Raw genomic sequence first — 908593 nt, 5'->3', positions numbered from 1 at the left:
GTTGGTCTTCTCCATGGCGAGCTGCCAGCATTCGGCGGTCTCGACCGTATCCGCGGGGCGGAACACGCGCATGTTCGGCATCGCGCGCATCGCCGCCAGATGCTCCACCGGCTGATGGGTCGGGCCGTCTTCGCCGAGGCCGATCGAGTCGTGGGTCATGATGTAGATGACCGGGATCTGCGCCAGCGCCGAGATGCGCATCGCCGGGCGTGCATAGTCGGTGAAGCACATGAAGGTCGCGCCCGCCGGGATGAATCCGCCATGCAGCGCGATGCCGTTCATGGCGGCGGCCATACCCATTTCGCGGATGCCGTAGTGAATGTAGCGACCGGCGAAATCGCCAGGCTTCACCTCGATGGCGTGCTTGGTGCGGGTATTGTTCGACGGCGTGAGATCGGCGGAGCCGATCACCATCTCCGGTACGACCTGCACCAGCGCTTCCAGTGCGAGTTCGCTCGCCTTGCGGGTCGCGACGGTCTGCGGTTCGTCGACCAGCTTCTTCTTGAGCTGACGGATCGCATCTTCCATGGCGGCCGGCCGAACGTGATCGTTACGGCGAGTGAATTCGGCGCGTTTGTCGTCCGGCAGCGCCTCGAAACGCTTGGTCCAGTCAGCATGCGCCGATGCGCCCTGCTTGCCGACATTGCGCCATGCGGTCAGCACGTCATCCGGCACTTCGAACGGGCCGTAATCCCATCCCAGCGCCTTCTTGGCGCCAGCGAGTTCTTCCGCGCCAAGCGGTTCGCCATGCGCCTTCGAGGTGCCGGCCTTCTTCGGCGCGCCGAAGCCGATAGTGGTCTTGCAGGCGATCATCGATGGACGGTCGGAGGCTTGCGCACGCTTGATGGCTGCAGCGATGGCACTCTGATCGTGGCCATCGACATGCTCGGAATTCCAGCCATGGGCCTTGAAGCGCGCAACCTGGTCGACACTATCGGCGAGCGTCAGCGGACCGTCGATCGAAATGCCGTTGTCGTCATAGAGGAAGATCAGCTTCGACAGCTTGAGATGACCGGCAAGTGCCATCGCTTCATGGCTGACGCCTTCCATCAGGTCGCCATCGGAGCACAGCACGTAAGTGTAGTGATCGACCACGTCGCCATATTCGGCGGCCAGCATGCGCTCGGCGAGCGCGAAGCCGACCGACGTGGCGATGCCCTGTCCGAGCGGACCAGTGGTGGTCTCGACACCTGAAGTATGGAAATTCTCAGGGTGCCCGGGGGTCTTCGAATGCAGCTGGCGGAAGTTCTTCAGCTGATCGAGGGTCATCTCCTTGTTGCCCGTCAGATAGAGCAGGGCATAGAGCAGCATCGAGCCGTGGCCGGCCGAGAGGATGAAGCGATCGCGATCCGGCCACTTCGGATCGGCTGCATCAAATTTGAGGAACTGCGTAAACAGCACGGTGGCGACGTCGGCGGCGCCCATAGGCAGCCCAGGGTGACCGGATTTGGCCTTTTCCACGCCGTCCATGGCGAGGGCACGAATCGCGTTGGCCATTTTCGAGTGATCAACCTGCGCCATGTCGGTTTCCGTCTAACTTGAAGGGAATGGAATATTTTGCGTCCGCGAGTAGGGGCGGTCTGCAGCGAGATGTTGGGATCGCTTAGGAGAAACTGGTGGATAGCATCTGGGTTCCTGGGAGTCCAAGGTCTCCCGGACAGTTCTGGTCTGTGGATATCTACCGGCGGTTTTTGTCGGCTTTGCGGTGCATAGCTTTTAAGCGGCGTTGCGTCCGGCTCGCTTGCAACCTAAGTTTCAGGGCCTAAAGGCTTGCGGAGCCGTGGTTTTTGAGCTCCGGTCGCATCACACCCAAGGTCCCGCGTAACCCAGTATGATCGAACGCCCCGCCCATCTCGCAGCCTCCGATCCCGCCAATGGTGGTGCGGCCGAGATCGACGCTGCCACGCGGCGGTTGATGGCGGCGCTGGATGCTCTGGAAAGTGCGGTCGAGCGCCGCCGTGAGGCGGATCGCGACGAGGATGAGCTGGCCACCCGTATTCAGGCGCTCGGCGCCGACCGGTCCCGGCTGGCGGATGAGCTCGATGGCACGCTGGTGAAATCGCGCCGGCTGGAGCGCGCCAACCGCGACATCGCCGACAAGCTCGATACCGCCATCGGCACCATTCGCGCGGTGCTGGCGACTGACAACGCGCATGAGTAAAGCGAGATGAGCCACGTTAACGTCACCATCAATGGCCGGCAATACCGCATGGCCTGTGAGGAGGGGCAGGAAACCCGCCTGCTGCGGCTGGCGGAAAGTCTTGAATCCCGCGTCGAAAACCTGCGTGGCAAATTCGGTGAGATCGGGGATGCGCGGTTGACGGTGATGGCGGCGCTGACCATTGCCGACGAACTGGTCGATGCCAATCAGCAGATCCGTGCCCTGCAGGAAGAACTCGCCGCATTGCGCGATGTGCGCGTGGTCGCCGCGGACCGCGCGCGGGCGACGCAGACGGCGGTTGCCGCGGCCCTGAATGCTGCGGCAGAGCGGATCGAGAAGACCACGCAGGTGCTCAACCGCACCATCGGCGGCGGCGTTGCTATTGGATAACGCAGGCTTTGATGCCAAGCGGGCACTGGCGCATCCGTCTCATAACCCCTACATTGCTCAGGCGAGGCTGCGTCGCGCGTCAGGAGCCATATATCCCCGGGGCCTTATCGATCCTTCAGGGAACTGTCCCTGACCAGGTCCGTGGACCTGGTCACATGGTGCCCACCTACTTTCGTAGGTGCTCCGGGATCGAGTGCTTCAACGGCCATCGTGGCTTCGCACTTTTACTTTTCTGATGGCTCCGGCCGTTTGCGGGCTTTCGCCGTGCATCTTAACCTCACGCGACAAAGATGAGGGTGAAGGGCGTCCCGTGCTTTCATAGGCCCGGCGGGCAGAATATCGTGCGGCATGTCCGACACGCCGCCCACTCCGACAAAGATTGAGCTCCGCATCGCCGCGCTGGCACGCCGCACGGCGCTGAGCGAGGCCGAACGGTCGGCAGCCGCACAAGCCATCGCAGCGCGTGGGCTGCCTTTCCCGGTCAGGGCCGGCGACATCGTCGCCGGCTATTCTCCCATCCGCAGCGAAATCGATCCGATCCCGTTGATGCAGCATCTCGCCGCCCAGGGTGCGCGACTGGCGCTGCCGGTGATCATCGCCCGTGATGAGCCCCTGATGTTCCGGCTCTGGAGCCCGAACGACGCGCTGGTACGCGGTTCACTAGGCATTCCGGAACCAGCACCGGAAGCGCCGCCACTGATCCCCGATATCCTGCTGGTACCACTCGCGGCCTTCGACCGCGCCGGCCACCGCATTGGCTATGGCGCGGGGCATTACGACCGCACTTTCTCGCAACTGCACGCCATCAAGCCCTTTATCTCCATAGGCGTGGCCTTCGACACCCAGGAAATCGGGGCCATTCCCATGCAGCCACACGACGTGGCGCTGGATTATGTGCTAACCGAAACCCGGACGATCGATTTTCGGAGCATCTGACTTGCGTATTCTCTTCATCGGCGACGTGGTCGGCAAAACCGGCCGCGTGGTGATCCTCGAAAAACTGCCCGGCCTGATCCGCGACTGGAAGCTCGATCTTGTCATCATCAATGGCGAGAACGCCGCCGGCGGCTTCGGTATCACCGAGACGATCTATAATGATCTTGTCGACGCCGGCGCCGATGCGGTGACGCTCGGCAATCACGCCTGGAATCAGAAAGAGGCGCTGGTGTTCATCGAACGCGCGCCGCGTCTGATCCGTCCGTTGAACTTCCCGCGCCACACCCCGGGCCGCGGTGCTGCGCTGATCGACGCCAAGAATGGTGCGCGTGCGCTCGTGATCAACGCCATGGGGCGTGTCTTCATGGAGCCACTCAACGATCCGTTCAGCGCTGTCGGCAAGGAGATCGATGCCTGTCCGCTGGTGGAAGCCGCGGACGCCATCGTGGTGGATTTCCATGGCGAAGCCTCGAGCGAGAAGCAGGGCATGGGTTACTTCTGCGATGGCCGCGTGAGCCTCGTCGTCGGCACGCATACGCATGTGCCGACCGCCGATCATCAAATCCTGTCCGGCGGCACAGCTTACATGACCGATGCAGGCATGACCGGCGACTATGATTCCGTGATCGGTATGCAGAAGGAAGAGCCTGTCAGGCGCTTCACGACCGGCATTCCCTCCGGCCGCTTCGAGCCCGCCTTCGGCCCGGCGACCTTGTCGGGCGTTGCAGTCGAAACCGACGACAAGACAGGGCTTGCATTGCGCGTTGCGCCGGTGCGGCTCGGTGGGCGTCTGTCGCAGGCCGTGCCCGAGTTCTGGCTGAACTAGTTCGGCCTACTGCTCCGTCTGCTTGCGCAAATCCGCGACGTCGCTTGCCGTGATCTGCGATCCCTTGCTGCCGAAGCGCGCGGTCACGTAATTCGCGACAGCCGCGATCTCCGTATCTGAATGGCTCTTGCCAAAAGCTGGCATCGAGAGTGCGCCTTGCGGCGTATGCCGCTTGGTGCCGGAGATCACGATCTGCGCCACGTTCGTCGCGCCGGGATCGTTAACGGCCCACGCGCCAGTCAGCGTGGCCATGGGCGAGAGTGCGCTCTCGCCTGTCCAGCCATGGCAGCTCACGCAGGCGCCCTGGAAGACCGTCTTGCCAAGCGCATTCGCTGTCATGCCGTCTCTGTGCGAGGGCGGTGCGGGTGGCGCGAGTTTCGCGGGCAGATCAGGCGAGGGCAGCGCCGGCACTGTGCGCAGGAATGCGACCATCGCCTTGATATCCGTCGGCGCCATCTTGCTGAAGCTGTGGTCCACCGCTTCGCCCATCGGCCCTGAAGCGGTGCCATGACCTTTGGCATGTCCGATCGACAGATAGGAAACGACATCGTCGTCGCTCCAGCCGCCAAGGCCTGTCGTCTTGTCCGAGGTGATATTGAAGGCCCGCCATCCGGCGGTTAGGGCGCCAGCGAATTTCTTGCGGTTGTCGAGCGCGAAGCCGAGATTGCGCGGCGTGTGGCATTCGCCGCAATGCGCCAGCGCCTCGACGAGATAGGCGCCCCTGTTCCATTCCGGGCTTTGCGACGTATCGGGTTCGAAGCGCGTATCGGGATTGAACAATGCCGACCAGAACGTCATTGCCCAGCGCTGATTGAACGGAAAGGCAAGCGTATTCTCAGGCGGCGCTGCGCGCACCGGTGCGAGGCTGAACAGATAGGCCTTGACCGCGAGCGTGTCCGCATCGGTCATGTAGGTGTAGGACGTATAGGGCATTGCCGGATAGAGGCGGGCGCCGTCGTGGCGCTTGCCGCTTCGAACGGCGTCGAGAAACTGCTGATCGGTGTAGTTGCCGATGCCTGTCTCTTTGTCCGGCGTGATATTGGTCGAATACAGCGTGCCGAACGGCAGTTTGAATGCGAAGCCCCCGGCATATTCCTTTCCGCCGGGCGCAGTGTGGCAGACCATGCAATCCGCCGCACGTGCGAGATATTCGCCGCGCTCGATCGGGCTGGCGTTGGTCATGTTGGCGGGAGCGCCGGTCGGATTAGCGCCCTTGTAGTCCGCCAGCGCCACTTTCGGCCCACCAGAGAAGGCCATCGGTCCGGGACCGCGCACATAGAGCGCGGCGCCGGCTGCAGCCACGACACCGATCACAATGACGCTGCCGAGAATGCGACGTGCGGCGGGCGTCATGACTTCTTCCTCTCGGCGATCGCATCGCGGTCGATCGGCATCCTCCGCAACGCAACGCCAGTCGCGGCATAAATCGCATTACGCAGTGCCGGCGGTCCGCCGATCACGCCGCACTCGCCTATGCCGCCGGGCGCTTCGCCACTCTTGATGAGGTGGACATTGATTTTCGGCATCTGGTCGATCCGAAGCATGCGGTAGTCGTGGAAATTGGACTGCTGCACGCGTCCCTTCTCGATGGTGATATCGCCATAAAGTGCGGCTGTGAGGCCGAACACGATGCCGCCTTCGATCTGCGCCACGATGGTGTCAGGATTGACAGCGATGCCGGTATCGACCGCCACGTTGACCTGACGCAGACGAATTTCACCCTGCGAATCGATCTCCGCTTCGACCACAGTCGCGATCGAGGTATCGAAGGTGGGCTGGATGCTCACGCCGCGTCCGACACGCGGTGGCAGCGGCTGACCCCAGTTGGCCTTCTCTGCCGCGAGATTGAGGGCCGCCAGCATCCGCGGCGCCTTGCCGAGCAATTCACGCCGGAACACGACGGGATCCTTGCCGGCCTTGCGAGCGAGCTCATCCATGAAGCTCTCGATCGCGAACACATTGTTGTTCGGGCCGACGCCGCGCCAGAAGCCGGTCGGCACCGCCGGCGGTTCGACACGGACATATTCGCACTGGAAATGCGGGAAGTCGTACGGCTGGTCCGCAGCACTATCGATGGCGTCGATGTCGATGCCCTTCTGGAACGCAGGCGGCAGCCAACGCGCGATCACGGCCGAGCCGGCGATCTTGTACTTGAAGCCGACCACTTTGCCGTTCGACAGGGTCGCCGAGATGTTGTCGCGATAGACGGGGCGATAAATGTCGTGCTGGATGTCCTCTTCGCGGGTCCACACCACTTTGACCGGTCCATTGACCTGTTTGGCGATGCGCACCGCCGTCACCACCATGTCAGGCTCAAGCCTGCGGCCGAAGCCACCACCGATCATGTGCTGGTTGACCGTCACCTTGTCGACCGGCAGGCCCGCGGCCTTGGCGGCTTCGGATTGCACCCGCGACATGATCTGCGTGCCCGTCCAGACCTCGCAGGAATCTCCCTTGAAGTGCACCGTGCAATTCAAGGGCTCCATGGTCGCGTGCGCAAGGAACGGCATCTCGTAGGACGCGTCGATCCGTTCGCCGGTCGCGAGACCCTTAGCGATGTCGCCGACGGATTTGGCGATCACGCCGTCCGTCTCGCTGGCCGTGCGCAAATGCGCCCAGATGTCCTTCGAACTGATCTTCGCGTTGGGCCCTTCGTCCCAGGTGATGTCGAGTGCTTCGAGCCCAGACTTGGCGGCCCACATGTGGTCGCCGACCACGGCCACGAGGTCGTCGAGCACCACGATCTGCCGCACGCCCGGAATCCTCTTCGCCGCGCGGTCATCGACCTTGGCGAGTTTGCCGCCGAACACCGGGCACTGTGCCAGCGTCGCGAATGTCATGCCCGGCACCATCGCGTCGATACCGTAGATCGTCTTGCCGTTGACCTTGTCCGGTGTGTCGAAGCGCTTCAGCGGCTTGCCGATCACCGAGAAGTCTTTCGGGTCCTTGAGCGCGACGTCCTTCGGCGGTGTGAGTTTGCCGGCGGCGTCGCACAACTCGCCATAGGACAGTTTGCGCCCGCTGGCCGTATGCATCACTTGCCCATTCGACGCCGTGCAGCTCGCAGGTTCGACCTGCCACTGTTCGGCTGCGGCTTGCACCAGCATCGCACGCGCGGTTGCACCGGCATTGCGCAGCGGTTTCCAGAATGCGCGCACCGAAGTCGATCCGCCGGTCGCCTGGATGATGAAAATTGGATTGCCGTAGAGCTTGTCGCTGGGCGGCGCATGTTGCAGCGTGATCTGCGCATAGTCGGCGTCGAGCTCTTCGGCGAGGATCATAGCGATGGCGGTATAGATGCCTTGCCCCATCTCGACTTGCGGCATCACCAGTGTCGTCTTGCCGGTAGTGTCGATGCGGATGAACGCGTTGGGGGCGAATTTGCCCTCCGTCGTATCGGGAGGTTGCGTCGGCTCATTGGCCGCGCGGACCGGAAGCTGGAAGGCGAACATAAAGCCGCCGGCAAAGGCGCCAGCGAGCAAATTGCGCCGTGACAGGCCAGAAGGCTTGTTTGCAGGACTGGCCGCAACAAGCATGTTGTCTGCAAGTTTCATGGCCGACTCCTAGGTTTGCCGTTCGGAGGCAGCATGCTTGATGGCTTCACGCACCCGGACATAGGTGCCGCAGCGACAGATATTTCCGGCCATGGCGGCATCGATGTCAGAATCGTCGGGGGTCGGCGTAGAAGCGAGGAGCGCCGCCGCTGACATGATCTGTCCGGATTGGCAGTAGCCGCATTGAATGACTTCGAGATCGAGCCAGGCTTTCTGCACCTTGGCGCCGACCGGTGTGGCGCCGACACCTTCGATTGTGGTGATGGCGCGTCCGCTCACCGCACTGACCGGCAGCAGACAGGAGCGCACGGCCCTGCCGTCGACATGCACGGTGCATGCTCCGCATAGCGCAACGCCGCAGCCGAATTTTGTGCCGGTCATGCCGAGAATATCGCGCAGCACCCAGAGCAGAGGCATGTCGTCTGGTGCGTCGAAGGACTTCTGCTCGCCGTTGATATTGAGATTTGCCACAGTGAGACCCCCGTTTGCTCGACTCGATGATGCAATGGCGAATGGTTCGTCATCGACCAACGACGGTACTATAGGCGTACGGTCATCATTTCAAAAGCAGCAATAAGATGCAGCAGGACTATACATTGGTTTGTATGTCGCGCGAGCGTGTCTGTCGGATAAATCGCGGTAAAATCTGCGCGACGTCATCCGACGCCCTCTGTCGTGGGCGTCGGATGACTTTTATTCAAAAGAATATTGCGGTTGCGTTAGGCTCGGCCTGCCCGAAAAACGGCACGCGATCTGCCGACTGTGGGGCTAGTACCGCTCCGGCACATACATTTCGGCTGGCACCGGCGTGCGGTGATAGTCGGGATTGCGCACGCGTGCAGGCAGAACCACAGGCGGATGCTCGACCTCCTGATAGGGAAGCTGTTCGAGCAGATGCGCGATGCAGTTCAGGCGGGCCTTCTTCTTGTCGACGGCCTGCACCACATGCCACGGGGCTTCCGGAATATGCGTATGCTCGAGCATCGCTTCCTTTGCCTTGGTGTATTGCTCCCAGCGGGTGCGCGCCTCGACATCCATCGGGCTGAGCTTCCACTGCTTGAGCGGATCGGCGATACGCATCGAGAAGCGCAGGTGCTGCGCTTCATCGGTGATCGAGAACCAGTATTTGACCAGGATGATGCCCGAGCGCACCAGCATGCGTTCGAATTCCGGCACCGAGCGGAAGAATTCCTCCACGTCATCTTCGGTGCAGAAACCCATCACGCGCTCGACGCCGGCGCGGTTGTACCAGCTACGATCGAACAGCACGATCTCGCCGCCGGCGGGAAGGTGCGAGACGTAACGCTGGAAGTACCATTGGGTGCGTTCGCGCTCATTCGGCGCGGGGAGTGCGGCAACGCGGCAGACGCGCGGATTGAGCCGCTGGGTGATCCGCTTGATGACGCCACCCTTGCCAGCGGAATCGCGACCCTCGAAGATCACCACGACCTTGAGCTTGTTCTGCTGCACCCAGCTCTGCAACTTCACCAACTCGCCCTGCAGGCGGAACAGTTCCTTGAAATAGAGGCGTCGCTCGATGGTCTCCGCCGGGCTGTGGTCGGACATTTCGTTGGTCAGGGCGTCGAGACGATCGTCATCGATCTCGAGCTCGAGTTCTTCGTCGAAGCCGTCCAGCATCTCTGCACGAATGCGGTCGTGGATTGCTTGCGCGTCGTCGAGGGAATGTTCGGTCATGGTAGCTCCGCTTGTATCGAATGGGTCCACGGTTATGGACCGATGCAAATGTCAGCGGTGTGACACGGCCCCCCATGCCCGGAGCGAATGGGCAAATGGCTCCAATGGGTCTCGCCGCCGCTGTCCATGCAGGACGGGGTACCGCAAGCCGAAATTCAACTACGCGTGATTGGCGCTACCTTGAGAGCCAAGCGTGCGCATCTGAGGTCGCGGGGCTCGTTGACCAAGGAAAAATGTGATGAATAAATTCATTCTGTTGGGCGCCGCTTTACTGATCGCCGGCACTTCGAGCTCGACCGCGCAGGCCAAAGACGGGCATAGCGCTGCCAGCAAGCATCGACGGATCATGTCCTCTCACGCGCGGTATGAGGGAAGCGCCCCCGTAACGGTCTATCGCGGATTTGGTGCCGGCCCCGGTTCATATGGATACAGCGCGCCATATGGATATGGCGGCGGTTCATACGGCGGAGATGACAATGCGGAGGGCCGAACGAGCGGCGGCTAGGACGCCTTGGCAGTTTCGGCTGCTAGCCCACTCGCAGACGGAATAGGCGGCGCTGCGCCAGGTCTCAGGTGGCAGCGCAGCGCCGTCTACAAACCCAAATCATAATTTGTACGCCGTGCGGAAGCCGCCCCAATGGCGTCCCTGTATGCGCACAGGCACGTCTATCTCGCGCATCATCACGGTCTGACCGTTGCCCATGTCGCGGGCATAACTCTGGATCAGGTAGGAACGTGTATTGCGACCGGCGGCCAATCCAGCCGGATCGTTGAAGATGCGGCGGTTGCGGCAGTTGGCCGTATTCCAGGCGACATCACCCGGGCGCTGCGGCTTGGAATAGATGCTGTTATGTACCGGTAGATAGCCGTTGCGGTCGATCATGGCGCAGAACGCCATGCGGCTGTCCTTGGCGAGAAATGCATCCTGGAATTCGGGGAGTGCGCGGTCGGCCCAGCCGAGAATCTTTGTCCGGTACTGCACCGGACTGGAGCCAGGGATTTCGACGTAGTTGTCGTCGAACATGTCGTCGATGCTGATAGCGCCGGATGCAATACCGTCGGCAAAGATCTTGTTGAGCGCGGCGCCGGCATCAATGGCGCGGGTGACGAATTCGGTGTTTTCGTCATGAATAGCCCATAGCCGGTCTTCGATCCGGCTGATGAGATGGTTGTCGGGCGCGACGAACAGTGCCTGTGCGCCGGCGGGGGAATGTTCGGCAATGCGCAGGCGGCAGGGGCCGACCTCGCTGAGTTCAGCAGCAACGATGTCGTGCAACGGAAGCCGGTTCGCGTCTGGTCCGCCGATGAGGATCCCGTCCATCGAGATTTCATAGACCGGTGCGCGGATCTGGCCGCCGCGCGCCTGAAGATCGACATTGAGGTGACATGGCAGCTTTTCGCGTCGGCGCTCGTCTTCGCGCTCGCTCTGTTTCAGCAGTACCGCGCAGCGGGACTTCAGCCGTGAGGCAAACATCGTCACGGCCTGGCCGGCCTGCGCGACATGCTCGCCATGGGCAGCCGCTTCCTTCGCAGCGCTATCGATTTCCGCGGCGCTGTCGCCGACCGAGACGATGAACTGCGAGGCGGTGGTGGCATTGTGCGACATCTCGCTGGTCGTCGCGTTCTGCTCGGCGACTGCGCCATTCACATTGGCAAACACCGGGCGGATCGCGTCGATGGCGGTGGAGATGCGATGCACCGCATCGACCGAACTCGCAGCGTCGCGCTGCAGGGTGTCGATCTTCTTCCTGATCTCTTCGGTGGCGTTCTGGGTTTGCACCGCCAGCGCCTTGACCTCGGTGGCGACGACCGAGAAGCCGCGGCCTGCAGCGCCTGCGCGTGCCGCCTCGATGGTCGCGTTCAGCGCCAGCATCGTTGTCTGCCGGGCGATCTGCGCGATCAGCTCCAACACATTGCTGATTGCAGCGGAGGAGTCGCGCAGCCGGTCCACGTTGGCGCTGGCTTCATGGGCGGCGGCGCCGGCCTCGTCCGCAAGCCGGCTGGCATCGCGCACCTGGGCGCCGATACCTTCGGCCGAGTGGGTGAATTTATCGGCCGCCTGCGCGAAGGTCGTGGCGGTGGATTGCGCGGCACTGCTGCGGTCGGCCAGCACATCGGTGCGGGCGCGGATGGCGGAGAGGGTGGTGGCGGTCGATTCGGCGCCGCCGGCGACGGAGGTCGCGGCACGCTCAAGCTGGCGGATAAGCGCGCCCAGCTCGAGTTCCAGCAACTCCAGGATGTCCCCAGCGGTATCTGGTTCAGGGTGCCGCGGTGCTACAGAAGGCGCTGTGTTTTCAGCAATCATCACCACTTCAGCCGCTTCCGGCTGCCGCTTGCGGAACAGTCCAAACGCCATCGGTGACCCCAATGAATACAATCTATGCGGGTAACCTTGCACCTCGGCGTGAAGTGATGGTTAAGGTCGGTTGCGGTATTGCGAAGATTGGCCGGATTCGGCTGCAAATTTTTGATTTTGCCGATTTCGCGGCCTATAACCCCGCGCCGCAGCCCTAAATACCCTGACGCTTCAAGAGAGACCGCATGGCCGGACATTCCCAATTCAAGAACATCATGCACCGCAAGGGCCGGCAGGATGCCCAGAAGTCCAAGCTGTTCAGCAAGCTGGCGCGCGAAATCACCGTCGCTGCCAAGATGGGGACGCCCGACCCATCGATGAATGCCCGGTTGCGCTCCGCCGTGATCGCCGCCCGGCAAGAAAACATGCCGCGCGACAATATCGAGCGCGCCATCAAGAAGGCGATCGGCAGCGACGGCGAGAACTACGATGAAATCCGCTACGAGGGCTACGGCCCCGGTGGCGTCGCCGTCATCGTCGAGGCGCTGACCGACAACCGCAATCGCGCCGCTTCCGACATCCGTTCTTACTTCACCAAATCCGGCGGCAATTTGGGCGAAACCGGCTCAGTTTCCTTCATGTTCGACCATGTCGGCGTGATCGAATATGACGCCGACAAGGCCTCTGCTGACGACATGCTCGAAGCTGCCATCGAGGCCGGCGCGGATGACGTGGTGTCGGGCGAGGGCGGCCACGAGGTCTACGCGTCGCAGGAGACGTTCCGCGAGGTTGCCAAGGGACTGGAAGGCAAGTTCGGCGAAGCCCGCAAGGCCGCGGTGATCTGGAAGCCGCAGAACACGCTCTCGGTCGATGACGAGACCGGCGAGAAGCTGATCAAGCTGATGGACCTGTTGAACGAGCATGACGACGTGCAGAACGTCTATGCCAACTTCGAGGTGTCGGACGCGCTGATGGCCAAGATGGGCGGCTGAGCAGGGGCTCAGCTTCCCACTCTATTCTCTTGGGATGGTGGCGCGTTTCTATTTCGTTCCGGTCCGACCGGCGTTATCCCTGTGGGATGACACACCCTGCGATTCGCCCTCCTGTCCGCATCATCGGCATCGATCCGGGCCTGCGCCGCACCGGTTGGGGCGTGATCGAAATCGACGGCAACCGGCTGACCTATATCGGCTGCGGTTCGGTGGAACCGCCGGACAATATGCCGCTGGCGAGCCGGCTGCTCGGCATTCATGAAGGGCTCGCCAAGGTGCTCGGCGACTTCCAGCCGGCCGAAGCTGCGGTCGAACAGACCTTCGTCAACAAGGACGGCGTCGCCACGCTGAAGCTCGGCCAGGCGCGCGGTATCGCCATGATGACGCCGGCGATGTTCGGCATTGCCGTCGCCGAATACGCGCCCAATCAGGTGAAGAAGACCGTGGTCGGCGCGGGCCATGCCGACAAGAACCAGATCCAGGTGATGCTGAAGATTCTGCTGCCGAAGGCCGAGCCGAAATCCGCCGATGCAGCCGATGCACTGGCGATCGCCATCACCCATGCGCATCACCGTCAGAGCACGGCACTGCGCCTCAAGGTCGTCGGCGCGTGATTGGCAAGCTCAAAGGCCTGATCGACAGCTACGGCGAGGACTATGTGATCCTCGACGTACAGGGCGTCGGTTATCAGGTGCATTGTTCTGCACGCACGCTGCAGGCACTGCCGCAGGCGGGCGAAGCTGCGGTGCTCGCCATCGAAACCTATGTCCGCGAAGACCAGATCAAGCTGTTCGGATTCCGCAGCGATATGGAGCGCGAATGGTTTCGCCTGCTGCAGACCGTGCAGGGCGTCGGCGCCAAGGTCGCGCTCGCCGTGCTTAGCACGCTGCCGCCGGCCGACCTCGCCAATGCCATCGCGCTGCGCGACAAGACGGCCGTGGCGCGCACGCCGGGCGTCGGTCCTAAAGTGGCCGAGCGCATCGTCAGCGAATTGAAGGACAAGGCGCCGGCCTTTGCGTCCGTCGATCCGGTCGTCGCGCAACTCGCCGGCGCGATGGACGACAACCGCGCACCAGGCGCCGTCAGGGATGCGATCTCGGCGCTGGTCAATCTCGGCTATGGCCAGCCGCAGGCGGCGGCCGCCGTCGCAGCCGCGTCGCGCAGCGCAGGCGAGGGTGCGGAAACGGCGCAACTCATCAAGCTCGGGCTGAAGGAATTGGCGAAGTGAGCCTTGCCAGAATTGCCCGTGTGATCGGCATTGTCGCAATCTTCGGTATTGTCGGTTCGCTATCCGTGGCTGCACTCGTGTCGTTGCTTGTGGCTGGTCTGGGTGCGTCGATCCTGCAATTGATCTTCTCTGTCGCCGATCTCGATGGTTTCAGATCGCTTGTCTCGATTGCACTGTGGCTGCTGGCATTCGTCGCTGCATTGGCGGCGCTGCTGCCGTCGCTCGGTGCCGGCGTCGTCTTCGCGCTGTCGGCCGTCTATGCCGGGCAAAACGCGATCTGGATGGCGTGGCTCGCTGCGGCCGTCGGCATTGCCGGCTTCATCGGTTTTGGGATGTTCGTTCAGCCCTCTGAATCGTCAGCAGTGATTTTGCCCGGCGTTCGATCGCTCACGCAGGCGCTGTCGCTGTCCGTATTGCTCGCGGGCATTGCCGTGATTCCAGCCAGCCTGTGCTGGTGGTTCGCGCGGCCGTTGCACCGTGGTAACGTCGCATCATGAATACGCCACCCGATCGCATGGTTACACCTGAGCGCCGCTCTGACGATGTCGGCGACACCACGCTGCGCCCGCAGTCGCTGTCCGATTTCGTCGGCCAGGCACAGGCGCGCGCGAATCTGCAGATCTTCATCGATGCAGCTCGTAAGCGCGGTGAGGCACTGGATCACACATTGTTTGTGGGCCCGCCCGGCCTCGGCAAGACCACGCTGGCGCAGATCGTGGCGCGCGAACTCGGCGTCGGATTTCGTGCGACATCCGGTCCCGTCATCGCCAAGGCCGGCGATCTCGCGGCATTGCTGACCAATCTCGAAGAGCGCGATGTGCTGTTCATCGACGAGATCCACCGACTCAGCCCTGCAGTAGAGGAAGTGCTCTATCCGGCGATGGAGGATTTCCAGCTCGATCTCATCATCGGCGAAGGCCCTGCCGCACGCTCGGTGAAGATCGAGCTGTCGAAATTCACGCTGGTCGGCGCGACCACCCGTGCGGGTCTCCTGACCAATCCGCTGCGTGATCGTTTCGGCATTCCGCTGCGGCTGAATTTTTACACGATCGACGAGCTCGAAAAGATCGTCACCCGCGGTGCCCGCGTGCTGGACATCGGCATGACCCCTGAAGGCTCTAACGAGATTGCGCGCCGCGCGCGCGGCACGCCGCGCATCGCCGGGCGTCTGTTGCGCCGTGTGCGTGACTTTGCCTCCGCTGCGGATGCGTCAGCGATCGATCGCAAAATCGCCGACCACGCGCTGTCCGCATTGGAAGTTGACAGTGCGGGTCTCGATGCGATGGATCGCCGTTATCTCACCACCATCGCCATGAACTATGCCGGTGGCCCCGTTGGTGTCGAGACCATGGCGGCCGCGCTGTCGGAGCCGCGTGATGCCATCGAGGACATCATCGAGCCCTATCTGATCCAGTGCGGCTATCTGCAGCGCACCCCGCGTGGGCGTCTGCTCACTTCGCATGCGTTCAAGCATCTGGGACTGAATGAGCCGAAACGGGATGAGAGCCAGATCGGATTGTTCGGAGCGAGCGACGAGGAGTAATCCGCGATGACCGAAAAGATCATCGGCGTGGTCGCCGCGCTGATCCGTGACGATAGAGGGCGCATGCTGGTGGTGCGCAAGCGCGGCACCGAGGCCTTCATGCAGCCGGGCGGCAAACGCGATGCTGGTGAGGACGATCTGACCGCGCTGGGGCGCGAGATCGGCGAAGAGTTGGGATGTCGAATGGTGCCGGGTTCTGCGCAAGCGCTCGGACAGTTCGATAGCGTCGCCGCGAATGAGCCGGGATGGCGGGTGCGGGCCAGCGTCTATGCGGTCGAGGTGGATGGCGCGATCGCGCCCCAGGCCGAGATCGCCGAAGCGATTTGGATCAATCCAACTGCGCCTGAGGCTATTGTCCTGGCGCCATTGACGCGTGATCACGTGCTGCCACTCGCAGCTCACGGTTTTTCGTTATGACGCGTTCTACGACCTTCCATCTCGACGGCGCCATCGCCGACGGCCTGCGTCGCATGCAGGTGCGGGTTTATTGCGAGGATGCCGATTTGGCGGGAAGCTTGTAATTGCCTTTCGGGGAACAGACTAACGCGCCCGATTCTAAAGACCGGACTATTGCAAATCTTTCGCTTGGGTTCGGTAATCCTCAGATAGCAGGCTTGCCCAACATTGGCGGCCGCTAGGCCTGAACCGTCGATGCGGCGATCTCGTCCAGTACTTCGGTCAATCGGTCTACGGCCCAATCCACCTGTGACTCGTCGATAATCAAGGGGGGCGCAAAGCGTATCGTGTTCCGGTGAGTATCTTTGGTCAGCACTCCCGCCTGAAGCAAGCGGCTGATCACCGTACCGGCACTAGCCATGTTGCGGTGTAACTCGACCCCCGCAAACAAACCGCGACCGCGCACCTCGCGGATGATCGGATTTTTGATCGCAGAGAGCCGATCGAGGAGATGCGCGCCGACAGTCGCGGCACGTTCAATCAATCGCTCGTCGATCAGTGTGTCGAGGGCGGCTAATCCAACCGCCGATGCAATCGGGTTGCCACCGAACGTGCTGCCGTGGTCACCCGGAGTGAAAACCTGCATGACCTCGCGACGGGCGAGGAAAAGCGAAACCGGCAACATCCCGCCGCCGAGCGCCTTGCCGAGCATCAGACCGTCGGGTGTTACCCCTTCATGCTGACACGCGAGCAGGCGTCCAGTACGTCCCAGACCGCTCTGGATCTCGTCGCAGAGCAGCAGCACGTTGTTCGCCTTGCAAATGCGCGCGACCTCAGCGAGATATCCAGGGGGCGGCACATTGATCCCGCCTTCGCCTTGAATTGGTTCGACCAGAAAGGCCGCGGTGTCAGGGGTAATGGCCGCGGCGAGCGCCGACGCATCGCCGAACGGCGTGCGCGTGAAGCCGGGCGGGAACGGCCCGAAGCCGTCGCGATATTGGGCTTGCGAAGAAAAGCCGACGATCGAGATGGTACGGCCGTGGAAATTTCCCTCCGCGACGATGATTTCAGCCCGGTCGGTCGGCACACCCTTGACCTTGTAGGCCCATTTACGTGCCGCCTTGAGCGCCGTCTCGACGGCTTCCGCGCCGCTGTTCATCGGCAACGCGGCATCCATACCGGTAAGTGCACAAGCCTTTGCGAGAAAAGGCCCCAACCGATCGCTGAAATAAGCGCGCGAGATCGTATCCAGGCGCTGTGCCTGTTCTGTCAGCGCTTTGACGAGGCGCGGATGGCAATGGCCGAAGCTTGCCGCCGAATATGCGCCCATCATGTCGATGTAGCGTCTGCCAGCTTCGTCCCACACGTAGACTCCAGCCCCGCGGACGATCGTGACCGGCAACGGTGCATAGTTTCCTGCGCCAAAACGGGCTTCGAGACCGGCGAAATCAGTCATGACAAGCGCTCCTGCCGCGTTCCTCCCTCGCGTCGGTTCGGCATGCCATCCCGACCGTTGGTGAGGGCGCACAAGCACAACTACATCGTGAGATCACCGCTCATGGCGCGCGCTCTCCCGATTGGGCGCGCGTAAGGCGATGCGCACCTCAGTTCTGATGTAGGAAGGCCGACGCAGAAAAAACAGGTGCGAGCGCTCAAGACAGGCACCGCCACCTCTCTCCTTCTGCTATAATCCGTTCATGACGATCGGGATTACCGGGCCCGAACGGAAGACGCCAGGGCGAAACGCCGTGGTCGGGGTGATTGTGACTGCCATCTTCTCCGGAATTTGCCTGATCCTTTTCGCGATTGTCGGCGAGTTCCTGGTCGACTGGATGTGGTTCTCCGCGGTCGGCTATTCGCAGGTTTTTTGGACATCGATCGGCGCGAAAGCCGCAGTCTTTTCCGTCGTCTTTGCGGCAACTGCCGTCATCATGTGGGCGAACGCCCGGCTGGCACTTTTTCTTGCCCGACGGCGGCGAGGCCGGCTTCCCGTCGGCTTCGACTGGAAACTCGCGGCCACTGCGGTGCCGCCCGATCCGTTCGAGTTCATACGCGATCGGTTGCCATGGCGCCTCGCCATCGCTGGCGGCGCCGGACTCCTCGCTCTGCTTGTCGCATGGGGGGAGGTCGGCAACTGGAACATCATTCTGCAGTTCCTCTATCACGTGCCATATGGCGCGAACGATCCGCTGTATGACAAGGATATTGGTTTCTATCTGTTTTCTCTGCCCGCCTATATCGCCATCAGGAATTGGGCATTGCTAACGCTGTTCATGAGCGCGCTTTTCGCCGCAGTGATCTATTGGATGCATGGTCAGATCGAATACCACGTCCAGCGGTGGTCGATATCACCGATAGCGGTTGCTCACGGCTCGGCGCTGCTCGGCTTGCTCTTTGCGGTGAAGGCATGGTCCTACGGGCTCGACCGCTATTTGCTGCTCTACGGAGACAATGGCGTAGTGGTTGGCGCGAGCTACACCGATATCCAGGTGCAACTGCCCGTTCTCCGGTTGCTGATCGGGCTTTCGATCGTCGCGGCATGCGCCGCGTGGGCGAACCTGTGGGCGCGGACCTACCGACTCCCCACTGCCGCGATGTTACTCGTCTTCGGCGGCGCTTTCCTGCTGTCCGGCGTGATCCCGACATTATTTCAGCGCTTCTACGTGAAACCGAACGAACTGGAACTGGAACGGCCCTACATCGAACGCAGCATCCGCCTGACCAGGGAAGCCTATAATCTCGACCGGATCGCCGCCAAGCCCTTTCCTGCCGAACAGGACCTTACCTTCGCGACACTCGAAGCCAACAAGGCGACCATCGAGAACATCAGATTGTGGGACGGGCAGCCGCTGGCGGATACCTACGCCCAGCTACAGGAGATACGCACCTACTACAAATTAAGCGACCTGGATGTCGACCGCTACTGGCTTCGCGGCACCTACCAGAGCGTGATGCTGTCGGCGCGCGAGCTCAGATCCTCACTGCTGCCGCCGAACGCCCAGACGTGGGTCAACCTCCACCTGCTGTTCACCCACGGCAATGGAGCGGTGATGAGCCCGGTAATGCACAAGAGCGCTGAAGGGCTTCCACTGCTTTACCTGCGGGATATTCCTCCCGTTGCGGATGGCGGCCCCGAAATCCGCGAACCGCGCATTTATTATGGACAAGAGGAGAGCAACTACGTTGTCGTCAGGACGACCACGCCGGAATTCGACTATCCGAAGGGGAGTGAAAACGTATACGCGGCCTACGACGGTGCCGGTGGCATACCGCTGACGGGGATGTTGCGAAAAATCATCTTCGCTCACCACTTCAACGATATGAACCTGCTGCTCTCCAGCTACATCACCGACGACAGCCGGATTATGATCCGGCGCAATATCGGGGAACGGCTACGCATGATCGCCCCGTTCCTCAGCCTCGACCACGATCCCTACCTGGTCGTCAGCGAGGGGCGGATGTTCTGGATCCAGGACGCCTATACAACCAGCGACTATTTCCCCTCAGCTCAGCCTGCGCCCGGCCGCAATCTGAACTACATCCGCAATTCCGTGAAGGCCGTCGTCGACGCCTATAACGGCAGTGTCGACTTTTATCTGATGGATCAGGCGGACCCGATCGTGGCCACCTACCAGCGAGATCTTTCCGGGGCTATTCAAGCCGTTTGCGGCAATGCCGTCCGATCTGCAAAAGCACATTCGCTATCCCGAGGACCTCTTCCTAATTCAGGCGCAGCTTTACCAGACCTATCACATGGCATCTGCCGACGTTTTCTATAACCGAGAGGATCTTTGGCAGTTTCCGCGCCAGCCGGCCGGCGACGGCGTCGCGCCGATGGTCCCTTACTACATTGTGATGCGGCTGCCCGGAGAAACCCAAGCCGAGTTCTTTATCATGATCCCCATGGTGCCAAGCCGACGCGACAATATGATCGCATGGCTGGCAGCGCGCTGCGACGCTCCAGACTATGGAAAATTGATCGTCTACGAATTTCCCAAGGAGAAGCTCGTCTACGGACCGTTCCAGATCGAGGCGCGCATTCATCAGAACACGGAGATCTCCCAGCAAATATCGTTGTGGAACCAGATGGGTTCACGGGTGATCCGCGGAAACCTGCTGGTGATCCCGATCGAGAATTCGATCCTGTACGTGTCGCCGCTGTACCTGCGCGCGGTCCACGGACACTTGCCGGAGCTCAAGCGCGTGATCGCCGCCTACGGCGAGCATGTCGTCATGAAAGAGACGCTTGCCGAGGCCTTGTCCGCGCTTTTCATCGAAACTAACGCGTCGCCGACATCGCTGAGTGCTGCGACGGAAATGCCACGTGCGAGCCCTGCGGAAAACAGGGCGCAAGAGGCGCTTGATCGCTATAACGAGGCAATGAAGCTGTTGAGGTCTGGGGATTGGGCAGGCTTCGGTCTGCAGATCGACGCGATGCGCGGTCTTTTGGAGAAAATGAGCCGGGAATCGGCCGGACACTGACCAACGCCGGCTAATTGTCATTCGACAAAGAGATGCGCGTCCCGCAACCAAGATTCCAGGTGCATCCCAAGCAAGGTTCAAGCCCAAAGCGATTGGCACTTGCTGGGGAGGGTGCCTCTGTGCAAGACGGTTACTCTCCGAAGTGTGATTGATAAGAGGAATCTCCCTGTGACAGCCTCTCTTGATGGCGAAATTCGCGACGGTCGTCATCATATGCGGGTTCGCGTTTATTTCGAAGATACTGACTCCGGCCAGATTGTTTATCACGCGAATTTTTTGCGCTTCATGGAACGCGGCAGAACGAACTACTTGCGTTTGCTCGGAACGAGTCAACAAGAGCTGCTGAAAGAAGCGCGAGAGGATGCGCCCGGCTTTGCCTTCGTTGTTCGTTCGATGAAGATTGATTTTCTAAAACCGGCAGTCCTGGACGATCTGCTTGACGTCGTCACGGTTCCACAGGAGGTGAGGGGCGCCTCGATCATGCTGGGTCAGGAAGTGCGCCGCGGCGATGAGTTGCTGCTTGAGGCCAAGGTCAAGGTGGCCTTCGTGTCTGGCGGCCGCGCCAAGCCGATCCCGAAAGCGCTGCGGATCGCCATGAAGGCCGATCAGATTTAGCAATCGCCCAATAGGCGGAATGGCATCGACTCCGCATGCGGCAGGGCTACAATCCCGGCATATCGCAAAGCCGAGGGTCCCATGTCGCGTCCACCGTTTCCGCCCTTCACCCGAGAAACCGCCGCCCAGAAGGCCCGCATGGCCGAGGACGCCTGGAATTCACGCGATCCGGTGAAAGTGTCGCTCGCCTATACCGAGGACTCGACCTGGCGCAATCGCGGCGAGTTCTTTCAGGGGCGCCCGGCGATCGTCGAATTCCTCACCCGTAAATGGGCGAAGGAGCACGAGTATCGGCTGATCAAGGATCTGTGGGCGTTCGACGGCAATCACATTGCCGTGCGCTTTCAATATGAATGGCACGACGACGCCGGCAACTGGCATCGCTCCTACGGTAACGAGCAGTGGGAGTTTGACGAGGCCGGTCTCATGCGCCGCCGTGAGGCGAGCATCAACGATGTGGCCATTGCCGAGAAGGACCGCCGTTTCCTGTGGCCGGCGCCAGGGCCGCGCCCGGCCGATGTGCCGGGTCTCGGCACCGACCCGTTCTAACTAAAGCGAACCGCTATCGACCACGAATTCGACGCGCTCGGCGACGAAACGTGAATGCGTGGCGCTCAGCGGCGTGCCGTCGGCATCCACATCGATGGAATCGACAATCAAAATCGGACGCCCGAGCGCGACACCAAGCCGTGTCGCATCGGTCGCGTCGATGATCCCCGCGGTCACCTTCGTCGAGGCGCGGCGATAGTCCTTGAAACCGTAATGCGCCAGCGCCTTGGTCATCGAGCGCACGCGCTCATAGACTTTGCCGAAATCGGGAAACCGTTCGGCCGAAAGCCAGTTGGTGCCGACGCAGATCGGTGTCTTGTCAGCGAGGCGCAGCGCCTCGATGCGGATCAGCGGAGCGCCGGCTTTGAGGCCAAGCTGCCTGGCGAGATCGCGCGTTGCCACATCGTCCCAGGCTCCAATCAATTGCGCCTGCGGCTCGCGTCCGCCGGCACCGGCAATTTCCGAGAAGCGCGTGCGTGACCGCAGGGGATATGCAAGCTTTGGCGATTCCACATAGGTGCCGCTGCCGCGCTCGGCGCGTACCAAGCCGCGTTCGGCCAGGGTTGCGAGGGCACGGCGCACGGTATGGCGATTGACGCGGTAGATGTCAGCCAGTTCGGTCTCGCCGGGCAGCTTTTCGCCAGCGCCATAGCGACCATCGGCAATGCCGCGCTCGATGCCGTCGGCGACGTGCCGCCACAATGCAACGCCTGTTGGCTTGTCCTGAATGGTCACAAAATCGGTCCCGGAATGATGTCGACCACGCATTAGCGAAAAATCGTGCCGCTGTCACGAAACGGTCATTGCCTCCGTCTATAAAGTTGTCTAGTAAATCATACAACTTGTTGAGCGGCGGTGACATGACTTCATCCTCCCCGAACCACCAGCAGGCCCGGCGCCGTGAGGCGATGGGGGTGCTTGGGCACTCCGCGACGGCGGATATCGCCGGATATCTCGATGCTGTGGCTGTTCCCGCCCATGAGCATCTGCGTCAGCCGGAAAACGGCCTGGTGATGCTGCGTGGCCGGATCGGCGGCGATGGCGCGCCATTCAATCTGGGCGAGGCGACCGTGTCGCGTGCCGCTGTACGGTTGGCATCAGGCGAGGTTGGCTTCGGTTACACACTCGGCCGTGACGGCGCGAAGGCGCAGCTAATCGCGCTCTGCGACGCACTCATTCAGACCGTTGAATTTTCAGATGCTGTCGAAGCCCAGGTGCTGACGCCGCTGCGCGCGCGTGTCGTTGCCGATATCAGGCGGAAGGCCGCAGAGACGGCGGCGACCAAAGTGGATTTCTACACGCTCGTGCGCGGGGAGGGCTGATCATGACGACAGTTGCGGAAATGCCGGCCGGTTTCGCGGACAAGGTGCTTGCAGCGCAATCGACCTTCCGTTCGGTGATGGACGCGATGGCGCGTCCCGGCACCGTGCAGCGGATTCAGGCTGTTTCGGGCGTACCTGCGCCGATGATGCGCGGCGCGGCCGCTATCGCGCTCACGCTGTTCGATCAGGACACGCCGGTGTGGCTCGATAGCAAGTTGGCGGCGACGATGGATGTTGCCAAGTGGATCAAGTTTCACACCAGCGCGCCGGTCATCGCCGATCCCGCCGTGTGTGCCTTCGCCGTGGTGGCTGATGCTGCCGCGCTGCCGTCCTTCGAGCACTTCGCCTTCGGCACCGGCGAATATCCGGATCGCTCCACCACGATCATTCTGCAGGTGGCGAGCCTGACTGAAGGCCCTGCCTATGAGCTGCGCGGCCCCGGTATCGATGGTGCCACAATCCTGCGTGCTGCGATCGGCGTGCCGGATCTGCTAGATCGCCTTGCGCTGAATGCCTCGCTGTTTCCCCGCGGCATCGACCTCGTGCTGGTGTCCGGCGAATCCATTGTCGCGCTACCGCGTACCACGCGTCTTGTCGCGAAGGAGGGCTGAGCATGTATGTCGCCGTCAAGGGTGGCGAACGCGCCATCGAGAATGCGCATCGTCTGCTGGCTCATGAACGCCGCGGCGATCGCGACGTGCCGGAAATATCGCTGGCGCAGATCTCCAATCAGCTCGGTCTCGCCGTCGATCGCGTGATGACCGAAGGCTCGCTCTATGACCGCGAGCTCGCGGCGCTGGCCATCAAGCAGGCACGCGGTGACATGATCGAGGCGATCTTCCTGCTGCGCGCCTTCCGCGCGACGCTGCCGCGGTTCGGTTCGAGTGAGCCCGTCGATACGTCGCAGATGCAGGTGCGTCGCCGCGTCTCCTCGACCTTCAAGGACATGCCGGGCGGCCAGGTGCTTGGCCCGACCTTCGACTATACGCATCGTTTGCTCGATCCGGTGCTGACCGGCGAATCCTCGCCCGATCAGCCCGTCATGACCGATGCAGAGCCGGGCGTGATGCCGCGCGTCACCGATATTCTTGGCCGCGACGGCCTGATCGAAGCCTCGCCCGCAGAAGATCCCGAAAAGCCTGTCGGCGATCTCACGCGCGACGCGCTGAGCTTCCCGGCAGACCGTGATCTGCGCTTGCAGAATCTCGCGCGGGCCGATGAAGGCTTTCTTCTGTCGCTCGGCTATTCATCGCAGCGCGGCTATGGCCGCAACCATCCTTTCGCAGGTGAAATCCGCCTCGGCGAGGTCGAGGTTGAATTCATGGCCGAGGATGTTGGCTTCGCGGTGCCGCTGGGATCGATCACGCTGACCGAATGCCAGATGGTCAATCAGTTCAAGGGCTCGGATACCGAGGCGCCGTGTTTCACGCGCGGCTATGGCCTCGCTTTCGGCCAGAGCGAACGCAAGGTGATGTCGATGGCACTGGTCGACCGCACGCTGCGCGCGCGCGAGCTTGGCGAGGACATCAAGGCGCCAGCACAGGACGAGGAATTCGTCATGTCGCATTCCGACAATGTGCAGGCGACCGGCTTCGTCGAGCATCTGAAGCTGCCGCATTACGTCGACTTCCAGTCCGAGCTCGGCCTACTCCGCAAGCTGCGCAAGGAATTCGCCGACGCCAACGAGACGCCAGTTGCTCTTCAGGAGGCTGCGGAATGAACGCGCCGACATATAATTTCGCTTATCTCGACGAGCAGACCAAGCGGATGATCCGCCGCGCCATTCTCAAGGCCATTGCGATCCCCGGCTATCAGGTGCCGTTCGCCAGCCGGGAAATGCCGATGCCTTACGGTTGGGGCACCGGCGGCGTGCAGGTCACGGCGGCGATCCTCGGCCCCATCGACAAGCTCAAGGTGATCGATCAGGGCTCCGACGATACGACCAATGCGATCTCGATCCGCAAGTTCTTCGAGAAAACTGCCGGCGTTGCGGTGACCACGAGCACGGGCGATGCGACGGTGATCCAGACCCGGCACCGCATTCCCGAAGCGACGCTGCAGGCGCATCAGGTGCTGGTCTATCAGGTGCCGATCCCGGAGCCGCTGCGTTATCTCGAGCCGCGCGAGACCGAAACACGGCGCATGCATGCGCTCGCCGAATACGGCTTGATGCATGTGAAGCTCTATGAGGACATCGCGCGCTTCGGCCATATCGCGACGTCCTATGCCTATCCGGTGAAGGTCAATGCGCGCTATGTGATGGATCCGTCGCCGACGCCGAAATTCGACAATCCGAAGATGGACAATTGCGCGGCACTGCAGCTGTTCGGCGCCGGCCGCGAGAAGCGGATCTATGCGATCCCGCCTTACACATCGGTGGTGTCGCTGGATTTCGAGGATCATCCATTCGAGCCCTACAAGCACAATGCCTGCTGCGCGCTGTGCAACGCCGAGGATAGCTATCTCGACGAGATCGTTACCGACGACAAGGGCAGCCGGATGTTCGTCTGCTCCGACACCGATTATTGCGAAACGCGGCAATCACAGGGGCATCGCGGCAGCGAAAATGCTGCGCCCTATGCGGAGAGCGCAAATGCTTGATGTGACAGCGAATTCAACTCAACGCGCTGCGCCGGTGCCGGCCAGCGACGAGCCATTGCTAGTTGCGGCAAACCTGGGAAAATCTTATGGCCGTCTTGCGGCATGTCGCGACGTGTCGTTCGAACTCTATTCCGGCGAAGTGCTGGCCATCGTCGGCGAGTCCGGGTCCGGCAAATCGACACTGCTGCAGATTCTCTCCGCCCAGTTAGCGCCGACCACCGGCAGCGTCTCCTACCGGATGCGCGACGGCGTGACCCGCGATCTTGCGGCGATGGGCGAAGCCGAGCGCCGTTTCCTGTTTCGCACCGACTGGGGCTTTGTGCATCAGGACCCGGCGATGGGGCTGCGCATGGCAGTCTCGGCCGGCGCCAATGTCGGCGAGCGGTTGATGGCTGTGGGCCAGAACCACTACGGCAAGATTCGTGACACGGCGATCTCGTGGCTCGAGCGTGTGGAAATTTCGGCTGAGCGGATCGACGATGCGCCGCGGACCTATTCGGGCGGCATGCGGCAGCGGTTGCAGATCGCGCGCAATCTCGTCACCGAACCCCGTCTCATCTTCATGGACGAGCCGACTGGTGGCTTGGACGTATCGGTGCAGGCGCGTTTGCTGGACATGATGCGCACGCTGGTCAGCGAGCTTGGTCTGTCGGCTATCGTCGTGACGCACGATCTCGCGGTGGCGCGGTTGCTGTCGCATCGCGTGATGGTGATGCAGGGCGGTCGCGTGATCGAAACGGGGCTCACCGATCAGGTGCTCGACGATCCCAGAGAGCCCTATACGCAACTGCTCGTTTCCTCGATCCTGCCGGCGTGAGGTCAACATGATTCCGATGATCGATATCCGCAACGCCGAAAAGACCTTCGTGATGCATCTGCAGGACGGCATCCGCCTGCCTGTGGTACGCAACGTCTCGTTCCATGTCGCGCCCGGCGAATGCGTGGTGCTGTCCGGTCCCTCGGGTGCCGGCAAGTCGTCGATCCTGAAGATGATCTTCGGCAACTATCGCTGCGACGGCGGCACCATCGGCGTGCGCCACAACGGTGATGTCATCGATATCGCCACCGCCGAGCCGCGCGAGATCCTGGGTGTGCGCCGCGACACCATCGGCTATGTCAGCCAGTTCCTGCGCGCGGTGCCGCGTGTCGCCGCCATCGATGTCGTGGCCGAGCCGCTGCTCGCTGCCGGCGTAACGCGCGAGGAGGCGCGTGTGCGTGCGGGGGCGTTACTTAAACGTCTCAACATTCCCGAGCGGCTGTGGAAGCTGCCGCCCTCGACCTTCTCCGGCGGTGAGCAGCAGCGCGTCAATATCGCGCGCGGCTTTATCTCCGATCTGCCGATCCTGTTGCTGGACGAACCGACCGCGTCGCTCGATGCCGCCAACCGAGCCGTGGTCGTTGAACTGGTCGCCGAGAAAAAACGTGCCGGCGTCGCCATGGTTGCCATTGTGCATGACGACGAAGTGCGGCACTTGATCGCCGACCGGCTGGTGGATGTCACGTCATTTGCCGCTGCTGCTGCCTGAGAAAGAGAACCATGACCGCATCACTGACCGAAACCGTCATCGGCAACGCCCGGATCGTTCTCGCTGACCGCGTGATCGACAAGGGCTGGATCGCCTTCGCTGGTGGACGCATCGCCGAATTCGGCGAGGGTGATGCGCCACGCGGTAGCGACGATGCGCGCGGCGACCTGATCATGCCGGGTCTTGTCGAACTGCATACCGATCATCTCGAAGCGCATTTCATGCCGCGGCCGAAGGTGTTCTGGGATCCCATCGCTGCCGTCGTCTCCTATGACGGTCAACTTGCCACGTCCGGCATCACCACAGTGCTGGACTCGGTACGGGTCGGCTGCGAGGACTCAAGCCAGGGCATCGACAGCTATGCCGGCGTGCTGGTGGATTCCATTGCCTCTGCTGGCGAAGCCAGTCTCCTGCGGGTCGATCACTTCCTGCATCTGCGCTGTGAGATTCCGATGCCGACCGTGGTCGAGGAAGCGAAGGCGCTATTGGCGAAGCCGAACGTTCGGCTGATGTCGCTGATGGACCACACGCCGGGGCAGCGCCAGTTCCGCGACGAGGAGAAGCTGCGTACCTATTATCGCGGCAAGGGCGGCAAGTCCGATGCCGAGCTCGATGTGATGTTCGCGCAGCGCCTGGCCTGCCAGCAGCAATATGCGGCCGGCAATATGCGGGCGATCGTGGCGCTGGCTCATGGGCGCAATATTCCGCTGGCGAGCCATGACGACACGACGGAAGACAACGTGACCGAAGCTGTTGGAGATAAGGTCTCGGTGGCCGAATTCCCGACGACGCTGGAGGCGGCTCAAGGCCTGCACAAGGCTGGCATCGGCATCCTGATGGGCGCGCCGAATGTCGTCCGCAACGGTTCGCATTCCGGCAATATCGCGGCGATCGATCTCGCCCGCGAAGGCATGCTGGATATCCTGTCGTCGGACTATGTGCCGTCGAGCCTTCTGATGGGCGCGTTGCAGCTTTCGACCAAGGTGCCATCCATCGATCTGGCGAGCGCGATCCGCACGGTGACCAAGCGGCCGGCGGAAGCCGTCGGCCTCATGGACCGCGGTGAGATCGCAGTCGGCAAGCGTGCCGACGTGATCCGCGTCCATGTCGCCCATGACGTGCCGGTGGTGCGCAGTGTCTGGCGCGAAGGACATCGCGTGGCATGACCGACACCGCGGCCATATCCGAAGCGCAGGCAGGCCGGATCGGACCCGGCCGATTGGTGCTGGTGGTCGGCCCTTCGGGTGCCGGCAAGGATACGCTCATCGGTCTGGCGCAGGCTGCCTGTGCGGATGACGACAATGTGGTGTTCACGCGCCGCGTGGTGACGCGCGAGGCGTCGGAATTCGAGAATAATGCGCAGGTTACGCCGGAGGCGTTCCGTCAGGCACAGGCCAGCGGCGCCTTCGCCGTTCACTGGGAGGCGCATGGTCTTTGTTATGCGCTTCCGCGCTCGATCGATGATGCGCTTCGCGCCGGCCGCAATGTCGTTGCCAATATCTCACGGACGGTTATCCCCACGCTACGTGCCGCTTATGAAGATGTCGTCGTCGTGTCGATCACGGCGCCGCCGGAAGTGCTTGCGGCGCGACTTGCGGCACGGGGACGCTCAACCGATGGGCCGATCGGCGATCGGCTCAAGCGCAGCGTCGAGACATCAGGTGCCGACGTCACGATCAACAATATTGGTGTCGCGGAAGATCATGCGGATGACCTGATACGGGTTATCAGGGGTCAATAGATACGGCGGAGGGGAGTGCGGCCATGTCGGTGATCGAAACCATCGAGCAGCTCGAAGAGATCTACGGCCGTCTCGATAACATCGGCGAAGCATCCACCGCCAAGGTGGCGGACTGCGTAACGGCGCAGTACCGGCGGCTGATCGAGGTCTCGCCCTTCGCCGCTCTGGCGACCACCGGCCCGGAGGGGCTGGATTGCTCACCGCGCGGCGACAAACCGGGCTTCGTCCGGATCCATGACGAGCGCACTTTGATGATGCCGGACCGCCGCGGCAACAATCGCGTGGACTCCCTGCGCAACATCGTGCGCGATCCCAACATCGCGCTACTGTTCCTGATCCCCGGTGCCGGCACCACGCTCCGCATCAACGGGACGGCGCATCTCTCAACGGACCCGGATCTGCTGGCGTCGTTCGCCGTGGAGGAGAAGGCGCCACGTACGGTGATCGTGATGACGGTCGGGGAGATTTATTTCCAGTGCGCCCGCGCCATCGTGCGGTCCGATCTCTGGAACCCTGACAAACGCGTCGATCCGAGGACCCTGCCGACGCCCGGCGAGATCCTGGCAGAGATGAGCGAGCGCCGGGTCGGCGGTCCGGAATATGACCGGCAATGGCCGGAGAGGGCGCGCCAGACCATGTGGTGAGGGGGCGAATCTGCGGGTGATTTTTGCGGTGCGTTTCCGTCACCTTCGGCGAATCCGTAGGCCCTTTGTTTCAAGTATTTTGCGCTTGCGAGGGTCCCGAAACCCTGCCGTACAAGTCGAATCGGGGTTTGGTGGTCAAAAAACACCATTTTTCCCGGCAAAATCTGTGAAAATTTCATTGAGCACGGGTTTTTTCCCGTAATTCCTCATAGTGTCTGTCTCACCGAATCACGGCAAACCAAAAGGTGCAAAATGGCAGACCAAATGACGAAGTCGCAGCTCATCGAGAAAATCGCTGAGACCACTGAGCTCTCGAAGAAGGACGTCAAGGGCGTCATCGAGACCATGGCGACCCTGGGCTACAAAGAGCTGAAGAAGAGCGGCGTGTTCCTCGTTCCCGGCTTCGCCAAGTTCGTCGTCATCAAGAAGCCCGCCACCAAGGCACGCAAGGGCACCAACCCCTTCACCGGCGAAGCTATGACCTTCAAGGCCAAGCCGGCCCGCAAGATCGTGCGCGCCCGCCCGGTCAAGGCTGCGAAGGACGCGGTCTAAGCGGACCTCCGGCGCGGTCGCCATAAGGTGACCGCAGCGACCTGAATTGAGAACGGCGCGGCACTCCCGAGGGAATGCCGCGCCGTTTTCGTTTGGGGGAGTGCCTGACCTCTCCCGCTTGCGGGGAGAGGTCGACTGTAATGCGCGAAGCGCGTGGAAGTCGGGTGAGGGGGCTCTCCATTCGCTCTGCGCCTGCGGAGGCTCTCCCCTCATCCGTCGTCGCTTCGCGACGCCACCTTCTCCCCGCAGGCGGGGAGAAGGCAGTCAGCGCAGCTCTACTCGTTCAGCCGCTTCTTGTAGGCGACGGGGTCCATGTCCCGGATATCGACGCTGAGGCTCTTGGTCTGCGGCAGCAGCCTGGCCATCGCGGCACGCAGTGCTTCGCTCACCGCCACTTTCTGCTCGGGCGTGCGGCCTTCCAGCATGGACACCGTGACGTGACAGAAGCCGTCGCGTTCCCTGGCAAGCAGATAGTCCACATAGGCCATCGCGCGGACCTTGATGTCCCACGCCTGCATCATGCCGGTGGCGGCTGCTGCATCATGCAGGGCCTGCATCAGGCTGGTGGCGTCGAACAGGCCGCCATGGCCGTCGGTGGAGTGTTCGATGACGATATGCGGCATGGGCTGTCCAGTTGGATCAAAGTAGCAGCGGCTTTACCGAGTCGGCAGCGTCGCGCAGCAGCGGCAGGAAGCGGTCGATCATTTCGCCGGTGGAGACGCGGTCGACATGGGCGCCCATATTGATGGCGGCGACGATCGCGCCATCGTAGCGCCGCACCGGCACGGAGATCGAGCGGAAGCCCGGTTCGGCCTCGCGGTCGACCAGCGAGTAGCCTTTCTCGCGGTCGGTGATGATGGTGGCCTTCAGCAGCTCCTTGTCGATGACCGTGAACGGCGTCATCGCCACGAGGTCCATGGCATTCAGCGTTGCGGTGAGGTCGTCGTTGGAATACTTGCCCAACATGGCGCGGCCCACCGACGAGCAGAACGCGGGCAGCCGGTAGCCGAGATCGATGCCGGCCGAGAACACGCGCGCCGGGCTGGCGCGGGCGACGAAGATCACCTCATGGCCCTCAAGCACCGCGAGCGACGAGATTTCCTGTGCGTCGCTGGAGATGCTGTCGAGCACCGGCTGCAGGATGGTCACGACCTGATTGGACGTCATATAGGAGCCAGCCAGCGCCAGCACGCGGGGCGAGAGCGCGAACAGCTTGCCGTCGCTGGTCACATAGCCTTTGCGTTCCAGCGTAAACAGGATGCGACGCGCAGTGGCACGTGGCAGATCGGCGGCCTTGGCGACGTCGCTCAGCGTCATCGGGCGCGAATGCGCGCCGAACAGTTCGAACACCCTCAAGCCCCGATCGAGGCTCTCGATGAAGTCGGTATTGCCGCGTTCGTCGTCGGGGCGCTTGATCTTGGGCATGAGCCGCTGGTCCGCCCTATTTGCCTGCTTCGAATTTTTTCAGATCGAATGACAGATCGGCGGCCTGTTCGGGCGTCGGCGACAGCGCTGCAGTGATCAGGCGACGCGCGATCATCTGGTCGCCGGGCCGGTTGATACTGTCGACGGCGGTGAGCTTGCCGTCGCGATAGTAAAACACCGAGAACTTGCCATCATCCATCGACCCGCGGATCACCGCGCTGTCGGTCGGCGCGGAGAGGCCGACGATCTGCAGCTTGGCGTCATATTGATCCGACCAGAAACGCGGCACCGCGTCATAGGCTTCCGGCTTGCCGGCGATCATCGCGCCCACAGCCTTGCCCTGATCGGTGGCGTTCTGCACGGCTTCCAGCCTGACGCGGCGGCCGGCGAAGCCGTTGTGGTGATTGCTGACGTCGCCGGCGGCATAGATGTTCGGCGCGCTGGTCAGGCCATGTTCATCGACATCGATGCCATTGGTGCAGGTGATATCGGCCTGCGCGGCCAACTCGTCATTGGCGATGCCGCCAATGCCGGCGACGATCAGGTCGACGCGCACGCGCACGCCGCTGGAGCAGACGACCTCATGCACGGCGCTGCTACCTTCGATGGCGACGACGGATTCGTTGAAGCGGATGTCGAGACCATGGGAACGATGGCTATCCAGAAGGAATTGCGAGATCAGCGGCGATACCGCGCGCTCCAGCAGGCGCGACTGCGCCTCGATCAGCGTTACCTTCTTGCCGGCCTTGGCTGCAGTCGATGCCACTTCGAGGCCGATGAAGCCGCCTCCGACGATGGCGACGTCGTTGGCTGCTTCGAGCCGCGGCTTGAGATGCAGCGCGTCATCGAGGGTGCGCAGATAGACGATGCCGTCGCGCTCATGGCCGGGCACGCTGAGGCGCCGCGCGCGCGAGCCGGTGGCGATGACAAGCTGATCGAAAGGCAGGCTGTCGCCGCCGTCCAGTGCGATCCGGCCGGCCGCGCGATCGAGTCCGATGGCGCGATGGCCCAGCACAAGCTCGATGCCCTGGGTCTTGAAATAGTCCTCGCCGCGGAGGAAAAGGCTGTTGTGCGCCACATCGCCGGACAGGAACGCCTTCGACAATGGTGGGCGCTGATACGGCAGATGGATTTCATCGGCGACGATGCGGATCGGCGCCTGATAGCCCTTCTCGCGCGCGCTGATGCCGGCCTGGACGCCCGCGTAAGAGGCGCCGATGATTACGAGGCCGCTCACGAGTGTGCTCCCTGGGTCCGATCCGTACGCGAATTCAAAGTCTTCGACATCATCAGCTCCTGAATTGCGTCCGTATATTGAACAAGTGTTCGCTCTGCGCAAGGTGATGCTTTGGGCGCGAATTGCTGCATTTGCTCACTAACGCATCAATTCAAGCTGCAAAATTTCGCTTGCTTAGAATTAGTCCAACGCTAATATTCGCACGTTCGTTCGTCTATTGAACATTTTGGCGGGGCGGCGGGATGCACCTGGTTGCGAAATTCATCATTGCGGGGGCAATCGTCGTTGGTGCCCCGGTCTTGCCGGCTGTGGCGCAGCAATCTGACCAGGACGCCCCTCAGGTCGTCCTGACGGGCGGCAAGATCCTCACCCTCGACGGCCAATCGACGATCGCGCAAGCGCTTGCCATCCGCGACGGCAAGATCCTCGCGGTCGGCAGCGACGCTGCCATCAAGCCGCTCGCGGGTCCGCAGACCCGGGTCATCGACCTCGCCGGCAAGTCGGTGGTCCCCGGCCTAATCGACACCCACGCCCATTTCAAAGCGGCCGGGCTCGGTGACTATGTGGTCAATCTCGGCGGCGCCAAAGATGTGGCCGGCGCGCTTGAGCTCATCAAAGCGTTCGTTGCGAAGAAACAGCCCGGCGCATGGATTACGACCGGCGGCTGGCATCCGCCGTCGCAGCTCGCGGAAAAGCGCTACCTGACCCGCCAGGAGCTCGACACCGTTTCCCCGAACAATCCGGTCTATCTGCGGACCGTCGGTCACTTTGCGATGGCCAATTCGCTGGCGTTGCAGAAGGCGGGCATCGGCAAGAGCACGCCCGATCCAGCCGGCGGCTCTTTCGAGCGCGACGCAAGCGGCGACATCAATGGCGTGCTGGTCGAGACGGCGATCCCGCTGGTCGAGAACATCGTGCCGCCCTACACCGAAGACGAGGAGTTGCGGCAATATCGTCTCGCCGAGGCCGCGCTCAACCGCCTCGGTATCACCAGCGTCGTCGAGGGGGCGACAAGCGCGCGCGACACGCAGATCCTGCAAAAGCTCGCTCTGGCAGGCGATGCGACAGTGCGGGTCGGAACGATGTTTCGACCGGAGCCGCCCGCGGACTCCGCCGGTTGGGACGCCATCATGAGCGGCAACGGCGCCACGTCGGGCTTCGGCGACGATTGGCTGAAGCTCGGCGGCATCAAGATTTTCTATGACGGCGGCATGACCCTGAAGACGGCCATGATGCGCGAGGCCTATCCGGACTCGCATGACGATTATCATGGGATCGCGCAGGTCACGCCCGAGCGGCTGAAGCAGCTGGTGTCGATCGCCAATAATCGCGGCTGGCGGGTCGGCGTTCATGTCGTCGGCGACCTCGGCGTCGATCAGGTGCTGGATGCGTTCGAAGCCGCCGACAAGGAAAAGTCGATCAAGGATCGCCGCTTCGTTTTGATCCATGCCAGCCTGATCCGCCCTGAACAGATGGAGCGGGCGCGCCGCGTCGGGGCGCGGATCGATTTCCAGAACGCCTTCATGTGGGACAAGGCGGCGACGGTCGCGCGTTTCCTAGGCAGGCCGACAGCGGATCGTGCGGTCCCGACGCGCACCCTGATCGAGAAAATGGGACTGGACAATCTCGGCGCCGGCACCGATTTCCCGGTCAATCCGCTGAACCCGTTCCTCACGATGTATATCATGGTGACGCGGAAGGACCCTGCCGGCCAGGTCTACGGCGCGTCCGAAGCGATCGGGCGCGAGCAGGCGCTTCGTCTCTATACCAGCGCGGCATCGCGCTACATGTTTGAGGAAACGCGGAAGGGGACGCTGGAGGCCGGCAAGCTGGCCGATCTCGTGGTGCTCTCCGCCGACTTCATGACGGTGCCGGACGACCAGATCAAGGACATCACTGCCGATATGACGATGGTCGGCGGCAAGATCGTATTTCAGCGTTAAAAGGCGCATCGCCAGAGTTAAAAAGGAAATCTTGCCATGATGAGCCAAGAGCAGAACGACCTGATCACCCGCATCGGGCCCAAAGCGCCCGCGGGCAAGCTGATGCGCCAGTACTGGCAGCCGGCGGCGCTGGTCGATGAGCTCGAAGGGGATCGTCCGATCCGTCCGGTCAAATTGCTCGGCGAAGATTTTGTCCTCTTCCGCGACGAGCAGGGCCGCTACGGCCTGCTGGATCGTGATTGTCCGCATCGCGGCGCCGATCTGGCTTTCGGCCGGCTCGAAGGCGGCGGCGTGCGCTGTGCGTTTCATGGCTGGCTGTTCGACGTCGAGGGCAAGTGCCTGGAGACGCCGGCCGAACCGAAGACTTCGAAGCTCTGCGCCGGCATCAAGCAGCGCGCTTATCCCGTGGTCGAGAAGGGCGGCATTCTCTGGGCTTATCTGGGCGAGGGCGAGCCGCCGGCATTCCCGGAAATCGACTGCTTCGCCGCACCCGGCCAATACACCTTCGCCTTCAAGGGCCTGTTCGAATGCAACTGGCTGCAGGCGCTGGAAGTCGGCATCGATCCCGCCCATGCGTCGTTCCTGCATCGCTTCTTTGAGGACGAGGACGTCAAAGCGTCCTACGGCAAGCAGTTCCGCGGCGCATCCGCCGGCACCGAACTGCCGATGACCAAGATCCTACGCGAGTATGATCGTCCGATCATCAACGTCGAATCGACCGAATACGGTCTGCGTTTGATCGCGCTGCGCGAGCTCGACGACGAGCGCACCCATGTGCGCGTCACCAACCAGCTATTCCCGCATGGCTTCGTCATCCCCATGAGCACCGAGATGACGATCACCCAGTGGCACGTGCCGGTCGATGACGAGAACTGCTACTGGTATGCGATCTTCACCAGTTATACGACACCGGTCGACAAGAAGAAGATGACCGACCAGCGGCTCGAACTTTACGAGCTGCCGAACTACACCTCGCGCAAGAACAAGACCAACGACTACGGCTTCAATCCGCACGAGCAGAAGCACGAGACATATACCGGCATGGGCGCTGACATCAATGTTCATGATCAGTGGGCGGTGGAGTCGATGGGCAAGATCCAGGACCGAACCCGCGAGCATCTCGGCTCCAGCGACAAGGCGATCATCGCCTATCGCAAGCTGCTGCGTGCGGAGATCGAGAAGGTTGCCGGCGGCCAGAAGCCGATGATGTCGCTCGATGCGGACACCGCGCGCAGCATTCAGGGCCCGGGCACCATGGACGGCATCGGGCCGACCAAGGGCTGGGAAACCTATTGGATGGAAGTCGACGTCGCCCGTCGTCGCGGTGCGCCATGGATGGCGGCGGCTCCGGCTGACCAGACCGAGCCGGGGTCCAATGTCATCCACCTGCCGGCGGCAGAGTGAAGATCGATCAGAACAGCGGCGGGAGAGTGCGTTGAGTTTCGTTGAACGTCACGGTTTGTGGTCCGCGGAGCAGAAAGAAGCAGCCGTCCGGCTGCGCAGCATGGTCGAAGAGCATAAGCTCGAAGTGATCCGGCTGTCGTTTCCGGATCAGCACGGTATCCTGCGCGGCAAGACGCTGATCGCCAGCGAGGCATTGCGCTGTCTCGAAAGCGGCTGCTCGATCACCACGACCATGTTCGCCAAGGACACGTCGCACAAGACGGTGTTTCCGGTGTTCACTGCGGGCGGCGGCTTCGGCATTCCGGAAATGCAGGGCGCGGCCGACGTGCTGATGATTCCCGATCCCAGCACGTTTCGTATTCTGCCTTGGGCGCCTGAGACCGGGTGGGTTCTGTGCGACGTGCATTTCGCCGATGGCCGCCCGGTGCCGTTCGCGACGCGCAACCTCTACAAGAAGGTGCTCGGCGATCTCGGCGCACGTGGCTACGATTTCGTCGCCGGTCTTGAAGTCGAGTTTCATATCTTCAACGTCGAGAATAACCGCATGAAGCCGGAGGATGCCGGCCAGCCCGGCAATCCGCCGGAGGTCAGTCTGCTCTCGCACGGCTACAACTATCTCACCGAGCAGCGCTACGACCAGATGGAGCCGGTGCTCGAAATCATCCGGCGCGACGTGATCGCGCTTGGCCTTCCGCTACGTTCGGTGGAAGTCGAATACGGCCCGAGCCAGTGCGAATTCACTTTCGCGCCGACGGTGGGCCTGACGCCGGCCGACAGCATGGTGCTGTTCCGTAGCGCGGTGAAGCAGATCGCCCATCGCCACGGCTATCACGCCACCTTCATGTGCCGGCCGAAGATTCCGAACGTCGTGTCGTCTGGCTGGCATTTGCATCAGTCGATCGTATCGCGTGCAACCGGCGCAAACGCGTTCATGCCGACCGAGGGCACGCAGCCGCTGTCATCGTTCGGGCAGGGCTATCTCGCGGGGCTTCTTACGCATGCGCGCGCGGCAACCGTATTCACGACGCCGACCATCAACGGCTACAAGCGCTATCGCTCCTATTCGCTGGCGCCGGATCGTGCGATCTGGGGCCGCGATAATCGCGGCGCAATGCTCCGTGTGCTCGGCGGTGTCGGCGATTCCGCGACGCGTATCGAAAACCGTGTCGGCGAGCCCGCCGCCAATCCCTATCTCTATATGTCGTCGCAGATCCTGTCGGGTCTCGACGGCGTCGATCGCAAGCTTGATCCGGGGCCATCAGCCGATACGCCTTACGAGACCAATGCCGATCTGCTGCCGAAGTCGCTGCGCGAGGCGACCTTTGCGCTCAAGGAAGATCCGTTCTTCCGCGAGAAGATGGGGGCGACGATGGTCGACTATTATACCCACATCAAGAATGCCGAGATCGATCGCTTCCAGGCGGAAGTCTCCGACTGGGAGCAGCGCGAATATTTCGAGATGTTCTGACGCGTCATTTCGGCGCGCCGATCTCGGCACGTTTATTGAATACAGGTTTGCCGAATAGCTTTCTTAACTTTCCAACGGGGACAATCACAATGAACAGACGCAGCCAATCGATTCTTGCACTGGCCGTTCTCGGCCTGATGACCGGCACGGCCTCCGCCGACACCATCAAGGTCGGCGTGATCGGCACCATGTCGGGCCCTTACGCGCTGTTTGGCAAGAACTTCAAGATGGGCATCGACGCCTGGGTCGCCGAGCATGGCACCAAAGCAGGCAAGCATGACGTCGAATTCATCTATCGCGATGAAGAGAGTCCGAATCCCGCCAAGTCGAAGGCACTGGCGCAGGAATTGCTGGTCAAGGACAAGGTGCAATATCTCGCTGGCGTCTATTTCACGCCGAACGCGATGGCCATCGCGCCGCTGCTGGAAGAATCCAAGACTCCGCTGATCGTGATGAATGCGGCGACCTCGTCGATCGTCGAGAAGAGCCCCTATATCGTCCGCACCTCCTTCACCATGTGGCAGAACACTGTGCCTGCCGCGAAAATTGCGTTGAAGAACGGCGCCAAGAAGGTGGCCATCGCGGTCAGCGATTACGGTCCGGGTGTCGATGCTGAAGCGGCATTCAAGAAGACGTTCGAAGGTGAGGGCGGCGCGGTGGTCGAAGCGGTTCGCATTCCGCTCGCCACCACCGACTTCAGCCCGATCATGCAGCGCATCAAGGATTCCGGCGCGGACACCATCTTCACCTTCCTGCCATCCGGCCCGCCGACGCTGGGCTTCGTCAAGGCCTATATCGACAACGGGTTGAAGGCCGGCGGTGTCAAGCTGATGTCGACCGGTGACGTCGTCACCGAGCCGGATCTGCCGAATATCGGCGATGCCGGCATCGGTATCCTCTCGACCTATCACTATTCGGTGTCGCACGACTCCAAGGAAAACGCGGCCTTCCTTGCCACCATCAAGAAGGGCGGCGGCAACCTCGACGAAGTCACCATGACGTCGGTCGCGGCCTATGACGGCGCGCGCCTGATCTATAAGATGATCGAGGCCACCGATGGCAAGCGCGATGCCGCCAAGGCGGTCGACGCCGTCAAGGACATGAAGTGGGTCAGCCCGCGCGGTCCGGTGTCGATCGATCCCACCACGCGTCACATTCGCCAGAACGTCTATCTACGCAGTGTGGAGAAGGTGGACGGCAAGCTGATCAACAAGGAGAGCCAGACCTTCGCCGATCAGCCGGACTGGGCGCTGAGCACGAAGTAGGCAATGCCGGGGATTCCGCCTCGTTGCGGAATCCCCCTCTTTCTGCGACATCGTCGCGCGACATGAGATTTCCTTCGACATGACCAGCCGCGCGCGCTCGCTTCGACTGATCAATGCCCGCATCTATCGTTCTGCCTGGGATGAATTCCCCGCGGACAGCATCGTCGTCAGCGATGGCAAGGTGGTCTGGATTGGTGCAGCGGATGTTGCGCCATCCGCCGACGAGACGATCGATCTCGCGGGCGCCGCCGTCATTCCCGGCCTCACCGACGCGCATATTCATCTGTTCGCCATCGCCCATGCGCGACTCCAGGTGCCGGTGACGCCGCGCGATGCGCCCACGATATCCGATGTGCTTGATTTGCTGGTTGCGCGTGCGCGCGCCATTCCATGTGATAAATGGGTTTACGGTGCGGGCCTCGATGAGAACGGAGTGGTGGAGCATCGGCTGCCGACACGGGCGGAAATCGACGGCGTCATTCCCGATCATCCGGTGCTGATCCGCCGCTTCTGCGGTCATGTCGCCGTCGTCAACAGTGCCGCGCTGCGACTGCTGGGCATCGATGATGCCACCGCCGATCCGGAAGGCGGCACGTTCGGGCGCTCCGAGGATGGCCGACTGGACGGCAGCGCCAAAGAAAGCGCAGCCGAACTGATTTTCCGTGCTGCGCCGCCGATGGATCGCAATGAGCTCACCACGGCTCTGCGCGCGACCATTGCCGATAGCGCTAGGTTCGGTCTTGTTGCTGCCGTAGAAGCCGCGGTCGGGTTCACCGTCGGCTTCGATGATGAATTCGCCATCTGGAACGAGATCCGCGCGAATGGCGATGTGCTGCCAATGCGGCTCGGCTTCATGAACCAGCTCGACCCGGCTGAAGCGGCGGCGCGTGGGTTGGTGCCGACGCGAGACGCCGACTGGCAGTCCATGACGCTGAAATATTTCGCCGATGGCATCGTCGGAGCGCGGACTTCGGCGGTGAGCGAGGATTTCTTCGATACGCCATCCCGCGGCATGTTCATGCGCGATGAAGCCGAACTGCAGTGCGTGATCGTGGAGGCCCATGCGGACGGTTGGCAGGTTGCCGTTCATTGTACCGGCGATCGCGGTATCGACTGCATCATCGAAGCCTATGAGAAGGCGCAGGCGGCACATCCCCGCGCCGATGTCCGGCATCGCATCGAACATTACTTCGTGCCGCCCGCCGGTGGACTGGCACGGATGAAGGCATTGGGCGCACTCGTCGTCACCCAGCCGAGTTTTCTCACCCGGATGCGGCGCTCGATTGCCGGTGCTTTCGGTCCGCGCGCGGATCGTTGCTATCCCGGCCGCTCGGTAATCGACGCGGGTGTCACTTACATCGCCAGCTCTGATGCGCCGACCGGGTCGTGGTCTCCGTGGGATGGCATCGCCGATGCCGTGAACCGCGCCTCGGACAGCGGTGCGCCGATCGGGCAGGGTGAAGCTGTCAGCGTCCGCGAAGCCATTCACAGCTACACGGTCGGTGGCGCCATTGCGATGAAGCAGGACGACTGGCGCGGCACGCTGATGCCGGGCATGGCGGCCGATCTGATCGCCCTCGATCGCGATCCCTTCGCCGCCGAGTGCCTCCCTCTGAAAGAGACGAAGGTGCTGCTCACCATGGTGCGTGGCGCCGTCGTCCATGACGCCTTGCCGCTGTCGCCGGAATGGCGTTCGGTCGCTGCTTCGGTATAGGATCAATCATGCGTACCATCTTCAGCATCATGACCGACGCCGTCGCCTATGGGATGGTGCTGTTCATCATTTCCATCGGCCTGTCCATCATGATGGGGCTGATGCGCGTGGTGAACCTCGCACATGGCGCTTTCGCCATGATTGGCGGCTATCTGGCCTCCTATGCGATCCGCGACCTGCATGTGCATTATAGCGTCGCGATCCTGATGGCAGTGATCGGTACCATCATCGTTTCGATCCCGTTCGAGATTCTGCTGTATCGTCGAATCTACCGGAAGTCCGATCCGCTTATTCAGGTGCTGATGACCATCGGCATCACGTTCTTCATCATCGGCATCGTCAATTTCATTTTCGGCCCGTCGCTGAAATCGATTCCGCTGCCACAGACCCTCAGTGGTCCACTCGATATCGGTTTCCGCATGCTGCCGACTCATCGCATCTTTGTCATCGCCTGCGGCGTGGTTACGGCGCTGGCGCTGTGGCTGCTGATCGAGAAGACGGAGTTCGGCATCAAGCTACGCGCCTCGGTCGATCATAGTGGTATGGCGGACGCCTTGGGCATCCGCACCGAAATCATCTATGCAGTGACCTTCGCGCTGGCGATCGGGCTCGGCGCATTCGGTGGCGTTGTCGGCGCGGAGATCCTGCCGATCGAACCGTTCTATGCACTGCGCTATATGGTGACGTTCCTCGTCGTCGTCTCTGTCGGCGGCGCAGGCTCGATCCTTGGTGCTCTGTCGGCGTCACTCCTGCTCGGCCTCGCCGACACCACCGGCAAATATCTCGCGCCGGAGTTCGGCGACTTCTTCTTCTATCTGTCGGTGATCGTCGTCGTGTTCCTGTTTCCGCATGGCCTATTTGGCAGGTCGCACGCATGAGCGAGATCGTCGCGACCCACGTTCCGCACAAGCGCAGCATTCCCTTCGGTCAGGAGGCGGCAGGTGCGCTGAGTATCATCGCGCTTGGTGCCATCGGCTACTTTCTGTATCCGGACGATCTGGCGTTCCTGACGCGGCTGATCGGCATCGCATTCCTGGTGCTGTCGCTCGATCTGGTCACCGGTTATTGCGGCGTCGCCACCCTCGGCCATGCTGCGCAATTCGGCGTCGGTGCCTATGCCGCCGGCATTGCTTGCGTGCGTGGCATCACCGATCCCATCGCGTTGCTGGCGATCGGTGTATTCGCGGGAACGGTCATGGGGCTGATCTCCGGTGCGCTGATCACGCGGTTTCGCGGGCTCCCACAACTGGTGCTGTCGATTGCGGTGGGGCAATTGGTCGCCGCACTTGCCAACAAGCTGTCGTGGCTGACCGGCGGCAGTGACGGCCTGTCAGGCATCACACCGGGCAAGGTGTTCGGCATCTTCAATTTCGACATGTACAGCCGCACGGCATTTTTGTTCTCGCTGGGCGTGCTGGTCATTGTCTTCGTGCTGCTGCAGCGTTTCGTGCGCTCGCCGTTTGGTCTGATGTGCCGTGGCATCAAGGACGACGATCTGCGCGCCAGGATGATCGGCGTCTCGATCTATCCGCGCCTTGTCGCGATGTATGGCGTCGCTGGTGCCGTTGCCGGGATCGGTGGAGCGTTGACGGCGATCAGCACCGGCGTCGTCGGTCTCGACAGCGTCAGCTTCGAACGATCAGCCGAAGTTCTGGTGATGCTGGTGCTTGGCGGTGCAGGGCATCTATGGGGCGCGCTGGCGGGGACGATCATCTTCATGATCTTCGAGCATATCGTGGCCGCGGCCAATCCGTTCCACTGGATGACGCTGGTCGGCCTGCTGCTGATCCTGATCGTGGTGTTCGCGCCGCGCGGGCTGATCGAACCGGTGCTGTCGCTGGCCTCCCGCTTCAAGCGCAAGGGAGAGGCGGCATGAGCGATCTCCTCGAAGCCCGCGGCGTGTCGTGCTCGTTCGGCGGTCTACATGTGACGCGCGACGTCAATTTCAAATTGACTGCCGGCGACCGCGTCGCGCTGATCGGCCCGAACGGCGCCGGCAAGACCACGCTGGTCAATCTGATCACCGGCGACATCGCGCCGAGCGAAGGGCAGTTCTTCATGGGCGGTGACGAGATCACCGGCCTCAGCATTCCCGATCGCGTGCGTCGCGGCCTGGTGCGCACCTTCCAGACCACGCGGCTGTTCGCCAATCTCACCGTCGCCGACAATGTCGCCCTGGCGATCATGCAGCGCAAGCGCATCTCGCGGCGGTTTTTCTCATCCTCGACGGAGCTGCCGGAGGTACGCGCCGAGTGGAGCGAGATTCTTAGCCATCTAGGTCTCGACAGGCTGGCCTATCGCAAGGTGGTCGAGCTCGCTTACGGCCAGCAGCGCCTGATCGAGCTCGCCATCGGCCTTGCGCTGCATCCCAAGGTGCTCCTGCTCGACGAGCCTGCCGCCGGTGTACCGCATGATGAAGCACCCAAAATCCTCGAGGCGATCAATCGTCTGCCTGATGATATCGCCGTGCTGATGATCGAGCACGACATGGATCTGGTGTTCAAGTTTGCCAAGCGCGTGCTGGTGCTGGCTGCCGGGCGGTTGATCTTCGAGGGATCGCCTGATCAGGTCACCGCCGATCACGAAGTGCGCCGCGCATATTTGGGGAGCTATGCCGATGCCCGCCGCGCCACTTGATATCCAGAATCTGAGCGCGGGCTATGGCGCGACGCGGATCATCGAGGGCATTTCGTTCTCGGTGAAGGCAGGCGATCGCTTGGCCGTGCTCGGCCGTAACGGTATGGGCAAGACCACACTGCTGGCGACGTTGATGGGCCTGACGACGCGCCATGGCGGTGAGATCAGGATTGGCGACCAGGACGTCACGGCCAAGCGCACCTCGGCGCGCGCCGATCTCGGTATCGGCTATGTGCCGCAGACCCGCGACATCTTCGCCTCGCTGACGGTGGAGGAGAATCTGCGCACCGGGCTGAAGGGCCGGCCGGCGTCGGCGCTCGATGAAGCCTATGCGATGTTCCCGCGGCTACGCGAACGCCGCGGCAATTACGGCAAGCAGCTGTCAGGCGGCGAGCAGCAGATGCTGTCGATGGCCCGGACACTGCTGGGCAAACCCTCGATCCTGTTGCTCGATGAGCCTCTGGAAGGTCTGGCGCCCGTGATCTGCGACGAGTTGATGGCACTGCTGGCGAAGCTGGCCGCCACTAGTGAAGTCACCATCATTCTGGTCGAGCAGCAGATCGAACGCGCGCTGGATTTCGCGAGCAGCGTCATGGTGATGGAGCGGGGCCGTACCAGCTGGAGCGGCACGCCGGATGTGCTGACTGCCGACCGCGCCCTGGTCGATCGGCTGGTCGGTGTCGGCATTCACTAGATTCCGGAATTGACGCGCCGCCCGGCGCGTCAGGCCCGAAAGATCGTGATCCCCAATACCAGCAGAACGATGCAGATCACGAGGAAGATATAAAAAAGCACGCGCGCGACATCCGCCGTGGCGGCGGAGATGCCGGTGAAGCCGAACAGGCCGGCAGCGACGGAAATCAGAAAGAAGATCAGCGCCCATTTCAGAAGGCTCATCGGGGAACTCCGGTTGCAGCAATTCCGGAACGCCCCGCTGCGAGATTTGGTTCCGGCTCCCAACCAAAGCTGCCGTACCTACCTAAGCTCGCTAATGTGGCACCGGTCCGGGGAGATGCGTAACAGCTTACTAATTGGGCAGCGCAAAGGTATTGGTTGGCATTTTAAACCCGCCCTTAACCAAAACATCCCTAATGAATGGATAGTAGACCTGCTCCCCGCAGTGGATTTGTGGTTCGGGGGACAAAGGGTTCAGTATGCGTGTCGCGGTCGGTCATGGGTGGTTGCGCAGGGTGAGCACCGTTGCGGCGCGGGGATGTGCGGTGCCAGCGCCCCGTAGTAAAGTCTGACGCGCATGTTCACCAAACGCGCCATCGTTACGAATACGGAAGCCGCCGATGGCGCGGCGGGCGAGAGCCCGCTGCTCAGGGTTTGGCGCAATCGTAGCCTGTTCGGCGCTGTGTTTCTCGGCGTGATGATCCTGACGGTCATTGCGCTGGTCGTGCTGCCGGTGCGCTATCTCGCCACAGGTTCGGTGATCGTCGCCGAACAGGAACCCAGCAACAGCAACGCATCGGCCGCATGGGCGCAAAAAATCGGTGACCCCGCCGACGTCGAAAGCCAGCTGCTGATCGCGCGCTCGCCGCGGGTGATGCGGCTCGCCATGCAGCAGCCGGGCGTCACGGATGCCGCGATTGAAGAGTGTCAGAGCAGAAGCAGCAGCTCCACCTGCGAAAAGATGCGGACCGATACGGCGGCGCTGATCGACTACGTATCTGGGAATTTCGCGATTGGTGCTGTTGGACGTTCGCGCGTCATCAATATCTCCTACACTTCGTCGATCCCCGAAGTCGCGCAGAAGATGGCGAATGCGCTGACCAATGCGTTTCTCGACGAGCAGCGGACATCGGGTGCCAGCAGCCGCGAGGTTGCCGCGTCCTATCTCTGGAAGGAAGCCAAGCAGCTGGATGCAGAGTTGCGCGATGCCGATACCAAGATCCAGGCATTTCGCCGCAACAAGGGCTTGATGCGCGGATCGCTGGCGCCGATCAGCTCGGAGCGGCTGAGCAGCATCAGCCAGCAATTGTCCACTGCCGAAACCGCGCGTGCCGATGCGCTCGCCCGCTTGCAGGAGATCAAGGCCAATCAGGCGCGCGCTGTCGATTCCCCTTCAGTGCTGTCAAACCGCTCGATCGCCGATCTCAAGCAGCAGCTCACGGTCGTCACCGCGCAGCTCGCCAGCCAGGCCAATGTGCTCGGGCCGCGGCACCCGTCGCTGCGTGCGCTGGAGCAGGAGCAGTCCGCGATCAAGGAGCGCATGGCCACGGAAGTGGCGAGCATCGCCGCCAGCGCGCAGAAGGCGTTCGACGCCAATGATTCCCTCGTGAACGCGCTCAGAAAGCAGATGGATGCCGTGAAGTCTGAAGTCGGCTCGGCGACATCGGACGAGGCCTCGATCGAGAGCATGGTGCGCAGCACCGAGATCAAGCGCCAGCAATATGCCGATCTCTACAAACGCGCCAGCGAACTCGAAACCGAGCGCCGCGTGCTGATCGGCAATACACGGCTGGTCAGCCTTGCCGAACTGCCGACCAAGCCGTTTTTCCCGAAGAAAATTCCGTTCCTGGCCGCTGGCGGCACGCTGGGCCTGCTGCTCGCATTCGTCGCTGCCTTCTTCGGCGATCGCGTCAATCTTGCGGGTCTGTCCCGGCTGCGGACTGCAACTATTCGCCCGGTGCGTGCAGCCGCGCCTGCCGCCGTAGCTGCACCTGTCGCAGTCGCCGCACCGGTCGCTCCGGCCCCTGTTCAGGCGACTGCCCCCGTGACGCCGCGTCCTGGACCGCCACTGCCGACGTCGTCATCGGAATTGGCCGTCGTCACCGGCGCGCCCGTTTTGGCACGATTGCCGACCGTCAAGCGCGATCCATCGGAATCGCCTATCGGTGCGATCCTCATAGCGCAGTCAGGCGCCTCGCTGGCGCGTGCGCTGCCGCTCGCGCTGCAGGATCGCCACTATCAGGATGCACTCCGCGATCTGGCGACGGGCCTGCTCGTGTCGAACGACGCCAGGACACGCCGCAAGATTCTGGTCGCGTCGCCGACGACGGCCGAGGGCAAAACGTTTCTGACCCTGACGCTGGCGCAATATCTCGCAACGGCTGGCCGCAGCGTGCTCGTGATCGAATGCGATTTCGGCGCGCCGAAGTTCGAAACAGCCCTGGGCTTGCGCAGCAGCATGGGGCTGCAGGGAATTCTGCGCGGCGACATCACGCCGCGCGAAGCGGTGGTCCGCACCGCGACCTCTAATCTCGACGTCATTCCTGCTGGGCCGTTCTCGGCATCCGCCGAGTTGCTGATGCGTAAACCGCTCGGTGATCTCCTGCTCTGGAGCCAGATCTACGACGTTGTCCTGATCGACGCGCCATCGCCGGGCATCCAGACCGATCTGGGCGTGCTGGCCAGGCAGGTCGATGGCGTGCTGCTCTGCATGCGTTCCGGCCGCTCGTCGATCGGGCAGGCAGTGGCGACATCCAGCGCGATCCGTGTCGCGGGCGGCAGCGTCTTCGGCATTGCCGTCACCATGATGCCGGACGCCAATACGCCGAGCGGCACAGACCGGGTTTCGAATAATGCTTATGCCGGAGCGACGTGATGCCCGCTCCCAGCGTTCTGTTTGTCTGCCATACGGGCTCGATCTCCGGCGCTGAGCTCGTTCTGATTGATATTGTTCAGCCATGGGCGGGCGAGGCGGCCTTCCTGTTCGAGGATGGCCCGCTGCATCAGGCGCTTGCAGCCAAGGGCCTGAAGGTGCGTGTGTCGCGCTGGGGCGAGGGGCTCTCGGATGTCAGGCGCGACAGCTCGATCCTGAAAGCCTTTCCGCTGATTGGTCGGCTCGGGGCCATCATTGCCGAATTGACGCGCGAAGCGCGCCGTCATGACGTCATCTATGCGAATTCGCAGAAGGCCTTTGTGTTGTCGGCTGTCGCCGCCACGCTGGCGCGGCGTCCGCTGATCTGGCACCTGCACGATATCATCAGCAGTGAGCATTTCGGCGCCACGCAGCGCCGCGTGCAGGTGGCGCTGGCGAATTATTGTACGGCAAAGGTGGTCGTTCCTTCGCAAGCTGCTGCAGATGCCTTCATTGCGCAAGGCGGCCGCAAGGAGCTGGTCGCGATCGTGCCCAACGGCCTTGATGTGCCACCGGACGCCAGCACGCCGCTCGAGATCAGGCGCGAGTTGAAATTGCCCGAAGGACCGCTCGTCGGCGTCTTCAGTCGCCTCGCGGCCTGGAAGGGGCAGCATATCGTGTTGCAGGCTCTCGCAAAGACGCCGGGCGTCAGCTGTATTATTGCGGGGGCTGCGCTGTTTGGCGAAGAGTCTTATGCCGAGAAGCTCAACCGGATGGTGGCGGATCTCGGTCTTGGCGATCGCGTGCATTTCCTCGGCCAGCGCGGCGACGTGCCGAGGCTGATGCGCGCCGTCGATGCGATGATCCATCCTTCGATTGATCCTGAACCCTTCGGTCGCACACTCGTCGAAGCCATGCTCGCGGGTGTGCCTGTGATTGCGACGGATGCCGGTGCGGCGTCCGATATTCTCGAGGTCGGCAAGGCGGGAACGCTGGTGCCGCCAGGGGATGCCGATGCGCTGGCCGCCGCTATCACCAAGGTCATGTCGCGCCCGCCTGAACTGGCGGGCCAGTTGCAATATGCCGAAGCGCGAGCGCGCTCGCATTACAGCGTCGATCAGATGCTGCAGACGGTTTCCAACTTGATCGGGCGAGCGGCCGCGGGAGCGCCCGTGTGACCGCGCATGACTGCTCAGTTTGCAATTTGAGTTCTCGGACGGCCCCTGATCGGGCCGTAGCGGCGCGCTCATGAGCGGCGCCCGGCACTCGACGCGGAAGTTTACAGCCATTCTCATCAGCGGTGCGCTGACCAGCAAACTGCTGGGCTTCGGTCGCGAGATTCTGATGGCGCAAGTGCTTGGCGCTTCGCTGGTCGCGGACGGTTTTCGTGGCGCGATCACGGCGGTGATGCTGCCGCTAGCCTTCCTGCAGAACGAAACTGTACCCGCCGTGATGATCCCGATGCACCGGGATGCGCTGAAGGATGGCAACGGACCTCAGCGGCTGGGCGCCATGACGGTGGCGATCACCGGCATCGCTATGATCCTGATGATCGGGCTACAGGCGCTCGGCGAGCGGGCTGTGGACGCGCTGGTCGGCGGCTTTTCGGCGGAGGGGCGTAGCCTCACTCTCGACTTCATTCGCATCATGGCGCTGGGCATGCCGGCCTCGGCGATGATCAACGTACTGGCCGCGGGGGAAATCGCACTCGGCCGGACGCGCCTGACGAATATCCGCGCCAGCATCCTGAACATCGCCGTGCTCATGGGTATTGCGCTGGTCGCTGTGTCCGGCAACTTCCATACACTGGCCTGGTCGTTCTCGATTGCCTTCAACGCACTCGGCGCCTGGGGCCTCTACACGATGTGGCGCGAAGGGGTGCTCAGCTTCAAGGGCCTGTCGCTGTCATCGGTGCTGGCATCGGGCCGCGAATTCTTCCGTCGGCTGCGACCGCTGCTCGCGCTACCGGTCGCCGAACAGGCCAATGTCTGGATCGAACGCCTGCTGGCATCGCGGGTCGGGACCGGTGCGGTGGCCTCGCTGGATTATGCGCGGACATTGACCGAAAGCGCGCTGCTGCTGATCAGTCAGCCAGTCGGGCTCGCGGTACTGTCCAGTCATCCGCCAAAGGATGTCGGCGCGCAGATCGAAGGGATCGCGCGGCCTATTCTCGCACTCGCAGTGCCAGCGTCAGTCTTTCTCGCGATGTTTGCGCCGGAGATCGTGCGACTGGTGTTTCTGCGCGGCGCCTTCAACGAGCAGGCGCTGTTCCTGACCAGTCAGGCTTTGCGCGGCATCGCACTTGGCCTATGGGCTGCGACGCTTGGCTGGATCCTGATCCGCATTCTCAATGGTGCAGGCCGGAACTTTGCGGCCGCTGCCATCATCGTCAGTGCCTATCTGGTTAATATCGTAGTTAACCTTCTCACCTCATACCTGCCCACGGCGCATGAATGGGGCACCTTGTTGCTTGGACTGGGTGAAGCCGCCCGTGGTATCGTTCTTCTGGCTGGCGTCATGATCGTCCTGGGGTCCCGGCGCAAGCTGCTCTACCTGATGTTTCTCGCGTGTTTCCCGGCAGCGCTGATGGCACTCTTCAGCTGGCAAATTCATGAGGTTCTGACGGGCCCGTGGCAGCGGCTTTTCGCCGGTGGTTTTGCCTATCTGGTCTGCCTTGCGCTGTCTGTCGCGATGCTGATGCCGGGCGTCTACATTGCGGCATTTGCGCGCGTCCGGGGGCGCTTGTGATTTTGATATGCGTTTTTGTATTAGAGAGTGCCTTGATCGTCTGAGGACTTTTCGATGAAGCACCTGTTATCCAGCGCCGCCCGACGCATGGCGTCTTCCGAAGCGCTGGTTCGCCCGATCAGCATGGCTGCCGATATGTTCATGGGCACGCGTGGCTGCCTGATGACCTTTCATCGCGGCGCCTCCGCTCGGGCCTGGGAGAAGCTGCCGAACCGCGACTTCTATCTCGATACGAATTTTCTCGATCAGTTCCTGTCGCATCTGAAGCGGCGCGGCTGGGATGTCGTGACGATGGAAGAAGCGATCCAGCGCTCGAAGGCTGGAAAGTCCAACGATCGCTTCGTCAACTTCTCCGTCGACGATTGCTATCGCGATACGTATGAGGAAATTGTCCCGCTGTTTCGCCGTCACAATGTGCCGGTGACGCTGTTTGTCACGACGGGCATTCCTGACGGTACGCTTCCGCTATGGGCCGCAGGTCTGGAAGATACCTTGCTCAACAACGACCAGGTCATCCTTGAGGACGGTGCGATCGACGTGCCGACGTCTGATGCCAAGCGTGCGGCGTTCTATCGTATTGCAGACCGTTGGGATGGTCCGCAAGCTGCGGCTTCTTACAAGAAATTTTGCGAACTCAATGGTGTCGACATCGACGCGATGCACTGGAAGCACGCGATCACCTGGGAGATGCTTGAAGAGTTACGCAACGATCCGTTGGTGGAGATCGGCGGCCACACTGTGACGCATGCCCGCATTTCGTCGCTGTCGCCCGATGGCGCACGCTTCGAACTCAAGGGCGGTCGCGACCGATTGGTCGAGCGCCTTGGCATCCCCGCCAGGCATTTCGCATTTCCCTATGGACGTTCGGGCGATTGCGGTCCGCGCGATTTCGCGATCGCGCGTGATGCCGGTTATGCGAGTGCAGCGACGACCCGCAAGGGCCTCGTGCGCAATGGCCAGGATGCCTACAACCTGCCACGCTGCACGATCAATGGTTCGGATCGTAGTCTCGCGACCATGGAGCTCCATCTGTCTGGCCTGACGGGTGTGGCCGCGAGGATGACGGGGCGTGTCTAGCAGTCGTCGTCTCAAGGTCCTCTCGATTGCACATTCCGCCGTCAGCCGCGATGCGGGGCGTCTGCGATACTACCCACTCGTCGGACGCGATGACGTCGATATGCATCTCGTCGTCCCGGCTACCTGGTATCAGTTCGGCCGTACGATTATTGCAGATCCGTCCGATGATCCCGGCATGACCGTGCATGTCATGCCGATCCGCCTGCCGCGTGCGGGCCCGATGAGCTGGTACCTGCATTTTTATCCGGGCTTGCGGCGTCTCATCCGTGAGGTCGATCCGGATGTGATCCATCTCTGGGAAGAGCCGTGGAGCGTCGTCGCGATGCAGGCGCGCATCCTCAAGGGCCGCGCCGCGATGGTCCTGGAAGTCGATCAGAACATCCTCAAGCGCTTGCCTCCGCCATTCGAGTTTATCCGCAAGGACGTGCTGCGGAATACCGACCATATTCTCTCGCGCAGTCCGGAGGCGACAGCAGTCGTCCGTGCGCGCGGTTATGCGGGGCCAGTGTCGCCGATTGGCTATGGTGTCGATCTCGCGACCTTCAATCAGACCGGCGAGCGCCAGGCGCCGATTGCGTCCGGGCGGGGACTGCGTATCGGCTATGTCGGACGTCTCGTCGAAGAGAAGGGTCTTGACGATGCTCTCGATGCCATGAAGCGCGCCACGGCACATGTGACATTGGCAATCATGGGCGAAGGTCCGCATGAGGCGGCGCTGAAGCAGCGCGCAGCCGAACTGGGTCTGACGGATCGTGTGACGTTTCAGGGCTGGGGCAAGCCGGCAGATGTCGCGGCGTTTCTGCGGAGCCTCGATGCGATGATCTTGCTGACACGCACTACCAGCGCCGTGCGCGAGCAGTTCGGCCGGGTGATCGTCGAGTCGCAGGCTTGCGGCGTGCCGGTGATCGGTTCGACCGGCGGCGCTATTCCCGACGTTGTCGGCAAGGGCGGCTGGATCATTCCCGAGCGCGATCCGGACGCGCTGGCGACACTGCTGGATCGGCTTGTTGGCGACCCGCAGCAGTTGCTGGGCCGCGGCGCAGCTGCGCGCGACAACGTGCTGACGCGTTTCACTTACGAGGTTGTGGCGAATGCGCTGGTGTCGGCCTGCCAACAGGCCGTCGATGCAAAGCGCGGGGCTGACCGGCCGCGCCCTTAAGCAGGCGCTTGCGATCAGGCGCCGACCGCCATGGCGCCCGGCGCAAATTCGTTCTTCGACGCCTGCACCTGCTCCAGCAGCTCGATGTAGCGCGAACCGACATAGTCCCAACCGTAATTCAGTGCTGTGGCATGCGCGCCTTCGCACAGCCGAGCCAGTGTCGCCGGATCGGAGAATGCCATCGCGATCTTCTCGGCGATGTCTGCGCCGTCCATCTTGATCTGATAACCGTTCACGCCGTCGACAAGGTAATCCTCGATCCCACCGACCGGTGTCGCAAACACCGGCGTCGAGCAGGCCATGGCTTCCATGCAGACCAGCGAGAAAGTTTCATAGGCAGTCGGCAGTACAAAGGCGTCGGCCGCAGCGTAGAGGGCCGGCATATCGGTGCGGGATCCCGCGAAGACCAGCCGATCGGCGGAGGTTGTCGCCAGTTTGCGATAGGGCGCGGGATTATCCGAACCCACCACAAGCATCCAGACATCGGAGCCGAGGCGCTCGAGCGCGCCGATGGCATGCGCCAGACCCTTGCGGCGAAATTCATGGCCGGCGAACAGCAGAAGCCTGGCGTTTGCGGGGATGCCGAATTCCTCACGAATCCTGAGACCGGCCGCGGTGTCGCGGGCGAAGCGATTGAGGTCGATGCCGTTGGGGATTACGCGGATGCGCGACGCTGGTACCTTGTAGATCTCTTGCAGTTCGGTTGCGACGCGCGGCGAGACCGCGACATACATGCGATAGCGAAGGCCGCCGATCATCCAGCGATCACGCAGGGCCACCCACAGATGCATGGGATTCAGCAGCCATGACCAGGAGCCGGCGTTGCGCTTTTCGGCGAGGCTCTGCGCATTGACGGCGTGTACGACAAGCACGTCGCCCGTCAGGCTGTCGCCGTGGCTGATGATGACGGCTTTGGGATGATGATAGGCGGCGCGCGTCGCCAGCAATGTGAAGGTGGGAACAACAAAAGCGCGACCAAGATAGCGCAGGATGCCGCGCGTCTTGATGTGCGAAAGCCAAGCGCCGACCCGCTCGATGCGCGTACCTGGCGTTGCCTTTTCGCCGACGGCGCTGGCAAGAACTGTGTTGGCGATCTTGGCGCGGCTGAATGCGCATGCGAGTTCGCTGGCCACGCTCTCAACGCCGCCGACTGAACTCAACTCCTGGACGATCTGGACGATCTCGATGGTCATGGGCCGACACTATGAAAACGGGTGAACGCCAATACCGTAGGTGCGCTGATAAGTCGCAATTTCATCAATATCCTGCTTTCGCAGGCTTTTGTCACCAGCACAACGTCTAAGATTTTCACCTTCGCGATAAGGCATATCGGCGGAAACACTCGGACACAGTCGAGCAAATGCAGCCCTGCCGCGCCAAGTAGTATTCCGCTCCACCTGGAGTCGGTAATTGGCGCCGTCGCATGCGTCTTATGGGTGCGATCCTACGTCGATGACGATCTCGTAGGCACCTTTCACCCCGCTTTGGGCCGAATAGTGAACGGCGTCATGAAGTGACATCTGAAACAGAGCGCGGAAATGGATGTTGTGACCCCGATTCAATATCGAGTCATGCTTAACGCGCGCTGTTCCAAATTGATCACGCAGGTTTCAAAGAGACACAGCACTGATCGACGGTGGGACAGTCACGGCCATGCCGCATAGGACGGACCGTGCTGACCTGGATCGAGCCGCACGCGGCGCCGATAGGCGCCTGGCGAGGCGTTTTGATACTTGCGAAAGAAGCGATTGAAATAGCCGGGATCGCGAAAGCCGAGACCATAGCCGATCTGCTCGACTGGCAGATCGAGCTGCCGCAACCGCATACAGGCTTCGTGGATCAGGCGCTGATGCACGATGGCGCGCGGGCTGTAGCCCTTCTCGCGCTTGCAATGTGCGTGCAGCTTGTCGTCAGTGACGCCGAGTGCAGCCGCATAGCGTGCGATAGGCCAGCCGTCGCGATAATGCAGTTCGACCATCTGCAGGAAATTGCCAACGAGGCGAGGACCGTCGCCGCGCTGTGCGGCATCGTCGGGGGCTTCCTCCGAAATCACCGAGCGCCAGAGGTGGAGGCACAGCAACAACACATGCGTCGATGTCATCGTCGCGCTGCCGCGGCCCGGCGTATTCAATTCACGCACCAGCGTGCTGCAGGATTCCGTGACGGCCGCAAAAGTCGTCGCGAGTTGCGCGCCTTCGCGCAGCACCAGCCGGTCGATGGTTCGCCGCAGGTGCAGCGCCTCGGCACTGCCGGCGACGGTGCGGGTGAGGACATCGTCCGACACTGAAATCAGATAGCCTTGTGCGCCGGCTTCGACTTCCAACGTGCCTTCGTGATCGCCGGGAAGCCACAACAGGCCGGGGGACTGAATGGCAACCGTGGTGCCGCGCATCGTGGCGGTGCCGCGCCGGGTTTCGATCACCAGCAGGTGCGAGCGCCTGGCTACCGACTGCCGGATGATCCAGCTGCGCGGCGCCAGTCCGGGTGCGAATCTTTCCGCATGCAATGCCGGAAGCGGCTTCTCCGCGAAGCCGGTGGGACCTGAAACGATGTGCGCGGTCTCGAGCACTGGGACAATCCGTCGCGTGAAATAGCTCGCCTACACGGATCAATACAATCTTTCCCCGGATGCGTCCAATTCCCAGCCCCAAACGCTGGACTAGTCTCCGGCCATCGAACGCCACAAGGCGTCGGTGAAAAGAATTCGGGGAGGATAACATGGTGTCAGCAGTCAAGCGCCTTGCGGCAGGACTACTCGCAGTGGTCGGTGCGGCGGCCGTCGGATGGGGCGGCGCAGCCGAGGCCCAGACGTCGGTCAAGATCGGTTATGCGATCTCGCGCACGGGCCCCGCCGCCGGCGGCGCCGCGGTAACGACGATTCCCAACTACGAGCTGTGGGTGAAGGAAGTGAACGCCGCCGGCGGGCTCAAACTCGGCGACAAGCGCGTCCCAATCGAGGTCGTCCAGTATGACGACCGGTCGAGCGCCGAGGAAGCCGCCAAGGCGCTGGAGCGGCTGATCACCCAGGACAAGGTCGATTTCATCCTGCCGCCCTGGGGCACCGGCCTGAATCTCGCGGTTGGCCCGATCCTGAACAAGGCCGGCTATCCGCACATCGCCTCGACGGCGGTGACCGACCGTGCGCCCGAACTGGCGAAGCGCTGGCCCAACAGTTTCTGGCTGCTCGGCACCAGCGCCGATGCCGCCAAGACGCTGGTTGAGCTGCTGGTGAAGCTGCGCACCGAAGGCAAGATCGGCGACACCGTGGCAATGGCCAGCATCGCCGACGGCTTCGGTATCGATCTCTCTGGTGCCGCCAGGCCAGCTCTTACAGCCGCCAAGTTCAAGCTCGCCTATGACAAGACCTATCCGGTCGGCACGCAGGATCTCAGCCCGATCATCAACGAGGTGAAGGCGCTGAACCCCGACGTGTTCATCGCCTTCAGCTATCCGCCGGACACGATCGCGATCACGGAACAGTCACGCATCTCCGGTTTCAATCCGAAGATCTTCTACACCGGTGTCGGCACGGCATTCCCGCTGTTCAAGCAGAAATTCGGCGCCAATGCCGAAGGCGTCATGGGCATCGGCGGCTGGAATGGCGACAGCCCGGCCATCAAGGACTATCTGGCGCGGCACAAGGCGTCGGCCGCGAATGGTGCCGAGCCGGATCGCTGGGCCAGTGCGGTCACCTATGCCGGCCTGCAGATGCTGCAGCAGGCGATCGAGCGGGTTGGCAAGGTCGATCGCGCTGCGGTCATCAAGGATCTGCAGAGCGGCAGTTTCGACACCGTGATCGGCAAGGTGAAGCTCGAGAACAACATGCCGACCAAGTACTGGTGGGTCGGGCAGTGGCAGGACGGCGAGTTCTATGGCGTCGGCCCGTCGGGTAACGAAGGCGCGCGTGCGCCCGTCGTGCCGAAGCCGGTATGGAAGGCGCAGTGATCGCGTCCCTCCTGCATCTGGTCTGACAGAATGACAAACGCGGTTCTCACCGGCCTAGTGCTGGGCGGCATGTACGCGCTCATCGCCATGGGGTTGACCCTGCAATATGGCGTGGCGCGGATCATGAACCTGTCCTATGGCGAGTTCCTGATCGGTGCGGCCTTTGCGTCCTACTGGCTGTTCACCGGCTGGGCGCTCAATCCGCTCGCAGGACTGGCGTTTGTCATTCCGGTCAGTTTCGGCATCAGCTATCTCTTGTATCGCGTGCTGCTCACGCCGCTGGTGCGCCGCGCGCGCACCCGCGACGCCCTTGAGGTCGATAGTATTCTGGCGACCTTCGGCATGATGTTCATCGTGCAGGGCATCATGCTGACCATGTTCGGTGGCGCTTACTTCAGCTATTCGTTCCTTGCCATTCCTGTGAAGATCGTCGGCGAAGTGTTGGCGCTCAACCGCCTGATTGCTTTTGGCCTCGCGGTCGTCGTTGGTCTGGCGCTGTATCTCACACTGACCCGCACGCGGATCGGCACCTCGATCCGCGCCGTAGCTGTTGATCCCATCGCTGCGCAGCTGGTCGCCATCGATGTGACCAGAACATCGGCGCTGGCCTTTGCGCTCGGCGGCGCGCTGGTGGCATCTGCCGGCGTGCTGATCAGCATGTTCCTGACCTTCAGCGCCACCTCCGGCGTGGTGTTCACCATGAAGGCGCTGATCGTGGTCGTGATGGGCGGCGTCGGCAATTTGCTGGGCTGTCTCGTCGCCGGGCTGGCGCTGGGACTGAGCGAAGCGCTGGTGGCGACCTTCATCGATCCCGGCCTGACGCTTGCGGTGAATTTCGCGCTGTTCCTCGGTGTGCTGCTGGTGAAGCCGGCCGGTATTTTCGGTAGGGCGCAGCGATGAGCCGTACCCAAATGATGACCGGCGCGATCTGTCTCGCAGCCGTGGTTGCGCTCGCATTCGTCCCGATGATTGTCGATGCCTATCACCTCGCGCTCGCGATCAGTCTCCTGCAATTCACGGTGCTGGCGACGGCTTGGGGCATGTTCTCCGGCCCGACGCGCTATGTGTCGCTGGCGACCACAGCCTTCTTCGGTGTCGGCGCATACACCGTCGCCGTTCTGGGCGAGCAATTGCCGTGGTCGCTGGTGCTGCTGATCGCGGCCGTGATCGGCGCGGTCATGGCCGTCATCGTCGGCCTGTCGACGCTGCGGCTGAGCGGCGTGCATTTCGTTATCTTCACCTTCGGTCTCGCCGAACTCGTGCGCCAGATCGTGGTCTGGTACGAGGTCAACAAGACCCGCGTGCTCGGGCGTTACGTCTTTGTCGATATCACCCAGAACGACATTTACTGGCAGCTGCTGGCGCTTGCCGTCATCGTGTTCGGTACTGGCTGGCTGATCGCCCGCTCGCGCTTCGGCTTCGCACTGCGCATCATCGGCGAGGACGAGACTGTGGCGCGGCATTGCGGCATCAACGTCACCATCGCCAAGGTCGCGCTGTTCACCATCACCGCCACCTTCATGACGCTGGTTGGTGCGATCATGGCGCCGCGTTTCACCTATATAGAGCCATCGATCGCCTTCAACGCGACCATTTCCTTCGAAGTGGTGATCATGGCGCTGCTCGGTGGCGCCCATCGCCTGTGGGGTCCAGCGCTCGGCGCCATTCCGCTGACGCTGCTGTTCGACTTTCTGTCCGCGCGCTTTCCCAGCACATCGACCTTGATCATGGGCGTGGTGTTCCTGCTGATCGTCTATGCGCTGCCATCAGGCGTGGTCGGCCTCTGGGAGAGGTTGAAAACCTGGCGACCCACGGCGTCGAAGATGCGGGGAGCGCAGGCATGACCCCCAGCGCAACGCCAGTGCTTCGCATCGAAGGCCTGACCCGCGCCTTTGGCGGTCTCATCGCCGTCAACGGCATCGACCTGACGGTGCATGCCGGCGAGATCGTTGGGCTGCTCGGTCCCAACGGCTCCGGCAAGACCACGGCGCTCAACCTGATCTCCGGCGTGCTGTCGCCGAATGCGGGCGTGATTGCCTTCGCCGGCCACGATATCGCGGGCTGGCCGACCCATCGCATCGCGCGACTCGGTCTCGCGCGCACGTTCCAGCTGGTGCGCGTGCTCGACGGCATGACCTGCGGCGAGAATGTTGAGGCCGGGCTGGCCTTTCATCATGCGCCGCTTGCACGCGACGCGATGGCGGCAGCTGCGGCCGGCCTGCTCGCGCGGGTCGGTCTCGCCGGCTTTGCCGGACGGCCCGCATCGGAACTCACTTATATCGACCGCAAGCGGCTCGAACTGGCACGCGCGCTGGCGCTGCAGCCGCGCCTGCTGCTGCTCGACGAATGGCTCGCCGGTCTGAACCCGTCCGAATTGCTGATCGGCATCGAGCTGATCCGATCGCTCAAACAGGAGGGGCTGTCGATTCTGCTGGTCGAGCACGTGATGGATGCGATCCGTTCGCTCTGCGATCGCTGTGTGGTCATGAGCAGTGGCCGCAAGATTGCAGAAGGGCCTGTAGCTGCTGTGCTGAGCGACCCTGCGGTGATCGAAGCCTATCTGGGAGTGCCGGCGGATGCTTGAGGTCTCCAATATCAGCGTCACCTATGGCCAGCATCACGCGTTGAGCGATGCGGCGCTCCATGTCGAGCGCGGCGAGATCATTGTCATTCTCGGCGCCAATGGCGCCGGCAAGTCATCGTTGCTCAAGGCCATCGCCGGCTTGCTCCCGTCACCAGCCAAGATCGTCAAACTCGCCGGTCGTGATCTGTCCCGTCTGCCGCCTCATGAGATCGTGGAAGCTGGGCTTGCGCTGGTACCGGAAGGGCGTGGTGTATTCGGCGAGTTGACCGTGGCCGAAAACCTGCTGCTCGGCGCCAATCCGAAGCGTGCGCGGGCTGTCGAGGCAGCGCAGCGTGCCAAGGTGATGACGCTGTTCCCGCGGCTCGGCGAACGCTTGGCGCAGACGGTGCGTACCATGAGCGGCGGCGAGCAGCAGATGGTCGCTATCGGTCGCGCGCTGATGTCGAACCCCGACATCCTTCTGCTCGACGAACCGTCCCTTGGCCTCTCGCCACTGCTGGTCCGCGAATTGTTCGCCGCTTTGCGCAAGGTGCGTGAGACCGGTGTCGGCCTGCTGCTGGTGGAGCAGAACGCCCGCGAAAGTCTCGCTATCGCCGATCGCGGCTACCTGATCGAGAACGGCAGGATCACCGGCAGCGGCACCGCTGCAGCCCTTCAATCCGACGACGCCGTGCGCCGCGCCTATCTCGGCGGTCTCGCCAGCGGCGCGGCCTGAGCATTTCAAAAACATCCAACGGAGGACATCGCCATGAACCAGATCAATCTGCTGCTCGAGAACCAGGATGTGCAGGCCATCGACGGCGCGACATTCGATCGCCTCAATCCGATGACCGGCGATATCGCCTCGCGCGCCGCGGCAGCCCAAATCGCCGATGCCAAGCGTGCCGCTGATGCCGCTGCCGCTGCTTTCCCTGTATGGTCGGCGACGGGGCCGGGAGCACGGCGCGCCATTCTGTTGAAGGCGGCCGATATCCTTGCCAGCAAGGCGCCTGACTTCATCGCACTGATGGCATCAGAAACTGGGGCCACCGCCGGCTGGGCCGGCTTCAATGTTCATCTCGCCTCCAACATGCTGCGCGAGGCGGCGGCGATGACGACGCAGATTTCCGGCGAGGTGATCCCGTCCGACAAGCCCGGCTGCATCTCGATGGCGATCCGCCAGCCCGCGGGCGTTGTGCTCAGCATCGCGCCGTGGAATGCGCCGGTCATCCTCGGCGTACGTGCGGTCGCGCTACCGCTGGCCTGCGGCAACACTGTCATTCTCAAGGCATCGGAAATCTGCCCGGGCACACATCGGTTGATCGGCGAGTGCCTGCGCGAAGCCGGTCTGCCGCCGGGCGTACTTAATGTGATCACCAACGCGCCGGAAGATGCGCCCGCGCTGATCGATGCGCTGATCTCGCATCCCGCCGTGCGCCGGATCAACTTTACCGGTTCGACCCGCGTCGGGCGCATCATCGCGCAGACTGCCGCGACATATCTCAAGCCGGTGCTGCTCGAACTCGGCGGCAAGGCGCCGCTGGTGGTGCTCGACGATGCGGATCTTGATGCAGCAGTGGCGGCCGCGGCCTTTGGAGCATTCATGAATCAGGGGCAGATCTGCATGTCTACCGAGCGCCTTGTGGTTGATCAGAGGGTCGCTGATGCTTTCGTGGCCAAGCTCGCCGCCAAGGCCGGTCATCTTGTCGCTGGCGATCCCCGCAAGGGCGATACACCGCTCGGTTCACTGATCGGCAAGGATGCTGCGGATCGCATGCAGGCGCTGATCAAGGACGCCGTGGGCAAGGGCGCCCGCGTTGTGGCAGGCGGCAGCGTCGATGGCACGCTGATGTCGGCTACAGTACTCGATCACGTCACCTCGGCGATGCGCATCTACAGCGAGGAATCCTTCGGCCCGATTGTCAGCGTGGTGCGCGTCGATGGTGTCGAGGAAGCCGTGCGTGTGGCCAACGATACCGAATACGGACTATCGGCAGCGGTGTTCGGCCGCGATATCGCCCGTGCACTGGATGTCGCGAAGCGGATCGAGTCTGGAATCTGCCACATTAACGGCGCGACCGTGCATGACGAGGCGCAGATGCCGTTCGGCGGGGTGAAGGCGTCGGGCTACGGTCGGTTCGGCGGCAAGGCCGGCATTGCTGAGTTCACTGAACTGCGCTGGATTACCATCGAGACTGGCCCGCAGCACTATCCGATCTGATCGTTTCCGTTACACGCGGCCGTCAGAGGCTGACGGCTGCGTAAGCCCTGCTGATATCCGTGGCCGCATGCTGCAGATGTTCGCGCAGCCTGATCTGGCTGGCTTTGGGCGTGCGGAATGCTGGCGTGACGAACGAGACCGCGGCGATCACACCGCTGGAATCGCGGACGGGAACGGAGACGGCATAGACATGCGGCGTGATCTCCGCACGCGACTCCGACCATCCCTGCTCGCGGATCACGGCGAGCTCGCGCACCAGCAGCCTGCGATGTGGTGCGAAGCCGGGATCGCGCCGAACGGCGTCATCGAGGATTGTCTCGCATTCAGCTTCAGGCATATGCGCGAGCAGCATCTTCGGTCCGGCGCCACGGTGCAGCGGCAAGGCCGTTCCGACCTCGAAGGTCAGGCGAATGCGTGACGACGATTCGGCGCGCTCGATACATACGGCGCGATCGGCCGATCGGCGTAGCAGGATGATGGTTTCTCCGACCTCCTGAGAGACGCGCTTCATGAAGGGGCGTGCAATGGAGGCGAGATCGGTGCCGGCTCGGGCCGCCTGAGCCAGGCCGATGACGCGCGGCGCGAGCACGAACGAGCCGCGGCCGTCTTCGTCGATGAGGTCGGCTTCGCGCAAGATGCCAATATACCGATAAGTCGACGACAGTGGCACGCCGATCTGTTCAGACAGGCTTTCTGCGGAATGCCGCGGACGATCGGTGGAGAAGGCCAGCAGGGCGCGAAGTATCTTTCGCGAACTGCCATCCGCAGCAGGAGGACGGTCCGTCTGGTCGACGCGTTTCGACGCAGTTGCGGCTCTCTTGATGGCCAACGGAACCTCCATTCGGTAATGCTTGCCAATGGAAACGGCAGCATGTGGATATCATTTGCGCACCAACAAACATTGCCGTGCGCGTACCTTCTTATAAGATAAGATAGTGTTCTCAGCAATTGAGAAGTAGCAAATCAGCCCATGAAGCTTCCGCCGCTGGACTATATTTGCCCTGCTACGCTGACCGAGGCGATTGCCGCGCTCGCGGCGCATGGTGGCAATGCCAAGGTGATCGCGGGTGGGCAGAGCCTGATGCCGATGCTTGCTTTCCGGCTGGCGGCACCAAGCGTGCTGGTCGATATCGGACGGCTGCCAGATCTCAAAAGTATCAGTATTTCCGCTGAGGGCATCGACTTTGGCGCCCTCGTGACCTGGCGGGATATCGAGCGTGATGCGCGGCTCGCACAGGCGCATCCGCTACTGGCGGCGGCCATCGCCCATGTCGCGCATTACCAGGTTCGTAACCGCGGCACCGTCGGCGGGAGCATGGCCCATGCCGATCCGGCCGCCGAGATGCCGGGCATTGCGGTGACCTGCGATGCGATGCTGACGATCGTCGGATCGACCGGGACCCGCATCTTGAGCGCAAACGAGTTCATCACCGGCGGTCTCAGCACGGTTCTGGAGGCCAACGAAATCTTGACCAGCATACGTCTCCCGCTTTGGAAGAAGGCGCGGCGCTGGGCCTTCGAGGAATTTGCGCGCCGCCGCGGAGATTTTGCGCTGGCGGGTGTTGCCGCATTTTACGACATCGACGCGCAGGGCCTGGCGTATAACGCGCATATCGGGGTCATCGGCGTTGCGGATCGCCCCATGCGACTGCCCGGTGTCGAGGCCATCCTCGATGGCCGCCGGATCGATGCCGACGTGATTTTACAGGCCGGGGCTGCCGCGCGGGACGCGGTCGATCCTGCCGATGATATCCACGCGGAGGCTGCCTATCGCCGCGATCTTCTCGGTGTGTTGCTGGAGCGGGCGCTGGCGCGTGCGGCCGACATCACTTTGCCGGAGGCAGCATGATATCGGCGCGCCCTGTCCGTTTAACCGTCAACGGCACGCAAACGACCGTCACGGTCGAACCACGCGCCACGCTGGCGGATGCGCTGCGCGACGAATTGCACCTGACCGGCACACACCTGGGCTGCGAGCACGGGGTCTGCGGTGCCTGCACGGTCATCGTCGATGGTGCCGCCGTCCGCGGCTGCCTGATGCTGGCGGCGCAGGCAGAAGGACGCGAGATAACCACCGTCGAGGGTCTTGGCAGCGCAGCGCATCTCAGTGCGTTGCAGCTTGCGTTCCGCAAACATCACGCTTTGCAATGCGGCTTCTGTACGGCCGGCATTCTCGCGACGGCGCATGCATTGCTGACCCACGAGCCACATGCAGATGAGGATCGCATCCGAGAAGTGATTTCCGGAAATCTATGTCGCTGCACCGGTTATCTGCCGATCATCGCGGCGATCATGGAAGCCCGCATTGCCTATAGCGACGTGCAATGCGAGGCGGCGCAATGAGCGATATCGCCAAACTCCTGGTCGGCAGCGCGGTCGAGCGCATGGAGGATGCGCGCTTCCTGTCGGGATCCGGCAAATTTGCAGATGACCTTGCCGTCGAGGGGATGCTGCATGCCGCGATCCTGCGCAGCCCCATCGCCCATGCGCGGATCGCGTCCATCGACGCATCGGCTGCGCTGGCGATGCCGGGTATTCACGCCGTGCTTACGGCGCAAGATATCGGCGGCACCATCCCCATCATCCCGCTTCGCCTGGCGCCGCTGCCCGAATTCGAGCCATTCCGTCAGCCTGTCATCGCAAGCGACAAGGTGCGTTATGTCGGTGAGCCCATCGCTATCGTCGTCGCCGACAGCCGCGCCTTGGCCGAGGATGCGCTGGAGACGATCAGCATCGAATTTGAAGCGCTGTCCGCAGTCACTGAGCGCGGCGCAAGTGAAACTCCGCTGTTCGACTTCGCCGAAGATAACGTTGCGCTGCGCTACGATGCCGGGTTTGGCGATGCCGATGCGGCCTTCGCGTCGGCGGACTATGTGCGCACCGAGCGCTTCAGCGTGCAGCGCCACACGGCGCTGCCCATGGAGACGCGGGGCCTTCTCGCAGAATGGAATTCATCGGCCGGTCGGCTCGTCGTCACAGGCGCGACAAAGGTTACGTTCTATAACCGCCGCGCGCTGGCGCAGATGCTGGGCCTTCGCGAGGATGACATCGATCTGATCGAGATCGATGTCGGCGGCGGCTTCGGTGTGCGCGGCGAATTCTATCCCGAGGATTTCCTGATCCCCTTCGCTGCCCGCAAACTGGCACGCCCGGTCAAATGGATCGAGGATCGCCGCGAGCATCTGATGGCGATCAATCACTCACGCGATATCGCCTGCGAATTGTCGCTCGCCTGCCGCAGCGACGGAATGATGCTGGGTTTGTGCGGCCGGGTATTCGCCGATATGGGCGCCTATATCCGCACCAATGGCGGCGTGGTGCCGGCCAAGGCAGCGCAGTTTCTGCCCGGCCCTTATCGCATCCCCAATGTCAGCGTCTCCGTCGAAGCCTTCATGACCAACAAGACGCCGGTCGGCACCTATCGCGGGCCGGGCCGCTTCGAGGCGAATTTCTTTCGCGAGCGGCTGATCGACATGGCCGCCATGGATCTCGGCATCGACATCGCCGAATTCCGGCGCAAAAACCTGATCACCGAACAGGAATTGCCATATCCGATCGATGGGCTCGTGCCCTATGAGGGGCCGACATCCTACGACACCGGCGACTATGTCGAGGTGTTCGAGCGCGCCTTGAAAGAGATAGGCTGGTTCGAGAAACGTCATCTGCAAGGCAAATTGATAGATGGCGTACGTCATGGCATCGGGCTCGGCTGTTTCGTCGAAAGCGGCGGCGCCGGCCCGAAGGAGAACGCCGCGCTTACCCTCGAAAAGGACGGCTCGCTGACGGTGGCCGTCGGCTCATCCGTGCTAGGGCAGGGTCTGGAGACGGTGCTCGGCCAGATCGCATCGGATACGCTGTCGATCCCGTTCGATCGCATCCGTGTGCTGCATGGCTCGACCACGCTGCTCGATGAGGGCTTTGGCACCTATCATTCGCGTGCGGTGGTGATGGGCGGTTCGGCCGTGCTCGACGCCGCCACCCGGCTCCGCGAGAAGATCCTGCAGCAGGCGTCCAATCATCTGGGCAGGCCCAACAGCGAATTGAAGATCGTGAACGCGAACGTCATCGCCGATAACGGCGCATCCGTGTCGCTCGTGTCGCTCGCCGCCGATAGTGAATTACAAGCTGACGGCACATTCTCCAACGATGTGCGCACCTATAGCTACGGCACCCATGCGGCACATGTCACCGTCGATCCACGTACGGGCGCGGTGAAAGTTCTCGATTACATCGCAGTCGAAGATGTCGGGCGTGCTATCAATCCGGCCATCGTGCACGGGCAGGCGATCGGTGCCATCGTGCAGGGACTGGGTGGCGTTTTCCTCGATCATCTGATCTATGACGATCAGGGACAGCTCTTGAACGCCTCTCTGGCCGATTATCTGGTGCCGACCGCGAGCGACTTTCCAGTCCTGCGCGCGGTGACGCTGGAGCTGCGGCCGTCGCCGAGCAATCCGCTGGGTGCCAAGGGCGCGGGCGAGGGCGGGATCGTTGCTGTGGCTGCAGCGACGGCCAATGCGGTGGCGGCAGCACTGGCGCCGCTCGATGTCGAGATTCATCACTTGCCGCTGACGCCGCCGCGTCTGTGGCGCCTCATCAAGGATGCGCGCGAGCGCACGACCAATGCCGCATAGGGACTGATTGTGCCGATCGATATCCATGCCCATTACGTGCCGCCGCAGTTGCTGTCCGCGATCGATGGCCGCGGCGCCTATTGCGGTGTGAGGCTGCTGCCATCAGGGAATGGCAAGCCGCCGGCCCTCGGCTTCGACTATGGTTTCAGGGTTCGGCCGTTCTTCCCGCAACTGGTCGAGCCGGTTGAACAACGCCGTGCCAGCCTCGACCGCCAGGGTCTCGACCGGCAACTGGTCGCCACATGGCCGGACATCTATGGCTATGGCCTTCAGAAAGATGCCTGCGCGCATTGGCATCGTATGCTCAACGATACGCTGGGCGAGTGGTGCCATACTAACAATGACCGCTTTTCCTTTGTCGCCTCGGTGCCGCTGGTCGACGCTGCCGATGCTGCGGCCGAACTCGACCGCGTTGTGGGTCTCGGCGCCGTCGCGGTCATGGTCCCGGCCAATGTTGAAGGCGTCAATATCGGCGAGAAGCCGCTCGATCTGTTCTGGGCCAAGGCGGAAGCCTTGGGGCTGCCGGTCATCCTGCATCCCGTTTTGGTGGATGCTGCGCCGCGTGCCGCGAAATTCGCGCTGACGCAGATCGCCCAATACACGTTCGATACCACACTCGGAATTGGCTCGATCATCTTCTCAGGTGTGCTCGATCGCTTCCCGTCGCTCTCGATCGTCCTCAGCCATGGCGGCGGCACATTTCCTTATCTGCTGGGTCGCTTCGACGTGATGCATGCGCGGATGGATCGCGCGGGGCAGGGCGATGTCGCGCAATGCGATCCATCGGTCTACGCCTCGCGCATCGGCTATGACAGCATCGTGCATGCGCCGAAAGCGTTGCGTTTCCTCGCCGATACCGTAGGCATCGAACGCGTCGCGCTCGGTACTGACGAGTCCTTCCCGCCGGCGGATCGCGATCCCCTTGCCAGCGTCAAGGCTGCGGGCTTTTCCGCTGCCGATATCGAACTGATTGCTGAAACCAATCCGAGGCGTCTGTTTCCACGCTTGCCCTGAGCTGCAGCGCGTTCTGCTGTATCACTTTCATGCGAAATAAAGAGGGACCGATCATGCTGAAACGTCTGCTTGTTGCCGCCGGTGTTGCGATGTCGATGCTGGGTCTTGCGAACGCCCAGGAGATGAAGACGGTCAAGGTGGGGACGACCAATCTGTCATCGGATATCGGTCTGTTCCTCGCGGAGAAGCGCGGTTACTTTAAGGAAGAGGGCGTCAAGGTTGAACTGATCCCGTTCGATTCCGGTGCCAAGATGGTGGCCCCGCTCGGCGCTGGCGATCTCGACGCATCGGCAGGCGCGGCTTCCGCCGGGCTCTATAATGCCGTCAATCGTGGCCTCAAGCTGAAGATGGTGGCCGACAAGGGCACCAATATCGCCGGTTACAGCTACAAGGCGCTGATGGTGCGCAAGGATCTGATCGAGTCTGGCGCGTTCAAGTCGCTCACGGATCTCAAAGGGAAGAAGGTCGCGATCATCGCCAATGGCGCGGCCGATGAGTCCGTCATCAACCAGGCGCTGAAAAAGGCCGGGCTAAAGGACGAGGATATCGAAAAGGTCTTCCTGCCATTCCCGCAGCATCTCACCGCCTTCGCCAACAAGGCGATCGACGCGGCGATCTCGGCGGAGCCGGGTGTGACGGCAATGGTGCGCAACAATGTCGCTGTGCGCTTCGTCGGCCTCGATGATTTCTATCCGGTGCAACAGACCGCCATGCTGCTGATCAATGGCAAGTTCGCCGAGGACCGCAAGACCGTCACGGCCTTCCTCAAGGCCTATCTGCGCGGCGTGCGCGCCTATGCGGCGACGCTGAAGGACGGCAAGATCGCGGGGCCCGGCGCCGAGGACATGATCAAGGACATCGCCGAAATGACGGGGATCAAGGATATGGCACTGCTGCATCAGATCGTGCCGGTGTTCATCGATCCCGACGGTCAGATCAATCTGCCCAGCGTCGAAACCGATCTCGCTTACTTCAAGTCGCGCGGGCTGGTCACCAGCGACATCGAGGCAGCCAAGGTCGTCGACATGTCCTATGTCGATGGACTGAAGCCAGTCCTGGGGCCGTTCGCGCGGCCCAAGTAAAACGGCGTAGAGAAACGTAACGATGGCAGTGCAGATGTCGACAGCAGGAATCGGGGATAGCGGGCCAGTGCCCGCGGCGAAGATCAGTCTGCGCGACGTCACCAAGCGGCATGATACGCAGTTGGCGCTGGACCGGATCACGCTCGATATCCCGGCCAGCACCTTCTTCGTGGTGGTCGGTCCAAGCGGCTGCGGCAAGACGACCTTGCTGCGCATGCTTGCCGGACTGGATGCGCCATCGGAAGGCCGGATCGATATCGCCAATCCGCAGCCCGGCCATCCGCAAAATTCCATGGTGTTCCAGGGGGACTCGTTGTTTCCCTGGATGACCGTGTGGGACAACGCCGCCTACGGTCTGACGATGCGCAATGTTCCGAAGGCGCGCGTCGATGACGTGGTTGGGCACTATCTGAACAAGACCGGCATGTATGGTGCGCGCGTGCTTTATCCGCATCAGCTCTCCGGCGGTATGCGCCAGCGCGTCTCCATCGCGCGGGCCTTCGCCAATGATCCCGATATCCTGCTGATGGACGAGCCGTTCTCGGCGCTCGACGAGCAGAACAAGACATTGCTGCACGAAGAACTGCTGCGGATCTGGGAAGAGACCCGCAAGACCGTGGTCTTCATCACCCACAGCGTCGACGAAGCCGTGACGCTCGGTGATCGCATCATGGTCATGACAGCGGGGCCGGGGCGCATCAAGACCATCGTGCCGGTGGACCTGCCGCGGCCACGCAACGTCGTCGAACTCCGGCACACGCCGGCTTACGGCGAACTGGTCTATGACATCTGGGCGCAACTGCGCGAAGAGGTCGATCGCGCGCGCAGCCGCGAGCCGGGGAGCAAGGCATGAGTTCGGTCCGCGCCCGCTCGCTGTGGGGCGATCGCACCATCAGCATCCTGTCGCCGCTGGTGCTGCTGGGCCTGTGGGAAATCTGCGCCCGCACTGGCATCGTTGATGTCAGGTTTTTCCCGGCGCCCTCGAACATCATTGGGCATCTGTTCGAGCTCGCTTCCTCCGGCGCGCTGTGGCGTCATGTGGGAGCCAGCCTGTATCGCCTCGCTGCCGGTTTTATCGTTGGCTGTGTGCCGGCCATCGTGATCGGCCTTGCTATTGGGCTCTATCGGCCGATACGTGCGGCCTTCGATCCCCTGATCTCCGCGACTTACCCAATTCCGAAGAGCTCCCTGCTGCCGCTGATCCTGCTGATCTTCGGCCTCGGCGAAAGTTCGAAGATCGCAATGGTCGCGATCGGCGTGTTCTATCCGGTGGTGATCAATACCGCGGCCGGCGTGCGACAGATCGCGCCGATCTTCCTCGACGTCGGCCGCAATTTCGGCGCCAGCCGCTTCAACATGTTTCGTACCGTAGCGCTGCCCGGCGCATTGCCGCTGATCATGACCGGCATCAAGCTCGGCGCCGGCATGGGCCTGGTGCTGATCGCCATCGCCGAGATGGTCGGCGCCAAGCAGGGGCTCGGCTACATGATCTGGAATGCGTGGGAGCTGTTCGACGTCCAGACCATGTATGTCGGCCTGTTCGTCATCGCGATCATTGGCTTCGTGATGAACGCCAGCTTCGACGCGCTGGAGCGCGCCATCGTGCCGTGGCGGAAGGGCTAGAGCGTCTTCAACTGCTCGCTCACGGCCAGCAACTGCCGCCGAATGTTGGACGCCGCAGTCACTTCCCAGAACGCGCCGCGCGTCGCCGGGCCGATGGCATAGAAGCCGGGCTGAACATGACCGGCGCTGTCACGCAGCTCACAGGTTGGGGCGACATCGAGGCCGAGGCCGTTGAAGCCAGTGCGGACGTAGCCGGTTGCGAGCAGGGATTTGATGAGCGGATCACCCAGGCGATCATAACGCTCTTCCGGGCCGGTACAGTTGAGAATCCAGTTGGTGGCGAGGTTGATCATCTCGCCGTGTCCACGCTTGCGGATAGTGACGTCATGTCCCGACGGTGTCGCAATCGCGCTGGCGATGCGACCAGCGACCACGTCGAGGAGGTTGTCCCGCTGTAACTCTTCCAGGAGTTCGGCGACGTCGGGCGCCAGCCGATGACGATGCACCATCCAGATCGCACGCAGGTGTCGCGCAAAACGGGCACGTTCGGTCTCGGAGGCATTCCTGTAGAGTTCACCGATCGACAATCGAAACGTGTCGACCATCGTCTGCCATGGAATTCCTGAGGCAACCTTGCGGCGGGTGTCCCTGAGCAACGCCGCCAGAAGGCCGCGCGCAGTGGGCACCGGGAATGACGTCATCGGATCAGGATCGGTCTGCGCCGGCACGTCGATCAGCGGCAGCAACCCGCGCCGCGAGACCATCGTGATGGGCGCGCGCATGCCGCGATGGACGAGATCGATCACCATATCGACCGCGGTGGCGCCGGTGCCGATGACCAGCACGCGATCGTCCTTTCCGATCGGATCGAGCGCGCCCGGCGTCCAGACATTGGTGATCGAGCGCGGCGATGCCTCGATGCCGGGAAATGGCGATGGTGGCTGGTTGCCAAGACAGAGGAACACCAGATCGGCGTCGATGATCGCGCCCGATGCCGTCGCAACGCGATAGCCATCGCTCTGCCGCGCCACACTCAGAGCCACATCCTGCCACGGCGTCACACGCCCGGTGCCGGTCAGTTCGTTGAACTTCGTCGAGATGTAGTCGCCATAGACCCGGCGGGGCACGAAGGATGTCGAGTAATCCGGCCAGTCAGTTTGGCCAGTCTCCGTCAGCCATTCGACGAAGCCATCATCGTCGGCGCCGAGGCCGCCCATCTTGTAAGCGGGGACGTTGATGCGGTGCCACTGGGCTTTCGCGGAATAGGCGAGCCCACGTCCGAAGGCGCCGTCGCGATCCAGCACGGTGATCGTCCCGATCTGCGGCAGCTTGGACAGAATGAGCGCGGCAAAAGCGCCAGCCACGCCGCCGCCGATAACGGCAACGCGCAGAGAATGGGGAGAGGCTGATGTCATGCTGCCAGACGATGCGAGGGAGGGGGTCGAGAGATCAAGTCGGCGGCGCGTAGGCGGCCGGATCGACCGATGTCGGGCGGCCATCGAGCGCAAGCCGGCCGATCCGCGCGGGCGTTTCGGCGATCACCTTGCCGCGGCGCACGACCGCGAGCCGCGTTGCCTTCAGGCGGATCGCTTCGATGGGATCGTGCGCCTGCAGCAGCACGAGGTCGCCGTTGCAGCCGACATCGAGGCCGTAGCCATCGAGGCCCATGATCTTTGCCGGATTGGTGGTGACCGAATCGAAGCAGAAACGCATCGCATCGCGGCTGGTCATCTGTCCGACATGCAGGCCCATATGCGCGACTTCGAGCATGTCTGCCGAGCCCAGCGAGTACCACGGGTCCATGCAGCAGTCCTGGCCGAATGCCACATTTATTCCGTGAGATCGCATCTCCGGAACGCGGGTCTGGCCGCGGCGCTTGGGGTAACTGTCGTGGCGGCCCTGCAGCACGATGTTGATCAGCGGATTGGCAATGGCCGCGACGCCGGCTTCGGCGATCAGGGGCAGCAGTTTCGAGACATAGTAGTTGTCCATCGAATGCATCGAGGTCAGGTGCGAGCCGGCAACGCGGCCCTGCAATCCCAACCGCTGGGTTTCATAGGCCAGCGTCTCGATATGGCGTGAGAGCGGATCGTCGCTTTCGTCGCAATGCATGTCGACGCGCAGGCCGCGCGCAGCAGCGATCTCGCAGAGTACCTTCACCGATGCGGCACCATCCGCCATGGTGCGCTCGAAATGCGGAATGCCGCCGACGATGCTAACGCCCTTGTCGAGGGCACGGGCGAGATTTTGCGCAGCCGTCGGAGAGCGGAAATAGCCGTCCTGCGGGAACGCCACCAATTCGAGATCGAGATAGGGAGCGACCTGCTTCTTGACGTCGAGTAGCGCATCGACAGCCAGCAGCCGGTCGTCGCAGATATCTACATGGGTACGCACCGCCAGCAGCCCCTGTGCCACCGCGAGATCGCAATAGCGCAGCGCGCGTTCGACCAGTGCCTCATAGGTGAGGTGTGGCTTCAACTCGCCCCACAGCGCGATGCCCTCGAGCAGGGTGCCGGACACATTCAGCCGCGGCAGGCCGAGCGACAGCGTCGCGTCCATATGGAAGTGGATGTCGACGAAGGGCGGCGAGACCAGATGCCCGGCGGCATCGATCACACGTCCGGCCTCTCCCGCCAGATTGGGCTGCACCGCGACGATGCGGCCCCCTTTAATGGCGATATCCTGGCCCGTGCGGCCGTCGGGAAGCGTGGCGTTGCGAATGAGGAGGTCGAACGGCATGAAACCCTTGCTGCGGCAGGTGTGATCGCCGAATTATCGACGTTGCGCTGCAGCAATGCAAGACGGTTCCACGCGGGCGGCATCCGCCGGTCCGCGCGGACCGATTTGACCTGTATCAGTGAAACGATTGTTGTGCGGCGCGGAGCAGATCGATCGGGCTCCATGGCTTGGCCATGAACAGTGTGCCGTCGGGCAGGCGGCGCACGCGAGGTGCACCTGAGGTCACGATCACATGCATATCGGGGTAGCGTTGCTTGGCGAGATAAGCGAGCTCTATGCCGTCCATCATGCCCGCGAGTTCCACGTCGGTAAAGACCATTGCAACATTGTCGCCGGATTCCTCCAGCACCAGTACGGCCGCCTCCGCGCTTTCGCATTCGATGACGTTCATCTCGCTCTCTTCGAGCAGCAGGCTGACCAGTGTGCGTTGTGCTTCGTCGTTCTCGACGACCAGCGCTGTTGACCTGTGTGCATGACCCATGGGGAAATCTCCGTGGTTTGTTGCGACAGGAAGGCAATGCATCAGTTGATCGGGAGTTCAGATAAAAGCGAGTTCCCGTGAGCAACAATGTTACTCGTGCACATGCATGCTTGAACATGATGATGCGCTCTGCAGAGCTGCAGTCAAGCCGTTACGGATGTTGAGTTTGCAATCTGTTGCATCATCTGCGGTAGCAAATAGGGCGCACCATCGTCGGTGCGTGCAACCACGACGTCGATATCGAACACGCGGCGGATCACATCGCTGGTGATCGTTTCCGCCGGCGTTCCTTCCGCTGCAACGGCGCCGTTGCGCATCACGATGATGCGATCTGCAAACCGAACTGCGAGATTGAGATCGTGCAGCACCGCGATCACAGCGGTGCCGTTGCGCGCACGCTGCCGCGAAATTTCGACCAGTTCGATCTGGTGACGCAGATCGAGCGATGATGTGGGCTCGTCGAGCAGCAGGATTCCAGGACCATGCGCAGCTTCGCCGCAGGCGAGCTGCACGAGGATGCGCGCGAAATGCGCCCGCTGCTGCTCGCCGCCGGAGAGCGTCGTCAATTCGCGGTGGCGGAAGTCGCCAAGTCCCACTTCATCGATGGCGGCATTGACGAGCGATTGCGCAGAAGCCAGCGGCTGGTTGCCCCGACCCATCTGCACGACTTCCTCGACCGTGAATGGAAAGCTCACACTAACATGTTGCGACAGCATCGCGCGCCGCATCGCCAGTTCGGCGGGCGACCAGGCGTGGAGGTCGCGGCCTTTCAGCGTGATGGCGCCGCGCGACGCACGCAGATCGGCCGAGAGCAGGCGCAGCAGCGTCGACTTCCCGGCGCCGTTGGGGCCGACAATGGCGACCATCTCGCCGCTTGTGATGGCGAGATCGACATGATTGAGCAGCGTGGCCTGGCCGATGATCAGCGAGATGCCGGATGCTGTGAGGACGGGTGTGTCGGCCATTGACGTCACAGCCCCACCAGCCCGCGCTGACGCAGCAGGATCAGCAGGAAGATCGGCGCGCCCACGGCGGCAGTCAGGATGCCGATGGGCATCTCGGCCGGCGCCACGATGGTGCGGGCGAGCGTATCGGCTCCGACCAGCAGGCTGGCGCCGAGACCGACGGATGCCGGCAGTAACAGCCGATGACCCGGTCCAATCATCAGCCGTAGCAGGTGTGGCACGACGATGCCGACGAAGCCGATCACGCCGCAGACCGATACCGCCGCGCCGGTCATGACCGACACCAGCACGATGCAGATGCGCTTGAGGCGCTCGACATGGACGCCGGAATGGAAGGCCTCGGATTCGCCGAGGATCAGCACGTCGAGGCCGCGGCTGGTGAAGAGCATCCCGATCAGCCCCAGCGCCAGCATGGGCGCAATCGTCGCCGCCTTGCTCCAGGTCGCGCCGCTGAGCGAGCCGAGCAGCCAGAACGTGATGTCGCGCAATTGCCGGTCGTCGGCGATGAACACCAGAAGGCCGATGCCCGCATTAGCGATCGCGGCGATAGCAATGCCGGCGAGCAGGAACAGCGCGATGGAGGTGCGTCCGCTGCGGCTGGAAATTCGATAAAGAATGATGGTGGTGAGCAGCGAGCCGATGAAGGCCGCAAGCGGCAGCAGGAACGGCTGCAGAAAAGCAACGTAATGCGCAAAGCGGCTGTCGCTGATGACGATGGCGCCCGCTGCAGCAAATGCCCCGCCGCTGGAGACGCCGACCAGCGCCGGATCGGCGAGGGGGTTGCGAAACAGGCCCTGCATGATCGCGCCGGCGGCGCCCAGCATGCCGCCGATCATGGCGGCGATGGCAATGCGCGGAATCCGTATCGACCACAGGATCAGTTGATCGCGCGCAGCAAATGGATTGGCGGGATCGGCAGCCGCGAGGCCGAGTGCTGCGGGCAGGCGGGACAGTGGGATGCCGGCGGCGCCAAGCGTGGCGGCAAGCAGCACCGTCAGCAGGAGTGCTGCGAACAGGCCGCACAGGACAACGATGGTTGCAGGGCGGCGCACCCGGCCCCTCGTTCTGACAAACGCAGTCAGCTTGGCGTCGGCAGCAGTCATCTTATTGACGACAGTTGACGGCGAGCGAGGCGGGCTTGAACGAGGCTGCGTCAGCGGTCAGTGCCGGATCGAGCTTCACGGCAAGGTCGCGCGCGGCAGCTGCCGTGCGTGGGCCGAAGCCGAGCAGATAGAGGCCGTCCATGGCGACCAGATTCTTGGTCTTCGCGGCGGGTGTCAGTGCGAATGCCGGGCTGGCAAACACGGTGTCGGCCTGTAGCGTATCCTTGCCGCGCTCCATCGAGAGCACGGTATCCGGCTTGGCTGCGGCGATGGCTTCATCGCTCATGATCTTGTAGCCGTCGAAACTGTCCGCGACATTCAAACCGCCGGCCAGCTTGATGATTTCGTTGGCTGCCGTCTTCTGGCCTGCGACCATGGCGCGGCCATCGAGGAAGGACATCACGAACATCACCCGTGGCGGGGCTTTCACCTTGGCGCGCAATTCACGCAGTGCGGCAAGATCGCTGGCCACGGCGTTGGCGAGACATTCGCCGCGTGCCTCGACGCCTGCGACCTTGGCGACCAGCCTGATCTTCTCCACCATGCCGGCTTCGGTAAACGTATCCGGCACCATGATCAGCGGTATCTTGGCGGCGTCGATGACGTCGATGGTTTCTTTCGGGCCGGAGCCCGCGATGGCCAGCACAAGCTGCGGATTGAGCCCGAGTACGCCTTCCGCCGAAAGCTGGCGCATGTAACCGACATTGGGTTTGTCGGCCATGGCCTTCGGCGGATACAGGCTGGTCGTATCGACGGCGACGATGCGGTCGTCAGCGCCGAGAGCATAAAGAATTTCGGTTACCGCGCCGCCGATTGAGACGATGCGGGTCGGATGGCCGATGGTGACGTCGCGTCCACGTGCGTCGCGCACAACGGCGTCTTCCGCTGAGGCCGCGGCAGAGAATGCCAGCGTGCCGGCAAGCGCTACACATTGCAGCGCATGCGCGATGCGATGACGTCGAACAGGGAGGCCGGTGGTCATTTGGTGAGGATCAGCTTGTTCTGGAACGTCAGGCGCAGGCGATAAGTCTCGTCGCCATGCGTAATCAGCAACTCACGCTGATCCGCGAACAGCTCCTTGCTGTCCATCCGGTCGCCATTTACGACCACATTGCGCCCGGCTGAGGATTTGGCGTGAGCGGCAGCGCTGCCGTCGTGAGAACCCGTATCCATAGCGCCGATCTATCCCATCCGTGAAAGTCTCTGTCATCGTTATAGGTTTTGTCGCACCTCATCGCCAAGCACTGCAGTCTATAATCAGTATAAACAGGGCGGGGATTGCTTGACCCCCCCGTTAATGAACCGTAATCGAAAATGGCAACTTGGTGGCAGGGGTCCCCGAGTCGCATTCGAAAGCCAGCAAGCTCCCTGCCTCGCGCAGCGCCAGCCAGCCACGATCCGTTGAAATTTGTGTTTGGGGATTAGGCTATGGCTCTTGGGGGCATAACTACGCGCGCCTTGTTGTTGGGTGTGTCGATCGTATCGTTGGGGGCGTTGGTCTCCGAGACCGCCTTGGCACAGGCCGCCGCGCAGGCAGGCGACGTGCAGCCGCAGAAGCCGAAACCAGCCAAGAAGAAGCGCGCAGCCGCCAAGCCGGCAGCCGTGCCGGCGCAGGTAGCTAACGCCAATGCGCAGGCCAGCCGCAGCGGCCAGTCCCTCGATGAAATCACGGTGACGGCTTCGAAGACCCAGGAGCGCGCCATCGATGCGCTGGCCCCGGTCAGCGTCGTGACGCAGGAGCAGATCCAGCTGCAGCAGCCGAGCCGGCTGAGCCAGCTTTTCTACAATGTTCCTGGTGTCTGGATGCAGGATCGTGGCGATGATCCGTCCACGGCCATCAATATCCGCGGTTTGCAGGACTTCGGCCGTGTCGCAGTTGTGGTCGATGGTGCGCGCCAGAACTATCAGCGCTCCGGTCATAATGCGAATGGCTCGTTCTTTCTGGACCCCGAACTGATTGGCGGCATCGATATCACCCGCGGTCCGACCGCCAATATCTACGGCTCCGGCGCTATCGGCGGCGTGGCCTCGTTCCGCACCAAGGATATCAATGACGTCCTGCGGCCCGGTGAGCGCTGGGGCGTGGATATGAGCGGCTCCTACGGCTCCAACAACAATCGCGGTCTCGGCTCCGTGTTCGGCGGCGTGCGCGTCGACCCGACGGTCGATGTGTTCGGCGGTGCAGTCTACCGGACCCAGGGCAACTACAAGGATGGTGCCGGTACCGAGATCGGCAATACAGGTAACGATATCGCTGCGGGCCTGATGAAAGTTACGGTTCGCCCCGCCGACGGCCATGAGGTGAAGTTCGGCGGCCTGTTCCAAGACTACAGCTACACGATTGGTCAGTTGAATCGTGGTCCAACTACAACGCCGGCCCTGGTCGCTCTGAATCAAGGTTCGTCCGTCTACGCCTCCAATGCAAAGAACTATACCGGTACGGTGACGTGGAAATACGCGCGTCCAGAGGACATGCTGTTCGATTTCAACGTCTCGCTTTACGGCAATCGCGTCGACAACGATCAGACCAAGACCTATCACTATTCGACAGCCGGCGCCGCGCTTTGCGGCCCTGGTAGCGCCGGTAACAATATTTCTGGTTGCGTTGGCGATCAGCGCGGCTACTTGCTGGATACATTCGGCGTCGACGTCAACAACACCTCGCGTTTCGATGTCGGCGGATGGCGCAATGCTGTGACCTATGGCTTCGACGTCTTCAACGACAAGGTAAAAACTTTCGACTCGCGTGGAAACTCCAACATCACCACGCCGAGCGGCGATCGTACGGTCTCCGGTGGCTTCGTCCAGCTCAAGTCTAACTATTCGAGTTGGCTCGAAGTCATAGGCGCGCTGCGCTATGACCACTATGAGCTCAATTCAAGCGGAACAGCCGTGGGTGTTAACAATGTTTCATCCAGCGGTGAGCGCCTGTCGCCCAAGATCACACTCGGCGTGACGCCGGTAGCGGGCTTTACGCCCTATGTGAGCTATGCGGAGGGTTATCGTGCACCATCCATTAGTGAAACGCTCATCGCAGGTGGCCACGCTTCCGGCGGCGGACCGACTTTCGTCACCTGTGCTGATGGTACCGCTGGCCTGTTCTGCTTCTTGCCGAACCCGAACCTCCGGGCAGAAGTCGGCAAGAACAAGGAAGTCGGCATCAATCTGAAATACAACGACGTCTTTACGTCGGGCGACAGTTTCCGCGCCAAGTTTAACTTCTTCCGCAACGACGTTGACGACTACATCGACCTCGTCGCCTCTACGCCAGTTCTCGTCAACTATGTCTTCATGGGGCGCCCGGGCAGCATCCTCAATAGCAACTTCTATCAGTACCAAAACATCGCCAATGCCAAGATCGAGGGCTTCGAAGCCGAGACGGCCTATGACGCCGGCCTGTGGTTCCTGGGCGTCGGCGCGACAGTTCAAAGCGGAAAAAACACGCAGACCAATGTCGGCCTTGCGACGATTCAGCCGCGCAAGATCACGACCACCGGTGGCGTCCGCCTGCTCGATCGCAAGCTGACAATCTCGGCTCAGTGGGCTTCGGTCGCGGCCAATACCGATATCCCGGCCGGGTATGTGCCATCGACCTCCTACGACCTCGTCAATCTCTACGTCGCCTATCAGCCGACGCAGGACATCACGTTGAATTTCGGGGTCGACAACATCCTGAACCAGTATTACCGCCCCTATGCCATTCCCGGGTCGACCAGCGATGGCACAACGCAGAACGACGCGTTGTGGACCGCCCCTGGTCCGGGCATCGTTTACAAGGGTGGCATCAAGGTGCATTTCGGCGGCGCATAATCGCCATCTGCATCCACCAGCCTCCAAGGAATCGCGCTCATGTCCGGGCGCGATTTCGGTTATGATAGGTTCTCGACGTCACGAAAGGAAAGACATCCATGTTCATCGCCATGAACCGCTTTCAGGTCAAAACCGGATCCGAAGCCGCTTTCGAGAATATCTGGGCGACCCGCGAATCCTATCTCTCGGAATTGCCGGGCTTCATCGAGTTCAGCCTGCTGAAGGGTCCGGTGGCCGAGGATCACACGCTGTATTCGTCGCATACGGTCTGGGCCAGCAAGGCGGACTTCGAGGGCTGGACCAAGTCCGAGCAGTTCCGCAAGGCGCATGCCCGCGCGGACAACAAGTCGGAAGGCGCCAGCCTCTATCTCGGTCACCCCAAGTTCGAGGGTTTCGAAGTGATCCAGTCCGAGCGCCGCAAGAGCGCTGCGGCCTGATCGCAGGCACTGCGTCTCACATCAATGATCGATCACGGAGCCATCTCATGCTGAATACGGATCTCGCCGCGCTGAAGACCTATATGGCGGAGAATCCCGGCGCCGTGATCGAGACCGTTGCGCGGGAGCGCAACGTCACGGCGCGTGCCGTGTTGGAAGCGCTGCCTTCGGAAATGGTGACCATCGGCGGTGGCGCCGATGCGTTCGTCACGGCGATGACGGATATCGCCGAGTGGGGCGAGGTGACGCTGATCGTTCACACCGAGGATGGCATCTTCGAAACCACGGCGCCGCTGTCGCCGGGCGCCATCGGCCACGGCTACTACAATCTGACGCAGCCCAAGGGGCTGCACGGCCATCTGCGTCATGAGCGCTGCGGCGGCGTGGCGTTTGTCGAACGCCCATTCATGGGCAAGTCGTCGGCCTTCGTCGCCTTTCTCAATGTCGATGGTGGCGTCATGTTCAAGGTCTTCGTGGGCCGCGACGAGACCCGTGCGCTGAAGCAGGACCAGCTCGAACGGTTCCGCGCGCTGGCCGGAAAGCTCGCTGCTTAAGGCGTCTATCCTTCCTCGTTGTCCTTCATCTGCGCCACCAACATTTCGGCAACCAGTCGCGTTGAGGGCGATGCCATGCGCGCGGCCGATTGCACCAGAGTCACCTGGGTTGACTCCAGTCTGCGGTCGCGCGGCGGTATGGCGACCAGTGTGCCGGCATTGATGGCCGCCGTCGCCGAGACCATCGGCAGGAAGGTCGCAAGGTCGGTGCGGGCAGCCACGGTCTGGGTGAAGGCCAGCGAGTTGGTCTCGCTGCACATTTCCAGCCGCACATTGGCCTGTGCGCAGGACTTGTCGAGTTCCTGACGAATGCCGAACGATGGGTCCGGAAGGATCACGCGCAACCCTGCGAGATCCTTCATCGCGTATGAGTTTTGGCCGGCGAGCGGATGCGTGGGCGCGACGATCAGGCAGACCGGTTGTCGCATGCGTCCGAGTTCGATCAGGTCGCGTCGCGGCGCGCGGCCGAAGATCAGGCCGAGATCGACCTCGTTCTGGCTGACCATCTCGACCACATCGCGAGCGCCCACGGCGGTGACAGATAGTGTGATCCCCGGATATTGCTGCGACAGGTCGACGAAGGAGTTGGGCAGGAAGCTCGACAGCATGCCTTCGACGGTGGCGATCTTCACCTGGCCGCGGCGCAGCGATGCGAATTCCTCGACCTGGCTGCGCAGTCCGTCGAGCTGGCTGCGGTTCTCGACTGCATAGCGATAGAGCACATGGCCGGCATCGGTCAGGTTCATGCCGCGCGCGCCGCGCTCGAACAGCTTGACCGCTAGCTCCTCCTCCAGCCCCTGAACTTGTCGGCTGATGGCGGAGGGGGCGATGCGGAGCGCGGCGGCGGCCTGTTTGATCGATCCGGACTCGGTAACAACGCGAAAATAGCGAATGGCGGTGGATTCGATCATCGTTGGTCCCTCGCGACTGGCTGCCCAGCGCGATGGCAGGACCTGACTAGCGTTCTGATTTTCAGACCTCTCACATCGAAATTCAATGCTTTTATTCGAAATCTAAATTTGACAGAGTTTTGATCAGGTCACGGTCCCGTCATCGATGGAGAATTTGGATGTTTCATCCCCGGCTTGCTGTCTCGGCTTTTTCCGCATCCCTCCTGCTGGCTGCGGCTGGCCTGGGAGCGACATCCTCGGTGGCCTCGGCCCAAGATGTCATCCGCTTCGGCGCACCGTTGCCGATCACCGGGCCGCTGGCGCCGGAAGCCGTGAAGCAGCAGCAGGGCTATGACCTCTGGGCCGAACAGGCCAACAAGGCCGGCGGCATCGATGTCGGCGGCAAGAAGTACAAGGTCGAGATCGTCTATTCGGACTATCAATCCAACACGCCGCGCTCGGTGCAGACCACCGAACAGATGATCACCCAGGACAAGGTGAATTTCATGTTCGGCCCGTTCGGCTCGGGCGCCGCCAAGGCCGCCAGCACGATCGCCGAGAAATACAAGGTGCCGATGCTGGCCGCGACCGCGTCGTCGTCCCAGGTCTACGACCAGAACTACAAGTATTTGTTCGGCACCTTCACGCCGAATGACACGCTGACGACGCCGCTGACGCAGCTCGTCAAGGCCAAGGCTGCCGACGTCAAGAAGGTCGCGATCCTTGCACGTAACGATCTGTTCCCGCTGGCCATTGCGCAGGAGATGGAAAAGTCCGCCAAGGCCAACGGTCTCGAAGTCGTTTACTTCGAGAAATATGCCATCAACACGCTCGATCACTCCGCGACCCTGTCGCAGATCAAATCGCTGAATCCGCAATGGGTGTTCGTCACCGGCTACACCAACGATCTCCTGCTGATCCGCAAGCAGATGGTCGATCAGCAGATGAAGGCCAATGTCGTCACCATGATCGCCGGTCCGGCCTATCAGGAATTCATCGAATCCGCCGGCCAGAGCGCCGAGAACATCTCCAGCGCCTCGTGGTGGCATCCGGCCGAACAGTACAACGGCAAGGACATTTTCGGCACCACGGCCAATTTCGTGAAGCTGTTCAAGGACAAATACAAGCTCGAGCCCGATTACGCTCACGCTTCGGCTGCCGTCTGCGGCGCGCTGTTTCAGATGGCCATCGAAAAGGCCGGCTCGCTGGACCGTGACAAGGTGCGTGATGAACTCGCCAAGATGGACGTCGTGACCTTCTGGGGGCCGGTCAAGTTCGGCGCCAATGGCCAGATCAACTCGCTCGAACCGCCGGTCTTCCAGATCCAGGCCGGCAAGCCCGTGGTGCTGTTCCCGGATGCGATCAAGCAGGGCGACTTCAAGCTCGGCGTGAACTGAGCATGATCCCGAAAAGTGGATGCCGGTTTTCGGACAAGATCATGCTCAAGCAAGTCTGCTGAGACCGGCGGGGAAACGATATGCTGGCCATCCAGGTCCTGATCAATGCACTCGTGCTTGGGTGTCTCTATGCCTGTATCGCGATCGGTTTCTCGCTGGTCTGGGGCGTGCTCAACGTCATCAACCTGATCCACGGCTCGTTCATCGTGCTCGGCGCGTATCTCGCCTGGGGCGCCTATAATTCGCTCGGGCTGTCGCCTTGGTATGCGCTGCTGATCGCCGCGCCGGCCTTCTTCGTGTTCGGCTATCTGCTGCAGCGGCTGCTGCTCAACCGCGTCATCACCGCGCCGGTGCTGGTGACGCTGACGCTGACCTTCGGGCTCGATCTGATCCTGAACAATGCGATGATCTATTACTTCAAGGCGGACTACCGGAAGCTGATCCTCAATCCGCCCACGGGTTCGATCTCGATCTTCGATGTGGTGGTACCGGTCGATCGCCTGATCGCCACGGCCTCTGCACTGGCGCTGACATTCCTGCTCTATCTGCTGCTGCGTCGCTCGAAAGTCGGCCGCGCCATCGTGGCGGTCCGGCTCGACCGCGATGCCGCGGTGCTGATGGGGGTGGACGTCAAATCGATCTATGCCACTGCCTTCGGTCTTGGTGCTGCGCTCGCCGGCTGCGCCGGTGTGCTGATGGCGCTGATCTTCCCGATCTCGCCGCTGACCTCATCAGCCTATCTCGGCAAGGCTTTCGTGGTCTGCGTGCTCGGCGGACTCGGCAGCGTGTCAGGTGCACTGGCCGGTGGTCTGTTGCTGGCGCTCGTTGAAGGCGTTGGCTCGGTCTATCTCGGCCCGGCCCATGCGGTGACGCTGTCCTTCGTCCTGCTCATCATTTTCCTTGTCGTCAGGCCGCAGGGCTTGCTCGGCCGAAAGGGTTTTGAATGACCCGGACCAATATCGCGCTTCTTGTCCTGATTGCCTTCGTGGCCGCACTGCCGCTGTTCGGCGACGCCTATGCGCTGCGTTTGGGCACCATGGCCTGCATGTATGCGATCTTCGCGCTGTCGTGGAACATCGTCGGCGGCTTCGCCGGCTATCCGTCCTTCGCGACGGCGGCCTTCTTCGGGCTAGGTGCCTACACCACCGGCATTCTCATGAACAAGGGCGTGCCGCTGACACTGTCGCTGCTGGGGTCGCTGGTGCTCTGTCTTGTGTTGGCCGCGGCGCTCGGTGCGGTGCTGCTTCGCCTCCGCGGCCATTACTTCGCCATCGCCAGCCTCTCGCTGGTCGAAGTGTTCCGCGAACTCGTCAACAACGCCACCGACCTCACAGGCGGCGGCATGGGCCTGAACATTCCGCTGGTGTCCGGCTCCAGTGTGCTGTCCGACGCGACGTTCTTCTTTTACGCGATGTGGGGATTGCTGCTGATCACCGCGCTCGTTGTCATCGCGGTGTCGATGTCGAAGCTCGGCTTCGGCCTCAACTGCATCCGGCAGAACGAGACGGCTTCGAACATGGTCGGGCTCAACTCGACGCTCTACAAGGCCGTGGCTTTCGGCCTTTCCGCCTGTTTCGTCGGCGCTGCCGGCGGTCTCTATGCGGCCTGGGTGCATTACATCGATCCGTCCGACGTGTTCGATATCCTCTATTCGGTGAAGCCGATCGTGATGGCGCTGATGGGCGGCCTTGGCTCACCGCTTGGCGTGGTCTGTGGCGCCTTTGTCTATCTCGGCCTCGAGGAAGTGGTTTGGCGCAATTACATCCAGATCCATTCCGGCGTGCTCGGCGTCCTCATCATCCTGCTGCTGCTGTTCCTGCCGCACGGGTTGATATCGCTGCATGCCGGCAAGGTCTGGCGCGGGCTGTTCGGACGAAAGGCAAAGCATGTCTGAGATCCGTCACGAAATCCTGCATCTGAGCAACGTCTCGCGAAACTTCAGCGGGCTGAAGGCGCTGAGCGATGTCTCGCTCTCGGTTAGCAAGGGTGAGGTGGTCGGCCTGATCGGCCCGAACGGCGCCGGCAAGACCACGCTGGTCAACACCATCTGCGGTGTCACGCCGGCATCGTCCGGTGTCGTCACCTTCGATGGCCGCGACATCACGCGGATCAAGACCTATCAGTCGGCGCGGCTCGGTCTGTCGCGCACCTTTCAGATCGTGCAGCCCTTTGCAGAGTTTTCGGCGCTCGACAATGTCGCTGCTGCCGCCTTGTTCTCGCAGCCGGGCGAGAGCCTGAAGTCCGCTCGCGAGGCCGCCCGCGCGCATCTCGCATTCGTTGGCCTCGACGCACAGGCCGACCAGTCCGCGGCGACGCTGACGCTGGCCATGCGCAAGCGGCTCGAACTGGCCAAGGCGCTGGCGATGAAGCCGAAGCTGCTGTTCCTCGACGAAGTCAATGCCGGCCTCAACAGCGCCGAGGTCGAGCGCGCCACCAAACTGATCCACCAACTCGCCGCCGATGGCATCACCATCGTGATGATCGAACATCTGATGAAGGTCGTGCTCAATGTCTGCACCCGCATCGCGGTGCTGCATAACGGACGGCTGATTGCCGATGGCGCGCCGCGCGACATCATCAAGGATCCTGCCGTCGTCGATGCCTATCTGGGCCAGCAATATGCACAACGGAACGCCGCCCGTGGCTGATCATCCGATGCTCGAACTGAATGGGATCTGCGCCGGTTATGGCGAAATCCAGGTGCTGTGGGGCATCGACATGGTGGTGCGCTCCGGCGAAATCACCGCGCTGATCGGCTCCAACGGCGCCGGCAAGACCACGCTGATGCGTGCGCTGTCCAGGCTGATCCCGCTGACCTCAGGCAAATATGTCTCGGAAGGCGTCGACCTGTCGAAGGCGACTGCGGCGCAGATGCTGGCTCATGGCATCGTCCATGTGCCGGAAGGGCGCCGTCTGTTCGGTGCCATGAGCATCGAGGACAATCTCCTGATGGGCGCCTATTCGCGCAGCGTCAGCCGCTCCGAGCTCAATCGCGATCTCGATCGCGTCTACACGACCTTCCCGAAACTGCGCGAGCGCCGCAATCAGGCAGCAGCTACGCTGTCCGGCGGCGAGCAGCAGATGTGCGCCATCGGCCGCGGTTTGATGAGCGCGCCGCGCTTGCTGATGATCGATGAGCTTTCGCTCGGTCTGTCGCCGCTGCTGGTGGAGCAACTGGTTGCGGCGCTGCGCCAGTTGAACTCCGAAGGCATGTCGATCCTGCTGGTGGAGCAGGACGTCACCACGGCGCTCGACCTCTGTCATCACGCCTACATCATGGATATGGGCCGCATCGTGCGCACGGGGCAGGGCGCCGAATTGCTGGCCGATCCCATCATTCGCGACGCCTATCTCGGCGTCCTCGAAGACTGACTTTGATTTCATCGCAAGAGGCAAACATGATTGAGACCGTCGAAGCCCCCAATAGCGGCTACCGTTACATGCCGGGCGTGTTCCAGTATTCCTGCGGCGTTGGCGCGCTGCCCGGCTTCGCGCTGGAGCGCGTGCGTTTCTCCAAAGTCGTTCCGCTGAAGGAAGGCTTCGCCAGGGTTGCCGAGATCATCAAGGCCGCCGGCCGGCCGCTGACCGCCTTTGCGGCCTGCGAACTGCGCTCGCCGGCACCTTTCACGGAGCAGGGTTTCATCGACTTCAACGAGATCTACATCAAGACCCTCGAAGAGTGGCGCATCATGAAGGATCGCGTGAATCCGATCGCGCGCAGTAATGTGTGTCCGAAGATCGATCCGCCGTCGGAGCCTGGCTTCCATGCCTTCTCGTTCACGACCGTCGCGCCGAATGCGCCGACCTCCTTCGTCATCGCCGGCAGCGGCGAAGCGGCTGAGGGCAAAGGTGACTATCGCGACAACACGGTACGCCTCGGCGATATCAGCCCGTCGGGTATGCTGGAAAAAGCCAAGTTCGTGCTCGACGAGATGGAGCGCCGCATGAGCGCATTCTCCGGCACCTGGGAGCAGACAACCGGCGCGCAGCTCTACACCGTGCGGGACGTCTATGCTCTGCTGGAGAGCGAGCTTGGTCGCCGCGGCGTGTTCCGCAACGGCCTGACCTGGCACTTCAACCGCCCGCCGGTCGTCGATCTCGAATATGAGATGGATTGCCGCCGCGTGCATGTCGAGCGCGTGGTCGAGGTTTAATCGCCTCAGTGATGACTGACGCGCAGATCCTGCGAGGTCTGCCGCAGTCGTCGGGTGAGTTCGCGCGCCAGGTTGCCCAGCAGCCTGGTGGCGAGCACCGGATTTTTCCTCAGGATCAGGTCGAAGCCGTCGCGCGGGAATTCGTAACAGACCACCTCGTCATCAGCGACGATGGTCGCCGAGCGTGGCACCGATTTCACCAGCGCCATTTCTCCGACCGTCGTGCCGCGGCCAAGTCCGGCGATGCGGCGTCGCTCGTGATGCCCGTCGGTACGCAGCAGCACGCTGACGCTGCCTTTCAGGATCAGCCACATCCGGTCGCCGGCGTCACCCTCGCGGCAGATCGTATCGCCGCATGCGAATTCACGCTTGGTCATCACTGCGGTCAGTTCGGCCATCTCGTTGGTGGAGACGCCATCGAGAAAGTCGATCTGCTCGAGCGTGAGTTCATCCGCTTGCCCCTGCCTCGTAGCTGAGCGGTCGAGCATGGTCTGCTCCATCCACTCCAGTGCGGAGTCGAGATCCTGCGTCATAGGCGGTGATGCCGCGTCGTGCCCGATCCCGTTGCCGATGATGGCGGCATGAACCGGTCGGACATTGCAGTAGATCAGTCGCCGTTTCTTTTCAGTCGCCTTCTGGCGCAGGGTTCGTAATGCGTTGATGCCGGACACGTCGAGGTCGGAGATGGCACCCATGTCGAGCAGGATCATATCCGTACTGTTGAACAAGTCCTTGACGCGGAGCGAGAGGTCGTCGGCATTGCCGAAGAACAGCGCGCCTTCGAGCTGCAGGATGGCGCGCTGCTGCCCGGTCTGCTGCAGGATCGCGAGATCGTCGGCCGAGCGAATGCGCTTGGAGAACAGTGTGTCGCCGAGATGGGCGCGGCGCACCAGTGGCCGGCTCATATTGATGACGAAGATGATGCAGGACAGGATGATGCCGACGATCACTCCGGAAACGACGGAGCTGAACACGGTCACGGCCATCACCGCGAGGACGACGATCAGATTATAGACGGCGTGCCTGCGAACCTGCGGCTCGCTTTTGTGTCTGACATCGGCCAGCAGTTGCAGATTCCAGCGATCGAACAGCACGATGCCGATCACCAGAAGCAGGCCGGCGAACACCGCGCGCGGCACCTGTGCGAGCACCGACGACAGCGCGAATGTGATGGCCAAGAGGCTGAGAGCTACGAAAATGCCGGTCCAGCGCGTGCGGCCGCCCATGCGATAGCCGAGCAGAATAACGGAAGGGATCGCCGATCCGCCGATGCCGCCGCCGAGGGCTGCTGCCGCATTGGCGATGCCTTGTGCGGCGAGGTCGCGTACCGGGTGGATATGCGTATCGTCGAGCTGCTGCGCCACGCGAAACGCCAGCATGGTTTCGACCGTGCCGATGATCGCCAGCACCAGCGACACCAGCACAACATGCGGAAGCACGGCGGTCAGTTCCGGCGTGATCGAGCCGTCGAACACTGCGCCGAGCGGCATTGCCGGCGGGAAGCTGACATGGATCTCACCGATGGTCGGCCCGAGGTCGAGACCGGTCGGGATGCTGATCAGATAGTAGAGCGCGGTGCCGGCGATGAAGCCTGCAAGCGATCCCGGTATCTTCCGCAGCCAGTCCGGCAGCCGCAGCCAGGCTGCTATGGCCGGATAGTTCAGAACAAAGAGCGCCAGGGCCACGACGTAAACCAGCATCGCGGGCTTGTTCGGCCACAGCGTCTGCGCGGCAAAGAACGGCTTGAACTGGGAAGTCACGATCAGCATGCCAACGCCATTGAGCAGGCCGGTCAGCACCGGGTGCGGCGCGAATTTGATGGCGCGCGTCAGGCCGAGCAGTCCGAACAGGACCTGCCACAGCCCGGCCAGGAACAAACACAGCATGATCGCGGTCACGATCATCGCGGGCTGGCTCGCAAGCGTCGCGTCATTGACCAGCGTCGTGGTCAGGCCAGCCTGCACCAGGGCCATGCTGACGCGGCTCGTCGTCACGATATAGGACGAGGTGGCGACCACGGCCGCGACGAGGCCGACGATGGCGCCGCCATACAGGCCAGCTGCAGCGCCGGCCGCGACATAGTCGGGGCCGAGCGGCGCAAACACCAGCAGTCCGCAAGCAAGGCAGAGCGGCAGGCAGACGAGGCTGGAGATCAGACCAGCGCTGATTTCCGATCGCCAGTCGACGAGCGGCTCGGCGGGAGGCGAAGCTTTGAGCACGGGCTGGCCTTCATCACAGGGGGTACCGGCCACGTCTTCATGGATGATGGTTGTTGCCAGCTTTCGCCATTATTGTGAAACGGAACTGATCCGCAAGCCAAGATCGGGGGGGCGCCTCCCGATTTCCCGCGCTACACTCCGGCGACGATCGTCTTGCGATACAGCGCGCTGTAGCTGGCAGCAGAAATATTCCAGCTGAACGACTTCGACATGGCGCTGCGGCGCATCGAGTTCAGGCGCTCCTTCGAGCCATAGGTCGCGAAGGCCCGCAGGATGCCGCCCAAAAATGACTCGGTAGAGGGTTGGGTGAACAGGAAACCGGTCTCGCCATCGACGATGGTTTCGGCGAGGCCGCCGGTCTGGTGGCCGATCGGCAGCGAGCCGAAGCGTTGCGCATACATCTGGCTCAGGCCGCACGGTTCGAAGCGCGACGGCATCAGCGTGAAGTCGCTGCCGGCGAAAATGCGCCGTGCCTCGCGGTCGTTGAAGCCGATGGCGACGCCGATCGCGTCGGGGCGACGGCGATGCGCGTCCATCAGCGCATTTTCGAGCTCGGTCTCGCCGCGTCCGGTGACAACGATCTGTCCGCCGGCGGACACGATGGCGTCGGCTGCCGACAATACGAGGTCGACACCCTTCTGATGCACGAGGCGGGCGACCAAACCGAAAATGGGCCCGCGGGAGAGCGCGAGCCCAAATTGTTGACGTACCCCGTCGGCATTGGCGCGTTTGGCTTCCCAGTCGCCCGCGCCGAACGGTCTCATGAGCTCCGCGCAGACGCGCGGATCCCAGCTTTCATCGATGCCGTTGAGAATGCCGGTCAGACGCGACTCGTTGGAGCGTTTGGTCAGCAGGCCTTCCAGCCCGCAACCGAGTTCCGGCGTGGTGATCTCGCGCGCGTAAGTCTCGCTCACTGTGGTGAGGTGCGACGAATAGATCAGGCCGCCCTTGAGGAAGGAGAGCTTGTCGTAGAATTCGAGCCCGTCGATGTGGAACGACTCCGCGGGTGCACCGATCCGGCGCAGCGAAGACTTCGGAAACAGGCCCTGATAAGCGAGATTGTGGATCGTCAGGATGGTCGGGATCTTCGCCCCGCTCCAGGCGAGATAGGCCGGCACCAGGGCCGCCTGCCAGTCATTGGCGTGGACCAGATCGGCCGACCAGTTCTTGTCGAGCTTGCCGGAGGCGAGCAGTGCCGCGGCTGAGGCGAAGCGCGCGAAGCGAATGTCGTTGTCCGGCCAGTCCCGGCCGCAGGCATCGCCATAGGGATTGCCTGGACGATCGTAGAGCTGCGGGCACAGCAGAATGTAGATCGGCAGTCCATCCTTGGTCGCGGCGAGGCCAACCGAGCAGGCGGGCATTTCCGCCAGTGCCGGGCATTCGCCGACGATCTCGATGTCAGGAAACTGCGTGACGACGTCGCGGTAGCCGGGAAGGATGATGCGAACGTCGCTCCAGATACGCAAGGCTCTAGGGAGGGCGGCGGAGACGGCTGCAAGGCCACCCACCCGGATGAAGTCGTCAATCTCTGGAGTGACGAACAGTACCCTCAAGAAATGCCCTCGTGCCCGCCGCGACTACAAGGATACAAGACTGGTCCAGCGTCTTTGGGTACTTACGGAACCGAAGGGCAATGGAACTCAGTTTTGTTACTTGCGCTGCAAAATATCTGTCTCTGCACTGCAGTATATCACATCACTTAATACGGCATTGCAAAAGAGAAATGTGAGTTCGCAAAATTATCTCTGAAATCAGTGACTGGGTGACGACGGGACGATCAGCCGCAGGAAGCTCATGACGCAGCCGAGCGCGGCAAAGCCGGCGCCGAGCGCCAGCGCCCAAGTCGCGCCGCCATGGCCGAACAGGCCGAAGCAGAAGGCGGCGAGCGCCGCGCCCATGCTCTGGCCGGTCAGCCGGGCGGTGGCAACGATACCGCTGGCGCCGCCGCTGCGGCCGGCGGGAGCGCTCGACATGATCGCCTTCATGTTCGGGGCCTGGAAGAAGCCGAAGCCGGCGCCGCAGATCACCATCCGCCAGACGATATTGGCGACGCTCGGGTCGGGCGGCAGGGTGGCCAGCAGCACCATGCCGGCGCCCAGCAAGGCCATGCCGATACCGCCAAGAAGCCCGGCGGGATAGTGGTCCGACAACCGGCCGGCGATCGGCGCCATGATGCCGACGACCAGCGGCCAGGGCGTCAGGAAGAAGCCGGTCTCGACTGCCGAACGATGCAGAACTTCTTCGAAATAGAACGGCAGCGACACGAAGGCGAGGCCCTGGACGGAGAAGGAGCAAACCGCCGTGGCCGCCGACAGCGCGAACAATGGGCGGCGAAACAGGTCGATCGGCAGCATGGGCGCAGGGTGATCGGCCTGCCGGCGGAGCAGCAGCCAGCCGAACAACAGGCCGGCAACCAGTTCGGCGACGACAATGGACGGCGCCGTGTGATGGGCGGCGCTGTCGATGCCGAGGATCAGCAGGCCGAGGCAGAGCGAGGTCAGCAGGGCACCGAGAAAATCGAAACGATGGGTGGCGCGTGTGGTCTTCGGCAGCGTCTTCAGGCTGATGACAATGGCGGCGAGGCCGAAGGGGAGGTTGATCGCGAACAGCCAGGGCCAGGTTGCAACCGACAGGATGCCCGAGGCGATGGTGGGGCCGAGGGTGAAGGCCGTCGCAACGACGAGGGCGTTATGACCGAGCCCGCGGCCGAAATGGCTTGGGGGATAAACCACGCGGACCAGCGCAGCATTGACGCTCATGGCGCCAGCGGCGCCGAGGCCCTGCAGCACCCGCGCGAACAGTAAAGTGTCCAGCGACCACGCGAATGCGCAGGCGACCGACGCGATCGTGAACAGGATCAGCCCGCCGAGATAGATGCGCTGATGGCCGACGATCTCGCCCAGCGCGCCGAGCGGCAACAGCGTGGCGACCATGGCAATCTGGTAGACATTGACCACCCAGATCACATCCGCTGGCGTGGCATGCAGGTCGGCGGCGATGGAGGGCAGCGCGATATTCGCAATGGCGGTATCGAGCGAGGCCATGGCAAGGGCGGTAAAGATGGCAAGCCGCGCCCAACGCTGCTGGCTCGGCGTCAGCCCTTCCGTCGGCTGGGGAGCCTGTGCCGCGATACCGTCTGCCATAGCTGGGGATTCCTGGGTGCGGCCGAACTGGCCGCCGATCCGCGCTATCTAGGATAGTTCGCTTTGCCCCTACAGGCGTGTAACTGCATGAGGCATATGCACATCTTTATTCCCAGCGGAAAATCCGCTTTCGGCTGATCACATCGCTGTTAGGCGATTACATGGCTGTCAGGTGATTACATCGCCGTCAGACCGGATTGGTCTTGAACCAGGTCCCGGACGCCACCGCCGTGACGATGATAGTGCCGTAGACGACCAGCGCGAAGGTCAGGCAGGCGAACAGCCAGGTCAGAGATCCCGTCAGCCGCAGCGCCAGCCAGCCGCCGCCGATGGAGATCAGGAGGCGCAGCACGCCGGCCAGCAGCGGATAGAGCATTTTGCCGGCGCCCTGCGAGGCGAAATACAGCGACAGGCCGAGACCGAAGAAGCCATATGCCGGACCGACGATGCGCAGATAGGCGCTGCCGGTCTCGATCATCTGTGGATCCGACCCGAACAGGCCGAGCCAGGCGGCCGGCCAGATCGCGGCCGCAAGGCCGACGGTTTCGGTGATTACGAACACCATGCCGCCGCCGATCAGCGCCGCCCGCAGGGCGCGCTGCTCCTGTCCCGCGCCGATATTGGTGCCGACCAGGGCGACCAGCGGTCCGCCAAATCCAAACGCCAATGGCACCATCAGATATTCCAGCCGCACGCCCGTGCCGAACCCGGCAACAGCATCGCCGCCAGCGAAGCCTCCGACCAGTGCGGTGGTCAGCAGCACCGTGAAACTCGTCTGCAGGGAGATCACCGCGGCGATGGCGCCGACGCGCAGGATGTCGGCTGACAGATCCCAGCGCAGCCGCGCCAGCTTGAAATGCACGATGCAGCGGCCGGAGAGGATGTAGCCTGCGAGCACCGCGCCGACGGTGAAGGTCGACAGCACCACGGCCCAGCCGCCGCCGGCGATGCCGAGTGCGGGGATCGGACCCCAGCCGAAGATCAGCAGCGGCGACAGCGGGATCAGTAGCACCACGCCGATACAGATCGACAGCGACGGCACGAGCATGTTGCCGGTGCCACGGATGATGCTGGCAAAGCCGTTCATCAGCCAGACCAGCACGCTGCCGCCGAATACCACGTTGGAATACTGCATGGCCGCGTCCAGTGCGCCGCCGCTGACGCCCATCGCCGTGTAAATCGCACGGCCCCAGATCAGGAAGATCGCCGAGCCGATGAGGCCGAGCAGGATATTGATAAGGGTCGCGTGCATCACCAGCGCCTCGGCATCGTCGGTGCGCCTTGCACCGAGCGCGCGGGCGATCGCTGAGGAAATACCGCCGCCCATGGCACCAGCCGACAGCATCTGCATCATCATGAAGCCGGGAAATACCACGGCCATGCCGGTCAGCGCATCAGAGCCCAGATGCGACACCCACCAGGTCTCGATCAGGCCGGTGGAGGCCTGCGCCAGCATCACCAGCAGATTGGGCCAGGCCAGCTTGACCAGCGTGGAAGCGATCGGCGCCTGCAGCAGCATGCGCGTCCGCGGGTTCATCTCGTGGACGGGCGCGGCGGTGGCGGCGACGATGGCCTGCGGCGGTTCCAGTTTCATGGTGATCCGTCCTTCTGCGGGCGCGGTTTGCTGAGCCGCCGTTGCACGCGTGCGCTGGCGGCAGGACCGGGGGCGTTGGCGTGGGTGGCTTCGGTGATTGGTTTGCCGGTACGGCGGTCAACCAGGATGGGATCGGCGGTCTCGCCGGTCTCCTTGTCGATCAGAACAACGCTTTCACCCTCAGGCGCGAAGTGCCGGTTGCCCCAGCTTTGCAGCGACCACAGCACGGAACGGAAATCCCGGCCGCGCGGGGTCACGATATATTCGTAACGCGGCGGCTTTTCGCAATATAGCCGCTTCTCCAGCAGGCCGGCCTCGACAAGGACTGCCAGCCGGCGGGTCAGCATGTTCGGCGCGATGTTGAGGTTCTTCTGGAACTGGTCGAACCGCGTCATGCCGTAGATGGCATCGCGCATGATTAGAATGCTCCACCACTCGCCGACGCGCTCAAGGCTGCGGGCAACCGGGCATTCCAGTTTCTCGAAACTCTTGCGCTCCATAGTGGGAAGATAGGGGAGTAACTATCATCATGCAAGTCACTTGGTGGTGTCTTCCCATCGTCATTCCGGGTTCACCCCGATCGCTGCGCGCTCGGTCTGCCCCGGAATGACGGGCCTGGCGGTGCGGAGAGATCTGGCCCCTTACCCCACCATCCGCTCGCGCCCGACCCAGAAGCTTGCGCGCAGCGCCTTCTTGTCGATCTTGCCAACGCCGGTCATCGGCAATTCGGTCACGAACTTGATGTGCTTCGGCGCATGGGCCGAACCCTTGCGGGTCTTCACCAGATTGATCAGCTCATCCGCATTCGGCTTCGCGCCGCCGCGGGCGACCACGATGGCGGTGACGGCTTCGCCCCATTTGTCGTCGGGCACGCCGACCACGGCGCACATCGCCACATCCGCGTGGGTGGTGAGCACATCCTCGATCTCGCGCGGGAAGATGTTGAAGCCGCCGGAGACGATCATGTCCTTCTTGCGGTCGAGGATGAACATGTAGCCGCGCTCGTCGGCGCGGGCGATGTCGCCAGTATGCAGCCAGCCATTCTTCAGCGTCTCTGCGGTCTGCTCCGGCCGCTTCCAGTATTCCTTCATCACGTGCGGCGCGCGGACGCAGATCTCGCCGGCCTCGCCGGGCGAGACTTCCTGGTCGTCATCGTCGAGGATGCGGACGTCGCAGACTGCGATGGGGAAGCCGCAGGACAAGAACAGCTCGGGCTTCCTCGGATCATGATCCGTCTTGCGCAGCACCGACACCGGATAGCATTCGGTCTGCCCGTAAAGCTGCGAGAACACCGGCCCGATCCGCTCGATGCCTTCGACCAGCCGGCTTGGTGACATCGGCGAGGCGCCGTAAAGCACGAGATCGAGCGAGGAGAGGTCGGTTTTCGACAGCGCGGGATTGTCGAGCAGCACATAGATCATGGTCGGTACGAACAGCGTGAAATTGATCCGCTCGCGCTCGATCGTCTTGAGCACGGCCTCGGGATCGAACCCTTTCAGCATATGTACAGTGCCTCCGCGCATCAGCGTCGGTAGCACCTTGGTGCCGGCGACATGACTGATCGGCGCCACCGTGAGATAGCTCGGCCGATCCGGAATCTCGAAATCCGCGAGAATAGCGCTGGCAAAGCCCGATACTTCGCGGTGCCGGCGCAAGGCGCCCTTCGATTTGCCGGTGGTGCCGCCGGTGTAGTTCAGCACCGCGATGTCATCGATAACAGCGAAGTCCCGCGCGGTGGCGCTGCCGCCATTACCGACGACTTTCAGGAGATCGATGCCGTAGTCTGCACGGCCGAGCGTGAACACATGCTGCAGGCCCTGGGCGCGCGTCGCCAGTTCGCCGCCGCGCTGCAGGAAATTGTCGGCGTCGATAATCAGGATGGTCGAGCCGGCATCCTCGATCTGGTCGACCTGGTCCTGCATCGAGCCCAGCGGATGCAGCCAGGAGATTGCGAAACGCGACAGTTGTGCGGCGACACCGGCGCACCAGGTGTCGGCGCGATTGGCTGTCAGCAACGCCACTTTGGTGCCGGGCTGTGCGCCGAGGTTCATGAACACATTCTGCAGTCGCGCGATCAGGTCCGTGGTGCCGCGATAGGTGATGGTGCCGCCGGGCCAGCTGAAAGCGATGCGATCCGGATAGCGCGCCAGCGCCCGCAAGGTCTGCGCCCCGACCGTCGGAAACGCGTTGAGCACGTCCGTCATGGAAACCTCCCCAAATGTCCTCGGCTTCTGTGGGCCGATGGTTGCGGCAAGGCTAACAATGAATGCCGGGCATGCAAACATAAACCCGTATGGGCATTGCAGCATTCGCGATGAACTTGTGGCGGCTTTCGTCGTTTGCCTGTGCTAGAAGCGGTCGAGCCATTTGAGCCGCGTCACAGGAGAATTTCATGCGCAAGTTTTTGACCGTGCTGGCAGCACTGGCGACCCTCAGCCTGACCAATTGCGGTTACAACGCGATCCAGACCAATGATGAGCAGGTCAAGTCGGCCTGGTCGGAAGTGGTCAACCAGTATCAGCGCCGCGCGGACCTCGTGCCGAATCTCGTGAATTCCGTGAAGGGCTTCGCGCAGCAGGAGAAAGACGTTCTTCTGGGCGTCACAAATGCACGCGCCAAGGTCGGCTCGGTGCAGGCGACGCCTGATGTGGTCAACGATCCCGCCGCGCTGCAGAAATTCCAGGCCGCGCAAGGCGAACTCTCCAGCGCGCTGTCGCGCTTGCTCGTGGTCACCGAGAACTATCCACAGCTCAAGTCAGACGCGCTGTTCAAGGATCTGATGTCGCAGCTCGAAGGCACCGAGAACCGCATCACCGTGGCGCGCAACCGCTACATCAAGTCGGTGCAGGATTATAATGTCGGCGTGCGCACCTTCCCGAACAATCTCACCGCCATGATGTTCGGCTACAAGGAGAAGGCGAATTTCTCGGTCGCTAATGAGAGCGAGATTTCGACCGCACCGAAGGTCGACTTCAACCCGACGCCGGCGCCCGCGAAATAGACCGGTGCCGATCAGGCCGATCCGATGAAGGCGATCAAAGCCTGTCTGCTTACCTTGCTGCTGTGCTGGAGCGCCGTCGCTCTGGCCGATGTGGCCGTGCCGGCTCTGACGGGGCGCGTGGTCGATCAGACCATGACGTTGAGCGAGTCCGACCGGGCGTCGCTCGACAGCACGCTGCGTGATTTCGAGTCGCGCAAGGGCAGCCAGATCGTGGTGCTGATCGTGCCCACCACGGCGCCAGAAGCCATCGCGCAATACTCCATCCGCGTTGCCGAAGCCTGGAAGATTGGCCGCAAGAAAGTCGATGACGGCGCGATCCTGCTGGTCGCCAAGGACGATCGCAAGCTCCGCATCGAAGTCGGCTACGGCCTCGAAGGCGCGCTGACCGACGTCACGACAAAACGGATCATGGACGAGATCATCACGCCGCGCTTCAAGACCGGCGATTTCGCGGGTGGCATCACGGCCGGCGTCAATCAGATCATCAAGGTGATCGATGGCGAGCCGCTGCCGGCGCCGGATGAATGGAAGGGCAATTCGAATGCCCTCGATCAGATCATGGAATATGCGCCGTTCCTGCTGTTCGGCGTTCTGATCTTCGGCAGTATCCTGCGTAATATCTTCGGCCGGCTGTTCGGCTCATTGGCCACCGGCGGGCTCGTCACCGCGGTGGTCTGGTTGGTCGCCGGCAGCCTGTTGTTCGGCGGCATTCTCGGCGCGGTCGCGTTTTTCTTTACGCTGATCAGCGAGGCCCTCATGTCGGGCGGCGGAGGCGGTGGACGTCGCGGCGGTGGCTATATCGGGGGCGGCGGCGGTTCCTGGTCATCAGGGAGTTCATCGAGCAGCGGCGGCTTCAGTGGAGGCGGCGGCAGTTTCGGTGGCGGCGGCGCTTCGGGGAGTTGGTGATGAGCCTCAAACGCATCGGCAACCATCTGCTCGGCAATCGCTCGCGGGTCCGCAAGGCGTTCCCGCCGCAATCGCTCGCAAGGATCGAACAGGCCATCAAGGCCTCCGAGGCCAGCCATGCCGGCCAGATCCGCTTCGTGGTCGAAGGCGCGCTGGACGGTGCCCCACTGTTCCGCAATCAATCCGCCCGCGAACGCGCCATCGACGTGTTCGCGCAATTGCGTGTCTGGGACACCGCGCATAACAACGGCGTGCTGATCTATCTGCTGCTCGCCGATCGCGATGTCGAGATCGTGGTCGACCGCGGCATCGATGCCCGCGTCGGCAAAGCCGGCTGGGAAGCCATCTGCCAGATGATGGAAGCGGAGTTTCGCGCCGGGCATTTCGAGCGCGGTGTGATCAAGGGGATCGATGCGGTGACGCGGCATCTGGCGGCGCATTTTCCGCGCGATGCCGGCTCGGTGAACGAACTGCCGGATGCGCCGGTGGTGCTGTAGCCGTTACGCCCTCTCAGCCGTCATGCGCGGGCTTGTCCCGCGTATCCACGCCTTGGCAACAAAACGAATAAAGACGTGGATGGCCGGGACAGGCCCGGCCATGACGGAGTTTTGTGTCAGAGCGCCAGTTACGCCTTCACACTCTCCCGCGCACCGACCCGCTCGAACCACGCTGCGATCCTCGCATTGCCCCGGTCCCAAGGCTGCTTCACCTTGTCGGCGAAATCGAGCCAGCAAAACAGCACGATGTCGGCCATGGTGAACCGCTCGCCGCAGATGAAGGTCTTGCCGCCCATCTGTCCGTCGAGCCAGCGCAGCCGGTCGATGGCGATTGTTTTCAGGCCCGGCGCGCCTTCGGGCACGCAGACGATACGTGTCTCGAAGCGCTTCAATCCCTCCGAAAAGCGATAGCCGTTGGCGATGTGCTGGCAGATGTTGAGATCGACGCGCTGCCGCCACATCCGCGCCTCGGCGCGCTGCTCGGGCGTGGTGCCGATCAGCGGCGGCGTCGGATGCATCTCCTCGACATATTCGCAGATCGCGACCGTTTCGGACACATAGGCGCCATCGTCCAGTTCGAGCGTCGGCATCTGCCCATGCGGATTGCGCGCCAGATGCGCGGGCTCGCGGTTCTCGCCACCCGCAAGATCGACGGTCTGGACGGGGAGGCTGATGCCTTTCTCGGCCATGAACATGCGCACCACGCGCGGATTCGGTCCGATGGAATCGTAGAGCTTCATGACGTTTCCCCGATTGTTCTGTTTGCAGGTGTTGTGCGGGCGGGGCGGGTGCGCGTCAAGCAACGGTTCCTGCCGCCGGACAAGAGGTGAAATTTTCGTAAGCACGGCAACCGGTAAGGATTTGGCAAGCAATGAAAGTTACCAAAGTGTTCATCTATTCCGGAGAATTTGATCGTGAGCGAGCACAAGGCCGATTCCACCCCAGACGTCAGCGGCGATCACGTCGACACCGGCGCCGCGGCGGCGGCCGGTTCCCACGATGCTGACATCCATGTGGATTCGCCGAAGCTCGCACCGGAGCAGGGCGACGAGCGCAGCGGTGCTGACCGCCCCGCCCAGATGCCAAAGAGGGAAGCGCCGAAGCTTGGAGCGCCCGGCCGGATCACCATCATGGCTCCCTCCCGCGAGAGCGGCCCGCATGATGGCGCATCCCGCGAGAGTGCATCGCGCGAGCACTCCTGGGAAGATTTCGTCAATTCAGAGCCGAAGATTGAGTCGGCAGAGAAGGCTGGCCGCAGCCGGATGCTGGCCATCGCCGCGATGATCGCGCTGGGTATCACCGTCGGCGCGGTTGGTGGTTCGGTCGCCATGTCGGGCCTCGGCAAGCTGTTTGCCGCCGACGATACCAAGTCGACCAATCAGGCACTGGAAGACCATATCGCTCGCCTGGACGGCGAACTCTCGGCGCTCAAGGCCGAGGTCGACCGCAACGCCAAGCAGTCCATTGCGGCGCGCGCGAAGTCTGCCGATCGTCTCGACAAGCTTGAGAAGGCGCAGGCCGAACCGGCCGCGAAACTCGCCAAGCTGAGCGAGACCGTCGAAAAGCTGCGCACCACGCCGCCTCCTGCAGCTGCGCCCGCGCCGGCCCCTGCACCGGTTGCCTCCGCACCGGCCAAGGAAGTCACGGGTTCGATCAACGCCCCGGTACCGACCCCCGCACCCAAGCCTGAAGTTGCACGCCTGCCCATGGTCGAAGGCTGGCGCATCATCGACATCGCCGGCGGCGGCGCCACCATCGAGGGCCGTGCCGGAATCTTCGAAGTCTATGCCGGTGATCCGGTTCCCGGTCTTGGTCGTATAGATGCGATCCGCAAGCAGGACGGCCGCTGGACGGTGGTCACCTCCAAGGGCCTGATCGTCGCCCGCTGATCCACCCTTCTAGCGACGAATGCGTTCAGGCCGCTGCTGGTGCAGCGGCCTTTGTTTTGCGCTAGCTTCTCGACGTGACGTCTGGGATAGCGCCGTGCGACTTCGCTTGAGCTTCATCGCCGTGCTGCTCTGCCTCGTGGCTCCCGTCGCGCGGGCCGACGAGGGTAATGGTCTCGCCGTCACCGATCCCGGAGCGCTCCGGGCACTCGAGACACGCGGCTTCGGCCTCGCGCAACTGCTCGATCCCGCGCGGACAACGCCGATCCCCAACGACGCGCTGTTTGCTCTGCCTGCGATGACACAAATCCGCGCGGCGCTGGACGATGCCTTTGCGCGCTATCTCGCCGATCATCAGAAGCACCAGCCGCGCGTGGGCGTCGGCCCCGGCCACGACGTGCAACTGTTCGACCAGGCGATGCTGACATCGCCCGACGCGCGGTTCGTGCTTGCCGGCGTCGTCAATCGCATGGACCGGGCCTATGTCGCGCCGGATACCTGCGGTGAGATCAGGCTGATCTATCGCCTCACGCGCACGGCCGCCGGCACAACGCCGCCACGCCTGCCGATGACGCTCAATCTCGTGCTTCGTGCGAAGGACCCGAACGATATGTCTGTGACATGCGCGGATCTCGCCAGGCGCTGGCTCGACTCTGCGTCGTTCACCGCGACTGGCGCCGCACGTGCGGATCGCTTGCTGAAACCGGATGGCCCGCTTGCGACAATCACAGCCGCGCATATCGATCGCATCGAGACCAATCTGCAGATCGCGCATCGACCGAAATCCGATACGCAGGAATTCCGCACCGACTATTTGCAGAACGTGTTTCGCTTCGATGCCAGTGCGAAGCAGTTTCGCGCAGCACCTATGGAGAACCAGATCGACCGCGACCGGTTGCTGGCTGATACGGCGCTCGGCCGCGCGTTTCGCGACTGGCTGCTCTCGCCCGATAATCTGCACAGCTTCGATCGCGGTACGGCTTTGATCCCCGAAAAATTCCTCGCGACATCGTCGTTGGCGTCAACACCGGTTGGCTTTGCACTGTCGGCCCTGCAGCCCGAGTTCGGGTTGATGGATGGCAAGGGGAAGGGTGTGTTCAGCGACCGCGACGTCGTGAGCGCGCTGGAACGAGCCGCATCGCAGGGCAGCGCCTTGGAGAATATCCGCTCGCCGGCCGGCTTTGCGCGGCGGCTGAACGACATCACATGCGGCGGCTGCCACCAGATCCGCGGCATCGGTGGCTTCCATTTTCCAGGCGCGGATACGCTGGCAGACCAATCGCAGGGAACGGTTCCGGCATCGCCGCATTTCATCGGTGACCAGCCCCGCCGTCGCGATATCGTCATGGCGATGCGCGATGGAAAGGCGGCGGACTTTTCACGCGGTTTCTCCGACCGGCCGCAGATGCGTGGTACCAATGAACTTGCGGGATCGCCTCTCCTCGATGGCTGGGGTGCGACATGCTATCGATCGAAGCAGAAGGGCGTCGCGGATAAGAGCTTCGCATCCTGGACCTGTGCCGAAGGTCTCGCCTGTCAGCAGATTGGCGCGGATGCGTCGTCTGCGATCGGCATGTGTTTCGTGCAATGAAATGAGGACGCGATGAACGAGACCGACAAAGAGATCAAGGAACGCGACATCGCGATCGCCGAGAACGAGAGCAAGCAGCAGACGACGAGCAGCATCCGCGTCAGCGTCTGGGCGATCGGTGTGGCCGTCCTGCTCGGGCTCGGCTTCTTCGGCTGGCTGCTGGCGCGGTAGTCAAAAAAGCACCTCTCCCCGCAGACAGGGAGAGGCGAAGTAGGCCAATTCAGAATGCTCTCTGGAACGGTTAGCCCGGCATCAGCACAGTATTCACCACGTGGATCACGCCGTTCGACTGATTGACGTTCGGGATCGTCACGGTCGAGGTACCGCCCTTGGCGTCGACGATCATGACCTTGCCGCCCGAACGCTTCACGGTGAGCTGCTCTCCTTCGACGGTGGTCAGCTTCTTGCCATCGGTGAGATCGGCAGCCGCAAGCTTACCCGGCACCACATGATAGGTGAGGATCTTGGTGAGCGTTGCCTTGTTCTCCGGCTGCACCAGTGTGCCGACAGTGCCCTTTGGCAGCTTGCCGAATGCCGCATTGGTCGGCGCGAACACGGTGAACGGACCGGGGCTGGCCAGCGTATCGACGAGGCCGGCGGCCTTCACGGCGGCGACCAGCGTGGTGTGATCCTTCGAATTGACCGCGTTCTCGACGATGTTCTTCGATGGATACATCGCGGCGCCGCCTACCATGACGGTGTTCTCGCCCTTCATCATCTTGGCAGCAGCGGGCTCGAGGAAACTCGCCGAAATCATCAGCGTGCTGAAGGCGGCGAATGACAGCAGTGCAATGCGCTTCTTGGACATGGTCGTCTCCCGGTTGACAGTGGCGTCGCCGGCGGGGAATCCGCAGGCGTGGTGATCTCGTTGCCGCGCGACATGGCGAGTGCCTGTTGCGCTAACGAGACCAGCTACGCGTTTTAGGGGAGGCGGTTTCAGGTCGGCCTGTGACCACTTCGTGATCACAGGCCGCATCGCAATTTGAAACTCTTTCGCGCGGGCTTCGTAGTCCGCGGCTTGCGCGACTATGCTACCGCGCCGGAAGCACGCAACCACGCGATATCGGCATCATTGAAGCCCGCATTGCGCAGGATCTCGTCGCTGTGTTGGCCGATGGATGGCGGCAGATGCGGCTTGCGCTTGGTCTCGCCACAGATCCAGATCGGGCTGTTGATGGTGAGGATGTCGGTTCCCTCGAACGGGATCAGCACATCGTTGTCCTTCATCTGCTGATCGTTCGGGATGTCGTCGAGAATACCGACGAAGCCGAACACGAGGCCGTTGCCGTCAAGCCGCTCGCGCCAGTCGGCGAGGTCGCGGGTCGCGAACACCTCGTCGAGGATCTCGATCAGTTCGACCGAGCGCGCATGGCGATCAGGTTTGGTTGCGAAGCGCGGATCGTCGCGCAGGTCGTCGCGGCCGAGGCATTTGGTGAAAGCCGGCCATTGCCGCTCCTCGGCAAGCAGCGACAGCATGATCCAGCGACCGTCGCGGCACCTGTAGTGATTGGTGACGGCATTGAGCGCTTCCTCGCGCGAGCGGCGCTTCTCGAATTTGGCGCCGACCAGCTTGGCCTGCGCCAGCACGCTCGACGACCACACGCCATTGGCCATCAGGTTGGATTTCACCTGGCAACCCTTGCCGGTCTTCTCGCGCTTGTAGAGCGCGGTGACGATGGCGCCATACAGCGCCATGGCGCAGGGATGATCGCCCATGCCGGCGATCGAACGCGCGGGTGTCGTGTCCTCGTCCGCCCGCACCAGATCCATCATGCCGGAGCGCGCCCACCACGCCGTCGAGTCGAAGCCGGGCTTGTCGGCTTCCGCGCCCTTGTCGCCATAGCCGGTGAAGCAGGCATAGATCAGCCGCTCGTTCAGCGGTGCGATATCCTCATAGGCAATCTTCAGGCGCTTGCGCACTGGCGGCGGGAAATTGGTGATGAACACGTCCGTCTCGGCGATGAGCTTGTAGAGCACCGCTTGGCCTTCCGGCTTGGCAAGGTCGAGCGCGAGGCTCTTCTTGTTGCGGCTCTCCATCATCCACGCATAGTTGTGCTCGCTCTTGGGATAACCGGGCAGGTTGGGCAGATTGCGATAGGGGTCGCCGGCACCGGGCGGTTCGATCTTGATGACGTCGGCGCCGAAGTCGGACAGCACTGTGGCTGCGGCCGGGGCGGCGATGAAACTCGCGCAGTCCAGCACCTTCAGCCCCTTGAACAGACCGTCTTCCATACGTCACTCCCATCGCTCTTGTTCTGCGTGTTGTTCTTGCCGTCTGCCGGAATTTAATTCCATCTGGAATCCGGTAGCGCATTTGACCCATCTTCGATGGGTGATGCAACGCTCTTCCCCTCTCCCCCAGCGCAGCGCTGCTGCGCGCCGCGGGAGAGGGTGGATCGAGCGCGTGGAGCGCGATCGAGACGGGAGAGGGCGCTACTCTTCACCCGTCATCAATACTGCATTGCCACCCGCGGCGGCGGTGTTGATCGTCACCGTCTGTTCGGTGGCGAAGCGCGCGAGGTAATGCGGGCCGCCGGCTTTCGGCCCGGTGCCGGACAGGCCGAAGCCGCCGAAGGGTTGCACGCCGACCACGGCGCCGATCATGTTGCGGTTCACATAAACATTGCCGACCGGCAGGCGCGCGATCACGCGCTCAACCATATCGTCGATCCGCGAATGCACGCCAAGCGTGAGCCCGAAGCCGCTGTCCGCAATGTCCTGCAACACGCGATCGAACTCCGACGCACGGTAACGCACCACATGCAGGATCGGTCCAAACACTTCCTTGGTCAGTTGCCGCGCGCTCTTCAGTTCGAAGATATGCGGCGCGACGAAATTGCCTGCAGGTGCCGTGCCCGCAAGGTGCACGCGTGCGTCAGTCGTCATGCGCGCAATATGCGCATCGAGTTTCTGCTTGGCCTCGGCATCGATCACCGGACCGATATGGGTGGCGGCATCACCGGGATCGCCCAGCTTGAGTTCCCGGGCCGTCCCTACGATCATCTCGATCATGCGGTCGGCGACATCGTCCTGCACGAGCAGCAGCCGCAACGCTGAGCAGCGCTGCCCGGCCGACCGGAATGCGGACATCACCACATCGTCGGCGACCTGCTCCGGAAGGGCCGTTGCATCGACGATCATCGCATTGATGCCGCCGGTCTCCGCGATGAGTGGTATGATCGGGCCATCTTTGGCGGCGAGGGCGCGGTTGATGGATCGTGCCACCTCGGTCGAGCCGGTGAACACCACGCCCGCAATGGCGGGATGCTCCACCAGCGTGGCGCCGATGCGGCCGTCACCCTGGATCAGATGCAGTGCTGACGTTGGCGCACCGGCTTCGTGAAGCAGGCTTACGGCTTGCGCCGCGATGCGTGGCGTTTGCTCGGCCGGCTTGGCGACGACCGTATTGCCCGCCATCAGCGCGGCGCTCACCTGGCCGAGAAAGATCGCCAGCGGAAAATTCCACGGCGAGATGGCGACGAAGACGCCGCGGCCACGCATGCTCAGCACGTTGCTCTCGCCGGTTGGTCCGGGCATCGTCTGGCCAGTGCCGAATTGCCTGCGTCCTTGCGCGGCGTAATAGCGGCAGAAGTCGATGGCCTCGCGGACTTCCGACAGCGCGTCATCGAGCGTCTTGTCGCCTTCCTGTTGCAGCAATGCGATGAAGGACGCACGGCGCTGTTCCAGAAGATCGGCAGCGTGGTCGAGGATTGCCGCGCGGTCTTCAGCCGGCGTGCGGCTCCATGATGCAAAGCCTGTGCGCGCTACCGTCACCGCAGCATTTGCCTGCTCGGCATTGGCATCGGCGACCTTGTCCACGTCTGGCTTGCTGGCCGCAATCTCGGCCAGCAATTTGTTCAACGCCGCGCGTTCGCCGAATTCGATGCCGCGTGAATTGGTGCGTTCCGGTCGGTAGAGATCGGCTGGCAGCGGGATCTTCGCGTGTCGTGCAGCGTCGAGCGCGCCGATGATCGCGGCCGGTCGCTGCAGCAGCGTCGTGACCGGCACAGCGTCATCGGCCGCGATCGCCACGAAAGATGAGTTCGCGCCATTCTCCAGCAGCCGCCGCACCAGATAGGCCAGCAGATCGCGATGACTGCCGACCGGCGCATAGGTGCGCCAGCGGATAGCGGGATGGTCCTTGCCGAGTTGATCGTAAAGCGCGTCGCCCATGCCATGCAGGCGCTGGAATTCGTAGCCGCCGCCGGTGCCAGCCAGTTCGAGGATGGTCGCGACCGTCAGCGCATTATGCGTGGCGAATTGCGGAAAGATGCGCGGGCGCAAGGCCAGCAGTTTTCGCGCGCAGGCGATGTAGTTGAGGTCGGTCATCGCCTTGCGCGTGAACACCGGATAGCCAATAAGCCCGCGTTCCTGCGCACGCTTGATCTCGGTGTCCCAATAGGCGCCCTTGACGAGCCGCACCATCATCTTGCGGTTATGTCGGCGCGCCAGCGCGTCGATGTGGTCGATCACATCGGCGCAGCGCTTCTGATAGGCCTGGATCGCAAGCCCGAAGCCGTCCCATCCCGCCAGCGACGGATCGGCAAAAGCCGCATCGATCACGTCGAGCGACAATTCGAGTCGGTCGGCTTCTTCGGCATCGACGGTGAAATTGAGGTCATAGCTCTTTGCTTGCTGCGCCAGCGCGATCAGGCGCGGCACGAGTTCGCGCATCACGCGCTGATGGCTCACCGCCTCATAGCGCGGATGCAATGCCGAGAGTTTGACCGAGATACCCGGCCGGTCGGGCAGAGGCCTGTTGCCCGCGGCGTGACCGATGGCCGAGATGGCCGAGGCGTAGGAGTCGAAATAGCGCTGCGCGTCGTTGGCAGTGCGGGCGCCTTCGCCGAGCATGTCGAAAGAGTAGCGTGCCGGGCGCTCGGACGGTGCGCGGGCGCGGGCCAGCGCCGCATCGATGGTTTCCCCGAGCACGAAATGGCTGCCCATCAGCCGCATCGCCTGCCGCGTCGCGGTGCGCACCGCAGGCAGGCCGATCCGCTTCGCCAGCCGGCCCAGCGTGCCCGTCGGCGTCTCGCCGGGCTGGATCGCGCGCTGCGAGATGCCGAGCGCCCACGCCGACGCGTTGACCAGGAAGGCGCTCGATTTCGTCTCGTGATGGATGAAATCGCCCTGGCCGAGCTTGTCCTCGATGAAGGCATCGGCGGTGCGCGCGTCCGGCACCCGCAGCAGCGCCTCGGCCAGCACCATTAGCGCCAGGCCCTCCTTGGTGGAGAGCGCATATTCCCGCAGCATGTCCTCGACACCGCCGAAGCGGTCGTCCTTGGCGCGGATCGCGTCGATCAGGCGCGTGGCCGTTGCGTCGATCCGCGCGTCCTGGGCGGGCGTCATGGCTGCGCCGGCCAGAAGCCCGGCGGCGATGGCTCCATCATCCGGTGCATAGGGAGTGCTGAAGGGAGGTATGAAATCGGGCGGCATGGGCATTTCCTCGGACATTCTGCAAGCTTAATCCCGGTCTGTCCGTAGTTCGATAGGAGATGTTGCAATTTTACCTTAGATAATCCGGAAATTGTCGTGCTATACACCCGATATGAGTGACATCGACAAGATTGACCGGAAAATCCTCGCCGTCCTGCAGGCTGACGGCCGAATCGCCAATGTAGAGCTGGCTGAGAAGGTCGGCCTGTCTGCGACCTCGATCGGCGAGCGGTTGAAGCGACTGCAGCGCGACGGCTATATCGAAGGCTATGGCGCGCGGCTGAATCCGCAGATGCTTGGCCTTGGCCTGCTGGTGTTCGTCGAGGTGCTGCTCGACAAGACCACGCCGGATGTGTTCGAACGCTTCGCCCGCGCGGTGCGGCTCGCGCCGGAAGTGCTGGAGTGCCACATGGTGGCCGGCGGTTTCGATTATCTGGTGAAGGCGCGCGTCGCCGACATGAGCGCCTATCGTCGCTTTCTCGGCGAAAGCCTGCTGGCGCTGCCCGGCGTGCGCGAGAGCCGCACTTACGCCGTCATGGAAGAAGTGAAGCGCGACGCACCGCTGCCGGTGGGATAGCGAGCCGGGATAACGCCGCCGTTGCCTTGCCGTTGTCTTGGCAGCGTGGAGACCCTGCGTTAGGTTTCCGCGCGTTTCTCTCGGAGCAAATCATGCGGGCAGGCTACTTCAATCTTCGTGTCGCCGATTTTCGTATTCTGATGGCGGCAGCTGTCATCGCAGTGACCGGCCTGTTCTCGATGTCGCATGCCCGCGCGATCGAGATGTCCCGCGAGGTCAGCGATCTCTACACGTCGGTGTCGATCTACCCGCCATCTGCCGGTTCCATGACCATCTGCTACGGCTTCGTCTGCCGGCGTCGCCACGCCTTCGATTTCACGCCGGCCGACAGGGCTGCGCTCACCAAGCTTCTCGCCGCAGGCAAGGCGTCGCCCGCAGCGGAGCGCGCTGCCGTGCAGAAGGCAGTGGTGTGGTGGGATCGCCGCGTCGGCCCGGTGCTTGGTACCGACAAGCGGATCGCCAATGCGGATTTCCGCTATTTCGACGACAAGCACAATTTCGATTGCTGGGACACGACGCGCAACGTCACCAGCCTGCTGCTGATCATCCAGGACTGGGGTTTGCTGAAGCATCACACGGTGGGCAATCCGCGCTATCGCGGCAATGCGCTGGTGCTGCAGACGCCGCACAATACCGCCGTGCTGCTGGACCGCGCGACGGGCACCGAATGGGTGGTCGACATGTGGACGCGCGGCTATGCACAGCTGCCGGACGTCAAGCCGGCCGATCAGTGGGTCAAGGAAAACTGAAGCAGGGAATGGAACGCCGTCGCGTCGCTGAGGCCTGCGTCACGTCAACTGGCGGCTCTAAGGAGCGGACCTCGAAAGATCTCAGCTCGGACTTTTGGAGTTAGGCTAGAGCGCACACCGCGGATCGAATTAGCGCAATCCTGCGTGAAACTGATTGCGTTGCAGGAGAGGTGCCCCTTTGGAGGAAACCGCTCGTGCCGAATGCGCTCTACATTGTTGAGGCGTGATCTGGAAAACTTCGGGGAAGCAGCCGGATCACACTGGTATCAAACCAGATGCATCAGACCTTGAGGTTCTCGGCCGAGGTCTTGCCGCGGTTGGCAACTTCCTCGAATTCAACGGTCTGTCCTTCGTTCAGTGTCGAAAGGCCAGCCTTCTCAACTGCCGAAATATGAACGAACACGTCCTTGCCGCCATTCGCCGGCTGGATGAATCCATAACCCTTCGTCGGGTTGAACCACTTCACAGTGCCTTTAGTCATCACGTCGTCTCCGCGGGATCAAAATCGATAACGAACTGCCGGTCCCCGCAAACCGGCATATCCGACATGCGCACGTTACCCGCGGATTGCCAAGCTTGATAGCTCAAACGGCGTGCAGAAATCGTCCAAACCGACCGTTCTCTGTCCAATTTGCCGGGATTCGTCGCTCTTCAGGATGTTTCCGACGCGGCGGAAGGTCGCAAAAGCAGAGTGCCAGGCTCAGCCGCGATACGACCATGCGTTGTTATCTGCACGCGAGTGATATCGCTGCAATGCAAAACCCCGGCCGAGACGGCCGGGGTTCGCAGCCCTCATGCGAGGATTAGTAGCAGACGTTAACCGTGCGCCAGCGCAGGCCGTAGGGCGTCATCACGCGGCGGCTCACATAGCATCCACCGCCGCCACCGACATAGCCAATGCCGAAAGTGGGGCCGTAGAAGCCGCCGCCATGGAAGTGGTGGTGATGGCCATGCCAGCCCCAGCCATGGGCCGATGCGGTGGACGGCGTCAGCGCCATCGCGCCGAGGGAAGCTGCTGCAACGAATGCAAGTGCGAGTTTGCGAAACATGGTCATTCTCCTTCAGTGATGCGCGAAGCGCTGGTTGCGGGATCTGTCTGTTCGATCCATCGCAAATTCGTCGCATCGATTTCGGAGCGGGTTCGAAGAAATTCTGTAGGAATTTTCTGAATGCTTGTTCAGGCAGGCAAAGCAGGTGCGCCCTGCAGGAACAGCGTTAAAGCGCGGAAACCATGTCGCTGGTCACGAGAGATGAAAGTACCTTGGCGTCTGTGATCGTGCGCACATTCATCGGCGCGGCGCGACCGCGGATCGCGACGTCCTGTTGTGGCAGCGCGTCACCCGCCAGGCCTGCAGTGGTGCTTACTTCCTCGGAGATGATGACTTCGCAAGCGAGACTCTTGGTCATGTCCTGCAGGCGCGCAGCGACATTGACCGCATCGCCGAGTGCGGTGAACACCATGTGGTCGCGATAGCCGATATCGCCGACGATGACTTCGCCGCCGTGAATGCCGATGCCGAAACGCAGCGGCTGCGGCAGGTCATGGGCGAGGGCGCGATTGAGTTCGTCGATATTTTCGGCGATGAGCCGTGCTGCCTGCAGCGCCTGTCTGCACGCGGTCTGCGGATCGCAGGCGAGGCCGAACAGCGCCAGCTCGCCGTCGCCGATGAACTGGTTGGGCTTGCCGCCGCTTGCGATCACAGCTCGCGAGACGGCGTCGAGAAAACGGTTGACGATGAACACCGTGTCGTAAGGCAGCCGCTTCTCGGCGAGCATGGTCGAGCCGCGCATGTCGACGAACATGCAGACGAGATAACGCTCCTGGCCGATCCGCGCCGGCTGCGATGCGTGAGCATTCGCGCTGGTCACCTGCGGCGCGAACAGTTGAACGAAGGTGAGGTCGGCTGTCGGTCGCAACTGGCAGGCCAGCCGGACCGCGGGGTCTGCAGCGCCGCCGATCCTGCTCAGCACGAAGGCTTCGCGCGCGGATGGTGCCGGCAATGTCTCGACACCGCTGGTGACGCGAATGCGGCAGGTCGAACAGCGCGCGCGTCCGCCGCAGACGCTGGCATGCGGCACGCGATGACGCAGGCTCGCTTCCAGCACGCTGAAGCCGAGAGGGACGCGCAGCTTGCGACCGTCGCTATAGGACAGATTGATCATCCCGGCGCGGCGTTCGACGACCATGCGGATAGCGCGGGCCGCGAGCACGATACCGAGCAGCGCGAGGTAGCCGATCAGGAGATCGTCGGTGATGTCGCCCAGTGTCTGCTGCTGTGGAACGGTGCCCATCCGGTCCGGGCCGAAATTCTCGGCCTGCCATTGCGGCGATGCCAGCTTGGCCTCGACCTCACGCTTGCCCTGAAAGATGCCGAGCAGTGCCAGTGTCGGGATCAGCACGGCAGCCGACAGAAGATAGGGCGCGAGGCTCTTGAAGTGGGCTTTCAGCCGCAGCCAGAAATACAGCCCGATGCAGCCGTGCAGCCAGGCGACGACCACCACGAGATACATCGACCACGTCTTCGCGGGCGAGGTGATCCAGCCATAGAACACCTGAGGATAGCTGCGATTGATGTCGTACAGGTTTTCTCCCAGGCGGACGGCGACCACATGGCCGACGATGAGTGCGGGAATGCTGAGCCCGAGTGCCAGTTGCAGCGGCTCGACGGCTCGCCAGCGGAACTGCCGGCGTTCGAACAGCGCCCAGATGCCGAGCACGCCATGGATCGTGACCGCCGAGTAGAAGGTCACCGCGACCGGAAAAAACTGCCAGAAGCCGGCATGAATGACGACGCCGGTCTGCAACGCGTCGAGCGAGATATTGCCAAGCGCGTGATTCAGGAAATGGCTGAGCAGATAGGTGAATAGTACTAGTCCGCAGACCAGCCGGACCTGGCGCAGCCCGATGCCGCGCCACCACGCGGTGGCGGGGGCCGTCCGGGGCAGGTTGCTGGCGGGATTGAGCGAGGCGTCCATGGCGAAACCCTACGGCGAGACGCGCTCCGATGCCATCCGGAGCGGCCTCCGGACAGACCTTATCCAGCAGTAAAGTCAACAAGTTGACAGCATGGCGAAGTCCGCCGAAAAGCTCGGCGATGACGTCTTTTCCCGACCCTTACCTCGATCGGAATGTATCCCGCCGCGCCTTTTGGGTGATCGGCGCATCGCTTGTCGCGCTGACCGCGATGCGGCTGGTCTATGCCGGGCTATTCGATCTGCGCACCGATGAGGCCTATTACTGGACCTGGTCGAAGGAGAGCGTGCTGTCGTTCCTCGATCATCCGCCAATGATCTCATGGTTTATCCGTGCGGGCACACTGATCTTCGGCGACACGAATTTCGGCGCGCGTTTCGCTGGTATCGTGGCGATGGCGGTGACGCAATTGCTGCTCGCCGACATTGTTCGCCGCGTTACGCAGGATCTGCGTGCGGTGCTGCTGGCGGTGCTGATGTCGGAAGCGGCGCTGTATTACGGATTGTTGATGGCCAAGGTCGCGCCGGATGTGGCGTTGATTCCGTTCGCCATGGCGATGCTCTGGTCGCTGGTGCGGCTGGCCGAAAGCCATGACGGGCGCTGGTGGCTCGCTGCCGGCGCCTTTGGCGGCTTCGCATTGCTGTCCAAACTCACGGTGGTGATGTTCGTGCCCGGGATTCTCGCATTCATGCTGGTGCCGGAATGGCGCGGGCGCTGGCTGCGCAGCCCGTATCCATGGCTGGCCGTGCTGATCGCACTGGCGATCTCGTCGCCGGTCCTGATCTGGAATGCCGGCCACGACTGGGCGTCGTTCAGGTTCCAGTTCATCCGCGCCACCACGAACAACGAGGTGTCGCTGCGCACGCTCGGCGATTTTCTCGGCCTGCAGTTCGGTCAGGTCGGCTTCATCCTGATGCCGGTCATTCTCTCCGCGGTTGTCGTCACGGCATGGCGTGGCTATCGCCGCCGCGAACCGGTCGCGATCCTGCTCGCCACCTGCGTATTGGTGCCGTTTTTTTCTTTGCATGGAAGTCGCTGACCCTGCGTGTCGGCGATACCTGGCCGATGTTCCTGTGGCCCGCCGGCATCGCTGCAGCGGCGATCAACCTGACGAAACTGCCGGTCGACGGCTGGTCGCCGCGCATGGTGCGTGCCTCCTATGGCTGGAGCATCGCTGCCATCGTCACCGGGATTCCGCTGGTAGTCCTGGTGTTCCTCTATAGCGTGGCCGCGCCGTGGAATCTGATCGGCAAGAACGATCCGCTCGGCGGCGAGGGCGGCTATCAGGTGCTGGCCGACCGCGCATTGGCGGAGATGAAGACCACCGGCGCCACGTGGATCGCGACGACCGACTACCGCACCTATGCAATGCTGCGCTGGCATCTGAAAGACAAGGTGCCGGTGGTGCAGGTCAACGAGCGCGCCAGATTTATCGGTTTCCGCGATCCCGGCATGGACAGAATTAAGGGGCACACCGGACTCTACATCGCGCAGACCGCGGACAATCAGCGCCCGCTGCTGGCGACGACGAGTGCAGTGCTCACGCCTGTTGTCGAAGTCGATACCATCTGGCGCGGCACGGCCATGAAGCACTATGCGATCGACAAGCTCACGGGCTGGACGCCGGACCTGACGCCGAAGCCTGATACGCCGTTCTATCGCTGGCCGGCGCTGGCGGAGATGTCTGTGCCGTCACGCATTCAGCTGGCAGCGCGCTGAGGACTCTCTCCCGGCTGACGAGGCGAAAGCAGGTCGCGACTGGCGCCTGCGACGTCCAGATCGATGCCAAATATGTCTTTCAGTTCGATCTTGCCGGCATCTGTTACTCTAAAGGCGCGGGTCGCACCCGTTCGCGCAACCCATCCGAGTTCCAGAAACCGCCGTTGCAGCTCGGCGCCGACCAATCCACCCACATGATAGCGCCGCTCGCTCCAGTCGAGACAGGCCCGGCAGAAGATGCGCTTGCTGCGACGGTCGGTTTCAAGCTTGGCTCCGAAGTCGCAGAGGAAGCGGTGGCCTGCGTCGGTCAGGGCTCCGCCGTCTGCACTCAGATGCATGTAGTCTCGTGCGATCAACGCGTCCGCGACTGCAACGCCCAGCCGTCCGGCCATGTGATCGTAGCAACTGCGCGCAAGGCACAGTGCTTCATCGCGGGCGGAGCGCGGTCGATGCCTCGGTGGCATTTCCAGGGCTGCGACGGCGATCATGCTTTCCAGCATCTGGGCCACGAGCGGTGATGTGATCCGATAGTAACGAAACCGCCCGCTCGGTGTTACCGATATCAATCGCGCGTTGAGCAGCTGAGCCAAATGTTCGCTCGCGGTGGGGCGGGATATCCGGGCCTGAAACGCCAGCTCGGTTGCCGTAAGCGCCTGACCTCCCATAAGTGCCGCAAGCATGGTCGCGCGCGCCGTGTCGCCGACCAGCGCTGCGACTTCGACCATGTTTGCGGAGGCGACCATATCCCAGCGTAGCGGCTCGCCGGATAATCCGCCACTCCCGTCGGTTCGGCCGGCGCCGAACCAATTGGCCCGGCGCCGGCCGCGGCCCGTGCGATGATGCGATCAATAATGGCAGCCGGGAGCGGAAACATGCAGGCACAGTTCATTCGCGTCGAACCGTTCTCATCCTATTTCGAAGCACGGAAGGTTCCTGTCGCGCCGGCCGTGCGCTACGGCGATCTCGTCTATGTTTCGCAACTGCCGCCCTATGATCCTGAGACCGGGGAGATCAGGCGCTTTCCGCTGGAGCGGCAGATCGAGATCGTCCTCGATCAGATGGCGCTGTGTCTCACGGCTGCGGGTTCATCGATCGACAGGGTGATCAAGTGCAATGTCTATTGCACCGGGGCCGATCAGTTCGAAACCATCAATCGGGTTTATGCGCGTTACTTCTCGGCGGATCCGCCGGCGCGCGGCTTTTTCATCGTTGCGGGATGGCATGGCCCGTTCGACGTTGAGGTCGACTGCGTGGCCGCAGTCTAGAAGTAGTGCGGATTACGCGTTCTCTTCCCCATCCCGCTTCCGCAACAGATCCTTCGCGAGATCGCCAAGCTGCGGGCGTGGCAGCGCCGTGAATGGCAACGGCCGCGTCACATCGATGGCGGCGAGACCCAGGCGGGCCGTGAGCAGGCCATTGAGCACGCCTTCGCCGAGCCGCTGCGAGAGTTTCGCGGCGATGCCGTGACCGAGCACCTGCTGGATCATGCTGTCGCTGGCGGCCATGCCGCCGGTGATGGCGAGATGGCTGATGGCATGACGCATCAGCGTGATCATCCCGAGCGTCCCCGGCCGGCCGCCATAGAGTTTTGCGAGCTGCCGGACCAGCCGGATCGCCGCGGCGGCGACGAACAGCACATCGACCACGGCGCGCGGGCTGACAGCGGTCACCACCGAGACGCGCTGCGCGGCGACCGAGACGAGGCGGCGCGCTTCGATGTCGAGCGGGCTCATCAATTCACGTTCGGCCACGCGAATGAGATCGGCGCCGTCGATGATATCGTCGGCATGGCCCTGCAGGGCCGTGCGGGCGCGGGCGAGGCGCGGATTGGTGTGGGCGAGTTTCAGCAGGTCGGCGAGCACGGCGCGGCTCTCGGCGCGGTCATCGCTGGCGATCACGGCGAGCGCGCGGGCATGCAGCTTCTCGATGGTGGCGAGGCGCATCAGGCTCAGCGCCTCGCGGGTGATGATGGCGATCAGCGCGATGCTGACCAGCGCAGCGAAGCCGAGGCCGAGAAAGCCGAGGCCGTCATTGATGGCGAACAGGTCGCGGACCAGTTGCGTGACGCCGAGACCCGTGCCAAGCAGCACGAGGCCGCCGAGCCCGGTCCAGAACAGCGTGCCCCAGCGGAAGCCGGTCCGTACCGGCCGCAGCGGCTCGTCGATGACGACGGGCATCGCCATCGGATCGGCTTCGGGTGTGATGCGGATGGTGCCGCGGGCGAGGCGGCCGGCATCTTCGTCGGCGTCCATCACGGTGACGTGGGGATCGTCGAGCCGGAACGTGGCCGGGCGGCGCGTACGGTCGGTCATTGCAGCCTGTCTCCGATCAGGAACTGGAGCGCGCGGTCGAGGCGGATGTGAGGCAGCGCCGGCTCCTCGCCGCCGTCGCGGGTGAGCAGCGGCGGGCGGAAGCGCAGGAAGCGATAGTCGGCCTTGTCGGCGGCATCTGTCGAGAGGCCCTTGAAAGAACCGCCGGTGAACAAACCATCGAGATCGGTCGGCAGATCGCCGGGGAAGGTCGCGACTTCGGTCTCGCCGTCGAAGGTCTCGCCATTGGCGACCTCGCCGGCGGCGGGCGTGCCCAGGATCGACGGTAGCTTGTCGCGGCCGCGTTGCACCAGCGCTTCCTTGGTGGCGCGCACGGCGGCGATGGCGACGACATCGACGGATGCACCAGCGAGCTCCGAGCGCGCAACGGCTTTGGTTACGGTACGCCTGAGCACATCCTCCAGCCGGTCGTGGCTGAGGTGATGCAGATGATCGGCCTTGGTCGCCGCAAACAGGATGCGATCGACGCGCGGGCGGAACAGCGTGCTGAGGATCGTGCTCCGGCCGATGCGGAAACAATCGAGAATGCCGGCGAGCGCCGCTTCGAGATCGTGCAGCGCTTCGGGTCCCGCATTGAAGGCAGAGAGCGCATCGACGAGTACGATTTGCCGATCCAGCCTGGAGAAGTGATCGCGGAAGAAAGGGCGGACGACGACGTCCTTGTAGGCCTCGTAGCGTCGCTTCATCATCGCCCACAGCGAACCATCCGGTGCGCTGCCATCGCTGGCGACGTCGAGCGGCGCAAAGGTGAGTGCCGGCGAGCCTGCAAGATTGCCCGGCATCAGGAACCGGCCCGGCGGCAGCAGGCTCATGGCGAAGCGTTCGTCGCGGCAGGCGCGCAGATAGTCGGTGAAGAGTTTTGCTGCGATCAGTGTAGCCTGCTCGTTTTCCGGCGCATTGGGATCGAGCGTGGCAAGATGCGCGTGAAACGCCGCAGCCAGCGCCGCGCGCGGACCCTGCCGCGACAGCGCAAGGCTCTCCGCCGACCATTCCTCATAGCTCTTGTTGAGCAAGGGCAGATCCAGCAGCCATTCGCCGGGATAGTCGACGATGTCGAGCGTGAGCTTGCGGTCGGCGCCGCTCGTGCGCTGATAGTCGATGACCAGACGCAGCTCGCTGATATCCGTTGTCGAGTTCGGCCAGCGGCGCTCATCGATCAGCGTGCGTAGATGTTCCTCATAGGCAAAACGCGGGACGGCATCGTCGGGCTGCGGCGCAAGACGCGCTTGCGCGATGCGCCCGGTGGCCAGCGACTCGAACACCGGAAAGCGTCCGCCGCGCGTCAGGCCATGCACGAGTGCAGTAATGAAGACCGTCTTGCCGGCGCGCGACAGGCCTGTGACCCCAAGCCGCACCGTGGGATTGAACAGACCATCGCCATAATCGAGCAATGCGCGCGCAGACAGCCGCGCTTCTTCGACGAGTTCGGACAGGCTGGGCATCGTGCGGGAAAGCTCATCATGGTGAATGGTGCGCGGGTGTTGATCTGCCTTTAAAAATGGCGATTGTCTGGCTGAAATCAAGTTCGTCACGAAAGCGTCGTCACTTCGTCGTTTGGCTTTCGTTGACGATCTCCAGCCTATGATCTATCGCTGATTTCAGGGGAAGTCACAGGCGGGCTTACGGGGCAAGCTCACCGCATAGCACCGGCCGGGTTGACGCCACCATGACCGTTTTTCGCATCAAAGAACTGACCAGCAATTCCGCTCACATGGTGGCCGGCGCGATCCGCTGGAATTACGACCGTGCCGAGCTGATCGCCGACGGCATCGTTCACGGGCTCGGCGTGTTCTCCGGCCTGATCGCCGCCACGGTTCTCATCGTCCTCGCTGCCGTGTTTGCGACGGCGTATGAAGTCGTGACCGTCTCGGTCTATTCCGTCGGCCTGCTGGCCATGCTGGTGCTGTCGGCCATCTACAATATGTGGCCGGTGTCGCCGCGAAAGTGGTTCCTGCGTCGCTTCGATCACTCCGCGATCTATCTTCTCATCGCCGCGACCTACACGCCGTTCTTTGCGCAGATCGCCAATACACGGCTCGCGATCTCGCTGCTCGCCGGCGTGTGGAGCGTCGCCATCACCGGCATCGTCATCAAGCTCGTTTATCCCGGCCGTTTCGATCGCCTTGCGGTCGTGCTCTATCTCGCCATGGGCTGGAGCGGCTTGATGGCCTATGACGCCGTGTTCACGCCGCTGCCGCCGCTGACCATGTGGTTCGTCGCCGCCGGCGGCACGCTGTATACGCTGGGCGTCGTATTCCACGCCTGGCAGCGGCTGCGTTTCCAGAACGCCATCTGGCACGCATTTGTCCTGCTCGGCGCCGCGTGCCACTATACGGCCGTGCTCGACATGGTGCTGAGCACCTAGGGCATGATCCCGGAAAGTGGATACCGGTTTTCGGATCGGATCATGCTCTAACAAGAAACAAAAACATCAAGGGGAGTGCGGCATGCAGGTGACCGGTAAGGTCGTCGTCGTGACCGGTGGCGCCAATGGCATCGGCCAGGCGTTATGCGAGACATTTCATAAAGCGGGTGCAGCGAAAGTTGTCGTCGTCGATCTCGACGGTGAGCGTGCGACCGCCGTTGCAGAGTCCATCGGCGGCGCCGCGTTCCGATGCGATGTCGGCAAGGAAAAAGACATCCAGCATGTGATCGAACTGACCGAACGGCATTACGGGCCGATCGCGCTGTTCTGCTCCAATGCCGGCATCGGCGGCGGTTTCGATCCCATGAGCCCGAATGCCGGTGGCACGTCGGATGAACCATGGGCGCGGAGCTGGGCGATCCATGTGATGGCCCATGTCTATGCCGCGCGGCATCTGATCCCGCTCTACAAGGCGCGTGGCGGCGGTTATTTCCTCAATACGATCTCGGCCGCGGGGCTCCTCTCGCAAGTCGGCAGCCCTGCCTATTCGACCACCAAACATGCCGCGGTTGGCTTCGCCGAAAATCTCGCGATCTCGCACCGGGCGGATAACATCAAGGTCTCGATCCTCTGCCCGCAGGGCGTCGATACCAACATGCTGAAAAACATCCCGAAAGGCCCGCAATCCAATGACGGCAACCTGTCGCCGGAGCAGGTCGCGCAGGATGCGCTGGCGGGGATCGAAGCGGAGACCTTCCTGATCCTGCCGCACAAGCAGGTGATTGATTACATGCGCAAGAAGACCGAGAACTACGACCGCTGGATCGGCGGCATGGCGAAGATCCAGGCGAAGATGCGGGAGACGTTTGGGAAGGCTTGAGGTTTGTGGGGAAACCCCAGCCTCTCACCACGTCATGGCCGGGCTTGTCCCGGCCATCCACGCCTTTCTTTGCTGCAAAGACGTGGATGCCCGGGACGAACCCGGGCATGACGGAGTTTCTGTTTTAGGCGATGGCGTCGTTGTCTGGCGTCGCAACTACTCCGCCGCTTCGAGCTTCGGCGGGCGCGGCCAGATCACCGGGACCGGCGGATCATAGGCCTGGATCGGCGGCAGGTTTCCGGTGAATTTCTCGACATTCACCACCGTGAGCTGACCCGTGCAGCCCTGCGCGAGGCGCGAGGTGCCGGTGTCCCTTGTCAGCACGTTCGGATTGCCGTGCACGCAGAGCGGCTTCTCCTCGTTCGGATCTTCCGGATCGTAATAGGCGCCGGTCGGCAGCTGGATCACGCCGGCCATCACGTCCTCGGTGACGACGACGGATGCGAGACACGAACCGCGCTGATTGAACAGCTTGATGATGTCACCGTCCTTGATGCCGCGCGCGTCCGCATCGACCGGATGCATGCGCGCGACTTCGCGGCCGCGGCGCTTCTCGGCGGAGCTGTGCCCGCCGAAGTCGAGCTGGCTGTGCAGTCGCGAGGCCGGCTGGTTGGCGACGAGCTGCAGCGGGTTGGTCGCATCGACCACGTCTTCGGGCGCGAGCCAGACCGGATGGCCGGGGCAGTCGTCGTAATTGAAGCTGGCGATGGTGTCCGACGTGATCTCGATCTTGCCGCTGGTGGTCGGCAGCGGCGTGCCCTCGGGATCGTCGCGGAACGCGCGCAGGGTGCCGCCGTCCAACGGTAGCTGTGGCAGCATTACTTCGCCGGCCGCCCAGAAGGCATCGAAATCAGGCGCATCCAAGCCCTTGGCTTTGAGCCCGTCGTAAGTAGGTTGATAGAGATGCTTCAACCATTCACGCGGCGTGCGGCCTTCGGTGAAAGCATCGGCGGCGCCGAGACGCTCCGACAGGCCTGTGAAGATCGCGTAGTCGTCGCGCGCGTCGCCAAACGGCTCCGCCATCTGATGCATCGCGACCATCATCGGATCGGTTTGCGAGCTGCCGATGTCCTCGCGCTCCAGCGACATGGTGCAGGGGAGCACGAAGTCGGCATGGCGCGCCGATGCGGTCCAGGCGAGGTCGTGCACCACCAGCGTGTCGACACGCGCGAAGGCCTTGCGCAGGCGGTTGAGGTCCTGATGGTGATGGAACGGATTGCCGCCGGCCCAATAGACCAGCTTGATATCCGGATAGGTCATGTGTGCGCCGTTATATTCGAACGGTGCGCCGGGATTGAGCAGCATGTCGCTGACGCGCGCCACCGGGATGAATTCGCTCACGCCGTTCTTGCCCTGCGGCAGGCCGGCGATCGGCACGGCGTTCTGGCGGCGTCCGTAATTGGCGATGGCGCCGAGCGCATAGCCGAAGCCGCCACCGGGCAGGCCCGATTGTCCGAACATCGCCGACAGCACCGAGGCCATCCACACCGGCTGTTCGCCATGCTTCGCGCGCTGCAGTGAATGCGCAACAACAAAGAGCGCGCGCTTGCCGGGCAGGCGACGCGCAAGCGTGAGTATGGCGTCGGCCTTGAGGCCAGTGATCGCAGCAGCCCAGGCAGCGTCTTTCGGCTGGCCGTCGCTGCGGCCCATCAGATAGTCTTCGAAAGTATCCCAGCCGTGCGTATGGCTGTCGAGGAAGGCGCGGTCATGCGTGCGGTCCATGACAGCGGTATGCGCGATGCCGAGCATCAGTGCCACGTCGGTGCCGGGACGCGCGGCGACCCAGTCCTGGTTCACTTCATCTGGCAGGTCGCTCTTCAGCGGCGAGATCAGCACGAGTTCGCCACCACGCTTGCTGAGCGCGACCATGTCGCGGTGTTCGGTGTGCTTGCTGATGCCGCCGCCGGCAACGCGCGAGTTCTTGGTGTTCATGCCGCCGAAGGCGAGAATGATATCGGTGTGCTCGACGATTTCGTCCCAGCCGATATTGCGGCGGGTCATGTCTTCGTAATTGCCGAGGATGTGCGGAATGAGAACCGTCGATGCGCCGGCCGAGTAACTGTTGACGGAGCGCACATAGCCGCCGAGCGCGACATTCAGAAACCGATGGATCTGACTCTGTGCGTGATGGAAGCGTCCGGCACTCGACCAGCCATAGGAGCCGCCATAGATCGCCTTGGCACTGTGCGTGTCCTTGACGCGCTTGAGTTCGCCGGCGAGCAGGTCGAGCACCTCGTCCCATTCCATCTCGACGAATGCATCGCGGCCACGCCGATCGTCCGGGCCGGGGCCGTTCTCGAGCCAGCCACGACGCACCATCGGCTTGGCGATGCGCGCCTTGTGGCGGAGCGCGTCGGGAAAATTCTGGATGATCGGATTCGGATCGGGATCGATCGGATGCGGTGTGATGACGAGCTTGCCGTCGACCCATTGTCCGGAAAAGGCACCCCAGTGGGAGCTGTGCGTTTTCTTCGAGGAGTCGCCTGCCTGCTTCGTCATGCCTGAGCTTCCGTTATGATCCCGTCATATCAGTGCTTCTGTCCATAAAGCACGGGAACGGCCGAGTCGACGATGACTTCGACAAGGCTGACGCCCGGATGTTGCAGAGACTGCGCGAAAGCACCCGCAAGTTCCGATGATTTGTCGACGCGGACGGCATGCGCGCCCATACCTTCGGCCAGTTTGACGAAATCCAGACCGGGCAGATCCAGCCCGGGAACATTACGCACCTGCATCACCTGGCTGAACGAGCGCATCGCGCCGTAACCGGAATTGTTGATAACCACTATAGTCAAAGGCAATTTGCGCTGCGCGGCGGTCCACAGCGCCTGGATTGAATACATCGCCGAGCCGTCGCCGATCAGGCAGACGGTGCGACGATCCGGATAGCCCAGCGCCATGCCGACAGATGCCGGCAGCGAGTGGCCGAGACCGCCTGAGGTCATGGTGTAGAAACTGTTGGCGCCGCGCATCGGAAGATACTTCTGCATCGCCGGGCGATGCGAGGGCGCTTCTTCCACCAGCATCGCATCCGATGGCATGGCCCGCGACAGCGTGTGCAGCAGATAATCTATCGGGATCGGGTCAGCGCCCGCGGGGGCGGCGGCAGGATGCGGCCCTTGGCGACGTTTCGTTGTGTGTCTGGTAGCAGATCGAGCAGCAGCGTCAGCGCCGGCTTCATGGTCGCGATGATGCTGGTGCCGATCGGCGCGACGGCGGCGGAGTCCACATCATCCGTGATCTGGAAGATCGTGGTATCGCCGTCGAAGATCGCCGCATGGCCTTCGACGTGGAAGGTGAAGACCGGCGCGCCGATGACGACGACGAGGTCGTAGTCTTTCAATGCGTCGGAGAGTTGCGCCGGCGAGGCATGCAGGAAGCCGCAAAATTGCGGATGGCGTTCCGGGAAACTGCAGCGTGCCGAGAACGGGCTGACCCAGACGGCGGCTTTGGTCTTCTCCGCGACTGATACCATCAGATCGACGGCCTCCGCGCGGTCGATGCCGGGGCCGACGATCAGCGCAGGGTTCCTGCTGTTGCCGAGTGCGGCGATCAGTTCCTGCATCGCCTTCGGATCTGGCCCGAGCTCGCGGCTCACATGACGCGCCTCAAGAGGTTGGGCCTGATGCGTCCAGTCGTCGATCGGCACTGATACGAAGGTCGGTCCGCAGGGCGGCTGCATCGCCACGTAATAGGCGCGCGCGATCGCGGCGGGCACGTCCTCGGCGCGTGCGGGCTCGACGCTGTATTTCACATAGGGCCGCGGAAATTCCGAGGCGCGTTCGGCATAGAGAAACGCCTGCAGCGGCAGAATGCTGCGCGCCTGCTGGCCTGCGGTGATGACCATCGGCGTCTGGTTGCGATGCGCGGTGTAGATATTACCGAGCGCATGGCCGACGCCGGCCGCGGAATGCAGATTGACGAAAGCGGCATTGCGCGTCGCCTGCGCATAACCGTCGGCCATGCCGATCACGGAGGCTTCCTGCAGGCCGAGCACGTAGTCGATATCGTCCGGCCAGTCGGACAGGAACGGCAGTTCCGTCGAGCCGGGATTGCCGAACACTTTTTTGATGCCGAAGCCGCGCAGCAGGTTCAGCGTGGCATCCTTGACGGTCACGGGAGTACGGGCGGCGGTTGTCTTGCTGTCGCGGGCCAAGGTCGTTTCCTCACGGGATCGGGCAGTGGTCTGCCGTGTGTTGTTGACTCATCAACAGCAGGAGGGGGCCGGGAGTCAATCCGGGAGGTGGGGTGAAACCGCGCTGACGGAGCGGAGGCGCGCCGTCGCTCCCTCTCCCCGCATCCCCGCGAAGCGAAGCTTCGCTAGGCGGGGAGAGGGGTGGGGTGAGGGGCGGGGCACATCGCCCGCGAAAGGCTGGGGAGATTGCGGATCGAAAAGTCGAGATCCGATAGGTGAGGCCACTGGGTCTTTATGGCGCGCTTCCCCTCACCCGCCGCGAAGGCGCGGCAACCTCTCCCCGCGCAGAGCGGGGAGAGGTAAGATCAGCGCGTCGTTGTGGTTTACCAGCTCGCCGTCGCCTTCATGGTCGGCGCGCCCTGGTCGTTGGCGGTCCAGACCTCGAAACCATCCGCCGTCTCGTTGGCATTCACCGAAAAATCCGCGCCGTCGAACAGCGGTGACATGCCGCGATAGCTGAACTTGGCCGGTGCCTTGCCACCCTTGAGCTTGGCGGCGAATTCGACCAGCAACGCAGCCTGCAGCGGGCCGTGGAACACCAGGCCCGGATAGAACTCGACCTTGGTGACATAATCGCGGTCGTAATGGATGCGGTGGCCGTTGAAGGTCAGTGCACTGTAGCGAAACAGCAGCACGGGATCGGCGTAATGCGTTTCCTGATGCTTGGCCGCAGGCACGTCCTTCGGCGCGGGCGCCGGCGGCGCCATGCTGGTCGGCATGTCCCGATAGACGATGTCCTGCCGCTCACGGATGGCGAGGCCGCGCTTGGTGGTGATCAGGTGCTCGACATTGACGAAGCACAGCGCGCCGGTGGAGCCGGTCTTGAGATTGACGTCGAGGATCTTCGAGGACCGCGTGACTTCGTCGCCGACAAGCAAAGGCTCGATGAACTGCACTTCGCCGCCCGCCCACATGCGGCGCGGCAGCGGTACCGGCGGCAGGAAGCCGCCGCGCGCGGGATGGCCGTCCGGTCCGAGCTTGTCCATCGCAGCGACCGGCTGCGCCAGGCACCACTGCGTGGTGAACGGCGCGGCATCGCCTTGCTTCGGCGTGCCGATGTCCAGAAACAGCGTCGCGCGCAGGCCCTTCACGAGCTGCGCAGTCACGACGTCGGAGGCCTCGTCGGTGCGACCGATCCACTGCTTGAGATGATCGATGTCGAGTGTGTCGGTCATGACGACCTCCGTGTGATCTTGAAGTTTACTTCTGCACTTCGCCGATGCCGGGCACGGCGCCGTAACTGCGCGGCGCATCGACCCAGATCGCCGCCGGCGCCGGATACGAAACTTCGCCATTCGGCGTGTTGACGGTGATGCGGCGCAGATGCGGATGGGTGGTGAGGTCCGCCATCGTGTTCACTTCGGCAAAGGCGATATCGGCGGCGGTCAGGCGCTTCAGGAGTTCGTCGCGGCTGAGCGATCCGAAGATGTCGCTGACGGTCTGGTCGGTGAAGGCGCGGTTGCGCACGCGCTCGACGCCGTTGACCAGGCGTGGATCACTGGCCAGCGCAGCATCGCCGAGCACCTTGGCGCAGAGGATCTTCCATTCGCGCTCGCTCTGGATCGAGATCAGGATGTCCTTGCCATCCCTGGAGCGAAACACGCCGTAAGGCGCGATGGAGGGATGCGCGAGGCCCATGCGCTTCGGCTCGTTGCCGGCCTCGGCATTGAGCAGCGGCACGGTGAGCCAGTCGGCCATCACGTCGAACATCGAGATGCGGATATCGGCGCCTTCGCCCGACACCGAGCGGCCGATCAGCGCTTCCAGGATCGCCGCATGCGCGGCAGCGCCGGTGGCGACATCGACGATGGAAACGCCGACGCGCGACGGGCCTTCGGGGCCGCCGGTAATCGACGCCAATCCGCTCTCGGCCTGGATCAGCAGGTCATAGGCCTTGCGATGGGCGTAGGGGCCGGTGTCGCCATAGCCGGTGATGGTGCAGCAGATCAGCCGCGGATAATCCTTGCGCAGCCGCTCGCGCGTGAAGCCGAGCTTGTCCATCGAGCCCGGCTTGAGGTTCTGCAGCAGCACGTCGGCATTGGCGATCAGCTCTTCCATCGCCTTGCGGCCCTCGGGCGTCGCAAGATCGACCACCACGGAATCCTTGCCGCGGTTGAGCCAGACGAAATAGCTGCTCTGGCCCTTGGCCGCGGCATCGTAGCCGCGGGCAAAATCGCCTTCCGGACGCTCGATCTTGATCACATGCGCGCCGGCATCCGCGAGACGCGAACTGCAGAATGGTGCAGCCACCGCCTGTTCAACAGCGATGACGGTCAGTCCCTTGAGCGGCAGCATGTGTCTATCTCAATACGAGCGCGGCATGCCGAGCACATGCTCGGCCACGAAGGACAGGATCAGGTTCGTCGAGATCGGCGCCACCTGATACAGACGCGTCTCGCGGAATTTGCGCTCGACGTCGTATTCCTCGGCGAAACCGAAACCGCCATGGGTCTGGATACAGGCATTGGCCGCCTCGAAGGACGCATCGGCCGCGAGCATCTTGGCCATGTTGGCCTCGGCGCCGCATTCCATGCCGGCTTCGTATTTGCGCAGCGCTTCCTTCACCATCAGCTCGGCCGCGCGCATATTCGCATAGGCCTTGGCGATCGGGAACTGGATGCCCTGGTTCTGGCCGATGGGTCGGCCGAACACCTGACGCTCCTTGGCGTAAGCGCTCGCCTTGGCGATGAACCACTTGGCATCGCCGACGCATTCGCTGGCGATCAGGATGCGCTCGGCATTCATGCCCGAGAGAATGTAGCGGAAGCCCTTGCCCTCTTCGCCGATCAGGTTTTCCGCCGGCACCTTCATGTCCGTGAAGAACACTTCGGTGGTGGCATGATTCATCATGGTGCGGATCGGACGGATCTCGAGGCCGTTCTTTTTGGCCTCCTTCATGTCCACCAGAAACACCGACAGACCGTCGGTGCGCTTCGCTGCCTGCTCCTTCGGCGTGGTGCGCGCGAGCAGCACCATGAGGTCGGAATATTCGGCGCGGCTGGTCCAGATCTTCTGCCCGTTGACGATGTAGTCGCCGTTGTCGTCCTTCTTCGCCACCGTCTTCAGCGACGATGTGTCGGTGCCCGAGGTCGGCTCGGTGACGCCGAAGGCCTGCAGGCGAACTTCGCCACTGGCGATCTTCGGCAGCCACTTGGCCTTCTGCTCGTCATTGCCATGACGCAGCACCGTGCCCATCGTATACATCTGCGCGTGGCAACCGCCGCCATTGCAACCGGCGCGCTGGATCTCTTCGAGGATCGCCGCTGCAGCGGACAGCTTGAGGCCGGAGCCGCCATATTCCTCGGGGATCAGCACCGACAGGTAGCCGGCTTCCGTCAGTGCATCGACGAAAGCCTTCGGATAGGCCATCTCGCGGTCGAGCTTGCGCCAGTATTCACCGGGGAACTGTGCGCACAGTTTGGCAACGGCATCGCGGATATCGTGGAATTCGTCCTGTTCCGCGGGATGGTGTTTCGTCAAGGAATTGAGCTTCTCTTCTTGAGGGGAAAATTATGAATCCTGACCGGCATTACGAAATCCTCCGGTCTTACGTAATTTTAACCGGGAGGGTCTCGTAGCCTTTAACGAAGCTCGAATACACGCGCTTGGGTTCCCCCACAACTTCGATGTTCTCGAACCGTTTCAGTATCTCCTCCCAAACGATCCTCAATTGCAACTCCGCCAGGCGCATGCCCACGCAACGGTGTATGCCAAAACCGAATGACAGGTGAATCTTCGGCCGCGCGCGGTCGATGATGAACTCGTTGGGGCGCTCGATCACCTCCTCGTCGCGGTTGCCCGAGACGTACCACATCACCACCCGGTCGCCCTTTTTGATAGTCTTGCCGCCGAGTTCTGTATCCTGCATGGCGGTACGGCGCATATGCGCCAGCGGCGTCTGCCAGCGGATCACTTCGGGGACCATGGTCTCGATGAGCGACGGATTGTCGCGCAACTTCTGATACTGGTCGGGGTTCTCGTTCAGCGCCAGCACCGATCCGGTCATGGTGTTGCGGGTGGTGTCGTTACCGCCGACGATCAACAGGATGATATTGCCCATCAGTGTGTCGGGATCCATAAAGCGCGTCGCGTCGCTATGCGCCATCATGGAAATCAGGTCATTCCGCGGGTCGGAATTCACGCGTTCGTTCCAGAGTTTCTGGAAATAGGCGGCGCATTCATCCATCTCGCGGCGGCGTTCCTCTTCCGACGACACGATTCCACTTTTTGGCAGCGCGGTGGACACGTCCGACCAGCGCGTCAGCTTGCGGCGCTCCTCCCACGGGAAGTCGAACAGGGTCGCCAGCATCTGTGTGGTGAGTTCGACCGAGACGCGTTCAACCCAGTCGAAGGTCTCGCCGCGCGGCAATCCGTCGAGCACCTTGCAGACGCGACCACGGATCAGCACTGCCATCTCGTCGAGATGCGCTGGTGTGAACATCGGCGTCACGGTCTTGCGCTGTGCGCTGTGCTTCGGCTCATCCATGGCGATGAAGCTCGGCCAGTCATAGCCTTCCGGCACGTCGCGGATCGCGATGCCGCCATGCTTCACGTCGGACGAGAAGATGCCGTGATTGGTGTCGACCTTCATGATGTCGTTGTACTTGGTCACCGACCAATAGGGCTCGATCGGTGCATTGGTGCAGTAGTGCACCGGTTCTTCCTTGCGCAGTCGTTCGAAGAACGGCCACAGCGTATCGGTCGCGAACAATTTCGGCGCGCCGGGATGGAAGTCCTTCAGCGGCGTCGAATAGGCGATCTCGCGCGCGACGCGCTGGATCTCGGCTTTGTCAGGATTGATCCTGGCTTGGATATTCATGACGTCTGCTCTCCAAAAAATCGATCCTGAGCCGTTGCGGTCGCTGGTTCAGCCAGCGATCCGCACAGGCAGTGTTTCATAACCCTTCACGAAGCTCGAAAAGACGCGGCGCGGCTCGCCGACGACTTCGATCCTGTCGAAGCGCTTGATGATCTCTTCCCACACAATCTTCAATTGAAGTTCGGCAAGTCTGAGGCCGACGCAGCGGTGGATGCCGAAGCCGAATGACAGATGGCGGTTCGGGCGTACGCGATCGATGATGAATTCGTTGGGGTTTTCGATGACCTCGTCATCGCGGTTGCCCGAGACGTACCACATCACGACCTTGTCACCCTTCCTGATCTGCTTGCCGCCGAGCTCGGTGTCCTGCACCGCCGTGCGCCGCATATGTGCGAGCGGCGTCTGCCAGCGGATGATCTCCGGCACCATGCTCTCGATCAGCGCGGGATTGGCGCGCAGCTTGTCATATTCGCCGGGGAACTGATTGAGTGCGTAGACGCCGCCGGACATCGAATTGCGCGTGGTGTCGTTGCCGCCGACGATCAGCAGAATGATGTTGCCGAGAAAACTCTCCGGATCGAGATGCCGCGTGGCCTCGCTATGCGCCATCATCGATATCAGGTCGCTCTTCGGCGGCGCATTGAGTCGCTCCTGAAACAGTCGCCCGAAATACTCGCCGCATTCGCGCAGTTCTCTCTGCCGCTCCAGCTCGGCCTCCGGCGTGGGCGGCAACATTGTGGCGACATCCGACCAGTGGGTAAGCTTGCGGCGCTCCTCCCAGGGGAAGTCGAACAGCGTCGCCAGCATCTGCGTCGTGAGTTCGATCGAGACGCGATCGACCCAGTCGAAAGTCTCGTTGCGGGGCAGGGAGTCCAGCACCTCGGCAGTGCGACTGCGGATCAGGCTGGAGAGTTCGTCCATGTGGTGAGGCGCGAACATCGGCGCCACCGTCTTGCGCTGGGCGCTGTGATGCGGCGGATCTGTGGCAATGAACATCGGCCGGCGAAACTGCACACCGGCGTCGCGGATGGTGATGCCGCCGAATGCCGCGGCGGAGGAGTAGGTGGCGTGATTGGTCTCGACCTGCATGATGTCGTTGTATTTGGTCACCGACCAATACGGTCCGAACATGCTGTCCTTGCAGTAATGGACGGGATCCTCGTGGCGCAGCCGTTCGAAATAGGGCCAGAACGTATCGGTGCGGAACAGCTCGGGATTGCCGGGATCGAACTCATCGAGCGGCATTCCGTAAGCCTGGGCGTGAGCGGCGGCTTGGGCGGATTTGCTGCTGTCGGAATCCTGGACGCGATCGAGCATCGGTTCTCTCCCCTGGCATGCCTTCCGTGGTTGGTCCCGGAGGGCTTATTTGGATGAATTACAACCCGTTGCGGGGCCAAGAGCAAGGACCACTTTATGCCTCTTCTCAGCCCGTTCGGCCCGTGACATGGTGATTTCAATCAACAAAACCGGTGCGCTTGCGCGCCGTTCTGACCGGAGGCGACCCTGTGATTTCGAACGCTCAACGGATGTTCAATTTTGATCTCGGCGAGACCGCGGATGCGATTCGCGAGACCGTGCGTGATTTCTCCCAGAACGAGATCGCGCCGCGCGCCGAAGCCATCGACAAGACCAACCAGTTTCCGCTCGATCTCTGGCCCAAGATTGGCGCGCTAGGCCTGCACGGTATCACGGTGGAGGAAGAGTTCGGCGGCGCCGGGCTCGGCTATCTCGAACACGTCATTGCGGTAGAGGAGATTTCGCGCGCCTCGGCGTCGGTGGGGCTGTCCTATGGCGCGCATTCGAACCTTTGCGTCAATCAGTTGCGTCGCAATGGCAACGAGGCGCAGAAGCGCAAATATCTGCCGAAGCTGATCTCGGGTGAACATGTCGGATCCCTCGCGATGTCCGAGCCAGGTTCGGGTTCGGACGTGGTGTCGATGAAGACCCGCGCCGACAAGAAGGGCGACCGCTACGTTCTCAACGGCAACAAGATGTGGATCACCAACGGCCCGGTGGCGCAGACGCTGGTGGTCTATGCCAAGACCGATCCGGCTGCCGGACCGCGCGGTATCACCGCCTTCATCATCGAAAAGGGGATGAAGGGTTTTTCGACGGCGCAGAAGCTCGACAAGCTGGGTATGCGCGGCTCGGATACCTGCGAACTCGTGTTCGAGGATTGCGAGGTGCCCGAGGAGAACGTGCTCGCCGAGGTCGGTCGCGGCGTCAATGTCCTGATGTCCGGCCTCGATTACGAGCGCGCGGTGCTCGCGGCAGGCCCGCTCGGCATCATGCAGGCCTGTCTCGACGTCGCGCAGCCTTATGTGCACGAGCGCAAACAGTTCGGCGAGCCGATCGGCAATTTCCAGTTGGTGCAGGGCAAGATCGCTGACATGTATGTCGCGCTGAGTTCGGCGCGCGCTTACGTCTATGCGGTGGCGAAAGCATGCGATCGCGGCGAGACCACCCGCGAGGATGCCGCCGGCGCCATCCTCTACGCGTCGGAGCGCGCCACACAATGCGCGCTCGACGCGATCCAGCTGCTCGGCGGCAATGGCTATATCAACGACTATCCCACCGGCCGCCTGCTGCGTGACGCCAAACTCTATGAGATCGGCGCCGGCACCAGCGAGATCAGGCGGATGCTGATCGGGCGGGAGCTGTTCGCGAAGAACGGGTGAAGGGGAGATCCCCTGTATCTGGAGCGCTGACCTCTCCATTGTCATTTCGGGGCGTCCGCCTGGGTTCGTCATTCCGGGGCGCACGAAAGCGGCGAAGCCGCTGAAGTGCGAACCCGGAATCCCAGAGTGTTTGGCGCTGACTAGAGACTCCCATGCTGGGATTCCGGGTTCGCGTGCGCGAAGGCGCGCCCGCGCCCCGGAATGACAGTTCGGGGCCCCCAAACATTTTTTCCTATCCTTCATTGACAACATCCCTTCAAGGTTTATATTCTCCTCTGTCCTGCCCACCGAGAGGGGCGATCGCGATCGTCACGTTCGCGGGGCAGGATGCGGTGGACGCCGGAGATGCGGCGTTACGCGGTTCATGGGTGACGTCTGTCTTCGGGCAGGACGGATCTGCGCCAGCACTGCCACTGGCAAGGAGACGACCGGCCTTGGGATGGAAAGACCCTCTGGACAGTGTGACGGACGACCAAGTCAAAACGCGTCCGGCTTACTCGCTTGAGGCTCCCTGTCCCTCCGCCGTGGGACCATCATTTTGGTGATCGGACCGTTCGCCAAGGCAAAGTGCAAGCAGGCTGAAAAAACACCGTATGCGGAACGTCGGGCACTTTGCTCGGCGCCTCCGAAAGTCCTGATGCACTCACAATTGCGGAAGACCGCATTTGGCATCAGGCCCAAGGGTGCAACGGGCACCCGGCGTTCCGCACGCCCTCTCAACAGAGGGTGGGAATGCGAGACACGACGGCGCCCCCGCGCCGCAAATAATGGGGGTGATGACGCATGTCTGCAGAGCCGTGGCTGTTTGACAAATTGAATCAAGAGCGATGCAGAAGCGCGGCTGTGTGCGCCATCTTCAGAGAGATTCAAAAGACATCGCCACTTGATCCACCTCAATCCGGTCACGGCAAAATGCGCAGATGATTGGCTCATGGCGTCGATCGACGCACCATCGCAAGCAGGAGCAGGATCATGCCGAAAATGAAGGCTGCGATATTCGTGGAGCCGGGTCGTATCGTTCTGGAGGATAAGCCGATCCCCGCTGTCGGTCCGCTCGATGCGCTGATGCGCATCACGACCACCACGATCTGCGGTACCGATGTGCATATCCTCAAGGGTGAATATCCGGTCGAGAAAGGGTTGACCGTCGGACACGAGCCGGTTGGTATCATCGAGAAGCTCGGCAGTGCCGTCACCGGCTATCGCGAGGGCCAGCGCGTCATTGCCGGCGCCATCACGCCGAGCGGCCACAGTTATGCATGTCTCTGCGGCTGCTCATCGCAGGATGGCGCTGGAACGAAGCATGGCTTCAAGGCCAGCGGCGGCTGGCGGTTCGGCAATACGATCGACGGAGCGCAGGCCGAGTATGTGCTGGTCCCCGATGCCATGGTCAATCTCAGTCCGGTGCCCGACGCGTTGACCGATGAGCAGGTACTGATGTGTCCGGACATCATGTCAACGGGATTTGCGGGCGCCGAGCGCGGCGGCACCAGGATCGGCGACACGGTGGTGGTGTTCGCGCTGGGGCCGATCGGACTCTGCGCTATCGCCGGTGCCAAGCTGATGGGCGCGACCACGATCATCGGTGTCGATACGGTGCCCGCGCGCATCGAGGTCGCCAAACGGCTCGGGGCCGATATCGTGGTCGACTTCAAGAAGGGGGATCCGGTCAAGCAGATCATGGACCTGACTGACGGCCGCGGCGTCGATGTGGCCATCGAAGCGCTCGGCACGCAAGGCACCTTCGAATCGGCACTGCGCGCGCTGCGGCCGGGCGGCACGCTGAGCAGCCTTGGCGTCTATTCGACGGATCTACAGATTCCCCTGAGTGCCTTTTCGGCGGGGCTCGGCGATAACACGATTGTCACCAGCCTGTGCCCCGGCGGCAAGGAGCGGATGCGACGGCTGATGAACGTCGTCGCCTCCGGCCGTGTCGACCTGACGTCGCTGGTCACGCATCACTACAGGCTGGACGATATCGAAAAAGCCTACGATCTGTTCTCGCACCAGCGCGATGGCGTGCTGAAGGTCGCAATTACGCCGTGAGACTAAAGGCTGCCAGCGCGAAGGGCTGCGCTGGCTGCCTTTGACACGCTCACATGGCCAGGAACGAGCGATTCCAGGTCGGGCTGATCAACACCTCATTGATACAGACATGCGGCGGCATGCTGGCAATGAAGGCGATGGTCTTGCCGAGATCGTCCGGCTGCAGCATCCGCGCCATCACCTCGTCGCTCGGCGGCACCGGACGGTTCTTCATGATGTCAGTGGCGACCTCACCGGGGGAGAGACAGCAGGCGCGCAAGCCGTTGACGCATTCGTCCATGTTGAAGGAATGGGTCAGCGCCAGAACCGCATGTTTGGTGGCCGTATAGGCCGGCCCCGTCATTTTCGATACGATGCGCCCGGCCCACGAGGCGACATTGATGATGCAACCGTCCTTCTGTGCCCGCATCGCAGGCAGCACTGCGCGCATGCAATACATCACGCCATTGAGATTGATGTCGACGATCTGGTCCCAGCCATCCTGCGTGACGTCTTCCCAGCTCCGCTTCGGCAGGTTGACGCCGGCGCTGTTCACCAGAAGATCGATACGGCCATGTTTGGCGAGAATGGCCTGAGCGACTTTGTTGACGTCGTCGGCATTGCTGACGTCCAGCGCCATTACCTCGACCGGCTTGCCGCCGGCGCCGAGTTCATCGGCGACGCCCTTCAGGACATCGGCGCGGCGGCCGGAAATGACCACCGTCCAGCTATCAGCCAACAGCGCCTCTGCGCCCGCTCTGCCGATTCCGGTGCCGCCGCCGGTCACCCATGCGATCCTGGTCTTGCTGCTCACGATTTTCTCCCTGATCGTTTCTTGCTTCACGATGTCCATCGTCTTGCTTCACGAAGGCCAAAGTGTTCAACAATAATCGTGCCGGCGCCAGTGCCGCCAACTCATGAGCCTCATGCCGATCATGCCGACCGAGACAAAACCGCCCATCGATCAGAACCGCCTCTGGGACGACCATATGGCGCTGGCCGCCATCACTGATCCCGACAAACCGTGGACGCGGCGATCGTTCTCGCAGCGCTTTCTCGAGGGACGCGCCTGGCTGCGCGAGCAATTCATCGCTGCGGGCATGACGGTGCGCATGGATGCCGGCGCCAACATGATCGCCCGGCTTGAGGGCAGCGTTCCGGGCCTGCCGCCGATCATGCTCGGGTCGCACTCCGACACGGTGCCTTCCGGCGGCCGCTTTGATGGCATTTCGGGCATCCTCACGGCGCTGGAAGCGGTGCGTGCGCTGCAGGCGTCCGGCTACAAATCGCGACATCCGATCGAGATCGTGGATTTCCTCGCCGAGGAGCCCAGCGAATATGGTCTGTCCTGCGTCGGCAGCCGCGCGATGGTCGGCGAACTCGATGCGAAAATGCTGACCTACACCAATGCGGCCGGTGAGACGCTGGCCGATGCCATCAAGCGCGTCGGCGGCGACCCCGCGGCCATTGCCGCGATGCCGAAGCCGGAATTCGTCGGCTACCTCGAATTGCATATCGAGCAGGGCGTCGTCCTGGAAAGCAAGAAGCTCGATCTCGGTCTCGTCACCGGGATCGCCGGCATCACCCGCGTCGAGATCGTGCTGCAGGGTGCCGCCGATCACGCGGGCTCGACGTTGATGGAATATCGCAGGGATGCGAGCCTGCCCGCTGCCGAACTCGTGCTGCTGGTCGCCCAGCAGGCCAGCGCCTTTGCCGCGCGCAAACAGGGCCATTTCGTCGCCACCACGGGGATCCTCGAGATCAGCCCGAACGCTGCCAATGTCGTGCCCGGCGGCGCGCGCATGATCCTCGATATCCGCGCCGAGAAAGCTGCGCTGGTCGATGAATTCGTGGCGCTGCTCGATCGCGAGAGCCTCGCCATTGCAGGGCGAGCCAAGGTCGAGCGCGAACACTTCGCACTGATCTCGCAAAATCCTCCCGCGCCTTGCGACGATCATCTGCTCGACGTTCTCGGGCGTAGCGCTGCCAAGCTCGGCTACTCCACGACGCGGCTGGCGTCGGGGGCCGGTCACGATGCCGCTTTCATGTCGCATGTCGGCCGCAGCGCGATGCTGTTCATTCCGTCAAAGGACGGCAAGAGCCATTGCCCGGAGGAATGGTCGGAGCCGGAGCAACTGGCCGTCGGGGCGGCAACGCTGTTCGAGGCGGTGCGGCTGCTCGACGGACAGAACGACTAGCCGGCGGTGCGTTCGGCCAGCATGCTGCGTTGAGCGGAGGCGAGGTAATCCCCAACCTGCTCGATGCTCATGGGCTTGGCGAAGAAATAGCCCTGCATGAGACGGCAGTTCTCCTTTTGCAGGAAGTCGACCTGTTCGCTGTTCTCGACACCTTCGACGATGCAGTCATGGCCGAGGCCGGCGCAGAGGCCTAGCATGGTGCGCAGGATCAAGCGCGAGGCATCGTCGGTTTCGATATTGCTGATGAAGCTGCGGTCGATCTTGACCTTGTCGAGTGGCAATTCGCGAATACAGCTCAGGCTCGAATAGCCGGTTCCGAAATCGTCCAGCGAGATGCGGGCTCCCAGAGTCTTCAGGGCATTCAGCGCTTCAGTCGCTTGCGCGAGATTGCCCATCACGGCCGTCTCGGTAATCTCGAAGTCGATGCGGCTGGCCTTCACCCTGCTTTGCTGGACAACAGCAATGATCTTGAGGATCGACAGGGGAGAGGCGACGTCAACCGCAGAGAGGTTGAACGAAATCCGGACGTGCTCCGGCCATGTGGCTGCGCCTTCCAGAGCCTTGCGAAGCAGCAACGGGGTCAACTGGCCGATCATGCCGGAACGCTCGGCGGCAACAATGAAGCTCATTGGCGGAACATTGCCGAGCTCCGGGCTCTTCCAGCGCGCCAGGGCTTCGAAGCTCGCAGGCTGTTGTGTTTCTGCGTCGATAATCGGCTGGTAGGCGATCCACAATTCCTGTTCGAGGTCGGCACTAGCCAGGGCCCGACTCACAGAGGAGGCCTCGCGGATATCGGCTTCGTGTTCTGCAGAAAACCGGACGGCCTTCCCACGCTTGTGCTGCTTGGCAAAGAACAGCGCGTAATCGGCGCGCTCGAACAAATCCTGCGCGGTCTTGGCTGTGTCCGGAAATTCCGCATATCCGATCGAGCAGCTGATGCTTACTGTAATGTCATCAATCTCGAACGGGATGTCGAATAGGTTCTCGATGCTCTCTTCCGCCTCAACAATTGCATCCGGGTCGAGCAATTGGTCGCTGAACATGACGAATTCGTCGCCGCCCAGTCTGCCCAGAAACACGTGAGGGGCGAGATGTGCGCGCAGTCTGTCTGCGACTTCGACGAGCAAGCGATCACCCGTGTGGTGCCCATGGATGTCGTTGATAGGCTTGAAGCCGTCAAGATCCAGGATACCGAGCAGCAGGCCGCCGCTACTGTGCTCAGTGTTGACAATGCCGCGCTCGAGCTCGGCAAAGAAGTTCCGGCGATTGGGGAGACCGGTGAGGCTGTCGATATTTGAATTCCGGAAATTCTTGTCGCTCAGCACCTGCAGTTCAGCCTGCTTGATACGCAGCGCCTTCTCCGAATTCACCCGCTTCTCGAAGTCGGAGTAATTGCCGAGCAGCATGAAGAGAACGGCCCCGATAACCACGACGAAGTTGAAGGCGATGGAGACGAAGACCACATTGTCGCTGGAGCCGAAAAAGAACGCGAAGGGCACGACAACCAGCGCCATCACGATCAGCGCTGCCGCGCGCAGATGCATGAGGCAGAAGCCGCAGCCGATCGATGTCACGGCCATAAAGAACGCAACGTGGCTTTTGCTATAGGCGTCGCCATAGGGAAACAGGCTGAGGCTCCAGGCAGTGAACGCGACGCCGAGAATGCCTGCAAAGATGATGGAGCCGGTGAGCTTTTCTACGGCCTTGTTGAGTGACAGCGTGGTGTGCCGCGCTCTCAGCCAGCTCAGTATCCGGATCACACAAATTGCATCGAATGCAGCGGGGAGATAGACGGTAAGCAGATGTGGCGCCGTACCATAAAAGGTGATCGCAAGTGCCGTCGTGTTGACGACCACCAGTGCATACATCATCGGCACCTGACGGGTGAAGGCAGCGAGTTTTGCTTCCACCAGTTCGGGGTTTTCGCGCGGCACCCGGAAGATCGTTCCGATTTGTGATGCCGCCATTTCGAAGTAGTTCAGCATCGTACCGTCCTGGACTCTGCACTCGTGAGTTAGATACCTATCGCAACTTCTTTAAGATTGGCCTGCCTCGGCTGCTGAAAGTTCGAGATAGTAACCGATTGTTCCGATTGGTGTATTTTCCTCGGATTGCGATGGTGCAAGTGCGAAAAGGTCGGGGGTGGTATTATGAAACCGACCTTGCATCATCGACATCGCAGCGGCATGAGGTTGAAGATGGTCCATTCGCCGTGGGTGAGAGGAAGGACATGACAACAGCGAGCAGGGTGTTCGAATGATCTATGTGAGCTCGCTCGGGGGCCTTGCTGCTGTGGCAGATTTGCTGCCGTCCTTCGATCTGCTGACCCTTCTGTCGCCCACAACGAGCGAGCGCGACTGGAGCGGGTTGGCGCGTGAGCGTCATGTGGAGCTGACCTTTCACGATATCGTTGAAGTGACGCCGGACCTGATCGCGCCCGATGCCGACGTCGTGGATGCCATTCTTCAATTTGGCCGCGGCAGCATCGCTGATCGCCCGATGCTCATTCATTGCTGGGCCGGCATCAGCCGTTCCAGCGCTGCGGCTTACGCCATCGCCTGCGATCGCAATCCTGGCTATGAGGCGGCAATTGCAGATGAACTACGCAAACGTTCGCCCTATGTGACTCCGAACAAATTGATGGTGCAATTGGCCGACGAACAGCTTGGCCGCAAAGGCCGCATGGTCGAAGCCATCGCGTGCATCGGCCGCGGCGCTGACGCCTTCGAAGGTGAGCCCTATCGATTGCCGTTGAGCTGGCCTATTTGATCAGGGCTGCGACGCCAAGCAGAAAGCCGATCTCGAATAGTTGCTCGACGGCACCGAGCACGTCGCCGGTGTAGCCACCGATTAGACGGCGCGACCAGAGTGCGAGCAACGCGGCGAGCGCTGCGCCGAGCAGAAGACCCGCAGCGAGTGAGGCGAGCGAGACGAGCGCCAGCGGGATCGCCGCAAGCACGATCACAACAAGTGCAAACAACGATTCCTCAAACCGCACGGGCGCTTCGGCGTAAGTGACCTTCATCGCACTGGTATCGCCGCCGTAGGGCAGGCGGTTCATCACAAGGGCCGGCATGGCGCGGGCTGCGGCGTGGACGGCGATCAGCGCTGTCGCACCTGCCCACATCGGCAATATGGCGAGCGCCGCAATGCGCAGCGCCGTGCCGAGGCCGAGTGCCAGAGCGCCGTAAGTACCGATGCGGCTGTCCTTCATGATCGCAAGACGCTTCTCGATGGTCCAGCCGCCGCCGAAACTGTCGGCCGTGTCGGCCAGGCCATCTTCGTGCAGGGCGCTGGTGATGACGATGCTTGTTGTAATCGCCAGCAAAGCCGCGATCAGCGGTGACCAGAATTCGCTGGCAACGAGAAACACGATTGCGGATGCGGCGCCAATGCCGGCACCGACGATCGGAAAATACTTCATTGCACGCGCAAGCCAGTCAGCCTCTTGCGCGTCGCCAGTTGCCGGTACCGGCAGCACCGTCAGGAAACGGATCGCATTCAAGAGATGCGGATCCAGTCTCATCTAGATCTTTCCGGCCAGCACGTCGTCGAGGCTCGCAACGTCGGTCAGCATGCGCGCGGCGGCACGGACCAGCGGCACCGCAAGCAGCGCGCCGGTGCCTTCACCGAGCCGCAAGCCGAGATCGAGTAGCGGCGTCGCATCGAGTGCGTTCAGCACGATGTCATGGCCGCGTTCGGCCGAGCGGTGTGCGAAGACGCAGTAGTCGCGTGCAGCCGGGGACAGGCGAACGGCAAGTAATGCCGCGGCGCTGGAGATGAAGCCGTCGATGATCACCGGCCGCCGTTGCGAGGCCGCGCCGAGGATCGCTCCGGCCATGCCTGCGATTTCCAGTCCGCCGAATTCGGCAAGCACATCCAGCGGCGCAGTTGCGTTGCTGCGTGCAGCCGCCTTCGTGATCGCCTCGCGCTTGCGCGCCATACCCGCGTCGTCCTGCCCGGCACCAATGCCGATACAATCATCCAGGGGGGCCGGCGCGAGCCGATGAACCACCAATGCCGAGGACGCCGTATTGCCAATTCCCATCTCGCCGAGCGCGATGATGTCGACGCCGGCCTTGATCTCACCGACGGCGATCCGGTAGCCGCGCGATAGTGCATCCGCCGCTTGCTCTGCTGTCATCGCAGGTTCGCGCGCCGCGTTGGCGGTGCCCATGCGGACCTTGGCGTCGATTAACTTCGGATGGACAGGCAGTTCCGCAGCGACGCCGATGTCGATCACGCGGACGTCGATATTGTTGGCCGTGGCAAATGCATTGGCCGTGGCGCGGCCGGCCAGATAGGTCATCACCATCGCAACCGTGACCGCCGACGGATATTGCGACACGCCTTCGGCCACGAGTCCGTGATCCCCCGCAAATACCAGCAGCACGGCATTGTCGCCGCGCGGTTCGCCGGGATGCCGGATCATGCCGAGCTGCAGCGCCAGGTCCTCGATTCTCCCCAGCGATCCCGGCGGCTTGGCCTTGCCGTCGATGACGGCACGGATGCCTGCCGCGATCTGCGGGTCAACAGGCGTAATGGCGGGCGGCTGCCACAAGGGCTGGGAATGGGCGGACATGAGGTTCCTTTTCGCGGCCTAACTGACGCAAGACGACCTGCAAGGTCAACAGGTCCGGGCGACAGTCCGTCGGCGCGGTTGACCCCGGCGCACCCGGCAGATAGCGTCTTTTGCGATGGTCCTTCCGCGTGGAAGGTGAATAGGGAAGCCGGTTTGAGGCCGGCGCTGCCCCCGCAACTGTAAGCGACGAGCCCGCGCCGGTGCCACTGGGAATTCTTCAGAATTCTTGGGAAGGCGGCAACAGGCTTTGACTCGCAAGCCAGGAGACCTGCCATCACGAACTGTGCTTTGGAGGCGTCGTCGGGGCGGGGTGCACCGGACGGGAGCGAACCGACGGCAATGCTGTCGGCGCGATCCAACAAAGCTCGTAAGCCCGTGAGGGCGTGAACTGAGCATGTAATGGATCACGACAGCGCCGATATCTCTGGCGAACAAATTTCGGTCGAACCGCCGCGCCCCGTGCCGGCTGGTCCCGTGGTCGTGAGCGTTTGCATCAGCTGCAAGGCCGCCGAAACCGGCACGATCGTCGGGCCGGACATGTTCGATGCCGTGAAGGCCGCGCTCGGCGATGGCGATGCCGCCGTGATGGTGCGTCCGGTGCAATGCCTCAGCGTCTGCAAGCGACCGGCGACGGTCGCGGTGACAAGCCCCGACGGCTACACATTCCTGTTCGGTGATCTGCAGACCGACAGCGGCAGCGCGGCGCTGGTGTCCTTCGTGGAGTCTTATCAGAAATCCGACTACGGTCTGGTGCCTTGGCGGGAACGCGCCGAGGTGCTGCGCAAGGGCATGGTGGCGCGCGTGCCGCCGTTGCGTTGGTCGCCTGAAGACGGGCGTGCGCCAAAATGACCGCGGCCTCCACCACGTTGGTGCTGGGTGGTGCGCGCTCGGGCAAGTCGTCCTTCGCCGAAAAGCTGGTCGATGGCATCGGCCTGACGAAAATCTATCTGGCCACTGCGACGGCCGGCGATAAAGAGATGCACGCCCGCATCGCGCAGCATCGCAGGCAGCGCGGTGAAGGCTGGATCACCGTGGAAGAGCCGCTCGCGCTGGTCGATGCCCTGACGCGTGAGGCCACGGTCGGGCGCGTTGTGCTGGTGGATTGCCTGACACTGTGGCTGTCGAATCTGATGTTGGCCGAGCGCGATCCAGAGATTGAAGCCAAGCGCCTTGTGCGTTTTCTCGATGTCTCGCGCTATCCGATCGTGTTCGTGTCCAACGAAGTCGGCCTCGGCCTCGTGCCGGAGATGCCGCTCGGCCGTGCCTTTCGCGATGCGCAAGGCCGGCTCAACCAGATCATCGCGGCCGCCGTGCCGAATGTTGCTTTCATTGCAGCCGGGCTTCCGCTCTGGCTCAAGCGCTCCCAGGAGAATTGAATGTCCCGCGTTCCCGTCACCGTCCTCACCGGATTTCTCGGCGCCGGCAAGACCACGCTGCTGCGCTCGCTGCTGACCCAGGCCGATGGCCGCCGCATCGCCGTGATCGTCAATGAATTCGGCGATGCCGGCTTCGATGGCGGTCTTGTCGAGGAATGCGCGGCAAAGGCCTGCGCGCCCGGCGATATCGTCGAGCTCACCAATGGCTGCATCTGCTGCACGGTCGCTGACGATTTCGTGCCGACCATGGACAAGCTGCTGTCTCGTGAACGTCCGCTCGACGCCATCGTCATCGAGACGTCCGGTTTGGCGCTGCCGCAGCCGCTGCTGAAGGCCTTCGCATGGCCCGCGGTAAAGACCCGCGCCACTGTCGATGGTGTCGTCACCATTGTCGATGCGCTGGCTTTGTCCGAGGGGCGCGTGACGCTGGACGAAGATGCCGTTGCCGAGCAACGCGCCAAGGACGAGGGTATCGAGCACGACGATCCGATCGAGGAAGTGTTCGAGGACCAGCTCGCTTGTGCCGACCTTGTGGTGCTGTCGAAAAGCGATCTCGTCGCTCCAGAGAAGCTCGCCGAGATCGAAGCCAAGCTGAAAGCCGTGCTGCGGCCGGGTGTCAGCATTGTGCGCTCCAAGGGTGATCTCGCACCGTCGGTGCTGATCGGGCTCAACGCCGCCGCCGAGGACGACATGGCCGCCCGCGTCGGTCATCACGGTGAAGAGGAAGAACACGACCATGACGATTTCGACAGCATCGTCGTCAAACCGACCGCTGCGGCTAGCATCGACGCGATGCGTGCGCGCATCAGCGACGCGCTTGGCCTCGACGGTGTGCTCCGCGTGAAGGGCCATGCCCGCATTACGGACAAGTCCGCGCCGATCGTCGTGCAGGCCGTCGGCGCCCGCGTTGAACTCGCCTTCGCCCGGCCGGACGTGATGCAGGCCGAGCATCTGGTAGTCATCGGCCTCAAGGGATTCGACGGCGACGCGGTACGAAAGGCACTCGCCGGGTAACGCAGGTTCACCCGCATGCATCTGAAGCTCGACACCTCCGGCAGTATTGACGACGGCGACGTCGCCCGCGATCTCGGGCAGGACACTGCCGATATCGTCGTGCTGTCGGCGGCTGACAGCGATCTGGCGGCGTTCAATGCGGCGCATGCGACACTGCCGGGCGATTTCCCCAGCGTGCGGTTCACCAACATGCTGGCGCTCGGCCATCCTGCGTCGGTCGATCTCTATGTCGAGCGCACGCTGGCCAAGGCAAAGATCGTGGTGCTGCGCATGCTCGGCGGTATCAGCTATTGGCCCCATGGCGTCGAGAGCCTGCGCAGCGACGCGCTGAGTCGCGGCAGCAAGTTTGCCTGCCTGCCCGGCGAGATGGACTGGAATGCCGAACTAGCCGCCCGCGGCACGGTCGGCAGCGACGAAACCCATGCGTTGTGGCGCTATTGCAGCGAGGGTGGCGTCGACAACGCACAGCTGGCACTGCGCTATGCTGCGCATCTAATCGGCCATGGCGAGCAACCTCCGGCCGCGCGGCCGATGCCCTCAGCCGGGTTCTGGCCGAGCGAGCCCGCGACGAGCGATCTGCCAAATGCCATCGTGATCTTCTACCGCGCGCTGGTCGCCGGTGGCGACACCGCTGCGATCGATGCGTTACGCCTGTCGTTGAGTGCGCGCGGTCTCAATGCGGTTTGCCTCTATGTTACCAGCCTGAAGGATGAGCGCTCCGCCGCCTTTCTTCGTGCTGCGCTGGCAGCCTATCCGCCCGATATCATCATCAATGCCACGGCCTTCGCTACCGCGACCGCGCATGACGATGCCGGCGTGCTGTCGGCGTCTGGTTGTCCGATTCTGCAGGTCGCACAGGCCGGCATCTCGCGTGCCAGCTGGGAAGCGTCGACCCGGGGTCTCACGCCGCGCGATCTGGCGATGCATGTAGTGCTGCCGGAAGTCGATGGGCGCATCTTCGCCAATGCCATCGCCTTCAAGGAGCGCGGCACCAGCGACGGCGGGTTTGCGCCGACCACGCTGCAGCCAGTTCAGGATCGCATCGATGCGACCGCTGATCTGGCGCGTGCCTGGGTGCGCTTGCGTCGTTCGTCAGCGAACGAACGTCGCGTCGCGCTGATCCTGGCCAATTATCCCAATCGCGATGGACGCCTTGCCAATGGCGTCGGCCTCGATACGCCGCAGAGCCTGATTGATGTGATCGCCGCTATGGCTGAGGTCGGATACGTCGCGGGTGACGCGCCGGACACGGTCGCGGCCATGATGCAGTTGTTGCAGCAGGGGCCAACCAATGCGCTTGCCGGTCGTGCGGAGCGAAGCAGTGGCGTGACTTGGCCGCTGGCTGAGTATCATGCGGCCTTTGCGACGCTGCCGACCAATGTGCAGGCCGCTATTGAAGCTCGCTGGGGCAAAGCTGCGAGCGATCCGCATGTCGTCGATGGCGCCTTCCGCCTTGGCCTGCATCGTTTCGGCAATATCACCGTCGGCGTGCAGCCGGCACGCGGTTACAATATCGATCCCAAGAGCACCTATCACGATCCCGATCTGGTGCCCCCGCATCACTATCTCGCCTTTTATCTCTGGCTGCGCCGCGACTTTGATACCCATGCGGTGGTGCATCTCGGCAAGCACGGCAATCTCGAATGGCTGCCGGGAAAAAGCGCAGGCCTGTCGGCCGATTGTCTGCCCGATGCCGTACTCGGTCCGCTGCCGCATCTCTATCCGTTCATCGTCAACGATCCCGGCGAGGGCATTCAGGCAAAGCGCCGCACCTCCGCCGTGATTATCGATCACCTGACACCGCCGATGACGCGGGCCGAATTGCACGACGATCTGGCGCGGCTGGAGAACCTGGTCGACGAATATGCCATGGCGACCGATCTCGATCCCAAGCGCGCCGCGGTGATCGCCGAGGACATTCTGTCGCTCGCCCGCGCGCAGCAGATCGATGCCGATGTCAATGTCACCCGCGACACACCGACGAGCGACGCGCTGCGCGCGCTCGACGCCCATCTCTGCGATCTCAAGGAAATGCAGATCCGTGACGGACTGCACATCTTCGGCCGCGTGCCCGAGGACGCGCAGCGCAATGATCTCCTTGTGTCCATCGCGCGCCTGCCGCGCTCGGATATCAAACCGCAGGATGCGTCTTTGCATCGCGCGCTGGCGGCCGATCTCGGGCTTGGTGCGTTCGATCCTCTGACCCGTGATATGGCCGATGACTATCTCGGCCCGCGCCCCGGCGTTCTTACCGATATCAGAGATGCTGTGTGGCGCACTACAGGTGATACCGTCGAACGAATCGAAGGGCTGGCGCTGCAACTCGTGTCAGGTAGGCTATCGTGCGATCGCGCTTGGACGCGCACCGCCGAGGTGCTCGATTGGATCGCCGCGAAATTGCGGCCAGCTATTGATGCCTGCGGCGACGCAGAGATGGCCGCGTTCCTTAAAGGCCTCGACGGTCAGTTCGTGCGGCCTGGCCCGTCCGGCGCGCCAACGCGTGGGCGCCCCGATGTGCTGCCGACCGGGCGCAATTTTTTCGCGGTCGATGTCCGTGCCGTGCCAACGCCATCCGCCTGGCGCATCGGGCAGCTCGCCGCCGAACGTCTCGTGGAATCCTACTGGCAGGAAGCCGGCGAATGGCCGCGCGCGATCGCGCTGTCGGCCTGGGGCACCGCGAATATGCGCACCGGCGGTGACGACGTCGCGCAGGCGCTGGCATTGATCGGCGTGCGTCCGCTATGGGAGGAAACTTCGGGCCGTGTCACCGGCTTTGCGATCACGCCATTGTCGGAACTGAAGCGCCCACGCGTAGATGTGACCTTCCGCGTCTCCGGCCTGTTCCGCGATGCGTTTCCGACCCAGATGGACATTATAGGCTCCGCCGTGAGCGCCGTGGCCGAACTCGACGAACCCGATGACGCCAACCCCATCGCAGCCAATGTCCGCGCGCGTGCCCGCACGCTCGAAGCCGGCGGCATGACCTGCGAGATTGCACGGCGACAGGCGACGCGTCGTGTGTTTGGCTCGAAGCCCGGCGCTTATGGTGCAGGACTGCAGGCGCTGATGGATGAAGGCGGCTGGAGCAATCGTGACGACATTTCCGACGTCTATCTTGCTTGGGGCGGCTACGCCTATGGCAGCGGTATCGATGGCGAGGATGCGCGCGGGGAATTCGCCGAGCGGCTGAAGGGCGTCGATCTCGTCGCGCAGGCGCAGGACAATCGTGAACACGACATTCTGGATTCCGACGACTACTACCAGTTCATCGGAGGGCTCGCAGCGACGGTGCAGACATTGCGTGGCTCGGCACCGCGCATCGCCCATATCGATACGTCGCGACCGGAAGCGCCGATTGCCCGGCCGCTTGCGCATGAGATCTCGCGCGTGGTGCGCGGCCGCGGCGCCAATCCGAAATGGATCGCCGGCGTGATGCGCCACGGCTATAAAGGTGCGTTCGAGATCGCGGCCACGGTTGATTATCTGTTCGGTTTCGCAGCCTCCACCAATGCGGTTGCCAATCACCATTTCGACCAGCTGTTCGCCTCCTATCTGGAAAATGACGAGGTTCGCAGCTTCATGGCATCTGCCAATCCCGCGGCGTTGCGCGAGACGGCTGCGCGTTTTGCTGAAGCCATCCGCCGGGATCTGTGGACGCCGCGTTCCAATCGCGCGGCCGATCTGATCGCCGAACTTCTGCCGCAGGCGCACAAAGAGATCGCAAAGGAAATCGCATGACCGAACTCGCCCACGACGATGAAGAAAATGCCCGCCACAAGATCAAGGCGGCCAAGCACAAGGCCGCCAAGGACAAAATCATGGCGACCAAGGTCGGCGAGAAGGGCCTCTTGATCGTTCACACCGGTACCGGCAAGGGCAAGACCTCGGCTGCGCTGGGCATGGTGTTCCGCCATATCGGTCACGGCTATCCGGTCGGCATCGTGCAATTCACCAAGTCGCCGGAATGGGACACCGGCGAAGCGCGTCTGCTGACGACCTTCCCGGATCTCGTCACGCTGCACATCATGGGCGAGGGCTTCACCTGGATCACCCAGGACCGCGAGCGCGACATTGCTGCCGCGACCGCGGGATGGGAGCGCGCCAAGGAAATGATCCGCGATGACCGCCATCGCCTGGTGCTGCTCGATGAGCTCAATATCGTGCTGCGTTACGACTATCTCGATCTCAACGAGGTTCTGACTTTCCTGCGCGACGAGAAGCCCGCGGACAAGCACGTGGTCATCACTGGCCGCAACGCCAAGCCCGAGCTGATCGAGATGGCCGATCTGGTCACCGAGATGACACTGATCAAGCACCCGTTCCGCGCCGGCATCAAGGGCCAGAAGGGTATCGAATTCTGATGAACCTCACCACGCCCGCGCTGATGATCCAGGCAACCGGCTCCAATGCCGGCAAGTCGACGATTGTCGCTGGCCTCGCGCGGGCACTGGTGCGGCGTGGCTTGAAGGTGGCACCGTTCAAGCCGCAGAACATGTCGAACAATGCGGCTGTCGCGGTCGATGGCGGCGAGATCGGGCGCGCGCAGGCGGTACAGGCGCGGGCGGCGAAGCTGCCCCCGAGTGTTCACATGAACCCGGTGCTATTGAAGCCGGAGACCGATACCGGCGCCCAAGTGATTGTGCAGGGCAAGCGCTGGGGCACGCTGCGGGCGAAGAACTATCTGGAGAAGAAGGCCGCATTGCTGCCCGCTGTGTTGGAAAGCTTCTCGCTGCTTGCCGCCGAGGCTGACATTGTTCTCGTCGAAGGCGCGGGCAGTCCGGCGGAGATCAATCTGCGCGCCGGCGATATCGCCAATATGGGTTTTGCTGCCGCGGCCAATATTCCCGTCGTGCTCGCCGGCGATATTGATCGCGGCGGCGTCATTGCGAGCCTGGCCGGCACGCATCTGGTACTGGAGCCGGAAGAACGTGCGCGCATCCACGGCTTCATCGTCAACAAGTTTCGCGGTGATCCCAGCCTGTTCGAGAATGGCCTCACGGCGATCACGCGGCTGACAGGCTGGCCGTCCATCGGCGTGTTGCCATGGTTGCCGCAGGCTGCCTTCCTGCCGGCCGAAGATGCCGTCGATCTCGATCGCACCCATGCCTCGTCATCGACGCGGATCATCGCGGTGCCGGTGCTGGCACGCATCGCCAATTTCGACGATCTCGATCCGCTAGGCATGGAGCCGGGCGTGAAGCTTGTCTTCATCAGGCCGGGCGAAGCCATTCCGGGCAACGCCGATGTCATCATCATTCCCGGCAGCAAGTCCACCATCGGCGATCTGGCCTTCCTGCGTGCGCAGGGCTGGGACGTCGACATCAAGGCGCATGTGCGCCGCGGCGGCCACGTGCTCGGTCTGTGCGGAGGCTACCAGATGCTGGGTAAGACGATTGCCGACCCCGAAGGTGTCGATGGTTCGCCCGGGTCGGTCGATGGCCTCGGCCTGCTCGATATCGTGACGCTGATGAGCGCGGATAAATCCACGACGCTGGTCACCGGTACGCATTGCGCGACGGGGGCGGCGATCGAAGGTTACGAGATCCATCTCGGCCGCAGCGAAGGGGACGACTGTGCGCGGCCGCTACTGATGATCGATGGACGACCTGATGGTGCCGCTTCTGTCGATGGGCGCGTGCAGGGGACCTACGTCCACGGATTGTTCACCGGCGACGCATTCCGCAAGGCCTGGCTGGCCAATCTCGGCATTGCCTCGTCGCTGGCCTATGATGCGCAGATCGAAGTTGCACTCGATGCGCTGGCCGATCATTGCGAGAAACACTTAGATATCGATCGGCTGATCGAGATCGCCCGCAGCCGTCAGAGCAGCAGCGCCAGCGCCGCATAGATCGCCGCCTGCAAGACGCAGGCTGCGACGAATACGCGAAGTGCCCGGCCGATGTCGTCAGGCGCTGCGGTTCGTCCTTCCGCATTGAGATAGGGATCGTTGACCGCGCCCTCGGCATAAACGCGCGGTCCCGCTATTGCGATCCCGAGCGCGCCAGCCATGGCGCTTTCCGGCCAGCCAGCATTGGGCGAGCGATGCTTTCCGGCGTCGTGCATCATGATCTTCAATGACGAGATGATTGATCCGCCTGCGGCCGGCGCAGCGAGCGCGACCAATATTCCCGCTAGCCGTGCTGGGATCAGATTGACGAGATCGTCGAGACGCGCGGCCGCCCAGCCGAAATCCTGATATCGCACGCTGCGATGACCGATCATGGAGTCGGCCGTGTTGATAGCCTTATAGGCAATTAAGCCGGGCAATCCGAGCAATGCCAGCCAGAACACCGGCGCGACGATGCCATCGGAAAAATTTTCCGCGGTGGACTCGATCGTCGCGCGCGCCACACCGGCTTCGTCGAGTTGTTCAGGATCGCGCCCAACGATCATCGCAACGGCCTGTCGCGCCGCCGGCAATCCAGCCTCAGTGAAAGCGCGACGCACGCGGGCCACATGCTGATACAGGCTGCGCTGAGCGATCAGCAATGAGGCGATCAAAGCCTCGATCGCAAAGCCGATCCAGTTGTCGTTGAGGAGATCGGTAAGCAGTCCGCCGACAAGTATTGCGACACTGACCAGCACGATGACGGTGATCACACCGGCCAGCTTGCGCTGCCGTCCCGGCCGGCTTTCTCGATTGAGCCGGCGTTCCAGCCAGCCGATGCCGTTGCCGATCCAGACCACGGGATGCGGTGCGCGTCGCCACAGCCAGTCGGGATCGCCGATCACGGCGTCGAGCAGCAGCGCGGCGACCACCAGCAGGAGCGCGTCGCCATGCGCCAGCATCCCATGCGGCAGCATCAGGGCGCCACGCGGCTGATTTCGGCAGCCAGGCGGTCGAGTGCTTCCACCATGGTCGGACCGCCGCAGGCGGTGAGGCGCTCGGGCAGCACCAGTCGCTTCGACGCCGGATAGAATTTCTCCAGCGCGGGATGCAGCAGGAAAGCGCGGCCTTCGTCTTCGGCGAAGTCGGTATTGTCGGTGACCAGCAGCAGATCGGGCCTCAGCGTGACAATCGTCTCCAAGGAGGCGAAGCCGCCAGCCTTGAGGCCGAGTTCGCCGCCGGCATTGCGCAGGCCGACGGCCGAGAGCAGCGACGTCGTGAGATTCTCGCCGCCGGACACCCAGCCGCGCCGCGACACCGCCAGTACCCGCAACGGCTTGCGCTGTACGGCGGCATGGGCCTGCGCGATAGCACTATCGAGTTTCGCTATTTCGGCTTCAGCGCGCTCCGGATGCTTGACCAGCGCGCCCATCTGGCGGAGCTGTTTCTTGACGTCGTCGAGCGAGCGGGCGGGATCGAATTCGGTGACCTTCAGCCCCTTGTCCTTCAGGAGTTCGCGGGTCGCGCGCTTGGTGAAGCGGCCGGCGACAACGACATCCGGCTTCAGCGCCAGCACGTCCTCGGCCTCGCCGGACAGCAGCTGGAACGCCTTCGCCTTGTCATTATCCCATGAGCGGAACGGATCGCGCGCATAGGGGCTGAGGCCCAAAATCTGCTCGGGATCGGCGAGGGTGACGAGCAGTTGATCGGTGCAGAGATTGATCGAGGCGATACGCGGCAGATCGGCTGCACTGGCCTGCAGCGGCGCGTATGCGAGCAGCGCGAGTGCCGTAGCCGCGAGTGGCCAAAGCCTCTCGCGCTTTGCCCGATATGATGGCATGACACAGGCATGAAACATGGTGGCGATCTCACCCAGGCGATGGCTGAATTCGGCGGCGCGCCGGACCAATGGCTCGATCTCTCGACCGGGATCAATCCATGGCCGTGGCCGATTCCTGCCACCCTGCCGAGCCATCTTTGGGAACGCCTGCCGACGCGCGCTGACGAACAGTCGCTGCTGTCCGCCGCGCGTAGCGCTTATCACGTGCCTGGTGGCGTGGATGCCGTTGCTGCTGCCGGTACGCAGGCGCTGATCCAGTGGTTGCCGCATCTCGCCGAGCCTGGCGCTGTTGCCATCGTCGGGCCGACCTATAACGAGCATGTCGCGGCTTGGCGTGCCGGCGGACATGAGGTTGGCGTGATCGGCAGCCTCAGCGCGCTGCCGGATCATGCCAAGCATGTGGTGATCGTCAATCCCAACAATCCCGACGGGCGTGTCGCCACGCGCGATGAACTCGCCGATGTTGCGGCGATCCTGCAGCGACGCGGCGGCTGGCTGGTGATTGACGAGGCCTTCGCCGATGTCGATCCCGCGATCAGCGCGGCTGGCCTGTGTGCGACACTGCCGGTGGCGATCCTGCGCTCGTTCGGAAAATTCTACGGCCTGGCCGGCCTGCGTCTCGGCTTCGCGCTCGCGGCGCCGCTGATCGCGCAGCGTATCGCGACCGCCATCGGCCCATGGGCCTGTTCCGGACCGGCGCAAGTCATCGGCGCGGCCGCCTTGCGTGACGAGCGCTGGGCCACACAGACCCGCGTCGCGCTGGTCGCCCAGGGTATCAAGCTCGACACCGTGTTGGCCGATGCCGGTTTCGAGATTGTCGGCGGCACGTCGCTGTACAGGCTGGCGCGACATGTCGACGCCTTGAAATGGCATGCCGCATTGGCCCGGCAGCAGATCTGGTGTCGCCACTTCGACTGGAGCCATGAGCTGCTGCGGTTCGGTCTGCCGCCCCATGCGGCTGCTCTGAGCCGGCTTGCTGCTGCGCTGGCGAAATAGCCGCCACATCGCTCAGACTCCCGCCCAGGGCAGGATAATCGTTTCGTTCCGGTGTTCGGCGCGATAGGCGCTGATGCGAAAGACATTGGCCACGATGTCATCGGACAGCGCCTGTTGGGGCGCGCCCTGTGCTGCGAGACGTCCGTCGGACATCACCAGCACCGTATCGGCAAAGCGCGCCGCGAGGCCGAGATCGTGCGTCACCACGATCACCAGCACGCCGCTGTCGGCGACATCGCGGAGGTTTTTCATGACATCGATCTGGTAGCGGGGATCAAGCGATGCGGTCGGCTCATCCGCCAGCACGATCGGTGCCTCGACAGCGAGGACGCGTGCGAGCGCTACGCGGCTGCGTTCGCCGCCGGAGAGCTCGGTCACACGCCGATCGGCAAAGGCAACGATGTCCGTTGCCAGCATTGCGCGCTCGACCGCAGCCTTGTCCGACGATGTCAGCCGTGCCGGATCGGTCGCGCCATGCGGATAGCGGCCAAGGGCGACGACGTCCTTTACGTCGAGCGGCCAGTGCACGACATGGCCTTGCGGCAGATAGCCGAAGCGCTTGGCGCGTTCGCGTAGCGACAAGGACGCCAATGCATCGCCGGCGACATGGATCAAGCCGGTGGACGATTGCAATCCTGCCAATGCGCGCAGCAGCGTTGTCTTGCCGGCGCCGTTCGGGCCAACCAGGGCGACGAGGTGCTGTCGGTGCAGCGAGAGGGAGACATCGTGCAGGACCGGGCGCCCGGAGAGCGTGACGCTCAGATTGCTCGCGGTCAGCAGCGCCTGATCGCTCATGCGACGCCTCCGCCCAGAGCGCGACGCTCGCGCATGATGAGATAGAGGAAGAACGGCACGCCGATGATCGAGGTCAGCACGCCGACCTTGATGTCGGTGGTCGACGGAATAAGGCGCACGGCGATATCGGCGGCGAGCAGCAGCGCCGAGCCGGTGAGCGCGCTCGGGATCAGCAGCCGGGCGGGATCATGGCCGATGATCGGGCGCATCAGATGCGGTGCGATGAGACCGATGAAGCCGATCGTGCCGGTGACAGCGACAGCGCCGCCAACGCCGAGTGCGACACCAAGAATCACCAGCAGGCGCAGCCGGCTCACATGGACGCCGAGGCTTTGCGCAGTCTCTTCGCCGAGGCTGAGTGCGCGGAAGGCCGAGCGCTGGCTCATCAAAATGATTGTGCCGGCGACAATGAACGGCAGCGCCAGCGTGACGTGACGGAAGCTGCGATCTTCCAGCGAGCCGAGCAGCCAGAACGCGATCTCGAGTGCGGCGAAAGGATTGGGCGACAGGTTCATCACCAGCGCCGTTGCGGCCCCGGCGAGACTGGAGATCGCGAGACCGGCGAGGATCAGCAGCAGCAGACCGGCATTGCGGCCGGCGATGCCGAGCAGCACGAAGACCGACAAAAACGCCATCGTGATGCCGGCGACAGGCAGCGCCCATGAGCGGACATCGGCCAAACCGAGCGAGATCATCAGCACCGCACCGAAGGCTGCCGATTGCGGCGCGCCGAACAGCGAAGGCGAGGCGAGGGGATTGCGCAGCAGGCCCTGCAGTGCGGCACCGGACAGGCCGAGAATCGCGCCGATGGCCAGCGCGAGGATCGCGCGTGGCAGGCGGATTTCGCGCACGATGATCTGCTGCACGTCGCTGCCGCCGCCGAACAATGCATCGAGCACCGTCAGCGGCGAGAGTTTGACAGGTCCCGTGCCGAGCGAGCCCAGTGCCAGCAGCGTCACGAGACCGACGAGCGCGATGGTCGCGATCGTCCGGCGTCGTGCTGCTGGCGCTATGCTCACCATGTGGCGTTGAAGCCTGCGTAAGCCGCAGGTCCCGTCGTGCCGAAGTTCAGCACTTCCTGGTAATGCTCATTCAGGATGTTCTCGCCGCGGGCGAAGACCTTCCAGTTAGCGTCGATCTTGTACTCGGTATAGAGATCGACGCGGGTATAAGCATCGACCTGACCGACTTGATTGGCGCTGCTGAAGCGCTTCGACACGGTCGTGACGCGCGGCTCGATCATCCACTTGTCGGTGGGCGTGATCGTGAGTGCGAAGCGGGCGAAGTTCTTGGGACGACGTGCCAGCACTGTATAATTGCCGAGATCTTGCGCGTGCAGATAGGTGTAGGCCGCGTTGAACTTCATCAGGCCCGGAATGACATCGACATTACCGCCGACTTCGAGACCGCTGGTCTCGGCGCGGGCGACGTTGACGTAATAGCCGAGCGGACGGGACGCATCGGAGACAAAGTTGATCAGATTGCTGTAGTCCGTGGAAAAGCCTGTGACCGATAGTACGACGCGGCCGTTGAAGAGGCTCTGGTCAATGCCGGCGTCATAGCCGAAATTGGTTTCCGGCGTGAGGTTTCTGCTGCCATAGGTCGAGTCGTAAAGCTGAAACAGCGTCGGCGCTTTCGCGCCGGTGCCGGCGCTGGCACGGAACTTGGTGCCGGTTTCTGTAATGTTGTAGGCAGCGGTAGCGCGCCATGTCTCGAAACGGGCAACGTCGACGACGTCATCGACCCGGCCACCGAGCGTGACGTTGAGCCGTTCGCCGATCGGCACAGACCACAAAGCGAAGATCGAGTTGGTGTCCTGCTGTTTGGCTAGCAGCGGCGTCAACGGGCCAGCCGCAGGCGAGATGTTCGTGCTGTAAGTCTGTGCGGTCTCTGTCTGTGTCTTGGCACCATAGACGAGGGAGCCGAATGCGCCGAGCTTCAGGGTCGCCTGATATTCGGCACCGAGACTGTTGCCGACATAATCCGAGATCTTCGAAGTGGTGTTCTGCGGCAGCATGTTGGTCTTGTACGTCACCTCATTGAACATTCGCTCGGTATGGGTGTTCGAGATTGTGACGTTATGCGTGAGAATACCACCAAATGAATCGATACCCACGCGGCCATAAACAGTTTGGAGGAGTCGCGTGGCCGCGGAAGGTGTATCGGGGAAGGCGCCTGTTGCGTAATCGTAGGCCGAACGCGTGAACGAGTGGACGATGCCTGACTCAAGCCGAATGCCTTCGCCCGCATCGTAGCCGATGCGCGCGGAGCCGCCGACGCGATCGAAACTGTCGTTTTCGAGATTCGGAAACTTCGCTTCGAGGGCAGGGATGCGGTAGCCGTAACGCGAGAAGCCGTTGCTGTGCTGGCCGCCACCGGTGAAGGCATAGGACCATGGGCCGTTGGAGCCGGTCAGCGATCCCTGCGTGACGACGGTGCCATAGCTGCCGGCTTCCGTGCGCACATTGACCTGCGCGGGGCCGGAGCCCTTCTTGGTGATGATGTTGACCACACCGCTCATGGCATCGGATCCATAAAGCGCGCTCTGCGGTCCCTTCAGGACTTCAATGCGCTCGATGGCGGAGGGCGTGAACATGGCGAATTCGAAGTCGCCTGATGCGGCCGTGGGATCGTTGACGCGGATGCCGTCGATCATCACCAGCGTCTGGCCGGTATTGCCGCCGCGCAAGCGCACATTCGCGGTGCCGCCGGGGCCGCCGTTTTCCGTGATGTCGAGACCAGGCACGGTGCGCAGCGCATCGACCAGCGAGCCGGGATTGCTGGTCGCTATGGTCTCGCCTGACACCACGCTGATCGAACTGCCAGTGCGATTGAGTTGCTCGGGCGCTCTGTCCGCCGTCACCACGATTTCGGAGAGTTGCTCGGCACTAGACTGCGCATGCGCAGCACTGTGAGAGCAGGACAGAACAACAACGGCCGCAGTGCCTGCGGCCAAATTCCGGATAGTCATATAACCCCTTCCGTCGACCCACCGTCGAACGAGTGTGAAACTCGTTACCGGCCGGTCTCCTGGCTCGCGGTCGTCTCCCGGTCCGCCTTCCCGAATCTGCGATGCAAATTCAGTGGCTTTGTGGACCCGGAATGGCCGCTTACAGTTGCGGGGGCAGCCGCGGCATAGGGGATATTTCCCCGCACCGCATTCCCGTTTCACCTCCTTGCGGAGGCACCGATAACGACAGACAGGAAGCACAGCACGCCGCGCGGTGCAACAGCCATCGCCGCGTTGTGGACTCTATTGCTCGTGCTGTAGCGCGGCGAGCACGTCGTCGGGGCGTTCGACCATCATCATGTGGCCGGTGCCGGGCAGAATCACCGTGCGGGCGTTTTTCAATGCGGCAGCCAGGGTCTTGCCGGCCTTGGCAGGAGTCATCATGTCCCGTTCGCCGAGGATGAGCGTGACAGGGATATCGAGCTGGCCCGCAGCAGTCAGCGCATTCTGGTATGTATTGCAGGCGTTGAGATCGGCGAACAGCACGCCCGGCTTTGTGGCTTCGAGCACGCGCTGCGCGCCGCTATGCATCCACAGCCCCGGCGCGAGGCTGCCGCCGAGTTCGGCGCGAAAGCCGAGCCCCCAGATCGATACCATGTCGATGGCGGAATGCTGATTGGCTTCGGCATCCTTCAACAGATCCGGGCCGACGGTCATCGTTCCTGCCGTGCCCATCAGATCGAGGCGCGTGACTTTACCGGGATGCCGTGCGGCGGCCTCCAGCGCGATCAGCGAGCCCATGGAATGGCCGATCAGCCGCGCGGTCTTTGCGCCCGCTGCCTCGATCAATGCTGCGGTCCAGTCGGCGAGATCGGCGATGGTCGTGAGCGCTTCACCCTCTGAGCGTCCGTGGCCGGGCAGATCCGGCGCGAGCACCGCGAAGCCGTGATGCGCGAACCAGCGCGTATGCAGCGCCCAGGTCGAGTGATCGAAGCCGGCGCCGTGGATCATCACGACGACCGGGAGCGATGCATCAAATGTGCGGCCGCCATTCGCGATATAGGTCTCGTGACCGTTGACGGTGAGTTGCATCGCTCAGCCCTTCTGCGAGATGCGCAGCGCCTGCGCGAGGTCATCGATGATGTCATCGGCAGCTTCGATGCCGATGGAGAGGCGGATCAGCTCCTCGCCGATACCGGCGGCCTTGAGTTGCTCGGCGTCCATCTGCTGGTGCGTGGTGCTTCCGGGATGAATGACCAGTGTCTTGGCGTCGCCGACATTGGCAAGATGGCTGGTCAGCTTCAGCGCCTCGATGAATTTGCGACCGGCATTGCGGCCGCCCTTGATGCCGAAGGAGACGATGGAGCCGGCGCCGCGCGGCAGCAGGCGTTTCGCCAGCGCATAGTCCGGATGAGTCTCCAGCGACGGATGCAGCACCCAGTCGACCGCCTTGTTTGCCGTGAGCGCCGCCAGCACTGCATGGGTATTGGCCATGTGGCGCTCCATGCGAATGCCCAGCGTCTCGACGCCTTGGAGGAGCTGGAATGCATTGGTCGGCGAGAGACAGGCGCCGAAATCGCGCAGGCCTTCGGTGCGCGCACGCATGATGAAAGCGGCAGTGCCGAACTGCTCGTCGAAGACGATGCCGTGATAGCCGGCATAGGGCTCGGTGAGTTGCGGGAACTTGCCGGAGGCGTGCCAGTCGAAGCGGCCGCCATCGACGATGACGCCGCCGATAGCGATGCCGTGGCCGCCGATCCATTTGGTGGCGGAATTCATCACGATGTCGGCGCCGAGCTCGATCGGTCGCGACAGGAATGGCGTCGCGAAGGTGTTGTCGATCAGCAGCGGAATCTTCGCGGCATGGGCGATGTCGGCGACGGCGGGAATGTCGAGCACTTCGAGGCCGGGATTGCCGATGGTTTCGCCGATCACCAGTTTCGTGTTCGGCTTGATCGCTGACTTGAAGGCGTCAAGGTCGCGCGGCTTGACGAAGGTCGTGGTGATGCCGAAACGCGGCAGCGTGTGCGCCAGAAGATTGATGGTGCCGCCATAGAGCGAGGACGACGCCACGATGTGATCGCCGGCATTGAGCAGTGTGGCAATGGCGAGATGCAGCGCAGCCATGCCTGATGCGGTGCACACCGCGCCGACGCCGTTCTCAAGTGCGGCGAGTCGCTCTTCCAGCACCGCCGTCGTCGGATTGGAGATGCGCGTATAGATGTGGCCAGCGCGTTCGAGATTGAACAGCGCAGCAGCGTGGTCTGAGTCCTGGAACACATAGGACGTGGTCTGATAGATCGGCACGGCCCGCGCGCCGGTGATCGCGTCCGGATGCTGGCCGGCATGCAGACTCAACGTTTCGAAAGCAGGCGGTTTGGGTGCTGGCATGGTCGTTTTGTCCCTGGGCACGATTTTCGACATCTATGGCACGAATCGGATGCGAGTGTGAGTCGGCGATATTTCAACGCGCGGAACGAAATGCGCAGTTGCGACTTATACGAGGTCGATCACGCGGGAGAGTTATGATGAAGAAATTGCTGCTGTGCACTGCGATTGCGGGTCTCGCGTTTTCATCGGTTGCGGCCGAGGCGAAAGGCTGTATCAAGGGCGCGATCATTGGCGGAATCGCTGGCCACTATGCAGGACATGGCAAGGTCGGCGTCGTTGCGGGGTGCGTGATCGGACGCCACGAGGCTAACAAGGCCGATGCGGAACGGGCGCAGAAGGCACAGCATCCACAGCCGCCGAACGAGAATGGTCGCATCTAGATCGGCGTTGTTCTCAACGCTGGACGATGTTGCTAAAATTTGATGGACTAGACCGGTTCAGTAGAGCCTCACCCTCATCGGGTTGGGGTTCTTTTCGTCTCTGTACGATACCGGACGAGATTGGGCGTAGACGTGGTGCTGCATCGGGATGTTTTTTGGCTCGGCAAACAATGGGCCGTCACCGGCTACGGAATTCAGGCTGTCAGCCAGAAACACAATATGAAGTTCGATATCGAAGTGTCCCAGATCTGGAACGGGGATCTGGATGCGTTGATGCGCGATGAACCGTGGTTCGATGCGCAGGATTTTGCACAGGCCGTTGATCGCGCGAGGCAGCGTGCGATGGAAGCACCGCTGACGTTCAAGCCAACGCTGAGCGATGAACGATAGCGGCAGCGCATCATTGCAGGATTCAAATATCAAACAGCCACTGCTCTGAACACAAGCGTTCGCGATCTCGCGGCGCTTGCGCGTCCGAGCTATGAGCATTCCTTCGACCCTCTCCGAAAAGAGGGCGTGCGGAACGCCGGGTGCCCGATGCACCCTTGGGCCTGATGCCGATGCGGTCGTCCGCAAGGGGTAATGCATCAGGACTTTCGGAAGCACGAGCGATTACCCAGCGTTCCGCCTGCGGTGTTTTTTCGGTTGCTTGCACTTTGCCTCAGCGAACGATCCGATCACCGAATTAAAGTCCCAAGGCGATGGGAAGGGAGCCTCAAGCGAATAGGCCGGACACGTTTTGACTGTGGTCGTTCGTCACACTGTCCAGGGGTCTTTCGATCTCAAGGTCGGCCGTCTCCTTGCCAGTGGCAGTGCTGGCGCAGATCCGTCCTGCCCGAAGACAGACGTCACCCATGAACCGCGTAACGCCGCATCTCCGGCGTCCACCGCATCCAGCCCCGCGAACGTGACGATCGCGCTCGCCCCTCTCATCGGGGCCGGACAGAGGGGAATATAAACCTGATAGGGATGTTGTCAATCGATAGTAGGAAAAAATATTTAATGACGTTTCCTCGCCCCACTGTCATTTCGGGGCGGGACCGGCGCCGAAGGCGACGGGACTGAACCCGGAATCTCAACGTCGGAGTCTCCGTAGAGCCAAACACTCCGGGATTCCGGGTTCGCGCCGGCCCGCTTCGCGGCCCTTTGCGCCCCGGAATGACGAGCAAGGACAAGGGCCCTGGAATGACGGTGTTGGACCGCCAAAAACTGCGGCTTGCTTCTTTCGCCCTCTGCTGCAATCTGGATAGATCGTTTTTTCAGTCACCCCAATTACGAGATTCCACGGATGAGCCAGCTCAAAGTCCATGTCGGCGACTTCACCTTCGACGCGAAGTTCGAGGAGAAGGATGCCCCCAAGACCGTCGCCGCCTTCAAGAAGGCGATGCCGTTTGTCAGCCAGGCGATCCATGTGCGCTGGAGCGGCGAGGGCGTCTGGATGCCGCTTGGCGATCTCGATTTCGGCGTGCCCTATGAGAACCACACCAGCTTTCCGGCGCCGGGCCACATCATCCTGTATCCGGGTGGCATCAGCGAGACCGAGATCCTGCTGGCCTATAGCGGCGTGCATTTCGCCAGCAAGATGGGCCAGCTCGCCGGCAACCATTTCATTACGCTGACCTCGAACCTCGAAAATCTGAAAGAGATGGGCAAGACCGTGCTCTGGAAAGGTGCGCAACCCGTTCGTTTCGAGATGGTCTGATGACATCAGGCGATTATCCCCGCGATCTCCGCGGCTACGGCCGCAATCCGCCCGATCCGAAATGGCCGGATGGCGCGCGCGTGGCGGTGCAGTTCGTCGTCAATTTCGAAGAAGGCGGCGAGAACAACATTCTGCATGGTGACCGCGCCTCGGAAGCGTTCCTCTCGGACGTACTGGGTGCGCAGCCCTGGCCGGGCCAGCGCCATGCCAATATCGAATCCATGTTCGAATATGGCTCGCGCGCCGGTTTCTGGCGGCTGTGGCGGATGTTCACCGAACGCAACATGCCGACCACGGTGTTCGGCGTGGCCACAGCCCTGCAGCGCAATCCCGAAATCGTCGCAGCGATGCAGGAGGCGAAGTGGGATATCGCCAGCCACAGTCTGAAGTGGATCGAGCACAAGGATATGTCGGAGCCCGAGGAGCGCTTCGAGATCAATGAGGCGATCCGCGTGCATACCGAGGCCACCGGCGCGCGCCCGACCGGCTGGTACACCGGCCGCAGTTCCATCAACACCATTCGCCTGCTGATGGAAGCCGGCGGCTTCAAGTATCTGTGCGATAGCTATGCCGACGATCTGCCTTACTGGATCAAGGGGCCGGCGGAGCCGTAGCTCATCATTCCCTATACGCTCGACGCCAATGACATGCGTTTCGTCAACCCGCAGGGCTTTGGCGGCGGCGACGAGTTCTTCACTTACCTGAAGGATTCGTTCGACGTGCTCTACGCCGAAGGCGCGACGTCGCCGAAGATGATGACCGTGGGCCTGCATTGCCGCGTCGTCGGGCGGCCCGGACGTGCGGCGTCGTTGATGCGGTTTCTCGACTATATCGGCAGCTTCGAGCGCGTCTGGGTGCCGACGCGCCTTGATATCGCCGAGCACTGGCACGCCAATCTGAAACATCTCGCCGCCGACGCCCGTGCCATCGGATAGACCAGGATTGGGATAGACCCTGTCATGACAGAGAAGACGCTCGACGAACTCAACGCCTGCAGCAAAGCGGATTTCGTCGCAGCGCTGGCGAATATCTTCGAATATTCGCCGTGGATCGCGGAGAAGGCGGCGGACAGCCGGCCCTTCGCGGGCGTCAAGCAGTTGTTCGCCGCGATGCGCAAGGTAGTCGAGGAGGCAGCATCGGGCCAGCGGCTGGCGCTGATCAAGGCGCATCCGGATCTCGCCGATAAAACGCAGCGCGGTGATCTGCTGACGGCGGAATCCAATGCCGAGCAGAACAGCGTCGGGCTCGACCGGCTGTCGGAGGCCGAATATGCCGCCTTCGATCGCGTCAACAATGCCTATCGTGCCAAGTTCGGCTTCCCCTATATCGTCTGTGTCCGTCGTCACACCAAGGATTCCATCCTCACGGATTTTGAGAAGCGGTTGCCCAACGACCCGGCCGCCGAGGTCACCGCATCGGTCGCCGAAATCTGCAAGATCGCGGCACTGCGGACCGATCTTTTGGTCGACGGGCCGGAACGCCTGCAGGTCCATGGCCGGCTCTCGACCCATGTGCTGGATACCCATAGCGGCAGACCTGCAGCCGGGATTTCAGTCGAGCTTGTCGAACTATCGAAGCTCGGCGTCAGCCGCGTGATTGCGCGTACGCAGACCAATCACGACGGCCGCACCGATGTGCCGCTGATCGGCGGTCGCCCGGTGCCGATCGGACGCTATGAACTGAGTTTCAAGGTCGGCAGCTACTTTGCCGAACGGAATGTGCCGATGTCCGATCCGCCGTTCCTCGACGAGATCCCGTTGCGCTTTTCGGTCTATGAACCCGAAGGCCATCTCCACGTGCCGCTGCTGGTGACGCCGTGGAGTTATGGGACGTATCGCGGGAGCTGAGCGGGGCGCGATGCCTCATGGTGAGGAGCGCGCCACTTGGCGCGCGTCTCGAACCATGAAGAGTATTACGGACATCCTTCGAGACGCGCGTGAAGAACGCGCTCCTCAGGATGAGGACGGAGTTCAGGCGTGGATGGCCGGGTCAAGCCCGGCCATGACGTGGAGAGGTCAATGATGATAGCATCCCGCCAGTAATCCAAATCAGTCGTTCGACAACAATACAAAATCAGGGAGAACGTCATGCGTGGCATTAACCGCCTGCTGCTGGTCGCGGCATTCACGTCCATCGCCACGGCCAGCGCCTTCGCCTCCGAAGTCCATGTGATGATCTCCGGCGGTTTTACGGCGGCCTACAAGGAACTGGTGCCGCAATTCGAGAAGGCGACGGGCAACACTGTCGTCACGGTCTATGGGCCGTCGATGGGCGAGACGCCGCAGGCGATCCCGATGCGGCTGGCGCGGGGTGAGCCGGCCGATGTGCTGATCATGGTGGGCTATGCGCTGGGCGATCTGGTGAGCAAGGGCAAGGTCGTTGCCGACAGCCGCGTCGATCTTGCAGATTCGCCCATTGGCGTTGCCGTGAAGGAGGGCGCTCCGAAGCCGGACCTGTCCTCGGCGGATACGCTGAAGGTGGCGCTGCTCAAGACCAGAACCGTGGCCTATTCGGACAGCGCCAGCGGTGTGTATGTCAGCAAGGAGATGTTCGAGAAGCTCGGCATTGCCGACGCCATGAAGGACAAGGCGCGCAAGATCCCGGCGACGCCGGTGGGCGAGATCGTCGCCAAAGGCGAGGCGGAAATCGGCTTCCAGCAGATCAGCGAATTGAAGCCGGTCAAGGGTATCGAGATCGTCGGCCCGCTGCCAGCGGAGTTGCAGAAGATCACCGTGTTCTCTGCGGGGCTCGCGAGCAATGCGCCGCAGCCTGATGCGGGCAAGGCGCTGATCGCGTTTCTATCCTCGAAACAGGCAGCGCCGGTGATCGTGGCCAGCGGGCTCGAGCCCAAGGTGAAGTAGGGCAGGTAAACGGCTTACTTAACCTCTCCCCGCTCTGCGCGGGGAGAGGTCGCCGCGTCTTCGCGGCGGGTGAGGGACGAGGCCCTCGCTACCACGGCGATGGACCTTGCGGCTCGCAAGCGCCCCTCACCCCAGCCCTCTCCCCGCAACTGCGGGGCGAGGGAGCGAGAGGCCGGCGTGTCGTAACTAATGCGTCGCAGCCGCAGCCACGCCCGCCGCTTCGGCCTTCGCGGTCTCGGCACTGCTGACACCATTGAAGAACGCGTTGAGGATCACGGCCACCAGCGCGCAGAGCAGGATGCCCGATTCCAGCAGCGGGTGCAGGTTGTGCGGCAGGTTCTTGAAGAAGTTCGGTGACACCAGCGGGATCATGCCGAAGCCGACCGAGATGGCGACCACGAACAGGTTGCGCTGATTGGTCTTGAAGTCGACCGCGGTGAGAATGCGCGCGCCGGTCGCGGCGACCATGCCGAACATCACGAGGCCGGCGCCGCCGAGCACCACCTGCGGCACCGACTCCACCAAGGCTGCCATCTTCGGCAGCAGGCCGAGCACCAGCATGATGCCGCCGCCGGCAATGGTCACCCAGCGCGAACGCACGCCGGTGACGCCGACGAGGCCGACATTCTGCGAGAACGAGGTGTAGGGGAAGGTGTTGAAGATGCCGCCGAGGAACGTGCCGACGCCGTCAGCGCGCAGGCCCTTGGTCAGTGCGTCCCTGTCGACTTTCCTGTCGGTCATCTCGCCGAGCGCCAGGAACATGCCGAGTGACTCGATCATCACCACGATCATCACGATGCACATGGTGACGATGGGGACGAGGTGGAATTGCGGCATGCCGAAATGGAATGGCAGCACGATGTCGACCCAGCCGGCGGTGCCGACCTTGTCGAAATGCATCACGCCCAGCACGCTGGCAAGGACGGCGCCGGCGATGATCCCGAGCAGCACCGAGACATTGGACAGAAAGCCGGTGCCCCATTTGATCAAAGCGAGGATCACGACCAGCACGAACAGCGCGATGCCGAGGCCCTGCAGCTGGCCATAACCCGGATTGGGGAAGGTGTGCGGAACGCCGTCGATCATCTTGGTGAAGGTGGGTATTCCGCCGCCCGCCCAGTTGATACCGACGCGCATCAGCGAGATGCCGATCACCATGATGATGGTGCCGGTGACCACGGGCGGAAACAGCGGCAGCAGCCGGCTGATGAAAGGCGCGACAATGATGCCGAAGATTCCGGCAGCGATGACCGATCCATAGATGCCGAGCAGGCCGATTTCGGGGGCGGTGGCCATCGACAGCATCGGGCCGACCGACGCGAAGGTGACGCCCATCATGACCGGCAGGCGGATGCCGACGCCGGGAAAGCCGATACACTGGACCAGGGTCGCAAGACCGCAGGCGAACAGGTCGGCGGAGATCAGGAAGGCGACGTCCTGCGGCGACAGCTTCAGGGCGCGGCCAATGATGAGCGGCACCGCCACGGCGCCGGCATACATCACCAGCACATGCTGCAGACCCAGCGCGAGGAGGCGCGGGGTCGGGAGGACTTCGTCGACGGGATGGACGCTCACTGTCATTGATCTAGCCCCTTGCTTAGGTGATGAAATATCGTGGCAATATGATCGTCAGATACAAACCTCGTGCCAGACGCCGCTGAAAGCCATTTCGCCCCGCTGGTGTGGTGACCGGTGGCACGAAGGTTGCTCGAAAGTGAGCATTGCTCAATATATTGCCCGGCGACCGGGGATTCCTGGTCGCCACCACAGACTGGAGGTCGCGCGTGCCGCTCATCAAGAACAGATATGGAAAAGGCCGTGTCCGCATCATGCGGATCCATCGCGACGGCGACAAGCAGGATGTCAGCCAGCTCAGCATCAAGGCGATGCTGGAAGGCGATTTCGGCCGTGCCTATACCGACGCCGACAACTCCACCTCGACCTCCACGGATACGATCAAGAACATCGTCAATGTGGTGGCGCGCGAGAATACCGCGCTGTCGACCGAGGAGCTCTGCCAGGTACTAGCGAAGCGCTATCTCGACCTGTATCCGCAGGCGAGTTCCGTCAGCATCACCGCGCATGAGACCAAATGGGCGCGCCTCGCCGTCGATGGCGAGTTGCATCCGCATGCGTTCCTGCTCGACAGCAACGGCAAGCCCACTGTCGAGATTGTCGCGACGCGCGACGGCATGACCATGAGCTCGGGCCTCGACAACTTCACCTTCATGAAGTCGACCCAGTCCGGCTGGGAGAACTACTACACCGACAAGTATTCGACGATCCAGCCGACCAATGACCGCATCTGCGCGACATCGATGGTCGCTTCGTGGAAGTGGTCGGGTAAGCCCGCCAGCTATCCCGCGACCAACAAGAAGATTCTGGACACGCTGCTGAAGGAGTTCGCGACCACCTATAGCCCCAGCGTGCAGAACAGTCTCTATCGCATGGGCGAGAAGTTGCTGGCGGCGGTGCCGGAAATTTCCGAGATCAGCATGGCCTGCCCGAACATCCACTACATCCTGATGAATCTCTCGACGTTTGGTCTCGACAACAACAACGACGTGTTCCTGCCGACCGACGAGCCGCATGGGCAGATCGAATGCACGGTGGGGCGGGGCTGAGTGGATTGAGCGCCGCGCTTTCCTAACCTCTCCCCGCCCTTTGCGGGGAGAGGTCGCCGCGCCTTCGCGGCGGGTGAGGGGCCGTGGACGGAGCTAACCGCATCGATATCCTATCGGGTCGTTCAATTGCGGATGATACCAATCCGACAGCGTGAGTTTGTTGCTGGCGTCGTGCCATGCCCCTCACCCGACCGGCTAAGGGCGGGGAGAGGTTAGGAGTGGCGCGCCGTTACTACGACTTCCCAAACTTCTTCTGCAATTCCGGAAAAATCCGATCCGGCTTGAACGGCACCTGCGTGAAGCGGATGCCGGTGGCGTCGAACAGCGCGTTGCCCATGGCGGCCGCAACGGGATTGTAGGGGCTTTCGCTCATCGACTTCGCACCCAATGGCCCGATCGCATCATAGGTGTCGGCGAAATACACGTCGGTGCGCGGCACGTCCGCGAAGGACGGCAAATGATAGTCGCGGAATTTCGGATTGACGACGCGGCCGCGGTCGTCGATCACCATTTCCTCATAGAGCGTCGCCCCCAGCGATTGCGCGACGCCGCCTTCGATCTGGCCGCGGAGCTGCATCGGGTTGGCGACGGCGCCAGCATCCGCGGCCTGCACGCTCTTGAGAACCTTGATCGCACCGGTCCCCTTGTTCACCGCCACGCGAAATCCCTGGACGTTGAAGGCGACCGAACGCGGGGTGCCGCCTGAAGTTCCGGTGGCGCTGCGTGCGTTGCCGTCCGCCTGCATCGCCTCCACCAGCTTCTGCGCGGCGTCATGGGTGGCTTTGCCGGCGACGAATGTGCCGGCGCTGCCATAGGCGCCGGTGTCGTGGCCGCCGTTCCGCGTATCGGACTGGCGTAGATGAATCTGCTCAACGCTGCAGCCAAGTGTCGTGGCCGCGATCTGCCGATGCACGGTCGCGGTGCCATTGCCGAATTCGGCGGTGCCGACCGTGAGATCGTAACCGCCGTCGTCACGTTTGGCGATGACGACTTCGGCGATATGGCCCAGCGGCGGCACGGTGTCGATCATGGTGAGCGCGATGCCGTCGCCGATCAGCCAGTCGTCGTCGAGATCATGTTTGGTCTTCGCCTGCATCGCCTGCTCGACCAGATCGAGACACTGGTCGAGGCCGTAGCTGCCGATTGTCACGTCGTCATAATGCGTGCCGGCGGGCGATAGCATGGCGTCGCCGGGCTTGATGACGTTGTGCCGGCGGAAATCATACGGGCTGATGCCGAGCTGCGTGGCGAGATCGTCGATGGCGGCTTCCACCGCGAACAGCGTCTGCGGCAGGCCGTAGCCGCGAAACGCACCTGCCGGCACCGTGTTGGTATAAGCGACCACGGCATCGACCTTCTTGTTAGCGCAGTTATAGACGCCGAGCGATTCACCGCAGGCGTGAAACAGCACCGGGCCCGCATGATTGCCATAGGCGCCGGTGTTGGAGAGCACGTCGAGCTGCAGCGCGGTGAGCTTGCCGTCTTTGTCGGCGCCGGCCTTGACCGTGACGCGCATCGGATGCCGCGTCGATGTGGCGATGAATTGCTCCTCGCGGGTCAGTTCCCATCTCACCGGGCGGCCGGTCTTGAGCGCGGCCAGCGCGAGAATGTCCTCAACGAACATCTCCTGCTTGCCGCCGAAGCCGCCGCCGACGCGTTCGCAGAACACGCGGACCTTGTCGGAGGGAAGGTCATACAATTGAGCCAGCGCACGGCGGGTCAGGAATGGCGTCTGCGTGCTCGAGCGAATATTGAGGATGCCGTCTGCATCGAGCCAGGCCATGCCGCCATGGGTCTCGAGATGGCCGTGCTGCACGCGTTGCGTGGTGAATGTGCCCTCATAGGTGACGGCCGACGCTGCCAGCGCCGCTGCGACATCGCCGAATTCGCCGTGCGTTTCAGCGACAATGTTGCGGATAGCATTGCTGACGCGATGCGCCGGCGTCTTGTCGGGGTGAATGACCGGCGCACCGGGCGCGATGGCGGGGGCGGGATCGAATACCGCGGGCAGGATGTCGTAGACGACATCGATGCGGCGACAGGCTTCCTCCGCGATGGCTTCGCTGTCCGCGACCACGGCCGCGACCTTCTGGCCGATGAAGCGCACGGTGTCGTCGAGGATCCGTGTGTCCTCGGGATCCATCGCATCGATCTCGTGGCGCGCGGTCGAGAACAAAGTGGCCGGTGCATCCGCATGCGTCAGCACCGCATGCACGCCCGGCATGGCGCGTGCCGCCGATGAATCAATCGACACGATGCGGGCATGGGGATGCAGCGCGCGCAGCATCTTGATATGCAACAGGTCGTCCATGGCGACGTCGAATGTGTAGCGCGCCTTGCCCGTTACGACGTGGGGTCCAGCGGGAGCGGGCAGGCTGCGGCCGAAGGCGGTGCCGGGCTCGGCGTCTTCCACATTGGACTTGCCGTCGAGCGCGTCCTCGATCGTGCGATAGCCTGTGCAGCGACACAGATTGCCCTTCAACGACGCTCCGAGATCGGCGCGCTGTGCCTGATTGAGCGATGCGCAGGTCACGATCATGCCGGATGTGCAGAAGCCGCACTGGAATCCCTGCGCGTCGAGGAACGCCTGCTGCATCGGATGGATGCCGCCGTCGGACGCGAGACCTTCGATGGTGGTGACGGCATGACCTTCGGCGCGGAATGCCGGGATGATGCAGCTATGCACCGGCTCGCCGTCGAGCAACACGGTGCAGGCGCCGCAGTCGCCGGCATCGCAGCCCTTCTTGACGCCGAAATGGCCGAGCTCGCGCAAGAAGGTGCGCAGGCACTGGCCGGCTTGTGGCTGCTGCGAAAAGCTGTGGCCGTTGATCTCGAAGCTCATGGCCTGAAGCCCTGCAGCTCGGAACGGATTTCTTCCGCGAGCCGCAATGTCATCTGCTTGCGCCATGCTGGCTTACCGTGGACGTCGTCGTGATAGAGATTGTCAGGGATCCGGTCGAGGATTGCTTCTTCGAGCGTATCGGCATCGGGAAGTGTCGGAAGCGCTATACGGACAGGACGCTTCGTCGATGCCGTGATCGTCAGCCGCAAGCCATCCTCATCAAGGCTTCCTACCAGCAGCGCAGCAGATCGCCCGACCGGCGTCAGCGAGATCTGCCGGAACGCCGAGCGGCGCTTGAACGCCGCGAGAGGAATGGCAATGCTGCGCAGGAGATCGCCCGATATCAGTACGTTACGTTGATCGCCGGTGACGAAGTCCGCCACGTCGATCGTGTCTACGCTGCCATCGGCCTTCCAGATCGTGCAGACACCATCGAGCGCGGCGGTGAGAGCGATCATCGGACCAGCCGGCAGCGACATGCAGAGATTGCCGCCGACGGTTGCGGTCTTCCAAATCTTGAAAGAAGCGAGGAAGGCGCGACAACATTGATTGATCAGGGGCGATGCGATCCAGTCGGAAGGGCATGGCAGCGCGTCGAGCTGCGCCACTGTGCAGGTCGCGGCGATCTGTAATTCGTTGTCGGTGACGGTGAGGGCCGGCCATTTGAGATCGGTGAGGTCGATCAGCCGCGTCAGGTGGGTCTGTGGTTCGGAGAAAAGCCAGGTGCCCCCGGCGAGCCATGCATCCCCGGCACTCCATGTCGGTAGCTGTTCCCGCGTCGTGGGCCGGGCAACGGACGTGACCGTATTCAAATCCATAGGGCGGTTATGCTTTCACTCGGCAATGACCCCTTGAAGTATCATTGTGAACCTTGCAAGACCGACGCCAAGTCGCGGACAATTGCAAAACAAATTGAAGTATTCGTGGCTGGTCCCTGAATTGCAAGGTCGGGTCCATGACCGAAGGAGATGAGCCATGACAGAAACGCAGGCCACCTGGATCAGGGACCCCCTCGGCATTTTCGCCGAGGGTGCCGAGCGCGGCATTGTCGTCAAGGACGGTCGGATTGTCGAACTGGTGCCGGCCGGCGGCCAGCCGGCCACGGCGGATATCGCGACCTATGATGCCAGCGCCCATGTGGTGCTGCCGGGATTGATCAATACGCATCACCATTTCTATCAGACGCTCACGCGCGCCTTGCCGGCGGCGCTGGATCGCGAGCTGTTTCCCTGGCTGCAGGCGCTGTATCCGGTCTGGGCGCGGCTGACGCCCGAGAATCTCCATCTCGGCGTCAGCGTGGCGATGGCGGAATTGCTGCTGTCGGGCTGCACGACGACCACCGATCACCACTATGTGTTTCCGGCCGGCCTCGAGCAGTCCGTCGATATCGAAGTGGCAGTGGCGCAGCGACTCGGCATGCGCGTGCTGCTGACGCGGGGATCGATGAACCGTTCGGTGAAGGACGGCGGATTGCCGCCGGACAGCGTGGTGCAGGACGAGGATACGATCCTCGCCGATAGCGAACGTGTAGTGGCGAAATTCCATCAGCGCGGCGAGGACGCCATGGTGCAAATCGCGCTGGCGCCGTGCTCGCCGTTTTCGGTGACGACCTCCCTGATGGCGTCGACCGCGGCACTGGCCGACAAGCTCGACGTCCGCCTGCATACGCATCTTGGCGAGACCGAGGACGAGAACCGCTACTGCGAAGAAATCTATGGCTGCCGTCCGCTGGATTATCTGGAGCAGACCGGCTGGCTGAACAAGCGCACCTGGCTGGCGCATGGCATCCATTTCAATGGGGCGGAGATGCTGCGGCTCGGCAAGGCCGGGACCACCATCAGTCATTGCTCCTGCAGCAACCAGTTGCTGGCCTCCGGCTGCTGTCCGGTCTGCGAAATGGAGGATGCGGGCGTCGGCATCGGCCTCGGTGTCGATGGTTCGGCATCGAATGACGGATCGAATTTGATGCAGGAAGTGCGCGCTGCATTTCTGCTGCAGCGGGCGCGTTACGGCGTCGGGCGTGTCAGTCACAAGGACGCACTGCGCTGGGCGACGAAGGGTTCAGCAGCGTGCGTTGGGCGGCCGGAACTCGGCGAGATCGCGGTCGGCAAAATGGCCGATCTCGCATTGTTCAAGCTGGACGAGCTGCGCTTCTCCGGCCATGGCGATCCACTCGCGGCACTCGTGCTGTGCGGCGCGCATCGCGCAGACCGGGTGATGGTCGGCGGCGCGTGGCGCGTGATCGACGGCGCGATCCCGGGGCTGGATGTTGGTGACCTGATCCGGCGGCATAGCGCTGCGGCGAAGGCGATGCAGGCGCATCAATAAAATTTAGATGTCAAGGGAGGGTGTGAACAAAAAGTGCGCTTTAAAGTCGCAGGCTGTGCTGATAATTGAGAAAGATATTGCGAATTTTTCTCAATTCCTATCGGCACATTCATGTCGGCACCGATCGAGTTCGTTTTTCGAGAAGCTATTGCGTCGTTGCAGTCCGGCCGGCTCGAGGCTGCGGAGCGAGGACTAAGGAAAGTCCTCCGGCAGCAGCCCAGACACATTGCCACGCTCAACCTCCTGAGCGTCGTTCTCAGCCAGTTGAAACGCCATGCCGAGGCGGAGCCATTTATCAGGACGGCCCTCCAGCTCGACGCGTCATCGGACGCGTCCTTCTATAATTATGGTCTCGTTCTGAAGGCGTTGCAGCGTCCGGCAGAGGCCCTGCAGCGTTTTGACGGAGCGCTGGCGATCAATCCTGCCATTGCCGATAGCTGGAATGGCCGAGGGACCGTTCTCAACGATCTCAAGCGATACGCCGAAGCCATCGTTGCTTTCGACAGGGCCATCGCCCTACGTCCGAATTATGCGGAGGCCATCGTCAACAAGGCAAATGCCTTGCTCGAGCTTCGACAATACGGTGATGCGCGCGCGACTTACGATCAGGCACTCGCAATCAATGCGCGTCTTGCCGAAGCATGGGTCGGTCGTGGACGAGCGTTCATCGAACTGGCACGTGAACGGGACGCCCAGGAGGCCTATCGTCATGCGTTGGCGCTGAAGCCGGACTGGCCGGAGGCCCTGTGCGCCCTGGCAAGGCTGTTGCTGCAGAACGGAGATATCGCACAGGCGCTGCGGCTGTCGTGCCGGGCGCTGGCCGTACAGGAGACGTTTGAGACGAAAGCAACGGTGGCTGCTTGCCTGCAGTCGCCGCTGCTCCAGCCCGATGCCGGCGATATCAGATCGATCCTGGAGCGCGCGATCTCCGAGGCCTGGGTGAGGCCGTCCACCCTTGCGCCTGCCTGCGCGAGTTTTCTCGTGCTCAATGATGCATTGAGATCGGGCATGGCGCGGCTTGCCGATCCGGATGTTCGATCGCAGCCGGCAGAGACGATACTGGCTTCGTCGGGAATCGAGGCGTTTGCCGGGGATTCGTTGCTGCGCGCCGTGCTGCAAGCGACACCCGTGTCGAGCCCGTCGCTGGAAAAATTCGCGATGGAACTTCGCTTCGTTCTGCTGAGTGTCGCGCACGGCGCATCCTGTGCCGCAGTGCCGTCCGCTGTGCTGACGCTGTTCTCTGCCGTCGCGCGGCAGTGCTTCATCAACAGCTATGTCTTTGCGCTATCCGCAACGGAGGCAGAGCACGTGGAGTCGTTGCGGAGCGATGTCGCTGCCAGACTGGCGTCGGGCGCGGCCGTGTCAGCTTTGTCGCTCCTCGCGATTGCCAGCTACATGCCGCTCCATGCTCTCGCCAATCCGGAGCGCCTTCTCGATCGCCGTTGGCCGGGTAGTGTGAGTGCCGTGCTGGATCAGCAGATCCGCGCCTGGCAAGAGGAACGGCGGCTCAGCTCCCTCATGCCGGCCTTGACGCCTGTCGAGGACGACGTGTCGTTGCAGGTCCGCAGCCACTATGAGGAGCATCCCTATCCGCAGTGGCTCGCTGCGGAGCCGGTTGGTCCATCAACGACGCTGGATGCGTTTCTCTCCGAACAATTTCCTGACTCGTCCTTCATGCCTGGTGGCAAGGAGGGGGCGATCGACATCCTGGTGGCTGGTTGCGGCACGGGCCGCTCGGCCATCCACGCGGCACAGAGATTCCGTGACGCGCAGGTCCTCGCCATCGATCTCAGTTTGAAATCGCTGAGTTATGCGCAGCGGCAGGCGCGTGCGCTCGGCATCCGCAATCTGCGCCATGCCCATGCCGACATTATGAAATTGTCGTCGATCGGCCACACGTTCGAGATGATCGAATCGAGCGGTGTGCTGCACCATCTCGCCGATCCATTCGCTGCATGGTGCATATTGGTGTCGCTGTTGAAGCCCGGCGGGGTGATGCAGATCGCGCTGTATAGCGAGATGGCCAGACGGGATATCGTCGCCGCGCGCGCATTCATCGCGGAGCGTGGCTATCGGCCCGTACCAGCAGACATTCGTTCCTGCCGGCAGGAATTGCTCGCCTGCGAGAACGGCACGCCGCTCAAGAACGTGACATTGACATCGGATTTCTACAGCCTGAGCGATTGCCGCGACCTGCTGTTTCACGGGCAGGAACATCGACTGACACTGCTGCAGATTGAACGGTTCCTGAGTGACAACGGTCTGCGGTTTCTCGGCTTCGATATCGACGCCGCGACGAAGCGAAAATATCGTCAGCGATGTCCTGCAGACATTGCCATGACCGATCTTGGGTCGTGGCATGTATTCGAAACCGAGAACCCCTATACATTCATTTCGATGTATCAGTTCTGGGTTCAGAAGATGTGATGCGTCGGAGCGGGTCTCCGACGGTCATCAACGAGATATCCGGACGCTGTCGTCCGGATATCTCGCGAGAGGTCCGGCGCCGGTTACTTCCCCGGGATCTTGTCGTCGATGCCCTTCACATAGAAGTTCATGCCGAGCACCTGGCCGGGGTCCAGCGCGTCGCCGCCTTTGCATTCCACTTCCTTGCCGTCCTGTCCCATGATCGGGCATTTGAACGGCTTCAGCGTGCCGGCGATGATGGCGGCTTCGGTGTCCATGGCCATCTTCTTCACGTCATCCGGCATGTTGGTATAGGGCGCCATGACGACCATCTTCTCTTTCAGGCCGGCCCAGGTGTCTTCCGACTTCCACGTGCCGTCGAGCGCAGCCTTGACGCGTTCCACGTAATACGGACCCCAGTTGTTGGTGACGGCCGTGAGCTGCGTCTTGGGGCCGAACTTGATCATGTCGGAGTCCTGGCCGAAGGCGAGCGCGCCGCGTTCGGAGGCGACCTGCATGGCGGCCGGCGAGTCCGTGTGCTGCATGATCACGTCGGCGCCCTGATCGAGCAGCGCCTTGGCGGCATCGGCTTCCTTGCCGGGATCGAACCAGGTGTTGACCCAGATGATCTTGATCTTGATATCCGGATTGATCTTCTGCGCGGCGAGCATCGTCGCATTGATGCCGGAGATCACTTCCGGGATCGGGAACGAGCCGATGTAGCCGAGCACGCCCTTCTTCGACATCTTGGCGGCAATCTGGCCCTGGATGTAGCGGCCTTCGAAGAAGCGACCGGAATAGCTCGACATGTTCTTGTCGCGCTTGAAGCCGGTGGCGTGTTCGAACATCACCTTGGGATGGCGTTTCGCGACCTTCAGCGTTGGGTCCATGTAGCCGAACGATGTGGTGAAGATGAGCTGGTTGCCGGCGCGGGCGAGCTGTTCGATGGAGCGCTCGGTGTCAGGGCCTTCGCTGACATTTTCGAGATAGGTGGTCTCGATCTTGTCGCCGAATTCCTTGAGGAGCATCTGGCGGCCGACTTCATGCTGATAGGTCCAGCCGAAATCTCCGACCGGGCCGATATAGACGAAGCCGACTTTCAGCTTGTCGGCAGCGACGGCTGCACCCAATCCGAGGCCGGTGGCCAGCAGCATGGCGGCCGCTGCAAGTGCTTTCCTGTTCATACGCGTCTCCTGTCTGTCGAAAGATGTTCTGTCGTGCGTCGTCGAAATTGTTAGCGGTCGGGTACGAACACGGTGCCGAGTGCGGCCGGCGCCGTGGAGCCGCCGCTGCGGGTGCGCGAGATCAGCACCAGCACGACGACCGTGGCGAGATAGGGCAGGGCGGACATCAGTTGCGAGGGCACGCCGACGCCCCAGCCCTGCGCATGCAGTTGCAAGATCGATACCGCGCCGAACAGATAAGCGCCGATCACCAGCCGGCCCGGCAGCCATGAGGCGAAAACCACCAGCGCCAGCGCGATCCAGCCGCGGCCGGCGGTCATGCCGGGCACGAAGAACGGCGTATAGGCCAGCGGCAGATAGGCGCCGGCCAGACCCGCGCAGCCGCCGCCGAACATCACGGCAAGGGTCCGTATCTTCAGCACGGGATAGCCGAGCGCATGCGCCGACACGTGATTGTCACCGATGGCGCGCAGGACCAGTCCGGCGCGGGTACGGTAGAGGAAATAGGAGATGGCAAGGATCAGGGCGATCGAGACATAGACGAAGCCGTCTTCGCCGAACAGGATCTTGCCAACGAAGGGCAACGTGGTCAGGCCGGGAATATACAGTCGCGGCGCTGTGCTGATGCGTTCGCCGACGAAGCCGGCACCGATCAGGCCAGACACGCCGACGCCGAGGATCGTAAGCGCGAGACCCGTGGCGACCTGATTGACGGCGAGGCCAAGCGTCATCAGTGCAAAGACCAATGAGAGCGCGACGCCCGCGAGAATTCCGCACAGCGCACCGATGAGCGTCGAGCCGGTGGCCCAGGCGCCGGCGAAGCCGCAGGCGGCGCCGACGATCATCATGCCTTCGACGCCGAGATTAAGCACGCCGGCACGTTCCACCAGCAGCTCGCCGGAGGCGGCGAGCAGCAGCGGCGTCGATGCCGCGAGGACGGCGAGGATGATGGCTTCAAGCAGCTCCATCGGCGGCCTTTCGCTGCGGCATGATGAGCCTGATCCTGTACAGAATGAGACTGTCACAGGCGAGCACATAGAACAGCAGGATGCCCTGAAACACCTTGGTGATATCGAGTGGGATCTTCATGGCGATCTGTGCTTGCTCCCCGCCGATAAATGTCAGCGCCAGGAAAAGCCCTGCAATTAGTATTCCAACCGGGTTGAGTCGTCCGAGAAATGCAACGATGATCGCGGTGAAGCCATAGCCGGGCGAGATGCCGGGCTGCAGATGACCGACGGGGCCGGCGACCTCGATGATCCCCGCGAGACCCGCCAGCGCACCCGAGATTGCGAAAGTCAGCAGCACGAGTTGGTTCGACGAGAAGCCGCCGAAGCGCGCTGCGCGCGGTGCCGCGCCGACCACGCGGATTTCAAAGCCCTTGATGGTGCGGCCGAGCAGGATGGCTGCGCCGATCACGATGACGAGCGCGATGAGCGCGCCGAGATGCAGTCGCCCGCCCTCGAATAGCAGGGGGACGGTGGCGACCGGATCGAATTCAGCCGTGGTCGGGAAGTTGAAGCCGGCGGGATCGCGCCATGGGCCGCGGACGAGATAGTCCAGCAGCAGGTCAGCCACATAGACCAGCATCAGGCTGACCAGAATTTCGCTGGCGCCGAAGCGCACCTTGCAGAAGGCCGGGATCAACGCATAGAGCGCGCCTGCAAGGGCGCCCAAAAGCATCATCGCGGGCAGGACCCAGGCGCCGGCATCGGTGCCGTGGGTCTTCACCGCGAGCCAGCTTCCGGCGACGGCACCGACGAGGAACTGTCCCTCTGCGCCGATGTTCCAGACATTGGCGAGATAACAGAGCGAGAGGCCGATGGCGATCATCACCAGCGGAGCGGCTTTCACCGCGAGCTCCTGCAGCGAATAGGCGTCGGTGAGCGGCGTGATGAAATAGACGTTGAGCGCGGCGATCGGATTCTTGCCGATGATCATGAACAGGATGCTCATGGTCACGATGGTGAGCCCGATGGCGATCAGCGGCGATATGAGTGCGATGACGGTCGATCGCTCCGCGCGCTTCTCAAGCACCAACTGCATCGGGCACGTCCTTTGGCGTGAGTGCGCTGCCGCCCATCAGCAAGCCCAGCGTTTCCCTGTCGGCATCTGCCGTCATCAATGGCTCGGACAGATGGCCGTGGAATATCACGGCGATGCGGTCGGCGATCTCGACGAGTTCGTCAAGATCCTGGCTGGTGACGAGAATGGCGGCGCCGGCAGCGGCGAGATCGAGCAGCGCCTGGCGAATGACAGCGGCGGCGCCGGCATCGACGCCCCATGTCGGCTGGCTGACCACGAGCATGATGGGATTGCGCAGGATCTCGCGGCCGACGATGAATTTCTGCAGGTTGCCACCGGAAAGGCTGGCGGCTTCCGGATCGCGCTTGGCCTTGCGCACGTCGAAACTCTCGGTGGCGCGATCGACGGTCGCGAGCGTCGCCGCCGTATTGATGAAACCGTTGTGGACCATGCCCGACGCGGCGTGGCCGGTGAGCAGCGCGTTCTCTGATAGTCGCATGCGCGGCGCCGTGCCGTGGCCGAGGCGTTCTTCGGGCACGAAGGCCGCGCCGAGCTTGCGGCGCGCGGTAATCGACAGATGTCCGGCGGCGTGGCCGTCGATGACAATGGTGCCGGGATCCCTGGATAGTCGCTCGCCAGAGAGCGCTGCGAAGAATTCATCCTGGCCATTGCCGGCGACGCCTGCAATGCCGAGAATCTCGCCGCCCTTCAGCTCCAGCGAAATGTTCTTCAGATGCACGCCATGTGGTTCGTCGGGCGCGAGGTTGAGATCGTTGACCACGAGCCGCGGCACCGTGGTTTGCCTATGAGCAGCGGCTTTGACCTGCTTGATCTCGGTGCCGACCATCATGCGCGCCAATGATGCGGCAGTCTCCTCGCGCGGCAGACAGGTCGAGATCTTCTTGCCGCCGCGCAGGATAGTTGCGGTGTCGCAGAGCCGCTTCACTTCGTCGAGCTTGTGGCTGATGTAAAGGATCGAGCGGCCTTCCGACTTCAGGCGTTCCAGCACAATAAAGAGCTGATCGGCTTCCTGCGGCGTCAGTACGGCGGTGGGCTCGTCGAGGATCAGGAATTTCGGATTCTGCATCAGCACGCGCACGATCTCGATGCGCTGGCGTTCGCCGACGGAGAGCTGCCAGACCTCGCGCTTGGGATCGAGCGGCAAGCCATATTGCTGCGACACCTGTTCGAGCCGCGCCGACATCGCCTTGAAGGATTCCTTGCCGTCGAGACCGAGCGCGACGTTCTCGGCGACGGTCAGATTGTCGAATAGCGAGAAGTGTTGGAACACCATGCCGATGCCGCGGGCGCGTGCATCGTGCGGGCCGGCGAGCACCATCTTCTCGCCCTGCCAGAGCATGTCGCCTTCGCTCGGCTGGATCAGGCCGTAGATGGTTTTGACGAGTGTGGATTTGCCGGCGCCGTTCTCGCCGAGCAGCGCGTGAATTTCCTGCGGACGGATCGCGATGTCGATGGCGTCATTGGCGAGGAAACTGCCATAGCGCTTGGTCAGACCAATGGTCTGCAGAAGCACCGTCCCCGAACGCGCGTGTCCCGATCCCGAATCCAGCATTCGCTACTCACGCGTGAAAAGGAGGTTTGCGGCAAGTGTGTGCCGGATTGGAATGCAGCGTAAATCTCGAATAAGCGCCAGCACATGCCTTATTTTTGGACTGGATCGCTTTCTTGGGCGATTCCTGCCGGCGTAATCGCGTGAGGCTCGGGCTTTTCATTGATTGAATGAAGTTTATTCGACTTTCGCATTGTATACTTGGCCTGAAGTGTTGCAGTTCTGGCACAGGTGCAACGAATTCGGGATGCGGATTTTCTCGTGTGTTGAGAAGTTGGGCAGTGATTTTCTTGCGCTGCAAACACCAAATCACGGCGTGAATTCGCCATCGGAGCTTGGCTCGGAAACCTGCGACAGAACGTCGCGAAACGCCAATCTTTACAGCCTCTAAGCGCGCGTCTCGCATGAGCCGGCATGGTGTCATTTCACCGCTCTGAAAACACGATGCTTCAAGCATAAAATACTGATTTCGCTAGGCAACCCTGATGAAATCGATGGCAACTATTGGAAAAAGTTGAGGCTTCTCCCCCGGACTGATTGCAACAACTCTCGCGCGAGACGCACGCAATCATTGTCAACAGGTGGGGGTCATTCCAATGTTCAATCGTTTCCGAGCAATCGCAGCCGCGACGTTGCTGTCGCTAACAGCCATGGTGCCGACAGGCTCGGCAGGCGCCGCCGACATGGCGGCCATGCCGGTCAAGGCAAAGCCAATCCCGGACCTGCCGTTCTTCCTGCTGATCGATAACCGCTTCACCTATGCCTATCAGTGGGGGGCGGTCGATCCCGGCGTCACCGCCAAGACCACCAAGCAGGTCTTTGCGTTCACGCATTTCGACGTGTGGACCTACGGTACCAACTTCTTCAACATCGGCCTCGAGAAGGCGGGCAAGAGCAGCCCGGCCAATCCCTGCGGCGATCCGCTGCGTCCGATTACCGGTTGCGAAGGCGCGACGGAAATTTACGGCCTGATCCGCAGCACCATCGGCTTCAACGAGGTCTTCAACACCAAGGCCTTCTCGATGGGGCCGCTGCGCAACGTGTCGTTCGTCATCGGCGCGGACGGCAGCACAGAAAACCGGTTCTTCTCCGCATCCAAGCGCGACGTCGTGACCGGTCTGCAGTTCGCTTTCGACCTGCCCTACAAGGGCTTCTTCAACGTCAACCCGCTGCTCTATTACGAATTCGCCAATCGCAGCACGTTCACGCAGTGCGGCTATGCCGGTGCGCCCGGCCAGATCCCCGGCGTGTCCTGTAACATCGATGGCAACCGCCAGTTCAACCCGACCTGGGCCGTTGAACTCAACTACTACATGGATCTCGGCTTCCTGCCGCCGAGCATGGACTATTTCGCGATCAGCGGCCGCGCCGGCTTCTACGGGCCGAAAGGTTCGGAGAACGGCCAGATCATCGGCACGGCAACCAAGATGGAGATCAACGCCGAACCGATCCGTCTGACCTTCGACGCCAGCAAGGCCATCTGGGGACCGAAATACACTCACAATGTCGACGTGTGGGTGGCCTATCGGCTCTGGCGGAACAAGTTCGGCCTGGATGAGAATGCCAGCCTGCCGTGCACCACGTTTGCGCCCGGATCGTGCCGCGAGGACTCGCTGTATTCCGGCGTCACCGTCAAGTTCTGATCTGAGCTGACTTTCGGACTAGTCGTCCAAGCAAGTCTCCAGGGCTGATCTCCGGGCTGCTGGCGTCGCGATGTCCTCGCGGCGCCATCATCTTTTCGCAGGATCCTGCGCGCGTGCCACTAGCGCGGCTGCGCCCAGAAGTTTTCGTGCTGCGCGGCTGCCTCGTCTTCCAGCAGTGGTCCGACGACCTCGATGTTCTTCTGCCCTGCCGCAAACACGTTGCGGCAAGGCAGATCCAGCGTGGGATTTTCCGGATGGTCGCCGGTGATCGCCTTGAGCCTGGCTTCGCCGAGCCCATAAACCAGCCGTCCAATGCCGACCCAATAAATCGCGCCAGCGCACATGGCGCAGGGTTCGGCCGACGAATAGAGCGTGAAGGTCTTCAGCTCGGTCTCGGCATAGGCAATCGAGGCCTCCGTACACAGCAGCCGCTCCGCATGGGCGGTGCCGTCATGGGAGGGCATGAACGCGTTACCGGCTTCCATCAGGACCTTGCCGTTTGCATCGACCAGGATCGCGCCGAACGGATGGTTGCCGCGCTCCATGGCTTTGCGCGCAGCGTCGAAAGAAAGCCTGAGAAAGGCCTCATCTCTAGGCGACGAGTCTTGCTTGGCCATCGGGGGCTCCTGTCGTCCGGGTGTCGAAATCTGCTAGCCTCCCGCGAGGCTAGGTGCGGATTCGCTTTGGGCCGCCGGCCGCACTAGTATTTGTGAGCTGGATCATTCAAGTCCCGGCCGGGCCTACGGTCTGAACAAAGAAGCATGATTGCGATGGAAGAGAAAGTCGTCGGAGCTTCCGGCCAATCGCTCGGCGGCGAGATCGTCGAACGCATCAACGCGCTGGCTGCTATTTCGGAAGCGCCGGACAACATCACGCGAATATTCCTTACACCGGAACACCGTGCGGCCGCCGAACTGATCATCGGCTGGATGCAGGCAGCTGGCATGCGGGCGCGTATCGACGCGATCGGCAATGTCTGCGGACGCTATGAAGGTGACCGGCCCGGTCTGCCGTGCCTGATGCTGGGCTCACATTACGACACCGTGCGTGATGCCGGCCGTTGGGACGGGCCGCTCGGGGTCATCACGGCGATTTTCTGCGTCGGCGATCTCAATCGCCGTGGCGTGCGTCTGCCATTCGCCATCGAGATCGCGGCCTTTGCTGACGAGGAGGGCGTGCGCTTTGCCTCGACGCTGCTCGGCAGCCGCGCGGTAGCCGGGACTTTTGTCGAGAGTGTGCTCGGCGGCCGCGACAAAGCGGGCATCTCGATGCGCGAGGCGATGATCACCTTCGGCCTCGATCCCGATCATGTTGGCGCCGCAGCGCGCGCGCCCGGCGAATTGCTGGCCTATCTCGAACTGCATATCGAGCAGGGGCCCGTGCTTGAAGCACAGAAGCTTCCGGTGGGTGTCGTGACGGCTATTTCGGGTGCCACGCGGCTTGCTGTCGAGTTGCACGGCATGGCCGGTCATGCCGGCACGGTGCCGATGGCGATGCGGCGCGATGCATTGGTGGGCGCTGCCGAATGTATCGTTGCGATCGAGGAGTTCTGCCAATCGGACCGCGGCGGTCTTGTCGGCACCGTCGGTTATATCAATGCGATGCCGGGCGCGACCAATGTCATTCCCGGGCTGGTATCGTTCACCATGGATATCCGATCACCGAAGGATTCCTATCGCAAGCTCGCCATCACCGACATGGTGCGTGAGATCGAGTCGATCGCCAAACAGCGCAAGCTCGATCTGCAGATCAATATCACCCATGAGAATCGCACGGTGCCTTGTGCGCTTTGGCTGCAGAAGCAGCTCGCCGATGCAATTACTGCCGAGGGTTATCGCGCGTTCGAGCTGCCGAGCGGGGCCGGCCATGACGGCATGGCGATGACCGACATTACCGATGTGGCGATGCTGTTCGTGCGCTGTCGCGGCGGCATCAGCCACAATCCTGCCGAGCATGTGGACGATGCGGACGTCGAGGCCGGCGCGCGCGTATTGTTGCGCGTGATCGAAAATTTCAAGCCGAAGGCTTGATGCGATGGCAGATTTTCACGGCGTGTTTCCCTATCTCGTCTCGCCGGCCGACGACGAGGGGCGTATCCGCACCGATGTGCTGGGCCGCCTGTGCGGCGATCTCATCGGCGCGGGCGTGCATGGCCTGACGCCGCTCGGCTCGACCGGCGAATTCGCCTATCTCAATCGCGAGCAGCGCAGGACGGTGGTGCAGACCACGATCGATGCGGCAGGCGGGCGCGTGCCGGTGGTGGCAGGCGTGGCCTCGACCTCGACGGTGGATGCGGTGGCGCAGGCGAAGTCGTATCAGAAGCTCGGCGCCAACGGCATCCTGGCCATTCTCGAAGCGTACTTTCCGCTCAAGGATGCGCAGATCGAATCCTATTTCCGCGCCATCGCGGATGCCGTCGATATTCCCGTGGTGATCTACACCAATCCGCAATTCCAGCGTTCGGATCTGACGCTCGATGTTGTGGCGCGGCTCGCCGAGCATCCGCGCATCCAATATATAAAGGATGCCTCCACCAATACCGGCCGGCTGTTGTCGATCATCAACCGCTGCGGCGACAAACTGAAAGTGTTTGCGGCGTCGGCGCATATTCCGTCAGCCGTCATGCTGATCGGTGGCGTCGGTTGGATGGCGGGTCCGGCCTGTGTCGTGCCGAAGCAGAGCGTCGAACTCTACAATCTCTGCAAGGCGCACCGCTGGGACGAGGCCATGGTCCTGCAACGGCGGATGTGGCGGCTCAACGAGGCCTTTGCGCGCTATAATCTGGCGGCCTGCATCAAGACCGGCCTTGCGATCCAGGGCTACGAGGTCGGCGACCCCGTGGCGCCGCAGCCGGCTCTGACCGCGGACGAGCGCAAGGTGATCGAGGCCGTTTTGCGGGATGTCGGCTGATCGATTTATCGGCAACAGGATGTGCAAAAAGGGCAGTCCCCGCATGCGCATCCGGAGTTCGGCCCTATGCGGCGGGCCTGTTGGCTCACGCGGTATTTCTGGGTTAGAACAGCTCCAGCCAGTTTGCACTTGAAGGACGTCTGATGAACATTCTGCCCGGCAATATGCGCTTCGGCGCGGGTCTTTCTCCCAAGCGTCTCGAAGATCAAAGACTTCTCACCGGGCAGGGTAAATTCATCGACGACAAGCCAGAAGACGGCGCGCTGTGGCTGCATCTGCTGCGCTCGCCCCATGCCCATGCGAAGATCACCGCGATTGACGTGGCCGCCGCCAAGGCGATGCCCGGTGTCGAGGCGATCTACACCGGCGCGGATCTCGTGGCCGACGATGTCGGCACGCTGCCGACGCTGCCGATCTTCAAGCGTCCTGACGGCTCCGCGGCGACCTTTCCGCCGCGCCGGCTGCTGGCGCATGAGGTCGTGCGGTTCGCTGGCGAAGCAGTGGCAGCGATCGTCGCCACGTCGCGCGCCGCTGCCCAGCTCGCGGCCGAAGCGATCGACATCAGCTATGATGTCCTGCCTGCGGTGGTCGATCCCGTCGAGGCGATGAAGCCCGGTGCGGCGGTGGTCTGGCCGGATGCACCAGACAATATTGTCGCAGCCACCAGCTATGGCGATCCTGCCAAGGTGGAGGCTGCTTTTGCCGCTGCCAAGCATACGGTGTCGCTGGACATCGTGAGCCAGCGCCTCGTGCCATCGGCCATGGAGCCGCGCTCGACCATCGCTGAAGTCGACAAGAAGTCCGGCAAGCTGACCCTGTACGTGCAGTCGCAGACCCCGGCATCGACCCGCGATATCCTTGCCGACGCGGTGCTCAAGCGTCCGAAGGAATCGATCCGCGTGGTGGTGGGCGATATCGGCGGCGGTTTCGGCCAGAAGACGAGCCTGTATCCCGAAGACGGCGTCGTCGCCTATGTGGCCGTGAAGCTGAACAAGACGATCCGCTGGCGCGGTGATCGCACTGATGAATTCGTCGGCGGGACTCATGGTCGCGATCTGACGTCGACGGCAGAACTCGCGCTCGATGCCAAGGGGCGGGTTTTGGCCTATCGCGTGCGTTCGATCGGCGGCACCGGTGCCTATATGTCGGCGACCGCTGTTATCATTCCGCTGGTGCTGGGGCCGTTCGTGCAGACCGGCGTTTACGACCTGCAGAACGTGCATTACGACATCAAGGCCGTCATCACGCATACGGCGCCGGTGGGCGCCTATCGCGGCGCCGGCAGGCCGGAAGCCGTTTTCATCATCGAGCGCTTGATGGACGCCGCCGCACGGCAGATGGGCATGGATCCGCGGGCGATCCGCAAGGTGAATTACATCAAGCCGACGCAGTTCCCCTACAAGAACGCCGTCGGCCAGACCTATGACAGCGGCGCCTTCGCGCACATGCTCGACCGCGCCACTGAATTGTCGGACTGGGACGGCTTCGCCGCGCGCAAGAAAGCGGCGAAGAAGAAAGGTCTTCTCTACGGCCGCGGGCTGACCAGCTACATCGAATGGACCGGTGGCCCGGGCACCACCGAGAAGGTCAGTCTGCGCGCGACGGCCAATGGTCGCGTCATCCTGCATTCCGGCACCATGGCGATGGGGCAGGGCCTGCAGACCGCCTATTCGCAGCTCGTCTCTGAAGCGCTCGGCATTGGCATCGACAAAATCGATGTGATCCAGGGCGATACCGATGTGATCGTCGGCATGGGCAGTGTCGGTTCACGTTCGTTGTTCGTGGGCGGCACTGCTGCGGTGGTGTCGGCGGCCGACATGATCGCCAAGGCGCGCGAGAAGGCGGCCAACATGCTCGAAGCCTCGGTGGAGGACATCGAGTATTCCGCGGGCTTCCTCACCGTCGTCGGCACCGACAAGCGCGTCGGCCTGTTCGAAATCGCGAAGGCCGAAGACGGCGAACAGCTCAGCGTCGAGTCCACCGGCGTGGCGGATGGCCCGACCTGGCCGAACGGCACGCATATCTGCGAGGTTGAGATCGATCCGGAGACCGGCATCACCAATGTCGTTCGCTACACCACGGTCGACGATGTCGGCGTGGCGGTGAATCCGATGCTGGTGACCGGCCAGATCCACGGCGGCGTGGCGCAAGGCATCGGCCAGGCGCTGTTCGAGAACGTTCATTACGACGAGGATGGCCAGCTCATCACCGCGAGCTATCAGGACTATTGCATTCCGCGCGCCGGTGACCTGCCACCCCTGTCAGTGACATTGGACGGCTCGGCACCCTGCGTCACCAATCCGATAGGCTCGAAAGGCTGCGGCGAATCCGGCGCGATCGGTGGTCCGCCCTGCATCGTCAATGGCGTGCTGGATGCGCTGCAACCACTGGGCATCACGCAGCTCAATACGCCGCTGTCGCCCATCAAGGTGTGGGAAGCGATCAGGAGCGCAAGCGCAACGCATGGCTGAGACCCTGTAGGATGGGTAGAGCGTCGTCGCGAAACCCATCATGATCGGGTTCTATGCGATGGGGTTCGCGGAGTTTATCATCGGGCGCGCTTCGCGCGACCCGTTGGCTCGACCCATCCTGCGGATAACAAGAAACTTCAACCGGGAGAGAAAACACAATGAAGAGCTTCAAGGTTCTCGAATTCAACGAACCGCTCGGCGAGGTCGACGAGCAGACCCCGCAGCCGACCGGCACGCAGGTGCTGATCCGCGTGAAGGCTGCTGGCGTCTGCCATAGCGACCTGCACATCTGGGAAGGCGGCTATGAACTCGGCCACGGCCGCAAGAAGCTGTCGCTGAAGGACCGCGGCATCACGTTGCCGCGCACTATGGGCCATGAGACCGTCGGCGAAGTCATCGCCTTCGGTCCGGATGCGCAGCAGGAAGCCGGCAGCGTCAAGATTGGCGATATCGCGCTGGCCTATCCGTGGATCGGCTGCGGCAAATGTGCGGTCTGCCTTGCTGGTGACGAGAATCTCTGCCTCGCGCCGCGCTGCCTCGGCGTACATTGCGACGGAGGTTACTCCGATCACCTCATGGTGCCGCATCCGCGCTACCTGATCGACCTCAAGGGCATGGATCCGGTCATCGCCGCGCCTTACGCCTGCTCGGGCGTCACCACCTATAGCGCGCTGAAGAAGATCGAGAGCGATCTCGGCAATCCGATCGTGATCTTCGGCGCTGGCGGACTCGGCCTGATGGCGCTTGAATTGTTGAAGGCGATGGGCGGCAAGGGCGCCATCGTTGTCGATATCGATGCGCGAAAGCGCGAAGCGGCGATCAAGGCCGGCGCTCTGGCGGCCGTGGATGGCAATGCGCCCGACGCGCTTGAGCAGCTTGCCAAGGCCGCCGGTCAGCCGATCCTGTCGGTGATCGATCTGGTCGGCACTCCGTCGACGACGCAGCTCGGCTTCGATGTGCTGTCGAAGGGCGGCAAGCTGATCATGGTAGGCCTGTTCGGTGGCGGCGCCACCTGGGCGCTGCCGCTGATCGCCATGAAGGCGCTCACCATCCAGGGCAGCTATGTCGGCAATCTCCGCGAGACCAAGGAATTGCTGGAGCTGGTGCGCACCAAGAAGGTTCAGCCAATCCCGACGAGCCCGATGCCGCTCGCAAAGGCCAATGCGGCGCTGAACGACCTGAAAGACGGCAAGCTGGTCGGCCGTGCGATCCTTACGCCGGCGTAAGGTTGAAGCATTCGTTCTGATATCGAGAAGCGGCCTTCGGGCCGCTTCTCTTTGTCCCGAAGGCAATTAGCCGGCCGTTACATCCACGAGCTCTTCGCCATCCAACACACGCTTCGCCTTGGCATGGTCGAGGTCGCCTTCCCATGCACCGACCACGACGGTGGCAACGCAGTTGCCGATCAGGTTACCGAGCGCGCGGGCCATGCCGATGAACCAGTCTACCGACAGCACCAGCACGAGGCCGATGGCGGGAATGCTCGGCACGGCATTCAGCGTCGCGGCAAGGATCACGATCGCTGAGCCCGGTACGCCATGGGCGCCTTTCGATGTGACGAGTGAGACGCCGAGCACCAGCATGAGGTCGCCGAAGGACAGCGGTGTATTCGTGGCCTGCGCGATGAACACGACGGCCAGCGTCAGATAGATCGAGAAGGCGTCAAGATTGAACGAGTATCCGGTCGGGATCACGAGGCCGACCACGTTGTCCTTGACGCCAAGCCGTTCGAGTTTGCGCATGACCTGGGGCAGCACCGCATCCGATGAGGCGGTGGCGAGCACAATGGTGAGCTCCTCGCGCAGATAGTTTAGGAATTTGATGATGTTCAGCCCGGCCAGCGCCATCACGCCGCCGAGCACGCCGAAGACGAAGATCGCGACCGAGACATAGAACAGCACCACCAGCGAGACGAGTTGCTTCAGCGATCCGACGCCGTAGCGTCCGACCGTATAGGCGACAGCGCCGAGCACACCGATCGGGGCGAGGCGAACGATCAATCCCATGGCGCGAAACAGAACGGTCGATACGGCTTCGATGAAACTGGAGATGCGCTCGCCTTTCTCGCCGCCGACCAGCGCCAGGCTGGTGCCGAACAGGATCGCGAAAAAGAGCACTTGAAGCACGTCATTGCGCGCCAGCGCGTCGAACGAGGTGGTCGGAATGATGTTGAGCAGGAAGCTGCCGATGCCACCGCCCTGCAGCTTGTGAGCGTTGTCTGCGACCGTCGTGAGTGCCTTGCCGTCGAGCGAGGCCGGATTGATGTTCATGCCGTGGCCCGGACCGAACAGATAGGCCAGCACCAGGCCGACAACGAGCGCCAGCGTCGTCATGACCTCGAAATAGATCAGCGCCTTGACGCCAACCCTGCCGACCTTCTTGAGGTCGCCGGCACCCGCAATCCCATGCACCACCACACAGAACACGATGGGGGCCACAATCATGGAGATGAGTTTGAGGAACGCGTCGCTGAAGACCTTCAGGCCGACGGCGAAGTCCGGCACGGCGATGCCAAGGACGATGCCGAGCAGCAGGGCGACGAGCACCTGCACGAAGAGCGAGTGATAGAGAGGCTTGCGGACTGGTTCGATGGCGGTAATCGTAGCTGTAGACATGGTTCGCTCCCCCTGAGGTTCACGAATATTCCAGCAACAACTGTGCCACCGCTAGGTGCAGACCTGCAAAAATCTCGCCGCGGTTACGGCGAGTTCTTTTCGTGTCGAGGGGGATTGAAATCGAGCCGATCAGCGGCCGGGTCGCTCCGGCGGCCATGCGACGATTACTTCTCTTCGTCGGCGATCGCTTCCATCAGGACGACCATCTGGCGCTGGACCGTCTGGCTCTTGATGCGGCTGTAAGCACGAAGCAAGCGGAGGCTGAAAGCGCTATCGAGGAACAGCAAGCTTTCCACTTCGCGGCTCTTGCCATCGCCATCGTAGAAGAAGGTGACCGGCACATCGAGCGCCGTCGCAATCTGCTGAAGACGCGCAGCGCCAACGCGATTGACACCTTTCTCGTACTTCTGAACCTGCTGGAAGCTGACGCCCAGCTTTTCGCCTAAATCCGCCTGCGAAATTTTCTGCTCAACACGACGCAGACGGATCCTCTTGCCCATCTCAATGTCGGGTTTGCCGGCGCTACGTTGCTTCATTCGTCACCATTCAGCTTGTTTGAATAAGAAAGTTTGGTTTTATTTTCTTGGTTAGAGCTTCTTAGCCCGAGAGCCCTTAAAGCTAACTTTCAAAGGCATCTCTGTTATACACATCGTCATCACGATTGGGATGGCTGAAATCGTCGCGATACTCGAATTGATCGATACCTAATCGCGAGGGTCATCCTATCGTACGCAAAAATCTTGCGGTATTCCGTTGCTACTTCGCATCGCTTGCAAAACTTCAAACGCAAACCGCAACTCAATTTCTATCGACACGGGCCTAGCAGCGGAAGCGAAAGTACAAGTTGGTCATCATGCTATACACACGTGACTCGCCTGACGCACGCAAGATAACTGAGAGTCGTTCGCATTCGTAAGCTGCAAATCTCTGGCATGCAGCATTCCATGCGATTTGCAGCGGCAATTTCGCATTTTACGATCTCCTGTGTAGCGCTGATGTAATATCACAATTCCGTGGGTGGTTGTTGCTACGTCCCATGCGCACCGGAAGTTTCATTCCAAATTCTCACTGGGAGAGAATTTCATTTGATCTCGTGCTGAACGCGACCGGTGTCCAGTGGCGCGCACCGACTGAGCAATATTGATCATACCGTTCGTTACTAAACATTGCTGTCGGTAATCGCGGAGTAGATCATGGTACGCAGCTCGCGCCGAACCGGATAGGCGCTCGATGGCAACAACTGCGTCATGAAGATTGCGATCAGCTGTTCGGCCGGGTCTATCCAGAACACCGTGCTCGCCGCGCCACCCCATCCATACTCACCGGCGCTGCCGGGGATCATGGTCTTGACCGGATTCATCATCACCGAAAATCCAAGTCCGAAGCCGACGCCGGCATAGCTCGCTTCGCTGAACATCGACGTCGACATGTCGGCGACGTAGGCGCCGCCGGGCAAATGATTGCTGGTCATCAGCGCAATCGTCTTCGGAGCGAGCAGGCGCACGTCGCCGAGCGCGCCGCCATTGAGGAGGGCGCGGCAGAAGGTGAGATAGTCCGCGGCGGTGGAGCATAGACCGCCGCCGCCGGAAATCATCGAGGGCGGAGACAGGAACGAACTCGTCGCGGGATCGTCCTGAAGAACGAAGCCGCCCTTGCCGTCGGCGGCGTAGCAAGCCGCGAGACGATGCGCCTTGTCGGGGGGCACAAAGAAGCCGGTATCCGTCATGCCGAGCGGATCGAAGATACGTTCCTGCAGAAATTGTTCGAATGGCTGTCCACTGATCTTCTCGACGAGATAGCCGATCACGTCGGTCGAGACCGAATAATTCCATGCATCCCCCGGGGAGAATTCCAGGGGGACCTTCGCGAGATCCGAAATCATCGATGTCATCGTGCCGGATTTTTCGATCTCGCCTATCTTGAGTGCACGATAGGCGGCGTCGACATTGGTGCGCTGCTGGAAGCCGTAAGTGAGTCCCGACGTGTGACGCAGCAGGTCGATGATCTGCATCGGACGGGCCTGTGGCTTCGTCAGGAATGGTGCCATCACGCCGGCCTGAAACACGCCGAGATTTGCCCATTCCGGAATATATTTGTGCACGGGTTCATCGAGCGTGACACGCCCTTCCTCCACCAGCATCATGAAGGCGACCGACGTGATCGGCTTGGTCATCGAATAGATGCGGAAAATCGTATCGTCCTTGACGGCGATCTTTCGCTCGAGATCGGCAAAGCCCTGCGTCGCGCTGTGCACGATCTCGCCGCGGCGATAGACCAGAAGCTGTGTGCCGGAAAAACGGCCGGCATCGACGTAGCGCTGCTTGAGATGCGCTTCGACGCGGGCCAGTGCGGCGGTCGACATGCCGACCTGTTCGGGTGATGCAGAGGAAGGGCTCAGGCTTTGGGACGATGGCATTGCAACATCACTCCGATGTGTGGACGCGGCTCGTTTCTATGGATGAAAATCAGCGGTTGTCCATATGGGTTTGTAGCGCGGCGAGCTTACGTGAAGCTCTGTTTGGTGTATTCTTAAAGATGCAATAGCGTCGCGTTGCTCAGGATGAATTATGACCCAATTCAATGACACTGAACTCACTGCGGCCGTCATCCAGAGCTTCGACAAGACGTCCGATCCGCGCACGAAATTCCTGCTGCAAGAACTCGTGAAGTCATTGCACGACTATGTGCGCAAGACCGATCTCACCTTCGGTGAATGGGAAGTGGCGATCGACTTCCTGACCCGCACGGGCCAGAAATGCACACCGATCCGGCAGGAATTCATTTTGCTCTCTGACGTGCTGGGCGTCTCGATGCTGGTCGACGCCGTCAACCACAGGGAGCGTGAGGGGGCCACACAGACGACGGTGCTCGGACCGTTCTATGTCGGCGAGCATCCCGTGATGGCGCATGGCGCCGATATCTCGCCGGGCCTCACGGGTGAGCGCATGTTCGTGCAGAGCCGCGTCACCGATCTCGATGGCAACGCGCTGGCGGGCGTGCCGGTCGATATCTGGCATGCCGATGATGACGGTTTCTACGACTCGCAGAAGGCTAGCTATGCCACGCAGGGTCCGTCGTCGCGCGCGCGCTTCATCACCGACAGCGATGGTCGGCTGTTCTTCCGCACCATTTTGCCCTGCAGCTATCCAATCCCGACCGATGGTCCGGCCGGAGGTCTGGTGTTGAAGACGGGACGTCATCCGATGCGTCCGGCGCATGTGCACTTTCTCGTCGCGGCGCCCGGCTATGAGCCGCTGATTACCCACGTCTTCATTGAAGGCGACGAATATCTCGACTCCGATGTGGTGTTCGGCGTGAAGGACGATCTGATCGCCACAGTCGAGAAGCGCAGCGATGCCTTCATGCCGGATGGTCAGCCTGCCACCGGGCCGTGGCATCTGATGACCTATAATTTCCGGATGAAGCCGGGCGACGGCGCGGTTCCGCAGCCGATGATGCCGGAAACGGCTGGAGCGTAAGCGATCCCAGCGATCTGCGGTCAGGTCGCGCTCCAGTCGCGTTGCGAGAGTTCCTGCAGCGACTCCAGGAAGAATTGATCGAACAGGAACGGGGCGTCGCTGTGTGCTGCCGATGGCGCGATGAGGGTGACCATGCCTAATAGCGCGCGGCCGAGTGCGCCGATGCGCTCGGCAAAAGCCTCAAGCCCGCTGCGATCAGAACTCTCGACGACTGCGTGGAGTGCGCCTTTGGTTTGTGCGATCTGGTGATCGACATCGTCGATGACACGATCGAGAGCATCGATATCGACATCCACAGTGAGAGCGTTGTCTTTGGTCGGTATCAGCGCGTCCTCAAGGACAGCTTTTCGGAACATATGAAGTTGCCGTGAGACGTCCTCGAAATGACCGAACGCTGCCGCCGCATTCGCTTCGAGGTCGCTTTTGCCCTGAGACAGGATCGCCGCCGCGGACACCACGGTCGCCGCCTTCAGGGTGCTGATTACCTTCCGAAGCGACGAGAGGGCGGGTTCGGTGATCACCGGAATGGTCAGCATGAAGCGGTCCGTTTGCTAGAAATTGGACCTGGTTGATAGCACCGATCCACGGGCCGGCACGCCGACGAAGTCGGCAAAATAGTACCTTGCAATTCACTGCCTATTCTGCGTGCGTCGCACAATAAATAAGCGACCCGCAAATTTTCGATGCGCGTGGCTCTTCGCGCTGGTCCTGCTGCCTCGGGGCAAGTGGCTGAAATTTATCGAAATTTCCATCAGGCGGCGATTGGCACGAACTTTGAATAGTTCTTAGCGACGCCATTGTAGCCGTCACAATCAATCACCAGCCAGCATTGCCATCATGGGGCTTCCCCCAGACGCGCCGCTATGTCCGTACGCCTTCGACCGAGGTGCGCTGTGACGAGGGGCCAATGACGGTGCAGGCGATCCGAGGCGCGAAAGGACGACATCAGAACATGACGAAGTCAGAGACCAACAAGCCGGGCTGCAAAATCAGCCGCCGCCAGCTTCTGAAAGCCGGCGCGGGAACCGCTGCCTTGCTCGCGGCCGCCCGACTGAACTTCCCCGGCGGCGCTTTCGCGCAGGATGCCGGGCCCGAAGTGAAAGGCGCCAAGCTCGGCTTCATCGCATTAAGCGATGCCGGCCCGCTATTCGTTGCCAAGGACAAGGGCATGTTCGCCAAATACGGCATGCCTGATGTGGAAGTGTCGAAGCAGGCCTCGTGGGGCACGCTGCGCGACAACATGGTGCTCGGCTCAGAAGGCAACGGCATCGATGGCGCGCATATCCTGACGCCGATGCCGTATCTGATCTCGTCGGGCAAGGTCACCCAGAACAATCAGCCGACGCCGATGTACATCCTCGCGCGTCTTAATCTCGATGCGCAGTGCATTTCGGTCGGCAGCGAATATCTCGATCTGAAAGTCGGCCTCGACGTTGCACCGCTGAAGGCCGCGTTCGAGAAGAAGAAGGCCGCAGGCAAGTCCGTGAAGGTGGCGATGACCTTCCCGGGCGGGACGCATGATCTCTGGATCCGCTATTGGCTCGCCGCCGGCGGCATCGATCCCGACAAGGATGTCGAGACCATCACCGTGCCGCCGCCGCAGATGGTGGCGAATATGAAGGTCGGCACGATGGACGCGTTTTGCGTCGGCGAACCGTGGCCCGGCCAGACCGTCAACCAGAAGATCGGCTACACCGCGCTGAACACCGGCGAGCTCTGGAACAAGCATCCGGAGAAGTCGCTCGGCATGCGAGCGGCCTGGGTCGACAAGAACCCGAAGGCGGCGAAGGCCATCACCATGGCCATCATGGAAGCCCAGCAGTGGGCCGACAAGATGGAGAACAAGGAAGAGCTCGCCACCATCATGGGCAAGCGGCAGTGGATCAACTGCCCGGTCGAGGACATCCTCGATCGTGCCCGTGGCAAGTTCGACTACGGCACCGGCAAGGTGGTCGAGAACTCGCCGCATATCATGAAGTACTGGAAGGACTTTGCGTCCTATCCGTTTCAGAGCCACGACCTCTGGTTCATGACCGAAGACATCCGCTGGGGCAAATACGAGCCCGGCTTCGACAGCAAGGCGCTGATCGCCAAAGTCAACCGCGAGGATATCTGGCGTGACGCGGCGAAGACCATGGGCGTCGCTGCCGCCGAAATCCCGACTTCGACCTCGCGCGGCAAGGAGACCTTCTTCGACGGCAAGGTCTTCGATCCCGAAAATCCGGCAGCCTACCTCAAGTCGCTCGCCATCAAGCGCGTCGAAGCCTGAGACACACGTTTAGGACCGATGCGGACTAGCTGAAATGACGGAGACAGTGCGATGAACATGCAAGCTATCAAGACGGAGCCGGCAACGGCACTGGCGAAGCCGCCGGTGGCGAGCGTCGCACTGTCTCCCAAGCAGCCGGTAAGTTTTGAAAGATACGCCAAGATGGCGAAAGAGACAGCGGCGCGGGTCATCCCGCCGCTGATCGTCGTCCTCCTGCTTGGTGTGATGTGGGAGCTCTTGTGTCGGCGCACCGGCTCAACGCTCCCGCCGCCCTCTAAGGTCTACAAGGACACCAAGGAACTGATCTTCGATCCGTTCTTCGACAATGGCGGTCTGGATAAGGGTCTGTTCTGGCATATCTCGGCCAGTCTCCTGCGTGTGGCCTATGGCTACTCGCTCGCTGCCGTCGTCGGCATCGCGCTTGGCACGCTGGTTGGCCAGTCGGTCTGGGCGATGCGTGGCCTCGATCCGATCTTCCAGGTGTTGCGCACCATTCCGCCGCTGGCCTGGCTGCCGCTGGCGCTTGCGGCCTTCCGTGACGGTCAGCCTTCGGCAATCTTCGTGATTTTCATCACCTCGATCTGGCCAATCATTATCAACACGGCTGTCGGTATCCGGAATATTCCGCAGGACTATCGCAACGTCGCCGCCGTGGTGCAGCTCAATCCGGTGGAATTTTTCTGGAAAGTCATGCTGCCGGCGGCTGCGCCCTATATTTTCACCGGTCTGCGCATTGGTATCGGCCTGTCATGGCTCGCCATCATCGCGGCTGAAATGCTGATCGGCGGCGTGGGCATCGGCTTCTTCATCTGGGACGCCTGGAATTCCTCGCATATGAGCGAGATCATCCTGGCGCTGTTCTATGTCGGCATTGTCGGCTTCGTGCTCGACCGCTTGATCGCGGGTCTGGGCAAGCTCGTCACCCACGGCACTTCAGTCAGCTAACATTTCGGTCAGCTAAGGAGAGATATCATGAAGGCATATCTGAAGCTCGACCACGTCGACAAGGTGTTCACCCGCGGCAAGGTCTCGTCCGAGGTGTTGAAGGATATCAACCTCAACCTCGGCAAGGGTGAATACGTCTCCATTATCGGCCATTCCGGTTGCGGCAAGTCGACGATGCTCAACATTATCGCCGGCCTGACACGTGCAACGGTCGGCGGGGTCCTCCTTGAGGATCGCGAAGTCAATTCGCCCGGCCCTGATCGCGCCGTCGTGTTCCAGAACCACAGTCTGCTGCCGTGGCTGACGGTTTATCAGAACGTCCGTCTTGGCGTGGACAAGGTGTTTGCCAAGACCAAGTCCCGCGCCGAGCGCGACGAATGGACGATGCACAATCTCAATCTTGTCCAAATGACGCATGCCAAGGACAAGCGCCCCTCGGAAATCTCCGGCGGCATGAAGCAGCGCGTCGGCATTGCCCGTGCGCTCGCGATGGAGCCCAAGGTGTTGCTGCTGGACGAACCGTTCGGTGCGCTCGACGCACTGACCCGCGCTCATTTGCAGGACTCGGTCATGGCGCTGCATCAGAAACTCGGCAACACCATCGTCATGATCACCCATGACGTGGACGAAGCCGTGCTGCTGTCGGATCGCATCGTCATGATGACCAACGGGCCATCAGCAACCATCGGCGAAGTGCTCGATGTACCACTGGAGCGTCCGCGCAAGCGACTCGAACTAGCGAGTAACCCGGTCTATCTCGACTGCCGCAAGCGCGTGCTCGAATTCCTGTATGAGCGCCACAAGTTCGTCGAAGCCGCGTAAGCATCTTGTTACCTCTTGACTTCCGAGGATAAACCGAATGAATGCGGCTCAGACTTTCCGGATAGCTGCAAATCATGAGTCGTTCGATAGGCCTGACGCGCGAAGAAATCATGCGCGTACAATCGTCATTCGATCAGATGTGGCCGAACTCCTCGGTCATGGTGGATCTGTTTTATGCGCGGCTGTTCGAGACATTGCCGGAAACGCGCCCGCTGTTTCGCGGCGACATGGCGCAGCTGAAGCACAAGTTCATCGCAACGCTGGCGGTGATCGTCGGCAGTCTCGACAATATCACAGGCCTGCTGTCAGTGATCGGCAAGCTCGCGAAAGACCATGTGCATTATGGCGTGGAAGCCGCGCACTACGAGTCTGTCGGCGAGGCACTGTTCTGGAGTCTGGGGCAGGGGCTTGGCGAGCGCTGGACGCCCGAGGTCGAAGCCTCGTGGTACAAGGTTTACAATTTCCTGGCGGCGCGCATGATTTCTGCGGCCTATCACTAGAACCACATCGCATTTTATCGCGCGCTGAACATTTGCTCACGCGGCGCGACACACAAACTCACCTTCCACTGCAAGGAGAGTTAGCATGAATGCGTCCGACGTCGCTCTGGTTCAGGATAGTTTCAAGAAAGTCGCGCCGATTTCCGATGTGGCAGCGGAATTGTTCTACGGCCGTCTCTTCGAGGTTGCTCCGCAAGTGAAGCCGATGTTTCGCGGCGACATGAAGGAGCAGGGTCGCAAATTGATGGCGACGCTTGGTGTCGTCGTCACCGGCCTGACGCGGCTCGAAACTGTACTGCCTGCAGCGAGCGCGCTCGCCAAGCAGCACGTGGCCTATGGCGTGAAGGCCGAGCACTATCCAATCGTCGGCGGTGCGCTGCTGTGGACCCTGGAGAAGGGCCTCGGCGACGCATGGACGCCCGAACTCGCAGCAGCATGGACCGCGGCCTATGGCACGCTGTCCGGCTACATGATTTCTGAAGCCTACGGCACAGCGCAGGCGGCCGAGTAAGGATATGACGTGAGCGAGCCGCTGGTCATCATTGGTAACGGCATGGCAGCGGCTCGGCTCGTGGACGAGCTGGCGAAATGCGCGCTCGGTCGATACGCCATCGCCGTCATCGGAGACGAACCGCGGCTCGCCTACAATCGCGTCTTGCTGTCGTCGGTATTGGCCGGTGAGGCGACATCGCAAGAGATTGAGCTGAAGCCCGCTGCCTGGTGGCGCGACCGCGGCGTCACACTGAAATACGGCGCAACGGCGACCGCCATCGATATGGCCGCGCGTGAGGTCACGACATCGACCGGCAAACATGTGCCGTTCTCAAAGCTGGTTATCGCCACCGGTTCATCCGCACTGCGGCTGCCGGTGCCCGGTGGTGATCTCAAGGGCGTGCATGTGTTCCGCGACAGCCGCGACGTGGACCTGCTGCTCGAACTTGCCGCGCAGAAGAAGCGTGTCGTCGTGGTCGGCGGCGGCCTGCTTGGTCTCGAAGCTGCCTATGGTCTCGCCAAGGCGGGCGCTGACGTCACACTGATCCATCTGATGGACCGGCTAATGGAACGTCAGCTCGATGCACCTGCAGCGAACCTCCTGAAAACGCTGGTCGAGCGCAAAGGCGTCAGGATTTTGCTCAATGCCAATACGGCGCGTATTCATGGCAGCGATTGTGTCGAGAGCGTTGAGCTGGCCGATGGCCGCACGCTCGACGCCGATGCGGTGATCTTTGCGGCCGGTATCCGGCCCAACACATCGCTTGCCAAGGAAGCGGAAATCCCGGTCAATCGTGGCATTGTCGTCAACGACCAGATGGCGACTGGCACCGACGACGTCTTCGCACTCGGCGAATGCGCCGAGCATCGCGGCACCTGCTATGGCCTCGTCGAGCCCGCTTACGAACAGGCCAGGGTGTTGGCGCGCCATCTCGCGGGCAAGGCTGCTGCCTATACGGGCAGCGTGCTCTCTACCAATCTCAAGGTCTCCGGTGTCAGCGTGTTCTCCGCCGGAGATTTCATGGCGGGCGAAGGCAGCGAGACGCTGCTGCTCAATGATGTCCGCCGCGGCACCTACAAGAAGCTGGTGATCGCAGATGGCGCGCTCACTGGCGCCGTGCTGGTCGGCGATACCCAGGATGCGCTGTGGTATCTCGAACTGATCCGAAGCGCCGCTGATATTTCCGATATCCGCGCCGAGATGATGTTCGGCCGCGCACTCGCCGTCCGCGCGGAGGCGGCGTGATGAACGCGGTCGATCCGCATCTGCACGCCACGCGCACCACATGCCCTTACTGCGGCGTCGGTTGCGGCGTGCTGGCGACGCCGGACGGCAACGGTGGCGCAGCGATTACGGGCGATCCCGCGCATCCCGCCAATCTCGGCCGACTCTGCTCGAAAGGATCGGCGCTCGGCGAAACGCTGAGCCTCGACGAGCGCCTGCTGCATCCGATGATGCGGGGCGACGATGGCGAGATGGTGCAGGTCGCCTGGGGCGATGCGCTGGATCATGTCGCCGAGGGATTTCGGAAGGTCGTCGCCGAACATGGCCCGAGTGCCGTGGCATTTTATCTCTCCGGCCAGTTGCTGACTGAGGATTACTACGTCGCCAACAAGCTGATGAAGGGCTTTCTCGGCAGCGCCAATGTCGATACCAATTCGCGGCTCTGCATGGCGTCATCAGTCGCTGGCCATAAGCGTGCGTTTGGCGCCGATACGGTGCCGGGGTGCTACGAGGATCTCGACCAGGCGGATTTGCTGGTGCTGGTCGGCTCCAATGCCGCCTGGTGCCATCCGGTGCTGTATCAGCGCATGCTGGCCAACAAGCAGACGCGAGGCGCACGGATCGTCGTGATCGATCCACGCCGCACCGACACGGTTGGCGATGACGATCTGTTTCTCGGCCTGAAGCCCGGCACTGATACCGCGTTGTTCAGCGGGCTGTTTGCCTATCTCGCCGATAACGGGGCGCTCGATCGCAGCTATATCGATGAGCATACGTCAGGCTTTGACGACGCGCTGGCGCGGGCCAGAACCATCGCCGGTAGTGTGGCGGCGACAGCAAAGGCGACGGGACTCGACGAGATCGATGTCGCGACCTTCTTCCAGATGTTCAAGGCGACACCGCGTGTGGTCACGCTGTATTCGCAGGGCATCAACCAGTCGGCGCAGGGCACCGACAAGGTCAATGCGATCCTCAACTGCCATCTGGCCACCGGCCGCATCGGTAAGCCCGGCGCGTCGCCGTTCTCGCTCACCGGCCAGCCCAATGCCATGGGCGGCCGCGAGGTCGGCGGCCTCGCCAACCAGCTCGCAGCCCATATGGGCTTCACGCCTGTCGATATCGACCGTGTGCGCCGGTTCTGGAAGGCGCCGCATATCGCCACCCATGAAGGCCTCAAGGCCGTGCAGATGTTCGAAGCCATCGGCCGTGGCGAGATCAAGGCGTTGTGGGTGATGGGTACCAATCCCGCGGTGTCGCTCCCGGATGCCGATGCCGTGCGGGCGGCGCTGAGCAAGCTCGATCTGTTCGTGGTGTCAGAGAATGTGCGGTCCAACGACACCGTGAATGCCGGTGCGCATGTGTTGCTGCCAGCACTGGCCTGGGGCGAGAAGTCCGGCACGGTCACCAATTCCGAACGCCGCGTGTCGCGGCAGCGGTCGTTTCTGCGGGCGCCTGGCGAGGCGCGGCCGGACTGGTGGGCGCTGAGCGAAGTCGCCAGGCGCCTGGGTTACGGCGCGTCATTTGCCTACACATCGGCCGCCGAGATTTTTCGCGAGCACGCCGCCCTTTCGGCCTTCGAGAACAACGGCCATCGCGATTTCGATATAGGCGGATTGATGAAGGTCTCGGATGAGGCCTTCGACACCATGGCCCCGGTGCAATGGCCGGTGCGCGAGGGGACCACGAAGCCGCAGGCGCGGTTCTTCGCCGATGGCCAATTCTACGCCAATGACCGGCGCGCGCGTTTCATCGCGCCGGAGGCGCCGGAGCTGCGCACGCAGGTGTCCGTCGAGCGGCCGCTGCGTTTGAACACTGGCCGCGTTCGCGATCAGTGGCACACGATGACGCGCACGGGTCTCAGCCCGCGGCTCGGCCAGCATATTCCGGAGCCGTTCGTCGAGATCCATCCTGACGATGCTGCGCAGTTCGCCATCGTCGATGGCGGCCATGCGCGGTTGACGACCGACTATGGCGAATGCGTGCTGAAAGTCATTGTCAGCGAACGGCAGCAGCGCGGCATGCTGTTCGCGCCGATCCACTGGAACGACGAGACCGCGGGTTTCGCGCGTGTCGGCGGACTTGTCGCGCCGATCACCGACCCGTTCTCCGGTCAGCCCGAGAACAAGGCAACGCCGGTGGCGATCGCACCTGCGGTGTTTGCACAGCGTGGCTTCGTGCTGTCGCGTAGTCCGCTGGAGATGCCGTTCGGCGTGCAATGGACGCGCGTCGCGGTCACGGGCGGCGTCGGTTATCTGCTCTCGGACAATACCGATGTTGAGACCTGGCAGAGCTGGTTGAAGCCGTTGCTGGGCGATGATGCCGCTGAATACGAAGACGCCGGCCAAGGTGTGTATCGCGCGGTGTCGTTCAAGGATGACGGGATCGAGACCTGTCTGTTCATCGGCCCGACGGAGGGCGCGCTCTCCTGGGATGCCGTGAAGGAATTGTTCGCGGCCGAGACCGTGAGCGACGACCAGCGCCGTACGCTGCTCTCTGGAAAGTCCGCAGATGGTGCTGCGAGTGCAGGGCCCATCGTCTGCGCCTGCTTCGGCGTTGGTCGCAACACCATCTGTGACGCAATAGCCGCTGGGGCTGGCACCGCGGCCGAGATCGGAACCAGGCTCAAGGCCGGCACCAATTGCGGCTCGTGCATACCGGAGCTCAAGCGCCTGATAGCCGCGAGCGAAACGGCGCCGGATGAGCAGCCCAAGGTGGCGGCGGCGAATTGAGCGTCGGCCTTTCAGTCGTCATTGCGAGGAGCGAAGCGACGCGGCAATCCAGAGGGCCGCAAGCGAAGACTGGATTGCTTCGTCGCAAGGGCTCTTCGCAATGACGTGGAGGGGCCTTTGCGTCACTTCACCGCGCCCGCGGTCAGTCCCGCCACAATCTGCCTTTGCGCAAACATTGTCAGCAACAGCACCGGCAGTGTTACGATCAGGGCGGCCGCCGCTAGCGGCCCCCAGCTCAACTGATCGAACGAGATCATGTTGTAGACCGCGACCGGCAATGTCCGCGTTTCCCGCCCCGCCAGCACGATGCCGAAGACGAAATTGTTCCAGGAGAAAATCACCGAGAGAATGAAGGCAACGGCGATGCCGGAGCGAGCAATCGGCAGCGCGACGTGGCGGAACACCTGCCAGCGGGTGGCGCCGTCGATGATGGCGGATTCCTCAAGCTCCATCGGCGTCGTCTCGAAATAGCCGATCATAATCCAGATCACGATCGGTACCGTCACCACGAGATGGATGATGATCTGTGGCCACAATGTGCCGAGCAGGCCGAGCCACTGGAACAGCAGGAATAGCGGGATCAGGTAGGACAGGCCGGGCGTGATGCGCGCAATCAGGATCACGATGGCCGATTTGCGCGCACGCATACGCGCGATGCCGTAACCGGCAGGCACGCCGATAACGAGAGCGAACAAGGTCGCCGAGCCGGTGACGATCAGCGTGTTGAAGAAATAGGTCATGAACCGTTTGGATTCGATGACGGCAGCGTAATTGCCCCAATTGATACGCTCCGGAATGAAGACCGGTGGATAGGAGGCGTTGTCGATCTCGAATTTCAGCGACAGTGACAGCATCCAGAGGAAGAACAGCACCGCCGGCGAAACGATGACGATGAAGGCGAAGGTCAGACCGAGTTTGTTGAGAAAGTCGCGCATGGTCAGGCACTGCCTCCGGCTTCGTTCCAGTGGGTGCGCTGGCGCAGATGCAAGAGCGCGCCGGCGAGAGCGACGATGAGCGCGAAGAACACCACCACGATCGCGGAGGCATAGCCGACGTCGTAATAGACGAAAGCGACGCTGTAGAGATAGAGATTGATGGTTTCCGAGGCGCTGCCGGGGCCGCCTTGCGTGATCGCGAAGATGATATCGAAACTCTTCACGGCGTCGATCATGCGGATCATCGCCGCGATGAACAGGAACGGCATGATCATCGGCAGCGAGATGTAGCGGAAGGTCTGCCAGGGTGTCGCACCGTCGATCTGGGCGCTTTCATAGGGCTCGGTCGGAATGGCGCTGAGGCCGCCGAGCACGATCAGCATGACCAGCGGCGTCCATTGCCACGTCTCCACCAGCACCAGCGACGGGATCGCGGTGGCGGGATGGAATACCCACAGCGATGGCGGCAGGCCGAACAGCGACAGCAGATAGTTCAAAACGCCGAGCTGCGGGTGGAACATCATCGTCCACACCAGTGCGATGGCGACCGGCGTCGCCATCATCGGCAATATGAAGAGCCCGCGGAAGAAGCCGCGCAGCGGAAACTTGTTGTTGAAAATCACCGCCGCCAGTGTGCCGAGGATCAGCGGCAGCGCGACCGACAGCGCCGTATAGACCAGGGTGTGCCCCACGGATTCCACGAAACGCGCATCGCTCGGCAGCCTGAGATAATTGGCGAAGCCGACGAAGGTCGGCGCTTGGCCGACCTTCCATTCGTGCAGGCTCATCCAGATCGTATAGACCCACGGGAAGATAATGACCGCCATGACGACGATCATCGCTGGAATCACGAACGGCCAATAGGAAATTGGCCGCCACTCGTTCTTTTGCGCAGTCGCCGCTTCGGCCGCGACCGTTGCGGTCGTTTTGGCGACTGCCTTTCCCGCTGTCAGTTCACTCACGATTTTTCGCTGCGCTCCAGAATCGGCCGGAACTGTTCGTGGGCTTTCTTTAGCTCGGTAGCCGGATCCGCGCCTGCCAGTGTGGCAGTGACGGCGGCACCGACGAGGTCGCGGAATTCGGCGACGGGAACGATGACCGGCAGGCCGAGCTTGCTGATCTTGGCCGAGGCGATCACTGAATCCAGCCATTCCTGGTTCTTCACGCCCTTGCGCACCGTCTCGTCATTGAGGATCGAGTTGCGGAACGGCACGCCGCCGCCGCTCTGCAACAGCCGGGCACCCATGGTCTTCGACACCGCCCATTGGCAATAGAGATAGGCGGCTTCCTTCTTGGTCGAGGTCTTGGCGATGCCGATGCCGTCGCCATAGGCGGCGGAGAATTGCCCCTTCGGTCCGGCGGGCACGACGGTGTAGCCGATCTTGCCGACCACGCGCGATGCATTGGGATCCTCGATGGGCGGTGCCCAGCCGACGCCGTCGATCCACATGGCCGCGCGGCCCTGTGTCAGCGAGGCCATCGACTCCATCCAGTTGAAGCCCGCGACGCCGGGAGGCGCCGTCTTGGTGAGAAGGCGCTGATACATCTTGGTCGCTTCGATCGCCTCGGGCCCATCGGTCAGGATATTGCCCTTGGCATCGAGGAATTCGCCGCCATAGTTCAGGAAGAAGTTGGTCCACAGCGTCATGTTGGCGTTGCGGAGGCCACGCCCGGTGAAGCCGTAGATGCCGTTGGCGGGATCGTTGAGCTTCTCGGCGGCGGCTGCCATCTCATCCATGGTCTTCGGAACCGCGACGCCCTTCTTCGCGAACATCTCTTTGTTGTAATACAGGATGAAATAGTCGACCGACCACGGCAGCGAGTGCATCTCGCCCTTGTCGTTCTGCGCAAATTGCAGACCGCCGGCGGAGAAGTCGTCGACGCGCAAATCCGGCGCGGTCAGGTTCGGATCCTTCATGAAGCCGGTGAGATCGGCGAGCCAGCCGGCCTTTTCGAACTGACGCTTCTGGACGTGGTAGCTGACATGCACGACGTCGAAGCTGGGCTTGCCGGAGGTGAGCTCGATCACGGCCTTCTGGCGCTGCTGCTGCTCGGGGATCACTTCGGATTCGACCTTGATGCCGGTCAATTCCGTGAATTCGGAGGCGTATTTCTGCAGCAGCTCGCCGCGCGGGCCCTTGATCAGATTGGCTTCAATCGTGGTGCCTGCGTACTTCTTCCAGGCGGGATCGGCGAAAGCTGGAATGCCGGTGAGGCCAAGTGCGCTGGTGGCGAGCGCCCCCTGCACAAAGGCACGACGTGTCGGGCCGTAAAGAGCCATGTGTCATCCTCCCTCGAGCCGCCTTGACCGGCGGTGATTTTATGGTCGCTCCCCGTGGACCGGAGATGCGCCTAAGGGATCGTAACACGATGGACTGGGGCGACAAGGCCACGCGTCGGGTTGTCAGACAACTTTGCACGCTGCACGCATCTTACGCAGATTGCTGCGCTGCTCAGTCCTTGACGTCGCGGCCGAGCCGACGCGAGATCACATTGGTGCAATCGAGCAGGGCCTTAGCGATCGGGCTGTTCCAGTTGACGTCGAATGTGCCCACCGCGCCCATGGCAGTCACCGCTAGGACCACCGCGCCGCTATGGTCGAACACCGGCGCTGAAAATGCGTTGACGCCGCGCAGGGGCTCGCCGACGGCGCGGGCCAGCCCGCGTGTGCGGATGTCGGCGAGGATCTTGTCGATGGCCGGGCCTTTTATCTCGCGGTTCGGATCGTAGCCGATCGAGAGCCGATCGAGATCCTCGGTGAGCGCGGCATTGATGGTCGCAGGTGGCATGAATGCCGCGAATATCCGCCCTGTCGCTGTCTCGAGCAGCGACACCGTGGAGCCCACGCGCATGGCGATGTGCACAGGGTGGCTGGGCTCCTCCATGCGCACCACGGTCGGTCCATGGGTGCCCCAGATCGCCAGCGAGACGGCATGGTCGATGGTGCCGGCAAGCGCCATGATGGCCGGCGTTGCAACGCGGACGGCCGACAGGCGACGCAGCGTGACGATGCCGAGCTCGAGGGCGAGTGCACCAAATTCATAGCGGCCGGTGGATGGGTCCTGCTCAATCAGGCCGATGCGGGAGAAACTGGCGAGATAGGGATGCGCCTTGGCCGGTGACATTCCTGCCTCGCGGGCCAGATCCCGCAGCATCATCGGTTCCCCATTGCGCACCAGCGCCTGCAGCAATTCACCCCCGACCTCGATCGACTGAATACCGCGACTCTCTTTAGCCATGCTTGCCCCAAACCAGTGCCGCGGACACTACACGGCCAGGAAGCCTCCATCCACTGGCAAGGTTGTGCCGGTGACATAGGACGCCATGGGTGAAGCGAGGAAGACCACGGGGCCGATCAGCTCATCGGGTTGGCCAACGCGCCCCATTGGCGTGCGGCCGAGGAAGCCGGCCAATCGCGCGGGATCGTTGCGTGTCGCTTCGGTCATGGCCGTCTCGATCACGCCCGGCGCAATGGCGTTGACGCGCACGCCGTCTTTGGCCACTTCGCGCGCCAACGCTTGCGTCAGAAGCTTCACGCCGCCCTTGGAAGGCGAATAGCCAAGCGTATCGGCGACCCCAACGAAAGAGGCGATGGAGCCAAGATTGATCACGTTGCCGCGCCGCGCGCGCAAGGCGGGCAGGAAGGCGTGGGTCACGTTGAAGACGCCATTGAGATTGACGTCGAGCACGCGCCGCCAGTTCTCCACCGCGCGTTCGGAATCGATGCCTTCGCGAATGATGATACCGGCATTGTTGATCAGGATCGAGATGTCGCCGGCACTCGCTTTGACGGTCTGTGCGATCTGTCGGCAGGTATCGACATCCGTGACATCGAGATGATGATGCCATGACTGCCGTCCAACTGCTCCGATCTCGCTGGCCGTCTGCGCAGCGCCATCGCGGTCGATGTCGGTCACGATGACGTCGGCCCCATGTGCAGCCAGACCCAGCGCAATCGCACGACCGTTGCCAGCGGCAGCACCCGTTACAAGCGCCAATTGACCCTTCAGCAGATCGGGGGCGAAGCTGGCCATCATGCCGCCTTTACCGGTGTGCCGGCGAGGTGGCGGCCGGCGATATAGCCGAAGGTGAGCGCGGGGCCAAGCGTGATACCCGCGCCGGGATAATTGCCGCCCATGATGCTCGCCATGTCGTTGCCGGCCGCATAGAGGCCGTTGATGACCTGACCGCCGGCATCGAGTGCGCGTGCCTGCGCATCGGTCCTGATGCCGGCATAGGTGCCGAGATCGCCGATCACCATCTTGATGGCATAGAACGGCCCTTGTTCGATGGGTGCAACGCAGGGGTTCGGACCATGGTTGGCATCGCCCTGATAGCGGTTATAGGCGCGGGAGCCCTTGCCATAGGCGGGATCGCGGCCTTCGGCGGCGGTGTTGTTGAATTGCGCGATGGTGGTGACGAAGCCGCCGGCGTCGATGCCGGCCTTGCCCGCGAGCTCCTCGAGCGTATTACCTTTGATGAGATAACCGGAATTCAGATACTGGCCGATCGGCATCGGAAACGGCGGTACGGCGCCGAGCCCGTATTGGCGCAGCGCGCGGTGATCGCAAACGAGCCACGCCGCGATCTCCTCGCCGGGCTTCGCCGCTTTCATCATCTGCTGGACGAAAGCATGGTAGGAATTGCCTTCATTGGCGAAACGAGCGCCATCGCGCATCACGGCGATTACGCCGGGTTTGGCGCGATCGATGAAGTGCGGCATCACGCCCTTGCTGCCGTCCTTGCGATGGGTGACCGAGACCGGCACCCAGGCAGCGGCATTAGGCAGTGAATCTTCGACGCGCCCGCCGGCGGACTCGGCGAGGCGAAGACCGTCGCCGGTATTGCCGGTTGGACCGGGCGAATAGTGCTCTCGGCCGGTCGGCGCATGCGGAAACATCGCCTTGCGCCGTTCGATGTCATGCGGGAAGCCGCCGCATGCGAGCACCACGCCGCGGCGTGCGAAGATGCGGACGCGCTTGCCGCTGCGCTCGACGATGGCACCGCGGACCGCGCCGTTCTCGATGATCAGTTCACGCACCGGGGACGACAGCCAGAGCGGGATCTTGAGGTCGAAGGCGGATTTGGCGAGCCGGCCGGCGAGGGCGTTGCCGTTGGTCAGTGTCATGCCACGACCATAGCGCAGGACGTTCAGGAAATGCTTAGACAGTCGCTTGGCCACATAGACGGCCGAGGTCAGCGACTTCGTCGCGCGCATGAAATGGATGATGTCCTTGCCGGAGCCGAGCATGATGCCGAACACCGTCAGTTCGGGCAGCGGCGCGCCGATATCCTTGATGTGGTCGCCGAGCTCACGCCCGTCGAACGGCCGCGCGACCATGGAACGGCCGCCCTGCTTGCCGCCGGGCGCCTCCGCATCGTAATCGGGAAAGGTCAGCGGCATGTCGAAGCGTACCGCCGTCTTGGAGGTGAAGAAATCGATTGCCTCCGGCCCTGCGGCGAGAAACGCATCGACGCGTGCGGCGTCAAAGCTGTTGCCGGCTTCATGGCGCAGATAGGTGCGCGCCTCGTCAGGTCCTTCATTGATGCCCCAGGCGCGCGCCAGTGATGTGCCGGGGATCCACAGCCAGCCGCCGGAGCGCGCGGTCGTGCCACCGAACCGCGGCTCCTTTTCGACGATCAGGACATCGAGCCCGCTATGTTTTGCGGTGATCGCCGCCGACATGCCGGAGCAGCCGGAGCCGGCGACCAGTACGTCGCATTCGTAAAGCTCGATATTCGCTTTGGGATCAGCAGCCATGAGACCTTACTTCTTCAGCAATGGGCATTTAGATTCAGAGATGGGCCGGAACGCGTCATCGCCCTTCACGGTCTTGACGATGTCGAGATAGTCCCAAGGCTCTTTGGATTCCGACGGCTTCTTCACGCGGGCCAGATACATGTCGCGGATGACGCGGCCGTCTTCGCGCAGTTTGCCGCCATGCACGAAGGTGTCCTCGATGGGCAGTTCGCGCATCTTGGCCATTACCTTGGCCGGATCGTCGGTGCCGGCAGCCTTGATGGCCTGGAGATAGTGCAGCACCGAGCCATAAACGCCGGTCTGGATCATGGTCGGCATCACCTTGGTGCGTTCGAAGAACTTCTTCGACCAGGCCCGCGTCTTGTCATCCATGTTCCAGTAGGACGCGGTGGTGAGGTAGGTGCCTTGGGCTGCGTCCAGTCCGATGGCATGCACGTCCGTGTCGAACATCAGCAGGCCGACCAGTTTCTGGCCGCCTTTGACCAAGCCGAATTCGCCCGACTGTTTGATCGAATTGTCGGTGTCCTGGCCGGCATTAGCGAAGGCGACGACTTCAGCCTTCGAGTTCTGCGCCTGCAGCGCAAAGGACGAGAAGTCGGCGGTGTTGGTCGGATGGCGCACGCCGCCCAGCACGGTGCCGCCGCTCGCCTTGATGAAGCGCGTCGCGTCCTGTTCAAGCTGATTGCCGAAGGCGTAGTCGGCCGTGATGAAGAACCATGACTTTCCACCGCCGGCGACCACCGCAGAGGCCGTCACCTTCGCAAGCGCGTAGGTGTCGTAGGTGAAGTGGACCGTGTTGGGGCTGCACAGCTCATCCGTGAGCGTGCTTGCGCCGGGGCCGGATAGCAGTGCGATCTTGTTGCGGTCCTTCGCCAGATTATGAACCGCGATGGCGATGGCGGAGTTCGGGATATCGACAACGGCGTCGACCTTGCCGGCGTCGAACCAGTTGCGCGCGATCTGGATGCCGACGTCAGACTTCATCTGGTGATCGGCGCTGATGATTTCGATCGGCTTGCCGAGCACCGTCGGGCCGAATTCTTCGAGCGCCATCTTCGCGGCTTCGACCGAACCGGGGCCGCTATTGTCGCGCCCCCAGCTCGAGAGATCGGTGAGAACACCGATGCGAACGACGTCGTCGGAGACCTGAGCGGAGACGGTGGATGTCCAAAGCGTGAGCGCGGCTGCGCACACCAGGAACTGGCGTGTCATCTGTTTCTCTCCCCAATGCGGCCTCGTGTCGGGCCAGTCATTCCCTGTTTTTCGACAAATTAGATATTGGCGAAAAGGTTTGTCAATAGCGAACTAGCGCGTAGAAAGGTGTGAGCACGCGCCGCGATGCCGCGCTTGCGGTGCAGTATCAGACTGATTGGAGCAGCGGTCGAACTACGCGACGATCACGTCGTGGCTATTGCCGTCTGTGGCTCGCATTCACCGCAATTGCCGCAGCCGCGGTACGGTTCTCGACGCCAAGTTTGGCGTAGATCTGCTCGAGATGCTTGTCGACGGTGCGCGGACTGAGGCCAAGGATCTGCGCGATATCGCGGTTGCTCTTGCCCTTGCTGAGCCAGGACAGCACTTCGCCCTCGCGGCCGGTGAGGCCCAGCTCCTTGCTGAACTCGGCGGGGGCGGTTGGCGCGGTTTCCTTGGCGAGCCGGAGCAGGAATTCGTCGGAGCCGACTTTCCCCATATATTGCAGACGCAGCAGTTCGTTGCTCGGAAAGCCCGATGACGGTGCCGGCTTGGCGCCCGGCCGCTGCATCTGCTCGAGCCACTGCATCATGACTGGTGGCAGCAGCAATTCATCATTGGGCGCGGCGATCAGGTGATCGCCGAGTAATTTCTGCGCCTGCGGTGTGGCCCACAGGATATTGCCCTTGTTGCTCACGGCAAGGAGGAAGCGCCCGGAGACATCGAGCGCGGTGCGCGCGCTTTGCGTGAGCCGCGCATTGGCGAGGTGCACGCGGATGCGCGCCAGCATTTCCTCGATGATGATCGGCTTGGTGACGTAATCGACGCCGCCGGCCTCAAGGCCGCGCACGATGTGTTCGGTCTCGGAGAGCCCGGTCATGAAGATTACGGGCACGTCGCCGAGGCCCGCGTCGCGCTTCAGCCGGCGACAGGTTTCGAAGCCGTCGATCCCCGGCATGACGGCATCCAGCAGGATGATGTCCGGCGTGATCTGTTCGACAATGCGCATTGCGGCGGCGCCGTCCATGGCCACCATCACGGTCATGCCGGCGCCGTCCAAGGCATCAGTTAGCAGCCGCAATGTTTCCGGCGAGTCATCTACCACCAGCGCGACGTCGCGTTTTTTATTGTCAGTGGTCATAGGTGTACAGCGTCTTCAAGGTGGCCATGTATTGATCGAGGTCGAAGCGATCGATCAGCGAGCGCATCAGCGCGACAAAGTCGGCATGTTCGGGGTGATCGTTGCCGATCTCGTCGAGCTTCAACTGGATGGCGCGAATGTGCCCCATCTGCCCGAGGCTAATGAGTTCCTCTACATGATGCACGGGCGGCCGTGTGCCGCTATTCGGTGTCCATTGCGGCAGAGGTGCCACTTCGTCGCGTTCGTATTGCCATTCGATCTTCAGGAGTTGTCCGATCTGTTCCAGCAGCCGCGGCAGTTCGATCGGCTTCATGAGGTAGCCATCATGGAAGGGCTGGGCGAGCGGCGCGCCATGGGCTTCCAGCGCGCTGGCCGAAACCATCAGGATGCGGGCCTGATGGTGGCCGGATGCACGCAGTTTTTCGGCGACGGTCCAGCCGTCCATGCCAGCCATGGAAATATCCAGCAGGAACAGATCGGGCCGGCAATGCTGGGCGAGGCTGAGGCAGGCCTGTCCATCGGGGGCGCTGAGCAGAATGAAGCCGAGCGGTGTGAGCACCTGGCGCAACAGGTCGCGCTGCGTCGGATCGTCGTCAGTAATGAGGATGGTCTTGCGCGCGCCGTGATAGCCATAGATCGGCGCGTCCACCGGCGCGATGCGCGTGGGGTTCGTCACCTCGGAGAGCAGCATCTTGACGCGGAAGGTGCTGCCGTTGCCGACCTCGCTGGAGACGCGGATATCGCCGCCCATCACGCCGGCCAACAGCTTGGAGATGGTGAGGCCCAGACCGGTGCCCGTATGCGGCTGTGCTGCGCCAAGCGCGCCGCGCTCGAACGGCGCGAAGATCAGCTCGAGATCATCGGGCCGGATGCCCGGTCCGGTATCGATGATCTCGAATTCGGCCACGGGGCTGCGATAATGGATCACGAACTGCACGCTGCCTTGTTGGGTGAACTTGATCGCATTGGAGAGCAGGTTGATCAGGATCTGTCGCAACCGCTTCTCGTCGGCATAGACCACGGTGGGCAGGATGTTCGGCCGTCGGAACACGAAGTCGATGCCCTTGGCGGCGGCCTGCAGGCGGAACATGCCGACGAGCTGATCGAGGAAGTCGGTGAGGCGCACTTCGTCACGCGAGAGATACAGGCGCCCCGCCTCGATCTTTGAAATATCCAGAATGCCGTCGATCAGGCCGGAGAGATGATCGGCGCTTCGTTTCACCACGCGGACCTGATCGCGCGGGCGGGTCTGCAGACTGTCATCCTGCTCCAGGAGCTGCGCATAGCCTGATATCGCATTGAGCGGCGAGCGCAGCTCGTGGCTCAGGCCGACCACATAGCGGCTCTTGGCGAGATTGGCAGATTCGGCGACTTCCTTGGCGCGCTGCAGTTCTGCATCGGTGCGCTTGTGCGCGTCGATTTCCTGCATCAGCAGCGTGGTCTGCCGCTTGGTTTCGGCTTCCGCCGCGCGACGGCTTTGCTTGGCCAGCACGAATAGCCATGCCACCACGCCGATAATGATCGCCAGCGCGAAGAACACTTTCCACAGCACTTCCGAGACCTGCGCACTGTCTCCCGGCGATGCGGCGGAGGTCTGCAGATAGATCAGTCCCAGCGTCAGGCCGACAAGGCCGGCAGCGATCATGAACACGCCAAGATAATGGCCGAGCTGCGAATTGAGCCGGGCCAGGATCGGCTCCGGCAGCAATTTGCCGAACGTCGCCGACATCTGGGCGTCGATCCGCGCATGCGGCTTGCAGAGATCGTGGCAACGCGCATCGAGCGAGCAGCACAGTGAGCAGATCGGGCCGGCATAGGCCGGGCAATGCGCCATGTCCTCGGGCTCGAACGAATGTTCGCAGATACAGCACTGGATCGCCGCCATGTTCTGCCAAGCGCGCTTCGGCTTGCGGGCGATGTAGTATTTTCCACCGGTGGCGAAGGCGATGATTGGCGCAGTGACAAGCGCAGTCAGCAAAGCGACGAAAGGCGACAGCGCCTTGGCCGTCGGGCCGAACAGGCCATAGAAGGCGCTGACCGACATCACGGTTGCTGCCAGCATCGCGCCGACGCCAACCGGGTTGATGTCGTAGAGATGCGCGCGCTTGAACTCCATCTGCTGGGGGCGCAGCCCGAGCGGCTTGTTGATGACGAGATCGGCGACCAGCGCGCCGACCCAGGCAATCGCAACATTGGAATACAGCGCCAGCGTCTGCTCCAGCGCCTTATAGACGCCGATTTCCATCAGCAGCAGCGCGACCAGCACGTTGAACACCAGCCAGACGACGCGGCCGGGATGGCTGTGGGTGAGACGCGAGAAGAAGTTCGACCAGGCGATCGAGCCCGCATAGGCATTGGTGACGTTGATCTTGAGCTGCGACAGGATCACGAAGGTGCCGGTCAGTGCCAGCGCCAGATCAGGCTGGGACAGCACGTAGCGAAACGCTTCGAGATACATATGCGCGGGTTCGGCGGCGTGCTCGGCCGAAACGCCGTGGGTCAGTGCGAAATAGGCGAGGAACGAGCCGGCCAGCAGCTTGATCGCGCCGACAATGATCCAGCCCGGGCCCGCGCACAGCAGCGCTACCCACCAGCTCGCACGTGAGCTGCGGCGGTCGCGCGGCAGGAAGCGCAGGAAGTCGACCTGTTCGCCGATCTGCGCGACCAGCGAGAATACGACTGAAGCGGCCGTGCCAAACAGCAGGAGATCGAGATGGCCGGCGGCGCTGCCGTGGTCGCCCGGAAATTTGGTCCAGGCCACGAAGGAGTCGCGGCTGGCATAGGCGATGGCCGCGAAAGGCAGCAGGTTGAGCACCAGCCAGATCGGCTGGGTCCAGAGCTGAAAACGGCTGATCAGCGTGATGCCATGGGTCACCAGCGGGATGATGACCACGGCCGATATCAGGTAGCCGATGGGGCGCGGAATATCGAAACACATCTCCAGCGCCGAGGCGAGAATGACCGCCTCGATGGCGAAGAAGATGAAGGTGAAAGACGCATAAATCAGCGAGGTAACAGTCGAGCCGATATAGCCGAAACCGGCACCGCGGGTGAGGAGATCGATATCAATGCCGCATTTTGCGGCATAATACGCGATCGGCAATCCGCAGCAGAAGATGATGACGCTGACCACCAGGATCGCTGCCGTGGCGTTGGTCATGCCGTAATTGATGGTGATGGTGCCGCCGATGGCCTCAAGGGCGAGAAACGAAATGGCGCCCAATGCCGTATTGGCGACCCGCGCGGCGGACCAGCGCCTGGCGCTCTTCGCCGTAAAGCGGAGTGCGTAATCCTCCAGGGTCTGGTTGGCGACCCATTGATTGTACTGGCGTCTCACGCGGTCGATACGCTGCCGCCCTGCCACTACTTTGCTCCTGACCCCACCCGACTACGCATGTTTGCGTGATGCAAAAACCTACGTCGGCATTTTGCGGTGCAGTATACGCGATCTCGCGTATCCGTGCACCGCACAAGTTCAGCAATGCTTGCCTCACCAATAGGCGTACTCGAACCAGTGGGGTTGAAATGTCAGACGAGAAGAAACCGGGCTTGCACTCGCCATTGCGGCGTAAACTGCTGATGGGCATGGCGGCTTTGCCGGCAATGTCGCTGCTTCCGCGCACATCTTTTGCGCAGGCGCCGGCCACCTCGGCCATCAACACCACCGGTCTTGCGGTCACCGATACGGAAGTCACCGTCGGTATCCTGCACTCGGTCACCGGTACCATGGCCATCTCGGAAACCGGCTCGGTTCAGGCTGAAAAGCTCGCCATCGATCAGATCAACGCCATGGGCGGCGTGCTCGGCCGCAAGATCAAGTTCATCCAGGAAGACGGTGCCTCGGACTGGCCGACCTTCGCCGAAAAGGCCAAGAAGTTGCTGGTCAATGACAAGGTCGCTGCCATCATGGGCTGCTGGACCTCGGCCTCCCGCAAGGCGGTGCTGCCGGTCATGGAACAATATAACGGCATGCTCTACTACCCGACCTTCTATGAAGGTCTCGAGCAGTCGAAGAACGTGATCTATACCGGTCAGGAAGCGACCCAGCAGATCCTCGCCGGCCTCGACTGGGTCTCCAAGACCAAGAACGGCAAGAGCTTCTATCTGATCGGCTCGGACTATATCTGGCCGCGCACGTCGATGAAGATCGCCCGCAAGCACATCGAGGGCAAGCTCGGCGGCAAGGTGTCGGGCGAAGAATACTTCCCGCTCGGCCACACCCAGTTCAACTCGGTGATCAACAAGATCAAGCTGACCAAGCCCGACGTGATCTATGCCGCGGTGGTCGGCGGCTCCAACGTCGCCTTCTACAAGCAGCTCAAGGCGGCCGGCATCGACCTGTCGAAGCAGACCATGCTGACCATCTCGGTCACCGAGGACGAAATCGACGGCATCGGTGGTGAAAACATCGCGGGCGCCTATGCCTGTATGAAGTACTTCCAGTCGCTCGATAATCCGAACAACAAGGAATTCGTCGCCGCCTTCAAGAAGATGTGGGGCGAGAAGACCGTGATCGGCGACGTGACGCAGGCTGCCTATCTCGGCCCGTGGCTCTGGAAAATGACGGTCGAAAAGGCCGGCTCGTTCGATGTCGACAAGATCGCCGCGGCCTCTGCTGGCATCGAGTTCACCAAGGCGCCGGAAGGCTACGTCAAGATCCATCCGAACCACCATCTGTGGTCCAAGGCCCGCGTCGGCCAGGCGCAGCTCGATGGCCAGTTCAAGGTGGTGTTCGAGACGCCCGAACTGATCGAGCCGGATCCGTTCCCGAAGGGCTACCAGTAAGCCATTCTCCCCGCGCGGCGTGATCGCCGCGCTCCACCTCTCCCTGGCGCGGACGACCTATCCGCGCACGACAACCCCGCGTCGCGTGTTCACGCGCGGCGCGGGACCCTTCCCTGACGGAGGACGGATCGATGTTCGGCGACTATTCGATTGGTGACCTTGGCGCCATCTTCGCAATGCAGGGCTTTGCCGGCCTGATCCTGTTTTCGGTCTATGTGCTGATGGCACTCGGCCTCGCCATCATCTTCGGCCAGATGGGCGTCATCAACATGGCGCATGGTGAATTCATGATCCTCGGCGCCTACGTTACTTGGCTGACGTCGAGCTTCTTCCAGTCGCATCTGCCGTCACTGTTCTCCGGCTACTTCTTCGTCGCCATGATCCTCGCCTTCATCGCCTCCGGTGCGCTGGGGATGTTGGTCGAATGGGGGCTGATACGGCATCTCTACAAGCGTCCGCTCGATACGCTGCTGGCGACCTGGGGCCTCAGCCTGATCCTGCAGCAGGCCTATCGCTCGGTGTTCGGTGCGCGTGAAGTCGGTGTCGAACTGCCGCAATGGATGATGGGCTCCAAGCAGGTCACCGACACGATCGAAGTGCCGATCAACGGCATCTTCGTGATGGTGCTGACGCTGGGGATCACCATGGTGGTGGCCTACATCATGTACAAGTCGCGTTGGGGTCGTCAGGTTCGCGCCGTGGTGCAGAACCGTGTGATGGCGGGCGCTGTCGGCATCAATACCGAGAAGGTCGACCGCTACACCTTCGGCCTCGGCTGCGGCATCGCCGGGATCGCCGGCTCAGCCTTCACCATGATCGGATCGACTGGGCCGACTTCCGGCCAGCTCTACATCGTCGACACGTTCCTCGTCGTGGTGTTCGGCGGCGCGGCCAGCCTGTTCGGCACCATCGCCTCGGCCTTCACCATCTCCCAGGCGCAGTCGACCATGGAGTTCTTCATGTCCGGCTCGATGGCCAAAGTGCTGACGCTGCTCACCATCGTCGCGATCCTGATGATCCGGCCGCAGGGCCTGTTCGCCCTCAAGGTCCGCAAGTAAGCGCGTGCAGTACAGACAGAGCAGGGCAATCATCACATGATCAATTCACGCTTCTTCAACCGCTCGGAGCTGATCGGTTTCCTGTCGCTGCTGCTGCTGCTCGCGGTGATCCTGCCGCTGTTTCTCGATGTGTTTCGTCTCAACCTCGTCGCCAAATATCTGACCTATGCTTTCGTCGCCTTGGGCCTTGTGATGTGCTGGGGTTATGGCGGCATCCTCAGCCTCGGGCAGGGCGTGTTCTTCGGCCTCGGCGGCTACTGCATGGCCATGTTCCTGAAGCTGGAAGCCTCCAGCGTCGCCAACACGAAGATTCAGTCGACGCCCGGCATTCCGGATTTCATGGACTGGAACCAGATCACGGCGCTGCCGATGTTCTGGAAGCCGTTTCACTCGCTGACGCTGACCATCATCGCCATCCTCGTGGTGCCGACGCTGCTGGCCTTCATCATCGGTGCCGCGATGTTCAAACGTCGTGTCGGCGGCGTCTATTTCGCCATCATCACCCAGGCCATCGCCGCGATCGCCACCATCCTGATCATCGGCCAGCAGGGTTATACCGGCGGCATCAACGGCATGACCGACCTGCGGACGCTGAACGGATGGGACATCCGCACCGACCACGCCAAGGTCATCCTCTACTTCTTTGAAGTGTTCGTGCTGTTTGCCTGCATTATCGCGGCGCAATTCGTCCGGCTGACCAAGCTCGGCCGCATCCTGGTGGCGATGCGCGAACAGGAAGATCGCGTCCGCTTCTCCGGCTACAGCGTCGCCAATTTCAAGATCTTCGCCTTCTGTGCCGCGGCGATGTTCGCGGCGATCGGCGGCGCCATGTTCACGCTGCAGATCGGTTTCATGTCGCCGTCCTTTGTCGGCATCGTGCCGTCCATCGAGATGGTGATCTACACGGCCGTGGGTGGCCGCATGTCCATCTTCGGTGCGGTCTACGGCACGCTGCTGGTGAACTACGCAAAGACCATGCTGTCGGAATCCTTCCCCGAGCTCTGGCTGTTCGGCCTCGGCGGCTTGTTCATTGCCGTGGTGCTGTTCTTCCCCAATGGCCTGTCCGGCATCTGGCGCGACCACGTGCAGCGTCACGTCGATCGCCTGATCGCACTACGCACGTCGAAGACGCGAAAAGCCTGGGCCATCAAATCCGCCGCTGACGGCGCACCGGCCGAGTAAGGGGACATCATGCTCATCGGACATCAGCCCAAGGAATTTCTGCTCGCGGTCGAGGGGCTCACTGTTTCCTTCGACGGCTTCAAGGCGGTCAACGATCTCTCCTTCTATGTGGAGGAGAACGAGATCCGCGTCATCATCGGGCCCAACGGCGCCGGCAAGACCACCGTCCTCGATCTGATCTGCGGCAAGACCAAAGCGACGTCAGGCTCCGTGCAGTTTCGTGGCACGGAACTGACCAAGCTGAAGGAAAACCAGATTGTGCAGGCGGGTGTCGGCCGCAAATTCCAGACGCCGTCGGTTTATGACGATCTCACGGTGTTCGAGAATCTGGAGATCTCCTATCCGCGCGGGCGCTCGGTGTTCGGCTCGCTGATGTTCAAGCGCGATGCCGCGGTGCGCGAGCGCGTCGAGGAGGTCGCCGAGATGATCTTCCTGAAGGATCGTCTCAACATGTATGCCGATGTGCTTTCGCACGGCCAGAAGCAGTGGCTCGAGATCGGCATGCTGCTGATTCAGGATCCAGACCTGCTGATGCTCGACGAGCCTGTCGCCGGCATGAGCGTGAGCGAGCGCGTCAAGACGGCGGAGCTGCTCAATACGATCATCAAGAACCGCTCGGTGCTGGTGATCGAGCACGACATGAAATTCGTCGAGGACATCGCCCACAAGGTGACCGTGCTGCATCAGGGACAGATCCTGTCCGAAGGCACCATGGAGAAGGTTCAGAACGATCCCAAGGTCATCGAAGTCTATCTGGGTCATTGAGGATGATGATGGAACGCCACAGCCCGCAGCCGTCATTGCGAGGAGCGAAGCGACGAAGCAATCCAGCCTTCGCTCGGTGCTGTCTGGATTGCTTCGCTGCGCTCGCAATGACGACCGAGAGAGAATAGCCATGCTCGCGATCAACGATCTCCACGTCGCTTACGGCCAGAGCGAAGTCCTGCACGGCCTGAATGTCTCGGTGCAGCCCAACGAAATCGTGGCCATCATGGGCCGCAACGGCATGGGCAAGACTACACTGATGAAATCGCTGATGGGAATCGTGCCAACCAAGTCCGGCTCGGTGACCATGGAAGGCAAGGAGCTCGGCGCGCTCAAGAGTTATGAGCGCGTCGCGCGGGGCCTCGCTTATGTCCCGCAGGGCCGCATGATCTTCTCGCATATGACGGTGAAGGAGAATATCGAGACCGGCCTCGTCGCCTCCGGCGAGAAGGAAGTGCCCGGCGATCTCTACGAGCTGTTTCCGGTGCTGCTGGAAATGAAAGGCCGCCGCGGCGGCAATCTCTCCGGCGGCCAACAGCAGCAGCTTGCCATCGCGCGGGCGCTCGCCACCAAGCCGAAGGTGCTGCTGCTCGATGAGCCGACCGAAGGCATCCAGCCGTCGATCATCAAGGACATGGCGCGGACGCTGAAGCACATCCGCGACACCAAGGGCCTGTCGATCATCGTCTCCGAACAGGTCTTGAGCTTCGCGCTCGATGTCGCCGACCGGGTGCTGGTGATCGAGAACGGCGAGATTGTTCGCGACGAAGCCCGTGAGGGTATCGATGCGGCACAGATCGCAAAGTACCTGTCCGTCTAACCAGCCTTACGTTCAACCACCAAGACCAGTAACCGAAGGGGAGCATTGAATGCCAGATACACTGATCAAGGTCGACCTTACGCAATCGGCCTACGACAACGACATGATTCACAACCGCTGGCATTCGGACATTCCCATGGTCGCATGGGTCAATCCCGGCGATGACTTCATCGTCGAGACCTATGACTGGACCGGCGGCTTCATCAAGAACAATGACAGCGCTGACGACGTGCGCGATATCGATCTGTCGATCGTGCATTTCCTGTCCGGCCCGATCGGCGTCAAGGGCGCCGAGCCCGGCGATCTGCTCGTGGTCGATCTGCTCGATGTCGGCCCGATGAAGGACTCGCTCTGGGGCTTCAACGGTTTCTTCTCCAAGCAGAACGGCGGCGGTTTCCTGACTGATCACTTCCCGGAAGCGCAGAAGTCGATCTGGGACTTCAAGGGCATGTACACCTCGTCGCGCCACATCCCGGGCGTGAATTTCGCTGGTCTGATCCATCCCGGCCTGATCGGCTGTCTGCCCGATCCAAAACTGCTCGCTACGTGGAACGAGCGTGAGACCGCGCTGATCGCGACCAATCCGGAGCGTGTGCCCGGCCTAGCCAATCCACCGTTCGGCCCGACTGCCCATATGGGTCGGCTGAAGGGTGAGGCGAAGGAGAAGGCTGCGGCCGAAGGCGCGCGCACGGTGCCGCCGCGCGAGCATGGCGGCAATTGCGACATCAAGGATCTGTCGCGCGGCTCGAAAGTCTATTTCCCGGTCTATGTCCCTGGCGGCGGTCTCTCCATGGGCGACCTGCACTTTTCGCAGGGCGACGGCGAAATCACCTTCTGCGGCGCCATCGAAATGGCCGGCTGGCTGCACATCAAGGTCGATGTCATCAAGGACGGCGTGTCGAAATACGGTATCAAGAACCCGGTGTTCAAGCCGTCGCCGATGACGCCGAACTACAACGACTTCCTGATCTTCGAAGGCATCTCTGTCGACGAGCAAGGCAAGCAGCATTATCTCGACGTGCATATCGCCTATCGCCAGGCCTGTCTGAATGCCATCGAATATCTGAAGAAGTTCGGCTATTCCGGCGCGCAGGCCTATTCGATCCTCGGCACCGCGCCGGTGCAGGGCCATATCTCCGGCGTCGTCGACGTGCCCAATGCCTGCGCCACGCTGTGGCTGCCGACGCAGATCTTCGACTTCGACATCAATCCGTCGTCGGCGGGCCCGATCAAGCACATCAAGGGCGACATCGAGATGCCGCTCTCGCCGGACAAGTAACGCGGTCAACTCGGCTGCGGGGTTGGCGTCACGACCCCGCAGCCCCTTTTTCTGATGTGCGAACGAGAGTGAAGTGCCATGCCGGTCTATGAATATCTCTGCGACGATTGCGGTCCCTTCACCGACATGCGGCCGATGGCCGAATGCGATGACCCGCAGGACTGTCCGCATTGCGCGACGCAGGCGCCGCGCGTGATCCTGACTGCGCCCGCCTTCTTCTGCATGCCCTCCGACAAGCGCAAGGCCCACGCCACCAATGAGCGCAGCCGCAATGCGCCGAAGACATCGGCGGAGTACAAGGCGTCGCATGGGGCCGGTTGCGGCTGCTGTTCCGGAAAGAAGCCATCGCGGCTGGTGAAGCAGACCCGCTCGGGCGCCAAGAGCTTCCCGACAGCGCGGCCGTGGATGATCAGCCACTGACTCCTCTGAATTGATGCGCTAGAGTCCACTCCCGTGTGCCTCATTGCCACGGGAGGCGGAGGCGCGAGCATGCGACACAATCCATTCGGCCACACCACGCGCGACGTCTCGGTAATTGGGCAAGGCACCTGGTATATCGACCACAGTGACCGCGCTGCGGCGGTCAGGGCGCTGCAGGCCGGCCTCGATGCCGGCATGAGCCATATCGACACGGCCGAAATGTATGGTGACGCCGAGCTCGTGATTGCAGAGGCCATCGCCGGCCGTCGCGACGAGGTGTTCCTGGTCTCCAAGGTACTGCCCAGCAACGCGTCGCGGAAGGGCACCATTGCCGCCTGCGAGCGCTCGCTGAAGCGGCTGGGGACTGATCGGCTCGATTGCTATCTGTTGCACTGGCGCGGTCAGGTTCCGCTTACCGAGACCGTTGCTGCCTTCGGAGAGTTGAAGGCCGCCGGCAAGATTGCCTCCTGGGGTGTCAGCAATTTCGATGTCGACGATCTCAACGAGCTGTCGAAACTCGCAGGCAAGGGCGCCATCGCCTGCAATCAGGTGCTCTATCATTTGCAGGAGCGCGCCATCGAACACCGCGTGATCCCGTGGTGCGAGAGCCATGGCGTCGCCGTCGTGGCCTATTCGCCGTTCGGTCATAATGATTTCCCGTCGCCGCGCTCGCCGGGTGGCAAAATCCTGCAGCAGATCGCCGATGCGCATCTGGCCACGCCGCGGCAGGTGGCGCTGGCTTTCCTGATCCGCCAGCCAACGGTCTTCGCAATTCCGAAGGCGTCTTCGGCCGCTCATGCCGCGGACAACGCGGCGGCGAGCGGATTGACGCTCAGTACGGCCGAACTGGCCGATATTGGAAAGGTATTCCCGCTCGGCCGGGAGCCTTCCAGTCTGCCGATGCTGTAGGGGATGCGGTAAAATCGATGCTGCGCTGCACGCTGACCGCTGATGCGTCGGCCGGCATAGGCTTTTTTGCCTTCTTGCATATCCGTGTCCTGATATCGGCAGTTGTCCCGGCCTTGTGATCGTCGTTTTGTGAGCCCTATTCGATTCGGCTCGCATGCACCGACGAGCCCGCATATTGGTCCCCGCTCGTGACAAGCCATGTTCCGCCGCCGAAGACTGCTGCCCGTGTATCGGCTCATCGCCATACCGACCGGCCGCTGCACGGCATTCTTATGATCATTTGCTCGACGGCGTTTCTGGCGTCATCGGACGCGATGGCGAAATATCTGTCGCGCACGGGCATGCCATCGGTGGAGATCGCCTGGATCCGCTTTCTGGTGTTCGTCGTGATCCTGCTGCCGATCGTGTTGGCGCCGGCCTCGGGCAATCCGATGCGCTCGACGCGGCCGCTGCTGCAGGTCTTTCGCGGGCTGGGCCTGTTGTGTTCGTCGATCTTCTTCATCATGGCGCTCGGTTATCTGCCGATCGCGGAAGCGACTGCGACCGGCTTCATCTCGCCGCTATTCGTCACCGGGCTATCGGTTCTCTTCCTCGGCGAAAAGGTCGGTCTGCGCCGCTGGACCGCCACCATTGCCGGGCTTCTGGGCGTATTGATCATCGTGCGGCCGGGCACCGCGGCGTTTCAGCCCGGCACGATCTTTCCCATCATTTCGGCGCTGGGCTGGGCGACCGCGCTGGTGCTGACGCGCAAAATCAGCGGAGCCGACCGCGCCATCACCACGATGGCGTTCTCGGCGATCACCGGCTTTCTCCTGCTCAGTGTCATCGTGCCGTTCTACTGGATCGTGCCGAGCTGGACGCAGATCGCGCTCGGTGTTGGTATTGGCGTCGCCGCTACTGTCGGCCACTGGATTGTCGTATTGGCCTTCCGCTATGCGGATGCATCGGTACTGGCGCCGTTCTCCTATGTGCAGCTGGTGTGGGTGACGCTGATCGGCTTCTTCCTGTTTGGCGAAGTGCCCGATGCTGTCGCTTTCGCCGGTGCTGCAATCATCATCGCCAGCGGTGTCTACACCGCACATCGCGAACGCGTGCGCCGTGCGCAGGTCACCGCACCGGCGGAACCTTATCCGAGCGCTTAATGATGAGCTGTTGATCGAAACAGGTCGTCCCCATTGCTCGATTTCCCCTGAGCCATGGCGCTTGCGGTGGGTACATCCGAATGTGTTGCATATCTTTCCGCAAACATGGACGATGATACCCTGGCATATTTCGGGCTTTATCGCGGCTTAAGAATAACAGCTCTTCCGTGCAGTTTTTTCGCGAGTTTTAAACATTCCGAACGTTGCACGCGCTATGCTTCGATATCTCGTCAGATGTTGGTATCTTTATGCTACGAGTCTGGAATTGCATCGAATTGCAGCATGACTGGCGGCAGATCCTGCTGGCGGCAGCGGTGTGTTTTCTCTCCAGCCTTGCTGCCGTCAACCTGTTCACGCGGGCGCGCACCGCATTGCCCGACACGCGCCTTGCGTGGTTGATTACCGCGGGCGCGGTCACCGGCTTCGGCACATGGGCGACGCATTTCATCGCGATGCTCGCATACACGCCTGGTTTCGAACTCCACTACGACCTCATCATCACCGCCTGTTCGCTCGTCGCCTCTGCAGTGATGACCACGGCCGGCTTCGCGATCGCGCTGTTCAATCGAACCAAACGAAACGCGCTGGCCGGCGGCGCGGTGATCGGCCTCGGCATCGCCTGCATGCACTATATGGGCATGGCGTCGCTGCGCATCCCCGCCATCATCCAGTGGATGCCGGACCTTGTGACGGTGTCGGTCGTCGGCGGCATGGTGATTGCCGCCTTGGCAATCCTGGTCGCCCAGACCGCCGACCGGTCGGGCAAGCTACTCGTTGCCGCACTGCTTCTGACGCTCGCGATCTGCGTACATCACTTTGTTGCCATGGGCGCGATCGATCTGACCTACAATGCCGCAGCCGCTGAGAACCAAAGTCTGCTGTCGCCGATCGAACTGTCGCTGGCCATTGCGGCCTTCACCGCTGCCGTGGTGATCGCCGGCCTCGTCGTTGCCGTAACAGATCAGCGCACCCGCCGCAGTATGAGCAAGCGCAATCTGCAGCTCGATGCGGCGCTCAACAATATGGAGCAGGGCCTATGCATGTATGGCGCCGATGGCCTGCTCGAATTGTGGAACGAAAGCTACTTGCGCATGTACAATATCCCGCCGGCGAAAATGTTGGCCGGCGCGACTGAGGATCAGGTGCTGGCAATTCGCGCGGCAGCTGGCACGCTGTTTGTCGACATGGATAGTTATGAGATGAAGATGCGGACGGCCCTCGCGGATCGCGTGCCGAGCAGCCAGACCGCCGAGCTGCCGGATGGACGCGCCATCAATGTGCGCTACCGGCCGATGAAGAATGGCGGCTGGGTCGCGACCCACGCCGACATCACCGACCGCAAACTCAGCGAAGCGCGGATCGTGCATCTCGCGCGGCACGATCCGATCACCGATCTGCCCAATCGTGTTGCCTTCAACGAACATCTGGCCCGCGTCTTCAAAGAGGCCTCGGCGGGACACGGCTCGTTTGCGATCGCGCGGATCGATATCGACCGCTTCAGAGAGACAAATGATGTATACGGCCAGGCCACCGGCGACGCCGTACTGGCCGAGCTGGCGAAGCGGCTGGCGCAAGCCTGCAACGGTGCATTTCTGGCACGGCCGAGTGGCGATATCTTCTCGATCGTGTCTCATCTCGGCGCGGAGCCGCAAACAGCGGAAGATCTCTGCGCGCGGTTGTCGAGCATTCTCGATAATACGTTTCAGATCGACGGCCAGCACGTCAATGTTCGCTGTAGTATCGGCATCTCCGTCTATCCGCAGGACGGCCAGGATATCGAAGCTCTCATTGCGCATGCGGATCTGGCGCTCGATCGCGCCAAGGCCGAGGAACGCGGCACCATCCGCTTCTTCGAGGCTGCGATGGATCAGCACATCCGCGAGAAACGACTGCTGCAACGTGATCTCGTGGTGGCGGTCGAGAACAAGCAATTCCAACTCTATTTTCAGCCGCAGGCGACCACGGAGGGCGCTGTCGTCGCCTTCGAGGTTCTGCTGCGCTGGCGGCATCCCGAGCGCGGCATCATCTCGCCGACGGTGTTCATTCCGCTGGCGGAGGAGAGCGGTCTGATAGGCGCCATCGACGAATGGGTGGCGCGCGAGGCCTGTCGCGAGGCGGCAACCTGGGTCAATCCGCTGTCGATCGCCATCAATCTGTCGCCGGTCAATTTTCAGCGCGGCGATGTGCCCGGGATGCTCGCCGCCGTTCTGGCGGAAACCGGTCTCTGCCCAAAGCGTGTCGAGATCGAGATCACCGAAGGCGTGCTGATTGACGATTTTGCTGGTGCCATCGCAATCCTGCACGCCGTCAAGGAATTGGGCGTTCGCGTCGCCATGGATGATTTCGGCACGGGTTATTCGAGCCTGAGCTATCTGCAGGCTTTCCCCTTCGACAAGATCAAGATCGACCAGACCTTCGTGGCCAAGCTCGAGGACAATCCGCAGTCCGCGGCTATTGTTCACGCTATCATCGGGCTCGGCCGCTCGTTGAAGCTCCCGGTGATCGCCGAGGGCGTCGAGACCGTCGCCCAAATGTCGTTTCTTGCCGCCGAGGGCTGTGCGGAGATCCAGGGCTTCCTGATCGGCCGCCCACAGCCGATTGCGCATTATCAAAGCGTCGTCAGCGCCCTGGGTGGTACCGCCGCCACGGTGAAGCGAGCCAGCTAGCTCTGGGCCCTTACACCGGCAGTGCGATCGAATACTTCACCTGGCTGAGGGCGAAGCTGGATTCGATCGAGGCGATGCCGTCGAGCCGCGTCAGCTTGTTCTTCAGGAATGCCTCATAGGACGACAGATCCGCCGCGACGACGCGCAAGAGATAGTCGCGGTTGCCGGTCATCAGATAGCATTCCAGTACTTCCTCCCATTTCGAGATCGCTTTCGCAAAACGGTTGAGGTCTTCCTCCTTCTGCCTGACAAGCTGGATGGAGATGAAGACGCTGACTGGCAGCCCGATTGCCTTCTGATCGACCAGCGCCATGTAGCGGGTGATGACGCCGCGCTCTTCCAGCAATTTCACCCTGCGATGGCACGGCGAGATCGAGAGCCCGACCCTCTCGGCCAGCTCCTGCATGGTGATGCGGCTGTCGATCTGCAGCGCGGCGAGAATCTTGCGGTCGATTGCGTCGAGGGCTGACATTGGGAAAATTCCATGAAATGGGATCCGGAACAATTCGTTTATCCCAATATGGTCATGGTTGTCGCGATGAATTGAGAAAATCCCTTTGGCGCGCCTGCTAGAATGGCGACCTCATTACGAACCAGCTCAGCTGGCCGACGCGGGAGTCCATCATGCCGATCGATCACAATCGCCTGCAGACCCTGACCGCGTTGGCGCGCAAGGTGCTCTGGCTCTCATCATGGACCATCCATAACGCCAACCACATCCGCCCCAATACCGATGGTCTCAAGGTCGGCGGTCATCAGGCTTCGTCGGCGTCGCTCGCGACGATCATGTCAGCGCTCTATTTTTCTGTGCTGAAGCCGGAGGATCGCGTTGCGGTGAAGCCGCATGCGAGCCCGGTGTTCCACGCCATCCAGTATCTGTTCGGCAACCAGACGCGCGAGAAGCTGGAAAACTTCCGTGGCTTCAAGGGCGCGCAGAGCTATCCGTCGCGCACCAAGGATATCGACGATGTCGATTTCTCTACCGGCTCGGTTGGCCTCGGCGTCGCGCAGACGCTGTTCTCATCGCTGGTGCAGGACTACGTCTCGGCTCACGGCTGGATGAAGGACCGCCGCGAGGGCCGCATGATCGCGCTGGTCGGCGATGCCGAGATGGACGAGGGCAACATTTTTGAAGCGCTGCTCGAAGGCTGGAAGCATGGACTGCGCAATACCTGGTGGGTCGTCGACTACAACCGCCAGAGCCTCGACGCCGTCGTGCGCGAAGGGCTGTGGGAGAAGTTCGAATCCATGTTCCGCAACTTTGGCTGGGACGTGGTGATCGTGAAGTATGGCCGGCTGATGGGCGCCGCCTTTGCCGAGCCTGGCGGTGCCGCGCTGAAGACCTGGATCGACAACTGTCCGAACCAGATCTATTCGGCTTTGTGTTTCCAGGGCGGCGCGGCGTTCCGCAAGCGGCTCAATGACGAAATCGGCGACCAAGGCCCGGTGTCGCGTCTGATCGAGGCGCGCAGCGACGACGAATTGCTGGCGCTGATGTCCAATCTTGGCGGTCATGACATGGCCAGCATGGTTGAGGCCTTCGAGGCGATCGATCACGATCGTCCGGTCTGCTTCATCGCCTATACGATCAAGGGCATCGGCCTGCCGTTCCAGGGCCACAAGGACAATCATGCCGGCCTGATGACGCCGACGCAGATGGAGACTTGGCGCGCGGCACAGAACATCCGTCCCGGCCATGAGTGGGACAGATATGAAGGCCTGACGCAGGATGCGGCGAAGCTGGATGCCTTCCTGAAGAATGTGCCCTTCGTGCAGCAGGGCACGCGGCGCTTGTCAGCGCCTGCCATTGACGTTCCCGCGCATCTGTCGTTCAAGCCGTCGCCGGAGATGTCGACACAACAGGGCTTTGGCCTGGTGCTCAATGAGTTGGCGCGGGGCGATACCGAACTGGCGTCGCGCATCGTGACCGCGTCGCCCGATGTCACCGTGTCGACGAACCTCGGCGCCTGGGTCAATCGCCGCGGGCTGTTCGCGCGCGCCGAGAAGGCCGATCACTTTCGCAGCGAGAAGATTCCCTCGACCTTCAATTGGGATTTCTCGCCGAAGGGCCAGCACATCGAACTCGGCATTGCCGAGGCGAACCTGTTCATCCTGATGTCGGCCTTGGGCCTGTCGAGCAGCATCAACGGCGTCCGCCTGCTGCCGGTCGCGACGCTGTACGATCCCTTCATCGAGCGTGGTCTCGATCAGCTTAACTATGCCTGTTATCAGGATGCGCGTTTCATGGTGGCGGCGACGCCGTCGGGCATCACGCTGGCGCCGGAAGGCGGCGCGCATCAGTCGATCGCGACGCCGCTGATCGGCATGGCGCAGGATGGTCTCGCATCGTTCGAGCCGGCTTTCGTCGATGAGCTCGCCGTGATCATGGGCTGGGGCTTCCAGCACATGCAGCGTGACGCTGGCACCGATGATGCCGGCCAACGCACGGGCGGCTCGGTCTATCTGAGGCTGTCCACGCGCACGATCGAACAGCCGCAGCGCATGATGACGCCGGAGCTGCGGGAGGGCATCACCGATGGCGCCTACTGGCTGCGCAAGCCGGGCGCCAATTGCGATCTGGTGATCGCCTATGCCGGCACGCTGGCACCGGAGGCGATCGAGGCAACGGGACTGCTCGGCGACAGCCATCGCGACATCGGCCTCTTGGCGATCACCTCAGCCGACCGTCTCCACGCGGGTTGGACGTCGGCGCGGAAAATCCGCCGCGACAGGCGTAACCCGCAGCATCTGAGCCGTATCGAGAAGCTGCTGCAGCCGCTGCCGCGCGATTGCGGCATCGTCATCGTGCTCGATGGCCATCCGGCGACTTTGGGCTGGATCGGCAGCGTGTGCGGTCATCGCATGGAAGCGCTGGGTGTCGAGCAATTCGGCCAGACGGGCACAATTGTCGATCTCTATCGCCACCACGGCATCGACGCGAATGCGATCGTCGACGCGGCGGAGGAGCTGAGCGGCGTGCCCGTGCTGCATCGGAAGATGGCGGTGTGAATGCTGGAGAGGCGATGGTCTCTCAGATGTCATCCCCGCGAAGGCGGGGATCCATAACCACGGTCAGAGCAAGAGAAGCGGCAGAGCCATGATTTCAGTGCTTTGCCTCAATCTCTAGCGTGTATGGGTCCCCGCCTTCGCGGGGACGACACGAGAGTTTGGGGCAGCTCCGCCTCAAAACGCCTTGAACGTGATGATCGTGTGGGTGTCCTGGATGCCCGGGATGGTTTGCACCTTCTCGTTCACGAAATGGCCGATGTCGGTGGCGTTATCGACGTAGAACTTCACCAGCAGATCGTAATGCCCGGCTGTGGAATAGATCTCCGAGGCGATTTCGGCTTCGGCCAGCGCGTTGGCGACGGCATAGGACTGGCCAAGCTTGCACTTGAACTGGACAAAGAAGGGGACCATCGGGATTCTCCGGAAGCGGGCGATTTTAGAGATCATCAAGCCCAAAACAGGGTGCGGCGCAAGCCGCCAGCATGTCGCCGGGTTGCTGGTTCACGACTGGCAGGGTAGGACTGGTATGGCTGCTTATCCCTTGATCTCGTGCGAGTTTTTCCGATGCCCACACCCATTGCGCTGACCATTGCCGGTTCGGATTCCTCGGGCGGCGCCGGGATCCAGGCCGACCTCAAGACCTTCGCGGCGCTGGGCGTCTATGGCGCGTCGGTGATCGCAGCACTGACCGCGCAGAACACCAAGGGCGTCACCGGCATCCATCAGGTGCCCGCTGAGTTCGTCAGCGAGCAGATCAACGCCGTGTTCGTCGATCTCGCCGTCGGCGCGGTGAAGATCGGCATGGTCGCGCAGCGCGATGTGATCGAGGCCATCGCCGCGGGCCTCGCGACATGGCAGCCGAAGCATGTGGTGCTCGATCCGGTGATGGTCGCGACCTCAGGCGATCGCCTGCTGGCGCCGGAGGCCATCGCCGCGCTGCGCAGCACGCTCATTCCGCTGGCGCAGATTATCACGCCGAACCTGCCAGAGGCCGCCGCACTGCTCGACGAGCCGATGGCAGAGGGCGATGCTGCGATCGAGGCGCAGGGCAAGCGGCTGCTCGCGCTCGGCTGCAAGGCTGTGCTGATCAAGGGCGGTCACGGCCACGGCCCGGAGAGCACCGACTATTTTATCACCGCCGATCGCGCCATCGCATTGCCGGCCGCGCGTGTCGCGACGAAGAACACGCATGGTACGGGCTGCACGCTATCGTCAGCGATCGCCGCAGGGCTTGCCAAAGGCGAGACGCTGGAAGCCGCGGTGCGTGCGGCGAAAGCCTATGTCACAGCGGCGATCGGTGCCGCGGATCGTTTTACAGTCGGGCATGGCCATGGGCCCGTGCATCATTTCCACGCATTCTATTAGGCGTATCAAGGTTGGCTCAAACCAACCTCGGCGCGCTCCAATCACCTGAGCATCGGTCCGCGCATGAGCCTGTTGCATCTCATGGCATATGACGAAAGAACGTCGCGTGCCGCTTACGAACCGTCGCGGCAGACGCTCACCATGTAGATTGTGAGTTCATTTGTGCCGATGAGGTTGTAGGGATCCTCGGCACCCTGTTCGCGTAGCCATTTCATCTGAAGGTCATAGGCTTGGCGTTCGTGGGCTGCCACACATGGAGCTTCGACGTTGTTGGCTCGTTGCACGTGATGCACGAGCTCGTGCAGCAGCGCGCTCTTCTGCCGCAAATTGACTGGTTGCCACTCGTGGGGCAGGTAGATCGCGCCTTGTTCGCGGCTGTAGAGGGCCTGAAATTCGAGCCCGCTATTTTCCGGCGCACCACTTAGCACAGCCATTTCTGCTGACGTCGCGAAATGGATTGGCGGGTGAGCCGGAGGGACGAAGCCGGTTTGGGCAATGATCCATGCGATATAGGTGGCGATCAGAGCGTTCACGTAGTGACCTCATGCGGATATGGTCTGCGGGGAATTGAGCGCTTCGGTTTGCGTAATCGTGGCGAGGATCAGAAAAGGCCCGAGCTCAAATCCAGGCCGTAAGTGAGCGAGAGCACGAACACCAGAATTCCGGCTCCGCAGAAAAACAGAAAATGCTTGAGCACATCGGCTCCGGTGATCGAACGAATCGCGCGGGACATCGCGCTCGCGATTGCAGTCATGTCAGCCTCACGATTGTTGCCGTCCATTGATGATTGATGCCTCTTCGCCTGCCGCGATCAGTCGCCCCAGGCCGCTATATTCACAGGGCGACTGTGCTCGGGCGCCGCCCGTGCGAGCAGGACGCCACCAATCACGTGCACAATGCCGAAGCCGATAAGGATCAGGATGATCAGGTGTGTTTCGCTCAGTCGCCTCACGTTTCTTTTCCTTTCACTGTTCTGTATCTGACGAACGCGCGTGTCCGGCGATGGAATAGGCTTGCCAAGATTGGTTTCGACGCGGTCGGAGATGAGATGCTGGTAGCGATGAACGATGTTGATTGCCTGCCGGCGACGTGATTCATGAAGTGCGCTGACGATCATCGAAGCCCCTACAGGTGCTGGAGATGGCGCCGGAAAGTCGGTCTTCATCACTCTTTTCCTGATACTTCACGGGATGATGCAGGTGAGCTTGCTGACCGCTGGGCCCGCCTGACACCCTTGAAATTTGCGTTAGAAACTTCGCCGCGCTTGCTGGCATTGGCAGCGATGCTACTGCGGCGTTGGCTTTGTTCGCCTACGGTAGCGGCGGGCTCGACATGTGGTATGTGACGAAATCATTGGAAGCGAGGTCAGGCTGATCGGCTTGGGGCCTTTGGCTCGTTGCAGCCAAAGCAATCAACAAAATCGAGCCATAGAACGCGATCACTCCAATTCTCCATCTCGCGACGACTCGTCGTTCGTCTTCGGTTGAGAGAAAGGCATACGATAGCGCTCGCAGTTGCGCGGTATTGGTCAATGCGACCTCCTGCTTGATAGCGACTTCGAAATCGAACTGAGATCAGTCGCCTCCGAAAAGGAGAGGTGAGACGGGAGGCGTGGCGTGCGAAGCCGCTCTGGCTTTCGGAGCGGCGAGGGAAGTCCGCGCCACATCAACTCCGGCGAGGATCACGGTCAGGGTAGCGATGACCGCAATGATGTGACGCGTGCGCATGAAGGCTTCCGGGTGAAGTTGCTCTGCGCCGAATGCCGCTCGCATCTCGTCGCATTTTGATTTGAACCCGCTGCCGTCTCATCCGGCGTTAGTCAGCCGTCATCGCTGCGTTAATATTGCTCGCAAAGTTGCCAATCCAGGTAGAATGTATATTGAGAGCGCGCGTCTGTTCAAAAATTGGAAGTAATTGGCATTGTGCCCAAAATTTAATCTTTCGCTTTTGGGACGCTTCGTGCTCACCGGGCCGAACGGCGCCGTCGGCTTGCCAAACAAGAAGCTCTCGGGATTGCTTGCTTATCTGGCTTGCACGGCACCGGAGCCTCAGCCGCGCGAAAAACTGTCGAGCCTGTTCTGGGGGTCTTATTTCGACGCGCAAGCCAGGCAGAACCTCCGTCAGTCATTGTTCAAGCTACGTCAAATTCTGGGTCGGGATGCTCTCAAGAGCGATGGCGAGTTCGTATCGCTGAATACGACGGTGATCCTGTGCGATGTCAGCCGGTTCGAGGTCCTGGTGCGGGAAGGCGGCCGCGATGCGCTGGGTGAGGCAGCGGATCTCTATCGAGGGCGCTTCGTCGATGACATCGGTGTTACCGAAGAAGGCTGGAGCGATTGGCTGGCTGGCGAACGCCAGCGATTTCAGGAGCTGGCTCTAAGTGCGATGGTCGGGCTCGGCGAAAAAGAGCTGGCCGCCGGTCGTGCCGATCACGCATTGAAGGCCGGGCATCGCGCGAGCGCGCTGAACAACATGCGTGAGGATGCGCACCGGTTGATCATGCAGGCTCTGTCTGCAACAGGGCGTAAAGCTGAAGCGCTCAAATACTATCAAGAGGTCGTTACGCTTCTGAAGCGAGAGCTCAACACGGAGCCGGACGAGGCAACCCGAGCACTCGTCGCTGAACTACGCAGGGCCCAGACACTGGCTGAATCGGTGGTTGTCAGCGAGGTCGAGATATCGGTTCCACCCGCGCCTGCTCTGATGATGGCCGTGGATCAACCATCCATCGTGGTTCTGCCGTTTCGGAACATGAGCGACGACCCGGAGCAGGAATACTTCGCTGACGGTGTCACCGAGGACATCATCACCGCTTTGTCGCGCTTTCGCGAATTCGTGGTCATCGCACGCGGATCGAGCTTTGCCTTCAAGGATAGAAGGCTGACCAGCCGGCAAATCGCACAACAACTGGGTGTTCAATACGTCCTGAGCGGCAACATCCGCAAAGCGGGCAACCGCATCCGTGTCTCGGCCGAACTGACCCATGCCCGCGATGAGGTCCAAGTGTGGTCGGATCGCTACGATCGCGCCATCGTCGATGTTTTCGATCTGCAGGATGACATCAGCGCGAGTGTCGCTGCGGTGATTGATCCGGCGGTGCGGAGCGCCGAGGTCGAACGCGCACGGCGTAAGCCGCTCTCGGATCTTTCAGCTTACGACATCTACCTGCGAGCGCTTCCCTATCTATGGAGCGGAACCCGTGACGGGATCACGAGGGCGATCGTATTGTTGCGACAGTCTCTCACCCTCGATCAGCTGCGCCCAGCCACGCTGGCGTCCCTTGCCTGGGCACTTGTCATGGCGTCGCCTCTGGGGGCGGCGGCTTTGCCGGAAACGTTGGTCGAAGCCCTCGCCTTGGCACGCCGCGCCGTCGAGGAAGATGGCACAGATGCTTTTGCCCATGCGGTCTATGGCTTCACATTGTTTGGTCCGGTCGGCAACAACGATCAGGGGCGCGTCCACTGCAAGGAGGCTGTGCGCCTCAATCCAAGCTCCGCCTTCGCCTGGGGCATCCTTGGAATGATCGACAGCATGGGTGGTGACTATGAGCATGCTGTCACATGCCTTCACCGGTCGATCGCCCTTAGCCCCTACGACAATATGCTCCATTTTTGGATGACGGGCCTGGCTGCATCATGCTTTGCGCTCGGGCGCCCCGAGGATGGTATCTTGTGGGCGCGCAACTCGATCCAGCAGAATCCGGCCAACGGTACGGGTCATCGCATGCTGGTAGCCAATCTTGTAGCCGCCAGGCGATTGGAAGAGGCGCGTGACGTGACGCGCCAGCGCGATGCCGTGCAAAAGACGACTATCACAGAGCTTCGTGCTATGCGCTTTTTCAAGCAGGACGCTGCTCTCGAACGTTACCTGTCGGCTCAGCACGAAGCCGGCGTTACGGATTGAGCCTCACGCGCTGACTGCAGATATCAACGTCCGGACGGTCATGAAGACCAGGATGAGCGAGCCCACAGTCCAAAAGGTCGCGCGGATCTCATGAATCTGTCCGGTGAGATAGGCGATAAAGTGAAGCAGACGTGAGGCGACGTAGCCGTATAGCAGCCATTGCGCGAGCAGCAGGGATGGTTGCGTGAGAATGTAGAGCAAACCCGCGACCAGGAAGTAGGGCAGGCTCTCAAGATCGTTCATTTGGATCCGGCGAATCCGCTCGACGCGCTCGTTGGGCAAGAGTTGCGCCGGGGAGGGCGCGGGGTTCATCGGCGTCTTCTTGATATCCTCCGGCGAACGGTAGCCGCCTTTGACGTCGACCATACGGACTACAGTCAGCCACGACATCGCCACAGCCTTGAGGATCGTCAGACTCGCAGCAATGACGTAGGTAGCGAATAGCGGATCGTTCAGAGTGAGCTTGTCCAATGCGCCGTCCCCCACAGGTCATAGATCGTATCTATGATCCAGCGCGTTTCCCAGTGAAATACAATGTCTGTTTGCACGATCGTCCGATTAACCGCCGTTGAAAAGGACGAATGTCGTGTCATGGAAATGCTCCACCCGAAGATTCTTGATCTTCTGGTGAGTCTCGGAGACATCGATACTCACGCTCCTGGTCGAGCGCAGGTCCGCCGCAACAATTGGATTATGATTTTGGGTTAGCGGCGCTTCAGTAGCCAAGGCTCCCAGAAAAACCGTGACGCTTCGGCATGCGCTTCGTACAGGCCGATGCCGATATCGCAGAGAAAATCGGGCCTGTCTCTGATATCCGCGCGCAACTCTGCCCTGAAGCGGGCTCGCTGCCGCCACGTGGCAGGCAGGCTGAAGATCGCACCAAGACGCAGATGATCGTCGCCTGATACAAACTGTGCGTAGGCGCGCATGGTGGTGCTCCGATTTTTGCGACCGGGATATCCCGGTACATCGCTGTGTGACAGCCATTGAAGCCTGTCGACGTCGTCGCCGACGTCAGTCAGGCGTCAGAGCAGCGTTATTTTCGCTTAAGGCGCCGCGAAAAGGCGGCCAGGCGTTTCGGAACGCGTTCAGGAAGGGCTTCGTCTTGCAAATTCCGCGCGCGTTAGCGCCGGATTCACGAGCCACGCGCTGCAGCCGCTCTGCGGGTACATATCGGTTACGGTAGTCCCTTTGGCGGTCCTCTGGCGTATCCAGCGGTACCTCTCATGCGACACTCTGTCGTCGATCTGTCATCCCGGCTTGATATCAGCCGAACAGCAAATGGGTTGTCCGATTCTTCCGGACACGCTGGACGGAACCTTCGATGACGACGCTGGATCTCGAAAAATCCATTGTTGAAACGGCCTATGCGCGCTGGGCTCCGATCTATGATGCGGTGTGCGGTCCGGTGATGCTGAAGGGCCGGCGCGCGGCTGCGGAAGCGGCGCGTGCTGTGGGCGGCAAGGTGCTTGAAGTCGGCGTCGGCACGGGCCTGTCATTCGATGACTATGATGCGACAACCGAGATCACCGGTATCGATCTGAGCGCGCCCATGCTTGCCAAGGCGCGCGCCAAGATGGCGACCGGCCGCTATCCATGGGTCAAGGACATCAGGGAGATGGATGCCCATGCGATGAGCTTTGCAGACGCGACCTTCGACTGTGTCGTCGCGCAGTTTGTGATTACGCTGGTCGAGAATCCCGAGCAGGTGTTGTCCGAGTGCCACCGGGTGGTGAAGCCGGGCGGACGCATCATTCTCGTCAATCATCTGTATTCGGAGACTGGTCTGGCAGCCGCCGTTGAGCGCTGGGCCGCCGTGAAGACCCGTTCCTTCGGTTTGCGCCCGGAATTCCCGTTCGCGCGGCTGCAGGCGTGGTCGCAAGCGAATGCTGAATCGATCCTCATCGAACGCCGCAAGGTGGCGCCGTTCGGCATCTACACATTGGTTACTTTTGAGCGAACCGCGGCGGCGCTGGCGGCGTAAATCGTCATCGCCGTGTCATGCAAATCAGTTAGCTGCTCGACATGGAAAGAGACGTGATGAGTGAAGGCAACGAAAAGCGCTTTCGCACCTTGTTTATCTCCGACGTCCACCTTGGCGCCCGCGGATCGCAGGCTGACCGGCTGCTGGACTTCCTCCGTACCCATGATGCCGATACCATCTATCTCGTTGGCGACATCGTCGATGGCTGGGCGCTGAAATCCGGCTGGCACTGGCCGCAGTCTCATAACGACTTCGTCCAGAAGATGCTGCGCAAGGTGCGCAAGGGCGCCAAGGTCGTTTACATTCCCGGCAATCACGACGAATTCCTGCGCAGCTATTACGGCACGCATTTCGGCGGTATCGAGGTTGTCGAGACCGCGACGCATGAAGGCGCGGACGGCAAGAAATATCTCGTCATCCATGGCGATATTTTCGACCTAGTGGTGCAGAACGCGCGCTGGCTCGCCCATCTCGGCGACAAGGCCTATGACTTCGCGATCCAGATGAATCGCCTGGTCAATGCGCTGCGCAAATTGTTCGGCTTCCCTTACTGGTCGCTGTCGAAATGGGCCAAGATGAAGGTGAAGAACGCCGTCAACTATATCGGCGCGTTCGAAGAGACGCTGGCCGGTGAGGCGCGGCGCCACGGCGCTGATGGCGTGATCTGCGGCCACATCCACTACGCGACGATCCGCGACGAGCATGGCATCCGCTACATGAATTGCGGTGATTGGGTCGAAAGCTGTACGGCGCTGGTCGAACACGAGGATGGCCGCTTCGAGATCATTACCTGGACCGATCCGGTCCGCCGCGGCATGCCCGTGCCGGCGCTTGCACCGGCCAAGGCGGCTTGAAGGATGGCGGATTGATGCGCATTCTCGTCGCTACCGATGCCTGGCATCCCCAAGTCAACGGTGTCGTGCGGACGCTGACGATGATGGCGGAGGCGGCGAAGGGCTTTGGCGTCGATGTGAGTTTTCTCACGCCGGAATCGTTTCGTACGGTCGGGCTACCGAGTTACGCTGATTTGCGCGTCGCGATTCCGAGCCGCCGCAAGATCGCGCAACTGATCGACGAGGCGAAGCCCGACAACATCCACATCGCCACTGAAGGCCCGATCGGATTTTCTGCGCGCGCTTATTGCCGCCGTCGCAACATTCCCTTCACCACCAGTTTTCACACGCGCTTTCCCGAATATATCTCGGCGCGTTTTCCGATTCCGGAATCCTGGGTCTGGGCCGGCCTGCGCCGCTTCCATGGCGCCAGCTCTGCCGTGATGGCGGCTACGCCGGCGCTGGCGAGCGAGCTACGTGACCGCGGCTTCCGTAGTGTCGTGCTGTGGCCGCGCGGCGTCGACGCCAATCTGTTTCATCCGCGCCAGGTCGATCTCGGCAAGCCGAAGCCGATTTTCCTCTCAGTCGGCCGCGTCGCCGTCGAGAAGAACCTCGAAGCTTTCCTCGATCTCGACCTGCCGGGTACGAAGGTCGTGGTCGGCGATGGTCCGGCGCGTGCCGCGCTCGAAGCGAAATATCCCGAGGCACTGTTCACGGGCGCGCTGCAGGGCGAGGCTCTGGCCGTTGCCTATGCTTCAGCCGATGTCTTCGTGTTTCCGAGCAAGACCGACACCTATGGTCTCGTGCTGCTCGAGGCGCTGGCGAGCGGCGTGCCCGTGGCTGCCTTCCCGGTAACGGGTCCGAAGGACGTGATCGGCGCGTCGCCAGTCGGTGTGTTGTCGGATGACTTGCGGCAGGCCTGTCTCAAGGCGCTCGAGATTTCGCCGCAGGATTGTCTCAGCTTTGCTGCCGGTCACACCTGGGAAGCGTCGGCACGCGCTTTCGTTAACAATATCAGCCATGTGCGGGCCGAAATCGCCGCCCGTGCACCGTCCGCAGCGAAGCATCCGCGTTTCGCTGCCTGATCTGCGATTGGTATAGCTTGCCCGCTGGTTGTGCCGCGCGATAAAATGCGCGCATGACAAACACCTCGATGCCGATCACATCCGCCGATATCGATGCCGCCGCGCGCGTCATCGCCCCCTATGCGGCGCGCACGCCATTGCTCCGCTCGCCTGCGCTCGATGCGCAGACCGGCGCGAAAGTGTTCCTGAAGCCTGAAGTGCTGCAGCGAACCGGGTCGTTCAAGTTTCGCGGTGCCTTCAACAAGATTTCCTCGATCCCCGAGGGTGAGCGCGGCAGGGGCGTCGTCGCATTCTCCTCCGGCAATCATGCGCAGGGCGTTGCCGCCGCGGCGCAGATCCTTGGCATGAAGGCGACCATCGTGATGCCGTCCGATGCGCCGGTGTCGAAGGTCGAGCGCACCAGAGGCTATGGCGCCGAAGTCGTGCTCTATGACCGCGACAAGGAAGACCGCGAAGCCATCGCGCGCGATATCGCCGGCAAGAGCGGCGCCACGGTCGTGCCGCCCTATGACGATCCGTTCGTGATGGCCGGGCAGGGCACCGTCGGCCGCGAGATCGCCGAGGATATGGCCGCTTTGGGCATCGCGCCGGACATCGTGTCTGCGCAAGCGTCCGGTGGCGGCCTGATCGGTGGCATCGCGACCGCTGTGAAGGCGCGTTTCCCGGAGACTTCGATCATCGTCGCTGAACCCGCGGGGTTTGACGATCACGGCCTCTCATTACGCGCTGGCAAGCGCGTCGCGCACAGCAATACGGGCCGAACGATCTGCGATGCGCTGATGGCCCTGACGCCCGGCGAAATCACCTTCGCCGTCAACCAGCATCTGCTGGCGGGTGCCGTCACCGCTACTGACGACGAAGTCGGCAAGGCGATGGCCTTTGCGTTTCGCGATTTGAAGCTGGTGGTCGAGCCTGGCGGCGCCGTGGCGCTGGCTGCGCTGATGCACGGGCGTTTCGACGCGCGCGGCAAGACGGTGGTGATCGTTTTGTCCGGCGGCAATGTCGATGCGGATCTCTACGCCAGGATCATCAACGCCTGATCCGGCCAGAGGCGCTTACGAGAAGAACGCGATCTTCTCGGCTTGCGTCATCTTGCGGATCGGCGCCAGCGGGTCCGATGCCGGCGCGTTCGGATCCGCGATCACGCCGCCAGCAATCAGCGCTGCCCCAAGCGACGGCGCGGCGGCTTCCACCTGAGGCACTAGGTCCGGTTGCGGCGGCTCGGGTGCCAGTGCAACCTCGGCGATCTGCGCCAGCGTCATCAGATCGGGATTGAGGGCTTCGGGCTCGGCTGGCTGAACAGCGACAGCTTCAACCTGCATCACCTCAGGCTCGACGTATTGAGGCTCGGCAAGTTGAGGCTCAATAACGTCCGGCTCGCTCAGATCGAGCGCGCCCATCTCTGCGGCGACCATATCGAGCACGGCGAGGTCATGTTCGTCCTCCGCAATCCCTGTCGTTTCAGGCGCCTGCAGGTCCGCAGCGATAGCCAGGGAGGTCTCCGCCATCGTGGCGGCAATCTCCGCGGTGGCTTCTGCGACAGGCGCGGCCGTTTCGGCGACGACCGTCTCTACAAGGGCCGGCTGTACAGCGGGGCGCGGCGGTTCGACGCTTGAGATCGTGACCGTTTCAGCAAGCACTTCGCTCGCCTGGGACTTGAACAGCGGTGTCACGGATGCTTCGCGCGCTTCTGCGACAACCTGCTCAGCCTTTTCGGCAACCGGAGTCGGTTCGGCCTGCGCAACCGTCGCCGCGCTGCCATCGACCATCTGCTCGATGCGCTGCATCAGCAAGTCGTAGCTCGCCAACACGTCCTCGCGGCCATTGCCGTTGGGCGCCTGCTGGCCGGCCTCGATGGCCTTCACCTGTGTGTCCAGGAGATCGCAGATGCGCGTGTCGGCGCCGCATTCGCGCAGCGTCCAGGCGATCTCGCGGATGATGCGGGTGCCGTTGCGGGCACCGGTCAAAACCTCGTCGGTGTCGACGCGCGGCAACGCCTCGATGGCGGTTGCCTTGGCCTGACGGACGGCAGAACGGATCGCGCCGAGGGCGGCGATCAGGCTGAGCGCTGGCGCCTGCTTCTGGGCGGCGAGATTGGCTTCCAGGCGCGTGACGGCTTCGAGAACCAGGCTGGTATCGGCGGTGCGGTTCCGCTTGGCATATTCGGCAAGAAACCAGCGGCCGCGCGCGGTCTCCATGAAGGCTTCGCGGATCGCGTCATAGTCTGCCTCGCCCGGCAGTGTGGGGCGGGCGGAGATCGGCGACAGGGCAAATGCTTCTTCGGCCATCATGATAACTCGTGGCGCGCACAGGGATGCGCGGTATGTAACCATCACCACGATCCCGTGGCGAATCGCAGTTCACCTCATGATAGCCGAATCTGCCACCCATAGCGCCCCGCAAATCCGCCGCAAATTCGCGCAGCGGCTGGCGATGTTCTACGGCACGGTGTTCGGCTCCAGCGGCTTCTATCTGCCGTTCTTCCCCGTCTGGCTGAAGGCGATCGGCATCGATCCGACCTGGATCGGCGCCATCCTGGCTGTGCCGTCGATGACGCGTTTCACCACGCTGCCCTTCATCACCGCTTTCGCGGAGCGCCGTCATGCCCTGCGCCAGACGATGATTGTCTGTGCCTTTCTCACCATGATCGGCTTTGCGACAGTGGGCACGCTCCGCGAACCGCTCGCCGTGCTCCTGGTCTTCGCGCTGACGGCAGTGGTCTGGACGCCGCTCACGGCGCTGACCGATGGTTATGCGCTGAAAGGCGTCGTGCGCTTCGGCTTCGATTACGGGCCACTGCGACTGTGGGGCTCGGCCGCTTTCGTGGTTGGTGCGCTTGCCTGCGGTCTGGTGGTCAATTGGCTCGACGGTGAGCATCTGATCTGGGTGATTGTCGCGGCGATGGTGCTGTCGGCTGTCGTCAGCCTTGGTCTGCAGCCATTGGGCGCGTCGACAGGCGACGGCACGGTGCTGTCGAAGGCGAGCGCTTTGCTGCGCGATCCCGGCTTTCTCGCCATCGCGATCTCCGCGGCGCTCATCCAGGGCAGCCATGCCGGCTACTACACCTTCGCGTCGATCACCTGGCAGGCGGCTGGGCTCGACGGCCTCACCATCGCGGGTCTGTGGACGCTGGGCGTGCTGGCCGAGATCGTCCTGTTCGCAGTGTCGCCGCGCCTGACATTGGCACCCGCGACCATGGTCATCCTTGGTGGCCTTGGCGCATTGCTGCGCTGGACGCTGACCGCGCAAACGCTTCCGCTCCCAATTCTCGTGGTCGTGCAATTGCTGCACGGCGCGACCTACGGTCTGACGCAACTCGGCACAATGGGCCTGCTGCTGCATCACGTGCCGCCGCACGTCATGGCGCGGGCGCAGGGCTATGTCACCGCCTGCACCGGCCTTGTGATGAGCAGCATGGCGGTTCTGTCAGGCGCGATCTATGCGCGTTACGGCGAGGGCGTTTACTACGTGATGGCTGTGCTTGGCTTTGCCGGTGCGACCGTCATATGGTTCGGCCGGTATCGCGCCGGGCAGCCGCCGGGCGTTGCGGGCGATCAGCCCCAGAGCGCCGCGTCGGGCGGATAGACCGTGCTTTCGTCATAGCGCAGACCGCCGTCGCGATCCCCTGCGAGCAATAGCGGGCCATCAAGATCGACGAAGCGTGCATATTGCGCAATCAGCATCGCGGGCGCCATCGCCAGCGACGTCGCCACCATGCAGCCGACCATAATGTCGAGATTCATGGCACGCGCGGCATCGGCCATCGCCAGCGCTTCGGTCAGGCCGCCGGCTTTGTCGAGCTTGATGTTGATCGCATCGTAACGCCCGCGTAACGCCTCGAGCGAAGCCAGGCCATGCACGCTCTCGTCGGCGCAAACCATGATCGGCCGATGCACATGCATCAGCGCATCATCCTTGCCTGCCGGCAGCGGCTGCTCGATCAGCGTGACGCCGGCATTATGGCAGGCATCGAGATTGGCTTTCAGGTTGTCCGGCGTCCACGCCTCATTGGCATCGACGATCAACTCGGATTCCGGTGCGGCCTGGCGCACGGCCGTGATGCGGCTGATGTCGTCGTCACTGCCGAGCTTGATCTTCAGCAGTGGCCGGTAGGCCGCCTTTGCGGTGGCGGAGGCCATCGCCTCGGGCGTACCTAGCGAGATCGTATAGGCGGTGGTGCAGGCGCGCGGTGCCGGCCGCTGCAGCATATCCCAGACGCGCTGGCCCCGGCTCTTGGCTTCGAGGTCGAGCAGGGCGCAATCCACGGCGTTACGGGCGGCACCGGCAGGCATGGCCGATTGCAGGGCGTTTCGGTCGAGGCCCGCGGCAAATCGGTCCTGCATCGCCAGGATGGCCGCCAGCGTGGCCTCCGGGGTCTCGCCATAGCGCGCATAGGGGACGCATTCGCCACGGCCGGTCAAACCGCCACGGTGAATCTCGGCGACCACGACGACGGCCTCAGTCTTGGCGCCACGGCTGATGGTGAAGGCGCCAGCGATCGGCCATTGCTCGATCCGGGCGGTCATTAGGGCAGGGGCAGCGTCGGAGGCGGACAATGCGGCGTCTTTCGGGCTGTGGCCGGCAACGGCGGGTAATGGCGTGTCTATAAGTTTACGTGATCGCCGTGAACTTGTTTGCGACGCAATGCCGGTGTCTGACAGTCCCGTCAGGGCGAATTAAGGCCATATTAACCATAGCAACGTGTTGGCTTCACTTGGCTTCTCAGAAACGTATTTGGGCGTGTTAATACTTTGTTCATGCACAGACTGAACGCCCGCGGGAGCCTGTTTTGAGCGGCCCGACCTTGGAACAGATCGCGAAAGGCGACGGCTTGGCGCTGTGCGCGGCTGGGTCGTGGACGGCGCGCTTTGCCCCCGCGCTCGAAAAACTCGTCGGCGAGGCCGAGAAGCTGACCGGTAGCCGCCCCAACATCTTCATCGACGTGTCGCAGGTGTCCAAGCTGGATACATTCGGCGCCTGGCTGATCGAGCGGTTGCGTCGGGCGCTGACCAATGGGGGCCACGAGGCGCAGATCGCGGGCCTTTCGGCGAATTACGCGACCCTGGTCGACGAGGTCCGCCGCGTGAAGCCTGCGGTCCCGTTACCGGCAAGCGGTAGCGCCCTGACTGCCGTGCTCGATGGCATCGGCCGCAATATCTATGGCATCGGGGAAACCCTCGTCGCGCTGGTTGATATGATTGGTGCCGTGATCGCGGCCTGGTTCCGCGTCTGGCGGCATCCGTCGAAATTCCGGCTCACCTCGGTGGTGCATCACCTGGAGCAGGTGTGCTGGAACGCAGTACCGATCGTAGTCCTGATCACCTTCCTGATCGGCTGTATCGTAGCCCAGCAGGGTCTGTTCCATTTTCGCCGCTTCGGCGCCGACGTCTTCGTGGTCGATATGCTCGGCGTGCTGGTGCTGCGTGAGCTCGGCGTGCTGCTGGTGGCGATCATGGTCGCCGGCCGGTCCGGCAGCGCCTACACCGCCGAACTCGGCTCCATGAAGATGCGCGAGGAGATCGATGCGCTCCGCACTATGGGTTTCGATGCCATCGAAGTTCTGATCCTGCCGCGCATGGTGGCGCTGGTGCTGGCGCTGCCCATTCTCGCATTTCTAGGCGCGATGGCTGCGCTCTATGGTGGCGGTCTGGTCGCCTGGCTCTATGGCGGAGTCGATCCATCGTCGTTCCTGTCGCGTCTGCGCGAGGCGATTTCGATCAACCACTTCATCGTCGGCATGGTGAAAGCGCCAGTGATGGCCATGGTGATCGGCATCGTGGCCTGCGTCGAAGGCCTTGCCGTGCAGGGCAGCGCGGAGTCGCTGGGGCAGCACACAACATCGTCCGTGGTGAAGGGAATATTCTTTGTGATCGTGATGGATGGCGTGTTCGCGATCTTCTTCGCAACGATCGGGATCTGACGGCCATGACCTCGACGACTGCGACGCCCATTACTGAGACGCCGACGGGTGCTGCCTCCATCTCTGCCGATGCGATCATCAGCGTGCGCGATCTTACCGTGGCATTCGGCAGCCGCCGTGTACTCGATGGTCTCAATCTCGATGTCACCCGCGGCGAAATCCTCGGCTTCGTCGGTGCGTCCGGCGCCGGCAAGTCCGTGCTGATGCGCACGATCATTGGCCTCGTGCCGAAAGTCTCCGGCACGATCGAGGTGTTCGGAACTGATCTCGATGGCGGCGACAAGGAACGCCGCGATGTCGAGCGGCGCTGGGGCATCCTGTTTCAGCACGGGGCGTTGTTCTCGTCACTCAACGTGCGGCAGAACATCCAGTTTCCGGTGCGCGAATATCTCAAGGTCTCGGAGCGTCTGCTCGATGAGATCACCATGGCCAAGCTTACCATGGTCGGGCTCAAGCCGGAGGTCGCGGATCGCTATCCGTCGGAACTTTCGGGCGGCATGATCAAGCGCGTTGCGCTGGCGCGGGCGCTCGCGCTCGATCCGGAGATTGTGTTCCTGGACGAGCCGACATCGGGTCTCGATCCGATCGGCGCCGGCGATTTCGACGAACTGGTGCGCACGCTGCAGCGAACTTTGGGGCTGACCGTTTTCATGGTAACTCATGATCTCGACAGCCTGCATACAGCCTGCGACCGGATCGCCGTTCTCGGCAATGGCAAGATCATCGCGCAGGGAACGATGGCCGACATGCTGGCCTCGCAACATCCCTGGCTACGGGAATATTTCCACGGCAAGCGCGCACGCGCTGTTATCGGCTAGTTGTACTGGAGTTGGTTTGATGGAAACGCGGGCGAACTTCGTCCTGATCGGAATTTTCACGCTGGCGGTGATTGCCGCAGCGTTCGGCTTCGTGTTGTGGTTCCAGAATCTGCATTCGACCACGCAGCGCACGCCGCTGCGCATCATCTTCGAAGGCGCGGCGTCGGGCCTGCGCAACGGCGGCAATGTCAACTTCAATGGTATCCGGGTCGGTGAGGTCGTCTCCGTGAAGCTCGACAATCCCAAGCGCGTCGTTGCGCTGGCGATGGTCGAGAATATCGCGCCTATTCGCAAGGACACGCAGGTCGGCCTGGAATTTCAGGGGCTCACGGGTGTAGCGGCGATCGCGCTGAAGGGCGGCGATGAAGCTGCGCCCGCGGTCCCGTTGGACACCGACGGCGTGCCGGTGCTGACGGCCGATCCGGAACTGCTGCGGGATATATCGGAATCGATCCGGGCGACGCTCAACAACGTCAATCGTCTGGTCGCCGACAATCAGGATACTCTCAAGGGCGCCATGAAGAATGTCGAAACCTTCACGGCGACGCTGGCGAAAAATTCGGAAGTGATCGACGGCATCATGCTGAAGATCGACAGCGTGATGGGCAAGGCCGATGGTGTCATGGGCAAGGCCGACAGCGTCGTCGCGCGGACCGACAATATTCTGCTCGGCCTTGATGCGCTCGCGGGCGGCAAGGACGGCGGCGAACTCACGGCGGCCGTGAAGTCGTTTCATGAGCTGACAGAGAATCTCGACAAGCGTTCCGGTGCATTGATGCTCGATGGCCGCCGTACCCTCGCCGATATCAGCCGTGCGGTGAACAATCTTGACCGCAACCCGACGCGTCTGTTGTTTGGCGCCAGCAGCGGCACACCCGCGGCTGCACCTGCTCCGGCCGCGCCGCCGGCACCCGCTGCTCCGCCGCGTCGTCGCCAGCAGGCTCAATAGACACCAGTCTCAATATACATGGAGAGCGCTGATGGAGACCCAAGATAGCTTCACCATCAGCAATGGCCGCGTCACGGCGACGATCAAGGCCGATGGCGCCGAACTCTGCTCATTGAAAGATGCGCATGGGCATGAGGTGCTCTGGCAGGCCGGCGAGGAATGGCCTCGCCACGCGCCGCTGCTGTTTCCGATTGTCGGGAAGCTGAAGGACGATGTGCTGCGCCATCGCGGCCAGGTCTATGCGATGACCCAACACGGTTTTGCGCGCGACCAGCGCTTCAGCTGGACCGGGCAGGAATCTGCATCCTGCGCGCTGTCGCTGGCGGACAATGACGCGAGCCGGGCGAAATATCCGTTCGCGTTTCGGCTTGACGTCACCTATGTGATCGAGGGCGATGAACTGGTGATCGGTTATGCCGTCACCAACACTGGCGACGAGATGCTGCCGGCCTCGATTGGTGCGCATCCGGCCTTTCACTGGCCGCTGACGGATAGCGCCGACAAGCGCGCACATACGATCATTTTCTCCGATGCTGAACCGGCGCCGATCAGACGGCTTGAGAGTGGGTTGCTGCTGAAGGAGCCGGAATCGTCGCCGGTGCAGGGCGGCGCACTGGCGCTGTCGGAATCGCTGTTCGCGAAGGATGCGATGATCTTCGATCATCTCGCCAGCAGGTCGCTGAGTTATAGCGCGCCTGGCGGACCGACGATCACCTTCGCCTGGGAAGGCTTCCGCGAACTTGGTATCTGGTCGAAACCATCCGGGGCTGCATTCCTCTGCATCGAGCCGTGGTACGGCTATGCCAGCCCGGTGGATTTTGACGGTGAGTTCGCCGACAAGCCGGGCGTGATGCACATCGCGGTGGGCGAGACGCGCAGCTTCACCCAACGCATCGGGTTCGCATAAGGTAACTGTCGCGGCCCGTGATCCAGCAGACCGCTGCATCGAGGAGGTCCGTCATGTCGAGAACTGCTTCCTGTTCGTGCGGTCAGCTGTCCATCGTGCTCGAAGGCGAGCCGAAGGGCGTCGGTATATGCCACTGTTTCGCCTGCCAGCGCCGGACCGGCAGCGTCTTCGCGGCGCTCGCGGGCTTCGGGCCAAGTTACAATGTGAGCGGTATCGCGACCGAGTATGTCCGCACAGGGGATCAGGGGGCGCGCTTCCGATTCCGGTTCTGCCCCGTCTGCGGCACCAATCTCTTCCACACCGAAGAAGGATATGAAGCGCGTTCCGTAGCCGTGGCGGTCGGCTGCTTTGCCGATCCGGATTTTCCGCCTCCGGAGATCTCCGTCTATCATTGCCGCCGGCATGCCTGGGTGTCCTTGCCGTTCGGCGTCAACATTCACGACAAGGATCCCGCATGATGACGGCACCGGCCTGGCCCCGCGTATAGCGCTCCGGCACAACAGCAGGCCCAATAAAAAAGCGGAGGCATCGCTGCCTCCGCTTTTCGTGTTTGGATGTGGTCTTGCTTAGCCCAGCCGACCTGCTGCATGCGCGAGCAGGATGTAGACCAGACCTGTTTCCGAGGTCAGATGGCTGCGCAGCTGCCGGGCCGCGTCTCGCCTGAAAGCGACGCCGTCGGCGGCGCCAATACGCGATCGGCGATCTGTCAGTGACCTCCAAAGATGCTGACCGAGTCCTTGGCGTCGATTTTGTTGAGCCCCTCGGCGCCAGCAGCAACTACTTCTTTGCCAAGGCGGCTTCCTGAGCCCGCTGATAGTTTTCGATGATCGCGGCATAATTGGGCGATACGAGCCCATAGAGTTTGGCAAGTTCGGCGGCCTCAGGGCGAGCCTAGGTGCGGTGCAGTTCCGACAGCAGCGCGTTGGTCGAGGTCGGCTTTACGTCGCCCTGAACGAAGCGGGCGAGCGATGTGCGCGATGCCAGTTCGCTTGGATCTCCCGACGCATCGATGACCGCATAGACATCGTAGCCGGCAACGCGTGCATCGAGCGCCGGAAACATCACGCAGACGCTGGTCCACACACCGGCCATCACCAGGGTCTTGCGGCCCGTGGATTCAACCTGAGCCACGAAATCCGCATTGTCCCAGGCGTTCCACCTCGCCCTTGCGGACGACGTAGACGGCATGCGGAGTATGTTGATGGATTTCCGGCATCAGCGGCCCATTGGAGCCGGCCGGTGGGAGGCGGTCGTAATCACCGGGATGTTCAGCAGAGCACATAGCCTGGCGATCATCTCGACATTCCGCCTGAGATCGGCGACCGGTATGTCCTTGACCGTCTGGAACAGCCCGGACTGATGATCGAGCAGCAGCACGAGTGTGTCGGACGGGTTTATCAGCGCTGCGCCGCCGCGCGTTGCAAGGACGCTTGATTTGGCGGACGACGATGTCATGCGTGTAATCCTGTAAAGCTGTTGTTGCGGATCGGGGCGTTTCGCTCAGCGCGTCAGCCTGTCGTTCAGGTCTGCAAGGCCCAGTCCGCCACCTGCCAGCGCAATTGTCCGCGATCCGAGACGATGCGACCGAGGCCGGGGAAGGGCATATGCGTCGCCGCGATCAGCGCGCCTTCGGAAGCTGCGCGCGCAAAGAACTTGTCGCGCATCGCCTGTGCCGCCGGGCGGTCCTGTTCAAACAGGAACCCCACATCGGTCGCGCTCGGATGGATCACGGGGAAGACCATGTCGGATACCATGATGAGGCTCTGACCGGCATCGGCGATCCGCACGCCGATATGGCCTGGCGTATGACCCGTCAGATCCACGATGGAAATGCCGCGCACGATCTCGCGCTCGCCATCGATCTTCTGCAGCTTGGGATACAGACGCACGACTTCGTTCGCCATTTTGAAGCTGGGCTGCAGATAGTCGGGCGCACCGGCTTGCTTTGCCGGATCGGTCCAATGCACGACGTCGCGACGGTCGACATAGAGCTCGGCCTTGGGAAAATTCTTCTTCCCGCCAACGATCAGGCCACCCATGTGGTCCTGATGCATATGCGTCACGATCACCGCATCGATTTGATCGCGGCTGATGCCGAATGCGGCGAGCGCCTTCGGGAGTGCACCTGTCTGGCCGATGGAGCCTGCCGGCCCGGTATCGATCAGAATCCGGCGCTGGTCGTCCTCGATCAGATACTGATTGAACACGAAACGCACGCCGCTCGGCCGCGCCGTGAACTGGGCCTTTGCAGCCTGTTCCACCTGTTCGGCCGTGCGACCGGGGAAATAGGTGTAAGGCATGTCGGCATAGCCGTCGGTCAGCGCGGTCACGGTGAAGCGGCCGATCTGGATCTGCGCCAAAGGCGTCACACCCTTTGCCGGAGCCGCTGCGTTTTTGGCTGCGGCAATCCCGGGGAGAAAGCCACTGCCCACGATGCCGACACCGAGTCCGCCTATGAGCGCGCGACGAGAGAAATTGGTCATGGTTGGCGCCTTCCTGATCCTTGACGCCGCCTTAGCGCGCGTCCGCTATCTGGGGCACGCATCCCGCGAGGCCCTCAGCGTCGCGAAAACTAGAGTCGCCAATGGTAAAACGGTATCCTAAGACTGCAGGAGGGTTCCTCCCAAAGTTCGGAAGGTATGATGGACCGGTTCGAGGCCATGTCGGTGCTGCTGGCAGTTGTCGAGGCTGGCAGCCTGTCCGCCGGTGCGCGCCAGATGCGCGCACCGCTCGCCACCGTCAGCCGCAAGGTCGCTGAACTCGAGCAGCATCTCGGCACCCGGTTGGTTATTCGCACTAGCCGCAAGCTCACGCTCACCGATGCCGGCCGCGCTTATGTCGCCGCCTCACGTCGGATACTCGAACAGTTGGAGGAGGCAGAGCGAGAGGCGGGCGGTGAATACAATGCGCCACGTGGCGTGCTCCATGTCACGGCCCCCGTCGCATTCGGGGAGCGCCATCTGTTGCCCATCGCACTGAGCTTTCTGGCGGAGCAGCCCGATATCTCGCTGCGGCTCACGCTGGCCGACAAGCAGATCGATCTCGTGAGCGAGCATGTCGATCTTGCTTTGCGTATCGGGCATCTGGAGGACAATGCACTGATAGCGACGCGCGTCGGCGTCGTTCACCGTGTCATCTGTGCCAGCCCTGCTTATCTGGCTCGGAATGGCATCCCGCGCGTGCCGGAAGATCTGGCACAGCATGACGGAATTGCTTTCAATGGCTTCGCGACATCGCCCGAATGGCGCTATCGGCGAGACACCGCTGCCTTCGCCGTGGAGCCGCGCTCGAAGCTGGCCGTGAATACAACGGACGCGGCCATACAGGCCGCCCTTGCCGGCATAGGGATCATCCGGGTGCTCTGCTATCAGGTGGCGGATGAGTTAAAATCTGGTCGGCTACAGATTCTCTTACCGGATTTCGCGCCGGAGCCACTACCGGTCAGCCTGGTCTATCCGGATGCCGGACTGCAGCCGTTGAAGGTCCGGTGTTTTTTGGACTGGGCCTTGCCGCGTCTGCGGGCCGATATGGCGCAGCTCCAGGCGGATTGGCTTCTCAGGCAAACGGCGTCAAGCGCCGGAGTTTCATGATCGTTCGATGCGCAGATCGATGATGATCGGAGATCTTGCCGCGGCTTTCACAGTTCGCACGGGCTGTCCGGTTTCGGGTAGGCGTCCAATGTCCGCAGATGGCGCGGATCGGCAGGAATCAAGCGTGTCGCCGAAGTTGCGTTCAATCTCCATCTCGGGCGTTTCCTCTTTATGGGGGCACGAACTAGTCTAACAAAAAAACGGAGGCATCGCTGCCTCCGCTTTTCGCGTTTGGATGTGGTCTTGCTTAGCCCAGCCGACCTGCTGCATGCGCGAGCAGGGTGTAGACCAGACCTGTTTCCGAGGTCAGATGGCTGCGCAGCGCTGCCGGGCCGCGTTCATCGCGGGCGACTTCGTCGAGCAGGCGTTCGAACTCGGTGATGTAGCGATCCACCGTGCCCTTGAAGTTGCGGTCCGACCGATACTTGCGGGCGACTTCATCGAAAGCCTTCTGGCCGGCGGGCGTATAGAGCCGCTTGCTGAAGGCCTTGCTCTCGCCGCGCTGATAGCGATCCCACATTTCTGCAGCCAGCGTCCGATCCATCAGGCGGCCGATGTCGAGCGACAGCGACTCCAGCGGATTGGCCGAGGCTGCAGGCTGCTGCGGAGCCGGTGCGCGGCGCGGCGGCGTGCGATCTTCCTCGACGTGATCGGCGCGGCCGAGCAGATCCGACAACCAGCCGTCACGGCCCTGGTCGGAATTGGCCGGAGCGACCGACGGCGCTTCGGTGCGACGCGGCGCAGGGCCACCGATATCGGGCATCGGCAAGTTCGTTGCGCTACGGGCAGGCGGCTCCTCGCGGCGCAGGGCCGGACGCGGAGCCTCGTGGCGCGCTTCACTACGGCTGCTGGCGATCGCCATCGCCGGCTCCTCGTCACGCTGCACGCTGGTGGTGCGGCTGGTCGAGACCACGTCGAGGCCGCGGCCGTGGCGTGCGACGATGCGGTTCAGCTCGGCGAGCGCCTCGATCTGGTCGACGATCACCTTGCGCATCTGCGCTGTGCTCTCGGCGGCTTCCTGCGGCATGTCGAGAACGCCGCGGCGCAGTTCGGTGCGGGTGCTCTCGAGCTCGTTGTGCATTTCGGCAGCCATCTGCTTCATGCTGGCGACCATCGATGAGAACTTGTCGGCCGACTGCTTGAACATGGCATCGGCTTCCTGCGTGCCCTGCTGGTAGATTTCGCTCATGGCTTGCGTTGTCGCGCGGCGTTCTTCTTCCGCTGCAGTGCGGACGGCTTCGAACTGCCGGCTGATCGCTGCCGAGCCCTGACCTGCTGTCTCCGCGACGACGCGAGCGATGTCGCGGGCACGTTCTTCGGCGGCTGCCAGCGATTCATCGAGCAGGCCGGTGAAGCGGGTGAGGCGCTGATCGAGATCGGTGGTGCGCAGATCGATGGTGGTGACCAGCGATTCCAGCGCCGCCTTGCGTTCGCCGACCGACGACATCGTGGTGCGGTTGCTCTGTTCGACCAGAGCCGCGGCATCCACGAGGGCATGGCCATGGGTTTCGAACTGGCCCGAGAGTGAGCCGAGATCCTCCAAGGCCTTCGAGGTCTTGGAGGTGAACACGGTGAGCTGTTCTTCCAGCGTCTGGGTGGCCAGGCCGTTGCGCGACGTTACGTCGTTCATGGTGGACACGAAATCCGCCACGCGGGTGACCAGGGCGCGCTCCAGCGAGTTGAGGTTGTCGTGGGCGCCGGTGAGGACTTCCTGCAGCAGGATGTTGCCTTCACGCAGGCGTTCGAACAGCGCCACGGTATCGGTGCGCAGGATCTTGCTGGTTTCCTGCATCTCCGTGACCGCAGTGATCGAGACCTGACGCGACTGCTCGATGGCGGTGCGCGAGCTCTGCTCGAGATCCTTCAGCGACTTGTTGACCGCACCGGTAGCGAGTTCGCCAGCCGTGGTGATGGCGCGAGCCACGTCCGTGCTGTTGGTGACCATGGTCTGCGAGAAGGTCTGGCCGCGGCTCTCGATCGCCTTGAGCGCGTCGGCGGTGACGCGATCGATGTCGACCGTGAGCTGATTGGCCTTGGCGCCCAGGGCATCGACCAGCGAACCGCGCTTGGCGTCGACCATCTGCGACAGACGGTCGGTCTGCTGCTGCACATAGGTGACAATTTCGTCGGTCTTGCCGGTCATCGTGGTGCCGAAGCTGCCCGATGCGGCGAACACCGATCGCTCGATCTCCGACGAGGTGGTCTTGATCTTGGTGGTGATTTCGTTCGAGGCGGCGACCAGTGAGTTGTGCGCATTCTGCGCACTGGTCTGGATGTTGTCGGTCGTGTTGGCGGTGACGTTCGAGAGCGAACGCTCGATGTCGGCGGAGATCACCTTGATCTGGTTCGCGGCATCGGCCGACGAGGTCGCCAGCGAGGTCTGCACTTCGCGGGCGCTCGAGAGTATCGCAGCGGCCGTATCGGCGCCGACGGCGGTGAGCGTGCGCTGCACGTCGATGGCGAGCGACTTCACATGGCTTGATGCCTCGGAAGACGCCGTGACCAGCGTGCTCTGGGCTTCGCGGGCGCCGGCGACGATCGACTCAGCAGTTGCGGTGCCGGCGGTGGTCAGGCTGCGCTCCATGTCAGCCGCGAGGTTGCGGACATGGTTCGACGCTTCGGTCGAGGCGTCGATCAGCGAGGACTGGACGCTGCGTGTGCTGGCCAGGATCGAGTCCGCGCTGGCAGTGCCGGCGGCGATCAGCGTGCGCTCCACATCGGCCGCAAGGGTGCGGACCTGCTGCGAGGCGTCGGTCGATGCGGCGACCAGCGTGCTCTGCGCGGCGCGGGCGCCGGACAGCACCGAGTCGGCCGTCGCCGTGCCGGCGGCAGTGAGCGTGCGTTCGATATCGGCCGAGAGCGATTGGATCTGGCTGGCGACTTCCGAAGAGGTGGCGACCAGGGTCGACTGGGCGTCGCGGGCACCCGACAGCATCGAGGCTGCGGTGGCGGAGCCGGCCGCAGTGAGGGTGCGTTCGACATCGGCCGACAGTGACTTCACCTGCAGCGAGGCTTCCGAAGACGCATTGACCAGCGTGGCCTGCGCATCGCGGGCACTGTTGACGATGGCCGTGGCGGCAGTGGTGCCGACAGCGGTCAGCGAGCTCTCGATATCGGACGCCGTCAGCTTCAGCTGCGCGCCGACATCGGTCGAGACCGACACGAGGGATTCCTGCGCTGCGCGAGCGCCGGCCTGAATGGTCTCGCTGGTATTGACCATGAGATGCGTGAGCGAACGTTCGGCGTCCTCGACATTGGTCTTGATGCCGATCGAGAGTTCTTCGGCGCGGGCCATGAGCGAGTCGCTGGCCGTGCGGCCGGAGGTTTCGATACGACCGGCAACGGCTTCGATGCGCGAGCCGAGCAGTTCCTCGAACTGTTCGACGCGGGTTTCGATCCCGCCGGCAACAATGCCGATACGACCTTCCATGCCTTCGTGGATCGTCTGGAAGCGTGCAGTGATGGTATCCGCGAACTGTGTGCTGCGGCTGTCGATGGCATCGGTAACGTTGTTGATGCGGCTGTCGATGGCCGTGATCGCCTGTGTCGTGCCTTCGGTGAGCGAGCTCGTGAAGTAGGAAAGGCGGTCGTCGATCGAGTGGATCGCCTGCACGGCGCCGTCCGTGAGTGCGGTGGTCAGGTGGGTCAAGCGGTCGTCGACCGAGCTGACTGCGAGGTTCGCGCCTTCGGTCAGGGCGGTGGTCAGATGCGTCAGGCGCGAATCGACTGACTGGACGGCTTGATTGGCACCTTCCGAGAGCGTCGATGCGAGGTTTTCAAGGCGCGTATCGATGGTCGCTGTGACCGACTGCGCCCGAGCGTCAAACGTTTCTTCAAGGCTCTTGAGACGTCCATCGACGGTCTCGTCGAACGACTTGATCCTGCTGTCGAGCGACGCATCGAGATTGACGACGCGGCCTTCGAATTTGGTCTCGAATTCTGCGAGGCGGGTGTCGAGCGACGACGTGATGCCGCCGACATTGGACGCGACGCGGGTGTCGAAATTATCGACATAAGTCTTCAGCGTTTCCGAGATGTCCTGCGTGCGCTGACCCAGGCGATCGACAACTTCGCCGCCGAAGGTCTTCACGGTGCGGTCGAATTCCGAGATGTGCTTGGTGATCAGTGCGCCCAGCGTGCCGCTGTCGCGCGAGAAGCGCTCGGCCAGCTCAGAGCCCTGTTCCTTCACCAGTTCGTCGAAGGCGTTCATCTGCAGGCTGAGGGTGTCGTGCGCGGTTTCGGTCTGGCTCGCGACCTTGGCCACCAGCGCGTTGACGGTGGCGTCGAGGGACTCGCCCGCCTTGTCGCCTGACGTGAGGATCTGGTTGGCCAGGCGGTTGCCGGCATCGTCGATCTTGCTGACGAGGTCGCCGCTGCGCAGCTCGAGTTCGAGCAGCAGGCTATCGCTGGAATTCTTAAGCGAGTCATGGACCTGCTCGGTGCGATCCGACACGCGATCGACAATCGTGGACGAGCGCTGTTCGAATTCGCTGGTGATGCGGTCGATACGCTCGTTGAGCATTTCGTGGACGCGGTCGGCGAGATCGACGAACTCGTCGTGCACGTGGCCGGTCTTGAAGTTGAGGCTGGTCGTCAGACGCTCGCTGGCGTCGAGCACCGCGCGGGTGGTCTCGGCACTGGCCTCTTCGAGGCGGTCGAGCAAGTCGCCGCCACGCTCACCGAGCGCGAGGATCATATTGTCGCCGGCATTGCCGAGCGCACGAGTGATGTGTTCGCCGCGCTCTTCGAGGGCGCCGGTGATGCTCTTGGCGACTTCGTCGACGCGCGATGCGATGGCGTCCGAAATCAGCGCGATGTCGTGGCGAAGATCGATCTGCACGCCCGAAATGGCGGAGCGAACCTGCTCGGCCTGACCGACCAGGTTGTCGCGTTGATGCGCGATGTCCTGCAGCAGCGCGCGGATGCGGACTTCGTTGTCAGAGTAAGCGCGTTCGAGCGCGGAAACTTCGTTGGCGACGAGGGTTTCGAGTTCGCCGGCACGCGCAATCGCGCGCTCGACGCCGTCGCCCATCGCAGCGACTTCGCGGCGGATCGCTTGGCCCACCGTGACCATCGAGTCGCTGGCCGTGCTTTCGGGCTCGGAGAAGCGGATCGCAACCTGTGCCATCGACTGGGCGATCAGGCGCATTTCCTGGCCGCGCCAGGCGAGGCTGGCGAGGAAGTAAAACAGCAGGATCGGGGCGAACAGCAGCGCGGCGAGACCAGCCAGCGCCAGCGTGCCGCCGGAGCCCTGACCGATCAGAGCCTGCAGAGACGGCAGGAACGCAACGGTCAACAGGCCTGCGCCGACGATCCACAAGCCGGCGAACAGGGTGGCGAGCGTATAGACGTTGCGGGCGGGGCGGTTCTTCTGCAGCGCCTGCAGGATCTGGCCGATGGTTTCGCGGTCATCGTTCGCAGGACGGCGCGCAAAGCGCTGATCGTCCTGCGGCTCGAAGCCCGGGCGATCATTGGCGATGCGTGCGTCGAAGGCGTTGTCGTCGAGGTCGACGGGGGAAGATGGATTGGTGGGAGTATTGTCGGCACGGATCGCGGGTTGATCGCGATCGACATGCGCGGGATCACTGATGTTGAGAGCTTCCTGGATGGCAGAGAGCGCGACTTCGGTCGGATCCTTGGCCTTTTTGGTGTTGTTTGCCATGCTCGTTCCACGCCCCCTGATTACGCAACTGACACAGAAGTCCCCACGATTCGTTCCCGCCTGCAGCATGGCGACTGGCCATGTGCACCCCGCGGGACGAATTTCGGACTGCCGGTCGCTCGGCTTGTCCGCTACTTCCGCAAACATCCTATTGGCTTGGTCGCGCGAATGAAATGGTTCTGGTTAAGACATTCTTAATGATAGTTAACGGCTTCCCCCGGTAACTTCTTGTGGCGCCTCAAATAAACGGAATGGCCCCTCAATCGTGGCGAGTTTGCGTCAAAACTGCGTCAACCCGGCGGATTGTACCTAGAACGTTCCGTTAACCAATTCCGTGTTTGGCTGCAAAAAATCGCAGCCGGATCGTTCGGTTGGCGGGAATTTGGGCCATCATCAATGCCGCTTCACCTCGAACGGGTTCAATGGATGCCGTCACCGCCGCTGGTTCCCGATGACGGACCGATCGATTTCCCCCACCTTCAACGTATGACTATGGGCGATAGCAGCCTGGAGCGTGAAGTTCTGGCGATGTTCGCGGCCCAGTCGAGCGAGTTGATCGAGAAGATCGTCAAAATGCCGGCGGATGCGGCTGCGCTCACGCACAAGCTGAAGGGCTCCGCGCAGGCAGTCGGCGCGTTCCGCATCACGGAAGCCGCCGAGTGGCTGGAAAGTGCGCTGCGCGACAACATCGATACCGCTGAGGCCCTGATGACGCTCACTGACGCCGTTCTCGAGGCGCGGGCGGAGATCGACGTCCTTCTGAAGCGGTCCTGATCCCCAAGGGATCGTTTTTGATCCCCCAAGGGGTCATGCTTGATCCTGCTTTTCCAGATGACGGTTTTGCTGCGGAGTGCTGGCGCGATCCGGATCGACCCGTTATAGGACAGCCCGTATCTTCCTTTCGGCAGCGCGAGCATCATGGCCAAGATAAACTTTGTCGATCACTCCGGTGAGACCCGCAGCATTGACGCCGAGATCGGCTCCACGGTGATGGAGGCGGCCATCCGCAATGCCATCCCGGGTATCGAAGCCGAATGTGGCGGCGCCTGCGCCTGTGCCACCTGCCACGTCTATGTCGACGAAGCCTGGCAGGAGCGCGTCGGTGCGCCGACGCCGATGGAAGAGGACATGCTGGACTTCGGTTACGACATCAAGCCGAACTCCCGGCTGTCGTGCCAGATCAAGATCACCGATGCGCTCGATGGGCTTGTTGTGATCACGCCGGAACGCCAGGCCTGAGCTTTCCGAGATCTCTTATTTACTGCGCGTTCAAGCCGCGCAGCATCCAGGGCTGGAAGCGCTCGACCACATCCGGTGGGATCGGTGTCGGCGCGCGGCTGGTGAGGCCAACCATCACGGTCGTTGCGATCGCCGAGGCCATGCACTTGCCTTCCGAAAACACCACCTGCGAATAGGTCACCGAGGTCCGGCCGATCTTGGTGACGCCGAGCCCTAGTTCGATCTTGCCGGGCCAGTGCAATTCGGCGCGAAAGTGAATATCGAGCCGCGCGAGCACCCAGCTTTGCCCAGGCGCGATCAGCCCGCATGCCGGGTCCCGCATCAGCAACACGCGGCTGGTCTCGAAATAGCTGGAATACACCGCGTTGTTGACGTGGTTGTTCGGATCGAGATCCGCAAAGCGCACATTGTCCGACAGGCGATAGGGATAGTCGTCGAGGACGGGCGCCGGGGCGCGGGCAGGGGCGTTCACGAAGTTGATCTCCAGCAATGCTCGGCAGGTTTGCGTCTGTTACAGCGCAGTTGCACAGCCCAGGCAAGGGCGGGGCGCGTGCTGATTTCAGGCCGAGCCGCTGTGGCTTTCCCTGTGCGGCGCCGCTAGGCTGGACGCAATTGCCGGATGGCGCCGGGCTCTGCGATCTCGCAGGGCTGGTTCAACCGAGAAAAAACACTATGGGCGAAACGATCAAGACGGACGTGCTGATCATCGGCGCCGGCCCCTGCGGACTGTTCGCCGTTTTTGAACTTGGTCTGCTCGATATGAAGGTCCACCTCGTCGATATCTTGGACAAGATCGGTGGCCAGTGCGCCGAGCTCTATCCAGAAAAACCGATCTACGACATTCCTGCGATTCCGCTGGTCACCGGTCAGGGGCTGACCGAAGCACTGCTGGAGCAGATCAAGCCGTTCCATCCGACCTTTCATTTGAATGAAATGATCGAGACCATCGAGAAGATCGGCGATCCCTTGTTTCGTGTCACGACGGATGCCGGCCAGGTGTTCGAAACCAAGGTGGTGGTCATCTCCGCCGGCGGTGGCTCGTTCCAGCCGAAGCGTCCGCCGGTGCCGGGCATCGAAGCCTATGAGGGCACGTCGGTGTTCTACGCGGTGCGGAAGATGGAGCAATTCCGCGACAAGGATCTGCTGATTGTCGGCGGCGGCGATAGTGCGCTGGACTGGACGCTCAACCTGCATCCGGTCGCGCGGCGCGTCACGCTGCTGCATCGGCGCGATGATTTTCGTGCTGCGCCTCACAGTGTCGAGCAGATGCGCAAGCTCGTGGCAGCGGGTCAGATGGACCTGCAGATCGGTCAGGTCACAGCGCTCGAAGGCGAGGGAGGCCATCTCACCGGGGCCGTCATCAAGGGCAATGACAACGAAAGTGTCCGGATCGACTGCAATACGATCCTGCCGTTCTTCGGCCTGACCATGAAGCTCGGTCCGGTCGCCAACTGGGGCGTCACGCTGGAGAACAACCTGATCCCGGTGGAGACGGCGTCGTTCGAGACCAATGTCCCCGGCATCTTCGCCATTGGAGATATCAATACATATCCCGGCAAGCTGAAGCTCATCCTGTCTGGCTTCCACGAGGGCGCGCTGATGGCACAGAAGGCGTATCACTACGTCTATCCGGACAAGCGGCTGGTGTTTCAATACACGACGTCCTCCTCAAGCCTGCAGAAGAAGCTTGGCGTTAACTAACTTCGGCTAGTTGTTGGAATCATCTTGTATGACGGAGATGCAAAGGCGGTTCGGATCGCCGGTAACCGCGTCGGGTTCGGTGGGGCAGCTTGTGGCAAAGCTGTGGCCGCTGACACAATCGGACATCCGGCGCGCGATCGGCAATCTTGCAAAAGCCATCAACCGCAGTCACTCTCTCGTCGCGGAAGATTGATAGTCTATGCAATCGGATCGAGTGCGGATGCTCGGCGGGTGCATGGACGACGAACTGCACGGGGAAGACGATGGCACAATTCCGATCCCGACGTCTGGCGCTCACAGTCGCTTCAGGTCTGGCCGCGTGCGCGATGTTCGCCGGCCCTCTCCACGCAGCTGAGCCGACTGCTGCCGGGCTCTGGCAGAAGGTTGAGAATAACAAGCCTGTCGTCTGGGTTCTGGTGGTTGACCATGGCGGCGGCGTATTCGAAGGTGCGATCGCCAAGACGTTTCCGAGCCCCGATGACAAGCCGGGCGACGACTTCTGCGGCAAGTGCGTCGATGATCGGAAGGGCCAGCCAGTGCTGGGCATCTCCTTCATCCGCAACATGCAGCAGCAGGGACTGAAATACGAGAACGGCAACATTCTCGATCCGCGCGATGGCAAGGTCTACAAGGCCAAGATGAGCGTCAGCGCCGATGGTCGGGCGCTCACCGTGCGCGGCTATTGGGGCATTGCGCTGCTCGGCAAGGACGAGACCTGGTACCGTCTGCCCGATACCGAAATGGCCTCGCTTGATCCGACGGTGATCGCGAAATATGTGCCGACGCTGGCTGCAGCCGCCGTCAAGCCGCCAACTGTCGGTAATGCCGCCGCGAAGGCCCCCGTCGCACCGATGAAGAAGGCCAGCAACGTGACCCCGGGCAGCAACGTCGCGCGCTGATCGCCGCCAACTTGCTTGTGGCTCCTCCCACAAGCGAAGACTGTCCAACACCCACATTCTGGAAGCCGACGCCATGACGCGTCGGCCATTTCGTTGCCAATTCAATCGTGGCGCGCCAGCTTCCAACGTTGCTTATCGGCTCTCTCCGGACGTCATTCATTTGAATACCGGATCATAGAAATATGATTCCACGTCTGTTCTTCGCGGCCCGTCGATCGATATCGTGCATCGATTTAATGACAATGGCTGCTGAAGGAGCCCATCACGATGATCGTTGCGCATTACGAGCATCGCTTGCCCGCCGACTATGATCTCGGCGTGATCCGCTCACGCGCACAGGAGCGTGGGCCGCTCTGGGATGCAAAGCCGGAGCTTTATTTCAAGGGATTTCTCTTGCGAGAGAGCGGGCGCTTCGATGCAACGACGTCTAGCTATTCCTCGCTTTATCTGTGGCGACACGACGAGGCGTTTCGCGATTTTCTCGTGAGCGGCGGTTACAAGATCGTCGTCGATATGTTCGGTCGGGCGCGGATCGAAACACGCGTTGCCCTCGATGCCCGGAAGGGGCGTGGCCGGAAAGCTCGCTTCGCCTATCGGCAAGACATCGCCATTCCGCCCGATGCCGATCTTGAAACAACGCTAAGAGGCGAGATCGAGCGCAACGCGGATCTCTCGGCGCGCGCCGGAATTGTTGCAGCCGTGATCGGATTGGATGCTGAAAAGTGGATATTCACCCGCGTCCTGCTCTCGGAGAATGAACGTACCGATGCTGGCGCTTGCTACCAGATCCTGCATCTGGCGCAGCCGCTGCTGGATCGCCTTCCATATGCTAGCTAGCTTGCGTGCGCGCGGTGTTCGCGGAACGCAGCCGCGAGGGTTCGCAGCGCTTGGCGAGACTGCATATCCGACAGTGTCGAGAGAAGTACGATTTCCGATGACGCCAGCGGCGGCAGGCCAAACTTCTGGCTGACTTCGATGGTGCCGGGTGGCGCAAGCCGGCAGGAGAAGACCGCGGTGGCAAGGCCCGCTGAGACTGCGTCCGACACGACTGAAGAGCCGCCACCGAGAAACACCTCCGTCCATGCGATGCCAGCCGCGTCCAGCGCACGAATGGCAACGTCGTGCACGCCACATAGTGGCGTCAGCGCGGCCAGTCGCAATGCCTCGCCCGGCCGGTGCACGAAACCTGGTGCTGCGAACCAGCCGAAATGCTCCGGCGCAAGCACTTCGCCGTCGCGTCGGTCATCCTCGCGGCGGACGATGGCCGCATCGATTTCGCCGCGATCAAAGGCGTCCAGCAGGTTGCGTGAATTATCGAGGCGAACTTCGATCGTGAGCGTGGGGTCATGCGCATTCAGGCGAGCAAGCAGTGTCGGAACCTCCGGCCCGGCCACATGGGCCGCAATGCCGAGTGCGAAACGGCGACGGGTCGCAGACAAAGCTGCGATAGCGCGATCATGCGCGGCCAGGAAGTCGCGCGCTGCATCGACGAATAATGCGCCTTGCGCCGACAGGCGCACCAGTCGTGGCGTGCGCTCGATCAGCCTGTGGCCGAGACGGTCTTCCAGCCGCTTCAGTTTCACGCTGATGGCGCCCTGGGTCGTGCCGAGCGCTTCCGCCGCACGCGTGAAGCTTTGAAGATTGGCGATGGTCACGAATGCCTGCACCGCATCGACGTCCAGGGGCTCATGCCAATTATCCAGATTTGTTATCTCTGAAATATTCAATCATCCAATTCTGAAATGGTCAACCTCTGCCTATGTTGCGTTCATCGCAACGCAGACCGGGTGGACCTCGTCCTCCGTCGTCGGGCTTCACTGTGGCGCGTTATTATCCCGAAAGGCTCCCATGCTCTCCGAATCGACACGACAAAGCACATTGGCTTTGGCGGCTGCCTGTCTCACCTCCCTGATGTTCGGTCTGGAGATTTCCAGCATTCCCGCGGTCCTGCCGACACTGGAGCAGGTGCTTCATGCCGATTTCAAACAGCTCCAATGGGTCATGAATGCGTATACGATCGCGGTGACGACGGTGCTGATGGCAACCGGCACGCTCGCGGATCGCTATGGGCGCAAGCGCGTCTATCTGATTTCGATCGTCGCGTTTGCCGCTGCATCGCTGCTTTGCGGCCTGACCGAAAATATAATGGTGCTGATCGTTGCCAGATTTCTCCAGGGCATCAGTGGCGGCGCAATGTTGATCTGCCAGGTCGCGGTGCTGTCCCATCAATTTCCGGAAGGGCGGCAGCGCGCCATTGCGTTCGGCTGGTGGGGGATCATCTTCGGCATCGGTCTGGGCTTCGGCCCGATCATCGGTGGTGCGATCGTGGCTTTGTCGAGCTGGGAATGGGCCTTCCTCATTCATGTCCCGCTTGCCGTGATCGCCCTGATCCTCGCCGGGAGCGGCGTTCGCGAGTCGCGCGATCCGGAGGCTAGCAGCCTCGATCTTGCGGGGATCATCACGCTCTCGCTCGCGGTCTTCTGCCTCGCATTCTTCATTACGCAAGGCCCCGATATCGGATTCGACAGCTGGACGGCGTTTGCGGTCGTCGGCGTGTTCGTTGCAAGCTTTATCGGCTTTGTCTTCGCTGAGCGTCTCAGCCCGAGGCCGATGTTCGACTTCACCGTCTTCCGGATCCGTAATTTTTCCGGCGCGCTGATCGGCTCGATGGCCATGAACTTCAGTTTCTGGCCGTTCATGATCTATCTGCCGATCTATTTCCAGGCAGGGCTGGGCTATGGCAGCGTCGGCGCCGGACTGTCGCTTCTGGCCTATACGTTGCCGACGCTGGTCGTGCCGCCGGTGGCCGAACGCCTCGTGCTACGTTTCCAACCGGGTCTGGTCATCCCGCTCGGCCTGTTCACGATCGGAGCGGGGTTCTTCGCCATGAAGATCGGCAGCTCGGTCGCGCATGCGAGCTGGCTGACGATGCTGCCGGGATGCGTTCTTGCCGGCATCGGATTGGGTCTGACCAACACGCCCGTGACCAACACGACGACCGGATCGGTGCCGCAGGAACGCGCTGGCATGGCGTCAGGTATAGACATGAGTGCTCGTATGATTGCGCTTGCCATCAACATCGCGCTCATGGGCCTCATTCTCGTCGAGGGAGTTCGTGCGTCTTTGAAGGCCGCGCTGCCGAGCGGTACCAGTGTCGAGCTATTACGCTCGCTGGCAGAAAGCGTCGCGGCCGGCACGGCGCTCGCGTCTGAATACAATTCCGGCGGAGCCGTCATTCAAGACGCGCTGACCCAAGGGTTCGGCTGGGTCCTGCTCTATGGCGGAATGAGCGTGTGGATTCTCGCGGGCATCAGCCTTGTTGTCTTCGGCCATGGACTGCCGAGACGCGCGCCCCACGGCCAAAGCTGTGTCGAAGGCGACGGTCGGGCGTAGTCCGGACCGACGAGGTCCTCGCTTCTACCGGGACCTCGATGGATAGCTGAGCTGATCGTCCTATCGCGCTGCTGGCTGCAGCACCATCGGTGCCAGCGGCTCCTGCGTGACATCAGCTTCCGCGCCCAGCCGCAATACGCTCGCCGCTGCCGGCACGACGGCATCGGCCATCGCTGCATGACCTTCGCCGGTGGGATGGATCGCACCGCCATAGACGGCGGAGAGAATGCCCCAGGTCGCGTCATGGATATCGGCCGGCTGGATCGCCGCCGAATAGCCCTGCGGATAGGTCATCGCCGCGAAGTAGCTGTCATTGGCGTCGCGGATCCAGCGGCCACGCGGCAAATAGGGGCGGAATTCGCTGGCGCCGCGACCGCACACCATCGGCTGCGCCGCGGCTTCGACGAGACTGCTCTCGAAGCTGTCGCCCTTGGGCGAGAAGCAGGCGCGATCGAATTCGGGATCGGATGCGGAGCGTGCGCAGAAGCCGTGATTGGCGAAACTCGCCTGATGTTGATCGACGAAGGTCATGCGGTCGGCTTCGGGATTGCGACACAGTACGCCGCCCTGGCACAGCGCGATGGACTTCAGTTGCGGCAGGAATTCGGACTCGACGAAATTCGCGACATTGGCCAGCCGCTGCGGATCGGCTGAGAATGACGGATGCACGTCGAAGCCGGCCGGGCCGCCGGGGCAGGGCGCGCCATTGGCGAAAGTCGGGTTGGCATAAGCGGCAAACACCACGCGCGAAAGGTCTCCGCCGAGCAGCGGCTTCAGGGCTTCCCGCACCTTGCCAAAGCTGGAGGGCAGTTCGCGCACCAGCGCGCTGCGGGAGTCCTCGACCGAGCCGAGAATGCCGCCGCGTTTGAACAGCGCACGTTCGGTGGCGTTCTCGACGATGACGTCGGCAACGAGCCCGGAGAAGTTGATGTCGTTGGCGCCGATCGACAGCAGCACGAGGTCGAGCCGGCGTGCCGGCTGACGGCGCTTGGCGGCGGTGATAGCTTCGCGCAGTTCGGCGATCTGCGCGTTGACGCTGCCCGCGCAGGTGCTCGCATTCTTCGTGGTGAGGCACTCACGCGCGCGCTGTCCACCCAGCAATCCGTCGGCGATGGTCGCGCCCGAACAGGCCAGCGGCAGATAGGTGACGGCGATGTGCGGATACTGCACGGCGAGCGCCAGCGCGGCGCGGGTCTGGTAGCTATAGAGCGAGCGGTGGCACGCGGCATTGAACCACTGCGCGCCCGCACGCTGCCAGGCCTGCAGCGATTCATAGGAGTCGCAGGAGCGGCCGCCTTTGAAGCCGGCGCGGCTTGGCCGGTAGAACTGCCCGCTGGGGCCGCCGAGATAAGAGCGGAAGCAGAAGCCGTCATCGGACAGCGCGACCGGACGATCCGGATTGCCTTCGCCCGATGCAATGGAATCGCCGAGGCCCGCAATCAGGATGTCGCGCACGGCGATGTCGGCGCTGACCCGCACAGGCGCTTCGGCGCCGCTGGTGACCTCCACAGTCGCCACCGTGCGGCGACCATAGATGGCGCGGAAATTGATCGGCTCGGCGCAATCGAGGGTGGATTGACGCGGGCCTTCGCCGTCCTCGAAGGTCCAGGCGCAGATCGCGCCGACCGGCACTTCACCGGTGAGGCGGACGGTGACCGGATGTTCGGTCGGTGTCAGGTAGCTTTCCTTGACGGTATCACGGGTGCAGGGCTCGCTGACCTTTCCGGCCAGATCGATGCACAGCCGGTTGACGGTGTTGCGCGCCCAGCCGCGGCCATCGCTCTGCACGCCCAAAGCCTGTTCGGCGGCAAGCACGCTTCGGTTGCGCATGGCGTCGACCTGGAGCTGAAAGTCACGCTCTTCGCGGAACAGCCGGAAGCGGTTGCGCACTTCCCAGGAAATCTGGATCGAGCTGTTGGCCACGCCTTGGGCTGCGGCAGGTGCGACCGGCAGTGCGCCCAGCATGCCGAGCAGCACGGCGAGCTTGATCAACGAACGTCTGAAATAAATGGGGGCCATGGCGGTGTTGAACGTCACGTATGGGGCGGAAGTAAGAAATCGATTGGCCGGATGCGCGATGTGCCGCGTCCGTGACTGATTCAACCCTGTGACTGACGCTTCAATGGCTGCTCATGCACCACGACCGGAGCGGGCTCGGTCTCGCGACGTTCATTGCGGTCATCCAGACGGCGCCTGTGCCACGGCTGGATGACACTGAGCCAGATTTCGCGGCTGCCCATGATACAGATCGAGATGGCGAACGGGATCATGAAATACAGGATCCGGAACATCACCACTGTGGCGACCAGCTCCTCCTGGCGGAACTGCGGTAGCGCCACCAGCAAAGCGGCGTCGAACACGCCAAGGCTGCCCGGGGCATGGCTGGCGAAGCCCAGCAGGGTGGCGAGGATGAACACCACGGCCAACGAGACGAAATCGATAGTGGGCTGATCTGGCATCAGCAGATACATGGCCAGCGCGCAGAAACCGAGATCGACAACGCCGATGGCGATCTGCAGCAGCGTCAACTGGGCGGAGGGCAGGACGACCTTCCAGCCGTTCTGACCGAGCTCGCGGCGTTGCTTGCCGACCGACAGCCAGACCAGATAGCCGAGGATGCCGGCCAGACAGCCGAACCCGATCAGCCGATTGATGGCATTGGGAAGGAGATCGATGGCCGAGGCGGCCTGCGGATGCCAGACCATGCCGATGCCCAGCACGAACAGATTGCCGAGCCAGAAGGTCAGTCCGGAGATGAAGCAGATCTTCGCGACGTCAATGGCATTCAATCCGTAGTCCGAATAGATACGGAAGCGGATGGCGCCGCCAGTGAACACGGTGGCCCCGATATTGTGGCCGATGGTGTAGCTGGTGAAGCCCGACAGCGCCGCGATCCGATACGGCACATGTTTCTTGCCGATCGTTCTGAGCGCGAAGTAATCGTAGAAGGTGAGGGTGCAGAAGGCGCCGATCACGCACAGCGTCGCCATGGCGATTTGCATCGTCGATTTTGCGGCCATCGCCGCCAAGATCTTGGCGGTATCGAGGCCCTTCAGCGTATGCACCAGATGGGAGATGGCGAGGGCGATGACGATCAGGCTTGCAACAACACCCAGCCGTTTCCAGCCGACGTGTTGCTTGAAGCCGCGCCCGAGCGCGGTCAGCAATCGTTGCATTCGTCCTCCCGGCGGAGCGCGAACAGGTGGAAAGCCGATCGGGGTAACAGGCGGCAAGCGGCGACCAATTCACTCATACGCGAAGTTCACTCATCAAGCCCAAACCCTTACGGCAAAAACGTTCCGTTGTGCAGTCCTTGACAGCGCCAGCGTTAATGCCGCGCCGCAAGGTCGCCACATACCCGCGCCGGCTGCAAAACCCTGACCCTGCACGACAATCATACAGCCAATTCCGAGCCATTCGTCCCGCATTTCATATAGGCGGGCAAGTCGAATGTTCCATGCGGCAAATCAAGACGTTCCCGGAACACGTCCCAATATCGATGGTTACCGGCCTATCGCAACCGAGCGGGACAATGCGCCGCAGCGGCCACCCCGTTCCAGAACACCGGGATTGAAACGATGGGATTGTTCACCAAGGACATAAAGACGATGGATGACCTGTTTGTGCACCAGCTACAGGACATTTATTACGCGGAGAAGCAGCTTCTCAAGGCGCTGCCGAAGATGGCTGACAAGGCAACCGAACCGCTGTTGAAACAGGGCTTCATGACGCATTTGCAAGAAACTGAGGTGCATGTGCAGCGGCTTGAGCAAGTCTTCGCCATGCACGGCGCCGAGGTGAAGGCGGTTACCTGCCCGGCGATCGACGGTATCATCATGGAAGCCGACGAGACCGCCGGGGAAGTCGAGGACAAGAAGGTACTCGACGCCGCTCTGATCAATGCGGCTCAGGCAGCGGAGCACTACGAGATCGTTCGTTACGGCAGCCTGATCGCCTGGGCGCGCCAGCTTGGCCGCAACGATTGCGCGGCCGTGCTGCAGAAGACGCTCGACGAGGAAAAGACCACCGACAAGAAGCTGACCTCGCTGGCCGAAGGCAAGGTCAATATGCGCGCCGCAAGCTGATCGCGGTACTAGCGATCACACGGCATAGAAATGTCGCGCGGGCGAAAGCCTGCGCGATTTTCTTTGGAGCTTGGCCTAAGCCTTTCGCAGCGCGAAATGGGCGCCGCAGAACGCCATGACGCCGCCGAGGCCGAGGGCGGCAAGACTGGCCAGAACACCTGATGCCGTCGGTATTGCGTTGGGCGCCGAGGCCGCCTGACCGGCGCCGGCCAGAAACAGCACGCCAATGGTAATCAAAAACTGCCGCATGCGCTGCGGGATGCGGCCGGATGCTGCGCTGTGCAGCAGGTTCGCGGTCACATAACCGCCGACAAACGCCATCGCCGCAATCAGCCACCAGGCGAAGGCCGATCCGATTGGCATGAAATTGTCGGGATCGTTGCGCCAGAGACCACCGAGGTCGAGGCCGAAACGCTGGCCGAGCATGTGTACGGCCAGCGCCAGCAGCAATCCTGAAATCATCGCGCCGGCCAGAATCAGGCGGCGCGGAAAAGTGGTCGTCTCGGCCATGGCAAGCTTGTAAGGGACATGCAGGCGATCGCGCAAGCAAGCGAGGTCGAACAGCGCAGGGACATTCTGTTTGCTCAAGACCCTCTTCAGGCGCAGGGACGCGTCGTCTGCCGCGGAAGCGGCAGGGCCGGGGCACACCTATGCCTACAAGGCCTCCCTGATCGGCGCCGCGCATCGCTATGAATTGACCGATGATGGTCTATTATGGCGCACCGGTCGTCGTTCCGGCGTCTGGGCCTATGCGGATATCGCGGCGATCCGGCTGTCCTATCGGCCGATGGGCATGCAGCACCGGCGCTTTCGCGCTGATATCGATCATGCTGACGGTCGTCACATCACGATCTTCTCGACGTCGAAACAAACCGTCGCGCTGATGGAGCCGCAGTCAGGCTACAGCGCGTTTATCCTGGAGCTACACCGGCGTCTCGCCGCCGCTGGAAGTACCACGAAGTTGAGCGCTGGCCTGCGCCCGGGCATCTACACCATGATCGTCGTGGCGCTGTCTTTCGTCGGTCTCGCAATGACCGCGCTGCTCCTGCGTGCACTGCTCACCGGCGAATTTGCCGGCGTGGTCTTCATCATTGGCTTCGCAGTATTCTTCGGCTGGCACATCAGCGGCTTCATCCGCCGCAACAAGCCGCGCAACTACACATTCAGCAGTGTGCCGGCCAAGCTGTTGCCGTAGTCACGGCCGCACAACCAGCACCGAGCATTTCGCATAGCGCACCACATGGCCGGCATTGGAACCTAGAAAGTAAGTGCGCATCGCTGGGCGGTGCGAGGTCATCACAATGAGATCGGCCTTGATCGCCGAGGCCTCTTCGAGAATTTCGTGATAGATGCCGCCCTGTCGCACCACGCTGGAGACGCGGGTACTGTCGATGCCGGAATCGCGGGCCACCGCCGCAAGAGCGGCCTGCGACGATTCCAGTTGCTGAGTATCGAAATCCGCCGGGACATATTCGGCCAGCATCACCGGCGTCATCGGCATTATGTTGAGCAGCCGGACGGTGGCACCGAAGGTTTGCGACAGCGTCGCGGCCTGGGCGATCGCGGGTTTCGCCACATCGGTTTCGGCCAGATCGATCGGGACCAGAATGGATTTGTACATGCGCACCTCCATCGTCGTCTGGAGGAGGATAGCACAAACCGGTTCTGAAGGGCGCGGCTTATTGGCCCGCGGCGCCCTTCAGCAGTTTAGGACTGACGAATTGCACGAGTTGTCCATCGCGGAAGGCAACGTCGTTCCAGTCCTCGATGGGAAAGTCGATCACCACGATGCTGCCGGTCGGCAGGTTGTCGGCGACGGCTTTCCTGCCTGCAGCATCGCCGCCGCCAATCAGGCTGAGCGCCATTTCATGCAGGCCGGGATTGTGGCCGACCAGCATCAGCTGCTCCGGGTCTTGCACGGCGGCGCCGCGGATCACCGCCAGCAATTCGGAGAGGCCGGCGCCATAGAGTTCATCAAGGCTGGCGACTGTTGGTTTCGCCGCCGGCATCGCCGCGGCCACGAGGCTCCAGGTCTGCTGCGCGCGTACCGCCGTGGAGACGCAGACCAGGTCGGGCAGGGGCGGATTTCTGCTGAGCCAGGCGCCCATGAGAGCCGCATCCAGCCGGCCGCGGTCATCCAGCCTGCGATCGAAATCCTTGCCGCTCGGCGCGTCCGTTTCAGTCTTGGCGTGACGCAGCAGCAGTAAACGGCGCATGGCGCGATCTCGATTCGGCAAGAGGTAGTAGCAAGGCGGGCGGCGCGGTCGCGCCAGACGTCAGGTCTGCGGATTAATGGACATGAACCGTGAGGACAAGGTGACAAGCGCTCCACCTGTCCGTAAGAAAACGTCATGACCGCCCCTTCCGCAAGCGTGACATTTGGACCAGAGGTCGCCGACGCCGACCGCGCGCGGCTGACCTTCAGCCTCGATGTCGATGTCTGCGTGGTCGGGGCCGGGCTCGCCGGGCTCAGCATTGCGCTGGAAGCGGCACGTCTGGGTGCAAGCGTCGCTGTGCTCGAAGGGCGTCATGTCGGCTGGAACGCGTCCGGCAACCAGTTGGGAACCGTGATGCCGGGCTTTGGCCTGCCGCTCACCGATCTGATTGCGCGTGTTGGCCTGGAGGACGCTCGTGAGTTGTGGGCGCTGTCGAAGCAGGGCGCAGAGTATGTCCGGACCCAGGCATCAGACGACCTGATCCCCGGTCTCGGCCTGTCCGAGGGTGCGCTGGAAGTCTCCAATGTCGATGTCGGCGATCGCCTGATCGCACGCCTGCAGATGCTCGGCGAAGATTTCGATACTGAAGTGGACGGCTGGCAGATCGACCGCGTCCGCGACGTGCTGAAAACCAAACGCTACTTTCACGGCGTGCATTATCCGAAGGCGTTCCAGATCGATGGCCGCAAATATCTGCTGGGTCTCGCAGCGCTGGCAAAACAGGCTGGTGTGCGGATCTTCGAGGACACGCCGGTGGTCAGCATCGATGCCGGCGGCATCCGCAAACGCATCGTAACGCCGTCGGCGCGGATGCGTGCCACGCACATCGTGCTAGCCGGCAACATCCATCTCGGTGCGCCTGCCCAAAAGCTGTCGGACACGCTGTTGCCGGTGTGGCGCTATGCCGGCATCACCGAACCGCTCGGTGAGCGTCTCGCCGAGGCGGTGACGTTTCAGGGCTCGGTGAGTGATAGCGACGGCGTCGACCATTTCCGTATTGTCGATGGTGATCGGCTGATGTGGTCGAGCCCGGAAACGACATGGGCCGGGCAGCCGGAGCGCTATGCCGGCGCCATCGCGCGCCGCATCCGCACCGTATTTCCAGCGCTGGGCAAGGTTGCCATGGCCGAGACCTTCGGCGGCGCGCTCGGCCAGACCGTCCATGGCATGCCGCAGATCGGGCAACTCCGTCAGGGATTGTGGGTCGCCAGCGGCTTCAGTCATCGGGGCCTGAACACGACGGCCATGGCCGGGCAACTGATCGCCCGTGGCATGTATGCCTATGACGATCGCTTCAAGCTGTTCGCGCCGTTTGAACTGGTCTGGGCTGGTGGCACGACCGGGCGGGCCGTCGGCTACGCGGTCGGGCTATGGGAGCGGCAGGGCTCGGCGCTGGCCGGCACGCTGGCGCGGTATCGCGAACGGGCCCGGGCGCGGGAGCGGATCCGCGAGGCCCGGCTGGCCGAGGCCAATCTGCGCGCGGGAACGCGGGGCCCGCGGCCGGGCTAGGCCGATCCACCCGGTTTGGGCGCGCAACAAAACGTGAGTAATATTTCGGAACCGGCGTGTAACTTCCGGCTCGTCCGCCCGTATTTCAAGCGAACGAGATGATTGTCTCGATTGTCAGGGAGACCAACCATGATCGACCGCCGCTTTCTGTTGACGACCGCTGCTGGCCTGGGAGGATTGCTGTCGCTGAAATGGCTGACGGCGTCGCCGGCGCGGGCTGCCTCGGACGAGAAGTTCGAAGTCATGAAGACCGATGAGGAATGGCGCAAACAGCTGACGCCGCAGCAATACGAGATCCTGCGCAAGGAAGGCACCGAGCGGCCGTTTTCGAGCCCGCTGAACAAGGAAAAGCGCAAGGGCACCTTCGCCTGCGCCGGTTGCGACAATCCGCTGTTCTCGTCGGAGACCAAGTTCGATAGTGGCACCGGCTGGCCGAGCTTCTGGCAGCCACTGCAGAATGCCGTGGGTGAGCGCAAAGATTCGACGCTCGGCATGGTCCGCACTGAGATCCATTGCCGTCGCTGCGGCGGCCATCTTGGTCACGTCTTCGATGACGGCCCGAAGCCGACCGGCCTGCGCTACTGCATGGACGGTTTCGCGATGATATTCAAACCGGCCGCGCCGTCGGCGACCTGAGCGGTTACGCAGAACCCGGCGAAATCAGGCGCCGATCCGGCAAATATTTCCCCGCTAGGCAATTGTGCCCCGGTCCATGGACCGGGGTTCTTTGTTTAGTGCGTTGAATTCGTTGAATTATCCCCTTGGCACGGGGCTTGCGACATCTCCTCCGACAGCGGCTGCGAATTTGGCACCGTCCGGCGGGCCGCCCGGATCGAAGTTGGAGACGATGTAATGGGTATCTTCGGCGCTCTCACCACGTCCGTTGCGGGCCTGCGGGCGAACTCCTATGCGCTGGAAAACATTTCCGGCAACATCGCGAACTCGCAAACCACCGCCTTCAAGCGGATCGATACCAGCTTCCTCGACCTCATTCCCGATGCCGGAACATCCGCACAGGTGGCCGGCAGCGTGACGGCGCAATCGCGCAGCACCAACACCATCGCGGGTTCGGTGCAGTCGTCTTCGGTCGCGACTTACATGGCGATCAATGGCGACGGTTTCTTTGCGGTGCAGAAGCCGGGCAACGTCTCCGACAGCACGCCGGTGTTTGACGGCGTCAACAAATACACCCGTCGCGGCGACTTCTCGCTCGACAAGAACGGCTATCTCGTCAACGGCGCCGGCTACTATCTTCAGGGCGTCAAGATTGATCCCACGACCGGCAACCCGGCCGGCAGCTCGCCGGAAGTGCTGCGCTTCCAGAATGACTTCCTGCCGTCGCAGGCTACCACCAAGATCGACTACCGCGCCAACCTCGCCAGCTATCCGCTGACCACCAAGCATCAGACGTCGGTGCCCGGTTCCGAATTGCTGCGATCGGCCGACTTCGTATCAAACCCGCGCGTGTTGGGCACTGCGGCAACGCCCTTCGGGAATACTGCTGTTCCCGGAAACGCGCGAAACAATTTCGCGACGACGCCGGCGCCGATCTCGGCGAATACCAAACTTGCGCCCGTGTCCGGCAGCGATACGCTGCCGGTCGGCTTCGCAAACGGCGATACGCTCGTGCTGAAGACCACCAGCGCCGGCGTCACCACAACCAAGACGCTTTCGTTCTACACGGGTGCCGTTGCTCCCGCGGCCGTACCGGGCACGACCTTCATCCCTATCGATACGGCCAATGTCGGCGACGTGCTCACCGCCATCGACGCTGCGACCGGCAACACCTCGCCGCTATCGAGCGTCTCCGCCACCGGCGTGATCACGTTGAACTCCGGTACGGCGAACGACTTTACGCTGGCGGCAGGTTCGACGACCACGGCGGTCGCCGCCTTCCAGGCCCTGGGTTTCACCGGCACCGTCACCGGCCTTCGTTCGGGCGGTGGCACGGCAGGCACCGGCATCGTGATCGGCAGTGACGCTCAGACCTTCCTCGATGAATCGATCAGCGGCGGCGCCAAGACCGTCTATGACGGCAACGGTGCACCGGTCAGCCTGCAATTCAGGTGGGCGAAGGTCGAGTCCGCCACGCAGGGCGGAACGGATACCTGGAACCTGTTCTACCAGACCGACCCCGCGGCCACGGGCGCGACCGCTGCCTGGCAGAATGTCGGCACCGACTTCAAGTTCGGGCCGAACGGCCAGATGCAGCCGGTCGTCGGTCAGATCACGCTGACCGGCCTGACCGTCTCGGGCAAGGCACTCGGCAACGTGACCATGGCGTTCGGCACCGGTGGCCTGACCCAGTTCGCCGACACCAACGGCAACGTTCAGGTCAATCAGCTCGAGCAGGACGGCTATGCTGCGGGTCAGCTGCAGAGCGTATCGGTCAGCAATGAAGGACGTGTGGTCGGCAGCTACTCCAACGGCCGTAACATCGACCTTGCTGAAGTCAGTATCGCCACCTTCAACGGTGCCAACTTCCTCAAGCGCATCGATGGCGGCGCGTTCGAGACCACCAACGAATCCGGTGAGGCGCTGTACGGCAAGGGTGGCAGCATTTCCGGCTCGTCGCTGGAGTCGTCGAACACCGACATCGCCGACGAATTCACCAAGCTCATCGTCACCCAGCAGGCCTATTCGGCCAATACCAAGGTGATCACGACCGCCAACACCATGGTTCAGGATCTGCTGAACGTGATGCGTTAATCGGAAGGCCGCATCCGCGGCCTTCTTCCCGCGTGAACCTTGAGAGCGACAGTTAGTTATGAGTCTGAACGACGCACTCTCCATCGCCATGTCCGGCCTGCGCGCCAATCAGGCCGCGATGTCGCTGGTTTCCTCGAATGTGGCCAATGCGGAAACGCCTGGCTACATTCGCAAGTCGACGGATCAGGTCGCAGTCAATTCCGGTAACGGCAGTAGCGTCCGCACCGTTGGCGTCAATCGCGAACTCGATCAGTATATCCAGGCGCAGCTCCGCACCGAAACGTCGGGCGCGGGCTATGCCTCGCTCCGTTCGAGCTTCCTGCAGCAGATGCAGAGTCTCTATGGCGATCCTGGTTCAGTCGGCTCGCTCGAATATTCCTTCAATGCCCTGACGACAGCAGTGCAGGCGCTGTCCACGAGCGCGGACAGTCAGTCGGCACGGATAGGCGTGCTCAACGCCGCACAAACACTCGCGCAACAATTGAATTCGATGACGCAGGGCATTCAGAGCCTGCGCAGCGCGGCGGAAAGCGGCATCAAGGATTCGGTGACGACCGCCAACACTCTGATGAAGCAGATTGCCAAGATCAACAATCAGTTGACGGCCAATCCGCAAGGCGGAACATCGACGGATTCCAACACTGCTGCGCTGCTCGATCAGCGCGATCAATACGTCACGCAGTTATCGCAGCTGATGGATATCCGCGTCACCACCAATGGCGCCAATCAGGTCACCATCTTCACCGGTTCCGGTGTGCAGCTGGTGGGCAATGAAGCGGCGACGCTGGCGTTCAATGCCCAAGGCACAGTATCGGCCGGCACGACGTGGAGCGCGGATCCCAGCAAGAGCAATCTCGGCTCGGTGGTGATCGAATTTCCGAACGGCGGATCGATCGACCTGACTGCTGCCGGCGCTATCAAGTCGGGCACGATCGCCGCATATACCGAACTTCGCGACAAGACGCTTGTCGAGGCGCAGAACCAGCTCGATCAGTTCGCAGCGTCGATCTCGAGCGCGCTCTCGGACAAGACCACAGCTGGAAGCGTCTTTCCCGTGCCGACGGTGCCGCCGACGGCGCTGCCGGCAGGGACGCCGACCGGCTTCACGCTCGATGTGTCGCAGATGAAGCCGGGCAATGTCATTCACTTCACGTATACGGATACGGCGACCAACACGCAGCGCGAAATTTCGTTCATGCGGGTCGATGATCCCAGCGTGCTGCCGCTGCCGAATACGGCAACGACCAATCCGAATGATACCGTCATCGGCCTCGATTTTTCTTCAGGCTTCGGCTCGGTTCTGAATCAGTTGAACGCGGCGCTTGGCGGCCAGGCCACGTTCTCCGGCACGGCTGGCGCGCTCACTGTCGTCAATAATCCCGCATTCGCCAACATCAACGCGGCGTCGGTGACAGTCACGCAAGGTCCCACCGATCTGAGCAACGGCAGCCCGGAGCTGGCGCTGTTCACTGACAACGGCGCCAGCTATAGCGGTGGCATCAGCAAGAACGGTTCGCAGATGACCGGTCTCGCCGGCCGGCTGACGATCAACAATGCGATCGTCGCCGACCCCTCCAAGCTGGTGGTTTATAGCGCGTCGACGGCAGCGGGCGACACGACGCGGTCGGCCCTCCTGCTCAATCAGTTGAACAATGCCAGTTTCACTTATTCGCCCGCGACGGGAACGGGCAGCGATACGGCACCGTTCAAGGGGACGCTGTCGAGCTATATGCGCCAGTTCGTCGGGCAACAGGGCGCTGCGGCGGATTCCGCCAAGCAACTCGCGGATGGCCAGAACGTCGTTCTCAACACACTCGACAAGAAGATGGCAGACGCGTCCGGCGTGAATATGGATGACGAGATGGCGCATCTGCTGTCGTTGCAGAACGCCTATTCGGCCAATGCGCGCGTGATGTCGACGGTCAACGAATTGTACAAAACCCTGATGCAGGCATTCTGAGGTAATCATGACGATCAGCGGTGTCGGCTCACGCACATCCTATATCGGATCCGGAATTACCAATCTGCGCGATCAGCTCGACGCGCTGACGCAGCAGCTGTCGAGCGGCAAGATCTCCAACACCTATGCAGGGCAGGGCAGCGGTCGCAGTCTCGCGATCGCGCTGCGCGCGCAGATCAGCAATGTTGCGGCCTATGCCGATACTGCCGTCAATCTGAACACGCGCATCGGCGTCGCAAATCTGTCGCTGCAGCGGCTGGTGGCGATCGGATCGGATGTGAAAGGCGCCGCCGTCAGCGCTGGCAGCAATTTCGATAATACCGGTCAGACGCCAGGGCAGAAGACGGCTTCGCTCGGCTTCTTCGATTCCGTCGATATGCTGAATGCGCGGTCGGGCGACCGCTACCTGTTCTCCGGCCGTGCCACCGATACGGCGCCAGTCGCACCAGCCGACCAGATCATGAATGGCAATGGCGCGCTCGTCGCCGGCCTCAAGCAGGTGATTGCCGAGCGCAAGACGGCCGACCTCGGCGTCAACGCAAACGGGCGTGTCGGCAGTGCGGTCGGAACCCCGGTGACATCGGTGGTGATCTCCGAAGAGGACGCGACACCGGCACCGCCGCTGGAAGCCCAGCCCTTCGGTATGAAGGTCGCCGGCGTGTCGACCACGATCGCCGGTGCGACGGTCACTCAGCCGGTCGATCTGCCCGCAACCGTTCCGCCTACACCGCCGGCAACGCCCGTGCAGAAATCGATGTCGATCGACCTTGGAGCGACCAACCCGAATGTCGGCGATCAGGTCAAGTTCACCTTCACGATGCCGGATGGCACGAAGGAAGACATCGTCCTGACCGCATCGGATAAGACACCCCTGCCAGCCAATTCGTTCTTGATCGATCCCGGTCAGCCGAACGCCGTTCCGCCGGTGGCGCCGTCATCGACGGCAACCGCAGCGAACCTCAATACCGCGCTCGGCACAGCCATGAAGGATCTCGCCAACGGGCCGATGGTGGCGGCCTCTGCGATCGAAGCTGGCGACAATTTCTTCGACCAGCCGCCGCTGCGCGTCGGGTCGACGCCGCTCGGCTCTGCAACCACGCTCGTTGCCGGCACGGCCGACAATACCGTGATCTGGTATCAGGGCGAGCAGGACACGGCCGCCAACGGCTCGGCCCGCGGATCGGCAGTCTCCCAGGTCGATACATCGATCACGGTGCAATATGGCGCACGCGCCGATGAGCAGGCCCTGCGCTCGCAATTGCAGACAGTCGCTGTGTTCGCGGCGGTGGCGGTCGATCCGGCACAACTCGGCAATGCGACCTATGCCAAGAACGCCAGTGCGCAGATCGCGGCGCTGAACCAGCGCGTGGCGCAGAACCTGGCGGATATCCCCGGCCAGCAGACGATTCAGGACATCCAGGCCGACTTCGCCGGCGCGCAGGCATCGATCAAATCGACTACGGATCGGCAGGTGCAGACCAAGGCCATGGCCCAGACGATGCTCGACTCCATCGAGGGCATCAACGACGACGAGGTCGCGACGAAGATCCTGGCGCTGCAGACCGCTTTGCAGGCTTCGTATCAGACAACGTCAAATCTTTATCAGATGAGCCTGGTTAAGTTTCTTTAACGAGTTGCTTCGCGTTTACAACTTCGCCGGGTTTTGGCTACCGCGCCAAAGTCCGTGAAACCAACCGCCCAACTACACAAAAGCACTGATAACAAACGACAAAGCCCGACTTTTACGAGTCGGGCTTTGTCGTTTTGGGGGACGGGTGCGGGTTGTTAAATGCACGCACAGGGAGCGCTAAATTCGCACAATTCCCTTTACGCAATTTTAGAACCTCAGCGTCATCTTCCCCCATGTCGACCAAGAAGGTCGCTCGTTGTGTCTACCAGGAAGGTAACCAAACATGTCCGGCATTACACTCTCGTCCTCCGTCCGTCAGAACCTGCTCTCACTGCAGTCGACCGCGGACCTCCTCTCCACCACCCAGAACCGCCTCTCGACCGGTAACAAGGTCAACTCGGCGCTCGACAATCCCACCAACTTCTTCACCGCGCAGGGCCTGAACAACCGCGCCAGCGACATCAACAACCTGCTTGATGGCATCGGCAACGGCGTTCAGATCATCCAGGCTGCCAACACTGGCATCACCTCACTGCAGAAGCTCGTCGACTCCGCGAAGTCGATCGCCAACCAGGCGCTGCAGACCACGGGCGGCTACTCCACCAAGTCGAACGTCTCCACCACGATCACCGGCGCGACCGCTGACAACCTGCTCGGCACCACGACCTATGCCACCGCCAGCGCAACCGGCAGCGTCGTGTTCTCCGGCGCTGCAGGCGGTGCCACCGCAGCGGTTTCGACCTCGACCCTCGGCGGCACGGCCGGCACGCTGGTTGCCTCCGCTGCTGTTACCGGCAACGGTACGGGCACCCCGAACATCGATACTTCCACCCTCCTGTTCTCGGCGGGCGGCGCTACCGGCAACGGTCTGAGCACTCAAGCCAACTCGAAGTTCACCGATGGCTCGACACTGAGCGTCAACGGCAAGACCATTACGTTCAAGGCTGCTGCGGTGCCGACCGCGGCGAATCTTGCAGCTGGTTCCTCGACGCTTGCTGCGTCTGGCGCCGGTGCGAACGTTGTTACCGACGCGTCGGGCAACTCGACCATCTACATGGGCACCACCGCAGAATCGGCTGCGACTGTCGGCGACTTGATGGCTGCCGTCGACGTCGCCAGCGGCACCCAATACGTGTCGGCCGTGGCATCGGGCGTCGGCACGCTCTCGGGTACGGCCAGCACCATTACGGCTGGTGTCGTTTCGCTGAAGAGCTCGACGGGTGCTGATCTGTCGGTCACCGGCTCCGCCGATATGCTCAAGACGCTGAACCTTACGGCCTCAACGGGCACCGCCCTGACCACCGTGGGCGCAGCTCGCGCAACGGCGACCGGTTCCACCGGCTCGCTGATCCAGGATGGCTCGACGCTGAACGTCAACGGCAAGACCATCACGTTCAAGAATGCGAACGCTGCCGATGTGAATGCCATTCCGACCGGTTATGGTAAGCCATCTGGCTCGAACCTGATCACCGACGGTAAGGGTAACTCGACGGTGTTCCTGCAGGGCGGTACCGTTGCAGATATCACTGCAGCAATCGACCTCGCCACCGGCGTCAGCTCGGCGACGATTGCGACCAACGTTGCGACCGTCACCACCACGGGCACGGCTTCGTCGATCTCCAGCGGTGCGCTGAAGATCTCGACCGGCACTGCGGCCGACCTGTCGATCACCGGCACGGGCAATGCCCTGGCGGCGCTCGGCTTGAAGGGCTCGACCGGAACCGACATGTCGTTCAACGCCTCGCGCGCTGCCGGCACCGGTGGTGTCTCGGGCAAGACCTTGAGCTTCACCTCCTTCAACGGCGGTACGGCGGTTGACGTCACCTTCGGTGACGGCACCAACGGCACTGTGAAGTCGCTGAACCAGCTCAATGACAAGCTGTCGGCGAACAACATGACCGCTACGGTCGACGCTAGCGGCTTGCTGAAGATCTCGGCCTCGAACGACTTCGCGTCGTCGACGCTTGGTTCGGCGACGTCCGGCGGCACCCTTGGCGGCACGCTCAAGGACTCGCTGACCTTCACGACGCCGAAGGATCCGGTGGAAGACGCGACGGCTCAGGCCACCCGCGCCAACCTCGTCAACCAGTTCAACGGCATCTTGACGCAGATCAACACCACCGCGCAGGACGCGTCGTTCAACGGCGTCAACCTGCTCGGCGGCGATACTCTGAAGCTGACGTTCAACGAAACCGGCAAGTCCACGCTGAACATCACCGGCGTCGACTTCGGTTCGGCCGGCCTCGGCCTGTCGAGCCTGACCTCGGGAACGGACTTCCTGGACAACTCCGCGACCAACAAGGTGCTCTCCACCCTGAACGTCGCGTCGTCCTCGCTGCGTGCCCAGGCTTCGGCCTTCGGTTCGAACCTCTCGATCGTGCAGACCCGTCAGGACTTCTCGAAGAACCTGATCAACGTGCTGCAGACCGGTGCGTCGAACCTGACCCTGGCCGACACGAACGAGGAAGCGGCAAACAGCCAAGCGCTGTCGACCCGCCAGTCGATCGCCGTCTCCGCGCTGTCGCTGGCCAACCAGTCGCAGCAGGGCGTTCTCCAGCTGCTCCGTTAATCACGGCGCACTGATCATACGAAAACCAGGCGGCGGGGCAGAAAGCCCCGCCGTTTTTCGTTGTCATAATCACTGCTCAAAGGCCCGAAAAGCTTACGCTTTTCGGGCCTTTGCCATTTTGGGACAGTTTTACGAAAGCCTTAATCCGCTGTTAACCATATCTTAAATGGTCGTCGGTCATATTCGGCCCGTGTAGGAAGCAGGTAGGTCGAGAATCGACCGCGTTTAATCCGGGATCGCCGTCAGGCGGGCCGAGATTCCTCTTCCAGAAGGGCGTCAAACTTCACCGGCAGCGTCGCGGCGAGACCGAGTCTCGTCCCAGACGTACCATGCGCAATGCGACCCGAAGGTCGGCATGCGCGGGGAACAGGAAGGTTACAACATGTCAGTCGTTCTCTCGGCGTCAGTTCGTCAGAATCTGCTTTCGCTGCAATCCACCGCTGATCTGTTGTCGACCACCCAGAACCGGTTGGCGAGCGGCAAGAAGGTCAACACGGCCCTCGACAACCCGACCAACTTCTTCACGGCTGCAGGCCTCGATAGCCGCGCCAGTGACATCAATAATCTTCTCGACGGCATCGGCAACGGCGTGCAGATCCTGCAGGCGGCCAATACCGGCATCACCTCGCTGCAGAAGCTCGTGGATACCGCGAAGTCGCTCGCGAATCAGGCGCTGCAGACCCCGGTGGGCTATTCGACCAAGTCGAACGTCTCCACCACCATCGCCGGCGCAACCCCGGACGATCTGCGCGGCACACAGACTTTCGCCAGCGCGACGGCTACCAGCAACGCGGTGTACAACGGCACGGCCGGCGGTACGACGCCGGTCACCGGAACCACCACGCTGGGCGGTGTGGCGGCATCGCTGGTCGGTACTGCCGCGCCTGACGGCGCCGGTACTGCGGCGTCGCTGTCCGGCACTTTGAAACTGATCGGTACGCCTGCCGGCGCGGCGACCATCGGCGCCACGGCACAGCCGAACGACGGCGACACCATGATGGTGAACGGCAAGACGATCACCTTCCGAACCGGGCCGGCACCCACCGCGGCCACCGCTCCCGTGGGGCTTGGCGTCGATAGCGTCAATACCAACGTGGTTACCGACGGCAACGGCAACTCTACGGTCTATCTCGGTACGGCGGGCGCCCCGACCGGTAGCGTGGCCGACCTGACCAAGGCCATTGATCTCGCCAGCGGTGTGCAGAAAGCCGTCATTTCCAACGGCGTCGCGACGGCTTCAGCGTCGTCCGGCACCGTCGCATCGATTGCCGCCGGCGTCCTCACGCTGTCGACGTCCACGGGGTCGGATCTCAACATCAGTGGAAAGGCGGACTTGCTGAAGCAGCTCGGCCTGACGACATCGGTCGGCGCCGGAACGGTTTCCGTCTCGCAATCGCGCACGACGGCTCCGGGCACCATCGGAAATCTGATCCAGAGCGGCTCGACACTTTACGTCAATGGCAAGACCATCACGTTCAAGGATGCGTCCGTTCCGGCAGCGGCCAACATCCCGGCCGGCTCCGGCTCGCCGGTCGGCTCCAACCTCGTGACGGACGGTAGTGGCAACACGACGGTCTATCTCCAGGGCGGCAAGATCTCCGACGTTCTCACGGCCATAGATCTCGCCACCGGCGTGCAGACTGCGGTCAATAACGCCGCGACTGGTGTGGCCGCTCTGACCACCACGCAGGGTTCTACCGCATCGACCGTTGCCGCCAACGGTACGTTCAAGATCAGCACCGGCACGATCCAGGATCTGTCGATCAGCGGCAGCGGCAATGCTCTCTCGGCACTCGGCCTCGCCGGCAACACCGGCACGTCGACCGTGTTTACTGCTGCACGCGCCGCGGGTCCGGGTGGCATCAGCGGCACGACGCTGACCTTTTCGTCGTTCAAGGGCGGCACGCCGGTTAATATTACATTCGGCGACGGCTCCAACGGCACCGTCAAGACGCTGGCGCAGCTGAACGTCGCACTGGCCGCCAACAATCTGGCAGCCACGGTCGATGCGACCGGCAAGCTGGTGATCGCGGCGGGCAACGACTACGCGTCGTCGACCATGGGCTCGGTGCTCGACGGCGGCACCATGGGCGGCACCGTGACGTCGGCGCTGAGCTTCACCAGCGCTGCGCCGCCGCTTGTCGATCTGCCATCACAGTCGACCCGCGCGAACCTGGTTGCGCAGTACAATAACCTCATCACCCAGATCACCACGACGTCGCAGGATGCATCCTTCAACGGCGTCAACCTGCTGGCCGGCGATACGCTGAAGCTGGTATTCAACGAAACTGGCAAGTCCACGCTGAACATCACCGGCTCGGAGTTGACGCCCGCCGGTCTGGGCTTGCCGACGCTGATCTCAGGCAGCGACTTCATCGACAACGCGTCGACGAACCAGACACTGAGCCAGCTCAATATGGCCAGCACGCAGCTGCGCTCGCTGGCTTCGGCGCTCGGCTCGAATCTCTCGATCGTGCAGATCCGTCAGGACTTCGCGAAGAACCTGATCAACGTGTTGCAGACCGGCTCGTCGAACCTGACTTTGGCCGACACCAACGAAGAAGCGGCCAACAGCCAGGCGCTGTCGACGCGGCAGTCGATCGCCGTCTCCGCGCTGGCGCTGGCCAACCAGTCGCAGCAGAGCGTGCTCAAGCTGCTCCAGTAAGTCTGGCGGCCGCACCAAGATTACCGAACGGCGGGAGAAATCCCGCCGTTTTCCGTTGATCGCGGGGTGGTCAGAGGCGCGTCGCCGGGTATCCTGGCTTTCCCCAGACTGAAGATGCGGCGGCTGAACGCTGGTATTATTCGAATCGCAGGCGTATTTTCGGGGTTTCTGGATACTGCATGCCCGCCCGAAACGTGGCACCAGATACCATTGGCTTTGCATGTGGCCTCACGGCCGCTGCGGGGAAGGAGAGCTGAATGCCTTTGCGAGTCGAACTGAAGCCGGGTGAGCGAATCATCATCGGTCAGAGCGTGATCACCAATTCCGATACGCGCACGGCGTTCCTGATTGATGGCGATGCACCGATCATGCGTGAGAAGGATATTCTCACGGCGGAGACTGCAACGACGCCGGTCAAACGCGTCTATCTCTGCGTGCAGATGATGTATCTGGAAAACGATATCCCGGCCTATCAGGAGCTATATCTCGGCTTCATCAAGGAATTGATTGAAGCGGTTCCGAGTTTTCGCGAGACGATTGAGGAAGTTAGTAAGCTTATTTTAAGCGGCGCGCTTTACAAAGCACTCAAGGAATTGCGTCCGCTGATCAAGCGGGAAGAAGAGTTTTTGAGGTAGCGAATGTCGATCGGTGCTCAAGCCTACGCGCGTACTGCCCAGACCACGGCGACACCGAGAGACATAGAAGCCCAAGCTCTTCTGAAAGCAGCACGCAAGCTTCAGGACGTCGTGGCAAACTGGGATCATACCGATGCTGGTCTCGACGAAGCTCTTCTGTTCAATCGCAAGCTCTGGTCGATCTTCGTTGGCGACGCCATCAATGACCAGAATCCGGAATCGATCGAGATCCGCCAGAATATCGCCAATATCGGCATCTTCGTGCTGACTCAGTGCACCGCCTTGCAGCACGTTCGCCAGGTCGAACATCTGCAGTCGCTAATCGATATCAATCGCAATATCGCCGCAGGTCTGTCCGGGCGTCCGTGAGCCTCCCTGAAATCCGTAACGATAGCTTAATGATCGGCGATGCCTAATAGCGCCGGATCAGCGGGCGATTCGAAATCGCGCGCGACGGGGCTGAGATGGCAGACGTTCTGAGCATTCTTTCGACGGCTTACAAGACCACCGTGCCGGTCACGGCAGGGAAGTATGTGGCGGTGGATCCCGAAACCTATAAGGGTAGCTGGGAAGGCAAATATGCCAACGGCAAAAAGTTTGAAATAGCCATCTCGCAGATCGACGGCTTCCGTGCCCAGGTGAAGTACAAGAGCGAGGGAACCGTCAAGTATCAGCAGGTGCTGATCAAGGACAATGCATTCCGGGTGGGTGATACCAAGTTCCAGCTCAACGGCGACAACAAGGCAATCATCAAGACCGTCGTGACCGACGCCGCGACGGGCAGCACCTATCTTGATACGGCCTACGCTACGCGCGATACGTGATCAGCGCAGTTAGACGCTGCGATCCGTTTCCATACGTCGATCAAGCAACTTTGCGTCCTGCTTCAGCGTATCCATGGCGCGCAGATAGGCGCGAGAGCGCAGTCGCGATTCCTCGGGATATTGGTCGATCACCTGGTTGGACTTCTTGTCCACAGACACGAAGACGATCTCGCCTGCGCCCTTGTCGATGATGACTTCCTTCGAAATCCGATCGCTGTCGACCTGCTGATAGTTCGCCGCAGAAATGTTCGGCTGCAGCACGCGGGGCGCTGCTGACACGGTCTTGTCGGGGGGAGTTGCGTAGGCACGGCTTCGCGCACCGCTTCTGGTGCGGGTCGTGTCACCAGCGTGGCAACCGGTGCCCCCACCGGTTTGATATTGAAGTCGGCACCCATGGCAGCCCTCCTGGCTCCATTCGATAAATCCCGACCCGTTCCCAAACAACATTATGCACCGGACGGCTGAATCCGGTGCTTACTTGCGCGCTGTAATTTAAGTCAAAAGATAGTAATGCCGCGGCGCATCAAACGGGCCCAGCGGTTGCATGACCAATTATACGATCAAAGTGACCGGCTGACGACGATGGGCGTCATGTTGACCCGGCCCGGCTGAGCCTGCCGACCGGCCGCCGTATAGGTCTGCGGGATATTACGCTTCTGAACCTCGGCATTGACGCCGCGGACAATGCCTTCCGAAACCGCATGCGCGGTGGCGAGCACGGTCAGATTGACCTGCAGCATCGCGCGGAACACGTCATGGTGCTTGCGCAAGGCAGAGAGCAGGTCGGGCGTCGTCTGCGCGAGATATGTCTGGCTGATCTTGAGCAGCGAGATCATCGCAATGTAGCGACGCGAAATATCCGCCTTCGGAGCTTCGAGCTTGATGGCCTCGCGGATGCTGCCATTGCGGACCAGCGCCGTTTCCTGTTCGATGATGGCGAGCAACTCGTTCATCACCTTCATGAGTTCGTCGGCGAGCTGACGGGCTTCCATCAGCGTTGCGACCGAACGCGGTGCGGCGATCGGGGCGGCTTGCTGGCGTTGCGCATTGTTCATGGCGGTGTCCTCTGCGATCAGCTGGCGCGATTGGCTTGCTGGATGATGAGTGAACGAAAGACTTCGTTGGAGATGCCGACGCCGCCGGCCTTGGCGAAGGACTTCGAATATTCGTCTGTCAGCATCGAGCGCCAGGCACCGGTGCCGGTGGTGTCGCCGAACGGGCCTTCGCCCTTGATGCCCGATGTCATCTGCGAAAACATCGTGTTGATGAACATGGCCTCGAAATCTTCGGACTGCTTGCGCGTCTTGGCCTGAGCTTGCGGCGACACTTTCTGCAGCGCATCGATCAGGTTCTGATCGGGGCGGCCGTTGATCGTCGGGTGCTTGGCCTGATAGGCGGCGACGGCGGTGTTGACGTTCATCACATCACCTCGATGTCGGCCTGGATGGCGCCTGCGGCCTTGATGGCCTGGAGGATGCCGATCAGGTCGCGCGGGCCGATGCCGAGGCCGTTGAGGCCGTCGACGAGCTGCTGCAGCGAAACGCCGTCCTTCACCAGAGCGAATTTCTTGCCGTCCTCGGTGACGCCAACTCGCGTGCTTGGCGTGACGACAGTGCGGCCGTTGGAGAATGCATTGGGCTGGCTGACATTGGCGCTCTCTGAAATCGTCACGGTGAGATTGCCTTGCGCCACAGCGACGGTGGCGACGCGCACGTCGCGGCCCATCACGATAATGCCGGAGCGTTCGTCGATGATGATCTTGGCGGCCAGATCCGGTTCGACCTGCAGCTGCTCGATCTCGGTGAGCAGCGCGACGACGTTGCCCTTGAACTCCGGCGGGATCGACAGCTGCACGGTGGAGGGATCGATCGGCTCGGCGGTCTTGGATCCCAGGAAGTCGTTGACGGCGGCGGCAATGCGCTTGGCCGTGGTGAAGTCGGGGTTGCGCAAAGCGAGGCGTACATTGGGCAGGCGGTTCAGCGCGAATTCGATCTCGCGCTCGATGATGGCGCCATTGGCGATGCGGCCAACGGTCGGCACGCCGCGGGTGATGCTGGCGGCAGCGCCTTCGGCGGCAAAACCGTTGATGGCGAGGGAGCCTGGGCGACGGCGTAGACGTTGCCGTCAGCGCCGAGCAGGGGGGTGACCAGCAGGGTACCGCCGGTCAGGTTCTTGGCATCGCCGAGCGCCGAGACGGTGACGTCCATGCGGGTGCCCTGGGTGCCGAAGGCGGGCAGGTTGCCGGTGACCATGACGGCGGCCACGTTGCCGGTGCGCAGCGTCTGGCCGCGGATATTGACGCCCATGCGTTCCAGCATCGCCTGCAGCGACTGCCGGGTGAACGGGATGTTGTTGAGGGTGTCGCCGGTACCGTTGAGGCCGACCACGAGGCCGTAGCCGATCAGCTGGTTCTGCCGGACGCCTTCGATATTGGCGAGATCCTTGATCCGCGACGTCGCATGTGCCGACACCGCCTGCACGAGCAGCACGAGCAGCACCGCACAGGCCGTCTGACAGAATCGGATCGAAGGTAGGCTCGGCATCCTCTGCTCCCCGCTGAGGTCTTCACTGGACCGCTCATCACTCCCATGACGACGATCCGGCATTAACTATGCGAGCGCCATGCCAGCCAATTCTATTCTCATAAGCTTTTGATATATAATGAGAATGATAAAAAGCGGTCAGCTAGGTGAGCGGCCCGCGCCCCGGCGAAAGTGCCGCCTGCGGCAGATTTTGCCGGGCCGTTTACGATTGATTAACCATAAAAGACGACCTTTCCGGTTGGAGGTCCGTTTACGCTCGCGATGGTACTGAGCGAACGGCAAGCCGCCGTGGGCCGGGATTGGCCATCACCCTCGCTGGACACGCTGATGCGCATTTACGGACCGAACGGCACTACATTCGGAGCCCCGTCGTCAGGAGCGAAGAGAACCAGTTCGACCGGGTTTTCGTTGCCTGATGCGACACCGACCTCTGAGAGCAAACCGACCGTAGCGCCTCGGGCGGCCAACAGCATCGATGCGCTTCTGGCCATGCAGAGCGTCGAAGATCCCATGGAGCGTCGCAAGCGCTCGGTGAAGCGCGGCCGCGGCGCGCTCGATGTCCTCGATGAACTCAAGATCGGCCTGCTCACGGGCTCGATCAATCCGGCCATGGTGGCGCGGCTGCGCAGCGCGGCGGCCAACCTCAAGGAATCATCCGGCGAGCCCGGTCTGGACGCCGTGCTCTCCGAGATCGAGCTCCGGGTCGAAGTCGAACTGGCCAAGGCTGGCCAGGTCTGATCCTCTCGGAGCGGCCCAAGTCCGGCTCGAGCCGCACCAAGTACCGTCTAGCCCTTCACACAGCCCTTTGACCAAAGACCGGGCCGAGAGGGGGCCACGTGCTGCAGCAGCACGGTTCCGGCCCTGAAACCCGGCGGTGGATGGCGGTTCTGGAGGTATCCTGACGTTATTGTCTGTCACATGACCTAGCTATATAAGCTGCGGCGCGGCCGGTCATTTCCGGCGCCTTGCACGCATAGATGGATTGGCCTTGGACAAGTTGAAAAGCTATCGCCCCTCCGAAAAAGAGCCTTTCATGAACGACCGGCAGCGCGACTATTTCCGCGCGAAATTGCTGGCCTGGAAGGAAGAAATCCTCCGTGAATCGAAACTCACCCTGCAGGCTTTGCAGGAGGAGAACGTCAATCACCCCGACCTTGCCGACCGTGCGTCGTCGGAAACTGACCGCGCCATCGAACTGCGGGCGCGCGACCGGCAGCGCAAGCTGATCTCCAAGATCGACGCCGCGCTGCTGCGCATCGAGGATAATACCTACGGCTATTGCGAGGAGACCGGCGAGCCGATCTCGCTCAAGCGGCTTGAAGCCCGCCCGATCGCAACACTCTCCGTGGAAGCCCAGGAGCGCCACGAGAAGCGCGAAAAGGTCTATCGCGACGAATAGTCTTTCCGATACCAAACGGCCGCCCATCGGGCGGCCGTTTTTCATTTCGGAGTTCCGGAAGGCAATCACACGCATGCTGTGCGATGCAGTGATTTGCGACGGCTGCACTGCAGCACGGCGACATTCTTAAACACGGGAATATGAACGTCATCATTCGCCGATAGGACGTAGGCTTGCTCCAGAAAAAACGGGAGGATGAACAATGGCTGCGCCTGCCTCTTATGATCCCGATACGATCGCGCTGATGCGGAATGTTCTTCAAAAGGTCGTCGCAAGGGTGCCCGAGCAGCACCGCACCTCCTGCAATCAGGCCGCGATCGCCTCGCGCATCCTTGCGACTGCTGCGCAGGGCCGGCGTTCTGAAGATGTCCTGACGACGGAGGCTCTGGCCGAGGTGAAGGAAATCTTCACCGGGCCTGCGGGGATGCGTCGGCTTCATGAAGACCTGACCAGGGTCTTCGGCTGAACTCCAGAATCGAGGAGTTGCAGTGGCGCGAGCGTCGGTTCGCGCCAGCAACGCTGCGCACCGTTGCCAAGCAGGATGGTGGTCGCTACCCGTTAGTCATATGTCGGCATGAGCCGTGTGACGAGCGAAGGGACCGCCGATGGAAAAGTATCTCGCGATCGCCGAAATCCTGGCTTACGTCCGCCATAACCGCACGCCGCTCACCGTGTTGCCGCCAGACGCGGTCCCGCATGACGAGGCTGATGGCTATCGCGTGCAGGACGCGCTTCACAATTTGCTGTCGCCCGATTTTGGCTTGCAGGTCGGTTACAAGATCGGCTGCACAAGCGCGGTGATGCAGCAATATCTCGGTATTTCGCATCCTTGCGCCGGCGGACTCTATATGAGCGGTATTCATGCCGCCGGAACGTCGCTGCGCTACAACGATTATGTACATGTCGGCGTGGAGTGTGAAATTGCGGTCCAGCTCGCGAGCGATCTGATGCCGTCGGGCGAGCCGTTCACGGCTGATGATGTCGCAACAGCGATCGATGCCTACCATCCGGCCATCGAAATCGTCGATGATCGTTATGCGGACTGGCGCAGTATGGATGCGCCGACACTGATCGCAGATGATTTCTTTGCGGCGGGATGTGTTTTGGGTGCGCCTGTTGCTCGTGGCAAGGCGCCTGACCTTCTCTCGGTGATTGGACGTGCCGTCGTCAACGGCACGGAAGTGGGGCGCGGAAATGGCGCCGATGTTCTTGGTCATCCACATCATGCACTGGCCTGGCTTGCCAACCATCTTGCTGCCCGGGACAAGATATTGCGCGCCGGAGACTTCGTACTGACGGGCAGTCTCGTGCAGACGGCGTGGCTCAATGCCGGAGATCACGTCCGAATGGAATTGCTCGGACTGGGCAGCGTCGAGGTGGATTTCAAGAGCTGACGTTCAGCGCTTCGCCTGGCCGCGTTTGGAGTCTGTCCAGAACGACGACGGCCTTCCGCCAGGGGAGCTGACGGAAGGCCGTGCGTGAACACCTCATCGCGTGGGAGCACGATGAGATGTGGGAGCTCGTAACGTTAGAAGGGCAGCAGCACGTCCATGACCTGCTGGCCGTAGCGCGGCTGCTGGACGTCCGAGATCTGGCCGCGGCCGCCATAGGCGATGCGGGCCTGCGCGATCTTGGCGCTGTCGATGGTGTTGTCGCTCTGAATGTCTTCCGGGCGCACGATGCCGGCGACGATCAGCTCGCGGATTTCGTAGTTGACGCGGATCTCCTGCTTGCCCTCAACCACGAGGTTGCCGTTCGGCAGCAATTGCGTGACCACTGCGGCGACGCTGGTCTGCAACGCTTCCTGCCGTGCGACCGATCCCTTGCCGTCGCTGGAGGACGAACCGTCAGCCGTCAGCAGACGGCCGGGCAGCACCTGAGCGGCCGAGCCTGTCAGCAGTTTGCTGCCCGCAAAGTCGGTGATCCCCGAGTTTTCCGTATTGGTGCGGCTGCGCTGGGTCTCGTTGGCGATATTGGCCTTGTCGGTGAAGTTCACGGTGACCGTCAGAATGTCGCCGATCTGGCGTGCGCGCTGATCCTTGAAGAACGCACGCGATCCGCTGCGCCATAGCGAGTTGGCGTTGTAGGACGCGACCTCCGGCTTCGGCATCGGCATCTGCACCGGCTTGTAGCCTGGCTGTGTCGTGGGATTCTCAATCGCCGTGAGCGCCGGTTTCTCGCCGATGGAGGCGAGGCGGTCGATCGACGAACAGCCGCTGGCAGCAACGCCGACCGCCAGAAGTGCAGCACCGGTAACGAAGGGACGATTGAACTGGAACATCAACTTTACTCAGCTTTTCGAGAAACAGGCACGTGGTCGTTGGCAGCAAGCGCGACGGGAGAGGTGGCAGCGGGAGAGTTGGGCAGGGGAGGTCTGGCCTGGGAGATTTTCTCGGACGGGAGAGACTCGCGGGTTGGGGCAGGAGTTGGCGCGGGAGTTTCGACTTGCGCGGGGAGACGCGGAGACGGAGCGGAGACGGCGACCTGGCCGCGACCGACCACGACGCCGGAGACGGTGCGCTTGGACTGCAGATTGATGACGTTGACCACGTCGCCTTCAGTGCCACCTTCGATGGCCTTGCCGCGGAGCGTGAGATAAAGCCCGGCGGTTTCGTAGATCAGCGTCACCGCCTGATCGCGGGTGACGAGATCTGGCTTGGCGAGGTCGGCATTGCGGATCGCCTGACCGGCGCGCAGCTGGCGGCGGCTCTGCATGCCCACGGCGCGGTCGCGCGTTACGCCATCGTTGCCGACTTCGGCTTTCGGGCGGCGCTCGACGACGACGTCAGAGGACTTCAGCACCTCGTTGCGTTCGACGCCGCGGACCAGCACCGCCGCCTCCACCGTCTCAACGGCACTGCCGGTGAAGCGCAGCTTGGTGGCAGACACGTTGGAGTCGTTGCCGATCGCAAAGGTGACGTCGAAACGGCCGCTGCGCGCGTCGAAACGGACCGCGACGGGCTGCAGCGCGCCGGTATTGCTGGCGTCAAGCTGCAGGCCCTGGACTTCGCGATCGAATGTCAGGCTCAGATTGGCGGCGGCACCAAGGCCGTGGCGGTTCTCCAGCGCCTGCGCGACCTGATTCTCGATATCCTTGCTCTCGATGCTGCGCGACAGCCGTGTCACGGTAATGGACTTGAGCTCGCGCGTATCGACGCCAATCACCTGGTGCTGCCGCAACACCGCGATGACCTGCGCGGTCGACAGCGTGCCGACGGTCCCGAGATCGGGCGCCCGATAGATTGCGATCTGCGCGGTGGGGCCGGCATTGTCGATGACATCGCCAATCCGCACCACGTCGCTGGACACCGTGACGTTGGCGCGCAGCGTTGGCGATGCGATGACCTCGTCGCGCTGCGCCTGGCCGAGCGCAGCGGTGGCCGCTGCAGCGAGCAGGGCGGTGGCGAGGAGAAGCGAACGCATGGCTGATGTCATGATCATTCTCCTCAGCGGAACATGCCGGCGGTGGATTGCAGCATCTGGTCCGCGGCGCTGATGACCTTGGCGTTCATCTCATAGGCGCGCTGCGCGGCGATCAGGTCCGAGATTTCGGTGACGACTTCGACATTGGCCATTTCGAGGTTGCGCTGCTGCATGTCGCCGAAGCCGTCGGCATTGGCGACACCGTCCTGCGGTGGGCCGGAGGCAGGTGTTTCGGTGAACAGGTTGTCACCGATCGAATTGAGACCGGCCTTGTTGATGAAGCGGGTGAGGCTGATCTGGCCGAGCACGGTCGGGGTCGTCGAGCCCGGTACGATGACCGAGACCTGGCCCTGCGCATTGATCGAGAGTTGCGACGACGCCTGGGGAATCGAGATCGTTGGCTGCAGCAGGTTGCCCTGCGGGTTGACGATGCGGCCCTGCTGGTCAGTGGAAAACGTACCATCGCGGGTATAGGCGAAGGTGCCATCGGTGAGCTGGATCTTGAAGAAGCCTTCACCGCGGACCGCGATATCCAGATCGCCGCCGGTCGCCGACAGCGTGCCCTGGGTCATCATGCGCGGGGTACCGACGGTCTTCACGCCGCCGCCGATATCGACGCCGACCGGAATGACCGTGCCCTGATCCGATGCTTGCGCACCGACGCGGCGAACGTGATCGTAGATGAGGTCCTGGAATGCGGCACGCTGCTTCTTGAAGCCGGTCGTGCGCATGTTGGCGATATTGTTCGAGATGACCTGGACGTTGAGTTCCTGGGCCGCCATCCCGGTCGCGGCAGTGTAAAGAGCGCGCATGGGTCAGATTCCTTAAGCCGGAACGTCGGCAAGTTTTTCGATGGCGGAGCGCCGCGCGTCGCCTTGCGACTGCAGCATGTTGGACAGCTCGGTATAGGCGCGGGTGACGTCGATCATCCGGGTCATTTCGACGACCGAGCTGACGTTCGACTTTTCGATGAAGCCCTGATTGAGCTTCGACGTGGTGGACGGCTGCGGATTGGCGCCGGGGCCGGCCGAGAACAGGTTGGAGCCTTCCTTCACCAGCCGCTGGGGCTGCGCGAAGTTGACCATGCGAATCTTGCCGCGCACGGAGTCGATGCGGTTGATGCCTTCGAGCACCGTGACCGTGCCGTCCTGCGAGATGTTGATGTCGTGGTCGGTCTGCTGGAACACGATCGGGCCATTGGCGCCGAGCACCGGTGCGCCCGACGCTGTCACGAGCTGGCCCTGCGAATTGATCTGCATGCCGCCGTCGCGGGTGTAGCGCTCGCCGTTCGGGGTCTGCACCGCGAGGAAGGCGTTGCCGTCGATGGCGACATCCAGCGGATTCTTGGTCTGCTCGGTCGCGCCGCCGGTGAAATCATGCATCGTGGCGCGGTCCTGCACGAAGGACACGCGGCGGTCGCGGCCGACGAAGTTGTCTTCGCGGGCGGCCGGGCTCAGATATTCCTCGAAAATCGTCCGCTCGGCCTTGAAGCCGCTCGTGTTGATATTCGCAATGTTGTTCGCCACGACGTCCATCTGACGCCGAAGCGTCATCTGCCGCGACAGTCCGACGAGAAGCATATTCTCCATCGGTGGTTCTCCCCTAAGTTCGCGCGGGTTGCTCTCCCAAGCTCGCCGCGGATCCCGTAAACCGCACAGCTCTCCCAAGCCGCGGTTCGCAGACTACGTAGCGAAAGCCGTGCCAAGTCAAAAAGCTGATATTTTTCAATTTGTTGGTAGTTTTGGAGGCGCGAAAACGGGCGGCAGAAAGGTCTTATTGACCATATTTGCCGGCAGAATTTTCCTAGTTGAGCGTTAAAAGAAAGATTCCGTTAACCATTGCGACCTAGCGTCACGATCACACAGGGCCTTGGGCGCTGGCAGCATTTTGTATCGCGTCTTTATTGCCTGCTTTGCAGCATCGAGCTCATCCCAACCCCGGACGGGCAGGCGATGGCGGATACGGAAACTTCAGAAAGCACCCCGACCGGGGACGAGGCGGCAGCTCCCAAGAGCAAATTCAAGCTGATCGCAATCGTCGCGGGCGTGCTGGTGCTTGCAGCGGGCGGTGGCGGCTGGTTCTTCCTGAAGGGGCACCCCAAGGAAGAGAAGAAAGAGGCGGCGCCGGCTGCGAAGCCGCTCGCCTTCATCGATGTGCCGGAGATTTTGGTGAACCTTGCCGGTCAGCCCGGCGAGCGTGTGCAATATCTCAAGGCCAAGATCGTGCTCGAGGTGAAGGAAGCGCCGCTGGTGGCGCAGATCACGCCGTCGATGCCGCGTATCACCGACATGTTCCAGGTTTACCTGCGCGAACTGCGCACCACCGATCTGAACGGCTCCGTTGGCATGTTCCGGTTGAAGGAAGAGCTGACGCGGCGCGTCAATGCCGCGATCTCTCCTCATCACGTGAACGCTGTGCTGTTCAAGGAAATCCTCATTCAGTGAGGAATTGGATTTTGGGCTGATGTCTACCGAACAGGTCGATCAGGACGCAATTGCCGCTGAATGGGAAGCTTCTCTGGATTCAGAGGATCCCGTTGAGGCGGCGAAAGCGGCTGCCGAAAACGAACTCACCGGCACCATGGCGGAGCAATGGGCCGCCATGGTCGAGGACGGCGGTCGCGATATCGGCGGCGGCAAGAACGGCGGCGAGCGCGTTCTCTCGCAGGAGGAAATCGACAACCTCCTCGGCTTCAGCGTCAACGAGGTCCATCTCGACGAAAATTCCGGCATTCGCGCCATCATCGATTCCTCGATGGTGTCGTATGAGCGTCTGCCGATGCTCGAAATCGTGTTCGACCGTCTGGTGCGGTTGATGACCACGAGCCTGCGCAATTTCACCTCCGACAACGTCGAAGTCTCGCTCGATCGCATCACTTCGGTGCGTTTCGGCGACTATATGAACTCGATTCCGCTGCCTGCCGTGCTGTGTGTGTTCAAGGCAGAGGAGTGGGAGAATTTTGGCCTCGCCACCGTCGATTCCAGCCTGATCTATTCGATGATCGACGTGCTGCTCGGCGGCCGTCGTGGTCAGGCCTCGCTGCGCATCGAGGGCCGTCCCTATACCACCATCGAAACCAATCTGGTGAAGCGTCTGATCGAAGTCGTGCTGGCGGATGCCGAGCAGGCGTTCCGGCCACTGTCGCCCGTGGCCTTCACCATCGACCGGCTTGAGACCAATCCGCGCTTCGCCGCCATCAGCCGTCCAGCCAATGCTGCCATCCTGGTGCGCCTGCACATCGACATGGAAGACCGCGGCGGCAATATCGAATTGCTGCTGCCCTATGCGACGATCGAACCGATCCGCGCCGTGCTCATGCAGATGTTCATGGGCGAAAAATTCGGCCGTGATCCGATCTGGGAAAGCCATCTCGCCACTGAAATTGCTCAGGCCGAGATCGCCGTGGACGCGGTGCTGTATGAGGCAGAGATCCCGTTGAAGCAGCTGATGCTTCTCAAAGTGGGCGATACGCTGCCGCTGGAAATGCGGGCGGATGCTCTTGTCGCCGTGCGTTGCGGAGCTGTGACCTTGACTGAAGGTCGCATGGGCCGTGTCGGCGACCGCGTTGCCATTAGAGTCACGAAACAATTGCGCAAGCCTAACACAACCTTCGCCATGTTTGAGAAGGCTGATGAGCAAACTAAATTGATGGAGGCACAATGAGTCATTCATTAGGAATTGTGATCGAGAGCCTGGTTGCAGTGCTTCTGATCCTGACCATCGCCTATTGCATGTTGCTCAATAAGCGCCTGAAGCGCCTCAAGGCGGACGAGCAATCGTTGAAGGCCACGATCGGCGAGCTCATCACCGTGACCGAGATCGCCGAGCGTGCGATCGGCGGACTCAAGCTTACCGTGCGCGACGTCAATGAGAATCTCGGCAGCCAGATTTCGGCGGCAACAGCGCTGGCCGATCAACTGAAAGCCCAGCTCGCCGAGAGCGACGCTGTCGTGCGCCGGCTGTCGAAGATCGCGGTGGCGGCACGGCCGCTCACCGAAACCGACCCTGATGCGCCGCGGGTGTCCGCAGCGCGGGCCAATGCCGCGGCAGCGCAGGCGTTTGCCGAGCGGAGGAGGCCTGACGGCATCGCTGCATGAAAGCTTTTCGGGACGTTCGTATTCTTCCTGTCGTCTTGGTGGCGGTTTTCGGGCTGGCGATTCTCAAGATCGCCGGCCTGGTGATCGATGGCGGCTACGTGTTCAACTACGATCCGCAGCCGCAGCCTACGAAAGGATCGTGGGCGCAGGAGATGTTCAACTTCCCGGGCGGCAAGCCAACGGACGGCGACATTACCGGTTCGGTGTCAGCCAAGAAGGAAGAGCCGAAGCCCGCGGTGGCTGCGCCTGCAGCGATTGAACCGACCAGCAATCCGCCTGTCGAACTGTCTCCTCAAATCTCGCCTGCTGAACGCGCGATCCTCGAACGGCTGCAAGCGCGCCGTCAGGAGCTGGAAGCGCGTGCCCGCGAGATCGACATCCGCGAGAGCCTGCTGAAGGCCGCCGAGAAGCGCATCGAAACCCGCGTCGATGAATTGAAGGGCGTCGAAGCCGGTATCAAGACGGCGAACGACCAGAAGAGCGAAGTCGATGCCGCCCGCTTCAAGGGCATCGTCACCATGTATGAAAGCATGAAGCCGAAGGACGCCGCGAAGATCTTCGACCGGCTGGAAATGCCGGTGCTGTTCGAGATCGCCTCGCAGATCGCGCCTCGGAAGATGTCCGACATTCTCGGTCTGATGCAGCCGGAGGCCGCTGAACGCCTCACCGTTGAACTGGCGCGTCGCGCCTCGGGCGGCGAACGATCTGCCGCGGCGGTCGAACTGCCCAAGATCGAAGGCAGGCCGATCCAGCAGGGCCGGAATTAAAGAAATTAATTAACAAATCCTTAGAGCGCGGAATCTGAGATTCGACACAGGGCGAACGACTGGTCGTCCTTCGAGCATCGGGCTGAGAGACATTTCTGAATGGCACGGACGGCTGCCGTTGCATGTTGGACGCAAGCTCGCGCATGGACGCGGGCCGTTCGACGTTGTGTCGTCGTCGCGGGCATTGTCTGTCTTGCGCTGTCGTTCCCGGATGCCGCATCTGCGCAAGCGGTGAGGGGCACCGCCAGCATGGGCACGTCGGGCGGCTATGGTCGCATCGTGCTGAAGCTTGCTGAGGACGTGGAGTCCGAGGTGACGCAAGCCGGCACCATTCTCGTCATTCGCTTCAAGCGGCCGGTCGATATTCCTGTCGAGATTCTCGGTGACGCCGCCCCGGACTATATCGGCTCGGCACGCCGCGATCCCGATGGCACGGCGATCCGTCTCGCTTTGTCACGCAGGGTGACCGTCAATTCGATGACGGCGGGCGAGCGCATCTTCATCGATCTGTTGCCCGACACCTGGAAGGGCATGCCGCCTGGTTTGCCGCAGGATGTGGTCAAGGAATTGTCGGAGCGCGCGCGCGCGGCAGAGCGCGCCTTGCGCCAGCAACGCGCTGCCGCGGAAAGCCAGAAGAAGCCGCCGATCCGTGTGCGGGCATCCGTACAGCCGACCTTCGTGCGTTTCGTGTTCGAGACCGGCGGCGTCGGTGTGTCGTCGGTGCTGAACGAGAAGACGCTGACGCTGACCTTCAATGCCGGTCTGGTGTTCGATCTCGCCGATGCCAAACTGTCCGCGCCCGCCAATGTCGCATCGATCGGTCAGGCGATGGACGGCAACCGGACCGCCGTCGAGATCGGCTTGATCGGCGACGTCGATGTGAAGTCGTTCCGCGAGGACAAGAGCTACGTCGTCGACATCGGCTTCCAGCAGAACGAAAAGCCGTCGCCGCTGGCCAAGCTGCCGGTGGCCGCTCCTGTGGACGAGAAACCGCCGGTTGCGGCGAAGCCTCCTGAGGTCGAAAAGCCCGCCAGTGTCCCGGCACAGCGCTCCGGCGAGATCGTGCCGCCGACCTCCGAAGTGATCGCGAAAGAGATCGTTCCGGAGAAGAAAGTCGAGGTTGCGACGGCTGCACCGGCAGCGCCCGTCGCGGCAGCGAAGCCGGAAGAGCCAAAGCCCGAGGCGGCCAAGGTCGCTGAATCAGCCAAGCCTGCGCCGGTAGCTGAGCCTGTTGTCGTCGTTCCTGCGAAAGAAACACCGCCGCCTGCGCCTGTCGTTGCGGCGGCCCCTGTTGCTGCACCCGTTGCTGCTGCGCCGACCGAACCGGCGGGCATGCCGGTTGAGGTCAAGCGCAGCAGCGACGGCGTGCGCATAGCCTTTGCCTTTCCATCGCCAACGCCGGTTGCCCTGTTTCGCCGCGGCGATATCCTGTGGCTGGTGGCAGATTCGACGCGGCCCATCGACACCGCGCCGATCCGCCGCGATAGCGGATCGATCATTGCCGATGTCAGCACGATCCCGCTGGAGAAGGGGCAGGCGATCCGCATCCGCCTCAATCGCCCGCAATTGGCCTCTCTCACGACCGACGATCCCGCCGGCGCAGGACAGGCCTGGTCGCTGATGCTCGCCGACACCCGGCAGACGCCGTCGCAGCCGTTGTCCGCCGTGCGCAATATTGCCGATCCCTCGCGCGCCAGCGTGCAGGTGCCATTGGCCAAGCCCGGTCTCAAGCATCGCCTAGTCGATCCGGATGCCGGCGATACGCTCAACATCATCACCGCGTTGCCGCCGTCGCGCGGTTTTATCCGCCGCCAGGACTTTGTCGAATTCTCGTTGCTGGAATCGATTCACGGCGTGGTGGTTCAGGTGAACTCCGACGACGTGTCCGTTGAAGCCAGTATCGACAAGGTGATGCTCACCAAGCCCGGCGGCCTGACGCTGTCGGCAGCCGATGCAGCGCCGCAGCGCGCCTCGACGGTCGCCCGGCCGATCTTCGATGTCGGCCAGTGGCGCAAGGATCAGGAAGGCCCATTCAACGCACGCTTCGACGAGTTGATCGACGCGATGTCATCAGCCGAAGCCAGCTCGCTGCCGCAGGCACGAATGGATCTGGCCAAATTCTACATGGCGCGCGGCATGTATCACGAGGCCAAGGGCGTCGCCGATCTCGCGATCGCGGACACCAAGGTCGGCGAGGAAAGCCCTGTCGCGCTGATCGTTCATGCGGTGGCCAGCGCGATGATGGGGCGTCCCGAACAAACCCTGAAGGATATCGCCAATCCGGTGCTCGGGCCGGGTTACGATGGTGAATTGTGGAAGGCGCTCGCCTACGCCAAGCAGGAAAAATGGGTCGAGGCGCGCGAGCGTTTCAAAAATGCCGAGTTCACGCTCGCCGCGCTGCCGACCGATCTGCAGCGCGCGGCCTTGATGCTGGCGCTGCGGGCCTCGCTCGAGGTCAAGGACTATGCCGGCGCGTCGTCGCGCGGCAGTGAGCTCGAAACGGTCGGCATCTCGCCGGAGATCAAGCCCGCGGCCATGCTGCTCAGCGGCTGGCTCGATGAGGCGCTCGGCCGGGAGAGGGACGCGCTGTCGAAGTATCAGGACGTCACCGGTTCGGTGGATCGTCAATCCGCAGCGGAAGCCAAGCTGCGTGAAGTCAATTTGCGCCAGAAGCGCAACGAGATCAGCAACGAGGACGCGCTGCATGATCTAGAAGTGCTGGCGGTGACATGGCGCGGCGACGGCACGGAAGTGCAGGTGCTGCAGATCCTGTCGCGCATGTATGCCGAACTCGGCCGCTACAATGACTCGCTGCTGGCCGCCCGTACGGCCACCGAACGTCAGGCCAACAGCGAAGCCGCGCGCCAGGTCCAGGATGAGGCGCAGGCGCTGTTCTCGCAAATCTATCTGTCGCCAAAGGGCGACAGCCTGCCGCCGGTCGATGCGCTGGCGATGTTCTACGAGTTTCGCGAGCTGACCCCGATCGGCCGCCGCGGTGACGAGATGATCCGCCGTCTCGCAGATCGTCTCGTGGCCGTCGATCTGCTCGATCAGGCCGCCGAGCTTCTGCAGTATCAGGTCGATCACCGTCTCGAAGGCGCTGCACGCTCGCAGGTCGCTGCGCGTCTGGCGATGGTCTATCTGATGAGCCGCAAGCCCGACCGCGCTATCGCCGCGCTGCGGACCACGCGGATCGCCGATCTCAATGGCGAGCTGCGTCAACAGCGGTTGCTGCTCGAGGCGCGGGCGCAGAGTGACATCGGCCGCCGTGAGCTGGCGCTCGACATCATCTCTCATGTCAGCGGACGCGAAGCGATCCGGCTCCGCTCGGATATCTACTGGTCGTCGCGGCGCTGGCGCGAAGCCTCCGAACAGATCGAACTCTATTATGGCGACCGCTGGCGGGATTTCTCGCCGCTGACGCCAAGCGAAAAGAGCGACATCATCCGTGCTGTCGTGGGTTATGCGCTGGCGGAAGACGCCCTTGGTCTCGCGCGCTTCCGCGAAAAGTATGCGCCGCTGATGAATGTCGGTGCCGACAAGATCGCCTTCGACACCGCGAGCAAGCCGACCTCGACCAACTCTTCGGAATTCGCCGCCATTGCCAAGATGGCCGCATCCGTCGATACGCTCGACGGCTTCCTGCGCGAGATGAAGACGCGCTTCCCCGAAAGCAGCGCCAAGGCGATCCTGCCGGGTGCCAGTGCCGATCCGATGCCGACCGGCTCGCTGAAGCCGCAGCCGGTGGTCAATGTCCGCAAGATCGAGATGACGCGGTAGGCGAGAGCCTCGCTACTGCCCGTAACTTTGCACCAGACTGCCCGCGACCAGCGACCAGCCATCCACCAGCACGAAGAAGATCAGCTTGAACGGCAGTGACACCACCGCCGGTGGCAGCATCATCATGCCCATCGCCATCAAGACCGAGGCGACAACGAGGTCGATGATCAGGAATGGCAGGAACAGCAGGAAGCCGATTTCGAAGGCACGCTTCAGCTCCGAGATCATGAAGGCCGGCACGAGTATCCGCAGCGACATGTCCTCGGGTGTTGCCGGCACCGGTTCACCCGACAGATCCATGAACAGCTTGAGATCCTTCTCGCGTACGTTCTTCTGCATGAAGCCGCGCAGCGGAATGGATGCACGCACCAGGGCTTGTTCGACGGTGATGTCGTTGGAGATCAGCGGCTTGATACCGTCGTCATAGGAACGTTGCAGCACCGGCCCCATCACGAAAGCCGTAAGGAACATCGCCAGCGCGATGATCACCGAGTTCGGCGGAGCCGTCGCGGTACCCAATGCGGTTCGCAACAGCGACAGCACAACCACGATGCGTGTGAATGACGTCATCATGATCAGGATCGACGGTGCGATCGACAGCACCGTCAACAACGCAATCATCTGCACGGCACGTTCGGTGACGCCGCCGCCACCGCCGCCGAGATTGATGCTGATGTCCTGCGCCATCGCGGGACCTGTGAGGGTCCCGGCGGCGATCAGAACTGAAAGGAAAAATACTCTACGCGGGAGGTTCGCCGAACTCACGAACTGGACTTCGGCCGTCCCAGCAGGGAGGCCATCTCGTCTTCGAGATTTTCAAAACCCGATTTGACCGGCGGGACGACTGGCGGCGCCTCCGCACGGGCAGGGCTGGCGATCGAGACTTCCGGCGACCGCGAAGCGGGACGGATCGATGGTGCCTCAGGCGCCACCGACGGAGCGCCGACCCGGGGCTCAGGCGCATCCTGGCGGGTTTCGCCGGCAGGGCGACGCAAGGCTGCTTCGAGGCGCTGCGCCATATCGGCAAGGTTCTGATCGGCAGACGACACGGCGACTGCCGGAGCGGGAGCAGGGACCGGTGCGGGTGGCGCGACGACCGGGGCGGGCGCCGGGGCAGCAACAACCGGAGCGGGCGGTGTCGGTGCTGCTGCGACGGGACGGTCCGGCGTGCGGGGCTGCGGCGTGGTGCGGATCGGCGGATCGGCACGCATCGGGCGCGGCATCATCGGCTCGCTACGTGGCATCTCGGCACGTGGCATTTCACTTCGCGGAATCGGCCGCTGCGGGAAAAGATCGTTGCGTGGCGCCGGTTCGGGGCGCGGCGCAGGCTCCGGCGCGAGGCTGGCGACCGGATCGGGACGACGCTCCGGCAAAGGCGCGGCCGGGCGGCGTGGCTCTTCGATAAAGGAGGGGCGCGCGGGACGCGGCGCCGGCTCCGGCACATGCGGTTCGGAATCGAAGCCGGACTCGTTGCTCTCTGCCCAGCTCGGGGCTTCAGGCAGCGACGGGCCGCGGCTTGCCACATCGGCGGCGAGGCCGCCGCGCTGCGGGGCCTGCTCGCGGCCGGGCATGGCGCGGACGATATTGGGCTCGACGACGATGTCCGACGGGCCGCCGATCATCAGCAAATGTTCGACATTGTCGCGGCGGACCAGCACCAGGCGGCGGCGGCCATCCACGGCGGCGGCGTCGATCACCGCGAGCCGCGGCAAGCGCCCGCGGCTGGTGTTGTTGCCCAGCCGGTTGCCGGCGAATCGGCGCACCAGCCAGGCGGTAAGCCCGATCAGCGCCAGCACGACAACGAAGGCCAAGATAAATTGCACCGATGATTGCATCATAAAGTCCCCAGCCAGACAGGGTGGCTGCAACGTCCACGTCCAGAGCCGGAGGTGTCATACCCCCGCACGCCCCGCACGCAGCGTGAATCACGCCCCATCTGTTAACGCCCCACGGCAGAACCTGCCGTTGGTTAATAATAAACTATGAATCGCTGCAGCCAAAACGACTTCTGCCGCCCCGTCGTATGGCCGATGGGGATGGTTAATCGGCCAATTCAGGCGAAAAAGCGTTGGCAGTTGCGAAAAACGTCAATTTTGCAGCATTCATTTACGGTTCGGTAACAACTACCACCGGAAATTAACTTCGTATTAACCATGCAGGCGGCAAATTCTGCCTAGCTCAGGACACTCCGTCCGGGCAGGGCGGAGAAGGCCGATGGCGATCAGCGACATGCCGATGTTGTCGGCGCTGCGCACCAAGATGCAGTGGCATCAGGAGCGCCAGCGTGTGCTGGCCGAAAATATCTCCAATTCGGACACTCCGAACTTCCGCCCCCGCGATCTCGTGGAACCGAAATTCGACAAGGCCGGGAACACGTCCGTCGCGGCGGGCGGCATGGGCTCGCTGCCGATGATGCGCGCCGCCGGCACCAATATCCTGCCGACCGGAGGCTCGGCCTCTTTCAACCAGAACAGCCGGGTCGGCTACGAGACCCGCCCCGCCGGCAATGCCGTCAATCTGGAAGACGAGATGCTCAAGGTCTCGGCCAACCAGATGGACTATGCCGCGGCAACCTCGCTCTACACCCGCAGCCTCGGTCTGTTGAAGACCGCTATCGGCAAGCGCTGACGCCGCCGCGCGCATAAAGGGAGCTCATCATGGCAGACGATATCAGCGACTTCTCGCGCTCCATGGGCATCGCGACCTCCGGTCTGCGCGCCCAGGCGGGTCGCATGCGGGTGATTTCGGAAAACATCGCCAATGCGCAGTCTACATCACAGAACGCCGGCGGAGACCCCTATCGCCGCAAGGTGCCGACCTTCAAATCCGAGCTGGACCGCTCGCTGGATGCCCGCATCGTCGGCCTCGGCCGCATCAGGCCCGACCAGTCTGCGTTTCCCACGCGCTACGAGCCCGGCAATCCCGCGGCGGATGCCGCCGGCAACGTCAAATACCCCAACGTGAATTCGCTGGTGGAAATGACGGACATGAAGGAAGCGCAGCGCTCCTACGAAGCCAATCTCAACATCATCAGCGCCACGCGCCGGATGATCCAACGCACGCTCGACATCCTCAAGGCCTGAACAGGACAGCTGAACCATGGCAACTCCCTCTGTCGCCGCCAACGCTTACTCGGCTCTCTCGCGCATCATGGACGCCGGTGGTGGCGTCGGTGGCGGTCTCAACAAGGCGGCGGACGCCGGTGGTGGTCAGTCGTTCGGCGCGGTCCTCAAGGACGCGCTGGGCAGCGTGCTCGATTCCGGCCGTAAGTCGGATGCGCAGACCATCGCAATGGCCAACGGCAAGGCCAATGTGATGGACGTGGTCACGGCAGTTGCGGAAACCGACGTCGCCGTTTCGACGCTGGTCTCGGTGCGCGATCGCGTCATCCAGTCCTACGAAGACATCATGAAGATGCCGATCTGATCCTCCTCACCACAAACACCGCGTAACACAAGGATTACTGCAATGACCGGCCCCGAAACTCTCGACGTTGCCCGTGATGCGATCTGGACGATTGTGATCGTGTCCGGTCCGCTGATGGTCGTGGGCCTCTTGGTCGGCGTCGTGGTGTCGCTGGTGCAGGCGCTGACCCAGATCCAGGAACAGTCGCTGGTCTTCGTACCGAAGATTCTCGCGGTCTTTGCCACCATGATGCTGACGCTCCCGTTCATGGGGGACGCATTGTCGAGCTACATGTTGCGGATATCGTCGCGAATCATCGGGGGGTGATGCACAATCCCGTATGCGCATCGATGTCTCGCTTCTGCCCGCTCTCGCCGCTGCCTTCATGCTGGCCTTCGCCCGCATCGGTACGATGGTGATGTTGATGCCGGGCTTTGGCGAAACCAACATTCCCGCACGGGCCAAGCTATCGATCGCATTGGGACTGACCCTTCTCATGCTGCCGGCGCATCGCGGCGCCTATAACGTCGATATGGGATCAATCGTGCCGATGCTGGTTCTGCTGGTGCATGAGATCATCATCGGCGTCGTGCTCGGCGCCACAGCGCGCGTCACGCTGTCGGCGCTGCAGGTCGCCGGATCGATCATCGCACAGCAACTCGGTCTCGGCTTCGTCACCTCGGTGGATCCGACACAGGGTCAGCAGGGCGTGCTGATCGGCAATTTTCTCACGATGCTCGGCATCACGATGCTGTTCGCCACCGATACGCATCACCTTGTGATCGCCGCCATTAATGACAGCTACAAGATTTTCGCGCCCGGCGAGATCATGTCGACGGGCGATGTGGCGAAGCTCGCGACCAATGCCTTCGCGGCGGCGTTCAAGATCGGCACGCAGCTTGCTGCGCCTTTCCTGGTGTTCGGCCTCGTCTTCAACATGGGGCTTGGCGTGCTGGCACGGCTGATGCCGCAGATGCAGGTCTATTTCGTCGGTGTACCGCTTTCGATCATGATCGGATTCCTGATCTTTGCCGTCGTGCTCGCGACCATGATGGGGACCTACCTCGAATACGTCACCGGCGTCATGCAACAAATGATGCCGCGGATATAGGGGCGCGCGGATGGCCGACGACGATTCCGAGAAGACACATGACCCCACGCAAAAAAAGCTCGACGATGCTCACGAACGCGGTGACGTAGCCAAAAGCCAGGAGGTCAATACCTGGTTCCTGCTGGCGGGCGCGACGCTGGTCTTGTCGACCTTCAACGGCTCGGTCGGCGGCGGGCTGCAAACGCCGCTTAAAAACCTTCTGCAAAATTCCTGGATGATACGGACCGACGGGCCCGGACTATTGCTGCTGGCCAAGAGTCTCTGCATGTCCATCTTGTCCACCATGGGCATGCCGATCCTGTTTCTCGTGATCGCCGCGCTTGCCGGCAATCTGATCCAGCACCGGCTGGTGTTCTCCACCGAAGGTCTGGTGCCCAAGTTCAGCAAGCTGTCGCCGATGGAAGGCGCCAAGCGTGTCTTCGGCAAGCAGGCGCTGGCTAATTTCCTTAAGGGGCTGTTCAAGCTTGTGCTGCTCGGCGCCGTGATGTGCGCGGTGCTGTGGCCCGAGCGTTTTCGTCTGGATGCGCTGATCCATATCGATCCGTCGGCGATCCTCGGCATCACCACATCGCTGACACTGCAGCTCATGGGTTCGGTGGTGGCGATGCTCGCCTTCGTCGCCATTGCCGACTTCTTCTTCCAGTACCGCACCTGGTACGAGAAGCTGAAGATGTCGCTGCAGGAAGTGAAGGAAGAATACAAGCAGTCCGAGGGTGACCCCCACATCAAGGGCAAGATCAAGCAGCTGCGTCAGCAAAACATGAAGAAGCGCATGATGGCAGCGGTGCCGAAGGCGTCGGTGATCATCACCAACCCGACGCACTACGCCGTGGCGCTGTCCTATGAGCGCGGCATGACCGCGCCGATCTGCGTGGCCAAAGGCGTCGACAACATCGCGCTGAAGATCAGGGAAGTTGCCGGCAAGCACGACATTCCGATCGTCGAGAACGTGCCGCTGGCGCGCGCGCTTTACGCCACCGTCGAGATCGACGAGGAAATTCCGGGCGAACACTACCATGCGGTGGCCGAAGTCATTGGCTACGTCATGGGCCTGAAGCGCGGCCTGTCCGGGCGCACGCCATGATTCGGGAAAGCGCCTGGCAAAGGGCCGGGCGAGGGGCCGGGAACGTGTTGCAGAATCGGCGGATTGGAAGCGAATAGGCCGACGCGGCGCTTGCGTAAGGCCAGCCGATTGATGCACTCAGGAGGCGCGCAAACCCGCGCTGCCGCAACTGCCAACAGGCGACGAACCGTCCGATGACCGCCGAGACCGACCACGATCGCCAATCGATGACGGCGCAGAATCCGGTTCTGCACGAGCCGGCCCGGCGCAGCGGCAGCATCGTGCTGGTGCTGCTGATTGCCGCCGCGATCATCGCCTGCGCGGTGGCATTCATGACTCTCGGCCGGGCTCAGGCGCAGCCTTATATTCTGGGCCTGCTGGCGCTGCTGGCGATGGTCGGCCTGTTCGTGTTGTTCGCCTTTGCCGCCGGTATTGTCCGCTTTGCCGATCGCACCTCCGACGATCCGATCATGCGCACCGTGGCCGATCACGCCTTTGACGGTATCGCGGTCACCGATGCGCGGGGCCATGTGGTCTATGCCAATGCTGCCTATCTCACATTGACCGGCGCGGCCTCCGCACAGGATGCGCGACCGGTCGAGCGCGTCTTCATCGGTAATCCGGATGTCTCCGAAGCCGTCTTCCGCCTGCTCAAGGCTGCCCGTGAGGGCAAGCGCCAGCAGGAGGAAGTCCGTGTCGCAGCGCCCGACGGCAGCCACGGCCGCTGGCTGCGCATGCGCGTGCGTCCACTGGGTGAGGGCAAGCGCGAGGCCAAATCCACGGTGTGGTCGGTGGCCGATATTTCCCGCGATCGGCAACGCCAGGAAGACGTATTCCAGGAATTGCAGCACGCCATCGAATATCTCGATCACGCGCCTTGCGGCTTCTTCTCGGTCAATCCAAAGGGCGAGCTGGTTTACGTCAACGCCACGTTGGCGAACTGGCTCGATCACGATCTTGCCGAGATCGGCTCCGGCGGTCTGAAGTTGACCGACATCGTCTCTGGTGACGGCGCCTCGTTGCTGACATCCATTGTGCCGATGCCCGGCGAGGTCAAAACCGAAGTCTTCGACATTGACCTGCGCATGCGTAACGGCAAGACCATGCCGGTGCGGCTCTATCACAAGCTCGCTTTCGGCGCCGACGGCGTGCCGGGTGCGTCGCGCACCCTTGTCATCAGCCGCGCCCGCGACGAGCGCTCGGATCCGCAACGCGCCGCCGAAGTGCGCTTCATGCGCTTCTTCGACCATACGCCGATGGCCATTGCGACGGTGGATCGCGACGGCACCGTGGTGCGCGGCAATGCCCGTTTCGCCAAGCTGGCGCAGAGCCTCAACACATCCGGCGCGGTCAACAAGTCGATCCTCGCCGCCGTCAGCGACCGCGACCGCAACCAGCTCGTCGCGGCCATCGGCCACGCCGCCCAGGGGCAGGGCGATATCCCGCCGGTGGAAGCGCTGCTGGAAGGTGCCAAGGAGCGCTGGGGACAGTTCTTTGTCACCGCTGTGGAGGAGAACGAGCGCGAGACCGAAGCGGCCATCGTCTACATGCTGGAGACCACCGAGCGCCGCACGCTCGAGAACCAGGTCAACCAGGCCCAGAAGATGGACACCATCGGCCAGTTGGCCGGCGGCATCGCGCATGACTTCAACAACGTGCTCTCCGCCATCATGATGGCCAACGACTTCCTGCTGAACGCGCACAAGCCGACCGATCCGTCGTTCCAGGACATCATGCAGATCAAGCAGAACGCGACGCGCGCGGCGACACTGGTGCGCCAGTTGCTCGCATTCTCGCGCCGCCAGACGCTGCGCCCGACGGTGCTCAATCTTGGCGATGCGCTGTCCGATATCGATCTGCTGCTGAAGCGCCTGATCGGCGAGAAGGTCAAACTCGAAGTCGTGCACGGCCGCGATCTGTGGCCGGTGAAGGTCGACATCTCGCAATTCGAGCAGGTGATCGTGAATCTCGCGGTCAATGCGCGCGACGCGATGCCGGACGGCGGCGCGTTGACTGTGCGCACCGTCAACGTCTCGGCCGAGGAAGCCGGGCGACTGTCCTATAAGGGCATGCCGCCATCGGACTATGTGCGTATCGATGTCAGCGATACCGGCACTGGCATTCCCGCCGATATCGTCGAGAAGATCTTCGAGCCGTTCTTCTCCACCAAGGATGTCGGCAAGGGCACCGGCCTCGGCCTCTCCACGGTCTACGGCATCGTCAAGCAGACCGGCGGTTTCGTTTATGTCGACTCCGAGCCGGGCAAAGGCACCACGTTCCGCATCTTCCTGCCGCGCCATCATCAGGAAAAAGAAGTTGCTCCCGACCCGGCGATCGCGGCCGCCGTCGCCGCCAAGGAAGCCGCTGCCGACGCCAAGCCGCGCGCGGACCTGACCGGCCAGGGCACCATCCTGCTGGTCGAAGATGAAGAAGGCCTGCGTGCGCTGAACGCCCGCGGTCTGCGCTCGCGCGGTTATACGGTGGTCGAAGCCGGCAACGGTGTCGAAGCGATGGAGCTGTTCGACGAGCAGAACGGCGCCATCGATCTCGTGGTCTCCGACGTGGTGATGCCGGAGATGGATGGACCGACGCTGCTGAAGGAGATGCGCGCCCGCAATGCGGATATTCGCATTATCTTCGTGTCAGGTTACGCCGAAGAAGCCTTCGAAAAGAGCCTGCCTGAAAACCAGCAATTCGCCTTCCTGGCCAAGCCGTTCGCCCTGAGCGCGCTGATCGCCAAGGTCAAGGAAACCATGGCACCGTCGTGAACCGCATTGGGTGAAAGTGTAGGATGGGTAGAGCGAAGGCGCGCAAGCGCCGAAGCGAAACCCATCGATCTGGCGGTTAAAATGATGGGTTTCGCTCCGCTCTACCCATCCTACGGCCAGTCGCCAAAACGCCTTGGTTCGACCATGCACCAAACTTCGCAATGCAGCATAAGTATTTGAATGCAAGGTGACTTCTACGCCAAAGGTTCAATGGCGAGCCGCGACCGAGGGCCGCAGCGTTTACCCTCGAACGGTGCTTCCCTTTTAGGCTGGGGTAGCCATGTTAGGGGTGTTTTCCCCCTGCCGGGGATTGAGGGAATGACCATGACTTTCACGTTCAGCATGCGCGGCGTCGTCAAGACGATGGCCGTCGTCCTTTCGCTGGCGATGCCGCTCACCATTGCAATCTCCTCTGCCGACGCCCGCGTTGGCGGTGGCAGCAGCTCGGGCTCGCGCGGCAACCGCACGTTCTCGGCCCCGCCGAGCACATCGACGGCGCCTAACGCGGCTCAGCCGTTCAACCGCACCATGCAACAGCCAGGTTCGCCGGGCATGAACAGCGCGACCACGGGCGCAGCCAGCAAGGGCGGTTTCTTCAACCGTCCGGGCATGGGCATGCTCGGCGGCCTTGCTGCCGGCTTCCTCGGCGCAGGCCTGCTCGGCATGCTGTTCGGCGGTGGTCTGTTCAGCGGCCTCGGCGGTATCTCGTCGATCATCGGCCTGCTGCTGCAGGTCGGCCTGATCATCATCGTTGTCCGCCTCGCGATGTCCTGGTGGCAGCGTCGTAACCAGACGGCGTCCGCCTATGCCGGTCCGGCCAGCTCGACCTATACGGGTCCGGGCAATGGTCCCGACCAGAACCAGGCGCACATGAACCAGGCGCAGCAGGGTTATGGCGCACAGCCGACCCAGCGCAGTGGTCTCGGTGGCTTTGGTTTCGGCGGCGGCTCCAATGACAAGCCGATCGAGATCGCGCCGCAGGATTATGAAGCTTTCGAGAAGCTGCTCAGCGACGTGCAGGCCGCCTGGTCGAACGAGGATGTCGAGAAGCTCGGCAAACTGTCGACGCCTGAGATGGTGTCGTACTTCGCCAAGGACCTCGCCGAGAACAAGGCCCGCAACGACATCAACAAGGTGTCGGATGTGAAGCTGCTGCAGGGTGACCTCGCGGAAGCTTGGCGCGAAGGTGACACCGACTATGCGAGCGTCGCGATGCGCTTCTCGCTGGTCGACAAGACGCTGGAGCGTGGCACCAACCGTCTGGTAGCTGGCAGCGAAACGCCGATCGAAGCGACCGAGATCTGGACATTCGTGCGTCCGCGCGGCGCCGATTGGGAACTGTCGGCGATCCAGCAGGCGTAAGCCTTGGCGTCATCGAAATCTACCGAGCGCCGCGGATCATTCCGCGGCGCTTTTTTGTTGGCCCTATGCATGTGCATTGCCAGGTGATGATCTCAATATGAGAGCGGGAATAATCCGCCGGATGACGTGTTGGTCAGTTGCGTCCCATCGCGACTGGCGTTGCGTGGTTACAAAAACAAATTGGAGGAATCGATGCCCACTATTCTCTCGACCATGACCCGTCTCGGCCTATGCGCCGGTGCTGCTGCCGTCTGGCTCGCAGCAGCGTCGCCATCGTTCGCGCAGGGCGCGGATACCAGCTTCTTCGTCACCAGCAATGGCATCGGCAATGGCGGCAATCTCGGTGGCCTCGCCGGCGCCGACAATCATTGCCAGACGCTGGCGCAGGCTGCAGGCGCGGGCGCCAAGACCTGGCGCGCTTATCTCTCGACGCAGGCGGCCGACGGCAAGCCCGCGATCAATGCCAAGGACCGGATCGGCAACGGCCCATGGAAGAATGCCAAGGGCGTCGTCGTTGCCAAGGATGTTGCCGACTTGCATGGCGCCAGCAACAACCTCTCCAAGCAGACCTCGCTCAGCGAGAAGGGCGAGGTCATCAACGGCCGCGGCGATACGCCGAATCGCCATGACGTGCTGACCGGCTCGCAGGCCGACGGCACAGCCTTTGCCGCTGGTGAGGATCGCACCTGCAAGAACTGGACGAGCAGCACCCAGGGGGCCGCCATGGTCGGCCATATCGATCGTACGGGGTTGAACGAAGAGCCGCCGTCCAAGTCATGGAACACCTCGCATCCGTCGCGCGGCCCCGACGGCGGTTGCTCGCAGAACGACCTGAAGAGCACCGGCGGCGACGGGCTGCTGTACTGCTTCGCGTCGAATTGAGTTCTGTTGCGGTAGACGAGCAGCAATACACTCCGCCATGGCCGGGCCTGTCCCGGCCATGGCGCGTTTTGTGGCGATAGTTGGACGACGGTGCGGAGTTCTCGCCGGACCAGCGCGGCGAACGAATTCCGCGGTGAGCAGTTACCCTGGCACTCCTGACGCGACATTTGGCGAGGTTCTGCATGCGATATGAGCTGTACTACTGGCCGACGATTCAGGGCCGCGGCGAATTCGTGCGCCTGGCGCTCGAAGATGCCGGCGCGGATTACCGTGACATGGCGCGCGGCAAGGGCGGCATGGCCGCAATGACCAGGATGCTCGACAGTAAGAAGGGCATTCCGCCATTTGCACCGCCATTCCTCAAGGCGGGCACTATGGTGATCGGCCAGACAGCAAACATCCTGTTCTATCTCGGCCCACGTCACGGTCTGGCGCCGAAGTCGGAAGCGGCGCGCCTGCAACTGCACGAGCTGCAGCTCACGATCACCGATTTCGTGGCCGAGGTGCACGATACCCATCACCCGATCGGCGTGTCGCTCTATTACGAGGATCAGAAAGGCCCGGCCAAAAAGCGCAGTGCTGAATTCCTGAAAGAGCGTGTGCCGAAATATCTCGGCTATTTCGAGCGGATATTGAAGGCCAGCGACGGCGCCTATGTCACCGGCCGCAAGGCGACCTATGTCGATCTGTCCCTGTTCCAGATCGTTGAAGGACTGCGCTACGCATTTCCGAAACGCATGACAAAATTCGAGCGGGAGATTCCACGCCTGATCGATTTGCATGACCGCGTGGCGGCTCGCCCGAACATCAAGGCCTATCTCGACAGCGACCGCCGCATTGCCTTCAACAAGGACGGCATCTTCCGGCACTACAAGGCGCTGGACAAGTAGCGCTGCGCAGCTCGTGTGGCGGGGTTACCAAAGCCCCGGACACAGACGATAGCGGACGCGCGTCGTATAGTTGGTGTAGCCGGGGAGACCGTCCCGCAAGGTACGCTCTTCGGCCGCCGTACGCCATGCGAGCAGCACGGCCAGGATCAGCGTCAGCGCGGCACTCCACCACGAGCCAAGCCAGAGGGATGTGCCGAGAAAAAACAGGATGGCGCCGCTATACATGGGGTGACGCACGAGATGATAGGGGCCGGTATCGACGACGCGCTGGCCGCGGTCGCGTTGAAGCTTGATGACCGGTGCGGCGAAACTGTTTTCGCGCAGTACCCAGAATGAGATTGCCATTCCCGTGAGCGCGAGTGCCGTGCCCGCGACCTGGACGCCAACGGTCATTTGCGATAGGCTGAAGCGTTGATCCAGTCCTGCAACGATCAGCCAGACCAGTGCCACGGTAAAGAACGCCACCATGAAGACGCGGTCCGCAGTGGGCTGCCCCTGCTGTACGATGGGGCGCATGCGTTCTTCAAATAGTGCGGGATCGATCTGGATCAGCCACAGGCCGCCGCCAAGGCCAAGCAGGATCATGAAGAGCAGAAATGACCACGCCGCCGGCCATTGCCAGGTCCCGGCGGCGGTGAACAACACGGCGCCAATCACGCCGAACCAGACCAGCGTACGTATCACGAGGCGAACGATCATCTCGGGCCTCCTTCGGCCCGCATCCGATACCAGATTCGCGGCAGTGATGGGGCAGGCCTCGCGTCAACGCGACCGGCGGCTGGTCTCTGTCCGACGGTGCCGCGTTATGCGAGCTGATCGATCCGGGTGCCCTGGCCGGGCGGCAGCGCTGCGCGCGGTGGGGGCGGCGCGGTGCGGCTGTCGTTGTCGTCGTTCTTCTTCGGCTCCGGCGGTTTTGCCTCGATCGGCTTCACCTCAGCGACCGGTGGTGCGCTGCTGACGCTTGAAACGCTCATTACAAATTCCCTGTTTCCAACTCTTGCAGTCGGACAATGGGGTGTGCGCCAACAAGGAGTTGGTAAATCAGGCGCTGCAATTTGCGGCAATCGGTGTGGATCGGAAACGGTGGTAAACGGCCGCTCTAGGATTTCACAACAATTGAAGCGAAATCCTCACTCGTCCTTGCCGCGCGAGATCGTGATATTCGCGGAGGTCTTGCTGCGGGTGCAGCGCAGATCGAGCCGACGATAGCGGAGCTTCACGTCATCGCCGCGGAAAATCCCCATGCGGCCGAGACATCGCGTGGTGCCCTTCACCGTATCCGGCTTGGGGATCGTGAAGATGACGGCGGCTGCACTCGCGACGAGATCGGTGAAGGCCGGCGCCGGTTTGCGGGCCGCGGACGCCGCATAGAGCTCGTTGCTGAAATTGCGGCTGGCGCAGCCAAGCCGCAATTGCTTCGCCGCCGGATGCGACAGGTAGATCACATTGGCAGCGGTGCGTCCGACGCTGAGCCCGTCGATCTGGCTTTTGAGCTGACGCGCGAGATCGTCGCAGCGGTCGGCGCGGGCAGGTGAGGCGACAAGGGTCACGGTGGCGAGCAGTGCCACAGCCGAAAAAATGCCGCGCAGGCGGTCGATGGACATTCCAGAATTCTCCTCAATCCCCGGCCGCACTGAAACGCGGGACGCCACTTTATGCAAGGCGCGGCGGGCGCAGCCGGTTACTGTTGGATCAAGGGGATTATCCCCGCGATTGCGGGCCTGCCCCCCTGTTTTGAACCCTTCAAAACTGTCTGGAAACCGCCTACAAGGGCCTCAAATTCCCCCCTTTTTGAGGCCCCACCCATGAACGCTCCCACCGCTTTCCCTGATCCGAAGCCCGTCCCGCGCTACAAGCACACCCCGCTGTTTCCGCTGGGCGCGGACACCACGCCCTACAAGAAGGTCACCACCGAGGGTGTGCGGGTCGAGAAGGTGCTGGGCAGGGACATGCTGGTGGTGTCGCGGGATGCGCTGAAGGCGCTCTCGGAGGCGGCGTTCGGCGACATCAACCACTATCTGCGCCCCGGCCATCTGCAGCAGCTGCGCAATATCCTGGACGACAGCGAAGCCAGCCCGAATGACAAGTTCGTGGCCTTCGACTTCCTGAAGAACGCCAATATCGCTGCCGGCGGCGTGCTGCCGATGTGCCAGGACACCGGTACGGCGATCATCATGGGCAAGAAGGGCTGCAACGTCATCACCGATGGCGACGATGAGGCTGCTTTGAGCGAAGGCGCCCGCGATGCCTATCTGCGCCGCAACCTGCGCTATTCGCAGGTCGCGCCGCTGACCATGTATGAAGAGAAGAACACGGCCAACAACATGCCGGCGCAGTGCGAGATCTATGCCGAGGGCGATGACGCCTACAAGTTCATGTTCATGGCCAAGGGCGGTGGCTCCGCCAACAAGAGCTTCCTGTTCCAGGCCACGCCGTCCGTTCTGACCAAGGACCGTCTGCTGGCGTTCCTGAAGGAAAAGATCATGACGTTGGGCACCGCCGCGTGTCCTCCGTATCACCTCGCCATTGTCATCGGCGGTACCTCGGCCGAGCTGTGCATGAAGACGGTGAAGCTCGCTTCCGCGCGTTATCTCGACGCGCTCCCCACGCAAGGCTCGCCGGACGGCAACGCCTTCCGCGATCTCGAGATGGAGCAGGAAATCCTCAAGATGACGCAGTCGTCCGGCGTCGGCGCGCAGTTCGGCGGCAAGTATTTCTGCCACGATGTTCGCGTCATCCGCCTGCCGCGCCACGGCGCGTCGCTGCCGATCGGCCTCGGCGTGTCGTGTTCGGCGGATCGTCAGGTGCTCGGCAAGATCACCAGGGACGGCGTCTATCTCGAAGAGCTCGAGCATAACCCGGCGCAGTATCTGCCGCAGGTGGAGCAGGCGCTCGGCGGCGAGGTCGTGAAGATCGACCTGAATCAGCCGATGAAAGACATTCTGGCGACGCTGTCGAACTACCCAACCAAGACGCGCCTGTCGCTGACCGGCACCATGATCGTCGCGCGCGACTCGGCGCATGCCAAGCTGCGCGATCGCCTCGAGAAGGGCGAGCCGCTGCCGGATTACTTCAAGAACCACCCGGTCTATTACGCGGGCCCCGCCAAGACCCCGGAAGGCTATGCCTCCGGCGCGTTCGGCCCGACCACGGCCGGCCGGATGGATTCCTTCGTCGATCAGTTCCAGGCCGCCGGTGGCTCCATGGTGATGGTTGCCAAGGGCAACCGTGCGGTCGCCGTGCGCGAAGCATGCAAGAAGCATGGCGGCTTCTATCTCGGCTCGATCGGCGGCTCGGCAGCGAACCTCGCCGAACACTGCATCAAGAAAGTCGAGGTGGTCGAATATCCCGAACTCGGCATGGAAGCGATCTGGCGCATCGACGTCGTGGATTTCCCGGCCTTCATCATTATCGATGACAAGGGCAACGACTTCTTCAAGGAATTGAACCTCGGCTAAGACTGAGCGCGCCCGATGATCGCTATCGGGCTCGATGGCTTCAGCAAAGGCTGGGTAGCCGTCACACTCGACGGCGACCACCGCTCCATCGATTTTATCAGCGACATTTCCTGGCTCACGACGCAGCACTTTACCCGCGCTGCGATCGATATTCCCATCGGTCTCGGCGACGATGGCGTGCGTGCCTGCGATCAGCTCGCCCGCAAGAAACTCAGCCCGCATGGCTCACGTGTCTTTTCCGGTGGGCGGCGCTGGCTGTGGCAGGACTTCAGCGATCCCGATCTTGCCAATGCTGAAGCCGACAAACGTGGGCAGAAGAAGGTCTCGCGCCAGCTTTGGCATCTCGGGTCGAAGATCATGGAGGTCGATGGCTTCGTGCGGGAGCACCGTGACCGCGACATTCGCGAAGCGCATCCCGAACTCGTCTTTCTCCGCCTGAACGACAATCAACCGCTGCCGTCCAAACACACTGAGGAGGGGCTCGTGCTGCGTCGTCATCTGCTGATGGCGAATGGTTTCAGCGATCTCGACGACTGGTTGACCGTCAGGCGAGCGCGCACCGGCGCAAAGCGGGATGATGTGCTCGATGCCTGCGCGGTGGCGCTGGCCGCACGCGATTGCGCGGGCTGTCTGCCGGAAGGTAATGCACCGCGCGATGCGCTGGGCGTGCCACAGCAAATCTGGTTCTAACTCAACTGCAATTCGTAACCTGGCTTGAACACAGCCGTCGCCACCAGCCGCGCACGCCGTCGTGGCTCTCCACCAGTGCCCAGAAGCCGCTGCAGGCGAGAACGCGCTTAGGGCCGCCGTCGGCGCTGATCTCGCTGCCACCTTCGCCTTTGGCCGGTGTCCATTGCGCGTCCACATACGGCGCCTGAAACAGCCCGCCCATCCGTGTGTCGCCATTGGCATATTGCGCGCCGACCTTGCTGGCCGCGACCCAGCCGCGGCCGCCATAGGGCTTTGGATGATTGTGCGGATAGCTGCTCTCGTCTTCGTATTCCTTGCCGGGCGGCTTTGCGCCTTCGATCAGGAACCAGCCATCCTTGAAGCCGATGATGGAAAATTCCGTCAGCCAGCCTCCGTCAGGCACGTTCTCGCCTTTGCTCTTGAATTTGTAGGGCGGCGGCAGCGTGCCAAGCACCCTGGCCTTCGCCGATGGCCCGGCGCGTACGTTCAATCCGTTCGGATCCCGGTCTTTCGACCAGCCACGGATATCGCAGGGAATTGCGCCATCCGGCAGCGTGCCGCGCGCCTTCAGCAATTCAACGTGGAGTTCGCGATATTCCGCATCGTCATGCGCGGCGCTCAGTACACGCGGGATGTTGCTGTTCAGTGTGACGTCACGCGGGCGCAGCTCGGCTGACAGGGTGGTCAGCTTGCCGTCGCTGCGCGCGAGTTTTGCGACCAGCATCTCACCGGCATCGAATGCGCTTGCCGCCGTCTTCGGATCGTTGGCACCGGCTGGATAGGTCGCGATATATCCGACCGGCGCCTGCGGATCGGACATGTCGACATGAAACGCCTGACCGGCCACGCGGTCCGGCGGCACGAAGGCACGGGCGCTTGTAAACCATGCCGGTGTCTCCGGCGGCGGCGTCACGGGTTGCGCAAAGGCGGTGCCGGCGGTGAAGAGGCCGGCGATCAGGATGGCGATTCGGGTCATGGTTCTGTGTCGCGGCACCGGCGATTTGGTTCGACAAAACGCGACTCAGGCTTGCAGCAACCACGCTGAATTTCGGTCTGTGAGCGGGACTCGATTCTCCGGGGACTCGCAAGGATGTGGACGAAAAAGAAAAGCGGTGACGACTCAGGCGGCGCTGTTCCAATAGCGATCAGACTGCAGACGAATTCGAGGCCGCGCCATGTTGGATGCTCTGAAGCTGAATGTGACGGTGGTGACGTTGTTGGCCGCGGCCAGTGCCGTCAACGGGATCATGTTTTATCAGTATCTGTGACGAATTGTTCACATCGGCATGCGGCGTCTCCGCGGCCTGCTTTTGTGTTGAACCTTTTCGCCGGCCAGGCGCCTCACCCCAGGGGCGGCTAACCGGAGCGTAACAGGTGAACAAATTTCATCTGGTCGTTGTTACTGCATGTGTGCTTGCAAGTCCGACCGCAGTCCGCGCCCAATCCATCATCCACTCCGAACAGACCCGCACCACGTTGGCATCATCCATCGATGCGACCGGCCGCACGACACTCACGGCCTCCGTGACGAGCGAAGGCGGCGGCGGTGTCCCCGGCGGCATTGTCCGCTTTGTCGATGAGACGACGCTCACTGTGCTTGGCTGGGTCGATGTGGCCCATCCCTCGCTGGTGGTCCAGCGACTGCCGCCGGGTCCGCATCGCTTCCGCGCGGACTATATGGGTACGTCGAATTATCTGCCTGTCGTAGTGCAGCCGAGCCGGTCGGCGGTGGTGGTCGAGATCATACGGGGCACGCCGGCCGTGGCGGTGTCGTCGTCCGAGAATCCTTGTCCGTCTGGAGCGGTGGTCACGTTGACAGCCGCGATTGCCAGCCGTGACGGCGTTCCGAAAGGTGCCGTGACGTTTCGTGATGGTGAGCAGATTCTCGCAGCCCATGTCGGCCTCGACCGCGCCGGCATGGCGTCATTCACCACCTCGGCGCTGGCGGATGGCGCGCGCTGGATCACGGCCGAGTATGAAGGGGACGCCGTGCACGCTCCCGCGGCCTCGGCGCGGCTGACGGTAGATGTCGGTGTGCAGCATCTACGAAGTTCGCTGCTGCGAGCCGGCGACTAGGCGCCCATCTGCGGCGCCGTCGCTGCAGCTGCGCGCAGCTTGCGGCTGACGATCACCCGCAACACGACATACTGGATCGCGAAGGCCAGCACCTTGGCGCCAATGGCTACGACCGACACATAGAACGCCCACAGTTTCATATCGCCGGTCATGGCCACAGCGATGACGCCGGCGCCAAGCGCGAACATCAGCGCGGCCCAGGCATAACCCGCAGCGGTCACATATTCAGGGATCGTCTCGCTGACGATGGGTGGCAGGTAGCGCAGCATCCAGCCCTTGCGCAGCATGATCGCGCCGATGGCGAAATGTCCAATGCTGGGTTTGGCCAGCACGAAGCGTGGATCCTTGGTCAGCAACGTCGCGCCGCCGAGCACGACCACCAGCGCGAGACTGGCGTAGGTCATGATGTCAAGCTTCTGACCCTTGACGCGGGCGTAGACGAACTGTGCGATGGCACCGGCAATCGCCACGCAGGTTGCCAGCAGGACGTCGCCGGTGACGAGGTAGAGTACCAGGAAGACGATGGTGGAGAAGAAATCCTGGCCAAGTTTGGCGAATACGTCCTTCATCGCAGTGCTCCCGGTCGAGATGGTCAGGCGTAGATTTGCAGGCGAAGTGGATCAGGGCTTCAGCGGCTCTGCCGGCTTCGCAGCGCCGTATTTTGCGCGGCGATATTGCGGATACCATTTGGTGAAGGCAACGGCGGAATTGCGCGCGGCAAAGGCGATCGCGAAGCCGATCCACAGCGGCAGCGAGGGCATGTAGATCATCAGCATGTCCGCGATCAGCATCAGCACGAAGGCGCCGGTCCAGGCCCAGGTGATGATGTAATTTGCCTTCATGAAGCCCGGCAGCTTCGAGGTCTCGACATCCACATGCTCACGGGCATATTGCAGCGTGAAGGGAAAACGGAACGTCAGCGACAGCAGCGCGATGGCAAGCACGCCGCCATCGACGGCGAGGCGTACAGCGATCGGGCTCCAGTTGCCATCGACCAGTGTGATGTAGCAGCCCAGCGCGCTGAAGATCAGCACCGAGCCTGCCGCCAGCATCTTCAGCGAGCCGCCGCGGATCACGTCCCAGGCGACGATGCCGAGCGACAGTGCCGCTGCGGCGAACAGGCTGATCGCAATCGACGTCACCATCATCAGCATGGCGAAAGCACCGAACGGGGCAATGATGAGAAAGGACGCCATGGCGTTTCCAGCTCGGGTTTATGTCGTTTGGGCTTCGTTCGTTAGGTCGTCGCGTCGCTGCTCATCATCCTGCGATCATATGTCTTGCTGTGAGAGCGGGCAGACATTGCCGACCGGCATGAAAACGTCATGAGAGGCCGAGGCGGCCGCGCCGGATGGTTCGATGCCGACGAGCGTGGTCCCGGTCACAACTAGCACGAGGGCCAGGCTGCCCCAGCTTGCTGCCCGGGTCATCATGTCCGGCCTGCGATATGCGGTTCGTGCGAGAACGAACTGTGTCGCAGCGCCTGCGATGGCGACGGCAGTTGCGATCAGCACGTCTCCCGCGATCGCGAAGGTCGTGAAGAAGGTGATGGTGGACAGGAAGCCGATGGCCAGCTTGGCGAGGACGTTGATCATGGCGTGGTTCCGCGCACTTGTTGTCGAGTGAGACTTTTATCGTTGTGCTTCAGGAGGCGGTGGCAGCTGCGCCGATCATGAGAAAGGATGCTAGGCTGCTTCCCCGCCGTTCCATCTTTACGATGTCAAGATTTCTTTTAAGTCCTGCCAGCGGGCTCGTCAACAGAAATCTTTACACTGTCAAAATTATGTGAATCGTGATCTTTAATTGTCATTGGATCAATGGTTTAGAAGGAATCAACCCAGTTGCCATGAAAGCCCGCCGGTACCCGGTGACAGAGCTGAACGAGAGCAATCGGCCCCGCGGCGACATCGGTGGCATTGAACACTGCCAGATCGCTGCGGTTCTGCCGGGCTCGCCACACCACCGCGAGCAGCCAGCCATCGCCTTCGGCTGCATCCTTGCCGCGCGCGACGAAGACCGGCTCGGAGATGCTGTCGCCGAGTGGCAGCATATATTGGCCGAGCCTGACGCCGTCACGCCAGACATGTGTGATCCCGGAAAAGGCCTTGCTGGCGCCCGGTGCCGGATTATCGCAGGCGTACCAGCCTTGCGTACTGACGAGGCCGGAGCGGCGCTCGTCGATGCGCGGGAATTCGCCGGTGACGTCGTCGAGATAGGTGCGGGTGAAGCGATCGGTATTGGCCGATAGATCGAAGATCCAGCGACACAGTCGCGCATTGGATTTCGCAGGATCTGTCGGCGAGCCGTCGGGATGCGTGAACAGCGGCGCCTCTTCGGACTGCATCACATCCGCGATGATGCGGTCGCCGTCCTCCCACGCATTCATCACATGGAAGACGTAGCAGGCCTCGGCGCGAAACCACTTGATATCATCCGCGCTGCCGCCGCGCTTCATCACGCCGACGTAAGAACCCTTGTCCGGCTCCCAGGCATAGGGCGGGCGGCCCGACCGCGCACGATCCATGCTGCCGGTGATGGGCAGGATAGGAAACAACAGGTAATTCTCGGTGACGATGAAGTCATGCACCATGCTGGCATAGGGCGCATCGAAACGTTCGAAACGCGTCACGATACCCGATGAATCGATCGCGCCGAACGAGATCGTGGGACTGAAGATTCCCCGTGCATTATAGCCGAAGAAATTCATCTCTCCGGTAACGGGATCGATCTTCGGATGCGCGGTGAACGGCCCGCCGATACGTCCGCTATAGTTCTGATAGCCGAGCGTCTTCAGCGTGCCCGGTTCGATCTCGGTTGGTGCATGGCCTTCCTCCAGCGCGAGCAGGCGGCCGGCATGAAAGACGATGTTGGTATTAGCTGCACCTGAGTCATTGCCAAGTGAAGCCGGGGCATCCGGCATTTTCTGGCCGAAGCCGCGATAGAGCGCGCGGCCGGCATCGTGCTCGGCGAGAAATTTCGGCGTGTGGATCCAGCGATTGCGATAGCTCGCGCGGCCGTTCTCGATGTGAAAGGCATGCAACATGCCGTCGCCGACAAACCAGTGCGAGCCTTTCGTCTCGAATTGAGGATTGGGGCCGTTGCGGTAGAGCGTGCCGTTGAGCTCACGCGGCAATTCGCCGACGACTGTCAGGAACGGCGCGTCGCACTCCATCGGGATCGGCGCAAGATTGTCATGAGCAGCCTCGACCGGGTCCAGCAGCGCCATCGTCGTCTCCCATGCTGTTATCTTTACGTTGTCTAGATTGCTAGATGTGAGCGGCCGGCCCGTCAAGCAAAATCTTTACAGTGTAAAAATGACGACCTATAACATGACCATGACGAAGCAGACCAAGACCGCGAAACCGCGCGCCGTGCCGCAAGACCGCCGCAAGAAGGTCGCAGGAAATTCGCAAGCCAAGGGCGCGGCCAAAAAAACCGCCGGCGCCGAATCTCCCTATCATCACGGGGACTTGCACGGCGCGCTGCTGAAAGCTGCGGAGATCGTGCTGGAGCGCGATGGACTATCTGGCCTGACGCTGCGCGCCGTCGCCCGCGAAGCCGGCGTCTCGCACGCCGCTCCGACGCATCACTTCGGTGATCTCACTGGCCTCGTCAGCGAACTCGCTGCCATCGGCTTTCGCAACTTCAACGCCACAATGACTGCGGCTGGTGCGAGTGGCACGACGCCGCTCGAAAGCGCGCTCGCCCGCGCGAAGGCCTATCTCGCTTATGCCCGTGCGCAGCCCGGCATGTATCAACTGATGTTCCGCACCGAGCGGCTCGACATGACCCGGCCGAATCTGCGTGAAGCAGCCAATGCATCCTTCGCCGGTCTTGCCAGCGTGGTCGGCGCACATCATCCGGGCAATGTCGCCACCGATGCGCTGACCATCGAGCAGGCCGCGCAGATCGCGCGGACGTGGTCGCTGGTGCATGGTTTCACCATGCTGACCCTCGACGGCCGTCTCACTGACATCCTGCGCCGCTTGCCTGATGGCACCGACGCAGAGAAGCTGTTCGTCGAGATGCTGAAGATCACCGTCGCCAGGGTGATGGAGGCGCCGAAGTAGCGAAACTTTTCGCGTGGCTTTGTTTGCGGTCGCTATCGCTGTCCGTCATGCACCGAGATATCGGATGCTGCCAGCCCGCCAATACGTGCATGCGGCCTTCCGCCGGTGGCCATCACCAGGCCGAAGGCGATCTCGTCGCGGCGCGGGCCGTCCCAGATGGTCATTTCAGCAGTACTGAAATGACTGCGGACATAGGCCGCTTCGATATGGCCCAGCGGGATCATCAGTCGTGTGCCGATCCCGCCTATGGTCTTCGCGGCCGGCACGATGGCTTTGGGCTGGCCGAGAATCTCGCGCATCGCCCAGCCGCCGGCTTCATGCCACACCGCCGCGTGCTCAAGCTCGCCGTCGTCGCCCACGATCATGCCCTTGCCGTAAGCTTCGATGCGTTCTTTGCCGCCGAGGGCCTGAACGAGTTCGGCCGCAAGTGTGCGTCCAAGTTCACGTAGTTCAGCCTGGAAGGCCATCAAGTCGGGCTCGTAGCGACCAGCAAAAGGATTGCGGATAATCGCCAGTGCAGTGCCGACGCGAAGCGGTTGTGCCAGGCGCGGCCCGCGTTCGTGCCAGATCGTCTCGACGGAAATCTGGGTCTTGCGAATGTCATAGGATGTCATGGCTGACCAGTCCGTGTTTTGCGAGCGTTGCGAGGGAGCCGTCCGCTGACTATTCGTCGATGACGGGATTGCTGAGGATGCCGAGTTTCTCGATCTCGACTTCGACGATGTCGCCAGCCTTCAGGAAGATCGGAGGCTTGCGCGTAAAGCCGACGCCGGCAGGCGTTCCCGTTGCAATGACGTCACCCGGGACGAGGTCGAAGATTTCCGATGCGTAGTTGATCAGCCGGGGAATCGAGAAGATCAAAAAGGATGTGTCCGAGGATTGGACGACGTCACCATTCACGCGGGTTTCGAGCTTGAGCTTGGTGGGGTCCGGCAATTCATCGGTGGTCACCAGCCACGGGCCGAACGGTCCGGTGCCGACGAAATTCTTGCCGGCCGCGATCTGCTGCGCGTGTCGCTGATAATCGCGGACGCTGACGTCGTTGTAGATCGAATAGCCCGCGACGTGGTTCATCGCCTCGCTTTCGGGAATATGGCGGCCGCCTTTGCCGATCACGACGGCGAGCTCACCTTCCCAGTCCAGATGCGTGGAGACTTTCGGCCGGATCACCGGCTGGTTGTGGCCAACCTGCGAGCGCCAGACCCGCAGAAAGATCGGTGGGAATTCGGTGATCTGGCGGTCCATGCCATGAGCCACCGCTTCCTTGTGGTGGTCGAGATAGTTGCGCACCGCGCAGACGATCTTTTCGGGGCGGGGGATCACGGGCAGGTAGCTGATGTCCGAGAGCTTCAGGTCCGGCTTGTGTCCGTCAACGATCTGGTCGCGTTTGGCGAAGTCGGGGCTGGCGATGAAATCGGCGAGCGTCGGATAGTGCGGGAGCGCCTTGCCGAGATCGACGATCGCGTCGTTGACGACGGCTCCCCAGCTCTCGCGCTGCTGATGGCTGAAAGACAAGAGCTTCATGATGAGGCCTTTCTGTTTAATCCCGGATATCGAAATTTCGTAAGTTTATTATATTTTCGAAAATAAAGCCTGACAAGAGGGTTGACGGCGCCTGCGGAGACTTTCCAGGCGGGATGTTGGGGACGCCGTCTGTTTTTTCGCCGGAAAGGCGGCGATCCCGTCTCAGGATTCGGTCAGCAGATGAGACGCGTATTTCACGACATTGTCGGAGGTGCTGCGGATGTGCTGGTCTATCAAGGACGTCGCGAGATTTGTATCGCGGGCAATCGCGGCCTGCATGATGGCGCGATGTTCACCGACCTTGTCGCGTGGTTGCGGGCGAAACATGGCGGACAGGTTTCGATAGCGTTCGGCGCGCTCGAACAACGAAGCCCGAATGCCGAACAAGGTCGGGGAGCGCCCGCACGACACCAGTGCCTCGTGAAACTGGCGGTGAGCGATCTGCCATTCCGGGTTCTCGACGTGATTACCGGGAAGCCTTTCCTCAATGCGTCCCAGCCTGTGCAGGGTCGACATAACCGCTATTTCCCAGTCATCTCCGCCATTTGTGATGGAGCGGCTGAGTAGTTCGATCTCGATCAGGATCCGGGTCTGGGTGATGTCGATCAGGTCGTCGCTCGTAACGGGCGCCACGCGAAAGCCACGCTGCTCCTCGGCAACGACCAAGCCGTCCGCCGTCAGCGAGGTCAGCGCCTCGCGCAGGGTCGTGAAGCTTGCGCCGAAAGCGAGCTTCAAGGCATCGAATTTTAGCGGTTCGCCAGGTTTGAGCCGGCAGGCGACGATATCCTGACGCAGTCGGTGCGTGATATCGACAGCGAGTGTTTTGCCGAATTCTTTGCGCGATTTGACGGCCGAAGCAGTCATGTAATGGACCTCGGATTCCGCCGGCTGATGGCGCCGGCTGGTTGCAGAATGCCGGCGCATGACCGCTATTGCAATAATTTTCGTAATAGGACATATTTTCGAAAATAACTTCTGCAGGGTGGATTCATGAAGGCTGTGCTGGTTCATCGTCCCGGTGGTCCCGACTCGCTCGATTATGTCGATGTCGCCATTCCGGCTCCGGGCCCGAAAGAGGTGCAGATCAAGGCTGAGGCTTTTGGCGTCGGCCAGCCGGACGCCTTGATCCGGCGCGGCGTTTACAAGTGGATGCCGCCACTGCCGGCCAATCCGGGGAATGATGTCGCCGGGCGCATCTCCGCAGTCGGTCACGGTGTTGTCGGCATCTCGGTCGGGCAGAAGGTTTTGCTGAGCGCCCGGGATCTGTCACAGCGCGGCGGCTGTTACGCCGAATATGTGGTGGCGCCGGCCGATGCCATCCATCTGTTGCCTGATGCCGTCGATCTTCAGGACGCCGTCTGTCTCGCCAACTATCAGGTGGCCTGGGCGCTGCTGCATGAATGCGGTGGGCACAATCCCGCAGGCAGTGTGCTTGTGATCGGTGCTGCTGGCGGCGTCGGCACGTCGATCGTGCAATTGGCGAAGCTGGCAGGCATGACGGTGATCGGTACGGTCAGCACCGCCGAAAAAGCCCGGTTCGCCAAATCCAACGGCGTCGACCACGTGATCTTCTATCGTGACGAGGACGTCGTCGCGCGGACGCGCGAATTGACCGGGGCGAGCGGCGTCGGCCTTGTGCTCGACCATGTTTGCGGTCCCGAATTCGTCTCCTATCTCGGCGTGCTCGGCAAATGGGGGACGCTGGTCTCCTACAACGCCTTCGCCGGCCTTCCCGAAGAAAACCTGATGGGAGAGATGCGGAAGTATCTCGACGTCTGTCCGGCCGTGCGCTGCTTCTCCTTTCACATCTACGACCATGACCGCGATGCGCGCCGCGCCATCATGGGGAAGTTGATCTCGCTGCTTGGGCGCGGGGAGATCAAGCCCGCTATCTCCGCGCGGCTGAAATTATCCGAGGTCCGGCAGGCGCACACGTTGCTGGAGTCCGGGGGCGCGCTCGGCAAGATCATCATGACCCCGTAGGCGAACGGCTATCGGTCTGGAACGAGATACGGAGGACCACATGATCAAGGTAAAACGCATCAGGCATGTGACGTTCGTTACGCCTGATATCGACAGGCAGATCGACTACTATCAAACGGTGGTCGGACTCGGTGTGGTGACGCGTGACGCCGGTCGCGCATTGCTGGCCACCGACTCGGACGAACTCGCCGTCGTCCTGCAGCGTGGCGATCAGGCGACTTGTCGGCGATTGACCTTTGAAGTGGCGCCCGATCTGGATTTCGCTGACCTGGTGGCAACGCTGTCGCGGGCTGGAATTGCGGCCGAGATCCAGTCCGATCCGCTTCCTGGCGTGTCCCGTTCGGTGCTGTTCCGCGACTTCGAGGAAATGGAGATCGAACTGCTTGCGGGGCCGACATTCGCTGTCGCGGAACAGCCTGTCGGCGGCATTGCAGCCGACCGCCTAGGCCATATCGCGCTTTACACGCAAGACCCGCTGAAGGCGTCAAAATTTTATGGCGACGTGCTGAATTTCCGCGTGTCGGACTGGATCGAGGACGCCTTCGTCTTCATGCGGTGTGGTTTCGACCATCACTCCGTCAATTTCGCGTGCGGCCCGGGTCGGCGATTGCATCACGCGGCCTTCGAGCTCCGTGATGCCTCGCACATGCATCGCGCCTGCGACCTGCTCGGGCGCAAGAAGATGCAGATCCTGTGGGGGCCGGTGCGTCATGGCCCGGGCCACAATGTTGCGATCTATCATCGCGATCCGGATGGTCATCTCATCGAACTGTTCTTCGATCTCGATCAGATGATCGATGAAGAGCTTGGCTATTTCGAGCCACGCCCATGGCACCGCGATCGTCCGCAGCGCCCCAAGGTCTGGGTAGGTCTCCCCCGAGATATCTGGGGGCCGGCTCCATCGCCGGAGCTCGTGGAGTTCAAACGCAAGGCGACATGACATCGCTGCCGACAAAGTCGCCGCCATGAAGCGACAGATCGGCACCTCGGCGATCAGTGCTGAAGAAATAAAACGGGAGGAAATAATGAGCCAGCTGTCGAAATCTATTCGGGGCAGAGTTCTCGCATGCGTCGCGGTTTCTATATTTATAGTCTCGTCGATCGACGTGCCTGGCGCCTCGGCGCAAGCCTACCCAAATCGTGTCATTCGGATCGTGCACGGTTTCGCATCGGGTGGGGCGGCGGACACGCTCTCCCGCGTTGTTGCCGACGGGCTGGCGAAACAGCTCAATGAGACCGTCATCGTCGAAGCGAAGCCTGGTGCAGGCGGCAATCTCGCATCGGACGCGGTCGCCAAGGCTGCGCCTGACGGATACACGCTCGGCCTTGTGACCGGGGGCCACGCGATTTCGGCGGGGCTTTACAAATCGCTATCCTATCAACCCATCGATAGTTTCGAGATGATCTCCACGATCGTCTATTACGCGCTCGTCGTCGCTACCCGCAGCGACTATGAAGCAAAAACGCTGGGAGAGCTCATCGCGCTCGCAAAGGCCAAGCCGGGATCACTGAGTTTCGGATCGGTCGGCTTCGGCAGTACGCATCACCTTGCTGGCGAATTGTTGAAAGCGGCAGCCGGCATCGACGTGCTGCACGTGCCCTATCGCGGCGACTCTCAGGCGATCACCGCGTTACTCGCGGGCGATGTGCCGATGATCGTTGGCACCAGCGTGCTTGTTGCGCCGCAGATCGAGAGTGGTGCGGTGCGTGGCCTCGCCGTTACATCATCGACCCGGAGTGCTTTGCTGCCGAATGTTCCATCGGCCAACGAGGTAGGTCTGAAGGGGTTCGATGTCAGGACGTGGGCTGGGCTGCTGGCGCCGAAGGGCACTCCGCCGGGGATCATCGCCCAACTCAACGCAGCCGTTCTGAAGTCTCTGGCCGACCCGGGGATCAGGGCGCGGCTGGAAGCGGCGATCGGTGGCGAGGTGCGGGGAAGCACGCCGCCGGAAATGCGTGAATTGGTCACGTCGGAAATCGCGCGATGGACGGCGGTGATCGACGCGGCGAAAATACCGAAGCTTTGACCACGCGATCGATTTGAACCCTACCGAGCCAGGCCCGGGATATTGCGCGATGCCATCGCCAGTGCCGTGGCGCGGCCGCCGATGCCGATCACGCTAATCTTGTTCTTGCTGCAATCGAAGCCGCGGGCGAGTTCGTCGGCGGCCTTGCGGGCTATCTCATTGGCATCCGGATTGGCTGTCACGTCGATATAGGCGACGTGACACACCGCGCCCGGCGGCAGGCGCGTAACCACCAGCATCTGCTTGGATTTTGGCCGGCCATTTTTCTCCGGATCGTCGTTATCGGCGATGTGCCAGCGCTGGATCATTGCGAATGGCTTGCCGCCAATGACGCGCCATTCGATCGTGTTGGTAGTGGAGTTGAACGGTCCGAAGCCCTGCGACGCTGCGGGCTCCTTGTCAGCCGCGCTGGCGCTGCGTCCGACCGTGATGGTCTCGCGCAGGTCGTCCTCATTCTTCACCACGACGAGACCGGCCAGGCCGCGGCAGGTCCGTTCCGCGGCGTAATCATCGCCATCCAGTTTGAGGTTGGACACCTTGCGGCAGTCCTTGTCGGCCACCGACGTGTAGACGCTGCCGATAGTGTCGGCCGCGGCAACTGAAACGGCGCCGAACAGGATCGTCAGGGCGACAGCGAGAGCGGGTACGCGGGGCATTCAAGGGCATCCTGCACGGGAAAGGTGCAGGTTTGACGTTCACAAGCTGGGGAAGGTTCAACGGAAGCGGCTGACAGGGCTGGCTGAATCGCGCTAGACAGCTTGGTCAGCCTTCATTTTGTCTCCAGCAGCGTCAGTTCCTCATCCCATGCCCGCCTCGACTTCCGCCAAGCCATATCGCATCGGCCGTTCCAAAACAGGTCTCGGTCTTTTCGCCACCCAGCCGATCAAGAAGGGCGTCAAGATCGTCCAATACTTCGGGCCCCTGCTGGATTCGAAGAACGAGAAGCACGACGCGATCGAGAACAAGTATCTGTTCCAGATCAGCAAGCGCTGGACCGTCGATGGTTCGATCCGCAAGAACATCGCGCGCTATATCAACCACGCCTGCAAGCCGAACGCCGAGTCCGACGTCAATGCGGCGAAGAAGAAGATCATCATCCGCTCGATCAAGAAGATCGAGCTGGGCGAAGAGATCAACTACGATTACGGCACGGAGTATTTCAAGGAATACCTGAAGCCGATCGGCTGCAAATGCGATTCCTGCGAGAAGAAGCGCAAGAAGAAGCGCGCCGAGGCACGTGCCGAGAAGCTCAAGGCCAAGGAGAAGGCCGAGCGTAAGGCGCTGAAGAAGGAAGAAAAGGCGAAGGCCAAGAGGGCCAAAGATAAGGCCAAGAAGGCCAAGTCTTCGGGCAAAGCGGCTTCGGGCAAAGCCAAAACGACCAAGGCCGCCGCGAAGAAGACCTCCGCAGCTACCAAGGCCAAGTCAACTAAATCCAGGTCGGCCAAGGCCGGCACCGCCAAGAGCAAGGCGGCTTAAGCCGCCTGTGCCGCTGCGCTTCGGCGCAGCCCGATATATTGCAGCTCCGCGAACACGCCGACTGCGATCGCTTGCGCGGCCACGAAGATCTGGCCGAGCAGGTTCGGCGTCACCGCGCCGGAGAACAGCAGGCCGATGCTGCCCAGCGTCCACAGCGCATTGCCGATGATGATCACCAGCACCAGCAGCTTCGGCATGGTCGCGCGGGTGCCGAGCCAGCCGACCAGCGCCGCATAGGCGATCAGAAACAGACCGGATTCCAGCAGCAGCGCTTCAGGCAGATGCAGCAGCGGCGCCAGCAGGCCCGCGGCAAAGGTCAGCAGCAGCGCCATGGCGCCGCTGACGACAGCGTCGATCTGGATGGCGCGGCGGAGCAGGAGAGAGGGATTGATCATGGTCGTTGTCCTTCGGTTGGTCGTTGTGGATGTCCCGAAGATGCCGGCGCCGCGGAGCCAAATCGATTACCTGTGAGGTCATGGAAGCTGCGAAATTCGCATGCTAGCTTTTTGCCATGAGCACACAGCTAGCAGGGTCCTCCGCAACATCCCGGCCCGCCGGGATCGGTCATCATCTGCGCGAATGGCGGCAGCGCCGCCGCCTGAGCCAGCTCGATCTGGCCGGCGATGCCGAGATTTCCACGCGTCATTTGAGTTTCCTCGAGACCGGCCGCGCCTCGCCCTCGCGCGAGATGGTGTTGCGGCTGGCCGAGCGGCTCGACGTGCCACTGCGCGAGCGCAATGTCTTGCTGGTGGCTGCTGGCTTCGCGCCGGCCTTTCCGCAGCGTGCGCTGGACGATCCCGCGCTGAATTCAGCGCGACAGGCCATCGACCTCGTGCTGAAGGCCCATGAGCCCAATCCGGCGCTGGCGGTCGATCGGCACTGGAATCTGGTCGCGGCCAACCGAATGGTGATGCCGCTGCTGTCAGGCATCGCGCCTGAATTGCTGGCGCCGCCTTTGAATGTCTTGCGACTGAGCTTTCATCCGCAGGGACTGGCATCGCGCACGGTCAATCTCGGCGAATGGTGTGCGCATCTGCTGGAGCGCCTGCATCGGCAATGCGAGGCGACCGCCGATCCTGACTTGCTCAAACTGTATCAGGAATTGAAGACCTATCCGGTGCCGGCGCGGTCGGCGCCGATCGCGGCTGACAGCGTCGTGGTGCCGTTCCGCATGAAGCTGGGCGACGATGTGCTGAGCTTTATGTCGACCACCATGACCTTCGGTACGCCGCTGGATATCACGTTGTCGGAAATCGCCATCGAGACGTTCTTTCCGGCAGATGAGGTCACGGCGAACAGGCTTCGCGAGATCGCTTCAAACGGGACCTGACGGCCTTGTCCGCGATGTCCATGACGCCTATTTGTGGGCGGAACAAATACAGGGAGCCCGCCTATGAGCACCGTCAAGCCGCTTCAGATCGATATCGTCTCCGACGTCGTGTGCCCGTGGTGCTATATCGGCAAGCGCCGGATCGAGAATGCGTTGGCGCTGGTCCCCGACGTGCCAGTGCATGTCAATTGGCGGCCGTTCTTCCTCAATCCATGGATCCCGCGCGAGGGCATCGATCGCTCGACCTATCTGGAGACCAAGTTCGGTTCGGTCGAAGCCTATAAAGGCATTGCCGGCCGTGTTGTGGACGCGGCCGAGCAGGAAGGGCTGACCTATCGCCCGGACAGCGTGAAGCGCCAGCCCAACACCATCGATTGCCACCGGCTGATCCATTGGGCCGAAGCCTCCGGCAAGTCGGCGGAGGTCAAGCAGCGGCTGATGGAATTGTATTTCCGCGATGGCGGCGATCTCACGCAGAGCGAGACGCTGGTGCAGGCGGCGGCCGATGTCGGTCTCGATGCGGACGACATCCGCAAGCGCCTCGCCACTGATGAGGACGTCGAGCTGATTTCCGGCAACGCCAAGGAAGCCGCCGACAAGGGAATTTCCGGCGTACCGACTTTCGTCTTTGCCGGCAAATATGCCGTGTCCGGTGCGCAGGATGCGGAGAAGCTTGCGCGCGCGATCCGTCAGGTCTCGGCGGAAGTGAACGCGGAGGCGGCCGAGTAAGGGCGCGCGCTTACGCGCCCTTCAGATAGTAGTTCGCCTTCTTGCCGAGCGCGATGCGCCGCAGCACTTTACGCATTGCCAGCGAACTACGCATCGGTTTGATCGCCGTAGTGACCGTCCGGTAGAAAGCCAGCTTCAGCGTATCGAGTACCGGTTGCTGTCCCGGCGGCTTCTGCGGGAAGCCGATGCCGCGCAGCATCGAGTTGAAGAAGTGCAGGTCGTTGACGCGGCGCACCTCACGCGTCTTCCAGGTGATTGCCATCGAGATCGAGAACGATCCGGCCGTGCGCACCCAATGCGGCCACTGATAGGGCACATAGCAGCCGTCGCCATCGAACATGTGAAACTCGACCGCGCGCGGCGCGAAACTCTCGTCGAATTTGAGATTGCGGTGCTTGGTCATCGAGCGCTCGATCTCGTCGTCGGAGACGATGGCGCGGTCCTTGTTGTCGTAGATCGTGAAGAACTTCTCGCCGTGGATCTGGACGAAGAAATTGTCCTCGCTGTCGAGATGGAACGGCGTGGTCGAATTCGGCGACGAGACGAACAGAAAACCTTCGAGCTGTTCGAAACCGGCATCGAGCAAGCTGTTGAAGCCGCGGGCGCGCGCCACCGATAGCAGCGTGTCTTCGAGCAGCTGGCGATAGTCCGGCGAGTTCTCGATCCGCTTCAGCACCATCCAGGCGCCGGCGGTCTCGATCCGATTGACCACCTCGACCGGGTCCAGATCCACCGACGGGATCGCGTCGGGGTCCTGGCTGATCGCGACCTTTCCCGAATTGTATTCGATGAGATCGCGTGGCAGTTCGGATGCGAGCTGCGCGATACGCTGCAGTGTCAGCAGCGGATGTCCGGCGAGCTTGTGCCTGATGGCAAACGGCTTCAACGGAAAGTCATTCTTGAGCGATTGATTGGCGGCCGAGATCACCGGCGCGACGTCAGTTGCAGCGTTCATGGTTGAACCCCTGGATATCTATCGGAGGCGGTTGCGGAGGGAGCGGGCGACGCGCCGCAGCGGCTCGCGGATCGAGCGACGCAGAGTCAGCGCGCCGTGGATGAGCGCGACGAGCGGGTCGTGTTTGCGCAGCGGAATCAGCACGTCGCCGATGGCGAGGCGGCCGCGCCAGATCGGATCGATCATGGGATGACCTGCATTGGCCGTGGAGTCGGCGCTTGCAATCACGGGATCGGCGCAGAGATGCCGCGTCACGTCGAGTGTGAGCTGCACACCAGGGGACAGTTTGGCGAAGCGCTCGTCGACGCCGAGCTTGAAGTAGAACGCGCGATCGAGATGCCTGAGCAGCACACCGGAGGCGACGGGCGTGTCGCCCGCGCGCAGCGTGACGATCTCGCATTGGCCGCGTTCGGCGAGTGCCGTCGTGGCTTGGCGGATGAAAGCGTTGTCGCCGGCATCCTGCATCAGGGCGGTGCCGCGCTTGCCCTTCCATCCGCTCGCTTCCAGCATCAGGAATGTGTCGATGGTCGCAGCGATCTCGGCCGGTGTGCGTGCGATTTCGAATGTTACATCGCCGTTTTCGGCGAGACGATTGCGCTGGCGGCGCAGTTCTTTCAGCTTCTTCGCGCCGAGCGCATCGCGCAGCAGGTCATCGGCATCGCGCGTGGCATCGAGACAGGCGCGGGCGTGCGATTGCAGGATACGCGGCGCCATGTCCTGCATGGCGAGCGATTTGCGGATCGCCTGCATCGCCGCGCCATCGAGCGAGACGTTCTCGAGGATCAGCGCATGCGCGCCGGCCTTGCGGGCCTGTTCCAGCAGGCGGGTGACAGCATCAGGCGCTATGTCGCGATCGAGCAGCGGCGTCGAGAGCGTGCCATAGGGATCGGCGCTGACCAGTGCCGGGAGAGGAATGCGATAGGCGCGCCGCGCGGTGATCACCGGCAGCAGTCCGATCAAGCGGGGCGTTCCGGCGTCGTTCATCCAGGCGCTGAGCGCGGCGACATCGGTGCGGCCGCGCGCGGATGCATTTACGGCCAGTTCCCAGTCGGCGAGGTAATAGCCGTTCGGCTCGACGGCCTGCTCGGCAAGCGCACGCCATGGCTCGGGCGCGATTGCCGCGAGCGGCGCAAGCGTATTGGGCGCAGGTGCTGGGCGGTTCGCCGCGGTCATCCCGGCGCCCGTCGCTCTGCTGCCATGCATGCCGGCTGGGTTTGCAATGTCGACCACGTCCCCGATCCCCGTCGCAAGGAAGGCGGCGCAGGCCGCTTCTCCATTGCTGTCTGCGGAGACTAGGAGAAACATTCCAAGATCCGGTTTTTCCGGACGCGAAATTTGACGGGAATGTGCAACCGGTCGTTCACCAAACGGTCGCTGAAAAGCCTGTGTTTTCAGCGGATATGGGCCGGCCGGGGTGGCGGGTGCCGGACTATTCGCGCGTTTCCGGGGACGGGCGGACCTGCGGTCGATGGTCGCGGCCTTGCCATGTTGGGGCTGGAAAATGGCCTGCACGTCGGGCTATCAAGGCGCCGGAGGGACCCATGATGAGAGCATTGGTATTGGCGATCGCGGCAGTGGCGCTTCTGGCTGCGCCGGCGAACGCACAGATGGGCGGCGGCAAGCGCGGCGGCAGCGATCATGCGCCCGCGCCCGAAAAGCCGAAGATCGACGAGAAGGCCTACAAGGCCGCCTTGGAACGCGTTCCGACTCCCAAGGAAAAATATGATCCATGGGGCGGCGTCGCGCCAGCTCCCGCGCCTACAACGGCTGCGAAGAAAAAGTAATCGTCGGGCAGCACATGTCGCACGCGGTTCCCGTGAACCGCGCTTACGTTGACAGCGACCAAATTGGGCAGCGGCAGGCCGTCGCATTGTTGGCGTGCGGCCATCCTGATTTCAGTTGAATCAGGCGGGGAATTATCCGTCGCGCGAGCTGGCTTGGCCGGGGAGACTGTTCGATGGTTCGTCCTGTCATTCGCAGCGCGATCGTTGCAGCCACGGTGATGCTCGGCTCAACAGCCGCTTTGGCCGAGAGCCGCCTGGCGCTGGTGATTGGGCAGTCCTCCTATCGGTCCATCGCGCCGCTCCCCAATCCGGTCAATGACGCCAAGGCCATGGCGCAGATGCTCGGCGATGCCGGCTTCGAGGTGCAGTCGGCCACGGACCTGTCGCAGAGCGATCTGCGCGCCAGGATCGCCGGCTTCGCCGCCAATGTGTCCGCCAAGGGGCCCGACACGGTGGCTCTGGTGTTCTATGCCGGTCACGGTCTGCAGATCGACGGCGAGAACTATCTGGTGCCGGTCGATATCGATCCGAAGCGCGAAGCCGATATTCCGCTGCAGGCGGTGCGCCTTAACGACATCCTGAACACGCTGACATCCGTGCCGAGCAAGAGCCGCATCATTCTGCTCGATGCCTGCCGCAACAATCCGTTTCCGGCCATCAGCAAGACCACCGGCCGCGGGCTCGCCCAGGTCGATGTGAAATTCGGCACGCCCGGCACCTTGCTGTCATTCTCCACATCGCCCGGCGCCGAGGCCGAAGACGGCAAGGACGGCAACAGCCCCTATACGACGGCACTGCTGAAGGCCGGCCGCGAGCCGGGCCTGCCGATCGAGGATGCGTTCAAGCGCGTGCGGCTATCGGTCAATCAGGCCACCGAAGGCCGGCAAACGCCGTGGGAGAGTTCGTCGCTGGTCAATGACTTCCGTTTCTTTGGCACTGATGCCGGCGCCAAGCCGGCCGTGACAAAGAAGACCGTCGATCAATGGCGCAAGGAGCTGCAGGGCAAGCCGGTGCAGGACGCCAACAACCTGATCGTCTCGGATGGGTCGGTGGAAGCCTATGAGGCCTTTGTCGGCCTCTATGCCGAGCCGCCGCTCGGCCCGCAGGCGAAAGAATGGCTCGACCGTCACTACAAGATGGTGGCGTGGAATAACGCCGTCATCACCAACACCGCGCCGTCCTATCGCGACTTTCTGGCGAAATATCCCGATAGCGATCTGACGTCGACCGCGCAGAAGCTCGAGGAGCGCACGCGCAACAAGCCGGTACCGGATGCGACGGCGACCGCACCGACCAATGTCGCGTTGGCCGGACCCGGCCCGACATGTCCGTGCGGCGCGCCGCCCGCGGCAGCGCCTGCGTCGAAGAAGGCCGAGAAAGCCACCGAGCCTGCGAAGAAGCGCGCCGACAAGCCATCGCCACCACCGCGGCGCGGCCGCGAGATCGTCGAGGAAGAGGTCATCGTCCGCCGTGCGCCGCCGGTCTATTACGAGCCGGTGCCGCGCATCTATTACGGCGGCGGAGGCTATGGCGGTTACGGTGGCGGCAACTATGGCGGCCGCGGGCGCTACTGACGGACGCCTACTCGAACGCTACGCCGAGCTGGCGGTCGTTATTCCAGACCGGCCGGCAGCGGCGGATGAAGTGATCCGCCTCGATCACCAGCACGAAATTCTGCGGCAGGCCGAGCGGGCTTGCGATATCAACCCGCGCGCCGGAGGCCGATAGGTTGCGGACGGTGCAATCGATACCGCCGCCGCCGAAGGCCAGCGTGCCGCGCTTCAGAACCCGGTGTCGAGGAGCCGCTCGTTTCTCGATCATGGTCGTCGTCCGCATCGTCTGCATGCGCCACGTCTAGCACCGCGATCTTGCCGGCCGATAAAGCCGATTCTGGAAATCCGGACCCGTCTGTTCATCCTTCGTGAAGTTCTGAAGGATCAGAAGATTTCATAAAAATATCAAATCAAGGAAATGGGCTCCATGATACCGTCGGGCCGTTGGACGCTCAGCCAGCCATCGGCCGGCGTCATTTTTCGGGGAAGGGGACCATGATGAAATTCGCCTGCGCCTTATTGACTGCCGCTGCCATGTTCTCTGCCGCGCCGGCCCAGGCTGTCGTGCTCGATCTGTCCACCATGTCCTGCAAGCAATTCGTCGAGTCCGGCCCCGACGAGATCAAGATGGTGCTGACCTGGATGGACGGCTGGTACAAGGGCGACTCGGACGATGCGATCATCGATACCGAGGTGTTCGTCGAGAACGCCAAGAAGTTCGGCACCTATTGCGCGGCGCACCCGACCATCAGCATCGTGACGGCCGCGGAGAAAGTGCTGGGCGACTAGGCCCAGTCCGGGCCAGCGCCCGGGTTTCCCGGTTTCCGAAGGTTTCAACCTGCGTGAGGCACGACGGGGTGCCTTGCGTCAGGCGCTTGGCGTGCCCGAATGGCCGGTGGTATAACGCCTCCGAAATTCACGGAGCTTTGGTGCCATGAAACGATCCAGCAAACTATTCAGCGTCGTCGCAGCGCTCGCGCTTCTGACCGGACCGGCCGCCGCGCAGATGATGAACCTGATGCCGGAGGTGAAGACCAAATCGGCGGAAGAGAAAGAGCAGGACGCGATCACCGAGAAGGCGTATCGCGAGTCGCTGCGCAAGATTCCCGACACCAAGGCTGCGGCCGATCCATGGGGCAATGTGCGCAGCGATGCGCCGAAGGCGGCTGCGCCCGCGAAGCAGCCACGCACCAAGACCGGCAGCGCTGCGAATTGATCAGGCGATGACGTGGCATCGGCGGCTCGTGCCGCCGGGCGCGCAAATTGACGGAAGCCTGCGCGCAGCCATTGAAATATGCGCTTGTGTCAGTTGCTCCAGGACAGCGGCACTTCGAACAATCCGCCGCTGTCTTCGTTCTCGACGACGATCGCGCCCTTTATCGTGCCGAGGCTGCGCACCATCTCCAGTGCGAGCTGTCGTGCGTGCAGCATCGCTTCCTGATCGTCCTTGAAGCTCGTCCCTTCATCGTCGAGGAACGTGTTTTCGGCGATAATATGAAAGAAAAATCGAGGCACGGGAAACGACCACAGCTGGCGCGCGCGTAAATCGTCTGCAGCACCTGAGGTTGCTGTAAGACGATGATACCGCTAAACCAACTTGTTCCGCGCGTCGATAGAAATGTGCAAAATTTGCGGCAAATAAACGGTTTTTTTGCGCGGCTCGTCGCGTGCAGGGATCCGTTTTCGGAGCCGTGATGCATCTCTGGGTTGTCATCGAAGGCCGCCATGGTATGGGGCGCCATGATCGTTGCGGTATGATGGGATGAGATGCGGGCGTCATCCGGCCGCGATTTCACATAGGGGCAATCATGTCGTCGGCCGATATCGTATTTGCATGTGCTCTGGTCGTGATGATCGGGTGCAACCTCTATGGCGAGCCGCGAATTGCAGGTGAGCGCATCGCGATGCAATGGGGCTTCGACGGCAAACCGACTTGGGATGCGCCGAAGCGGATTGCACTGTGGGGCATGGTCATCTTCATGCTGACGGTGCGCCTGATCATCTGGACGGCGACGACCTTCGCACCGGAGAAGGTTCACGGCGCCAATCTCGGACTCATGCTGGCGTCGGTGATCATCGCTGCGTCGCACATTTTCATTGTGCTGAAAGCAATCAAGCGGACCTGAGTTGCGGCATGAGGTCTCCCTGCGGCGGCTGGCTTCGCTGCGCAAGAGAGGCTAGGGAGCATCAGGGCGGAGATCGAAGCCGCCATCATAGGCGAGGGGCATATGTCGCGCGACCGGTTCTGGTTCTTCCACCCGTTTCGGGTGCGCTATTCCGAGATCGATGGCCAGGGCGTCGTGTTCAACGCGCACTATCTCACTTACTTCGATACGACCATTACCGAATATTTTCGTGCGCTCGGCTATGACCAGTTTGCCGATGCGAAAGTGAGCGGCGTCGACTTTCACGTCGTCAAATCGGTGATCGAATACAAGGCGCCGATCCTGTTCGATCAGGAGCTGGATGTCGCCGCGCGCGTGGCGCGGATCGGCAATTCCAGTCTGGTGTTCGAACTCGGCATCTTCGCGCGCGCAGCCGAGCGATCTGTTTGCGACGGGCGAGATCGTCTGGGTCAATACCGATCAAAAGACCCATCGTCCGGTGCCGATCGCGCAACCGATCCGCGACCTGATCGCCACACGCGAGATGCATCTCGCCGGATAAGGCACAGGTGCCATGGGCCCGGTGCGCGGCACCGGGCGACTCTAGGCCGGCTCGTCCAGATCGTAGAAATGGGCGAGGCCCCGGCAGATCTCCATCAACCGGTCGCGAAAGGGGGTCTGGGCCGGATCCGAGTAGCTGACGATGACGCGCCAGCTGTCATCGAGCGAATAGATGATCACGCTCATGTTCTTGGGCCATGGCCCGGCGATTGCGGCGGCTTCTCGAATGATCTTCTGAAGTTCGGCGGCGGTTTTCTTTGGCTTGGGCATCCACGCTCCCTGGCTAGAAGCGTTCTAAAGTGGTGACAGGGAACTGTCCAGAGTGTGCGGGCCCGCCGCCTGCGGTGACCGGACTTGCCTGCCTTGGGGTGACCCCGGCGTCCGGCCCGTTCAAGCCGCCGCAATGACCAAAAGAGGCCGTGTCCCGAGGCGGTCTTACCTTGGTAACGTCCCCAGATCGCCCGATGAAGGCCTGCCCAGGGCAACGAATGCAGCGACCGCCAGAAGGCAGATGGGCGCAATCAGACCGAGCAGATATCCGGCAAGACCGTGCCGAATATAGATGCCCCAATAGTTGACGAGGCCGGGGAAATGGGGATCGGTGTTCGTATAGAAGACGACAAATTTTGCGGCGTTGGAAATGTGCCCGTGTGACCAGACGAGAAATGTAAATGCCAGCACGGTTGCGATCACGCAGAGTGCTGTTACCACGACCATGCGCTGATTTCTGTTCATCGGATTTCACTCGCTGGCTTCACCCCCTGTTGTGCGGGAAAGCTGCACAAAGGTTCAAAGAAGGGGACTTGCCTCATGCACCGCTATGGGGTGCTTCGCTGGGCTTCAGGACCCAGCCTGGGATCTGCAGCGTGATCCATGATCCGAGCACCGTGAGGATCGCCATGCCCGCGAGCGAGATATAGAGCAGAGGATGTTGCGAGGACGCGAGCGACCCGTTGAGGTGCAGGTGCGGGCCTATCATGTCCATGACCACGCCGACCAGGCTCGCCGCCACGAAGCCGCCGATGACCGAAGCGACAATGCTCGCGATCCATCCAAGCGGGCCGCGCTTCTTTGTCCAGGCCTCGTGAATTCCCACCGCCAGCATGGCGATAAACATGATCAGCATGATGGTCAGCGGGCCACCCACGCTCGACCTGGGCATCGCGCCGCTGAGTTCGACGAGCAATAGGGCAGCGGCGGAGAGCAGTGCGATCGTCTTCACGGCGTGTGACCTTCCCATGTCGGATTGAACGCATGAGCGATGCGGACATCCTGTTGTGCGGGAAGCGCGCAGAAGGTTCAAAGGTGGCTCGATAGTTCCAATCGGGCGGCTGCCGTTTTCGAACCGGGCCACTGAGGCTAGCGAAGGATTTGCATGACCATTTGAGGGGAAGCCGCAGCAAGCGTGCCGAAACAGAATCCAACGAAGCCAAGGGCGATGGCACCAATCCACCCATGATGCTCCCACCCGTACAGAGCGCCTATTGTCGTACCCAACGTAACTGCAGAGATTGCCCAGATGAAGTGAATGATGGTCGTGAGTTTCTTCATCAATCCGGCACTCGATGCAAAAGGGGCCACTTCAGGTGATGACTACCTGACCAGATTCCGCCCGCTCGGGATGCAGCGATAGTCCGGCCCGTGCTGTTGTTGGCAAGAGGTGCGCGCATCGACGACGAAAAAGGCGGCCGTCAGGACGACAATAACCAAACATGCCATGGCTATTCTAGGGTTTGTCATCGCCACTCGCAGGTTCAAAGGAGGCCGGTACCCAAATTCTGGTACTGGCCGAAATTAGGCCACTCTGAAAATCAAAATGGGCGACTAAGTCGGATCCCACGTAGCGGCATATGTGACGATCATTTGCCCTCTGCATCCTGCGCAAAGGTAGATGCTATCGCGACCAACTTTTCTTCCGTCCGGCTGGAAAAAAGCCTTTTGACCTTTCGCGAAGCAGTTAGGACAGAGCCAATGCGGTGTTTCGGTGCCCCGTGCATCTGGCTTCAACATGTAAGCCACCGCCCCATGCCCGACAGTCTTAAGTTCATAGCGCTGCTTCTCAGCGTCCCATGTTTTAAGATTCGCCACTTCTGCTTCAAGCGATCGTATGCGATCAGCCTGCGTGGAATAAGTCTCGCGGGCTTCTATGGCCTTCTCGAAAGCGTCCAAGACAACAGCTTGAAGCTCAATGGACTTGGCGCGAAAAGCCTCAGCGTCGCGCAAACCTACCATTGCCTTAGTGATATCAAGCGCCGCGCGGATGCCAGTAACGGCAGCGGCGATTTCTCCTGCGGCCATGGCAAAGCCTCCCCCTAGTTGCAGGGAGAGGCTACGGCAATTGCATTGGGGACGCTATTGTTTGCCGCCTTGAATTACCAAGAACTTTCGGCGCCAGTCCGGCGGCGTCTCTTTTTGCATCGAGGGCGCTACAGCGAGTGTGATATCCGCTAACTGCGCAATGCTCCAAGCCTGATCTGCGACACTGAGGGCCTATGCCGCCGGAAAGCAAAAAATGAAAGAGGCCGCCCACTAAGGCGACCTTACCACCAATAACGAGACGTTGTTTTGCGGGAATAGCCCCGACTCTTAAAGCTCATATAAGCTTGGCTGCGCCACAGAGCATTTAGCGTGACCTCTGCGCTGATACCGTCCAAAATCCAATGCTCTATAAACGGGCCCCAGTCGGGATCGGCTTCGGCTTCCTCGCGCAACTGCCTCGCAGCTTTATTTTCGCGCGTGTCCCGGTTTACTTGGTTGGGAGATCGATCGGCGCGGATGCCGCCTAGGCCAGATTTTCGAGCCTGATGGTAGCCGAACCCCATACGAAGACTTGTCGGGTTGTCGTTGGTCATGATCAATCACCGATCGCGCCAGCCGCCTATCAACAGGTTGTTCGGGCACCAATGAACGATGCCATCGCAATCATAACCTCGCGCAGCAATTGCAGCGCGAGTGCCTATACCCATCCAGATACCGTGTTTGAATGCGTGGAAAACTGGAGTGTCGTTGTTCAATGCAACCTCCTCTGGTTGCGTTAACGGAACTTTATAATTGCGGCGAAATCAAATCAGGCCACTGCTCAAATCAAACCTGGCCACTGCGGTCGAAAACAGGCCGGTACCCAAAATTCCAAAAGAACATATTGCGAACATAGAACAGATGGGGTACATTGTTTTTAACCCGAACAGCGCCGCCATCCTTTGGCGCTTGCCGTTTGTCCTGTCGCGAATCCCTTCATAAGGAGCTAGATCAATGGCTACCACTCCGACTGCCCTGCGTATCGTTGAAGGATCCTCCATGGACAAGACCAAGGCCCTGTCGGCCGCGCTCTCCCAGATCGAGCGCCAGTTCGGCAAGGGCTCGGTGATGAAGCTCGGCAAGAACGACCGGTCGATGGACATCGAGGTGATTTCGTCGGGCTCGCTCGGCCTCGATATCGCGCTCGGCGTCGGCGGGCTGCCGAAGGGCCGCGTGATCGAGATCTACGGACCGGAATCCTCGGGCAAGACCACTTTGGCGCTGCATTGCGCCGCGGAAGCCCAGAAGAAGGGCGGCATCTGCGCCTTCATCGACGCCGAACACGCGCTCGACCCGGTCTATGCCCGCAAGCTGGGCGTCAATGTCGATGAACTCCTGATCTCGCAGCCGGATCACGGCGAACAGGCGCTGGAAATCGCCGACACGCTGGTGCGCTCCGGCGCGGTGGACGTGCTGATCATCGACTCCGTGGCAGCGCTGGTGCCGCGCGCCGAACTCGAAGGCGAAATGGGCGACGCGCTGCCCGGACTTCAAGCGCGGTTGATGAGCCAGGCGCTGCGCAAGCTGACCGCTTCGATCAACAAATCCAATACGATGGTGATCTTCATCAACCAGATCCGCATGAAGATCGGTGTGATGTATGGTTCGCCGGAAACCACCACCGGCGGCAATGCGCTGAAATTCTACGCTTCGGTCCGTCTCGACATCCGCCGCATCGGCGCGATCAAGGAGCGCGACGAAGTGGTCGGCAATTCGACCCGCGTCAAGGTCGTGAAGAACAAGCTGGCGCCGCCTTTCAAGCAGGTCGAATTCGACATCATGTATGGCGAAGGCGTCTCCAAGATGGGCGAAATCCTCGATCTCGGCGTGAAAGCTGGCATCGTCGAGAAGTCCGGCGCCTGGTTCTCCTATGACAGCCAGCGTCTCGGCCAGGGCCGCGAGAACTCCAAGGCGTTTCTCAAGGCCAATCCGGACATGACCGCCAAGATCGAAGCCTCGATCCGGCAGAATTCCGGCCTGATCGCCGAGCAGATTCTCGCCGGTCCCATTGAGCGCGACGAAGACGGCGGTGACGGCGAGGAGCCGGCAGAAGATTGATCGGATAGGGTCCGGAGACGCACTGACGTTCATGCGCAGTGATCTTGCCGGACCGGTCTTGCAGCCGACAGTGTCGGCTGAATGATTTCGCGGTGGGTGCTGTGGGGGTCTGTTGCCGATACCCTGCGGTGCCTGCCGCGTTGTCGTTTCAGGGCGCCCTGATCTGAGTGCACGCTGATCGCAATTATCGCCGCCCGGCGGGGACAGCCTCGCTTGGTGGCGCGATGAGTTTGTTGACCGCATGACAGGCGACGCCGTCGATCAGATCCGGCACGACTTTACGACAGAGATCGAACACTTCCGGGCAGCGCGGATGAAACGTGCAGCCGGAGGGCGGATCGATCGGATTCGGAATCTCGCCGGAGACCGCGATGCGTGCGCGGCCTGACATGGCCAGATCCGGCACGGCGCCGAGCAGCATGCGCGTATAGGGCATGCGCGGCGCGCGGAAAAGTTCGCGCCCTTCCGCAATCTCCACGATTCGGCCGAGATACATCACGCCGATCCGGTCGGCCATGTGCCTGACCACGGCAAGGTTGTGGCTGATGAACAGATAGGTCAGGCCGAATTTATCTTGCAGCTCGCGCATCAGGTTGAGAATCTGCGCCTGCACCGACACATCCAGCGCCGAGGTCGGCTCGTCGCAGACGATGAATTCGGCCTCGGAGGCGAGCGCGCGGGCAATGGCGATACGCTGGCGCTGGCCGCCGGAGAACTGATGCGGATATTTCTGCCCGTCGTCGGGATGCAGGCCCACCAAAGTCAGCAATTCGCCGACCCGCGCGCGGATGTCGCGCTCGCCCTGAATGAGATCGAAGGCGCGGATCGGCTCGGCGATGATGGCATCGACGCGCAGCCGCGGATTGAGGCTGGCATAGGGATCCTGAAAGATCATCTGGATGCGCTTGCGCAGCAGCTTGCGCGCGCCGGCCTGTGCGGGATCGCTCATCGAGACGCCGTCGATGATCACGTCGCCGGATGTCGGCGGCAGCAGCCCGACCACCATCCGCGCCACCGTGCTCTTGCCCGAGCCGGATTCGCCGACCAGCGCAAAGGTCTCGCCGCGCTTGATCTCGAAGGAGACCCCGTCGACGGCTTTCAGAAACTCCATCGGGCTGCGCTCGATCACCCGGTTGAGCCATGGCTTCGAGACATCGAAGGCGCGTTTGAGATTGCGTGCCTGCACCAGCGCCGTCATGCCGCGCTCTCCGCAGGAGCATGATCATGGAGATGATCGGGATCATAGAGATGACAGGCGACCTGCTGGGCGCCGACAGCGATTGGCTCCGGCCGCTCGATACGACAGCGGTCGAACGCAAAACTGCAGCGCGGATTGAACGCACAGCCCTGCGGAATGGCCGACAGCCGCGGCATGCTTCCCGGAATCTGCACCAGCCGCTGCGACGCGTCGCCGGTCAGCGTCGGGATCGCGCCCATCAGCCCCTTGGCATAGGGATGCAGCGGGTTCTGCACCACGTCGCGCACCGGGCCGATCTCGGCGATACGCCCGGAATACATCACGGCCACGCGGTCGGAGGTTTCTGCAATCACGCCCATATCGTGGGTGACCAGCATCACCGCCGTGCCGTGGTCGCGGCCGAGCCGCTTGATCAGCGCAATGATCTGCGCCTGCACGGAGACATCGAGCGCGGTGGTCGGCTCGTCGGCGATGATCAGTTCGGGCTCGGCCGCGATCGCCAGCGCGATCACCACGCGCTGCCGCATGCCGCCGGAAAATTCATGCGGATAGGCATCGACGCGCTTGTCCGGCGCGGGAATGCCGACCTCGGCGAGCAGATCCACCGCGCGCTTGCGTGCCTGCGTCTCGTTCATGTTGAGATGCGTGCGGATGGTCTCCACCAGCTGGTCGCCAATTTTATAAAGCGGATTAAGGCTGGTCAGCGGATCCTGAAAGATCATGGCGATGCGCTTGCCGCGAATCCGGCGCATCGCCTCCGGCGGCAGGTTGTCGATGCGCAGGCCCGACAGCAGGATCTCGCCGCCTGCGATCCGTCCGGGTGGATCGATCAGGCCGATGGCCGCAAGTCCCGTCACCGATTTCCCGGCGCCGGATTCGCCGACCACGCCCAGCACCTCGCCCTTGGCGATGTCGAAGGACACGCCGTCGATGGCACGCAGTGCGCCGCGGCGGCTGGCGAATTCGACGCGCAGGTTGCGCACGGAGAGGACGGGCACGCTCATATCGGGCACTGCTTGAGGTGAGGCATCATTGCAGCTTCGGATTCAGCGCATCGCGCAGCCAGTCGCCGAGCAGGTTGATCGACAGGATCAGCGAGGCCAGCGCGAGGCCGGGAAAGGCGATGACCCACCATTCGCCGGAGAACAGATAGTTGTTGCCGATGCGGATCAGCGTGCCCAGCGACGGCATCGTGTCCGGCATGCCGGAGCCGAGAAACGACAGCGTCGCCTCGGTGATGATCGCGAGCGCCAGATTGATGGTGGCGATCACCAGGATCGGCCCCATGGTGTTGGGCAACACGTGGCGGATCATGATCACCCGCGCAGGCAGGCCGATCAGCTGCGCAGCCGCGACATAGTCCTTGTTCTTCTCCACCATCACCGAGCCGCGCACGGTCCGGGCATATTGCACCCAGAAACTCAGCCCGATGGCCACCACCAGCACGATCAGCGTGGTCGAGGCATCGAGATGATTGCCGAGCGCGGACTTCACGACGCCGTCGATGAGCAGCGCGATCAGGATGGCCGGAAAGGTGAGCTGCACATCGGCGATGCGCATGATCAGGCTGTCGACGGCGCCGCCGACATAGCCGGCGATCAGACCGAGCCCGATACCGAGGACGGCCGCGAAACTCACGCCGAGCACGCCGACCACCAGCGAGATGCGCATGCCGTAGAGGATCGCCGAATAGATATCGCGGCCCTGTTCGTCGGTGCCGAGCAGGAACGGCCTCTGGCCCTCCGCCGTCCACAGCGGCGAGATGCGGGAGTTGATCAGTTCAAGCTGCGCCGGATCGAACGGGTTCTGCACCACCAGCACAGGCGCGAACAGCGCCATCATCAGCAGCACGAACACGACCCCAGCTGCGACCATGGTGAGCCTGGAGCGGCGGAACGAATAGAAGATATCGCTGTCCATCGCGCGGGCGAGGAGGGACGGTGTGCGGGGGACGGGCGCGTCGGTCATGTCACACCCTCATGCCGGCCGGTTGATCGTCGCGCGCAGGCGCGGATCGACGATGGTGTAGAGGATGTCCACGATCAGGTTGATGGTGACGAAGATCAGCGACACCACCAGGAGATAGGCCGCCATGATCGGGATATCGACATTCTGCACGGCCTGCACGAACAGCAGTCCCATGCCCGGCCACTGAAACACCGTCTCGGTGATGATCGCAAATGCGATGACTGAGCCGAATTGCAGCCCGGCCACGGTGATGACCGGCACCAGCGTGTTCTTGAGCGCATGACCGAAATGGATCGCCCGAGTGGTGAGTCCCCGTGCGCGCGCGAAGCGGATATAGTCGGTGCGCAGCACTTCCAGCATCTCGGCCCGGACGAGGCGCATGATCAGCGTCATCTGGAACAGGCCGAGCGTGACTGACGGCATGATCAGCGCCTTCAGGCCTGAGATCGTCAGCAGACCGGTGGTCCACCAGCCGAACTTGACGACATCGCCGCGCCCGAAAGAGGGCAGCCAGCCGAGCGTGACAGCGAACAGATAGATCAGGAGAATGCCGATCAGGAAGGTCGGCAGCGAGATGCCGATCAGCGACACCGCCTGCAGCACCTTGGCGAAGAACGAATCCTTCCGCAGCGCCGAATAGATGCCCATCAGGATGCCGAACACCATGGCGATCACCGTGGCGCAGGTGGCGAGCTCCAGGGTTGCCGGCATGCGCTCCTTCAGCAGCGCCGAGACCGGCTGGCGAAACTGGTAGGAGACGCCGAACTTGAACTGTACGGCATTGATGAAGTAGCGCGCGAATTGCACCGGCACGGGGTCGTCGAGGCCGAGCGATGCGCGCACCTCGGCGCGCTGCGCCGGCGTGGTGTCGATGGCCACCATCTGGTTCACGGGATCGCCGGCGAAGCGGAACATGGTGAAGGCGATGATGCCGACGGCAATCATCACACCAATGGACTGCAGGGCGCGACGCAGGATGAAAGCGAGCATGCGTGACCTTCGCTTTCCGCTTGGGTGCCGCCTAGTCCTGCTTCACCGCCCAGTATGGCAGCACCTGGTTGTCCGGGCGCTGCACGATCTTCACCTTCTTGGAGACGCCCCAGGCCAGCGCCTGCTGGTGCAGCGGGATATAGGCCCAGTCCTTGGCGGCGATCTCATAGGCCTGTTTGATGAGCTGGTCGCGCTTGGTGGTGTCGGTCTCCTGCAGCACCTGATCCGTCAACGCGTCGAACTGCTTGTTGCAATAGCCGCCGAGATTGGTGGCGCCGCGCGGGCTGTTCGGATCATCCCGGCAGCCCATGATGTCATGCATCACATTGTGCGAATCCTGCGTGCCCGGTGTCCAGCCGAGCAGATAGAATGAGGTGTTGAAGCCGCCGGTCTTGAAGACCTTGGCAAAATACAGCGCCTTCGGCTGCGCGTTCAGGATTACCTTCACCCCGATGCGTGCGAGCATGCCGACCACGGCCTGACAGATCGCAGCGTCATTGACATAGCGATCATTCGGGCAATCCATGCCGACTTCGAATCCGTCGGGATAACCGGCATCGGCCAGCAGTTTCTTGGCACCGTCGGCGTCGTATTTCGGCCGCGTGAAGTCGCCGGAGAGCTTGAACAGCGGCGGCGCGATCATCAAAGCGGATGGTGTCGACAAGCCGCGCATGACGCGGCTCTTGATCAGCTCGATATCGATGGCCTTGTAGAAGGCCTCGCGGACGCGGATATCCTTGAACGGATTCTTGCCCTTGATGTTCGAGAACAGCAGCTCGTCGCGGATCTGGTCCATGCCGAGGAAGATGGTGCGCAGCTCCGGCCCGGCCATCACGGCGGCATTGGCTGATCCATTGACGCGGGCGATGTCCTGCACCGGCACCGGCTCGATGATATCGACTTCGCCGGACAGCAGCGCCGCCACGCGGGTAGCGTCGGAGGCGATCGGCGTGAAGATGATCTCCTTGAGATTATGCTCGGGCTTGCCCCACCAGTTCGGATTGACCTTGAAGACGGTCTTCACGCCCGGCTGATGGCTTTCGATGGTGAAAGGGCCGGTGCCATTCGCATTCAACGACGCGAAGCTTGGCGAGGTCGCCGCGGCCGGCGTTGGCGCGTTGGCATTATTCGCCTCCGCCCATTTCTTGTCCATGATGTACCAGACGTCCCATTGCGACGTCAGGATGGGATTGGGCTTGGTCAGCACGAAATCGACGGTGTAGTCGTCGATCTTGAGCACCTTGGCATCGGCCGGAATGACGGTCGTGAAGTCGGAGCCCTTGGCGCGCACGCGGTCGGCGGAGAACACGACATCATCGGCGGTGAAGGGATCGCCATTATGGAATTTGACACCCTTGCGCAGATGGAAGCGCCAGCGCGTCGGCTCCGGTGTTTCCCAGCTTTCGGCGAGCGCCGGGATGATCTGCAGATCCTTGCCGCGCCCGACGAGGCCTTCATAGACCTGGCCGTGATGGGCGATCGTCGTGGTCTCGCGCAGCGTATAGGGATCGAGCGATTTCAGGTCGCCCTGATTGGCATAGCGCAGCGTTTGTGCGGAGGCGGGCAGTATGGAGGCAGAAACTGTGGCGAAGGCAATCAGCGATGCAGCGGCGGCAATGAACGTCTGGCGGATCGACATACTGAGCTTCTCCATTGCATAACCGCGATTGCATCACGACGCGGCCGCCCGACAGTTGAGCGAGTGTCACATTGTTGGCGGAGATTGCACGCTGCGCAAGCGGCATTTGTCAGCTATGCGCTGCACAATGAAGTGGCTGGCGTAATCCTTGCTAGGATTGGGTATAAGCAATTCTACGCATTGCGCGCGTGCATCATTCGGTCACGACACAGCGCTAACAGGACCGCCAGAACGGCAAGATTTCGGAGCAGGAATGGCGGAACTCAAGGCTGATGTGCTTGTGCTTGGCGCAGGTATGGTCGGTGTCTCGGCAGCGCTACATCTGCAGGCACGCGGCCGCAATGTGGTGCTGGTCGACCGGCATGAGAAGGCCGGCGAGGAAACCAGCTATGGCAATGCCGGGCTGATCCAGTGCTGTTCGGTTTTCCCTTATATGCTGCCGCGCGACCTCACCAAGCTGTTCAAATATGCGCTGAACCGCGCGCCGGAGGTGCACTATCATCTCAACGCGCTGCCCGGCATGCTGCCGTGGATCGTCAGATATTTCCTGAACTCGTCGCCCGAGGGAGCGCTCCGCAGTGCGATGGCGGCGCTGCCGCTGATCCAGCGCAGCCTGATCGAGCACGAGGCCCTGATCGCGGAGGCCGGCGTGCCGGAGTTGCTGCGCCGGATGGGATGGATCAACGCGTTTCGCTCCGAGGCTACACTGGCGAAAGGCATCGCGGATCTCGAACGCCATCGCGCCTATGGCGTACCGGGCGACGTTCTGGACGCCGCCGCCATTGCGGAGCAGGAGCCGAACCTGTCCAACGATTTTGCCGGTGCCATCCATTGGACGTCGCCGGGCTTCGTGCCCGATCCCGGCGGCCTTGCGAAAGCCTATGCCGCACTGTTCATCCGCAAGGGCGGTCGCTTCATTGCCGCCGACGCCCGGACGCTGGAGCAGAGCGACGGCAAATGGCGCGTGGCCGGGCCGAACGGGGCGCTGGTCGCGCGCGATGTCGTGGTTGCGCTCGGGCCATGGTCGGATCAGGTGTTTCGGCCGCTCGGCTACAATATCCCGCTCAAGAGCAAGCGCGGCTATCACATCCATCTGGCGCCATCCGGCAATGCGGTGCTGCGCCATCCGGTTCTCGATGCCGATCGCGGCTATCTGCTGGCGCCGATGAATCGCGGCATCCGGCTGACCACCGGCGCCGAATTCGCGCTCCGCGATGCGCCGCCGACGCCGGCGCAGATCGAACGGGCGCTGCCGATCGCACGGCAGACCTTTCCGCTCGGCAATCCCGTCGAGGCGAAGCCCTGGATGGGCGCGCGACCATGCCTGCCGGACATGCTACCAGTGATCGGCAAGGCGCCGCGCCACAAGGGCCTGTGGTTCGATTTCGGCCATCAGCACCATGGCTTCACGCTGGGGCCGGTGACCGGCCGCCTAATTGCGGACATGGTGACGGGCGTCACGCCGTTCACCGATCCCAAAGCCTTCGCGGCTGAGCGTTTCGGCTAACATCTCGCAACTGCAATGTAGATGTCACATCGCTTGCATCGGGCGGGCGTCAGCGGCGATACTGCCGCTGCGTCGCCATGTTCGCGTGAGCGGCCGGTTTGCCTCAGGAGCTGATAATGAAAGTGATCGTCACCGTGGACTGTACGCCGCTTGAGGCGCGCGAATTCCTGGGGCTGCCTGATGTGCAGCCGATGCAGTCGGCGATGATGGATCAGATGCAGAAGAAGATGATGGACAACATCGACAAGTTCTCGCCGGAGTCCATCATGCAGAGCTGGTTCTCGTTCGATCCGAAGATGGGCGAGCGCTTCCAGGAGATGTTCGCCAACATGGCGGGCCTTGGTGTGAAGCCGAAGGACAAGAAGTAGACGCGCGCTCAGCCCGCGCGGCGCGTGTTGGCCTGCAGCGGCTGCTGCAGCTTCGCGCCATGCGCATGCCGCGAGATGGCGTCGATCACCAGGGACCACATCGAGATGGGCAGGGCGTGGCCCATCCGGTCGACCATCATCAGTTTTGCGCCGGGAATCGACGCCGCCGTATCGCGGCCGGCGGCCGGATGCACCAGAGGATCGATCTTGCCGTGGATCACCAGCGTCGGCGCGGTGACCGTGGCGAGACGCTCTTTACGGCTGCCCGACGCGAGGATGGCGCGGAGTTGGCGGCCGACGCCCGCGGGGCTCAGGCCGCGCGCATAGGTCCGTTCGGCGCGGTCGAGATCCCTGGCTTCGTCATCCGGGAAGCTGCCGACGCGCAGGAACAGCCAGGTCTGCTTGAAGCGTTCGAGGAATGCCTCGTAACCGGTCGGCTGCGGCTTCAGCAGCAATAGCGACACCGCGCGGCTCGGCTGCGGCAGGCGCGGATTGCCGGTGGTCGACATGATCGAGGTCAGCGAGCGCAGGCGCTCCGGATAGGTGATCGCCATTTCTTGCGCGATCATGCCGCCCATGGAGGCGCCAACCACATGCGTGGAGCGGATGCGCAGCACGTCGAGCAGGGCCACCACATCGGTCGCCATGTCGCTCAGCTTGTAGGGAGCGGAGACGGGCGTACCGAGGAAGCGCAGCTTCGCCAGCTCGAACAGAGTGAACGGCTTGCCGCCGGCCATCTTGGAGGACAGGCCGATGTCGCGGTTGTCGAAACGGATCACGCGAAAGCCATTGCTGGCCAGTTCGCGGCAGAAGTCGTCGTCCCAGTGAATCATCTGAGCGCCGAGGCCCATGATCATCACCATCGGTTCCGCGTCCGAATAGCCGAAGATATCGTAACAGATATCGATCCCGTTCGCGCGCGCCAGCTGTGGCGGCTCGTACGGGACATCAATCGGTTCGGGGGATCGGGCGGAACGTGGGCTCATGTCAAACATATGACACGGAAAGCCCCTGCGAAAAAGTGACAACCGCGTCATGCGCCAAACAAATCGTCGCAGCGATTAATGAGAGATTGCGCGTATGGCAATTATGACAGTGCGCGCGGGCTTTTGTGACAGCGATTGTGACAATGGAACTGGTATCAGCCTCTCGCTAACTCCCGGCCCAGACGTCGAGCACGTAGCGATTGCGTGTGCCGAGGTCGTCGATCCAGGTCAGCGCCGCAGTCTCATCGCCGCCGTTGCGCTCGCGCTGGATCGCCATCAGCGCCGCTTTCACGTCCGGCTCCATCTTGCCGCCGTCCCCGCAGACATAAGTAATGGCGCCCTGCTGGATCAGATCCCAGACGCGGTCCTTCTGCTGGGTGATGAGGTGCTGCACATAGGTTTTCGGCGCATCGCCGCGCGAGAAGGCGGTGTGTAGTTCACAGATACCATCGGCAGCGAAACCCTTCAGCTCCTCGGCATAGAGAAAGTCCTGATCGGGATGGCGGCAGCCGAAGAACAGCAGCGCGGGGCCAAGCGTCGCACCTTGCGCCTTGAGTGCGGCGCGTTCCTGCAGGAAGCCGCGGAACGGCGCGAGACCTGTTCCGGGTCCGATCATAATCAGCGGCACCAGGGGATCGGCGGGCAGGCGGAAGCCGGCCTTGGTTTCGCGCACGATCGCATGCACGGTATCGCCGGCGCGGCGGCCGCTGAGATAGTTGGAGCAGACGCCTCGATAGATCCCGCGGCCCGAATGCGCCGGGCCTTGAACGACGGCTGTGGTGACGCTGCAGCGTGACGTCTCACCATGCGGCGACGACGAGATCGAATAATAGCGCGGCGCCAGCTGCGACAGCATTTCCAGATAGGTGTGGAACGGCAATTCGCAGGCTGGATGTTCTTCGAGGAGGTCGAACACCGATTTGCGTTTGGCGAGGATGTCACTGCGATAGCGCTCGCTTGCCGCGGGATCGTCGCCGACATAACCGAGCAATTTCGGTCTGGTCATCGGGCAGCGCGTGTTCTCCGCCATGATCTGGATCTGCTTGCGGGTGGCGACCTGCTGCAGCTCGACGAACTCCGTCAGCAATCGGCCGACAGAGACGACATCACCGACCGGCAGTTGCGCGCGGCGGCCCGTCGCGACCTGCAGCCGGATCTGATCGTCCGGCAGGAAGCCGAAGCGGCGCGCGACCGCATCAACAAGCGCGGGATCGTTGCGCGGCACCACGCTGAGGTGGTCGCCGACGCGGTAGCTGGTCCCGGCAGGCAGCTCGATCTCGATATGACGTGTCGAGCGATCCGACGCACCGTTCTGCAACTCGCGATTGGTCAGCACCTTCATCGGGACCACGCCGCCGAGCGCAACGACGGTGTTCACCGCGCTCGGTGCTACAGGTTCGATCTGATAGAGCGGCGCATCGTCGGCGCTGCGCTCGAAGCCGGTGTCGAGGCCGAATTCCTTCACCGCGAGCGGACGCAGTTTCGCGAACCAGGCTTCGAACTGACCGTCGAGATCGTCGCGCGCATCGCCTTCGCCGCGGACATAGGCGTTGGTCGCGCCATGTTCGCGGAGCTTGTCGTCGATATATCTAGGGATCGACTGATAGGTCGCGAGCCAGTCGCTGTTGCCGCAGCCGAACACGGCATAGCGCACCTTGGCAAAGGCGTCCTTGGGCAGGTCGGTGCCCAGCCAGTTGACGAATTGCGTGGCGTTGTCGGGCGCCGCGCCATTGTAGGACGCGCAAAAAATGAGGACGCCGCCCTCGGTCGGCAGCTTGCCGACAAAGTCATCCAGCGGCGCGAGTTTCGTCGCAAAGCCGTTGACCTCTGCGAGATCGGCGACGCGCGTCGCCAGTTCCTCGGCGGTGCCGAGATTGGAGCCGTACAGCACCAGCAGCGGTGTGTTATGGCTCGGCCGCGCACGGCCGGTGGCGACGGGTGCGATCGGCGCGGCCGCAGTCGCTGCGCCAGTGCGGCCCGCATAGGCGCCGCGCTCGTGATCGTGGCGCGGTCGCACCTTGATCTTGAAACCATCGGGCTTGATGGTCAGCGTTTCCTTCAGCACCATCTGGTAGCGCTTGTGGTCGGTCATCTTGAACCGCTGCAGGATCATGCCGAGCGCCAGGGCCGCTTCATGCATGGCGAAGCCGCGGCCGATACAGGCGCGCTGGCCGTTTCCGAACGGCTTCCAGGCGTTGATCGGTCGTGCGGCTTCGGCTTCCTTCGAGAAGTTTTCCGGATCGAACGCATCGGGATTAGGTCCCCAGACCGAGGGATCGCGATGTAGCGCCAGCACCAGGATGGTGACGAAGGTGCCCTTGCGCAGCTTGTACTTGCCGCCGCCGATGGTCTCGTCCTGCACCGGCGCGATGCCATAGGCCGGTGCCGGCGGCCACAGCCGCAGCGACTCCTTGAGGATCTGCGTGATGTAATGAAGCTGCGTGACCTGCTGATAGGTCGGCTTGGCATTCACATCGGGGCCGAAGACGCGGTCGACTTCCTCATAGGCCTTCTTCAGCACCTCCGGGTGTTTCAGCATCGCGTAGATCGCACATGACAGCAGACCCGATGTGGTCTCGTGGCCGGCGATCAGGAAGGTGTTGATCTGGTAGCGGATGTTGACGTCGTCGAGTTGTTCGCCGGTGGCGCGGTCGACGCCGGTCATCATCGCCGCCAGCATGTCCTTCTTGCCGTCCGCCGCCTCAGCGGCCTTGCGGCGTTCGGCAATGATCTCGTCCACCATGGAATTCATGAAGGCGACGTCGCCGGCGAGATCGCGGCGGCGCTTCTGCATCCACAGACTTTCCAGCGGCAGGCCGCGGGTCATCATGATGGTCTCGAGCGAGCGCACCAGCGATTCCACGAAGGGGTGGTAATCGCTCCGGTAGAACGAGTTGAAGCGATAGTCGAAACCGCACAGGCCGATGGTGTCCAGCGTCAGCGCGGTCATGTCATGGACGACGTCGATCTCCTCATCGGTGTTGAGGCGTTCCCATTTCTTCACCAGCTGCTCGGCGATATCCACCATACTGGGGTGATAGGACTGCATCGCGCGGTTGCCGAAGGGCTGCAGCAGGATGTTGTGGGCCTTGGTCCAGTTCGGCTCTTTGGTATCCGCCGTGAACAGGCCGTCGCCGCCGACGGCACGCACCCGGCGCAGCGCCCCGCGCACCGCCTTGTCGAAGCGCTTCTCGTCGCTGAGCTCGTCCACCAGATCGTGGCCACCAACGATCACGATGGGCGAGCCCATCATGTCCAGCCAGAAGATCGGTCCAAGCTCCTTGGCCAGCCGCGCCAGATCCTGCACCGGCGCATTGGCGTCCAGCGACAGCATGTTGCCCACCACCGGCTTCTTCGGCGGATGCGGGATCGGAGCGAGTTTGTTGGTGGACGTCATTTCAAAAGTCTTTCCTGCCCGTATGCGCTTAACCGAACCGCCGGCGCCGCCAGTCGATCAGCACCTGGCTGACCTCGTCGGGCTTCTCCTGCTGGGTCCAGTGACCGCTGTCCTTCACCAGATATTTCTCCAGATCGGGAATGATGTTTTCCATGCCGTCAGCGGAGGAGGGCGGTAGCACCGCGTCGTTCTCCGCCATGATCATCAGCGATGGCACGCGCACGGTGTGATCGAGCCCTTTGGCGCGCTCCCAGTTGGCGCTCATGTTGCGATACCAGTTGATGCCGCCGGTGAAGCCGGATTCCTTGAAGGCATCGACAAAGACCTTCTTCTCCTCGTCGGAAAGAATCTTCTGGCGCGGATCCTTCGCGGGATCGTAACCAGCCACCATTTGCGGAAACGCCAGATTGGTCTTCGACGACGCGCCGATTCCGCCGACCGGCGCCTCGCCAACATTGGGTTGTTTGCGCGGCATCGGCTTGCGCATGAAGAAGTCGAACGCCTTGTCGACATTCTCGCCGAAGATGCGATCCGGCTCGCGTGCGGGATCCTGGAACTGGACGATATACATCGTCTCGCCGAAGCGCTTCTTGTAGATCTGCAACGGATCGACCGGCGCGCGATCGGTGTGCGGCGTATTCACGCCGACCACACCGGCGACACGGTCGCGATGCCGCAGCGGCATCTGCCAGACAATGAAGCCGCCCCAGTCATGGCCGACGAAAATCGCCTTGTCGATCTTGAGATGATCGAGCAGGGCGACGAGATCGCCGGTGAGATGTTCGATGCTGTAGTCCTCGACGGCGTCGGGCCGCGACGTCGCGCCATAGCCGCGCTGGTCCGGCGCGATGACACGGATGCCGGCTGCAGCGAGCGCCTTGATCTGATGCCGCCAGGAGAACGCCATTTCGGGCCAGCCATGGCACAACACTATCGGCGGTGTGTCGCTCATGGGGCCGGCATCGTAATATCCCATGCGAATGCCATTCAGCTTGGCGAACTGCAACGGGGGCATTTCAATCATGGTTGTTCCCTAGCTGGCGGTCTTGAGAACGTCGGGCGGCGCAAACGCCGCCTGCAGCAGCGCGAATTCGTCCGGCATCATGTCGGCGAGCACCTGTACATGCGGGATGATGTTGGCGCCGGCGATGAAGCCGAAATCGAGCTGGTCGCGATAGCTCTGGACGGTGATGTTCAGCGCCAGCCCATGGGTGGCGATGGACACCGGGAAGATGTGCAGCAGTTCGGCCCCGGCCGCGTAGAGCGTTTGCCGCGGGCCGGGCACGTTGGACACGGTAATGTTCGCCGCTGGCGGCAGCACGTCGGAGAGGTTGGTGCGGCTGTAGAGCAGTGCCAGGATCTGCACCATGATCGGTGCGCCCAGCATGGAGATGTTGGAGACCTGCGGCATCAATGCGCGCAGCGGATGCGACATCTCCTTGGACTTGGTCGATTGCGCGATGATCGCTTCCAGTCGCTCCTTCGGGTCCTCGATATTGCTGGCGATCGAGCAGATCATGCCAAACACCTGATTGTTGGAATCCGTGTTGCCTTCCTCGCGCAGCGAGATCGGCACTGCGGCAGTCAGGGACTTGGCGGGCAGGGCGCCTTTTTCCTTGAGGTAGCGCCGGACAACGCCTGACGAGAGCGCTAGCACAACGTCGTTGAGCTTGCCGCCTGCCTGCTTGGCAACGGCCTTCGCGGCCGAGAGCGGCACTGAGACGCCGGCAAAGCTGCGCTCGGACGAGATCGTCTTGTTGAGCAGCGTCGGCGGCGACAGCATGCTGTTGAGACTGTCGCGCGATTTGGGATCGGCGATTTTGGCCATCACGTCGGAGGCACTCTTCACCATGGTCGGGATCGAGCCGGCGAATTTCACCGCACTCTCGATCTGGAACATGGCGTTGTCGAACAGGATTGAGCCGATATCGCTCTTGCCGGAGCGCGGCAGTTCGATGCCTTTTCCGGAATTCTCCAGCGGCTGACGCCAGAGCTGCTGGTAGGAGTCGATGAAGCTCGCTGCGATATCGCGCGGCTCCTGACGCTGCTTCGCGCGCACTTCCGGCTTCTCGATCTCGCGCGGGATCGGCGTCACGTCATAGATCATGCTGGTGAGGGCTGCGCCGGCGCCGCCATCGATGCAGGCATGGTGCATCTTCGAATACAGGCCGATCTCGTTGTCCTTCATGCCCTCGAAAACGTAGAACTCCCACAGCGGCCGGGCGCGGTTCAGCAGCTTGGCATGCATCCAGCCGACGATGCGCTCCAGCGTGGGACGGTCGTGGGGCGCGGGCAGGCTGCCGCGGAAGATGTGACGGTCGATGTCGAACTGGTCGTCCTCGACCCAGGAGGGGTGGTCGATATCCAGCGGGGCCTTTTCCAGCCGGGCCTTGAGGATCGGCGCCACATGCAGGCGCGAGGCGATCATCGCCTTGAAGTCCTCGAAGAAGTCGCCCTTGTAGTCCTCGGGCAGGCGAAAGATCGCCATGCTGCCAACATGCATCGGCATCTCCGGCGTTTCCAGATACAGAAACGACGCGTCCATTGAGGACAGCTTCCTGCTGGCTTCCGCCATGATACGTCCCTCCCTCGCATGGTCACCGACGCCTTTGCGGCGCTCTACCGATGAGTGTGCCTGCGCGCGGGGCGAATATGCAATGGCAAAGGCGAGGCTGGAGACCGGCCAGGCCCACGACTTAAGGCTGGGGTCGCCGAGGCGTTGTGGGGCGGTTTGCCGACTTAAAGGGCAGGCGCCGTTTGCCTTGCCCAGTTGGATATCCGGAGAATCTGCGGCTCGAAATACTAAATTATAAAGCTAAATCAACACGTCAGTTGGTCTTCCGCTTCTGAGCTTTGGCGGTAGCCCGTTAATGCATCAGGCGCCGCCTGATTACCGGGCATATCACGGGTTTGTGATGTTGCGATGCACCATCGATGTTGCAGTGCATTATTTACTATGTCATAGAAGTTGCACCCCGGGCCCACAACGGCGGGACGGGGTGAGCCGAGCCTTATTTCAAGGATGGCTGAAACCCGAGGATGGAGACGAACATGACGATCGAAACCGAAACCAATTCCGTGCTGAACAACGTCAAGCAGGCTTTCGCGCCCGTCACCGAGGCGTTCACCAAGCTGCAGAACCTTGAAGTGCCCGAAGCGACCCGTGACTTCGTCAAGCGCGCTGCCGGCACTGCCCAGGAAAAGGCCGCTGACTTCCAGGCCAATTCCGAGAAGGTGACCTCCGCCATCGAGACCGCCGTGTCGAACTCGGTGAGCGAAGCCACCAAGATCAGCCGCAACGTTCAGGACGCGTTCTATGCCGACGTCCAGTCGTTCTTCGCTGGCATCGACAAGCTCGCTTCGGCGAAATCGCTGACCGAAGCCTTCCAGGTGCAAACCGATCTCGTGCGTGCCCATGGCGAAGTTTTGAGCTCGCGCGCCAAGGCCTCGACCGAATATCTCGGCAAGCTCGTGTCGGAAGGCGCCAAGAGCGCGCAGGACAACTTCTCGAAGGCGACGTCGTTCGCCAAGAGCGCCTGATATAGCGAGCGCCTGATCCACACGCGATCAAGCGACATGAATTCGAAAGGCCCGCGCAAGCGGGCCTTTTTTTCGTCGTTCCGGCAGAGCACGCCGCGCGTCCCGGCGTCGGAAGCATGCTCACTTGATTGTCACGGTGATCTTGTTCGAGACGATGGGCGGGTTGAAGGGATAATGAGCGCCGTCTCCCAGCACGAGCTGGAGCGTATGTTTGCCGGGGGGCAATTCGATGCGTGCTTCGGTTTGGCCGGCTCCGAAATGGAGATGCGATTTGTCCTGCGGGATCGGTTCCTTGGGATCGAGCGGGTCATTCACATCGATTAGCAAATGATGATGGCCGCTGTTCTGGAAATTATCGCCTGCATGAGTCACACCCATGTTGCGCAAACCGAAGCGACACCAGAACCCGCCCTTGATCACCGCTTTGTCCTGCGGCCACACGAAATAGAGAACCGCGTCTTTCGGAGCGGACTTTCCTTGCGCATGGACTGCAAGGGGCGCCGTTGACAGCATGGCGGACAACATGATGAGCCCGGTGATCCTCATGACGCAGCCTTTCCTTCGGGGGCGGTCTCAGGACGAAATGGCAATCCGGAAGCCGTGGGTCGGATATCGCACATTGGTGTCGTAGCCATCGCGGCTTGCGGGTCGGACGTAACGCGCATCGTTTTTCCAGGAGCCTGATCGAATGACGTGCGAGACGCAGTCGTTCTCGACCCATGGCGAACCATTCTGCGGGGCACCCTGATAGTTCTTGTGCCAGCAATCCTCTGTCCATTGATTGACGCCGCCACCCATATCGTAGAGTCCGAATGGATTTGGCTTCAGGGTGCCCAGCTTGAGCGGCTGTTCGGCGGTGGCATCCGTGCAGTTCTTGCAATTGGCCATGCCGGGCTGCAGCTGATCGCCCCACCAGTATTTCGTTTGCGTGCCGCCACGGGCGGCATATTCCCATTCAGCTTCACTCGGGAGCCGGAAGGCTTTTTGCGTTTCCTTCGCAAGCCACGCGACAAACTGCTTGGCATCGGTCCAACTCACATCGGTGACCGGAATGTCGTCCCGCCCTGTCACCAGAAACGCGCATGCATTCGCGGCAGCGCATGCGTTCCACTCCCGAACCGAGACTGGATACTTGCTGATGGCGAAGGGCTTGATCGTGACCTGGTGGACCGGTTTTTCCGATATGTCGTCATTGCTGCCCATCGCGAAGGTCCCGCCAGGGAGTGGGACCATGACGGGCTCTATGACCGGCTTTGGTGGTGCTGGCGGCGGGGGCGGGGCAGGCGTTACCGCCGGAGCAGGTTCAGGCCGGGCTTGCTTGGCGGCGGGCGCGGGCGCTGATCGGGTGCTTGTATTCCCTGTCTCTTGCGGAGGCGCCGCGGGCGCTGACGCCTGATTGCCGATTTCACCGCGCGGGTAAGCCCTCATGTACCAGGCGCCGGCGCCTGCGAGAGCCAGCAGGATGGCGCAAAACGAAACGATCAGAACATGTTCACGCCGCTTCCGCGCCTTGTTGAAGGCCGCCGGATCAGGAAGCACCCGGTAAACGCGCACCGGGTCGGTAATGTTCTTGATCTTGCGATCTCCAAGCGACTCGTAGCCGCAGACGAGCTTGTGCTTGATCTGCTCGTAGATGCCACCCGAGATGTACACTTGGCCGGGGTCGGCGATCCCCTCGAGGCGCGCAGCGATATTGACGCCATCTCCGAAGACGTCATTGGGCTCGATGATCACGTCTCCCAGATTGACGCCAATGCGATATTCGATCCAGGAGCTCTTCGGCAGCGCAGCGTTGCGCCCGATCATGCTTTGCTGGATGACGATTCCGCACCGAACGGCTTCGACCGGACTGTCGAATATCGCAATGAACCCATCGCCGGTCCTTTTGACGAGTTTGCCGTCGTGCTCGGTAATGCTCGGCTCGATGAGGTCACGCTCGATGCGCTTGACGCGCGCATGCGTTTCTTCCTCGTCGAGTTCCATGAGGCGGCTATATCCGCAGATGTCCCCCACAACGATCGCCGCAAGGCGACGCGGCGTTCCGACGCGCGGGGTGGCGGGGTCCTTGCCCCTGCCTGAACTGATGTCACGAATCTCGCCGCGCATGACTTCGCGCCTCTACAACGGACACACGAGGTTCACTAGCCGTTCGGTCGACCGTCATGACGCTACGCCCAACGTCTCGGTCAGACAATTGGCTGAAAACGCTACTTGGCGAATCCCCGAGGAGCCGCGCGGTAGCGAGATGACGAAGTTCCTCGCATTCGCTGTATCGATATACCCGGCGCCGATAGAATACGGCGGCAGCGAAACAGGTTCTCAGTTCACCTGCCGCTCTTTCCCGACCCAATACGGATCGCGCAACTGTCGTCGCAGGATCTTACCCGACGCATTGCGTGGCAATGCTGCGATGAAGTCGATCGTCTTCGGCGCCTTGAATCCCGCGATGCGCTCGCGCGTGAACTTCATCAGGTCGGTTGGGCTGAGCTCCTTGCCGGACTTCAGCACCACCACGGCCTTCACAGCTTCGCCCCATGTATCGTCGGGAATACCGATGACGGCGACCTCCGCCACATCGGGGTGATCGCAGATCGCGCTTTCGACTTCGGCTGGATAGATGTTCTCGCCGCCGGAGATGATCATGTCCTTGATGCGGTCGTGGATGTAGAGGAAGCCGTCCTTGTCGAGATAGCCAGCGTCGCCGGTGCGCAGCCAATTGTCGCGACCCAGCGTGCGCGCGGTGGCGTCCGGCAGATTCCAGTAGCCGACCATATTGGACGCCGAGCGCGTCGCGATCTCGCCGACTTCACCTGTTGGTAGCGGCTTGCCGTCGACATCGAGAATGGCGATCTCGATCCCCGGTAGCGCCTTGCCGGCGGAACGCATGCAGTCGCGGCCCTCGACGTGGTCTTCGGGCGCTAGCACCACGATGGTACCGGTGGTCTCGGTCATCCCGTACATCTGCACGAAGCCGCAGCCGAACACGCTGATGCATTCCTTTAGCAGCGCCGCCGGGATCGGCGATGCGCCGTAGAGAATGTAGCGCAGCTTGCTGAAATCCATCTCACGCGCCCGCGGTTGCCGCACGATGAACTGCATGGCCGCCGGTACCAGGAACAGTTTGCTGATACCGTAGTCGTGGAAGAAATCGAGCACCTTGTTCGGGTCGAACTCTCGCGCGATTACGCCCTTGGCGCCGTGATAGAGCCCGAACACTGCCCAGCCGACGCCCCCGATATGGAACACCGGCATTGCCACCAGCGATACGTCGGTGTCGGTCCAGACGTTCCAGTCCGGGTTCTCATCGGTGCTGCCGATGCGCAGCAGTGACAGGAAATTGTTGTGCGACAGCATCGCGCCTTTCGGCTTGCCCGTGGTGCCCGACGTGTAGAGCTGGATCGCGACATCGTCCTTGGTCATTGTGAGGTTCGGGTCGCGCTCGCTCTGCGCGTCGCGCCAGGCCGTAAAGTCCTGCCACTCGGTTGCGCCGCCTTCCATGGTCATGACGATACGCACGCCCGGCATTTGTGGCTTGAGGCTGCGGACGAGATCGACGAATTCCGGTCCGACGAACAGCACCTGTGCCTTCGCGTCATCGACGATAAAGGCGATCTCCGGTCCGGCGAGCCGCCAGTTCACCGGCGCCGTCACCACCTTGGCCTTCACGGCGCCAATCAGCAGTTCGATGAAGAGGTCGCTGTTCTTGCCGAGATAGGCGATGCGCTCATTGGGCTTGACGCCGAGCGCCATCAGCCCGTTGGCGACGCGATTGGCATTGCGACCGAGTGATCTGTAGCTGGTCTCGCGGCCCTCGAACACCAGCGCAATTGAATCGCCGCGCGTCTGTGCTTGCACGCGAATGACATCGGCCAGCGTGGCCGCTTGCGCAACGGACATGTGTCTCCCTCCCGCAGTTTATTAGTTGCGGCGAGTGTGAGGGCGTCCGGTTGTGCTGACAAGACGGGAAAAGTGCTGCGGTGCGGTGAGACAGATGCCGGGAGGTCGTTCAGCCGACGTTGTGCGTCGTCCTACGCTGTTTTGCAAAATAACGCGCCGGCGGCTCGCCGAAGGCGCGACGAAACATTGCGATGAAGTTGCTGGACGTGGCATAGCCGAGCGCTTCGGCCACATCTGCGACGGGTTCATTAGCGGCCAGCCGTTCCAGCGCTAGCGTGAGACGCGCCTGCTGCCGCCACTGCGTGAAGCCCATGCCGGTCTCCGTCATGAAGATGCGACGTGCCGTTCGTTCCGACAGGCCAGCCCATTCGCCAAGCTCATGCAGCGTGCGCGCGTCATGCGGCCGCCGGATCAGCGCATTGGCGATACGCAAGGCGCGGGTATCCGTCGGCATCGGCAGATGCAGCGGCTCCTGCGGCGCACCGCGGATTTCGTCGAGCAGCACGGCCACGACGCGCGTCTGCGCCGGCGTGAGCCGATCCGCATTCGTCCAACCCGCAGCGCGCCTGACGAGCGCGCACAGCAGATCGCTGACGCCCATGACGCAGGGCTGCGACGGCAATGTCCGGCTCGCGGCCGGCGTCAGGAGCACGCCCCATCCGCTCAGTACACCGCTCAGGGTCACCTTGTGATGGAGCCCGGGCGGCAGCCAGCCGATGCGCTGCGGCGGCAGTAGCCACGAGCCCTGTTTCGTGTGCAGGCGGATCAATCCGCTTTCGATACAGAACAACTGGCCGCGGCGGTGATGATGCCAGTCGAGTTCGCGGGTGCCGAGCCGAAATGCATCACCGGGCTCATCGCTGCCCCAGATAGCGATTGCGGATGGTCCGTCGAGGCGCTCGGTGAGCGAGGTCATGACACCATGCCTTTTCAGAACCGCTCCAGCCTGGCCGGTTCTCATTATTTTGCGTCCGAATGTCGTTAACGGGTTTGAGCGACCGGGTCTATCTCCGCATGCAGATCAACGAACAGTCAGGAGACGACGATGAGCCTCGATAACGGTGCCTTTCTCATTCACGATGTTGCGGCGTTCCCGATCGTGTGGGTCCGGCATGATGAGATCCAGCCGGGAAGTGCGGCGCAGTGGGAGGTCGAGATGGACGATCTCATCGGCCGCAAGCAGCCTTTCGTCGTGATCATGGGCAGTCATCATCACCATGAGGAGGCGCATGAAGATCGCAAAGCGAGGGGGCTTTGGCTCAAGCGCAACAAAGCGACGCTCGCGCTGCTTTGCCGTGCCATTATTGCCGTTGAGCCGAATGCCGTCACACGCGTCCTCGTGGAAGCCCAGTCCGCACTTGTGACGAAGGCGTTCGGCATCAACTCCGCGGTTGTTGCGTCCGAGGACGAGGCCATGAGGGTTGCGCGCGAGCGGTTACAGGCAGCGCGTTGATCAAAAAACAAAGCGAGGCCTCCCGCATGGGAAAGCCTCGCTGCCAGTCGAATTATTTTGCGGCTCTTACCCCCGCTGCGCCTTGTCCTTTTCGTTCTGCGCCTTGATGCTGTCGCGTGCCTGGATCCATTCGGCATCGGACCAGTCGCGCAGCTGATAGAAGTTGCCGCCCATGGCGAGCGCCTGTGCGCCGTCCATGGCGATGGTTTCGCCTGATATCCAGTCGCAGCCGCCGGAGATCAGGAACACCGCGAGGTTCTGCAACTCTTCCATCTTGCCGACGCGGCCCATCGGGTTCTGCGCGCGGGTGCGTGCGCCGGCCTCGTCGCCGGGCTTGATACGCTTGCTCATGCCTTCGGTGGGGATTTCACCGGGCGCGATGGTGTTGAGGCGGATGCCGTAGCGGCCCCATTCGGTGGCCAGCGACATGGTCATGGCATGGATCGCCGATTTGCTCATGGCGGAGGGCACCACATAGGGGCTGCCGTTGCGCACCCAGGTCACCGTGATCGAGACCACATTGCCCGGCACCTTGTCGGCGATCCAGCGCCGGCCGACCGCGTGAGTCATGTAGAACGTGCCGTGCATCACCGTGTTGGCGACCGCGTCGAAGCCGCGCGCCGACAGGTCCTGTGTCCGCGAGATGAAATTTCCGGCGGCATTGTTGATCAGGTCGGTGAGGGGCCCGTCGGCCCAGATGCCTTCGATCATCGCATCGACCGCCGCGGCATCGCGGATGTCGACGCCGTGGCTGGTGACCTTGCCGCCAAATTCCGCCATCAGCTCGGTTGCAGTCTCGTCGCATACAGCCTTGCGGCGACCGCAAATATGCACTTCGGCGCCGAGCTCGAGAAATTTCGCCGCCATCGACTTGCCAAGGCCAGTGCCGCCGCCTGTGACGAGGATTTTCCGGCCTGCGAGAAGCTGCTGATTGAACATGGGAGCCACCTGATTTAAGAGGATGCGGACGGATTAATTAGTTGATTGACTAAATCCCGACAACGCTTTCCTGTAAAGCGACGATAAGAACAAGTCTAGGAAGGAAACCTCCCATGGAAGACCGCATCTCTGTGTCCATGACGGACGGCGTTGCCGATGTTCGGCTGGTCCGCGCGGACAAGATGAATGCGCTGGATGCGGCGATGTTCGCGGCATTGGTCGATACCGCCGAGCGCCTGAGCCGTGAGAAGGGCCTACGCGCGGTGGTGCTGTCGGGCGAGGGTCGGGCGTTTTGCGCCGGTCTCGACATGGGACGATTCGCCGCGATGAACGATAATGGCGGCGACGGTATCGGCGGCGGTCAGAAGCGCGACCTCGCGCTGCGCACGCACGGTCTTTGCAATCACTCCCAGCAGGCGGTGTGGGGCTGGCGTCAATTGCCGGTCCCGGTCATCGCCGCGGTTCATGGCGTCGCCTTCGGCGGCGGCTTCCAGGTCGCACTCGGTGCCGACATGCGGTTTCTCGCGCCCGACACGCGGATGTCGGTCATGGAAATCAAATGGGGCCTCGTGCCCGACATGGCCGGCACGCCGATCCTCGCCAGCCTCGTGCGTGACGACATCCTGCGCGACCTCACTTACACCGGCCGCATCTTCTCGGCACAGGAAGCACTGAGCTACGGCCTCGCCACGCGCGTCTGCGATGACCCGCGTGCCGCGGCACTCGAGACGGCGCGCGAGATCGCCGGCAAGAGCCCCGACGCGATCCGTGCCGCCAAGCGCATGCTCAACAATCTGACGGTCGATCCCGGCCCGGCGCTGCTCGCCGAATCCGTCGAGCAGATGAGGCTGATGGGCGGGCCGAACCAGACCGAAGCCGTGCGCGCGAATATCGAGAAGCGCGCGCCGAGATTTGTGGATTGAAAAACTCCGTCCCCATCCCGAGAGTCTGACCGAAAATGCGGTTCGCAGAGTCAGCCACACAGTACATCGTCATGCCCGGCGAATGCCGGGTATCCACGTCTTGGCCAAGTTCTAAGACGTGGATGGCCGGGACAAGCCCGGCCATGACGGAGCTTTGAATTGCTTCGTCGCAAGAGCTCCTCGCAATGACGGCGTTGAAGTCTCGCTAAAACAAAAAACAACAAAAATCCGGAAACGTATCCATGTCGACAAATTCCCTGTTTCAAGGTGTCATCTCAGGCGATCGCCGTCGCGACTTTGCCGAACTGACCGAACGCGCGAGCCGCATCGCCGGCGGGTTGTCGCGGCTCGGCGTCAAGCAGGGCGACAGCGTCAGCATCCTGATGCGCAACGACATCGCGTTTCTCGAAGCGGCCTATGCGGTGGCGCAGCTCGGCGCCTACGGCGTGCCGGTGAACTGGCACTTCAAGCCGGAGGAGATCACCTATGTGATCAAGGATTCCGGCAGCAACATCCTGATCGCCCATGCCGATATGCTGCATCAGTTGCGCGAGGCGATCCCGAAAGGCATTGTGTCGCTGAGCGTGCCGACGCCGCCGGAGATCTTCGCCAATTACAAGGTCGATCCCGCGCGTCTCGGTACGCCGGGCGGCGCCATCGATCTGGAGAGCTGGCTGACCGAACAGGCGCCCTATGACGGCCCCGCGCTGCCGCAGCCGCACAACATGATCTACACATCGGGCACGACAGGCCATCCGAAGGGCGTGCGCCGTTTCGCGCCGACACCGGAGCAGGCGGCCTCCGCCGATCAGATGCGTGCACGCGTCTATGGTCTCAAGCCTGGCGCACGCGCCTTGCTGCCCGGACCGCTCTATCACTCGGCCCCCAATGCCTTCGCGCTACGCGCCGGTCGCCTCGGCGGCGCGCTGGTGCTGATGCCGCGCTTCGATCCCGAAGAATTCCTGCGCGTGGTACAGGACGAGAAGATCGACACCATCTTCATGGTGCCGACCATGTTCATCCGCCTGATGAAGCTGCCGGAGGATATCCGTAAGAAATACGACATGTCGTCGCTACGCCACATCATCCACGCCGCCGCGCCGTGCCCGGCCGACGTCAAGACAGCGATGATCGATTGGTGGGGCCCGGTGATCTACGAATTCTACGGCTCCACCGAATCCGGCGCGGTGACCTTCGCCAATTCCGAAGATGCGCTGAAGAAGCCCGGCACCGTCGGCAAGATCGCGCCCGGCGCGGAATTGCGTTTCCTCGGCGATGATGGCGAGATCCTGCCGCAAGGCGAGATCGGCGAAATCTATTCGCGCATCGCAGGCAATCCGGATTTCACCTATCACAACAAGCCGGAAAAGCGCGCCGAGATTGACCGCGACGGCTTCATCACCTCAGGCGATGTCGGCTATCTCGATGCCGACGGCTATGTCTTCATCTGCGATCGCAAGCGCGACATGGTGATCTCCGGCGGCGTCAATATCTATCCCGCAGAAATCGAATCCGCGCTACATGCGCTTCCCGGCGTGCATGACTGCGCCGTGTTCGGCATTCCCGACGAGGAATTCGGCGAGTCCCTCATGGCGGTGATCGAGCCGCAGCCGGGCGTCGTGCTCGATCTTGCGACGGTGCGCGCGGACCTCAAGAAGGCGCTGGCAGACTACAAGGTGCCGAAGCAGATGGAGATCCAGAGCAATCTACCGCGCGAAGACTCCGGCAAGATCTTCAAGCGCCGGCTGCGCGATCCCTATTGGGCCAAGGCTGGGCGGACGATCTAGGAGGTCGATGATGCGCGTGGCAATGATTGGAAACAAACTTGCCGCGCAGATCGCGGCGGTCGCTCTCTTGATGATGGCGTTTGCTAGCCCTGCAGTTGCCGTCGATCTTGAGCCTAAGCAGATCCTCGCCCCAAGCGGGAAGCTGCGTGTCGGACTCTATCCGGGAACACCGACGTCTATTCTCGTATCGCAAACCGAAGGCCCGCGTGGTGTCGGCTACGATCTTGGCAAGGAGCTCGCGCGGCAATTGGGCGTGCCTTATGAACCGGTGGTGTTCTCCAGGAATGCCGAGGTTCTCGAAGCGGTGAAGACAGGCGCCGTCGATGCCGCCTTCACCAATGCGTCGGCCGTGCGTGCGAACGACATGGATTTCGGCCCGTCTTATCTGGAAAGCGACCTCGGCTATCTCGTCGCGAAGGATTCCAAGGTTGCGGGGGCTGATGATGTCGATGTCAAAGGCGTCCATGTCGGCGTCACCGCCGGAAGTTCATCCGATGCGGTGCTGTCGCGCGATTTGAAGAATGCCGAGGTTGTTCGCGTGCCGGCCATCAGGCTTGCGCCCGGCCTGCTAATGGCCGGCAGCATCGATGTGTTTGCCACCAACAAGGCGACGCTGTTCGAACTCGCAGAACAGGCCCCGGGGGCGAAGGTGCTGGACGGTCGCTGGGGCGTCGAGCGGCATGCCATCGCGATCCCCAGGGGGCGCGATGAGGGGATGGCATTTGTCCGCAAATTCACCGAGGATGTGAAGGCGCAGGGACTGGTCGATGCGGCCATCGCACGGTCCGGGCTGCGCGCTGCGACCACGGCCAAGTAGCACATCAAGTAGCAACGACACGAGATTGTTGCGCAATATTACAAGAGGGACGACGATCCATGCCTGCGCCTATGAAATTGGCCATCGCCACGGCGGCTGCGCTGCTGTCCTTCACCAGCCCGTCGCTGCACGCCCAGACGTTTCCGAGCAAGCAGGTGACGATCCTTGTGCCCTACGCGGCTGGCGGTGCGGTCGATGTGCTGGCGCGGACCTTCGCCCAGTCGCTGTCAAAGACCTGGGGCCAGCAGCCGGTGGTGGACAACCGTCCGGGTGCCGGCGGCATCATCGCCTCGCAGGCGCTCGCGAAGTCGCCGCCCGATGGCTACACGCTGATCCTTGTCGCATCGGGCCATCCGCTCAATCAGTTTTTCTATCCGAAGCTGCCCTACGACACGTTCAAGGATTTCACCGCGATCAGCGAAGTCGCCTATTCGCCGCTGGCCATCGTGGTGTCGAAGGACAATCCGGCAAAGAACCTGCAGGAATTGCTGGCGCAGGCGAAAGCCAAGCCGGACTCGCTGTCCTACGGCATGTCGGGCAATGGCACCTCGGCGCATCTCGCCGGCGAATTGCTGAACCATATGGCCGGCACCAAGATCGTCTCGATCCCCTACAAGGGCGGTGCGCCGGCGCTCACCGCGGTGATTGCCGGCGACATTCCCATGAGCATCAATCCGCTGCCCGAGATCGTCGGCCAGCTCGAAGGCGGCGCGGTGCGTGCCGTGGCGGTGACGACGGCGACGCGCTCTGCGGCACTGCCCAATGTACCGACGGTCGCCGAATCCGGCGTCGCCGGCTATGATACGGCAGTGTGGTGGGGCTTTCTCGGACCTGCCGGCATGCCGGCCGATGTCGTGGCGAAGATCCATGCGGATCTGGTGACGGCGCTGAAGGATCCGGTGGTGCTGGCGGCGCTGAAGAAGATCGATGCCACGCCGGTCGGTTCCTCGCCCGCAGACTTCGACAAGTTCATGCATGCCGAAGCGGACAAATGGGGGCCGGTGCTGAAGGCGGCAAACATCAAGGTCCAGTAAGAAGCATGACTGAACGTTCGAACCAGTGGCACGTCGGCCTGATCGGCTATGGCGAAGTTGGGCGCATTCTCGCCGAAGACCTGCGCAAGCAGGATATGTCAGTCAGCGCCTATGATCTCAAACTCGACGGCGCAGATGCCGGGCCGTTGCGCGATCATGCCGAGACCCATGGCGTCACGCTCGCATCCTCGCATGCCGATCTCGCCTCACGCGCCGACTTCATCGTCTGTGCGGTGACCGCGAGCCAGACCGTGCCGGCGGCGCAGGCTTGCGTGCCGGGTCTGAAGCCGCAGGCGTGGTTTCTCGATTTCAACTCGGCATCGCCCGGCGCCAAGCAGCGTGCGGCTGCACTGATCGACGGTGGCGGTGGCCGCTATGTCGAGGGCGCGGTCATGACCTCGATCCCGCCATACCGCATCAAGGTGCCGCTGCTGCTCGGCGGCGCCGGCGCGCGTGATCTCGCGCCGCTGCTCAATGCCATCGGCTTCGATGCGCAAGTCGCCAGCGACAAGCTCGGCGTCGCCTCGGCCACCAAGATGTGCCGCAGCATCATGATCAAGGGCCTCGAGGCCATGGTGATCGAGAGCTTCACCACCGCACGCGCCTATGGCGTCGAGGACGCCGTGATCGCGTCGCTGGTCGAGACGTTTCCATCCATCGACTGGGAGAAGCAGGGCGCCTATTTCTTCCAGCGTGTCATCGAGCACGGCCGCCGCCGCAGCGAGGAAGTCCGCGAGGTCGCCGAGACCGTACGTGAGATCGGGCTCACGCCATGGTCGGCGGAGGGGACGGCCGAGCGGCAGGGCTGGGTCGCCGATCTTGCCGATGACGGGCTATTCGGCACCCAGGGCGAGGCGGGTTTTGCGCGCAGCGCGGACTGGCGCACCGAGGCGGATCGCATTCTGGCGAAGGTGAAGCCGAAGGGGTGAGTTCCGTAAACGCGGTTGTCGTCCCCGCGAAGGCGGGGACCCATACACACCGAGGCTATAGTTGCAGCGGGATCGCCGCGGCTCCGCCGTCTATGTTTCTTTGTCGGAGGTTATGGGTCCCCGCCTTCGCGGGGACGACAACTGAGGGGCCGGTCGATCGTCACGCCCACACAACTTCGTCTTGCGTCGCAGCATGACTTGCGACCAAATGGGGCGCCGGCAACTTCCTGGAGCGTCCTTGTGTCCCTGACCCTGTCCACCGAAGAACCCGCATCCCAGCGCGGTGACGATCCTGCTCACCAGGAGGCCGACGCCCGGCTGCGCGAGGACATCCGGCTGCTTGGCCGCATCCTTGGCGATACCGTTCGGGATCAGGAAGGCGAGGCGGTATTCGCCCTCGTCGAAAACATCCGGCAGACCTCGGTCCGTTTTCACCGCGACGAGGACAAGCTGGCGCGCCGTGAGCTCGAAGCCATTCTCGACGGCATGTCGATCGCCGAGACCGTGCGCATCGTTCGCGCCTACAGCTACTTTTCGCATCTCGCCAATATCGCCGAGGACCAGAACAACATCCGCCGGATGCGGGCGCAGCGCGCGAATGCGGCTAACGCATCGGGCACGCTGGCCCATGCGGTGAAGCGCGCGCGCGAGGCCGGCATCGACGCGGCGCTGCTCAGCAAGTTTTTCGGACAGGCGCTGATCTCGCCGGTGCTGACCGCACATCCCACGGAAGTGCGCCGTAAGAGCACCATCGACCGCGAAATGGAAATCGCGGCATTGCTGGATCGGCGCGAGCGCATGCAGCTCACTGCCGAGGAGATTGAGGCGTCCGAGGAACAATTGCGCCGCGCCGTTGTGACGCTGTGGCAGACCAATCTGCTGCGCCGGAGCAAGCTGACGGTGCTCGACGAGGTCGCCAACGGATTGTCGTTCTACGATTATACGTTTTTGCGTGAAGTGCCGCGGCTGCATTGCGCGCTGGAGGACAGCCTGCGCGCGCAGGGCGGCGCTGCCGAACTCGGCTCATTCCTGCGCATGGGCAGCTGGATCGGCGGCGACCGCGACGGCAATCCGTTCGTCACGGCAGATGTGATGCGCGGCACCATGATGCTGCAGAGCAGGCGCGCCTTCAGCTTCTATCTCGACGAACTCCACACGCTGGGCGCGGAACTGTCGATGGCGGCGCATCTCGCCGATGTCTCCGATGAACTGCGCGCATTGGCCGAACGCTCTCCCGATCCATCGCCGCATCGCGCTGGTGAGCCCTATCGTCTGGCGATCTCCGGCGTCTATGCCCGCATGGCGGCGACGGCCCATGCGCTCGAATTGCCGAACCGCCGTGCGGCGGTGGGCGATGCGCCGGCTTACGCATCGGCGGCGGAGTTCAAGGCCGATCTCGACGTGCTCGATCGTTCGCTGATCGCTGATAATTCCGCTGTCATCGCCCGCGGCCGGCTGCGTCAACTCCGCCGCGCGGTGGATTGTTTCGGCTTCTATCTCGCCAGCCTCGACATCCGGCAGAATTCCGCGGTGCATGAGCGCACCGTCGCCGAACTGATCGACGCGGCGATGCCCGGCACGTCCTATCTCGCGCTCGGCGAGGAAGCGCGCATCGCGCTGCTGACGAATGAATTGAAGAACGCGCGGCCGCTCGGTTCGCTGTTCGTCAAATACAGCGATGAGACGCTAGGCGAACTCGCACTGTTCCGTATGGCGGCGCAGGTTCATGTTAAATTCGGCGCAGCCGCGATTCCCCAATGCATCATCTCCATGTGCAAGGGCGTCTCCGACATGCTCGAAGTCGCGGTGCTGCTGAAGGAAGTCGGGCTGGTGGATTGCTCCGGCCGCAGCGCCATCAATATCGTGCCGCTGTTTGAAACCATCGAGGATTTGCAGGCCTCTGCAGCCATCATGGACCGCATGTTCTCGCTGCACGACTATCGCAAGCTGGTCGACAGCCGCGGCGCGGTGCAGGAAGTCATGCTCGGCTATTCCGACAGCAACAAGGATGGCGGCTTCGTCACGTCCGGCTGGGAGCTGTACAAGGCCGAGATCGAGCTTATCGAAGTGTTCGAGCGGCATCACATCCGGCTCAGGTTGTTCCATGGCCGCGGCGGCTCTGTGGGCCGCGGCGGTGGCCCGAGCCACGATGCGATTCTGGCGCAGCCCGGCGGCGCGGTGGACGGCCAGATCCGCATCACCGAGCAGGGCGAGATCATCTCCAGCAAATATTCCAACGCCGAGGTCGGTCGCAACAATCTGGAGATCCTCGCGGCTGCAACGCTGGAAGCCAGCCTGCTGGCGCCGAAGCACAGCGCCCCGCGCCGCGAATATCTCGAAGCCATGGAGGAGATTTCCGAACTGGCCTTCAAGGCCTATCGCGGCCTCGTCTATGAGACCGAAGGCTTCGTCGATTACTTCTGGGAATCCACCGTCATCAACGAGATCTCGACGCTGAATATCGGCAGCCGCCCGGCCTCGCGCAAGAAGACCCGTGCCATCGAGGATTTGCGCGCGATCCCGTGGGTGTTCTCCTGGGCGCAGTGCCGCCTGATGCTGCCCGGCTGGTATGGTTTCGGTAGCGCCATCGAGGCATGGCTCGCCAATCATCCCGACAAGGGCATGGCCTTCCTGCAGGAGATGCACCGCGAATGGCCGTTCTTCCGCACGCTGTTGTCCAACATGGACATGGTGCTGGCCAAGAGCTCCATCGCCATCGCCTCGCGCTATGCCGAGCTTGTCGCCGACCAGAAGCTGCGCGAGACCATCTTCGGCCGCATCCGCGGCGAGTGGCATCTGTGCATCGAGACGCTGCTGGATATCATGGAGCAGGAGCGCCTGCTGCAAAACAACCCGCTGCTCGACCGCTCGATCCGCAATCGCTTTCCGTATCTCGATCCGCTCAACCATGTGCAGGTCGAGTTGCTCAAGGAGCATCGCGCGAACAATCCGGACGAGCAGGTGCTGCGCGGGATTCAGCTGACGATCAATGGCATCTCGGCGGGACTGCGGAATAGCGGGTAGTTCTTTCCCTCCCTCCAGCACAGCGAAGCTGTGCGCAGTGGGGAGGGTGGCCGGCCGTAAGGCCGGACGGGTGGGGCGACACAAGCGCTGTCGCCCGTGGTACCCCCACCCGTCTCGAACGCTGCGCGTTCGATCCACCCTCCCCGCAAGGGGGAGGGATAAGGAAGCGCCCCTCAACAAAAATGCGCGCCCTGCGTTTCCACATAGACCGCATAGAGTGACTGGCTCGCCGTCATGAACAGCCGGTTGCGCTTCTTGCCGCCGAAACACACGTTCGCGCAGGTTTCCGGCAGCTTGATCTGGCCGATCCGCTGGCCGTCCGGCGCGAAGATCTGCACTCCGTCATAGCCGTCACCGACCCAGCCAGCGCCGACCCAGATATTGCCTTCGGTATCGACGCGCAGTCCGTCAGGGAAGCCGGACTTGCCATCCAGCGTCATGTCGATCAGCGGCTTCGCATTGCTGAGCTTGCCGCCGTCCACGTCGTATTGCCACACCACGTTCTTGGCATTGGGATAATGCGTGATGCCGGTGTCGCAGACATAGAGCTTCTTGTAGTCCGGGCTGAACGCCAAACCGTTCGGCTTGAACGGATCGTCCGCGACCTTGGCGATCTGGCCGTTCGTGGGGTCGATGCGATACACCGCTTCCTTCTGGTGCGGCTGCGTGACGCCCGGCGCCGCGCGTTGCCCTTCATAGAGATTGATGGCGCCGTAGCCGGGATCGGTGAACCAGATCGCCTTGTCGATCGGATTGACCACCATGTCGTTCGGCCCGTTCAGCGGCTTGCCGTTTGCCTGTTCAGCAAGCGTCGTCACGCTGCCATTGTGCTCGAAGCGGACGAGGCGCGTGCGCTGCGCGGAGAGCTGGCGGCCCTCGGTGTCGAACGAATTGCCGTTGCTCTCCTCGGATGGATAGCGGAAGCGCTCGGAGATGTGGCCGTCATCGTCGAGATAGCGTAACTGGCGATTGGCGGGGATGTCGCTCCAGATCAGATACTGCCCCTGCGCATTCCACGCCGGTCCCTCCGCCCACAGGCAACCCGTATAGAGCCGCTTGATGACGGTGTTGCCGACTTTCGCCTTGAAGCGATTGGCGTCGATGACGACGATATCGGGATCGGGATAGCGCTGTGGTTCCGCGCCGCGACCAAAGTTGCGCGCGAGTGCATCAGGTGCGATCAGCGTCGTCGCTGCCAGTGCAGCGCCGCCGCTCAGGATTTTTCTGCGACTGAGTGAGTTGGATATTGCGGCGGGTTGAGCTGCGTCGTTCGCGTCGAGCTGAGTTGGCATCATCGTCCTCCCGGCTTTTCTGGTTTGCTCCAGTTATTGCCAGCAGTCTAAATACCGTTGCGACGTCGATGCTACACAATTCGATGCTGCCGCGCGATCATGGCGGTGCACAAGCGCGCATCGCAGCGCAGTGAACGTTTTGATAGTTCCACGAGACTAATGGCCAAATCCCTCATGCTGATGTGTGGTTCCCATGCCGTCGTTTCGCTGTCACATGCGCTTTGCAGCCGCTTCCGTGGCGTTGCTGTTCGTGACGTCATTCTCAGCGCAGGCGGATAATGGATGTCGCCCGCCGATGGATCAGCGGATGATCGCAGGCTGCAGCGATATCATCGATCGTCCTGGCGCAACGGATTCCGAGCGCGACGAAGCGCTTCGCCTTCGTGCCGTCGGGAACTTCGAACTCGGCCATATGGAGGCGTCGCTCGCCGACTTCACGGCTTTCATCTCATTGAAGCCGGACTACGCTTATGCCTATGGGGCACGCGCTTTGGTCTATGACCGTCTGAATGATTTCGATTCGACCATCGCCGATGCCAGCAAGGCGATTGCGCTTGATCCACGCTATGCCTTCGCCTATGCCACGCGCGCGAGCGCCTATGAATCCAAGGGTGACGTTACCCATGCGCGCGCGGATTACGACGAAGCCATTCGTCTCAAACCGGACATGCCGCACTACTATCGCGGGCGCGGATTGCTGCGCAAAGGCTTGTCCGATGTCGACGGTGCCATCGCGGATTTCTCGGCAGCGATTCGCCTCGATCCCGGAGACTTCCTGGCGCTGGGATTTCGCGGCGGCGCCTATTTCATGAAGAAGGAATTCGACAAGGCCATGGCCGACTTCAACGCGGCGGTACAGCTCAAGCCCGGAGATAGATTTCTTCATCTCAGCCGCGCCGAACTCCGGCTGGATCGCGGCGATAATGACGGCGCGATTGCGGATCTCGGCCAGGCCATTGCGGCCAATCCGAACGACCCGCATTCCTACGTCGATCGCGGCATCGCTTTCTCGCGCAAGGGCGATTTTGCCAGCGCGATCCCGGACTATGACGCTGCGCTGAAGCTGAGGCCGAATGATCCGACCATCCGCAACCGGCGCGCCCACGCTCATTTCATCACCGGGCATTTCGCAGAAGCCGGAGCGGACTTCGGCGATGTGGTGGCAAAGACGCCGGAATACGATCTGGCCAAGCTGCTGCGCTATATCGCGCGGGCACGCAGCGGCGACTACGACATGGGCGAGTTGAAGCGCAATACCGATACGCTCGATCGCGAGGGCTGGCCATGGCCGATGGTGGCGGTCTATCTCGGCCAGATGACCCGCGACGAGATGCTCGCCAAAATGAAGGACATGCGGCTCGCCGACGACTTCGGGGCTTGCGGCGTGTCGTTCTATCTTGGCCAGTATCTGATGGTGAAGCGCAAGCCGCAGGAGGCGCTGCCCTATCTGAAACAGGCCGCCGAGATGTGCCGGGGCGATGGCGAATTCGAGCGCGACGCGGCGCGGAATGAACTCAAACGGCAGCAGGCGTCGAACTGACAAACAAAAAGGGGCAGCGCCAGCGCTGCCCCTTTTTGATCGTTATGCGAGCGCGCTCAAACCTCGTGCTTGTCTGACACGAAGATAGCGATGAGCGTGATCACCGCGGCGGCCAGCACGTAATAGCCGATGTAAGCGAGACCGTAATTTGCCTGCAGCCAGGTGGCGATATAAGGCGCCAGCGAGGCGCCGAAGATGCTCGCGAGGTTGAACGTCATCGACGCGCCGGTGTAACGCACCGTGGTCGGGAACGGTGCCGCGAGTGCGGCGCCGATCAGGCCGTAATTGATGCCGAAGATCGCCAGACCGATCAGCGCGAAGGCATAGATGCCCGCCACGCCGCCTGACAGCAGCGGTGCCAGGAAGAACGAGAACACGATCACCATCAGGCAATTGGCGATCAGCAGCGTGCGGCGACCGATCCTGTCGGCAAGCAGGCCGGCCAGGATGTTAGTGGTGCCGAAGGCGACGGCGCCGGCGATCTGCACCTTGAGCGCGTCGAGCAGCGACATCTTCGCGATACCGACATTGTAGGACAGCAGATAGGCCGTGCAGACATAGAAGAACACGAAGGTCATCAGACCGACCAGCGTGCCGAGCACGAGGCTGCGCTTGTGCTTGCGCAGCAGCTCCATGCTGGGAACAGCAACGCGCTCGGCCTTCTCGATGGCCTTCTGGAATTCCGGCGTCTCGGTGATCGACAGGCGCACCCACAATCCGATGGCGATCAACACGATGGAGGCGAGGAACGGCACGCGCCACGCCCAGCTCAGGAACGTTTCCGGCGAGACGAAGTGCAACAGGATGAAGAACGTGCCGGACGACAGGAACAGGCCGAGCGGCGCGCCGAGTTGCGGGAACATGGCGTACCAGTTGCGCTTGCCTTCCGGCGCGTTCTCGGTGGCGAGCAGCACCGCGCCGCCCCATTCACCACCGAGGCCGAAGCCCTGGCCGAAACGGCACAGCACCAGCAGAAGCGGCGCTGCAAGGCCGATCTGCGCATGCGTCGGCAGCAAACCGATCAGGACGGTGGAGATGCCCATGGTCAGCAATGCTGCGACCAGCGTGGTCTTGCGGCCGACGCGATCGCCGAAATGGCCGAACACGACGGCGCCGAACGGACGCGCAAAGAACGCGATCGAGAACACCGCGAAGGACGCGAGCAGCGCCGCGGTGTCATTGCCGGCCGGGAAGAACAGTTTTGGAAACACCAGCACCGCGGCGGTGGCATAAACGTAGAAGTCGAAGAATTCGATGGTGGTGCCGATCAGGCTCGCCAGCAGAACGCGGGCGGGGGAATTCAGCGGCTTGGAATGCGGCATGGCCGCGGAGGGCATCGCGCCCGCGTGATCTGTCATGATGTTCGTCCAGCAAATGCGGTTTCGTCCGCAGATGCGTGACGTCAAACCCGTTGTTTACGGGTGCATAGCCGGTCTTGGGCGGCGTTTGAATTCTTTATGACGAAATTAGCGCGATATCAGGTCAGATAAGACCGATATGCATGGCTATTTGAGCAATATTGTTTCGTTTTAAATTCAGGGGCGTGAAGATGGTCGCTGTGTCGGCGGCAAGAGGGCGCCAACCTCTCCACGTCATGCCCGGGCTTGTCCCGGGCATCCACGCCTTTTGTCTGGTCGCCAAGACGTGGATGGCCGGGACAAGCCCGGCCATGACGGAGAGTGTGGTTAGACCGGATCCCAGCTGAAAATGTCAGCCGAACGGTCGAGCTTGTAGAACGACGACTTCAGCGCCGGCATGCCGTGTTCGGCGAGGCTCTGCGGGGTCCAGCCTTCGGCGCGGTGGATGGAGCGCAGCGGGCGCGACTGGCCCATCAGGAAGATCTCGTTCATGCGGGCGGCAAAGATCTGTCCGGAGATTTCCTTGGCGTCGTCGGAGAGGAGATGCGCCACCAGCGGCGCGATCTTTTCCGGACCCATGCGCTGCATGCGCTCGACGCGGGCCTTCTCGGCTTCGGTCTCGGTCGGGATGCTGCCGATCATGCGGCTCCAGGCGAAAGGCGAGACGCAGTTCGAATTGACGCCGAAACGGCCCATGTCGAGCGCGATCGACTTCGACAGGCCGACGATGCCGAGCTTGGCGGCCGAATAGTTGGCCTGGCCGAAATTGCCGATCAGGCCCGAGGTCGAGGTGAAGTGCACGAACGAGCCGGAGTTCTGCTCGCGGAAGTAACGCGCGGCAGCATGCGAGGTGTAGAATGAGCCCATCAGATGGACCTTGATCACCATCTCGAAAGCGTCGATCGACATCTTGTGGAAGATCGCGTCGCGCAGGATGCCGGCATTGTTCACCACGCCGTCGATCTTGCCGTAGGTGTCCACGGCCTGCTTGATGATCTTGCTGGCCGGGATCGCTTCGGCGACCGACTCGAAGTTGGCAACGGCGGTGCCGCCGGCCTTGATGATTTCCTCGACGACCTGTTCGGCCGGAGCCGCGCCATCGCCGCCCGAACCGTCGGTGCCGACGCCGGGATCGTTGACGACGACCTTGGCGCCTTCAGCCGCGCAGAGCAGCGCAATGCCGCGGCCAATGCCGCGACCCGCGCCGGTGACGACAATGACCTTGCCGTCGAGTGATTTGGTAGATGCCATGTGGTGGTTCCTCTTGGTGGTGTGATTGATGTTTTCTAACCTCTCCCCGCTTGCGGGGAGAGGTCGTCCCGGCGAAGCCGGGGCGGGTGAGGGGGACTATCCGCTTGCTCCGCGCTTGCGGATAGTCCCCCTCATCCGTCTCGAACGCGCTTCGCGCATTCGAGCCACCTTCTCCCCGCAAGCGGGGAGAAGGCACCGCGTTTACTTCTCGTTCGTAAAAATGACCGTGCCCGACGCAGCGAACATGCCGCCGACGCCGTGACAGACGGAGATCTTCGCGCCCGGCACCTGCGCCGGCGCGATGCCGCGCATTTGTCGCACGCTTTCCTGCAGCGCATACATGCCGTACATGCCGGAATGCATATAGCTGAGGCCGCCGCCATTGGTGTTCATCGGCAGCTTGCCGCCGGGGCGGGTGTTGCCGTCGGCGATGAATTGGCCGGTTTCCTCATGCGGCATGAAGCCGAGATCGCCGAGACCATACAGCGGCAGATGCGCGAAGGCATCGTAGATCATCAGGTGATCGACGTCCTTATGCGCAATCCCTGCCTCGCGGAATGCGGTCGGTCCGGCCACGGTGAAGGCGCGCGATGAATCGAAGGTCTTCATCTGGCTGACCATCGGCGTTTCCACGCTCTCGCCGGTGCCGAGAATATAGACCGGCTTGTTCGGGAAATCCTTGGCGCGATCGGCCGAGGTCAGGATCAGCGCGCCGCCGCCATCGGTGACGAGGCAGCATTGCAGGATGCGGAACGGATAGGCGATCATCTTCGAGTTCAGCACGTCCTCGACGGTGATCGGCGCCTTCATCATCGCGCGCGGATTCTTCGCCGCCCATTCGCGCTGGAACACGGCGACGGACGCGATCTGCTCATGGGTGATGCCATGGGTCTTCATGTAGCGCAGCACCGGGATCGGGAACATGCTCGGCGGACCGTAGACGCCGTAAGGCGCCTCGAACTGGCCTTGCAAACTGTCCGCCGGAATCGAGCGCGGCAATTTGCCGATCATCGACTTGCCGGACTCGGCATGTGTGATCAGCACGGTCTTGCACAGACCGGCCTCGATCGCGGCGGCCGCGTGGCGAACATGCAGCATGAAGGAGCAACCGCCGACGGATGTACCGTCGACCCAGGTCGGGGTGATGCCGAGATAATGCGCGATCTGCTGCGGTGTCTCGACCGCGGTGGCGATGCCGTCGATGTCGGACAGCTTCAGTCCGGCATCCTTGATAGCGTTGAGCGCCGCATCCGCGTGAAGCTGGATCTGCGACATGTTGGGGATGACGCCGAGCTCGGTGGTCTCGGCTGCGCCGACAACGGCGACTGCGTTTCTGCGCATGGTCTCAACCCCCAGCCGGACGGAACACAGGGAGGGTGATGGCTTCGTCGAGCTTCTCGAAGGCGACCTCTAACTTCATGTCGAGTTCGAGCGCTTCGGGCGTCTGCGGACAATCGATGATGTTGCTCATCAGCCGCGGACCTTCCTCAAGCTCGACCACGGCAATCGCGTAAGGCGGCGTGAAGCCCGGTGCAGCAGGGCGATGATTGATGACGTAACTGTAGAGGAACCCCTTGCCCGAGGCCTTGAACACCGACACCTTGCGCGAGGCGCAGCCGGGGCAGAACGGGCGCGGCGGAAAATACACATTGCTGCAGTCGTCGCAGCGCTGCAGGCGCAATTCGCCGGCTTTGGCGCCGTCCCAATAATGCTGGGTTTCCGGTGTCGGTTTCGGCCGCGCGCGGGCTGGTTCAGCCATGTCTCGTGTTCTCTCCCTTGGACGGGGATTTGGCCCCGTTCGTTGTCCTCTGGATGGACATTCCACATTCCACCGGGGGCGGTCCAGCGCGCGGGCTGCATGGCCGTATCTGCTCACTGCGGGACGACGTGGAATTCCGGTTGAAATACGTGCGAGGCTTGTCCCGCTGCAACCAGGCAGGGTAGGTTGGTACGGATGGTTGAGGGAGCATGACGTGAAGCTGCGCGAGATCGCCCATTCCCGCACAGGTGACAAAGGCAACATTTCCAACATCTCGGTAATTGCCTTTGACGCAAAGCTATATCCGTTGATAGTATCCCAAGTGACCGCCGCGCGCGTGAAGGCCCTGTTTGCGGGCATCGTCGCGGGCGAGGTGGTCCGCTATGAACTGCCCAATCTGGCGGCGTTGAACTTCGTGATGGATCAGGCGCTTGGCGGCGGGGTGACGCGATCGCTGGCGCTCGACGCGCATGGCAAATCGCTCAGCTCCGCGCTGCTCGATCTGGAAATCGAGGACACTTTCGGCGATACCGACCGGGCGCCGTGACCACCTGCGGGTCCGGCAAGACACACAGGATGCCGCGACCATGAGCAACGACTTCCACCAGACCGCACCGACCCTCGCCAGCCTGGCCGCCGATCTCGCCGCCGGCCGCACCACCTCCCGCAAACTGGTCGAAGCCTGTCTGGCCAAAATCGCCGATCGGAACGGCGAGGGCGCGCGCACCTTCATCCATGTCGACAAGGATGCGGCACTGGCCGCGGCCGATGCCATGGATGCGCTGCGCAAGGTCAATGCCGCGCCATCGCGCTATGCCGGCATTCCGATTTCCATCAAGGACCTGTTCGACATCAAGGGCCAGGTGACCCGCGCCGGTTCGCGCGCGCTGGACGATTCCGCGCCCGCCGATGCCGATGCTCCGACCGTCGCACGTCTGCGCCGCGCCGGCTTTGTGGTGATAGGGCGCACCAACATGGTCGAATTCGCCTATTCGGGTATCGGCACCAATCCGCATTACGGTACGCCCAAAGGCGCGTGGAAGCGCGAGGTTGGCCATGTGCCGGGCGGCTCGTCCTCCGGTGCCGCCGTCTCTGTGCTCGATGGCATGGCGCATGCGGCACTCGGCACCGACACCGGCGGTTCCTGCCGCATTCCGGCGGCCTTCAACGGCATCGTCGGCTACAAGCCGACGCAGCGCCGTGTGCCGCTCGATGGCGCGGTGCCGCTGTCCTTCACGCTCGACAGCATCGGTCCTCTCGCGCGCTCGGTCGCCTGCTGCGCGGCGATGGACGCGGTACTTGCCGGCGAGCCGGAATTCGAGCTCACCCCGCGCCCGATCAAGGGCATGCGCCTTGCAGTGCCGACCACGCTGGCGATGGACGATCTCGATCCTGTCGTCGCAGCCGCCTTCGAGCGCGCGCTGAAGAAGCTCGCCGACAAGGGCGCGATCATTGAGCGCATCGAAGTGCCTGAGTTCAACGACATCGGACCGATGAGCACCAAGGGCGGTTTCACCGCGGCGGAAAGCTATGCCTGGCATCGCTACCTCCTCGCCAGCAAGGGCGACGTCTATGATCCGCGCGTCGCGCTGCGCATCCAGCGCGGCGAGACCCAGAACGCCGCCGACTATCTCGACCTGCTGCCGATGCGCCGTTCGCTGATCGCGCGCACCGAAAAGCGCATCGCGCCCTTTGACGCGCTGGTGCTGCCGACCTGCGCGATCACGCCGCCGTCGATTGCCGACATGGAAGACGACAAGGTGTTCTCGAAGCAGAACCTGATGGCGCTGCGCAACTGCACGCTGATCAATATGATCGACGGTTGCGCCATCTCGCTGCCGATCCACGCAAAGGACGAAGCGCCTGTCGGCCTGATGCTGGCCGCTGCTGGCGGCTCCGACCGCCGCATCTTCGAACTCGCCGCGGGCATTGAAACCACCGTTCGCGGTTAATCTCTAAAACCTGAGGATACACGCATGACCACCGAGATCGCGTTCACGCTGGACGCAAAAGGCACCAAGACGCCGCTGACGCTCAAGATCACCCAGGGCGTCATCGCCGGCTGGACCGGCCGCGATCCCGTCGCGCGCGATCATCACATCAAGGAACTCGAAGCGCTCGGCATCGCGCCGCCGGCATCGACGCCGATCTACTACCGCTGCTCGGCGCGCCGCTTCACCACCGATGGCATGATCGAATGCACCGACGAGAATTCATCGGGCGAAGTCGAATTCTGCCTGTTTGCGTCAGGCGGCAAGACCTATGTCGGTGTCGGCTCCGACCATACCGACCGCAAGGTCGAGACCTACAACATCACCGTGTCGAAGCAGATGTGCGACAAGCCGATTGCGCCGGTGGTGTGGGAACTGTCCGAAGCGCTTCCGCATTGGGACCAGATCATCCTGCGCTCCTGGGCCACCATCAAGGGCGAAAAGGTGCTGTATCAGGAGGGCCTGCTGAGCGGCATGCTGCCGGTGGCCGAACTGGTCAAGAAAGGTTTCGACAGCGACAAGCTGCCAGACGGCACCGCCATGTTCGGCGGCACCTTCGCCGCCAAGGGCGGCATCCGTCCTGCCGAGCGTTTCGATTACGAGATCGAAGACCCGGTGCTGAAGCGCAAGATCAGCCATGGCTATGATGTGAAGACATTGCCGGTGGTGGGCTGAGGTTCTTAACCTCTCCCCGCTTTTGCGGGGAGAGGTCGATCCGGCGAAGCGCAGCGCAGCCGGAGCGGGTGAGGGGCGGTTACCGCCGTCACCGCACGCGCGCGCTCTCGGGTACCCGTTCTTCGATCCGGTGGGGTTCCGCGCGTGCCTTTTCTCTCCTGCCATGCCCCTCACCCGCCGCGAAGACGCGGCGACCTCTCCCCGCAAGGCGGGGAGAGGTTAGAGGGCCAGAAATCGGGTGGCTTCACCCGCCCATCTCCCCAAAATGGCCAACAGGCCATGACACCCTGATCGCGGCCGGATGACGGAGGCGATGACATGGTTTCACTCGCGAAGAAGCGCCCAGAAAACAATGACGCGCCGCAGGCCCGCGTCGAGGCCATCGACTGGCAGCGCATCGGCGCCGATCTCGACGCCCAGGGCTGTGCGGTATTCGAAAAACTGCTCACCGCCGATGAGTGCCGTTACCTCGCATCGCTCTATCCCGACGACGCCCAGTTCCGCAGCCGCATCGTCATGGGCCGCCACGGCTTTGGCCGCGGCGAATACAAGTATTTCAATTATCCGCTGCCCGATCCGATCGCCGGCCTGCGTCCGGCGCTCTACGGACCATTGAGTACGATCGCCAATCGCTGGAACGAGGCGATGGGAATCGACGTCCGCTTTCCCGCCGATCACGCCGCATTCCTCAAGCGCTGCCATGATGCCGGACAGACCCGACCAACGCCGCTGCTGCTGCAATATGAAGCCGGTGACTACAATTGCCTGCATCAGGATCTCTATGGCGAGCATGTGTTTCCGCTGCAGGTCGCGATCCTGCTGTCGGAACCCAGTGAGGATTTCACCGGCGGAGAATTCGTGTTGACGGAGCAGCGGCCGCGGATGCAGTCGCGCGCCGAAGTGGTAGGCTTGCGGCAGGGCGATGCCGTGGTGTTCGCCGTGCATCACCGGCCGGTTGCCGGCACGCGCGGCAGTTATCGCGTCAATCTGCGCCACGGCGTCAGCCGGGTGAAATCCGGGCGGCGCCATACGCTCGGGGTGATCTTTCACGATGCGAAGTGACGGGACGACTGAACAACCGCGATGACCGACCTGTTCGCCGATATCAGGGATGACCAGCCTGCGCGCGAGGAACTCGCCGAGGGAGCCGTTCTGCTGCGTAACTTCTTTGCTGCCGAACAGCTGGATGTGATCGCAGCGCTGCGCGTCATCGTGAAGGCGGCGCCGTTCCGCCATCTGGTCACGCCGGGCGGTCACACCATGTCGGTCGCCATGACCAATTGCGGCCGGGTCGGATGGGTGTCTGACGCACGCGGCTATCGCTACGACCCCTTCGATCCCGACAGTGGAAAGCCATGGCCCGAGATGCCGGCGCCGTTTCGCGATCTCGCCGCACGTGCGGCGGTTCAGGCCGGCTTCGAGGCCTTCGTGCCGGATGCCTGCCTGATCAATCGCTACAAGCCCGGCGCCAAACTCTCGCTGCACCAGGACAAGGACGAGCTGGATCTGCACGCGCCCATCGTTTCGGTCTCGCTTGGCCTGCCGGCGACATTTCTGTTTGGTGGTCTCACCCGCAGCGCGCCGCAGAAGCGCTATCGTCTGACCCATGGTGATGTCGTGGTCTGGGGCGGTCCGTCGCGGCTGGCCTATCACGGCGTTGCGCCGCTGCCGGACGGCGAACATCCGGTCATGGGCGGTCAGCGCATCAATCTGACCTTCCGCAAGACCTGTTGAACGAGACCTGTTGAACGCCGCGCGTTGAACGCTTTCCTTGGCTGCCGCGACCATTCTATGGTCGGGCGGGGTGAGGGGAAAATGAGCGAGCAGGAACGAACCGGCACACAAGCCGCCGCCAGCAATGCTGCGGGCATCTATCTCGCCGTGTTGCAACTGGTCTTCACGCTGGGCTGGGTCACCTATGTGATCTATCTGCCAAAGCTCGCTGCCGATGTCGGCATTGCGCCGACCGTCGTCATCTTCATCCTCATGCTCGATCAGGCGATCTTCACTGTCGCCGATACGGCGATGGGTCTGGTCGCCGACAGGATTGCGCGCGTAGTCGGGCGGCTCGGCCTCATTGTCGGCATCCTGACCGCGGTGTCCTGTGCGGCCTTTGTCGCGCTGCCTTTCGTTGCCGGGCAGGGACCGAGGGCGCAAGTCGCGCTGATCGCATTGATCGTGATCTGGTCGGCGACATCCTCGGCCTTGCGCGCGCCGCCGCTGACATTGCTCGGCAAATATGCCGCGCGCCCGTCGCGGCCGTTTCTCGCCGCGCTGGCCATGCTCGGCTATGGCGTCGCCGGTGCGCTGGCGCCCTATCTCGGCGTGACATTGCGCGGCGTCGATCCGCGGCTGCCTTTCGTTCTTGCCGGCGTGGTTTTGCTGGTTGTGACGCTGGCGTTGTCGCGCGTCGAGCGTGGCCTCGTGCAGGTCAGCGCCCGTGAGGCAAAGGCTTCGCCGGCGCAGGGCAAGGCGCTCGGCCGTGTGCCCATGCTGTTCATCGCTGCGATGGTCATCCTTGCGCTGGGCTTCCAGCTTCACTTCAGCATCAACAGCGCGCCGATGTTCCTGCGCTTCGCCAGGCCGGCCGATCTGGAATGGTTGATGCCGATATTCTGGATTGGCTTCAACATCGCGATGTTTCCGGCCAGCGCGGTGGTGAAGCGCCAGGGCGGAATTTTCGTCATTGGCGTAGCCGGATTGCTCGGCGCGTGTGCGGTGATCGGCGCGGAGTTCGCTGCCAATCTCAACATGCTGATCGCGGCGCAATTCATCGCTGGCGCGGCATGGGGCTGCATGATGATGAGCGCCGTGTCGGCGGCGATGGCGATCGGCGAGACCGGCGCGGAGGGCAAGGTCATCGGTCTCGTCTTCTCGGCGCTCGCGCTCGCAACTTTCGCACGCATGGCTGCGGTCGCCGGCGGATTGCAGAAGCTGCCGGACTATGCGCCGCTGCTGCACTGGGCGCCCATCGCGTGCTGGGCTGTGGCCGGTGCTGGACTACTGGCACTTGCTGCGGTTCGGTGGCAGCGGCGGAGCGCAGCGACGCCAGTCGTCTGATGCTTTCCGCGCGTCGGAATTCGATTTAATCGATCGATTAAATTTTGCTGGCCAAGGCATTCGGCCGCCATTACGCTTTCCTCAATAAAAACCAGAACGAGGAAACGACAATGACCCGAATGGGCATATTGGCTGCCATTGCTGTTGCTTGCCTGAACGGTTCGGCGCTTGCCGAACCCATCACCAAACCTCTCACCATCGCGGTGCTGAACGACAAGAGTTCGGTGTTCTCCGATGCCGGCGGCACCGGCAGTGTGGTCGCGGCGCAGCTCGCGATCGACGATGTCGGCGGCAAGGTACGCGGCCTGCCGGTGAAAATGCTCGGCCCGGATCATCAGAACAAGACCGATATCGGCGTATCGCTGGCGCGCGATCTCTACGATCAGCAGGGCGTCGACGCGATCTTCGACATCGGCAATTCGGCGATCTCGCTGGCGGTGCAGAACATGGCGCGCGAGCGCGGCAAGGTGCTGGTGCATGTCGGCTCGGCCACCGCCGACGTGTTCGGCAAGCAATGCGCGCCGACCGCCGCGATGTGGCTCTACGACACCTATTCGCTGGCGCAGGGCATCGCCAAGGCCGTGGTCAAGCAGGGCGGCGACACCTGGTATTTCATCACGGCGGATTACGCCTTCGGCATCGCCATGCAGGCGGAAGTCTCGAAAGTGGTGGAAGCTGCCGGCGGCAAGGTCCTCGGCGCGGTGAAGCATCCGGTCGGCACGATGGATTTCTCGTCCTTCCTGCTGCAGGCGCAATCCTCCGGCGCCAAGGTGATCGCGCTCGCCAATGCTTCGGGCGACACCGTCACCAATATCAAGCAGGCACGCGAATTCCAGATCGGCGAGGGCAAGCAGAAATTGGCCGTGCTGATCTTCTATCTCACCTCGGTGAAGGCGCTCGGCTCCGAAGCCACGCAGGGCGTGCAGTATCTCGAGGGCTATTACTGGGACAATGACGATGCGAGCCGTGCATTCGGCAAGCGCTTCCTCGCCAAGCACGGCAAGATGCCAACCCATGCGCAGGCCGGCGTCTATAGCGCCGTGAAGCACTATCTGCGCGCCGCGGAAGCCGCCAACGAGAATGACGGCTTGAAGGTGATGCGTCAGATGAAGGCGATGCCGGTGGATGATTTCTTCGCGCCGGGCGCCCGCGTGCGCGAGGACGGCCGGCTGATGAACGACATGCTGCTGGCGGAAGTGAAGAAGCCCTCGGAAGTCAAGGGCGAGTGGGACCTGCTCACCATCAAGGGCAAGGTGAAGGCGGAAGACATCATGCGGCCGATCGCAGATGGCGGTTGCACGCTGCTGGATCCGCCGGTGAAGCAGTAGCAACACATTCTCACCCCGCACCGTCATGCCCGGGCTCGTCCCGGGCATCCACGCCTTCTTCGCTCAGACCAAGACGTGGATGGCCGGAACAAGTCCGGCCATGACGATCGAGAGAGTGGAGGTCCTTACGGCTTCTTCGGATGAATGAACGCCCACGGACTGACTTCCGAGTCCCTGACCACGTCGATCGCGATCAGATACGGCCCGCCGTCGGCCAGCGCCTTCTCCAGCGCCGGCTTGAACTCCTCCGGTGACGTCACCCGTGCAGCACCAACACCGAACGACTCCGCGAGCTTGACGAAATCCGGATTGACCAGATCGGCAGCCACCACGCGGCCGTCGAACACCTGCAACTGGTCGCGCCGCACATTGCCATAGGCATTGTTGTTGAACACCAGCGTCACCACGCCGATCTTGAACTGCACGGCCGTCGCCAGTTCCTGCACCGCGAACATGAAGCCGCCATCGCCGGTGATGGCGACAACGGGCCGGTCCGGCTGCGCGACCTTGGCGCCGAGTGCAGTGGGAAAGCCGGAGCCGAGCGTGCCCTGATAGCCCGAGGTGATGAAGGTGCGCGGCTGATAGACCGGAAAGCCGAACCATGAGGTGAAGCCGACCTGCGACAGCTCATCGGTGACGATGGCGTTGTCGGGCAGCACGTCGCGCAAGATGTCGAGATAGGCCATCTGCGGCTGGATCGCCTGGATGTCTTTCTGCGCTTTCGCCGAGGCTGTGCGGATCGTCTCACGACGCCCGGCCGTCTTCGTGTATCCGACCTTGCTCACGGCGGCGACCAGCGCGCGCGTTCCTTCTGTCGCATCGGCAACGATCGGCGCATCAACCGTGAGACGCCTGAATTCGACGGGATCGATATCGATGCGGATGGACTTCAAGCCGTCTGGCCGGAACGGCCAGCGGAACGTGGTCGGCAATTCCATCCGCGAGCCGATGCCGATCATGAGATCGGTCTGCGGCCACAGATTATAGGCGGCGGCCATGGTGAGGCCGAGCTCATGGGCATTGCTGACGATGCCGCGCCCCGAGCGGAACGCGACCACGGGTGCGTCGATCATCTCGGCGAGTGCGAGGATGTCGTCGCCTGCGTCCATCGCGCCTGCACCGACGAAGATCATCGGTGCCTTGGCGGTCTTGATCAGCGCGGCTGCGACCTTGATCTGGTCAGGATCGGGCGAGGGCGCGGCGAATGGTTCAAGCGTCGTCGCTGCGGCGGTTTCCGCGCGCTGCGTGAACACGTCCCATGGCATTTCCAGCGCCACGGGGCCGCGGCGGCCGGACATCATCTCCTGGAAGCCGCGCGCTACTTTTGTCGGCGCGTCCCCGGGATAGTCGATGCGCTCCGCCCATTTTACAAAGCTGCGCAGTGTCGCGAGCTGGTCGGGCATCTCATGCAGATGGCCGCGGCCCTTGCCAAGGTAATCACTCGGCACCTGACCGGTGAGGCACATCACCGGCTCGTTGCAGCCGAAGGCGGTCAGCATCGCTGCGCTGGCATTGAGAATGCCGGGGCCGGGCACGACGCTGAACACGCCAGGCTTGCCGGAGGCGCGGGCATAGCCGAAGGCCATATAGCCGCAGGCCTGTTCGTGACGCGCGCCGATGACATTGAGATTCGCCTGATGAAAGGCATCGAACAGACCATAGACCTGCGCGCCGGGCAGGCCGAAGACTGTGTCGACGCCATGCGCCTTGAGCCCGCTGACGATGGCTTCGCCACCGGTGAGAACAGTCATGCGTATTCCAATCCGTTAGTGTTCGTCGACGACGCCGTTGCGCAGCGTGCCGATGCCGTCCGCCTTGATCTCGATCACATCGCCCGGGACGAGATAGCGCGGCGGATCGAAGCGCGCACCAGCACCGGTCGGCGTGCCGGTGACGATCACGTCGCCGGGCACGAGAGTCGTGAAGGTCGAGATATAGCTCAGGAGATAGCGGAAGCCGAACATCAGCCGCGAGGTGCGATCGTCCTGCCGCAGCTCGCCATTGACATGGGTGGTGAGGCGGATATCGGCGATCTGGCTTTCGTCGGTATAGGGCACGATCCATGGCCCGAGGCTGCCGGTGGATTCGAAATTCTTGCCTTGCGTGACGTTGAACTTGGCGTGCCGCACCCAGTCGCGGATGGTGCCTTCGTTACAGAGCGTGATTGCGGCGATGTGATCCAGCGCATCGCCCTCGGCGATGTGTCGCCCGGCCTTGCCGATCACCAGCACCACTTCGCCTTCATAGTCGAGCTGCCTGGATACGCGCGGCCGCACCAGCGGTGCCTCATGTCCGACGAAGGAGCGCGGCGTGCGCATGAACATCGAAGGATATTTCGGCGCGTCCTGACCGTCCTTGTATTCGGCATTGCGGTCCGGATAGTTGACGCCGATGCAGATGATCTTTTCCGGGGCCGGGATCGGTGGCTGCCAGGTGATTCTGTCAATCGCAAAATCCGCAGGCTGATTGGCCGCGGCATCCGCGAGCCGGTGCAGGGCGCCATGCGCGATGGCCTCACGCAAAGTCGGATAATCCCCGCCGTAGCGCGCGGACAGATCGACGATCCCGTCGTCAGTGACGGCGCCGTATTTCAGGGCTCCGTTGACGGTGAAGGTGGCGAGGCGGGGATGGGTCATCAGTTAAACTCCATCGCTGCAGAAGCGCTCCGTCCATCCCTCCCCCTTGCGGGGAGGGTGGCCGGCCGAAGGCCGGTCGGGTGGGGGTGCCCCACGTGACGTCGGAGCGTGGGGCACCCCACCCCGGCCTCCACGTCAGCGATGCTTCGCATCGCTTCGTTCGGCCGACCCTCCCCGCAAGGGGGAGGGATTCCACGTCGCCGGCGTGCATCATCTTGCTGACCATCTCACACTCAATCCGCAATCGTCACATCCGCCACGAAGGCCGGCTCACGCACGGCCTGCCCATTGAACAGCGAGCCTTGTTCAAACCAAGAGCGCGGCGCAGGGGCGCCCCACAGGGTCTGCCGGCGCGGGTCCTTCAGCGACCAGCGCAGCGGTTCGTGGTCGGTGTCCATGGTCTGGTAGTCTGACGTGTAGAGTTCGAGGCGATGGCCGTCGGGATCGCGCACATAGAGGAAGAACGCATTGGAGATGCCGTGGCGGCCGGGGCCACGCTCCAGGTTCTTCAGATAGCCGGATGACGCCATCACGTCGCAGAGATGCAGGATGTTCATCGCGGTCGGCACCCAATAGGCGAAGTGATGCAGCCGCGGTCCCTTGCCATTGGTGATGGCGAAGTCGTGGACATTGCCCTTGCGATGCATCCAGGCAGCGGCGATGCGGCCATTGTCGCCGTCCTCCTCGCCATATTCGGTCAGCCGGAAGCCGAGCCGTGCATAGAAGTCGACGGTGTCCTGCACCTCGGCGGCGAAGACGTTGAAATGATCGAGCCGCTGGGGGTGGCAGCCCTTGTAGAGATCGAAGCGGCGCAGCAGATGCGGGCGCTTCTCCATCGTCGCATAGAGTTCGATCTGGAAGCCGAACGGATCGGTGACATGCATCGTACGACCCTGGAACGGGCGCTCGACAAAGGAATAGACGATGCCGTTGGCGGCGAACCAGGCGGCGGCCTTGTCGAGATCGTTCTCGCTGGCGACGCGGAAGCCGACCCGATGGCACGCCGATGTTGCCGCCTTGCGCAGTACCAGCGAGTGATGCTGGTGCTCCTCCACGGCGCGCAGATACACCGTCTCGCTGTCGGCGTCCTCGACATGCAGACCGACGGCGTTCTCATAAAAGGCACGGCTGGCCTTGAGATCAGTGACGTCCAGCACGACGTGGCTGGAGCGCAGGATATTGAAGGGTGGATCGAACACGTGGGTCGGCACGGGCATGGGCGTTTCCTGCGTTTTATCTCGTCATTCCGGGGCGCGTGCGCGGCAGCGCACGTGAACCCGGAATCCCGATATGTTCATTACTTCTCGATGTCGTGCGGTTCAGAGGGTGATGAACCGCACGAGATTCCGGGTTCACGTGCGTAAGGACGCACGCGCCCCGGAATGACGAGCTAGACTCCTAAACGTTGTATCTTATGCGTCCCGCGCGCGAGCGAGACGTGTTTCGTCTCCATATAAAACTCGAACGAATAGTCGCCGCCGTCGCGGCCGATGCCGGAGGCTTTCATGCCGCCGAATGGCGTCGGCAGGTGGCGGACATTTTCCGAATTAAGCCAGATCATGCCGGCCTCCAGCGCGTCGGCCACGCGCAGCGCACGGCCCACATCATTGGTCCAGACATAGCCGGTGAGGCCGTATTGCACGGCATTGGCGATTTCGATCGCGTCCGCTTCGTTGCCGAACGGGATCACCGTGAGGAACGGGCCGAACACTTCCTCCTGTGCCACGCGCATGTCCTTGTGTGCGCCGGTCACCAGCGTCGGCTGCACGTAATGACCGCCGCCGGGACCGTCATAAGGCTTGCCGCCGACGGCGATGGTCGCGCCGTCCTGCCGCGCGATGTCGAAATAGCTGCACACCTTGGCATGATGCCGCTCATGGATCAGCGGGCCGACTTCGGTTCTGGGATCGAGCGGATGCCCGACCTTCAGCGCCTGCACGCGGGCCGTGAGTTTCTCGATGAATGTATCGGCAATGCTCGCCTGCACCAGCAACCGGCTGGACGAGGTACAGCGCTCGCCATTCAACGAATAGATCATGAACACCACGGCATCGAGCGCGCGGTCGAGGTCCGCATCGTCGAACACGATCACCGGATTCTTGCCGCCGAGTTCGAAATGCACGCGCTTCAAGGTCGGCGCGCCCTGCGCCATGATGGCGGAGCCGGTGGCGCTTTCGCCGACAAAGGCGATGGCCTTGATGGCGGGGTGTTCGGTCAGCGCCTTGCCGGACTCTTCGCCGAAGCCGTGCACGGTGTTCAGCACGCCATCGGGTAGGCCGGCCTGTTTCGCGAGCTTCGCGAGAAGATCCGCCGTGACCGGCGACCATTCGGCCGGCTTGTGCACCACCGTGCAGCCGGCAGCGAGCGCTGGCGCGATCTTCCAGGTGGAGAGCATGAACGGCGTGTTCCACGGCGTGATGACGCCGACCGGGCCGATCGGCACGCGGGTCGAGACATTCCAGTGTTCGTCAGCCGGCATGTTCAGGCCGTCGCGTGCCTCCAGGCATTTGTCGGCATAGAAGCGGAAATTCTCGGCGCCGCGGATCGCGGCCTTGGCCATGAAGCGATGCGCCTGGCCGGTATCGATACATTCCAGCACAGCGATATCGTCGGCATTGTCCTCGATGGCATCGGCGACGCAGTGCAGCAGCTTCTTGCGCGCAGTCGGCGCCATGTCGCGCCATTCCCTGAAGGCGCGCTGCGCGGCCTTGGCGGCCTGATCGATATCCGCGGCTGTGCCGCGCGCGACCTGTGCCAGCACGGTGCCATCGATCGGCGATGTCGTCTCGAACACCTCGCCCGACGATGACGGTACGATCTGGCCATCGATAATATTGCCGATGCCGTCGGCCGTGAGTTTTTTCAGCAGCGGCGCGGCGCGTTCCTGATTGGCCGCGAAGACGGCAGCGGGATCGGCGGGGGACTTAGCCATTGTTGGCCTCGGCTTTCAGCAGGTCGTGAATGGGATTGCGCTTCCAGCTCGTCGCGCTGTCGTTGATCTGCATGTCAAAGGACAGCGCAAAGCGGCCGCCGGCGAAAACATTGTCGAGATGCTGCGAGACGGTCTGGAAAATCTGCTCGCCGGCCTTCTGGCGAACCTCAAGCGAGCGGCCTTCGCCGATCCGCAGCAGGATATCGAGAAAGCTGAGCCCGGCGCGGCCATCGGCGATGGCGTAGTGCTCGCAGCGGATCGCGCGGACGCGGATGCCGCCGAGCGGGAAGATGCCGGTCTGCACCGCGGCGTTGCGCACCACTTCGCACAGCGCACTGATATCCACGGCGCCGTCGAGATTGGCCGAATATTCGATGGTGAAATGCGGCATGGTGCGTGATCCCTGTTCAGCCGAAGTAGCAGCTCACGGTGCCCCATGGGCCATAGTCCGCCTGGATCGTGTCGCCTTTGCGGGTCTCGATGGGGCGAATGAACGAGCCGGCGAGAACGACCTGGCCGGGTTCCAGCGCAAGCCCATGCGGCGCGATCTTGTTGGCAAGCCAGGCGACGCTGGTGGCGGGGTGATTGAGCACGCCGGCGGCGAGGCCGGTTTCTTCGAGCTGGCCGTTGCGATGACACATAGCGCCGACCCAGCGCAGATCAGTCTCCAGCGGGCGCATCGGCCGGCCGCCGAGCACGATGCCGGCATTCGCCGCATTGTCTGCGATGGTGTCGAAGATCTTTCGCGTGGCTTTGGTTGCCGCATCGACGCGCTCGACGCGGGTATCGAGAATTTCCAGCGCCGGCACCACGAAATCGGTGGCGTTCAGCACGTCGAACATCGTGCAGTCCGGCCCGGACAGGCGTGTCTTCATCACGAAAGCCAGTTCGGCCTCGACGCGGGTTGCGATGAAACGATCGGTGGGAACGATGCCGCCATCGGCGAAAAACATGTCATCGAGCAGCACGCCGGAATCCGGTTCGTCGATATTCAGCGCGCTCTGCATCGCCTTGGAAGTGAGGCCGATCTTGTGGCCGCGCACGATGCGGCCTTCACCGACTTTGATTGCAATCCAGGCTTTCTGGATCGCGTAGGAATCGTCGATGGTGATGCCGGGATGATCCAGCGACAGTTGCCGGATCTGCGTCCGCGTCTTCTCGGCGTGATGCAGGCGCTCCGCCGCGCTTGATATGTCTGAAGAGGTGAGTGCCATCGCGTCGTCATCCCGCGCAGAAAAGCCGCGCGGAAAAGTGATTAACATGTTAAGTTGTTGCGATCAAACCCTGGACGCGACAATTCGATTGTGCGTTGCACACAGCGGTGCGCCAGAATCATCCTATAGAGGCGATCATGACGACAGCATCAAAGCCACGGACCGCCGCTAAAATCCCGATGCGCGACTTCTCGCAGTCACTGCCGATGTCGCTGCTGCGCACGCGGGAATCGGTGATGCGACATTTTCGCCCGTCGCTGCGGGCGCATGATCTCACCGAACAGCAATGGCGCATCCTGCGCGCGCTCGCGGCGTCGGGCGAGATCGAGGTAACGGAACTCGCGCGCGTCGCCTTCCTGCTCGGGCCGAGCCTGTCGCGCATCCTGCGTGATCTCGAAGGGCGCAAGCTGATCGAGCGGCGCTTGCTGAAGGCCGATTTGCGCCGCAGCATTGTCTCGATCACGTCAAAGGGATTGAAATTGATCGAAGCTGTCGCGCCCACATCGGAGGCAATCTATGCCGAGATGACGAAGCGCTTCGGCGCGCGCAAATTGTCGGACCTACAGGCCCTGTTGCATGAGCTGGAAGCCGCGCTGCTGGCCATGCCTGCTGCCGACGGCGCGGAAGACGATCTCCTCGATCGATAATGCGTCTGCATATTTTTGCGGCAAGGCTATCGCACGCCACGCGAGCGTTAATTCGTCGTACGAATTTCGCTGGGCTGTAGACAGGACAGGAATTTTTCGCTCAACTCCCGCCCATCAAAAGAAGGCTGGCGCCCAAGTCCGGCCTCTTAGGGAGAGAACGATGACGCTCACGAGACGTGGATTCACGGCAGGATTGGCCGCTGGTCTGACCGCCCCCTACATCATTGGCAGCGCGCGCGCCAGGGCGGCGGAACGATCAAGATCGGCATGTGCGCGCCGATTACGGGGCCGGCGGCGGAAGCGGGCAAATATGCGACCGGCGGCGCCAAGCTCGCGGTCGAGGCCATCAACAAGGCCGGCGGCATTCTTGGCAAGCAGATTGAACTGATCATCGAGGACGACCAGACCACCAATCCCGGCATTGTGCTGGCTTTTTCCAAGCTTGCTGCCAATCCCGAAATCGTCGGTTTCCTCGGCTCGATCCGCTCGACTCAGGTGCATGCGATGGCGCCTGACGTGCTCAAGCTCGGCAAGCCCGTGATGTTCGGCGGTACCGATCCGAACCTCACCAAGCTCGGCAATCCCTGGCTGTTCCGTTTCCGCCCGAATGACAGCTATTCCGGCCGCGTCATCGCCGAATATGGCGTCAAGAATCTCGACAAGAAGAAGTGGGCCGTGCTGCATTCGACCGATGCCTTCGGCACGGCAGGCGGCAAGGCACTGACCGAAGCGCTCGGGCCGCTGGGTGCAACCGTCGCGCTCGATCAGGGCTATGCCAACCAGAGCCAGGATTTCACCCCGGTTGTGCTCGCGATCAAGCAGTCCGGCGCCGATATCCTCGGCTCCTATTTCACCTTCGAAAACGATCTCGGCATCTTTGCCCGTCAGCTCCGCCAGCTCGGCGTCAACATTCCGTGGGTCGGTTCGCCCTCGATCGTCAACGTCACCGCATTGAAGCTCGCCGGTCCCGCGCTGTACGGCACCTACGGTGTCGCCGACTATGCGGAAGATTCGTCCGAGGCGTCGAAGGCCTTCGGCAAGGTTTACCGCGATGCTTTCAAGGTTGCGCCGGATAACCAGAGCTCATGGACCTATGACGCCATCAACGTCCTGTCGCTTGGTATCAAGAATGCCGGCTCCACCGATCCGCAGAAGATCCGCGAGGCCATCCTTGCCATCAAGAAATATCCGGGCGCCGAGGGCGAATACAACTTCGACAAGAATGGCGACGGCCTGCACGGCTACAACATCGTGAAGAACGAGAAGGGCAATATCGTCTTCGACAAGCACATCGAATTCGATAACTAGCCAAGCACTGTCGTTCCGGGGCGCATGGGTGCCTCACGCTGTCATTCCGGGGCACGCGCCCTTCGCGCGTGAACCCGGAATCCCAGACTGTTCAGCGCCTGTTGCCACGCACACCATGTCAAGGTTCCGGGTCTGCGCCTGAGGCGCATCCCGGAACGACGAGTTTGTCTCCATAAGCATTCACCTCCCACCGAGCACGCCTGATGGATCTGGTACTGCAGTTACTGTTTACGGGAATCGGCATCGGAGCCGTCTATGCGCTGGTCGCGCTGGGCTTCGTGCTGATCTTCCGCGCCACCAATGTCGTCAATTTCGCGCAAGGCGAATTCTCGATGGTCGCCGCCTATCTCATGGTGGTGTGCGCGGTCGATCTGGAACTGCCCTACTGGCTGTCCTTCATCATTGCGCTCGCCGGCATGGCGGTGATCGGCGTCATCTTCAATCTCGGCGTCTATTATCCGCTGCGCCACCGCACCTATCTGCCTGTGATCATCGCCACCATCGGCGCCTCGATCCTGATGGCCAATGGCGTGCTGGCGCTGTACGGGCCGCAGCCGCAGGTGCTGCCGGGCTGGTTTGATACGCCCGGCATCCAGCTCGGGCCGGTCTATCTCGATAGCCAGTACCTTTTGATCATCGGCGTCACCATCGCGCTGGTGATCTTCAATTACTGGTTCTTCGAACACACCATGATCGGCAAGAAGCTGCAGGCGACCTCGCAGGACAAGGAAATGGCCTCGCTGCTCGGCATTTCCGTCTCGACGATGATCATGGTCACCTTCATCTATTCGGCCGTGCTCGGCGGTCTCGCCGGGCTTCTGGTTGCGCCGATCCTGTTCGTGTCGATCCAGATGGGCTCCACCATCGCGCTGAAGGCGTTTGCGGCCACCATCATCGGCGGCTTCGGCGATGTCACTGGCGCCATCATCGGCGGTCTCGCGCTCGGTATTATCGAGACATTTGGCGCGGCCTATGTCTCCGTGCCGTATAAAGATGGCTTTGCTTTCCTCGTGCTGGTGCTGTTCCTGGTGTTTCGTCCGCAGGGCATCTTCGGCGAACGTGTCGCGGAGAAAGCATGAGCACCTCCAGCGACAACATCCCGGCAGTGGTCATCACGCGTCCGAAACCGCTGCTGCTGCGTCACGCGCCGTATTTCATCGGCGCCGCCATTTTGGTCTTTCTGGCGTCGTCGATGCAGTTCGACGGCTACATCCTCAACATCCTGATGCAGGCCACCACCTTCGCCATCGCGGTGTTCGGCCTGTCGGTGGTGCTCGGCCTGTGCGGGCAGATCAATCTGGCGCAGGCGGCATTCTTCGGCTTCGGCGCCTATGCGGTGGGTATCGGCACCACGGACTATCAGCTCAGCTACTGGCTGTGTCTGGTGGCGGGCTGCGTGATGGCACTGGTCGCCGGCGCGGTCCTCGGCCTGTCGACGCTGCGGCTCGGCGGGCATTATCTCGCGATGGTGACGATCTCGTTCCAGCAGATCGTCACGCTGGTGATGATCAATGCGATCTGGCTCACCAAGGGACCGGACGGCGTGTCGAAGATCGGCCGCCCGTCGTTGTTCCTGTCGTCACAGTCCTATCTTGCCTTCTGCGTCGCGATGCTCGCTTTGGTCGGCTACATCGTCTGGCATCTGCCGGACACGCGGCTCGGCCGCGCCATGCGCGCGGTACGCGACAACGAGCTCGCAGCCGGCGTCAACGGCATCGATGTGTTCCGCACCAAGGTCTATGCCTTCGCCATATCTGCCGTACTCGGCGGTCTGGGCGGTGGACTGTTCGCGGGCGGCTTCGCCTATATCAGTCCGGACCAGTTCTCCTTTGCCGAATCCATCGTGTTCCTGACGATGTCGCTGCTCGGCGGCGTCGCGTCGCCGATCGGTTCGGCCATCGGCACGGGCCTGCTGATCCTCATTCCGGAATGGCTGCGTTTCCTCAAGAGCGTGCCGGGCCTGTATCTCGCCATCTACGGCCTGTCGGTGATCCTGATCATCCGCTTCATGCCCGACGGCATCTGGGGTTTCGTCACTGCGGCCTATGATCGCATGCGCAGCAGCAAGAAGGTGGCAGTCACAAGCGCGCCGCTGCAGCTCAAGCCGGCGGCGACCGGCGGCGACATGGTGCTCGAAGTCACCGGCCTGTCGAAGCATTTCGGCGGCTTGAAAGCCGTCGATCAGGTCGACATATCCGTGCGCCGCGGCGGCGTGCACGCGCTCATCGGGCCCAACGGCTCCGGCAAGACCACGACGCTGAACGTGCTGTCGGGTCTCTACAACGCGACCTCAGGCAAGGTGGTGCTGGATGGCACCGACGTCACCACGATGCCGCCGCATCTGCGCGCAGCGGCAGGACTCGGGCGCACCTTCCAGAACATCCGCCTGTTCCGCTCGATGACCGCACTGGAAAACGTCATCATCGGCGCCGAGCGGCCGGGCAATACGCTGACCGGCAAGGGCGATGAAGCCGCGCTGACAGAGCGGGCGCTTGCGGCACTCACTTTCGTTGGCCTCGGCCCGCGCGCCATGGAGCTGATCTCCAGCTTCTCCTACGGCCATCAGCGGCTGATCGAGATCGCGCGCGCCTTGGCGGCGAATCCGACGCTGCTGCTGCTCGATGAGCCCGCTGCCGGTCTCAATTCGACCGAGAAGCTCGAACTGCACGAACTGCTCAAGCGCATCGCGGCACAGGGCCTGACCATCCTGATCATCGATCACGACATGACGCTGGTGTCGGAAGCAGCGCAGCACATCACCGTGCTGAATTTCGGACGGCGTATTGCCGATGGCGAGTCGATGGCGGTGCTGCGCCATCCCGATGTCGTCTCGGCCTATCTCGGAACAGACTGATGCCGCTGCTTGAAATCAACGATCTCAATGTCCGCTACGGCGAAATCGTCGCGCTCCGCGGTGTGTCGTTCAATGTCGAGGAAGGGCAGGTGGTCACGCTGCTCGGTGCCAACGGTGCCGGCAAGTCGACCACGCTGCGCGCGATCTCGGGTCTCGCCAAGCCGGCTTCGGGCGATATCCTGTTCGACGGCAAGTCGATCGCAGGCCTTGGCCCGGAAGCCATCGTGCGGATGGGCATCAGCCACGTGCCGGAGGGCAGGCGGGTATTTCCCGGCCTGACGGTGAAAGAGAACATCATGCTCGGGGGCTCCAACCGCAAAGCGAACAAGGCTGAGTTGTCGCGCGAAGCCGACGCGATGTTCGACCTGTTTCCCGATATACGGAAATTCTCTGGTGCGCTCGGCTGGACGTTGTCGGGCGGCCAGTTGCAGATGGTCGCGGTCGCGCGCGGCCTGATGGCCAAGCCGCGGTTGCTGCTCCTGGACGAGCCGTCGCTCGGCCTCGCGCCGGTCATCGTGCAAGCGGTGTTCCGCATCATCACGGAAATCCGCCTGAGCACCACGGTCTTGCTTGTGGAGCAAAATGCGCGCATGGGACTATCGGTCGCCGATCAGGGTTACGTGCTGGAAACCGGCCGTATCGTGCTTGGCGGCAAGCCGGAGGATCTCTGGGCCAACGAGGCCATCGCGGCCGCCTATCTCGGCGGTCATGGTAAACCTGCAGCAGGTCTTGCGGCCCATTGAGGGCTTGCACTGACGGCCTCGCTGCCCATCAACAAGGACGAATGTCCCGCCATGGTTACAGTTCAAGTCAACAAGCTCATCGATTTCGTCGCCGACGTGTTCGCCCATGCCGACTCTTCTCCGGAAGAAGCCCGGCGCATCGCGACCTATCTCACCACCGCGAACCTGACCGGCCATGACAGCCACGGCGTCATCCGCGTTCCGGTCTATATCCGCTGGCGCAATAACGGGATGATCACCCCGAACCAGACCATCGAGATCCCCGTCGATACGCCGTCGCTCGCCGTCGTCGATGGCCGTTTCGGCTATGGCCAGACGGTCGGACCGCTGGCGGTGAAGCTCGGCATCGAGAAGTGCAAGGCGGCCGGTCTCTCCGCCATCGCCACCAAGAATTCCGGTCACATCGGCCGCATCGGCGACTGGGCCGAGATGGCCGCGGCCGAAGGCCTCGTCTCGATCCATTTCGTCACCGCGGCAGGCTCCGTGCTGGTCGCGCCCTATGGCGGCGTCGAGCGCCGTTTGTCCACCGCGCCGTATTGCGTTGGTATTCCGCGTCCCGGACAGATGCCGGTGGTGCTCGATTTCGCAACCTCGGTGGTCGCCGAAGGCAAGGTGCTGGTCGCCTCGCGCGGCGGCAAGCAATTGCCGAAGGGCGCGCTGATTGCGCCCGATGGGTCGCTGAGCGAAGACCCGGCGCTGCTTTACGGCCCGCATGAGATGCAAGGTCCGCGCGATCACTCCAAGGGCACCGGCGCGATCCGTGCCTTCGGCGATCACAAGGGCTCGGGCCTCGCATTGATCTGCGAATTGCTCGGCGGTGCGCTCACCGGCAACGGTGCCACCAAGTATGATCGGCCTTTCGCCAATGGCATGTTCTCGATCTATATCGATCCGAAGGTGATCGACCCCGCGAACTTCTTCGACGGCGAAGTCGCGCGTTATGTCGACTTCTTCAAGAGCGCCAAGCCGGCCGCTGGCGTCGATGCGGTTCTGATCCCCGGCGACAACGAAGCCAAGACCCGCGCCGAGCGCACCGCGAATGGCGTGCCATTGCCGGATGAGACCTGGGCTGCCATCGTGCAGACCGCCCGCGACGTCGGCGTCAGCGAAGACGCCGTGAAGAAGGCGACGTCGTAGTTTCTCGAACTCACCTCTCTGCACTCAAGTCATCACTACCAACCAAAAGAAGGACCATCGACGATGGCAAACAAAGTCAAGGAAATCTGGAAGGCGGGCAAGGTCGCCGTCAACGGCTGGCTGGCGATTCCGTCGGGCTTCTCTGCCGAAGTGATGGCGCAGTGCGGCTTCGACAGTGTCACCGTCGATATCCAGCACGGCGTGCAGGACTACATGTCGATGGTGGAGTGCTTCCAGGCGATGGGTGCCCATCCGGTGACGCCGATGGTCCGCGTGCCATGGAACGAGCCGGGCATCATCGGCAAGGTGCTCGATGGCGGCGCCTATGGCGTGATCTGCCCGATGGTCAACACCAAGGAAGAAGCCGAAAACTTCGTCCAGTATTGCAAGTATCCGCCGCGCGGCACCCGCAGCAACGGCCCGATCCGCTCGGGCATGTATGGCGGCGCCGGCGATTACCAGAAGACGGCGAATGCCGACATCATCTGCCTGCCGATGCTGGAAACCAAGACCGCGGTCGACAACATGGAAGCCATTCTCGATGTCGAAGGCATCGATGGTGTTTATGTCGGACCAAGCGACCTCGGCTTCTCCTATGGTCTGGTGCCGAAGCTCGACCGCGAAGAGCCGGAGATCCTCAAGATCTATGACAAGCTGATCAAGGAATGCGACAAGCGCGGCCTCAATCCGGGCATCCACTGCTCGGGTCCCGCCGGCGCCGCCAAGAACATCGGCATGGGCTTCAAGCTGGTGACACTGCTCAACGACAGCGGCATTCTCGCCACGGGCGCAAAGAGCTGGGTCAACGACACCCGCAAGGGCTCGGGCGGCAAGGCTTAAGCGGAAGGCGCTCGCCACCACACTCTCGTCGTTCCGGGGCGCGCGCAATGCGCGCGAACCCGGAACCTCGACATGAGAGCCACCTCTTTCCGCGCGTGGTGTAAGAGGTGATGAACACTCTGAGATTCCCCGCCACTCCAATTGGAGTGGCTGAGGCTCCGCCCCGCCGCCTACGGCGTCGGTCCGTCCCCGGAATGACTGTGTTAAAGGCGGAAGATCACTCCCCAACCGACCCGGCGTCCGTTTTCGCCTCGCTCTGCCGGCCGTCGATCACGTCGGCGAAGCGCGTGAGTTCGTGCATCAGCAACTGTTGTCCTTCGAGTCCGAGCGGTGCCAACAACTCGCGCTGCACGTCGAACACCCGCGGGATCGCTTCGTTGATGACTGTCTCGCCCGCCGACGTGAGCTGGACACGCAGCGTGCGGCGATCGTTCGGCTCCGGCAGCCGCGCCAGGTAGTTCTGCGCTTCCAGCTTGTTGAGCCGGCTGGTCAGGCCCGCGCCTGACAGCAGCAGCGATTGCGCGATCTGCTTCGGCGACAGGCTGTAGGGGGCGCCGGCGCGGCGCAGCGCCGTCAGCACGTCATAGGTGCCGCGCGTCAGTTCGAAGGGCGCGAGCGCCTCGTCGATCAGGGCCGTGCATTGCATCTGAATCCGGCCGATCAGGCCGTAGATGTGCACCGGGCTGGGGTCGATATCCGGCCGCTCCGTCTGCCACTGCGAGAAAATGGCATCGACCTGTTCGCGCATCGCCGCGCGCGCGCGTCGGGCGACGCGAAGGCGGTTTCGATCCAGATGTCTCGTCAGTCATGGTGTCAGGGCGTCCAGTCGATCACACGTCGTTCGATAAACTCGATGCCGTGAAACAGCGCAATACTCAACACGGTGAGCAGCGCGATGGCGGCGAAAGCGAGTGGCGTCTGCGACTGCGCGGTGGAGGTCAGGATCAGATAGCCGAGCCCGTCCTGCGCGGCGACGAATTCGCTGATCACGGCGCCGATCACGGCGAAAGTCACCGCCACCTTGCAGCCGGTGAAGAAGTGCGGCAGCGCCACGGGAACGCGCAGCCGGCGGAACACCATATGCGGCGAGGCGCCGAGCGAGCGCATCAGGTCGAGCATGGTCTTCGGCGCAGCCTCGAAGCCGGCGACCATGTTGACGAGAATCGGGAAGAAGCAGACCAGCACCACGACCAGGATCTTCGGCCATTCGGAGAGGCCGAACCACAGGATGATCAGCGGCGCCACGGCGACCTTCGGCACCGACTGCAGGCCGAGCAGGATCGGATAGATGATCCGGCGCGCCAGTGGATTGAGGCTGATGATGATCGCCAGCGGCAGCGACAGCGCGATCGCCAGCACGAAGCCGAGCACCGTTTCACGCAGCGTTACTAGCGTATTGGAGGCAAGCTCCGGCGCCCACTTCACGGCTGAATGATAGATCTCCAAAGGCGCCGGCAGGATCCATGTCGGAATCTTCAGGACGTCGGTGATAAGCTCCCAGCCGATCAAGAGTGCCAGATAGATCAGCGGTGTGGCGGCGCGGTCGATGAAGCGCGAGATCATGTCAGCCACCCGTCCGTTTGAAGATGATGTCGCGGATCTGGTTCTTGATTTCCTGGAAGCGCGGCAGCTTAACGGTGTCGGCATCGCGCGGACGCGGCAGGTCGATGGTGATGTCGGCACGGATGGTGCCGGGGCGTTCCGACATGATCAGCACACGATCACCGAGCAGGATCGCCTCCTCGATGTCATGGGTGATGAGCAGCGCGGCGCGGCCCAGCTCCTGCCAGAGGCGCGAGAGTTCGAGCGACAATTCCTCGCGGGTGAGCGCGTCGAGCGCACCGAAGGGTTCGTCGAGGAGGAGCAGGCGCGGATCGGAGATCATGGCGCGGCAGAAGGCGGCGCGCTGCTTCATGCCGCCGGACAGTGCCTGTGGGCGCTGATGGGCGAAATCCTTCAGGCCGGTGAGTTCGAGCAGCTTCAGCGCACGCTCGCGCGCGGCGGCTTTCGGCAGCGACAGCACGTCGGCGGGAAGCAATACGTTGTCGAGCACGCTGGTCCATGGAAACAGCACGTGTTCCTGAAACACGATGCCCACTTCGTGCGATGGGCCGTTGAGCGGCGTGCCATAGCGCTGCATGGTGCCGGTGTCCGGCATTTCCAGCCCGGCAACGAGGCGCAGCAGCGTGGACTTGCCGCAGCCTGATGGGCCGACCACCGAGACGAAACTGCCGGGATCGATGCGCAGATCGACCGGGCCGAGCGCATGCGTGGCTTTGCCGTCGCGCCCGGGATAGGTCTTGGTGACGCCCTTGAGATCGATCGCAGGAACCACCGCCGCGGCAGTCCGCGACGGCGCATCATTGTGTGCGGAAATCGCCGTCATCAGTCGATGAAGCCCGGCGCGAACAGGTCTTCCGGCTTCACGGGATTCTTCAGCGTGAGGTTGGCCGACATCACATCGACGGTGCTGGCGATGCTCTTCGGGTCGATATGGCCGAGCGATCCCTTCACTTCTGCGAGCTCCTTCACCAGCCTGGTCTCGCCTTCGATCACCGCCGGCTGCAGTTCCTTCTGATACTTCGCCATGATGGTGGCGGCTTCCGCCGGATTGGCGAAGGCGTCCTTCATGCCCTTGATGGTGGCGCGGACGAAGGCCTTCACCTGATCCGGGCTCTTTGCGATCATCTCCTCGGAGGCGATCAGGCCGTTGCCGTAGTAATCGAGATTGGAGTCGGCGTAGTTGATGCGGGTGACTTCCTTCGGCGCCACGGCTGCTGCAATCAGCGGCTCGCCGACCGAGAACTGGCAGATCGCATCCGCGCGGCCATTGGCGAGCAGCGACGGCAGCGCCGAGCCTTCGGCGACCACCCACTTCACCTTGCTGGCATCGATACCGGCGGCCTTGGCGAAAGCCGGGAACAGCAGGCGCACCGAGCTGGATGCGGTGTCGGCGACGGTCTTGCCTTCGAGATCCTTCGGCGAGTTGATGCCGCTGCCCTTGATGGCGAAGATCGCCTGCGGCGGCTTCGCATAGACCACCGAGACCAACTTCACCGGCACGCCGTCATTGCCGCGCGCCAGCACCAGCGAACCGGCATCGGCGAAGCCGAAGGTGGCGACGCCGGCAGCAACCTTCTTGATGGCGTCGGCCGAGCCCTGGCCGCGCACGAAGGTCACGTCGAAGCCCTCGGCCTTGTAGTAGCCCTTCTCGCGGGCGACGTAGAAATAAGCGTGGCGGCCGTTGAAGCCGAAATCGGTGATGAAATTGATCTCGGCAGCCTGCGCGCTGGAGACGCCGGCCGTAGCCAGGGTCGCGAGCAGGGCGGCGGTGAGGCGAGCGCGGAATTTCATGATCTGACCTTCAGTGACAGGTGAGGAGGAAGCCGGCTTTCGGTGCGCAAGCGGCGCACCCAAATTCGTTCGCAATCGAATAAATGCTAAGGGCGGCTTTGAGGAAGATCAACGGCGGTGTTGCCCAAAAACTCATCGAGATAAACGAATTTCCGCGCAAAATGCGCGCATTTGGCTCGTTTCTGAGGCGGCTCACGCCGTTGCTTGACAGCCCCGATCAGCCCGTTCTATGCGAAATCATTAGCTATCGAATGATCTGCTGCCCGGACGCTGTGGCGCCGCTGGAACGAGGTGAGAGATGGATCGCGGAACACGGATCGCCGTTCTCGGCGCGGGTCTCGCCGGATTGACGGTGGCGGGGCTGCTGCAGCGCGCCGGCTTCCCGGTCGCGGTCTATGAGCAGTCGCCGAGTTTTTCGCGCATCGGGGCCGGCATCATTCTCGGCGCCAACGTTTCGAAGGTGCTGCGCCGGCTCGATCTCGAAGACGCCTTCGCCGCCACCGGCATTCGCCCCGATGCGTTTCTCAGCCGCGCATGGGATACAGGCGAACAGCTCTACAAGCTCGATTTCGATGCGGAATGCGAAGCGCGTTTTGGCGGCCCCTTTGTCAACATCCACCGCGCCGATCTGCATCAGTTGCTGCAGCGACCGCTCGCGCCCGGCACCATCCGTTTCGGCCACAAGCTCACCGGCATCGAGGAGCGCGGCGACGCGCTCACTTTGCGCTTCGAGAACGGCGCAAGCGCGGAAGCCGATATCGCCATCGGCGCTGACGGCATTCGCTCCATCACCCGCGAACTCATCCTGGGCAGCGAGGAGCCACGCTTCATCGGGCGTTCTGCACCGCGGGCGGTGTTTCCCGCCGGCCGCATCAAGGGTGACCCCATCGATGACTGCACCAAGTGGTGGGCGCCGGACCGGCATACGCTCGCTTACTATATGACGCCCGACCGCAACGAGGTCTATGTCATGGCGGCGCTGCCGATGGCGCGCTGGGACGGCGACGGTTCACCGGTGAAGGGCGACCGCGACGAATTCATTGCTGCTTTCGAAAGCGCTCATTCCGATCTCAGGCGCGCGGCGGAAGCGGCGGAAGATGTCACCGTGTGGCCGATCTTCGACCGACCGCGTAACGACACCTGGCACAAGGGCCGCGTGGTACTGATGGGCGATGCCTGCCATGCGGTGCGTCCGTTCATGGCGGCTGGCGGCTCGGCGGCCATCGAGGACGCCGCGATCCTCGGCCGCTGCATCGCCGAATTCGGCGATCCCGCCACGGCGTTTGCGCACTACACGATGATCCGCATCCCGCGTGTCGCCGACATCCAGCAGATTTCCATCGCCAATTCATGGATGCATGGCCCGACCGAGACCGACTGGTTCTTCGGTTATGATGCCTGCACCGTGCCGCTCGACCGAGCCATTCCGGAGGCCCTATGTCCGAATTTGCAGCGATGAAGCCCGGCGACATCCGACCGGAGCCGATGATCGAACGCGATCTCGTCGGTTACGGCGCCACGTCACCCGATCCGCGCTGGCCGAACGGCGCAAAGATCGCGGTCAGCATCAGCCTGAATATCGAAGGTGGCGGCGAGTCCACGCTGGTGAATGGCGATGCAGTCTCCGAAGGCATGCTGAATGACATCGGCGTGCCGACGAAAGAGGGCGTTCGCGTTCCGCTGGTGGAGTCCGTGTTCGAATATGGTAGCCGTCGCGGCGCCTGGCGCGTGCTCGATGTGCTCGATCGCTTCAAGGTGCCTGTCAGCATTCTCGGCGTCGCGCGGGCGATGGAGCAGAATCCCGAATTGGCAAAAGCCTGCGTGGCACGTGGTCACGAGATGGTTAGCCACGGCTATCGCTGGATCGACTATTGCGATGTGGACGAAGCGATCGAGCGCTCGCATATTCGTAAGGCGATCGAGATACTTACAGACCTAACCGGTAGCCGCCCGCTCGGCTGGATGACCGGCCGCCCCGGGCCGAATACGCGGCGCCTGCTCGCGGAAGAGGGCGGCTTTCTCTATGACCGCGACTCGCTCGCCGACGAGCTGCCCTATTGGGTGAAGACCGAGCACGGCCCGTTTCTCGTCGTGCCGTATTCCTATGAAGCCAACGACAATCGCTTCAACGAGAATTCCGGCTTCGCGACCGGTGAGCAGTTCTTCACTTACATGCGCGATGCCTTCGACGTGCTCTACGCGGAAGGCACCGCCGGCGCGCCAAAACTGCTGTCCATTGGTTTGCATGACCGTTTGATCGGCCGTCCTGGCCGTGTTGGCGGGCTCATCAAGATGCTCGAACACATGAGCGCGCATGATGGCGTATGGTTCTGCCGCGGCATCGATGTCGCGCAGCATTGGCGCACGCATTTTCCACCGAAGCCATGACGCGCCGCTGACGGCCGGGCAATATTCCGGCTGATGGCATGAACGCCAGAGGCGGCGTTGCCGCATGTGTTGTCCGAACGCCTGTGCGTGTCACTGCTGCTTTGCCTTCGCGGGCGAAGCCGGTCATACTCGATACACTTATCCGCAGAGATAAGATCAAATCGGGAGAACGATCGTGCGAAACAACTTGCGTCGGCTCAATCGACGCCAATTCGTCACCGCGGGCGCAGGCGCTGCTGCATTGTTGAGTGCGCCGTCGCTCGTCCGCGCCAACAACTGGCCAACCAAGCCGATCAAGATTCTCGCGGGCTCCGCGGCCGGCGGCCAGACCGATCAATTCTCGCGCGTCTATGGCGAGTATCTGTCGCGTGAACTCGGACAGACCGTGGTGGTCGAGAACAAGGCCGGTGCCGGTGGCGCCGTCGCAGCGATGGAGCTGAAACGCTCCGATCCCGACGGCCACACGCTGATGATCTGCAACACCACCGCCTATATGCTCAATCCTGTTCTCATCAAGGACATCAAGTACAGTGTCCCGCAGGACTTCGCCTGGGTCGCGGTGATGCCGGGCGGAAGCCTGCCGCTGATGGTGAGCGAAAAGGTCGGCGCGAAGACGCTGAAGGATTTCATCGACTATGCGCGCAAGACCGAGAAGGTGAATGTCGGCACATATGCGTCCGGCTCCTTCGCGCATATGGTCATCGTCGAACTCAACAAGCAGTACGGGCTGAAGATGGAAGCCGTGCATTATCGCGGCGAGGCGCCCATGTGGCAGGATCTCGCCGGCGGGTCGATTGATGCGGGCATCGGCAGCTATGCGGCGGCATTGCCGGTGCTGCAAACCGGGAAAGCGCGCGCCGTCGCGGTGTCACGCCGCCGGATCAAGGATCTTCCCGACGTCGGCACATTCCTCGAACAGGGCGCAACGTCGCGCGCGCATAGCCTTTTGACCTTTCAGGGATGTGTGGCTCCCGCGAAGACGCCGCCGGAGGTCGTCGCAAAACTGTCCGCGCTGTTCGTTGGCGCCGGCAAGAGCGATCGCGTGCGTGAACTGCTCAAGAGCCAGGGTATCGATGAGGGCCCGATGACGCTGGAGGCGAGCCAGGCGCTCTACAAGGAAGAGGCGCCGGTCTGGGCCGAACTCGCCGCGAGCCTGGGACCGCAGCCGCAGTAGCTAGGTCTCAAGGCATTCTGGGCAGTCCGGCCCGCCACACACTGTCATTCCGGGGCGCACGAAGCGGCACGGCCGCGTAGTGCGAACCCGGAATCTCGAAGTGTTTTGCTGAACATGTTGGGATTCCGGGTTCGCGTGCGCGAAGGCGCGCCCGCGCCCCGGAATGACGAGCTGGGGCGGCAAGACCGCGCCAAACATTTTTTCCTATCTCTCATTGACAACATCCCTGCATGGACTATATTCCCCTCTGTCCTGCCCCACCGAGAGGGGCGATCGCGATCGTCACGTTCGCGGGGCAGGATGCGGTGGACGCCGGAGATGCGGCGTCACGCGGTTCATGGGTGACGTCTGTCTTCGGGCAGGACGGATCTGCGCCAGCACTGCCACTGGCAAGGAGACGGCCGACCTTCGGATGGAAAGACTCCTGGACAGTGTGACGGACGACCAAGTCAAAACGCGTTCGGCTTACTCGCTTGAGGCTCCCTTCCCATCGCCTTGGGACTTTAATTCGGTGATCGGATCGTTCGCTGAGGCAAAGTGCAAGCAACCGAAAAAACACCGCAGGCGGAACGCTGGGCACTTGCTCGGCGAATCCGAAAGTCCTGGTGCATTATCCATGCGGAAGACCGCATTCGCATCAGGCCCAAGGGTGCAACGGGCACCTGGCGTTCCGCACGCCCTCTCACAGGGGGCGGGAATGCAAGACACGACGGCGCCCCCGCGCCGCAAACAATGGGGGTGATGACGCATGTCTGATCGGCGTCATCATGGGCCAAAGCAGGGCTGACGCCGCCTGCTTCTTTCAGCTAGAGTCATTCCAAACAAGAGGTCTGCCAGACCACAAAACGCGCGCGAGGAAATTCCAATGGCTCCATCTCCCGTCATTCGTCTACATGACAACGACGCCGTATTGATCGCGCGTACCACGCTGCTGCCCGGTATCGAGGTGACGACAGGCGTCGTGACGTCGGAGCGCATCCCCGCGGGCCACAAGGTCGCGATCCGGCCCATCGCCACCGGCGAGGAGATCCGCCGCTACGGCCAGATCATCGGCTTTGCCACCCAGCCGATCGCGCCGGGCCAGCATGTCCATACGCAGAACATGGGCATGGGCGATTTCGATCGCGACTATGCCTATGGCGTGGACGTCAAGCCGACGCCGAATTTCGATCTGCCCGCGACCTTCATGGGCCTCAGGCGCAGCGACGGCCGCGTCGCCACGCGCAACTATATCGGCATCCTCACTTCGGTGAATTGCAGTGCCCATGTCGCCAGCATGGTCGCCGACGTGTTCAAGAAGAATCCCTTCACCGGGCACAATCCGCTCGCCGACTATCCCAATGTGGATGGCGTCGTCGCGCTCACCCACAAGACGGGCTGCGGCATGACGCAGGACGAACCGCTCACCTTGCTTCGGCGGACGCTCGGCGGTTATGCGCGGCACGTGAACTTCTCCCATGTGGTTGTGCTCGGCCTCGGCTGCGAGATCAACCAGATTGGGGGCTTGATGCAGGAGCAGAAGCTCGCCGGGCGCTTGCGCGAAATGCAGATCCAGGAGATCGGCGGCACGCGCAAGACCACCGAGGCCGGCGTTGCCTTCGTCAATGAAGTGCTGGCCGATGCCAACAACGTCACGCGCGAGGAAGTCTCTGCCAGCGAGTTGACGGTGGCCCTGCAATGCGGCGGCTCCGATGGCTATTCCGGCATCTCGGCCAATCCGGCGCTCGGGGCGGCGAGCGATCTGCTGGTGCGCCATGGCGGCACCGTGGTGCTGTCGGAAACGCCGGAGACCTATGGCGCCGAACATCTGTTGACGCGCCGCGCGGTGTCGCGCGAGGTCGGCGAGAAGCTGGTCGGGCTGATGCGCTGGTGGGACGCCTATTGCGAACGCGAGGGCGCCGAGATGAATGCCAATCCGAGCCCCGGCAACAAGGCCGGCGGCCTCACCACGATTCTGGAAAAGTCGCTCGGCGCCATGGCCAAGGCCGGCTCGACCAATCTTGTCGACGTGCTGAACTATGCCGAGACGATCACCAAGAAGGGTTTTGTGTTCATGGACACGCCCGGCTACGACCCCGTCGCTGCGACGGGGCAGGTCGCCGGCGGCGCCAATCTCGTCTGCTTCACCACCGGCCGCGGCAGCGTGTTCGGCTGCAAGCCGGCACCGTCCATCAAGCTCGCCACCAACACGCCGATGTTCAAGCGCATGGAAGAGGACATGGACATCAATTGCGGAACCATCCTCGATGGCGACGAGACGGTGCAGGAATGCGGCCAGCGCATCTTCGAGCTGATGCTCAAGACCGCGTCCGGCGCGCCGACCAAGAGCGAGAGCTTCGATTTCGGCGGCGCGGAATTCGCGCCGTGGGTCTTGGGCGCGACGATGTGAGGGAAGCAAGCGAGGCTGCTCAGACCCCTCCACCGTCATTGCGAGGAGCGAAGCGACGCGGCAATCCAGTCTTTTCATCCTCAAGAAGAAGACTGGATTGCTTCGTCGCAAGGGCTCCTCGCAATGACGACTGAGAGGTTTGCGTCCGGCCGCATCCAATCGAGGCACATCGTGCCCGTTGTTAGAGCTTGATCCCTGGCACCTCCGGTGTTCTGCTTAAAAAAGCTGCTGGAGTTGCGCCACTGTGTCGATCTTCGTCGCACTGAACCACGTCACCCATTACAAATATGATCGGCCGATCACGCTGGGGCCGCAGACCATCCGGCTGCGACCGGCGCCGCATGCGCGCACGCCGATCCTGAGTTATTCGCTGAAGGTCACGCCGACCAATCACTTCGTGAACTGGCAGCAGGATCCGCAGGGCAACTGGCTGGCGCGCTTCGTTTTCCCGGAACCGGCCAACGAACTGAAAATCGAGGTCGACTTCACCGCCGAGATGACGGTGATCAATCCGTTCGACTTCTTCGTCGAGCCCTATGCCGAGACATTTCCCTTCGCCTATACCGACGACCTGAAGAGCGAACTCGCGCCCTATATGGCGACGACGGAGCCGGGGCCGCGCTTCACGGCCTATATGGCGGAGATCGCGAAGGAAGCGCCGAACACGGTCAACTTCCTCGTCGAGCTCAATGCGCGCCTGCGCGAGAAGGTCAACTACATCATCCGCATGGAGCCCGGCGTACAGACGCCGGAAGAGACGCTGCTGTCCGGCGCGGGCTCATGCCGCGACTCTGCGTGGCTCCTGATCGAGACGCTGCGCCATCTCGGTCTCGCCGCGCGTTTTGTCTCCGGCTATCTGATCCAGTTGCGCCCGGACATCGATCCGATCGAAGGGCCGCCCGAAGTCGAGGCTGATTTCACGGACCTGCACGCCTGGGCCGAAGTCTATATTCCCGGCGCCGGCTGGGTCGGCTTCGATGCGACCTCGGGCATGTTGACGGGCGAGGGGCACGTCCCAGTCGCGGCCACACCGCATTTCCGGTCGGCGGCGCCGATCTCCGGCATGGCCGGCTTCGCCGAAGTCGAGTTCGCGTTCGCGATGGGCGTCAAACGTATTCGCGAGGCGCCGCGGATCACAAAGCCGTTCTCGGATGAATCCTGGGCCAGGCTCGATGCGCTCGGCGAGAAGGTCGACGCCGATCTCAAAGCTCATGACGTGCGTCTCACCATGGGCGGCGAGCCGACCTTCGTCTCCGTCGACGATATGGAATCTCCGGAGTGGAATACGGCCGCCGTCGGTCCGACCAAGCGCGGCCTCGGCGACGATCTGATCCGCCGGCTGCGGACGCGCTTCGCACCGGGTGGCCTGATGCATTACGGGCAGGGCAAATGGTATCCCGGCGAAAGTCTGCCGCGCTGGGCGTTCGGCCTGTATTGGCGCAAGGATGGCGTGCCGATCTGGAAGAACGATGCGCTGATCTCACGGATCGAAGGCCCGCGTAGCGCCGATATCGGCGGTGCCGAGCGTTTTGCCGAAGGCACGGCGCGGCGGCTTGGCCTGCCGAAGGACTATGTCATCCCGGCCTTCGAGGATCCCGTCTATTGGGAGCAGAAGGAATCGAACCTGCCGAACAATGTCGTGCCCGGCGACTCCAAATTGCCCGATCCGGAGGAACGTGCGCGCATGGCGCGGGTCTTCGAACATGGACTCGACAGGCCGAAAGGGTTTGTGCTGCCGATCCAGCGCTGGAATACGGAGGCGGCCGCGGACAGACGCTGGCGGTCCGAGCGGTGGAAGCTCCGCCGCGGCAACCTGTTCCTGACACCTGGCGATTCACCGATGGGCCTGCGCCTGCCGTTGTCGTCGCTGCCGCACCTCACCGAAGAGGAATATCCGTTCATCGTCGAGCAGGATCCGCTGGAGCCGCGCGGCGACATGCCGGTGTTCGACGAAATCGCGTCCGCGGAAAACCAGCCTGCCGCGCAATACGTCCAGGAGCAGCAGATTCGTTCCGGCGGCGTGCGTACCGCGATGTCGATTGAAATTCGCGACGGCATTCTCTGTGCCTTCATGCCGCCGGTCGAGAAGTTTGAAGATTATCTCGAACTGGTGACGGCGCTGGAGGCGACGGCCGAAGAACTGCAGATGCAGGTGCACGTCGAAGGCTATCCGCCGCCGTTCGATCCGCGCGTCGAAGTGATCAAGGTGACGCCCGATCCCGGCGTGCTGGAGATCAACATTCATCCCGCTTCGAGCTGGCGCGAAGCCGTCGATACCACGACATTTCTCTATGAAGAGGCCGCGAAGACGCGGCTCGGCGCCAACAAGTTTCTGCTGGATGGTCGTCACACCGGCACCGGTGGTGGCAATCACGTGGTGGTCGGCGGCAGCTCGCCGGCGGATTCGCCGTTCCTGCGTCGGCCGGATCTCCTGAAGAGTCTCGTGCTGTATTGGCAGCGTCATCCGTCGCTGTCCTATCTGTTCTCCGGCATGTTCATCGGCCCGACAAGTCAGGCACCGCGCATCGACGAGGCGCGGCATGACGGTCTCTACGAATTGGAGATCGCGCTGGCACAGGTGCCGCCCCCAGGCGAGAAGGCGCCGCTGTGGCTGGTGGATCGGCTGTTCCGGCACATCCTCGTCGATATCACCGGCAATACCCATCGCGCCGAGATCTGTATCGACAAACTCTATTCGCCCGATGGCACGACAGGTCGTCTCGGCCTCGTCGAATTCCGTGCGCTCGAAATGCCGCCCGATCCGCGCATGTCGCTGGCGCAACAGCTGTTGATCCGCGCGCTGATCGCGAAGATGTGGCGTGCGCCGCAGGACGGCAAATTCGTGCGCTGGGGCACCGCGCTGCATGATCGTTTCATGCTGCCGCATTTCCTCTGGGAGGATTTCCAGGACGTACTCACCGAACTCGGCCGCTCCGGCTACGAATTCTCCAGGGAATGGTTCGAAGCCCAACTCGAATTCCGCTTCCCCGTGTTCGGTCACGTCACCTATGGCGGCGTGACGCTTGAAGTCCGACAGGCACTGGAGCCTTGGCATGTGCTGGGCGAGGAGGGCTCGGCCGGCGGCACCGTCCGTTATGTGGATTCTTCGGTGGAGCGGTTGCAGCTCAAGGCCAACGGTTTCACGCCGGGCCGGCACATCATTACCTGCAACGGCCGGGCGCTGCCGATGACTGACACCGGCCGGGCCGGCGAGGTGGTCGCGGGCGTCCGTTTCAAGGCCTGGCAGCCGGCCTCCGGCCTGCACCCGACGATTCCGGTCCATGCGCCGCTGGTGTTCGATATTTATGACAGCTGGAATCGGCGGTCGCTTGCCGGTTGCGTCTATCATGTGGCGCATCCCGGCGGCCGCAATTACGAGACAAAACCGGTCAATGCCTACGAGGCGGAAGCTCGCCGGCTGGCCCGTTTCGAGGAGATTGGCCACACGCCCGGCGAAATTGCTCCGCCAAGGGCAGAACGCACACTTGAATTCCCATTGACCCTCGACTTGCGAACGCCTCTCCTGCATTGAGAATGCAGGCAGTTTGGGCTGGAGAGTCGGAATGACGGGACAGGCCGGTCAGGGGAAAAAGCCCCGTCCGGGACATCGTAAAGTCGCGCAATGGACCCGCGACTACGAGCGGCTGCCCGGGATTCCCGACGAATTCATCGCCCAGGACGGCACGCCCCGCGAGGTCTGGACGCGGTTCTTCGAGGCCTTCGGCGCCATGGCGCCTGTCGAGATCGAGCGCCGCTTCGGTTCCGCCGACCGTCATCTCCGGGAAGCCGGCGTCACCTACCGCGCGCCCGGCGAAATCGCCGACCGGATCTGGCCACTCAGCCATGTGCCACTCCTGATCGACGAATCCGAATGGCTGCAGATTTCAGCGGCAATGACGCAGCGCGCCGAGTTGCTGGAGAAGATCCTCGGCGATCTCTATGGCGATGCCAGCCTTGTCGCGTCCGGCGCGATCCCGGCGGCGGCGATTGCCGGCAGTTCGGAATATCTGCGGGCGATGCGCGGTGTGAAACCGCCCGGTGGCCGCTATCTCAACGTCTATGCCGCCGATCTCGGCCGCGGTCCCGATGGCCGCTGGTGGGTGCTCGGCGATCGCACGCAAGCGCCGTCCGGCATGGGCTATGCGCTGGAAAACCGACTGGTGCTGTCGCGCGCCTTCACCGACCTCTACAAGTCGATGAATGTCGAGCGCGTCGCGCCGTTCTTCGAAGCGTTTCGCGACAGCCTGCGCGCCTCTGCCGACCGCGATGAGCCGCGCGTCGGCCTGTTGTCACCGGGGCCGTTCAGCGAGACCTATTTCGAACACGCGACGCTGGCGCGCTATCTCGGTTTCCTGCTGGTGGAAGGCGATGACCTCGCAGTCTCAGGCGACCGTGTGCACATCCGCACTGTGGCCGGCTTGAAGCGCCTTGATGTGCTGCTGCGCCGTGTGGATGCCAATTCGCTCGACCCGCTGGAGCTTGATGCCTCGTCGCAACTCGGTGTGCCCGGGCTGATCGACGTCGTCAGAAAGAATGGCGTCGTCGTCGCAAACATGCCCGGCTCCGGCGTGATGGAAGCGCGCGCACTGCTGGGCTTCCTGCCAAGCTTGAGCCGGAAGCTGCTCGGCGAACCACTCAAGATGCCGCATATCGCCACCTGGTGGTGCGGCCAGAAATCGGCGCGCGAGGAAGTGCTGGCGCGGCTCGACGATTTCGCGATCGAAGGCGCCTATGGCGGAGCGGTGCCCGGTTTCCCTGGCTACTCGCCTGTGCTGCCGTCGCAGCTCTCGCCGGATGAACGCGAGCGCCTGAAGGCAGCGATCTCCAATCGCGGCGTCGATTATGTCGGGCAGGAGCTGGTGCAGCTGTCGACTACGCCGGTCTGGGACAATGGCCGGCTCGCGCCGCGCCCCTTCGTGCTGCGCGTCTTCGCGGCGGCGACGCCGGACGGTTGGACCATCATGCCCGGTGGTTTCTGCCGGATCGCCGACCAGCCCGATGCCCGCGCCGTGTCCATGGGCGCGGGCGCACGCGCCGCCGACGTCTGGGTGGTGGCCGACAAGGCCGTTGCTGCATCGACGCTACTGCCGGCCGTGGACAATGTGCGTATCCGCCGCATCGCCGGCTGGGTGCCAAGCCGCGCCGCCGACAATCTGTTCTGGCTCGGGCGCTATCTCGAGCGCGCCGAATCCACACTGCGTCTGATCCGTGCACTCAGCGTGCCGCAGCGCGATCCCGGCAAGGGCGGCGCCACTGGACAGCAGTCGATCGAGCGCATCCAGCGCATGCTGATGACTTGGGGCGCGACATCGCTGACATCACGTTCGCAGCCGGCGAAGGTCGCCGCGCAAGCCTTGCAGAGCGAGGAGCAGTTTGGCTCGGCGCTATCGCTGGTGCGCTCCGCATTGCGGACCGCAACCTCGCTGCGCGAACGGCTGTCGCCGGATGCCTGGCAGGTCATCACCGAAATGGCCGAGCGGCTTGCGCATGAGGTCGAAGATGACGATGACGTCGTCAGTGCGGCCGAGCTGACCTTGCAGGAACTGGCGAGCTTCGCCGGTCTCGCGCAGGAAAACATGAACCGCGCCGCCGGCTGGCGTTTCCTCGAAATGGGGCGCCGTGCCGAACGCGCGATCAACACCACGCGCTTTGCGCGGCAATTCGCGTCCGACGAGGCGACGAGCGACGATCTCGACATCCTGCTGACGCTGGTGGATTGCCAGATCACCTATCGCTCGCGTTATCTGGTTGGCCCGCTACTCGCGCCGGTGCGCGATCTCGTGGTGCTCGATCCCTATAACCCGCGCTCGGTGGCGTTCCAGGTCTCGGCACTGAACGATCACATCGCCAGCTTGCCGACGCTGAAGGAAAACGGCCTGATGGAACGGCCGCAGCGGCTGGCCGTGGCGCTGCGCTCGTCGCTGGTTACCGGCGAGGCATCCGAGATTCATACCAAGTCACTGTTCGCGCTGGAGCAGGATCTGCTGACGCTGGCGGATTCGATCGGCCTGCATTACTTCCCGCACGGCGCCAGCGCATCGCGTCCTGAAAAGCTCACGGGGCTGGCGTGATCTACGAAATCCGCCATGTCACGACCTATAGCTATGAAAGCCCGGTGAGCTATGCGCGCTGCTCGCTGCGTCTGCAGCCCAATAGCAGCGCCGGTCAGCAATTGGTCTCGCACAGCGTCGATATCAAACCGCTGCCGGCGGCCCGCGCCATGCGGACGGATTTCTTCGGCACGCCGACGGAAAGCGTACTGATCGAAACCCCGCACAAGATGCTGCGGATCGATAGCCGGTCGCGGGTCTATGTCGAGCGCTTCGCGCCGGGGCGCGGCGACGACAGTCCTTCCTGGGAGAGCGTCCGCGAAGCGTCGTTCGATTCCAGCGACCTCAGCGGTGCCTCGCCGATCGGCTACGTCTTCGCCAGTCCGCTGGTGCCGATCATCGATGCCGTCACGGACTATGCGGCGGTGAGCTTTACCGAAGGCCGCGGGATTCTCGCGGGCGCCGTCGACTTGATGCATCGCATCCGCACCGAGTTCAAATACGATCCGAAGGCCACGGTGATTTCGACGCCGTTGCAGGAGGTGCTGGATAAGCGCCACGGCGTCTGTCAGGATTTTGCGCATATCATGATTGCGGGCATGCGCGGCCTCGGTCTGCCTGCGGCCTATGTCAGCGGATATCTGCGCACCATTCCCCCGCCGGGCAAGGAACGCCTGCAGGGCGCCGACGCGACCCATGCCTGGGTGTCCGTCTGGTGCGGCGAGGAACTCGGCTGGATCGGCTTCGATCCGACCAACGACATTTTGGTCGAGAACGATCATATCGTGCTGGCGATCGGCCGCGATTTCTCGGACGTGTCGCCGGTCGATGGCGTGATCGTCGGCGCGCGCAAGCAGAAGCTCGCTGTCGCCGTCGACGTGCTGCTGCTGGAATGACCATCGTCCGTCGCGCGCATAACACGGCCGACATCGTCATTCTCGGTGCTGGTGCGGCCGGCCTGATGTGCGCCGGCATTGCGGGGCAGCGCGGTCGCTCGGTGATGCTGCTTGAGCAGGCGAGGGCGCCGGGCGAGAAGATCCGCATCTCCGGTGGTGGGCGCTGCAATTTCACCAACCTGCATACGACGCCGGCGAATTTCCTGTCGCAAAATCCGCAATTCTGCAAATCCGCACTGAAGGGGTTTACCCAGCAGGATTTCATCGCACTGGTCGAGAAATATCGCATCGCCTATCACGAGAAGACGCGCGGGCAACTCTTCTGCGACGGCTCGTCCCAGCAGATCATCGACATGCTGCTGGATGAAAACCGCCGCAGCGAGGTGCAGATGCGGCTTGGCGTCGGCATTCTCGGCGTGACGAAGAACGAGAGCGGCTTCGTTGTCGCCACGGATCAGGGCGAATATCGCAGTCAGTCGCTGGTCGTCGCGACCGGCGGGCCCTCGATCCCGAAAATGGGCGCCAGTGCCTTTGGTTACAAACTGGCGCAACAATTCGGGCTGAAGATGATCGCGCCGCGGGCCGCACTGGTGCCCCTGACCTTCGACGTTGCGGCGCTTGCGCAATTCAAGGATCTGGCGGGCGTTGCCGTCGATGCCGTGGTCAGTGTCGGCAAGACCAAATTCGACGAGGCGCTGCTGTTTACCCATCGCGGTCTTAGCGGTCCGGCAGTCCTGCAGATTTCGTCCTATTGGCGCGACGGGCTCGATGTCGTCATCGACATGGCGCCGACGCGCGATGTGCTCGCCGCCTTGAAGGAGGCACGCCGCGAACGTCCGCGGCAGGAACTGGCGACCGTGCTCGGCGATCTCCTGCCCAAGCGACTGGCCCAGATGATCGCCGACAAGATCGCCGGCCCGCCGCGGCTGGCGGATTTTTCGGACAAGCTTCTGGCGTCGGTAGCCGCGGCGGTGAAGGAATGGCGCGTGCGGCCGAACGGCACCGAGGGTTATCGCACGGCCGAGGTAACCCTTGGCGGCGTGGACACCACAGAACTGTCATCGAAAACGTTTGAGGCCACATCGGTGCCGGGGCTATATTTCATCGGTGAGGTCGTCGATGTCACCGGCCATCTCGGCGGCTTCAATTTCCAATGGGCGTGGTCCTCCGGCGTTGCCGCGGGGCGGCACGTCTAGACAGACTCCGGCGAATATCCAACAATCCGTCCATGATCTATCGCCACGCCATCGGTGACCATACGCATGTCTTCGCGGATCTGCGCGACCTCATGGCCAAGGCAACGCCGCCGCGATCCGGTGATCGGTTGGCCGGGATTGCAGCCGAGACCGCCGAGCAGATGATCGCGGCGCGGATGGCGCTGGCGGATGTGCCGCTCAGGCAATTCCTGCAGGAAATGGTCGTGGCTTACGAAAACGACGAGGTCACGCGTCTCATCGTTGATACGCATGATGCCGCCGCATTTTCCGTGATCTCGTCACTGACCGTCGGCGGCTTTCGCGACTGGCTGCTGTCAGACGAGGCCGCGCCGCAAGTCCTTCAGACCGTCGCCGGTGGCATCACCCCGGAAATGGCCGCCGCTGTCTCTAAGCTGATGCGCAATCAGGACCTGATCCTGGTGGCCAAGAAGTGCGAGGTGATCACGCGCTTTCGCAACACCATCGGGTTGCGCGGGCGCATGAGCGTGCGGTTGCAGCCGAACCACCCGTTCGACGATATCAGGGGCATCACGGCATCCATTCTCGACGGGCTGGTGCTGGGCTCCGGTGATGCCTGTATCGGCATCAATCCGGCGAGCGACGATCCGGCGGTGCTGAGCGGGTTGGTGCGGCTGCTCGACGATGTCATCACCAAGCTGGATATTCCGACCCAGAGTTGCGTGCTCACCCATGTCACGACCAGTCTTGATCTCATCAACCAAGGCGCCCCGGTCGATCTGGTGTTTCAGTCCATCGCCGGGACAGAAGCCGCCAACAAGAGCTTCGGCATCGATCTGGCGATCCTGAAGGAGGCGCATAATGCCGGCCTCTCCCTGAAGCGCGGCACGCTCGGTCAGAACGTCATGTATTTCGAGACAGGGCAGGGCTCGGCACTGTCGGCCAACGCCCATCACGGCGTCGATCAGCAGACTTTGGAGGCACGGGCCTATGCAGTTGCGCGGGCGTTCGATCCACTCCTGGTGAACAGCGTCGTCGGCTTCATCGGCCCCGAATATCTCTATGACGGCAAGGAGATCATCCGCGCCGGGCTGGAGGATCATTTCTGCGGCAAGCTGCTCGGCCTGCCGCTGGGTGTCGATGTCTGTTACACCAACCATGCCGAAGCCGATCAGGACGACATGGACAATCTGCTGACGCTGCTGGCCGCGGCCGGTGTGACCTTCGTGATGGGCGTCCCCGGCGCCGACGACGTGATGCTGAATTACCAGTCGACGTCATTTCACGACGCGCTCTATATCCGCGACCTCTTTGGGCTCAAACGCGCACCGGAATTCGACGACTGGCTGCAACGGGTCGGGCTCTCCGGAGCGGATCTTCGCATTCGCGATCGGGACGGCCTGCTGCCCGATCTGGCCGCGCGTCTGATCGCCTGACGTCAATAAACCGTCATAAGGCGTGGCGCTTGGCGCGCACTTGCGCGGAGCTGGTCACGACCTTGTCACCGCCCGCCACAATCTTGAAGAAATTCTGGCCCAGATTCGGACGTCGTGATTAGATCGCACAAAGTATTCGGCAGGAGTGGAACGGTTTTATCTCGGCAATGTTATTGAAGGTTCAGCGCTTATGGGGACCGCTGATGCAATCACAGAGGAATTTTGATGAGAGCTGAGGGCAGGCAGACGGTCCGGCGCATTCTGTGCGTCTTTCCGCGATACACGTCTTCATTTGGCACGTTTGAATATTCATATCCTCTGACCGACGGCGTTCAGGCCTTTATGCCTCCCCAGGGCTTGCTGCTGATTGCCGCCTACATGCCCGAGAACTGGGAAGTCCGTTTCATCGACGAGAACATCCGTGCCGCCACGCCCAATGATTTCCTGTGGGCCGAAGCTGTGCTGGTGTCAGGCATGCACATCCAGCGTACGCAGATGAACGACATCTGCTACCGCGCGCATTCCTACGATCTTCCGGTGGCGATCGGAGGGCCGTCGGTCTCGTCATGCCCCGATTACTACCCGGCTTTCGACTATCTCCATATCGGCGAACTCGGTGATGCCACCGACCAACTGATCGATATCCTGGAAAAGGATACGTCGCGGCCAGACCAGCAGGTCGTGCTGAAGACCACTGATCGCCTGGACATGACGAGGTTTCCGATTCCGGCCTATGAACTGGCTGATATTCCGCGCTACTTCCTCGGCAGCATCCAGTATTCTTCGGGCTGTCCGTATCAGTGCGAGTTCTGCGATATTCCCGGCCTCTACGGGCGCAATCCGCGCCTGAAATCGCCGGAGCAGATCACCGCCGAACTCGACAAGCTGCTCGAATGCGGCATCATGGGCTCGGTCTATTTCGTCGATGACAACTTCATCGGCAACCGCAAGGCGGCGCTCGATCTGCTGCCGCATCTCGTCGAGTGGCAGAAGAGGACCGGTTTTGTCTTGCGCCTGTCCTGTGAGGCGACGCTGAACATCGCCAAGCGGCCGGAAATCCTTTCGCTGATGCGCGAAGCCTGGTTCGGCACGATCTTCTGCGGCATCGAGACGCCCGATCCCGTCGCCCTCAAGGCGATGAAGAAGGATCACAACATGATGGTCCCCATCATGGAGGCGATCGAGACGCTGAACAGCTTCGGCATGGAAGTCGTGTCCGGCATCATCCTCGGCCTCGATACCGACAAGCCCGAGACCGGCCAGCATTTGCTCGAATTCGTGGAAACCTCACAGATTCCGCTTCTGACCATCAACCTTCTGCAGGCGCTACCGCAAACGCCGCTTTGGGACCGGTTGAAGAAGGAAGGCCGCCTGAACGAGGACGAGGGGCGCGATTCCAACGTCGACTTCTTGTTGCCCTATGAAGACGTCGTGAAAAGCTGGCGGCGCGCCATGGGCAGCGCCTATGTGCCGGAGAAGCTGCTCGAGCGCTTCGAGTACCAGATCCGCCATACCTATCCGAACCGCATCAAGCCGCCGATCGGCGCCATGCTGACCTGGAAGAGCATCCGGCTCGGGCTGGTGATGCTGCGCAATATCTTCTGGAAGGTCGGTGTGCTCGGCGACTACAAGCGAGCGTTCTGGAAATTCGCATTCCGACGGCTGGCCCGCGGCGAGATCGAATATCTCATCAGCGGGATCATGGTCGCGCATCATCTGATCAATTTCGCGCGCGATGCGTCCGGTGGTCAGACCAACGCGTCCTATTATTCGTTGAAACTGCAGGACGCTGCCGTTCCGGCCGAATGAGCGATAGGCTGGCGTCATGACAGATCGGAATGACGTGACGCCGCCTTCGCCGCAGCGCTCCCTCGCGGAGCTGCGGGCACTGACCCCGGCGCGTGTGGGGCTCGGTCGGGCCGGAGCCAGTCTGACCACGCAGGCCCTGCTCGATTTCACGCTTGACCATGCCCGCGCACGTGACGCGGTCCATGCGCCCTTCGAGGCCGAAGCCATCGCGGCTGCGCTGGCCGGGCTGGGGACGAGCGCGCTGGTGGTGACGAGCCAGGTCGCGGATCGTGCCGACTATCTCAAGCGCCCCGATCTTGGCCGCCGACTGTCTCGCGAGTCACGGGAGTTGCTTGAAGGGAGCGACAGCGCCGCGTCCGATCTGGTGATCGTGATTGCGGACGGCCTGTCTCCGGCTGCGGTCAATGCGCATGCGCTTGGCCTGCTGGATGCGTTAATGCCCAAATTGGCGGGGGTCGGGATCGGCGCTGTTGTCGTTGCCGGCGGCGCCAGGGTCGCGCTCGGCGACGAGATCGGTGCGTTATTGCGGGCCCGGATGACGATCATGCTGATCGGCGAACGTCCTGGTCTGTCGGCGCCGCAGAGTCTCGGCGCCTACCTGACCTTCGCCCCGCAGCCGGGTCTGACGGACGCTGCGCGCAACTGCGTGTCGAACATCCAGGTGGCCGGCCTGTCCTTCGAGGAGGCAGCGAGCAAGATTGCCTGGCTGGCGCGCGAAGGGCTGAATCGCAACATGACCGGTGTGGCTCTGAAAGACGAAAGCGGCCTGCAAATGGTAGCGCCGCTCGCTGCGCCAGTATAAAACAACAGCCTCTGCGCTCCATTTTGTGACCTGAAACGCAACCTCCGCGCGCTCCCCGCCTTGCGATGTGTCATACAGACCTGCTACATCTGCCCGCGGCAAATTTACCGCATGTTTTCAAGGGCTAGCGCTGTTCGGTCTCGCCGATTCCAGCCTTACTACTGCCCGCGACGCTTGCTAGGCAGACGCCGCTGACGACAGGACTGGACAGGGTATGCACGATACGGTTCCCCCCACGACGCGGATATGAATAAATTGCGCAAGGGGCCGATCAGCATCGCCTTCGGGCTCGAGCGCATCGGTCTGATCGCGGTGAAGGCGCCGATTCTGTCCTGCGTGATCCTGCTCGCGCTGGTGATCGGCGCGATCTTTGGCATCCAGCGCATCAAGATCGACGATTCACTGAGCCAGCTATTTCGTTCTGACAGCAAGGAATACAAGCAATACGAGGAAGTGACGAAGCGCTTCCCGTCCACCGAGTTCGACGTGCTTGTCGTGCTCGAAGGCAAGACACTGCTTGCACGCGACAATCTTGGAAAGATGCGCGACCTCGTCACCGACCTGCAATTGGTCGATGGCGTGCGCGGGCTGATCTCGATCTTCTCGGCGCGCCAGACGCCGGCCCCCGGCAAGTTGCCGGCAGCGCTGTTTCCCAACGATCTTCCTGAAGGCGCCGACTACGACAAGTTCATCGAGACGGTGAAGCAGAACGAGCTGATCCGCGGCAAGCTTTTGTCCGACGATGGAACTCTGGCGCTGGTGGTGCTGTCGCTCGACCCGGTCGTGGTCAGCAACAGCAAGCTCAGCACCGTCGTCGCCGATATCCGCAAGACCATGAATGAGGACCTGGCCAATAGCGGTCTGACCAAGGAATTGTCGGGCGTGCCGGTGATGCAGCTCGAAATCCGCAACGCGGTCGAGCGCGACGGCCTGATCTATAACATCGCCGGCATTCTCGCTGGCTGCGTCATTGCGATCATCTTTTTCCGCAAGATCTCGTTCATGATCATCGCGGCGTTTCCGCCGCTGCTGGCGATCCTGTTGTCGCTCGGCGCACTCGGCTGGGCCGGCTTCAGCCTCAACATGTTCCTCAATGTGATGACGCCGCTGATCATGGTGATCAGTTTTGCGGACTCGATGCAGCTCACTTTCGCGGCGCGTGACCGGTTGATCGCGGGCGAGGACAAGTATTCGGCATTTACGAATGCGGTTCGTGTCGTGGGTCCGGCCTGCGTCCTCACCCATGGCACCGCCGGCATTTCGTTCCTGGCGTTGCAGTTCTCCAACTCGGACCTGATCCGCGCCTTCGGCGAGGCCGGTCTCACGGCGACCATCATCGCGCTGGTCGCGGTGCTGTCGCTGGTGCCGGTGTTCGGCGTGCTGCTGGTGCGTAACGAGAAGATTTTCGCCGCCAAGTTCCAGACCGCCGATGCCGGCGTGCAGGCGCTGCGCGCCTTCTGTTACTGGATCGCGGTGCGCATGGTCGGCCGTCCTGGTCTGTTCAGTCTGATCTCGCTCGTCGTCGTCGTTGGTCTCGGGATCGTTTATGCCAATCTCGAGCCGCGCTATCGGCTGGCCGATCAGGTGCCGGACAAGGAGCAGGCGGTTGCGGCCAGCGGGCGCCTCGACGCCAAGCTGACCGGCGCCAATCCGATCGACGTGCTGATCGAGTTTCCGAAGGGCGCGGATCTCTATTCGCCGGACACGTTGGCGACCATCGCCGAAGTCCACGCCATGGTCGAGAAGCAGGCCGGTGTGGGTAACGTCTGGTCGCTGGAAACGCTGCGGCGTTGGCTGGCGGAAAAGGCCGGCTCGTCGGATGTCGCGACGCTGAAGGAATATGTCAGCGTGATACCCGAACATCTGGTGCGCCGCTTCATCTCGGCGGACCAGACGGCGGTGGTGGTGTCCGGCCGTGTGCCCGACAGCGATTCGAGCAAGATCCTGCCGGTGGTCGACAAGCTCGACAATGCGCTGAATGCCGTTCGCACCAAGCACCCGGGCTATGAGATTGCGGTGACCGGCCTCTCGGCGATCGCGGCGCGTAACAGCGCCGGGATGATCGAGAAGCTCAATCACGGCCTGACCATCGAATTCGGATTGGTCGCCGTCTTCATCGGCCTCGCGTTCCGCTCGTGGGTGGTGATGCTGGCCTGTATCCTGCCGGGCATCTTCCCGGTGGTGCTGGCCGGCTTCGTATTGTGGCTGCTCGGGGAGGGGCTGCAATTCGCCAGTGTGGTGGCACTGACAGTGTCCTTCGGTCTCGGCCTTAGCGCCACGATCCACTTCCTCAACCGTTTGCGTCTGGAAGACACGCCGGGCACCGATCCCGCGATCGCCGTCGAGCGTGCGACTGTGCTCGTTGGTCCCGCGCTGATCCTGACGACGGTGGTGCTGGCCTGCGGCCTCGTGGTGACGGTGTTCTCGGACCTGCCATCGCTGCGGCTGTTCGGCTGGCTCAGCGCCTTCTCGATGGTCGCGGCACTGGTGGCCGATCTGTTCATCCTGCGCCCGACCGCGATGTGGCTGATCAATCTGCAGCAGCGCCTTACGGGTAGTTCGGTTCTTGCGAAGCAAGAGAAGTAATCAACCGCGCATAGCAAGGACGATCAAATAAAAAAGCCCTCGGATCTCCCCGGGGGCTTTTTTGTGAGTGACGTTGGAGCTGGCTCAGCTCTTGACCATGTTGATCGAGACGCCGCGAATTTCACCCTTGGAGCTGATCGACACCGACTGCTTGTTGCCGCGGGTCGTCAGCGTGATGTTGGCGGCAAAGCCCGCGGCCTCGACGAAGACGTCGATCTGGCCGCCGCCCGCCTTGCCGACCAGATTGCCGTAGACGTTGCGGCTGGCTTCGCTCCAGCTGCCGGACACGTTGTTGCCCTGGCTGGTGACATTGCTGGAGAGGTCGAACTTGTAGCTGTCGCTGGCGCAGCGCAGCGTCTGAGCCAGTGCGCTGCCGCCGCCATCCACCTTGTAGGTCGCCCGGCAGCGAATGCGCTCCGACGACCCGTCCGACATGGAGACCGTTCCGGTACCGCTCCAGGCCCCGTCGAAGCCGGCAAACGGTCCGGACTGGGCATGGCCTGCGGACACAGACAGCAGCAGGACCGCGCCAGCGCCAGCGGCCTTGAGGGCGTGCCCGAACCGCTTTGTAGAATGGAATGTCATGTAAGTTTTCCCAAAATAGCGCTGTGTAACCGAGTTATGCCGCGCCTCATCGAAGCTTAAGTGTCGCTGCACATCTTTAGGTTCAATAGAGCGATCATAATTGGACGATTGTAAAAGTAACATGTCACCGCCCACAAGCGCGAAGGTTCCCGGAGCGGAACGGGTGGAGGTGATGCGCGTCTGAACAATTGTCCTAAAACCTTATCTTGTCCTGCGGGGTTGGCATCGGCCGGCCCTGCAGCCAGTGCGGCCATGTGCGCAAGCTTTCGCCGCATTTATTCGTGTCTGTGGCGGCGGGAATGTTCTGTGTCCTGATTGCATCCATCGCCGCGAATTCGCCGATGTGCCTGAAGATAAAGCCTTCCCGGCGATGCGAATGTTTCAGTTTATGCTATGCACCACACGGGCTGTGATCTCGTCACCATATTGAAGGAAGACAATGCGTAAATTTCTCCTGGTACTGTCCGTGCTTTCCGCATCTGCCTCGACCGGTGCATTGGCCCAGCAAAACCAGCCCCGCAGCGGCACCGACGCGGAGCAGAAGGCTTGCACCCGCGACGTGCAGAAGCTCTGCCGCAACGTGATGGATCAGGGCGACCTCGTGGTTCTGTCCTGCCTCAAGGAAAACCGCCCCAAGATCAGCAAGGCCTGCAACGATGTGCTGGTCAGCCACGGCCAATAAGCCCGCCGATGTGAGATTCCGGGCTCGTGGCGCCGTTTTGGTCTCGCCGCGAGCCCGCTAAGACGTGATCCGGCCCGGCACTGGCTGCGGCCGAAAGTGGCATATTGGCATTGGTCTCACGGGCCAATTTGCCCTATATGGGGGCTCGCGGCCGACCCCGCCTGCCGGTATTACCGGACCTTGGCGGCCCCCGAGCCATCCCGTTTAAATCCAACGTAGCCAGTTCTGGATGACCCCTGCGAGCGAACTGCGATCCGGCAAGACCGATCGTGACGAGAATTTTCCTGTCGCGTCGTGGATTATCCATCCGCGCCACCGGGCGCTGATTCTTGCCTTCTATAATTTCGTCCGGACCGCAGACGACATTGCCGATCACGCGCTGCTCGATGCGCCTGCAAAACTGGCTCTGCTCGACGAGCTGGAGGCCGACCTGCTCGGTCAGGGTGACGGCCAGGCCGAAGCGGTGATCCTGCGCGAGGCGCTGCAGACGCGGGGTATGGCCCCGCGTCATGCGCTCGACGTCCTGACGGCCTTCCGGATGGACGTGACCAAGCTGCGTTACGCCGACTGGGATGAGCTCATTCATTATTGCTCGTTCTCGGCGATGCCGGTCGGACGTTTCATGCTCGACGTGCACGGCGAAAGCAAAGCCACCTGGCCGGCGTCGGATGCGCTGTGCGCGGCGTTGCAGATCAACAATCACCTGCAGGATTGCGGCAACGACTATCGCGATCTCGATCGGGTCTACATTCCGCAGGACACGCTGGACCGGCACGGCGCCTCGGTGGAAGATCTCAAGCAGGCGAAGGCGTCGCCGGCGCTGCTGGCCTGTATTCGCGAGCTGGTCGCCAAGACCGAGACCCTGATGCACGAGAGCGAGACGCTGACGGTTCATATCGCGGACGTCCGGCTGGGCTGCGATGTCGCCGTCATCGAGACTTTTGCCTGGCAGATACTGAAGATGCTGAAGATGCGCGATCCGCTGAGCGAGAAGGTCCATCTCTCTAAGGCCAGCATGGCTGGCTACGCGCTGGCCGGCATTGCCGGCGGGCTGTGGCGCCGCGCCACCACGAGCGCCCCGATGCCTCGTTCGACGACGCCGGGCGCATGAACCAGATGACGAGCCAGGTGAACAATAGCGAATCTCAGAGCGAGGTTCAGGGCGTTGCTGCCGGCAGCTCGTTCTATGCCGCGATGCGCATTCTGCCGCGTGCCCAGCGCGATGCGATGTTCCAGATCTACAGCTTCTGCCGTCAGGTCGACGATATCGCGGATTCCGATGGTCCGCGCGACGTCAGGCTCGCTGACATGCAGCAGTGGCGCGCAGATATCGATGCGCTCTATGCAGGCAATCCGCCAGCGCGTGTGCGCGACTATGCCGGGCCAATCAAGCAATTCGGCATGCGCAAAGAGGATTTCATCGCCGTCATCGACGGCATGGAGATGGATATCCCTGCGGATATCCGTGCGCCTGACGATGCGACGCTCGATCTGTATTGCGATCGTGTTGCCAGTGCCGTCGGCCGCTTGTCGGTGAAGGTGTTCGGCATGCCGGACGAAGACGGCATTCTGCTGGCGTATCATCTCGGCCGTGCGCTGCAGATCACCAATATCCTGCGCGATATCGACGAAGACGCCGACATCGGCCGTCTCTATCTGCCGCGTGAGCTGCTCTATCACGCCGGCATCACGTCGAGCGATCCGGACGTGGTGCGCGCCAGCCCGGCATTGCCGAAGGTCTGTGTGCCGCTGGTGAAGCGGGCGCAGGCGCATTTCGAAAAGTCCGACGAGATCATGGCGCGTAACAAGCGCCGCGTGGTGCGCGCACCGCGGATCATGTCGAAATATTATCACGCCATCCTGGAATTGCTGGTGACGCGTGGCTTTGCTTTGCCGCGCGACCCCGTTCGTCTCGGCAAGGCCTCCAAGATAGCGATCCTGCTGCGATACGCGATTATCTGATGCAAAAGACCGCTCATATCATTGGTGCCGGCGTTTCCGGCCTGTCGGCCGCCGTGCGTCTCGTCAATGCCGGCTTCAAGGTCCACGTCCATGAGGCGACGCAGCAGGCCGGTGGCCGCTGCCGGTCGTATTTCGACGCGCAGACACAGCTCCAGATCGACAACGGCAACCATCTGGTTCTGTCGGGCAACAGCCACGTCGTGGCCTATGCGAAGTCGATTGGCACCGAGGCCGGGCTCGTTGGTCCGAAGCGGGCGCAATTCGCATTTGCTGATGCCAAGACTGGCAAGCGCTGGCAGCTCGATCTCGGCGATGGCAAGATCCCGACATGGTTGTTCGACAAGACGCGCCGCGTCCCTGACACATCAGTCGGCGATTATCTCGCTCTGTCGCCGCTGATCTGGTCGTCGAATAGTCGTCTCGTCGGCGATGCCATTCGCTGTGAAGGCGTCCTCTACGATCGTCTGGTGCAGCCACTATTGCTGGCCGCGCTCAATGTCGATCCGCCGGAAGGCTCGGCTGGCCTCGCCGGCGCCATCGTGCGCGAAACGCTGCTGGCAGGCGGGCAGGCGTGCCGTCCGCTGATCGCCCGCGCGGGTCTTAGCGATGTTCTGGTCGAGCCTGCGATCGAATTGCTGCGCGCCAAGGGCGCCGGCGTTCATTTTGGCCATGAGCTGCGCGGTTACACCATGAGTGGTGATCGCGTCACCGAGCTGAAGTTTGGCGCTGAAGACGTCATCACGCTTGGCGCGGACGACGTCGTGGTGATGGCTGTTCCGCCATGGGCCGCAAAATCGCTATTGCCTGGCGTGAAGACACCTACCGAATTCCGCGCGATCGTGAACGCGCATTTCAACTACGTTCCGCCAGCAGGCCACGCGCCGCTGGTCGGCGTTGTCGGCGGTGTGGTGGAATGGTTGTTTGCTTTCCACAATCGCCTGTCGATCACGATCAGCAATGGCGACCGTTTCGTGAACACACCGCGCGAACAGTTTGCGCAACAGATCTGGGACGAGATCTGCAAGATTTCGAATATCCAGGCGCCGCTGCCCGCCTGGCAGATCGTGCGCGAGCGCCGTGCTACTTTTGCGGCTACGCCTGCCCAGGATGCCCTGCGTCCGGGCACACGCACCGATTTCAAGAATCTTTTTCTCGCGGGCGATTGGACCGATACCGGTCTGCCGGCGACTATTGAGGGATCGGTGCGGTCGGGTGACCGCGCGGCCGATCTCGTTCTGGCGATGCGCTGACTGTCGCGCAACCAGACGATCATTCACGACGAGTACGGAGATATGGCGAGCGAGATGCATTCGGTCAGTCCAGAGATCACAATTCAGAACGCGGCGCTCGAGACGAGCATCGCTTCGGCGAAGCAGGGCCTGCTGAAGTTCCGGCAGCCTGACGGCCATTGGGTATTTGAGCTCGAAGCCGACGGCACGATCCCGTCAGAATACGTGTTGTTGCGGCACTACCTCGGCGAGCCCGTCGATGCCGAGCTTGAAGGTAAGATCGCCAACTATCTGCGCCGCACCCAGGGCAAGCATGGCGGCTGGGCGCTGGTGCAGGACGGCGACTTCGATATGAGCGCCAGCGTGAAAGTGTATTTCGCGCTGAAGATGATCGGTGATTCGACCGACGCGCCGCATATGGTTCGCGCCCGCGAAGCGATCCGCTCGCGCGGCGGCGCCGTCAACGTCAACGTCTTCACGCGCTTCCTGCTCGCGATGTTCGGCATCCTCTCCTGGCGCGCCACTCCGGTGCTGCCGGTCGAGATTATGCTGCTGCCGATGTGGTTTCCGTTCCACCTCAACAAGATGTCCTACTGGGCGCGCACCACCATCGTGCCGCTCATGGTGCTCGCAGCGCTGAAGCCGCGCGCGCAGAACAAGAAGGGCGTCGGCATCGACGAACTGTTCCTGGAAGATCCATCCAGGATCGGTGGCATTAAACGCGCACCGCATCAGAGTCGCGCGATGTTCGCCTTCTTCACCGGTATCGATATTCTGCTCCGCGCCGCCGAACCGTATTTTCCCAAGAAGCTGCGCGCCCATTCGATCGCGAAAGCCGTCGAGTTCTGCGAGGAGCGCCTGAACGGCGAGGATGGTCTCGGTGCGATCTATCCGCCGATGGCCAATATGGTCATGATGTATGAAGTGCTCGGCTTCCCCGCCGACTATCCGCCCCGCGCCATCCAGCGGCGCGGTATCGACAAGCTTCTGATTGTCGGTGAGGTCGAAGCCTATTGCCAGCCTTGCGTATCGCCGGTGTGGGACACCGCGCTGACCGCGCATGCGATGCTGGAGACCGGCGGCGATGAAGCGTTCGGTCCGGCGAAAGAAGGTCTCGACTGGCTGGCTACCAAGCAGGTGCTCGACGTGAAGGGCGACTGGGCGGTGAAGCGGCCGGACCTGCGTCCGGGCGGCTGGGCGTTCCAGTACAACAACGCCTATTACCCGGATCTCGACGACACGGCCGTGGTGATGATGGCGATGGACCGCGCACGCCGTCAGACCGGCGGCAAGGAATACGACGTTGCGCTCGATCGCGGCCGGGAGTGGATCCTCGGCATGCAGAGCAGCGACGGCGGCTTCGCGGCGTTCGAGGTCGATAACCTCGAATATTACCTCAACAACATTCCGTTCTCGGACCATGGCGCGTTGCTCGATCCGCCGACAGAGGATGTCACCGCGCGTTGTGTCTCGATGCTGGCGCAGCTTGGCGACACCGTCGAGACCTCGAAGCCGCTGGCAGACGGTGTGGAATATCTGCGCCGTACCCAGCTCGCAGAGGGCTCCTGGTATGGCCGCTGGGGCCTGAACTACATCTACGGCACCTGGTCGGTGCTGTGCGCTCTCAATGCCGTTGGCATTGATCACCGGGATCCAGCGTTTCGCAAGGCGGTGGACTGGCTGCTGTCGATCCAGAACGAGGACGGCGGCTGGGGCGAAGATGCGGTCAGCTATCGACTCGACTACAAGGGATTCGAGGCGGCCCCGAGCACGTCGTCGCAAACGGCATGGGCCTTGCTTGCGCTTATGGCGGCAGGCGAGGTCGATAATCCGGCTGTCGCCCGTGGAACGCGGTACCTGATGGACACACAGACGGAAAAAGGACTCTGGGACGAGGCCCGTTACACGGCTACCGGCTTCCCCCGTGTGTTTTATCTGCGTTATCATGGCTACTCGAAATTCTTCCCGCTCTGGGCGTTGGCGCGGTTCCGGAATTTGAAGAGCACCAACAGCAAGACCGTAGGGGTTGGGATGTGATTTTGGGCGATGGGGGCATTTCGACCGCGGGCGATACAACCGACCCGCGGCCGGTATTGATCGTCACGGGGCTGGTGCAGGAAGCGAAGATCGCTGCCGGGCCGGGAATGACCGTCATTTGCAGTTCAAGCGACCCCGTCCAGCTCCGCAGCCTGCTGGCTGACTTCGACCCCGCCAGCATCCGCGGCGTCATCAGCTTCGGCGTCGCCGGCGGCCTCGATCCCGATCTCAAATCAGGCGCTGTCGTTGTGGCCACGGAAGTGGTGGCCGGCAACAGCCGTTGGTCAGCGTCTGAAGTCCTTAGCGATGAACTGATCGCCGGTGCCGGCGTCGGCCGCCAGAAGGTGTTTCGCGGTGGTCTGGTTGGTGTCGAGAAGGTCGTGACGGGGCAGGCCGGCAAGGCCGCATTGCGCTCGGAATTCGGTGCCGCTGCTGTCGATATGGAAAGCCACATCGCCGCCGAGTTCGCCGCCATGGCCGGACTGCCCTTTGCCGCTTTGCGCGTGGTCAGCGATCCCGCCCATCGCGCCCTGCCGGAAATCGCCACCACTGCGATCAAACCCAATGGTGATGTCGATCTGCGCAAGGTGCTGCGCGGCATCGCCCGCAATCCTCTGGTGATTCGGGCGCTGGTTTCGACCGGGCGCGACTTCAATCGCGCTTTGCGCAGCCTGCGCGACTGCCGCAGCTATCTGCTGGGTCACACCAACCTGGTTTCCGCGGACGTCTGAGCAAGGCTCTGATAGGCCTTACTGGCCGCTCTCCACTAACATCGCTACAAAGAAAAAGGGCGCGATTTGCATCGCGCCCTTTTTGATATCCGATCTGAAATCGCTCAGGCAGCGGTCGAAGCCTTCTGCGCCTTTTCCTCTGCCTTGGCGGCAGCGGCGACAGCTTCTTCCTTGCGGATGTCCGACAGGCGCTTCTGAACTTCCGACGAGAACACGTACTGCGCCGGGCGCTGCTTGGTGAGGTCGATTTCCGGCGCCATCGGGCCCGAGGTCTTGATGCCGCGCATCGCCACCCACATGGCCTTGAAGGGGTTGCTGATCGCCGCGTCCGCAGCGGTCGGCTCGTAGCCGCAATGGGCCATACAGTCGGCGCACTTCTCGTACTTGCCGGTGCCGTAGGTGTCCCAATCGGTGGTGTCCATCAGTTCCTTGAACGTCTTGGTGTAGCCTTCACCAAGCAGGTAGCAGGGCTTCTGCCAGCCGAAGATGTTGCGCGCGGGCATGCCCCACGGCTTGCACTCGTATTCCTGGTTGCCGGCGAGGAAGTCCAGGAATAGGCCGGAATGCATGATGTTCCACTTCTTGCCCTTGCCGAGCGCAAAGACGTCGCGGAACAGCTTCTTGGTCTTGGTGCGGTTCAGGAAGTGCTCCTGATCCGGCGCACGCTCATAAGCGTAGCCCGGCGACATCGAGACGCCGACACCGAGCTCCACGGTGAAGTCGAGGAACTTGGCAATGTCCTCGGCCGCGTGGCCGTCGAAGATGGTCGCGTTGACGTTGACCGCGAAGCCCTTGGCCTTGGCGGCCTTGATCGCGGACACGGCCTTGTCGAACACGCCTTCCTGCGACACGGCCTTGTCGTGATGATCCTTGAGGCCATCGAGATGCACCGAGAAGAACAGGTAGGGCGACGGCGTGAACAGGTCGAGCTTCTTCTCAAGCAGCAGCGCGTTGGTGCAGAGCGAGACGAACTTCTTGCGCTCGACCAGGCCGCGCACAATCTCGCCGATTTCCTTGTGGATCAGCGGCTCGCCGCCCGGGATCGCAACCATCGGCGCGCCGCACTCGTCCGCAGCATCCCAGCATTCCTGCGCCGACATGCGGCGATTCAGGATGGCGTTCGGATAGTCGATCTTGCCACAGCCGACACAGGCCAGGTTGCAGCGGAAGAGGGGTTCCAGCATCAGCACCAGCGGATAGCGCTTCTGGCCAGTCAGCTTCTTCTTCAAGAGATAGGAGCCGATCTTCATTTCTTTAAAAAACGGAATGGCCATTTCGAATTTTCTCTCTGCGCATCACATCGTGACGAAGGTGGATCAAACCGCGGTCAGTTCGGCGGGTAGCTTGAATTCGATATTCTCTTCACGTCCGGGCAACACCGACACCGCAACCGGTCCGATCCGCCGTAAGGTCTCGATCACGTCATCTACAAGCACTTCTGGCGCGGATGCGCCAGCCGTGATGCCTACGGCACGCGCATCCTTCAACCAGGCGGGGTTGAGTTCGCTGCCATCGGCAATGAGGTAACTTGCGACACCGACTTCGGTGCCGATTTCGCGCAACCGGTTCGAGTTGGAACTGTTGGTCGCCCCGACGACCAGGATGACGTCCACAAGTTTGCTGAGGTCTCTTACCGCAGATTGGCGGTTTTGTGTTGCATAGCAGATATCGCGGGTATCGGGGCCCTCAATGTCACTGAAACGCTGTTCCAGGGCCAAAATGATGTCCTTGGTGTCATCCACGCTGAGGGTCGTTTGGGTGATATAGGCGACCGGTTCCTGCGGTGGCAGCGTCAGTGCCTTAACGTCCGCAACGCTCTGAACAAGGTAAACCGGGCCGGGCACCTGTCCCATGGTACCGTCAACCTCCGGATGGCCTGCGTGGCCGATCAGAATGACCTTGCGGCCCTTGGACATGTACCGCTTGCCCTGGTTGTGGACCTTGGTGACAAGCGGACAAGTTGCATCCAAAACAGGCAGGCCACGGGTAGCCGCTTCTTCCTCGACGCTGCGGGCGACGCCATGGGCGCTGAAGACGGTCATCGCATTCGGAGGCACTTCCGAGAGTTCCTCGACGAAAATGGCGCCCTTGGCCTTCAGGCTCTCGACCACATATTTGTTATGGACGATCTCATGGCGGACATAGACCGGCGCGCCGTAGCGCTCAAGAGCACGCTCGACGATCTCGATGGCACGCACGACGCCCGCGCAGAAGCCGCGCGGCTGAGCCAGAAAGATTTCAAGGGGACGACGATCAAGCACGGGGTACAAAGTCCATAATCGATTCCGGTATAATCCTTAATTCTGTACCACAATCAGGCACATATCCAGCCCAGCTGGATATTTGAGCCGTTCTGTGTGACAAAAATCACTCAGTATGCAATCACGAACCGAAAACGTGGTTTGCGACGACTGGCCGGGTTGCGGTAATATCTTGCGGTTGCGCCACAAGAACCTGAAAACTCTCACTTGTTCGTCACTTTACGGCGCGACGAGGCGTCGCTAACACGGCCGTTGCTACGGTGATCAGCACGTTTTATGCCATCCCATCACATTGCTGAAAGCAAAGCGCATCCAATGCGAAAGTAATGGTTTGCGGAACCCTCCCTCGTGAACCGCATTCTTTGCGAGCCTCGTCCAAATAGAAAGAAAAAGCGTGCTGACAAGAGTTGTCGTCTCGATCGTGAACTTCTGCACCCGGTTTGCACTGCCGGTGGTGCTCGTTTGTGTGCTTCTTTCGATTGGCGCGAGCTATTACACGGCGAAGAATTTCTCGATCAATACAGACATCAACAAGCTGATCTCGCCCAATCTCGATTGGCGTCAGCGCGACATTGCCTTCGACAAGGCCTTCGATCAGGAGCGCCTGATTATCGCGGTGGTTGAGGCGCCCACGCCTGAATTCGCCAATGCCGCAGCCAATGCGATGGAAGCGAAGCTGGTCACCAACAAGACGGATTTCGACTCGGTTCGTCGATTGGATGGCGGAGCGTTCTTCGAGAAAAACGGCTTGCTGTTCCTGCCGACCAAGGAAGTTGCGCAACTGACGGGCCAGTTCCAGCAAGCTGCTCCCCTGATTGAAATCATGGCCGGCGATCCCAGTCTGCGCGGTCTCACCGGCGCGCTGGAGACCGGCCTTACCGGCATTCGCCGTGGGCAGCTTCAGCTTGACGCTGCAGCGCCGACCTTCAACGCCGTCTCGCAGACCATCGAGGACGTGCTGAAAAACGGCAAGGGCACCTTCTCATGGCGCGGGCTGGTTAGCGACAAGCCTCTGACGGATGGCGACAAGCGTGGCTTCATCGAGATCAAGCCCATCCTCGACTTCAACGCGCTTGAGCCCGGCAAGACCGCGACAGATGCGATCCGGCAGGCCGCCATCGACCTGAACATCGCTGGCGAATACGGCGCACGCGTGCGGTTGACCGGCCCGGTCCCCATCGCAAACGAGGAATTCTCCACCGTGCAGGATGGAGCCATCGTCAACGGGATCGGTACGGTTTTGATCGTGCTGGTCATCCTCTGGATGGCGCTGCACTCGGCCAAGATCATCGGCGCCGTCTTCGCAACGCTGTTCGTTGGGCTCGTCACAACGACCGCCGTCGGTCTTATGATGGTGGGCTCGCTGAACCTGCTGTCGATTGCATTTGCCGTGTTGTTCGTCGGCCTCGGCGTCGACTTCGGCATTCAGTTCAGCGTGCGTTACCGCTCCGAGCGCTACAAGAACGACAATCTGCCGCTCGCTTTGACGAAGGCTGCCGAATATTGCGCAGTACCGCTGTCGCTCGCCGCTTTCGCAACGGCTGCCGGTTTTCTGTCGTTCCTTCCGACCGATTACAAAGGCGTGTCCGAACTCGGCAAGATCGCCGGCGCCGGCATGATGATCGCGTTCCTGACCAGCATCACCGTTCTGCCGGCATTGCTCGACCTCTTGAATCCCGCGGGCGAAAAGGAGCCCGTCGGTTATGCGTTCCTGGCGCCTGTTGACCGTTTCCTGGAAGAGAAGCGTTTCTGGATTATTGGCATCACACTGGCGCTCACGATCGCCGGTCTGCCGTTGCTCTACTTCCTGAAGTTCGACTTCAATCCGATCAACCTGCGTAATCCGAATGTCGAGTCGATCGCGACCTTCCTCGATCTGCGCAAGGATCCGAACACCGGCGCCAATGCCGTCAATATCATGGCGCCAAACGAGGCCGCTGCGAACCAGGTCGAAGAACGTCTCTCCAAGGTCCCGGAAGTGGCTCGTACGATTTCGCTCGGCAGCTTCGTTCCTGAGGATCAGCCCGCCAAGCTGAAGGCGATTCAGGAAGGCGCGAAGATTCTCCGAGCCGGCTTTGAACCCTGAGTCGATCGACAAGGCGCCGACTGATGCGGAAAACGTCACTTCTCTGAAGGACTCGGCGGCGAGCCTGCGCAAACTTGCGGGAACGCAGACCAGTCCTGGCGCCGTCGCCGCCAAGCGTCTGGCGGATGCATTGGCCAAGACCGCTGATGCCAGCCAGCCTGTGCGCGATCAGGTGCAGGCGACCTTTGTGGTGCCGCTCAAGCTCGCGCTGGGGCAGTTGCGTAATCTTATGCAGGCGAGCCCGATCAGTTTGCAGACCTTGCCAGCCGAACTGGTGAATTCGTGGAAGACCAAGGATGGCCAGATCCGCGTCGAGGCGCAGCCCAACGGCGATCCGAACGATAACGACACGCTGCGCAAGTTCGCTGACGCCGTGCTGAAGTCCGAGCCGCTTGCCGTCGGGGGTCCGATCTCGATCCTGAAGTCGGGCGACACTATTGTCACCGCCTTCATTCACGCGGGCATCTGGGCGCTGCTTTCGATCTCGTTGTTGCTGTGGCTGGCTTTACGGCGCATCAGCGACGTGTTGCTGACTATCGTTCCCCTGCTGGTGGCGGGAACGGTCACGCTGGAGATCTGTGTGTTGATCAGCTTGCCGCTGAACTTCGCCAACATCATCGCGCTGCCGCTGCTGCTTGGCGTCGGCGTGGCGTTCAAGATCTACTATGTGACGGCCTGGCGGGCAGGCTACAAGAACCTGCTGCAGTCATCGCTGACACGCGCGATTTTCTTTAGCGCGCTGACGACTGCTACGGCGTTCGGCAGCCTGTGGCTGTCGAACCATCCGGGCACCGCGAGCATGGGTAAACTGCTCGCGATGTCCTTTGTCGTGACGCTGGCGGCCGTGCTTCTATTCCAGCCGGCTCTCATGGGTAAGCCGCGCGAGACTAGTGAGTGACCTTGTTGATCTCGGGCAGCAGGCAGATATCGCCGATATCGGCCGGCTGTCCCGGCACCGTTGCTGCAGCGGTTTTCTGACCGGCAGGAGCGGCGGCCTTGGGGGCGCCGGCAGCGGGAGCCGGTGTAGCCTTGGGTGCGGCAGCAGAAGCCGTCGGAGTAGCCGCTGGGGCCATCTTGCCGCCGGTGGCGGCGCCCGCCTTGGGCAGGGCGCCCTTGGCGGTGAGGTTCGAGGGGCTCGACGGAATCGACGGACCTACGCGCGTCCAGGTCTGGCCGCCGCACAGGAAACCAAGGACGCATCCTTCGATTTCAAGTTCGTCAGCCGTATCACCGAGCTTGATCGTCGATTTATAGAATTTTCCGTCCTTGGCATTGTAAACCTGACCCGCCCACTTGTCGTTTGCGGCATTCTTTTTCATGTCCAGCAATGTTACGATGCCCAAAGTGGGGCGCGCTTTCTTGGTGGCATCGGGATTGTTCTTGTCGATCCCGCCGGGGGTCTTTTCCCAGGCTACGGCCCCCCACATGCTGCCGCCGCATTCGGCAACACGAATATGCGCGACGCCGTCCTCGACCTTCCAATCGCCGGTTGGGTCTGCTGCAAATGCGGGAGCCAGCCCTGCCGAAAACAAGCCTGCCGAAAAAAGGATTCCGCAATATGTAAGAGTACGCGTAGTAATGCGTGGGCGCTGCAACATGTTTAGACCTATGCTTAAGTAGCGGTTCTCGGCGAAGTCAAATCGCCGCATTTACGGTTTTCAGTTGACGAAGCGACCATCAACCGACGTATGTAACTCATGGTATATCCGAATCTAGACGTTTCCGAGATGTTTGTTGAACGGGAGGCGCAGCGTAGCTCGATGCATACGCGCCATCTTAATGAACAGCTCGTTCGAGTCCTCAAGACCATCGGATATGACGTTGGCTTTCAGCGAGGCACCGGCCAGTATTTGTTCGACCGAGACGGCGCCCGTTATCTCGATCTACTGAGCGGATTTGGCGTTTTTGCGATTGGCCGGAACCATCCGGTGATGCGGAATGCGCTCAAAAGCGTGCTCGACGCCGACATGCCCAATTTGGTGCAAATGGATGTTTCCACACTCGCAGGTATCCTCTCCGAGAAGCTGCTGGAAAACGTCCCCTATATGGACAAGGTGTTTTTCGCGAACTCGGGCGCAGAAACCGTCGAGGCCGCGATCAAATTCGCCCGCAATGCGACCGGCCGCGACGGGATCGTATATTGCGATCACGCCTATCACGGACTGACCTATGGCGCGCTGTCACTGACCGACGACACCAATTTCCGCACCGGCTTCGGTCCACTGCTCTCGGGTTGCACCACGGTGCCGTTCAACGACCTCGAAGCGCTGGAGAAGGCGCTGTCGTCGAAACAGGTCGCCGGCTTCATCGTCGAGCCGATCCAGGGCAAGGGCGTCAACCTGCCCACCGATGAATTCCTGTCGGGCGCCGCTGCGCTGTGCCGCAAATACGGCACGCTGTTCATCGCCGATGAAATCCAGACCGGCCTCGGACGTACCGGAAAGTTTCTGGCGATCGAGCACTGGAACGTCGAACCCGACATGATCCTTCTCGCAAAGGCCTTGTCTGGAGGTCATGTTCCTGTTGGCGCACTGCTGACGCGAAAAAGCATCTTCGACAAGATCTTCAACCGTATGGATCGCTCGCTGGTCCATGGTTCGACCTTCGGCAAGAACGATCTGGCGATGGCCGCGGGTATTGCCACGCTGGAGATCATGAAGCACGAGAAGCTGGTCGAGAACGCGGCCAAGCGCGGTGCTGAATTGCGGCTCGCTCTGCAGAACATGATTCCCGAATTCGAGCTTCTGAAGGAAGTGCGCGGCAAAGGTCTCATGATCGGTGTCGAATTCGGCCCGCCGAAGTCGCTGCGCCTCAAAGCATCGTGGAATATCCTGGAGTCGGCCAGCAAAGGCCTGTTCTGCCAGTTGATCACCGTACCGCTGTTCAAGGAGCAGAAGATCCTGACCCAGGTCTCCGGTCACGGCAGTCACACCATCAAGCTACTGCCGCCGCTGGTTGTCACCGAGGAAGACGGCAAGTGGATCGAAAACTCGTTCCGTACCGTTATCGCCGATAGCCACAAGGTTCCTGGCGCGATCTGGTCGCTCGGCAAGACGCTGGTCGACAACGCCGTGCGGAAGTCAGCCTAGGTTTCAGCTCGCTCCCGTTGCAAGTTCGACCTTGCTGCCGAAATCAGTAAGTTCATCGGCGTTCAAATCGCTGACTGCCCAGTAGGTCAGGCCGCGCTCGCTCCAGTGGCGAATGTTGAAGCCCTGAACGGTCTCGATCCTGGCCACGCGTGATTCTGCATTTGTCGTCTGTGCAACGAACAGATTGATCACATGGGTGCGCCGCCGATAGACGATGGCGCCAATCGTTCGGCCGTTGACATAATCAAGCCGTCCGCCGATCAGCGTGAAACCCTGCGCGGTGAGATCGACAACCGGCGGCGCTACGTCAAGCCGACCATTGAACCAGGGCTTCACCGTGTGCTGATCGGTGGAGAGCACGTCGGTGAGATGTCCGGCCTGCAACGCGCGCAGATGCGCCGACACGACCTCCGAAAGAATACGCTGCTCGTCTTCGTGGCGAAGCACGACGACGACGAGGCCGGTCGCAGCCACGGCGGACAACACCGACCCCATCGCGAAGCCTTTCAGCACGGCGCGACGATTTGGCGCGTGAGCCTTGGGGAGCGCTGCTTCGATGCGCCGGCGTAGCTGGGGAGGCGCCGTAAAATGCAGATCGATGGCGGCCATTGCGGATCGCATGTCGCGATAGGCGTTCAATTGAGCAGCGCAGCGCTGGCACGTGGCAATGTGTGCTTCGACCTCGCGGACATGCCCGGCGTCGAGCTCGTCATCGAGTAATGCGTGAAGAAGGATCTCGGCCTCGTCGCAGGTCATTGGTGCTGCTCCTCTTCAGCCATCCATGCGATCCGGAGCATCGCGCGTGCACGGGCGAGACGCGACATCACGGTGCCGATGGGCGCGCCGACGATGTCGGAAATCTCGCGGTAAGACAGGTTTTGCATTTCTCGCAGGACGAGGATTTCCCTGAACGGTTCGGCAAGCGTGCTCACGAGACGCTGGATCGTCGTGGCGTCGCGACGTCGGAGCAGTTCCGCTTCCGGCGAAGCCTGTGCCTCATGCCAGAGCGGCGCAGCTTCCTGCGACTCTGCCTCGGCGATTTCGGCGATCGCGGTTGGTGAGCTCATGCGACGGGCGAACTCCGCATGGCAGATATTGCGCAGGATGGCGAACAGCCATGGTTTGATTGCAGGGCCACGATAGCTGTCGAAATGTTTCAGCGCGCGGAGATAGCACTCCTGTACGGCGTCCTCCGCGGCGTCAGCGTCGCGCAGCAGATAGCGGGCCAGCGTATAGACGTCGTCGAGGCATGGCAGCGCGACCTCGCGAAAACGGCGCGTCCTTTCGCCAACGTCGTCAGCTCTGTGCGCTGGCATCGACTTGTCCTTGCCGGCCGATGTCCGGCTGCTGGGTTTCCAGAGGCCGGGCATCGTTGTGATGCCTTGGTTTTGGCCGCTACTCAACCTTGATTATCCCCGTCATATGCGGATGCAGCGAGCAAAAATACGTGTAGTCACCTGGTGACGTGAACGTGAAGGAATAGCTGTCGTCAGTATCGAGTGTTTTCGACCTGAATTTTCCGGCTGAGACCACGGCGTGCGGGATGTCGTCTCGGTTCTTCCAGGTGACGGTCGTGCCGACCTTGATGGCGAGCTGCGCCGGCTCGAAGGTGAAGTTGTCGATCATCACCGCGAGGTCTTCGCAGCGCGCCGCTGTCATGCAAGAGGTTATGACGGCAAAAATGGCGACACGGATGCAGATGTTGCGTAAGGTGACGGATATCATGTTGCGATGCCCTCAGCCTTGCAACGGGGTATCGATGATGGCGAGGCGTTCATCGCCGGGTTTGAAGATGATGCTGGCGATGCCCAGCAGGCCGCGTAATTTGTCGTCGGCCACCTTCATGGGGCCAGGTGAGGGCGCTGTCCCCGGTGCCGGTTGTGGAAACGCAGTTGAGCGTGCGGTGTGGAACGTGACGTTGCCTTCCACTTTCTGCATCACCTGATGGATATGGCCGTTCAGCACCGTGACCGAGCCGAAGCCCTTGAGGTAGTCCAGCGCGCGTGCTCCGTCTTCGGTACCCCATCCCCAGGTCGGATAGACCGTCCAGAGCGGGATGTGCGCAAACACCACGATAGGTGTCGATTTCGATCGGCCGCGAAGATCGTCTTCCAGCCACGCCAGTTGTTCGGCGCCGAGGTTTCCAAGTCCGCCGGCTTTGAGATCGACGACGTTTACGAGCCCGATGAAGTGCACGCCGCTCGCGTCGAAGGAATACCAGCCGGAGCCCTTGGTCCCGCGTCCGTAGCGCTCGCGGTAGAGCTTGACCTCTTCGTCGATGAAATCATGCTCCCCTGGAACGTAATGCACATCGAGCCGCGCTTGCGAGATGATGCGGTCGGCATCGTCGAATTCGGAGGCCTTGGAGAGATGGCTGATATCGCCGGTATGGATCATGAACGATGGCTTCACCGGCATGGCTTTGATCCGGCCGATGGCTTCCTCGAGCGTACCGATGGCGTTGGGATTGGCTGGCTTGTCGAAGCCGATATGGCTGTCGCTGATCTGCAGAAAGGTCAGGCCGGTGGGCTCTGCCGCTTGTGCCGAATCAATCAGCCCAAGGGCGTGCGGAACGCCGCCGGCGATGCTCCAGAGCACGCCGGTGCCAGCCCATGTCATGCATTCCAATACCTTTCGGCGGCTCAGCCTCGGGTCGCCGTGGGCGTGATCGTGATCAAATGCACTCATCGCCAATCTCCATCGCCCTGCATTGGGCTATGGGGACTGGATCGACGAAGACGGAAATTTATTCCCGCCGAACGAGGTTATCGCGAATCCGTGATGATCATCGACGCGCCTTTTTCCGCGATCATCGCGGTCGGCGTGTTGGTATTGCCCGACGTGATCGTCGGCATCACCGAGGCGTCCACGACCCGTAATCCGGTGATCCCGTAAAAGCGCAGCCGCTCGTCCACCACGGCCGTCGGGTCCGAGGCCGCGCCCATCTTCGCGGTCCCGACAGGATGGAAGATGGTGGTGCCGATATCGCCGGCGGCCTTTGCCAAGGACTCTGCGTCGTCGCCAACCGATGGCCCCGGCAGATATTCTTCGGGATGATAGGCGGCGAGCGCCTTTTGCTTCATTAGCCTACGCGTGACACGGATCGCATCGGCAGCAACCTGACGGTCGTCGTCTGTCGAGAGATAGTGCGGAGCAATTGCCGGTGCGTCATCGGGCTTCGCCGAGCGCAGTCTGATCTCGCCGCGCGATGTCGGTTGCAGATTGCAGGCAGCAATGGTGATCGCCGGAAAGCGATGCAGTGGATCGCCGAACTTATCGAGCGACAGGGGCTGCACGTGAAACTGGATGTTGGCGCGTTCGCGATGGGCATCGGAGCGCGTGAAGATGCCAAGCTGCGATGGTGCCATGGTGAGCGGCCCGCGGCGGCGAAGCGCGTAATCGACGCCCATCCAGCCTCGGCGGAACAGATTGTAGTAGGTCTCGTTCAGCGTGCGCACGCCGGAGACCTTGTAAATCGCACGCTGCTGCAGGTGGTCCTGCAGGTTGCGACCGACGCCCCGACGGTCGAGCGTTACGTCGACGCCAGCGGCCGACAGCCACTCCGCGGGTCCGATACCGGAGCGCTGCAACAGATGCGGTGAGCCGACCGCGCCAGCACACAGGATGACTTCGCCCCTGGCGCGTGCCTCCATCTCCTGGCCGTTCTGGGTGAAGCGTACGCCGACCGCGCGACCGTTTTCGACGATCAGGCGATCGACCATCACTTTGGTTTCGAGGCGCAGGTTCGGGCGGTTCAGTGCCGGTTTGAGAAAGCCACGGGCCGACGACCAGCGGCGACCGCGCTTCTGGTTGACGTGGAAGTAACCGATGCCTTCATTGTCGCCGGTGTTGAAATCGGCGGTCTTGCGAATGCCCATTTCGGCCGCTGCATCGCCGACGGCGTCGAGTACTGTCCAGGACAGCCGCGGCTCTTCGATGCGCCAGCCGCCACCCGCGCCGTGATGTTCACTAGCGCCGAGGAAATGATCTTCCAATTTCTTGAACGCCGGGAGTACGTCGTCATAGCCCCAGCCATTGAGGCCGAGCTGTCGCCAGTGATCGTAGTCGGCCGCCTGGCCGCGCATCGAGATCATGGCATTGATCGCGGAGGAGCCACCGATCACCTTGCCGCGCGGATAGGCCAGCGCGCGGCCATTGAGGCCGGGCTCCGGCTCGGTGCGGAACATCCAGTCGGAGCGGGGGTTGCCGATGGCGAAAAGGTAGCCAACCGGAATATGAAACCAGATCCAGTTGTCGTTGCCGCCGGCCTCGAGAATGAGGACGCGCTTGCCGGGATCTGCCGAAAGGCGATTGGCGACGATGCAACCGGCGGTACCTGCACCAACCACGATATAATCGAAATCACCCTCGAGCCGTGTCGTCATCGTTTCCCTGCCGCATCCGTTTCACGGTCTCACCTGCCGTGCCGAAAGGGATTAACGAGGCGGCGGGCGTCTGTACAGCATGTGATGGGACCGGTGGGGTGGGCCGTTGGCACGCGACATGCTAGACAAGCATATCGCCGTTCCACCGCATCGAGACCCTGACCCATGCCCATCATCAATCGTGTCGCCGATCTGCAACCGGAAATCATGGCCTGGCGCCGTGACCTGCATGCCCATCCCGAGCTGATGTATGACGTGCACCGGACCGCGGGTTTCGTGGCGGAACGGCTGAAGGAGTTCGGTTGCGACGAAGTCGTGACGGGCCTGGGACGAACCGGTGTCGTTGGCGTCATCAAGGGCCGCAAGCCGGCCTCCGGCGAGCACAAGGTGATCGGGCTGCGCGCCGACATGGATGCGCTGCCGATCGAGGAAGAGACCAATCTGCCTTACGCCTCGAAGACCCCCGGCAAGATGCATGCCTGCGGTCACGATGGTCACACGTCCATGCTCTTGGGCGCTGCGCAATATCTCGCCGAAACACGTAATTTCGCCGGCAATGCCGTCGTGATCTTCCAGCCGGCCGAAGAGGGCGGTGCGGGCGCTGCGGCGATGATCAAGGACGGCCTGATGGACCGTTTCAAGATCGATCAGGTCTATGGCATGCACAACAATCCTGGCATGCCGGTAGGCTCCTTCGCGCTGCGCCCGGGTCCGATCATGGCGGCGATGGACCGCATCTCGATCCAGATCGAGGGCAAGGGCGGCCATGCCGCCTATCCGCACAAGACCATCGATTCCGTGCTGGTCGGCTCGCAGCTCGTGATGGCGCTGCAGACGATCGTTTCCCGTACCGTCAATCCCCTGGAATCCGCTGTGCTCTCGATCTGCGAATTCCACGCCGGCCATGCCAGCAACGTGATCCCGGCCACCGCTGAACTGCGCGGCACCGTACGAACGTTGAACTCCGAAGTGCGCGATCTCATGGAGAAGCGCATGAACGAGGTCGTCAACGGCGTCGCGCTGCAGACCGGAGCGAAGATTGTGCTCGATTATGACCGCGGCTATCCCGTGGTGGTCAACCATCGCGCAGAGACCGACATGGCGGTGCGCGTCGCCAGTGAAATATCGGGCGCCGAGAAGGTCAATGTCGACATGCCGCCGGTGATGGGCGCGGAAGACTTCGCCTATATGCTGGAAGCGCGCCCCGGCGCCTTCATCTTCTGCGGCAACGGCGACAGCGCCGGGCTGCACCACCCCGCCTATAATTTCAACGATGATGCCATCGTCTACGGCACGTCCTATTGGGTGAAGCTGGTCGAGACCACTCTGGCGGCCTGACAGCGAGCGTGACGTAACGATTTTTGATCGTTGCGTCACGACCTCAGGAACAAGAGACATCAGGTGACGTTGAGCCGCGGGAAACGATCCCTGGCTCAACGGAGTGCATGCGTCATGGCGACCAAAGACAAAGACCTCAACGACCTCTTTCTCGATACGCTCAAGGATATCTACTTCGCGGAAAAGCAGATCCTGAAAGCCCTGCCGAAGATGGCCAAGGCCGCAACCTCGGACAAATTGCGCGCCGCTTTCGAAAAGCATCACGACGAAACCGAAGGCCAGGTCGAGCGCCTGGAACAGATCTTCGAGCTGCTCGACAAGCCCGCCCGCGGCAAGACCTGCGACGCCATTATGGGTATCCTCGACGAAGGCAAGGAGATCATGGACGAGTACAAGGGCACGAGTTCGCTCGATGCCGGCCTGCTTGCTGCGGCGCAAGCTGTCGAACACTATGAGATCTCGCGCTATGGCACCTTGAAGGCCTGGGCCACGGAACTCGGCATGAAGGACGCGGTCCGGCTGCTCGACGAGACGCTCAATCAGGAAAAGAAGACCGATGAGTCACTGTCGGTGCTGGCGAAATCAGCGGTCAATCTAGCTGCGGCGGCGTAATTGAAAAGCGCCACCCGCACATTGCGGGTGGCGCTTTTATTTTACTCTGCGGCCTGCGCGTAGTCTTCCATCGGCGGGCACGAGCATACCAGATTGCGATCGCCATAAACGTTATCGACGCGGCCGACCGGGCACCAGTATTTGTCGGTGCGCGAGGTCCCAGCCGGGAAGCAGCCTTCGGCGCGTGTATAAGCGCGTTTCCAGTCGTCATCCGCGATATCGTGCACTGTATGCGGCGCATGACGCAGCGGCGACGCCTCGACGGTCAAGCGGCCACTCTCGATATCCGTGATCTCATTGCGGATCGCGATCATCGCCTCACAGAACCGATCGAGTTCGAGTTTCGATTCCGATTCCGTCGGCTCGATCATCAGCGTCCCCACGACAGGAAAGCTCATGGTCGGTGCGTGGAAACCGTAGTCGATCAGGCGCTTGGCGATATCGTCGACGGTGACGCCGGCAGACGTCTTGAATGCGCGTGGATCGATGATGCATTCATGCGCCACGCGTCCCTTTTCGTTGCGATACAGCACCGGGAAGTGCGGATGCAGCCGTGTGGCAATGTAGTTCGCATTGAGGATCGCAAGCTCGGTGGCCGAGGTGAGACCCGCGCCGCCCATCATCAGGATGTAGATGTAGGAGATGGTCAGGATCGACGCCGAACCGTAGGGTGCGGCCGACACCGGACCCACCGGTACATCGCCGTTGGCCGAGGGATGACCGGGCAAATAGGGCGCCAGATGCGCCTTGACGCCGATCGGGCCCATGCCGGGGCCGCCGCCGCCGTGCGGAATGCAGAACGTCTTGTGCAAGTTGAGATGACTGACGTCCGCGCCGTAATCACCCGGACGCGACAGGCCGACCTGCGCATTCATATTGGCGCCGTCGAGATAGACCTGACCGCCATTGGCGTGGACGATCTCGCAGATCTCGCGGATATGCTCCTCGAACACGCCGTGGGTCGACGGATAGGTGATCATGATTGCCGCGAGATTGGCAGCGTGTTTCTCGGCCTTGATGCGCAGGTCGTTGACGTCCACGTCACCGCGCTTGTCGCAGGCGACGACAACCACATCCATATTGACCATGCTGGCCGAGGCAGGATTGGTGCCGTGCGCCGATGACGGGATCAGGCAGATATTGCGATGGCTGTCGCCGCGCGCCGCGTGATAGGCGCGGATCGCGAGCAGCCCGGCATATTCGCCTTGCGCGCCGGAATTCGGCTGCAGCGATACGGCGTCGTAGCCGGTGATGTCGCACAGCCATTTTTCCAGTGTTGCGAAAAGCTGGTGATAGCCGGCGGCCTGTTCGCGGGGCACGAATGGATGCAGCGAGCCCCAGGCGGGCCAAGTCAACGGCATCATCTCGGTGGTGGCGTTCAGCTTCATGGTGCAGGAGCCGAGCGGGATCATCGCGCGGTCGAGCGCCAGGTCGCGGTCCGAGAGCTTCCGCATATAGCGGAGGAGTTCGGTCTCGGAGCGATGGCTGTGGAAGACGGGATGCGTGAGGAAGGCCGAGCTCCGCTTCAGCGAGGCGGGCAGGGCGTCGCTGACGCCATGCTCGACGTCTGAATAGCCAAGCTTGCCACCGAAGGCGCGCCAGATCGCTTCGATGGTTTCCGGCGTCGTGGTCTCGTCGAGCGCGATGCCGATCGTGCCGTCACCGACGCGCAGGTTGATCTTCTCGGCCTGGGCTGCGGCAATGATGCCGTCGCGCTTGTCGCCGACGGTCACCGTCAGAGTATCGAAGAAGGCTTCGCTCTCCGACGCGAAGCCGAGCTTCTTGAGGCCAGCGGCCAGCACCAGTGTGCGGCGATGGACCGTGCGAGCGATGTGTTTGAGGCCTTCGGGGCCATGATAGACCGCATACATCGAGGCGATGACGGCGAGCAGCACCTGCGCGGTGCAGATGTTCGACGTCGCCTTTTCGCGGCGGATATGCTGTTCGCGGGTCTGCAGCGCCAGGCGATAGGCGGGCTCGCCGCGGGAATCGATGGAGAGGCCGACGAGGCGGCCCGGGATCGAGCGCTTGATCGCGTCGCGCACCGACATGTAGCCGGCATGCGGACCGCCGTATCCCATCGGCACGCCGAAGCGCTGCGCCGAGCCGATCGCGATGTCTGCGCCGAGTTCGCCCGGCGAGGCCAGCAGCGTCAGCGCCAGTAGGTCGGCGGCGACGACGGCGAGCGCGCCCTTCGCTTTGAGCGCCGCAATGGCCGGCTTGAAATCGCGCACGGTGCCGGTCGTGCCGGGATATTGCAGGATCGCGCCGAACACATCGGCCTTGTCGAGGTCAGTGAGCGGATTGCCGATCTGAAGCTTCCAGCCGAGCGGCTCGGCGCGGGTGCGCAGCACCGCCAGCGTCTGCGGATGAACTTCATGATCGACGAAGAAGGTTTTGGTTTGAATGTTTGAGGCGCGCTCGGCCAGCGCCATGGCTTCCGCAGCAGCGGTCGCTTCATCGAGCAGCGACGCATTGGCGACATCGAGACCGGTGAGGTCACAGATCATGGTCTGGAAGTTGAACAGCGCCTCGAGTCGGCCCTGGCTGATCTCCGGCTGATACGGCGTATAGGCCGTGTACCAGGCCGGGTTCTCCAGGATGTTGCGCTGGATCACCGTCGGCAGAACCGTGCCGGAATAGCCTTGGCCGATCAGCGATGTGAACACCGCGTTCTTGGCCGCCATCTCGGTCATATGCGCCAGCGCCTCCGTTTCGCTGAGCGCGGGGCCAAGATCGAGCGGCGTCTTCTGGCGAATTGAGGCAGGGAGCGTCTCGCCCATCAGTGCGGACAGGCTTTTCGCGCCGACCGTTTCAAGCATCACACGAATATCGGCTTGCGAAGGGCCGATATGGCGGCGGACGAAATCGGTGGCGACGTCGCCGGAAGATTTGTTCAGGGTCATCTGTTGTTCCTCGAACGAATTTCAGAAGTCGTCATGCCCGGCATTCGCCGGGCATGACGACTAGGCGGTGTGGGCTTTGTAGGCGTCGGCATCCATCAGGCCTTCGAGCTCGCTCTTGTCGGCGATCTTCAGCTTGAAGAACCACGCCTTACTGTCGGCATCGGAATTCACCAGCGCGGGCTCGGCTGCGAGTGCGTCATTGATCTCCACGACCTCGCCGGTGATCGGCGCATAGACGTCGGAGGCGGCCTTGACCGATTCGACCACGGCGGCGGCTTCGGCCTTCTTCAGCGCGCGGCCCACTTTGGGCAGCTCGACGAACACGACGTCGCCGAGCTGTGACTGTGCGTAGTCGGTGATGCCGACGGTGACGACGTCGCCGTCGATCGCGAGCCATTCGTGGTCTTCGGTGTACAGGGTGGTCATGGGCAGTTCCTCAACGCTTGTAGCTGTGGGGGACGAAGGGCATGGGTGACACTTTCATCGGCATCCGCTGGCCGCGAAGCTCGGCATAGACGGTGGTGCCGTCGGCTGCCTGCGCGCTGGGCAGATAGCCCATTGCAATTGGCGCGCCGAGACTGGGGCCGAAGCCGCCCGAGGTGACGCTGCCGATCGATTCGGTGGAGGTCGCGTCCGCAAAGAGCAGCACACCTTCGCGCACTGGCGCGCGGCCTTCCGGCAGCAGGCCGATACGCTTGCGCGGTGCACCGCCATCGAGCTGGCCCAGTATCCTGTCGCTGCCGAGAAAACCGCCGGCGCGGGCGCCGCCGGTCCGGCGGCTCTTCTGGATCGACCAGTTCAATCCGCCTTCGACAGGCGTCGTCGTCGTGTCGATGTCGTGGCCGTAGAGGCACAGCCCGGCTTCGAGACGCAGGCTGTCGCGGGCGCCGAGACCGATCGGCAGGACGTCGGGATCATCGAGCAAGGCGGAGGTAAGGGCCTCGGCCTGATCGTTTGGGATCGAGATCTCGTAGCCGTCTTCGCCCGTATAGCCGGAGCGTGAGACGAAACAGGCAATGCCGTTCACCTGATGCGGGCCCGCATCCATGAACTTCATTGCCGGTGCCTCAGGGCAGAACTTGGCCAGCACGTCCGCCGCCTTCGGACCCTGCAGCGCGATCAGCGCACGGTCGGGCAGGGTCTCGATGATGCATGTGTCGGTGAGATGCGCGCGCAGATGCGCCTCGTCTTCATCCTTGCAGGCAGCGTTGACCACCAGAAACAGGTGATCGCCGAAATTCGCCACCATCAGGTCGTCGAGAATGCCGCCGGCCTCATTGGTGAACTGGGCATAACGCTGGCGCCCCGGTGCCAGCGCGAGAATGTCCATCGGCACAAGCTTTTCGAGCGCCAAAGCGGCGTCTTCGACCTTGCCGGACTTCGCCCGCAAGGTGAGCTGGCCCATATGGGAGACGTCGAATACGCCGGCAGCAGCACGGGTGTGGAGGTGCTCCTTCAGTACGCCGGTGGCGTATTGCACCGGCATGTCATAACCGGCGAAGGGCACCATCTTGCCGCCACGGGCGACGTGGAGGGCGTGCAGCGGCGTTTGTTTTAAAGTTGAGGGTTTATCGGTCGCTAGCATGGTGACGGGTCCTCGCGGTTCCCCGGGACCATTCCCGGAGTGCCTGTACGAGCCCCATCTGTCGCTGTGCCTGAGAGTATTATCCCGTCGGCGGACGCCATCGGCCCATTTGGGCTCAAAGGCATCTCTTTCCAGATGCTAACCAGTCACGCGGTCCTTTTGCCTGAGAGTTTCCGGGGCGGTTGCTCCTTCGGCGCCGGCCCAAATGGGGGCCGGTCTCTCCCGACGTGACGTCTTTCAACGCCGGCACAAGAGCATGCGTTCCCTGAATCTGTCAACGCGGTTGCGACACCTATCAACGGCCCTGTGCTGCTGCGGCAAGCCCCTGATCCGCTTGAATGATCCCTTGTAATCCCCTTGCACAGTTTCTGGACAGGCCTAGTGCCGCCGGTCTAAAAGCAACCGGTTGTGGCATTGGCCGACGGCAGGGCCGTGGGCGATTTTTAGGCGCCAAGTCTTGAACGTAACAAGTCTTGGGCGCAATGGGACTGATATGAGCGGCGTTAACGAGATCAGGTCGGCATTTCTGAATTACTTCGCGGCGAATGGTCACGACATCGTGTCGTCGTCGCCGCTGGTGCCGCGCAACGACCCCACGCTGATGTTCACCAATGCCGGCATGGTGCAGTTCAAAAACGTTTTTACCGGCGTCGAGAAGCGGCCTTATCAGCGCGCGACGACGTCGCAGAAATGCGTCCGTGCGGGCGGCAAGCATAACGATCTCGACAATGTCGGCTATACCGCGCGCCACCACACCTTCTTCGAGATGCTCGGCAACTTCTCGTTTGGCGACTATTTCAAGGAACGCGCGATCGAGCTCGCCTGGAACCTGATCACCAAGGAATATGGTCTCGCGAAAGACCGCCTGCTGGTCACCGTCTATTCCGAGGACGATGAAGCCTTCGCGCTGTGGAAGAAGATCGGCCTGCCGGATTCCAAGATCATCCGCATCCCGACCTCGGACAATTTCTGGCAGATGGGCGATACCGGCCCGTGCGGTCCGTGTTCGGAAATCTTCTTCGACCATGGCGACAAGATTCCAGGTGGCCCTCCCGGCTCGCCCGACGAAGACGGCGACCGCTTCATAGAGATCTGGAATCTGGTGTTCATGCAGTTCGACCAGCTTGCGCCGGGCAACCGCATCTCGCTGCCGAAGCCGTCAATCGACACTGGCATGGGCCTCGAACGCATCGCTGCGGTGCTGCAGGGCAAGCACGACAATTACGACATCGATCTGTTCGTCGCGCTGATCCGTGCCATCGCCGATCTCACCGGTGCCGATCCGCAGGGGCCGATGAAGGCCTCGCTGCGCGTCATCGCCGACCATCTGCGCGCCTCGTCGTTCCTGATCGCCGACGGCGTGCTGCCGTCGAATGAAGGCCGCGGCTATGTGTTGCGCCGGATCATGCGCCGCGCCATGCGTCACGGTCAGTTGCTCGGCGCCAAGGAGCCATTGATGTGGCGCCTGGTTTGGGCGCTGGTGCGCGAGATGGGCCAGGCCTATCCGGAGCTGGTGCGCGCCGAGAGCCTGATCGAGGAAACGCTGCGCCTCGAAGAGACGCGCTTCCGCAAGACGCTGGATCGTGGTCTCGGCATTCTCGACGACAAGAGCGCGTCGCTGAAGAAGGGCGATATGTTCGACGGCGAGACCGCGTTCACGCTGTATGACACTTATGGTTTCCCGCTTGACCTGACCCAGGATGCGCTGCGCAACCGTGGCATCTCGGTCGATATCGCGTCCTTCACCGATGCGATGAAGAAGCAGAAGCAGAAGGCACGTGCGTCGCGCTTTTCCTCCGGCGAGACCGCGACCGAAGCGATCTGGTTCGAGCTACGTGAAAAACTCGGCGCGACGGAATTTCTCGGCTACGAGACCGAGTCTGCAGAAGGTGCGGTTACGGCACTGGTGAAGGATGGCAAGGAAGTCGAGAGCCTCAAGGCAGGCGACACCGGCGCCATCGTGCTCAACCAGACGCCGTTCTATGCAGAGTCCGGTGGCCAGGTCGGCGACACTGGTGTGATCACCGGCGAGGGCGTGACCTTCCGTGTCACAGAAACCCAGAAGCGCGCAGGCGATCTGTTCGTGCATGTCGGCACGCTCGAGCAGGGCACGCTGAAAGTCGGCGCTGCACTGGCGCTCGACGTCGATCACACCCGTCGCTCATCGATTCGCGCCAATCACTCGGCAACGCATCTGCTGCATGAAGCGCTGCGTCAGGTGCTCGGCGATCATATCGCCCAGCGTGGCTCGCTGGTGGCGCCGGATCGCCTGCGTTTCGACTTCGTGCATCAGAAGCCAATCACGGCCGACGAACTGCGCCGCGTCGAGGACATCGCCAACAATGTCGTGCTGGAAAATGATGCGGTCACCACGCGCCTGATGGCGGTGGACGATGCGCGCGAGGCCGGCGCACGCGCACTGTTCGGCGAGAAATACGGTGATGAAGTTCGAGTCGTCTCGATGGGCAAGATGCCGCGCGATAGCGGCAGCAATGCGCTCGGCTGGTCAGTCGAACTCTGCGGCGGCACCCATGTGAAGCGCACCGGCGACATCGGCATGATCTCGGTCACGGCCGAGAGCGCGGTGGCGTCCGGCGTGCGCCGCATCGAGGCGCTGACCGGCAATCATGCACGTCATCACGCCAACGAGACGATGCAGCTCGCGAAGACCGCTGCGAACGAACTCCGCACGACGCTCGACGACATGCCGGCCCGCATCTCCGCGTTGATGGACGAGCGCAAGAAGCTGGAGCGTGAACTGTCCGAGGCGAAGAAGACCATCGCCATGGGCGGCGGCGCTGCGGCCGGTGCATCCGCCGCTGGCGGCGGCGCATCCGCAGACGTCAAGACGGTCGGCGACGTCAAGCTGATGGCCAAGAGCGTGTCGGGCATCGAGATGAAGGATCTCAAGAGCCTTGCGGATGCCGGCAAGAAGCAGCTCGGCTCAGGTGTTGTCGCGATCATCAATGTCGGTGAAGACGGCAAGGCCGGTGTCGTGGTCGGCGTCACCGAGGACCTGACCAAGCGCTTCAGCGCCGTGGATCTCGTGAAGATCGCCTCCGAAGCTCTCGGCGGCAAGGGTGGCGGCGGACGGCCGGACATGGCGCAGGCCGGTGGTCCGGATGGCGCGAAGGCCGATGCGGCGCTGGCGGCGATCGAAGCGGCGATGGGCAACTAATCTCGTTATTCCGGTGTCGCGAACGCCGCCAGGCGGGCGCGAACCCGGAATCCCGCAGTGTTTTACTATGTCGAGATTCCCCGCCATTCCAACTGAAATGGCTGAGGTTCACCCTCTCAGCTTCGCTGAGATCGCGCCCCGGAATGGCAGTGTGGGTCACACAACCCCATCTCGCGATGACGTGACCGCTCGCGCCTGCGACCATGAGTAGCCCTCGTTAAGGGTGGCATCCCACGCGCCCATGCGGCAAAAAGCGGCATGGAGCATAACACCCCGCTGATTTCCACCGTCGTCGTTGGCCTCGTACTGGCATTCATCCTCGGCCTGATCGCACAGCGCATTCGCGTGTCGCCGCTGGTCGGCTATCTGCTCGCCGGCGTCTTCATGGGCCCATTCACGCCCGGCTATGTGGCGGACCAGAATATCGCCAATGAACTCGCGGAGATCGGCATTATCTTGCTGATGTTTGGCGTCGGCCTGCATTTCTCGCTGAAGGATCTGCTCTCGGTCAAGAATATTGCGATCCCCGGCGCCATCGTGCAAATCGCCGTGGCGACACTGCTCGGCATCGGTCTCGGCGAGGCACTAGGCTGGTCGTTCGGTGGCGGCCTTGTGTTCGGCCTCGCGCTCTCCGTCGCATCGACGGTCGTGCTGCTTCGCGCATTGCAGGAACGACGGCTGGTGGACAGCGAGCGCGGCCGCATCGCCATCGGCTGGCTCATCGTCGAGGATCTCGCAATGGTGCTGACGCTGGTGCTGCTGCCGGCGATCGCTGGTCTGCTGAAAGGCGAGGGCAACGGTGCCAGCATGTCAGCACTTGCGATGCCGGTGCTGATCACGCTCGGCAAGGTCGCGGGCTTCGTGATCTTCATGCTCGTGGTCGGCCGCCGCGTCATCCCGATGCTGCTGCACTACGTAGCGCATACCGGATCGCGCGAGCTGTTTCGTCTTGCGGTGTTCGCCATCTCACTCGGGGTTGCCTTCGGCGCAGCCCTCGTATTCGACGTGTCGTTCGCGCTGGGCGCCTTCTTCGCTGGCATGATCCTCAGCGAGTCCGAACTCAGCCAACGCGCCGCCAATGAAACGCTGCCGCTACGTGATGCGTTCGCGGTGCTATTCTTCGTTTCGGTCGGTATGCTCGTCGATCCGGCGATCATCCTGCGCGAACCGCTGCCGCTGCTCGCAACCGTGTTCATCATCTTGTTCGGCAAATCGGCGGCTGCCTTCGGCATCGTCCGGCTGTTCGGGTATCCGACCTCGACGGCGCTGACGATTTCGGCTTCGCTGGCGCAGATCGGCGAATTCTCCTTCATTCTCGTCGGTCTCGGCGTGGGTCTCGGCCTGCTGCCGGATCGCGGTCGCGATCTCGTGCTCGCCGGCGCGATCATCTCGATCATGCTCAATCCGCTATTCTTCGCATTGCTCGATCGCTTACTGGCCGACAAGGACGCGAAAGCAGCGGCAGCGAGTGAAGCTGCTGCGGCGGACAGCAAGGAGAAAGCGGTGCCACGCGTCCCGTTGCCGGAGACGCAGCTCAAGGATCACGTCGTGCTGGTTGGTCACGGCCGCGTTGGTAGCGTGGTCAGCAAGGCGCTGCGCCTGAACAATACGCCATTGCTGGTGATCGAGGACACGCCGGGTGTCGTCGAGCGTCTGCAAAGCCTCGGTGTCGAAGTGATCACCGGCAATGCAGCGGCGCCTGATATGCTGCAGGCTGCGAATGTGATGGGCGCCAGGGGCTTGCTGGTGGCAATCCCCGACGCTTTCGAAGGCGGCCAGATCGTCGCCAAGGCGCGTGCCCTCAGCCCCACACTGCCGATCATTGCCCGCGCCCATTCCGAAGAAGAGATCGCGCATCTCAAGCATCACGGCGCCAATGTCGTGATCATGGGCGAACAGGAAATCGCCAAGGCGATGCTGCTGCAGATCGGCGCGACGGCAGCCGTTTAGTCGCGCCGTTGCGATCAGGTCGTTACACTGATCGCGTCATACCGCCGTCGACGCGGATATTCTGGCCGGTGATGTAGCCGGCGCCATCGGACGCGAGGAATGCGACGGTGGCCGCGATCTCCTCACTTTTGCCGTAGCGTTGCATCGGTACGCTCGTGCGGCGCTCCTCGGTGGCGGGCAGGCTGTCGATCCAGCCGGGTAGCACATTGTTCATCCGCACATTGTCGACGGCGAAGCTGTCCGCGAACAGTTTGGTGTAGGAGGCGAGCCCGGCGCGGAACACGGCTGATGTCGGAAACATCGCCGAGGGTTCGAATGCCCATGCAGTCGAGATATTGATGATCACGCCGGACCTCTGTTTCTGCATGATCGGTGTCACCAGTCGCGTCGGCCGGATCACATTCATCAGATAGACATCCATGCCGGTGTGCCATTGCTCGTCGGTGATATCGAGTAGCGGTGCGCGCGGGCCATGACCGGCGCTGTTTACCAACGCGTCGATCCGGCCCCATTTCTCCAGCGTGCCATCCACCAGTCGCTTCACATCGTCGCTCGACTGGTTGGAGCCGGTGACGCCAATGCCGCCGAGCTCCCGTGCGAGTGCCTCGCCTTTGCCGGACGACGACAGGATCGCGACCTTGAACCCATCGGCTGCAAGGCGGCGTGCGGATGCAGCGCCCATGCCGCTTCCACCGGCCGTGATGATGGCGACTTTGTCGGATGACATGAGGCGGTCTCCCTGAATGTTTTTCTGGTCGTATTGCTCTAGCGGCAAATCGTTCGGCGTAGAAACGCAAAACCCAGCGCCTGGCTCTGCGCCTGCTTGGTATTGTCCACCGCGCCAGAGTGTCCACCGGCGACAGTTTCGTTGAACCAGACGGGATAGCCAAGCTCTTCGAGCTTCGCCGCCATCTTGCGGGCGTGGCCGGGATGGACGCGGTCGTCGGTGCGGTTGGTGGTGATGAAGATCGGAGGATAGATCTTGCCGGGCGCGATCAGATGATAGGGCGAAAATTTCTGGATGAATGCCCACTCGTCAGAAATTTCCGGATCGCCATATTCGGCGATCCAGCTTTGACCGGCCAGCAGCTTGGTGTAGCGCGCCATGTCGAGCAGCGGCACGCTGCACCAGATCGCGCCGAACAGTTCGGGATAGCGTGTCAGCATGTTGCCAACGAGTAGTCCGCCATTGCTGCCGCCGTGGCAGGCGAGTTTTGCTGCCGTCGTGACACCGGACACAGCAAGATCGCGCGCGACACTTGCGAAGTCGTCATGCGCCACATGTTTCGTCGCCTTGCGCGAGGCGAGATGCCAGCCTGGTCCGAACTCGCCGCCGCCCCGGATATTGGCGAGCGCATAGAGGTTGCCTTGTTCGAGCCAGAGCTTGCCGGTGATGCCCATGTATGACGGTGTCAGCGAGACTTCGAAACCGCCATAGCCATAGAGGATCGTGGGCCGTGGTGCATCTGATGAGGCGAGGTTCTTGCCGATCAGGAAGTAGGGGATCTTGGTGCCGTCAGCGGCCACGGCGTAGCACTGCTTCACCTCGATGCCAGTTGAATCGAATGAGCGTGGCGAGGATTTCAGTGGTTCGAGGTCGCCGGCACCGTGCCACAAGGCGGTGGTGGTCGGCCGGTCGAAACCGGTGACGGTGAGCAGCATATCCTTGCCGAGGTCAGGATCGTCCTCGCCGCCGAAAGCTGCGACGCTGATCGAGGCGTTGTCGGGCAGACCCGGGACGGGAGTCTCGATCCAGCCGTCGCCGTCGCGCTTTGTGAGCATGATGCGCGCGCGGACATTGTCGAGGATCTGCAATACGACGCCGTGGCGCGTTTCAAGCCAGGATTCCAGCGCGCGGGTGGGCGTCGGTGTGAAGATGATTTCGAAGTCGCGTGCGCCTTCGAGGAAGCGATCGAGGTTGATTACTGCCAGCGCACCGCTTGGGATGACCATGCCGCCTACGGTCCAGTCCTGCTTCGGGCTGACGAGCAGATCGTCGGCATCGCCGGAGATCGATACTTCTTCGGGCAGGTCGAGTCGTACACGCTGTCCGGCATGGGGGCCGTTCTTTTGTTCGACTGATATATGCGAGCGCGTGAAATCCAGCGCGCGCCAATACGTCACGCGCTCATGGGTCGGGCGGCGGTCGACGCCAAACCAGGCGGCGACGTCCTGCTTCTCGACCTCGAACACGCTCTCGGCCGATGCCAGCGGCGTGCCGCGCTTCCATTTTCTGACAACGCGGGCGTAGCCGGCTTCTGTGGTGTCGCCAGGATTCTGCGCGCTGCCGAACAACAGCGTATCCTGATCGAGCCAGCTCACCTGGGTCTTGGCTTTCGGGATGAAGAAACCGTCCGCCACGAAGCTCTTGCTCGGGATATCGAACTCGCGAACCTCAATGGCATCGGTTCCATTGAACGACAGGCTGATCAGCGCGCGGGTCTTGTCCGGTGATCGTGCGGCGCCGGAGAAAGCCCAGGAGATTCCCTCAGCCTTGTTGAGTGCATCGATGTCGAGCAGGACGTCCCATTCGGGCTTATCTAGCTTGTAGCTCTCCAGCACCGTCCGGCGCCAAAGCCCACGCGGATGAGCGGCGTCCTTCCAGAAATTATAGAGATAGTCGCCGGACTTGCCGACGAAGGGAATGCGATCGTCGGCATTGAGGATCATCAGCACCGCTTCGTAGTCGTGCTTGTAAGCGTCGTCGCAGAGGAAGCCATCGGTGCGCGCGTTCTGTGCCTCGACCCAGGCCACGGCCTTGTCGCCCTCGATCTCTTCGAGCCAGAGCAGGGGATCATTATGGCCGTCGGCGGGATTTGGCGCAGTCATCAGTCACCTCGAAAACGGAACGTCTCAAAAGAAAGTCCGGGGTGCTAAGGCAACCCGGACTTTCGGATGGTGCAGTCAGGAGCGGGCGGAAATCAGGCCGCCAGCGCCTTGGTCAGGTTTTCCGCGACCTTGTCGAGGAAGCCCGTGGTCGAGAGCCAGCGCTGATCGGCGCCGACGAGCAGTGCCAGATCCTTGGTCATGTAGCCGGCCTCGACGGTGTCGACGCAGACCTTTTCGAGGGTCTTGGCGAACTTCGCCAGCTCGGCATTGTTGTCGAGCTTGGCGCGGTGGGCGAGGCCCTGGGTCCAGGCGAAGATCGACGCGATCGAGTTGGTCGAGGTTTCCTTGCCCTTCTGGTGCTCGCGGTAGTGACGGGTCACGGTGCCGTGGGCGGCTTCGGCTTCCACCACCGAACCGTCCGGCGTCAGCAGCACCGAGGTCATCAGGCCGAGCGAGCCGTAGCCCTGGGCCACGGTGTCGGACTGCACGTCGCCGTCATAATTCTTACAGGCCCAGACGTAACCACCGGACCACTTCATGGCGGCAGCCACCATGTCGTCGATCAGGCGATGCTCATAGGTGATCTTGGCGGCGTCGAACTTGGTCTTGAATTCGGCGTCGAAGATTTCCTGGAAGATGTCCTTGAAGCGACCGTCATAGACCTTGAGGATGGTGTTCTTGGTCGACAGGTAGACCGGAACGCCGCGCGACAGGCCATAGTTCAGCGATGCGCGGGCGAAGTCGCGGATCGAGTCGTCGAGGTTGTACATGGCCAGCGCGACGCCGGCGCCGGGGGACTGGAACACTTCGCGCTCGATCACGGCGCCGTCTTCGCCGACGAACTTCATCGTCAGGGTGCCCTTGCCGGGGAACTTGAAGTCGGTGGCGCGGTACTGATCGCCGAAAGCGTGACGGCCGATGATGATCGGCTTGGTCCAGCCGGGGACCAGGCGCGGCACGTTGCTGCAGATGATCGGTTCGCGGAAGATCACGCCGCCGAGGATGTTGCGGATGGTGCCGTTCGGCGACTTCCACATCTGCTTGAGGCCGAATTCCTTCACGCGCGCTTCATCGGGGGTGATGGTGGCGCACTTCACGCCGACGCCGTATTTCTTGATCGCGTGGGCGGCGTCGATGGTGACCTGATCGTCGGTCTTGTCGCGGTATTCCATCCCGAGGTCGAAATACATCAGGTTGACGTCAAGGAAGGGGTTGATCAGCTTGTCCTTGATGTACTGCCAGATGATCCGGGTCATCTCGTCGCCGTCGAGTTCGACGACGGGGTTGGTTACCTTGATTTTTGCCATGGGAGATCGGGCCTTTAGCGCGTTGCGGGAGCGGTGATTTGTAGGGGGGCTATAGCACCGCGCAGGACCCGGCGAAAGCCGGGGCGTTATGCAGTTTCGGCGCAATTTCGCGCCCAAAACGCAGGCTGTTTTTGCTCAAAATGCAGCCTGCGGCGCGGTGCCCGCCGCCACGTACCAGGTCACCGGCAGGCTGCGCCGTGCCTTTACGTCGCGTCGCGCCGGTACAGGCCGCCCGTGGTCACCAGGAAGTCGATCCGCCCGTCGAGCAGCGCCCGCAGCGCTTCGTCCGGGCTGTTGACGATGGGCTCCTCATGCACGTTGAAGCTGGTATTGACCAGCACCGGCAATCCGCTGGCCTCTGCAAACCCCTCGACAATGTCATAATAGAGCGGGTTGTCCGGACGCGCGATCACCTGAGGCCGCGCGGATCCATCGACATGGACCACCGCGGGGATACGGCCCCGCCATTCCGGCCTCACGTCGCAGGCGATGGTCATGTAGCGGCAGGCGCGCGCATTGACGGGATTGACGTCGAACACCTCCGCAGCCCGTTCGGCGGTGATCACGGGGGCGAACGGCATGAATTCGGAACGGCTCAGCCGTTCGTTCAAGAGGTCGTGGGTGCCGCGCCGGGCCGGATTGGCGAGGATGGTCCGGGCGCCCAATGCGCGGGGGCCATATTCCATCCGGCCATTGAAGATCGCGCCGATCTCGCCCGCCACCAGCCGCGTCACCGCGCCGTCGACCGGCGCCTCGTCGGTGCGGTGAATCCCCGGCGTGGTTGCGATGCCGTCGTCGAGCCCGGCCTGAAAATCGCGGCCGAGATAGACATTGCCGAGATCGCGGCGGCGGCCCAGCCATGGCACAAGGCCGTCGCGTTGCATCAGGTAGGACAGCGCACCGCCGATCGGCAGGCCGTCGTCGCCCATCGCCGGGAAAATGAAGAGTTCATCGATCGGCAATTGCTCCGCGAGCAGGCGGTTGAGCTTGACGTTGGCGAACACGCCGCCGGACAGGCCGACATGTCGCGCCGGATGCCGCTGCAAAAGGCGCTGCAGCGACAGCAGCATGGTGTCTTCCAGCACCTTCTGGATCGACGCCGCAAAATCCTCCCGGCCGGCCTGTTTGGCCAGCTGGCGCATCAGCGCGTTCATCTGGTGATAGCTGCGAAAGCTGGACTGGATACGTCCGTCCGGGGCGACCGAAAAATACCCGGCGATCGTCTCGGCCACTGTCGGTTTCCCCATGGCCGCGAGCCCGGTGAGCTTGCCCTCGTGCCGGTTGGGCCGAAATCCAAGCGACTTGGTCGCCGCGCTATAGGCACGGCCGAGGCTGTCGACGGGATTTGGCAGGAACAGACAGGCGTCGTCGCCGTAGAGCGTCGTCAGGCGGCCCTCAGTGAAGTGCCGGTAGCTGTAATTGACATTGTCGCCGCCGCCATCGGCCGTCACCAGCAGGGCATCCGGCCACGGGCTGTAGAACAGAGTGGGCAGCGCATGCGCTTCGTGGTGGTTGTAGAAATGGACTTCGGCGTCGTCGCGGAAACCGCCGTCGTGCCGCCAGGCCGCGGCATCGAACACGTCCTCGGCCCGCGGCGCGCGGTAGCGATGCTGCTCGGCGCCGAGCAGCAAGCGGTCCTTGCCGACCCGGCTGCGATACTGCTCGCGCAGCCAGCGGAGGCCGCCGAGGCGGGGGAAGTAGGCCTTGGGAAACATCGCGCGGCTGGTGGCGACGACGTCGATATCGCGCCGGGTGGCACCGGCGATCGACAGCACCTCGTCGATGGCCGCATCGGGATGAACACTGCCGTCGCTCTTGCGCCGGGTCAGTCGCTCCAGCGCAATGGCAGCCTTCAGGTCGTAATCTTCGAAAATGGCGACGGCGGCGTCATGGACGCCGGAGTGAACACTGAGGATAAGCTGAGGCATGAAGGCTGCTAGGTCATTCCCGGGAGCGGCACATTACCCGCCCCCTGTTACGACCCGCAAATCACGAGCGCTTGGCCGGGAACCCGCCTTCATCCGGATCATGAGGCGGCAGGCAGGCCACGTCTGGCATCCGCCGGCAATTCGTCGTAGGGCTGCATCGTGAATCGCCCCGCAGAGCGGGTTATTCGCATCCAGATGCCCGGCTAAGTCCTTTGTATCGCTCAACAATGTGGCGATCGCCAGGGGGCCCGGATGAGGTGTTGAATCAAAACCTTCACGGGTTGATTCAAGACCTTCAGAGATTGAATCAGAAAGTGAAGTGCGATGTCCGGTTCAGGCACCGACTCTACCAAGGCGCATACCGACCTGGTCGGTCCCGTTGTCATCCTCGTCGAACCGCAGCTCGGCGAGAATATCGGAATGTGCGCGCGGGCCATGGGCAATTTCGGCCTGACCCGGCTGCGCCTCGTCAATCCCCGTGATGGCTGGCCGAACGTCCATGCCCGCCGGGCGGCCTCCGGCGCCGATCACATCCTCGACAAGGTCGAGCTGTTCGACACCGTCGAGCAGGCGGTCGCCGATTGCACGCTGCTATTTGCCACCACCGCCCGGGCGCATGATCAGGCCAAGCCGGTGGTCGCGCCCGAGGCCGCGGCCGCCGAGACCATCGCCCATGTCGCCACTGGGGCGACCGCCGGCATCCTGTTCGGCCGCGAGCGCTACGGACTGCAGAACGAGGAAGTCGCGCTCGCCAACCGGATCATCACCTTCCCGGTCAACCCGGCTTTCGCCTCGCTCAACCTCGCCCAGGCGGTTCTCCTCTGCGGCTATGAATGGTTCAAGCAGGCCACGTCCAACGCGCTGCCCTATGCGATGCCGGAGCGGTCGGAGCCGGCGGCCCAGCACCAGATGACGGCCTTTTTCGACAACCTTGTCGGCGAACTCGACAAGGTCGAGTTCCTGCGCCCGCCGGAAAAGCGCGACACCATGCTGGTCAACCTGCGCAACATCTTCACCCGGATGGAGCCGACCAAGCAGGACATGCACACCTTGCACGGCGTGGTGATGGCCATAGCCGAGGGCCGCAAGGGCCCGGCCAAGGGCGGCGTGCTCGACGGCGAACAGGCCACCCGGCTGCGGGCGCTGCTGGCCGAACACGGCAAGGGTCAACAGCCGCATGAGAGCGGCACGGTGCGCGGCCTCGCGCGCATGCTCCGCCGCAACCCGACCGATGCCGAGCGCCTCATGTGGGACCAGCTCCGCGCCGATCGCCGCTTCGCCGGCCAGTTCAAGCGCCAGACCCCGGTCGGCCGCCACATCCCGGATTTCGTCTCATTCCCGGAGCGGATCGCCATCGAGCTGGTCAATCCCGGCGAGACCGAGGTGATTGTCAGCGACCGCGCCGCCCGGAAGGCCTGGCTGGAAGAACGCGGTTATCGCGTGATCGCGATGACAGCCGAGGACGTGACGCGGGACATCGCGCCGGAGCTGGACCGGTTGGAAGCGCTTCTGGCCAGCGGGATGCCGGGGCAGGGCTGACCAACTGTCATTTCGGGGCGCGTGCCGCTTCGCACGCGAACCCGGAATCCCGGAATGGCTTGGCTCACCGGAGACTCCCATGTTGGGATTCCGGGTTCGCGCCAAGAGGCGCGCCCTCAGGCACACCAATTGGTGTGCCGGGGAATGACGGCGTGATCAATGACGCATCCCGGGCTACGATGGCGGTGACCAGCCGCGATCAACGCGGCACTAAGACCGGGAGGCCCCATGACCATCTCCACCGCCGAGAAGCGCGCCAATTTCCGCAAGCTCCATGAGTCCGGCTGTTTCGTCCTCCCCAATCCCTGGGATGTCGGCTCGGCGCGCTATCTCGCCCACCTCGGCTTCAAGGCGCTGGCCTCGACCTCTGCCGGCTATGCCTGGTCCACCGGCCGCCCCGACAACAAGGTCACGGCCGACGACGTTATCGAGCACCTCGCGCTGCTCTCCGCCGCCACCGATCTGCCCGTGAATGCCGATTTCGAGAACGGCTTTGCCGATGACCCCGCAGGCGTCGCCGCCAATGTCGCCCGCGCCGTGGCGAGCGGCATCTCGGGCCTATCCATCGAGAATTCCACCGGCCGCGCCGACCAGCCGCTCTATGACGACGTGCTGGCAGTGGAGCGCATCAAGGCCGCCCGCGCCGCCATCGATGGGGTCGATCCCGCCGTCATGCTGGTGGCGCGCTGCGAAGGCTTTCTGCATGGCGAGCGCGACCTAACAAAGACCACCGCGCGGCTGGTCGCCTTTGCGGAGGCCGGCGCCGATTGCCTTTATGCGCCGGGTGTCGCCTCCGACGCGGAGATCACCACGCTGGTGCAGGCGCTGGGCGGCAAGCCGCTCAATGTCCTCACCGTGCAGCCGACCATGACCGTGCAGCATCTGGCCTCGCTCGGCGTCCGCCGCATCAGCGTCGGCGGCTCACTGGCCCGCATGGCCTGGGCCGGCTTTATGCAGGCCTCGCAGGAGATCGCCGGGCAGGGGACGTTTACGGCCTTTGCCAATGGGGCGAGGGGCGGGGAGTTGAATAAGTTGTTTGGCGAAAAGTTCTGACGATTGAGAATAAGTCCCGCTCAAGCCGCCCAACGCGCCGATAGCGCTTCAGCCTGCCGCAGAACCGTTTGCACGGCTGCGTCTTGAAGATCGGGTGGATAGCCGTGCTTGCGCAGAATTCGCTTAACAAGCACGCGCATCCGCGCCCGGGCACTTTCGCGGTGTGACCAATCGACCGATACGCTGCTCTTAAGGCTGACCAGCAATTCGTGCGCGATGATCTTGAGAGAGTCGTTGCCTAAAGCTTCGATAGCGCTCTCGTTCTCGGCCAAGGCGTCATAAAACGCGATTTCCTCTGGCGACAGCCCTTCGTCTTCACCGCGTTGTCGTGCAGCTCGCACTTCTTTCGCGAGGTTGATCAGTTCTTGCAGCACCTCTACCGTTGAGATCGCGTTGGAATGATAGCGAGCAATCGCAGCGTCGAGTCGCTCGGAGAAACGCTTGGTTTCGACGACATTGGTGCTGCTGCGCGACCGGATTTCGTCATTCAACAATTTGCGTAAAGCTTCGAGCGCCAGATTCTTTTTGTCGAGTTGCTGTACTTCCGCAAGGAATTCGTCCGACAGAATAGAAATATCCGGCGTTGCAATTCCGGCAGCAGCAAGGATATCGACAATCTCTGTCGAGACGACGGCCCGATCTAGGATTTGTTGGATCGCAAACTCGCGTTGGGTGTTGCTCAGCCCCGCACTTTCCGCTGATTTCACCAGGGCGATGCGCACCGTCTGGAAAAAGCCGACCTCATCTCTGATCTCACGGGCCTCATCGCTAGCTGAGGCCAAGGAAAATGCGACGGATAGGGCGCGCACAGCGTCCTGATAGCGGCGGTTCTCCAGGCGCTTCTTATCTTCGCTTGTTTCGCGCGCCGCGGCCTCGTGCTGCCGGGCCAAAATCCACTCGATAGCCTCAGCGAGCACCACGAGACGCTGATGCGGGGTGCCGGCCAAGCCATGTGCATAGTCGAATCCGTGAAACATGGCTTTTACGACTTCGAACTTCTCAAGCAGGACCGCGACGGCCTGGGCTTCGTCGATGCCTGCCTGACGCTGGTCCGCGCCGGAATACTGACCGAGCGCGTTCTTAAGATTCTGAGCGATGCCGATGTAATCGACAATCAATCCGGCAGGCTTATCGCGGAATACGCGGTTGACGCGAGCAATGGCTTGCATCAATCCGTGACCCTTCATCGGCTTGTCGACATACATGGTGTGCATCGAAGGCGCATCGAAGCCGGTCAGCCACATATCGCGCACCAGCACGAGCTTGAGCGGATCCTTCGGGTCCTTTGCGCGCTTGGCCAGCAGGTCCCGGCGCGATTTGGGTCCGACATGCCGCTGCCATGCCTCGGGGTCGGCGGCCGAGCCGGTCATCACCACCTTGATCGCCCCTGTGGCATCGTCGTCGCTGTGCCAGTCGGGGCGAAGCGCGATAATGTGGTCATAGAGTGCGACGCAGATGCGGCGGCTCATGCACACTACCATGGCCTTGCCGTCCAGGGCGGCGACACGGTCCTCAAAATGCCGGACCAGATCGGCGGCCACCATCGCAAGCCGTTTCTTCGAACCGACGAGGGCTTCGACCGTCGCCCATTTGCGCTTGATGCGCTCCTGTTCGGTGGTTGCTTCGTCTTCGGTCAGATCGTCGATCTCGGCGTCGATCGTCGGCTTGTCCTCGGCCCGAAGTTCAATGCGGGCGAGGCGGCTTTCATAGTAGATCGGCACCGTGGCGCCGTCCTCCACGGCACGGCTGATGTCGTAGACGTCGATATAGTCGCCAAACACCATCGGCGTGTTGACGTCATCTTTTTCGATTGGCGTCCCGGTGAAGCCAATGAAGGACGCATTCGGCAATGCATCGCGTAGATATTTGGCGAAACCGTAAGCGATCACGCCGGTCTTTTGCGCGACTTTTGCGCCGAAACCATATTGACTGCGATGGGCTTCGTCGGCGATCACCACGATGTTGCGCCGATCGGACAGCATCGGATAGATCGTCTCGCCGGTGGCGGGCGCAAATTTCTGGATAGTGGTGAAAATGACTCCGCCAGAGGCGCGGCTCAGTGCCGACTGCAGATCATCGCGGCTGTCGGCCTGAACAGGCGTCTGCCGGATCAGGTCGCGGCACATTGCGAAGGTGCCGAACAGCTGGTCGTCGAGATCGTTGCGGTCGGTGATCACCAGGATGGTCGGGTTTTCCATCTGCGGATGGCGCACCAGTTGGCCGGCATAGAATGCCATCAGAAGGCTCTTGCCGGAGCCCTGCGTGTGCCAGATCACGCCGATCCGCTTGTCGCCTTTTGGATAGCTCTCGACCCCTGGCAGTCCATAGGTGGCGGGATCCTCGCGCATGCCCTGGAAGTCAGGAGATGCGACAGGCTTCCCGACATTGAGCGCCAAAGCGCGGACCGTCGAATCCACAGCACGCTTCACTGCATGAAACTGATGATAGCCGGCGATGATCTTGGCCAACTCCTTGCCGGTCTCGCCGAAGACAGTAAAGTCGCGCAGTAGATCGAGCAGCCGGCGGCGCTCAAAGATACCATCGATCAGCACGCTCAGTTCCGGCAGGCCCTTGGCGGCGATCACCTCGCCGTCGGTGGTGCGCCACGGCATGAAGCGTTCGAGATCCGCGGTGAGCGAGCCGACACGCGCGGTGATACCATCAGAAGTGACAAGCACCGCGTTGGTGCGGAACAGCGCCGGGATCTGGCTCTTATAGGTCTGCAGTTGGTTGTACGCGCCTGCCAGTGTGGCATTGGCCCCGCCGGGAGCTTTGAGTTCGATCACGCCGAGCGGCAGGCCGTTGATGAACACCACTACGTCCGGCCGGCGATTAACGGGGCCGGCGATCACAGTAAACTGGCCGGTGGCCAGCCAGTCATTGGCGGCGAGATCGTCGAAATCGATCAGGCGTACCTTGTCACCACGGATGCTCCCGTCGTCGCTCGCGAATTCGACATCGATACCCTCTACCAGCAGTCGGTGCAGGCGGCGATTCTCTTCGATTAGCGATGGCTTCTCGGTAGCGAGCACTTTTCGCAACGCGTCGCCGCGGGCGTCTGCCGGAATGGCCGGATTCAGTCTGGCGATCGCCGCCGTCAGCCGCCCGACCAACACCACGTCGGCATACGCCTCACGCTCGGGCGCTTTACCGTCCGGGCCGATCTCGGCGTCGGGCGCCACCGCATAGCCAAGCCTGAGAAGATGATCGAGCACCATCTCCTCGACAGCGGCTTCAGACAAGTAGGCCACGGCGATCTCCGTTCAGCTAATGATGAGGACGCTCATGATGAGCTTCGCGTGTCCGCTAGGATGGCATCGAGGTTGTAAAGCTTTGTGGCATAGCGCTTGCTGTCTGCCGCAGTTGTCAAGGATTCCTTGACAACTACCCCCTCAGTCAGTTCCGCTTCGGCAAAGATGGTCTTGAAGTGCAGGTTGACATTCCGCTTGGTGGTGTCGAACAGCAAGCCGATATCGGCCTGAGTCAGCCAGACGCTGCCGTCCACAGAACTCATGCGGCTTCCCCGGCGATTTTTTCGGCGTCCTTGATGTGGATTTCGCCAGACATCAGTTTGGGGAGCAGGAGATCACGGGTGGCGGCGAGGGCTTTTGACTCAGTATCGTTGGCGGCAATGCGTTCAAACATAGGATCGATCGCGGTGCCTAACATTGCCCATAACTTATTACTTGTAGGACGCGTCACTAGATACGCAGATACAGCAGCGTTAGTCGCTCTCTGTCGCCCCGATGTGCCGGTCATGCTCCGAATGGCATTTGCGCGAAAATCTGGATCGCGCGCTATCAAATAAGCAAGTGGCTTTGGGACGGGGAGGCGCGAGCGGAGCACAATGAATTCCGTCGAGCCCCATCCAATTATCCCTTTAGGAAGGCACTGAACGAAAGCGGTCTTGCCGTTTTCCAGACAGGGCGTAATTCGGGCGAAAAGAGCATCGCCATTGCGAAAGCGCATGCCTGATCCAAAATCCCGAAGGACATAGTCCTCGGTATTAGGGCCGACGGTCGGAAGGGCGCCCATGTCGAGATAAGGAGCAGTTTTTCCGCGCGCCAAGGGCTCAGATGGGTTCACTTCAACCAGATCGCTTAGCGGAACGTTGGCCCAACTGGTTGGCTTACCCTCTTTATCGAGAGTATCTGGAAACAAAGCCCACACATCCGCCGCCAGATACGGCGCACGGCCTTCCACCTTGGCGCGGGTTGGGCCGAAATCGACGAACCAGTCCTTGAAGATCGCCCGCGCCATCGCTTCCAGCGTCTCGTTCATCCGCCGGTTCAACTCGATCTTGTCGTCGAGGGCACCAAGGACTTCGACAATCGAGTCTTGTGCTTCCCGATTAGGCATACAGATGTGGAAAGCTTTTGCCTCCGGGAAGTATATCGTTTGGTGAACGCTTCCTACTGCGAACTTTAAAAGAGCTTCTCGCTCAGCCAGCAGGACATACTTTAGAAAATGAGGATTTAGCGCGTCCGAGCAAATCCAATTTACAAAGTCTTGGCTGGTCGACATTGGGCGCCCCATAACCACGACGTATCCAACAGATGCAGTCCTCGATAAGCAAACAGTGTTTTGGGGGAGGACGCGCGCTGAGGAATTGGTAATCCCCAACTCGTTAGTACACTCTATGGTCTCATGAATGACGCGGCCGTGGTTCCCGGTGGCGTCACGAATGCCGATCCAAGGAATTGAGCCACCCCAATATTCGGGGTGTCGCCTGCTGGGTGTATGTCCAGACTCAAGCCGCGCAACTGACGATAAGGCTGTCCAAGTCCACCCATTCGGTGCTGGAAGGTTTGGGGACCCAACGGAGAGCGCGTATCGCCCTGGAATTACTGCGGCGGTCGCATCGCGTCCGCCTGTAATAGTTTGGCTTCGAGCCATCAACTCACCACGTTTTGTAGATTTGTTACGATCCGCGCTGACAGCGCATCTGCATCTGCAAATTGGCCGCGAAGCTGTTTGGCGAGCTCTGCAAATCGATCTCTGAACGCCCCGTCAATCTCCGCAACTTCAGCGCTCCCAACATATCGTCCCGGCGTCAATACGTGAGCTTGCTGTTGGACTTCCGCGAGAGTGGCTGCCTTGCAAAATCCAGGCTCGTCCACATAAGTACCTGCAGCGCTTTCACCGCGCCAAGCATGATAGGCGCGAGTGATCTTGTCGATGTCGGCGTCGGAGAATTCCTTACGCGTCCGGTCGACCATGTGGCCAAGCTTGCGAGCATCGATGAACAGGATCTCGTTGCGTCGATCACGAAGCTTCGCGTCCATGGCGATGCCGTTCGATTTGTCCCGGGCAAGAAACCAGAGGCAGACGGGAATCTGTGTCGAATAAAATAGCTGGCCGGGCAGGGCGATCATGCAATCAACGACGCCGGGCTTGCCGTCCACACCCTCGATCAGCGCGCGGCGGATGGTGTCCTCGCCGCTTTGCGTCGATGACATCGAGCCGTTGGCCAACACCACGCCGGCTGTGCCGGATGGCGCCAGGTGGTGCACGATGTGCTGCAGCCAGCCGTAATTCGCGTTCCCGACCGGCGGCGCGCCATATTTCCAGCGCACGTCTTCGCGCAGCCGGTCGCCGCCCCAGTCAGAAATATTGAACGGCGGGTTGGCGAGCACGTAGTCCGCCTTGAGGTCGCGCAACTCGTCCTTGTGGAAGCTACCCTCGCTGTTCCACTTAATGTCGCAGTCGATGCCGCGAACCGCAAGGTTCATCTTGCACAGCCGCCACGTCGTATAGTTCGACTCTTGGCCATAGATCGCCATATCGCCGATGCGACCCTCGTGCTCCAGCGCGAATTTCTCGGACTGCACGAACATGCCGCCGGAACCGCAGCAGGGATCATAGACGCGGCCCTTAAACGGCTCGATCATCTCGACCATCACCCGCACCACCGAGCGCGGCGTATAGAACTCGCCGCCGCGCTTGCCTTCGGAACCGGCGAACTGGCCCAGAAAATATTCATAGACACGGCCGAGCACGTCGCGCGCTTCGCCCTTGTCCTGGCCGAGCGCGATGCCGGAGATCAGATCGATCAGTTCGCCGAGCATCACCGCGTTGAGCGCGGGGCGGGCATATTCCTTTGGCAGCACGCCTTTGAGCGTTTCATTTCGCTTCTCGATGGCGATCATGGCCTCGTCAATCATCTTGCCGATCGACGGCTGCTTGGCATTGGCCTGCAAATGCGACCAGCGCGCCTCCTTAGGCACCCAGAATACGTTGTCGGCTGCATATTCGTCGGGATCTTCGGCGCCGTCCGGATAGTCGGCCAGCAGCTCGGCGCGCTTGGCCTCGAAACTGTCGGAGATGTGCTTGAGAAAGATCAGACCCAGCGCCACGTGCTTGTAATCTGACGGCTCCATATTGCCGCGCAACTTGTCGGCCGCCTTGAACAACTCAGTTTCAAAGCCGAGATCGCCGCCTTTGGTCTTTCCCTTGTCATTGACCGAGGCAGGTTTGGCGGGAGCATCGACCTTCGCTGGTTTCTTGGCTTCAACCACGATGGGGGCAGCCAGCGCGACCGAACCGCCGCGACCACGGCCGGGCGTCACGACGCCCTCGGCGACCAGATCTTCCTTCACCGCGTTGTAGGTTGTTTCTTGCCACTGCAGCGCCTCGCGCAAGCGACTGTTGCCGGCGGAGCCGCCAAGTTCGGTCAATACTGCCAGGAATTTGTCTTTTCGCGCCTGATTAGCCATTCCGCCCCAAGTTAATTCTTCCATCGGGCTCAAGCGCACGCGCGCCTCGGCCCGTTGAAATGCTTTCAGCCGCTTGTGTTCGCCAAGGCGACGCGGTTGAGAATTTACATCACGACGTTTGTGGCAAAAACCGCCCAAACTTCAAGTTGTTATTTCGGATGGGCGTGTCTTGATGATGCCGCTGCCGGCTTGCTGACACGCTATTCCACCGTCGGTCTTGCCCGCGTCGCCAGAACCATCAGCGCATCGGGGCTGAAGTTGACGATCTCGTCCGCGCAGCAGGTTGGTCATCCGCAGCGCCTACGGTCTCCGCCGTGGGCCCCGCAGCCGCGGCGGATCGGGCGGCGTATGTGCCTCCTCCAGCAGGGCCATCGCTTCATCGGGGACGCGGTCGATGTTGACGCCGCCGCGGCGCATCTCCTTCAGCGCGGCGCGGATCGCGGTGTCGCAGTCGATCCAGTCCTGGCCGGTGCGCGCCGGTGCATCGGGGTGGCGGCGCGGGCGCCGGTTGCCCATGGCTTCCAGCCGCGCCATCTTCACCACCTGCATGGCCTGGATCAGCCGGTCGAGATCGACCGTGGGGCTGTTCCACAGCTCAGTGACGCAGCGCTCGGCCAGCGCCTGCAGCTTCTCGCGCAGCACGCGCAACTTCAGCCGGCGGCCGGCGCGGGCGCCCCGCAATGTATCGCTGGCCACAGGCGCAAACGGGTGCCGCTGCCAGCCGCCCTCGCGGGCCCAGCGCCCGACGGTGCTGTGGGTCGCGCCGGTCCTCGCCGCGATCTGCTTGTAGGTCAGCGTGGTCTCCTCGATCAGGCGGCGCACCGCGGCCACCGTGGCATTGGTGTGCAGCCGCTTGCAGCCCTGGGGCGGCCGCCTGGCATCGGCGGCGGTCCGTTGTCCACATCCTCGGTCACCCGAAGGCGCGTCACCGGGTCCGCGGAGGAGTCGATGACGCGGATGTTGGAGGGAAAGAGGGGATAGGCAGGATAGCGCATGCTGACTCCCTTTAGAGCGCGGTCAATCGGATATGGAATATATGCCTATTGCGGGAGAGCGCAAGCGGGCGCCTGACTCCACTTAACCTCTCCCCGCCTTTTGCGGGGAGAGGTCGCCGCGTCTTCGCGGCGGGTGAGGGGCGGTCGCGGGTGCTGCGGCATGCGCGGGTTCTCGGGTCGGAAAGTATCGACGGGATGGTGCGATCCGAGAATGTTTCCTTGTTGCATCGCTCTTGCCATGCCCCTCATCCCACCCTTCTCCCCGCGCAGTGCGGGGAGAAGGAGCGCGCCGCCGGCGCGCCGTCTCGGCTGAGCGTTAGCCAGCCCGTCCGCGCGTCCCTTCAATCCCCAGCACCTTCATCCGCGACGCCAGTGTCGTCGGCCTGATGTCCAGCAGCTCCGCCGCGCCCCCCGGTCCGAACACCTTGCCGGATGTCGCGGCAAGCGCCGCGAGGATGTTGCTGCGCTCGTGATCGCGCAGTTCGGCTGACGTCATCACCGCCGGCCGGGCGTCGGACTTCACGCGATGCGCGCCTGTCGCGTGATGCGGGCCCGGCATATCCGGCAAGTCGATCCGCAAGCGCCCATTCTGCGACAGGATCACCGCGCGCTCGATGACGTTCTGCAGCTCGCGCACATTGCCCGGCCAGTCGTAGCGCGACAGCCGCCGGGCATCGCCCTCGGACAGGCGCAGATCCGATTTCAGTTTCTCGCTGAGCAGGAAGTGCTGCGCCAGCAGGGGAATGTCCTCGCGGCGGTCGCGCAGCGGCACCGACTCCACGGGAAACACGTTGAGCCGGAAATACAGGTCCTCGCGAAACCGTCCGCGCGCCACTTCCTGTTTCAGATTGCGGTTGGTGGCGGCGATGACGCGGACGTCGACGGAGCGGGTGCGTTCCTCGCCGACGCGTTCGAAATTGCCTTCCTGCAGCACGCGCAGCAGCTTGCCCTGCAGCTCTAGCGGGATCTCGCCGACCTCGTCGAGAAACAGCGTGCCGCCATCGGCGAGCTGGAAGCGGCCGATGCGGTCGCGCACCGCGCCGGTGAAGGCGCCGCGCACATGGCCGAAGAATTCGCTCTCGAACAATTCGCGCGGGATCGCCGCGCAATTGACGCGGATCAGCGGCCGGTCGCGGCGCCCCGAGGCTTCGTGGATCGCGCGCGCGATCAATTCCTTGCCGGTGCCGGACTCGCCGGTGATCATCACCGCCGCCGTAGTCGGTGCCACCAGCTTGACCTGCCGCAGCGTCTTCTGGATCGCCTCGCTCTGGCCGATGATGCCGCGCGGATTGGTCTCGATGCGGATTTCCTCTTGCAGATAGGCGTTTTCGAGTTCGAGACGCTCGCGCAGGCGATCGACTTCGGCCAGCGCCGCATGGAGTTTTTCATCGGCCTCGCGGCGCTGGCTGACATCGCGAAACACGATCACGGCGCCGACCACCATGTGGCGGTCGCGGATCGGGGTCGACGTGTATTCGACCCAGACCGGCGAGCCGTCCTTGCGCCAGAACACCTCGTTGTCGACATTGTGCACGGCGCCGTCGCGAAAGGCAGCATAGATCGGGCAGTCGTGATCGGGATAGTGGCTGCCGTCGTGATGGCTGTGATGCACGATCGGGTGGATTTCACGGCCGACGAGTTCGTCGGCGGTCCAGCCCAGCATGCGCTCGGCGGCGGGATTGACGAAGGTGGTCTTGCCATCGGCATTGACGCCGTAAATGCCTTCGCCCGCGGCGCGCAGGATCAACTGGTTCTCGCGCTCGATGTCCTGAAACACGCGCTCGACCCGCTGCCAGGCGGCAATGCCGCCGCGCATGTGATCCTCGGCGGCGGCGTCCACATGTCGGCGGCGGCGCTGTTCGAGATCGCTCATGGTCAGCAGCAGCAAGGTGCGCTCGCCTTGCGGCACCAGCGAGCCCGCATATTCGAGCTGCAGCGCTTCGCCGGTGGCGTGGCGCGGCGTCAGCGTGTTGGTCCAGTAGGAGCCCTTGGCGAGCACCGCCTGCGTGAACACGATCAGCGCCGGCAATTGGCCCGCATGCAGCGCGCTGATCTTGATCTGGCGCAGCAGCGCGCGGTCATAGCCGAGCAGGGTGCAGGCGGCCGGATTGGCGTCGATGATCTGGTCGGCATGGGGATCGAGCAGCAGCGTCGGCTCGACCGAATAATCGAAGGCGATGGTGCGCAAATCATGCGGCTGGGCTGTTGCCAAATCCATCGGCGAAACTCCGAAAAATCGTAATCAGGCTACGATTTTTCGTGTAGCACGAATTTTCGTAATCGCCAATGATGGACCGAAATGCCTGCGGCGATTGGACATTCCGGCGCGCGCGGGGCTGGCACACTCCTTGCGTAAATGACCGGAGCGTCACCGAGGAGGTCACATGTCCACATTCGACAATCCGTTCGATCCCGCCCGCCGTTTGCGCAATGGCGCCTGCAGCTGCGGTCAGCACGCCAGCCAGTCCGAGCATGAGGCCACGCTGCAACTCAGCTGCGACATTCCTGCGACCGAGGACAAGCGCTATGAGGGCGTCGTCGCCTCGGCTGTGATGCGCGCGGTGTTCCCGAAAGAGATCGCGCGCCGCGCATTCCTGAAGTCGGTCGGTGCGTCCAGCGCGCTGGCAGCGCTGTCGCAGTTCTTCCCGATCAAGACGGCGACTGAAGTGTTCGCGCAGGGCGCGGGCAAGCTCGAGAAGACCGATCTCAAGGTCGGCTTCATCCCGATCACCTGCGCGACGCCGATCATCATGGCCGATCCGCTCGGCTTCTATAAGAAGCAGGGGCTCAATGTCGACGTGGTGAAGACCGCCGGCTGGGCCGTCATTCGCGACAAGACCATCAACAAGGAATACGACGCCGCGCACATGCTGGCGCCGATGCCGATCGCGATCTCGCTGGGCCTCGGCTCGCAGCCGATCCCCTACACCGTGCCGGCGATCGAGAACATCAACGGCCAGGGCATCACGCTGGCCATGAAGCACAAGGACAAGCGCGACCCCAGGGATTGGAAGGGCTTCAAGCTCGCCATTCCGTTCGACTATTCGATGCACAATTATCTCTTGCGCTACTATCTCGCCGAACACGGCATCGATCCCGATACCGACGTGCAGCTGCGCTCGGTGCCGCCGCCGGAAATGGTCGCCAACCTGCGCGCCGACAATATCGACGGCTTCCTGGCGCCCGACAATATCTGCCAGCGCGCGATCTATGACGGCGTCGGCTTCATGCATATCCTGTCCAAGGAAATCTGGGACGGGCACCCGTGCTGTTCGTTCGCGGCATCGAAAGAGTTCATCACCACCTCGCCAAACTCCTTTGCCGCGCTGACGCGTGCCATCGTCGATGCGACGGCCTATGCGTCGAAGGCGGAGAACCGCAAGTCGATTGCGGAGGCCATCGCGCCGGCAGCCTATCTCAACGCGCCGCCGGTGGTGCTGGAGCAGGTGCTGACTGGCACCTATGCCGACGGTCTCGGCGGCATCAAGACCGATGCGAAGCGCGTCGATTTCGATCCGTTCCCGTGGCAGTCCTTTGCGGTGTGGATGATGACCCAGATGCAGCGCTGGGGTCAGATCAAGGGCGATGTCGACTACAAGGGCGTCGCCGAACAGATCTATCTCGCCACCGATACGGCGAAGGTGATGAAGGAGATGGGATTGAGCCCGCCGGCGACGAGCTACAAGTCGTTCGCGGTGATGGGCAAGAGTTTCGATCCGGAGAAGCCGAAGGAGTATCTGGCGAGTTTCAAGATCAGGAAGGCGACGTGAGGTTGCTGTGACGCGCCGGCCTCTCCGCTGTCGTCCCCGCGAAGGCGGGGACCCATACCCGCCGTGTTTGTATGGGGGCACGTCAGTGAGGGCTGCGCTCAAACCACGGGCTCGGTGTCTATGGATCCCCGCCTTCGCGGGGATGACAGGCTGAGTTTGGGGCGACGTTGAGAGACATAACGAGATAACCAGATAACGAAATGACCTTTTCCCTTCGCTTCCGCGCCGCCGTCGTCTCCATCGCGATCTTCCTCGCCTTCATCGGCGTGTGGCACCTCGCCACGCGGCAAACGGCGTCGGTCGGCACCATGTCGCCGGAATACGCAAAGCTGATGGGTCTCACCGCGACATCGGGCAAATCCGCGATGCCCGGGCCGCTCGATGTCGGTGCTAAACTCTGGGAGCACCTGAAGCGACCGTTCTATGACAACGGGCCGAACGACAAGGGACTCGGCATTCAGCTGGCCTATTCGATCGGCCGCGTCGGGCTCGGCTATCTCATCGCGGTCATCGTCGCGATTCCGCTTGGCTTCCTGATCGGCATGTCGCCGCTGATGAACAAGGCGCTCGATCCCTTCATCCAGGTGCTGAAGCCGATCTCGCCGCTCGCCTGGATGCCGCTCGCGCTCTACACCATCAAGGACTCCTCGCTGTCGGCGATCTTCGTGATCTTCATCTGCTCGGTCTGGCCGATGCTGCTCAACACCGCCTTCGGTGTCGCCGCCGTGCGCAAGGAATGGATCAATGTCGCGCGCACGCTGGAGGTCGGCACCTTCCGCCGCGCCTTCACCGTCATTCTTCCTGCGGCCGCGCCAACGATCCTCACCGGCATGCGCATTTCCATCGGCATCGCGTGGCTGGTCATCGTCGCCGCTGAAATGTTGGTCGGCGGAACGGGGATTGGTTACTTCGTCTGGAACGAATGGAATAATTTATCGATCACAAATGTGATTATTGCGATCCTGATGATCGGGATCGTCGGCATGTTGCTGGATCAGATATTGGCACGCTTCACCCGCATGGTCACGTTTCCGGAGTGAATGCGATGGGATTTGTAATCTTGATGAATGCCGCTCCTTCCTTACCTCGCCCCGCACAGCGAAGCGAAGCTTCGCCAGGCGGGGAGAGGTCGACTGTAACGCGCGCAGCGCGTGGAAGTCGGGTGAGGGGGACTCTCGGCAGCACGACGTCGCTGCGACTCCCCTCATCCCGACCTTCTCCCCGCAAGCGGGGAGAAGGAGTGGCGCGTCGCTGAAAGTATCGTCATGACCACCAAATTCATCTCCATCGAAGGCATCGCCAAGCGCTATCCGCAGGCGGCGGGCGGCGCGACCACGATCTTCGAGGATCTCTGGCTGTCGATGCCACCGGGCGAGTTCGGCTGCATCATCGGCCATTCCGGCTGCGGCAAGACCACGGTGCTGAACATTCTCGCCGGGCTCGACGATCCCAGCGAAGGCACCGTCATCGTCGACGGCCAGGCGATCTCGGGCACCAGTCTCGACCGCGCGGTGATCTTCCAGAGCCACGCGCTGCTGCCGTGGCTGACTGTCATGGGCAACATCGCCTATGCGGTGTCGTCGAAATGGCGCAAGTGGGACAAGGCCAAAGTCCGCGCCCATGCGCAGACCTATATCGACAAGGTCGGTCTCACGGGCTCCGAGCACAAGCGGCCGTCGGAGCTGTCCGGCGGCATGAAGCAGCGCGTCGGCATTGCGCGCGCGCTGTCGATCACGCCGAAGATCATGCTGATGGACGAGCCGTTCTCGGCGCTCGATGCGCTCACCCGCGGCACACTGCAGGACGAGGTGCGCCGCGTCACGCTGGAGACCGGCCAGACCACCTTCATGATCACCCATGACGTCGACGAGGCGATGTATCTCGCCGACAAGATCTTCCTGATGACCAACGGCCCCGGCGCCGTGCTGGCGGAGATCGTCGAGAACCCGCTGCCGCGGGATCGCTCGCGCATCGATCTGCACAAGCACCCGCATTATTACGCGCTGCGCAACCACATCATCGATTTCCTGGTGACGCGCAGCAAGAGTTTCACCGCCACCACGCCGAACCATGATCCGCGCCACGTGCCGGTGGTGCGGCCCGCATTCACCGAGGCGCCAACGATGCCGTCTCTCACCAGCGCTGTGCGCTAACAAACTGCACGAAGCCTAAGGAGAACCATCATGCTGCGATCCGACCTCACCGAAAAGCTGCTCGACATCAAGCGCGAGAAGGAATGGACCTGGAAATATATCTGCGAGCAGATCGGCGGCTATTCCGAAGTGCTGATCGTCGGCGCCATTCTCGGCAACATGAAGCTGACCAAGCCGCAGGCGGCCAATGCCGGCGAGCTGTTCGGCCTCTCGAAGAGCGAGACTGCGATGCTCAACGAGATCCCGATGCGCGCCGAAAATGTGCAGATGCCGCCGCAGGATCCGCTGATCTATCGCTTCTACGAGATGGTGATGGTGAACGGCCCGGCGTGGAAGGCGCTGATCGAGGAGGAATTCGGCGACGGCATCATGTCGGCGATCGATTTCGACATGGTGATGCAGCGCATCAGTAATCCCAAGGGCGACCGCGTCCAGATCACGATGTCCGGCAAGTTCCTGCCGTACAAGTATTACGGCGCGACGGGCAATGTGCCGGAATATGGGTTCAAGGAGGGGTAGGGGCCCCTCGCACGCCGAATGTCGCATGCGGTGCGCGGTATGTGAAATAACCGCGAGACCTGCTATCACTAACTCTTAGCAGAAATGCGATTTATAACAGATGATTAGCCCGCTCTGCGCGGGCTTTTTCATGCGTCGTGATTGGCCCACAGCTTGGCGTGCAGAAGACTGTGTACCTCCGTCCTATTAACTTGTGTCAGCAATTCTTTCTATCTAGCGTAGCGCTATTAAGTTCAAGCGCCGAAATTGCTAAGTCTGTTTGCTTGAATGATCAAAGTAAAAAACGTCCATCACAGTTCGGCGGAAACGCATTCATTTACTGGCCAGTATGGAACAGAGCGAATTTACTGCAATCTTCTCTGAGCGTTCGCAGAACTTTGCATGGTTCCTCGGGGCTGGCGCTTCGCGCTCTGCGGGCGTTCCAACCGCGAACGACATCCTTTGGGATATGAAACGTCGCTTCTACTGCCAACAGGAAAACCAGGAGATTTTGCGTCAAGACCTTCAAAGCATAGCCGTTAAAGATCGCATTCAATCGTATCTGGAATCTCGCGGCTTTCCCGCCTTATGGGAAGATGGGGAGTACGAGCGTTGCTTTGAGCAGATTTTTGGATCGGACAAAGAACGGCAGCGTCGGTACATCCACGCGATTCTGGGCGAAGAAAATGTGAGCCTTAGTATCGGAAATCGCGTTCTCGGCGCTCTGATTGGTAGTGGCGCAAGCCGTGCCGTTTTTACAACGAACTTCGATAACGTTGTCGAACGCTCTGTATCGGAGGTAAGCGGTAAGGCCATCGCAGCGTTTCATCTCGAAGGCAGCCACAATGCACAGAGTGCTCTCAATAATGAAGAATTCCCTATTTACTGTAAGCTACATGGAGATTTTCGATACGATAGTCTCCGCAATCTCCCAGCCGAACTAAAGAAGCAAGACGCTGATCTTGCATCTTGCTTTACAGCAGCAGGAAACCGATTCGGTTTGATCGTTTGCGGCTATAGTGGTCGCGATCAGAGTGTTATTGATCTTATCAACTCAGTACTAGAAACGCACAATCCCTTTCCGCACGGGTTGTATTGGTCGGTGCTTAAAGGCTCAGAACCGATCCCGGCGGTTCAAAAATTATTAGATCGAGCACGTGCAAGAGGTGTGAACGCGGACGTAATATTTATAGAAACTTACGATGCATTCATGTTGCGGCTTTGGCGGAATCTACCGACCAAGTCTCAAGAGATGGACCTAAAGGTTCGTAGAGTTGCATCAGCCTCAGTCAGCATCCCTCTTCCAAAAGTAGGCAATAGAAGCCCACTCGTTCGGCTGAATGCCCTTCCAATTTTTGAAATTCCAGATAGGTGCCATGTCTTAAACATCAGCGGTTTTGTTTCTTGGGAGTCCTTGCGCTCTGCGCGAGACAGGAGTCTTGGTCGAATTATCCTAACGAAAACTGATAGGGTGCTGTGCTGGGGAGCAGAAAAGGATGCCAAAGCAGCGTTCGGTGCTAAGCTAATCGGTTTGTCGCCCAAGGAAATATCTGCTGAGTTGAATGCGCCCGAAAACCTCGTGATCAAAGGATTTGTTGCCGAGGCTCTTTGCGTCGCTCTTACAAGAGGCAAGCCTCTTCTAGCGCGGACTGTTAGATCGGGAAGCTTTGCAGTCGCGGACGCTCAAATGGATAGTCCAGCGGTTTTCGAACCTCTTTTTCGTGTCATTGGAAAAACGTCGGGGATCATTTCTGGTTTGATGGCCCCCGTCGACGATGATCATCCCGCTGCTGAGACAGTATCCTGGGCCGAGGCGGCTCGCATTTCTATTGAGATTAAAGATGGTCGTCCTTGGTTGGTTGTCGAGCCCGATGTTTGGATTTGGCCAACGAGGGCAAGAAAGCTTGCCGTGAAATTTTTGGATGAGCGACGAGGTGATCGCTACAACAATAAGTTCAATTCGCTCCTTGATGCGTGGGTTCAAGTTCTGTTAGGAACGAGAGAACGAAATCAGACCGTTGCGATACAGGCCTTTGCTGAAGGCGAAAACGCAGAGAATCCTAGGTTCGTCATTGGAACGCGCACTGCCTTTACGAGGCGGGCTAGCGCATGACGGCAGCTATTTCATCCGAGTTGCCCGGCTACAGCACGATTTCCGAGCCAAACCTCATTTTTGCCGGCGACCATCTGCATGTCCATCCTCTGCTAGGCTTGCTGAAATTTGGTCCGTACGGACTTCGGTTTGGAGCTCCTTCTTCCGTGCGGATTGCGGCTTTGGCTCCCAAAGCAGATATGCCGAAGTTGAGAGGATTAATTTCTGAACTTGAGAGAAGTGCGATTCCTCGTGAGGCAAAGAATTACTATCCGGAGTACACTGGCTTTACAGCAGTGTTTAAGGCGCCCGTTGTGCAGCCAACAGAAGCACTCACGATAAATTTTCCCGATGAGCTTGATGCTTACGCAAAGGCAAAGGCAAAAGTTGAACTGGCGAAAGGATTGTTTCAGTGCATTGCTCGCCTACGAGCCGTGCGTTCGAACTTCGACGTCGCGTTAATTTACCTTCCTCAATCGTGGGCCGATTGTTTCGAGGGCGAGAACTTTGATTTTCATGACTATCTGAAAGCTTACTGCGCTCCGTCGAACATTCCGATTCAACTCGTTCGGCAGTCGAGTTTTGACCGAAGATGCCGCGCCAATGTCATGTGGGGCCTTAGCGTAGCTCTCTACGCTAAGGCGGGAGGCGTGCCGTGGAAGCTTGTGAGCCTCAACAATGACGAAGCGTTTGTTGGGATAAGTTATGCGATGAAGTCGGATCGGAGGGGGAATACTTACAGCACTTGCTGTAGTCAGGTGTTTGATCCCGATGGGACCGGATTTCAATTCGTCGCTTACGATGCGCGAGAATTTACACAGGACGTTCAGAAAAACCCTTATCTGTCGTACTTTGAGATGCAGTCGGTCTTGTCGCGTAGCTTGGAGATTTATCAAACGGGTCATTCAGGGCGCACACCCAAAAAAGTGACCGTGCATAAAAACACGGAATTCAAGGAAGAAGAGATATTGGGGGCTTTAGATAGCTTTCGTGCTGGTACCGAAGTTGAGCTTGTTCAGATTGTGAAGGGGGTTTCTTGGCGTGGAATTCGCTTCGATACGAAAGAAAGGCCGCAGCCCTACAATTATCCGGTAGAGCGCGGAATGTATCTTCCACTTCAGAATAATGAGGCGTTGCTTTGGACGCAGGGGAGCGTCCAGGGCGTTCATGTGGATAATCCAAAATTCAATGTTTACAAGGAAGGCTCGCTCAAACCGACGCCGTCTCCTGTCCTTCTTCGTCGTTACACGGGAACGGGAGGATGGCATGAGACGTGCGCGGGTATTCTTGGCCTCACAAAAATGGATTGGAACAACAATACGCTCTATAAGAAGCTCCCCGTGACCCTCGTCTATTCGAAGGCGTTTGCAGATATCATCCAGCAGAATCCTGAGATGGTCGACAGCGTCTATGATTTCCGTAATTTCATGTAGGTTGCATTGGTTCGCGCGCAGTGTTTGGTTTCAGTGATCTCGCCGTCGACTAAGGCGCCGTATTCGAATTTGAGAGTTTGTTGATGCCAGATAGCGACGCTCCTCTGGAGGGGAAGTATGAGCTTCAATTTAAGAAGCATTTTGAAGAGATCGATGAGCTGGCACTGACTGTACTCAAGAGCCATCTTATTATGGAGAGCGCGATCGACAATATTATTCGGCTCGTATTCTTTCATCCCAATCTGGTGCTAGACGCGCGAGTGAGCTTCTTCATGAAAGTGCAGATGGTCAGGGCGTATGCGCTTCACGAAAATGAGATGACCATTTGGAAGTTGATCTTAGCGATCAGCGAACTTCGCAATGAGATCGCTCACAGTCTTGAAGGTGCTAAGCGGGAGACAAGAGTTGCATCGTTGCGAAAACTATATTTGTCAGAGGCGCCCGATCTTGCGGATAGGCACAAAGACTATCCGGATCATTTGATAGTTGTTTTTGCCAGTAGCCTTTGCACTGGCTTTCTCGGTGAAATGGAACAGGATCTCACCTTTCTTCGTAAGCATATCGATAGTATCGCCGTGCGAAGTGTCCCTAAAAACAAAGATGGCACACCGAAAAAGAAGAAGTAGGTCAATGTAGCTGACGCAACTATAGGTAGCTTTGCTGGCAGTGAAGTGCTATTGATTTTGGGCTCATAGAGCCGTCGAGTTGGCGCAGACGATAAAGGCCCGCCCGCAGTGGCGTTAAACCTGGGTGAGTTCGGCAATGACAAAGGCCAACTCCGGCCCGCCCCCGAAATAAGGCTTGGCCATAATGGCAGGTTGGCAACTGCACGAACCGGCTCGCTAGCAGCTAAAGGACAATCGCCCGACGGGGCTACTAAACTGAAAGGACGGACACCAACGATAAAGGTGAACGTGACCGTGGACATTGGCCAGCTTGCGCTAGCGGCTGCCATACTCCTTAGTTCCTGATAGGAAGGGAAGCGCCCGGCGAGAAATCGCCGGGTTCTTTTTTCAGGGTGGGATTCCGACCGTTAAGGTGCTTGTTGCGATTGTCTCAGTCTAGTTTGCATCGTGCTGATATTTGGGCAACGGGTCCCCACAGCAAGACCGATCAAGACACCCCCATTCGCCCATGCGATACCCGCCGCATGAGCCAGCCCGTCCCGCACCGCACGCCTGACCTCGTCGCCGTCCTCGCCTGGATCGAACAGCATCTCGACGAGCCCCTGAGCGTCGAGACGATCGCCACCCACGCCAAGCTCTCGCCCTATCATTTCTCTCGGCTGTTCTCGGCCGCGATGGGGCGGGGCGTGATGGCGCATGTGCGCGGGCGCAGGCTGGTGCGCGCGGCGCAGCGGCTGACCGCCGATCCCGATCTGCGCCTGGTCGATCTCGCATTCGAGTGCGGCTTCGACTCGCAGGAGGCGTTCACCCGAGCGTTTGCCCGCCTGTTCGGCGTGTCGCCCGGGCGGTTTCGGCGCGGCTTCAGTGTCACTCCCATCGAAGGACAATATCCGATGACCATGCCCGATGACGTCGCTGTCGCTGTCACCCGTTTGCCGGACCTGGTGGCGCTGGACGCCTTCACCGTCGCAGGTCCTTCGGCGCGGTTCGAGGAGACCAACAAGGCCGAGATTCCGCAACTGTGGTCGAAGCTGATGGGCGCATTGCCGTTCAAGGGGCAGGCGCCGAGCTGGACCACCTATGGCGTGGTCTGGAATGTCGACCGCGCCGAAGGCAGCTTCGATTACATGGCCGGCGTCGGCGCGGACGAAGGCGCGGCGCTGCCGGCGGGATTTGCGGCGAAGCGCATCGAAGCGTCGAGTTATGCGGTGTTTCGCATCGTGCTGAATGGCGGCGCGGTGCATCCGCAGATCAAGCGCGCGATGGCGACCATCTGGGGCGAGCTGGTGCCGGCATCAGGGCTCACGGTCGCCGACCGGCCAGATTTCGAGCGCTATGACAGCGAGTTCGCGCCGACCAAAAAGGGCGCGGTGATCGATTTCTATCTGCCGGTGGAGGTGTGAGGCTGCGTCCTCCCCACGTCATGGCCGGGCTTGACCCGGCCATCCACGTCTTGGCCGCAAGATGAGAAAGGCGTGGATCCCCGGGTCATCCAGCGAAGCCGCGCTTCGCGCTTTGCCCGAGGATGACGGAGTGGGTGGGGCTAACGGCGAGCTTCACGCAGGCCGGGTGTGTGCCTGTCGCGGAGCATTCTATCTTCGCCGGCTCCCCCGCGGCCGCAGCGCCGGGTGATCCCGCTCGGGCGGCGTATACGCGGCTTCCAGCAGTGCCATCGCGTCGTCCGGAATCTGTGTCACATCGACGCCGCCGCGGCGCATCTCCTTCAGCGCGGTGCGGATCGCAGCGTCGCGCTCCATCATCTCGCGGCCGGTGCGCGCGGGCATGTCGACCTGGCGGCGCGGGCGCCGGCGGCCCATGGCCTCCAGCCGCGCCATCTTCAGCACCTGCAGCGCCTGCATCAGGCGATCGATATCGACCTCGGGCTGCGCTTCCAGTTCGCGCACGGCGCGCTCCGCCAGCGCGTGGAGCCGCTCGGCGAGTTTGCGCAGCTTGAGTTTCTGCGAGGCGCGGGCGGAAGGCACCGTGTCGGTGGCGCGGGGGGCAAAGAGCGGGCGCTGCCAGCCGCCGTCGCGGGTCCAGCGGCAGATCGAGGCGCGGCCGACGCCGGTCTGCTTCGCGATCTCGCCATAGGTCAGCACCGTCGTCTCGATCAGGCGGCGCACCTGCGCGCATTTGGCATCCGCATGCGGCCGCCTGGAGCCGCGCACCCGTGGGCCGCCCACAAAGGCATCCGGCGCCTCGGGTTCATCGGGCGTGACGCGGAGGCGAATGATGGGGCCGAAGAAGGGATGGGTCATGCAAAAGAATATATACCTAAGATCGGAATTGCGCAAGCCGGGCGTGCGGCGTGCGCTGCATCGCCGTCCGTCGCCGCCGATATCGTGGGAGGCGCGCATCCGGTCACTTGGCTGCACCTGTGATTGCGCGATAGGCTGGCACACGTCGATCGTGCCTGGCTCACAAAGAGGGGGCGGCGCGATGCGGAGGAAACCCGGCGGGAACGGCAGTGGGATTTCATGGCAGGTGTCGATTATCTGATCACCGCGCGCGGCATCTCGGGCGCTGCCTTCAACGAGAATGTCGGCACCATCCGCTATTTGCGGGTGCCGACCAATGTGGCGATCCCGACGCCGGCGATGGCGACGTCGAGCAAGACCGATCTCGCCAAATGGGTGACGGAGGTGCGCGATATCGCCGACGGCGATCCCAACCAGAATTCGATCAGCGTGGCCGGTGACATCCTCGTCTTCATCCACGGCTACAACAACGATCTCGATATCATCATGAAGCGCCAGCGCCAGCTGGCGAAGGATCTCAAGGCCGAGGGCTGGAAGGGTCTCGTCATCGGCTTCGACTGGCCGAGCGACAACGAGACGCTGGCCTATTGGCAGGATCGCTCCAGGGGCGCCGAAGTGGCGGTGAAGCTGGTCAGCGATTGCATCACCGTGCTGGCGCAGGGGCAGGAGAAGGACTGCGTCACCAATGTCCATCTGCTCGGCCATTCCACCGGCGCCTATGTGGCCATGGAAGCCTTCGTGCAGGCGGAGAAGGACGGCGCGCTGTTCAAGAGCAACTGGCGCGTCAGCCAGGTCGCCTTCATCGCCGGCGACGTGGCGTCGTCGAGCCTGTCGGCGAATGATTCCTGGTCGGGGCCGATGTTCAAGCGCATCCTGCGGCTGACCAACTACTCAAACCCCTATGACAGCGTGCTGGCGGCCTCCAATGCCAAGCGGCTCGGCGTCGCGCCGCGCGCGGGCCGCGTCGGCCTGCCGGCGGATGCGCATGCCAAGGCCACCAATGTCAATTGCGGGGACTATTTCGCCACGCTCGATCCGAACAAGAGCACGTTCTTCGGCGACTTCACTCATTCCTGGCACATCGGCAACCGCGTCTTCGCGCGCGACCTCGCCATGACCCTCGAAGGCGCCATCGACCGCGACGCGATCCCGACGCGTGCACTGGTCGGCGGCGCGCTGGTGCTGCAGGACAGACCGCGGCCGAAATTCATGGCCGACTGGGGCATCAAGGCCGCCACGACCCGCGGCGGCGCGCCGCGCGACGGCACGGGCGTGCTGAGCTAGCGCGGGGAGCAGGGCCCCGGCGCGGTGTCGTGCTCAACGTTTCGACTTGGCTTTTGATTTCTTGGTTTTGGCTTTCTTGGTCTTCGCCTTCGCGACCTTCTTGGATTTGGCGGTCTTGGCCTTCTTGGCCGACGCGGCCTTCTTCGCCGTCTTCTTCGTTGTTTTCTTCTTGGCTGTCTTCGTCTTCGCCTTCTTCGCTACAGCCTTCGCTGCCTTCTTCTTTTTCGGCGGACGCACCGGTTCATCATCGCTATGGGTTGCGGCATTGACGGTCCAGTTGGACGCCGGGATCGTGAAAAACATCTCGCGCCGCCGCGATTTGAATCCGCCGGGCTTGAAGTAGCTCTCCGTCCATCTATCGTCCGGATCAAGGAACACCTTTTCCGGCTTCTCGCCTTTCTTGCGCTTGCTGGCCACGTCATTGGCGACATCGCGGAAATAGAAATGGCGAAACAGACGGTCGAACTCGGTCATGTAGATGTCGGCCACGCGGGTCGAGCCGCGGATCAGGATCATGTTTTCGTCATTGGTGGTCAGCGATCCCTCCGAGAAATTCGCCGAGCCGGTGCAGATGAGGGGATCGTCGCTCAGGGGATCGATCAGCAGATATTTCGTGTGGACGAAGAAGATATTGCCTTCGTCGCGGGTGAGCTCCTCCTTGAGAAACCAGCGGTCCAGCGGAAATTCCTTCACCTTGCGCTTGGCGACCAGCTTGCCGTCGACCACCTTGAACTCGGCGCCCAGCACGGCGCCGAACGAAATCTGCAGGTCGCGGTCGCCCTTGAGCGCCTTGCGCTCGTCGGCGGTGGGCGGCTTCTCCTTGAGCACGAAGCGCAGGAAGTCGCGGTCGCGCGCCAGTGGCTCGATGAAATCGGCGGCGACGTTGAACGCGGCCGTGAACATGATCGACGACGTGGCGTCGCTCATCCGGTCGGCATACCAGTTCAGCATCGACGCCGTCTGGCGCGGCGAGAAGATGCAGGTCTGCGATCCCGGCTTCACCAGGGCGGGCGGGTAGGGCGAAATCTCCGCGACGCCTTCCTTCGCCGGCTTGCCGGTCGGGTTGTCGCTCAGGATCGTCCAGTATTTCAGGTATTGTTCAGCGACGTCGCTGTCATGGACGAGGTGGCCGACATTCGACTGGCCGAGGAAGCCGGACGGCGTGATGTTGGTCGAGCCGGTCCACACTTCTTGCGGCGCGTCGCCGTCGAGCTTGATGATGAACTTGTTGTGCGGGATCGGCGGCCGCGTGCGCCAGATCACGACGGGCTCGCCGTTGTGCTTCGCCTTGACGTCGAGGCCGGCCGCCTTCATCGCCTTGCGGTTCTTGCCCTTCTTGTCGTCATGCACGATCAGCCGGACGTCGAAGCCGTCATCGATCTTCGCCTTCAACGCCTCGATGATGGGCGCATAGGTGAATTCGTAGATGCAGGCGCGCAGCGCCTCGCTCTTCTTCGTCGTGTCGATATAATCCAGGCAGGCCTCAAGTAGGCCGCGCGAGAGCCAGACCGTGTGCTCGTCCTTCGGATTGTCCATCTCCGCGTCGGTCGGCTTGTGGTTCTTGAACTTGCGCGCATAGGCTTGGCTGGCGATTGCGCCGCGGTTGAACCAGATGCCGTGTTGACCATCGTCCTCCTTCTCCGTCGTGACGGTGAAGGCGAGCTTCTCGGCGTCGCGCAGTTCGGGCGCGGTCGGGTCGCCAAATACGGGGATGACCTCGAAGTGATAGGTCGTGCCGGGCTCCGCGGTGTAGTCGCTCCAGAGGAAACTCTGGATCGGAAATTTGTCGGTGAAATACTCTCCGTGCTCGGTGTCGGGCTCTGGCTCGACGGCTTCGAAGACTTTCAAGGATCGGAGGAATTCCGGCTTGCCGGCTCCCTTGGCGCGGTGGAACGCAAATCCCAGCAGCCCCTTGCACGCGGCCTCGTCGCAATTGAGGGCGATCATGATTGCGCGCGTGCCTGCGATCGCGCTCGCTTCGAAAGCTCCGGCAGACGTCGTGACGCGCATGGCCCTGTCCCCCCGTTTTTCGATGTTGCGCCGATGCTCGCCCAACGCCGTGTTTTGGTCAACCTATAGAAGATTTGTGACAGGATGCACGCTTAAGGAGTGCGGGCGAGGGGCTGTGTGACGTCGTGCCGGGGTGCGCGAAAGTGGACACGGATCTGCAGTCCACGAACGTGATCGCCTCATTGGAAACGATGCGTTTCCATCGTTTCCCTTTTCTCTTTCCAATTCGGCCCTAGATAGAGGCTCAGAAAACCCGCCCCGTGAGCACCCATTCCCATGAAAAACATCGGCTTTCTCTCCTTCGGTCACTGGACCCCGTCCGCCTCGTCGCAGACGCGCTCGGCGGGCGACGCGCTGCTGCAATCCATCGATCTCGCCGTCGCTGCCGAGGAGCTCGGCGCTGACGGCGCCTATTTCCGGGTGCATCATTTCGCGCGCCAGCTCGCCGCACCGTTTCCGCTGCTCGCGGCCGTCGGCGCGCGCACCAAGAAGATCGAGATCGGCACCGCCGTGATCGACATGCGCTACGAGAACCCGCTCTACATGGCGGAGGACGCCGGCAGCGCGGATCTCATCGCAAGCGGGCGGTTGCAGCTCGGCATCTCCCGCGGCTCGCCGGAGCAGGTGATCGACGGCTATCGTTACTTTGGCTATGCGCCCCCTGACGGCCAGACCGATGCCGACATGGCGCGGCGGCACACCGAGGTGTTTCTCGACGTCCTGCAGGGCAAGGGCTTTGCGCAGCCCAATCCCAATCCGATGTTTCCGAACCCGCCCGGCCTGCTGCGGCTCGAGCCGCATAGTGAAGGCTTGCGCGAGCGCATCTGGTGGGGCGCCTCCACCAATGCGACGGCGGAATGGGCGGCCAAGCAGGGCATGAACCTGCAGTCGTCGACGCTGAAGATCGATGAGAGCGGCAAGCCGTTTCATGTGCAGCAGGCCGAACAGATCCGGCTGTATCGCGACGCCTGGAAGGCGGCAGGGCACACACGTGACCCGCGCGTGTCAGTGAGCCGCAGCATCTTCGCGCTGGTGGACGACCGCGACCGCGCCTATTTCGGCCGGGGCAACGAGGGCGAGGACAAGGTCGGCTACCTGCACGGCACCGAGCGCGCCATCTTCGGCCGCAGCTTTGCGGCGGAGCCGGATGCACTGATCAAGCAGCTCAAGGGCGACGAGGCGATTGCCGAGGCGGATACGCTGCTGCTGACGGTGCCCAACCAGTTGGGCGTCGATTACAACGCGCATGTGATCGAGGCTATCCTGACACACGTGGCGCCGGGCATGGGCTGGCGTTAGCTGATACACACTCGTCATTCCGGGGCGCGTGCGCCTTCGCGCGCGAACCCGGAATCTCGATGTGTTCATCGCTCTCGCAGTTCGTGCGGCGGCGAGGTGGCCTCCATTCCGGGATTCCGGGTTCACGACCGCCAAGTGGCGGTCGCGCCCCGGAATGACGAGCCTAGGTGCTCATGCGCGCCTATTTTTCGAAACCAACCTTTTTGATCAACGCAATCGCCGCCTTCTGGCTGGCAGCAATCGCGTCGATATCAAGCGCATCGTTCGGAAACACTCCCATCGCGGCGACCAGCGGCGCGCTCTCGGCGCCTGCCGTCACCGGATATTCCAGCTCGGCAGCTGCGTAGATTTTCTGCGCGGCGGGCGTCACCAGGAACTCCAGAAACTTCAGCGCAGCCGCGCGATGCGGCGCATGTTTCGCCAGCGCCGCGCCGGTGAGGTTCACATGCGCGCCTGATGTGTCGAATGTCGTCGGTACGGTCTTCACGCTATTCGCCCAGGCCGTCCACTCCGCGCCTTCGCGGCCGTCGCGGAGCTGCGCCAGCGCCACCGTATTGGCGATGCCGATGCTGCAGCGGCCTTCCGCAAGCTGGCGAATGATATCGTTGTCCTTGCCTTCGGGCGCATGCGCCAGATTGGCCTTGATGCCGCGCAGCCAGGCCTCGGTGGCGTCCGCACCGTGATGCACGAGATAGGCCGATATCAGCGCGACATTGTTCTGATGCAAGGGCGAGCGGATGCAGAGCTGGCCGCGAAAGCGGGGATCGGCGAGATCCTCATAGCGGATCGTGCCTTGCGGTGAGTCATTCCGCACCATCACCACGCGCGGGCGCACCGACAGGCTGATCCATTCCTTGCCGCGGAGTCGCGGCGGGATCACTCTGTCGAGTAGCGGGGAGGCTGTGGGTTGGGACAGATCATTCGCCGCGAATTGCGAGGTCTTGTCGAGGCCGATGGTCATCAGCACGTCGGCGGGGGAAGCGTCGCCCTCGGCCTTCATGCGCGTGACGAGATTGTCCTCGATATAAGTGAGCTTGACCGTGATCCCGGTCGCCGCCGTGAAGGATGCGATGACCGGTTCCACGAGCTGTGGTTCGCGGGTCGAATAGAGATTGATCTCCTCGGCGTAACCGGTGGCTACGCCGAAGGAGAGCCACGTCGCGGCGAGCGCAATCAGTATCGCGCTGGCGCGACGTGGCGTGGTCATGATCAGAACTTTACCGTGGCTTCCAGCGAGAACCGGCGCACATCGCCGATCGCCACGTTCAGATTGTTGACGGCCGACGGGTAGTAGGTTTGGTCGAACAGGTTCTTCACGTTGAACTGATAGATCACCGGGAATCCCATCTGTTTGACCTCATAGCTCGCGAATGTATCGGCGACCACGTAGGATGGCAGGTAGAAACTATTGTTGGCATCGCCTGGACGATCGCTGACATAGCGCGCACCGCCGCCGATCCGCAGGCGGCCGGGCAGCATGGTGCCGAAGTCATAGACCATGAACAGTGAGGCTGTATTGAGCGCGACGTTCTGCAGCGCCTTGCCGATCAATGTGGGATCGTCGGTGACGCGGGCATCGGTATAGCCATAGCTGCCGATCATGCTGATATTGTCGGTCAGGCGCCCGGTGATATCGACCTCGAAGCCGCGTGAGCGCACCTTGCCGGCCGCGCGCACCTGACTCACGCCGCCGCTGATAGGAATCGACACGAGCACATTCTTCTTGTCGATGTCGTAGAATGCGACATTGCCCGACAGCCGCTTGTTGATGTCGAACTTGATGCCGGTTTCCCACTGCACGCCTTCCTCAGGCTGGATGTTGGAATCGACTATGAAACCGACGGGAGCACCGGTGAACAAGTTGATTGTTGCAGTCGGCTTCAGCGACTCCGTGTAACTGAGATACCAGGAGACCTCGTCGGTGAACTTGTAGATCACGCCGCCGATCGGCAGCACCTTGTCGCCGGCGAGGTTGGTGTTGGTAATGAATGGGTTTCGCCCACGGCCGGCCAACTGCTCGTATTCCATCCAGCGCACGCCGCCAACCAGCAGGAGCTGGTTGGTCAGATAGAACGTATCCTGGAGGAAGAGTGCGCGCGTCGACAGCGCGTCGGTCTGGTCGCTGTCGGTCGCGAGCACCGTCGTGCCGGGCGACAGCAGGCCATAAACCGGATTATACATGTTGAAGACGTTCGGCGTGGCCTGCCGGATCAAGTCCTGTCGCCAGATGGTCCGATATTGGGCGTCGCCGCCGAACACCACGTCGTTGCGGAAGCCGCCGGTCCAGACGGTGCCCTGCATGTAAGACGTGCCGGCGCTGACATTGCTGAACGAATTGCGTGTGCCGTCATTGCTGCGGGTGACGAGACCGGACACCGGATTCACGGCCGTGATACGGAGCTGGTTCGCGCTGAAGGTTTCGGTGTTGAAGCTGTAGGCGGCGAAGATCTTCCAGTTCTCGTTGATGCGATGATCGACCGAGGCCTGCATCAGATCCGTGGTGCCCCACATGTTGTTATAGGCTTCGTCGAGACGGCGTTCGCGCGGGATCGCGAGCGGCGTGTTGGTGCGGAGGTCGAGGGAGGTACCGCGATCGAACGGATAGGAGAAGTCGCGGTGCTCGTAGTTCAGATGCACCGTGGTGTCGTCACCATACCAGGACAGCGATGGCGCAATCAGCGTGTCCTTGCGGGTGCCGAAATTGCGCCAGTAATCCTCGCTGGTGCCGGAGGCAATGAACCGGTAGGCGAGGCCATCGGTGCCAATCGGTCCGGTGATGTCGAAGATGCCGTCGACGCCGTTCTTGCCGCCGCCGAAGGTCGAGCCGAGCAGAGTGGCCGAGCCGTGCTGATAGAGGTCGGGCCGCTTGCTGATCGTGTTGACGATGCCGCCGGGGTCCACAATGCCATAGAGCAGCGAGGCCGGTCCTTTCAGCACTTCGACGCTTTCGACCGCGGGATTGAAGCTGCGGCCCTGCACCAGCGGCAGGCCGTTGCGCATGATCGAGCCGTCACGGTTGTCGCCGAAGCCGCGGCGAATGACGGCGTCGAGCGTACCGGCCAGCGTATTGGTCTGGGTGACGCCGCTGATATTGGAGAGCGCGTCGTCGATGTTGCGCGGCAACTGATCCTTGATCACCTGCTCGGGAACAACATTGACGGTCTGAGCCGTGTTGAGCGGCGGCTGGCCTGACCGCAGCGTGGTCCCACTCGGCATCGCGCGATAGCCGAGGATCTGTTCGTATTTTGCTGCCGCAGCAGCGATGGCGCGCTCGGTCGGTGTCGGCGGGGCGGGCGGTGGATTGGCATTGCGGCGTGCGGCGACAGCCCGCGCCCGGCTCGGCGTGGCGCTCGCAGCACGTGCGGGCCGGCGCGCCTGTGTCGGCGATTCGACGGTGACCGGCGGCAGTGTCGTATTCGTCTGTGCATTGGCGATCGAGGCCCCGGTCACATAATCGCCGATCAGGAACGTCGCGCCGATCAACCAATACGCGCGGCGCACCCTGAAGATGCTGCGTGCGTTGCTGTCGAGATTGCAATGGTTGTCCGTCGTCACTTTGTGTCGCTTTCACGTTCGAGAAATGTGGTGAAAGCGATCTAGCAGTGGCTTGGGATGAAAACTTCGAATCCGGGTTTGAATAGCTCTAAAGCAAAGCTATTGGCAGCGTGGTGTGTCTTCGATGATGCAGTCAAAGATCGGATGTTGTCACAATTGAACAATCGACGTGCACTTTGAGCAATTTGTAGCGCGCGCGCATGCGAGCCGTCATCGGCACGCTGTGCGACTCCGTTTCAGAATTTGCAGATCGCAATTCGGAATCTTCAGCGAGACTCTGCGAGTCTGGAACGTTTCAAAAGACAAGAGCCGCGCCATCATACGATGTGCGGCTCTCTATAAAACGTCGTGAGTTGCAGCGAGAATTGCAACTCGAAGCTGTGGATCTCAGGTTCCGGCCTTTACCTGCGCGACGGCCTCAGCGGTCAACTGATCCATCTTCACGCGGAGCTGCGGCTCGGTGATCGCGACGCCCTTGGCGGTGAGATCGGCGAGCACCTTGCGCACCACGTCGCCGTCGCCGGCTTCCTCGAAATCGGCTGCGACGACTTCCTTGGCATAGGCGGCGGCCTCGTCGCCGGACTTGCCGAGCTGTTCGGCGACCCACAGGCCCAGCAGCTTGTTGCGGCGGGCCTCGGCCTTGAACTTCTGGCTTTCATCGAGCGCATACTTGTTCTCGAAGGCTTCGCCGCGCTTGTCGAATGATGACATGGTTAAAGTTCCCGTCGGGGTTGTTGGGCGGTCAGGACGACGTTGTAAACGCCGGTTCGGAGCTTAAATAAGGTCGAGATACCGTTGGAACAATCGGCCGCAAGGTCGCAGGCAAGACGGTATCGGGCGAGGCTTATCGGACCAGGCTTGCGCGAGGTTGGGGTAAACCCCCACTCGGCGGGCCGGGTCGATTGTACTGGCAGGGCCGATCGGGTAGGTTGCCAACAGGCCCGGTTCTCGTTCTGTTTCTTCCCGTTCCTGGCCTTCACGGCAGCTCCGTCGTGGGTCGATCCCGTTATTCGGAGCACACCACATCCATGGATTTCAACAACACCCGGTACATCCCCATGAGCCGTCGACGTCGCATTTATGAAGGCAAGGGCAAGGTCCTGTATGAAGGCCCGGAGCCCGGTACCCTGATTCAGCACTTCAAGGACGACGCGACCGCGTTCAATGCCAAGAAACACCAGGTGATCGAGGGCAAGGGTGTCCTCAACAACCGGATTTCGGAATACCTGTTCCAGCATCTGAACGACATCGGCGTGCCGACTCATTTCATCCGCCGGCTCAACATGCGCGAGCAGCTGATTCGCGAAGTCGAGATCGTGCCGCTGGAAGTCGTGGTCCGTAACGTGGCGGCGGGCTCGCTGTCGCAGCGCCTCGGCATCGAGGAAGGCACTCAGTTGCCCCGCTCGATCATCGAGTTCTATTACAAGAACGACCAGCTCAACGACCCGATGGTCTCGGAAGAGCACATCACGGCGTTCGGCTGGGCCACCCCGCAGGAAATCGATGACATCATGGCGCTCGCCATCCGCGTCAACGACTTCCTCACCGGTCTTTTCCTCGGCATCGGCATCCGCCTCGTCGATTTCAAGATGGAATGCGGCCGCCTGTTCGAAAACGACATGATGCGCATCATCGTCGCCGACGAGATCTCGCCCGACTCATGCCGGCTGTGGGATATCAAGTCGAACGAGAAGCTGGACAAGGATCGTTTCCGTCGGGATCTCGGCGGCGTGCTGGAGGCCTATACCGAGGTCGCCAAGCGTCTCGGCATTCTCTCCGAAAACGAACGCCCGATGGGCACCGGCCCGGTACTGGTCAAGAGCTGAGGATTACGACGTGAAAGCCCGCGTAACTGTTACCCTGAAAAACGGCATCCTTGACCCGCAGGGCAAGGCCATCGAAGGCGCGCTGAAATCGCTCGGCGTCGATGGCATTGCCTCTGTGCGGCAGGGCAAGGTGTTCGACATCGAACTGAACGGCGCCGACAAGGCGAAAGCCGAAGAGGCGCTGAAGGCCGCAGCCGACAAGCTGCTGGCGAATACGGTGATCGAAAACTACCGCGTCGAAGTGCTCTGAGCCAGGTTATCGCTATGAAATCCGCCGTTCTCGTCTTCCCCGGAATCAACCGCGAACGCGACATGGCGCGGGCGCTCAAGCTGGCATCGGGGCAGGAGTCCACGATGGTCTGGCACGCCGAGACCTCGCTGCCCAAGGGCACCGATCTCGTCGTCGTCCCCGGCGGTTTCTCGTACGGTGACTATCTGCGCTGCGGCGCCATCGCGGCGCGTTCGCCGGTGATGGATGCGGTCCGCAAGTTTGCGGCCGATGGTGGCCTCGTGATGGGCGTCTGCAATGGCTTCCAGATCCTGTGCGAGTCAGGTCTTTTGCCGGGCATCCTGATGCGCAATGCCAAGCTGAAATTCCTCTGCCACGACGTGCATCTGCGCGTCGAACGGTCCGACACGGCGTTTACACGTGGCTACAATGCCGGTCAGGTGATCCGCGTGCCGATCGCCCACGGCGAGGGTAACTACACCGCCGATGTCGATACGCTGAAGCGCCTCGAAGGCGATGGCCGCGTGCTCTATCGCTATTGTTCGCCGACCGGCGAGGTTGGCGACATGCACAACATCAATGGCGCAGCCGCATCGATTGCCGGCATCGTCAGCGAGAAGGGCAACGTGCTCGGCATGATGCCGCATCCGGAAAATCACGTCGAAGACATCATGGGCTGCACGGATGGCCGCGGGTTGTTTGCTGGTCTTGTCGAGCATCTGGAGCGCGCTGCGTGATCGCCGCTGTGGCGCGGCTGTCGAAGCTCGCCGCAACGCTTGCGCTCGTGCTGGGCACGAGCGTCTCGGCATCCGCCGATGATTATCCCAAGCGCCCCATCACCATGATCGTGCCTTTCGCGGCCGGCGGCACGTCGGACGTGATTGCGCGCGCGGTGGCCGAACAGATGGCGGTGCCGCTCGGCCAGACCATCATCATCGAAAACGTGGTCGGCGCCGGTGGCTCCACCGCGCTGGCCCGCGCGGCGCGGTCTGCGCCCGATGGCTACACCATTGCCATCGGCAATGCCGGCACCAGTGCGGCGACCTACACGATCTATCCAAAACTGTCCTTTACGCCGGACTCCTTTGCCTCGATCGGCATGGTGGCCAAGACCTTCGGCGTCGTGGCGCTGCGCAAGGATTTTCCGGCGAGTGATCTCAAGGGCTTCATCGCCTACGCCAAGGCCAATCCCGGCAAGGTCAATCTCGGCCATGCCGGCATCGGCTCGTCGAATTATCTGATCTGCAAGAGCTTCGTGCAGGCCGCCGGCATCGACGTCACCCTGGTTGGTTATCGCGGCGCTGCGCCCGCGCTCACGGATGCAATCGGCGGCCAGATCGACGGCGTCTGCGATTCCGCGGCCTCCGTTTCGCAGGCCATCGACGACAAGCTCGTGAAGGGCATCGTGGTCGGCTCCACCGTGCGGCTGGCGACGTTACCCGATCTGCCGACCTCGGCGGAAGCAGGCCTGCCCGACTTCGAGGCGCAGGGCTGGAATGGCCTGTTCGCGCCGAAGGGCACGCCGCCGGAGATCATCGCGAAGCTGAACGCCGCTGCTCGTGCGTCGGTTGAAAGCGATCTCGTGAAAAAGCGTTTCCACGATTTGTCGACTGTGGCGCCCGACGCCGATGAGCATGCACCGGAGGTGCTGCAGCAATTGGTGACGCGTGATGTGGCGAAGTACAACAAGCTCCTGACGCCGTAGTCGTCCAATGTCCGAAGGCGCTTCATTGTCGCGCCTCCACCATTTCAGCACCGCCCATTGTCTCATTACGGGGCGATGGCCTGATATTTTCCCCTGATATTTACTAAAGTCCCTCTGCAGGTCGCTGCGTGCAATTGTCGGATCCAGCGCGATGTTTCCGGCCAGGCCCCGGCCGGTTGCTTTTGGAGCGAGGTGGGCATCAAATAGCACGCAGAGGTCGTAAGGCTCGGTCGAAAGCGACCTGAAGCGGACTTTCCAAGTCTATTATGGCCACGTCTATTGCGGTGCGTGGTTTCTGAAGTGCTCGACGGTTGGCTACCAGCGTGTCTCGGCAGTTGGAGAAGCTGCATGATGAACCGAAGTCAGGTGCTCGTGGATTTGGCGCTCCAGGGCGGAGGCTCGCATGGCGCATTCACGTGGGGTGTCCTCGATCGGCTGCTTGAGGAGCCGTGGTTGCAAATTGCCGGCATATCCGGAACGTCGGCAGGAGCGATGAATGCTGCCGTTCTAGCGGATGGTTGGACTGCCGGCGGTGCCGACGGAGCACGCGAGGCTCTGGACAAATACTGGCGACGCGTCTCGCGTGCCGCGGCCTTCAGTCCGTTTCAACGTTCCCCCCTCGACCGCCTCATGGGACGCTGGTCGCTCGACACTTCTCCGGCCTATCTCTTCGCCGATCTGATGTCGCGAGTCCTGTCGCCTTATGATCTCAATCCGCTCGGTTACAACCCGTTGCGCGAGATACTGGCCGAAAGCATTGATTTCGAGCGTCTCGCCGGTGCGCCGATCAAACTCTTCGTAACGGCCACGCGGGTACGGACAGGTCGCGGGCGAATTTTCCGTAACGTCGAGATCACCGCAGATGTCCTGCTTGCGTCGGCGTGCCTGCCGACGATGTTCCGTGCGATCGAGATTGAAGGCGAAGCCTATTGGGACGGGGGCTACGCAGGCAACCCCACGATCACGCCGCTTGTGCGCGAGACGGATGCGCGGGACACCATCGTCGTGCAGATCAATCCGACCGAGCGACCGGAGGAGCCGCGCACGGCTGCTGACATTCTCAACCGTCTCAATGAAATTTCATTCAACTCGCCGCTGGCAAAGGAGCTGCGGATGATTGCGCTGCTTCGTCAGGTGGCGGATCCCGGCACCGGGGAAGGCGCCCGTTGGGCTCAAATGAAGACGCACCGGATCAAGAGCGACATGCTCGCGACTTTCGCCGCGTCATCCAAGCTCAACGCCGAATGGGCCTTCGTATCCAAGCTGCGCGACGAGGGCCGGCGAGCGGCAGGGGACTTTCTTGATTTGCACGGCGACGATCTTGGCGAGCGTTCGACGGCCGATCTCGACATCCTGTTGGCGGAGTGCTGACGACATGGGTCTTCTCGGCATTCTCGTCGGGCTTGGTCTTCTCATCTGGCTGGCTTTCCGGGGCTGGAGTGTTCTGCTGCTTGCTCCGCTCTCCGCACTGATTGCGGCGGCTTTCGGCAGAGAGCCATTGCTTGCCAATTGGACGCAGACCTTCATGGGCAGCGCAGCCCAGTTTCTTGCTCAGTTCTTTCCCATCTTTCTGCTCGGCGCCGTATTCGGGAAGCTGATGGACGACAGCGGCGCGGTCACTGCGGTCGCGAACTTCATCACCCGCCGCCTTGGCGAGCGCCGGGTCATCCTCGCCGTGGTGCTCTCGGGGGCATTGGTCACCTATGGCGGCGTCAGCCTTTTCGTCGCATTTTTTGTGATCGTTCCGATGGCCCAGTCGCTGTTTCGCGCGGCGGGGATTCCGCACCGCCTCGTGCCAGCGACAGTAGTTCTCGGAACATCGACTTTCACCATGTCAGCCTTGCCGGGCACGCCATCGATTCAGAATGCGATACCCATGCCCTTCTTTGGCACCACGCCCTTCGCGGCGCCGGGCCTCGGCATGATCGCGTCATTGATCATGCTGGGTATCGGACTGTGGTGGTTGCTTCGCGCCGAGAAGGCGGCACGACAAGCGAATGAAGGTTATGGCGAAGAATTGTCGATCGCGACCAGCGCCGCTGCCGATGACGAGCGCTTGCGCGGGCGTGCCACGACGGCGCGCGAATTCGATCCGGCCGAAATATCCCACGGGCATCGCAGCGAAGCGGAAGTGCCTATAGTCAATGCCGTTCTTCCCCTGGTTGTCGTTGTCGTCGTCAATCTCGTGATGTCGCTCGTTGTCTTGCCCCGGCTTGATGTCTCCTTCCTGGCCGAGCAGCGCTGGGGCAGCACGTCTCTATCTGCCGTTGCCGGCGTGTGGTCCGTTGTCGTCGCGCTCGCAGGCGCGACCGCGACAGTCGTCATCTGCAACTGGACGCGGTTGCCTGCGCTGCGACAGACGATGGATGCCGGGGCCAATGCATCCGTGCTGCCAGCGCTGACCGTCGCGAGCCTCGTTGGCTTCGGCGCAGTCATTGCAGGGCTGCCCGCATTTGACATGGTGCGGGACTGGGCGCTGGACGTTAAAGGGGGGCCGCTGGTGTCGTTGGCCGTTTCCACGAACCTGCTCGCCGCGTTGACAGGTTCGGCATCCGGCGGACTGACAATCGCACTTGATGCACTCGGTCAGACTTATATGGACGTTGCTACGCGGGAAGGGATCGACCCCGGATTGCTACACCGCGTGGCTGTGATCGGTTCCGGCACCCTGGACATTCTCCCTCACAATGGTGCGGTCGTCAGCCTGCTCGCGATCTGCGGCCTGACGCATCGCCAAAGTTATCTCGACATTGTGATGGTCGGCATCGTGAGCTCGGTTGTCGCTCTTGCTGCCGTGATTGCCATGGGTTCCGCATTGGGCTCATTTTGAACTCAGGCCCCAACCGCTGTTTTGTCCAGATTTCGTAGTGGACCACGTGCCGGGTGTGGCAGTGAGCCACCTTTGTCCGGCGCCGTTTCTCGGCTACGAATGAACTTTCGCCGCGCTCGCCGCGTCAACGAGACGTCGGGCAAGCGAAGCGGCGGCGAATTGATACAATCGCAATCAAACGCCTGTACGATTCGCGATCGGAAGGCATTTGACCGGGGCACTGAATGGCAAATCGATTGGCGACGGCGCAACCCAACGTCGGGATGCGGCACTGGATATCTCCCGTCGTGGTGTTGGCAGCAATGATTGCGTTGGCCGCTCCGGCGGCCGGAGCCGCCGCAAAGCAGGCGCGTCCCGCCCGCGTCGTCGAGGCGACCGCCCCGCGTGAAGCAGGCGAGCCGATGATGGCGATCGTGTCGATCAAGAGCCAGCAGGTCACGTTCTACGATGCCGATGGCTGGATCACGCGCGCGCCGGTCTCGACCGGGGTGTCTGGCCGCGAGACGCCGGCAGGCGTCTTTGCCGTTCTCGAGAAGAACAAGGACCATCGCTCCAACATGTATGACGATGCTGCCATGCCGAACATGCAGCGGATCACATGGAACGGCGTCGCACTGCATGGCGGGCCGCTGCCCGGCTATGCCGCATCGCATGGCTGCGTGCGGATGCCCTACGGCTTCGCGGACAGGTTGTTCGACAAGACGCGGATCGGGATGCGGGTGATCATCTCGCCGAATGACGCGGCGCCCGTCGAGTTCTCCCATCCGGCGCTTCTGATGCCAAAGGCGGAAGCCATCGCCGCTGCTCCGGGCCGTCTCGAGGTGGTCGCCCGCGAGGCTGCGGAGGCCGCTGCGGCCGCCGACGTGGCGAAGAAGCTCGCAGCGACCTCGACACGCGAAGCGAAGCCGCGGCCGGCGGCCCTGCGCAAGCTGCAATCGCTGAAGGCGCGCGCCGATGTCGAGCTTGCATCCGCCGACAAGGCCGTCGTTGCGGCAAAGACCGATGAGGCCAAGGCGCGGGCTGAGGACGCGAAGCAGAAGGCTGCCGCCAAGGCCGCGGAGCTCGGGGCGCAATTCGAAACCGCAAAGGCCGATACGGCGTCGAAGCTCGATGCTGCCGCCGCCGCAAAGGACGCTGCCAAGGCGGCCGAGACCAAAAAGGTCGCTACCGCCAAGGCAGCGAGCGATGCGAAACTCGCGCTTGAGCCGGTCTCGATCTATATCAGCCGCGAGACGCAGATGCTTTACGTTCGGCGCAATACGCACAAGCCGGCGCCGGACGGCGGCGGCGAGGTGTTCGATTCAAGCATCGAAGTTCCCATCACCATCCGCGATCCCGGCAGGCCGATCGGCACGCATGTGTTCACGGCGATGGCGCGGAACGACGCAGGCCTGCGCTGGAGCGCCGTCTCGATCGACGAAGGCGATAGTGCGAAGGCCGCCCTCGACCGCATCACTATTCCGCAGGAAGTGCTCGACCGGATCGCCGCGACTGCGCTGCCGCGGTCGTCGATCGTTATTTCCGACGAGCCGCTGAGCAGCGAAACCAACTATCGCACCGAATTCGTCGTGGTGCTCAGCAATCAGCCGCAAGGTGGCTTCATCACGCGCAAGCCGACGCCGCCTGCCGATCTCATGGCGAGCAGCGACGATGCGGATGGCGATGGCTTTGGCTCGTTCTTCCAGCGCTGGAATGCGGATCCCGCGCCCGTGCAGGCTCGCCGCAGGGTCGCGCCGTATCAGCGCCAGCCGCAAACTGGCTGGTGGTAGGTCGCGGCAGGCCATTGCCAGCGCCCCTCTGGTAATGCCGATGCCCACGATTGTTCGCTACAGCGCGCGCGTGGTCTGTGCGCTTTTGGTCGTCTTGCGGGCGATCGCCATGAAAGCGCGCGCGGCCGCGGTCTGGTAGCGATGGGCATCCCACAGCAAGGCTCCAGAACGGCGTATCCACGGAGGCCCGATCGGAATGATCGCGAGGTCCTTTCGGGCGTTCAGGCTTCGGTCGGCGAGTACAGTTGGCAGCCCTCCCGATTTCGCGAGTTCGATCAAGGCCTCGACCGAGTTCATCTCGACGCGCACGTCGAGCTGAATATCGGGCGGCAGTGACTGGTCGAGAATGCGGCGGGTCGCAAAGGCGGGGGTCAAAAGTGCCAACGGGCGGCGGGCGAGCGCCTGCAGCGTGATCGATTGTTGCCGTGACTGATTTTGCGACTTCGCAAGCACCAGGACGAGCCGCTCCTCGAACAACAGGTCGACCCCCAACTCCGCGTGCTGGGGCGGGGCGAAAGCAATCGCGAGATCGAGATCCCCGGACAGGATGCGTTGTTCGACGCCGTTTGCTGAGCCGACCTCCACGCTGAGCCGAACGTCAGGATATTTCTCGCCGAAGCTGCCGATGATCTTCGGCAGGAAGGTCGTGCTGTAGGTGTAGATGACGCCGACACGCAGCGTGCCGGCCATGCCGCCCTCCAACTCGGCTATCGCGGTGCGCGCCGCTTCGGTCTGAACCATCAGACGTTGTGCGTGTTCGCGCAGTGCATGTCCTGTCTCGGTCAGCTGCATGCCCTGGGGCGTCCGGTTGAACAGAACGGTGCCGAGATCCTGTTCGAGGGCGCGTATCTGCTGCGACAGCGTTGGCTGGGCGACGCCGAGGGCTTCCGCGGCTTTCGCCATGCGCTTGTGGGTCGCGATTGCCAGAAAATAGCCGAGACGTCTGGGATCCATATTCGATTACAATCTTCTATCGCATCTATAGTTTTGACTGTGTTGGCCTATAACGCGTCCCGTGCCAGTGTTTGTCAATATCGGACCTGGCCGACACGCTTTTGTGCGGCCGTCGAAACATAAGAACCGACTGGGAGGCTCTTTCATGCTGTCACGACGCACCTTACTTGCCCGGGCGACCCACGCTGCGGTGGCGGCTTGCTGTATCGCCTTGGGCGCAAACCGTGCGACGGCGCAGGAATATCCGACCAAGCCGGTCCAGTTGATCGTTCCCTTCGCTGCTGGCGGTGCCGCCGACATCATCGGCCGCACGATTGCGGAAAAGCTCAGCCAGACCTGGGGGCAGCAGGTCGTCGTCGAGAACAGGGGCGGGGCCGGATCGAATATCGGCATCAACGCGGCCGCCAAGAGTGCCCCCGATGGCTATACGCTGGTGCTCGCGTCGATCGCCGTGGCCGTCAATCCATGGCTTTTCAAGTCGATGCCCTACGATCCCGTGAAGGATCTGACACCGCTGACGCTGGCGCTCGAGACGCCGAACGTGGTGCTTGTGCCGCCCTCGTCGCCGATCAAGAACGTCAGGGATCTGATCGCCTTTGCGAAAGAAAAAGCGGCATCGGGTGGCGCCACCTATGGCTCTGCCGGCGTTGGTTCTTCTCTGCATCTGGCGGCGGAAGTGTTCCGGCAAAAGGCCAATGTCGAGATGACCCACGTTCCCTATCGCGGATCATCGCCGGCGCTGACGGATCTGATGGCCGGCCGGATCGACCTGATGTTCGACAACGCCTCGACGGCGCTTCCGCAGGTGCAGGGCGGCAGCCTCCGCGCCATTGCCGTCACCACCAAGGAGCGCATCGCCGCACTGCCTGACGTGCCAACGATCAGCGAATCCGGTCTGCCGGGCTTCGAGCTCGCCAACTGGTGGGCCATTTTTGGTCCGGGCCAGATGCCGCCGGCGCTGGTGGAGCGCATCAGCGGCGATATCCGGAAGGTTCTGGCAGATCCGGATGTGCAGAAGCGTTTCGCCGATGTCAGCGGGCGCGTCATCGCGTCGTCGCCCCAGGAACTTGCCGCGCATCTGGCGCAGGAAAGCGCCAAATGGAAGCAGATCGTCGAGACGGCAGGCATCCGCGGCAGCCAGTGACGACGGACGTCTGACACACACCGCGATCGATCACTAACGAATATCAAGCGATAGACGAGCGCTCTTGCTGAGGGCGCTCATGGAGAATGATGTGAAGAAGTTACTCTCAGGTCTGACGGCATCCGTCATGCTCGTCACCACTTCGGCTGCCATGGCACAGAGCACCGGGCCGCTGAAGCTCGGCGCCGTCCTCGATATGTCCGGCCTGTTTGCCGACATTACCGGGCCGGGCAGCGAGACCGCAGCCAAGATGGCCGTTGAGGATTTCGGCGGCGAGGTTCTTGGGCGCAAGGTCCAGATCGTGGTTGCCGACCATCTCAACAAATCCGATCTCGCCGCTAATTTCACCCGTGAGATGATCGACAACCAGAACGTTGAGGCCATCGTCGATGTGGCTGGCTCTGCCACGGCGCTGGCTGCAGCGGAAATGGCCAGGACGCGCGGCAAGATCATCATGTTCAATGGTCCCGGCGCGGTCAGGCTGACCAACGAGGCGTGCGGTCCCTACATCGTCCACTATACCTACGACACTTACGCGCTGGCCAGCGTCACCGGCCTCGCCACGGTGAAGCGCGGCCTCAATAGCTGGTTCTTCCTCACGGCCGACTACGCATTCGGCCAGGAACTGGAGCGCGACACCTCAAGCGTCGTGACCAAGGCGGGCGGAAAGGTTGTCGGCAATGTGAAGCACCCGATCAACACCTCGGATTTTTCGTCGTTCCTGCTCCAGGCGCAGAGCACCAAGGCAAGCGTGATCGGCCTCGCCAATGCGGGTGGCGACACCATCAATGCGATCAAACAGGCCGCCGAGTTCGGCCTGACCCAGTCCGGACAGAAGCTGTCGCCTTTGCTGGCTTTTATTTCCGACATCGACAGCGTCGGTCTTGAAACTGCGCAGGGCCTGTTGCTGGCCGAAGCGTTCTATTGGGATCTCAACGACGAAACGCGCGCATTCGCGAAGCGCTTCATGGAGCGTACCAAGCGCGCGCCGACGTCGGCGCAGGCGGGCGTCTATTCGTCCGTCACGACCTACCTGAATGCAGTGAAGAAGGCAGGCACCACCGATTCAGCGGCCGTGATGAAGGCCATGAAGGACACGCCGATCAACGACATGTTCGCGAAGAACGGCCGGATCCGCGAGGACGGCCGCATGGTGCACGACATGTACCTGTTCGAAGTGAAGAAGCCGTCGGAATCGAAGGCGCGCTGGGACGATTACAAGCTGCTGGCGACCGTCTCCGGCGATGACGCGTTCCAGCCGCTATCGGCCTCACGCTGCCCGCTCGTCAAGAAGTAACGCTGCGGCAGACGGCAATGCGACGGATCGCCGGATAGATATCGGCGATCCGTTCAAGGCCCTATAGACAACAGGAAAACGCTTTTCATGAGCACCAGCGTGGCAGTCCGCGTCGACGAGGTCGAGACCATCCTGGTCGATGTGCCGACGATCCGACCCCATAAGTTGTCGATGCATACGATGAACAGCCAGACCCTGGTTCTGGTCATCATCCGTTGCTCCGATGGAACGGTCGGCATCGGCGAGGGCACGACCATCGGTGGCCTCAGCTACGGCGAGGAGAGCCCCGAGGGCATCAAGCTGACCGTCGACACCTACATCGCTCCGGCCATCATCGGCATGGATGCATCACGCGTTGCCGCGCTCATGGCCGATGTGAAGCGACGGGTCAAAGGCAACCGCTTTGCCAAATGCGCGGTGGAAACAGCGCTGCTGGACGCGCTCGGCAAGCGCCTGGGCCTGCCGGTGTCGGAGCTGCTTGGCGGGCGCCAGCACGACACCTTGCCGGTCGCCTGGACCTTGGCCAGTGGCGATACCAGGCGCGATATCGAGGAAGCCGAGCGGATGCTCGACGCGCGCCGCCACAATATTTTCAAGCTGAAGATCGGCCTGCGGTCCGTGGACGATGACGTGGCGCATGTGGCGGCCATCAAGCGCGCCCTCGGAGATCGTGCCAGCGTGCGGGTCGACGTCAACCAGGCCTGGAGTGAGCCCGAGGCACGGCGCGGCATTCCCGCCTTGGAGGCGGCCGGCGTGGACCTCATCGAGCAGCCGCTGTCGCGCGACAATCGCGGTGCACAGGCCCGCCTCAGCGGTCGCTTTGCCGTGCCCATCATGGCCGACGAGGCGCTGCACGGCACGACGGATGCCTTCGACATCGCGGCGCGCGGCGCCGCCGATGTGTTCGCTCTGAAGATCAATCAGGCTGGCGGTCTGTACGATGCGGTGAAGATGGCTGCGATCGGCGATGCCGCGGGTCTCGGCCTCTATGGCGGCACGATGCTGGAAGGCGGTGTCGGCACCGCGGCGTCGGCCCAGGTTTTCTCCGTGCTGCCGAAACTGGCATGGGGTACCGAATTGTTCGGCCCGCTGCTTCTGACCGAGGAGATTCTCGCGACGCCGTTGCAGTATGGTGACTTCGTGTTGCAGGTGCCGACGGCGCCCGGCATCGGCGTCGAACTGGACATGGACCGCGTCGCATTCTTCCGCCGCGATGGTTACGCGCCGCGCATTCAACCGGCCGGCGCAACAACAGGAGTTTGATCGATGCTGTTTCAGGTCGAAATGGACGTACAGATCCCGCCCGGCATTGCGCCGGATGTGGTCGAGCAACTGAAAAAAACCGAGCGTGAACGCGCGCAGGAGCTGCAGAAGACAGGCGAGTGGCGCCATCTCTGGCGGGTCGCCGGACGTTACGCCAATGTCAGCATCTTCGATGTGGCGAGCAATGAAGCGCTGCACGACATTCTGTCGACATTGCCGCTCTTCCCCTTCATGCGCGTCAGCGTGACACCTTTGTGCCGGCATCCTTCGTCCGTGCGCTCGGACGACAGCTAGGCGCGGGGCAGGCCTCCGTCGGCGGCAACGGGCAGGGGCTTCATGAGCATAATCTCGCCAGCGCATCGAACAGTGCGAGGTTGAGGCGCTTCAGATTGTTGTCCACCGGCTCCGGCTGCGACGAGAATTTTGCCACGACCATTTCGGCGCGCGGGTTCACATAGAGATATTGCCCGTGAATGCCGAGCGCGAAGAACGCGCCGCTCGCATCGCCCGTTTGATACCATTTGTTGCGATAGCGGCCTTCTGGCAGCCATTCGACGAATTTGCCCGCGCGCCAAGCTTCGTCGGAGCCGTTCGTGATCGTATCCGATACCCAATCCTGCGAGACGATCCGGCGGCCGTTGGCCATGCCGCCCAGTCGCATCATTTCGCCGATGCGTGCGAAGTCGCGCGGGGTCATGCAGAAGCCGCCGCCGGTTCGCGGGGTGCCGGCTGCATCGACCGTAATATAAGCATCCTGCCGCGCCCCGAGCGGCTGCCACAAACGCGCGGCGGCAAAGTCGGCGAAACGCTGGCCCGAGGCGCGTTCGATCACCAGACCCAGCACATCCGAATTCGGCGAGCAGTAGTGAAAGGGACCCCCATGATCGCCGGCACCCTTTTGCAAGGAAGCCAGGAAGGTGATGAGAGAGTCCGGGGTATCTCCGGGCTTGGAGGGTTCAAGCAGCCCGGCGCGACGATATCTGGCGAAGTCGCCGCGCGGATCCTGATAGGTTTCCTCGAAATCCAGGCTCACCCGCATGTCAAGAACATCGCGGATCCGTGCATCCGCAAAAGCGGAGGATTTCAGCTCCGGCACGTAATGCGAGACGGTCTCGTCGAAATCGATCAGGCCGTCGCTGTATAGAATTCCCGCGACGATCGATGTCACCGACTTGCTCGCGGAGAACAGAATGTGCCGCGATTGCGCCGTGAAATTCGGCGCATGGTAATCTGCAACGACGCGGCCGGATTTCATCACGACGAGCGCGTCGGTCGACGTTCTGCGTAGAACATCCAAGACACCACCTGTTTCCCCACCGACAGCGAATGTCTGCTTGAGCAAGTCTCCGGGATCGACAGGTGGATCCTCGATCAGTCCCGGCGTCGCTGCGATGCGTGCTGTCGGAATGAGTTCGGACACGTGGCGGAATGCCCAGACATTCCAGGGCGCCCGACGCCAGTTGTCGAGACGAACGTCGCTTCGCGCAAAGCCATAGTCGGCTTCGAAAGCCGAGAGCTGTCCTTTGCTCGTCATGACGCAATCCTCTCGCAGTCGGTTGGCTGAACGGCACCGCCGAGCCAGCAGCCGTTGAGATCGCCGTCGTCGAAGCTGAACCGCACCTTGATCGCGGAGGGGCGATTCATGGCGCGTCCCTGGCGAATGGTGATCTGGCGCTCCGACGCATCCACCATCCCGTTCGCGAGGAGGCCGAAGGACAGGGCAGAAGCCGCAATGCCCGTCGCGGCATCTTCCGGATATCCCGACGAACTCGGAAACTGGCGGGCGTCGACGATCTGATTGTCCCGGTCGGACACGGCGTAGGGATAGAGACCGGTGGAGTCGATGCCATTGCACAGGCGCTCCATCCTTGAGAAGTCAGGCTTCAGGCCATCGAGGATGGACACGCTCTTCAACGGAATGAGGGTTTTGGTCCGGCTCGTTCGCGCATTCTGGATCGGGAACGGCGCGAGGCAGTCGGAGCCGATCCCGAGGACGTCGAGAATGTCATCGACGCTTCGGGGCGTATCGGGGAGCGGCTCGACGATCCCTGCAGGCTGCGAGACCTCGACCGAGATATCCCGTTCGTCTGATTGGCTGATCCGGGCATGGACGCGGCCGCTCTTCGTCAGGATCGTGATCCGATCGCGCTGCAGCCGGCCGAGCCGTTGAAGCAGCCATGTCGCGCCGACGGTGGCGTGGCCGCACATGGACATCTCATGATTGGGCACCCAGAAGCGAAACTCGAAATCGCAGTCGGAGCCTGGCGGAGGCGGCAACACAAACCCGCTCTCGTGCCCGTAGGCGCGTGCGACCTGCTGCATCTCCGCATCACTCATGCCGGCAGCATCGACGACGATCGGTGCGGGATTGCCGCCCTGCGGGCCTGCCGCAAAGACACTGACAAATCGAACCTGCGGTTCGGCGGACGTCGTGGCCATGTGATGCACCTTCCAACCGCTTCGCGTGTTTGCAATACGCGTCAGCCAACGCTGCACGGAATTCACCGGCATCAAGCTACGGAGGATGTTGCTGCGGCGCGCGTTCCGGCGGGCCCTAGATTTTGATCGGCCGGGCCATGCGCTTGCGGACTTCGCTTGGCGATTGGCCGTCCGCCCGGCGCATCGCATGGGCCAGCGCTGCACCGCTGTCGAAGCCGACACGGAGCGCGATCTCGCCGATCGGGAGATCGGTTGTCTTCAACAGCTCGCTTGCATTGTCGAGGCGGATCCGTTGCTGAAATTCGCCGATCGACGCGCCGGTCCCCGCGCGAAACAGCCGGGTGATATGACGTCGCGAAACGCCGAACCGTTCTTCCAGGGCATCGAGCGGAACATCCCGGTCGGCATGAAGGGTGAGATAGTCCCTCAGCTCCGTGACCAGCGTCATGCCGTGTTCGCGATGCGAGGCACTGGATACGGCATCGCCGGTCAGAGCCTCGGCGATGCACTGAACGAGTAGCGTAGACGACAGTCCATGCCGGACATGCGCATTACCATAGGCATGCCTGCCATCCCCGACCAGCAGCGCCTGCAGGGCGCGCAGTCTGTCTGATCGGCGAAACAGCCGGGTCGTTGATGTCCTGCGGCGGAATTCGCTCAGCGAGCCGTTCTCTCTTTCGAGGCGCTTCAGGACCGAGCCAGTTGCGTAGATCGCGACGTGGCTGTGCGCACCGATACCCGCGCGCGTCTCATGCGCCTGGTTCGGCGGAACGATCGCGAACCGGTCCTGCGACAGCCAAGTGCCTTCACGTCCGGCTTCGTGCTTCAGCTCGATCGTCCCGCGGCTCGGCAGGATGAACATCAGGCAGTCATGCCAGTGCCACGGCATGGCGTAATCGCCGCGGCCGGCGACAGCCGCGTGCTCGTCGTCCGCCGCGATCAGGAGATCCGCGTTTGCCGGATGACGCAGCCGTTCGAATGAACTCAGCATGTTCGGGCCCACATGTGTCGTCGACGAACCTAGCAGGGTGCGCCAATGCCCGCCAATCGACGCCCGGTTACTCTGCCGCGATGGCCGCCGGCTTCGGGCGCTTCTTCACGCGCTTGATGGTGCCCGAGAAGGTCAGCAGCGAACGCTCGCCGGCTTTCAGGATTCCGCGCAGGAAGATCAATGAGCCGCCGATCCGGGTCATTTCGCCGTGGCATTCGACCAGCTCGCCTTCGCGGGCGGCATCGAGGAATTCGCAGCCGAACGAGACGGTGATGCCGGGTCCTTGCAGCTCGCGGGAGGCCAGCGCAAACAGGCAGTAATCGGCAAAGGTCATGAAGCAGCCGCCATGGACGTTTTTCATGCCGTTGAGGTGCTTTTTCTCGACCCGGAAGGCGCAGCGGACGGAGCCGTCGGCCTCGACCTTGTGCCAGAACGGGCCGGAGACCGATTCGAAGGAATCCCGCTTCCAGGTGGTCCAGCCCGCAAATTCCCCCTCCGTCGCGGTATAGGCGTCGGCGTGGAACGGGATGGTGGCATCGGCGGGCACATTCACGGTCTGAACTCCTTGGATTGGCTGCGAAAAGTGTTAAATCCGATCCATCCGGCGGGCGCAATCCGGCGCCGGCGCAGGGCCTTATGCAGGCTCTTTTTCGAGCAATGCGGGCGTTGCCCGGGCAAAGCTTGGGACATGCGGGGAACGGGCCGGAATAGGCCTTTTCCGCATGCTCCGATCTCCCTATGAAGAAGCCTTACAGAGCCAAGAGACCCCATGACCGAGCCAAAGATCACTCCCGAACTCGTCGCTTCCCACGGCCTCAAGCCCGACGAGTATGAGCGCATTCTCAAGCTGATCGGGCGGGAGCCGACTTTCACCGAGCTCGGCATCTTCTCGGCCATGTGGAACGAGCATTGCTCGTACAAATCCTCGCGCATCCATCTGAAGGGGCTGCCGACCAAGGCGCCGTGGGTGCTGCAGGGGCCGGGCGAGAATGCCGGCGTGATCGATATCGGCGACAATCAGGCCATCGTCTTCAAGATGGAGAGCCACAACCATCCGAGCTATATCGAGCCCTATCAGGGCGCGACCACGGGTGTCGGCGGCATCCTGCGCGACGTCTTCACCATGGGCGCGCGCCCGATCGCCTGTTTGAACGCGCTGTCGTTCGGCGCGCCGGAGCATCCCAAGACCCGCCACCTCGTGTCGGGCGTCGTCGCCGGCGTCGGCGGCTACGGCAATTCGTTCGGCGTGCCCACCGTGGGTGGCCAGACGCGTTTCCACACCCGCTATGACGGCAACAATCTTGTGAACGCGATGGCCGTCGGCCTCGCCGATGCAGACAAGATCTTCCTCGCCGCGGCGTCTGGCGTGAACATGCCGATCGTCTACTTAGGGTCCAAGACCGGCCGCGACGGCATTCACGGCGCGTCGATGGCTTCGGCCGAATTCGACGAGGATTCCGAGGAGAAGCGCCCGACCGTGCAGGTCGGTGATCCCTTTGCCGAGAAGCTGCTGCTGGAAGCCTGCCTCGAAATCATGGCCGCCGATTGCGTGATCGCGATCCAGGACATGGGCGCGGCGGGTCTCACATGCTCGGCCGTCGAAATGGGCGCCAAGGGCGACCTCGGCGTCGAACTCAATCTCGATGCAGTGCCTACCCGCGAAGAAGGCATGACCGCCTACGAGATGATGCTCTCGGAGAGCCAGGAGCGCATGCTCATGGTGCTGAAGCCGGAGAAGGAAAAGCAGGCCGAGGATATTTTCCGGAAGTGGGGCCTCGACTTCGCGATTGTCGGTTACACCACGCCGACGCTGCGCTTCGTTGTGAAGCATGGCGGCAAGGTGATGGCCGATCTGCCGATCAAGGAACTTGGCGACGAGGCGCCGCTCTACGATCGTCCGCATGTGCCGTCGCCGGTACTGCCTGTCGTGCATGCGCGCGACATCGCCGCGCCGTCGTCGATCCCGGATGCGCTGGAGAAGCTGATCGGCACGCCGGAACTGTGCTCGAAGCGCTGGGTGTGGGAGCAGTATGACCACGTCATTCTCGGCAACACCGTGCAGCGCCCCGGCGGCGACGCCGCGGTGGTGCGCATCGAGGACGGCCCTAAGGGTCTTGCGATGTCCGTCGATGTCACACCGCGCTATTGCGAGGCCGATCCGGTCGAGGGCGGCAAGCAGGCCGTCGCCGAAGCCTGGCGCAACATCACCGCGGTCGGCGGCAAGCCGCTGGCAGTCACCGACAATCTCAACTTCGGCAATCCGGAGCGGCCCGAGATCATGGGCCAGCTCGTCGGTTGCCTGAAGGGCATCGCGGAAGCCTGCATCACGCTCGACTTCCCGATCGTGTCCGGCAATGTCTCGCTCTACAACGAGACTAACGGCCGCGGCATCCTGCCGACCCCGTCGATTGGCGGCGTCGGCGTGCTCGATGATTTCACCAAGTCGGCCACGCTCGCATTCAAGGCGCCGGGCGAAGCGATCCTGCTGATCGGCGAAACCAAGGGCTGGCTCGGCCAGTCGGTCTATCTGCGCGACATCTGCGGCAAGGAAGAGGGCGCTCCGCCGCCGGTCGACCTCACCGCTGAGAAGCGCAACGGCGACGTGGTCCGCGGCATGATCCATGCCGGCACCGCGACCGCCGTGCATGACATTGCCGATGGTGGCTTGCTGGTGGCACTCACCGAAATGGCGATGGCCTCGGGCATCGGCGCCAAGCTCGACGCAGCGCCGTCATCGACGGTGCCGCATGCGTGGTGGTTCGGCGAGGATCAGGCGCGCTATATCGTGACTGTCGCGGAAGATCAGTTGCTGACCGTGCTGTCGAAGCTGAAGAATGTCGGCGTGCCCTGCGTGCAGATCGGCAAGACCGGCGGCCATGCGGTGGCCATCGCCGGTGAACGCGCGGTCGATATCAAGGCACTCGTCCATGCGCATGAGAGCTGGTTGCCGAACTACATGAGCGGCAAGGCGTCGTAAGAAACCTATCTTTTCTCTCGTCCAATCTCTGACTGTCGTCACCCGGCTTGACCGGGTGACCCAGTAAACACTGGCAGTCGAGTGAAACACGGACGGCAGCGTGTAATGGATCGCTCGGTTCTAGTGCGCAAGTGCGCCCGGCCGGACGATGACAATTGAATTTGTGTGATGACATCAGCACTACGCAGCATGCCTGCCGCGTTTCATTTTCTCGCGCGCAGGGCTTCAAGCAGCAGTGTGAAGACCGGCGAGGGTTGCCGTCGACTTGCATAATACAGGTGATAGCCGTCGAATGGCTCGCACCAGTCATCTAGCACACGGATAAGGGTGCCGTTTGCCAGCGCATCCGACACTTGATCCTCGGTCAGGAACGCAATGCCGTGGCCGGCAACGGCTGCCTCGATCATCAGGTCGGCGCGATTGAGCACGAGCTGGCCGTCGACCTTGATGCGCACCTCGCGGCCGGCCTTTTCGAATTCCCAGATGTATAGTCCGCCGTTGCTGACGAAGCGGTAGTTGATGCATGTATGCTGCGCGAGGTCATGCGGCGTCGCCGGGATGCTACGTCGAGTGAAATAGGACGGCGCTCCGACCACCGCCATTCGCAGCGGAGGCCCGATCCGCACCGCAATCATGTCCTTGGCCAGCCGTTCGCCGAGTCGCACACCCGCGTCGTACTGTTCCGCGACGATATCAGTCAGACCGGATTCGATATTGAGCTCGATCTTGATGTCAGGATTGTCGCGCGTTAGCTGGTCAATGACCGGCCAAAGAATGGTCCGGGCCGCGTGTTCGGATGCGGTAAGCCTAATCGTGCCGGCGGGACGTTCGCGATACTGCGTGAGCGAGATCAGCTTGCTGTCGATGTCGGCGAGGGCGGGCCGGAGCGTTTCAATCAGCCGGTTGCCGGCGTCGGTCGGCGCCACGCTTCGCGTAGTGCGGTTGAGGAGGCGCAAACCCAGTTTTTCCTCCAGGCGCCGCATCGCGTGACTCAGTGCCGATTGCGAGATGCCCAGCTTGGCCGCAGCGCGCGTGAAGCTTCGTTCGTCCACTACCGCCAAAAACATGGCGAGGCTTCCGAGATCGTCTTTCTGCATCAAGATACCGTCTGAATTCAACTTATGACATGATGTCATAAGTCTAAGCGATTTACTCCGTCTAATCACGATGATGACAGCTGATTAGGTTTGGCCTGCGGGCCTGTGGTCGCTTCGGCGGCACGATTCCCGATCCTTGAAATTTTCAGAGAACAGCCATGAAGACGCGTAAACTTGGAGCGGACCTCGAAGTGTCAGCTCTCGGCCTCGGATGCATGAGCATGACATCGGCCTATGGGCCGGCCGGCGAGAAAAACGCGATGATCAAACTCATCCGCGACGCTCACGACTACGGCGTGACGTTTTTCGACACCGCTGAGGCCTATGGCCCCTTTGCCAACGAAGAGCTTGTCGGTGAGGCGCTGCAGCCCATCCGCGACAAGGTCGTCATCGCAACCAAGTTTGGCTTCGACATCAATCTCCAAACGGGAGAACGCTCCGGCGCGACGAACAGTCAGCCAAAGCACATCAAGATGGTTGCCGAGGCCGCGCTCAAGCGCTTGAAGACGGACCGCATCGATCTGTTCTACCAGCACCGCGTCGATCTCAACGTGCCGATCGAGGACGTGGCTGGTGCGGTCAAGGACCTGATCGCCGAAGGCAAAGTCAAGCATTTCGGCCTGTCGGAGGCCGGCGTTCAAACCATCCGTCGCGCCCACGCCGTTCAACCGGTGACGGCTCTCCAGAGCGAGTATTCGCTGTTCTGGCGCGAACCTGAATCGGAACTGCTGCCTGCGCTGGAAGAACTCGGCATCGGCTTCGTGCCGTTCAGTCCACTAGGCGCGGGCTTCCTGACCGGCAAGATCGACGAGCATACGACGTTCGGCGACAGCGACTTCCGTAACTTCGTTCCGCGTTTCTCGGTCGAGGCCCGCAAGGCCAACATGTCCCTTGTGAGCGTCATCAAGGATGTTGCGGATCGCAAGGGCGGGACGCCGGCGCAGGTCGCGCTTGGTTGGCTACTCGCACAGAAGCCCTGGATCGTGCCGATCCCCGGCACCACCAAGCTGTCTCGCCTCGAAGAAAATCTTGGTGCGGTTGGTCTGGAACTGACGGCCGGTGATCTCGCCGAGATCGGTGCGGGAGTTTCCAAAGTTAAGATTGAAGGCGAGCGTCTGCCCGAAGCTCTGCTGAAGATGACGGGCCACTAGGGTCGACACGTCTTTCACATCCATCAGTTCAGAGACAACGAGACATGGCTAAAGTGCGAGTATCTGGTATGGGCCGTCGGATCTTCCTCGCGGCAGCGGGCGGCCTCGTGGCGGCGCCCATGCTTGGCGGATCGGGTTTGCAGGCATCGGCCCAGGCAAGCGCTGCGGTCGTTTCGCGTGCGGCGGGAGAACGCGGACGGCGCATGCTGGGGTCACTGGAGGTGTCCAGCGTGGGGCTCGGTGTTCAGAACATGAGCCGCACCTATCAGACGACGATTCCGTCCCGACCGGAAATGCACGATATCATCCGGACCGCCTTTGATCGCGGCGTCAGCTTCTTTGACGCCGCGGAGGCCTATGGACCGCATGAAGTCGAGCGGATTCTCGGCGAAGGGGTCGCGCCGTTCAGAGACAAGGTCGTCATCACATCCAAATTCGGCTGGAACATCGATCTGGAGACCGGCCAGCGGCGCCCGGGGCTCAACAGTCGACCGGAGCATATCAAGCTCGCAGTCGAAGGCATGCTCAAGCGCCTTCGCACGGACCGCATTGATCTGCTGTACCAGCATCGTGTCGATCCGCAGGTGCCGATCGAGGATGTCGCCGGCGCGGTCAAAGATCTCATGACGGCCGGTAAGGTTCTGCATTGGGGCTTGTCCGAGATGGGCCTGAACACTTTGCGCCGTGCCCATGCCGCACTACCCCTGACCGCTGTTCAGAACGAATACTCCATGTTGTGGCGTGGCCCGGAAGATTCCGTCATCCCGTTGTGTCAGGAACTGGGCATCGGGTTTGTCCCTTGGAGCCCGCTTGGCGTGGGCTTCCTGACCGGCGCCATTGATGCAAACACGCGATTTGCCGACGGCGATATCCGCAAATTGGAGACCCGCTTCTCGCCCGAGAACCTGTCTCGCAACATCAATCTCGTTGAGCTCATCAAGGGCTGGGCCAAACGGAAGCAGGCCATGCCTGCGCAAATTGCATTGGCCTGGCTGATAGCTCAAAAGGACTGGATTGTGCCAATTCCGGGCACGACGCAGAAGGCGCATATGCTCGAGAATATTGGCGCGATGGAGGTTTCGTTTACGGCAACCGAAATTGCCGAATTGAACAAGTCCGTATCGGCCATCCAGATCCAGGGCGCTCGCCTGCCAGATGCCGTGCAGGCCTTTTCCGGCGTGGAGGCACCTCCGAAGACCTGATCCGTCGTTTTCGCGCAGGTCAGAGCTATTGTGCCGCGGGTCGAGCCGGCGGTCACATCTCCCAGATTTGCGACGCGGCATCAGCTTGCTGCGTCGTCCGGACGCCAACTCAATAGTTCAACGTCCTATCCACCAAATTCATCAGCGGCGTGCCGCTTTCCGCGCGTGCGATATTGTCGGCGATGTTTTCGGCCGCCGATGCAACACGCGTTGCTGCTGCGATGTGGGGCGAGATCGTCACCCCCGGATGCGACCAGAACGGATGGCCTGATGGTACGGGCTCGGCGCGGAAGACGTCCAGCGTGGCCTGGGCCACCTGTCCGCTGTCGAGCGCTGCGATCAGCGCGTCATCCTCGATCAGCGTGCCGCGTCCGGCATTCAGGATGAAACTTCCCTTGGGCAGAAGCGCGAGCCGTTCAGCATTCAGGAGATCGATGGTCTCTGGCGTTTGAGGCAGCAGCCCCACGAGGATTTCCGCCGAGGCCAGCGCCCTCGGCAGGTTCTCCATCCCTGCGAGGCAGCGGACGCCCGGCACCTCGCGCAGGCTTCGACTCCAGCCGGTCACGCGGAAGCCGAGATGAGCGAGTGCCGTCGCCGCAGCCGATCCCAATTCGCCGAGACCCAGCACCGTCACCGATCGATCTGTGGCGAGTGGCGGTACATGCTGCGACCACGTCAGAGGTTTTTCACAGACATAGCGGTCCATGCCGAGATGCGCGCGCAGACTGTGACCGACGACCCATTCGACCATGCCCTGCCGCAGCCCGCCATCGACCATACGGCACAGCGGCTGCGTCAGCGTCGCGTTGCCGACGATCTTCTCGACACCGGCCCAAAGGCTCAATACGGCGCGCGCATTGCTGAAAGGGGCGAAATCGGTGATGGGACCGCCGGTCGCGTGGATGATGTAGTCCACGTCCTGATGCGCAATGTCACCCAGGAGACTGGCTCGCGCGTCGATGCTCCGGCGCCGAAGCGCATCCAGAATGGGTTCGCGATAGTCCTCGAACAGCGCCGGCGTGACGTTGAAAAGAAGATTGATCGCCTTGTCGCCGTTGCGCGCGCGCATGCTGGTCTCCTGCAGATCACTGTCAATGTCGGTTGTCGGAAAAGGGCGGCGTGAACGGATTACAAAATCCGTTTCACGCCCGGGATCGCCCGCAGCGCCCTTGTCGCTGCCCAGCTCGCCGCCAGCGTGCCCGCGAAGGCGATCAATGCTTTCGATCCGGCGCCGAGCGGTGCGTTCAGCAGCGCATATTGCAGCCACAGCATCGGGATGTAGTGCAGCACGAAGATGCCATAGGCATCGCCGCGCAGCGGATCGAAGATGCTCTTCTCGCGCTGGCCAAAACGCAGGAACAGCGCCAGCACCGCGAGGCAGATCAGCGTACAGGCGACCGCATAGATCACGCCATAGCTCGACTGCCACCAGAACGGCGGCGCGCCGGTGAGATTGGCGAGCTTCATGCGGCGGAAATTGACGAGAAAAGCGAGCGAGCCAAAGGAGGCGGCGGCGGCGATGGTCCACCACAGCCATTGCCGCGCCAGTGCACCGGTGCGGGCCAGCAGGCCCTGGTCGATATTGGCGGCGCCGATGCCCATGCCGGCGAAGAAGAACACGCCATAGATCGCCATGCGGCTGAACTGCACCTGCAGCGGGCCCCAGCTGAACCAGCGGACAGCGCCGACCGTAAACAGAAATGGCACATAGGAGATCACGGCGATGACGGCGAGCACGGCGACGAACAACCACGGTCGTTCGAAGGCACGGATCGACAGTCGGTTGATGCCGTCCACCAGTCGCGGTGCGAGCAGGAAGACCGGGATCGCGACGAGATCGAGAAACAGCAAATACCAGATGAACCAGCCGGGGCCGGCGAACCATTGGCCCTGTTTGAAATTGTTGACGTAGAATTCGATAAAGCCGGTCTTGTGTGTCGACAGGCTGAACGACGCGTAATAGGCGATCGGCATCAGCACGAAGATCATCGCTAGGAAGGGCAGGCCGAGGCGGAGCGCGCGGTCGCGCAGGAAGTCGCCGATGCCCTTGCGCTTCAGGCTCGGCCACACGAACAGGCCCGACAGCATGAACATCAGACACATGAAGAAGGTGTCGTTGAACAGCGTCAGGATGTTGAAGCCGATCCAGCGTTGGCTGTCGACGATCGGCGCCGTCGACCACAGATAGTGGTTCGGGTAATAGCGGCCGAAGGCGGTGTAAGCTACAGCGGCGTGGTTCGCCAGCACGAGCAGCGTGACGAAGGTGCGGGCGCGATCGAGCGCAGCGTTACGGTCTGACATGTAAGCGGCGAGCCCCCTCGCTTCCGCGCGCAACAGGCGTCGCCGGGCGCATCAGCGATGCGCGCCGTCATGATAAATGTCGAAAGCCGCTTCGGCAATCAGCCGAGGATCACGCGGGCACTTCCTCGATTTTCACCTTGTCTGGATAAAATGCCAGATAGTCCTTGATCTCGGCCATGGCGGGAAACGGCGTCTCATAGGTCCAGATCGCGTTGTCGAGCACCTTGTCTGATGTCTTGATGCTGTAATAATTCGCGTCGCCCTTGTACGGGCAATGCGTCACACGGTCGGTGCGCGATACCGCGTCCATATTGGCGTCCGTGCGGGGGATATACACCACTGCGGGGTAGCTGGCCTCCTTGAGGGTCAGAGCATTGGTCGTGTCGGCGATCACGATGCCCCCGGCAGAAACGCGGATGTGTTTGCCGGTGGGTGCAATGGTGATCGGGTGGTCCGGGCCGGGAAGCTTCATGGTTAAACCCTTGTGACGGTCATATTTCACTTCTTCAGATGTGCGATCCCTCCGGCCTTTAAAAGGGGCATGCGAGGGATTATCGTTAGAAAGCCGTGACGTCATGCGGCAGTCGCGATAGGCTCGCAATCCGAGGCGGCACCGACTGGCCGCGATTCGAACCTTTCTGGAGACCCGATTAATGCCGATGGACGCCCGCGATATCGAGACCATGATCAAGGCCGCGATTCCCGACGCGCAGGTGACGATCCGTGATCTGGCCGGTGACGGCGACCATTACGCGGCAACCGTGATTTCGGAATCCTTCCGCGGCAAATCCCGCGTCGCCCAGCACCAGATCGTCTACCAGTCTCTGAAAGGCCAGATGGGCGGCGTCCTGCACGCGCTGGCGCTGCAGACGGGCGTGCCAGAGGCGTAATTTCCCTCGCCCCGCTTTTGCGGGGAGAGGGTGGCTTCGCGCAGCGAAGACGGGTCAGATCTCGCGAAAACTTCGCGCCAACCAGACCGATGCCGAGACCAAGCTCTGGCATCGCATACGCAACCGGCAAGTCGGCGGTTTTAAATTCGTCCGGCAGGAAGCGATCGGCCCCTATATCTGCGACTTCGTTTGTCGGGAACAACGCTTCGTGATCGAGGTCGACGGCGGGCAACACCTCGAATCCAAACGAGATGAAATTCGCGACGCGTATCTGCGGGCGGAAGGCTATGGCGCGGTGCGTTTCTGGAATAACGACGTCTTGTCCAATATCGACGGCGTGCTGATGCTGCTCGACCAGGCGTTACGTGCAGATGGCCGAACATTAGATTAGAGCCGCCCCGACCCGAGAGCATGTCTTCGCTGGAATTGCGTGCCCGGCCCCTCACCCGGATCGCAAGGGCGATCCGACCTCTCCCCGTAAAGGACGGGGAGAGGTTCAGGCAGCTACTCCACCGCCATCAGCGCATGCACCGAGAAGTGCTCGTCCGCGTCGGTCCATGACGCCTTCGGCTCCCAGCCCGAACCGCGAGCCAGCGTCGCAAAACGCTCGATGCTGTATTTGTAGCTGCTCTCGGTGTGGATACTCTCGCCGGCACGGAACGCGAAGCTGCGACCGAGCACATGCACGGTCTGCGGCTTCCTGGCGATCAGGTGCATCTCGATGCGGTGGCGTTCCTTGTTGTAGATCGCACGGTGCGTGAAGGCCGAGAGATCGAAATCGCCGCCGAGTTCGCGGTTGATGCGCACCAGCACGTTCATGTTGAACTTGCCGGTGACCCCGGCCGCGTCGTTATAGGCGGCGTGCAGCAGCTTCTCGTCCTTCTCCAGATCGATACCGATCAGCATCAAGGCGTCCTTGCCGAGAATGGCGCGGGCGGAACGCAGGAAGGCGCAGGCCTCATGCGGCTCGAAATTACCGAGGGTCGAGCCCGGGAAGAAGCCGACCTTCGGCATCATCCGGATATCGGCGGGAAGATCGAACGGTGCGGTGAAGTCGGCATTCACCGGCAGCACCTTCAGGCCCGGGAAATCCTTGCGCAGCTCGGCTGCCTGCGCTTGCAGGAAGTCACCTGAGATATCGACCGGCGCATAGGCGCCGACGTCGCATTCATCCAGCAGCAGCCGCACCTTGGTGGTGGCGCCGGCGCCGAATTCGATCAAAGCGGCATTCTTCGGAATGATCGCGTTGATGTCCTTGCCGCGCGAGCGGAGAATGCCGAGCTCGGTACGGGTCGGGTAATATTCCGGTAGCCTGGTGATCTGTTCGAACAGCTCCGAGCCGGCTTCGTCATAGAAGTATTTCGGCGACAGCTTTTTCGGATGCTGCGACAGCGCTTCGGCGACATCCGCGGCAAATGCGGAGGCCGATGCATTCAGCAGCGACAGTGCCAACGGGGCATGAACGTTCATGTCAGTCTCCTCAACGCTTTCGAAGCGCCGCGATGATGTTGGAAGTCAGTTGCCGTAATCGGCCAGCCGCAGGCCCGTGAATTGCCAGCGATGGTGGGGATAGAAGAAATTGCGATAGGTGACGCGGCTGTGATCGTCCGGGGTTGCCAGCGATGAGCCGCGCAGCACCAGTTGATTGATCATGAATTTGCCGTTGTATTCGCCGAGTGCGCCTTCGATGGCGCGGTAGCCCGGATAGGCGGCGTAGGATGACCGCGTCCATTGCCAGACGATGCCAAAGGCATCGTTGAGCTGGCCGGCGCGGGCCGCGACTTCCCATTCCATTTCGGTGGGCAGATGCTTGCCGCTCCAGCGCGCAAAGGCGTCACATTCATAATAGCTGACGTGGCACACCGGCGCGTCGGGATCGATCGGCTTCAAGCCGGCGAGAGTCATGATCTGCCATCCGCCATTGACCTTGCGCCAGTGACCAGGTGCCTGCCATTCCTCGCGGGCCGCGGCGGCAAAGCCATCCATCAGCCACAGCGTGGCTTCCTCGTAGCCGCCGGCTTCCATGAAGGCGAGCCATTCACGGTTGGTGACGAGATTCCGTGCGAGCTTCACGGGGCCGACAAGCGCACGATGCGCGGGCTTCTCGTTGTCGAAGTGGAAGCTGTCGCTCTGATGGCCGATGGTGTGGATGCCTTCGGTCAGCGTTGTCCACGCATCGCCCGATGTGGTTGAGGCCGGGAAGCGCCAATCAGAGTCATAGGCCGGCGGGATCGGGTTCTGGGCAAACGCATGCAGGATGTCGGTGAGCATCAGCTCCTGATGCTGCTGTTCGTGATTGAAGCCGACTTCGAGGAGAGGGATCAACGAGGTCAGCTTCTCGTCCGACGTGTCGTTGAAGAATTTGATGACGGCCGCATCGACGTGTTTGCGATAGGCCGTGACCTCGTCGGCGCCGGGCCGGGTGAGGTGGCCGCGCTGCGCGCGCGCGTGGCGCGGGCCGGCAGAGACGTAATAGGAATTGAACAGATAGGCGTAATCGGGGTGGTAGACCTTGTAGCCGGGAGCGTGATCGCCGAGCAGGAATTGCTCCCAGAACCAGGTCACATGGGCGCGGTGCCACTTCGCCGGGCTCGCGTCGGGCATGGACTGCACCAACTGATCTTCCTGGGAGAGCGGGGCGGCGCGGCGTTCGGTTTCGTTACGGACCGTCAGGAAGGCGTCACCCAGTTTTTGGGCGAGAGAGCCTGCGGGAGCGGATTCGGAGGCGGGGGACGCGGTGCCTGAACTCATGCCTGAACTCTTGGCGAAAGCTGGATTCGTCACGAAAGTCTCCGATTTTGGAGAGAACGTTGCTCTTGGTGATGGGTTCCCGAGCAGCCTGTCCTAAATAGGTCATCCGATTGGTTATAAAAGGCCTGTCGTCATATGATCTTTGGCCGGACCGGACTTGGCAAAAACTGCGGAAAGTGACCGCGAAGGACCGGTAATGAGGCCTCAAGGCCTGTGATTTCAGACGCTTGATCACGTGCTTAAGACTTGGGGTGCAGAACGGATTCGGCTACATATATGACAAGTCTGACCGGGCGGAGCGCCCGATGGCTGGGCCGCCAACTCCAGACCTTGAATCTGGACCTTGAACAGGGACGTGACATGAGCATTGAGCAATTCATCGAGAACGAAGTGAAGACCAACGACGTGGTGCTGTTCATGAAGGGCACGCCGCAGTTTCCGCAGTGCGGTTTCTCGGGCCAGGTGGTCCAGATCCTCGATCACGTGGGTGTCGGCTACAAGGGCCTCAACGTTCTCGAATCCGCCGATCTGCGCGACGGCATCAAGACCTATTCGAACTGGCCGACCATTCCGCAGCTCTATGTGAAGGGCGAATTCGTCGGCGGCTGCGACATCATCCGCGAGATGTTCCAGGCTGGTGAATTGCAGAGCCTGCTGGCCGAGAAGGGCGTGATCGCCGCCCCGGCGTCGGCCTGATTTCAAGTCGACAAATAGGCACGGCGACGCTGGACGTCGTCGTGGCCGACATCACGACCCTCCGCGTTGACGCCATCGTCAACGCGGCCAATGCGTCGCTTCTCGGAGGCGGCGGCGTGGACGGCGCCATCCATCGGGCTGCCGGTCCCGAGCTGCTCGCCGAATGCCGCACCCTCAAGGGTTGCGAGACCGGCGACGCCAAAATCACCAAAGGTTACAAGCTACCGGCAGCGTATGTGATCCATGCGGTCGGTCCCGTCTGGCATGGCGGCCGGAGAGGCGAGGATGAGGCGCTGGCGTCCTGCTACCGGCGGGCGCTGATGTTGTGTCAGGCACATGGTCTGGCCTCCATTGCGTTCCCGTCCATCTCCACCGGTGTCTATGGCTTTCCGGCCGCGCGTGCGGCTCCCATTGCGGTCGGCTCGGTCATTGCGGCGTTGAAGGATGCGCCGGTAGTCACGGCCGTCACCTTCTGCTGCTTTTCCGAGCCATCGGCGGACCTACATCGCCTCGCGCTCGCACGCGCACTTCCCCTTGTCTGAGAGCGCCCCGCCGTTACACTCCTCTGATCAGGCAAAAGGAGCGGCGATGAATTTGCGGCACAGACTACGCGCGCTGCTCTGCGGAGCGCTGTTGCTCGCCGGATCGCCCGTCCTCGCCCAGGATCGCTTTGCCGCCGAAGGCACCTTCGACATTCCTGCCGGCGCAAAATTCTCGCAGGAGAAGTTGGCCAAGATCGGCGAGTTCTTCCGCAAGCAGATCGCCGACGGCAAGATCCCTGGCGCCATTGTCCTGATCCAGCAGCATGGCAAGCCGGTCTACAAGGAATTCTTCGGCGTCCGCGATCCCGACACCAAGCAGCCGATGACGGATGACACGATCTTCCGGCTGCATTCCATGTCGAAGCCGATCACGTCCTTTGCGGCGATGATGCTGATCGATCAGGGCAAGCTGAAGCTCGACGATCCCGTCTCGCAATACATTCCGTCTTTCGCCAAGGCCAAGGTCGGCGTCGAGAAGAAGCTGGAGAATGGCGAGAAGGCGCTGGATATCGTGGCGCCCAACCGCCCGGTGACGATCCGCGATCTGCTGCTGCACACGTCCGGCATCACCTACGGCTTCTATGGCGAGAGCCTGGTCCGCCGCGCCTATGGCAATGCCGATATCTACAGCGGCGATTTCGACAACAAGGAATTCGCCGACCGCATCGCGCAACTGCCGCTCGAGCACCAGCCGGGCACCATGTGGGACTACGGCCACTCCACCGACATTCTCGGCCGTGTGGTCGAAGTCGTCACCGGCAAGTCGCTGCTCGGTTACGAGGAGCAGGCGTTCCTCGGACCGCTCGGTATGAAGGACACCGGCTTCTTTGTGAAGGAGAAGTCGAAGGAAGTGATGCTCGCCAAGCCGATGGCCTGGGATCGCGATTTCCGCACCGGCAGGCAGGGTCGCCCAGACACCTATCAGAAATGGGAATCCGGCAGCGGCGGCATGGTCTCGACGCTGGCTGACTACACGAAGTTCGCACAGATGCTGCTGAACGGCGGCGAATATGACGGCAAGCGCTTCATGAGCGCGGCGACGTTCAAGGACATGACCACCGATCACATCGGCAAGGATTCCGGTGTCGGCCGTGACTATCTTTATTTCCCCGGTGACGGTTTCGGCTTCGGCTATGGCTTCGCCGTGCGCACAGATGCCGGCAATGCCAAGCCGCCGCCGCCGGGATCGCTCGGCGAGCTGAAATGGGACGGCGCCAGCGGTTGCTATTTCATCATCGATCCCAAACAGGATTTCTTCTTCATCCTGCTCGAGCAGACGCCGTCGGAGCGACAGCGCATTCAAAGGTCTTTGAAGCTGTTGGTCTATGAAGCGCTGGAGAAATAGGCGCGCCGTACTCCTGCTGCTGGCGCTCTGCTGCGTCGGCACCGTTATCGTGCCTTCGCCGCCAGCCCGGGCCGAAAAACCGCAATCCATTGCGCGCGAATTCTCTGCCGAAAAACTGCTGGCGCTCGATCGCTATTTTCTCGGCATGGTCGCGGAGCGGAAGATTCCCGGCGCGGTGGTGTTGGTGCAACAGCACGGCAAGCCGGTCTATTTCGATACGTTCGGCAATCTCGACAGCGGGCATCCGATGACGGGGGATGCGATCTTCCGGCTGTATTCGATGTCGAAACCGATCACCTCGGTGGCCGCGATGATGCTGGTCGAGGACGGCGAGCTGCGCCTCGACGATCCCGTCGCGAAATACATCCCGGCCTTCGCGAAGACGAAGGTGGGCGTCGACACCAACGGGGGCGACGAACACGCCACATTCGGCCTCGTGCCGCTGCAACGGCCGATCACCATCGCCGATCTGCTCAAGCACACATCGGGCATCACTTACGGTTTCTATGGCGACGATCCCGCGCGGAAACGTTATGCGCAGCTCGATATCTTCGGCCGCGACTGGGACAATGCCTCCTGGGCCGACCGCATCGCGCAGCTTCCGCTCGCCGAGCAGCCCGGCACGCTGTGGGACTACGGCCATTCCACCGACATTCTCGGCCGCGTCATCGAAGTGGTGTCCGGCCAGTCGCTCTATCATTTCCTGGAGGAACGGCTGTTCGGTCCATTGGGGATGCGGGACACCTCGTTCTACATCACCGATGGCGAACGGCGCTCGCGTGTGGCGGAGCCGTTCCCGGGAGATCGCATGGTCGGGCCGGTGATCGGCATGCACGATCCCGCGGAGGTCATGCAATGGGAGGCGGGGGGCTCCGGTCTGGTCGGCACGATCTCGGATTATGCGCGCTTCCTGCAGATGCTGCTCAATGGCGGCACGCTTGACGGCAAGCGCTATCTCAAACCGGAAACAGTGGCAGAGATGACGCGCGATCACGTCGGCCCGCAGAGCGGCGTGAAACGTGATTATTATTATTTCCCGGGCGCCGGCAGCGGCTTCGGCCTCGGGTTTGCGGTGCGCACCAAGGAGCTTGCCAGCGAGCCCGGCCCGATCGGCGAATATCGCTGGGACGGTGTTGGCGGCACGTTCTTCTGGGTCGATCCGAAGAACGACATGTTCGTGCTGGTGATGACGCAGGCACCCTCGCAGCGGGTGCGGATGGAGATCGACGTGCGGAAGATCATCGCCGAGGCGCTGGAGTAACGAGCACTGTAGCTCCCTCGCCCCGCTTGCGGGGAGAGGGTGGCGCGGACGTAGTCCGCGACGGGTGAGGGGGAGCCAGTGTTTTACTCGCTGGCTCCCCCTCACCTGGATTGCTCGCTTCGCTCGCAACCCGACCTCTCCCCGCGAGCGGGGAGAGGTTAAATCCCGCGCACCACGTCCCTGATCAATCCCAGCGTCTCCTCGATCATGTCCGCACTGACATCCAGATGCGTGCAGGCGCGGATGCGGCCGTCCATGGTGGCGAGCAATACGCCCTTCGCACGCAAGGCCTTCACCATAGCAGCACCGCTGATGCCTGCGCCCGCGGGATCGAAGAACACGAGATTGGTCTCCGGCTGCTGCACGGCGATTCCGTCGATCTGGGCCAGTCCGCGCGCCAGCGCGTGCGCATTGGCGTGATCGTCGGCGAGGCGCTCGACGTGATGGTCCAGCGCGTGGATGCAGGCGGCGGCAACGATGCCGGCCTGGCGCATCGAGCCGCCCAATCCCTGCTTCCAGCGCCACACTGCATCAATGTAGTCGCGCGCGCCGGCGAGCACGGCTCCGATCGGCGCGCCGAGCCCCTTGCTGAAATCGATCCACACCGAGTCCCAGCCGTCGGACATCCTGCTCGCACCGATACCGGTGGCGACGCAGGCATTCATCAGTCGCGCGCCATCCATATGCGTAGCAAGGCCGCGGTCACGCGCGATGGTGACGATCGCTGCGAGATCGGATTTCGACCAGATGGTGCCGCCGCCGATATTGGCAGTCTGTTCGACGCTGACCACGGTCTGCGCTGCCTCGTAGCGCGTGCGCGGATGCAATGCGGCGCGCAGCGCATCTGGCGTGAACTTGCCGTCGGCGCCGTCGAGCCCGGTAATCTGGAAGCCGCCAAGAGCGGCATGGGTGCCGCCCTCGCGCGAGAGGATATGCGCAGTGCGATGCGCGAGGATCTCGTCGCCGGGCCGGCAATGCGCCAGCAGGCCGGCGACATTGCACATGGTACCCGATGGCATGAACACTGCGGCTTCCTTGCCGAGCAGTTCGGCGACGCGGTCGCAGAGTGCGTTGACGGTGGGGTCGTCGCCGACCTGCTCATCGCCGACATCTGCCGCAGCCATCGCCGCGCGCATCGCAGGCGTGGGCTTCGTCTGTGTGTCCGACAGCAGATTGATGCGAACCGCCGGCTGTGATGGATCGGGGCGAGCAGGGGTGAAGGGCATGCGAAATCTCTCAGTCGTCATGCCCGGGCTTGTCCCGGGCATCCACGTCGTATTTTTTGGCGGAGCTTAAAGGCGTGGATGGCCGGGACAAGCCCGGCCATGACGGCGTTTTTAACGCCAGGTCATGCATTGGCGCCAAACAAAAAAGGCCCCGGAAAATCCGGGGCCTTGATCTCGTATGCGCTGTCAGAAATTAGCGCGAATAGAATTCGACGATCAGATGCGGTTCCATCTGCACGGCGAAGGGAACGTCCGACAGCTGCGGAATGCGGATGAACTTGGCGGTCATCTTGCTGTGGTCGGTTTCGACGTAATCCGGGGTGTCGCGTTCGCCGAGCTGGCTGGCTTCCAGAACGAAAGCGAGCTGCTTGGAGGCTTCCTTGATCTCGATGACATCGCCGACCTTCACGAGGTAGCTCGCGATGTTGACGCGCTTGCCGTTCACCTTGATGTGGCCGTGGTTGATGAACTGACGGGCCGCAAACATGGTGGCGACGAACTTGGCGCGATACACGACGGTGTCGAGGCGGCGCTCGAGCAGGCCGATCAGGTTTTCACCGGTGTCGCCCTTGAGACGGCCGGCTTCCACATAGATGGAGTGGAACTGGCGCTCGGAGATGTTGGCGTAATAGCCCTTCAGCTTCTGCTTGGCGCGCAGCTGCGTGCCGAAGTCGGAGAGCTTGCCCTTGCGGCGCTGGCCGTGCTGGCCGGGGCCGTATTCACGCTTGTTGACCGGAGACTTGGGACGACCCCAAATGTTCTGGCCCATACGGCGGTCGATTTTGTATTTAGCTTCACTACGCTTTGTCATCGCGTCCTCGGTTTTGTCAGCCATCGCGAAGCGATGGCTCTTTTGGTGGATGTGAGGAGACGCGCCCTCCTGTGTGCCGTGATCAGTCCAGAGTCTGGAAAATCTCGGCACCGACAGGTTCATTCCCAAAGCTGGGTGGAGAACCACGGGTGCGAAACGCTTCGCGGGCCGAAAACGGCCCGCGAGCAAGGCGGTTTCTAGGGCGAAGGCCCGGTTATGTCAATTGAAAGACAGGCTTTTGCCGTTTGGCGGGCTTATAGCGCCAATCCTGCCGATTTCGACGCAAAATCGGCCTCGAAAGGGCAGTTTTACCGCCTGATGCCCTCGAAGCCGGCGGCGATTCCGCGCTGGAACAGTGACCAATCGAATCCCAGCGCCAGGGCCACATAGCCCCGCTCGATCATGGCGTTGCCCATATCGGCGTTCAGCGCCGCGCCGCCCAGCGGGACGCCTGACCTGAGGATTCCCGCTTCGGCCTTTGCCACCAGCGCCTGCACCTCGGGATCGCCCGGCTGGCCGCGTTTGCCGATGGATGTGGCGAGGTCGCCGACGCCGATCACCGCGATGTCGATGCCCGGTGTGGCCATGATCTCGCCGATCCGGTTCACCGCATCGACATGCTCGATGGTGATCATGCAGATCATGCTGTCGTCCGCGCGCGCCATATAGTCGGGCATGCCCACGTTCCAGCGGAATGGCGCGTGGAATGGTCCCCACAGCCGCTCGCCCTGGGTCGGATAGCGCAGGCTGCGGGCCGCCTTATAGGCATCGTCGGCGCTGTTGATCATCGGGAAGTTGATGCCCATCGCGCCGAAATCCATCGGTGCTTTCGCCAGCCACGGCTCGTTGGCGGCGATCCGCACCAGCGGCGTGCAGGGCGTGCCCGCGGTGGCCATGATCATCCCGTGGGCGGTGTTGAGATCGATCGGGCCGTGTTCGAGATCGACGATGATCCAGTCCAGCGTCTGCGCCATGATGCGCACGGTCTGGATACTCGGGATGGTGGCAATGGCCCCGAAAGTGGGGCGGCCCTCGCGCCATTTCTGCTTGAGATCGTGAAATGGCGCGGGGGTCGTCATCGTCAAATGGAATCCTGTTATTTCGGCGCGGGCGTTGCCAGCGGCTTGCCGTCTTCCACGACATAGACTGCCATGATCTTCAGGCCCTTGTCGCCGGTCTTCACGTCATGCGGAATCCCGGCCGGGACGGCATAGGAATCGCCGGCCTTGAGGGCCTTGTCCGGCTGGCCCTCGACGATCAGCGTCGCGTCGCCATCGAGGACGTAACCGGTATCGACACCCGGATGGGTATGGCGGCCGGCGAGCTGGTTCGGGCCGAGCTCAGCCACGACCGTCACGATGCGATGGCCGGCGGGATATTTGACGTCCTGCAGCGGCGTGCGCTTGATGCCTTGTGCACTGGCAGCACCGGCGCAGGCCGTGATCGCCGCGCCAACGAGCAGTGTCTTGAGAAGGCCATTCTTCAGAAAATTCGTATCGAGCATGCTGGTCTCCCTTTGCCGTTCTCTTTTCGGAACGGCGCGCCGCAAAGCTAGCAGCGCGCAAGGGAAAGTCGAGCGCTCGCTATGCCGCGACCTGTCCGCCGAAGAACGGCGCCAGCGCTTCCGGCCAGGCATGGCGCTTGCCGGAGGTGTAGAGCAGCACGGCATCGCCGGGCGGCACGCCGGGCTGATGATCTCCGATCAGGCCGACCACGCGGCGTGCGATGGCGGGAGCCGGATCGATCCATGCCACCGGCCAAGGCGCGATGCGATTGAGGTGGTCAAGCAACAGCGGATAATGCGTACAGGCGAGCACGATGGTGTCGGTGCGGGCACCGGCGGCGTCCTGCACGAAGCAGGGCGCGATCTCGCGAAACAGGTCGGCGTCGTCGATGCCTTGGCCGCCGAGTGCGCCTTCCGCCAGTGCGGCAAGTTCGGCGGAGCCGACCAGCGTGACGATGCAGCCGCCGCCGAATTCGCGGATCAGCGTCTGGGTATATTCGCGCTTCACGGTGCCCGACGTGCCGAGCACGGAGACGCGCTTGCTGACCGAGCGCGCACAGGCCGGCTTGATCGCCGGCACGGTGCCGACAAAGGGCACGGCATAGGCGGCGCGCAGATGGCTGAGCACCAGCGTCGAGGCCGTGTTGCAGGCGATCACCACGAGGTCCGGCCGGTGCGCAGCGATCAGCTCGCCCATCAACGGCACCACGCGGCCGATCAGCGCCTCCTCGGTGTGCTGGCCGTAGGGAAAGAACGCGTCATCCGCCACATAGACATAGCGGGCATCCGGCCGCGCCTTGGCGATCTCGCGCTGGACGGTGAGGCCGCCGAGACCGGAGTCGAACACAAGGATGGTGGGACGCGTCGGCATCATGAGAGCCTAGGGGAGGATGGTTACTGCGGAGTTGCTGCGGGTCTGGCAATCAAGACAGGGGCATTCTGGCTTTTTCGGGAAGGGCGGCTTCTTACCTCTCCCCGCATCTTGCGCGGGGAGAGGTCGCCGCGACTTCGCGGCCGGGTGAGGGGCATGGCACGCGCTCACCGCTTGTTGCGCTCTCTCGGATCGGAATCTTCGATCCGAAAACGATACGCATAGAACAGGCCAATGCCTCACCCCACCCCTCTCCCCGCGCAAGATGCGGAGAGAGGGAGCTTACCGCGCTCGCGGTTGGCTACACCGGCTCTAATGGCCGTTGCTTACCTTCCGGCAATACAGTCTCAATCGCATCGCCCGGCACAACCTCGCCATCCGACACCACGATCGCCATCACGCCGGCTTTGTACACGGCGCGGCCATTCGCATCGCGATCTTGCGTCGCTGCCTTCAACCCCTGCTGAAAGCGGTCCATCAGCACGCAGGGCTCGCGCAGGCCGGTCAGTTCAATCACGGCACTCGCGCCGAGATGCAGCCGCGTGCCGGTCGGCAGTGCTGCAAGTTCGATCCCCGATGTGGTGACATTCTCGCCGAGATCGCCGGGCTGGATCGTGAGCCCCTTGGCGCGCAATTCGTCGAATAGCTCGGAGGGGATCAGATGCACCTGGCGCAGGTTCGGCTTGGCGGGATCGCGGCGGCGGTCGTAGCGATGCTGCACCAATGCGCCCATATGGCCGTCGCCTTCGACGCCGAGGCCGCTGAGCAGGCGAATGCTCAGGCTTGGCGTCTTGCTGAAGTGATGGCCGCGGCGCAGGCATACGGCGATAACGTGGGGATTTGATACCAAACTCGTCATTCCGGGATGCGCGTATGTCGGCGAAGCCGACTGAAGCGCAGACCCGGAATCTCGAAATGGTAGATCATCATCTCGAGATTCCGGGTTCGCTCGCAAGAGCGAGCGCCCCGGAATGACGAGTTTGGGCAAGTCGCCTCAGTTCGCCGATCCGAACACGCGCTTGAAGATCGTGTCCACATGCTTGAGGTGATAGCCGAGGTCGAATTTTTCGGAGATCTCGTCGTCGGTGAGATATTTCTTCACCTCGGGATCGTTCTTTAGCAGTGTCTGGAAGTCGCCTTCGCCGCGCCACACCGGCATGGCGTTGCGCTGCACGAGCTTGTAGCTGTCTTCGCGCGATGCGCCCTTCTGTGTCAGGGCGATCAGCACGCGCTGCGAATGCACGAGGCCGCCGAGGCGGTCGAGGTTCTTCTGCATGTTGGCGGGATACACGAGAAGCTTCTCGATCACGCCGGCCATGCGGTTCAGCGCGAAGTCGAGGGTCACGGTAGCGTCGGGGCCGAACATGCGCTCGGCTGAGGAGTGCGAAATATCGCGCTCGTGCCACAGCACCACGTTTTCCAGCGCCGGCGTCACATAGGCGCGCACCATGCGGGCGAGGCCGGTGATGTTCTCGGTCAGCACCGGGTTGCGCTTGTGCGGCATCGCCGACGAGCCCTTCTGGCCCTCGGAGAAGAACTCCTCGGCTTCCAGCACTTCGGTGCGCTGCATGTGGCGGATTTCCACCGCAAGGCGTTCCATCGACGAGGCGATGACGCCGAGCGTGGCGAAGAACATCGCGTGGCGGTCGCGCGGGATCACCTGGGTCGAGATCGGCTCCGGCACGAGGCCCATTGCTTTCGCGACATGTTCTTCGACGCGCGGATCGATCTGCGCGAAGGTGCCGACGGCGCCGGAGATCGCGCAGGTCGCGACTTCCTTACGCGCGGCGACGAGGCGCTCGCGGTTACGCGTGAATTCGGCATAGGCATAAGCGAGCTTGAGACCGAAAGTGACCGGCTCGGCATGGATGCCATGCGAGCGGCCGATGGTCGGCGTCATCTTGTGCTCGAAGGCGCGGGTCTTCAGCGCCGCAAGCAGGCGGTCGATATCGGCGATCAGGATATCGGCGCAGCGCGTGAGCTGCACGTTGAGGCAGGTGTCGAGCACATCCGACGAGGTCATGCCCTGATGCACGAAGCGCGCTTCCGGGCCGACGATTTCGGCGAGGTGGGTCAGGAAGGCGATCACGTCATGCTTGGTCTCGCGCTCGATCTCGTCGATGCGCTCCACATTGAAGGTCGCATCCTTGGCCTTGGCCCAGATCGTCTTCGCTGCATCCTTCGGAATGGTGCCCAGTTCCGCCAGCGCATCGGCGGCATGCGCCTCGATCTCGAACCAGATCTTGAAGCGGGTCTGCGGCTCCCAAATGGAGGCCATTTCCGGACGGGTATAGCGAGGGATCATTGCGCACTCTGACGTTTGGGGGATTACGCCGCGCTTTAGCAGATTGGGGCGGGGGATGGAATAACTAGATGGGATGCAATTAAGGGTGGTGGTCGATATAATGCCTCCGCTTTGAGGAGGAGCGTATGCTTCAAGCCTTTATTGATGACAGCGGTTGGGACGGCAATTCACCAGTGTTTGTGCTGGCTGGTTACGTGGCAAAGGCGGAGCAATGGGCTGCCTTTTCAAAAGAATGGCAAGTCATTCTAGACCGCCAAGAACCGTCGCGCATTGGTGTTCTTAAAACCAAGGATATTTATCGAAATAGAGTTCCGAATACGAGCTTTCACGGATGGACTGACGACCAGCGCGACGCGCGATTAAAGTCTTTCATCGAAGCAATAAACCGATATGCGATGCATGGTATTGTTTCAGTTATACCGCTTGAGCCGTATCAAAGGCTAATGAAGGGAAAGTTCAATCCAGATATATTAGACAGGCCGTATTTCCTGTCGTTCTTCGGCGTCATTGTGAACTTACTTAAGCTCACTCACCGGCTAAAATTGGATGATAAGCTTGAGATTGTTTTTGATACACAGGATGTAGACAAGGCATTGCTCACGTCTGAATACGAGAAGTGCATGGCAGTAGCGCCCCCGCAAGTCAGAGAGTTGTGTGTCGGCATGCTAAAGACGAAGAAGCATTGCCTTTACAGGCAGCAGATTTAATCGCGTGGCATGCTCGCCGGTATTACTTCGATGAGTTCTCAGGAAAAGATCCAAGCAAAGAACAATCGAATCGCTTCTTCGCAAATATGTTCAATCCAAAGCACGACATCTTCGATCTTTGGACCGAAGATAGGTTGAACGAAGTTATGCAGATTTTGTTGCGTAGCGCCTCGCCACGAAAGACTGAATACAAGAATACTAAAATGACCATTCCAACCGAACTTTTTGGTGGCTCAGCTCGTAGGGCGGATTAGCTCGGCACAGTCCGGCTTCTCTTGCTGAGGCTCGGCGGATTGTGCCTCCTGCTAATCCACCCTACGCTTCGCGTGACACCATCGCGCGAAGCAACAGGCACTACTCGCGAGAGGTTGCTTCGGGATGTCACTTCGCTCATTCGGGCAGCCGCGGCTGCCGAATTTACGGTTTCAGCAACCTCGTCGTCACCGCCATGAAACGCCTGTTCGGCCCGGCATGAAAGCCGTCGGCATCCACCGTCTCCACCAGCACAGCCAGCGTCTGCGCGCCGTCCTTGGCCTGGTGATGATAGACCTCGGCGATCCCGTAGGCGGTGACGCAGCGGCGTCGCTTCGGCAGTTGCTTGTCCTGCTGCAGGGTGACGGGCGCGGCGCCGTCGATGCTCAGTTGCAGTGTCATGCCGGTGACGATGACGCTGCCAGTGGTGCCGCGGCCTCCGGCGCCATAGCATGATGCCTTGCCGAGCGCCTGATCGGAGATCGTCAGCACCAGCTTGCGGCCGTCCGGCAAAGTGACGGCCTGCGTGGTGGCGAGCGGCTTCGGGTCCATCTGATAGATGCCGATCTCGTCGAGATCCATCGACGGTTTGCCGGCGAAGCGCGTGCCGGGCTCGGTGATACCAAGTTTGCCCAGCAGCGGCTTGGCCTTGGCCATCAGCTCGGCGCGTACAGCGTCCAACTCGCGCTCGTCATCGTCTTTGGTGCGAATGGAGAAGGGCGTGCCCTTCGCAAAGTCGTCGGTGCGCGTGTCGATCACCTGGATCTCGGCGACGATCTCGGTCGCATCATAGAGCTGCGTATAGTGCTCGAAGGCGAAATGCGCGCCGTCCGGCGAGAAGCCGATCACTTTGCGCGCGGCGGCGTCGCCGGCCTGCGCCGTGCCTAGCAGGGCGAGCGAGAGCAGGGGAGCGAACAGGAGGCGGCGAAAGCCGGCGATTGAATGCTGTGTCATCCCGGTTGGTCGCGCTACGCGGAGCAAAGTTCATGCGCATATCGGCCTTCGCGGCCGTTGACAATATTCCTTTAAGAGACTATTATCCAATTTGTCCGGTTCGCGAGGGCGCTTCTAGAGGCGTCTTGAAGTGGGACAGGATGCGGCGCCTGCGGACGTGGGGTGACGTACCCCGCGCACTCGGGAGGCTTGGGGTCACCGTCCGGGCCCACTACGGGGCTCTGCCACTCATGCTGGCTGGACGTGGTATTGGTGAACGGCGCGAAATCGTCGGGATAAGCGGAGTGCGGAGCTCTGCCCTTTACCCGGAAGAACGGTCCCGAAGCTAAAAAAACGTCGCGGTGGCGCGCCTGATGGCGTTGCGCGGTTGCAGCTTGCCGGCGTTCCGGTGGAGCGGATCGCGACAAAAACCACCTTCGCGCTGTCAGGCGCGTCGCCACCCCTCATCGTTTCGAGGGGAGACTATCCGAAAAACTCGGGCTCATCGAGCCGCGAGACTGCGGAAGCGTGGCTGTTTGATATGTGAATCCGGAGAGCGCTACACCATCTCGCCGCGGGCATTCGCTGCCGCCGCGCGGATGCCGTCGATATTCGCCTTGTAGCTTTCCACCGTGCCGCCCTTGAACACGGCCGAGCCGGCGACGAAGGCATTGGCGCCTGCCGCCGCGAGTTGCCCGGCGACTGCAGCGGACACACCGCCATCGACTTCGATATCGATCGGGCGGCCCGCGGTCATCGCGCGGAGGTCCGAGATCTTGCCGAGCGCGGACGGAATGAAGGCCTGACCGCCGAAGCCGGGATTGACCGACATCACCAGCACGAGGTCGACGAGATCGATCACATATTCGATGGCCGAGAGCGGCGTGCCGGGATTGAGCGAGACGCCGGCCTTCTTGCCGAGATTGCGGATCGCCTGCAGCGAGCGATGCAGATGCGGGCCTGCCTCGGCGTGGACGGTGATGTGATCGCAGCCGGCTTTGGCGAAGGCTTCGAGATAGGGATCGCATGGTGCGATCATCAGATGCGCGTCGAAGATCTTTGTCGTGTGCGGGCGCATCGCCTTGATGACGTCGGGGCCGTAGGAAATGTTCGGCACGAAATGGCCGTCCATCACGTCGAGATGCATCCAGTCGGCGCCGGCGGTATCCACGGCGCGGACCTCTTCGCCAAGCCTTGCGAAATCGGCTGCCAGAAGGGACGGGGCGATCACCAGCGGGCGGGGCGTGAAGCTCTGGGACATCGGGGTTTCCTGAACATTTTTGGGCGGCGGCGAATGGACCGCCTCGCGTAACATGGGGCCGGGGGACGGGCAACGCGCCAGCCACGGCCGCGTCATCGACGCGCTGCAGCAGGATAGTCCCGGCACATTCTGCCGCAAGGGCACGATTTGCCGGGAAACGCGCGCGGCCCGTGCGACCAAGGCCGTTGTTTTATCGAACTTTTTTCGCTGGCATGGGGCTTGCTCCGTATTCCCCAGGGAATTCACGCCGCACGCTGCGGCATGATCAGGAATTTGACGATGCTGCCAGCCCTTGCTGCTGCCACCACCGCGATCGATGCGCTGCAGGCACTCACCAAGTCGAAGTCGAAGGCCGCGACCACCACGACCGGTGTCACCCAGAAGACTGCCAGCCCGTTCGATGTCGCCAGCACGACGGCGACGAGCGCCACGTCATCGACGGCAACCTCCGCCACCAGCAGCACGAACAGTTCCTACAAGCTGGCCCCGGGCACCATGAGTACGCTGCTCGATGCCCAGAGCCAGCCCGCGACGGCAGCCTCTTCGGCGAAACGATCTGAAGCGCTGAGCAGACTGATGGGGATGCTCGACAGCGACGGCAGCGGCGGCATCAGCAAGGCGGAGTTCGAGAAGAAACTTGGCGCCGGCGGCACCAACACCGCCAATGCCGACAAGGTATTCGCCGAGCTCGACAAGAACGGTGACGGCTCGGTCAATATCGATGAACTGAGCCCGGCGCTGAATGGCGGCAAGGCACATCACGCTGGCGGCGGCGGTATGGGCGGTGGATCTGGTAGTGGCTCCGACACTGCCGGTTCGACCACAACGACCACGGTAAATGCTGATGGCAGTACCACGACATCTATCGCATATGCGGACGGATCGACGGTGACGTCGACCACAGCCGTCCCGGCGTCGTCCACGACGACATCGACCGCAAGCTCGTCCTATAACGCGATTGAGAAGATGATCGCGCGTCAGGCGCAGCAAATTTCAAATGCGAAGTCGACGCTGGCGATCAGCGCCTGATCGGCGTTCTGATCCCGAACGTGGCAGTTCACGATAGGTAAAACGATCGCGGACGCGGTGGTTGAAAAATGCACCGCGTGATGCGGCGCTGCTGAAGGCCGCGTGAACTTCCGGCGGCACCTGCGCATAAGCATACCGACGACCGCTGGTGAAGGTGATGCGTAGTTCGCGACTCACCGGATCGTAAGCGAGATGTCGAATTGCACTCGACGGCATCGCAATCCTCCGAAATGTCTCCTGGGTAGAAACGATTACCGGCGCGATTGGTTGCGCAGCGATGACCTAGTTCCGGTCGCGAAATGCCGGAAGCGTGCCGGCAAACGGGAGCGCCGTCGCTTCATACACGCCGCGCGCGATGGCGCGGGCGATCACATTACCCGCGATCATGCCGAGTTCGGTCAAACCCACCAGCGGATCGATCGGCTTCTCGCCCGTCGCGGCCGCAAACACGATGTCGCCATCGAGCGGCGCGTGTACTGGATAGATCGCGCGCGCAAATCCGGTCTGCGCCATCATGGCGAGACGCCGTGCCTGCGCCTTGGTCAGGATCGCGTCGGTAACAACGACGGCAAGTGTCGTGTTCTCGATCGACGTTGCTGCCGGTCCGCCCTTGATACGCATCGCCAGCATCTCGGGTTTCAACTTGTTCGGCATGCCGTGTCCGCCGAACTCGTTGCCGACTTCGAAGGGCGCCGCCCAGAAGTGTGGGCCATCGCCGATCGTGACACTGCCGACCGCATTGACCGCAGCGAGTGCGGCAACGCGTACGCCCGACGGCGTGACGGCGGAGGCCGAACCGAGGCCGCCTTTATAGTTGACTGTCGTGGCGCCAAGCCCCGCGCCGACGCTGCCGAGCTTGAAGTCATCGCTGGCTGCTGCCGCGGCGGCATAGCCGAGATCGCGATAGGGCGGAAAGCGGCCCCAGGCTTTGTCGCCGCCATTGAGCAGGTCGAACAGGATCGCGCCGGGCACGATGGGGATGACGGCATTGCCGATCTGGTAGCCGCGGCCCTGTTCGGCGAGCCAGGCCTGCACGCCGCCGCCGGCTTCGAGCCCGAAGGCCGAGCCGCCGGCCAGCGCGAGGCCGTGGATGGCGTCCACAGTGTTCACAGGATCGAGCAGGGCGCTTTCGCGCGTGCCGGGTCCGCCGCCGCGGATGTCCACGGAGGCCACGGCCGGCTTGTCGAACAGGATGGCGGTGACGCCGGAGGCCAGTTGGGCGTCGTCCGCGTGGCCGACGCGAACGCCGGCGATATCGGTGAGCAGGTTCTTCATGGCGGTTCCCTCTTGGCCCGACCAGACCGCAGCAGGGCTGCCCGGTCAACCGATCACGCACGATCACAACAGCCGGAAGTGGCGGGCATTTGATCCATCCCGCTTGCATCCCGTCATGTCAGCAGTGCATCTAGCCGCATGATCTCCGATGTCACGATCCCCGCCGCATTGATTGCCGGCATTGTCTCATTCCTGTCGCCCTGCGTGCTGCCGCTGGTGCCGCCCTATCTCATCTATCTCACGGGCGCGACCATCGAGCATATTGCCGATGACGAGCAGGAAGCGGCCTCGAAGCGTGCGGTGATGATCTCGGCTGGCATGTTTGTGCTGGGCTTCTCCACGGTGTTCGTGGCGCTCGGCGCCAGCGCCAGCCTGGTTGGCAGCGTGATCCGCTCCTATGCGGCGGAACTGTCAATCGTTGCCGGCATCCTGATCATCCTGATGGGTCTGCATTTTCTTGGCCTGACGCGCATCGGGCTGTTGATGCGCGAGGGACGTCTGAGCATGCCAAGGCCCGTGGGACTGTGGGGCGCCTATGTGATGGGGCTGGCTTTTGCGTTTGGCTGGACGCCGTGCATCGGACCTATCCTTGCGGCGATCCTGTCGGTGGCGGCGGCAGAAGCAACGGTGACCAAGGGCGCAGGGCTGCTCGCGGTTTATTCCCTCGGCCTCGGCATCCCGTTCCTGATTGCGGCCTTCATGGTGGAGCAATTCTCCAGCGTGTTCGCGCGCATGAAGAAACATCTCGTCCATGTCGAGCGCGCCATGGGCGTGCTGATGGTGATCACCGGCATCGCGTTTCTCACCGGTGCCGTCTCGAATGCCAGCATCTGGCTGCTTGAGACGTTTCCCGCACTGCAGAATTTCGGCTAGGCGCATCAATCGCCGAACCTGTCATCGCTGTCTCGCCATCACGGCGTCCCGCGCCATTATAGACCAGATCCCCGATATCGAATGCCGACAGCGTGTCCAGCTCCGGCATGTTCGTGGCCGCGCCGTCGGCGTCAGCCTTATGCGTCGCGCATGGGTGCGCGGTGATCGGGAAGCGATGTCTCGTCTAATCCATCGAGATGCATTGGGCGGCTTCGGCGCCCAGCAGGGCTGACGACGTGACCTTCGACCGAGTGCGCTTCGATCACCCGATGCCTTGCATTTCGGCTTGCAGTCTCAGACGGTCGAGATTAATGGTACGATATAGTTTGATTAATGGCCGGCGGTCATTTTCGAGCTTGGGTGATCAGCAATGTGGGGAGACCGGGTCCATGACCCTCGAAAATTCGATAAACAACTGGAAGACGACTTCTGCTTTGGTCCTGGCGGTTGCCCTTGCTGCGGGCGCCGTGCATGCGGCGGATCTGCCGTATCGCAAGGCCGATCCGGTTTATGCGCCGGCGCTGCCGGCAGCCTTTTCGTGGACCGGCTTCTACGCCGGCGCCAGTGTGGGCGGCGGTTTCAGCGGTACTGACGCTTTCAACAGCTATCTGGGAACGAGCGGCGGCAAGGCCGATGGCGTAGTTGGCGGCCTTCAGGTCGGCTACAACTATCAGGTCTCGTCGCGGTTCGTGGTCGGCATCGAAAACGACTTCATGGCTTCGGGTCTCAAGACGAGCCGCAATGGCATCAACGAAGTGAGTTTGCCGTTCTACGGGACCGGCCGCGGTCGTGCGGGCGTCACGTTCATGGATTCACATCTGCTCGTCTACGGCACCGGCGGCATGGCTTTCGGAGAGGTGAAGGACTCAGGGATCGACAAGATGCGCATTGGCTGGACCGCTGGTGGCGGCGTTGAATGGGCTTTTCGGCAGAACTGGTCGGCCAAGGTCGAATATCTCTACACCGATCTCTACAGGAACCTCAAAAAGGATGACTTGCCGGATCGCACCCAGAAATTCCAAACGATCACCGTCGGTGTGAACTATCATTTCTGACCTGTTCAAGCTGATCCATGGCTGATCGTTGTCAATCTGCATCGAGCCGTGATCTGACCAAGAGCCAGGCTGCGAGGCTGGCTCTTGGTCATTGGCATGTCGTCGTTATCGAGACCCAACGGTTTGTTGGTAGCAGATGAAATCGTGTTCCCGTGCACCGCTGTTCTGATCAAGCGACGGGGACGAAGCCGATACGACGTGGCATCATCTCATTTGTGCAATCAGCGCATCTGCGCCCTGGTCGATCCCGGTTTCTGCCGCCGTCAGCGGTCCGACGGTTGCCTTGATGTTGGTCGGCTTCGGATATTGCTTGGTGACGAATGCGCTAAGCAGGCGGGACGTCGCGGCATCGAAGATCTCGACGGCATAGATGACAGAGCCCGTCATCGATCCCTCGCCGTCGCGGGCGGCTTGCACGCCGTTGTAGACGAGGCCTCCGACGTCGATCCGCGACAAGGTGCCGAGCACCGGCGTGGTCTTGACGGCGCCAGTCAGGGTCAGCCTCACACGTAGTGTATTTGGCCCCCGCTGATTTGCGAGCGCGAAGCGGCTGCCCAGCTTCTCCGCGAACCGCGCCTGCATCGTGCGGGCAAGCGATGCCTTGTCTTCTTCGGTCATGTCGCCGAATTGCTGATCCACGCCCCGATAAATCACGATCGGTTCGATGATGACCTTGTTGTAGGAGCGCCAATCTACAGTGGTGGAGTAGCGATACGGAATACGTCCCGACGTATCGGACGGATTCGGTGCCAGTTGGGACGACGAAGCGACATCCGAATAGGGCACCGGTGCTATACTTGCGCATCCCGCCAAGGCAGCGCAGAGCGCGAGGACCGCCAGACGGTCCACCCGCGAGAGTGTGTACATCTCAAACTCCAGTTTCGATATTTGGGATCAACGTGAATGAAGGCGGCCGCACCGATACGACGTGGTATCGGAAGCTCCGCAGCTGCTATTTGCTGGGTCGTGTCGTGGTTGGCGGCTTCGCCTGGGCCGTCTGCATCCACTCTTTATCGGCCTTGGGGCCGTTCGGATCGCCTGTCATGCCCACCAACTGTCCGGGCAAGGCATTCGTGGTTTGAGTCCAGGTCTGCGTGGCGCAGAAAATCGACATCATGCAGCCCTTGACCTTCAGGTCGATCGCCTCACGCCACAGCGAAATCTCGTAGGATTTGCCGTTCTCTGCATTGTAGATCTGGCCTTCAAAGCGCCCCGCCGGGTTGAGCTTCAGGCCCATGATCAATTGGTGACCGAGAACGGGTCGGGATTGCTTCGTCTTGTCCGGATTGTTCAGGTCTTTGAGTGGTTGCCCATTCGCGTCGTTGGGCTCTTTGGCCCAGACGATATAGCCGCAAATCTGCTCCAGCTTCGATCCGCAGCGTTCAATGCGTATGCGCGCGCGGCCATCTTCTGTGAGCCATGTGCCGCTCGGATCGGCTGGTGCTGCCGCGACGGGGCTGACGAGAGCCATCTGGCTTACGGCGATAACGGCACGCACAACTATTCGGGAAGCCAATGTCATCTGTCTCATATCTGGTCCTCGGATCACGAAAGCGCTGGAGCCCGTATTCCCGCGAGGGCTGCCGCTCTTTCGTTACCTCTATAAGATTAATCAAACGATGCCGTACTATTTATACTCTACCGTGCGCTGTCGCAAGCCTATATGCGGTGAAATCGAATGATCGATTGCGCGGGCCGGGTGGTAAAAGCAGTCGGGAAGCGCGCAGAGAATGCCCGGAGAGAAAGCCAAGATGACTGTTGCCAAGGCCAAGCCGAGCAAAGCCGCGCCACGAAGCAGCGGGCGGCCGACGAAGGAACAGGCCGGGCGCATTACCGACCACATCGTCGAGGTGGCGAGAGGACTCTTCCTGGAGTCGAGTTTCGAGGCGATCAGCGTCGATCTGATCGCGGCGACAGCGCGGATCTCGAAGCAGACCTTCTATGCCCGCTTTGCCTCCAAGGAGGCGCTGTATGCGGCGGTGATCCGGAAGGGGACGAATGATCTTCTCAAGCCGGCCGTCACTGACTCCAATCGCGATGGTCCGATCGAAGCGACCCTGGTCAAACTCGGACTGGAGCTTTCAAAGCGCGCACTCGCGCCGGCGGCCATTGCGCTGGAACGGCTGGTGATGGCCGAAGCACATCAATTTCCGGAGCTGGCGTCTGCCTATCACGGGACTGGCCTTCACGTGCGAGAGCAGATCGCCGGCATTTTCACCAACGCCATGCGCGACGGACAGATACGATCAGGGGATGCCAGCTTCATCGCCGAGCAGTTCGTCTACGCGGTGGCCGATGGCCCTGTGCGAGCCATGGTCCTCAGCGGCAAGATCGTCAAATCGGAGAAGGAGCTGCGCGAGCGTGTCACTGCCGCCGTCAGGCTGTTTCTGGATGGATGCCGCGATCATCCTGCGCGGCACAGCTAGATCAGTCTGGACTCCGGCCAGCATGGTGTCCAATGCCGGCATCTGGCTGCTGGAGACGTTTCCAGTGTTGCAGAATTTCGGGTGAGGCTTTCTCTACCTCGCCCCGCCTGGCGAAGCTTCACTTCGCCGGGGCGGGGAGAGGTTAGAAAGCGCCTCAGGTTCCCTTCGCGTCGATCTGGGTGTAGTTGCCCTTGGCGTCCCACTTGTAGACGACATAGTCGATCGCCTTGATGTCGCCCTTGGCGTCAAACGCCATCTTGCCGAGCACGGTGTCCCATTCGCCGGCCTTGATCACATCCATCACCTTCTTGGTGTCGGTGGAGCCGGCCTTGGCAACGGCCTGCGACCAGACCTGGAACGCTGCATAGGTGTAGAGCGTGTAGCCTTCGGGATCGATGTTCTTGGCCTTGAACTTCTCGACGATCGCCTTCGCGGTCGGCTTGTTGCGCGGATCGGGTCCGAAGGTGAACAGCGTGCCTTCTGCGGCCGGACCGGTGATGGAGGCGAATTCCTTGTCGTTCATGGCATCGCCGGCCATCAATATGGTCTTAAGGCCTTGGTCGCGCATCTGGCGCAGAATGAGACCGGCTTCCTGATGATAGCCGCCCACGTAAACCAGATCGATATTATCGCGTTTCAGCCGCGAGACGATCGAGTTAAAATCCTTGTCGCCCTTGTTGTAGCTCTCGAACATCTTTTCGGTGAAACCGGCCTTGTTGAGCGCCTTCTTGGTCTCGTCGGCGAGACCCTTGCCGTAAGTGGTCTTGTCGTTGAGGATCGCGACGTTCTTGCCCTTGAAGTTCTTGGCAATGTAGTCGGCAGCAACGAGACCTTGCTGGTCGTCACGGCCGCAAACGCGCAGCACATTGGCGAGCTTGCGTTCGGTGAACAGCGGGTTGGTCGAAGCCGGCGTGATCTGCAGCACGTTGCCGTCGGCATAGGCTTCGGACGCCGGGATCGACGACGACGAGCAGAAATGGCCGGCAACGAACGGCACCTTGGAGCTTGCGAACTTCTCGGCGATGGAACGGGCCTGTTTGGGATCGCAGGCATCGTCACCGACCTGCAGCGCCAGCTTCTTGCCGAGCACGCCTCCAGCGGCGTTGAGATCGGCCACGGCCTGGTCGGCGCCGTTCTTCATCTGGCGGCCGAAGGCCGATTCGCCGCCGGTCATCGGGCCGGCGACCGCGACGTTGATGTCCTGTGCAAAAGCTGCGGTTGAGAGCAGCGACGCGGCAAAGGCCAGGCCGATCACATTCAATGGTTTCATGGGGATGATCCTCGCAAAGAGTTTTCGGCCACAAACGCAATCCGGCCGCCCGAACGATAGGATCATTCTCAACTTATTTTGATGCCGAGTCATCGGCAATTTTCGGCCGCAAACAGCCAGCCTGTGAGTCCGGCTGCGGCAGGTCGTCGCAAGAGCTTTCGCTGTGCGAGCCCGCGCCGGCGGATCAAAAAAGATGCCGAAACCGCCCTGGTGTGGGCAGTCGCGTCACGTCGGCTCCGCATCGACATCATGACGTGAGGCGAGCCGCACCTCTCGCTATGAGAGGCGCGGCCGGCAGGCTTACTGCTTCAGTTCGGCGTAGTCGCCCTTGGCGTCCCACTTGTAGACGACATAGTCGATCGCCTTGATGTCACCCTTGGCGTCGAAGGCCAGCTTGCCGAGCACGGTGTCCCATTCGCCGGCCTTGATCGTGTCCATCACCTTCCTGGTGTCGGTGGTGCCGGCCTTGGCGACGGCCTGCGACCAGACCTGGAATGCGGCATAGGTGTAGAGCGTGTAGCCCTCGGGATCGATGTTCTTGGCCTTGAAGCGGTCAACGATCGCCTTGGCGGTCGGCTTGTTGCGCGGGTCGGGGCCGAAGGTGAACAGCGTGCCTTCCGCAGCCGGGCCGGTGATGGAGGCGAACTCCTTGTCGTTGATAGCGTCGCCCGCCATCAGCACCGTCTTGAGGCCCTGGTCGCGCATCTGGCGCACGATGAGGCCGGCTTCCTGGTGATAGCCGCCCACGTAAACCAGATCGATGTTGTCGCGCTTCAGGCGCGACACGATAGCATTAAAATCCTTGTCGCCCTTGTTGTAGCTCTCGAACATCTTCTCGGTGACGCCGGCCTTGTTCAGCGCCTTCCTGGTCTCGTCGGCGAGGCCTTTTCCATAGGTCGTCTTGTCGTTCAGGATCGCGATATTCTTGCCCTTGTAGGTCTTGGCAATGTACTCGCCGGCGACAAAACCCTGCTGATCGTCGCGGCCGCAGACGCGCAGCACATTGGCGAGCTTGCGTTCGGTGAATAGCGGATTGGTCGAGCCCGGCGAGATCTGCAGCACATTGCCGTCGGCATAGGCTTCCGACGCCGGGATTGACGACGACGAACAATAGTGACCGGCGACGAACGGAATGCGCGCGCTGGCGAATTTCTCCGCAATCGAGCGTGCCTGCTTGGGATCGCAGGCGTCATCACCGACCTGCAGCGCCAGCTTCTTGTTCAACAGACCGCCGGCGGCGTTGATATCGGCGACAGCGAGTTCGGCGCCATTCTTGAACTGGCGGCCGAAGGCGGATTCGCTGCCGGTCATCGATGATGCGACGGCGACAGGAATATCCTGTGCCAGTGCAACGGATGCCAGCGCAATCGAAGCACCCGCCGTCAGGCCGATGAGTTTGATGAATTTCATAGGAAGTCCCCGTGTTCCGTTCGAATGCAGACAAACGCGACGCCGTGACGGAATCGCGATTGGCGCATCATTCTACCTTCAGAATAGTGTCGATTGTTTGCATCGCCCTTCGTGTTCGATCGTCACGCGATGAAGGATATCGATCCGTCAGCCGTGCCGGCCGCCTTCGAGATAGGCGGAGCGGATTTCCGGGGCCTTCAGCAATTCGGCGCCGCTGCCCGACAGGGTGATCAACCCGTTGACCATGACGTAGCCGCGGTGGGCCAGACGCAGCGCGTGATTGGCGTTTTGCTCGACGATCAGGACCGTCAGTCCATCCTGCTTGTTGAGCACGCGGATTGCATCGAAAATCTGCTTGGCGATCAGCGGGGCCAGACCCAGCGACGGCTCGTCGAGCAGCAGCAGGCGCGGGCGGCTCATCAGTGCGCGGCCGATGGCCAGCATCTGCTGCTCGCCGCCGGACAGCGTGCCGCCGCGCTGGGTCATGCGCTCCTTGAGGCGCGGAAACAGCGTCAACACCTTGTCGAGGCTTTCAGCGCGTTCGGCCGGCGTGCTCTCATTGACGTCGGCGCCCATCTGCAGATTTTCCGCGACGCTCATGCGCGGGAAAATCCGGCGGCCTTCGGGTGATTGCGCGATGCGCATGCGAGCGATCTCGTGGGTCGGCAGGCCGGTGATATCAATGCCGTCATAGACGATTGCGCCGGCGCGGGCGCGGGGCTTGCCGAAGATGGTCATCATCAATGTTGATTTGCCCGCGCCGTTGGCGCCGATCAGCGCAACGATCTCGCCGCACTTGATGTCGAGATCGACGCCTTTCAGCGCTTCGATCTTGCCATAGGATGCGTGCAGACCGGCGATGGCGAGCATGGGGGCGGTGCTCACGTCTCGCCCTCCATCACCGCAATGGCTTCCTCTTCATCCGCGCCGAGATAGGCGGCGATGACTTTGGGATTGTCGCGAATTTGCTGCGGCGTGCCGTCGGCGATCTTCACGCCGTAATCGAGCACGTTGATATGGTCGGAGATCTGCATCACGACGGACATGTCATGCTCGATGAGCAGGATCGAGGTGCCATGCTCGGCGCGGATCTTCAGCAGCAGCTCATTGAGCGCCGCGCTCTCCCGCGCGTTGAGGCCGGCAGCGGGTTCGTCGAGGCAGAGCAGCGCCGGCTCGGTACACATCGCGCGCGCGATCTCCAAGCGACGTTGGTCGCCGTAGGGCAGGTTGCCGGCGGCATCGTCGGCGCGCTCCAGCAGGCCGATCTGATCAAGCCAATAGCGCGCGAGGTCGATGGCGGCCTTTTCAGCGGCGCGATAGCTGGGCACGCCGAACAGGCCGAGAAGAGTGAAGCCCGAAGCGCGCATCAGCGTGTTGTGCTGCGCCACCATCAGGTTTTCCAGTGCGGTCATCCCGGGAAACAGCCGGATATTCTGGAAGGTGCGCGCGACCTTGGCGATCTTCGAGATGCGGAAGTCGTTCAGCCGCTCCAGCCGCCATTCACCATCGCTGTGGCGCAGCTTGATGGTGCCGGATGTCGGCTTGTAGAAGCCGGTGATGCAATTGAAGACGGTGGTCTTGCCGGCGCCGTTGGGGCCGATCAGCGCGGTGATCTTGCCGCGCTCGGCCGAGAAACTGAGATCGTTGACGGCGACGATGCCACCGAAGCGCATCGTCAGATTTTCAACGCTGAGGATGTCGTTGATGTTCATCCGTGCCCCTCTTTGACGAGGTCGGATGAGATTGCCGTATTGCGTTCGAGAAAGACGGTGGGAGCGCGGTGGCCGATCAGGCCGCGCGGGCGCCAGATCATCAGCAGCACCATGGCGCCGCCGAACACGAGCATGCGGAATTGCTCGAGCCCACGGAACAGTTCGAAGCCGCCGATCATCGCGAGCGCTGCGAGCGCCACGCCGAGCTGCGAGCCCATGCCGCCGAGCACGACGATGGCCAGTACCAGCGCCGACTCGTGGAAGGTGAACGATTCCGGGCTGATGAAACCCTGGCGGGTCGCAAAGAACGCGCCGGCGAAGCCGCCGAACATGGCGCCGGTGGCGAAGGCGGTGAGCTTCGTCGTCGTCGTATTGATGCCGAGCGCACGGCAGGCAACCTCGTCCTCGCGCAGTGCTTCCCAGGCGCGGCCGATCGGCAGGCGGCGCAGGCGGATGGTGACCCAGTTGGTGAGCAGTGCGAGGGCGAGGATCAGATAGAACAGGAAGACGATGCGGTGAGTCGGTGAGAACTCGATGTCAAGGCGGGCAGCGAGGCCGTCATCGCCGGGCGTCAGCGGAATGCCGAACATCGTGGGACGCGGAATGCCGGAGATGCCGTTGGGGCCACCGGTGAGGGTCTGCCAGTTGATGATGACGAGGCGGATGATCTCGCCGAAGGCCAGGGTAACGATCGCGAGGTAGTCGCCGCGCAGCCGCAGTACTGGAAAGCCGAGCAGCACGCCGAAGAACGCAGCGAGGATACCGGCGAGTGGCAGGCAGATCCAGAACGACAGGCCGAAATTGGTGGCCAGCAGCGCGTAGGAATAGGCGCCGACGGCATAGAAGGCGACATAGCCGAGATCGAGCAGGCCGGCGAGGCCGACAACCACATTGAGGCCCCAGCCGAGCATCACGTAAGTCAGCACGAGAATGCCGAGATCGAGGATGTAACGCTCGTCGTAGAAGATCACCGGGACGAGGAAGGTGAAGATCAACAGCGCCGGCACCAGCGCACGGCCGGCGAAGGAGAATGCCTTGGTTGCCGAAGGCGGCACCACGCGCACAGTACCCACCGGTCCCCACCAGCGGCGCAGCAGCTCCATGACGATACTGCCGCCGAACACCACGGCGACCATGGCGGCGAGATCGCCGAAGCGGGTCCACCAGGTCAGTTGCCCGTCGGAGCCGGCTTCGGTGCGGATGCCGATCATCAGCGAAAATAGCACCAGCGCGACCAGCGCGGAGATCACGGCCTTCTTCAGGATGAATGCGGCGTCCGGCCCGCGGGCAGTCTTAGCTTGTGATGCGTTTGCTGCCACTTGGATCCCGTCAGACTTTTTCGACTTCGGGACGGCCGAGCAGGCCGGTCGGCAGGAAGATCAGCACCACGATCAGAATCGAAAAGGCGGCGACATCTTTGTATTCGGTGGAGAAGTAGGCAGCCCATAATGTCTCGATCAGGCCGATCAGCAAGCCGCCGAGCATCGCGCCGGGCAGCGAGCCGATGCCGCCGAGCACGGCGGCGGTGAAGGCCTTGATGCCGGCGACGAAGCCCATGAAGAAATCCACGAGGCCGTAATAGAGCAGGTACATCATGCCCGCGACCGCAGCCAAGGCTGCGCCGATCACGAAGGTCATGGAGATGGTGCGGTCCACATCGACGCCGAGCAATGACGCCATGGTCTGGTCCTGCTCGCACGCGCGCATGTCGCGGCCGAGGCGCGTGCGCGCGACCAGCCAGGTGAACAGCGCCAGCAGCACGATGGTGGTGATGACCACGATGATCTGGATATTGGAGAGGCGCACCACAAAACCGTCGGCGCCTTCATGCAGCGTGTAGCCGCCGGTGATGATCGGCGGCACCGGCTTGACGCGGGCGCCCTGTGCGACCTGCGAGAAATTGGTCAGCACGAAAGACATGCCGATCGCCGACAGCATCGGTGCGAGGCGGAAGGAGTGGCGCAGGGGACGATAGGCGATGCGCTCGATCGTCCAGCCATAGAGCGAGGTGATCGCCATCGAGACAAGCAGCACCAGCAGCAGGATTACCGGCACCGCGGTAAGGCCGATCGAGACGAGAATGAGAAAGGTGATCAGCGCGATGAAGCCGCCGATCATGAAGATATCGCCATGGGCGAAATTGATCATGCCGACGATGCCGTAGACCATCGTGTAGCCGATCGCGATCAGGCCATAGATGGAGCCGAGCACGAGACCGTTGATCAGTTGCTGGGCGAAATAATCCATGCGCTGCCGAATTCGAGTGAGGCGCCACCATGATCCGGCAGCCGGATCATTGCGTCGTTGTATCGTTTTCTAACAGCGGCCATTGGAGGCGGCAACAGGGGGCGGTGCGGCTAAAGTAGCCTGTACATGCTGTTTTTCGCGGCGATTTACCTCCCTTTATCTTGCGCCGCAGCGCACACAAATCCGCGCCTCATTCGCGGCTGTTCCGGTGTCACAGTTGCGCCGTGCAACGGCCTTGCAATCATCACGCGGGAACCGAAACGAAGATCGCGGCTGCACGTTGTCGGGCGTTGAATGGTTCAACAAAGGAGATTGAAGAATGTCCAATCAGAACCAGCAAAAGCCCGGTCAGCAGAAGCCAGGCCAGCAGAGCCAGAACCCGGGGCAGCAGGGCCAGAAGCCCGGCCAGCAGCAGGGCGGTGGAATGAAACCCGGCCATGAGCAGGACCCGGACCACCGGCAGGGCCAGAGATAGGCCGTCAGACGGGCATCAATCGAGATTTGGGTCATTCAGTGACCCATGTGGAAGGCCCCGTCGAAAGGCGGGGCTTTTCGTTTGCCAAGTTCTGATCGTATCTCCCGGCCGTTATCCCGTCCATTCTCGAATTAAGGTTACCAATTGGTTTACGTTGTCCGTCTGATTGAACGGGCGTTACGTCGGCGCAGGCGCGCGCCTCCTGCGAGTCGCCGGCAGAGCGGTGGACGACGTCATGGACCAGAGCAGCGCAGACCAGACCGGAGCCCATCAGGTTCGAACTCTCCAGGGTGGCACGTTTCAGACTGGTACGTTTCAGACTTGGCGGATCAGCACATTCACCGGCGCGCTGATCGCCTGCTATTTCATCCCGACCTGGACGATCTTCGCGTTCCGCATCATGGTCTCGCCGATCCAGGGCTTCTATGAGCGCCCCAATATTTCACTGGCGCTGTTTCTCAGCGACTACATGCAATTTTCCAGCATGGGCACGGTGCGCTATGCGTGGCTGCTCGCCGTCGGCAAGCTGACGGTGGTTGCTTTCTTCACGGTATTCCTGGTGTTCATCACACGGCCGAAAATCCGCAAGACGGGCGGCTGCGACGAGGCGTTGATGATGGCGCTTGGCATCGGCGGCACGATTTCGTTCGCCAGCATGATCATGGCATCGAAGGTCGGCGAGATCGTCGCCATGCGGCTGCACATCACAGAATTGCTGCTGCTGCTGGGCACCGCGGTGTTGATGGCGATCGAGCCGCCATTACGCCGCGGTGCGGCGCAAGAGCTTGACCCCGGTCAGCCGGGCAAGGCAGCCAACGACGCGGAGCTTTTACAGAAGGTTGCCTAAATAAAAGGTCGCCTAAATGGCCAGCCCGAGCTCTTTGATGATCGCGCCGGCTTCCTTGGTGGCGTGATTGGCCGCCGGGACGCCGCAATAGATCGCCTGCTGCAACAGGATTTCCTTGATGTCGTCAGGTGTGAAGCCACCTTCGGTGAGAGCGGCGCGCACATGCATGCGAAATTCGTCCCACTGGCCGAGCGCCAGCATGGTGCCGATCACCAATATGCGGCGCGTGCGGTCGTCGAAATGCGGTCGCGTCCAGATCTCGCCCCAGGCGTAGCGGCTGATCAGGTCGAGAAAATCCGCATTGAATGCGTTCTTGCCGGCGGCCGATTTGTCGACCCAGGCATTGCCGAGAACCTTGCGGCGTTTTGCGGTGCCTTCGGCGGCGCGCTGTTGCTCGTCCATCTTAGGTCTCCGTTCAGCGCTGCGTCAGGAAGCCAACGACGGCGTCAGTGAAGGCGTAGGGCTGTTCGACGTTCGAGATGTGTGCGGCGTCCAGGAGCGTCATGCTGGCGCCGGGGATGTTGCTGCGGATCAGTTCGCCAGCCGCAACCGGTGTTGCGTTGTCCTGACGGCCGGCGATCACCAGCGTTGGGCTCTTGATCTTGGGCAGCAGCGCGCGCTGATCGAGCGTGCTCAGCGCCTCGCAGGCAGCAAGATAGCCTTCGACCGGTGAGGCGATCAACATCGCCTTCATCTTCGCGGTGGTCTCGGGCTCGCGCTCGCGGAAGTCGGTGGTGAGCCAGCCGCCGATGACGGCATCGGCCACAGCGGCGAGGCCATCCTCACGCACCGCCTTGATGCGGTTGTGCCAGTTTGTCGGATCCGGATAGTAGCAGCTGGTGTTGGCCAGGATGATCTTGTTGAAACGCTCAGGCGCGTTGGCGCCGAGCCACTGGCCGATCATGCCGCCCATCGACAACCCGCACCAATGCACCTTATCGATGTTGAGGTCGTCGAGGATCGCCAGCACGTCCTTGCCATAGCGCTCCATCGAGGTCGGGCCGTTCATGCCGGATTTGCCGTGGCCGCGCCGATCGTAGCGGATCACACGAAACAGCTTTGTCAGCGCCGGCATCTGCGGCTCCCACATCGCCATGGTGCAGCCGAGCGAATTCGACATCATCAGCGTTGGCCCGCTGTCGCGGCCCTCCACGGAGACATTCAGCAGGCAGCCGTCGGCGTCGATCATGGGCATGGTGTGTCTCCCGAGTTTCTTCTTAACTGAGTGAGGCGAGCTGGCGGTCGATGAGGGCTTGCGAGACGCCCTGATAGTCCATCGGCTCGAACAGTTTGGCGATCGCGGCAGCGCTAAGTTGCACGCTGACCTTGGGATCGGCCGTGAGCACATCGCGCAGATGTTTCTTCTCGGCGACGGCGCGCTTGGTGGCGGCTTCGACCAGATGATGGGCGTCGCTCTTGCCGAGCTTTTCGGCGAGCGCAAAGGTCACGGCTTCGGCCATGATGAGGCCGTGCGTCGTATCGAGGTTCTGCAGCATCCGCTCGGCATTGATCTCGAGCCCTTCGGCAATATCGACGATGGCGGCAAGAGCGCCCGATGTCACCAGCAGCAATGTCGGCAGCGTCGGCCATTCCGCGTGCCACGGTCCTGCGCTGCGTTCGTGATCCTGGATCTGAGCGGCAAAGATCGTTGCAGCGAGATTCGGCGCCATGGTCGCGGCGCCAAGCGCGGAGGCCGACGCCACGGGATTGCGCTTGTGCGGCATTGTCGAGGAGCCGCCTCGGCCTTCGCCGGACGGCTCGAACGCTTCGCCGACATCCGTCTGCATCATCAGCGAGACGTCACGGGCGATCTTGCCGCAACTGCCGGACAGGATCGCCAACACGGAAGCCACTTCGGCGATCCGGTCGCGATGGGTGTGCCACGGCGCATCGGGCAACGGCAGCTGCAATTCCTTGGCGAGTTGCTCTGCAACGACGAGGCCCTTGTCGCCGAGCGCAGCCAGCGTGCCGGCGGCGCCGCCGAATTGCAGTGCGAGGCCTTCGGCGCGCAATCGCTTCAGCCGCAAGCGCGAACGATGCAGCGCCGAAGCATATTCGGCGAGCTTCAGCCCGAATGGCATCGGCAGCGCGTGCTGCAACCAGGTGCGGGCGACCACGGCGGTGTTGCGGTGCTTGATCGCCAGGGCTGCGAAGCCGGCGATGGCGCGATCGAGATCCGCGAGCAGAGCGTCAATGGCGGCGCGCAGGCCGAGCATGGTTGCGCTGTCGATGACGTCCTGACTGGTGGCGCCCCAATGCACGTAGCGCGCAGCCTCGGCATCGGCCTTCGCCACTTTGGCGGTGAGCGTCTTGACCAGCGGGATGGCGAGATTGCCGGAACGCGTCGCTGCATCGGCCAGGGCAGCCAGATCGAACTGGTCAGCTTTGCAGGCGGCCTCGATGGCCGTCACGGCGCTGGCGGGAATCACCCCGACTGCGGCCTCGGCCCGCGCCAGTGCGGCTTCGAAGTCCAGCATATGCTGCAAATGGGCGGTATCATCGCAAACCGCACGCATCGCGGTGCTCGACAACAAGGGTGCCAGCAGAGGGGACAGGGATGTGCTCATCTGTGCGGGACCTAACCATTCCGGCGAGAGTCTGCCAATCCCCCGCAATCTTCTTGCCGCGGTGGCCTGTTGCACTGCGAATAGGCATCGCCCCATCCCGCCGGACGGTCTTTCCTTTGCGCCGTCCGTGCATTACTTGGGATTGAGGGTTCAATCCCTTGGGGATGACAGCCTCAATTCCGGACGGCGACAAATTCAGGAGACAGACCCATGGCCATGACGATGAGCGGTGAAGTCCAGCTTGCCGCGCCCCGCGAAGTGGTATGGGGAAAGCTCAACGACCCCGCAGTGCTGAAGGCCTGCATCCCGGGCTGTGAGGAGCTCGAGACCACAGAGGAAGGCGGCTTCCGCGCCACGGCCAAGATCAAGGTCGGCCCGGTCTCCGCCCGCTTCAAGGGCAAGGTCACACTGAGCGATCTCGATCCGCCCAACGGCTATAAGATCACCGGTGAGGGCGAGGGCGGCGTGGCCGGCTTTGCCAAGGGCGGCGCTGTCGTCGGTCTGACCGACAAGGACGGCGGCACACTCCTGACCTACAATGTGGAAGCCCAGATCGGCGGCAAGCTGGCCCAGCTCGGTCAGCGCCTGATCAACGGTTCGGCCAAGAAGATCGCCGACGAGTTCTTCGCGAACTTCGCCAAGGCTGTTCAGGGCTAAGGCCCGGAGCGTCTGATAGCGGCGATCAAGTATGTTTGATACCGCAGAAAAACACACCGGAGACCGTCCCGACTTGAGGTTGCTCATTGCCGGGATGGGCCATATTATGCATTTGGAATGATTTTAATGACCGTGTCGCCACGCAATGGGACGCGGACCAAGAGAGTGCATATGGCCAAAATCTCGATGATCGTGAACGGCAATCCCGTCACCGGCAATATCGATCCGCGCACATTGCTGGTGCAGTTTCTGCGTGAGAATCTGCGGCTCACCGGCACCCATGTGGGTTGCGACACGTCGCAATGCGGCGCCTGCGTTGTGCATCTCGACGGCAAGGCCGTGAAGTCCTGCACCACGCTCGCTGTCATGGCCGACGGTCACGAGGTTAAAACCATCGAAGGTCTCGCAGCCGATGGCGCGCCGCTGCATCCGATGCAGGAAGCGTTTCGCGAGCATCATGGCCTGCAGTGCGGCTTTTGCACCCCGGGCATGATCATGACCGCGGTCGATCTCGTGCATCGCAAGGGGCATGATCTCAGCGATCATCTGATCCGCGAAGAGCTTGAAGGCAATCTCTGCCGCTGCACCGGTTATCAGAACATCGTGGCGTCGATCGCAGCCGGCGCCAAGGCGATGGCGAAGTCCGATCTCGCATAACGACGCACAACGATAATCGCGCACCGCGAATCAGGGATCCCCACCCATGTACGAATTCAAATATCATCGTCCGTCGACCGTGCGGCAGGCCGCCAATCTCCTCATCAAGAACGAAGACGCGAAGCTGATCGCCGGAGGCCACACGCTGGTGCCGGTCATGAAGCAGCGTCTGGCGGCACCGCCGCATATCATCGATCTCTCGCATATCGAGGGTGTCGACGGCATCGAGATGAAGGGCCGTTCACTGGTGATTGGCGCGCTGGCTAAGCATGCCGCTGTCGCGTCCTCTCCGATCGTTGGCGAAGCCATTCCGGCACTGGCCGAACTCGCCGGCCTGATCGGCGATCCTGCTGTGCGTCACAAGGGCACCATTGGCGGTTCGCTCGCCAACAACGACCCGACCGCGGACTATCCCGCAGCCGTAATGGCGCTCGGCGCCACCATCACCACCAACAAGCGCAAGCTGAAGCCGGAAGAGTTCTTCCAGGGCCTGTTCACAACGGCGCTCGAAGCTGACGAGATCATCACCAAGGTCTCGTTCCCGGTGCCGAAGAAGGCGGCCTATATCAAATTCCGCAACCAGGCCTCGCGCTATGCGCTGGTCGGTGTGTTCGTGGCGCGGCTGCCCTCGGGTGTGCGGGTCACGGTCACCGGTGCAGGTTCGGACGGCGTGTTCCGTGTCGAGTCGTTCGAGGCTGCGTTGCAGAAGCGGTTCTCGCCAAAGGCGCTGGACGGGCTTACGGTGCCGGCCGAAGGCCTCAACAGCGATCTCCATGGCAGCGCCGAATATCGCGCGCATCTGATCGGCGTGCTGGCCAAGCGTGCGGTCGAAGCTGCCAACAACCGGGCCTGATATTTGTCAGGTCCGTTCCTTTCCAGATTGGTTCTCTCATGACTAAGCCATCGGCGCTCCCCACCTCCGTCGATGGCATGCTGGAATTGCTGACATCGCGCGGCTATCTCGCCGAGCGATCGCTGGCGACAGTTACCTATCTGGCATTGAAAATGGGCCGGCCGCTGTTTCTCGAAGGCGAGGCCGGCGTCGGCAAGACCGAGATCGCCAAGGTGCTGTCGGCCGCGCTTGGCCGCAAGCTGATCCGGCTGCAGTGCTATGAAGGTCTCGATGTCTCGTCCGCTGTCTATGAGTGGAACAGCGCCTCGCAGATGATCGCAATCCGACTGGCGGAAGCCGCCGGCGATACCGACCGCGATCAGCTATCCAGCGACATCTTCGCTGAGCGCTATCTCATCAAGCGTCCGCTGCTGCAGGCGCTCGAGCCGGACGTCAACGGCGCGCCGGTGCTCCTGATCGACGAACTCGATCGTGCGGACGAGGCGTTCGAAGCCTATCTCCTCGAAATCCTCAGCGACTTTCAGGTGACGATCCCCGAGCTCGGCACGGTCAAGGCGCCGGCGCCGCCGATCGTCATCGTCACATCGAACCGCACCCGCGAGATTCACGACGCGCTGAAGCGGCGCTGTCTGTATCACTGGGTCGACTATCCCAACGCCGAGCGCGAACTCGCCATCGTCAAGTCGCGGGTGCCGGGCATCTCCGCAAAGCTCTCGCAGCAGGTGGTGAGATTCGTGCAGGCACTGCGCGATCAGGATTTCTACAAGTCGCCGGGCGTTGCCGAAACACTGGATTGGGCGACCGCGCTGACTGAACTCGACGCCCGCTCGCTGACGCCGCAGGTGGTGGGCGATACGCTGGGTGCGCTGTTGAAGTATCAGGACGACATCCAGCGCATGCAGGGCGACGCGCTGGCCAAGGTGATCAAGGAAGCGACGAGCGACTAACACTCGTCATTCCGGGGCGCGGGCGGCGATAGCCGAACCCGAACCCGGAATCCCGAAGTAGTTGAACACATCGAGGTTCCCCACCACTCCAATTGGAGTGGCTGAGGTTCGGTCGCGCAAGTGGCGCGACCGCCCCGGAACGACGGAGTTAGGTTTGCCCATCGACCATCTCAACCCACCGACCGGCCAGATGGCCGACAATGTCATCGGCTTCGCGCGTGCGCTCCGCGCTGCCGGGCTTCCGGTCGGGCCGGGGGCGGTGATCGATGCGCTGAATGCCTTGCAGATGATCGAGATCGGCAAGCGCGCCGACGTGTTCACGACGTTGGAAGCGATCTTCGTCAAACGCCACGAGCATGCGCTGGTGTTTGCCCAAGCCTTCGATCTATTCTTCCGTGCGGCCGACGAATGGAAGCAGATGCTGGATTCGGTGCCGCTGCCCGACGATGCCAAGCGGAAGCCGCCGCCGGCCTCGCGCCGCGTGCAGGAGGCGATGGCGCAGCCGGCGCAGGGCCAAGAGCGCGAGGCACCGCAGGAACAGGAGATCAGGCTGTCGGTCTCCGACCGCGAGGTTTTGCAGAAGAAGGATTTTGCGCAGATGAGCGCCGCGGAGATCGCTGAGGTCACGCGCGCGATCGCCAATATGCGGTTGCCGCAGGCTGAACTGCGCACGCGCCGCACCCAGCCGGACAAGCACGGCGCGCGGCTCGATCTGCGGCGCACGCTGCGTGGCAGCCTGCGCACGGGCGGCGACATCATCGATATCCGCAGGCTAGGCCTGATCGACAAGCCGGCGCCGATTGTCGCGTTGCTCGATATTTCCGGCTCGATGAGTGAATATACCCGGCTGTTCTTGCACTTTCTTCATGCCATCACGGACGCCCGCAAGCGTGTCTCGGTTTTTCTGTTTGGCACCCGGCTGACCAATGTGACGCGGGCGCTGCGGTCGCGTGATCCCGACGAGGCGCTTGCCTCGTGCTCGGCTTCGGTGGAAGACTGGGCCGGCGGCACGCGCATTTCCGCGTCGCTGCACAACTTCAACAAGCTCTGGGGACGCCGCGTGCTCGGCCAAGGGGCGATCGTGCTGCTGATCTCGGACGGGCTGGAGCGCGAAGCGGATTCTGCAGCTGGCCTTCGAGATGGACCGGCTGCATCGCTCCTGCCGGCGGCTGATCTGGCTTAACCCGCTATTACGCTTCGACGGCTTCGAGCCGAAGGCTCAGGGCATCAAAATGATGCTCCCGCACGTTGACGAATTCCGCCCGGTGCATAATTTGAGTTCGATCGACGGATTGATCAAGGCACTGTCATCGGCGCCCCCGGTCCATCACCGCAGCCTGATCCGGCCCGCAGCTTAAGAGAGGCTTCCATGCTCAATCGCGATGAAGACATCCTGCAGGCTGCCGAGGCGTGGCAGAAGGCCGGGCACGGCGTGGCGCTGGCCACCGTGGTTGAGACCTGGGGTTCGGCGCCGCGCCCCGCAGGCTCGAATCTCGTCATCAATGACGACGGCACCTTCCTGGGTTCGGTTTCCGGCGGTTGCGTCGAAGGCGCCGTGGTCACCGAGGCGCTCGATGTGATTGCGAGTGGCGAGCCCAAATTGCTCGAATTCGGCGTTGCCGACGAGACCGCCTGGAATGTTGGTCTGTCCTGCGGCGGCACCATTCGTGTGTTCGTCGAGAAGGTCGGCCAGTCGTGAAAGCCGAGACACTTGCCACCCTGAACACGGAACGCGCCGCTCGGCGCCCCGTTATTTTGATCACCGATATATCCGATGGAACACAACGCCTGGTGAAGGCCGCCGATTTCGGCGCTGATCCGCTGCATGCCGAGCTCGAGAAGCAGCTGCGCATGGGCAAGAGCGCGATGGTCGAGGTGGACGGCAAGAAGCAGTTTCTCAACGTCTATGCGCCGACCGCGCGGCTCGTGATCATCGGCGCCGTCCATATCAGCCAGGCGCTGGCGCCGCTGGCGCGGTCGCTGGATTACGACGTCACCGTGGTCGATCCGCGCACGGCCTTTGCCAGCCCCGAGCGTTTCCCGGACGTGAAGCTGATCGCCGAATGGCCGGATGAGGCGCTGCCGGGCCTCAACATCGATCACTACACAGCCTTCGTCGCCGTGACCCATGATCCGAAGATCGATGATCCAGCGCTGTTGCACGCGTTCGAGAAGAACTGCTTCTATATCGGCGCGCTGGGTTCGCGAAAGACGCACGCCAAGCGCGGTGACCGGCTGAAGGCGCAGGGCGTCAGCGAGGCTGACTTCGCGCGGATCAAGGCGCCGATCGGTCTCAATATCGGTGCTGTTTCGCCATCGGAGATCGCGGTCTCGATCATGGCCGAGATCACCGCCGAACTGCGCATGCCCAAGACGATACCCGCGGAATTGTCCAAAGTGAGCAACCCATGAAGTTCGGTCCCGCCAGTCCGGCGGATGCACTTGGCGGCGTGACCGTCCATACACTGCGTCAGGGCTCGCTCGTTCTCAAGAAGGGCACCACTATCGGTCCCGATGAGGTAGCAGCGCTGACCGGCGCGGGGGTCAAGGATGTGGTCGTGGTGCGTCTCGAGGACGGTGATGTGTCCGAAGACGTCGCTGCGGCCAGTATCGCGCGGGCGGTGGCGGGCGAGGGCGTCAATGTCGAGCGAGCCTTCACGGGCCGCGCCAATCTGTTTGCGGGGACTCCGGGTGTGCTGGTCGTCGATCGCGCCATCGTCGATCGCATCAATGCCGTCGATGAAGCGATCACCTTTGCAACGCTGGCGGCCTACAAGCCGGTTGTCGAAGGCGAGATGATCGCGACCGTCAAGCTGATCCCGTTCGGCGTCGCCGGTACGCTGCGCGACGCGGCCGTCCAGGCTGCCTCGGGCGGCGCAATGCGTATCGCGCCTTATACGGTCAAGAAAGTCGGTATCGTCTCGACACTGTTGCCGGGGCTATCGCCGAAGGTGATAGACAAGACCCTGCGTGTGACCGAAGAGCGTCTCGCGCCTGCCGGTGCGAAGATCATCGCCGAGCGCCGCGTGCCACACGACGAGAAGGTGCTCGCGAAGACAATCAAGGAACTGCTCGGGCTTGGCGCCGAACTGGTGATTGTGTTCGGCGCCTCGGCCATTGCCGACCGCCGCGATGTCATTCCGTCGGCGATCGAACAGATCGGCGGCGCCATCGAACATTTTGGCATGCCGGTCGATCCTGGCAATCTGCTTCTGATCGGCCGGGCCGGCAACGTGCCGGTGCTGGGTGCGCCAGGCTGCGCGCGGTCGCCGGTGGAAAACGGCTTCGACTGGGTGCTGATGCGGCTGCTGGCCGGCCTCAAGGTGACCCGCGCCGATCTCACCGGCATGGGCGTCGGCGGTTTGCTGATGGAAATCGTCACCCGGCCGCAACCGCGCGTGCCCGTCGGCACCGATGGCAACAGCAACGTCGCGGCGGTCGTTCTGGCTGCGGGCCGCTCGACCCGAATGGGTGGGCCGAACAAACTGCTCGCCGAACTCAACGGCAAGGCATTGGTCCGGATAGTCGCCGAACAGGCTATCGCATCGAAGGCGTCCAGCGTGACCGTCGTTACGGGCCATCAGGCACCGGAGGTCGAGAAGGCGCTGGTCGGGCTCAAGGTTGCGTTCGTTTACAATCCGGATTTTGCCGATGGTCTCGCCAGTTCGGTGAAGGCCGGCATCGCAGCAGTCCCGGCCGATGCCAATGGAACTGTGGTCTGTCTTGGCGACATGCCGCTGATCGATGCCCGCTTGATCGACCGGTTGATCGAATCCTTCGCGCCGGATCGCGGTAACCTCATCGTTGTCCCTGTGAGCGACGGCCGGCGCGGTAATCCCGTGTTGTGGTCTCGGCGCTTCTTCAACGAGTTGATGACGCTGGACGGCGATATCGGGGCTCGGCACCTGATCGTGAAGCACGCTGAAGCCGTTGCCGATGTGGCGGTCGAAGGTCACGGTGCCTTCCTCGATATCGATACACCGCAGGCGCTGGAAGACGCGCGGAGCGGCTAACCCATGGCGCATGCGGCGGCCGCCGCATTTCACTTTCGTTCACCAAGTTGAAACGCCCTCCCTGTAGTGTCTGCCTCGATCGACCTCGGGGGAGGGGAAATTGTCGCTGTTTGCTACCGCGCGTCGTCGCGCGATTCTCGCTGTTGCCTTGTTGATGAGCGTCGGTGCCATGGATGTGGCTTCGGCCGCTGGTGCCCTCGCCGTGGGCAAGTGCGGCGCCTATGGCCAGGCATTCGACTATCCGGCGCAGGGGGCGGCGCTGGCGGCTGCTAAAAAGCAGTGCAAGGGCGAATGCACGACCGTAACGATGAACCGCGCCTGTGCAGCCTTCGCCGTGGATATGAAGAATCCCTGCGGCGCACACGGCTATGCCGTGGCGCCCCGTATTTCGAGTTCGCTGAATCAAGCGACCAAGAAATGCTATGACTACGGCGGTAAGGAATGCGTCATCCGGGCCTGGGCCTGCGACGCCAAGGGCTAGAGCTCCCAGACAAATATCTCGTTCAATGGGTCTGCGGCAGCTAGACTGCTGCAATGATTCAATTTTTCCGGACACTTCTGAAGTCTGCCGCCGACGCCGATCCGTCCGTTCGCGAATTTCGCAAGGCGCTGAGCCGCGAGATGCTGTTGACCGAACGGTTGCGGGTCAGGACGGTCATTGGCACCGTGGTGATCGTGACGCTGTCGCTGTCCATCGCCTATCTGCTGGCGCCGTCGAGCTTCGCGCGCATATCCAATGGCCAGTTCGATCTCGCATCGTCTTTTATGATCACGGGCCCGCTGCTGCTGTTCGAATTCTTCGTTCTTTACAAGATCAATCAGCGCATCGCTGCAGGGCAGGATATTGCGCAGGGGCGGCGCTATCTGAGCGCACTCATCGAGACCAGCATTCCAACGGCTGCACTGCATCTCCACATGGGCTGGATGGGGCCGGCGGCGGCGTTGGCATTTGCGGCGCCTTTGTCCTATTTCATCTTCATCATTCTATCCACGCTTCGGCTCGATTTCTGGCTGTCGACGTTTACCGGCTTTGTCGCGGCCGCCCAGATGCTCGCGCTGGCCATGCTGTATCATCCGGTGCAATTCGCCTCGGAACCCGCGCCGGATTTTGCGTTTCAGCTTATCCGCAGCGCCATGGTCCTGCTCTGCGGTATTCTTGCAGGCGCGGTCGGCTTGCAACTCCGTCGCCAGTTCGAGGCGAGCATCGCGGCAACTTCGGCGCGCGATCGTGTCACCAATCTGTTCGGTCAGCATGTCTCGCCGCAGGTTGTGGAGCAGTTGCTGGCGTCGGGAACGAGCTCTACGACCGAGATGCGTCAGGTCGCGGTGATGTTCGTCGATATCCGTAACTTTACCGCAGCGACCCGTGTGCATTCGCCCCGCGAGGTGGTGGATCGGCTCGACGAGACCTTTGCTCTATTGGTCGACGTGCTGGATCGACATTCCGGGATCGTGAACAAGTTTCTCGGTGACGGATTTCTCGCGCTGTTCGGAGCGCCCATTGAGGATCCGAATGCGGCGCATTGCGCCGTGCAGGCGGCGCGCGAGATGCTCATAGCTGTCGAGAGAAGCAATCGGGACAGCGAATGGCCCCTGCGCATCGGCATCGGGCTTCATATTGGGGCCGTGATTGCCGGCAACGTTGGCTCCCCGCGCCGCAAGGAATATACCGTCATCGGCGATACCGTGAACTTCGCGGCTCGGCTTGAGGCGCTCAACAAACAGTTCGGCTCGCAATTACTGATCTCTGCCTCCATACGCGATGCCTTGGGCGACACTTGCAGCGATGCGGAGCTGCTCGGCGATGTGCCGATCCGCGGCTATGACCTGCCGCAGGCTATCTGGCGCTTGGGCTGAGTGCTGCGTCAGTTCTCGAAGAATGGCGCGCGGGGCGGTCGCATGACCATGCCGAAGCGCGCATAGACTCCCTGGCGCTCGAAATTGTCCCGCACATGTCCCGCGGCGAATGACCATTCGTAGGGACCGGTGCGCAAGCCAGTCAGATGGCCGCCGATCCGGGTCTGCTGGCTGAAATAATCATTCGACAGTGCAGCCTCCGGGCCGATCCAGAACAAATCGAACAGGCGCCAGCCGGCCGCAATGCGCGTGGTATAGCCAGTGTCGATGGTCGTGCCTGAGATGGCATATTGCAGCATCAGCTCGCGTGTTGGCTCCCACCAGACATCCATTGTGCCGCGCGCGCCGAGCATCGCGCGAAGCCGGGAGCGGCGCTGATCGTGGTAGAAATAGTCGGCTTCCATATCGAGGCCAGCCAAGAGCTGCACTTCCAGATTGCCGCTTCGGATGAGGTAGCCCGGCAGGATCGCCGCGCGGCTGATCTGGGTGTAGTCGGAGCGCGTGCCTGTCGTGTAGCGCTCGAGGTTTTCCGACAGAAAGAAACGCAGGATGAAGCCATCCTTGTTCAGGCCGGCGGGGGCCCATTGCAGGCCGCCATAGGCACCAAGGCTCCAATGCGACGCGTCCACGCCGCCGAAATAGATCAGACGGTCTGGCATGCCTCCGGAGAGAAAATCGAAGGCGCGCCGTTTTTTGATACGCGTGTCGAACAGGGACGACCAGAAGCTCGATGAGCCGGATGCCGGTTCGATCGTGGCATCGATCTCGCCGGCATCCTGAGCCGCGACGCTGCCGTAGACCATTGCGGTCGTGGCGACACAGAGTGCGCGTAACGCCAGTCCCCAACGCATCGAGCCCCCACCCAACGCAACAGAAACACAATCATGAGATACAACTTAAGGTAGATTATCTTGGGGATAAGCCGCCGTCCAGTGTGGATAAGTGAGAATCCGAAAAATCTGCTTGGAGTGATCTAAACGCCGTCAGAGCTGCGGCGGCAGCAGGTTCTGAACCTTTGCACCTTCGCGCTCCTCGATGATCTCGGCGATCCATCGCCGATGACAGTGTTCGTGGTCGCGCTCGTAGCAGAGGATGCAGACCGGTCCGGACTTTGTCACCAGCGCCGCCAGCTCATCCATCTCCTCCCGTGCCTGCGGTGTCTTGAGATGCGCCATATAGATTTTCTCAAGCGCTGCGAGCTTGCCGCTACGCGCGGCTTCGCGGCCGTCCTTGGGTGTGCCCAGTCCGCGCAGATGGATGTAGCCGATGCCGCGCTCGTCGAGGCCGGCGGCAAGCTGATTCTTGGAGAAACCCGGCCGCCGCGATGCGGCGACGGCACGTACATCGACCAGCAGCTTGACGCCGGCATTTTGCAGTTCATCGAGCACGGCCTTCGCGGGCGTCTGCTCGTAACCGACGGTGAAGAGGCGAGGTATCTTGCGAGCCATGTGAGCATCCAAGTGATCGACAAATGATTGGCACAATGTCGCGGCCAGCCGCGAGGCGTTGCTCAGATCTGCAACATGACACATAGTCAACTCAACAAACTCCGCCAATTCAATGGCTGATATCACCGGGGGAATAATGCTTCGCATGGTTGGTGCTTTGAGCGTGATTGCGCTCGCGCTTGTGTCTTTTCATTCTGCAGTGTCGGCACAGGGCGCGTATCCGGATCGTCCGGTCAGGATCATCGTGCCGATCGCGCCTGGCGGGAGCTACGATCTGGTCGGACGGCATCTTGCCGATGCGCTGGCAAAGCGAACGGGGCAGGCGTTCTTTGTCGAGAACAAGCCCGGGGCGGGCACTGTCGTGGGCACGCAGGCTGCGGCCCAGAGCGACGCCGACGGCTATACGCTGATGGTTGGCGGCCTCTCCAACATGGCCTTCAATTCCGCGCTTTACGCCAAGCTTGCCTATGATCCGCTCAAGGATTTCGTGCCGGTCGCGCTGGTCTACAAGTTTGGCTACGTCATGGTTGGCCGCAAGGATCTGCCGCAGCAGACGCCGAAGGAAATCGTTGCCGCCGCACTGGACAAGCCGGGGTCGATCACCGTGGCGACCGCCGGCGTCGGGACCGGCCAGCAATTGGTGGCCGCGGCCTTCATGAAGTCTGCCGGCGTCAAGCTGCAGGAGGTGCCTTACAGGGGATCTCCACCGGCCTTCGCCGATCTGCTGGCAGGCCGCATCGACCTGTTCTTCGACTCGATTGCGGCCGGGCTACCTTATGTGCAGACGGGGCAGGTGAGGGGCATCGCGGTGCTGTCGTCGAAGCGGAGTCCGCTGGCGCCCGACGTGCCGACCATGGCGGAAGCGGGCGTGCCGGGTCTCGATGTGGATTCATGGCTGGGCATTTTCGTGCCGGCCAAAACGCCGCCTGCGGTGATCGCCAAACTCCGTCAGGATATTCGGGCTGTGTTGCCCGATCTGAAGGAGCGCTTCGAGAAGAGCGGCGGCGAGCCCTGGGATATGCCCGACGACAAGCTCAACGGCTTCATCGCCTCCGAACACGCGACCTGGACGAAATTGATCCGCGAGGCCGGCATCAAGCTGGATTGAGTAGCGCCCGCGGGCGTTACTTTAGCCGTTCGATCAGCGCCATCGCGCCGTGCGGTGCGCGCACCTTGGCCTCGTGAATCACATAGGCAAACACGTCGCGCGGCTGCTTCTTCACTTTGCCATCGCCGACACGTGGCAGGTCGCCGGGCTCGCCGCCGCCAGCCCAATCCTGAAAGCGCTTGACCCAGGCATCAAGCGCCTTGGGCGGATAGGCGGTCGGGATCGAATCCTCACCCTTCTGTAGGCGCAGATAAACGAAGTCCGCGGTGACATCAGCGATCGCCGGATAGGTCGCGTGTTCGGAGAACACAACGGGGATCTTGTGCTCGCGCAGCAGGGCGATGAAAGCCGGCGTGCAGAAACTGTTATGCCGCACCTCGACCACGTGGCGCAGGGCGCGGCCATCCAGTTCGCGTGGCAGCAGTTCGAGGAAGCCGCCGAAATCGGCCTCGTCGAATTTCTTGGTCGGCATGAACTGCCACAGCACCGGGCCAAGCTTGTCGCCGAGTTCGAGCACGCCGGAATCATAAAAGCGCTTCACGCTATCGCCAGCTTCTGCAAGCACCTTGCGGTTGGTGGCGAAGCGCGGGCCCTTCAGCGAGAACACGAAATCATTCGGCACCTCGCTCGCCCATTTGCGAAAGCTCTCTGGCTTCTGCGAGCCATAATAGGTGCCGTTGATCTCGATGGAGGTCAGCTTGGAGGCGGCGTAGCCAAGCTCCTTCGCCTGGGTCAGCTTTTCCGGGTAAAATGTCCCGCGCCACGGCTCGAAGGTCCAGCCGCCGATGCCGATACGGATTTGTCCGGATTTCGCAACCATTGTGAGGCCGATCCTTTCAGTATTCGCCGTATTACTCAGTGTCGCGCCGGCAGCACTGGCTTGGTCACACCCTCCACGCCGGTCAGCACAAGCATCGTGAGCAGTGCATTTTGCGGCCCGATATACGCATCCACGGGCTTGTACCATTCATTGCGCGAATGCCAGTTGCCGCCCTGGCCGCCGCCGCCGATGGTCACCGCAGGAATGCCGAGCGACATCGCGAGATTGGAGTCCGTGCTGGAGCCGGCAAAGGTGACATGGGGCGCGCGGGTCAGCGCGGTTACGGCGCGCGCGGTCGCCTGCACGAGGGGAGAGTCTTCCGCGACAACGCCCGCCGGACGGTCGCCAATCAGTTTGATCTCGACAGTGATCTTGTCCGATCCCCAGCGCTTGTTTTCTTCACCAACTGCGTCCTTCACCTGATCGAGAAGCCTCGCTTCGAGTTTCAACAGTTCTTCGGTCGAATTCGATCGCATGTCGATCGTCATGCGTGCTTCGGCAGCGATGGCGTTGACGGATGTGCCGCCATTCACCGTTCCGACCGTGAAGGTGGTTTTTGGATCCGCGGGTGTCTGCAGCTCCGAGATTTTCGCGACCGCGCGGCCCAGCGCATGGGTCGCGCTCGGCAAGCCGAATTCCTGAAAACTGTGACCGCCCGGACCCTTGAAGATCATCTCGTAGCGGTGGCTTCCTGTTCCCTGGTTGACGATGCGCGTGACGCCGAGGCCGTCGATCGAGATGAAGCCGTCGATGTCCTTGTTGTCGCGAAACAGGGCTTTGACGCCGCGCAGATTGCCCAGCTCTTCTTCGCCGACGCTGGCGACGAACATGACGTCCCCGACCGTCGCGATCTGCTGCGTGTTGAGGGTCTGCATCAAAGACAACAGGGCCGCGAGCCCACGGGCATCGTCACCGATCCCGGGCGCCAGATAGACGCCGTCCTTTTCCTTCACCGTGACGTCGGTCCCCTCGGGAAATACAGTGTCCTGATGTGCGGAGATGACCAGCTTCGGCGTTCCGGCGGTGCCCTTGCGCCGGGCGATCACATTGCCCTCGGCGTCAATCACGGCGTCCTTGAAGCCCAGTTCCTGAAACCGTGACAGAATATAGTTGCCGCGCACGTTCTCCTTGAACGGAGGCGCGGGAATTTCGGTGATCCGGATCTGCTCTTTCAGGGTGCGGGCGTCGTCGGCCTTGATGGCCTCGAGCGCAGCCATGACGCGCGAATCGGACAGCAGTGTCGTCGTGACGGTATCAATTGTCTGCGCGGTGACATGGCTGGTGCCGAAGGATGCCAGCGTCAGCGATGCAGCGAATAGGCATGGTCCGAGCGAGCGTCGCATGGCATCTCCGATTATCACGCGCGGAGACGATTGTGGTCGCGGTTCAGGCGGGGCTTCCGCCTCAGAAAACCGCGCGAACGCGCCGCTGTTGACCGGGGCAAGGTAGCGGGCACGGGCAAGACTGGCTATAGCTCGCCAGCAACAGAATGGTGCCAGAGTGCGGTGTTGCGGCCGGACTGTGGCGTTGAAACCAGTGCCGGATACCCTTGCGGAACGGCTCCAGCATCCCTATCTTGTCTGCAACGGCGACGTTGATGCTTAACAGCTCCGGCGCTGGAACGACCTTGAATAGCTCGGTGCGCCGGATGTACGTGCGCCTGTTGTTCGGGGTCGTTGGCATTTCTGGGCCGCTTTTGGCCATTCCCCCTCTGATGGCTTGTTCCGGCGCCTGTTAAGGCCTCGCCGTTCCCTGTCCGCCTTGGCATGGTCCGGCGCGGCAGATATATGCTGGCGCCATGAACGAAGCCATCAGACCGGGGCCCGGACAGATATTGCAGGCGGGCGCTCCGCTGCAGCTGTCCGTCGTCGTCCCCACTTTCAACGAGCGCGGCAATGTCGCCACCCTGGTGCAGCGGCTGGACGCGGCGCTGGTCGGCATTTCCTGGGAAGTCATTTTCGTCGACGACAATTCGCCGGACGGCACGGCCGACGCGGTACGTGAGCTGGCGCGGGGTGACTCGCGCGTGCGCTGCATCCGGCGCATCGGCCGGCGCGGCCTGTCCGGCGCCTGCATTGAGGGCATGTTGGCCTCCAGCGCGCCCTGCGCGGCCGTGATCGACGGAGACTTGCAGCACGATGAGACCCAGCTAGGCAAGATGCTTGGTCTGATCGAGAGCGGCGCCGCCGAACTGGTGATTGGCAGCCGCTATATCGAGGGCGGCAGCGCCGACAGTTTCAATCAGCAGCGGCTCGGTGCCAGCAAGTTCGCGACCGCGGTCGCGCAGCGGGTGCTGAAGGTCGAGATCGCCGATCCGATGAGCGGCTTCTTCATGATCCGCCGCGATCGTTTTGAACAACTGGCACCGAGACTGTCCACTCAGGGCTTCAAAATTCTGCTCGATGTCGTGGCGACAGCCGGGGGCGACCTGCGCGTCATCGAAGTGCCTTACACCTTCGGTTCGCGGCTGCATGGCGAGAGCAAGCTCGATTCCATGGTGGCGCTCGATTTCCTGGGCCTCGTGCTGGCAAAGCTGACCAACGATACCGTATCGCTGCGCTTCCTGCTGTTCGCGCTGGTCGGTTCGATCGGTCTGTTCGTGCATTTCGCCGTGCTGTTCGTCGCACTTGAAGTCTTCGATGCGCCATTCGCCGAGGCGCAGGCCATTGCGGCGCTTTGCGCTATGACCGGCAACTTCCTGCTCAACAATTTCCTCACCTATCGCGACCAGCGGCTGAAAGGTCTCGGCATCATCCGCGGTCTGTTGATCTTCTACGTGGTCTGCAGCGTGGGTCTGCTCGCCAATGTCGGCGTGGCTTGGTCGGTCTTCGACCAAGAGCCTATCTGGTGGCTGGCCGGTGCGGCCGGCGCGCTGATGGGCGTGGTCTGGAATTACGGGATGTCCGGCCTGTTCGTGTGGCGGAAACGGTGATCGCTGGATGACCACGCAGGAACTGCGGCTGGTTCGCGGCACCGCGGCCGTGGTCGTCGGTCTGGTGCTGCTGCGGCTCGCGGCGGCCGCATGGACGCCGCTGACCTTCGACGAAGCCTATTACTGGATGTGGTCGAAGCATCTGGCCGGCGGTTACTACGATCACCCGCCGATGGTCGCGGTGGTGATCCGGCTCGGCACCATGATCGCGGGCGATACCGAATTCGGTGTACGCGTCGTCTCGGTCCTGCTGGCGTTGCCGATGAGCTGGGCGGTGTATCGCACGGCCGAGTTGCTCTTCGGCGGTCGACGGACCGCGTCAACGGCGGTGATCCTGCTCAATGCGACGATGATCACGTCGGTCGGCTTGATGATCGTCACGCCGGACGCGCCGGTACTGGTCGCTTCGAGTTTCGTGTTGTTGGCGCTGGCCCAGGTGCTGGCCACCGGGCAGGGCGCGTGGTGGCTCGCGGTGGGCCTGGCCGTCGGCGTAGCGCTGCTATCGAAATATACCGCACTGTTTTTCGGGCCGGCGATCCTGATCTGGTTGATTGCGGTGCCGAAGATGCGGCGCTGGTTGATCTCGCCATGGCCCTATCTCGGCGGTCTGGTAGCGCTCGCAGTGTTCTCGCCGGTGCTGTTCTGGAATGCCGAACATGGCTGGGTGTCTTTCATCAAGCAACTCGGACGTGCCCGGATCGATCACTTCAATCCGGCCTTCATCGCTGAACTGATTCCGACGCAATTCGCCTTCGCGACACCGCTGGTGTTCATTCTCGGCGTGATGGGCCTCTATGCCCTAGCCGTCCGCAGGCCCGGCGCGTGGCCGGCGCGGGTGCTGCTGAATGCAATGTTCTGGGTCATCGTGCTGTATTTCGGCTGGCACGCGCTGCACAGCCGCGTCGAGGCCAACTGGTTCGCGCCGGTCTATCCGACGCTGGCCATCATTGCTGCCGTCGCGGCAACCATTGTGCAATGGAAGCCGCGAGAGCAGCGCACGGTGGACTTCTGCCTGCGCTGGGCGGGGCCGACCGGCGTCGTGATGTTCACAGCACTGGTGGTGCAGGCCAATACGGGTCTGCTGTCCGGCTACAAGCGTGACGCGACAGTACGCAGCATCGGCGTGGGGTTCGTTGAGCTGGCGGCCGACGTCGAGGCGGTTCGCGTCCGTGTCGGGGCGACATGCGTGGTGGCGCCCGATTACGGCACCACGGGTTGGCTGACCTTCTATTTGCCGAAGGGGACCTGTGTCTTCCAGCGCACCCAGCGCATTCGCTGGGTGAACATGCCGGAGCCGAGCGCAGAGCAGCTGTCTGGCAAGCTTTTGCTGGTGGGTGAGCAAAATGCCGCTGCCAATCCGGAATGGCGGGCGGCTTTTGCGAATATCGAGAAAGTGGCTGACCTCAAACGCAAGCGTGGCCCGCTGGTCGTGGAGAATGTCGAGCTGAACCTTCTCCAGGACGCGAAGGGCGATGTACTTGATCGGTCGCCGCCACCCGAGATGTTGCCGCGTTAGGCAGCGCGACCACCATCGCTTGATAGCGCGATGGCGGTCGGCTGTCGCGTTTATGGCGCAAAGTGATAGTTCACGCCGATCTTTCCGAGCTGCATGCTCTGCGCAATATCGGAATTGAAATAATAGGAGCCGACGGTCGGAGGCGCGTTGATGACGCCTTCGAGGCTCGCTTTGTCATGACCGAAGCCGATGTAGTTGTACTCCGCCTTGACGGACCAGCTTGGCGCGAAGGCGTATTCCACGCCGGCACCGACCACGTAGCCGGTATGGATACGAGCTCCATCGAGATTTACGAACATCGGGCCCGACACCGCCGATATCGCATGATGATCCCCGGCGACGGCGACACCGCCCTTGAGATAGGTCAGCCAGCGCTCGTTGGTCACCATACCGATGCGCGCGGTAGCCATCGCTAGCCAGTCAGTTCGCGAACTCATGTCGAGATTGCCGCCGACGTTGATGCGGGTACCCCCGCCAATATCACCGCCGACCAGTTCGCCTTCGACGCCCATGACGATCACGCCGAGCTGCACATTGGCACCGATCTGGCCGCCGCCGAAGCCGCCGGTCATCGAGAACTTGCCAACCGGCGTATAGTCGCGCCAGTCGCCTTGTCCAGATCCGTAGCCGGCCTGCGCACCGAGATAGAGCCCGGTCCAGTCGAATCCCGACTGTGCGTATTGCAGCGGCGGGATCGGCTTGGCTTCGTTCGGAGCGCCGAACTGGTAGTTCGCGCCGAGCTTGATGAGATGCAGCGTCTGCTTGGTCGAGGTGGTGGAGGCGATCGGCCCGGCAGAGGCCTGAGTGCCGTTAAAGTCGAAGTCGTGGTCGGGGAAGCTGATGAAATTATATTCGCCGCGTAGCGACCAGCTGTTGGCAAGCGCATATTCCATGCCGGCGCCGACGACCCAACCCCGCCGTGTCTCGCTGCCGGATAGTGTGATTCTGTCCGGCCCCGGCACCGAGACCTGAACGTCGTAGCCGTGATCTTCATTGGCCCAGGCGAAGCCGCCCTTGGCGTAGGTGAGCCAGCGGCCATTGGCGAAGCCAACGCGCCCGGTCACGGTCGATAACCAGTTGATTTGCGACGTCTGGGTCAGTGTGGCCTGGTTCAGAACGCTCACCGAGCGATTGCCCTTGATGCCGCTAAAGCTGATGTCGGCCTCGATGCCGAGCAGCAGGTTGCCGATCTGTTGATTGTAGCCGGCCTGAATGCCGCCCAGCGCGCCGTCGGTCCCGATATTCAGGATCTGCCATTCAGTCGCGCCGAAACCGTAACCGGCATGAACGCCGGCGTAAAAGCCGGTCCAGTTATAGGCGGGGTCGATCACAGGAGCCTTGGTGTAGGCGCGGGCCGGCACATCTGCGGCGATGGCGGCATTGCCGAGGCTGAGGATGCCGATGGCGCCGAGGAGAAGCTGTTTCATGTCGTTTCCTTGCAGGTGCGCTGGCGGCCTTCGAGGAATCGGGGCTGCTTCGCGCGTCATTTCGGCAGCGACCATGTATAAAAATACCGCTCTCGTCGTGGTCGTAAGCGCGTGACTCGTGCTGGATCGCGCACTTGGCGTCGCATTGTGAGCGGCTGTCGCTGCTCGGTCTCACCTGGAAGTACTACTGGGGAGCGCGATCGCGGGACCACACGACGACCACCGGCCAACGACTGACGGGTCATCACCGGGGCGCAGTGCGCCGCTATGGTTTCAAAAGATGATAAATTATCGTCGTCGGCGTTGAACCAAAGTCAGGGGTCCGGACGACCTATCTCCGCACACATTGAAATGGGCGGTGATTGGGAACATGGAAAACACAAATCTCGCATTCAGCAGCCACTCCGACTTTGGATCCGATCGTGCCAAGGTGCACAGCATCGAAAAGCCGGACCCCGTGAACCTCACCGAGGTCGGCGGCCTGCGCGGAGCGCGGATCGCCAGCGTGATCAGTCAGATCAACGAGAGCTTTGCTGACCAGCAGTTCTCGACCCGGGTGGTCGCCGAGAAGCTCGGCCTGTCCGTCCGCTACGTTCAGGATTTGCTGCAGGGCTCCGGCCTCAGCATCACCGATCGGATCATGGAGTTGAGGCTTGAAAAGGCCCGCAGCATGCTGACCGGCGATCGCCAGTGCAGCCTGAAGATCAGCGAAGTCGCGGCCGCCTGCGGCTTCAACGAACTATCCTATTTCCACCGCAGCTTCCGTCGTCGCTTCGGCGCGTCGCCGGCTAAATTCCGCATCCAGTCAATGAATGGCTGACGCGCGCTTGCGCTTGAAATAGTCCAGCGTCCCGCGGCTGATGACGTGATCCTCTGGGGTTACATCGTCGGCCGCGATGTCGTCTGCTCTGGCCAGGCGGGTATAGAGTGGGCCGAAATCCTGATAGCTGTCCTGCAGCAGTTTCTCGAAGCTCTCGATGACGAAATAGCTCTGCTGGAAATCATCGATGATGTAGTTTGTCCGCATCACGCGTTCGAGATCGAACGTGATCCGGTTCGGCGAGGCGTCTTCCAGGGCGAAGACCGACTCTGTTGCTGACGACAGAATGCCGGCGCCGAAGATGCGCAACCCGTCCGCGCTCTTCATCAGTCCGAACTCCACCGTGTACCAGTACAATCGTGCCAGGTTTTTCAATCGGCCGAGCGCCATCGCGCGCTGGCCGCCTTTTCCATAGGCCTCCATGAAGTCGGCATAGACCGGGTTCGCCAATAGCGGAACGTGCCCGAAGACGTCATGGAAGATGTCGGGCTCCTGCAGGTAATCCATTTCGTGTTCGGGGCGGATGAAGGCGCCGGCCGGGAAGCGGCGATTGGCAAGATGATCGAAGAAGATCTCGTCAGGCACCAGTTCGGCAACCGGCACGATCTGCCAGCCAGTCAGCGGCTTTAGACGTGCGCTCAGTTTCTCCAGATCAGGAATCCCGGATTCGGACAGCTGCAGCGTTTTCAGTGCGGCGAGGAATTCGTCGCAGGCACGGCCTTTAAGGACGGTCTGCGCGCGGGCGAACAGACGGTCCCAGCGATCATGCTCGGCGGCGGAGTAGGAGCCCCAGTCCTGGTCCAGCGTGAAGTCCGGGCGTTTCGGGGCGTTGAGGTAGCGGCTCTTTTCGGTCGAATGATCCAGCTCTGTCATGACGCTCTCCGACTTCGACGTTTCGATCAAACATAAGACACCGCTGTCGAGAGAGAAGTAACTTCTCACAAGGACTTGTTCGGCGACAGCAATCCACCACCCTCTGCGCTGCATTTGCAATCGCATTTCCTTGTCGGAAACCCGTCTCGATGACATTTTCAGTGGTAACAAACGTGCTCCCACATCGCTGAAATGATTGCGAAATCTCTGCGAAACGTCGCGGGAGCCACGGGCAAAATACTCTCATCATCGATCATAAGGAATACGACCGTGCGGTCCGTCATGTCTTCTCGCTTCCTCTCAGGCGCTTTCGCGGCAGTGCTGCTGGTTTCCGGCGCAACAGGGGCTTTCGCTGACAACTGGCCGAGCCGGACGATCAAGCTGATCGTTCCGTTCCCGCCGGGTGGCGCTGCGGACATCACCGCACGGGTCTATGCCGACAAGCTCGGCGAGGCGCTGAAGCAGACCATTGTGGTCGAGAACAAGGCTGGTGCCGGTACGGCTATTGCTGCCGACGCTGTCGCCAAGGCGGATCCAGATGGCTACACGCTGTCGCTGGCGCCTGCAGGGCAGCTCACGATCCTGCCGCATATCAACAAGACCATCTCTTACGACCCCTTCAAGAGCTTCACGCCGGTGGCCATGCTGACGTCGGTGCCTTACGTGCTCGCGGCCAGCCCGGATACGCCGGTGTCATCAGTCAAGGAGCTCGTCGCTGCGGCCAAACGTGAGCCCGGCAAGTTCACCTATTCGTCGTGCGGACCCGGCACGCTCTGCCATCTGAGCGGCGAGCTGTTCAAGAGCCTGACAGAGACGGATCTGCTGCACGTGCCGTTCAAGGGCAGCGCTCCGGCTGTGAATGCGCTGCTCGGAAATCAGGTGAACCTGTCTTTCGACACGCTGACGGTGCTGGCGCCGCAGATCCGCGACGGCAAGGTCAAGGGTCTCGTGATTACCAGCCGCGAGCGCTCGTCGCAGCTTCCCGATGTGCCGACGCCGGCGGAAGCAGGCGTGGCTGACTTTGTCGTCGACTCCTGGTTCGGCCTCGTCGTACCTGCAGGGACGCCCGATGCCATCGTCGATCGCCTGAACGCCGAAGTGGTGCGCATCGGCGCGCTGCCGGATGTTCGCGAGCGTCTCGAAAAGCAGGGCCTCAGCATCACGACCTCGACGCCTCAGTCTTTCGCCAAGACGATCAAGGACGATTACGCCCGCTGGGGCAAGGTCGTGGATGCGTCTGGCGCGAAGCTTTTCTGACCACTAGCCATATTGCCTGACACATCGGTCGGGCAAAGCAGAAGCCAAGAAAGGCCGGGTTGATGTTTCAACCCGGCCTTTTGCTTGTCGATGATCTGCTGAAGCCTGTGTTCAGGCAGCAGCCTTCGGCTTCTCGATCGGATGCGGAACGCGGAAGCCGACGGCGAGACGGTTCCAGGCATTGATGGCGCCGATCGCCACGGTGATCTTGAGGCATTCCTCTTCCGAGAAATGCGCGCGCAGCGCTTCATAATCGGCATCGGGTGCACGGGTCTGCGCGATCAGCGTGACCGCATCGACCCAGCCGAGGAGGGCACGCTCGCGCGGCGTATAGACCGTGGATTCGTGCCAAACCGACATCATGTTGATCCACTGCTCGCTGAGACCGTCGTGACGGGATTCCTTCACATGCATGTCGACGCAGAAGGCGCAGCCATTGATGATCGATGAGCGGAGCTTGATGAGATGGACGATCGCAGGCTCGAGGCCGCTTTCCTTGACGACATATTGATCGAGCGCGGCGACGGCCTTGTAGGCGTCGGGGGCGGCCTTGGCGATGTTGAGGCGGGCTTGCATGGTCTTTCTCCTTGGTGTGCGGTTTCAGGTTTCAGTTGGCGTTACGGCGACGTTCATTGAGTTCCAGAAAGGCGCAGCCGCGGGCGGCGATGGCGCCGTCAGTATCCTTGGCGCGGAGATCGCCGAGCACATCGGCGATGCTCACCTTGGCCAGCTCATCGCGATAGACGCGCTCGGCGCGCAACATCGCGGCATTGATGCCGCAGGGCGCCGTCGGTTTGCCGGGCAGGGGATTGGGGCCGCGCTGGCGGATTTCACTGCAGCGGAAGGCGGAAGCGGTGCCTTCGACGGCAAGGACGACATCGAGCAGGGTGATCTGGTCTGGCGTCCGGGCAAGGCGATAGCCGCCGGTCGGGCCAGGCTGTGCGATGAGCAAGCCGGCCCCCGAAAGCGCCTGCAGGTGTTTCAGGAGATAGCTGGTGGACACGCCATGAAATTCGGCGAGGGCGCCGGCGGACAACACGCCGTTCGATTGCAGGCCTGCGAGCATGGCCACGCTGTGGATCGCCTGCTCAACCCCGTCGCTCATCTTCATGGCTTTATTCCACCTCTATCGTGGATAATTATTATCCGTGATTAAGGATGTCGTCAAGTGTCCGGTTCTGAGGTGGTTCGCGGGTGGGCAGCGCAACAGAATCTAAATCCCGATGCCGGTATCACCCGACCTAGGTACTGTGATCCGAAGCCGGGGGCCGGGTCAGTTCAGGGAACTCGACATGGCATTGCGTGACTTGCTGGCGCCGCAGGCGCGGCGGACGACTTTCGTTGCAGCAGCCATTCTCGGAGCCGGCCTTGCCGCGACATTCGCCATTCGCGAATTCTCGGAACGCCTGATCGCGGCCGATATGCAGCGTCGCTTCGCTGCCGACGCCGTCGATATTTCCAATGCGATCAGCGAACGGCTGCGCACCCACGCCGAAGTACTGGTCAGCATGCAGGGGTTGTACGCCTCGATTGGCCGTGTCGATCGCGCCCAGTTCCGACGCTACATCGATGTGCTCGATCTTGGCCGCCGCTATCCCGGCTTCCAGGCCTTGCAGTCGCTGCGTCATGTGACGCCGGACCATCTCGATGCCTTCGTTGCCGAAGTTCGTGCCGACAAGAGCATCGAGCATTCCGGACAGCCGGATTTCGCCCTGCGTCCGCCGGGGCCACGATCAATCTACAACGTGGTCGAATTCGTAGAGCCGATGCGCGGCAACGAAAGTGCGCTGGGCTTCGATGCCGGCGCCAATCCTGCACAGCTGGACTCGCTGCGGCGTTCCGCGGAGACCGGCCGGATTGTCGCGACGCCGCCGGTCAAACTGGTGCAGGACACCTCGGGTGGTCTCGGCTTCATTATCCGCGCACCGATCTACCGGGCCGGCGAGCCCACGCAGACCGTCTCGCAGCGAAACGCAGCGCTCCACGGTTTCGTTGCATCGGTCTATCGTACCAATGACCTGATGCGCGGCATCCTCGATCCGCGCACGCTGCAGCAAATGCATATCCAGGTGGTTGATCGCGGTTATGCCAAGCCGACGCCGGAAGGCGTCATGATTGGCGAGCCGGAAGATGCGACCGTCACTCCGACCCTCATGTATGACAGTCTTGAGCCCAATCTCGGTCTCGTGACGCAGATGGTGATGTCGGCGGGGATCTCGGCGGATCGTTCGCTGGTTGTCGGCGAGCGCGTATGGCGCGTCCTGTTCACCGCCAATCCCGGCTCGATCTACGAGGTCAGCCATATAGTGCCGAACGTCGTCCTCGCTAGCGGCAGCGCCATCAGCCTCTTGATGATGCTGCTCGCCGTGATCACGATGCGGTCGCGCCGGTTGTCCGGCAATCTCAGCACGCTCGATGCCGAGCAGCGCGCGCTGGTCGACAATCCGCTGGCAGGCATCCTGTTTACGGCCGGCCATCGCATCCTGCGCGGCAATCGCCGGATCGCCGAACTTTGCGGTCGCAGCTCCACTGCGCTTCCCGGCAACACGATCGACGAGTTGGTTGCGACGAAGGCGGACGGGGAGGCGTTCGATGCCGCGTTGAATCGTATTCGTGACAGCGCCATGGCGACGGAAGTCGAACTGCATCTGCGCCGCAGCGACGGCTCCACGCTGCTGGTGGATGCCTATGGCAAGCCGCTGGCTACCGGCGATATCCTCTGGGTGATCCAGGACAAGACCGACGCACTTGCTGTCGAGGCGGAGCGGCGGGCACATGCGCAGGCTATGGAGGAGGCCAACGAACGGCTGACGACCTCGCTGCAATTATCGGAAATTCGCGCCAAGGAAATCGTGCTGCTCACTGAACTCTCGGGCGTGCTGCAGTCGTGTCAGTCGCGCGAAGAGATTTTTGCGGCGGTTCAGACCTATGCAGGCTACCTGTTCACGGAAGAGGCGGGCGCGCTGTACTATCTAAATAACGCACGCAACGCAGTTCAGCGCGGCGCCCATTGGGGCGCACTACAGGCCGATGCGGTATCGTTTCCGGTCGATGACTGCTGGGCGCTGCGTCGCGGCACGACATTCCCGATTTCAGAGGCGAGTCAGGGATTGGTCTGCAATCATGCCGGTCCGTGCGGTATCACCGGTACGGGGTTCGTTTGTCAGCCGCTGATCGCGCAGAACAACCTGCTTGGTCTGCTGTATCGCGAGCATACCTCTGTGTTCGGTGAGGGGGCGGATCAATTGGCGACGATGCTGGCCGAACAGGTGTCGCTGGCGATGGCCAATCTCGAACTCCGCGAGTTACTGCGTCAGCAGGCGGTGCGCGATCCGCTGACGGATCTTCACAACCGCCGCTACCTCGAAGATGCCCTGGTGCGCGAGACCACGCGCAGCCAGCAGGACGGCAAGCCGCTCGCGCTGGCGATGCTCGACATCGATCACTTCAAGGGTATCAATGACAGTCACGGCCATGAGGCGGGTGATGCCGTGCTGCGCGGCCTCGGCAGGATATTGCGCGAGACGACGCGCGCCTCGGATATCATCGGCCGGTTCGGCGGCGAGGAGTTCCTGATGCTGATGCCGGGCGTCACGGTCGAGGTTGCAGCGCAGCGGGCGCAGCAGGTGCTCGATGCCGTGCATCGCATGCAGGTGACGTTGCCATCGGCCATGCTCGATGGCGTCACACTGTCGATCGGTCTGGCAGTGATGCCGGTGCACGTCGCTAACGGTGACGACCTGCTCGCGGCCGCCGACGCCGCGCTTTACGAGGCCAAACGTGAGGGTCGCAACCGCGTCGTGGTCAGTCATCGCCGTGCGAAGGCCGATACTGCGGCCTGAGCTCGTGGGTCATTGTGAGATGGATAAAACGTCGGCACTTCGCTGAAGCTATACCCGTCACACATCGCGACAACGAGCGACGAATGTCGCGAAGATGCTACGATCCTACGGCTTCTGAAATCCAGGCATGCTTTGTCGGTTTAAGGCAGCTCGATCGATCCGTCCTATGCATTGCGGAGGCGAATGCCGCTGACATGCAGCGATGTCTCCCACAAGGGCGCCAGCGTCTTCAGGGACGGCAGGACGCGCAATTCGACGCCGGCGGCTTCCAGTGCCTTTTCGATGTTGTCGATCCGCTCCATGTTCAGCGGCATGGAAGGCGTGCGCGAAATCCACATACCCGCATCGTCCAGCGCTTCAAACCCGTCCGGCGAAAGCTCGTAGCGATAGATGGTGGTATGGGAGAGTCTGTCCAGCCAGCTGAGTTCGATATGCGCAACCATGCGGCAGGTGGTCATCTTCTTGTAGGCCGTGAGGTATTCCGGCGTCGTGCTCGCTGTCGGCCAGACAAAAATACGCGGGCAGTCTGGTGGGAACAGATACATCGGCGCATGCCAGTCATCGATCGCCCAGACCAGGGGACCGTTGAGCCACTCTTGTCCCTGGGCGCGAGGCGTTGCCACCTTCACCGGCCGTGGCATGAAGACTTCGATGTTGTTCTCGTCGCTGAAATGAAACAGGCGCATGGCGCACTCATGGGCGTCGGCGTGCAGGGCGTCAACTGCGATGCGGACTCTTGAACCGCGCACAATGAACTTGTTGCTTTGTCATGTCGGATCGGCCGGTCCCGGAACGTCTTTCAGACGGAACACGTTGAAATTCACCAAGGGAGGATCATGTCATGACCGGTTCCAGCCTGACGCCTGCGCCCGAACTCGTGAAGAAGGCCAGTTTTCGCTATCCCAATGAGAGCCGTGAATACCGCGATGCGCGTAATGCGTTGCTTGTCGAGGAGATCGAACTACGGCGTCAGATCGAGCGCGTCGCGGAGCTGCGTCGTGCGCTGCCAGATGGCGGCGAGGTGACCAAGGACTACGGCTTCATCGGCGAGAAGGGCCCCGTGAATTTCGCGGGTCTGTTCGGCGACAAGCAGACGCTTGTCATCTACTCCTACATGTATGGGCCGCAGCGCGAGAAACCTTGTCCGATGTGCACATCGCTGCTGTCGGCATGGGACGGCGAGGTGCCTGACATTACTCAGCGCGTGGCGCTGGCCGTTGTGGCGCGCTCGCCGATCGAGCGGCTGGTCGCCTTCAAGAAGCAGCGTGGCTGGCATTACCTGCCGCTGTTCTCGGACACCTCCGGCGAATTCAGCCGTGACTATCACGGGCTGACCAAGGACGGTGGCGACGACGCTGCCTTCAACGTCTTCACCCGCCGCAGCGGCAAGATTCGCCATTTCTGGAGCGGCGAGATGGATGGATCCACGGCCGATCCCGGCCAAGACCCGCGCGGGGCGCCGGATCTGATGCCGCTCTGGACGATTCTGGACGTTACGCCGGAGGGGCGGGGCACCGACTGGTATCCGAAGCTAAGCTATTGAGGTTTCTGTGGTTTGGTAGCCAATAGCTCCCTGAAAGAGGATCATAAGCGTTGCCGGGAGACCGCCGTAGCGGACATGGTTCCCGGCGCAACAGCCCCACACTAGGCCAATGGCCTAATCACAGCGCGCCAATAGTTCGGGCCGGGCGTGACCCAAAACCCCAGCGCGCCTGAGACCGGCCTGCGAGAGCTCTAGAGCTCTCGCAGGTTCCCCGAATTTGTCCTTTCACTTACTCAAAAAGGCCATGATTGGCAGGCCTTTAGGTAGGTATCGGTGGGGGACCTCCAATTAATCCGCATTTAACTAAAACTCGCCTTAATGGCGTTTCGCATCGCTGTGCGGTGCTTTTCGAGACCTGTGTGTCTCGTCAGGCACAACGGGCAGGGAGCTTAGTAAACGTGTGTTGGACGTCAGGCGTATGAGCAGCAGTAAACGTGCGTTGAACCATTCTGCACCCTCACGCCGAGGCCCGCACCAGGTGTCTAAATCCAGTTCACGCATGTTCGTGACGGGCGCAGCTCTTGCCGCCGTCGCATTGACCGGTGGATGGACGCTCGCCGGCAAGCTTTTCCAGAATGGCGTGGAGCCTGCGATGGTCTCGGCCAATCTCGGCAATGATGCAGGCGTTGGCCAGTCGTCCTTCGCCGAGCGCTTCGACGGCCGCTTCTCACGCACCGAACACCGCACATCCTTCTCCGAGCGTTTCGAGCCGGCCGTCAATGCGCCGCTCGCTGCCGCGCAGACCGAACCGAAGCGTCAGGTCGCCTGGTTCGACCCGACCTATTCGATGGGCGCCGCGCCCGAGCGCTTCGTCAAGCGCAACCCGGCTTCTGAAGCTGTTGTACCTGCACCAGCCGCGAAGCCGCAGGAAGTCGCACTGATGCAGCCGGCACCGACGGTACGCCAGCTCGTCGACAGCATTCCGATGCCGGCCGCGCGACCCTCCGATGCCCGTACGCCGTCCGCGCCGCAGCAGACAACACAAGCGCCGTCGCAGCCGGTCGCACAGGCCAGCGCCGCCAGGGGCGGTGCCTACGGCCACGACTCGCTGGTTCAGAAGGCGCGGCTGGCGCTGGCTGCGCAGCCCAAGTCCGGCAATTTCAACGTCTTTGAAAAACTGTTCGGTGGCAACGCTCCGCAGTCGGGCCCTGTGCTCGCTTATGCAGGCTCCGACGGTGGCGTGCTGAGCAACGGCACCGATGCGGCGGCCAGCAATGAGCCTACCCTGAGCGATCGCACCACCGCGGTCTACGACATCTCCGCGCGTAAAGTGTACATGCCCGACGGCACCAAGCTGGAAGCGCATTCCGGCCTCGGCAGCCGTCTCGACAATCCCGCTTATGCCCATGAGAAGATGCGCGGCGTGACGCCGCCGCACATCTATGATCTGAAGCCGCGCGAGGCTCTGTTCCATGGTGTGGCCGCGCTGCGCCTCACGCCGGTGGGCGGCGAGGGCGCGATCCATGGCCGCACGGGTCTGCTCGCCCATACCTACATGCTCGGCCCCAATGGCGATTCCAACGGCTGCGTCTCGTTCCGGGACTACAACAAGTTCCTGCAGGCCTATCGCAACGGCGAAGTGAAGCGCCTCATCGTAGTCGCCAAGCTCGACTGACCGAAGTAACAACCTGTCGCCCGTAAAGGTGACGCGTGGTCGGCACTATGAGCCGACCTTCGGATCGATCTTTCGTGCGCTCGCGACATCTGCCGCGCCGCCCGTAATGTCGCCCATTTCAAGCCGTGTCATGCCGCGCAAATAGAGCGCCTTGGCGTATTTCGGATTGATGCGCAGCGCCGCATTGAAATCGGCCATGGCGCGGTCATTGTCACCCTTGTCGGACCACACGCTGCCACGATTGGTCAGCGCCGCCACATAGGTCGGTGCGATGCGGATCGCCTCGTTGTAGTCGGCGATGGCACGATCGTTGTCCCCCTTCAGGCTGAAGGCGAAGCCGCGGTTGAACACCGGGCAGGGGTCGTTCGGATTGATCCGGATTGCTTCGCCGAAATCGGCGATGGCGCGTGCATGATCGCCCTTCACCAGCCAGGCGCCGCCGCGATTGCTATAGGCGCCGGCTTCCTGCGGATTGAGACGGATCGCCATGTCGTAGTCGGCAATGGCGCGGTCGTTGTCATCCTTGGCGTACCAGGCGACACCGCGATTAACATAGGCATCGGTGTTGTTGGGATCGAGATCCAGCGCGACGTTGAAGTCGCGGATGGCGCGGTCGTTGTCGCCGCGGGCGAGCCAGAGATTGCCGCGCATGAAATAGGCGCGGGCATAATCCGGGTTCAGGCGGATGGCTTCGTCGAAGGCAGCCATGGCAGGGCCGCTCTCGTGCCGTTCATTATATTCGAAGGCACGGTTGAAATGCAGCTCGGCAAGCTGGCGGCCGCGGTAGTTGCCTGACGCGATGGCGCGGTCGCAGGCCGCGATCGCCAGGACGCCGGAGGCATCGGTACATTGCTGTGCATCGTCGGCGGCAGCTTGCGCGATCGGCATTGCTGCGCTCGCCAGCATGGCAGCGAACAGGACGCGGATGGCGCAACGGTTCAGGCTTGGAAAGTGGCGCATGGCTCGACCTCTCGCGTGTGACAGGCGTTGGTCACACCGCGAGGAGGAAGGGTTCAATGGTGGGAGAGGCTACCGGAAATCGATGCTGCGCAGCACGATACCGGGCGGCTTGCCCTCAAATTCGGCGTTCGCGAATTTGCGCGCTGCGCAGGCCTCGATGCGATCACGCAGCCGGACGAATTGCTCCTCGCGTTGTTCAGGCTTGGTGCGTTTCGCCTTTTCGAGCTCGTCCATCGCACTGGTGCTGATCGCGCAGGTGACTTCGGTCGCGTCATTCATCATCGAGAACAGGACAACCATGCGATTATATTCGAAGCTTTGGAAAACACCGTGTGTAAGCGCCATCGTCGTCTTCCCGCGTTAGGCCTTGCGCTTCGGCACAACAGGGTTGAGTTCAGCGATCTTGCGCAAGCATTCGGCCTCGGTGGGATGTGGGCCCGTAACAAAGGTTCCGCTGATCTTGGTGCTGTACCAGCCGGACTCGACGCCGAGGCGGAGAGATTCTGCGACTTGAACGTGACGGTGCAAGAGGTTCTGCATGAGGATGCTTTCGGTTGAGCGCTGGCTGCTGCGGGATCGCTGCGACCTGCGTAATGATGGGATCAGTCGTTGGCGGCAAGCCGCGTGAAGTCGTCCAGCACGATCGCGATCAGATCGCGGTGCTGGGTATCCTGTGCGCTGAGCGATGCGCCGTAGAGATTGAGGACGTAGCGCGCCTTTGCTGCAGCCTCAGGCCATGTGGTGGCCGGCGTGGTCAGTAACTGCTCTTCGAGTGCCAGCTGCCGCTCACGCAGTGCTGCGGCATTGGATCTGACTTCGGCGAGACTGCGTCGGATATCGGTGGCTTTCTGTGCCGCCATGCCGCGGCGGCTATCCAGCTCGACGGGAGTGTCGGTCATGGTGCGCTCGCATCAATGCGCTGCACATCCGCCAGCTCAAGCGACCCAATGGAGATCATCTCCATGGAACTTGTATGGGGCGGTGCACCAGGCACGATGATCATGGTCGCCGTGCGCCGATAGCTGGCGAAGGACAGTCCCTCGATCATCTCCTCATCGGTGATGACGTCATACGACCCTGCCGGGATCAAACGACCAAGGCCCTTCAACTGGAAAGGATGCTTGAAAGTAACGGTCTCACGGCGCGATCTCGTGGTCACGCGCGCATGTCGCTGCTGAGATCCGGCATCCGTTCAGCGTGCGCCTATTCACAGACATTAGCCATCGATTTCTTTGAGCGATCCGGTGTTTCGTCGAATTTCGCTATGATTGTCTTGTTATTGGACGTTTTGTCGCCATTTCGAGGATGTATCTGACATCGATGACATTCTCGCCGACGCTTGCGCTGGGTTTTTCTCGCAAGATCGTCGTGCAATGTGCAACGCTTGCGATGTCTCGCTTTTGAAATCAACGATTTGCCGGGATGAGGTGTTTTGCATGAAGATCCGTGTTGGCTACGAGATGATCTATGATTTCCCGCAGCCGACGCCCGTCATGATCGTGATGGGCATGCACTTCACGCGTGCCTCCGACGTGGTGGTGCCGGACTATCTCACGATAAATCCCTCAGTTCCGATCACGCCCTATCGCGATGGCTTTGGCAACTGGTGCAGCCGCATTGTTGCGCCGACGGGCCGCATCACGTTCAAAGCCGACGGGATCGTCAACGATAGCGGCAAGCCGGACATTATCGTGCCGTCAGCCATCCAGCACGCGGTAGAGGATCTGCCGGCCGAGACGATCGTCTATCTGCTCGGCAGCCGTTACTGCGAGACGGATCGGCTGTCGGACGTCGCCTGGCAGCTGTTTGAGAAGACTGTGCCTGGCTGGGCGCGCGTGCAGGCAATCTGCGATTTCGTGCATAACCATATCCAGTTCGGTTACGAGCACGCACGCGCGACCAAGACCGCCTGGGACGCTTACAACGAGGGGAAGGGCGTTTGCCGCGACTACGCACATCTGGCCATCACCTTCTGCCGCTGCATGAATATTCCAGCGCGCTACTGCACCGGCTATCTCGGTGACATCGGTATGCCGAAGCCATGGGCCGACGGCGATTTCGCCGGCTGGTTCGAAGCCTATATCGGCGGCCGCTGGTATACATTTGACGCCCGCAACAACATCCCGCGCATCGGACGTGTGTTGATCGCGCAGGGCCGCGATGCCGCGGATGTGCCGATCACGCAAACTTTTGGGCCGAACACGCTGGTGAGTTTCAAGGTGTGGACCGACGAGATCGACGAAAGCACGCAGGCGGTCAACTGACTCGCTTTGTGGGCTCTGTCGTTACACTCGCTTAGGCCTGCATTTTCAGCAGCATGTGAGCGGCCAGGAAGGAACCGAGCGCGCCGCTGAGAATTTCACCTGTCATAACTTCGTAAGGACAGGACCGATGGCAAACACTCTGACAAGCCTGACGACCGCGGTGGCATTGATTGCGGGTTCCAGCGTCGTGGCTTTGGGCAGCGGCACGGAGGCGCAGCGCGAAGCCTGCACGCCGGATGCGTTTCGCCTCTGTACATCGGCAATGCCGGATGAGGGGCGGGTAGAAAATTGCTTGCGCAGCGCAGGACCGCGCTTGAGCCGCGCCTGCTATGATGTGTTCTTTCCGCAGATCGAGCACGATCAGGCTCAGATGATGCGTGGGCAGATGCCAATGCGCGAGCGAGCACAGCCTTCGGCTCCGGATCGCATGCAGACACCGTCGATGCCACAGATGCCGCCGGCCAGCGGTGATGATGATTGATGCAAAGCGGACCAGGTTTGACGCGAACGAAGAAGGCGGCGCCGATTGCGCCGCCTTTGAGGTATGTCGGACGAACCGTCGAACTGCGCGTTATCTGAATCCGCCAGTAACGTGCAGCGTTTCGCCGGTCACATAGGATGCCGCATCAGAAGCCAGGAAGGCCACGACGGACGCGATTTCCTCAACCTTGCCGATGCGGCCCATGGGCGTGACGGATTCAATCCACTTGCGCATGTCGCCTTCATGGAATCCGGCCGACACCACGCCCTCGGTCGCGATCATGCCGGGATTGACGGCGTTGACGCGGATCTTGCGTGGCGCAAGCTCCTTTGCCAGTACCGATGTGATCGCATCGACCGAGGCCTTGGTCGCGGTGTAGACCGCCGAGCCCGGTGGAGTGATCGTCGAGACGCCCGATGAGATGTTGATGATGCTGCCGCCATTGGCGTTGAAGTGTCTGGCCGCTTCCTGCGAGGCGAGCAGCAGCCCGAGCACGTTCAGATCGAAATGCCTGTGAAAGTGCTCCGGCGTAATGCTGTCGAGAGGGGCAAATTCGTAGACGCCCGCATTGTTGACGAGAACGTCGATCGGCCCGAACGCCTTGACGGTCTCGGCCACCACGGATTTGGCGCCGTCCGGTTCGGCGAGATTGCCGTGCACGGCGATGGCCTTGCCGCCCTTGGCGGTGATCTTCGCAACGACCTCGTCGGCGCCCTTCTTGCTGGATGCGTAATTGACGGCGACAGCAGCGCCCCCGGCGGCGAGCTGGATGGCGATTTCAGCGCCGATGCCCTTTGAGCCGCCGGTCACCAGCGCAACTTTGCCTTCGAATGTCTTGGTCATGGTCGTGATCCCTCTTGGGTGCTTCAGTAGTTCGGAAGTATGGAACTATTGAACCAACGCAAGGGGGCGCCTATATCTTTTTTGTGGCTCAGTTCGTTCACCCCGCGACCAAGGACATCACGCTGGCCGGCGTGCTCTCGGCGCTGGCTGATCCCATTCGGCTGCAGATCGTCCGGGGCTTGCTGCAGGAGAGCGGCTGCCTGTCCTGCACGGCGGCGTCGCCATGCCCGACCATCGCCAAGTCCACTTTGTCGAACCATTTTCGCGTGTTGCGCGAGGCGGGTCTGATCCAGACCAGCAAGAAGGGCGTCGAGCATCAAAACGCGGTGCGGGCGGCCGATATCGAAGCGCGGTTTCCCGGGTTGCTGATGGCGATCCTGGCTTGTTCAGTCGAGCAGCCAACGGTGGTCGAGGTCGCCTGAGGCAGCAACAAAAACCCCGGCATCGCTGCCGGGGTTTTGCATTCTTGATACGTGCCTGAATGGCTGGACTTAGAAGTCCATGCCGCCCATGCCGCCGCCCGGAGGCATGCCGCCTGCGCCTGCGCCGCCCTTCTTGGGCAGCTCGGCAACCATGGCTTCCGTGGTGATCAGCAGGCCGGCAACCGAAGCTGCGTTCTGGATCGCTGCACGGACAACCTTGGTCGGATCGATGATGCCCTTCTTGAGCATGTCGCCGTAGGTGCCGGTCTGCGAGTCGAAGCCGTAGCTGTAGGTCGCGGTCTCGAGGACCTTGCCGACGATGACCGAACCGTCTTCGCCTGCGTTGATGGCGATCTGGCGAGCCGGAGCCGACAGGGCCTTGCGGACGATCTCGACGCCGGTCTTCTGGTCGTCGTTCGCGGTCTTGATCTTCTTCAGCTGTTCCGAAGCGCGGAGCAGAGCGACGCCGCCGCCGGGGACGATGCCTTCTTCAACCGCAGCGCGGGTCGCATGCATCGCGTCATCAACGCGGTCCTTGCGCTCCTTCACTTCGACTTCGGTCGCGCCGCCGACGCGGATGACGGCAACGCCGCCAGCCAGCTTGGCGAGACGCTCCTGCAGCTTCTCACGGTCGTAGTCCGAAGTGGTCTCTTCGATCTGCGCCTTGATCTGCGCCACGCGTGCTTCGATGTCGGCCTTCTTGCCGGCGCCGTTGACGATGGTGGAGTTTTCCTTGTCGATCATCACCTTCTTGGCGCGGCCGAGCATGGCGAGCGTGACGTTCTCGAGCTTGATGCCGAGATCTTCCGAGATCGCCTGGCCGCCGGTCAGGATCGCGATGTCCTGCAGCATGGCCTTGCGGCGATCGCCGAAGCCCGGTGCCTTGACGGCAGCAACCTTGAGGCCGCCACGCAGACGGTTGACGACGAGGGTGGCGAGAGCTTCGCCTTCGACGTCTTCCGCGACGATGACGAGCGGCTTGCCGGTCTGCACGACGGCTTCGAGCAGCGGCAGCATCTCGTTCAGCGAGGAGAGCTTCTTCTCGTTGATCAGGATGTAGGCGTCGTCGAATTCAACGCGCATCTTGTCGGCGTTGGTGACGAAGTAGGGCGAAATGTAGCCGCGGTCGAACTGCATGCCTTCGACGACGTCGAGTTCGGTTTCGAGCGACTTGGCTTCTTCAACGGTGATGACGCCTTCGTTGCCAACCTTCTTCATCGCGTCTGCGAGGAACTTGCCGATTTCCGCATCGCCGTTCGCCGAGATGGTGCCGACCTGGGCGATTTCGTCGTTCGAGGTGACCTTCTTGGAGTTCTTGACGAGGTCAGCAACCACGGCTTCCACAGCCAGGTCGATGCCGCGCTTCAGATCCATCGGGTTCATGCCGGCAGCAACCGACTTGGCGCCTTCACGGACGATTGCCTGGGCGAGCACGGTAGCAGTGGTGGTGCCGTCGCCGGCTGCGTCGGCCGACTTCGAGGCCACTTCGCGCACCATCTGGGCGCCCATGTTCTCGAACTTGTCGTCGAGCTCGATTTCCTTGGCGACGGTGACGCCGTCCTTGGTGATGCGGGGCGCGCCGAACGACTTGTCGATGACGACGTTGCGGCCCTTCGGACCGAGCGTCACCTTCACGGCGTTGGCGAGAATGTCGACGCCGCGCAGCATCTTGTCGCGGGCATCAACGCCGAATTTCACTTCTTTAGCTGACATGTTTTGCTTCCTTGAAAATCAGGATGGGTGGGGAAAAGGCGCTTAAGCGGCCTTCTTCTTGGCGGGAGCGGCACCTTCGAGGACGCCCATGATGTCGCTTTCCTTCATGATCAGCAGGTCCTGACCATCGATCTTGACCTCGGTGCCCGACCACTTGCCGAACAGCACGCGCTCGCCGACCTTCAGATCGATCGGGATCAGCTTGCCGGCTTCGTCGCGGCCGCCCGGGCCGACGGAGACGATCTCGCCCTGGGAGGGCTTCTCTTTGGCGCTATCCGGAATGATGATGCCGCCAGCGGACTTCTCTTCGGCGTCGATACGCTTGACCACAACGCGATCGTGAAGCGGACGGAATTTCATGCAGTCCTCCTAAGTTTCTGTAGATGCTTGAGAAATTTAAATTGGCAGTCTGAGCCAACAAGTGCCAGCGCAGCTGGTCCGGACATAGGCCGAACGTTCCCCACCGGCAAGGGTCTGTATCAAATATTTTGGCACTCAAATATGACGGGTGCCAGAATTGGTTAAAATCCTCCGATACCGGCCATCGAATGCGTTAGCATTCGCGGTAAGCTGCTGCTAACGCTCGACTTTCAACTCATTATTAAACTTTTAAGCTTGTGATGAAGACGTTGCTTGCGTCACATTTCATGCATCGTGTTGTCATGGGCGAAGTGGAAGCCGGTTCGCTGCAGTCAGCACGGTCACAGGAGAGCAGAGCGAAGTTCGACGTCAAACCGGAATCCACTTAGCCGAATGCGCTCTGTCCATGGAGGTTGAACATGGTCTCGAGAAATGCAGCTTCTGACGATTTCAGAAAGCAGGTGCTTGGCTACGGACTGACGACGGCGCAGATCCTCTACCGCATGCCCGATCACCCCTCGCTGCTGCAGACCTATGTCTGGCAGAACTATGATCTGTTTCCGAAGTTTCCCGCGCTGAAGGATTTCCTGGATTTCTGGCAAGAGAAGCTCGATGGCCCGCTCTTTGCGGTAACCGTCGCGCATTCGAAACTGATCAAGCCAGCCGAGCTTCGTGCAGTGGATGGCGTCTTCCGGTTGCACTAGTCCGCGCCCCTCAACGCGCCGGATGAATTGCCGCTGTGCTGAACTACAGCTAGGTTCCCAGACGCGCTGGCCGTTTGTTAGGCATTGCGCCGGGTGGGAAACACGACATGGCGAAGCTGAAGCGAACGTCAAAGAGCGCGGCGAAAACGGCTGCGACGAAGAAGCCTGCGACACAGGCAGTAGCGAAAGCGGCAAAGCTCTCTGTTGGTAAGCCGGCCAAGGCGAGCACAAAAGCTGTCGCCAAGACCGCGGCGAAACCCGGCCCGCGCCGCAAGCAACGCGTCGCGATCAGCCACTATCAGGAAGAAGCATTTCTCGGCGACGGCCTGCGCGCTTATGCGAAGTATCGCGATCTCGGCGTCGCCGCTGCGACCGGAGGTTTGGCACACGCGCATGTCATCCGGCTGATCGGACCTTGCGATCCGAAAGAGGTCTCCAAACTTCACTATCACGATGCCGAGTTTCAGCTGGTCTATGTGCTGAACGGCTGGGTGAAGACTTACATGGAGGGCGAGGGCGAGACATTGATGCGCCAGGGCTCGAGCTGGACCCAGCCGCCGCGCGTCAGGCATCTGATCCGCGATTACTCCGACAATTGCGAATTGCTTGAAGTGATCCTTCCGGCGGAATTCAAGACGGTGGAAGTCCGGTAGTTCGCGTGCGGAAATGCGACGCGTGCCTTGTTTGCGCGTCGCAGCGGCGTTGAATCAGCTATGCTGAGCCCGTCGCTGCCCTGGCCCTCAACGAGTATCTTATGACTGCATCCGTTCCGGTTTTCGACGGTCACAACGATGTGCTGCTGCGGCTGTACAAATCGCAATCGCACGATCCGGTATCCGACTTCCTGACCGGGGAAGCCGCCGGTCACATCGACCTGCCGAAGGCGAAGGCCGGCGCGTTCGTCGGCGGGCTGTTCGCGCTATATTCGCCGGCGGCTCAGGCGTCAGCGGGATTCATGGCGCAGATGACGGGCGGACGCTACGCCGTGCCGCTTCCCGAGCCGCTGACGATGGACGAGGCCCGCAATTCCGTCGTCGCCGAACTGGCCATCCTGCTGCAGCTCGAACGCGCTTCCGCAGGCGCGGTGGCGATCTGCACCACCACCGCCGAAATCCGGTCCGCCATTGAGCGCAAGGCGCTGGCCGTGGTGGTCCATCTGGAAGGCGCGGAGGCCATCGACGCCGAGCTCAGATTCCTCGACGTTCTCTATGCGGCGGGGTTGCGGTCGATCGGGCCGGTGTGGAGCCGGACCAACATCTTCGGCCATGGCGTGCCGTTTCACTTCCCGTCCGGGCCCGATCTCGGCGACGGTCTCACCGCGGCCGGCGAGCGGTTGATCGGCGCCTGCAATGACCTGAAGATTCTGGTCGACCTGTCGCACATCACCGAGAAGGGCTTTTGGGATGTGGCGCGGCTGTCGAAGGCGCCGCTGGTGGCGACCCATTCCAATGCCCATGCGCTGTGCCCGTCGCCGCGCAATCTCACCGACAAGCAGCTCGCCGCGATCCGCGACACCGGCGGCATGGTCGGCCTGAATTTCGCGACCTGCTTCCTGCGCCCCGACGGCAGCATGCGGCCCGACACCGGCATCGAGCTAATGGTGCAGCAGATCGACTATCTGCTGGAGAAGCTGGGCGAGGATCACGTCGGGCTGGGATCGGATTTCGACGGCGCGGTGGTGCCCGAGGCCATCGACTCCGCCGCGGGCCTGCAGGCGCTGTTCCTGGCCTTGCGCGACAAGGGCTATTCCGAGACGCTGCTCGGCAAGCTCGGCTCGGGCAACTGGCTCGATCTGCTGCAGCGGACGATCGGCTGACCGGCGCTGGCGGCGTATCTCAGGTGAGCATGCCGACGATCGCGCCCATCAGGCAGGTCGTCAGCGTCCCCGAGACGATCGACTTCACACCGAGCGCGTTGATTTCGTTACGACGTTCCGGCGCCATGGTGCCCAGGCCTCCGATCATAATTCCGAGGCTGGCAAAATTTGCAAATCCGCACAGCGCATAAAGCATAATGAGGCGCGAGCGTGCATCCAGCGCATCGGGACCGAGCTTCGCCAATTGAACATAGGCGATCAACTCGTTGAGGATCGTCTTGACGCCCATCAGCGAGCCCGCGGTCAGCGCCTGGTCCCACGGCAGGCCCATCAGCCAGCACACCGGTGCCATCACGTAACCCAGCATGCGCTGTACTGACAGCGTGTTGCCTCCCACGGTGGGCATCATCATGAGGATCGCGTTCATGAGATACATCAGCGCCACGAACACCAGCAGCAGGGCGATGATGTTGACGAGTAGCTCGATGCCTGCACTCGTGCCCTTGACGATCGCATCTATCGTGCTCGTGGCCGATGCGTCCGGATTGGCGAGCAATCCACCGGTGCGACGATCCTCCGTCTCAGGCACCATGATCAGGCTGACAAGGATCGCAGCTGGCGCCGAGAGCACGGAAGCAATCACGAAATGCGCCGATGCATCGGAGATCAGTGGCGCCATGAAAGTGGCGTAGAGCACCAGCACTGTACCGGCGATCCCCGCCATACCGCCCGTCATCACCAGAAACAGTTCGCTGCGCGTGAGCTGCGCGAGGTAAGGGCGAATAAACAACGGGGCCTCGACCATGCCCAGAAAGATGTTCGCGGCCGTTGACAGTCCGACCGCGCCGCCGATGCCGAGCGTGCGTTCGAGCAGCCACGCCATGCCGCGCACGATCGGCGGCAGGATACGCCAGTAGAACAACAGGCTGGTCAGCACGCTGATGACCAGCACCACGGGAAGTGCTTGAAGCGCGAGAACGAAATCCGCGCCGGGATTCTTGAGATCGAACGGCAATGCGCCGCCGCCGAGATAACCGAACACGAAGGATGTGCCAGCACGCGACGCTGCGGCGATGGTACTGACAGCATCGTTGATGCTGCTGAAGGCGCGCGTCACGACGGGAAGCTTAAGCAGGATCACGGCAGCGACGATCGTCAATGCGAGACCGATCGCGGCCTGTCTCAGCGACACCTTGCTGCGGTTTTCACCGAGCGCCCAGGCGATCCCCAAAAGTGCGATGACGCCGAACGCCGATTGTAGCTGCAGCATAAATCCCCCGAAACCGCGGCGATGATGCCGCGGCTTCCCATGTCATGCAATCGCAATGCCGCTGGGGCAGGTTACGTTTTAGCCGCGTCCGACGAACGGCATCTTTGTCGCCATGACCGTCATGGTCAGCACATTGGCGTCGAGCGGCAGGCCAGCCATATAGGCGACAGCGTCGCCGACGGCTTTGGCGTCCATGCGTGGCTCCTGCTTCGAGGTGCCGTCGGGCTGCAGCACGCCGGGGCCGTTGACCATGCGGTCGGTCATGGGTGTGGCGGCGTTGCCGATATCGACCTGGCCGACGGCGATGTCATAGGCGCGGCCGTCGAGATTGCTGGCCTTGGTCAAGCCGGTGATGGCGTGTTTGGTCGACGTGTAGGCGGCGGAGAACGGGCGCGGTGCATGCGCCGAGATCGAGCCATTATTGATGATGCGGCCGCCGCGGGGCGTCTGATCCTTCATGATGCGGAAGGCGTGCTGCGTGCACAGGAACGGCGCGGTGAGATTAGTGTTCACCACAGCCTGCCACTGTTCGAGGCCGAGGTCTTCGAACGGAATCGCGGGCGCGCCCATGCCGGCATTGTTGAACAGCACGTCGAGCCGGCCGAATTCCTGCATGGTCCTAGCGAACAGCGCGGCAATGGAGGCGGGGTCCGCCATGTCGGCGCTCACGGGGAGGCTCTTGCCGCCATTGGCCGCGCCGAGCTTTTGGGTCTCTTGCAGCAGTTCGAGCCGGCGACCGGCGAGCACGACGGTGAAGCCCGCATTCATCAGCGCGAGCGATGCGGCACGGCCGACGCCGGTGCCAGCTCCGGTCACAAGTGCGATCTTGTTGGTCATCTGTTTCGTCCCTGTTTTCTTTTTACGAGAGGTCTTTTTGAGTGAGGTCCCGGACCATGAAACGTGCGTTGTCGCCGTAGCTTTGCAGTTTTTGATCCAGTTCGGAATCGCGCATGATGGTGAAATCGTGCCGTTGCCAAAAATGAACTGAATTGTTGACGGCAACAAGCGTCATGTTGGGCAGTTGCATCAGCCGGGCGCGTGCCGCCATCATATCGACGGCCACAGTCGCCGCGCCGGATCTGCGGGTTTCGGGCAGCAATGCGAGATCGTGAATGTAGAAGGTCGAGGGCGCTGCGGGCATTGTCAGCAGGCTGTTCAGTGACGGCGGCTCCCTGAATTGCCAGGGATGGCTGACGAGATAACCCTTGATCCCGTCCTGGGCTTCGAGCACGGCGCAACCGTTGGGATCGAGCGCCAGGCGGTTCGCGAACACGACCTCATCTTCGGGGAAATCGGGATGAACGGCATCGGCGATGGCGAGGACGGACGACAGATCTGCCTCCGTCATGATGCGCCATTTCATCGGGGCGGCAGTCATCGCGGCCGCGCTCAATTGTCTTTCTTGTAGGGCGGGCGCGGAATGTTTTGATGTGCCGCGCGCAGTGCTGCCGACCAGCGCGAGCGCAGGTCGTGGAAATAGGGCTCGCCGGCTTCGATACGGTGATTGAGATCGGCATCGCAGACATCGGCGCGCACCACCAGCACATCGATCGGCAGGCCGACGCCGATATTCGAGCGCATGGTCGAGTCCATCGAGATCAGGCCGGTCTTGAGCGCCTCGTACAATTCGACGTCGTAATGCATCGCGCGGTCGAGTACCGGCTTGCCGTATTTGTGCTCGCCGATCTGCAGATAGGGTGTGTCCACCGTGCATTCGATGAAATTGCCGGCCGGGTAGATCATGAACAGCCGCATCTTGGCGCCCTTGATCTGGCCGCCGAACAGGAACGAGACGTCGAAATTGATATCCTCGGCCTCCAGCGCCTTGCCCTCGGTAGCGTTGACGTGCCGGATGGCGCGGCCGATGCGCTGCGCAGCCTGAAACATCGTAGGTGCGTTCAGCAGGGTCTCCAGCTCGCCGGTGGTCGGGTTCTCGAGGCCCTCGCTCAGGGTGGAGAGCACCGACTGGCTGATTGCCAGATTGCCCGCGGAGGCCACCGCCATGATGCGGTCGCCGGGCTGGTTGAAGATATGCAGTTTGCGGAAGGTCGAGATATTGTCGAGCCCGGCATTGGTGCGCGTGTCCGCGATCATCACCAGGCCGTCCTTGACGAGAATTCCGCAGCAATAAGTCATCGTCGGTCCCTTAATCAGGGAAGCGTCTTACGCGGTGGGTATCGACCGGGCAACCTCGGAAAACCAGTTTGAGGTTGTTCAGGACTGGCTCTGCGACTGCGACTGGCCGCGGCCATTGGCCTGATCGACCTTGACGGCGACGGTCAGGGTTTCCGTGCCGCCGCCATAACGGGTGCCGCGGACAGGGGCTGCGCCAAGGTAATCCAGGCCGATGGCAACGCGGGCATGGGCGTCGGTGGTGCAGATGGCATTGGCAGGGTCGAAGCCGACCCAGCCGAGATCCGGCACGTAGGCCTCGGCCCAGGCATGCCCGGCCTGCTGGTTGGTCTCGCCATCGGCACGCCAGAAATGGCCGGAGACGAAGCGGGCAGGGACGCCGGCCGAGCGGGCACAGGCGATGAAGATATGCGCGTAATCCTGGCAGACGCCACGCTTGCCGATGAAGGCCTCGCTGGCCGAGGTGCCGGTGCTGGTTGGATCGACGTCGAAGGTCATGTGCTCGTTGATGGCCATCATCAGCGCGTGCAGGAAGCCGAGCACGTCGGTTTCGGCGCTTGGCGCAAGGTCCTTGGCAAAAGCCTGCATCGCTGCGCTGGCGTCGGTCAGGTCGGTCTGGCGCAGGAAGAAGCTCGGCGGAAATCGCTCATCGGTGCCCTTCAGCACGCCCCCGGTGTCCTGGGTGTCGATCAGGCCTTCGACGGTCACGGTGAGGTCGGCGATCGGCCCATGGGTCAGCACATGGGTCACATTGCCGAATGCATCTTCATGGAGATCGAGGCGGGAATCGGTGGAGACGTCGATCTGCCACTCGGCGACATACTGGCCGTCATGGCTGCCCGGCGTCATCCGCAAAATCTGGATCACGCCCGAAGCCGGCGGCTCGTAGCGATAGGTCGTCGAATGGGCGATACGCAGGCGCATGGCAACGTGTCCGAATCTGCAGATGAGCCGGGACGCTAGCTCAAATCAGGTATTGTTTGGCAATGATGTCGCCCAGACGGCTGTTATCTGCAATGAATTCCTGGATGAATTCATGCAACCCATGCTGGAAAATATCCTGCATGTTGCTGTGTTCGAGCCGGTTTCGGACGCCGCGGGCGTGGCGCTGCGCTGCGCCCTGACGGCCATAGGACACGCCGATCTGGTCGAGATTGCGGACCAGATTGCCATAGCAGCTCGCCAGCGAGCGCGGCAGCGTGTCGTTGAGGATCAGCAGGTCGGCGATCAGCCAGGGCTTCAGCGTCTCGCGATAGACCCAGTGATAGGCCGTCAGCGCGGAGACCGAGCGTAGGATCGAAGTCCACTGATAGTAGTCGAGCGGGCCGCCGACATGTTCGTCCTCGGGCAGCAGCAGATGATATTTGACGTCGAGAATGCGCGCGGTGTTGTCGGCGCGCTCCAGATGCAGGCCGAGCCGCGAGAACCAGTAGGCGTCGTTGCGCAACATGGTCCGGTAGGCTGAGCCGTCGAAGCGCAGCGATGTTTCCTGCACGAAGCGGAGGAAGTTCGCCAGTTGCTCGCGTGTCTTGGCGCCGCCGCTCCAGGCGGATTGCAGCTCCAGCCACGCGCTGTTGATCGTGTCCCACATCTCGCCGGTCAGTGCGGTGCGGACCGAGCGCGAGTTCAGGCGTGCGGCTTCGATGCAGTTGCGGATCGAGGAGGGATTGGCCGTCGAGAACGAGAGATATTCGACGACATTGGTCTCGTTGGCTTCCTCATAGATCTCGTAAAAGGCCGCGCTGACGCCTGCGGTCAGTAACGCCGAATCCCATTCGTTGGTCTGGCCGATATAGGTATTCGGCAGCGCGGTGACGCGCAGTGTCGCCTCGATCGTGCGCGCGAGATATTCGGCGCGTTCGACATAGCGGGCTAGCCAGTAAAGGTTCTCGGCGGTGCGCGACAGCATGCGGGGATGTTACTCTTTGAAAATTGGGTCGTCGGTCGAAGTCCGGTTGCCTATATCGAGAGTTATTCGTCCAGTATCCATGTGTCCTTGGTGCCGCCGCCCTGGCTGGAATTCACCACCAGCGAGCCTTCCTTCAGCGCGACGCGGGTCAACCCGCCTGCGACGATGGAGACGTTCTTGCTGCCGGTGAGCACGAAGGGACGAAGATCGACATGCCGCGGTGCGAGGCCTGACTCGGTGCAGGTCGGGCAGGTCGAGAGCGCCAGCGTCGGCTGGGCGATGAAGCCTTCCGGCTCGCGCTTCAGCTTGTCGCGGAAAGCTTCAATCGTTGCTTTTGTAGCAGCAGGCCCGATCAGCATGCCGTAACCGCCGGAGCCGTGGACTTCCTTGACGACGAGTTCGCTTAAGTGATCGAGCACATAAGCGAGATCGCCCGCTTCGCGACAGCGCCAGGTCGGAACGTTCTTCAGGATCGGCTCTTCGCCGAGATAGAACTTCACCACTTCCGGCATGTAGCTGTAGATCGCCTTGTCGTCGGCGATGCCGGTGCCGACTGCGTTGGCCAGCGTGACGTTGCCAGCCATATAGGCGGACATCAGGCCGGGGACGCCGAGCGCTGAATCCGGGCGGAAGGTGAGGGGATCGAGGAAATCGTCATCGACGCGGCGATAGATCACGTCGACGCGTTTGAGGCCTTCGGTGGTGCGCATGAAGACTTCATCGTTCTTGACGATGAGGTCGCGGCCCTCGACCAGTTCGACCCCGAGCTTGTCGGCGAGGAACGAGTGTTCGTAATAGGCCGAGTTGTAGACGCCGGGTGTCATCAGCGCAACGGTGGGCTCTGTCGAGGCCGAGCGCGGTGCGACGGAGCGCAGGCAGGACAATAGCTCGTCGGGATATTTCTCGACCGGCGCGACGCGATGCCGCGCGAACAGGTCGGGGAAAAGCCGCATCATGATCTCGCGGTTCTCCAACATGTAGGAGACGCCGGAGGGCGTGCGGGCATTGTCTTCGAGAACGAAGAATTCGTCCGGATTGGTGCGGACGATGTCGATCCCGGCAATGTGCACATAGACATCGTGGGGGACGTCCTGGCCGTTCATCTCCGGACGGAACACTGGATTCTGGAAGATCAGGTCATCGGGGATCAGGCCGGCGCGGAGAATATCCCGGCCGTGATAGATGTCCTTGAGGAACATGTTGATGGCGCGGGTGCGCTGCTTCAGGCCCTTTTCCAGCAGGGTCCATTCCTTGCCGGAAATGATCCGCGGAATGACGTCGAAGGGGATCAGCCGTTCGGTGGATTCGGAGTCGCCGTAAACCGCGAAGGTGATGCCGATCCGGCGGAACAGCAGCTCCGCTTCCTGGCGGCGATGTTCCAAAGCGTCCGGAGGCGTCTCCTTGAGCCAGCGGGAGAGTTCTTCATAGGCCGGGCGGAGCTCGCCTTGAGGCCCGTTCATTTCGTCGAACGCGACTGCCATGTACCCTGACTGTTGTTTCGAGGCCGTACGGAGATTGCACGACTGAAAGGGATGGTAGCAAGGGGCGGGCCAGCACGATATGCATTCAACAAGAGCAATTCGTATGAGATGCGTGTAAAGCTGCCTGAAAAAACGGCTGGACGCTGCTCGTTTCGGCAGCAAAACCCCGTGACATCGGGACTTTGCCTGCGCATGGTCCCGGGAATGGTAGGGAACGACAAATGACCGAGATTGTAACTGCGGGCATCCTGGTGATTGGCGACGAGATTCTGTCAGGCCGGACCAAGGACAAGAACATCGGCTTCATCGCTGAGTATCTCACCAATATCGGCATCGATCTCAAGGAAGTCCGCGTCGTCTCCGACGACGAGCCGGACATCATCGCTGCGCTCGATGCGCTGCGTAAACGCTACACCTACGTTTTTACCACTGGCGGCATCGGCCCCACCCACGATGACATCACAGCGGATGCGGTCGCCAAGGCGTTCGGCGTCAAGATCGATCATCATCCCGAAGTGGTCGCACGTTTCCAGGAGCGCTTCGGCGCCGACCTGAACGAAGCCCGGCTGCGGATGGCACGCATCCCTGACGGCGCCGACCTGATCCAGAGCGCGACCATTCTGGCGCCCGGCTTCAAGATTGACAATGTGATCGTGATGGCCGGCGTGCCGACGATCATGCAGGCGATGATGGACATCGTGTCGCCGAAGCTGAAATCTGGTTTGCGGATGCTATCCGATACGGTGAAGGCCAATGCGCGGGAGGGGGACGTCGGTGGTCCGCTGCGCGATATCGCGAAGGCGCATCCGGATACGATCATCGGCAGCTATCCGTTCATGGACGAACAGGGCAAGCCGAACACCAATCTGGTGGTGCGTTCGCGCGATCAGGATAAGCTCAATGCGGCAATGGAGGCCGTCAAAGCGATGTTGGCGACAATCAACGCGCCTAAGTGAAATCAAGAGTGAACTAACGAGTAGATCAACATAAGTCCGGCCGCCTGAGGGCGACCGATGTGAGGAGACGAACATGGCCGATCATCCGGAATTGAGTGCTGAGGAGCGCGCCGGCAAGGCATTCCCGGTGTCCTGGGATCAATTCCATCGCGATTGCCGCGCGCTGACCTGGCGGCTGAACAGCGCCGGTCCATTTCATGCGATCATCGCCATCACCCGTGGCGGGCTTGTGCCGGCTGCGATCGTGGCGCGCGAGCTCGGCGTCCGTGTCATCGATACGGTGTGCATCGCGAGCTATGAGCACAACAAGCGCGGCGAGTTGCAGGTACTGAAGGGGCTCTCGGCCGATGCGTTGAAACTCGGCGGCGGCGACGGCAAGGGCCTCTTGATCATCGACGACCTCGTCGATACCGGCAAGACGGCGCGCATCGTTCGCGACATGCTGCCGAAAGCTCACTTCGCGACTGTCTATGCCAAGCCGATGGGGCGGCCGCTGGTGGATACGTACATCACCGAAGTCTCGCAGGACACCTGGATCTTCTTTCCGTGGGATCTCGGCCTGTCGTTCCAGCCGCCGATGCGCGAAGGCGCGGGCTAGGCGCTCGTTGCGAGGAGACGCGATTGCCGCTGCAAAATCGTGTCATGCCGTCAGGCGATATCGTCGCGACACCGGAGCGCGGGACGTTCACCGGCAATCGTGGCATCATCCACGATCCTTCGACCAAAACGCTCCTGAACAGGCGCTGGTCCAATCCGGCCTGGATCACTTGCGTCTGCGAGTTTCGCGGGCGTCGCCGCGATGTGATGGCGACACGTAGCTGGACCGAGCTGTTCTTCCTCGACGAGGCCACATCCTTCGCCGCCGGTCACCGCCCATGCTTCTACTGCCGCCGTGATGACGCGAACCGCTTTCGCGCAGCGTGGGAGGAGGGCAACGGCGTCACGCGTGTGCGGGCGACGGAGATCGATGCGGTGCTGCATCGTGAGCGGGTGGATCACAGGAAGAAGCGAGTGCATCCGCTGGATGGAACGATTGCCGCACTGCCGGACGGAGCGATGGTGCAGGCGGGTGGTGAGAGCTTTCTGATCGCGCAGGGGTGTGCGCTGCGATGGTCGTTTGCCGGGTATAGCGTAGTGGATGTCGAGCTCGTCGACGCGCAATTGCTGACGCCGCCATCGACGCTGAATGCATTTCGCGCCGGCTATCGTCCGGTGCTGCATGCGAGTGCTGCCGCGGGAAACTAGAATTCGTCATGGCCGGGCTTGTCCCGGCCATCCATGTCTTTTCTTGCTTGGTGTTAAGACGTGGATGCCCGGCACAAGGCCGGGCATGACGGCGTTTGTTGCGGGGAACGTCTTACCCCAGTTTCTGCCTCGCCAGCTTCGCACCTGCACCCAGCGCCCTCAGCTTCGCCTCGGCGATATCGCGCTGCATCGGCGCCATGCCGCAATTGGTCGTCGGCACGATCTTGTCCTTCGGCACGTGCTTCATCACGGCCTCGATGGCGGCGACGACGTCTTCCGGCGTCTCGACCTCATCGCTGGCGACGTCGATCACACCGGCCTGCACGATCTTGTTCTTCAGCAGTCCCAGCAATTCCAGCGGCACGCGCGAATTGCGGCATTCGATGGCGACCTGCTGGATCGGGCTGGCGTCGATGGCGGGGAAGATCTCTTCATACTGTCGCCACTCGCTGCCGAGGGTTTCCTTCCAGTCGGTATTGGCCTTGATGCCGTAACCGTAGCAGATGTGAACCGCAGTCGCGCAAGTGAGGCCCTGCGCGGCGCGCTCCAGCGCCTTGACGCCCCAGTCGGCGGCTTCGTCCATGAAGACGTTGAAGGCAGGCTCGTCGAACTGGATCATGTCGACGCCGTCGGCCTGCAGCGCGAGCGCTTCCTGGTTCAGCAGTTCGGCGAAGGCAAAGGCCATCTTGACGCGGTCGCCGTAATAGCTGTCCGACAGGGTATCGATAATGGTCATTGGGCCGGGCAGCGTGAACTTGAACTTGTTCGTCGTATGCGCGCGGGCAGCCTGCGCCTCGAAGGCGTGCACGCGGCCCTTGAGCTGCAGCGGCGCGATCACCTGCGGCACCATCGCTTTGTAGCGGTCCTTGCGGATGCCCATCTCGACCTTGTGGGCGAAGTCGATGCCGTCGACCTTTTCCAGAAAGCCATGGACGAAATGCTGCCGCGCCTGCTCGCCTTCGGTGACGATGTCGACGCCGGCATCTTCCTGCACTTTCACCGCCAGCAGCGTCGCGTCGCGCTTGGCGCGCAGCAGTTCGTCGCCGGAGGAGCGCCAGGTCGGCCACAGCTTGTTCGGCTCGGCGAGCCATTCGGGCTTCGGCAGCGAGCCGGCGATGGTGGTTGGAAACAGCATTTGTTCGCTCCCCGGAAATTGTGTTTTGCGGAGGCCTATCTGCCACGTTCCTGACCCTCCGTATATGGGATTGGCGCATCCATAAGGGAGGGCTAGGATCGCCCAAAACGTATCGAGGACGCCGGGAAAATTACATGATCGACCTGCATTACGCACCGACGCCGAACGGCTGGAAAATCTCGATCATGCTGGAGGAATGCGGGCTGCCCTATACGGTCGTCCCGATGCAGCTCGGTCGCGGCGACCAGCACCAGCCGGAGTTTCTGAAACTCAGCCCCAACGGCCGCATGCCGGCCATTGTCGATCATGCGCCCGCCGATGGCGGCGCACCGGTCTCGATTTTCGAGAGCGGCGCAATCCTGATCTATCTCGCGGAGAAGTCCGGCCGGTTCATGCCGGCCGAGATGCGAAAGCGTTTCGACGTCATGCAATGGCTGATGTGGCAGATGGGCGGGCTCGGCCCCATGCTCGGCCAGAACGGACATTTCCTGCTCTATGCCCCCGAAAAGATTCCCTATGCGATGGATCGCTATACCCGCGAAGCCAAACGCCTGTACGGCGTACTCGATGCGCATCTCGGGGAAGGCCGCGATTACATCGCCGGCGACTACTCCATCGCCGACATGGCGTGCTTTCCGTGGATCATGACCCATAAGGCGCAGGGGCTGACGCTGGATGATTTCCCGAACGTGAAGCGCTGGTTTGCGCAGGTCCGCGCACGGCCGCAGGTGCAGGCGGGGCTTGCCGTCGGCAAGCAGGAGAAGAAGCCGATGGATGAGCAGGCGAGGAAGATCATGTTCGGTGTCGATGCACCGGCGCATGCGCAGGCGCAGCAATAGAGCTCGTCATTTCGGGGCGCGCGCATAAAATAATAACAAAATGAGGAAACACCCATGATCGAATTCTTCTTCGACTGTTCCAGCCCCTGGACCTATCTCGCCTTCCACAACATCCAGCCGCTGGCGAAGGAATTCCGCGAGGAAATCTCGTGGCGGCCTATTCTGGTCGGCGGCATCTTCAATTCGATCAATCCCAGCGTCTATGAATCGCGCAAGACGCCGGTGCCGGCGAAGGCGCGCTACATGAAGAAGGATCTCGGTGATTGGGCGCGCTCGGCAGGCCTGGCTATCAAGATGCCGCCGACGGTGTTTCCGGTGAACAGCGTTAAGGCGATGCGCGGTTGCATCTGGCTCGGTAACGACGCCATGGTACCGTTCGCGCGCGCGGTGTTCGAAGCCTATTGGGGCGACGACAAGGATATCTCGAGAGATGATGTTCTCACGGAGATTTGTACGCGCACCGGCATCGATCCCGCGAAATTCTTCGCAGGCATCGGCGATCAGGCGAACAAGGACCAGCTCAAGGTCAATACCGATGAGGTGATCGCACGGGGCGGCTTCGGCTCGCCGACCATCTATCTCGACAAGACCGACATGTATTTCGGCAATGACCGCCTGCCGCTGATCCGCGAGGCGCTGCAGCGTCGCCGCGTTGGCGCTGCAAGCGCCGAGAGCGCAGCCTGATGCCGAGAGCAATCGTTTGCCGTGAGCTCGGGTCACCTGAAAGCCTGCGCCTCGAACAATTTGCATCAGTGCCGCTGAAACCCGGGCAGGTCCGCGTTGCCGTGCGCGCCGCCGGAATCAATTTTCCGGACATCCTGATGGCGGCCGGCGAATATCAGCTCAAGCCCGAACTGCCGTTCACGCCGGGCATGGAAGCCGCCGGCGACGTCAGCGAAATCGCCAGCGATGTGCCGGGCATCGCGGTCGGGGATCGCGTTATCGTCAAGCTGCGTCATGGCGGCTATGCGGACGAAGTTGTGGTGACGCCAGCGCAACTCACTTCACTGCCGTCGACATTCGACTATGCGGAGGGGGCGACGTTTCTTGCGGCGCATGGCACCGCGCATCACGCGCTGGTCGATCGCGGGCAGATCAGATCCTGCGAAGTGCTGCTGGTACACGGCGCCGGCGGCGGCGTCGGTTTGGCAGCGGTGGAGATCGGCAAGCTGCTGGGCGCCACGGTCATCGCGGCTGCATCGTCGGAAGAGAAGCTTGCAGTCGCCAAAGCGCGTGGTGCGGATCATGGCGTACTGTATGGCTCCGAACCGTTCCGTGACGCGGTCAAGCGCATCACCGAGGGGCGCGGCGCCGATGTGGTGTTCGATCCGGTCGGTGGCGAAATCTTCGAGCAGAGCCTCCGCTGCATCAATTGGGGTGCGCGGCTGCTCGTGATCGGCTTCACCGGTGGCATCGGCGTGGCGAAAACCAATCTCGTGCTCATCAAAGGCGCCAGCGTGCTCGGCGTTCGTGCCGGCGAGGCGGCGCGGCGTGATCCGAAGATCGGCGAAGCCCGCATTGCGCAGCTCCTCGCATGGGCAGAGGCAGGAAAGATCAGGCCAAATGTTTCGCATCGCCTGCCGCTGGCGGATGTCGCAGCTGCCATGCGGCTGCTAACGGAGCGCAAGGCGATCGGCCGTGTGGCGCTGACCATGGGCTGAGCGCTCAGCGCCGAAACTGGCCGTCCTTCAGGAAGGCGATGGTCTGCATGATCGCTTCCCTCTTCCGGATCATCATCGCATGCGACGCGTGGATGACGAGGTGATCAGTCATGCCTTCAAGCCTCGTGCGCGCGACGGTGACACGACCATCATTCGGGCCACGCAACATCAAGCGCGAAGCGATCGGATCGAGCGTGCGGTCGCCGGCGATGATGCCGACCGGATAGTCAACTAGGGGAAGCATCGCCTCAGTTACGTCATCCCGCGTCGTAACGAGTTGTTGCCCCGCCGGGCCGAAATACTGGCGATAGGGCAGCCAGTTCTTGAGACGGTCCGCAATCTCGCTGCCGCCATTCGGCGTGCCCAGCATCACCACGCGGCCGAGACGTGAGGGGCGATGGCGCGCCAGATAGACCCGCGCAAGCAGACCGCCCATCGAATGGCAGACGAAATGCGTGCAGCCTTCGTTGGCTTCGACAAACGGCGCGATGGCGGGGTGAATGTCGTCGGCCAGCGCAGACAGCGTCTTGCGCCGGCTGGGATAGCCGATGTTCCGCGTGGCGAAGCCTGCGGCTTCGACCGCCTGCTGCATCTTGATAAAAGATCGGAACGACCGGCTAATGCCGTGCAGGAAAATGACGCCCTCGAGTGGACGACCAGAGGGCGTCGGATTCATTCGTCGTCCTATTTGTAGTCGCGCTCGTCCCACCAGGGGAAGTAGCTCGGCATGTCCGTGCTGACTTTGTTCTTGAACGCGGCCGGGCGTTTCTCGAGAAAGGCCACGACGCCTTCCTTGACGTCTTCCGAGCGACCGCGCGCATAGATGCCGCGGCTGTCGATCTTGTGCGCTTCCATCGGATCGTCGGCGCCCATCATGCGCCACATCATCTGGCGGATCAGCGCGACGGAGACTGGGGCGGTCTTGTCGATGAAGGTCTTGGCGAGTGCACGCGCGGTCGGCAACAGGTCATCGGGTGCGACCACCTTGCTGACGAGGCGACCGGCGAGGGCCTCCTGCGCCGGGAAGACGCGGCCGGAGTAGCACCATTCCAGCGCCTGCGAGATGCCGACGAGGCGCGGCAGGAACCAGCTCGAGGCGGCTTCCGGCACGATGCCGCGCTGGGAGAACACGAAGCCGAAGCGTGCGGCTTCCGAGGCAATGCGGATGTCCATCGCGAGCTGCATGGTGGCGCCGATGCCGACGGCCGGGCCGTTCACCGCGGCGATGACCGGCTTGAGGCATTTGAAGATGCGCAGTGTCACCTGACCGCCGCCGTCGCGCACCATTGGATCGCTGTAGTCGACATCGCCGCTGGCGAGCCGCTTCACCGGGCCGCGCCGCGCGTCGCGATCGAAGGTGTCAGCACCCGAGGAGAGATCAGCACCCGCGCAGAAGCCACGTCCGGCGCCGGTCACGATGATCGCGCGCACATTGTCGTCCGCATCGGCTTTGTCGAAGGCATCGATCAGCTCGGCCTGCATGGTGGCGTTATAGGCGTTGAGCTTTTCGGGGCGGTTCAGCGTGATGGTGAGGATCTGTTCCTCGACGCTGTAGAGGATGGTCTCATAGGCCATGATGGTTTCTTCCCTGTTTTTATTTTGGTTCACTGGTCATTCCCGCCACTCCAATTTGGAGTGGCTGGGGGCGCGCCACTCGGCGCGAACCCGGAATCCCGATGTGTTTTCATTACTACTGGATTCCGGGTTCGCGCGCGAAGATGCGCGCGCCCCGGAATGACAACAAGTTACACCGGCAGCCGGGTTTCGACGATGCGGGCGAACATGCTGGCGCCGATGGGCAGGATTTTATCGTCGAGATAATAGCCGGGATTGTGCACCGGCACCGAGCCTTCATGGCCGACCCAGAAATAGGCGCCGGGCACGGCATGCAGCATGTCGGCGAAATCTTCGGAACCCATTTTCGGCTTCGCGCGGGTGATCACATTGGCGTCGCCAACGATCGTGCGGGCGACGTCCTCGACAGCCTTGGAATGTTCTTCCTGATTGACCAGCACACTGAAGCCGTCGCGGATATCGACCTTGATTTCGCAATCGAACGCCGTCGCCATGCCGGCGGCCAAGGCGTGCATCCGCTCGCGGATCTGCATCCGGACCTTCTCGGAGAAACAGCGCACGGTGCCGCAGAGCTTCGCGTCATCCGGAATGACGTTATAGGCCGAGCCCGAATGGATCTGGGTGATCGACAGCACCGCGGATTCGAACGGATTGACGTTGCGGCTGACGATCGACTGCATCGCCTGACCGAGCGACATCGCGATCACGACAGGGTCCTTCGAGCGCTCCGGCATTGCGCCATGCGCGCCATAGCCCCGGATGGTGATGTCGAAGAAGTCGGCGGCAGCCATTGCGGGGCCTGGGAAGATGCCGACTTCGCCGTGATTCATGTCCGGCGCGTTGTGCAGGCCATAGATTTCATCGCAGGGAAACTGCTTGAAAAGACCTTCCTTGATCATCGCGCGGGCACCGCCGAGGCCTTCTTCGGCGGGCTGGAAGATGAAATGCACGGTGCCGTCGAAATTGCGGGTCTCGGCGAGATAGCGTGCGGTGCCGAGCAGCATGGTGGTGTGGCCGTCATGGCCGCAGCCGTGAAAACGGCCGGGAATGGTCGAGCGCCAGGCGAGATTGGTGTTTTCTTCCATCGGCAGCGCGTCCATGTCGGCGCGCAGGCCGATGCGCTTCGTACCCGAGCCTTTGCCCTTCAGCACGCCGACGACGCCGGTGCCCCCCAAGCCGCGATGCACTTCGACGCCCCAGGAGGTCAGCTTGTCGGCAACGATGCCAGAGGTGCGGACTTCCTCGAAGCCGATTTCCGGATGCGCGTGCAGGTCGCGGCGGATAGCGGTGAGTTCGTCGGCGAAAGCGTCGATACGTTCGAGTGTGGGCATGGATCTATCCGTTCACGGCACGAGGGCAGGTGATGAGGTCTGGGGCGTAAAGGGGGCGCCGTTCGGCTTCAGCCGAATGCCCGGACGCAGATGTTTCCAGGGCAGCACGGACGTATCCGCCGGCATCGCGCCGGGGGCGGCGCAGATCAGCAGCTTGCCGGCGATCGGCTCAAAGTCCGCGCGGAAATGCACCGAGCTCTTGTTGACGAGAATGTTCTGCTCAGTCGGCTCGATGCCGACATAGCGATACATCGACTGGTCGGCGAGCTGCGCCTTGTGCGAGCTGATGATGACGCGAACATCGTCGATACGCAGACAGGCCGAGAGGCCCATATCCATGTCGCGACCGCCATAATAGGGGCCGGGAGCGACGAACTTGCCGTCCGACAGTTTCTCGACCACGAACGTGTTCTCATAGGGCGCATCGCCGGGGATGCCCGACTTGCCGCCGATGGAGAGTTTGACCGTGGCGCCTTCGCCGGCTTCATGCGCAGCCTTCGCGGCGGCGGGATCGTAGATCACGCCATGGGCAGCCTTGATCGCCTTGTTCTTCACCAGCGCGCGCAGCATGCCGGTGGTGTCGCTGTCGCCGCCGGCGCCGGGATTGTCCTGGGTGTCGGCGATGACGACCGGCTTGGTGAGGGTCTTCGCCAATTCCATGGCATGCAACACGCCTTCGTCCGGCCTGTAGATCTTGCCGTCGAAGTCGTTCTCGTGGCCCATCACCAGTTTGACGACCGTATCAGCCGCTGCGTCGGCATGGGCCTGCGTGACGCCATAGGCGAACACGCTCGGGCAGCAATGCGGGAAATCGGCTGCGGGAAAGCCGGGGCAAAAGGAGAGTGTCGGGATCTCGTCGTCTTCGAGCGCTGCGAGCTTGAGATAGATGCCTTTGGTCGGTTCGTCATTGGTGCATTGCCAGCTGATCGGAATCAGGAATGGCAATTGGCGGAATGCCTTGGCGAAGCGATTGCCGGCCAGCAGCAAGTCCATGTGACGTGCGCAGGCGCGGCCGGTGTCGGCCATGTCGATATGCGGATAGGTGCGATAGGCGATCAGCGCGTCGGTATATTCGACCGTCTCCGGCGAGATGTTGCCGTGGAGATCGAGACTGACCACGAATGGAATGTCCGGCCCGATCACCTCGCGCACGCGCCGCGCAATCTCGCCTTCGCCGTCGTCGAGATGTTCGGTGACCATGGCGCCGTGCAGATCGAGATAGACCGCATCCAGTGGCAGCGCTGCCCTGATGCCATCGATCATCTTGCCGACGATGCGCTCGAACGCGTCCTTGGTGACATGCGCCGAAGGGCTCGCGCCGCAGGCGATGGTCGGGATCAGCTCCCAGCCACGTGTCTCGGCTTCCTCGATGAAGCCTGCGAGGCCGACATTGATGCCGCGCATCACCTTGAGGACGTCGGCGCCATGCGTCATCGACGGCCAGCCGCCGCCATGTACAAAGGCCTCATAGGTCGCCTTGGTCGGCGCAAACGTGTTCGTCTCGTGCAGAAAGCCGCCGACAGCGATACGGGTCATTCAGAATCCAGGGTCAGTTTCGGTGTGCGCTCAGGCCGCCGGCACGGTGGTGCTGCCATCGACCGCGCGGAAGTTGGCGAAATCCCATCCTCGTCCGGGCGCCGCGTCAAGCAGCTGGCGCGTATAGGCCTGTTGCGGATTTGCGAGGACTTCCGCCGCCGGGCCCTGTTCCACCACCCGGCCATGCTGCATCACGGCCACGTCGTCGCAAATCTGGGCGGCGACGCGCAGATCGTGGGTGATGAACAGGATGGCAATGCCGAGCCGGGTCTGGATGTCGTCGAGCAGCCGCAGCACCTGCGCCTGCACCGAGACGTCGAGGGCCGAGACGGCTTCGTCGGCCACCAGCACTTCCGGGTCGAGGGCAAGCGCGCGCGCAATGGCGATGCGCTGGCGCTGGCCGCCGGAGAACTGGTGCGGATAGCGCGACACTGCGTCAGGTGGAAGACCGACCAGTTCGAGCAGTTCACGCGCCCTGGCCATTGCTACCGAATGTTTGGTGCCGAAATTGATCGGACCTTCGCAAATGGACTCGCCGATGGTGATGCGCGGATTGAGCGAACGATAGGGGTCCTGGAAGACGATCTGTATCTTCTTGCGGTGCGGCTGCAACGTGTGACGTGACAGGTCGGAGATTTCGCGTCCGGCGAGGCGGATGCCGCCCGAGGTTGGATCGATCAGTCGGACGATACAGCGCGCGACGGTCGATTTGCCGGAGCCGCTTTCGCCGACGATGCCGAGCGTGCGGCCCTTGCGCAGTGTCAGCGTGACGTCCTGGGCTGCGTGGACCTCGCGTGGTTTCCCGAACATGGAACGCTCGCGATAGACCTTGCCGAGCTCATTCGCTTCGAGCACGACTGGATTGAAGCCCACTTCCTCGCGGGCCGCGCGGGGAATGAGGCTCGGCACCGACGACAGCAGGTTACGGGTATACTCCTGCGTGGGCGCGCTCAGAATATCTTTCAATGCTCCGGTTTCCACCAACCGTCCATGACGCATCACGGCGACGCGATCGGCGATGTCGGCCACCACGCCCATGTCGTGAGTGATGAACAGCACGGCGGTGCCGTGATCCTTCTGAAGGTCGCGCATCAGCTTGAGGATCTGCGCCTGGGTGGTGACGTCGAGCGCTGTCGTTGGCTCATCGGCGATCAGCAGTTTCGGCTCCAGCACGAGCGCCATGGCGATCATGATGCGCTGGCGCTGGCCGCCCGAGAGGCGGTGCGGATAGGACGCGAAGATGCGCTTCACATCGGGAAGCCGCACTTGCTCCATCATGTCGAGAATGCGCGCACGGCGGGCGCTAGCGCCGAGATTGGTGTGGGTGCGTAGTACTTCGTCGATCTGCTTGCCAACGGGGACGACCGGATTGAGCGCCGTCATCGGCTCTTGGAAGATCATCGCCATCGTCGTGGCGCGGAGCTCGCGCAGGCGGCGGTCGCTGGCTTGCAGCACGTCCTCGCCGACCAACTTAATGCTGCCGCCGATGGCTTTGAGTGAATCTCGCGGCAGCAGGCCCATGGTGGAGAGTGAGGTCACCGACTTGCCGGAACCGCTTTCGCCGACCACGCAGAGCGTTTCGCCCTGGCGCACCTGGAGAGAAATGCCGTCGATGATCTTCTTGCCGGCGCCGCTCTTGCCGACGCCGACGACGAGGTTTTCGATTTCCAGTGCGATGGGGCGGGTATTCACGGTGGGGTTCAATAGTTCACTCACTTGCCGGCCTCACGCTGTTTCATGCGGGGATCGAGCGCATCGCGGGCAGCGTCGCCGATCAGATTGACGGAGAGAATGGCAATCGAGAGCAGTAGTCCCGGCCAGAAGATCAGCGATGGCTTGACCTGAAAGAAGGCGCGGCCCTCGGCCATGATATTCCCCCAGGTCGGGGTTTCCGGGCTGATGCCGGCGCCGAGGAACGACAGGATCGCCTCGGTGAGAATAGCGGATGCGGCGATGAAAGTGCCCTGGACGATCAGCGGCGCCACCGTGTTGGGCATCAGATGCTTCCACATGATCTTCGGCATGCTGGAGCCGAGCGAGATCGCCGCCTCCACATAGGGCTCCTCACGCGCCGACAGCACCACGGAACGCACCAGTCGCGCGACACGGGGGATTTCCGGAATAGTGATCGCAATCAGCACCGTCGTCAGGGTGGCGCCTGACAGCGACACGACGGCGATGGCCAGCAGCACGCCGGGCATCGCCATCAGGCCGTCCATGATGCGCATCAGGATGGCGTCCATCCATTTGAAGAAGCCCGAGAACAGGCCGATGAACAGGCCGATGACAATACTGGTGACGGCCGCGCCAAGGCCGATCAGCAGCGAGATGCGGCCGCCATAGAGAATGCGCGCCAGCACATCGCGACCATAGGCATCGGTGCCGAGCAGATATTCCGAACTGGCCGGCTTCAGCCGCAGGGCCGGCGCGAGCAGCTGAGGATCGTGCGACGACAGCCACGGCGCAAAGATCGCCGACAGGATCACCAGCGTCAGGCAGAGCGTCGCCACCGCGATGATCGGCGTCGCGGTGAGAAAGCCCAGCGACGGGCCACTGCGCGAGGGGAGGGCTGGGTTGGGAACGGACTCGATCGCCATCAGATACGGATTCCTAGTAACGAATTCTGGGATCGAGCAGAGCGTAGGCAAGGTCGATCAGCAAATTGATCCCGACATAAACGCCCGACGTCAAAAGGATCATGGCCTGGATCACGGGAAAATCGCGCGCCAGCACCGCATCGACCGTCAAGCGACCGATGCCGGGCAGGTTGAACACGCTTTCGGTGACGACGACGCCGGAGATCAGCAGCGCGAAGCCGGTGCCGATCACCGTAATGACCGGCACCGCGGCGTTGCGCAACGCATGGCGAAATAGCACACCACCCTCGTTGATACCTTTGGCGCGGGCGGTGCGGACATAATCCTCGCCGAGCACGCCGAGCATTGCCGCGCGAGTCATGCGCGCGATCAGCGCGACATAGACAAAGGATAGCGCGACGGCTGGAAGAATAATGCGTTCGAAGAACGGTCCGAAGCCGCGTGTGATGCTGCGGAAGCCCTGCACAGGCACCCAACGCAATTCGATCGCGAAGATCTGGACCAGCACGTAACCGATCATGAATACAGGGACCGAGAAGCCGATCACCGACAGCGCCATCACGAAGCGATCGATCCAGGTGCCATGCTTCCAGGCGGCGATGACGCCGAGCGGGACAGCGACCAGGATCGACAGGATCATCACGCTCAGCGCGATGCTCAGCGACGGCTCGATACGCTGGTTGACCATCTGCAGCACGGGCACGTTGGAGATTAGTGAGGTGCCGAAGTCACCGTGCATCAGTCGCCAGACCCAACTGAAGAACTGGGTATAGAGCGGTTCGTTGAGCCCAAGCTGCGTCCGGATGCGGTCGAGCTGTTCGGGCGTCGCGTTATCGCCGGCGATGATCGCAGCGGGATCGCCGGGCGTCAGCCGAAGCAGCAGGAAGACAAATAGGGCCACCACGCCCATAACGGGTATGGCCGCAAGAATCCGGCGAATGAGGTATCCGAGCATGGCGCTTTCCTAGTGGTGGTGTTGATCGAACGTAACTGGACCGCGTCGGTCAACCGGAAACGTCACGGGCTCGCTGCTCTTGGTCGTCATTGTCCGCGAGAAACACAGATTTTTCGAGAAACGCTGATTCACTGTCGCAACTTGCCTCAACCCGAAGTTCGCTAAACTTAAACGTAAAGGTAGCAAGTCCTGTGCCATCCCCCCCGGTTCACGCCATGCGATGTGCGGCGCGAACCGGGCGAGGTTGCATTAATCGAGGGTTGCCAGCAATCCCGCCATCAGGCGGCCACGGTCAACAAGGCTCTGCGCAACGATATATTCGTTGAGCGTGTGCATATCGGCGCCGTGAACGCCGAGCCCGTCGAGAGTGGGGATGCCCATCGCGCCGGTAAAATTACCGTCGGAGCCGCCGCCCTTGCTGCCATGGGTTAGTTCGGGCAGCTTGAGGCTCGCATTGATGGCCTTGGCCTTTTCGAACAGGGCCATGGTCCCCGCATTGGGTTCCCAGACCGGGCGGGTGACGCCACGGGTCACCTTGAACGTCACGTCATTCTCAGTGCCTGAGAGAGCGAGCATGCGCTCGACACCCTTGTCGAGATCTTCCTGCCGCTTGGCCATGCTCAATGCTTCGCCGGTGCAGGATGAGGCAACGCAGTTGACCCATTGCCCGCCATGCACGATGCCGACGCTGAAGGTGCAGTCCGGTCCTGTCATCTCGTCGATCTGCACGATCTTCTTCGCCATTTCGCGAATCGCGGAACGGCCGTTCGATAGCGTTGCGCCGGAATGGCTGGGCCGGCCGATGGTTTCAAGATTGAAGCGGGCGATTGCATAGCGTCCGCTGGTGACGCCATTATTCGCACTGCCGGGCTCCGGCACCAGCACATATTTGTTGCGCGCGGCCTCGGCTTCGATGACGTCGCGGGTCGATGGCGTGCCGACTTCTTCGTCGGGCGTAAACAGCACAGTGATCGGTAGCGGCGTCGTGTAGGAGATGCGCATGAGCTGGCGGATCGCTTCCAGCGACAGGTAATTCCCACCCTTCATGTCACAGATCGCCGGGCCGTAGCAAAGCTCGCCCTCGCGGCGCCACTTCAGAATCTCTTTGGTGCCGACCGGATGAACGGTATCCATATGACCCGCGATCAAGATGCCGGGTTCGCCGAATTTCGGATGTGGAAAACGTGCGCGGACGCAGCCGCCGAATCCCTGACGACCCGCGATGCGCTCGATGGTCGCACCCATGATCTGCATATCGCGCGCCGCGAGATCGAGCATGCCGTTAACCGCGTTCGCATCCCATGTGGGGCTCTCGCATTCGACCCAGGTGCGCAGGCCCTGCAACATGTTCTCGAGATCAAACGGAAGTTCGGCGGGGTTCATCAAGTCATTCCTCTTGGATGAGAATTTTTGTCACAAATTATCAGGTGCAAGATGCATCTGCGTATTGCGCGAATTCGGGCATGACTTAGCAGCAGCGCAATCGCCTTTGCAAATCGACGATGTGCATTGCAATGCATTCTACACCGTGTGGATGCATCGCGTGGAAAACGCGATTGACGCGCATCACGCTTGATGCCAAGTCCTTGAAGCCTAAATGATAAAGGCAATACGCGAAGGCGCCTAAAATTCTATCGCGTTGCATAATCGATCATCGATCGATGGTCAGATTCCAGTCAGGAGAGATTTGAGTGTCCTACATGTCACGTTGGCAGCATTCTGCGGCCTTCACGAAATTTGCGCTGCCCGGTCTGGCGGTCGCCGTTGCGCTCGCGCTGCCGGTGCTGTCGTCGCCCGCGCATGCTGCAGGCAAGACCATCACTGCAGTGATGCATTCCGATTTGCGCGTGCTCGATCCCGGCATCACGACCGGCTATATTGTCCGCGACCACGGCTATATGGTTTACGATACGCTGCTCGGCATGAACTCGAAATACGAGATCAAGCCGCAGATGGCCGACTGGAAGGTCTCCGACGACAAGCTTGTCTATACATTCACGTTGCGTGACGGCCTGAAGTGGCATGACGGCGCGCCGGTCACCGCCGAGGATTGCGTGGCGTCGCTGAAGCGCTGGGGCCGCAATGACGGCATGGGCCAGAAGCTCATGGACTTCACCAAGAGCATCGAGGCACCCGACGCCAAGACCATCGTACTGACGCTGAAGGAGCCCTACGGCCTCGTGCTCGACTCCATCGCCAAGCCGTCGTCGCTGGTGCCGTTCATGATGCCGAGGCGTCTCGCCGAAACGCCGGCAGGGAAGGCGATTTCCGAGCAGATCGGTTCGGGTCCGTTCAAGTTCGTGCAGGCTGAATTCCAGCCCGGCGTGAAGGCGGTCTACGAGAAATTCAAGGACTACAAGCCGCGTTCCGAGCCGACCGACTGGCAGGCCGGCGGCAAGGTGGTGAAGGTGGATCGCGTCGAATGGATCACCATGCCCGATGCGCAGACCGCGGTGAATGCGCTGCAGTCGGGTGACATCGACTTCATGGAAAATGGTCCCTACGACCTGTTGCCGGTCCTGGCGAAGGATCCGGAGCTCAAGATCGAAGTGCTCAACCCGCTGGGCTTCCAGACCTTCGGCCGCATGAACTTCCTCAACCCGCCCTTCGACAATCCGAAGATTCGCCGTGCTGCGTTCCTGGCGATGAGCCAGAAGCCGGTGCTGGATGCGCTGGTTGGCGATGCCAAATACTACAAGGTCTGCGGCGCCGTGTTCGGTTGCGATACGCCGAATGCGACGGATGTGGGTTCGGAAAGCCTGGTGAAGGGCAATGGCGTCGAGGAAGCCAAGAAGCTGCTTGCTGAAGCCGGCTACGACGGCACGCCGGTGACCATCATGGCGCCGACCGACGTGACCACACTCAAGGCTCAGCCGATCGTTGCCGCGCAGTTGCTCCGCAATGTCGGCTTCAAGGTCGAAGTGCAGGCCACCGACTGGCAGACGGTCCTCAGCCGTCGTCCGAGCCAGAAGCCCGTCAAGGAAGGCGGCTGGAACATGTTCTTCTCGAACTGGGTCGGCGCCGACATTCTCAATCCCATCAGCAATGTCGCGACCTCGGGCCGCGGCAAGAGCAATGGTGGCTGGTTCGGCTGGAGCGAAGATGCCGAGCTGGAAGTGCTGCGCGACAAATACGCACGTGCGACCACACCGGAAGAGCAGAAGAAGCTTGCTGCCGAGATTCAGAAGGAAATCTACGAGAAGGTGATCTACATCCCGCTCGGCGAATACAAGGTGCCGAGCATCTGGCGCACCTCGCTAACCGGCGTCACCCAGGGCGCTGCCATTCCGATGTTCTGGAATATCGACAAGAAGGACTAACCCGGCACCGCTGCGGCGGTCTGTGTGAAGTAACAAACGCCGGCCTGAGTGATCAGGCCGGCGTTTTTGTTTTTGCGAATGACTCTCCACGAGCGATGCGTTCGATGGTCGCACCCATGATTGCCATGTCGCGCGCAGCGGGGCGAGCATGCCGTTGACTGCGTGCGTGACTTGGCAGCAGCAGGTAATCTCCTTTGCAAATTGACGACGTGCGTTGGAATGCATTCTGCAGCATGTGGATGTAGCGCGTGGAAAACGCGATTGACGCGCATCACGCTTGATGCAAGTCTTTGATGTCTAAAAGATAAAGGCAACGCGTGGTCGCGCCTAAATTTCTATCGCGTTGCACAAGCAATCATCGACCGATGGTCAGTTTCAAGTCAGGAGAGATCGAATGTCCTACATGTCACGTTGGCAGCGTTCTGCGGCCTTCACGAAATTGACGCTACCAGGTCTGGCGGTAGCCGTTGCGCTCGCGCTGCCGGTGCTGTCGTCGCCCGCGCATGCTGCCGGCAAGACAATCACCGCAGTGATGCACTCGGATCTGCGCGTGCTCGATCCGGGTATTACCACGGCCTATATCGTGCGCGATCACGGTTACATGGTTTACGACACGTTGCTGGCGATGGACGCAAACTTCAAAGTCCAGCCGCAGATGGCGGAGTACAAGGTCTCCGATGACAAGATGGTCTACACTTTCACGCTGCGCGACGGCCTGAAGTGGCATGACGGCAAGCCTGTCACTGCGGAAGATTGCGTCGCTTCGCTGCAGCGCTGGGGCCGCAATGACGGCATGGGCCAGAAGCTCATGGACTTCACCAAGAGCATCGAAGCCCCCGACGCGAAGACCATCGTGCTGACGCTCAAGGAGCCCTACGGTCTGGTGCTGGATTCGATCGCCAAGCCATCGTCGCTGGTGCCGTTCATGATGCCGAAGCGTCTCGCCGAGACGCCCGCCGGCAAGGCCATTCCGGAGCAGATCGGTTCGGGTCCGTTCAAGTTCGTGCAGGCTGAATTCCAGCCGGGCGTGAAGGCGGTCTATGAGAAGAACAAGGACTACGTGCCGCGCTCCGAGCCTGCGAGCTGGGCGGCCGGTGGCAAGGTCGTTAAGGTCGACCGCGTCGAATGGGTCACGATGCCCGATGCGCAGACGGCGGTGAACGCGCTGCAGTCCGGCGACATCGATTTCATGGAGAACGGTCCCTACGACCTGCTGCCGATTCTCGTCAAGGACAAGGACCTCAAGATCGAGGTTCTGAACGAGCTCGGTTACCAGACGTTGGGGCGTATGAACTTCCTGTTGCCTCCCTTCGACAACGTCAAGGTGCGCCGCGCGGCATTCCTCGCGATGAACCAGAAGCCGGTGCTCGATGCGCTGGTCGGTAATCCCGACTACATGAAGATCTGCGGTGCCATGTTCGGCTGCGGCACGCCGAATGACACCGACGTCGGTTCGGAAACCATGGTCAAGGGCAGCGGCATGGCGGAAGCCAAGAAGGCGCTGGCCGATTCCGGTTACGATGGCACGCCCGTAGTCATCATGGCGCCGACCGACGTGTCGTCGCTAAAGGCGCAGCCGATCGTTGCAGCGCAGCTTCTGCGCGATGCCGGCTTCAAGGTCGAAGTGCAAGCCACCGACTGGCAGACCGTGGTGACGCGCCGCGCCAGCCAGAAGCCCGTCAAGGAGGGCGGCTGGAACATGTTCTTCACCAATTGGGTCGCTGCTGACATTCTTAACCCGGTTTCCAACGTCTCGACTTCGGGCCGCGGCAAGAATGGCGGCTGGTTCGGATGGTTCGAGGACGCCAAGATCGAAGAACTGCGCGACAAGTATGCGCGCGCAGCGACGCCTGCGGAACAGAAGGCTGCCGCTGCGGAAGTCCAGGCCCGTGCGCTCGAGCAGGTCGCGTATCTGCCGCTTGGCGAATACCGGATCCCCAGCATATGGCGGAAGTCGCTGACCGGCGTGCTGCCGGGCGCCGCCACTCCGGTGTTCTGGAACATCGACAAGAAGGAGTAACCGGCGCCGCTGCGGCGGGCAGGTTTGAATAAGAGAGCGCCGGCCTGAGTGATCAGGCCGGCGTCTTTGTTTTTGCGAATGACCTCGTAATGACGGGGATGAGCCGGTACTAACGCTCGGGCGATGCTGCCGACACCACGAGCAGCACATCGGCCTTGGGCTTGCCGATGCTGCGCACCCAGTGCGGTGTCTCGCCGGAAAAGTACAGGCAGTCGCCTTTCTTCAGGACGATCTCTTCGTCCTCGATCTTGATCGCCATCTTGCCTGATATGACGAACAGGAATTCCTCGCCCGCATGCGATGCGCGCGGCGCGAATTTCAGCGGCGGCCGGATCAGGAACGGCTCCATCATCTTGCGTGTGCGGCCCGCGGCCAGCGCCAGCAGATCAACGCCGTCGTCCTGCATGGGCGTTTGCTGTTCGTCCTGCCGGAATAGCGTGTAGCGCGGGGCCGGCGTTGGGTTGGGGTCGAACAGATAGGTGACGTTGACATCGAGCGCGGCGGCCAGGCGCAGCAGCGCATTGACCGACGGCGTTTTCAGGCCGCGCTCGACGAGGGAGATATAGCCGCGGGTCAGTTCGCTCTGGGTGGCGAGCTGATCCAGCGTCAGTCCCTTGGTGGTGCGTAGCTGGCGCAAGTTGAAGCCAACCGCATTCTTGCTGACGTCGAGCAACGTCGATCTCCTGATGAGGTGCTTGTTCTTTTAGAGGGCGCGCGGCGATGGTGGAAGGGCCGTCTCGCTGATCTCTTTGAAAGAGCTCCAGAGCGATACCGGAGTGTTTCTGTTGGAAAACATTGCTGCAGATATTTCCAGCACGAGCAAGGATAATTTAGGCAAAAGCGCGGGGAAATGCCGATTTATCGCCTCCGGTATGTGCATCGGCTGCATTTTGCCGATTTAGGCATCAGATGCCGATTTTCGTGACGTTGATTTCCAGCAGTAAACATGTTGGATTTTGATGACGGGAATATGTCCTCAGAAAACGACACGAAGGCAGATAGATGATCAAGCGTTTGAAGCCCGGTAAGCGGCTCAGCATGGCCACTGTGCATGGTGGTCTCGTTTATCTCGCAGGGCAAGTGCCGGACGATCTGTCCGTCGGCGTCGAAGCGCAGGCCGCTGAAGTGCTCGCCAAGATCGATGCGCTGCTGAGCGAAGCAGGTACCGACAAGTCATCGATCCTGAGCGCCACGGTGTGGTTGCCGAACATCGCGGATTTCGCGGCTTTCAATACGGTCTGGGATGAGTGGGTGCCGGCAGGCGCATCGCCCGCGCGCGCCTGTGTCGAAGCACGGCTCGCCAATCCGTCGATCTGCGTCGAGATCGCAGCCATCGCTGCCATTCCTTAAGCATCACCATCGCCTGCGCTGGGGCGACTGAAGCAACAGCGAAAGTTCACGAGAAGACCCGGACCGCGCCGCGAGATGTCGTGGCACGGAACGAGCCCATGCGCCTGAAACTGAACATGTCTTTTGAAGGAGTGAACGATGACCGTCGCAGAAGAATTCAATGCAGTTACAACTGCCGACCATCCCGACGACGCAGTGCTGCGCAAGATCGTCTGGTCGAGCGTGATCGGCACCGCTGTGGAGTGGTACGACTTCCTGATCTACGGCGCGGCAACCGCGCTGGTGTTCAACAAGGTGTTCTTCGCCGCCGGCGATCCGGCACTCGCAACTATTGCAGCGTTCGGCACCTATGCGGTCGGCTTTCTCGCACGTCCGCTGGGTGCCGCGATCTTCGGTCACTATGGCGACCGTGTCGGCCGTAAGGCGATGCTCGCTATTACCATCATGGTGATGGGCCTTGGCACATTCGCGATCGGTTTGCTGCCGACCTATGCACAAATTGGAATCGCGGCGCCGATCCTGCTCATCGCGCTCCGTTTCCTGCAGGGCATCGGCCTTGGCGGCGAGTGGGGCGGTGCAGTGCTGATGGTGGTCGAGAACTGTCCCACGCATAAACGCGGCTTCCTTGGCAGCATGGTGCAGGTGGGCAACCCCGTCGGCAATCTCGCGGCCATCGGCATGTTCGCACTGGTCTCGCAACTGCCTGAAGAAGACTTCATGAGCTATGGCTGGCGCATTCCGTTCCTGATCTCGATCCTTTTGGTCGGCGTCGGCCTCTGGATCCGCATGAGCATGGAAGAGACGCCGGCATTCCGCGCGTTGAAGGCGAAGAACGAAGTTGCCAAAATGCCGATCGTTGAAATCTTCAAGTATCACCGCCGTCCGTTCTTCACGGCCGTTGGCCTGAAGATCTCGGAAATCGCCTATGCCTCGATCGCCGGCGTGTTCATCATGTCCTATGCGACGTCGAAGCTCGGCCTGTCGCGCGGGCTGGTGCTGAACGGCGCCTTCATCGCATCCTTCGTTGCGCTGTTCTCGATCCCGTTCTTCGGCTGGCTGTCGGACAAGGTCGGTCGCAAGGCGATGTTCTATGCAAGCTGTCTCTTTTGCGCAGCCTTCGCATTCCCGATGTTCTGGCTGCTCGACACCCGCGATCCAACCATCGTGATCCTCACCATCGTCGTCGCGATCTCCTTCGGCCAGATGGTGATGTTCGGCATCGGCGCGCCCTGGTATTCGGAACTGTTCACCGCGAAGCTGCGCTATAGCGGTGCGTCGCTCGGCTTCCAGGTCGGCGCAGCCATCTCGGGCGGTCTCAGCCCGCTGATCGCGGCATCGCTGATGACATGGGCCGGTGCGACCTGGCCGGTATCGGTATTCCTGATCTTCTGCGCCTGCATCACCGCCATCGCGACGTCCTTCGCGCCGGAAATGGCGAACAAGGAACTGACGTAACACACACACCGTTATGGCCGGGCAAAGCGCGAAGCGCGGCTTCGCTAGATGTCCCGGCCATCCACGTCTTGGCTGCATAAGAGAAAGACGTGGATGCCCGGCATGCGCCGGGCATGACGGCGAAGCTGTTCAGGCACGCAAGGATGACAAAAATGCTCGATACGTTGACTGCCAAACCTGTAGCCGGCGCCGTGGTCCCGTCATGGACTGGCGTAGTGCGCTATCTCCACATCACGCCGCGCGCGTTCCTGCCGATGCGCGAAATGCCCGAACTCACGCTGGTCGCCGGCAAGGGTATCGAGGGCGATCGCTACATGATCGGCCGCGAGGAGGGCTTCTATTCGCACAAGCCCGAAGAGGGGCGTCAGGTCACGTTGTTTGAATACGAGACGCTGGTGGCCCTGAAGCGCGATCACAATATCGATCTCGGTCCCGAGGAACATCGCCGTAATGTCACGGTGTCCGGCGTGCCGCTGACGCATCTCGTCGGTCGCCAGTTCTGGCTCGGCGAGACGCTGCTGGAATCGACGCGGCTGTCGATCCCGTGCCGGCATATCGAGGAGATCACCGGCAAGGCGATCTTCGATCCGCTGATCAACCGCTCCGGCCTCAACTGCAGGATCCTCCAGGGCGGCACGGTGCGCGTCGGCGATGCCGTGCGGAACGTGCAATGAGCGCGGTGCCGATCACCAGGGTCAGGACCATCGTCGACAAGATCGAGGACGGCGGCAAAGGCATCAAGCTGTTCTCGCTGGTCGATCCCGATCACTGGGAGCTGCCGTCGTTCCGGCCGGGTGCACATATCGATCTGCATCTGCCCCGCGGATTGGTGCGGACTTATTCGCTCTGCAACGATCCGGCCGACGACAAGCGCTATGTCGTGGCAGTGAAACGCGAGGCCGAAGGGCGGGGCGGCTCGATCGTGCTGCATGACGAGGTCAAGGTCGGCGACACCATCGGCGTGACGCTGCCGCGCGGCGGGCTCGATCTGTCTGCGGATGTGACGCGCTTCACCTTCATCGGCGGCGGCATCGGCGTCACACCGTTCCTGTCGGCGGCGACCTGGCTCAAGCGCATGGGCCGTTCAAAATTCACGCTGCACATGATCGCACGCGGCGAGCCGCCGCTGGCCGATCTGCTCGCGCCGCTGCGCAAGTCCGGTCATGTGGTGATCCACGACACATCGAGCGGGCAACGCCCGGATATCGCGGCACTGGTCGGCCGGCCACTGTCGGACGTCGCGCTCGCCTGCTGCGGTCCCGACGGCATGATCGATGACTTCGAACAAGCGTCGCGCGACTGGCCCGCCGATCGCGTGCATATCGAGCGCTTCGTGCCGCCGCCGCTGCCGATCGATCCCGACGCGAAGCCCTATGTGCTGGCGCTGGCGAAATCGAAGCGGGAAATCACCGTGACTGCCGGACAGACCATGCTGTCGGCGCTGACAAATATCGGCATCGACGTGCCGGCATCCTGCTGCGGCGGTATCTGCGGCTCCTGCAAGGTAGACTGGCTGGAAGGTCAGCCGGTGCATCGCGACCGCGTGCTGTCGCCGGCGGAACGTGAACGCAGCCTGCTGGTTTGCGTGGCAGGTTCCGCTGGGGATCGCCTGGTTCTCGATCTCTGACGTCCTGATCTGAAGGTCAAACAGGCGGCAACGGTTCATCCGTTGCCGCCTGTTTGCGTTTGATCCCGCGCATGGCAACGCTCGACGTTCCGGTCAGCGAAACGCCCGCTTTGGATGGCTTACGGACATACCTTGGTCATTTAACTAATTTTTAGAAATTGCGCAATTTGCGCAAAAAGTGTTTGATGGCTGCGCAATTTGCGCATATTTGGCGATGTGCGCAGGGGCTCCTGACGGAAATTGCGCAGAATAATCAGTGACGCGCGGGACGCGGGAAGGAAATAGACCATGCAGATTCCAATTAAGCGGGCGATTGAGAAGGTGCCGGGCGGCATGATGACGGTGCCGCTGCTGATCGGCGCGCTGTTCGCGACCTTTGCCCCCAACACCCCGAAATTCTTCGGCTCCTTCACCGGCGCGCTGTTCTCCGGCGGCGCCCTCAGCATCCTCGCCGTGTTCTATGTGTGCATGGGCGCGAGCATCGACTTCAAGGCGACGCCTTACATCGTGAAGAAGGGCGGCGCCCTGATGATCGTGAAGGTCGGCACCGCAATTATCTTGGGCCTGATCTTCGGCCGCTTCCTCGGTGAAGCGCCGGTCACCGCCGGCATCTTCGCAGGCGTGTCGACGCTGGCGATCGTCGCCGCCATGAACGACACCAATGGCGGCCTCTACATGGCGCTGATGGGCCAGTATGGCCGTCCGCGCGACGTCGGTGCCTACAGCATCATGACGCTGGAAAGCGGTCCGTTCCTCACCATGGTGACGCTCGGCGTTGCCGGTCTGTCGTCTTTCCAGTGGCCCGCGCTCGTTGGCGCGATCCTGCCGCTGGTGGCCGGCATGATCCTTGGTAATCTCGATCGCGAACTGCGCGACTTCCTCAGCAAGGCCGTGCCTGTGATGATCCCGTTCTTCGCCTTTGCGCTCGGCACCGGCCTGAACCTGACGCAGGTCTGGCAGGCGGGTCTGCTCGGCGTCGGCATGGGCGTTGCAGTCGTCATCGTGACCGGCATCCCGCTGTTCTTCGTTGATCGTCTCACCGGCGGCAACGGCGTTGCGGGGGTTGCTGCGGCGTCGACCGCCGGCAATGCGGCGGCTGTCCCTGCGATCGTCGCTGCGGCCAATCCGGCCTATGCGGCTGCTGCCGGCCCGGCGACCATCCTCATCGCGGCCTGCGTGGTCGTGACGGCGATCCTGACGCCGATCCTCACCTCGTGGGTTGCCGGCATCGTCGGCCGTGATGTCGAGCCGGAAGCGGAGGCGACGACGCCTGCTGCGCCAAGCGTCGCATCACCCGCACCAGTGGCTGGGCGCTAAGATGGCGGGACGCTGGCTGATCCTTGCCGATGATCTCACCGGTGCAGCGGACTGCGCCATCGCCTTCGGTCGCCGGGGCCTTGCGGCTGCCGTGACCTGGGGCGAGATCGCAGGCGCCGGGGCAAGTGCCGGGGATCGCCAGCATCCGGTTCTCTCCTATGATGCAGCGAGCCGCGGCCTTACGGCCGAGGCCGCTGCGCGTCGGCACGCCGAGATATTGCAACAACTGATGGAGCCGGGTCGGCTCCTGTTCAAGAAGATCGACTCCACGCTGCGCGGCCAGCCGGCGTCCGAGACGGCGGCTGCGCTGGCGCATCTCAAGGCGCAGTCGGGTTCGGCCTTCGGCATCTTTGCGCCGGCCTTTCCCGCGACGAACCGCACCACGATCAATGGTCGCGTCGTCGTCAATGGTCGTCCGCTTGAGGAAGCCGAGGTCTGGAAGCGCGATCACACCTACGATAATGCCGACATCGCTGATGTATTGGCATCGGCTGGTATTCCCAGCGAGAAGGTGTTGCTCGAAACCATCCGCGGTGGCGATCTCAAGGCGCATCTTGCGCGTATCGCATCCGGCGACAGCGTCGTTGCGATCTGCGATGCGGAGACCGAGTACGACCTGCATTTGATCGCGGAAGCCAGTCTGAAGATTTCGCCGGCGGCGCTGTTCATCGGCAGCGCAGGCCTCGCGCATGCGCTGGCTGAGCTCGATGATTCCAGCTCTGCCGAGACGCTGGAAATTCCGCCCAGTGCATATGGCACCCTGATCGTCGTCGGATCGCTCGCCGGCGCGTCGCGCTCCGCAGCGCGCAAGCTCGTCGCGAGCGGCACGGTCACCCATCTGCCGGTTACGCCGGAAGTTCTGCTCGGCGACAAAGCCGGACAGGCGGCACTGGCCACCCGCGTGACCGAAGGACTGACCGCAGGCGGCGATGTCCTGGTCGAGATCGTGATGGATGACAATCCGAAAATGTCGCTCGGCCCGCAGCTCGCGCAGAATCTCGCCCATGCACTCATGCCCGTGGCATCCAGCATCGGCGCCTTTGCCGCAACCGGCGGCGAAACCGCAGCGACGCTGCTATCGCGCTTCGGTATCAACGGCATCCGTCTGGCCGACGAGATCGAGCCCGGCGTTTCGCTCGGGCTGACGCTTGGCGCATTGTCCGTTCCGATCGCCACCAAGGCCGGCGCCTTCGGCGACGAGAACAGCCTGATCAAAATTCGCGAACGTCTTCACACCGTCCGAACTCAAGGAAGCTTCACATGACCCGTCCGACCATTGCGATCACCATGGGCGATCCCGCAGGCATCGGCCCCGAAGTGATCATGAAAGCCTTCGCCCATCCGGAAATGCTCGCGATGTGCAATCCGCTGGTGATCGGCGACGCCAATCGCCTGCGCAAGGCCGGCGAGATCGTCGGCGCCAAGATCGGCGTTGACTCACTGACCGACGCAAAGGCGGCAAATTTCACGTCCGGGAACGTGCAGTGCGTGGACCTGAAGATCGTGCCCGAGGATCTGCCGTTCGGCCAGAACTCGCCGATCGCGGGCGAGGCGGCTTACCGTTTTATCGAGAAGGCCGTCGAGATCGTGCAGGCCGGCATCGCGCAGGGCATCTGCACCGCGCCGTTGTCCAAGGAAGCGCTGCATGCAGCCGGTCACAAATATCCCGGCCATACCGAACTGCTCGCGCATCTGACCGGTACGCCTGAAGTGTCGATGATGCTGGTGTCGCCGAAGCTGCGCGTCATTCACGTCACGACGCATATCGGTCTGATCGACGCCATCAAGAAGATCGAGCCGGGCCTGGTCGAACGCGTCATCACCCGCGGCCACGAAGTGCTGGTCAAGGCCGGCATCAAGAATCCGAAGATCGGCGTCTGCGCGATCAATCCGCATGCCGGCGAGAACGGCCTGTTCGGCTATGGCGAGGAAGCCGAGAAGATCACGCCGGCTGTCGAAATCTGCCAAAAGAAGGGCTGGGATGTCCGCGGCCCGCTGCCGGCCGACACGCTGTTCTTCCTGGCCGGTCGCGGCGACTACGACATGGTGGTCGCGATGTATCACGATCAGGGCCATGGCCCGATCAAGGTGCTGGGCCTGGAATCCGGCGTGAACATCACGGTCGGCCTGCCGGTGATCCGCACCTCGGTCGATCACGGCACCGCCTTCGACATCGCCGGCAAGGGCATTGCCGACGAGCGCAGCCTTCTCGAGGCCTTGCGGCAGGCAGTAGATCTCGCGCCGGGCGCCAAGGCGGCTTGAGGATTCTCCGTCATGGCCGGGCTTGTCCCGGCCATCCACGTCTTGGCGCGTGATGAAGGCGTGGATACCCGGCACAAGGCCGGGTATGACGAAGGATGGAAGCACCTGATTCAGTGCTGAGGTTCGATGTCGATGCGCAATAAGGAACGTCGTGCCCGCCTGTTGGACGCCCTGAACGCAGGCGAGATCGATGTCGACGATCTCGCGCGGCGCTTTGGCGTGTCCGGCTCGACCGTGCGGCGCGACCTGCAGCATCTCTCCAAGAACAACGCGGTACGCCGCACTTATGGCGGTGCGATTCTCACCGGCCATGTTGCGGAGACGACGCTCGACCAGCGCTTCGCGGTCCAGGGCAAGGAAAAGCAAGCGATCGCGCGCGCCGCGATCGACCTGATCGAGGACGGTGACACGCTGATCCTCGATGCCGGATCGACAGTTGCTGCTTTCGGCAAGCTGCTGTTGCAGCGCCGCCTGCGCATCATCACCAACAATATCGCGCTGCTGCCGTTTCTCGCCAAGGCACCAAGCATCGAACTCGTGGTGCTCGGCGGCGCGCTGCGCTCAACCAGCATGAGCACCATGGGGCCGCTGGCCAGCGAGGGACTGCGCCGGCTCACGGCCGACCGCGCCATCATGAGCGCCGACGGTGTCGTCAGCGGCCGCGGGTTGTGCGAGGCCGACCTCGATCAGGTCGCCCTGAAGTCGCTGATGATGCAGCAGGCCAAGGAGGTCATCGTGCTCGCCGACGCCGGCAAGCTCGGCCGCGCCGAACAGGACGCCTGGGCGCCGCTGCCGCCGCGCTGGACGCTGGTGACGGGCGCTGGCGCCTCGGCGGAGCAGCGCAGGCTGATGGAGAGTGCAGGGGCGCATATCGTGGTGGCGGGGGCGTAGCGCGGCTGTATGCGTGTTCTGAGGCCCCGCCGATATGGGATCGACTTGCGGCGAAAACCGGCTAAGTAGGTGCCAGCGCGGACGTGGCGGAACTGGTAGACGCAAGGGACTTAAAATCCCTCGATGGCAACGTCGTGCGGGTTCGATTCCCGCCGTCCGCACCAGCCTTCAGGGGAACTTCGGCCTCAATCCGGCCACCGGCGGCTGCTTTACGCACGTCAATCCTGCCCGGCTAGAAAGTCCCGATGATCGACCGTCACCCCCGTTCCCGCCTGCCGACGCGCGCTGCCGCGATGGCGTCGTTGCTCGTCCTGGCCGGATATCTCGGCGGCTGCGCGAGCATGGGGGACGGCATGGTGTCGGGCGCCTTCGTCGATCCCGCAAGATACGACCTCTACGACTGCAAGCAGCTCGAGGCCGAGCGCAAAACGCTGGCGACGCGGACGGCCGAGTTGCAGGGGTTGATCGACAAGGCCCAGACCGGCACGGGCGGCGCGGTGGTCAGCGAACTCGCCTATCGCAACGACTACATCTCGACGCGGGCGCAGGCCAAGCTGGCGGAAGAGAATTGGCAGAAGAGCAAGTGTGTCGCGAGCGCGCCGGTCGCGCCGCCGTCGGCTGCGCCGCGCCCGCGGGCCGGCGCGCGCTCCTGAGCCGTCCGGCTCAAAGCTTCCAGTTATAGATCCAGTCCTGCCGCGCCTGCAGACGTCCTGCACCGAGCGCGCGCATCGTCAGATCGCGCGCCAGCGCCATGGGCCCGCGCAGATGATAGATCTGGCCGGATTGCCGGGCGGTGCGCTGGACGCGGGTGACGCGCGGCTGGCGTAGCTGGGCGTAGCGCTCCAGCGCGGGCGCAATCCCTGCTGCATCGTGGCCGGCCGTGCCAAGGCATTGCGCCAGCACCGCCGCATCCTCGATGGCCATGCCCGCGCCCTGCGCGGCAAAGGGCAGCATCGCATGGGCGGCGTCGCCAAGCAGCGCCACGGAGCCTTCGTGCCACATGCCGCCGTCCTGTATCGTGAACAGCGGCCAGCGCCGCCAGTTCTCGACGCTCTCGATCATGGCGCGCGCATTGGCGGGCCAGTGCGACGCTGCAAAATGTCGCCTGATCTCGCCGGTGTCGCCGGTATCGCTGCTGCCAGGCTGCATCACGGCGCCGGGCATGATCGCGACCATGTTGATCCGCTCGCCCGATGACACCGGATAGACGACGAGATGGGCCTTCGGCCCCATCCAGAGCTGGACGCCATGGGGGAACAGGTCGCTGTCCAGCCGGCTCGTTTCCAGCGTCCCGCGCCAGGCGATCAGGCCGGAGAATTGCGGTCGCGTTTCGGGAAATACCTGTCGCCGAACGGTCGACCATGCGCCATCGGCGCCGATCAAGGCCAGCGCAGACTCGTCATTTACGGCAATGCCGCCGGGCTGCGCGCGGAATGTGTCCACCGGACAGCCAAGGCGCAGTTCAATGTCGGGATGCGCGGTGACTGCGCCGAGCAATGCCGATTGCAGATCGGCACGATGCACCAGCCAGTAGGGTGCATGATCGCGGGCGCTGCCGAGCGGCAGACGGATCACCTCGCCGCCGCTGCGCGCGGTCATGATGCTCACACTGGCCGGCGTCGTGACATGGGGCGCAAGGCGCGGTTGCAGGCCGAGGCCGATCAGTATGCGGGTCGCATTGGGCGAGAGCTGCAGTCCGGCGCCGGCTTCTTCGAGCCGTCCGGTCTTCTCACAGATAAGGACGCGAAAACCCTGGGCGGCCAGCGCCAGCGCAGCCGTCAGTCCACCGATGCCCGCACCAGCGATGACGATGGTGCGCGGGGCCGTCACGGCCGGAAATCAGGCAACCTTGTCTTTCACCACGCATTCCGGCGGACGCGACTGGCCGGCAGCGAGATCGGCGGCAAAGCGGTACAGGGTCGAGCAATACGGGCAGATGATCTCGTTGTCGTTGCCAAGGTCGAGGAAGACATGCGGATGATCGAACGGCGGATTGGCACCCACGCACATGAATTCCTGCGAGCCGATCTCGATGATCGGAACGCCGGCGTCATTGTGAAAGTGCGGAACCACGTGGTCGGACATCTTCTCTACCTTTGCTCGCAACAGCCGCGGGCGTATGAGCCGGCGCGCCATTCAGTGCGGCGCACCATACTGGTCCGGAACCATGATTCCTAGACCGCGCAGGGGTCATTCATCCGTACAAATTCGACACAATTCGGGTGTCTCCGAATAGCCCTTCTTTCGTCGGGGCAGTTGTGTCCACGATGTGACGCACCATTTCTAAAGAGGTGCAAGGATAGGGTTTTCCGCCATGTGGTTCCGGCTCGACACAGCTTTGACGGGGGTAGCGGTCTGCGCGACCGCCGGCCTGCTGTTGCTGCCGCATGCCCGCGATGCCGGCGCCGTGCTGGCCGCGCAGGAGGACCCGGTTGCTCTGGCCGATGCGCAACTCAGCTCTGCATTGCGGAAGGATCCCGCGGTGCTCGCCCGCAATATCGAGGAGGCCCTTGCGGCCAGGGATGCCGACCTCGCCAAGAGCTTTGCCGACGTTGCGGCTGCCAGAAATGTTCAACTGCCGGACGACCTCGCCAGACGTGTGACCGAGGCGGTTGCGGACGAGAATTCCGCCTCCCATTTCGCCAGCCGCTTTGCGACCGGTTTCGTCACCGGCAATGCCGACGATGTCGGCAGCCTGTCCGGCACCGTTGCCGGCGATCTCTTCGTGTTCGGCGATATCCGCGACGTGGTGCGCGAGGGCAAGCACATGGCGATGGGCGAGGACACCGATCATCTCATTCTCGGCCTTGCTGCCGCAGGCCTCGCTGTGACCGCCGCGACCTATGTCAGCGTTGGCGGCGTCGCGCCGGTGCGTGCGGGCCTCACGCTGGTGAAGGATGCGCGCAAGGTCGGACGGATCGGCGAGGGGCTTACCACCTGGGCGGCGCGCTCGGCGCGCGGCGTGGTGGATGGTCCGATGCTGCGGGCTGCGGTGGCCGATGCCTCCCTGCTGCGGCCGGGCCAGACCATCACCGCGGTGAAGGCGGCGTTCCGCACCGAGAAGGCGGGCGGCATCGTCCGTCTCGCCGGCGATGTCGGTCGTGTCGGCGAGAAGGCCGGCACGCGCGGCGCGCTCGATACGCTGCGTATCGCCCAGAGCCCGAAGGACGTCGCGCGCGCGGCGCGGCTCGCCGAAGTGAAAGGCGGCCAGACCCGCGCGATCATGAAGATGTTTGGGCGCGGTGCGCTGCTGCTGGCGGCTGGCGCCTTCAATCTTTCGATGTGGGTGTTCTGGGCATTGTTCGCGCTGCTTGGATTTGTCGTGTCGATCAAGGCCACCACCGAGCGCATCACCTGGTCGTGGCTGCAGCGCTCCAAAGCGAAGCGCGCGCGCCGCGACCTGGCGGTACGACAGGACGCTCTGCTGCAGGACATCTCACGCAAGGACGCATTACTCAGGGACATGGCTCTCCGCCATCCGGCGCCGGCCCACTCACTGGCGCCGGTGCTCGTCCGCGGGTAAACTGCGCGCCTCCCATCACCACCATTCATTCTCTCAATCACCCATCATCTCAATCGTAACGGAATTCTGGATGCCGAGCTTTCACAACGGCGCTGTCGAAATTGCTTATCTCGATGAAGGCGAGGGCGATCCGATCGTTCTCGTGCACGGCTTCGCATCGAGCAAGAACGTCAACTGGGTCTATCCGACCTGGGTGTCGGAATTGAAGAAGCACAATCGCCGCGTCATCGCGCTCGACAATCGCGGCCATGGCGATTCCAGCAAGCTCTACGATTCCGAACAATACAGCATCGGTGCGATGGCCGCCGACGTGCGCGCGCTGCTCGCGCATCTTGGTATCGTGCGCACCGATATGATGGGTTATTCGATGGGGGCGCGCATCACTGCCTATATCGCCTATAGCCATCCCGAATTGATCCGCAGCGCGATCTTCGGCGGTCTCGGCATCGGCCTCATCAAGGGCGGCGGTCCCGGCGAGAACGTTGCGCTTGCGCTCGAGGCGGACTCGCTCGACGACGTCACCGACCCCGTCGGCCGCACGTTCCGCGCTTTCGCCGATCAGACCCGTTCGGATCGCCGCGCGCTCGCAGCCTGTCTGCGCGGCTCGCGCCGGCTGATGACGAATGAGGAAGCCGCCGCCATCAAGGTGCCGCTGCTGATCGCGGTGGGAACGACCGACGAGATCAGCGGCTCCGCGCAGGAGTTGCAGAAGGTCATCGCCGGCTCCGAAGTGCTGGATATCCCGAACCGCGATCACATGCGGGCGGTCGGCGATCGCGTTTACAAGGAAGGCGTGCTGGATTTCCTGTGCCGCCGCCCGTGATGATAATTGGCGAGGGGCGCACCTTGTTTTGATCACACGAGCGCCCACTTCTGATGCACGCCCGGTTTGTGGGCGGGGTGGGGTCGTGCCGGGAATGTCTGCGCTTTCAACGTGTTAGCGGGGGATTGCCGGGTAAGCCACCGTTCACGATGGCAGGAGCCGTGTCACGACAGCGACGCTTCTTGTGCTATAACCGATGCACTATTCAGGAAATTGCGAGTCCGCCATGGCCGTGCAGAGCATCAATCCGCAGAATTCAAAACTCGCAACGCTGGATCCGATCTGGGATCGCATCCGTTCCGAGGCGGAAGACATCGTCCATCGCGAGCCTGAACTCGCATCCTTCATCTATTCGACCGTGCTGCATCACAACCGTCTGGAAGATTCGGTGGTGCATCGCGTTGCGGAGCGTCTCGATCATGCGGCGCTGTCCGGCGACCTGATCCGCCAGACCTTCGACGAAGCGCTGCGCGACGAGCCGGATCTTGGCAATGCGTTCCGCGCCGACCTCGTCGCCGTGTTCGACCGCGATCCCGCCACCACGCGCTTCATCGATCCGCTGCTGTACTTCAAGGGCTTCCATGCCATCCAGGCGCATCGTCTTGCGCATTGGCTCCACAAAAAGGGCCGCAAGGACTTTGCGTGGTATCTGCAGAGCCGCTCGTCGGCCGCTTTTCAGACCGACATCAATCCCGCCGCCAAGATCGGCCGCGGTATCTTTCTCGATCACGCGACGGGCTTCGTTGTTGGTGAAACTGCGGTCATCGAGGACGATGTTTCGATTCTGCACGGCGTCACGCTCGGCGGCACCGGCAAGGAAAACGAGGACCGCCATCCGAAGATTCGTCACGGTGTGCTGATCGGCGCCGGCGCCAAGATTCTCGGCAATATCGAAGTCGGCCATTGCGCGCGGATTGCCGCGGGCTCCGTCGTCGTCAAGCCTGTGCCGCACAATGTCACCGTGGCGGGCGTGCCGGCGAAGATCGTCGGCGAAGCCGGCTGTTCGGAGCCGTCGCGCACCATGAACCAGATGCTGAACGCGATCGGGCTCTGATTTTCAGGGGCTGAGGCTTCTGGGCTTGCGATTTGCAAGCGCTGATATTGCACGCGTTTTCGTTCACTTGTGGGATGGCGTGATTTTTCGAGAAACGGCCTAGCCGTGGCCGTCATCTCGCATTAAAGCTTCTCTCCATCAGCTCAACAGACATCAACTGCATTGGAGACACCTGTGGACGTTCAGGAAGTCAGAAAGCTCGACGCCTATCTCAAGCGCGTGTTCGGCAATCAGAAGCTTCGCGTGGTGCCGCGCCCGAAGAAGGACGACTCCGCCGAAGTCTATATCGGCGAAGAATTCATCGGCGTGCTGTTCGTCGATGACGAAGACGATGATCGCTCGTTCCAGTTCCAGATGGCGATCCTCGAAGAAGACCTCGTCGACAACGGCTGAGGAGGCGCCTTGCCCCCGCTTGGTGGCGGCGAGATCAGCGCAAGCGCCGGCGCGGGCCTTCGCGCTCTGTACATCTCACGCTAGGCCGCGTTGTCCGGCGCGACCAGGCCGGCGGCGGTGGCAAGCCAGACCAGGTGCGCGTCGGTGCGCGCGCCGATCTTCGACTTGATCTGGTAGTGATAATTCTGCACGGTCTTGGTGCTCAGATTGAGCGATGTCGCGATCTGCTCCGTGGTCCAGCCTGACGCCACCAGCCGCAGGATTTCCGTTTCGCGCGGCCCGAGATCTTCCACCAGCGACCGTTCGTTGCCGAGCCGCTCGCTGGCGATTTCGCGCGCGATGTCTTCGCTCAATGCACGGCCGCCGCGGGCGACGGTGGCGATGGCGCGCACCAGTTCGTGCGGCGCGCTGCTCTTTGTGATGTAGCCGCAGGCGCCAGCCTCGAACGCTTTCAGAGCGAACGCAGCGCTCGCATGCATGGTGAACACCAGCAGGCGCGCGGTGCGATCCCATTGCCGGATATGCCGGATCGCTTCCAGCCCGCCGGGGCCCGGCAGCGACAGATCCATCACCACCACGTCCGGGCGCTCTGCCTGATAGGCGCGATAGGCCGCAGCGGCATCCTCGGCCTCCGCGCTCACGCGAAAACCGACCTGCCGCTCCAGTAGCCGGCGATAACCTTCGCGCACGACCGGATGGTCGTCGACCAGCAGGATGCTGACGGCGGTCATGCCGCTGCTTGTCGTGGCAGCAGCGGAATCACTGCGGCCACGCGGATACCGTGTGCCGCCGGGGCGATCGACAGGCTGCCGCCAAGCGCTGCGATGCGTTCGCGGATGCCGAGAATGCCGTGGCCGGAGGCGGTGTGGGCCTGTGCGGCGTCGCCGCCGCCGTCATCCTCGACACTGACGGCGACGGCGTCGCGGACCTCTTCCCCATGGCTGACGCGGAGATGAACGTGCTGCGGCCGGCCGTGGCGTGCGGCGTTGGTCAGGCATTCCTGCGCGATGCGGTAGATGTTGACGGCGGCTTCTGCGGGGACGGCGGTGAGATCGCCGGTTACGTCGAGATGAAACACGGCGCGCCGCGTTGTGCTGGCATTCCACTGCGCCACCAGTTGCACAAGGCTGGCCTGCAATCCCAGTTCCTCGAGATCCTGTGAGCGCAGCCGCGCCAGCGCGCTGCGCAGCGTCGTCATCATCTGGCCGGTGATGCGGGCGATGGCGCGGGCATCGTCGGCCAGATCGGGACGGGACGGCGTGGCGCCGGTCTCGATGGCTGCAGCGAGCGCCGCGGTGGCGGTGAGGCACTGGCCGAACTCGTCGTGCAGATCGCGCGCCAGTGCGCGGCGTTCTTCTTCCTGTACCTGAAACAGTCGCTTGGTCAGTGCGACGCGTTCGGCGGTGGTGGCCGCGAGACGGCCGGCGAGATCGTTGACGGCGCGGGCGATATGGCTGAATTCGGTGGCGCCGAAAGCGGGCAGGCGATGGCGGTGGTCACCATGTTCGAGACGACGCAGGCCGCGTACGATGCTCCGGGCCGGCATCAGCGCATGGCCGACCAGGAGGATCGCGAGCAGACTGATGCCCAGCGCCATCGCCGCGGCGATGCTGACCATCACGGTCACCTGCCGCCATGCCTGACGCACGGCGGTGGCGGGGTCGACACGGGCTTGCACGGTGCCTGCATCGCGCTGCCGCACGGTAAGCGGCCGCGTCTCCGTGGCATGTGGCCCGAACAGCGCGCCGTAGAGACTGACGAACCATGACGGCGACGGGCTGCCGATGTCTTCGGTCTGGCTGCACAAGTCGAAGGGCGGTGCGCTGCCGAGCCGGAAGTCAATGCACACGCCTGGCGCGATCACCTTCATGGTCGCAATGGATTTCCAGTCCGGCAGCGGCAGCAGTGCATCGCGGTAAGTGCCATCGCGCCACAGCAATTCGCGCCAGTACAGGTTCTGCAGGGTTGCCGCCGCGCGGTCGGCGGAGGCGGCAGTGTCGGCCTCGATGGTGCGGTGCGCATCGACCAGAATCCATCCGACCGTACAGGCCAGACAGAGCAGTACCACGGCAACGAGACGAAGGACGAGATGTATCAGCAGGCGCATGATCACATTCCCCGCGGTGAGACGTTGATATTAAAGCGACACGCGCCGTGGTCTGGCAAGCGGTTCTGCATCGTTTGGGCAATTTGCCCGGTATGTGACGGGTGCGATGCCCTTGGAGGCTCAGTCATACAGGCGGCAGATTGAAGCCAATCGCCCGATCGTGATCGGTGAAACAACCAGCAGGAGGGACAAGTGGTGAGCCGGCATCATCTCGATCCGGCAGATCGCGCGCCGCTGCTGCACTGGTTGATCTTTACCGGGCTCTGCCTGTTCGCCGCGGTTCTGCTCTGGCACTATGGCTTGGTGCGGCAGATGCTTGCCGTCGATCGTACCTATATCTCGTCGGTGATCGTGCTGCTTTATTTCGGTGCGTCGCTGCATTGTCTGTGGCGTCTGATCGCGGTGTCGCGCGAAGCCGATGCGGCGCGGGGTGCAGCGCAGCTGTTCGCGCAGGGCGGCCAACGCGTCGTCGTGGCCGGCGACGGTGTCGCGATCGACGGCGTGGGCATGTTGCCGAAAGGAATGATGGCGTCGCATATCCGCGACCTCGCCGTGAAGTCCGCGCTGCAAAGCGGGCGACGGCTCGACCAGACGCTGCTGCTGCGTCGTCTCGCCGGCAATCTGCGCGGCTCTAACGGCTTCGGCGGCTTTGCCGGCGACACGCTGATGAAACTCGGCCTGATCGGCACGATAGTTGGCTTCATCATGATGCTGGCGCCGATTGCCGGCCTCGACACCGGCAATCAGGGCGCCATCAAGGCCTCCATGAACCTGATGAGCGAGGGCATGGCGGTGGCGATGTATACCACGCTGGCAGGGCTGATCGGTTCGATCCTGATTCGCATCCAGTATTACATGCTGGAGGACGCAACCGCCAAACTGTTCGCCTTTGCCGTCGGCGTCATCGACGTCCACGCCGTGTCGCTGCTCGAACGTGAAGCGGAGCATGCGAGGTGATCGACGAGTTCGAATTCGAACCTTCTGCAGCGTCGTTCGATCCGCTTGGCGTCATGCTGTTCAAGGCGCTGCAGGTGATCGCGTTCCTGTTCTTCATCGCGCTGCTGGCGATCAAGACCCATGACGACGAAGGCAAGGTCGACCCCAAGCTGGAGTTTTTGATCACGGTGAGCTGGCCCGACAAGCACCCGGACGACATCGACATGTTCGTGCAGGACCCGATCGGCAATATTGTGTGGTACCGGCGCCGTGAGACCGGCTTCATGGTACTCGACCGCGATGATCGCGGCGGGCTCAACGATTTCATCATGGTCAACGGCCAGAAGGTGCTCTCGCCGATCCGGCAGGAGATCGTCAGCGTGCGCGGCATCGTGGCCGGCGAGTACATCGTCAACATCTACCATTTCGCGGCGCTGACCGGACAGCCAGTGCCAGTGACGGTCAAGGTCGAGAAGCTGAATCCGAAAGTACAGGTGGTGCACTACGACACCGTCAATGTTGATCATGGCGGCGCCGAGACAACCGCGGTGCGCTTCATCATGGACAAGGCCGGCAATGTTACCGAGGTCAATCACGACCAGACGTCGCTCGTGCAGATGCTGAACAAGCGGTACAGGGAGCGCAAGGCTGGATGAAGCGATGAGTCTGCAAGCCAGCATTCTCGGTCTGTCACTCGGCTACGCGCTGCTCGGCCTGTTGCTGTTGCTCGCGGTAGTGCGGACGCGGCTGCCGTGGCCGGTGAAGGCCGGCGCGGTGGCGGTGACTTCGGCGTTTTACGTGCTGGTGTTCTTCCGCACCCAGGGCCTGCTCGGTTGGTCGGCGGACGATCCGCTGCCGCCGAACTTCCAGTTGTTGTGGGTGCGCAGCGTCGAGCCCAACATCGCCCAGGGCGAGCCCGGCGCCATCCACATGTGGGTCGAGGCCCTCGACGACGACAATCTGCCGAGCGGGGTGCCTCGGGCCTATCGGCGGCCTTACTCCACCGCGCTGGCGCGCAAGGCCGAGCGTGCGCGCACTGAGATCGCCGCGGGGCATCCGCAAGGTGGCCGCGCCGCGCAGTTCGGATCCGGCGAGGGTGAGTTGCCCCCTGGCGGTCCACAGGGCGCGTTGTTCGCCAGCGGCGAGCCCGGCGGCGATCCATCCGGCGGTGGTCTGCTGGACCCCGCTTTCATGCGCGGCGACTCCCAGTCCATCACATTCGCCCCGCTGCCCGTGCCCGTCCTGCCGGCCAAAGATGTGCCGTAGCGGTGATGGCCGGCGCGAGCGTTAACTCCGCTTGGGGTGGCGGGGAATCTCAGAGTGTTTTGCTCAAACGTCATTCCGGGGCTTTGTCCTTGCTCGTCATTCCGGGGCGCGGCCGGCACTTGCCGGACGCGAACCCGGAATCTCGTTGTGTTTTGCGCTGAACATGTCGGGATTCCGGGTTCACGTGCGCGAAGGCGCGCCCGCGCCCCGGAATGACGAGCTGGGGCGGCAAAACGGCGCCCAAACATTTTTTCCTGCATTCTATTGACAATATACCTATAAGGATTATTATCCGAATTATCCGGTTCGCGAGGGGCGCTTCTAGAGGCGTCTTGAGGTGGAACAGGGATGCGGCGCCTGCGGGTGTGGGGTGACGTACCCCGCGCACTCGGGAGGCCTTGGGTCACCGTCCGACCCCACTACGGGGGTCTGCCACTCATGCTGGCTGGACGTGGCATTGGTGAACGGCGGGAAACCGTCGGGATCAGCGGAGTGCGGAGCTCTGCGCCTTTGCCCGGAAGAACGGTCCCGGGGACAGAAATCGCCGCGGTGGCGCGCCGTGAGGCGTTGCGCGGTTGCAGCTTGCCGGCGTTCCGGTGGAGCGGATCGCGATAAAACCACCCTTTGCGCCTCACGGCGCGTCGCCACCCCTCATCGTTTGAGGGGACTGCTCACACCTCGGACGCCATGGGCGCCGCGAGACTGCGAGAGCGTGGCTGTTTGACAATTGCATCCGATGATCAACGCAAATGACGCCGCGAGCGATCAGCGCAGCCCGCTGAGCTGCATCGTCAGTCGATCCATGGCGTTACCGACATCGCGCCATTGCTCAAGCCAGCTACGTGGAAAGCGAAAGATGAGATCGGCGCCGCCGATGCGTCGTTCGCTCATGCACATGCCGGGCGTGGCGCCGTCGCGTGTACAGCGCGCCACCAGCGCCGGCGTCGTGCCGAGATAGAGATCTTCATTGCTGTAAGGCGAGTTGTCGCGGAATGGCTGCGTGGTCAGGCCGTCTTCGCTTGATGTCGCGCGGTCGATATAGCGCGGATAGATCGTGCGCAAGCGCGTGTCCGGCGAGGTCGCATCGTGATGCGCCGAGATCGAGACGAAGATGCGATCGATCGGCTGCGCGTTCTCGTCGAAATTCTCGACGCTGACATGCCTCGGCAGGTTGCTCGCTTCGAGCGATGGATAGACATAGCTCAGATCGACGCGTTCCTGCGGTCCTGAATGTTTCTGCACCTTGCGGCGAAACGCATGGGTCGGGACGTTGAACAGTGTGGCGCCCACGCTCACCGGAATGCGGTCGGGATCGCCGGGCTTCTGGCTCTGCCAGGTCGGCCACAACAGATACGCCACCACTGCGATAGCGGGGGCTGCAAGCGCTGCACCGACCAGCATCGGTACGACGTGGCTGCGGCGGCGATGGCGGCGCCGCGGCCGCGTCGTCGGGTGGGTCGGAAACAGCAGAGACATGCGCACGCTAAATTGGAACTGGGACGGTGTACCGGGTGGGCGAATCAACCGCGAATATGCCAGCCGATGGTTAACGGCCTCGCGCGCCTCGCCGCAGGCGGTATCCGGGAGCCATGCACCGCACGCGGTTCCCGACCGCGCCGTTAACCCTTTATTAACGTTATGCTGGCGGGGAGCCTCGCGCTTTGCGATGCAGGGCGGTGTTTGTATGTGAAAGAGCTTCGATGTCCCCCGATGCGTTGAATTCATTCTTCCAGCTATGCATTGGCTTCGCGCTCGCAGGCGCTATTGCAAGCGCCTATCAGGCCTTTGCCAAACGTCCCCCGAGCTTCAGCCTGCTCCAGCAGGGGCCGTCCCCTGAAGCCTTCGCAGCCGTTCCGCTGCTCGTCTTCACGGCTCCCTTCATCATCATGCGCAATACCCTGCGCAACGGCGCGGCCGAGCAGCATCGCGTTCAGTTCGTGATGATCGCGACAGTGCTGGCTGGCCTCTGGAGCCTGATGTCGGGCACCTTCATCGTGATGACGCTGGAAGCGCTGGGCATACTGGCCTAAGCGCAAGAATCCATGGCAGTGTCTCCCGCAAAGGAGACGCTTCAATCATGGCAATCTACGAACTCGACGGGCAGGGACCGGATCTTCCGGCCAGCGGAAATTACTTCATCGCCGACACGGCCGATGTGATCGGCAAGATCTCGTTTGCTGGAGCAGGCGAGTGTCTGGTTCGGCGCGGTGCTGCGCGGCGACAACGAGTGGATCGAGATCGGTGAAGGCTCCAATGTGCAGGACAACTGCACGTGCCATACCGACAAGGGCTTTCCCCTGACCATCGGCAAGAACTGCACCGTCGGTCACAACGTCATCCTGCACGGCTGCACGATCGAGGACGGCGCGCTGATCGGCATGGGCTCGATCGTGATGAACGGCGCGAAGATCGGCAAGAACAGCATCGTGGGCGCCGGCTCGGTGATCACCGAGGGCAAGGAATTTCCCGAGAATTCGCTGATCATCGGATCTCCTGCGCGCGTCATTCGCACGCTGTCGCCGGAGCAGGTGATGGCGATGAGCAGCGCGGCGCGGTTCTACGCGGCAAACGGCCCGCGCTTTCAAAAAGGTCTCAAGAAGATCGGCTAGATCGCGCTGCGCGCGATCACGTCCCTTCGGACTCATTGGCTTCGGTCTCGCCGGCCACGCGCTCGTGGCCGGCGCTCCATAGCGAATGCTCCTCGGTGCCGTCCTGATAGGGATTGGCCTCGGCAGGAATGCCCTCGCTGGCGGCACGCTCGCCTTCCTCAAATGGATCTTTTTGTGGATCGTTTGGCATGGGCCTTCTTCCTTGCTGGACGTGACGGGGCGGAGCGCAGCGCAGTCTTGCGGCTTGATGCGGATGATGAGCCGGCGGCTTTTGCGCTTTTGCGCAAGGCGTCCGTGAGGTCGATCGGAACGCCGTGCTTCTTCAGGAGGTCGGCGAAAGCTTCATCGGCAAGTTCTTGCGTCGTCGCCATACGGTCGCGACCGAGCTGGATGAGCTTGTCGAGGGTCTCGTCGTCGAAGTCGATCAGCTTGCGCATGACATCTGCTAACCAAGGCCCGGCTTGCGCCAGCGCGACCGCTTGCGCGTCGGGTCGAATACTTTTTCCTGATGGCGATGCAGCGCTTGCGCAATGCCGAGGCGGGCGAAGCTAACAGGGCCGCCGTAGTCCGCGGCCTCGATCAGGCAATGCATTGCGGTCTGCCACTCCTCTGCATCGTGTTCAGATTGCGGAAGCTGTGTGATGTAAGCGCCGGCATCGCGTAACGACACCAGCGTGTTGCCGTCGGGCAATTCGATCGGTTCGCGAAACGGCTTGTCCCAGGACACGCAGGCTTCTCCTCGGCAATGTCGGGGATTCAAGCCGCCGGCGCCAAATTCGTTCCCGCTGCGGAACCCGTTTCCACTGGTCTCGTTGAACGCCAAAGGAGATTTCCAATGGCGCATTCCTCGAAACTCATCGCGGCTGCAACGGCTGCCGTCCTGTTGTCCTCGGCCGCGGCGGTCGCTCAATCCGGCGGCGCAGGCGGCGGCGCGACAGGTGGCGCTGCGGGCACCAATAGTGCAGGCACCGCGAACGCGAGCGGTGGACGAGCCGCGACCGGGATCACGGCAGGCGCGAGCGGGACCGGACAGGCGTCGCCCGATGGCAAGCCGGCGACGGGCGATGCAGCGGTCGATGCGCAGGATCGTGCCGTCGATCGCAAGGTGAAGAGCATCTGCAAGGGTTGCTAGCGCAACGTTGCGCGACAGGCGTTCAGCAACACGCCGTAACCGACAGTCGCGAACAAGTGACGGCTATTGATCGTCACACCGTGGCGGTTCACGAACGAAAGAGCTACCTATCTGGGAAGGGCGGCGCTGAAGGTGACCCGTGACGGAGTGTAGTTGATGTTACGCAAATTGGTGTTTGGTCTGGTGACCCTCGCCGCAGTCGCGCTGGTCGCGCCGACAGCCGCATCGGCGCGGGGTGGCGGCGGGCACGGTGGCGGCGGATTCCACGGCGGTGGATTCCATGGTGGCGGTGGCTGGCATGGCGGCGGCTTCGGTCGCGGATGGCGCGGTGCTGGTATCGGCTTTGGGCTCGGTCTTGCCGGCGCCGGCCTTTATGGCGGCTACTACGGCTACGGCCCCTATGCATATTACGGTGGGTACCCTTACGCTTATGGCGGTTATGATGACGAAGGCGGATGTTATGTAACTCGTAAACGCGTATGGACACCGGCTGGATATCGGGTGCGTCGTGTCGAGGTTTGTGACTGATTGGCCTTGAGCGACGCCACCTGATTACCTCATTGGCTCCGGCATAGCTGCGCTGGAGCCACATCATGGCTGGCTAGATCGTCTGGTACGCGTTTTGCAAAATCGAAACGATGACCATGACCCTCGACATTGCCAGTCTCACGCTACTGTTTGTCACCACCGTCTTTGGGCTGGTGATGGCTTTCGTCTGGATGTTCTGTGAGTTCGAACGTCGGTTCGGGAAGCGGTTGACAGCGATTGCACTTGTGCGCTTCGGCTATCGGCCCGACGGCACCATCGACCGAAACGCAAATCGCCGCGACTAGCACGGCGATTTTCTTGTCTGTTCGTGTTTCTCGGACGTCAGTCCGGGATGAGTCAGGCACTTTGTAGTTCGTCAGCCAAACCTGCATCTGTTTCCGCGCATATTCGGCAACTTTCTGTCGGAAGCTGCGCGAGCAGCACCCCAAAAAGTTGCGGCCGAACCTTGGGGGAGGTTCGGCCGCGCGCGATCCGGTCTGGGACGGGGAGGGGTGGGGATGTGACCGGGTCGCGTGTCTCCAATTCGTGTTGTTTAGCGATCCCGCGCGCTGGCCGTAGCCACCGCAGGACGGTTGTCGCCGAGCGAGACCCACACATTCGGATCGCTCTGTGACTGGCGTTTGACGAAGCGGTAGCCGGTCTCGGTCCATGCGAGGACGTTCTCATTCTGGTTGTCCAGAACGTATTCGCCCTTGTCCGTCTTCACCGTGAGCACCGCGTGACCGTCGCCCTTCTTGTCGCGCACCACGGTGATCAGCAGCGCCTCGCGTGGCCAGCCCGCTTCGATCAGCATCTTGCGCTTCAGGAGCACATAGTCCTCGCAGTCGCCGTAACCGTCTGATGGCAGCGACCACTTCTCGATGACGCCCCAATGATCCATGTCGGTCATCGGCTTGATGGTCTCGTTGACCCAGCGATTGACCCGCACCAGATCCTTCCACGCAGTCTGCGTGATGACGATGTCGCGTGGCTGCGTCGCGCCGCTGCGGCAGTCGACGGGATTATCTGAACAGAATTCGACCCATCCGATCGGTGCGCGCGTGCTGTCGCCCAGGCTTGCGTAGAGTTTTTCGTTGCCGGCACGTGCCGACGAAGTCACTCCAAGAAGGACTGCTAAAACGGCCAGTCCGAAGTATCGCCCCTTGTTACCAAACATTGTGGCCCCCGTTTTCTTGTTGGGACCATGTTTCGCACAAAGGATTTTCGTCGCCGCTAAATCGCTCAAGTACAATTGAAGCGATTACAAGTAAAAGGAGCGGCGAATTCAAACTATACTTGAATCGAATTCGATTCAAATTTTAGCTAATTGCATTTGATTCAAATTTTACGCGTTAATGGCTTGAATGCTGCAATTCAGGAACTTGCGTGCGCAAAGCGGCGTGAAATTAACCGCTCGCGATAGAGTGCAGAGGACGCGCAACGGTATCCGCGGACGCGGATAGGGCCTTCGGGCCATTCGAAAACCGGGATCGGAGGCGTTCGGCCGTTTACCGGGCGTTGACGCTGTCTTCGAGCGTCTCTGCCAACTGCTCGTGGAAGAACTCCAGAGCGAAGCCTTCTTCGAGATGGCGGACCACACGGGACTGGATTCGGCCGAGCATGACAATCGAGTTCAGCGGCGGACGCTTCTCTGCCGCAATGGCGGCGCCGGACAGCGACAGGTCGATAATGCGGCCGTTCATCTGGACGCCATCCTCGAGGGTGAGGAGCACCATCGGATTGCGCGGCACGATACGGTCGTGGCGGCGGTCTTCCGGCAGATTGAGAATGTCGCGGTTGGCGAGCCAGGTCAGCTGGGCGGCCAGCTTGTCCCGTTTGCGCGGCGTCGCACCCACGGTCATGGCGAAGCCGTTGTCGATGATCCGGGTTATCTTACCTTCGACACGGCCGATATGGTCGAGATAGGCGATGACGCGGTCGCCCACATTGCCGATGCCGGGACCGAGCAGCGCGAGGCCGCCGGGCGACATATTGATGACCTGACACGGAAACTCGCGGCGATCCGGCAGCATATAGCGGCCAAGCAGGTGCACTTTCACCCGCTGAAAGCGACGGCGTTCTTCTGCAGACGGAAGAATCGATTTTGTTTGCGCGAACGCCATCAGTGCTGTGCCGGTCATACAGGTCGAGTTTCGACCGACCCTACGGCCCACAGGGTTAATGCCGCGTTAGCAAATACCAATGTGGCGCAACCAGGCGGCGTGCATGTTCTGTGCGACACCTACAGTGAGCGAGGCGCATCGAAGGCTGTTTAGCGCAGCCCTTCATAGACCATCAGGCCGCGGGCAGCCTGCAGCTTGCGCAGGGCGCGCGGCGCAAAGCGCTGCGGCTGGTGGGCGAGATAGCGGAACGAGGTCAGCTGGAATGCGCCGAGCCGGCCGCGGACTTCATACATCGGCGCCAGTAGGCCGGTCAGGCTGATGGGGGAATGCGCGCGCGCCGCGAACGGCAGCAACAGCAGTTCCAGATGCGCCTTCTGACCGAATTCGGTCATTGCGGTCACGCCCGCGACGGCGACGAGCTGTTCCTCGGATACGACGGTGATCATGTCCCGGATCTCATCGCGGCACTCGGGCGCGAACAGCAACGGAAACGCTTGGTTCTTCAGGTCGCGGCCGAGCAGGGCACAAACTCTTGTGCCGGCCACCCGGAACGGGAATTCGACGGGCTGGTCACAGGACAGCACGAAGATGTCACCGAGCAACTCGCGCACCGGGCCGGGTTCCAGCTCACTCCGATCGGGAGCGCGGGCAAAACCGCGCTTGTCGTCCCAATAGGCGAAGAACGCGCGGCTGGATGGATGTTTCATTCGCCTGATCCCTGACCCGGCTTGCAGTGGATCGGGGACATTTCTGTCCCGAATCCATCCATCGCTCGCCGCTACATGTTGTGCAGATCAGTCATTGCAGCGTCCATGCCGAACGCGCGTTTTCCACCGTGTTCGGGCGGGTATCAGAAGCTAAGGTTAAATTTACTATGATTTTAAGGATCTCATTAACCGTCTGATTTCTGGCCAAGGCCACCGCCGCGTCGTTAACTTTGAATTAAGCATGCGCTTGGCATCGCGGGGATAACCGGTAGTCTTCTCCTCACTCCAGAGCGGAGCGGACTGTCTCCAGCAGTTCGTGACGCGCTTCGATAAACAGGTGGCTGAAAACAGAATTGGTCGTCACGCGGGGAGGGGTGGGGATGTCGGCTTGTCCGGCACACCGGGACATCCATCCGCGGGAAAAGATCAAGACGGACCCGGGAGAGCCTTTCTCAGAGGCTCTCCCTTTTTCTTTTCAGGCGGGTTTGCAGTCCTGCGGCGATCCTGAGCTTGCACCGCACCGGCAAAGCCGACTATCTGGGGCATCGCTCGCCAGAGCTGCTGACAGGCCGTTATTCCCTTGGACACATTGGATTCCCCCGCTCCTCCGCGTGAACCGATCCTGACCCTGCCGGCGGCGCTGACGGCCTATGTCGGGTTGCTCGCCGTGATCCACATCGTCCGCATGCTGCTGCCGGTGGATCTGGAATACTGGACCATTGAGGTCTTCGGTTTCATTCCGAAGCGCTACGACCAAACGCTGCTGTCCATGCCGTTTCCCGGCGGCAATGGCGCCAAGGTCTGGAGTTTCGTCACTTACTCCCTGTTGCATGCCAATCTCAGCCATATCGGCTTCAATGTGTTGTGGCTGCTGCCGTTCGGCAGCGCGCTGGCGCGGCGCTTCGGCGCGGTCCGCTTCTTCATCTTCATGGCGGTGACGGCGGTGGCTGGCGCCGCTGCGCATCTGGTTACCCATGAACACGCGCTCGCCCCGATGATCGGCGCCTCGGCTTCGGTCTCCGGCGCCATGGCCGCGGCCATCCGTTTTGCCTTCGTGCGCGGCAGCTTCCTGTCGTTCAACCGCGGCGATGCCGATGAAGCGGCGCGCGTGCCGGCGCTTCCGCTGTTGCGTTCATTGCGCGATCCGCGCGTGATCGGATTTCTGGCGGTCTGGTTCGGCGTCAATATCATCTTTGGCGTTGGCTCGATTGCGATCGGTGCAGACGGGGCGAGCGTTGCATGGCAGGCGCATATCGGCGGCTTCTTCGCCGGGCTGCTGCTATTCTCGCTGTTCGATCCCATTCCGAGGTTGCAGCGCACGGGTTCGCAGACATCGTCTCCGGACATGTCCGACCTGCATTGAGCGTGTACCGGCTTCTTGCGAGGCCGACGCATTTGATCCATCTTATGTATTCGACAGGTGACTCACGTTGGCAGGTTCGGCCCTTGAGGTCGATTCCGTTCCCGGCGCGAACGGTGTGTCAGTTCGGTCACCACATCTGAACGACTGTTGAACTGCGCTGTTACACTGCGTCTGTCTGACGACCCAAGAATGAAAGACCGCGCCCGACAAAGGGCATGGTCGACTTAGGAGGCGACAATGACGGTACGTGCAATTCTCGATTCCAAAGGCCACCAGATCATCAGCGTCTCGCCGAGCGATAAGGTCTCGTCGGTGGTGCAGCTGCTGTCACAGCGAAAAATAGGTGCCGTGCTGGTGATGAGCCATCACCACATCGATGGTATCCTGTCCGAGCGTGATATCGTGCGGGTGATTGGAGAGCGCGGCGCCGCGGCACTGGATGAAGACGTGAGCGCCGTGATGACGCACAAGGTCATTGGCTGCAAACCGTCCGATACGGTCGGTGCAATCATGGAAAAGATGACGACCGGAAAATTCAGGCATCTGCCCGTTATCGAAGACGAAAAGGTCGTTGGCCTGATCTCGATCGGTGACGTCGTCAAATTTCGCTTGCGTGAATTCGAACGCGAACAGGAAGCGCTGCGCGAATATATTGCGACTGCCTGAGCCCGCCGCGCTCAGCTCTGCGAAGTGGTCGGCTTCTGCGCAACGACGGGCGCAGGCGAGTTTGCCACTTCGGGGGCGAGGATTTCGATCGCCTCTTGAATGGACTCGACAGCGCGCTCTGCGGCACGCGCGCCGAGCGTGATCATTTCTTCGGCGCGGTGGAAATCGAACCAGCCAATGCGGCCAACGCGTGGTGCGATCAGGAGATCCGGCGGATCGCCGGCAAGGCGCGCGCGGGTGATGCGGTCCTGCATGATGTTGAAGGCATCGACCATTACGGTAGAGATACCCGGTCGTCCGCCGCCGCCAAAGAATTCGCGTTTCATGGTGCGCTCCGCCGAGAAGAACTTGCTGAAACCGCGCTTCGGTTCTTCGACTTCGATGATGGGCTCGGCCACTTCCGGTCCCGTGCCATGGTCGAAAATCGTGGTCGAATGGCCAAATACATCATTGCTGAGATTGGCTGCGATGACGATCTCGGCGCCCAGAGCACGCGCCGCCGATACCGGCACCGGATTGACCAGCGCGCCATCGACCAGCCAGCGATCGCCGACCAGAACCGGCGAGAAGATGCCCGGCAGCGCGTAGGACGCACGCATCGCATCGACCAGGCGACCATGAGTCAGCCAGATTTCATGGCCGGTACGCACCTCGGTGGCGACGCTGGCGAATTTCAGCGGGAGATCCTCGATCAGTGTATGGCCCAGCGATGCCTCGAGCTGCGCGGCCAGCTTGTTGCCGCCAATCAAGCCGGAACCGTTCAGGCGGATGTCGAGATAGCTGAGAATATTGCGGGGTTGCAGACCGCGGGCCCATTCCTCGAGCGTATCAAGGTGGCCGGCGGCGTAGGATCCGCCAACTACGGCACCGATCGACGTGCCCACCACGACGTTCGGGACAATGCCATGGGCAAGCAAAGTGCGGAGGATGCCGATATGGGCGAAACCGCGCGCCGCACCACCGCCGAGCGCCAGACCGATGATCGGACGTCGAACGCTTCCCAAACCAGGCTTGTCGCGACCGTTCGCGCCATTCTGGCCGCGCCCCATCAAAATCTCCAGCACACCAAGCTCCTCGACGCCGCCGATATTAAATGCAGCAACGCCATCATTCCAGACGGTAGCTAATTCATGATTTATGTCGCGTTTGCGAGATTTAGGCACCAAATGTGACTGCAGAGCGACCCGTTACCGCACGGTACACCGGTTCATGGGGAACCTCACGCGATTGTGGGTCTGGCGGCGGGACAGCCGCGTCAAGGCTTGAATTTGTCGCGTTTTGGGTGAAAAGCATGACCATGACTGCACGGGGCCATGATTTGCGAACATCCGGCCGGAGCGGACGGCTGGCTATGGTGCTGGCCCTCGCTCTGCTGCAGGCTGTTGCCTTGCCCCGGATAGCGTCCGCACAGTTCTTTTCGGACCGCCCGGCACCGGTTCCGCCGGGCTCGATCCCGGATGTCCCGTCGGGTCCCGCCATCAGCCTCGCGCCGCCGTCCGGTCCTGCTTCCACCCCCTGTTGCCGACGCCGCTGACGCAGCCGCCGGTTGCCAATGTCGCCCCGCCTGTGCCGTCGCCGGTCCAGGCTGCTCCAACCGGGCCCGCACAGGGCGTGCTGGCGCTGACGGCGCGCTATGGCAAGGATATGCCGGTCATCAATAGCGGGCTTGTCTGGCGGGTCTATTCGGATCGGCCGGACGAGACCGGTGCCTTCAAGCTGATCCGCGAGGATCGCGGCGCGACGCCCAACATCGTGCTGCCGCCGGGCAGCTATGTGGTGCACGTGGCGCTGGGCCTCGTGAGCGCCGTTCGTCCGGTGACCATCAAGTCCGAGACGGATCGTGAAGCGTTTGTGCTGCCCGCCGGCGGATTGCGGATCGAGGGCCGCGTCGGCACCACGAAGATTCCGCAGAACCAGATCTCGTTCTCGATCTACAAGGGCAGCCAGTTCGAAGGCGGCGAGCGCACGCCGCTGCTGCCGAGCGTTCCTGCCGGTGATGTCGTGCTGCTGCAGGAAGGCACCTACTATATCATCTCGAATTACGGCGACGCCAATTCGGTGGTGCGCTCCGACATCCGCGTGCAGGCGAGCAAGCTCACCGACGTGACCATCACGCATCGTGCGGCAGTCATCACCATGAAGCTGGTGAGCGACAAGGGCGGCGAGGCCTTGGCCAACACCGCATGGTCGGTGATCACGCCGGCCGGCGACGTCATCAAGGAATCGATCGGCGCCTTCCCGCGCGTCACGCTGGCGGAAGGTGAGTACCGCGCCATCGCCAAGAACGAAGGCAAGGTGTTCGAGCGCCCCTTCAACGTCGTGAACGGCGTCGACGGCGAGATCGAAGTCATCGCGCGCTAATTTTCGACGGCGCTTCTTACGCCAGCGATTTCAAAATCAGATCCGTCTCGCAGACAACACGTCTCAAAAACGATCGATTTGTCACGCGTGTGTCATGGTCCTGAATCGCCAACTAACCATTGTGCCAGTTTGTCGCGTCACCACGCGTTGTTGCTGTACGCGGCCGCTGAACGTTTACATGACGTTAATCCCGATAGCCCGAATAGCAAGTATCGCTAGAAGTGTTCCGAAGGGGATGTCGTGACCGCGGCAAGACAGTTATCCGGAAGCCCGGACGTCAAATTGTTCGACGACATTCCCGCCTTGCAACGCAAATGGCGGGCGGCCGTTCGTCCCGGCCAAATTCTGCCCGGCTATGAAGAAGTGATGCTCGGCAGTCTTGGGCGTATGGCTGACCACATCGTCCTGCTGAAGGTCGAGGGCGAGACGCTCGAAGTGTCACGCAGCGGCCGCTATGTGCAACAGTGGCTGGGCGACGATCGCTGGGACATTCCGCTCGACGTGCTGGCACCTGACTGCGTGCGTGCGCTGACGGAAGCCGCGAACTGTGCTCTGCAAGCCAACCGACCGCATTTGATGGTGGCGCATTGCGTGCGTGACGGTCTGGTTCACACCTATGACATTCTCGCGCTGCCGACAGCGTCGCGCTGGGGCGGCCGACTGGTCGGCGTCTATGTCAACGAGCAGGGCACCCGCTACAATCTGGTCGATGCGATCTTCTCGTCGACGGACGAAGGCATCGTGTCGCTTGCGGCAATCCGGGATTCCGCCAGCCAGGCTTTTGACTTCCAGATCGTGCATCATAATCAGGGCGCTTCGCGCCTGCTGAAAGTATCACCCACCGATCTTCAGTGGCGCAAGCTGAGCGCAGGCGGTCACGCGTTGTCGCTGCCCAGTGTGACACAGTGGCTGCTGTCGATGATCGCCAACGGCCAGAGCGGCCAGCTCGAAATCGACAGCGACGATCGCAACCTTCGGCTCAGCGCGACGGCCTTCGGCGATCTCGTGTCCCTCACGGTCTCCGACGTGACCGACATCAAGCGCCGCGAGGCCTCGTTTCGGCTGCTGTTCGACAGCAATCCGATGCCGATGTGGGTGTTCGATGCCCAGACGATGGATTTTCTCAGCGTCAATGACGCGGCTGTCGCGCATTACGGATACGATCGCGCCGCTTTCCTCCGCATGCAGCTCAAGGAAATCTGGCCGCGCGACGAGTGGGAGATTCATACGCGCGCGTTGATGCAGCTCGGAGATATCTATCAGTCGGATCGCAACTGGCGCCACCTGAAGGCCGACGGAAGCGAGATCGAGGTGCTGACCTATGGCCGCCGCGTGATGTTCGAAGGCCGCGACGGGTTCCTCGTGGCTGTCGTCGACATCACCGAACGTCGCAAGGCCGAAGCGCGCGTGGCGCATATGGCGCATCACGATGCCCTGACCGATCTGCCGAACCGTACCTTCTATCAGGAGCGTTTGGCCCAAGCGCTGGATCACGACGATCCGAGCAAGCATGTCGCGGTTCTGTGCATCGATCTCGACCTGTTCAAAAACGTGAACGATTCCTTCGGTCATCCGATGGGCGATCGGCTGCTGAAGATGGTCGCCGCGCGGATGCGCGCCGAGGTCCGCGGCAACAATCTCGCGGCGCGGCTGGGCGGCGACGAATTTGCCGTGGTGCTGGCCGCCGATATCACACCCAACGAAGCCAACGATTTTGCCGCGCGGCTGATCGAGATCATCAGCGCGCCCTATGACATGAACGGCGTCGAAGTTGTGATCGGCGCCAGCATCGGTATCGCCATGTCACCGGGCGATGGCGATACCAGCGAAGAGCTGATGCGTAATGCCGATATGGCACTGTATCGGGCCAAGTCCGAAGGCGGCGGTGTGCATCGCTTCTTCGAGCGCGAGATGGATCGCCAGGCGCAGAAGCGCCGCGACATGGAGCTCGATCTGCGCAGCGCTTTCGCCGATGGTGACTTTGAATTGCACTACCAGCCATTGGTGGATTTGGCCGCGGACCGCATCACCGGCTTCGAAGCGTTGCTGCGCTGGAAACATCCCGACAAGGGCATGATCTCGCCGGCCGATTTCATCCCCGTCGCCGAGGATATCGGCCTCATCGTCACGCTCGGCGAGTGGGTGCTGCGCAGGGCCTGCGCCGAAGCTGCCAAATGGCCTGATGATATCAAGGTGGCGGTCAATCTCTCGCCGGTGCAGTTCCGCAGCCGCAATCTGGTGCAGGTCGTGGTCGCTGCGCTGGCTTATTCCGGACTGTCGCCGCATCGCCTGGAGCTGGAAATTACCGAGTCGGTGTTTCTTGCGGAAACCGAGGCCAATCTCGCGATCCTGCATCAACTGCGCGCGCTGGGCGTCCGCATCTCGATGGATGATTTCGGCACCGGCTATTCCAGCCTGAGCTATCTGCGGAGTTTTCCGTTCGACAAGATCAAGATCGACCGGTCTTTCGTGAAGGATCTGATTGAGCGGCCGGATTGCGTTGCCATCGTACGCGCGATCTCCGGGCTCGGTCGCAGTATGAACATCACCACAACGGCTGAGGGCGTCGAGACGATCGATCAGCTGGACTGGCTGCGCGCGGAAGGCTGCAACGAGGTGCAGGGCTTTCTGTTCAGCCCTGCAAAGCCAGCATCGGAAATCGAGAACCTGCTGCGCCGGTTTGGCAGCCAGGCGTCCCAGGCCGCGTAAGCCCGGTTCAGAACCGGGTCACGACGTCCTTGAGTTCTGGCCGCGGCCGGTCCTCGATCACCTTGTCAGGCTTGCCGCCAATATGGATAAAGCCGGCCAGTTTTTCATTGGCGGCGAGGCGGAGGCCTTCCAGCACGTCGCGGTCATAGACCATCCAGCCGGTCAGCCAGTTGGCGCCATAACCCATGGCTGTGGCGGCCGATACAATATTCATGCAGCTCGCACCTGCGGACAGTTCCTGCTCCCATGACGGAATCTTCGGATGCGGCTTGATGATGCTCACCACGCCGATCACCAGCGGCGCTTCCGTCAGTTTGTGTTTCTGCGCCTCGATATCTTCGACCGGTGCATCGGGATTCTTCCGTGCGAATACGGTGGCGATGACGTTGCCGGCGCGTTTGCGGGCGTCGCCCTCGAAAATGATGAAGCGCCATGGCGCCAGCTTGCCGTGGTCCGGCACCCGTGCCCCAATGGTCAGGATGGTTTCGAGTTCTGCGGATGAGGGGCCGGAGCCGATCATTTCGCGCGGTTTGACGGAGCGGCGGGTCTTCAGGAAGTCGATGATGTCAGGCACGGGCAGTTCTCACAGATGAGGATGCGCAGAATTTGCAGGAATTGAATGACCACTTACCACGCGAAAAGGCCCGCCACGAGGCGGGCCTTGCTGATTTAGACGGATTGTGACCGCGCGACCTGTTCAGAGCCCGCTCAATCGGCCGTCTTGCGCTCCGGCATTTTGGACGCACGATCCAGCAGATCGCGGCCCAGATCCTCCAGCACGGCCCGTGAGGCCAGATAGAGGCTGTGGCCACGCTCCGTCTCGAATGCAATCGCGACCACGTCCGGCCGGTTCGGATCGGCGATCACCTGATAGGATCGAAGCGGATAGGCTTCGATCTCGACCTCGTCGTCGTCACTCATCGGCTCAGGCCTCCGCTTTCGCGCGTTTCACGTCCGGCGGTGTCGCCTCATCGACCAGTGCGGCAAGTGCTTCCTCGAGCGAACTCACCTTCTGGCCATCGCTGCCGAGACGGCGCACCGAGACCTGGCCGGTTTCGGCTTCCTTCTTGCCGACCACGAGCAGAGCAGGGATCTTGGCCAGCGAGTGCTCGCGGACCTTGTAGTTGATCTTTTCGTTGCGCAGATCGATCTCGACACGCAGCCCGGCCTTTCGGGCGGCTGCAGCAACGACCTTGGCGTATTCATCGCCTTCCGAGGTGATCGTGGTGACCACCACCTGCACCGGCGACAGCCAGAGCGGGAAGTTGCCGGCGAAGTGCTCGATCAGGATACCGATGAAACGCTCCATCGAACCGCAGATCGCGCGATGCACCATGACCGGTGCCTTCTTCGAGCCGTCGGCGTCGATATAGAACGCACCGAAACGTTCCGGCAGGTTGAAGTCGACCTGCGTGGTGCCGCACTGCCAGTCGCGGCCGATGGCGTCGCGCAGCACATATTCGAACTTCGGTCCGTAGAACGCGCCCTCGCCAGGCGATATCTCGGTCTTGATGCGGCCGCCGGACTGGCTCTCGATCACCGACAGCACGGTGGCCATCACGCGCTCGGCGTGATCCCACATCTCATCGGTGCCGACGCGCTTCTCCGGCCGCGTCGACAGCTTGACGACGATGTCGCCGAAGCCGAAGTCGGAATAGGTCGACAGGATCAGGTCGTTGATCTTGAGGCATTCCTCGGCGAGCTGCTGCTCGGTACAGAACACATGGGCGTCGTCCTGGGTGAAGCCGCGCACGCGCATCAAGCCGTGCATGGCGCCCGACGGCTCATAGCGATGCACGACGCCAAATTCGGCGAGGCGCAGCGGCAGGTCGCGGTAGCTCTTCAACCCGTGCTTGAAGATCTGTACGTGGCCGGGGCAGTTCATCGGCTTCAGCGCAAACCAGCGCTTGTCCTCGGCTTCGTCGCCGGCCGACTGCGCCGCGAACATGTTCTCGCGATACCATTCCCAGTGGCCTGAGGTTTCCCACAGGACCTTGTCGAGGATCTGCGGCGCATTGACTTCGCTGTAGTCGCCATTGAGGCGGCGGCGCATATAGGCGATCAGCGCCTGGAAGATGGTCCAGCCCTTGGGGTGCCAGAACACGACGCCCGGGCCTTCTTCCTGGAAGTGGAAGAGGTCGAGTTCACGGCCCAGTTTACGGTGATCGCGCTTCTCCGCTTCCTCGATCTGTTTCAGATACGCGTCGAGGTCTTCCTGCTTGGCGAAGGCCGTGCCGTAGATGCGCGTGAGCATCGGATTGTTGCTGTCGCCACGCCAATAGGCGCCGGCCACCTTCATCAGTTTGAAGGCGTTGCCGACCTTGCCGACCGACGTCATATGCGGGCCGCGGCAGAGATCGAACCAGTCGCCCTGGTAGTAGATCTTGATCGGCTCGTTGCCGGGAATGGCATCGACCAGCTCGACCTTGAAGGCTTCGCCCTTGTCGCGGAATACCTGCTTGGTCTTCGCGCGATCCCAGACGTCCTTGGTGAACGGTTTGTCGCGCGCGATGATCTCGCGCATTTTCTTCTCGATCGCGCCGAAGTCCTCGGGCGTGAATGGCTCGTTGCGGAAGAAGTCGTAATAGAAACCGTTCTCGATCACCGGACCGATGGTCACCTGGGTGCCCGGCCACAGCGTCTGCACGGCTTCGGCGAGCACATGCGCCGCGTCATGCCGGATCAGCTCCAGCGCGCGGGAGTCGTCGCGGTTGATGAAATCGATCTTGGCGTCGGCGTCGATCGGATCGGAGAGATCCGAGACGGTACCGTCCAGCGCCATTGCGACGGTACGCTTGGCCAGCGACGGCGAGATGCCCTTGGCGATCTCGAAACCGGTCGTGCCCTTCGCGAATTCGCGCTTGGCGCCGTCAGGGAAAGTAACGGTGATGTTGTTGGTTTCGGCGGGGGTGAGGTTGGCGAGGCCGAACTTGAATCCCGAGCCTTCATTCTCAGTCATGTCTTCTCTCCTGTGGCTCACTCCTGCACACGGGCGCAGGTAAGCGGACGAGCGGTATAGCAGCCGATTCGGGCGTTGCAACACCAGTCTAACTGACCTGATTTGCACGCTTGGCGGGCAGGTTTGACTTGCATGCAGTTGCATCCATAAGATGCGATATCTTGACAGTCGCTCGCCCCTATGCCCCCACCGCACTCATGATCGGCAATTTTGTCACCGGCATTGGCCTGATAGGCCCGACGGCGATGCTTGGCGAGTTGTCGGCGGGGCTGGGTGTCACCATCCGCGAGGCGGGGCTTTTGATCACCTTCGGCGCAGTGATGCTGTGCATCTGCTCGCCCCTGATGTCGTGGCTGACCAGCCGGATCGAACGGCGGCATCTGTTGCTGTTTATCATCGCGGTGGTAGCGGCCGCCAATCTCGCATCGGCCTTCGCGCCGAATTTTGCCGTGCTGCTGGCGATCCGCCTGGTGATGTGCATCGCTGCCGCGCCCTATACACCGCAGGCCGCGGGCGCGGTCGGGATGCTGGTGCCTCCGGACAAGCGTGGCAGCAGCGTTGCCTATGTGTTTCTCGGCTGGACGCTGGCGGCTGCGGTCGGTCTGCCGCTGGTGACCTTCATTGCCAGCCGTTATGGCTGGCGGGAGGTTTACGCATCCGTCGGTGTGATGAGCTGCCTGAGCTTCATGCTGCTGGCGTGGCGATTGCCGCGCGGGCTGTTCGGCGCGCCTGTCGATCTCAGCACTTGGTCTTCGCTGGCCCGCAATCGTCTAGTCGTGCTGCTGCTAATTATCACGACGCTACAGCTTTCGGGGCAGTTTGCGATTTTCACATTCATGGCGCCGCTCCTCGAGCGGCTCGCCGGGGCAGGGCACGATGCGGCAGCGTCCGTCTTCGCGATCTATGGCGTCTGCGGCTTTCTCGGCATCATGACCGCGACGCGGATCGTCGATGGCTGGGGCGCGCTCAATACGTCCATCCTGTCGACGTCGCTGGCGCTTGCGGGCATAACGGTCTGGACGCTCGGCGCAGGCCATCTGCCCGTGATGGCGCTCGGCGTCGCGATCTGGGGGCTCGGCTTCGGCGCCATCACGTCGATGCAGCAGGTCCGCTTGATCATGGCGGCACCGTCGGCCGGAGCGGCTTCGGTCTCGCTCAATACATCGATGCTCTATGTCGGCCAGGCGATTGGATCGGGCATCGGTGGCGCACTGTTCGCCGGCGGATACTTCCATGCGTCGGGGTTCGTCGCGATGGGTTTCCTGACGACGGCACTGGTGGCCATCGCGTTCAGCCGTAAAATGTCGGGACGTGTCGCTTAGTCGCAGATGCGGGTCAGTTGCGCCTTGAACGGCACGCCGGGCAATTGCAGCGCACTGCCTTCGAAATCGAGCAGGTCGCCATTGACGCGGCCGGTCAATGCCAGTGTGACACCTTCAAAGCCGAACACCGACTTGAAGGTCTGATCCGGGTTGTAGCGTTTCGATGACACCTTGACAGAGATGGTCTCGCCTCTGTTTTGATAGTTGCCCATGAAGGCGAAAGCGGAGTTGCCGCCGCGTAGCTTACCGCCGATTGCATAGACGACGCCGGTCCCGGTGCCATGAATAGTATGAAAATGTACTTCGTATAGGCCGTCTTCCACCTGAGTGCCCCGGGCAGTGATGTTAAGTGAAGATGAATTTGGCGAGATGAAGTGGCGGCACCCTATGGTATCAAATGTTATTCAACAATCCCAACAGTAGGCATTTTGTAAAAATAGCTTTGATAATTTGAGGTTCGGGGTGCCGCGACATATCCGCCAACTGTTTTCTGCATGCGTTGCTACATTAACGATCAGCGTATTGATGAGCGGCTGTGCATCGCTGCCACCATCGTGCCTGCTGCCGTCGCGCATGATGGTGTCCGTGGAGATGATCTTCGGCCGCAACATTGGCGATCGGCCTGGTATCAGCGAATCTGCATTTGCAAATTTCGTCGCAAGGGAAATCACGCCGCGCTTTCCCGATGGTCTCACTGTCATCGATGGAGACGGGCAGTGGCGCGACGGCGTGCGTAATGTTGATGTTCGCGAAAGGGCAAAGGTCGTTCTGATCACCTTCGCCGACGGCGCTCAGAAACGTGCCGATCTCGTTGCCATCGCGGAAAGCTATAAGCGGCAGTTCAGTCAGCAGTCCGTGCTCACGAAAGTCGGCAATGCCTGCGTAAGCTTCTAGCTTGCGCTGTCATTGACACCGCGCCAACGCGCGTAGCGCCACGGTGTATACCAACGGGCATCGGGCGACAGCTTGGCCGGCACGTTATCGATACCCGAAGTGCCCCATGGCTGGCAGCGGAGCAGCCGGGCCAGTGTCATCCAGCCGCCGGCCCACAATCCGTAGCGTTCGATCGCTTCGTCGCCATAGACCGAGCAGGTCGGGAGGTGACGGCAATTGTATCCGACCAACGGCGACAGCGTGTGGCGGTATATCCAGATCATGCCGCGACCGGCGTTGCGTGGCAGCCGTTGAATAGTACCGACGCAGTTCGGGCACATGGATGAATGTTTCATGGTCGGATTGCTATCAGATCAGCCGGGTTTTGCCCGGTTCCTTTGCATGGAACCCATCTACTTATGCATTGGAGACACACCTGCCAATTTATCGCATGCAGTGCAGCAAAAGTAACTGGACGCTGCGGCGAAGCCCGTTAGGTTTTCACGTAACGCCCGTGTGACAGAATTATGAGCGTTGTTTGGGGCCGTTGCCATTGCTCATGAGAGTGCGGGGAAGGAACCGACTTGGGACGTATGAGGTCGCTTCGATCAGGTAGTTCGGCGCTGTTTCGCGCCGCGGCCTTTTGCATCGTTCTTCCCGGACTCGCGGCCGGCCTGATGGCTTCGGCCGCGTCCTCTGCCCAAGCTGCAGCCGTTCTCGAAGAACGCAAACTCCCGATGCGCTTCACCTGGGTCGCCTGCGAGCCGAATTGCCGTGGCTGGATCGGCGCGGTGGGGATTGTCACCGGCGACACCGTCAGGGATTTCGACGAGTTTTCCAAAGGCCGCGATCTGACTGACGCGACGGTGGTTCTGGATTCCAGCGGCGGCTCGGTCAATGACGCCATCACCATGGGCCGGCGCTGGCGCAAGCTTGGTCTGCGCACCACAGTCGGTATCACGGTTGACCTGCAATCATCCTCGGGCGTCATGAAGCCGGCGGTCGTGCCGCAGGCCTATTGCGAATCCATGTGCGTCTTTCTGCTGCTGGCGGGCAAGACCCGCTATGTGGCCGAAGAATCCCTTGTACGCGTCCATCAGATCTGGATGGGCGACCGCGCCGACGACCCGAAGGCTGCGAGCTATACGGCAAACGACCTGATGATCGTCGAGCGGGATATCGGCCGTCTTGCCAAATACACCTTCGACATGGGAGGCACGGGCGATCTCTTGTCATTGTCGCTCAGCGTGCCGCCGTGGGACGATCTGCATCGGCTTACGGAAGCCGAGTTGAAGCTGACCAATCTGGTCACCAGCCATAGTGTCGATGATGTGTTGCCCGAGCCTCGCGAGCAGCAGGCGCCGGTCGCATCACTGGTGCCGAAGTCGGTACAGGATCGTTTCGTGAGCGGGCCGGAGAATGAAAACACCCCGGTCGCTTCAGCGCCGGTCGTGTCTTCGACGAAGTCGACCAAGACGGCCGAGGCCTCGGTGCCGACTGGCGGCGTCGCATCGGCACCGTCAGGGAAATAGCCGCGCTGGCGTTACGCCGGCGTCGGCTGGCTGGCTCCGGCGTTTGACTTGGCTTCAATCTGCCCGATGGCGTCCACGACCGCATCGAATGTGAGGAGGGTTGAGGCGTGGCGCGCCTTGTAGTCGCGCACCGGTTCGAGCAGGGCGATATCCGCCCACTTTCCGCCCGATGGTGGTGCGCCGTTTTCCTTCAGCATCTTGCGCACGGTCTCACGCAGCGCACGCAATTCTTCGGCAGTCGAGCCGACCACATGACTTGCCATGATCGACGATGAGGCCTGGCCAAGCGCGCAGGCCTTCACGTCATGGGCGAAGTCGGTGACCACATCGGCATCCATCATGAGGTCGATCTTGACGGTCGATCCGCAAAGCTTGGAATGGGCGGTGGCTGACGCATCGGGGGCAGGGAGGCGGCCCAGCCGGGGAATGTTACCGGCGAGCTCGATGATGCGCTTGTTATAGATGTCGTTCAGCATCTGGTTCGGACCTTAACTGTGCCATCGGTCACTGGGATCACGTCCTTGGCGCGCGAGGAACTGGACTCTATATAGCGTCCATTCCATGAAATAAAAGATCAGCAGTTTCAATGGTCTGTGAGCCGTTATGTTTTTGGCGGCGCACGGATTTTGCACGTCGCAGCTGTCCCCGTCATGTAGGGACGCTCTAGCGACTGCCCACATCTTCAGAAAGAAGGCGTGCCGATCGGATCACATGCGATCCGTGATGGGAACAGATCCAAAGGCTCGATGCCTTCGATCAGCCGGCGCTCGTCCTTGGGACAGACAAAAAGAATTTCGGACCTCTCCGCGCCGCTTAATCGCTTCCGCGGCTGACGTCTCGCCGAGCCTGCGCGCGCTTGTTGGCCTGCGACACCCTCCCAATCCGTGAAGGAGGAATCTTGATATTCCGGCGCCGGCTCGGGATGGCGCGCATTCCTTCACCGGGGCGCAGATCATTCTGCGGTCGAGAGAATTGCTGTGCTCGTCGCTGGGCCAATGCGCGCCTGGCGGCCTCTCCGAGTTCCTTTTTTGCTTCGAAGTTCTGCAGGCGCTTTAGCTCCTTGCTAACGCGTTTTATCGCAGCGACGAAGACTTGCTTGCGCTGAGTTGCATGCTCGGCTGTTCCCGAAAAGCTGCCGCCCCGCGGTTCGGCTTTTCCTCTTGCTTCGCGCTGCCGATGCCGCGCAAGGGTGTGCTCCTTGCCATGAAAATCCCGTAGCCTCGAGCGAAGGCTCTCCAGCTTGTCGCGCGTTAGTTCGCCGATGGCGGGATGATGAGTAGCAAGCACGATTTCTTGCTCGTCGTGTTTCAGAATGCTGATTTCATACCTGCAGGATGCCGCCATCGCCTTTTCCTCCAACCAATGGCTGGGTTACGGATCGGTCGCGCTGTTTTTCGCACCTCCCTCAGAACCAGCGTCCTCCATAAGAGGCGCGCGGGGTGCTGTTTGACGCGATGCGCGCTGCCGAGATTGTTCCTCCGGGCCGTTCTGAAGTATCGGGTCATCACCCTAGGCTCACATGGGAACTGCCCGCATTGCCCTTGAATGGTGCACTGGGAAAAATAGGAAAAAGACCAACGATTTAAATGTGATGAGTGGGTTGCCTGATGGCTGGCAACGATCGTAATGGTTCACTATATAGGGCGGAGCCCGGCTAACAGAGCGCCGGGCGTTCTCCAGATCGCCGGAATTTGAGAATTCAGTTCGGCGGCCTCGGTGTTATTGTCGCAAGACGATGTTTTATTGACGGACTCAGGCGTCCGGCGGCTTGGCCGCCCCGTCTGCCCGGTGACACTCCGGCCTCCCGTGGGGCCGGTCGAACGGAGTAAAGATGGACGCAGTGATCAAGCCGCTTCGCGGCAAATCCCCGGATGGCAAGCCGACCGAGAGCAAAGTGCAGGAATTCCGGCCGGCGGAGCTCGATCCCGCCGAGTTTCTGGCTGCGGCGGTAAATCCCGACCAGCTGCGGCCCTCGCGCGCTGAGGCCGAGCAGGCCGTGCAGACACTGCTCGCCTATATCGGCGAGAATCCGCAGCGCGAAGGCCTCATGGACACCCCGCGCCGGGTAGTCGAGGCCTATGACGAGTTGTTCCAGGGCTATCATCAGTGCCCGGCCGAGGTCCTGAACCGGACCTTCGGCGAGACCGCCGGCTATGACGATTTCGTGCTGATCCGCGACATGGCCTTCGTCTCCCATTGCGAGCACCACATGATGCCGTTCTACGGCAAGGCGCATATTGCCTATACGCCGGTGGAGCGCGTCGTTGGTCTCTCCAAGCTGGCGCGTCTCGTGGATATCTTCGGCCATCGGCTGCAGACCCAGGAGCATCTGACCGCGCAGCTTGCTGCTGCGGTTGATGAAGTGCTGAAGCCGCGCGGCGTTGCCGTGATGGTCGAGGCCGAGCACACCTGCATGTCGGCCCGCGGCATCCGCAAGGAAGGCTCGCGCACTTTCACGACCCGTTTCACCGGCAATTTCCGCGACAATCCTGCCGAGCAGGCGCGGTTCATGTCGATGATCCAGTCCATGTCGCGCTAAACCCACGTCTCGCTGATCGCGCGACGACCGTGATTTGCTGCTAGAGTATCGGGCGCATGAGGCGCCCGATTTTCGTTTGACGACTACTGTGAGAGATTTTCAGTGTCCAATACATCACACGCGCACAGCCATGATCTCGAAGAAGGCCTCGCGCTCACGCCGAAATTCGACGCTGCCGGTCTCGTCACCGTCGTGACGACCGACGTGGCGAATGGCGACGTGCTGATGGTGGCGCATATGAATGACGAGGCGCTGCGCAATACCATCGAAACCGGCGATGCCTGGTATTACAGCCGTTCGCGCAAGGCGCTATGGCGCAAGGGCGAGAGCTCGGGCAAGACCCAGCGCGTGGTCGAGATGCGGATGGATTGCGACCAGGATGCGATCTGGATCAAGGTTGAGCAGATCGGCGGAGCCGCCTGCCACACCGGCCGCCGCTCGTGTTTCTACCGCGCGATCACCAAGGGCGAGGCTGGGGCAGCGAAGGTGTCGTTCATCGATGCGGACAAGGTGTTCGATCCGGCGTCGGTCTACGGAAGCTGAACTGGCTTCGATCTTGGGTCACGCCAGCCGGCTGGCGAAATCCTGCCGGGATTTGGCGGCGCTGATGCCGGTTGGATCGGCGATCATGTCCATGTAATCAACGGCCGCTGACCGGAGCTTGCCGTCCTTCATAGTCATGACGCCAGACAGGGTCTGGATGTTCATCGAACGGAGATTGTAGTTCTTCCAGGCTTCCGCCTGTTTCGCTTCGCTATTGGTCGATTTTTTCTGCTCGTTGTAGAGATCGAGCGAAGCTTGCGCGGCCTTCAGGGCATTCAGGCCCGAGACTTCCTTCATCTCCTTGGCGAGCGCCGGATCGTCGCTGAACATCTTCTCGATCTTCGCCTTCCAGGGGCCTTCGGCAGTCACGTTGCCAAATTTGTCGACCTTCATGTGGGTCGCATATTCGGGCGGGATGTTCATTTTCTCGAACGCTTTGGAGAGGCGGTCGGCTAGGGCGTCGGTCCGCTTTGTCAGCATTTCGTCGAATGTATCGGTGAGCCCTTCGGTCGCGGCCTGATCGGCCTTGGCCTTTTCGATGATCGCCTTGGCGCGGTCCGACAGCGATACGAAGGCAGCAGGAGCTACCGGCGCAGCTGCAGGCTTGTCGGATGAGGCGGATGGCTTGGCGGAGGCAAGGGCGGCGGGGGTCGTCTTGTCCCACGATTGTGCCGACGTCGAACGCGCGTTTGCGCCATTTGCGACCGCAACCATCGTGATCTCCATTCCCGCTGCCGACGGGAGCGAGATCTCCGTCAGACACATACGGAAACACCCTCGCGTTAATGCTCTGTAAAACATGCAACCAAGGATGGAGGTGTTGGGCGCCAAAACCCTCTTAGCGTTTCGTTAACCATGAATGTCCCACTGTGTCCGCGGCTTCCGCACGGCTGACAGGGCACGATTCCCGGTGGTCATGTCGCGGCAGCGGGGCACCACACTATGGCGGTCGACGCGACCAACCTCGCATCAGCACTCTCGTCAACGCGCAGTCAGGTGACCGGCGCGATCAAGAATGCTGCCGGCACCACGGGCACGAGCTTCGAATATCTGCTCGCCACCGCCAAGATGGAATCAATTTCAATCCCTCGGCCACGGCTTCGACGTCCTCGGCCAAGGGCCTGTTCCAGTTCATCGAGCAGACCTGGCTCGGCACCGTGAAGGAGGCCGGGACGCAGCTCGGCTACGGCAAATATGCCGACGCCATCACCAAGTCACCTTCGGGAAGTTATTCGGTGAACGATCCGGCTGCGAAGGCCGAAATCCTGAAACTGCGTGACGATCCCGTCGCGAGTTCAGCGATGGCCGGCGTGCTGACGCAGTCCAACGGTTTCAAGCTTACGGGCGAGATCGGTCGTCGTCCCAGCGATGCCGAACTCTATATGGCGCATTTCATGGGCGTCAGCGGCGCCTCCAAGCTGATCAACAATGCGGCGAATAATCCGAGCGCATCGGGCGCGGCGTTGTTTCCGAATGCCGCCGCAGCGAACCGGTCGATCTTCTACGATCAGAGCGGCAGCGCCCGCAGCGTGTCGCAGGTCTATTCGGTGCTGTCGGCGCGCTATGACGGTGCTGCGAATTCCACCGCGACACGGACGGCGATGGCGTCCGCGGGCGTGGTGACGGCGCAGGCGGTCTCGCCACTGACGCCATCCAGCAATGCGACTTTCCTGTCGCGCTTCCCGGATCTGAGCACTGCGCAGGTCGCAAGCTTTGCATCCGATCAGTCATCGTCAGCCGTGCAGGAACAACCGATTTTCCGGTCGCTGTTCCAGGGTGGCGATCGTGCGCAACCTGTGTCGCCGGCGGTGCAGGAATTATGGGGCAACCGCACATCACTGACGTCCACGTCGCTGCCGAAAGCACCTGAAGTCGGCGTGCCCAAGCCGCTCGATCTGTTCAGCGATCGTGCCGGGACTTTTAGTAGTTAGGTAGTGCGCTAACGCAATTCGGATGCGGCGTGGCGCAGTCCGGATTTGATCCCGCAGGCCTGAACTACACTTTCAAATACACTACTATCTTCCGACGACCGTATGGCGGATTGCGCGGAGATTTATCCGCGTGGCAGACGTCCGGGGTAGGCCGCACATTTCCCAGCGTGTCCGATCCCTTAATAAAACCTCAACAAACCCATAAGCTTATGGTGAACCGTTTGTTAAGTGAGATGGTTTATTTTCTCTGACAGTGGCATCGCGTTTCGGTGTTGATCTTGTTGCGTAGGCTGGCAGAACCATGATTGTTCGGCAGTTCATCAGTTGGGTACGGACCGCTCCAGCCAGCGAGCGGGCAGAGGCAACGCGCTCTTTGGCGCGGGCCTGGATTTTTTCTGATCTGTCAGACGACGACCGTGCCGCCGCCGAAGGCGCGCTGCTGATGCTGCTCGATGACGCATCGCCGCTGGTGCGCCAGGCCATGGCGCAGGTGTTTGCCCGCGCGCCGTCGGCGCCCCCGGCCATCGTGCAGGCGCTGTCGGTGGATCAGCCCTGTGTGTCGCTTCCGGTGCTCGAACATTCGCCGCTGCTGATCGATGCCGATCTGGTCGACATCGTTGCCACCGGGAATAGCGAGCTGCAATGCGCCGTCGCGCGCCGCATCAATCTTCCGATCTCGATCTGCGCCGCCATTGCCGAAGTCGGTTCTGCCGCTGCGGCGCTCGAACTCATCGAAAATCCATATGCCGAACTGGCGCCGTTCTCCTGGGACCGTATCGTCGAGCGTCACGGTCATCTCGCCGCCATCCGCGAAGCGATGCTGGCCCTTGACAATCTGCCAGCCACGACGCGCCTGGCGCTGGTGGCCAAGCTCTCCGAAACACTGACCCGCTTCGTCGTTGCGCGTAACTGGCTGTCGCCGGATCGTGCCGAGCGCATTGCCGACGAGGCGATGGCGCGCTCCACGGTCAATATTGCGTCACGTTCGCGCGGCGACGAGATGCGCGATCTCGTGCATCACCTGCGCGAAACCGGGCAACTGACCGTCGGCCTGATCCTCCGCGCCCTGCTGTCGGGCAATCTCGACCTGTTCGACCAGGCGCTGGTGGAGCTGTCCGGCCTGCCGCAGAGCCGCGTGGCCGCGCTGGTCTATGACGGCGTCGGTGCCGGGCTGAACGCATTGCTTGCCCGCGCAGGTCTGCCGGAGTCGACATTCCCTGCCTTCCGCGCCGCTCTCGCTGCGCGCAATGAAATCGGTTTCATCGGCTCTGTTGGTGGCGCTGTGCGTCTGCGCCGTCGCATGGTCGAGCGGGTGTTGACGGTGTGCGAGACCGATGAGGCGGCGTCCGAGCCGCTGTTGATCCTGCTGCGGCGTTTCGCAACGGAGTCGGCCCGCGAGGAAGCGCGTGTGTTCTGCGATGAACTGGCCGAACAGGCGAATTCACGCGACGAGTATCAGCTGATCGCGGCGTAAGCATCAAATATCTCAGTCGTCATGCCCGGCCTTGAGCCGGGCATCCATCGTTCGACATCAGCGCATTTCAATAGATGGATGGCCGGGTCATCAAGCGAAGCTGCTTCGCACTGCCCGGCCATGACATGGAGAGTGTTTCGATCGCATCAAACGAAATTGCGGAGCGACGCTATTCCTTCGGCACGATGCTTGGCGCCGAGATCATCTCGAGATGATCCGGCCGATCGCGATTGACCAGCGTCAGATAATCATCCGCGACGGCACGCAGGCGTGCGCTGAGTTCGTTGGCCACGCCGGCCTTCTCGATGGTGTTGTGCTCGCGCACGATCGCCTGGATCGCATCGATATGGTGCTGGATCAGATCCGCCGGCACCGCATCGAGATCGGGGGCGTGTTCGAGAATCCGGCACAGACTCTCGGCGGCCACACCGGCTGCGGGGAAGCCGAAGGTCGAGGCGTCGCCCTTGATGTCGTGAGCGGCGCGAAACAGCTCACCGCGGGTGTGCGTATCGAAGCCCTTCTTCAGGATCGCGGCATGTGCTGCGGCAAGGCGGTCGCATTCGCTGCGCATCCAGGTCTTGAACTCGCCGGAGAGATTGGCCAGAGCCTGTTCGGCGCGCGCCACGGGATCGTCGAGTTCGCGATCGATGACGCGGCGGATCGCGTGCTTCAGTGTGTTCGGCGGCGTGATGACCTGGTGATCGGCGAAAGCCTGCACCTTCGGCGGCGCCGGCGCTTTGTTCTTGGCCATGGTCGTTTCTCCGAACATTGCGCTAGCCGGTGACACGGGCTTTATCCAGCAGCGACGGCTGCTGCAGAACCTCGGCTTCACCGCCATTGCGGCGTTCCGGTCCGATATAGGCGACGGTTGTGTTGCGGCGGCGGTCGGGCCCGAAATAGTTCTTCGTCTTGATGAAGGGGCGGGGATGCGCGACCACGCTCATGATGCGCAGATAGAGCCCCTTGGCCGAGATCGGCTTGGCCAGAAATTCGGTGACGCCGGCATCGCGCGCCATGGTGATGCGGCGCTTTTCGGAATGGCCGGTTAGCATGATGATCGGCGCGTAAGGATTGCCCTTGGAATCCGGCTGCCGGATCATCTGTGCCAGTTCCAGCCCGTCGAAAATCGGCATCGCCCAGTCGGCGATCACGATGTCGGGCACATAGTGGCTGTACATTTCCAGCGCCGTGGCGCCGTCCTCGGCCTCATAGACTTCGCGGGCGCCGAACGAATGCAGCAGCGTGCGCAGGATGCGCCGCATGTGCGGATTGTCGTCGCAGACCAGAAAACGCAGCTTGTTGAAGTCGATACGGAACATGATGCGGCTCGAACCGGGCTGGGACCGTTACCCGGTGTTAACCATACCGCGCCGCGTCTTAACGAATGGTTGAGGCGGGCAGGCGCCTCAATATCCGAATTGTTCGCTCAGGATGCGTTCTTCCAGGCTGTGGCCGGGGTCGAACATCATGCGCATCGAAATCGACTTGTCGGAGATGATTTCGACCCGCCGGACGTCGCGGGCTTCCTCGTTGTCGGCGACGGCGGCCACCGGGCGCTTTTCGCCTTCCAGCACCTCGATGGCGACGATCGCCGTATTGGGAAGCAGCGCGCCGCGCCAGCGCCGCGGGCGGAACGCGCTGATCGGCGTCAGCGCCAGCAGCGCGGCATTGATCGGCAGGATCGGTCCCTGCGCCGACAGGTTATAGGCGGTGGAGCCGGCGGGCGTCGCAACTAGAATGCCATCGGCGGCAAGTTCGGCCATCCGTTCGCGTTCATCGATGAGGATGCGCAGGCGCGCCAGTTGATGCGTCTGGCGAAACAGCGAGACCTCGTTGATGGCGTGATGGATGTGTACGCCGCCATGGACGTCCGTGGCGCGCATGAGCAGGGGATTGATCAACGTCTCGCGCGCCGCGGCGAGGCGCGGATGCAGATCATGCGTTGAGAACTCGTTCATCAGAAAACCGACGGTGCCGCGATGCATGCCGTAGATCGGTTTGCCAGTGCGCATGAAGTCGTGCAGCGTCTTCAGCATCAACCCGTCGCCACCCAGCGCGACGATGATGTCGGCGGTCTCCGGATCGGCATTGCCATAGAGCTGTGTCAGCTGATCGAGCGCTGCCTGCGCTTCCGCACTGGTGCTGGCCACGAAGGCGATCCGGTCATAGCGCTTGGACGGGTTCATCAGGGGATCGCCGGCTCATGCTGTGTGATTGCGCGGGGTCGTCTAGCCGACCTCGCTGGGGCTTGTCGAGCGAAAGGATAGCAGGTCTTTGAGACGGCCGGGCTGCAGGGAGCGCCGCATCGTTAACGGGGCGAGCGGCGCCCGGTTGCTCCATATTTGCGGGTCAGCTCCTCCGCGACCGCCTTTTCGGGCCTTAATTTGCTGCCGGCGAGCCAAACCTCGGTCACTTTCCCGGTCTTGCCACGGACCCTCCGGACTGCTTCCCCATAACTGGAATAACCCGCGGCCGCGGCGATCGTGCCCTTGTCCTTGCCGGTCACCTCGATCTCGGCGACGTCCATGAAGGGATTGATCGCCTGAGGCGTGGCGACCAGCACCCGGTCTCCGATGGGCACCAGATCAAACGCGCTCCATGAGGTCCACATGCGTCCCGTCCAGTCGCGGACGCGCTTTTGCGGCGCGCCGCGCTGGGCGAATGCGCGCAGGATATGCACGGCGCCATCAACCCAGATGGGTGCCCAGCCGTCGGTGGCATTGGTGAAAACCGAGATCGTCAGCTCGCAGGCCGGTATCACGGCGGTGCGCGAGATATAGCCATGAAACCCGCCATTGTGGCCGAACCAGTCCCAGCCGGCGGTGGTGCCGTTCATAGTGCCGAGGCCGTAATAGCTCTCGATAGTTGCGTGCGGATTGCGCCAGTGCCGCCGTGTCATCTCACGCCGGCCCGCCGCAGACAGCACGCTGTGCTTTGCATTGGGTGCAAGCTCCGCGAAGAAGCGCGCGATGTCGGCTGCGGTGCTGACGAAGCCCGCGGCAGGCGTGATGGCGTGGCACGGCGTGTCGCCGGGAATGACCAGACGGCGGTCGAGCGGAAGCCGCGGCGTATGACCTTGCGCGAGGGGCGCGCCCTTTGTCAGCGGCATGTCGGGTTGGGTCTCGCGCAGGCCGACCGCATCAATGATCTCGCGCCTGATCCAGTCGCGATAGGGCTCGCCGGTGACAGCTTCGATGACGAGGCCGAGCAGGCCAAAGCCATGGTTGAAATATTTCAGCCGCGTGCCGGGCGCAATCGCGAGCGGTTGCTGCAGCTCGGACAATAGCTCCTTCTTGTCGAGATAGGGGCGGCTGTCGATGAACTGCCCGGCATCGACGCCGTCGCGCGTGAGGCCGGCGCTATGCGACAGTAGTTGTCCGATCGTCGTTGCAGCGACCTGCGGATGCAGGCCTTTCACATGGTCGCCAACGGGATCGTCGAGGCGCAATTTGCGTTGTTCGCGGAGCTTCATCAGTCCGGCAGATGTGAAGCTTTTCGAATGCGAGGCGATCCGGAAGCGATGCCGCGGCGTCAGCTTCTCGCCGGTCGCGAGGTCGGCGTGACCGAAGGCATATTCAGCGACGATCTTGCCGCGATGCGCGATGGCCACGAGGCAGCCGGGTTGCTGCGTCGTTGCCATCTGGAATGAGAGCCAGTCGTGGATGTAGTCGAGCGCGGGCTTCAGCCAGGGATCCATCAGAGGTCTCAATGTGAGGAGAGCGTCGCAGCCGCGAATATGAGCTGATCTCTCAGCCATAACAAAGCCGGCACAATCCGAAGGACTGCGCCGGCTGACCGATCCGCGAACGGGATCAGTAGGTGGGACCGGAGCCGGGCGCCTTTTCCAGCGCAGCAGCGAGCGATTTATATTCGGCTGAATCTTTGCCGCTCAGCGAAGCAATCTTGTTGAGATGATACTGCGCCTGATCGCGGTTGCCCTGTTCGACCTGCCACAAGCCGTAATACTGCCAGGTGCGGACATGGGCGGGGTCGGCCTTCAGCGCGCGCTCGTACCAGATCTGCGAGACCTTGTAGTCGCCGAGCTTGCGATAGGAGTAGCCGATCAGGTTGGCGACATCGGCGCGGTCGTCCTGGCCTAGCGCCTTGAGCTGCGCGATGGCGGCCGTGTAGTCCTGCTTGTCATAGACCGTGGCATAGGCAGCGCGATAGTTGGCGAGGAACGCGGTATTCTCGCTGTTCGGATTCCTGGTCTCGGTTTTCTTCTTCTTGTCCTTGGTGCCCTTGGTGTCGGACGCCGGCGGTGCGGAAGGCGTATCGCCGCCTGCGGCATAGGCCGGGGTCAACGAGGGCGTGGCGGCAACGGCCACGGAAAACATTGCCAGCGTCGTCAGCCTGATCGCGAGGTGGGTCATGCAGCGCTCCTGTTTGCAACAGCAATAATCTGACACGGAAGTCTCAGGTTGTGAACACCGGACGTGGGTGTTCATTCCCGCTTGTGCCGACGTGGGGAGCAGACTTGTGGCAGCAGACTTGGGGCAGGACGCCTGACCCAGCGATCATGACGAGGATGTCACCGAGATGAACGAAGCCTGTCCGGCTTCCTCAGAGTGGGTTCAGCGCAGCGTCGCTAGTCTGACTGCATTGATCGACAAGCCCGGCCAACCGACCGGTCAACTTCGTGATCGAGACCGACAGGAGACGACCATGTTGAAGAAAATTTCCACCGCGTTGATCGTAGTTTCCATGCTTGCCGCTCCCGCGATGGCTGCCGGTATCGCCAAGACCACGCCGGCGCCGATCACCAAGCCGGTGACGTCGGCCGATAACAAGGTGCAGGCCAAGCCCGGCGTGCTGAACGCAAATGCGAAAATGGTCCGCCATCATCACCGCCATGCCCGTCCTCATCATCGCTTCCACAAGAAGATGAGCGTTCACAAAGTTCACAAGCACACCGCCATCCAGACCACAGTCGTGCACAAGCGCGGCTGAGGGGGCTCCGCGGTCGCGGCCTCATATTGCCCAGTCGCGATCGCGGAGTTTCAACGGCCGGCCTGCTGCACCTATCTCCTGGGATGCATAACATCCCTGAGGTGCGGCAGGCCGGTTCGTTTGTGTGGGTCCGTCACCGAGATGCGAATTCCAATTCCGGAGCGAACCGTCTAGGACAGGCATGACGGGGACACGCTTGCGTAATTGAGACGGCACGACGGATGAGACGGCATTTGGGGATATCTTTGAGACGGGCAGCGGTAATGCTGCCGCTTTGGCTTGCAGCATGCGGAGGAGGCGGCGCCGGTGGCATCAGCTTCACGGATGATCAGGGCGTTGCCGCGCAGCCATTTCCGACCAATTATCGCGTCGATCTGCTGGCGTTCTTCAAGACCTATCTGAACAATCCCGTCGGTGTCCGCGACGCCATGATGGCGGAACCGGTGCAACGCACCGTGGGCGGTCGTCTGCGCTATGTCAGTTGCGTGCGCTATACGGCGAAGGATTTCGATGGCCGATACACGGCGCCGCAGGAGAAGGCGGTGTCCTATGTGGACAAGCGGCTCGATCGGATCGTCGACAATGTCGCAGAGGCGTGTGCCGGCGCCACCTATGCGCCGTTCCCCGAGATGGAGAAAATGACGCGCTAGCGCGTTAGCTGTCCGAACATTTCACGTCCGGGCAGTCGGATATTCTTGCGCGCGCTCAACCGGTGCATCGATGCCCATCAAATCCATCGGCCGCTTGCTGCTTTGTCTCGTGGTCTGTCTCGGCATCGGCGTCGTGGGCTCGCTCTCGACGAAGCCGGAAATCGCCGGATGGTATGCGGGCATCGCCAAACCATTCTGGACGCCGCCGCCTGGCGTGTTCCCGATCGCATGGACGACGCTCTACGTCCTGATGGCCATCGCGTTCTGGCGATTATGGGACCGAACCGCGCCGTCGGCGCCGCGCAGCCGCGCGATGGTTCTATTCGCCATTCAGCTCGCGCTCAACGCCGCATGGTCGCCGGTATTCTTTGGCTGGCATGGCATCCGCACCGGCCTCGCGATCATCGTGCTGATGGTCGTCACCATCGCCGCCACCATCGTTTCGGCTTTGCAGGTGGACCGGATTGCAGCCTGGTTGCTGGTTCCGTATCTCTGCTGGGTGCTCTATGCGAGCACCATCAATGCCGGCGTAGTCGCCCTCAATTGATCGCAACGCTGCCGCAGGATTGCCGCACCCGCTTCCGGGGTATCATGACACTGAAAAACCCGATCAAGTTCGCGTGAGCGATGAACCAAAAGCGCTTCTGCTCCGCCTGAAAATGAATAAATCCAAAAGTGTTGCTGCTTTGTCGCAGTCGGCAAACATCGATGTGGCAACGCCTGCCGTGAAGCAACCAAACTGCCGCCACGTTGTTTTTCGATGGTCATTACGCAACACAGGGGAACAACCATGAAGAAGCTTCTGCTCAGCGCGTCGGCCATTGTTGCCGTGGCCGCGATCTCGTCTTCAGCCTTCGCTGCCGACCTTCCGGCGCGGACCTATACCAAGGCCCCGGCCTATACGGCGCCGGCTTTGGTCTACAATTGGACCGGTTTCTACATCGGCGGCCATCTCGGCGGCGCTTTCGGTGACAGCAACAGCCTCGTCGGCGATAGCGGCCGCTTCATGGGCGGTGTGCAGGGTGGCTTCGACTATCAGTTCGCCACCAACTGGGTGGTCGGTGTCGAAGCCCAGTACAGCTGGCTGGCGAGCAGCAATACTAGCCTCGTCTTCCCGAATGGCACGACCATCACGGGCGGCGGTAACGATCAGCTCGGCTCGGTCACCGGTCGTCTCGGTTACACCTGGGGTCCGGCACTGCTCTACGCCAAGGGCGGTTACGCCTGGAAGGATAACAACAATCTGACCATCGCCGCTGTGGCTCCCGCGGTTGCGGTCATCGATGGCAACAAGAAGGACGGCTACACGGTCGGTGGCGGTCTCGAATACATGTTCTCGCCGAACTGGTCGGGCAAGGTCGAATATCAGTACTATAACTTCGGCAACACCACGATCACCTCGACGGCCATTCCTGGCGGCTCGACGAGCTTCAACAACGACGAGCACACCATCAAGGCCGGCCTGAACTATCGCTTCGGCTGGGGTGGCCCGGTGGTCGCCAAGTACTGAGCAAGTACGACGCGAATTCGATCTTTGACGGAAAGGCCGGCATCACGCCGGCCTTTTTTGTTTGCCGATGTGTGAGCATGCTTGCGCCTGCGCTCACCCCATCCTGTGATCTCGCGTAACGCTCTCAGTCGTCATGGCCGGGCGGCGGGAAGCGAGCTTCGCGATGCTCTCAGGTCTATCACCACGTCATGGCCGGGCTTGTCCCGGCCATCCACGTCTGACGTCTCTTGTAGCCAAGGCGTGGATACCCGGCATTCGCCGGGCATGACGGCGGAGTGTGGAGTGACGACGGAGCGTCACGTTGCGTCCGATTCAACTGTCAAACAGCCACGGTGCTTCAGGCATGCGTCATCGCCCCCATTATTTGCGGCGCGGGGGCGCCGTCGTGTTTCGCATTCCACCCCTCCATCAAGAGGGCGTGCGGAACGCCGGGTGCCCGTTGCACCCTTGGGCCTGATGCGATGCGGTCTTCCGCAAGGATAATGCATCAGGACTTTCGGAGGCGCCGAGCAAGTGCCCGACGTTCCGCCTGCGGTGTTTTTTCGGTTGCTTGCACTTTGCCTCAGCGAACGATCCGATCACCGAATCAAAGTCCCAAGGCGATGGGAAGGGAGCCTCAAGCGAATAGGCCGGACACGTTTTGACTTTGGTCGTCCGTCACACTGTCCAGGCTTCTTTCCATCCCAAACTCGGCCGTCTCCTTGCCAGTGGCAGTGCTGGCGCAGATCCGTCCTGCCCGAAGACAGACGTCACCCATGAACCGCGTGACGCCGCATCTCCGGCGTCCACCGCATCCTGCCCCGCGAACGTGACGATCGCGATCGCCCCTCTCGGTGGGGCAGGACGGAAGAGAATATAAACCTGATGGGGATGTTGTCAACGGGATAGGAAAAAATGTTTAAGTGCTGTCTTGCCGCCCCACACCGTCATTCCCAGGCAAACCAATTGGTTTGCCTGGGGCGCGGCCGGCGCCGCAGGCGACGGGACCGAGCCCGGAATCCTGACCTGTTCAGCGCAAAACATACCGGGATTCCCCGCCACTCCAAGTGGAGTGGCTGAGGCTCGCTCTCTCGGCTACGCCGAGACCGCGCCCAGGAATGACGAGCGCGGGGCAGTAGACAGTCGAGCTCTCCGCTGCCCTCGGACCCAGGAATCGAAAGTAAACGAGTCCTGAATCCGGGGAAAAATAAGGTTCGAGACTCCCTTGCCAGAATCGCTTGATGGTTGTCGGGCGATGAGAATGATCGACAATATCCGCAGCGACGGGGTGCAGGTGGCGCTCACGGTCGCCCTGATGGCCGCCTGTGCGGTCAATCTGCTGCTGCTTTACGCGTGGCTGTGAGCGCGTGCGCCGGTTTGGCGCGCGCGGGAGTAGCCCTTGCCGGGCAACTCTGATATCTGACTGCGCGACGCGGGCAGGCGACTGATCCGGACGTCTCATCTCGATCTTGGGTAATCAATTAACCCATTGATCCTGTTGCCGGTTTAGCTCAGCGGTAGAGCAGCGGTTTTGTAAACCGAAGGTCGGGAGTTCAATCCTCTCAACCGGCACCACCATTTCAATAACTTGGCCAAAACGGTCTTTTCGCACCGACTCGCCATCGGTGGGTTAGACCTATGAACGTTGTTCCAGGGTAGCCCGGACTTTTGCGATGACCTCCTGATAATCGGCCTCCCGCTTGTCCTGCATTTCCTGCTGCCGTGCCTTGAATGATGCCACGCGATTTCGGATGTCTTCCCGGAGATCAGTCAGCTTCATCGGCTGCGCGGGTTCCGGGACGATCTGCTTCGGATTTTCAGCAGCTTTCATCTCGGCATCTACCGCAACGGTCAGTTTCGCGGCCAGCTCGGGTTGGTTGCCCGAGACCTCTTTTACAAATGCCAATGTCTCCGCGATTAAACGATCGCGCTCTTCGACCCAACTCATGGCGTCATCATTTAGATCGAGCGACGTTAGTGCAAGCGTGTCAGCGGGTTAAGCCTAACGGAGACAGTGCAGAATCTGGCTCCGTTGTCGTATCAGCGCCAATGCGTCTCCAAGCGACCTGCTGACGCCTTTGGGCGGCTGGCTGTGGGAGGTTCGCCGAAGGCGAACGGGCGTCAAATAAACAGACAGGCTGCGACCGAGGCCGTCAGGCCGAAGAGTAGGGCGCCTGCGCAGAGGGCGCGCTCCAAAACCTCGCGTGCGTGATGTCGCTCGAAGCACTGCCGGCTGAAATACTGGTGAGTGAAGTGGTCTTCCATCTCCGCCTCCCTGAACGGGGATAGAGAATCCTTCATGTGATTCGCCGTCAAGCGGAGTGTGTGTTAAACTGTTGAATAAGCCCCGCGGCGAATTGAACCATTTTGCCGTTCGCGCGACCTAAGCGCGCTTCTCAATGAGTAAGGGGAATCGCATGACTTTTCGCGAATCCATCAACCGGCTTTTCGGCAGCACCTCAACGCCCGAATCTGAAGAGCGCGCCAGGCGACTGAACGCGTCCATGGATGAGTTTGTGCGGCTACTGCATACCAATGGCTACGACAGCAAAAGCCCCACCACCCTTAGAGAGGTGGCAGGACTTTCGGAACGTCCATCCTGCGCTCAGGACGCTCAGTCTTCCAACCAAAACCTGTGAGAGTCGTTCCTAGGTCACTGCTGGCGGTACCGCGATCGGCTTGCCCGTGTCCTCTTCGGTGCTGCACGGCTGAATAGTGTAGCCGTCCTCCAGCACCGTCTTGCCGTCCACAACATCAACGAGTCCGGCTTCGTCGGCATGTTGCCAGACGTCCTCCTCGGTCGGGAATTCCTCGCTGAGCTTCTGGTCGTCTTCGAATAGCGCGTAGGGCATGTGCCACCTCCGACGCTGCAACGCGGCGGAGGTTGAATAGTTCGATCGCAGTGGCCAATCTGCCCACCCGTCAACCGGCCCATGGAACCTCGGTCAGAAGCAGGGATACGCCCGGCCGTCCTGGCCGCGATAGGCCGCGGCCGATTGCTTGCAGCGGGCGGCGAGGGGACCGTCGTAATAGGCGAAGGTGCCCGGCTGCAGACCCGGACCGTAATTGTGCCCGAACTGGATCCGGTAGGGCTGGCCGGGTGCGGCAAAGACGAAGGTCTCGGCGCTGTGATGATGTTTCCAGTGCCGCGCGAAAGCAGGGGTCGCGACCAGCGTCGACAGGATGATGGCTGCACTGAGAAACTTCATCGGGGCTCTCCGGACATGACGATTGCAGATGTCTGCGACGGCTGAAGGGATCAGATCACGTTGCGACGGCGATGCGCAAGATGCGCGCGGCGCGCGCTTGACGCCTTTCTACTGGGATCAGATCGCAAGGCGAGCCCGTTGTGTTAACGAATCCACGCTGCGATCCCGCGCATTTGAACTTCGCCTGATGCTTGCGCGTTAGGCTTACCGGCAGTTTAGACCGCGCCCTTAACCCATCCTGCCAGGCGTTCGAATATCGTACCGCCGAGATGCAGGACATGGCCATGCGAACCCTTTCAGCACTGCTTTTCGTGATCGCGACCACGCTTCCGGCCGCAGCCGCCGATGGTTTCAACATCGTCGTGCCCGGTCGTCCCGGCGTGCCGATCATCATCAACGGCGTCGACGCGTCGTATCGCGTGATCGAAGGCGACTGGGGCCTTGATCGCGGCATTCATATTCAGCCGACCGTTTATGGCGGTCGTTACGTCGATCCGGTGCCGAATGTCGGCCACTACTATCCAAGCCTCGGTCACAAGCCCGGCTACGGGCGTCTCGAGATCGAGCCGCCGGCCAATCGCAAATTGCCACAGCCGGCCGAGAGCTTCCACGAGCACTGGTCGGCGAAATCCGCACCGATGGGGCGGCAAAATGAAGTGCCGTTCAATCCACCTGACGTCATCGTCGCACCGCCGGAATTCCGGCGCTGACCGATCAATCACCAACACCAAAAAAAGACACCCGACAGGAGAGAGTATTCATGCGTAACGTGATTTCGAAATGGGTTGCGGCGTTTGCCGTTGTCACCGCCACGGCCGGCGCCGCGCCTGCCATGGCTTGCGGAGGCGGCCTGTTCACCTCAGGCGGCTGCTCGCCTTGCGGTCAGGCCTATGTCAGCCCCTGCGGCCAGAGCTATAGCGCCGGTTACGGCTATGCCGGCGTGGCCGCCTATGAGCGGCTGCCCGATCCGACGCCGGTGACGCGTCAGTATTATTACGCCAACCAGGGCCCGACCTTCAGCGGCCCGGGCATGTTCGCGCCGGTCCCGACCTATCAGGAGACCGCGATCGGCTGGCGCGGCTATGGCCAGGGTTACGGCTCCGGCTATCGCCGTGGCTATTACGGCGGCCCCTATGCCAATCCGGTGAACTACTCCTATGGTCCGGCATATCGCGCGCCGGCGATCTACAGCTATCCGTCGCGCAGCCAGTATCGTGCGCGCCCGAGCTATCGTTACGGCTACAGCATGCAGCCGCGCACGCGTTACGGCACTACGCAGCGCAGCTACGTGTCGCGCACCGGTTATCATCAGGCGCATCGCTATGGCGCGCCGAAGGTGATGTATGCGCCGCGCGCCGCAGGGCCGCAGCGTGGTTATCATCAGCCGCAGCAGCATCGCCGCTCGTACTGATCTGATCGGCACTGATCTGAACGCAAAGAAAAAGCCCGCTCGCAGCGATGCGAGCGGGCTTTTTTGTTGCCTGCTGTGTTGCCTGCGGATCTAGCCCATCAAGCCGAGCTTGCTGGCGCCGACATAGAGCGCAAGCACGGCGGCGTTCGACACGTTGAGGCTCTTGATCTCGCCGGGCATGTCGAGCCGCGCGACGACGCTGCAGGTCTCTCGCGTCAGCCGTCGCAATCCGCTGCCTTCGGCGCCGAGCACCAGCGCCAGCGGCTGTTGCAGCGGGATCGCGCTGATGTTCTCGGTTCCCTCGCTGTCGAGACCGACGGTCATGAAACCGAGGTCGTTCAATTCATTCAGCGCCCGCGCCAGATTGGGCACCGTGATCATCGGCACCAGTTCCAGTGCGCCCGAGGCGGATTTCGCGAGGACACCGGTGGCTTCCGGGCTGTGCCGGGCCGTGGTGATGATCGCCTTGACCGCAAAGGCCGCGGCCGAGCGCAGGATGGCGCCGACATTATGCGGATCGGTGATCTGGTCGAGCACCAGCACGATGCCGTCCTGGGACAGGCTGTCGAGATCCGGCGATTCCAGCGGCTCGACCTCGGCCAGCAGGCCCTGATGCACGGCGTCGGGTCCCAGCCGGCGGTCGATCTCGTCCGGACGGACCAGGATCGGCGCCACGCGGGTGTCGATTTTCTCCTCCCCGAGGCGCCGGGCGGCGTTTTCGGTCAGAATCAGCCTGCGGATGACCCGCTGCGGATTGGCCAGCGCCATGGTGACGGTATGCCAGCCATAAAGGATGGCCGGACCATCGCCACCGCCGGATTCCCGGCCCCGGCGGGGTGGGCGCCTTCCATGATCCCGGCCCTGATCACGGGTTTTGTCGCGGCTTTGGCCGCCGTGGTCGTCGCGCCCCTTGTCAGGGCCGCGCTGGAATCGCTGTTTTCGCTCTCGATCGCTCATGGCACGGCTTGTCTCACGCGGACCGAATAATGGCAATTTGGGGCCCCGGAAAGAGGTTCGGAGAGGGCGGATATTCCTGCCCGGATCGGTTGACTTTGCCCCATGGCTTCCGTCATAAACGCGCCAACCGGGAGCCCGTTTACGGGCGCGCGTTTTAACGTCATCCATGGCCGTCCAGCCACTGATTTGGTGGGACTGCCGTGTTGGGCCAAGGTCTTGTTGGCTTGGTCCGATGGCGTCAGGCGGGGGAGTGTCCCGAGTGGCAAAGGGAGCTGACTGTAAATCAGCCGTCTTATGACTTCGAAGGTTCGAGTCCTTCTTCCCCCACCATTTTCAAATCGCTAGCGAATTTCCCCTGACGGGGTCGAGCTTGTAAGCAATCCTGTAAGCAATTCCATTTTCAGTGTTTGTTCTCGTCGCGCGGCGGGCTTGAAGTCGCGTCCGACCGCTTCCCCCGCCCTAGCGCATTTCTGGCAACGCAAGCGGCTTGAAAGGTCGTGGACGAAGGTGGTCGGCGGACATCGTAGCGCAGCGAGGTCGATATTGTTTGGCGTCTTGCACCGCGAGCATTCAATCTCCAGCCAGAGGAATCCGCCGTTGACGGCCTGATCGACTGTAGGAGAAGGGTCAATCGGTTCGCCATCCGCCCACATCCGTTCGTTCCAGCTTTCGCAGAGAAGTCGGTCGGCTTGCTTGATCAGCGCGTCACCTTTGGACCGCATCTCGTCGGACTGAGTAGCCAGGATGGAAGTCATCCCACGCGCTTTTCGGAGCTCTTTGCTCAGAGCTTTTCGGTCGCCTCCCGATAGGGGCGTAGGGTGATATTTCGGAGCCATATGGGCATCCAGGCGCAGTCAAAATGGAAAATCAAAATGCTAGTTCGTCTCAAATGATGGCCAGCAGGCGTCCTCCTCGAGACGTCCCGTGCGTTCCTGGCAGCCGTTGTCGAGGAGCTTCATGCCGACGTCTTTCCAGACAGCATGTTGGCCATAGATACGCACAGCATCCACGGTCCGAATTTCCACGATGCGGTCGCAGCGGCGGCAGGAGACGCGCAGTACATGCCGCGGAATCTCAGATAGGCGCCGCTGCTGGATAGGGACGCCGGTGCGGATTTGTCCACGCGGATCTCTGATGATGGAATCCCAATAGGCCTCCGGCAGGTCGTCTGTCGGACTAGGCGTGGGGGTCGCAGGCTCGGGCGGGCGGCTCGGCTTGGAGGCCAGCTTTTCCATCTGTTTTGGCGTCGGCATACGCCAGCTCGCGGGTCTGTCACTCATGTCTTCGACTGGAACATATAGAGAACAAATGTCGAGCCCGTTGAGGTTGAATTTTGCGGGGTCTGTTTCCGGGCGGCAGTGGTCCAACGGTGACCCATAGGCTTAAAGGCAGGCGACCTTATTGAGGGTTAACCCTCTAGCCCGTCATGGCGACGTAACGAAGCGTCACAGCGTTACGCACAATAGGGGGAACCTCCACCATCGGCGGCCCAAATACGCTGCTACACTCAGCCACATGACGGACGACACTGCCACCATGGCTGACTCGATTTGCGATTTGACCGGCTCGCCGAAAAAGAGCGCGATCAACCACGCCACGGCCATCAGGCCTATGATGTAGGGGATAAGGATCACCGGTCTTCATTCCTGGCAGATTCGTGCCCACACGGCAGGAGTTTGTCGCAAACGCGTATTCACTGGTTCATTGGAAGGCGTTGCGCGGTAATCTTTCGCGACTTCGGCCTAATACGTCATGGTGAGCTCCAACTGTGGTTGCTCACGAGTGGGGAGGGGATGCCCCCTTTCGAATCCAATAAACACGGAGGAGCGTGGCCGCGAAAGTTGGCGGCCCGAACAAGCCGATGTTGAGGCCGTGCACTATGGTAGTCGCTTGCGATGTCGAGACGATAGCTAACGACAGGAGGTAGCTTCCCAGTGCCGCCAGATATGCGGCCAGAAAAACAAGCCAGCCAACGCCCACGAGCAATCTGACGAGCGCATAACCGATTGCGCTGCCCGGTATCCGGCCCGCAACAAACAACATCAACCAGACGATCCAAAGGTCCATTATCGGGTACTAGCCTGTTTCCGGCGTCAGTGGCCTTGTTTGATTTTGGCAGTGGCCTGATTTGGTTTTTGGCACAAAGTGCACAGGACTTTCCCGGGCAAGTTTGCAAAATATTCCCTCATCTGAGAGGCGGGCCATAGCGTCTCCAAGAGACTGGGAACATGACGTGACAGACTACCAAGCACGCTGCCGAAAGGTTCTTGAACTACATCGATCAGGGGTTCTTTCGTCGCTGATCGCAGAACGATTTGGGGTTAAGAGCCCTGCCGTAAACCGGATGATCAGAGACGCGGTTGCCAGTGAGGAGAACGCGCCCCGCGAAGGTGACAGTTTACCCGCGGTGCACGGCCAGACGAGGTGAGCTAACTTTTGATCTGGCTCAAGGAAACGTCCCACGCCGGATCGACTTTGGCTTGATGGCTAAGCGCGACCAATCGAACGAGACTGAGGCGAAGGAGCCCAAGCCGTCCCGGCTGGAGGAGGCGCGACAGATCGTTGAGGAATACGCGAACGACCTTCGTGCGATCATTCGGAGGCTCCGCAAGATGAACTAAGGCCGCCTCAGTGGGCGGCCTGTTTCATTTCAAATAACCCCGTCGGTCGGTCTGGTTGGCATCTGCGATATCGTCGTCATCTTGACACGAGGAGCAGAGATCAAGCTGGCTAATTCGTTCTCGGCGGCCAGCGCCGGGCCGCCAGCCAGCCCACCAGAGGCGCGCCAAAGGCCAGGCACCACATGAATTGTGCAACGAATGGAGCGACGGCGGCCATCACCGTTGCGAGCGCGAGTGCGAAGACCGGAAAGACCGCGATTGCCAGCAACTCAGAATTGCGGCGACCTCGCAGCGCCAGAACCCATAGCAGCGCGTTCAAACCAGCAATAACTGTCAGATGGAAGCCGTAGCTTACTGCGACGACACTATCGAGCCGATACGCGCCGTAAAGTCCATTCGTCACTGGAAGCATGACAATCGATAGCAGGAAGATCAGATTGAGGAAGACTTCGCCGCGGCTACCTTCCGGCGCGAAAGTGAGTCGCCGATGATGGCTGAGCCAAAAGACGCCGGCCACGATAAAACTGATCATCAGCGCGATGACAGGTTGTGCATAGGCACCGACAAGCTCCATCCAGGCCGGCGCGTGTGCGAACCTGCTGGCCTTCGGCAGATCGTAGGCGAGCAACGTCATCGCAACGCCGAAGATGGTGTTGCTCAACGCCTCCAATCGGCGCATTTCGAAAAGGCCGATCTGTTTCAACCTCGCTCCCCCTCAGGAGTCGCCGGACTCGGCGGTCTGATTCCGATGATGCCGCCTGCTGCGTGGAGACCCGCAGCCTAAATCATACGGATAGCCTTCTCGGCATCCGTGTAAGCTTCATCTTCTGATGGGAAATCCTCGGACGTGACAACGCTTTTTAATGCAATGCCATTCATAGTCAGGATGGCCCCATCTTTGCGGGAAATAGCTGCGCGCCAGAATCCTGGGCGCCGCTGGTAAGCGAGAATGGAGAACTGAGCTTTATTTGCCATTGCAATGTTCGGCGCCTCAAAGGCTGCCGAGTCAAGGCCGGTAAGATGGCATGCCAACCTATCTCGTTCGAATAATCGACACCCACGATCTCGTCGGGATCTTCTCTGCCGACAATATCGTTCAGCTCATCGACATCGTTGACGAATGCACTGAGCCCGATGAGTGCGAGTATACGCGCATGGGCCCTGGCGGCATCATGTGGGAGAGCCCGGCAATACCGATCCCGATTGCGCTCCCGAAGGATGACGACGGCGGAGAGCCAGATCCTATGCCGTGGGGTGACGCCAGCGTTACGGAAACTTGGTGGGACTATTTCTACGGATACGCTGCTTATCGCTGGAAGCGGTTCTTTCCCGACGATCCGCCGAAGCCCAAACAGCCGGTGCTGCCACAACGGCCGGGACCGGGGCATGTGGTGCCCTTTCGGAAAAAGCGGGAATGAGGAAAATTCGTTACAAAGCTCAACGATTTCAAGAGGTCGGGCGAGACTGTAAATCAGCCGTCTTATGACTTCGAAGGTTCGAGTCCTTCTTCCCCCACCATTTTCAAATCGCTGACGAATTGGCTCTGCGGGGCGGCGGCCTGTAAGCAATCCGATTTTCGGTATTTGTTCGCTTCAAGCAGCGCGTATTTGCTTGGCTCCGAACGCGCCAGCCTAATTCGATTTGGGGGCCGACGGCGGCTTCCGCAGGTTGGCGGTCTCGGGATCGAAGCCAATAGCGTAGACGTCTAAGACGCCAGCTTCACGCAGCTTCCGTAGCTCGCTCGCCGCCTGATCGAGGGTCTGTACGGTTCCGTAGCAGACCTTCTCCGGCTGCCTGTGAGGGGTCCCGTAGATACTGTAGGCCACGACTGAAGCACACCCCGTGATCGCTGCGAAAGGTTTGCAAACGCTACCGCAGTCATTGGCGTGTTGTCTATAAAAATAGACAACTTGGCGATGGACGGCTGCGTCATCACTTGTGGCCGCCAAGACTTGCGCAGATTGGTCATGACTGTGGTGGTGCTAAGCTTGCTCACGCATGCACGCTTCTCATTGGTTTATCTGACAGCCACGAACACACCGCGGCTGGAACAGCTCCCGCTATCGCAACGGACACATCGAAATATGGCTGGCCCATGTAGCGTGCGACAAGCTCGGCCAGGATAGCCGCCACCGGCATCGTCGCGATGAGCCGCACGTAAAGCGGCTGGCCAGAAAGCGCCCAGTCCACTCCTGCCGTCAACCAAGCAGGAATGATGGCGAGCACATACGCAATTCCCACCAGCCACGCCAGGAACCCGATGTCGGGAAAACCATAGCGCAACAACTGATCGGCTGCGATGTAGACGAACAGCACGAGTGGCGGAAACAGCATCGTGAAAACGAGCAGTCGCTTCATAAAATCATCTCCAAGATCCGTTGGTCGGTCTTGGCGGCGATTTCGTTCAACTTTCGATCTCTATCGCTCAAGAGCGATAGTCATTCTTCATCGCATTCCGGGATCTGATGGAATTATGTTCTCTGTTTTTCAGTACACGTAGAACTTCCTCCTTAAATCATGGGTCAACTGGACCGCCTCTGAAACTGCCAGTAGTAATCCGGCGTCATCACCTCAAAATCACGTTCGGATCATTCGATGTTTGCGCTCCCGGTTGTCGCGGGTTTTGCGATTGGCGCCGTTTTCGGCGTGGTCGGCCTGTTGAGCGGGTTCTGCCTCATGAGCAGCCTGCGCGACTGGTGGGCCCACGATGACGGACGCAAGATCCGCAGCTACGCGCTGGCGGTTGCCGTGGCGGTTGTCGGCACACAATTCATTGCCGGTGCGGGGATCGTCGAGATAGCGAAGTCGCTTTATCTGCAGCCATCATTCTCGGCGCCGTTGATCTTCGTCGGCGGACTGTTGTTCGGCCTCGGCATGGTGCTCTCGAACGGCTGCGCGTCCCGTGCGCTGGTGTTGCTCGGCAAGGGAAATCTGAGGTCGCTGGTCGTGATCGCAATCATCGGCGTCACGGCGCAGATGACGTTGAAGGGCTTGCTCGCGCCGATGCGGCTGTCGATCCTGCAATGGACGCAGATGACGCCGGGCGCGAATTCGGTGCCGTCGCTGCTCGGGACACTCGGTCTGCATGAAGCGACTGCGCGTATCGCGGCAACGCTGATCGTCGGTGGTGCATTGCTGGTCTTTGCATTGTCGCATCGCGAGCTTCGTCGTTCGCCGGGGCAGCTCGTGGCGGGGCTGGTGATGGGCCTTCTGGTGATTGCGGGCTGGCTGGCGACCGGCTGGCTTGGCGCCGACGAGTTCGATCCGATTCCTGTGGCGTCGCTCACCTTCGTGTCGCCGGCTGCCGATACGCTGCAATTCATCATGCTGTCGACGGGCATGACGTTGAATTTCGGAATTGCGCTTGTAGCGGGTGTGTTCGTGGGCAGTTTGCTGACCGCTCTGCTGACAGGCCGGTTCGAATTCGAGGGCTACACCTCTGCGCGTCATACCGGCCGCTCGATGGCCGGCGCGGCACTGATGGGGATCGGCGGCGCGATGGCCTATGGCTGCTCGATCGGGCAGGGGCTGACAGGCTTGTCCACGCTTGCGCTGCCGTCCTTTGTGGCCGTCGCCGGCATCTTTGCGGGCGCTGCAGTTGCGATCCGCGGCCTGGCGCTGCGTCCAGCGTTTGCGGCGCAATAAGAGCTTCCACATAGCTTTGTGAGTTTGATTGCGCCGGCGCAGGGTGATTGCTAATCAATCCTCTGATCGTCAGAGGTTTTGCGCGCGATGACTAAGCGAAGACTGTTTTTCTGTCTGTCGGTTCTTGCGCTGGTCCTATGTGCGACGCCGCCGCTCGCTGCACAGACACGGCCCGCCAAACAAGATGCGGCGCCGGACAAGCCCTTCGCCGAGCATTTCATCGCATTGCAGCTGTCGGATTCCGATCCGAAGAAAGAACGCCTCGTTCTCAGCGTCGCCAGCAATCTCCTGAAGGCCTATGGACCGGACAAGGTCGCGGTCGAGGTGGTCGCTTTCGGCCCCGGCATCGATCTGTTGCGCGACACCAACGAACATCGTGCGCTGGTCAATAGTCTGGTGACCCAGGGCGTGCGCTTCAGCGTCTGCGGCAACACGCTGGATTCGATCGAGCGCGACACCGGCAAACGACCGGCGCTCAATCCGCATGCGGTGGAAGTGCAGGTCGGCGTCGGCCATTTGCTGGATCTGACAGAGCGCGGTTTCACGATCGTGCGTCCCTGAAATTGTACATCCCAGAAAAGGAGTTTTGAGATGCGATCATTGTTGAGATCGATTGCCGGTGCTCTCCTGTTTGCGCTGATCGCCTCGTCCGCTTATGCAGCGGGCGCGAAGGAGCACCGTGTCGCCATTCAGGTCAATCAGAACGATCCCGCCCTGATGAATCTGGCGTTGAACAACGCGACCAACGTCATGGAGTTTTACAAGGCCAAGGGCGAGGACGTTCAAATCGAGATCGTCACTTATGGGCCAGGTTTGCACATGCTGCGCGACGACACCTCGCCGGTCAAGGACCGTATCAAGCAGATCGTCGATGCGAGCTTCCCGTCCAGCGTCAAATTCATCGCCTGCGGAAATACCAAAGAGGGCATGGAGAAGCGTGAGGGCAAGGCGATCAGCGTCGTATCCGAGGCGACGGTGGTGCCATCGGGCGCCGTCAGGCTGATCGAATTGCAGGAAGCCGGCTGGAGCTACCTCAAGCCTTGATGCGACTTATTTGGATGGCGGCGCTTTCCGCGCCAGCAGCATCCAGTTGCGCTGAATGAGGTCGCGCGGCGAGCCATCGACCAGGATCGCAATGCCAATGCGCGCGCCAAGTATCATGCCGCCGACGGCAATCGGCCAGGACAGCGCCAGCATCGATCCCGCGGTGATGCCCTGACCAATGGTGCAGCCGCCGGCCAGGATGCCGCCGATACCCATCAGGCAGGCACCGACGAGATGGCGGCGCATTTCGTGATCATCGTCGAAGGCTTCCCATCGCAGTTCGGCCGTGAACCACGCTGCAGCCCATGCACCGGCAATGACGCCGAACACGCTGCCGACGCCGAAATCGGCGAAGTTCGCGACATTGAGAACCCCGGCATACAGTGCTTTTCCGATAGTCGATACGAATGTCAGGCTTTGTGGACGCGGCGGGCCAGCGAAGTCGTCGTTCAATCCTACCGTGACGATCCAGCCGGCAATCGTGAGCAATCCGAGTGCGACACCGGCAGTGAGCAGGCGCGGCGCACGGCGCAGGCGTTTGTCGCTGAGTGCCAGCCAACAAAGGCCGCTGCCGACAATGATGGCGAGCGGCACGCGCAGATCGCGGCCGGCTGCTTGCGTCAGTAGCGATGCAAAGTCGGAGCGTATGCCGTCCGGCATCCGGATCGATAGCTGCTCAAGCACGCCAATGCGAAGATCGGCGAACAGTCCGCGCAGAGTGGCATAGGCCGTCGCACCCAGCACGAGGATCACGATCAGGCTCCTGAGATCGCCGGTGCCGAGCCGCACCAGCGAGCCGAATCCGCAAGTGCCGACCATCGCCATGCCGGTACCGAACATGATGCTGCCGATCACGATCGCAATGAGGGGCAATGCGGTGGGAACGTAAGTGGTGTGTTCGGGCGCGAGAAAGCCGGACAGGATCAGCGCCTGCGTGCCGAGCATGGCGACGCCAAGCGCCAGACCGAAAATCTTGAGGCGACGGTTGTCACCGCCCATCAACGCATCTTCAATAGCGCCAAATGTGCAAAGGCGCGCGCGTCGCACGGCAAATCCCGCAGCAGCGCCGATGGCAAAGCCTGCCAGCGCCGATAACCAGGCAGACATGTTCTGCATGGGTTTCCTCCTGATGTGAGGTGCGCTGGCCTTACGGGCCGCGCGCCTCCGCTTGCCGGTTCGGCGGCGTTATTTTTTCTTGGTCGGCGCCGGTGTAGCGCAGAAAATATCGTAGATGACCGAGATGACGCTTCGCACGTCGTCATTGGCCAGGCTGTAATAGATCGTCTTGCCGTCGCGGCGGGTCTCCACCATGCCGTCGTAGCGCAGACGCGCGAGTTGCTGGGACACCGCGGACTGCCGCAGCGACAGGATGTTCTCAAGCTCGGATACTGATCGCTCCCGCTCCGCCAGCAGACACAACAGCAGCAGGCGGTTTTCGTGCGAGATCGCCTTCAGGAAGTTGCTGGCCTTGCGGGCCTTGCGCATCAGCTGGTCGAGTTCGGGCGAATACTCCGCGCCGTCGCGCAGTTCGTCTTCGAGTTCGGATGGAATGATGGAGGCCATGGCAGCGCGCGTATCCCGCGAATGTTTGAAGAGGATCAGGAACGATTGGCGTTGGGCTGTGAGGTGGTCAGTCTGGCAGCATACTTCCCGAGCAGGCTCCAGAAAGATTCGTCGTTCATGTAGCCGGTGATGCGGCCAATCTCGTGGCCGTTGTCGACGATCAGAAAGGTCGGAGTGAAACGCACCGGCGAGGCCAATGCCACGCCGGGCGATTTGTCGCGATCCATGTCGATGCGGCGCAGCGGAAGAAGCCTGGCTTCATCGGTCTTGTCGTAGACCGGAGCGATTTCGCGATTCCAGCGCGCGCACCAGACGCAGCCATCGCGCTCGAACATCAGTAGTTCGGACGCATCAGCGATGCGCGGCGACAGCGCCGCAGTCATCACCAACAAAGTCGCGATCAACGAGGTTTTCAGAGGCAATTTCCACGTCATGTGTTACACATACACGAATTCGAATATTTATGCCAGAACCGGATCCGCCGTGGTGTCCTCAATCTCGTTCCTTGGTGCGCTGGGCGCAGGGCTGTTGTCGTTCCTGTCGCCATGCGTTCTGCCGCTGGTGCCGCCCTATCTCTGCTTTCTGGCAGGCGTCAGCCTGGACGAACTCGACGATCGCGGTGGTCAGGCCGGCTGGCGCCCGAACGGACGCGTAGTCGCATTATCCTTCGCTTTCGTGCTGGGTTTCGCCACGGTCTTCGTCGCCTTGGGCGCATCGGCATCGCTGATCGGCAAGGCGATCACGGCGCATTTCGAGACGCTGGGCATCATCGCCGGTCTGCTCATCGTCATTCTCGGGCTGAACTTTCTCGGCGTCTTCCGGATCGGACTGTTGTTTCGCGAAGCGCGCTTTCAGGCCGTGCGCAAGCCTGCGGGCTTTCTCGGCGCCTATCTGGTCGGGCTCGCTTTTGCTTTCGGATGGACGCCCTGTGTCGGGCCGGTGCTGGCCGCCATTCTGATGGTCGCAGGCGCCGAAGGCGCACCGGCGCGGGGGGCGCTTCTGCTTGCCGCCTATGCGCTCGGTATCGGCATTCCTTTCATGCTGGCTTCGCTATTTTCGAGGCCATTCATGCGGCTGATGGCGCGGCTGCGTCAGCATATGCTGGCTATCGAGAAGGTGATCGGCGTCGGCCTTGTCCTGACCGGTGTTCTGTTTTTGACTGGCGCAATGCCGCGCATTTCAGGTTGGTTACTGGAGACCTTTCCGGCCTTTGGTACGGTCGGGTGATGTGGATCGGGAGGATCGAATGTCTGAAGTAGCTGGTGTGATCACCCGACGGCATGCGCTTGCCGCACTCGGTATCGGCATGCTCGGATTACGAACGGCGCCGGCATCCGCGAAAGCGACGCTCGGCGACGACGGGCTCTATCAGATGGACTGGTATCTGGAGAGCTTTCTCGATCTCTCCGAGGATCTGGCGGGCGCGACCGCCAAGGGCAAGCGTTTCGCCATCATGTGGGGTCTCAAGGGCTGTCCCGCCTGTAAGCGCATGCATGAGAGCTACATGACCGATCCGAAGATCGAGACCTATATCCGCGACAATTTTGAGATACTGCATCTCAATCACATCGGCGCACGGGAGGTGACGGATTTCGACGGCGGCAAGCGTGGCGAGAAGGCTTTCGGCGAAGCCTACGTCATTCGCTTCACGCCGACGATCCAGTTCTTTCCGGAGACCATCGCGGGACTCGCATCGAAAAGCGGGCAGGCGCGGGAAGTCGCGCGGATGCCCGGGCTGCTGGAGCCGGTGGAGTTTCTCGCGATGTTCCGTTACGTGCGCCAGAAGGGCTACGAGACGGCGCCATTTCCGGAGTGGCTGAAGAAGCAGGCGTAGCTGGTAGTTCAGAAGTCGAGCTTGTCAGAAATCAAGCTTGTCCTGGATCGCGGCAATGCCTGCCTTGGCGCAGGCCTCGTCGGCATCGCCGCCGGGGGCGCCCGAGACGCCGATGGCGCCAAGCATTGCACCGCCGCCTTCGATCATCATGCCGCCACCGATGATCACGACATTCGGCAGGTTGCGCAGCCCGGCCTGCATCATGCCGGGCTGGCTGATCGCGTTGAGTTCGGTGGTGCTGTTGCGGAAGGTCGCGGAGGTCCAGGCCTTGCCGGTCGCCGTCGGCGGCGTGTGCGGTCCGGCAAAGCGATCGCGCAGCAGGACTTGCGGTGTGCCGAAGCGATCGACCACAGCAACGGCGACTTGATAGCCGCGCTTCTGGCACTCCTTTAGTGCCGCACGCGCGGCGTCGAGCGCCAGCTCAAGTCCGAGGGACTTGTAGCTGACGACGGCTTCCTCGGCCCTTGCTGCAGATGATGCGAGCATCGACAGGACGACGGCAAACCACACGTTTCTCTTCGTCATGTCGATTCACTCCCGGTTCGCGTTACTTGTTCACCGGTGATTCCGGATCGAACAGGAAAGCCACGATATCCTTGATCTGCTGCTCACTCAGCACCTTGTTGACGCCGAAGCGCGGCATGTTCGAGCAAGCGAATACGGCTTGCGAGTCATAGACCTTGGTGAAGGCGTTCTTGATTTCCTGCGGATCGTATTTGCGATCCTTGCCGTAATTGGTCAGGCTCGGCCCGAGCGTGCCGTAGCTGACTTCCTTCTGCTCCATCTGATGGCAGGCATAGCAGTTGCCGCCGCTGACAGTGTCAGGTGGATCCGAGAACTGGCCGCCGCGACCGTTATTGGCGATCTTGGCGCCTTCCTTCCAGTTGCCGAGGAATTTGCCGTCGGCGGGATACACCACCCGCGCCATTTCGCGCGCGGTGATCTTCTCGGCCTCGGCGCTGGGAACTTCATTGTGATAGGCGTTGCAGGTCTTCAGCGTTTCGTCCGGCTCGATGCGCGCCTGCCATTCTGGCGGCGCTTTACCGAAGGTGGATTTCATATAGGCATCGACGAGAGCTGGATCCGGCGCCTTGGCGGTTTGCGCTGATGCGGCTGACGTGAACGAGCCTGCTGCGAGAACGAGCGCGGCGAGTGTCAAAACGCGTTTCATCTCAAGGCTCCTTATCGCTTGATCGACGGAACGTTGAGTTCGCCGGCCACCGCTTGTTTCTGCAGGAAAGAGGTGAGGGCGGTTATGACGTCCGAGCCGTATTCCGGAACGGGCCAGCGCTGCTGGCGGAAGCAGTCCCACAGGCGATGCTGCATGGTGCGCAGCGCGCCCTGCGAGACGCGGTAGGTCGGCCAGCCGCCCATGGTTTCCTGCGCCGGCTTGCCAGGCTTGGAGAAGTTCGGCAGTCCCTGCAGCCGGATGCGCTTGCCTTCGTCGGCATGGCAGGTGGCGCAGGAGAAATCGTTGACGCCGCCGCGGCGATAGAACAGCGCTTCGCCGACCGCCACCATCTCCTGCTCCTTGGGATTGCTCAGCGGAATGTCGATCTTCATGCCGTTCGATTTGTTGGCGATGTAGGCGACGAGGTCTTCCATGTCGGACGCACGGCCCGGGCCGGAAAAGCGCCGCGCGATGACATCCTTGGTATCAAGTCCCTGAATGTTCTGCATGCACCACAACAGGCGCTGTTCGAGATCCATGACCTTGTCGGCATCGGCGAAGTAGCGCGGCAATTGCGCGAAGGCGCCTTCGAGTTTGCCGGCGCCGAGACCGAGATTGCAGGTTTCGAGCGAGACGTTCTTGGTGCCGCGGGCTTCGCCCCACAGCGCTTCGCCGCGATCGACGGCGAGATAGCCGGGATTGGACATCGGGTCCGAGATCATCTCGCGATAGCGTTCGATCTCTTTTTCGCTGGCGTCCTGCGCATGACTGCCGAAGCTCCCCGCGCAGAGTACCAGAATGGCCGCTGCCGCTGACCGAATGACGGTCTTCCTCATCTGTCCCCTCCCACATCGCCGTCTCTGCGGCACCTGTGCATTTCAGATCTTTACATTCAAGAAAAAGAATATAATGATATGTCCCAGATAAGATAGATCAGACTTGGAATCGTCAAGCGATACTATTGTAAAGGGATTGCTCAAATCCCGCAGGAGGAAGCACTCATGATTTTGAAGTCGGTCGAGAAGACCCGTCGCGAAACGCTGGCCATGGCCGCGATCGCTGGTCTCGCAGCAATCCTTGCTCCCAGACTGTCGCTGGCCGATGAGCAGGCCGTCGCCGCCGAAATCAAGAAGCTGTATGGCGACAAGAAATTCGAAAGCGGCAAGATCAAGCTCGATGTGCCCGAGATCGCCGAGAATGGCCTTGTGGTCCCGGTCAATGTCGATGTCGAAAGCCCGATGACCGACGCCGACTACGTCAAGTCGGTGCATGTGTTCGCCGAAGGCAATCCGCTGCCGGCCGTCGTCAGCTACCGGTTCACGCCAGCTTGCGGCAAGGCCTCGGCCTCGACCCGCATGCGTCTTGCGGAAACCCAGAACATCGTCTGCATCGCCGAAATGTCCAACGGCAAGCTGCACATGGCGAAAGCCAATGTGAAAGTCACGATCGGCGGCTGCGGCGGCTAGTCGCGCGGCTTCGTTCACAGAACAGATTTATCAGGCGAGGACTTTCTCATGGCAACCAAACCAACCCCGCGCGTTCGCGTTCCGACCCAGGCCAAGCCGGGCGAACTGATCGAGATCAAGACGCTGATCTCTCACGAAATGGAATCCGGCCAGCGCAAGGATGCAGCCGGCAAGGTCGTGCCGCGCAAGATCATCAACAAGTTCACCGCCGCCTTCAACGGCAAGACGGTGTTCGAGGCCGACTGGAATCCCGCCATCTCGGCCAATCCCTATCAGTCGTTTTTCTACAAGGCTGCCGAGTCCGGCGAATTCACCTTCACCTGGAAGGATGACGACGGCTCCGACTATGTCGCGACCAACAAGCTGACCGTGGCCTGACGTTCTTCTGAACATTCACCCTTCCATAGCGGAAGGGATCATAGGTGGATCATGATATCGAGGCGGGATTTCCTGCAAGCGACCGCGGCTGCGTCTGCGCTGACGATCGGAAGCGGCCTTGGGCCGCTGGGTCGGGCTGCGGCACAGCAGCGCCTGACACAGGCCGATATCCTGCGGTTCGATCCGCTGGGTACGGTGACGATCCTCTATGTCGCCGATACCCACGCGCAACTGATGCCGCTGCACTTCCGCGAGCCGTCGGTGAATCTCGGCGTCGGCGAAGTGAAGGGCATGCCGCCACATCTCACGGATGCCGAGTTTCGCAACTACTTCAAGATTGCAGCCGGCTCCACCGATGCCTTCGCGCTGACCGCCGATGATTTCGTGGCACTCGCCAAAAACTACGGCCGCATGGGTGGCATGGACCGTATCGCCACGCTGATCGGGGCCGTGCGCGCCGAGCGCGGCGATGACAAGGTGTTGTTGCTGGATGGCGGCGATAGCTGGCAGGGAAGCTGGACGTCACTGCAGACCAAGGCGCAGGACATGGTCGATGTGATGTCGGCCCTGAAGCTCGATGCCATGGTCGGTCATTGGGAATTCACCTATGGCGCCGAGCGCGTCAAGCAGATCGCTGACTCCGCGCCCTTCGCATTCCTGGCACAGAACATTCGCGACAACGAATGGCAGGAGCCGGTGTTCGAAGCGCGCAAGATGTTCGAGCGCGGCGGCGCCACCATCGCCGTGATCGGTCAGGCATTGCCGCGCACGGCCGTCGCCAATCCGCGCTGGATGTTCCCCAACTGGGAGTTCGGCATTCGCGAGGAGGACATCCAGAAACAGGTGGATGAAGCCCGCGCTGCCGGAGCCTCCATCGTGGTGTTGCTGTCGCATAACGGTTTCGATGTCGACCGCAAGCTGGCTGGCCGCGTGAAGGGGCTCGACGTCATCCTGACGGCGCATACCCATGACGCCATGCCAGGCCTGATCAAGGTCGGCAATACGGTGCTGGTCGCGACGGGCTCGCATGGCAAGTTCGTGTCGCGTCTCGATATCGAGGTGAAGGACAAGAAAGTTGCGGATATCCGCTTCAAGCTGATGCCGGTCTTCGCCGATGCCATCAAACCTGATGCGGCGATGACCGCGCTGGTGGAGAAGGTGAGGGCGCCGTTCGCCAAGGATCTGGCGCGTGAAATCGGCAAGACGGATTCGCTGCTGTATCGCCGCGGTAATTTCAACGGCACGTTCGACGATCTGATCTGCAACGCGATGATGGCGGAGCGCGATGCGGAGATCGTGCTGTCGCCCGGCTTCCGCTGGGGCGGCACGCTGATCCCCGGCGATGCGATCACCTGGGAGCAGATCACCAACGCCACCGCGATCACCTATCCGAACTGTTATCGCAACCAGATGACCGGCACCCAGATCAAGGAAGTGCTGGAGGATGTCGCCGACAACATCTTCCATCCCGATCCGTATTTCCAGGGCGGCGGCGACATGGTCCGCATGGGCGGCATGGGCTACGCGATCGATATTTCCAAGCCGATGGGATCGCGCATTTCCGCGATGACCCATCTGAAGTCCGGCAAGCCGATCGAGGCCAGCAAGACCTACACGGTCTCGGGCTGGGCCAGCGTCAACGAGAATACGCAGGGTCCCCCGATCTGGGATGTGGTCGCGGCGCATGTAGCGAAGGTCTCAACCGTCAGGATCGAACCCAACACCGCGGTCAAGGTGACCGGGGCCTGATCCAGGCGTCGTAGTGCAGAGACAGGAAAGCTTGTCGCATGACTGATCGAACATCAGCGGAAACGCTCAATCGCCGCCGCTTTCTCGGTGCGGCAGGTCTGGCCGGCGCAGGCGCCGCATTGTCGGCGATCCCCACACTTGCAGGAGAGACGGCGAAATCCGAAGCACTCATCACCGACGTACAGGACTGGCAGCGCTATCTCGGCGATGGCGTCGACAAGCATCCTTACGGCGTGCCGTCGAAATTCGAAAAGAATGTGATCCGGCGCGATGTTCCGTGGCTCACCGTGTCTGCGGAGTCCTCGGTCAATTTCACGCCACTGCACGACCTTGACGGCATCATCACCCCGTCCGGCCTGTGCTTCGAGCGTCACCATGGCGGCGTCGCCGAGATCAATCCGGCGGATCATCGCCTGATGATCAATGGCCTCGTCGACAAGCCGCTGGTCTTCACCATGGACGACATCAAGCGGATGCCGCGCGTCAACAAGGTGTACTTCCTGGAATGTGCCGCCAATTCCGGCATGGAATGGCGCGGCAGCCAGCTCAATGGCTGTCAGTTCACCCACGGCATGATCCACAATGTGATGTATACCGGCGTGCCGCTGAAAGTACTGCTGGATGAAGCCGGGCTGAAGCCGAACGCCAAGTGGCTGATGCTGGAAGGCGCCGATTCCGCCGGCATGAACCGTTCGCTGCCGATCGAGAAGGCGCTGAACGATGTCATGATCGCTTTCGCCATGAATGGTGAGGCACTGCGTCCTGAACAGGGCTATCCGCTGCGCGCGGTCATTCCCGGCTGGGAAGGCAATCTGTGGGTCAAGTGGCTGCGCCGCATCGAGGCCGGCGATCAGCCGTGGCAGACCCGCGAGGAGACGTCGAAATATACAGACCTTCTGGCCGACGGAAATTCCCGTAAGCATACATTCGTGATGGATGCGAAGTCGGTGGTGACCAATCCATCGCCGCAGGCGCCGTTGAAGCACAAGGGCCGCAATGTGCTGAGCGGGCTGGCCTGGTCCGGCCGCGGCACGGTGAAGCGCGTCGATGTCTCGATGGATGGCGGGCGCAACTGGCAGACCGCGCGCATCGATGGCCCGGTCTTCGACAAGTCCGTGGTGCGCTTCTATGTGGATTTCGACTGGAACGGGCAGGAGCTGATGATCCAGTCCCGCGCCATCGACTCCACCGGCTATATGCAGCCGTCAAAGGACGATCTGCGCAAGGTGCGCGGCGTCAATTCGATCTACCACAATAACGGCATTCAGACCTGGCTGGTGCGTTCAGGCGGGGAGACTGAAAATGTCGAAATCGGCTAATGCCCTGACACTGGTGCTGGCGGCATGTCTGCTCGGCAGCATAATTGCGCCAAGCGCTGCCCAGCAGATGGCGGGCCGCGAGGTGGCAAAGCCTGCGGGTAAGCTTGGGCTCGGCCGGGCGGCCACCGCTGAGGAAATCGCGGCCTGGGACACCGATGTCCGGCCGGACGGGCGCGGTCTTCCGGTCGGCAAGGGCACCGTGAAGCAGGGCGACGATCTGTTTCAAGAGAAGTGCGCGTCCTGTCACGGCGAATTCGGACAGGGCGTCGGTCGATGGCCGGTGCTTGCCGGCGGCGCCGGGACATTAAAGGCCGATCGGCCCGACAAGACCGTCGGCTCGTTCTGGCCCGATTTGTCCACCGTGTTCGACTACATCAAGCGCGCGATGCCCTATGGCAATGCGCAGTCGCTGACCAATGACGAGGTCTATGCGCTGACGGCCTACATTCTCAGCATGAACGATATCGTCAAGGACGAGACATTCGAACTCAACGAGAAGAACTTCACGTCGATCAAGATGCCGAATGCTGCAGCATTTTTCGAGGACGACCGCGAGACGTCCGAGAAGCATTTCTGGAACAAGAATCCGTGCATGAAGGATTGCCGGCCGGCGCCGAAGGTGACCGGGCGCGCCATGTCCATCGACGTCACGCCTGACGGCAAGTCCGGCCCCAAGGTCGAGTAGCAGGCGAGGGCATTCGTCTTTGTCGCGATGGCTCGCACGCCATAACAATCACTACATTTGAGGTTTGACCAGGATGACGTTTCGCTTTTCGCTGCTCGCTTTGTCGTTCGCACTGATGACAACCGATGCCATGGCGCAGGATGTTGCAGCCGGGGAGAAGTCCTTCAACAAGTGCCGCGCCTGCCATCAGGTCGGCGAAACCGCGAAGAACACCGTAGGGCCGATCCTGAACGGTCTGTTCGGGCGCAAGTCCGGCACCGTTGCGGGCTATAATTATTCCGACGCCAACAAGAATTCAGGCCTGACCTGGGATGATCAGGTGTTCACCGATTATATCAAGGACCCGAAGGGCAAGATCCCTGGCACCAAGATGAGCTTTGCCGGCATCAAGAACGAGCAGGAGATCAAGGATCTCACAGCGTTCCTGAAGCAGTTCGCCGCCGACGGTAAGAAGGGCGGCTAAAGCGCTGTCGTTTTTCAGGCGAGCAGCTCGCTTGATATGATCCGGACGAAATCGTTGCAGTTTTCGCCAGATGCCGCTGATCGGCAGACTGGAGATTGCATCAAGGGTGGCGTCCTGGTCACCCGATAACCATGCTCGGAATGTTGGATGATTGCCCCGCGCACGCAGTGCATCCGATGAGTGGATGATCCAGCATTTCAGTTGTTGGCACGACTCTTGCTGATCGTAAAAGGAGATAGGCGATAGCGAGAGTGAATCTTGAGAAACGTGTTGACCCATAGAGCGAGAAACTGGTGTGTGAACGTCTGGCGCGAAATCAGGGATTCCTTGAAACACGCGCCAATGCATTAGCCGGATGCCGACCGTGCACCGCATCTGATCCGGACCGATTTTTCGGCCGGTTTCCTTCGATTGGCAGTCTCGCTCATTTTTTACCGGGCGGCAGACGGTGCCGCCTCCGGGCTTTCCACCTACTGCGAGAGCAACCTCTGAACCATACTGAAATCCGTCGAACCGCATAGGTTCTTTTGATTTCTGCAATGAGGCAGGTCTCTCTAAGGTTCAATTTGCGGATGCGCTGCGTCGATGCGTAGCTGCATGCGCCCTGTTGGCGAAGGGTTGAGCATCTGGGATCATCCGACGTCACTCGTTCGTTGGTATTTTCTCCCGGCTCGGTCTTGCCTCTCAAGAATACCCGATTGCCCTCCAGACACATGAAAGCGCGGCCATGACGTCTCCAGTTGTTTATTTCCTCAATGGTCCGAATGCCAATCTTTATGGGCTGGACAAAAGCGGCACCTATGGCCGCGAAAGTTTCGTCTCGATCAAGAAGCGCTGTGAAGACCATGCAGCTTCGCTCGGCTTGATGGTCGACTTCCGCCAGTCCAACCACGAAGGCGTTCTGGTTGACTGGATTCAGGAGGCGCGGGAGAAGGCCGAGGGGATCGTCATCAATGCCGCCGGTCTCACTTACTCGTCGGTACCGATCCTCGACGCGTTGCTCGCTTTCGAGGGCCCGATCATCGAGGCGCATATGAGCAATATCTGGAAGCGCGAGCCGTTTCGCCATCACTCCTATGTGTCGCGTGCGGCGACTGGCGTAATCGCGGGGCTCGGCGCGCTGGGCTATGAGCTGGCATTGACGGCGGTATCGCGCTTGATCGCCGAAAAGGCCGCGCAATGACGTCGGAGGTGATGGCGTTCTACAGCGCCTTCGATGACTTCGAGACGTGGCGTGCGGCGCTCGCGGCCGAAGGAATCGATCTTCGCCAAGCCGACGATATCGCCGATCCCACACGCGTACGGCAGGCACTTGTATGGAAGCCGCCGCATGGTTTCTTCGCGCGCTACCCAAATCTCGGCCTCGTCGTCAATCTCGGCGCCGGCGTCGACGCGCTGGTCGGGCGTGACGATCTGCCGGAGGTTCCGATCACGCGCCTGTCCGACCCGAAGATGGCGCGGATGATGGCTGGCTATGTGTTGTTCGCGGTGATGCGCCATGCGCGCGACGTTCCAGCCTTCGAGCGCGCCCAGCGCGAGCGCCGCTGGCACTATATTCATCCGCGCGATCCCGAGACTATCACGGTCGGCATTCTCGGCCTTGGCGAACTCGGGCTGACCGCGGCGCTCGAATGCGCCCGGCAAGGCTATCGCGTACGTGGCTGGTCCAACACGCTGAAGTCGGTGGAGGGCATCGAGACATCTGCCGGTCTGTCTGCGTTGCCGGATATCCTGGGCGATAGCGACATTCTCGTCTGCATGTTGCCCCAGACGCCGCAAACAAGCGGGCTGCTGAACGCCGAGCGCCTGGCGCAGATGAAGCCGGGGGCAGTCTTCATCAATGTCTCGCGCGGCAGCATCGTCGATGAGCCGGCGCTGATCGAAGCGCTGCGTTCGGGCCATATCGCAGAAGCGACGCTGGATGTGTTTGCCTCCGAGCCGTTGTCGCCGGACAGCGCGCTCTGGGCGATGGGCAATGTGCTGATCACGCCGCATCTCGCATCGGTGGCGCTGCCGGGTTCTGCGTCACAGCAGATCGGCGAGAACGTGCGCCGGCTGCGGTCGGGGCAGGAGCTGCTAAGCCGCGTCGACCCTCGCCGGGGCTATTGAGCCCGGCGCGAACTGGCCGCCTACGGCAAAGGCATCACGCGCGTAATCGGCGAATGTCTGCACCGCCGGTCGCAGTGCGTGGCGTTTCAGACGCAGCGCCATCACATGCGTTGCCGGCAATTTTTCGGTGATGGGCACTACGGCGACGCGGCTGCCGTCATAACCGATGGTGGTGCGCGGCACGGCATTGTGGATCGAATATCCTTGGCCATTCCCGATCAATCCGCGGATCAGCTCGAATGACCGGGTCCGGAAGGAAATGCGCGGCTCGATACCGGATGCCGTAAACAGGCTGGCGAAGTAGTCGCGCGAATGCGGCAGGTCCAGCAGGATGAACGGTTCGTCGCGCATTTCGGTCAGGCTGATCGACGACCGGTTTGCCAGAGGGTGATCCGCCGACAGCACGATGAAGGGCGGCAGCTCGCAGAATTTCTCACCGACGATCTCGTCGGGAACAGCGAAAGAGTAGGACAGTGCGAGTTCGGTCCGTCCGGAGACCAGCCCGTCGATGATCTCCTGCTGGTCGCCTTCCTCAAGTTTTACCGAAATGCCCGGCTGGCATTCGCGAAAGCCGGACAGCAGCCCCGGCATGAAGCGTGTGGCGAGGGTCGAGAAGCTACCGACCACGATCTCGCCGTGCAGGGTGCTGCCAAGCGACTGGGCGCTCTGGGCAAAATCGCGCGCATGCGCGAGCAGCAGTCTCGCGTCGTTTACCAGCCGCTGGCCGGCGGGGGAGAGGGTCACGCCCTTGGCGAGATGGCGAATGAAGATCTGGACGCCGAGTTCGGCCTCCAGCTGGCTGAGTGCGGCCGAAATCGAGGGCTGCGACACGTTCAGGCGCTTGGCGGCTTCCGTCACGCTGCCTGCATCGGCCGTTTCAACCACATAGCGCAGGGCCCGGAGCGAGAACCTCATCGTGTTTTCCTATGCATCTCCAAACATAAAAATATTTTCCTTATGATAGGCCCTTCGGCACCCTGTCGTCCAGTCGAACAGGAGCCAATCAATGATCCGCACGGGTGAAGAATATAAGCAGGGCATTCGCGATGGCCGCGAGGTCTGGATCGATGGCGAGCGCGTCAAGGACGTGACCACGCACCCGGCGCTGAAGCCGATCATCGACGTCAAGGCCCGGATGTATGACATGGCGCGTGAAGAGCGTTACGCCGCCGACCTCACTTACGTTGAAGACAACGAGACGCATTCGGTCTTCTACAAGCCGCCGACGGAACAGAAGGACTGGCACGACAAGATCAAGGCCGTCGATCACGTGATGAAGGACATCGGCGGCGTGGTCACCCGCGTCGGCGACGAGACCATCGGCGAGATGTGGTCGCTCACCGACGGGCGCGACGTGCTGGCCGAGATCGATCCGCGTTTCGCCGCCAATATCGATCATCACATCCGTGCCGTGATCGAGAAGGACATCTTCCACGTCTCGGCCAATACCGATCCGAAGGGCGACCGTTCGCTGCCGCCGCAGCAGCAGGATCCGGACCTGATGGTTCACGTCACCCGTGAAACCGATGCTGGCATTATCATCCGCGGCGCGAAGTATGAGACCGCTGCGGCCTATGCCGATCAGGCCTATCTGAAGCCGACCGTCGGCGCCTGGGCCAATGAAAAACTCTCAGACTATGCGGTGGGCTGCATCGTCAAGATGGGCGCGCCGGGCGTCAAGCATATCTGCCGTGGTGGCTTCGCCAATCGCAGCAGCGCCAACGCCAAGGATTATCCGCTCGCCAATCGCTTCGATGAGGTCGAGGCGCTGGTGGTGTTCGACGACGTGCTGATCCCGTGGGAAGATGTGTTCTTCTATCGCCATACCCGCGCTGCGCAATTCGTGCGTTCGACGCTGCATCGCTACTCGGCATTCCCCTACGTGCTGCGTCTGCTCTACACCGCCGATATGATGATCGGCGCGGCCATGTGGAACGCCAAGCAGACCGGTCTCGACAAGCTGCAGTCGGTGCGCGAGAAGCTCGCCGATCTGGTCTGCTATCGCGAAGGCATCAACGCGCATCTCACTGCGTCGATCGCCATGGCGGAGAAGAGCCCGGGCGGCCTTCTGATGCCGCAGCAGTCGATGCTGTATGCCGGCCGCGTGTTCGCCTGTTCGCAGCTCCCGGCGATGATGCATATCGCCCGCGAGCTGTGCGGCGGCCAGATCTGCATCACCCCGAATGCCGATGCGTTCGAGGCCGAGGGATCAGGCAAGTGGCTGAACAAGTTCTATTCGCTGAACGATCAGTGGCAGGCCGATGATCGCCGCAAGCTGCTCGCTTTCGCGCGCGACCTGCTCAATTCAGACTATGCCGGTCATCGCCTGACCTTCGTGCAATTCGCGCAGGCGCCGCACTTCAATCATCTGGCGGCGGTCTATAACAGCTTCGACTTTGCCGGGCCGCTGGATTTCGTCAAGAAGTCGGCGGGTCTGTCAGATCGCATCGATGGAGCGAAGTCGTGAGCGCAGCAACGCATCCGCTGGTCGAGGTCGATGTCTTCCGCGACGCCATGCGGATGACGGCCTCGGGCGTGGCGGTGGTGACGACGGATGGCGAAGCGGGGCGTGCAGGCGTTACAGTGTCGTCGCTGTGCTCACTGTCGATGGAGCCGCCATCGGTTGTGTTCAGCGTTCACCGCGACAATCGCCATCTCGAAAAGCTGCTGGCCAATGGCGTGTTCGTCGCCAACATTCTGTCTGATACGCAGGAGCGTGTTGCCAACAGCTTCGCCGGGTTGATCCCTGAACTACGCGACAACCGTTTTCTTGCCGGTGACTGGTCGGAGTTGCTGACCGGCGCGCCTGCGCTCGATGGTGCGTTGTGCAATTTCGATTGCCGTGTTGCCAGCGTGTTTGATTTCGGCTCGCATCGCATCGTCGCGGGCGAGGTGCTGAACGTTCGCAACCAAGCTGCGCTGCCCCTGATCTTCTCCGATCGCACATTCCATCGTCTCGCCGCCTGAGGATCTGCTCCATGACCACCCATCAGCGTTTTCGCAAGTTCAACACCAAGGAAGCCTATCCCGAGCAGTCGCTCGACAACGATGTCTGCATGGTCGTTCGCGCCAACAACACCGTTTATGTGCGCGGCCAGACGGCTATGGATCTCGACGGCAAGATCGTTGGTATCGGCGATGCCGCTGCGCAAACGGAGAATGCCATGACATGCGCCAAGGTGCTGCTTGAAGAGGCAGGCTCCAAGCTTGAGGACGTGGTGAAGATCGTCATCTACATCACCGATCGCGCCTATCGCGAGCCGGTCTATCGCGTCGTCGGCAAATGGCTGAAGGGCGTCTATCCGGTTTCGACCGGGATTATCGTTCAGGGCCTCGCCAAGCCTGAGTACCTGATGGAAATCGACATCATCGCGGAAATTCCGGCGTAACGACGCGTTTTTCGCCGGCACTACAGAGATCAATCGGACGTTTGCGGCTTCATCTTTCGCATGATCGATGAGTGCGGTTGCGCGCGGCTGTTCGGCGGAAATTCCTGAGATTTATCAATCGTCTGGCACGATGTTTGCTTTTCTTTCTACGTCATAATCCTTGTGAGGTTTCGAGATGAAGCGCGCCTTGAAGTTTACTGCATTGATGTTGCTGTCGACGCTCGCGATTGGCGGACAGGCATCCGCCCAGGAGAAGCTGGTGGTCAGCACCTGGGGTGGAAGTTTTCGCGATCTGATCGATGAAGCGATCGCCAAGAAGTTCACTGCCGAGACCGGCGTGAAGGTCGAATACATCACCGGCGGCACGATCGATCGCCTCAACCAGGCCAAGCTCGCTGCTGCGAAGCCGGAGAGCGACGTTACCTTCACGACGGCCCATGTCGGCTGGCTCTATGCCAACGACAATCTGTTCGAGAAGCTCGACATGGCGAAGATTCCGAATGCCAGTCATCTGGTCGAGCAGGCCAAGATCAGCCCGTATCACATCGGCTCCTGGGCCTATGTCTACACCATCGGCTATCTGCCCGATCAACTGCCCAAGGGCGTCAGCTTCGAGAGCTGGGAAGGTCTGTGGAATCCCGCGCTCAAGGGCATGATCTCGTCGCCCGATTTCGATCCAAGCCATGTGATGGTCGTTGCTGCCAAGCTGTCCGGCGGCGATGCGTCGAATTGGGAAGTCGGCGAAGCCAAGATGAAAGCGCTGAAGCCGAACTACAAGGCGTTCTACACCAACGATGCCAACAGCCAGCAGCTCTTTGCGACTGGTGAGACGCCGGTGCAGGTCGTGCTGTCGATGAACGCCTATTACATGCAGGCCCAGGGCGTGCCGATCAAGCTGGCGATTCCGAAGGAAGGCGCCGTGCTCGGCGTCGATACGATGGGCATCACCAAGGGCTCGACGAAGGCGGAGCTGGCCTACAAGTTCATCAACACCGCGCTCGATCCCGAAGTGCAGGCGAAGATCGCCGAACTGAAGAAGGGCAGCCCGGTGGTAGACAACGCCAAGGTCAAGCCCGAGATCGCAGCGCTGCCGGGCGTGTTCACGACCGCGGATCAGTGGGCGAAGCAGACGCTGGTGATCGACGCCAAGCTGCGTGCCGAGAAGACCGGCACCTGGCGCAAGTGGTTCACCGAAAACATCATGGCTCCGTAAAGGAGTTCGGGTCGCGATCCGGCTGATACCGCCGGATCGCGGTCCATGACGTCACGTTCGCCCACTTCGAGTTTGTCCATGAACACACGTCCATTTCTGGGATGGTTTGTCTCGCCGGCCGGCCTCGTTGCTGTGGGCCTGATCGCGGCGATGCTGGCTGTGTTTCAGTACAGCGTGCGGGCCTATATTCCCGGAACGCTCGAGGTCGGTGGATTCACCTGGGCGAATTTCGAAGCCATGCTGCGGCCGCTTTACGCACTGGCATTCTGGAATACGGTGCTGATCTGTTTTGAAACGGCGGTGTTCACGCTGCTGCTTGCCTATCCGCTAGCCTATGCGTTGACGCGCACCAACAGCTCTGCGTTGCGCTCCTTCATCCTGATCGTGTCGGTGACGCCGCTGTTTCTCGGCGAGGTGGTGCGGACCTATTCCTGGATGATCGTGCTCGGCAATAACGGCTTCCTGAACACGCTGCTGCTCAAGCTCGGCCTGGTGGATCGCCCGTTGCGGATGATGTTTACCTCGGGCGGCGTGATTGCGGCCCTGGTGCATGTGACCATGCCGATCATGGTCATCATGCTGGCTGCGGCGCTGTCGCATATCGACCGCAATTACGAGAAGGCGGCCGAAAGTCTCGGCGCGGGTCCGATCCGCATCTTCATGACCATCACGCTGCCTCTGTCGATGCCCGGCATCGTTGCCGGCTTCTCCACCGCCTTCGCGTGGACCTTCAGCGCCTTTGCAACGCCACAGCTGATCGGCGGCGGCCGCGTCGCCACGGTGTCGACGCTGATCTATCAGCTCGGCTTCTCGTCGTTCAATTTCCCCTTCGCCGCCAGTCTCTCCATCATCGGTCTCGCATTGTCGCTGGCCGTGATCGCGCTGCTGAAGAAAGCCGCGAGCCCGCTCGAACGCATGGCGGGCACGACATGAAACGCTCACCTGCAACCCTTGCGCTGCGCTGGTCGGGCCGCGTCCTCGTTGCCGCCATTCTCCTGTTCGTGCTGTTGCCCGGCGTCGTCGTGGCGATCTCGGCTTTCAACGATCGCGCGATCCTGCAGTTTCCGCCGCAGTCATGGTCACTGCGCTGGTTCTATCGCGCCTTCTCCTATGCCGATTTCGCCAAAGGTTTCTGGAATGGCCTGACCGTGACGGTCTGGGCATCCAGCATCGCGGTCGTCGTCGGATCTGCCTTTGCCTTTGCCATTCATCGCTACAAATTCGCGCTCAGGGATTTCCTTGAAGGCATTCTGCTGTCGCCGCTGATCATCCCGCATTACACCGTCGGTCTTGGCATTCTCATTCTCGCCTCGCAGACGGGTGTTGGTCGCGGTTTTCCGCTCGTCATCTTCGCCCATGTGGTGATGGTGCTGCCTTTCGTGATGCGCAGCACTTACATCTCGCTGGAAAATCTCGACACGCGCCTGGAGCTGGCCGCGTCCAGTCTCGGCGCCACGCCGCTGCGGATCCTGTTCACGGTGACGATCCCGCTGCTGATTCCGGGCTTGCTCAGCGGCTGGCTGTTCGCGGCGATCCTGTCCTTCAACGAATTCACGGCGACGTTGTTTGTTAGCAGTCAGGCGACGCAGACGCTGCCGGTCGCCATGTATAATTACGTCCGCGAATTCGCGGATCCCACATTGGCCGCACTCTCGGTCATCTACATCGTCGTGACCGCAACCTTGCTCACGATCGCCAATTCCTTCCTGGGCCTCGGGAAAATCCTGAATGTTGATGCGCACTGATCCAATGACGGCACACACGCCGGAAGCGACCAGCGAAAAAGTTCGTCCGGCGGTGCAGCTCGACGGCGTCACCAAGCGCTTTGGCGAATCCATGGCGCTACATGAAGCCTGGCTGAAGATCCGGCCGAGCGAGTTCATGACTCTGCTGGGCCCATCCGGCTGCGGAAAGACGACGCTGCTCAATCTGGTCGCCGGCTTCCTCGAAGCCGACAATGGCGAGATCTTCATCGACGGCGATCTGGTCACCGAAACGCCCGCGCATATGCGTGAGATTGGCATCGTGTTCCAGAACTACGCGCTGTTCCCGCATATGAGCGTCGCCAAGAACGTCGCTTACGGATTGAAGACCCGCGGCGTCGACAAGAAGGAGATCGCGCGCCGCGTCGACGAAGCGCTGGCGCTGGTCAAGCTCACAGGCTTTGCCGACCGCAAGCCGCGGCAGTTGTCGGGCGGCCAGCAGCAGCGGGTGGCGCTTGCGCGGGCCTTGGTGATCAGGCCGAAGGTGCTGCTGCTCGACGAACCATTCTCGGCGCTCGACAAGAATCTGCGCGGTTCGATGCAGGTCGAGCTCAAGCAGATCCAGCGTGAGCTCGGCGTCACCACGATCTTCGTGACGCATGATCAGGGTGAGGCGCTGTCGATGTCGGACCGCATCGCCGTGATGTCGGCCGGGCGCATCCGCCAGATCGCGGCACCCGACGATATCTATCGCCGTCCGGCGGATCGCTTCGTCGCGTCCTTCGTGGGCGACGCCAATATCCTCAACGGGCGTCTTGTCGAGAAGCGCGGCGATGTCGCGGTGGTTTCGGTCGGCGACATCAGCGCCGAAGTTCCTGCGGCGCCGATTGCCGCGCTTTCGGTTGGCGATGCCTTGGATGTCTTCGTGCGGCCGGAGCATCTCGCCGTCACGTCGCGTGGCGCTTCGGGATCACTGCCCGGCACTGTGATGACACAGGTGTTTCAAGGCGGCCATGTCGATCTATATATCGACGCGCCCGGCAGCGCGCGCGAGCGCATCCTGCTGCGTTCGCCGGGCATTGCGGCGCTGTCGTCCTGTCCGGTCGGAGCCGAGATCGGATTGACCATCGGCTCCGACGATATCGTGGCGTTTCCGCCGGGTGAGGCGGCGTGAGGCGCTCTGCCTTAGAACGACGGCGCAGCGCCCGGATTCATCGCGCGCGCAATGTAGTCCTTCTGCTGCGGCCGATAGCGCTCCCACAGCGCGCGGAGTTCACCGATCGGAGCGTCGTGCCAGTCGACACGCAGATCGACCACCGGCCAATCGAACATGTGGGCAACATGCAGGCCCGCGGCATGTTCGTCGTCGGTCTCGCCGCCCGCATCGAGGCCGGCTTCCAGCGCCGACATCAGCCGCTCCGCCAGCGGTTGCCCGGCCGTCGCCTCGAACCGCGCGACCATCACGCTCGGGACTTTCTCATCGACCAGCAGATTGCCCATAGCGAGACAACCATTGCCCTGCGCAATGCCGATGATCGGCAAGGCCTGTGCGCCGGAATGCCAGGCCACTTGGCCATAGCGATCGATCACACCGACCTGCCGCCACGCCGGCTGCGGCGTGCCTTGCGTCAGATTGTTCAGCACCGCACCAGCGCCAAGGCCCTGACGCAGCAGTGCGAGGCCGGTCGGGCCGAGCGACGGATCAGTGACATTCTGCGACACCACCAGACCCAGAGGTCCCACCCAGGCGCAGCGCGCCGGCACGGCAATGCTGGACGATGTAATGGCAATGCCAAACGCGCCGGTCTCCGGACAGCGTGCCGAGATGGAATAGGTCATCGTGATGCTCCCGCAATCGTAAAAGTATTGAGAGTATAGATGATCGAGAGAATAGCTCAAATACTTTGCGAGCTGATCAGTATTGAAAGTATAAGTTCGAATTCGAACCTCGATATCATCGCATATATCGAGCGGATACTTGCGTCGTCGGGCGTGTCTTCGCGCCGCGTGCCGTCGCCTGATGGCTGCAAGGCCTCGCTGCTCGCGACTATCGGTCCTGTGGATCGTCCCGGTGTGGTCCTGTCAGCGCATACGGATGTCGTGCCGGTGGACGGGCAGGCGTGGACCGTGCCGCCCTTCGCAGGCGTCGTCCGTGATCGGCGTGTCTATGGCCGCGGCGCTACCGACATGAAGGGCTTTCTGGCCGTCGTTCTCGCTGCCGTGCCGCGCCTGAATGAAGCCGCGACAGCTGCGCCCGTGCATCTGGCGTTTTCCTATGATGAGGAAGTCGGATGCCGCGGTGCGCCTGATCTTGTGGACGCGCTCGTGCAGTCCGTTGCAATGCCTGCACTCGCCATTGTTGGTGAGCCCACGACTATGCGCGTCGTTCGCGCGCACAAGGGCAAGGTCGCGCGTCGCCTGACAGTAACAGGCCGCACCGGCCACTCGGCGATGCCGCATCGTGCGGCCAATGCGGTCGATGCGGGCGTTGCGATCGCGCATGCGTTGCGCGGTCTGGCCGATGAGGAAATCGCGCGCGGCGGCGATGCGGCGTTCGATCCGCCATACACGACCATTCACGTCGGCTCGCTGCATGGCGGCACCGTGGTCAATCTGGTGCCGGAACGCGCCGTGCTGGAATACGAGATCCGCACCATGCCAGGCCGTGATGCCGGCGAGATTCTTGCGCGGATCGATGAGGTGGTTGCGCGTGAGCGCGATCGGTTGCGCGCCAATGCACCGGAGGCAGACATCGTCTCCGAGGAACTGTCGGCCTATCCCGGGCTCGAGACCGCCGCCGATGCCTCCATGACGCATCTGGTCGCAGGAATGGCAGGCGATACGCAACCCGTAACCACAGTCGCCTTCGGCACCGAGGCTGGCCTCTACGCAGAGGCCGGCATTCCCACGCTCGTCTGCGGACCCGGCGATATGGCTCGCGGCCACAAGGCTGATGAATGGATCGGTTTCGACGAACTCGCGGCTGCGAACGCGATGATGGATAGGCTGGCGGATTTGCTGCGTCGGCCGAGTGAAGAGTGGATAAGCGTATCATGAAGAACGAAGTGTCGACGATCATGTCGACCATGCAGGCGATCATCGCGACGCAAGCAGGCGGTCCTGACGTTCTGACGCAAGTCGAACGACCGGTGCCGGTGCCCGGTCCCGACGAAGTGTTGATCGAGGTCGCCGCAGCCGGCGTCAATCGCCCGGACCTGATGCAGCGAAGTGGTGCCGTGCCGCTGCCGCCGGGTGTCACTGACGTGCTCGGTCTCGAAGTCGCCGGCCGCGTGGTCGGCGGCGACGCTGCGTTGCAGGGGCAGGCGGTGATGGCCCTCGTGAAGGGCGGCGGTTATGCGCGCTATTGCATCGCCAAGGCATCTCATTGTCTTGCGGTGCCCGAGGGGCTGACGATGGAGCAGGCGGCGGCATTGCCCGAAGCGCTCTTCACCGTCTGGCACAATCTGTTCGAACGCGGCCGGCTGTCGAAGGGCGAGACCGTGCTGGTGCATGGCGGTGCCAGTGGTATCGGCACTATTGCGATCCGCATGGCCATCGCCCGCGGCGCGACGGCGATTGCGACCGTGGGCAGCGATGCCAAGAAGAAGGCGGTGGAAGCGCTCGGTGCCGTCGCAATCAACTATCGTACCGACGACTTCGTTGCCGCAGCGCGCGACGCCACAAGCGGGCGCGGCGTTGATGTTGTGCTCGATATCGTCGGAGGTTCCTATGTGGCGCGCAATCTCGATGCGCTCGTGCCGGGCGGACGGCATGTCAGCCTGTCCTTCATGGAAGGCGGCGTGGTGCCGATCGATCTCGGTTTGGTGATGCGGAAGGGATTGTATCTGACGTCGTCGACGCTGCGGCCGAAGTCCGACGAGGAGAAGACCGCAATCGCTACCGCGCTCCGCGCCGAGGTGCTGCCGCTGGTCGCGTCCGGCGAGGTGAGGCCGCTGATCTGGCGGACGCTGCCCCTCGGGGATGCTGCGCAAGCTCACCGCATTCTGGAAGCCAATGAAAACATCGGCAAAGTGCTGTTGCTGCCGGCAGACGCCGCATGAGCGGCGATGTCGAGCGCAAAAGCCGCATATCGATACAGGAGCAGTCCCATGGCGACGACTAAACCCTCTCTCAAGCTGACACATGAAGGCGCGCTCAAAGCGCTGGCGGGTGCCGTCGCCAAGGCAGAAGAGTTGGGCGTGGCGCAGAACGTCACGATCGTTGACGACGGCGGCAATCTGCTGGCTTTTGTTCGGATGGACGGCGCCAAATTGCTGTCGCGGGAAACCTCGATGTCGAAGGCCATCACCGCTGCGTCGCATCGGCAGCCAACGTCGCGGCTCAATCCCGCCGACGAGATCAAGCTCGCCATCGCAGGCGGCGGCCGGCTCACCAATCTCGAAGGCGGACTGCCCATTATGATTGCAGGCCAGTGCGTCGGGGCAGTCGGCGTCGGGTCGGGCACCGGCGCGCAGGATGTCGAAGTCGCGCGCGCCGCACTGGCGGCCATCGACGCGGAGGATCAGAAGCCATGAGCGACAGGATCGAACTGTTCTACGCGCCAACATCGCCCTACGTCCGCAAGGTCATGGCCTGTGCGATCGAGCTCGGGATCGCCGATCGTATCGTGAAGCTGCCCAGCGCCGCGCATCCGTTGAAGCGCGACGCGCGGATCGCAGGTTTCAACCCGCTCGCCAAGGTGCCGGCGGCGAAGCTGGCGGATGGCACGCTGCTGTTCGACAGCCGGGTGATTTGCGAATATCTCGACGACCTCGGACGCGGTTCGCTGTTTCCGCGCGGCGCGGAGCGCTGGCAAGTGCTCACCGAACAGGCGCTCGGTGACGGTTTGCTCGATGCGGCGCTGCTCACGCGCTATGAAAATACCTGCCGTAGCGACGAGATCAGATCGGCGGAGTGGATCGATGGTCAGATGACCAAGATCGCCGCGGCGCTCGATCAGATGGAAAACTCTGTCGCATCGTTCGGCGCCCGCATCACCATCGGCAGCCTCACTATTGCCTGCGCCCTCGGCTATCTGGATTTCCGTTTCGCATCGTTCGACTGGCGCGGCTCGCGGCCGGCCCTGACCGACTGGTTCGCAGCCGTGTCGGAGCGGCCGTCACTGCGAGATACGGTTCCGGCTGAGGGATAATTCTGTCGTCAGCTTTCTGCCTCGACCCAGTTCAGTGTCATTCGCATGGCATGGCTGTGCCGGGCGTCGATCAGCCACTGTTCTTCGCGATAGCAGATCGAGCGCAGCAGGCTCTCGATGGCGAAGGAGGCGAAGAACCGCGGCGTGATTTGCTCGACCTCAATGGGACCGAGCGGAAATGCGATAATCGACGCCGCCTTGAGGTGGCTGTCGTTCGGGAGAGGTTCTGAGGCGCGCAGCAGATTGAGCGTCTCTATGGCGATGGTTTTCTGACCGGGCATCGGGGCATTCTGCCGAAAAACCTTACGCTGCCAGCCAGTGCTTAATTTTTCGTGGAACCGGGTGTCGCGCGGCTCAGGCGGCCAGATGAAAATCAGAAATCTGCACGCGATTTCGGCCCGCCGCCTTGGCTTGGTAGAGCGCCGCATCGGCACGGCTAAGCAATGCCTGCAGCGTTTCAGGCTCGGTTGACCGGATCGCGATTCCCACGCTGACCGTGGCATGGATAACACCGGCGGAAGTCGGGAACGTCTTTGTCTCCAGCGTTGATCGGATGCGCTCGGCGACAGCGGCTGCTGCTTTTGGGCTCGACGCGGCTAGGACAATGCAGAATTCCTCGCCGCCCAGACGCGCGGCAACGTCTTCGGCGCGAATGTTCGAGAAGATGACTTCGGCAAAGGCGCGCAGCACGCGGTCGCCGGCGGCGTGGCCGAACTGATCGTTGATCGTTTTGAAGTGATCGAGATCCATCACCAGAATGGCGGTGTTGGATGCTGTCTCCGTTACCTTTTCGCCAAACAGCGCGCGCCGATTGAGCAGGCCGGTCAGAGGATCGGTCATGGCATCGGATTTATGCCGGTTCGACGTCCGGATCTGGTTGATTGTCAGTGATAGCGCACCGATCCCGGTCAGACCGACGATCACCATCAGTGAATTGAACTGTTCTGCCCAATTCATCGGTCGATCGGTCAGCACGAATTGCCCGGTACGCAAGAGTTCGGCACCGCAGGCCACGAACGATGCGGCCGTTACGAGATAGAGTAGCGCATTTGCGACCATCAGCAGCGGTGCTTCGGCGCGCGCGTGCCAATATTGTGCTGCCGACAGCGCAACGAGAAGGCCCGTGCCAAAATTCGCGGCCATCGTGCCGACGCCGGTGTAACCAAGCGCAAAGCCGATGATCATCGGAACGAGCCCTGCGGTGGTGACGAGGGCGGCGCGGATCCAATGGGCCTGGTTCGAGCAGAATTGCGTGGTGCCCGCATAGATCACCCCGAAGCCGACAAGCAGCAATATGAATGCAGCGAGCTGTAGCCTCGAATCATACTGCTCGAAGCCTGCATAGATGATGACGGCAACCACCGTGGTCGCGAGACCGATCGACCAAGTCAGCAGATAGGTCTCGGATCGCGCGACGAGCCAGGTGGCGAGCAATGTGAGCGCGAGCGCCGCGCTCGAGAGTCCGATCGCTGCGAAGATGGAGGACTGATCTAGCAACATGATGTCCGAACGCGGTGTAATTTATTTGATGCGCAATAAGCAGCACCCACTTACCACCGATCGCGGTCGGGGCCACCCATTTTGTATGGTGAGCAAAGCGTTACCAGGTCTGTGGACTGGATGTCCGGAGAGCGTCGTACGGCCGTTTTTTGCGACGATCTGTGCCGGAACGAGACGCAGCGACCGGCGTTTTCCTGAAGGGCGTTACAGAGGGTTGAACATGAAAAAGATTCTGGCGACGGCGGCAGCTGCACTGATGATCGCGAGTTTCACGGCGACGGCGGCTTCTGCGAAGAAAGTCCATCGTAGCTACAAGGCGCACCACGGCTATTACGGGAGTTATGGCCAGATGCGAGGTCCCGCAATCTTTCGTGGCAATGCCGCGATGAGCGGCAATCACGGCAATTCTGCCTATGGCAGCAACTCGCTCGGCCATATCAAGGGCGGCAATATCGGGGGCGGCAAGTAGCGCGGCATTACATTGGGGAAGACGAGATCGATCGTTTCAATGCGACCGATCTGGTTAACGTCTTTCTGATGGGTTGGTGGTAATTGGCTGTACCGCAACTTACAGTTCAGGTTTGTCATGCTCCCGGATGGCCGTTATTCGGCGTGGTTTCGTATTCCCGAGAAGGAAGGCATGGGGATTATCACGCTCGCTGATGGTCGATTGTCGGGCGGCGATACGGTGATCGCCTATAGCGGTTCCTATATCCAGAACGGCGATGCTTTCACGGCGACGATTGCGACCCGCCGGCATGCGGACGGCCAGCCGGCGATCTTCGGCATCGATGAAGTCGAGATTGATCTGGTCGGGACATCCAAGACCACGACGGCGTCCTGCAGAGGTGTCGTCAAGCAACGGCCCGGCGTGCCGTTTGAGGTCGTGCTGGTGCGCATGGAAGGCTAGGCCTCCGGTCTATTCGCGCAACTCGTATTGATGTCGCAACAGTTGGACCATGTCCTGGACCCGCTGCCGCCAGGCACGCGCGTCAGGCACCGCGCCGGCGGCCGGCGTGATGCGCAACATGGCGTTCCACGGGCGCGTGCCATAGACGACCACCTCGAAGCCGGCTGTCGGACAGCCATCGATACCTTTTAGCGCGCGCAGGATCACATCCGCGATTTCCGAGCGGCCAAGCGTGCGGGTGCTCTCGACTGCAAGTTGCGGCTCCAGCGATGCCGCCGGATTCTCCTCTGCGACGACCGGATCGAAACCGTCTCTGGTGTCCGCGTCTGGCTCAGGCCTGATCGGTTCGGGATCGCCTGGCCTCCTCATGAGTCGTTCGACCAGACCGAGCAGGCCTCGATCGCGTTCGGGCGTCTCTTTCACATCAACAGTCCAATATCAGCGGCGACGGGCGATTTCACATCCTCCGCGGGACGTTGTCGATGGGCTTGACGGTCATTGCGGTGCACAAATGCGCTGCGGGTTGGCTTTGTCGCAAAAGTTTCATCCGCGGCCTATAGTGGGGCGTCACGCATTCCCCTCAGACTTCTATGCGCCGGCCTTAAAGCCTGCGCCAGGATGGAGACGATCGCCGTGAAACCGTTCCGCTTGGTATTTGCTCTGTCCGCGCTGGCGCTCGCCGCCGTATCGCAGCCCGCCCGTGCTGCGGACGTCATCTGCTACAACTGTCCGCCGGAATGGGCCGACTGGGCGTCGATGATCAAGGCGGTGAAGACCGACCTCTCGATCGAGATGCCGCATGACAACAAGAATTCCGGCCAGGCACTGGCTCAGATCCTCGCCGAGAAGGCCAATCCGGTTGGCGACATCGGCTATTTCGGCGTCACCTTCGGCATGAAGGCCAAGGCGCAGGATGCGCTCGAACCCTACAAGCCCGCTGGCTGGGATCAGGTCGATGCCGGCCTGAAGGACTCCGAAGGCTACTGGACCACAATCCATTCCGGTACGCTCGGCTTCTTCGTCAACAAGGATGCCCTGGCTGGCAAGCCGGTGCCGAAGTGCTGGAAGGATCTCGCCAAGCCCGACTACAAGGGCATGGTCGGCTATCTCGATCCGACGTCGGCCGCCGTCGGCTATGTCGGCGCTGTCGCGGTCAATCTCGCGCTCGGCGGTTCGGACCAGAATTTCGATCCGGCCATCGCCTTCTTCAAGGAGCTGAAGAAGAACGATGCGATCGTGCCCAAGCAGACGTCCTATGCCCGTGTCGTCTCCGGCGAGATGCCGATCCTGCTAGATTATGATTTCAATGCCTATCGCGCCAAGTATTCCGAGAAGGGCAGTTTTGAATTTGTCATTCCCTGCGAAGGCTCGGTCGTGTTTCCCTATGTGGTCGGTCTGGTGAAGAACGCGCCGCACAAGGACAAGGCCAAGAAGGTTATGGACTATCTCCTGTCCGACAAGGGCCAGGCGATCTGGACCAACGCCTACCTCCGTCCGGCCCGCAAGATCGAACTGCCGGAAGCCGTGAAGGCCAAATTCCTGCCGGACAGCGAATATGCCCGCGCCAAGAGCGTGGACTGGGGCAAGATGGAGCTGGCGCAGAAAGGCTTCAGCGACCGCTATCTCGCCGAAGTCCGTTGATGCACAATGGTGCCCCGGCGGGGGCAGGGGCACCATAATTTCATGTCGCATCGTAATTTCATCTGGATCTGCCTGTTGCCGCTCGTGGTGGTGACAGCAGCCTTCTTCCTCTTGCCGATGGCGCAATTGCTCGCCGTCGGTGCCGGCGGATCGCGCGGCGCGTCCGCCTATCTGGCGATCATTACAGAACCGCGCTATCGCGCCACGCTGATCAATACGGTCGTACTAGCTGCCGCGACGACCATCGCCACGCTGGTGATTGCCACCATCGCCGGCCTGTTCCTGCAGCGTCATCGCTTCCCCGGCCGCGCCGTGCTGATCGCCATGCTGACATTTCCGCTGGCATTTCCCGGGGTCGTGGTCGGCTTCCTGATCATTCTGCTGGCTGGGCGTCAGGGCCTGATCGGCGCCATCACGGCGGCATTGACGGGCGAGAAAGTCGTGTTCGCCTATTCAATCTTCGGTCTGTTTCTCGGCTATCTCTATTTCTCGATTCCGCGCGTGATCCTCACGGTGATGGCCGCGGTGCAGAAGCTCGATATCGGGCTGGAGGAGGCGGCGCGTTCGCTCGGTGCGAGCCCGTGGGCGGTTCAACGCGATGTTGTGCTGCCGGCGCTCGGTCCGGCCTTCGTCGCCTCGGGCGCGATTGCCTTCGCGACGGCGATGGGCGCGTTCGGCACAGCCTTCACGCTTGCGACAAACATCGATGTGCTGCCGATGCTGATCTATACCGAGTTCACATTGGCGGCGAATTTCGCGATCTCGGCGGCGCTGTCGATCGGACTCGGCGTGATCGCCTGGGCGATCCTTGCGCTGGCCCGCTCGATGAGCGGCGGCGCTGTCGCGGCGGCGGGGTGAGCCGATGCGCGATCGCCTGATTTTCGCTGGCCAACTCGGCTTCACACTGCTCGTCGCGGCGTTCCTCGTTGTGCCTGTTGTGCTGTCGATTTCCGCTGGCGTCACGGTCAATTACTTCCGCGGCATCCAGTCGGGCGTCACGCTGCAATGGGTGGTGCAGGTCTGGAATCTGTATGCCGGTGAAATCGGGCTGTCGTTTCTGATCGCCTTCGCGACCCTGGCGGTGACACTGATTGTCGGCGTGCCCGCGGCTTATGGGCTGCACGTGAAGGGCGGGAGGTTGTCGCGTGTGATCGAGGAGATCATCACGCTGCCGCTGGCGATCCCCGGCCTCGCCATCGCGCTGGCGCTGCTGCTGACCTATGGCGGCTTCGGTGGCTTCCGGCAGTCGTGGCTGTTCATCCTGACGGGCCATGTGATCTTCACCATGCCCTTCATGGTGCGCTCCGTGATGGCGGTGTTCGCTTCGGTGGACATCAAGACGCTGGACGAGGGGGCTGCCTCGCTCGGTGCGTCGCCATGGACGCGGTTTTGCAATGTCATCGTGCCGAACGCCATGCCCGGCATTCTCGCCGGATCGCTGATGGTGGTGACGCTGTCGCTCGGCGAATTCAACCTGACCTGGATGCTGCACACGCCGCTCACCAAGACGCTGCCGGTCGGTCTCGCCGACAGCTATGCGTCGATGCGGCTGGAAGTGGCGTCAGCGTATACGTTGATCTTTTTCATCATGATTGTGCCCCTTCTGGTGGCGATGCAGATGTTTGCCGAGAAGGGCGAAAAGAAATGAGCGCTATCTCAGGCCACGGTGCGGCCGTTCACATCCAGAATTGCGGCAAGACCTTTCCGGACGGCACGCAGGCGCTGGCGCCGGCTTCACTGGATATCGTGTCAGGCGAGACGCTGGTGCTGCTCGGCCCTTCCGGTTGCGGCAAGACCACCATGCTGCGGATTATCGCCGGTCTGGAGACGCCCGATGCGGGCGGCCGTGTGCTGTTCGACAAGACCGACATGACCGCGGTGCCGATCGAGCAGCGCCATGTCGGCATGGTGTTCCAGTCCTACGCGCTGTTTCCCAACATGACCGTGGCCGAGAACATTGGCTATGGGCTGAAGATTCGCGGCGTCGACAAGGCGGCACGCGCGGCGCGTGTCGCCGAGATGGTGGCGCTGACCAATATCGGCGGGCTCGAAAACCGCCGGATCGATCAATTATCTGGCGGCCAGCGTCAGCGCGTAGCTTTGGCGCGCGCGGTGGCCGTGCGTCCACGGGTGCTGCTGCTGGATGAGCCGTTGACGGCGCTTGATGCGTCGCTGCGCGACCGGTTGCGCAGTGAACTCAACAGCCTGCTACGCTCGCTCGGGATCACCGCGATCTATGTGACTCACGATCAGGCCGAAGCGATGGAGCTCGGCGATCGTATCGTTGTCATGCGCAAGGGCGCCATCGCCCAGATCGGCACGCCGCGGGAGATTTACTTTGCTCCCCAGAACCGTTTCGTCGCCGAATTCGTCGGTGCGGCCAATATCGTAGAGGGGCCGGTGAGCGGCGGTCGGCTGACGCTGCCCGGCGGCTGGCTGGCGCTCAGTGATGCCGCCGATAACGCTGCGGCAGTGGCGATGATCCGGCCGGAAACCATCGGAATTGTCGCCGAGGCGGACGCCTTCCTGCGCGGCACGGTCGAAAGCGTCGCCTTTATCGGTGATCGCCAGCGTCTCGTGGTGACGGGTGCGGCGAACAAGCCGTTGACGGTGGACGCGCCGAACACCATCAATGTACGTGCAGGGGAGCGCGTCGGCCTGTCGGTCACGCCTCAAGCGGTTCGCGTGTTGCCGAAAGAAGACTGATGTCGAAGCCCAGGCCCACCATCATCGCGCAGATCTCCGATCTGCATATCAAGGCGCCGGGCGAGCTGGCCTATGGCAAGGTCGACACGGCCAGGGCGTTGGAACGCTGTGTGGCCGAGCTGAATGCGCTCGAACCGCGGCCTGACCTTGTTGTCATCTCCGGCGATCTCGTTGATACGCCGACACCCGGCGAATACGAGCATCTGTGGCGTTTGCTGGCACCGCTCAAGATCCCGTTCATCGGCGTTCCCGGCAATCATGATGCTCGCGACATGATGCGCGCGGCATTTCCCGATTGGGCTTATGCCAAGTCGTCGGGCCCGCTCGATCAGGCGCGGACGTTTGGCCCGCTCGATATCATCCTGCTGGACTCGCATGTGCCGGGGAAGCCGCATGGCACGCTGGAAGCAGCGACGCTCGATTGGCTGGATGCCACGTTGGCATCATCGCGCGAGCGGCCGGCATTGTTATTCCTGCATCATCCGCCGTTCCGCACCGGCATCGAGCACATGGACGTACAGGACCTGTTTAATGTGGATGAGCTCGTCGCCATCGTCCGCAAGCACCCGCGTGTCCGGATCGTCGCCGCCGGCCACGTCCATCGTGCGACGCTGACGACATTCGCCGGAACGGTTGCGACCATTTGCCCGGCGCCGAACCATGCGGTCGATCTCGACATCGCCGAATTGCGCCCGCCGTCGTTTCGTGTCGAGCCGCCCGCTTTCCACCTGCATGTCTGGTTTCCGGATGGCGAGGAGGGCGGCCATCTGGTGACCCATCAGGTGTCGATCGGCGACTTCGACGGTCCGCATCCGTTCTTCGGAGCCGATGGGAAGTTGCTGTAAAACTCTGTCATTCCGGGGCACGCGCATCTTCGCGCGCGAACCCGGAATCTCGAAATGTGAGCTAACCAGCGTTTCAACTATCTCCAGGTTCCGGGTTCGCTCGCTGACACTCGCGCCCCGGAACGACGGTGCAGACTAAACCAGTGCGTTCGCCGCGATCAGGTTGCGGTAGAACTCCGCGCTGAGCTTCGGTGTTCGCTTCTGCGTCGTGAAGTCAACGTGATAGAGGCCGAAGCGCTTTTCATAGCCATCCGACCACTCAAAATTATCCATCAGGCTCCAGTGGAAATACCCTCTTACGGGGATGCCTTCCGACGTCGCGCGCTGCAGATGCGTGAGATAGTTCCTGAGATACATGACGCGGTCGAGATCGTGGATATTGCCGTCGCCGGCCGGCCGGTCGGCGGCCGATGTGCCGTTCTCGCTGATATAGATCTGCTTGACGTTCCAGACCTTGGCGACATTGCGCGGAGCCCAATACAGCGCTTCCGGCCCGATTCGCAGCCAGTCTGAATCCATGCGCGGGAACGAGGTTGGGAACGGCACCAATGCGAAGCCATGCTGATCACCACTCGCCACCACGTAATGTTGCGGCATGTAGACGTTGAGGCCGACGAAATCGACGGGCGAGGAGATGGTCTTCAGCTCCTCTGCCGTGAAGCTCGGTGCATTCTTGCCCGCATAGGCCAGGAATGCATCGGTATATCTGCCCTCGAGAATGACGGTCATATAGCCGCCATTCATCTCGCGCGTTGCGATTTCGGATGCGCGGATATTGGCCGGTGTTTCGATGGCCGGGACGCAGGACGCGACATTCTCGGCGAGGCCAACCCTGGTGTCCGGGCGCCCATTGGCGCGGATCGCCTGGACAGCCATACCATGGCCGAGTGCGACGTGATGGCGGATCTGATTGAGCTGCGCTTGCGACAGCTTCAGACCGGGCGCGAGCTCGACCGGGCCGCTGCCATAGCCGAAATCGACGAAGGTTGCGCATTCGTTGATCGTGAAAATGTTCTTCACACGGTCGGTAATCCGTTGCGCCACATGGGCGGCATAATCACCGAACGCCTTCGATGTATCTCGCGACGCCCAGCCGCCGACGCGGTCCTGCAGCGGCTGCGGCAGATCCCAGTGATACAGGGTGGCGTATGGCTCGATGCCGTTGGCCAATAGCTCGTCGATGAGGCGGTTGTAGAAATCGAGCCCTTGCGGATTGGGCGTGTTCATGCCGGTCGGAAACACGCGCGACCATGACATGGAGAAGCGATAGGCCTTCGCGCCCAACGCTTTCATCAGCTGGACGTCTTCCTTGTAGCGATGGAAATGATCCACTGCGTGGTCGCCGTTGCCACCGCCACGGATCTTTTTCGGTGTGTGCGAATAGCTGTCCCAGATAGAGGGGCCGCGGCCTTCGGCCGCGACGGCACCTTCGATCTGATAGGCCGACGTTGCGGTGCCCCAGACGAAATCCGCCGGAAAACGCCGGTCGTTGCCAAGCGTTGCCGGTGTGATCGGGGCTGTTTGGGCCTCGGCCTTTGCAGTCGGGACGGTGAGGCCGGCGGCGAGCGCGCCGGCCGCTCCGGCAAAATCGCGGCGCGTGAAACGATGGGACACCAGATCTCCTGCTAGTCCGGGACGCGACGGTCAGTCGTCATGCGGCTCATGATAGTTCTCTGCGCCGCCTTTCCAATAGCCCGATGCCTTGACCCATGCCTTGGGATGCTGGCGCTCGTCGACGAGAATCCTGCGGAGGCGCTTGGCAACCTCGGATTCGCTGGCGATGAAGGCATAGCCGTCTCCAACGGGAAGTTTGAGGTTGCGCAAGGCATCCTCCATCAGGGTGGTCGAGCCGGCGCTTTGCTGGCCACGATGCAGCCAGTTGATTGTGACGGATGCCCTGGATGCGAAGGTCTGCTCCTCGGCAGCATCGGCGACTTCTGCGATCACGATGGCCCGTGTGGCAGGACGCAGTTCTTCAAGTCGGCGGCCGATGGCGGGCAGGGCAGTTTCGTCGCCGATCAGCAGGTACCAGTCGAAGTCGTCCGGCACGACGAACGAGCCGCGCGGGCCGCCGATACCGATTTTATCGCCTGGCTTCGCTTGGGTGGCCCAGGTCGTGGCAGGCCCCGCATCGTGAATGGCGAAATCGAGGTCGAGCTCTTTCGCGGCTTCGTCATAGCGCCGCGGCGTGTAGTCCCGCGCGATTGGCCGCGCGCTTTCATCGACCAGCACGCGCCCTTCACTGAAGACCGGCATCAAAGGTTCGACTTCGCCGGGGCGCGGGAAGAATGCCTTGACGTGGTTGTCATAGGACGCGCTGACAAAGCCTTCGAGGTCGTCGCCTGTGAGGGTGATGCGCTTCATATGCGGCGTCACCGACGTCACGCGCTTGACGGTCAGCAGACGGCGCTTCAGCTCGTGACGAACGCGCGTGATGCGGTGAAGATCGTTGGAAATTGCTTCTGAAGATGTGTCGGTCATGTGGATTCCCGGGGAATCCAGATCGGCCTGTTTGACGCGGAGTCGCGCAGGTCGAGCCTGGATCAGGTTCGATCGGCGCGTTGGTTCACGTTAACGCTTACGTGCGGCCTCGCCGAGACAGCAATCACGGCAGACCTATCGAAACGTCCTTTTACGTGCAAGCCCGGGATTGTCGCACGCGCCGCACGATGGCGTGATGCCGGAAGCCTTCTAAACTGGCTGACGTCACCGCATGGACATTGCGGCCTTTCCGGGGGAGAACCGTTTCCGGATGTGGCGGCGTGGCCCCGAAATCGTTGGACGAGATAGACCTGATGAGCACTGAAGCAAAGTCTGCCACGCGCGTGGTCATTGTTGGCCTCGGCCCGATCGGCCGCAAGGTGGCCGAAGCACTGGACCGCGGCATCGACGGCCTGGTTCTGGCGGCGGTCGCCGTGCAGAATCCGGAGAAGCATCAGGCGTTCCTGGCTGGTCTCGGCAAGGCGCCGCCGGTGCTGCCGATCGCGGATCTCGTGGATGTCGCCGATATCGTGATCGAATGTGCGCCTGCAGCGTTGCTGCCCGAGATCGTCAAGCCGTTCGTCAGCAAGGGCAAGACCGCGATCGTGCTGAGCGCTGGAGCGCTATTGTTCAATGAGGATCTCGTCGCACTTGCTAAGCAGAACGGTGGTCAGATCGTGGTGCCGACCGGCGCGTTGATCGGGCTCGATGCCGTGACTGCTGCCGCCGAGGGCAAGATCTCGTCGGTGAAGATGGTAACGCGCAAGCCGGTGAAGGGCCTCGCCGGCGCGCCCTATATCGTCGAGAACAAGATCGACATTGAGAGCATCACCGAACCGATGAAGATTTTCGAGGGCACGGCGCGCGAGGCCGCCAAGGGCTTCCCCGCCAATCTCAATGTCGCCGTTGCGCTGTCGCTCGCAGGCGCAGGCCCCGACGCCACAACACTGGAAATCTGGGCCGATCCGGCGCTCACCCGCAACGTCCATCGCGTGGAAGTGGATTCGGATTCTGCACGGTTCTCGATGCAGATCGAAAACATCCCGTCGGAGAATCCGAAGACCGGCCGCATCACGGCGCTGTCGGTGATCGCCTATCTGCGCAAACAGCGCGCGGCATTGCGGGTGGGGACGTAAGGCCTATTTGCCGCTTTCGACTTGATGCGCAGGGGCCATCTGCTGCGCAGTCTCGATTCCCTGGGTCCGGGCGATCCTGGCAAGCTCGCAGCCCTCGCAGTAGCGGCGATCCTTGTAGTCGATCCAGTTATGGGCGAAGACGCGCTCATTCGGGATGTCGTAGCGGGCCTGCAACACGCGGACAAGCACGCGCCAGGCTGCGATCTGCGCGTCGGTCGGCGGCTTGCGGACATTGGGGTAGTTGCCGACGAACTCGACCCCGATCGATGAGTCATCGTCGATCTGCTGATAGGTCCCGCTGTTGTCGATATATTTGTTGTCGTTGCGATTGCCGCGGTTGAGATGTTTCGGTACCGCCCATTCGGGCGTCGACCAGTAAGCCGTGCCGTCGGTCTCGATCCAGATGGCGACGCCGCGGCGATCGGGTTTCTGCATCTGCGCGACCGCGTTACGCCAGGCGGATCCGACCGCGCCTTCCGATTGATGCACGACGATGTTGCGCCATTCCCGGGCGTGGCGGAGATCGGTCCATGGTCTCAGCCAGACCATGTTGAGACCGGGAATGTCGGGGGTGCCGCGGGAGCGGGCGGCGATCTCGAAGCTCGAAGGCGTCTGGGCGGTCGCCGGTGTGGCGATCGCACACAAGACCAGCAATAGCCCGGCGACCTGACCTCTCATATCCCTCGTTTCCGAAGGCGTCTCATAACGCCTCCGGAAAGCGTAACCGAGCCGCGCTGGGAGTCAAATCCGCGGCTGGGTATGATCGTCGCGCTAGGGCTGCCTGCGCGCGCAGGTTGTGCTCAGTTGAAGTATTCGGGCAGGGTGAAGCCGGCGTAGAACTTGTCGCTCCGGATAGCGGTCTTGAACGTGTCCGATTGATAGGCGGCAACGATGTCCTTCGCCCACGGCGTCTCGGCATTGCCGCGGCGGACGGCCACGACATTGGTATAGGGCTTGGTCATCTTTTCCAGCGCGAAGGCCTCGGTCAGTTTGAGTCCGCTATAGATCGCGAAATTGCCCTGCACGGCGGCGAAGTCGGCATCGCCGAGGGCGCGCGGCGCCTGCGCGTTCTCCAGCGGGACGATCTTGATGCCCTTTGGATTCTTGATCACGTCGAGCTCGGTGACATCGACGGGGTTGTTGTCCTTGATCTCGATCCAGCCGAGGTCGCGCAGGATCCACAATGCGCGCTGCAGGTTCACGGGATCATTGGGCACCACCACGGTGGCACCGGCTTTCACGGCATCGGATGTCTTGTGCTTGGTCGAATAGAGACCCATCGGCGGCGTCGGCACCGTGATGATGCCGGTGAGGTCGGTCTTCTGGCGCTGGTTATAGCTGTCGAGGAACACCGTATGCTGCATCACATTGGCGTCGATATCGTTCTTGAATACGGCGGTGTTGGCTTCCAGGCCCGTCGAGAACTCATAGTATTTGACGGTGTAACCCTTCTTTTTCAGCTCGGGCTCGACGCCCTTCTTGAAGCCGTCGATATAGGGGCCGGGCACGAAACCAACCTTGAGTTCGGGTTTGGTGGCGGACTGCGCGTCGGCATGATCACCAAAGGAGACGAGGGCGAGCATCGCGGCGGCGATGACGGAGAGGGCGGTCTTCATCTTTGTTGTCTTTCAGGGAATGTCAGAATGGGATTACTTCGGCGCCCAGATCTTCACGTCGCTGGCATCGACCTTCACGGGGATCAGCTTTTCGTTGAAGAAGGCGTCGGCGATGATCTGCTGTTCGGACAGGCCGGCTTTGGTGACGGCGCCGACCTTGTAGGAGCGGTGGCTGTTGGCTTCCTCGACGGTGGCGGCGTCGATGCCCCACAGGCTTGAGAGGAGCTTGGCGGCTTCCTTCGGCTCGGCCTTGGCCCACTTGCCAGTCTCGTCCAGCTTCTTGAAAATGACGTTCAGGACGTCGCCGCGCTTGTCCGCATAGGCGGCCGACGACAGATAGTAGCGCTTGTAGCTGGCAAGTCCGTTACTGCCGTCCGCGAGCACGCGCGCGTTGGACTGACGCTGCGCGCTGGTGAGGAATGGATCCCATGCCACCCAGGCATCGACATTGCCGCCGACAAAGGCGATGCGGCCGTCGGCCGGCGGCAGATAGGCCGGCTGGATGTCCTTGAAGGTGAGGCCGGCTTTGCTCAGCGCGGCGAGCAGCAGGAAGTGGCTGCCGGCGCCTTTGGTCACCGCGACCTTCTTGCCCTTGAGATCGGCGACCGTCTTGAGCGGCGATTCCGCCGGGACCACGATGGCCTGCGCGGCAGGCGAGGCGGCTTCCTCGGCGATGTAAGCGAGTTTGGCGCCGGCGGCCTGCGCGAACAGCGGCACGGTGTCGGCGACATCGGCGCCGAAATCGACATTGTTGGTGTTGATGGCCTCGAGCAGCGGCAGGCCGCTGGTGAATTCATGCCACGAGATCTTCACGCCGAGCGGCGCGAGCGCCTTCTCCAATTCGCCATTGGTCTTCAGCACGGCGATCAGCGTCGACGACTTCTGATAGCCGATGCGCACCGTGTCCGGCGTCTGCGCGCAAGCGAACGAGACCGACAGAATGGAGGCTACGGCAGCCAGTTGCAGCGCCCGGGTGCGCCGGAACACGAAGCGTTCGATGAAGCGGGCGATGTGAATCGGAAGCATGTTGGCACTGCTTTGCTGATGATGTTTCGTGAGCAGCAAAGGTGCGAGAGCGGCGCGTTTCCGTCAATGAAATGGCCAACTGTAGTTCCGGGCGCGGCGATGCAGGCATGCTGCGGTGGCCTTGTTGTGCAGCGGAAACGTTCTCCGCGTGCCTTCCGGGTGGCTCCGGAAGAGCAGGTTATTTCCCTGCGGCGGAGACGAAGCTGCTCCCGGAGCTGACCTTCGGATTGCAAAACTTGCAGACTGCCCGCGACCTTTGAAAGCACAATCTTCGCAATCGCGCGTAGCGTTTCACCATCACGCCCTTGCATCGCCCGGGCGCAAATGGAGCAACAGCGCATGTCCTATTCCCGACGATCTATGGTCGCAGGTCTCTCCGCAGCACTGTTGCTGTCAGCCGGCTTGATCGCATCACCAGCCGCGGCGCAGGAGCTGAAGGAAATCCGCATCGGCTTTCAGAAGGCCGGCATCTTTCCCGCGGTGAAGCAGCGCGCCACGCTCGAAAAAGTGTTCAAGGAAAGGGGCATCAGCATCCGCTGGGTTGAGTTCCAGTTCGGGCCGCCGATCCTCGAAGCGATCAATACCGGCAATGTCGATTTCGGCTATGCCGGCGACGCGCCGCCGATCTTCGCGCAGGCTGCGCGTGCCAATCTCGTCTATATCGCCGCCATCCCGTCGCGGGGCTACAATCAGGGCATCATCGTTCCCGAGAATTCGCCGATCAAGACGCTCGCCGATCTCAAGGGCAAGAAGGTTGGCTTCGGCAAGGGATCGAGTGCACACAACACCATTATCGCCGCGCTGGAGAAGGCCGGGCTGACCTATGCGGATATCACGCCGGTCTATCTCGGCCCCGCCGACGCCGTGGCGGCATTCGCCAGTGGCAATATCGACGCGTGGTCGATCTGGGATCCGTATCTGGCGCTCGCCGAGAACAAGCAGGCGCGGGTGATTGCCTTCTCCAAGGACGTGCAGGATTCGATTTCGTTCTTTCTCGCCAACAAGGATTTCACTACCAGGCATCCGGACATCGTCGCGCTATTCAACAAGACCTTTGCCGATGAAGGAAAGTGGGCCGAAGCCAATCGCGCCGAGGTGGCGACGCGGCTGCAGGAGGCGACCGGTGTCGACAAGACCGCCACCACGCGCGCCGTCGAACGGTCGAACTACACGGTGGTCCCGATCAATGACCGGATCATTGCCACCCAGCAGGAAACGGCGGATCGCTTCCACAAGCTCGGCCTGATCCCCAAGGCGATCAATGTGAAGGACATCGTCTGGACCTGGACCCCGGGCTCCTGATCTCCCGAAAACTCGCCGGGAGACGATTAGCGCTGTCACCAGCCGTCTCCCGGCACTCTTTTCCTCCCGCAGGCCATTGAAACCGCTGGATTTTCCTCATTTGTGCAGTGCGGTTGAAATGTTGCCCGAAATCAGTAGGTTGCAGCCACGGCGCCCGCGATACGCAGGCCGGCCCCGTGCTTCACAACTGCGTAGAAACGTCATTCAATGAACGCTCCCCTGTCCAAGCCGACCGGAGCGCCCGTGCCAATTCTTGATCCGCAAGATTCTGGCGAACGAGGGCGTGCCATCATCTCCTTCGATGGCGTTAGCAAGATCTTCCCGTCGCGGAACGATTCCGCCGAGGTGAAAGCGGTCGACAATATCGACCTCGTGGTGCCCGAAGGCGCCATTGTCGGCGTGATCGGCAAGAGCGGCGCCGGCAAGTCGACGCTGATCCGCCTCATCAACGGGCTGGAGCAGCCGACCCATGGCAAGGTCACCGTCGACGGCCTCGACATCGGATCGCTGGACGAGAAGGCGCTGCGTCAGGCGCGCCGCTCCATCGGCATGATCTTCCAGCATTTCAACCTGCTGTCGTCGCGCACCGCCTTTGACAATATCGCGCTGCCGCTGGAGATCGCCGGCACGCCGCGGAAAGATATCAAGGGCATCGTCGAACCGCTGCTCGACATGGTCGGCCTCGCCGACAAGCGCGACCGCTATCCCGCTGAACTCTCCGGCGGCCAGAAGCAGCGCGTCGGCATCGCGCGTGCGCTCGCCACCAAGCCGAAAGTGCTGCTGTCGGACGAGGCGACCTCGGCGCTCGATCCGGAGACCACCGCGCAGATCATCGCACTGCTCAAGCAGATCAATGCCGATCTCAACCTCACCATTCTCTTCATCACCCATGAAATGTCCGTGGTGAAGAAGCTGGCGCAGCGCGTCGCCGTCATGGAAGGCGGCCAGATCATCGAGCAGGGCACGACCTACGAGATCTTCTCCAAGCCGACCCATGCCACGACCAAGCGTTTCGTCGGCGAAGTCACCGGCGGCAATGTGCCGGAATGGCTGCAAGGCAAGCTGCTGGCCGATTACGCGCCCGGCCGTCAGGCTGTGATCCGCATCGCCTTCACCGGCGCCGATGCCGATGAGCCGGTGCTATCCAGGCTGACGCGCGCTTACGGCGTCGATTTCAACATCATGCATGGCCAGATCGAATATGTCGCCGACCATCCGTTTGGCACGCTGATCGCATCCGTCGCAGCCGAGCCGGAATTGCAGGCCAAGCTGATCGCCAATCTCACCGCGACCCGCAACACCGTGGAGCATCTCGGCTATGTCGCCTGAACTGATCAACATGATCCTGTGGTCGACGCTGGACACGCTCACCATGGTGGCGCTGGCCGGCATTTTCGGCACGCTGGCCGGACTGCCGCTCGGCATCTTCCTGGCGACCAGCCGCAACGGTGAACTGTTCCCGGCGCCGAACGTCAATCGCATCCTTGGCCTCGTCGTCAATGCCACGCGCTCGACGCCGTTCATCATTCTCGTCGTCGCCATCGTGCCGCTGACGCGCCTGATCGCCGGCACCTCGATCGGCACCAGCGCCGCCGTGGTGCCGCTGACCATCGCGGCGACGCCGTTCATCGCGAGGGTCATCGAAGGCGCCATCCGCGAAGTGGATCAGGGCTTGGTCGAGGCCGCGCGTGCCTTCGGCGCCAGCCCGCTGCAGATCGTCTGGAAGGTGCTGCTGCCCGAGGCAATGCCGGCGGTGACGCTGGCGCTCACGCTCGCGACTGTCAGCCTCATCGGCTATTCCGCCATGGTCGGCGCTGTCGGTGGCGGCGGGCTTGGCGATCTCGGCATCCGCTACGGCTATCAGCGCTTCATGCCGGAAGTCATGGCGACCGTGGTCGCCGTGCTGATCTGTCTCGTGCAGGGCGTGCAGAGCCTTGGCGACTTCATCTCGCGCCGCCTCGACAAGCGCACGCGACATTCCTGAACGACCGCCCGCATCAGCGGGCCCGTTCACACTCGTTTACTCACAATGGAAAACACCATGTCTCTTCGTCGCTATCTTCTCTCCATCCTCGCCTTCGCCGCACTCACCGGCGCTGCGTCAGCCGAGACCATCAAGGTCGGCGTGACCCCGGGTCCGCATGCGCAGGTGCTGGAAGCCGCCAAGGCCGTCGCCGCCAAGAAGGGCCTCGACATCCAGATCGTCGAATTCTCCGATTACGTGGTGCCGAATGCGGCGCTGGAAGCCGGCGACCTGCAGGCCAATTCGTTCCAGCATCAGCCCTATCTCGACAACCAGGTCGCCGATCGCAAATACAAGATCGTTGCTGTCGGCAACACCATCAACTTCCCGATGGGCATCTATTCGAAGAAGGTGAAGACCTGGGACGAGGTGAAGTCAGGCGCCACGTTGGCGATCCCGAACGATCCGACCAATGGCGGCCGCGTGCTGATCCTGCTGCGCGACAAGGGCATCATCAAGCTGAAGGACGGCGTCGGCTTCAAGCCGACCTTGCTCGACATCACCGACAATCCGAAGAAGCTGAAGATCACCGAAGTCGATGCCGCGCAGCTCCCGCGTACGCTGCCTGACGTCGACGTTGCCGGCATCAACACCAATTACGCGACCCAGGCCGGACTCGATCCCGTCAAGGACGCGATCCTGCGCGAGGATCCGAAGGGCCCGTATGCGGATCTCATCGCCGTGCGTGCGGTGGACAAGGACAAGCCCTGGGTGAAGACGCTGGTGGAAAGCTATCAGTCGCCCGAGGTGAAGGATTTCATCGAGAAGACCTTCAAGGGCTCGGTCCTCGCGACTTGGTAAGGTGAGGAAAGCGCTTCGCTGAGCAGGCGAGGCGCTTCTAGCGGGAAGAGGCGGTCCCGCTCTCTCTCTACGTCATGGCCGGGCGGCGCTGTGCGAACGTCGCGGTGATCCCGGACCTCTCCTCACGTCATGGCCGGACTTGTTCCGGCCATCCACGCCTTTCGCCGGGGCCAAGGCGTGGATACGCGGGACAAGCCCGCGCATGACGGCGTTTGGTTTGGGCGTGCGCGCGTCACGCGATTTCCGATTCAACTGTCAAACAGCCACTGCGCTTCAGACATGCGTCATCGCCCCCATTATTTGCGGCGCGGGGGCGCCGTCGTCTGTCGCATTCCCGCCCCTTGTGAGAGGGCGTGCGGAACGCCGGGTGCCCGTTGCACCCTTGGGCCTGATGCGAATGCGGTCTTCCGCAATAGTGAGTGCATCAGGACTTTCGGAGGCGCCGAGCAAGTGCCCGACGTTCCGCCTGCGGTGTTTTTTCAGCCTGCTTGCGCGTTGCCATGGCGAACGATCCGATCACCAAAATTACAGTCCCAAGGCGAATGGGACAGGGTGCCTCAAGCGAGTAAGCCGGACGCGTTTCGATTTGGTCGTCCGTCACACTGTCCAGAGATCTTTCCATCCGAAGGCCAAACGTCTCCTTGCCAGTGGCAGTGCTGGCGCAGATCCGTCCTGCCCGAAGACAGACGTCACCCGTGAACCGCGTAACGCCGCATCTCCGGCGTCCACCGCATCCCACCCCGCGAACGTGACGATCGCGATCGCCCCTCTCGGTGGGGCAGGACGAAGGAGAATATAGTCCAGGGAGAGATGCTGTCAACGGGAAATAGGAAAAAATGTTTAGTGCCATCCTGCTGCCTCACACTGTCATTCCGGGGCGCGGCCGGCACTTGCCGGACGCGAACCCGGAATCCCAGCATGAGAGTCTCTAGTCAGCGCTGAACATTCCGGGATTCCGGGTTCGCGCTCTGCCGGCTTCGCCGGCGGCGCGCGCCCCGGAATGACGAGTGTGGGGCGGTTCGTCCTGCCCTCAGGCAAACCAATTGATTTGCAGGGGAATGACGAGGAGGGCCGCCCGGCATCTACGGCCAGCCTCAAGCCTCAAACCTCATGTCCACACGTCATCCCCTTGAAATCCAACCGCAATCCGCCGGTCGCATCGGGCAGGGGATGCGACCTCACATGAGGTTGAGACCCGCCGCGCAACGTGTTACCTGACGCGGCACGCGGGTATAGCTCAATGGTAGAGCAGCAGCCTTCCAAGCTACTGACAGGGGTTCGATTCCCCTTACCCGCTCCACTCTCTACTCCACGAAAATCGCTTACGATTCAACGAGTTGCATGGTGTGGAACCCCCGTCAAGAGTCGCTGATCAGACTGTCCACGGTATTCTTAGGGCGCTCATCGGGCGCACTTCAAATTAAGCCAAAAATTCTTGAGTCAAATCAGCGGCTTGTAGAAAAGCTTATGTAGCCGCGATTCACGTGTGTGTACGTTTTCCCCTGATTTATGAGCTTCCGTGATTTCTAGTGAAGTTCGGGGGCAATAGATCAACAGACTGCGGGGATGATTCTTGCGCCCTGCTTGGTGCGCGTCGCAATCACGCAACATCACTGCTTAGGTAATCGGATTTTGAGGATGGTGTGGTCATGACCAGTGACGAGCCTTCAGAAGCGGCTGGGGTCGAAAAGTTTCGTGCCGAACAGCAGCGGTTCTATGCGCTTGTTGGACACTGCATACTCAGGTTTCAACACGTGGAGGACTATCTGGAAGATATCTTCGCCGCCGTTCTCGGAGGATCGCGAGCGCGGGCGGATGCCATCTTCGCATCTGTTCGGGGCATTGATCGAAAAATTCAGATAATCAGCGCCGCAGCAGTCGGTTTGCAGGGTGAGCCATGGCCCCAGTTGCTTCCCTTACTAATCCGAGCAAAAAAGGCTTCCGATGTACGGGGGCAGATCGCTCACGCAAACCCTGTTCGGCATGGAGGCTCTTTGAAAATTAAGGTCCGGATGGACGGGGGCCGAATTGTAGAAACAGTGGGTGTCGAGCGCGTAGAGGACGCGCGCTTCGAGTTGCATAAGAGGGCCAAGGAGACGACCGTTTTTAAGGTCGAAGACCTCATGACAGAGTACGACTTCGTAGATCGTATTTTCATGGACATGATTGCGTTTGTGAAAGCAATCGCAGGCACGGAATCAGAGATATCCGGTCAGATTAATCAACCATGATCGACTTGGATAACGAGGTCTGCACTGGTTGCCGGTTTGAATTCAGCATCGTAGGAAGCAATCTCATCCTTTAATGATCTGCTTTCAGGTGCATCCTTGCTCGATACGTAAATGACGTAGTCCGGCTCGAGCTCGAGATATCGGAGCAGACGACGCACGGCGACCGCTTCGACGATCACAGGACGCGGTTTAGAGAGCCGGCGCGCAATGACATGCTTCAGTGCTTCCTTGAAGTAGACCAGCTTGCCTTGGCTCGGGATCAGAAACAGGTCCGTCTCGATAAGCGAAATGTTGAACCGCCAAGCTAGATAACGCCCGAGCGTTGTCTTCCCAACGCCTGAATGCCCGTCGATCGCGATCAACTTGCCGGGTAAATCGTAGAGCACTGGTGTCAGGGCGGTCATGACATCGTTGTATTGAGGTAACTCTTCTGCATTCATGATTGTTGCTGCTCCGATACACGGCGATCCCGCAACATCACTACTTCACACGCGAAGCGATTAATCAAATACAATACGTGACATCAACATCAAAGCCACGAACCAACGTGGCAAAAATCCAATGTCTACTACTCATAATATCGTGTCTGTCTCCGGCGGAAAAGACAGCACCGCGCTGCTGCTTCTCGCGATCGAGCGCGGCGCAGAAAACTTGCAGGCCGTGTTCGCCGACACCGGCCACGAGCACCCGCAGACCTACGAATACATCCAGTATTTGAACGACAAGGTTTTCCCGATCCGCACTATCAAAGCGGACTACACCGAGGCCATTGAGAACCGCCGCAGATTTATGGAGCGCGTCATTGCCGGAGAACACAAGGAGCGCGCTGGTAGCCGTCACACGTGGACGCCAGAGGTTGCTACGCAGGCCCTGGAATACCTGAAGCCGACCGGCAATCCCTTCCTGGATATGTGCCTGGTGCACGGTCGCTTTCCATCGACGCGCGTGCGCTTCTGCAGCGAGGAGTTGAAGAGGAATCCACTGCTGGAGCAGGTCCACATGCCCTTGATGGAGGCTGGGCATGTCGTCATCTCATGGCAGGGCGTCCGCGCCGATGAAAGCCGGAGCCGCGCAGCGCTGCCCGAGCGCGACCTTGTCGGCGGCGGAGCTGATGGCGGCGAGCTGTGGAACTATCGGCCAATTCTTCAATGGAACGTCGAGCAGGTGTTCGCAATGCATGACAAGCACGGCGTCGCACCGAACCCGCTTTACAAGCAGGGTATGGGTCGGGTCGGCTGCATGCCATGTATCCATGCGACGAAGAATGAGCTGCTGGAGGTCGCGAACCGCTTTCCAGAGGAACTGGAACGTGTCGCCAGGTGGGAAAGCCTGGTCATGAAGGTGAGCAAAACGGAAACTGCAACGTTCTTTGCGATGGATAAAACGGGCTGGAAAGACGGGCGCACTGCCCTTGATGCAACTCCTGAAAACCATGGCATTCACGCCGTGGTGCAGTGGGCTAAGACCAGTCGCGGCGGCAAGCAGTTCGATTTCTTCCGGGTCGGCGGCGAGCAGGAAGAAGGCCCGCTCTGCAGCAGCATTTACGGCCTCTGCGAATGACTGTGTCGTGATGCGACAATCCCGGCATGATCCTCTTCCTCAAAACCCTCGACGGCTCCCACGAGAAGCTTCCGCTCCGCGACAAGCTGATCATGATTTTCAAGGATCGGGTGAAGGATGCGGATGATGATGAAGGCCGGGCGAGGGCGCAGCGGGATTTAGCGAAGATGCAGGCAACGCCGGCTGAAACCTAGCCCAATAAAATGTTAGTCGAGAAGGCGCCAAGGCTTGACCTGGCGCCTTTTTCTTTGCCCGCATTCTTGCGGCGCCCCAAATTCTAGGGCGCTCATCGGGCGCAGCGAGGGGTGATTTGAGCGTCGATTTGGGTAATTTGAGTGAATACGCGGGAGTCTCAAAAATCAGAAAAGTGCTTGTTTTACGCTGTTTGGTGAACTTCAGTGATGTTGCGTGCTAGATATGGCGCCGACTTCCAAGCTGAATACGAGGGTTCGATTCCCTCTACCCGCTCCAATAATTTCAATCGGTTAGTCGAGTCGATTTCTGATTTTCAGAAGTTGGTGGCAACTTCGGCGGCAAGTAATCTACCTGAAGTATGCATCAGAGAAAAATAAAGCCGCTTTGCAGGCGACTTGATTAGAATAGCGCTGAGTGATTCTCCACCGTGAGGCGCTATATGCAAAAATCGCCTTTTGTACCTGAAGTCAAAGAGCGGCAGGCAGATCAGCCGTGTTTCGTCATGCTCAATACGGATAAGGATATTGGGCTAGGCGGAAAGCAGATCATCTTCGACCTGCCCGATGGTACTGGCATCGAACAGGCCCAAGAATTGGCACGGCTGCTACGCGGAAGCAGGGCTACTGTTCGCGTTGGGTGACTCCGCATCGCCTTCGCCAACTTCAATTTGCCCGCAACCGCCGCATTCGTCGCAATAGTTATCGAAGCGAGCGTAGCCCGGATGAGCGTTTGCGATATGCGGGTCGGGTGTGTCGGCCAAGACCCCTGATATTGCTCCGCTCATCCGGGCTACGCTTGCTGAAGTCTGGCGTTTAACTCCTGCGGCTCCCATCATCGATCGTCGTCCCCACCTAAGTCGGCATAGCCCTTTATCGTCTGGTGATGCTGATGGCGGCCGGATATCTCCTGCTGCATTGTGATGGCAAGTGGGAGATGTTCGGTCCGGTCGAATCTAGAGTACGCATTTTAGGGAATCGCCAAGCACAAGATTTGGCGCAGAACGAGGAGGAATAGCCATGGATCTTAAGCTCATCTCGACGACGACAGCAGCTGCGATGCACTCAAAAATCCAAGAGTGCCTTGATGCGGACGATCAGAATGCACTGCTGGGTCAGAAGCGAGATTGGTGTGTCCGGGATACCCCCGACTGGAAACAGATGGGCGATGAACTCGAAGAAATTCTACGATCCCGCAGCATCGGTTTCAGAGCGATCAATTGGTCGGCAAAATGACAGGCGACGAATTGAAACAGCTGCGCGAGGATCTCGGCTTAGCGGTCGGCCGCCGGCTGTCGCTCGATGACATGGCGAAGCTGTGCGGCTTGGCGTCGGCCAACGGTGCCGACACCATTCGGAAGTGGGAGGACGGTGACGGACCGAGTGGGCCGGTTACCGCACTTTTGTCGCTGCTCCGATATGCAACGATCACCGGTGGTGAACTCGTGCCCGATGAGTCTATTGCGCTTTGCGCGGAGATCGTCCGACAGGCCGGAGCTGACCATGAAACAACTGCTGTGGCTGTGTTGAAAGCCGCAATGATGTGTGAGGTAGTCATTCGTTTGCGCGATTAGCGCTCAAGATCAACGATCGAAACGAGGATGGGATGTCCAACTGGCAAGTTTTCTTTTCAAATTACGGTTCGATTATAGCCGGCTTTTTTGCAGCCGCTGGTGTTGTTGTTGGCATCATATCGAGCGTTGCGAGTTCTCAAATGGCCGAGAAGTCGAAGACAGATCTTACTCGCGCGGTGCAGGTGATCGAGCGGCTTGAAACTGTCATCGGCGATCAGTGGGACGCTCTGGATACCGAACAGGTAGAAACGCTACGGAAGGCAATCGTTGCAATGCCATTCAAGGGGTTGGTTCATGTGATGTACCTCAACTCGCTTGGCAAAAGTTTTGCGCAGAGCATAGCGACTGCATTCAGAGCAGCGCAGTGGGAAGTGAAGTACAGCACCGGCGGAGGTTTCGAAGTCGGCGTTGAATACGGTCGAGGAGCCAAATCCCCGGAAATCATGAAAGCACTCTCGTCGGTGATCAATCCTGGTTTGCTTGTTGGAAGGGGCACCGATGAACCACCAGCCGACTTCTTCTTCGTGGGGGTCGGGTCAAAACCGCCAAAAAGGTGATCTTTCAAGTTCGTGCGAGACCGTGATACCGTGATCCGCCCCCGTCACCTCAGCCAACGCAGCGCAGCGATAGCGATCGCAACAATCACGAGTGCGAAGACGAGCTTCCGCAATGACGGCCGCGATCCCCGGGCTACGCTCGCCAAAATCACTCGCGCCGCAATCGGTTGCCGCCGATCTCTATCCGGTCAATAACCGGGGCCTGTTGTTTAAAGCGAGCCCGATGCCCCGATGACCGACCCTCATTACTTCCCCGCCGCCAGCGCCTGGGACAAGATCGATCCGCGCGCCGCCGGCTACGTCCCGGACAAGCTCGCCGCAGCAGTCGCCTTCGCGCAGGCCAATGAAACGCCGTGGCCGCGCGGCTTCTATTACGACGACGGGCGCTATGCGCCGAATGTGGACTGGAATGAGACCGGGCCATGGAGCGCGGTGCTGGGGCCGGTGCGCGAGCGCGGCGGCTCGGCGGGCATGGTGCTGCAGAATGGTCACGTGCTGGCTGCGTGGGGCGAGATCGCCCGGCCGGATATGACCTTCTCCATCGCCAAGAGCTATCTCGCCACGCTCACGGGCCTCGCGGTCGATGACGGGCTGATCGGGGATATCGACGAGCCCGTGGGTACGCGCGTGCCGGGGCCGCTATTTGCAGATGCGCATAATGCTCCGATCACCTGGCGGCATCTGCTGCAGCAGACCAGCGAATGGCGCGGCGAGCTGTTCGGCAAGCCGGACCAGATCGATCATAACCGTCTGGTGGCGCCGAATGCCGACAACAGCCGCAAGGGCGAGCTGCGCGAGTGGCAAACGCCGGGCAGCTTCTACGAATATAACGATGTGCGCGTGAACCTGCTGTCGCTCTGCCTGCTGAATCTGTTCAAGCACCCGCTGCCGGATGTGCTGCGTACCCGCATCATGGATCCGATCGGCGCGTCCAAGGACTGGGAGTGGGTCGGCTATGACAATTCCTTTGTCGAGATCGACGGACAGCGGATGCAGTCGGTGCCGGGCGGCGGCCATTGGGGCGGCGGCATGTTCATCGGCGCGGAGGATCATGCGCGCTTTGGTCTCTTGATGGCGCGCGGCGGCGACTGGAATGGCCAGCGGCTGCTGTCGCAGGCCTGGGTCGATGCCATGTGGGCGCAGTCTTCCCAGCAGCCGAATTACGGTTTCCTGTGGTGGCTGAACCGCGGGCCACATGCCAACAAGGCTGCGCCGGAGACGGCCGTCTATGCGCTTGGTGCCGGCGGCAACATGATCTGGATCGATCGGGATGCTGACATGATCGCGGTGACGCGGTGGCTCCCCAGCGCGAAGGCGCCGGAATTTATCCGGCAGTTGATCGCGGCGCGGACCTGAAGCGCGTCATGCCGGCGACGACGCCTGCGCCGCGGCGTCGCTACGGCCCGACAGCCACGAACACAGGGCGGCCGGAATGGCACAGATGAGACCGAGCGCCAGGACCTGTTTGCTCCACCCGAGCAGCAAGCCCATCACCAGCACGGTTGCTCCGTAGGTCAGAAGCGTCGTGATGATGACAGCAGGAATGGACGATCTGGCGGCCAGCCAGTCGAGCAAAGCGACGAGAAGCCCGGGCACGATAAAGACGAGATAGATGAGAACCGGCCCTGTGCCGCTGTCCTGCGCCGCGCCCGTCAGGATGTAGGTCACGACGTAGAACGCCGCCGTGGCAATGGCGGGGAAGAGCACAAGGAAGATCAGCAACCGTTTCATGACATCGTCTCCAGGACCGTTCGGTCGGTACTGGGTCAGTCCCGGGCGGTTTTTCGTTCAACGGACCCGGGCGATATCGGTCATCGTCCCGATCGGGACATGCGCTTATGCAACGGATCGCGTGTGGTGGCGTTGACTCGCAAAGGGAGGCACCGGCATGAACGGACGCAAGCCAGCGGAGCGAGGCCCCGAAGGTCCGGGCGAAAAGCCGGACCCGCTCACAATCCCTGGCGACCATCCGCCGCCGGAGGATCAGTTCGGTGGCGGCGACATCTGCTCGCCGGAAGCGGAGCCTCCGACCGAAGACGACAAGCCGCTCGACTGATCCTCCTAGCGCAATGTGCGCTTCGCGCGGGCTACATCGGCGGCACGACGCCATTGGTGCCGGCGACCACGTTGCCGGTGGAGAGCGTTCCGTCGTCCGCCTTCTGCGACGGCACGAACACCGCCGTGCCCGGCTTCAGGTCGGCCTGCGCGGCAGCGGCAAAGGTGACGACCGTGGTGTCATCCGCAACCGAGATGGTCTTTTCCTTGCCGTGGAAGGTCACCGTGATGTTACGGCCGTCGACGTCCTTGACGGCGTTGGTGACGGTGGCGTTGGTCATGGTGCTGTTGGGCTTCAGATCCCAGGGATAGCTGCCTTCGCCGGTGCCCTTCATGCCCGCCGGAAAGATCAGGACTTCGAGGGCGCCGTCGCCGCCGCGCGATTTGGGCAGTGAGGCGATGCCGACGAAGTCGCCGGGCTTGATGTCATTGAGCGAGGCCTTGGCCACGCCGGTGACTTTCCAGTTGTCGTTCAGCTTGATCGCGGTGGAATTGCCCTCGCGGGTTTTGACCGTCAGCTTCGCGCCGTCGACACTCTCGACCGTGCCGCGCACGCGAACCGTTTCGGCTGCGCTTGCGGCGGAAATGGTGGCTGCACTCAGCAGGGCAATGCCCAGCCCGGTGATTACAGCAGAAAACGCTCTCATATTTCGTCCTTTCACGTGACGCTCTGGCTTGGTGCCGGGAGAGTTACGTTCGGGGATCGCGATGATTACGCGGGGGAGGATCACGACGCGGTGATCGGGAACGCGGCTACGCGGTTGCAGCCTCATTTCAGGTGCCAGGTGATTATCGGAACGATTTTGCCTTGCGCTGCTTGCTCAGGTCGGAGAGGTTCGAACTATGACCATCATGTCAAAGAAAGCTGCGCTACTCATCCTGGCTGCCGTTGCTGAACTCGCGCTCGCTGATGCTGCATCTGCCCGAGGCGGTGCCAGTAACATTATGAACTCGCCGGGCTACCAGCGCCGACTACAGGAATCCCGCGGCTACGTCACAAACCAATCGGGCTCGATCTTTCCAAAGCCAACTGCCTCTGCGCCAGTCCACCACGCACGGAAATGGCGGCGCCGATAGCCGGTGGCAGAGCGGGCGTCAGCCCCTGGACGATGTCGGGTGAACTGGTCGTGAGCGAGTTCGCGCATTCGCCATCACGAGCCGGTATGGCGCTTCGCTTCCAGTGCAGGCCCAGCGATGGCGCCCATTTCATCCAGCAGCGCCTGTGCCAGTCCCTTTTGCGCATCCGGCAGCCCGCGATTGCGCGCGGCTTGCTCCAGCGCGAAGGTTGCTTCCATGTGAATGCGGAAATGCGCGGCGTTCTGCTCGACGCCGGTGCCCTTGGGTACATCGCCGAACACCACGTCATGGCAGCGCGCCACCGAGCGCGAGGTGAAGGCGCGGCAGGTCAGCGGGCGGACCTCGTAGACCGTGCAGCGATTGTCGGCGCCGAGCAGCGCGCAGCGCATGCGAAGTTTCATGACATCGGCGGCATCGCGCGCGGCAGCCGCGGCGATTTCGAGGCGGGCGCGGAGTGCCGTCTGTTCGTCCGGCGTGAAATGCGCGGCGATATGCCTTGCCATCACGGTCGCGGTGCCGGGCGGCACCTGGACATAGAGATGACAGCAGGCGGCGCAGCCGCTGGTGCAGGCATTGCCGGGCTGGTTCGGGATGTGGTCGCGAATGGCTGTCGTGGCGGCATCGGCAATGGCGGACGCATCGCGGGCGGCGTCGGCGATGCTGTCGGCCTGTTCGAAGGCGACGCCATAGGCGGCGCGCAAATTGCCGAAGATGCCTTCATAGCGGCCGGACAGCGAGCGCATCAGCGTGCCCACTTCCGTGATATTGTCCGACACGAAGTCGATGGCGTCCTGTGCGCTCATGCTGGGGTCCCGATCCGCCCCCGGAATACGCTGCGAATCGGCGGGACGTCACCAGCAATCTGAGCGGGAACCGGGCTTTACCGTTCAGGCGCGCGCTTTCGCTTTGGCCGGTTCCTTCAGCGGGGCCTTGGCGGGTTTCCCCGTCAGCGCCATGACAGCGACCGCAACCACGCGGTCGGTGATCGCCTGCACATCGTTGAGGTCGCACAGCCCGTCGGACATCCGCGTCAGGCGTTCGCTGTCGCGGATGGTCTGGTGCGCCATGGCCAGCGCGAAATGCAGCGCCCAGAAGATGTCGGCGGGGTCCTGATCGGGCAGGGACCGGCGCATCGCCGCGGCGAAGCGCTTGAGGTGATCGACCTCGCGGTTCTTGATCTTGCGGATCGGCGGCACGGATTCGATCGAGGCGCGGATCATGAAACGTGCGGCATCCGAGCGCTGCTTCTCCGGGCCGAGACAGCCGCGCAGCGTCGGGCCGACCAGCGCGGCAAAGATCGCATTGATGTCGGCGCGGCCGTCGCCGGCTTCCTCCGCCGCCTTCAATTCGCGCAGGCGCTCGCGATTGGTGGCGAGGCTGCGCGTCACGAACAGTTCGGCGATCAGTTCGTCCTTGCTGCCGAAATGATAATTCACCGCCGCGAGATTGACGTCCGCTGCGGCCACGATGTCGCGCATGGTCACATCCGCAAAGCCGCGTTCGGCATAGAGCCGTTCGGCTGCGGTGATGATCGCCGTCCGTGTGTGGTCTGCTGCCATGCGATCGTCCTGATCAAAACCGGTCCTTTTGCAACATGGCCCCATGCAAGTGGCGCGGATCGGGGTCATTGCATTTCAAACGCGTGTATGAAACTATCGTTTGAGCGTCGGGAAATGTCAATGTGCGCCTGATGGCATATTGCATCTGCTCAACGCCATCGCCCCCGCGCGGATCTGTGCCGCATTTGCAGAGACAAATTTGCTCTTGCGGTGATCCAGCGACGGGACAACAGTGCCGCCAACAATTCTAAAAAACGCGAGGATCGCCCCATGGATTTCAATATGTCGGACCGCCAGCGCGAATGGCTCGAGCGCGTGTCCTCCTTCATGACCAAGCATGTCCGCCCCGCCGTGCCGATCTATCGTCAGCAGGACGAAGCGGGCGAGCGCTGGAAGGTGATCCCGATCGTCGAGGACTTGAAGAAGAAGGCGAAGGCCGAAGGCCTGTGGAACATGTTCATGCCGCCGTCGTCGCATGAAGACGACGAATTCCACGGTGCGGGACTGAGCAATCTGGAATACGCGCTGCTCGCCGAACAGATGGGCCATATCGGCTGGGCCTCGGAAGTGTTCAACTGCTCCGCGCCGGACACCGGCAATATGGAAGTGTTCATGCGCTATGGCTCGAAAGAGCATAAGCAGAAGTGGCTGAAGCCGCTGATGAACGGCGAGATCCGCTCCGCCTTCCTGATGACCGAGCCGGATGTCGCGTCGTCGGACGCGACCAATATCGAGACCTCGATCAAGCGCGACGGCGACGAATACGTCATCAACGGCACCAAATGGTGGTCGTCGGGCATGGGCGATCCGCGCTGCGCCGTCATGATCGTGATGGGCAAGACCGATCCGAGCGCGGCGAAGCATCAGCAGCAGTCGCAGATCCTGGTGCCGCGCGATGCCAAGGGTGTGACAATCGAGAAGATGCTGCCGGTGTTCGGCTTCGACGATGCACCGCACGGCCATGCGCGGGTGAAGCTGGACAATGTCCGCGTGCCTGCCAGCAACATCCTGCTCGGCGAAGGCCGCGGCTTCGAGATCGCGCAGGGCCGTCTCGGTCCGGGCCGCATCCATCACTGCATGCGCACCATCGGCAAGGCCGAGGAAGCGCTGGAGAAGATGGTGCGCCGTCTGTCATCGCGCACGGCCTTCGGCAAGAAGATCATCGAATATTCGATCTGGGAGCAGCGCATCGCTGAAGCCCGCACCGATATCGAGATGAACCGTCTGCTCTGCCTCAAGGCCGCCGACATGATGGACAAGGTCGGCAACAAGACCGCCCAGCTCGAAATCGCGATGATCAAGGTCTCCGGCCCGAACATGGCGCTGAAGATCATCGACAATGCGATCCAGGCTTACGGCGCCGCCGGCGTGTCCGACGATGCGGGCCTCGCCCGTGACTACGCGTCGATGCGCACCATGCGGCTTGCGGACGGTCCGGACGAGGTGCACAACCGTGCCATCGCCCGGCTCGAACTGCGCAAGTATGCCAATGAGTCGAAGCACTAAGAAACGCTAAGCGGAGACTGACGTGACCGATGGTGTGAAGCGCGACGACGAGTATAACGGCACGAGGCCAGTCGAGGAGCGGCATCGCTTCGACGAGATGAGCCTCGAGGCCTGGATGCGCGAGCATGTGGAAGGCTATGAGGGACCGCTGACTGTCCTGCAGTTCAAGGGCGGACAAAGCAACCCGACCTATCGGCTGAATACGCCGAAGCAGTCCTACGTGATGCGGCGCAAGCCGTTCGGCAAGCTTCTGCCATCGGCGCACGCCGTCGATCGCGAATACAAGGTGATCGCGGCATTGGGCAAGCAGGGCTTCCCGGTCGCCAAGGCCTATGCGCTCTGCACCGATGACAATGTCATCGGTTCGGCGTTCTACATCATGTCGATGGAAGACGGCCGGATCTTCTGGGACCCGGCGCTGCCAACGGTGCCGAAGGAAGATCGCCGCGCGATCTTCACCGCGAAGATCGAGACGCTGGCGCAACTGCACAGCTACGATCCCGAAAAAATCGGGCTCGGCGATTTCGGCCGTCCCGGCAATTACTTTTCGCGTCAGGTCGATCGCTGGACCAAGCAGTATCGCGCCTCCGAGACGCAGCTCATTCCGGAAATGGAGCGGCTGATCGAATGGCTGCCGACGTCGGTGCCGGAGCAGGAGCGGGTGTCGGTGGTGCATGGCGACTACCGCATCGACAACATGGTGTTCCATACGACGCAGCCGAAGGTGCAGGCGGTGCTCGACTGGGAGCTGTCGACATTGGGCGATCCGATGGCCGACTTCACCTATCTCCTGATGCAGTGGATCATGCCGGGCCTCGACGGGCTCGACTTCAAGGCGCTCAACATCCCGACCATGGATGAAGCCGCCAGGATCTATTGCGACAAGGCCGGCCGCAAGAGCGTGCCGGATCTGAACTGGTACTATTGCTACAACCTGTTCCGGCTCACCGGCATTCTGCAGGGCATTGCCGGCCGCGTCCGCGATGGCACCGCGTCGTCGGCCAAGGCGATGGAGTCAGCCAAGCGCACCGTGCCGCTGGCGCAGGCGTCGTGGAAATACGCGCAGCTCGCCGGCGCGAAATAGACGATAGGAGGCGCGACCGACTGGGGATCGCGCCTCTTTCATGATCGCTTCAGAGATGCCCCGCTAAGAGGGCCGGCCGCAGCAAGTGCTGCTGCGTCGATCGACCTGGAAACGCACTTGCCTCTCTCTCCCAATCTTCGCGGCAGCGTGCTGATGGCCACGGCCATGGCCGGCTTCAGCCTCAACGACGCGCTTACGAAATTCCTGACGCTGCACATGAACTTCGGCCAGGTGATGCTGGTGCGCGGTCTGTTCGCTGTCGTGCTGATCGGCGCGCTCGCCACCCAGCAGAAGGCACTGCGTCCACTGCGCATCCTGTTCGTGCCGTCGGTGGCGCTGCGCGTATTCGGCGAGATCGGCGGCACCGTGACTTTTCTGGCGTCGCTCGCACATCTGCCCCTTGCGAATGTATCGTCGATCTTTCAATCGCTGCCACTCGCGATCACGCTCGGTGCGGCACTCATCTTCGGTGAGCAGGTGGGCTGGCGGCGCTGGCTGGCGATCGCCGCGGGCTTCGTCGGCGTTCTCATTGTGGTCCGGCCCGGCGTGGAGGGCTTCAACCAGTTTTCACTGCTGGCGCTGTTGTCGGTCGCGTTCTGTACCGTGCGCGATCTCGCGACCAAGCGCATTCCGGCCGAAATCCCTTCACTGTTCGTCACGTTATTGACGACGATCGTTGTGACGATCGTCGGCGCCATCCTGCTCGTTCCGCTGGGCGGCTGGACGCCACCCTCGAACCGGTCGCTCGGCCTGCTGGCCCTCGCCGCTGTGCTGGTGCTGATTGGATATCAGTGCGTGATCCTGGCGCTGCGCGCCGGCGATATCTCCGCTGTTGCGCCGTTCCGGTACTCGCAACTGCTGTGGGCCATGTTGCTTGGCTACCTCGTGTTCGGTGATGTGCCCGACGGCCCGATGGTTCTCGGCGCGTCGGTGATCGTGCTGTCCGGTCTTTATGCGTTCCATCGCGAGCGTGTTCGCAACCGGTTGCCGGCGGCCAGTGCGCCGAGCATGCCGCCGGATGGGTTGTAGGCTTGGCGCCGGGCCATCAGGCCAGCGCGCAGTGAATGGCAGGGACGCGTGAGCCATCTGGCTCGCTTGTCCGTTTTGGTGCAGATGACGCGCAATCATTTGGCCTGAGTCTTGCTCTGTTCAGAGCCTGTCTGCTCTGACCGTAACTCACCCAGGATTGTCTTGCCTCTCTCTCCCAATCTGCGCGGCAGCCTGCTGATGGCTGTCTCCATGGCTACTTTCAGCATCAACGACGCCATTGCCAAATTCCTCACCGTGCAGATGCATTTCAGCCAGGTGATGATGCTGCGCGGGCTGTTTGCCAGCGTCATGATCGGTGCGCTGGCGGCGCATCAGGGCGCGCTGCGGCCGCTGCGGCTGCTGTTCGTGCCGTCAGTGGCGCTGCGCATCTCCGGGGAGATCGGCGGCTCGGCGCTGTTCCTGGTCGCGGTCAGCGCGCTACCGCTCGCCAATGTGACCGCCATCGTTCAATCGCTGCCGCTGGTGATGACCTGCGGCGCCGTGCTGATCCTGGGCGAACCGGTGGGGTGGCGGCGATGGCTGGCGATTGCCGCGGGCTTCATTGGCGTGCTGATCATCGTGCGGCCGGGTGCCGAGGGGTTCAGCCAGTTCACTTTGGTGGCGCTGCTATCGGTGTTGTTCTACGCCACGCGCGATCTCGTCACCAAACGCATCCCGGCCGAGATTCCCACGCTGTTCGTGACCTTTCTCACCGCCGTTGCGGTGACCCTGGCAGGGGCCGTGTTCACGCTGCTGCACGGGGACTGGAGCGTGCCATCGGTTCATCTGCTCGCTTTGCTGGCGCTGGCGGCGGTGATGACACTGATCGGATTCCAGTGCGTCATCCTCGCGCTGCGCGTCGGCGACGTCTCGTCGGTCGCGCCGATGCGCTATTCGCAGATGTTGTACGCGATGCTGTTGGGCTATCTGGTCTTCGGTGATGTACCCGACGCCATGATGGTGCTCGGCGCGGGCGTGATCGTGTTGTCCGGCATCTACACGTTCCACCGCGAGCGCGTGCGCGACCGTTTGCTGGCGACGAATTCGTCGAACGCTCCGCCTGACGGATTGTAACGCTCTGCGTTATTTCTTGACCGCCATCCGATACGCAGCGATGGCATGGCGCTGCAATCATAGGTAGCGTTCTATGGAGACGCATTGAGCGCGGCGGTGGGGAAATGCAAACGCATGCGATGGCCGAGACCGATCCGGCTGACGAGACGTCGTTGCGCTATATGGGCTGGCGGATTGTTGCCGCCCTGTTTCTGGTCCAGATCTCGATCTTCGGTTTCGGCCTGTACGGGCAGGGCATCTATGTCGCCGAACTCCGCCGCCTCAACGATTGGCCGACCGGGCTAATCGCAACGGGAAGTACGCTCTGTCTCGTACTGGGCTCCCTGCTATCGATGTTCGTCAGCGATCTGTTGCGCTGGATCGGTCCGCGCAGCCTGGTCCTTGCGGGCGTCGCCGCGCTTGCGGCAGGTCTTGTATTGCTGGCATCGGCGGACTCTCTCCTGCATCTCTATGCGGGCTTTGTCGTGCTCGCGCTGGCCTGGGTCGGCCTCGGGACGATCACTGCTGCGGCGATCGTCGGTGCGTGGTTCGACCGCAAACGCGGCCTGGCGATCAGTCTCACCTTCACCGGGGCGACGTTCAGTGGCATCTTGTTAATGCCCGGTCTGGTCCTGCTAGTCGAAGCCACCGGATTTCGTCACGCGCTGGATATCGCCGCCGCCGTGTTGGCCATCATGCTTGTGCCGGTCGTGGCAATCATGGTTCGATTCCCGCGCGCAGGGGAACGGCGGATTGCCGAAGCTGTACATGCGGCTCCGCCATTGTCACGTGCAGACCTCCTGCGCGATCCCGGCTTCTGGAGCTTGACCGCACCATTCGCGTTCGCGATCCTGGTGCAGGTTGCGTTCATCGTGCATCAGATATCGATCCTGACGCCGGTAATCGGATTTCAGTCGGCGGGCGGCGCGGTCTCGCTCACAACCGCCATGTCGCTGGTCGGGCGCATTGCGCTTGGTCTCGTTGCCGACCGCGTCGACCCACGCCGCGTTGCCGCGGTATCGATCCTCAGCCAGGCTGCGGCACTGAGCGTATTGGGGTTATCGACCAGCACGACCGGGCTATTCCTTGCCTGCGCGGTGTTCGGCTTTTCGATGGGCAATCTCATCACGCTGCCGGCGCTAATCGTTCAGCGCGAATTCCCGTCGAACGCGTTCAGCGTGGTTCTCGGACTGTCCATCGGGATTGCCGGCGTGATCAATGCCTGTGGGCCGGCAACCATGGGGCTTCTGCGCGACATTACGGGCGGCTACGCGACACCGATTTTCATCGGCGTCGCCATTCAGGTGGCCTCGGCGCTTGCCGTATTGGCCGCACCGCGAGGAGGCCATGCAGCAGTTGTTCTGGATCGCAGGATGAGTTGAGCGAAGCCAAACCCATCCCGCGTTCCGTCTTAGATCGGCTTGCCCGCGTAAGGCATCGATGCTGTCAGGCCGCCGTCCACCGGGATCGCCTGACCGTTGACGTAGGACGCGTCGTCGCTCGCCAGAAACAATCCCATCGCCGCGAGTTCATGCGGCTGGCCGGCGCGCTTCAGCGGATTGAGCTGGCCGATCTTGCCCTGCGTGCCGCGTTCCTTGGCGTTGTCGAAGATCGGCTTGGTCATGCCGGTCTCGATCAGGCCGGGGCATACGGCATTGATGCGCACGCCGGTGCCCGACAGCGAATAGGCCGTGGTCTGCACCAGGCTGATGACGCCGGCCTTGCTCGACGCATAAGGATGGCCGGACGCGCCGGACTTCAGGCCTGCGACGGAGGCGGTGAGGACGATGGAGCCGTGCCCCTGTTTCACCATATGCGGCATGGAATGTTTGATTGCGAGAAACGGCCCGATCAGATTGATGCGCAGGATCTCCTGCCATTGCTCGACGGTCTGTTCCAGCAGCGGCACGAGGCCGCCCGATACGCCGGCATTGGCCCAGATCGCGTCGAGCTTGCCGTATCTTGATAATGCCTTTTCGACATAGGATTTCACATCGCTCTCGGAACCGGCATCCGCCGTGATCGCTTCAATGGTGCCGCCGGCATCGCTCACAAGTTTGGCGGTCTCATGCACGCTCTCGCTGCGGTCGACGATGATGAGCTTCGCGCCTTCCAGCGAGAACAATTGCGCCGCGGCGCGGCCGATGCCGCTGCCTGCGCCGGTGATGATGACGGATTTGCCTGCGAGGCGGCCCATAACTCTCTCCCTGTATGTTTTTTGTGCGGCGTGCCGCCATATGGAATTCAATGATGCGTGCCAAGCTGCGAAGATGCTTGAGGCGCTTCGCGCTCTGACGTAGGACGGATGAAACAGTATTGAAGGGTGGTCACGATGTCCAACGCCGAGAAACCGTTCGTGGCGCAGCATACAGTCCCTCAAGGTGTGACGGCGACGCGGTGGTGGTGGGTGCGACACGCGCCGGTGCGGAGTGACGGCGGCAATATCTACGGCCAGAAGGACATGGACTGCGACTGCAGTGACCGCGTGGTGTTCGATGCGGTCGGCAAGATCCTGCCGCGCAATGCCGTCTGGGTCGCCAGCAATCTCAAGCGCACGCATCAGACGGCGAGTGCGATCTGGGCCGCAGGATTTCCGAAGCCCGACGCGATGCCGCATGAAGCGGATTTCGCCGAACAGCATCTCGGCGACTGGCAGGGCATGAACCGCGCCGCGTTCTTCGCCAGCCGTCCGATCAATGTCGGCAGTTACTGGTTTGCGCCGATCGACGAGCCATCGCCGAATGGCGAAAGCTTCATGGATCTCTACAACCGCGTCCGCCGCGGCATCGAACGCATCAATGCCGAACACGCGGGCAAGGATATCATTGCGGTCGCCCATGGCGGCACGATCAAGGCAGCCATCGGCCTCGCGCTCAACGATCAGCCGGATCGCGGCCTCGCTTTCACCATCGACAATTGTTCGGTGACGCGGCTCGATCATCTCGCCAGCGACGGCCACAGCGGCTGGCGCATTCCGATGGTCAACCAGCAGCCCTGGATCGCCGATCCGTCGCATGCAGCGATGCATCAGCCGGCGGGGCCGGAAGTGACACCGACTAAACTCGCGTAAATCAAAAACAACCGGCTCATGCCGGATCAAGGGGAGAGAAACATGAACCTGTTCGACATGACCGGAAAAGTCGCCGTCATCACCGGCTCGACGCGTGGCATCGGCCGCGCCATTGCCGAGCGCATGGCGGAGCACGGCGCCAAGGTGGTGATCTCGTCGCGCAAGCAGGATGTCTGCGACGAGGTGGCGAAGGAGATCAACGCGCAGTTCGGTAAGGGGACTGCGGTGGCGATTGCTGCGAACATCTCCAGCAAGGAAAACCTGCAGAACCTGGTCGACGAAAGCAAGAAGGCGTTCGGCAAGATCGACGTGCTGGTGTGTAACGCCGCGTCGAATCCGTATTACGGGCCGCTGGCCGGCATTTCCGACGATCAGTTCCGCAAGATTCTCGACAACAACATCGTCGCCAATAACTGGCTGACCAGCATGGTCGTGCCCGACATGATCGAACGCAAGGACGGCTCGGTGATCATCGTGTCGTCGATCGGCGGGTTGAAAGGCTCGACCATCCTGGGCGCCTATGCGATCTCGAAAGCGGCTGACATGCAGCTCGCGCGCAATCTCGCCTGCGAATATGGCAAGTTCAATGTGCGTGTAAACTGCATCGCGCCCGGCCTCATCAAGACCGACTTTGCCAAGGCGCTGTGGGACAATCCGGAGAACCTCAAGGCCTCCACCGCACGCTCGCCGCTGCTGCGCATTGGCATCCCCGATGAGATCGCGGGCGCCGCGGTGTTCCTGGGATCGGCAGCCGGGAATTTCATGACCGGGCAGACGATGGTGATCGACGGCGGCGCGACGATTAGCTGAGATCAATCTCGTCGTTCCGGGGCGGGGACGTCGCCGAAGGCGGCGGCCACGAACCTCAGCCACTCCACTTGGAGTGGCGGGGAACCTCGACATGGGAGTCTCCGACAGCGCCAGGCCATGTCGGGATTCCGGGTCTGAGCTTCAGTCGGCTATGCCGACTTACGCTCATCCCGGAATGACGAGTCCTCTGTTTGGCTACTCCACTGCCGCGTAGACCAGGCTCCGGATCAGCGTCCTGAAATACTCGCGTTGCCCCGGCCCCTGCGACATGAACACCGCGAACAGTTCTTCCTGCGGATCGATCCAGAAGAACGTGCCGGCGACGCCGCTCCAGAAGAACTGACCCTTCGATCCCGCATAGGGCGCGTGGCCCTCGTCCGTGCGCACGGCGAAGCCGAGGCCGAAGCTGTGGCCGGGCGGCACGAGATGTGTCTCCAGCTTCACGTTGGGGCTGAGGTGATTGGACGCCATCAGATGCAGCGTGCGGCTGCCACTCTGACGCCGTCCAGCGTGCCGCCGTTGAGCAGCATCTGGCAGAAGCGCGCATAGTCCATGGTCTTTGATACCAGGCCACCGCCGCCGGATTCCATCTTTGGAATCTCCAGCGGATCGAACAGCGCGACTTTCTCGCCGGTCCAGGGATCGGTGGGGAAGGGCTGGGCAATACGGTCCTTGTTCGCGCTTGCTGTGTGGAAGCCGGTTTCGGCCATCTGCAGCGGCGCCAGAATGTTGTCGGTGAGATAGTTGCCCAGCGACTTGCCGGACACGACCTCGATGACGCGGCCGAGAATGTCGGTGGAGCGGCTGTAATTCCATTCAGAGCCGGGCTGGCAGATCAGCGGCAGGCCCGCGACGATCTTCGCATGTTCTTCATTGGTGATGTCGCGATTGCGCAGATCTCGACTTCTGGTACATCCGCTGCACCATGCCGTTGCCGGTGATCTCATAAGAGATGCCCGACGTGTGGCGCAGCAGGTCCTGGATCGTGATCGGGCGCAGCGGCAGCGCCAGTTCAAGCGCGCCGTTGCGCTCGACGCCGACCTTGGTGTCGGCGAATTCGGGGATGTATTTCGCCAGCGGGTCGTTCAGCAGGATATGGCCGTTCTCGACCAGCTGCATGATGCTCAGCGAGACGATCGGCTTGGTCATGGAGAAGATGCGGAACAGACTATCGCGCGACATCGCGGTCGCGCCGTCCGGCGTCTGCTTGCCGAAGGCCTCGAAATAGCCGATCTGGCCGCGGCGGGAGACCAGCATGGTGACGCCCGGCGTGGTGCCCTTGTCGATCTCGCGCTTGAACGCGTCCGACATGATCTGAAGACGGTTTGATGACAATCCCAGTGTTTCCGGCCGGGCCTGCGGCAGCTCGGGGGTCTCGAGGGAAATGGCGTGTTTTGCGGCAGTTTGGGCGTTCATGTGGGCTCCCGATAGTGCTTTGATTGATCTTGTCATTTGCCGGCTTACATAGGGGGCTCGCCGGCATGGTTGGACGAGCTTGGCCCAGAAGTTCGGGCTTGAACAGGGCCGTTTTCCCTTGTAACCAGCCGCCGGTTTGGTGCTGCGCACGGGCGTGGCTTAACAGGTGGATCTATGGCCAAAGCAAAATTTGAACGTAACAAGCCGCACTGCAATATTGGTACGATCGGTCACGTTGACCACGGCAAGACGTCGCTGACGGCGGCGATCACGAAGGTGCTGGCGGAGACGGGTGGTGCGACGTTCACCGCTTACGACCAGATCGACAAGGCGCCCGAGGAAAAGGCCCGCGGCATCACCATTTCGACCGCGCACGTCGAATACGAGACCGCCAACCGCCACTACGCCCACGTCGACTGCCCAGGCCACGCCGACTATGTGAAGAACATGATCACCGGCGCCGCGCAGATGGACGGCGCGATCCTGGTCGTGTCGGCTGCCGACGGCCCGATGCCGCAGACCCGCGAGCACATCCTGCTCGCGCGCCAGGTCGGCGTGCCCGCCCTGGTCGTGTTCCTGAACAAGTGCGACATGGTCGACGATCCGGAGCTGCTCGAGCTCGTGGAAATGGAAGTCCGCGAACTGCTCTCGAAGTACGACTTCCCGGGCGACGACATTCCGATCGTCAAGGGTTCGGCACTGGCCGCTCTCGAAAACTCGGACGTGAAGCTCGGCCACGACGCCATTCTCGAACTGATGAAGAACGTCGACAGCTACATCCCGCAGCCGGAGCGTCCGGTTGATCAGCCGTTCCTGATGCCGGTGGAAGACGTGTTCTCGATCTCGGGCCGTGGTACGGTCGTGACCGGCCGCGTCGAGCGCGGCATCGTCAAGGTCGGCGAGGAAATCGAAATCGTCGGTATCCGCGCCACGCAGAAGACGATCTGCACCGGCGTTGAAATGTTCCGCAAGCTGCTCGATCAGGGCCAGGCCGGCGACAACATCGGCGCACTGCTGCGCGGCACCAAGCGTGAAGACGTCGAGCGCGGCCAGGTGCTGTGCAAGCCGGGTTCGGTGAAGCCCCACACCAAGTTCAAGGCCGAGGCTTACATCCTCACCAAGGAAGAGGGTGGCCGTCACACGCCGTTCTTCACCAACTACCGTCCGCAGTTCTACTTCCGCACCACCGACGTGACCGGTGTGGTGCATCTGCCGGAAGGCACCGAAATGGTGATGCCGGGCGACAACATCGCCATGGAAGTGCACCTGATCGTGCCGATCGCGATGGAAGAAAAGCTGCGCTTCGCCATCCGTGAAGGCGGCCGCACCGTCGGTGCAGGCGTGGTGGCCTCGATCATCGAGTAATCGACAAAAACGGCGGGCAGGGGATTTGTCCCTTGCCCGCTGTTTTGATTCCCGGCCCTGGTTTCGCCTCTTGCAAATCAGGCGTCGCATATGCTTCAAACAGCGCGGAATGACGGTGCGCCGTTTTCCTGTAGGGGTGTAGCTCAGTTGGTAGAGTACCGGTCTCCAAAACCGGTTGTCGTAGGTTCGAGCCCTACCGCCCCTGCCATTTTAAGTATTTGAAATATCAATAAATTATGGCATCGAGGCGTTTTTCAGGCGAGCCTCCTGTTGCCGCTCAGCTGAACTGCCGCTTTTGCGGCGCTGCCACCACGCGGTCGCGGCCGGTATCCTTGGCTCTGTAGAGCGCAAGGTCGGCGCGCGCCAAAATGTCTTCCGGCGTATCATTAGGCCTGATGGCGCTGATCCCGGCGGATATCGTCAGAGCGAGATCCTGCGCAATCGCCGACCAGTTCAGTTCCGTGATCAGGCTGCGCAATCGATCCAGCGTCTGGATCGCAAGATCAATGTCGGTGTCCGGCAGGATCAGCAGAAACTCTTCGCCGCCCTGACGGCCGAACCTGTCGATGGTGCGGATATTGGCGAAGACGGAGATGGCAAAGGCGCGCAGCACTTCGTCGCCGACGGGATGGCCAAAGCAGTCGTTGATCTTCTTGAAATGATCGAGGTCGATGATCGCGATGCAGCAGGTTGTGGCGTTGCGCTGGGCCTTGGCGATCTCGTCGTTCAGGCACTTCATGATGTAGCGCCGGTTCAATGCGCCGGTGAGTTCGTCCAGTTGGGCGAGTTCCTCGATCCGCGCATTGGCGGCCGCGAGGTCGTTGCTGCGACGATACAGCAGTTCGCGCATCGAGCTGCCGTAGAGGCCGGCGCTGGCACAGCGGCCAAGTGCGCTGACGAAACAGGCCAGCGCCAGAGCGCGCTCGGTTGCGGTGGCCATGGGAATGCCGATCGGCTTGTCGGTCATCAGAAAAAGCAGTGCGAGGCCCAGCGTTGCGGTGGACCAGACGATGCCGGTCTGGCGCGCACTCATGCGGAGTGCGGCGAAGCCGAGCACGACGAAGATGATGGAGATGAAGTAGAAGCCGATCTGCGGCACGAGATAGATCGCGCCGATCTGGACGATGATGCTGACGATGGAGAGAGGGACCGTGAGGTACGGGTCCTTGAAACGGTCGTTGACCTGGATCTCCGAGAGATAGGCAGCAATGCCGACCACAGCGAGCCTGATGGCCAGATACACGACCCCCGTCGCCACGGTGGTCACGCCGATCACGGCGTAGAGCAGCAGGATCGCAGCATCGATCAGATAGCTCGACGCCTGCGCGATATAGGCGGTCCGGCGCCGCGCGATCCGCAATGCCGAATCCTTGCGGAGGTTTCTCGTGGAGGCGTCGGTTCCCTCTGACAGGGTGGTGATGCTGGTCATTCGCTGATGCCCGTCGCATTGCCGATCAAACAAGCAATCTGCCGATCAAAACATTTAGGTCTGCTAATACATCCACTTACTGGAGTACCCGGGTAGCTTCTCGCGTTTTAGTCTGGCCGCGGGGTTAATGGAATCTGACGATCCGCGGGGCAATTTGCTCAATAGGCTGATGGCCATGTCCGACATCGGCTTTGCCAATCATGCGCGATTGTGCTGCTCCCCGCGTTTGCGTTGCGCTGCGTCCCTGCGGCGTGCGGTCGCGGCGATGAACCTGGCTTGCCGCGCGTGCGACACACCCGTTGGGAATTCAGCCGGAAGTCGAGAATGAAATTACTTGTGACGTTCGTCGTGGGGGCCACGACGTTGCTGTTGTCGTCCTTTGGACATGGTGCTCACGCTGCCGATCTGCTCTGGCAGGTGGAAAGTCCATTTCGCTTCTTCAAGAATGCCGCATCCTTCGCGATGTATGAGCGCGGCTATCCGGCCGCTCGCAATGAATTAGTGCTGCCGCCCGCCGATGTGGTGTGGCGCACCGAGCGGCGGCTGAACGATCCCGATTGCCGCGACGTGACCAGCCCGACCAGCTGCGCCGACACCGCGCGGGCGCGCTACGATCGCTCGCGTCTCGGCTGGGCGTCGCAGACCATCGACGCCGTCTGCTACGACAGTCGGCAGGGCCGCTATCTCGCGAGTTGCGACCGGCGCTATTCATGGGGCACGGCCAAGGAAGACTACGTGCTGCCGGATGCGCATACGGTGCTGATCCGGCTGTCGCCCGAGCGCATTGCCGAAGCCGGCGCGTATGATTGCGTCTGGAGCTGGACGCCGCGGCGGCCGGGCAGCAGGACCGAGACCGCAACGCAATCCTGCGCGACGCCGCTCAAGATCACGCGCCTGCCTTATGCCGTCGATCGCAGCCTGTCCGGTGCATCGGTCCAGGTCAAATTGCCCGACGGTCGTACGTTGAACGACCCGCAGGTCGTCGTCGAGGATCTGTTCATCGTGGCGCTCGGCGATTCCTTTGCCTCGGGCGAGAGCAATCCGGACGTTCCGGTGACATTCAGCGCCGTCCGCGAGATGGTCTACGATCCAACCCTGATGCGCGAGGAGATGGCGACACGCAGCACCGCCAAGTCGCTGCAGAAATTGACCCCCGCTGCCCCGGCAGGAAGTTTCGACTACAAAAACCTGCCGCGGCGCAAGCTCGCCGACGAGGAGCAGGAGCTTTATTTCCCGCTCGCATCGGCGCAGTTCGACAAGGCGTTCAACGCCGCCAATCCGCGCTGGCTCAGCCCCGATTGCCACCGCTCGCAATACGGCTATCCGTTTCGCGTCGGCCTGCAACTCAGCTTAGAGAATCCGCACCGGTCGATCACGCTGGTCAGCCTTGCTTGTACCGGCTCGGAGGTCACCGAAGGTCTGTTCCTCGAGAAGAAGGCACGCGAGGGCGCCGGCAACGCGATGGTGCGTTCGCAGCTTGATCAGCTCGCCGATCTGATCTGCAAAAGCCCCGCGGGTCGCACGCAGCGTGCGACTTACAATCTGCCGACCTATGCCAGCGGCAGCGTGCAGGTCGCCAATATGCCGGTGACAAAATCCTGGTGTGCGCCGAATGAGCGCAAGCGGCCGATCGACACGCTGCTGCTGTCGATCGGTGGCAACGATGTCGGCTTCTCGCCGCTGATGGTCTATGCGATGACCGAGTCCGCCGGCGATCTCGCGCCCATCGCGAGCCTGCTCGGCAAGCAGATCCGGTTCTCGCCTGATGTGTCGCGCGCCTACATGGAGCAGCTCGACGAGCGCATGGTGGCGCTCCGCGATGCCTTGCGCGACGGTTTTGGCGTGGCGCCCGCGAAGGTACTGCAGACGGCTTACGAGCCGATCCAGTTCGACGAGACGGGGGCGCTGTGCGGCGCGCAGCCGACGCTCGGTCTCGACGTCCACAAGAAACTGGTGCTGTCGCGCGAGCGGCTGGCCGAGACGGTGAGCTTTCTGAACGATTTCTTCACCCGGACCGCCTGCATCACCAACGGTCGATCAAGCGGCTGCCCGGCGCTAGCCACCGGCGCCGGAACCGGCTTCCAGCTCATCACCGATCACCAGAGCGAATTCACCAAGCGCGGGCTCTGTGCGCGCGATCCGAAGCGGCCGCAGGCGGACGGCGAGGCGATGGCGATGCCGCGGCGCTGGATCGGCAAGGAGGAGTTCACGCCGTATTCGCCGGCCGCCTATCTGCCCTATGCGTCGCGCTGGCGCCTGTTCCGCACCCCGAATGACGCGTTTCTGACCGCAAATGTGCATGCAGTGGGCTTTACCCAGTTCGACATCCTGCAGCCGGTCTATGCGGCCATGTATAGCGGCGCCGTGCACCCGACCGCGGAGGGCCACGCCATCGTGGCCGATCACGTGGTCCGGCACGTCCGGGCGGCGGTTGGCAAGCCGTCGCTGGGGGTGGGCGGGCGCTGATCGGGGTGGTATCAGGGGCGGGACGGGGGCCCCGTCTGTCCGGCCCGGATACCTTGACCTTTGGCCCGGTCCGAAGTAGGAAGCTGCACTCGCTGTCGGCCCGGTGACCGGATATCCGACGCGGCAAATCCCCGAACGAACGAGCCCGCTTGGCGGCTCATCCTTGAAAAAGGGTTGGGCGCAAAGAGGGCTGTTCGGATTCCTGAAATCAATTCAATCGTCTCACGACGGATGCGGATCATATAACGATGGCGTTCAGCCCGTTCAAATTCCTGCAGGAAGTGCGCACCGAGACCAACAAGGTCACGTGGCCCTCGCGTCGCGAGACGACCATCACGACCATCATGGTGTTCGTCATGGTGGCGTTGTCGTCGATCTTCTTTTTTGCGGCGGATCAGATCATTCGCTACCTCGTCGCCTTTTTGCTCACGATGCACTGACGGAACAGAATTATGAGCATGCGCTGGTACATCGTTCACGCCTATTCGAATTTCGAAAAGAAGGTGATGGAGTCGATCAAGGAACAGGCCAAGCAGCGTGGCCTGGAAGACCTGTTCGAACAGATTCTGGTTCCGGTCGAGAAGGTCACGGAAGTGCGCCGCGGCCGCAAGATGGACGCCGAGCGCAAGTTCTTCCCGGGCTATGTGCTGGTGAAGATGCAGCTCACCGACGAAGCGTTTCATCTGATCAAGAACACCCCGAAGGTCACGGGCTTCCTCGGTGCGGAAAACAAGCCGATGCCGATTTCGGAAGCCGAAGCCATGCGCATTCTGCACCAGGTGCAGGAAGGCGTGGAGCGCCCGAAGGCGTCGGTGTCGTTCGAGATCGGCGAGAACGTGAAGGTGGCCGATGGCCCGTTCGCGTCGTTCTCCGGCGTCGTCGAGGAAATCGACGAGGCACGCTCGCGCGTGAAGGTCGCAGTGTCGATCTTCGGCCGCGCCACGCCGGTCGAACTGGAATTCGGTCAGGTCGAAAAGGTCTGATCGCAATAGCGCGAGGTTCGCCTCGCGTTTCTAAGGCCGTGGGAGGAAGAGGGCGGTTGCCAACCGCTTGTCGACCGAACCACGAAACCTGAAACAGCCGGTCGATGACCGGCACAACAGGAGTGACACATGGCAAAGAAAGTGACCGGATACCTGAAGCTTCAGGTGCCGGCCGGTGCGGCGAACCCTTCGCCCCCGATCGGTCCCGCGCTTGGTCAGCGCGGTTTGAACATCATGGAATTCTGTAAAGCGTTCAACGCGCAAACGCAGAAGGAAGAAAAGAACACCCCAATCCCGGTGGTGATCACGATCTACGCCGATCGTTCGTTCACCTTCGCCCTCAAGACCCCCCCGATGTCCTTCTTCATCAAGAAGGCCGCCAAGCTCACCTCCGGCTCCAAGCTGCCGGGTCGTGACAAGGCCGGCGCGGTGACCAAAGCGCAGGTGCGCGAGATCGCCGAAGCGAAGATGAAGGATCTGAATTGCGACACCATTGAATCGGCCATGAAGATGGTTGAGGGCTCTGCCCGTTCGATGGGTGTCGAGGTCGCGGGGTAAACGGTCATGGCAATTGGAAAACGTTTGAAGAACGCCCGTGAGGGCATCGACCGCGAGAAGCTCTATCCGGTCGCCGAGGCCATCAAGATGGTCAAGGAACGCGCCAAGTCGAAGTTCGATGAGACCATCGAAATTTCGCTGAACCTCGGCGTCGATCCGCGTCACGCCGACCAGATGGTCCGTGGCGTCGTCACCCTGCCGAACGGCACCGGCCGCACCCTGCGCGTCGGCGTGTTCGCCCGTGGCCCGAAGGCTGAAGAAGCCAAGGCTGCCGGTGCAGACGTCGTCGGTGCAGAAGACCTGTTCGAGAAGGTCCAGGCCGGTCAGATCGATTTCGATCGCTGTATCGCAACCCCCGACATGATGCCGCTGGTCGGTCGCCTTGGTAAGGTGCTCGGTCCGCGCGGCATGATGCCGAACCCGAAGATCGGCACCGTGACCATGGACGTCACCGGCGCAGTCAAGGGTGCCAAGGGCGGTTCGGTCGAGTTCCGCGTCGAGAAGGCCGGCATCGTGCAGGCTGGTATCGGCAAGGCATCTTTCTCGGAAGAGAAGCTCGTCGAGAACATCAAGGCTCTGGTCGACGCCGTCTCCAAGGCGAAGCCGGCTGGCGCGAAGGGCACCTATCTGCAGCGCGTTGCCGTGTCTTCGACCATGGGCCCCGGCGTCAAGGTTGAGACGGGCACCGTGCTCGGCTAAGCCGGAACAAGGCTTGCAAGAAACCAGGGCGGAATCGGGCAACCGGTTCCGCCCTTTCTTTTGTCTTCCGCTCTTTAGACCCGGCAGGAATGCCCCAAAGGATCGTCACGATGGCCGAGAAGGTTCTGATCTATTCGCGTTTCCCGAAGTCCCAGATGGTGCGCATCGGCGAGCACTTCGATCTTCTGGACGCTGCAGGCAAGCCACCGCTGCAGACCTTTTCCGCTGACCAACTGAAAGACGTGCGCGCGCTGATCACCGCGGGCGGTCAGGTGCTCAAGGCAGACGTGATGGACATGATGCCGGCGCTCGGCGCCATCATCTGCTACGGCACCGGCTATGACGGCGTCGACTTCACGGCCGCGGCCGAGCGCAAGATCGTAGTCGGCAACAGCCCGGGCGCAAATGCGGCTTCGGTTGCCGATCTGGCACTCACGCTGATGCTCGCGGTGACACGCCGTCTGCTACCCGCGGATCAGTATCTGCGCGAAGGCGGCTGGTCCTCCGCAAAGCCGTCGCCGCTGATGTCGCCGCAGCCGGGCAATCCAGGTCGCAGAGTGGGCGTCTATGGCATGGGCGAGATCGGCCGCAAGATCGCATCGCGCGTCGCGGCCTTCGAATGCGACGTCGCCTATCACAGCCGCAGCAAGCACGATGTGCCGTATCGCTACGAGCCGAGCCTCGACGCACTCGTCGAATGGTGCGACGTGCTGATGGTCGCGGTGCGCGCTGGCGCGGACACCCATCACATCATCGATGCCGCGATGCTGAAGAAGCTCGGCGCCAATGGCGTGGTCGTGAATATCTCGCGCGGCTCGGTGATCGATCAGGCTGCGCTGACCGCGGCGCTGGCCGACAAGGCCATCGTCGGCGCCGGCCTCGACGTGTTCGAGAAGGAGCCCCACGCGCCCGACGCACTCACGGCCTTGCCGAATGTCGTGCTGACGCCGCATATCGGCGGCCACACGCTCGACTCGCATACGGCGATGCAGGACTGTGTCATCGCCAATCTCGACGCGTTTTACGCGGGCAAGGGGCTGCCGTACGCGGTGGCGGTTTAGGGCAGCTATTCGGTGATCTGGAAACTGGTGAACAGGTCAACCACGCTCTGAGGCGCGTTGTCGTTGAAGAACAGCTTCAGATTCTGGTCGGTCTCCGCGGCAACAGACGCGCTGCGGGGAAAGAGCTCCGTTTCATAAGCGACAAGCGCGGCTTCGACGTCTTCCGGATTGGCGGCAAGTGCCCGTCCGAGTTCGGCGCCATCATACATTGCGAGATTGGCGCCTTCGCCGGCGAATGGTGACATCAGGTGCGCGGCATCGCCGAGCAGCGTCACGCCGGCTACGCGATCCCATCGGTGTTCGATCGGCAGCGCATAGATCGGGCGAAGCAAAGGGGCGCCCTCGCTGTTGGTGATGAGCGCTGTCAGCTCCGGAGCCCAGTCGTCGAATTCCGCGGCGATGCGGGCGAGGGCATTCGTCCGGTCCGAGAAGTCGATGCGGGCGATCCAGTCCTCCGGCCTGTTCAGGGCCACGTAGCCTTGCAGTGTTCCATCGGCGTGTCGGTGCGCAAAGATTCCCTGGCCCGGTGCAATCGCCATCAGCGTGCCGCCGCCAACCGCGTCCGCGCTGGCTTTGTGACGGGTGTCGGCGTCGAAAAGAAACGTCTCGATGAATGACGTGCCGACATAGGCCGGCTTCTCCCCGGAGAGGAGCGGGCGAACGCGTGACCACGCGCCGTCGGCACCTATGAGGAGATCGGTCGATACCGTTGAGCCATGGGAGAAAGTCAATGCGTGCCGCCCGTCGCCGAGCGGAGACGCCGCTGCAAGTTTGTGTCCCCAACGGATCGTGTCGGCGGGCAGAGAATCGAGCAGAAGCCGACGCAATTCTCCTCGATCCACCTCAGGTCGACTGCCGTTACCCATGTCGGGTCTGTCAAACAGCAGCTTGCCGTCCTTGTCGCGTATCCGCTTGGCATCAGCACCGACGATGACGATGTCGCGGAAAGCTTCGAACAATCCTGCAGCCTTGAGTGCAAGCTGCCCGTTGTATTCGTGAATATCGAGCAGGCCTCCTTGTGCCCGCGAGTCGGCCGAGGCTTCAGCTTCATAGATCGTCGCTGCGATACCGTGAACATGGAGCACGCGGGCAAGCGTCAGCCCGCCGAGCCCCGCGCCGACAATCGCCACATGAGTATTCATCTCGCCACCTTTGCAGTCACAGGCGGGCCCGGGACATTCCCCAAGGCCTCGATGGAACGGAATTCCATTCTATTGGAACGGTGTTCCATTTATGTCAAGATAAGCCATGATCAAAAAAAAGCGCAGTAGCCCACGACGCGAAGACTCGCTCACGCGGGATCGCATCATCGAAGCGTCGATCGCGATTCTGGACGGCAGCGGGGAAGATGGTCTGACATTCCGCGCCCTGTCGGAACGGCTGGCCACGGGCCCCGGCGCGATCTATTGGCACGTGCCCAACAAGGGCGAACTGCTGACCGCCGCCTGCGACGCCATTATCGCGCGCACGCTGAAGGCACCTCTGGTTGGTGCGACGCCTCAGGCCATCATTCGCGCCCTCGCGCTGGATATGTTCGACGCGATCGACGCGCATCCGTGGGTTGGCTCCGCGCTCACACGGGCTCCGGGGCAGTTGCCCATGGTGCGAATACTCGAACGCATCGGCCGGCAGGTGAGCGCCCTTGGCGTGCCTGACGAGCAACAGTGGGCGACGGTGGGTGCGTTGCTGAACTACATCCTTGGCGTCGGTGCGCAGAACGCGGCCAACGGGCAGCTCGGCCGGATGCGAGGAATCGACAGGTCTGACTTTCTGGACGCGGTCGCGATCTCTTGGTCTCAGCTCGATCCGGACGCCTATGCATTCACCCGCAGCATGGCTGCACATTTGCGGGGGCACGACGACCGCCAGGACTTTATCGCCGGAATCGATCTCATCCTGAGCGGCATCGAAGCGTCGCGGCGCCTCTGACCGGCTGGCGACTGGTCTGCAAGGCCGTTTCGCAAGAGCGAATTTCGTTCCCGGCCGGTACAAAAATAATTGAATGGGTTATTCCGCAATGCGGATGTAGATGTCGGCTGTTTAGAACAACTCGAATGTAGGCGTACATTCGACGACATAGGACATCAGCGATGGCTGCGTTCACTCTCAAGATCAACGGTCAGGCCCGTCAGGTCGACGTCGATCCCAACACACCTCTGCTCTGGGCAATTCGAGATGGGGCCGGTCTCACCGGCACCAAATATGGCTGCGGGGTCGCGCAATGCGGCGCCTGCACGGTCTATGTGGACGGTCAGACCGTCCGCTCCTGTTCGATGCCCGTCTCGGCCATCGGCACCAGCGAAATCACCACCATCGAAGGTCTCGACTCCAAGGAAGCCAAAGCAGTGCAAGCCGCCTGGGTCGCGCTTGACGTGCCGCAATGTGGCTACTGTCAATCCGGGCAGGTGATGAGCGCCACGGCGCTGCTCAGCGTCAATCCGGCCCCCACCGACAACGATATCGACCTGGCGATGAACGGCAACATCTGCCGCTGCGCCACCTATGTCCGCATCCGCGCCGCCATTCATGGCGCCGCCAAATCTCTGGAGGGTTGAGCCATGACCGTTCATGACACCAAACTCTCCCGTCGCACGCTGCTCAAGGGCAGCGCTGGCCTCGTGCTCGGCGCTTATGTTGCGCGCGCCGACAAACTGTTCGCGCAGGCGGCGGCAAAGCCGTCGATCAATATCGCGCCGAACACGTTCCTGATCATCAAGCCCGACAACACCGTCACAGTGCTGTGCAAGGGCATCGAATTCGGGCAGGGGCCGTTCACCGGCATGGCGACTTTGGTCGCCGAAGAACTCGACGCAGACTGGGCGCAGATGCGCGCCGATCACGCGCCGTCGAATCCGCAGCTCTACAAGAATCTGGCGTTCGGCATGCAGGGCACCGGTGGCTCGACGGCCATCGCCAATTCCTACATCCAGATGCGACAGGTCGGCGCCGCGGCGCGCCAGATGCTGGTCGCGGCTGCTGCCGATGCGTGGCAGGTGCCGGCGGGCGAGATCACTGTCGATAACGGTGTGATGAAACATGCGTCTGGCCATGAAGGTCGCTTCGGTGAATTCGCCGACAAGGCGATGGCCATGCCGGTGCCGGCTGATCCGAAACTGAAGGATCCGTCGCAGTTCAGGTTGATCGGCAAGGAAGGCGTCGTGAAGCGCCTCGACAGCGCCGACAAGACCAATGGCAAGGCATTCTACACGCTCGATATCAACGAGCCGGACATGCTCACGGTGGTCGTGGCGCGCTCGCCGAAATTCGGCGGCAAGGTCGCGTCCTTCGATGCGACGGCTGCGAAGGCCGTGGCGGGTGTCGTCGACGTCAAGCAGGTGTCGAACGGTGTCGCTGTCTACGCCAAGGGCTTCTGGCCCGCGAAGATGGGCCGCGATGCGCTGAAGATCACCTGGGATGACAGCAAGGCGGAGAAGCGTGGCAGCGCCGAACTGCTGCAGCAATTCCGCGGACTGTCGAAGACGGCCGGCAAACTCGTAAAGGCCGAGGGCAAGTTCGAAGAGTCGATGGCCAAAGGTGGCCGCGTCATCGAGGTTGAATATGTCTTCCCGTATCTGGCCCATGCCGCGATGGAGCCGCTCAACGCCTATCTGAAATGGGACGGCGACACCGCCTATGCGCGCTACGGCTGCCAGTTTCCGACGCCTGACCATATGGCGATCTCCAAGGTGCTCGGGCTGCCGATCGAGAAGGTGAAGATCGACGTTCTTCTTGCCGGCGGCAGCTTCGGCCGCCGCGCCCAGCAGAGCACGCATCAGGCCATCGAGCTCGCCGAAGTCGCGAAAGCGATCGGACCGGGCAAGCCGGTCAAGCTGGTGTGGACGCGCGAAGACGACATGCGCGGTGGCTACTATCGGCCGTATTGCATCCACCGCATGCGCGGTGCCGTGCGCGACGGCAAGATCGAAGCCTGGAGCGACACCATTGTCTCGCAGTCGATCATGAAGGGCTCCTTCTTCGAGTCCATGATGTTCAAGGACGGCCTCGACCCAACGTCCTATGAAGGCTCGAACGAAATCCCGTATGACGTCGAGAACTTCCGCTGCGACATGCATCAGGTCGATGTCGGCGTGCCCGTGTTGTGGTGGCGCTCGGTGGGCCACACCCACACCGGTTATGTCGTCGAAGCCTTTGTCGATGAACTGCTGGAAGCCGCCGGCAAGGATCCGATCGAAGGTCGCCTCGAGCTGCTGAGCAAGAAACCGCGCCATGCCGGTGCGCTGAAGGCTGTCGCCGAACTCGCCGACTGGAAGAACTACAAGGTGCCGGCAGGCCGTGCGCGCGGCGTTGCGGTGGTCGAAAGCTTCAATACCTTCGTCGCGCAGGTCGTCGAACTGTCCATGACCGACGACGGTCCGAAGGTGCACAAGGTGTGGTGCGCGGTGGATTGCGGCGTCGCCGTGAACCCCGACATTATCCGCGCGCAGATGGAGGGTGGCATCGGCTTCGGCCTCGGTCACATCCTCTATGCGGAACAGACGCTGGATGCCGGCGCGCCGGTGTCCGGCAATTTCGACACCTATCGGTCGCTGCGCATCAATGAGATGCCGGAGATCGAAGTGGTCATCGTGAAATCGACCGAGAAGCCATCAGGCGTCGGCGAACCCGGCGTGCCTCCGCTCGGGCCTGCCGTTGCCAACGCGCTGGCGAAACTCGGAGTGGGAAGACCGCGGCAGTTGCCGATCGTACCTGGAGCCTCAGCATGAGCTTGTTCAAACATTCGATGCTGGCGCTGGTTGCCGGCGGCCTCGCGGCGGGTCTCCTCGCATTCGCGGAACCGGGCTTTCAGGAGGCCGATGCGGCGGTCAGCAATCCGACCAAGCTGCAGTCGGTCTCGGCCTTCGCCAAGATCAAGAACAAGAACGAGCGAGCCGTGGCGCTGTTTACGGAAGCCGGCAAGGTCATCCAGTCGCCGCGCTGCATGAACTGCCATCCGGCCACCGAGCGTCCGACCCAGACCGACCGCATGCGGCCGCATATCCCGCTGGTCGTGCGCGGCGAGGGCGGTGTCGGCGCGGCCGGTGGTCTCGCTTGCGCCACCTGTCACCACGAAAACAACTTCGATGCCGCCAACGTCCCCGGCAATCCGAAGTGGGCGCTCGCTCCGGCGGAGATGGCCTGGCAGGGCAAGACGCTTGGCCAGATCTGCACCCAGATCAAGGACAAGGAGCGCAATGGCGGCAAGGACATGGCCGCGCTTGTGAAGCACATGGCCGAAGACGAACTGGTCGGCTGGGGCTGGCATCCCGGTGGCAACCGGACCCCGGCGCCGGGTACCCAGAAGCAGTTCGGTGAGCTGATCAAGGCCTGGGCCGATGCCGGAGCGGCCTGCCCGAAGGGGTGATATAGACGGGAAGTGGAGCCGGCTCGGCCGGTTCCGCTTTTGCGCTCCGGGCGCCTAAAAGGTTCCCCTGCAGAAAAGATGCCACATCGGCATTTCGCGCTTGGCAACACGAAAAAGACTCGTTAAACAACCGTTTCCGGGCGGGCTGGCTGGTAGCTGGCGCGTCTGTGTTCGCACTCCGACAACCCACATCGCAGGAGACTTTTCCTTTCAGGCTATCCATACGGATCGCTCGAAGGGGATGGGACGCGCGACGCGGATTTGAGGAAGGCGGGCAGGGGTCACCAATAAGTCAGATGATGGCTTATCGATGATCTTGAATCCTGTCCGAGACTGCTGGCGCCTTAGATAAACGCAAGTTTCATCAACGGCTTAATCGTAAAACTTGATGCAGCCAGCATAGACGGGTGAAGACTGGATTTCGCCAATGTCGTTTTGTGCGACATGACGCGTATTTGGTTCGAACCTCGACACCCCGCGCCAGTGCTGGTTCGCCAGGAAGGTTCGGGAGGGCAGGCTATCATATCGTCTCGCCCGACGTGTCTTTGGACTGCGTGTTTTAATGAGCACGTGTCTTGAGGTCAGGTTCAGGTGGGGCGGTGGGTGTAACCCGGCGGTCCTATCTCGATAGAGGCCGCCAACCGGAGAGAGCTTGCTGTGGAAAGAGCGGCTAAAAAGGACGCGGTCGACGCGCTGAACGGGGTCTTCAAGACCACCAGCGTTGCGGTCGTCGCCCATTATTCCGGCCTCACCGTTGCCCAGATGCAGAATCTGCGTTCGCAGATGAAGCTGGCCGGCGCCTCGGTGAAGGTCTCGAAGAACCGTCTCGCCAAAATTGCTCTTGAAGGCACGGATGTTGCTGCCATCGGTTCCCTGTTGAAGGGCCCGACTGTGATCGCCACCTCGGACGATCCGGTAGCGGCACCGAAGGTTGCCGTCGAATTTGCCAAGGCGAACGAGAAGTTCATCATCCTTGGCGGCTCGATGGGTAAAACCGTCCTGAACGTCGACAGCGTCAAGGCTCTGGCCGCGCTGCCCTCGCTCGACGAACTGCGCGCGAAGATCCTCGGCCTCCTTGTGGCGCCGGCGACCAAGATCGCTCAGCTCTCGACAGCTCCCGCGGCGAAGCTCGCGCGTGTTGTTCAGGCTTATGCCTCAAAGAGCGAAGCGGCCTGACGCCCTTCGCATTCAAACCCTGGTTCGAACCAAATACGCTTAAGGAAATAGACAATGGCTGACCTACAGAAAATCGTTGACGATCTCTCGAGCCTGACCGTGCTCGAAGCTGCCGACCTCGCCAAGATGCTCGAAGAAAAGTGGGGCGTTTCGGCTGCTGCTGCTGTTGCAGTTGCTGGTCCGGCTGCTGGTGCCGGTGCCGCCGCAGTTGAAGAAAAGACCGACTTCACTGTCGTTCTCGCCGCCGCAGGCGACAAGAAGATCGAAGTCATCAAGGAAGTCCGTGCGATCACGGGTCTTGGCCTCAAGGAAGCCAAGGACCTGGTCGAAGGTGCGCCGAAGCCCCTCAAGGAAGGCGTTGCCAAGGACGAAGCCGAAAAGATCAAGGCTCAGCTCGAGAAGGCTGGCGCCAAGGTCGAGCTCAAGTAAGACCCTTTGGGTTCCCTCGAGGAGCGGCTTTCTTGGCCGCTCTTCGAACGGGAACCCGATGTACTACACAGGAATGTGTGGGGATGCGCTGGGAACCACCCTCGAATCTCCATGATTGCCATCCCATATCGGGACGGCAGCACGAAAACGCGGTCTGACAGCAGGAGCGGCGACGCCTCTGGTTAAGCCGTTGGGAGACAGGCAATTTCGGGCTTTTCGGTCCGTAGCTAGACGGTTTGGACGGGCGAGATGCAGTCGGGCATCGCGCACGTCGTTTTGCGTTCTGCGATTCAAATGCTCAGGAGGGGGATTTTGTTCCTCATGTTGAGCGCCGAATTCGGGGCGTTCTTGGAAATTCAACCCGGAGGCGATGGCAGTCGCGCTCTGGAAGGTTCGCCCCTTTCGGGCGACGCAATGAGAGGCCACGATGGGTCAGCAGACGTTCACAGGTCGCAAGCGCGTTCGCAAGTTCTTCGGTCATATTAAAGAAGTCGCAGAGATGCCGAACCTCATCGAGGTTCAGAAGGCGTCCTACGACCAGTTCCTGATGGTCGATGAGCCGACCGGCGGTCGCCTCGACGAAGGTCTGCAGGCTGTTTTCCGTTCGGTGTTTCCGATCTCGGATTTCTCGGGCACCTCGATGCTGGAATTCGTGCGCTACGAATTCGAGCCGCCGAAATATGACGTTGATGAGTGCCGTCAGCGCGGCATGACCTATGCTGCGCCGCTGAAGGTGACGCTGCGCCTGATCGTGTTCGATATCGACGAAGAAACCGGCGCCAAGTCCGTCAAGGACATCAAGGAGCAGGACGTCTACATGGGCGATATCCCGCTCATGACCATGAACGGCACCTTCGTCGTCAACGGCACCGAGCGCGTCATCGTTTCGCAGATGCATCGTTCGCCGGGCGTGTTCTTCGACCACGACAAGGGCAAGACCCATTCGTCGGGCAAGCTGCTGTTCGCCGCCCGCGTGATCCCGTATCGCGGCTCCTGGCTCGACATCGAATTCGACGCCAAGGACATCGTGTTCGCGCGTATCGACCGTCGCCGCAAGATTCCGGTGACGTCGCTGATGTTTGCGCTGGGTCTGGACGGCGAGGAAATCCTCTCGACGTTCTACAAGAAGATCCAGTTCAAGAAGATCAAGGAAGGCTGGCGCGTTCCGTTCGATGCCACCCGTTTCCGTGGCTACTCCACCGTCAACGACCTGATCGATGCCGACACCGGCAAGGTCGTGCTCGAAGCCGGCAAGAAGCTCACCGTGCGCGCTGCCCGTCAGCTCGCCGAGAAGGGCCTCAAGGCGCTGCGTCTGACCGATGAAGAGTTGGTCGGCAACTATCTCGCCGAGGACCTCGTCAACGTGAAGACCGGTGAAATCTACGCCGAAGCCGGCGAGGAGATCACCGAGAAGTCGCTGAAGGCGCTGAACGAGGAGGGCTACAAGGAACTCCCGCTGCTCGACATCGACCACGTCAACATCGGTGCCTATATCCGCAACACGCTCTCGGCAGACAAGAACTTGACGCGTGAAGACGCGCTGTTCGACATCTATCGCGTGATGCGTCCGGGCGAGCCGCCGACGCTCGAATCCGCGCAGAACATGTTCCAGTCGCTGTTCTTCGACAGTGAGCGCTACGACCTCTCGGCCGTGGGCCGCGTGAAGATGAACATGCGCCTCGAACTCGACGCGCCGGACACTCATCGCACGCTGCGCAAGGAAGACATCCTGGCCGTCATCAAGACGCTGGTGGATCTGCGCGACGGCAAGGGCGAAATCGACGACATCGACCATCTCGGCAACCGCCGTGTGCGTTCGGTGGGCGAGCTGATGGAAAATCAGTATCGCGTCGGCCTGCTGCGCATGGAACGCGCCATCAAGGAACGTATGTCGTCCGTCGACATCGACACCGTGATGCCGCAGGACCTGATCAACGCGAAGCCCGCGGCTGCCGCGGTGCGCGAGTTCTTCGGTTCGTCGCAGCTGTCGCAGTTCATGGACCAGACCAACCCGCTCTCGGAAATCACCCACAAGCGTCGTCTCTCGGCGCTTGGACCGGGCGGTCTGACCCGCGAGCGCGCCGGCTTCGAAGTCCGCGACGTCCATCCGACCCATTACGGCCGTATCTGCCCGATCGAGACGCCGGAAGGCCCGAACATCGGTCTGATCAACTCGCTCGCCACCTTCGCGCGCGTCAACAAGTACGGCTTCGTCGAGACCCCTTACCGCAAGGTCAAGGACGGTCGCGTCACCGATGAGGTCGTGTACCTCAGCGCGATGGAAGAGGGCCGCTATTCGGTCGCGCAGGCGAACGTGTCGCTCGACGCCAAGGGCAAGTTCACCGAAGACATGGTGATCTGCCGTCACGCCGGTGACGTGTTGCCGCTGCCGGCCGACAAGGTCGACTACATGGACGTGTCGCCGAAGCAGCTCGTTTCGGTCGCTGCGGCGCTGATCCCGTTCCTCGAGAACGACGACGCCAACCGCGCGCTGATGGGCTCGAACATGCAGCGTCAGGCTGTGCCTCTGGTGCGCGCTGAAGCGCCGTTCGTCGGTACCGGCATGGAAGCCGTCGTGGCCCGCGACTCCGGTGCTGCGATCGCTGCCCGCCGTTCGGGTGTCATCGACCAGATCGACGCAACTCGCGTGGTTATCCGTGCGACCGAAGATCTCGATCCGACCAAGTCGGGCGTCGATATCTATCGCCTGATGAAGTACCAGCGTTCGAACCAGTCGACCTGTATCAACCAGCGTCCGCTGGTGAAGGTTGGCGACGTCATTCGCAAGGGCGACATCATTGCCGACGGTCCGTCGACCGATCTCGGTGAACTCGCACTCGGCCGTAACGTGCTCGTCGCGTTCATGCCGTGGAATGGCTACAACTTCGAAGACTCGATCCTCCTCTCGGAGCGGATCGTGAAGGAAGACGTCTTCACCTCGATCCACATCGAGGAATTCGAAGTCATGGCCCGCGACACCAAGCTCGGCCCTGAGGAAATCACTCGCGACATTCCGAACGTGTCGGAAGAAGCGCTGAAGAACCTCGACGAAGCCGGCATCGTCTATATCGGCGCCGAAGTACGCGCCGGTGACATCCTGGTCGGCAAGATCACGCCGAAGGGCGAAAGCCCGATGACGCCGGAAGAAAAGCTTCTGCGCGCCATCTTCGGTGAAAAGGCGTCGGACGTTCGCGATACCTCGCTCCGCGTGCCTCCGGGCGTGCAGGGCACGATCGTCGAAGTCCGCGTGTTCAACCGGCACGGCGTCGACAAGGACGAACGTGCTCTGGCGATCGAGCGGGAAGAAATCGAACGTCTCGCCAAGGACCGTGACGACGAACAGGCCATCCTGGATCGTAACGTCTACGGCCGTCTGGCTGATCTTCTGGAGAACAAGGTCGGCATCGCCGGTCCGAAGGGCTTCAAGAAGGACGGCAAGATCACGCGCGCCGTGCTCGACGAGAATCCGCGGTCGCAGTGGTGGATGTTCGCCACCGCAAACGACAAGCTGATGACCGAAATCGAAGCGATGCGGAAGCAGTACGACGAGTCGAAGAAGGGCCTTGAACAGCGCTTCCTCGACAAGGTCGAGAAGTTGCAGCGTGGCGACGAACTGCCGCCAGGCGTGATGAAGATGGTCAAGGTCTTCGTCGCGGTGAAGCGCAAGATTCAGCCCGGCGACAAGATGGCCGGACGTCACGGCAACAAGGGCGTGGTGTCGAAGATCGTTCCGATCGAAGACATGCCGTTCCTTGAAGACGGTACGCATGCGGACATCGTGCTGAACCCGCTCGGCGTGCCATCGCGCATGAACGTCGGTCAGATCTTGGAGACGCATCTTGGCTGGGCCTGCGCAGGCATGGGCAAGAAGATCGGTCAGACCATCGACGCCTACTACCAGAAGCAGGATCTGAAGCCGCTGCGCGACACCCTGAAGAAGGTTTACGGCGAAGACGAAGTCATCAAGTCGCTGAACGACACCGAGCTGCTTGAACTGGCGCGTAACCTGAAGCCCGGCGTGCCGATTGCGACGCCGGTGTTCGACGGTGCGAAGGAAGCCGACATCGAAGAGATGTTGAAGATGGCTGGCTTCGACGCATCCGGTCAGTCCACCGTCTATGACGGCCGGACCGGCGACCAGTTCGATCGCAAGGTGACCGTGGGCTACATCTACATGCTCAAGCTTCACCATCTCGTGGACGACAAGATCCACGCGCGTTCGATCGGTCCGTACTCGCTCGTCACGCAGCAGCCGCTGGGTGGTAAGGCGCAGTTCGGCGGTCAGCGCTTCGGTGAAATGGAAGTGTGGGCGCTCGAGGCTTACGGCGCGGCGTACACGCTCCAGGAAATGCTGACGGTGAAGTCGGACGACGTCGCAGGCCGTACCAAGGTCTACGAGGCGATCGTGCGCGGCGACGACACGTTCGAGGCCGGTATCCCGGAATCGTTCAACGTGCTGGTCAAGGAAATGCGCTCGCTCGGCCTCAACGTCGACCTGCACAATTCCAAGCTGCCGGGGCCGACCTCCGAAGCTGCCGAGTAAGAACAAGCGTTACGCCCGGCCTGATGGCCGGGCGTCCGCACCCAGCCGGGACGTGAGGCAGGGTGTGTGGCTCTAAAGAATTTCGAATTTGCTGCTGATGGCGATCGGCACGCGAGGAGAAGACGATGAACCAAGAAATTATGAATCTCTTCAATCCGACGACTCCGGCTCAGGTCTTCGACCAGATCCGGATCTCGATTGCGTCCCCGGAGAAGATTCTGTCGTGGTCCTACGGCGAGATCAAGAAGCCGGAAACCATCAATTACCGTACCTTCAAGCCCGAGCGCGACGGCCTGTTCTGCGCCCGCATCTTCGGGCCCATCAAGGATTACGAGTGCTTGTGCGGCAAGTACAAGCGCATGAAGTACAAGGGCATCATCTGCGAGAAGTGCTCGGTCGAAGTGACCTTGTCGCGCGTCAGACGCGAGCGCATGGGTCATATCGAACTGGCCGCTCCGGTTGCGCATATCTGGTTCCTGAAGTCGCTGCCGTCGCGCATCGGCCAGTTGCTGGACATGACGCTCAAGGATCTCGAGCGCATCCTGTACTTTGAATACTACGTCGTTCTCGAGCCGGGTCTCACCGCGCTTAAGGACCGTCAGCTGCTGTCTGAAGAAGAGTATCTGAAGGCGCAGGACGAATACGGCCAGGACTCGTTCACCGCGATGATCGGTGCCGAGGCGATCCGTGAACTGTTGAAGGGTCTGGAGCTTGAGAAGCTCGACGAGCAGCTGCGCGTCGAGATGAAGGAGACCGAATCCGACATCAAGCACAAGAAGCTCGCCAAGCGCCTGAAGATCGTCGAGGCCTTCCGCTATTCCGGCAACAAGCCGGAATGGATGATCCTCACGGTGGTGCCGGTGATCCCGCCGGATCTGCGTCCGCTGGTGCCGCTGGATGGCGGCCGCTTCGCGACGTCGGATCTGAACGATCTGTATCGCCGCGTCATCAACCGTAACAACCGCTTGAAGCGTCTGATGGAGCTCCGCGCGCCGGACATCATCATCCGCAACGAAAAGCGCATGCTGCAGGAGGCCGTCGACGCACTGTTCGACAACGGCCGCCGTGGCCGTGTCATCACCGGCGCCAACAAGCGTCCGCTGAAGTCGCTGGCCGACATGTTGAAGGGCAAGCAGGGTCGTTTCCGTCAGAACCTGCTCGGCAAGCGCGTCGACTATTCGGGCCGTTCGGTCATCGTCGTCGGTCCGGAACTGCGTTTGCATCAGTGCGGCCTGCCGAAGAAGATGGCGCTCGAACTGTTCAAGCCGTTCATCTATTCGCGTCTCGACGCCAAGGGTCTGTCCACCACGGTGAAGCAGGCGAAGAAGCTCGTTGAAAAAGAACGTCCCGAGGTCTGGGATATTCTCGACGAGGTCATTCGCGAGCATCCCGTGCTGCTGAACCGCGCGCCGACGCTGCATCGTCTGGGCATCCAGGCGTTCGAGCCGGTGCTGATCGAAGGCAAGGCGATCCAGCTGCATCCGCTGGTCTGCTCGGCCTTCAACGCCGACTTCGACGGCGACCAGATGGCCGTGCACGTTCCGCTGTCGCTTGAAGCGCAGCTGGAAGCGCGCGTCCTGATGATGTCGACCAACAACATCCTGCATCCCGCGAACGGTCAGCCGATCATCGTGCCGTCGCAGGACATCGTGCTGGGTCTGTACTACCTGTCGACCATGCGTGCGGGTCTCCCGGGCGAAAACAAGCTGTATCGTGAGATGGCGGAGATCGAGCATGCGCTGCATGCGAAGGTCATCCACCTCCACACCAAGATCAAATACAGCTGGTCCGGTCTCGACGCGGACGGCAAGCCGGTCACGCGCATGGTGGAAACCACTGCCGGTCGTGCGATGCTCGGTCAGGTTCTGCCGAAGTCGCCGAAGATGCCTTTCGACGTCATCAACAAGCTGATGACCAAGAAAGAAATCTCGGGCGTCATCGATCAGGTCTACCGTCACTGCGGTCAGAAAGAGACCGTGATCTTCTGCGATCGCATCATGGCGCTCGGCTTCTACAACGCGTTCAAGGCCGGCATCTCGTTCGGCAAGGACGACATGGTCGTGCCGGGTTCGAAGTGGAAGATCGTCGACGCCACCCGTGCGTTCGCGAAGGACTTCGAACAGCAGTACAATGACGGCCTGATCACCCACGGTGAGAAGTACAACAAGGTCGTCGACGCCTGGTCGAAGGCGGGTGAAGAAGTCGCCAAGGAGATGATGAAAGAAATCTCCTCGGTGAAGAGGAATGCGGCGGGTGAAGAAGCCCAGATCAACTCGATCTACATGATGGCGCATTCCGGTGCCCGTGGTTCGCCGGCCCAGATGCGTCAGCTCGGTGGTATGCGCGGCCTGATGGCCAAGCCGTCGGGCGAGATCATCGAAACGCCGATCATCTCGAACTTCAAGGAAGGTCTGTCGGTTCTCGAATACTTCAACTCGACCCACGGCGCTCGTAAGGGCCTCGCGGACACCGCGTTGAAGACCGCGAACTCGGGCTATCTGACCCGCCGTCTCGTCGACGTGGCGCAGGACTGCATCATCACGCAGACCGATTGCGGCACCAATCTCGGCATCAAGATGCGCGCCATCATCGACTCCGGTTCGGTGGTCGCATCGCTGGCGTCGCGTATCCTGGGTCGTTCGGCCTGCGAAGACATTCGCGATCCCGCGACCAACAAGGTGCTGATCAAGCGCAACACGCTGATGGAAGAGAAGGACGTCGATCTGCTCCAGCAGGCCGGCATCCAGGAAGTGAAGATCCGTTCGGCTCTGACTTGCGAACTGGTCAACGGCATCTGCGGCACCTGCTACGGCCGCGATCTGGCCCGCGGCACGCCCGTCAACCACGGTGAGGCCGTCGGCGTCATCGCGGCGCAGTCGATCGGCGAGCCCGGTACGCAGCTGACGATGCGTACCTTCCACATCGGCGGTGCGGCGCAGCTCAACGAGCAGTCGGTGATCGAGTCGAACTTCGACGGCAAGATCACGATCAAGAACGAGAACATCGCCAAGAACGGCGAAGGCCACATGGTTGCAATGGTGCGCAACATGGTCATCGCCATCTCTGACGCCGATGGCACCGAGCGTGCGACGTACCGTATCCAGTACGGCGCTCGCGTTCACGTGGCCAACGGCGACATGATCAAGCGTGGCCAGCGCATCGCGGAATGGGATCCGTATTCCCGTCCGCTGCTGACCGAAGTCGACGGCACGATCGGGTTCGAGGACCTGGTCGACGGCCAGTCGATTGCGGAAACGCTCGACGAGTCGACCGGTATCGCCAAGCGCGTCGTTACCGATTGGCGTTCGTCGCGTGGCGGTGCGGATCTGCGTCCGGCCATCGTCATCAAGGGCAAGGACGGCAAGGTCCTCAAGCTCGCACGTGGCGGCGATGCCCGTTACATGCTGTCGCCCGACGCCATTCTGTCGGTCGACGTCGATGCCAAGGTGACCTCGGGTGACATTCTTGCCCGTGTCTCGATGGAAAGCGCGAAGACGCGTGACATCACCGGCGGTCTGCCGCGGGTGGCCGAACTGTTCGAGGCGCGCAAGCCGAAGGACGCGGCGATCATCGCGGAAATTGGCGGCACCATCCGCTTTGGACGCGACTACAAGAACAAGCGTCGCATCTCGATCGAGCCGCTCGACAAGAACGAGGAGACCCGCGAGTACCTCATTCCGAAGGGCAAGCAGATCCATCTGCAGGACGGCGACATCGTCGAAAAGGGCGATTACATCGTCGAAGGCAATCCGGCGCCGCACGACATTCTGGCGATCAAGGGCATCGAGGAACTCGCTGCCTATCTGGTCAACGAAATCCAGGAAGTTTACCGGTTGCAGGGCGTGCTCATCAACGACAAGCACATCGAAGTGATTGTCCGTCAGATGCTGCAGAAGGTCGAGATCACCGATCAGGGCGAGACCGACATGATCTCGGGCGAGCAGATCGACAAGATCGAGTTCGACGCGCTGAACCTGAAGGCGAAGGAAGAAGGCAAGAAGATCGCGACCGGAAACCCTGTGCTGCTGGGCATCACCAAGGCCAGCTTGCAGACCCGTTCGTTCTTCTCGGCAGCGTCGTTCCAGGAGACCACGCGCGTGCTCACCGAAGCTGCCGTCAACGGCAAGGTGGACCCGCTCGAAGGCCTCAAGGAAAACGTCATTGTCGGCCGCCTGATCCCGGCCGGTACCGGCGCCTCGATGGCGAAGATCCGCGAAGTCGCAATGAAGCGCGACAAGATGATCCTCGACGAGCGCGAGAAGCAGGCGGCTATCGTGCCGTCGGCTCCGGCAGAAGAACCGCTGATGCTGCCGTCGGCCGAGTAATCGGTCACTGCAGATCACATCAATGCCATGGAAAAGGCCGGCGAAAGCCGGCCTTTTTCGCGTCTGACGTGTGTTGCGGCGCACTACATGCTTTTGTTCATCTTTCCTTCAGCTGAAAAATGTTTTCACTTGGAGGGGGTTAGCGCGAGTCGACGGGGTCGACGGGCCAGCCTTGCAGCGTCAGCGGATTCCGCTTTGGCTGGGAATACGTTACATCGACCATTGCCGGATATTGCCGCCGGCAAACACGACGCGTGAAAGAAACCTATGCTTGATCTTGCAATTGTTGGTGGTGGTCCAGGCGGCCTGATGAGCGCCTGGTATCTCAAGAAGAAGCTCGGCGATCTCTGTCGTGTCACCATCTACGAAGCGTCCGACCGCGTCGGTGGCAAGATTCTCACACGCAAGTTCGATACAGCGCCAGCCATGTACGAAGCTGGCGTTGCGGAAATCTACGATTACTCGATGACAGGGCCGGATCCGCTGCGTGAGCTGATCCAGCATTTCGGCCTGCAGACCATTCCGATGGATGCCGAGCAGGTGCAGCTCGACGGCGAGCTGCTCAACGACGTGCCAGGCATGCGCAAGAAGTACGGCCCGAAGACTGCAGCGGCGATCGAGGCGTTTCGCAAGAAGTGCGCGAGCATGGTGTCGCCGATCGAATATTACGAAGGCGTCGGTTCGCACGACAACGAACACCCCTGGGCATGGATTAATGCCGAGGAGCTGCTTGATAAGGAAGTTAGCGATCCCATTGCCAAGCGCTTCCTGAAGGTGATGGCGCGCTCCGACATCGCGACCGAGACACACAACACCAACGGCCTCAATGCGCTGAAGAACTTCGTGATGGATGTCGATGGCTATATCGGCCTCTATTCGATCCAGAACGGCAACGAGCAGCTGATCTCCTGCCTGCAGTCGGAAGTCGATGCCGACATCCGGCTCAATCACCGTGTGCTCAAGGTCGGCAAGACCGAGCAGGGCCGCTATCAGCTCGACATGATGAACGGCAAGGGGCCGGACACCCGCGATTTCGATCTCGTGGTGATGTGCCTGCCGCATTCATGGCTGGCGACCATGCGCTGGGACGGCGAGCAGCTGCGCAAGTCGATGGTCAAGCATGTCTCTTACTTCGACCGCCCGGCGCATTATCTGCGGATCTCGCTGCTGTTCGATACGCCGTTCTGGGGCGAGCAGATTCCCGGTGCCTGGTTCATGTCCGAAGCCTTCGGCGGCTGCTGTGTCTATAACGAGGGCGCGCGCCACGATGTCGGCAAGCACGGCGTGCTGAACTGGCTGGTGCCAGGCTCCGACGCGCTGGCCTTTGCCAACCTCACAGACGATGAGTTGATTGATGCCGCGCTGAAGTCGTTGCCAGCCTCGTTTGGCGATGCGCGTGCGCATCTGCTGGAAGGCAAGATCCATCGCTGGCTGTCGTCCGTCAATGCGATCCCTGGCGGCATGCCGGTGCGCGATGTCATGACCAATCACCGGCCGGAGCCGAAGGAGCACCCGGGTCTCGTCGTGGTCGGCGACTATCTGTTCGACTCCACGCTCAATGGTCTGCTCGACTCCTCCGATGCCGCCACCGACATTATCCTCACCGAGATGATGCGCCTGCGCCGTGCGCAGGGTCAGAATGGCACGACGATCTCCGACAAGATCGATCGCGACTATTTCCAGAACTATCGCGGTGTCGGCCCTTATAGCGAAGTCTGGAGCCAGTTCACCGATCCGGCGTATCTGACAAATCTCATCAAGATCGTCTGGGGCCGCGCCAAGGGCTACAAGCTGCTGGTTGCCGGCTCGGCATCAGGCGAACTGGTCGGCGCGCTGCGTGCCAGGGGGATCGACGCCTGGGGTGTCGAGAATAACAAGGCGATCCACGCCAGGACGCCAAAGGCGCTGCAGAAGTTCAACAAGCTCGGCTCGATCACCGATCTGCCCTTCAAGGCCGGGCAGTTCGATTTCGTGTTCGAGACCAGCCTGTGTCACGTGAGCGACAAGCAGGTGGTGACGGCGGTGCAGGAGCTCAACCGCGTGGTGAAGACCGGCCTCGTGTTCGGTTCGGTCACGTCCGACATGGCGCCGGCGGTGATCGATCGCTACGACCTGCTGCGCGGCGTCAAGAAGCTCGGCACCTGGTGGGAGTGGTCGGAACTGTTCTTCGGCAACGGCTTCGACCTGTCGATGCATCGCCGCGACTGCACCGAGGCGGTGTGGGAAGCGACACTGGCCGCCGGCAAGGGGCCGGGCCATTGGTATGCCGACGCGGACAGCCTGCGTTACTCGTTCTTCGACAAGGTCGATGCCGAGGATTGATCTTTGGCATCCGCCCTTGGTTGCTTTGCCGAGGACATTCTGATCGCATAGGATCATTGCCGTGGCTGTCCGGGCCGCTTCATTGATTCTTGCGGTCGAAGACCGTGCAGCAACGGTTCGTTCCATGGCGTCGAAGCCACCTCCAAAGCCTCCATCTGACGACAAGAACGCGGCCGAGCCGGCCACGCCGCTCGATGACAAGTTTGCGCTCCCAGTTGGCGCTGCCGCCGCTGCGGTTCCCAGCACGAAACCGCCGGCTGTCGAGAAGACGGCAAAAGCCAAGCCCGCCGTCGATGATGACGACGAGGATGAAGACGACGAGCTCGATGACGATGATGACGAGGAACTCGTCGTCTTCACCGCGCGCGAGGCGGCCGGCGCATTCGGAACGGTCTATCGTTTCACGCGGCCGTTGCTCGGCAAGTACCGCAAGCTGCTTGGCTTCGTTGGCTTCGGCGTTCTGGTCGAGACGCTGTTCAACGTCATCATGCCGCTCAGCCTCAAATATCTGATCGACGACGCGCTCGGCGAGGAAGACTTCGACGCGCTGTTCAAGATCCTGTCGGTGCTGGCGGTCGCCGGCATTGTCACGTCGATCGTTGCGATCTGGTACGAGCGCTGGGACGCCAAACTGGCAGCCTCAATCATCACGGACGTCCGCTCACGCCTGTTCGATCACGTGCAGGATCTGCCGTCGGCCTATTTCGCCCGCACCAAGCGCGGCGAGATCCTGTCCCGCTTCTCGATCGATCTGTCGTCTTTCGAGACGGCCATCAAGAGTTTCGCCAACAGCGCATTGCTGCCGTTCCTCGAACTGATCGCCGGCATCGGGCTGATGCTGTATCTGAACTGGCAGCTGGCCGCCGTCGCGCTACTGATTTTCCCGATCACGCTGATCGGCCCGCGCATCCTGACGCCGAAGGCCGTGCAGGCCAATTACGACCAGAAGCTCAGCGAAGCTTCAGTGCTCGGTATGGTGCAGGAAAACATCGCGGCACAGGCGGTGATCAAGGCCTTCAGCCTGCAGCGGCGTACCATGGGCTGGTTCCGGCTACGCAATAACGAAACGCGCGACAGGATTGCGGCGGCGACCTTCCTGTCGACCATGGTCGAGCGCTCGGTCACCGTCTCGGTGTTGTTGCTGCATTTGGTGGTGCTGGCGATCGGCGCCTATCTCGCCACCAAGGGCCAGATTACCGTCGGTACCTTCGTCACCTTCGAAAGCGCGTTCTGGGAGGTGTCCTACAACATCGCCCATGTGATGCATTTCATCCCGGTGTCGATCCAGGCGGCCGCGGCCGTGCGGCACATGGAGGAGATGCTCGACGAGCCCACCCGCGGTGCCGACAAGCCGGGCTCACCGGAGCTGCCGCGCATCGTCAACGACATCACGTTCGATCGCGTCTCGTTCAAGTATGAGAACAGCCAGCAGCCAGTGCTCGACAATCTCAGCCTCAAGATCAATGTCGGCAAGACCGTCGCCATTGTCGGCCCGTCAGGTTCCGGCAAGAGCACGCTGCTCAACCTGATCCTGCGGCTCTATGTGCCGGACGAGGGCAGGGTGACCATTGACGGCGTCGATATCCGCAAGATCACGCGCGAGTCCCTGCGCGGACACATGGCCGTGGTGTTCCAGGAGAACATGCTGTTCAACATGTCGATCCGCGAGAACATCCGGCTCGGCAAGGAAGGCGCCACCGACGAGGAAGTCGAGCAGGCGGCACGCAAGGCCGAGATCCATCGCTACATCATGAGCCTGCCAGACAAATACGATACGCAGGTCGGTGAACGCGGCGATACGCTATCCGGCGGCCAACGCCAGCGCATTGCGATCGCGCGGGCTGTCGTCCGCAATCCGTCGGTGCTCCTGCTGGATGAGGCGACATCCGCCCTCGACCAGACAACCGAGGCGGCGCTCAACAAGACGCTGTTCAAACTCGCCAAGGGCCGCACCCTGATTTCGTCGACGCACCGGCTGGCCGCCGTGGTGGATATGGACGAAATCATCGTCATCAATGGCGGCAAGGCGATCGAGCGCGGCTCGCACAAGGAGCTGCTGGCGCTGAACGGTACCTATCGCCAGCTCTGGGACGACCAGCGGCACAGGTCATCAGCCAACGACGATGATGATGACGAGGATGACGACGACGAGTGAGCGCATCTGACAATGCGCGAGGCGGTCATCCCGCCGTTCGCAGCAAGCCCGCCGCGAGCTGGCGGAAAGCCTCGACAGCTTTCGTAAGAACCGCGTGGGGATCGTCGGCGGCAGCGATCCAGAGGGCGGCGTTGAGCGCCGCGCCATTGATCAGACGGGCTGCCGCTTCGGCATCGACAGGCTTGACCGTTCCATCGTCGATCAGCCGTTGAATCGCCTGTGTTGTCGTGCGCAGACACGCCGTCTGGTTCGGCCATTGCGAGGGATCGCCGAGCACGGCGGGGCCGTCCAGCAGCATGATGCGCTGGATCTCCGGCTCGAGGGACATTTCGATATAGGCGACGCCTTCGTTGAGAAACCCGTCCCATGCGGTGTCAGCCTGACCGCGGGCAGCGCGCATGCGCGCCAACATTTCCGAGTCGATCTGATCGATGACGGCCTGCAGCAAACCCTTCTTGTCGCCGAAGTTGTGATAGAGCGCGCCGCGCGTCAGGCCGGCTTCGGCGGTCAGATCGTCCATCGATGCCGCCGCATAGCCTTTGGCGGCGAAAGCCGTCCGGGCCGCCCGGATGAGTTTGGCCCGGGTTTCCTCCACCATTTCCGCTCGTCGTCTCGCGACCACTGTCATCTTCGCAAAATAACATACGCGCTGTATGTATATTGACATACGTGGCGTATGTCAGATTATGCTGACATACGAGGCGTATATAATCTCTGAACAAGGACTGACACCATGACCAAACGCGACGCGATTTTCCCGGCCGGCCGGCAGGCGCTTTACGAGATCAACCGGTATTCGGCGGCGATACGCTCGGGCGACCTCCTGTTTGTCTCGGGCCAGGTCGGCAGCCGGGAAGACGGCTCGCCGGAGCCGGTCTTCGAAAAGCAGGTCCAGCTGGCATTCGATAACCTCGCGGCCGTGCTGAAGGCTGCAGGTTGCACATTCGACGACGTGGTCGACGTCACCACCTTCCACACCGACCCGGCCACCCAGTTCGCGGCGGTCAATGCCGTCCGATTGGCCGTGATTGGCGAGCCGCCTTACCCGAACTGGACCGCGGTCGGGGTCAACTGGCTCGCGGGCTTCGATTTCGAGATCAAGGTCATCGCACGCCTCCCTGCATCCGCCTGATTGGCTGACCGTGGGCGTCGAATGAGCGGCGGCGTACCGCTCCACTCGACGCTCCGGTAACATTTGCTCCTGATCGGCCGCTGCCCGGTGTGTCGATTCGGGACACGATACGGTTTGCATCGGATGCGGGTCGGCGGGGCAGGGCGCAAAAAATCCGCAACCCAGGCGATTCTCTTTCATCAAACTGCAACGAATCCGAGTCGCGGATTCTTTCGTGGATGACATGGCGGGCGTCGAAATCGCGTATGTTCTGTCATGATCCACATGCTAGAAGATGCAGTGCGAGAAGCGTTTCTTTCATCGCGCTTTGTTGTTGACTTGGGTATCCCCTGCGGATACAACCCGGCCATTCAACGACAGGCGGTGAGCTTCGCCAGTGTCGGAACGGATCACCCAATCGGCTTTTCGGAGCTAATCGGGCACCAACCTCGACCAAGAAGCTCAAACGCTGTCGCTATATCAAGGCAATGCCAAAACGACGTTTGTCTCCTGAGAGACTTCTCTCTTGAGATTAAATTCGAATGCATGACCTCGGTGCAGACCTAAAGACGTAAGTCTGGCGGTCATGATCGCGGTCCTCTGTGGCGTTAAGCGCTTTCCGTTCAGCAATGAATGGTTGGCGTGATTTCGTTTTGCGTGAAGCTTTTCACGTGATGCGAACCGTGGGGCAGGTTGCTCCGAGTGATTTTGAGGAAGCCGTTACGGCTTCGAGCGAACTAAAGGGTGAAGGCTGACATGCCGACGATCAACCAGCTGATCGCTACTCCGCGCGCAATTCAGAAGTCGCGCAAGAAGGTTCCTGCGCTGCAGCAGTCGCCGCAGAAGCGCGGCGTTTGCACGCGCGTCTACACGACGACTCCGAAGAAGCCGAACTCGGCGCTTCGTAAGGTTGCCAAGGTGCGTCTGACCAATGGCTTCGAAGTCATCGGTTACATTCCGGGTGAAGGTCATAACCTTCAGGAGCACTCCGTGGTCATGATCCGCGGCGGTCGCGTCAAGGATTTGCCCGGCGTGCGTTACCACATCCTCCGCGGCGTGCTGGATACCCAGGGCGTCAAGAACCGTAAGCAGCGTCGTTCGAAGTACGGCGCGAAGCGTCCGAAGTAAGCCGGGGTCTGATCGATGTCTCGTCGCCATTCAGCTGAAAAGCGTGAAGTTAACCCGGATCCGAAGTTCGGGAACGTCATCGTCACCAAGTTCATGAATTCGATCATGTATGACGGCAAGAAGTCTGCCGCCGAAACCATCGTTTACGGTGCTTTCGAAATGATCGAAGCGAAGACCAAGCAGGGTCCGCTCGGCGTGTTCGAGCAGGCTTTGGAAAATGTGATGCCGACGATCGAGGTTCGTTCGCGTCGCGTCGGTGGCGCTACCTATCAGGTGCCGGTTGAAGTCCGCAGCATTCGGCGCCAGGCGCTGGGCATTCGCTGGCTGATCACCGCTGCGCGCGCTCGCAACGAGAAGACCATGACCGAGCGTCTCTCGGCTGAGCTGCTCGATGCGTCGAACAACCGTGGTAACGCCGTGAAGAAGCGGGAAGACGTGCACAAGATGGCGGAAGCCAACCGCGCATTCTCGCATTATCGCTGGTAACGGCGAAACTCCGGAATTTAAGGAACATCCCATGCCTCGCGTACATGCCATTGAGGACTACCGTAACTTCGGTATCATGGCGCATATCGATGCCGGTAAGACGACAACGACCGAGCGCATCCTCTATTACACCGGCAAGAGCCACAAAATCGGCGAAGTGCACGAAGGTGCCGCGACGATGGATTGGATGGAGCAGGAGCAGGAGCGTGGCATCACCATCACGTCCGCTGCCACCACTGCATTCTGGAACGGCCACCGCCTGAACATTATCGACACCCCCGGCCACGTCGACTTCACGATTGAAGTCGAGCGTTCGCTGCGTGTGCTCGACGGCGCTGTATGCGTTCTCGACTCCAACCAGGGCGTCGAGCCGCAGACCGAAACCGTCTGGCGTCAGGGCGACAAGTACAAGGTTCCGCGGATCGTTTTCGCGAACAAGATGGATAAGACCGGCGCTGACTTCTACAAGTGCCTTCAGGACATCATCGACCGTCTCGGCGCGAAGCCCGTTGCGATCCAGCTGCCGATCGGCGCGGAGAACGACTTCGTGGGCATGATCGATCTTGTGATCATGAAGGCCTATATCTGGAACAACGAAGCGCTCGGCGCGAAGTACGAAACCGTCGACATTCCGGCTGACCTGCTCGAGAAGGCCAAGGAATATCGCGAGAAGCTGCTCGAAGCCGCCGTTGAACTCGACGACGACGCGATGGCTGCTTACCTCGACGGCACCGAGCCGGACGAGGCGACCCTCAAGCGTTTGATCCGTAAGGCCGTGCTGACTGGCGCGTTCTATCCGGTTCTCTGCGGCTCGGCCTTCAAGAACAAGGGCGTGCAGCCTTTGCTCGACGCGGTTGTCGATTATCTGCCGTCGCCGGTTGACGTTCCTGCCATCAAGGGCACGGACGAAGACGGTAACGAGATCCTCCGCAAGGCAGACGACAAGGAGCCGCTGGCTCTGCTCGCATTCAAGATCATGGACGATCCGTTCGTCGGTACCATCACGTTCTGCCGCATCTATTCGGGTGTTCTGCAGAGCGGCACCGGTGTCGTGAACTCGACCCGTGAGAAGAAAGAACGTATCGGCCGCATGCTGTTGATGCATGCGAACAACCGTGAAGACATCAAGGAAGCCTTTGCCGGCGACATCGTCGCTCTGGCTGGCCTCAAGGAAGCCCGCACCGGTGATACGCTTTGCGATCCGGACAAGCAGGTCATTCTCGAGCGCATGGAATTCCCGGAGCCGGTGATCGAAATCGCGATCGAGCCGAAGTCCAAGGCCGACCAGGAAAAGCTGGGCGTTGCTCTGGCGAAGCTCGCTGCGGAAGATCCGTCGTTCCGCGTGTCGACCGACCACGAGTCCGGCCAGACCATCCTGAAGGGCATGGGCGAACTCCATCTCGACATCAAGGTCGACATTCTGCGCCGTACCTACAAGGTCGATGCGAATATCGGCGCACCGCAGGTGGCGTTCCGTGAGAAGATCACGAAGCGCGCTGAAGTCGACTACACCCACAAGAAGCAGACCGGTGGTACCGGCCAGTTCGCCCGCGTCAAGTTCGTGGTCGAGCCGGGCGAGCCGGGGTCGGGCTTCGTGTTCGAATCCAAGGTCGTCGGTGGTTCGGTTCCGAAGGAATACATCCCCGGCGTCGAAAAGGGTCTCAACAGCGTCATGACCTCGGGCGTGGTCGCGGGCTTCCCCGTGGTCGACGTTCATGTCCAGCTGGTTGACGGCGCCTATCACGACGTCGACTCGTCGGCACTGGCCTTCGAAATTGCTTCGCGCGCGGCACTTCGCGACGCGCTGCAGAAGGGCAAGTCCGTTCTGCTCGAGCCGATCATGAAGGTCGAATGCGTGACCCCGGAAGACTACACCGGTTCGGTCATCGGCGACTTGAACTCGCGGCGCGGTCAGATCCAGGGTCAGGACATGCGCGGCAACGCCAACGTCATCAACGCGATGGTGCCGCTCATGAACATGTTCGGTTACGTGAACACGCTGCGCTCGATGAGCCAGGGTCGTGCAACGTTCTCGATGTCATTCGATCACTACGCGGAAGCGCCGGCCAATGTGTCGGCAGAAGTCCAGAAGAAGTTTGCCTGATTGTCGTTAGCGACAGTTGACGACTAAACGGAGAGAGTCATGGCCAAAGCAAAATTTGAACGTAACAAGCCGCACTGCAATATTGGTACGATCGGTCACGTTGACCACGGCAAGACGTCGCTGACAGCGGCGATCACGAAGGTGCTGGCAGAGTCGGGTGGTGCGACGTTCACCGCTTACGACCAGATCGACAAGGCGCCTGAGGAAAAGGCCCGCGGCATCACCATTTCGACCGCGCACGTCGAATACGAGACCGCCAACCGCCACTATGCCCACGTCGACTGCCCCGGCCACGCCGACTATGTGAAGAACATGATCACGGGTGCCGCGCAGATGGACGGCGCGATCCTGGTCGTGTCGGCTGCCGACGGCCCGATGCCGCAGACCCGCGAGCACATCCTGCTCGCCCGTCAGGTCGGCGTTCCGGCGCTGGTCGTGTTCCTGAACAAGTGCGACATGGTCGACGATCCGGAGCTGCTCGAGCTCGTGGAAATGGAAGTCCGCGAACTGCTCTCGAAGTACGACTTCCCGGGCGACGACATTCCGATCGTCAAGGGTTCGGCACTAGCCGCTCTCGAAAACTCGGACGTTAAGCTCGGCCACGACGCCATTCTCGAACTGATGAAGAACGTCGACAGCTACATCCCGCAGCCGGAGCGTCCGGTTGATCAGCCGTTCCTGATGCCGGTGGAAGACGTGTTCTCGATCTCGGGCCGTGGTACGGTCGTGACCGGCCGCGTCGAGCGCGGCATCGTCAAGGTCGGCGAGGAAATCGAAATCGTCGGCATCCGCGCCACGCAGAAGACGATCTGCACCGGCGTTGAAATGTTCCGCAAGCTGCTCGATCAGGGCCAGGCCGGCGACAACATCGGCGCGCTGCTGCGCGGCACCAAGCGTGAAGACGTCGAGCGCGGCCAGGTGCTGTGCAAGCCGGGTTCGGTGAAGCCGCACACCAAGTTCAAGGCCGAGGCCTACATTCTGACCAAGGAAGAGGGTGGCCGTCACACGCCGTTCTTCACCAACTACCGTCCGCAGTTCTACTTCCGCACCACCGACGTAACCGGTGTGGTTCATCTGCCGGAAGGCACCGAAATGGTGATGCCGGGCGACAACATTGCCATGGAAGTGCACCTGATCGTGCCGATCGCGATGGAAGAGAAGCTGCGCTTCGCCATCCGTGAAGGCGGCCGCACCGTCGGTGCTGGCGTCGTCGCGAGCATCATCGAGTAAGGACGCGAACAGGAAGTCGTGAGTAGCGGGTCTCGCTACTCGCTACTCGCAACAACCATTCGCTTTCAAAGAAAGACACGGCAATGAACGGCCAGAATATCCGCATTCGTCTCAAGGCGTTCGATCATCGTATCCTCGATGCATCGACCCGTGAGATCGTAAGCACCGCGAAGCGCACGGGTGCACAGGTCCGTGGACCAATCCCGCTGCCGACGCGCATCGAGAAGTTCACGGTCAACCGTTCGCCGCACGTCGACAAGAAGAGCCGCGAGCAGTTCGAGATGCGCACTCATAAGCGTCTTCTCGATATCGTCGATCCGACCCCGCAGACAGTCGATGCTTTGATGAAGCTCGACCTGGCCGCCGGTGTCGACGTCGAGATCAAGCTCTAAGTATTTAGGTCCCGTCCGGTCAAACGGACAGAAAGAACAGGAAGCACGCCGATGCGCTCCGGAGTGATCGCACAAAAGGTCGGGATGACCCGGGTCTTCACAGACGCCGGTGAACATATCCCTGTGACCGTGCTCAAGCTGGGTAACTGCCAGGTGGTTGGCCACCTCACCAGCGAGAAGAACGGTTACGTCGCGCTGCAGCTCGGATCGGGCTCGCGCAAGACCGTGTATTTGCCAAAGGCTGAACGCGGCCAGTTCGCGGTCGCCAAGGTTGAACCCAAGCGGAAGGTCGCGGAATTCCGCGTGTCGGAAGACGCGCTGATCCCGGTCGGCGCCGAGATCCAGGCAGACCACTTCGTGGTTGGCCAGTTCGTCGATGTCACCGGCACCTCGGTCGGTAAGGGCTTCGCCGGTGGTATGAAGCGCTGGAATTTCGGCGGTCTTCGCGCCACGCACGGTGTGTCGGTTTCGCATCGTTCGATCGGTTCGACCGGTGGTCGTCAGGATCCCGGCAAGACCTTCAAGAACAAGAAGATGCCCGGTCACATGGGTGTCGATCGTATCACCACGCTCAACCTGCGCGTCGTGCAGCTTGATGTCGAGCGCGGCCTGATCCTCGTCGAAGGCGCCGTTCCCGGCTCCAAGGGCGGTTGGATTTCGGTTCGCGATGCGGTGAAGAAGGCTCTGCCGAAGGACGCGCCGAAGCCCGGCAAGTTCAAGCTGGCAGGAGAGGGTGCGGCCGTTGAAGCACCTGCCGCCGAGCAGGAAGGAGCGTGAGATGAAACTGAACGTCACCACGCTTGAGGGCAAGGACGCCGGCTCGATCGAGTTGTCGGATGCCATCTTCGGTCTCGACCCGCGCGCCGACATCATCCAGCGTTGCGTGAACTGGCAGCTCGCAAAGCGCCAGTCGGGCAACCACAAGGCCAAGGGCCGCGCCGAAATCTGGCGCACCGGCAAGAAGATGTACAAGCAGAAGGGCACCGGCGGTGCTCGTCACGGTTCGGCTCGCGTTCCGCAGTTCCGCGGCGGTGGTCGTGCCTTCGGTCCGGTCGTTCGCTCCCATGCGTTCGATCTGCCGAAGAAGGTCCGTGCGCTCGCGCTGAAGCATGCTCTGTCGGCGAAGGCCAAGGACGGCGGCTTGATCGTGATCGAGAACGCCAACCTGGAAGCCGCCAAGACCAAAGCTCTGCTCGGTCACTTCTCGGGTCTCGGCCTGACCAATGCGCTGATCATCGACGGCGCCGAGGTTCATGTCGGTTTCGCTCAGGCGGCCCGTAACATTCCGAACATCGACGTGCTGCCGATCCAGGGCATCAACGTCTATGACATTCTGCGTCGTCAGAAGCTGGTTCTGACCAAGGCGGCGCTTGATGCGTTGGAGGCGCGCTTCAAATGAAGAACATCGACCCGCGCCATTACGACGTGATCGTCGCCCCTGTGGTGACGGAAAAGGCCACTGTCGCTTCTGAATTCAACAAGGTTGTTTTCAAGGTCGACGGCAAGGCCACCAAGCCGCAGATCAAGGAAGCCGTCGAAAAGCTGTTCGACGTCAAGGTAAAGAGCGTGAACACGCTGGTTCGCAAGGGCAAGACGAAGATCTTCCGTGGCAACCTCGGTTCACAGTCGAACGTCAAGCGTGCGATCGTGACCCTCGAAGAGGGCCACCGCATCGACGTTACGACCGGACTGTAAGGGCGATCAACGATGGCACTTAAGACATTCAACCCAACGACACCCGGCCAGCGTCAGCTGGTCATGGTGGATCGTTCCGCGCTGTACAAGGGCAAGCCTGTCAAGGCTCTGACCGAAGGCAAGCACTCGGCTGGCGGTCGTAACAACACCGGTCGCATCACGGTGCGCTTCCGTGGCGGTGGCCACAAGAAGTCCTATCGTATCGTCGACTTCAAGCGTTCCAAGGTCGACGTTCCGGCCGTGGTCGAGCGTCTGGAATACGATCCGAACCGCACCGCGTTCATCGCGCTGATCAAGTACACCGATGGCGAGCAGGCTTATATCCTGGCGCCGCAGCGTCTGGCCGTTGGCGATACCGTCATCGCCGGCAGCTATGTCGACGTGAAGCCGGGCAATGTCATGCCGCTCGGCAACATGCCGATCGGCACGATCATCCACAACGTCGAGATGAAGATCGGGAAGGGCGGCCAGATCGCTCGTTCCGCCGGCACCTATGCCCAGCTCGTCGGTCGTGACCATGATTACGTGATCATCCGTCTGAACTCGGGCGAACAGCGCCTGGTTCACGGTCGTTGCACCGCCACCATCGGCGCTGTGTCGAACCCGGATCACATGAACATCTCGATCGGCAAGGCCGGTCGTACCCGCTGGCTCGGCTGGCGTCCGCATAACCGCGGCGTCGTCATGAACCCGATCGACCATCCGCACGGTGGTGGTGAAGGTCGTACCTCGGGTGGTCGTCACCCGGTTACGCCCTGGGGCAAGCCGACCAAGGGCAAGAAGACCCGGTCGAACAAGTCGACCAACAAGTTCATTCTCATCAGCCGCCACAAGCGGAAGAAGTAAGGATCGCCGGACATGGTTCGTTCAGTCTGGAAAGGCCCGTTCGTCGAGGGTTCGCTGCTCAAGAAGGCAGATGCCGCTCGTTCGTCTGGTCGTCATGATGTGATCAAGATCTGGAGCCGTCGCTCGACGATCTTGCCGCAGTTCGTGGGTCTCACCTTCGGCGTTTACAACGGCCAGAAGCATGTACCTGTCGCTGTGAACGAGGAAATGGTTGGTCACAAGTTCGGCGAGTTCTCGCCGACCCGTACCTTCCATGGCCACGCCGGCGACAAGAAAGCCAAGAAGGGCTGAGGACTAAGTCATGAGCAAGCCAAAGCGCGAACGGAGCCTCCCGGATAACGAGGCCAAGGCGATCGCCCGCATGTTGCGCGTGAGCCCGCAGAAGCTGAACCTGGTTGCGCAGATGATCCGCGGCCGCAAGGCCTCGGCTGCGCTCGCCGACCTGCAGTTCTCGCGCAAGCGGATCGCAGTCGACGTGAAGAAGTGCCTGGAATCGGCGATCGCCAATGCCGAGAACAACCATGACCTCGACGTTGACGCACTGATCGTCTCCGAGGCGCATGTCGGCAAGGGCATCGTGATGAAGCGTTTCAGTCCGCGCGGCCGTGGCCGTTCGGGCCGTATCTTTAAACCGTTTGCGCAGCTGACGATTGTCGTTCGTCAGGTCGAAGCAGAAGCAGCAGCGTAAGCAGGCGCAGGAGAATAAGATGGGTCAGAAGATCAATCCAATCGGTCTGCGTCTTGGCATCAACCGTACGTGGGATTCACGTTGGTATGCCGGCAAGAACGAATACGGCAAGTTGTTGCACGAAGACGTCAAGATCCGCGAGATCCTGCACAAGGAGCTCAAGCAGGCTGCGGTCGCCAAGATCATCATCGAGCGCCCGCACAAGAAGTGCCGCGTGACCATTCAGTCGGCTCGTCCGGGTGTTGTCATCGGCAAGAAGGGCGCTGACATCGACAAGCTTCGCAAGAAGGTTGCCGACATCACCTCTTCGGACGTGGTGATCAACATCGTCGAAATCCGCAAGCCGGAGCTCGACGCGACGCTGGTCGCCGAGTCGATCGCGCAGCAGCTCGAGCGCCGCGTTGCGTTCCGCCGTGCGATGAAGCGGGCAGTGCAGTCGGCGATGCGTCTCGGCGCCGAAGGCATTCGTATCAACTGCTCAGGTCGTCTGGGCGGTGCGGAAATCGCGCGTATGGAATGGTATCGCGAAGGTCGCGTGCCGCTGCACACGCTGCGTGCGGATATCGATTACGGCGTAGCCACCGCGTTCACGACGTTCGGCACCTGCGGCGTCAAGGTCTGGATCTTCAAGGGCGAAATCCTCGAGCACGATCCGATGGCTCAGGACAAGCGCATGGCCGAGGGTGACAATTCCCGGCCGCGTCGCGACGCTGCTTGAGCGTTTAATTAGAAGGTTTGAGGGCGTAAGCCATGATGCAACCAAAGAAGACCAAGTTCCGGAAGGCGCATAAGGGCCGGATCCACGGCGTTGCGACTTCGGGCGCCACGCTGGCTTTCGGTCAGTTCGGCCTGAAGGCAATGGCGCCGGAACGTCTGACCGCGCGTCAGATCGAAGCTGCCCGTCGTGCGCTGACCCGTCACATGAAGCGTGCCGGCCGCGTCTGGATCCGGGTGTTCCCGGATCTTCCGGTTTCGAAGAAGCCCGCTGAAGTCCGAATGGGCTCCGGCAAGGGTACCCCGGAACTGTGGGTTGCGCGCGTCAAGCCAGGCCGAGTGATCTTCGAGATCGACGGTGTCACCACGCAGATTGCCAAGGAAGCGATGACCCTCGCTGCCGCCAAGCTGCCGATCAAGACGCGTTTCGTTACGCGCATTGCGGAGTAGAGCCATGGCCGAAATGAAAACCAGCGATATCCGCGCAATGAGCCCCGATCAGATGGACGACGCCGTCCTCAATCTGAAAAAGGAGCGTTTCAACCTGCGCTTTCAGCGCGCCACCGGGCAGCTGGAAAACACCTCTCGCCTTCGTGAGGCGCGTCGTGATATTGCACGAATCAAGACCATCGCCGCGCAGAAGCGCGACGGTAAGTCGAAGTAAGGGGCCGAACATGCCGAAACGTACTCTGCAGGGCGTGGTCGTCAGCGACAAGCAAGCCAAGACGGTTGTTGTTCGCGTTGACCGTCGCTTTACGCACCCGATCTACAAGAAGACCATTCGCCGTTCGAAAAACTACCATGCCCACGACGAGAACAACGAGTTCAAGCCGGGCGACATGGTGTGGATCGAAGAGAGCAAGCCGATGTCGAAGCTGAAGCACTGGACGGTTGTCCGGGGCGAACAGAAGAAGACTGCCTAAAAATCGCGCATTAGCGCATAAACAGAGGACGAGGTGCATCAATGATTCAGATGCAGACCAACCTCGACGTGGCCGATAATTCAGGCGCACGCCGTGTCATGTGCATTAAGGTGATTGGTGGATCCAAGCGCCGTTATGCATCCGTTGGCGACGTAATTGTCGTATCGATCAAGGAAGCCATCCCACGCGGGAAGGTGAAGAAGGGCGACGTCATGAAGGCGGTCGTCGTGCGCGTCCGCAAGGACATTCGCCGCCCGGATGGCTCTGTCATCCGCTTCGATCGCAACGCTGCCGTACTGATCAACAATCAGTCCGAGCCGATCGGTACCCGTATCTTCGGGCCCGTGCCGCGTGAGCTGCGCGCCAAGAACCACATGAAGATCATCTCGCTTGCGCCGGAGGTGCTGTAATGGCTGCCAAAATTCGCAAGGGTGACAAGGTCATCGTGCTGAACGGTCGCGACAAGGGCCGTACCGGCGAAGTGTTCGAAGTACGCCCGACCGAGGGCAAGGCGCTGGTTCGCGGCGTCAACCTGGTCAAGCGTCACCAGAAGCAGAGCCAGGCACAGGAAGGCGGCATCATCTCGAAAGAGGCGCCGATCCAACTGTCCAACATCGCGATCGTCGGCAAGGACGGCAAGCCGACTCGCGTTGGTTTCAAGATCCAGGCTGATGGCACCAAGGTGCGCATCGCCAAGCGTTCGGGAGCAGAGATCGATGTCTGAGACCGTCTACATTCCGCGCCTGCGCGTCGAATACGACAAGTCCATTCGTGCCAAGCTGACTGAACAGTTCGGCTACGAAAACGTCATGCAGGTTCCGCGCCTCGACAAGATCGTCCTGAACATGGGCGTTGGCGAAGCTGTGAACGACCGCAAGAAGGCCGAAACCGCTGCCGGCGACCTGTCGCTGATCGCCGGTCAGAAGGCCATCGTGACCTATTCGCGCGTTGCTATCGCGACCTTCAAGCTGCGTGAAAACCAGCCGATCGGCGCCAAGGTGACTCTCCGCAAGACGAAGATGTACGAGTTCATCGATCGTCTGGTGAACGTCGCTCTGCCGCGCGTGCGAGATTTCCGTGGCCTGAACGCCAAGAGCTTCGACGGCCGTGGCAACTACTCGCTCGGTCTCAAAGAGCACATCATTTTCCCGGAAATCGATTTCGACAAGGCCGGGGATACGCCGCTGGGCATGGACATCACGGTGTGCACCACTGCGCGCACCGACGACGAGGCCCGCGCTTTGTTGACCGCTTTCAATTTCCCGTTCCGGCAGTGAGTAGCTGAAAAGCTTCTCAAACGCGGTAACCCAGGAGCCAAGCATGGCAAAGAAGAGTTCGATCGAGAAGAACAACCGTCGGAAGAAGATGTCCGCGAACGCTGCGCCGAAGCGCGCGCGTCTCAAGGCCATCATCGCCGACAAGACGAAGCCGATGGAAGAGCGGTTCGCCGCAACGCTGAAGCTCGCCGAGCTTCCGCGCAATTCATCGCCCGTTCGGATCATGAACCGTTGCGAAATCACCGGTCGTCCGCATTCGGTCTATCGTATCAACAAGCTCAGCCGTATCGCGCTGCGTGAATTGGGCTCGAAGGGCCTGGTTCCCGGGCTCGTGAAGTCCAGCTGGTAAGGGGGGCGGAACATGTCGACCCACGATCCAATCAGCGATCTCATCACCCGTATCCGCAATGCGCAGATGCGTACCAAGTCCAAGGTTTCGACCCCGGGCTCCAAGATGCGCGCCAACGTGCTCGAAGTGCTGAAGAACGAAGGCTACATCCGTGGCTTCGCCAGCGTCGAGCATTCGTCGGGCCGTTCGGAACTCGAGATCGAACTCAAGTATTTCGATGGCGAACCGGTCATCCGCGAAATCGAGCGTGTTTCGAAGCCAGGACGTCGTGTGTACGTCTCGGTGAAGAACCTGCCGCGCGTGAAGAACGGCCTCGGTATCTCCGTTTTGTCGACGCCCAAGGGAATTATGGCCGACCACGACGCGCGCGACGCGAACGTGGGCGGTGAAGTTCTCTTCACGGTGTTCTGAGGAAGGATCAGTCATGTCACGAGTTGGCAAGAAGCCAGTGGCGGTGACCGCGGGAGTTACCGCGTCCGTCGAAGGCCAGACCGTCAAGATGAAGGGCCCCAAGGGCGCTCTTCAGTTCGTCGTGCACGACGACGTGGTGGTGAAGATGGAAGAGGGCGCAATCAAGGTTGCTCCTCGCGTCGAAACCAATCGCGCCCGTGCACTGTACGGTACCGCTCGCGCGCAGATCGCGAATCTGCTCGAAGGCGTTACCAAGGGTTTCGAGAAGAAGCTCGAGATCACCGGCGTCGGTTATCGTGCGGCCCTGCAGGGCAAAAACCTGCAGCTGGCGCTCGGTTACAGCCACGATGTCGTCTACGCGATCCCGGAAGGTATCACCATCACGGTGCCGAAGCCGACCGAGATCAACGTCGCCGGCAACGACTCGCAGCGCGTCGGTCAGGTAGCCGCGGAGATCCGCAGCTATCGTCCGCCAGAGCCTTATAAGGGCAAGGGCGTACGTTATTCCGACGAGTTTATCTTCCGCAAGGAAGGCAAGAAGAAGTAACGGAGCCGGTCATGTCGAAACTCAAGATTACGAATGCCCGGCGCAAGCAACGCGTGCGGCTCTCGCTCCGCCGGACTGCCAATGGCCGTCCGCGCCTGTCGATCTTCCGCTCGTCGAAGCACATCTACGCGCAGGTCATCGACGACCTGAAGGGCGAGACGCTCGCTTCCGCGTCGTCGCTGGAGAAGGCGATGCGCGAAACCGGCAAGACCGGTGCGGACGTCGATGCGGCGCAGGCTGTCGGCAAGCTGCTGGCAGAGCGCGCGGTCAAGAATGGCGTCAAGGAAGTGGTGTTCGACCGTGGTCAGTATCTGTACCACGGCCGCGTCAAGGCGCTGGCAGATGCGGCTCGCGAAGGCGGGCTCAGCTTCTAAGCGATTTCACTTTCGTTGATTTGCAAGTTGCAGATTTGAACGGACACAGGGTTAGAAGCGAAAGCTTCGCAAGGATTGGAAAACACCATGGCAGGTGAACGCGAACGCGGCGGACGCGACCGGGGCCCCCGGGAAGAGCGTGATAGTGAGTTCGTCGACAAGCTCGTCCACATCAATCGTGTGGCGAAGGTCGTCAAGGGCGGTAAGCGCTTCGGCTTTGCAGCTCTGGTCGTCATCGGCGATCAGAAGGGCAGGGTCGGGTTCGGTCACGGTAAAGCCCGTGAAGTTCCGGAAGCAATCCGCAAGGCAACCGAGTCGGCCAAGCGCAACCTGACGCGCGTCGCTCTGCGCGAAGGTCGCACGCTGCATCACGACATCGCTGGCCGTCATGGCGCGGGTCGCGTGTATCTGCGTGCTGCTCCGGCTGGTACCGGCATCATCGCCGGCGGTCCGATGCGCGCTGTGTTCGAAACGTTGGGTATCCAGGACGTGGTCGCCAAGTCGATCGGTTCATCGAATCCCTACAACATGGTTCGCGCCACTTTCGACGCGCTGAAGCATCAGGATCTCGCCGCGTTCGGTAGCTGCTCGCCGCAACATCAAGGTGTCCACCCTGCAGTCGCGCCGCGTTGGCGGTGACGCCGAGCTGGTTGCCGAATAACAGGCATGATTCGGAAAAGTGGATCTCCACTTTTCTGATAAGGATCATGCCCTCTAAAAAGACTTTTTGGAGTTATCACGATGGCCAAGGCCGCAAAGATGATCAAGGTCGAGCAGGTCGCCAGCGCAATTCGCCGGCACCACTCGCAGCGTTCTACGCTGATCGGCCTCAAGCTCAACAAGATCGGTCGCGTCAGCGAATTGCAGGACACTCCTGAAGTTCGCGGCATGATCACCAAAGTGCAGCACCTCGTCCGCGTGGTCGAGGATAAGTAAGTTCACGTCGTCTCACTGCGGCCGCCAGGTTGCCGCAGGGATGACACTGTTGACCTTCGAGGTCCGGATCTGCCGGTAAGCCTCGGGAAGACAGGGCGAAACAGGGAAAAGAACGATGAAGCTCAGCGATATCGCCGATAACGCCGGCTCCCGTAAGAAGCGTATGCGCGTCGGCCGTGGCATCGGCTCCGGCAAGGGCAAGACCGCGGGCCGCGGCGGCAAGGGACAGACCGCACGTTCGGGCGTCCGTATCAAGGGCTTCGAGGGCGGCCAGATGCCGTTGCATCGTCGTCTGCCGAAGCGCGGCTTCAACAATATCTTCCGTCTCGATTACGCCGAGATCAACCTGGACCGCCTCCAGGACGCGATCGATGCGAAGACCATCGACATCAAGGCCGTGATCAACGCTGAATCGCTGGTGAAGGCTGGCGTTCTGCGCCGCTCGAAGGCTGGTGTGCGAGTTCTCGGCCGTGGCGAGATCAAGGCCAAGATCAACATCGAAGTGCACGGTGCCACCAAGACGGCGATCGAAGCCATCGAGAAGGCCGGCGGTTCGGTGAAGATCATCGCGCCGAAGAAGGCCGACGGCGAAGCTGCGTAACATCTGCGGCATCGCCTGCGTCTGTGGGCGGCCTTGCGTGATGTGGCAGTAGATTTTATCAATGCCGAGCACCAAATAATGTCCGGCCTCCGCTGCATGCCCCGCTCTTTCGGGGCATGATGGCGAAAGGGGCGCGGGAGAAAGCCAAACATGGTCTCTGCAGCAGAGCAATTAGCAGCAAACCTCAACTTTTCGGCCCTCGGCAAGGCCGATGAACTGAAGAAGCGCATCTGGTTCACACTGGGTGCGCTGCTTGTTTATCGGCTCGGCACCTATATTCCGCTGCCCGGCATCGATCCGGCCGCGTGGGAACAGGTGTTCAAGCAGCAGGCCGGCGGCATCCTCGGCATGTTCAACATGTTCGCAGGTGGCGGCATCAACCGCATGGCGATTTTTGCGCTGAACATCATGCCGTATATTTCGGCATCGATTATCATTCAGCTGCTGACCACCGTGTCGCCCCAGCTCGAAGCTCTCAAGAAAGAGGGCGAGGCGGGCCGCAAGACGCTGAACCAGTATACCCGTTACCTGACTGTCATCCTCGCCGCGTTCCAGTCCTATGCCATTGCGGCGGGTCTGCAGGGCGCAGGCAATGTCGTCAGCGAACCCGGCATGTTCTTCCTGATCTCGACCTCGGTGACGCTGACCGGCGGCACGATGTTCCTGATGTGGCTGGGTGAGCAGATCACCTCGCGCGGCATTGGTAATGGCATCTCGCTGATCATTCTGGCCGGCATCGTGGCCGAGCTTCCGTCGGCGATCGCCAATATGCTCGAACTGGGTCGTCAGGGCGCACTGTCGACTGGTCTGATCCTGGTCGTCATCGTGATGGCCGTGGTCGTGATCGCCTTCATCGTGTTCATGGAGCGCGCCCAGCGCCGCCTGCTGATCCAGTATCCGAAGCGTCAGGTCGGCAACAAGATGTTCGAGGGCCAGTCCTCGCATCTGCCGCTGAAGCTCAACACCTCGGGCGTGATCCCGCCGATCTTCGCGTCATCGCTGCTATTGCTGCCGGCGACTATCGCAAGCTTCAACGCAGGGAAGGGGCCGGAGTGGTTCCAGTGGCTGACCACGCAGCTCAGCCATGGTCGTCCGCTGTTCCTGATCATGTATGTGTCGCTGATCGTGTTCTTCGCGTTCTTCTATACGGCGATCGTGTTCAACCCGACCGAGACTGCCGACAATTTGAAGAAGCATGGCGGCTTCATCCCGGGCATTCGCCCGGGTGAGCGGACCGCGGAATACATCGACTATGTGCTCTCGCGCATTACTGTACTCGGCGCTGCCTATCTCGCCGTGGTCTGCTTGATCCCCGAGATCCTGATTTCCTACGCCTCGGTGCCTTTCTACTTCGGCGGCACGTCGCTGCTGATCGTGGTCAGTGTCACCATGGATACTGTGGCGCAGGTGCAGGGCTATCTGCTGGCGCACCAGTATGAAGGTTTGATCCGCAAGTCGAAGCTGAGGGGCCGGCGCAAATGAGGTTGATTCTTCTCGGGCCGCCGGGGGCGGGCAAGGGAACTCAGGCACATCGTCTTGTCGAGCGTCACAACATCGTTCAGCTGTCCACTGGTGACATGCTGCGTGCTGCCGTGGCCGCCGAGACCGAAGTTGGCCTCAAGGCCAAGGACATCATGGCCGCTGGCGGCCTGGTGCCCGATGATATTGTGATCGGGATCATCTCGGATCGCATCGAGCTGCCGGATGCCGCCAACGGCTTCATCCTGGACGGCTTCCCGCGTACCGTGCCGCAGGCCGAAGCACTGGATGCATTGCTGAAGTCCAAGGGGCTTCATCTCGATGCTGCCGTTGAGCTCCGCGTCAACGAGAGCGCGCTGTTGCAGCGTGTCGAAGCCCGTGTCGCCCAGATGATGGAGCGCGGCGAGACCGTACGCATCGACGATACGCCGGAAGTGCTGTCGAAGCGCCTGGCGAGCTACCGCACCTCGACCGAGCCGCTGGTCCACTACTATTCGGAAAAGCGGAAGCTGGTGACCATCGATGGCATGATGACCATCGAAGAGGTGACGGCTGAGATCAACCGCGTGCTGGCAGCGATTCTCGCCGCCGATGAGTCGGCGAAGAAGCCGGCCCGCAAGCCCGCCAAGAAGGCCGCTGCCGCCAAGCGTGGATCTGCTCCGGCCAAGAAAGCGGCCAAATCGGCCAAAAAAGCTGCGAAGGCAGTCAAGAAGGCCAAGAAGGCGCCGGTAAAGGTCGCCAAGAAGGCAAAGACGGCCAAGAAGGCCGTGAAAAAGACTGTCAAGAAAACGGTCAAAAAGGCGGTAAAAGCGATCAAAAAGGCTGTAAAATCGTCTTCAAAGGCGAAAACCAGCAAGTCCGCCAAAAAGCCAGCCAAGAAGGCCGGTAAAGTGGCCAAGAAAGCCGGCAAAAAGCGCGCCAAACGCTAGAGCAGGTTGACGAAGCGAAGTTGAATACTTTAATAAGGCCCTCATCCAGTCGGAAGATTCCAACGATGCCGGGCCCCACTGAAATCCAGGGGACGGGCGTCGTGTTCGCGTTTGTGAATACCCGCCCGACAAATGATGATAATGCCGGTTCGTGATGGACTGGTGACAGGAGAGAAGTTGTGGCCCGTATCGCCGGTGTAAACATCCCGACCAACAAGCGCGTGCTGATCGCGCTGCAGTACATTCATGGCATTGGCCAGAAGAACGCCGCCGATATCATCGAGAAGGTGAAGATCACTCCGGAGCGCCGCGTCAATCAGCTCAGCGACGCGGAAGTTCTGCAGATCCGCGAAGTCATCGACCGCGACTATCTGGTCGAGGGCGATCTTCGTCGCGAGACGGGCATGAACATCAAGCGTCTGATGGACCTCGGCTGCTATCGCGGCCTGCGTCATCGTCGCGGTCTGCCGGTTCGTGGCCAGCGCACGCATACCAATGCGCGCACCCGCAAGGGGCCGGCCAAGTCGATCGCCGGCAAGAAGAAGTAAGCTTTCGAATACGAGTTTGCGGAAGCGGATAATCATCCGCTTCTGCAATTATTTTTTGGTGTAGCCGCTGGCATTACGGCGGCGTTGAGATCCTCAGAAAGGTTAGAGATGGCAAAGGAAGCCGGACGTATTCGTCGCCGCGAGCGCAAGAACATTGCATCGGGCATCGCGCACGTGAATTCGTCGTTCAATAACACGACCATCACCATCACCGACGCGCAGGGCAACACGATTGCCTGGTCGTCGGCTGGCACGATGGGCTTCAAGGGTTCGCGCAAGTCGACCCCGTATGCAGCGCAGGTTGCTGCTGAAGACGTGTCGAAGAAGGCGCAGGAACATGGCATGCGCACACTCGAAGTCGAAGTCGGCGGTCCGGGTTCGGGTCGTGAATCGGCTCTCCGCGCGCTGCAGGCCGCGGGCTTCACGGTCACCTCGATCCGCGACGTGACCTCGATCCCGCACAACGGTTGCCGCCCGCGCAAGCGTCGGCGCGTTTAATACTTTTTGATCGCGGGTGGCTCGGCTGCCCGCGATCGCTTTTGCGATGCGACTTACGCGGACTGATCCGCGATCTCCAACGCCAGTGAGTTTGATGGCATGGGTGACACAGTGACGATCCAGAAAAATTGGCAAGAACTTATCCGGCCGAACAAGCTGCAGGTAACCCCTGGCAGCGATCCAACCCGTTTTGCGACCCTGGTTGCCGAACCGCTCGAGCGCGGTTTCGGTCAGACCCTCGGTAACGCACTCCGCCGCATCCTGTTGTCCTCGCTGCAGGGCGCTGCCGTGCAGTCGGTGCACATCGACGGCGTGCTGCATGAATTCTCCTCGATCGCCGGCGTGCGTGAAGACGTCACCGACATCGTGCTGAACGTGAAGGACATCTCGATCAAGATGCTGGGCGAAGGCCCGAAGCGCATGGTCGTGAAGAAGCAGGGTCCGGGCGTCGTGACCGCCGGCGACATTCAGACTGTCGGCGACGTGACCGTTCTCAATCCCGACCTGCAGATCTGCACCCTCGACGAGGGCGCGGAGATCCGCATGGAATTCACCGTTGCCGGCGGCAAGGGCTACGTCGCTGCCGAGCATAACCGTCCGGAAGACGCGCCGATCGGCCTGATCCCGATCGACAGCCTCTACTCGCCGGTTCGCAAGGTGTCGTACAAGGTCGAGAACACTCGTGAGGGCCAGATCCTCGATTACGACAAGCTGACGATGACCATCGAGACCAACGGCGCGCTGACGCCGGATGACGCGGTCGCTTATGCCGCGCGCATCCTGCAGGACCAGCTCAACGTGTTCGTGAACTTCGAAGAGCCCCGCAAGGAAGTTGCTCAGGAAGTCATCCCGGATCTCGCTTTCAACCCGGCTTTCCTCAAGAAGGTCGACGAGCTCGAGCTCTCGGTGCGTTCGGCAAACTGCCTGAAGAACGACAACATCGTTTACATCGGCGACCTCGTTCAGAAGTCGGAAGCAGAAATGCTCCGCACTCCGAACTTCGGCCGCAAGTCGCTGAACGAAATCAAGGAAGTGCTCGCCCAGATGGGTCTGCACCTCGGCATGGAAGTGCCCGGTTGGCCGCCGGAGAATATCGACGAGTTGGCCAAGCGCTTCGAAGATCACTACTGAGCATCACGAGCGGTGTGGCCGGGGTCTAACCCGGCCATGGCGTTATGGGCGAACGCAGGCAGCCCACCTGCAACATGATGTCCGACGAACCGTCGCGGCAAACTGAAATATAAGGAATATTCCAATGCGTCACGGCAAGGTTCATCGCAAGCTCAACCGCACCGCAGAACATCGCAAGGCGATGTTCGCCAACATGTGCGCGTCGCTGATCAAGCACGAGCAGATCATCACCACGCTTCCGAAGGCCAAGGAGCTCCGCCCCATCGTGGAGAAGCTCGTCACCCTCGGTAAGAAGGGCGGCCTCCACATGCGTCGCCAAGCCATCAGCGAGATGAAGGACCAGGATCAGGTTCGCAAGCTGTTCGACGTGCTGGCCAAGCGCTACGCTGATCGTCAGGGCGGTTACACCCGCATCATTAAGGCCGGCTTCCGCTACGGCGACAACGCCCCGATGGCGCTGATCGAATTCGTCGATCGCGACGAAGACGCCAAGGGCAAGGATTCGGGTCCGGTGCAGGGCTCGGCCGAAGCGGCATAAGCCGGTTCACATCAGAATTTCGGAAAAGCGGCGCCTTGAGCGCCGCTTTTTTGTTGTGCTTTCGTCTTTTGGATGCAGTTGCATCTTTCAATCCGCGTTCCGATATCAGCTCTGTCATTCAAACGGAGCACGCATATGAAAATCGATCTGACGGGCAAGACGGCACTGGTGACGGGCTCGACCTCGGGCATTGGTCACGCCATTGCCAAGGGCCTGGCCGCCACCGGCGCTCAGGTTGTTGTGAACGGCCGCAGTCAGGGCAAGGTGGACGCGGCAATCGCTGCGATCACCAAGGCCGTGCCCGGGGCCAAGGTGAAAGGCGTCGCTGCGGACGTGTCGACAGCGGAGGGCTGCAACGCGCTCGCGTCGGCTCTTCCCGAGGTCGATATCCTCATCAACAATGCCGGCATCTTCGAGCCCAAGGGCTTCTTCGACATTCCCGATGAGGACTGGACGCGCTTCTTTGAGGTCAACGTCATGTCGGGCATTCGTCTGTCGCGCGCCTACATGCAGGGCATGCTGAAGCGCAACTGGGGCCGTATCGTTTTCATCTCGTCGGAGTCCGGACTGAACATTCCCGGCGAGATGATCCACTACGGCATGACGAAGACAGCACAGCTCGCGATTTCGCGTGGCCTCGCCGAACTGACCAAGGGCACCGCGGTGACGGTCAATTCCGTGCTGCCCGGACCGACCATGTCGGAAGGCGTCGAGACCTTCGTCAAGGATCTCGCCAAACAGAACGGGCAATCGGTCGAAGAGGCTGCTTCCAATTTCGTCAAGCAGCACCGTTCGACGTCGCTGATCCAGCGCTTCGCCACCGTCGAGGAGATCGCGAACATGGTCGTCTATGTCTCGTCGAAGGAGGCATCAGTGACCAACGGTGCAGCGCTGCGTGCGGAGGGCGGGATCGTCCAGACCATCGCATAAGCGTACGCTCTGCAAAGATACAAAGGCGGCGCCGAAGCGCCGCCTTTGTTCGTTGTGGGACCGTGGGCATTCAACTCCGAGCGACAGACCCGTTTGGCGCTTAGAAGGCTACCTGGGTGCGCATCGCGAACACGTCGTAGTCAGCACCGGTGTTCACGTTGCTGTTGACGGCGAACTTGTCGACAGTGCCGTGGATCCAGTTGAACATGAAGCGCATGTTCTGGTTCACATACCAGTTTACGCCGACCGTGGTGTTCTTCAGTTCACCGCCGCGAATGACACCGTCATTCAGGCTGGCGTAGCTGTAGCGCACCGCGAGTTCCCATGCGCCGAGATCGCCGGTCGCGAAGTTGACCGGACGGGCCGGGTTGATGCCGCCGAAGGCACCGGCCGATGTATTGTACTTGTGCTGTTCGCCGGTGATGACGTAGCTGGCCTGGCCGTAACCGCCATTGAAGCTCAGGTCGGACAGACCGTTGCTGCGCTGGATGTTGTAGTCGAAGTATTCGCCCGACGCCATGAAGCTGCCGAACTTGACCGCGGCTTCACCGCTCAGCACACGGGCATTGTTCACGAAGTTCATGGTGCCGGTGTTAAGCAATGCGTTAGTCGCCGGATCGACGCGAACTTCGATGCGATCGGACATGCCGAGCGTGTTGTTGGTCACACCACCGGTCTGGGCGAGATACAGCGCGTCGAAGCCAACGAGGACGGTGCCGACTTCGTTGTTCATCGGCAGGCCGACGGCGCGGAAGGTGGCGCCGAGCGGCTGCGGCTGGCTGTGATTGACGTTGAGCCCCGTGGTCGGACCAGTCACATAAGCGCCGACCCAGTAGTGATCGCCGAATACCTGACCACCGAACGCAGCGCGGTTGTCGCCTGCCGCGAGGTTCGTCGCGAGAACCTGCGAAGCTGCGCGTTCCATGAACATGATGTTGTTCGAGCTGGTCGCTTCGTCCAGCGTGTAGGGGACGTCGATGTAACCGCCCTGGATCAACAGGCCCTTGACGCCCTTATAAGCGACATAAGCATTGTTGAGGGTGACGTCGCCATCCGTGGTGCCGCCGGCATCGACGATCACACCGTACTCCCAATCCTTGTTGAAGGTGCCGATCAGGCCGAGGCGGGCACGACGGGCGTTGATGCCGTCATTTACGCTCTGCGGGCTGGTTCCGGCTGACTTCGGCGAGAACGAATAGGCGGCAGTGTCGAGGTGCAGACGGCCGGTGATGGCGATGCAGTTCAGACCGTCGTCGGTGCAGAAGGTCGGACGGTTGCCGGGCATCGTCAGGTTCGCGTTGATGAATGGCACAGCCTTCTTGTGCATGGCCGCGTTGGCATTCGCGAAGTTCTGCTTGACCGATTCCGTCTGCTTCTGGGTGGTGTTGGCCTGCTTCTGAACGTTATCGAGCTTCTTTTCCAGCGCGCGGAGCTGCGCTTTCAGTGCGGCGATCTCATCATTCGATGACTGCGCATGCGCCGGGCCTGCGGCCAGCGCGCCGATCACGCCGAGCGTGCCCAGGATTTTGTGTGTCGTGAAAGACATGGAGTACCCCTGTAGAAGACAAAATCCGACACGCCCCGCGAATTGCTCCGCAGGTGATGGACGCGTATGGATCTGTGTTTGTGATCTTGTGAAAGAGAACGTCCGGAGGCTCCCGCCAGGGGGCGTTCTCATTTTACAAGCGAGCTACCGTTGAGCTCGCGGGCAAACTAGGCAAGCTTTGCGACAGTTCTGTAAAACCCGCATCGCATTGTAGTGAACGACACTGCGGTGTCGTTTTTCGATCACAAGCGATTTAGATAATTAGCTATCTATATTAGCTATTATATGAGAAGAGCGCATCCAGGGGTGCGCTCTGTTGTCGTAGGTGTCTCCAAGCGGGAATTTCGCGGTAGCAGTTCCGTGATCACCAGCCCTCGAGCACGATCTTGCCGTGCGATTTTCCGGACTCGAGCAACGCATGCGCGCGCTTCAGATTCGCGGCGTTGATGGTGCCGAAGGTCTTGTCGAGCGTCGTGCGCAGCACGCCCTTGTCGATGAGATCCGCGACGTCGTTGAGGAGGTAATGCTGCGCGATCATGTCGGGCGTCTGGAATGACGATCGCGTGAACATCGATTCCCAGTGCACCGAGACGGCCTTGCCCTTGAACGCGGACATGTTGAATTCAACGGGATCGTCGATCAGTCCGAGCTTGCCCTGCGGGGCGATCAGATCGGCAAGTGCCTTGTAGTGCTGCTCCGTCCCCGTGAGGCTGGCGATGAGGGCGACGGGCGGCAGTTTCAATGCGTCGATCTGCTCCTTCAGCGCCTTGCTGTGGTCGATCACCGCATGTGCGCCGAGATCCTGGCACCACTTGATCGTTTCAGGCCGGGAGGCTGTTGCAACGACTGTTAGGCCGGTGAGGCGGCGTGCGAGCTGGATCAGGATCGAGCCGACACCGCCGGCACCACCCATGATCAGCAGCGTACGCGGATCGAGGCTCTTGCCGGGGGCGACGCCGAGCCGATCGAACAGCAGTTCCCAGGCCGTGATCGCGGTGAGCGGCAACGCCGCAGACTGTGCGAAGGAGAGCGAGGTGGGCTTGCGGCCGACAATGCGCTCATCGACCAAATGGAACTCGGCATTGGTGCCCTGACGCTGGATCGAGCCGGCATAGAACACCTCATCGCCCGGCTTGAACATCGTCACATCGGGGCCGACGGCATCGACGACGCCGGCGGCGTCATAACCGAGGATCTTGGTTTCGCCGGCTGGCGGCGCCGCGCGCTTGCGCACCTTGAAATCGACGGGGTTGGCCGAGATCGCCTTCACCGATACGCGGATGTCGCGACCGGTCGGTTCTGGCTTTGGAGCCTCAAAATCGACCAGCGCGTCAACTGCGTCGATCGGGAGGGATTTGGTGTAGCCGACTGCCTTCATTGGGTGCGCTCCATAGCTCCTGGCGGGAATGTCCCAAAAGAGGTGTCCCGAGGCGACAATAATTGCAAGTACTGTCATTTCAGGGATATAGTCACCGAATGGATACTATTGGATATTTGCGATGAAACGGCGTGATTTCGGCAATGGGCCGGGCTGTCCGGTCGAGGTGACGCTCGATCTGATCGACGGCAAATGGAAGGGCGTGATCCTGTATCATCTGCAGCAGGGGCGGCTGCGTTTCGGCGAGCTGCGCAAGCTGATGCCACGGATCACCCAGCGCATGCTGACCAAGCAGTTGCGCGCGCTCGAAGAGGATGGGCTGATCGTTCGGACGGTCTATGCCGAGGTCCCGCCGCGGGTCGAATATGCACTTTCGGAAACCGGGCTCGGATTGCGCCCGGTCATCGATGCCCTCAAGGCGTGGGGTGATGCGCACAAGATGCGCCAGAAGTCGGTCGCGGCCGCAGCGCCCCAGCCGCGCAAAAAAGCGCCGGTGGAGAAGGATGTGCCGGCGGACGCAAGCTAGTTCCTGCCCTTCTATTGCCCCGCTCAGCAGCCTATATTCGCCGCGATTTCCTCAAAGAGGCCATGATGATCCCATTTTTCCGCAACGCTGCGACCGTTACCGCTCTGTGCGCCATAGTCCTGTCGTCCGCACTCGCGCCGGCTGTTGCACAAGATCGCCGGGTCCCGACTTCGCCCACGGAAATGAAACTGTCCTACGCGCCGATCGTGCAGCGGGTGCAGCCGGCCGTGGTGAATGTCTATGCGGCCAAGACGGTGCAGAATCGCAATCCGTTGCTGGACGATCCGGTGTTCCGCCGCTTCTTCGGCGGCCAGGGCATGCAGCCGGAGCAGATGCAGCGCTCGCTCGGTTCGGGTGTGATGGTCGACGCATCGGGCCTCGTCGTTACCAACAACCACGTCATCGAAGGGGCCGATCAGGTCAAGATCTCGCTGGCGGACAAGCGCGAATTTGAAGCTGAAATCGTACTGAAGGATAGCCGCACGGATTTGGCCGTGCTGCGCATCAAGGATACCAAAGAGAAGTTTCCGACGCTGGATTTCTCCAACTCGGACGACTTGCTGGTCGGCGATGTCGTGCTTGCTATCGGCAATCCGTTCGGCGTCGGTCAGACCGTGACACACGGCATCATCTCGGCACTGGCGCGTACGCAGGTCGGTATCACCGACTATCAGTTCTTCATCCAGACCGATGCTGCGATCAATCCCGGCAATTCCGGCGGCGCGCTGGTCGACATGACCGGCAAGCTGGTTGGTGTGAACACCGCGATCTTCTCGCGCTCCGGCGGTTCGCAGGGCATTGGCTTTGCGATCCCGGCCAACATGGTCCGCGTCGTCGTTGCCTCTGCCAAGAGCGGCGGCAAGGCCGTGAAGCGTCCGTGGCTCGGCGCGCGGCTGCAGAACATCACGCCTGAAATTGCCGAAACGCTCGGCCTCAAGACGCCGTCCGGCGCGCTGGTCGTCAATGTCACCGCGAACAGCCCGGCGGCGAAAGCAGGCCTCAAGGTCTCGGATCTCGTAACCGCCATCGATGGCCAGGCCATCGAGGATCCGAATGCGTTCGAGTATCGCTTCGCGACGCGGCCGCTCGGCGGCACCGCGCAGCTCGATGCACAACGTAGTGGCAAGCCTGTGAAGTTGACCGTTGCGCTCGAGGCTGCGCCCGACACCGGTCGCGATGAGATCACGCTGACGGCGCGTTCGCCATTCCAGGGCGCCAAGGTTGCCAATATCTCGCCGGCTGTTGCCGACGAGTTGCGGCTGGATTCCAGCACCGAAGGTGTCGTCATTACAGAGTTGACCGACTCGGCCACTGCGGCTGGCGTCGGCTTCCAAAAGGGCGATCTCATCATCGCGGTCAACGGCACCAAGATCGGCAAGACCAGCGATCTCGACAAGGTGACGCGCGACGGCGCGCGGCTGTGGCGCATCGTCGTGGTGCGCGGCGGCCAGCAGATCAACGTTACACTCGGCGGATGAGCCCGAAACAACCCACGCCTTCTGCAAACCTGTTTGCCGCAGCCGGGCTGGAGCAGGACGCGCCGCGTCCGCTGCCGGAGCGGCTGCGGCCGCGTGTGCTGTCCGATGTGGTCGGGCAGGATCACATCCTTGGGCCTGATGGTGCGCTGACGCGCATGCTGGAGACGCGCACATTGGGCTCACTGGTGTTCTGGGGACCGCCCGGCACCGGCAAGACCACGGTCGCGCGTTTGTTGGCCGATGCCACCGAATTGCAGTTCGAGCAGATATCGGCGGTGTTCTCCGGCGTCGCCGATCTGAAGAAAGTGTTCGAAGCTGCGCGCGCCCGCCGCGAGATGGGCAAGGGCACGCTGCTGTTCGTCGATGAGGTGCATCGCTTCAACAAGGCGCAGCAGGACTCATTCCTGCCTGTCATGGAAGACGGCACCGTGGTGCTGGTCGGCGCTACCACCGAGAATCCGTCCTTCGAACTCAACGCCGCTCTGTTGTCGCGTTCGCGCGTGCTGGTGTTCCAGTCGCTCGATGCGGCGGCGATCGAGAAGCTGTTCGCAAACGCGGAGAAGATCGAGGGCCGGCCGTTGCCGCTCGATGCCGAGGCGCGCGCCGTGCTGGTGCGGATGGCCGATGGCGATGGTCGCGCTGCGCTGACGCTGGTCGAAGAAGTCTGGCGCGCTGCGCGAACCAATGAAGTGTTCAACGCCGCGCAATTGCAGGACATCCTGCAGCGCCGCGCGCCGATCTACGACAAGTCGGCCGATGGTCACTACAATCTGATCTCGGCACTGCATAAGTCGGTGCGCGGCAGCGATCCCGACGCCGCGCTGTATTACCTGTGCCGAATGCTGGATGCCGGGGAGGATCCGCTGTTCCTCGCGCGCCGCGTGGTGCGCATGGCCGTCGAGGATATCGGTCTTGCCGATCCGCAGGCGCTGGTGATCTGCAACGCCGCCAAGGACGCCTATGATTTTCTCGGCCATCCCGAAGGTGAACTCGCCATCGCACAGGCCGTGATCTACATCGCCACCGCGCCGAAATCGAATGCCGCCTATATGGCCTACAAGGCCGCGATGCGGACCGCGAAAGAGGGCGGCTCTGCTGCTGCCGCCGAAACACATCCTGAACTCGCCGACCAAGCTGATGAAGTCCGAAGGCTATGGCGACGGGTACCAATACGACCACGACACACCCGAAGCTTTCTCCGGCCAAGACTATTTCCCGGAAGCCTTGGGGCGGCAGACCTTCTATGATCCGCCGGAGCGCGGGTTCGAACGCGAGATTCGCAAGCGGCTGGATTACTGGACCAGACTGAGGAACGAGAGACAATCATGAGCCGTCGCGACAAGAAGCCTCTCGCCAAGCGTGGCCCCGGTGGTGAGCGCAGCAAGGCGCCGCGTGGCAAGGGCGCAGCACCGAAGCGCGCTGCCTCCAAGGCCGCCCCGTCGAACGGCGAGCGGCCGTCATTCGGCAAGGCCGGCCGCGTGAGCAGCGACCGCCCGATGAGTGCGCGTCCGCCGCGCGCCCGGGCCGGTGAGCGGCCGGAACGCTCGGAGTGGGCGGAGCGGCCGGAACGTGCCGAGCGATCCGAACGCCCTCAGCGTGCCGAACGAGCCGAGCGCTTCGATGCGCCCCAGCGGTCCGAGCGACCGGGCAGCAAGCGTCCACCAAGCGCGCGTCCTTCCGGTTCGCGTCCGGGTGGGAAGTCCGCGCCGCGTTACGGCAATGCGCCGCTCCGCGAGCCGCGGCCGCCTGTGGCCTATCTCGATGAAGAACCAGCAAAGCCGGAAGTCGCGCCAGCGCCGCTGCCCACCGCCGTGCAGAACGTCATCGTCACGCCTGACGAGAACGGCATGCGCGTTGATCGGTTTCTCGAAGCGCATTTCCCCGGCCTGTCGTTCTCCCATATCCAGCGCATCGTCCGCAAAGGCGAGCTGCGCGTGAACGGCAAGCGCGCCGACAGCAAGGATCGACTGGAAGAGGGACAGACCGTCCGCATTCCGCCGTTGAAGCTCGATGCTCCGAAGGTCGTCGGTGAACTCTCCGAGGCTGCCAACAAAACTCTGCAGGCGCTCAAGGAGATGACGATCTACGAGGACGACGACGTCATGGTGCTGAACAAGCCCGCCGGCCTTGCCGTGCAGGGCGGCTCGGGCATGACGCGTCACGTCGACATGATGCTGGAGGTGATGCGCGACGCCAAGGGACAGAAACCGCGCCTGGTGCACCGTCTCGACCGGGAAACGTCGGGCTGCCTGCTGATCGCCAAGACGCGTTTTGCGGCGACCAAGCTCACCGGTGCGTTCCGCGAACGTTCCGCGCGAAAAATCTACTGGGCGCTGGTTGCCGGCGTGCCGAAGCCGAAGCAGGGCCGCATCTCGACCTACCTCGCCAAGGAAGAGAACGAAGAAGACACCATCATGCGCGTTGCCAAGCATGGCGATGAGGGCGCGAGCCACGCGGTGACGTATTATGCAGTGGTGGAAACCTCGGCGCAGAAGCTCGCCTGGGTATCGCTTAAGCCGGTGACGGGACGTACGCATCAGTTGCGTGCGCATATGGCGCATATCGGTCACGCGATCGTCGGCGATCCGAAATATTTCAACATCGAGAATTGGCAATTGCCGGGCGGCATCCAGAAGCGCCTGCATCTGCTGGCGCGCCGCATCGTGATCCCGCATCCACGTGGCGGTGTGATCGACGCGACGGCACCGCTGCCGCCGCATATGCTGCAGTCGTGGAATTTGCTCGGTCTCGAACACGACCGGTTCGATCCGATCGAGAACGCACCGGAAGAGTAGGGCGTTGTCGGGCTCCGACACCATCCCGCGCGTGACGCCGGCAACAACCGGGGCGCCGGAGTTCGACGCCGCGTTTCGCGCGCGTCTGCATGATCTGTTCGTGTGGCGCCGCGATATCAGGCACTTCAAGTCCGATCCACTGCCTGCGGGCTTTCTCGATCGCCTGATCGATACCGCGTGCCTTGCGCCTTCGGTGGGCCTGAGCCAGCCGTGGCGCTTCGTGATTGTCGATGACGCGTCACGCCGTCAGGCGGTGCTGGAGAATTTCAGCGCCTGCAATGCCGAGGCCTTGAGCGCCTATACCGGCGAACGCGCGCAGAACTATGCGACGCTCAAACTCGCCGGCCTGCGCGAAGCGCCATGCCACCTCGCGGTGTTTGCAGACCACGCGACGGATGTCGGCCACGGCCTCGGCCGCCGTACCATGCCGGAGATGGCGGATTATTCGGTGGTGACGGCGATCGCTACCATGTGGCTCGCCGCGCGGGCGGAGGGCATCGGCATGGGCTGGGTCTCGATCCTCGATCCTGCAGCCATCGCAGTGACACTCGATATACCCCGTGATTGGCGGTTGATCGGCTATTTCTGCATCGGCTATCCGGAGATTAATGATGATCGGCCGGAACTCGAGCGCGCCGGATGGGAATGCCGTCACACGGCAGCGGATCACATTGTCCGGCGCTGACACTTGATGTGATGCGGGATCGTGACGACATGAGGCAGATGAGACATCGCCCCATCCCATTCGCTGTGGCGGCCGCCGTTGTGGTGGTGCTGTCCGCTGCGCCGGTATCGGCGCAATATATCGGAGTGCCCGGCAACCCGGCTTTGATCACGCCACTGCCGCCCGCACCGCCACCGCCGCGGATAGAAGTACCTGTCGTGCCGCAACTCGGCGATCTGCCACGACAACAGAATGTGCCGCAGGCGCGGCGCTCCTTCAGTGATCGCATCACCGACTGCCTTCAGGACGGTGCTGCTGCGGGTCTCGGCCCCAATGATCGTGCGACCTATTCGCGAGCCTGCGCTAATCGCTGACACGAGCGATTTGATCTCGCGTGGCGCCTGTCTGTCGCGTAAAGTATGGCGGGATAACAGGATCAAGACCATCGATGCGTGAATTGTTTGACGAAGTGTACGGCCAGTCGCAGCTCGATCCGCAAGAGGCGGTGCGACGGTCGACGCGAGGTCCGCAGCGCAAGCGCTTCTACAAGACCGTTGGGATGAGCGAGACGCCCGATGGTTTTGCCATCACGCTCGACGACAAGACCGTACGCACGCCGTCGCGCCATCCGCTGGTGGTTCCTACATCGGCCATTGCCGAGGTCATGGTCGCGGAATGGGATGCGCAGCAGGATGTCATCGACCCCACGAGCATGCCGGTGACGCGGCTGGCCAATAGCGTGATCGATGCGATCCGCGACGAGGCGCGGACCCTGGCGGTGGCCGACGATATCGCAAAATACTTCAGCACCGATCTGCTGTTCTATCGCGCGGGCTATCCTGAGGCGCTTATCGCGCGCGAAGCTGCGGCATGGGACCCTGTCTTGTTTTGGGCTGCCGATGATCTCGGCGCGCATTTCATCCTGGCTGAGGGCATCGTGCATGTCAGCCAGCCCGAACAGGCCGTCGCATCTGCCCGCGCGGCGCTGCCCAGCGATCCATGGGCGATCGCCGCGCTGCATCTGGTGACGACGATCACCGGCTCGGCGCTGCTCGCGCTGGCGCTGCTCCACGGCCATCTGAATGCCGATCAGGTCTGGACCGCCGCCTTTGTCGACGAAGACTGGAATATCGAGAAGTGGGGCCTCGATGAGGAAGTCGCCGCGCGGCGCGCGGCGCGGCAGGTGGATTTCAAGGCTGCCGTGCTGGTACTGAAGGCAGTCGTTCCGTCAGCGGGTTAATCGGAAGTTAACGACCGTTAACTAGCTTGGCTGGACCATTGTCCGGTGCCGCTCACCATGCCGACTCCCGTCAACTCGATCTTACCGGTTGTGTCCGCGCAAGGCGTGGCGAGCGAAGTCGCGTTTCAGCCCGGCAGCGTGATTGCCGGCCGCGTGCTGTCAGTCTCACCAGACAATCAGGTTCGTATCGCCATCGGGCACAGCACCATCGACGTGCAATCGCAGGTGCCGTTGCAGGCCGGGCAGGTGCTGCAATTCGCCGTGTCGAAGACGGACAATGGCAATGTCCAGCTTGCCGTCGTCACCCCGCAGAACACAGGTGCAGGGAAGGCGGGTGGCGCGTCCTCCGGCAATGTGACGCTCGCGCCAGACCTGCCAATCAATCTCGCCAATGCCATCGCCACCTCCAAGATCCAGCTGACGTCGCTGGAAGCACAGGCGGTCTCCACCGCCACCCAAAGTGCCGTGACGCAGCAGGCGAGCCTGGCCACGCTGTTTGCCAATCTCGGTGCCGCCACTTCCCTGAAGGGGCTGCCGCAGCAGTTGCAGCAGGCGGTCGCGCAGGTACTGGCGCAACGTCCGCCGCTCGACGCCCAACTCACCGGCGAGGAAGTCAAATCGGCGTTCCAGAGTTCCGGCCTGTTTCTGGAGTCATCGCTGGCCAAGGGATCGCTGCCGCAAGGCGGGCTGCCCGACATGAAAGCGGCATTGATCGTGTTGCGCCAGGCGTTGGCGACGACGCTCGCCACAGCGAGTCCGACCCCGAGCACAACGCCAGCGACGGCGAATGCAGCGACACCGGTGGCTACGCCGCAGCAGCCAGTATCGGCATTGGCAAACGCGCTCCCCAATGTCGTGGCGCAGGTCACCGCACAGCAGGCGCAAGCTGCTGCAGTGACCGCGGCCATGTTGCCCAAGGCCAGCATCAAGGACGATCCGCTGCAGCGGGCTGGACTTCTCGCCGCAGACGAGCCCGTGCTCGATGTCCCGGCTCAGACCGCACCGGCCGTGGCAAAAGCCCCCGAAGCGGCTGCACGCTTGGCTACCAATGGCGCAGCGTTCAACTTGCTTCGCGACGCCTTGCAAACGGCTCCCAAGGGCATGGGTAGCGCAGCATCGCTGGTGTTCGACGACAGCATGATGATGGATCTGCTGCCCGCCGCGAAGGCGCCAGCGGGCCAGACAAGTCCCGACACCAACATCGCACGCAACAGCCTGCCGCCGCCGCCGTTGCGCGGTGGGCTGCCGACGGCGCAGGCGATGGCTTTGCCGACACTCCCGCCCAATGTGCCGCTGGGCACTACTGTCCATCATCTGCTCGCGGATACCGATGCGGCGCTGGCGCGCCAGACCCTGCTGCAGGTGGCATCCTTGCCGGATCGTGCGGACGGACTTGCGGCGCCGCGACTCGATCAGGCTTCGCCGCGCTGGAGTTTTGAAATTCCGTTTGCGGTGCCGGCTGGCACGGCCGTGGCGCAGTTCGAGATTTCGCGTGATGGCGGCAATGGCAGCGAGGCCGAGGCGGCCAAGCAGGTTTGGCGTGCGCGCTTTTCGCTCGATGTCGAGCCCGCTGGCCCGGTGCATGCACTGGTTTCGCTGACCGGCGAAAAGACATCGGTGCGGATGTGGGCGGAGCGGCCGGCAACGGCGCTGCAGTTGCAGGCCGGTACGGCGCAGCTCAATCAGGCGCTGATCCGCGCCAATCTGCAGCCCGGCGATATCGTGGTCCGCGAGGGTGCACCGATGCAGCCCGCGCCGGCATCGGCGGGGTATTTTCTGGACCGCGCGCTATGATCGTGCAGCCCAAAAGATCGCTCGCCGTCGCGCTGCATTACGACAAGACCGGTGCGCCTGTTGTCACCGCGAAAGGCAAGGGCGCGATCGGTGAGAAAATCATCGAGGTCGCCAAGGCCCACGATATTCCCATCGAGGAAAACGAAGTTCTGGCCGGTGCGCTCTCCAACGTCGAGCTCGGCGACGAGATTCCAGCCGAACTCTACAAGGCTGTCGCGGAAGTGCTGGTCTTCGTGCTCAGGTTGTCGGGCCGCGCGCACTAGCTTCGTCATTCGGCTGCAATAAATGTCAGATCATTGAGCTGTTCTGCGCCGTCCTTTCGAGGCTGGTGATCTCGCATCCGCGAGCTATCAAACCTCAATCCGCCCGATACGAATGTAGATTTGTTGCAGCGCATTTCCTATCGCGCACAAGCTGATGCTTGCCAAGTTCCAGCTTTGTGCAACTATGGAATCCGGGAGAGGCTAGTGCTCGCCTGACGCTGTTGGAATGGGGGATCACGTGAGTGAGACGCTGCATCCGAACGCTCCGCATCATCTGCCTGGCTTCATCACTGCTCCCGGCGAGACTGACACGCTCATGGTTGTGGTCGGAATCGTTCTGATCGGCTCCGTCATGATGGTCGGCAATCTGTATCTGCGCCTGCACAGCATGCCAGAGCGCATGGCGCACAAGTCGCAGAAGCTGCAGTTTGAAATCGTGGCCGTGTTGGGTTTGATCGCGTTGTTCACCCACAACCATCTGTTCTGGATAATCGGGCTGTTGCTGGCGATGATCGATCTGCCGGATTTCAGCACGCCGCTGCGTAGTATCGCAGGATCGGTGCGGAAGATTGCCGACGGCGATGCTACCAGCGATCCCGTCGAATCTTCTGGTGAAGCACCACCGCTCCCCATTGCGGCGGAAACATCGAGCCCTCCCGGCGAAGCCGGAGGGCACGGTCATGCTTGAGCTTCTCCTCTGCTCGCTGCTGACGGTTTTTCCGGATTATCTCTATCGTCGCTACGCACAAGGCAAGCGCCTGGGGCAGGAGATCACGTTTTATTCGGTGTGGTTCGAACTCAGATGGGGAATCACGGCCTGCGTCATGCTGACGGTCGCTCTGATCACGGTGATCTTTTATTTTCATCCATCGACGACAAGCGCGACCTTGTTCTATCGGACCGTGCCGATTCTTCCCGAGGCCAATGGCCGGGTGGCGGAGGTGCACGTTCAGTTCAGTGCCCCGGTCAGGAAAGGCGACGTGATCTTCCGGCTCGATAACGCCAAGCAGGAAGCGTCGATGGAGACCGCGCGGCGCAAGATTGCCGAGGTCGATGCAGCCATGCTGGCGGCGCAGGCCGATATTCTGAAGGCCGAAGGGCAGGCGCAGGAAGCCAAGGGGTCCTTTCAGCAAGCGTCGGATGAACTCGATACCAAGCGTGAGTTGCAGAAGCGCAATCCCGGCATAGTGCCGCAACGTGATATCGAGAAACTCGAGGTGCTGCAGGCCGGGCGCCAGGGAGCGCTCGATGCGGCCATGGCTGCGCGACAATCCGCGATGACACGTGTCTCCGCGCTGCTGCCGGCGGAGAAGGCCAGCGCGCAGGCGGTACTTGCAGAGGCGCAAGTCGATCTCGACAAGACGTTCATTCGCGCAGGCGTCGACGGACGCGTCGAGCAGTTCACGCTTCGCGTCGGCGATGTCGTCAATCCGGTCATGCGATCAGCGGGCATTCTCATTCCCGAGAATGCGGGCCGCGTGCTCTCGGCAGGGTTTGGGCAGATTGAAGCGCAGGTGATGAAAGTGGGCATGGTTGCCGAGGCGACCTGTATTTCGAGGCCGTGGACCGTCATCCCGATGGTGGTGACCGGCGTACAGGACTATATCGCGGCCGGTCAGTTCCGTGGCGGCGAGCAGTTGGTGGAAGCGCAGCAAGTCCGCGCGCCGGGCACCATCCTCACGTTCCTGGAGCCGATCTATCAAGGCGGCCTTGACGGCGTGACGCCTGGCAGCAGTTGTATCGTCAATGCCTATACCAGCAATCATGACGCCATCGCCGCGAAGGGGATCGGCTCTTTCAAGTGGCTGGCGCTTCATGCCGTCGATGCCGTTGGGGTCGTCCACGCGATGTTGCTGCGTATCCAGGCGTTGTTGCTTCCAGTCAAGACACTGGTGATGAGCGGTCACTGAGCTCCGCGTGTTCTGCGGGGCGAGGCAGTAGTTCCGGGACGCTCCGGAACTGGCGCTGTGATGCCCGTTGAACTAGCCTTCGTGAACAATAAAAAAGCTCACGGAGGAAATCATGAAATTGACGCTCTGGATGTCGTCCATCGGACTGTCGTCGCTTGCAGTTGCAGCGGCCAGCGGCTGGTTTGCCGCCACGATTTTTGCGCAGCCTGCCACCAGCAAGGAGCCGCGCTTTCCGCAGCTCACCATGGATCAGCTCGACGCCAGGCAGAAGCCGCTCGGCGAACAGGTGATGAAGGTCTCAAGCGTGGGGCTCGCTGGTCCCTATAATCCGATGATGCGCAGCCCGGTGCTCGGGCAAAAGCTGTTCGATCTGTTCGCCTATCTGCGCTGGGATACGTCCGTTCCCGTCAAGCTCAACGAATTCGCGATCATCATTGTCGGGCGGCAATGGCGCTCGCAGGTCGAATGGTTCGCGCATGCGCCGCTCGCGCAGAAAGCGGGATTGTCGCCTGAGATCATCGCCGATCTCAAGGCCAACAAGCGGCCCGCCAACATGGCTGAGGACGAGGCGACGGTGTACGACTTCGTCACCGAGCTCACGACCACGCACAAGGTCTCCGACGAGACCTATGCGCGTGCCAAGAAGATCTTCAACGATCAGCAGATCGTCGATCTCACGGCCGTGGCTGGCAATTACGTGATGGTGGCGATGTTGCTGGCGATGGCGGAGGAGAGCACACCGCCCGGCAAGGAGGCGCCGTTCAAGCCGGGCGAGCCGTGAGGCCGCGCGTCAGGCAGCCTTGATCGGGTTGCCGGTTGTCGGGTTTTCCGCCGTGGCCGGTGCGGTCGCATCCTTGCCGATGCGGCCGAGATGGGTGAAGCGGAAACCGGCGTCGTATTTGAGGCCGTAGCCGAGTGCGCGGTCGAAGCCGATATGGGCGAACCAGACCAGCGCGATCGAACCGGCAATCGGCTCCGCGGTGGCGATACCGGCCAGCGCGAGCAGCAGCGGCGCGATGGTGGCATGCACCAGATTATAGACCCCTGCGCCGATCCGTGGGCCCGCCAGATAGGCCAGCATGCTGAGGTCCGGGGCGAAGAAGAACAGGGCATAGATCTGCCAAGGCGCGCCCGAGATCCAGTAGAACAGCGTCATTCCGACAAACAGCGCCACGCCTTCCCAGCGCAGCAGGTCGCGTACGCCACCCGTGGCTGCGCCACTGCTTTCATTGATCACGATATTGGCCATCCAGCGCTCTCCCTTGTCTGACCCCGATATAGGCAGGATCGTCGCCGACGCCATGCGATTTTGGGGGATTCAACCCTTCTTGATGGGCGTTTCCACCGCCGAAAACCCCATGCTAGAACCTCGCCCAAACCCTGCGGTCGCCGCGGGCGATAACACGTGACATTGACGGGCTGGAGCACATGAAAGACATCCTGGACACCCTCGAAGCGCGTCGCGCAGGCGCCAAACTGGGCGGCGGCGAGAAGCGCATTGAGTCGCAGCACAGCAAGGGCAAGCTGACCGCCCGCGAGCGCATCGAGCTGCTGCTCGACAAGGGGTCGTTCGAGGAATTCGACATGTTCGTCGAACACCGCTCCGTGGAATTTGGCATGGATAAGTCCAGGATTCCCGGCGATGGCGTCGTCACCGGCTGGGGCACCGTGAACGGCCGCAAGACTTTCGTCTTCGCCAAGGATTTCACCGTGTTCGGTGGTTCGCTGTCCGAGACCCACGCGCTCAAGATCACCAAGCTGCAGGATATGGCGATGAAGGCGCGGGCGCCGATCATCGGCCTCTATGACGCCGGTGGTGCGCGCATCCAGGAAGGTGTCGCGGCCCTCGCGGGCTATTCCTACGTGTTCCGCCGCAACGTGCAGGCCTCGGGGGTGATCCCGCAGATCTCCGTCATCATGGGACCCTGCGCCGGCGGCGACGTCTATTCGCCCGCCATGACCGACTTCATCTTCATGGTGAAGAACACCAGCTACATGTTCGTCACCGGCCCCGACGTTGTGAAGACGGTGACCAATGAGGTCGTCACCGCCGAAGAACTCGGCGGCGCCAGCGTGCATGCCACGAAATCCTCGATTGCCGACGGCGCTTTCGAGAACGATGTCGAGACGCTGCTGCAGATGCGCCGGCTGATCGACTTCCTGCCCGCCAACAACACCGAAGGCGTGCCGGAATGGCCGAGCTTCGACGACATCGAACGCACGGATTTGTCGCTCGATACGCTGATCCCCGACAATCCGAACAAGCCCTATGACATGAAGGAGCTGATCCTCAAGGTCGTGGACGAGGGCGACTTCTTCGAGATCGCGGAGACCTTTGCCAAGAACATCGTCACCGGCTTCGGTCGCATTGCCGGCAAGACGGTGGGCTTCGTCGCCAACCAGCCGATGGTGCTGGCCGGCGTGCTCGACAGCGACGCTTCGCGCAAGGCCGCGCGCTTCGTGCGCTTCTGCGACGCCTTCAACATTCCGATCGTCACTTTCGTGGACGTGCCGGGTTTCCTGCCGGGCACTGCGCAGGAATATGGCGGCCTCATCAAGCACGGCGCCAAGCTGCTGTTCGCCTACAGCCAGTGCACCGTTCCCTTGGTGACCGTGATCACCCGCAAGGCCTATGGCGGCGCCTTCGACGTGATGGCCTCGAAGGAAATCGGCGCCGACATGAACTACGCCTGGCCGACCGCGCAGATCGCGGTCATGGGCGCCAAGGGTGCGGTGGAAATCATCTTCCGTCAGGACATCGGCGACGCCGACAAGATCGCCGCGCGCACCAAGGAATATGAGGACCGCTTCCTGTCACCCTTCGTCGCCGCCGAGCGCGGCTATATCGACGACGTGATCATGCCGCACTCCACCCGCAAGCGCATCGCCAGGGCGCTCGCGATGCTGAAGGATAAGCATTTGGAAGTGCCGATGAAGAAGCACGACAACATGCCGTTGTAGCGGCGTCACGCTGGAGGGGGCTCACATGCAGATAACACGAGCGGCTGTTTGTCTTGTTGCGTTCATGCTGCCTTCCGTCGCCGTTCAGGCGGCGTCCATCAACATCGTGGCACTCGGCGCCAGCAACACCTACGGTTACGGCCGCGGCAGAACCAATGGCGGTGTCGAGCCGTCGCAAGCTTTTCCCGCGCAACTTGAGGCGATGCTTCGGGCGCGCGGAGTCGATGCCCATGTCGCGAACGCCGGAATTCCCGGCGATACGACTGGCGGCATGCTGCAACGGCTCGGTTCGGCCGTGCCGGACGGTACGCAGATCGTCATTCTCCAGCCCGGCGGCAACGACGCGCGACGCGGCGAAGGCGCCAGCCGCGCGGGCAATATAGCTGCCATCCAACAGCAACTGGCGGCGCGCCATATCAAGGTGATCATGACCGGCATGGCCGCGCCGGCAAGCACGCGCGATCCCGATGGCCAGCATTTCAACGCCAGCGGCCACGCGGCAGTCGCGTCATCGCTCGTGCCAAGAGTAATGGCGGCGATGCGGGGGAAATAGCCGAACAATCTTAGCCCGGATGTGCGCAGCGAAATCCGGGAGGAATTGTCCGACGCGGTCCCCGCATGTCGCTTCGCTCATGCGGGCTACAGGGCACCTTTACGCCGCCATCGCTTAATCCGTTTCCGCGAAACGCTTGCATCTTTCGGAATGCGGAGCGAACGTATCCATCGCTTGCCATCGGGCATCGTCGATATTGTAGTAGTCGTCCCTGACAGGAAAACAGGCGGAGCCGCGCATGACCAAGCACCGCATCTGGATCAACCATGTCCTCGCAGCCGTGACGCTCATTAGCGTGACCTGCAGCGCGGCGATGGCCGACGAGACGGTCAGCGTCGGCGGGTCGCGGGCGGTCTTGATCAGGCCGAAGGCGCCGCGCGCCAGCGTGATCCTGATGCCGGGCGGCAGCGGTGCCATCAATCCAGGCGAGCATGGCGAGATCAACGGGCTGAAGGGCAATCAGCTCGTGCGAACCCGCAGCGCCTATGCCGCGCGGGGTCTCGCAGTGCTAGTGGTCGACGCCGGGACCGATCTGTCCAGCGCGGTGCAATACATGGCTGCGATCAAGCGCCCGGTGACGGTGGTCGCGACCAGCCGCGGGACGCAACGTGCCGCCGAAGGCATTGCGCGCGGTGCGCGGCCGGATGCGCTGGTGCTGACCTCGGGCTTTCTCAGTGCGGAGTCGGGCAGCGGCAGCAATGTGATGTCGATCATCGGATCGCTATCGGCGCTGCCGCGCACGCTTGTCATCCATCATCGCAATGACGGCTGCAAAGTCACCGCGCCGGCCGGCGTCGATCCGTTCGTGAAATGGTCGGCCGGTCGCGCCCGCGTGGCGTGGCTGAGCGGCGGTCGCAATGACGGCGATCCCTGTGAGGCGCGGGGATATCATGGCTTCAACGGGCTCGATGGCCAGGTGGTCGGGCTCGCTGCCGGCTTTCGATAGTCTCGACGTCTGAATATGTAAGTTCCCGCGGGCATTCAGTTTCCATTCATGCCGCTGGTCCGATCCTGATCTCCTCACGGATATCAGGGAGAGATTGCGATGGAACGCCGTCATTTTCTGAAGATCGCCTTCGGCTTTGTCGCGGGCGCAGGGGTGGTCGCCCAGACTGTCACCCGGGCCCAAGCCGCACCGCTACTGCCGACCAATCCGCTCGACAACCACAAACCGGACAGTGAACCGCAGCCTGCGGTGGCCTCACAGGAGGATGTCGATCGTCTGCAGCCGGAACAGGTGCGCTGGCATCGCGGCTGGCGGGGACGGCATTGGGGCTGGCGCCACAGGCACTGGGGTTGGCGCCGTCGCCGCTGGGGCGTCCGGCGCCGTTACTGGCGTCGTCGTTACTGGCGCCGCCGCTACTGGTAGGGCAAGCCCGTTTGTGCTGACGCTCAGTCTTTCCAGGGCGTCAGCGGTTTGGTCTGGCCGGGTTCAATGCCGCTCAGGTGGCGACGCACGTTGTCATAGCTACGATCGCCGGGGGCAAAGGTCTGCGAGCCGTCAGCCGGCTTGCCGTCCACCGTGCGGGTGAAATGCAGCACCAGGCTGTCATCGGCATTCATGGTGGCGCTGCCATAATAAGGCATCGACAGCCGCGCGTCCTCCGCCATGGCCGCGCCAGCCATGAGTAGAATGGGGAGGGTGAGAAACAGACGGGTCATGACACCTCCTGCTGTGAGGTTGTGATGGAGGCTCAGGAAGATGGCGGGGATTTGTCCGCCGCCGGTCACCGCATGCACGGATTTGTGTTACAGGTCGCCGTCATCCGCTGCCGACGAGTCCCATGCCCCATACCGAAGCCCTGCTGTTTCCGCTTGCCATGATCGCGCTCGTTGCCGAGGCGATGACGGCTGCGCTCGCGGCCGGACGGCGCAAGATGGATTGGCTGGGCGTCGCCATGCTCGGCTGCATCACTGCGCTCGGCGGTGGTTCGATGCGCGACATGCTGCTCGGGCACTATCCGCTGTGGTGGGTGAAGAGCCCGTATCTGCTGCTGCTGACCGGCGGTGCGGCGCTGGTGACCATCGGGCTTGCACGGGTCGTTCATCGTTTTCACGCGCTGTTTCTGGTGCTCGATGCCATCGGTCTCGTGGTCTTCACCATCATGGGCTGCAACATCGCACTCGCCATGGATCAGCCGCTGCTGATCGTCGTGGTGGCCGGGATGATTACCGGCTGCGTCGGCGGCGTCATTCGCGACGTGCTGTGCAACGACGTGCCGCTGCTGTTTCGCGCCGAACTTTATGCCAGCGTGTCGATCGTCACGGGGCTTCTGTATATCGGCGGCATCAAATACGGATTCAGTCCCGATCTCGTGACGCTGGTCGCCGCCGTGACCGGTTTAGTATTCCGCCTGCTGGCAATCCGGCTGAAGCTGGAGATGCCGAAATTCGTCTATGACAGCGACGCCAAATAGCGCTCTGCGTCAGCGCAGTCCCATGCAGCTGGCATAGAATGTCGTGGTGGCCGGCCAGTCGGAAAACACACCGCGCACGCCGACGTCTCTCGCCAGCACGTCCAGCACCGTCAGCGTGTCGCCGTCGCGATCGATGGCGGGTTTGATCGAGCGATGGAAGAAACCGCCGCCGTTTGCGAGCGGCCCGTCGCGCTCCAGCGACCATGTGATCAGATCGAGCCCGGCATCGCGCGCTGCCTTGGCATAAAGGGAGGGCACGATCTGACCGCTGCCATCGAGCGTCAGCAGCATGTAGATCGGCGGCGCGAGAATCTTGACGCCGGCAACCTTGAGTTCGGCCATCGACGGTTTCCACGTTTCCGCGCGCATGTGATCGAAACCCGGTGTTTCATAGCGGCCGTCGAGATAGACCGCCTGCGCGCCGAATTCCGGCGCGGTGCGGATCCAGAACTTGATGTCGTTGAGATCGAAGCTCTGGGCAAATACGTCGCCAGGCGGAATGCCGGCGGCACGATATTCGTCGAGCATCTGGGTTGCGTATTTCTCCTGGCTGTAATCGCCGTCGAACGGCATCGGCACTTCCGGCGCCTTCAGCTCCGGCGTGAATTTGGCGCCGAGGCTCTTGATCAGCGCGATGCTCTCCGCGTGGGTCATCAGCGTGCCCGAGCTGGCATAAAGGTCGGTGCGCCAGCGCAGTGTGCCGTTCTGATAATCCGCAACGGTCGTGGCAGAGGTGTTGGCGGCATCCATCTTCGCCGTGAGCGTTCTGAACTCCGCCAGCGTGATGTCGCTGGTGCAGCATTTCGCCGATGCCTTCTTGCCGGTGGCGGGATCGGCAGGGCTGAAAGGTTGCGTGCACTTCGCTGCAAGCGATGGCACCGACAGGATGTTCGTTGTCGTATGCAGGTCGCATTGCGAATGCCGGCAGACCAACTGGCGGTCCTTCGTAAAGGTCACGTCGCATTCGATCACGCCGGCGCCCATGCGCGCCGCAGCGAGATAGGACTCCCGTGTATGCTCGGGAAATTGCAGCGGCGCGCCGCGATGGGCGATGGAGAAATCGCTCTTGCGAAACGGCCCGGTGCAGGTGCTCAGCTTTGCCTTCAGCGGGCCGTCTTTCATCTTGTCGACGAGATAGAACGGCCGTGGACCTAGCTGCGGCTCGGGCAGTGCGATGGTGTCGGCGCGGCCGGTCGTCAGCGATGAGAGGCCGAGCAGCCCGGCCAGTATGAGACGACGCAAAGCGCGCGACATGACGATCTCCAGAATAGCGAAGTGCCATTCTGTCATCTTCGTGTGACGGCTGTAACCGGCGCGTGGGCAACAAAAAACCCCGCCAGTGGCGGGGTCTTCGTCGTCAGGATTATGCAGCGATCACCAGCGGCGGATGCAGCGGCCGTAGGGATTGCGGAAGAAGCCGGGGGGCAGTAACCCGGGCCGCGCGGTGGCGGACCACGGAACATCGGGCGGCAACCGCCATAGGGACCGCGGGCATAGCCGGGGCCGCAGCCCTGAGCGACCTGGATCACGCCTGCCGTGTCTGCAGCGCTCAGCGGAGCCAGAGGCATTGCGCTGGCGGCACCGATGCCCCCGACGCTAACGGCAAACAAGGCTGCCGCAAAGATCGTCTTCATTCGTGTTCTCCCTCGATGGTGCCGCGATGCGGCGCAGAGAATAATGATGGCATCGCATCACCCGCTGCAGGACTCTTACGGGCAAGAAAATTGCTGGGATCAACGCTGCACAGCACGATTAAGCCGATTCGATCTGAATACAGCATGAATGTTTCGGGATATCTGCGTGGCAGGGCGCGGCAGTTGCTACTTCGCCGCGAGAAATCCCAGCATCAATTCGTTGAATTTGGCCGGTGCATCGAGAAACACGATATGGCCCGCGTCCGGCAGCACCTCGGCCTTCGCGTTCGGCATCTTCGCCGCCAGCGCCTTGGCCAGATCGGCGTTCTGCCCCATCTTCGGCCGCAACGCCTCCGGCGCATTCGGCTTGCCCGGTGCGTTATGATCGTCGGCGCCCATGATGAACAGGGTCGGCAGCGCGATCAGCGGGATTTCGTGGACCACGGGTTCGCGATAAATGAGCTGCGCCGAGCTGACGAAGGCGCGCAGCCAGCGTGGATATTCCGGTGACCCCTTGATGTTGAAACGCGCGTCGATAAAGGGCGTTACCTGATCGGGTTGCATCTTCAGCGAATAGTTCACCTCGAGCTGTTTGCGGTAGCCCTCCGCCGTCAGCTTGTCTTCGTTCTCCAAAATCTTCTCGGTCGGTGTCGGTGGCACATAGAGGCGATAGTCCTCAAGTCCGATCGGCGCCGCGAGCAGCAGGTGATCGATGCGGTCGGGATAAGCGCGGGCAATGCGCACGCTCAACATGCCGCCGAGGGAATGCGCCACGACGTCGAATTTCGCGATCCCGAGGTGATCCATCAGCGCGACGGTGTTGCGGGCGAGGTTGTCGAAATGCAGATCGCCTGATGGCTTCGACGATTTGCCGAAGCCGATCTGATCGGGGACCACGACGCGGTAACCTGCATCGTTCAACGTGCCGATCACCGGAGCCCAGTAGCTCGACGGGAAATTGCGGCCATGCAGCAGCACCACAGTCCGACCATTGGGCTTGGTCGATGGCACGTCCATATAGGCCATGCGCACCTGCTCGCCGTCATTGACCAGCGGCAGCATGTTGACGGGGTAGGGATAGGGGAAACCTTCGAGGCCGATGCCGTAAGGCTCGCGTGCCGCAGGAGGCTCGGCCGCCTGCGATGAGGTGAACGGCAGGGTTGCAATCAGCGCAGCGAGCAGCAGGCGGTTCATCGAGAAAGCTCCGGGAGAAGGAAGGTCCGGCGCGGTTTCAGGCTGCATTGCGGCAAAGGTAAGCCGGCGTCTTCACGTTTTCCGGATGGCGTCGCCGGTCGTGCCGAACAATGACTCGAAGCGCTTCTCGCCGCTGCGGGTGAAATGCACTACGCGGCTGCCGGGCGAGGAGTCTCTGGCCGCCCATTTCATGGCAGTAAATGAGATCATGATGGCGGCGCCAAGTGTCCCGGCCAGATGGTGGCGTCGCTCGCTCCAGTCGAGGCAGGCCTTGCAGACCGGCCGGCGCGGATGAGCCAGCGTTGCCGGATCTATCCTCAATTCTTCAGCAACGAACCCGCTGCCCTGGGTCGTGAGTTCGATGACCTGCTCGGTCTGCCGGATCAGTCTCTGTGCCCGCATACTGTCGAGCATCTGCACGCCAAGATCGCCGGCGAGGTGATCGTAGCAAATCCGTGCGCGGCGCAATGCCGGTTCTTTCGGCCCGGTGCGAACGCGAAGATGGCCCGCGCGGGCTGCCAGGCCGGCCAGACCTTCCAGCACGCCGGCGACATCGGGGCCGGTGAGGCGATAATAGCGATGGCGCCCTTGTTTTTCCGGCTCGATCAAGCCGCCTGCTTCGAGCTTGGAGAGGTGCGAACTCGCCGTTGGTGCAGTAATCCCGGCTTCCTGGGCGAGTTCGCTCGCGGTCAGCGCACGGCCTGTCATCAGCGCCGTCAGCATATTGGCGCGTGCGGGGTCGCCGACGAGTGCAGCGACCATGGCGATGTCCGGACCCGCTTTCATACTTCGATGCTAATCGAAGTGTCACAGTCCCTCAAGCGGTTATATCGAAGTATCTGCAAAGGGAGCCGTTATGACGATCACTGTCTTCATTCGCTATCAGATCGATCCGTTCAAACGCGAATTTTTTGAAGCCTACGCCAAGCGCTGGCTGACGATTATTCCCAAATGCGGCGGTGATCTGCAGGGCTACTGGATGCCCCATGAAGGGACGAACAACGCCGCATTCGGCCTGATCTCGTTCCCAAGTCTCGCGGCCTATGAAGCCTATCGCGCCAGACTTCGGAGCGACGCGGACGGCGTTGCGAATTTCGCGTCGGCCGAGGAGCACCGGTTCATCCTCGCGGAGGAACGCACGTTCCTGCGTCAGGTGACCGCATAATCCATGCGCAACAAAGCCGCGGGCATCGATGCCCGCAGCCTTGTCTGCCCGGTCGCGCCGTTACTTCGGCGCGCCGCCCTTCGAGCTGTCGATCTCGGTGCCGGTCGGAGCCGATTGCGGAGCCTGCGGTCGCGCAGGTGCCGCACCGGTGGTGACGCCGGACTGCTTGTTGGTGGGCGTCACGTCACGTACGCCGGGTGCCACTGGCGGCTTCGAATAAGAGTCCGCGATGTTGTTGGTTGGCGCCGGCGCCTTTGGCGTGCTGTCCTGCGTCGCTGGCGGGGACTGGGACGCGGTCTTCGTCGCGTCGCCCGGAGTCGTGGATGTATTGTTCAAGCCGTAGAATACGGCGCCGAGCAACACAACAACGCCAAGTGCATAAATAGCCATGCGGCTACCGCTCGCTGGCCCTTCCGCGAGTTCAGGATCGGCCTGCAGCTCATTGTCGAGCCGCGCAGGATTGCGGATGTCATCAGCGGGATTTGGACGATACGGATCATTGGGATTGGGAATGTTTGCCATGTCGTGCCCTCCTGTGCAGAGGGACAACCGTCAGATGAGGTGCATGTTCCCGCGATTGCGCCATTCCAGAGCCAGGTCCTATGTGGCAATGCAGCGTGATCGGGCCTGCTCATCAGATGTTAAGGCCTGGCTGCGACGCTGAGGCGATTATTGATTCGCAGAAGCGCGTGGCAGCCCGAATGTTCGATACGATTATCCTCCTGACGGGTCCTGCTGAGCACTCGGTCTTCACAACTTTGCTCCGTGGTCACAATCCGGACCTCACGGTCCTTCCTGTTTTTACAGCTGAAGATCTGGCGGCGATCGAGCCCGACTGGCTACGCCGGGCGCGGATGATTTCGTTCACCACTGGCGTCATAGTCCCCAGCGCGGTGCTCGATCAGCTTGGCTTTGGCGCTTACAACTTCCATCCCGGTCCGCCGCAATATCCCGGCTCGGCACCGGCGCATTTTGCGCTCCACGATCACGCGACCGACTTCGGCTGCACGGTCCATCGCATGATTGCACGTGTCGATGCCGGACCGATCGTGGATGTCGAGGCGTTCCCAATTCCGGCTGATATCAGTGTCGCGGGTCTGGAAGAGATTGCCTATACGAAGCTGGTGCAGACTTTCTGGCGGATGGCACGCGTCCTGGCCACACAGCCGGGCCCGCTGATCGAGCGGGCGCTGCGCTGGGGCAACACGCGTCACACGCGTAAGGCCTATGAGCAGATCTGCGATATCCCGGTAAGCATCGAGAAAGATGAACTGCAGCATCGGGTCAAAGTCTTCGGCACCGACCATTTCGGCATCGTGCCGACCATCGGTCTGCACGGCTTCCAGTTTCGGGTCGTCGTGCCCGACACTGAAAGTGCTATTGCGGATGAAGCTGTCGAAGCCTAGTGGTTTGCCGCGAAGCTTTGGTGCTGCGCGGGCGGGGTCGCTGACGTGTGCGTCTTGGACACCTTGCCGTTGAATTCATAGAGCAGGAAACTCAGCACCACGAGTAGTCCCACGCCGATGATGGCCTTGGTCGGCTTGTGATCATGCTCTTCGCCACAATCCGGATGATAAGAACCGTTATTCGTCGACACCATATCGCTGCCGGCGAGTTCAGGCTGCGACGTCCAGGTATTCAGCTTCTGATTCATTTCCGTCCTCCATGCCTGATGTTGTCAGGGTGACCGGACAGCAATGGCCCGTAAAGGCCGATGTTCCGTTTCGGGGGCGCTATTAGCGGGATGCTGCCTTGCTGAGAGGCAGTGTTTCGAAATATTTCTGAAAAAGCTTTGGAACCCATCGCTCCCCGACGCGTTTCAACATCTCACCGGCATAGGTGACACGTTAGGGGCAGTTTCGGAATGAGTGGCGATAACGGCCGGTTTGCAACCGGCGTACCGGGTCTCGATGCGATCCTGGGCGGGGGCGTTTTCGACGGCGGCATCTACATCATTCAGGGCGCCCCGGGCGCCGGAAAGACGATTCTGGGCAACCAGATCTGCTTCGCGCAGGCCGCGCAGGGGCGTAACGCGCTTTACATCACGCTGCTTGCAGAGAGCCACGCCCGCATGATCGGGCATATGCGGCGGATGACCTTCTTCGATGAAGCGTCAATTCCCGACCGCATGTCCTATGTCGGCGCTTTCAAGACGCTGGAAGACGACGGGCTGCGCGGGCTGCTCGATGTGGTTCGCCGCGAGGTGCGTACCCGGAATGCCAGCATTCTGGTGCTCGATGGCCTCATCACCGTCCATGAGAAGGCGCGTTCCGAGCTTGAGCTGAAGAAGTTCATCCACGAATTGCAGACCCAGGCGGCGTTCAGCAACTGCACCATGTTCCTGCTGACCAGCGCCTTCGACGCCGATGCACATCCGCCTGAGCATACGATGGTGGACGGTCTCATCGAGCTGCAGTCGGCACTGCATGGCCGGCGCGCCGAGCGGTCACTTCAGGTCCACAAGCTGCGTGGCAGCTGGTTCATGGGCGGCAAGCACTCCTATCGCATCACCGAGAACGGCCACGCCATCTATCCGCGTATCGAGGCGCTGCTGGAGACGCCCAGCGTCTGGGACAGCGCCGACGGTCCGATGGTGTCCGTCGGCATTGGCGGCGTCGACAAGATGCTCGGCGGCGGCGTCGATACGCATTCGGTGACCGTGGTGCTCGGGCCTTCGGGGTCGGGCAAAACCACGGCCGGTCTTCAGTTCCTGACCGGCGGTCCCGCCAATGAACCGGCGATGCTGTTCGGGTTTCACGAGAATCCGATGGCGCTGCGGATCAAGGCCGACAGCCTCAAGCTGCCGCTGAAATCGCGGGGCGACAAGGTCACGCTGATGTGGCGTCCGCAGACAGAAGCGGTGCTCGACGAGGTCGCAACCGAGCTGCTCGCGACCATCAGGCAGAACGGCGTGCGCCGTCTGGTGATCGATGGCATCGAAGGCTTCTCGAAGCTCACCGACGAAAAGGAGCGCATCGGCTCTTTTTTGTCGGCGCTGTGCAACGAGTTGCGCGCACTCGGTGTTACCACGCTGGCGACGGCAGAAACCGATCACGCTGGCATGACACCCGGGCAGCCGCTCAAGGGCGTCAATCAGACGGGTCTCTCCGCGGTTGCCGAGAACATCATCGCGCTGCATCTCGCAGCCCTGCGCTCGGAAAACCATCGTCTGATGACCATTCTGAAATCGCGTGACCGCCGGACCGATATGCGCATGCGTCGATTTGAAATTCTCGACGGCGGCATCGTTCTTGATGTCGATTTCCAGAGCGCGGAGCGCATCCTCAGGGACATTTCTAGTCAGGGACCTGCACCAACTCCATCGACGGATCTTAAGTTGACTGGAGAATAGCGGTGCGAACTGTCCTGATTGTCGAGGACGAATGGGCGATCGCGGACTGGCTCGAAGTCCTGTTGAGCGAATATGCCTTCAATGTCCTCGTAGCCGGCAACGGCCGTGAGGCGCTCGACATTCTGCATCGGGACACGCCCGATCTCGTGCTGACCGATTTTATGATGCCGTTCCTCGACGGCGCCGGCCTGATCGCAGCGATGGGGCAGGACGAGCGGCTGAGCGGAATTCCGGTGGTCGTCATGACCTCGTTGCTGGAGCATGTGGTGCGCGACCGGGCAGGGCGTTTTCGCGCTTATCTGCGCAAGCCGTTTCGCGAGGCCGATCTGATGAAGATCATCGGTGAGATATTCCCGGGCGAGGCCTGAGCCTCCTTTGGCGGATCGTGCTGCATCGCACTGCAACGTGAAGCCGTTACGTCCTTGCGCCAAAGGCCTTTGCGGCGACACAACGTGACAAGTCTACCGGCCGCATTCATCACGAAATTGCGTTCTTTGGACGCGGGGCTCCATTGCCCAGAATTGTGGTGCGTCCCGTTCAAAATCCAACATAGACTGTTTCTAAGGGAGTCGAACGACCCCAGATAATAGGCGCGAGCAGGCCGGACGACACAGTCCGGGGCGATAGCCCGAGGCCGCAGTGACGAGGGTGGGAATGGGAATTAATCAAGGCGCGATCAGTCTCGATCAGAAATACACCCAGGGCTCCGGCCACATCTTCCTAACCGGCATTCAGGCGCTGGTTCGGCTGCCGATGGCGCAGGTCCGCAGGGACCGCGCGGCGGGTCTCAACACCGCAGCTTTCGTTACCGGCTATCGCGGCTCGCCGCTCGGCGGCTACGACCAGCAGCTCGTGGCGGCGCGCAAGCATCTCGATCAATACGGCGTCAAATTCCAGCCCGGCGTCAACGAAGATCTCGCAGCCACCGCGATCTGGGGCACCCAGCAACTCAATCTTTCGCCCGGCGCCGAATATGATGGCGTGGTCGGCATCTGGTACGGCAAGGGCCCCGGCGTCGATCGCTGCGGCGATGTCTTCCGTCACGGCAATGCTGCAGGCTCGGCAAAATTCGGTGGTGTGCTCTGTCTCGCCGGCGACGACCACGGCGCCAAGTCGTCGACCGTGCCGCATCAGTCGGACCATGCCTTCATATCGGCGCTGATGCCCTATCTCTACCCGTCGTCGATCCACGAGATGATCGAGATGGGCCTGCTCGGCATTGCAATGTCGCGCTATTCCGGCTGCTGGGTCGGCATGAAGGTGATCACCGAGACCGTCGAGACCACGGCGGAGATCAACCTCAACGACGAAATGACGCCGTTCAATATTCCGACCGATTTCGAACTGCCGCCGGATGGTTTGAACCTGCGCTGGCCGGACGATCGCTATGTGCAGGATCGCCGGCTGCAGGATTATAAGGGCTTCGCAGCGATCGCCTTTGCCCGCGCCAACAACATCAACCGCGTCACCATGGACTCGCCGAATGCGCGCTTCGGCATCATGGCCTCCGGTAAGAGCTATGAGGACGTGCGCCAGGCACTCCGCGAACTCGGGATCACCGAAGAGGTCGCAGCAAAGATTGGTCTGCGTCTCTACAAGATCGGCATGCCGTGGCCGCTGGAGCCGGAAGGCGTACGCAAGTTTGCCGTCGGCCTCGAAGAGATTTTCATCGTCGAAGAGCGCCGCGAGATTGTCGAGAACCAGGTCAAGCAGGAGCTGTTCAACTGGCGCGATGATGTGCGGCCACGCATCGTCGGCAAGATGGATTCTCACGATCATCGCTTCCTGCCATTCGCCGAAGAGCTGAGCGTCGCCAAGGTTGCGACCTCGCTGGTGGATCGTCTGCTGGCGATGGAGATCGATCCGGAGATCGCAGCACTGCTGCGTGCCAAGGCCGACTGGTTTCACGGCCGCGAGGCTTCGCAGGTCCAGAACGTCGTACCGATCACGCGCACGCCGTATTTCTGTTCGGGCTGTCCGCACAATACCTCGACCAAGGTCCCGGAGGGCTCGCGCGCGCTGGCCGGCATCGGCTGTCATTTCATGACGCTGTGGATGGATCGCTCGACCGAGACCTTCACCCATATGGGCGGCGAGGGCGTGCCATGGACCGGCATTGCGCCGTTCACCAAGGAGAAGCACATCTTCGCCAATCTCGGCGACGGCACCTACTTCCATTCCGGCTCGCTGGCGATCCGCCAGTCGATCGCCTCCAAGGCGAACATCACCTACAAGATCCTCTACAACGATGCCGTGGCGATGACCGGTGGTCAGCACCATGACGGCGACCTGTCGCCGCAGAAGATCACGTTCCAGCTCCACAGCGAGGGCATCCGCGAGATCTATCTCGTGTCGGAGAATCCCGATGCCTATCCTGCCAACACCATTGCGCCGGGCGTGAAGCTGGCGCATCGCGACGAACTCGACAAGGTCATGAAGGCCTGCCGCGAAGTGCCGGGCTGCTCGGCCATTGTCTTCGTGCAGACCTGCGCCGCCGAGAAGCGTCGCCGCCGCAAGAAGGGCATTCTCGAAGACCCGCAGCGCCGCGTGCTCATCAACCCGGCAGTCTGCGAAGGCTGCGGCGATTGCTCGGTGCAGTCGAACTGCATTTCGGTGGAGCCGCTGGAGACCCCATTGGGTCGCAAGCGCACCATCAATCAATCGTCCTGCAACAAGGACTATTCGTGCCTCAAGGGTTTCTGCCCATCCTTCGTCACCGTCGATGGCGGCAAGCTGAAGCGCAAGGCGCCCGTCGAACTCGGCGCCATCGGCGCGCTTCCCGAACCGGCCACGCGGCCGACCCTCGACAAGCCCTATAACATCGCCGTCGGCGGCGTTGGTGGCACCGGCGTGCTGACCATCGGTGCGCTGCTTGGCATGGCCGCGCATATCGAGGGCAAGGCCTCGATGATCCTCGATATGTCCGGCCTTGCGCAGAAAGGCGGCGCGGTGCTCAGCCATGTGCGTCTCGCCAACGACACCGGCGACGTCACCTGTTCGCGCATTGTCACCGGCACGGCGGATGTCCTGATCGCGGCCGATGAAGTGGTGGCCATCGCCAAGGACACGATCTCGCTCTGCGAGAGCTCGCGCACCTTTGGCATCGTCAACACCCATCTCATTCCGATCGCGGATTTCGTGCGCAACCGCGACTTCAATTTCCAGTCCCGCAAGGTCAACAACGTGCTGGAAATGTCGCTGCGCAAGGAATCGACATTCCTCGATTTCACCAAGGCAGCCGAAGCACTGCTCGGCGATTCCATCGCGACCAACATGATGATGATGGGCTTTGCCTATCAGCAGGGGCTGCTGCCGCTGCAGGCAGCGTCGATCGAGCAGGCCATCGAGCTCAATGGCGTCTCGATCAAGATGAACATGCTGGCGTTCCAGCTTGGCCGTCTTGCCGCCGCCGATCCTGCACGGCTCGCGGGCATGCTCAAGGGTGCCGATGAGACGATCGCGCCAAAGACGCTGGATGAGATGAGCCTGGACGAGATCGTCGCCCATCGCAGCGGATTGCTCACGGACTATCAGAACAGCAAGCTCGCCGAGCGCTATCAGGCGATGGTCGATCTGGTCCGCGAGGCCGCCATGCGTGGTGGCTATGACGATGAACTGCCGCGCGCGGTGGCGATCAACTACGCCAAGCTGCTTGCCTACAAGGACGAATACGAGGTCGCGCGGCTCTATACCGACGGCAAGTTCGAGAAGCAGCTGCGCGATCAGTTCGAGGGTGACGTCAAGATCAGCTTCAATCTCGCGCCGCCGATGCTGCCGGGTACCGATGCGTCGGGGCGCCCGAAGAAGCGCGCCTTCGGCGCCTGGATGCTGCCGCTGTTTCGCATTCTGGCGAAGCTGCGCACCTTGCGCGGTACGCCGCTGGATGTGTTCGGCTACAGCGCCGACCGCAGACTGGAGCGCGACCTGATCGCCGGCTACGAGAAGGACGTCGCCACGGTGTTGAACCTGCTGTCGCCGCTGACGGTGGATACGGCCGTGCAGCTTCTCTCGCTGCCGGACAGCATTCGCGGTTACGGCCCGGTGAAGGAAGCCTCGGTCGTGGCGGCGAAGGCGCGCTATGCCGAACTCGCCAAGGACCTCGCCAATCCGCCGCCGGTGCCGCGCCAGATCGCGGCGGAGTAGGGCTCCTGCTTTTCCCTCCCACTGCGCGGCTTCGCCGCTTGGGGGAGGGATATCGCGCCCGCCTGCGCGTCTCAGCTTCTTCGAATGTCAAACAGCCACTGCCCTTCAGACATGCGTCATCGCCCCCATTATTAGCGGCGCGGGGGCGCCGTCGTGTTTCGCATTCCCACCCTCCCTTGAGAGGGCGTGCGGAACGCCGGGTGCCCGTTGCACCCTTGGGCCTGATGCGATGCGGTCTTCCGCAAGTGTGAGTGCATCAGGACTTTCGGAGGCGCCGAGCAAGTGCCCGACGTTCCGCATACGGTGTTTTTTTCAGCCTGCTTGCACTTTGCCTTGGCGAACGGTCCGATCACCAAAATGATGGTCCCACGGCGGAGGGACAGGGAGCCTCAAGCGAGTAAGCCGGACGCGTTTTGACTTGGTCGTCCGTCACACTGTCCAGGGGTCTTTCCATCCCAAGGTCGGCCGTCTCCTTGCCAGTGGCAGTGCTGGCGCAGATCCGTCCTGCCCGACGACAGACGTCACCCCCAAACCGCGTAACGCCGCATCTCCGGCGTCCACCGCATCCCACCCCGCGAACGTGACGATCGCGATCGCCCCTCTCGGTGGGGCAGGACGAAGGGGAATATAAACCTTATGGGGATGTTGTCAATGAGGGTAGGAAAAAATGTTTAGACACCCAAAACTCGTCATTCCGGGGCGTGGCCGGCTCTTGCCGGACGCGAACCCGGAATCCCAGCATGGGAGTCTCCGATCGCGCCAAACACTTCGAGATTCCGGGTTCGCACTTCAGCGGCTCCGCCGCCTCCGTGCGCCCCGGAATGACGAGCGAGGACAAAGGCCCGGAATCCCGGAATGACGGGGCAGGACGAAAGCCTCACACCCCGATATTGTCGATCAGCCGCGTCGTGCCGATCCTTGCAGCCACCAGCAGGCGCACCGGGCCGTCTTTCATCGAGGTCACTGGCGCCAGTGACTCCGCATGGCGCGCTTCGAAGTAGTCGAGTGTGAAGCCCGCTGCGGTGATCATCGCGGCGCCACCGGCCATGGCGGTCTCAAAACTTTCGCCCGCCTTCAGGCGCTTCGCGGTTTCCTTCATCGCCTTGTAAAGCACCGGCGCCGTGGCGCGGTCTTCCGGCGAGAGATAGACGTTACGCGACGACATCGCGAGACCGTCGCGCTCGCGCACTGTGGCTGCACCGGTCACCTTGACGCCGAGATCGAGATCCCGTGCCATGCGCGTCACGACCTTGAGCTGCTGGTAGTCCTTCTCGCCGAAGAACGCCATGTCCGGTCGCACCTGCGTGAACAGCTTGCCGACGACCGTCGCGACGCCGCCGAAGAAATGCGGGCGGAAGCGATCTTCGAGGTCGGCGGTGGCCGGGCCTCCGGTCGTGATCTTCGTTGCGAAGCCCTCCGGATACATCACCTTGGCGTCGGGATTCCAGATCAGGTCGACGCCGGCTTCGGTGAGTTTGGCGACGTCGCTCTTCCAGGTCCGCGGATAGGAGCCGAAGTCCTCGGTCGGGGCGAACTGCGTTGGATTGACGAAAATCGATACCACGACCTTGCTGGTGCGGCGCTGGGCGAGGCGCACCAGGGAGACGTGGCCGTCATGCAGCGCTCCCATGGTCGGCACCAGGCCGATGGTCGCCTTGCGTGCCCGCAGGCCGTCGAGCGCCTTGCGGAGGGCGGGCAGGGTGCGGGCGACGATCGGGGTGCGGGGCATTGCGGCTCGTTCTTGTTGTTGGCTGCGGCGGATGAGGGCGTGCGCGCCCTGCTTATCAAAGCTCGCGGGATCACCCAAGCCTCACGATACCAGGCTGCCGGGTGTCCTGATGCCGCAACCGGCCGCCGGGATTCATGATTAAGCGCGGCTGATCGCCCGCAGAGCAGGATGCCCCTGTATTTAGCTTGACCCTTGCCGCGCCTCGCGATTTGAAGATGATCGAGGGATCGCGCGATGTTGATGCAAACCACCCAGGGTCAGTCCGGCACGGCGCATGTGATCGTGCTTGGCAATGAGAAGGGCGGGTCGGGCAAATCGACCACCGCGCTTCACATTGCCGTTGCGCTGCTGAAGGCCGGTCAGCGCGTCGCCACCATCGATCTCGACAGTCGCCAGCAGAGCTTCACGCGCTATATCGCCAACCGCGCAGCCTGGGCGCAGAGCGCCGGGCTTGCGCTGGAAGTGCCGACCCATAGCTGCGTCAAGCTCGGCGAGACGATGCAGATCGCCGACAACGAAGCCTTCGAACTCGATCAGTTCATGACCGCGGTGAGTGCGGTGGAGCGTACCCACCATTTCATCGTCATCGACACGCCTGGTAGCGATACCTATCTGATGCGGTTGGCGCATTCGATGGCCGATACGCTGGTGACGCCGATCAATGACAGCTTTCTCGACTTCGACGTGCTCGGCGCCGTCGATGCTACAAGCTACAAGGTGACCGGCGAGAGCCACTATTCGAAGATGGCGCGCGAAGCCCGGCGCAAGCGCCGTCAGCACGATGGCTCCACCACCGACTGGATCGTGGTGCGCAACCGGCTCTCGGTGCTCGGCTCGCGCAATAAGATGCTGGTTGCCGGCGTCCTCGATCAGCTCTCGCTGCAGCTCGGTTTTCGCGCCATCGACGGTCTCGCCGAGCGCGTGATGTATCGTGAGTTCTTCCCGCGTGGCCTGACGGCGCTCGACGATCTCAACGAAGTCACGCTCGGGCGTCGCCCGAGCATGGGCCATGTCACGGCGCGCGAGGAAGTCATCGAACTGCTGCGCAAGTTGAAGCTGCCGCTCGATGAGCGTGGCCGTCGCCGCGCCGCCAATCGCGCCGAGTGGTTTGCGCAGGTCGACAAGCCGCTGGATGTTCACGACATCCTTGGCAACTGAGTCGCGTTCACTGTGCAAAGCCAGCGCTGCCGGTTCGGCAGGCTATGAACGATCCCGCACTCAACTTTATCCTGATAGTACAGGTATCATTGTCTTTTACCGGGGAACGAGTAGCCCGTTCGACAGTTGATTTGTCGTTGAAATAAGGGCGTTTTTGAAATTCCGATCCCTTGCGAAATTCGTTCAAAATCGCTCAATTCGACCATGGCTTTCTTTAGCAGGTGCACAAGAAACGGGTGCGGCGCACAATAACATGGCTCGGAATTCACAATATTTAGCCTTTCTGTCACCGGGCTGTGACATATATGCTGTTGAAGCAGCCGCTTGAGGGTCATCCGACCCCATAAGTGCTGTAGCCGGCTGAGACTTCTCTCTAGCTGGCCGATCAGGGACGAACATGAAACGCGGACTTCTCATTCTGCTTTCGGTTTGCGTGCTGGCCACCGCCGCGTATTTCACCGCGTCGAAGTGGGCCATTCGGCATGAAACGCTGACGTTCTTTGACGCGACGCGTAATCGTCCTGTGCAGGTCGACATTGCCGTTCGCCGCGATAAGGAAATGCAGGCCAATGCCGGCATGATCACCTTGCCGGTCGCGGTTCTCAATCACGGTAACACCGTCAAGTTCACCGAATACTCGTTCCTCGCGAACGTGTTTGCGGCGCGCGGTTATATGGCCGTCAGCATCCAGCACGATCTCGATACCGACGCTCCGCTCGTGACCAAGGTCGGCGAGCTCTATGTCGGCCGTCTGCCGGTCTATGAGCGTGGCGTTCAGAACATCAAATACGCGGTGAAGGAGTTGAAGAAGATTCAGCCGAACTCCGACTACGATCATCTGACGCTGGTTGGCCATTCCAACGGCGGCGACATCTCGATGTTCTACGCCAAGGAATTCCCGGATGACGTCAAGAAGGTCGTAACGCTGGATAACCTGCGCGTGCCGTTCATGACCGATGGCAAATTCAAGATCCTGTCGTTCCGTTCGCATGACTCGGTGTTCAAGCCGGATCCTGGTGTCGTGCCGGATGACGAGATCTGTGAGAAGGCCGGTATCACGGTCGTCAACACCGGCGCGCAGCACACCGACATGAGCGACCGCGGACCGGAAACCCTGAAGACAAAGATTCAGGGTCTGCTCGACAAGTTCCTTGACGACGACAGCAAGCTGTCGCCGGTCACCGGCAAGCCGAAGATCATCGAGCAGCCCGCTCAGCAGAGCAGTGTGACTGACCCGAACAAGATCGCGCAGTATACGCCGAGCGTGAACTGAGTGCTGTGCTGCGCGGTTGACCGCGCGGCCTATGCTCGCCACATGAAGCTTGCAGCAAACGCGAGTTGTCATGGCCAGCGATCCCACCATTCCCACGTCCAAGACCGATACGCTGACCCAGCCGTCGGCATCGGCCGACATCGCGGCATTTGTAGCAAAAGCGAAAGCGATGGCGCCGCATGCAGCGGGCGGCCGCGGGCGGCTGGTGTTTGCGCTCGATGCCACCATGAGCCGGCAGCCGACCTGGGATATGGCCTGCACGCTGCAGGCCGACATGTTTCGCGAGGCGGCATCGATCGGCAGTCTCGATATCCGTCTCGTCTATTTCCGCGGCCTCAGCGAGTGCCGTGCGACCGGCTGGATTTCGGACACCACACAACTGGCGCGGCTGATGGGCAAGATCGCTTGCCAGGGCGGTCAGACCCAGATCGGTAGAGTATTATCGGAGACGCGGCGCGAGGCGGTGGCCTCTGGCGTGCGCGCGCTGGTGTTCGTGGGCGACGCCATGGAGGAGTCCGTCGACGAGCTCTGTGCGCGGGCCGGTGAACTCGGCCTGCTGAAAGTACCGGTCTTCATGTTTCAGGAAGGGCAAGACCCGGCGGCCGAACAGGCGTTTCGCGAGATTGCCCGGCTGACCGGTGGCGCCTGGTGCCGGTTCGATCCGGGAGCCGCTGCGCAGCTCCGCGAATTGCTGCGCGCGGTAGCCGCCTATGCTGCGGGCGGACGGGAGGCGCTGACGCGGCTGGCGTCGTCGGCGCCGGGTGCGGCAAAGCTGCTCGGCCAGATGCGATAAACGGTCTGCAAAACCGTTTCGCGGATCGCGGCAACCGACTATCTAAAGCTCATGCCTACTTTGATCGCCGGCGCGCTCGCCGTCTTCGTACTTTACATGCTGCTGCAGATGTTCCGCTCGGCGAACCCGGCGCTGCTGGCGCGCGGCATCAAGCTGGCCGGCGGTGTGCTGGCGCTGGCCGTAGCGGCCTTCACCGGGATCAAGGGCGAACTGGCGGTGGCGATCCCGCTCGGAATCTTCGGGGCGGGTCTCTTGGGCTGGGCGCCGTTCGGCACCGCGGGCTTCAGCAATATCGGCAGCATGTTCGGGGGCGGGACCAAATCGTCCGGCCAGACCTCACAGGTCCGCTCGGCGTTTCTCGACATGACCCTCGATCATGACAGTGGCCAGCTCAGCGGACGGATCGTGGCCGGCCCCTATGCCGGTCAGTCGCTCGATGCATTCGACCTGCCGCAACTGGCGGCGATGATGGCCGGCTTCGACGCGGAGAGCGTGGCGTTACTTGAAAGTTATCTTGACCGCCGGTTTCCCGCCTGGCGTCAGAACGCGCAGGGCGATACGGCAGGGCGGCACGACCGTGCGGCGTCTGGCAGTAAAATGACGGAAGAGGAGGCTTATCAGATCCTTGGCGTGAAGCCGGGTGCGACCCGCGACGAGATCAGCCGCGCGCACCGATCCCTCATGAAGAAACTGCATCCCGACCAGGGGGCTCGACGTACCTGGCGGCCCGAGTCAACGAGGCCAAGGACACTCTGCTTCGCACGCATCGCAGCTAACTCCAGCACGCTTTTACGCTACAACTGCGAGCAGCTTCCGTTTCTCTGAGAACGCCCCATCGCCCACCGTTGCCCGGCGTGGTCGATCAATCCCCGTCTGTATTTTGTAGCGGCTAAGTCTTGACGAGAAGTTGTCGCCACGGGGATTTATGGTGACCAAAAGCAAAATGGCCGGGACAATGTCCCGGCCATTTGCGTATCCGACGGTATCAGTCGATCAGTTCTTGATGGTGATGCAGGAGATCTCGGAACGCTTCAGCGTCTTGCAGACGGCTTCGGCTTTTTCGCGGTCGAGGCCGGCGAAGCGGGCGCGGTAGAGTTTCCTGTCGCCCTTGCCGACGACGGCTTCAGTGAACGGGTCGGCTTTGCCGAGCAGGCCACGGGCCTGTTCACGCGCGGCATCAAGGCGGATCCGTGCCTCGCTCTCGCTTTCCAGTGCGCCGACCTGGATGATCCAGCCGGTATGGGATGCGACGGGCTTGATGGCGCCGCCCTGCTGCACGGCCTGCGGAGCAGGGGCCTGAGCGGCAGGCGCGCTGCGCGGCGACGGATCGGCATAGGCCATCTGGGTGCCGCCCTGAGCGCTTCCCTGGGCCGGCAGAACACCGAGAAGCCCATTGCCGGTCCCAAAGCCTGCCGGCTGGCGCGGCATCTCCGAGCGGGCATAGAGCGAATTGGTGGTTTCGGGCGAACGGGCGGTGGTTTCCGGGCGCGCCGCGATGGTGTTGGTGGCGGCGGGAGGGGCGGGCTGTTCGCCGCCGGCGGAGGCCAGCTTGTACTGACCGGACTTGACCTGGACGGTGCGGACCCGAACCGGCTTCATCGGCTCTGACGAGCCGGGAATGGTCGCGATGGCTTCAGACTGGATGACACCTGAATTCAGCGGGCCAGGCTCCGGCTTGCGGGCCTGCGGCATCGGTGCCGCCGGGGGCAGGGCTGCGGTGGCGGCAGCGAAGACGGACGGGCGGGCCACGGGCGTAGCGACACGAGCCGGCGGTTCGGAGACCGGTTCAGCGACGACCGGCGTCGCAGCAGCCACCTGAATGGCGCCGTTGACCTGTTTGGTTTCGGTCGGACGCGCCTGGGCTTCGGCTTCGGCGACCTCGGTCGCGGATTCGGACGGATTGCGCTCGGTGATCGCAGCCACGGTGCGGCGGGTGGCACCCTTGTCCAGGTTCTCGGCGAGCAGGTTGCGCATGGCGGCGTCACGGGCGCCGCCGCTGCGGCCGCCCAATACGACGCCGACCAGATGGCGGTTGCCGCGCTTCATCGACGAGACGAGGTTGAAGCCGGAAGCGCGGGTATAACCCGTCTTGATGCCGTCGACACCTTCGACACTGCCGATCAGGCGGTTGTGGTTGCGGATGTTGCGGCCGCGATAATTGAAGGAGGCGGTGGCAAAGTAGCGGTAATAGCGCGGGAAGCGATCCTGGATGGCGCGGCCGAGTACCGACTGGTCGCGTGCGGTGGTCACCTGCTCATCATCAGGGAGGCCGGAGGCATTGCGATACACCGTGCGGCTCATGCCGAGCGCGCGGGCCTTCTTGGTCATCAGCTTGGCGAAATCGTCTTCATCGCCGGCAATGGCTTCGGCGATCACAACGGCGGCGTCGTTGGCGGAACGGGTCACCAGCGCCTTGATGGCATCTTCGACGCGCAGCGTCTGACCGGGGCGCAGGCCCAGCTTGGTCGGAGCCTGCACGGAGGCGTGCTGCGAGACGTCCATTTCGCTGTCCAGCGTGAGCTTGCCGGATTCCAGCTTCTCGAACAGCATGTACAGCGTCATGATCTTGGTCAGCGACGCCGGATGCCGCGAACCATCGGGATTGTTGGACGAGAGAACCGCGCCGGAATTGCCGTCGACGATGATCGAGGAGAAAGCGGGATTGTAACTGGAGACGCGCGCGACGTGGCTTCGCGATTTATGGCGCCGGCGGGCATCCGCACTGTCAGTCGTAAAGATGACTGCGATGCTGAGAGTTGCCAGCCCAAGAGCGCACACCCGCAGGGTGCGCGACGAAGCAAACGTTGTGCGAAGCATGGACTTCCCCGTCAGATCAGTCTCATTCCCCGGATCGTGAGGCTAAATTATGCCCAACAACCGGAGATGTGTCTCAGTTTTAAGCGTCAGCCTGAGCGGTTCTCTCGGCGGGATGGCAGAAGCATACGCGGCCATTCTGGCTAAGAGTATGTACTCATGCAGTTTTTGGGCTTTTTAGCCCCAACGCACCAATGCAAGAAATCAGGGTAGGTCCGGCGAGTTTCCAAAAGGTTAAGCAACCATTGCCAATCACCCGTGCATTTATCGCCAATGGTAAAAATTGTGCATCGCACAGGATTCTTGACGTCATTGTGCACCGCACGATAGATGGGCAGGTCAGATCAGACCGGGGTCCACCCGGCCGCGGCTGACCCGTCCAATCCGGGAAAGGATTTGCAGTGATCAAGGTCGAAGACATCCAGCAGTACGGCAAGGAGCAGTTCGAGAGTGCAGTCGCATCGGCGGCCACGCTTCAGAACGGTGCACAGGCTATCGCTGTCGCGGTTGGCGACTACACCAAGAAGTCGTTCGAGGACGGCAACGCCTTCGTGACCAAACTGTCTGGGGTGCAGTCGCTTGACAAGGTGCTCGAAGTGCAGACCGAATACGCCAAGTCCGCCTATGAATCTTTCGTCGCTGAATCGCACAAGATCAGCGAACTCTATGTCGATCTCGCCAAGCAGGCGTACAAGCCGTTCGAAGGCTTCGTCGCCAAAATGACCCCGGCGCGCTAAGCGATACGGTCTTCAAATCAAAACGCCCGGCCATGATGGCCGGGCGTTTTTGTTTGAAGGTGCACTCTGGGTTTTACTTGGAGACGCGCAACGCGTTCAGCGAGTTGCCGATCGCTTTGAACGCTGCGGCGATGCCGTCGTTTGTGCTTGTAGGAAAGAAATTTCCGGTATCGGCACAGGATTTCAGAACTGCGGACTCCGGATCGCCGCCCGTGTTGACCTGGATCGTATAGATCACGGTGTCCTGCTTGTTGGTCACCGGGTTCGGTTTTTTGATGTCGGCACACAGTAACTTCTGTCGATCGTCAACCAGTGTCGACCAATGGACGCCGTCACCGTACCATCGGTCCTTGGTATTCATGCCGTCCGACAAGATGATAAGTGCATCTGTGTATTTGTAGTTGGAATCCTTGGCCGGTGCCGGGAATGGATCGCTACCGATCTGCAAGGTGCGCCAGGCCCAGGCCATGCCGATCGGCTGGTTGGTGCCGCCGTTGGCAGACAAGTCTTTGATCTTGTCCGTGAGCTTGGTAACGTTGTCAGGACCATAGGCCGATGTCATCCCCAGAATGGCTGCCGGACATGCATCGTACTGATAGGCCGGATAGCGTGCTGTGCCCGACGGGGCTTCGTTGGTGGTGTCGTAAGGCTGATCGCGGTCAGTGACGCAGCCATTCCAGGCGTTCTTGTTGGAACTCGCATTCCAGGTTTTGTTAGCCGCTTGACACTCGGCTTTGGTGTCGTAGTTCGAACTGCTGCAGGATCCATATTCGTCCCATTTGAGCCAGGTCGCGTTCTTGTTCGACGCGCCGACATTGACCATCTGCGCAAACGGAATGATCGAGATATAGGTGTCCTCGGTCATGCGCGAGTTGGCGCTCAGCGTCTTGATAAGATCCGTTGCTGCCTTCTGCATCGCCTCCAATTTTCCGGTATTCATACCCATCGACCCCGTGACGTCGAGCGCCATGGCGACGCGCATGCGCGTCGAGCCCCAAGTCGTGGTCGAGCCGCTGCTGATCCCTAGTTGCGGGAGGCCGACCATCTTCATGAAGTCGGTTGCGACGGCACCGGAGCCGTTGACGGTGACGGTGGAGCCGTCCTTGGTGTTGGTCGTGTAGCTCGCCGTCACCGTGATCTGGCCGGCATTCGTGTTGGTGTACAGCGCGTTGAAATAGGCCTTCGCTTTGTTGGTGACATCGGTCGCCGACATGGTCGGATTGGCGGACAGGTCCTTCGAAACCATCAGGGCTGCAGAGTCGAGCGCCGCCTGCATCGCCGAGCGGGCCGCGTTGGCACGGGAGTAGTCGACGGCGGCGCCCACGAAGCCGAGCAGGGGCACCAGCGCAACGGCGAAGGTCATCGCGATATTGCCGCCGTCGTGGCGTGTAAATCGGGATGCGAGGCGCTTTGCCTGGCTCGACACGGACTGAATAAACATTGTCACCGCCAATGGTAGGTTTCTGGCGGTCATGTCGGCGGCTGCGGCTAAACAGGTGGTAAAGGTGTCCTCAGAAAATAGGTAAAAGGCCAACTATTGGTGCGCCGCTGCGCCGGCGCCCGGTATTATCGTGAACGACGGTTAAATGGCTGGTTGGCGGATCCGGTCAAATCGAGCACGATCGGTTAACCCTGACCGGACCGGGGGCCATCAGGCGGGGTGCGCGGCGAGCCATTCGGGGTGCTTGCAGTGCGCTTGCGAGAATGCCCACAGGAACCCATATTGGCTCCATCGGTCCTGTAACGGACAGCGTCGCACCCATGCGGCGACCCGGGGCGCCTCTGTGCCCGAGGCGTCCGGCAGCACGTCGTGGCTGGGGACGCTGTCAATTCGGGGCTGGCCAATATCGGCTAGGGACTTTTATACAGGCGCTATGTTCCAGAAACCTTCAAAATTCATGCCTGACGGCATCCTGATGCCTGTGGCCGGCGCCCCCGACGACCGCCGCCGGCAGCCGCGTGGCATGGCAGAGGACGACAACCGGTCCAATGCGCCCGGTGGGCCGGCCACCTCGGTCATCACCAAGGTCAAACCCAAGACCAAGCGTCCCAACCTGTATCGCGTGCTGATCCTCAACGACGATTACACACCGATGGAATTCGTCGTCCATGTGCTGGAAAAGTTCTTCCAGAAGGACGCCGAGGCGGCAACGCAGATCATGCTCCACGTTCATCATCACGGGATCGGGGAATGCGGCGTTTTCACCTATGAGATCGCCGAAACCAAAGTGACGCAGGTGATGGATTTTGCGCGCAAGCACCAGCACCCTTTGCAATGCGTGATGGAAAAGAAGTAGCCTCACGTGAATTCCCGGAAACTGGGAACGGGTCTTGCATTGAACTGATGTGAGTCGAACGCGGTCGTTCGGCTGCGTCAACAGCGCATGTGACAATGCGCTGGAATGAACAGACGTGCTCTGCGGACACGTCACAACAAGCAGCGGGAACCAGCCTTTCACCACGATCAGACATCACTATATGTGAGAAAGGTTCTTGTTGCCTGACCCGGCAACGACGATCATGATGGTGGGGGCCAACGAGGACGCGGAATGCCAACTTTTTCTCAAAGCCTTGAACAATCGCTGCATCGGGCGCTCTCGATTGCGAACGAGCGACACCACCAATATGCGACGCTGGAGCATCTCCTGCTGTCACTGGTGGATGACAGCGACGCAGCGGCAGTGATGCGGGCGTGCAGCGTCGATCTCGACAAGCTGCGCGGAAGCCTTGTCAATTATCTCGAAACCGAATTCGAAAACCTGGTGACGGATGGCGCAGATGACGCCAAGCCGACCGCAGGTTTCCAACGCGTGATCCAGCGCGCCGTCATTCACGTGCAGTCGTCGGGTCGCGAAGAAGTGACCGGCGCCAATGTGCTGATCGCGATCTTCGCCGAGCGCGAAAGCCATGCTGCGTATTTCCTGCAGGAGCAGGACATGACGCGCTACGACGCGGTGAATTACATCAGCCACGGCATTGCCAAGCGGCCGGGCGTTTCCGAGGCGCGGCCGGTGCGCGGTGTCGATGAAGAGACCGAGACCAAGAATGGCGACGACGCCAAGAAGAAGGGCGAGGCGCTCGACACCTATTGCGTCAACCTCAACAAGAAGGCGCGTGACGGCAAGATTGATCCGGTGATCGGGCGTACGGCCGAGATCAACCGCGCGATCCAGGTTCTGTGCCGTCGGCAGAAGAACAATCCGCTGTTCGTCGGCGAAGCCGGCGTCGGCAAGACGGCGATCGCTGAAGGTCTGGCCAAGCGCATCGTGGACAGCGATGTGCCGGAAGTGCTGTCCGCGGCCACCGTGTTCTCGCTGGACATGGGCACGCTGCTGGCCGGCACGCGCTATCGCGGTGACTTCGAGGAACGCCTGAAGCAGGTGCTCAAGGAACTCGAAGCGCATCCGAATGCGATCCTGTTCATCGACGAAATCCACACGGTGATCGGTGCCGGCGCCACCTCGGGCGGCGCGATGGATGCCTCGAATCTGCTCAAGCCCGCGCTGGCTTCGGGTGCGATCCGCTGCATGGGCTCGACCACTTACAAGGAATATCGCCAGCACTTCGAGAAGGACCGCGCATTGGTGCGCCGGTTCCAGAAGATCGACGTCAACGAACCTACCGTTGAAGATGCGATCTCGATCCTGAAGGGCCTCAAGCCGTATTTCGAGGATTACCACAAGCTCAAATACACCAATGAGGCCATCGAGGCTGCGGTGCAGCTCTCGTCGCGCTACATCCACGACCGCAAGCTGCCGGACAAGGCGATCGACGTGATCGACGAGTCGGGCGCGGCGCAGATGCTGGTGGCCGAGAGCAAGCGCAAGAAGACAATCGGCATCAAGGAAATCGAGACCACGATCGCGACCATGGCGCGGATCCCGCCCAAGAGCGTGTCGAAGGACGATGCCGAGGTGCTGCGGCATCTTGAGTCGACTTTGAAGCGCGTGGTGTTCGGGCAGGACAAGGCGATCGAAGCCTTGGCGGCATCGATCAAGCTGGCCCGTGCCGGCCTGCGCGAGCCGGAGAAGCCGATCGGCTCGTATCTGTTCTCGGGCCCCACCGGCGTCGGCAAGACCGAAGTGGCGAAGCAGCTCGCGTCGTCGCTGGGTGTCGAGCTCATTCGGTTCGACATGTCCGAATATATGGAGCGACACACCGTGTCGCGCCTGATCGGCGCGCCTCCCGGCTATGTCGGCTTTGATCAGGGTGGTCTGCTCACCGATGGTGTGGACCAGCATCCGCATTGCGTGGTGCTGCTCGACGAAATCGAGAAGGCGCATCCGGATCTGTACAACGTGCTGCTGCAGGTGATGGATCACGGACGGCTGACCGACCACAATGGTAAGCAGGTGTCGTTCCGTAACGTGATCCTGATCATGACGACCAATGCCGGCGCCGCCGACATGGCACGTGCGGCCTTCGGCTTTACCCGCGGCAAGCGGGAAGGCGAGGATCAGGAGGCGATCAACCGGCAGTTCGCGCCGGAATTCCGCAACCGCCTCGATGCGGTCGTGTCCTTCGCACATCTGAATTCGGATGTGATCGGCATGGTGGTGGAGAAGTTCGTGCTGCAGCTGGAGGCCCAGCTCGCAGACCGCGACGTCACCATCGAACTGTCCGATCCCGCCAAGGCCTGGCTGATCCAGCACGGCTACGACGAGCAGATGGGTGCGCGACCGATGGGCCGCGTGATCCAGGAGCACATCAAGAAGCCGCTGGCCGACGAACTCTTGTTCGGCAAGCTCAAGAATGGCGGTCATGTCCGCGTCGTCCTGAAGAAGGACGAGGCGGTGCTCGGTGTCGATCAGGAAAGCATCGGCTTCGAATTCGTCGACGGCCCCGTGACGCCGAAGCCGGAGAAGCTGCCGGCGAAGCGCGGCGCCGCCAAGAAGCCGAAGTCGGGCAAGGGTTCGGGTTCGGCCAAGGGACCGCTGGAGAAGGCGTAAGCCATCGGGCAATTGAACAAATGAAAACGGCCGGTGAGAGATCACCGGCCGTTTTTGCTTTGGGCTATTGGATTGTGCCGAGCTTACTGCCCCAGCAGTTTCTGAATCTGCTTTTGCAACTCGCGCTTTTTCTTCTCGCTCTTGCGCAGGCGCTCTTCGATGTCGGAGCTTTCCTTGCTCTCCACCGGCGGATCGGTGAAGGCGACGCCGACGATGTTGTCGCGCCACCAGACGATCCTCGCGAGGAACGAACGGCCCTTTCGCGCGATGTTGAGTGTCAGCTCATCCTTCGGCAGCCGCGCGCCGCTTCCAAATTCGATGCGGGCGCCGTCTTCGGAAATGTCGCGCACGACACATTCCTTGGCCTTCTGGTCCTTGGACGCGACGGCACCGTAGATCACCTTGTCTCTGACGTTCTTGCGCCGCTCGTCCATGTCCTGAGGTCCCCTGAGGTTACAGGCGGGGACTGTACGCAGTTCCATCCGCCGGGGAAGGCTCTCGCGCGGATTGAGCAGATTTAACGTAAACCAAAGTTAAGGGCGATCGCCGAAAGACGGGGTGATCGGCCTCAGGGCGGGCTCAGCCCGCCGTCTCGCGCAATCCCCGGGCAATGTCCTTCTGCCTGTCGAATTCGGCCCGCCGGCGCGCCAGTTCCTCGGCGCTGAGCAGGGCGACATTGTTGTAGTCGCGCTTCCAGACAGCGTCCCTAGCCCAGCGCTGCGGCGACTGCAGGGTGGTCTGCGGACCCACGGCGGATTCCAGCATGCGCAGCGCCAGTTCCAGGGTTTGCGCCTGCGAGGCCTTGTCATGTGGCTTGCCGGCGGAATTGCCGAGCGGGAAGTCGCTGAACAGGAAACGGGGCACGGCAGCGTGTTCGACAATGTCCTTGGCGCAGCCCGCTACCACAGTGGCAATGCCATTGGCCTCCAGCTCGCGGGCGACGAGGCTGATGGTCTGATGGCAGACCGGGCAATTCGGCACCAGCACGGCGACATCGACACTATCGGCCTTCGCGCGCTTCACGATCTCCGGTGCATCGGTCTCAAGGGTTACGCGATGGCTGCGATTGGTCGGTGCGCCGTAGAAGCGCGGCGCGACACTGCCGATGCGGCCCGATGCGGCGAGTGCGCGCAGTGCGGGCAGGGGAAACCAGGTGCCGCTGTCGTCCGCCCTCGTGTGCACGCGATCATAGGCGATGTGCGAGATGCGCAGGTCATGATCGACCGACGTATCGCCGTCATAGACCTGATAGAACTTGGCGCCGCCGTTGTAGAGCGCGCCCGGACCCTGATCGCCCTTGTCGGGATCGAAGGGCGCTGCGGTGGTGACGATGGCGACGCGCGACTGCGCCAGCGGTTTCTTCAGCGGCTGGAACGGCGTGTCGATGTGATGGGCCCAGCGATAGGGAACGTCATAGCCGATCGCCTGATAATAGGCGCGGGTGCGGGCCATATACTGGATCGGAACATCGTCGTCGCTGGCAAAGCCGGATGTGTCGTCGCGCGCGTCGGCCATTGTTTGCACTCCCGCTTTTGCCGTCTTTCATTCATAGCTAGCTGCTGGGGTCTCGCTGTCAAGGCGCGGGGAATCCGCGCGGGATCAGGCATGGCGCTCCGAAGGACCATCGGCCGGATAATTTGCCTCGCGGCGCTGTTGCTTGCGCCGGTCGGGGGCGTGCGCGCCGAAGAGCTCCCGGTCAGCGAACTGGCGAAGCCCGGTGCGGACCGGATGTTGCCGATGGCGGCGCCATCGAAGCCAAATCTGGCACGCGACAGTGACGCACGCGAGTCGATGTGTCTGATGATCGAGTCCGCAGCGCGAGCCAACGACCTGCCGCTGGAATTCTTTGCCCGCGTGATCTGGCAGGAGAGCCGGTTTCAGCCTGATGCCGTGGGTCCCGTGACGCGCAATGGCCAGCGCGCACAGGGCATCGCGCAATTCATGCCGGGCACGGCCAATGAGCGGCGCCTGCTCGATCCGTTCGATCCGGTGCAGGCGCTGCCGAAATCGGCGGAGTTTCTCAGCGAGCTGCGCAACCAGTTCGGTAATCTCGGCCTCGCGGCTGCGGCCTACAATGCAGGACCGCGCCGCGTGCAGGACTGGCTCGACGGCAAGGGATACATGCCCGGTGAGACCCGCAACTACGTCTCCGCGATCACCGGTGTGACGGTCGAGGACTGGCAGGCTGCGGGCCGCAACGGCAAGACGCCGCCGCGTGCCGCGACGTCGAACTGCCGCGAGCTGATGGCACTGCTGCAGCGCGCGCCCAATCCCTTCGTCACGCAACTGGAAGCGCGCGTGAAGCTCGGCGAAGCACGGCCATGGGGTGTGCAACTGGCGGCAGGCTTCAATCGTGATCGTGCTTTGATGTCCTATGCACGCGTGATGCTGCGCTTGCGCACGGTGGTCGGCGAACGCGATCCCAACCTGCTGAGTTCGCTGTTCCGAAGCCGCGGCACGCGAACCTTCTACCAGGTGAGGATCGGGACCGACACGCGTGACGAGGCCAACGATCTCTGCGGCAAGATCCGCCGGGCCGGGCAAGGCTGTCTGGTGCTGCGCAACGGCAGAGCGTGACTGCTGGCACCCCATGCATTGGCGCCTCTTGACGCCGGCGGCTTTCGGCAGCCTATGACAGGCCGGATCAACCAAGAAGAAACAAACACACGTGTCGCTTCCTGCACTGGATTCACCGAGATGGCAGGGCAGTGCGGCGGCCTTCCTTTACGGCATGCGGTCGATCACGACGACCATCCTGACGCTGGTCTTGTTCGCGACCTATATCGGCATCGGCGCGCTCGCCCATGACACGCATTTCAGCCTGTTCTGGGCGCTGGCCAGCACATTGTTCGTCTGGGCCGGTCCCGCACAGATTATTCTTCTCGTCGCGCTCGGCTCCGGCGCCACAGTGATCCAGGCGGCGCTCGCGGTGACTGTGAGTGCGATCCGTTTGTTTCCCATGGTGGTGTCGGTGCTGCCGATGCTGCGCATGCCGGAGACCAAAAAGCGGCAACTGATCTTGCCGTCGCATTTCATCGCAGTGACGCTGTGGGTGGAATGCTTCCGGTTGATGCCGCTGGTCCCACGCGAGCGACGCATCGCCTTCGTCAACGGCCTCGGCCTCGGACTTGTCTTGTCGTCGCTGACCGCGACCTTCATCGGCTATCATCTCGCAGCCAATCTGCCGCCGCTGTTCGGCGCGGCGATCCTGCTGCTGACCCCGCTGGCGTTCCTGCTGTCGACGGCGCGCAACTGCAAGCAGCTCGCCGATGTCGTGGCGCTGGTGCTCGGTCTCGCGCTGTTTCCTGTCGTGTCGCTGTTCAACACCGGCGTCGACATTCTGATATCGGGCGTCTCGGCCGGGACCATCGCCTATGGCGTGCATCGCTGGAGGCGGCGATGAGCGACTTCATCGGCGACTGGCACGCGCTCCTTGTGCTGCTGCTGGCGGGTTTCCTCCCCAATGAGGTCTGGCGCATGCTTGGCCTGTGGCTCGGCGGCGGCGTCGACGAAGAGTCCGAGATCCTGATCTGGGTGAGGGCGGTGGCCACGGCGATCCTCGCCGGCGTCATCGCGCAAATCCTGGTCGTGCCGCCCGGCGCATTGGCGAGCGTTCCGCCGCCGTTGCGCTATGGTGCGGTCGCTGTCGGCCTCGTCGTCTTCGTCTTGTTCAGGCGCTCGATCTTTCTTGGCGTCGCATGCGGCGAGCTGGTGATGGTCACCGGCAAATACATCCTCGGTTGATAGACGACAGCGTCAGGCTGTATCGGCCTTGTATGACTGCGTGAACGCGATAGTCTCCGCTCAACTTAAAAATAGGGGTTGGGAGACGATATGAGATTGCGCGCAAGTTCTACCTTGATAACCGGCATCGTTATCGCTGCGTTGGGTTTTGCCGCGCCGCTCGCCCGTGCGGCGGAATATCCGACGCGCACGATCAAGCTCGTGGTGCCTTATGCAGCCGGCGGGCCGACCGATGTGCTTGCGCGTCTGGTGGCGGATTATCTCGGCCGCGACCTCAAGCAGACGGCGATCGTCGAGAACAAGCCGGGCGCGCAGGGCGCCATTGCCGCCGAAGCGGTGACGCGTGCAGAACCCGATGGCTACACGCTGTTTGTTACGGCTGCATCCATCATGGTGCTCAACCCGCTGCTCTACAAAAAGCTGTCCTACGATCCGCAGAAGGATCTGCGGATGCTGACGGTGGTCACTGACTTGCCTGTGGTGATGGAAGTACATCCATCTGTACCGGCCAAGACGGTGAAGGAATTCGTGGCTTACGCGAAGGCCAATCCGGGCAAGCTGAATTTCGGATCGGCCGGCACCGGCGGCACCATTCATCTCGCCGGCGAGATGTTCAAGCAGATCGCTGGCGTCGAGATGACACATGTGCCCTACAAGGGCGCAGGGCCGGCGCTGACCGATCTTCTCTCCGGCAATATCCAGGTGATGTTCGATACGCTCTCCACGGCGCTGCCGCCTGTGAAGGCCGGGTTGCTGCGGCCGCTCGGCGTCAGTTCGAAAGAACGCAGTCCCGATCTGCCTGATGTTCCCACCGTCATCGAAAGCGGCTACCCCGACTATCAGGTCGGCGTCTGGTTCGGTTTGGCGGGATCGTCGAAATTGCCGGACGATGTCGTCAAGACCGTGATGGCCAGCATGGACCGCGCCCTGAACGACAATACATTCCGTGCCTCGCTGGAAAAGATCGGCTTCCCCGTACTGCGGCCGAAGACGGTCAAGGAGATCAACGAATTCGTTGACGAAGACCGGGCACGGTGGTCGAAGGTGATCAAGGCGCAGAACATCTCGCTGGATTGATCGACATGGTGCAAGAACGGTGACCAATGGTTCGTGAAAGTGAAATCCGTGCCGGCGAACTCGCCGTCGATGCACCGAAGCCGAACCATGCGGGCCTCGTCTATATCGGGCGCATCCGCACGCCCTGGACGTCGCGGCTGGAAACGCCGCGGCAGGGTCGCCATGACGGCCCTGTATGCCGGCTCGAGATCTTCGAGCCGTGGGTGGCGGGTCTGAAGGACCTCGACCTCTACAAGCATCTCGAAGTGATCTACTGGCTGCATCTGTCGCGCCGCGACCTGGTGCTGCAGAGTCCCAAGAACGACGGCAATGCGCGTGGCATCTTTTCGCTGCGCACGCCGGTGCGGCCGAACCCGATCGGTACGTCCATGGTGAAGCTGGTGGGGATCGAGGGATCGACCGTGATGGTGCGCGGGCTCGATTGCCTCGACGAGACGCCGCTGCTGGACGTGAAGCCCGATCGCTGCGAATTCACGCCGCTCGCGCCGCCGCAGCCGGGGGACTTTCAGACGGAGTAGGGCTTAACCTCCCCGCGTAGAGCGGGGAGAGGGAGCTTACAGCGCCGCCAGTGCCGCGATCAGTTTCGTTGCGTTGTCTTCCAGCACCTTTGGGTCTTCCTTGCGCGATGCCGGCGGCAGCAGGCCGACATTGTCGTGGCGCGGCATCACATGCATGTGCAGGTGGAACACCACCTGGCCGCCGGCGGCTTCCGAATATTGTGCGATGGTCATGCCGTCGGCCTTGAAGGCCTGTTTGCAGGCAGCGGCGATCTTGTGGGCGGCGCGGATCACATGGGCGTAGTCGTCCGGAGTGATGTCGAAGATATTGCGCGCAGGCGCCTTGGGGATCACCAACGTATGGCCGGGGGAGCGCGGCATGATGTCGAGGAACGCCAGCACGTGGTCGTTCTCATAGACCTTGTAGCAGGGGAATTCGCCGCGCAGGATCTTGGCGAAGATGTTGTTCGGGTCATACGCGGTCATGGAATCCTCCGGAAAATTTCGGCGCAAATTTTGGCGACTGTCGCTGCCAGAGGGGAGCCGGTCAAGACGGCTTAATCCTGCTCGTCGCCCTTCCTGAACGGGCCGGCTTCGGTCAATTCGCGGACGGCCTCCGCGACATATTCGCGCTCGCGTTGAAGATACTCGCCGACGGCCTGACGCAGTCCGCGATCGGCGATGTAATGCGCCGAATAGGTGGTCTGCGGCAGATAGCCCCGCGCGATCTTGTGTTCGCCCTGGGCGCCGGCCTCGACGGTCTTCAATCCGCGGCGAATGGCGAAGTCGATGGCCTGATAATAGCAGACCTCGAAATGCAGGAACGGGTGATGCTCGATGGCGCCCCAGTGGCGGCCGAACAGCGTGTCCGAACCAATGAAATTGATGGCGCCGGCGATCCACTTGCCGTCGCGCTTGGCCATGATCAGAGCGACATCGTCGCTCATGCTCTCGGCGATCAGCGCATAAAACTCGCGTGTCAGATAGGGGCGACCCCATTTGCGCGAGCCGGTCTCCATGTAGAAGGCGAAGAACGCGTCCCACGCATCCTCGGTGATCTCGCTGCCGGTGAGGGGGTGGATGGTGATGCCATTGGCCAGCGCATCGCGGCGCTCGCGCTTGATCGCCTTGCGATGGCGCGAATTCAGCGTTGCCAGGAAATCGTCGAAGGTGCTGTAGCCGTCATTGCGGAAATGAAACTGCTGGTCGGTGCGCTGCAGGAAGCCGCGTGCAGCAAGGAATTGCCATTCGCTCTCGCGCGCGAAAGTGACATGGACAGACGATGCATCGGTGGCCTCGCAGAGACCAACGAGGCCTCCGGCCAGCGCCGCGCCGACGCGTTCCACATCGACGCCATCGCGGATCAGCAGGCGCGGACCGGTGGCGGGCGTGAACGGAACCGAGGCCTGCAGCTTCGGGTAATATTGCCCGCCGGCGCGCTCATAGGCATCGGCCCAGCCGCGGTCGAACACGTATTCGCCCTGCGAGTGCGACTTCAGATAACAGGGCACGACACCGAGGATGCGGCCCGCGCTTTTGGCGATCAGATGCCGCGGACCCCAGCCGGTGCGGGCGCAGGCCGAATTCGACTTCTCGACGGCCGCGAAAAAAGCGTGAGACACGAACGGGTTGTAATTGGCTATTGAGGCGCAACCGTTGGCCGCCGGGGCGAGCGTATCGAGGCTCTCAATGCCACCGAGATCGGCATGGCCGGTGGCACAGGCATCCCAGTCCGTGGCCGGAATCTGGCTGATGGACGCCACTGCTTCGAGCGTAATTTCCGATGACGTCATCAATCACTTGAACCGGTCATATGCGATCAACCGTCGCGGCGACCGCTCCTAAGATTGTGCATTGCGCCGGACTCTTCAAGACCCGGCAACAACGCCTTCAGGTTACGGCACAAAGCCTTCGAAGGTCATCTGGTCGGCATAGCGGGCCGTGACGGCACGCTGTTCCGGCGTCCGTACGGTCCAGGTCAGCAGCGCGCAGCCGAACAGGTTGTGGGCGATCCAGGGCGCCGGGGCAGGCAGTTCCTTGACCCAGTAGGAGACAAAATGCGGCCGGGTGCGGAAGGCGTGGCGGAGATGGCGCATGCCGTCGCGCTGGGCCTGCGTCAGCGTCAGCCACTCGCCGTCGTCATAGGTGCGCTGGGCCGTGATGCCGCGCGGGATCCCGGGGGCGATCTCGCGCATCGCGAGAACCTGATCGGGATCGAACGACATCCAGGCAACCGGCCCGCGATAGGTTTTGAGAATCTCGGCGACGCGGGTGACCAGTTTGCGATCACCATCGAAGTGGCTCTTGATCTCGATCACGAGCCCGACACGGCCGTCGATCAGTGCAAGAAGATCGCCGAGCGTCATCATGCGCTCGGGCGTGTCCTTGAAGGCTATTTGCTTGAGTTCGGAGGAGGTCTTCGCGAGCAGGGGGCCGGAGCCCTCGGTCAGGCGGCCGAGTTCATCGTCATGATGCACCATCGCCTCGCCATCGGCGGTGAGCTGCACATCGGTCTCGATGCTGAAATTGCCAGATATGGCGGCGTGCATGGCGCCGGGCATGTTCTCGATAATGCCGCGGGTGCGATCGTGCAGGCCACGATGCGCGACCGGCCGGGCGATGAGCCAGTCAGGTGCGCGCATCGGGATTGTCCTGATCAGATGACTTCGAACACCGCGTCGACCTCGACCGCGCAATCGGCGGGGAGCGAGGCGACGCCGACAGCAGCGCGGGAATGGCGGCCCTTGTCGCCGAAGGCGGCAACCATCAGGTCCGATGCGCCATTGATGATCTTCGGCGCGTCGATGAAATCCGGCGTCGAATTGACGAAGCCGCCGAGACGGACGACGCGGGCCACCTTGTCGAGATCGCCGAGCGCAGCCTTGACCTGCGCCAGGATGTTGATCGCGCAGCCTCGCGCGGCATTGACGCCTTGTTCGAGGGTGACGCCGGCGCCGAGCTTGCCCTTGGCAATCAGCTGGCCGTCGGCACCCATGCAAATCTGGCCGGAGACGAACAGCAGATTGCCCGTGCGGACGAAGCCGACATAGTTCGCCACCGGGCTCACCGGCTCGTGAAGCTTGACCCCTAGATCCGCAAGTTTCTGCTCGACCGTTCCTGCCATCGTGATTCCCCAAACAATTGATGATGTGCCCGAACAAAAGTCCCCAAAGGGTTCAGGCGCTCTCTGTTTCACCCATACCGTCCCGCCGCGCAAGTGACGATCCGGCGACACCGAATCTGCCCTGCAACAGTGCGGTTCTGGCAAGATTTGCTGCAGAATATGGCATTTGCGCAGTGCGAATCCGGCGCGGCCGTAGTTGCGACGCAATAGGACGCTCTCTATTGTTGTAGTTCCAGAATCCAGGGAAACCCCATGCGCCGCATTTCCTCCGTTTCGCGCCTCCAGGCCGCTTCGCTGGCACTGACCATGGCAGCCTTCGTGGCGCCGGTGTCGGCATTCGCGGCTCCGCCCGCTGCGGGCACGCCGTTCGTCGCGCACCAGGCGCTGTATGAACTGAAGCTGTTGAAGTCGCGCGGCAACGCCAGCGTCAACAGCGCCAGCGGCCGTATCCTCTATAATTTTACCGGCAGTGCCTGCGAAGGCTACACGTCGGATTTCCGTCAGGTCTCGGAGCTGAACAGCGGCGAGGACAAGACCACGCTGAGCGATCTGCGCTCCACCAGCTGGGAAGCCGGCGACGGCAAGAGTTATCGCTTCAAGATCGACACCCGCATGAATGATGGCGATGCCAGTGCCGTCGACGGCATGGCGGAGCGCGAAGGCGATCACGTCACCGTCAAGCTCAAGCAGCCGGTGGCGAAGACCTTCACGCTGGAGGGCTCCACCGTATTTCCGACCGAGCAGATCCACCGCATCATTGCCGCCGCACGCGATGGCAAGTCGGTGCTGGAACTGAATGTCTATGATGGGTCGGATACGGGCGAGAAGGTCTACAGCACGCTCACGGTGATCGGGCAGGCGATCCCCGGCGACCGCAAGGTCAACGAGCCCGATCCCTCGACCGGCGATAACGGCATGAAGAAGCTGACGCGCTGGCCGGTCACCGTCAGCTATTACGACAAGTCAGCCAAATCGTCCGATGGCGGCGAACAGACACCGGTCTATGCGATGTCGTTCGAACTCTATGAGAACGGCGTCTCGCGGTCACTGGTGCTGGACTACAATGACTTCGTTATCGGCGGCGCCATGAGCAAGTTCAATGTGAAGGACAGCAAGCCTTGTAAGTGAGGGGAGCTGTTTGCTCGATCTCTCGACTGTCATCCCCGCGAAGGCGGGGATCCATAACCACGGTCGACAAAGTTAGAACTCTGTCAGCATCTCCGGCGCTCAAGTTTTGAACTTGGAGTCTATGGGTCCCCGCCTTCGCGGGGACGACAGCCATAAACCTAAAAGCCTATCTCACTCCGCCCGCGACAGCCGCATGCTGTCCAGCAAACGCAGGCCACCGCCGCTTTCACTCTTCAGCAGCTTCTTCACCGCGCTGGAAGCCGCGATCTCGTAGTGATCCGCATAGGCTTCGTGGTTCTTCTCGATATCGTCGAGACGATACAGATAGTTCACCATCAGACTGGCGGACTCACGCAGGCCCTTCGCCGACGTATCGCCAAGCCAGTCGATGCGCTCGAGCCGTGCGCCGTTGCCGAGATGGAAGCGGGCGACGGAATCGATCGGGCCGCCGCGCGGGCTCTTGGCCTTCAGGAAGTAATGCGCGGCGAGCTGCTCCATCACCGGCTTGAGCTGCGCCGTCAGCGCTGTGTCGTTGACCCACAGCGGATCGGCGAGCATGTCGACCAGCGCCTGATCCTCATTGGACAGGTTGAGGTCATCGGCCTTTTTGAGCCACTTCATGAAACCCGGCACCGGTGACAGCGTCACGAACGTATCGAGCTTCGGCAATTCGCGGCGCAGTTCCTCGACCACCTGCTTGATCAGGAAGTTGCCGAACGAAATGCCGCCGAGGCCGCGCTGGCAGTTGGAGATCGAATAGAACACCGCGGTGCGCGCGCGCTCGATCGGCACCGGCTGGCGATCGACGGCCAGCAGTGGCGCGATGGCGCCCGGAATGGTTTCGGTGAGCGCAACCTCGACGAAGATCAGCGGTTCATCGACAAGGGCAGGGTGGAAGAACGCGTAGCAGCGGCGATCCACGGGATCGATGCGGCGGCGCAGATCGTCCCAGTCGTGGATCTCGTGGACCGCTTCGTATTTGATGACTTTTTCGAGCACGTTGGCGGGTGTGGACCAGTCGATCTTGCGCAGCACCAGAAATCCCCTGTTGAACCAGGATGCCAAGAGATGAACGACGTCGCGATCGACGGCGTTGAGATCCTTGTTGCCATTCTTCAGATCGAGAAGATCCTCACGCATCTTCACGAGTTCGCTGGTCGCGTTCGGCGCGCGGTTCAGCCGGCGAAACAGTTCCTGCCGCTGCGGCTCGGATGCGAAATGCAATTCGCCGGAGACGTCGCCGGTCGGCTTGGCGCGCCATGCCGCGATGGCCTTTTCAAGCTTGTCACGATCGGGACCGTAATTCTGTGCGAGGTTCTCGAAGAAGGTGAGGCGGCCGGCCTCGTCGAGACTCTTGTAGCGATCGAGCACGCCGCGCGCGAGGACCGTGCCGGACGCTTCGCCGCGTCCTGACAACAGCTCCGCACAGAGTTCGATCAAGTCCGATGCGTTCTGTTTGGGATCGACAGATGCGGGACCGAGCCGCAGCAGAGTGCGTCCGCGTTCCGAAATGGATGCGAGGAGATCGGAGAAGAAGGAGTCATTGCTCATGGTGAATCAATTCCCGGGCTGGCAGTCCAACCAGTCCGCTTCAATATAGCCCATAGCGAGGCATATTGCGCGATCATTTGAAGCATGAAACAATTGTGAGTGGGGAGCGCTTCGGCAAGAGAATTGCATTCGTTTCTGACTGCGGCCGGATCGCTGAAAACAGAGGAATTCAGGATGAAGCGGATCGCATCGAAGCGTGGCGTTGTGGCGGCTCTGGCACTCGGAGCGTTGCTGAGCAGTGGCTCGGCGTTTGCCCAACAAACCATCAAGGTTGGCTGGACCATCCCGGCCGAAGAATCCAAATACTGGATGATGAAGCGTCCGCAGGAATTCGCGGATCTCGGCAAGAAATACAATATCGAGTGGGTGCAGTTTCAGGGCACCGCGCCGATGACACAGGCACTCGCGGCCGGCGCGCTGGATTGCGCGACGCAATCGGTGCTGGCGCTCGCGCAGGGCATGCAGAGCGGCAACCTCAAGGCTTCGATCGTTGCGCAGCACGTGTTCGAAAAGCCGGGCAGCTTTTCGGTCTATTGGGCGGTAAAAGACGACTCGCCGATCAAGACCATCGCCGACCTCAAGGGGAAGACGATGTCGATCAACACGCTGGGCTCCGGCATCTATGGCCCGATGGCGATCCTCTTGAAGCAGGCCGGCCTCGATCCGGCCAAGGACGTCAAGCTGGTTGAAGTCGGCTTCGCGCTCTCGGAAGAGGCGCTGCGTTCGGGCCGCGTCGATTCCGCCGTGATGAACCAGCCGTTCGCCGCGCGCATGGAAGCCAAGGGCGGCACCCGCAAGCTGTTCTCGCTGTCGCAGCAGCAGGATGGCATCGTGCATATTCTCGAAGCCTGCCGTGCCGACTTCATCGAGAAGAATCCGGAACTGGCCAGGATGTATGTGCGTGATCTGACGCTGGGCATGCAGAAGGCGCTGGCCAATCGCGATGAAACGCTGAAGGTCGTCAATGAAGTGATGAAGGCGCCGATCCCGGTGCTGGAAACCTATCTGCTGAAGGATAACGATTTCGCCAGGGATCCGGGCGCCGCGCCGAATTTCGACGCGATCCAGAAGATGCTCGACACCTATGTCGAGTCCGGAATGCTGCCGAAGAAGCTCGACGTCTCCGAGCTGAAGGGCAAGGTCGTCGCGCCGATCAAGTAACGGCGTCGCTCACTTACAAACAATGACACTCTCTCCGTCATGCCCGGCCTTGTGCCGGGCATCCACGTCTTGGCCACAAGGAAGGCGTGGATGGCCGGGACAAGCCCGGCCATGACGTGGAGAGAGCAGCGCTTGATCGCGATCGTTATTGTGAAGTTGTATCGTCTGACATGCCGCTGTCGATCAGGAGATCGAGCGCGTATTTGATGGTCGCGCGCTCGTCGTCGTTGAAGCGCTTCAGCAGTTCCGCCTCATGTTCGAGCGCGGCCTTCTGCACGGGCTTGACGCGTGCGCGGCCTTTCGCGGTCAGGTAGAGCGTGACGCGGCGCCGATCGTTCGAGGTGCTCTTGCGCTTCAACAGATCGTCGCGCTCCATGCGGTCGAGCACTTTCGTCAGGCCGGGCTGCTTCATCAGCGCCATCGCGGCGAGTTCGCCGACCGATAGGCCCTCGACATCGGCGAGGCAGGCCAATACGCGCCATTCCGGCACCGTGAGGTCCCATTCCTTCAGCCGTGCGTGAAATGAGCTCGACACGTTGAAGCTGGCGCGCGCCAGCAGATAGGACAGGTAGCTGCGTGCAAAACTGTTGCTGGCCAGGGCCGGCGCCCGTGGCTGTGCCTTGTCGATGCGGCGGAGTTGTCCGGAGTGGAAGACGAGGGGGTCGTGATTGCGCTCGACGAAGTGCACGACTTCACCGACCAGGATCGTGTGGTCGCCGCCGGGATAGCGCGCCCAGGTCTTGCATTCGAAGATCGGTGCGAGGCCCTCGATCAGCGGTGCGCCGCTGATGCCCGGCGCATGGGCGATATCAGCAAACTTGTCGGAGCCGCGACGGCCGAAACGCATCGCGAGCTCGCCATGATCGGCGCCGAGAAAATGAATGGCGAAAGCGTCCGCTTCGACGAAGGGATCGTGGCTGGGCGAAGATTTCGCGACGCTCCACAGCACCAGCGGCGGATCGAGCGACACTGACGAGAACGAATTGGCGGTCATGCCGACAGGATGATCGCCTGTCGTTGCGGTGACCACGGTGACGCCGGTCGGAAACTGGCCCAGCGCCTGACGAAACGTCGCGGGGTTGACCGCCTGCGCCTTGTCCACGAGCTTGTCGTCCGCGACCTTGTCCTGCGCCGTCTTGTCAAACGCCATGGAATTCGCCGCTCCGCGACACCCGCGACTGCCCAAAATACAGCGCCGGATTGTCCTTCAAGATTAAAAATATTCCTTTTCATATAACATGACCGCGCCTATCATCCAACCATAATCGCTTTAAAACACGGAGAAACGGCATGCTGGCGGATCGCATCGAGGCGAAATGGATCGACGCATTCTGCGAGATCTTCGAGCGCTGCGCGGTCAAGCCCGGCGACACTGCCGCCATCCTCTCCGAGACGCAATCGCGCGCGCTGAATGTGCACATTGCCGAATTGGCATTGCTCCGTATGGGCGCGCGGCCGTTCCATGTCGTGGTGCCGACGCCGCGCAACAAGCAGGTCGTGCCGATCCGCTCAACCGGCGCGTCCGAAGCGATCCAGCAACTCGGGCCGGTGGTGTCAGCATTGCAGCAGGCGGGTTTCGTGGTCGACTGCACCATTGAAGGCCTGATGCATGCCAAGGAAACACCGGAGATCCTGAAGGCCGGCGCGCGCATTCTCGTGATTTCCAATGAACATCCCGAAGCGCTCGAGCGCATGGTGCCGGACTCGGCGCTCGAAAAGCGCGTGCGCGCGGCGGCCAAGATGCTGCGCGGCACGAAGCACATGAAGGTGACCTCGAAGGCGGGCACTGATCTCGACGTCAACATGGAAGGCGCGGCCACCGTCGGCGTCTGGGGCTGGACCGACAAGCCCGGCACGCTGGCACATTGGCCGGGCGGCATCGTGGTGAGCTTCCCGAAGAGCAAGACCATCAATGGCACGGTGGTGATGGATGCAGGCGATATCAACCTGACCTTCAAGCGCTACCTGACGTCGCCGGTGAAGATGCTGTTCAAGGACGACTATCTCACCGAATTGACGGGCGAGGGCGCCGACGCCGAAATGATGAAGCGCTATCTCGCCGCCTGGGGCGACCGCGAGGCCTATGCCGTGTCGCATGTCGGCTGGGGCATGAATCCCAATGCACGCTACGAGGCGCTGCAGATGTATGACCAGCGCGATACCAACGGCACGGAAATCCGCGCCGTGGCCGGCAACTTCCTGTTCTCCACCGGCGCCAATGAATTCGCCGGGCGCTACACCGCCGGGCATTTCGACCTGCCGATCTTCAAGACGACCATCACGCTCGACGGCGTGGATGTGATCAAGGACGGCGTGGTGCAGGACGTGTTCGGCTGAGTCCGAACACGTCGCTCCAGGCTCGGGCTATCCGGCCAGAGGAACGATCCCTTCTGCTGCGATCAAGCCGGCTTGAGGCAGCCGATGGCCCTTAACAATTGCATAGATCGCGGGGATCACAATCAGTGTGAGCAGCGTCGACGAGATCATGCCGCCGATCATCGGCACCGCGATGCGCTGCATGATTTCCGAGCCCGTGCCGGTGCTCCACATGATCGGCAGCAGGCCCGCCATGATGGCGACCACCGTCATCATCTTCGGACGGACGCGTTCGACCGCACCCTCCATGATGGCGTCGTACAGGTCGTTGCGCGTCAGCGGCCGTCCTTCAATGTCCCGTCGCGCCTGGATCGCGGTCAATGCCTGATTCAAATAGATCAGCATCACCACGCCGGTCTCGGCGGCAACGCCGGCCAGCGCAATGAAGCCGACGACGACCGCAACCGACAGGTTGAAACCGAGCCACCACATCAGCCAGAGGCCGCCGACCAGCGCGAACGGCAGCGACAGCATAACGATCATCGTTTCGGTGATCGACCGGAAGTTCAGGTACAGTAGCAGGAAGATGATCAACAGCGTCACCGGTACGACGATCTTCAGGCGCGCCGTCGCACGTTCGAGATATTCGTACTGGCCGCTCCACATCACGTAGTAGCCGGGCGGAAATTGAATGCTCGCCTGGACGGCGCGCTGCGCGTCGGCCACGTAGCCGCCGAGGTCGCGATCGCGGATATCGACATAGATGTAGGTAGCCAACTGTCCGTTCTCCGTCCGGATCGACGTCGGCCCTCTCGCCAGCGCAATCCTGGCCACTTCGCCGAGCGGGACCGCGCCACCTCCGGGCATCGGCACCAGCACGTCGTTGGCGATGGCCTGCGGGCTGTCTCTGAGGTCGCGGGGGTATCGCATGTTGACGGTGAAGCGTTGCCGGCCTTCCACGGTCGTCGTCACCGTCTGGCCGCCGAGCGCGGTTCCAATCACGTCCTGGACGTCCTGGATCATGATGCCGTAGCGCGCCAATGCCTCACGATCCGGTGTCACATCGAGGTAGTAGCCGCCGATGCCGCGCTCGGCATAGGCCGACGATGTGCCCGGTACCGCCTTGAGCACCTGCTCGATCTGTTTGGCAAGCCGGTCGATCTCAACGAGGTCGGTGCCGATCACCTTCACGCCGATTGGCGTGCGGATGCCTGTCGACAGCATGTCGATGCGGGCCTTGATCGGCATGGTCCAGGCATTCGACACGCCCGGAAACTGCAGCGCCTTGTCCATCTCGGCGATTAGTCCATCAACCGTGAGACCGGATCGCCACTCTTCCTTCGGTTTGAGGTTGATGATCGTCTCGAACATTTCGGAGGGCGCCGGATCAGTCGCCGTGGCAGCGCGCCCCGCCTTGCCATAGACCGAAGCCACCTCCGGAAACGACCGAATGATCCTGTCCTGCATCTGCAGCAGTTCGCCTGCCTTGGTGACGGAGATGCCCGGCAGCGTCGTCGGCATATACATGAGCGTGCCCTCGTTGAGACTGGGCATGAACTCGGTGCCGAGCTGACGGGCCGGCCAGACACTTGCCGCGAGAACGGCGACTGCGAGCAGGACGACCAGCGTCTTCGCGCGCATCACAACGGTGATGACCGGCCGGTAGACCCAGATCAGAAAGCGGTTGATCGGATTCTTGTGTTCCGGAACGATCCGGCCGCGAACGAAGATGATCATCAGGGCCGGGACCAGCGTCACTGACAGGATAGCCGCGGCCGCCATCGCAAATGTCTTGGTGAACGCCAGAGGGCTGAACAGACGTCCTTCCTGGGATTCCAGCGTGAAGATCGGCATGAACGACACGGTGATGATCAACAGGCTGAAGAACAGTGCCGGGCCGACCTCGGAGGCTGCCTCGATCAGGACCTCGACGCGCGACTTGCCGGGATCCGCGCGTTCGAGATGTTTGTGGGCGTTCTCGATCATGACGATGGCGGCATCGACCATGGCGCCTATGGCGATCGCGATGCCGCCGAGACTCATGATATTGGAGCCAAGACCGAGCAGCTTCATGGCGCCGAACGCCATCAGCACGCCGACCGGCAGCATCAGGATCGCGACCAGCGCGCTGCGGACGTGCAGCAGGAATAAAATGCAGACTAACGCGACGACAAGGCTTTCCTCCAGCAACGTGTGCTTGAGCGTGGCGATGGCGGCGTTGATCAGGTTGGAGCGGTCGTAGACCGGGACGATCTCGACGGACTTCGGCAGACTGCTGGCGATCTCCTTGAAGCGTTTCTTGACGTTCTCGATGACGTCGAGCGCATTGACGCCGAAGCGCTGCAACACGATGCCGCTGGCGACTTCGCCTTCGCCGTTCAGTTCGGTGATGCCGCGCCGCTCGTCGGGGCCCAGTTCGACGCGGGCGACGTCGCGCAGCAGGACCGGCGTGCCGTTGTTGGTCTTGAGCACGACATTGCCGAGATCATTGATCGACTTCAGGTAGCCCCTGCCGCGAATGACATATTCGAATTCGGACAACTCCACCGTGCGACCGCCGACATCGGCGTTGCTGGCCCGGATAGCGTCGCGCATCTTCTGCATGGTGATGCCGAGGTCGCGCATCCGAAGCGGATCGAGCACGACGTTATATTGCTTGACGAAGCCACCGACGCTGGCGACTTCGGCGACGCCTTCGGCTTTGGCGAGCGCGAACTTCAGATTCCAGTCCTGGATCGCCCGTGTGTCGGCAAGGTTCAATTCCTTGGACATGATCGCGTACTGGTAGACCCAGCCGACGCCGGTGGCGTCGGGGCCCATCGTCGGCGTGACGCCGGCGGGCAGGCGGGACGCGGCTCCGTTGAGGAATTCGAGAACGCGCGACCGGGCCCAGTAGATGTCGGTCCCATCTTCGAAGATGACATAGACGAACGACACGCCGAAGAACGAGAACCCGCGCACCACTTTCGACTTCGGCACCGTGAGCATTGCCGTCGTCAACGGATAGGTGACCTGATCCTCGATCACCTGCGGCGCTTGGCCGGGGTATTCGGTATAGACGATGACCTGCGTGTCGGAGAGATCCGGGATGGCGTCGAGCGGCAGGTGCGCCAGCGCGTAGATGCCAGCGGCTGCGGCGAACCCTGTGCCGAACAACACCAGCAGCAGATTGCGCGCCGACCATGCGATGATGCGGGCGATCATTGTGGGCTCCTCGCGTCGGAAAAGCCCTTCAGTGCGGCCTTCAGATTGCTTTCTGCATCGATCAGGAAATTGGCCGAAATGACGACTGGTTCGCCGTCTGCGACTCCTTCGCGGATTTCGACGTAGCCGCCGCCGCGACGGCCGAGTTCGACGCCGCGCGGTTCGAAGCGGCCCTGTCCTTTGTCAATGAATACCGATTGCCGGGTGCCTGTGTCGATCACAGCGCTCTCCGGGACGGACACCAACGGATCCACACTTCCAGTCTCGATCGAAGCGTCGATATACATGTCCGGTAGCAGAGCGAGATCGGCGTTCGCGAGTTCGATACGGACGCGTGTTGTCCGGGTCTCGCGATTGACCTGCGGGTAGATCACGTTGACCTTGCCTGCAAACTGCCTGCCGGAAAGGCTGCGCGTCCGGACGTTCACCGGCTGTCCGACGGCGATGGCTCCAAGATCGCGCTCCGCGACATCGACCATCGCCCAGACGAGCGACGTGTCGGCGATACGAAAGAGGATGTCTCCGGGTTGCGCCCGCATTCCTTCGATGGCGTTGCGCTCAAGAACGATGCCGTCCCGCGGTGCGGCCCACGCGATGGAGATCGGGACGATGCGGCTCTTCTCGATTTCGGCAATCACCGTGTCCGGAACGTCGAGATTCATGATCCGCTGACGCGACCCGCGCCCATACAGTCCGTCGCCGCCCGTCGTCTTTGACGTGATGGTGGCGACGTATTCCGCCGCAGCGGACGAGATCGCGGGGCTGTAGATATCCATCAGGGGCTGCCCGCTGTGGACCTTCGTGCCGGTGGTGACATCGGCAACCTTCTGCACCCAGCTTTCCGCGCGCATCGAGATCACGGAGATGCGCCGCTCGTCGAGCTGGATCGTGCCGGGTGCGCGGATCGTCGTCCGGATCACGCGCCTGGTGGCTGGCTCGGACTTCACGCCCGTGCGCTGTATCTTGCCCGGAGAAAGCTTGACCGATCCATCGTCGGAATCGTCACCGTCGAACACCGGGATGTAATCCATCCCCATGGAGTCCTTCTTCGGCGTTGGCGACGTGTCCGGCAGTCCCATCGGATTGCGGTAATACTTGATCTTGCGGCTCGTGTCGGTGCCATCCGACACTGGCTCCGACATCGGCATGGTCTCCGTGAGGTCTTCGAAGCTGACGTCGGCTCCGGCGGGCACAGCGCGGTAGTCGCGACCTGACGCCGCTCTCTTCGGCGTCAGCGAGTAAGCCGGCTTTCCATCCGGATCCTGATAGTAGATAGGCGCTCGGGCTTCCTGCGCATCGGCGGGGGTGGCTAAGGCGAGGGCGTGCGTCATCGGTCGCTGCGCGACGATGAATCCACCTACCGCCGCCGCGATGAACGCGGCGGCGGTGCCAGCTAAAACGGCGCGGTTCATTTCTGGGCCGTGATGACGAGTTTGTTCTCGACGGAGTCGGTTTCTCCTTGCACTTTGGCGCCGAGAGAAAGCTGCCAGCGACCGGCCATTCCGAAGGTAGCCTTGAACTTGTAGGTGCCGGGCTCGGCCCCCGATACTGGCGTGACCTTGGTGGCCATCTCCTGCATACCGTCAGGAGCCATGTCGAGACGGGTTGCAAAAATAACGGCATCCGGCACGGGCTTGCCGGTCTTGGTGTTCAGCAGGCGGACGGTGATGATCTTGTCGGGGCCGGCCTGAACGGACTGGTCGACGAGCTCGAACGCGTAGTCCTTGATATCAGCCAGTGCAGCCGTGCTTGCGCCGCCCAAAGCGACAGCGATCAACGCAGCCCGTAAGGCGCGCGGGGAGTGAGACGTCTTCATGGTTTGGTATCCTCGATCGAATCTGATGTGCCGCGAACGGCATGCGTCATCCGCGCGCCAGGAGGCACGCGGCAGTGACGGCGCTCAGCGCCGCTCAGATCGAAATGCGAGGAGGGTGGTCTGGAGGCGGGCGATTGACGCCATCAGTCAGCGCGTCGTTCAGCACCGAGTGGTACGTTCGGACGGCATGGCGAACCGTCATGGGTGGCGCCAGGGAGGGCCCTGCCTGGGCGGTCTTCAACACGCAAATCGCGAGAAGTGGACAGTCCTGGCAATCCTTACTCTTCTGCTCGGATGGGCAGCAGGGCATGTCTCCAGACATCGCCGACATGTCGGTCATCGTGGCCGACGGCCCCTTGGCAGCCGCCGGAGTCACCACCGGCGCCACCGAGAGGCCGATGGTCACGAAGATCGCTAGAAAGAATTTCAGGAGTCGACGAAGATCCATATTCGACCATCTCACGGCCACCACAGCGGGGGAAGCCCGGACCCATCACAAGTTCGCAATCCCTATGGGGATTATGTCCTTGGCTTCTCCGGCCCGTCATAGGCGATGCCGCGGATCACCGCGGCACTGCCGAACTTCTTCCTGAGGTCGTCCATTGCCCGTTCGGCATGCGATGAACGGCGGTCGAGCATGTTGTCGTCGCCGGCCTCGTTGCCGGGCTTGAGCGCGCTGACACCAGTGCCGATCAGGCGAAAGGCCGTGCCGTCGATTTCTTTCGCCAGCATCTCGCGGCTGATATCGAAGATCCGCGCCGCCATCTGCGTTGGCGACTGGATCGACTGCGAGCGGGTGCGCTGGCGGAAATCCGCGGTCTTCAGTTTCAGCGTGACCGTGGTGCCGGACAATTCGCTGCTCTTGAGACGCGATGAAACCTTTTCCGACAATCGCCACAGGATCTTTTCCAGCGTGGCGTAGTCGCGGATGTCCTCATTGAACGTCGTCTCATTGGAAATCGTCTTCGCGCCGCGATCGGCGACAACAAGGCGGTCATCGATGCCGCGGGCGAGGCGCCACAGCCTGCGGCCTTCGCCGCCGAACTGTTTCATCAGGTCGGTCTCGTCGGCCTTCTGGATATCGCTGATCTTGCGGAATCCACGCTGCGATAGCTTCTCGGCCGTCGCGGGGCCGACGCCGTAGATGAAGCTGACGGGTCTGTCGGCGAGCATGGCCACGGCGTCGTCCTGATCGAGCGTGGCGAAGCCGCGTGGCTTGTCGAGATCGCTGGCGATCTTGGCGAGAAACTTGTTCACCGACAGACCGACTGAGACCGTGATGCCGACGGTGCGCTCGATATCGGCAGCGAATTTCGCCAGCACCTTGGCCGGGATCATGCCGTGGACGCGCTGCGTGCCCGACAGGTCGAGAAAGGCTTCGTCGATCGACAATGGTTCGACCAGCGGTGTCAGCGCCTGCATGGCATGGCGGACCTCGCGGCCGACGCGGACATATTTCGCCATGTCGGGCTGCACCACGACGGCGTCGGGGCAGAGATCGAGTGCCTTGAACATGGGCATCGCCGAGCGCACGCCATAGGTGCGCGCGATGTAGCAGGCCGCGGACACCACGCCACGCTTGCCGCCGCCGATAATGACGGGCCGATCGACGATGTCGGGATTGTCGCGCTTCTCGACGGTGGCGTAGAATGCATCGCAGTCGATATGTGCGAGCGTCAGGGATGGCAGCGCGTGGTGCCGCACCAGGCGCGGCGACCCGCATGACGTGCAGCGCTTGACGCGTGCATCCAGATCGACAAGGCAATCCCGGCAGAAGCAGCGCGGTCCGCTCAGCTCTGCCGGAGAGGGGCTCACGTAAAGTCCTGCCCGCGAGGATCGAGCGCCTGCCGCGCGGCGGCGATGGTGGTGGGGTCCAGTTGCGACGACGCCGAAAACGCCTTCACGGTCTCGTCGTCGCGCAGTACGAAATCGAGCACGCTGACGAGGAACTGTGGATCCTTGGCAGCCGAGCGGAGAGTCTCCGGACCGATTCCGCTCTCGGACAGGAACAGGCCCAGCCGCTCGGGTTCCCCGGCAACGAAGGACAGCGCCTGAATCGCAACGATTTCAGCGACTTCGCTGGGGTGGCGCTGGGGTTTTTTCATCACGCGTGTTTGCCTTTCCGTAACTTATCGTCTCTATTTTAAGTCATCATGCCCGAGTCACCGGGGCGATTCCAGTTGCAGGGATACGCGCGGTACACGGGCACTTCGGCGGGGTGGCCGAAGTGAATTTGGAAGTTCGCTTCGGACATCGCAGTGCCGGTGACGCAGGGCAATCATGCTCAGCGAAACAAGAACGCTCGTGTTCTGGATTGGAGGGCGGGATGGCAAAAACCGTCCTGATCGTGGAGGACAACGAGCTCAACATGAAGCTCTTCCGTGACCTGCTGGAAGCCCATGGCTATCAGACTGTCGGCACGAGCAATGGCTATGAAGCGCTCGATCTGGTTCGTTCACTCCGTCCCGATCTCATCCTCATGGATATTCAGTTACCGCAGGTCTCCGGTCTCGAAGTAACCGGATGGATCAAGAAGGATCCTGCGATCAGCATGATCCCCGTCGTCGCCGTCACAGCCTTCGCCATGAAGGGCGACGAAGAACGTATCCGCGAAGGCGGCTGCGAAGCCTATTTGTCAAAGCCCATTTCGGTCGGAAAATTTATCGAAACCGTGCGTCGGTTCATCGGTTAGGGAGTTCCCTATGTCAGCGCGTATTCTTGTCGTCGATGACATCCCCGCCAACGTGAAGCTTCTGGAAGCCCGTCTCTCGGCGGAGTATTTCGACGTCATCACCGCGTCCAACGGCGCACAGGCGCTGGAAGTCTGCGCGCGTTCCGAATGCGACCTGATCCTGCTCGACGTCATGATGCCCGACATGGACGGCTTCGAAGTCTGTCGTCGCCTGAAAGCCAATCCGAAGACGCATTTCATTCCAGTGGTCATGGTCACCGCGCTGGATTCGCCGTCCGATCGCGTGCGCGGCCTCGAAGCCGGCGCCGATGACTTCCTCACCAAGCCCGTCGCCGATGCCGTGCTGGTAGCGCGCGTGCGCTCGCTGACGCGTCTGAAGATGATGACCGATGAGCTGCGCATGCGCGCCATCACCTCGCTGGAAATCGGCGTGCAGGCCCCCGAGCGCAGCGCCGTTTCTGATCTGGGCATCGGTGGACGCATCCTGCTGGTCGACGATCGTCCGTCATCCTATGAGCGGCTGGCGCCTGTCCTGTCGACCGAACACACTGTCGATGTCGAACCCAATCCGACCGAGGCGCTGTTTCATGCCGCCGAGGGCAATTACGATCTGCTCATTGTCTCGCTGAGCCTTGAGAATTTCGACGGGCTGCGGCTATGCAGCCAGGCGCGTTCGCTGGAGCGCACGCGGCAGATTCCGATTCTCGCCATTGCCGATGCCGACAACAATCCGCGGCTGCTGCGCGGTCTCGAGATCGGCGTCAACGACTACCTGATGCGCCCGGTGGACAAGAACGAGCTGCTGGCCCGCGCCCGCACGCAGGTGCGCCGTCGCCGTTACACCGATCATCTGCGCGACAACGTTCAGCACTCCATCGAAGCCGCGATCACCGACGGTCTGACCGGACTGCATAACCGCCGCTACATGGAAAGCCATCTGGAAACGCTGGCAGAGCAGGCCGCCACCCGCGGCAAGCCGCTGGCGCTGATGATGCTCGACATCGACTTCTTCAAGTCGATCAATGACAATCACGGCCATGATTGCGGTGACGACGTGCTGCGCGAATTCGCCGTGCGCATTCGCAAGTCGATCCGTGGCATCGATCTGGCCTGTCGCTACGGCGGTGAGGAATTCGTCATCGTCATGCCCGAGACCGACATGCACGTCGCCAGCATGGTGGCCGAGCGTCTGCGTCGTTCGATCGCCGGCGAGCCGTTCTCCATCGACAAGGGCAACAAGCGCATCGAGGTCACGATCTCGATCGGGTTGTCGACGCTGGAGAAGAAGGGCGAGCCCGTCGCCGACGTGCTCAAGCGCGCCGACGTGGCGCTGTATCGCGCCAAGCACGACGGCCGCAACCGCGTCGTTGCGGCGGCGGCGTAACCGCCGCGAGCTTCAAAGGCAGCTATAGTGAATATGCCCGTCGATATTCTCGAGGGTGTCGATGCTGCTTGCCTGCCAGATCACGCTCCATGATCGCAAGCATGGAAATGAACTGTCCCGGAATGCGATCACTTGTTTTTCGGCCAAGGGCACTGGATCTCCGAAACCTTGCGCTGTGAGGCGCGCGACCATCTCTGCTTGCTCTGAGCCGATAGGGAACTGCAAACGGATTCGATCTCTGAATTTCGTTTCGGGTTCGGAAGCTGCAGGAAAAAAGATGCCAGCCGGGATGCCCCGAATGACGGACGGTAAGGTGAACCAGACCCACGCGTCAAAGCAAACCAATAGTAAGAGGATTGTCAGAGATAGTGCCAGGATCCTCTTGTAGAGCCCGACAACGAAGTACTTCAGGAAATTCGCCATCTTCTCCACCATGACAAGTCATATCTTATCGTGGGTTGTCGGAAGGGTGAGGTGGCCTGTACTGCAGATACGACAGTTGCTTAAGCTACTATCAAAGACGCGTTCGTGCCGACGGTTGCGACCATCGCGACGGCGGCGAGATCGGGCGTGATCCCGTCTCGAAGCTCTGTGTGACCTGCCGGGCCGCACAGTAAGCGGCGCGCGTCATGCGTGCGCGCAGATACGCGTCGGCTTCTTTCGTCGGTAATTCCTTGTCGATCACAAGTTTGTCGAGTGCGCAGGCGAGGGCGTCTGCGCCCGGCTTGGTGCCGGTGGCGTCGCAGGTCCAGCCACTCAGGAATACGGCTCTGGTATCGAAGCGCGAGCTGAAGGCGAGGCACTGTTTCCAGCGGCCATCGGTCTCGACGCGCGTTTCGACGGCATGCACAGGGCCGTAGCGTGTTTCCAGATCGAAGTGAGTGTAGAGCGTCTGGAAGCGCATGTTACGCAAAAGCTTTGTGTCGCGCGGCTCGAAAGTCGGCCGGGTCTGGACGCCGCCCGGAGGCGGGAATGCGACCGCCACTGTGAGATCGATCCCGCGATGATCCAGTGCCCCGTATTGCATGATCTCGACGCGGCCAACCAAACCGCTGACGATGACATCGGAGCTGACGGGTAGGCGGCCGAAGCTGCCGTCGGTGATCCTGAAGCCCGGCTTGGTCTCAACTACCTGGACGCGATTGCTCCAGAGCCAGATCAGCCCGAAGGCGATGAGGCCGAATACAATCATTCCGAAAAAATAGAATGCGTAGCGGACGAAGACGCCCGCCAGAGACACCGCAGACGTGAACTGGCCAGCCGTCGTGTCTGTGTCGCGGAAAGACAAGGGTCGCTCCCGATGCAAATCAATTGCGTCGAATAATACCGACTTGTCGCACGAAATGACGTGAATACCGTTTCAATCGCAGGCTTCATGTCCGCCATAGTTGTGGCAGGGTAAATACGGTGCTGCGCAGATCGCTAAAATGGAAACGATTGGGCTGGGCCTCCGGGCCACAGGCTTAAAAGAAAACGGGGCCCGATAGGGCCCCATTCAAAATCCGTCAGCAGCTGTATTCAGCGCTTACTTGATCTTGGCTTCCTTGAATTCAACGTGCTTGCGCGCGACCGGATCGTACTTCTTCTTGACCATCTTGTCGGTCATGGTGCGCGAGTTCTTCTTGGCGGTGTAGTAGAAGCCGGTGTCCGCGGTGGAAACGAGCTTAACCTTGATGGTGACCGCTTTGGCCATGGCAGAACCTCTGAATGTCAGGAATCGGGTGACAGCCAGAGAACTGGCCGTGTTGGGGCGCAACCTAGCCCCGAACGCCCCAAAGTCAAGGTTTTCCGGGCGGAAAAACGGACCGAATCCGGGCCCTTAACCCGGAAAGAACCGGTTTTCAGGCTGCGGCGGGGCTGAATTGCCCGCCATTGGACATCAGAGCGTCTTGTAGAAAAAGCTGGCCGCATCCTGGGTGCTATTGTCCGGGCTGGTGGCGTAGCCAGGAACCTCGCCGAATTTGGTCCAGCCGAGCCTGGCGTAGAGCCGTTCGCCGGCGCCGCCCGTGGCGGTATCCAGTGTCAACAGCGTACGGCTGATCCGATGCGCTTCGTGTTCTGCCGCCAACAGCAGTGCCGCGCCAAGTCCCTGACGCCGGGCGCGACGATGCACCAGCATCTTGGCGATGTCGGCGCGGAAGGCTTGGTTCTCCTGCGGTGCCAGGATCAATTGCACGGTCCCGTCGATGCGATCCCCGGCCTCTGCCGTAAAGATCAATCGTTCGCCGCGGGTGTGGCTGGCAAGCGCGCCGTCCCACCACGCTTCGGCCTTCGCGCGGGTCATCGGCCAGACGAAATTGACCGAGGCACCACCTTCGACAGAATCGACGAGGAGATCGATCAGGCCATCACGTTTGGACCATGCCTCATGCGGCGTGAGGAGACGGATGACATGCGCGCTCATAGAATTGTCCGGGATGGGGATCGCAGCACAACGGGCGGGAGCAGTAGCTGATGCGATCCCTCGCAGCGGAGTCAAGTTGCAGAGGGAAAGAACCGGTTTTCCGGCCGTGGAAGGCCCAAATTCTCCCGGAGGGTGGTCCCTTCATATTCGGTACGGAAAATACCCCGTCGCTGCAGTTCCGGGATCACCCGATCAACGAACTCGTTCAGCCCCTCCGGCAGATAGGGGAACATGATGTTGAAACCGTCCGAGGCCTCGGTTTCCAGCCATTCCTGCATCTCGTCGGCGATCGTCTGGGGCGTGCCAACGAAGGCGGAGCCGCCATAGCCGCCGAGGCGCTGGGCAAGCTGGCGGACGGTCAGGTTCTCACGCTGGGCGAGGGCGATGACGCGCTCACGGCCGCTCTTGCTGGCATTGGTTTCGGGAATCTCGGGCAGCGGGCCATCGGGATCGAAGACCGCGGCATCGGTGCCGAGATTGATCGAGAGCGAGGCGATGGCGTTGGCGTAATGCACCTTGCTGTCGAGCAGCGCGCGTTTCTCCTTGGCTTGATCCACGCTGTCGCCGACCACAACGAAGGCGCCGGGCAGGATCTTGAGGTGGTCGCGGTCGCGGCCGAGCGCGGCCATGCGGCCCTTGATGTCGGCATAGAGCTTTTGTGCTTCGCCGATCGGACCACCGCCGGTGAACACGGCTTCTGCAGTTTCGGCGGCGAGCTGCTTGCCGTCTTCCGATGCGCCGGCCTGCACGATCACCGGCCAGCCCTGCACGGGCCGGGCGATATTCAGCGGGCCGCGGACCGAGAGATACGGGCCCTTGTGATCGAGCACATGCATCTTCTCGGGGTCCATGAAGATGCCGGTCTCGACATTGCGGATGAAGGCATCGTCGGCAAAGGAATCCCACAGGCCGGTGACGACGTCGTAGAACTCGCGCGCGCGCTTGTAGCGCTCGGCATGCTCCATGTGATCGTCGAGGCCGAAATTGAGCGCGGCATCGGGATTCGACGTTGTCACGATATTCCAGCCGGCGCGGCCGCCCGAGATGTGATCGAGCGAGGCAAAGCGGCGGGCGACGTGATAGGGCGCGTCAAAGGTGGTGGAGCCGGTGGCGACGAGGCCGATATTGTCGGTGACGGCGGCCAGCGCCGACAGCAGCGTGAACGGCTCGAACGACGTCACCGTGTGGCTGCGCTTCAGCGCCTCGACGGGCATGTTCAGCACTGCAAGATGATCAGCCATGAAGAAGGCGTCGAACTTGCCGGCCTCGAGCTTGCGGATCATCTGTTTCAGGAAGGGAAAGTTGAAGTTGGCGTCAGGCTGAGCGCCAGGATAGCGCCATGCGCCGGTATGGATGCTGATCGGGCGCATGAAGGCCCCGAGCTTCAACTGACGCTTCGCCATCTGGAATTCCCCGTGATGCTGGTCGGGAACAGATAGGGACGCCGACGCGCGCAGGTAGATGCTGCTCACGAGAAGATTATTGCGATTTGGAGATTATCCGCAGAACCTCATCCTGAGGAGCGGCGTCTTCGCCGCGTCTCGAAGGATGGAGACGGGCGTTCATGGTTCGAGACGGCGCTAAAGTAGCGCCTCCTCACCATGAGGACGGAGCTCATCCCTTCTTCGGATTGAGCGTCGGGTCCATCGCGAATTGCGTTTCCAGGTAGTCGATCATGGCGCGGGTCTTCTGTGGCACGAAGCGGCGCGAGGGATAGACCGCGCTGATCGGCACCGGTTTCGGCTCGAAAGCTTCGAGCAGCACAATGAGACGGCCGGTCTCGATCTCATCCGTGAAATGCCAGATCGGCACAAACCCGATACCGAGGCCCGACATCACGGCTTCGCGAATGCCTTCCGAACTCTGCGTGCGCACCGGTCCCGTGGCTTCGATGGCGATCGGACCGTCCGGACTTTCGAAGCGCCAGGTCACGCCGCCGGTGAAGCGCGTATAGGGGATGCAATCATGCCCGAAGAGATCGTTCGGATGCGCAGGCGGCGTCTTGCCGCGCAGATAGGACGGCGACGCCACCAGGATGCGGCGTGTCACGCCGATCTTCCTAGCGATCAGGTTCGGGTCGGTCACGACGCCGGAGCGGATAGCGAGATCGATGCCGTCCTCGACCAGATCGCTGAAGCCGTCACTCATCACGAGGTCGACGCTGACGTCGGGGTAGCGCGCCAGAAACCCCTTCAGATGCGGGATCACGCGCAGCCGTCCGAAGACCACGGGGAGGGCCAGTTGCAACGTGCCTGATGGTCTGGCCCGGCGTCGTCCCACCGCGCCCTCGGCCTCGGCAACGGCTTCCAGCGCCAGTTTGGCGCGCTCGTAGAAACTGCGGCCGTCATCGGTGAGCGTCAGCTTGCGCGTGGTGCGGGTGAACAATCGGGTGCCGAGATGGTCTTCCAGCGTTGCCACCTGGCGGCTGACGGTCGGCTGGCTGGAATTCTGCTCCTCAGCCACACGGGTGAATGAGCCCGCTTCGACGACGCGGATGAAAGCCTGGAAAAGGGCGACTGTATCGGTCATTCATCCAGAATACGGATAAATAATATCCGAACAAGCCCATAACCGCCAACAAGCGAATGGACGATGTTCTCCATGTCGGACGGCGATGGCGCCGCCCCAAATCAAAGGAGAGCATCATGACCCGCAAACTCGAAGGCAAAATCGCAGTCGTCACCGGTGGCAGCGCCGGCATCGGTCTGGCCGCGGCGAAGCGTTTCATCGACGAAGGCGCCACCGTGTTCATCACCGGCCGCCGTCAGGCCGAGCTCGATGCCGCTGTGAAGCAGCTCGGTCCGAAGGCCGTCGGCGTGCGGGCGGACGCGGCCAAGCTCGCCGATCTCGCGCATCTGTTCGATACGGTGAAGGCTGCCAAGGGCAAGATCGACGTGCTGTTCGCCAATGCCGGCGGCTATGAATTGAGCGCGTTCGGCCAGATCACCGAAGACGTCTATGACAAGATGTTCGACATCAATGTGAAGGGCGTCCTGTTCACGGTGCAGCAGGCACTGCCGCTGCTCTCCGACGGCGCCTCGGTGGTTCTCACCGGCTCGGTGTCGGGATCGAAGGGCATGGAGTCCTTCAGCGTCTACAACGCCACCAAGGCAGCGATCCGCTCGTTCGCGCGCAGCTGGACCTCGGACCTCAAGGCGCGCAAAATTCGCGTGAATGTCGTCAGCCCCGGACCGATCCAGACGCCTGGCCTGGACGCGTTCGCGAATGATGACGTGAAGGGCTTCCTCAAGACGCTGGTGCCACTCGGTCGCCTCGGCACCGCGGACGAAGTCGCGAAGGCGGTTCTGTTCCTGGCATCGGATGACTCCAGCTTCGTCGCCGGCGCAGAATTGTTCGTCGACGGTGGCCTCGCTCAGATCTGACGATGGGCTTGGCAGAGCAGGAAGGCGCCGCGTACGCGGCGCCTTCTCGTATCAGAAACTGTGCATGTGCGCGCTGGCGCGATACTCGCTCGCCATCAGCTCTTCGTTTTCAGCAACCTGAATCCACGAGATGGCGAGTTGTAGCAATGCACGAATTTTGCGTGGGTCAGCTTCCACGCTGGCGCGCTGGCTGAGTGCCGACGCCTTGCGACGATATTCCAGTGACGCGCGCGTGAATGTCGAAGACTCGACCTGCGGCGTCCAATTCATCTGTCCCATAACTGGGAATTCCTGTGAGCAAGACAACGGTAGCTTACCGCGCCACACCAGTTATCCCACTAAGGAAACAGTTAGAATTAGAATAGGTCGAAAAGCGAAACCCGTTACTTGATTAACTCAGCTTTCGCCGGGCAGCATATCGAGTTGCATCTTGCCGCTGTACCAATGGAAGAAGGGCAGTGGCGCGTCGTGACGCAACGGGCCGGTGGCGAGACGCTGCTGCAATTGATTGAGCACGTTCTTGGTCATCGCGTGCGCGTCGGCGAGATGTGCGGAGCCGAGTTCGACCCAGACCAGTTCCACCAGTTCGGCATCGGCATGCACGACGCCCTCGACGCGATGCGCGATCGACGATGCATCCGCTGTGAAGAAACGCGTATCGAAGCGCTTGATACGGCCGGGTGGTGTGATGGCGCGCGCAATCAGAAACAGGCCGGAGGGATCGGGCAGCAGACCTGCATCGCTAAAAGCTTCCCATACGCCGGGGAGCTTCCTGGTCGCGCCATCAACCTTGCGGCCGAGGCAGAGGCCGGTTTCTTCGCAGGCTTCGCGGATCGCGGCGACAGCGAGCGAACGCGCGCGCGACGGCGGCGTCTTCGGGCTGCCTTTCATCAGGTTGGCTTCAAGCTCCGGCGGCAAAGGTGCAGCCACCGGAATCTTGTTGTCGGTCGTATCGACACTGCCGCCGGGGAAGACGAACTTGCCGGGCATGAACACGACCTTGTCGTGACGCTTGCCGACAAGCACTTTCGGAATCGGGCCGGAGCGGTCGACCAGCATCAGAGTCGCAGCGTCGCGCGGACGCTTATAGGGATGGTGGTCGGCTTCCTTGCCGATCTCGACTGCGTCGCTCATTCCGTCTCCTGAATTTCTTCTTATTACGTGCTGTTCAAGGGGACGGAGAACGTATCAGTCAGCCGCGCCGTCGCCAAATCCATGCATGCGGAATGCCCACTGCAATCCAACCACGGCGCCCTTGACCGGTTGCAACAACAACAGCGACGCGATCAGTGTGATCGGCAGGTAGATCGCAAGTTGCAGCGCGATCGATGGCGAATAGTTGGTCTCGATCCACAATGCGATCGGCACGACGATGTGACCGACGATGACGATCACGAGATAGGCGGGAAGATCATCGGCGCGGTGCGCGGAGAAATCCTGTCCGCACTTGTCGCAGTGATCTGCGGTTTTCAGGAAGGCGCGAAACATCTTGCCTTCGCCGCAGTTCGGGCAACGGCAGGCGAAGCCGCGCTTCATCGCGGTCCACACATTGCGTTTGGCGGAGGAATCCAGCGTCGCGCTCCAGATTTTCGGTGTGGTCAATGTCATCATGACGTTACCCCTTTTTCGGCCTGCCGGGGTTACCACCGGCGCGAGCCTTGTCAGCTTTGGCCGCCTGCCGCGCATTGCGACCGGGCTTGGCCTTCTTGGGCGCCTTGAGCTTCTTCGACGATTTGAACTTCGTCGCACCAGAAGGCTTGGCACCCGGATGACGCGGCCGGTCTGCAGCGTCATTGCTGCGGGCATGTTCGCGTCGGCGGTTCCGTGGGGCGGTATTGCCCTCGGAGAGCATTTCGAACCGCAAGGCACCTGCAACGGGGGCTGCCTCGACCAGACGGACATCGACGACGTCGCCCAACCGATGCATGGCACCACTGCGTGTACCGAGGAGGGCGTGGCGAGCTTCGTCATAGTTGAAGTATTCGGTGCCCAACGTGCGGATCGGGATCAGGCCATCGGCGCCGGTCTCGGTCAATCGGACAAAGAGTCCAGCCCTGGTGACGCCGGAGATCCGGCCCCGGAAGGTGGCGCCGATCTTGTCGGCCAAAAAGTGCGCGATCAGCCGGTCGGAGGTCTCGCGCTCGGCCTTCATGGCCCGGCGTTCGGTGGCCGAAATCTGCGCCGAGATTTCGCTCAGCGTTTCCACGGTTTCGGTCTCGGGCAGTGCGCCTTCGCCGAGCCCGAGCGCACGGATCAGTGCGCGATGCACGATCAGATCTGCGTATCGTCTGATAGGTGAGGTAAAATGCGCGTAGCGGCGCAGGTTCAGACCGAAATGTCCGTAATTCTCGGCGGCATATTCCGCCTGGGCTTGCGAGCGCAAAACCACTTCATTCACCAGCGGTTCGGAATCCTGACCTTTGACCTGTGACAGCACCCGGTTGAATACCGATGGCCGCAATGCGCCCGCTTTGGCGAACGGCATGTCGAGGGTCTTGAGGAATTCCTGCAGGTTGTGAACCTTCTCCACCGAAGGCTCATCATGTACCCGATAGATAAGCGGCAGAGCCTTCTTTTCAAGCGTTTCGGCCGCGGCGACGTTGGCCAGGATCATGAACTCTTCGATGAGCTTATGCGCGTCGAGCCGCTCCGGTACGATGACGCGATCGACGGTACCGTCCTTCTTCAGCAGGATTTTTCGCTCTGGGATGTCGAGGTCCAGCGGTTCGCGTTCGTCGCGCGCGAGCTTCACCTGTGCATAGGCCGCGTAAAGCGGCTTCAGAATCGGTTCGAGCAGCGGGCCGGTAGTATCGTCGGGATGGCCGTCGATGGCGGCCTGCGCCTGCGCGTAGTTCAGCTTGGCTGCCGAACGCATCAAGATGCGATGGAACGTGTGCGACTTCTTGCGGCCGTCGACACCGATGACCATGCGTACGGCGAGCGCGCCGCGCGGCTCGCCAGGCACCAGCGAACACAGGTCGTTGGAGATGCGCTCGGGCAGCATCGGTACGACGCGGTCAGGGAAGTAGACCGAATTGCCGCGGATCAGTGCGTCACGATCGAGCGCCGAGCCCGGACGCACATAGAAAGCGACATCGGCGATGGCGACGGTGACGATATAGCCGCCTGCATTGTTCGGATCGGAATCGAGCTCCGCGTAAACGGCATCGTCGTGATCTTTCGCATCCGGCGGATCGATGGTGACCAGCGGCACGTCGCGCCAGTCTTCACGCCCTTGCAATGTCGCAGGTTTCGCGTCCTCAGCTTCCTTCAGTGCATCGCGCGAGAACGCCTGCGGGATATCGTGGGAATGGATCGCGATCAGGCTGACCGCTTTCTCGGAGGAGAGCGAACCGAGCCGTTCCTTCACCTTGCCGGAGCCGAGGCCGTAGCCGCGGGTGCGAATGAGATCGACACTGACGAGATCGCCGTCCTCGGCGCCGTTGGCGTCTGACGCGGCGATGTTGAGTTCGCGCCCGGCCTGCTTCTTGTCGACCGGGATCAATCGTCCGCCACCATTCGGCAGCGCGCGATAGATGCCGAGCAGGCGCGTGCGGGCACCTTCGAGCACCCGCACGACGCGGCCCTGATAGCTGGCTAACTCGCCATCGTTCTCGATCTTCTCGATGCGCAACAATGCGCGGTCACCAACACCTGCCGCGGTGCCGGGCAGGGGACGGCGCGGCGTGTGAATGCGAATTTTTGGTACTACGCCGTCTGCCTCGTCCCATTCGACGGGCGTGGCGATCAACTCGCCATCGGCGTCACGCGAGGTGATGTCGACCAGCACCGTCGGTGGCAGCGCTGCGGGCTCGCGCACGCTGCGGCCCTTTTTGGCGATGGTGCCCTCGTCGGCGAGTTCGCGCAGCATGCGCTTGAGCTCGACGCGGGCGGCGTTCTTCAGTCCGAATTCACGCGCGATTTCGCGGGTGCCAATCTTGCCGGGATACGCGCGAACAAACGCGACGATGGCATCCCTGGTTGGAAAGCTGCTGTCGCGTTTCTTGTTCACAATGATCCGTTCTATAGCGTTTTCGAGCGAAGTGGCTTCCGGTTCGCGTGAAGAAAACGCGTCAAAACAAAGAGACCTTACCCAGCGCTTTTCTTCGCGACCGTTTTCGCGGCCTTCTTCTTGGCAGGCGATGTCTTCGCCTTCACCGGCGCGCGCGCCTTGCTGGCGGCAGCCGTTTCAGCCTTGGGTTTAGCTGTGGCTTTCTTCGCAACAGCCTTCTTGGCCGCCGGCTTCTTCTCGGCCGCGTCGGCCTTCTTGGCGACAGCCTTCTTCGCCGGTGCTTTCTTGGCGCCGCGCTTCGGCTTGATGCCGCCCTTGGCCACGCGCTCGTCGATCAGCGCGATCGCCTCTTCGAGCGTGATCGTCTCCTGCGTCTTGTCGCTCGGGATCGTCGCATTGACGCCGCCCGCGGTGACATAGGCGCCATAACGCCCGCCCTTCACGGCAACGCCGCCGAGGGTCGGATGGTCGCCGAGCGGCTTGCCGGGATCGGCGCCGAAGCGGCGACCTGATGGGCCCTTGGCGATTTTCTCGGCGATCAGCGTGACCGCGCGATTGAGGCCGATGTCGAACACCTCGTCGCCGGCTTCCAGGCTGGCATAGGTCTTCTCGTGTTTCACGAACGGCCCGAAACGGCCGAGGCCCGCGGTGATCGGCTCGCCGGTTTCCGGGTGCTTGCCGATCTCGCGCGGCAGCGACAGGAGCTTGAGTGCCAGATCGAGTTCGACATCGCTGGGCGAGGTGTTCTTCGGAATGCCGGCACGCTTCGGCTTCTCGCCTTCTTCGTAATCCTTGGCGTCGCCGAGCTGGATGTAAGGCCCGAAACGTCCAGCCTTCACCGCGACTTCGAGACCTGACACCGGATCGGGGCCGAGCACGCGGTCGGCATTGGCGCCGCTATCGGCGGCGAGCGGACGCGTGTAGCGGCATTCCGGATAATTCGTGCAGCCGACGAAGGCGCCGAACTTGCCGGCCTTGAGGTTGAGGCGGCCGGTGCCGCAGGTCGGGCACTGGCGCGGATCGCCGCCATCTTCGCGCGGCGCGTAGATGTGCGGGCCGAGCATCTCGTCGAGCGCATCCAGCACCTGCGCGACGCGCAGATCCTTGATCTCGTTCACGGCGCCGATGAAGTCGGTCCAGAAATCCTTGAGCACCTGCTGCCAGGAGATCTCGTTATTGGATATCCTGTCGAGGTTCTCTTCCAGCGCCGCGGTGAAATCGTATTCCACATACTTGGCGAAGAAGTTTTCGAGGAAGGCGACGACGACGCGGCCCTTGTCCTCGCCGTACAGACGCTTCTTCTCGAGCCGAACGTAGCCGCGATCCTTCAGCACCTGCAGGATCGATGCATAGGTCGAGGGACGGCCGATGCCGAGCTCTTCCATGCGCTTGACCAGCGATGCTTCCGAGAAGCGCGGTGGCGGTTCGGTGAAATGCTGGGTAACCGCGAGGTTTTCTTTCTTCAGCGCTTCACCTTCGCTCATGGCGGGCAGGCGGCGTGAATCTTCATCCTCGGCGTCGTCGTCCTTGCCTTCCTGATAGACGGCAAGGAAACCATCGAACTTCACGACCTGACCGGTGGCGCGCAATTCGAGCAGGCGCGATCCTGCCTTGGCAGCGATATCGACGGTGGTGCGCTCCATCTCGGCGGATTCCATCTGGCTGGCGATGGTGCGCATCCAGATCAATTCATAAAGCCGCGACTGATCGCTATCGAGACGGCCGCGCAGGCTCGCCGGGCGACGCGACATATCGGTCGGACGGATCGCTTCGTGCGCTTCCTGCGCGTTCTTGGCCTTGCTCGTATATTGCCGCGCGGCGTCCGGCACATATTGCTTGCCGTAGTCTTCGCCGATGACAGAGCGGGCCTGCGTGATGGCGGAGGGGTCGATCTGCACGCCGTCGGTTCGCATATAGGTGATGAGACCGGTGGTTTCGCCGCCGATGTCGATGCCTTCATACAGACGCTGTGCAATGCGCATGGTGTGCGCCGGCGCGAAGCCGAGCTTGCGGCTGGCTTCCTGCTGCAGCGTCGAGGTCGTGAACGGCGCTTGCGGATTGCGGCGCGCGGGTTTTGCATCGACGGTGGAGACCGTGAAGTTTGCGGCTTCGATGGCCTTCTTGAAGTCTTCGGCTTCCGCACCGGTTCCGATATCGAGACGCTGGATCTTCTTGCCGTCAGCGCCGACCAGGCGGGCTTCGAAACTCTCGCCGCGCGGCGTCGCCAGCGTGGTCACCAGCGACCAGTATTCGCGTGGGATGAACTTCTCGATTTCCTGCTCGCGGTCGCAGACGAGGCGCAGTGCGACCGATTGCACGCGGCCCGCGGAACGGGCGCCGGGCAGCTTGCGCCACAGCACAGGAGAAAGCGTAAAGCCCACCAGATAATCGAGGGCACGGCGCGCCATATAGGCGTCGACCAGTGCGCCATCGATCTCGCGCGGGTTCTTCATCGCGTCGGTAACGGCCTGCTTGGTGATCGCGTTGAACACCACGCGCTCGATCTTCTGATCTTTCAGCGCGCGCTTCTGCTTGAGGACTTCGAGCACGTGCCAGGAGATCGCTTCGCCTTCGCGATCAGGGTCGGTCGCGAGAATGAGCTTGTCGGCGCCTTTGACCGCCTTGGCGATGTCGTTCAGCCGGCTGGCGGCCTTGGGGTCGATCTCCCAGATCATCTGGAAATTGGCGTCGGGATCGACCGATCCGTTCTTGGCGGGAAGGTCGCGGACATGGCCGAACGACGCCAGGACCTCATAGTCCTTGCCCAGATACTTGTTGATCGTCTTGGCCTTTGAAGGCGACTCGACAATGACGAGATTCATGTGATTCCAATAACTTACAGGGGGAATCCGGCTTGGGTCTGCGAGAGTCGCGCCAGCCGTTTCGCGGCGAACATGGGTGCGAAGGGGTCCCGTGTCAAATCGTGAGTTGTTGATGGCCGCGGCTGGGGGTTCCCAATCATTTACCAAGGGTTGTAAAATACAACCATTAAGGGTATGATTTGATGCTTCGTTGGTGCTGATTTCGCCCGGACTGCCCGGCTAGGGAATGCCTATGACACCGCCCATACCGGACGATCAGGCGCAGGGCGATGGCGGGCCCGAGGAGGCGGCACTCTATATAAAGAGTGCGGTCCGGGATTTGTCGCGGATGGCGCGCCGGCATCGCCACGACATGCTCGCTTACCTGCTCGATATGGCGCATCTGGAAACCGAGGAGATCCTGCGGCTGCGTGACTTGCGTAAGCCGTCAGGCCGTTGAGGGCACGATCGTGGTGTCGCCATAGCCGAGCAGCCTGCCGTCGGCCGCATGCAGTTCCAGCTTCTTGATCTGCTTGCCGGTCTTGCGATCGACCATGATGGTCGTCGGTTCGCCGGGTTTGAAAGCGTAGTCCTCTCCCCATTGACGCAGCGCCACCATGATTGGATGGACGGCCTGGCCTTTCGGGGTCAGGACATAGTCCTGATAAGCGCTGCCGTCGGCTGCCGGCTCCAGTTTCAGGATGCCGTCCTCCACGAGGGCTTTCAGCCTGACGGCGAGAATGTTCTTCGCCAGTCCGAGACTCTTCTGGAATTCGCCGAAGCGGCGCGCGCCCAGCATGGCGTCGCGGATGATCATCATTGTCCAGCAGTCGCCGATCACCTCCATGGAGCGGGCGACCGGGCAGGTGGAGTCCTTGAGACTGGTGCGTTTGGCCATGCAACTTTCCTGCGACGGAAAAAGAAAATCTTGCGATCGACTGGTCGAGTGGTTGCATTATGAAACCACTCGCTCTAAATGTCCATGTGGTTTTAAAAAGCAACCACTTGATCATCAGGAGATCACCATGCGTTTGGCGAACAAGACGGCGCTCATCACGGGCGGCAATAGCGGTATCGGACTGACCACGGCGAAGCTCTTCGTCGCTGAGGGCGCCAAGGTGGCCATCACCGGCCGCGACAAGGCCAAGCTGGACGCGGCAGTGGCCGAACTCGGCCCGAATGCGATCGGCATCGTCGCTGATGCGACTGACATCGCTGCTACAGAGAACGCCGTGACCAAAGCGGTCGAGAAATTCGGCAAGCTCGACATCGTATTCGCCAATGCCGGCATTAGCGCGCATACGCCGGTGGGCGGCACCGCGCTTGATGTATTCGAGTCCGTTTTGAAGACCAACATCACCGCCGTGTTCTTCACCGTGCAGGCGGCAGCCGCGCATCTCAACGATGGCGCGTCGATCATTCTCAACGGTTCGGTGATCTCGGTACTCGGCAATCCCGGCTATGCCGCCTATGCCGCGAGCAAGGCCGGCGTGCGCGCGATGGCCCGCGTGATGGCGTCCGAGCTGTCGCCGCGCAATATCCGCGTCAATGTCGTCTCGCCCGGCGCAACCGCGACGCCGATCTGGGACCGTGTTGCGCCGACGCCGGAAGCTTTCAACGCATTCGAGAAGCGCCTGTCGCAGACCATCCCGCTCGGGCGTTTCGGCAAGCCGGAAGAGGTCGCGAAGACGGTGCTGTTTCTGGCATCCGACGATTCATCGAACGTGCAGGGGGCGGAGATCTTTGTCGATGGCGGCGTCACGTCATCGCCAGCCGGCGCACCGGCGTTTCGTGGCTGATTGCTGATCAAACAGTACAAGAGTGCCGGCGTCTCTCGAACGCGTTCGAGGTACGTCGGTATCTCCTGAAGATAATGTTTGAATGCGCTGAACCATTGTGGCTGCCGGTCAGACATTTGAAGCGGGCTGGAGCGACGCACAGGAGGCCACATGACCAAAGTCGCGCGCATCTCCGAACCTGCGGTCATTTCTGCACGTACCGAAAGTCACCCACTCGCGACGGTCGCGCTGTTTAGCGCAATCGGCTTGTTGATCTCGTTGAGCGTTTTGTTGCTCGATAAATATGTGCCGGGTGAGTGGTTCTGAGGTCTCGCTTCCCGACGAGCAAGACCGCTTGAACCGGCAGGCCGGTTCAAGCTCGCTATGGGAGTGTTGGGTTAAGCCGCGTGCAGATCCGTCGCTGCCTGCAAGGCACCAGCAACGGCTTTCTCGCGTAGCTCCGGTCCCATCATGATGCCGTCGGCGGCGATGAATTCGAGATTGGTGACACCGATGAAGCCGAACACCCAGCGCAGATAGGTTTCGAGATGTTCGCCGGCAGCCGTCGGCATGTCCGCGCCGTAGAAGCCGCCGCGTGAAATGGCGACGATGACGCGCTTGCTGCCCGCGAGGCCTTCGGCACCCTTGTCGCCATATTTGAATGTCTTGCCGGCGACGAGGACACGGTCGATCCAGGCCTTGAGCTGGCTCGGGATGGTAAAGTTGTACATCGGTGCGCCGATCACCACGATATCGGCAGCAAGAAACTCCTCCAGCACGGCACTACCGGCGGCGAGATCGGGCTGAAGCGCCGCATCGGGCGCTGCGCCCTGCGCGACGGCGAGATGGGAGCCGGACAGATGCGCCAGCGGCGTGGTGGTGAGATCGCGATAGGTGGTCTCGAGGCCGGGATTGGCCTTCGCCAGCCGGTCGGCGATGGCGGCGGATACCTGCCGGCTGACGGAGTGGGGGCCGAGCACGCTGGAATCGATATGGAGCAGTTTCATCTGGGTTATCCCTGGTATAGGTTTGTAACTGACGCTAGATGAGTGACTGTCAAAAACTGCGCAAGAAGGCACAATTTTGAAACCCGAGCACAAAAAGGTGCCTGCTTTGCCGGCGATTCCGCATCAGGAAAGCGACTGCCGCGGCGTCGCGTCAGTGTTGGCGCGGGTCGGCGACAAATGGAGCGTGCTGGTGATCATGCTGCTCGGGGACGGCCCGCGGCGCTTCAACGAATTGAAGCGCATGATCGGCGGCATCTCGCAGCGGATGCTGACCCTCACGCTGCGCGGGCTTGAACGCGATGGGCTGGTGACGCGCACAGTGTTTCCGACCGTGCCCCCGCGTGTGGACTATGAACTCACGGATCTCGGCCGAGGCCTGAGCGATCCGGTCATGAAGCTCGGCGCATGGGCGCAGCAACATCTGTCCGATATCGACACCGCGCGGAAAAACTTCGACGGGCGCAATTCGGAGGACTGAGTCCTCAGATCATCGACACCAGCCCGCCACCGTGACGCTCGAGCCGTCCGGCAAGCTCGAGCTCCAGCAGCACGATGCGGACGGTGGCGGCCGACGTGCCGGCGAGGCGGATCAGATCGTCGATGCCGATCGGGCTTGGACTGAGCAAGGCGATGACGCGCGCGCGATCGCTGCTGTCTGGTTCATCGAATGACGTGACGTCGTCCGGTTCGCGGCTCGACAATTCGATCGGCCGCTCCATGATCGGTGCGACCGCATTGATCACATCGGAGGCTTCGGTCACGAGCGCCGCGCCCTGCTTGATGAGGTCGTTGGTGCCGGCGGCGCGGGGATCGAGCGGCGAGCCCGGCACGGCAAACACTTCGCGGCCCTGTTCGGCAGCCATCCGTGCGGTGATCAGCGAGCCCGAGCGATGCGCGGCTTCGATGACCACGACGCCGAGCGCGGCGCCGGAGATCAGACGATTGCGGCGGGGAAAATCGCGGGCGCGCGGGACATGGGCGAGCGGCATCTCCGAAATCGCGCCGCCGTTGTCCAGCAGGGCGAGCAGCAGGTCCTCGTGTTCGGGCGGATAGATCTTGTCATGACCGCCAGCCAGCACCGCGACGGTGCCTGCATTCAGGCTGGCGCGATGCGCGGCCTGATCGATGCCGCGTGCGAGCCCCGACACGATCACGAAGCCTGCGTCGCCGAGATCGCGCGCCAGTCTCTCCGCGAATTTCAGTCCTGCGCCGGACGCATTGCGCGAGCCGACGATGGCGAGCATTGGCCGCATCAGCGCATCCACCTTGCCGCGGATGCCGAGCAGCGGCGGTGCGTCGTCGATCCCCGCCAATCGCGGCGGGTAGCCGGGCTCACTGGGCGCGACGAGCGCGACACCCATCTTGCGTCCGAGGTCGAGTTCACGCTGGGCATCGTCGGTGCTGCAGATCCGGCCGGCGCGGGTCGCGCCGCCCCGGCGCGCCAGATCGGGCAGCTGCTCCAGCGCGCCGCGTGCGCTGCCGAAATGGCTGATGAGCGACCGGAAGGTGCGCGGCCCCACATTGTCGCTGCGGATCAGCCGCAGCCAGTCGAGCCGCTGGGCGTCCGTGAGCTGTCTGCTGCCCTGTGAGATGCTGTCCAAACCATGCTCCCCCGGTGGAGAGCATCCATCAACTTAAGGATGCATTCAATTGACATTCGCACTTAAGGTGCGAGAGTAGGGGTGAGCCCTGATGGCTTGTGTTCAGTGATGGCAATGCTTTGGGACGTGAACAACTTCCAGCGGATCGGCGCATCGAGCAACGCCGCCGTTGGGCGTGAGTTCGAGGAAGCGGCGCAGATCTTCTTTCATTCCGAGGGCGTGCAGCTTGCGCGCAATTTCGTCGTACCCGTCGGCCACCGGCTGCAGAAGAACAAGCGCTTCGATCTCGGCAGCGCCAGCCCGCGCATCCTGGTCGAATGCAAGTCCTACACCCGGACAGTGTCCGGCAATCGGCCGAGCGCCAAGATCCGCGGCATGAACGAAGCCATGCTGCTGTTCGGCGCGGCGCCTCGCGACTATCGGAAGATTCTGTTCGTGCTCAAACATCTTCACCCGCATTCGAAGGTGAGTCTGATCTCGCATTATATCAAGAACAACGGTCACCTGATCAGCCGCGGCATCGAGATCTGGGAGTTCGATCTCGACGCGAAGCAGGGCGCGCGGGTGTTTTAAACTGACACTGACGCCGGGTTGGTCGCGGTTAGCCTCGTTTGCCGAATTCCTCAGCCGCGATCCGGACCGCCTGCTGGACGGCGGGATAGCCGCTATAGGGGGCTAGGTTGAGCAATGTCTCCAGAATTTCGTCTCGGCTGGCTCCCACATTCAGGGCGGCATTGATGTGCACGCGAAGCGGTGTCTCGGCGGTCTTCGATCCAACGGCAGCGAGGGCTGCGCAGGCGGTTAGTTCTCGCGTCTTGGCGTCAATCCCCGTGCGCGAAAAGATCTCGCCATAGGAGTGTTCGACAATCATTCGCCCGAGGTCAGGGGCGATATCGTCAAAGCTTCGGACTACGGCGTCTCCGGATGCGCCCGAGGTCTTTCCGAGCGCCGCGCGTCCGCGCTCCAATCGCATCTGCCGGGTTTCGGCATTGGCCGGGCGGAACGATATAGGCTGGCTTACGGCGGTGTCGCCAAAGGCTTCCTTGGCAACCGCAAAGGCATTCAAGGCGCACGGAAAGCCACGATAGACGCTAACTTGCATCAAAAGTTCGATCACTTCGTCTCGCGTTATGCCCTGGGCTAGCGCGCCTTGGATGTGCCGGCGGAGGGCAGCGGCACGATTGCCGCCTGCCGCCAACATAGCAATGATCACAAGCGCCTTGGCCTTGGAATCCAGTCCCTGTCGAGAAAGTGCTTCGCCGAAAGCGAATTCGACCGAGAGCCGCGCCAGATCGGGCGAGGCTTTTTCAAACTCGCCGAAATATGCCTGCATGTCGCCGCCGGTGAGGCGGCTTGCAGCTTCGCTGCCGTTCTGCGTGCGTCCGGTTCCATCGTCCGTGGCGGGCTCGACCGGCACGAAAGCGAGCTTTCGTTCGGCGAAAATGCTGCGCAACAGCCCGACCGCATTGATGGTCGGAGGAAAACCGAGCAAGGCGACGGAGACGAACATCAGTTCGACGAGGACGCGCGGCTCGCCGCCGACATTGAGATAGCCCGCCATATGATACTTCAGTTGCGGCTGGGCACTGCCATCGGCGAGCAGCATTGCCGCCGTACAAAGTTGTCGCAGCGGAAGCGCGAGCCCGGGCCGAGACAGCACGTCGCCATACGGATACTCCACAGTGAAGCGTGCGAGATCCGCAGATACTTCCGCCAGGCTGTTGACGGGGCCGTCGAAATTCTCGCCGCCGACCTTGCGCAGTATGTCGAAGCCGCGTGCGAATCGCTCATTGCCCATTGCTGTTGTTCCTGCATCGGCTTCTTGCGCGGGAATGGCCAACGAAGCCCCCGCTGCGCCGAGCGCTGTGAGAAAGTTGCGGCGGGAGGCAATTTTGTCCGGCGGACTGTCTCCGCTGGCGGGGGCGTCCGCGTTCTCCTGCGGGACGATCTCAACCTTTAAGGGGGCGCTCGAGCGTTTCGCGGATGTGCCGTGTCTGGTGATCTGTGGCAGCGTCATTGTCCTTCTCCACCGTGTTCAGGCCGGAATAGCCGGCGATTTTGGTGTCGAGGACGGCAAGGCAGTCATGAAGTTCGGCCAGACGAGCACGGACATTGGTCCGATGCTGCTCGAGGATGAGCCGGCGGTCTTCCGTGGTTTGCGAACCTCGCTCGCGCAGCTGAGCGTATCGCAGCATGTCGCGGATCGGCATCCCGGTCGTCCTGAGGCGTCCGAGAAAGGCAATCCACACCAAGATGGAAGCGTCATATTCGCGTTGACGGGAGGCATTGCGCGGTGCGCCAGGAAGCAGCCCGATCCGCTCGTAGTAGCGGATCGTGTGTGCTGACAAGCCGGCGCGCTTTGCGAGTTCTCCGATTTTCATGTTCTGTCTTCTAGTCACGACGCTGACCTTGCTACAGGTTGGAGTGCGCTCTAAGTCAACAGCAAATACTTCTTCGCTCGGAGCTGACGAAGCGGCATTCGCATGCAGTTATCGGCTCAAAAGCCGTGATGCCGGATCGGGATCAGGCCGTGCAGGCGGCACAGCGGTGAAGGACGTCAATTGTTCGCGATCACGAAGCCCAAGCGGCCTGACTCAATTTTTCGCGCCGATCTTGCCTTCGGTGCCGTTCAGCAGTCGCTTGATGTTCTCGCGATGCATGAACCACAGCAGGAGCGTCAGTGCGGTGGCCAGCACGGCGAGTTGCGGGGCTTTTGCCCACCACAGGAAGATCGGCGTGATGGCGCTGGCGGTCAGCGCGGAGAATGACGAGTAGCGCGAGGAGAAGGCGCAGGCGAGCCAGGCGAGACAGAACACGATGGCGGCAGGCCAGTACAGGCCGAACATGATGCCGATATAGACAGCAACACCCTTGCCGCCCTTGAAGCCGAGCCAGACCGGGAACAGGTGTCCCAGGAAAGCGAAGAGACCGGCGATCATGGCCGGGACGGGACCGCCGACGCTGCCGGCGATGATCACGGCCACGGTCCCCTTGAGGGCGTCGAGCAGCAGCGTCGCCGCCGCGAGGCCCTTGCGGCCGGTGCGGAGCACATTGGTGGCGCCGATATTGCCCGAGCCGATGGTGCGGATATCCTGCGTGCCGGCGAGCTTGGTCAGCACCAGTCCGAACGGGACGGAGCCCAGGAAATAACCGAGCGCGGCAGCGAATATGTAGAGAACGATCATTGGACCTCTATTCTAAGACGCGCTTCGCACTTTCGTGCTCCCAGACGCGCTTCGCGCTTTCGGTGCCCTGAGACGCGCTTATCGCGTCAGACGTGCTCGTAAACGGTGCGTCCGCCGACAATAGTGCGTGCGACGCGCCCCGTGAAGCGGGCTTCGTCGAATGGCGTATTCTTGCATTGCGACTTCAGGTCCGCGGGATCCAGCACCCACGGCACATCGGCGTCAATGACAATGATGTCGGCGACAGCGCCGGGGCGCAGCGTGCCGCCGGGCAGGCCGAGCAGTTCGGCCGGGCGTGTCGACATCGCACGGATCAACTGGGTGAAGGTGAGCTCGCCATTGTGGATCAGCCGCAATCCCGCCGACAGCATTGTTTCGAGGCCGATGGCACCCGGCGCGGCTTCTGCAAATGGCAGCCGCTTGGTCTCGACGTCCTGCGGATTGTGGTCGGACATGATGACGTCGATCAATCCTGACGCGACGGCCTCGACCAGCGCGCGGCGGTTCTCTTCGGTGCGGAGCGGCGGCGACAATTTGAGATAGGAGCGATAGGGCCCGATATCGTTTTCGTTCAGCGTCAGGTGATTGATCGACGCGGAGGCGCTGACACGCAAGCCGGCGTCGCGGGCGCGCTTCAGGATCTCGATGGATTCGATGCAGGTCAGCGATGCCGCATGGTAGCGCCCGCCGGTGAGGGCGACGAGGCGCATGTCGCGCTCCAGCATGATGGCTTCGGCCGCATTGGGAATTCCCATCAGGCCGAGCCGCGAGGCGCGCTCGCCTTCATTCATCACGCCTTCGCCGACGAGGTCGGGATCCTCGGTGTAATGCACGATCAGCGCGTCGAAATCGCGTGCATAGGTCAGCGCGCGGCGCATGATCTGTGCGTTGGTGATGCTCTTGTCGGCATCCGTGAAGGCCACCGCGCCGGCCGCTTTCAGCAGCCCGATCTCCGTCATCTCATGGCCTTCGAGGCCCTTGGTCAGGGCGGCCATCGGATGGATGTTGACGATGGCGGTGTCGCGGGCGCGCCGCAGCACGAAATCGACGGTGGCGGAATTGTCGATGGTTGGCGAGGTGTCCGGCTGGCAGATGATGGTGGTGATGCCGCCGGCTGCGGCTGCACGGCTGGCAGAGGCGAAAGTCTCACGGTGGCTGGCGCCGGGTTCGCCGACGAAAGCGCGCATGTCGACGAGGCCGGGCGCCACGACCTTGCCGGCGCAATTGATGATGTCGGTGCCTTCGGGCACGCCGGCCGCGCCAATGCCGCGGCGGGCGTCGCGGATCATGCCATCGGCGATCAGCACATCCCCGGGACCGTCGAGGTCACATGACGGATCGATCAGGTGCGCATTGGCGAGGAGGATAGGGCGGCGGTCTGTCAGCATGGCGTCACGCGTTCGGCAGGTTGCGCGCGAGCGCTTCGAGCACGGCCATGCGGACCGCCACGCCCATCTCGACCTGTTCGCGGATCAGCGACTGCGCGCCGTCCGCGACGAGGGAGTCGATCTCGACGCCGCGGTTCATCGGGCCGGGATGCATCACCAGCGCATCGGGCTTGGCGTAAGCGAGCTTCTTCTGGTCGAGGCCGAAATACTGGAAATATTCGGCGGAGGACGGCACGAAGGAGCCGTTCATGCGTTCGCGCTGCAGCCGCAGCATCATCACGATGTCGGCGCCGTTGAGGCCCTCGCGCATATCGCGCGCGACCTCGACGCCCATGCGCTCGATGCCCGGCGGCAGCAGCGTGGAGGGCGCAACGACGCGGACGCGGGCGCCCATGGTGTTGAGCAGGAGAATGTTGGAACGCGCGACCCGCGAATGCAGCACGTCGCCGCAGATCGCGATCACGAGACCTTCGAGCCGGCCCTTGTTGCGACGGATGGTCAATGCGTCGAGCAGGGCTTGCGTCGGATGTTCATGGGCGCCGTCGCCGGCATTGATGACGGAGCCGTCGACCTTGCGCGCCAGGAGTTCGACCGCGCCGGAGGCATGATGGCGCATCACCAGAATGTCCGGATGCATCGCATTCAGCGTCATCGCGGTGTCGATCAGCGTCTCGCCCTTTTTGATCGAGGACGATGACACCGACATGTTCATGACGTCGGCGCCGAGCCGCTTGCCGGCCAGCTCGAACGACGACTGGGTACGTGTCGAATTCTCGAAAAACAGATTGATCTGGGTACGACCGCGCAGGCTGGAGCGCTTTTTGTCGACCTGGCGGTTCAGCTCGACATATTCCTCGGACAGGTCGAGGAGGCCGGTGATATCCGCGGCGGAAAGGCCCTCGATGCCCAGCAAATGCCGGTGTCCGAGGACGAAAGAGGATTTCGTGGCTTGGGTCATTAAAACGAAAGCTATAGGCAGAGTTGAAAAGCGGAGCAAGCGCGATTCGGCCGGTTTCGGGTTATCCCCCGGTCAGTCCGGCGGCAGGGTAAAGATGATGAGACCAAATCCCTGCAGAATCGCCTTGGTTGGAGCTCCGGAACCGGTCATGAGACATGCTCTGAACCAGGTGGTCGCGACGGTTTCGGCGTGGCTTTTTCTGGCCTTCAGTGCAGTCGTCGCGCATGCGCAAAACCTGCCCGATGATTTCGTGTTCCTGCGCGATATCGATCCCTCGATCCAGCAGGACATCCGCTATGCCGGCGTCAACAATTTCGTCGGCCGCAAGCTCAGCGGCTATGATAGCGCGGAATGCGTGGTGAAACGCCCGGTCGGCCTTGCTCTGCAGAAGGTGCAACGCGAGTTGATGGCGCAAAACCTGTCGCTGAAAATGCTGGACTGCTATCGCCCCGCGCGGGCGTCGCGCGACATGGTGGCGTGGGCGCGCGATGGCAACGAGACACCGGCGCAGAAGCGTTACAACCCTGGCTTCAGCAAAGCCGATCTGTTCAGGCTCGGCTATATCGCCGAGCGCTCCGGCCACTCCACCGGCGCGGCGCTCGATCTGACGCTGGTCGATCTGCGCGCGCCGGCGTCGCCGACATTTGATCCGAACAAGGCCTATGCAAGCTGCATCGCGCCGGAAGCGCAGCGTGCGCCGGAGGCCAGCGTCGACATGGGCACGGGTTACGATTGCTCCGATGCGCAGGCGCATACCGGATCGCGCGCGATTTCACCCGCACAGCGGCGCTGGCGGGAACTCCTGACGTCGGCGATGGGCAAGCAGGGCTTCGTGAATTATTCCAAGGAATGGTGGCACTTCTCGCTGCCCGGCGCAGGCGCACGCGCCTACGATTTCCCGATTGCACGGCAGGCAAGATAGCCCCGTGAAATCCCGGTCGATCCGGCGTAAAATGATTCGCAATACCGCCTCCAGCCGGAACTGATTCATGACCGACGTCACCTCTGCCATCCATGCGGTGCTTAACCAGTCGCCACCGTTCGAGGGCGTCAATCTGTTCGAGCTGGACCGGCCGCTCGTGGAGGCGGTTGCGATGAATGAGGGCTCGTTCGCCTATGTCGACCACGCCGAATTCGGTCAGCTGTGGGGATCGGCCGAGATGGCGCAGCGCGCGCGGCTGGCCAACGAGAATACGCCGAAGCTGCGGACTTTCGATGCGCGCGGCAACCGGCGTGATGAGGTTGAGTTTCATCCGGCCTATCACGAGCTGATGACACAGAGCATTGCAGCGGGAATTCACAATTCGACATGGACGCGTGACGGCAAGTCCGCACGCGGCGCGTCCGAAGTGGCGCGCGCCGCAAAATTCTACATGGCGGCGCAGGTCGAGACCGGACATCTCTGTCCGATCACCATGACGCGCGCTGCCGTCGGCGCGCTGGCGATGCAGCCGGATGTGCTGGCGCAGGTGATGCCGGTCATTGCCAGCCGCGATTACGATCCGAGCTTTGCGCCTTGGTCCGCCAAGCGCGGCATGACGCTGGGCATGGGGATGACCGAGCGGCAAGGCGGCACGGATGTGCGCAGCAACATGACGCGCGCGGTGCGCGACGGCGATGCGTATCGCATCAGCGGCCACAAATGGTTCATGTCGGCGCCGATGTGCGACGCGTTCCTGGTGCTGGCGCAGGCCGAGGATGGGCTCAGCTGTTTCTTCATGCCGCGGTTCCGGCCGGATGGTTCGCTCAATGCGCTGAATTTCCAGCGCCTGAAGGACAAGCTCGGCAATCGCTCCAATGGCTCGTCGGAAGTCGAATTCAACGACGCCTATGCGCTGCGCGTCGGCGACGAAGGCAAGGGCATCCGCACCATCATCCAGATGGTACAGCTGACGCGGCAGGACAGCGCCACAGCATCGGCCGGATTGATGCGCTCGGGCCTCGTTCATGCGTTGCATCACGCCAGGCACCGCAGCGTCTTCCAGAAACATCTTGCCGACCAGCCGATGATGCAAAGCGTGCTTGCCGACATGGCCCTGCATGTCGAGGCATCCACGGCGCTGGTGATGCGGCTGTGCCGCGCCTTCGATCTGGCGCCGGAAGATCCTTCCGAGGCGGCGTATATGCGTTTCCTCACGCCGGTGGTGAAATACTGGGTCTGCAAATCGGCGCCAGGCTTCCTTTACGAGGCCATGGAATGCATGGGCGGCAACGGTTACGTCGAGGAAGGCATTCTGGCGCGGCATTATCGCGAGGCGCCGGTCAATGCGATCTGGGAAGGCTCGGGCAATGTGATGTGTCTCGATGTGTTGCGGGCGCTGTCGCGTGAAGGCGACGCATCGACCGCGGTGCTGCAGGAGCTGATGCTGGAGACGCGCGGACTGCCCGGCGCGGCCGAAGCTGCTGCCTTCATCATCCGCACCTTGCTGCGGCCCGACAGCGAGCGTGTCGCACGGCAGGCGGTGGAATCGCTGGCGTTGCTGGCGGCCTGCGCCGCGCTGAACATGGTGCATCCGCCCCATGCTGAATTGTTTGCGCGGACACGCCTCGATGGTGCGCGCAACGCGATCTACGGCACTGCTGAGTTGACCGAAGCTCAGGGCCGGGGACTGCTCGAGCGGGCGTTGCCGCAGTGAGTGCGCTGGAGACGCCGATCACGCCCGCCGCATCGTCAGACCTGCCGCCCGCGACGAAGCCGCCGCGGGTCTGGAAATTCTGGGGCACCAGCCTCTGGGGGCTGTTCGCTTTTGCAGCGATGTTTGTCGGTCAGTTGACCGTCGTCGCCTATCACCTGCTGATCAAGGATGCGCCGCTCGACGCGATGCTGCTGATCAAGGCCATGAGCAGCGGCACGACCATCGCGGCATCGGTCATCATGGGGCTTCCGGCCGTGTGCCTGGCGCTGTGGCTGGCGACGCACATGGCGCGGCAATCCTTTGCCGACTATTTGGGGCTGCGCGGCACGTCCTGGAAAAATTACGTCATCGGTACGGTGGCGCTGATCGTGCTCGTCGGCGCCTGGGAGCTGGTCGCAAAAGGCATGGGTCGCGACTCCGCGCCGACCTTCATGCTGGAAGTGCTGAAGTCGGCCCGTGCCGACGGCGCGCTGTGGCTGCTCGTGATCGCATTCTGCGTCGGCGCGCCGATGACCGAAGAGTTTTTCGCGCGTGGCTTCCTCTATCGCGGCTGGTCGGAATCGTTTTTGCGGCCGTTTGGCGCCATCGTGGCGTCATCGCTGGTCTGGACGGCGATGCATCTGCAATACGATTGGTTCTTCTTCGTCGAGATTTTCACCATCGGCCTGCTGTTCGGCTATATGCGCTATCGCAGCCACTCGACATGGCTGACGATCTTTCTGCATGGCCTCAACAACCTGGCGGCGACTGTTCAGACGCTGCTGATCGCGAACGGTGTGATATCGCCCTAGAGCATGATCCCGAAAAGTGGGAACCGGTTTTCGGGCAAGATCATGCTCAAAGAAGAAAAATCTATTCTGCCAGTGCAATGAAGATGGGCATGGTCAGGACCGCCAGCGTGGTTTGAACGGTCAGGATCTGCGCCAGGAGGGGCGCGTCGCCGCCCATCTGTCGCGCCAGAATATAGCCGTTCGACGCCGATGGCACCGACGCGCAGCAGACGACCACCGCGAGGTTGGTACCGGACAGGCCGAACGCGATGCCAAGGCCCATGGCGATCAGCGGCATCACGGCGAGTTTCAAGACGACTGTCAGTGCTGCAGCCATGCCGGGCTTGTGCAGGCCTTCGAGTTGCAGACCGGCGCCGACGATCAGCAGGCCCATCGCCAGCGAACAGCGCCCGAGCGCATCGAGGAATTCGTGTGCGGGGCGCGGCACGGGCAATCCGGCCAGGTTGATCGCGAGGCCGATCACGCAGGCCCAGATCAGCGGGTTCTTGGCGATGGTCAGCAGCAGCGCCGGCCAGGACAGCCGTTGCGGCGAGGCGTAATGCGCCAGCACCCAGACCGCTAGAATATTCAGGAGCGGGATCATCGCCACCATGGCGACGGAGGCCAGCGTGATACCAAGATCGCCCCACAGATTGCCGGCGACCGATAGTGCCACGAAGGTCTGCCAACGCGTGGCGCCCTGAAACAGCGAGGTGAAGGCCGGCCCATCGAGGCCGATGGCCCGCGCCAGCAACGGACGCAGCGCCAGACATAGCGCGGACATCAGGATGACGGAGAGCAACAAGGCACCGCCGACACCTGCGATCGGCACCGACGCCAGATTAGCCCGCGCCAGCGTATCGACCAGCAGGGCCGGGAACAGGACGTAATAGACGAGCTGTTCCAGCCCGACCCATTCGATGTTCTGCTTCAGCAGCAGGCGCCGCAGCGCGTAGCCGAGCACGATGAGCAGGAAGACCGGGACGAGAGCGGCAAATACCGTCAGCATGGGGTCAGCGAATATCCGGCGTGCGCAGCAAGGCGGCGAGGCGATCTAGCGCGCCCTGAAGAATGAAGATCGCGGCATGTTCGTCTATGACCTTGGCGCGTTTGGCGCGGCTGACATCATTGGCGATCAGTTCGCGCTCGACCGCCGATGTGGACAACCGTTCGTCCCAGAAGGCGATCGGCAGTTCGGTCAGTTTCGAGAAGTTGCGCGCGAAGGCGCGTGTCGATTGTGCGCGCGGTCCCTCGCTGCCGTCCATATTGATGGGCAGGCCGAGCACGAAGCCACAGATGTTGCGCTCGCCGGCCAGCTTGATCAGGCGCGCAGCATCCGCCTTGAAAGCGGTGCGCTCGACGGTCTCAATGCCGGTGGCGAGACGGCGATCGGGATCGGACACCGCGACACCAATGGTCTTGGTGCCGAGATCGAGACCGATCAGCGCGCCGCGGGCGGGCAGATGTGCGGCGGCTTCGACGAGGGGAAGGATGACTGCAGGCATGGTCCCGCATAACACGCGGAGCCATCAGATCAAACGCTGCGCCGCAATTATCGGCGCGGACGGCGGCTGCGCCATTCCCCGGCGGTCATTTCCCAGATTTCCGAGGGCCAACGGCCGGAGACGTAATCGCGCTCCTCGGTGGCTATCACGCGCATGCCGGACGTTTCCGAAATCCGGCGAGAAGCCGTGTTGGCGATGGCTTTGATGACGCGCAACACGGGCCGCTGCAGCGTATCGAACCAGAAATCTGTCACGGCGTCGCTGGCCTCGGTCATCAGGCCTTGTCCGTGCCAGGCGGGATCTAGCCAGAAGCCGCGGTTGTCGTCGTCACCGTCACGAACATTGATCATACCGATCAGCTGATCCGGTGCGGTCTTCAGGCGGATCGACCAGTGCCATTCGGTGCCACGCTCCATGCCCGGCAGCACGACATCGCGCAGGAAAGTGAAGGCGCCATCAGCCGGGTAGGGCCATGGCACGCGTCTGGCCAGGAAACGCACCACCTCCATCTGCGGGAAAAGCCTTTGCACAGCATCGGCATCATCCAGGCTCAACGGACGCAGGATCAAGCGCGGTGTCGTCAGCTCGGAAATGGCAGCGGTCATCGGTCGCGTTTCACATCGGGAGCGATCTGCGGCAATGTGATATCGCCTTCGCTTCCTCGCCTGCAAGTCACGAGCCCGATCTATGGACGCCCTCAGCCTGTTTGGATTATTCGCGGTCAGCGCCATGCTGGTCTGCTACGCGCTGGAAGCACGCAGTCCGTGGTTCACGCTGGCCTTTGCCGGCGCCTGCGGGCTCGGATCGCTCTATGGCTTCCTGCAGGGCGCCTGGCCGTTCGGACTGGTGGAGGCGATCTGGGCTGGCGTTGCGCTGCGCAAGTGGATGCTCATCCCCCGCGCAACCGCATAGCTCGCGCGGGTGCGGCCGTGTTAGCCTGAGTGTGGCTCGGCAATGATGCGCGTGCCATTTCCTCACGTTTGTCTCAAGATCGTCACTGCTTTGCCGCTGGATTCAGAGGCATTGCCGCAAGATTGTCGCAAGAATCCGGAGATCCCCCATGTGGCCCGACCGCCGACTGATCGACCTTTTCGGCACCGAATTTCCCATCGTGCAGGCGCCGATGGCCGGCGTGCAGGATGCCGACATCATGATCGGCGCAGCAGAGGGCGGCGCGCTGGCCTCGTTGCCGTGCGCAATGATCTCGCCGGAGAAAGCCCGTGAGCAGATCAATATCGTGCGCCAGCGCGTCTCCGCGCCGGTCAACATGAATTACTTCTGCCACACGGCGGTGGACGCTGATCCGGCACGCGAGGCCAACTGGCGCAAGCGGCTGTCGTCCTATTACACCGAACTCGGGCTCGATCCGAATGCAGACATCAATGCGGCCAACCGTGCGCCGTTTGATGAGGCGATGTGCGCGCTGGTGGAAGAGCTGAAGCCCGAAGTGGTCAGCTTTCACTTCGGCCTGCCGGACCCGACGCTCTTGAAGCGCATCAAGGCAGCCGGCTGTCGGGTCATCGCCTCTGCGACCATCGTCAAGGAAGCCGTCTGGCTCGAAGAGCGTGGCGTCGACGCGGTCATTGCGCAGGGGGCGGAGGCCGGCGGTCATCGCGGCATGTTCCTGACCGAAGATATCGCTACCCAGCCCGGCCTGTTCGCGCTGCTGCCGCAGGTGGCGGATGCGGTAAAGGTGCCGGTGATCGCGGCCGGCGGCATCGCCGATGGGCGCGGAATTGCGGCAGCCTTTGCGCTCGGCGCCGCGGGCGTGCAGATCGGCACCGCCTATCTGCGTACGCCGGAATCGAAGGTCAGCGGGCCGGGTCGTGCGGCCCTGGCCGGGGCGTCGGATGCCTCCACCGTCATCACCAATGTCATGACCGGGCGACCCGCCCGGGGTGTCATCAATCGGGTGATGCGCGAGGTCGGGCCGGTCTCGCCCGATGCGCCGGCATTCCCGCATTCGGCGACCGCGCTGGGGCCTCTGAAAGCCGCTGCCGAGAAGCTCGGACGGGCCGATTTTACCAATCTCTGGGCCGGACAGTCGGTGGGAATGGGCAGCGAACGGCCTGCGGCAGAGCTGACACGGTCGCTGGCGGCGGCCGCACTGGCGCGGATGGCTGAATTGCGGGGCTAGGGCGCCAAACAGGGCGGAGGCGTCCGCCGGTTGCGGCGCGAAACCTCCGTCTGCTATACGGCGGGCAGATTTCGCCTGAGGCCCTATATAATGTCCGTCGATGCTGCCACTGTTCGCCGTATCGCGCATCTTGCGCGGATCGCGGTCACTGATGCCGAAGTTCCCCATCTGCAGGGTGAACTGAACGCGATGCTGGCCTTTGTCGAGCAGTTGCAGGAAGTGAATGTCGACGGCGTTGAGCCGATGACCTCGGTGATGCCGATGGAGATGAAGAAGCGCGCCGATGTCGTCAATGACGGCGAGATCGTCGATGCGGTGACGGCGAATGCGCCGGAGTCGGAGGATCATTTCTTCCTGGTGCCGAAAGTCGTCGAATAATCGCGCAAGAACCGTTCGGACGGAAACCGCCATGTGCCTGCTTTGCGACGATGAAAAGTCCTATCAGCTCTATATGGACTACCTCGACGAGATGGAGCGTCAGGGGAAGGTCAAGGACGTAGACGCGGCCATGGATGCCATCCTCGACAAGGTTCAGGCCGCACAGGAGGCGGACGACAAGCGTCGTCGCGATGCACCTGAAAACGACAAGACGCTCTCTCCCTTCTTCTGCAGCCCGGTCAATAAATAGATGACAGATCTGACGTCGCTGACACTCGCCGAGGCGCGTGACGGCCTTGCGACCAAATCCTTCACGTCAGTCGAACTGACCGATGCGCATCTCAAGGCGATGGAAGCCGCGCGCGTACTCAACGCCTATGTGCTGGAGACGCCGGATCAGGCGCGCGCCATGGCGCAGGCGGCCGACGCGAAACTCGCCAAGGGCGAGGGCGGCTGGCTCGGTGGCGTCCCGCTGGGCATCAAGGATATGTTCGCGACCAAGGGCGTGCGCACAACCGCATGTTCGAAGATCCTCGGCAATTTCGTGCCGCCTTATGAGTCGACCGTGACCGCTCAGCTGTGGCGCGACGGCGCCGTGATGCTCGGCAAGCTCAACAATGATGAATTCGCCATGGGCTCGGCGAACGAGACTTCGTTCTTCGGTCCGGTGATCAATCCGTGGCGACGCGAAGGTTCGGACGTCAATCTGGTGCCCGGCGGCTCATCCGGTGGTTCGGCGTCGGCCGTTGCCGCAGGGCTCTGTCTCGGCGCGACCGCGACCGACACCGGCGGTTCGATCCGCCAGCCCGCGGCGTTCGCCGGCATCGTCGGCATGAAGCCGACCTATGGCCGCTGCTCGCGCTGGGGCACGGTCGCTTTCGCGTCCTCGCTCGATCAGGCCGGGCCGATCGCGCGCACCGTGCGCGATACCGCGATCCTGATGCGCTCGATGGCCGGCTACGATCCGAAGGACTCGACGTCCGTGGATCGCGACGTGCCGGACTACGAGGCGGCGATCGGCAAGTCCGTGAAGGGCATGAAGATCGGCATTCCCAAGGAATATCGCATCGACGGCATGCCGGCCGAGATCGAAAAGCTTTGGTCGGAAGGCGCTGCGCAGCTCAAGGCCGCCGGTGCCGAGCTCGTCGACGTGTCGTTGCCGCATACCAAATACGCGCTGCCGGCCTATTACATCGTGGCACCGGCGGAAGCCTCGTCGAACCTCGCGCGCTATGACGGCGTGCGCTACGGCCTGCGCGTGCCCGGCCGCAGCATCAGTGACATGTATGAGAATACCCGCGCAGAAGGCTTTGGTGCGGAAGTGCGCCGCCGCGTGATGATCGGAACCTATGTCCTCTCGGCAGGCTATTACGACGCTTACTATCTCCGCGCGCAAAAAGTCCGCACGCTGATCAAGCGCGACTTCGAGGAGTGCTTCGCTAGGGGTATCCACGCCATCCTGACGCCGGCGACACCGTCCGCGGCATTCGGCATCGGCGAGAAGGGCGGCGCCGATCCGATCGAGATGTATCTCAACGACATCTTCACGGTGACGGTGAACATGGCCGGCCTGCCGGGCATCGCGGTTCCCGCCGGCAAGGATGCGCAGGGATTGCCGCTCGGATTGCAGCTGATCGGTCGCCCGTTCGACGAGGAGACGCTGTTCTCGCTCGGCGAAACCATCGAGCAGGCATCGGGGCGTTTCACGCCGCCCAAGTGGTGGGCCTGACATCATCCGCGTGGAGTTCTTGTGTGACGCGTATTCTTCACGCGAACCAGTGGCCACTTCGCTCGAGAACACTTTAGGGTGTTGCGCGTTTGACATTGCGTTTTGCGCTGCACTTGGCCATGCTTTGTCCATGAGCATGGACCGTGCATGAGCACCGACGACGGGCTTCCGCCTTCCCAACAGGTCGATCAGATTCTGGGTTCCCCGAAGCTTGCGCAGGCGATCGAGAATGATCGCTACAAGCATCTGCTGGATCATGTTCCCGTTGCGCTCGCCATCTCGCGCGGATTGGGCAGCGATCAGCAGGTTGTCTACATCAACAAGGCCTTCGAGCAATTGATGGCAATGGCGCCGGCCGATGTCGAAGGCCAGAGCTGGACCTGCCTCGACGGCTTTCTCAACGAAGATAATCAGAGCCAGACACTCGGCGAGGCAATCCGCGACGGCGAGGACTTCATCGGCGTGTTCCGGCCGTCGGTGCCGGTCGATCGGCTGGTGATCGTGCAGGCCTATGCCTCGGTGATCGAGAGTGACGACGGCGTCGAGAATTTCCGGATCGCCGCGCTGGTCGATGTCGGCGGCCGCGAGCGTGCGCAGATCGAGCAATTCGAGAACCAGATTCGCGACCGCGACATGCTGATGCGCGAGCTGCAGCACCGGGTGAAGAACAATCTGCAGCTCATCACCGCGCTGGTGCGGCTCGAAGCCCGCTCGGCAGTGGAAGGCGAGGCGGTTGCGCTCGGCAGGCTGGCGAGCCGAATTGATGCGCTGACAGTGCTGTACCGGACGCTGTCCGACGAGAACGCCGCAGCCGATATCGATCTCGGACAGTATCTATCGGACATCGCCAATGCGGTGATGGCTGCTAGCGCGACGGCGGATATCACGCTTGATGTGCAGGTCGGCTATTGCCCGATGTCGATCAATATCGCGATGCCGGCGGGACTGTTGGTCAACGAGATGCTGACCAACGCGCTGAAATACGCCTTCATCGGCCGTGCCGGCGGTCAGATCAAACTGATCTGCAAGCTGGAAGGCGGCCACATCACGGTGGTTGTCGCCGATGACGGCGTCGGTCTTGGCGAAGGTCAGGAATGGCCGTCGCCGCGCAAGCTCGGCGCGCTGATCCTGCAGACGCTCAAAGAGAATGCGCCGAACGTGAAGTTCAACGCCGAGAGCATTCGCGGGCAGGGCAGCTGGTTCACGCTGGTATTTGATGCCGCGCCGGGCACGCAGCTGAACTGAGGATTGGCGCCGCGCCATTTTGGCGCGCACCTTGTTTCACCATTCATTAGCCACGTTGCTGGCGCGATTGGTGCCGGATCGTCAGTTTGCATCGAATTGCAACGCTTTACGGTAATATCTGATTGAGATTCCGGATTGGGGACCGTCCGGACACGGTCCGTGCCTTTTGGTGCGGCCGTCTTGTGGGATCGGTAGAGAAGTGATGAGTGCGTTGCGTTCGATCGGTGTCGTGGTCACGACCTGTGCGCTGCTGCTGGGCTGTACGTCGGTCTACAACCTTCCCGCCAACGTGCCGCTGGCCGGCGCCTCCCTCGATCCCAATCTCGACGCGGTTTTCAAGGATGCTGCCGAGCAGGACGACCTGCTGATCGGATTTTCGTTCTCAGGCGGCGGCACGCGCGCTGCGGCGTTTTCGTTCGGTGTCCTGGAAGAACTGGGCAGCATCCGCATGCGCGGTGCATCCGACACTATGCTGGAACGCATCGATTTTCTGTCCGGCGTCTCCGGCGGATCGGTGACCGCCGCCTATTTCGGCCTCAAGAAGCGCGCCGCGCTGTCGGACTTCCGTGAACGTTTCCTGCTGCAGAATGCCGAGGCCGGACTGACCACGCAGTTGTCGCTAGGTACTATCGGCCGTGCCTTGGGCGGCGGCATCAATGACTCCAAGGGCTTCACCAGTTGGCTCGACGCCAACCTGTTCCAAAATGCGACTTTTGGCAGCCTGCGAAATAGCGGTTCGCCACGGGTCTGGATCAACGCCTCGGATATCTATAACCGCGTGCCGTTCGTGTTCGACAACACGGCCTTCGCCGCGATCTGCAGCGATCTCAGCAAGTATCCGCTGTCGGGCGCCGTGGCTGCGTCGGCCGCGGTGCCGCTCGCCTTTGCGCCGGCCGTGGTTCAGGCCTTCCCCGGCACATGCAACGAGCCGCTACCGCCCTGGGTCGCGCGCGCAGCCGCGAACCGCAATGCGTCGCCGATGTTGAGTGCCTATTCCAAGGCAGTGATGCGTTACCGCGACGGCGCGGTGCCTTACATCAAGCTGATGGATGGCGGGCTGGTCGACAATTACGGCGTCTCTGCGCTGACCATCGTGCGCGAATCCTCCGAGACACCCTATGGCCCGATGACGCCGCAGCAGGCGGTACGGCTGCGCCGCGGGATATTTATGGTGGTGGATTCCAAAGTCGGTCTCTCCGGCAACTGGATCAATACGGTGGAAGGGCCTGAAGGCGTCGATCTGATCAAGGCTGCGGTGGACACCACTATGGATGCGAGCATCGGCTCCAGCTACACCGCATTCGACCGGACCATGAAGGACTGGCAGTCGTCGCTGATCAAGTGGCGCTGCGGCCTGTCGGCAGCGGATCGTGCTCGCTATGGCGTGCGGGCGGGGTGGCGCTGCAACGATCTGCAGTTCTTCGTTGGCCGGCTCGGCTTCGATCAGCTCGACCCCGCCCGCGCCGCCGTGCTTGAAGCCGTTCCGACGCGTTTCCAGCTACCGCAGGGGCAGGTCGATGACTTGATCCTCGCCGGTCGCGAGACGTTGCGTGCCAGCTCCGTGTTCAGGGCCTTCGCTTCGGGCATCTGATCGATAGGGGCAAATGCCCTGGAAGCGACGCTGGAAAGCCTCTCTGGGGGTTTTCCCGCGCCTCGTGTCGCGGTAGAAACCGCTCCATGAACGCACCTGTCAAACCTTCGAAGCTCATCAAGGGCGCCACCGGCGACTGGGAAATGGTCATCGGTCTGGAGATCCACGCCCAGGTCAATTCGCACGCCAAGCTGTTCTCCGGCTCGTCCACGGAGTTCGGCGGTTCGCCGAACAGCCATGTGTCCCTCGTCGATGCGGCGATGCCGGGCATGCTGCCGGTCATCAACGAGGAGTGCGTGAAGCAAGCGGTCCGTACCGGGCTCGGCCTGAAGGCGCAGATCAACCGGCGCTCGACCTTCGACCGCAAGAACTACTTCTATCCGGACCTGCCGCAGGGCTACCAGATCAGCCAGTACAAGTCGCCGATCGTCGGCGAGGGCGAGGTCACGATCGAGCTTGCGGACGGCGAGACCGCGATCGTGGGCATCGAGCGCCTGCATCTCGAACAGGACGCCGGCAAGCTGGTGCATGACCAGAGCCCGACGCAGACCTTCGTCGATCTCAATCGCTCCGGTGTGGCGCTGATGGAGATCGTTTCCAAGCCCGACATGCGCTCAAGCGAACAGGCGCAGGCCTATGTGTCGAAGCTGCGCACCATCCTGCGTTATCTTGGCACCTGCGACGGCGACATGGAGAAGGGCAACCTGCGCGCCGACTGCAACGTCTCGGTCCGCAAGCCGGGCGATCCCCTGGGAACCCGCTGCGAGATCAAGAACGTCAACTCGATCCGCTTTATCGGCCAGGCCATCGACTATGAAGCGCGTCGCCAGATCGGAATCCTGGAGGATGGCGGTTCGATCGAACAGGAGACCCGGCTGTACGACCCGAACAAGGGCGAGACACGGTCGATGCGGTCGAAGGAAGAGGCGCATGACTACCGCTACTTCCCGGATCCCGACCTGCTGCCGCTGGAATTCAGCGAGGACTATGTCGCCGTGCTGAGAGCCGAGCTGCCGGAACTGCCGGACGAGAAGAAGGCACGTTTCATCAGCGCGTTCGGCCTGTCGGCCTATGACGCCGCTGTGCTGGTGGTCGAGCGCGAGAGCGCTGAGTTCTTCGAGACGACGCTCGCCGGGCTTGCCGACAAAGCGCGCGACGGCAAGCTCGCCGCCAACTGGGTGATCAATGAACTGTTCGGCCGCCTCAACAAGAAAGGCCAGGACATCGCGTCGTCACCGGTGTCGGCGGCGCAGATGGCCGCCATCGTCGATCTGATCGGCGCAGGCGTGATCTCGGGCAAGATCGCCAAGGACCTGTTCGAGATCGTCTGGACGGAAGGCGGTGACCCGCGCGCGCTCGTCGAAGAGCGCGGCATGAAGCAGGTGACGGATACTGGCGCCATCGAGAAGGTGGTCGACGACATCATCGCCGCCAATCCGGACAAGGTCGCGCAGGCGCAGGCCAAGCCGGCGCTGATGGGCTGGTTCGTCGGTCAGGTGATGAAGTCCTCGGGCGGCAAAGCCAATCCGCAGGTCGTCAATGACCTCCTCAAGAGCAAGCTCGGCATCTGACGATCGCCATTCGATCACGACGGCGCCGCCTCGCGCGGCGCCGTTTTCGTTTTGGTGGACCTCGCTGGCGCGTCGTAACCTGCGCGATGAACGGTCGCGCGCGCGGAATCAGATCGCGAATCGGCGTGGTGTCAGCCGACAAAAAGTGCGGTTGTGGCCAGCACCGATAAGTCGCGAACGCGTTTTCTGAAAAAATATTTTCATTGCCAAAAATACCGACTCAGAGTCCTTCGCGCCCGTTTTCAGCGCCCGACTCACGCGTGGGAGCGGCAAAAGTTTGTGTAGTTGTTTGATAGTACGAATTGCGGGCGCCCGGAAAAAATAAGTACTTTCTGCAATCTTGACATTTGTGGACGCAGCGTTTTCGGGCGTTTCTCGCGCCGCCTTGCGTGCCAGATTTCAAGTTGTGACTGGGCCCGTGGGGGAAGTGGCGCGTTGCGCTCATCAACACTTCCTTAAGCGGGAGACTGTTCTTTTGAAATCGTTGGTGTATTCGGGATGAAGTGCATTTCGATTCCCGAGTGCACGCAGCGATCAAGTCATCTCTTTATTGGAGGGCAACATGGCCAAGAAAGCTACGAAGAAGGCAGTCAAGAAGACCGTCAAGAAGGCAGCGAAGAGCGCTGTGAAGAAGACCGCGAAGAAGACCAAGAAGGTCGCCAAGAAGAAGTAACTTCTTCTGCCACGATCGACGCCGGTGGCAACGCCGGCGACGTCACGAGAGCCTCGACGACAATTTGCTTCTCGAAGCGGATATTGATCGCAGCTCTGGTCGACGAAAGAGGGTGTCGGCGAGACATCAGGTCAAACGGCTGGACCGTCACTCCGGGGCAGAGCTTGCTCTTCCCGCGAACCGGTCCGGCAAAGAAGCCGGTCATTCCGTGATTGGCGTTCTTTATTCGGTGCGGATCATTGGTCCGCAGTTTCATCGGTGGCTCCGGCCACATGAGATATGATCCTGACGTGTTGCCGACGCCCTCGTTTTTGCCGGTGCGGTTCATCCCCGGCGCTTTGAATTTTCCGATCCCGAATAGCTTTTGATCTGCTCGCTGTGACGTATTTCGCATCGGCGTCGTCGCATGCGCGGAGCAGGCCCTTTAACATCCCTGGTCGCCGACGCTGCCGAGATGGTTACGGCATCCCCAAACAGCAGGGTAAACCGAATTCCGCAAAAATGCAGAAAACCCGCATAAATGCTGGGTTTTTGGCCGCGTACGGGCCGATTCAGGCTTCGGCTCTTCAGATTTCGTTCATCCCGATACTTAAACTGCTCTTCAAATTTGATCGGTCATATTGATCCCAACAAGCCGGCAAACGGCGGTTGGGATTGCATCAAATAACGGACAGGAGCCGCGCTCGGTTGGGGCGGCAAAAGCAAAAAAAGGAATGACCGATGTTTCAGGGGCAGATCGATTTTGAAGCTGCGATGCCGATCGCAGAGACCGCCATCCAGGACGTGCTGTTCGAGCGCGGTCTGTACTGGGCGTCGGGCCGTTCGGGGATCGTTGACCTCGTCGCCGCACACAAGTGGTTCAACCTCGCTGCCCTCAAGGGCCGGGTCGATGCCATCCCGATGCGCCGCGAAGTCGCCGAGATGATGTCGGATGTCGAAATCGCTACCGCGCAGCGCGATGCCCGCGCCTGGCTGTCGACGGTCCACTAGAGCCTTTTCGGTTCTGATAGAATCAGAACCGAGGCTCTAGCTTTTTGTCGAGACGCGTTTTCTTGATGCGAACCGGTACCCACTTCGCTCGAAAACGCTTTAATCCGACTGCGTGTTTTCGCGGTGGTTCGGCAGGCGCGATGCCCGCCGAGGCAGGGTGATGAGCCGCTACTTCTTGACGATGGTGAAGATGCCGTCAGTCTCCGGCTCCGCCACATACCGGTTGTCCGGCGTCGAGAACTGGATGCGCAGTTTGCGGGTCGCGTCGGCAAAGCCGATCGTCCATCCCTCATAGAGCCGCCACGCCGTGATTTCGTCCATGACGGGGAAAGTCCTGGCGCAGTCCTTGGCCACGTCGATCTGTGAGCCGCCGATGGTACTGTCGCTCTTCAAAACCACGCGGCAGCGTTTGCTGCCCTTGGCGTCCTGCAGCTCCCAGGCTCCGTAAATATCCTTGAGCATCGCCGGATCGACCTCCTTGAGATCCATCAGCTTGAGGGTCTGCCCCGAGGCGGCAGATGAGATCGCCATCGCAGCGGCCATCACGGCGACCCATTTCATATCGCGCACTCCCTCGCATGTTTCCAAATGTACCGTAGCCACGTCACGGCCTTGTTACGAGCATCGCGGTTGTAACCGGCATGTGCGCCCCAATGTCTGTCTCGTCGCTTGCAACGAGGCCGAGAGGCCGCGCAACAAAAAGGACAATGCCATGTCGACGAAGAAACGCACGCTCCCATCGATCATCCGCACCAGCGGCTTTGCGAGTCTGGTGGTTATTGCCGTTGGCGCGGCCCAGCCTGCAGTTGCTGCGTCGGCGCCCGCATATCCGCAATCGATCAGCGCGCCCGCTGCTGTCACATCCACCGATATCAGTGCGGCACGCAAGAACCGGCAGGTGAGGCGCACATCTCCGCGCGATGCCTATGGTAGCTATGTTGGCGCGCCCGGCGGGGTATCGCAGTCCTATCCCGGCTATGGCTATGGCGTTGGAGACAATTCGCGGAACCAGACCTGGTAGATCCGTCATCCAGGACGTGACGACTCGGCGGCGACCGCGAGCGTCGTCCGAGGAGGGTGTGCATGCTGTCGTCGACGGAGAGGTGTCGGGAATCCTTCTTTGAAGATCGCCGAGCGTCATTCTCTCAAGCGGAGAGTTTGAGTGCCGCGACTGTTGACTGAAATATCAACCCGCCGGATTCGTCCCCTGCGGCTTTTTATGCGAGAGCATCTAGTTCGGCAAGTAAGCGGATAAACGAAGCACCTTGGCTCACGAGAAGTACTGCCAGTTCGATCGAAGGCTGTGCAACTGCTTCCTGCGCCTGTTCGTGTCGATAAAAATGGCAAGCATCGATCCAGTCTTTGAACGAAGCTAATATCTTCACTGAAACACGTTCGGCTATCGCATCCTCTTTGAAGCGCGCCTTCATCAGAGGAAGTAGTTTGTCCACCTCGCCGGTGATCAATCGCGGACTGCTGTTGATGATTAGCCGGAATAGCCCTTCGGCAGCCATGAAGGTGCGAACGATCGCGATCTTATTGTCTGTTCCAATGGCGTCGGTTCCGGCTTCAAACTCTTTGGCAACGTTTGCATGGCGCGTCGTTGAGAGAGCCGAGATCGTTGCAGCTCTCGCGCTTGCAAACTCCGCATCGATATGCGGATGGACACCGCCGCGATCGTCAACTCGATAGCCCACGTTTTCTTCTTCAAGCAGCCTGTTGGCGAGCGAAATCCAGGCGGTCGCTTTGTTTGGGTTCGATCCGCGGAGGTACACGGCGACGACCGTGATCAGGCCCATGACGTCCTGAACATCCCATTTTTGAAGGATAGTGGTCCAACTTGAACTCGTAGAGTAGGGCGAGCGCAGGCCCAATTCGGCTTCCGCAAATTTTTCGACGCCTTCTGGCACCTCTCGAAGAAGCGCCGCGATCCGGTGCCTCATCTTCTCGCTGTCGCGAGCAGGTTCGCCGCGCCGCCCATAGAGTTGATCAAAGCGCAGTCCCTTCGGGACACCAGGCTTAGGCTCGAACGCGGTCATGGGGCCTCGCGCTTCGGGGCACGGATAGGGGCAGCAGGCAGGGATGTGGATTTTTTAAACGAAATCAATGATTTGAAAATAGTGGTGGCGGAGCCGGAGGGATTCGAACCCTCGATACCCTTGAGAGGTATGCCGCTTTAGCAAAGCGGTGCCTTCAGCCACTCGGCCACAGCTCCATCATTGCTGCATATGCCCGACACCGTCGCGAGCCGCAAGCGCCAGATCGCAGTCTGCAGCGTATGTTCGCAAAAATCGGACGCATCCGATCTGGATGTGTCTTTATAATCTTCAGATGCCACGCCCGCATGTCGTGCATTTGCGCCGGGATAATGGGCCCTGAGGCCGTCTATCGATTGCATCCGCCGTTCCGCACTTGCCGGAATTTATCGCTCCGGCAGATGCGAGACGATTCGGCCGATGGGCCAGGAAAGTCGGCCGGATACGTCGAATGCGAGCATGAATGTGTTTCTGCTCGTTACGGGATGCGCCGGTGCCCTGAAATGCGGTGCTAGAAATTCTTGTGCTGAAACAATTACTTGCCAAGAATTCGCATTCACGAGCCCGTGTGATTTAAGCAACACAGCCTGGGAAACGGCCGAATGGAGGCCGCTTTGAGGCGTTCCATTGTTGCGGAGCGAGACACCTTAGGAGATGGTCTCGGTGCGACGGAGGGGGGCATCCCGAGGTCGTCCCGTAAGGTGGTTCGTCCTGAACCTCGTCGACACGCTCGTGCGACGGGTTTTGCGATTCGGAGCGTTTGCGGGTTGTCAGGGATTAAGGGGACTTGTCTTCAGGGTGGCCTCCACCCCGTTGCAGAACCTTCCCTAAAGCAACTTGGAGGTTTACATGAAGACGATTAAGGGCCTTATTCTCGGCTCGACGGCAGCTCTGCTCGCCGTTGGCGGAGCTCAGGCAGCCGATCTTCCCGTCAAGGCCAAAGCGGTCGAATACGTGAAGATCTGCTCCCTCTACGGGGCGGGTTTCTACTACATCCCGGGCACCGATACCTGCATCAAGATCGGCGGCGCGATCCGTATCGACACCTCGTTCAACGCCGCAGCTTACGATACCCCGTTCTATCAGGGTGGCGCAGGTGGCAATAATCTTTGGACCAAGGATTATTTCATCACCCGCGAACGTATCAACCTGACCACCGATACGCGCACCGCCACCGAATACGGTGTCGTCCGTACCTACGCGAACATGCAGTTCGACTTCTCGCAGAACCGTGAATCGATCGCTGGCGGCTTCACCGAAGTCGACTTCGCCTTCATCCAGTTCGCAGGCTTCACCTTCGGTAAGGCCGTGTCGCAGTTCGACTCGCAGTGGACCCTCAGCAAGCCGTGGATTTCGTCGGGCTTCCTGGCCGGTTCGAACAACACGACCGGTATCCCGCAGATCGCCTACACCGCTTCGTTCGGTAACGGCGTCTCGGCCACGATCTCGCTCGAAAATGCTTCGCCCTACCGCAATGCTGGCCTCTGGAACACCGCAGGCTTCATCACCGGACCGGGCGCTAGCACCTTCACCGGCACGTTCTACGGTACCAACTCGAACACGTTCCTCGGCAATGCCTACGGCGGCAACCACATTCCTGACGTTGTTGGCAACATCCGCCTCGACCAGGCTTGGGGTACGCTGCACTTCGGCGCTGCGATGCACGCTGCTACCCCGACCCTCTACTCGACCGGCAACGAGACCCTTGGTCACGCTGACGACAAGTACGGTTTCGCAGTCAACGGTGCAGTTGAATTCAAGAACCTGCCCACCGGCGCTGGCGACAGCCTGAAGCTCGAAGCCACCTACGCTCAGGGCGCTGCCAAGTACGTCTTCGGCGGTACCAACGATTCAGCGGGCGGTGGTCGTTACGCGAAGGTTGATGGCAACACCATCGGCTTCGGCTACGTGCTCGACGGCGTCTACACCACCGGTGGTCAGATCACGCAGAGCGAAGCATGGTCGGTCGCTGGCTTCTACGAGCACTACTGGAACCCGGCATGGCGCACGTCGCTGTTCGGCAGCTATAGCAGCATCACCTACGGTGATGGCAATGCTCTGATGCTGGCAGCGTTCTCGGGCGTTGGCGCAAACGGTCCGGGCTCCTCGTCGACCACCAGCACTGGTGCTCGTGCAGGCACCTTCGCCGGCACCGGCAACTTCGACTTCGCGATTGCCCAGATCGGTACCCGTACCGCTTGGACCCCCGTCAAGAACCTGACCCTGTCGGCTGAATTCACCTACAGCCGCCTCGAGCAGAACCTCAACGGCACCTACACCACCGCTGCTAGCGGCATGAGTGGCAAGCCGGCTAACACGGTCCTGAACACGAGCAACCAGAACCTCTACAACGGTTCAGTTCAGATCCTGCGCTCGTTCTAATATCGACTGCCTCACGGCAATCGCTATCTGAAACAAAGACCCCCGGCAGGAAACTGCCGGGGGTTTTTGCTTGCGTGGATGACGTTGAATGCGACGCTGCGACCTCCGTAATGACGGTCGTGAGTTCGTGCTGTTGTCGCGTGCTATTCGACGCTGCTGCTGGCACCGCGATGCAGGTCGGCCTCGATCTGCAGCCGTGAGCCACCGCCGAAGCGGGCGCGATAGACCTGCAGGTTTTCCATGATGCGCTGGACGTAGTTGCGCGTTTCCGAGAACGGAATCGACTCGACCCAGTCGACCGGATCGACCTTGGGGTCACGTGGATCGCCGTAGCGTTCGATCCACTTGCGCACGCTACCGCGCCCGGCGTTGTAGCCGGCGAAGGTCATGATGTAGGAGCCGCGATAGTCCTCGAGCAGGCCACCGAGCTCGGCGGCGCCCAACGTAGCGTTGTAGACCGAATCGCCCTTGAGGCGCGCGAGGTCATAGGTGCCGCCATGTCGCTTGGTGACGTATTGCGCCGCGCTCGGCGTCACCTGCATCAGACCATAGGCCTGGGCTGGCGACACGACGGCCGGATTGAAGGCGCTTTCCTGCCGCGCGATCGCATAGACGACAGCGGATTCGACTTCGGGCCCGATCGGGCGGTAGCTCGGAATACCCGTTGTCGGATAGGCATAGTGATCGAAAGGCAGGCCGCGATTGAGCGCCGCCTTGCCGACCAGCAATGTGCCGCGGGCATCCTTGTTCTGTTGCGCCAGCTCGGCAAGGCCGAGCACAGCTTCCGGATCGCCGTTCTCGCCGACATCGCCGAAGATCGGAATGGCGACTTCGCGCTCGTCCATGGCGTAGAGCAGTTGCACCGCGCGCACGATTTCCAGTCGATCGAGCCCACGTGCGCGGGCGGTCAATGCACCGCTGATGTCGAGCTGCTGCAGGCCAAGCTTCGCGCGCGCGAGCTGGCCGTAATAGCTGGTGGATTGCTCTGCCGCGCGCGTATAGGCGGCCCGCGCTTCCTGGCTGCGGCCCGCGGCTTCCGCAGCGCGGCCCTGCCAGTAACCGGCGCGGGCGAGAGCTGTCGGATTGACGCTGCCGACGCCGATCCGTGCGAAGTGCTGAGCGGCGGTTGCGGGATCTTTCAGGAAGCGGAGCGCAATCCAGCCGGCGGTGAATTCCTGCTCGGTCTTGTAGATATCGCGCGCGGGCAGGGCAGCATCGCGTGCCACGAGATAGGCCGAGCGATGTTCGCCGACGTCGAGTAACTTGCGCGCCGTGAGACGTCGCTCGATCCACCATTCATCGAGATTGTGCAGGCGCTGCGGTTCGTGTGGCGCTGCGATCATCAGGCGCGCTGCTTCGCCAAATTTCTCTTCGCGGCGCAGCTGCTGGATGCGGCTGAAGATATAGCCGGGATCGCTATGCAGCTCGGACGGCACGGCAGCGAGCAATGCGTTGGCGTTCGATGCCTTCTTGGTGACGCCGATGCGCGCCCGGGCCAGCGCCATCTGCGCGCCGCCGAGGCGCTTGGCAGAGCGTAGGGCGGCATCTGAATCGCTGCCATAGAGCAGCATGTCCATGCGGGCCTTGTGATCGCCGGGCGTAATCAGCGCACCGAACATGTCGATGGCCATGCTTTCGGTATCGCCCGATATCGGATCGCTGCGCCACGCATCACGGATCAGCCGCTCCGCGCCGGCACGGTCGCCGCGCGCCAGCAGCGACTTGGCGAGCGCGAACTTGCCCTTGGCGGAAATCGGCTTCTCGCTCTCGAAATAAGACTGGATCGCGGAGTCGTCGCGCTTGTCGTCCCACAGCGCCGCTTCGATGCGGCGTCGCAGGAAAGTCTGCGACGGCCAGCTCGGATTGGCGGCGACGAAAGCGCGGTAGCGCTCGACCGAAGCGCCGTTGTCATCGCTGCGCAGATAGATCCATTCGCCGAGCTTGCGCGCCACTGGATCGCCAATCGTTTGCACGACCTGTGCGGCTTCCGAACCCTTGCGCTTGCGGATCAGCTCGATGACGTTTTCGAGCGTTTCGGCATCCGCCTGTGGCGTGGATGTTGTTGCCGCGACGGCGGCGCGGGCGACCGGCTTCTTGGCAGCAGGGGGAATCGCCGCATGCTGGCGTGTGGCGGGCTGGATTACGGGAGCCGGGCTCGCGGCATCTGGCGCGAGCGGCTTCGCCGGCGCGGCTACGGCCGTGGGGGCCTGTGCGGCGCTGCGTGCAATGGGGCGCGCCTTCGGCAATGGAACCTTGGTGGCCGCCCAGGCCTCGACGGCCAGCACCGATACCCCGACCGCCAGCGCCAGACCGGAGCCCAAGGCCGTCCGCCGCGCAGTCGTGGAGAGGAGCAGGTGCTTCACGGCGTTCCCTCGCGGCGAATCAGACAATCGCACGCATTCCCATGATGTATTTGATTGAAACGGTGACCAAATCGTCAATTTCTGTAACCGCTTGCTCCTCTCTGCCCGGCCACGGCGGCGAAATCACGGCCAAACAGCCGGTAAACCGCGCTGAAACCGCTTCGGGCGGTCTTTCGCCGCAGCCGCAGACTCGATAAGACTTGCTGTTCAATCAATCGGTTCAAGCAGACGGCTAAAGCCGCATCGCGTTCGGAGCAGACCATGGCAGCCACCAAGACGAATTTCCGGGGGTCTTACACCGCGCTGGTCACGCCGTTCAAAGATGGCGGGCTGGACGAGGCGGCCTTCCGTTCGCTCGTCAGCTGGCAGATCGCCGAGGGCAGCAACGGTCTCGTTCCGGTCGGCACCACGGGCGAGAGCCCGACGCTGAGCCACGAAGAGCACTACAAGGTCGTCGAATGGTGCATCGACGAAGCCAAGGGCCGCGTGCCGGTGATCGCTGGCGCCGGGTCCAACTCCACCAAGGAAGCGGTGGCACTGGCAAAGCACGCCGAGAAGGCCGGCGCGGATGCGGTGCTGGTGGTGACGCCGTACTACAACAAGCCCACGCAAGAGGGCATGTATCAACACTTCAAGGCGGTGAACGACGCGATCGGCATTCCGATCATCATCTACAATATTCCGCCACGGTCGGTGGTCGATATGTCCGTGGACACCATGGCGCGCCTGTATGAGCTGAAGAACATCGCCGGCGTGAAGGATGCCACTGCCGATCTCGCGCGCGTGTCCAAGCAGCGTCACGCGATGGGACCGGATTTCATCCAGATGTCCGGCGAAGACATGACTGCGCTGGCCTATATGGCGGCTGGCGGCCATGGTTGCATTTCGGTGACGGCGAATGTTGCGCCGAAGCTGTGTGCCGATCTGATGTCGCTGGTGCTCAAGGGCGACTATGCCGGGGCGCTGAAGATCCAGGATCGCCTCACGCCGCTGCATGACACGATCTTCAAGGAGCCGGGCCTCGCCGGCGCCAAGCACGGCCTCGCTTTGCTGGGCCGTATCAAGGAAGAGGTACGTCTGCCGCTGATGACGGTGACGCCGCCGACCGGCAAGGTGATCCGCGACGCCATGGTCTTCGCGGGCCTCATCAACTAGGCATCTGCATCAATCAGATGTTGAGTGACTTTGGCTGCGTCATCTCTCCTTATTTGTAAGTGCGTACGCGTCGTTCGTTGAAAACAAAAAGGAATTGCAGATGCTGAAGGAATTTCGCGATTTCGCGATGAAGGGCAATGTGGTCGATCTTGCCGTCGGCGTGATTATCGGCGCCGCGTTCGGTGCGATTGTCTCGTCGATGGTGGCTGACGTCATCATGCCGATCATCGGAGCGATCACCGGCGGTCTCGATTTCTCGAATTACTTCACGGGTCTCTCGAAATCGGTTACGGCAACCAATCTGGCCGACGCCAAGAAGCAGGGCGCCGTGCTGGCCTGGGGCAGCTTCCTGACCCTGACGCTGAACTTCATCATTGTCGCCTTTGTCCTGTTTTTGGTGATCCGCTTCATGAACCAGCTTAAACGCAACGATGCCGCCAAGCCGGTTGAACCGCCGAAGCCGACCCGTGAAGAAGAACTGCTGACCGAGATCCGCGACCTGCTCAAGAAGGCCTGAGCCCAAGGCTTGGGTCGGGCATTCGCGGCACCTATATTCGGTCAGCACGCTGAAAGTATTGAACGATGGCCGAAAAGAACGAACGCCCGATCAAGGTGATCGCCGAGAACCGCAAGGCGCGGTTCAACTATGCCGTCGAGGATACGGTCGAGGCGGGCATCGCCTTGACCGGGACCGAGGTGAAGTCGATCCGTAACGGCAAGAGCACCATTGCGGAATCCTACGCCGATCCGAAGGACGGTGAGATCTGGCTGATCAACTGCAACATCCCTGAATATCTGCAGGCCAACCGCTTCAACCACGAGCCGAAGCGGCCGCGCAAGCTGCTGCTGCATCGCAAGCAGATCAACAAACTGATGGGCGCGGTAGAACGCCAGGGCATGACCCTTGTGCCGTTGAAGATGTACTTCAACGAACGCGGCCGGGTTAAGCTGCAGCTCGCGCTGGCCAAGGGCAAGCAGCTCCACGACAAGCGTGCGAGCGAGAAGGACCGTGACTGGGGCCGCGAGAAGGGCCGTCTGTTGCGCGCGCGGGGATAAGGCTGGGCGTCGCCCATTCTTTCAAACAAGAGGATGAGATGACGCAAGGCAACCTGCTCGAAGTCGACTGGAGCAAGATTCCGGCACCGGAAGACGACGGTGCCGCCAATCATCTGGCCGGCATGACGATCCCGCCGGTCAGCCTGCGCGCTACCAATGATACCGCGGTGACGCTCTCCGAACTCGCCGGCCGCACCGTGGTGTTTGGCTATCCCCGCACCGGCGAGCCCGGTAAAATCGGTCTGGTCGATGACTGGGACATGATCCCCGGCGCGCGTGGCTGCACGCCGCAAACCTGTTCGTTCCGGGATCTGTTCGCGGAGCTGAAGGCCGCTGGCGCCAAGCATGTGTTTGGCCTGTCGACGCAGAGCAACGAATATCAGACCGAAATGGCCGGGCGGCTGCATCTGCCGTTTCCGGTGTTGTCCGACAAGCAACTTGAGCTGAGCGACGCACTCAGCCTGCCGACCATGGAGGTTGCCGATCTCACGTTGATCAAGCGCATGGCCATGATCATCGATGACGGCAAGATCACCCATGTGTTCTATCCGGTGTTTCCACCGGACCGGAATGCGGGCGATGTGTTGGAGTGGCTGAAGGCGAACCCGGTTTAGGCCTACGCTAAATCCGCCTTTACCTTCGCAAACACCGCCCGGAACATCTCTGGCGTCAGCACGCGCGTGTTCGTGTTGTAGCGCGAGCAGTGGTAGCTGTCGTAGAGCTTGAAGCGGCCGACGTCGTGGACGGCGCCGTGCGCAAAGGGCGCTGTCACGGCGCGAATGCCGAGCGTCCTCAGCATCGTGTCGTGGGCGACGCGGCCCAGCAGCACGATGGCGCGCAATCGCGGCATGGTGTCCATCGTGGCAATCAGAAACGGCCGGCAGGTGGTGATCTCGACGGGCAGGGGCTTGTTCTGGGGTGGCACGCAGCGCACGGCATTGGTGATCCGGCAATCCTGCAGCATGAGCCCGTCATCGGGGCGTGCTTCATAGGTGCCGGAGGCAAAGCCGAAATCCAGCAACGTCTCGTAGAGCAGATCGCCGGCGTAGTCGCCGGTGAAGGGACGCCCGGTGCGGTTGGCGCCCTGCACGCCGGGGGCGAGGCCTACGATCAGCAGTGCAGCATTGGAGGTGCCGAAGGATGGCACGGGTCCGTTATAGCCGCTCGGATCACGCTCGCGCACCTCCATCCGGTACCCGACGAGACGTGGGCAGAGCGGGCAGTCGCGCCCCGGATCGATGGAAGTGCCAGCGGAAATCGCGGATGCGACCACCGCCGGCTGTTGTCTGCTGAGTTGCGTCTTAGTCTTCGAAATCTTCATCGCCTCGTGGCGCCATGGTGGTCGCGCGCTGCAGGAATTGCGGCGTCTGATGACGCGGCTCGCGCGGAGCAGGGCGCTCTGCCGGATCGCGGCCGAGCTTGCTCTGCAGTTCCATGAGATCGGTAAACACGTCTGCCTGGCGGCGCAACTCGTCGGCGATCATCGGCGGCTGGCTCGAGATGGTGGAGACGACGGTGACGCGGACGCCGCGACGCTGCACGGCTTCGACCAGGGAGCGGAAGTCGCCGTCGCCCGAGAACAGCACGATCTGGTCGACATGTTCGGCCAGTTCCATGGCATCGACGGCGAGCTCGATGTCCATATTGCCCTTCACCTTGCGTCGGCCGGACGCATCGATGAATTCCTTGGTGGCCTTGGTTACCACCGTATACCCGTTGTAATCGAGCCAGTCGATCAGCGGGCGAATCGACGAGTATTCCTGATCCTCGATAATGGCGGTGTAATAGAAGGCCCGGACGAGGGTTCCGCGGCTCTGAAATTCCTTGAGGAGGCGCTTGTAGTCGATGTCGAAGCCGAGGGTCTTGGCGGTGGCGTACAGGTTGGCGCCGTCGATGAAGAGTGCGATCTTGTTAGATGTGAGGGACATCAAGTTTTCTCATGTGGTTTGTTGTTGTTAGCGTTTTTGGCGCGACTTCGTCGTTGCGCATTTGAATCACATTTGTCGTCCGCTCTTCGTCGGATCGGCTTTATTGACGCCACGCAATCAGCTGGTCTGGAACTGCCCGAATATGCCGATCCATCTTCCCTTGCAATGAAGCCTTTTGGTGTCGAGATATCCGCTTCTGGCCAGATGGTGCCACCGCTTCTGCGGTCTTTTTGAGGGTACCATAGTGCGGCAGAAAACCAAG

The 908593-nt window shown here is 62.0% G+C and carries 862 protein-coding genes, 6 tRNA genes, 1 other RNA gene, 17 pseudogenes and 3 riboswitches (1 of these 889 only partly in view); of the genes and pseudogenes, 516 read left to right on the top strand and 370 right to left on the bottom strand.

Annotated elements, in window-relative coordinates; all coding sequences use genetic code 11:
- On the bottom strand, positions 1-1521 hold the 5' portion of the coding sequence (tkt, locus tag RSO67_RS09385; protein ID WP_315843263.1) for a transketolase. It extends 465 nt beyond the left edge of the window; only the first 1521 of its 1986 coding nucleotides appear in the window; the start codon lies at positions 1519-1521; the stop codon falls past the left edge of the window.
- 310 nt (positions 1522-1831) lie between these two features.
- Between tkt and RSO67_RS09380 the strand changes: the two genes are divergently transcribed.
- The 5 genes from RSO67_RS09380 (at position 1832) to RSO67_RS09360 (ending at position 4313) form a co-directional block, all read left to right on the top strand.
- A complete protein-coding gene (locus RSO67_RS09380; protein WP_315843262.1) occupies positions 1832-2161 on the top strand; it encodes a DUF4164 domain-containing protein in 330 nt (109 codons plus the stop codon).
- A 6-nt stretch (positions 2162-2167) separates the two neighbouring features.
- Positions 2168-2551, top strand: a complete 384-nt coding sequence (locus RSO67_RS09375; RefSeq protein ID WP_068735170.1) for a cell division protein ZapA — start codon at positions 2168-2170, stop codon at positions 2549-2551.
- Between the two features lie 61 nt (positions 2552-2612).
- Positions 2613-2772: non-coding RNA, 6S RNA (gene ssrS / locus RSO67_RS09370), on the top strand.
- Positions 2773-2899: 127 nt separating this feature from the next.
- Positions 2900-3487, top strand: coding sequence for a 5-formyltetrahydrofolate cyclo-ligase (locus RSO67_RS09365; protein ID WP_315843261.1), 588 nt, complete (start codon positions 2900-2902; stop codon positions 3485-3487).
- Position 3488: 1 nt separating this feature from the next.
- Positions 3489-4313: a TIGR00282 family metallophosphoesterase gene (locus tag RSO67_RS09360; RefSeq protein WP_315843260.1), complete on the top strand. Its 825-nt coding sequence runs from the start codon at positions 3489-3491 to the stop codon at positions 4311-4313.
- 6 nt (positions 4314-4319) lie between these two features.
- Here RSO67_RS09360 and RSO67_RS09355 read toward each other — a convergent pair whose 3' ends face one another.
- The 5 genes from RSO67_RS09355 to RSO67_RS09335 all read right to left on the bottom strand — a co-directional run bounded on the left by RSO67_RS09355 (position 4320) and on the right by RSO67_RS09335 (position 11867).
- On the bottom strand, positions 4320-5666 hold the full coding sequence (locus tag RSO67_RS09355; RefSeq protein WP_315843259.1) for a cytochrome c: 1347 nt from the start codon (positions 5664-5666) through the stop codon (positions 4320-4322).
- Positions 5663-7867 carry a xanthine dehydrogenase family protein molybdopterin-binding subunit gene (locus RSO67_RS09350; protein WP_315843258.1) on the bottom strand — a complete coding sequence of 735 codons (2205 nt, stop codon included), beginning with the start codon at positions 7865-7867 and terminating at the stop codon, positions 5663-5665. The genes RSO67_RS09355 and RSO67_RS09350 overlap by 4 nt, the downstream gene beginning before the upstream one ends.
- A 9-nt stretch (positions 7868-7876) precedes the next feature.
- A complete protein-coding gene (locus RSO67_RS09345) occupies positions 7877-8284 on the bottom strand; it encodes a (2Fe-2S)-binding protein (RefSeq protein WP_315844208.1) in 408 nt (135 codons plus the stop codon).
- A gap of 351 nt (positions 8285-8635) precedes the next feature.
- Positions 8636-9562 carry a polyphosphate kinase 2 gene (gene ppk2, locus RSO67_RS09340; protein WP_092144861.1) on the bottom strand — a complete coding sequence of 309 codons (927 nt, stop codon included), beginning with the start codon at positions 9560-9562 and terminating at the stop codon, positions 8636-8638.
- 604 nt (positions 9563-10166) lie between these two features.
- Positions 10167-11867 carry a methyl-accepting chemotaxis protein gene (locus RSO67_RS09335; protein WP_410001878.1) on the bottom strand — a complete coding sequence of 567 codons (1701 nt, stop codon included), beginning with the start codon at positions 11865-11867 and terminating at the stop codon, positions 10167-10169.
- A 62-nt stretch (positions 11868-11929) separates the two neighbouring features.
- Between RSO67_RS09335 and RSO67_RS09330 the strand changes: the two genes are divergently transcribed.
- From RSO67_RS09330 to RSO67_RS09300, 7 genes are all read left to right on the top strand, one after another.
- Positions 11930-12076, top strand: a complete 147-nt coding sequence (locus tag RSO67_RS09330) for a hypothetical protein (RefSeq protein ID WP_315843256.1) — start codon at positions 11930-11932, stop codon at positions 12074-12076.
- Positions 12077-12103: 27 nt separating this feature from the next.
- Positions 12104-12850 (top strand): YebC/PmpR family DNA-binding transcriptional regulator, encoded by a 747-nt coding sequence (locus RSO67_RS09325; protein ID WP_068735184.1) that lies wholly within the window; start codon positions 12104-12106, stop codon positions 12848-12850.
- Between the two features lie 86 nt (positions 12851-12936).
- Entirely contained in the window at positions 12937-13464 is a 528-nt protein-coding gene (gene ruvC / locus RSO67_RS09320) for a crossover junction endodeoxyribonuclease RuvC (RefSeq protein ID WP_315843255.1), read from the top strand.
- The gene (gene ruvA, locus RSO67_RS09315) at positions 13461-14078 is read left to right on the top strand and encodes a Holliday junction branch migration protein RuvA (RefSeq protein ID WP_089265378.1); all 618 of its coding nucleotides are present in this window, start codon (positions 13461-13463) and stop codon (positions 14076-14078) included. The genes ruvC and ruvA overlap by 4 nt, the downstream gene beginning before the upstream one ends.
- Positions 14075-14575, top strand: a complete 501-nt coding sequence (locus RSO67_RS09310; protein WP_315843254.1) for a hypothetical protein — start codon at positions 14075-14077, stop codon at positions 14573-14575. Before ruvA ends, RSO67_RS09310 begins: the two co-directional genes overlap by 4 nt.
- On the top strand, positions 14572-15621 hold the full coding sequence (gene ruvB / locus RSO67_RS09305; RefSeq protein WP_315843253.1) for a Holliday junction branch migration DNA helicase RuvB: 1050 nt from the start codon (positions 14572-14574) through the stop codon (positions 15619-15621). The genes RSO67_RS09310 and ruvB overlap by 4 nt, the downstream gene beginning before the upstream one ends.
- Before the next feature lie 6 nt (positions 15622-15627).
- Positions 15628-16038, top strand: a complete 411-nt coding sequence (locus tag RSO67_RS09300) for an NUDIX domain-containing protein (RefSeq protein ID WP_315843252.1) — start codon at positions 15628-15630, stop codon at positions 16036-16038.
- A 217-nt stretch (positions 16039-16255) separates the two neighbouring features.
- Here the strand turns inward: RSO67_RS09300 and rocD are convergent, their stop codons facing one another.
- A complete protein-coding gene (gene rocD, locus RSO67_RS09295) occupies positions 16256-17473 on the bottom strand; it encodes an ornithine--oxo-acid transaminase (RefSeq protein WP_315843251.1) in 1218 nt (405 codons plus the stop codon).
- A 241-nt stretch (positions 17474-17714) separates the two neighbouring features.
- Here rocD and RSO67_RS09290 point away from each other — a divergent pair, with 241 nt between their 5' ends.
- From RSO67_RS09290 to RSO67_RS09275, 4 genes are all read left to right on the top strand, one after another.
- A complete protein-coding gene (locus RSO67_RS09290; RefSeq protein WP_315843250.1) occupies positions 17715-19796 on the top strand; it encodes a UPF0182 family protein in 2082 nt (693 codons plus the stop codon).
- Positions 19690-20499, top strand: a complete 810-nt coding sequence (locus tag RSO67_RS09285) for a UPF0182 family protein (protein WP_315843249.1) — start codon at positions 19690-19692, stop codon at positions 20497-20499. Before RSO67_RS09290 ends, RSO67_RS09285 begins: the two co-directional genes overlap by 107 nt.
- 168 nt (positions 20500-20667) lie before the next feature.
- Positions 20668-21114: a tol-pal system-associated acyl-CoA thioesterase gene (gene ybgC / locus RSO67_RS09280; RefSeq protein WP_315843248.1), complete on the top strand. Its 447-nt coding sequence runs from the start codon at positions 20668-20670 to the stop codon at positions 21112-21114.
- Positions 21115-21195: 81 nt separating this feature from the next.
- Complete coding sequence (locus RSO67_RS09275; protein ID WP_315843247.1) at positions 21196-21663, top strand: nuclear transport factor 2 family protein; 468 nt, start codon at positions 21196-21198, stop codon at positions 21661-21663.
- On the opposite strand, the gene phnF is transcribed toward RSO67_RS09275, so the two are convergent.
- Complete coding sequence (gene phnF / locus RSO67_RS09270; RefSeq protein WP_315843246.1) at positions 21664-22398, bottom strand: phosphonate metabolism transcriptional regulator PhnF; 735 nt, start codon at positions 22396-22398, stop codon at positions 21664-21666. It abuts the gene before it with no gap.
- A 125-nt stretch (positions 22399-22523) separates the two neighbouring features.
- On the opposite strand from phnF, the gene phnG reads away from it, so the two are divergent.
- From phnG to RSO67_RS09220, 10 genes are all read left to right on the top strand, one after another.
- Positions 22524-22985 carry a phosphonate C-P lyase system protein PhnG gene (phnG, locus tag RSO67_RS09265; protein WP_315843245.1) on the top strand — a complete coding sequence of 154 codons (462 nt, stop codon included), beginning with the start codon at positions 22524-22526 and terminating at the stop codon, positions 22983-22985.
- Between the two features lie 2 nt (positions 22986-22987).
- A complete protein-coding gene (gene phnH / locus RSO67_RS09260) occupies positions 22988-23596 on the top strand; it encodes a phosphonate C-P lyase system protein PhnH (protein WP_175368339.1) in 609 nt (202 codons plus the stop codon).
- A 2-nt stretch (positions 23597-23598) separates the two neighbouring features.
- Positions 23599-24705, top strand: a complete 1107-nt coding sequence (locus tag RSO67_RS09255; RefSeq protein ID WP_315843244.1) for a carbon-phosphorus lyase complex subunit PhnI — start codon at positions 23599-23601, stop codon at positions 24703-24705.
- Positions 24702-25586 carry an alpha-D-ribose 1-methylphosphonate 5-phosphate C-P-lyase PhnJ gene (locus RSO67_RS09250; RefSeq protein ID WP_315843243.1) on the top strand — a complete coding sequence of 295 codons (885 nt, stop codon included), beginning with the start codon at positions 24702-24704 and terminating at the stop codon, positions 25584-25586. Before RSO67_RS09255 ends, RSO67_RS09250 begins: the two co-directional genes overlap by 4 nt.
- The gene (phnK, locus tag RSO67_RS09245) at positions 25579-26403 is read left to right on the top strand and encodes a phosphonate C-P lyase system protein PhnK (RefSeq protein WP_315843242.1); all 825 of its coding nucleotides are present in this window, start codon (positions 25579-25581) and stop codon (positions 26401-26403) included. The genes RSO67_RS09250 and phnK overlap by 8 nt, the downstream gene beginning before the upstream one ends.
- 7 nt (positions 26404-26410) lie before the next feature.
- On the top strand, positions 26411-27112 hold the full coding sequence (gene phnL, locus RSO67_RS09240) for a phosphonate C-P lyase system protein PhnL (RefSeq protein ID WP_315843241.1): 702 nt from the start codon (positions 26411-26413) through the stop codon (positions 27110-27112).
- An 11-nt stretch (positions 27113-27123) separates the two neighbouring features.
- A complete protein-coding gene (locus RSO67_RS09235; RefSeq protein WP_315843240.1) occupies positions 27124-28278 on the top strand; it encodes an alpha-D-ribose 1-methylphosphonate 5-triphosphate diphosphatase in 1155 nt (384 codons plus the stop codon).
- Positions 28275-28853 carry a phosphonate metabolism protein/1,5-bisphosphokinase (PRPP-forming) PhnN gene (phnN, locus tag RSO67_RS09230; protein WP_315843239.1) on the top strand — a complete coding sequence of 193 codons (579 nt, stop codon included), beginning with the start codon at positions 28275-28277 and terminating at the stop codon, positions 28851-28853. The genes RSO67_RS09235 and phnN overlap by 4 nt, the downstream gene beginning before the upstream one ends.
- A gap of 23 nt (positions 28854-28876) precedes the next feature.
- Positions 28877-29497, top strand: coding sequence for a pyridoxamine 5'-phosphate oxidase family protein (locus RSO67_RS09225; RefSeq protein ID WP_315843238.1), 621 nt, complete (start codon positions 28877-28879; stop codon positions 29495-29497).
- Between the two features lie 252 nt (positions 29498-29749).
- Complete coding sequence (locus RSO67_RS09220; RefSeq protein WP_068735221.1) at positions 29750-30049, top strand: HU family DNA-binding protein; 300 nt, start codon at positions 29750-29752, stop codon at positions 30047-30049.
- Between the two features lie 275 nt (positions 30050-30324).
- On the opposite strand, the gene RSO67_RS09215 is transcribed toward RSO67_RS09220, so the two are convergent.
- Genes RSO67_RS09215 through RSO67_RS09205 form a run of 3 tightly spaced genes read right to left on the bottom strand, consistent with a single transcriptional unit; the run spans position 30325 to position 32711 of the window.
- Positions 30325-30672: a 5-carboxymethyl-2-hydroxymuconate Delta-isomerase gene (locus RSO67_RS09215; RefSeq protein WP_315843237.1), complete on the bottom strand. Its 348-nt coding sequence runs from the start codon at positions 30670-30672 to the stop codon at positions 30325-30327.
- A 16-nt stretch (positions 30673-30688) separates the two neighbouring features.
- On the bottom strand, positions 30689-31474 hold the full coding sequence (locus RSO67_RS09210) for an IclR family transcriptional regulator C-terminal domain-containing protein (protein WP_315843236.1): 786 nt from the start codon (positions 31472-31474) through the stop codon (positions 30689-30691).
- Positions 31475-31490: 16 nt separating this feature from the next.
- Positions 31491-32711 (bottom strand): FAD-dependent oxidoreductase, encoded by a 1221-nt coding sequence (locus RSO67_RS09205; protein WP_315843235.1) that lies wholly within the window; start codon positions 32709-32711, stop codon positions 31491-31493.
- 242 nt (positions 32712-32953) lie between these two features.
- Here RSO67_RS09205 and RSO67_RS09200 point away from each other — a divergent pair, with 242 nt between their 5' ends.
- The 9 genes from RSO67_RS09200 (at position 32954) to RSO67_RS09160 (ending at position 43836) form a co-directional block, all read left to right on the top strand.
- Positions 32954-34654, top strand: coding sequence for an amidohydrolase (locus tag RSO67_RS09200; protein WP_315843234.1), 1701 nt, complete (start codon positions 32954-32956; stop codon positions 34652-34654).
- A gap of 36 nt (positions 34655-34690) precedes the next feature.
- Positions 34691-36058, top strand: coding sequence for an aromatic ring-hydroxylating dioxygenase subunit alpha (locus RSO67_RS09195; protein WP_315843233.1), 1368 nt, complete (start codon positions 34691-34693; stop codon positions 36056-36058).
- Positions 36059-36089: 31 nt separating this feature from the next.
- Entirely contained in the window at positions 36090-37526 is a 1437-nt protein-coding gene (locus tag RSO67_RS09190) for a glutamine synthetase family protein (RefSeq protein WP_315843232.1), read from the top strand.
- 89 nt (positions 37527-37615) lie between these two features.
- The gene (locus tag RSO67_RS09185) at positions 37616-38791 is read left to right on the top strand and encodes an ABC transporter substrate-binding protein (protein WP_231079751.1); all 1176 of its coding nucleotides are present in this window, start codon (positions 37616-37618) and stop codon (positions 38789-38791) included.
- Positions 38792-38870: 79 nt separating this feature from the next.
- Positions 38871-40505, top strand: coding sequence for an amidohydrolase (locus RSO67_RS09180; protein WP_315843231.1), 1635 nt, complete (start codon positions 38871-38873; stop codon positions 40503-40505).
- 8 nt (positions 40506-40513) lie between these two features.
- The gene (locus tag RSO67_RS09175) at positions 40514-41383 is read left to right on the top strand and encodes a branched-chain amino acid ABC transporter permease (RefSeq protein ID WP_315843230.1); all 870 of its coding nucleotides are present in this window, start codon (positions 40514-40516) and stop codon (positions 41381-41383) included.
- Positions 41380-42381, top strand: coding sequence for a branched-chain amino acid ABC transporter permease (locus RSO67_RS09170; RefSeq protein ID WP_315843229.1), 1002 nt, complete (start codon positions 41380-41382; stop codon positions 42379-42381). The genes RSO67_RS09175 and RSO67_RS09170 overlap by 4 nt, the downstream gene beginning before the upstream one ends.
- Positions 42378-43142: an ABC transporter ATP-binding protein gene (locus RSO67_RS09165; RefSeq protein ID WP_315843228.1), complete on the top strand. Its 765-nt coding sequence runs from the start codon at positions 42378-42380 to the stop codon at positions 43140-43142. Before RSO67_RS09170 ends, RSO67_RS09165 begins: the two co-directional genes overlap by 4 nt.
- Positions 43123-43836: an ABC transporter ATP-binding protein gene (locus tag RSO67_RS09160; RefSeq protein ID WP_315843227.1), complete on the top strand. Its 714-nt coding sequence runs from the start codon at positions 43123-43125 to the stop codon at positions 43834-43836. The genes RSO67_RS09165 and RSO67_RS09160 overlap by 20 nt, the downstream gene beginning before the upstream one ends.
- Positions 43837-43865: 29 nt before the next feature.
- On the opposite strand, the gene RSO67_RS09155 is transcribed toward RSO67_RS09160, so the two are convergent.
- The gene (locus RSO67_RS09155; protein ID WP_089265352.1) at positions 43866-44039 is read right to left on the bottom strand and encodes a DUF1328 domain-containing protein; all 174 of its coding nucleotides are present in this window, start codon (positions 44037-44039) and stop codon (positions 43866-43868) included.
- Between the two features lie 355 nt (positions 44040-44394).
- Between RSO67_RS09155 and RSO67_RS09150 the strand changes: the two genes are divergently transcribed.
- The 5 genes from RSO67_RS09150 (at position 44395) to RSO67_RS09130 (ending at position 51652) form a co-directional block, all read left to right on the top strand.
- Positions 44395-46692, top strand: coding sequence for a polysaccharide biosynthesis tyrosine autokinase (locus RSO67_RS09150; RefSeq protein WP_315843226.1), 2298 nt, complete (start codon positions 44395-44397; stop codon positions 46690-46692).
- A complete protein-coding gene (locus RSO67_RS09145; protein WP_315843225.1) occupies positions 46692-47846 on the top strand; it encodes a glycosyltransferase family 4 protein in 1155 nt (384 codons plus the stop codon). Before RSO67_RS09150 ends, RSO67_RS09145 begins: the two co-directional genes overlap by 1 nt.
- 70 nt (positions 47847-47916) lie before the next feature.
- Positions 47917-49416, top strand: a complete 1500-nt coding sequence (locus tag RSO67_RS09140) for a lipid II flippase MurJ (RefSeq protein WP_315843224.1) — start codon at positions 47917-47919, stop codon at positions 49414-49416.
- Between the two features lie 54 nt (positions 49417-49470).
- Positions 49471-50493: a polysaccharide deacetylase family protein gene (locus tag RSO67_RS09135; protein ID WP_315843223.1), complete on the top strand. Its 1023-nt coding sequence runs from the start codon at positions 49471-49473 to the stop codon at positions 50491-50493.
- The gene (locus RSO67_RS09130; RefSeq protein WP_315843222.1) at positions 50486-51652 is read left to right on the top strand and encodes a glycosyltransferase family 4 protein; all 1167 of its coding nucleotides are present in this window, start codon (positions 50486-50488) and stop codon (positions 51650-51652) included. Before RSO67_RS09135 ends, RSO67_RS09130 begins: the two co-directional genes overlap by 8 nt.
- A 14-nt stretch (positions 51653-51666) precedes the next feature.
- On the opposite strand, the gene RSO67_RS09125 is transcribed toward RSO67_RS09130, so the two are convergent.
- The gene (locus RSO67_RS09125) at positions 51667-52845 is read right to left on the bottom strand and encodes a glycosyltransferase family 4 protein (RefSeq protein ID WP_315843221.1); all 1179 of its coding nucleotides are present in this window, start codon (positions 52843-52845) and stop codon (positions 51667-51669) included.
- 452 nt (positions 52846-53297) lie between these two features.
- Complete coding sequence (locus tag RSO67_RS09120) at positions 53298-54221, bottom strand: AraC family transcriptional regulator (RefSeq protein ID WP_315843220.1); 924 nt, start codon at positions 54219-54221, stop codon at positions 53298-53300.
- A 149-nt stretch (positions 54222-54370) separates the two neighbouring features.
- Between RSO67_RS09120 and RSO67_RS09115 the strand changes: the two genes are divergently transcribed.
- Genes RSO67_RS09115 through RSO67_RS09090 form a run of 6 tightly spaced genes read left to right on the top strand, consistent with a single transcriptional unit; the run spans position 54371 to position 60381 of the window.
- Complete coding sequence (locus RSO67_RS09115; RefSeq protein WP_315843219.1) at positions 54371-55597, top strand: amino acid ABC transporter substrate-binding protein; 1227 nt, start codon at positions 54371-54373, stop codon at positions 55595-55597.
- A 30-nt stretch (positions 55598-55627) separates the two neighbouring features.
- Positions 55628-56497: a branched-chain amino acid ABC transporter permease gene (locus RSO67_RS09110; protein WP_092144790.1), complete on the top strand. Its 870-nt coding sequence runs from the start codon at positions 55628-55630 to the stop codon at positions 56495-56497.
- Entirely contained in the window at positions 56494-57441 is a 948-nt protein-coding gene (locus RSO67_RS09105) for a branched-chain amino acid ABC transporter permease (protein WP_315843218.1), read from the top strand. The genes RSO67_RS09110 and RSO67_RS09105 overlap by 4 nt, the downstream gene beginning before the upstream one ends.
- Complete coding sequence (locus tag RSO67_RS09100) at positions 57438-58181, top strand: ABC transporter ATP-binding protein (RefSeq protein ID WP_315843217.1); 744 nt, start codon at positions 57438-57440, stop codon at positions 58179-58181. The genes RSO67_RS09105 and RSO67_RS09100 overlap by 4 nt, the downstream gene beginning before the upstream one ends.
- Entirely contained in the window at positions 58174-58896 is a 723-nt protein-coding gene (locus tag RSO67_RS09095) for an ABC transporter ATP-binding protein (protein WP_315843216.1), read from the top strand. The genes RSO67_RS09100 and RSO67_RS09095 overlap by 8 nt, the downstream gene beginning before the upstream one ends.
- A 33-nt stretch (positions 58897-58929) precedes the next feature.
- Positions 58930-60381, top strand: a complete 1452-nt coding sequence (locus RSO67_RS09090) for an aldehyde dehydrogenase (protein ID WP_315843215.1) — start codon at positions 58930-58932, stop codon at positions 60379-60381.
- A gap of 22 nt (positions 60382-60403) precedes the next feature.
- On the opposite strand, the gene RSO67_RS09085 is transcribed toward RSO67_RS09090, so the two are convergent.
- Positions 60404-61210 (bottom strand): IclR family transcriptional regulator, encoded by an 807-nt coding sequence (locus RSO67_RS09085; RefSeq protein ID WP_315843214.1) that lies wholly within the window; start codon positions 61208-61210, stop codon positions 60404-60406.
- Between the two features lie 141 nt (positions 61211-61351).
- Here RSO67_RS09085 and RSO67_RS09080 point away from each other — a divergent pair, with 141 nt between their 5' ends.
- Genes RSO67_RS09080 through RSO67_RS09050 form a run of 7 tightly spaced genes read left to right on the top strand, consistent with a single transcriptional unit; the run spans position 61352 to position 68734 of the window.
- A complete protein-coding gene (locus RSO67_RS09080; protein ID WP_315843213.1) occupies positions 61352-62230 on the top strand; it encodes a xanthine dehydrogenase family protein subunit M in 879 nt (292 codons plus the stop codon).
- On the top strand, positions 62227-62724 hold the full coding sequence (locus tag RSO67_RS09075) for a (2Fe-2S)-binding protein (protein ID WP_315843212.1): 498 nt from the start codon (positions 62227-62229) through the stop codon (positions 62722-62724). Before RSO67_RS09080 ends, RSO67_RS09075 begins: the two co-directional genes overlap by 4 nt.
- Positions 62721-65015, top strand: coding sequence for a xanthine dehydrogenase family protein molybdopterin-binding subunit (locus RSO67_RS09070; RefSeq protein WP_315843211.1), 2295 nt, complete (start codon positions 62721-62723; stop codon positions 65013-65015). Before RSO67_RS09075 ends, RSO67_RS09070 begins: the two co-directional genes overlap by 4 nt.
- Positions 65016-65024: 9 nt before the next feature.
- On the top strand, positions 65025-66029 hold the full coding sequence (locus RSO67_RS09065) for an amidohydrolase family protein (RefSeq protein ID WP_315843210.1): 1005 nt from the start codon (positions 65025-65027) through the stop codon (positions 66027-66029).
- 53 nt (positions 66030-66082) lie between these two features.
- On the top strand, positions 66083-67111 hold the full coding sequence (locus RSO67_RS09060; protein WP_315843209.1) for an ABC transporter substrate-binding protein: 1029 nt from the start codon (positions 66083-66085) through the stop codon (positions 67109-67111).
- Between the two features lie 22 nt (positions 67112-67133).
- Positions 67134-67964, top strand: a complete 831-nt coding sequence (locus tag RSO67_RS09055; RefSeq protein ID WP_315843208.1) for an ABC transporter ATP-binding protein — start codon at positions 67134-67136, stop codon at positions 67962-67964.
- Positions 67961-68734, top strand: a complete 774-nt coding sequence (locus RSO67_RS09050) for an ABC transporter permease (RefSeq protein ID WP_315843207.1) — start codon at positions 67961-67963, stop codon at positions 68732-68734. Before RSO67_RS09055 ends, RSO67_RS09050 begins: the two co-directional genes overlap by 4 nt.
- On the opposite strand, the gene RSO67_RS09045 is transcribed toward RSO67_RS09050, so the two are convergent.
- The 7 genes from RSO67_RS09045 to hemP all read right to left on the bottom strand — a co-directional run bounded on the left by RSO67_RS09045 (position 68731) and on the right by hemP (position 75135).
- On the bottom strand, positions 68731-70089 hold the full coding sequence (locus RSO67_RS09045) for an FAD/NAD(P)-binding protein (protein ID WP_315843206.1): 1359 nt from the start codon (positions 70087-70089) through the stop codon (positions 68731-68733). The two genes, RSO67_RS09050 and RSO67_RS09045, sit on opposite strands and share 4 nt — an antisense overlap.
- 34 nt (positions 70090-70123) lie before the next feature.
- Positions 70124-71413, bottom strand: coding sequence for an amidohydrolase family protein (locus RSO67_RS09040; protein ID WP_315843205.1), 1290 nt, complete (start codon positions 71411-71413; stop codon positions 70124-70126).
- 115 nt (positions 71414-71528) lie between these two features.
- Entirely contained in the window at positions 71529-71894 is a 366-nt protein-coding gene (locus RSO67_RS09035) for a response regulator (protein ID WP_315843204.1), read from the bottom strand.
- A 143-nt stretch (positions 71895-72037) separates the two neighbouring features.
- Positions 72038-72859: a heme ABC transporter ATP-binding protein gene (locus RSO67_RS09030; RefSeq protein ID WP_315843203.1), complete on the bottom strand. Its 822-nt coding sequence runs from the start codon at positions 72857-72859 to the stop codon at positions 72038-72040.
- A 5-nt stretch (positions 72860-72864) separates the two neighbouring features.
- Complete coding sequence (locus RSO67_RS09025; protein ID WP_315843202.1) at positions 72865-73962, bottom strand: FecCD family ABC transporter permease; 1098 nt, start codon at positions 73960-73962, stop codon at positions 72865-72867.
- Position 73963: 1 nt separating this feature from the next.
- On the bottom strand, positions 73964-74944 hold the full coding sequence (locus tag RSO67_RS09020) for a hemin ABC transporter substrate-binding protein (RefSeq protein ID WP_315843201.1): 981 nt from the start codon (positions 74942-74944) through the stop codon (positions 73964-73966).
- A complete protein-coding gene (hemP, locus tag RSO67_RS09015) occupies positions 74941-75135 on the bottom strand; it encodes a hemin uptake protein HemP (RefSeq protein WP_116662520.1) in 195 nt (64 codons plus the stop codon). Before hemP ends, RSO67_RS09020 begins: the two co-directional genes overlap by 4 nt.
- A 255-nt stretch (positions 75136-75390) precedes the next feature.
- Here hemP and RSO67_RS09010 point away from each other — a divergent pair, with 255 nt between their 5' ends.
- From RSO67_RS09010 to hutX, 3 genes are all read left to right on the top strand, one after another.
- The gene (locus RSO67_RS09010) at positions 75391-77772 is read left to right on the top strand and encodes a TonB-dependent hemoglobin/transferrin/lactoferrin family receptor (RefSeq protein ID WP_315843200.1); all 2382 of its coding nucleotides are present in this window, start codon (positions 75391-75393) and stop codon (positions 77770-77772) included.
- Between the two features lie 98 nt (positions 77773-77870).
- A complete protein-coding gene (locus RSO67_RS09005; RefSeq protein ID WP_068735293.1) occupies positions 77871-78209 on the top strand; it encodes an antibiotic biosynthesis monooxygenase family protein in 339 nt (112 codons plus the stop codon).
- Between the two features lie 47 nt (positions 78210-78256).
- Positions 78257-78763 (top strand): heme utilization cystosolic carrier protein HutX, encoded by a 507-nt coding sequence (gene hutX / locus RSO67_RS09000; protein ID WP_315843199.1) that lies wholly within the window; start codon positions 78257-78259, stop codon positions 78761-78763.
- Positions 78764-78768: 5 nt separating this feature from the next.
- Here hutX and RSO67_RS08995 read toward each other — a convergent pair whose 3' ends face one another.
- Positions 78769-79674, bottom strand: coding sequence for a LysR family transcriptional regulator (locus tag RSO67_RS08995; RefSeq protein ID WP_315843198.1), 906 nt, complete (start codon positions 79672-79674; stop codon positions 78769-78771).
- Between the two features lie 158 nt (positions 79675-79832).
- Here RSO67_RS08995 and RSO67_RS08990 point away from each other — a divergent pair, with 158 nt between their 5' ends.
- From RSO67_RS08990 to RSO67_RS08965, 6 genes are all read left to right on the top strand, one after another.
- The gene (locus RSO67_RS08990) at positions 79833-81050 is read left to right on the top strand and encodes an amino acid ABC transporter substrate-binding protein (protein ID WP_315843197.1); all 1218 of its coding nucleotides are present in this window, start codon (positions 79833-79835) and stop codon (positions 81048-81050) included.
- 80 nt (positions 81051-81130) lie between these two features.
- Positions 81131-81997 (top strand): branched-chain amino acid ABC transporter permease, encoded by an 867-nt coding sequence (locus RSO67_RS08985; protein ID WP_315843196.1) that lies wholly within the window; start codon positions 81131-81133, stop codon positions 81995-81997.
- A complete protein-coding gene (locus tag RSO67_RS08980) occupies positions 81994-82944 on the top strand; it encodes a branched-chain amino acid ABC transporter permease (RefSeq protein ID WP_315843195.1) in 951 nt (316 codons plus the stop codon). The genes RSO67_RS08985 and RSO67_RS08980 overlap by 4 nt, the downstream gene beginning before the upstream one ends.
- On the top strand, positions 82937-83698 hold the full coding sequence (locus RSO67_RS08975; protein ID WP_315843194.1) for an ABC transporter ATP-binding protein: 762 nt from the start codon (positions 82937-82939) through the stop codon (positions 83696-83698). The genes RSO67_RS08980 and RSO67_RS08975 overlap by 8 nt, the downstream gene beginning before the upstream one ends.
- 7 nt (positions 83699-83705) lie before the next feature.
- Positions 83706-84422 (top strand): ABC transporter ATP-binding protein, encoded by a 717-nt coding sequence (locus tag RSO67_RS08970; RefSeq protein ID WP_315844207.1) that lies wholly within the window; start codon positions 83706-83708, stop codon positions 84420-84422.
- Positions 84423-84448: 26 nt separating this feature from the next.
- Entirely contained in the window at positions 84449-85204 is a 756-nt protein-coding gene (locus RSO67_RS08965; RefSeq protein WP_315843193.1) for a hypothetical protein, read from the top strand.
- 5 nt (positions 85205-85209) lie between these two features.
- On the opposite strand, the gene RSO67_RS08960 is transcribed toward RSO67_RS08965, so the two are convergent.
- From RSO67_RS08960 to RSO67_RS08935, 6 genes are all read right to left on the bottom strand, one after another.
- Positions 85210-87423 (bottom strand): SLC26A/SulP transporter family protein, encoded by a 2214-nt coding sequence (locus RSO67_RS08960; RefSeq protein WP_315843192.1) that lies wholly within the window; start codon positions 87421-87423, stop codon positions 85210-85212.
- Between the two features lie 131 nt (positions 87424-87554).
- Positions 87555-88976 carry a glycogen synthase GlgA gene (glgA, locus tag RSO67_RS08955; RefSeq protein ID WP_315843191.1) on the bottom strand — a complete coding sequence of 474 codons (1422 nt, stop codon included), beginning with the start codon at positions 88974-88976 and terminating at the stop codon, positions 87555-87557.
- A 198-nt stretch (positions 88977-89174) separates the two neighbouring features.
- Positions 89175-90566, bottom strand: coding sequence for an MFS transporter (locus RSO67_RS08950; protein WP_315843190.1), 1392 nt, complete (start codon positions 90564-90566; stop codon positions 89175-89177).
- A gap of 187 nt (positions 90567-90753) precedes the next feature.
- Complete coding sequence (locus tag RSO67_RS08945; RefSeq protein WP_315843189.1) at positions 90754-92160, bottom strand: MATE family efflux transporter; 1407 nt, start codon at positions 92158-92160, stop codon at positions 90754-90756.
- Positions 92157-92660, bottom strand: coding sequence for a helix-turn-helix transcriptional regulator (locus tag RSO67_RS08940; protein WP_175368385.1), 504 nt, complete (start codon positions 92658-92660; stop codon positions 92157-92159). Before RSO67_RS08940 ends, RSO67_RS08945 begins: the two co-directional genes overlap by 4 nt.
- Before the next feature lie 141 nt (positions 92661-92801).
- A complete protein-coding gene (locus RSO67_RS08935) occupies positions 92802-94364 on the bottom strand; it encodes an AMP-binding protein (RefSeq protein ID WP_315843188.1) in 1563 nt (520 codons plus the stop codon).
- A gap of 188 nt (positions 94365-94552) precedes the next feature.
- On the opposite strand from RSO67_RS08935, the gene RSO67_RS08930 reads away from it, so the two are divergent.
- The 3 genes from RSO67_RS08930 to RSO67_RS08920 are packed head-to-tail and all read left to right on the top strand — an operon-like array spanning position 94553 to position 96564.
- Positions 94553-95161, top strand: a complete 609-nt coding sequence (locus RSO67_RS08930) for a LemA family protein (protein WP_089265314.1) — start codon at positions 94553-94555, stop codon at positions 95159-95161.
- A gap of 24 nt (positions 95162-95185) precedes the next feature.
- Positions 95186-96067: a YgcG family protein gene (locus RSO67_RS08925; protein ID WP_315843187.1), complete on the top strand. Its 882-nt coding sequence runs from the start codon at positions 95186-95188 to the stop codon at positions 96065-96067.
- The gene (locus RSO67_RS08920) at positions 96067-96564 is read left to right on the top strand and encodes a TPM domain-containing protein (protein ID WP_315843186.1); all 498 of its coding nucleotides are present in this window, start codon (positions 96067-96069) and stop codon (positions 96562-96564) included. The genes RSO67_RS08925 and RSO67_RS08920 overlap by 1 nt, the downstream gene beginning before the upstream one ends.
- A gap of 128 nt (positions 96565-96692) precedes the next feature.
- Here RSO67_RS08920 and RSO67_RS08915 read toward each other — a convergent pair whose 3' ends face one another.
- Positions 96693-97304 (bottom strand): glutathione S-transferase family protein, encoded by a 612-nt coding sequence (locus RSO67_RS08915; protein ID WP_315843185.1) that lies wholly within the window; start codon positions 97302-97304, stop codon positions 96693-96695.
- A gap of 174 nt (positions 97305-97478) precedes the next feature.
- Here RSO67_RS08915 and RSO67_RS08910 point away from each other — a divergent pair, with 174 nt between their 5' ends.
- From RSO67_RS08910 to RSO67_RS08900, 3 genes are all read left to right on the top strand, one after another.
- On the top strand, positions 97479-98453 hold the full coding sequence (locus RSO67_RS08910; RefSeq protein ID WP_315843184.1) for a hypothetical protein: 975 nt from the start codon (positions 97479-97481) through the stop codon (positions 98451-98453).
- Positions 98454-98547: 94 nt separating this feature from the next.
- Positions 98548-100041 carry a hypothetical protein gene (locus RSO67_RS08905; RefSeq protein WP_315843183.1) on the top strand — a complete coding sequence of 498 codons (1494 nt, stop codon included), beginning with the start codon at positions 98548-98550 and terminating at the stop codon, positions 100039-100041.
- A gap of 12 nt (positions 100042-100053) precedes the next feature.
- On the top strand, positions 100054-100212 hold the full coding sequence (locus RSO67_RS08900) for a hypothetical protein (RefSeq protein ID WP_176454609.1): 159 nt from the start codon (positions 100054-100056) through the stop codon (positions 100210-100212).
- Positions 100213-100282: 70 nt separating this feature from the next.
- Here RSO67_RS08900 and RSO67_RS08895 read toward each other — a convergent pair whose 3' ends face one another.
- The 3 genes from RSO67_RS08895 to putA all read right to left on the bottom strand — a co-directional run bounded on the left by RSO67_RS08895 (position 100283) and on the right by putA (position 105477).
- Positions 100283-100849, bottom strand: a complete 567-nt coding sequence (locus RSO67_RS08895; protein ID WP_315843182.1) for a fasciclin domain-containing protein — start codon at positions 100847-100849, stop codon at positions 100283-100285.
- A 218-nt stretch (positions 100850-101067) separates the two neighbouring features.
- A complete protein-coding gene (locus RSO67_RS08890) occupies positions 101068-102273 on the bottom strand; it encodes a CoA transferase (protein WP_315843181.1) in 1206 nt (401 codons plus the stop codon).
- Positions 102274-102474: 201 nt separating this feature from the next.
- Positions 102475-105477 (bottom strand): bifunctional proline dehydrogenase/L-glutamate gamma-semialdehyde dehydrogenase PutA, encoded by a 3003-nt coding sequence (putA, locus tag RSO67_RS08885; RefSeq protein WP_315843180.1) that lies wholly within the window; start codon positions 105475-105477, stop codon positions 102475-102477.
- A 112-nt stretch (positions 105478-105589) separates the two neighbouring features.
- Here putA and RSO67_RS08880 point away from each other — a divergent pair, with 112 nt between their 5' ends.
- Complete coding sequence (locus RSO67_RS08880) at positions 105590-106054, top strand: Lrp/AsnC ligand binding domain-containing protein (RefSeq protein WP_315843179.1); 465 nt, start codon at positions 105590-105592, stop codon at positions 106052-106054.
- 179 nt (positions 106055-106233) lie between these two features.
- The gene (locus tag RSO67_RS08875) at positions 106234-106803 is read left to right on the top strand and encodes a hypothetical protein (protein ID WP_410001877.1); all 570 of its coding nucleotides are present in this window, start codon (positions 106234-106236) and stop codon (positions 106801-106803) included.
- Positions 106804-107083: 280 nt separating this feature from the next.
- Here RSO67_RS08875 and RSO67_RS08870 read toward each other — a convergent pair whose 3' ends face one another.
- From RSO67_RS08870 to RSO67_RS08860, 3 genes are all read right to left on the bottom strand, one after another.
- Positions 107084-107284, bottom strand: coding sequence for a cold-shock protein (locus RSO67_RS08870; protein WP_068734210.1), 201 nt, complete (start codon positions 107282-107284; stop codon positions 107084-107086).
- 322 nt (positions 107285-107606) lie between these two features.
- The gene (locus tag RSO67_RS08865; RefSeq protein WP_089265306.1) at positions 107607-107852 is read right to left on the bottom strand and encodes a hypothetical protein; all 246 of its coding nucleotides are present in this window, start codon (positions 107850-107852) and stop codon (positions 107607-107609) included.
- Between the two features lie 166 nt (positions 107853-108018).
- A complete protein-coding gene (locus RSO67_RS08860; protein ID WP_315843178.1) occupies positions 108019-109779 on the bottom strand; it encodes an adenylate/guanylate cyclase domain-containing protein in 1761 nt (586 codons plus the stop codon).
- 119 nt (positions 109780-109898) lie between these two features.
- On the opposite strand from RSO67_RS08860, the pseudogene RSO67_RS08855 reads away from it, so the two are divergent.
- Positions 109899-111496: pseudogene (locus RSO67_RS08855) on the top strand (glycosyltransferase family 39 protein).
- Here the strand turns inward: RSO67_RS08855 and RSO67_RS08850 are convergent.
- The gene (locus RSO67_RS08850) at positions 111478-112221 is read right to left on the bottom strand and encodes a helix-turn-helix domain-containing protein (RefSeq protein WP_315843177.1); all 744 of its coding nucleotides are present in this window, start codon (positions 112219-112221) and stop codon (positions 111478-111480) included. The pseudogene RSO67_RS08855 and the gene RSO67_RS08850 sit on opposite strands and share 19 nt — an antisense overlap.
- Before the next feature lie 147 nt (positions 112222-112368).
- Here RSO67_RS08850 and RSO67_RS08845 point away from each other — a divergent pair, with 147 nt between their 5' ends.
- Positions 112369-112761 carry a RidA family protein gene (locus RSO67_RS08845; RefSeq protein WP_089265302.1) on the top strand — a complete coding sequence of 131 codons (393 nt, stop codon included), beginning with the start codon at positions 112369-112371 and terminating at the stop codon, positions 112759-112761.
- Positions 112762-112773: 12 nt separating this feature from the next.
- Here RSO67_RS08845 and RSO67_RS08840 read toward each other — a convergent pair whose 3' ends face one another.
- Positions 112774-113808, bottom strand: coding sequence for a TIGR01620 family protein (locus tag RSO67_RS08840; RefSeq protein ID WP_315843176.1), 1035 nt, complete (start codon positions 113806-113808; stop codon positions 112774-112776).
- The gene (locus RSO67_RS08835; RefSeq protein WP_315843175.1) at positions 113805-115268 is read right to left on the bottom strand and encodes a YcjX family protein; all 1464 of its coding nucleotides are present in this window, start codon (positions 115266-115268) and stop codon (positions 113805-113807) included. Before RSO67_RS08835 ends, RSO67_RS08840 begins: the two co-directional genes overlap by 4 nt.
- 224 nt (positions 115269-115492) lie before the next feature.
- Here RSO67_RS08835 and trhA point away from each other — a divergent pair, with 224 nt between their 5' ends.
- Both trhA and RSO67_RS08825 read left to right on the top strand, forming a co-directional pair.
- Positions 115493-116191, top strand: coding sequence for a PAQR family membrane homeostasis protein TrhA (gene trhA / locus RSO67_RS08830; RefSeq protein ID WP_184518994.1), 699 nt, complete (start codon positions 115493-115495; stop codon positions 116189-116191).
- 82 nt (positions 116192-116273) lie between these two features.
- Positions 116274-117071: an SDR family oxidoreductase gene (locus tag RSO67_RS08825; protein WP_315843174.1), complete on the top strand. Its 798-nt coding sequence runs from the start codon at positions 116274-116276 to the stop codon at positions 117069-117071.
- 156 nt (positions 117072-117227) lie between these two features.
- On the opposite strand, the gene RSO67_RS08820 is transcribed toward RSO67_RS08825, so the two are convergent.
- The 7 genes and pseudogenes from RSO67_RS08820 to RSO67_RS08790 all read right to left on the bottom strand — a co-directional run bounded on the left by RSO67_RS08820 (position 117228) and on the right by RSO67_RS08790 (position 127330).
- Entirely contained in the window at positions 117228-119570 is a 2343-nt protein-coding gene (locus RSO67_RS08820) for a molybdopterin guanine dinucleotide-containing S/N-oxide reductase (protein WP_315843173.1), read from the bottom strand.
- 29 nt (positions 119571-119599) lie between these two features.
- Positions 119600-121227: pseudogene (mdlC, locus tag RSO67_RS08815) on the bottom strand (benzoylformate decarboxylase).
- A 362-nt stretch (positions 121228-121589) separates the two neighbouring features.
- Complete coding sequence (locus RSO67_RS08810) at positions 121590-122441, bottom strand: MaoC family dehydratase N-terminal domain-containing protein (protein ID WP_315843172.1); 852 nt, start codon at positions 122439-122441, stop codon at positions 121590-121592.
- 25 nt (positions 122442-122466) lie between these two features.
- On the bottom strand, positions 122467-123561 hold the full coding sequence (locus RSO67_RS08805; RefSeq protein ID WP_315843171.1) for a CaiB/BaiF CoA-transferase family protein: 1095 nt from the start codon (positions 123559-123561) through the stop codon (positions 122467-122469).
- Positions 123562-123570: 9 nt separating this feature from the next.
- Positions 123571-124746, bottom strand: coding sequence for an acyl-CoA dehydrogenase family protein (locus tag RSO67_RS08800; protein WP_089265293.1), 1176 nt, complete (start codon positions 124744-124746; stop codon positions 123571-123573).
- A 67-nt stretch (positions 124747-124813) separates the two neighbouring features.
- Positions 124814-126085, bottom strand: coding sequence for a cytochrome P450 (locus RSO67_RS08795; RefSeq protein WP_315843170.1), 1272 nt, complete (start codon positions 126083-126085; stop codon positions 124814-124816).
- Between the two features lie 48 nt (positions 126086-126133).
- A complete protein-coding gene (locus tag RSO67_RS08790; RefSeq protein WP_315844205.1) occupies positions 126134-127330 on the bottom strand; it encodes a cytochrome P450 in 1197 nt (398 codons plus the stop codon).
- Positions 127331-127590: 260 nt separating this feature from the next.
- Here RSO67_RS08790 and RSO67_RS08785 point away from each other — a divergent pair, with 260 nt between their 5' ends.
- Both RSO67_RS08785 and RSO67_RS08780 read left to right on the top strand, forming a co-directional pair.
- Positions 127591-128763, top strand: coding sequence for an isovaleryl-CoA dehydrogenase (locus RSO67_RS08785; protein ID WP_068734239.1), 1173 nt, complete (start codon positions 127591-127593; stop codon positions 128761-128763).
- A gap of 972 nt (positions 128764-129735) precedes the next feature.
- Entirely contained in the window at positions 129736-130809 is a 1074-nt protein-coding gene (locus tag RSO67_RS08780; RefSeq protein WP_315843169.1) for an NAD(P)-dependent alcohol dehydrogenase, read from the top strand.
- 49 nt (positions 130810-130858) lie between these two features.
- On the opposite strand, the gene RSO67_RS08775 is transcribed toward RSO67_RS08780, so the two are convergent.
- Positions 130859-131641, bottom strand: a complete 783-nt coding sequence (locus RSO67_RS08775; protein WP_315843168.1) for an SDR family oxidoreductase — start codon at positions 131639-131641, stop codon at positions 130859-130861.
- A gap of 73 nt (positions 131642-131714) precedes the next feature.
- Here RSO67_RS08775 and RSO67_RS08770 point away from each other — a divergent pair, with 73 nt between their 5' ends.
- The gene (locus RSO67_RS08770; protein ID WP_315843167.1) at positions 131715-132986 is read left to right on the top strand and encodes a Zn-dependent hydrolase; all 1272 of its coding nucleotides are present in this window, start codon (positions 131715-131717) and stop codon (positions 132984-132986) included.
- Here RSO67_RS08770 and RSO67_RS08765 read toward each other — a convergent pair.
- Complete coding sequence (locus RSO67_RS08765; RefSeq protein ID WP_315843166.1) at positions 132983-134971, bottom strand: putative bifunctional diguanylate cyclase/phosphodiesterase; 1989 nt, start codon at positions 134969-134971, stop codon at positions 132983-132985. The genes RSO67_RS08770 and RSO67_RS08765 overlap by 4 nt on opposite strands.
- Positions 134972-135242: 271 nt before the next feature.
- Here RSO67_RS08765 and RSO67_RS08760 point away from each other — a divergent pair, with 271 nt between their 5' ends.
- Entirely contained in the window at positions 135243-135755 is a 513-nt protein-coding gene (locus RSO67_RS08760; RefSeq protein ID WP_315843165.1) for a tyrosine protein phosphatase, read from the top strand.
- Here RSO67_RS08760 and cobS read toward each other — a convergent pair.
- Both cobS and cobT read right to left on the bottom strand, forming a co-directional pair.
- A complete protein-coding gene (gene cobS, locus RSO67_RS08755; protein ID WP_315843164.1) occupies positions 135748-136512 on the bottom strand; it encodes an adenosylcobinamide-GDP ribazoletransferase in 765 nt (254 codons plus the stop codon). The two genes, RSO67_RS08760 and cobS, sit on opposite strands and share 8 nt — an antisense overlap.
- Positions 136513-137568, bottom strand: coding sequence for a nicotinate-nucleotide--dimethylbenzimidazole phosphoribosyltransferase (gene cobT / locus RSO67_RS08750; protein ID WP_315843163.1), 1056 nt, complete (start codon positions 137566-137568; stop codon positions 136513-136515).
- Positions 137569-137667: 99 nt separating this feature from the next.
- Positions 137668-137859: riboswitch (cobalamin riboswitch) on the top strand.
- A 108-nt stretch (positions 137860-137967) separates the two neighbouring features.
- Between cobT and RSO67_RS08745 the strand changes: the two genes are divergently transcribed.
- From RSO67_RS08745 to RSO67_RS08720, 6 genes are read left to right on the top strand one after another with little or no spacing between them, the layout of a single operon-like run.
- Positions 137968-138417 (top strand): DUF1636 domain-containing protein, encoded by a 450-nt coding sequence (locus RSO67_RS08745; RefSeq protein WP_315843162.1) that lies wholly within the window; start codon positions 137968-137970, stop codon positions 138415-138417.
- Positions 138414-138944, top strand: coding sequence for a bifunctional adenosylcobinamide kinase/adenosylcobinamide-phosphate guanylyltransferase (cobU, locus tag RSO67_RS08740; protein WP_315843161.1), 531 nt, complete (start codon positions 138414-138416; stop codon positions 138942-138944). Before RSO67_RS08745 ends, cobU begins: the two co-directional genes overlap by 4 nt.
- Entirely contained in the window at positions 138945-139958 is a 1014-nt protein-coding gene (cobW, locus tag RSO67_RS08735; protein ID WP_315843160.1) for a cobalamin biosynthesis protein CobW, read from the top strand.
- A gap of 15 nt (positions 139959-139973) precedes the next feature.
- Positions 139974-143696, top strand: a complete 3723-nt coding sequence (cobN, locus tag RSO67_RS08730; protein WP_315843159.1) for a cobaltochelatase subunit CobN — start codon at positions 139974-139976, stop codon at positions 143694-143696.
- Positions 143693-144319 (top strand): cob(I)yrinic acid a,c-diamide adenosyltransferase, encoded by a 627-nt coding sequence (cobO, locus tag RSO67_RS08725; RefSeq protein WP_315843158.1) that lies wholly within the window; start codon positions 143693-143695, stop codon positions 144317-144319. The genes cobN and cobO overlap by 4 nt, the downstream gene beginning before the upstream one ends.
- The gene (locus RSO67_RS08720) at positions 144319-145806 is read left to right on the top strand and encodes a cobyric acid synthase (RefSeq protein WP_315843157.1); all 1488 of its coding nucleotides are present in this window, start codon (positions 144319-144321) and stop codon (positions 145804-145806) included. The genes cobO and RSO67_RS08720 overlap by 1 nt, the downstream gene beginning before the upstream one ends.
- On the opposite strand, the gene cbiB is transcribed toward RSO67_RS08720, so the two are convergent.
- Both cbiB and RSO67_RS08710 read right to left on the bottom strand, forming a co-directional pair.
- On the bottom strand, positions 145779-146747 hold the full coding sequence (gene cbiB, locus RSO67_RS08715; protein WP_410001876.1) for an adenosylcobinamide-phosphate synthase CbiB: 969 nt from the start codon (positions 146745-146747) through the stop codon (positions 145779-145781). The two genes, RSO67_RS08720 and cbiB, sit on opposite strands and share 28 nt — an antisense overlap.
- 14 nt (positions 146748-146761) lie before the next feature.
- Positions 146762-147625 carry an ABC transporter substrate-binding protein gene (locus RSO67_RS08710; protein ID WP_315843155.1) on the bottom strand — a complete coding sequence of 288 codons (864 nt, stop codon included), beginning with the start codon at positions 147623-147625 and terminating at the stop codon, positions 146762-146764.
- 9 nt (positions 147626-147634) lie between these two features.
- Between RSO67_RS08710 and cobD the strand changes: the two genes are divergently transcribed.
- Positions 147635-148621: a threonine-phosphate decarboxylase CobD gene (cobD, locus tag RSO67_RS08705; protein ID WP_315843154.1), complete on the top strand. Its 987-nt coding sequence runs from the start codon at positions 147635-147637 to the stop codon at positions 148619-148621.
- A gap of 12 nt (positions 148622-148633) precedes the next feature.
- On the opposite strand, the gene RSO67_RS08700 is transcribed toward cobD, so the two are convergent.
- The 5 genes from RSO67_RS08700 to RSO67_RS08680 all read right to left on the bottom strand — a co-directional run bounded on the left by RSO67_RS08700 (position 148634) and on the right by RSO67_RS08680 (position 154757).
- The gene (locus RSO67_RS08700) at positions 148634-149416 is read right to left on the bottom strand and encodes an ABC transporter ATP-binding protein (protein ID WP_315843153.1); all 783 of its coding nucleotides are present in this window, start codon (positions 149414-149416) and stop codon (positions 148634-148636) included.
- Positions 149413-150438, bottom strand: coding sequence for an iron ABC transporter permease (locus RSO67_RS08695; RefSeq protein ID WP_315843152.1), 1026 nt, complete (start codon positions 150436-150438; stop codon positions 149413-149415). Before RSO67_RS08695 ends, RSO67_RS08700 begins: the two co-directional genes overlap by 4 nt.
- Entirely contained in the window at positions 150432-152387 is a 1956-nt protein-coding gene (locus RSO67_RS08690; RefSeq protein ID WP_315843151.1) for a TonB-dependent receptor plug domain-containing protein, read from the bottom strand. The genes RSO67_RS08695 and RSO67_RS08690 overlap by 7 nt, the downstream gene beginning before the upstream one ends.
- 31 nt (positions 152388-152418) lie before the next feature.
- A riboswitch (cobalamin riboswitch) is annotated at positions 152419-152623 on the bottom strand.
- Positions 152624-152669: 46 nt separating this feature from the next.
- Positions 152670-153458, bottom strand: a complete 789-nt coding sequence (locus RSO67_RS08685) for an alpha/beta hydrolase (protein WP_315843150.1) — start codon at positions 153456-153458, stop codon at positions 152670-152672.
- Between the two features lie 3 nt (positions 153459-153461).
- Entirely contained in the window at positions 153462-154757 is a 1296-nt protein-coding gene (locus RSO67_RS08680; RefSeq protein ID WP_315843149.1) for an O-acetylhomoserine aminocarboxypropyltransferase, read from the bottom strand.
- Positions 154758-154894: 137 nt separating this feature from the next.
- Here RSO67_RS08680 and RSO67_RS08675 point away from each other — a divergent pair, with 137 nt between their 5' ends.
- On the top strand, positions 154895-155137 hold the full coding sequence (locus RSO67_RS08675) for a hypothetical protein (RefSeq protein ID WP_231079818.1): 243 nt from the start codon (positions 154895-154897) through the stop codon (positions 155135-155137).
- Positions 155138-155194: 57 nt separating this feature from the next.
- Here RSO67_RS08675 and RSO67_RS08670 read toward each other — a convergent pair whose 3' ends face one another.
- The gene (locus tag RSO67_RS08670) at positions 155195-155626 is read right to left on the bottom strand and encodes a hypothetical protein (protein WP_315843148.1); all 432 of its coding nucleotides are present in this window, start codon (positions 155624-155626) and stop codon (positions 155195-155197) included.
- A gap of 799 nt (positions 155627-156425) precedes the next feature.
- Here RSO67_RS08670 and RSO67_RS08665 point away from each other — a divergent pair.
- From RSO67_RS08665 to RSO67_RS08650, 4 genes and pseudogenes are all read left to right on the top strand, one after another.
- The gene (locus tag RSO67_RS08665; RefSeq protein WP_068735441.1) at positions 156426-156839 is read left to right on the top strand and encodes a DUF3830 family protein; all 414 of its coding nucleotides are present in this window, start codon (positions 156426-156428) and stop codon (positions 156837-156839) included.
- Positions 156839-157774, top strand: a pseudogene (gene puuE, locus RSO67_RS08660) (allantoinase PuuE). The gene RSO67_RS08665 and the pseudogene puuE overlap by 1 nt, the downstream one beginning before the upstream one ends.
- Positions 157775-157798: 24 nt before the next feature.
- Positions 157799-158686, top strand: a complete 888-nt coding sequence (uraD, locus tag RSO67_RS08655) for a 2-oxo-4-hydroxy-4-carboxy-5-ureidoimidazoline decarboxylase (protein ID WP_315843147.1) — start codon at positions 157799-157801, stop codon at positions 158684-158686.
- 240 nt (positions 158687-158926) lie between these two features.
- Entirely contained in the window at positions 158927-159700 is a 774-nt protein-coding gene (locus tag RSO67_RS08650; protein ID WP_315843146.1) for a substrate-binding domain-containing protein, read from the top strand.
- Positions 159701-159886: 186 nt separating this feature from the next.
- Here RSO67_RS08650 and RSO67_RS08645 read toward each other — a convergent pair whose 3' ends face one another.
- Entirely contained in the window at positions 159887-161281 is a 1395-nt protein-coding gene (locus tag RSO67_RS08645) for a nucleobase:cation symporter-2 family protein (RefSeq protein WP_315843145.1), read from the bottom strand.
- A gap of 203 nt (positions 161282-161484) precedes the next feature.
- On the opposite strand from RSO67_RS08645, the gene pucL reads away from it, so the two are divergent.
- On the top strand, positions 161485-162324 hold the full coding sequence (gene pucL, locus RSO67_RS08640) for a factor-independent urate hydroxylase (protein WP_315843144.1): 840 nt from the start codon (positions 161485-161487) through the stop codon (positions 162322-162324).
- A gap of 232 nt (positions 162325-162556) precedes the next feature.
- On the opposite strand, the gene RSO67_RS08635 is transcribed toward pucL, so the two are convergent.
- Positions 162557-165166, bottom strand: coding sequence for a molybdopterin-dependent oxidoreductase (locus tag RSO67_RS08635; protein ID WP_315843143.1), 2610 nt, complete (start codon positions 165164-165166; stop codon positions 162557-162559).
- Positions 165163-165984, bottom strand: coding sequence for an FAD binding domain-containing protein (locus RSO67_RS08630; RefSeq protein ID WP_315843142.1), 822 nt, complete (start codon positions 165982-165984; stop codon positions 165163-165165). The genes RSO67_RS08635 and RSO67_RS08630 overlap by 4 nt, the downstream gene beginning before the upstream one ends.
- A gap of 157 nt (positions 165985-166141) precedes the next feature.
- Between RSO67_RS08630 and RSO67_RS08625 the strand changes: the two genes are divergently transcribed.
- The gene (locus RSO67_RS08625) at positions 166142-167494 is read left to right on the top strand and encodes an 8-oxoguanine deaminase (protein WP_315843141.1); all 1353 of its coding nucleotides are present in this window, start codon (positions 166142-166144) and stop codon (positions 167492-167494) included.
- A gap of 111 nt (positions 167495-167605) precedes the next feature.
- Positions 167606-169921 (top strand): tetratricopeptide repeat protein, encoded by a 2316-nt coding sequence (locus RSO67_RS08620; protein WP_315843140.1) that lies wholly within the window; start codon positions 167606-167608, stop codon positions 169919-169921.
- An 83-nt stretch (positions 169922-170004) separates the two neighbouring features.
- On the opposite strand, the gene RSO67_RS08615 is transcribed toward RSO67_RS08620, so the two are convergent.
- The 4 genes from RSO67_RS08615 to RSO67_RS08600 are packed head-to-tail and all read right to left on the bottom strand — an operon-like array spanning position 170005 to position 174682.
- Entirely contained in the window at positions 170005-171084 is a 1080-nt protein-coding gene (locus RSO67_RS08615; RefSeq protein ID WP_315843139.1) for a BMP family ABC transporter substrate-binding protein, read from the bottom strand.
- A gap of 50 nt (positions 171085-171134) precedes the next feature.
- Positions 171135-172052, bottom strand: coding sequence for an ABC transporter permease (locus tag RSO67_RS08610; protein WP_315843138.1), 918 nt, complete (start codon positions 172050-172052; stop codon positions 171135-171137).
- Positions 172039-173130 (bottom strand): ABC transporter permease, encoded by a 1092-nt coding sequence (locus tag RSO67_RS08605; protein WP_315843137.1) that lies wholly within the window; start codon positions 173128-173130, stop codon positions 172039-172041. The genes RSO67_RS08610 and RSO67_RS08605 overlap by 14 nt, the downstream gene beginning before the upstream one ends.
- The gene (locus RSO67_RS08600) at positions 173114-174682 is read right to left on the bottom strand and encodes an ABC transporter ATP-binding protein (RefSeq protein WP_315843136.1); all 1569 of its coding nucleotides are present in this window, start codon (positions 174680-174682) and stop codon (positions 173114-173116) included. The genes RSO67_RS08605 and RSO67_RS08600 overlap by 17 nt, the downstream gene beginning before the upstream one ends.
- Positions 174683-175275: 593 nt before the next feature.
- On the opposite strand from RSO67_RS08600, the gene RSO67_RS08595 reads away from it, so the two are divergent.
- Positions 175276-176322, top strand: a complete 1047-nt coding sequence (locus RSO67_RS08595) for a hypothetical protein (protein ID WP_315843135.1) — start codon at positions 175276-175278, stop codon at positions 176320-176322.
- 119 nt (positions 176323-176441) lie between these two features.
- Here RSO67_RS08595 and RSO67_RS08590 read toward each other — a convergent pair whose 3' ends face one another.
- Positions 176442-176939: a nucleoside deaminase gene (locus tag RSO67_RS08590; protein ID WP_315843134.1), complete on the bottom strand. Its 498-nt coding sequence runs from the start codon at positions 176937-176939 to the stop codon at positions 176442-176444.
- 144 nt (positions 176940-177083) lie between these two features.
- On the opposite strand from RSO67_RS08590, the gene RSO67_RS08585 reads away from it, so the two are divergent.
- The 4 genes from RSO67_RS08585 to RSO67_RS08570 all read left to right on the top strand — a co-directional run bounded on the left by RSO67_RS08585 (position 177084) and on the right by RSO67_RS08570 (position 182929).
- The gene (locus RSO67_RS08585; RefSeq protein WP_315843133.1) at positions 177084-178352 is read left to right on the top strand and encodes an allantoate amidohydrolase; all 1269 of its coding nucleotides are present in this window, start codon (positions 177084-177086) and stop codon (positions 178350-178352) included.
- A gap of 4 nt (positions 178353-178356) precedes the next feature.
- Positions 178357-179232 carry a dihydrodipicolinate synthase family protein gene (locus RSO67_RS08580; protein WP_315843132.1) on the top strand — a complete coding sequence of 292 codons (876 nt, stop codon included), beginning with the start codon at positions 178357-178359 and terminating at the stop codon, positions 179230-179232.
- Between the two features lie 143 nt (positions 179233-179375).
- Positions 179376-181703, top strand: coding sequence for a xanthine dehydrogenase family protein molybdopterin-binding subunit (locus tag RSO67_RS08575; protein WP_315843131.1), 2328 nt, complete (start codon positions 179376-179378; stop codon positions 181701-181703).
- A 158-nt stretch (positions 181704-181861) separates the two neighbouring features.
- Positions 181862-182929 (top strand): alcohol dehydrogenase, encoded by a 1068-nt coding sequence (locus tag RSO67_RS08570; RefSeq protein WP_315843130.1) that lies wholly within the window; start codon positions 181862-181864, stop codon positions 182927-182929.
- A 66-nt stretch (positions 182930-182995) separates the two neighbouring features.
- On the opposite strand, the gene RSO67_RS08565 is transcribed toward RSO67_RS08570, so the two are convergent.
- The 3 genes from RSO67_RS08565 to RSO67_RS08555 form a co-directional block, all read right to left on the bottom strand.
- On the bottom strand, positions 182996-184318 hold the full coding sequence (locus RSO67_RS08565; RefSeq protein WP_315843129.1) for a dicarboxylate/amino acid:cation symporter: 1323 nt from the start codon (positions 184316-184318) through the stop codon (positions 182996-182998).
- A 164-nt stretch (positions 184319-184482) separates the two neighbouring features.
- Entirely contained in the window at positions 184483-184854 is a 372-nt protein-coding gene (locus RSO67_RS08560; RefSeq protein WP_089265251.1) for a helix-turn-helix domain-containing protein, read from the bottom strand.
- 623 nt (positions 184855-185477) lie between these two features.
- A complete protein-coding gene (locus RSO67_RS08555) occupies positions 185478-186734 on the bottom strand; it encodes a serine hydrolase domain-containing protein (protein WP_315843128.1) in 1257 nt (418 codons plus the stop codon).
- A gap of 151 nt (positions 186735-186885) precedes the next feature.
- Here RSO67_RS08555 and RSO67_RS08550 point away from each other — a divergent pair, with 151 nt between their 5' ends.
- A complete protein-coding gene (locus RSO67_RS08550) occupies positions 186886-187797 on the top strand; it encodes an intradiol ring-cleavage dioxygenase (RefSeq protein ID WP_315843127.1) in 912 nt (303 codons plus the stop codon).
- 20 nt (positions 187798-187817) lie between these two features.
- On the opposite strand, the gene RSO67_RS08545 is transcribed toward RSO67_RS08550, so the two are convergent.
- A complete protein-coding gene (locus tag RSO67_RS08545) occupies positions 187818-188333 on the bottom strand; it encodes a hypothetical protein (RefSeq protein WP_315843126.1) in 516 nt (171 codons plus the stop codon).
- A 416-nt stretch (positions 188334-188749) separates the two neighbouring features.
- Here RSO67_RS08545 and RSO67_RS08540 point away from each other — a divergent pair, with 416 nt between their 5' ends.
- The 7 genes from RSO67_RS08540 to RSO67_RS08510 all read left to right on the top strand — a co-directional run bounded on the left by RSO67_RS08540 (position 188750) and on the right by RSO67_RS08510 (position 196779).
- Complete coding sequence (locus tag RSO67_RS08540) at positions 188750-190066, top strand: CmpA/NrtA family ABC transporter substrate-binding protein (RefSeq protein ID WP_315843125.1); 1317 nt, start codon at positions 188750-188752, stop codon at positions 190064-190066.
- 51 nt (positions 190067-190117) lie between these two features.
- Positions 190118-191011, top strand: a complete 894-nt coding sequence (gene ntrB / locus RSO67_RS08535) for a nitrate ABC transporter permease (RefSeq protein ID WP_315843124.1) — start codon at positions 190118-190120, stop codon at positions 191009-191011.
- A gap of 27 nt (positions 191012-191038) precedes the next feature.
- Entirely contained in the window at positions 191039-191833 is a 795-nt protein-coding gene (locus tag RSO67_RS08530) for an ABC transporter ATP-binding protein (protein WP_315843123.1), read from the top strand.
- Between the two features lie 74 nt (positions 191834-191907).
- Entirely contained in the window at positions 191908-192333 is a 426-nt protein-coding gene (locus RSO67_RS08525; protein WP_315843122.1) for a globin family protein, read from the top strand.
- An 85-nt stretch (positions 192334-192418) separates the two neighbouring features.
- The gene (locus RSO67_RS08520; protein WP_120291455.1) at positions 192419-192844 is read left to right on the top strand and encodes a globin family protein; all 426 of its coding nucleotides are present in this window, start codon (positions 192419-192421) and stop codon (positions 192842-192844) included.
- Between the two features lie 9 nt (positions 192845-192853).
- Complete coding sequence (locus tag RSO67_RS08515) at positions 192854-194071, top strand: NAD(P)/FAD-dependent oxidoreductase (RefSeq protein ID WP_315843121.1); 1218 nt, start codon at positions 192854-192856, stop codon at positions 194069-194071.
- The gene (locus RSO67_RS08510) at positions 194071-196779 is read left to right on the top strand and encodes a molybdopterin-dependent oxidoreductase (RefSeq protein WP_315843120.1); all 2709 of its coding nucleotides are present in this window, start codon (positions 194071-194073) and stop codon (positions 196777-196779) included. The genes RSO67_RS08515 and RSO67_RS08510 overlap by 1 nt, the downstream gene beginning before the upstream one ends.
- A 122-nt stretch (positions 196780-196901) precedes the next feature.
- Here RSO67_RS08510 and RSO67_RS08505 read toward each other — a convergent pair whose 3' ends face one another.
- From RSO67_RS08505 to RSO67_RS08465, 9 genes are all read right to left on the bottom strand, one after another.
- On the bottom strand, positions 196902-197714 hold the full coding sequence (locus tag RSO67_RS08505) for a carbohydrate ABC transporter permease (protein ID WP_165826870.1): 813 nt from the start codon (positions 197712-197714) through the stop codon (positions 196902-196904).
- 2 nt (positions 197715-197716) lie between these two features.
- Positions 197717-198676, bottom strand: a complete 960-nt coding sequence (locus tag RSO67_RS08500; RefSeq protein WP_315843119.1) for a sugar ABC transporter permease — start codon at positions 198674-198676, stop codon at positions 197717-197719.
- Complete coding sequence (locus tag RSO67_RS08495; protein WP_093756665.1) at positions 198673-199995, bottom strand: ABC transporter substrate-binding protein; 1323 nt, start codon at positions 199993-199995, stop codon at positions 198673-198675. The genes RSO67_RS08500 and RSO67_RS08495 overlap by 4 nt, the downstream gene beginning before the upstream one ends.
- A gap of 172 nt (positions 199996-200167) precedes the next feature.
- Positions 200168-200953, bottom strand: coding sequence for an IclR family transcriptional regulator (locus RSO67_RS08490; protein WP_315843118.1), 786 nt, complete (start codon positions 200951-200953; stop codon positions 200168-200170).
- Between the two features lie 27 nt (positions 200954-200980).
- Complete coding sequence (locus RSO67_RS08485) at positions 200981-201751, bottom strand: glucose 1-dehydrogenase (protein ID WP_315843117.1); 771 nt, start codon at positions 201749-201751, stop codon at positions 200981-200983.
- Positions 201748-203475: an FAD-dependent oxidoreductase gene (locus tag RSO67_RS08480; protein ID WP_315843116.1), complete on the bottom strand. Its 1728-nt coding sequence runs from the start codon at positions 203473-203475 to the stop codon at positions 201748-201750. Before RSO67_RS08480 ends, RSO67_RS08485 begins: the two co-directional genes overlap by 4 nt.
- A 6-nt stretch (positions 203476-203481) precedes the next feature.
- Positions 203482-204687 (bottom strand): ABC transporter substrate-binding protein, encoded by a 1206-nt coding sequence (locus RSO67_RS08475; protein WP_315843115.1) that lies wholly within the window; start codon positions 204685-204687, stop codon positions 203482-203484.
- Between the two features lie 196 nt (positions 204688-204883).
- Entirely contained in the window at positions 204884-205807 is a 924-nt protein-coding gene (locus RSO67_RS08470) for a response regulator (protein ID WP_315843114.1), read from the bottom strand.
- Positions 205797-209171, bottom strand: coding sequence for an ATP-binding protein (locus RSO67_RS08465; RefSeq protein WP_315843113.1), 3375 nt, complete (start codon positions 209169-209171; stop codon positions 205797-205799). The genes RSO67_RS08470 and RSO67_RS08465 overlap by 11 nt, the downstream gene beginning before the upstream one ends.
- 161 nt (positions 209172-209332) lie before the next feature.
- Between RSO67_RS08465 and urtA the strand changes: the two genes are divergently transcribed.
- The 10 genes from urtA (at position 209333) to RSO67_RS08415 (ending at position 220833) form a co-directional block, all read left to right on the top strand.
- On the top strand, positions 209333-210592 hold the full coding sequence (gene urtA / locus RSO67_RS08460; protein WP_315843112.1) for an urea ABC transporter substrate-binding protein: 1260 nt from the start codon (positions 209333-209335) through the stop codon (positions 210590-210592).
- 131 nt (positions 210593-210723) lie between these two features.
- Entirely contained in the window at positions 210724-211650 is a 927-nt protein-coding gene (gene urtB / locus RSO67_RS08455; RefSeq protein ID WP_089265233.1) for an urea ABC transporter permease subunit UrtB, read from the top strand.
- Between the two features lie 36 nt (positions 211651-211686).
- The gene (gene urtC / locus RSO67_RS08450; RefSeq protein ID WP_315843111.1) at positions 211687-212832 is read left to right on the top strand and encodes an urea ABC transporter permease subunit UrtC; all 1146 of its coding nucleotides are present in this window, start codon (positions 211687-211689) and stop codon (positions 212830-212832) included.
- A 9-nt stretch (positions 212833-212841) separates the two neighbouring features.
- On the top strand, positions 212842-213597 hold the full coding sequence (urtD, locus tag RSO67_RS08445) for an urea ABC transporter ATP-binding protein UrtD (RefSeq protein WP_068735525.1): 756 nt from the start codon (positions 212842-212844) through the stop codon (positions 213595-213597).
- Positions 213598-213727: 130 nt separating this feature from the next.
- Positions 213728-214417 (top strand): urea ABC transporter ATP-binding subunit UrtE, encoded by a 690-nt coding sequence (gene urtE / locus RSO67_RS08440; RefSeq protein WP_068735526.1) that lies wholly within the window; start codon positions 213728-213730, stop codon positions 214415-214417.
- Between the two features lie 49 nt (positions 214418-214466).
- Positions 214467-215696, top strand: coding sequence for a formamidase (fmdA, locus tag RSO67_RS08435; protein ID WP_315843110.1), 1230 nt, complete (start codon positions 214467-214469; stop codon positions 215694-215696).
- A 78-nt stretch (positions 215697-215774) separates the two neighbouring features.
- Entirely contained in the window at positions 215775-216116 is a 342-nt protein-coding gene (locus tag RSO67_RS08430; protein WP_068735531.1) for an FmdB family zinc ribbon protein, read from the top strand.
- 69 nt (positions 216117-216185) lie between these two features.
- Positions 216186-217025 carry an aldo/keto reductase gene (locus RSO67_RS08425; protein ID WP_315843109.1) on the top strand — a complete coding sequence of 280 codons (840 nt, stop codon included), beginning with the start codon at positions 216186-216188 and terminating at the stop codon, positions 217023-217025.
- A gap of 188 nt (positions 217026-217213) precedes the next feature.
- Positions 217214-218167 (top strand): DMT family transporter, encoded by a 954-nt coding sequence (locus tag RSO67_RS08420; RefSeq protein WP_410001826.1) that lies wholly within the window; start codon positions 217214-217216, stop codon positions 218165-218167.
- A gap of 248 nt (positions 218168-218415) precedes the next feature.
- A complete protein-coding gene (locus tag RSO67_RS08415) occupies positions 218416-220833 on the top strand; it encodes an EAL domain-containing protein (RefSeq protein ID WP_315843108.1) in 2418 nt (805 codons plus the stop codon).
- Between the two features lie 10 nt (positions 220834-220843).
- Here RSO67_RS08415 and RSO67_RS08410 read toward each other — a convergent pair whose 3' ends face one another.
- Positions 220844-221305, bottom strand: coding sequence for an Lrp/AsnC family transcriptional regulator (locus tag RSO67_RS08410; RefSeq protein WP_315843107.1), 462 nt, complete (start codon positions 221303-221305; stop codon positions 220844-220846).
- Between the two features lie 152 nt (positions 221306-221457).
- On the opposite strand from RSO67_RS08410, the gene RSO67_RS08405 reads away from it, so the two are divergent.
- The gene (locus RSO67_RS08405; RefSeq protein WP_315843106.1) at positions 221458-223842 is read left to right on the top strand and encodes a transketolase; all 2385 of its coding nucleotides are present in this window, start codon (positions 221458-221460) and stop codon (positions 223840-223842) included.
- A 174-nt stretch (positions 223843-224016) separates the two neighbouring features.
- Here RSO67_RS08405 and RSO67_RS08400 read toward each other — a convergent pair whose 3' ends face one another.
- Positions 224017-224253, bottom strand: coding sequence for an Lrp/AsnC ligand binding domain-containing protein (locus RSO67_RS08400; protein ID WP_068735543.1), 237 nt, complete (start codon positions 224251-224253; stop codon positions 224017-224019).
- Positions 224254-224406: 153 nt separating this feature from the next.
- On the opposite strand from RSO67_RS08400, the gene thiD reads away from it, so the two are divergent.
- On the top strand, positions 224407-225207 hold the full coding sequence (gene thiD, locus RSO67_RS08395) for a bifunctional hydroxymethylpyrimidine kinase/phosphomethylpyrimidine kinase (RefSeq protein WP_315843105.1): 801 nt from the start codon (positions 224407-224409) through the stop codon (positions 225205-225207).
- 113 nt (positions 225208-225320) lie between these two features.
- On the opposite strand, the gene RSO67_RS08390 is transcribed toward thiD, so the two are convergent.
- From RSO67_RS08390 to RSO67_RS08380, 3 genes are all read right to left on the bottom strand, one after another.
- Positions 225321-225740, bottom strand: a complete 420-nt coding sequence (locus tag RSO67_RS08390; protein WP_315843104.1) for a DUF6647 family protein — start codon at positions 225738-225740, stop codon at positions 225321-225323.
- A 68-nt stretch (positions 225741-225808) separates the two neighbouring features.
- Positions 225809-225988: a hypothetical protein gene (locus RSO67_RS08385; protein WP_175366484.1), complete on the bottom strand. Its 180-nt coding sequence runs from the start codon at positions 225986-225988 to the stop codon at positions 225809-225811.
- Between the two features lie 30 nt (positions 225989-226018).
- A complete protein-coding gene (locus tag RSO67_RS08380; RefSeq protein WP_315843103.1) occupies positions 226019-226372 on the bottom strand; it encodes a hypothetical protein in 354 nt (117 codons plus the stop codon).
- Positions 226373-227166: 794 nt separating this feature from the next.
- On the opposite strand from RSO67_RS08380, the gene RSO67_RS08375 reads away from it, so the two are divergent.
- On the top strand, positions 227167-229110 hold the full coding sequence (locus RSO67_RS08375; protein ID WP_315843102.1) for a BTAD domain-containing putative transcriptional regulator: 1944 nt from the start codon (positions 227167-227169) through the stop codon (positions 229108-229110).
- Positions 229111-229113: 3 nt separating this feature from the next.
- Here RSO67_RS08375 and RSO67_RS08370 read toward each other — a convergent pair whose 3' ends face one another.
- Together RSO67_RS08370 and RSO67_RS08365 are read right to left on the bottom strand one after the other, a co-directional pair.
- Entirely contained in the window at positions 229114-229581 is a 468-nt protein-coding gene (locus RSO67_RS08370) for an MAPEG family protein (RefSeq protein ID WP_315843101.1), read from the bottom strand.
- 233 nt (positions 229582-229814) lie between these two features.
- Complete coding sequence (locus tag RSO67_RS08365; RefSeq protein ID WP_315843100.1) at positions 229815-230039, bottom strand: DUF1127 domain-containing protein; 225 nt, start codon at positions 230037-230039, stop codon at positions 229815-229817.
- Positions 230040-230434: 395 nt separating this feature from the next.
- Here RSO67_RS08365 and RSO67_RS08360 point away from each other — a divergent pair, with 395 nt between their 5' ends.
- Genes RSO67_RS08360 through RSO67_RS08345 form a run of 4 tightly spaced genes read left to right on the top strand, consistent with a single transcriptional unit; the run spans position 230435 to position 234052 of the window.
- The gene (locus RSO67_RS08360) at positions 230435-231094 is read left to right on the top strand and encodes a class I SAM-dependent methyltransferase (RefSeq protein WP_315843099.1); all 660 of its coding nucleotides are present in this window, start codon (positions 230435-230437) and stop codon (positions 231092-231094) included.
- Between the two features lie 56 nt (positions 231095-231150).
- Positions 231151-231948, top strand: coding sequence for a UDP-2,3-diacylglucosamine diphosphatase (locus tag RSO67_RS08355; RefSeq protein ID WP_410001825.1), 798 nt, complete (start codon positions 231151-231153; stop codon positions 231946-231948).
- Positions 231949-231962: 14 nt separating this feature from the next.
- Positions 231963-233012 carry a glycosyltransferase family 1 protein gene (locus RSO67_RS08350; RefSeq protein WP_315843098.1) on the top strand — a complete coding sequence of 350 codons (1050 nt, stop codon included), beginning with the start codon at positions 231963-231965 and terminating at the stop codon, positions 233010-233012.
- 53 nt (positions 233013-233065) lie between these two features.
- The gene (locus RSO67_RS08345) at positions 233066-234052 is read left to right on the top strand and encodes a threonine/serine dehydratase (RefSeq protein WP_315843097.1); all 987 of its coding nucleotides are present in this window, start codon (positions 233066-233068) and stop codon (positions 234050-234052) included.
- A 15-nt stretch (positions 234053-234067) separates the two neighbouring features.
- Here RSO67_RS08345 and RSO67_RS08340 read toward each other — a convergent pair whose 3' ends face one another.
- A complete protein-coding gene (locus RSO67_RS08340; RefSeq protein WP_410001875.1) occupies positions 234068-235300 on the bottom strand; it encodes a hypothetical protein in 1233 nt (410 codons plus the stop codon).
- A 79-nt stretch (positions 235301-235379) separates the two neighbouring features.
- Between RSO67_RS08340 and RSO67_RS08335 the strand changes: the two genes are divergently transcribed.
- Positions 235380-236597, top strand: coding sequence for an MFS transporter (locus tag RSO67_RS08335; protein WP_315843095.1), 1218 nt, complete (start codon positions 235380-235382; stop codon positions 236595-236597).
- On the opposite strand, the gene dgcA is transcribed toward RSO67_RS08335, so the two are convergent.
- The gene (gene dgcA / locus RSO67_RS08330) at positions 236567-237538 is read right to left on the bottom strand and encodes an N-acetyl-D-Glu racemase DgcA (RefSeq protein ID WP_315844203.1); all 972 of its coding nucleotides are present in this window, start codon (positions 237536-237538) and stop codon (positions 236567-236569) included. The two genes, RSO67_RS08335 and dgcA, sit on opposite strands and share 31 nt — an antisense overlap.
- 263 nt (positions 237539-237801) lie before the next feature.
- Here dgcA and RSO67_RS08325 point away from each other — a divergent pair, with 263 nt between their 5' ends.
- Genes RSO67_RS08325 through RSO67_RS08305 form a run of 5 tightly spaced genes read left to right on the top strand, consistent with a single transcriptional unit; the run spans position 237802 to position 242064 of the window.
- Positions 237802-238932 carry an ABC transporter permease gene (locus RSO67_RS08325; protein WP_089265213.1) on the top strand — a complete coding sequence of 377 codons (1131 nt, stop codon included), beginning with the start codon at positions 237802-237804 and terminating at the stop codon, positions 238930-238932.
- Positions 238933-238937: 5 nt separating this feature from the next.
- On the top strand, positions 238938-239750 hold the full coding sequence (locus RSO67_RS08320) for an ABC transporter ATP-binding protein (protein ID WP_315843094.1): 813 nt from the start codon (positions 238938-238940) through the stop codon (positions 239748-239750).
- Between the two features lie 19 nt (positions 239751-239769).
- Positions 239770-240699 carry an MlaD family protein gene (locus RSO67_RS08315; protein WP_315843093.1) on the top strand — a complete coding sequence of 310 codons (930 nt, stop codon included), beginning with the start codon at positions 239770-239772 and terminating at the stop codon, positions 240697-240699.
- A gap of 31 nt (positions 240700-240730) precedes the next feature.
- Positions 240731-241606: an aldose 1-epimerase family protein gene (locus tag RSO67_RS08310; RefSeq protein ID WP_315843092.1), complete on the top strand. Its 876-nt coding sequence runs from the start codon at positions 240731-240733 to the stop codon at positions 241604-241606.
- A 53-nt stretch (positions 241607-241659) separates the two neighbouring features.
- Positions 241660-242064 (top strand): GFA family protein, encoded by a 405-nt coding sequence (locus tag RSO67_RS08305; RefSeq protein ID WP_315843091.1) that lies wholly within the window; start codon positions 241660-241662, stop codon positions 242062-242064.
- Positions 242065-242383: 319 nt separating this feature from the next.
- On the opposite strand, the pseudogene RSO67_RS08300 reads toward RSO67_RS08305, so the two are convergent.
- A pseudogene (locus RSO67_RS08300) lies at positions 242384-243061 on the bottom strand (isochorismatase family protein).
- 65 nt (positions 243062-243126) lie between these two features.
- Positions 243127-244089, bottom strand: a complete 963-nt coding sequence (locus tag RSO67_RS08295; RefSeq protein WP_315843090.1) for an MBL fold metallo-hydrolase — start codon at positions 244087-244089, stop codon at positions 243127-243129.
- A gap of 159 nt (positions 244090-244248) precedes the next feature.
- On the opposite strand from RSO67_RS08295, the gene RSO67_RS08290 reads away from it, so the two are divergent.
- Positions 244249-245196 (top strand): LysR family transcriptional regulator, encoded by a 948-nt coding sequence (locus tag RSO67_RS08290; RefSeq protein ID WP_315843089.1) that lies wholly within the window; start codon positions 244249-244251, stop codon positions 245194-245196.
- 247 nt (positions 245197-245443) lie between these two features.
- On the opposite strand, the gene RSO67_RS08285 is transcribed toward RSO67_RS08290, so the two are convergent.
- Positions 245444-250858, bottom strand: a complete 5415-nt coding sequence (locus RSO67_RS08285) for a hypothetical protein (RefSeq protein WP_315843088.1) — start codon at positions 250856-250858, stop codon at positions 245444-245446.
- 396 nt (positions 250859-251254) lie between these two features.
- Between RSO67_RS08285 and RSO67_RS08280 the strand changes: the two genes are divergently transcribed.
- Together RSO67_RS08280 and RSO67_RS08275 are read left to right on the top strand one after the other, a co-directional pair.
- Positions 251255-251632, top strand: a complete 378-nt coding sequence (locus RSO67_RS08280) for an Hpt domain-containing protein (RefSeq protein WP_315844202.1) — start codon at positions 251255-251257, stop codon at positions 251630-251632.
- A 144-nt stretch (positions 251633-251776) separates the two neighbouring features.
- Positions 251777-252097, top strand: a complete 321-nt coding sequence (locus RSO67_RS08275; protein WP_089265206.1) for a 2Fe-2S iron-sulfur cluster-binding protein — start codon at positions 251777-251779, stop codon at positions 252095-252097.
- Positions 252098-252116: 19 nt separating this feature from the next.
- Here RSO67_RS08275 and RSO67_RS08270 read toward each other — a convergent pair whose 3' ends face one another.
- On the bottom strand, positions 252117-252569 hold the full coding sequence (locus RSO67_RS08270) for a thioesterase family protein (RefSeq protein WP_315843087.1): 453 nt from the start codon (positions 252567-252569) through the stop codon (positions 252117-252119).
- A gap of 200 nt (positions 252570-252769) precedes the next feature.
- Between RSO67_RS08270 and RSO67_RS08265 the strand changes: the two genes are divergently transcribed.
- The 4 genes from RSO67_RS08265 to RSO67_RS08250 all read left to right on the top strand — a co-directional run bounded on the left by RSO67_RS08265 (position 252770) and on the right by RSO67_RS08250 (position 255534).
- Positions 252770-253798: an NAD(P)/FAD-dependent oxidoreductase gene (locus RSO67_RS08265; RefSeq protein ID WP_089265205.1), complete on the top strand. Its 1029-nt coding sequence runs from the start codon at positions 252770-252772 to the stop codon at positions 253796-253798.
- A 28-nt stretch (positions 253799-253826) separates the two neighbouring features.
- The gene (locus RSO67_RS08260) at positions 253827-253991 is read left to right on the top strand and encodes a hypothetical protein (RefSeq protein WP_175366574.1); all 165 of its coding nucleotides are present in this window, start codon (positions 253827-253829) and stop codon (positions 253989-253991) included.
- Positions 253992-254061: 70 nt separating this feature from the next.
- Positions 254062-254697, top strand: a complete 636-nt coding sequence (locus tag RSO67_RS08255; protein WP_315843086.1) for a DUF2147 domain-containing protein — start codon at positions 254062-254064, stop codon at positions 254695-254697.
- A gap of 267 nt (positions 254698-254964) precedes the next feature.
- Positions 254965-255534 (top strand): DUF4865 family protein, encoded by a 570-nt coding sequence (locus RSO67_RS08250; protein ID WP_315843085.1) that lies wholly within the window; start codon positions 254965-254967, stop codon positions 255532-255534.
- Here the strand turns inward: RSO67_RS08250 and RSO67_RS08245 are convergent.
- Positions 255531-256364 (bottom strand): LysR family transcriptional regulator, encoded by an 834-nt coding sequence (locus RSO67_RS08245; protein WP_315843084.1) that lies wholly within the window; start codon positions 256362-256364, stop codon positions 255531-255533. The two genes, RSO67_RS08250 and RSO67_RS08245, sit on opposite strands and share 4 nt — an antisense overlap.
- 181 nt (positions 256365-256545) lie before the next feature.
- Here RSO67_RS08245 and RSO67_RS08240 point away from each other — a divergent pair, with 181 nt between their 5' ends.
- The gene (locus RSO67_RS08240; protein ID WP_315843083.1) at positions 256546-258090 is read left to right on the top strand and encodes an MFS transporter; all 1545 of its coding nucleotides are present in this window, start codon (positions 256546-256548) and stop codon (positions 258088-258090) included.
- A gap of 60 nt (positions 258091-258150) precedes the next feature.
- Here the strand turns inward: RSO67_RS08240 and RSO67_RS08235 are convergent, their stop codons facing one another.
- Positions 258151-260109: a hypothetical protein gene (locus RSO67_RS08235; RefSeq protein ID WP_315843082.1), complete on the bottom strand. Its 1959-nt coding sequence runs from the start codon at positions 260107-260109 to the stop codon at positions 258151-258153.
- Positions 260110-260189: 80 nt separating this feature from the next.
- Entirely contained in the window at positions 260190-261266 is a 1077-nt protein-coding gene (locus RSO67_RS08230) for a YbhN family protein (RefSeq protein ID WP_315843081.1), read from the bottom strand.
- A gap of 402 nt (positions 261267-261668) precedes the next feature.
- On the opposite strand from RSO67_RS08230, the gene RSO67_RS08225 reads away from it, so the two are divergent.
- Positions 261669-262175 (top strand): ferritin-like domain-containing protein, encoded by a 507-nt coding sequence (locus RSO67_RS08225; protein ID WP_315843080.1) that lies wholly within the window; start codon positions 261669-261671, stop codon positions 262173-262175.
- Between the two features lie 75 nt (positions 262176-262250).
- Here RSO67_RS08225 and RSO67_RS08220 read toward each other — a convergent pair whose 3' ends face one another.
- Positions 262251-262685, bottom strand: a complete 435-nt coding sequence (locus RSO67_RS08220; protein ID WP_089265199.1) for a hypothetical protein — start codon at positions 262683-262685, stop codon at positions 262251-262253.
- 70 nt (positions 262686-262755) lie between these two features.
- Between RSO67_RS08220 and RSO67_RS08215 the strand changes: the two genes are divergently transcribed.
- A complete protein-coding gene (locus RSO67_RS08215) occupies positions 262756-263370 on the top strand; it encodes a hypothetical protein (RefSeq protein WP_315843079.1) in 615 nt (204 codons plus the stop codon).
- Here RSO67_RS08215 and RSO67_RS08210 read toward each other — a convergent pair whose 3' ends face one another.
- Together RSO67_RS08210 and RSO67_RS08205 are read right to left on the bottom strand one after the other, a co-directional pair.
- Positions 263371-263796: a universal stress protein gene (locus tag RSO67_RS08210; RefSeq protein ID WP_315843078.1), complete on the bottom strand. Its 426-nt coding sequence runs from the start codon at positions 263794-263796 to the stop codon at positions 263371-263373.
- Positions 263797-263854: 58 nt separating this feature from the next.
- Positions 263855-264391 (bottom strand): histidine phosphatase family protein, encoded by a 537-nt coding sequence (locus RSO67_RS08205; RefSeq protein ID WP_315843077.1) that lies wholly within the window; start codon positions 264389-264391, stop codon positions 263855-263857.
- Between the two features lie 135 nt (positions 264392-264526).
- Between RSO67_RS08205 and RSO67_RS08200 the strand changes: the two genes are divergently transcribed.
- From RSO67_RS08200 to RSO67_RS08155, 10 genes are all read left to right on the top strand, one after another.
- Complete coding sequence (locus RSO67_RS08200) at positions 264527-265900, top strand: FAD-binding oxidoreductase (protein ID WP_315843076.1); 1374 nt, start codon at positions 264527-264529, stop codon at positions 265898-265900.
- Between the two features lie 129 nt (positions 265901-266029).
- Positions 266030-266536 (top strand): peptide-methionine (R)-S-oxide reductase MsrB, encoded by a 507-nt coding sequence (msrB, locus tag RSO67_RS08195; RefSeq protein WP_315843075.1) that lies wholly within the window; start codon positions 266030-266032, stop codon positions 266534-266536.
- A gap of 216 nt (positions 266537-266752) precedes the next feature.
- A complete protein-coding gene (locus tag RSO67_RS08190) occupies positions 266753-268609 on the top strand; it encodes a flagellar hook-basal body complex protein (protein ID WP_315843074.1) in 1857 nt (618 codons plus the stop codon).
- Between the two features lie 58 nt (positions 268610-268667).
- Positions 268668-270569, top strand: coding sequence for a flagellar hook-associated protein FlgK (flgK, locus tag RSO67_RS08185; protein ID WP_315843073.1), 1902 nt, complete (start codon positions 268668-268670; stop codon positions 270567-270569).
- A 7-nt stretch (positions 270570-270576) separates the two neighbouring features.
- Positions 270577-272199 carry a flagellar biosynthesis protein FlgL gene (locus RSO67_RS08180; RefSeq protein WP_315843072.1) on the top strand — a complete coding sequence of 541 codons (1623 nt, stop codon included), beginning with the start codon at positions 270577-270579 and terminating at the stop codon, positions 272197-272199.
- 283 nt (positions 272200-272482) lie between these two features.
- Positions 272483-274768, top strand: a complete 2286-nt coding sequence (locus tag RSO67_RS08175; RefSeq protein ID WP_315843071.1) for a DUF1522 domain-containing protein — start codon at positions 272483-272485, stop codon at positions 274766-274768.
- A 382-nt stretch (positions 274769-275150) separates the two neighbouring features.
- The gene (locus tag RSO67_RS08170) at positions 275151-277433 is read left to right on the top strand and encodes a DUF1522 domain-containing protein (protein WP_093757304.1); all 2283 of its coding nucleotides are present in this window, start codon (positions 275151-275153) and stop codon (positions 277431-277433) included.
- 257 nt (positions 277434-277690) lie between these two features.
- Positions 277691-278068: a flagellar biosynthesis repressor FlbT gene (flbT, locus tag RSO67_RS08165; RefSeq protein WP_093756623.1), complete on the top strand. Its 378-nt coding sequence runs from the start codon at positions 277691-277693 to the stop codon at positions 278066-278068.
- Between the two features lie 3 nt (positions 278069-278071).
- Entirely contained in the window at positions 278072-278437 is a 366-nt protein-coding gene (gene flaF, locus RSO67_RS08160; protein WP_089265189.1) for a flagellar biosynthesis regulator FlaF, read from the top strand.
- A gap of 95 nt (positions 278438-278532) precedes the next feature.
- Positions 278533-278892: a hypothetical protein gene (locus tag RSO67_RS08155; protein WP_315843070.1), complete on the top strand. Its 360-nt coding sequence runs from the start codon at positions 278533-278535 to the stop codon at positions 278890-278892.
- Between the two features lie 9 nt (positions 278893-278901).
- Here RSO67_RS08155 and RSO67_RS08150 read toward each other — a convergent pair whose 3' ends face one another.
- The 4 genes and pseudogenes from RSO67_RS08150 to RSO67_RS08135 form a co-directional block, all read right to left on the bottom strand.
- Positions 278902-279171: a hypothetical protein gene (locus RSO67_RS08150; protein ID WP_315843069.1), complete on the bottom strand. Its 270-nt coding sequence runs from the start codon at positions 279169-279171 to the stop codon at positions 278902-278904.
- A 281-nt stretch (positions 279172-279452) separates the two neighbouring features.
- The gene (locus RSO67_RS08145; protein ID WP_315843068.1) at positions 279453-279947 is read right to left on the bottom strand and encodes a hypothetical protein; all 495 of its coding nucleotides are present in this window, start codon (positions 279945-279947) and stop codon (positions 279453-279455) included.
- A 17-nt stretch (positions 279948-279964) separates the two neighbouring features.
- The gene (gene flgJ, locus RSO67_RS08140) at positions 279965-280312 is read right to left on the bottom strand and encodes a flagellar assembly peptidoglycan hydrolase FlgJ (protein ID WP_089265185.1); all 348 of its coding nucleotides are present in this window, start codon (positions 280310-280312) and stop codon (positions 279965-279967) included.
- Positions 280312-281435, bottom strand: a pseudogene (locus tag RSO67_RS08135) (flagellar basal body P-ring protein FlgI). Before RSO67_RS08135 ends, flgJ begins: the two are co-directional and overlap by 1 nt.
- Before the next feature lie 327 nt (positions 281436-281762).
- Here RSO67_RS08135 and RSO67_RS08130 point away from each other — a divergent pair.
- The 4 genes from RSO67_RS08130 to RSO67_RS08115 all read left to right on the top strand — a co-directional run bounded on the left by RSO67_RS08130 (position 281763) and on the right by RSO67_RS08115 (position 284228).
- Positions 281763-282173 (top strand): flagellar assembly protein FliX, encoded by a 411-nt coding sequence (locus RSO67_RS08130; protein ID WP_315843067.1) that lies wholly within the window; start codon positions 281763-281765, stop codon positions 282171-282173.
- Between the two features lie 250 nt (positions 282174-282423).
- Positions 282424-282834, top strand: coding sequence for an RNA polymerase-binding protein DksA (dksA, locus tag RSO67_RS08125; RefSeq protein ID WP_068735634.1), 411 nt, complete (start codon positions 282424-282426; stop codon positions 282832-282834).
- 202 nt (positions 282835-283036) lie between these two features.
- On the top strand, positions 283037-283300 hold the full coding sequence (locus RSO67_RS08120; RefSeq protein WP_120291376.1) for a hypothetical protein: 264 nt from the start codon (positions 283037-283039) through the stop codon (positions 283298-283300).
- A gap of 139 nt (positions 283301-283439) precedes the next feature.
- A complete protein-coding gene (locus tag RSO67_RS08115; protein ID WP_315843066.1) occupies positions 283440-284228 on the top strand; it encodes a 2-keto-4-pentenoate hydratase in 789 nt (262 codons plus the stop codon).
- Between the two features lie 134 nt (positions 284229-284362).
- On the opposite strand, the gene flgH is transcribed toward RSO67_RS08115, so the two are convergent.
- Genes flgH through flgF form a run of 4 tightly spaced genes read right to left on the bottom strand, consistent with a single transcriptional unit; the run spans position 284363 to position 287846 of the window.
- Positions 284363-285115 carry a flagellar basal body L-ring protein FlgH gene (flgH, locus tag RSO67_RS08110; protein WP_315843065.1) on the bottom strand — a complete coding sequence of 251 codons (753 nt, stop codon included), beginning with the start codon at positions 285113-285115 and terminating at the stop codon, positions 284363-284365.
- Between the two features lie 5 nt (positions 285116-285120).
- A complete protein-coding gene (gene flgA, locus RSO67_RS08105) occupies positions 285121-286269 on the bottom strand; it encodes a flagellar basal body P-ring formation chaperone FlgA (protein ID WP_410001824.1) in 1149 nt (382 codons plus the stop codon).
- An 11-nt stretch (positions 286270-286280) separates the two neighbouring features.
- Positions 286281-287069, bottom strand: a complete 789-nt coding sequence (gene flgG, locus RSO67_RS08100; RefSeq protein ID WP_089265180.1) for a flagellar basal-body rod protein FlgG — start codon at positions 287067-287069, stop codon at positions 286281-286283.
- Between the two features lie 12 nt (positions 287070-287081).
- Positions 287082-287846 carry a flagellar basal-body rod protein FlgF gene (flgF, locus tag RSO67_RS08095; protein ID WP_089265179.1) on the bottom strand — a complete coding sequence of 255 codons (765 nt, stop codon included), beginning with the start codon at positions 287844-287846 and terminating at the stop codon, positions 287082-287084.
- Positions 287847-288209: 363 nt separating this feature from the next.
- On the opposite strand from flgF, the gene fliL reads away from it, so the two are divergent.
- The 5 genes from fliL (at position 288210) to RSO67_RS08070 (ending at position 294901) form a co-directional block, all read left to right on the top strand.
- Positions 288210-288701 carry a flagellar basal body-associated protein FliL gene (fliL, locus tag RSO67_RS08090; RefSeq protein ID WP_093756619.1) on the top strand — a complete coding sequence of 164 codons (492 nt, stop codon included), beginning with the start codon at positions 288210-288212 and terminating at the stop codon, positions 288699-288701.
- A gap of 19 nt (positions 288702-288720) precedes the next feature.
- Complete coding sequence (gene fliM, locus RSO67_RS08085; RefSeq protein ID WP_410001823.1) at positions 288721-289920, top strand: flagellar motor switch protein FliM; 1200 nt, start codon at positions 288721-288723, stop codon at positions 289918-289920.
- The gene (locus RSO67_RS08080) at positions 289917-290354 is read left to right on the top strand and encodes a DUF6468 domain-containing protein (RefSeq protein WP_089265176.1); all 438 of its coding nucleotides are present in this window, start codon (positions 289917-289919) and stop codon (positions 290352-290354) included. The genes fliM and RSO67_RS08080 overlap by 4 nt, the downstream gene beginning before the upstream one ends.
- Positions 290351-291121, top strand: a complete 771-nt coding sequence (locus tag RSO67_RS08075) for a flagellar protein FlbB (protein WP_315843063.1) — start codon at positions 290351-290353, stop codon at positions 291119-291121. The genes RSO67_RS08080 and RSO67_RS08075 overlap by 4 nt, the downstream gene beginning before the upstream one ends.
- 99 nt (positions 291122-291220) lie before the next feature.
- Positions 291221-294901 (top strand): tetratricopeptide repeat protein, encoded by a 3681-nt coding sequence (locus tag RSO67_RS08070; RefSeq protein WP_315843062.1) that lies wholly within the window; start codon positions 291221-291223, stop codon positions 294899-294901.
- 12 nt (positions 294902-294913) lie between these two features.
- Here the strand turns inward: RSO67_RS08070 and fliP are convergent, their stop codons facing one another.
- A complete protein-coding gene (gene fliP, locus RSO67_RS08065) occupies positions 294914-295666 on the bottom strand; it encodes a flagellar type III secretion system pore protein FliP (protein ID WP_116662912.1) in 753 nt (250 codons plus the stop codon).
- Complete coding sequence (locus RSO67_RS08060) at positions 295663-296739, bottom strand: flagellar biosynthetic protein FliO (protein ID WP_315843061.1); 1077 nt, start codon at positions 296737-296739, stop codon at positions 295663-295665. Before RSO67_RS08060 ends, fliP begins: the two co-directional genes overlap by 4 nt.
- A 376-nt stretch (positions 296740-297115) precedes the next feature.
- On the opposite strand from RSO67_RS08060, the gene flgB reads away from it, so the two are divergent.
- The 10 genes from flgB to RSO67_RS08010 all read left to right on the top strand — a co-directional run bounded on the left by flgB (position 297116) and on the right by RSO67_RS08010 (position 306382).
- Positions 297116-297529: a flagellar basal body rod protein FlgB gene (flgB, locus tag RSO67_RS08055; protein WP_315843060.1), complete on the top strand. Its 414-nt coding sequence runs from the start codon at positions 297116-297118 to the stop codon at positions 297527-297529.
- A 29-nt stretch (positions 297530-297558) separates the two neighbouring features.
- Positions 297559-297984 carry a flagellar basal body rod protein FlgC gene (gene flgC, locus RSO67_RS08050; protein ID WP_068735664.1) on the top strand — a complete coding sequence of 142 codons (426 nt, stop codon included), beginning with the start codon at positions 297559-297561 and terminating at the stop codon, positions 297982-297984.
- 16 nt (positions 297985-298000) lie between these two features.
- Positions 298001-298327 carry a flagellar hook-basal body complex protein FliE gene (gene fliE / locus RSO67_RS08045; RefSeq protein ID WP_068735666.1) on the top strand — a complete coding sequence of 109 codons (327 nt, stop codon included), beginning with the start codon at positions 298001-298003 and terminating at the stop codon, positions 298325-298327.
- A gap of 42 nt (positions 298328-298369) precedes the next feature.
- Complete coding sequence (fliQ, locus tag RSO67_RS08040) at positions 298370-298633, top strand: flagellar biosynthesis protein FliQ (protein WP_068735669.1); 264 nt, start codon at positions 298370-298372, stop codon at positions 298631-298633.
- A gap of 13 nt (positions 298634-298646) precedes the next feature.
- Entirely contained in the window at positions 298647-299417 is a 771-nt protein-coding gene (gene fliR / locus RSO67_RS08035) for a flagellar biosynthetic protein FliR (protein WP_068735671.1), read from the top strand.
- A gap of 10 nt (positions 299418-299427) precedes the next feature.
- Positions 299428-300501, top strand: coding sequence for a flagellar biosynthesis protein FlhB (gene flhB / locus RSO67_RS08030; RefSeq protein ID WP_315843059.1), 1074 nt, complete (start codon positions 299428-299430; stop codon positions 300499-300501).
- 173 nt (positions 300502-300674) lie between these two features.
- The gene (gene cckA / locus RSO67_RS08025; RefSeq protein ID WP_315843058.1) at positions 300675-303248 is read left to right on the top strand and encodes a cell cycle histidine kinase CckA; all 2574 of its coding nucleotides are present in this window, start codon (positions 300675-300677) and stop codon (positions 303246-303248) included.
- Positions 303249-303572: 324 nt separating this feature from the next.
- Positions 303573-304610: a Tim44 domain-containing protein gene (locus RSO67_RS08020; protein WP_315844201.1), complete on the top strand. Its 1038-nt coding sequence runs from the start codon at positions 303573-303575 to the stop codon at positions 304608-304610.
- Positions 304611-304802: 192 nt separating this feature from the next.
- Entirely contained in the window at positions 304803-305492 is a 690-nt protein-coding gene (locus RSO67_RS08015) for a lectin (RefSeq protein WP_410001822.1), read from the top strand.
- A 182-nt stretch (positions 305493-305674) separates the two neighbouring features.
- Positions 305675-306382: a glutathione S-transferase gene (locus RSO67_RS08010; RefSeq protein ID WP_315843057.1), complete on the top strand. Its 708-nt coding sequence runs from the start codon at positions 305675-305677 to the stop codon at positions 306380-306382.
- A gap of 24 nt (positions 306383-306406) precedes the next feature.
- Here RSO67_RS08010 and RSO67_RS08005 read toward each other — a convergent pair whose 3' ends face one another.
- From RSO67_RS08005 to RSO67_RS07995, 3 genes are all read right to left on the bottom strand, one after another.
- A complete protein-coding gene (locus tag RSO67_RS08005; RefSeq protein WP_315843056.1) occupies positions 306407-307081 on the bottom strand; it encodes an isoprenylcysteine carboxylmethyltransferase family protein in 675 nt (224 codons plus the stop codon).
- A 104-nt stretch (positions 307082-307185) separates the two neighbouring features.
- Positions 307186-307356 (bottom strand): hypothetical protein, encoded by a 171-nt coding sequence (locus RSO67_RS08000; protein ID WP_170849544.1) that lies wholly within the window; start codon positions 307354-307356, stop codon positions 307186-307188.
- A 156-nt stretch (positions 307357-307512) separates the two neighbouring features.
- Positions 307513-307986 (bottom strand): hypothetical protein, encoded by a 474-nt coding sequence (locus RSO67_RS07995; protein WP_315843055.1) that lies wholly within the window; start codon positions 307984-307986, stop codon positions 307513-307515.
- Positions 307987-308187: 201 nt separating this feature from the next.
- Here RSO67_RS07995 and RSO67_RS07990 point away from each other — a divergent pair, with 201 nt between their 5' ends.
- Entirely contained in the window at positions 308188-309840 is a 1653-nt protein-coding gene (locus RSO67_RS07990; RefSeq protein ID WP_315843054.1) for a fumarate hydratase, read from the top strand.
- 15 nt (positions 309841-309855) lie between these two features.
- Positions 309856-310530 (top strand): DUF429 domain-containing protein, encoded by a 675-nt coding sequence (locus tag RSO67_RS07985; RefSeq protein WP_315843053.1) that lies wholly within the window; start codon positions 309856-309858, stop codon positions 310528-310530.
- Between the two features lies 1 nt (position 310531).
- On the opposite strand, the gene RSO67_RS07980 is transcribed toward RSO67_RS07985, so the two are convergent.
- Positions 310532-311506, bottom strand: a complete 975-nt coding sequence (locus RSO67_RS07980) for an SH3 domain-containing protein (RefSeq protein ID WP_315843052.1) — start codon at positions 311504-311506, stop codon at positions 310532-310534.
- A gap of 398 nt (positions 311507-311904) precedes the next feature.
- On the opposite strand from RSO67_RS07980, the gene RSO67_RS07975 reads away from it, so the two are divergent.
- Positions 311905-312606: an Ig-like domain-containing protein gene (locus tag RSO67_RS07975; RefSeq protein WP_315843051.1), complete on the top strand. Its 702-nt coding sequence runs from the start codon at positions 311905-311907 to the stop codon at positions 312604-312606.
- On the opposite strand, the gene RSO67_RS07970 is transcribed toward RSO67_RS07975, so the two are convergent.
- From RSO67_RS07970 to RSO67_RS07955, 4 genes are all read right to left on the bottom strand, one after another.
- Positions 312603-313175 (bottom strand): inner membrane-spanning protein YciB, encoded by a 573-nt coding sequence (locus RSO67_RS07970; RefSeq protein ID WP_315843050.1) that lies wholly within the window; start codon positions 313173-313175, stop codon positions 312603-312605. The two genes, RSO67_RS07975 and RSO67_RS07970, sit on opposite strands and share 4 nt — an antisense overlap.
- A 51-nt stretch (positions 313176-313226) precedes the next feature.
- On the bottom strand, positions 313227-313802 hold the full coding sequence (locus RSO67_RS07965) for a hypothetical protein (protein WP_315843049.1): 576 nt from the start codon (positions 313800-313802) through the stop codon (positions 313227-313229).
- A 75-nt stretch (positions 313803-313877) separates the two neighbouring features.
- Positions 313878-314201 (bottom strand): hypothetical protein, encoded by a 324-nt coding sequence (locus RSO67_RS07960; protein WP_315843048.1) that lies wholly within the window; start codon positions 314199-314201, stop codon positions 313878-313880.
- A 227-nt stretch (positions 314202-314428) separates the two neighbouring features.
- On the bottom strand, positions 314429-315832 hold the full coding sequence (locus RSO67_RS07955) for a carotenoid oxygenase family protein (protein WP_315843047.1): 1404 nt from the start codon (positions 315830-315832) through the stop codon (positions 314429-314431).
- 103 nt (positions 315833-315935) lie between these two features.
- Here RSO67_RS07955 and RSO67_RS07950 point away from each other — a divergent pair, with 103 nt between their 5' ends.
- The gene (locus RSO67_RS07950) at positions 315936-316676 is read left to right on the top strand and encodes a TetR/AcrR family transcriptional regulator (RefSeq protein WP_410001821.1); all 741 of its coding nucleotides are present in this window, start codon (positions 315936-315938) and stop codon (positions 316674-316676) included.
- Positions 316677-316708: 32 nt separating this feature from the next.
- Here RSO67_RS07950 and RSO67_RS07945 read toward each other — a convergent pair whose 3' ends face one another.
- The 3 genes from RSO67_RS07945 to RSO67_RS07935 form a co-directional block, all read right to left on the bottom strand.
- Positions 316709-317290, bottom strand: a complete 582-nt coding sequence (locus RSO67_RS07945; protein ID WP_315843046.1) for an amino acid synthesis family protein — start codon at positions 317288-317290, stop codon at positions 316709-316711.
- Positions 317291-317339: 49 nt separating this feature from the next.
- Positions 317340-318200 (bottom strand): fumarylacetoacetate hydrolase family protein, encoded by an 861-nt coding sequence (locus RSO67_RS07940; protein ID WP_315843045.1) that lies wholly within the window; start codon positions 318198-318200, stop codon positions 317340-317342.
- A gap of 162 nt (positions 318201-318362) precedes the next feature.
- Positions 318363-319211: a GntR family transcriptional regulator gene (locus RSO67_RS07935; protein ID WP_315843044.1), complete on the bottom strand. Its 849-nt coding sequence runs from the start codon at positions 319209-319211 to the stop codon at positions 318363-318365.
- Here RSO67_RS07935 and RSO67_RS07930 point away from each other — a divergent pair.
- From RSO67_RS07930 to RSO67_RS07920, 3 genes are all read left to right on the top strand, one after another.
- Complete coding sequence (locus RSO67_RS07930) at positions 319191-320183, top strand: zinc-dependent alcohol dehydrogenase family protein (protein ID WP_315843043.1); 993 nt, start codon at positions 319191-319193, stop codon at positions 320181-320183. The two genes, RSO67_RS07935 and RSO67_RS07930, sit on opposite strands and share 21 nt — an antisense overlap.
- Before the next feature lie 40 nt (positions 320184-320223).
- Positions 320224-321123: a VOC family protein gene (locus RSO67_RS07925; protein WP_315843042.1), complete on the top strand. Its 900-nt coding sequence runs from the start codon at positions 320224-320226 to the stop codon at positions 321121-321123.
- 85 nt (positions 321124-321208) lie between these two features.
- Positions 321209-322210, top strand: coding sequence for a tripartite tricarboxylate transporter substrate binding protein (locus RSO67_RS07920; protein ID WP_315843041.1), 1002 nt, complete (start codon positions 321209-321211; stop codon positions 322208-322210).
- 20 nt (positions 322211-322230) lie between these two features.
- Here RSO67_RS07920 and RSO67_RS07915 read toward each other — a convergent pair whose 3' ends face one another.
- A complete protein-coding gene (locus RSO67_RS07915; protein ID WP_315843040.1) occupies positions 322231-322866 on the bottom strand; it encodes a hypothetical protein in 636 nt (211 codons plus the stop codon).
- A gap of 148 nt (positions 322867-323014) precedes the next feature.
- On the opposite strand from RSO67_RS07915, the gene RSO67_RS07910 reads away from it, so the two are divergent.
- Positions 323015-323686 carry an SET domain-containing protein gene (locus RSO67_RS07910; protein WP_315843039.1) on the top strand — a complete coding sequence of 224 codons (672 nt, stop codon included), beginning with the start codon at positions 323015-323017 and terminating at the stop codon, positions 323684-323686.
- On the opposite strand, the gene RSO67_RS07905 is transcribed toward RSO67_RS07910, so the two are convergent.
- Complete coding sequence (locus tag RSO67_RS07905) at positions 323683-324081, bottom strand: hypothetical protein (RefSeq protein ID WP_315843038.1); 399 nt, start codon at positions 324079-324081, stop codon at positions 323683-323685. The two genes, RSO67_RS07910 and RSO67_RS07905, sit on opposite strands and share 4 nt — an antisense overlap.
- A gap of 116 nt (positions 324082-324197) precedes the next feature.
- Here RSO67_RS07905 and RSO67_RS07900 point away from each other — a divergent pair, with 116 nt between their 5' ends.
- Both RSO67_RS07900 and RSO67_RS07895 read left to right on the top strand, forming a co-directional pair.
- Positions 324198-325016 carry a helix-turn-helix transcriptional regulator gene (locus tag RSO67_RS07900; RefSeq protein ID WP_315843037.1) on the top strand — a complete coding sequence of 273 codons (819 nt, stop codon included), beginning with the start codon at positions 324198-324200 and terminating at the stop codon, positions 325014-325016.
- Positions 325017-325079: 63 nt separating this feature from the next.
- Positions 325080-325745, top strand: a complete 666-nt coding sequence (locus RSO67_RS07895; protein ID WP_068735713.1) for a DsbA family oxidoreductase — start codon at positions 325080-325082, stop codon at positions 325743-325745.
- Positions 325746-325755: 10 nt separating this feature from the next.
- On the opposite strand, the gene RSO67_RS07890 is transcribed toward RSO67_RS07895, so the two are convergent.
- Complete coding sequence (locus RSO67_RS07890; protein WP_315843036.1) at positions 325756-326700, bottom strand: JmjC domain-containing protein; 945 nt, start codon at positions 326698-326700, stop codon at positions 325756-325758.
- Positions 326701-326718: 18 nt separating this feature from the next.
- A complete protein-coding gene (locus tag RSO67_RS07885) occupies positions 326719-327930 on the bottom strand; it encodes a GNAT family N-acetyltransferase (RefSeq protein ID WP_315844198.1) in 1212 nt (403 codons plus the stop codon).
- Positions 327931-328244: 314 nt separating this feature from the next.
- On the opposite strand from RSO67_RS07885, the gene RSO67_RS07880 reads away from it, so the two are divergent.
- Together RSO67_RS07880 and RSO67_RS07875 are read left to right on the top strand one after the other, a co-directional pair.
- On the top strand, positions 328245-328484 hold the full coding sequence (locus tag RSO67_RS07880; RefSeq protein WP_315844197.1) for a hypothetical protein: 240 nt from the start codon (positions 328245-328247) through the stop codon (positions 328482-328484).
- Positions 328485-328657: 173 nt separating this feature from the next.
- Positions 328658-330058, top strand: coding sequence for a caspase domain-containing protein (locus RSO67_RS07875; protein WP_315843035.1), 1401 nt, complete (start codon positions 328658-328660; stop codon positions 330056-330058).
- 7 nt (positions 330059-330065) lie between these two features.
- On the opposite strand, the gene RSO67_RS07870 is transcribed toward RSO67_RS07875, so the two are convergent.
- Positions 330066-330305 (bottom strand): PilZ domain-containing protein, encoded by a 240-nt coding sequence (locus tag RSO67_RS07870; protein WP_315843034.1) that lies wholly within the window; start codon positions 330303-330305, stop codon positions 330066-330068.
- A gap of 230 nt (positions 330306-330535) precedes the next feature.
- On the opposite strand from RSO67_RS07870, the gene RSO67_RS07865 reads away from it, so the two are divergent.
- Both RSO67_RS07865 and RSO67_RS07860 read left to right on the top strand, forming a co-directional pair.
- On the top strand, positions 330536-330826 hold the full coding sequence (locus tag RSO67_RS07865) for an HdeA/HdeB family chaperone (RefSeq protein ID WP_315844196.1): 291 nt from the start codon (positions 330536-330538) through the stop codon (positions 330824-330826).
- A 145-nt stretch (positions 330827-330971) separates the two neighbouring features.
- Positions 330972-331253, top strand: coding sequence for a hypothetical protein (locus tag RSO67_RS07860; RefSeq protein WP_315843033.1), 282 nt, complete (start codon positions 330972-330974; stop codon positions 331251-331253).
- 89 nt (positions 331254-331342) lie between these two features.
- Here the strand turns inward: RSO67_RS07860 and RSO67_RS07855 are convergent, their stop codons facing one another.
- On the bottom strand, positions 331343-331552 hold the full coding sequence (locus RSO67_RS07855) for a DUF6894 family protein (protein ID WP_315843032.1): 210 nt from the start codon (positions 331550-331552) through the stop codon (positions 331343-331345).
- Between the two features lie 293 nt (positions 331553-331845).
- On the opposite strand from RSO67_RS07855, the gene RSO67_RS07850 reads away from it, so the two are divergent.
- Both RSO67_RS07850 and RSO67_RS07845 read left to right on the top strand, forming a co-directional pair.
- The gene (locus RSO67_RS07850; RefSeq protein WP_315843031.1) at positions 331846-332163 is read left to right on the top strand and encodes a hypothetical protein; all 318 of its coding nucleotides are present in this window, start codon (positions 331846-331848) and stop codon (positions 332161-332163) included.
- 102 nt (positions 332164-332265) lie between these two features.
- Positions 332266-332562, top strand: a pseudogene (locus RSO67_RS07845) (acyl-CoA thioesterase); the annotation flags it as partial.
- Between the two features lie 183 nt (positions 332563-332745).
- Here RSO67_RS07845 and RSO67_RS07840 read toward each other — a convergent pair.
- The 5 genes from RSO67_RS07840 to RSO67_RS07820 all read right to left on the bottom strand — a co-directional run bounded on the left by RSO67_RS07840 (position 332746) and on the right by RSO67_RS07820 (position 335555).
- Positions 332746-332973, bottom strand: a complete 228-nt coding sequence (locus tag RSO67_RS07840) for a hypothetical protein (protein WP_068735728.1) — start codon at positions 332971-332973, stop codon at positions 332746-332748.
- A 165-nt stretch (positions 332974-333138) separates the two neighbouring features.
- On the bottom strand, positions 333139-333438 hold the full coding sequence (locus RSO67_RS07835) for a hypothetical protein (protein ID WP_315843030.1): 300 nt from the start codon (positions 333436-333438) through the stop codon (positions 333139-333141).
- Between the two features lie 73 nt (positions 333439-333511).
- The gene (locus tag RSO67_RS07830) at positions 333512-333925 is read right to left on the bottom strand and encodes a hypothetical protein (protein ID WP_315843029.1); all 414 of its coding nucleotides are present in this window, start codon (positions 333923-333925) and stop codon (positions 333512-333514) included.
- 602 nt (positions 333926-334527) lie between these two features.
- Positions 334528-335001, bottom strand: a complete 474-nt coding sequence (locus tag RSO67_RS07825) for a hypothetical protein (RefSeq protein ID WP_315843028.1) — start codon at positions 334999-335001, stop codon at positions 334528-334530.
- 242 nt (positions 335002-335243) lie between these two features.
- Positions 335244-335555, bottom strand: a complete 312-nt coding sequence (locus tag RSO67_RS07820; protein WP_231079948.1) for a hypothetical protein — start codon at positions 335553-335555, stop codon at positions 335244-335246.
- Between the two features lie 400 nt (positions 335556-335955).
- On the opposite strand from RSO67_RS07820, the gene recA reads away from it, so the two are divergent.
- Positions 335956-337059, top strand: a complete 1104-nt coding sequence (gene recA, locus RSO67_RS07815) for a recombinase RecA (RefSeq protein WP_089265133.1) — start codon at positions 335956-335958, stop codon at positions 337057-337059.
- A 184-nt stretch (positions 337060-337243) separates the two neighbouring features.
- On the opposite strand, the gene RSO67_RS07810 is transcribed toward recA, so the two are convergent.
- The 5 genes from RSO67_RS07810 to RSO67_RS07790 are packed head-to-tail and all read right to left on the bottom strand — an operon-like array spanning position 337244 to position 342854.
- Positions 337244-338257, bottom strand: a complete 1014-nt coding sequence (locus RSO67_RS07810) for an oligopeptide/dipeptide ABC transporter ATP-binding protein (protein WP_315843027.1) — start codon at positions 338255-338257, stop codon at positions 337244-337246.
- Complete coding sequence (locus RSO67_RS07805; protein ID WP_315843026.1) at positions 338254-339261, bottom strand: ABC transporter ATP-binding protein; 1008 nt, start codon at positions 339259-339261, stop codon at positions 338254-338256. The genes RSO67_RS07810 and RSO67_RS07805 overlap by 4 nt, the downstream gene beginning before the upstream one ends.
- A gap of 25 nt (positions 339262-339286) precedes the next feature.
- On the bottom strand, positions 339287-340225 hold the full coding sequence (locus RSO67_RS07800; RefSeq protein WP_315843025.1) for an ABC transporter permease: 939 nt from the start codon (positions 340223-340225) through the stop codon (positions 339287-339289).
- A 9-nt stretch (positions 340226-340234) separates the two neighbouring features.
- Entirely contained in the window at positions 340235-341215 is a 981-nt protein-coding gene (locus RSO67_RS07795; protein ID WP_149531197.1) for an ABC transporter permease, read from the bottom strand.
- A gap of 31 nt (positions 341216-341246) precedes the next feature.
- The gene (locus tag RSO67_RS07790) at positions 341247-342854 is read right to left on the bottom strand and encodes an ABC transporter substrate-binding protein (protein ID WP_315843024.1); all 1608 of its coding nucleotides are present in this window, start codon (positions 342852-342854) and stop codon (positions 341247-341249) included.
- A gap of 253 nt (positions 342855-343107) precedes the next feature.
- On the opposite strand from RSO67_RS07790, the gene RSO67_RS07785 reads away from it, so the two are divergent.
- Together RSO67_RS07785 and RSO67_RS07780 are read left to right on the top strand one after the other, a co-directional pair.
- Positions 343108-344361: an FAD-dependent oxidoreductase gene (locus RSO67_RS07785; RefSeq protein ID WP_315843023.1), complete on the top strand. Its 1254-nt coding sequence runs from the start codon at positions 343108-343110 to the stop codon at positions 344359-344361.
- Positions 344362-344477: 116 nt separating this feature from the next.
- On the top strand, positions 344478-344729 hold the full coding sequence (locus RSO67_RS07780) for a DUF6489 family protein (RefSeq protein ID WP_068735746.1): 252 nt from the start codon (positions 344478-344480) through the stop codon (positions 344727-344729).
- Positions 344730-344737: 8 nt separating this feature from the next.
- Here the strand turns inward: RSO67_RS07780 and RSO67_RS07775 are convergent, their stop codons facing one another.
- From RSO67_RS07775 to RSO67_RS07760, 4 genes are all read right to left on the bottom strand, one after another.
- A complete protein-coding gene (locus RSO67_RS07775; protein ID WP_315843022.1) occupies positions 344738-345715 on the bottom strand; it encodes an alpha/beta hydrolase in 978 nt (325 codons plus the stop codon).
- A 166-nt stretch (positions 345716-345881) separates the two neighbouring features.
- A complete protein-coding gene (locus RSO67_RS07770; protein WP_315843021.1) occupies positions 345882-349112 on the bottom strand; it encodes a bifunctional cytochrome P450/NADPH--P450 reductase in 3231 nt (1076 codons plus the stop codon).
- 28 nt (positions 349113-349140) lie between these two features.
- Positions 349141-350136 (bottom strand): alpha/beta hydrolase, encoded by a 996-nt coding sequence (locus tag RSO67_RS07765; RefSeq protein WP_315843020.1) that lies wholly within the window; start codon positions 350134-350136, stop codon positions 349141-349143.
- Between the two features lie 9 nt (positions 350137-350145).
- The gene (locus RSO67_RS07760; protein ID WP_068735749.1) at positions 350146-351687 is read right to left on the bottom strand and encodes a WS/DGAT/MGAT family O-acyltransferase; all 1542 of its coding nucleotides are present in this window, start codon (positions 351685-351687) and stop codon (positions 350146-350148) included.
- Positions 351688-352163: 476 nt separating this feature from the next.
- On the opposite strand from RSO67_RS07760, the gene RSO67_RS07755 reads away from it, so the two are divergent.
- A complete protein-coding gene (locus RSO67_RS07755; RefSeq protein ID WP_315843019.1) occupies positions 352164-352652 on the top strand; it encodes a phasin family protein in 489 nt (162 codons plus the stop codon).
- A 120-nt stretch (positions 352653-352772) separates the two neighbouring features.
- Here RSO67_RS07755 and RSO67_RS07750 read toward each other — a convergent pair whose 3' ends face one another.
- The 4 genes from RSO67_RS07750 to RSO67_RS07735 form a co-directional block, all read right to left on the bottom strand.
- Positions 352773-353177: a DUF4399 domain-containing protein gene (locus RSO67_RS07750; protein ID WP_410001820.1), complete on the bottom strand. Its 405-nt coding sequence runs from the start codon at positions 353175-353177 to the stop codon at positions 352773-352775.
- 48 nt (positions 353178-353225) lie between these two features.
- A complete protein-coding gene (locus RSO67_RS07745) occupies positions 353226-354758 on the bottom strand; it encodes an SUMF1/EgtB/PvdO family nonheme iron enzyme (RefSeq protein WP_315843017.1) in 1533 nt (510 codons plus the stop codon).
- Between the two features lie 213 nt (positions 354759-354971).
- On the bottom strand, positions 354972-356549 hold the full coding sequence (locus RSO67_RS07740) for a fatty acid--CoA ligase (protein ID WP_315843016.1): 1578 nt from the start codon (positions 356547-356549) through the stop codon (positions 354972-354974).
- 109 nt (positions 356550-356658) lie between these two features.
- Positions 356659-357465 carry a helix-turn-helix transcriptional regulator gene (locus RSO67_RS07735; RefSeq protein WP_315843015.1) on the bottom strand — a complete coding sequence of 269 codons (807 nt, stop codon included), beginning with the start codon at positions 357463-357465 and terminating at the stop codon, positions 356659-356661.
- A gap of 129 nt (positions 357466-357594) precedes the next feature.
- On the opposite strand from RSO67_RS07735, the gene RSO67_RS07730 reads away from it, so the two are divergent.
- Complete coding sequence (locus RSO67_RS07730) at positions 357595-358002, top strand: hypothetical protein (protein ID WP_315843014.1); 408 nt, start codon at positions 357595-357597, stop codon at positions 358000-358002.
- Between the two features lie 66 nt (positions 358003-358068).
- Here RSO67_RS07730 and RSO67_RS07725 read toward each other — a convergent pair whose 3' ends face one another.
- On the bottom strand, positions 358069-358941 hold the full coding sequence (locus tag RSO67_RS07725) for an SDR family oxidoreductase (protein ID WP_315843013.1): 873 nt from the start codon (positions 358939-358941) through the stop codon (positions 358069-358071).
- Between the two features lie 113 nt (positions 358942-359054).
- On the opposite strand from RSO67_RS07725, the gene RSO67_RS07720 reads away from it, so the two are divergent.
- The 6 genes from RSO67_RS07720 (at position 359055) to ppc (ending at position 367455) form a co-directional block, all read left to right on the top strand.
- Positions 359055-359864 (top strand): crotonase/enoyl-CoA hydratase family protein, encoded by an 810-nt coding sequence (locus tag RSO67_RS07720; RefSeq protein ID WP_315843012.1) that lies wholly within the window; start codon positions 359055-359057, stop codon positions 359862-359864.
- A gap of 242 nt (positions 359865-360106) precedes the next feature.
- Entirely contained in the window at positions 360107-361651 is a 1545-nt protein-coding gene (locus RSO67_RS07715) for an acyl-CoA synthetase (RefSeq protein WP_315843011.1), read from the top strand.
- Between the two features lie 22 nt (positions 361652-361673).
- Positions 361674-362468, top strand: coding sequence for a transporter substrate-binding domain-containing protein (locus RSO67_RS07710; protein ID WP_315843010.1), 795 nt, complete (start codon positions 361674-361676; stop codon positions 362466-362468).
- Positions 362469-362527: 59 nt separating this feature from the next.
- On the top strand, positions 362528-363502 hold the full coding sequence (locus tag RSO67_RS07705) for a tripartite tricarboxylate transporter substrate binding protein (protein ID WP_410001819.1): 975 nt from the start codon (positions 362528-362530) through the stop codon (positions 363500-363502).
- Positions 363503-363507: 5 nt separating this feature from the next.
- On the top strand, positions 363508-364431 hold the full coding sequence (locus tag RSO67_RS07700; protein WP_315843009.1) for a DUF1932 domain-containing protein: 924 nt from the start codon (positions 363508-363510) through the stop codon (positions 364429-364431).
- Positions 364432-364677: 246 nt separating this feature from the next.
- A complete protein-coding gene (ppc, locus tag RSO67_RS07695) occupies positions 364678-367455 on the top strand; it encodes a phosphoenolpyruvate carboxylase (protein ID WP_410001874.1) in 2778 nt (925 codons plus the stop codon).
- A 173-nt stretch (positions 367456-367628) separates the two neighbouring features.
- Here ppc and RSO67_RS07690 read toward each other — a convergent pair whose 3' ends face one another.
- Positions 367629-368750 carry an SMP-30/gluconolactonase/LRE family protein gene (locus RSO67_RS07690; RefSeq protein ID WP_315843008.1) on the bottom strand — a complete coding sequence of 374 codons (1122 nt, stop codon included), beginning with the start codon at positions 368748-368750 and terminating at the stop codon, positions 367629-367631.
- Positions 368751-369054: 304 nt separating this feature from the next.
- On the opposite strand from RSO67_RS07690, the gene RSO67_RS07685 reads away from it, so the two are divergent.
- On the top strand, positions 369055-370287 hold the full coding sequence (locus RSO67_RS07685) for a tetratricopeptide repeat protein (protein WP_315843007.1): 1233 nt from the start codon (positions 369055-369057) through the stop codon (positions 370285-370287).
- 56 nt (positions 370288-370343) lie between these two features.
- Here the strand turns inward: RSO67_RS07685 and RSO67_RS07680 are convergent, their stop codons facing one another.
- From RSO67_RS07680 to RSO67_RS07665, 4 genes are all read right to left on the bottom strand, one after another.
- Positions 370344-371645 (bottom strand): MFS transporter, encoded by a 1302-nt coding sequence (locus RSO67_RS07680; protein ID WP_315843006.1) that lies wholly within the window; start codon positions 371643-371645, stop codon positions 370344-370346.
- 327 nt (positions 371646-371972) lie between these two features.
- Complete coding sequence (locus RSO67_RS07675) at positions 371973-372896, bottom strand: SDR family oxidoreductase (RefSeq protein WP_315843005.1); 924 nt, start codon at positions 372894-372896, stop codon at positions 371973-371975.
- A 201-nt stretch (positions 372897-373097) separates the two neighbouring features.
- On the bottom strand, positions 373098-374237 hold the full coding sequence (locus RSO67_RS07670) for a thiolase C-terminal domain-containing protein (protein WP_315843004.1): 1140 nt from the start codon (positions 374235-374237) through the stop codon (positions 373098-373100).
- 4 nt (positions 374238-374241) lie between these two features.
- Positions 374242-374655, bottom strand: a complete 414-nt coding sequence (locus tag RSO67_RS07665) for a Zn-ribbon domain-containing OB-fold protein (protein WP_315843003.1) — start codon at positions 374653-374655, stop codon at positions 374242-374244.
- Between the two features lie 214 nt (positions 374656-374869).
- Between RSO67_RS07665 and RSO67_RS07660 the strand changes: the two genes are divergently transcribed.
- From RSO67_RS07660 to RSO67_RS07630, 7 genes are all read left to right on the top strand, one after another.
- Positions 374870-375202 (top strand): hypothetical protein, encoded by a 333-nt coding sequence (locus tag RSO67_RS07660; RefSeq protein ID WP_068735784.1) that lies wholly within the window; start codon positions 374870-374872, stop codon positions 375200-375202.
- 40 nt (positions 375203-375242) lie between these two features.
- Positions 375243-376607: an amidase gene (locus RSO67_RS07655; RefSeq protein WP_315843002.1), complete on the top strand. Its 1365-nt coding sequence runs from the start codon at positions 375243-375245 to the stop codon at positions 376605-376607.
- A gap of 24 nt (positions 376608-376631) precedes the next feature.
- Positions 376632-377321: a DUF2848 domain-containing protein gene (locus RSO67_RS07650; RefSeq protein WP_315843001.1), complete on the top strand. Its 690-nt coding sequence runs from the start codon at positions 376632-376634 to the stop codon at positions 377319-377321.
- Positions 377322-377639: 318 nt separating this feature from the next.
- The gene (locus tag RSO67_RS07645; RefSeq protein WP_315843000.1) at positions 377640-378383 is read left to right on the top strand and encodes a 2OG-Fe(II) oxygenase; all 744 of its coding nucleotides are present in this window, start codon (positions 377640-377642) and stop codon (positions 378381-378383) included.
- Positions 378384-378404: 21 nt separating this feature from the next.
- Positions 378405-379055 carry a DNA oxidative demethylase AlkB gene (alkB, locus tag RSO67_RS07640; protein ID WP_315842999.1) on the top strand — a complete coding sequence of 217 codons (651 nt, stop codon included), beginning with the start codon at positions 378405-378407 and terminating at the stop codon, positions 379053-379055.
- Positions 379056-379136: 81 nt separating this feature from the next.
- Positions 379137-380381, top strand: coding sequence for an MFS transporter (locus tag RSO67_RS07635; RefSeq protein WP_315842998.1), 1245 nt, complete (start codon positions 379137-379139; stop codon positions 380379-380381).
- 110 nt (positions 380382-380491) lie between these two features.
- The gene (locus RSO67_RS07630) at positions 380492-381709 is read left to right on the top strand and encodes an ABC transporter substrate-binding protein (protein ID WP_315842997.1); all 1218 of its coding nucleotides are present in this window, start codon (positions 380492-380494) and stop codon (positions 381707-381709) included.
- 125 nt (positions 381710-381834) lie between these two features.
- Here RSO67_RS07630 and RSO67_RS07625 read toward each other — a convergent pair whose 3' ends face one another.
- The 6 genes from RSO67_RS07625 to hpaH all read right to left on the bottom strand — a co-directional run bounded on the left by RSO67_RS07625 (position 381835) and on the right by hpaH (position 388491).
- Complete coding sequence (locus tag RSO67_RS07625; RefSeq protein WP_315842996.1) at positions 381835-383460, bottom strand: thiamine pyrophosphate-dependent enzyme; 1626 nt, start codon at positions 383458-383460, stop codon at positions 381835-381837.
- A 15-nt stretch (positions 383461-383475) separates the two neighbouring features.
- A complete protein-coding gene (locus RSO67_RS07620; RefSeq protein WP_315842995.1) occupies positions 383476-384345 on the bottom strand; it encodes a fumarylacetoacetate hydrolase family protein in 870 nt (289 codons plus the stop codon).
- A 233-nt stretch (positions 384346-384578) separates the two neighbouring features.
- Entirely contained in the window at positions 384579-385562 is a 984-nt protein-coding gene (gene hpaD, locus RSO67_RS07615; protein ID WP_315842994.1) for a 3,4-dihydroxyphenylacetate 2,3-dioxygenase, read from the bottom strand.
- Positions 385563-385735: 173 nt separating this feature from the next.
- Positions 385736-387277, bottom strand: a complete 1542-nt coding sequence (hpaE, locus tag RSO67_RS07610; RefSeq protein ID WP_315842993.1) for a 5-carboxymethyl-2-hydroxymuconate semialdehyde dehydrogenase — start codon at positions 387275-387277, stop codon at positions 385736-385738.
- Positions 387270-387668, bottom strand: a complete 399-nt coding sequence (locus RSO67_RS07605; protein ID WP_315842992.1) for a 5-carboxymethyl-2-hydroxymuconate Delta-isomerase — start codon at positions 387666-387668, stop codon at positions 387270-387272. Before RSO67_RS07605 ends, hpaE begins: the two co-directional genes overlap by 8 nt.
- A 16-nt stretch (positions 387669-387684) precedes the next feature.
- Positions 387685-388491, bottom strand: a complete 807-nt coding sequence (gene hpaH, locus RSO67_RS07600) for a 2-oxo-hept-4-ene-1,7-dioate hydratase (RefSeq protein ID WP_315842991.1) — start codon at positions 388489-388491, stop codon at positions 387685-387687.
- 137 nt (positions 388492-388628) lie between these two features.
- Here hpaH and hpaR point away from each other — a divergent pair, with 137 nt between their 5' ends.
- The 7 genes and pseudogenes from hpaR (at position 388629) to RSO67_RS07565 (ending at position 396020) form a co-directional block, all read left to right on the top strand.
- Positions 388629-389138: a homoprotocatechuate degradation operon regulator HpaR gene (hpaR, locus tag RSO67_RS07595; protein ID WP_315842990.1), complete on the top strand. Its 510-nt coding sequence runs from the start codon at positions 388629-388631 to the stop codon at positions 389136-389138.
- Between the two features lie 160 nt (positions 389139-389298).
- A pseudogene (locus RSO67_RS07590) lies at positions 389299-390446 on the top strand (ABC transporter substrate-binding protein).
- Positions 390447-390649: 203 nt separating this feature from the next.
- Positions 390650-391525 (top strand): branched-chain amino acid ABC transporter permease, encoded by an 876-nt coding sequence (locus RSO67_RS07585; protein ID WP_315842989.1) that lies wholly within the window; start codon positions 390650-390652, stop codon positions 391523-391525.
- Complete coding sequence (locus tag RSO67_RS07580) at positions 391522-393300, top strand: branched-chain amino acid ABC transporter ATP-binding protein/permease (protein ID WP_315842988.1); 1779 nt, start codon at positions 391522-391524, stop codon at positions 393298-393300. Before RSO67_RS07585 ends, RSO67_RS07580 begins: the two co-directional genes overlap by 4 nt.
- Complete coding sequence (locus RSO67_RS07575; protein ID WP_315842987.1) at positions 393300-394043, top strand: ABC transporter ATP-binding protein; 744 nt, start codon at positions 393300-393302, stop codon at positions 394041-394043. Before RSO67_RS07580 ends, RSO67_RS07575 begins: the two co-directional genes overlap by 1 nt.
- Before the next feature lie 51 nt (positions 394044-394094).
- Positions 394095-395180 (top strand): malate/lactate/ureidoglycolate dehydrogenase, encoded by a 1086-nt coding sequence (locus tag RSO67_RS07570; RefSeq protein ID WP_315842986.1) that lies wholly within the window; start codon positions 394095-394097, stop codon positions 395178-395180.
- A 63-nt stretch (positions 395181-395243) separates the two neighbouring features.
- Positions 395244-396020: an HpcH/HpaI aldolase family protein gene (locus RSO67_RS07565; protein WP_092146581.1), complete on the top strand. Its 777-nt coding sequence runs from the start codon at positions 395244-395246 to the stop codon at positions 396018-396020.
- Between the two features lie 217 nt (positions 396021-396237).
- Here the strand turns inward: RSO67_RS07565 and RSO67_RS07560 are convergent, their stop codons facing one another.
- The 4 genes from RSO67_RS07560 to RSO67_RS07545 form a co-directional block, all read right to left on the bottom strand.
- Positions 396238-396768: a MarR family transcriptional regulator gene (locus RSO67_RS07560; protein WP_315842985.1), complete on the bottom strand. Its 531-nt coding sequence runs from the start codon at positions 396766-396768 to the stop codon at positions 396238-396240.
- A gap of 65 nt (positions 396769-396833) precedes the next feature.
- Positions 396834-397583 (bottom strand): ABC transporter permease, encoded by a 750-nt coding sequence (locus RSO67_RS07555; protein WP_315842984.1) that lies wholly within the window; start codon positions 397581-397583, stop codon positions 396834-396836.
- A gap of 1 nt (position 397584) precedes the next feature.
- A complete protein-coding gene (locus RSO67_RS07550; protein WP_315842983.1) occupies positions 397585-398406 on the bottom strand; it encodes an ABC transporter ATP-binding protein in 822 nt (273 codons plus the stop codon).
- The gene (locus RSO67_RS07545) at positions 398406-399374 is read right to left on the bottom strand and encodes an ABC transporter substrate-binding protein (RefSeq protein ID WP_315842982.1); all 969 of its coding nucleotides are present in this window, start codon (positions 399372-399374) and stop codon (positions 398406-398408) included. Before RSO67_RS07545 ends, RSO67_RS07550 begins: the two co-directional genes overlap by 1 nt.
- Before the next feature lie 298 nt (positions 399375-399672).
- On the opposite strand from RSO67_RS07545, the gene RSO67_RS07540 reads away from it, so the two are divergent.
- The 12 genes from RSO67_RS07540 to RSO67_RS07485 all read left to right on the top strand — a co-directional run bounded on the left by RSO67_RS07540 (position 399673) and on the right by RSO67_RS07485 (position 420079).
- A complete protein-coding gene (locus RSO67_RS07540; protein WP_315842981.1) occupies positions 399673-400833 on the top strand; it encodes an FAD-dependent oxidoreductase in 1161 nt (386 codons plus the stop codon).
- A complete protein-coding gene (locus tag RSO67_RS07535) occupies positions 400812-401762 on the top strand; it encodes a polysaccharide deacetylase family protein (RefSeq protein ID WP_315842980.1) in 951 nt (316 codons plus the stop codon). Before RSO67_RS07540 ends, RSO67_RS07535 begins: the two co-directional genes overlap by 22 nt.
- A 175-nt stretch (positions 401763-401937) precedes the next feature.
- Positions 401938-402936 carry a tripartite tricarboxylate transporter substrate binding protein gene (locus tag RSO67_RS07530; protein WP_315842979.1) on the top strand — a complete coding sequence of 333 codons (999 nt, stop codon included), beginning with the start codon at positions 401938-401940 and terminating at the stop codon, positions 402934-402936.
- Positions 402937-403801: 865 nt separating this feature from the next.
- Positions 403802-405325 carry an altronate dehydratase family protein gene (locus RSO67_RS07525; RefSeq protein ID WP_315842978.1) on the top strand — a complete coding sequence of 508 codons (1524 nt, stop codon included), beginning with the start codon at positions 403802-403804 and terminating at the stop codon, positions 405323-405325.
- Between the two features lie 244 nt (positions 405326-405569).
- Positions 405570-408857 carry a transglutaminase family protein gene (locus RSO67_RS07520; RefSeq protein WP_315842977.1) on the top strand — a complete coding sequence of 1096 codons (3288 nt, stop codon included), beginning with the start codon at positions 405570-405572 and terminating at the stop codon, positions 408855-408857.
- Between the two features lie 31 nt (positions 408858-408888).
- Positions 408889-411396: a circularly permuted type 2 ATP-grasp protein gene (locus RSO67_RS07515; protein ID WP_315842976.1), complete on the top strand. Its 2508-nt coding sequence runs from the start codon at positions 408889-408891 to the stop codon at positions 411394-411396.
- A complete protein-coding gene (locus tag RSO67_RS07510; protein WP_315842975.1) occupies positions 411393-412271 on the top strand; it encodes a transglutaminase family protein in 879 nt (292 codons plus the stop codon). The genes RSO67_RS07515 and RSO67_RS07510 overlap by 4 nt, the downstream gene beginning before the upstream one ends.
- Complete coding sequence (locus RSO67_RS07505) at positions 412268-413467, top strand: NAD(P)/FAD-dependent oxidoreductase (RefSeq protein ID WP_315842974.1); 1200 nt, start codon at positions 412268-412270, stop codon at positions 413465-413467. Before RSO67_RS07510 ends, RSO67_RS07505 begins: the two co-directional genes overlap by 4 nt.
- Before the next feature lie 32 nt (positions 413468-413499).
- Entirely contained in the window at positions 413500-414882 is a 1383-nt protein-coding gene (locus RSO67_RS07500; protein WP_315842973.1) for an ethanolamine ammonia-lyase subunit EutB, read from the top strand.
- A 225-nt stretch (positions 414883-415107) separates the two neighbouring features.
- A complete protein-coding gene (locus RSO67_RS07495) occupies positions 415108-416691 on the top strand; it encodes a B12-binding domain-containing radical SAM protein (RefSeq protein ID WP_315842972.1) in 1584 nt (527 codons plus the stop codon).
- A gap of 16 nt (positions 416692-416707) precedes the next feature.
- On the top strand, positions 416708-417493 hold the full coding sequence (gene eutC, locus RSO67_RS07490; RefSeq protein ID WP_315842971.1) for an ethanolamine ammonia-lyase subunit EutC: 786 nt from the start codon (positions 416708-416710) through the stop codon (positions 417491-417493).
- A gap of 246 nt (positions 417494-417739) precedes the next feature.
- Positions 417740-420079 carry an efflux RND transporter permease subunit gene (locus RSO67_RS07485; protein WP_315842970.1) on the top strand — a complete coding sequence of 780 codons (2340 nt, stop codon included), beginning with the start codon at positions 417740-417742 and terminating at the stop codon, positions 420077-420079.
- An 84-nt stretch (positions 420080-420163) separates the two neighbouring features.
- Here RSO67_RS07485 and RSO67_RS07480 read toward each other — a convergent pair whose 3' ends face one another.
- Entirely contained in the window at positions 420164-420664 is a 501-nt protein-coding gene (locus RSO67_RS07480) for a hypothetical protein (protein ID WP_315842969.1), read from the bottom strand.
- A 439-nt stretch (positions 420665-421103) separates the two neighbouring features.
- Here RSO67_RS07480 and RSO67_RS07475 point away from each other — a divergent pair, with 439 nt between their 5' ends.
- From RSO67_RS07475 to RSO67_RS07450, 6 genes are all read left to right on the top strand, one after another.
- Positions 421104-421346 carry a cysteine rich repeat-containing protein gene (locus RSO67_RS07475; RefSeq protein WP_092146618.1) on the top strand — a complete coding sequence of 81 codons (243 nt, stop codon included), beginning with the start codon at positions 421104-421106 and terminating at the stop codon, positions 421344-421346.
- Positions 421347-421575: 229 nt separating this feature from the next.
- Positions 421576-422457 (top strand): squalene synthase HpnC, encoded by an 882-nt coding sequence (hpnC, locus tag RSO67_RS07470; RefSeq protein WP_315842968.1) that lies wholly within the window; start codon positions 421576-421578, stop codon positions 422455-422457.
- Entirely contained in the window at positions 422454-423308 is an 855-nt protein-coding gene (hpnD, locus tag RSO67_RS07465; RefSeq protein WP_410001818.1) for a presqualene diphosphate synthase HpnD, read from the top strand. Before hpnC ends, hpnD begins: the two co-directional genes overlap by 4 nt.
- Positions 423308-424558: a hydroxysqualene dehydroxylase HpnE gene (gene hpnE / locus RSO67_RS07460; protein ID WP_315842967.1), complete on the top strand. Its 1251-nt coding sequence runs from the start codon at positions 423308-423310 to the stop codon at positions 424556-424558. Before hpnD ends, hpnE begins: the two co-directional genes overlap by 1 nt.
- A gap of 42 nt (positions 424559-424600) precedes the next feature.
- A complete protein-coding gene (gene shc / locus RSO67_RS07455; RefSeq protein ID WP_410001817.1) occupies positions 424601-426574 on the top strand; it encodes a squalene--hopene cyclase in 1974 nt (657 codons plus the stop codon).
- Positions 426571-427305 (top strand): phosphorylase, encoded by a 735-nt coding sequence (locus tag RSO67_RS07450; protein ID WP_315842966.1) that lies wholly within the window; start codon positions 426571-426573, stop codon positions 427303-427305. The genes shc and RSO67_RS07450 overlap by 4 nt, the downstream gene beginning before the upstream one ends.
- A 104-nt stretch (positions 427306-427409) precedes the next feature.
- Here the strand turns inward: RSO67_RS07450 and hpnH are convergent, their stop codons facing one another.
- Both hpnH and ispH read right to left on the bottom strand, forming a co-directional pair.
- On the bottom strand, positions 427410-428579 hold the full coding sequence (gene hpnH / locus RSO67_RS07445; RefSeq protein WP_315842965.1) for an adenosyl-hopene transferase HpnH: 1170 nt from the start codon (positions 428577-428579) through the stop codon (positions 427410-427412).
- Between the two features lie 42 nt (positions 428580-428621).
- Positions 428622-429566, bottom strand: coding sequence for a 4-hydroxy-3-methylbut-2-enyl diphosphate reductase (ispH, locus tag RSO67_RS07440; protein ID WP_315842964.1), 945 nt, complete (start codon positions 429564-429566; stop codon positions 428622-428624).
- Between the two features lie 394 nt (positions 429567-429960).
- On the opposite strand from ispH, the pseudogene RSO67_RS07435 reads away from it, so the two are divergent.
- Positions 429961-432550: pseudogene (locus tag RSO67_RS07435) on the top strand (MMPL family transporter).
- On the opposite strand, the gene RSO67_RS07430 reads toward RSO67_RS07435, so the two are convergent.
- Complete coding sequence (locus RSO67_RS07430) at positions 432540-433250, bottom strand: DUF2147 domain-containing protein (RefSeq protein ID WP_315842963.1); 711 nt, start codon at positions 433248-433250, stop codon at positions 432540-432542. The pseudogene RSO67_RS07435 and the gene RSO67_RS07430 sit on opposite strands and share 11 nt — an antisense overlap.
- A 99-nt stretch (positions 433251-433349) precedes the next feature.
- On the opposite strand from RSO67_RS07430, the gene hpnO reads away from it, so the two are divergent.
- On the top strand, positions 433350-434741 hold the full coding sequence (gene hpnO, locus RSO67_RS07425) for an aminobacteriohopanetriol synthase HpnO (RefSeq protein ID WP_315842962.1): 1392 nt from the start codon (positions 433350-433352) through the stop codon (positions 434739-434741).
- A gap of 3 nt (positions 434742-434744) precedes the next feature.
- Here hpnO and RSO67_RS07420 read toward each other — a convergent pair whose 3' ends face one another.
- The 5 genes from RSO67_RS07420 to RSO67_RS07400 all read right to left on the bottom strand — a co-directional run bounded on the left by RSO67_RS07420 (position 434745) and on the right by RSO67_RS07400 (position 439126).
- Complete coding sequence (locus tag RSO67_RS07420; RefSeq protein WP_315842961.1) at positions 434745-435497, bottom strand: anti-sigma factor; 753 nt, start codon at positions 435495-435497, stop codon at positions 434745-434747.
- The gene (locus RSO67_RS07415) at positions 435494-436057 is read right to left on the bottom strand and encodes a sigma-70 family RNA polymerase sigma factor (RefSeq protein WP_315842960.1); all 564 of its coding nucleotides are present in this window, start codon (positions 436055-436057) and stop codon (positions 435494-435496) included. Before RSO67_RS07415 ends, RSO67_RS07420 begins: the two co-directional genes overlap by 4 nt.
- A gap of 79 nt (positions 436058-436136) precedes the next feature.
- Complete coding sequence (locus RSO67_RS07410) at positions 436137-436400, bottom strand: cupredoxin family copper-binding protein (protein ID WP_410001816.1); 264 nt, start codon at positions 436398-436400, stop codon at positions 436137-436139.
- 78 nt (positions 436401-436478) lie between these two features.
- A complete protein-coding gene (locus tag RSO67_RS07405) occupies positions 436479-437429 on the bottom strand; it encodes a metallophosphoesterase family protein (protein WP_315842958.1) in 951 nt (316 codons plus the stop codon).
- A gap of 77 nt (positions 437430-437506) precedes the next feature.
- Positions 437507-439126: a GMC family oxidoreductase gene (locus tag RSO67_RS07400; protein WP_315842957.1), complete on the bottom strand. Its 1620-nt coding sequence runs from the start codon at positions 439124-439126 to the stop codon at positions 437507-437509.
- Between the two features lie 165 nt (positions 439127-439291).
- Here RSO67_RS07400 and RSO67_RS07395 point away from each other — a divergent pair, with 165 nt between their 5' ends.
- Positions 439292-440464: a M20 aminoacylase family protein gene (locus RSO67_RS07395; protein ID WP_315842956.1), complete on the top strand. Its 1173-nt coding sequence runs from the start codon at positions 439292-439294 to the stop codon at positions 440462-440464.
- A gap of 114 nt (positions 440465-440578) precedes the next feature.
- The gene (locus tag RSO67_RS07390) at positions 440579-441076 is read left to right on the top strand and encodes a ferritin-like domain-containing protein (RefSeq protein ID WP_068735876.1); all 498 of its coding nucleotides are present in this window, start codon (positions 440579-440581) and stop codon (positions 441074-441076) included.
- Between the two features lie 41 nt (positions 441077-441117).
- Here the strand turns inward: RSO67_RS07390 and gcvP are convergent, their stop codons facing one another.
- From gcvP to gcvT, 3 genes are read right to left on the bottom strand one after another with little or no spacing between them, the layout of a single operon-like run.
- Positions 441118-443982, bottom strand: coding sequence for an aminomethyl-transferring glycine dehydrogenase (gene gcvP, locus RSO67_RS07385; protein WP_315842955.1), 2865 nt, complete (start codon positions 443980-443982; stop codon positions 441118-441120).
- Between the two features lie 60 nt (positions 443983-444042).
- Positions 444043-444408, bottom strand: a complete 366-nt coding sequence (gcvH, locus tag RSO67_RS07380) for a glycine cleavage system protein GcvH (protein ID WP_315842954.1) — start codon at positions 444406-444408, stop codon at positions 444043-444045.
- Positions 444409-444418: 10 nt separating this feature from the next.
- Entirely contained in the window at positions 444419-445567 is a 1149-nt protein-coding gene (gene gcvT / locus RSO67_RS07375) for a glycine cleavage system aminomethyltransferase GcvT (protein ID WP_315842953.1), read from the bottom strand.
- Between the two features lie 141 nt (positions 445568-445708).
- A riboswitch (glycine riboswitch) is annotated at positions 445709-445803 on the bottom strand.
- A gap of 257 nt (positions 445804-446060) precedes the next feature.
- Here gcvT and alaS point away from each other — a divergent pair.
- Positions 446061-448745, top strand: coding sequence for an alanine--tRNA ligase (alaS, locus tag RSO67_RS07370; RefSeq protein WP_315842952.1), 2685 nt, complete (start codon positions 446061-446063; stop codon positions 448743-448745).
- A gap of 258 nt (positions 448746-449003) precedes the next feature.
- A complete protein-coding gene (gene ybaL, locus RSO67_RS07365; RefSeq protein WP_315842951.1) occupies positions 449004-450695 on the top strand; it encodes a YbaL family putative K(+) efflux transporter in 1692 nt (563 codons plus the stop codon).
- A gap of 22 nt (positions 450696-450717) precedes the next feature.
- On the opposite strand, the gene RSO67_RS07360 is transcribed toward ybaL, so the two are convergent.
- The 4 genes from RSO67_RS07360 to RSO67_RS07345 all read right to left on the bottom strand — a co-directional run bounded on the left by RSO67_RS07360 (position 450718) and on the right by RSO67_RS07345 (position 456759).
- Complete coding sequence (locus RSO67_RS07360; protein WP_315842950.1) at positions 450718-451422, bottom strand: SDR family oxidoreductase; 705 nt, start codon at positions 451420-451422, stop codon at positions 450718-450720.
- 38 nt (positions 451423-451460) lie between these two features.
- Positions 451461-453524, bottom strand: a complete 2064-nt coding sequence (locus RSO67_RS07355) for a prolyl oligopeptidase family serine peptidase (protein WP_315842949.1) — start codon at positions 453522-453524, stop codon at positions 451461-451463.
- 92 nt (positions 453525-453616) lie between these two features.
- Positions 453617-454831: an NADP-dependent isocitrate dehydrogenase gene (locus RSO67_RS07350; RefSeq protein ID WP_315842948.1), complete on the bottom strand. Its 1215-nt coding sequence runs from the start codon at positions 454829-454831 to the stop codon at positions 453617-453619.
- A gap of 203 nt (positions 454832-455034) precedes the next feature.
- On the bottom strand, positions 455035-456759 hold the full coding sequence (locus RSO67_RS07345; protein ID WP_315842947.1) for a carbamoyltransferase C-terminal domain-containing protein: 1725 nt from the start codon (positions 456757-456759) through the stop codon (positions 455035-455037).
- Between the two features lie 324 nt (positions 456760-457083).
- On the opposite strand from RSO67_RS07345, the gene RSO67_RS07340 reads away from it, so the two are divergent.
- Positions 457084-458298, top strand: coding sequence for a TrmJ/YjtD family RNA methyltransferase (locus RSO67_RS07340; RefSeq protein ID WP_315842946.1), 1215 nt, complete (start codon positions 457084-457086; stop codon positions 458296-458298).
- 228 nt (positions 458299-458526) lie between these two features.
- Entirely contained in the window at positions 458527-459351 is an 825-nt protein-coding gene (locus tag RSO67_RS07335; protein ID WP_315842945.1) for an isocitrate lyase/phosphoenolpyruvate mutase family protein, read from the top strand.
- 20 nt (positions 459352-459371) lie between these two features.
- Here RSO67_RS07335 and RSO67_RS07330 read toward each other — a convergent pair whose 3' ends face one another.
- The 6 genes from RSO67_RS07330 to RSO67_RS07305 all read right to left on the bottom strand — a co-directional run bounded on the left by RSO67_RS07330 (position 459372) and on the right by RSO67_RS07305 (position 469280).
- On the bottom strand, positions 459372-462602 hold the full coding sequence (locus RSO67_RS07330; protein ID WP_315842944.1) for a type I restriction endonuclease subunit R: 3231 nt from the start codon (positions 462600-462602) through the stop codon (positions 459372-459374).
- A 32-nt stretch (positions 462603-462634) separates the two neighbouring features.
- Positions 462635-462865 carry a hypothetical protein gene (locus RSO67_RS07325; protein ID WP_315842943.1) on the bottom strand — a complete coding sequence of 77 codons (231 nt, stop codon included), beginning with the start codon at positions 462863-462865 and terminating at the stop codon, positions 462635-462637.
- Positions 462862-464247 carry a restriction endonuclease subunit S gene (locus RSO67_RS07320; RefSeq protein WP_315842942.1) on the bottom strand — a complete coding sequence of 462 codons (1386 nt, stop codon included), beginning with the start codon at positions 464245-464247 and terminating at the stop codon, positions 462862-462864. The genes RSO67_RS07325 and RSO67_RS07320 overlap by 4 nt, the downstream gene beginning before the upstream one ends.
- Positions 464247-466067 carry a class I SAM-dependent DNA methyltransferase gene (locus tag RSO67_RS07315; protein ID WP_315842941.1) on the bottom strand — a complete coding sequence of 607 codons (1821 nt, stop codon included), beginning with the start codon at positions 466065-466067 and terminating at the stop codon, positions 464247-464249. The genes RSO67_RS07320 and RSO67_RS07315 overlap by 1 nt, the downstream gene beginning before the upstream one ends.
- 300 nt (positions 466068-466367) lie before the next feature.
- Positions 466368-466889 (bottom strand): hypothetical protein, encoded by a 522-nt coding sequence (locus RSO67_RS07310; protein WP_315842940.1) that lies wholly within the window; start codon positions 466887-466889, stop codon positions 466368-466370.
- 489 nt (positions 466890-467378) lie between these two features.
- On the bottom strand, positions 467379-469280 hold the full coding sequence (locus RSO67_RS07305) for a sigma 54-interacting transcriptional regulator (RefSeq protein WP_315842939.1): 1902 nt from the start codon (positions 469278-469280) through the stop codon (positions 467379-467381).
- 166 nt (positions 469281-469446) lie between these two features.
- Between RSO67_RS07305 and RSO67_RS07300 the strand changes: the two genes are divergently transcribed.
- The 8 genes from RSO67_RS07300 to RSO67_RS07265 all read left to right on the top strand — a co-directional run bounded on the left by RSO67_RS07300 (position 469447) and on the right by RSO67_RS07265 (position 479037).
- On the top strand, positions 469447-470832 hold the full coding sequence (locus RSO67_RS07300; protein ID WP_315842938.1) for a CmpA/NrtA family ABC transporter substrate-binding protein: 1386 nt from the start codon (positions 469447-469449) through the stop codon (positions 470830-470832).
- A gap of 200 nt (positions 470833-471032) precedes the next feature.
- The gene (ntrB, locus tag RSO67_RS07295; RefSeq protein ID WP_315842937.1) at positions 471033-471872 is read left to right on the top strand and encodes a nitrate ABC transporter permease; all 840 of its coding nucleotides are present in this window, start codon (positions 471033-471035) and stop codon (positions 471870-471872) included.
- Positions 471873-472097: 225 nt separating this feature from the next.
- A complete protein-coding gene (locus tag RSO67_RS07290; protein ID WP_315842936.1) occupies positions 472098-472985 on the top strand; it encodes an ABC transporter ATP-binding protein in 888 nt (295 codons plus the stop codon).
- A 30-nt stretch (positions 472986-473015) separates the two neighbouring features.
- The gene (gene cynS / locus RSO67_RS07285) at positions 473016-473504 is read left to right on the top strand and encodes a cyanase (protein WP_184518426.1); all 489 of its coding nucleotides are present in this window, start codon (positions 473016-473018) and stop codon (positions 473502-473504) included.
- A gap of 328 nt (positions 473505-473832) precedes the next feature.
- Positions 473833-475596, top strand: a complete 1764-nt coding sequence (locus RSO67_RS07280) for an SIR2 family protein (protein ID WP_315842935.1) — start codon at positions 473833-473835, stop codon at positions 475594-475596.
- Positions 475593-477008 (top strand): nuclease PIN, encoded by a 1416-nt coding sequence (locus RSO67_RS07275; RefSeq protein WP_315842934.1) that lies wholly within the window; start codon positions 475593-475595, stop codon positions 477006-477008. Before RSO67_RS07280 ends, RSO67_RS07275 begins: the two co-directional genes overlap by 4 nt.
- An 83-nt stretch (positions 477009-477091) precedes the next feature.
- On the top strand, positions 477092-477634 hold the full coding sequence (locus tag RSO67_RS07270; protein WP_315842933.1) for a hypothetical protein: 543 nt from the start codon (positions 477092-477094) through the stop codon (positions 477632-477634).
- Between the two features lie 524 nt (positions 477635-478158).
- Positions 478159-479037, top strand: a complete 879-nt coding sequence (locus RSO67_RS07265) for an AraC family transcriptional regulator (RefSeq protein ID WP_315842932.1) — start codon at positions 478159-478161, stop codon at positions 479035-479037.
- 189 nt (positions 479038-479226) lie between these two features.
- Here the strand turns inward: RSO67_RS07265 and RSO67_RS07260 are convergent, their stop codons facing one another.
- On the bottom strand, positions 479227-479991 hold the full coding sequence (locus RSO67_RS07260; RefSeq protein ID WP_315842931.1) for a hypothetical protein: 765 nt from the start codon (positions 479989-479991) through the stop codon (positions 479227-479229).
- Positions 479992-480111: 120 nt separating this feature from the next.
- Between RSO67_RS07260 and RSO67_RS07255 the strand changes: the two genes are divergently transcribed.
- Positions 480112-481176, top strand: coding sequence for an alpha/beta fold hydrolase (locus RSO67_RS07255; RefSeq protein WP_315842930.1), 1065 nt, complete (start codon positions 480112-480114; stop codon positions 481174-481176).
- Positions 481177-481209: 33 nt separating this feature from the next.
- Here RSO67_RS07255 and RSO67_RS07250 read toward each other — a convergent pair whose 3' ends face one another.
- Complete coding sequence (locus RSO67_RS07250) at positions 481210-483186, bottom strand: phospholipase D-like domain-containing protein (protein ID WP_315842929.1); 1977 nt, start codon at positions 483184-483186, stop codon at positions 481210-481212.
- Between the two features lie 276 nt (positions 483187-483462).
- On the opposite strand from RSO67_RS07250, the gene RSO67_RS07245 reads away from it, so the two are divergent.
- Entirely contained in the window at positions 483463-484485 is a 1023-nt protein-coding gene (locus tag RSO67_RS07245; protein ID WP_315842928.1) for an LLM class flavin-dependent oxidoreductase, read from the top strand.
- 181 nt (positions 484486-484666) lie between these two features.
- Here the strand turns inward: RSO67_RS07245 and RSO67_RS07240 are convergent, their stop codons facing one another.
- From RSO67_RS07240 to RSO67_RS07230, 3 genes are all read right to left on the bottom strand, one after another.
- Positions 484667-485692: an extracellular solute-binding protein gene (locus RSO67_RS07240; RefSeq protein WP_315842927.1), complete on the bottom strand. Its 1026-nt coding sequence runs from the start codon at positions 485690-485692 to the stop codon at positions 484667-484669.
- Between the two features lie 2 nt (positions 485693-485694).
- Positions 485695-488040, bottom strand: coding sequence for a TonB-dependent siderophore receptor (locus tag RSO67_RS07235; RefSeq protein ID WP_315842926.1), 2346 nt, complete (start codon positions 488038-488040; stop codon positions 485695-485697).
- A gap of 387 nt (positions 488041-488427) precedes the next feature.
- The gene (locus tag RSO67_RS07230; RefSeq protein ID WP_315842925.1) at positions 488428-488751 is read right to left on the bottom strand and encodes a DUF1476 domain-containing protein; all 324 of its coding nucleotides are present in this window, start codon (positions 488749-488751) and stop codon (positions 488428-488430) included.
- A gap of 347 nt (positions 488752-489098) precedes the next feature.
- On the opposite strand from RSO67_RS07230, the gene purC reads away from it, so the two are divergent.
- The 7 genes from purC (at position 489099) to RSO67_RS07195 (ending at position 496399) form a co-directional block, all read left to right on the top strand.
- Positions 489099-489866, top strand: a complete 768-nt coding sequence (purC, locus tag RSO67_RS07225; protein ID WP_170849540.1) for a phosphoribosylaminoimidazolesuccinocarboxamide synthase — start codon at positions 489099-489101, stop codon at positions 489864-489866.
- Between the two features lie 10 nt (positions 489867-489876).
- Positions 489877-490116 (top strand): phosphoribosylformylglycinamidine synthase subunit PurS, encoded by a 240-nt coding sequence (purS, locus tag RSO67_RS07220; protein WP_089265033.1) that lies wholly within the window; start codon positions 489877-489879, stop codon positions 490114-490116.
- Between the two features lie 14 nt (positions 490117-490130).
- Complete coding sequence (purQ, locus tag RSO67_RS07215) at positions 490131-490832, top strand: phosphoribosylformylglycinamidine synthase subunit PurQ (RefSeq protein WP_315842924.1); 702 nt, start codon at positions 490131-490133, stop codon at positions 490830-490832.
- On the top strand, positions 490829-491800 hold the full coding sequence (locus tag RSO67_RS07210; RefSeq protein ID WP_315842923.1) for a tripartite tricarboxylate transporter substrate-binding protein: 972 nt from the start codon (positions 490829-490831) through the stop codon (positions 491798-491800). The genes purQ and RSO67_RS07210 overlap by 4 nt, the downstream gene beginning before the upstream one ends.
- 351 nt (positions 491801-492151) lie before the next feature.
- Positions 492152-493171 (top strand): patatin-like phospholipase family protein, encoded by a 1020-nt coding sequence (locus RSO67_RS07205; RefSeq protein WP_315844191.1) that lies wholly within the window; start codon positions 492152-492154, stop codon positions 493169-493171.
- A gap of 4 nt (positions 493172-493175) precedes the next feature.
- Positions 493176-494630 carry a GntP family permease gene (locus RSO67_RS07200; RefSeq protein ID WP_315842922.1) on the top strand — a complete coding sequence of 485 codons (1455 nt, stop codon included), beginning with the start codon at positions 493176-493178 and terminating at the stop codon, positions 494628-494630.
- 224 nt (positions 494631-494854) lie between these two features.
- Positions 494855-496399 (top strand): L,D-transpeptidase, encoded by a 1545-nt coding sequence (locus RSO67_RS07195; RefSeq protein WP_315842921.1) that lies wholly within the window; start codon positions 494855-494857, stop codon positions 496397-496399.
- A gap of 57 nt (positions 496400-496456) precedes the next feature.
- On the opposite strand, the gene RSO67_RS07190 is transcribed toward RSO67_RS07195, so the two are convergent.
- The gene (locus RSO67_RS07190) at positions 496457-497353 is read right to left on the bottom strand and encodes a LysR substrate-binding domain-containing protein (protein ID WP_315842920.1); all 897 of its coding nucleotides are present in this window, start codon (positions 497351-497353) and stop codon (positions 496457-496459) included.
- Between the two features lie 145 nt (positions 497354-497498).
- On the opposite strand from RSO67_RS07190, the gene RSO67_RS07185 reads away from it, so the two are divergent.
- From RSO67_RS07185 to catC, 4 genes are all read left to right on the top strand, one after another.
- A complete protein-coding gene (locus RSO67_RS07185; protein WP_315842919.1) occupies positions 497499-498497 on the top strand; it encodes a tripartite tricarboxylate transporter substrate binding protein in 999 nt (332 codons plus the stop codon).
- A 91-nt stretch (positions 498498-498588) separates the two neighbouring features.
- Positions 498589-499794, top strand: a complete 1206-nt coding sequence (locus RSO67_RS07180; protein ID WP_315842918.1) for an ABC transporter substrate-binding protein — start codon at positions 498589-498591, stop codon at positions 499792-499794.
- 87 nt (positions 499795-499881) lie between these two features.
- Entirely contained in the window at positions 499882-501057 is a 1176-nt protein-coding gene (locus tag RSO67_RS07175) for a muconate/chloromuconate family cycloisomerase (RefSeq protein ID WP_315842917.1), read from the top strand.
- A 3-nt stretch (positions 501058-501060) separates the two neighbouring features.
- Positions 501061-501351, top strand: a complete 291-nt coding sequence (catC, locus tag RSO67_RS07170; protein WP_115029691.1) for a muconolactone Delta-isomerase — start codon at positions 501061-501063, stop codon at positions 501349-501351.
- 40 nt (positions 501352-501391) lie between these two features.
- Here catC and RSO67_RS07165 read toward each other — a convergent pair whose 3' ends face one another.
- The 4 genes from RSO67_RS07165 to RSO67_RS07150 all read right to left on the bottom strand — a co-directional run bounded on the left by RSO67_RS07165 (position 501392) and on the right by RSO67_RS07150 (position 505034).
- A complete protein-coding gene (locus RSO67_RS07165) occupies positions 501392-502591 on the bottom strand; it encodes a serine hydrolase (protein ID WP_315842916.1) in 1200 nt (399 codons plus the stop codon).
- A complete protein-coding gene (locus RSO67_RS07160) occupies positions 502588-503496 on the bottom strand; it encodes a PhzF family phenazine biosynthesis protein (RefSeq protein WP_315842915.1) in 909 nt (302 codons plus the stop codon). Before RSO67_RS07160 ends, RSO67_RS07165 begins: the two co-directional genes overlap by 4 nt.
- A gap of 115 nt (positions 503497-503611) precedes the next feature.
- Positions 503612-504487 carry a helix-turn-helix domain-containing protein gene (locus RSO67_RS07155; RefSeq protein ID WP_315842914.1) on the bottom strand — a complete coding sequence of 292 codons (876 nt, stop codon included), beginning with the start codon at positions 504485-504487 and terminating at the stop codon, positions 503612-503614.
- A 67-nt stretch (positions 504488-504554) separates the two neighbouring features.
- Positions 504555-505034 (bottom strand): PaaI family thioesterase, encoded by a 480-nt coding sequence (locus RSO67_RS07150; RefSeq protein WP_371419948.1) that lies wholly within the window; start codon positions 505032-505034, stop codon positions 504555-504557.
- A 222-nt stretch (positions 505035-505256) separates the two neighbouring features.
- Between RSO67_RS07150 and purL the strand changes: the two genes are divergently transcribed.
- Complete coding sequence (purL, locus tag RSO67_RS07145; protein ID WP_315842913.1) at positions 505257-507464, top strand: phosphoribosylformylglycinamidine synthase subunit PurL; 2208 nt, start codon at positions 505257-505259, stop codon at positions 507462-507464.
- A gap of 203 nt (positions 507465-507667) precedes the next feature.
- On the opposite strand, the gene RSO67_RS07140 is transcribed toward purL, so the two are convergent.
- Positions 507668-508561: a LysR family transcriptional regulator gene (locus RSO67_RS07140; protein WP_315842912.1), complete on the bottom strand. Its 894-nt coding sequence runs from the start codon at positions 508559-508561 to the stop codon at positions 507668-507670.
- 158 nt (positions 508562-508719) lie between these two features.
- Between RSO67_RS07140 and RSO67_RS07135 the strand changes: the two genes are divergently transcribed.
- Both RSO67_RS07135 and RSO67_RS07130 read left to right on the top strand, forming a co-directional pair.
- The gene (locus tag RSO67_RS07135) at positions 508720-509712 is read left to right on the top strand and encodes an aldo/keto reductase (RefSeq protein ID WP_315842911.1); all 993 of its coding nucleotides are present in this window, start codon (positions 508720-508722) and stop codon (positions 509710-509712) included.
- Between the two features lie 68 nt (positions 509713-509780).
- Entirely contained in the window at positions 509781-510914 is a 1134-nt protein-coding gene (locus tag RSO67_RS07130) for an aldo/keto reductase (protein ID WP_315842910.1), read from the top strand.
- Between the two features lie 109 nt (positions 510915-511023).
- On the opposite strand, the gene RSO67_RS07125 is transcribed toward RSO67_RS07130, so the two are convergent.
- The 3 genes from RSO67_RS07125 to RSO67_RS07115 all read right to left on the bottom strand — a co-directional run bounded on the left by RSO67_RS07125 (position 511024) and on the right by RSO67_RS07115 (position 513687).
- Positions 511024-511983, bottom strand: a complete 960-nt coding sequence (locus RSO67_RS07125) for a glyoxylate/hydroxypyruvate reductase A (protein ID WP_315842909.1) — start codon at positions 511981-511983, stop codon at positions 511024-511026.
- A 59-nt stretch (positions 511984-512042) separates the two neighbouring features.
- Complete coding sequence (locus RSO67_RS07120) at positions 512043-513215, bottom strand: acyltransferase (RefSeq protein WP_315842908.1); 1173 nt, start codon at positions 513213-513215, stop codon at positions 512043-512045.
- 109 nt (positions 513216-513324) lie between these two features.
- Positions 513325-513687 (bottom strand): DUF427 domain-containing protein, encoded by a 363-nt coding sequence (locus RSO67_RS07115; protein WP_315842907.1) that lies wholly within the window; start codon positions 513685-513687, stop codon positions 513325-513327.
- Positions 513688-513868: 181 nt separating this feature from the next.
- On the opposite strand from RSO67_RS07115, the gene RSO67_RS07110 reads away from it, so the two are divergent.
- Positions 513869-514105, top strand: coding sequence for a BolA family protein (locus tag RSO67_RS07110; protein WP_068735968.1), 237 nt, complete (start codon positions 513869-513871; stop codon positions 514103-514105).
- Between the two features lie 58 nt (positions 514106-514163).
- On the top strand, positions 514164-514496 hold the full coding sequence (locus RSO67_RS07105) for an endonuclease domain-containing protein (protein ID WP_315844190.1): 333 nt from the start codon (positions 514164-514166) through the stop codon (positions 514494-514496).
- A gap of 113 nt (positions 514497-514609) precedes the next feature.
- On the opposite strand, the gene egtD is transcribed toward RSO67_RS07105, so the two are convergent.
- Complete coding sequence (egtD, locus tag RSO67_RS07100) at positions 514610-515575, bottom strand: L-histidine N(alpha)-methyltransferase (RefSeq protein WP_315842906.1); 966 nt, start codon at positions 515573-515575, stop codon at positions 514610-514612.
- A gap of 45 nt (positions 515576-515620) precedes the next feature.
- Complete coding sequence (egtB, locus tag RSO67_RS07095; RefSeq protein ID WP_315844189.1) at positions 515621-516856, bottom strand: ergothioneine biosynthesis protein EgtB; 1236 nt, start codon at positions 516854-516856, stop codon at positions 515621-515623.
- 360 nt (positions 516857-517216) lie between these two features.
- Between egtB and grxD the strand changes: the two genes are divergently transcribed.
- From grxD to RSO67_RS07075, 4 genes are read left to right on the top strand one after another with little or no spacing between them, the layout of a single operon-like run.
- The gene (gene grxD, locus RSO67_RS07090) at positions 517217-517552 is read left to right on the top strand and encodes a Grx4 family monothiol glutaredoxin (RefSeq protein WP_068736311.1); all 336 of its coding nucleotides are present in this window, start codon (positions 517217-517219) and stop codon (positions 517550-517552) included.
- Complete coding sequence (locus RSO67_RS07085; protein ID WP_315844188.1) at positions 517552-518094, top strand: O-acetyl-ADP-ribose deacetylase; 543 nt, start codon at positions 517552-517554, stop codon at positions 518092-518094. The genes grxD and RSO67_RS07085 overlap by 1 nt, the downstream gene beginning before the upstream one ends.
- Before the next feature lie 46 nt (positions 518095-518140).
- Positions 518141-519439 carry a serine hydrolase domain-containing protein gene (locus RSO67_RS07080; protein ID WP_315842905.1) on the top strand — a complete coding sequence of 433 codons (1299 nt, stop codon included), beginning with the start codon at positions 518141-518143 and terminating at the stop codon, positions 519437-519439.
- Positions 519420-520700 carry a serine hydrolase domain-containing protein gene (locus RSO67_RS07075; protein ID WP_315842904.1) on the top strand — a complete coding sequence of 427 codons (1281 nt, stop codon included), beginning with the start codon at positions 519420-519422 and terminating at the stop codon, positions 520698-520700. The genes RSO67_RS07080 and RSO67_RS07075 overlap by 20 nt, the downstream gene beginning before the upstream one ends.
- A 158-nt stretch (positions 520701-520858) precedes the next feature.
- Here RSO67_RS07075 and RSO67_RS07070 read toward each other — a convergent pair whose 3' ends face one another.
- The 7 genes from RSO67_RS07070 to purB form a co-directional block, all read right to left on the bottom strand.
- Positions 520859-521926 carry a threonine aldolase family protein gene (locus tag RSO67_RS07070; protein ID WP_315842903.1) on the bottom strand — a complete coding sequence of 356 codons (1068 nt, stop codon included), beginning with the start codon at positions 521924-521926 and terminating at the stop codon, positions 520859-520861.
- A gap of 193 nt (positions 521927-522119) precedes the next feature.
- Positions 522120-522737 (bottom strand): 30S ribosomal protein S4, encoded by a 618-nt coding sequence (gene rpsD / locus RSO67_RS07065; protein ID WP_315842902.1) that lies wholly within the window; start codon positions 522735-522737, stop codon positions 522120-522122.
- Positions 522738-523045: 308 nt separating this feature from the next.
- The gene (locus RSO67_RS07060) at positions 523046-523816 is read right to left on the bottom strand and encodes an HpcH/HpaI aldolase family protein (protein WP_315844187.1); all 771 of its coding nucleotides are present in this window, start codon (positions 523814-523816) and stop codon (positions 523046-523048) included.
- 17 nt (positions 523817-523833) lie between these two features.
- The gene (locus RSO67_RS07055) at positions 523834-524241 is read right to left on the bottom strand and encodes a cupin domain-containing protein (protein ID WP_315842901.1); all 408 of its coding nucleotides are present in this window, start codon (positions 524239-524241) and stop codon (positions 523834-523836) included.
- 79 nt (positions 524242-524320) lie between these two features.
- Entirely contained in the window at positions 524321-525112 is a 792-nt protein-coding gene (murI, locus tag RSO67_RS07050; protein WP_092147210.1) for a glutamate racemase, read from the bottom strand.
- A gap of 301 nt (positions 525113-525413) precedes the next feature.
- Entirely contained in the window at positions 525414-525971 is a 558-nt protein-coding gene (locus tag RSO67_RS07045) for an MOSC domain-containing protein (protein WP_315842900.1), read from the bottom strand.
- A gap of 135 nt (positions 525972-526106) precedes the next feature.
- Positions 526107-527417 carry an adenylosuccinate lyase gene (gene purB, locus RSO67_RS07040; protein WP_315842899.1) on the bottom strand — a complete coding sequence of 437 codons (1311 nt, stop codon included), beginning with the start codon at positions 527415-527417 and terminating at the stop codon, positions 526107-526109.
- A 125-nt stretch (positions 527418-527542) separates the two neighbouring features.
- Here purB and RSO67_RS07035 point away from each other — a divergent pair, with 125 nt between their 5' ends.
- Positions 527543-528124: a DUF3800 domain-containing protein gene (locus RSO67_RS07035; protein WP_315842898.1), complete on the top strand. Its 582-nt coding sequence runs from the start codon at positions 527543-527545 to the stop codon at positions 528122-528124.
- Between the two features lie 417 nt (positions 528125-528541).
- On the opposite strand, the gene RSO67_RS07030 is transcribed toward RSO67_RS07035, so the two are convergent.
- Positions 528542-529330 carry a DUF2259 domain-containing protein gene (locus RSO67_RS07030; RefSeq protein ID WP_315842897.1) on the bottom strand — a complete coding sequence of 263 codons (789 nt, stop codon included), beginning with the start codon at positions 529328-529330 and terminating at the stop codon, positions 528542-528544.
- Positions 529331-529868: 538 nt separating this feature from the next.
- Positions 529869-530570 (bottom strand): ribulose-phosphate 3-epimerase, encoded by a 702-nt coding sequence (rpe, locus tag RSO67_RS07025; protein WP_315842896.1) that lies wholly within the window; start codon positions 530568-530570, stop codon positions 529869-529871.
- A 279-nt stretch (positions 530571-530849) separates the two neighbouring features.
- Here rpe and RSO67_RS07020 point away from each other — a divergent pair, with 279 nt between their 5' ends.
- Positions 530850-531599 carry an EF-hand domain-containing protein gene (locus tag RSO67_RS07020; RefSeq protein ID WP_315842895.1) on the top strand — a complete coding sequence of 250 codons (750 nt, stop codon included), beginning with the start codon at positions 530850-530852 and terminating at the stop codon, positions 531597-531599.
- Here the strand turns inward: RSO67_RS07020 and RSO67_RS07015 are convergent.
- Positions 531564-531815, bottom strand: a complete 252-nt coding sequence (locus RSO67_RS07015; protein ID WP_315842894.1) for a KTSC domain-containing protein — start codon at positions 531813-531815, stop codon at positions 531564-531566. The genes RSO67_RS07020 and RSO67_RS07015 overlap by 36 nt on opposite strands.
- Positions 531816-531881: 66 nt before the next feature.
- Positions 531882-532874, bottom strand: coding sequence for a P1 family peptidase (locus tag RSO67_RS07010; RefSeq protein WP_315842893.1), 993 nt, complete (start codon positions 532872-532874; stop codon positions 531882-531884).
- Between the two features lie 138 nt (positions 532875-533012).
- Here RSO67_RS07010 and RSO67_RS07005 point away from each other — a divergent pair, with 138 nt between their 5' ends.
- On the top strand, positions 533013-533747 hold the full coding sequence (locus RSO67_RS07005; RefSeq protein WP_315842892.1) for a cytochrome c biogenesis CcdA family protein: 735 nt from the start codon (positions 533013-533015) through the stop codon (positions 533745-533747).
- Between the two features lie 389 nt (positions 533748-534136).
- A complete protein-coding gene (locus RSO67_RS07000) occupies positions 534137-534802 on the top strand; it encodes a porin family protein (RefSeq protein WP_315842891.1) in 666 nt (221 codons plus the stop codon).
- A 204-nt stretch (positions 534803-535006) separates the two neighbouring features.
- Here the strand turns inward: RSO67_RS07000 and RSO67_RS06995 are convergent, their stop codons facing one another.
- On the bottom strand, positions 535007-535669 hold the full coding sequence (locus tag RSO67_RS06995; RefSeq protein ID WP_315842890.1) for a DUF3313 domain-containing protein: 663 nt from the start codon (positions 535667-535669) through the stop codon (positions 535007-535009).
- A gap of 85 nt (positions 535670-535754) precedes the next feature.
- Positions 535755-536333, bottom strand: a complete 579-nt coding sequence (locus RSO67_RS06990; RefSeq protein ID WP_315842889.1) for a DUF2147 domain-containing protein — start codon at positions 536331-536333, stop codon at positions 535755-535757.
- A gap of 220 nt (positions 536334-536553) precedes the next feature.
- Between RSO67_RS06990 and RSO67_RS06985 the strand changes: the two genes are divergently transcribed.
- Complete coding sequence (locus RSO67_RS06985; protein WP_315842888.1) at positions 536554-537228, top strand: TetR/AcrR family transcriptional regulator; 675 nt, start codon at positions 536554-536556, stop codon at positions 537226-537228.
- Positions 537229-537382: 154 nt separating this feature from the next.
- On the opposite strand, the gene RSO67_RS06980 is transcribed toward RSO67_RS06985, so the two are convergent.
- The 6 genes from RSO67_RS06980 to RSO67_RS06955 all read right to left on the bottom strand — a co-directional run bounded on the left by RSO67_RS06980 (position 537383) and on the right by RSO67_RS06955 (position 543867).
- Positions 537383-538498 carry a branched-chain amino acid ABC transporter substrate-binding protein gene (locus RSO67_RS06980; RefSeq protein WP_089265000.1) on the bottom strand — a complete coding sequence of 372 codons (1116 nt, stop codon included), beginning with the start codon at positions 538496-538498 and terminating at the stop codon, positions 537383-537385.
- Positions 538499-538798: 300 nt separating this feature from the next.
- Positions 538799-539908, bottom strand: coding sequence for a branched-chain amino acid ABC transporter substrate-binding protein (locus RSO67_RS06975; RefSeq protein WP_315842887.1), 1110 nt, complete (start codon positions 539906-539908; stop codon positions 538799-538801).
- 147 nt (positions 539909-540055) lie between these two features.
- On the bottom strand, positions 540056-540778 hold the full coding sequence (locus tag RSO67_RS06970; RefSeq protein WP_315844186.1) for an ABC transporter ATP-binding protein: 723 nt from the start codon (positions 540776-540778) through the stop codon (positions 540056-540058).
- Between the two features lie 11 nt (positions 540779-540789).
- A complete protein-coding gene (locus tag RSO67_RS06965; RefSeq protein ID WP_315842886.1) occupies positions 540790-541620 on the bottom strand; it encodes an ABC transporter ATP-binding protein in 831 nt (276 codons plus the stop codon).
- On the bottom strand, positions 541617-542939 hold the full coding sequence (livM, locus tag RSO67_RS06960; protein WP_315842885.1) for a high-affinity branched-chain amino acid ABC transporter permease LivM: 1323 nt from the start codon (positions 542937-542939) through the stop codon (positions 541617-541619). Before livM ends, RSO67_RS06965 begins: the two co-directional genes overlap by 4 nt.
- Before the next feature lie 10 nt (positions 542940-542949).
- On the bottom strand, positions 542950-543867 hold the full coding sequence (locus tag RSO67_RS06955; RefSeq protein WP_092146777.1) for an ABC transporter permease subunit: 918 nt from the start codon (positions 543865-543867) through the stop codon (positions 542950-542952).
- A gap of 319 nt (positions 543868-544186) precedes the next feature.
- On the opposite strand from RSO67_RS06955, the gene RSO67_RS06950 reads away from it, so the two are divergent.
- Positions 544187-544342 carry a hypothetical protein gene (locus RSO67_RS06950; protein ID WP_175500451.1) on the top strand — a complete coding sequence of 52 codons (156 nt, stop codon included), beginning with the start codon at positions 544187-544189 and terminating at the stop codon, positions 544340-544342.
- A gap of 235 nt (positions 544343-544577) precedes the next feature.
- On the top strand, positions 544578-545189 hold the full coding sequence (locus RSO67_RS06945; protein ID WP_315842884.1) for a hypothetical protein: 612 nt from the start codon (positions 544578-544580) through the stop codon (positions 545187-545189).
- A gap of 12 nt (positions 545190-545201) precedes the next feature.
- Here the strand turns inward: RSO67_RS06945 and RSO67_RS06940 are convergent, their stop codons facing one another.
- From RSO67_RS06940 to RSO67_RS06930, 3 genes are read right to left on the bottom strand one after another with little or no spacing between them, the layout of a single operon-like run.
- The gene (locus RSO67_RS06940; protein WP_315842883.1) at positions 545202-545591 is read right to left on the bottom strand and encodes a carboxymuconolactone decarboxylase family protein; all 390 of its coding nucleotides are present in this window, start codon (positions 545589-545591) and stop codon (positions 545202-545204) included.
- A 13-nt stretch (positions 545592-545604) separates the two neighbouring features.
- A complete protein-coding gene (gene pcaD / locus RSO67_RS06935; RefSeq protein WP_315842882.1) occupies positions 545605-546384 on the bottom strand; it encodes a 3-oxoadipate enol-lactonase in 780 nt (259 codons plus the stop codon).
- Between the two features lie 22 nt (positions 546385-546406).
- The gene (locus tag RSO67_RS06930; RefSeq protein ID WP_315842881.1) at positions 546407-547756 is read right to left on the bottom strand and encodes a 3-carboxy-cis,cis-muconate cycloisomerase; all 1350 of its coding nucleotides are present in this window, start codon (positions 547754-547756) and stop codon (positions 546407-546409) included.
- Positions 547757-547966: 210 nt separating this feature from the next.
- Between RSO67_RS06930 and RSO67_RS06925 the strand changes: the two genes are divergently transcribed.
- The 10 genes and pseudogenes from RSO67_RS06925 to RSO67_RS06880 all read left to right on the top strand — a co-directional run bounded on the left by RSO67_RS06925 (position 547967) and on the right by RSO67_RS06880 (position 556740).
- On the top strand, positions 547967-548413 hold the full coding sequence (locus RSO67_RS06925; protein ID WP_089264991.1) for an SRPBCC family protein: 447 nt from the start codon (positions 547967-547969) through the stop codon (positions 548411-548413).
- A gap of 171 nt (positions 548414-548584) precedes the next feature.
- Positions 548585-549070, top strand: a complete 486-nt coding sequence (locus tag RSO67_RS06920; protein ID WP_089264990.1) for a (2Fe-2S)-binding protein — start codon at positions 548585-548587, stop codon at positions 549068-549070.
- Positions 549071-549116: 46 nt separating this feature from the next.
- Positions 549117-549923 (top strand): xanthine dehydrogenase family protein subunit M, encoded by an 807-nt coding sequence (locus RSO67_RS06915; RefSeq protein WP_315842880.1) that lies wholly within the window; start codon positions 549117-549119, stop codon positions 549921-549923.
- A 38-nt stretch (positions 549924-549961) separates the two neighbouring features.
- The gene (locus RSO67_RS06910) at positions 549962-550870 is read left to right on the top strand and encodes a MoxR family ATPase (protein ID WP_315842879.1); all 909 of its coding nucleotides are present in this window, start codon (positions 549962-549964) and stop codon (positions 550868-550870) included.
- Positions 550871-551024: 154 nt separating this feature from the next.
- A pseudogene (locus tag RSO67_RS06905) lies at positions 551025-552228 on the top strand (vWA domain-containing protein).
- A gap of 11 nt (positions 552229-552239) precedes the next feature.
- Entirely contained in the window at positions 552240-552569 is a 330-nt protein-coding gene (locus tag RSO67_RS06900; RefSeq protein ID WP_068736040.1) for an XdhC family protein, read from the top strand.
- Positions 552566-553282 (top strand): XdhC family protein, encoded by a 717-nt coding sequence (locus RSO67_RS06895; protein WP_315842878.1) that lies wholly within the window; start codon positions 552566-552568, stop codon positions 553280-553282. Before RSO67_RS06900 ends, RSO67_RS06895 begins: the two co-directional genes overlap by 4 nt.
- Complete coding sequence (locus tag RSO67_RS06890) at positions 553279-554883, top strand: molybdopterin-binding/glycosyltransferase family 2 protein (protein ID WP_315842877.1); 1605 nt, start codon at positions 553279-553281, stop codon at positions 554881-554883. Before RSO67_RS06895 ends, RSO67_RS06890 begins: the two co-directional genes overlap by 4 nt.
- Positions 554884-555037: 154 nt before the next feature.
- The gene (locus RSO67_RS06885; RefSeq protein WP_315844185.1) at positions 555038-555364 is read left to right on the top strand and encodes a DUF4189 domain-containing protein; all 327 of its coding nucleotides are present in this window, start codon (positions 555038-555040) and stop codon (positions 555362-555364) included.
- A gap of 53 nt (positions 555365-555417) precedes the next feature.
- Positions 555418-556740: an adenylate/guanylate cyclase domain-containing protein gene (locus RSO67_RS06880; protein ID WP_315842876.1), complete on the top strand. Its 1323-nt coding sequence runs from the start codon at positions 555418-555420 to the stop codon at positions 556738-556740.
- Positions 556741-556748: 8 nt separating this feature from the next.
- Here the strand turns inward: RSO67_RS06880 and bcsS are convergent, their stop codons facing one another.
- Positions 556749-557591, bottom strand: coding sequence for a cellulose biosynthesis protein BcsS (bcsS, locus tag RSO67_RS06875; protein WP_315842875.1), 843 nt, complete (start codon positions 557589-557591; stop codon positions 556749-556751).
- 132 nt (positions 557592-557723) lie between these two features.
- The gene (locus tag RSO67_RS06870; protein ID WP_184518298.1) at positions 557724-558188 is read right to left on the bottom strand and encodes a DUF488 family protein; all 465 of its coding nucleotides are present in this window, start codon (positions 558186-558188) and stop codon (positions 557724-557726) included.
- A 145-nt stretch (positions 558189-558333) separates the two neighbouring features.
- Between RSO67_RS06870 and RSO67_RS06865 the strand changes: the two genes are divergently transcribed.
- Positions 558334-559296, top strand: coding sequence for a tripartite tricarboxylate transporter substrate binding protein (locus RSO67_RS06865; protein WP_315842874.1), 963 nt, complete (start codon positions 558334-558336; stop codon positions 559294-559296).
- A gap of 16 nt (positions 559297-559312) precedes the next feature.
- Here RSO67_RS06865 and RSO67_RS06860 read toward each other — a convergent pair whose 3' ends face one another.
- Together RSO67_RS06860 and RSO67_RS06855 are read right to left on the bottom strand one after the other, a co-directional pair.
- On the bottom strand, positions 559313-560116 hold the full coding sequence (locus RSO67_RS06860) for a DUF72 domain-containing protein (RefSeq protein WP_315842873.1): 804 nt from the start codon (positions 560114-560116) through the stop codon (positions 559313-559315).
- A 35-nt stretch (positions 560117-560151) separates the two neighbouring features.
- Positions 560152-561459: a M20/M25/M40 family metallo-hydrolase gene (locus RSO67_RS06855; protein ID WP_315842872.1), complete on the bottom strand. Its 1308-nt coding sequence runs from the start codon at positions 561457-561459 to the stop codon at positions 560152-560154.
- Positions 561460-561914: 455 nt separating this feature from the next.
- Here RSO67_RS06855 and RSO67_RS06850 point away from each other — a divergent pair, with 455 nt between their 5' ends.
- Together RSO67_RS06850 and RSO67_RS06845 are read left to right on the top strand one after the other, a co-directional pair.
- Positions 561915-563048, top strand: coding sequence for a glycosyltransferase family 2 protein (locus RSO67_RS06850; RefSeq protein WP_315842871.1), 1134 nt, complete (start codon positions 561915-561917; stop codon positions 563046-563048).
- 7 nt (positions 563049-563055) lie between these two features.
- The gene (locus RSO67_RS06845) at positions 563056-564564 is read left to right on the top strand and encodes a glycosyltransferase family 39 protein (RefSeq protein ID WP_315842870.1); all 1509 of its coding nucleotides are present in this window, start codon (positions 563056-563058) and stop codon (positions 564562-564564) included.
- Positions 564565-564614: 50 nt separating this feature from the next.
- Here the strand turns inward: RSO67_RS06845 and RSO67_RS06840 are convergent, their stop codons facing one another.
- Positions 564615-565991: an outer membrane protein gene (locus RSO67_RS06840; protein ID WP_315842869.1), complete on the bottom strand. Its 1377-nt coding sequence runs from the start codon at positions 565989-565991 to the stop codon at positions 564615-564617.
- A gap of 370 nt (positions 565992-566361) precedes the next feature.
- Here RSO67_RS06840 and RSO67_RS06835 point away from each other — a divergent pair, with 370 nt between their 5' ends.
- A complete protein-coding gene (locus tag RSO67_RS06835; protein WP_092146820.1) occupies positions 566362-566811 on the top strand; it encodes a helix-turn-helix transcriptional regulator in 450 nt (149 codons plus the stop codon).
- On the opposite strand, the gene phhA is transcribed toward RSO67_RS06835, so the two are convergent.
- On the bottom strand, positions 566797-567684 hold the full coding sequence (gene phhA, locus RSO67_RS06830) for a phenylalanine 4-monooxygenase (RefSeq protein WP_315842868.1): 888 nt from the start codon (positions 567682-567684) through the stop codon (positions 566797-566799). The genes RSO67_RS06835 and phhA overlap by 15 nt on opposite strands.
- Before the next feature lie 282 nt (positions 567685-567966).
- On the opposite strand from phhA, the gene RSO67_RS06825 reads away from it, so the two are divergent.
- The gene (locus RSO67_RS06825; protein WP_315842867.1) at positions 567967-568941 is read left to right on the top strand and encodes a tripartite tricarboxylate transporter substrate binding protein; all 975 of its coding nucleotides are present in this window, start codon (positions 567967-567969) and stop codon (positions 568939-568941) included.
- A 111-nt stretch (positions 568942-569052) separates the two neighbouring features.
- Here RSO67_RS06825 and RSO67_RS06820 read toward each other — a convergent pair whose 3' ends face one another.
- Both RSO67_RS06820 and RSO67_RS06815 read right to left on the bottom strand, forming a co-directional pair.
- Positions 569053-569517 carry a carboxymuconolactone decarboxylase family protein gene (locus RSO67_RS06820; protein ID WP_315842866.1) on the bottom strand — a complete coding sequence of 155 codons (465 nt, stop codon included), beginning with the start codon at positions 569515-569517 and terminating at the stop codon, positions 569053-569055.
- A 31-nt stretch (positions 569518-569548) separates the two neighbouring features.
- Positions 569549-570052 (bottom strand): Rrf2 family transcriptional regulator, encoded by a 504-nt coding sequence (locus RSO67_RS06815; protein WP_315842865.1) that lies wholly within the window; start codon positions 570050-570052, stop codon positions 569549-569551.
- Positions 570053-570233: 181 nt separating this feature from the next.
- Here RSO67_RS06815 and RSO67_RS06810 point away from each other — a divergent pair, with 181 nt between their 5' ends.
- Entirely contained in the window at positions 570234-572783 is a 2550-nt protein-coding gene (locus RSO67_RS06810; protein WP_315842864.1) for a diguanylate cyclase, read from the top strand.
- Positions 572784-572947: 164 nt separating this feature from the next.
- On the opposite strand, the gene RSO67_RS06805 is transcribed toward RSO67_RS06810, so the two are convergent.
- Positions 572948-573469 carry a DUF6886 family protein gene (locus RSO67_RS06805; RefSeq protein ID WP_315842863.1) on the bottom strand — a complete coding sequence of 174 codons (522 nt, stop codon included), beginning with the start codon at positions 573467-573469 and terminating at the stop codon, positions 572948-572950.
- A 155-nt stretch (positions 573470-573624) separates the two neighbouring features.
- On the opposite strand from RSO67_RS06805, the gene RSO67_RS06800 reads away from it, so the two are divergent.
- Positions 573625-574326, top strand: coding sequence for a DUF899 family protein (locus RSO67_RS06800; protein WP_315842862.1), 702 nt, complete (start codon positions 573625-573627; stop codon positions 574324-574326).
- Between the two features lie 478 nt (positions 574327-574804).
- The gene (locus RSO67_RS06795; RefSeq protein WP_315842861.1) at positions 574805-575941 is read left to right on the top strand and encodes a DUF2778 domain-containing protein; all 1137 of its coding nucleotides are present in this window, start codon (positions 574805-574807) and stop codon (positions 575939-575941) included.
- A gap of 45 nt (positions 575942-575986) precedes the next feature.
- Here RSO67_RS06795 and RSO67_RS06790 read toward each other — a convergent pair whose 3' ends face one another.
- The 5 genes from RSO67_RS06790 to RSO67_RS06770 form a co-directional block, all read right to left on the bottom strand.
- Positions 575987-576901: a tetratricopeptide repeat protein gene (locus tag RSO67_RS06790; protein WP_315842860.1), complete on the bottom strand. Its 915-nt coding sequence runs from the start codon at positions 576899-576901 to the stop codon at positions 575987-575989.
- Between the two features lie 69 nt (positions 576902-576970).
- Positions 576971-577246 carry a DUF1488 domain-containing protein gene (locus RSO67_RS06785; protein ID WP_089264967.1) on the bottom strand — a complete coding sequence of 92 codons (276 nt, stop codon included), beginning with the start codon at positions 577244-577246 and terminating at the stop codon, positions 576971-576973.
- A 15-nt stretch (positions 577247-577261) separates the two neighbouring features.
- The gene (locus RSO67_RS06780; RefSeq protein ID WP_068736084.1) at positions 577262-577441 is read right to left on the bottom strand and encodes a hypothetical protein; all 180 of its coding nucleotides are present in this window, start codon (positions 577439-577441) and stop codon (positions 577262-577264) included.
- A 62-nt stretch (positions 577442-577503) separates the two neighbouring features.
- A complete protein-coding gene (locus RSO67_RS06775) occupies positions 577504-577800 on the bottom strand; it encodes a hypothetical protein (protein WP_315842859.1) in 297 nt (98 codons plus the stop codon).
- Complete coding sequence (locus RSO67_RS06770) at positions 577797-578060, bottom strand: hypothetical protein (RefSeq protein WP_093756427.1); 264 nt, start codon at positions 578058-578060, stop codon at positions 577797-577799. Before RSO67_RS06770 ends, RSO67_RS06775 begins: the two co-directional genes overlap by 4 nt.
- 277 nt (positions 578061-578337) lie before the next feature.
- On the opposite strand from RSO67_RS06770, the gene RSO67_RS06765 reads away from it, so the two are divergent.
- Positions 578338-579165: a transglutaminase domain-containing protein gene (locus RSO67_RS06765; protein WP_120292670.1), complete on the top strand. Its 828-nt coding sequence runs from the start codon at positions 578338-578340 to the stop codon at positions 579163-579165.
- Positions 579166-579220: 55 nt separating this feature from the next.
- Positions 579221-579646, top strand: coding sequence for a hypothetical protein (locus RSO67_RS06760; protein WP_315842858.1), 426 nt, complete (start codon positions 579221-579223; stop codon positions 579644-579646).
- 90 nt (positions 579647-579736) lie between these two features.
- Here the strand turns inward: RSO67_RS06760 and RSO67_RS06755 are convergent, their stop codons facing one another.
- A complete protein-coding gene (locus RSO67_RS06755) occupies positions 579737-580489 on the bottom strand; it encodes a glucose 1-dehydrogenase (RefSeq protein ID WP_315842857.1) in 753 nt (250 codons plus the stop codon).
- 83 nt (positions 580490-580572) lie between these two features.
- On the opposite strand from RSO67_RS06755, the gene RSO67_RS06750 reads away from it, so the two are divergent.
- Entirely contained in the window at positions 580573-580911 is a 339-nt protein-coding gene (locus tag RSO67_RS06750; RefSeq protein ID WP_315842856.1) for an ArsR/SmtB family transcription factor, read from the top strand.
- Positions 580912-580980: 69 nt separating this feature from the next.
- Here the strand turns inward: RSO67_RS06750 and groL are convergent, their stop codons facing one another.
- Together groL and RSO67_RS06740 are read right to left on the bottom strand one after the other, a co-directional pair.
- Positions 580981-582624 (bottom strand): chaperonin GroEL, encoded by a 1644-nt coding sequence (gene groL / locus RSO67_RS06745; RefSeq protein WP_093756421.1) that lies wholly within the window; start codon positions 582622-582624, stop codon positions 580981-580983.
- A 42-nt stretch (positions 582625-582666) separates the two neighbouring features.
- Positions 582667-582984, bottom strand: coding sequence for a co-chaperone GroES (locus RSO67_RS06740; protein ID WP_089264960.1), 318 nt, complete (start codon positions 582982-582984; stop codon positions 582667-582669).
- A 419-nt stretch (positions 582985-583403) separates the two neighbouring features.
- Between RSO67_RS06740 and RSO67_RS06735 the strand changes: the two genes are divergently transcribed.
- The 3 genes from RSO67_RS06735 (at position 583404) to RSO67_RS06725 (ending at position 585504) form a co-directional block, all read left to right on the top strand.
- Positions 583404-583688 carry an usg protein gene (locus tag RSO67_RS06735; RefSeq protein WP_068736319.1) on the top strand — a complete coding sequence of 95 codons (285 nt, stop codon included), beginning with the start codon at positions 583404-583406 and terminating at the stop codon, positions 583686-583688.
- A gap of 107 nt (positions 583689-583795) precedes the next feature.
- Complete coding sequence (locus tag RSO67_RS06730) at positions 583796-584341, top strand: cupin domain-containing protein (RefSeq protein ID WP_315842855.1); 546 nt, start codon at positions 583796-583798, stop codon at positions 584339-584341.
- 101 nt (positions 584342-584442) lie between these two features.
- Positions 584443-585504 carry a dipeptidase gene (locus RSO67_RS06725; protein WP_315842854.1) on the top strand — a complete coding sequence of 354 codons (1062 nt, stop codon included), beginning with the start codon at positions 584443-584445 and terminating at the stop codon, positions 585502-585504.
- A 19-nt stretch (positions 585505-585523) separates the two neighbouring features.
- Here RSO67_RS06725 and RSO67_RS06720 read toward each other — a convergent pair whose 3' ends face one another.
- The 7 genes from RSO67_RS06720 to RSO67_RS06690 form a co-directional block, all read right to left on the bottom strand.
- Positions 585524-586774 (bottom strand): NupC/NupG family nucleoside CNT transporter, encoded by a 1251-nt coding sequence (locus RSO67_RS06720; protein ID WP_315842853.1) that lies wholly within the window; start codon positions 586772-586774, stop codon positions 585524-585526.
- 78 nt (positions 586775-586852) lie between these two features.
- Positions 586853-587611, bottom strand: a complete 759-nt coding sequence (locus tag RSO67_RS06715; RefSeq protein ID WP_068736102.1) for an SDR family oxidoreductase — start codon at positions 587609-587611, stop codon at positions 586853-586855.
- A 22-nt stretch (positions 587612-587633) separates the two neighbouring features.
- Positions 587634-588122: a GNAT family N-acetyltransferase gene (locus tag RSO67_RS06710; RefSeq protein WP_315842852.1), complete on the bottom strand. Its 489-nt coding sequence runs from the start codon at positions 588120-588122 to the stop codon at positions 587634-587636.
- Positions 588123-588163: 41 nt separating this feature from the next.
- A complete protein-coding gene (locus tag RSO67_RS06705; RefSeq protein WP_315842851.1) occupies positions 588164-588910 on the bottom strand; it encodes a proteasome-type protease in 747 nt (248 codons plus the stop codon).
- Positions 588911-588988: 78 nt separating this feature from the next.
- On the bottom strand, positions 588989-589831 hold the full coding sequence (locus tag RSO67_RS06700) for a transglutaminase family protein (RefSeq protein ID WP_315842850.1): 843 nt from the start codon (positions 589829-589831) through the stop codon (positions 588989-588991).
- 40 nt (positions 589832-589871) lie between these two features.
- On the bottom strand, positions 589872-590816 hold the full coding sequence (locus RSO67_RS06695) for an alpha-E domain-containing protein (RefSeq protein ID WP_068736110.1): 945 nt from the start codon (positions 590814-590816) through the stop codon (positions 589872-589874).
- 62 nt (positions 590817-590878) lie between these two features.
- Positions 590879-592297: a circularly permuted type 2 ATP-grasp protein gene (locus RSO67_RS06690; RefSeq protein ID WP_315842849.1), complete on the bottom strand. Its 1419-nt coding sequence runs from the start codon at positions 592295-592297 to the stop codon at positions 590879-590881.
- A gap of 221 nt (positions 592298-592518) precedes the next feature.
- Between RSO67_RS06690 and RSO67_RS06685 the strand changes: the two genes are divergently transcribed.
- The 3 genes from RSO67_RS06685 to RSO67_RS06675 all read left to right on the top strand — a co-directional run bounded on the left by RSO67_RS06685 (position 592519) and on the right by RSO67_RS06675 (position 594498).
- Positions 592519-593253 carry a competence/damage-inducible protein A gene (locus RSO67_RS06685; RefSeq protein WP_309948719.1) on the top strand — a complete coding sequence of 245 codons (735 nt, stop codon included), beginning with the start codon at positions 592519-592521 and terminating at the stop codon, positions 593251-593253.
- Between the two features lie 73 nt (positions 593254-593326).
- The gene (gene gpt, locus RSO67_RS06680; protein WP_068736116.1) at positions 593327-593851 is read left to right on the top strand and encodes a xanthine phosphoribosyltransferase; all 525 of its coding nucleotides are present in this window, start codon (positions 593327-593329) and stop codon (positions 593849-593851) included.
- A 23-nt stretch (positions 593852-593874) separates the two neighbouring features.
- On the top strand, positions 593875-594498 hold the full coding sequence (locus RSO67_RS06675; protein WP_315842848.1) for a hypothetical protein: 624 nt from the start codon (positions 593875-593877) through the stop codon (positions 594496-594498).
- A 112-nt stretch (positions 594499-594610) separates the two neighbouring features.
- Here the strand turns inward: RSO67_RS06675 and RSO67_RS06670 are convergent, their stop codons facing one another.
- On the bottom strand, positions 594611-595633 hold the full coding sequence (locus RSO67_RS06670; RefSeq protein WP_315842847.1) for a methionine synthase: 1023 nt from the start codon (positions 595631-595633) through the stop codon (positions 594611-594613).
- Positions 595634-595767: 134 nt separating this feature from the next.
- On the opposite strand from RSO67_RS06670, the gene RSO67_RS06665 reads away from it, so the two are divergent.
- From RSO67_RS06665 to RSO67_RS06655, 3 genes are read left to right on the top strand one after another with little or no spacing between them, the layout of a single operon-like run.
- Positions 595768-596472, top strand: coding sequence for a glutathione S-transferase N-terminal domain-containing protein (locus RSO67_RS06665; RefSeq protein WP_315842846.1), 705 nt, complete (start codon positions 595768-595770; stop codon positions 596470-596472).
- 54 nt (positions 596473-596526) lie between these two features.
- Positions 596527-597156, top strand: coding sequence for a 2-hydroxychromene-2-carboxylate isomerase (locus RSO67_RS06660; RefSeq protein ID WP_315842845.1), 630 nt, complete (start codon positions 596527-596529; stop codon positions 597154-597156).
- Positions 597156-598133, top strand: coding sequence for an NADPH:quinone oxidoreductase family protein (locus RSO67_RS06655; protein ID WP_315842844.1), 978 nt, complete (start codon positions 597156-597158; stop codon positions 598131-598133). The genes RSO67_RS06660 and RSO67_RS06655 overlap by 1 nt, the downstream gene beginning before the upstream one ends.
- A 4-nt stretch (positions 598134-598137) precedes the next feature.
- On the opposite strand, the gene RSO67_RS06650 is transcribed toward RSO67_RS06655, so the two are convergent.
- The 8 genes from RSO67_RS06650 to RSO67_RS06615 form a co-directional block, all read right to left on the bottom strand.
- Entirely contained in the window at positions 598138-598809 is a 672-nt protein-coding gene (locus tag RSO67_RS06650) for an alpha/beta fold hydrolase (RefSeq protein ID WP_315842843.1), read from the bottom strand.
- An 8-nt stretch (positions 598810-598817) separates the two neighbouring features.
- The gene (locus RSO67_RS06645; RefSeq protein WP_315844184.1) at positions 598818-599708 is read right to left on the bottom strand and encodes a crotonase/enoyl-CoA hydratase family protein; all 891 of its coding nucleotides are present in this window, start codon (positions 599706-599708) and stop codon (positions 598818-598820) included.
- A gap of 170 nt (positions 599709-599878) precedes the next feature.
- The gene (locus RSO67_RS06640) at positions 599879-601039 is read right to left on the bottom strand and encodes a M20 aminoacylase family protein (RefSeq protein ID WP_315842842.1); all 1161 of its coding nucleotides are present in this window, start codon (positions 601037-601039) and stop codon (positions 599879-599881) included.
- Between the two features lie 12 nt (positions 601040-601051).
- Positions 601052-602575 carry a M81 family metallopeptidase gene (locus RSO67_RS06635; RefSeq protein ID WP_315842841.1) on the bottom strand — a complete coding sequence of 508 codons (1524 nt, stop codon included), beginning with the start codon at positions 602573-602575 and terminating at the stop codon, positions 601052-601054.
- Between the two features lie 30 nt (positions 602576-602605).
- A complete protein-coding gene (locus RSO67_RS06630) occupies positions 602606-604291 on the bottom strand; it encodes an ABC transporter ATP-binding protein (RefSeq protein ID WP_410001815.1) in 1686 nt (561 codons plus the stop codon).
- A complete protein-coding gene (locus tag RSO67_RS06625; protein ID WP_315842840.1) occupies positions 604288-605172 on the bottom strand; it encodes an ABC transporter permease in 885 nt (294 codons plus the stop codon). The genes RSO67_RS06630 and RSO67_RS06625 overlap by 4 nt, the downstream gene beginning before the upstream one ends.
- Before the next feature lie 13 nt (positions 605173-605185).
- Positions 605186-606127 carry an ABC transporter permease gene (locus tag RSO67_RS06620; protein ID WP_315842839.1) on the bottom strand — a complete coding sequence of 314 codons (942 nt, stop codon included), beginning with the start codon at positions 606125-606127 and terminating at the stop codon, positions 605186-605188.
- Positions 606128-606376: 249 nt separating this feature from the next.
- Complete coding sequence (locus RSO67_RS06615) at positions 606377-607510, bottom strand: M20/M25/M40 family metallo-hydrolase (RefSeq protein WP_315842838.1); 1134 nt, start codon at positions 607508-607510, stop codon at positions 606377-606379.
- Between the two features lie 317 nt (positions 607511-607827).
- Here RSO67_RS06615 and RSO67_RS06610 point away from each other — a divergent pair, with 317 nt between their 5' ends.
- Together RSO67_RS06610 and RSO67_RS06605 are read left to right on the top strand one after the other, a co-directional pair.
- A complete protein-coding gene (locus tag RSO67_RS06610; RefSeq protein WP_315844182.1) occupies positions 607828-609447 on the top strand; it encodes an ABC transporter substrate-binding protein in 1620 nt (539 codons plus the stop codon).
- A 394-nt stretch (positions 609448-609841) separates the two neighbouring features.
- Entirely contained in the window at positions 609842-611467 is a 1626-nt protein-coding gene (locus tag RSO67_RS06605; RefSeq protein WP_315842837.1) for an ABC transporter substrate-binding protein, read from the top strand.
- Between the two features lie 109 nt (positions 611468-611576).
- Here RSO67_RS06605 and RSO67_RS06600 read toward each other — a convergent pair whose 3' ends face one another.
- Positions 611577-612140: a helix-turn-helix domain-containing protein gene (locus RSO67_RS06600; protein WP_068736144.1), complete on the bottom strand. Its 564-nt coding sequence runs from the start codon at positions 612138-612140 to the stop codon at positions 611577-611579.
- A gap of 329 nt (positions 612141-612469) precedes the next feature.
- On the opposite strand from RSO67_RS06600, the gene RSO67_RS06595 reads away from it, so the two are divergent.
- The 10 genes from RSO67_RS06595 to RSO67_RS06550 all read left to right on the top strand — a co-directional run bounded on the left by RSO67_RS06595 (position 612470) and on the right by RSO67_RS06550 (position 621022).
- On the top strand, positions 612470-612817 hold the full coding sequence (locus tag RSO67_RS06595) for a RidA family protein (protein WP_315842836.1): 348 nt from the start codon (positions 612470-612472) through the stop codon (positions 612815-612817).
- 138 nt (positions 612818-612955) lie between these two features.
- Positions 612956-614272, top strand: a complete 1317-nt coding sequence (locus tag RSO67_RS06590; RefSeq protein WP_120292622.1) for an MFS transporter — start codon at positions 612956-612958, stop codon at positions 614270-614272.
- Positions 614273-614424: 152 nt separating this feature from the next.
- The gene (locus RSO67_RS06585) at positions 614425-614946 is read left to right on the top strand and encodes an MOSC domain-containing protein (protein ID WP_315842835.1); all 522 of its coding nucleotides are present in this window, start codon (positions 614425-614427) and stop codon (positions 614944-614946) included.
- A complete protein-coding gene (locus RSO67_RS06580; protein ID WP_315842834.1) occupies positions 614943-615899 on the top strand; it encodes a PDR/VanB family oxidoreductase in 957 nt (318 codons plus the stop codon). The genes RSO67_RS06585 and RSO67_RS06580 overlap by 4 nt, the downstream gene beginning before the upstream one ends.
- Before the next feature lie 288 nt (positions 615900-616187).
- Entirely contained in the window at positions 616188-617216 is a 1029-nt protein-coding gene (locus RSO67_RS06575; RefSeq protein ID WP_089264931.1) for a 2-keto-3-deoxygluconate permease, read from the top strand.
- A gap of 1 nt (position 617217) precedes the next feature.
- Positions 617218-618480, top strand: coding sequence for a four-carbon acid sugar kinase family protein (locus RSO67_RS06570; RefSeq protein WP_315842833.1), 1263 nt, complete (start codon positions 617218-617220; stop codon positions 618478-618480).
- Complete coding sequence (gene pdxA / locus RSO67_RS06565) at positions 618477-619478, top strand: 4-hydroxythreonine-4-phosphate dehydrogenase PdxA (protein WP_315842832.1); 1002 nt, start codon at positions 618477-618479, stop codon at positions 619476-619478. Before RSO67_RS06570 ends, pdxA begins: the two co-directional genes overlap by 4 nt.
- Before the next feature lie 126 nt (positions 619479-619604).
- Positions 619605-620369, top strand: coding sequence for a DeoR/GlpR family DNA-binding transcription regulator (locus RSO67_RS06560; RefSeq protein ID WP_315842831.1), 765 nt, complete (start codon positions 619605-619607; stop codon positions 620367-620369).
- 77 nt (positions 620370-620446) lie between these two features.
- A tRNA-Leu gene (locus tag RSO67_RS06555) sits at positions 620447-620533 on the top strand.
- An 81-nt stretch (positions 620534-620614) separates the two neighbouring features.
- Positions 620615-621022, top strand: coding sequence for a twin-arginine translocation pathway signal (locus tag RSO67_RS06550; protein ID WP_410001814.1), 408 nt, complete (start codon positions 620615-620617; stop codon positions 621020-621022).
- 10 nt (positions 621023-621032) lie between these two features.
- On the opposite strand, the gene RSO67_RS06545 is transcribed toward RSO67_RS06550, so the two are convergent.
- Together RSO67_RS06545 and RSO67_RS06540 are read right to left on the bottom strand one after the other, a co-directional pair.
- Positions 621033-622199, bottom strand: coding sequence for an FAD-dependent monooxygenase (locus RSO67_RS06545; protein ID WP_315842830.1), 1167 nt, complete (start codon positions 622197-622199; stop codon positions 621033-621035).
- Positions 622200-622208: 9 nt separating this feature from the next.
- Positions 622209-622454 (bottom strand): zinc-finger domain-containing protein, encoded by a 246-nt coding sequence (locus tag RSO67_RS06540; protein WP_092146933.1) that lies wholly within the window; start codon positions 622452-622454, stop codon positions 622209-622211.
- Positions 622455-622683: 229 nt separating this feature from the next.
- Between RSO67_RS06540 and RSO67_RS06535 the strand changes: the two genes are divergently transcribed.
- The 4 genes from RSO67_RS06535 to RSO67_RS06520 all read left to right on the top strand — a co-directional run bounded on the left by RSO67_RS06535 (position 622684) and on the right by RSO67_RS06520 (position 626162).
- Positions 622684-623892: a hypothetical protein gene (locus tag RSO67_RS06535; RefSeq protein WP_315842829.1), complete on the top strand. Its 1209-nt coding sequence runs from the start codon at positions 622684-622686 to the stop codon at positions 623890-623892.
- 70 nt (positions 623893-623962) lie between these two features.
- Entirely contained in the window at positions 623963-624715 is a 753-nt protein-coding gene (locus RSO67_RS06530; RefSeq protein ID WP_315842828.1) for an alpha/beta hydrolase, read from the top strand.
- 226 nt (positions 624716-624941) lie between these two features.
- The gene (gene cysE, locus RSO67_RS06525) at positions 624942-625769 is read left to right on the top strand and encodes a serine O-acetyltransferase (RefSeq protein WP_068736178.1); all 828 of its coding nucleotides are present in this window, start codon (positions 624942-624944) and stop codon (positions 625767-625769) included.
- A gap of 174 nt (positions 625770-625943) precedes the next feature.
- Positions 625944-626162, top strand: a complete 219-nt coding sequence (locus RSO67_RS06520) for a DUF3126 family protein (protein WP_068736180.1) — start codon at positions 625944-625946, stop codon at positions 626160-626162.
- Positions 626163-626242: 80 nt separating this feature from the next.
- Here the strand turns inward: RSO67_RS06520 and RSO67_RS06515 are convergent, their stop codons facing one another.
- Positions 626243-626893 (bottom strand): response regulator transcription factor, encoded by a 651-nt coding sequence (locus RSO67_RS06515; protein ID WP_068736182.1) that lies wholly within the window; start codon positions 626891-626893, stop codon positions 626243-626245.
- Positions 626890-628269: a sensor histidine kinase gene (locus RSO67_RS06510; protein WP_315842827.1), complete on the bottom strand. Its 1380-nt coding sequence runs from the start codon at positions 628267-628269 to the stop codon at positions 626890-626892. Before RSO67_RS06510 ends, RSO67_RS06515 begins: the two co-directional genes overlap by 4 nt.
- Before the next feature lie 195 nt (positions 628270-628464).
- Here RSO67_RS06510 and RSO67_RS06505 point away from each other — a divergent pair, with 195 nt between their 5' ends.
- From RSO67_RS06505 to RSO67_RS06495, 3 genes are read left to right on the top strand one after another with little or no spacing between them, the layout of a single operon-like run.
- Entirely contained in the window at positions 628465-629226 is a 762-nt protein-coding gene (locus RSO67_RS06505; RefSeq protein ID WP_315842826.1) for a MotA/TolQ/ExbB proton channel family protein, read from the top strand.
- Entirely contained in the window at positions 629223-629861 is a 639-nt protein-coding gene (locus tag RSO67_RS06500) for a hypothetical protein (protein ID WP_410001813.1), read from the top strand. The genes RSO67_RS06505 and RSO67_RS06500 overlap by 4 nt, the downstream gene beginning before the upstream one ends.
- A 4-nt stretch (positions 629862-629865) precedes the next feature.
- Positions 629866-630471, top strand: coding sequence for a hypothetical protein (locus RSO67_RS06495; RefSeq protein WP_315842825.1), 606 nt, complete (start codon positions 629866-629868; stop codon positions 630469-630471).
- Between the two features lie 765 nt (positions 630472-631236).
- On the opposite strand, the gene RSO67_RS06490 is transcribed toward RSO67_RS06495, so the two are convergent.
- Positions 631237-631947 (bottom strand): hypothetical protein, encoded by a 711-nt coding sequence (locus RSO67_RS06490; protein ID WP_315842824.1) that lies wholly within the window; start codon positions 631945-631947, stop codon positions 631237-631239.
- A 224-nt stretch (positions 631948-632171) separates the two neighbouring features.
- On the opposite strand from RSO67_RS06490, the gene RSO67_RS06485 reads away from it, so the two are divergent.
- Positions 632172-632501, top strand: a complete 330-nt coding sequence (locus RSO67_RS06485; protein ID WP_068731897.1) for a DUF6949 family protein — start codon at positions 632172-632174, stop codon at positions 632499-632501.
- Between the two features lie 47 nt (positions 632502-632548).
- Positions 632549-633080: pseudogene (locus RSO67_RS06480) on the top strand (gamma carbonic anhydrase family protein).
- A 16-nt stretch (positions 633081-633096) separates the two neighbouring features.
- On the opposite strand, the gene RSO67_RS06475 reads toward RSO67_RS06480, so the two are convergent.
- Positions 633097-633270, bottom strand: a complete 174-nt coding sequence (locus tag RSO67_RS06475) for a hypothetical protein (RefSeq protein ID WP_170849843.1) — start codon at positions 633268-633270, stop codon at positions 633097-633099.
- A 124-nt stretch (positions 633271-633394) separates the two neighbouring features.
- Between RSO67_RS06475 and RSO67_RS30435 the strand changes: the two genes are divergently transcribed.
- Positions 633395-633529 carry a hypothetical protein gene (locus RSO67_RS30435; protein ID WP_410001812.1) on the top strand — a complete coding sequence of 45 codons (135 nt, stop codon included), beginning with the start codon at positions 633395-633397 and terminating at the stop codon, positions 633527-633529.
- Here the strand turns inward: RSO67_RS30435 and RSO67_RS06465 are convergent.
- Positions 633526-633903 (bottom strand): hypothetical protein, encoded by a 378-nt coding sequence (locus tag RSO67_RS06465; RefSeq protein WP_315842822.1) that lies wholly within the window; start codon positions 633901-633903, stop codon positions 633526-633528. The two genes, RSO67_RS30435 and RSO67_RS06465, sit on opposite strands and share 4 nt — an antisense overlap.
- Before the next feature lie 12 nt (positions 633904-633915).
- On the opposite strand from RSO67_RS06465, the gene RSO67_RS06460 reads away from it, so the two are divergent.
- The 3 genes from RSO67_RS06460 (at position 633916) to RSO67_RS06450 (ending at position 635045) form a co-directional block, all read left to right on the top strand.
- Positions 633916-634212: a hypothetical protein gene (locus tag RSO67_RS06460; RefSeq protein ID WP_315842821.1), complete on the top strand. Its 297-nt coding sequence runs from the start codon at positions 633916-633918 to the stop codon at positions 634210-634212.
- 156 nt (positions 634213-634368) lie between these two features.
- On the top strand, positions 634369-634740 hold the full coding sequence (locus tag RSO67_RS06455) for a hypothetical protein (RefSeq protein ID WP_315842820.1): 372 nt from the start codon (positions 634369-634371) through the stop codon (positions 634738-634740).
- A gap of 110 nt (positions 634741-634850) precedes the next feature.
- Entirely contained in the window at positions 634851-635045 is a 195-nt protein-coding gene (locus tag RSO67_RS06450; protein ID WP_315842819.1) for a hypothetical protein, read from the top strand.
- Positions 635046-635293: 248 nt separating this feature from the next.
- Here RSO67_RS06450 and RSO67_RS06445 read toward each other — a convergent pair whose 3' ends face one another.
- The 3 genes from RSO67_RS06445 to RSO67_RS06435 all read right to left on the bottom strand — a co-directional run bounded on the left by RSO67_RS06445 (position 635294) and on the right by RSO67_RS06435 (position 637570).
- Entirely contained in the window at positions 635294-635917 is a 624-nt protein-coding gene (locus tag RSO67_RS06445; protein ID WP_315842818.1) for a transglutaminase-like cysteine peptidase, read from the bottom strand.
- Positions 635918-636248: 331 nt separating this feature from the next.
- Positions 636249-636863, bottom strand: coding sequence for a PilZ domain-containing protein (locus tag RSO67_RS06440; protein WP_093762168.1), 615 nt, complete (start codon positions 636861-636863; stop codon positions 636249-636251).
- Positions 636864-637012: 149 nt separating this feature from the next.
- Positions 637013-637570: a PAS domain-containing protein gene (locus RSO67_RS06435; protein WP_315842816.1), complete on the bottom strand. Its 558-nt coding sequence runs from the start codon at positions 637568-637570 to the stop codon at positions 637013-637015.
- 589 nt (positions 637571-638159) lie between these two features.
- Between RSO67_RS06435 and RSO67_RS06430 the strand changes: the two genes are divergently transcribed.
- Both RSO67_RS06430 and RSO67_RS06425 read left to right on the top strand, forming a co-directional pair.
- Positions 638160-638933 carry a rhomboid family intramembrane serine protease gene (locus RSO67_RS06430; RefSeq protein ID WP_315842815.1) on the top strand — a complete coding sequence of 258 codons (774 nt, stop codon included), beginning with the start codon at positions 638160-638162 and terminating at the stop codon, positions 638931-638933.
- Positions 638934-639170: 237 nt separating this feature from the next.
- Positions 639171-639599, top strand: a complete 429-nt coding sequence (locus RSO67_RS06425; RefSeq protein ID WP_315842814.1) for a CBS domain-containing protein — start codon at positions 639171-639173, stop codon at positions 639597-639599.
- A gap of 11 nt (positions 639600-639610) precedes the next feature.
- On the opposite strand, the gene RSO67_RS06420 is transcribed toward RSO67_RS06425, so the two are convergent.
- Positions 639611-640663, bottom strand: a complete 1053-nt coding sequence (locus RSO67_RS06420; protein WP_165827008.1) for a patatin-like phospholipase family protein — start codon at positions 640661-640663, stop codon at positions 639611-639613.
- A gap of 287 nt (positions 640664-640950) precedes the next feature.
- Between RSO67_RS06420 and RSO67_RS06415 the strand changes: the two are divergent.
- Positions 640951-641960: pseudogene (locus RSO67_RS06415) on the top strand (hypothetical protein).
- Positions 641961-642200: 240 nt separating this feature from the next.
- Positions 642201-644669 carry a putative bifunctional diguanylate cyclase/phosphodiesterase gene (locus RSO67_RS06410; RefSeq protein ID WP_315842813.1) on the top strand — a complete coding sequence of 823 codons (2469 nt, stop codon included), beginning with the start codon at positions 642201-642203 and terminating at the stop codon, positions 644667-644669.
- A gap of 7 nt (positions 644670-644676) precedes the next feature.
- Here the strand turns inward: RSO67_RS06410 and RSO67_RS06405 are convergent, their stop codons facing one another.
- The 3 genes from RSO67_RS06405 to thrS all read right to left on the bottom strand — a co-directional run bounded on the left by RSO67_RS06405 (position 644677) and on the right by thrS (position 647628).
- Positions 644677-645243, bottom strand: coding sequence for a nitroreductase (locus RSO67_RS06405; protein ID WP_315842812.1), 567 nt, complete (start codon positions 645241-645243; stop codon positions 644677-644679).
- A gap of 134 nt (positions 645244-645377) precedes the next feature.
- The gene (locus RSO67_RS06400) at positions 645378-645590 is read right to left on the bottom strand and encodes a hypothetical protein (protein WP_315842811.1); all 213 of its coding nucleotides are present in this window, start codon (positions 645588-645590) and stop codon (positions 645378-645380) included.
- A gap of 4 nt (positions 645591-645594) precedes the next feature.
- Positions 645595-647628, bottom strand: coding sequence for a threonine--tRNA ligase (gene thrS, locus RSO67_RS06395; protein WP_315842810.1), 2034 nt, complete (start codon positions 647626-647628; stop codon positions 645595-645597).
- Positions 647629-647825: 197 nt separating this feature from the next.
- Here thrS and RSO67_RS06390 point away from each other — a divergent pair, with 197 nt between their 5' ends.
- Positions 647826-648950, top strand: a complete 1125-nt coding sequence (locus tag RSO67_RS06390) for an MFS transporter (protein ID WP_315844179.1) — start codon at positions 647826-647828, stop codon at positions 648948-648950.
- Here RSO67_RS06390 and RSO67_RS06385 read toward each other — a convergent pair.
- A complete protein-coding gene (locus tag RSO67_RS06385) occupies positions 648947-649273 on the bottom strand; it encodes a GrlR family regulatory protein (protein ID WP_315842809.1) in 327 nt (108 codons plus the stop codon). The genes RSO67_RS06390 and RSO67_RS06385 overlap by 4 nt on opposite strands.
- A gap of 139 nt (positions 649274-649412) precedes the next feature.
- Here RSO67_RS06385 and RSO67_RS06380 point away from each other — a divergent pair, with 139 nt between their 5' ends.
- A complete protein-coding gene (locus RSO67_RS06380) occupies positions 649413-649844 on the top strand; it encodes a DUF3574 domain-containing protein (RefSeq protein WP_315842808.1) in 432 nt (143 codons plus the stop codon).
- Here the strand turns inward: RSO67_RS06380 and yidD are convergent.
- A complete protein-coding gene (gene yidD, locus RSO67_RS06375; RefSeq protein ID WP_315842807.1) occupies positions 649841-650179 on the bottom strand; it encodes a membrane protein insertion efficiency factor YidD in 339 nt (112 codons plus the stop codon). The genes RSO67_RS06380 and yidD overlap by 4 nt on opposite strands.
- Positions 650180-650416: 237 nt before the next feature.
- Between yidD and RSO67_RS06370 the strand changes: the two genes are divergently transcribed.
- Entirely contained in the window at positions 650417-651355 is a 939-nt protein-coding gene (locus RSO67_RS06370) for a hypothetical protein (protein ID WP_410001873.1), read from the top strand.
- Positions 651356-651366: 11 nt separating this feature from the next.
- Here RSO67_RS06370 and RSO67_RS06365 read toward each other — a convergent pair whose 3' ends face one another.
- Together RSO67_RS06365 and RSO67_RS06360 are read right to left on the bottom strand one after the other, a co-directional pair.
- A complete protein-coding gene (locus tag RSO67_RS06365) occupies positions 651367-651831 on the bottom strand; it encodes an iron-sulfur cluster assembly scaffold protein (RefSeq protein WP_315842806.1) in 465 nt (154 codons plus the stop codon).
- Positions 651832-652168: 337 nt separating this feature from the next.
- Positions 652169-652699: a hypothetical protein gene (locus tag RSO67_RS06360; RefSeq protein WP_315842805.1), complete on the bottom strand. Its 531-nt coding sequence runs from the start codon at positions 652697-652699 to the stop codon at positions 652169-652171.
- Between the two features lie 487 nt (positions 652700-653186).
- Here RSO67_RS06360 and folE point away from each other — a divergent pair, with 487 nt between their 5' ends.
- Positions 653187-653894, top strand: a complete 708-nt coding sequence (folE, locus tag RSO67_RS06355; RefSeq protein ID WP_175365506.1) for a GTP cyclohydrolase I FolE — start codon at positions 653187-653189, stop codon at positions 653892-653894.
- Between the two features lie 102 nt (positions 653895-653996).
- The gene (gene hisI, locus RSO67_RS06350) at positions 653997-654437 is read left to right on the top strand and encodes a phosphoribosyl-AMP cyclohydrolase (protein ID WP_315842804.1); all 441 of its coding nucleotides are present in this window, start codon (positions 653997-653999) and stop codon (positions 654435-654437) included.
- 18 nt (positions 654438-654455) lie between these two features.
- On the opposite strand, the gene RSO67_RS06345 is transcribed toward hisI, so the two are convergent.
- Positions 654456-655151, bottom strand: coding sequence for a hypothetical protein (locus RSO67_RS06345; protein ID WP_315842803.1), 696 nt, complete (start codon positions 655149-655151; stop codon positions 654456-654458).
- Positions 655152-655379: 228 nt separating this feature from the next.
- On the opposite strand from RSO67_RS06345, the pseudogene RSO67_RS06340 reads away from it, so the two are divergent.
- Positions 655380-656368 (top strand): annotated as a pseudogene (locus RSO67_RS06340) (transglycosylase SLT domain-containing protein).
- A gap of 301 nt (positions 656369-656669) precedes the next feature.
- Positions 656670-657842, top strand: a complete 1173-nt coding sequence (locus RSO67_RS06335; RefSeq protein ID WP_315842802.1) for a DUF2336 domain-containing protein — start codon at positions 656670-656672, stop codon at positions 657840-657842.
- 169 nt (positions 657843-658011) lie between these two features.
- On the opposite strand, the gene RSO67_RS06330 is transcribed toward RSO67_RS06335, so the two are convergent.
- The 5 genes from RSO67_RS06330 to RSO67_RS06310 all read right to left on the bottom strand — a co-directional run bounded on the left by RSO67_RS06330 (position 658012) and on the right by RSO67_RS06310 (position 662215).
- Positions 658012-658593, bottom strand: coding sequence for an Hpt domain-containing protein (locus RSO67_RS06330; RefSeq protein WP_231080216.1), 582 nt, complete (start codon positions 658591-658593; stop codon positions 658012-658014).
- Positions 658594-658615: 22 nt separating this feature from the next.
- Positions 658616-659161, bottom strand: coding sequence for a response regulator (locus RSO67_RS06325; RefSeq protein ID WP_068731951.1), 546 nt, complete (start codon positions 659159-659161; stop codon positions 658616-658618).
- A gap of 87 nt (positions 659162-659248) precedes the next feature.
- Entirely contained in the window at positions 659249-660028 is a 780-nt protein-coding gene (locus RSO67_RS06320; protein ID WP_315842801.1) for an NAD kinase, read from the bottom strand.
- A 122-nt stretch (positions 660029-660150) separates the two neighbouring features.
- Positions 660151-661539, bottom strand: a complete 1389-nt coding sequence (locus RSO67_RS06315) for a serine hydrolase domain-containing protein (RefSeq protein WP_315842800.1) — start codon at positions 661537-661539, stop codon at positions 660151-660153.
- Positions 661540-661654: 115 nt separating this feature from the next.
- A complete protein-coding gene (locus RSO67_RS06310; RefSeq protein ID WP_315842799.1) occupies positions 661655-662215 on the bottom strand; it encodes a tetratricopeptide repeat protein in 561 nt (186 codons plus the stop codon).
- A gap of 292 nt (positions 662216-662507) precedes the next feature.
- On the opposite strand from RSO67_RS06310, the gene RSO67_RS06305 reads away from it, so the two are divergent.
- The 5 genes from RSO67_RS06305 (at position 662508) to RSO67_RS06285 (ending at position 666506) form a co-directional block, all read left to right on the top strand.
- The gene (locus RSO67_RS06305; RefSeq protein ID WP_089264888.1) at positions 662508-662792 is read left to right on the top strand and encodes a His-rich protein BRANT; all 285 of its coding nucleotides are present in this window, start codon (positions 662508-662510) and stop codon (positions 662790-662792) included.
- A gap of 263 nt (positions 662793-663055) precedes the next feature.
- Positions 663056-663442: a hypothetical protein gene (locus RSO67_RS06300; RefSeq protein ID WP_315842798.1), complete on the top strand. Its 387-nt coding sequence runs from the start codon at positions 663056-663058 to the stop codon at positions 663440-663442.
- Positions 663443-663512: 70 nt separating this feature from the next.
- Positions 663513-663989 carry a TspO/MBR family protein gene (locus RSO67_RS06295; protein ID WP_315842797.1) on the top strand — a complete coding sequence of 159 codons (477 nt, stop codon included), beginning with the start codon at positions 663513-663515 and terminating at the stop codon, positions 663987-663989.
- Positions 663990-664232: 243 nt separating this feature from the next.
- Positions 664233-664952, top strand: a complete 720-nt coding sequence (locus RSO67_RS06290) for an outer membrane protein (RefSeq protein ID WP_315842796.1) — start codon at positions 664233-664235, stop codon at positions 664950-664952.
- Positions 664953-666431: 1479 nt separating this feature from the next.
- Positions 666432-666506 (top strand) — tRNA-Thr (locus RSO67_RS06285).
- A 61-nt stretch (positions 666507-666567) separates the two neighbouring features.
- Here the strand turns inward: RSO67_RS06285 and RSO67_RS06280 are convergent.
- The gene (locus RSO67_RS06280) at positions 666568-666879 is read right to left on the bottom strand and encodes a hypothetical protein (RefSeq protein ID WP_184518050.1); all 312 of its coding nucleotides are present in this window, start codon (positions 666877-666879) and stop codon (positions 666568-666570) included.
- Between the two features lie 173 nt (positions 666880-667052).
- Positions 667053-667196, bottom strand: coding sequence for a hypothetical protein (locus tag RSO67_RS06275; RefSeq protein ID WP_315842795.1), 144 nt, complete (start codon positions 667194-667196; stop codon positions 667053-667055).
- A gap of 152 nt (positions 667197-667348) precedes the next feature.
- Between RSO67_RS06275 and RSO67_RS06270 the strand changes: the two genes are divergently transcribed.
- Entirely contained in the window at positions 667349-667570 is a 222-nt protein-coding gene (locus RSO67_RS06270; protein WP_184518048.1) for a hypothetical protein, read from the top strand.
- Positions 667571-667579: 9 nt separating this feature from the next.
- Here RSO67_RS06270 and RSO67_RS06265 read toward each other — a convergent pair whose 3' ends face one another.
- Positions 667580-667783: a hypothetical protein gene (locus RSO67_RS06265; protein WP_315842794.1), complete on the bottom strand. Its 204-nt coding sequence runs from the start codon at positions 667781-667783 to the stop codon at positions 667580-667582.
- Positions 667784-667876: 93 nt separating this feature from the next.
- Positions 667877-668140: a hypothetical protein gene (locus RSO67_RS06260; RefSeq protein WP_093762074.1), complete on the bottom strand. Its 264-nt coding sequence runs from the start codon at positions 668138-668140 to the stop codon at positions 667877-667879.
- Positions 668141-668424: 284 nt separating this feature from the next.
- Here RSO67_RS06260 and RSO67_RS06255 point away from each other — a divergent pair, with 284 nt between their 5' ends.
- Positions 668425-668850 carry a hypothetical protein gene (locus RSO67_RS06255; protein WP_315842793.1) on the top strand — a complete coding sequence of 142 codons (426 nt, stop codon included), beginning with the start codon at positions 668425-668427 and terminating at the stop codon, positions 668848-668850.
- A 50-nt stretch (positions 668851-668900) separates the two neighbouring features.
- On the top strand, positions 668901-669551 hold the full coding sequence (locus RSO67_RS06250) for a hypothetical protein (protein ID WP_315842792.1): 651 nt from the start codon (positions 668901-668903) through the stop codon (positions 669549-669551).
- A gap of 90 nt (positions 669552-669641) precedes the next feature.
- Here the strand turns inward: RSO67_RS06250 and rlmB are convergent, their stop codons facing one another.
- Positions 669642-670508, bottom strand: a complete 867-nt coding sequence (gene rlmB / locus RSO67_RS06245) for a 23S rRNA (guanosine(2251)-2'-O)-methyltransferase RlmB (protein WP_315842791.1) — start codon at positions 670506-670508, stop codon at positions 669642-669644.
- Positions 670509-670752: 244 nt separating this feature from the next.
- On the opposite strand from rlmB, the gene RSO67_RS06240 reads away from it, so the two are divergent.
- A tRNA-Tyr gene (locus RSO67_RS06240) sits at positions 670753-670838 on the top strand.
- 11 nt (positions 670839-670849) lie between these two features.
- On the opposite strand, the gene RSO67_RS06235 is transcribed toward RSO67_RS06240, so the two are convergent.
- From RSO67_RS06235 to RSO67_RS06220, 4 genes are all read right to left on the bottom strand, one after another.
- On the bottom strand, positions 670850-671344 hold the full coding sequence (locus RSO67_RS06235) for a hypothetical protein (protein ID WP_315842790.1): 495 nt from the start codon (positions 671342-671344) through the stop codon (positions 670850-670852).
- A gap of 39 nt (positions 671345-671383) precedes the next feature.
- On the bottom strand, positions 671384-671761 hold the full coding sequence (locus RSO67_RS06230; protein WP_315842789.1) for a hypothetical protein: 378 nt from the start codon (positions 671759-671761) through the stop codon (positions 671384-671386).
- Positions 671762-673238: 1477 nt separating this feature from the next.
- Positions 673239-673808, bottom strand: a complete 570-nt coding sequence (locus RSO67_RS06225; RefSeq protein ID WP_315844177.1) for a TMEM175 family protein — start codon at positions 673806-673808, stop codon at positions 673239-673241.
- 101 nt (positions 673809-673909) lie between these two features.
- Complete coding sequence (locus RSO67_RS06220; protein WP_315842788.1) at positions 673910-674104, bottom strand: hypothetical protein; 195 nt, start codon at positions 674102-674104, stop codon at positions 673910-673912.
- A 50-nt stretch (positions 674105-674154) separates the two neighbouring features.
- On the opposite strand from RSO67_RS06220, the gene RSO67_RS06215 reads away from it, so the two are divergent.
- Complete coding sequence (locus RSO67_RS06215; RefSeq protein WP_315842787.1) at positions 674155-674547, top strand: hypothetical protein; 393 nt, start codon at positions 674155-674157, stop codon at positions 674545-674547.
- 574 nt (positions 674548-675121) lie between these two features.
- Here RSO67_RS06215 and RSO67_RS06210 read toward each other — a convergent pair.
- On the bottom strand, positions 675122-675487 hold the full coding sequence (locus tag RSO67_RS06210; RefSeq protein WP_315842786.1) for a hypothetical protein: 366 nt from the start codon (positions 675485-675487) through the stop codon (positions 675122-675124).
- A 237-nt stretch (positions 675488-675724) separates the two neighbouring features.
- Here RSO67_RS06210 and RSO67_RS06205 point away from each other — a divergent pair, with 237 nt between their 5' ends.
- The 3 genes from RSO67_RS06205 (at position 675725) to RSO67_RS06195 (ending at position 677818) form a co-directional block, all read left to right on the top strand.
- On the top strand, positions 675725-676774 hold the full coding sequence (locus RSO67_RS06205) for a YeeE/YedE family protein (protein ID WP_315842785.1): 1050 nt from the start codon (positions 675725-675727) through the stop codon (positions 676772-676774).
- 87 nt (positions 676775-676861) lie between these two features.
- The gene (locus RSO67_RS06200) at positions 676862-677335 is read left to right on the top strand and encodes a hypothetical protein (protein WP_315842784.1); all 474 of its coding nucleotides are present in this window, start codon (positions 676862-676864) and stop codon (positions 677333-677335) included.
- A 30-nt stretch (positions 677336-677365) separates the two neighbouring features.
- Complete coding sequence (locus RSO67_RS06195) at positions 677366-677818, top strand: DsrE family protein (protein ID WP_315842783.1); 453 nt, start codon at positions 677366-677368, stop codon at positions 677816-677818.
- A gap of 6 nt (positions 677819-677824) precedes the next feature.
- Here RSO67_RS06195 and RSO67_RS06190 read toward each other — a convergent pair whose 3' ends face one another.
- From RSO67_RS06190 to RSO67_RS06180, 3 genes are all read right to left on the bottom strand, one after another.
- A complete protein-coding gene (locus RSO67_RS06190; RefSeq protein ID WP_315842782.1) occupies positions 677825-678934 on the bottom strand; it encodes a YeeE/YedE family protein in 1110 nt (369 codons plus the stop codon).
- A gap of 69 nt (positions 678935-679003) precedes the next feature.
- On the bottom strand, positions 679004-679381 hold the full coding sequence (locus RSO67_RS06185; RefSeq protein WP_068731992.1) for an ArsR/SmtB family transcription factor: 378 nt from the start codon (positions 679379-679381) through the stop codon (positions 679004-679006).
- Between the two features lie 35 nt (positions 679382-679416).
- Positions 679417-679815 (bottom strand): thioredoxin fold domain-containing protein, encoded by a 399-nt coding sequence (locus tag RSO67_RS06180; protein WP_315842781.1) that lies wholly within the window; start codon positions 679813-679815, stop codon positions 679417-679419.
- 49 nt (positions 679816-679864) lie between these two features.
- Here RSO67_RS06180 and RSO67_RS06175 point away from each other — a divergent pair, with 49 nt between their 5' ends.
- Both RSO67_RS06175 and RSO67_RS06170 read left to right on the top strand, forming a co-directional pair.
- Positions 679865-680608, top strand: a complete 744-nt coding sequence (locus RSO67_RS06175) for a cytochrome c biogenesis CcdA family protein (protein ID WP_315842780.1) — start codon at positions 679865-679867, stop codon at positions 680606-680608.
- A gap of 19 nt (positions 680609-680627) precedes the next feature.
- Positions 680628-681215, top strand: coding sequence for a thioredoxin family protein (locus RSO67_RS06170; RefSeq protein ID WP_315842779.1), 588 nt, complete (start codon positions 680628-680630; stop codon positions 681213-681215).
- A gap of 24 nt (positions 681216-681239) precedes the next feature.
- Here RSO67_RS06170 and RSO67_RS06165 read toward each other — a convergent pair whose 3' ends face one another.
- The 3 genes from RSO67_RS06165 to soxA are packed head-to-tail and all read right to left on the bottom strand — an operon-like array spanning position 681240 to position 683222.
- Positions 681240-681740, bottom strand: a complete 501-nt coding sequence (locus tag RSO67_RS06165; protein WP_092151772.1) for a GlcG/HbpS family heme-binding protein — start codon at positions 681738-681740, stop codon at positions 681240-681242.
- A gap of 22 nt (positions 681741-681762) precedes the next feature.
- On the bottom strand, positions 681763-682386 hold the full coding sequence (gene soxX, locus RSO67_RS06160; protein WP_315842778.1) for a sulfur oxidation c-type cytochrome SoxX: 624 nt from the start codon (positions 682384-682386) through the stop codon (positions 681763-681765).
- An 11-nt stretch (positions 682387-682397) separates the two neighbouring features.
- Positions 682398-683222, bottom strand: coding sequence for a sulfur oxidation c-type cytochrome SoxA (gene soxA, locus RSO67_RS06155; protein ID WP_315842777.1), 825 nt, complete (start codon positions 683220-683222; stop codon positions 682398-682400).
- A 165-nt stretch (positions 683223-683387) separates the two neighbouring features.
- On the opposite strand from soxA, the gene soxY reads away from it, so the two are divergent.
- The 8 genes from soxY (at position 683388) to RSO67_RS06115 (ending at position 690555) form a co-directional block, all read left to right on the top strand.
- Positions 683388-683852, top strand: coding sequence for a thiosulfate oxidation carrier protein SoxY (soxY, locus tag RSO67_RS06150; RefSeq protein WP_231080235.1), 465 nt, complete (start codon positions 683388-683390; stop codon positions 683850-683852).
- Positions 683853-683900: 48 nt separating this feature from the next.
- Entirely contained in the window at positions 683901-684230 is a 330-nt protein-coding gene (soxZ, locus tag RSO67_RS06145; protein ID WP_089264796.1) for a thiosulfate oxidation carrier complex protein SoxZ, read from the top strand.
- 51 nt (positions 684231-684281) lie between these two features.
- Complete coding sequence (soxB, locus tag RSO67_RS06140) at positions 684282-685979, top strand: thiosulfohydrolase SoxB (RefSeq protein ID WP_315842776.1); 1698 nt, start codon at positions 684282-684284, stop codon at positions 685977-685979.
- 38 nt (positions 685980-686017) lie between these two features.
- The gene (soxC, locus tag RSO67_RS06135; protein WP_315842775.1) at positions 686018-687298 is read left to right on the top strand and encodes a sulfite dehydrogenase; all 1281 of its coding nucleotides are present in this window, start codon (positions 686018-686020) and stop codon (positions 687296-687298) included.
- Positions 687282-687983, top strand: a complete 702-nt coding sequence (locus RSO67_RS06130) for a cytochrome c (protein WP_315842774.1) — start codon at positions 687282-687284, stop codon at positions 687981-687983. Before soxC ends, RSO67_RS06130 begins: the two co-directional genes overlap by 17 nt.
- A gap of 73 nt (positions 687984-688056) precedes the next feature.
- A complete protein-coding gene (locus RSO67_RS06125; RefSeq protein WP_315842773.1) occupies positions 688057-688446 on the top strand; it encodes a cytochrome c family protein in 390 nt (129 codons plus the stop codon).
- 727 nt (positions 688447-689173) lie between these two features.
- Entirely contained in the window at positions 689174-689629 is a 456-nt protein-coding gene (locus RSO67_RS06120; RefSeq protein ID WP_315842772.1) for a type II 3-dehydroquinate dehydratase, read from the top strand.
- On the top strand, positions 689626-690555 hold the full coding sequence (locus tag RSO67_RS06115; RefSeq protein WP_315842771.1) for a glyoxylate/hydroxypyruvate reductase A: 930 nt from the start codon (positions 689626-689628) through the stop codon (positions 690553-690555). The genes RSO67_RS06120 and RSO67_RS06115 overlap by 4 nt, the downstream gene beginning before the upstream one ends.
- On the opposite strand, the gene RSO67_RS06110 is transcribed toward RSO67_RS06115, so the two are convergent.
- Positions 690523-691470 carry a LysR family transcriptional regulator gene (locus RSO67_RS06110; RefSeq protein ID WP_315842770.1) on the bottom strand — a complete coding sequence of 316 codons (948 nt, stop codon included), beginning with the start codon at positions 691468-691470 and terminating at the stop codon, positions 690523-690525. The two genes, RSO67_RS06115 and RSO67_RS06110, sit on opposite strands and share 33 nt — an antisense overlap.
- Before the next feature lie 91 nt (positions 691471-691561).
- Between RSO67_RS06110 and RSO67_RS06105 the strand changes: the two genes are divergently transcribed.
- The 7 genes from RSO67_RS06105 (at position 691562) to RSO67_RS06075 (ending at position 698034) form a co-directional block, all read left to right on the top strand.
- Entirely contained in the window at positions 691562-693022 is a 1461-nt protein-coding gene (locus RSO67_RS06105; protein WP_092151747.1) for a 4-hydroxyphenylacetate 3-hydroxylase family protein, read from the top strand.
- Positions 693019-693522, top strand: coding sequence for a flavin reductase family protein (locus RSO67_RS06100; protein ID WP_315842769.1), 504 nt, complete (start codon positions 693019-693021; stop codon positions 693520-693522). Before RSO67_RS06105 ends, RSO67_RS06100 begins: the two co-directional genes overlap by 4 nt.
- An 11-nt stretch (positions 693523-693533) precedes the next feature.
- The gene (locus RSO67_RS06095) at positions 693534-693944 is read left to right on the top strand and encodes a RidA family protein (RefSeq protein WP_089264770.1); all 411 of its coding nucleotides are present in this window, start codon (positions 693534-693536) and stop codon (positions 693942-693944) included.
- Between the two features lie 175 nt (positions 693945-694119).
- On the top strand, positions 694120-695157 hold the full coding sequence (locus RSO67_RS06090; protein WP_315842768.1) for an ABC transporter substrate-binding protein: 1038 nt from the start codon (positions 694120-694122) through the stop codon (positions 695155-695157).
- Between the two features lie 78 nt (positions 695158-695235).
- Complete coding sequence (locus RSO67_RS06085) at positions 695236-696090, top strand: ABC transporter permease (RefSeq protein WP_093762116.1); 855 nt, start codon at positions 695236-695238, stop codon at positions 696088-696090.
- A complete protein-coding gene (locus RSO67_RS06080; RefSeq protein ID WP_315842767.1) occupies positions 696087-696902 on the top strand; it encodes an ABC transporter permease in 816 nt (271 codons plus the stop codon). Before RSO67_RS06085 ends, RSO67_RS06080 begins: the two co-directional genes overlap by 4 nt.
- Positions 696886-698034, top strand: a complete 1149-nt coding sequence (locus tag RSO67_RS06075) for an ABC transporter ATP-binding protein (protein WP_315842766.1) — start codon at positions 696886-696888, stop codon at positions 698032-698034. Before RSO67_RS06080 ends, RSO67_RS06075 begins: the two co-directional genes overlap by 17 nt.
- Positions 698035-698045: 11 nt before the next feature.
- Here RSO67_RS06075 and RSO67_RS06070 read toward each other — a convergent pair whose 3' ends face one another.
- Positions 698046-698699, bottom strand: a complete 654-nt coding sequence (locus tag RSO67_RS06070) for a DUF1028 domain-containing protein (RefSeq protein WP_315842765.1) — start codon at positions 698697-698699, stop codon at positions 698046-698048.
- A 39-nt stretch (positions 698700-698738) separates the two neighbouring features.
- Between RSO67_RS06070 and argE the strand changes: the two genes are divergently transcribed.
- The 4 genes from argE to RSO67_RS06050 are packed head-to-tail and all read left to right on the top strand — an operon-like array spanning position 698739 to position 702012.
- On the top strand, positions 698739-699917 hold the full coding sequence (argE, locus tag RSO67_RS06065) for an acetylornithine deacetylase (protein WP_315842764.1): 1179 nt from the start codon (positions 698739-698741) through the stop codon (positions 699915-699917).
- Positions 699914-700921, top strand: coding sequence for an NAD(P)H-quinone oxidoreductase (locus tag RSO67_RS06060; RefSeq protein WP_410001872.1), 1008 nt, complete (start codon positions 699914-699916; stop codon positions 700919-700921). Before argE ends, RSO67_RS06060 begins: the two co-directional genes overlap by 4 nt.
- A 48-nt stretch (positions 700922-700969) precedes the next feature.
- Entirely contained in the window at positions 700970-701395 is a 426-nt protein-coding gene (locus RSO67_RS06055) for a heme-binding protein (protein ID WP_315842763.1), read from the top strand.
- A gap of 8 nt (positions 701396-701403) precedes the next feature.
- Complete coding sequence (locus RSO67_RS06050) at positions 701404-702012, top strand: glutathione S-transferase (RefSeq protein ID WP_315844175.1); 609 nt, start codon at positions 701404-701406, stop codon at positions 702010-702012.
- Positions 702013-702020: 8 nt separating this feature from the next.
- Here the strand turns inward: RSO67_RS06050 and RSO67_RS06045 are convergent, their stop codons facing one another.
- Both RSO67_RS06045 and RSO67_RS06040 read right to left on the bottom strand, forming a co-directional pair.
- Positions 702021-702293 carry a hypothetical protein gene (locus tag RSO67_RS06045; protein WP_315842762.1) on the bottom strand — a complete coding sequence of 91 codons (273 nt, stop codon included), beginning with the start codon at positions 702291-702293 and terminating at the stop codon, positions 702021-702023.
- 73 nt (positions 702294-702366) lie between these two features.
- Positions 702367-703512, bottom strand: a complete 1146-nt coding sequence (locus tag RSO67_RS06040) for a GGDEF domain-containing protein (protein WP_315842761.1) — start codon at positions 703510-703512, stop codon at positions 702367-702369.
- 220 nt (positions 703513-703732) lie between these two features.
- Here RSO67_RS06040 and RSO67_RS06035 point away from each other — a divergent pair, with 220 nt between their 5' ends.
- Complete coding sequence (locus RSO67_RS06035; protein WP_315842760.1) at positions 703733-703981, top strand: hypothetical protein; 249 nt, start codon at positions 703733-703735, stop codon at positions 703979-703981.
- Positions 703982-704098: 117 nt separating this feature from the next.
- Complete coding sequence (locus tag RSO67_RS06030) at positions 704099-704422, top strand: GrlR family regulatory protein (RefSeq protein ID WP_315842759.1); 324 nt, start codon at positions 704099-704101, stop codon at positions 704420-704422.
- A gap of 9 nt (positions 704423-704431) precedes the next feature.
- Here the strand turns inward: RSO67_RS06030 and RSO67_RS06025 are convergent, their stop codons facing one another.
- Entirely contained in the window at positions 704432-704845 is a 414-nt protein-coding gene (locus tag RSO67_RS06025; RefSeq protein ID WP_309945023.1) for a hypothetical protein, read from the bottom strand.
- Positions 704846-705055: 210 nt separating this feature from the next.
- On the opposite strand from RSO67_RS06025, the gene RSO67_RS06020 reads away from it, so the two are divergent.
- Genes RSO67_RS06020 through RSO67_RS06000 form a run of 5 tightly spaced genes read left to right on the top strand, consistent with a single transcriptional unit; the run spans position 705056 to position 709614 of the window.
- On the top strand, positions 705056-706063 hold the full coding sequence (locus RSO67_RS06020; RefSeq protein ID WP_315842758.1) for an ABC transporter substrate-binding protein: 1008 nt from the start codon (positions 705056-705058) through the stop codon (positions 706061-706063).
- 42 nt (positions 706064-706105) lie between these two features.
- Positions 706106-706921 carry an ABC transporter permease gene (locus tag RSO67_RS06015; protein WP_315842757.1) on the top strand — a complete coding sequence of 272 codons (816 nt, stop codon included), beginning with the start codon at positions 706106-706108 and terminating at the stop codon, positions 706919-706921.
- Positions 706922-706925: 4 nt separating this feature from the next.
- On the top strand, positions 706926-707711 hold the full coding sequence (locus RSO67_RS06010) for an ABC transporter permease (protein WP_315842756.1): 786 nt from the start codon (positions 706926-706928) through the stop codon (positions 707709-707711).
- Positions 707708-708769, top strand: coding sequence for an ABC transporter ATP-binding protein (locus tag RSO67_RS06005; protein WP_315842755.1), 1062 nt, complete (start codon positions 707708-707710; stop codon positions 708767-708769). Before RSO67_RS06010 ends, RSO67_RS06005 begins: the two co-directional genes overlap by 4 nt.
- The gene (locus RSO67_RS06000) at positions 708769-709614 is read left to right on the top strand and encodes a phosphodiesterase (RefSeq protein WP_315842754.1); all 846 of its coding nucleotides are present in this window, start codon (positions 708769-708771) and stop codon (positions 709612-709614) included. The genes RSO67_RS06005 and RSO67_RS06000 overlap by 1 nt, the downstream gene beginning before the upstream one ends.
- A 135-nt stretch (positions 709615-709749) precedes the next feature.
- Here the strand turns inward: RSO67_RS06000 and RSO67_RS05995 are convergent, their stop codons facing one another.
- Positions 709750-711228 (bottom strand): GH1 family beta-glucosidase, encoded by a 1479-nt coding sequence (locus RSO67_RS05995; protein ID WP_315842753.1) that lies wholly within the window; start codon positions 711226-711228, stop codon positions 709750-709752.
- A 30-nt stretch (positions 711229-711258) separates the two neighbouring features.
- The gene (locus RSO67_RS05990) at positions 711259-712095 is read right to left on the bottom strand and encodes a siderophore-interacting protein (protein WP_315842752.1); all 837 of its coding nucleotides are present in this window, start codon (positions 712093-712095) and stop codon (positions 711259-711261) included.
- A 314-nt stretch (positions 712096-712409) separates the two neighbouring features.
- On the opposite strand from RSO67_RS05990, the gene RSO67_RS05985 reads away from it, so the two are divergent.
- Positions 712410-713231, top strand: a complete 822-nt coding sequence (locus tag RSO67_RS05985) for an aspartate dehydrogenase (protein ID WP_315842751.1) — start codon at positions 712410-712412, stop codon at positions 713229-713231.
- 3 nt (positions 713232-713234) lie between these two features.
- Here the strand turns inward: RSO67_RS05985 and RSO67_RS05980 are convergent, their stop codons facing one another.
- The 3 genes from RSO67_RS05980 to RSO67_RS05970 form a co-directional block, all read right to left on the bottom strand.
- Entirely contained in the window at positions 713235-713909 is a 675-nt protein-coding gene (locus tag RSO67_RS05980) for a peptidoglycan recognition family protein (protein ID WP_315842750.1), read from the bottom strand.
- Positions 713910-714031: 122 nt separating this feature from the next.
- Positions 714032-714847, bottom strand: a complete 816-nt coding sequence (locus RSO67_RS05975; protein ID WP_410001811.1) for a MetQ/NlpA family ABC transporter substrate-binding protein — start codon at positions 714845-714847, stop codon at positions 714032-714034.
- Between the two features lie 33 nt (positions 714848-714880).
- Positions 714881-715873 carry an aliphatic sulfonate ABC transporter substrate-binding protein gene (locus RSO67_RS05970; RefSeq protein ID WP_315842749.1) on the bottom strand — a complete coding sequence of 331 codons (993 nt, stop codon included), beginning with the start codon at positions 715871-715873 and terminating at the stop codon, positions 714881-714883.
- 339 nt (positions 715874-716212) lie between these two features.
- Here RSO67_RS05970 and RSO67_RS05965 point away from each other — a divergent pair, with 339 nt between their 5' ends.
- From RSO67_RS05965 to RSO67_RS05940, 6 genes are all read left to right on the top strand, one after another.
- The gene (locus RSO67_RS05965) at positions 716213-717175 is read left to right on the top strand and encodes an aliphatic sulfonate ABC transporter substrate-binding protein (RefSeq protein WP_315842748.1); all 963 of its coding nucleotides are present in this window, start codon (positions 716213-716215) and stop codon (positions 717173-717175) included.
- A 207-nt stretch (positions 717176-717382) separates the two neighbouring features.
- A complete protein-coding gene (locus RSO67_RS05960) occupies positions 717383-718504 on the top strand; it encodes a methionine ABC transporter ATP-binding protein (protein ID WP_410001810.1) in 1122 nt (373 codons plus the stop codon).
- Positions 718494-719159: a methionine ABC transporter permease gene (locus RSO67_RS05955; RefSeq protein ID WP_315842747.1), complete on the top strand. Its 666-nt coding sequence runs from the start codon at positions 718494-718496 to the stop codon at positions 719157-719159. Before RSO67_RS05960 ends, RSO67_RS05955 begins: the two co-directional genes overlap by 11 nt.
- A gap of 45 nt (positions 719160-719204) precedes the next feature.
- Entirely contained in the window at positions 719205-719999 is a 795-nt protein-coding gene (locus RSO67_RS05950) for a MetQ/NlpA family ABC transporter substrate-binding protein (RefSeq protein ID WP_410001809.1), read from the top strand.
- A gap of 1226 nt (positions 720000-721225) precedes the next feature.
- Positions 721226-721299 (top strand) — tRNA-Gly (locus tag RSO67_RS05945).
- A 349-nt stretch (positions 721300-721648) separates the two neighbouring features.
- On the top strand, positions 721649-722230 hold the full coding sequence (locus RSO67_RS05940) for a hypothetical protein (RefSeq protein ID WP_315842745.1): 582 nt from the start codon (positions 721649-721651) through the stop codon (positions 722228-722230).
- On the opposite strand, the gene RSO67_RS05935 is transcribed toward RSO67_RS05940, so the two are convergent.
- On the bottom strand, positions 722221-722670 hold the full coding sequence (locus RSO67_RS05935) for a hypothetical protein (RefSeq protein ID WP_315842744.1): 450 nt from the start codon (positions 722668-722670) through the stop codon (positions 722221-722223). The genes RSO67_RS05940 and RSO67_RS05935 overlap by 10 nt on opposite strands.
- 121 nt (positions 722671-722791) lie before the next feature.
- Between RSO67_RS05935 and RSO67_RS05930 the strand changes: the two genes are divergently transcribed.
- From RSO67_RS05930 to RSO67_RS05900, 7 genes are all read left to right on the top strand, one after another.
- Complete coding sequence (locus tag RSO67_RS05930; protein WP_315842743.1) at positions 722792-723790, top strand: phosphoadenosine phosphosulfate reductase family protein; 999 nt, start codon at positions 722792-722794, stop codon at positions 723788-723790.
- A 26-nt stretch (positions 723791-723816) separates the two neighbouring features.
- Positions 723817-723984, top strand: a complete 168-nt coding sequence (locus tag RSO67_RS05925; protein ID WP_315842742.1) for a hypothetical protein — start codon at positions 723817-723819, stop codon at positions 723982-723984.
- Between the two features lie 440 nt (positions 723985-724424).
- Positions 724425-724625 (top strand): hypothetical protein, encoded by a 201-nt coding sequence (locus tag RSO67_RS05920; protein ID WP_315842741.1) that lies wholly within the window; start codon positions 724425-724427, stop codon positions 724623-724625.
- 376 nt (positions 724626-725001) lie between these two features.
- A complete protein-coding gene (locus RSO67_RS05915; RefSeq protein ID WP_315842740.1) occupies positions 725002-725217 on the top strand; it encodes a hypothetical protein in 216 nt (71 codons plus the stop codon).
- Positions 725214-725555 carry a hypothetical protein gene (locus RSO67_RS05910; protein WP_315842739.1) on the top strand — a complete coding sequence of 114 codons (342 nt, stop codon included), beginning with the start codon at positions 725214-725216 and terminating at the stop codon, positions 725553-725555. The genes RSO67_RS05915 and RSO67_RS05910 overlap by 4 nt, the downstream gene beginning before the upstream one ends.
- 32 nt (positions 725556-725587) lie before the next feature.
- The gene (locus RSO67_RS05905; protein WP_315842738.1) at positions 725588-726112 is read left to right on the top strand and encodes a hypothetical protein; all 525 of its coding nucleotides are present in this window, start codon (positions 725588-725590) and stop codon (positions 726110-726112) included.
- Positions 726113-726343: 231 nt separating this feature from the next.
- Entirely contained in the window at positions 726344-727468 is a 1125-nt protein-coding gene (locus RSO67_RS05900; protein WP_315842737.1) for a serine hydrolase domain-containing protein, read from the top strand.
- A 6-nt stretch (positions 727469-727474) separates the two neighbouring features.
- On the opposite strand, the gene RSO67_RS05895 is transcribed toward RSO67_RS05900, so the two are convergent.
- Positions 727475-727843 (bottom strand): hypothetical protein, encoded by a 369-nt coding sequence (locus RSO67_RS05895; RefSeq protein ID WP_315842736.1) that lies wholly within the window; start codon positions 727841-727843, stop codon positions 727475-727477.
- Between the two features lie 157 nt (positions 727844-728000).
- Between RSO67_RS05895 and RSO67_RS05890 the strand changes: the two genes are divergently transcribed.
- Positions 728001-728168, top strand: a complete 168-nt coding sequence (locus tag RSO67_RS05890; RefSeq protein ID WP_315842735.1) for a hypothetical protein — start codon at positions 728001-728003, stop codon at positions 728166-728168.
- Between the two features lie 31 nt (positions 728169-728199).
- Here the strand turns inward: RSO67_RS05890 and RSO67_RS05885 are convergent, their stop codons facing one another.
- From RSO67_RS05885 to RSO67_RS05875, 3 genes are all read right to left on the bottom strand, one after another.
- A complete protein-coding gene (locus RSO67_RS05885; RefSeq protein ID WP_315842734.1) occupies positions 728200-728814 on the bottom strand; it encodes a hypothetical protein in 615 nt (204 codons plus the stop codon).
- Positions 728815-729318: 504 nt separating this feature from the next.
- Entirely contained in the window at positions 729319-730047 is a 729-nt protein-coding gene (locus tag RSO67_RS05880) for a YkgJ family cysteine cluster protein (RefSeq protein ID WP_315842733.1), read from the bottom strand.
- 84 nt (positions 730048-730131) lie between these two features.
- On the bottom strand, positions 730132-730803 hold the full coding sequence (locus tag RSO67_RS05875; protein ID WP_068731633.1) for a TetR/AcrR family transcriptional regulator: 672 nt from the start codon (positions 730801-730803) through the stop codon (positions 730132-730134).
- Between the two features lie 270 nt (positions 730804-731073).
- Between RSO67_RS05875 and RSO67_RS05870 the strand changes: the two genes are divergently transcribed.
- The 5 genes from RSO67_RS05870 (at position 731074) to RSO67_RS05850 (ending at position 736857) form a co-directional block, all read left to right on the top strand.
- The gene (locus tag RSO67_RS05870) at positions 731074-732309 is read left to right on the top strand and encodes an acyl-CoA dehydrogenase family protein (protein ID WP_315842732.1); all 1236 of its coding nucleotides are present in this window, start codon (positions 731074-731076) and stop codon (positions 732307-732309) included.
- 22 nt (positions 732310-732331) lie between these two features.
- A complete protein-coding gene (locus RSO67_RS05865; protein ID WP_315842731.1) occupies positions 732332-733393 on the top strand; it encodes a phosphotransferase family protein in 1062 nt (353 codons plus the stop codon).
- A gap of 117 nt (positions 733394-733510) precedes the next feature.
- On the top strand, positions 733511-734422 hold the full coding sequence (locus RSO67_RS05860) for a DMT family transporter (RefSeq protein WP_315842730.1): 912 nt from the start codon (positions 733511-733513) through the stop codon (positions 734420-734422).
- A 162-nt stretch (positions 734423-734584) separates the two neighbouring features.
- The gene (locus RSO67_RS05855; protein ID WP_315842729.1) at positions 734585-735496 is read left to right on the top strand and encodes a DMT family transporter; all 912 of its coding nucleotides are present in this window, start codon (positions 734585-734587) and stop codon (positions 735494-735496) included.
- 119 nt (positions 735497-735615) lie between these two features.
- Entirely contained in the window at positions 735616-736857 is a 1242-nt protein-coding gene (locus RSO67_RS05850; RefSeq protein ID WP_315842728.1) for an MFS transporter, read from the top strand.
- A 29-nt stretch (positions 736858-736886) separates the two neighbouring features.
- Here the strand turns inward: RSO67_RS05850 and RSO67_RS05845 are convergent, their stop codons facing one another.
- On the bottom strand, positions 736887-737672 hold the full coding sequence (locus tag RSO67_RS05845) for an SDR family oxidoreductase (RefSeq protein WP_315842727.1): 786 nt from the start codon (positions 737670-737672) through the stop codon (positions 736887-736889).
- Positions 737673-737807: 135 nt separating this feature from the next.
- Here RSO67_RS05845 and RSO67_RS05840 point away from each other — a divergent pair, with 135 nt between their 5' ends.
- Complete coding sequence (locus RSO67_RS05840; RefSeq protein ID WP_309945066.1) at positions 737808-738545, top strand: histidine phosphatase family protein; 738 nt, start codon at positions 737808-737810, stop codon at positions 738543-738545.
- Positions 738546-738587: 42 nt separating this feature from the next.
- On the top strand, positions 738588-739355 hold the full coding sequence (locus RSO67_RS05835) for an SDR family oxidoreductase (RefSeq protein WP_315842726.1): 768 nt from the start codon (positions 738588-738590) through the stop codon (positions 739353-739355).
- Between the two features lie 195 nt (positions 739356-739550).
- Here the strand turns inward: RSO67_RS05835 and RSO67_RS05830 are convergent.
- Positions 739551-740771 (bottom strand): annotated as a pseudogene (locus tag RSO67_RS05830) (serine hydrolase domain-containing protein).
- A 174-nt stretch (positions 740772-740945) separates the two neighbouring features.
- Here RSO67_RS05830 and tuf (RSO67_RS05825) point away from each other — a divergent pair.
- Positions 740946-742136 (top strand): elongation factor Tu, encoded by a 1191-nt coding sequence (gene tuf / locus RSO67_RS05825; RefSeq protein WP_315842725.1) that lies wholly within the window; start codon positions 740946-740948, stop codon positions 742134-742136.
- Positions 742137-742268: 132 nt separating this feature from the next.
- Positions 742269-742344: transfer RNA gene (locus RSO67_RS05820), tRNA-Trp, on the top strand.
- 69 nt (positions 742345-742413) lie between these two features.
- On the opposite strand, the gene RSO67_RS05815 is transcribed toward RSO67_RS05820, so the two are convergent.
- Positions 742414-743565 (bottom strand): GGDEF domain-containing protein, encoded by a 1152-nt coding sequence (locus RSO67_RS05815; protein WP_315842724.1) that lies wholly within the window; start codon positions 743563-743565, stop codon positions 742414-742416.
- A gap of 324 nt (positions 743566-743889) precedes the next feature.
- On the opposite strand from RSO67_RS05815, the gene RSO67_RS05810 reads away from it, so the two are divergent.
- From RSO67_RS05810 to RSO67_RS05785, 6 genes are all read left to right on the top strand, one after another.
- Positions 743890-746031, top strand: a complete 2142-nt coding sequence (locus tag RSO67_RS05810; protein ID WP_315842723.1) for a hypothetical protein — start codon at positions 743890-743892, stop codon at positions 746029-746031.
- 248 nt (positions 746032-746279) lie between these two features.
- The gene (gene secE, locus RSO67_RS05805) at positions 746280-746471 is read left to right on the top strand and encodes a preprotein translocase subunit SecE (RefSeq protein WP_092151982.1); all 192 of its coding nucleotides are present in this window, start codon (positions 746280-746282) and stop codon (positions 746469-746471) included.
- 12 nt (positions 746472-746483) lie between these two features.
- Entirely contained in the window at positions 746484-747014 is a 531-nt protein-coding gene (gene nusG / locus RSO67_RS05800; RefSeq protein WP_231080282.1) for a transcription termination/antitermination protein NusG, read from the top strand.
- A 129-nt stretch (positions 747015-747143) separates the two neighbouring features.
- Complete coding sequence (gene rplK / locus RSO67_RS05795; protein ID WP_068731528.1) at positions 747144-747572, top strand: 50S ribosomal protein L11; 429 nt, start codon at positions 747144-747146, stop codon at positions 747570-747572.
- Positions 747573-747578: 6 nt separating this feature from the next.
- On the top strand, positions 747579-748271 hold the full coding sequence (gene rplA / locus RSO67_RS05790) for a 50S ribosomal protein L1 (RefSeq protein ID WP_068731526.1): 693 nt from the start codon (positions 747579-747581) through the stop codon (positions 748269-748271).
- Positions 748272-748381: 110 nt separating this feature from the next.
- The gene (locus tag RSO67_RS05785; protein ID WP_315842722.1) at positions 748382-749332 is read left to right on the top strand and encodes a 2-hydroxyacid dehydrogenase; all 951 of its coding nucleotides are present in this window, start codon (positions 748382-748384) and stop codon (positions 749330-749332) included.
- Positions 749333-749337: 5 nt separating this feature from the next.
- Here RSO67_RS05785 and RSO67_RS05780 read toward each other — a convergent pair whose 3' ends face one another.
- Complete coding sequence (locus RSO67_RS05780; protein WP_315842721.1) at positions 749338-750474, bottom strand: NAD(P)/FAD-dependent oxidoreductase; 1137 nt, start codon at positions 750472-750474, stop codon at positions 749338-749340.
- Positions 750475-750580: 106 nt separating this feature from the next.
- Here RSO67_RS05780 and RSO67_RS05775 point away from each other — a divergent pair, with 106 nt between their 5' ends.
- The 10 genes from RSO67_RS05775 to RSO67_RS05730 all read left to right on the top strand — a co-directional run bounded on the left by RSO67_RS05775 (position 750581) and on the right by RSO67_RS05730 (position 769644).
- A complete protein-coding gene (locus tag RSO67_RS05775; RefSeq protein ID WP_315842720.1) occupies positions 750581-751261 on the top strand; it encodes a TetR/AcrR family transcriptional regulator in 681 nt (226 codons plus the stop codon).
- 161 nt (positions 751262-751422) lie between these two features.
- On the top strand, positions 751423-751887 hold the full coding sequence (locus RSO67_RS05770; protein ID WP_315842719.1) for a (2Fe-2S)-binding protein: 465 nt from the start codon (positions 751423-751425) through the stop codon (positions 751885-751887).
- Between the two features lie 3 nt (positions 751888-751890).
- Positions 751891-754056, top strand: coding sequence for a xanthine dehydrogenase family protein molybdopterin-binding subunit (locus tag RSO67_RS05765; protein WP_315842718.1), 2166 nt, complete (start codon positions 751891-751893; stop codon positions 754054-754056).
- Positions 754053-754694, top strand: coding sequence for an Isoquinoline 1-oxidoreductase subunit (locus RSO67_RS05760; protein ID WP_315842717.1), 642 nt, complete (start codon positions 754053-754055; stop codon positions 754692-754694). The genes RSO67_RS05765 and RSO67_RS05760 overlap by 4 nt, the downstream gene beginning before the upstream one ends.
- A 657-nt stretch (positions 754695-755351) precedes the next feature.
- A complete protein-coding gene (gene rplJ, locus RSO67_RS05755) occupies positions 755352-755870 on the top strand; it encodes a 50S ribosomal protein L10 (protein WP_315842716.1) in 519 nt (172 codons plus the stop codon).
- 54 nt (positions 755871-755924) lie between these two features.
- A complete protein-coding gene (gene rplL / locus RSO67_RS05750) occupies positions 755925-756299 on the top strand; it encodes a 50S ribosomal protein L7/L12 (protein WP_315842715.1) in 375 nt (124 codons plus the stop codon).
- A gap of 427 nt (positions 756300-756726) precedes the next feature.
- Positions 756727-760842, top strand: a complete 4116-nt coding sequence (rpoB, locus tag RSO67_RS05745; RefSeq protein ID WP_315842714.1) for a DNA-directed RNA polymerase subunit beta — start codon at positions 756727-756729, stop codon at positions 760840-760842.
- A gap of 125 nt (positions 760843-760967) precedes the next feature.
- The gene (gene rpoC / locus RSO67_RS05740) at positions 760968-765167 is read left to right on the top strand and encodes a DNA-directed RNA polymerase subunit beta' (RefSeq protein WP_315842713.1); all 4200 of its coding nucleotides are present in this window, start codon (positions 760968-760970) and stop codon (positions 765165-765167) included.
- A 267-nt stretch (positions 765168-765434) separates the two neighbouring features.
- On the top strand, positions 765435-767489 hold the full coding sequence (locus RSO67_RS05735; RefSeq protein WP_315842712.1) for an FAD-dependent oxidoreductase: 2055 nt from the start codon (positions 765435-765437) through the stop codon (positions 767487-767489).
- Between the two features lie 124 nt (positions 767490-767613).
- On the top strand, positions 767614-769644 hold the full coding sequence (locus tag RSO67_RS05730) for an ABC transporter ATP-binding protein (protein ID WP_315842711.1): 2031 nt from the start codon (positions 767614-767616) through the stop codon (positions 769642-769644).
- Between the two features lie 25 nt (positions 769645-769669).
- On the opposite strand, the gene RSO67_RS05725 is transcribed toward RSO67_RS05730, so the two are convergent.
- On the bottom strand, positions 769670-770242 hold the full coding sequence (locus tag RSO67_RS05725) for a TetR/AcrR family transcriptional regulator (RefSeq protein WP_315842710.1): 573 nt from the start codon (positions 770240-770242) through the stop codon (positions 769670-769672).
- Positions 770243-770377: 135 nt separating this feature from the next.
- On the opposite strand from RSO67_RS05725, the gene RSO67_RS05720 reads away from it, so the two are divergent.
- The 33 genes and pseudogenes from RSO67_RS05720 to RSO67_RS05560 all read left to right on the top strand — a co-directional run bounded on the left by RSO67_RS05720 (position 770378) and on the right by RSO67_RS05560 (position 791509).
- The gene (locus RSO67_RS05720) at positions 770378-770776 is read left to right on the top strand and encodes a RidA family protein (protein ID WP_175365590.1); all 399 of its coding nucleotides are present in this window, start codon (positions 770378-770380) and stop codon (positions 770774-770776) included.
- A 735-nt stretch (positions 770777-771511) separates the two neighbouring features.
- Positions 771512-771883: a 30S ribosomal protein S12 gene (gene rpsL / locus RSO67_RS05715; protein ID WP_068731626.1), complete on the top strand. Its 372-nt coding sequence runs from the start codon at positions 771512-771514 to the stop codon at positions 771881-771883.
- Between the two features lie 15 nt (positions 771884-771898).
- Complete coding sequence (gene rpsG, locus RSO67_RS05710; protein ID WP_068731502.1) at positions 771899-772369, top strand: 30S ribosomal protein S7; 471 nt, start codon at positions 771899-771901, stop codon at positions 772367-772369.
- Between the two features lie 31 nt (positions 772370-772400).
- A complete protein-coding gene (gene fusA, locus RSO67_RS05705) occupies positions 772401-774473 on the top strand; it encodes an elongation factor G (RefSeq protein WP_315842709.1) in 2073 nt (690 codons plus the stop codon).
- A gap of 39 nt (positions 774474-774512) precedes the next feature.
- Positions 774513-775703 carry an elongation factor Tu gene (gene tuf, locus RSO67_RS05700; protein ID WP_315842708.1) on the top strand — a complete coding sequence of 397 codons (1191 nt, stop codon included), beginning with the start codon at positions 774513-774515 and terminating at the stop codon, positions 775701-775703.
- A gap of 83 nt (positions 775704-775786) precedes the next feature.
- Complete coding sequence (gene rpsJ / locus RSO67_RS05695; protein WP_013166261.1) at positions 775787-776095, top strand: 30S ribosomal protein S10; 309 nt, start codon at positions 775787-775789, stop codon at positions 776093-776095.
- 51 nt (positions 776096-776146) lie between these two features.
- Positions 776147-776872 carry a 50S ribosomal protein L3 gene (rplC, locus tag RSO67_RS05690; RefSeq protein ID WP_315842707.1) on the top strand — a complete coding sequence of 242 codons (726 nt, stop codon included), beginning with the start codon at positions 776147-776149 and terminating at the stop codon, positions 776870-776872.
- A 1-nt stretch (position 776873) separates the two neighbouring features.
- Positions 776874-777494, top strand: coding sequence for a 50S ribosomal protein L4 (rplD, locus tag RSO67_RS05685; protein WP_120291944.1), 621 nt, complete (start codon positions 776874-776876; stop codon positions 777492-777494).
- A complete protein-coding gene (locus tag RSO67_RS05680; RefSeq protein WP_068731492.1) occupies positions 777491-777790 on the top strand; it encodes a 50S ribosomal protein L23 in 300 nt (99 codons plus the stop codon). The genes rplD and RSO67_RS05680 overlap by 4 nt, the downstream gene beginning before the upstream one ends.
- 12 nt (positions 777791-777802) lie before the next feature.
- Positions 777803-778636: a 50S ribosomal protein L2 gene (rplB, locus tag RSO67_RS05675; protein WP_068731490.1), complete on the top strand. Its 834-nt coding sequence runs from the start codon at positions 777803-777805 to the stop codon at positions 778634-778636.
- A 12-nt stretch (positions 778637-778648) separates the two neighbouring features.
- Complete coding sequence (rpsS, locus tag RSO67_RS05670) at positions 778649-778927, top strand: 30S ribosomal protein S19 (protein ID WP_089268170.1); 279 nt, start codon at positions 778649-778651, stop codon at positions 778925-778927.
- Positions 778928-778937: 10 nt separating this feature from the next.
- Positions 778938-779324 (top strand): 50S ribosomal protein L22, encoded by a 387-nt coding sequence (gene rplV, locus RSO67_RS05665; RefSeq protein ID WP_068731486.1) that lies wholly within the window; start codon positions 778938-778940, stop codon positions 779322-779324.
- A 19-nt stretch (positions 779325-779343) separates the two neighbouring features.
- Positions 779344-780042, top strand: a complete 699-nt coding sequence (rpsC, locus tag RSO67_RS05660) for a 30S ribosomal protein S3 (protein WP_068731624.1) — start codon at positions 779344-779346, stop codon at positions 780040-780042.
- A gap of 32 nt (positions 780043-780074) precedes the next feature.
- The gene (gene rplP, locus RSO67_RS05655) at positions 780075-780488 is read left to right on the top strand and encodes a 50S ribosomal protein L16 (protein WP_089268171.1); all 414 of its coding nucleotides are present in this window, start codon (positions 780075-780077) and stop codon (positions 780486-780488) included.
- 4 nt (positions 780489-780492) lie between these two features.
- Positions 780493-780702: a 50S ribosomal protein L29 gene (gene rpmC / locus RSO67_RS05650; RefSeq protein ID WP_089268172.1), complete on the top strand. Its 210-nt coding sequence runs from the start codon at positions 780493-780495 to the stop codon at positions 780700-780702.
- A gap of 10 nt (positions 780703-780712) precedes the next feature.
- Complete coding sequence (gene rpsQ / locus RSO67_RS05645) at positions 780713-780961, top strand: 30S ribosomal protein S17 (protein WP_089268173.1); 249 nt, start codon at positions 780713-780715, stop codon at positions 780959-780961.
- A gap of 41 nt (positions 780962-781002) precedes the next feature.
- Positions 781003-781371, top strand: coding sequence for a 50S ribosomal protein L14 (gene rplN, locus RSO67_RS05640; protein WP_068731479.1), 369 nt, complete (start codon positions 781003-781005; stop codon positions 781369-781371).
- Entirely contained in the window at positions 781371-781685 is a 315-nt protein-coding gene (gene rplX / locus RSO67_RS05635) for a 50S ribosomal protein L24 (RefSeq protein WP_315842706.1), read from the top strand. The genes rplN and rplX overlap by 1 nt, the downstream gene beginning before the upstream one ends.
- Entirely contained in the window at positions 781678-782238 is a 561-nt protein-coding gene (gene rplE, locus RSO67_RS05630; protein WP_089268174.1) for a 50S ribosomal protein L5, read from the top strand. The genes rplX and rplE overlap by 8 nt, the downstream gene beginning before the upstream one ends.
- Before the next feature lie 43 nt (positions 782239-782281).
- Positions 782282-782587 (top strand): 30S ribosomal protein S14, encoded by a 306-nt coding sequence (gene rpsN, locus RSO67_RS05625; protein ID WP_089268175.1) that lies wholly within the window; start codon positions 782282-782284, stop codon positions 782585-782587.
- Between the two features lie 12 nt (positions 782588-782599).
- Positions 782600-782998 carry a 30S ribosomal protein S8 gene (gene rpsH / locus RSO67_RS05620; RefSeq protein ID WP_089268176.1) on the top strand — a complete coding sequence of 133 codons (399 nt, stop codon included), beginning with the start codon at positions 782600-782602 and terminating at the stop codon, positions 782996-782998.
- A 13-nt stretch (positions 782999-783011) separates the two neighbouring features.
- The gene (gene rplF, locus RSO67_RS05615; protein ID WP_089268177.1) at positions 783012-783545 is read left to right on the top strand and encodes a 50S ribosomal protein L6; all 534 of its coding nucleotides are present in this window, start codon (positions 783012-783014) and stop codon (positions 783543-783545) included.
- Between the two features lie 11 nt (positions 783546-783556).
- Positions 783557-783919 carry a 50S ribosomal protein L18 gene (rplR, locus tag RSO67_RS05610; protein ID WP_068731467.1) on the top strand — a complete coding sequence of 121 codons (363 nt, stop codon included), beginning with the start codon at positions 783557-783559 and terminating at the stop codon, positions 783917-783919.
- An 87-nt stretch (positions 783920-784006) separates the two neighbouring features.
- A pseudogene (rpsE, locus tag RSO67_RS05605) lies at positions 784007-784580 on the top strand (30S ribosomal protein S5).
- An 80-nt stretch (positions 784581-784660) separates the two neighbouring features.
- Positions 784661-784855: a 50S ribosomal protein L30 gene (gene rpmD / locus RSO67_RS05600; RefSeq protein WP_068731463.1), complete on the top strand. Its 195-nt coding sequence runs from the start codon at positions 784661-784663 to the stop codon at positions 784853-784855.
- 115 nt (positions 784856-784970) lie between these two features.
- Positions 784971-785456: a 50S ribosomal protein L15 gene (gene rplO, locus RSO67_RS05595; protein ID WP_068731461.1), complete on the top strand. Its 486-nt coding sequence runs from the start codon at positions 784971-784973 to the stop codon at positions 785454-785456.
- Between the two features lie 150 nt (positions 785457-785606).
- Entirely contained in the window at positions 785607-786938 is a 1332-nt protein-coding gene (gene secY / locus RSO67_RS05590) for a preprotein translocase subunit SecY (protein ID WP_089268179.1), read from the top strand.
- Positions 786935-787864, top strand: coding sequence for an adenylate kinase (locus RSO67_RS05585; RefSeq protein ID WP_315842705.1), 930 nt, complete (start codon positions 786935-786937; stop codon positions 787862-787864). Before secY ends, RSO67_RS05585 begins: the two co-directional genes overlap by 4 nt.
- Before the next feature lie 179 nt (positions 787865-788043).
- Positions 788044-788412, top strand: a complete 369-nt coding sequence (rpsM, locus tag RSO67_RS05580; protein ID WP_068731455.1) for a 30S ribosomal protein S13 — start codon at positions 788044-788046, stop codon at positions 788410-788412.
- 108 nt (positions 788413-788520) lie between these two features.
- Positions 788521-788910, top strand: a complete 390-nt coding sequence (gene rpsK / locus RSO67_RS05575; protein ID WP_068731453.1) for a 30S ribosomal protein S11 — start codon at positions 788521-788523, stop codon at positions 788908-788910.
- A 99-nt stretch (positions 788911-789009) separates the two neighbouring features.
- Complete coding sequence (locus RSO67_RS05570; protein ID WP_089268181.1) at positions 789010-790041, top strand: DNA-directed RNA polymerase subunit alpha; 1032 nt, start codon at positions 789010-789012, stop codon at positions 790039-790041.
- 124 nt (positions 790042-790165) lie between these two features.
- Positions 790166-790579 carry a 50S ribosomal protein L17 gene (gene rplQ / locus RSO67_RS05565; protein WP_068731449.1) on the top strand — a complete coding sequence of 138 codons (414 nt, stop codon included), beginning with the start codon at positions 790166-790168 and terminating at the stop codon, positions 790577-790579.
- A 135-nt stretch (positions 790580-790714) separates the two neighbouring features.
- Entirely contained in the window at positions 790715-791509 is a 795-nt protein-coding gene (locus RSO67_RS05560) for an SDR family NAD(P)-dependent oxidoreductase (RefSeq protein WP_120291950.1), read from the top strand.
- A gap of 100 nt (positions 791510-791609) precedes the next feature.
- Here the strand turns inward: RSO67_RS05560 and RSO67_RS05555 are convergent, their stop codons facing one another.
- Both RSO67_RS05555 and RSO67_RS05550 read right to left on the bottom strand, forming a co-directional pair.
- The gene (locus RSO67_RS05555; protein ID WP_315842704.1) at positions 791610-793055 is read right to left on the bottom strand and encodes a porin; all 1446 of its coding nucleotides are present in this window, start codon (positions 793053-793055) and stop codon (positions 791610-791612) included.
- A gap of 364 nt (positions 793056-793419) precedes the next feature.
- The gene (locus RSO67_RS05550) at positions 793420-794433 is read right to left on the bottom strand and encodes a zinc-binding alcohol dehydrogenase family protein (RefSeq protein ID WP_315842703.1); all 1014 of its coding nucleotides are present in this window, start codon (positions 794431-794433) and stop codon (positions 793420-793422) included.
- A gap of 121 nt (positions 794434-794554) precedes the next feature.
- On the opposite strand from RSO67_RS05550, the gene RSO67_RS05545 reads away from it, so the two are divergent.
- The 12 genes and pseudogenes from RSO67_RS05545 (at position 794555) to RSO67_RS05490 (ending at position 805884) form a co-directional block, all read left to right on the top strand.
- Entirely contained in the window at positions 794555-794959 is a 405-nt protein-coding gene (locus RSO67_RS05545) for a helix-turn-helix domain-containing protein (RefSeq protein WP_315842702.1), read from the top strand.
- Between the two features lie 65 nt (positions 794960-795024).
- A complete protein-coding gene (locus RSO67_RS05540; RefSeq protein WP_315842701.1) occupies positions 795025-796437 on the top strand; it encodes a DegQ family serine endoprotease in 1413 nt (470 codons plus the stop codon).
- Positions 796434-797766 (top strand): annotated as a pseudogene (locus RSO67_RS05535) (replication-associated recombination protein A). Before RSO67_RS05540 ends, RSO67_RS05535 begins: the two are co-directional and overlap by 4 nt.
- Positions 797763-799232 carry an RluA family pseudouridine synthase gene (locus tag RSO67_RS05530; RefSeq protein WP_315842700.1) on the top strand — a complete coding sequence of 490 codons (1470 nt, stop codon included), beginning with the start codon at positions 797763-797765 and terminating at the stop codon, positions 799230-799232. The pseudogene RSO67_RS05535 and the gene RSO67_RS05530 overlap by 4 nt, the downstream one beginning before the upstream one ends.
- A 4-nt stretch (positions 799233-799236) precedes the next feature.
- Positions 799237-799917, top strand: coding sequence for a 5,6-dimethylbenzimidazole synthase (gene bluB, locus RSO67_RS05525; protein WP_315842699.1), 681 nt, complete (start codon positions 799237-799239; stop codon positions 799915-799917).
- Positions 799918-799955: 38 nt separating this feature from the next.
- Positions 799956-800270 carry a hypothetical protein gene (locus RSO67_RS05520; protein WP_315842698.1) on the top strand — a complete coding sequence of 105 codons (315 nt, stop codon included), beginning with the start codon at positions 799956-799958 and terminating at the stop codon, positions 800268-800270.
- Positions 800271-800344: 74 nt separating this feature from the next.
- Positions 800345-801136 carry an ATP12 family chaperone protein gene (locus RSO67_RS05515; protein ID WP_315842697.1) on the top strand — a complete coding sequence of 264 codons (792 nt, stop codon included), beginning with the start codon at positions 800345-800347 and terminating at the stop codon, positions 801134-801136.
- A gap of 57 nt (positions 801137-801193) precedes the next feature.
- Positions 801194-802930, top strand: coding sequence for a flagellar hook-length control protein FliK (locus tag RSO67_RS05510; protein WP_315842696.1), 1737 nt, complete (start codon positions 801194-801196; stop codon positions 802928-802930).
- Positions 802927-803193, top strand: a complete 267-nt coding sequence (locus RSO67_RS05505; RefSeq protein WP_120291960.1) for an EscU/YscU/HrcU family type III secretion system export apparatus switch protein — start codon at positions 802927-802929, stop codon at positions 803191-803193. The genes RSO67_RS05510 and RSO67_RS05505 overlap by 4 nt, the downstream gene beginning before the upstream one ends.
- Positions 803194-803431: 238 nt before the next feature.
- Positions 803432-803881, top strand: coding sequence for a hypothetical protein (locus RSO67_RS05500; protein WP_315842695.1), 450 nt, complete (start codon positions 803432-803434; stop codon positions 803879-803881).
- Positions 803874-805103 carry an HlyD family secretion protein gene (locus RSO67_RS05495; protein ID WP_315842694.1) on the top strand — a complete coding sequence of 410 codons (1230 nt, stop codon included), beginning with the start codon at positions 803874-803876 and terminating at the stop codon, positions 805101-805103. The genes RSO67_RS05500 and RSO67_RS05495 overlap by 8 nt, the downstream gene beginning before the upstream one ends.
- A gap of 112 nt (positions 805104-805215) precedes the next feature.
- Positions 805216-805884: a carboxymuconolactone decarboxylase family protein gene (locus tag RSO67_RS05490; RefSeq protein WP_315842693.1), complete on the top strand. Its 669-nt coding sequence runs from the start codon at positions 805216-805218 to the stop codon at positions 805882-805884.
- A 9-nt stretch (positions 805885-805893) separates the two neighbouring features.
- On the opposite strand, the gene RSO67_RS05485 is transcribed toward RSO67_RS05490, so the two are convergent.
- On the bottom strand, positions 805894-806352 hold the full coding sequence (locus RSO67_RS05485) for a DUF4260 domain-containing protein (protein WP_315842692.1): 459 nt from the start codon (positions 806350-806352) through the stop codon (positions 805894-805896).
- A gap of 179 nt (positions 806353-806531) precedes the next feature.
- Between RSO67_RS05485 and RSO67_RS05480 the strand changes: the two genes are divergently transcribed.
- The 4 genes from RSO67_RS05480 to RSO67_RS05465 all read left to right on the top strand — a co-directional run bounded on the left by RSO67_RS05480 (position 806532) and on the right by RSO67_RS05465 (position 809986).
- Entirely contained in the window at positions 806532-808064 is a 1533-nt protein-coding gene (locus RSO67_RS05480; RefSeq protein WP_149532158.1) for an acyl-CoA carboxylase subunit beta, read from the top strand.
- A gap of 25 nt (positions 808065-808089) precedes the next feature.
- Complete coding sequence (locus RSO67_RS05475) at positions 808090-808617, top strand: GDSL-type esterase/lipase family protein (RefSeq protein ID WP_315842691.1); 528 nt, start codon at positions 808090-808092, stop codon at positions 808615-808617.
- Positions 808618-808930: 313 nt separating this feature from the next.
- Positions 808931-809563 (top strand): alpha/beta hydrolase, encoded by a 633-nt coding sequence (locus RSO67_RS05470; RefSeq protein WP_410001871.1) that lies wholly within the window; start codon positions 808931-808933, stop codon positions 809561-809563.
- 99 nt (positions 809564-809662) lie between these two features.
- Positions 809663-809986, top strand: coding sequence for a hypothetical protein (locus tag RSO67_RS05465; RefSeq protein WP_315842689.1), 324 nt, complete (start codon positions 809663-809665; stop codon positions 809984-809986).
- A gap of 23 nt (positions 809987-810009) precedes the next feature.
- Here the strand turns inward: RSO67_RS05465 and RSO67_RS05460 are convergent, their stop codons facing one another.
- Positions 810010-810279 (bottom strand): hypothetical protein, encoded by a 270-nt coding sequence (locus RSO67_RS05460; RefSeq protein WP_315842688.1) that lies wholly within the window; start codon positions 810277-810279, stop codon positions 810010-810012.
- 122 nt (positions 810280-810401) lie between these two features.
- On the opposite strand from RSO67_RS05460, the gene RSO67_RS05455 reads away from it, so the two are divergent.
- Positions 810402-811034, top strand: coding sequence for a trimeric intracellular cation channel family protein (locus RSO67_RS05455; protein ID WP_315842687.1), 633 nt, complete (start codon positions 810402-810404; stop codon positions 811032-811034).
- A 9-nt stretch (positions 811035-811043) separates the two neighbouring features.
- Here the strand turns inward: RSO67_RS05455 and RSO67_RS05450 are convergent, their stop codons facing one another.
- The 5 genes from RSO67_RS05450 to RSO67_RS05435 all read right to left on the bottom strand — a co-directional run bounded on the left by RSO67_RS05450 (position 811044) and on the right by RSO67_RS05435 (position 814648).
- Entirely contained in the window at positions 811044-812288 is a 1245-nt protein-coding gene (locus tag RSO67_RS05450) for a glycerophosphodiester phosphodiesterase family protein (protein ID WP_315842686.1), read from the bottom strand.
- 32 nt (positions 812289-812320) lie between these two features.
- A complete protein-coding gene (locus RSO67_RS30430; RefSeq protein WP_410001808.1) occupies positions 812321-812668 on the bottom strand; it encodes a GCG_CRPN prefix-to-repeats domain-containing protein in 348 nt (115 codons plus the stop codon).
- On the bottom strand, positions 812665-812814 hold the full coding sequence (locus tag RSO67_RS05445) for a hypothetical protein (RefSeq protein WP_315842685.1): 150 nt from the start codon (positions 812812-812814) through the stop codon (positions 812665-812667). Before RSO67_RS05445 ends, RSO67_RS30430 begins: the two co-directional genes overlap by 4 nt.
- Positions 812815-812854: 40 nt before the next feature.
- A complete protein-coding gene (locus tag RSO67_RS05440; protein WP_315842684.1) occupies positions 812855-813862 on the bottom strand; it encodes an alpha/beta hydrolase in 1008 nt (335 codons plus the stop codon).
- Between the two features lie 72 nt (positions 813863-813934).
- On the bottom strand, positions 813935-814648 hold the full coding sequence (locus RSO67_RS05435; protein ID WP_315842683.1) for a metalloregulator ArsR/SmtB family transcription factor: 714 nt from the start codon (positions 814646-814648) through the stop codon (positions 813935-813937).
- A 70-nt stretch (positions 814649-814718) separates the two neighbouring features.
- Here RSO67_RS05435 and RSO67_RS05430 point away from each other — a divergent pair, with 70 nt between their 5' ends.
- Positions 814719-815027 carry an NIPSNAP family protein gene (locus RSO67_RS05430; RefSeq protein ID WP_315842682.1) on the top strand — a complete coding sequence of 103 codons (309 nt, stop codon included), beginning with the start codon at positions 814719-814721 and terminating at the stop codon, positions 815025-815027.
- Positions 815028-815087: 60 nt separating this feature from the next.
- Here the strand turns inward: RSO67_RS05430 and RSO67_RS05425 are convergent, their stop codons facing one another.
- A complete protein-coding gene (locus tag RSO67_RS05425) occupies positions 815088-815549 on the bottom strand; it encodes a hypothetical protein (protein ID WP_315842681.1) in 462 nt (153 codons plus the stop codon).
- 80 nt (positions 815550-815629) lie between these two features.
- On the opposite strand from RSO67_RS05425, the gene RSO67_RS05420 reads away from it, so the two are divergent.
- The gene (locus RSO67_RS05420; RefSeq protein WP_315842680.1) at positions 815630-816433 is read left to right on the top strand and encodes a formyltransferase family protein; all 804 of its coding nucleotides are present in this window, start codon (positions 815630-815632) and stop codon (positions 816431-816433) included.
- Here RSO67_RS05420 and RSO67_RS05415 read toward each other — a convergent pair.
- Entirely contained in the window at positions 816430-816681 is a 252-nt protein-coding gene (locus RSO67_RS05415) for a hypothetical protein (protein WP_315842679.1), read from the bottom strand. The two genes, RSO67_RS05420 and RSO67_RS05415, sit on opposite strands and share 4 nt — an antisense overlap.
- 210 nt (positions 816682-816891) lie before the next feature.
- Here RSO67_RS05415 and RSO67_RS05410 point away from each other — a divergent pair, with 210 nt between their 5' ends.
- The 3 genes from RSO67_RS05410 to RSO67_RS05400 all read left to right on the top strand — a co-directional run bounded on the left by RSO67_RS05410 (position 816892) and on the right by RSO67_RS05400 (position 822522).
- On the top strand, positions 816892-818379 hold the full coding sequence (locus RSO67_RS05410; protein ID WP_315842678.1) for an RAD55 family ATPase: 1488 nt from the start codon (positions 816892-816894) through the stop codon (positions 818377-818379).
- Positions 818380-818381: 2 nt separating this feature from the next.
- On the top strand, positions 818382-818747 hold the full coding sequence (locus RSO67_RS05405) for a response regulator (protein ID WP_315842677.1): 366 nt from the start codon (positions 818382-818384) through the stop codon (positions 818745-818747).
- A 286-nt stretch (positions 818748-819033) separates the two neighbouring features.
- The gene (locus RSO67_RS05400; RefSeq protein WP_315842676.1) at positions 819034-822522 is read left to right on the top strand and encodes an indolepyruvate ferredoxin oxidoreductase family protein; all 3489 of its coding nucleotides are present in this window, start codon (positions 819034-819036) and stop codon (positions 822520-822522) included.
- 877 nt (positions 822523-823399) lie between these two features.
- On the opposite strand, the gene panC is transcribed toward RSO67_RS05400, so the two are convergent.
- Entirely contained in the window at positions 823400-824251 is an 852-nt protein-coding gene (gene panC, locus RSO67_RS05395; protein WP_315842675.1) for a pantoate--beta-alanine ligase, read from the bottom strand.
- A gap of 234 nt (positions 824252-824485) precedes the next feature.
- Here panC and RSO67_RS05390 point away from each other — a divergent pair, with 234 nt between their 5' ends.
- The 4 genes and pseudogenes from RSO67_RS05390 to RSO67_RS05375 all read left to right on the top strand — a co-directional run bounded on the left by RSO67_RS05390 (position 824486) and on the right by RSO67_RS05375 (position 828251).
- Positions 824486-825409, top strand: a complete 924-nt coding sequence (locus RSO67_RS05390; RefSeq protein ID WP_315842674.1) for a division plane positioning ATPase MipZ — start codon at positions 824486-824488, stop codon at positions 825407-825409.
- 397 nt (positions 825410-825806) lie between these two features.
- Positions 825807-826682: an alpha/beta fold hydrolase gene (locus tag RSO67_RS05385; protein WP_315842673.1), complete on the top strand. Its 876-nt coding sequence runs from the start codon at positions 825807-825809 to the stop codon at positions 826680-826682.
- A 70-nt stretch (positions 826683-826752) separates the two neighbouring features.
- A complete protein-coding gene (locus RSO67_RS05380) occupies positions 826753-827475 on the top strand; it encodes a VWA domain-containing protein (protein WP_315842672.1) in 723 nt (240 codons plus the stop codon).
- 51 nt (positions 827476-827526) lie between these two features.
- Positions 827527-828251, top strand: a pseudogene (locus tag RSO67_RS05375) (DnaJ domain-containing protein).
- 217 nt (positions 828252-828468) lie between these two features.
- Here RSO67_RS05375 and RSO67_RS05370 read toward each other — a convergent pair.
- The gene (locus tag RSO67_RS05370; RefSeq protein WP_315842671.1) at positions 828469-830292 is read right to left on the bottom strand and encodes a D-alanyl-D-alanine carboxypeptidase; all 1824 of its coding nucleotides are present in this window, start codon (positions 830290-830292) and stop codon (positions 828469-828471) included.
- A 398-nt stretch (positions 830293-830690) separates the two neighbouring features.
- On the opposite strand from RSO67_RS05370, the gene RSO67_RS05365 reads away from it, so the two are divergent.
- Positions 830691-831026, top strand: coding sequence for a phasin family protein (locus RSO67_RS05365; RefSeq protein ID WP_068734393.1), 336 nt, complete (start codon positions 830691-830693; stop codon positions 831024-831026).
- 73 nt (positions 831027-831099) lie between these two features.
- Here the strand turns inward: RSO67_RS05365 and RSO67_RS05360 are convergent, their stop codons facing one another.
- Positions 831100-832467 (bottom strand): TadE/TadG family type IV pilus assembly protein, encoded by a 1368-nt coding sequence (locus tag RSO67_RS05360; RefSeq protein ID WP_315842670.1) that lies wholly within the window; start codon positions 832465-832467, stop codon positions 831100-831102.
- A 523-nt stretch (positions 832468-832990) separates the two neighbouring features.
- Here RSO67_RS05360 and clpS point away from each other — a divergent pair.
- Together clpS and clpA are read left to right on the top strand one after the other, a co-directional pair.
- Positions 832991-833323, top strand: coding sequence for an ATP-dependent Clp protease adapter ClpS (clpS, locus tag RSO67_RS05355; protein WP_068734422.1), 333 nt, complete (start codon positions 832991-832993; stop codon positions 833321-833323).
- A 252-nt stretch (positions 833324-833575) separates the two neighbouring features.
- Complete coding sequence (gene clpA, locus RSO67_RS05350) at positions 833576-835975, top strand: ATP-dependent Clp protease ATP-binding subunit ClpA (protein WP_315842669.1); 2400 nt, start codon at positions 833576-833578, stop codon at positions 835973-835975.
- An 83-nt stretch (positions 835976-836058) separates the two neighbouring features.
- Here clpA and RSO67_RS05345 read toward each other — a convergent pair whose 3' ends face one another.
- Together RSO67_RS05345 and RSO67_RS05340 are read right to left on the bottom strand one after the other, a co-directional pair.
- The gene (locus tag RSO67_RS05345; RefSeq protein WP_068734400.1) at positions 836059-836409 is read right to left on the bottom strand and encodes a PilZ domain-containing protein; all 351 of its coding nucleotides are present in this window, start codon (positions 836407-836409) and stop codon (positions 836059-836061) included.
- Positions 836410-836554: 145 nt separating this feature from the next.
- The gene (locus RSO67_RS05340) at positions 836555-837490 is read right to left on the bottom strand and encodes a glycine/sarcosine/betaine reductase selenoprotein B family protein (protein WP_315842668.1); all 936 of its coding nucleotides are present in this window, start codon (positions 837488-837490) and stop codon (positions 836555-836557) included.
- Positions 837491-837580: 90 nt separating this feature from the next.
- Between RSO67_RS05340 and RSO67_RS05335 the strand changes: the two genes are divergently transcribed.
- From RSO67_RS05335 to tsaA, 5 genes are all read left to right on the top strand, one after another.
- A complete protein-coding gene (locus RSO67_RS05335) occupies positions 837581-838552 on the top strand; it encodes a lytic transglycosylase domain-containing protein (protein WP_315842667.1) in 972 nt (323 codons plus the stop codon).
- A gap of 91 nt (positions 838553-838643) precedes the next feature.
- Positions 838644-839378: an AzlC family ABC transporter permease gene (locus tag RSO67_RS05330; RefSeq protein WP_315842666.1), complete on the top strand. Its 735-nt coding sequence runs from the start codon at positions 838644-838646 to the stop codon at positions 839376-839378.
- Positions 839375-839719: an AzlD domain-containing protein gene (locus tag RSO67_RS05325; RefSeq protein WP_315842665.1), complete on the top strand. Its 345-nt coding sequence runs from the start codon at positions 839375-839377 to the stop codon at positions 839717-839719. Before RSO67_RS05330 ends, RSO67_RS05325 begins: the two co-directional genes overlap by 4 nt.
- A gap of 90 nt (positions 839720-839809) precedes the next feature.
- Complete coding sequence (locus tag RSO67_RS05320) at positions 839810-840796, top strand: tripartite tricarboxylate transporter substrate binding protein (RefSeq protein WP_315842664.1); 987 nt, start codon at positions 839810-839812, stop codon at positions 840794-840796.
- Between the two features lie 26 nt (positions 840797-840822).
- Positions 840823-841314 carry a tRNA (N6-threonylcarbamoyladenosine(37)-N6)-methyltransferase TrmO gene (gene tsaA / locus RSO67_RS05315; protein ID WP_315842663.1) on the top strand — a complete coding sequence of 164 codons (492 nt, stop codon included), beginning with the start codon at positions 840823-840825 and terminating at the stop codon, positions 841312-841314.
- Positions 841315-841350: 36 nt separating this feature from the next.
- On the opposite strand, the gene RSO67_RS05310 is transcribed toward tsaA, so the two are convergent.
- The 4 genes from RSO67_RS05310 to RSO67_RS05295 form a co-directional block, all read right to left on the bottom strand.
- Positions 841351-841779 (bottom strand): HIT family protein, encoded by a 429-nt coding sequence (locus RSO67_RS05310; RefSeq protein ID WP_315842662.1) that lies wholly within the window; start codon positions 841777-841779, stop codon positions 841351-841353.
- Between the two features lie 71 nt (positions 841780-841850).
- The gene (locus tag RSO67_RS05305) at positions 841851-843086 is read right to left on the bottom strand and encodes a GNAT family N-acetyltransferase (RefSeq protein ID WP_315842661.1); all 1236 of its coding nucleotides are present in this window, start codon (positions 843084-843086) and stop codon (positions 841851-841853) included.
- 102 nt (positions 843087-843188) lie between these two features.
- Positions 843189-843935 carry a glycerophosphodiester phosphodiesterase gene (locus RSO67_RS05300; protein WP_315842660.1) on the bottom strand — a complete coding sequence of 249 codons (747 nt, stop codon included), beginning with the start codon at positions 843933-843935 and terminating at the stop codon, positions 843189-843191.
- A gap of 14 nt (positions 843936-843949) precedes the next feature.
- Complete coding sequence (locus RSO67_RS05295; protein WP_092144382.1) at positions 843950-844417, bottom strand: RidA family protein; 468 nt, start codon at positions 844415-844417, stop codon at positions 843950-843952.
- A 306-nt stretch (positions 844418-844723) separates the two neighbouring features.
- Between RSO67_RS05295 and RSO67_RS05290 the strand changes: the two genes are divergently transcribed.
- On the top strand, positions 844724-845545 hold the full coding sequence (locus RSO67_RS05290) for a cell envelope integrity EipB family protein (protein ID WP_315844172.1): 822 nt from the start codon (positions 844724-844726) through the stop codon (positions 845543-845545).
- Positions 845546-845716: 171 nt separating this feature from the next.
- Here RSO67_RS05290 and RSO67_RS05285 read toward each other — a convergent pair whose 3' ends face one another.
- On the bottom strand, positions 845717-847096 hold the full coding sequence (locus tag RSO67_RS05285) for a malonyl-CoA decarboxylase (RefSeq protein ID WP_184517769.1): 1380 nt from the start codon (positions 847094-847096) through the stop codon (positions 845717-845719).
- A gap of 174 nt (positions 847097-847270) precedes the next feature.
- On the opposite strand from RSO67_RS05285, the gene RSO67_RS05280 reads away from it, so the two are divergent.
- Entirely contained in the window at positions 847271-848257 is a 987-nt protein-coding gene (locus tag RSO67_RS05280) for an ABC transporter substrate-binding protein (RefSeq protein WP_315842659.1), read from the top strand.
- A gap of 145 nt (positions 848258-848402) precedes the next feature.
- Here RSO67_RS05280 and RSO67_RS05275 read toward each other — a convergent pair whose 3' ends face one another.
- Positions 848403-849407, bottom strand: coding sequence for a flavin reductase (locus tag RSO67_RS05275; RefSeq protein WP_315842658.1), 1005 nt, complete (start codon positions 849405-849407; stop codon positions 848403-848405).
- A 140-nt stretch (positions 849408-849547) separates the two neighbouring features.
- Between RSO67_RS05275 and RSO67_RS05270 the strand changes: the two genes are divergently transcribed.
- A complete protein-coding gene (locus tag RSO67_RS05270; RefSeq protein WP_184517767.1) occupies positions 849548-850594 on the top strand; it encodes a peptidase M29 in 1047 nt (348 codons plus the stop codon).
- Positions 850595-850621: 27 nt separating this feature from the next.
- On the opposite strand, the gene RSO67_RS05265 is transcribed toward RSO67_RS05270, so the two are convergent.
- The 6 genes from RSO67_RS05265 to RSO67_RS05240 form a co-directional block, all read right to left on the bottom strand.
- Positions 850622-853777: a CusA/CzcA family heavy metal efflux RND transporter gene (locus RSO67_RS05265; RefSeq protein WP_315842657.1), complete on the bottom strand. Its 3156-nt coding sequence runs from the start codon at positions 853775-853777 to the stop codon at positions 850622-850624.
- Entirely contained in the window at positions 853774-855189 is a 1416-nt protein-coding gene (locus RSO67_RS05260; RefSeq protein ID WP_315842656.1) for an efflux RND transporter periplasmic adaptor subunit, read from the bottom strand. Before RSO67_RS05260 ends, RSO67_RS05265 begins: the two co-directional genes overlap by 4 nt.
- Positions 855186-855593: a FixH family protein gene (locus RSO67_RS05255; RefSeq protein ID WP_315842655.1), complete on the bottom strand. Its 408-nt coding sequence runs from the start codon at positions 855591-855593 to the stop codon at positions 855186-855188. The genes RSO67_RS05260 and RSO67_RS05255 overlap by 4 nt, the downstream gene beginning before the upstream one ends.
- A gap of 94 nt (positions 855594-855687) precedes the next feature.
- Positions 855688-856041: a hypothetical protein gene (locus tag RSO67_RS05250; protein ID WP_315842654.1), complete on the bottom strand. Its 354-nt coding sequence runs from the start codon at positions 856039-856041 to the stop codon at positions 855688-855690.
- A 71-nt stretch (positions 856042-856112) separates the two neighbouring features.
- Positions 856113-857408, bottom strand: a complete 1296-nt coding sequence (locus tag RSO67_RS05245) for a DNA polymerase IV (RefSeq protein WP_315842653.1) — start codon at positions 857406-857408, stop codon at positions 856113-856115.
- Positions 857405-857698: a DUF3572 domain-containing protein gene (locus RSO67_RS05240; protein ID WP_089263750.1), complete on the bottom strand. Its 294-nt coding sequence runs from the start codon at positions 857696-857698 to the stop codon at positions 857405-857407. The genes RSO67_RS05245 and RSO67_RS05240 overlap by 4 nt, the downstream gene beginning before the upstream one ends.
- A 221-nt stretch (positions 857699-857919) precedes the next feature.
- Here RSO67_RS05240 and RSO67_RS05235 point away from each other — a divergent pair, with 221 nt between their 5' ends.
- Positions 857920-858285, top strand: coding sequence for a response regulator (locus RSO67_RS05235; RefSeq protein WP_068732379.1), 366 nt, complete (start codon positions 857920-857922; stop codon positions 858283-858285).
- Positions 858286-858295: 10 nt separating this feature from the next.
- Positions 858296-859669: a PleD family two-component system response regulator gene (locus RSO67_RS05230; RefSeq protein WP_315842652.1), complete on the top strand. Its 1374-nt coding sequence runs from the start codon at positions 858296-858298 to the stop codon at positions 859667-859669.
- Between the two features lie 12 nt (positions 859670-859681).
- Here RSO67_RS05230 and RSO67_RS05225 read toward each other — a convergent pair whose 3' ends face one another.
- The 6 genes from RSO67_RS05225 to RSO67_RS05200 form a co-directional block, all read right to left on the bottom strand.
- Positions 859682-860104: a hypothetical protein gene (locus RSO67_RS05225; RefSeq protein ID WP_315842651.1), complete on the bottom strand. Its 423-nt coding sequence runs from the start codon at positions 860102-860104 to the stop codon at positions 859682-859684.
- Between the two features lie 79 nt (positions 860105-860183).
- A complete protein-coding gene (locus tag RSO67_RS05220; RefSeq protein WP_315842650.1) occupies positions 860184-860957 on the bottom strand; it encodes a hypothetical protein in 774 nt (257 codons plus the stop codon).
- A 237-nt stretch (positions 860958-861194) separates the two neighbouring features.
- The gene (rpmG, locus tag RSO67_RS05215; protein WP_068732385.1) at positions 861195-861362 is read right to left on the bottom strand and encodes a 50S ribosomal protein L33; all 168 of its coding nucleotides are present in this window, start codon (positions 861360-861362) and stop codon (positions 861195-861197) included.
- Positions 861363-861548: 186 nt separating this feature from the next.
- Positions 861549-862073: a GNAT family N-acetyltransferase gene (locus tag RSO67_RS05210; protein WP_315842649.1), complete on the bottom strand. Its 525-nt coding sequence runs from the start codon at positions 862071-862073 to the stop codon at positions 861549-861551.
- Between the two features lie 71 nt (positions 862074-862144).
- Positions 862145-863476, bottom strand: coding sequence for an LLM class flavin-dependent oxidoreductase (locus tag RSO67_RS05205; protein WP_315842648.1), 1332 nt, complete (start codon positions 863474-863476; stop codon positions 862145-862147).
- 211 nt (positions 863477-863687) lie between these two features.
- Positions 863688-864602: a LysR family transcriptional regulator gene (locus RSO67_RS05200; RefSeq protein WP_315842647.1), complete on the bottom strand. Its 915-nt coding sequence runs from the start codon at positions 864600-864602 to the stop codon at positions 863688-863690.
- Between the two features lie 116 nt (positions 864603-864718).
- Between RSO67_RS05200 and RSO67_RS05195 the strand changes: the two genes are divergently transcribed.
- On the top strand, positions 864719-865456 hold the full coding sequence (locus tag RSO67_RS05195; protein ID WP_315842646.1) for an SDR family oxidoreductase: 738 nt from the start codon (positions 864719-864721) through the stop codon (positions 865454-865456).
- Between the two features lie 51 nt (positions 865457-865507).
- Here RSO67_RS05195 and RSO67_RS05190 read toward each other — a convergent pair whose 3' ends face one another.
- The 5 genes from RSO67_RS05190 to topA form a co-directional block, all read right to left on the bottom strand.
- Complete coding sequence (locus RSO67_RS05190; RefSeq protein ID WP_092144352.1) at positions 865508-865735, bottom strand: hypothetical protein; 228 nt, start codon at positions 865733-865735, stop codon at positions 865508-865510.
- A 117-nt stretch (positions 865736-865852) separates the two neighbouring features.
- Entirely contained in the window at positions 865853-866590 is a 738-nt protein-coding gene (locus tag RSO67_RS05185) for an NUDIX hydrolase (RefSeq protein ID WP_089263756.1), read from the bottom strand.
- Positions 866591-866644: 54 nt separating this feature from the next.
- Positions 866645-867067: a DUF983 domain-containing protein gene (locus tag RSO67_RS05180; RefSeq protein WP_315842645.1), complete on the bottom strand. Its 423-nt coding sequence runs from the start codon at positions 867065-867067 to the stop codon at positions 866645-866647.
- Between the two features lie 4 nt (positions 867068-867071).
- Positions 867072-869468, bottom strand: coding sequence for a ribonuclease R (gene rnr / locus RSO67_RS05175; protein ID WP_315842644.1), 2397 nt, complete (start codon positions 869466-869468; stop codon positions 867072-867074).
- Positions 869469-869545: 77 nt separating this feature from the next.
- Positions 869546-872290 (bottom strand): type I DNA topoisomerase, encoded by a 2745-nt coding sequence (topA, locus tag RSO67_RS05170; RefSeq protein WP_315842643.1) that lies wholly within the window; start codon positions 872288-872290, stop codon positions 869546-869548.
- A 232-nt stretch (positions 872291-872522) separates the two neighbouring features.
- On the opposite strand from topA, the gene RSO67_RS05165 reads away from it, so the two are divergent.
- Positions 872523-872729 carry a hypothetical protein gene (locus RSO67_RS05165; protein WP_315842642.1) on the top strand — a complete coding sequence of 69 codons (207 nt, stop codon included), beginning with the start codon at positions 872523-872525 and terminating at the stop codon, positions 872727-872729.
- Here RSO67_RS05165 and RSO67_RS05160 read toward each other — a convergent pair.
- Positions 872718-873167, bottom strand: a complete 450-nt coding sequence (locus tag RSO67_RS05160; RefSeq protein WP_315842641.1) for a helix-turn-helix domain-containing protein — start codon at positions 873165-873167, stop codon at positions 872718-872720. The genes RSO67_RS05165 and RSO67_RS05160 overlap by 12 nt on opposite strands.
- A gap of 127 nt (positions 873168-873294) precedes the next feature.
- On the opposite strand from RSO67_RS05160, the gene RSO67_RS05155 reads away from it, so the two are divergent.
- A complete protein-coding gene (locus RSO67_RS05155; RefSeq protein ID WP_315842640.1) occupies positions 873295-874068 on the top strand; it encodes a glucose 1-dehydrogenase in 774 nt (257 codons plus the stop codon).
- A 150-nt stretch (positions 874069-874218) separates the two neighbouring features.
- Positions 874219-874374 carry a hypothetical protein gene (locus RSO67_RS05150; RefSeq protein WP_170849816.1) on the top strand — a complete coding sequence of 52 codons (156 nt, stop codon included), beginning with the start codon at positions 874219-874221 and terminating at the stop codon, positions 874372-874374.
- Positions 874375-874445: 71 nt separating this feature from the next.
- On the opposite strand, the gene RSO67_RS05145 is transcribed toward RSO67_RS05150, so the two are convergent.
- On the bottom strand, positions 874446-875054 hold the full coding sequence (locus tag RSO67_RS05145) for an FMN-dependent NADH-azoreductase (RefSeq protein ID WP_315842639.1): 609 nt from the start codon (positions 875052-875054) through the stop codon (positions 874446-874448).
- A gap of 97 nt (positions 875055-875151) precedes the next feature.
- Between RSO67_RS05145 and RSO67_RS05140 the strand changes: the two genes are divergently transcribed.
- Positions 875152-875532, top strand: coding sequence for a helix-turn-helix domain-containing protein (locus tag RSO67_RS05140; RefSeq protein ID WP_315842638.1), 381 nt, complete (start codon positions 875152-875154; stop codon positions 875530-875532).
- 4 nt (positions 875533-875536) lie between these two features.
- Here RSO67_RS05140 and dprA read toward each other — a convergent pair whose 3' ends face one another.
- Positions 875537-876655 (bottom strand): DNA-processing protein DprA, encoded by a 1119-nt coding sequence (gene dprA / locus RSO67_RS05135; RefSeq protein WP_315842637.1) that lies wholly within the window; start codon positions 876653-876655, stop codon positions 875537-875539.
- 108 nt (positions 876656-876763) lie between these two features.
- Here dprA and RSO67_RS05130 point away from each other — a divergent pair, with 108 nt between their 5' ends.
- Positions 876764-877228: a hypothetical protein gene (locus tag RSO67_RS05130; protein WP_315842636.1), complete on the top strand. Its 465-nt coding sequence runs from the start codon at positions 876764-876766 to the stop codon at positions 877226-877228.
- A gap of 28 nt (positions 877229-877256) precedes the next feature.
- Here the strand turns inward: RSO67_RS05130 and RSO67_RS05125 are convergent, their stop codons facing one another.
- The 6 genes and pseudogenes from RSO67_RS05125 to RSO67_RS05105 all read right to left on the bottom strand — a co-directional run bounded on the left by RSO67_RS05125 (position 877257) and on the right by RSO67_RS05105 (position 882186).
- Positions 877257-878453, bottom strand: coding sequence for a carboxymuconolactone decarboxylase family protein (locus RSO67_RS05125; RefSeq protein ID WP_315842635.1), 1197 nt, complete (start codon positions 878451-878453; stop codon positions 877257-877259).
- Positions 878454-878510: 57 nt separating this feature from the next.
- Positions 878511-878672: pseudogene (locus RSO67_RS30425) on the bottom strand (hypothetical protein); the annotation flags it as partial.
- A complete protein-coding gene (locus RSO67_RS05120; protein ID WP_315842634.1) occupies positions 878605-879036 on the bottom strand; it encodes a MerR family transcriptional regulator in 432 nt (143 codons plus the stop codon). The pseudogene RSO67_RS30425 and the gene RSO67_RS05120, both read right to left, overlap by 68 nt.
- 213 nt (positions 879037-879249) lie before the next feature.
- The gene (gene plsY, locus RSO67_RS05115; RefSeq protein WP_315842633.1) at positions 879250-879840 is read right to left on the bottom strand and encodes a glycerol-3-phosphate 1-O-acyltransferase PlsY; all 591 of its coding nucleotides are present in this window, start codon (positions 879838-879840) and stop codon (positions 879250-879252) included.
- An 86-nt stretch (positions 879841-879926) separates the two neighbouring features.
- Positions 879927-881228, bottom strand: coding sequence for a dihydroorotase (locus RSO67_RS05110; protein WP_315842632.1), 1302 nt, complete (start codon positions 881226-881228; stop codon positions 879927-879929).
- Positions 881229-881232: 4 nt separating this feature from the next.
- On the bottom strand, positions 881233-882186 hold the full coding sequence (locus RSO67_RS05105) for an aspartate carbamoyltransferase catalytic subunit (RefSeq protein ID WP_089263769.1): 954 nt from the start codon (positions 882184-882186) through the stop codon (positions 881233-881235).
- Positions 882187-882334: 148 nt separating this feature from the next.
- On the opposite strand from RSO67_RS05105, the gene RSO67_RS05100 reads away from it, so the two are divergent.
- The 3 genes from RSO67_RS05100 (at position 882335) to RSO67_RS05090 (ending at position 885613) form a co-directional block, all read left to right on the top strand.
- Positions 882335-883108, top strand: a complete 774-nt coding sequence (locus RSO67_RS05100; RefSeq protein ID WP_315842631.1) for a M15 family metallopeptidase — start codon at positions 882335-882337, stop codon at positions 883106-883108.
- 67 nt (positions 883109-883175) lie between these two features.
- A complete protein-coding gene (locus RSO67_RS05095; protein ID WP_315842630.1) occupies positions 883176-884822 on the top strand; it encodes an acyl-CoA dehydrogenase family protein in 1647 nt (548 codons plus the stop codon).
- Positions 884819-885613 carry a CPBP family intramembrane glutamic endopeptidase gene (locus tag RSO67_RS05090; protein WP_315842629.1) on the top strand — a complete coding sequence of 265 codons (795 nt, stop codon included), beginning with the start codon at positions 884819-884821 and terminating at the stop codon, positions 885611-885613. The genes RSO67_RS05095 and RSO67_RS05090 overlap by 4 nt, the downstream gene beginning before the upstream one ends.
- A gap of 61 nt (positions 885614-885674) precedes the next feature.
- On the opposite strand, the gene RSO67_RS05085 is transcribed toward RSO67_RS05090, so the two are convergent.
- Genes RSO67_RS05085 through RSO67_RS05075 form a run of 3 tightly spaced genes read right to left on the bottom strand, consistent with a single transcriptional unit; the run spans position 885675 to position 887702 of the window.
- The gene (locus RSO67_RS05085) at positions 885675-886601 is read right to left on the bottom strand and encodes an AEC family transporter (protein ID WP_315842628.1); all 927 of its coding nucleotides are present in this window, start codon (positions 886599-886601) and stop codon (positions 885675-885677) included.
- Positions 886602-886605: 4 nt separating this feature from the next.
- The gene (ruvX, locus tag RSO67_RS05080) at positions 886606-887097 is read right to left on the bottom strand and encodes a Holliday junction resolvase RuvX (RefSeq protein WP_068732426.1); all 492 of its coding nucleotides are present in this window, start codon (positions 887095-887097) and stop codon (positions 886606-886608) included.
- Positions 887098-887144: 47 nt separating this feature from the next.
- Positions 887145-887702 carry a GNAT family N-acetyltransferase gene (locus RSO67_RS05075; protein ID WP_315842627.1) on the bottom strand — a complete coding sequence of 186 codons (558 nt, stop codon included), beginning with the start codon at positions 887700-887702 and terminating at the stop codon, positions 887145-887147.
- Between the two features lie 82 nt (positions 887703-887784).
- Here RSO67_RS05075 and RSO67_RS05070 point away from each other — a divergent pair, with 82 nt between their 5' ends.
- From RSO67_RS05070 to RSO67_RS05030, 9 genes are all read left to right on the top strand, one after another.
- A complete protein-coding gene (locus tag RSO67_RS05070; protein WP_068732430.1) occupies positions 887785-888009 on the top strand; it encodes a hypothetical protein in 225 nt (74 codons plus the stop codon).
- Positions 888010-888157: 148 nt separating this feature from the next.
- A complete protein-coding gene (locus RSO67_RS05065) occupies positions 888158-889234 on the top strand; it encodes a nitronate monooxygenase family protein (protein WP_315842626.1) in 1077 nt (358 codons plus the stop codon).
- 90 nt (positions 889235-889324) lie between these two features.
- Entirely contained in the window at positions 889325-889612 is a 288-nt protein-coding gene (gene gatC / locus RSO67_RS05060; protein WP_093761362.1) for an Asp-tRNA(Asn)/Glu-tRNA(Gln) amidotransferase subunit GatC, read from the top strand.
- 31 nt (positions 889613-889643) lie between these two features.
- Positions 889644-889862 (top strand): hypothetical protein, encoded by a 219-nt coding sequence (locus RSO67_RS05055; RefSeq protein WP_315842625.1) that lies wholly within the window; start codon positions 889644-889646, stop codon positions 889860-889862.
- Complete coding sequence (gatA, locus tag RSO67_RS05050) at positions 889863-891341, top strand: Asp-tRNA(Asn)/Glu-tRNA(Gln) amidotransferase subunit GatA (protein WP_315842624.1); 1479 nt, start codon at positions 889863-889865, stop codon at positions 891339-891341.
- Between the two features lie 147 nt (positions 891342-891488).
- Complete coding sequence (locus RSO67_RS05045; protein ID WP_315842623.1) at positions 891489-892586, top strand: sensor histidine kinase; 1098 nt, start codon at positions 891489-891491, stop codon at positions 892584-892586.
- Between the two features lie 202 nt (positions 892587-892788).
- On the top strand, positions 892789-894177 hold the full coding sequence (locus RSO67_RS05040) for a patatin-like phospholipase family protein (RefSeq protein WP_315842622.1): 1389 nt from the start codon (positions 892789-892791) through the stop codon (positions 894175-894177).
- 86 nt (positions 894178-894263) lie between these two features.
- The gene (gene gatB, locus RSO67_RS05035) at positions 894264-895748 is read left to right on the top strand and encodes an Asp-tRNA(Asn)/Glu-tRNA(Gln) amidotransferase subunit GatB (protein WP_315842621.1); all 1485 of its coding nucleotides are present in this window, start codon (positions 894264-894266) and stop codon (positions 895746-895748) included.
- Between the two features lie 1393 nt (positions 895749-897141).
- On the top strand, positions 897142-897411 hold the full coding sequence (locus RSO67_RS05030) for a hypothetical protein (RefSeq protein ID WP_315842620.1): 270 nt from the start codon (positions 897142-897144) through the stop codon (positions 897409-897411).
- A gap of 168 nt (positions 897412-897579) precedes the next feature.
- On the opposite strand, the gene RSO67_RS05025 is transcribed toward RSO67_RS05030, so the two are convergent.
- A complete protein-coding gene (locus RSO67_RS05025) occupies positions 897580-897972 on the bottom strand; it encodes an AprI/Inh family metalloprotease inhibitor (protein ID WP_315842619.1) in 393 nt (130 codons plus the stop codon).
- A 151-nt stretch (positions 897973-898123) separates the two neighbouring features.
- Here RSO67_RS05025 and RSO67_RS05020 point away from each other — a divergent pair, with 151 nt between their 5' ends.
- Positions 898124-898432, top strand: coding sequence for a hypothetical protein (locus tag RSO67_RS05020; protein ID WP_315842618.1), 309 nt, complete (start codon positions 898124-898126; stop codon positions 898430-898432).
- Between the two features lie 196 nt (positions 898433-898628).
- On the opposite strand, the gene RSO67_RS05015 is transcribed toward RSO67_RS05020, so the two are convergent.
- Complete coding sequence (locus RSO67_RS05015; protein WP_315842617.1) at positions 898629-899450, bottom strand: hypothetical protein; 822 nt, start codon at positions 899448-899450, stop codon at positions 898629-898631.
- Between the two features lie 85 nt (positions 899451-899535).
- A tRNA-Ser gene (locus tag RSO67_RS05010) sits at positions 899536-899626 on the bottom strand.
- Positions 899627-900296: 670 nt separating this feature from the next.
- On the opposite strand from RSO67_RS05010, the gene RSO67_RS05005 reads away from it, so the two are divergent.
- Positions 900297-901829, top strand: a complete 1533-nt coding sequence (locus RSO67_RS05005) for a porin (protein ID WP_315842616.1) — start codon at positions 900297-900299, stop codon at positions 901827-901829.
- Between the two features lie 143 nt (positions 901830-901972).
- Here RSO67_RS05005 and RSO67_RS05000 read toward each other — a convergent pair whose 3' ends face one another.
- Positions 901973-904192, bottom strand: a complete 2220-nt coding sequence (locus tag RSO67_RS05000; protein WP_410001807.1) for a lytic transglycosylase domain-containing protein — start codon at positions 904190-904192, stop codon at positions 901973-901975.
- Between the two features lie 261 nt (positions 904193-904453).
- On the opposite strand from RSO67_RS05000, the gene dapA reads away from it, so the two are divergent.
- The 4 genes from dapA (at position 904454) to RSO67_RS04980 (ending at position 907017) form a co-directional block, all read left to right on the top strand.
- Complete coding sequence (gene dapA, locus RSO67_RS04995) at positions 904454-905347, top strand: 4-hydroxy-tetrahydrodipicolinate synthase (protein ID WP_315842615.1); 894 nt, start codon at positions 904454-904456, stop codon at positions 905345-905347.
- 100 nt (positions 905348-905447) lie between these two features.
- Positions 905448-905864, top strand: coding sequence for a large conductance mechanosensitive channel protein MscL (mscL, locus tag RSO67_RS04990; protein WP_089263809.1), 417 nt, complete (start codon positions 905448-905450; stop codon positions 905862-905864).
- A gap of 65 nt (positions 905865-905929) precedes the next feature.
- Positions 905930-906403 carry an SsrA-binding protein SmpB gene (gene smpB / locus RSO67_RS04985; protein WP_068732465.1) on the top strand — a complete coding sequence of 158 codons (474 nt, stop codon included), beginning with the start codon at positions 905930-905932 and terminating at the stop codon, positions 906401-906403.
- A 38-nt stretch (positions 906404-906441) separates the two neighbouring features.
- Positions 906442-907017: a peroxiredoxin gene (locus RSO67_RS04980; RefSeq protein WP_315842614.1), complete on the top strand. Its 576-nt coding sequence runs from the start codon at positions 906442-906444 to the stop codon at positions 907015-907017.
- A gap of 2 nt (positions 907018-907019) precedes the next feature.
- On the opposite strand, the gene RSO67_RS04975 is transcribed toward RSO67_RS04980, so the two are convergent.
- Both RSO67_RS04975 and RSO67_RS04970 read right to left on the bottom strand, forming a co-directional pair.
- A complete protein-coding gene (locus tag RSO67_RS04975; RefSeq protein WP_315842613.1) occupies positions 907020-907724 on the bottom strand; it encodes a uracil-DNA glycosylase in 705 nt (234 codons plus the stop codon).
- Positions 907705-908331, bottom strand: a complete 627-nt coding sequence (locus RSO67_RS04970) for an NYN domain-containing protein (protein ID WP_068732474.1) — start codon at positions 908329-908331, stop codon at positions 907705-907707. Before RSO67_RS04970 ends, RSO67_RS04975 begins: the two co-directional genes overlap by 20 nt.
- Positions 908332-908593 lie beyond the last annotated feature (262 nt).

Origin of the sequence: Tardiphaga sp. 709, assembly GCF_032401055.1 — a bacterium.
Taxonomy (GTDB): Bacteria; Pseudomonadota; Alphaproteobacteria; order Rhizobiales; family Xanthobacteraceae; genus Tardiphaga.
Note: the sequence above shows the minus strand (reverse complement) of the source record. Positions and strands in the feature narration are given on the sequence as shown.

Coding starts and splice junctions, on each gene's coding strand:
- RSO67_RS09380 (WP_315843262.1), top strand. CDS start 1,832: ATGATCGAACGCCCCGCCCATCTCGCAGCCTCCGATCCCGCCAATGGT.
- RSO67_RS09375 (WP_068735170.1), top strand. CDS start 2,168: ATGAGCCACGTTAACGTCACCATCAATGGCCGGCAATACCGCATGGCC.
- RSO67_RS09365 (WP_315843261.1), top strand. CDS start 2,900: ATGTCCGACACGCCGCCCACTCCGACAAAGATTGAGCTCCGCATCGCC.
- RSO67_RS09355 (WP_315843259.1), bottom strand. CDS start 5,666: ATGACGCCCGCCGCACGTCGCATTCTCGGCAGCGTCATTGTGATCGGT.
- RSO67_RS09350 (WP_315843258.1), bottom strand. CDS start 7,867: ATGAAACTTGCAGACAACATGCTTGTTGCGGCCAGTCCTGCAAACAAG.
- RSO67_RS09345 (WP_315844208.1), bottom strand. CDS start 8,284: ATGCCTCTGCTCTGGGTGCTGCGCGATATTCTCGGCATGACCGGCACA.
- ppk2 (WP_092144861.1), bottom strand. CDS start 9,562: ATGACCGAACATTCCCTCGACGACGCGCAAGCAATCCACGACCGCATT.
- RSO67_RS09335 (WP_410001878.1), bottom strand. CDS start 11,867: ATGATTGCTGAAAACACAGCGCCTTCTGTAGCACCGCGGCACCCTGAA.
- RSO67_RS09330 (WP_315843256.1), top strand. CDS start 11,930: ATGAATACAATCTATGCGGGTAACCTTGCACCTCGGCGTGAAGTGATG.
- RSO67_RS09325 (WP_068735184.1), top strand. CDS start 12,104: ATGGCCGGACATTCCCAATTCAAGAACATCATGCACCGCAAGGGCCGG.
- ruvC (WP_315843255.1), top strand. CDS start 12,937: ATGACACACCCTGCGATTCGCCCTCCTGTCCGCATCATCGGCATCGAT.
- ruvB (WP_315843253.1), top strand. CDS start 14,572: ATGAATACGCCACCCGATCGCATGGTTACACCTGAGCGCCGCTCTGAC.
- RSO67_RS09300 (WP_315843252.1), top strand. CDS start 15,628: ATGACCGAAAAGATCATCGGCGTGGTCGCCGCGCTGATCCGTGACGAT.
- rocD (WP_315843251.1), bottom strand. CDS start 17,473: ATGACTGATTTCGCCGGTCTCGAAGCCCGTTTTGGCGCAGGAAACTAT.
- RSO67_RS09290 (WP_315843250.1), top strand. CDS start 17,715: ATGACGATCGGGATTACCGGGCCCGAACGGAAGACGCCAGGGCGAAAC.
- RSO67_RS09285 (WP_315843249.1), top strand. CDS start 19,690: ATGCCGTCCGATCTGCAAAAGCACATTCGCTATCCCGAGGACCTCTTC.
- RSO67_RS09275 (WP_315843247.1), top strand. CDS start 21,196: ATGTCGCGTCCACCGTTTCCGCCCTTCACCCGAGAAACCGCCGCCCAG.
- phnG (WP_315843245.1), top strand. CDS start 22,524: ATGACTTCATCCTCCCCGAACCACCAGCAGGCCCGGCGCCGTGAGGCG.
- phnH (WP_175368339.1), top strand. CDS start 22,988: ATGACGACAGTTGCGGAAATGCCGGCCGGTTTCGCGGACAAGGTGCTT.
- RSO67_RS09255 (WP_315843244.1), top strand. CDS start 23,599: ATGTATGTCGCCGTCAAGGGTGGCGAACGCGCCATCGAGAATGCGCAT.
- RSO67_RS09250 (WP_315843243.1), top strand. CDS start 24,702: ATGAACGCGCCGACATATAATTTCGCTTATCTCGACGAGCAGACCAAG.
- phnK (WP_315843242.1), top strand. CDS start 25,579: ATGCTTGATGTGACAGCGAATTCAACTCAACGCGCTGCGCCGGTGCCG.
- phnL (WP_315843241.1), top strand. CDS start 26,411: ATGATTCCGATGATCGATATCCGCAACGCCGAAAAGACCTTCGTGATG.
- RSO67_RS09235 (WP_315843240.1), top strand. CDS start 27,124: ATGACCGCATCACTGACCGAAACCGTCATCGGCAACGCCCGGATCGTT.
- phnN (WP_315843239.1), top strand. CDS start 28,275: ATGACCGACACCGCGGCCATATCCGAAGCGCAGGCAGGCCGGATCGGA.
- RSO67_RS09225 (WP_315843238.1), top strand. CDS start 28,877: ATGTCGGTGATCGAAACCATCGAGCAGCTCGAAGAGATCTACGGCCGT.
- RSO67_RS09220 (WP_068735221.1), top strand. CDS start 29,750: ATGGCAGACCAAATGACGAAGTCGCAGCTCATCGAGAAAATCGCTGAG.
- RSO67_RS09215 (WP_315843237.1), bottom strand. CDS start 30,672: ATGCCGCATATCGTCATCGAACACTCCACCGACGGCCATGGCGGCCTG.
- RSO67_RS09210 (WP_315843236.1), bottom strand. CDS start 31,474: ATGCCCAAGATCAAGCGCCCCGACGACGAACGCGGCAATACCGACTTC.
- RSO67_RS09200 (WP_315843234.1), top strand. CDS start 32,954: ATGCACCTGGTTGCGAAATTCATCATTGCGGGGGCAATCGTCGTTGGT.
- RSO67_RS09195 (WP_315843233.1), top strand. CDS start 34,691: ATGATGAGCCAAGAGCAGAACGACCTGATCACCCGCATCGGGCCCAAA.
- RSO67_RS09185 (WP_231079751.1), top strand. CDS start 37,616: ATGAACAGACGCAGCCAATCGATTCTTGCACTGGCCGTTCTCGGCCTG.
- RSO67_RS09180 (WP_315843231.1), top strand. CDS start 38,871: ATGACCAGCCGCGCGCGCTCGCTTCGACTGATCAATGCCCGCATCTAT.
- RSO67_RS09175 (WP_315843230.1), top strand. CDS start 40,514: ATGCGTACCATCTTCAGCATCATGACCGACGCCGTCGCCTATGGGATG.
- RSO67_RS09170 (WP_315843229.1), top strand. CDS start 41,380: ATGAGCGAGATCGTCGCGACCCACGTTCCGCACAAGCGCAGCATTCCC.
- RSO67_RS09165 (WP_315843228.1), top strand. CDS start 42,378: ATGAGCGATCTCCTCGAAGCCCGCGGCGTGTCGTGCTCGTTCGGCGGT.
- RSO67_RS09160 (WP_315843227.1), top strand. CDS start 43,123: ATGCCCGCCGCGCCACTTGATATCCAGAATCTGAGCGCGGGCTATGGC.
- RSO67_RS09155 (WP_089265352.1), bottom strand. CDS start 44,039: ATGAGCCTTCTGAAATGGGCGCTGATCTTCTTTCTGATTTCCGTCGCT.
- RSO67_RS09150 (WP_315843226.1), top strand. CDS start 44,395: ATGTTCACCAAACGCGCCATCGTTACGAATACGGAAGCCGCCGATGGC.
- RSO67_RS09145 (WP_315843225.1), top strand. CDS start 46,692: ATGCCCGCTCCCAGCGTTCTGTTTGTCTGCCATACGGGCTCGATCTCC.
- RSO67_RS09140 (WP_315843224.1), top strand. CDS start 47,917: ATGAGCGGCGCCCGGCACTCGACGCGGAAGTTTACAGCCATTCTCATC.
- RSO67_RS09135 (WP_315843223.1), top strand. CDS start 49,471: ATGAAGCACCTGTTATCCAGCGCCGCCCGACGCATGGCGTCTTCCGAA.
- RSO67_RS09125 (WP_315843221.1), bottom strand. CDS start 52,845: ATGACCATCGAGATCGTCCAGATCGTCCAGGAGTTGAGTTCAGTCGGC.
- RSO67_RS09115 (WP_315843219.1), top strand. CDS start 54,371: ATGGTGTCAGCAGTCAAGCGCCTTGCGGCAGGACTACTCGCAGTGGTC.
- RSO67_RS09110 (WP_092144790.1), top strand. CDS start 55,628: ATGACAAACGCGGTTCTCACCGGCCTAGTGCTGGGCGGCATGTACGCG.
- RSO67_RS09105 (WP_315843218.1), top strand. CDS start 56,494: ATGAGCCGTACCCAAATGATGACCGGCGCGATCTGTCTCGCAGCCGTG.
- RSO67_RS09100 (WP_315843217.1), top strand. CDS start 57,438: ATGACCCCCAGCGCAACGCCAGTGCTTCGCATCGAAGGCCTGACCCGC.
- RSO67_RS09095 (WP_315843216.1), top strand. CDS start 58,174: ATGCTTGAGGTCTCCAATATCAGCGTCACCTATGGCCAGCATCACGCG.
- RSO67_RS09090 (WP_315843215.1), top strand. CDS start 58,930: ATGAACCAGATCAATCTGCTGCTCGAGAACCAGGATGTGCAGGCCATC.
- RSO67_RS09080 (WP_315843213.1), top strand. CDS start 61,352: ATGAAGCTTCCGCCGCTGGACTATATTTGCCCTGCTACGCTGACCGAG.
- RSO67_RS09075 (WP_315843212.1), top strand. CDS start 62,227: ATGATATCGGCGCGCCCTGTCCGTTTAACCGTCAACGGCACGCAAACG.
- RSO67_RS09070 (WP_315843211.1), top strand. CDS start 62,721: ATGAGCGATATCGCCAAACTCCTGGTCGGCAGCGCGGTCGAGCGCATG.
- RSO67_RS09060 (WP_315843209.1), top strand. CDS start 66,083: ATGCTGAAACGTCTGCTTGTTGCCGCCGGTGTTGCGATGTCGATGCTG.
- RSO67_RS09055 (WP_315843208.1), top strand. CDS start 67,134: ATGGCAGTGCAGATGTCGACAGCAGGAATCGGGGATAGCGGGCCAGTG.
- RSO67_RS09050 (WP_315843207.1), top strand. CDS start 67,961: ATGAGTTCGGTCCGCGCCCGCTCGCTGTGGGGCGATCGCACCATCAGC.
- RSO67_RS09045 (WP_315843206.1), bottom strand. CDS start 70,089: ATGACATCAGCCTCTCCCCATTCTCTGCGCGTTGCCGTTATCGGCGGC.
- RSO67_RS09040 (WP_315843205.1), bottom strand. CDS start 71,413: ATGCCGTTCGACCTCCTCATTCGCAACGCCACGCTTCCCGACGGCCGC.
- RSO67_RS09035 (WP_315843204.1), bottom strand. CDS start 71,894: ATGGGTCATGCACACAGGTCAACAGCGCTGGTCGTCGAGAACGACGAA.
- RSO67_RS09030 (WP_315843203.1), bottom strand. CDS start 72,859: ATGGCCGACACACCCGTCCTCACAGCATCCGGCATCTCGCTGATCATC.
- RSO67_RS09025 (WP_315843202.1), bottom strand. CDS start 73,962: ATGACTGCTGCCGACGCCAAGCTGACTGCGTTTGTCAGAACGAGGGGC.
- RSO67_RS09020 (WP_315843201.1), bottom strand. CDS start 74,944: ATGACCACCGGCCTCCCTGTTCGACGTCATCGCATCGCGCATGCGCTG.
- hemP (WP_116662520.1), bottom strand. CDS start 75,135: ATGGATACGGGTTCTCACGACGGCAGCGCTGCCGCTCACGCCAAATCC.
- RSO67_RS09010 (WP_315843200.1), top strand. CDS start 75,391: ATGGCTCTTGGGGGCATAACTACGCGCGCCTTGTTGTTGGGTGTGTCG.
- RSO67_RS09005 (WP_068735293.1), top strand. CDS start 77,871: ATGTTCATCGCCATGAACCGCTTTCAGGTCAAAACCGGATCCGAAGCC.
- hutX (WP_315843199.1), top strand. CDS start 78,257: ATGCTGAATACGGATCTCGCCGCGCTGAAGACCTATATGGCGGAGAAT.
- RSO67_RS08995 (WP_315843198.1), bottom strand. CDS start 79,674: ATGATCGAATCCACCGCCATTCGCTATTTTCGCGTTGTTACCGAGTCC.
- RSO67_RS08990 (WP_315843197.1), top strand. CDS start 79,833: ATGTTTCATCCCCGGCTTGCTGTCTCGGCTTTTTCCGCATCCCTCCTG.
- RSO67_RS08985 (WP_315843196.1), top strand. CDS start 81,131: ATGCTGGCCATCCAGGTCCTGATCAATGCACTCGTGCTTGGGTGTCTC.
- RSO67_RS08980 (WP_315843195.1), top strand. CDS start 81,994: ATGACCCGGACCAATATCGCGCTTCTTGTCCTGATTGCCTTCGTGGCC.
- RSO67_RS08975 (WP_315843194.1), top strand. CDS start 82,937: ATGTCTGAGATCCGTCACGAAATCCTGCATCTGAGCAACGTCTCGCGA.
- RSO67_RS08970 (WP_315844207.1), top strand. CDS start 83,706: ATGCTCGAACTGAATGGGATCTGCGCCGGTTATGGCGAAATCCAGGTG.
- RSO67_RS08965 (WP_315843193.1), top strand. CDS start 84,449: ATGATTGAGACCGTCGAAGCCCCCAATAGCGGCTACCGTTACATGCCG.
- RSO67_RS08950 (WP_315843190.1), bottom strand. CDS start 90,566: ATGGCAGACGGTATCGCGGCACAGGCTCCCCAGCCGACGGAAGGGCTG.
- RSO67_RS08945 (WP_315843189.1), bottom strand. CDS start 92,160: ATGAAACTGGAACCGCCGCAGGCCATCGTCGCCGCCACCGCCGCGCCC.
- RSO67_RS08940 (WP_175368385.1), bottom strand. CDS start 92,660: ATGGAGCGCAAGAGTTTCGAGAAACTGGAATGCCCGGTTGCCCGCAGC.
- RSO67_RS08935 (WP_315843188.1), bottom strand. CDS start 94,364: ATGACGGACGTGCTCAACGCGTTTCCGACGGTCGGGGCGCAGACCTTG.
- RSO67_RS08930 (WP_089265314.1), top strand. CDS start 94,553: ATGCGCAAGTTTTTGACCGTGCTGGCAGCACTGGCGACCCTCAGCCTG.
- RSO67_RS08925 (WP_315843187.1), top strand. CDS start 95,186: ATGAAGGCGATCAAAGCCTGTCTGCTTACCTTGCTGCTGTGCTGGAGC.
- RSO67_RS08920 (WP_315843186.1), top strand. CDS start 96,067: ATGAGCCTCAAACGCATCGGCAACCATCTGCTCGGCAATCGCTCGCGG.
- RSO67_RS08915 (WP_315843185.1), bottom strand. CDS start 97,304: ATGAAGCTCTACGATTCCATCGGACCGAATCCGCGCGTGGTGCGCATG.
- RSO67_RS08900 (WP_176454609.1), top strand. CDS start 100,054: ATGAACGAGACCGACAAAGAGATCAAGGAACGCGACATCGCGATCGCC.
- RSO67_RS08895 (WP_315843182.1), bottom strand. CDS start 100,849: ATGTCCAAGAAGCGCATTGCACTGCTGTCATTCGCCGCCTTCAGCACG.
- RSO67_RS08890 (WP_315843181.1), bottom strand. CDS start 102,273: ATGGAAGACGGTCTGTTCAAGGGGCTGAAGGTGCTGGACTGCGCGAGT.
- putA (WP_315843180.1), bottom strand. CDS start 105,477: ATGCCGCCCGATTTCATACCTCCCTTCAGCACTCCCTATGCACCGGAT.
- RSO67_RS08880 (WP_315843179.1), top strand. CDS start 105,590: ATGAGTGACATCGACAAGATTGACCGGAAAATCCTCGCCGTCCTGCAG.
- RSO67_RS08875 (WP_410001877.1), top strand. CDS start 106,234: ATGTCGCATGCCCGCGCGATCGAGATGTCCCGCGAGGTCAGCGATCTC.
- RSO67_RS08870 (WP_068734210.1), bottom strand. CDS start 107,284: ATGACTAAAGGCACTGTGAAGTGGTTCAACCCGACGAAGGGTTATGGA.
- RSO67_RS08865 (WP_089265306.1), bottom strand. CDS start 107,852: ATGTTTCGCAAACTCGCACTTGCATTCGTTGCAGCAGCTTCCCTCGGC.
- RSO67_RS08860 (WP_315843178.1), bottom strand. CDS start 109,779: ATGGACGCCTCGCTCAATCCCGCCAGCAACCTGCCCCGGACGGCCCCC.
- RSO67_RS08850 (WP_315843177.1), bottom strand. CDS start 112,221: ATGGTCGAAGTCGCAGCGCTGGTCGGCGACACGGCGCGCGCGACCATG.
- RSO67_RS08845 (WP_089265302.1), top strand. CDS start 112,369: ATGCAGGCACAGTTCATTCGCGTCGAACCGTTCTCATCCTATTTCGAA.
- RSO67_RS08840 (WP_315843176.1), bottom strand. CDS start 113,808: ATGACCGACCGTACGCGCCGCCCGGCCACGTTCCGGCTCGACGATCCC.
- RSO67_RS08835 (WP_315843175.1), bottom strand. CDS start 115,268: ATGCCCAGCCTGTCCGAACTCGTCGAAGAAGCGCGGCTGTCTGCGCGC.
- trhA (WP_184518994.1), top strand. CDS start 115,493: ATGACCGTTTTTCGCATCAAAGAACTGACCAGCAATTCCGCTCACATG.
- RSO67_RS08825 (WP_315843174.1), top strand. CDS start 116,274: ATGCAGGTGACCGGTAAGGTCGTCGTCGTGACCGGTGGCGCCAATGGC.
- RSO67_RS08820 (WP_315843173.1), bottom strand. CDS start 119,570: ATGACGAAGCAGGCAGGCGACTCCTCGAAGAAAACGCACAGCTCCCAC.
- RSO67_RS08810 (WP_315843172.1), bottom strand. CDS start 122,441: ATGACCGACACACTCGACATCGATCATCTCAAGCAGTGGATCGGTCGC.
- RSO67_RS08805 (WP_315843171.1), bottom strand. CDS start 123,561: ATGCTGCCGCTCAAGGGACTGACCGTCATCGCTGTTGAACAGGCGGTG.
- RSO67_RS08795 (WP_315843170.1), bottom strand. CDS start 126,085: ATGAATATCCAAGCCAGGATCAATCCTGACAAAGCCGAGATCCAGCGC.
- RSO67_RS08790 (WP_315844205.1), bottom strand. CDS start 127,330: ATGCCGCTCGATGAGTTCGATCCCGGCAATCCCGAGCTGTTCCGCACC.
- RSO67_RS08780 (WP_315843169.1), top strand. CDS start 129,736: ATGCCGAAAATGAAGGCTGCGATATTCGTGGAGCCGGGTCGTATCGTT.
- RSO67_RS08775 (WP_315843168.1), bottom strand. CDS start 131,641: ATGGACATCGTGAAGCAAGAAACGATCAGGGAGAAAATCGTGAGCAGC.
- RSO67_RS08770 (WP_315843167.1), top strand. CDS start 131,715: ATGCCGATCATGCCGACCGAGACAAAACCGCCCATCGATCAGAACCGC.
- RSO67_RS08765 (WP_315843166.1), bottom strand. CDS start 134,971: ATGCTGAACTACTTCGAAATGGCGGCATCACAAATCGGAACGATCTTC.
- RSO67_RS08760 (WP_315843165.1), top strand. CDS start 135,243: ATGATCTATGTGAGCTCGCTCGGGGGCCTTGCTGCTGTGGCAGATTTG.
- cobS (WP_315843164.1), bottom strand. CDS start 136,512: ATGAGACTGGATCCGCATCTCTTGAATGCGATCCGTTTCCTGACGGTG.
- cobT (WP_315843163.1), bottom strand. CDS start 137,568: ATGTCCGCCCATTCCCAGCCCTTGTGGCAGCCGCCCGCCATTACGCCT.
- RSO67_RS08745 (WP_315843162.1), top strand. CDS start 137,968: ATGGATCACGACAGCGCCGATATCTCTGGCGAACAAATTTCGGTCGAA.
- cobU (WP_315843161.1), top strand. CDS start 138,414: ATGACCGCGGCCTCCACCACGTTGGTGCTGGGTGGTGCGCGCTCGGGC.
- cobW (WP_315843160.1), top strand. CDS start 138,945: ATGTCCCGCGTTCCCGTCACCGTCCTCACCGGATTTCTCGGCGCCGGC.
- cobN (WP_315843159.1), top strand. CDS start 139,974: ATGCATCTGAAGCTCGACACCTCCGGCAGTATTGACGACGGCGACGTC.
- cobO (WP_315843158.1), top strand. CDS start 143,693: ATGACCGAACTCGCCCACGACGATGAAGAAAATGCCCGCCACAAGATC.
- RSO67_RS08720 (WP_315843157.1), top strand. CDS start 144,319: ATGAACCTCACCACGCCCGCGCTGATGATCCAGGCAACCGGCTCCAAT.
- cbiB (WP_410001876.1), bottom strand. CDS start 146,747: ATGCTGGCGCATGGCGACGCGCTCCTGCTGGTGGTCGCCGCGCTGCTG.
- RSO67_RS08710 (WP_315843155.1), bottom strand. CDS start 147,625: ATGCCATCATATCGGGCAAAGCGCGAGAGGCTTTGGCCACTCGCGGCT.
- cobD (WP_315843154.1), top strand. CDS start 147,635: ATGAAACATGGTGGCGATCTCACCCAGGCGATGGCTGAATTCGGCGGC.
- RSO67_RS08700 (WP_315843153.1), bottom strand. CDS start 149,416: ATGAGCGATCAGGCGCTGCTGACCGCGAGCAATCTGAGCGTCACGCTC.
- RSO67_RS08695 (WP_315843152.1), bottom strand. CDS start 150,438: ATGGTGAGCATAGCGCCAGCAGCACGACGCCGGACGATCGCGACCATC.
- RSO67_RS08690 (WP_315843151.1), bottom strand. CDS start 152,387: ATGACTATCCGGAATTTGGCCGCAGGCACTGCGGCCGTTGTTGTTCTG.
- RSO67_RS08685 (WP_315843150.1), bottom strand. CDS start 153,458: ATGCAACTCACCGTCAACGGTCACGAGACCTATATCGCGAATGGCGGC.
- RSO67_RS08680 (WP_315843149.1), bottom strand. CDS start 154,757: ATGCCAGCACCCAAACCGCCTGCTTTCGAAACGTTGAGTCTGCATGCC.
- RSO67_RS08675 (WP_231079818.1), top strand. CDS start 154,895: ATGAAGAAATTGCTGCTGTGCACTGCGATTGCGGGTCTCGCGTTTTCA.
- RSO67_RS08670 (WP_315843148.1), bottom strand. CDS start 155,626: ATGCTCATAGCTCGGACGCGCAAGCGCCGCGAGATCGCGAACGCTTGT.
- RSO67_RS08665 (WP_068735441.1), top strand. CDS start 156,426: ATGAGCCAGCTCAAAGTCCATGTCGGCGACTTCACCTTCGACGCGAAG.
- uraD (WP_315843147.1), top strand. CDS start 157,799: ATGACAGAGAAGACGCTCGACGAACTCAACGCCTGCAGCAAAGCGGAT.
- RSO67_RS08650 (WP_315843146.1), top strand. CDS start 158,927: ATGCGTGGCATTAACCGCCTGCTGCTGGTCGCGGCATTCACGTCCATC.
- RSO67_RS08645 (WP_315843145.1), bottom strand. CDS start 161,281: ATGACAGTGAGCGTCCATCCCGTCGACGAAGTCCTCCCGACCCCGCGC.
- RSO67_RS08635 (WP_315843143.1), bottom strand. CDS start 165,166: ATGAGCTTCGAGATCAACGGCCACAGCTTTTCGCAGCAGCCACAAGCC.
- RSO67_RS08630 (WP_315843142.1), bottom strand. CDS start 165,984: ATGGATTTGAATACGGTCACGTCCGTTGCCCGGCCCACGACGCGGGAA.
- RSO67_RS08625 (WP_315843141.1), top strand. CDS start 166,142: ATGACAGAAACGCAGGCCACCTGGATCAGGGACCCCCTCGGCATTTTC.
- RSO67_RS08620 (WP_315843140.1), top strand. CDS start 167,606: ATGTCGGCACCGATCGAGTTCGTTTTTCGAGAAGCTATTGCGTCGTTG.
- RSO67_RS08615 (WP_315843139.1), bottom strand. CDS start 171,084: ATGAACAGGAAAGCACTTGCAGCGGCCGCCATGCTGCTGGCCACCGGC.
- RSO67_RS08610 (WP_315843138.1), bottom strand. CDS start 172,052: ATGGAGCTGCTTGAAGCCATCATCCTCGCCGTCCTCGCGGCATCGACG.
- RSO67_RS08605 (WP_315843137.1), bottom strand. CDS start 173,130: ATGCAGTTGGTGCTTGAGAAGCGCGCGGAGCGATCGACCGTCATCGCA.
- RSO67_RS08600 (WP_315843136.1), bottom strand. CDS start 174,682: ATGCTGGATTCGGGATCGGGACACGCGCGTTCGGGGACGGTGCTTCTG.
- RSO67_RS08595 (WP_315843135.1), top strand. CDS start 175,276: ATGTTCAATCGTTTCCGAGCAATCGCAGCCGCGACGTTGCTGTCGCTA.
- RSO67_RS08590 (WP_315843134.1), bottom strand. CDS start 176,939: ATGGCCAAGCAAGACTCGTCGCCTAGAGATGAGGCCTTTCTCAGGCTT.
- RSO67_RS08585 (WP_315843133.1), top strand. CDS start 177,084: ATGATTGCGATGGAAGAGAAAGTCGTCGGAGCTTCCGGCCAATCGCTC.
- RSO67_RS08580 (WP_315843132.1), top strand. CDS start 178,357: ATGGCAGATTTTCACGGCGTGTTTCCCTATCTCGTCTCGCCGGCCGAC.
- RSO67_RS08575 (WP_315843131.1), top strand. CDS start 179,376: ATGAACATTCTGCCCGGCAATATGCGCTTCGGCGCGGGTCTTTCTCCC.
- RSO67_RS08570 (WP_315843130.1), top strand. CDS start 181,862: ATGAAGAGCTTCAAGGTTCTCGAATTCAACGAACCGCTCGGCGAGGTC.
- RSO67_RS08565 (WP_315843129.1), bottom strand. CDS start 184,318: ATGTCTACAGCTACGATTACCGCCATCGAACCAGTCCGCAAGCCTCTC.
- RSO67_RS08560 (WP_089265251.1), bottom strand. CDS start 184,854: ATGAAGCAACGTAGCGCCGGCAAACCCGACATTGAGATGGGCAAGAGG.
- RSO67_RS08555 (WP_315843128.1), bottom strand. CDS start 186,734: ATGCCATCGTCCCAAAGCCTGAGCCCTTCCTCTGCATCACCCGAACAG.
- RSO67_RS08550 (WP_315843127.1), top strand. CDS start 186,886: ATGACCCAATTCAATGACACTGAACTCACTGCGGCCGTCATCCAGAGC.
- RSO67_RS08545 (WP_315843126.1), bottom strand. CDS start 188,333: ATGCTGACCATTCCGGTGATCACCGAACCCGCCCTCTCGTCGCTTCGG.
- RSO67_RS08540 (WP_315843125.1), top strand. CDS start 188,750: ATGACGAAGTCAGAGACCAACAAGCCGGGCTGCAAAATCAGCCGCCGC.
- ntrB (WP_315843124.1), top strand. CDS start 190,118: ATGAACATGCAAGCTATCAAGACGGAGCCGGCAACGGCACTGGCGAAG.
- RSO67_RS08530 (WP_315843123.1), top strand. CDS start 191,039: ATGAAGGCATATCTGAAGCTCGACCACGTCGACAAGGTGTTCACCCGC.
- RSO67_RS08525 (WP_315843122.1), top strand. CDS start 191,908: ATGAGTCGTTCGATAGGCCTGACGCGCGAAGAAATCATGCGCGTACAA.
- RSO67_RS08520 (WP_120291455.1), top strand. CDS start 192,419: ATGAATGCGTCCGACGTCGCTCTGGTTCAGGATAGTTTCAAGAAAGTC.
- RSO67_RS08510 (WP_315843120.1), top strand. CDS start 194,071: ATGAACGCGGTCGATCCGCATCTGCACGCCACGCGCACCACATGCCCT.
- RSO67_RS08505 (WP_165826870.1), bottom strand. CDS start 197,714: ATGCGCGACTTTCTCAACAAACTCGGTCTGACCTTCGCCTTCATCGTC.
- RSO67_RS08495 (WP_093756665.1), bottom strand. CDS start 199,995: ATGGCTCTTTACGGCCCGACACGTCGTGCCTTTGTGCAGGGGGCGCTC.
- RSO67_RS08490 (WP_315843118.1), bottom strand. CDS start 200,953: ATGGCTAAAGAGAGTCGCGGTATTCAGTCGATCGAGGTCGGGGGTGAA.
- RSO67_RS08485 (WP_315843117.1), bottom strand. CDS start 201,751: ATGATGGCCAGCTTCGCCCCCGATCTGCTGAAGGGTCAATTGGCGCTT.
- RSO67_RS08480 (WP_315843116.1), bottom strand. CDS start 203,475: ATGGCTGCTGATCCCAAAGCGAATATCGAGCTTTACGAATGCGACGTA.
- RSO67_RS08475 (WP_315843115.1), bottom strand. CDS start 204,687: ATGACACGCCAGTTCCTGGTGTGCGCAGCCGCGCTCACGCTTTGGACA.
- RSO67_RS08470 (WP_315843114.1), bottom strand. CDS start 205,807: ATGACCACTGACAATAAAAAACGCGACGTCGCGCTGGTGGTAGATGAC.
- urtA (WP_315843112.1), top strand. CDS start 209,333: ATGTCAGACGAGAAGAAACCGGGCTTGCACTCGCCATTGCGGCGTAAA.
- urtB (WP_089265233.1), top strand. CDS start 210,724: ATGTTCGGCGACTATTCGATTGGTGACCTTGGCGCCATCTTCGCAATG.
- urtC (WP_315843111.1), top strand. CDS start 211,687: ATGATCAATTCACGCTTCTTCAACCGCTCGGAGCTGATCGGTTTCCTG.
- urtD (WP_068735525.1), top strand. CDS start 212,842: ATGCTCATCGGACATCAGCCCAAGGAATTTCTGCTCGCGGTCGAGGGG.
- urtE (WP_068735526.1), top strand. CDS start 213,728: ATGCTCGCGATCAACGATCTCCACGTCGCTTACGGCCAGAGCGAAGTC.
- fmdA (WP_315843110.1), top strand. CDS start 214,467: ATGCCAGATACACTGATCAAGGTCGACCTTACGCAATCGGCCTACGAC.
- RSO67_RS08430 (WP_068735531.1), top strand. CDS start 215,775: ATGCCGGTCTATGAATATCTCTGCGACGATTGCGGTCCCTTCACCGAC.
- RSO67_RS08425 (WP_315843109.1), top strand. CDS start 216,186: ATGCGACACAATCCATTCGGCCACACCACGCGCGACGTCTCGGTAATT.
- RSO67_RS08415 (WP_315843108.1), top strand. CDS start 218,416: ATGCTACGAGTCTGGAATTGCATCGAATTGCAGCATGACTGGCGGCAG.
- RSO67_RS08410 (WP_315843107.1), bottom strand. CDS start 221,305: ATGTCAGCCCTCGACGCAATCGACCGCAAGATTCTCGCCGCGCTGCAG.
- RSO67_RS08405 (WP_315843106.1), top strand. CDS start 221,458: ATGCCGATCGATCACAATCGCCTGCAGACCCTGACCGCGTTGGCGCGC.
- RSO67_RS08400 (WP_068735543.1), bottom strand. CDS start 224,253: ATGGTCCCCTTCTTTGTCCAGTTCAAGTGCAAGCTTGGCCAGTCCTAT.
- thiD (WP_315843105.1), top strand. CDS start 224,407: ATGCCCACACCCATTGCGCTGACCATTGCCGGTTCGGATTCCTCGGGC.
- RSO67_RS08385 (WP_175366484.1), bottom strand. CDS start 225,988: ATGGACGGCAACAATCGTGAGGCTGACATGACTGCAATCGCGAGCGCG.
- RSO67_RS08380 (WP_315843103.1), bottom strand. CDS start 226,372: ATGAAGACCGACTTTCCGGCGCCATCTCCAGCACCTGTAGGGGCTTCG.
- RSO67_RS08365 (WP_315843100.1), bottom strand. CDS start 230,039: ATGCGCGCCTACGCACAGTTTGTATCAGGCGACGATCATCTGCGTCTT.
- RSO67_RS08360 (WP_315843099.1), top strand. CDS start 230,435: ATGACGACGCTGGATCTCGAAAAATCCATTGTTGAAACGGCCTATGCG.
- RSO67_RS08355 (WP_410001825.1), top strand. CDS start 231,151: ATGAGTGAAGGCAACGAAAAGCGCTTTCGCACCTTGTTTATCTCCGAC.
- RSO67_RS08350 (WP_315843098.1), top strand. CDS start 231,963: ATGCGCATTCTCGTCGCTACCGATGCCTGGCATCCCCAAGTCAACGGT.
- RSO67_RS08345 (WP_315843097.1), top strand. CDS start 233,066: ATGACAAACACCTCGATGCCGATCACATCCGCCGATATCGATGCCGCC.
- RSO67_RS08340 (WP_410001875.1), bottom strand. CDS start 235,300: ATGGCCGAAGAAGCATTTGCCCTGTCGCCGATCTCCGCCCGCCCCACA.
- RSO67_RS08335 (WP_315843095.1), top strand. CDS start 235,380: ATGATAGCCGAATCTGCCACCCATAGCGCCCCGCAAATCCGCCGCAAA.
- dgcA (WP_315844203.1), bottom strand. CDS start 237,538: ATGACCGCCCGGATCGAGCAATGGCCGATCGCTGGCGCCTTCACCATC.
- RSO67_RS08320 (WP_315843094.1), top strand. CDS start 238,938: ATGACCTCGACGACTGCGACGCCCATTACTGAGACGCCGACGGGTGCT.
- RSO67_RS08315 (WP_315843093.1), top strand. CDS start 239,770: ATGGAAACGCGGGCGAACTTCGTCCTGATCGGAATTTTCACGCTGGCG.
- RSO67_RS08310 (WP_315843092.1), top strand. CDS start 240,731: ATGGAGACCCAAGATAGCTTCACCATCAGCAATGGCCGCGTCACGGCG.
- RSO67_RS08305 (WP_315843091.1), top strand. CDS start 241,660: ATGTCGAGAACTGCTTCCTGTTCGTGCGGTCAGCTGTCCATCGTGCTC.
- RSO67_RS08295 (WP_315843090.1), bottom strand. CDS start 244,089: ATGACCAATTTCTCTCGTCGCGCGCTCATAGGCGGACTCGGTGTCGGC.
- RSO67_RS08290 (WP_315843089.1), top strand. CDS start 244,249: ATGGACCGGTTCGAGGCCATGTCGGTGCTGCTGGCAGTTGTCGAGGCT.
- RSO67_RS08285 (WP_315843088.1), bottom strand. CDS start 250,858: ATGGCAAACAACACCAAAAAGGCCAAGGATCCGACCGAAGTCGCGCTC.
- RSO67_RS08280 (WP_315844202.1), top strand. CDS start 251,255: ATGCCGCTTCACCTCGAACGGGTTCAATGGATGCCGTCACCGCCGCTG.
- RSO67_RS08275 (WP_089265206.1), top strand. CDS start 251,777: ATGGCCAAGATAAACTTTGTCGATCACTCCGGTGAGACCCGCAGCATT.
- RSO67_RS08265 (WP_089265205.1), top strand. CDS start 252,770: ATGGGCGAAACGATCAAGACGGACGTGCTGATCATCGGCGCCGGCCCC.
- RSO67_RS08260 (WP_175366574.1), top strand. CDS start 253,827: ATGACGGAGATGCAAAGGCGGTTCGGATCGCCGGTAACCGCGTCGGGT.
- RSO67_RS08255 (WP_315843086.1), top strand. CDS start 254,062: ATGGCACAATTCCGATCCCGACGTCTGGCGCTCACAGTCGCTTCAGGT.
- RSO67_RS08250 (WP_315843085.1), top strand. CDS start 254,965: ATGATCGTTGCGCATTACGAGCATCGCTTGCCCGCCGACTATGATCTC.
- RSO67_RS08240 (WP_315843083.1), top strand. CDS start 256,546: ATGCTCTCCGAATCGACACGACAAAGCACATTGGCTTTGGCGGCTGCC.
- RSO67_RS08235 (WP_315843082.1), bottom strand. CDS start 260,109: ATGGCCCCCATTTATTTCAGACGTTCGTTGATCAAGCTCGCCGTGCTG.
- RSO67_RS08230 (WP_315843081.1), bottom strand. CDS start 261,266: ATGCAACGATTGCTGACCGCGCTCGGGCGCGGCTTCAAGCAACACGTC.
- RSO67_RS08225 (WP_315843080.1), top strand. CDS start 261,669: ATGGGATTGTTCACCAAGGACATAAAGACGATGGATGACCTGTTTGTG.
- RSO67_RS08220 (WP_089265199.1), bottom strand. CDS start 262,685: ATGGCCGAGACGACCACTTTTCCGCGCCGCCTGATTCTGGCCGGCGCG.
- RSO67_RS08210 (WP_315843078.1), bottom strand. CDS start 263,796: ATGTACAAATCCATTCTGGTCCCGATCGATCTGGCCGAAACCGATGTG.
- RSO67_RS08205 (WP_315843077.1), bottom strand. CDS start 264,391: ATGCGCCGTTTACTGCTGCTGCGTCACGCCAAGACTGAAACGGACGCG.
- RSO67_RS08200 (WP_315843076.1), top strand. CDS start 264,527: ATGACCGCCCCTTCCGCAAGCGTGACATTTGGACCAGAGGTCGCCGAC.
- msrB (WP_315843075.1), top strand. CDS start 266,030: ATGATCGACCGCCGCTTTCTGTTGACGACCGCTGCTGGCCTGGGAGGA.
- RSO67_RS08190 (WP_315843074.1), top strand. CDS start 266,753: ATGGGTATCTTCGGCGCTCTCACCACGTCCGTTGCGGGCCTGCGGGCG.
- flgK (WP_315843073.1), top strand. CDS start 268,668: ATGAGTCTGAACGACGCACTCTCCATCGCCATGTCCGGCCTGCGCGCC.
- RSO67_RS08180 (WP_315843072.1), top strand. CDS start 270,577: ATGACGATCAGCGGTGTCGGCTCACGCACATCCTATATCGGATCCGGA.
- RSO67_RS08175 (WP_315843071.1), top strand. CDS start 272,483: ATGTCCGGCATTACACTCTCGTCCTCCGTCCGTCAGAACCTGCTCTCA.
- RSO67_RS08170 (WP_093757304.1), top strand. CDS start 275,151: ATGTCAGTCGTTCTCTCGGCGTCAGTTCGTCAGAATCTGCTTTCGCTG.
- flbT (WP_093756623.1), top strand. CDS start 277,691: ATGCCTTTGCGAGTCGAACTGAAGCCGGGTGAGCGAATCATCATCGGT.
- flaF (WP_089265189.1), top strand. CDS start 278,072: ATGTCGATCGGTGCTCAAGCCTACGCGCGTACTGCCCAGACCACGGCG.
- RSO67_RS08155 (WP_315843070.1), top strand. CDS start 278,533: ATGGCAGACGTTCTGAGCATTCTTTCGACGGCTTACAAGACCACCGTG.
- RSO67_RS08145 (WP_315843068.1), bottom strand. CDS start 279,947: ATGAACAATGCGCAACGCCAGCAAGCCGCCCCGATCGCCGCACCGCGT.
- flgJ (WP_089265185.1), bottom strand. CDS start 280,312: ATGAACGTCAACACCGCCGTCGCCGCCTATCAGGCCAAGCACCCGACG.
- RSO67_RS08130 (WP_315843067.1), top strand. CDS start 281,763: ATGCGCATTTACGGACCGAACGGCACTACATTCGGAGCCCCGTCGTCA.
- RSO67_RS08120 (WP_120291376.1), top strand. CDS start 283,037: ATGGCTGCGCCTGCCTCTTATGATCCCGATACGATCGCGCTGATGCGG.
- RSO67_RS08115 (WP_315843066.1), top strand. CDS start 283,440: ATGGAAAAGTATCTCGCGATCGCCGAAATCCTGGCTTACGTCCGCCAT.
- flgH (WP_315843065.1), bottom strand. CDS start 285,115: ATGTTCCAGTTCAATCGTCCCTTCGTTACCGGTGCTGCACTTCTGGCG.
- flgA (WP_410001824.1), bottom strand. CDS start 286,269: ATGACATCAGCCATGCGTTCGCTTCTCCTCGCCACCGCCCTGCTCGCT.
- flgG (WP_089265180.1), bottom strand. CDS start 287,069: ATGCGCGCTCTTTACACTGCCGCGACCGGGATGGCGGCCCAGGAACTC.
- flgF (WP_089265179.1), bottom strand. CDS start 287,846: ATGGAGAATATGCTTCTCGTCGGACTGTCGCGGCAGATGACGCTTCGG.
- fliL (WP_093756619.1), top strand. CDS start 288,210: ATGGCGGATACGGAAACTTCAGAAAGCACCCCGACCGGGGACGAGGCG.
- fliM (WP_410001823.1), top strand. CDS start 288,721: ATGTCTACCGAACAGGTCGATCAGGACGCAATTGCCGCTGAATGGGAA.
- RSO67_RS08080 (WP_089265176.1), top strand. CDS start 289,917: ATGAGTCATTCATTAGGAATTGTGATCGAGAGCCTGGTTGCAGTGCTT.
- RSO67_RS08075 (WP_315843063.1), top strand. CDS start 290,351: ATGAAAGCTTTTCGGGACGTTCGTATTCTTCCTGTCGTCTTGGTGGCG.
- RSO67_RS08070 (WP_315843062.1), top strand. CDS start 291,221: ATGGCACGGACGGCTGCCGTTGCATGTTGGACGCAAGCTCGCGCATGG.
- RSO67_RS08060 (WP_315843061.1), bottom strand. CDS start 296,739: ATGATGCAATCATCGGTGCAATTTATCTTGGCCTTCGTTGTCGTGCTG.
- flgB (WP_315843060.1), top strand. CDS start 297,116: ATGGCGATCAGCGACATGCCGATGTTGTCGGCGCTGCGCACCAAGATG.
- flgC (WP_068735664.1), top strand. CDS start 297,559: ATGGCAGACGATATCAGCGACTTCTCGCGCTCCATGGGCATCGCGACC.
- fliE (WP_068735666.1), top strand. CDS start 298,001: ATGGCAACTCCCTCTGTCGCCGCCAACGCTTACTCGGCTCTCTCGCGC.
- fliQ (WP_068735669.1), top strand. CDS start 298,370: ATGACCGGCCCCGAAACTCTCGACGTTGCCCGTGATGCGATCTGGACG.
- fliR (WP_068735671.1), top strand. CDS start 298,647: ATGCGCATCGATGTCTCGCTTCTGCCCGCTCTCGCCGCTGCCTTCATG.
- flhB (WP_315843059.1), top strand. CDS start 299,428: ATGGCCGACGACGATTCCGAGAAGACACATGACCCCACGCAAAAAAAG.
- cckA (WP_315843058.1), top strand. CDS start 300,675: ATGACCGCCGAGACCGACCACGATCGCCAATCGATGACGGCGCAGAAT.
- RSO67_RS08020 (WP_315844201.1), top strand. CDS start 303,573: ATGACTTTCACGTTCAGCATGCGCGGCGTCGTCAAGACGATGGCCGTC.
- RSO67_RS08015 (WP_410001822.1), top strand. CDS start 304,803: ATGCCCACTATTCTCTCGACCATGACCCGTCTCGGCCTATGCGCCGGT.
- RSO67_RS08010 (WP_315843057.1), top strand. CDS start 305,675: ATGCGATATGAGCTGTACTACTGGCCGACGATTCAGGGCCGCGGCGAA.
- RSO67_RS08005 (WP_315843056.1), bottom strand. CDS start 307,081: ATGATCGTTCGCCTCGTGATACGTACGCTGGTCTGGTTCGGCGTGATT.
- RSO67_RS08000 (WP_170849544.1), bottom strand. CDS start 307,356: ATGAGCGTTTCAAGCGTCAGCAGCGCACCACCGGTCGCTGAGGTGAAG.
- RSO67_RS07995 (WP_315843055.1), bottom strand. CDS start 307,986: ATGTCCATCGACCGCCTGCGCGGCATTTTTTCGGCTGTGGCACTGCTC.
- RSO67_RS07990 (WP_315843054.1), top strand. CDS start 308,188: ATGAACGCTCCCACCGCTTTCCCTGATCCGAAGCCCGTCCCGCGCTAC.
- RSO67_RS07985 (WP_315843053.1), top strand. CDS start 309,856: ATGATCGCTATCGGGCTCGATGGCTTCAGCAAAGGCTGGGTAGCCGTC.
- RSO67_RS07980 (WP_315843052.1), bottom strand. CDS start 311,506: ATGACCCGAATCGCCATCCTGATCGCCGGCCTCTTCACCGCCGGCACC.
- RSO67_RS07970 (WP_315843050.1), bottom strand. CDS start 313,175: ATGAAGGACGTATTCGCCAAACTTGGCCAGGATTTCTTCTCCACCATC.
- RSO67_RS07965 (WP_315843049.1), bottom strand. CDS start 313,802: ATGGCGTCCTTTCTCATCATTGCCCCGTTCGGTGCTTTCGCCATGCTG.
- RSO67_RS07960 (WP_315843048.1), bottom strand. CDS start 314,201: ATGATCAACGTCCTCGCCAAGCTGGCCATCGGCTTCCTGTCCACCATC.
- RSO67_RS07955 (WP_315843047.1), bottom strand. CDS start 315,832: ATGGCGCTGCTGGACCCGGTCGAGGCTGCTCATGACAATCTTGCGCCG.
- RSO67_RS07950 (WP_410001821.1), top strand. CDS start 315,936: ATGACCATGACGAAGCAGACCAAGACCGCGAAACCGCGCGCCGTGCCG.
- RSO67_RS07945 (WP_315843046.1), bottom strand. CDS start 317,290: ATGACATCCTATGACATTCGCAAGACCCAGATTTCCGTCGAGACGATC.
- RSO67_RS07940 (WP_315843045.1), bottom strand. CDS start 318,200: ATGAAGCTCTTGTCTTTCAGCCATCAGCAGCGCGAGAGCTGGGGAGCC.
- RSO67_RS07930 (WP_315843043.1), top strand. CDS start 319,191: ATGAAGGCTGTGCTGGTTCATCGTCCCGGTGGTCCCGACTCGCTCGAT.
- RSO67_RS07935 (WP_315843044.1), bottom strand. CDS start 319,211: ATGAACCAGCACAGCCTTCATGAATCCACCCTGCAGAAGTTATTTTCG.
- RSO67_RS07925 (WP_315843042.1), top strand. CDS start 320,224: ATGATCAAGGTAAAACGCATCAGGCATGTGACGTTCGTTACGCCTGAT.
- RSO67_RS07920 (WP_315843041.1), top strand. CDS start 321,209: ATGAGCCAGCTGTCGAAATCTATTCGGGGCAGAGTTCTCGCATGCGTC.
- RSO67_RS07915 (WP_315843040.1), bottom strand. CDS start 322,866: ATGCCCCGCGTACCCGCTCTCGCTGTCGCCCTGACGATCCTGTTCGGC.
- RSO67_RS07910 (WP_315843039.1), top strand. CDS start 323,015: ATGCCCGCCTCGACTTCCGCCAAGCCATATCGCATCGGCCGTTCCAAA.
- RSO67_RS07905 (WP_315843038.1), bottom strand. CDS start 324,081: ATGATCAATCCCTCTCTCCTGCTCCGCCGCGCCATCCAGATCGACGCT.
- RSO67_RS07900 (WP_315843037.1), top strand. CDS start 324,198: ATGAGCACACAGCTAGCAGGGTCCTCCGCAACATCCCGGCCCGCCGGG.
- RSO67_RS07895 (WP_068735713.1), top strand. CDS start 325,080: ATGAGCACCGTCAAGCCGCTTCAGATCGATATCGTCTCCGACGTCGTG.
- RSO67_RS07890 (WP_315843036.1), bottom strand. CDS start 326,700: ATGAACGCTGCAACTGACGTCGCGCCGGTGATCTCGGCCGCCAATCAA.
- RSO67_RS07880 (WP_315844197.1), top strand. CDS start 328,245: ATGAGAGCATTGGTATTGGCGATCGCGGCAGTGGCGCTTCTGGCTGCG.
- RSO67_RS07875 (WP_315843035.1), top strand. CDS start 328,658: ATGGTTCGTCCTGTCATTCGCAGCGCGATCGTTGCAGCCACGGTGATG.
- RSO67_RS07870 (WP_315843034.1), bottom strand. CDS start 330,305: ATGATCGAGAAACGAGCGGCTCCTCGACACCGGGTTCTGAAGCGCGGC.
- RSO67_RS07865 (WP_315844196.1), top strand. CDS start 330,536: ATGAAATTCGCCTGCGCCTTATTGACTGCCGCTGCCATGTTCTCTGCC.
- RSO67_RS07860 (WP_315843033.1), top strand. CDS start 330,972: ATGAAACGATCCAGCAAACTATTCAGCGTCGTCGCAGCGCTCGCGCTT.
- RSO67_RS07850 (WP_315843031.1), top strand. CDS start 331,846: ATGTCGTCGGCCGATATCGTATTTGCATGTGCTCTGGTCGTGATGATC.
- RSO67_RS07840 (WP_068735728.1), bottom strand. CDS start 332,973: ATGCCCAAGCCAAAGAAAACCGCCGCCGAACTTCAGAAGATCATTCGA.
- RSO67_RS07835 (WP_315843030.1), bottom strand. CDS start 333,438: ATGAACAGAAATCAGCGCATGGTCGTGGTAACAGCACTCTGCGTGATC.
- RSO67_RS07825 (WP_315843028.1), bottom strand. CDS start 335,001: ATGGCCGCAGGAGAAATCGCCGCTGCCGTTACTGGCATCCGCGCGGCG.
- RSO67_RS07820 (WP_231079948.1), bottom strand. CDS start 335,555: ATGACCAACGACAACCCGACAAGTCTTCGTATGGGGTTCGGCTACCAT.
- recA (WP_089265133.1), top strand. CDS start 335,956: ATGGCTACCACTCCGACTGCCCTGCGTATCGTTGAAGGATCCTCCATG.
- RSO67_RS07810 (WP_315843027.1), bottom strand. CDS start 338,257: ATGACGGCGCTGGTGCAGGCACGCAATCTCAAACGCGCCTTCGATGTC.
- RSO67_RS07805 (WP_315843026.1), bottom strand. CDS start 339,261: ATGAGCGTGCCCGTCCTCTCCGTGCGCAACCTGCGCGTCGAATTCGCC.
- RSO67_RS07800 (WP_315843025.1), bottom strand. CDS start 340,225: ATGACCGACGCGCCCGTCCCCCGCACACCGTCCCTCCTCGCCCGCGCG.
- RSO67_RS07795 (WP_149531197.1), bottom strand. CDS start 341,215: ATGCTCGCTTTCATCCTGCGTCGCGCCCTGCAGTCCATTGGTGTGATG.
- RSO67_RS07790 (WP_315843024.1), bottom strand. CDS start 342,854: ATGTCGATCCGCCAGACGTTCATTGCCGCCGCTGCATCGCTGATTGCC.
- RSO67_RS07785 (WP_315843023.1), top strand. CDS start 343,108: ATGGCGGAACTCAAGGCTGATGTGCTTGTGCTTGGCGCAGGTATGGTC.
- RSO67_RS07780 (WP_068735746.1), top strand. CDS start 344,478: ATGAAAGTGATCGTCACCGTGGACTGTACGCCGCTTGAGGCGCGCGAA.
- RSO67_RS07775 (WP_315843022.1), bottom strand. CDS start 345,715: ATGAGCCCACGTTCCGCCCGATCCCCCGAACCGATTGATGTCCCGTAC.
- RSO67_RS07770 (WP_315843021.1), bottom strand. CDS start 349,112: ATGACGTCCACCAACAAACTCGCTCCGATCCCGCATCCGCCGAAGAAG.
- RSO67_RS07765 (WP_315843020.1), bottom strand. CDS start 350,136: ATGATTGAAATGCCCCCGTTGCAGTTCGCCAAGCTGAATGGCATTCGC.
- RSO67_RS07760 (WP_068735749.1), bottom strand. CDS start 351,687: ATGGCGGAAGCCAGCAGGAAGCTGTCCTCAATGGACGCGTCGTTTCTG.
- RSO67_RS07755 (WP_315843019.1), top strand. CDS start 352,164: ATGACGATCGAAACCGAAACCAATTCCGTGCTGAACAACGTCAAGCAG.
- RSO67_RS07750 (WP_410001820.1), bottom strand. CDS start 353,177: ATGTTGTCCGCCATGCTGTCAACGGCGCCCCTTGCAGTCCATGCGCAA.
- RSO67_RS07745 (WP_315843017.1), bottom strand. CDS start 354,758: ATGCGCGGCGAGATTCGTGACATCAGTTCAGGCAGGGGCAAGGACCCC.
- RSO67_RS07740 (WP_315843016.1), bottom strand. CDS start 356,549: ATGTCCGTTGCGCAAGCGGCCACGCTGGCCGATGTCATTCGCGTGCAA.
- RSO67_RS07735 (WP_315843015.1), bottom strand. CDS start 357,465: ATGACCTCGCTCACCGAGCGCCTCGACGGACCATCCGCAATCGCTATC.
- RSO67_RS07730 (WP_315843014.1), top strand. CDS start 357,595: ATGAGCCTCGATAACGGTGCCTTTCTCATTCACGATGTTGCGGCGTTC.
- RSO67_RS07725 (WP_315843013.1), bottom strand. CDS start 358,941: ATGTTCAATCAGCAGCTTCTCGCAGGCCGGAAAATCCTCGTCACAGGC.
- RSO67_RS07720 (WP_315843012.1), top strand. CDS start 359,055: ATGGAAGACCGCATCTCTGTGTCCATGACGGACGGCGTTGCCGATGTT.
- RSO67_RS07715 (WP_315843011.1), top strand. CDS start 360,107: ATGTCGACAAATTCCCTGTTTCAAGGTGTCATCTCAGGCGATCGCCGT.
- RSO67_RS07710 (WP_315843010.1), top strand. CDS start 361,674: ATGATTGGAAACAAACTTGCCGCGCAGATCGCGGCGGTCGCTCTCTTG.
- RSO67_RS07705 (WP_410001819.1), top strand. CDS start 362,528: ATGCCTGCGCCTATGAAATTGGCCATCGCCACGGCGGCTGCGCTGCTG.
- RSO67_RS07700 (WP_315843009.1), top strand. CDS start 363,508: ATGACTGAACGTTCGAACCAGTGGCACGTCGGCCTGATCGGCTATGGC.
- RSO67_RS07690 (WP_315843008.1), bottom strand. CDS start 368,750: ATGATGCCAACTCAGCTCGACGCGAACGACGCAGCTCAACCCGCCGCA.
- RSO67_RS07685 (WP_315843007.1), top strand. CDS start 369,055: ATGATCGCAGGCTGCAGCGATATCATCGATCGTCCTGGCGCAACGGAT.
- RSO67_RS07680 (WP_315843006.1), bottom strand. CDS start 371,645: ATGACAGATCACGCGGGCGCGATGCCCTCCGCGGCCATGCCGCATTCC.
- RSO67_RS07675 (WP_315843005.1), bottom strand. CDS start 372,896: ATGGCATCTACCAAATCACTCGACGGCAAGGTCATTGTCGTCACCGGC.
- RSO67_RS07670 (WP_315843004.1), bottom strand. CDS start 374,237: ATGCGCAGAAACGCAGTCGCCGTTGTCGGCGCAGCCGAGACCACCGAG.
- RSO67_RS07665 (WP_315843003.1), bottom strand. CDS start 374,655: ATGGCTGAACCAGCCCGCGCGCGGCCGAAACCGACACCGGAAACCCAG.
- RSO67_RS07655 (WP_315843002.1), top strand. CDS start 375,243: ATGAGCAACGACTTCCACCAGACCGCACCGACCCTCGCCAGCCTGGCC.
- RSO67_RS07650 (WP_315843001.1), top strand. CDS start 376,632: ATGACCACCGAGATCGCGTTCACGCTGGACGCAAAAGGCACCAAGACG.
- RSO67_RS07645 (WP_315843000.1), top strand. CDS start 377,640: ATGGTTTCACTCGCGAAGAAGCGCCCAGAAAACAATGACGCGCCGCAG.
- alkB (WP_315842999.1), top strand. CDS start 378,405: ATGACCGACCTGTTCGCCGATATCAGGGATGACCAGCCTGCGCGCGAG.
- RSO67_RS07635 (WP_315842998.1), top strand. CDS start 379,137: ATGAGCGAGCAGGAACGAACCGGCACACAAGCCGCCGCCAGCAATGCT.
- RSO67_RS07630 (WP_315842997.1), top strand. CDS start 380,492: ATGACCCGAATGGGCATATTGGCTGCCATTGCTGTTGCTTGCCTGAAC.
- RSO67_RS07625 (WP_315842996.1), bottom strand. CDS start 383,460: ATGACTGTTCTCACCGGTGGCGAAGCCATCGTCAGCGGGCTCAAGGCG.
- RSO67_RS07620 (WP_315842995.1), bottom strand. CDS start 384,345: ATGACCCATCCCCGCCTCGCCACCTTCACCGTCAACGGAGCCCTGAAA.
- hpaD (WP_315842994.1), bottom strand. CDS start 385,562: ATGCCCGTGCCGACCCACGTGTTCGATCCACCCTTCAATATCCTGCGC.
- hpaE (WP_315842993.1), bottom strand. CDS start 387,277: ATGGCTAAGTCCCCCGCCGATCCCGCTGCCGTCTTCGCGGCCAATCAG.
- RSO67_RS07605 (WP_315842992.1), bottom strand. CDS start 387,668: ATGCCGCATTTCACCATCGAATATTCGGCCAATCTCGACGGCGCCGTG.
- hpaH (WP_315842991.1), bottom strand. CDS start 388,491: ATGGCACTCACCTCTTCAGACATATCAAGCGCGGCGGAGCGCCTGCAT.
- hpaR (WP_315842990.1), top strand. CDS start 388,629: ATGACGACAGCATCAAAGCCACGGACCGCCGCTAAAATCCCGATGCGC.
- RSO67_RS07585 (WP_315842989.1), top strand. CDS start 390,650: ATGGATCTGGTACTGCAGTTACTGTTTACGGGAATCGGCATCGGAGCC.
- RSO67_RS07580 (WP_315842988.1), top strand. CDS start 391,522: ATGAGCACCTCCAGCGACAACATCCCGGCAGTGGTCATCACGCGTCCG.
- RSO67_RS07575 (WP_315842987.1), top strand. CDS start 393,300: ATGCCGCTGCTTGAAATCAACGATCTCAATGTCCGCTACGGCGAAATC.
- RSO67_RS07570 (WP_315842986.1), top strand. CDS start 394,095: ATGGTTACAGTTCAAGTCAACAAGCTCATCGATTTCGTCGCCGACGTG.
- RSO67_RS07565 (WP_092146581.1), top strand. CDS start 395,244: ATGGCAAACAAAGTCAAGGAAATCTGGAAGGCGGGCAAGGTCGCCGTC.
- RSO67_RS07560 (WP_315842985.1), bottom strand. CDS start 396,768: ATGCGCGAACAGGTCGATGCCATTTTCTCGCAGTGGCAGACGGAGCGG.
- RSO67_RS07555 (WP_315842984.1), bottom strand. CDS start 397,583: ATGATCTCGCGCTTCATCGACCGCGCCGCCACACCGCTGATCTATCTG.
- RSO67_RS07550 (WP_315842983.1), bottom strand. CDS start 398,406: ATGACGGCGATTTCCGCACACAATGATGCGCCGTCGCGGACTGCCGCG.
- RSO67_RS07545 (WP_315842982.1), bottom strand. CDS start 399,374: ATGAAATTCCGCGCTCGCCTCACCGCCGCCCTGCTCGCGACCCTGGCT.
- RSO67_RS07540 (WP_315842981.1), top strand. CDS start 399,673: ATGGATCGCGGAACACGGATCGCCGTTCTCGGCGCGGGTCTCGCCGGA.
- RSO67_RS07535 (WP_315842980.1), top strand. CDS start 400,812: ATGTCCGAATTTGCAGCGATGAAGCCCGGCGACATCCGACCGGAGCCG.
- RSO67_RS07525 (WP_315842978.1), top strand. CDS start 403,802: ATGGCTCCATCTCCCGTCATTCGTCTACATGACAACGACGCCGTATTG.
- RSO67_RS07515 (WP_315842976.1), top strand. CDS start 408,889: ATGACGGGACAGGCCGGTCAGGGGAAAAAGCCCCGTCCGGGACATCGT.
- RSO67_RS07505 (WP_315842974.1), top strand. CDS start 412,268: ATGACCATCGTCCGTCGCGCGCATAACACGGCCGACATCGTCATTCTC.
- RSO67_RS07500 (WP_315842973.1), top strand. CDS start 413,500: ATGATCTATCGCCACGCCATCGGTGACCATACGCATGTCTTCGCGGAT.
- RSO67_RS07495 (WP_315842972.1), top strand. CDS start 415,108: ATGAGAGCTGAGGGCAGGCAGACGGTCCGGCGCATTCTGTGCGTCTTT.
- eutC (WP_315842971.1), top strand. CDS start 416,708: ATGACAGATCGGAATGACGTGACGCCGCCTTCGCCGCAGCGCTCCCTC.
- RSO67_RS07485 (WP_315842970.1), top strand. CDS start 417,740: ATGAATAAATTGCGCAAGGGGCCGATCAGCATCGCCTTCGGGCTCGAG.
- RSO67_RS07480 (WP_315842969.1), bottom strand. CDS start 420,664: ATGACATTCCATTCTACAAAGCGGTTCGGGCACGCCCTCAAGGCCGCT.
- RSO67_RS07475 (WP_092146618.1), top strand. CDS start 421,104: ATGCGTAAATTTCTCCTGGTACTGTCCGTGCTTTCCGCATCTGCCTCG.
- hpnC (WP_315842968.1), top strand. CDS start 421,576: ATGACCCCTGCGAGCGAACTGCGATCCGGCAAGACCGATCGTGACGAG.
- hpnD (WP_410001818.1), top strand. CDS start 422,454: ATGAACCAGATGACGAGCCAGGTGAACAATAGCGAATCTCAGAGCGAG.
- hpnE (WP_315842967.1), top strand. CDS start 423,308: ATGCAAAAGACCGCTCATATCATTGGTGCCGGCGTTTCCGGCCTGTCG.
- shc (WP_410001817.1), top strand. CDS start 424,601: ATGGCGAGCGAGATGCATTCGGTCAGTCCAGAGATCACAATTCAGAAC.
- hpnH (WP_315842965.1), bottom strand. CDS start 428,579: ATGGCCATTCCGTTTTTTAAAGAAATGAAGATCGGCTCCTATCTCTTG.
- RSO67_RS07430 (WP_315842963.1), bottom strand. CDS start 433,250: ATGTTGCAGCGCCCACGCATTACTACGCGTACTCTTACATATTGCGGA.
- hpnO (WP_315842962.1), top strand. CDS start 433,350: ATGGTATATCCGAATCTAGACGTTTCCGAGATGTTTGTTGAACGGGAG.
- RSO67_RS07420 (WP_315842961.1), bottom strand. CDS start 435,497: ATGACCTGCGACGAGGCCGAGATCCTTCTTCACGCATTACTCGATGAC.
- RSO67_RS07415 (WP_315842960.1), bottom strand. CDS start 436,057: ATGCCAGCGCACAGAGCTGACGACGTTGGCGAAAGGACGCGCCGTTTT.
- RSO67_RS07410 (WP_410001816.1), bottom strand. CDS start 436,400: ATGACAGCGGCGCGCTGCGAAGACCTCGCGGTGATGATCGACAACTTC.
- RSO67_RS07405 (WP_315842958.1), bottom strand. CDS start 437,429: ATGAGTGCATTTGATCACGATCACGCCCACGGCGACCCGAGGCTGAGC.
- RSO67_RS07400 (WP_315842957.1), bottom strand. CDS start 439,126: ATGACGACACGGCTCGAGGGTGATTTCGATTATATCGTGGTTGGTGCA.
- RSO67_RS07395 (WP_315842956.1), top strand. CDS start 439,292: ATGCCCATCATCAATCGTGTCGCCGATCTGCAACCGGAAATCATGGCC.
- RSO67_RS07390 (WP_068735876.1), top strand. CDS start 440,579: ATGGCGACCAAAGACAAAGACCTCAACGACCTCTTTCTCGATACGCTC.
- gcvP (WP_315842955.1), bottom strand. CDS start 443,982: ATGACCCTGAACAAATCTTCCGGCGACGTCGCCACCGATTTCGTCCGC.
- gcvH (WP_315842954.1), bottom strand. CDS start 444,408: ATGACCACCCTGTACACCGAAGACCACGAATGGCTCGCGATCGACGGC.
- gcvT (WP_315842953.1), bottom strand. CDS start 445,567: ATGCTAGCGACCGATAAACCCTCAACTTTAAAACAAACGCCGCTGCAC.
- alaS (WP_315842952.1), top strand. CDS start 446,061: ATGAGCGGCGTTAACGAGATCAGGTCGGCATTTCTGAATTACTTCGCG.
- ybaL (WP_315842951.1), top strand. CDS start 449,004: ATGGAGCATAACACCCCGCTGATTTCCACCGTCGTCGTTGGCCTCGTA.
- RSO67_RS07360 (WP_315842950.1), bottom strand. CDS start 451,422: ATGTCATCCGACAAAGTCGCCATCATCACGGCCGGTGGAAGCGGCATG.
- RSO67_RS07355 (WP_315842949.1), bottom strand. CDS start 453,524: ATGACTGCGCCAAATCCCGCCGACGGCCATAATGATCCCCTGCTCTGG.
- RSO67_RS07350 (WP_315842948.1), bottom strand. CDS start 454,831: ATGGCAAAAATCAAGGTAACCAACCCCGTCGTCGAACTCGACGGCGAC.
- RSO67_RS07345 (WP_315842947.1), bottom strand. CDS start 456,759: ATGCCTCAGCTTATCCTCAGTGTTCACTCCGGCGTCCATGACGCCGCC.
- RSO67_RS07340 (WP_315842946.1), top strand. CDS start 457,084: ATGTCCGGTTCAGGCACCGACTCTACCAAGGCGCATACCGACCTGGTC.
- RSO67_RS07335 (WP_315842945.1), top strand. CDS start 458,527: ATGACCATCTCCACCGCCGAGAAGCGCGCCAATTTCCGCAAGCTCCAT.
- RSO67_RS07325 (WP_315842943.1), bottom strand. CDS start 462,865: ATGAGTTCTGTGGACGGCAGCGTCTGGCTGACTCAGGCCGATATCGGC.
- RSO67_RS07320 (WP_315842942.1), bottom strand. CDS start 464,247: ATGGCTCGAAGCCAAACTATTACAGGCGGACGCGATGCGACCGCCGCA.
- RSO67_RS07315 (WP_315842941.1), bottom strand. CDS start 466,067: ATGGCTAATCAGGCGCGAAAAGACAAATTCCTGGCAGTATTGACCGAA.
- RSO67_RS07305 (WP_315842939.1), bottom strand. CDS start 469,280: ATGGATTTGGCAACAGCCCAGCCGCATGATTTGCGCACCATCGCCTTC.
- RSO67_RS07300 (WP_315842938.1), top strand. CDS start 469,447: ATGTCCACATTCGACAATCCGTTCGATCCCGCCCGCCGTTTGCGCAAT.
- ntrB (WP_315842937.1), top strand. CDS start 471,033: ATGACCTTTTCCCTTCGCTTCCGCGCCGCCGTCGTCTCCATCGCGATC.
- RSO67_RS07290 (WP_315842936.1), top strand. CDS start 472,098: ATGACCACCAAATTCATCTCCATCGAAGGCATCGCCAAGCGCTATCCG.
- cynS (WP_184518426.1), top strand. CDS start 473,016: ATGCTGCGATCCGACCTCACCGAAAAGCTGCTCGACATCAAGCGCGAG.
- RSO67_RS07280 (WP_315842935.1), top strand. CDS start 473,833: ATGGAACAGAGCGAATTTACTGCAATCTTCTCTGAGCGTTCGCAGAAC.
- RSO67_RS07275 (WP_315842934.1), top strand. CDS start 475,593: ATGACGGCAGCTATTTCATCCGAGTTGCCCGGCTACAGCACGATTTCC.
- RSO67_RS07270 (WP_315842933.1), top strand. CDS start 477,092: ATGCCAGATAGCGACGCTCCTCTGGAGGGGAAGTATGAGCTTCAATTT.
- RSO67_RS07265 (WP_315842932.1), top strand. CDS start 478,159: ATGAGCCAGCCCGTCCCGCACCGCACGCCTGACCTCGTCGCCGTCCTC.
- RSO67_RS07260 (WP_315842931.1), bottom strand. CDS start 479,991: ATGCGCGCCTCCCACGATATCGGCGGCGACGGACGGCGATGCAGCGCA.
- RSO67_RS07255 (WP_315842930.1), top strand. CDS start 480,112: ATGGCAGGTGTCGATTATCTGATCACCGCGCGCGGCATCTCGGGCGCT.
- RSO67_RS07250 (WP_315842929.1), bottom strand. CDS start 483,186: ATGCGCGTCACGACGTCTGCCGGAGCTTTCGAAGCGAGCGCGATCGCA.
- RSO67_RS07245 (WP_315842928.1), top strand. CDS start 483,463: ATGAAAAACATCGGCTTTCTCTCCTTCGGTCACTGGACCCCGTCCGCC.
- RSO67_RS07240 (WP_315842927.1), bottom strand. CDS start 485,692: ATGACCACGCCACGTCGCGCCAGCGCGATACTGATTGCGCTCGCCGCG.
- RSO67_RS07230 (WP_315842925.1), bottom strand. CDS start 488,751: ATGTCATCATTCGACAAGCGCGGCGAAGCCTTCGAGAACAAGTATGCG.
- purC (WP_170849540.1), top strand. CDS start 489,099: ATGAGCCGTCGACGTCGCATTTATGAAGGCAAGGGCAAGGTCCTGTAT.
- purQ (WP_315842924.1), top strand. CDS start 490,131: ATGAAATCCGCCGTTCTCGTCTTCCCCGGAATCAACCGCGAACGCGAC.
- RSO67_RS07205 (WP_315844191.1), top strand. CDS start 492,152: ATGAACCGAAGTCAGGTGCTCGTGGATTTGGCGCTCCAGGGCGGAGGC.
- RSO67_RS07200 (WP_315842922.1), top strand. CDS start 493,176: ATGGGTCTTCTCGGCATTCTCGTCGGGCTTGGTCTTCTCATCTGGCTG.
- RSO67_RS07195 (WP_315842921.1), top strand. CDS start 494,855: ATGGCAAATCGATTGGCGACGGCGCAACCCAACGTCGGGATGCGGCAC.
- RSO67_RS07190 (WP_315842920.1), bottom strand. CDS start 497,353: ATGGATCCCAGACGTCTCGGCTATTTTCTGGCAATCGCGACCCACAAG.
- RSO67_RS07185 (WP_315842919.1), top strand. CDS start 497,499: ATGCTGTCACGACGCACCTTACTTGCCCGGGCGACCCACGCTGCGGTG.
- RSO67_RS07175 (WP_315842917.1), top strand. CDS start 499,882: ATGAGCACCAGCGTGGCAGTCCGCGTCGACGAGGTCGAGACCATCCTG.
- catC (WP_115029691.1), top strand. CDS start 501,061: ATGCTGTTTCAGGTCGAAATGGACGTACAGATCCCGCCCGGCATTGCG.
- RSO67_RS07165 (WP_315842916.1), bottom strand. CDS start 502,591: ATGACGAGCAAAGGACAGCTCTCGGCTTTCGAAGCCGACTATGGCTTT.
- RSO67_RS07160 (WP_315842915.1), bottom strand. CDS start 503,496: ATGGCCACGACGTCCGCCGAACCGCAGGTTCGATTTGTCAGTGTCTTT.
- RSO67_RS07155 (WP_315842914.1), bottom strand. CDS start 504,487: ATGCTGAGTTCATTCGAACGGCTGCGTCATCCGGCAAACGCGGATCTC.
- purL (WP_315842913.1), top strand. CDS start 505,257: ATGACCGAGCCAAAGATCACTCCCGAACTCGTCGCTTCCCACGGCCTC.
- RSO67_RS07140 (WP_315842912.1), bottom strand. CDS start 508,561: ATGCAGAAAGACGATCTCGGAAGCCTCGCCATGTTTTTGGCGGTAGTG.
- RSO67_RS07135 (WP_315842911.1), top strand. CDS start 508,720: ATGAAGACGCGTAAACTTGGAGCGGACCTCGAAGTGTCAGCTCTCGGC.
- RSO67_RS07130 (WP_315842910.1), top strand. CDS start 509,781: ATGGGCCGTCGGATCTTCCTCGCGGCAGCGGGCGGCCTCGTGGCGGCG.
- RSO67_RS07125 (WP_315842909.1), bottom strand. CDS start 511,983: ATGCGCGCGCGCAACGGCGACAAGGCGATCAATCTTCTTTTCAACGTC.
- RSO67_RS07120 (WP_315842908.1), bottom strand. CDS start 513,215: ATGTCAGACCGTAACGCTGCGCTCGATCGCGCCCGCACCTTCGTCACG.
- RSO67_RS07115 (WP_315842907.1), bottom strand. CDS start 513,687: ATGAAGCTTCCCGGCCCGGACCACCCGATCACCATTGCACCCACCGGC.
- RSO67_RS07110 (WP_068735968.1), top strand. CDS start 513,869: ATGCCGATGGACGCCCGCGATATCGAGACCATGATCAAGGCCGCGATT.
- egtD (WP_315842906.1), bottom strand. CDS start 515,575: ATGAACGTTCATGCCCCGTTGGCACTGTCGCTGCTGAATGCATCGGCC.
- egtB (WP_315844189.1), bottom strand. CDS start 516,856: ATGAGTTCAGGCACCGCGTCCCCCGCCTCCGAATCCGCTCCCGCAGGC.
- grxD (WP_068736311.1), top strand. CDS start 517,217: ATGAGCATTGAGCAATTCATCGAGAACGAAGTGAAGACCAACGACGTG.
- RSO67_RS07080 (WP_315842905.1), top strand. CDS start 518,141: ATGAATTTGCGGCACAGACTACGCGCGCTGCTCTGCGGAGCGCTGTTG.
- RSO67_RS07075 (WP_315842904.1), top strand. CDS start 519,420: ATGAAGCGCTGGAGAAATAGGCGCGCCGTACTCCTGCTGCTGGCGCTC.
- RSO67_RS07070 (WP_315842903.1), bottom strand. CDS start 521,926: ATGCCCTTCACCCCTGCTCGCCCCGATCCATCACAGCCGGCGGTTCGC.
- rpsD (WP_315842902.1), bottom strand. CDS start 522,737: ATGACAAAGCGTAGTGAAGCTAAATACAAAATCGACCGCCGTATGGGC.
- RSO67_RS07060 (WP_315844187.1), bottom strand. CDS start 523,816: ATGACGACCCCCGCGCCATTTCACGATCTCAAGCAGAAATGGCGCGAG.
- RSO67_RS07055 (WP_315842901.1), bottom strand. CDS start 524,241: ATGCTCGATACGAATTTTCTGAAGAATGGCCTTCTCAAGACACTGCTC.
- murI (WP_092147210.1), bottom strand. CDS start 525,112: ATGCCGACGCGTCCCACCATCCTTGTGTTCGACTCCGGTCTCGGCGGC.
- RSO67_RS07045 (WP_315842900.1), bottom strand. CDS start 525,971: ATGACGAGTTTGGTATCAAATCCCCACGTTATCGCCGTATGCCTGCGC.
- purB (WP_315842899.1), bottom strand. CDS start 527,417: ATGATCCCTCGCTATACCCGTCCGGAAATGGCCTCCATTTGGGAGCCG.
- RSO67_RS07035 (WP_315842898.1), top strand. CDS start 527,543: ATGCTTCAAGCCTTTATTGATGACAGCGGTTGGGACGGCAATTCACCA.
- RSO67_RS07030 (WP_315842897.1), bottom strand. CDS start 529,330: ATGACACAGCATTCAATCGCCGGCTTTCGCCGCCTCCTGTTCGCTCCC.
- rpe (WP_315842896.1), bottom strand. CDS start 530,570: ATGTCCCAGAGCTTCACGCCCCGCCCGCTGGTGATCGCCCCGTCCCTT.
- RSO67_RS07020 (WP_315842895.1), top strand. CDS start 530,850: ATGCTGCCAGCCCTTGCTGCTGCCACCACCGCGATCGATGCGCTGCAG.
- RSO67_RS07015 (WP_315842894.1), bottom strand. CDS start 531,815: ATGCCGTCGAGTGCAATTCGACATCTCGCTTACGATCCGGTGAGTCGC.
- RSO67_RS07010 (WP_315842893.1), bottom strand. CDS start 532,874: ATGAAGAACCTGCTCACCGATATCGCCGGCGTTCGCGTCGGCCACGCG.
- RSO67_RS07005 (WP_315842892.1), top strand. CDS start 533,013: ATGATCTCCGATGTCACGATCCCCGCCGCATTGATTGCCGGCATTGTC.
- RSO67_RS07000 (WP_315842891.1), top strand. CDS start 534,137: ATGACCCTCGAAAATTCGATAAACAACTGGAAGACGACTTCTGCTTTG.
- RSO67_RS06995 (WP_315842890.1), bottom strand. CDS start 535,669: ATGTACACACTCTCGCGGGTGGACCGTCTGGCGGTCCTCGCGCTCTGC.
- RSO67_RS06990 (WP_315842889.1), bottom strand. CDS start 536,333: ATGAGACAGATGACATTGGCTTCCCGAATAGTTGTGCGTGCCGTTATC.
- RSO67_RS06985 (WP_315842888.1), top strand. CDS start 536,554: ATGACTGTTGCCAAGGCCAAGCCGAGCAAAGCCGCGCCACGAAGCAGC.
- RSO67_RS06980 (WP_089265000.1), bottom strand. CDS start 538,498: ATGAAACCATTGAATGTGATCGGCCTGGCCTTTGCCGCGTCGCTGCTC.
- RSO67_RS06975 (WP_315842887.1), bottom strand. CDS start 539,908: ATGAAATTCATCAAACTCATCGGCCTGACGGCGGGTGCTTCGATTGCG.
- RSO67_RS06970 (WP_315844186.1), bottom strand. CDS start 540,778: ATGCTCGCCATCGCCGGTCTGCACGCATCCTATGGCAAGATCGAAGCG.
- RSO67_RS06965 (WP_315842886.1), bottom strand. CDS start 541,620: ATGAACATCAACGACATCCTCAGCGTTGAAAATCTGACGATGCGCTTC.
- RSO67_RS06955 (WP_092146777.1), bottom strand. CDS start 543,867: ATGGATTATTTCGCCCAGCAACTGATCAACGGTCTCGTGCTCGGCTCC.
- RSO67_RS06950 (WP_175500451.1), top strand. CDS start 544,187: ATGTCCAATCAGAACCAGCAAAAGCCCGGTCAGCAGAAGCCAGGCCAG.
- RSO67_RS06945 (WP_315842884.1), top strand. CDS start 544,578: ATGGACCAGAGCAGCGCAGACCAGACCGGAGCCCATCAGGTTCGAACT.
- RSO67_RS06940 (WP_315842883.1), bottom strand. CDS start 545,591: ATGGACGAGCAACAGCGCGCCGCCGAAGGCACCGCAAAACGCCGCAAG.
- pcaD (WP_315842882.1), bottom strand. CDS start 546,384: ATGCCCATGATCGACGCCGACGGCTGCCTGCTGAATGTCTCCGTGGAG.
- RSO67_RS06930 (WP_315842881.1), bottom strand. CDS start 547,756: ATGAGCACATCCCTGTCCCCTCTGCTGGCACCCTTGTTGTCGAGCACC.
- RSO67_RS06925 (WP_089264991.1), top strand. CDS start 547,967: ATGGCCATGACGATGAGCGGTGAAGTCCAGCTTGCCGCGCCCCGCGAA.
- RSO67_RS06920 (WP_089264990.1), top strand. CDS start 548,585: ATGGCCAAAATCTCGATGATCGTGAACGGCAATCCCGTCACCGGCAAT.
- RSO67_RS06915 (WP_315842880.1), top strand. CDS start 549,117: ATGTACGAATTCAAATATCATCGTCCGTCGACCGTGCGGCAGGCCGCC.
- RSO67_RS06910 (WP_315842879.1), top strand. CDS start 549,962: ATGACTAAGCCATCGGCGCTCCCCACCTCCGTCGATGGCATGCTGGAA.
- RSO67_RS06900 (WP_068736040.1), top strand. CDS start 552,240: ATGCTCAATCGCGATGAAGACATCCTGCAGGCTGCCGAGGCGTGGCAG.
- RSO67_RS06890 (WP_315842877.1), top strand. CDS start 553,279: ATGAAGTTCGGTCCCGCCAGTCCGGCGGATGCACTTGGCGGCGTGACC.
- RSO67_RS06885 (WP_315844185.1), top strand. CDS start 555,038: ATGAGCGTCGGTGCCATGGATGTGGCTTCGGCCGCTGGTGCCCTCGCC.
- RSO67_RS06880 (WP_315842876.1), top strand. CDS start 555,418: ATGATTCAATTTTTCCGGACACTTCTGAAGTCTGCCGCCGACGCCGAT.
- bcsS (WP_315842875.1), bottom strand. CDS start 557,591: ATGCGTTGGGGACTGGCGTTACGCGCACTCTGTGTCGCCACGACCGCA.
- RSO67_RS06870 (WP_184518298.1), bottom strand. CDS start 558,188: ATGGCTCGCAAGATACCTCGCCTCTTCACCGTCGGTTACGAGCAGACG.
- RSO67_RS06865 (WP_315842874.1), top strand. CDS start 558,334: ATGGTTGGTGCTTTGAGCGTGATTGCGCTCGCGCTTGTGTCTTTTCAT.
- RSO67_RS06860 (WP_315842873.1), bottom strand. CDS start 560,116: ATGGTTGCGAAATCCGGACAAATCCGTATCGGCATCGGCGGCTGGACC.
- RSO67_RS06855 (WP_315842872.1), bottom strand. CDS start 561,459: ATGCGACGCTCGCTCGGACCATGCCTATTCGCTGCATCGCTGACGCTG.
- RSO67_RS06850 (WP_315842871.1), top strand. CDS start 561,915: ATGAACGAAGCCATCAGACCGGGGCCCGGACAGATATTGCAGGCGGGC.
- RSO67_RS06845 (WP_315842870.1), top strand. CDS start 563,056: ATGACCACGCAGGAACTGCGGCTGGTTCGCGGCACCGCGGCCGTGGTC.
- RSO67_RS06840 (WP_315842869.1), bottom strand. CDS start 565,991: ATGAAACAGCTTCTCCTCGGCGCCATCGGCATCCTCAGCCTCGGCAAT.
- RSO67_RS06835 (WP_092146820.1), top strand. CDS start 566,362: ATGGAAAACACAAATCTCGCATTCAGCAGCCACTCCGACTTTGGATCC.
- phhA (WP_315842868.1), bottom strand. CDS start 567,684: ATGACAGAGCTGGATCATTCGACCGAAAAGAGCCGCTACCTCAACGCC.
- RSO67_RS06825 (WP_315842867.1), top strand. CDS start 567,967: ATGTCTTCTCGCTTCCTCTCAGGCGCTTTCGCGGCAGTGCTGCTGGTT.
- RSO67_RS06820 (WP_315842866.1), bottom strand. CDS start 569,517: ATGCAAGCCCGCCTCAACATCGCCAAGGCCGCCCCCGACGCCTACAAG.
- RSO67_RS06815 (WP_315842865.1), bottom strand. CDS start 570,052: ATGAAGATGAGCGACGGGGTTGAGCAGGCGATCCACAGCGTGGCCATG.
- RSO67_RS06810 (WP_315842864.1), top strand. CDS start 570,234: ATGGCATTGCGTGACTTGCTGGCGCCGCAGGCGCGGCGGACGACTTTC.
- RSO67_RS06805 (WP_315842863.1), bottom strand. CDS start 573,469: ATGCGCCTGTTTCATTTCAGCGACGAGAACAACATCGAAGTCTTCATG.
- RSO67_RS06800 (WP_315842862.1), top strand. CDS start 573,625: ATGACCGGTTCCAGCCTGACGCCTGCGCCCGAACTCGTGAAGAAGGCC.
- RSO67_RS06790 (WP_315842860.1), bottom strand. CDS start 576,901: ATGCGCCACTTTCCAAGCCTGAACCGTTGCGCCATCCGCGTCCTGTTC.
- RSO67_RS06785 (WP_089264967.1), bottom strand. CDS start 577,246: ATGGCGCTTACACACGGTGTTTTCCAAAGCTTCGAATATAATCGCATG.
- RSO67_RS06780 (WP_068736084.1), bottom strand. CDS start 577,441: ATGCAGAACCTCTTGCACCGTCACGTTCAAGTCGCAGAATCTCTCCGC.
- RSO67_RS06775 (WP_315842859.1), bottom strand. CDS start 577,800: ATGACCGACACTCCCGTCGAGCTGGATAGCCGCCGCGGCATGGCGGCA.
- RSO67_RS06765 (WP_120292670.1), top strand. CDS start 578,338: ATGAAGATCCGTGTTGGCTACGAGATGATCTATGATTTCCCGCAGCCG.
- RSO67_RS06755 (WP_315842857.1), bottom strand. CDS start 580,489: ATGACCAAGACATTCGAAGGCAAAGTTGCGCTGGTGACCGGCGGCTCA.
- groL (WP_093756421.1), bottom strand. CDS start 582,624: ATGTCAGCTAAAGAAGTGAAATTCGGCGTTGATGCCCGCGACAAGATG.
- RSO67_RS06740 (WP_089264960.1), bottom strand. CDS start 582,984: ATGAAATTCCGTCCGCTTCACGATCGCGTTGTGGTCAAGCGTATCGAC.
- RSO67_RS06735 (WP_068736319.1), top strand. CDS start 583,404: ATGGTCTCGAGAAATGCAGCTTCTGACGATTTCAGAAAGCAGGTGCTT.
- RSO67_RS06730 (WP_315842855.1), top strand. CDS start 583,796: ATGGCGAAGCTGAAGCGAACGTCAAAGAGCGCGGCGAAAACGGCTGCG.
- RSO67_RS06725 (WP_315842854.1), top strand. CDS start 584,443: ATGACTGCATCCGTTCCGGTTTTCGACGGTCACAACGATGTGCTGCTG.
- RSO67_RS06720 (WP_315842853.1), bottom strand. CDS start 586,774: ATGCTGCAGCTACAATCGGCGTTCGGCGTCATCGCACTTTTGGGGATC.
- RSO67_RS06715 (WP_068736102.1), bottom strand. CDS start 587,611: ATGACCAACAAGATCGCACTTGTGACCGGAGCTGGCACCGGCGTCGGC.
- RSO67_RS06710 (WP_315842852.1), bottom strand. CDS start 588,122: ATGACGGAGGCAGATCTGTCGTCCGTCCTCGCCATCGCCGATGCCGTT.
- RSO67_RS06705 (WP_315842851.1), bottom strand. CDS start 588,910: ATGACTTATTGCTGCGGAATTCTCGTCAAGGACGGCCTGGTGATGATC.
- RSO67_RS06700 (WP_315842850.1), bottom strand. CDS start 589,831: ATGCGCCTGCGTATCGCCCATTCGACGACCTATCGCTACGAGCCGCCG.
- RSO67_RS06695 (WP_068736110.1), bottom strand. CDS start 590,816: ATGCTGTCGCGCACCGCCGAGAACCTTTACTGGCTAGCCCGCTATGTC.
- RSO67_RS06690 (WP_315842849.1), bottom strand. CDS start 592,297: ATGGCAGTCGCGTTCGACGAAATGAACGGGCCTCAAGGCGAGCTCCGC.
- RSO67_RS06685 (WP_309948719.1), top strand. CDS start 592,519: ATGACCGAGATTGTAACTGCGGGCATCCTGGTGATTGGCGACGAGATT.
- gpt (WP_068736116.1), top strand. CDS start 593,327: ATGGCCGATCATCCGGAATTGAGTGCTGAGGAGCGCGCCGGCAAGGCA.
- RSO67_RS06670 (WP_315842847.1), bottom strand. CDS start 595,633: ATGCTGTTTCCAACCACCATCGCCGGCTCGCTGCCGAAGCCCGAATGG.
- RSO67_RS06665 (WP_315842846.1), top strand. CDS start 595,768: ATGATCGACCTGCATTACGCACCGACGCCGAACGGCTGGAAAATCTCG.
- RSO67_RS06660 (WP_315842845.1), top strand. CDS start 596,527: ATGATCGAATTCTTCTTCGACTGTTCCAGCCCCTGGACCTATCTCGCC.
- RSO67_RS06655 (WP_315842844.1), top strand. CDS start 597,156: ATGCCGAGAGCAATCGTTTGCCGTGAGCTCGGGTCACCTGAAAGCCTG.
- RSO67_RS06650 (WP_315842843.1), bottom strand. CDS start 598,809: ATGAATCCGACGCCCTCTGGTCGTCCACTCGAGGGCGTCATTTTCCTG.
- RSO67_RS06645 (WP_315844184.1), bottom strand. CDS start 599,708: ATGGCCTATGAGACCATCCTCTACAGCGTCGAGGAACAGATCCTCACC.
- RSO67_RS06640 (WP_315842842.1), bottom strand. CDS start 601,039: ATGCCCACACTCGAACGTATCGACGCTTTCGCCGACGAACTCACCGCT.
- RSO67_RS06635 (WP_315842841.1), bottom strand. CDS start 602,575: ATGACCCGTATCGCTGTCGGCGGCTTTCTGCACGAGACGAACACGTTT.
- RSO67_RS06625 (WP_315842840.1), bottom strand. CDS start 605,172: ATGGCGATCGAGTCCGTTCCCAACCCAGCCCTCCCCTCGCGCAGTGGC.
- RSO67_RS06620 (WP_315842839.1), bottom strand. CDS start 606,127: ATGCTCGGATACCTCATTCGCCGGATTCTTGCGGCCATACCCGTTATG.
- RSO67_RS06615 (WP_315842838.1), bottom strand. CDS start 607,510: ATGAACCCCGCCGAACTTCCGTTTGATCTCGAGAACATGTTGCAGGGC.
- RSO67_RS06610 (WP_315844182.1), top strand. CDS start 607,828: ATGTCACGTTGGCAGCATTCTGCGGCCTTCACGAAATTTGCGCTGCCC.
- RSO67_RS06605 (WP_315842837.1), top strand. CDS start 609,842: ATGTCCTACATGTCACGTTGGCAGCGTTCTGCGGCCTTCACGAAATTG.
- RSO67_RS06595 (WP_315842836.1), top strand. CDS start 612,470: ATGATCAAGCGTTTGAAGCCCGGTAAGCGGCTCAGCATGGCCACTGTG.
- RSO67_RS06590 (WP_120292622.1), top strand. CDS start 612,956: ATGACCGTCGCAGAAGAATTCAATGCAGTTACAACTGCCGACCATCCC.
- RSO67_RS06585 (WP_315842835.1), top strand. CDS start 614,425: ATGCTCGATACGTTGACTGCCAAACCTGTAGCCGGCGCCGTGGTCCCG.
- RSO67_RS06580 (WP_315842834.1), top strand. CDS start 614,943: ATGAGCGCGGTGCCGATCACCAGGGTCAGGACCATCGTCGACAAGATC.
- RSO67_RS06575 (WP_089264931.1), top strand. CDS start 616,188: ATGCAGATTCCAATTAAGCGGGCGATTGAGAAGGTGCCGGGCGGCATG.
- RSO67_RS06570 (WP_315842833.1), top strand. CDS start 617,218: ATGGCGGGACGCTGGCTGATCCTTGCCGATGATCTCACCGGTGCAGCG.
- pdxA (WP_315842832.1), top strand. CDS start 618,477: ATGACCCGTCCGACCATTGCGATCACCATGGGCGATCCCGCAGGCATC.
- RSO67_RS06560 (WP_315842831.1), top strand. CDS start 619,605: ATGTCGATGCGCAATAAGGAACGTCGTGCCCGCCTGTTGGACGCCCTG.
- RSO67_RS06550 (WP_410001814.1), top strand. CDS start 620,615: ATGATCGACCGTCACCCCCGTTCCCGCCTGCCGACGCGCGCTGCCGCG.
- RSO67_RS06540 (WP_092146933.1), bottom strand. CDS start 622,454: ATGTCCGACCACGTGGTTCCGCACTTTCACAATGACGCCGGCGTTCCG.
- RSO67_RS06535 (WP_315842829.1), top strand. CDS start 622,684: ATGTGGTTCCGGCTCGACACAGCTTTGACGGGGGTAGCGGTCTGCGCG.
- RSO67_RS06530 (WP_315842828.1), top strand. CDS start 623,963: ATGCCGAGCTTTCACAACGGCGCTGTCGAAATTGCTTATCTCGATGAA.
- cysE (WP_068736178.1), top strand. CDS start 624,942: ATGGCCGTGCAGAGCATCAATCCGCAGAATTCAAAACTCGCAACGCTG.
- RSO67_RS06515 (WP_068736182.1), bottom strand. CDS start 626,893: ATGACCGCCGTCAGCATCCTGCTGGTCGACGACCATCCGGTCGTGCGC.
- RSO67_RS06510 (WP_315842827.1), bottom strand. CDS start 628,269: ATGCGCCTGCTGATACATCTCGTCCTTCGTCTCGTTGCCGTGGTACTG.
- RSO67_RS06495 (WP_315842825.1), top strand. CDS start 629,866: ATGAGTCTGCAAGCCAGCATTCTCGGTCTGTCACTCGGCTACGCGCTG.
- RSO67_RS06490 (WP_315842824.1), bottom strand. CDS start 631,947: ATGTCTCTGCTGTTTCCGACCCACCCGACGACGCGGCCGCGGCGCCGC.
- RSO67_RS06485 (WP_068731897.1), top strand. CDS start 632,172: ATGTCCCCCGATGCGTTGAATTCATTCTTCCAGCTATGCATTGGCTTC.
- RSO67_RS06475 (WP_170849843.1), bottom strand. CDS start 633,270: ATGCCAAACGATCCACAAAAAGATCCATTTGAGGAAGGCGAGCGTGCC.
- RSO67_RS06460 (WP_315842821.1), top strand. CDS start 633,916: ATGGCGCATTCCTCGAAACTCATCGCGGCTGCAACGGCTGCCGTCCTG.
- RSO67_RS06455 (WP_315842820.1), top strand. CDS start 634,369: ATGTTACGCAAATTGGTGTTTGGTCTGGTGACCCTCGCCGCAGTCGCG.
- RSO67_RS06450 (WP_315842819.1), top strand. CDS start 634,851: ATGACCATGACCCTCGACATTGCCAGTCTCACGCTACTGTTTGTCACC.
- RSO67_RS06445 (WP_315842818.1), bottom strand. CDS start 635,917: ATGTTTGGTAACAAGGGGCGATACTTCGGACTGGCCGTTTTAGCAGTC.
- RSO67_RS06440 (WP_093762168.1), bottom strand. CDS start 636,863: ATGGCGTTCGCGCAAACAAAATCGATTCTTCCGTCTGCAGAAGAACGC.
- RSO67_RS06435 (WP_315842816.1), bottom strand. CDS start 637,570: ATGAAACATCCATCCAGCCGCGCGTTCTTCGCCTATTGGGACGACAAG.
- RSO67_RS06425 (WP_315842814.1), top strand. CDS start 639,171: ATGACGGTACGTGCAATTCTCGATTCCAAAGGCCACCAGATCATCAGC.
- RSO67_RS06400 (WP_315842811.1), bottom strand. CDS start 645,590: ATGAGTGACGACGACGAGGTCGAGATCGAAGCCTATCCGCTTCGATCC.
- thrS (WP_315842810.1), bottom strand. CDS start 647,628: ATGACTGAGAATGAAGGCTCGGGATTCAAGTTCGGCCTCGCCAACCTC.
- RSO67_RS06390 (WP_315844179.1), top strand. CDS start 647,826: ATGATCGGCAATTTTGTCACCGGCATTGGCCTGATAGGCCCGACGGCG.
- yidD (WP_315842807.1), bottom strand. CDS start 650,179: ATGAAACATTCATCCATGTGCCCGAACTGCGTCGGTACTATTCAACGG.
- RSO67_RS06370 (WP_410001873.1), top strand. CDS start 650,417: ATGAGGTCGCTTCGATCAGGTAGTTCGGCGCTGTTTCGCGCCGCGGCC.
- RSO67_RS06365 (WP_315842806.1), bottom strand. CDS start 651,831: ATGCTGAACGACATCTATAACAAGCGCATCATCGAGCTCGCCGGTAAC.
- RSO67_RS06360 (WP_315842805.1), bottom strand. CDS start 652,699: ATGGCGGCATCCTGCAGGTATGAAATCAGCATTCTGAAACACGACGAG.
- folE (WP_175365506.1), top strand. CDS start 653,187: ATGGACGCAGTGATCAAGCCGCTTCGCGGCAAATCCCCGGATGGCAAG.
- RSO67_RS06345 (WP_315842803.1), bottom strand. CDS start 655,151: ATGGTTGCGGTCGCAAATGGCGCAAACGCGCGTTCGACGTCGGCACAA.
- RSO67_RS06335 (WP_315842802.1), top strand. CDS start 656,670: ATGATTGTTCGGCAGTTCATCAGTTGGGTACGGACCGCTCCAGCCAGC.
- RSO67_RS06330 (WP_231080216.1), bottom strand. CDS start 658,593: ATGGCCAAGAACAAAGCGCCGGCGCCGCCGAAGGTGCAGGCTTTCGCC.
- RSO67_RS06325 (WP_068731951.1), bottom strand. CDS start 659,161: ATGTTCCGTATCGACTTCAACAAGCTGCGTTTTCTGGTCTGCGACGAC.
- RSO67_RS06320 (WP_315842801.1), bottom strand. CDS start 660,028: ATGAACCCGTCCAAGCGCTATGACCGGATCGCCTTCGTGGCCAGCACC.
- RSO67_RS06315 (WP_315842800.1), bottom strand. CDS start 661,539: ATGGATCCCTGGCTGAAGCCCGCGCTCGACTACATCCACGACTGGCTC.
- RSO67_RS06310 (WP_315842799.1), bottom strand. CDS start 662,215: ATGACCCACCTCGCGATCAGGCTGACGACGCTGGCAATGTTTTCCGTG.
- RSO67_RS06305 (WP_089264888.1), top strand. CDS start 662,508: ATGTTGAAGAAAATTTCCACCGCGTTGATCGTAGTTTCCATGCTTGCC.
- RSO67_RS06300 (WP_315842798.1), top strand. CDS start 663,056: ATGCTGCCGCTTTGGCTTGCAGCATGCGGAGGAGGCGGCGCCGGTGGC.
- RSO67_RS06295 (WP_315842797.1), top strand. CDS start 663,513: ATGCCCATCAAATCCATCGGCCGCTTGCTGCTTTGTCTCGTGGTCTGT.
- RSO67_RS06290 (WP_315842796.1), top strand. CDS start 664,233: ATGAAGAAGCTTCTGCTCAGCGCGTCGGCCATTGTTGCCGTGGCCGCG.
- RSO67_RS06280 (WP_184518050.1), bottom strand. CDS start 666,879: ATGAGTTGGGTCGAAGAGCGCGATCGTTTAATCGCGGAGACATTGGCA.
- RSO67_RS06275 (WP_315842795.1), bottom strand. CDS start 667,196: ATGGAAGACCACTTCACTCACCAGTATTTCAGCCGGCAGTGCTTCGAG.
- RSO67_RS06270 (WP_184518048.1), top strand. CDS start 667,349: ATGACTTTTCGCGAATCCATCAACCGGCTTTTCGGCAGCACCTCAACG.
- RSO67_RS06265 (WP_315842794.1), bottom strand. CDS start 667,783: ATGCCCTACGCGCTATTCGAAGACGACCAGAAGCTCAGCGAGGAATTC.
- RSO67_RS06260 (WP_093762074.1), bottom strand. CDS start 668,140: ATGAAGTTTCTCAGTGCAGCCATCATCCTGTCGACGCTGGTCGCGACC.
- RSO67_RS06255 (WP_315842793.1), top strand. CDS start 668,425: ATGCGAACCCTTTCAGCACTGCTTTTCGTGATCGCGACCACGCTTCCG.
- RSO67_RS06250 (WP_315842792.1), top strand. CDS start 668,901: ATGCGTAACGTGATTTCGAAATGGGTTGCGGCGTTTGCCGTTGTCACC.
- rlmB (WP_315842791.1), bottom strand. CDS start 670,508: ATGAGCGATCGAGAGCGAAAACAGCGATTCCAGCGCGGCCCTGACAAG.
- RSO67_RS06235 (WP_315842790.1), bottom strand. CDS start 671,344: ATGGCTCCGAAATATCACCCTACGCCCCTATCGGGAGGCGACCGAAAA.
- RSO67_RS06230 (WP_315842789.1), bottom strand. CDS start 671,761: ATGCCGACGCCAAAACAGATGGAAAAGCTGGCCTCCAAGCCGAGCCGC.
- RSO67_RS06225 (WP_315844177.1), bottom strand. CDS start 673,808: ATGCGCCGATTGGAGGCGTTGAGCAACACCATCTTCGGCGTTGCGATG.
- RSO67_RS06220 (WP_315842788.1), bottom strand. CDS start 674,104: ATGGCAAATAAAGCTCAGTTCTCCATTCTCGCTTACCAGCGGCGCCCA.
- RSO67_RS06215 (WP_315842787.1), top strand. CDS start 674,155: ATGCCAACCTATCTCGTTCGAATAATCGACACCCACGATCTCGTCGGG.
- RSO67_RS06210 (WP_315842786.1), bottom strand. CDS start 675,487: ATGAAGCGACTGCTCGTTTTCACGATGCTGTTTCCGCCACTCGTGCTG.
- RSO67_RS06205 (WP_315842785.1), top strand. CDS start 675,725: ATGTTTGCGCTCCCGGTTGTCGCGGGTTTTGCGATTGGCGCCGTTTTC.
- RSO67_RS06200 (WP_315842784.1), top strand. CDS start 676,862: ATGACTAAGCGAAGACTGTTTTTCTGTCTGTCGGTTCTTGCGCTGGTC.
- RSO67_RS06195 (WP_315842783.1), top strand. CDS start 677,366: ATGCGATCATTGTTGAGATCGATTGCCGGTGCTCTCCTGTTTGCGCTG.
- RSO67_RS06190 (WP_315842782.1), bottom strand. CDS start 678,934: ATGCAGAACATGTCTGCCTGGTTATCGGCGCTGGCAGGCTTTGCCATC.
- RSO67_RS06185 (WP_068731992.1), bottom strand. CDS start 679,381: ATGGCCTCCATCATTCCATCCGAACTCGAAGACGAACTGCGCGACGGC.
- RSO67_RS06180 (WP_315842781.1), bottom strand. CDS start 679,815: ATGACGTGGAAATTGCCTCTGAAAACCTCGTTGATCGCGACTTTGTTG.
- RSO67_RS06170 (WP_315842779.1), top strand. CDS start 680,628: ATGTCTGAAGTAGCTGGTGTGATCACCCGACGGCATGCGCTTGCCGCA.
- RSO67_RS06165 (WP_092151772.1), bottom strand. CDS start 681,740: ATGACGAAGAGAAACGTGTGGTTTGCCGTCGTCCTGTCGATGCTCGCA.
- soxX (WP_315842778.1), bottom strand. CDS start 682,386: ATGAAACGCGTTTTGACACTCGCCGCGCTCGTTCTCGCAGCAGGCTCG.
- soxA (WP_315842777.1), bottom strand. CDS start 683,222: ATGAGGAAGACCGTCATTCGGTCAGCGGCAGCGGCCATTCTGGTACTC.
- soxY (WP_231080235.1), top strand. CDS start 683,388: ATGATTTTGAAGTCGGTCGAGAAGACCCGTCGCGAAACGCTGGCCATG.
- soxZ (WP_089264796.1), top strand. CDS start 683,901: ATGGCAACCAAACCAACCCCGCGCGTTCGCGTTCCGACCCAGGCCAAG.
- soxB (WP_315842776.1), top strand. CDS start 684,282: ATGATATCGAGGCGGGATTTCCTGCAAGCGACCGCGGCTGCGTCTGCG.
- soxC (WP_315842775.1), top strand. CDS start 686,018: ATGACTGATCGAACATCAGCGGAAACGCTCAATCGCCGCCGCTTTCTC.
- RSO67_RS06130 (WP_315842774.1), top strand. CDS start 687,282: ATGTCGAAATCGGCTAATGCCCTGACACTGGTGCTGGCGGCATGTCTG.
- RSO67_RS06125 (WP_315842773.1), top strand. CDS start 688,057: ATGACGTTTCGCTTTTCGCTGCTCGCTTTGTCGTTCGCACTGATGACA.
- RSO67_RS06120 (WP_315842772.1), top strand. CDS start 689,174: ATGACGTCTCCAGTTGTTTATTTCCTCAATGGTCCGAATGCCAATCTT.
- RSO67_RS06115 (WP_315842771.1), top strand. CDS start 689,626: ATGACGTCGGAGGTGATGGCGTTCTACAGCGCCTTCGATGACTTCGAG.
- RSO67_RS06110 (WP_315842770.1), bottom strand. CDS start 691,470: ATGAGGTTCTCGCTCCGGGCCCTGCGCTATGTGGTTGAAACGGCCGAT.
- RSO67_RS06105 (WP_092151747.1), top strand. CDS start 691,562: ATGATCCGCACGGGTGAAGAATATAAGCAGGGCATTCGCGATGGCCGC.
- RSO67_RS06095 (WP_089264770.1), top strand. CDS start 693,534: ATGACCACCCATCAGCGTTTTCGCAAGTTCAACACCAAGGAAGCCTAT.
- RSO67_RS06090 (WP_315842768.1), top strand. CDS start 694,120: ATGAAGCGCGCCTTGAAGTTTACTGCATTGATGTTGCTGTCGACGCTC.
- RSO67_RS06085 (WP_093762116.1), top strand. CDS start 695,236: ATGAACACACGTCCATTTCTGGGATGGTTTGTCTCGCCGGCCGGCCTC.
- RSO67_RS06080 (WP_315842767.1), top strand. CDS start 696,087: ATGAAACGCTCACCTGCAACCCTTGCGCTGCGCTGGTCGGGCCGCGTC.
- RSO67_RS06075 (WP_315842766.1), top strand. CDS start 696,886: ATGTTGATGCGCACTGATCCAATGACGGCACACACGCCGGAAGCGACC.
- RSO67_RS06070 (WP_315842765.1), bottom strand. CDS start 698,699: ATGACCTATTCCATCTCGGCACGCTGTCCGGAGACCGGCGCGTTTGGC.
- argE (WP_315842764.1), top strand. CDS start 698,739: ATGATCGAGAGAATAGCTCAAATACTTTGCGAGCTGATCAGTATTGAA.
- RSO67_RS06060 (WP_410001872.1), top strand. CDS start 699,914: ATGAAGAACGAAGTGTCGACGATCATGTCGACCATGCAGGCGATCATC.
- RSO67_RS06055 (WP_315842763.1), top strand. CDS start 700,970: ATGGCGACGACTAAACCCTCTCTCAAGCTGACACATGAAGGCGCGCTC.
- RSO67_RS06045 (WP_315842762.1), bottom strand. CDS start 702,293: ATGCCCGGTCAGAAAACCATCGCCATAGAGACGCTCAATCTGCTGCGC.
- RSO67_RS06040 (WP_315842761.1), bottom strand. CDS start 703,512: ATGTTGCTAGATCAGTCCTCCATCTTCGCAGCGATCGGACTCTCGAGC.
- RSO67_RS06035 (WP_315842760.1), top strand. CDS start 703,733: ATGAAAAAGATTCTGGCGACGGCGGCAGCTGCACTGATGATCGCGAGT.
- RSO67_RS06030 (WP_315842759.1), top strand. CDS start 704,099: ATGCTCCCGGATGGCCGTTATTCGGCGTGGTTTCGTATTCCCGAGAAG.
- RSO67_RS06015 (WP_315842757.1), top strand. CDS start 706,106: ATGTCGCATCGTAATTTCATCTGGATCTGCCTGTTGCCGCTCGTGGTG.
- RSO67_RS06010 (WP_315842756.1), top strand. CDS start 706,926: ATGCGCGATCGCCTGATTTTCGCTGGCCAACTCGGCTTCACACTGCTC.
- RSO67_RS06005 (WP_315842755.1), top strand. CDS start 707,708: ATGAGCGCTATCTCAGGCCACGGTGCGGCCGTTCACATCCAGAATTGC.
- RSO67_RS06000 (WP_315842754.1), top strand. CDS start 708,769: ATGTCGAAGCCCAGGCCCACCATCATCGCGCAGATCTCCGATCTGCAT.
- RSO67_RS05990 (WP_315842752.1), bottom strand. CDS start 712,095: ATGACCGACACATCTTCAGAAGCAATTTCCAACGATCTTCACCGCATC.
- RSO67_RS05985 (WP_315842751.1), top strand. CDS start 712,410: ATGAGCACTGAAGCAAAGTCTGCCACGCGCGTGGTCATTGTTGGCCTC.
- RSO67_RS05980 (WP_315842750.1), bottom strand. CDS start 713,909: ATGAGAGGTCAGGTCGCCGGGCTATTGCTGGTCTTGTGTGCGATCGCC.
- RSO67_RS05975 (WP_410001811.1), bottom strand. CDS start 714,847: ATGAAGACCGCCCTCTCCGTCATCGCCGCCGCGATGCTCGCCCTCGTC.
- RSO67_RS05970 (WP_315842749.1), bottom strand. CDS start 715,873: ATGCTTCCGATTCACATCGCCCGCTTCATCGAACGCTTCGTGTTCCGG.
- RSO67_RS05965 (WP_315842748.1), top strand. CDS start 716,213: ATGTCCTATTCCCGACGATCTATGGTCGCAGGTCTCTCCGCAGCACTG.
- RSO67_RS05960 (WP_410001810.1), top strand. CDS start 717,383: ATGAACGCTCCCCTGTCCAAGCCGACCGGAGCGCCCGTGCCAATTCTT.
- RSO67_RS05955 (WP_315842747.1), top strand. CDS start 718,494: ATGTCGCCTGAACTGATCAACATGATCCTGTGGTCGACGCTGGACACG.
- RSO67_RS05950 (WP_410001809.1), top strand. CDS start 719,205: ATGGAAAACACCATGTCTCTTCGTCGCTATCTTCTCTCCATCCTCGCC.
- RSO67_RS05940 (WP_315842745.1), top strand. CDS start 721,649: ATGACCAGTGACGAGCCTTCAGAAGCGGCTGGGGTCGAAAAGTTTCGT.
- RSO67_RS05935 (WP_315842744.1), bottom strand. CDS start 722,670: ATGAATGCAGAAGAGTTACCTCAATACAACGATGTCATGACCGCCCTG.
- RSO67_RS05930 (WP_315842743.1), top strand. CDS start 722,792: ATGTCTACTACTCATAATATCGTGTCTGTCTCCGGCGGAAAAGACAGC.
- RSO67_RS05925 (WP_315842742.1), top strand. CDS start 723,817: ATGATCCTCTTCCTCAAAACCCTCGACGGCTCCCACGAGAAGCTTCCG.
- RSO67_RS05920 (WP_315842741.1), top strand. CDS start 724,425: ATGCAAAAATCGCCTTTTGTACCTGAAGTCAAAGAGCGGCAGGCAGAT.
- RSO67_RS05915 (WP_315842740.1), top strand. CDS start 725,002: ATGGATCTTAAGCTCATCTCGACGACGACAGCAGCTGCGATGCACTCA.
- RSO67_RS05910 (WP_315842739.1), top strand. CDS start 725,214: ATGACAGGCGACGAATTGAAACAGCTGCGCGAGGATCTCGGCTTAGCG.
- RSO67_RS05905 (WP_315842738.1), top strand. CDS start 725,588: ATGTCCAACTGGCAAGTTTTCTTTTCAAATTACGGTTCGATTATAGCC.
- RSO67_RS05900 (WP_315842737.1), top strand. CDS start 726,344: ATGACCGACCCTCATTACTTCCCCGCCGCCAGCGCCTGGGACAAGATC.
- RSO67_RS05895 (WP_315842736.1), bottom strand. CDS start 727,843: ATGAAACGGTTGCTGATCTTCCTTGTGCTCTTCCCCGCCATTGCCACG.
- RSO67_RS05890 (WP_315842735.1), top strand. CDS start 728,001: ATGAACGGACGCAAGCCAGCGGAGCGAGGCCCCGAAGGTCCGGGCGAA.
- RSO67_RS05885 (WP_315842734.1), bottom strand. CDS start 728,814: ATGAGAGCGTTTTCTGCTGTAATCACCGGGCTGGGCATTGCCCTGCTG.
- RSO67_RS05880 (WP_315842733.1), bottom strand. CDS start 730,047: ATGAGCGCACAGGACGCCATCGACTTCGTGTCGGACAATATCACGGAA.
- RSO67_RS05875 (WP_068731633.1), bottom strand. CDS start 730,803: ATGGCAGCAGACCACACACGGACGGCGATCATCACCGCAGCCGAACGG.
- RSO67_RS05870 (WP_315842732.1), top strand. CDS start 731,074: ATGGATTTCAATATGTCGGACCGCCAGCGCGAATGGCTCGAGCGCGTG.
- RSO67_RS05850 (WP_315842728.1), top strand. CDS start 735,616: ATGGCCGAGACCGATCCGGCTGACGAGACGTCGTTGCGCTATATGGGC.
- RSO67_RS05845 (WP_315842727.1), bottom strand. CDS start 737,672: ATGGGCCGCCTCGCAGGCAAATCCGTCATCATCACCGGCGCAGGCAGC.
- RSO67_RS05840 (WP_309945066.1), top strand. CDS start 737,808: ATGTCCAACGCCGAGAAACCGTTCGTGGCGCAGCATACAGTCCCTCAA.
- RSO67_RS05835 (WP_315842726.1), top strand. CDS start 738,588: ATGAACCTGTTCGACATGACCGGAAAAGTCGCCGTCATCACCGGCTCG.
- tuf (WP_315842725.1), top strand. CDS start 740,946: ATGGCCAAAGCAAAATTTGAACGTAACAAGCCGCACTGCAATATTGGT.
- RSO67_RS05815 (WP_315842724.1), bottom strand. CDS start 743,565: ATGACCAGCATCACCACCCTGTCAGAGGGAACCGACGCCTCCACGAGA.
- RSO67_RS05810 (WP_315842723.1), top strand. CDS start 743,890: ATGAAATTACTTGTGACGTTCGTCGTGGGGGCCACGACGTTGCTGTTG.
- secE (WP_092151982.1), top strand. CDS start 746,280: ATGGCGTTCAGCCCGTTCAAATTCCTGCAGGAAGTGCGCACCGAGACC.
- nusG (WP_231080282.1), top strand. CDS start 746,484: ATGAGCATGCGCTGGTACATCGTTCACGCCTATTCGAATTTCGAAAAG.
- rplK (WP_068731528.1), top strand. CDS start 747,144: ATGGCAAAGAAAGTGACCGGATACCTGAAGCTTCAGGTGCCGGCCGGT.
- rplA (WP_068731526.1), top strand. CDS start 747,579: ATGGCAATTGGAAAACGTTTGAAGAACGCCCGTGAGGGCATCGACCGC.
- RSO67_RS05785 (WP_315842722.1), top strand. CDS start 748,382: ATGGCCGAGAAGGTTCTGATCTATTCGCGTTTCCCGAAGTCCCAGATG.
- RSO67_RS05780 (WP_315842721.1), bottom strand. CDS start 750,474: ATGAATACTCATGTGGCGATTGTCGGCGCGGGGCTCGGCGGGCTGACG.
- RSO67_RS05775 (WP_315842720.1), top strand. CDS start 750,581: ATGATCAAAAAAAAGCGCAGTAGCCCACGACGCGAAGACTCGCTCACG.
- RSO67_RS05770 (WP_315842719.1), top strand. CDS start 751,423: ATGGCTGCGTTCACTCTCAAGATCAACGGTCAGGCCCGTCAGGTCGAC.
- RSO67_RS05765 (WP_315842718.1), top strand. CDS start 751,891: ATGACCGTTCATGACACCAAACTCTCCCGTCGCACGCTGCTCAAGGGC.
- RSO67_RS05760 (WP_315842717.1), top strand. CDS start 754,053: ATGAGCTTGTTCAAACATTCGATGCTGGCGCTGGTTGCCGGCGGCCTC.
- rplL (WP_315842715.1), top strand. CDS start 755,925: ATGGCTGACCTACAGAAAATCGTTGACGATCTCTCGAGCCTGACCGTG.
- rpoB (WP_315842714.1), top strand. CDS start 756,727: ATGGGTCAGCAGACGTTCACAGGTCGCAAGCGCGTTCGCAAGTTCTTC.
- rpoC (WP_315842713.1), top strand. CDS start 760,968: ATGAACCAAGAAATTATGAATCTCTTCAATCCGACGACTCCGGCTCAG.
- RSO67_RS05735 (WP_315842712.1), top strand. CDS start 765,435: ATGCTTGATCTTGCAATTGTTGGTGGTGGTCCAGGCGGCCTGATGAGC.
- RSO67_RS05730 (WP_315842711.1), top strand. CDS start 767,614: ATGGCGTCGAAGCCACCTCCAAAGCCTCCATCTGACGACAAGAACGCG.
- RSO67_RS05725 (WP_315842710.1), bottom strand. CDS start 770,242: ATGGTGGAGGAAACCCGGGCCAAACTCATCCGGGCGGCCCGGACGGCT.
- RSO67_RS05720 (WP_175365590.1), top strand. CDS start 770,378: ATGACCAAACGCGACGCGATTTTCCCGGCCGGCCGGCAGGCGCTTTAC.
- rpsL (WP_068731626.1), top strand. CDS start 771,512: ATGCCGACGATCAACCAGCTGATCGCTACTCCGCGCGCAATTCAGAAG.
- rpsG (WP_068731502.1), top strand. CDS start 771,899: ATGTCTCGTCGCCATTCAGCTGAAAAGCGTGAAGTTAACCCGGATCCG.
- fusA (WP_315842709.1), top strand. CDS start 772,401: ATGCCTCGCGTACATGCCATTGAGGACTACCGTAACTTCGGTATCATG.
- tuf (WP_315842708.1), top strand. CDS start 774,513: ATGGCCAAAGCAAAATTTGAACGTAACAAGCCGCACTGCAATATTGGT.
- rpsJ (WP_013166261.1), top strand. CDS start 775,787: ATGAACGGCCAGAATATCCGCATTCGTCTCAAGGCGTTCGATCATCGT.
- rplC (WP_315842707.1), top strand. CDS start 776,147: ATGCGCTCCGGAGTGATCGCACAAAAGGTCGGGATGACCCGGGTCTTC.
- rplD (WP_120291944.1), top strand. CDS start 776,874: ATGAAACTGAACGTCACCACGCTTGAGGGCAAGGACGCCGGCTCGATC.
- RSO67_RS05680 (WP_068731492.1), top strand. CDS start 777,491: ATGAAGAACATCGACCCGCGCCATTACGACGTGATCGTCGCCCCTGTG.
- rplB (WP_068731490.1), top strand. CDS start 777,803: ATGGCACTTAAGACATTCAACCCAACGACACCCGGCCAGCGTCAGCTG.
- rpsS (WP_089268170.1), top strand. CDS start 778,649: ATGGTTCGTTCAGTCTGGAAAGGCCCGTTCGTCGAGGGTTCGCTGCTC.
- rplV (WP_068731486.1), top strand. CDS start 778,938: ATGAGCAAGCCAAAGCGCGAACGGAGCCTCCCGGATAACGAGGCCAAG.
- rpsC (WP_068731624.1), top strand. CDS start 779,344: ATGGGTCAGAAGATCAATCCAATCGGTCTGCGTCTTGGCATCAACCGT.
- rplP (WP_089268171.1), top strand. CDS start 780,075: ATGATGCAACCAAAGAAGACCAAGTTCCGGAAGGCGCATAAGGGCCGG.
- rpmC (WP_089268172.1), top strand. CDS start 780,493: ATGGCCGAAATGAAAACCAGCGATATCCGCGCAATGAGCCCCGATCAG.
- rpsQ (WP_089268173.1), top strand. CDS start 780,713: ATGCCGAAACGTACTCTGCAGGGCGTGGTCGTCAGCGACAAGCAAGCC.
- rplN (WP_068731479.1), top strand. CDS start 781,003: ATGATTCAGATGCAGACCAACCTCGACGTGGCCGATAATTCAGGCGCA.
- rplX (WP_315842706.1), top strand. CDS start 781,371: ATGGCTGCCAAAATTCGCAAGGGTGACAAGGTCATCGTGCTGAACGGT.
- rplE (WP_089268174.1), top strand. CDS start 781,678: ATGTCTGAGACCGTCTACATTCCGCGCCTGCGCGTCGAATACGACAAG.
- rpsN (WP_089268175.1), top strand. CDS start 782,282: ATGGCAAAGAAGAGTTCGATCGAGAAGAACAACCGTCGGAAGAAGATG.
- rpsH (WP_089268176.1), top strand. CDS start 782,600: ATGTCGACCCACGATCCAATCAGCGATCTCATCACCCGTATCCGCAAT.
- rplF (WP_089268177.1), top strand. CDS start 783,012: ATGTCACGAGTTGGCAAGAAGCCAGTGGCGGTGACCGCGGGAGTTACC.
- rplR (WP_068731467.1), top strand. CDS start 783,557: ATGTCGAAACTCAAGATTACGAATGCCCGGCGCAAGCAACGCGTGCGG.
- rpmD (WP_068731463.1), top strand. CDS start 784,661: ATGGCCAAGGCCGCAAAGATGATCAAGGTCGAGCAGGTCGCCAGCGCA.
- rplO (WP_068731461.1), top strand. CDS start 784,971: ATGAAGCTCAGCGATATCGCCGATAACGCCGGCTCCCGTAAGAAGCGT.
- secY (WP_089268179.1), top strand. CDS start 785,607: ATGGTCTCTGCAGCAGAGCAATTAGCAGCAAACCTCAACTTTTCGGCC.
- RSO67_RS05585 (WP_315842705.1), top strand. CDS start 786,935: ATGAGGTTGATTCTTCTCGGGCCGCCGGGGGCGGGCAAGGGAACTCAG.
- rpsK (WP_068731453.1), top strand. CDS start 788,521: ATGGCAAAGGAAGCCGGACGTATTCGTCGCCGCGAGCGCAAGAACATT.
- RSO67_RS05570 (WP_089268181.1), top strand. CDS start 789,010: ATGGGTGACACAGTGACGATCCAGAAAAATTGGCAAGAACTTATCCGG.
- rplQ (WP_068731449.1), top strand. CDS start 790,166: ATGCGTCACGGCAAGGTTCATCGCAAGCTCAACCGCACCGCAGAACAT.
- RSO67_RS05560 (WP_120291950.1), top strand. CDS start 790,715: ATGAAAATCGATCTGACGGGCAAGACGGCACTGGTGACGGGCTCGACC.
- RSO67_RS05555 (WP_315842704.1), bottom strand. CDS start 793,055: ATGTCTTTCACGACACACAAAATCCTGGGCACGCTCGGCGTGATCGGC.
- RSO67_RS05550 (WP_315842703.1), bottom strand. CDS start 794,433: ATGAAGGCAGTCGGCTACACCAAATCCCTCCCGATCGACGCAGTTGAC.
- RSO67_RS05545 (WP_315842702.1), top strand. CDS start 794,555: ATGAAACGGCGTGATTTCGGCAATGGGCCGGGCTGTCCGGTCGAGGTG.
- RSO67_RS05540 (WP_315842701.1), top strand. CDS start 795,025: ATGATCCCATTTTTCCGCAACGCTGCGACCGTTACCGCTCTGTGCGCC.
- RSO67_RS05530 (WP_315842700.1), top strand. CDS start 797,763: ATGAGCCGTCGCGACAAGAAGCCTCTCGCCAAGCGTGGCCCCGGTGGT.
- RSO67_RS05520 (WP_315842698.1), top strand. CDS start 799,956: ATGAGACATCGCCCCATCCCATTCGCTGTGGCGGCCGCCGTTGTGGTG.
- RSO67_RS05515 (WP_315842697.1), top strand. CDS start 800,345: ATGCGTGAATTGTTTGACGAAGTGTACGGCCAGTCGCAGCTCGATCCG.
- RSO67_RS05510 (WP_315842696.1), top strand. CDS start 801,194: ATGCCGACTCCCGTCAACTCGATCTTACCGGTTGTGTCCGCGCAAGGC.
- RSO67_RS05505 (WP_120291960.1), top strand. CDS start 802,927: ATGATCGTGCAGCCCAAAAGATCGCTCGCCGTCGCGCTGCATTACGAC.
- RSO67_RS05495 (WP_315842694.1), top strand. CDS start 803,874: ATGCTTGAGCTTCTCCTCTGCTCGCTGCTGACGGTTTTTCCGGATTAT.
- RSO67_RS05490 (WP_315842693.1), top strand. CDS start 805,216: ATGAAATTGACGCTCTGGATGTCGTCCATCGGACTGTCGTCGCTTGCA.
- RSO67_RS05485 (WP_315842692.1), bottom strand. CDS start 806,352: ATGGCCAATATCGTGATCAATGAAAGCAGTGGCGCAGCCACGGGTGGC.
- RSO67_RS05480 (WP_149532158.1), top strand. CDS start 806,532: ATGAAAGACATCCTGGACACCCTCGAAGCGCGTCGCGCAGGCGCCAAA.
- RSO67_RS05475 (WP_315842691.1), top strand. CDS start 808,090: ATGCAGATAACACGAGCGGCTGTTTGTCTTGTTGCGTTCATGCTGCCT.
- RSO67_RS05470 (WP_410001871.1), top strand. CDS start 808,931: ATGGCCGACGAGACGGTCAGCGTCGGCGGGTCGCGGGCGGTCTTGATC.
- RSO67_RS05465 (WP_315842689.1), top strand. CDS start 809,663: ATGGAACGCCGTCATTTTCTGAAGATCGCCTTCGGCTTTGTCGCGGGC.
- RSO67_RS05460 (WP_315842688.1), bottom strand. CDS start 810,279: ATGACCCGTCTGTTTCTCACCCTCCCCATTCTACTCATGGCTGGCGCG.
- RSO67_RS05455 (WP_315842687.1), top strand. CDS start 810,402: ATGCCCCATACCGAAGCCCTGCTGTTTCCGCTTGCCATGATCGCGCTC.
- RSO67_RS05450 (WP_315842686.1), bottom strand. CDS start 812,288: ATGTCGCGCGCTTTGCGTCGTCTCATACTGGCCGGGCTGCTCGGCCTC.
- RSO67_RS30430 (WP_410001808.1), bottom strand. CDS start 812,668: ATGAAGACGATCTTTGCGGCAGCCTTGTTTGCCGTTAGCGTCGGGGGC.
- RSO67_RS05445 (WP_315842685.1), bottom strand. CDS start 812,814: ATGCTGTATTCAGATCGAATCGGCTTAATCGTGCTGTGCAGCGTTGAT.
- RSO67_RS05440 (WP_315842684.1), bottom strand. CDS start 813,862: ATGAACCGCCTGCTGCTCGCTGCGCTGATTGCAACCCTGCCGTTCACC.
- RSO67_RS05435 (WP_315842683.1), bottom strand. CDS start 814,648: ATGAAAGCGGGTCCGGACATCGCCATGGTCGCTGCACTCGTCGGCGAC.
- RSO67_RS05430 (WP_315842682.1), top strand. CDS start 814,719: ATGACGATCACTGTCTTCATTCGCTATCAGATCGATCCGTTCAAACGC.
- RSO67_RS05425 (WP_315842681.1), bottom strand. CDS start 815,549: ATGGCAAACATTCCCAATCCCAATGATCCGTATCGTCCAAATCCCGCT.
- RSO67_RS05420 (WP_315842680.1), top strand. CDS start 815,630: ATGTGGCAATGCAGCGTGATCGGGCCTGCTCATCAGATGTTAAGGCCT.
- RSO67_RS05415 (WP_315842679.1), bottom strand. CDS start 816,681: ATGAATCAGAAGCTGAATACCTGGACGTCGCAGCCTGAACTCGCCGGC.
- RSO67_RS05410 (WP_315842678.1), top strand. CDS start 816,892: ATGAGTGGCGATAACGGCCGGTTTGCAACCGGCGTACCGGGTCTCGAT.
- RSO67_RS05400 (WP_315842676.1), top strand. CDS start 819,034: ATGGGAATTAATCAAGGCGCGATCAGTCTCGATCAGAAATACACCCAG.
- panC (WP_315842675.1), bottom strand. CDS start 824,251: ATGCCCCGCACCCCGATCGTCGCCCGCACCCTGCCCGCCCTCCGCAAG.
- RSO67_RS05390 (WP_315842674.1), top strand. CDS start 824,486: ATGTTGATGCAAACCACCCAGGGTCAGTCCGGCACGGCGCATGTGATC.
- RSO67_RS05385 (WP_315842673.1), top strand. CDS start 825,807: ATGAAACGCGGACTTCTCATTCTGCTTTCGGTTTGCGTGCTGGCCACC.
- RSO67_RS05380 (WP_315842672.1), top strand. CDS start 826,753: ATGGCCAGCGATCCCACCATTCCCACGTCCAAGACCGATACGCTGACC.
- RSO67_RS05370 (WP_315842671.1), bottom strand. CDS start 830,292: ATGCTTCGCACAACGTTTGCTTCGTCGCGCACCCTGCGGGTGTGCGCT.
- RSO67_RS05360 (WP_315842670.1), bottom strand. CDS start 832,467: ATGTTTATTCAGTCCGTGTCGAGCCAGGCAAAGCGCCTCGCATCCCGA.
- clpS (WP_068734422.1), top strand. CDS start 832,991: ATGGCAGAGGACGACAACCGGTCCAATGCGCCCGGTGGGCCGGCCACC.
- clpA (WP_315842669.1), top strand. CDS start 833,576: ATGCCAACTTTTTCTCAAAGCCTTGAACAATCGCTGCATCGGGCGCTC.
- RSO67_RS05345 (WP_068734400.1), bottom strand. CDS start 836,409: ATGGACGAGCGGCGCAAGAACGTCAGAGACAAGGTGATCTACGGTGCC.
- RSO67_RS05340 (WP_315842668.1), bottom strand. CDS start 837,490: ATGGCCGACGCGCGCGACGACACATCCGGCTTTGCCAGCGACGACGAT.
- RSO67_RS05335 (WP_315842667.1), top strand. CDS start 837,581: ATGGCGCTCCGAAGGACCATCGGCCGGATAATTTGCCTCGCGGCGCTG.
- RSO67_RS05325 (WP_315842665.1), top strand. CDS start 839,375: ATGAGCGACTTCATCGGCGACTGGCACGCGCTCCTTGTGCTGCTGCTG.
- RSO67_RS05320 (WP_315842664.1), top strand. CDS start 839,810: ATGAGATTGCGCGCAAGTTCTACCTTGATAACCGGCATCGTTATCGCT.
- tsaA (WP_315842663.1), top strand. CDS start 840,823: ATGGTTCGTGAAAGTGAAATCCGTGCCGGCGAACTCGCCGTCGATGCA.
- RSO67_RS05310 (WP_315842662.1), bottom strand. CDS start 841,779: ATGACCGCGTATGACCCGAACAACATCTTCGCCAAGATCCTGCGCGGC.
- RSO67_RS05305 (WP_315842661.1), bottom strand. CDS start 843,086: ATGACGTCATCGGAAATTACGCTCGAAGCAGTGGCGTCCATCAGCCAG.
- RSO67_RS05300 (WP_315842660.1), bottom strand. CDS start 843,935: ATGCGCGCACCTGACTGGCTCATCGCCCGGCCGGTCGCGCATCGTGGC.
- RSO67_RS05295 (WP_092144382.1), bottom strand. CDS start 844,417: ATGGCAGGAACGGTCGAGCAGAAACTTGCGGATCTAGGGGTCAAGCTT.
- RSO67_RS05290 (WP_315844172.1), top strand. CDS start 844,724: ATGGCAGCCTTCGTGGCGCCGGTGTCGGCATTCGCGGCTCCGCCCGCT.
- RSO67_RS05285 (WP_184517769.1), bottom strand. CDS start 847,096: ATGAGCAATGACTCCTTCTTCTCCGATCTCCTCGCATCCATTTCGGAA.
- RSO67_RS05280 (WP_315842659.1), top strand. CDS start 847,271: ATGAAGCGGATCGCATCGAAGCGTGGCGTTGTGGCGGCTCTGGCACTC.
- RSO67_RS05275 (WP_315842658.1), bottom strand. CDS start 849,407: ATGGCGTTTGACAAGACGGCGCAGGACAAGGTCGCGGACGACAAGCTC.
- RSO67_RS05270 (WP_184517767.1), top strand. CDS start 849,548: ATGCTGGCGGATCGCATCGAGGCGAAATGGATCGACGCATTCTGCGAG.
- RSO67_RS05265 (WP_315842657.1), bottom strand. CDS start 853,777: ATGATCGCCCGCATCATCGCATGGTCGGCGCGCAATCTGCTGCTGGTG.
- RSO67_RS05260 (WP_315842656.1), bottom strand. CDS start 855,189: ATGAACCGCGCCGTTTTAGCTGGCACCGCCGCCGCGTTCATCGCGGCG.
- RSO67_RS05255 (WP_315842655.1), bottom strand. CDS start 855,593: ATGAAGACGTCTCACTCCCCGCGCGCCTTACGGGCTGCGTTGATCGCT.
- RSO67_RS05250 (WP_315842654.1), bottom strand. CDS start 856,041: ATGGATCTTCGTCGACTCCTGAAATTCTTTCTAGCGATCTTCGTGACC.
- RSO67_RS05240 (WP_089263750.1), bottom strand. CDS start 857,698: ATGAAAAAACCCCAGCGCCACCCCAGCGAAGTCGCTGAAATCGTTGCG.
- RSO67_RS05235 (WP_068732379.1), top strand. CDS start 857,920: ATGGCAAAAACCGTCCTGATCGTGGAGGACAACGAGCTCAACATGAAG.
- RSO67_RS05230 (WP_315842652.1), top strand. CDS start 858,296: ATGTCAGCGCGTATTCTTGTCGTCGATGACATCCCCGCCAACGTGAAG.
- RSO67_RS05225 (WP_315842651.1), bottom strand. CDS start 860,104: ATGGTGGAGAAGATGGCGAATTTCCTGAAGTACTTCGTTGTCGGGCTC.
- rpmG (WP_068732385.1), bottom strand. CDS start 861,362: ATGGCCAAAGCGGTCACCATCAAGGTTAAGCTCGTTTCCACCGCGGAC.
- RSO67_RS05210 (WP_315842649.1), bottom strand. CDS start 862,073: ATGAGCGCGCATGTCATCCGTCTCCTCACGCCGCATGAGGCATGGTCC.
- RSO67_RS05205 (WP_315842648.1), bottom strand. CDS start 863,476: ATGGCGAAGCGTCAGTTGAAGCTCGGGGCCTTCATGCGCCCGATCAGC.
- RSO67_RS05200 (WP_315842647.1), bottom strand. CDS start 864,602: ATGACCGATACAGTCGCCCTTTTCCAGGCTTTCATCCGCGTCGTCGAA.
- RSO67_RS05195 (WP_315842646.1), top strand. CDS start 864,719: ATGACCCGCAAACTCGAAGGCAAAATCGCAGTCGTCACCGGTGGCAGC.
- RSO67_RS05190 (WP_092144352.1), bottom strand. CDS start 865,735: ATGGGACAGATGAATTGGACGCCGCAGGTCGAGTCTTCGACATTCACG.
- RSO67_RS05185 (WP_089263756.1), bottom strand. CDS start 866,590: ATGAGCGACGCAGTCGAGATCGGCAAGGAAGCCGACCACCATCCCTAT.
- RSO67_RS05180 (WP_315842645.1), bottom strand. CDS start 867,067: ATGATGACATTGACCACACCGAAAATCTGGAGCGCGACGCTGGATTCC.
- topA (WP_315842643.1), bottom strand. CDS start 872,290: ATGAATCTCGTCATTGTCGAGTCGCCTTCAAAGGCCAAGACGATCAAC.
- RSO67_RS05165 (WP_315842642.1), top strand. CDS start 872,523: ATGACACCGCCCATACCGGACGATCAGGCGCAGGGCGATGGCGGGCCC.
- RSO67_RS05160 (WP_315842641.1), bottom strand. CDS start 873,167: ATGGCCAAACGCACCAGTCTCAAGGACTCCACCTGCCCGGTCGCCCGC.
- RSO67_RS05155 (WP_315842640.1), top strand. CDS start 873,295: ATGCGTTTGGCGAACAAGACGGCGCTCATCACGGGCGGCAATAGCGGT.
- RSO67_RS05150 (WP_170849816.1), top strand. CDS start 874,219: ATGACCAAAGTCGCGCGCATCTCCGAACCTGCGGTCATTTCTGCACGT.
- RSO67_RS05145 (WP_315842639.1), bottom strand. CDS start 875,054: ATGAAACTGCTCCATATCGATTCCAGCGTGCTCGGCCCCCACTCCGTC.
- RSO67_RS05130 (WP_315842636.1), top strand. CDS start 876,764: ATGGCAATGCTTTGGGACGTGAACAACTTCCAGCGGATCGGCGCATCG.
- RSO67_RS05125 (WP_315842635.1), bottom strand. CDS start 878,453: ATGGGCAATGAGCGATTCGCACGCGGCTTCGACATACTGCGCAAGGTC.
- RSO67_RS05120 (WP_315842634.1), bottom strand. CDS start 879,036: ATGAAAATCGGAGAACTCGCAAAGCGCGCCGGCTTGTCAGCACACACG.
- plsY (WP_315842633.1), bottom strand. CDS start 879,840: ATGATCGTTCTCTACATATTCGCTGCCGCGCTCGGTTATTTCCTGGGC.
- RSO67_RS05110 (WP_315842632.1), bottom strand. CDS start 881,228: ATGCTGACAGACCGCCGCCCTATCCTCCTCGCCAATGCGCACCTGATC.
- RSO67_RS05105 (WP_089263769.1), bottom strand. CDS start 882,186: ATGACCCAAGCCACGAAATCCTCTTTCGTCCTCGGACACCGGCATTTG.
- RSO67_RS05100 (WP_315842631.1), top strand. CDS start 882,335: ATGAGACATGCTCTGAACCAGGTGGTCGCGACGGTTTCGGCGTGGCTT.
- RSO67_RS05095 (WP_315842630.1), top strand. CDS start 883,176: ATGACCGACGTCACCTCTGCCATCCATGCGGTGCTTAACCAGTCGCCA.
- RSO67_RS05085 (WP_315842628.1), bottom strand. CDS start 886,601: ATGCTGACGGTATTTGCCGCTCTCGTCCCGGTCTTCCTGCTCATCGTG.
- ruvX (WP_068732426.1), bottom strand. CDS start 887,097: ATGCCTGCAGTCATCCTTCCCCTCGTCGAAGCCGCCGCACATCTGCCC.
- RSO67_RS05075 (WP_315842627.1), bottom strand. CDS start 887,702: ATGACCGCTGCCATTTCCGAGCTGACGACACCGCGCTTGATCCTGCGT.
- RSO67_RS05070 (WP_068732430.1), top strand. CDS start 887,785: ATGGACGCCCTCAGCCTGTTTGGATTATTCGCGGTCAGCGCCATGCTG.
- RSO67_RS05065 (WP_315842626.1), top strand. CDS start 888,158: ATGTGGCCCGACCGCCGACTGATCGACCTTTTCGGCACCGAATTTCCC.
- gatC (WP_093761362.1), top strand. CDS start 889,325: ATGTCCGTCGATGCTGCCACTGTTCGCCGTATCGCGCATCTTGCGCGG.
- RSO67_RS05055 (WP_315842625.1), top strand. CDS start 889,644: ATGTGCCTGCTTTGCGACGATGAAAAGTCCTATCAGCTCTATATGGAC.
- gatA (WP_315842624.1), top strand. CDS start 889,863: ATGACAGATCTGACGTCGCTGACACTCGCCGAGGCGCGTGACGGCCTT.
- RSO67_RS05045 (WP_315842623.1), top strand. CDS start 891,489: ATGAGCACCGACGACGGGCTTCCGCCTTCCCAACAGGTCGATCAGATT.
- RSO67_RS05040 (WP_315842622.1), top strand. CDS start 892,789: ATGAGTGCGTTGCGTTCGATCGGTGTCGTGGTCACGACCTGTGCGCTG.
- gatB (WP_315842621.1), top strand. CDS start 894,264: ATGAACGCACCTGTCAAACCTTCGAAGCTCATCAAGGGCGCCACCGGC.
- RSO67_RS05030 (WP_315842620.1), top strand. CDS start 897,142: ATGTTTCAGGGGCAGATCGATTTTGAAGCTGCGATGCCGATCGCAGAG.
- RSO67_RS05025 (WP_315842619.1), bottom strand. CDS start 897,972: ATGAAATGGGTCGCCGTGATGGCCGCTGCGATGGCGATCTCATCTGCC.
- RSO67_RS05020 (WP_315842618.1), top strand. CDS start 898,124: ATGTCGACGAAGAAACGCACGCTCCCATCGATCATCCGCACCAGCGGC.
- RSO67_RS05015 (WP_315842617.1), bottom strand. CDS start 899,450: ATGACCGCGTTCGAGCCTAAGCCTGGTGTCCCGAAGGGACTGCGCTTT.
- RSO67_RS05005 (WP_315842616.1), top strand. CDS start 900,297: ATGAAGACGATTAAGGGCCTTATTCTCGGCTCGACGGCAGCTCTGCTC.
- dapA (WP_315842615.1), top strand. CDS start 904,454: ATGGCAGCCACCAAGACGAATTTCCGGGGGTCTTACACCGCGCTGGTC.
- mscL (WP_089263809.1), top strand. CDS start 905,448: ATGCTGAAGGAATTTCGCGATTTCGCGATGAAGGGCAATGTGGTCGAT.
- smpB (WP_068732465.1), top strand. CDS start 905,930: ATGGCCGAAAAGAACGAACGCCCGATCAAGGTGATCGCCGAGAACCGC.
- RSO67_RS04980 (WP_315842614.1), top strand. CDS start 906,442: ATGACGCAAGGCAACCTGCTCGAAGTCGACTGGAGCAAGATTCCGGCA.
- RSO67_RS04975 (WP_315842613.1), bottom strand. CDS start 907,724: ATGAAGATTTCGAAGACTAAGACGCAACTCAGCAGACAACAGCCGGCG.
- RSO67_RS04970 (WP_068732474.1), bottom strand. CDS start 908,331: ATGTCCCTCACATCTAACAAGATCGCACTCTTCATCGACGGCGCCAAC.